Annotated in this window: 792 protein-coding genes, 1 tRNA gene, 7 pseudogenes, 1 riboswitch and 2 other annotated features (2 of these 803 only partly in view); of the genes and pseudogenes, 368 read left to right on the forward strand and 432 right to left on the reverse strand. The window is 34.4% G+C overall.

From position 1 onward, the window contains the following. Positions 1-1,371, reverse strand: the 5' portion of a protein-coding gene (locus CPHY_RS09390) for a sodium-translocating pyrophosphatase (protein ID WP_012199835.1). Its footprint begins 714 nt before the window's first position; the window shows 1,371 of its 2,085 coding nt (coding positions 1-1,371); the start codon lies at positions 1,369-1,371; its stop codon lies beyond the left edge, outside the window. A gap of 337 nt (positions 1,372-1,708) precedes the next feature. Here CPHY_RS09390 and CPHY_RS09395 point away from each other — a divergent pair, with 337 nt between their 5' ends. The 21 genes from CPHY_RS09395 (at position 1,709) to CPHY_RS09495 (ending at position 28,222) form a co-directional block, all read left to right on the forward strand. After that, complete coding sequence (locus CPHY_RS09395; RefSeq protein WP_012199836.1) at positions 1,709-2,050, forward strand: hypothetical protein; 342 nt, start codon at positions 1,709-1,711, stop codon at positions 2,048-2,050. Positions 2,051-2,586: 536 nt separating this feature from the next. Further along, positions 2,587-3,363 (forward strand): class I SAM-dependent methyltransferase, encoded by a 777-nt coding sequence (locus tag CPHY_RS09400; protein ID WP_157668692.1) that lies wholly within the window; start codon positions 2,587-2,589, stop codon positions 3,361-3,363. A 537-nt stretch (positions 3,364-3,900) separates the two neighbouring features. Beyond that, complete coding sequence (locus CPHY_RS09405) at positions 3,901-6,219, forward strand: leucine-rich repeat domain-containing protein (RefSeq protein ID WP_012199838.1); 2,319 nt, start codon at positions 3,901-3,903, stop codon at positions 6,217-6,219. Between the two features lie 673 nt (positions 6,220-6,892). Beyond that, positions 6,893-8,248: a C4-dicarboxylate transporter DcuC gene (gene dcuC / locus CPHY_RS09410; protein ID WP_012199839.1), complete on the forward strand. Its 1,356-nt coding sequence runs from the start codon at positions 6,893-6,895 to the stop codon at positions 8,246-8,248. 95 nt (positions 8,249-8,343) lie between these two features. Then, on the forward strand, positions 8,344-8,760 hold the full coding sequence (locus CPHY_RS09415; protein ID WP_012199840.1) for a GNAT family N-acetyltransferase: 417 nt from the start codon (positions 8,344-8,346) through the stop codon (positions 8,758-8,760). 197 nt (positions 8,761-8,957) lie between these two features. Next, entirely contained in the window at positions 8,958-9,884 is a 927-nt protein-coding gene (locus tag CPHY_RS09420) for a ribokinase (RefSeq protein ID WP_012199841.1), read from the forward strand. Continuing rightward, the gene (gene rihC / locus CPHY_RS09425) at positions 9,877-10,797 is read left to right on the forward strand and encodes a ribonucleoside hydrolase RihC (protein ID WP_012199842.1); all 921 of its coding nucleotides are present in this window, start codon (positions 9,877-9,879) and stop codon (positions 10,795-10,797) included. The genes CPHY_RS09420 and rihC overlap by 8 nt, the downstream gene beginning before the upstream one ends. A 136-nt stretch (positions 10,798-10,933) precedes the next feature. After that, on the forward strand, positions 10,934-12,349 hold the full coding sequence (dcuC, locus tag CPHY_RS09430) for a C4-dicarboxylate transporter DcuC (protein ID WP_012199843.1): 1,416 nt from the start codon (positions 10,934-10,936) through the stop codon (positions 12,347-12,349). Between the two features lie 67 nt (positions 12,350-12,416). Next, positions 12,417-13,433, forward strand: a complete 1,017-nt coding sequence (locus CPHY_RS09435) for a LacI family DNA-binding transcriptional regulator (RefSeq protein ID WP_012199844.1) — start codon at positions 12,417-12,419, stop codon at positions 13,431-13,433. Positions 13,434-13,878: 445 nt separating this feature from the next. Continuing rightward, entirely contained in the window at positions 13,879-14,322 is a 444-nt protein-coding gene (locus CPHY_RS09440) for a GNAT family N-acetyltransferase (protein ID WP_012199845.1), read from the forward strand. A gap of 305 nt (positions 14,323-14,627) precedes the next feature. Continuing rightward, entirely contained in the window at positions 14,628-17,285 is a 2,658-nt protein-coding gene (locus CPHY_RS09445; protein ID WP_012199846.1) for a translation factor GTPase family protein, read from the forward strand. A gap of 152 nt (positions 17,286-17,437) precedes the next feature. Further along, a complete protein-coding gene (locus CPHY_RS09450) occupies positions 17,438-17,869 on the forward strand; it encodes an RrF2 family transcriptional regulator (protein ID WP_012199847.1) in 432 nt (143 codons plus the stop codon). Between the two features lie 236 nt (positions 17,870-18,105). Then, entirely contained in the window at positions 18,106-18,969 is an 864-nt protein-coding gene (locus CPHY_RS09455) for a 4Fe-4S binding protein (RefSeq protein WP_012199848.1), read from the forward strand. A 133-nt stretch (positions 18,970-19,102) separates the two neighbouring features. Further along, a complete protein-coding gene (locus tag CPHY_RS09460; protein ID WP_012199849.1) occupies positions 19,103-20,125 on the forward strand; it encodes a sulfate ABC transporter substrate-binding protein in 1,023 nt (340 codons plus the stop codon). An 18-nt stretch (positions 20,126-20,143) separates the two neighbouring features. Continuing rightward, a complete protein-coding gene (gene cysT, locus CPHY_RS09465) occupies positions 20,144-20,986 on the forward strand; it encodes a sulfate ABC transporter permease subunit CysT (RefSeq protein ID WP_012199850.1) in 843 nt (280 codons plus the stop codon). A gap of 190 nt (positions 20,987-21,176) precedes the next feature. Continuing rightward, positions 21,177-22,001 carry a sulfate ABC transporter permease gene (locus CPHY_RS09470; protein ID WP_157668796.1) on the forward strand — a complete coding sequence of 275 codons (825 nt, stop codon included), beginning with the start codon at positions 21,177-21,179 and terminating at the stop codon, positions 21,999-22,001. 198 nt (positions 22,002-22,199) lie between these two features. Then, positions 22,200-23,264 carry a sulfate/molybdate ABC transporter ATP-binding protein gene (locus tag CPHY_RS09475; protein WP_012199852.1) on the forward strand — a complete coding sequence of 355 codons (1,065 nt, stop codon included), beginning with the start codon at positions 22,200-22,202 and terminating at the stop codon, positions 23,262-23,264. A 164-nt stretch (positions 23,265-23,428) separates the two neighbouring features. Then, positions 23,429-25,117 (forward strand): adenylyl-sulfate reductase subunit alpha, encoded by a 1,689-nt coding sequence (locus CPHY_RS09480; protein WP_041703439.1) that lies wholly within the window; start codon positions 23,429-23,431, stop codon positions 25,115-25,117. Next, a complete protein-coding gene (locus tag CPHY_RS09485) occupies positions 25,101-25,412 on the forward strand; it encodes an indolepyruvate ferredoxin oxidoreductase subunit alpha (protein WP_012199854.1) in 312 nt (103 codons plus the stop codon). The genes CPHY_RS09480 and CPHY_RS09485 overlap by 17 nt, the downstream gene beginning before the upstream one ends. A 216-nt stretch (positions 25,413-25,628) precedes the next feature. Beyond that, complete coding sequence (gene cysD / locus CPHY_RS09490; protein ID WP_012199855.1) at positions 25,629-26,531, forward strand: sulfate adenylyltransferase subunit CysD; 903 nt, start codon at positions 25,629-25,631, stop codon at positions 26,529-26,531. After that, the gene (locus CPHY_RS09495; protein WP_012199856.1) at positions 26,531-28,222 is read left to right on the forward strand and encodes a sulfate adenylyltransferase subunit 1; all 1,692 of its coding nucleotides are present in this window, start codon (positions 26,531-26,533) and stop codon (positions 28,220-28,222) included. The genes cysD and CPHY_RS09495 overlap by 1 nt, the downstream gene beginning before the upstream one ends. A 298-nt stretch (positions 28,223-28,520) precedes the next feature. On the opposite strand, the gene CPHY_RS09500 is transcribed toward CPHY_RS09495, so the two are convergent. The 4 genes from CPHY_RS09500 to CPHY_RS09515 all read right to left on the reverse strand — a co-directional run bounded on the left by CPHY_RS09500 (position 28,521) and on the right by CPHY_RS09515 (position 32,654). Next, a complete protein-coding gene (locus CPHY_RS09500) occupies positions 28,521-29,186 on the reverse strand; it encodes a hypothetical protein (RefSeq protein WP_012199857.1) in 666 nt (221 codons plus the stop codon). 230 nt (positions 29,187-29,416) lie between these two features. Continuing rightward, positions 29,417-30,784 (reverse strand): ABC transporter permease, encoded by a 1,368-nt coding sequence (locus CPHY_RS09505; protein ID WP_157668693.1) that lies wholly within the window; start codon positions 30,782-30,784, stop codon positions 29,417-29,419. A gap of 239 nt (positions 30,785-31,023) precedes the next feature. Then, the gene (locus CPHY_RS09510; RefSeq protein ID WP_012199859.1) at positions 31,024-31,920 is read right to left on the reverse strand and encodes an ABC transporter ATP-binding protein; all 897 of its coding nucleotides are present in this window, start codon (positions 31,918-31,920) and stop codon (positions 31,024-31,026) included. A 125-nt stretch (positions 31,921-32,045) separates the two neighbouring features. Beyond that, positions 32,046-32,654, reverse strand: coding sequence for a TetR/AcrR family transcriptional regulator (locus CPHY_RS09515; RefSeq protein ID WP_012199860.1), 609 nt, complete (start codon positions 32,652-32,654; stop codon positions 32,046-32,048). 533 nt (positions 32,655-33,187) lie between these two features. Between CPHY_RS09515 and CPHY_RS09520 the strand changes: the two genes are divergently transcribed. The 8 genes from CPHY_RS09520 to CPHY_RS09555 all read left to right on the forward strand — a co-directional run bounded on the left by CPHY_RS09520 (position 33,188) and on the right by CPHY_RS09555 (position 38,313). Beyond that, the gene (locus CPHY_RS09520) at positions 33,188-33,775 is read left to right on the forward strand and encodes a TetR/AcrR family transcriptional regulator (protein WP_012199861.1); all 588 of its coding nucleotides are present in this window, start codon (positions 33,188-33,190) and stop codon (positions 33,773-33,775) included. Then, the gene (locus CPHY_RS09525; RefSeq protein ID WP_012199862.1) at positions 33,768-34,184 is read left to right on the forward strand and encodes a flavodoxin domain-containing protein; all 417 of its coding nucleotides are present in this window, start codon (positions 33,768-33,770) and stop codon (positions 34,182-34,184) included. Before CPHY_RS09520 ends, CPHY_RS09525 begins: the two co-directional genes overlap by 8 nt. Before the next feature lie 21 nt (positions 34,185-34,205). Further along, positions 34,206-34,745, forward strand: coding sequence for a flavodoxin family protein (locus CPHY_RS20780; RefSeq protein WP_012199863.1), 540 nt, complete (start codon positions 34,206-34,208; stop codon positions 34,743-34,745). Next, complete coding sequence (locus CPHY_RS09535) at positions 34,742-35,398, forward strand: NADPH-dependent FMN reductase family protein (RefSeq protein ID WP_012199864.1); 657 nt, start codon at positions 34,742-34,744, stop codon at positions 35,396-35,398. Before CPHY_RS20780 ends, CPHY_RS09535 begins: the two co-directional genes overlap by 4 nt. Before the next feature lie 300 nt (positions 35,399-35,698). Beyond that, complete coding sequence (locus tag CPHY_RS09540; protein WP_012199865.1) at positions 35,699-36,286, forward strand: GNAT family N-acetyltransferase; 588 nt, start codon at positions 35,699-35,701, stop codon at positions 36,284-36,286. Between the two features lie 28 nt (positions 36,287-36,314). Then, positions 36,315-36,842, forward strand: coding sequence for a DUF402 domain-containing protein (locus tag CPHY_RS09545; RefSeq protein WP_012199866.1), 528 nt, complete (start codon positions 36,315-36,317; stop codon positions 36,840-36,842). 145 nt (positions 36,843-36,987) lie between these two features. Further along, positions 36,988-37,413: a MarR family winged helix-turn-helix transcriptional regulator gene (locus CPHY_RS09550; protein WP_012199867.1), complete on the forward strand. Its 426-nt coding sequence runs from the start codon at positions 36,988-36,990 to the stop codon at positions 37,411-37,413. Positions 37,414-37,608: 195 nt separating this feature from the next. Further along, complete coding sequence (locus CPHY_RS09555; protein ID WP_012199868.1) at positions 37,609-38,313, forward strand: pirin family protein; 705 nt, start codon at positions 37,609-37,611, stop codon at positions 38,311-38,313. A gap of 315 nt (positions 38,314-38,628) precedes the next feature. Here CPHY_RS09555 and CPHY_RS09560 read toward each other — a convergent pair whose 3' ends face one another. Beyond that, positions 38,629-39,162 carry a hypothetical protein gene (locus CPHY_RS09560; RefSeq protein WP_157668695.1) on the reverse strand — a complete coding sequence of 178 codons (534 nt, stop codon included), beginning with the start codon at positions 39,160-39,162 and terminating at the stop codon, positions 38,629-38,631. Between the two features lie 159 nt (positions 39,163-39,321). Here CPHY_RS09560 and CPHY_RS09565 point away from each other — a divergent pair, with 159 nt between their 5' ends. The 6 genes and pseudogenes from CPHY_RS09565 to CPHY_RS09590 all read left to right on the forward strand — a co-directional run bounded on the left by CPHY_RS09565 (position 39,322) and on the right by CPHY_RS09590 (position 43,802). Next, the gene (locus CPHY_RS09565; protein ID WP_012199870.1) at positions 39,322-40,182 is read left to right on the forward strand and encodes a polysaccharide deacetylase family protein; all 861 of its coding nucleotides are present in this window, start codon (positions 39,322-39,324) and stop codon (positions 40,180-40,182) included. Positions 40,183-40,448: 266 nt separating this feature from the next. Further along, positions 40,449-40,649: pseudogene (locus tag CPHY_RS22550) on the forward strand (GyrI-like domain-containing protein); the annotation flags it as partial. A 165-nt stretch (positions 40,650-40,814) separates the two neighbouring features. Beyond that, entirely contained in the window at positions 40,815-41,123 is a 309-nt protein-coding gene (locus CPHY_RS09575) for a hypothetical protein (protein WP_012199872.1), read from the forward strand. Between the two features lie 67 nt (positions 41,124-41,190). Continuing rightward, a complete protein-coding gene (locus CPHY_RS09580; protein ID WP_012199873.1) occupies positions 41,191-41,535 on the forward strand; it encodes a winged helix-turn-helix transcriptional regulator in 345 nt (114 codons plus the stop codon). Positions 41,536-41,792: 257 nt separating this feature from the next. Continuing rightward, positions 41,793-43,022, forward strand: coding sequence for a cytochrome c biogenesis protein/redoxin (locus tag CPHY_RS09585; protein WP_012199874.1), 1,230 nt, complete (start codon positions 41,793-41,795; stop codon positions 43,020-43,022). A 399-nt stretch (positions 43,023-43,421) separates the two neighbouring features. Next, positions 43,422-43,802 (forward strand): VOC family protein, encoded by a 381-nt coding sequence (locus tag CPHY_RS09590; RefSeq protein WP_012199875.1) that lies wholly within the window; start codon positions 43,422-43,424, stop codon positions 43,800-43,802. Between the two features lie 193 nt (positions 43,803-43,995). Here the strand turns inward: CPHY_RS09590 and CPHY_RS09595 are convergent, their stop codons facing one another. The 5 genes from CPHY_RS09595 to CPHY_RS09615 form a co-directional block, all read right to left on the reverse strand. Beyond that, a complete protein-coding gene (locus tag CPHY_RS09595) occupies positions 43,996-44,418 on the reverse strand; it encodes a DUF2871 domain-containing protein (protein WP_012199876.1) in 423 nt (140 codons plus the stop codon). Next, the gene (locus tag CPHY_RS09600; protein ID WP_012199877.1) at positions 44,415-45,095 is read right to left on the reverse strand and encodes a hypothetical protein; all 681 of its coding nucleotides are present in this window, start codon (positions 45,093-45,095) and stop codon (positions 44,415-44,417) included. The genes CPHY_RS09595 and CPHY_RS09600 overlap by 4 nt, the downstream gene beginning before the upstream one ends. 23 nt (positions 45,096-45,118) lie before the next feature. Then, positions 45,119-45,544, reverse strand: a complete 426-nt coding sequence (locus CPHY_RS09605) for a hypothetical protein (RefSeq protein ID WP_041703445.1) — start codon at positions 45,542-45,544, stop codon at positions 45,119-45,121. 64 nt (positions 45,545-45,608) lie between these two features. Then, positions 45,609-46,166: a TetR/AcrR family transcriptional regulator gene (locus tag CPHY_RS09610; protein WP_012199879.1), complete on the reverse strand. Its 558-nt coding sequence runs from the start codon at positions 46,164-46,166 to the stop codon at positions 45,609-45,611. Between the two features lie 416 nt (positions 46,167-46,582). Then, a complete protein-coding gene (locus CPHY_RS09615) occupies positions 46,583-49,240 on the reverse strand; it encodes an ABC transporter ATP-binding protein/permease (RefSeq protein WP_012199880.1) in 2,658 nt (885 codons plus the stop codon). Between the two features lie 506 nt (positions 49,241-49,746). Here CPHY_RS09615 and CPHY_RS09620 point away from each other — a divergent pair. The 11 genes from CPHY_RS09620 (at position 49,747) to CPHY_RS09665 (ending at position 59,541) form a co-directional block, all read left to right on the forward strand. Beyond that, positions 49,747-50,715, forward strand: coding sequence for a hypothetical protein (locus CPHY_RS09620; RefSeq protein WP_012199881.1), 969 nt, complete (start codon positions 49,747-49,749; stop codon positions 50,713-50,715). A 14-nt stretch (positions 50,716-50,729) separates the two neighbouring features. Beyond that, positions 50,730-50,957, forward strand: coding sequence for a helix-turn-helix domain-containing protein (locus tag CPHY_RS09625; RefSeq protein ID WP_012199882.1), 228 nt, complete (start codon positions 50,730-50,732; stop codon positions 50,955-50,957). Further along, a complete protein-coding gene (locus CPHY_RS09630; RefSeq protein ID WP_012199883.1) occupies positions 50,947-51,942 on the forward strand; it encodes a hypothetical protein in 996 nt (331 codons plus the stop codon). The genes CPHY_RS09625 and CPHY_RS09630 overlap by 11 nt, the downstream gene beginning before the upstream one ends. Positions 51,943-52,326: 384 nt before the next feature. After that, the gene (locus CPHY_RS09635) at positions 52,327-53,004 is read left to right on the forward strand and encodes a response regulator transcription factor (RefSeq protein ID WP_012199884.1); all 678 of its coding nucleotides are present in this window, start codon (positions 52,327-52,329) and stop codon (positions 53,002-53,004) included. Beyond that, positions 52,997-54,046, forward strand: coding sequence for a HAMP domain-containing sensor histidine kinase (locus CPHY_RS09640; protein WP_012199885.1), 1,050 nt, complete (start codon positions 52,997-52,999; stop codon positions 54,044-54,046). Before CPHY_RS09635 ends, CPHY_RS09640 begins: the two co-directional genes overlap by 8 nt. Positions 54,047-54,169: 123 nt before the next feature. Beyond that, complete coding sequence (locus CPHY_RS09645) at positions 54,170-54,715, forward strand: CDP-alcohol phosphatidyltransferase family protein (RefSeq protein ID WP_041703451.1); 546 nt, start codon at positions 54,170-54,172, stop codon at positions 54,713-54,715. A 384-nt stretch (positions 54,716-55,099) separates the two neighbouring features. After that, positions 55,100-55,276: a hypothetical protein gene (locus tag CPHY_RS21680; protein WP_157668696.1), complete on the forward strand. Its 177-nt coding sequence runs from the start codon at positions 55,100-55,102 to the stop codon at positions 55,274-55,276. Then, a complete protein-coding gene (locus CPHY_RS09650) occupies positions 55,258-55,872 on the forward strand; it encodes a TetR/AcrR family transcriptional regulator (protein WP_012199887.1) in 615 nt (204 codons plus the stop codon). The genes CPHY_RS21680 and CPHY_RS09650 overlap by 19 nt, the downstream gene beginning before the upstream one ends. A gap of 3 nt (positions 55,873-55,875) precedes the next feature. After that, positions 55,876-56,550, forward strand: a complete 675-nt coding sequence (locus tag CPHY_RS09655) for an NAD(P)H-dependent oxidoreductase (RefSeq protein WP_012199888.1) — start codon at positions 55,876-55,878, stop codon at positions 56,548-56,550. 189 nt (positions 56,551-56,739) lie between these two features. Then, the gene (locus CPHY_RS09660) at positions 56,740-57,939 is read left to right on the forward strand and encodes a DNA glycosylase AlkZ-like family protein (RefSeq protein ID WP_012199889.1); all 1,200 of its coding nucleotides are present in this window, start codon (positions 56,740-56,742) and stop codon (positions 57,937-57,939) included. A gap of 162 nt (positions 57,940-58,101) precedes the next feature. After that, entirely contained in the window at positions 58,102-59,541 is a 1,440-nt protein-coding gene (locus tag CPHY_RS09665) for a hypothetical protein (protein ID WP_012199890.1), read from the forward strand. A gap of 210 nt (positions 59,542-59,751) precedes the next feature. Here the strand turns inward: CPHY_RS09665 and CPHY_RS09670 are convergent, their stop codons facing one another. Both CPHY_RS09670 and CPHY_RS09675 read right to left on the reverse strand, forming a co-directional pair. Then, positions 59,752-61,398, reverse strand: a complete 1,647-nt coding sequence (locus CPHY_RS09670) for an FAD-dependent oxidoreductase (protein WP_012199891.1) — start codon at positions 61,396-61,398, stop codon at positions 59,752-59,754. Positions 61,399-61,420: 22 nt separating this feature from the next. Next, complete coding sequence (locus tag CPHY_RS09675; protein WP_012199892.1) at positions 61,421-61,774, reverse strand: rhodanese-like domain-containing protein; 354 nt, start codon at positions 61,772-61,774, stop codon at positions 61,421-61,423. Positions 61,775-62,217: 443 nt separating this feature from the next. On the opposite strand from CPHY_RS09675, the gene CPHY_RS09680 reads away from it, so the two are divergent. From CPHY_RS09680 to CPHY_RS09770, 19 genes are all read left to right on the forward strand, one after another. Beyond that, positions 62,218-62,688: a hypothetical protein gene (locus tag CPHY_RS09680; RefSeq protein WP_012199893.1), complete on the forward strand. Its 471-nt coding sequence runs from the start codon at positions 62,218-62,220 to the stop codon at positions 62,686-62,688. Between the two features lie 124 nt (positions 62,689-62,812). Further along, on the forward strand, positions 62,813-63,373 hold the full coding sequence (locus CPHY_RS20785) for a metallophosphoesterase family protein (protein ID WP_012199894.1): 561 nt from the start codon (positions 62,813-62,815) through the stop codon (positions 63,371-63,373). Positions 63,374-63,531: 158 nt separating this feature from the next. Further along, positions 63,532-64,491, forward strand: coding sequence for a phosphotransferase enzyme family protein (locus CPHY_RS09690; protein WP_012199895.1), 960 nt, complete (start codon positions 63,532-63,534; stop codon positions 64,489-64,491). 223 nt (positions 64,492-64,714) lie between these two features. After that, entirely contained in the window at positions 64,715-67,990 is a 3,276-nt protein-coding gene (locus CPHY_RS20790) for a CARDB domain-containing protein (RefSeq protein WP_012199896.1), read from the forward strand. Positions 67,991-68,085: 95 nt separating this feature from the next. Then, positions 68,086-70,359, forward strand: coding sequence for a glycosyl hydrolase family 65 protein (locus tag CPHY_RS09700; protein WP_242657981.1), 2,274 nt, complete (start codon positions 68,086-68,088; stop codon positions 70,357-70,359). A gap of 105 nt (positions 70,360-70,464) precedes the next feature. Continuing rightward, positions 70,465-71,112: a beta-phosphoglucomutase gene (gene pgmB / locus CPHY_RS09705; protein WP_012199898.1), complete on the forward strand. Its 648-nt coding sequence runs from the start codon at positions 70,465-70,467 to the stop codon at positions 71,110-71,112. A 336-nt stretch (positions 71,113-71,448) separates the two neighbouring features. Beyond that, entirely contained in the window at positions 71,449-72,486 is a 1,038-nt protein-coding gene (locus tag CPHY_RS09710; RefSeq protein WP_012199899.1) for a LacI family DNA-binding transcriptional regulator, read from the forward strand. Positions 72,487-72,539: 53 nt separating this feature from the next. Continuing rightward, positions 72,540-74,933, forward strand: a complete 2,394-nt coding sequence (locus CPHY_RS09715; protein ID WP_012199900.1) for a glycoside hydrolase family 31 protein — start codon at positions 72,540-72,542, stop codon at positions 74,931-74,933. Positions 74,934-74,994: 61 nt separating this feature from the next. Next, positions 74,995-77,148: a methyl-accepting chemotaxis protein gene (locus tag CPHY_RS09720; RefSeq protein WP_012199901.1), complete on the forward strand. Its 2,154-nt coding sequence runs from the start codon at positions 74,995-74,997 to the stop codon at positions 77,146-77,148. A gap of 280 nt (positions 77,149-77,428) precedes the next feature. Then, a complete protein-coding gene (locus CPHY_RS09725) occupies positions 77,429-78,742 on the forward strand; it encodes an extracellular solute-binding protein (RefSeq protein WP_012199902.1) in 1,314 nt (437 codons plus the stop codon). A gap of 327 nt (positions 78,743-79,069) precedes the next feature. Next, a complete protein-coding gene (locus tag CPHY_RS09730) occupies positions 79,070-80,458 on the forward strand; it encodes a carbohydrate ABC transporter permease (protein WP_012199903.1) in 1,389 nt (462 codons plus the stop codon). A 431-nt stretch (positions 80,459-80,889) separates the two neighbouring features. Continuing rightward, complete coding sequence (locus CPHY_RS22445) at positions 80,890-81,738, forward strand: sugar ABC transporter permease (protein WP_334290443.1); 849 nt, start codon at positions 80,890-80,892, stop codon at positions 81,736-81,738. A gap of 95 nt (positions 81,739-81,833) precedes the next feature. Continuing rightward, the gene (locus CPHY_RS20795; protein ID WP_012199905.1) at positions 81,834-86,066 is read left to right on the forward strand and encodes a right-handed parallel beta-helix repeat-containing protein; all 4,233 of its coding nucleotides are present in this window, start codon (positions 81,834-81,836) and stop codon (positions 86,064-86,066) included. Positions 86,067-86,329: 263 nt separating this feature from the next. Further along, positions 86,330-87,385: a LacI family DNA-binding transcriptional regulator gene (locus CPHY_RS09745; protein WP_012199906.1), complete on the forward strand. Its 1,056-nt coding sequence runs from the start codon at positions 86,330-86,332 to the stop codon at positions 87,383-87,385. Positions 87,386-87,502: 117 nt separating this feature from the next. Then, complete coding sequence (locus CPHY_RS09750) at positions 87,503-88,459, forward strand: tRNA dihydrouridine synthase (protein ID WP_012199907.1); 957 nt, start codon at positions 87,503-87,505, stop codon at positions 88,457-88,459. A 112-nt stretch (positions 88,460-88,571) separates the two neighbouring features. Continuing rightward, positions 88,572-89,180, forward strand: coding sequence for a hypothetical protein (locus CPHY_RS09755; RefSeq protein WP_049762343.1), 609 nt, complete (start codon positions 88,572-88,574; stop codon positions 89,178-89,180). Between the two features lie 642 nt (positions 89,181-89,822). Next, positions 89,823-91,730 carry a peptidoglycan-binding protein gene (locus CPHY_RS09760; protein WP_012199909.1) on the forward strand — a complete coding sequence of 636 codons (1,908 nt, stop codon included), beginning with the start codon at positions 89,823-89,825 and terminating at the stop codon, positions 91,728-91,730. Between the two features lie 221 nt (positions 91,731-91,951). Then, the gene (locus tag CPHY_RS09765) at positions 91,952-94,564 is read left to right on the forward strand and encodes a restriction endonuclease subunit S domain-containing protein (protein WP_012199910.1); all 2,613 of its coding nucleotides are present in this window, start codon (positions 91,952-91,954) and stop codon (positions 94,562-94,564) included. Positions 94,565-95,127: 563 nt separating this feature from the next. Then, positions 95,128-96,978, forward strand: a complete 1,851-nt coding sequence (locus CPHY_RS09770; protein WP_012199911.1) for a right-handed parallel beta-helix repeat-containing protein — start codon at positions 95,128-95,130, stop codon at positions 96,976-96,978. A 522-nt stretch (positions 96,979-97,500) separates the two neighbouring features. Here the strand turns inward: CPHY_RS09770 and CPHY_RS09775 are convergent. Beyond that, positions 97,501-98,496 carry an Ig-like domain-containing protein gene (locus CPHY_RS09775; RefSeq protein ID WP_012199912.1) on the reverse strand — a complete coding sequence of 332 codons (996 nt, stop codon included), beginning with the start codon at positions 98,494-98,496 and terminating at the stop codon, positions 97,501-97,503. 403 nt (positions 98,497-98,899) lie between these two features. Here CPHY_RS09775 and CPHY_RS09780 point away from each other — a divergent pair, with 403 nt between their 5' ends. The 6 genes from CPHY_RS09780 to CPHY_RS09805 all read left to right on the forward strand — a co-directional run bounded on the left by CPHY_RS09780 (position 98,900) and on the right by CPHY_RS09805 (position 103,652). Further along, positions 98,900-99,418 carry a hypothetical protein gene (locus CPHY_RS09780; RefSeq protein ID WP_041703453.1) on the forward strand — a complete coding sequence of 173 codons (519 nt, stop codon included), beginning with the start codon at positions 98,900-98,902 and terminating at the stop codon, positions 99,416-99,418. Positions 99,419-99,422: 4 nt separating this feature from the next. After that, positions 99,423-100,415, forward strand: a complete 993-nt coding sequence (locus CPHY_RS22320) for a PT domain-containing protein (protein WP_012199914.1) — start codon at positions 99,423-99,425, stop codon at positions 100,413-100,415. Between the two features lie 240 nt (positions 100,416-100,655). Further along, positions 100,656-101,831, forward strand: a complete 1,176-nt coding sequence (locus tag CPHY_RS09790; RefSeq protein WP_012199915.1) for an MGDG synthase family glycosyltransferase — start codon at positions 100,656-100,658, stop codon at positions 101,829-101,831. After that, positions 101,812-102,456, forward strand: a complete 645-nt coding sequence (locus CPHY_RS09795) for a glycerol-3-phosphate acyltransferase (RefSeq protein ID WP_012199916.1) — start codon at positions 101,812-101,814, stop codon at positions 102,454-102,456. The genes CPHY_RS09790 and CPHY_RS09795 overlap by 20 nt, the downstream gene beginning before the upstream one ends. 218 nt (positions 102,457-102,674) lie before the next feature. After that, positions 102,675-103,247 carry a cyclase family protein gene (locus CPHY_RS09800; RefSeq protein ID WP_012199917.1) on the forward strand — a complete coding sequence of 191 codons (573 nt, stop codon included), beginning with the start codon at positions 102,675-102,677 and terminating at the stop codon, positions 103,245-103,247. Between the two features lie 15 nt (positions 103,248-103,262). Beyond that, on the forward strand, positions 103,263-103,652 hold the full coding sequence (locus CPHY_RS09805; RefSeq protein WP_012199918.1) for a bacteriohemerythrin: 390 nt from the start codon (positions 103,263-103,265) through the stop codon (positions 103,650-103,652). Positions 103,653-103,931: 279 nt separating this feature from the next. Here the strand turns inward: CPHY_RS09805 and CPHY_RS21690 are convergent, their stop codons facing one another. Beyond that, positions 103,932-104,087, reverse strand: coding sequence for a hypothetical protein (locus CPHY_RS21690; protein WP_157668697.1), 156 nt, complete (start codon positions 104,085-104,087; stop codon positions 103,932-103,934). A gap of 388 nt (positions 104,088-104,475) precedes the next feature. Between CPHY_RS21690 and CPHY_RS09810 the strand changes: the two genes are divergently transcribed. The 4 genes and pseudogenes from CPHY_RS09810 to CPHY_RS09820 all read left to right on the forward strand — a co-directional run bounded on the left by CPHY_RS09810 (position 104,476) and on the right by CPHY_RS09820 (position 106,197). Further along, positions 104,476-104,697, forward strand: coding sequence for an FAD-dependent oxidoreductase (locus CPHY_RS09810; RefSeq protein WP_012199919.1), 222 nt, complete (start codon positions 104,476-104,478; stop codon positions 104,695-104,697). A gap of 24 nt (positions 104,698-104,721) precedes the next feature. Beyond that, positions 104,722-105,129 (forward strand): annotated as a pseudogene (locus CPHY_RS09815) (FAD-dependent oxidoreductase); the annotation flags it as partial. Positions 105,130-105,194: 65 nt separating this feature from the next. Continuing rightward, on the forward strand, positions 105,195-105,374 hold the full coding sequence (locus CPHY_RS21695) for a hypothetical protein (RefSeq protein WP_157668698.1): 180 nt from the start codon (positions 105,195-105,197) through the stop codon (positions 105,372-105,374). A gap of 58 nt (positions 105,375-105,432) precedes the next feature. Next, positions 105,433-106,197 (forward strand): EFR1 family ferrodoxin, encoded by a 765-nt coding sequence (locus tag CPHY_RS09820; RefSeq protein WP_012199922.1) that lies wholly within the window; start codon positions 105,433-105,435, stop codon positions 106,195-106,197. Between the two features lie 91 nt (positions 106,198-106,288). Here CPHY_RS09820 and CPHY_RS09825 read toward each other — a convergent pair whose 3' ends face one another. Next, entirely contained in the window at positions 106,289-106,855 is a 567-nt protein-coding gene (locus CPHY_RS09825) for a histidine phosphatase family protein (RefSeq protein ID WP_012199923.1), read from the reverse strand. Between the two features lie 506 nt (positions 106,856-107,361). Here CPHY_RS09825 and CPHY_RS09830 point away from each other — a divergent pair. Continuing rightward, the gene (locus CPHY_RS09830) at positions 107,362-107,874 is read left to right on the forward strand and encodes a GNAT family N-acetyltransferase (RefSeq protein ID WP_012199924.1); all 513 of its coding nucleotides are present in this window, start codon (positions 107,362-107,364) and stop codon (positions 107,872-107,874) included. Positions 107,875-107,913: 39 nt separating this feature from the next. After that, positions 107,914-108,792 carry a LysR family transcriptional regulator gene (locus CPHY_RS09835; protein ID WP_012199925.1) on the forward strand — a complete coding sequence of 293 codons (879 nt, stop codon included), beginning with the start codon at positions 107,914-107,916 and terminating at the stop codon, positions 108,790-108,792. Here CPHY_RS09835 and CPHY_RS09840 read toward each other — a convergent pair. Next, a complete protein-coding gene (locus CPHY_RS09840; protein WP_012199926.1) occupies positions 108,789-109,349 on the reverse strand; it encodes a chromate transporter in 561 nt (186 codons plus the stop codon). The genes CPHY_RS09835 and CPHY_RS09840 overlap by 4 nt on opposite strands. Then, positions 109,346-109,957, reverse strand: coding sequence for a chromate transporter (locus tag CPHY_RS09845; protein ID WP_012199927.1), 612 nt, complete (start codon positions 109,955-109,957; stop codon positions 109,346-109,348). The genes CPHY_RS09840 and CPHY_RS09845 overlap by 4 nt, the downstream gene beginning before the upstream one ends. 250 nt (positions 109,958-110,207) lie before the next feature. Here CPHY_RS09845 and CPHY_RS09850 point away from each other — a divergent pair, with 250 nt between their 5' ends. The 3 genes from CPHY_RS09850 to CPHY_RS09860 all read left to right on the forward strand — a co-directional run bounded on the left by CPHY_RS09850 (position 110,208) and on the right by CPHY_RS09860 (position 113,610). Then, entirely contained in the window at positions 110,208-110,849 is a 642-nt protein-coding gene (locus CPHY_RS09850) for a lactate utilization protein (RefSeq protein WP_012199928.1), read from the forward strand. A gap of 191 nt (positions 110,850-111,040) precedes the next feature. Continuing rightward, on the forward strand, positions 111,041-111,961 hold the full coding sequence (locus CPHY_RS09855) for a DUF1848 domain-containing protein (RefSeq protein WP_012199929.1): 921 nt from the start codon (positions 111,041-111,043) through the stop codon (positions 111,959-111,961). A 239-nt stretch (positions 111,962-112,200) separates the two neighbouring features. After that, positions 112,201-113,610, forward strand: a complete 1,410-nt coding sequence (locus CPHY_RS09860) for an MFS transporter (RefSeq protein ID WP_012199930.1) — start codon at positions 112,201-112,203, stop codon at positions 113,608-113,610. A gap of 375 nt (positions 113,611-113,985) precedes the next feature. Here the strand turns inward: CPHY_RS09860 and CPHY_RS09865 are convergent, their stop codons facing one another. Together CPHY_RS09865 and CPHY_RS09870 are read right to left on the reverse strand one after the other, a co-directional pair. After that, positions 113,986-115,914 (reverse strand): YhgE/Pip domain-containing protein, encoded by a 1,929-nt coding sequence (locus CPHY_RS09865; protein WP_012199931.1) that lies wholly within the window; start codon positions 115,912-115,914, stop codon positions 113,986-113,988. Positions 115,915-115,927: 13 nt separating this feature from the next. Further along, positions 115,928-118,006: an efflux RND transporter permease subunit gene (locus CPHY_RS09870; RefSeq protein WP_012199932.1), complete on the reverse strand. Its 2,079-nt coding sequence runs from the start codon at positions 118,004-118,006 to the stop codon at positions 115,928-115,930. A gap of 224 nt (positions 118,007-118,230) precedes the next feature. On the opposite strand from CPHY_RS09870, the gene CPHY_RS09875 reads away from it, so the two are divergent. The 16 genes from CPHY_RS09875 to CPHY_RS09945 all read left to right on the forward strand — a co-directional run bounded on the left by CPHY_RS09875 (position 118,231) and on the right by CPHY_RS09945 (position 138,997). Continuing rightward, the gene (locus tag CPHY_RS09875; protein ID WP_012199933.1) at positions 118,231-118,854 is read left to right on the forward strand and encodes a TetR/AcrR family transcriptional regulator; all 624 of its coding nucleotides are present in this window, start codon (positions 118,231-118,233) and stop codon (positions 118,852-118,854) included. 290 nt (positions 118,855-119,144) lie between these two features. Next, a complete protein-coding gene (locus CPHY_RS09880) occupies positions 119,145-121,001 on the forward strand; it encodes a hypothetical protein (protein ID WP_012199934.1) in 1,857 nt (618 codons plus the stop codon). A gap of 178 nt (positions 121,002-121,179) precedes the next feature. Continuing rightward, positions 121,180-122,793, forward strand: coding sequence for an apolipoprotein N-acyltransferase (gene lnt, locus CPHY_RS09885; protein ID WP_012199935.1), 1,614 nt, complete (start codon positions 121,180-121,182; stop codon positions 122,791-122,793). 246 nt (positions 122,794-123,039) lie between these two features. Further along, the gene (locus tag CPHY_RS09890; RefSeq protein ID WP_012199936.1) at positions 123,040-123,324 is read left to right on the forward strand and encodes a hypothetical protein; all 285 of its coding nucleotides are present in this window, start codon (positions 123,040-123,042) and stop codon (positions 123,322-123,324) included. After that, complete coding sequence (locus CPHY_RS09895) at positions 123,317-124,213, forward strand: hypothetical protein (RefSeq protein WP_012199937.1); 897 nt, start codon at positions 123,317-123,319, stop codon at positions 124,211-124,213. Before CPHY_RS09890 ends, CPHY_RS09895 begins: the two co-directional genes overlap by 8 nt. 140 nt (positions 124,214-124,353) lie before the next feature. Beyond that, positions 124,354-126,681, forward strand: a complete 2,328-nt coding sequence (locus tag CPHY_RS09900; protein ID WP_012199938.1) for an AraC family transcriptional regulator — start codon at positions 124,354-124,356, stop codon at positions 126,679-126,681. Between the two features lie 312 nt (positions 126,682-126,993). Next, positions 126,994-127,965: an ABC transporter permease gene (locus CPHY_RS09905; protein ID WP_041703460.1), complete on the forward strand. Its 972-nt coding sequence runs from the start codon at positions 126,994-126,996 to the stop codon at positions 127,963-127,965. 12 nt (positions 127,966-127,977) lie between these two features. Further along, entirely contained in the window at positions 127,978-128,895 is a 918-nt protein-coding gene (locus CPHY_RS09910; RefSeq protein WP_012199940.1) for a carbohydrate ABC transporter permease, read from the forward strand. A gap of 57 nt (positions 128,896-128,952) precedes the next feature. Then, positions 128,953-130,626 carry a type 2 periplasmic-binding domain-containing protein gene (locus tag CPHY_RS09915; RefSeq protein WP_012199941.1) on the forward strand — a complete coding sequence of 558 codons (1,674 nt, stop codon included), beginning with the start codon at positions 128,953-128,955 and terminating at the stop codon, positions 130,624-130,626. Between the two features lie 637 nt (positions 130,627-131,263). After that, positions 131,264-132,301 carry a glycoside hydrolase family 88/105 protein gene (locus CPHY_RS09920; protein ID WP_012199942.1) on the forward strand — a complete coding sequence of 346 codons (1,038 nt, stop codon included), beginning with the start codon at positions 131,264-131,266 and terminating at the stop codon, positions 132,299-132,301. Between the two features lie 115 nt (positions 132,302-132,416). Next, the gene (gnpA, locus tag CPHY_RS09925; RefSeq protein ID WP_012199943.1) at positions 132,417-134,585 is read left to right on the forward strand and encodes a 1,3-beta-galactosyl-N-acetylhexosamine phosphorylase; all 2,169 of its coding nucleotides are present in this window, start codon (positions 132,417-132,419) and stop codon (positions 134,583-134,585) included. Between the two features lie 100 nt (positions 134,586-134,685). Next, positions 134,686-134,931, forward strand: a complete 246-nt coding sequence (locus CPHY_RS09930; protein WP_012199944.1) for a hypothetical protein — start codon at positions 134,686-134,688, stop codon at positions 134,929-134,931. 381 nt (positions 134,932-135,312) lie between these two features. Next, positions 135,313-136,875, forward strand: coding sequence for an ABC-F family ATP-binding cassette domain-containing protein (locus CPHY_RS09935; RefSeq protein ID WP_012199945.1), 1,563 nt, complete (start codon positions 135,313-135,315; stop codon positions 136,873-136,875). Between the two features lie 365 nt (positions 136,876-137,240). Continuing rightward, positions 137,241-137,372: a hypothetical protein gene (locus CPHY_RS22325; RefSeq protein WP_278183989.1), complete on the forward strand. Its 132-nt coding sequence runs from the start codon at positions 137,241-137,243 to the stop codon at positions 137,370-137,372. A gap of 183 nt (positions 137,373-137,555) precedes the next feature. After that, complete coding sequence (locus CPHY_RS09940; protein ID WP_012199946.1) at positions 137,556-138,596, forward strand: 2-hydroxyacid dehydrogenase; 1,041 nt, start codon at positions 137,556-137,558, stop codon at positions 138,594-138,596. A gap of 14 nt (positions 138,597-138,610) precedes the next feature. Further along, positions 138,611-138,997, forward strand: coding sequence for a desulfoferrodoxin family protein (locus CPHY_RS09945; protein WP_012199947.1), 387 nt, complete (start codon positions 138,611-138,613; stop codon positions 138,995-138,997). 244 nt (positions 138,998-139,241) lie between these two features. Here the strand turns inward: CPHY_RS09945 and CPHY_RS21700 are convergent, their stop codons facing one another. Then, on the reverse strand, positions 139,242-139,379 hold the full coding sequence (locus tag CPHY_RS21700; protein ID WP_157668700.1) for a hypothetical protein: 138 nt from the start codon (positions 139,377-139,379) through the stop codon (positions 139,242-139,244). Positions 139,380-139,409: 30 nt separating this feature from the next. Next, complete coding sequence (locus CPHY_RS09950; RefSeq protein WP_012199948.1) at positions 139,410-140,552, reverse strand: sodium ion-translocating decarboxylase subunit beta; 1,143 nt, start codon at positions 140,550-140,552, stop codon at positions 139,410-139,412. Positions 140,553-141,081: 529 nt separating this feature from the next. On the opposite strand from CPHY_RS09950, the gene CPHY_RS22450 reads away from it, so the two are divergent. The 5 genes and pseudogenes from CPHY_RS22450 (at position 141,082) to CPHY_RS09965 (ending at position 143,790) form a co-directional block, all read left to right on the forward strand. After that, the gene (locus CPHY_RS22450) at positions 141,082-141,285 is read left to right on the forward strand and encodes a hypothetical protein (RefSeq protein WP_041703463.1); all 204 of its coding nucleotides are present in this window, start codon (positions 141,082-141,084) and stop codon (positions 141,283-141,285) included. Positions 141,286-141,287: 2 nt separating this feature from the next. After that, on the forward strand, positions 141,288-141,464 hold the full coding sequence (locus tag CPHY_RS22455) for a hypothetical protein (RefSeq protein ID WP_157668701.1): 177 nt from the start codon (positions 141,288-141,290) through the stop codon (positions 141,462-141,464). 59 nt (positions 141,465-141,523) lie between these two features. Further along, positions 141,524-141,871: pseudogene (locus tag CPHY_RS22650) on the forward strand (DUF47 domain-containing protein); the annotation flags it as partial. Then, entirely contained in the window at positions 141,756-143,042 is a 1,287-nt protein-coding gene (locus CPHY_RS09960) for a TrkH family potassium uptake protein (protein WP_242658002.1), read from the forward strand. The pseudogene CPHY_RS22650 and the gene CPHY_RS09960, both read left to right, overlap by 116 nt. A 76-nt stretch (positions 143,043-143,118) precedes the next feature. Continuing rightward, positions 143,119-143,790 (forward strand): potassium channel family protein, encoded by a 672-nt coding sequence (locus tag CPHY_RS09965; protein WP_012199950.1) that lies wholly within the window; start codon positions 143,119-143,121, stop codon positions 143,788-143,790. Positions 143,791-143,972: 182 nt separating this feature from the next. Here the strand turns inward: CPHY_RS09965 and CPHY_RS09970 are convergent, their stop codons facing one another. From CPHY_RS09970 to CPHY_RS09975, 3 genes are all read right to left on the reverse strand, one after another. Continuing rightward, positions 143,973-144,161, reverse strand: a complete 189-nt coding sequence (locus CPHY_RS09970) for a hypothetical protein (RefSeq protein ID WP_041703466.1) — start codon at positions 144,159-144,161, stop codon at positions 143,973-143,975. Between the two features lie 62 nt (positions 144,162-144,223). Beyond that, positions 144,224-144,379 carry a hypothetical protein gene (locus CPHY_RS21715; protein WP_157668702.1) on the reverse strand — a complete coding sequence of 52 codons (156 nt, stop codon included), beginning with the start codon at positions 144,377-144,379 and terminating at the stop codon, positions 144,224-144,226. A gap of 132 nt (positions 144,380-144,511) precedes the next feature. Continuing rightward, positions 144,512-146,905 carry a GH36-type glycosyl hydrolase domain-containing protein gene (locus CPHY_RS09975; protein WP_012199951.1) on the reverse strand — a complete coding sequence of 798 codons (2,394 nt, stop codon included), beginning with the start codon at positions 146,903-146,905 and terminating at the stop codon, positions 144,512-144,514. A 313-nt stretch (positions 146,906-147,218) separates the two neighbouring features. On the opposite strand from CPHY_RS09975, the gene CPHY_RS22555 reads away from it, so the two are divergent. After that, positions 147,219-147,971, forward strand: coding sequence for a phage holin family protein (locus tag CPHY_RS22555; protein ID WP_012199952.1), 753 nt, complete (start codon positions 147,219-147,221; stop codon positions 147,969-147,971). 103 nt (positions 147,972-148,074) lie between these two features. Here the strand turns inward: CPHY_RS22555 and CPHY_RS09985 are convergent, their stop codons facing one another. After that, positions 148,075-149,298 (reverse strand): argininosuccinate synthase, encoded by a 1,224-nt coding sequence (locus tag CPHY_RS09985; protein ID WP_012199953.1) that lies wholly within the window; start codon positions 149,296-149,298, stop codon positions 148,075-148,077. Between the two features lie 260 nt (positions 149,299-149,558). Between CPHY_RS09985 and CPHY_RS09990 the strand changes: the two genes are divergently transcribed. Beyond that, the gene (locus CPHY_RS09990; protein ID WP_012199954.1) at positions 149,559-150,227 is read left to right on the forward strand and encodes a phosphatase PAP2 family protein; all 669 of its coding nucleotides are present in this window, start codon (positions 149,559-149,561) and stop codon (positions 150,225-150,227) included. 115 nt (positions 150,228-150,342) lie between these two features. Continuing rightward, positions 150,343-150,936: a Maf family protein gene (locus tag CPHY_RS09995; RefSeq protein WP_012199955.1), complete on the forward strand. Its 594-nt coding sequence runs from the start codon at positions 150,343-150,345 to the stop codon at positions 150,934-150,936. Positions 150,937-151,043: 107 nt separating this feature from the next. On the opposite strand, the gene CPHY_RS10000 is transcribed toward CPHY_RS09995, so the two are convergent. From CPHY_RS10000 to CPHY_RS10020, 5 genes are all read right to left on the reverse strand, one after another. Beyond that, positions 151,044-152,975: an alpha-glucosidase gene (locus CPHY_RS10000; RefSeq protein WP_012199956.1), complete on the reverse strand. Its 1,932-nt coding sequence runs from the start codon at positions 152,973-152,975 to the stop codon at positions 151,044-151,046. Positions 152,976-153,056: 81 nt separating this feature from the next. Further along, entirely contained in the window at positions 153,057-154,442 is a 1,386-nt protein-coding gene (locus tag CPHY_RS10005) for a glycoside-pentoside-hexuronide (GPH):cation symporter (RefSeq protein WP_012199957.1), read from the reverse strand. Then, positions 154,442-156,898 carry an alpha-galactosidase gene (locus CPHY_RS10010; protein ID WP_012199958.1) on the reverse strand — a complete coding sequence of 819 codons (2,457 nt, stop codon included), beginning with the start codon at positions 156,896-156,898 and terminating at the stop codon, positions 154,442-154,444. Before CPHY_RS10010 ends, CPHY_RS10005 begins: the two co-directional genes overlap by 1 nt. Further along, positions 156,895-158,178, reverse strand: a complete 1,284-nt coding sequence (locus CPHY_RS10015; protein ID WP_012199959.1) for a glycoside hydrolase family 1 protein — start codon at positions 158,176-158,178, stop codon at positions 156,895-156,897. The genes CPHY_RS10010 and CPHY_RS10015 overlap by 4 nt, the downstream gene beginning before the upstream one ends. 281 nt (positions 158,179-158,459) lie before the next feature. Next, positions 158,460-158,660 (reverse strand): cold-shock protein, encoded by a 201-nt coding sequence (locus CPHY_RS10020; RefSeq protein ID WP_012199960.1) that lies wholly within the window; start codon positions 158,658-158,660, stop codon positions 158,460-158,462. 354 nt (positions 158,661-159,014) lie between these two features. Between CPHY_RS10020 and CPHY_RS10025 the strand changes: the two genes are divergently transcribed. The 5 genes from CPHY_RS10025 (at position 159,015) to CPHY_RS10045 (ending at position 162,153) form a co-directional block, all read left to right on the forward strand. Next, positions 159,015-159,239, forward strand: a complete 225-nt coding sequence (locus tag CPHY_RS10025; RefSeq protein ID WP_041703472.1) for a hypothetical protein — start codon at positions 159,015-159,017, stop codon at positions 159,237-159,239. After that, on the forward strand, positions 159,236-159,493 hold the full coding sequence (locus CPHY_RS10030; RefSeq protein ID WP_041703476.1) for a GNAT family N-acetyltransferase: 258 nt from the start codon (positions 159,236-159,238) through the stop codon (positions 159,491-159,493). Before CPHY_RS10025 ends, CPHY_RS10030 begins: the two co-directional genes overlap by 4 nt. 407 nt (positions 159,494-159,900) lie before the next feature. Next, a complete protein-coding gene (locus CPHY_RS10035; RefSeq protein ID WP_012199962.1) occupies positions 159,901-160,629 on the forward strand; it encodes a CAP domain-containing protein in 729 nt (242 codons plus the stop codon). Between the two features lie 303 nt (positions 160,630-160,932). Beyond that, positions 160,933-161,640 carry a lysophospholipid acyltransferase family protein gene (locus CPHY_RS10040; protein WP_012199963.1) on the forward strand — a complete coding sequence of 236 codons (708 nt, stop codon included), beginning with the start codon at positions 160,933-160,935 and terminating at the stop codon, positions 161,638-161,640. A 114-nt stretch (positions 161,641-161,754) separates the two neighbouring features. Continuing rightward, complete coding sequence (locus CPHY_RS10045; protein WP_012199964.1) at positions 161,755-162,153, forward strand: hypothetical protein; 399 nt, start codon at positions 161,755-161,757, stop codon at positions 162,151-162,153. Positions 162,154-162,194: 41 nt separating this feature from the next. Here CPHY_RS10045 and CPHY_RS10050 read toward each other — a convergent pair whose 3' ends face one another. Next, the gene (locus CPHY_RS10050) at positions 162,195-163,589 is read right to left on the reverse strand and encodes a chitinase (protein WP_012199965.1); all 1,395 of its coding nucleotides are present in this window, start codon (positions 163,587-163,589) and stop codon (positions 162,195-162,197) included. Positions 163,590-164,097: 508 nt separating this feature from the next. Here CPHY_RS10050 and CPHY_RS21720 point away from each other — a divergent pair. After that, complete coding sequence (locus CPHY_RS21720; RefSeq protein WP_157668703.1) at positions 164,098-164,259, forward strand: hypothetical protein; 162 nt, start codon at positions 164,098-164,100, stop codon at positions 164,257-164,259. A gap of 73 nt (positions 164,260-164,332) precedes the next feature. On the opposite strand, the gene CPHY_RS10055 is transcribed toward CPHY_RS21720, so the two are convergent. Beyond that, on the reverse strand, positions 164,333-164,902 hold the full coding sequence (locus CPHY_RS10055; RefSeq protein WP_012199966.1) for a hypothetical protein: 570 nt from the start codon (positions 164,900-164,902) through the stop codon (positions 164,333-164,335). Positions 164,903-165,032: 130 nt separating this feature from the next. Here CPHY_RS10055 and CPHY_RS10060 point away from each other — a divergent pair, with 130 nt between their 5' ends. The 11 genes from CPHY_RS10060 to CPHY_RS10115 all read left to right on the forward strand — a co-directional run bounded on the left by CPHY_RS10060 (position 165,033) and on the right by CPHY_RS10115 (position 176,453). Next, on the forward strand, positions 165,033-165,344 hold the full coding sequence (locus tag CPHY_RS10060) for a hypothetical protein (protein WP_012199967.1): 312 nt from the start codon (positions 165,033-165,035) through the stop codon (positions 165,342-165,344). 152 nt (positions 165,345-165,496) lie between these two features. Next, positions 165,497-165,850 (forward strand): hypothetical protein, encoded by a 354-nt coding sequence (locus CPHY_RS10065; RefSeq protein ID WP_012199968.1) that lies wholly within the window; start codon positions 165,497-165,499, stop codon positions 165,848-165,850. Between the two features lie 1,148 nt (positions 165,851-166,998). Continuing rightward, positions 166,999-168,039 (forward strand): N-acetyl-gamma-glutamyl-phosphate reductase, encoded by a 1,041-nt coding sequence (argC, locus tag CPHY_RS10075; protein ID WP_012199970.1) that lies wholly within the window; start codon positions 166,999-167,001, stop codon positions 168,037-168,039. Between the two features lie 147 nt (positions 168,040-168,186). Then, entirely contained in the window at positions 168,187-169,407 is a 1,221-nt protein-coding gene (gene argJ / locus CPHY_RS10080; protein WP_012199971.1) for a bifunctional glutamate N-acetyltransferase/amino-acid acetyltransferase ArgJ, read from the forward strand. A 99-nt stretch (positions 169,408-169,506) separates the two neighbouring features. Then, positions 169,507-170,409 carry an acetylglutamate kinase gene (argB, locus tag CPHY_RS10085; RefSeq protein ID WP_012199972.1) on the forward strand — a complete coding sequence of 301 codons (903 nt, stop codon included), beginning with the start codon at positions 169,507-169,509 and terminating at the stop codon, positions 170,407-170,409. A gap of 2 nt (positions 170,410-170,411) precedes the next feature. Then, on the forward strand, positions 170,412-171,608 hold the full coding sequence (locus CPHY_RS10090) for an aspartate aminotransferase family protein (RefSeq protein ID WP_012199973.1): 1,197 nt from the start codon (positions 170,412-170,414) through the stop codon (positions 171,606-171,608). A 359-nt stretch (positions 171,609-171,967) separates the two neighbouring features. After that, positions 171,968-172,405, forward strand: a complete 438-nt coding sequence (locus CPHY_RS10095) for a DMT family transporter (protein ID WP_012199974.1) — start codon at positions 171,968-171,970, stop codon at positions 172,403-172,405. A gap of 163 nt (positions 172,406-172,568) precedes the next feature. Further along, positions 172,569-173,285: a helix-hairpin-helix domain-containing protein gene (locus tag CPHY_RS20800; protein WP_012199975.1), complete on the forward strand. Its 717-nt coding sequence runs from the start codon at positions 172,569-172,571 to the stop codon at positions 173,283-173,285. A gap of 86 nt (positions 173,286-173,371) precedes the next feature. Then, on the forward strand, positions 173,372-174,061 hold the full coding sequence (locus CPHY_RS10105) for a response regulator transcription factor (RefSeq protein ID WP_012199976.1): 690 nt from the start codon (positions 173,372-173,374) through the stop codon (positions 174,059-174,061). Beyond that, positions 174,018-175,472, forward strand: a complete 1,455-nt coding sequence (locus CPHY_RS10110; RefSeq protein WP_012199977.1) for a HAMP domain-containing sensor histidine kinase — start codon at positions 174,018-174,020, stop codon at positions 175,470-175,472. The genes CPHY_RS10105 and CPHY_RS10110 overlap by 44 nt, the downstream gene beginning before the upstream one ends. Positions 175,473-175,523: 51 nt before the next feature. Beyond that, positions 175,524-176,453, forward strand: coding sequence for a GerMN domain-containing protein (locus CPHY_RS10115; RefSeq protein WP_012199978.1), 930 nt, complete (start codon positions 175,524-175,526; stop codon positions 176,451-176,453). Between the two features lie 337 nt (positions 176,454-176,790). Here the strand turns inward: CPHY_RS10115 and CPHY_RS22655 are convergent, their stop codons facing one another. Then, positions 176,791-176,940 (reverse strand): PF20097 family protein, encoded by a 150-nt coding sequence (locus tag CPHY_RS22655; RefSeq protein ID WP_408611164.1) that lies wholly within the window; start codon positions 176,938-176,940, stop codon positions 176,791-176,793. Positions 176,941-177,071: 131 nt separating this feature from the next. Between CPHY_RS22655 and CPHY_RS10125 the strand changes: the two genes are divergently transcribed. From CPHY_RS10125 to CPHY_RS10165, 9 genes are all read left to right on the forward strand, one after another. Continuing rightward, entirely contained in the window at positions 177,072-179,762 is a 2,691-nt protein-coding gene (locus CPHY_RS10125; protein ID WP_012199979.1) for a ComEC/Rec2 family competence protein, read from the forward strand. Between the two features lie 503 nt (positions 179,763-180,265). Continuing rightward, entirely contained in the window at positions 180,266-181,198 is a 933-nt protein-coding gene (locus CPHY_RS10130; protein WP_012199980.1) for a magnesium transporter CorA family protein, read from the forward strand. Positions 181,199-181,352: 154 nt separating this feature from the next. Continuing rightward, positions 181,353-182,417: a lysylphosphatidylglycerol synthase transmembrane domain-containing protein gene (locus tag CPHY_RS10135; protein WP_012199981.1), complete on the forward strand. Its 1,065-nt coding sequence runs from the start codon at positions 181,353-181,355 to the stop codon at positions 182,415-182,417. Continuing rightward, positions 182,401-183,024: a CDP-alcohol phosphatidyltransferase family protein gene (locus tag CPHY_RS10140; RefSeq protein ID WP_012199982.1), complete on the forward strand. Its 624-nt coding sequence runs from the start codon at positions 182,401-182,403 to the stop codon at positions 183,022-183,024. Before CPHY_RS10135 ends, CPHY_RS10140 begins: the two co-directional genes overlap by 17 nt. 164 nt (positions 183,025-183,188) lie before the next feature. Next, entirely contained in the window at positions 183,189-184,055 is an 867-nt protein-coding gene (locus CPHY_RS10145) for a phosphatidylserine decarboxylase (protein ID WP_012199983.1), read from the forward strand. A gap of 44 nt (positions 184,056-184,099) precedes the next feature. Next, positions 184,100-185,077: a DNA polymerase III subunit delta gene (gene holA, locus CPHY_RS10150; RefSeq protein WP_012199984.1), complete on the forward strand. Its 978-nt coding sequence runs from the start codon at positions 184,100-184,102 to the stop codon at positions 185,075-185,077. Between the two features lie 393 nt (positions 185,078-185,470). Further along, positions 185,471-185,782, forward strand: coding sequence for a PadR family transcriptional regulator (locus CPHY_RS10155; protein WP_012199985.1), 312 nt, complete (start codon positions 185,471-185,473; stop codon positions 185,780-185,782). Between the two features lie 79 nt (positions 185,783-185,861). Next, positions 185,862-186,830 (forward strand): hypothetical protein, encoded by a 969-nt coding sequence (locus CPHY_RS10160; protein ID WP_012199986.1) that lies wholly within the window; start codon positions 185,862-185,864, stop codon positions 186,828-186,830. 112 nt (positions 186,831-186,942) lie between these two features. Continuing rightward, positions 186,943-188,313, forward strand: a complete 1,371-nt coding sequence (locus tag CPHY_RS10165) for a DUF4097 family beta strand repeat-containing protein (RefSeq protein WP_012199987.1) — start codon at positions 186,943-186,945, stop codon at positions 188,311-188,313. 160 nt (positions 188,314-188,473) lie between these two features. On the opposite strand, the gene CPHY_RS10170 is transcribed toward CPHY_RS10165, so the two are convergent. Further along, the gene (locus CPHY_RS10170) at positions 188,474-188,677 is read right to left on the reverse strand and encodes a hypothetical protein (protein WP_041703487.1); all 204 of its coding nucleotides are present in this window, start codon (positions 188,675-188,677) and stop codon (positions 188,474-188,476) included. A 126-nt stretch (positions 188,678-188,803) separates the two neighbouring features. Then, positions 188,804-189,451, reverse strand: a complete 648-nt coding sequence (locus CPHY_RS10175; protein ID WP_012199988.1) for a class I SAM-dependent methyltransferase — start codon at positions 189,449-189,451, stop codon at positions 188,804-188,806. Between the two features lie 259 nt (positions 189,452-189,710). Between CPHY_RS10175 and CPHY_RS10180 the strand changes: the two genes are divergently transcribed. From CPHY_RS10180 to CPHY_RS10205, 6 genes are all read left to right on the forward strand, one after another. Next, positions 189,711-189,796, forward strand: a tRNA-Ser gene (locus tag CPHY_RS10180). Positions 189,797-189,999: 203 nt separating this feature from the next. Continuing rightward, positions 190,000-190,806, forward strand: a complete 807-nt coding sequence (locus CPHY_RS20805) for a helix-turn-helix domain-containing protein (RefSeq protein WP_012199989.1) — start codon at positions 190,000-190,002, stop codon at positions 190,804-190,806. A gap of 386 nt (positions 190,807-191,192) precedes the next feature. Further along, the gene (locus tag CPHY_RS10190; protein WP_242657938.1) at positions 191,193-192,743 is read left to right on the forward strand and encodes a substrate-binding domain-containing protein; all 1,551 of its coding nucleotides are present in this window, start codon (positions 191,193-191,195) and stop codon (positions 192,741-192,743) included. A 12-nt stretch (positions 192,744-192,755) separates the two neighbouring features. Next, positions 192,756-193,406 (forward strand): 5-bromo-4-chloroindolyl phosphate hydrolysis family protein, encoded by a 651-nt coding sequence (locus CPHY_RS10195; RefSeq protein WP_012199991.1) that lies wholly within the window; start codon positions 192,756-192,758, stop codon positions 193,404-193,406. After that, positions 193,403-194,503 (forward strand): hypothetical protein, encoded by a 1,101-nt coding sequence (locus CPHY_RS10200; protein WP_012199992.1) that lies wholly within the window; start codon positions 193,403-193,405, stop codon positions 194,501-194,503. Before CPHY_RS10195 ends, CPHY_RS10200 begins: the two co-directional genes overlap by 4 nt. Before the next feature lie 171 nt (positions 194,504-194,674). Beyond that, positions 194,675-195,781 carry a toxic anion resistance protein gene (locus CPHY_RS10205; protein WP_012199993.1) on the forward strand — a complete coding sequence of 369 codons (1,107 nt, stop codon included), beginning with the start codon at positions 194,675-194,677 and terminating at the stop codon, positions 195,779-195,781. Between the two features lie 143 nt (positions 195,782-195,924). Here the strand turns inward: CPHY_RS10205 and CPHY_RS10210 are convergent, their stop codons facing one another. Next, complete coding sequence (locus CPHY_RS10210; protein WP_012199994.1) at positions 195,925-196,851, reverse strand: DUF362 domain-containing protein; 927 nt, start codon at positions 196,849-196,851, stop codon at positions 195,925-195,927. Positions 196,852-197,040: 189 nt separating this feature from the next. Here CPHY_RS10210 and CPHY_RS10215 point away from each other — a divergent pair, with 189 nt between their 5' ends. The 3 genes from CPHY_RS10215 to CPHY_RS10225 all read left to right on the forward strand — a co-directional run bounded on the left by CPHY_RS10215 (position 197,041) and on the right by CPHY_RS10225 (position 200,838). Continuing rightward, positions 197,041-197,610, forward strand: coding sequence for a DJ-1/PfpI family protein (locus CPHY_RS10215; RefSeq protein ID WP_012199995.1), 570 nt, complete (start codon positions 197,041-197,043; stop codon positions 197,608-197,610). A gap of 20 nt (positions 197,611-197,630) precedes the next feature. Next, positions 197,631-198,182: a nitroreductase family protein gene (locus CPHY_RS10220; RefSeq protein ID WP_012199996.1), complete on the forward strand. Its 552-nt coding sequence runs from the start codon at positions 197,631-197,633 to the stop codon at positions 198,180-198,182. 463 nt (positions 198,183-198,645) lie between these two features. After that, positions 198,646-200,838, forward strand: a complete 2,193-nt coding sequence (locus tag CPHY_RS10225; protein WP_012199997.1) for a leucine-rich repeat protein — start codon at positions 198,646-198,648, stop codon at positions 200,836-200,838. A 197-nt stretch (positions 200,839-201,035) separates the two neighbouring features. Here CPHY_RS10225 and CPHY_RS10230 read toward each other — a convergent pair whose 3' ends face one another. The 5 genes from CPHY_RS10230 to CPHY_RS10250 all read right to left on the reverse strand — a co-directional run bounded on the left by CPHY_RS10230 (position 201,036) and on the right by CPHY_RS10250 (position 208,609). Further along, a complete protein-coding gene (locus tag CPHY_RS10230; RefSeq protein ID WP_012199998.1) occupies positions 201,036-202,772 on the reverse strand; it encodes a methyl-accepting chemotaxis protein in 1,737 nt (578 codons plus the stop codon). A 566-nt stretch (positions 202,773-203,338) separates the two neighbouring features. After that, complete coding sequence (locus CPHY_RS10235; RefSeq protein ID WP_012199999.1) at positions 203,339-204,004, reverse strand: ABC transporter ATP-binding protein; 666 nt, start codon at positions 204,002-204,004, stop codon at positions 203,339-203,341. 4 nt (positions 204,005-204,008) lie between these two features. Next, positions 204,009-205,364, reverse strand: a complete 1,356-nt coding sequence (locus tag CPHY_RS10240; RefSeq protein WP_012200000.1) for an ABC transporter permease — start codon at positions 205,362-205,364, stop codon at positions 204,009-204,011. 550 nt (positions 205,365-205,914) lie between these two features. Continuing rightward, a complete protein-coding gene (locus tag CPHY_RS10245) occupies positions 205,915-206,337 on the reverse strand; it encodes a MarR family winged helix-turn-helix transcriptional regulator (RefSeq protein WP_012200001.1) in 423 nt (140 codons plus the stop codon). Positions 206,338-206,347: 10 nt separating this feature from the next. Further along, positions 206,348-208,609: an ATP-binding cassette domain-containing protein gene (locus CPHY_RS10250; RefSeq protein ID WP_012200002.1), complete on the reverse strand. Its 2,262-nt coding sequence runs from the start codon at positions 208,607-208,609 to the stop codon at positions 206,348-206,350. A gap of 626 nt (positions 208,610-209,235) precedes the next feature. Between CPHY_RS10250 and CPHY_RS10255 the strand changes: the two genes are divergently transcribed. The 22 genes from CPHY_RS10255 (at position 209,236) to CPHY_RS10365 (ending at position 233,833) form a co-directional block, all read left to right on the forward strand. After that, the gene (locus CPHY_RS10255) at positions 209,236-210,132 is read left to right on the forward strand and encodes a 5'-nucleotidase (protein ID WP_012200003.1); all 897 of its coding nucleotides are present in this window, start codon (positions 209,236-209,238) and stop codon (positions 210,130-210,132) included. 387 nt (positions 210,133-210,519) lie between these two features. Then, positions 210,520-211,311: a TraX family protein gene (locus tag CPHY_RS10260; protein ID WP_012200004.1), complete on the forward strand. Its 792-nt coding sequence runs from the start codon at positions 210,520-210,522 to the stop codon at positions 211,309-211,311. Between the two features lie 217 nt (positions 211,312-211,528). Continuing rightward, positions 211,529-212,524 (forward strand): membrane protein, encoded by a 996-nt coding sequence (locus CPHY_RS10265; protein WP_041703493.1) that lies wholly within the window; start codon positions 211,529-211,531, stop codon positions 212,522-212,524. Positions 212,525-212,597: 73 nt separating this feature from the next. After that, positions 212,598-213,485, forward strand: a complete 888-nt coding sequence (locus tag CPHY_RS10270) for an ABC transporter ATP-binding protein (protein ID WP_012200006.1) — start codon at positions 212,598-212,600, stop codon at positions 213,483-213,485. A gap of 2 nt (positions 213,486-213,487) precedes the next feature. Further along, a complete protein-coding gene (locus CPHY_RS10275) occupies positions 213,488-214,252 on the forward strand; it encodes an ABC transporter permease (protein WP_012200007.1) in 765 nt (254 codons plus the stop codon). 387 nt (positions 214,253-214,639) lie between these two features. Further along, on the forward strand, positions 214,640-215,362 hold the full coding sequence (locus CPHY_RS10285) for a response regulator transcription factor (protein ID WP_012200008.1): 723 nt from the start codon (positions 214,640-214,642) through the stop codon (positions 215,360-215,362). Next, positions 215,359-216,765 (forward strand): sensor histidine kinase, encoded by a 1,407-nt coding sequence (locus CPHY_RS10290; protein WP_012200009.1) that lies wholly within the window; start codon positions 215,359-215,361, stop codon positions 216,763-216,765. The genes CPHY_RS10285 and CPHY_RS10290 overlap by 4 nt, the downstream gene beginning before the upstream one ends. Positions 216,766-217,273: 508 nt before the next feature. After that, the gene (locus CPHY_RS10295) at positions 217,274-218,338 is read left to right on the forward strand and encodes an alpha/beta hydrolase (protein ID WP_012200010.1); all 1,065 of its coding nucleotides are present in this window, start codon (positions 217,274-217,276) and stop codon (positions 218,336-218,338) included. 49 nt (positions 218,339-218,387) lie between these two features. After that, positions 218,388-218,690 (forward strand): hypothetical protein, encoded by a 303-nt coding sequence (locus tag CPHY_RS10300; RefSeq protein ID WP_012200011.1) that lies wholly within the window; start codon positions 218,388-218,390, stop codon positions 218,688-218,690. Between the two features lie 153 nt (positions 218,691-218,843). Continuing rightward, positions 218,844-219,875 (forward strand): hypothetical protein, encoded by a 1,032-nt coding sequence (locus CPHY_RS10305; RefSeq protein ID WP_012200012.1) that lies wholly within the window; start codon positions 218,844-218,846, stop codon positions 219,873-219,875. Positions 219,876-220,017: 142 nt separating this feature from the next. Next, entirely contained in the window at positions 220,018-220,815 is a 798-nt protein-coding gene (locus tag CPHY_RS10310; RefSeq protein WP_012200013.1) for a hypothetical protein, read from the forward strand. 285 nt (positions 220,816-221,100) lie between these two features. Then, positions 221,101-221,331 (forward strand): hypothetical protein, encoded by a 231-nt coding sequence (locus CPHY_RS10315; protein ID WP_012200014.1) that lies wholly within the window; start codon positions 221,101-221,103, stop codon positions 221,329-221,331. Between the two features lie 18 nt (positions 221,332-221,349). Beyond that, the gene (locus CPHY_RS10320) at positions 221,350-221,529 is read left to right on the forward strand and encodes a hypothetical protein (protein ID WP_012200015.1); all 180 of its coding nucleotides are present in this window, start codon (positions 221,350-221,352) and stop codon (positions 221,527-221,529) included. A gap of 270 nt (positions 221,530-221,799) precedes the next feature. After that, entirely contained in the window at positions 221,800-223,188 is a 1,389-nt protein-coding gene (locus CPHY_RS10325) for a B12-binding domain-containing radical SAM protein (RefSeq protein ID WP_012200016.1), read from the forward strand. After that, complete coding sequence (locus CPHY_RS20810; RefSeq protein WP_012200017.1) at positions 223,166-225,241, forward strand: leucine-rich repeat domain-containing protein; 2,076 nt, start codon at positions 223,166-223,168, stop codon at positions 225,239-225,241. Before CPHY_RS10325 ends, CPHY_RS20810 begins: the two co-directional genes overlap by 23 nt. Positions 225,242-225,451: 210 nt before the next feature. Next, positions 225,452-226,369 carry an ABC transporter permease gene (locus CPHY_RS10335; RefSeq protein WP_012200018.1) on the forward strand — a complete coding sequence of 306 codons (918 nt, stop codon included), beginning with the start codon at positions 225,452-225,454 and terminating at the stop codon, positions 226,367-226,369. 15 nt (positions 226,370-226,384) lie between these two features. Next, complete coding sequence (locus tag CPHY_RS10340; RefSeq protein WP_012200019.1) at positions 226,385-227,431, forward strand: ABC transporter permease; 1,047 nt, start codon at positions 226,385-226,387, stop codon at positions 227,429-227,431. Between the two features lie 16 nt (positions 227,432-227,447). Beyond that, the gene (locus CPHY_RS10345) at positions 227,448-228,449 is read left to right on the forward strand and encodes an ABC transporter ATP-binding protein (protein WP_012200020.1); all 1,002 of its coding nucleotides are present in this window, start codon (positions 227,448-227,450) and stop codon (positions 228,447-228,449) included. Further along, a complete protein-coding gene (locus CPHY_RS10350; RefSeq protein ID WP_012200021.1) occupies positions 228,442-229,431 on the forward strand; it encodes an ABC transporter ATP-binding protein in 990 nt (329 codons plus the stop codon). The genes CPHY_RS10345 and CPHY_RS10350 overlap by 8 nt, the downstream gene beginning before the upstream one ends. Before the next feature lie 271 nt (positions 229,432-229,702). Then, the gene (locus CPHY_RS10355) at positions 229,703-231,355 is read left to right on the forward strand and encodes a peptide ABC transporter substrate-binding protein (protein ID WP_012200022.1); all 1,653 of its coding nucleotides are present in this window, start codon (positions 229,703-229,705) and stop codon (positions 231,353-231,355) included. A gap of 491 nt (positions 231,356-231,846) precedes the next feature. Continuing rightward, entirely contained in the window at positions 231,847-233,391 is a 1,545-nt protein-coding gene (locus tag CPHY_RS10360; RefSeq protein WP_012200023.1) for a DEAD/DEAH box helicase, read from the forward strand. A 145-nt stretch (positions 233,392-233,536) separates the two neighbouring features. Beyond that, positions 233,537-233,833 (forward strand): YciI family protein, encoded by a 297-nt coding sequence (locus tag CPHY_RS10365; protein ID WP_012200024.1) that lies wholly within the window; start codon positions 233,537-233,539, stop codon positions 233,831-233,833. Between the two features lie 83 nt (positions 233,834-233,916). Here the strand turns inward: CPHY_RS10365 and CPHY_RS10370 are convergent, their stop codons facing one another. Continuing rightward, complete coding sequence (locus CPHY_RS10370; RefSeq protein WP_012200025.1) at positions 233,917-234,891, reverse strand: C40 family peptidase; 975 nt, start codon at positions 234,889-234,891, stop codon at positions 233,917-233,919. Positions 234,892-235,291: 400 nt separating this feature from the next. Between CPHY_RS10370 and CPHY_RS10375 the strand changes: the two genes are divergently transcribed. Beyond that, entirely contained in the window at positions 235,292-236,629 is a 1,338-nt protein-coding gene (locus CPHY_RS10375) for a hypothetical protein (RefSeq protein ID WP_012200026.1), read from the forward strand. A gap of 401 nt (positions 236,630-237,030) precedes the next feature. Here the strand turns inward: CPHY_RS10375 and mscL are convergent, their stop codons facing one another. Continuing rightward, positions 237,031-237,474 carry a large conductance mechanosensitive channel protein MscL gene (mscL, locus tag CPHY_RS10380; RefSeq protein ID WP_012200027.1) on the reverse strand — a complete coding sequence of 148 codons (444 nt, stop codon included), beginning with the start codon at positions 237,472-237,474 and terminating at the stop codon, positions 237,031-237,033. 210 nt (positions 237,475-237,684) lie between these two features. Between mscL and CPHY_RS10385 the strand changes: the two genes are divergently transcribed. The 18 genes from CPHY_RS10385 to CPHY_RS10465 all read left to right on the forward strand — a co-directional run bounded on the left by CPHY_RS10385 (position 237,685) and on the right by CPHY_RS10465 (position 259,354). Continuing rightward, positions 237,685-239,136, forward strand: a complete 1,452-nt coding sequence (locus tag CPHY_RS10385) for a DEAD/DEAH box helicase (protein ID WP_012200028.1) — start codon at positions 237,685-237,687, stop codon at positions 239,134-239,136. Between the two features lie 484 nt (positions 239,137-239,620). Further along, the gene (locus CPHY_RS10390; RefSeq protein ID WP_012200029.1) at positions 239,621-241,210 is read left to right on the forward strand and encodes a response regulator transcription factor; all 1,590 of its coding nucleotides are present in this window, start codon (positions 239,621-239,623) and stop codon (positions 241,208-241,210) included. 10 nt (positions 241,211-241,220) lie between these two features. Further along, the gene (locus CPHY_RS10395) at positions 241,221-242,978 is read left to right on the forward strand and encodes a sensor histidine kinase (RefSeq protein ID WP_012200030.1); all 1,758 of its coding nucleotides are present in this window, start codon (positions 241,221-241,223) and stop codon (positions 242,976-242,978) included. Positions 242,979-243,005: 27 nt separating this feature from the next. Beyond that, entirely contained in the window at positions 243,006-243,983 is a 978-nt protein-coding gene (locus tag CPHY_RS10400; protein WP_012200031.1) for a substrate-binding domain-containing protein, read from the forward strand. Between the two features lie 168 nt (positions 243,984-244,151). Then, positions 244,152-245,624: a sugar ABC transporter ATP-binding protein gene (locus CPHY_RS10405; protein ID WP_041704278.1), complete on the forward strand. Its 1,473-nt coding sequence runs from the start codon at positions 244,152-244,154 to the stop codon at positions 245,622-245,624. 14 nt (positions 245,625-245,638) lie between these two features. After that, complete coding sequence (locus CPHY_RS10410) at positions 245,639-246,625, forward strand: ABC transporter permease (protein WP_012200033.1); 987 nt, start codon at positions 245,639-245,641, stop codon at positions 246,623-246,625. Between the two features lie 147 nt (positions 246,626-246,772). Continuing rightward, on the forward strand, positions 246,773-247,843 hold the full coding sequence (locus tag CPHY_RS10415) for an ABC transporter substrate-binding protein (RefSeq protein WP_012200034.1): 1,071 nt from the start codon (positions 246,773-246,775) through the stop codon (positions 247,841-247,843). Between the two features lie 668 nt (positions 247,844-248,511). Then, complete coding sequence (locus CPHY_RS10420; RefSeq protein WP_012200035.1) at positions 248,512-249,774, forward strand: serpin family protein; 1,263 nt, start codon at positions 248,512-248,514, stop codon at positions 249,772-249,774. Between the two features lie 55 nt (positions 249,775-249,829). After that, positions 249,830-251,092, forward strand: coding sequence for a serpin family protein (locus CPHY_RS10425; protein WP_012200036.1), 1,263 nt, complete (start codon positions 249,830-249,832; stop codon positions 251,090-251,092). 160 nt (positions 251,093-251,252) lie between these two features. Then, complete coding sequence (locus CPHY_RS21950; protein WP_198301318.1) at positions 251,253-251,399, forward strand: hypothetical protein; 147 nt, start codon at positions 251,253-251,255, stop codon at positions 251,397-251,399. A 430-nt stretch (positions 251,400-251,829) separates the two neighbouring features. Next, the gene (locus tag CPHY_RS20815) at positions 251,830-252,891 is read left to right on the forward strand and encodes a hypothetical protein (protein WP_012200037.1); all 1,062 of its coding nucleotides are present in this window, start codon (positions 251,830-251,832) and stop codon (positions 252,889-252,891) included. Between the two features lie 26 nt (positions 252,892-252,917). Continuing rightward, on the forward strand, positions 252,918-253,166 hold the full coding sequence (locus CPHY_RS10435; RefSeq protein ID WP_012200038.1) for a hypothetical protein: 249 nt from the start codon (positions 252,918-252,920) through the stop codon (positions 253,164-253,166). Between the two features lie 10 nt (positions 253,167-253,176). Further along, the gene (locus tag CPHY_RS10440) at positions 253,177-253,440 is read left to right on the forward strand and encodes a DUF4176 domain-containing protein (RefSeq protein ID WP_278183997.1); all 264 of its coding nucleotides are present in this window, start codon (positions 253,177-253,179) and stop codon (positions 253,438-253,440) included. Between the two features lie 526 nt (positions 253,441-253,966). Beyond that, the gene (locus CPHY_RS10445) at positions 253,967-254,302 is read left to right on the forward strand and encodes a PadR family transcriptional regulator (RefSeq protein WP_012200040.1); all 336 of its coding nucleotides are present in this window, start codon (positions 253,967-253,969) and stop codon (positions 254,300-254,302) included. A 126-nt stretch (positions 254,303-254,428) separates the two neighbouring features. Continuing rightward, the gene (locus CPHY_RS10450; RefSeq protein WP_012200041.1) at positions 254,429-254,944 is read left to right on the forward strand and encodes a GAF domain-containing protein; all 516 of its coding nucleotides are present in this window, start codon (positions 254,429-254,431) and stop codon (positions 254,942-254,944) included. 1,061 nt (positions 254,945-256,005) lie between these two features. Continuing rightward, positions 256,006-257,574, forward strand: coding sequence for a ribosomal protection-like ABC-F family protein (gene abc-f / locus CPHY_RS10455; protein ID WP_012200042.1), 1,569 nt, complete (start codon positions 256,006-256,008; stop codon positions 257,572-257,574). 327 nt (positions 257,575-257,901) lie between these two features. Further along, on the forward strand, positions 257,902-258,444 hold the full coding sequence (locus CPHY_RS10460) for a hypothetical protein (RefSeq protein ID WP_012200043.1): 543 nt from the start codon (positions 257,902-257,904) through the stop codon (positions 258,442-258,444). Positions 258,445-258,535: 91 nt separating this feature from the next. Next, complete coding sequence (locus tag CPHY_RS10465; protein ID WP_012200044.1) at positions 258,536-259,354, forward strand: DNA-3-methyladenine glycosylase family protein; 819 nt, start codon at positions 258,536-258,538, stop codon at positions 259,352-259,354. 100 nt (positions 259,355-259,454) lie between these two features. Here the strand turns inward: CPHY_RS10465 and CPHY_RS10470 are convergent, their stop codons facing one another. Continuing rightward, positions 259,455-261,431, reverse strand: a complete 1,977-nt coding sequence (locus CPHY_RS10470) for an SPFH domain-containing protein (RefSeq protein WP_012200045.1) — start codon at positions 261,429-261,431, stop codon at positions 259,455-259,457. 504 nt (positions 261,432-261,935) lie between these two features. Between CPHY_RS10470 and CPHY_RS10475 the strand changes: the two genes are divergently transcribed. The 15 genes from CPHY_RS10475 (at position 261,936) to CPHY_RS10545 (ending at position 282,046) form a co-directional block, all read left to right on the forward strand. Then, entirely contained in the window at positions 261,936-262,337 is a 402-nt protein-coding gene (locus CPHY_RS10475) for a hypothetical protein (RefSeq protein ID WP_012200046.1), read from the forward strand. A 264-nt stretch (positions 262,338-262,601) separates the two neighbouring features. Further along, complete coding sequence (locus CPHY_RS10480) at positions 262,602-264,524, forward strand: glycoside hydrolase family 2 TIM barrel-domain containing protein (RefSeq protein ID WP_012200047.1); 1,923 nt, start codon at positions 262,602-262,604, stop codon at positions 264,522-264,524. Continuing rightward, a complete protein-coding gene (locus CPHY_RS10485) occupies positions 264,505-265,485 on the forward strand; it encodes a beta-galactosidase small subunit (protein ID WP_012200048.1) in 981 nt (326 codons plus the stop codon). The genes CPHY_RS10480 and CPHY_RS10485 overlap by 20 nt, the downstream gene beginning before the upstream one ends. A 257-nt stretch (positions 265,486-265,742) precedes the next feature. Continuing rightward, positions 265,743-266,756: an aldo/keto reductase gene (locus tag CPHY_RS10490; protein WP_012200049.1), complete on the forward strand. Its 1,014-nt coding sequence runs from the start codon at positions 265,743-265,745 to the stop codon at positions 266,754-266,756. 198 nt (positions 266,757-266,954) lie between these two features. After that, on the forward strand, positions 266,955-268,451 hold the full coding sequence (locus tag CPHY_RS10495) for a glycoside hydrolase family 43 protein (RefSeq protein WP_012200050.1): 1,497 nt from the start codon (positions 266,955-266,957) through the stop codon (positions 268,449-268,451). Between the two features lie 309 nt (positions 268,452-268,760). Continuing rightward, entirely contained in the window at positions 268,761-270,932 is a 2,172-nt protein-coding gene (locus CPHY_RS10500; RefSeq protein ID WP_012200051.1) for a hypothetical protein, read from the forward strand. Between the two features lie 474 nt (positions 270,933-271,406). Then, a complete protein-coding gene (locus tag CPHY_RS10505; RefSeq protein ID WP_012200052.1) occupies positions 271,407-272,183 on the forward strand; it encodes a DeoR/GlpR family DNA-binding transcription regulator in 777 nt (258 codons plus the stop codon). Between the two features lie 118 nt (positions 272,184-272,301). After that, positions 272,302-272,913 (forward strand): class II aldolase/adducin family protein, encoded by a 612-nt coding sequence (locus CPHY_RS10510; protein WP_041704283.1) that lies wholly within the window; start codon positions 272,302-272,304, stop codon positions 272,911-272,913. Positions 272,914-273,047: 134 nt separating this feature from the next. Further along, a complete protein-coding gene (locus tag CPHY_RS10515) occupies positions 273,048-273,893 on the forward strand; it encodes a purine-nucleoside phosphorylase (protein WP_041704284.1) in 846 nt (281 codons plus the stop codon). 166 nt (positions 273,894-274,059) lie between these two features. Then, positions 274,060-275,124, forward strand: a complete 1,065-nt coding sequence (gene mtnA, locus CPHY_RS10520; protein ID WP_012200055.1) for an S-methyl-5-thioribose-1-phosphate isomerase — start codon at positions 274,060-274,062, stop codon at positions 275,122-275,124. Between the two features lie 325 nt (positions 275,125-275,449). After that, a complete protein-coding gene (locus tag CPHY_RS10525) occupies positions 275,450-276,661 on the forward strand; it encodes a BMP family lipoprotein (RefSeq protein WP_012200056.1) in 1,212 nt (403 codons plus the stop codon). Positions 276,662-276,913: 252 nt separating this feature from the next. Beyond that, on the forward strand, positions 276,914-278,458 hold the full coding sequence (locus CPHY_RS10530; protein ID WP_012200057.1) for an ABC transporter ATP-binding protein: 1,545 nt from the start codon (positions 276,914-276,916) through the stop codon (positions 278,456-278,458). Beyond that, positions 278,448-279,659 (forward strand): ABC transporter permease, encoded by a 1,212-nt coding sequence (locus CPHY_RS10535; protein WP_012200058.1) that lies wholly within the window; start codon positions 278,448-278,450, stop codon positions 279,657-279,659. The genes CPHY_RS10530 and CPHY_RS10535 overlap by 11 nt, the downstream gene beginning before the upstream one ends. Continuing rightward, positions 279,650-280,609 (forward strand): ABC transporter permease, encoded by a 960-nt coding sequence (locus CPHY_RS10540; protein ID WP_012200059.1) that lies wholly within the window; start codon positions 279,650-279,652, stop codon positions 280,607-280,609. Before CPHY_RS10535 ends, CPHY_RS10540 begins: the two co-directional genes overlap by 10 nt. 168 nt (positions 280,610-280,777) lie before the next feature. Continuing rightward, positions 280,778-282,046, forward strand: a complete 1,269-nt coding sequence (locus tag CPHY_RS10545) for an amidohydrolase (protein ID WP_012200060.1) — start codon at positions 280,778-280,780, stop codon at positions 282,044-282,046. 188 nt (positions 282,047-282,234) lie between these two features. Here the strand turns inward: CPHY_RS10545 and CPHY_RS10550 are convergent, their stop codons facing one another. Together CPHY_RS10550 and CPHY_RS10555 are read right to left on the reverse strand one after the other, a co-directional pair. Continuing rightward, a complete protein-coding gene (locus CPHY_RS10550; RefSeq protein WP_012200061.1) occupies positions 282,235-283,155 on the reverse strand; it encodes a MerR family transcriptional regulator in 921 nt (306 codons plus the stop codon). A gap of 98 nt (positions 283,156-283,253) precedes the next feature. Beyond that, positions 283,254-283,454, reverse strand: coding sequence for a DUF6440 family protein (locus CPHY_RS10555; protein ID WP_012200062.1), 201 nt, complete (start codon positions 283,452-283,454; stop codon positions 283,254-283,256). A 252-nt stretch (positions 283,455-283,706) separates the two neighbouring features. Here CPHY_RS10555 and CPHY_RS10560 point away from each other — a divergent pair, with 252 nt between their 5' ends. The 11 genes and pseudogenes from CPHY_RS10560 (at position 283,707) to CPHY_RS10610 (ending at position 295,000) form a co-directional block, all read left to right on the forward strand. Next, positions 283,707-284,231, forward strand: a complete 525-nt coding sequence (locus CPHY_RS10560) for a GNAT family N-acetyltransferase (RefSeq protein WP_012200063.1) — start codon at positions 283,707-283,709, stop codon at positions 284,229-284,231. Between the two features lie 20 nt (positions 284,232-284,251). Then, the gene (locus tag CPHY_RS10565; RefSeq protein WP_012200064.1) at positions 284,252-285,175 is read left to right on the forward strand and encodes a helix-turn-helix transcriptional regulator; all 924 of its coding nucleotides are present in this window, start codon (positions 284,252-284,254) and stop codon (positions 285,173-285,175) included. A gap of 150 nt (positions 285,176-285,325) precedes the next feature. Beyond that, positions 285,326-285,691 carry a RidA family protein gene (locus CPHY_RS10570; protein WP_012200065.1) on the forward strand — a complete coding sequence of 122 codons (366 nt, stop codon included), beginning with the start codon at positions 285,326-285,328 and terminating at the stop codon, positions 285,689-285,691. 230 nt (positions 285,692-285,921) lie between these two features. Beyond that, positions 285,922-286,914, forward strand: coding sequence for a tRNA epoxyqueuosine(34) reductase QueG (gene queG, locus CPHY_RS10575; protein WP_012200066.1), 993 nt, complete (start codon positions 285,922-285,924; stop codon positions 286,912-286,914). A gap of 368 nt (positions 286,915-287,282) precedes the next feature. Then, the gene (locus CPHY_RS10580) at positions 287,283-287,903 is read left to right on the forward strand and encodes a hypothetical protein (RefSeq protein WP_012200067.1); all 621 of its coding nucleotides are present in this window, start codon (positions 287,283-287,285) and stop codon (positions 287,901-287,903) included. A 302-nt stretch (positions 287,904-288,205) separates the two neighbouring features. Then, on the forward strand, positions 288,206-289,537 hold the full coding sequence (locus CPHY_RS10585; RefSeq protein WP_012200068.1) for an FAD-dependent oxidoreductase: 1,332 nt from the start codon (positions 288,206-288,208) through the stop codon (positions 289,535-289,537). A gap of 114 nt (positions 289,538-289,651) precedes the next feature. Further along, positions 289,652-290,020, forward strand: a pseudogene (locus CPHY_RS10590) (aminoglycoside phosphotransferase family protein); the annotation flags it as partial. A gap of 182 nt (positions 290,021-290,202) precedes the next feature. Then, on the forward strand, positions 290,203-290,916 hold the full coding sequence (locus tag CPHY_RS10595) for a DUF434 domain-containing protein (RefSeq protein WP_012200070.1): 714 nt from the start codon (positions 290,203-290,205) through the stop codon (positions 290,914-290,916). A gap of 544 nt (positions 290,917-291,460) precedes the next feature. Beyond that, positions 291,461-293,194 carry an ATP-dependent metallopeptidase FtsH/Yme1/Tma family protein gene (locus tag CPHY_RS10600; protein WP_012200071.1) on the forward strand — a complete coding sequence of 578 codons (1,734 nt, stop codon included), beginning with the start codon at positions 291,461-291,463 and terminating at the stop codon, positions 293,192-293,194. A 411-nt stretch (positions 293,195-293,605) separates the two neighbouring features. Then, entirely contained in the window at positions 293,606-294,202 is a 597-nt protein-coding gene (locus CPHY_RS10605) for a hypothetical protein (RefSeq protein ID WP_012200072.1), read from the forward strand. Between the two features lie 234 nt (positions 294,203-294,436). Further along, on the forward strand, positions 294,437-295,000 hold the full coding sequence (locus CPHY_RS10610; RefSeq protein ID WP_012200073.1) for a hypothetical protein: 564 nt from the start codon (positions 294,437-294,439) through the stop codon (positions 294,998-295,000). Positions 295,001-295,108: 108 nt separating this feature from the next. Here the strand turns inward: CPHY_RS10610 and CPHY_RS10615 are convergent, their stop codons facing one another. The 4 genes from CPHY_RS10615 to CPHY_RS10630 form a co-directional block, all read right to left on the reverse strand. Then, positions 295,109-296,578 carry an ABC transporter permease gene (locus CPHY_RS10615; protein WP_012200074.1) on the reverse strand — a complete coding sequence of 490 codons (1,470 nt, stop codon included), beginning with the start codon at positions 296,576-296,578 and terminating at the stop codon, positions 295,109-295,111. After that, positions 296,568-297,671: an ABC transporter permease subunit gene (locus CPHY_RS10620; protein ID WP_012200075.1), complete on the reverse strand. Its 1,104-nt coding sequence runs from the start codon at positions 297,669-297,671 to the stop codon at positions 296,568-296,570. Before CPHY_RS10620 ends, CPHY_RS10615 begins: the two co-directional genes overlap by 11 nt. Next, positions 297,664-299,265: a sugar ABC transporter ATP-binding protein gene (locus tag CPHY_RS10625; RefSeq protein ID WP_012200076.1), complete on the reverse strand. Its 1,602-nt coding sequence runs from the start codon at positions 299,263-299,265 to the stop codon at positions 297,664-297,666. The genes CPHY_RS10620 and CPHY_RS10625 overlap by 8 nt, the downstream gene beginning before the upstream one ends. A 152-nt stretch (positions 299,266-299,417) precedes the next feature. After that, positions 299,418-300,554, reverse strand: coding sequence for a DUF3798 domain-containing protein (locus CPHY_RS10630; RefSeq protein ID WP_012200077.1), 1,137 nt, complete (start codon positions 300,552-300,554; stop codon positions 299,418-299,420). Positions 300,555-300,927: 373 nt separating this feature from the next. On the opposite strand from CPHY_RS10630, the gene CPHY_RS10635 reads away from it, so the two are divergent. The 6 genes from CPHY_RS10635 (at position 300,928) to CPHY_RS10655 (ending at position 308,532) form a co-directional block, all read left to right on the forward strand. Beyond that, positions 300,928-302,862: a [FeFe] hydrogenase, group A gene (locus tag CPHY_RS10635; RefSeq protein ID WP_012200078.1), complete on the forward strand. Its 1,935-nt coding sequence runs from the start codon at positions 300,928-300,930 to the stop codon at positions 302,860-302,862. A gap of 376 nt (positions 302,863-303,238) precedes the next feature. Next, the gene (gene pcp, locus CPHY_RS10640; protein ID WP_041704289.1) at positions 303,239-303,880 is read left to right on the forward strand and encodes a pyroglutamyl-peptidase I; all 642 of its coding nucleotides are present in this window, start codon (positions 303,239-303,241) and stop codon (positions 303,878-303,880) included. Positions 303,881-304,201: 321 nt separating this feature from the next. Further along, positions 304,202-305,596, forward strand: coding sequence for a glycoside hydrolase family 5 protein (locus CPHY_RS10645; protein WP_157668704.1), 1,395 nt, complete (start codon positions 304,202-304,204; stop codon positions 305,594-305,596). 145 nt (positions 305,597-305,741) lie between these two features. Further along, positions 305,742-305,909 (forward strand): hypothetical protein, encoded by a 168-nt coding sequence (locus CPHY_RS21725; protein ID WP_157668705.1) that lies wholly within the window; start codon positions 305,742-305,744, stop codon positions 305,907-305,909. A 70-nt stretch (positions 305,910-305,979) separates the two neighbouring features. After that, positions 305,980-306,744, forward strand: coding sequence for an RNA polymerase sigma factor RpoD (locus CPHY_RS10650; protein ID WP_012200081.1), 765 nt, complete (start codon positions 305,980-305,982; stop codon positions 306,742-306,744). A 417-nt stretch (positions 306,745-307,161) separates the two neighbouring features. Beyond that, a complete protein-coding gene (locus tag CPHY_RS10655) occupies positions 307,162-308,532 on the forward strand; it encodes an MATE family efflux transporter (RefSeq protein ID WP_012200082.1) in 1,371 nt (456 codons plus the stop codon). Positions 308,533-308,690: 158 nt separating this feature from the next. Here CPHY_RS10655 and CPHY_RS10660 read toward each other — a convergent pair whose 3' ends face one another. Then, on the reverse strand, positions 308,691-308,930 hold the full coding sequence (locus tag CPHY_RS10660) for a hypothetical protein (protein WP_012200083.1): 240 nt from the start codon (positions 308,928-308,930) through the stop codon (positions 308,691-308,693). 222 nt (positions 308,931-309,152) lie between these two features. On the opposite strand from CPHY_RS10660, the gene CPHY_RS10665 reads away from it, so the two are divergent. From CPHY_RS10665 to CPHY_RS10690, 5 genes and pseudogenes are all read left to right on the forward strand, one after another. Beyond that, on the forward strand, positions 309,153-309,905 hold the full coding sequence (locus tag CPHY_RS10665) for an ABC transporter ATP-binding protein (RefSeq protein WP_012200084.1): 753 nt from the start codon (positions 309,153-309,155) through the stop codon (positions 309,903-309,905). Between the two features lie 232 nt (positions 309,906-310,137). Next, positions 310,138-311,004 carry an ABC transporter permease gene (locus CPHY_RS10670; RefSeq protein WP_012200085.1) on the forward strand — a complete coding sequence of 289 codons (867 nt, stop codon included), beginning with the start codon at positions 310,138-310,140 and terminating at the stop codon, positions 311,002-311,004. A 554-nt stretch (positions 311,005-311,558) separates the two neighbouring features. After that, a pseudogene (locus CPHY_RS22660) lies at positions 311,559-312,953 on the forward strand (MutS-related protein). Between the two features lie 48 nt (positions 312,954-313,001). Next, positions 313,002-313,427: a PH domain-containing protein gene (locus CPHY_RS10685; RefSeq protein ID WP_012200088.1), complete on the forward strand. Its 426-nt coding sequence runs from the start codon at positions 313,002-313,004 to the stop codon at positions 313,425-313,427. A gap of 170 nt (positions 313,428-313,597) precedes the next feature. Then, positions 313,598-313,882 (forward strand) — a binding site (T-box leader). Positions 313,883-313,992: 110 nt separating this feature from the next. After that, entirely contained in the window at positions 313,993-315,363 is a 1,371-nt protein-coding gene (locus CPHY_RS10690) for a glycine--tRNA ligase (protein ID WP_012200089.1), read from the forward strand. 166 nt (positions 315,364-315,529) lie between these two features. On the opposite strand, the gene CPHY_RS10695 is transcribed toward CPHY_RS10690, so the two are convergent. From CPHY_RS10695 to CPHY_RS10705, 3 genes are all read right to left on the reverse strand, one after another. Further along, complete coding sequence (locus CPHY_RS10695) at positions 315,530-317,428, reverse strand: M56 family metallopeptidase (RefSeq protein ID WP_012200090.1); 1,899 nt, start codon at positions 317,426-317,428, stop codon at positions 315,530-315,532. Between the two features lie 3 nt (positions 317,429-317,431). Continuing rightward, the gene (locus CPHY_RS10700) at positions 317,432-317,818 is read right to left on the reverse strand and encodes a BlaI/MecI/CopY family transcriptional regulator (protein WP_012200091.1); all 387 of its coding nucleotides are present in this window, start codon (positions 317,816-317,818) and stop codon (positions 317,432-317,434) included. A 107-nt stretch (positions 317,819-317,925) separates the two neighbouring features. Next, entirely contained in the window at positions 317,926-318,714 is a 789-nt protein-coding gene (locus tag CPHY_RS10705; protein ID WP_012200092.1) for a P-loop NTPase family protein, read from the reverse strand. Positions 318,715-318,904: 190 nt separating this feature from the next. Here CPHY_RS10705 and CPHY_RS10710 point away from each other — a divergent pair, with 190 nt between their 5' ends. From CPHY_RS10710 to CPHY_RS10755, 10 genes are all read left to right on the forward strand, one after another. After that, a complete protein-coding gene (locus CPHY_RS10710) occupies positions 318,905-319,243 on the forward strand; it encodes a PadR family transcriptional regulator (protein ID WP_012200093.1) in 339 nt (112 codons plus the stop codon). Further along, entirely contained in the window at positions 319,233-319,808 is a 576-nt protein-coding gene (locus CPHY_RS10715; protein WP_012200094.1) for a phosphatase PAP2 family protein, read from the forward strand. Before CPHY_RS10710 ends, CPHY_RS10715 begins: the two co-directional genes overlap by 11 nt. Before the next feature lie 387 nt (positions 319,809-320,195). Next, positions 320,196-320,702 carry a flavin reductase gene (locus CPHY_RS10720; RefSeq protein WP_012200095.1) on the forward strand — a complete coding sequence of 169 codons (507 nt, stop codon included), beginning with the start codon at positions 320,196-320,198 and terminating at the stop codon, positions 320,700-320,702. 64 nt (positions 320,703-320,766) lie between these two features. Further along, a complete protein-coding gene (locus CPHY_RS10725; protein ID WP_012200096.1) occupies positions 320,767-321,474 on the forward strand; it encodes an HAD family hydrolase in 708 nt (235 codons plus the stop codon). 79 nt (positions 321,475-321,553) lie between these two features. After that, positions 321,554-322,723 carry an amidohydrolase gene (locus CPHY_RS10730; RefSeq protein ID WP_012200097.1) on the forward strand — a complete coding sequence of 390 codons (1,170 nt, stop codon included), beginning with the start codon at positions 321,554-321,556 and terminating at the stop codon, positions 322,721-322,723. A 271-nt stretch (positions 322,724-322,994) separates the two neighbouring features. Further along, on the forward strand, positions 322,995-323,666 hold the full coding sequence (locus CPHY_RS10735) for a response regulator transcription factor (RefSeq protein ID WP_012200098.1): 672 nt from the start codon (positions 322,995-322,997) through the stop codon (positions 323,664-323,666). Continuing rightward, positions 323,666-324,673 carry a sensor histidine kinase gene (locus CPHY_RS10740; protein ID WP_012200099.1) on the forward strand — a complete coding sequence of 336 codons (1,008 nt, stop codon included), beginning with the start codon at positions 323,666-323,668 and terminating at the stop codon, positions 324,671-324,673. Before CPHY_RS10735 ends, CPHY_RS10740 begins: the two co-directional genes overlap by 1 nt. A 242-nt stretch (positions 324,674-324,915) precedes the next feature. Continuing rightward, on the forward strand, positions 324,916-325,599 hold the full coding sequence (locus CPHY_RS10745; RefSeq protein ID WP_012200100.1) for an ABC transporter ATP-binding protein: 684 nt from the start codon (positions 324,916-324,918) through the stop codon (positions 325,597-325,599). After that, positions 325,596-328,286 carry an ABC transporter permease gene (locus CPHY_RS10750; protein ID WP_012200101.1) on the forward strand — a complete coding sequence of 897 codons (2,691 nt, stop codon included), beginning with the start codon at positions 325,596-325,598 and terminating at the stop codon, positions 328,284-328,286. The genes CPHY_RS10745 and CPHY_RS10750 overlap by 4 nt, the downstream gene beginning before the upstream one ends. A gap of 163 nt (positions 328,287-328,449) precedes the next feature. Next, positions 328,450-329,274 carry an N-acetylmuramoyl-L-alanine amidase family protein gene (locus tag CPHY_RS10755; protein WP_012200102.1) on the forward strand — a complete coding sequence of 275 codons (825 nt, stop codon included), beginning with the start codon at positions 328,450-328,452 and terminating at the stop codon, positions 329,272-329,274. Between the two features lie 308 nt (positions 329,275-329,582). Here the strand turns inward: CPHY_RS10755 and hydF are convergent, their stop codons facing one another. The 3 genes from hydF to hydE form a co-directional block, all read right to left on the reverse strand. Then, positions 329,583-330,833: a [FeFe] hydrogenase H-cluster maturation GTPase HydF gene (gene hydF, locus CPHY_RS10760; protein WP_012200103.1), complete on the reverse strand. Its 1,251-nt coding sequence runs from the start codon at positions 330,831-330,833 to the stop codon at positions 329,583-329,585. 125 nt (positions 330,834-330,958) lie between these two features. Further along, positions 330,959-332,377 (reverse strand): [FeFe] hydrogenase H-cluster radical SAM maturase HydG, encoded by a 1,419-nt coding sequence (hydG, locus tag CPHY_RS10765; RefSeq protein WP_012200104.1) that lies wholly within the window; start codon positions 332,375-332,377, stop codon positions 330,959-330,961. After that, a complete protein-coding gene (gene hydE, locus CPHY_RS10770; RefSeq protein ID WP_012200105.1) occupies positions 332,370-333,488 on the reverse strand; it encodes a [FeFe] hydrogenase H-cluster radical SAM maturase HydE in 1,119 nt (372 codons plus the stop codon). Before hydE ends, hydG begins: the two co-directional genes overlap by 8 nt. A gap of 576 nt (positions 333,489-334,064) precedes the next feature. Here hydE and CPHY_RS10775 point away from each other — a divergent pair. From CPHY_RS10775 to CPHY_RS22135, 5 genes are all read left to right on the forward strand, one after another. Then, positions 334,065-335,858, forward strand: coding sequence for a heme NO-binding domain-containing protein (locus tag CPHY_RS10775; RefSeq protein WP_012200106.1), 1,794 nt, complete (start codon positions 334,065-334,067; stop codon positions 335,856-335,858). An 880-nt stretch (positions 335,859-336,738) separates the two neighbouring features. Continuing rightward, positions 336,739-338,334: an outer membrane protein assembly factor BamB family protein gene (locus tag CPHY_RS10780; RefSeq protein WP_242657941.1), complete on the forward strand. Its 1,596-nt coding sequence runs from the start codon at positions 336,739-336,741 to the stop codon at positions 338,332-338,334. A 561-nt stretch (positions 338,335-338,895) separates the two neighbouring features. After that, positions 338,896-340,602: an outer membrane protein assembly factor BamB family protein gene (locus tag CPHY_RS10785; protein WP_012200108.1), complete on the forward strand. Its 1,707-nt coding sequence runs from the start codon at positions 338,896-338,898 to the stop codon at positions 340,600-340,602. A gap of 39 nt (positions 340,603-340,641) precedes the next feature. Next, on the forward strand, positions 340,642-341,481 hold the full coding sequence (locus tag CPHY_RS10790) for a metallophosphoesterase (protein ID WP_012200109.1): 840 nt from the start codon (positions 340,642-340,644) through the stop codon (positions 341,479-341,481). A gap of 352 nt (positions 341,482-341,833) precedes the next feature. Beyond that, on the forward strand, positions 341,834-342,055 hold the full coding sequence (locus CPHY_RS22135; protein WP_012200110.1) for a hypothetical protein: 222 nt from the start codon (positions 341,834-341,836) through the stop codon (positions 342,053-342,055). A 242-nt stretch (positions 342,056-342,297) separates the two neighbouring features. On the opposite strand, the gene CPHY_RS10800 is transcribed toward CPHY_RS22135, so the two are convergent. After that, complete coding sequence (locus CPHY_RS10800) at positions 342,298-343,362, reverse strand: Gfo/Idh/MocA family protein (protein WP_012200111.1); 1,065 nt, start codon at positions 343,360-343,362, stop codon at positions 342,298-342,300. 658 nt (positions 343,363-344,020) lie between these two features. On the opposite strand from CPHY_RS10800, the gene CPHY_RS10805 reads away from it, so the two are divergent. The 5 genes from CPHY_RS10805 (at position 344,021) to CPHY_RS22145 (ending at position 351,388) form a co-directional block, all read left to right on the forward strand. Next, positions 344,021-345,772 carry a hypothetical protein gene (locus CPHY_RS10805; protein ID WP_012200112.1) on the forward strand — a complete coding sequence of 584 codons (1,752 nt, stop codon included), beginning with the start codon at positions 344,021-344,023 and terminating at the stop codon, positions 345,770-345,772. A gap of 153 nt (positions 345,773-345,925) precedes the next feature. Then, entirely contained in the window at positions 345,926-347,596 is a 1,671-nt protein-coding gene (locus CPHY_RS10810) for a hypothetical protein (protein ID WP_012200113.1), read from the forward strand. 158 nt (positions 347,597-347,754) lie between these two features. Beyond that, positions 347,755-349,404 (forward strand): hypothetical protein, encoded by a 1,650-nt coding sequence (locus tag CPHY_RS10815; protein WP_012200114.1) that lies wholly within the window; start codon positions 347,755-347,757, stop codon positions 349,402-349,404. Positions 349,405-349,735: 331 nt separating this feature from the next. Then, a complete protein-coding gene (locus CPHY_RS22140; protein WP_041703516.1) occupies positions 349,736-350,737 on the forward strand; it encodes a hypothetical protein in 1,002 nt (333 codons plus the stop codon). A gap of 198 nt (positions 350,738-350,935) precedes the next feature. After that, a complete protein-coding gene (locus CPHY_RS22145) occupies positions 350,936-351,388 on the forward strand; it encodes a hypothetical protein (RefSeq protein ID WP_242657942.1) in 453 nt (150 codons plus the stop codon). A 488-nt stretch (positions 351,389-351,876) separates the two neighbouring features. Here the strand turns inward: CPHY_RS22145 and CPHY_RS10830 are convergent, their stop codons facing one another. The 4 genes and pseudogenes from CPHY_RS10830 to CPHY_RS10845 all read right to left on the reverse strand — a co-directional run bounded on the left by CPHY_RS10830 (position 351,877) and on the right by CPHY_RS10845 (position 354,949). Beyond that, on the reverse strand, positions 351,877-352,668 hold the full coding sequence (locus CPHY_RS10830; RefSeq protein ID WP_012200115.1) for a PHP domain-containing protein: 792 nt from the start codon (positions 352,666-352,668) through the stop codon (positions 351,877-351,879). Positions 352,669-352,924: 256 nt separating this feature from the next. After that, positions 352,925-354,148: pseudogene (locus CPHY_RS22560) on the reverse strand (transposase); the annotation flags it as partial. A 336-nt stretch (positions 354,149-354,484) separates the two neighbouring features. Further along, complete coding sequence (locus CPHY_RS10840) at positions 354,485-354,754, reverse strand: spore coat protein (RefSeq protein WP_012200116.1); 270 nt, start codon at positions 354,752-354,754, stop codon at positions 354,485-354,487. A 12-nt stretch (positions 354,755-354,766) separates the two neighbouring features. Continuing rightward, a complete protein-coding gene (locus CPHY_RS10845) occupies positions 354,767-354,949 on the reverse strand; it encodes a hypothetical protein (RefSeq protein WP_012200117.1) in 183 nt (60 codons plus the stop codon). Positions 354,950-355,609: 660 nt separating this feature from the next. Here CPHY_RS10845 and CPHY_RS10850 point away from each other — a divergent pair. From CPHY_RS10850 to CPHY_RS22330, 6 genes are all read left to right on the forward strand, one after another. Then, complete coding sequence (locus CPHY_RS10850; RefSeq protein WP_157668706.1) at positions 355,610-356,554, forward strand: carbon-nitrogen hydrolase family protein; 945 nt, start codon at positions 355,610-355,612, stop codon at positions 356,552-356,554. A gap of 82 nt (positions 356,555-356,636) precedes the next feature. Then, positions 356,637-356,966: a hypothetical protein gene (locus CPHY_RS10855; RefSeq protein ID WP_012200119.1), complete on the forward strand. Its 330-nt coding sequence runs from the start codon at positions 356,637-356,639 to the stop codon at positions 356,964-356,966. 383 nt (positions 356,967-357,349) lie between these two features. Continuing rightward, on the forward strand, positions 357,350-357,910 hold the full coding sequence (locus tag CPHY_RS10860; RefSeq protein ID WP_012200120.1) for a GNAT family N-acetyltransferase: 561 nt from the start codon (positions 357,350-357,352) through the stop codon (positions 357,908-357,910). A 717-nt stretch (positions 357,911-358,627) separates the two neighbouring features. Then, positions 358,628-359,263 (forward strand): hypothetical protein, encoded by a 636-nt coding sequence (locus CPHY_RS20820; protein ID WP_012200121.1) that lies wholly within the window; start codon positions 358,628-358,630, stop codon positions 359,261-359,263. A gap of 659 nt (positions 359,264-359,922) precedes the next feature. After that, a complete protein-coding gene (locus tag CPHY_RS10870) occupies positions 359,923-360,504 on the forward strand; it encodes a tyrosine-type recombinase/integrase (protein WP_012200122.1) in 582 nt (193 codons plus the stop codon). Positions 360,505-360,654: 150 nt separating this feature from the next. Then, positions 360,655-360,777, forward strand: coding sequence for a hypothetical protein (locus tag CPHY_RS22330; protein ID WP_278183978.1), 123 nt, complete (start codon positions 360,655-360,657; stop codon positions 360,775-360,777). 77 nt (positions 360,778-360,854) lie between these two features. Here CPHY_RS22330 and CPHY_RS10875 read toward each other — a convergent pair whose 3' ends face one another. Next, entirely contained in the window at positions 360,855-362,087 is a 1,233-nt protein-coding gene (locus CPHY_RS10875) for a glycerate kinase type-2 family protein (protein ID WP_012200123.1), read from the reverse strand. An 80-nt stretch (positions 362,088-362,167) separates the two neighbouring features. Next, positions 362,168-363,535 carry a GntP family permease gene (locus CPHY_RS10880; protein WP_012200124.1) on the reverse strand — a complete coding sequence of 456 codons (1,368 nt, stop codon included), beginning with the start codon at positions 363,533-363,535 and terminating at the stop codon, positions 362,168-362,170. Between the two features lie 766 nt (positions 363,536-364,301). On the opposite strand from CPHY_RS10880, the gene CPHY_RS10885 reads away from it, so the two are divergent. Next, positions 364,302-364,940 (forward strand): glycoside hydrolase family 11 protein, encoded by a 639-nt coding sequence (locus CPHY_RS10885; RefSeq protein ID WP_012200125.1) that lies wholly within the window; start codon positions 364,302-364,304, stop codon positions 364,938-364,940. A gap of 270 nt (positions 364,941-365,210) precedes the next feature. Beyond that, entirely contained in the window at positions 365,211-366,041 is an 831-nt protein-coding gene (locus CPHY_RS10890; RefSeq protein WP_012200126.1) for a formylglycine-generating enzyme family protein, read from the forward strand. Positions 366,042-366,279: 238 nt separating this feature from the next. Here the strand turns inward: CPHY_RS10890 and CPHY_RS21730 are convergent, their stop codons facing one another. Next, complete coding sequence (locus CPHY_RS21730; protein ID WP_157668707.1) at positions 366,280-366,429, reverse strand: hypothetical protein; 150 nt, start codon at positions 366,427-366,429, stop codon at positions 366,280-366,282. A gap of 96 nt (positions 366,430-366,525) precedes the next feature. Then, on the reverse strand, positions 366,526-367,467 hold the full coding sequence (locus CPHY_RS10895) for an AraC family transcriptional regulator (RefSeq protein ID WP_012200127.1): 942 nt from the start codon (positions 367,465-367,467) through the stop codon (positions 366,526-366,528). A 212-nt stretch (positions 367,468-367,679) separates the two neighbouring features. Here CPHY_RS10895 and CPHY_RS10900 point away from each other — a divergent pair, with 212 nt between their 5' ends. Together CPHY_RS10900 and CPHY_RS21255 are read left to right on the forward strand one after the other, a co-directional pair. Then, positions 367,680-370,100, forward strand: coding sequence for an endo-1,4-beta-xylanase (locus CPHY_RS10900; protein ID WP_012200128.1), 2,421 nt, complete (start codon positions 367,680-367,682; stop codon positions 370,098-370,100). Between the two features lie 575 nt (positions 370,101-370,675). Further along, complete coding sequence (locus CPHY_RS21255; RefSeq protein WP_081428620.1) at positions 370,676-371,536, forward strand: phosphotransferase; 861 nt, start codon at positions 370,676-370,678, stop codon at positions 371,534-371,536. 80 nt (positions 371,537-371,616) lie between these two features. Here the strand turns inward: CPHY_RS21255 and CPHY_RS10910 are convergent, their stop codons facing one another. Then, positions 371,617-372,777 (reverse strand): CdaR family transcriptional regulator, encoded by a 1,161-nt coding sequence (locus CPHY_RS10910; protein ID WP_012200130.1) that lies wholly within the window; start codon positions 372,775-372,777, stop codon positions 371,617-371,619. 375 nt (positions 372,778-373,152) lie between these two features. On the opposite strand from CPHY_RS10910, the gene CPHY_RS10915 reads away from it, so the two are divergent. The 18 genes from CPHY_RS10915 (at position 373,153) to CPHY_RS10995 (ending at position 393,852) form a co-directional block, all read left to right on the forward strand. Continuing rightward, positions 373,153-374,295: a helix-turn-helix domain-containing protein gene (locus CPHY_RS10915; protein ID WP_012200131.1), complete on the forward strand. Its 1,143-nt coding sequence runs from the start codon at positions 373,153-373,155 to the stop codon at positions 374,293-374,295. Positions 374,296-374,338: 43 nt separating this feature from the next. Continuing rightward, positions 374,339-374,536 carry a PLDc N-terminal domain-containing protein gene (locus tag CPHY_RS10920; RefSeq protein WP_012200132.1) on the forward strand — a complete coding sequence of 66 codons (198 nt, stop codon included), beginning with the start codon at positions 374,339-374,341 and terminating at the stop codon, positions 374,534-374,536. A gap of 1 nt (position 374,537) precedes the next feature. Further along, entirely contained in the window at positions 374,538-375,440 is a 903-nt protein-coding gene (locus CPHY_RS10925) for an ABC transporter ATP-binding protein (protein ID WP_041703522.1), read from the forward strand. Further along, positions 375,437-376,207, forward strand: coding sequence for an ABC transporter permease (locus CPHY_RS10930; RefSeq protein WP_012200134.1), 771 nt, complete (start codon positions 375,437-375,439; stop codon positions 376,205-376,207). The genes CPHY_RS10925 and CPHY_RS10930 overlap by 4 nt, the downstream gene beginning before the upstream one ends. A gap of 482 nt (positions 376,208-376,689) precedes the next feature. Further along, on the forward strand, positions 376,690-377,850 hold the full coding sequence (locus CPHY_RS10935) for an MFS transporter (protein ID WP_012200135.1): 1,161 nt from the start codon (positions 376,690-376,692) through the stop codon (positions 377,848-377,850). 203 nt (positions 377,851-378,053) lie between these two features. Continuing rightward, a complete protein-coding gene (locus tag CPHY_RS10940) occupies positions 378,054-378,416 on the forward strand; it encodes a VOC family protein (protein ID WP_012200136.1) in 363 nt (120 codons plus the stop codon). Positions 378,417-378,978: 562 nt separating this feature from the next. Continuing rightward, positions 378,979-379,314 carry a rubredoxin-like domain-containing protein gene (locus CPHY_RS10945; protein WP_012200137.1) on the forward strand — a complete coding sequence of 112 codons (336 nt, stop codon included), beginning with the start codon at positions 378,979-378,981 and terminating at the stop codon, positions 379,312-379,314. A gap of 284 nt (positions 379,315-379,598) precedes the next feature. Next, positions 379,599-380,753 carry a hypothetical protein gene (locus CPHY_RS10950; RefSeq protein WP_012200138.1) on the forward strand — a complete coding sequence of 385 codons (1,155 nt, stop codon included), beginning with the start codon at positions 379,599-379,601 and terminating at the stop codon, positions 380,751-380,753. 579 nt (positions 380,754-381,332) lie between these two features. Beyond that, entirely contained in the window at positions 381,333-381,482 is a 150-nt protein-coding gene (locus tag CPHY_RS21735; protein WP_157668709.1) for a hypothetical protein, read from the forward strand. Between the two features lie 85 nt (positions 381,483-381,567). Further along, complete coding sequence (locus CPHY_RS10955; RefSeq protein WP_012200139.1) at positions 381,568-383,433, forward strand: urease accessory protein UreH domain-containing protein; 1,866 nt, start codon at positions 381,568-381,570, stop codon at positions 383,431-383,433. 157 nt (positions 383,434-383,590) lie between these two features. Further along, a complete protein-coding gene (locus CPHY_RS10960) occupies positions 383,591-384,139 on the forward strand; it encodes a DUF2318 domain-containing protein (RefSeq protein ID WP_242657943.1) in 549 nt (182 codons plus the stop codon). A gap of 209 nt (positions 384,140-384,348) precedes the next feature. Then, positions 384,349-385,044, forward strand: coding sequence for a response regulator transcription factor (locus CPHY_RS10965; RefSeq protein WP_012200141.1), 696 nt, complete (start codon positions 384,349-384,351; stop codon positions 385,042-385,044). 1 nt (position 385,045) lies between these two features. Next, positions 385,046-386,440 (forward strand): sensor histidine kinase, encoded by a 1,395-nt coding sequence (locus CPHY_RS10970; protein WP_012200142.1) that lies wholly within the window; start codon positions 385,046-385,048, stop codon positions 386,438-386,440. A 275-nt stretch (positions 386,441-386,715) separates the two neighbouring features. Continuing rightward, a complete protein-coding gene (locus tag CPHY_RS10975; protein WP_012200143.1) occupies positions 386,716-389,037 on the forward strand; it encodes a transglutaminase domain-containing protein in 2,322 nt (773 codons plus the stop codon). 328 nt (positions 389,038-389,365) lie between these two features. Further along, positions 389,366-390,151 carry an aspartate dehydrogenase domain-containing protein gene (locus tag CPHY_RS10980; protein WP_012200144.1) on the forward strand — a complete coding sequence of 262 codons (786 nt, stop codon included), beginning with the start codon at positions 389,366-389,368 and terminating at the stop codon, positions 390,149-390,151. 13 nt (positions 390,152-390,164) lie between these two features. Continuing rightward, positions 390,165-391,070, forward strand: a complete 906-nt coding sequence (locus tag CPHY_RS10985; RefSeq protein ID WP_012200145.1) for a D-isomer specific 2-hydroxyacid dehydrogenase family protein — start codon at positions 390,165-390,167, stop codon at positions 391,068-391,070. A 69-nt stretch (positions 391,071-391,139) separates the two neighbouring features. Further along, positions 391,140-391,742 (forward strand): pentapeptide repeat-containing protein, encoded by a 603-nt coding sequence (locus CPHY_RS10990; RefSeq protein WP_012200146.1) that lies wholly within the window; start codon positions 391,140-391,142, stop codon positions 391,740-391,742. A 151-nt stretch (positions 391,743-391,893) separates the two neighbouring features. Further along, entirely contained in the window at positions 391,894-393,852 is a 1,959-nt protein-coding gene (locus tag CPHY_RS10995; protein ID WP_012200147.1) for a beta-propeller domain-containing protein, read from the forward strand. A 348-nt stretch (positions 393,853-394,200) separates the two neighbouring features. Here CPHY_RS10995 and CPHY_RS11000 read toward each other — a convergent pair whose 3' ends face one another. Further along, the gene (locus CPHY_RS11000; protein WP_012200148.1) at positions 394,201-396,774 is read right to left on the reverse strand and encodes a X2-like carbohydrate binding domain-containing protein; all 2,574 of its coding nucleotides are present in this window, start codon (positions 396,772-396,774) and stop codon (positions 394,201-394,203) included. Positions 396,775-397,105: 331 nt separating this feature from the next. On the opposite strand from CPHY_RS11000, the gene CPHY_RS11005 reads away from it, so the two are divergent. The 3 genes from CPHY_RS11005 to CPHY_RS11015 all read left to right on the forward strand — a co-directional run bounded on the left by CPHY_RS11005 (position 397,106) and on the right by CPHY_RS11015 (position 398,948). After that, the gene (locus CPHY_RS11005) at positions 397,106-397,471 is read left to right on the forward strand and encodes an ArsR/SmtB family transcription factor (protein ID WP_012200149.1); all 366 of its coding nucleotides are present in this window, start codon (positions 397,106-397,108) and stop codon (positions 397,469-397,471) included. Between the two features lie 112 nt (positions 397,472-397,583). Next, positions 397,584-398,135: a DUF3877 family protein gene (locus CPHY_RS11010; protein ID WP_012200150.1), complete on the forward strand. Its 552-nt coding sequence runs from the start codon at positions 397,584-397,586 to the stop codon at positions 398,133-398,135. A gap of 234 nt (positions 398,136-398,369) precedes the next feature. Beyond that, complete coding sequence (locus CPHY_RS11015) at positions 398,370-398,948, forward strand: GNAT family N-acetyltransferase (RefSeq protein ID WP_012200151.1); 579 nt, start codon at positions 398,370-398,372, stop codon at positions 398,946-398,948. 319 nt (positions 398,949-399,267) lie between these two features. On the opposite strand, the gene CPHY_RS11020 is transcribed toward CPHY_RS11015, so the two are convergent. Beyond that, the gene (locus tag CPHY_RS11020) at positions 399,268-401,787 is read right to left on the reverse strand and encodes a cation-translocating P-type ATPase (protein ID WP_012200152.1); all 2,520 of its coding nucleotides are present in this window, start codon (positions 401,785-401,787) and stop codon (positions 399,268-399,270) included. Positions 401,788-401,901: 114 nt separating this feature from the next. After that, positions 401,902-402,007, reverse strand: a riboswitch (NiCo riboswitch). Positions 402,008-402,254: 247 nt separating this feature from the next. Between CPHY_RS11020 and CPHY_RS11025 the strand changes: the two genes are divergently transcribed. Both CPHY_RS11025 and CPHY_RS11030 read left to right on the forward strand, forming a co-directional pair. Then, positions 402,255-402,548: a metal-sensing transcriptional repressor gene (locus CPHY_RS11025; protein ID WP_049762367.1), complete on the forward strand. Its 294-nt coding sequence runs from the start codon at positions 402,255-402,257 to the stop codon at positions 402,546-402,548. A 207-nt stretch (positions 402,549-402,755) separates the two neighbouring features. After that, entirely contained in the window at positions 402,756-404,219 is a 1,464-nt protein-coding gene (locus tag CPHY_RS11030) for a hypothetical protein (RefSeq protein ID WP_012200154.1), read from the forward strand. A gap of 389 nt (positions 404,220-404,608) precedes the next feature. On the opposite strand, the gene CPHY_RS11035 is transcribed toward CPHY_RS11030, so the two are convergent. From CPHY_RS11035 to CPHY_RS11045, 4 genes are read right to left on the reverse strand one after another with little or no spacing between them, the layout of a single operon-like run. Further along, positions 404,609-406,360, reverse strand: a complete 1,752-nt coding sequence (locus CPHY_RS11035; RefSeq protein ID WP_012200155.1) for an ABC transporter ATP-binding protein — start codon at positions 406,358-406,360, stop codon at positions 404,609-404,611. Further along, positions 406,350-407,351: an ATP-binding cassette domain-containing protein gene (locus tag CPHY_RS22155; protein ID WP_012200156.1), complete on the reverse strand. Its 1,002-nt coding sequence runs from the start codon at positions 407,349-407,351 to the stop codon at positions 406,350-406,352. The genes CPHY_RS11035 and CPHY_RS22155 overlap by 11 nt, the downstream gene beginning before the upstream one ends. A 9-nt stretch (positions 407,352-407,360) precedes the next feature. Next, entirely contained in the window at positions 407,361-408,113 is a 753-nt protein-coding gene (locus CPHY_RS22160; protein WP_012200157.1) for an ABC transporter transmembrane domain-containing protein, read from the reverse strand. Further along, complete coding sequence (locus CPHY_RS11045) at positions 408,110-408,511, reverse strand: MarR family winged helix-turn-helix transcriptional regulator (protein WP_334290444.1); 402 nt, start codon at positions 408,509-408,511, stop codon at positions 408,110-408,112. Before CPHY_RS11045 ends, CPHY_RS22160 begins: the two co-directional genes overlap by 4 nt. Positions 408,512-409,039: 528 nt before the next feature. Between CPHY_RS11045 and CPHY_RS11050 the strand changes: the two genes are divergently transcribed. The 7 genes from CPHY_RS11050 (at position 409,040) to CPHY_RS11080 (ending at position 418,975) form a co-directional block, all read left to right on the forward strand. Next, entirely contained in the window at positions 409,040-410,083 is a 1,044-nt protein-coding gene (locus CPHY_RS11050; RefSeq protein WP_012200159.1) for an extracellular solute-binding protein, read from the forward strand. Positions 410,084-410,143: 60 nt separating this feature from the next. Continuing rightward, positions 410,144-411,838: a sensor histidine kinase gene (locus tag CPHY_RS11055; protein WP_012200160.1), complete on the forward strand. Its 1,695-nt coding sequence runs from the start codon at positions 410,144-410,146 to the stop codon at positions 411,836-411,838. A gap of 36 nt (positions 411,839-411,874) precedes the next feature. After that, entirely contained in the window at positions 411,875-412,657 is a 783-nt protein-coding gene (locus tag CPHY_RS11060) for a response regulator transcription factor (RefSeq protein WP_012200161.1), read from the forward strand. Between the two features lie 361 nt (positions 412,658-413,018). After that, positions 413,019-414,356: a hypothetical protein gene (locus CPHY_RS11065; RefSeq protein ID WP_012200162.1), complete on the forward strand. Its 1,338-nt coding sequence runs from the start codon at positions 413,019-413,021 to the stop codon at positions 414,354-414,356. 68 nt (positions 414,357-414,424) lie between these two features. After that, positions 414,425-416,251 carry an ABC transporter permease gene (locus CPHY_RS11070; RefSeq protein WP_012200163.1) on the forward strand — a complete coding sequence of 609 codons (1,827 nt, stop codon included), beginning with the start codon at positions 414,425-414,427 and terminating at the stop codon, positions 416,249-416,251. A 1-nt stretch (position 416,252) separates the two neighbouring features. Beyond that, positions 416,253-417,899: an ABC transporter ATP-binding protein gene (locus CPHY_RS11075; RefSeq protein ID WP_012200164.1), complete on the forward strand. Its 1,647-nt coding sequence runs from the start codon at positions 416,253-416,255 to the stop codon at positions 417,897-417,899. Positions 417,900-418,630: 731 nt separating this feature from the next. Continuing rightward, entirely contained in the window at positions 418,631-418,975 is a 345-nt protein-coding gene (locus CPHY_RS11080; protein WP_408611173.1) for a GyrI-like domain-containing protein, read from the forward strand. A 96-nt stretch (positions 418,976-419,071) separates the two neighbouring features. Here the strand turns inward: CPHY_RS11080 and CPHY_RS11085 are convergent, their stop codons facing one another. Next, complete coding sequence (locus CPHY_RS11085; RefSeq protein ID WP_012200166.1) at positions 419,072-419,437, reverse strand: DUF3888 domain-containing protein; 366 nt, start codon at positions 419,435-419,437, stop codon at positions 419,072-419,074. A gap of 46 nt (positions 419,438-419,483) precedes the next feature. Between CPHY_RS11085 and CPHY_RS11090 the strand changes: the two genes are divergently transcribed. The 9 genes from CPHY_RS11090 to CPHY_RS11130 all read left to right on the forward strand — a co-directional run bounded on the left by CPHY_RS11090 (position 419,484) and on the right by CPHY_RS11130 (position 427,685). Beyond that, the gene (locus CPHY_RS11090) at positions 419,484-419,981 is read left to right on the forward strand and encodes a hypothetical protein (RefSeq protein WP_157668710.1); all 498 of its coding nucleotides are present in this window, start codon (positions 419,484-419,486) and stop codon (positions 419,979-419,981) included. A 93-nt stretch (positions 419,982-420,074) separates the two neighbouring features. Further along, positions 420,075-421,598: a Y-family DNA polymerase gene (locus CPHY_RS11095; protein ID WP_012200168.1), complete on the forward strand. Its 1,524-nt coding sequence runs from the start codon at positions 420,075-420,077 to the stop codon at positions 421,596-421,598. Further along, the gene (locus CPHY_RS11100) at positions 421,595-422,023 is read left to right on the forward strand and encodes a hypothetical protein (RefSeq protein WP_012200169.1); all 429 of its coding nucleotides are present in this window, start codon (positions 421,595-421,597) and stop codon (positions 422,021-422,023) included. The genes CPHY_RS11095 and CPHY_RS11100 overlap by 4 nt, the downstream gene beginning before the upstream one ends. 459 nt (positions 422,024-422,482) lie before the next feature. Continuing rightward, positions 422,483-423,112 carry a metallophosphoesterase family protein gene (locus CPHY_RS11105; RefSeq protein ID WP_278183998.1) on the forward strand — a complete coding sequence of 210 codons (630 nt, stop codon included), beginning with the start codon at positions 422,483-422,485 and terminating at the stop codon, positions 423,110-423,112. A 470-nt stretch (positions 423,113-423,582) separates the two neighbouring features. Then, a complete protein-coding gene (locus CPHY_RS11110; RefSeq protein WP_012200171.1) occupies positions 423,583-423,912 on the forward strand; it encodes an ArsR/SmtB family transcription factor in 330 nt (109 codons plus the stop codon). 66 nt (positions 423,913-423,978) lie between these two features. After that, complete coding sequence (arsA, locus tag CPHY_RS11115; RefSeq protein WP_012200172.1) at positions 423,979-425,727, forward strand: arsenical pump-driving ATPase; 1,749 nt, start codon at positions 423,979-423,981, stop codon at positions 425,725-425,727. Between the two features lie 58 nt (positions 425,728-425,785). Further along, positions 425,786-426,835, forward strand: a complete 1,050-nt coding sequence (arsB, locus tag CPHY_RS11120) for an ACR3 family arsenite efflux transporter (protein WP_012200173.1) — start codon at positions 425,786-425,788, stop codon at positions 426,833-426,835. A gap of 17 nt (positions 426,836-426,852) precedes the next feature. Next, positions 426,853-427,236, forward strand: coding sequence for an arsenite efflux transporter metallochaperone ArsD (gene arsD, locus CPHY_RS11125; RefSeq protein ID WP_012200174.1), 384 nt, complete (start codon positions 426,853-426,855; stop codon positions 427,234-427,236). 38 nt (positions 427,237-427,274) lie between these two features. Next, on the forward strand, positions 427,275-427,685 hold the full coding sequence (locus tag CPHY_RS11130) for an arsenate reductase ArsC (RefSeq protein WP_012200175.1): 411 nt from the start codon (positions 427,275-427,277) through the stop codon (positions 427,683-427,685). Positions 427,686-427,845: 160 nt separating this feature from the next. Here CPHY_RS11130 and CPHY_RS11135 read toward each other — a convergent pair whose 3' ends face one another. Continuing rightward, entirely contained in the window at positions 427,846-428,748 is a 903-nt protein-coding gene (locus tag CPHY_RS11135; protein ID WP_012200176.1) for a LysR family transcriptional regulator, read from the reverse strand. A gap of 145 nt (positions 428,749-428,893) precedes the next feature. On the opposite strand from CPHY_RS11135, the gene CPHY_RS11140 reads away from it, so the two are divergent. From CPHY_RS11140 to CPHY_RS22165, 17 genes and pseudogenes are all read left to right on the forward strand, one after another. Continuing rightward, a complete protein-coding gene (locus CPHY_RS11140; RefSeq protein WP_012200177.1) occupies positions 428,894-430,333 on the forward strand; it encodes a pyridoxal phosphate-dependent decarboxylase family protein in 1,440 nt (479 codons plus the stop codon). Positions 430,334-430,660: 327 nt separating this feature from the next. After that, complete coding sequence (locus tag CPHY_RS11145) at positions 430,661-430,945, forward strand: DUF3795 domain-containing protein (RefSeq protein WP_012200178.1); 285 nt, start codon at positions 430,661-430,663, stop codon at positions 430,943-430,945. Positions 430,946-430,969: 24 nt separating this feature from the next. Next, positions 430,970-431,911: a hypothetical protein gene (locus CPHY_RS11150; RefSeq protein ID WP_012200179.1), complete on the forward strand. Its 942-nt coding sequence runs from the start codon at positions 430,970-430,972 to the stop codon at positions 431,909-431,911. 72 nt (positions 431,912-431,983) lie between these two features. Then, complete coding sequence (locus CPHY_RS11155; RefSeq protein ID WP_012200180.1) at positions 431,984-432,772, forward strand: hypothetical protein; 789 nt, start codon at positions 431,984-431,986, stop codon at positions 432,770-432,772. 19 nt (positions 432,773-432,791) lie between these two features. Further along, positions 432,792-433,250 carry a cupin domain-containing protein gene (locus CPHY_RS11160; RefSeq protein ID WP_012200181.1) on the forward strand — a complete coding sequence of 153 codons (459 nt, stop codon included), beginning with the start codon at positions 432,792-432,794 and terminating at the stop codon, positions 433,248-433,250. Positions 433,251-433,428: 178 nt separating this feature from the next. Further along, positions 433,429-434,073 carry a GNAT family N-acetyltransferase gene (locus CPHY_RS11165; protein ID WP_012200182.1) on the forward strand — a complete coding sequence of 215 codons (645 nt, stop codon included), beginning with the start codon at positions 433,429-433,431 and terminating at the stop codon, positions 434,071-434,073. A 108-nt stretch (positions 434,074-434,181) separates the two neighbouring features. Continuing rightward, positions 434,182-434,481: a hypothetical protein gene (locus tag CPHY_RS11170; RefSeq protein ID WP_012200183.1), complete on the forward strand. Its 300-nt coding sequence runs from the start codon at positions 434,182-434,184 to the stop codon at positions 434,479-434,481. A 124-nt stretch (positions 434,482-434,605) separates the two neighbouring features. Beyond that, a complete protein-coding gene (locus CPHY_RS11175; protein WP_012200184.1) occupies positions 434,606-435,223 on the forward strand; it encodes a DUF6273 domain-containing protein in 618 nt (205 codons plus the stop codon). Between the two features lie 71 nt (positions 435,224-435,294). Continuing rightward, positions 435,295-435,771: a pyridoxamine 5'-phosphate oxidase family protein gene (locus tag CPHY_RS11180; RefSeq protein ID WP_012200185.1), complete on the forward strand. Its 477-nt coding sequence runs from the start codon at positions 435,295-435,297 to the stop codon at positions 435,769-435,771. 487 nt (positions 435,772-436,258) lie between these two features. Further along, positions 436,259-436,786: a nitroreductase family protein gene (locus tag CPHY_RS11185; protein ID WP_041703527.1), complete on the forward strand. Its 528-nt coding sequence runs from the start codon at positions 436,259-436,261 to the stop codon at positions 436,784-436,786. A gap of 157 nt (positions 436,787-436,943) precedes the next feature. After that, entirely contained in the window at positions 436,944-437,102 is a 159-nt protein-coding gene (locus CPHY_RS21750; RefSeq protein ID WP_157668711.1) for a hypothetical protein, read from the forward strand. A gap of 443 nt (positions 437,103-437,545) precedes the next feature. Continuing rightward, positions 437,546-438,031: a GyrI-like domain-containing protein gene (locus tag CPHY_RS11195; RefSeq protein ID WP_012200188.1), complete on the forward strand. Its 486-nt coding sequence runs from the start codon at positions 437,546-437,548 to the stop codon at positions 438,029-438,031. A gap of 383 nt (positions 438,032-438,414) precedes the next feature. Then, positions 438,415-438,597, forward strand: a complete 183-nt coding sequence (locus CPHY_RS21755) for a hypothetical protein (protein ID WP_157668712.1) — start codon at positions 438,415-438,417, stop codon at positions 438,595-438,597. 1,311 nt (positions 438,598-439,908) lie between these two features. Then, positions 439,909-440,730 (forward strand): DUF6615 family protein, encoded by an 822-nt coding sequence (locus CPHY_RS11205; RefSeq protein ID WP_012200189.1) that lies wholly within the window; start codon positions 439,909-439,911, stop codon positions 440,728-440,730. Positions 440,731-441,167: 437 nt separating this feature from the next. Then, entirely contained in the window at positions 441,168-442,127 is a 960-nt protein-coding gene (locus CPHY_RS11210; protein ID WP_012200190.1) for a DUF4037 domain-containing protein, read from the forward strand. 9 nt (positions 442,128-442,136) lie between these two features. Further along, positions 442,137-442,631, forward strand: a complete 495-nt coding sequence (locus CPHY_RS11215) for a J domain-containing protein (RefSeq protein WP_012200191.1) — start codon at positions 442,137-442,139, stop codon at positions 442,629-442,631. A 907-nt stretch (positions 442,632-443,538) separates the two neighbouring features. Then, positions 443,539-443,804 (forward strand): annotated as a pseudogene (locus tag CPHY_RS22165) (IS110 family transposase); the annotation flags it as partial. 563 nt (positions 443,805-444,367) lie between these two features. Here CPHY_RS22165 and CPHY_RS11220 read toward each other — a convergent pair. The 4 genes from CPHY_RS11220 to CPHY_RS11235 all read right to left on the reverse strand — a co-directional run bounded on the left by CPHY_RS11220 (position 444,368) and on the right by CPHY_RS11235 (position 447,356). Beyond that, the gene (locus CPHY_RS11220; protein ID WP_041703533.1) at positions 444,368-445,333 is read right to left on the reverse strand and encodes an IS3 family transposase; all 966 of its coding nucleotides are present in this window, start codon (positions 445,331-445,333) and stop codon (positions 444,368-444,370) included. Between the two features lie 11 nt (positions 445,334-445,344). After that, the gene (locus tag CPHY_RS11225; RefSeq protein WP_012200193.1) at positions 445,345-446,031 is read right to left on the reverse strand and encodes a helix-turn-helix domain-containing protein; all 687 of its coding nucleotides are present in this window, start codon (positions 446,029-446,031) and stop codon (positions 445,345-445,347) included. 129 nt (positions 446,032-446,160) lie between these two features. Beyond that, positions 446,161-446,457, reverse strand: a complete 297-nt coding sequence (locus CPHY_RS11230) for a hypothetical protein (RefSeq protein WP_157668713.1) — start codon at positions 446,455-446,457, stop codon at positions 446,161-446,163. A 95-nt stretch (positions 446,458-446,552) separates the two neighbouring features. Next, on the reverse strand, positions 446,553-447,356 hold the full coding sequence (locus CPHY_RS11235) for a DUF6973 domain-containing protein (protein ID WP_012200195.1): 804 nt from the start codon (positions 447,354-447,356) through the stop codon (positions 446,553-446,555). Positions 447,357-448,565: 1,209 nt separating this feature from the next. On the opposite strand from CPHY_RS11235, the gene CPHY_RS11245 reads away from it, so the two are divergent. Beyond that, positions 448,566-449,141: a hypothetical protein gene (locus CPHY_RS11245; protein WP_012200196.1), complete on the forward strand. Its 576-nt coding sequence runs from the start codon at positions 448,566-448,568 to the stop codon at positions 449,139-449,141. Positions 449,142-449,156: 15 nt separating this feature from the next. Next, entirely contained in the window at positions 449,157-450,536 is a 1,380-nt protein-coding gene (locus CPHY_RS11250; RefSeq protein ID WP_012200197.1) for a hypothetical protein, read from the forward strand. 982 nt (positions 450,537-451,518) lie between these two features. Here the strand turns inward: CPHY_RS11250 and CPHY_RS11255 are convergent. Both CPHY_RS11255 and CPHY_RS11260 read right to left on the reverse strand, forming a co-directional pair. After that, the gene (locus CPHY_RS11255; RefSeq protein WP_012200198.1) at positions 451,519-451,851 is read right to left on the reverse strand and encodes a CGGC domain-containing protein; all 333 of its coding nucleotides are present in this window, start codon (positions 451,849-451,851) and stop codon (positions 451,519-451,521) included. Positions 451,852-451,958: 107 nt separating this feature from the next. Further along, positions 451,959-453,080, reverse strand: a complete 1,122-nt coding sequence (locus CPHY_RS11260; protein WP_012200199.1) for a cysteine desulfurase family protein — start codon at positions 453,078-453,080, stop codon at positions 451,959-451,961. A 108-nt stretch (positions 453,081-453,188) separates the two neighbouring features. Here CPHY_RS11260 and CPHY_RS11265 point away from each other — a divergent pair, with 108 nt between their 5' ends. Next, entirely contained in the window at positions 453,189-453,845 is a 657-nt protein-coding gene (locus tag CPHY_RS11265; protein WP_012200200.1) for an ArsR/SmtB family transcription factor, read from the forward strand. Positions 453,846-454,079: 234 nt separating this feature from the next. Here CPHY_RS11265 and CPHY_RS11270 read toward each other — a convergent pair whose 3' ends face one another. From CPHY_RS11270 to CPHY_RS11300, 7 genes are all read right to left on the reverse strand, one after another. Further along, positions 454,080-455,120, reverse strand: coding sequence for a threonine aldolase family protein (locus CPHY_RS11270; RefSeq protein WP_012200201.1), 1,041 nt, complete (start codon positions 455,118-455,120; stop codon positions 454,080-454,082). 246 nt (positions 455,121-455,366) lie between these two features. Beyond that, positions 455,367-456,248 carry a patatin-like phospholipase family protein gene (locus CPHY_RS11275; protein WP_012200202.1) on the reverse strand — a complete coding sequence of 294 codons (882 nt, stop codon included), beginning with the start codon at positions 456,246-456,248 and terminating at the stop codon, positions 455,367-455,369. Positions 456,249-456,427: 179 nt separating this feature from the next. After that, positions 456,428-457,174, reverse strand: a complete 747-nt coding sequence (locus tag CPHY_RS11280; RefSeq protein WP_012200203.1) for a copper homeostasis protein CutC — start codon at positions 457,172-457,174, stop codon at positions 456,428-456,430. 180 nt (positions 457,175-457,354) lie between these two features. After that, the gene (locus CPHY_RS11285) at positions 457,355-458,779 is read right to left on the reverse strand and encodes a leucyl aminopeptidase family protein (protein WP_012200204.1); all 1,425 of its coding nucleotides are present in this window, start codon (positions 458,777-458,779) and stop codon (positions 457,355-457,357) included. 32 nt (positions 458,780-458,811) lie between these two features. Continuing rightward, positions 458,812-459,672 carry a YitT family protein gene (locus CPHY_RS11290; RefSeq protein WP_012200205.1) on the reverse strand — a complete coding sequence of 287 codons (861 nt, stop codon included), beginning with the start codon at positions 459,670-459,672 and terminating at the stop codon, positions 458,812-458,814. Between the two features lie 52 nt (positions 459,673-459,724). Continuing rightward, positions 459,725-462,460 (reverse strand): transglutaminase-like domain-containing protein, encoded by a 2,736-nt coding sequence (locus tag CPHY_RS11295; RefSeq protein ID WP_012200206.1) that lies wholly within the window; start codon positions 462,458-462,460, stop codon positions 459,725-459,727. Positions 462,461-462,590: 130 nt separating this feature from the next. Continuing rightward, positions 462,591-464,849, reverse strand: coding sequence for an AraC family transcriptional regulator (locus tag CPHY_RS11300; RefSeq protein WP_012200207.1), 2,259 nt, complete (start codon positions 464,847-464,849; stop codon positions 462,591-462,593). 120 nt (positions 464,850-464,969) lie between these two features. Here CPHY_RS11300 and CPHY_RS11305 point away from each other — a divergent pair, with 120 nt between their 5' ends. Beyond that, the gene (locus tag CPHY_RS11305) at positions 464,970-465,290 is read left to right on the forward strand and encodes a hypothetical protein (RefSeq protein WP_012200208.1); all 321 of its coding nucleotides are present in this window, start codon (positions 464,970-464,972) and stop codon (positions 465,288-465,290) included. Positions 465,291-465,328: 38 nt separating this feature from the next. Here the strand turns inward: CPHY_RS11305 and CPHY_RS11310 are convergent, their stop codons facing one another. The 6 genes from CPHY_RS11310 to CPHY_RS11335 all read right to left on the reverse strand — a co-directional run bounded on the left by CPHY_RS11310 (position 465,329) and on the right by CPHY_RS11335 (position 472,715). After that, the gene (locus CPHY_RS11310; RefSeq protein ID WP_012200209.1) at positions 465,329-466,861 is read right to left on the reverse strand and encodes a thioredoxin domain-containing protein; all 1,533 of its coding nucleotides are present in this window, start codon (positions 466,859-466,861) and stop codon (positions 465,329-465,331) included. Between the two features lie 87 nt (positions 466,862-466,948). Further along, positions 466,949-468,286, reverse strand: coding sequence for an alpha-L-fucosidase (locus tag CPHY_RS11315; protein ID WP_278183999.1), 1,338 nt, complete (start codon positions 468,284-468,286; stop codon positions 466,949-466,951). A 110-nt stretch (positions 468,287-468,396) separates the two neighbouring features. Beyond that, positions 468,397-469,302 (reverse strand): carbohydrate ABC transporter permease, encoded by a 906-nt coding sequence (locus tag CPHY_RS11320; protein ID WP_012200211.1) that lies wholly within the window; start codon positions 469,300-469,302, stop codon positions 468,397-468,399. Positions 469,303-469,314: 12 nt separating this feature from the next. Further along, positions 469,315-470,238, reverse strand: a complete 924-nt coding sequence (locus CPHY_RS11325; RefSeq protein WP_012200212.1) for an ABC transporter permease — start codon at positions 470,236-470,238, stop codon at positions 469,315-469,317. Between the two features lie 75 nt (positions 470,239-470,313). Further along, the gene (locus CPHY_RS11330) at positions 470,314-471,987 is read right to left on the reverse strand and encodes an ABC transporter substrate-binding protein (protein ID WP_012200213.1); all 1,674 of its coding nucleotides are present in this window, start codon (positions 471,985-471,987) and stop codon (positions 470,314-470,316) included. A 341-nt stretch (positions 471,988-472,328) separates the two neighbouring features. Beyond that, positions 472,329-472,715, reverse strand: coding sequence for a DUF2500 domain-containing protein (locus tag CPHY_RS11335; RefSeq protein WP_012200214.1), 387 nt, complete (start codon positions 472,713-472,715; stop codon positions 472,329-472,331). A 361-nt stretch (positions 472,716-473,076) separates the two neighbouring features. On the opposite strand from CPHY_RS11335, the gene CPHY_RS11340 reads away from it, so the two are divergent. Then, entirely contained in the window at positions 473,077-474,129 is a 1,053-nt protein-coding gene (locus CPHY_RS11340) for a tyrosine-type recombinase/integrase (protein WP_012200215.1), read from the forward strand. A 158-nt stretch (positions 474,130-474,287) separates the two neighbouring features. Here CPHY_RS11340 and CPHY_RS11345 read toward each other — a convergent pair whose 3' ends face one another. The 9 genes from CPHY_RS11345 to CPHY_RS11390 all read right to left on the reverse strand — a co-directional run bounded on the left by CPHY_RS11345 (position 474,288) and on the right by CPHY_RS11390 (position 480,799). Further along, on the reverse strand, positions 474,288-474,659 hold the full coding sequence (locus tag CPHY_RS11345) for a zinc-ribbon domain-containing protein (protein WP_049762372.1): 372 nt from the start codon (positions 474,657-474,659) through the stop codon (positions 474,288-474,290). Then, positions 474,637-474,990 (reverse strand): hypothetical protein, encoded by a 354-nt coding sequence (locus CPHY_RS11350; protein WP_041703544.1) that lies wholly within the window; start codon positions 474,988-474,990, stop codon positions 474,637-474,639. The genes CPHY_RS11345 and CPHY_RS11350 overlap by 23 nt, the downstream gene beginning before the upstream one ends. Then, the gene (locus CPHY_RS11355) at positions 474,968-475,282 is read right to left on the reverse strand and encodes a hypothetical protein (protein ID WP_012200218.1); all 315 of its coding nucleotides are present in this window, start codon (positions 475,280-475,282) and stop codon (positions 474,968-474,970) included. The genes CPHY_RS11350 and CPHY_RS11355 overlap by 23 nt, the downstream gene beginning before the upstream one ends. Beyond that, positions 475,282-475,695 carry a hypothetical protein gene (locus CPHY_RS11360; protein ID WP_157668715.1) on the reverse strand — a complete coding sequence of 138 codons (414 nt, stop codon included), beginning with the start codon at positions 475,693-475,695 and terminating at the stop codon, positions 475,282-475,284. Before CPHY_RS11360 ends, CPHY_RS11355 begins: the two co-directional genes overlap by 1 nt. 481 nt (positions 475,696-476,176) lie before the next feature. Continuing rightward, positions 476,177-476,374 carry a hypothetical protein gene (locus tag CPHY_RS11370; protein ID WP_041703550.1) on the reverse strand — a complete coding sequence of 66 codons (198 nt, stop codon included), beginning with the start codon at positions 476,372-476,374 and terminating at the stop codon, positions 476,177-476,179. Between the two features lie 74 nt (positions 476,375-476,448). Beyond that, a complete protein-coding gene (locus tag CPHY_RS11375) occupies positions 476,449-478,329 on the reverse strand; it encodes an ABC transporter ATP-binding protein (RefSeq protein WP_012200220.1) in 1,881 nt (626 codons plus the stop codon). Then, entirely contained in the window at positions 478,316-480,172 is a 1,857-nt protein-coding gene (locus CPHY_RS11380; RefSeq protein ID WP_012200221.1) for an ABC transporter ATP-binding protein, read from the reverse strand. The genes CPHY_RS11375 and CPHY_RS11380 overlap by 14 nt, the downstream gene beginning before the upstream one ends. 44 nt (positions 480,173-480,216) lie before the next feature. Continuing rightward, positions 480,217-480,540 (reverse strand): phosphopantetheine-binding protein, encoded by a 324-nt coding sequence (locus CPHY_RS11385; RefSeq protein WP_012200222.1) that lies wholly within the window; start codon positions 480,538-480,540, stop codon positions 480,217-480,219. Positions 480,541-480,544: 4 nt separating this feature from the next. Continuing rightward, positions 480,545-480,799, reverse strand: a complete 255-nt coding sequence (locus CPHY_RS11390; protein WP_012200223.1) for a transposase — start codon at positions 480,797-480,799, stop codon at positions 480,545-480,547. A 593-nt stretch (positions 480,800-481,392) separates the two neighbouring features. Between CPHY_RS11390 and CPHY_RS11395 the strand changes: the two genes are divergently transcribed. Then, positions 481,393-481,851, forward strand: a complete 459-nt coding sequence (locus CPHY_RS11395; protein WP_012200224.1) for a hypothetical protein — start codon at positions 481,393-481,395, stop codon at positions 481,849-481,851. A gap of 459 nt (positions 481,852-482,310) precedes the next feature. Here CPHY_RS11395 and CPHY_RS22565 read toward each other — a convergent pair whose 3' ends face one another. From CPHY_RS22565 to CPHY_RS11470, 17 genes are all read right to left on the reverse strand, one after another. Continuing rightward, positions 482,311-482,661, reverse strand: coding sequence for an ATP-binding protein (locus CPHY_RS22565; RefSeq protein WP_081428531.1), 351 nt, complete (start codon positions 482,659-482,661; stop codon positions 482,311-482,313). A 553-nt stretch (positions 482,662-483,214) separates the two neighbouring features. Beyond that, positions 483,215-483,517, reverse strand: a complete 303-nt coding sequence (locus CPHY_RS11400; protein ID WP_041703556.1) for a hypothetical protein — start codon at positions 483,515-483,517, stop codon at positions 483,215-483,217. Between the two features lie 40 nt (positions 483,518-483,557). Further along, positions 483,558-484,595: a trigger factor gene (locus CPHY_RS11405; protein WP_012200227.1), complete on the reverse strand. Its 1,038-nt coding sequence runs from the start codon at positions 484,593-484,595 to the stop codon at positions 483,558-483,560. Between the two features lie 16 nt (positions 484,596-484,611). After that, positions 484,612-485,904 (reverse strand): chymotrypsin family serine protease, encoded by a 1,293-nt coding sequence (locus CPHY_RS11410; RefSeq protein WP_012200228.1) that lies wholly within the window; start codon positions 485,902-485,904, stop codon positions 484,612-484,614. Between the two features lie 686 nt (positions 485,905-486,590). After that, a complete protein-coding gene (locus CPHY_RS11415; protein WP_012200229.1) occupies positions 486,591-487,535 on the reverse strand; it encodes a hypothetical protein in 945 nt (314 codons plus the stop codon). Between the two features lie 157 nt (positions 487,536-487,692). Continuing rightward, positions 487,693-488,766 carry a glycosyl hydrolase family 18 protein gene (locus tag CPHY_RS11420; protein ID WP_012200230.1) on the reverse strand — a complete coding sequence of 358 codons (1,074 nt, stop codon included), beginning with the start codon at positions 488,764-488,766 and terminating at the stop codon, positions 487,693-487,695. A gap of 30 nt (positions 488,767-488,796) precedes the next feature. Further along, a complete protein-coding gene (locus CPHY_RS11425) occupies positions 488,797-490,635 on the reverse strand; it encodes a glycoside hydrolase (RefSeq protein WP_012200231.1) in 1,839 nt (612 codons plus the stop codon). Next, complete coding sequence (locus CPHY_RS11430; protein ID WP_242657945.1) at positions 490,613-492,541, reverse strand: glycosyltransferase family 2 protein; 1,929 nt, start codon at positions 492,539-492,541, stop codon at positions 490,613-490,615. The genes CPHY_RS11425 and CPHY_RS11430 overlap by 23 nt, the downstream gene beginning before the upstream one ends. Positions 492,542-492,661: 120 nt before the next feature. Beyond that, positions 492,662-496,042, reverse strand: coding sequence for a polysaccharide deacetylase family protein (locus CPHY_RS11435; RefSeq protein ID WP_012200233.1), 3,381 nt, complete (start codon positions 496,040-496,042; stop codon positions 492,662-492,664). A 67-nt stretch (positions 496,043-496,109) separates the two neighbouring features. Next, complete coding sequence (locus CPHY_RS11440; protein WP_012200234.1) at positions 496,110-497,429, reverse strand: nucleotide sugar dehydrogenase; 1,320 nt, start codon at positions 497,427-497,429, stop codon at positions 496,110-496,112. 978 nt (positions 497,430-498,407) lie between these two features. After that, a complete protein-coding gene (locus tag CPHY_RS11445; protein ID WP_012200235.1) occupies positions 498,408-498,938 on the reverse strand; it encodes a chloramphenicol phosphotransferase CPT family protein in 531 nt (176 codons plus the stop codon). Between the two features lie 40 nt (positions 498,939-498,978). Then, positions 498,979-499,830 (reverse strand): P-loop NTPase family protein, encoded by an 852-nt coding sequence (locus CPHY_RS11450; RefSeq protein ID WP_012200236.1) that lies wholly within the window; start codon positions 499,828-499,830, stop codon positions 498,979-498,981. 308 nt (positions 499,831-500,138) lie between these two features. Continuing rightward, entirely contained in the window at positions 500,139-500,537 is a 399-nt protein-coding gene (locus CPHY_RS11455) for a hypothetical protein (protein WP_012200237.1), read from the reverse strand. 140 nt (positions 500,538-500,677) lie between these two features. Next, entirely contained in the window at positions 500,678-500,800 is a 123-nt protein-coding gene (locus CPHY_RS22335; protein ID WP_278183979.1) for an N-acetyltransferase, read from the reverse strand. Next, positions 500,791-501,042: a hypothetical protein gene (locus CPHY_RS11460; protein ID WP_012200238.1), complete on the reverse strand. Its 252-nt coding sequence runs from the start codon at positions 501,040-501,042 to the stop codon at positions 500,791-500,793. Before CPHY_RS11460 ends, CPHY_RS22335 begins: the two co-directional genes overlap by 10 nt. 87 nt (positions 501,043-501,129) lie before the next feature. Next, positions 501,130-501,321 (reverse strand): hypothetical protein, encoded by a 192-nt coding sequence (locus tag CPHY_RS11465; protein WP_041703561.1) that lies wholly within the window; start codon positions 501,319-501,321, stop codon positions 501,130-501,132. Positions 501,322-501,526: 205 nt separating this feature from the next. Further along, positions 501,527-501,985, reverse strand: a complete 459-nt coding sequence (locus CPHY_RS11470; RefSeq protein ID WP_012200239.1) for a hypothetical protein — start codon at positions 501,983-501,985, stop codon at positions 501,527-501,529. 961 nt (positions 501,986-502,946) lie between these two features. On the opposite strand from CPHY_RS11470, the gene CPHY_RS11480 reads away from it, so the two are divergent. Both CPHY_RS11480 and CPHY_RS11485 read left to right on the forward strand, forming a co-directional pair. Continuing rightward, positions 502,947-504,425, forward strand: a complete 1,479-nt coding sequence (locus tag CPHY_RS11480) for an Lsa family ABC-F type ribosomal protection protein (protein WP_012200240.1) — start codon at positions 502,947-502,949, stop codon at positions 504,423-504,425. Between the two features lie 169 nt (positions 504,426-504,594). Continuing rightward, positions 504,595-505,629 carry a Cfr family 23S rRNA (adenine(2503)-C(8))-methyltransferase gene (locus CPHY_RS11485; RefSeq protein WP_012200241.1) on the forward strand — a complete coding sequence of 345 codons (1,035 nt, stop codon included), beginning with the start codon at positions 504,595-504,597 and terminating at the stop codon, positions 505,627-505,629. A 285-nt stretch (positions 505,630-505,914) separates the two neighbouring features. On the opposite strand, the gene CPHY_RS11490 is transcribed toward CPHY_RS11485, so the two are convergent. The 5 genes from CPHY_RS11490 to CPHY_RS11515 form a co-directional block, all read right to left on the reverse strand. Further along, positions 505,915-506,391, reverse strand: a complete 477-nt coding sequence (locus CPHY_RS11490) for a hypothetical protein (RefSeq protein ID WP_012200242.1) — start codon at positions 506,389-506,391, stop codon at positions 505,915-505,917. 26 nt (positions 506,392-506,417) lie between these two features. Beyond that, entirely contained in the window at positions 506,418-507,599 is a 1,182-nt protein-coding gene (locus CPHY_RS22170; RefSeq protein ID WP_242657946.1) for a GNAT family N-acetyltransferase, read from the reverse strand. Between the two features lie 372 nt (positions 507,600-507,971). Continuing rightward, on the reverse strand, positions 507,972-508,664 hold the full coding sequence (locus tag CPHY_RS11505) for an alpha/beta hydrolase (RefSeq protein ID WP_012200244.1): 693 nt from the start codon (positions 508,662-508,664) through the stop codon (positions 507,972-507,974). 83 nt (positions 508,665-508,747) lie between these two features. Continuing rightward, positions 508,748-509,074: a thioredoxin family protein gene (locus CPHY_RS11510; RefSeq protein WP_012200245.1), complete on the reverse strand. Its 327-nt coding sequence runs from the start codon at positions 509,072-509,074 to the stop codon at positions 508,748-508,750. A 398-nt stretch (positions 509,075-509,472) separates the two neighbouring features. Further along, positions 509,473-510,390: a DMT family transporter gene (locus tag CPHY_RS11515; protein ID WP_012200246.1), complete on the reverse strand. Its 918-nt coding sequence runs from the start codon at positions 510,388-510,390 to the stop codon at positions 509,473-509,475. Between the two features lie 150 nt (positions 510,391-510,540). On the opposite strand from CPHY_RS11515, the gene CPHY_RS11520 reads away from it, so the two are divergent. Beyond that, positions 510,541-511,863: an aminotransferase-like domain-containing protein gene (locus CPHY_RS11520; RefSeq protein ID WP_012200247.1), complete on the forward strand. Its 1,323-nt coding sequence runs from the start codon at positions 510,541-510,543 to the stop codon at positions 511,861-511,863. A 366-nt stretch (positions 511,864-512,229) separates the two neighbouring features. On the opposite strand, the gene gap is transcribed toward CPHY_RS11520, so the two are convergent. Next, entirely contained in the window at positions 512,230-513,231 is a 1,002-nt protein-coding gene (gene gap / locus CPHY_RS11525) for a type I glyceraldehyde-3-phosphate dehydrogenase (protein WP_012200248.1), read from the reverse strand. A gap of 123 nt (positions 513,232-513,354) precedes the next feature. Here gap and CPHY_RS11530 point away from each other — a divergent pair, with 123 nt between their 5' ends. Beyond that, positions 513,355-514,206, forward strand: coding sequence for a helix-turn-helix domain-containing protein (locus CPHY_RS11530; protein WP_012200249.1), 852 nt, complete (start codon positions 513,355-513,357; stop codon positions 514,204-514,206). 184 nt (positions 514,207-514,390) lie between these two features. Here CPHY_RS11530 and CPHY_RS11535 read toward each other — a convergent pair whose 3' ends face one another. Further along, entirely contained in the window at positions 514,391-514,612 is a 222-nt protein-coding gene (locus CPHY_RS11535; RefSeq protein WP_012200250.1) for a hypothetical protein, read from the reverse strand. A 214-nt stretch (positions 514,613-514,826) separates the two neighbouring features. Here CPHY_RS11535 and CPHY_RS11540 point away from each other — a divergent pair, with 214 nt between their 5' ends. Beyond that, complete coding sequence (locus CPHY_RS11540; RefSeq protein ID WP_330370915.1) at positions 514,827-515,798, forward strand: serine hydrolase domain-containing protein; 972 nt, start codon at positions 514,827-514,829, stop codon at positions 515,796-515,798. Positions 515,799-516,005: 207 nt separating this feature from the next. Here the strand turns inward: CPHY_RS11540 and CPHY_RS11545 are convergent, their stop codons facing one another. The 5 genes from CPHY_RS11545 to CPHY_RS11565 all read right to left on the reverse strand — a co-directional run bounded on the left by CPHY_RS11545 (position 516,006) and on the right by CPHY_RS11565 (position 520,206). Next, positions 516,006-516,656 (reverse strand): hypothetical protein, encoded by a 651-nt coding sequence (locus CPHY_RS11545; protein WP_012200252.1) that lies wholly within the window; start codon positions 516,654-516,656, stop codon positions 516,006-516,008. Continuing rightward, complete coding sequence (locus CPHY_RS11550; RefSeq protein WP_012200253.1) at positions 516,649-517,344, reverse strand: ATP-binding cassette domain-containing protein; 696 nt, start codon at positions 517,342-517,344, stop codon at positions 516,649-516,651. Before CPHY_RS11550 ends, CPHY_RS11545 begins: the two co-directional genes overlap by 8 nt. Further along, complete coding sequence (locus tag CPHY_RS11555; RefSeq protein ID WP_012200254.1) at positions 517,337-517,690, reverse strand: GntR family transcriptional regulator; 354 nt, start codon at positions 517,688-517,690, stop codon at positions 517,337-517,339. Before CPHY_RS11555 ends, CPHY_RS11550 begins: the two co-directional genes overlap by 8 nt. 392 nt (positions 517,691-518,082) lie before the next feature. Beyond that, on the reverse strand, positions 518,083-518,886 hold the full coding sequence (locus CPHY_RS11560) for a CPBP family intramembrane glutamic endopeptidase (protein WP_012200255.1): 804 nt from the start codon (positions 518,884-518,886) through the stop codon (positions 518,083-518,085). A gap of 72 nt (positions 518,887-518,958) precedes the next feature. Further along, on the reverse strand, positions 518,959-520,206 hold the full coding sequence (locus tag CPHY_RS11565) for a galactokinase (RefSeq protein WP_012200256.1): 1,248 nt from the start codon (positions 520,204-520,206) through the stop codon (positions 518,959-518,961). A gap of 601 nt (positions 520,207-520,807) precedes the next feature. Between CPHY_RS11565 and CPHY_RS11575 the strand changes: the two genes are divergently transcribed. Next, a complete protein-coding gene (locus CPHY_RS11575; protein ID WP_012200258.1) occupies positions 520,808-521,695 on the forward strand; it encodes an AraC family transcriptional regulator in 888 nt (295 codons plus the stop codon). Positions 521,696-521,740: 45 nt separating this feature from the next. Here CPHY_RS11575 and CPHY_RS11580 read toward each other — a convergent pair whose 3' ends face one another. The 4 genes from CPHY_RS11580 to CPHY_RS11595 form a co-directional block, all read right to left on the reverse strand. After that, positions 521,741-522,406: an InlB B-repeat-containing protein gene (locus CPHY_RS11580; RefSeq protein ID WP_012200259.1), complete on the reverse strand. Its 666-nt coding sequence runs from the start codon at positions 522,404-522,406 to the stop codon at positions 521,741-521,743. 299 nt (positions 522,407-522,705) lie between these two features. Continuing rightward, entirely contained in the window at positions 522,706-523,788 is a 1,083-nt protein-coding gene (locus CPHY_RS11585) for a galactose/methyl galactoside ABC transporter permease MglC (RefSeq protein WP_012200260.1), read from the reverse strand. Positions 523,789-523,803: 15 nt separating this feature from the next. Beyond that, on the reverse strand, positions 523,804-525,303 hold the full coding sequence (locus CPHY_RS11590; protein WP_012200261.1) for a sugar ABC transporter ATP-binding protein: 1,500 nt from the start codon (positions 525,301-525,303) through the stop codon (positions 523,804-523,806). Positions 525,304-525,375: 72 nt separating this feature from the next. Then, a complete protein-coding gene (locus CPHY_RS11595; RefSeq protein ID WP_012200262.1) occupies positions 525,376-526,479 on the reverse strand; it encodes a galactose ABC transporter substrate-binding protein in 1,104 nt (367 codons plus the stop codon). 459 nt (positions 526,480-526,938) lie between these two features. Between CPHY_RS11595 and CPHY_RS22665 the strand changes: the two genes are divergently transcribed. Continuing rightward, positions 526,939-527,046 (forward strand): putative holin-like toxin, encoded by a 108-nt coding sequence (locus CPHY_RS22665; RefSeq protein ID WP_081428537.1) that lies wholly within the window; start codon positions 526,939-526,941, stop codon positions 527,044-527,046. A gap of 341 nt (positions 527,047-527,387) precedes the next feature. Here CPHY_RS22665 and CPHY_RS11600 read toward each other — a convergent pair whose 3' ends face one another. Next, complete coding sequence (locus CPHY_RS11600; RefSeq protein ID WP_041703573.1) at positions 527,388-527,774, reverse strand: hypothetical protein; 387 nt, start codon at positions 527,772-527,774, stop codon at positions 527,388-527,390. Then, positions 527,722-528,312: an RNA-splicing ligase RtcB gene (locus CPHY_RS11605; RefSeq protein ID WP_049762375.1), complete on the reverse strand. Its 591-nt coding sequence runs from the start codon at positions 528,310-528,312 to the stop codon at positions 527,722-527,724. The genes CPHY_RS11600 and CPHY_RS11605 overlap by 53 nt, the downstream gene beginning before the upstream one ends. Before the next feature lie 14 nt (positions 528,313-528,326). Here CPHY_RS11605 and CPHY_RS11610 point away from each other — a divergent pair, with 14 nt between their 5' ends. From CPHY_RS11610 to CPHY_RS11620, 4 genes are read left to right on the forward strand one after another with little or no spacing between them, the layout of a single operon-like run. Then, positions 528,327-529,190, forward strand: coding sequence for a hypothetical protein (locus tag CPHY_RS11610; protein WP_012200263.1), 864 nt, complete (start codon positions 528,327-528,329; stop codon positions 529,188-529,190). Positions 529,191-529,234: 44 nt separating this feature from the next. After that, entirely contained in the window at positions 529,235-529,531 is a 297-nt protein-coding gene (locus tag CPHY_RS20825) for a hypothetical protein (RefSeq protein WP_012200264.1), read from the forward strand. 4 nt (positions 529,532-529,535) lie between these two features. Next, the gene (locus CPHY_RS20830) at positions 529,536-529,781 is read left to right on the forward strand and encodes a hypothetical protein (protein WP_049762377.1); all 246 of its coding nucleotides are present in this window, start codon (positions 529,536-529,538) and stop codon (positions 529,779-529,781) included. 1 nt (position 529,782) lies between these two features. Further along, positions 529,783-530,091 (forward strand): hypothetical protein, encoded by a 309-nt coding sequence (locus tag CPHY_RS11620; protein ID WP_012200265.1) that lies wholly within the window; start codon positions 529,783-529,785, stop codon positions 530,089-530,091. Positions 530,092-530,768: 677 nt separating this feature from the next. On the opposite strand, the gene CPHY_RS11630 is transcribed toward CPHY_RS11620, so the two are convergent. The 10 genes from CPHY_RS11630 to CPHY_RS11675 form a co-directional block, all read right to left on the reverse strand. Then, on the reverse strand, positions 530,769-532,181 hold the full coding sequence (locus tag CPHY_RS11630; protein ID WP_012200266.1) for a hypothetical protein: 1,413 nt from the start codon (positions 532,179-532,181) through the stop codon (positions 530,769-530,771). 1,682 nt (positions 532,182-533,863) lie between these two features. Then, a complete protein-coding gene (locus CPHY_RS11640) occupies positions 533,864-534,826 on the reverse strand; it encodes a substrate-binding domain-containing protein (protein ID WP_012200268.1) in 963 nt (320 codons plus the stop codon). Next, positions 534,813-536,522: a cache domain-containing sensor histidine kinase gene (locus tag CPHY_RS11645; RefSeq protein ID WP_012200269.1), complete on the reverse strand. Its 1,710-nt coding sequence runs from the start codon at positions 536,520-536,522 to the stop codon at positions 534,813-534,815. The genes CPHY_RS11640 and CPHY_RS11645 overlap by 14 nt, the downstream gene beginning before the upstream one ends. Positions 536,523-536,538: 16 nt before the next feature. After that, positions 536,539-538,137, reverse strand: a complete 1,599-nt coding sequence (locus tag CPHY_RS11650; RefSeq protein ID WP_012200270.1) for a response regulator — start codon at positions 538,135-538,137, stop codon at positions 536,539-536,541. A gap of 633 nt (positions 538,138-538,770) precedes the next feature. Then, positions 538,771-539,271: a GNAT family N-acetyltransferase gene (locus CPHY_RS11655; RefSeq protein ID WP_012200271.1), complete on the reverse strand. Its 501-nt coding sequence runs from the start codon at positions 539,269-539,271 to the stop codon at positions 538,771-538,773. A gap of 295 nt (positions 539,272-539,566) precedes the next feature. Beyond that, positions 539,567-540,586, reverse strand: coding sequence for an alpha-hydroxy-acid oxidizing protein (locus tag CPHY_RS11660; protein ID WP_041704341.1), 1,020 nt, complete (start codon positions 540,584-540,586; stop codon positions 539,567-539,569). A gap of 108 nt (positions 540,587-540,694) precedes the next feature. Then, positions 540,695-540,859 (reverse strand): lysoplasmalogenase family protein, encoded by a 165-nt coding sequence (locus CPHY_RS22670; RefSeq protein WP_081428538.1) that lies wholly within the window; start codon positions 540,857-540,859, stop codon positions 540,695-540,697. A 160-nt stretch (positions 540,860-541,019) separates the two neighbouring features. Next, complete coding sequence (locus CPHY_RS11665) at positions 541,020-541,481, reverse strand: metallophosphoesterase family protein (RefSeq protein WP_012200273.1); 462 nt, start codon at positions 541,479-541,481, stop codon at positions 541,020-541,022. 328 nt (positions 541,482-541,809) lie between these two features. Further along, the gene (locus CPHY_RS11670) at positions 541,810-543,282 is read right to left on the reverse strand and encodes a glycoside hydrolase family 10 protein (protein ID WP_012200274.1); all 1,473 of its coding nucleotides are present in this window, start codon (positions 543,280-543,282) and stop codon (positions 541,810-541,812) included. A 104-nt stretch (positions 543,283-543,386) separates the two neighbouring features. After that, positions 543,387-546,017 (reverse strand): N-acetylmuramoyl-L-alanine amidase, encoded by a 2,631-nt coding sequence (locus CPHY_RS11675; RefSeq protein WP_012200275.1) that lies wholly within the window; start codon positions 546,015-546,017, stop codon positions 543,387-543,389. A 231-nt stretch (positions 546,018-546,248) separates the two neighbouring features. Between CPHY_RS11675 and CPHY_RS11680 the strand changes: the two genes are divergently transcribed. Further along, complete coding sequence (locus tag CPHY_RS11680; protein ID WP_012200276.1) at positions 546,249-546,977, forward strand: tRNA 2-thiocytidine biosynthesis TtcA family protein; 729 nt, start codon at positions 546,249-546,251, stop codon at positions 546,975-546,977. A 127-nt stretch (positions 546,978-547,104) separates the two neighbouring features. On the opposite strand, the gene CPHY_RS11685 is transcribed toward CPHY_RS11680, so the two are convergent. From CPHY_RS11685 to CPHY_RS11765, 17 genes are all read right to left on the reverse strand, one after another. Next, the gene (locus CPHY_RS11685) at positions 547,105-547,866 is read right to left on the reverse strand and encodes a hypothetical protein (RefSeq protein ID WP_012200277.1); all 762 of its coding nucleotides are present in this window, start codon (positions 547,864-547,866) and stop codon (positions 547,105-547,107) included. 121 nt (positions 547,867-547,987) lie between these two features. Then, complete coding sequence (locus CPHY_RS11690) at positions 547,988-549,709, reverse strand: phospho-sugar mutase (protein WP_012200278.1); 1,722 nt, start codon at positions 549,707-549,709, stop codon at positions 547,988-547,990. 530 nt (positions 549,710-550,239) lie between these two features. Beyond that, complete coding sequence (locus CPHY_RS11695; protein WP_012200279.1) at positions 550,240-551,421, reverse strand: AGE family epimerase/isomerase; 1,182 nt, start codon at positions 551,419-551,421, stop codon at positions 550,240-550,242. A 256-nt stretch (positions 551,422-551,677) separates the two neighbouring features. Further along, positions 551,678-552,793, reverse strand: a complete 1,116-nt coding sequence (locus tag CPHY_RS11700) for an SGNH/GDSL hydrolase family protein (RefSeq protein WP_012200280.1) — start codon at positions 552,791-552,793, stop codon at positions 551,678-551,680. Positions 552,794-552,801: 8 nt separating this feature from the next. Continuing rightward, on the reverse strand, positions 552,802-553,824 hold the full coding sequence (locus CPHY_RS11705) for a glycoside hydrolase family 130 protein (protein WP_012200281.1): 1,023 nt from the start codon (positions 553,822-553,824) through the stop codon (positions 552,802-552,804). A gap of 101 nt (positions 553,825-553,925) precedes the next feature. Then, on the reverse strand, positions 553,926-555,374 hold the full coding sequence (locus tag CPHY_RS11710; protein ID WP_012200282.1) for an ABC transporter substrate-binding protein: 1,449 nt from the start codon (positions 555,372-555,374) through the stop codon (positions 553,926-553,928). A gap of 46 nt (positions 555,375-555,420) precedes the next feature. Beyond that, complete coding sequence (locus CPHY_RS11715; protein ID WP_012200283.1) at positions 555,421-557,319, reverse strand: hypothetical protein; 1,899 nt, start codon at positions 557,317-557,319, stop codon at positions 555,421-555,423. A 137-nt stretch (positions 557,320-557,456) separates the two neighbouring features. Then, complete coding sequence (locus tag CPHY_RS11720) at positions 557,457-558,449, reverse strand: carbohydrate ABC transporter permease (RefSeq protein WP_012200284.1); 993 nt, start codon at positions 558,447-558,449, stop codon at positions 557,457-557,459. Between the two features lie 13 nt (positions 558,450-558,462). Continuing rightward, complete coding sequence (locus CPHY_RS11725; RefSeq protein ID WP_012200285.1) at positions 558,463-559,380, reverse strand: carbohydrate ABC transporter permease; 918 nt, start codon at positions 559,378-559,380, stop codon at positions 558,463-558,465. After that, positions 559,346-561,955 carry a DUF5696 domain-containing protein gene (locus tag CPHY_RS11730; RefSeq protein ID WP_012200286.1) on the reverse strand — a complete coding sequence of 870 codons (2,610 nt, stop codon included), beginning with the start codon at positions 561,953-561,955 and terminating at the stop codon, positions 559,346-559,348. The genes CPHY_RS11725 and CPHY_RS11730 overlap by 35 nt, the downstream gene beginning before the upstream one ends. Positions 561,956-561,968: 13 nt before the next feature. Beyond that, positions 561,969-562,601: a Yip1 family protein gene (locus CPHY_RS11735; protein ID WP_041703584.1), complete on the reverse strand. Its 633-nt coding sequence runs from the start codon at positions 562,599-562,601 to the stop codon at positions 561,969-561,971. Then, positions 562,598-564,088 carry an NHL repeat-containing protein gene (locus CPHY_RS11740; RefSeq protein WP_041703587.1) on the reverse strand — a complete coding sequence of 497 codons (1,491 nt, stop codon included), beginning with the start codon at positions 564,086-564,088 and terminating at the stop codon, positions 562,598-562,600. Before CPHY_RS11740 ends, CPHY_RS11735 begins: the two co-directional genes overlap by 4 nt. Positions 564,089-564,099: 11 nt before the next feature. Then, positions 564,100-564,972 (reverse strand): carbohydrate ABC transporter permease, encoded by an 873-nt coding sequence (locus CPHY_RS11745; protein WP_012200287.1) that lies wholly within the window; start codon positions 564,970-564,972, stop codon positions 564,100-564,102. Between the two features lie 16 nt (positions 564,973-564,988). Beyond that, positions 564,989-565,924, reverse strand: coding sequence for a carbohydrate ABC transporter permease (locus CPHY_RS11750; protein ID WP_012200288.1), 936 nt, complete (start codon positions 565,922-565,924; stop codon positions 564,989-564,991). An 18-nt stretch (positions 565,925-565,942) separates the two neighbouring features. Continuing rightward, positions 565,943-568,981 (reverse strand): extracellular solute-binding protein, encoded by a 3,039-nt coding sequence (locus tag CPHY_RS11755; protein ID WP_012200289.1) that lies wholly within the window; start codon positions 568,979-568,981, stop codon positions 565,943-565,945. After that, positions 568,974-569,612 carry a YesL family protein gene (locus CPHY_RS11760; RefSeq protein ID WP_012200290.1) on the reverse strand — a complete coding sequence of 213 codons (639 nt, stop codon included), beginning with the start codon at positions 569,610-569,612 and terminating at the stop codon, positions 568,974-568,976. Before CPHY_RS11760 ends, CPHY_RS11755 begins: the two co-directional genes overlap by 8 nt. Before the next feature lie 56 nt (positions 569,613-569,668). Beyond that, positions 569,669-571,267, reverse strand: a complete 1,599-nt coding sequence (locus CPHY_RS11765; RefSeq protein ID WP_012200291.1) for a glycosyl hydrolase — start codon at positions 571,265-571,267, stop codon at positions 569,669-569,671. 577 nt (positions 571,268-571,844) lie between these two features. Between CPHY_RS11765 and CPHY_RS11770 the strand changes: the two genes are divergently transcribed. Further along, the gene (locus CPHY_RS11770) at positions 571,845-572,186 is read left to right on the forward strand and encodes a hypothetical protein (RefSeq protein WP_012200292.1); all 342 of its coding nucleotides are present in this window, start codon (positions 571,845-571,847) and stop codon (positions 572,184-572,186) included. 435 nt (positions 572,187-572,621) lie between these two features. Here the strand turns inward: CPHY_RS11770 and CPHY_RS11775 are convergent, their stop codons facing one another. Further along, the gene (locus tag CPHY_RS11775) at positions 572,622-573,668 is read right to left on the reverse strand and encodes a LacI family DNA-binding transcriptional regulator (protein ID WP_012200293.1); all 1,047 of its coding nucleotides are present in this window, start codon (positions 573,666-573,668) and stop codon (positions 572,622-572,624) included. A 464-nt stretch (positions 573,669-574,132) separates the two neighbouring features. Between CPHY_RS11775 and CPHY_RS11780 the strand changes: the two genes are divergently transcribed. After that, complete coding sequence (locus CPHY_RS11780; RefSeq protein ID WP_012200294.1) at positions 574,133-574,708, forward strand: hypothetical protein; 576 nt, start codon at positions 574,133-574,135, stop codon at positions 574,706-574,708. Positions 574,709-574,956: 248 nt separating this feature from the next. Here CPHY_RS11780 and queA read toward each other — a convergent pair whose 3' ends face one another. Both queA and CPHY_RS11790 read right to left on the reverse strand, forming a co-directional pair. Next, positions 574,957-576,051 carry a tRNA preQ1(34) S-adenosylmethionine ribosyltransferase-isomerase QueA gene (queA, locus tag CPHY_RS11785; protein WP_012200295.1) on the reverse strand — a complete coding sequence of 365 codons (1,095 nt, stop codon included), beginning with the start codon at positions 576,049-576,051 and terminating at the stop codon, positions 574,957-574,959. Positions 576,052-576,321: 270 nt separating this feature from the next. Continuing rightward, on the reverse strand, positions 576,322-578,013 hold the full coding sequence (locus CPHY_RS11790) for a SpoIID/LytB domain-containing protein (protein ID WP_012200296.1): 1,692 nt from the start codon (positions 578,011-578,013) through the stop codon (positions 576,322-576,324). Positions 578,014-578,206: 193 nt separating this feature from the next. Between CPHY_RS11790 and CPHY_RS20835 the strand changes: the two genes are divergently transcribed. Further along, positions 578,207-578,734: a hypothetical protein gene (locus tag CPHY_RS20835; protein ID WP_012200297.1), complete on the forward strand. Its 528-nt coding sequence runs from the start codon at positions 578,207-578,209 to the stop codon at positions 578,732-578,734. Positions 578,735-579,126: 392 nt separating this feature from the next. Here the strand turns inward: CPHY_RS20835 and CPHY_RS11800 are convergent, their stop codons facing one another. From CPHY_RS11800 to CPHY_RS11835, 8 genes are all read right to left on the reverse strand, one after another. Continuing rightward, positions 579,127-579,972, reverse strand: coding sequence for an aminoglycoside 6-adenylyltransferase (locus CPHY_RS11800; protein ID WP_012200298.1), 846 nt, complete (start codon positions 579,970-579,972; stop codon positions 579,127-579,129). Positions 579,973-579,990: 18 nt separating this feature from the next. Next, complete coding sequence (lepB, locus tag CPHY_RS11805; RefSeq protein ID WP_012200299.1) at positions 579,991-580,569, reverse strand: signal peptidase I; 579 nt, start codon at positions 580,567-580,569, stop codon at positions 579,991-579,993. Between the two features lie 159 nt (positions 580,570-580,728). Next, the gene (locus CPHY_RS21965) at positions 580,729-580,878 is read right to left on the reverse strand and encodes a hypothetical protein (RefSeq protein WP_041703592.1); all 150 of its coding nucleotides are present in this window, start codon (positions 580,876-580,878) and stop codon (positions 580,729-580,731) included. Positions 580,879-580,918: 40 nt separating this feature from the next. Next, positions 580,919-581,596, reverse strand: coding sequence for an orotate phosphoribosyltransferase (gene pyrE / locus CPHY_RS11815; RefSeq protein WP_012200300.1), 678 nt, complete (start codon positions 581,594-581,596; stop codon positions 580,919-580,921). Between the two features lie 59 nt (positions 581,597-581,655). Beyond that, complete coding sequence (locus tag CPHY_RS11820) at positions 581,656-582,558, reverse strand: dihydroorotate dehydrogenase (RefSeq protein WP_012200301.1); 903 nt, start codon at positions 582,556-582,558, stop codon at positions 581,656-581,658. A gap of 118 nt (positions 582,559-582,676) precedes the next feature. Next, positions 582,677-583,447: a dihydroorotate dehydrogenase electron transfer subunit gene (locus CPHY_RS11825; protein WP_012200302.1), complete on the reverse strand. Its 771-nt coding sequence runs from the start codon at positions 583,445-583,447 to the stop codon at positions 582,677-582,679. A 53-nt stretch (positions 583,448-583,500) separates the two neighbouring features. After that, positions 583,501-584,094 carry a DUF3793 family protein gene (locus CPHY_RS20840; RefSeq protein WP_012200303.1) on the reverse strand — a complete coding sequence of 198 codons (594 nt, stop codon included), beginning with the start codon at positions 584,092-584,094 and terminating at the stop codon, positions 583,501-583,503. Positions 584,095-584,170: 76 nt separating this feature from the next. Then, positions 584,171-585,544, reverse strand: a complete 1,374-nt coding sequence (locus CPHY_RS11835) for a M23 family metallopeptidase (protein ID WP_012200304.1) — start codon at positions 585,542-585,544, stop codon at positions 584,171-584,173. 166 nt (positions 585,545-585,710) lie between these two features. Here CPHY_RS11835 and sigK point away from each other — a divergent pair, with 166 nt between their 5' ends. Next, positions 585,711-586,334, forward strand: coding sequence for an RNA polymerase sporulation sigma factor SigK (gene sigK / locus CPHY_RS11840; protein WP_012200305.1), 624 nt, complete (start codon positions 585,711-585,713; stop codon positions 586,332-586,334). A 210-nt stretch (positions 586,335-586,544) separates the two neighbouring features. Here the strand turns inward: sigK and CPHY_RS11845 are convergent, their stop codons facing one another. From CPHY_RS11845 to mtaB, 9 genes are all read right to left on the reverse strand, one after another. Then, entirely contained in the window at positions 586,545-587,825 is a 1,281-nt protein-coding gene (locus CPHY_RS11845; RefSeq protein WP_012200306.1) for a peptidase U32 family protein, read from the reverse strand. A 139-nt stretch (positions 587,826-587,964) separates the two neighbouring features. Further along, positions 587,965-588,684 (reverse strand): O-methyltransferase, encoded by a 720-nt coding sequence (locus CPHY_RS11850; protein WP_012200307.1) that lies wholly within the window; start codon positions 588,682-588,684, stop codon positions 587,965-587,967. A 213-nt stretch (positions 588,685-588,897) separates the two neighbouring features. Next, a complete protein-coding gene (locus tag CPHY_RS11855) occupies positions 588,898-589,353 on the reverse strand; it encodes an endolytic transglycosylase MltG (RefSeq protein WP_012200308.1) in 456 nt (151 codons plus the stop codon). Positions 589,354-589,378: 25 nt separating this feature from the next. Next, a complete protein-coding gene (locus CPHY_RS11860) occupies positions 589,379-591,235 on the reverse strand; it encodes a ribonuclease J (RefSeq protein ID WP_012200309.1) in 1,857 nt (618 codons plus the stop codon). A gap of 59 nt (positions 591,236-591,294) precedes the next feature. Then, entirely contained in the window at positions 591,295-591,774 is a 480-nt protein-coding gene (locus CPHY_RS11865) for a Fur family transcriptional regulator (RefSeq protein ID WP_012200310.1), read from the reverse strand. Between the two features lie 472 nt (positions 591,775-592,246). Further along, complete coding sequence (locus CPHY_RS11870; RefSeq protein ID WP_012200311.1) at positions 592,247-592,519, reverse strand: DUF1292 domain-containing protein; 273 nt, start codon at positions 592,517-592,519, stop codon at positions 592,247-592,249. Positions 592,520-592,616: 97 nt separating this feature from the next. Next, complete coding sequence (ruvX, locus tag CPHY_RS11875; RefSeq protein ID WP_012200312.1) at positions 592,617-593,069, reverse strand: Holliday junction resolvase RuvX; 453 nt, start codon at positions 593,067-593,069, stop codon at positions 592,617-592,619. A 115-nt stretch (positions 593,070-593,184) separates the two neighbouring features. Further along, positions 593,185-593,451 carry an IreB family regulatory phosphoprotein gene (locus tag CPHY_RS11880; protein WP_012200313.1) on the reverse strand — a complete coding sequence of 89 codons (267 nt, stop codon included), beginning with the start codon at positions 593,449-593,451 and terminating at the stop codon, positions 593,185-593,187. A 127-nt stretch (positions 593,452-593,578) separates the two neighbouring features. Further along, positions 593,579-594,979 carry a tRNA (N(6)-L-threonylcarbamoyladenosine(37)-C(2))-methylthiotransferase MtaB gene (gene mtaB / locus CPHY_RS11885; RefSeq protein ID WP_012200314.1) on the reverse strand — a complete coding sequence of 467 codons (1,401 nt, stop codon included), beginning with the start codon at positions 594,977-594,979 and terminating at the stop codon, positions 593,579-593,581. Between the two features lie 258 nt (positions 594,980-595,237). Here mtaB and CPHY_RS11890 point away from each other — a divergent pair, with 258 nt between their 5' ends. Beyond that, positions 595,238-595,471, forward strand: a complete 234-nt coding sequence (locus CPHY_RS11890; protein ID WP_012200315.1) for an HPr family phosphocarrier protein — start codon at positions 595,238-595,240, stop codon at positions 595,469-595,471. 48 nt (positions 595,472-595,519) lie between these two features. Here the strand turns inward: CPHY_RS11890 and thiI are convergent, their stop codons facing one another. The 18 genes from thiI to gpr all read right to left on the reverse strand — a co-directional run bounded on the left by thiI (position 595,520) and on the right by gpr (position 620,347). Further along, the gene (gene thiI, locus CPHY_RS11895) at positions 595,520-596,695 is read right to left on the reverse strand and encodes a tRNA uracil 4-sulfurtransferase ThiI (protein ID WP_012200316.1); all 1,176 of its coding nucleotides are present in this window, start codon (positions 596,693-596,695) and stop codon (positions 595,520-595,522) included. Positions 596,696-596,927: 232 nt separating this feature from the next. Further along, positions 596,928-598,115: a cysteine desulfurase family protein gene (locus CPHY_RS11900; protein WP_012200317.1), complete on the reverse strand. Its 1,188-nt coding sequence runs from the start codon at positions 598,113-598,115 to the stop codon at positions 596,928-596,930. 70 nt (positions 598,116-598,185) lie between these two features. Continuing rightward, complete coding sequence (locus CPHY_RS11905; protein ID WP_012200318.1) at positions 598,186-598,926, reverse strand: 16S rRNA (uracil(1498)-N(3))-methyltransferase; 741 nt, start codon at positions 598,924-598,926, stop codon at positions 598,186-598,188. Between the two features lie 253 nt (positions 598,927-599,179). Further along, complete coding sequence (pulA, locus tag CPHY_RS11910) at positions 599,180-602,311, reverse strand: type I pullulanase (protein ID WP_012200319.1); 3,132 nt, start codon at positions 602,309-602,311, stop codon at positions 599,180-599,182. After that, positions 602,296-603,102 (reverse strand): hypothetical protein, encoded by an 807-nt coding sequence (locus tag CPHY_RS11915; RefSeq protein WP_041703598.1) that lies wholly within the window; start codon positions 603,100-603,102, stop codon positions 602,296-602,298. The genes pulA (CPHY_RS11910) and CPHY_RS11915 overlap by 16 nt, the downstream gene beginning before the upstream one ends. Before the next feature lie 31 nt (positions 603,103-603,133). Beyond that, positions 603,134-603,976, reverse strand: a complete 843-nt coding sequence (locus CPHY_RS11920) for a sugar ABC transporter permease (RefSeq protein ID WP_012200321.1) — start codon at positions 603,974-603,976, stop codon at positions 603,134-603,136. 10 nt (positions 603,977-603,986) lie between these two features. Then, positions 603,987-605,315 carry a carbohydrate ABC transporter permease gene (locus CPHY_RS11925; protein ID WP_012200322.1) on the reverse strand — a complete coding sequence of 443 codons (1,329 nt, stop codon included), beginning with the start codon at positions 605,313-605,315 and terminating at the stop codon, positions 603,987-603,989. A 168-nt stretch (positions 605,316-605,483) separates the two neighbouring features. After that, positions 605,484-606,806 carry a sugar ABC transporter substrate-binding protein gene (locus CPHY_RS11930; protein WP_012200323.1) on the reverse strand — a complete coding sequence of 441 codons (1,323 nt, stop codon included), beginning with the start codon at positions 606,804-606,806 and terminating at the stop codon, positions 605,484-605,486. A gap of 128 nt (positions 606,807-606,934) precedes the next feature. Further along, entirely contained in the window at positions 606,935-607,051 is a 117-nt protein-coding gene (locus CPHY_RS21280; protein ID WP_081428540.1) for a LacI family DNA-binding transcriptional regulator, read from the reverse strand. 408 nt (positions 607,052-607,459) lie between these two features. Next, positions 607,460-608,461 carry a 50S ribosomal protein L11 methyltransferase gene (prmA, locus tag CPHY_RS11935; RefSeq protein ID WP_012200324.1) on the reverse strand — a complete coding sequence of 334 codons (1,002 nt, stop codon included), beginning with the start codon at positions 608,459-608,461 and terminating at the stop codon, positions 607,460-607,462. 96 nt (positions 608,462-608,557) lie between these two features. Further along, on the reverse strand, positions 608,558-609,703 hold the full coding sequence (gene dnaJ / locus CPHY_RS11940) for a molecular chaperone DnaJ (RefSeq protein ID WP_012200325.1): 1,146 nt from the start codon (positions 609,701-609,703) through the stop codon (positions 608,558-608,560). A gap of 346 nt (positions 609,704-610,049) precedes the next feature. Continuing rightward, positions 610,050-611,912 (reverse strand): molecular chaperone DnaK, encoded by a 1,863-nt coding sequence (gene dnaK, locus CPHY_RS11945; RefSeq protein WP_012200326.1) that lies wholly within the window; start codon positions 611,910-611,912, stop codon positions 610,050-610,052. 220 nt (positions 611,913-612,132) lie between these two features. Further along, the gene (gene grpE / locus CPHY_RS11950; protein ID WP_242657947.1) at positions 612,133-612,795 is read right to left on the reverse strand and encodes a nucleotide exchange factor GrpE; all 663 of its coding nucleotides are present in this window, start codon (positions 612,793-612,795) and stop codon (positions 612,133-612,135) included. A gap of 33 nt (positions 612,796-612,828) precedes the next feature. Then, positions 612,829-613,866, reverse strand: a complete 1,038-nt coding sequence (hrcA, locus tag CPHY_RS11955; protein WP_012200328.1) for a heat-inducible transcriptional repressor HrcA — start codon at positions 613,864-613,866, stop codon at positions 612,829-612,831. 281 nt (positions 613,867-614,147) lie between these two features. Further along, on the reverse strand, positions 614,148-615,323 hold the full coding sequence (gene hemW / locus CPHY_RS11960; protein ID WP_242657948.1) for a radical SAM family heme chaperone HemW: 1,176 nt from the start codon (positions 615,321-615,323) through the stop codon (positions 614,148-614,150). 73 nt (positions 615,324-615,396) lie between these two features. Then, positions 615,397-617,211 carry a translation elongation factor 4 gene (lepA, locus tag CPHY_RS11965; RefSeq protein ID WP_012200330.1) on the reverse strand — a complete coding sequence of 605 codons (1,815 nt, stop codon included), beginning with the start codon at positions 617,209-617,211 and terminating at the stop codon, positions 615,397-615,399. A gap of 754 nt (positions 617,212-617,965) precedes the next feature. After that, the gene (locus tag CPHY_RS20845; RefSeq protein ID WP_012200331.1) at positions 617,966-619,417 is read right to left on the reverse strand and encodes a stage II sporulation protein P; all 1,452 of its coding nucleotides are present in this window, start codon (positions 619,415-619,417) and stop codon (positions 617,966-617,968) included. 6 nt (positions 619,418-619,423) lie between these two features. Further along, entirely contained in the window at positions 619,424-620,347 is a 924-nt protein-coding gene (gene gpr / locus CPHY_RS11975) for a GPR endopeptidase (protein ID WP_012200332.1), read from the reverse strand. A 233-nt stretch (positions 620,348-620,580) separates the two neighbouring features. Between gpr and rpsT the strand changes: the two genes are divergently transcribed. The 4 genes from rpsT (at position 620,581) to CPHY_RS11995 (ending at position 624,755) form a co-directional block, all read left to right on the forward strand. Further along, positions 620,581-620,844 (forward strand): 30S ribosomal protein S20, encoded by a 264-nt coding sequence (gene rpsT, locus CPHY_RS11980; RefSeq protein WP_012200333.1) that lies wholly within the window; start codon positions 620,581-620,583, stop codon positions 620,842-620,844. Between the two features lie 603 nt (positions 620,845-621,447). Next, a complete protein-coding gene (locus tag CPHY_RS11985) occupies positions 621,448-621,810 on the forward strand; it encodes a GntR family transcriptional regulator (protein ID WP_012200334.1) in 363 nt (120 codons plus the stop codon). Further along, positions 621,797-622,696 (forward strand): ABC transporter ATP-binding protein, encoded by a 900-nt coding sequence (locus tag CPHY_RS11990; protein ID WP_012200335.1) that lies wholly within the window; start codon positions 621,797-621,799, stop codon positions 622,694-622,696. The genes CPHY_RS11985 and CPHY_RS11990 overlap by 14 nt, the downstream gene beginning before the upstream one ends. After that, positions 622,671-624,755: a hypothetical protein gene (locus tag CPHY_RS11995; RefSeq protein ID WP_012200336.1), complete on the forward strand. Its 2,085-nt coding sequence runs from the start codon at positions 622,671-622,673 to the stop codon at positions 624,753-624,755. The genes CPHY_RS11990 and CPHY_RS11995 overlap by 26 nt, the downstream gene beginning before the upstream one ends. A gap of 216 nt (positions 624,756-624,971) precedes the next feature. Here CPHY_RS11995 and CPHY_RS12000 read toward each other — a convergent pair whose 3' ends face one another. The 6 genes from CPHY_RS12000 to CPHY_RS12025 form a co-directional block, all read right to left on the reverse strand. After that, positions 624,972-625,934, reverse strand: a complete 963-nt coding sequence (locus tag CPHY_RS12000) for a Gfo/Idh/MocA family protein (RefSeq protein WP_012200337.1) — start codon at positions 625,932-625,934, stop codon at positions 624,972-624,974. Between the two features lie 284 nt (positions 625,935-626,218). After that, a complete protein-coding gene (locus CPHY_RS12005; RefSeq protein WP_041703602.1) occupies positions 626,219-626,422 on the reverse strand; it encodes a hypothetical protein in 204 nt (67 codons plus the stop codon). Positions 626,423-626,449: 27 nt separating this feature from the next. Then, entirely contained in the window at positions 626,450-626,668 is a 219-nt protein-coding gene (locus CPHY_RS22675; RefSeq protein WP_012200338.1) for a M56 family metallopeptidase, read from the reverse strand. Between the two features lie 6 nt (positions 626,669-626,674). Beyond that, positions 626,675-627,034: a BlaI/MecI/CopY family transcriptional regulator gene (locus CPHY_RS12015; RefSeq protein ID WP_012200339.1), complete on the reverse strand. Its 360-nt coding sequence runs from the start codon at positions 627,032-627,034 to the stop codon at positions 626,675-626,677. A gap of 137 nt (positions 627,035-627,171) precedes the next feature. Further along, positions 627,172-628,431, reverse strand: coding sequence for an HD-GYP domain-containing protein (locus CPHY_RS12020; protein ID WP_012200340.1), 1,260 nt, complete (start codon positions 628,429-628,431; stop codon positions 627,172-627,174). A gap of 385 nt (positions 628,432-628,816) precedes the next feature. Then, positions 628,817-629,167 (reverse strand): DUF1801 domain-containing protein, encoded by a 351-nt coding sequence (locus tag CPHY_RS12025; RefSeq protein WP_041703607.1) that lies wholly within the window; start codon positions 629,165-629,167, stop codon positions 628,817-628,819. Positions 629,168-629,282: 115 nt separating this feature from the next. On the opposite strand from CPHY_RS12025, the gene CPHY_RS12030 reads away from it, so the two are divergent. Next, positions 629,283-629,765 (forward strand): acyl-CoA thioesterase, encoded by a 483-nt coding sequence (locus tag CPHY_RS12030; protein WP_041703610.1) that lies wholly within the window; start codon positions 629,283-629,285, stop codon positions 629,763-629,765. Between the two features lie 244 nt (positions 629,766-630,009). Here CPHY_RS12030 and CPHY_RS12035 read toward each other — a convergent pair whose 3' ends face one another. The 6 genes from CPHY_RS12035 to CPHY_RS12060 form a co-directional block, all read right to left on the reverse strand. After that, a complete protein-coding gene (locus CPHY_RS12035) occupies positions 630,010-631,185 on the reverse strand; it encodes an ISL3 family transposase (RefSeq protein WP_012200343.1) in 1,176 nt (391 codons plus the stop codon). Between the two features lie 331 nt (positions 631,186-631,516). Continuing rightward, positions 631,517-632,179, reverse strand: coding sequence for a deoxynucleoside kinase (locus CPHY_RS12040; RefSeq protein ID WP_012200344.1), 663 nt, complete (start codon positions 632,177-632,179; stop codon positions 631,517-631,519). A 297-nt stretch (positions 632,180-632,476) separates the two neighbouring features. After that, complete coding sequence (locus CPHY_RS12045; protein ID WP_012200345.1) at positions 632,477-633,925, reverse strand: glycoside hydrolase family 26 protein; 1,449 nt, start codon at positions 633,923-633,925, stop codon at positions 632,477-632,479. Positions 633,926-634,217: 292 nt separating this feature from the next. Then, entirely contained in the window at positions 634,218-636,161 is a 1,944-nt protein-coding gene (pulA, locus tag CPHY_RS12050; RefSeq protein WP_012200346.1) for a type I pullulanase, read from the reverse strand. Positions 636,162-636,616: 455 nt separating this feature from the next. Then, positions 636,617-637,846, reverse strand: coding sequence for a glycoside hydrolase family 3 protein (locus tag CPHY_RS12055; protein WP_012200347.1), 1,230 nt, complete (start codon positions 637,844-637,846; stop codon positions 636,617-636,619). Between the two features lie 291 nt (positions 637,847-638,137). Continuing rightward, positions 638,138-638,575: a GatB/YqeY domain-containing protein gene (locus tag CPHY_RS12060; RefSeq protein WP_012200348.1), complete on the reverse strand. Its 438-nt coding sequence runs from the start codon at positions 638,573-638,575 to the stop codon at positions 638,138-638,140. Between the two features lie 217 nt (positions 638,576-638,792). Here CPHY_RS12060 and folE point away from each other — a divergent pair, with 217 nt between their 5' ends. Together folE and CPHY_RS12070 are read left to right on the forward strand one after the other, a co-directional pair. Beyond that, positions 638,793-639,377: a GTP cyclohydrolase I gene (folE, locus tag CPHY_RS12065; RefSeq protein ID WP_012200349.1), complete on the forward strand. Its 585-nt coding sequence runs from the start codon at positions 638,793-638,795 to the stop codon at positions 639,375-639,377. Then, a complete protein-coding gene (locus CPHY_RS12070) occupies positions 639,374-640,150 on the forward strand; it encodes a nucleotidyltransferase family protein (RefSeq protein ID WP_012200350.1) in 777 nt (258 codons plus the stop codon). Before folE ends, CPHY_RS12070 begins: the two co-directional genes overlap by 4 nt. Before the next feature lie 278 nt (positions 640,151-640,428). Here the strand turns inward: CPHY_RS12070 and CPHY_RS12075 are convergent, their stop codons facing one another. Together CPHY_RS12075 and dapF are read right to left on the reverse strand one after the other, a co-directional pair. Further along, positions 640,429-642,849, reverse strand: coding sequence for a glycosyltransferase (locus tag CPHY_RS12075; protein WP_012200351.1), 2,421 nt, complete (start codon positions 642,847-642,849; stop codon positions 640,429-640,431). Between the two features lie 560 nt (positions 642,850-643,409). Then, a complete protein-coding gene (gene dapF, locus CPHY_RS12080) occupies positions 643,410-644,258 on the reverse strand; it encodes a diaminopimelate epimerase (RefSeq protein WP_012200352.1) in 849 nt (282 codons plus the stop codon). Positions 644,259-644,765: 507 nt separating this feature from the next. On the opposite strand from dapF, the gene CPHY_RS12085 reads away from it, so the two are divergent. After that, complete coding sequence (locus CPHY_RS12085) at positions 644,766-645,650, forward strand: AraC family transcriptional regulator (protein ID WP_012200353.1); 885 nt, start codon at positions 644,766-644,768, stop codon at positions 645,648-645,650. A gap of 84 nt (positions 645,651-645,734) precedes the next feature. On the opposite strand, the gene CPHY_RS12090 is transcribed toward CPHY_RS12085, so the two are convergent. From CPHY_RS12090 to CPHY_RS12155, 14 genes are all read right to left on the reverse strand, one after another. Further along, positions 645,735-646,538 carry an ABC transporter permease gene (locus CPHY_RS12090; RefSeq protein ID WP_012200354.1) on the reverse strand — a complete coding sequence of 268 codons (804 nt, stop codon included), beginning with the start codon at positions 646,536-646,538 and terminating at the stop codon, positions 645,735-645,737. An 83-nt stretch (positions 646,539-646,621) separates the two neighbouring features. Next, on the reverse strand, positions 646,622-647,431 hold the full coding sequence (locus CPHY_RS12095) for an FtsX-like permease family protein (RefSeq protein ID WP_012200355.1): 810 nt from the start codon (positions 647,429-647,431) through the stop codon (positions 646,622-646,624). A 301-nt stretch (positions 647,432-647,732) separates the two neighbouring features. Beyond that, the gene (locus CPHY_RS12100; RefSeq protein WP_012200356.1) at positions 647,733-649,397 is read right to left on the reverse strand and encodes a glycoside hydrolase family 13 protein; all 1,665 of its coding nucleotides are present in this window, start codon (positions 649,395-649,397) and stop codon (positions 647,733-647,735) included. Between the two features lie 165 nt (positions 649,398-649,562). Further along, positions 649,563-651,179, reverse strand: a complete 1,617-nt coding sequence (locus tag CPHY_RS12105; RefSeq protein WP_012200357.1) for a glycoside hydrolase family 13 protein — start codon at positions 651,177-651,179, stop codon at positions 649,563-649,565. A 303-nt stretch (positions 651,180-651,482) separates the two neighbouring features. Beyond that, on the reverse strand, positions 651,483-653,438 hold the full coding sequence (locus CPHY_RS12110; protein WP_012200358.1) for an amylo-alpha-1,6-glucosidase: 1,956 nt from the start codon (positions 653,436-653,438) through the stop codon (positions 651,483-651,485). Between the two features lie 289 nt (positions 653,439-653,727). Further along, positions 653,728-655,455, reverse strand: coding sequence for an alpha-amylase family glycosyl hydrolase (locus tag CPHY_RS12115; RefSeq protein WP_012200359.1), 1,728 nt, complete (start codon positions 655,453-655,455; stop codon positions 653,728-653,730). Between the two features lie 393 nt (positions 655,456-655,848). After that, positions 655,849-656,715: a sugar ABC transporter permease gene (locus CPHY_RS12120; RefSeq protein ID WP_012200360.1), complete on the reverse strand. Its 867-nt coding sequence runs from the start codon at positions 656,713-656,715 to the stop codon at positions 655,849-655,851. Beyond that, entirely contained in the window at positions 656,715-658,109 is a 1,395-nt protein-coding gene (locus CPHY_RS12125) for a carbohydrate ABC transporter permease (protein WP_012200361.1), read from the reverse strand. Before CPHY_RS12125 ends, CPHY_RS12120 begins: the two co-directional genes overlap by 1 nt. A gap of 135 nt (positions 658,110-658,244) precedes the next feature. Further along, positions 658,245-659,540 (reverse strand): extracellular solute-binding protein, encoded by a 1,296-nt coding sequence (locus tag CPHY_RS12130; RefSeq protein WP_012200362.1) that lies wholly within the window; start codon positions 659,538-659,540, stop codon positions 658,245-658,247. A gap of 182 nt (positions 659,541-659,722) precedes the next feature. Continuing rightward, positions 659,723-661,972, reverse strand: a complete 2,250-nt coding sequence (locus CPHY_RS12135) for a glycogen/starch/alpha-glucan phosphorylase (RefSeq protein ID WP_012200363.1) — start codon at positions 661,970-661,972, stop codon at positions 659,723-659,725. A 24-nt stretch (positions 661,973-661,996) separates the two neighbouring features. Next, positions 661,997-663,448 (reverse strand): 4-alpha-glucanotransferase, encoded by a 1,452-nt coding sequence (gene malQ / locus CPHY_RS12140; protein ID WP_012200364.1) that lies wholly within the window; start codon positions 663,446-663,448, stop codon positions 661,997-661,999. A gap of 56 nt (positions 663,449-663,504) precedes the next feature. After that, positions 663,505-665,256 (reverse strand): glycoside hydrolase family 13 protein, encoded by a 1,752-nt coding sequence (locus tag CPHY_RS12145; protein WP_012200365.1) that lies wholly within the window; start codon positions 665,254-665,256, stop codon positions 663,505-663,507. A gap of 146 nt (positions 665,257-665,402) precedes the next feature. Beyond that, positions 665,403-666,398 carry a LacI family DNA-binding transcriptional regulator gene (locus tag CPHY_RS12150; protein ID WP_012200366.1) on the reverse strand — a complete coding sequence of 332 codons (996 nt, stop codon included), beginning with the start codon at positions 666,396-666,398 and terminating at the stop codon, positions 665,403-665,405. A 263-nt stretch (positions 666,399-666,661) separates the two neighbouring features. Beyond that, positions 666,662-667,981, reverse strand: a complete 1,320-nt coding sequence (locus CPHY_RS12155; protein ID WP_041703618.1) for an aspartate kinase — start codon at positions 667,979-667,981, stop codon at positions 666,662-666,664. 388 nt (positions 667,982-668,369) lie between these two features. Between CPHY_RS12155 and CPHY_RS12160 the strand changes: the two genes are divergently transcribed. Then, positions 668,370-669,362 (forward strand): LacI family DNA-binding transcriptional regulator, encoded by a 993-nt coding sequence (locus CPHY_RS12160; protein ID WP_012200368.1) that lies wholly within the window; start codon positions 668,370-668,372, stop codon positions 669,360-669,362. A gap of 324 nt (positions 669,363-669,686) precedes the next feature. Here CPHY_RS12160 and CPHY_RS12165 read toward each other — a convergent pair whose 3' ends face one another. The 10 genes from CPHY_RS12165 to CPHY_RS12210 all read right to left on the reverse strand — a co-directional run bounded on the left by CPHY_RS12165 (position 669,687) and on the right by CPHY_RS12210 (position 679,081). After that, entirely contained in the window at positions 669,687-670,055 is a 369-nt protein-coding gene (locus tag CPHY_RS12165; protein WP_041703624.1) for a BlaI/MecI/CopY family transcriptional regulator, read from the reverse strand. A 142-nt stretch (positions 670,056-670,197) separates the two neighbouring features. After that, positions 670,198-671,493, reverse strand: a complete 1,296-nt coding sequence (locus CPHY_RS12170; protein WP_012200370.1) for an ATP-binding protein — start codon at positions 671,491-671,493, stop codon at positions 670,198-670,200. Next, on the reverse strand, positions 671,494-672,435 hold the full coding sequence (locus CPHY_RS12175) for an RluA family pseudouridine synthase (protein ID WP_012200371.1): 942 nt from the start codon (positions 672,433-672,435) through the stop codon (positions 671,494-671,496). A gap of 111 nt (positions 672,436-672,546) precedes the next feature. Then, positions 672,547-673,071 carry a signal peptidase II gene (lspA, locus tag CPHY_RS12180; RefSeq protein WP_012200372.1) on the reverse strand — a complete coding sequence of 175 codons (525 nt, stop codon included), beginning with the start codon at positions 673,069-673,071 and terminating at the stop codon, positions 672,547-672,549. Positions 673,072-673,077: 6 nt separating this feature from the next. Further along, complete coding sequence (gene aroB / locus CPHY_RS12185) at positions 673,078-674,181, reverse strand: 3-dehydroquinate synthase (protein WP_012200373.1); 1,104 nt, start codon at positions 674,179-674,181, stop codon at positions 673,078-673,080. 14 nt (positions 674,182-674,195) lie between these two features. Further along, on the reverse strand, positions 674,196-675,134 hold the full coding sequence (locus CPHY_RS20850) for a DivIVA domain-containing protein (RefSeq protein ID WP_012200374.1): 939 nt from the start codon (positions 675,132-675,134) through the stop codon (positions 674,196-674,198). Between the two features lie 12 nt (positions 675,135-675,146). Further along, a complete protein-coding gene (locus CPHY_RS12195) occupies positions 675,147-675,938 on the reverse strand; it encodes a YlmH family RNA-binding protein (RefSeq protein ID WP_012200375.1) in 792 nt (263 codons plus the stop codon). A gap of 278 nt (positions 675,939-676,216) precedes the next feature. Continuing rightward, entirely contained in the window at positions 676,217-676,837 is a 621-nt protein-coding gene (locus CPHY_RS20855; RefSeq protein ID WP_012200376.1) for a cell division protein SepF, read from the reverse strand. 21 nt (positions 676,838-676,858) lie between these two features. After that, positions 676,859-677,620, reverse strand: coding sequence for a YggS family pyridoxal phosphate-dependent enzyme (locus CPHY_RS12205; RefSeq protein WP_012200377.1), 762 nt, complete (start codon positions 677,618-677,620; stop codon positions 676,859-676,861). A 72-nt stretch (positions 677,621-677,692) separates the two neighbouring features. Beyond that, positions 677,693-679,081, reverse strand: a complete 1,389-nt coding sequence (locus CPHY_RS12210) for an HlyD family efflux transporter periplasmic adaptor subunit (protein WP_012200378.1) — start codon at positions 679,079-679,081, stop codon at positions 677,693-677,695. 103 nt (positions 679,082-679,184) lie between these two features. On the opposite strand from CPHY_RS12210, the gene CPHY_RS12215 reads away from it, so the two are divergent. Beyond that, entirely contained in the window at positions 679,185-679,388 is a 204-nt protein-coding gene (locus CPHY_RS12215) for a DUF378 domain-containing protein (RefSeq protein WP_012200379.1), read from the forward strand. Between the two features lie 255 nt (positions 679,389-679,643). Here the strand turns inward: CPHY_RS12215 and CPHY_RS12220 are convergent, their stop codons facing one another. The 27 genes from CPHY_RS12220 to CPHY_RS12350 form a co-directional block, all read right to left on the reverse strand. Next, positions 679,644-680,063: a hypothetical protein gene (locus CPHY_RS12220; protein WP_041703627.1), complete on the reverse strand. Its 420-nt coding sequence runs from the start codon at positions 680,061-680,063 to the stop codon at positions 679,644-679,646. Positions 680,064-680,213: 150 nt separating this feature from the next. Then, on the reverse strand, positions 680,214-681,176 hold the full coding sequence (locus tag CPHY_RS12225; protein ID WP_041704382.1) for a D-alanyl-D-alanine carboxypeptidase family protein: 963 nt from the start codon (positions 681,174-681,176) through the stop codon (positions 680,214-680,216). 43 nt (positions 681,177-681,219) lie between these two features. Further along, positions 681,220-681,621 carry a methylglyoxal synthase gene (gene mgsA, locus CPHY_RS12230; RefSeq protein WP_012200382.1) on the reverse strand — a complete coding sequence of 134 codons (402 nt, stop codon included), beginning with the start codon at positions 681,619-681,621 and terminating at the stop codon, positions 681,220-681,222. 21 nt (positions 681,622-681,642) lie between these two features. Then, positions 681,643-682,812, reverse strand: a complete 1,170-nt coding sequence (locus tag CPHY_RS12235) for an FtsW/RodA/SpoVE family cell cycle protein (RefSeq protein ID WP_012200383.1) — start codon at positions 682,810-682,812, stop codon at positions 681,643-681,645. A 12-nt stretch (positions 682,813-682,824) separates the two neighbouring features. Continuing rightward, positions 682,825-683,097 (reverse strand): cell division topological specificity factor MinE, encoded by a 273-nt coding sequence (gene minE, locus CPHY_RS12240; RefSeq protein WP_012200384.1) that lies wholly within the window; start codon positions 683,095-683,097, stop codon positions 682,825-682,827. A gap of 13 nt (positions 683,098-683,110) precedes the next feature. Then, on the reverse strand, positions 683,111-683,893 hold the full coding sequence (gene minD, locus CPHY_RS12245; RefSeq protein WP_012200385.1) for a septum site-determining protein MinD: 783 nt from the start codon (positions 683,891-683,893) through the stop codon (positions 683,111-683,113). A gap of 75 nt (positions 683,894-683,968) precedes the next feature. Beyond that, on the reverse strand, positions 683,969-684,634 hold the full coding sequence (gene minC / locus CPHY_RS12250; protein WP_012200386.1) for a septum site-determining protein MinC: 666 nt from the start codon (positions 684,632-684,634) through the stop codon (positions 683,969-683,971). 79 nt (positions 684,635-684,713) lie between these two features. Further along, positions 684,714-687,563, reverse strand: a complete 2,850-nt coding sequence (locus CPHY_RS12255; protein ID WP_012200387.1) for a penicillin-binding transpeptidase domain-containing protein — start codon at positions 687,561-687,563, stop codon at positions 684,714-684,716. Then, positions 687,563-688,072 (reverse strand): rod shape-determining protein MreD, encoded by a 510-nt coding sequence (gene mreD, locus CPHY_RS12260; protein WP_012200388.1) that lies wholly within the window; start codon positions 688,070-688,072, stop codon positions 687,563-687,565. The genes CPHY_RS12255 and mreD overlap by 1 nt, the downstream gene beginning before the upstream one ends. Before the next feature lie 29 nt (positions 688,073-688,101). Next, positions 688,102-688,962, reverse strand: a complete 861-nt coding sequence (gene mreC / locus CPHY_RS12265; RefSeq protein WP_012200389.1) for a rod shape-determining protein MreC — start codon at positions 688,960-688,962, stop codon at positions 688,102-688,104. A 244-nt stretch (positions 688,963-689,206) separates the two neighbouring features. After that, on the reverse strand, positions 689,207-690,232 hold the full coding sequence (locus CPHY_RS12270; protein WP_012200390.1) for a rod shape-determining protein: 1,026 nt from the start codon (positions 690,230-690,232) through the stop codon (positions 689,207-689,209). A 58-nt stretch (positions 690,233-690,290) separates the two neighbouring features. Then, positions 690,291-690,989 (reverse strand): RadC family protein, encoded by a 699-nt coding sequence (gene radC / locus CPHY_RS12275; RefSeq protein WP_012200391.1) that lies wholly within the window; start codon positions 690,987-690,989, stop codon positions 690,291-690,293. Positions 690,990-691,024: 35 nt separating this feature from the next. After that, a complete protein-coding gene (locus tag CPHY_RS12280) occupies positions 691,025-691,300 on the reverse strand; it encodes a DUF4321 domain-containing protein (protein ID WP_012200392.1) in 276 nt (91 codons plus the stop codon). 180 nt (positions 691,301-691,480) lie between these two features. Next, positions 691,481-692,785 carry a methionine gamma-lyase family protein gene (locus tag CPHY_RS12285; RefSeq protein ID WP_012200393.1) on the reverse strand — a complete coding sequence of 435 codons (1,305 nt, stop codon included), beginning with the start codon at positions 692,783-692,785 and terminating at the stop codon, positions 691,481-691,483. A gap of 43 nt (positions 692,786-692,828) precedes the next feature. Continuing rightward, a complete protein-coding gene (gene miaA, locus CPHY_RS12290; RefSeq protein WP_012200394.1) occupies positions 692,829-693,770 on the reverse strand; it encodes a tRNA (adenosine(37)-N6)-dimethylallyltransferase MiaA in 942 nt (313 codons plus the stop codon). 62 nt (positions 693,771-693,832) lie between these two features. Further along, positions 693,833-695,920 carry a DNA mismatch repair endonuclease MutL gene (mutL, locus tag CPHY_RS12295; protein WP_012200395.1) on the reverse strand — a complete coding sequence of 696 codons (2,088 nt, stop codon included), beginning with the start codon at positions 695,918-695,920 and terminating at the stop codon, positions 693,833-693,835. Between the two features lie 32 nt (positions 695,921-695,952). Then, positions 695,953-698,751 carry a DNA mismatch repair protein MutS gene (mutS, locus tag CPHY_RS12300; protein WP_012200396.1) on the reverse strand — a complete coding sequence of 933 codons (2,799 nt, stop codon included), beginning with the start codon at positions 698,749-698,751 and terminating at the stop codon, positions 695,953-695,955. Between the two features lie 78 nt (positions 698,752-698,829). Beyond that, positions 698,830-699,306: a ribonuclease HI gene (gene rnhA, locus CPHY_RS12305; protein WP_012200397.1), complete on the reverse strand. Its 477-nt coding sequence runs from the start codon at positions 699,304-699,306 to the stop codon at positions 698,830-698,832. Positions 699,307-699,333: 27 nt separating this feature from the next. After that, positions 699,334-701,010 carry a MutS-related protein gene (locus CPHY_RS12310; RefSeq protein WP_012200398.1) on the reverse strand — a complete coding sequence of 559 codons (1,677 nt, stop codon included), beginning with the start codon at positions 701,008-701,010 and terminating at the stop codon, positions 699,334-699,336. 428 nt (positions 701,011-701,438) lie between these two features. After that, positions 701,439-702,533, reverse strand: coding sequence for a C40 family peptidase (locus CPHY_RS12315; protein WP_012200399.1), 1,095 nt, complete (start codon positions 702,531-702,533; stop codon positions 701,439-701,441). A gap of 470 nt (positions 702,534-703,003) precedes the next feature. Then, positions 703,004-704,479 (reverse strand): stage IV sporulation protein A, encoded by a 1,476-nt coding sequence (spoIVA, locus tag CPHY_RS12320; RefSeq protein WP_012200400.1) that lies wholly within the window; start codon positions 704,477-704,479, stop codon positions 703,004-703,006. 64 nt (positions 704,480-704,543) lie between these two features. After that, positions 704,544-705,173, reverse strand: coding sequence for a uridine kinase (udk, locus tag CPHY_RS12325; RefSeq protein WP_012200401.1), 630 nt, complete (start codon positions 705,171-705,173; stop codon positions 704,544-704,546). A gap of 35 nt (positions 705,174-705,208) precedes the next feature. Then, positions 705,209-705,850: an RpiB/LacA/LacB family sugar-phosphate isomerase gene (locus CPHY_RS12330; RefSeq protein ID WP_012200402.1), complete on the reverse strand. Its 642-nt coding sequence runs from the start codon at positions 705,848-705,850 to the stop codon at positions 705,209-705,211. A 16-nt stretch (positions 705,851-705,866) separates the two neighbouring features. Then, positions 705,867-706,871, reverse strand: coding sequence for an NAD(P)H-dependent glycerol-3-phosphate dehydrogenase (locus tag CPHY_RS12335; RefSeq protein WP_012200403.1), 1,005 nt, complete (start codon positions 706,869-706,871; stop codon positions 705,867-705,869). A 54-nt stretch (positions 706,872-706,925) separates the two neighbouring features. Then, positions 706,926-707,555 (reverse strand): glycerol-3-phosphate 1-O-acyltransferase PlsY, encoded by a 630-nt coding sequence (plsY, locus tag CPHY_RS12340; protein WP_012200404.1) that lies wholly within the window; start codon positions 707,553-707,555, stop codon positions 706,926-706,928. Positions 707,556-707,576: 21 nt separating this feature from the next. Then, positions 707,577-708,902: a ribosome biogenesis GTPase Der gene (der, locus tag CPHY_RS12345; protein WP_012200405.1), complete on the reverse strand. Its 1,326-nt coding sequence runs from the start codon at positions 708,900-708,902 to the stop codon at positions 707,577-707,579. A gap of 148 nt (positions 708,903-709,050) precedes the next feature. Then, entirely contained in the window at positions 709,051-710,403 is a 1,353-nt protein-coding gene (locus CPHY_RS12350) for a DUF512 domain-containing protein (protein ID WP_012200406.1), read from the reverse strand. 398 nt (positions 710,404-710,801) lie between these two features. Here CPHY_RS12350 and CPHY_RS12355 point away from each other — a divergent pair, with 398 nt between their 5' ends. From CPHY_RS12355 to ytaF, 5 genes are all read left to right on the forward strand, one after another. After that, positions 710,802-711,974, forward strand: a complete 1,173-nt coding sequence (locus CPHY_RS12355; RefSeq protein WP_012200407.1) for an ABC transporter substrate-binding protein — start codon at positions 710,802-710,804, stop codon at positions 711,972-711,974. Beyond that, positions 711,971-713,044: a FecCD family ABC transporter permease gene (locus tag CPHY_RS12360; RefSeq protein WP_012200408.1), complete on the forward strand. Its 1,074-nt coding sequence runs from the start codon at positions 711,971-711,973 to the stop codon at positions 713,042-713,044. The genes CPHY_RS12355 and CPHY_RS12360 overlap by 4 nt, the downstream gene beginning before the upstream one ends. Then, on the forward strand, positions 713,037-713,795 hold the full coding sequence (locus CPHY_RS12365; RefSeq protein WP_012200409.1) for an ABC transporter ATP-binding protein: 759 nt from the start codon (positions 713,037-713,039) through the stop codon (positions 713,793-713,795). The genes CPHY_RS12360 and CPHY_RS12365 overlap by 8 nt, the downstream gene beginning before the upstream one ends. 64 nt (positions 713,796-713,859) lie before the next feature. Then, positions 713,860-715,035 (forward strand): ribose-phosphate pyrophosphokinase, encoded by a 1,176-nt coding sequence (locus CPHY_RS12370; RefSeq protein ID WP_041703632.1) that lies wholly within the window; start codon positions 713,860-713,862, stop codon positions 715,033-715,035. 141 nt (positions 715,036-715,176) lie between these two features. Continuing rightward, positions 715,177-715,818 carry a sporulation membrane protein YtaF gene (gene ytaF, locus CPHY_RS12375; RefSeq protein WP_012200411.1) on the forward strand — a complete coding sequence of 214 codons (642 nt, stop codon included), beginning with the start codon at positions 715,177-715,179 and terminating at the stop codon, positions 715,816-715,818. 333 nt (positions 715,819-716,151) lie between these two features. On the opposite strand, the gene pgeF is transcribed toward ytaF, so the two are convergent. From pgeF to CPHY_RS12465, 18 genes are all read right to left on the reverse strand, one after another. Next, positions 716,152-717,033, reverse strand: coding sequence for a peptidoglycan editing factor PgeF (gene pgeF / locus CPHY_RS12380; RefSeq protein ID WP_012200412.1), 882 nt, complete (start codon positions 717,031-717,033; stop codon positions 716,152-716,154). A 119-nt stretch (positions 717,034-717,152) separates the two neighbouring features. Beyond that, positions 717,153-717,509: a YraN family protein gene (locus tag CPHY_RS12385; RefSeq protein ID WP_012200413.1), complete on the reverse strand. Its 357-nt coding sequence runs from the start codon at positions 717,507-717,509 to the stop codon at positions 717,153-717,155. Next, positions 717,502-717,792 (reverse strand): EscU/YscU/HrcU family type III secretion system export apparatus switch protein, encoded by a 291-nt coding sequence (locus CPHY_RS12390; protein WP_041703636.1) that lies wholly within the window; start codon positions 717,790-717,792, stop codon positions 717,502-717,504. Before CPHY_RS12390 ends, CPHY_RS12385 begins: the two co-directional genes overlap by 8 nt. A gap of 241 nt (positions 717,793-718,033) precedes the next feature. Then, positions 718,034-718,798, reverse strand: a complete 765-nt coding sequence (locus CPHY_RS12395) for a ribonuclease HII (RefSeq protein WP_012200415.1) — start codon at positions 718,796-718,798, stop codon at positions 718,034-718,036. A 4-nt stretch (positions 718,799-718,802) separates the two neighbouring features. Continuing rightward, entirely contained in the window at positions 718,803-719,681 is an 879-nt protein-coding gene (gene ylqF / locus CPHY_RS12400) for a ribosome biogenesis GTPase YlqF (RefSeq protein ID WP_012200416.1), read from the reverse strand. Between the two features lie 75 nt (positions 719,682-719,756). Next, positions 719,757-720,389, reverse strand: a complete 633-nt coding sequence (gene lepB, locus CPHY_RS12405; RefSeq protein ID WP_242657949.1) for a signal peptidase I — start codon at positions 720,387-720,389, stop codon at positions 719,757-719,759. A 385-nt stretch (positions 720,390-720,774) separates the two neighbouring features. After that, positions 720,775-721,122 carry a 50S ribosomal protein L19 gene (gene rplS / locus CPHY_RS12410; RefSeq protein ID WP_012200418.1) on the reverse strand — a complete coding sequence of 116 codons (348 nt, stop codon included), beginning with the start codon at positions 721,120-721,122 and terminating at the stop codon, positions 720,775-720,777. A 320-nt stretch (positions 721,123-721,442) separates the two neighbouring features. Further along, on the reverse strand, positions 721,443-722,765 hold the full coding sequence (locus tag CPHY_RS12415; protein ID WP_012200419.1) for an MATE family efflux transporter: 1,323 nt from the start codon (positions 722,763-722,765) through the stop codon (positions 721,443-721,445). 248 nt (positions 722,766-723,013) lie between these two features. Next, a complete protein-coding gene (trmD, locus tag CPHY_RS12420; RefSeq protein WP_012200420.1) occupies positions 723,014-723,841 on the reverse strand; it encodes a tRNA (guanosine(37)-N1)-methyltransferase TrmD in 828 nt (275 codons plus the stop codon). Between the two features lie 137 nt (positions 723,842-723,978). Continuing rightward, entirely contained in the window at positions 723,979-724,488 is a 510-nt protein-coding gene (gene rimM / locus CPHY_RS12425) for a ribosome maturation factor RimM (protein WP_012200421.1), read from the reverse strand. A gap of 240 nt (positions 724,489-724,728) precedes the next feature. Beyond that, the gene (locus CPHY_RS12430) at positions 724,729-724,959 is read right to left on the reverse strand and encodes a KH domain-containing protein (protein WP_012200422.1); all 231 of its coding nucleotides are present in this window, start codon (positions 724,957-724,959) and stop codon (positions 724,729-724,731) included. Positions 724,960-724,975: 16 nt separating this feature from the next. Further along, on the reverse strand, positions 724,976-725,221 hold the full coding sequence (rpsP, locus tag CPHY_RS12435; protein ID WP_012200423.1) for a 30S ribosomal protein S16: 246 nt from the start codon (positions 725,219-725,221) through the stop codon (positions 724,976-724,978). A 190-nt stretch (positions 725,222-725,411) separates the two neighbouring features. Beyond that, positions 725,412-726,776 (reverse strand): signal recognition particle protein, encoded by a 1,365-nt coding sequence (gene ffh / locus CPHY_RS12440; protein WP_012200424.1) that lies wholly within the window; start codon positions 726,774-726,776, stop codon positions 725,412-725,414. Positions 726,777-726,875: 99 nt separating this feature from the next. After that, positions 726,876-727,256, reverse strand: a complete 381-nt coding sequence (gene ylxM / locus CPHY_RS12445; RefSeq protein ID WP_012200425.1) for a YlxM family DNA-binding protein — start codon at positions 727,254-727,256, stop codon at positions 726,876-726,878. Positions 727,257-727,508: 252 nt separating this feature from the next. Then, positions 727,509-727,868, reverse strand: coding sequence for a VOC family protein (locus CPHY_RS12450; RefSeq protein ID WP_012200426.1), 360 nt, complete (start codon positions 727,866-727,868; stop codon positions 727,509-727,511). 144 nt (positions 727,869-728,012) lie between these two features. Next, positions 728,013-728,816 (reverse strand): hypothetical protein, encoded by an 804-nt coding sequence (locus CPHY_RS12455; protein ID WP_012200427.1) that lies wholly within the window; start codon positions 728,814-728,816, stop codon positions 728,013-728,015. Between the two features lie 66 nt (positions 728,817-728,882). Continuing rightward, positions 728,883-729,230: a hypothetical protein gene (locus tag CPHY_RS12460; protein ID WP_041703638.1), complete on the reverse strand. Its 348-nt coding sequence runs from the start codon at positions 729,228-729,230 to the stop codon at positions 728,883-728,885. Beyond that, positions 729,220-730,302 (reverse strand): MFS transporter, encoded by a 1,083-nt coding sequence (locus CPHY_RS12465; protein WP_012200429.1) that lies wholly within the window; start codon positions 730,300-730,302, stop codon positions 729,220-729,222. Before CPHY_RS12465 ends, CPHY_RS12460 begins: the two co-directional genes overlap by 11 nt. A gap of 227 nt (positions 730,303-730,529) precedes the next feature. On the opposite strand from CPHY_RS12465, the gene CPHY_RS20860 reads away from it, so the two are divergent. Then, positions 730,530-731,429 (forward strand): acyltransferase domain-containing protein, encoded by a 900-nt coding sequence (locus CPHY_RS20860; protein ID WP_012200430.1) that lies wholly within the window; start codon positions 730,530-730,532, stop codon positions 731,427-731,429. An 86-nt stretch (positions 731,430-731,515) separates the two neighbouring features. Here the strand turns inward: CPHY_RS20860 and CPHY_RS12475 are convergent, their stop codons facing one another. The 3 genes from CPHY_RS12475 to CPHY_RS12485 all read right to left on the reverse strand — a co-directional run bounded on the left by CPHY_RS12475 (position 731,516) and on the right by CPHY_RS12485 (position 734,891). Beyond that, positions 731,516-732,277, reverse strand: a complete 762-nt coding sequence (locus CPHY_RS12475) for a DODA-type extradiol aromatic ring-opening family dioxygenase (RefSeq protein ID WP_012200431.1) — start codon at positions 732,275-732,277, stop codon at positions 731,516-731,518. Positions 732,278-732,485: 208 nt separating this feature from the next. After that, positions 732,486-733,334 (reverse strand): GNAT family N-acetyltransferase, encoded by an 849-nt coding sequence (locus CPHY_RS12480; protein ID WP_012200432.1) that lies wholly within the window; start codon positions 733,332-733,334, stop codon positions 732,486-732,488. 156 nt (positions 733,335-733,490) lie between these two features. Continuing rightward, on the reverse strand, positions 733,491-734,891 hold the full coding sequence (locus tag CPHY_RS12485; RefSeq protein WP_012200433.1) for an NADP-dependent glyceraldehyde-3-phosphate dehydrogenase: 1,401 nt from the start codon (positions 734,889-734,891) through the stop codon (positions 733,491-733,493). 594 nt (positions 734,892-735,485) lie between these two features. Here CPHY_RS12485 and CPHY_RS12490 point away from each other — a divergent pair. Genes CPHY_RS12490 through CPHY_RS12505 form a run of 4 tightly spaced genes read left to right on the forward strand, consistent with a single transcriptional unit; the run spans position 735,486 to position 737,012 of the window. Then, a complete protein-coding gene (locus CPHY_RS12490; RefSeq protein ID WP_012200434.1) occupies positions 735,486-735,875 on the forward strand; it encodes a DUF2089 domain-containing protein in 390 nt (129 codons plus the stop codon). A 19-nt stretch (positions 735,876-735,894) separates the two neighbouring features. Continuing rightward, complete coding sequence (locus CPHY_RS12495; protein WP_012200435.1) at positions 735,895-736,338, forward strand: SHOCT-like domain-containing protein; 444 nt, start codon at positions 735,895-735,897, stop codon at positions 736,336-736,338. After that, entirely contained in the window at positions 736,328-736,642 is a 315-nt protein-coding gene (locus CPHY_RS12500) for a hypothetical protein (protein ID WP_041703641.1), read from the forward strand. The genes CPHY_RS12495 and CPHY_RS12500 overlap by 11 nt, the downstream gene beginning before the upstream one ends. Positions 736,643-736,664: 22 nt before the next feature. After that, the gene (locus CPHY_RS12505; protein ID WP_041703643.1) at positions 736,665-737,012 is read left to right on the forward strand and encodes a phage holin family protein; all 348 of its coding nucleotides are present in this window, start codon (positions 736,665-736,667) and stop codon (positions 737,010-737,012) included. A 156-nt stretch (positions 737,013-737,168) separates the two neighbouring features. Here the strand turns inward: CPHY_RS12505 and CPHY_RS12510 are convergent, their stop codons facing one another. Together CPHY_RS12510 and CPHY_RS12515 are read right to left on the reverse strand one after the other, a co-directional pair. Continuing rightward, on the reverse strand, positions 737,169-737,885 hold the full coding sequence (locus CPHY_RS12510; protein ID WP_012200437.1) for a TrmH family RNA methyltransferase: 717 nt from the start codon (positions 737,883-737,885) through the stop codon (positions 737,169-737,171). An 83-nt stretch (positions 737,886-737,968) separates the two neighbouring features. After that, positions 737,969-738,859 (reverse strand): metallophosphoesterase, encoded by an 891-nt coding sequence (locus tag CPHY_RS12515; RefSeq protein WP_012200438.1) that lies wholly within the window; start codon positions 738,857-738,859, stop codon positions 737,969-737,971. A gap of 143 nt (positions 738,860-739,002) precedes the next feature. Here CPHY_RS12515 and CPHY_RS12520 point away from each other — a divergent pair, with 143 nt between their 5' ends. Then, the gene (locus CPHY_RS12520; RefSeq protein WP_012200439.1) at positions 739,003-739,203 is read left to right on the forward strand and encodes a helix-turn-helix transcriptional regulator; all 201 of its coding nucleotides are present in this window, start codon (positions 739,003-739,005) and stop codon (positions 739,201-739,203) included. A 44-nt stretch (positions 739,204-739,247) separates the two neighbouring features. Further along, entirely contained in the window at positions 739,248-739,685 is a 438-nt protein-coding gene (locus tag CPHY_RS12525; protein ID WP_012200440.1) for a hypothetical protein, read from the forward strand. A gap of 133 nt (positions 739,686-739,818) precedes the next feature. On the opposite strand, the gene CPHY_RS12530 is transcribed toward CPHY_RS12525, so the two are convergent. The 5 genes from CPHY_RS12530 to CPHY_RS12550 all read right to left on the reverse strand — a co-directional run bounded on the left by CPHY_RS12530 (position 739,819) and on the right by CPHY_RS12550 (position 746,023). Next, positions 739,819-740,073, reverse strand: coding sequence for a hypothetical protein (locus CPHY_RS12530; protein WP_012200441.1), 255 nt, complete (start codon positions 740,071-740,073; stop codon positions 739,819-739,821). Then, the gene (locus CPHY_RS12535; RefSeq protein ID WP_012200442.1) at positions 740,037-740,405 is read right to left on the reverse strand and encodes a hypothetical protein; all 369 of its coding nucleotides are present in this window, start codon (positions 740,403-740,405) and stop codon (positions 740,037-740,039) included. Before CPHY_RS12535 ends, CPHY_RS12530 begins: the two co-directional genes overlap by 37 nt. A gap of 44 nt (positions 740,406-740,449) precedes the next feature. Then, a complete protein-coding gene (locus tag CPHY_RS12540; RefSeq protein ID WP_012200443.1) occupies positions 740,450-741,850 on the reverse strand; it encodes an Ig-like domain-containing protein in 1,401 nt (466 codons plus the stop codon). A gap of 589 nt (positions 741,851-742,439) precedes the next feature. Further along, positions 742,440-744,227 (reverse strand): ABC transporter ATP-binding protein, encoded by a 1,788-nt coding sequence (locus CPHY_RS12545; protein WP_408611174.1) that lies wholly within the window; start codon positions 744,225-744,227, stop codon positions 742,440-742,442. 68 nt (positions 744,228-744,295) lie between these two features. Beyond that, positions 744,296-746,023, reverse strand: a complete 1,728-nt coding sequence (locus CPHY_RS12550; protein WP_012200445.1) for an ABC transporter ATP-binding protein — start codon at positions 746,021-746,023, stop codon at positions 744,296-744,298. 366 nt (positions 746,024-746,389) lie between these two features. On the opposite strand from CPHY_RS12550, the gene CPHY_RS12555 reads away from it, so the two are divergent. Then, positions 746,390-747,289, forward strand: a complete 900-nt coding sequence (locus tag CPHY_RS12555; RefSeq protein WP_012200446.1) for a LysR family transcriptional regulator — start codon at positions 746,390-746,392, stop codon at positions 747,287-747,289. Between the two features lie 200 nt (positions 747,290-747,489). On the opposite strand, the gene CPHY_RS12560 is transcribed toward CPHY_RS12555, so the two are convergent. From CPHY_RS12560 to recA, 8 genes are all read right to left on the reverse strand, one after another. Next, positions 747,490-748,770 (reverse strand): DUF2817 domain-containing protein, encoded by a 1,281-nt coding sequence (locus tag CPHY_RS12560; RefSeq protein ID WP_012200447.1) that lies wholly within the window; start codon positions 748,768-748,770, stop codon positions 747,490-747,492. 576 nt (positions 748,771-749,346) lie between these two features. Beyond that, positions 749,347-750,759 (reverse strand): oxaloacetate decarboxylase subunit alpha, encoded by a 1,413-nt coding sequence (locus CPHY_RS12565; protein ID WP_012200448.1) that lies wholly within the window; start codon positions 750,757-750,759, stop codon positions 749,347-749,349. A 126-nt stretch (positions 750,760-750,885) separates the two neighbouring features. Then, positions 750,886-752,046 carry a sodium ion-translocating decarboxylase subunit beta gene (locus CPHY_RS12570; protein ID WP_041703649.1) on the reverse strand — a complete coding sequence of 387 codons (1,161 nt, stop codon included), beginning with the start codon at positions 752,044-752,046 and terminating at the stop codon, positions 750,886-750,888. 23 nt (positions 752,047-752,069) lie between these two features. Continuing rightward, on the reverse strand, positions 752,070-752,474 hold the full coding sequence (locus CPHY_RS12575; protein WP_012200450.1) for a biotin/lipoyl-containing protein: 405 nt from the start codon (positions 752,472-752,474) through the stop codon (positions 752,070-752,072). Positions 752,475-752,493: 19 nt separating this feature from the next. Further along, entirely contained in the window at positions 752,494-752,829 is a 336-nt protein-coding gene (locus CPHY_RS12580) for an OadG family protein (RefSeq protein ID WP_012200451.1), read from the reverse strand. 16 nt (positions 752,830-752,845) lie between these two features. Further along, the gene (locus tag CPHY_RS12585; protein ID WP_012200452.1) at positions 752,846-754,279 is read right to left on the reverse strand and encodes an acyl-CoA carboxylase subunit beta; all 1,434 of its coding nucleotides are present in this window, start codon (positions 754,277-754,279) and stop codon (positions 752,846-752,848) included. A 364-nt stretch (positions 754,280-754,643) separates the two neighbouring features. Then, on the reverse strand, positions 754,644-755,285 hold the full coding sequence (locus CPHY_RS12590; protein ID WP_012200453.1) for a regulatory protein RecX: 642 nt from the start codon (positions 755,283-755,285) through the stop codon (positions 754,644-754,646). Between the two features lie 3 nt (positions 755,286-755,288). Beyond that, the gene (gene recA / locus CPHY_RS12595) at positions 755,289-756,332 is read right to left on the reverse strand and encodes a recombinase RecA (RefSeq protein ID WP_012200454.1); all 1,044 of its coding nucleotides are present in this window, start codon (positions 756,330-756,332) and stop codon (positions 755,289-755,291) included. A 592-nt stretch (positions 756,333-756,924) separates the two neighbouring features. On the opposite strand from recA, the gene CPHY_RS12600 reads away from it, so the two are divergent. Continuing rightward, complete coding sequence (locus CPHY_RS12600; RefSeq protein WP_012200455.1) at positions 756,925-757,101, forward strand: (2Fe-2S)-binding protein; 177 nt, start codon at positions 756,925-756,927, stop codon at positions 757,099-757,101. 96 nt (positions 757,102-757,197) lie between these two features. On the opposite strand, the gene ilvA is transcribed toward CPHY_RS12600, so the two are convergent. From ilvA to rnc, 4 genes are all read right to left on the reverse strand, one after another. Beyond that, positions 757,198-758,418, reverse strand: coding sequence for a threonine ammonia-lyase (gene ilvA, locus CPHY_RS12605; RefSeq protein ID WP_012200456.1), 1,221 nt, complete (start codon positions 758,416-758,418; stop codon positions 757,198-757,200). A gap of 178 nt (positions 758,419-758,596) precedes the next feature. Beyond that, on the reverse strand, positions 758,597-759,529 hold the full coding sequence (gene ftsY, locus CPHY_RS12610) for a signal recognition particle-docking protein FtsY (RefSeq protein WP_012200457.1): 933 nt from the start codon (positions 759,527-759,529) through the stop codon (positions 758,597-758,599). A gap of 116 nt (positions 759,530-759,645) precedes the next feature. Next, positions 759,646-763,203 carry a chromosome segregation protein SMC gene (gene smc / locus CPHY_RS12615; protein ID WP_012200458.1) on the reverse strand — a complete coding sequence of 1,186 codons (3,558 nt, stop codon included), beginning with the start codon at positions 763,201-763,203 and terminating at the stop codon, positions 759,646-759,648. 97 nt (positions 763,204-763,300) lie between these two features. Next, positions 763,301-764,008: a ribonuclease III gene (gene rnc / locus CPHY_RS12620; RefSeq protein WP_012200459.1), complete on the reverse strand. Its 708-nt coding sequence runs from the start codon at positions 764,006-764,008 to the stop codon at positions 763,301-763,303. A 228-nt stretch (positions 764,009-764,236) separates the two neighbouring features. On the opposite strand from rnc, the gene CPHY_RS12625 reads away from it, so the two are divergent. Beyond that, positions 764,237-765,412, forward strand: a complete 1,176-nt coding sequence (locus CPHY_RS12625; protein WP_012198596.1) for an ISL3 family transposase — start codon at positions 764,237-764,239, stop codon at positions 765,410-765,412. A 188-nt stretch (positions 765,413-765,600) separates the two neighbouring features. Here the strand turns inward: CPHY_RS12625 and acpP are convergent, their stop codons facing one another. The 15 genes from acpP to CPHY_RS12700 form a co-directional block, all read right to left on the reverse strand. Continuing rightward, on the reverse strand, positions 765,601-765,831 hold the full coding sequence (gene acpP / locus CPHY_RS12630; RefSeq protein WP_012200460.1) for an acyl carrier protein: 231 nt from the start codon (positions 765,829-765,831) through the stop codon (positions 765,601-765,603). A 27-nt stretch (positions 765,832-765,858) separates the two neighbouring features. Then, positions 765,859-766,869 carry a phosphate acyltransferase PlsX gene (plsX, locus tag CPHY_RS12635; RefSeq protein WP_041703654.1) on the reverse strand — a complete coding sequence of 337 codons (1,011 nt, stop codon included), beginning with the start codon at positions 766,867-766,869 and terminating at the stop codon, positions 765,859-765,861. 317 nt (positions 766,870-767,186) lie between these two features. Beyond that, positions 767,187-767,963, reverse strand: a complete 777-nt coding sequence (locus CPHY_RS12640) for a CheR family methyltransferase (RefSeq protein ID WP_012200462.1) — start codon at positions 767,961-767,963, stop codon at positions 767,187-767,189. A 128-nt stretch (positions 767,964-768,091) separates the two neighbouring features. Beyond that, the gene (locus CPHY_RS12645) at positions 768,092-770,023 is read right to left on the reverse strand and encodes a bifunctional 4-hydroxy-3-methylbut-2-enyl diphosphate reductase/30S ribosomal protein S1 (RefSeq protein WP_012200463.1); all 1,932 of its coding nucleotides are present in this window, start codon (positions 770,021-770,023) and stop codon (positions 768,092-768,094) included. A 141-nt stretch (positions 770,024-770,164) separates the two neighbouring features. Continuing rightward, positions 770,165-770,848 carry a (d)CMP kinase gene (gene cmk / locus CPHY_RS12650; RefSeq protein ID WP_012200464.1) on the reverse strand — a complete coding sequence of 228 codons (684 nt, stop codon included), beginning with the start codon at positions 770,846-770,848 and terminating at the stop codon, positions 770,165-770,167. Positions 770,849-770,860: 12 nt separating this feature from the next. Beyond that, positions 770,861-772,201 carry a BaiN/RdsA family NAD(P)/FAD-dependent oxidoreductase gene (locus tag CPHY_RS12655; RefSeq protein WP_012200465.1) on the reverse strand — a complete coding sequence of 447 codons (1,341 nt, stop codon included), beginning with the start codon at positions 772,199-772,201 and terminating at the stop codon, positions 770,861-770,863. A 222-nt stretch (positions 772,202-772,423) separates the two neighbouring features. Then, positions 772,424-772,978 (reverse strand): hypothetical protein, encoded by a 555-nt coding sequence (locus tag CPHY_RS12660; protein WP_012200466.1) that lies wholly within the window; start codon positions 772,976-772,978, stop codon positions 772,424-772,426. A 182-nt stretch (positions 772,979-773,160) separates the two neighbouring features. Further along, positions 773,161-774,327, reverse strand: coding sequence for a CinA family protein (locus CPHY_RS21290; RefSeq protein ID WP_012200467.1), 1,167 nt, complete (start codon positions 774,325-774,327; stop codon positions 773,161-773,163). A gap of 263 nt (positions 774,328-774,590) precedes the next feature. After that, positions 774,591-775,133, reverse strand: a complete 543-nt coding sequence (gene pgsA, locus CPHY_RS12670) for a CDP-diacylglycerol--glycerol-3-phosphate 3-phosphatidyltransferase (RefSeq protein WP_012200468.1) — start codon at positions 775,131-775,133, stop codon at positions 774,591-774,593. A gap of 16 nt (positions 775,134-775,149) precedes the next feature. Continuing rightward, the gene (gene rimO, locus CPHY_RS12675) at positions 775,150-776,472 is read right to left on the reverse strand and encodes a 30S ribosomal protein S12 methylthiotransferase RimO (protein ID WP_012200469.1); all 1,323 of its coding nucleotides are present in this window, start codon (positions 776,470-776,472) and stop codon (positions 775,150-775,152) included. Positions 776,473-776,826: 354 nt separating this feature from the next. Continuing rightward, on the reverse strand, positions 776,827-777,675 hold the full coding sequence (gene folD / locus CPHY_RS12680) for a bifunctional methylenetetrahydrofolate dehydrogenase/methenyltetrahydrofolate cyclohydrolase FolD (protein WP_012200470.1): 849 nt from the start codon (positions 777,673-777,675) through the stop codon (positions 776,827-776,829). Positions 777,676-777,780: 105 nt separating this feature from the next. After that, on the reverse strand, positions 777,781-779,334 hold the full coding sequence (cls, locus tag CPHY_RS12685; RefSeq protein ID WP_012200471.1) for a cardiolipin synthase: 1,554 nt from the start codon (positions 779,332-779,334) through the stop codon (positions 777,781-777,783). A 288-nt stretch (positions 779,335-779,622) separates the two neighbouring features. Beyond that, positions 779,623-781,914, reverse strand: a complete 2,292-nt coding sequence (locus tag CPHY_RS12690) for a hydratase (protein ID WP_012200472.1) — start codon at positions 781,912-781,914, stop codon at positions 779,623-779,625. 124 nt (positions 781,915-782,038) lie between these two features. Next, positions 782,039-782,569, reverse strand: coding sequence for a hypothetical protein (locus CPHY_RS12695; protein WP_157668721.1), 531 nt, complete (start codon positions 782,567-782,569; stop codon positions 782,039-782,041). A gap of 125 nt (positions 782,570-782,694) precedes the next feature. Further along, entirely contained in the window at positions 782,695-784,152 is a 1,458-nt protein-coding gene (locus CPHY_RS12700) for an MATE family efflux transporter (RefSeq protein WP_012200474.1), read from the reverse strand. A 349-nt stretch (positions 784,153-784,501) separates the two neighbouring features. On the opposite strand from CPHY_RS12700, the gene CPHY_RS12705 reads away from it, so the two are divergent. Continuing rightward, entirely contained in the window at positions 784,502-785,335 is an 834-nt protein-coding gene (locus CPHY_RS12705; RefSeq protein WP_012200475.1) for a helix-turn-helix transcriptional regulator, read from the forward strand. 150 nt (positions 785,336-785,485) lie between these two features. Here CPHY_RS12705 and CPHY_RS12710 read toward each other — a convergent pair whose 3' ends face one another. The 39 genes from CPHY_RS12710 to CPHY_RS20865 form a co-directional block, all read right to left on the reverse strand. Then, positions 785,486-785,833 carry a DUF1622 domain-containing protein gene (locus tag CPHY_RS12710; RefSeq protein ID WP_012200476.1) on the reverse strand — a complete coding sequence of 116 codons (348 nt, stop codon included), beginning with the start codon at positions 785,831-785,833 and terminating at the stop codon, positions 785,486-785,488. A gap of 154 nt (positions 785,834-785,987) precedes the next feature. Continuing rightward, complete coding sequence (locus CPHY_RS12715; protein WP_041704411.1) at positions 785,988-787,148, reverse strand: iron-containing alcohol dehydrogenase; 1,161 nt, start codon at positions 787,146-787,148, stop codon at positions 785,988-785,990. A gap of 270 nt (positions 787,149-787,418) precedes the next feature. After that, positions 787,419-788,306: a carbohydrate ABC transporter permease gene (locus CPHY_RS12720; protein WP_012200478.1), complete on the reverse strand. Its 888-nt coding sequence runs from the start codon at positions 788,304-788,306 to the stop codon at positions 787,419-787,421. A gap of 4 nt (positions 788,307-788,310) precedes the next feature. After that, positions 788,311-789,285, reverse strand: coding sequence for a carbohydrate ABC transporter permease (locus CPHY_RS12725; protein WP_012200479.1), 975 nt, complete (start codon positions 789,283-789,285; stop codon positions 788,311-788,313). A gap of 233 nt (positions 789,286-789,518) precedes the next feature. Continuing rightward, positions 789,519-790,940 carry an ABC transporter substrate-binding protein gene (locus CPHY_RS12730; protein ID WP_012200480.1) on the reverse strand — a complete coding sequence of 474 codons (1,422 nt, stop codon included), beginning with the start codon at positions 790,938-790,940 and terminating at the stop codon, positions 789,519-789,521. A gap of 70 nt (positions 790,941-791,010) precedes the next feature. Continuing rightward, positions 791,011-792,066, reverse strand: coding sequence for a LacI family DNA-binding transcriptional regulator (locus CPHY_RS12735; protein ID WP_012200481.1), 1,056 nt, complete (start codon positions 792,064-792,066; stop codon positions 791,011-791,013). A gap of 658 nt (positions 792,067-792,724) precedes the next feature. Next, a complete protein-coding gene (sigG, locus tag CPHY_RS12740; RefSeq protein WP_012200482.1) occupies positions 792,725-793,507 on the reverse strand; it encodes an RNA polymerase sporulation sigma factor SigG in 783 nt (260 codons plus the stop codon). 112 nt (positions 793,508-793,619) lie between these two features. Next, the gene (gene sigE / locus CPHY_RS12745; RefSeq protein ID WP_012200483.1) at positions 793,620-794,360 is read right to left on the reverse strand and encodes an RNA polymerase sporulation sigma factor SigE; all 741 of its coding nucleotides are present in this window, start codon (positions 794,358-794,360) and stop codon (positions 793,620-793,622) included. A gap of 17 nt (positions 794,361-794,377) precedes the next feature. Continuing rightward, the gene (locus tag CPHY_RS12750; RefSeq protein WP_012200484.1) at positions 794,378-795,259 is read right to left on the reverse strand and encodes a sigma-E processing peptidase SpoIIGA; all 882 of its coding nucleotides are present in this window, start codon (positions 795,257-795,259) and stop codon (positions 794,378-794,380) included. A gap of 241 nt (positions 795,260-795,500) precedes the next feature. Beyond that, the gene (ftsZ, locus tag CPHY_RS12755) at positions 795,501-796,733 is read right to left on the reverse strand and encodes a cell division protein FtsZ (protein WP_012200485.1); all 1,233 of its coding nucleotides are present in this window, start codon (positions 796,731-796,733) and stop codon (positions 795,501-795,503) included. Positions 796,734-797,034: 301 nt separating this feature from the next. After that, a complete protein-coding gene (locus tag CPHY_RS12760; RefSeq protein WP_012200486.1) occupies positions 797,035-797,784 on the reverse strand; it encodes a cell division protein FtsQ/DivIB in 750 nt (249 codons plus the stop codon). Positions 797,785-798,016: 232 nt separating this feature from the next. Further along, positions 798,017-799,273 carry a UDP-N-acetylglucosamine 1-carboxyvinyltransferase gene (murA, locus tag CPHY_RS12765; RefSeq protein ID WP_012200487.1) on the reverse strand — a complete coding sequence of 419 codons (1,257 nt, stop codon included), beginning with the start codon at positions 799,271-799,273 and terminating at the stop codon, positions 798,017-798,019. Positions 799,274-799,364: 91 nt separating this feature from the next. Beyond that, positions 799,365-800,495 carry an FtsW/RodA/SpoVE family cell cycle protein gene (locus CPHY_RS12770; RefSeq protein ID WP_012200488.1) on the reverse strand — a complete coding sequence of 377 codons (1,131 nt, stop codon included), beginning with the start codon at positions 800,493-800,495 and terminating at the stop codon, positions 799,365-799,367. Positions 800,496-800,529: 34 nt separating this feature from the next. Beyond that, positions 800,530-801,894 (reverse strand): UDP-N-acetylmuramoyl-L-alanine--D-glutamate ligase, encoded by a 1,365-nt coding sequence (gene murD, locus CPHY_RS12775; protein WP_012200489.1) that lies wholly within the window; start codon positions 801,892-801,894, stop codon positions 800,530-800,532. A 161-nt stretch (positions 801,895-802,055) separates the two neighbouring features. Further along, positions 802,056-804,005: a penicillin-binding transpeptidase domain-containing protein gene (locus CPHY_RS12780; RefSeq protein ID WP_012200490.1), complete on the reverse strand. Its 1,950-nt coding sequence runs from the start codon at positions 804,003-804,005 to the stop codon at positions 802,056-802,058. Positions 804,006-804,108: 103 nt separating this feature from the next. Next, positions 804,109-806,064, reverse strand: coding sequence for a peptidoglycan D,D-transpeptidase FtsI family protein (locus CPHY_RS12785; RefSeq protein WP_012200491.1), 1,956 nt, complete (start codon positions 806,062-806,064; stop codon positions 804,109-804,111). 310 nt (positions 806,065-806,374) lie between these two features. Further along, positions 806,375-806,923 carry a septum formation initiator family protein gene (locus CPHY_RS12790; protein WP_012200492.1) on the reverse strand — a complete coding sequence of 183 codons (549 nt, stop codon included), beginning with the start codon at positions 806,921-806,923 and terminating at the stop codon, positions 806,375-806,377. A 116-nt stretch (positions 806,924-807,039) separates the two neighbouring features. Further along, on the reverse strand, positions 807,040-807,993 hold the full coding sequence (rsmH, locus tag CPHY_RS12795; RefSeq protein WP_012200493.1) for a 16S rRNA (cytosine(1402)-N(4))-methyltransferase RsmH: 954 nt from the start codon (positions 807,991-807,993) through the stop codon (positions 807,040-807,042). Between the two features lie 50 nt (positions 807,994-808,043). After that, positions 808,044-808,469, reverse strand: coding sequence for a division/cell wall cluster transcriptional repressor MraZ (mraZ, locus tag CPHY_RS12800; RefSeq protein WP_012200494.1), 426 nt, complete (start codon positions 808,467-808,469; stop codon positions 808,044-808,046). A gap of 344 nt (positions 808,470-808,813) precedes the next feature. After that, a complete protein-coding gene (gene lgt, locus CPHY_RS12805) occupies positions 808,814-809,731 on the reverse strand; it encodes a prolipoprotein diacylglyceryl transferase (RefSeq protein ID WP_012200495.1) in 918 nt (305 codons plus the stop codon). A gap of 18 nt (positions 809,732-809,749) precedes the next feature. Further along, positions 809,750-810,847: a redox-regulated ATPase YchF gene (gene ychF / locus CPHY_RS12810; protein ID WP_012200496.1), complete on the reverse strand. Its 1,098-nt coding sequence runs from the start codon at positions 810,845-810,847 to the stop codon at positions 809,750-809,752. A gap of 108 nt (positions 810,848-810,955) precedes the next feature. Beyond that, on the reverse strand, positions 810,956-811,606 hold the full coding sequence (locus tag CPHY_RS12815; protein ID WP_012200497.1) for a thiamine diphosphokinase: 651 nt from the start codon (positions 811,604-811,606) through the stop codon (positions 810,956-810,958). 177 nt (positions 811,607-811,783) lie between these two features. After that, the gene (rpe, locus tag CPHY_RS12820; protein WP_012200498.1) at positions 811,784-812,446 is read right to left on the reverse strand and encodes a ribulose-phosphate 3-epimerase; all 663 of its coding nucleotides are present in this window, start codon (positions 812,444-812,446) and stop codon (positions 811,784-811,786) included. A 317-nt stretch (positions 812,447-812,763) separates the two neighbouring features. Next, positions 812,764-813,639 (reverse strand): ribosome small subunit-dependent GTPase A, encoded by an 876-nt coding sequence (gene rsgA / locus CPHY_RS12825; RefSeq protein WP_012200499.1) that lies wholly within the window; start codon positions 813,637-813,639, stop codon positions 812,764-812,766. A 92-nt stretch (positions 813,640-813,731) separates the two neighbouring features. Further along, positions 813,732-815,879, reverse strand: a complete 2,148-nt coding sequence (pknB, locus tag CPHY_RS12830) for a Stk1 family PASTA domain-containing Ser/Thr kinase (protein WP_012200500.1) — start codon at positions 815,877-815,879, stop codon at positions 813,732-813,734. A 119-nt stretch (positions 815,880-815,998) separates the two neighbouring features. Then, positions 815,999-816,724, reverse strand: a complete 726-nt coding sequence (locus CPHY_RS12835) for a Stp1/IreP family PP2C-type Ser/Thr phosphatase (RefSeq protein ID WP_012200501.1) — start codon at positions 816,722-816,724, stop codon at positions 815,999-816,001. A 1-nt stretch (position 816,725) separates the two neighbouring features. Continuing rightward, a complete protein-coding gene (rlmN, locus tag CPHY_RS12840) occupies positions 816,726-817,796 on the reverse strand; it encodes a 23S rRNA (adenine(2503)-C(2))-methyltransferase RlmN (RefSeq protein ID WP_012200502.1) in 1,071 nt (356 codons plus the stop codon). 129 nt (positions 817,797-817,925) lie between these two features. Beyond that, complete coding sequence (gene rsmB, locus CPHY_RS12845; protein ID WP_012200503.1) at positions 817,926-819,287, reverse strand: 16S rRNA (cytosine(967)-C(5))-methyltransferase RsmB; 1,362 nt, start codon at positions 819,285-819,287, stop codon at positions 817,926-817,928. 21 nt (positions 819,288-819,308) lie between these two features. Beyond that, a complete protein-coding gene (locus CPHY_RS12850) occupies positions 819,309-820,034 on the reverse strand; it encodes a zinc metallopeptidase (RefSeq protein WP_012200504.1) in 726 nt (241 codons plus the stop codon). A 340-nt stretch (positions 820,035-820,374) separates the two neighbouring features. Next, the gene (gene fmt / locus CPHY_RS12855; protein WP_012200505.1) at positions 820,375-821,334 is read right to left on the reverse strand and encodes a methionyl-tRNA formyltransferase; all 960 of its coding nucleotides are present in this window, start codon (positions 821,332-821,334) and stop codon (positions 820,375-820,377) included. An 11-nt stretch (positions 821,335-821,345) separates the two neighbouring features. Then, the gene (gene def, locus CPHY_RS12860; protein WP_012200506.1) at positions 821,346-821,837 is read right to left on the reverse strand and encodes a peptide deformylase; all 492 of its coding nucleotides are present in this window, start codon (positions 821,835-821,837) and stop codon (positions 821,346-821,348) included. A 16-nt stretch (positions 821,838-821,853) separates the two neighbouring features. Then, positions 821,854-824,232 carry a replication restart helicase PriA gene (gene priA, locus CPHY_RS12865; protein ID WP_012200507.1) on the reverse strand — a complete coding sequence of 793 codons (2,379 nt, stop codon included), beginning with the start codon at positions 824,230-824,232 and terminating at the stop codon, positions 821,854-821,856. Positions 824,233-824,263: 31 nt separating this feature from the next. Next, the gene (locus tag CPHY_RS12870; RefSeq protein WP_012200508.1) at positions 824,264-825,787 is read right to left on the reverse strand and encodes a UDP-N-acetylmuramoyl-tripeptide--D-alanyl-D-alanine ligase; all 1,524 of its coding nucleotides are present in this window, start codon (positions 825,785-825,787) and stop codon (positions 824,264-824,266) included. Positions 825,788-825,822: 35 nt separating this feature from the next. After that, positions 825,823-827,304: a UDP-N-acetylmuramoyl-L-alanyl-D-glutamate--2,6-diaminopimelate ligase gene (locus CPHY_RS12875; protein WP_012200509.1), complete on the reverse strand. Its 1,482-nt coding sequence runs from the start codon at positions 827,302-827,304 to the stop codon at positions 825,823-825,825. Positions 827,305-827,673: 369 nt separating this feature from the next. Further along, the gene (gene glgA, locus CPHY_RS12880; RefSeq protein ID WP_012200510.1) at positions 827,674-829,110 is read right to left on the reverse strand and encodes a glycogen synthase GlgA; all 1,437 of its coding nucleotides are present in this window, start codon (positions 829,108-829,110) and stop codon (positions 827,674-827,676) included. A gap of 118 nt (positions 829,111-829,228) precedes the next feature. Continuing rightward, positions 829,229-830,029, reverse strand: a complete 801-nt coding sequence (gene spo0A / locus CPHY_RS12885) for a sporulation transcription factor Spo0A (protein WP_012200511.1) — start codon at positions 830,027-830,029, stop codon at positions 829,229-829,231. A gap of 557 nt (positions 830,030-830,586) precedes the next feature. After that, on the reverse strand, positions 830,587-831,924 hold the full coding sequence (gene spoIVB, locus CPHY_RS12890) for a SpoIVB peptidase (RefSeq protein ID WP_012200512.1): 1,338 nt from the start codon (positions 831,922-831,924) through the stop codon (positions 830,587-830,589). Between the two features lie 235 nt (positions 831,925-832,159). Beyond that, positions 832,160-833,845 carry a DNA repair protein RecN gene (gene recN, locus CPHY_RS12895; RefSeq protein ID WP_012200513.1) on the reverse strand — a complete coding sequence of 562 codons (1,686 nt, stop codon included), beginning with the start codon at positions 833,843-833,845 and terminating at the stop codon, positions 832,160-832,162. A 288-nt stretch (positions 833,846-834,133) separates the two neighbouring features. Beyond that, positions 834,134-838,036, reverse strand: coding sequence for an Ig-like domain-containing protein (locus CPHY_RS20865; RefSeq protein WP_012200514.1), 3,903 nt, complete (start codon positions 838,034-838,036; stop codon positions 834,134-834,136). 525 nt (positions 838,037-838,561) lie between these two features. Between CPHY_RS20865 and CPHY_RS12910 the strand changes: the two genes are divergently transcribed. Then, positions 838,562-839,032 carry a hypothetical protein gene (locus CPHY_RS12910; protein WP_012200515.1) on the forward strand — a complete coding sequence of 157 codons (471 nt, stop codon included), beginning with the start codon at positions 838,562-838,564 and terminating at the stop codon, positions 839,030-839,032. Positions 839,033-839,575: 543 nt separating this feature from the next. Further along, entirely contained in the window at positions 839,576-840,154 is a 579-nt protein-coding gene (locus tag CPHY_RS12920) for a chloramphenicol phosphotransferase CPT family protein (RefSeq protein WP_012200517.1), read from the forward strand. A gap of 138 nt (positions 840,155-840,292) precedes the next feature. Here the strand turns inward: CPHY_RS12920 and CPHY_RS12925 are convergent, their stop codons facing one another. The 20 genes from CPHY_RS12925 to spoIIIAA all read right to left on the reverse strand — a co-directional run bounded on the left by CPHY_RS12925 (position 840,293) and on the right by spoIIIAA (position 857,461). Further along, positions 840,293-840,859, reverse strand: a complete 567-nt coding sequence (locus CPHY_RS12925; protein WP_012200518.1) for an outer membrane protein assembly factor BamD — start codon at positions 840,857-840,859, stop codon at positions 840,293-840,295. 798 nt (positions 840,860-841,657) lie between these two features. After that, on the reverse strand, positions 841,658-842,407 hold the full coding sequence (locus tag CPHY_RS12935; RefSeq protein WP_012200520.1) for a zinc-ribbon domain-containing protein: 750 nt from the start codon (positions 842,405-842,407) through the stop codon (positions 841,658-841,660). Positions 842,408-842,895: 488 nt separating this feature from the next. After that, complete coding sequence (locus CPHY_RS12940; RefSeq protein WP_012200521.1) at positions 842,896-843,624, reverse strand: YebC/PmpR family DNA-binding transcriptional regulator; 729 nt, start codon at positions 843,622-843,624, stop codon at positions 842,896-842,898. Between the two features lie 183 nt (positions 843,625-843,807). Next, positions 843,808-844,266: an arginine repressor gene (gene argR / locus CPHY_RS12945; RefSeq protein ID WP_012200522.1), complete on the reverse strand. Its 459-nt coding sequence runs from the start codon at positions 844,264-844,266 to the stop codon at positions 843,808-843,810. 21 nt (positions 844,267-844,287) lie between these two features. Continuing rightward, positions 844,288-845,145, reverse strand: coding sequence for an NAD(+)/NADH kinase (locus tag CPHY_RS12950; protein ID WP_012200523.1), 858 nt, complete (start codon positions 845,143-845,145; stop codon positions 844,288-844,290). 126 nt (positions 845,146-845,271) lie between these two features. Beyond that, complete coding sequence (locus CPHY_RS12955; RefSeq protein WP_012200524.1) at positions 845,272-846,072, reverse strand: TlyA family RNA methyltransferase; 801 nt, start codon at positions 846,070-846,072, stop codon at positions 845,272-845,274. A 105-nt stretch (positions 846,073-846,177) separates the two neighbouring features. Next, positions 846,178-848,055, reverse strand: coding sequence for a 1-deoxy-D-xylulose-5-phosphate synthase (gene dxs, locus CPHY_RS12960; protein WP_012200525.1), 1,878 nt, complete (start codon positions 848,053-848,055; stop codon positions 846,178-846,180). Between the two features lie 19 nt (positions 848,056-848,074). After that, the gene (locus CPHY_RS12965) at positions 848,075-849,082 is read right to left on the reverse strand and encodes a polyprenyl synthetase family protein (protein ID WP_012200526.1); all 1,008 of its coding nucleotides are present in this window, start codon (positions 849,080-849,082) and stop codon (positions 848,075-848,077) included. A gap of 24 nt (positions 849,083-849,106) precedes the next feature. Beyond that, entirely contained in the window at positions 849,107-849,304 is a 198-nt protein-coding gene (gene xseB / locus CPHY_RS12970) for an exodeoxyribonuclease VII small subunit (RefSeq protein ID WP_041703663.1), read from the reverse strand. A 32-nt stretch (positions 849,305-849,336) separates the two neighbouring features. Next, positions 849,337-850,542 carry an exodeoxyribonuclease VII large subunit gene (xseA, locus tag CPHY_RS12975; protein ID WP_012200528.1) on the reverse strand — a complete coding sequence of 402 codons (1,206 nt, stop codon included), beginning with the start codon at positions 850,540-850,542 and terminating at the stop codon, positions 849,337-849,339. Between the two features lie 67 nt (positions 850,543-850,609). Beyond that, positions 850,610-851,008 carry a transcription antitermination factor NusB gene (nusB, locus tag CPHY_RS12980; RefSeq protein WP_012200529.1) on the reverse strand — a complete coding sequence of 133 codons (399 nt, stop codon included), beginning with the start codon at positions 851,006-851,008 and terminating at the stop codon, positions 850,610-850,612. Between the two features lie 151 nt (positions 851,009-851,159). Further along, on the reverse strand, positions 851,160-851,552 hold the full coding sequence (locus CPHY_RS12985) for an Asp23/Gls24 family envelope stress response protein (RefSeq protein WP_012200530.1): 393 nt from the start codon (positions 851,550-851,552) through the stop codon (positions 851,160-851,162). A 292-nt stretch (positions 851,553-851,844) separates the two neighbouring features. Then, complete coding sequence (locus CPHY_RS12990; protein ID WP_012200531.1) at positions 851,845-852,606, reverse strand: SpoIIIAH-like family protein; 762 nt, start codon at positions 852,604-852,606, stop codon at positions 851,845-851,847. A gap of 63 nt (positions 852,607-852,669) precedes the next feature. Further along, positions 852,670-853,389 (reverse strand): hypothetical protein, encoded by a 720-nt coding sequence (locus CPHY_RS12995; protein WP_012200532.1) that lies wholly within the window; start codon positions 853,387-853,389, stop codon positions 852,670-852,672. Beyond that, positions 853,373-854,044, reverse strand: a complete 672-nt coding sequence (locus tag CPHY_RS13000) for a stage III sporulation protein AF (protein WP_012200533.1) — start codon at positions 854,042-854,044, stop codon at positions 853,373-853,375. Before CPHY_RS13000 ends, CPHY_RS12995 begins: the two co-directional genes overlap by 17 nt. A 20-nt stretch (positions 854,045-854,064) precedes the next feature. Beyond that, the gene (locus tag CPHY_RS13005; RefSeq protein ID WP_012200534.1) at positions 854,065-855,207 is read right to left on the reverse strand and encodes a stage III sporulation protein AE; all 1,143 of its coding nucleotides are present in this window, start codon (positions 855,205-855,207) and stop codon (positions 854,065-854,067) included. Between the two features lie 18 nt (positions 855,208-855,225). Then, positions 855,226-855,609, reverse strand: a complete 384-nt coding sequence (gene spoIIIAD / locus CPHY_RS13010; protein WP_041704434.1) for a stage III sporulation protein AD — start codon at positions 855,607-855,609, stop codon at positions 855,226-855,228. Between the two features lie 124 nt (positions 855,610-855,733). After that, complete coding sequence (spoIIIAC, locus tag CPHY_RS13015; protein WP_041703667.1) at positions 855,734-855,928, reverse strand: stage III sporulation protein AC; 195 nt, start codon at positions 855,926-855,928, stop codon at positions 855,734-855,736. Positions 855,929-855,941: 13 nt separating this feature from the next. Beyond that, entirely contained in the window at positions 855,942-856,472 is a 531-nt protein-coding gene (locus CPHY_RS13020) for a stage III sporulation protein AB (RefSeq protein ID WP_012200537.1), read from the reverse strand. 20 nt (positions 856,473-856,492) lie between these two features. Continuing rightward, positions 856,493-857,461 (reverse strand): stage III sporulation protein AA, encoded by a 969-nt coding sequence (gene spoIIIAA / locus CPHY_RS13025; RefSeq protein WP_012200538.1) that lies wholly within the window; start codon positions 857,459-857,461, stop codon positions 856,493-856,495. Positions 857,462-857,779: 318 nt separating this feature from the next. Here spoIIIAA and CPHY_RS13030 point away from each other — a divergent pair, with 318 nt between their 5' ends. The 4 genes from CPHY_RS13030 (at position 857,780) to CPHY_RS13045 (ending at position 860,277) form a co-directional block, all read left to right on the forward strand. After that, complete coding sequence (locus tag CPHY_RS13030) at positions 857,780-858,550, forward strand: shikimate dehydrogenase family protein (RefSeq protein WP_012200539.1); 771 nt, start codon at positions 857,780-857,782, stop codon at positions 858,548-858,550. A 370-nt stretch (positions 858,551-858,920) separates the two neighbouring features. After that, the gene (locus tag CPHY_RS13035; protein ID WP_012200540.1) at positions 858,921-859,472 is read left to right on the forward strand and encodes a PadR family transcriptional regulator; all 552 of its coding nucleotides are present in this window, start codon (positions 858,921-858,923) and stop codon (positions 859,470-859,472) included. Continuing rightward, positions 859,469-859,861 (forward strand): hypothetical protein, encoded by a 393-nt coding sequence (locus tag CPHY_RS13040; RefSeq protein WP_012200541.1) that lies wholly within the window; start codon positions 859,469-859,471, stop codon positions 859,859-859,861. Before CPHY_RS13035 ends, CPHY_RS13040 begins: the two co-directional genes overlap by 4 nt. Further along, a complete protein-coding gene (locus tag CPHY_RS13045) occupies positions 859,849-860,277 on the forward strand; it encodes a cytochrome P450 (RefSeq protein WP_242657950.1) in 429 nt (142 codons plus the stop codon). Before CPHY_RS13040 ends, CPHY_RS13045 begins: the two co-directional genes overlap by 13 nt. 58 nt (positions 860,278-860,335) lie before the next feature. On the opposite strand, the gene efp is transcribed toward CPHY_RS13045, so the two are convergent. The 5 genes from efp to CPHY_RS13070 all read right to left on the reverse strand — a co-directional run bounded on the left by efp (position 860,336) and on the right by CPHY_RS13070 (position 863,843). Next, positions 860,336-860,893 carry an elongation factor P gene (efp, locus tag CPHY_RS13050; RefSeq protein ID WP_012200543.1) on the reverse strand — a complete coding sequence of 186 codons (558 nt, stop codon included), beginning with the start codon at positions 860,891-860,893 and terminating at the stop codon, positions 860,336-860,338. Positions 860,894-861,116: 223 nt separating this feature from the next. Then, complete coding sequence (locus CPHY_RS13055; RefSeq protein WP_012200544.1) at positions 861,117-862,178, reverse strand: M24 family metallopeptidase; 1,062 nt, start codon at positions 862,176-862,178, stop codon at positions 861,117-861,119. A gap of 156 nt (positions 862,179-862,334) precedes the next feature. After that, entirely contained in the window at positions 862,335-862,772 is a 438-nt protein-coding gene (gene aroQ, locus CPHY_RS13060; RefSeq protein WP_012200545.1) for a type II 3-dehydroquinate dehydratase, read from the reverse strand. Between the two features lie 23 nt (positions 862,773-862,795). Then, positions 862,796-863,317, reverse strand: coding sequence for a shikimate kinase (locus CPHY_RS13065; protein ID WP_012200546.1), 522 nt, complete (start codon positions 863,315-863,317; stop codon positions 862,796-862,798). 10 nt (positions 863,318-863,327) lie between these two features. Further along, a complete protein-coding gene (locus CPHY_RS13070) occupies positions 863,328-863,843 on the reverse strand; it encodes a YqeG family HAD IIIA-type phosphatase (protein WP_012200547.1) in 516 nt (171 codons plus the stop codon). Positions 863,844-864,583: 740 nt separating this feature from the next. On the opposite strand from CPHY_RS13070, the gene CPHY_RS13075 reads away from it, so the two are divergent. Then, on the forward strand, positions 864,584-865,372 hold the full coding sequence (locus CPHY_RS13075; protein ID WP_012200548.1) for a gluconate 5-dehydrogenase: 789 nt from the start codon (positions 864,584-864,586) through the stop codon (positions 865,370-865,372). A 168-nt stretch (positions 865,373-865,540) separates the two neighbouring features. Here CPHY_RS13075 and CPHY_RS13080 read toward each other — a convergent pair whose 3' ends face one another. The 3 genes from CPHY_RS13080 to CPHY_RS13090 all read right to left on the reverse strand — a co-directional run bounded on the left by CPHY_RS13080 (position 865,541) and on the right by CPHY_RS13090 (position 869,695). Continuing rightward, complete coding sequence (locus tag CPHY_RS13080) at positions 865,541-866,455, reverse strand: aldose 1-epimerase family protein (RefSeq protein WP_012200549.1); 915 nt, start codon at positions 866,453-866,455, stop codon at positions 865,541-865,543. A gap of 19 nt (positions 866,456-866,474) precedes the next feature. Further along, the gene (locus CPHY_RS13085; RefSeq protein ID WP_012200550.1) at positions 866,475-867,188 is read right to left on the reverse strand and encodes a gamma-glutamyl-gamma-aminobutyrate hydrolase family protein; all 714 of its coding nucleotides are present in this window, start codon (positions 867,186-867,188) and stop codon (positions 866,475-866,477) included. A gap of 413 nt (positions 867,189-867,601) precedes the next feature. After that, a complete protein-coding gene (locus tag CPHY_RS13090; RefSeq protein ID WP_012200551.1) occupies positions 867,602-869,695 on the reverse strand; it encodes an elongation factor G in 2,094 nt (697 codons plus the stop codon). Positions 869,696-870,130: 435 nt separating this feature from the next. Between CPHY_RS13090 and aroF the strand changes: the two genes are divergently transcribed. The 3 genes from aroF (at position 870,131) to aroA (ending at position 873,842) form a co-directional block, all read left to right on the forward strand. Beyond that, the gene (gene aroF / locus CPHY_RS13095; RefSeq protein WP_012200552.1) at positions 870,131-871,144 is read left to right on the forward strand and encodes a 3-deoxy-7-phosphoheptulonate synthase; all 1,014 of its coding nucleotides are present in this window, start codon (positions 870,131-870,133) and stop codon (positions 871,142-871,144) included. A gap of 16 nt (positions 871,145-871,160) precedes the next feature. After that, positions 871,161-872,270 (forward strand): prephenate dehydrogenase, encoded by a 1,110-nt coding sequence (locus tag CPHY_RS13100; protein ID WP_012200553.1) that lies wholly within the window; start codon positions 871,161-871,163, stop codon positions 872,268-872,270. Positions 872,271-872,531: 261 nt separating this feature from the next. Continuing rightward, entirely contained in the window at positions 872,532-873,842 is a 1,311-nt protein-coding gene (aroA, locus tag CPHY_RS13105) for a 3-phosphoshikimate 1-carboxyvinyltransferase (protein WP_012200554.1), read from the forward strand. Between the two features lie 212 nt (positions 873,843-874,054). On the opposite strand, the gene CPHY_RS13110 is transcribed toward aroA, so the two are convergent. After that, the gene (locus CPHY_RS13110; protein WP_012200555.1) at positions 874,055-874,543 is read right to left on the reverse strand and encodes a hypothetical protein; all 489 of its coding nucleotides are present in this window, start codon (positions 874,541-874,543) and stop codon (positions 874,055-874,057) included. A gap of 296 nt (positions 874,544-874,839) precedes the next feature. Continuing rightward, positions 874,840-875,190: a cell division suppressor protein YneA gene (gene yneA, locus CPHY_RS13115; RefSeq protein ID WP_012200556.1), complete on the reverse strand. Its 351-nt coding sequence runs from the start codon at positions 875,188-875,190 to the stop codon at positions 874,840-874,842. Positions 875,191-875,591: 401 nt separating this feature from the next. Here yneA and lexA point away from each other — a divergent pair, with 401 nt between their 5' ends. Beyond that, entirely contained in the window at positions 875,592-876,206 is a 615-nt protein-coding gene (gene lexA, locus CPHY_RS13120) for a transcriptional repressor LexA (RefSeq protein WP_012200557.1), read from the forward strand. 234 nt (positions 876,207-876,440) lie between these two features. Here lexA and rsfS read toward each other — a convergent pair whose 3' ends face one another. The 8 genes from rsfS to rplU all read right to left on the reverse strand — a co-directional run bounded on the left by rsfS (position 876,441) and on the right by rplU (position 881,107). Continuing rightward, positions 876,441-876,803 carry a ribosome silencing factor gene (gene rsfS / locus CPHY_RS13125; RefSeq protein ID WP_012200558.1) on the reverse strand — a complete coding sequence of 121 codons (363 nt, stop codon included), beginning with the start codon at positions 876,801-876,803 and terminating at the stop codon, positions 876,441-876,443. Between the two features lie 70 nt (positions 876,804-876,873). After that, positions 876,874-877,464 (reverse strand): bis(5'-nucleosyl)-tetraphosphatase (symmetrical) YqeK, encoded by a 591-nt coding sequence (yqeK, locus tag CPHY_RS13130; protein WP_012200559.1) that lies wholly within the window; start codon positions 877,462-877,464, stop codon positions 876,874-876,876. A gap of 25 nt (positions 877,465-877,489) precedes the next feature. Beyond that, positions 877,490-878,092 carry a nicotinate-nucleotide adenylyltransferase gene (gene nadD / locus CPHY_RS13135; protein WP_012200560.1) on the reverse strand — a complete coding sequence of 201 codons (603 nt, stop codon included), beginning with the start codon at positions 878,090-878,092 and terminating at the stop codon, positions 877,490-877,492. A gap of 16 nt (positions 878,093-878,108) precedes the next feature. Further along, positions 878,109-878,399, reverse strand: a complete 291-nt coding sequence (gene yhbY / locus CPHY_RS13140) for a ribosome assembly RNA-binding protein YhbY (protein ID WP_012200561.1) — start codon at positions 878,397-878,399, stop codon at positions 878,109-878,111. A 44-nt stretch (positions 878,400-878,443) separates the two neighbouring features. Next, complete coding sequence (obgE, locus tag CPHY_RS13145; RefSeq protein WP_012200562.1) at positions 878,444-879,733, reverse strand: GTPase ObgE; 1,290 nt, start codon at positions 879,731-879,733, stop codon at positions 878,444-878,446. A 383-nt stretch (positions 879,734-880,116) separates the two neighbouring features. Next, on the reverse strand, positions 880,117-880,404 hold the full coding sequence (gene rpmA / locus CPHY_RS13150; RefSeq protein ID WP_012200563.1) for a 50S ribosomal protein L27: 288 nt from the start codon (positions 880,402-880,404) through the stop codon (positions 880,117-880,119). A 45-nt stretch (positions 880,405-880,449) separates the two neighbouring features. After that, positions 880,450-880,779: a ribosomal-processing cysteine protease Prp gene (locus tag CPHY_RS13155; protein ID WP_012200564.1), complete on the reverse strand. Its 330-nt coding sequence runs from the start codon at positions 880,777-880,779 to the stop codon at positions 880,450-880,452. 19 nt (positions 880,780-880,798) lie between these two features. After that, complete coding sequence (gene rplU / locus CPHY_RS13160; RefSeq protein ID WP_012200565.1) at positions 880,799-881,107, reverse strand: 50S ribosomal protein L21; 309 nt, start codon at positions 881,105-881,107, stop codon at positions 880,799-880,801. Between the two features lie 459 nt (positions 881,108-881,566). On the opposite strand from rplU, the gene CPHY_RS13165 reads away from it, so the two are divergent. After that, positions 881,567-882,220: a M48 family metallopeptidase gene (locus CPHY_RS13165; protein ID WP_012200566.1), complete on the forward strand. Its 654-nt coding sequence runs from the start codon at positions 881,567-881,569 to the stop codon at positions 882,218-882,220. A gap of 34 nt (positions 882,221-882,254) precedes the next feature. On the opposite strand, the gene CPHY_RS13170 is transcribed toward CPHY_RS13165, so the two are convergent. From CPHY_RS13170 to CPHY_RS13180, 3 genes are all read right to left on the reverse strand, one after another. Beyond that, complete coding sequence (locus CPHY_RS13170) at positions 882,255-883,226, reverse strand: phosphotransferase enzyme family protein (protein WP_012200567.1); 972 nt, start codon at positions 883,224-883,226, stop codon at positions 882,255-882,257. A 766-nt stretch (positions 883,227-883,992) separates the two neighbouring features. Beyond that, positions 883,993-884,832 (reverse strand): DegV family protein, encoded by an 840-nt coding sequence (locus CPHY_RS13175; RefSeq protein ID WP_012200568.1) that lies wholly within the window; start codon positions 884,830-884,832, stop codon positions 883,993-883,995. A 214-nt stretch (positions 884,833-885,046) separates the two neighbouring features. Beyond that, positions 885,047-885,496 (reverse strand): MarR family winged helix-turn-helix transcriptional regulator, encoded by a 450-nt coding sequence (locus CPHY_RS13180; RefSeq protein WP_012200569.1) that lies wholly within the window; start codon positions 885,494-885,496, stop codon positions 885,047-885,049. Positions 885,497-885,866: 370 nt separating this feature from the next. Here CPHY_RS13180 and CPHY_RS13185 point away from each other — a divergent pair, with 370 nt between their 5' ends. Continuing rightward, positions 885,867-886,739: an AraC family transcriptional regulator gene (locus CPHY_RS13185; RefSeq protein WP_012200570.1), complete on the forward strand. Its 873-nt coding sequence runs from the start codon at positions 885,867-885,869 to the stop codon at positions 886,737-886,739. 125 nt (positions 886,740-886,864) lie between these two features. Here CPHY_RS13185 and CPHY_RS20870 read toward each other — a convergent pair whose 3' ends face one another. The 15 genes from CPHY_RS20870 to CPHY_RS13260 all read right to left on the reverse strand — a co-directional run bounded on the left by CPHY_RS20870 (position 886,865) and on the right by CPHY_RS13260 (position 901,857). After that, the gene (locus tag CPHY_RS20870) at positions 886,865-887,656 is read right to left on the reverse strand and encodes an LCP family protein (protein ID WP_012200571.1); all 792 of its coding nucleotides are present in this window, start codon (positions 887,654-887,656) and stop codon (positions 886,865-886,867) included. Positions 887,657-887,683: 27 nt separating this feature from the next. After that, entirely contained in the window at positions 887,684-888,094 is a 411-nt protein-coding gene (locus CPHY_RS13195; RefSeq protein WP_012200572.1) for a hypothetical protein, read from the reverse strand. A gap of 275 nt (positions 888,095-888,369) precedes the next feature. Then, a complete protein-coding gene (locus CPHY_RS13200; RefSeq protein ID WP_012200573.1) occupies positions 888,370-888,921 on the reverse strand; it encodes a flavin reductase family protein in 552 nt (183 codons plus the stop codon). Continuing rightward, entirely contained in the window at positions 888,914-889,348 is a 435-nt protein-coding gene (locus CPHY_RS13205; RefSeq protein ID WP_012200574.1) for a pyridoxamine 5'-phosphate oxidase family protein, read from the reverse strand. The genes CPHY_RS13200 and CPHY_RS13205 overlap by 8 nt, the downstream gene beginning before the upstream one ends. Further along, positions 889,345-889,797, reverse strand: coding sequence for a MarR family transcriptional regulator (locus CPHY_RS13210; RefSeq protein ID WP_012200575.1), 453 nt, complete (start codon positions 889,795-889,797; stop codon positions 889,345-889,347). Before CPHY_RS13210 ends, CPHY_RS13205 begins: the two co-directional genes overlap by 4 nt. A 471-nt stretch (positions 889,798-890,268) precedes the next feature. Continuing rightward, positions 890,269-890,742 carry a Cys-tRNA(Pro) deacylase gene (gene ybaK / locus CPHY_RS13215; RefSeq protein WP_012200576.1) on the reverse strand — a complete coding sequence of 158 codons (474 nt, stop codon included), beginning with the start codon at positions 890,740-890,742 and terminating at the stop codon, positions 890,269-890,271. A 77-nt stretch (positions 890,743-890,819) separates the two neighbouring features. Next, entirely contained in the window at positions 890,820-892,034 is a 1,215-nt protein-coding gene (locus CPHY_RS13220; RefSeq protein ID WP_012200577.1) for a ribonuclease E/G, read from the reverse strand. Between the two features lie 84 nt (positions 892,035-892,118). Continuing rightward, positions 892,119-892,991, reverse strand: a complete 873-nt coding sequence (locus CPHY_RS13225) for a TIGR03936 family radical SAM-associated protein (protein ID WP_012200578.1) — start codon at positions 892,989-892,991, stop codon at positions 892,119-892,121. A 116-nt stretch (positions 892,992-893,107) separates the two neighbouring features. Beyond that, positions 893,108-894,994 (reverse strand): TIGR03960 family B12-binding radical SAM protein, encoded by a 1,887-nt coding sequence (locus CPHY_RS13230; protein WP_012200579.1) that lies wholly within the window; start codon positions 894,992-894,994, stop codon positions 893,108-893,110. A 215-nt stretch (positions 894,995-895,209) separates the two neighbouring features. Then, positions 895,210-895,617, reverse strand: a complete 408-nt coding sequence (locus CPHY_RS13235) for a hypothetical protein (protein ID WP_012200580.1) — start codon at positions 895,615-895,617, stop codon at positions 895,210-895,212. 149 nt (positions 895,618-895,766) lie between these two features. Beyond that, on the reverse strand, positions 895,767-897,191 hold the full coding sequence (locus CPHY_RS13240) for a glycoside hydrolase family 28 protein (protein ID WP_012200581.1): 1,425 nt from the start codon (positions 897,189-897,191) through the stop codon (positions 895,767-895,769). 303 nt (positions 897,192-897,494) lie between these two features. Further along, the gene (locus CPHY_RS13245; protein WP_012200582.1) at positions 897,495-898,157 is read right to left on the reverse strand and encodes an epoxyqueuosine reductase; all 663 of its coding nucleotides are present in this window, start codon (positions 898,155-898,157) and stop codon (positions 897,495-897,497) included. Between the two features lie 159 nt (positions 898,158-898,316). Then, positions 898,317-899,888, reverse strand: coding sequence for an ABC transporter substrate-binding protein (locus CPHY_RS13250; protein WP_012200583.1), 1,572 nt, complete (start codon positions 899,886-899,888; stop codon positions 898,317-898,319). Between the two features lie 54 nt (positions 899,889-899,942). Continuing rightward, entirely contained in the window at positions 899,943-900,878 is a 936-nt protein-coding gene (locus tag CPHY_RS13255) for a carbohydrate ABC transporter permease (RefSeq protein WP_012200584.1), read from the reverse strand. A gap of 13 nt (positions 900,879-900,891) precedes the next feature. Beyond that, entirely contained in the window at positions 900,892-901,857 is a 966-nt protein-coding gene (locus tag CPHY_RS13260) for an ABC transporter permease (RefSeq protein WP_012200585.1), read from the reverse strand. 476 nt (positions 901,858-902,333) lie between these two features. On the opposite strand from CPHY_RS13260, the gene CPHY_RS13265 reads away from it, so the two are divergent. After that, positions 902,334-903,401 (forward strand): glycoside hydrolase family 18 protein, encoded by a 1,068-nt coding sequence (locus tag CPHY_RS13265; RefSeq protein ID WP_012200586.1) that lies wholly within the window; start codon positions 902,334-902,336, stop codon positions 903,399-903,401. A gap of 209 nt (positions 903,402-903,610) precedes the next feature. On the opposite strand, the gene CPHY_RS20875 is transcribed toward CPHY_RS13265, so the two are convergent. From CPHY_RS20875 to CPHY_RS13295, 5 genes are all read right to left on the reverse strand, one after another. Next, positions 903,611-904,279 (reverse strand): hypothetical protein, encoded by a 669-nt coding sequence (locus CPHY_RS20875; protein ID WP_012200587.1) that lies wholly within the window; start codon positions 904,277-904,279, stop codon positions 903,611-903,613. Between the two features lie 356 nt (positions 904,280-904,635). Next, the gene (lysS, locus tag CPHY_RS13275; RefSeq protein WP_012200588.1) at positions 904,636-906,105 is read right to left on the reverse strand and encodes a lysine--tRNA ligase; all 1,470 of its coding nucleotides are present in this window, start codon (positions 906,103-906,105) and stop codon (positions 904,636-904,638) included. A gap of 260 nt (positions 906,106-906,365) precedes the next feature. Then, positions 906,366-906,621, reverse strand: a binding site (T-box leader). 177 nt (positions 906,622-906,798) lie between these two features. Next, positions 906,799-907,329, reverse strand: coding sequence for a GNAT family N-acetyltransferase (locus tag CPHY_RS13285; protein ID WP_012200589.1), 531 nt, complete (start codon positions 907,327-907,329; stop codon positions 906,799-906,801). Positions 907,330-907,580: 251 nt separating this feature from the next. Then, complete coding sequence (locus tag CPHY_RS13290) at positions 907,581-908,087, reverse strand: GNAT family N-acetyltransferase (protein ID WP_012200590.1); 507 nt, start codon at positions 908,085-908,087, stop codon at positions 907,581-907,583. 172 nt (positions 908,088-908,259) lie between these two features. After that, a complete protein-coding gene (locus CPHY_RS13295; RefSeq protein WP_012200591.1) occupies positions 908,260-908,661 on the reverse strand; it encodes a hypothetical protein in 402 nt (133 codons plus the stop codon). Positions 908,662-909,126: 465 nt separating this feature from the next. Between CPHY_RS13295 and tyrS the strand changes: the two genes are divergently transcribed. Together tyrS and CPHY_RS13305 are read left to right on the forward strand one after the other, a co-directional pair. Continuing rightward, on the forward strand, positions 909,127-910,359 hold the full coding sequence (gene tyrS, locus CPHY_RS13300; RefSeq protein WP_012200592.1) for a tyrosine--tRNA ligase: 1,233 nt from the start codon (positions 909,127-909,129) through the stop codon (positions 910,357-910,359). 24 nt (positions 910,360-910,383) lie between these two features. Then, a complete protein-coding gene (locus CPHY_RS13305) occupies positions 910,384-911,334 on the forward strand; it encodes a hypothetical protein (RefSeq protein ID WP_012200593.1) in 951 nt (316 codons plus the stop codon). Positions 911,335-911,426: 92 nt separating this feature from the next. On the opposite strand, the gene CPHY_RS13310 is transcribed toward CPHY_RS13305, so the two are convergent. From CPHY_RS13310 to CPHY_RS13345, 8 genes are all read right to left on the reverse strand, one after another. Further along, a complete protein-coding gene (locus CPHY_RS13310; RefSeq protein WP_012200594.1) occupies positions 911,427-914,636 on the reverse strand; it encodes a DEAD/DEAH box helicase in 3,210 nt (1,069 codons plus the stop codon). Positions 914,637-914,828: 192 nt separating this feature from the next. Beyond that, a complete protein-coding gene (locus CPHY_RS13315) occupies positions 914,829-916,520 on the reverse strand; it encodes a SulP family inorganic anion transporter (protein WP_012200595.1) in 1,692 nt (563 codons plus the stop codon). Positions 916,521-916,778: 258 nt separating this feature from the next. After that, positions 916,779-917,966, reverse strand: coding sequence for a D-alanyl-D-alanine carboxypeptidase family protein (locus tag CPHY_RS13320; RefSeq protein WP_198301320.1), 1,188 nt, complete (start codon positions 917,964-917,966; stop codon positions 916,779-916,781). A gap of 347 nt (positions 917,967-918,313) precedes the next feature. Further along, entirely contained in the window at positions 918,314-918,883 is a 570-nt protein-coding gene (gene scpB, locus CPHY_RS13325) for an SMC-Scp complex subunit ScpB (RefSeq protein ID WP_012200597.1), read from the reverse strand. A 19-nt stretch (positions 918,884-918,902) separates the two neighbouring features. Further along, on the reverse strand, positions 918,903-919,682 hold the full coding sequence (locus tag CPHY_RS13330; protein WP_012200598.1) for a segregation and condensation protein A: 780 nt from the start codon (positions 919,680-919,682) through the stop codon (positions 918,903-918,905). Positions 919,683-919,686: 4 nt separating this feature from the next. Further along, a complete protein-coding gene (locus CPHY_RS13335; protein WP_041703678.1) occupies positions 919,687-920,304 on the reverse strand; it encodes a zinc metalloprotease in 618 nt (205 codons plus the stop codon). Then, positions 920,298-921,164 carry a metallophosphoesterase gene (locus tag CPHY_RS13340; RefSeq protein ID WP_012200600.1) on the reverse strand — a complete coding sequence of 289 codons (867 nt, stop codon included), beginning with the start codon at positions 921,162-921,164 and terminating at the stop codon, positions 920,298-920,300. Before CPHY_RS13340 ends, CPHY_RS13335 begins: the two co-directional genes overlap by 7 nt. Positions 921,165-921,408: 244 nt before the next feature. Next, a protein-coding gene (locus tag CPHY_RS13345; protein ID WP_012200601.1) for a D-alanyl-D-alanine carboxypeptidase family protein crosses the window boundary here: on the reverse strand, positions 921,409-922,746 show its 3' portion. It continues 15 nt past the right edge of the window; only the last 1,338 of its 1,353 coding nucleotides appear in the window; the start codon falls outside the window, past its right edge — the gene reads right to left on this strand; the stop codon is at positions 921,409-921,411.

Below are 922,746 nucleotides of genomic sequence, written 5' to 3' on the forward strand. Positions count from 1 at the left end.
TTCTCTTACAGAAGCATCCATATGTGTCATCTCTGCAATTCCACCAGCATTATCAGCAATTGGACCATATGCATCTGTAGCTAGTGTAATACCTAAAGTGGATAGCATTCCTACTGCAGATAAACCTATACCGTAAAGTCCGATATTAAAATCATTTACACCTCCGGTAGCGTAGTAGCTAACAAGAACTGAAATACCTACGATTACTACAGGGACTACAGTAGATAGCATACCAAGAGATAATCCGCTGATTATGACAGTAGCAGGTCCTGTTTCACTAGAATCAGCAAGTTTCTTTGTTGGTTTATAAGAATCAGATGTAAAATATTCTGTTATAGCGCCAATTAAAACTCCGGCTATCAATCCTGAAAGAATCGCGACATAAAGACCCATATGATCCGGAAGTAATATCTTAATTACAAAATAAGATGCAACAACGATGATACCAGCACTGATATATGTACCTGTCCTTAGTGCCCTTAGAAGATTCTTTTGTGAAGCACCTTCTTTGGTTTTAACAAAAAATGTTCCAATAATCGAAGCTACTACACCAATTGCTGCTAGTAACATTGGTACAGAAACACCACTTATTCCATATCCGGCGGCAACAGCTAGAGCTGCTGTAGATACAATTGAACCAACATAAGATTCATAAAGGTCAGCTCCCATTCCTGCTACATCACCAACATTGTCACCAACATTATCAGCAATAACTGCTGGATTACGAGCGTCGTCTTCTGGTATACCTGCCTCTATCTTACCAACAAGATCAGCTCCAACATCAGCGGCTTTCGTAAAAATACCTCCACCTACTCTGGCAAAGAGAGCCATACTAGACGCACCCATACCGAAAGTTAGCATATTCGATGTGATTTCTGCAATCTTTTCGCTTGCCGGAAGGTTATGGAATACTGCATTTAAAATTAAATACCATATAGAAAGATCTAGAAGACCAAGACCAACTACTGTAAATCCCATAACTGAACCAGCAGAAAATGCTACTCTGAGTCCTTTGTTTAGGCTCTTTGATGCTCCCTCAGCAGTTCTATTGTTAGCCATAGTAGCAGTATGCATTCCAATAAAACCAGAGAGTCCTGAAAAAAATCCACCTGTTAGAAAAGCAAAAGGAGTGAAAAAGCTTAAATAACCAGTAAAGGCCATAATGATTAATATACAAAAGACTACACCGAAAAATAAAGCCACTCCTGTATATTGCCGTTTCAAGTAAGCATTTGCACCTTTTCTGACAGCTGTTGAGATTTTTATCATTTCAGCTGTGCCTTCCGGTTGCTTTTTAACACGTAGGAACATGCATAAGGCGAAAATAAGGCCTAACAATGATCCTGCTGCAACAAAATAAATAGCATTCATAAAATTTACCTCCTAAATTCATATTACTAGTCTATATATATGATTAATAAAATAGGAAATACCAATACTTTGTACCATTTTTTTCTAAGGTTAATAATTTTCTATTCAATTGATGAAATTATTAGAAGAATGGTTGTAAATGGTCGGAGAACATGGATAAAGAAAGATAAATGGACTTTGACAATTAATATTGATAGATGATAGAATATGTAATAATCTGTTAATTGATCTTTCAATCAGTGAGGAGAAGATATACCATTTTAACCTACAACAATGTTCTAGACGAAGAAACAATATCGTTTTTTTGCATAAGATAACAATAAAAGGATTAATTTCGATGTATAGTACAGAAAAGTATGAAATATCGTTTGCTGGTGTAAGGGATAATAGATTTAATTTAAATGCTGTTACTAGCATCTGGAGATTAGCTGCGAATACTGCAGAAGGAGAAACAGGGCTTTATATTAATGCGCAGATCGAGGAGAGAAATCTTGTATGCCATAATTGCTGCGTTTCTGAGATAGCTATTGTAGCGACTGTTGTCAGAAATCCGATAAGTGAACCAAATGATAATTTTTTCTATGAGGTATTACAGCATGTGGTTGATCTAATTAGGGAAACTGTAGGTAATGTGTCAACAACTATAATCAAGGCGTTAGTTGAGGTGGCGATAAGATAATATTTTAGCTTTAACATAATGAATGTTGAAATATTGACTAATTTTTTTCATCCGAAGCAATTTAGTAATATAAACTTTTATCAACTACCCTGTTAATTGGGGTAGTTGAATAACCCTATTAATTTTGAAGACAAGCCATAAGAATCTAAATAAGAATATAGCTAAACTTCTGATACAGTTGCAACTATTCTCTATTTGGTCAAAGAAATTATAACAACCCACTAATAATATTTAGTAGGTTGTGTTTTTTTACATAAATATAATATACGAAGTTTTAAGTATAAAAATAATATAAATAAAACTAACATTTTAATTACCGTAAGAGAGATTCTAGGTTACGGGATTATTAGAAGGTAAAGTTGATAAGTGGTATAATATGTATTATACTTGTCTGTATAAGTTCGGTTATGCCGCTTATGCGTTACTAAAAAAATTAGAAGGGGTGATTTCATATGAAAAATACAATATTAGAAAGTTTGAAATATATGAGGAGGGCGACTATATTTTAACCCTCCTATCAAATGGAGGATAATAAATTGTATAAAGAAGAAGCAATTATTTCAAAGTGGATAGCTGATATGTATGAAAAAGATGAAACAGATACTAATGATGTAGAATTTTTACTATCAGTTATAGGTTCAAAACCAAAACATATTTTAGAGATTGCTTGTGGGAGTGGTCGAATTCTTGTTCCTTTAGCAAAAGCAGGTCATATTGTTACAGGATTAGATTTTGATCCATTTATGCTAAGTAAAATAGAATCGAAATCTGAGGGGCTAAGCAATATTTTTTGGCGTAAGGCTGATGTTATTGATGATGAATGGGATAACGATTATGATATTGTAGTAATTGCAGGAAATTTTTTGTTCAATATCATTTCTGGCACGGACTATGAAAAGGCACAGAAGTTACTTATTGAAAAATCAGCGAAATCACTGGTTTCTGGCGGAAGTATCTATATTGATTATGGATATACTTTACATCCCGAATCTTGGTATGATGATCCGGGTGAACGCGTGATTTGGCAAGGAATAGATAGTGATGGAAACACTGGTAAAATGATGCTGTTTGGTAGTACATTTGATAAAGAAACTAGAATTGTTAATTCTACTCGCAGATTTGAAATTCAATGTGTAAGTGGAGAAATAATCAAACAAGATATCAATACAGTAAAACATTTTGCTACGCTTGAGCAAATATATTCTTGGTTAGCTTCTGCAGGATTTGTTATAGAAGAAGAATACGGGGACTACAATAGTAATCCTATTAGCGAAACTACAAGCAGAGCTATTATTTCGGCAAAAAAAATTTAGAATTTTACTCAATATTGTGAGCGTACCCTAAACAAAATAAGGCGAATACATATATCAAAACAATTAACCATTAAATGGGGCAGTACGGTATGGCACAGGATATTTCGGTATTCTGTGCCTTTTCCGTTGTCACGCAACCAATTGAAGTAATTCATTAGTTGATACAGCGAGTACTTCGTAAAAGCATAAGCTTTAATCAACTTACCCAGGAAGGAATCAAATGAATGTTGAGACAATGCAAAAAAAGCTGAAGACAGAACGTAAATAAAAATTTACATTGTTAGTTGATAAATTATGTAGTATTGTTTTAGTGTAGATTGTTATATAACAGGATAGAAAGCATAATCTATGACATGAAAAATTTCGCGAGGCGTGATTTTCCTTGTTTAGATAAATGTAGAGTTAATCATATCGACGTAATTATAAACGTAAATGAAAATTAAAATTCAAATTTCTATCTAATTAAAATCAAGGCTGACTATGTATTTGTATATACATTAATAAATTCTAAGGATCAATAATTAAGGAGGGGATTTCATGGAGAAAAATAATCTCAATTATACTAAACATTGTAATATAAACGATAAAAATAAGCTTTTAAAAAGATTAATCAAATCATATTTATGCTTCTTAATAATAACGATATACCTCATTCAGTCATTACCTGTTAAGGCAGCAGATAGTACTTCAGATACCAGCGCTTCTGATAATAATAGTGTTAAAACAGGAAAGCAAAAGAGCGGAGAACTTCATGCATTTTATCCTTCGAACGCAGTATTTTCAGAGCAGATGAAACAGTACATAGATGACTTAGAGTCCATAAGTTTTGCTTGGAGTAGAATAGATGCAGAAGATTCTGGTTGTTTAAACTCTGTTAAAGGTCAGAACGGTAATTATGGATTCTATTATCCGAATGACTATCTTCAACCGTTAGAATATGCAAAGAGTCAGGGAAAATCAATCCAGTTAAATATATATATGGATGGTCCCGATGGTACAAAATTGTTACCATATGCAGACGAGCGAGCGGCCATGGTGTCCGCTATAGTAAATACTGTACAGAGCGATCTTTCGCTGGGAGAAGATATTTACTATGATGGTGTGGTAATTGACTTTGAAGGGCTACGCAATACAGATGGAAATGGTAATTCTATTCTTTATAATGGAAAGCCAATCAGTACTTATTATACACAATTTTTGACGGAGCTTAGGGAACAATTTGACAGCATCGGAAAAAATCTGTATGTAGCAGTAAACCCAGCATTATATTTCGATGGTTATGATTATTCCAAGATTCTTAATGTGGCTGACCGAGTAATTGTCATGGCACATGACTATGAACCTGTACAAAAAGTACTAAAGAATCAGATAGAGCAGTACACAGGCTATAATGCTTTGGACCCTACCCATAGCCTTGCACCGATACAGATGGTTAGAATGGCATTAAACGATATAAGAAATGCTGCTTCTAATACTTCAGAGCTTTCAAAGGTTTGGTTACAGATTGCATTTGACACTGCTCAGTGGCAGTTTGATGTAAAGAGTGCGAAGGAGTGGACTGAATTACCTACCACAACCTTAAGTAGGGGAGGAAGGCTTACCCCGTTATATAAATCAATAAAGGCACGTATCGATAATACGGATGGTTATGGGCAGAATTTAAGTTATGGATATAACAATGAATTACAAAGTCCATACATTCAGTACTTTAATACCTCTGACAAGTCTTGGAATGTCATTATCTATGAAGATAGTTCTAGTATTAGTGCTAAGATAGAATTAGCTAAGTCCTATAATCTTGGTGGTATTTCTCTTTGGAGTCTTGCCAATATACCAGATTATAATGATACGAATGGGAAGAAGTATCATCTAAATGCTTGGAATACAATAATAGCAGAAATGAAAACTTATGATACATTACCGGCAGAAAGTAGTAAATATGTTAGTTTTACAGATGCTTTCGTAGAAAAGGCAGTTAGAGAAAAACTTGGAAAAGTATCAGGAAAGATATCGGTGGAAGAGCTACATGGTATTTATCGTTTGAAGCTACCAAAAGGAGTAAAAAGTTTAAAGGATTTGAATAAGCTAGCAAATCTTGAGTATCTAGATGCCGGACAGTTAGGTATAAAGGATATAACAGCCATAGGTAATCTGAAAAATATACGTGTGCTTTACCTTCAGCGTAACTTGGTATCTGATATTAGTGCTCTTAAAAAATTAACTAAGCTAGAGGTTCTATCCTTAAATGGTAATCAGATTGAATCCATCAGTGCTTTGTCAACCTTAACAAATTTGCGAGAGCTATATATACGTGAGAATAAGATAAAAAATATATCATCACTAAATAAGCTGACAAAACTGATACTATTAGAGGGTGGGAAAAATAATTTACAGAATATTGACAGCCTTAAAAATTTGAAAAACATCAAGTCTTTAACATTGGACAATAATATTATTAAAGATATTACAGGGTTAAAGGTATTGACTAATTTAAAGTATTTGGATTTATCAAATAATAAGATTACTTCGATTAATGCGTTAAAAAATCTGAGTGGATTGGAGACTTTATACCTTCAAAGAAACTCCATCACTGATATTAGTGCAATTTCTACTTTGAAAAAGCTAAAGCTATTATCCATGAATGGAAATAAAATTTCTGATGTAAAGCCTCTAACAAAGCTTGCTAATTTAGAAAAGCTTTATTTAAAGGATAATAAGATAAAAAGTATTGCTTCTTTAAAAGGACTTGTTAATCTAAATGAACTTTATTTAATGGGAAATAGTGTTTCTAATTATAGTCCTGTTAAAACGATGTATGCTAAAAAGGGTTTTGTCTGTGATTTTAAAATTAACTAAGAAAAACAAGCGAAAGCGGTTTACTGCTTTCGCTTGTTTCATTATGAGATCATTTTCTATACTGTTACTTCTTGAATGTAACTATCAATTAATGTATAAATCCACATATTTAGAGGTGAGAAATGAAAGCCTAAAGCACTAGCCTTGTCCGTATTGATGCTGTATTCATTCTCACTGTTATAGGGTGTTTTTTCTCCATCCTCTGCCAATATGGCCTTTTTCCCTGTAAAATTTCTAATGGGTACCCATTTGCATAACTTATTTAGTTTTTCTTAGATCGCAAACATTATTACGACCTTTCATTGTACAAACATTATTTCAACACTTCAATGGATACCTTTTTAAACACTCCATTTTCGTATTTTTAAAGACATTTCTTGATGAACAACTAACACAGTATACTAAAACATAACCTATTATTTTACGTATACAATAGTGCAGTATTGAAACAATATAATACATATGTAATTTATATTTTCCAATAAAAGTTAAAAAATTTATGAAAATAGCACAAAAATTTAGTTATAAAAATGTTAAATTAAACAAAGTGGTTAAACGTTTTAACATTTTAATTGACAAGTTTAATAAAAAATGATATTTTAAAATTACAAAGTGATAAAACGTTTTAACAAAATTACTAAATTGTTTACTTTAGAGAGAGAAGGAGAAAATTATGGTCGAAATTATTATTTCAATCGCAGCAATCATATTGCTTACAGTGCTTATTGTAAAAAAATACAATACAACAATTGCACTACTGTTTTGCGGTATTATTCTTTTAGCTGCAGCAGTAATACTAGGACATCCAGTATTAGATACTGAAACTTCGACAGGATTTGTATTACTTGATATTTTCAAAAATATTGAGACGGCTTTCTTAAGCCAATTAGGAAACATTGGTTTAACACTTATGACTCTGATGGGATATTCCACCTATATGACCTACATAGGTGCAAACGATAAAACCGTTCAGATTATGTTAAAACCGTTAGGAAAGATTAAATCAAAGTATATTTTAGTACCAATCATCTTTTTATTAGGTAATTTATTATCCTTAGTAGTTCCAAGTGCATCAAGCTTAGGCGTATTATTAATGGCTACTTTATTCCCAATTCTAACAAGAGTAGGAATGAGCCCATTAACAGCAGCAGGTATTATTGCAACTACTGCTACCATTATGCCAACACCCCTTGGAGCTGATAACGTTATAGCTGCTGAAACATTTGGAATGACGATACTTGATTATGTTGGAAAGCATGCGGCGATTTCCATTCCTTCCATTCTTCTTATGGCAATTGCTCATTATTTATGGCAAAAATATTGTGATAAGAAAGATGAAGCAAAAGGAACAGCATTTAAAACAGAATTAAAAGGTTTACGTGAAGACTTACCTCCAATCGTATATGCTTTATTACCAGTTTTGCCTTTAATTTTAGTAATTGTTATAAATCTAGGATTTCCTTCTCTAAAGGTTGGATTAGTTACTATAACTTTTATCAGTTTAATTGTTTCAATTATCTGTGAAGCTTTTAGAAGAAAAGATATTGCTAAAGTTACGCAAGATGTTCAGGAATTCTTTAAAGGTATGGGCACAGGTTTAGCATCTGTAGTATCCATTATGGTTGCAGCAACAGTTTTCGTAAATGGCTTAAAAGCATTAGGTATTGTTGACATGTTAATGGATTCTGCAAATGGTCTTAAGGGAGCAGGAATCATCATGATGTTAGCATTCAGTGGAATTACCTTTATTATAGGTTTAATAAGTGGTAATGGTTTATCGGTATTCTATGCTACGGTAGGATTAATTCCAAGTGTAGCAGCAGCTGCTTCGGTATCACCAGCGATGATTGCGTTACCAATGCAGATGATTGCTAACTTAGTACGTTCGATTTCTCCAGTTGCCGCTGTTATTGTAATAGTAGCTTCGTCAACAGGAGCTACACCAGTTCAGTTAGTAAAGAGAACAAGTGTACCAATTATAGTCGGGACGATTAGCTGTTTAGTGTTATCTTTTGTCTTATTATTTTAAGCATAAAATGAGCGCTTATCAGCGCTCATTTTTATCATAAAGATCGTGTATCATGATAATCTGACAACTCAAAATGCAAAACAAGGGGTGATAGAATGAATATAGAGATTGTTGATAATGCATTAACTCCTGAAATATATATTGATGTCAGAAAGCAAGTAAATTTCAAATATTATGAATATGACGATGTAAAAATTGCTCTTAAAAATTCACTTTATTCTGTAGTAATATTTGATGATGGAAAACCGATTGGGATTTCAAGAGTTGTCGGAGATGGAAGAATTGTTTTTTTTATCAAAGATGTTGTGGTTGTTCCGGAGTACCAAAAACTAAAGGTTGGTTCCATGTTAATGAATAGGATAGAGCAGTACCTTTCCAATGCAGCATGCGATGGTGCTTATATTGGTCTAATGTCAACACCAGGACAAACTGAATTTTATAAAAAGTTTGGTTTTATTGAAAGACCTACAGATGAATTTGGACCAGGTATGGTAAAATATCATAGTAAATGATTGATAATTAATGGTAAAATATCATAATATAAGAGATATAATAGATGGTAAGATATCATAATAAAAGAGATAATAAAAAAATGATAATAAGATAATATTATCAGGAATAAAAACATTTGCTTGACTGGCAGTATTGATTACTTGATATATACGACTGCGAAGTAAGCAGTTTTTAATAGTAAAGAGGTGACCAAATTATGAAAAAACTAATTGTATTAGGAAGTCTAAACATGGACCTTTCAATTCAAAGTGATTATATGCCAAGAAGCGGTGAAACTATTAATGGATATGGTTTCCTAATGAACTCTGGTGGTAAGGGCGGCAACCAAGCCGTTTCAGCAGCGAAACTTGGTGTGGATGTGAAGATGATTGCGAATGTTGGAAATGATATTTTTGGTAAGCAATTATTAGATGACTTAAATTCTTATGGAGTGGATGTCTCTAGTGTTGAGGTATCAAACAATGTATCTTCTGGCGTTGCTATGATAACAAGATGTAACAATGATAATCGAATTATCTTAAGCAACGGTGCAAATCATACTCTAGATTTTGAAACTGTGAAAGAGAAGTTAATAAAGATTGCGAACCCGGGAGACATTTTCTTAACCCAATTAGAGAATGATTTCGAAGTTGTTAAAAAATCAATTAAGTTTGCAAAAGAGCTTGGACTTTATACCATTTTAAATCCAGCACCTGCAAAAGTTATTGAAGATGATTTATATAAGCATTTAGATTTAGTAATTGTAAATCAAAGTGAATGTGAGCTGTTAACTGGGATTTATCCAGAGGATGAAAAATCTTATCATATTGCGCTGGAGGTATTTCGTGATAAAGGAGTAAATGCAATTATTACGCTTGGTACAGACGGTAGTATTACGAATTATACTGGTGATTATGAGTATATTGCATCAAGAAAAGTAAAAACAGTAGATACAACTGCAGCAGGAGATTCTTATATAGGAGCTCTATGTCGTTTCTTAATCTTTGAGAAAGATTTTATAGAAGGCTTAACGTTTGCTTCTGATGTGGCAGCTTTGACCGTAACCAAAAAAGGTGCTCAAATCTCAATACCTAATTTTAATGAAGTGAAAGAATATTTTAAGGAGGATCGAAATTATGAATAAAAGACCAATTATTATTGATACAGATCCAGGCATCGATGATGCCTTAGCAATTGCAATAGCACTATATGCGGGTGAATTAGATGTGAAATTAATAACTACGGTTGCTGGTAATGTAGGAGTTGATAAAACAACTTACAATGCGTTACGCTTATTAAAGTTTTTTGAAAAAGAAAGTATTCCTGTTGCAGTAGGCGCAGACAAGCCACTCATTAGACCATATGAAGATGCTAGTTATATTCATGGAAAGAGTGGTATGGAAGGTTATGATTTTGAAGATCCAACGTGTACGCCTATTACTGAGAATGCTGTGAATGCTATGAGAAGAATTATCACGGAGAGTAAAGAACCAATCACAATTGTTGCAATAGGTCCATTAACTAATGTTGCACTTTTATTGAAAGTTTATCCTGAAGTGAAAGAGAACATAAAAGAAGTTGTTATGATGGGTGGAAGTTTAAGCCGTGGTAATATGGGCGTTATGTCAGAATTTAACGTAGGCGTTGATCCAGAAGCTGCATATATCCTTTTTCACAGTGGAGTAGATATCGCGATGGTTGGACTTGATATCGGTTTAAAAGCATTAGTATTACCAGAAGATAGTGAAGAAATAAAAACAATGAATAAAACTGGCGAAATGGCGTATTGCTTATTTAAAAAATATCGTGGTGGAAGCTTTAACACAGGTTTAAAAATGTATGATAGTACTGCAATTGCATATCTACTTGCCCCTGAAATCTATGAAGTTGTAGATACCTACGTAGATGTTGAGCTTGCTGGCTCAATGACTGCTGGATGTACGGTAGTTGATTTAAAAGGTTATTTAAAACAATCGAATAATGCTAAAGTCTGTATTGATGTTGATGCAGATAAATTCCGTAAGTGGTTCAAAGAATCGATTCGTAAATGTAATTAGTAAGAATTAGAATTTGTAATGCTGCCAAACTTGATAAAATACAACTGGAAGAAAGCTATTTGGTTAGAAAAACACTTTCGCATCCTTTTATTCATAACAAGGAATAGTTTGCGAAGCAGATAGGAGCTCATGTTATATGAATAACGTTATCATGTATAGTATTGCATTAATGTCAGTTATTGTTGTGATTGTTATGCTTATTAAAAAGATGGATATCAAGATAACCATGTTTGCGATGGGTGTAGTTTTAATGTATATTGCAACATTTATGGGAAATACAATTGGTGGTGAAGGCTTTAAATCATCAGGATTGACTATCTTAGATCCATTACTGGTCATTATCAATGAATTTAAATCTTCACTTAATTCCGCTGGGTTTATCATAATGATTTTAGGCGGTTATACCTCATATATGTCAGCAATTGGAGCAAACGATGTAACTGTTCATACTTTAACTAAACCAATCAAAAAAATTAAGTCTGTATACATTTTAGTTCCGGTTGTTTTCCTTATTGGAAATTTACTTTCCTTGGTGATACCAAGTGCATCTAATTTAGCAATTATACTGCTTGCTACGTTATATCCAGTACTTCGCGAGGCAGGAATGACACCCCTTACTACAGCAGCAGTACTCGCGACAACTGCAACTGTTATGCCGACTCCATTAGGTGGAGATAACGTGGCGATTGCTACAGAACTTGCAAAATATCCTGAATTTGCTGGACTAACTGTATCAAATTATGTTTTAAAATATCATGCACTAGTATCGATTCCAACCTTAGCATTTATGGCAGCAGTACATTTCTTTTGGCAAAAGTATTTGGATAAAAGAAACGCAAACCAAATGGAAAATAAGGTAGAAATAGAGGCTGTGAAAGATATTAAAGGTGGCATGCTATTTCGTACTGTATATACCATTTTACCAGTATTCCCAATATTATTGTTAATCGCGATTTATTTGTTCGATACTTTCACTGGGGTTACAGTAAATGTTAGCGTCGAGCTAGCAGCAGTAGTTTCCTTTATAATTGCTATCTTTTGCGAGGCTATACGTAGGAAAAGTACAGCAGAAGCTCTGAATAAAACGGAATCTTTCTTTAAAGGAATGGGTAGTTCCCTGCCAATCGTCGCTTTATTAGTGGCAGCAACCGTGTATGTGTCAGGTCTTAAATCAATTGGTCTGATATCATCACTACAATCCACAATGCTTGAAATTCAAGGTTCAGGCTTAGGATTTATCTTACCATTAATTCTTGTTGGATTAACCATATTAATTGTTTTATTAAGTGGAAGCGGTACCGCATTATTTTATGCGTTAGTACCTCTAATGATGCCTTTGGCTACAGCGGCTGGTATTAATGCACTTGCTGTGACGATACCGATGGCGTTAGCAGGAAATATCATAAGAGCAGTTTCTCCTGTAGCAGCAGTAGTTATGATTGTCGCAGGTACCGTTAAGATTAGCCCATTAGATCTTGTGAAGCGAACTTCGTTACCAATGATTTCTGGAGTTATCTTCATGTTTATCTTATCTATGATTTTATTCTTATAGAATAGATTTTTCTCTGCACGTGTGTTACTATATATTGTAAAGGATTTTTTGTCTGGAGGTTGCAGAAATGAAAGTTACAATTAAAGATATAGCACGAGAAGCAGGAGTTAGTGTCGCAGCAGTTTCTTTAGTGTTAAATCATAAAGATTGCAGAATTGCTGAAGATACAAAAAAAAGAATAATAGAAGTTGCACAAAGATATAATTATACAGTCAATCAACAGGCAAGAAGTTTGGTTACGAAGAAATCCAATGTAATCGGTTTAATCATACCTGATATTGAAAATATTTTCTTTTCATCCTTATCAAAGAAAATTGAAGAATACTGCCGTAAAAAGGGATACGCAATTATGATTGTTAATACAGATGAAAATCCAGCGACAGATATCGAGCTGTTACATCTGTTAGTTTCCAGAGGTGTAGATGGTATTCTTTATACTCCAAGTATTGGAACGGAGGAAGACTATCAAAAGATTAAACCCTATTTAGAAACAATATCAGTTCCTTATGTAATGGTTGACCGTTATCTGGATGACATTGAATGCAACAAAGTATATATTGACAATATTAATGGATCTATGCAAGCTATTTCCATGTTAGTGAAAAGTGGTCATACTAAGATTGGTTGTATTGGATATGCAGTATCGAAATCTACTACAAACTCTCGTGTTACTGGTTATATTGAGGCTATGAAACAATTTGATTTGCCAGTAGATGAGAAGTATATTTATGATGGCCAATACAAGGTTATTGGTGGTTATAATGCTGGAAAAGAAATTGTGAAGACTGATTTAACAGCAGTATATAGCTGTAACGATATGATGACACTTGGATTTCTTAGATACTTAAATGAATGTGGCAAAAAAGTACCAGAGGATTACTCGATTATTAGTTATGATAATACACTACATAATTTTGTAGTAAAGCCAAAGATTACAACAATCGATCAGGATTTAGGTAAGCTTGCAAGAAACTCTTGTAGATTATTATTTAAAAATATAAATGATGAAAAAAGTGAGCCAGAAGTTATTTGTTTATATCCTCAATTGCTTATTAAGGAGAGTGTTAAAAAGTTAAATAATTGATGCTACTATTATAGGAAAGTTTCAACTTGCTATAAGAATTTCATGGTTTTGCTATAATGTTGACGTTGATTATCTATAATATATTTTTTAGTGATAATTCTTTGGGAAAATGTTTGAATAAATTAGATATAACAAGGTATTCATACAAAGATAGCAGAATATAAATTCAGAAGTTGTAGTTTTTTTTGTTCAGCGATTATTCTGAATTGTTTTATAATCTTTTAATCTTTTTAATATGTGAATTAAGGAAACTTGTAACGAGTCGCCTTAATTCACTTATTTTATATTCTTAAAGGTTTTTCTAAATTATGACCTTAATCATTGCTATTTATTTGTAATTTGTCAATGATATGTTATATAATAAATGGATGAAACAATTTATCTAAATTGATATTAAGAAAACTAAAACTATTAAAAATAAGTACATATACGGAGAGTAAAAATAATGAAAAATTTAGTTATGTTAGAAATGAAAGAGCACATGATTGATACCTGTGTTGATTTATTTATTGATACATTCACGAAAAAGCCCTGGTATGATGTTTATGAATCAAGAGAACAAGTAGAAAACTTATTCCATAATCATCATAACAATAATTACTTTATTGGTTATGTCGCAGTGTTAGACGATAAAGTTGTGGCCTTAAGCCTTGGGATGAAAAAACCGTGGATTAAAGGAATGGAATACTATATTGACCAGTTTTGCGTTAGTTACGAAATGCAGGGAAGAGGTATTGGAAGCTGGTTTATAAAAGAAATAGAAGAAGATATTAAAAAGCAAGGAATGAATGGAATCATGTTAAATACAGAGCAAGGATATCCATCCCAGAAATTTTATGAGAAAAACGGATTTGAAATAATTAAGGATGTAATAGTTTTTGGTAAATAGTAAAATCTAAAATAGAATATGCAAAAGGATTAAGGCTCGTCTGGAGTAGTACCATAATCCTTATATGGCTCTGCGCAAGTGTTTGGGCGAGGTTCCATTGGAACTTGTCTAGAAACTAGATGTGGAGCTTTCTTCATTAGTGACAAAAATTCTACGGGTACTCAATCCTGTTTTTATGAAAAATAAAACATGGAAATTGCTAAATTGCAAACTTACTGGTATCATATAAATAGAATAATCGACAGACAATCTAAGTTAGGTTGTAGTTTTTAAAGAATAGATAAAAACGAAGGATTTAAATAGATATGAACAAATTAATTATTGGAATATTAGCGCACGTGGATGCGGGTAAGACGACGTTATCAGAAAGTATACTTTATACGAGTGGTAAAATTGGAAAATTAGGTAGGGTCGATAACAAAGATGCTTACTTAGACACGAACGAGTTAGAAAGAGCAAGAGGAATTACAATATTCTCAAAACAAGCCATAGTTGAGTTAGGTGAGACGCAAATAACGTTACTCGATACACCAGGACATGTGGATTTTTCTGCTGAAATGGAGAGAACACTTCAGGTGCTAGACTATGCTATCTTAGTTATTAGTGGGGCAGATGGAGTGCAGGGACATACTAAGACATTATGGCGATTGCTTGCTATGTATCAGATACCTATATTTTTATTTATTAATAAAATGGATCAACCAGGGACAGAGAAAGATAAGATATTAAGTGATTTAAAAAATCAGTTAGAAGATGGATGCATTGATTTTGGACAAGTTATGTCAGATGAATTTTATGATCAATTAGCGATGTGCGATGAGCTCATGATGGAATCCTATCTGGAAACGGGGCTTGTGGAAACAAATCAGATAAAGCAGGCTATCAAAGAACGCAAAGTATTTCCTTGTTTTTTCGGATCAGCGTTAAGATTAGATGGTATTGAGGAATTTTTGAAGGGAATTAACACTTATACGATGCTACCTAGTTATCCTGATGAATTCGGTGCAAAAGTATTTAAAATAACAAGAGATGATCAAGGAAACCGACTAACACACATGAAGCTTAATGGTGGAAGACTTAAGGTAAAGGACGCCTTAACCAATAGAGTCTGGGAAGAGAAAGTGAATCAAATCAGAATTTACTCTGGACAAAAATACGAATCAGTAAATGAGGTAGAGGCTGGAAGTGTATTTGCAGTAATGGGACTTACTCAAACAAAGCCAGGAGAAGGACTTGGAATAGAGGAGGTTTCTGATACACCTGTATTAGAGCCAGTCTTATCCTATCAGATTATACTCCCGGAAGGCATCGACCCAAGAATGATGCTTCCAAAGCTTCGCCAAATTGAAGAGGAAGAACCAGAACTTCATATTGTATGGGAGGAACAGTTGCAAGAAATCCAAGCACAGATTATGGGCGAAGTGCAGATAGAAATTCTTCAGAGTATGATTAAAACCCGTTTTGGCGTGGAGGTGTCATTTGATGCAGGAAGAATCGTATATAAAGAAACAATTGGAAATGTAGTTGAAGGGGTAGGACATTTTGAGCCATTGAGACATTATGCTGAGGTTCATCTACTATTAGAGCCAGGGGAACCGGGAAGCGGTTTAGAATTTGGGATAGATTGCAGTGAGGACCTATTGGGGAAAAGCTGGCAAAGACTCATATTAACTCATCTGGAAGAAAAAACTCACAAGGGAGTACTAACAGGTTCTGCAACAACGGATATGAAAATCACGTTGGTAGCAGGACGGGCACACAATAAACATACAGAAGGTGGAGATTTCAGAGAAGCTACTTACCGTGCGGTACGCCAAGGCTTGAAAGAGGCAAACTCAATATTATTGGAACCTTATTATTCTTTTCAGTTGGAGCTACCTGAGAAAATGGTAGGAAGAGCAATGACGGACATTGAGAAAATGTATGGTACATGTGAAATATCACGGACAGATGGTGAGATGTCAGTTTTAGTGGGGAGCGCCCCTGTTATCACCATGAGAAATTATCAGAAAGAAGTAACTTCTTATACCAAAGGTCTTGGTAAGCTTTTTTGTAGCTTAAAAGGATATTTACCGTGCCATAATACTTTAGAGGTCATGGAAAGTATAGGATATGACTCAGAACGAGATCTTGGAAATCCAACAGGTTCTGTTTTTTGCGCACACGGTGCAGGATTTTTAGTGGATTGGAATGAAGTTAAGGACTATATGCATGTGGAAAGCTATTTAAAGGGAAAAAAAGAAGTTTCAGAGAAAATAGCAGACTACCAATTTAGAGAGAGAGAAGAGAGACTAATTAGTTTAGATGAGATTGATAAAATAATTAATAGTACCTTCTATTCAAACCAAGGGAAGAAATCCACCTGGAAAAGAAGTAAAAGTGCACGTGAAAGTTACTACGAACCTACAACCTATGTCAATCGTCAGAAGGAGAATAAAGAAGAGTATCTTCTTGTAGATGGATATAATATTATTCACGCATGGCCCGAATTAAATGAACATGTTGATGAGAATATGCACGGTGCAAGGATGAAATTACTTGATATTCTTTGTAACTATCAGGGGATACGAAAGTGTCAAATAATCGTTGTATTTGACGCTTATCGCTTACTTGGTCATCCTGAGGAAGTAATCGATTATCACAATATTCATGTAGTATATACAAAAGAGGCACAAACAGCAGATCAATATATTGAAAAATTTGCGCATGACAATCAGAAAAAATATGATATCACAGTTGCAACCTCAGACGGTTTACAGCAGATTATTATTAGAGGAGCAGGATGTTCCTTATTATCTGCGAGAGATTTAAAAGAAGAGATTGACAGAGTAAATGATAAATTAAAGAACGAATTCATAGAAACCCAAGCGAAAAATCGTAATTATCTTTTGGATACCTTATCACAGAAAGATAAGTTGAAGATGGAAGAACTAATGAATGAGGATAATACGATAGAGGAATAATTAATTTGCACTAGAATTTATAATGCAAAAAGGGTGTTTTGTAATCGATAAGGAATATTTATTTATTTTACAATATAAGTAAAATACCTTTTCGATTACACTTGAAAAACATACTTAGCTTATGGTAAATTAGGCTTATGGAGGTTAGTGCTATGAAGATATCAACAAAAGGGCGATATGCTATTCGAGTTTTGATAGATCTAGCAGAACATAATAATGGAGAATTTATTACATTAATGGATATTGCCGGGCGGCAGGAAATATCCGAGAAGTACTTAGAAGCCATCGTTTCCATATTAAGCAAGAATGATTTACTTATTTCTTTGAGAGGAAAAGGTGGTGGTTATAAACTGGCAAAAGCACCAGAACAGTATACAGTCGGCAGTATCTTAAGATTGACAGAAGGTTCTCTTGCACCTGTATCCTGTCTTGAAAAGACACCAAATAATTGTACAAGGGCTACTGAGTGCCGGACTTTACATATGTGGGAAGAATTTTATAAATTAACCAATGATTATTTTGATGGAATTACAATAGCAGATTTAGTTAAGAAAAATGATAGTGCTGATTATTATATGATATAAGATTAAAAAAGATATCTTTACCTGGGGCGGGTAACCATATCTTTTTTTTGTGTACGATAAAAATATTATCTAGGTAAAGCGTTAAAGCATAAAATTCTATAAACATATAGGCATTATATGTTTATAGGGGTAATATACTACTAAAAAAGTTAATATGTAAAACAATTCAATCTGTCAACAGAATTATGATTGGATGTAAAACAGATTATTAGAAAGATATAAGGGGAGGAAGATGAATGGAGAAAGTGGATTATGAGACTCTTAAAAGAGGCGGATTTATGCGACAGAAACAGAAAGATAATTTTTCCTTAAGGTTACAGGTGGTTGGGGGGATGCTAACTGTCAAAAATCTAAAAAAGATTGCAGAAGTTGCGGAAAAATATGGTGAGGGGTATGTTCATCTAACTTCAAGGCAAGGTGTTGAGATACCTTTTATCAAACTTCCTGATATCGAGGAAGTAAAGGAAGAACTATTGCTTGGTGAGTGTAACCCTGGAGTCAGTGGTCCGAGAGTGAGAACTGTTACCGCATGTCAGGGAAATGTCATTTGTCCTAGCGGGAATATCGATTCTTATGATATCGCGAAAAAATTAAATGATCGGTACTTTGGCAGAGAGCTACCACATAAATTCAAGTTTGGCGTTACAGGATGTCAGAATAATTGTCTGAAGGCAGAAGAAAATGATGTTGGCATAAAAGGAGCTTTAGAGGTCAAGTGGCTGGAGGAGAAATGTATTCTCTGCGGTGCATGCGAAAAGGTATGTCGCAGCCATGCGATTACCATAAAAGATGGTAAAGTCAATGTGGATTATAATAAATGTAATTATTGCGGACGATGTGCAAAGTCGTGTCCGACAGACGCTTGGGATACTGAGTCTGCTTATATTATTTCCTTTGGGGGAACATTTGGTAATAGCATAAGCAAAGGTTTCTCTCCACTACCATTAATTACATCAGAAGAGCAACTTTTTCGGGTTACAGATGCTGCAATACAGTTTTTTGATGATTACGCAAAGAAAAGTGAACGGTTTAAATTTACAATCGACAGGGTAGGACAGGAGGAATTTATCAAAAAAATGGAGGAGGCGTATTATAGCTGATGTTTAGTTAAATAGCTAATCTTTATTGAACGAAAAAATAGGAATAGGCTAATTTTTAAATAATTCAAACATTTGTTGGTTAAACAACAGGGAAGAAATATCAGATAACATATAACAAGTGGAGGTTAAATTTATGAAGGGAAGATATCAAAAAAGAATTATTGTGTTATTTTTAGTGTTTGGGATGGTATCTGTGTTTGCAGCTTGCAGTAAGAAATCAGAAGGCGGTAAAGTGACGATTACGAATGTATCCTATGATCCTACCAGAGAACTGTATATCGCGTACAATAAGCTGTTTGAACAGTATTACAAAGAAACCTATGGTACCGATGTAGAAGTTATACAGTCTCATGGTGGATCAGGAAGCCAGGCAAGGTCAGTCATTGAAGGTGCAGCAGCAGATGTCGTAACGCTCGCTTTAGCACATGATATTACATTGATTGAAGAAGCGGGCTTAATTGATTCCGGATGGCTGGAAGAGTTTAAAGGAAATTCTTCTCCTTACACTTCAACTATCGTTTTCTTAGTAAGAAAAGGGAATGATAAAAATATTAAAGATTGGGATGATTTAATTAAGGACGGAGTAGGGGTTATTACTCCGGATCCAAAAAGTAGCGGCGGAGCTTGCTGGAATTTCCTCGCTGCATGGCATTATACAAGTGTTACATATGAGGGGGATGACAATAAAACAAAAGACTTTGTAAAGAAACTCTATGACAATGTTACCGTGATGGATTCCGGTGCCAGAGGGGCAACAACAACATTTGTTGAAAATGGTCAGGGTGATGTATTACTGGCTTGGGAGAATGAAGCTATCCTAGCACTTAAGGAATATCCGGATCAATACGAAATCATAACTCCGAGTATCAGTATTTTAGCACAACCAAGTGTTGCCATCGTAGATGAAAATGCGAAGAAAAATAAAACAGAGGAAATTGCGAAAGCTTATTTGGAGTATCTATATTCGGAAGAAGCACAGAAAATCATAGGAAACTTTGGGTTCAGACCATCGAATCAAGAAATCTTGGAGGAATTTTCTGATAAGTTTGATCTTAATATAAATTTATGTACGATTGGTGATTTTGGCGGCTGGAATGAAGCCTATCAAACATTCTTTGCAGATGGCGGCATCTTTGATGAGATTTATGAGAAATAAGAATCCGATGGAGGGGTTATGGTGAAACGAAAAGTGAAAAATAATTCGGTAATACCGGGTTTTAGTTTAACCATGGGGATTACACTGCTTATGTTTTCCTTAATTATCTTCATTCCGCTGGCCTCTGTTTTAGTATATTCTTTTCAGTTATCGCCAAGTGAATTCATTCAACTAATTGCAAAGAAAAATGTAATAAATGCATTCAAAACAAGTTTGCTTTGTTCTTTTGTAGCAGCTATTATAAATTGTTTCTTTGGCTTAATTCTTGCATGGGTTTTAGTGAGGTATGAATTTATCGGAAAACGCCTGCTCGATGGCTTGATTGAATTACCATTTGCATTGCCAACAGCAGTTGCAGGTATTACTTTGTCTAAGATGTATTCTGATACAGGTATCCTTGGGAGAAAATTTGCAACGCTTAGAATTAAAGTATCCTATACCAAGCTTGGAGTTACAATAGCACTAGTTTTTATTGGAATTCCTTTTGTTGTGAGAGCAATTCAGCCAGTCTTAGAGAAATTGGATGCGCAGTATGAAGAGGCAGCTTATATCTTGGGGGCAAATAGGGTCACAACATTTTATAAAGTTATTTTTCCTGAATTAAAACCTGCCCTACTAACTGGCTTTGGTTTAGCTCTTGCAAGAGGAATCGGAGAATATGGAAGTGTAATTTATATTTCCGGAAACAGTGCAAAGGATCAAACTCAGGTTGTGTCATATGTAATCATGCAAAAACTAAATTATGTAGATTATGCAGGTGCTACAGCAATTGCTTTGGTTATGTTGATTATATCCTTTACGGTATTGTTGTTTTTAAATATCATTCAGGTACGTCAGACTAAGCGTACAAATAATGTTTAGGAGGTACGTTATGCAGAATGAATATGTTACGGATAGAGATGATAAGACATCAAATAGTAAGGATAAAACTGCAAATAGTAAGGATAAAACTGCAAACAGTAAAGATAAAACTGCAAACAGTAAAGATAAAACTACAGATAATAAACTACGTAAATCGGCAAAAAGTATAGTATTAGATAAAAATAGCAAAATGACGAAAGCAATATTAATCACAATTAGTGTCCTTTTTATTTTCTTCATGCTGGTATTACCACTGATTTCTGTTATCACCAATTCATTAAGTGAAGGTTTTACTTTTTACCGTAAGGCTTTACAGACAGAGTATGTAACAACAGCCCTCAAGGTAACTTTATTTGCTACGGTGATAGCTGTGACGGTCAATTCGTTTTTTGGAATCATTGCAGCATGGCTGATAACGAAGTTTTCCTTCCGCGGAAAACATGTGCTGGCAACAATCATTGATATTCCGTTTTCCATCTCACCGGTTATTGCTGGCTTGGCATTTCTAATGACCTTCGGGAGACTGGGATGGGCGAGTGGATATATTGATAGAATCAATAGGTTCCTTGGGACTGATATTAAAATAGTTTTTGCTCTTCCCGGCGTTGCATTGGCAACAATTTTCGTTACCTTTCCTTTTATCTCAAGAGAAATCATACCAGTTTTAAATGCCCAGGGAAGAGAGGAAGAGGAAGCGGCTGCACTGATGGGTGCGAATGGATTTACCATATTCAGAAAAATTACGTTTCCACATATTAAGTGGGCTTTATTATATGGAATCATATTGTGTACGGCGAGAGCATTGGGTGAGTTTGGGGCAGTGAATGCTTTATCTAAAACAAGAGGAGAGACATTTACCCTACCTTTAGAAATTGATGCACTTTATTTGTCTGGATCCGCTGACTCAATTACAGCGGCATTTGCGGTATCCTCTATCCTTGTGATTATTGCAATTGTTGTATTGGTGCTAAGAAACATAGTGGAATATAAAGCAAAGAGAAAAAAGGAAGTATGAAAGAAAACGTGAAAGGAAGTTGAAAAGTAAGTATAAAAAGAAAGTGTGAAACGGAAGTATAAAAAGAAAACATGAAGAGGAAGTATAAAAAGAAAGTGTGAAGAAGTTGAAAAGGAATTATAAACAGTAAGTATGAAAAGAAAGTATAAAAAGGAAATATAAAGAAGAAGTATAAAAGATGTTAAAGGGGAGAAGGGTATGTATGTAGAACTTAAAAATATAGATAAAACCTATGGAGATTTTAAAGCCTCGGAACAGGTGAACTTTGGAATCGAAAAAGGGAAACTGGTAGCTTTGCTTGGACCCAGTGGGAGTGGAAAAACTACGATATTAAGAATGATAGCAGGGCTAGAGACACCAAATACCGGGGACATTATGATTGATGGAAATCGGGTAAATGATATTCCAGCATCGGAAAGAGGAATTGGATTTGTATTTCAGAATTATGCCCTATTTCGTTATATGACCGTGTATCAGAATATAGCCTTTGGATTAGAAATAAAGAAAGTTCCAAAGAAGCAAGTAAAGGAAAGAGTAGGGCAACTTATTGAATTAACTGGTTTAATGGGAATGGAAAAGAGATACCCAAATCAATTATCAGGCGGACAAAGACAGCGGGTTGCATTTGCAAGAGCACTTGCACCGAATCCAAGCCTTCTTTTACTGGATGAACCTTTTGCAGCAATTGATGCGAAAGTACGACTCGAGTTAAGAAGCTGGCTTAGAGAAATGATACATAAAGTTGGGATTACCAGTATATTTGTGACGCATGATCAGGATGAAGCAGTGGAAGTAGCAGATGAAATTATCGTTACAAATAACGGAAGAGTCGAGCAGATTGGGCCTCCGCTTGAGATTTATAAAAAACCAAACACACCGTTTGTAGCAGAATTTATCGGGCAATCAGAGAGAGAGCCAGAGTATTATAAACTCCGAGGTTTTCAAAAAGGCAATTATATAGGTGCTATTATTAGACCGGAATTTGTGGAAGCTTTTAAAAGTGACAATCTAAAGTTTAAAGACATTATAGAATATTCGGATGAAGGTATCATTGAAGATATTTCTTTCCGAGGAAATTGTCTTCTAGTTACACTTAACGTAAGGGGGATTATTCTAACAACACAACGTTCACTGGAAAGAAGACCTATTAAGGTAGGCGAAAAAATGTGTGTCATCGTATATCGGGTATATGCTTATGATGAGGAAAAGACTTATCTTCTGGAAAACTCAGAATTGAAGGGAAAGCAGATTATAACTTTATAAGATCAATCCATCCCAAATAGATCCATTCAAAATAGATAAGGGGAAAACTTTTATTTAATATAGTGATAGATATTCTCTGGAAATTAGTATTTACGTTGCAGCGATGAACTAGAAATGTGTAAAGAGCAGTAAAATTATGAAAACTTGAAAGAATGGTAATTAATATGGGAATAAAGTTAAGACATGAGATTATCTCAACAGACGTACTCATCATTGGTGGTGGAACAGCCGGATGTTATGCCGCTTTAACACTTTGTAAAAATTCTAAGCTAAAGGTAGTAATTGCTGAAAAAGCAAATATCAAAAGAAGTGGTTGTTTAGCAGCTGGTGTAAACGCTATTAATGCTTATATCGTAGAAGGAAGAACACCAGAAGATTATGTTGATTATGCAATTAAAGATGCAAATGGAATCGTGAGGAAAGATTTGCTCTTATCCGTAGCAAAACGATTTAATGAAGTTACTGCACAGATGGAGAAGCTTGGTTTAGTCATATTAAAAGATACGGATGGAAACTATGTAACGAGAGGAAATCGCAATATAAAAATAAATGGAGAAAATTTTAAGCCTATTTTAGCCAAAGCTGTAAGGAAGGGAAAAAACATTGAGGTATTTAACAATGTCAATATCACAGATTTTATGGTAAACGATAATACAATCTATGGGGCTATTGGGTTTAGTATAAGGGAAGAAATTGCGTATGAATTTAGGGCGAAGGCTGTCATAGTATCAACAGGAGGTGCTGCAGGTTTATATAAACCCAATAATCCGGGGACTTCCCGCCATAAAATGTGGTACCCTCCTTTTAATACCGGTGCGGGATATGCAATGGGAATTAAGGCAGGAGCAGAGATGACCTCATTTGAAATGAGATTCATAGCCCTTCGGTGTAAAGATACCATAGCACCGACCGGTACCATAGCACAGGGGGTTCAGGCGAAGCAGATTAATTCCCTTGGTGAGGTATATGAGAACAACTATGGTATTACAACAAGTGAGCGAGTATATGGAACAGTGAAGGAAAATCAATTAGGGAAAGGGCCTTGCTATCTGCAAACAAGTGCTATGGATAAAGTGAAGGAGAAAGATCTATTAAAAGCTTATCTTAACATGGCGCCGAGTCAAACTTTAAAGTGGATAGAAAGTGGTAAGCTACCAAGTGAGCAGGATGTTGAAATTACAGGTACAGAACCGTATATTGTTGGAGGTCATACTGCGAGCGGATACTGGGTTAATACCAATAGAGAAACAACAATCCATGGGTTATATGCAGGAGGTGATGTTACGGGAGGCTGTCCGCAAAAATATGTGAGTGGTGCGCTGGCAGAAGGAGAGATTGCAGCACTTGATATCATAAGTAAAATAAGTGAATTTGCTGAAATAAAAGAAAATGTGGCAAAGGAAAGTAGAAAAATTGTAAAAGAGTATGAAGACATTTTGAAATCTGCGAATGCACTGTTTACCGCCGAAGAACTAGAAGAAGCGATGCAGAAAGTGATGGATGAATATGCAGGAGGGATATCAACGAATTATCAGTTTAATGAAAAACAGTTAATGCTAGCAGAGGAAAAGATTGATAACCTGATTCAACTTTCCAAAAATCTTAGTGCATCGGATATGCATGAACTAATGTTTGTCTATGAGCTGAGAGAAAGACTTTTAGTATGTAAATCAGTAATAGCGCATTTATATCATAGAAAAGAAACTAGATGGCATTCCTTTAATGAAAATTTAGATTATCCGCAACAAAGAGATGAGTATTTTTGCTATGTAAATTCTAAATTTGAAAATGATAAATTAAAGATAATCTATAGGGATATTGTTAAGGAGGCAGTGTATGAGCATAAAAATTAATCAAGAAAAATGCGTGGGCTGTCTTTCCTGTATTCTCGTTTGTCCCGGCAGCCTTATTAAAGAGAAGGATGGAAAAGCTTACATCAAATATCCCAAGGATTGCTGGGGTTGTGCTTCCTGTGTGAAAGAGTGTAAGGTATGCGCAATCGATTACTATTTAGGTGCCGATATCGGTGGAAATGGAAGTAAATTAAATGTTTCTTATGAAGGAGATATTTTACACTGGAACATTACCAAAGGTGATGGTAGTGTCCTCGTAATAGATGTAAACAGTAAAGATTCAAATCAATATTAAATGTGTGAAAGTAGTATGAATAAAAAATTTAATTTTCTTTCATAAGAAGTTTATGTTTGCGTAATCTCGGCACAAACTTCCAGCTTACTACTAAGCAAGCATGTTTTTACGTGTGAAGAAGATAACTTCTAATAGAATGAATCGCATTTCAATTCTCTGTACAAATAATGTGCCTGCGGCCTAAAGTTTGCAGGTTAGAAAGGTTGGGTTATAAGTATGAGCGAATTATCACATCTAGATGAACTGGAAGCAGAAGCTATTTATATTATAAGGGAGGTAGCAGTGCAGTGCGAAAAACCAGTTATGCTTTATTCGATCGGGAAAGACAGCTCCGTTATGCTGCACCTTGCATGGAAGGCATTTTATCCGGAAAAACCACCGTTTCCTTTTTTGCATGTCAACACTACCTGGAAATTTAGAGAGATGATTGAATTTCGTGACAAAACAGCAAAAGAACTTGAAATTGATATGATTGAGTATATTAATGAGGATGGCGTAGCACGAGGAATCAATCCGTTTGATCACGGTTCTGCTTATACAGATATTATGAAGACACAAGCGTTAAAACAGGCACTCAACCAATATGGATTTACCGCAGCATTTGGCGGGGGAAGACGTGACGAAGAAAAAAGCCGTGCAAAAGAAAGAATTTTTTCCTTTCGAAATGCTTCTCATGCGTGGGATCCTAAAAATCAAAGGCCTGAGATGTGGAAGTTATATAATACGGAGATCAATAAGGGGGAAAGTATTAGAGTATTTCCAATTTCGAACTGGACGGAAAAAGATATTTGGCAGTACATAAAACAAGAGAATATACCAATTGTTCCTTTATATTTAGCAAAGGAACGGCCGGTTGTATATCGTGATGGTAATATCATCATGGTAGACGATGATCGTATTCCTCTAAATCCCGGTGAAGTACCAGAATTAAAAAAAGTACGTTTCCGAACACTTGGTTGTTATCCGCTTTCCGGAGGTGTTTTATCAGAAGCAGCTACTTTGGAGGAAATTATTGAAGAAACGTTAAGTTCTGTGGAATCGGAAAGAACCAGCCGTGTAATAGATAAGGATGGTGGTACCGCAAGTATGGAAAAGAGAAAGAGGGAAGGGTATTTTTAATGAATGGATTGCTTAAATTTATAACGTGTGGAAGTGTTGATGATGGGAAATCAACATTGATTGGACATATTTTATATGATTCCAAACTTTTATATACAGATCAGGAAAATGCTCTTATGCTTGATAGCAAAGTCGGTTCTCGCGGAGGAGAAATCGATTATTCTCTTTTACTGGATGGGTTAGAAGCAGAAAGAGAACAGGGGATAACAATTGATGTTGCATATCGTTATTTTACAACAAAAAATCGAAGTTTTATTGTAGCAGATACACCTGGTCATGAAGAATATACAAGAAATATGGCTGTAGGTGCATCATTTGCGCAATTAACAATTATTCTTATTGATGCAAAACAAGGAGTACTGCTTCAGACGAAACGCCACTCAAGAATCTGTTCATTCATGGGAATTCATCATTTTGTATTCGCTGTCAATAAGATGGATTTGGTGGATTATAGTGAGGAAAGATTTCTAGAAATAAAAAGGAATATTCTTGAATTAGCGAAGGATTTATCACTTCATAATGTAAAAATAATACCGGTTAGTGCTACGTTAGGAGATAATGTGACAAAAAAATCGGATCATATGAATTGGTATGAGGAAGAATCATTACTTGAATATTTGGAACTGGTTGATGTAACCGAAACAAGGGATGATACCTGTTTTTATCTACCAATCCAACGTGTGTGCCGTCCAAATCATGAATTCAGAGGTTTTCAGGGGCAGATAGAGTCTGGTAGTGTAAGAGTGGGCCAGAAAATTATCACTTTTCCAAGTAATGAAGGAGCCACAGTTAAAAGTATACTAATTGGTAATAAAAATGCAGAAGAAGCGTATACAGGTCAGGGAGTTACAATCCAGCTTGATAAAGAGGTTGATGTAAGCCGAGGCTGTGTACTATCGGATAATGAAAAACTACCAATCAGTAAACATGTAAAAGCAACAATTCTTTGGATGGATGACGAACCTCTAAAGGTCACAAAAGATTACCTAGTAAAACTAGGAACTAAAATGATTCCAGCTATTATTAAAAATGTAGAGTATAAGATTGATGTGAATACAGGAAAACATAAGGAGGTTAATTTAGTCACAAAAAATGAAATCATATATTGTGATCTTGAGTTTACGGTAAAAATAGTAGTGGACGAATTTAAGAAAAATAAAACGCTTGGCGAACTTATTTTGATTGACCGAGTTAGTCATATGACATCCGCATGCGGTGTAGTAGAGTATGTTGAAATAGGGGAAGAAATACCTCATTTTGAGCACGGAGATATTAAAGCAGGTGGTTATATCTTTGAAGAATTTTATTTTAATCGTGAAAATGCCTTTCTTTTAAGACAAAAAGCATTGAATACTACCTATCATGTAGGTGACGTTGTACCGATTGAGGGAGACAGTTTTTGGTATCCGGAGTTTTTTGATATTGTATCGATTGAAGATTCTGTTGCTATATTGATACGCAATAAAAAAATAAAAGATATTATTCCAATAATAGAGTACCAGTATGAGGGATTACCAATCATCGATGAAAGAGGTTTTGAATTAAAAATACGTTCCATGGCGGACTTTAATGATTACTTCCTTGAGTTTCATAGTATAAAGCAAGAGAATAAAGTAGCTTTTCATAATAAATGGTCAAAGTTTGAAACCTATCGCAGAATTGTTTTCAGTGATAATTTCTGGATGATTTAAGTTATGTAAGAAGAAGTTCATCGTTCAAAGTGCTGTAGCAGTTGCTAAGGTTTTACAAAAGCATGTAAAAACAAAAAGCATGTAAAGACAAAAAGCATGTAAAGACAAGAGTCTATAAATACAACAGCTTGTATATACAACAGCTTGTATATACAACAGCTTGTATATACAACAGAAGCTGAGCTATTGGCTTCACTTTTCTGCTTTTACAGGATTTTGTGTATAGAATGATTAAGATTACGAATCTTAAGGAGCATAAAATTTTATCGAAACATCTTTAGGGGCAAGGTAATCTTTATTACATATCAAATAGATATTTTATGAATTCAATGGACTTTTCAAGCCGATTTTCCTTATCTGAGCCAGTTGTCAGATTCGGTATAAAAACGACTGCTTTTTGATATTTCTCGGAATAACCTTTGAATACTTTGGTATCAGAAATATCGAAGCCGTATATTTTACCATCAGATTCTTCTTCACCTTTAAAAGATGCATATATGTAATATGGTTTCAGTTGCTCTAACAAATCATTTGGAAGGATTTCATCCAAAGGATAGATATAGTTTTCATACACCGCCCAGAGCATTGTGTTGTAATCTGCAATTGCAGCATCCGCTTGATCTTCCTTCAATGCAAATAACTTTACTATTGCGCTCTCTTCAGGCCAATTGATACCATACTCCTCTAAATAATTAAAAGTATACCCGTTGTCCACGTTAATCCGAAGCTCACGATTTCCTTGATAATCTGGGTAACCTTTTTTGATTCGTTCTACTAATTTATCATTGTTCGAATCATTTAAGATCAAGCAATAAGTATCGTAATTCACTTTATTTGCTGAAATCGTCTTGATTATGGAAGTAGCAACTAAAATCACAACGATAAAAATTATTGTAGAGGTTCGATAGTAATCCCAAAAATATTGTATCTTTTTCTTTAAAGTTAAATCTTTCAATTTACTCATGCAAATGGACACCTCTCAATGAAATTTTTTTCTATATTTATAATTATAAGATAATTTTAAATAACTTAGTAATAAATGTCAATTTAAATACCCCCACGACTCATAATTTAGAGGTGGGGGTACTGAGAATTGAGTAGCTATTTTATTCGTTAACAAACAAAAATTTGAAAAGATATTTTTCTACTACAAGGAAAAGCTGTAAAACGTTCTTTTCTTTGTATTGGAATCATTTACGCCATCATGTCTCTCTTCCTATAAAAGATAAATCCGACAGCAGTCAAGATGGCAGCTATCACTGTTAATATGACTAACGTCACAAAATTTATCGTATCAGTAGGGAGCTGTGGGATATAGCCAAAAGGGTTAAGTTTATTGAGCCATTCTGGAAGTCCGGCAGCCATCCCAATGAAGGCAGCAAAGAAAGTAAAACCAAAATATCCCCAAATAGCTACAGTCGCTTTTGGCAATAAGCCAATCAGTAAAATTGCTCCACCGATCATTACCCATAACGCAGGAAGATATACTAAATTCGCTTGTAACAAGTAACCAAGCGAAAGTTCACTAGGGTTTGGCATAACCGAGACAGCAGCTGTATAAATACCCAAAGCGATGGCACATTGGAAGAGTACGCTTGATAAAAATGACAGCACCACATAGCATGCTAAATACTTCGTACGCGAAACGGCACGAGATAGAACATGCTCCATGCGTCCGTCTTTTTCTTCACTTCGTAGCTTTAAGGCAGCAATTATTACCGGAATAGTTCCTATCAGTGATAGTATAGAAGTCACCATTGTAATAAACATTTTTGCTATAGAAAATTCGTCGTTAATCTTGATGATCTTCTGGTAAAAATCACTTTGTCCAACGAATCTATCAATATCACCTAGTATTGAACCATAGGCTGCACCAAGTGAGAACATAACAATAAACCATGCGATTAGTGAGTTTCGTAACAGGCGAAGAGAAAGTCCAAACGGAGAGCGTAGAAATACCGAAGCTTCTTTACGACCAGGTTTTGCAGGTATAAAACCTTGTTCCATGTCTCGGATGCTGTTAAGCGCGTAAGCGATGGCTGTGACACCTACTGTTTCAAGTAATAATATAGGGACCGGCCACCAGTGGTTTTCAACATAAATCTGCGTACGTTGTATAAGTCCTAATGGGCATATAAGAGACAACGTCTCACTATTGATATCACCAATAGCTCGTATAAAATATAAAATACCAAATGCAACAAAAGAATACGCTATCGCACCACGCGAAGTTACGGAAAGCTGTGCAAACACCGCAGCGACTGCTGCGAAAAACAATCCTGCAGCCCCTATCGCTACACCAAAGAGCATAGAACCTGCAAGATCCATACTTTCTACTCTCATCGCAGCGAGGCCTAGCCCAGTCACTAAAGCAAGGGCAACATTTACAACAACCGCTGTAATCATTGTGGCATTTAAGTTGGCAAGCCTACCTGTTGGTAAGGAACGTAAAACTTCTGAGCGTCCTTTTTCTTCATCACCACGTGTGTGACGGACCACAAGAAAAACGTTCATTACTACGACAGCCATAATGACCCAAAGAAACATTGTGTTTGAGTACATCGCACCGACCGTGTAGTTATCCACGCCATAGATAGGACCCATCAAAGCAATCATGCCTGGGTTTTTTAATGTCTCGACAAACGCTTGTCTGGACGTGGCATCGAAATTGTTACCTAATGTTGGCGCAATAACAATCGAAAACAGTGCCAAAATTACAATCCAAAGAGAGGACACAATACGCTCACGTCTCAGTATGAACCGGACAAGCCTGCCGGAATAATCAAAATTTCCGCGCATAATTATTTACCTCCATTCGCATTGTAATGGCGCATAAACAAATCTTCCAAAGTAGGTGGTGTACTTTCAAGCTTTTTAACTCCGAATTTTGAGATATGAGAAATAACATTACCAATTTCTGCGGAATCAACTTGAAAGGATAAGCCTCCTTGTTGTTTGCTGATTCCATAAATGCCTTTCATGCTTTCAAGACTATCAATCGGATTTGCTGTTTCCACATTCATGGATACTCGAGTAAGATGACGGAGTTCACTTAATGTTCCTGTTTCAACCAGTTTGCCTTCCCTAATAATACCTACTCTATCGCAAAGCCGTTCCACCTCGGATAAAATATGGCTGGATAGAAAGATACCTTTTCCTTTATTTTTTTGCTCCAGCACGCACTCCTGGAATACTTGCTCCATGAGTGGGTCAAGTCCACTTGTCGGTTCATCAAGAATATAAAAATCAGCGTCGGACGCGAAAGCGGATACAAGAGCAACTTTTTGTCTATTTCCCTTTGAATATGTTCGGCATTTTTTTGACGGATCAAGGTCAAACATTTTAAGTAATTTTTCACGACGTTCTTTATCTTGTTTCCCGCGCAGGCTGACAAATAAGTCAATTACCTCACCACCTGTGAGATTTGGCCATAAATTTACATCACCTGGCACATAGGCTATTCTTTTGTGAATTTCAACAGCGTCTTTCCAGGCATCTAATCCAAATACTTTTGCGCTGCCCTCTGTCGCTTGAAGTATACCCAATAACACGCGAATGGTAGTTGTCTTTCCCGCTCCATTTGGGCCAATATAGCCAAACACCTCACCTTCATTTACTTTGAGGTTGATACCGTCAAGCGCGGTGAATTTGCCGAATTTTTTCGACAAATTAGTGGTTTCTAAACTAAGCATTGCCATTGAAATGCCTCCTTAATTATTTTGGAATCTATGCTAAAGGGCAGGGAAACAGATACCGCCTTCCCCAACCTATAAGCCAGAACTTAACGTAGCTTATACTGCTAACTGATATTACCTTTTACATATTACCTTTTATAGAAATATTTTTTCATAAAATCAAGGCACTCATAAAAATCCTTAATAAATACATCAACCTTATCCATATTATCATTCAAATGTAAATCGTTCGTTAATCCTTCTCCTGCCCACAGAATAAATTTGTTCAGTAATTTCGGATCAACATCATCTTTGAATTTTGAAACGTCGGTTCCGTCGAATACTTTCTCTGCGCGGACCTTTATACCGTCAGATATAAATGCTTTTATATCGTCCCTCACTTCCTCGTCGGTTTCAAAGAACATGCTTGATAAAAATGAAATGATTGCAGGATGTTTTTTCATCATGGCTATCTTTATATCTGAAACCATCTTTATTTTATCAAAAAAATCCGTGACGCTTTGATCCATCCCTCTTTCGATTTCTTCGATTAATAGTTTACCGCTAAGATTTACTAAGTACAGATATAAGTTTTTTTTACTACCGAAATAATACATGACCATTCCTTTTGCAATACCTGCTTCTTTAGCGATATCAGCAATAGAAGCTTTCTTATATCCATTTCGACCAAATGCGTTAAGTGCAGCGTTTATGATATGCTCTTGTTTTTCGGCGCGAAGGTTAAAAAAACTATCCAATTCTTCACCTCCCTATACATTAGTTAAATATGTTTGACCTATTCGTATAGAACGAATCGTTCTATATTGAGAATAGCAGTATTCTATGAATCTGTCAATATGCAAAGTGGTATATAATGGGATGACCTTCTTATGAATAATTCCGATGTTTAACTTCAATTCGAAATGTATATCTTGACGAAGGAATGTAGAAACCGCGCAGTTCTAAAAAACTTAATTGGAATACTTATACGATAGAAGAGTTGCTATCTAGTAACATCCTTGTTTACTTTATCCTCCAATACTTATAAGTTACAAGGATACAAGGAAAAGTAAAAGAAGACTGGAGACATAATATATAAAATTTATATCTTTGATTACATTTGTTAATATCATTGGCTTGTAGATATCATTGGTTTGTAGATATCATTGGTTTGTAGATATTGTTGGATACATATGTAAATACTTCTTGACATTTCTATCCCTCTTATTTATTATAAACATAACAGTGTTATGTATAAAAACGGTGATATGTTTATATGGAGGGATACCAAATGGCTAGAGAAGAGCAAAAGATACGTAGTGAGTTGATTCGGCAAAAGATTCTCGATACTGCGCTAGAGATGGGAATAGAAGAGGGATTTGAGGCAGTATCAATTAGAAAGATTATACAAAAGATGAAATATTCTACTGGTGTTGTCTATCATCACTTCAAAGATAAACAAGAGATTTTAGATGCCATCGAAGTAGCCGAGACAGGATGGTTACGGTCTCAAATTTTAGAATTATTAGATGATGAAAAAGATGTTATTACCAATATGAAGACAGTATTTCATCGGATACTTCTTTTGGCATTTGAGGAGCCTGAGAAATACAATCTAATTGTACTTCATAAATACAGTAGACGAAAATCTGATAAGCCAGAATGGATATCCAATATCAGTAGAAATTTAAAAGAAGGTATGGACGCAGGATTAATTAAGAAAATGGATTCTGATAAAGCTGCATTTTCCATCTGGAGCTCATTTCTTGGATTTAACCTTATGATATCGAGAGATACAGATTTAACCTTAGAACAAGCTCAAGCTTTATTTAATATTCAATTTGATATTATATTAGGAGGGATTCTTAATCATGAATAACGTAAAAATTGTATATGCAACGAAAACCAAACATTCAAAAAAGATTGCTATGGCCTTAGCGCAGGCGTTGAATGTTCAAGCAGCGGATATAGCAAGTAAACCAAACATTGGAACTGCTGACTTACTTTTTATTGCTAGTGGAATTTATGGAGGAACTAGTCTTCCAAGTTTATTAGAATTTGCAGAGAGTTTGGATAGAGAGAATATACAAAAGGTAGTATTCTTAACTTCCAGTGTTAAGAAAACACAAGGGCAGGATGCTGTCAGAAAAATCTTAGAGGAGAAAGGTATTCCGGTTGTGGATGAGATACATTGCCAAGGAAGCTTTTTATTTATGAAATTCGGGCATCCAAACAAAAGTGATATAGCGGAAGCTATTGAATCATCCCTGAAGATAATAAATAGGTGAATTAATGAGAAAGGCGGGTATATGGTTACTATAATTGCAGACGAAGGAAAAAATCAAATTGGAGCGGACCTTTATCAAGGCTTTATAAGCAAAGGGGTTCAAGCAGAATATATATCACTGGAGCATGTTGAGGTAAAGCCTTGTGTGAGCTGTGGTGGATGTACCTATAAGACATATGGTAAGTGTACTGTTCGCGATGATGGAGATTTTATTTATCCTAAAGTTATTCGCTCTGATGTAATAATATTTGTATCACCAATTACATTTGGGAGCTATTCTTTTAAGTTAAAGCGAGTATTTGATAAATTTGCTTTGATTATGGATCGTCATTATTTTGTGGAAAAGAAAGAATTAGTGAAAGGAGGTAAACTTGGCAGTAAGTTTAAGTTTTTTGCTATTGGAGACAAAGAAAATTGTATAGAAGAAGAAATAACAGCGTTTCAAAATCTCTTTCATGAGAATCTTGTTATTACCAAGGGAATCGGAAATTCCTATATTACAGAGAAATCACTTAGTGAAGGAATGAGAAATCAAATTATCGAGGAGGTTAGAAGTGCATGAAAAATATACTTTTTCTTAATGTCAGCCCCCGTCAGAAGGGAACTAGTTTTGTATTACTTCAAATGTGTATGGAATCTCTCTCTAAAAAAGGCCACAAGTGTAATTTAATGCATCTGTATCCTCATTTGAATGATCTAAGAAGTTTAAGAGAAGCTGTAGGATGTGCAGATACTTTAGTAATAAGTGGACCCTGTTATATTAATACTTATCCTGCCGATACAATAGCGCTATTAGAGGATTTAGCAGGGCATAGGGAAGTTCTGCGTGGACAGAACATGTACGGAATTATTCAAGGTGGAATGCCATACCCACATACGCATGAAAATGGATTATCCATGTTAGAGATATTTTGTAAGAAATGCGGTTTAACCTATAAAGGAGGATTTGTAATGGGATTAGGAGCAATACTTAATGGTCAGCCTATAACAAATTTACCGAATTCAAAAAAGATAATCAAGCAACTTCAAATTTTCTTTGAGCACATTGATAAAGATGAAGAGTCACCAATTCAGGTTTATCAGGAAGCGAGGTTTAAAGTACCATCTCTTGTCTATCGTGTTATGGCAGGTACGATGAACCGCAAAATTGATAAGGATTTAAAAAATCATGGAATTGATATAAAACGGAAGAGCCCATATCTCATATCAGAATAAATCCATAAAATCGACCCATTTGAATATTTTGTAAATGGACTTTGAACAGCAATCTCTTTAAATGGATATGAATACATGAAAAATATATTTGTTATTATTGTATTTTTAATGTTTTCACTACTGTTCACCACTAAAATTTTAGATACAGTGACGTGAAATAATCATGCTTAAAATCTGGAAATGTGGATTAGAGTGAGAAGTAATATAAACCGTTTATCTAATAGTTTAAATACTTAGCTGACACACATTGTCATATTTAATCGAGTATAATCTGATTAACAACTCATGAAGGAGAAAATTATGAAGTCCCAAGTAAACTTTAGTATTAAACCGACTTTAGAAGGGAAAAAAGTTCTATTAAGACCATTCGAAACGGGTGATTGGAAAATAATGATTGAGATATTAGAAGATTTAGAAGTAAAGAAACTAACAGGATCTGTAACAAGTGATGAGGAAGCAAATGAATTATTGGACGCTAGCAATAAAGAAAAGATAAAAGATTGGTATCAAAGCAGAAATCAACAAACAGATCGATTAGACCTTGCAATAGTTGATATAGAAACTGGTGACTTAGTGGGAGAAGTTGTATATAACGATTTTAATGAGGATACCTACAATGTAAATATAAGAATTTTAATTGGTCCATCAGGACGTAATCGAGGTCTTGGCACAGAGGCGATTTCTTTATTTATAGAGTATGGATTTCAGGTTCTTAATCTTCACAAAATTGAGTTAGAAGTATATAGTTTTAATCCTAGGGCAGAGAAATCATATAACAAAAATGGTTTTATTTTGGAAGGGATACGTAGAGAAAATTTTTGTTATAACGGTGAGTATATTGATACTAAATTATATGGAATATTAAAAAGTGATTTTAAAAATCGATAATTTCATGATATAAATTAGGAGAGCTAACGTGAAAACGAGAAAACTTACCTTTGATGAATGGACTTGTATCGCAGAGAAGAGAGTGATGCAAAAGAGGATGAATGAAACTTATTTTACAGGCATTGTAGGACTTATTTGTATTGATGAAGTAACAATACCACAACGATGGAATTTCCTTAATAAAGATGTTCTTGTTTGTGACAATGGGATGAAATGGTTATCGATGATACCTGAAAATGAATTCTACGTAATAACTGCAATGTTGGATTCGAAGGCCAATATAGTATTGTGGTATATTGATATGATTGCTGATTCTGGTATTGATGAAGATGGTGTCGCTTATTATCATGATTTATATTTGGATTTGGTTGTTTATCCTGACGGAAGCATATTTGAAGATGATATGGATGAACTTGAAGAAGCATTTTCTGCAAAAGAGATATCGAGAGAATTATTTGATCTAGCTATTAAAACGAATATAAAATTAAGAAATTCGTTGCTCTTAGATTGCAAAAAATTACGCGAAATATCATTTAAATGCCTAAATCATTTTTAATAGGATAAATTTTATCTTTTTAAATAAGAATAAATTTTATCATTTTAAAATATCTTGACATCAAGATATATTCGTGTTATAATTATCTTGAAATCAAGATAATTCGATTTAAGAATATTAATTAATCGATAGAAGAGGTGATGAAGTGACCGATCTTAATTTGAAATTAGTAATTGCAACAGCAAGATGTTATAATACCGTTTTTTCTAGAATTGAAAAAAATGTTCAAGAATATGGCCTTAACATTAGTGAGTTTGGAGTATTGGAGATGTTACTTCATAAAGGGGAACAACCAGTTCAGAAGATTGCTGAGAAGATTTTAGTCACGAGTGGAACCATTACTTATGTTCTAGATAAGTTGCAAAAAAAAGATCTTATTTATAGAAAGAAATGTGACAAAGATAAAAGAATTTTCTATATAAGCTTAACCCCAAAAGGTGAAGAGTTGATCTCTGATGCATTTACGAAGCATAAGAAATTTTTAGATGAATTATTTCAAGGACTTGATGATAATATTAAAAATGATATCGTTAATAATATGTTTACGCTAGTTGATACAGTTGGTAATTAAATCTCGTGGAAACATTTTATTAAGGGCAATAAGAATCATTGAAATTTAAAAGATATGATAATATTCGAGCATGAAAACAAAATAAGAAGTAATAAACCTAAAAATAATAAAACAATCAATAAATCAATAAATCAATAATTCAATAAATCAATATGGTAAACACTAATATAAATTAGTGAGGAAAGGAGATTTCTTATGATAAGAAAAATAGATAGTAAAACAATGGGTAAAAGTAATCTTGGATGGCTTAACAGCACTTTTCACTTTTCTTTTGCAGAATATTTTAATCCAACAAACATCAATTTTGGTGTGTTGAGAGTAATTAATGATGATTTGATTATACCTCATGAAGGGTTTGACACTCATCCACATCAAGATATGGAAATTGTATCGTATGTGATTGCTGGAGAATTAACACATGCCGATAGCATGGGAAATAAACGTACCTTAAAACGTGGTCAGGTTCAATATATGAGTGCTGGTACTGGGGTATTTCATAGTGAGCATAATTTAAGTGATGAAACTCTTAGATTACTTCAAATATGGATTTTCCCAGATAAAAAGGGGTATCAACCGAATTACGGAGATTATTTGTTTGACTGGGATCTAAGAAAAAATAATTGGTTGAATATAGTTTCAGGTAAGAATGGAGATGCACCAATTAAAATCAACCAGGATGTTAATATCTATGTCTTAGAGCTTGAAAAGGACATGGAGGAGAAGTTTGAGGTTGAGAAGGGAAGGCAGGCTTATTTAGTGCAGATAGAAGGTGAAGCAAATATTAATGAGGAGCACCTTAATGCAAGAGACGCAATGGAAATTAAAGAAGAAACAATTTCTATAAAAGCTATCGAGACTTCTCACTATCTAGTCATTGAAATGAGGAAAGATGGTATCTGATTATAATATTTTAAATTTTTAAATTATTGGAAATACTTATGTTAACACTATTGGATAACAATGTCTTTCCAAAATAAAAAAGTCGTGGGATTCCACGACTTTTTAGGTGAACTAAATGGATCGTAGAAAGAAAATAAAACAGTAATTGAGTATACTTAACAAGCCTGATGATACAGACTTTGTTCTTGTTTGCTTCCCTTTTCTATGCATAGATAAAATTACCTTCATGCAATTCTGATGTTAGTTTCAATCAAAATTGCATGAAGGTAATTTTAATGTTTGTTTCAATCAAAAGAAAAATTACTATGTCAATTATTAATTTTTTAATATCAATATCCTTTTGATGACTAATGGTATAGTAAGGGCAAAAATTTCAGCAATGATAAGTTGCATTATATAGCCTGCGACATCAAACATTTTATTGATTGTACCAATGCCATAAACAAATCCAATAAAAAAGTTAGTTATCATGAGAAGAATAAGAATAGAGGTTGCATTACTCCATAAAAAGCCTTCTCGTTTTTTAAGTATAAGAAAATATAGTAAGAAAAATAATATGATAATACATGTAGCGATAATTGAAAGAACTGCATAAATATCAAATTTTTTGATAGCCCAAGTCAAAAATTCGGGGTCAAATTCTCTGAAATTAGTATTTTTATCGATTCTGGCAAGGAAAACCGGACGTATTAAAATCATACCGGCGATACCTAAAATCGAAAGAACTGAGGATAGAAAGATATAACACAGATTCATCCATTTACTTTTTCCAAAACTTATAACACAATTAAAGATTACAACAAGGATAATGAAAATTGCAATTGGTGGTATCGATAATTTTAATCCCATAAGCACCTCACATAATGTATTGTAATATTCTAATTATTTAAAATATTGTAATATTATACCATATCAAATCGAGTATATTCAATCAAATTATGAGATTTGGAATGTTTACAAAGTTAATTAATATAATTAAATGAAACATACTTAAAAGGTATAGGTGGCATGAAGTTTCGGTTTGAAGATTTAAGAAAGGTTGATTACAAAGGATATATTAAAAGTAATTACAAAAAAATAATTGCGTGGGCAGTATTTTTTGCTTTTTGTTATGGATTAGGTAATGTGACAGCACGTGGTGTAGCTCATTACCAAGAAACATTTGCTGTGAATGAAAAGGTAGATAATTGGGGTCTAGGTTTCGGACAAGAAGGAACTCAACCAAAAGGTACTGTATCTGTGGAACAATTAAAGGAATATGATGCTTACTACATCGGTGCGAATACTGACAAAGTAATATATTTAACTTTTGATTGCGGCTATGAAAATGGTAACACAGCTAAAATATTAGATGCCTTAAAAAAACACAATGTTTCGGCTACTTTCTTTGTAGTTGGGCATTTTCTTGAAACTAGCCCTGACCTTGTAAAACGAATGGTAGCGGAAGGGCATGCAGTTGGGAATCATACCTACCATCACTACGATATGTCTAAAATCTCTAGCTTGGATAGTTTTCAAAAAGAAGTAGATGATGTGGCAAAACTATTTGAACAAATTACAGGACAAAAGTTGATGAAGTATTATCGTCCACCACAAGGTAAATACAGTACAGAAAATCTAAAATTGGCGAAAGAGCTAGGATATAAGACATTCTTTTGGAGTCTCGCTTATGTTGATTGGGATCAAAACAAACAGCCAACCAAAGATCAGGCATATAGTAAGTTATTAAAGAGAATACATAATGGGGCAGTAGTTCTACTTCATAATACTTCTACTACAAATGGAGAGATTTTAGATGAATTACTGACAAAATGGGAAGAGATGGGCTATGTTTTTAAACCATTATCAGAACTTGCTGATGTTCAGTGAATTAAACAAACATATGTAAGTAAGATATAGGCTTATTGATATATGAAAATATAATCATGGGCACAAAGCTGGTGGTTATTGTAGCTAATACAGGAATAATAAAAGTCAGACTTAGCGGTCTGACTTTTATTATTAGGAAAGATATAATGGATATAGTATTAGCATAGGTGTTATGCGTTTATATCACATTGCGTTGATATCATTTGACATTTTCTTTAGTGAACATTTTCTACAATCGCTCAAATACAATTGGGCGTTCTATTTTTCCGATTCAAATGGCATCTGCAATCTATAAAGGTAGTTACGAGAAAATAAATGAAGTAAATGAAGCAGTAGCGAATTGGGTGAGAGATAACGGTTACAAATTTAATGGATTATCTTTTTGCATCTATCATGTAAGTCCTTACGAAACAAAGAATCCCGAGGAATTAGTTACTGAAGTTTGCTATCCTGTAATAAAGAAATAGAAAATTTTCTTGTAAAGCAATAGGCCACTAAAGATATTTGATGGTTGCTATAAAAAGATAGAGCTGGGTAAGAGTTTTATTCTCTGAACCAGCTTTATTTAGGGAATTAAGGACGATGCAACACTATTCGCAGATACTGCAAAGAAAACAGCAATCAATTTTCAGATGTGGGAATGTACCTCTTATATCGCAGAGTTTCAACTGTCTGTTGGAAATAAAGATGCTGAAAAATGCTTAGAGTTACTAAATTTAATGCTTTCCTCCATGAAGAAAAAATGGAAGATTAACTCTTCAGCATTTTACCGCCATATGATAGAAAAAACGGATAATGATAACATAGGAGAGCAGATGTTACCGGGGATAATTCATGATCTTGAAAATGACGAGAAACTTAACTTTTTAAGAAGTAAATCCAAGGTTTCAAGAAATAATAAATCATTGGAAAGAAAGTTGATATTAACTCTGACGATATGATATAAATAGATAGCAAGTATTTATTTTTGCACTGTAAAGGATTTAAAGTCGAAGGAGTAAGTAAACAATGATTCATATCGAACAAGAAACATATGATTGTCCAGTCGAGGCACTTGCTAATTTACTAGGGAAAAAGTGGATAGCAACGATTATATGTACTATTAAGAATGAGAAGAAGAGATTTGGTGAATTAGAAAAAGAGTTAGATGGTTGTACAAGAAAAATGCTTACTCAACAACTTGACTTACTTATGAAGCAGGAAATTGTACTTAATCAAAAAGAAGTTAATGGAAACAGTATCGAATCACATTATTATCTAAGTGAAAAGGGACTAACCTTACTGCCTTTAGTGGAAGAGATGATTGCATGGGGGAGTAATAATCTAAAGTGCGATAAATCGGGACGTTACTAAAAAGTGCCCTATTGTTTGAACATCTAGGGTTTGATAAGATATAACTATACATTTTCGAATGAGAGATGCTAATAGTAGTCAATGTGAAATATTTTCGCAATGTAAATTAAGAAATATTTTCACAAATGTAAATTTCGAAATAATTTCACAATGTAAATTTCAGAATAATTTCTAATGTAAATTTCGAGAAATTCACTTTGCAAATATTATGCCTGAAGTCAAAAGATTGCAGGCTATGGAAAGGTATAGTTATTAATATGGAACATATCAATTTTATTATTGTATTTTTAGAGGGGGTATTGTCCTTCTTATCGCCTTGTGTCATTCCTATTTTACCAATATATTTGGCCATATTGTCAAATAGCCGGAATGATAGAAACAGAAATCGAGATATGAAAAGTGTTACTATAAATAATGAGAATCATACTGTTAAGCAAGATAGTCGTGCTAATAAAAGAGTGCTATTAACCAATACCCTCTTGTTTGTATTTGGAATTTCTACTACCTTCTTTCTTTTAGGAACAGGAATAGGGATATTTAGAACCTTTCTAACTGAATATAAACGGTATTTCCTAATAGTTGGTGGTGGCTTTATCTTTCTTATGGGGCTATTTTATGTGGGCGATATTAAGATACCTTTTTTACAAAAAGAGAAGAGGATACAACTAAAAACTAATCAGATGAACCCAATCATAGCATATTTATTAGGTTTCACCTTTAGTTTTGGATGGACTCCGTGCATCGGACCGATGCTTGCTTCTGTGCTTGTGCTAGCGTCAACAAAACAAGATATTTGGACTGGAAACCTTCTTATTGGAATTTATACGTTAGGTTTTATTATTCCATTCCTTATCGTAGCCGCATTCTCGGATAAGATGCTTAAATTATTGGAAAAGGTCAAATTAAAGTCGGATAAGCTGAAAACTTTTGGTGGTTACGTCATACTATTAATGGGATTTCTTGTTCTATTGAATGGAATAACAACACCTAAGTTTATTAGACCTACTTACGTCCAAGGAGAAAATTCGAATGGGGAATCTAAGAGCATATTGGCTCCAGATTTTACTTTAATTGATCAATATGGGGATACTCATACATTAAGCGATTATAAAGGAAAAACTGTATTTCTTAATTTCTGGGCAACATGGTGTCCACCTTGCAAACGAGAGATGCCTCATATTGAAGAAATCTATAAGGAATACGGTAGCAACAAAGAGGATGTAATTATTCTAGGTGTTGCTTTTCCAAATGATGGTGGAGAGAAGTCAAAACGAGGAATCATGTCATTTTTAGAAGAGAAAAATTATACGTTCCCAGTAGTATTTGATGAAACCTCAAATTTATCTTACTACTATAATATTTCTGTATTTCCTACAACTTTTATTATAAATCCAGAGGGAAGTATCGAAGGATATTTTCAAGGAGGTATGAGAAAAGACGATATGAGAAATATAATAGATCGCGTCAAGAATAATAGTGTAAAATAAATTTTACTTGATATGTTTGTTGATGTGATGTATCTTAAGTTAGGATGTAATAGCTGTTTTAAATTCTTAGTGTATTCAAAAATAGCTTATTGTCTTATGGCATGCAAAATAAGCTTAGATTTTTAGGACGTGCATAGCAGTTAAGAAATTATTATGTATTCAAAAATAGCTGAAAATCTTAGAATATATAAAAGCAGTTAAGACATCTTAGGAACAGCTTAGAATGAAGTAGAATAATTCATAAAAAAGCGAATTTTGAGCAAGTTAATGGATATAAAAAAATTATTATAGTGCTGCAAATAAAGTTACTTAACAGATTAGCATTGAAGTTAAGATTCTTTTCATTGTTCAAGTTAAGTTTTAAAGTTTGTGTACTAATAATTATTTGGAGGTTAATAAATGATACAGAATATTGGTAAAGTTACGCTATATGTTAACAATCAAGAGGAAGCAAAAAAGTTCTGGACAGAGAAGATGAATTTTGTAGTTCGTTTCGAACAGCCAATGGGCCCAAATATGAAGTGGATGGAAGTTGGACCAGAGAATGATTCATTTACAACATTCGTATTATATGAGAAAAATTTGATGATGAGCCAAAATCCAGATGCAAATGTTGAACATCCTTCCGTCATATTAAGCACGAATGACATACAGAAGACTTATCAGGAATTGGTAGATAAAGAAGTTAAGGTTGGCGAAATGCTTAATATGCCATATGGTAGTATGTTCAATTTTTATGACATGGATGATAATGCGTTTTTAATTAGAGAGGATAAATAATTCAGGCTAATGAATTCTACTAAAGGTGCTTGAAGTGCAGTCAATCCAAGCAGAGGTACCAGGTAAGAAGGATAATACAAAAGTCAGACTTTAAGGTCTGACTTTTTGTATTATTGATATTAAATTGTAAACCATGCTATAACCATAGCAAATTTTTATAACGGAAAGCGTAGAGGATAAAATCTTAACAAAACTAATTTTCCCATTTGGTGATTATGCTTTTTAGCGCTAAGAACAATATTACCAATGCGACTGTTATTATAATGTGTGCAATACCTGCAATGCCAGAAATTGCTGCATTAGCGCCTTTACTAAGTTGAAATTCTAATACTTGTATCACACCACGAACGAATAGCATAATTACCATAAGTGGCAGTCCAATATTGTATAGTACTAAAAATAATTTAAATTTACGATTGTTTTGTAAGTCTGTATTTCTACAAAATAGTATGAAAATCATAAATAATAGTGTGCCTAAAACTAGTAAATGAACATGGACTAATGATAAAGTTGTTCTTCCGGTGAAACCCATATATTTTGTAAATTCACGATAAAAAACTCCACCTATCATAGCGAATATAAAGTAGATCAATGAAAGATTTAATAATTTTTTCATTTGGTATTACCACCTTTCAATTCTGAGCGCATATCACGAAATCCAATTACAACCGTCCAAACATAAGCACAAGTCTTTGGAATCATTAATATTCCAACAAGCGGAAATACATCTGAAAATAATACCACTGGGATATAAAATGCGAAGCTTAATACAATCGTCAACCACATATAACGAAAGGAAATATCATTATGTTCTTTAGCCATTTTGAAAAACAGAATAATAATGATTAAACCTAATAAGGCAAACGGAATATTGCGATAAATTGCCCAATCTAAAGGAGAGTTAGAACTAATCCATGCATTTTGTGAAAATAAGCACAACACTATACGTACAATAGCTAGTATAAATACTGAAATAGTCAATCCAAGTTTCCCTTTGATTTGGTAACGTAAACGCCAAACATAATAAAGTAATATATAGAAAATAGTCATAGTAATTGACGTAATAAATTTTCCAATTCCCAAGGCGGTAGTGTAATTTTCTAATCCTGTCGTACATAATGCGACTGCGCGGGGTACTAAATGAAAAGAATCGCCAACACCCAAGGTTACTGCCATAATACCGAATAAGAGGTATTGTTTTCTTCCTTGGTTTTTTTGAATCATGATGATTCCTAAAGTTATTACTGTAATAAGATATATAACATCAAAAGATGTTTCCATAATTGCTTGCATAATTTTTCACCTCATTTATAAAATTATTTTTCAGTAGTCTGTGTAAAAAAGTTGTATCCAAATAAAAGTCCTGCTAAAAATAAAGCTGCTCCTAACCCTGAATAAAAAACAGCGATATATAAATCAGGGAAAATATTAGAAATTCGTATCCCTATACCAAAAGAAATCATAAAGGCCATGATAAAAAAAGATTTTATATCAAAAAACTTCAAAAATAATTGTTTTTCTTCTTTATAGTTTATTATTCTGTAAGTGTGCTTCCGAACAAGTTTACCAAATACCATAAACCAAAAAAGAATAAAGATTACAATAGAAATAAAGAGGTTTATGATTGTAAGATTATCTTTGTAAGTAATAATTCCTATGCGTAAAATATTAAATCCTGCTAATAACCAAACAACGCTTGCTAATAGAAGTAAATTTCTCTTCTTAATTTTCGTATAAAACATCTCCTTCAAATTGAACTATGTTCAGTATTGATCGAAATTTTTCCTACTTTATAAAAGTAGGAATTTAATATATACAGCGTGATACCATTTCAAGTAAAGTTTTACAATGATCTTGTTTCTGAAGTAACATTGATGTAAATGTTGTAAAGATTAAATTAACAAATTCATCCGCTGTTAAAATATCATTAAATGCGTCTGAACGAACATTTGTATCATGCTCTAAAACATTTAACAGACTTTGCTTAATATGTCCAAAGTAATGTTCCATCATTTGTCGTCCCTTTACTTTATCCTCGGATGCGAAAATCATAGAATGCAATGTGAAAAAACCTGGATATTTTTTGCATCCTTTTTTGATACTTTCAAAAAGCCATAGAAGACAATCTGTAAAATTGAGAAATTCAAAAGAATCACCTGACATATGAAATATATCTTTCCAAACATCCTCTACGGTTGCGCTAATTAGTTCTGTTTTAGATGGAAAATAGTTATAGATAGAACCGACAGCCACCACGCAAGCATTTGCTACTGTACGCATATTAATCGCAGAGATACCTTTTTCCATTACAATCTTGCGACTTTCACATAGAATCATTTCCTTTGAAGTAACGATATTATTCAATATATATCACCTCCACAATATGAACACTGTTCATTTTAATGCTATTAGTTTTTTTTGTCAACTAAAAAACATCTGATTTTGTGATGTAAATATTAGTATTCTTAGATATATTTTCTTACCACATTTAAGTTTAATTATTCTACCCTCGTAGTATTTATTAAATCCACAGGTTTATCTTATTACTATAATTTTTTCTGTATACCCTACAACTTTAAGTTAAATCAGAAGGGGAGCATCTATCATAATAAGTATTAATGACGTACAGAAGATTATCAGGAATCGGTGGATAAAGAGGTTAAACATTGCATAGTAGTGGTAAACAAAAAACTCCGTCGGATAATGAAACTAACCGACGGAGTTTTTTGTTATACTTTTATGATTAATATAAAGTTTTTAATATCATCTTAACTATAGTATTACTCTGATCTAAGTGCTGTTACAGGATCTTTCTTAGCTGCTTTCTTAGAAGGAATCAAACCTGCAATTAATGTTAATATCATACTAATAACCACAAGTACGATTGCATAGCCCCATGGTAATATTGCAATTTTAGAAATACCGGATAAGGAAGCAATAATAGCATTAATCGGTATTAATAGTAAGAGCGAAATAACGATACCAAGCATACCTGAAGTAAATCCAATAATTAATGTTTCAGCGTTAAAGATACTGGAAATATTACGTTTTGAAGCTCCAATACTTCGTAAGATACCAATCTCTTTTGTTCTCTCCAAAACAGATATATAGGTGATAATTCCAATCATGATGGAGGAAACGACAAGTGAAATTGCTACAAAGCCAATTAAAACATAACTAATCATATCGATGATGGTTGTGATAGAAGACATCATTAAACCAACGAGATCGGTATAGCTAATGGTCATATCTTCATGGCCAGCGTCTTTTTGGATTGTATTATAATCTTCAACAATTTTTGCTATAGCATCTTTTGCTTCAAAGTTAATAGGGTAGAGGTTGATTGTAGAAGGCTGGTCAAGATTTACAATTCCTAACTGTGCTATGTTATCTTCATAGGTAGTTTCCTTACCGGCTGCAGAACGAATTTGTTCTCCAAAGGTAGCAATTATTTGATCTTCTGTCATTGTAGAGCTAAGCACTTTAAACTGCTGTTGTTCTTCCTCAGACAATGTTTTTACGAAATCATTGATTTCTGCCATTGTTATGTTTTCCATATATCCATTCATATCAAAAGGCATATTCGTAAAGACATTTGTTTCCTTATCTGCAAGTTGAGCTTTTGTAATGTCACTGTTATTGATTTTATTAATGATATATTCGGTTAAAGCGGAGGTATATCCAACTGCACCATTAATGGAGGATGCACTTGCTTCTGGATTTGGCTTTAGGATACCAACAATTTTTAATTCCAATGAGTCATCCACCAATTTGGTCATAAATGATTTATCTTCGCGCATATCCTTCCAAACACCAGTTTCCTTGTTATATACATAGTAATCTGTATTAAGGACAAATTTAAAAGTCTTATTCAACGCTTCATCGTAAGTAAACGACGCCTGGTCAGGTTCTTTGACATCTTCACCTTTGGCTAATGATTTTTGAATATTTTTAAAGTCTTCCTGATTCATAAAATCCATGGTGTAAAGAGCGAAGTCACTGATTTCATTATTTTTATCAACTACAAGCACAACTTCGTTATAAGCACCTTCATCTGGGAAACGTCCTGCAAGAACATCATATTGAGATTCTAATAGTTCTTTATTTCCTAACATCTCTGAAAATACATTGGAAGACATCATACCCATGCTTTGAGCACTCATTCCGCCCATTCCACTCATTCCACTCATTCCACTCATTCCAGATCTGTTAAACAATTTGCTTGGATTTAATTGTGTTACACCGTTAGTTGTATCTGAACTATAGATTTGTAAATCCAAATCATAACCGTATTGAATGGTAGATACATAATCGTTTATCTTCGAATCTTCACGTTCGATATATTCTTTAAATGCACCTAAATCATTCGCTTTCTTTTCTTCACTTAAGGTAGAAAACATACCGGTAACAATATTATTCGAATAAATTTTATCCAGATCATGTGTGATACCATTTGAGCGATTATGCTCCATCATCGTAGACATCATCGATGTCATATCGATACTTTCTCTCTCAATACTGATTGGATAAGTGGATAGGGTATCTTTTTGTACATTTTCAATATAATTATTAATACCACTCGAAAGAGCTAGTATAAGAGCAATACCAATAATACCAATACTTCCAGCAAATGCAGTAAGAATTGTTCTTGCCTTTTTGGTTTTTAGGTTATTTAAGCTAAGAGATAGTGCGGTAAGGAATGACATTGAAGTTTTTCCCATTGATTTATGTTCTGGCTTTGTTACATCCTGTTGATTCTCTTGATATGGATCGGAATCATCGATTATCTTACCATCACGAAGTTTTACTGTTCTTGTAGCATAATGTTCTGCAAGTTCAGGATTATGGGTAACCATAATAACCAATCGATCTTTCGCAATTTCTTTTAATAAATCCATAACAAGAATACTTGTTTCTGTATCCAGTGCTCCTGTTGGTTCGTCTGCTAAAAGGATATCAGGATTATTGACAAGTGCTCTAGCAATCGCTACACGCTGCATCTGTCCACCGGAGAGTTGATTTGGTTTCTTATGAATCTGATTTCCAAGGCCTACTTTTTCTAAAGCTTCCGTTGATAATCTTTTTCTTTCCTTTTTAGAGATACCCGAAATAGTGAGGGCTAATTCTACATTGGATAAGATGGATTGATGAGGGATTAAGTTATAACTTTGAAAAACAAAACCAATGGTATGATTTCTATAGGAATCCCAATCACGGTCCTTATATTTTTTCGTTGAGATACCATTAATGATTAAATCACCGCTATCATAACGGTCTAAACCACCAATGATATTTAATAATGTTGTTTTACCAGAACCACTTGGTCCAAGGATTGCAACAAATTCATTGTCACGAAGTGTTAAGCTGACGTCATCAAGCGCAGACTGAACCAGATACTTCGTAGCGTATTTTTTTGATATGTTTTTAATTTGTAGCATATTGTATTATCTACCTTTCTGTTTATTATGGAGAGCCATTAATGACGTATTATATATTGGAATGAGAAACTGAAAATAAACTATACCATGATAATTTGATTATTTTAGGTTTATATTCCATGATATAATATAACTTATATAGAATTTTTATTCAACTTTTCAAATAAGGTGTTCTTTTGTATACCCAAAATTCGTATTGAAACATATTCTTAAATCACCTCTTAAAGTCAGGTAAATCCAGATTTATTGGAAACATTCACAGCAAAACCTATAACTAAAATAGCTAAAACCTAAAAGTACAGCCCTGAACACCGTATAAAGTATAAATTAACGAATGGTGAAAATAGGACGGTAGAAGTAAAACATTCGAATAAAATAGTAGAAGTAAAACATTATTTAAGCCAATCAATTAAGATACCAAATAATGTTAAAATTATTGACAAACGATAATCTTAGGTCTACAATTAAAGTAAAATTATCGTTTATCAATAATTTAGGAGGGAAAAATGAAGCGTAAAACATTTTGCATATTCCTTGTGTGTGAAGCAGTATTCTGTTTGTTTCTCTATCTTACCCGCGTATCTCTGCCTGAAACTTTTACTGTCTTATTAGCATTTCCGTTTGAGCAGATTGGGATTGTGTTACGGAAGCTATCGTTATCGGGTGGAATTGGTAATGCACTGTCTATCATTATGTACGTTGCTATTTCATTTGTGCCGTTGTTTGTGCTATTTATTTTCAAAAAAAGAAGGAGGTTGTATCTTGAGGATTCACTACTTGTTGTATTGAGTGCTGTATTATTTCCGGTTATCTACCTCATGATCAATCCCGGTATGCTTGGTACCAATCTGTTTGGCGTTAATGAACAGATTGTTAGTAAGGCATTACTTGGAGGGGTGGCGTATTCTGTCCTACTGGGATACATTATTTTACGTATTTTACGAATCTTTTTTTCGGCTGATACAAACAGTTTACAAAAATATATTGCAGCGTTACTCTGTGTTTTGAATGTCCTTTTTGTATATCTTGCTTTTGGAGCCTATTTCGGTAGTCTTTTAGATTCCTTTGAAGCTCTTCGTGTCGGGAATACTGGGAGTGAGCATTCCTTAGGAATGAGTTATGTATTTCTAGTAATACAATACATCGTGAATGCACTCCCTAATGTGTTGAATGTTCTGGTGGTCTTTGCAGTATTAAAACTTTTGAATGAGTTTGCTTCCGACCGCTATTCTGAGGCAACTGTCGTTGCTGCGAACATATTATCGCGTTTGTGCGGACTCGCTTTGACAATTACTGTGATTTTGGGTATCGGTTTTAACTTGTTGCAACTTGTATTTCTTAAAGGACTTAGGGTAGTGAATGGCACTGTCCAAATACCTCTGTTATCCATTGCCTTTGTGCTGGCTGCTCTTTTGTTGGCGCAGTTTATTCGAGAAAACAAGCAGCTAAAGGATGACAATGATCTGTTCATTTAGGGAGGATTTAGGATATGGCTATTAATGTTCATTTGGAGGGTGTCCTCAAAGATCGTGGCATGACTTCTAAAGAGCTATGTGCGCTTGTCGGAATAACTGAGGCAAACCTATCAATCCTTAGAAGTGGTAAAGCTAAGGGTATCCGCTTTAGTACAGTGAATAGGATTTGTTATTATCTTGGCTGTGATGTAGGTGATATTTTGAAATTCGATGGAGATCTGGAGGATAGCGATGAAGACTAAAAGAATACTTTCAATGTGTCTAGCTGTTTGTATATTGTTTACATTAACAGGATGTCAACTCGCAAAAGAAGATGCGGGAGAAACTAATAATGGAGATAGACTGATCGGCGTTTTCGTAACGAAGAAATATCTTGACTTATTTGATATGGAAGGGTATCTTAACGACAACATAAGCAAATTGTCTGGTGGCGGTGAGATTATCCTTGACGGTAACGATAGCAAGTATCAAGGTCGATTGTATGCAACGCTTAAAACACGTACATTAACAGAAGAAAAAACAGGAGAAATAATGAATACCAAAGAGTTCATCTTTGATAATGTTGATGGAAGCTCCTATTTTGCTGCAAAAATACCTGCTACAGAGGATGAGGATAGCTATATTACTTCAGGTTCAGGTGAAGGTATAAGCGATAGACACTCAGCATACAACTACGGTGATGAAGAAAACAGTACCACTCTTGAAGGGACAATTTACTTATCGCCAAGCTATGCTGGTAACACCTGCTATATTAATCCTGTTTTCCAGAGTGTTGATGGTAGTGTTTATGCAACTGCGGAACATGGTGGTTTCATGGTAGATGGTATGATAGGTGAAGGTGCTGTCTACACAACAACTCTTAACGAAACTAAAACAATCACCGAAAATGGAAAAAGCAAGGTTGCGAGTTTCTCAATAAAAATATCGCTTGTTGTGATGCTTGCCCCAGAAAAAATAGCAATCATGCAAATGAATCATGATAGTGTCATCGTTTCACGGAACGAGTACTCCCCTGGCGAATTACCGGATACACTTAACATGGAGATGGCGACTGCATATCTCATTGTCGAGACCTATAAACATGACCTTGGAGGCAATTTAGTGGTTACACGTTCCACTTATGATAGAAACAATGAATCCATAGATACCTTTTATTGCCGTGACGACGGTATCTGTGTAAAGAAGTGGACGCAGTTGAATTGGAGCAAGAGTAATTTCATTCATTAATTAATAGCTCAATATGGCATTTCGGTTTCATTGAGGTAGTTTATAAAAGCTCCAGTGGAATGTGAAATTCCACCAAGAGCAGTTGATGCTAATTCGGCTGCTCTATTTTGTTTATTTTAGGTTTATCTTCTATGATATAATATATTGAAAATAAGTAATAATTTACTACTGATAAATGATGTTTTATATATACCGCTTATTTGATAATTGGGGGAATTCTAATAGTTCCGATTATAAAACATATTAAATTTATACTTTTAGGATAAATATTGAACTTTATACAAAGTAAATAAGATTATCGCGACACATTCTTAGTTTCGATAAAATAAGATTTTTTATTAAACAATAGATGTTATTATATTTTGCTTAAGGAGGAATGATTCTATGTTTCAGATATTGGTCGTAGAAGACGATAAAAATACGGCTAGGTTAATGAAAGCAGTTCTAATGCATGCAGGATATGAGGTTTTTTGTGCAGACAATGGGGTTAGCGCGTTAGAATTGATGGATAAACAACATATTGACTTAATTGTTCTTGATGTTATGATGCCAGAGATGGATGGATATGAATTTACGAAGCAATTACGCGGTAGTAATGACAATACACCAATTCTCATGGTAACAGCGAAACAATTGCCGGAAGATAAATGCAAAGGCTTTCTTGCGGGTACAGATGATTATATGGTGAAGCCTGTTAATGAAGATGAAATGTTGCTTCGTATCAAAGCTTTACTTCGTCGTGCTAAGATTGTAAATGAGCACAAGCTACACATTGGCAAAGTAACCTTAGATTATGATGCTTTGACCGTTTCAAAAGATGGGGAGAGTCAAACCCTACCACAAAAAGAATTTTATTTGCTGTATAAGCTATTGTCCTATCCTGATAGAATATTTACTCGAATACAATTGATGGACGAGATATGGGGGATGGAGTCTGAGACAGTCGATACTACGGTAAATGTGCATATTAACCGATTGAGAAAACGTTTTGAAGGTTATTCTGAATTTGATATTATAGCAATCCGAGGGATTGGATATAAGGCGGTGAAGAATTGTGAATAAAATTAGCAAGAAGTGTGGAGGTTTTAAATTAGCATTATTCTTTGCTTTTATCATATTTGTTATCATGTTAGTAACGGTGACTTTATTATTTGGGATATTTATTGTATTAAGCCATTATGAGATGTTTTCCTCAATTTCAAAAGGAAAGCCCTTGACCCCGATTTTTTTATTTGCGGTAGTAAGCGTACTAATTGGAACGATAATATCGATGATATTTAGCAGAATACCTCTTTCTCCGATACGAGAAATCGTGTCTGCGGCGGATCGCTTAGCGGAAGGTGATTTTAGTGTTAGAGTAAAGTTAAGAGGACCAAAGGAATTTCAAAAGTTAAATCGAAGCTTTAATCATATGGCGGAGGAACTTGGTAGTATAGAAATACTTCGATCGGATTTTATTAATAATTTTTCCCATGAGTTTAAAACCCCTATTGTATCGATGAGGGGATTTGCCAAGATGCTTAAGTACAATGATTTAACCAAGGAGGAAAAAGACGAATATCTAGATATTATTATTAATGAATCAGATCGTCTAAGTGAACTAGCAACGAATGTACTGAATTTATCTAAGATAGAGAATCAAACAATAGTTACAGACAAGACTCGATTTAATGTTAGTGAACAAATTAGAAGAGTGGTTGTATTACTAGAAAAAAGGTGGATAGAAAAGAACATTGAGATAGCGTTTGATTGTGATGAAATATTTCTTTATGGTAATGAAGAATTACTAAAACAAGTATGGATTAATTTATTGGATAATGCGATTAAATTCTCCGTGCCGGATTCCATCATAGATATTCAAGTAGTTCAAGAGCTACAAAATCTAAAGATTTCGATAACGGATCAAGGTAGTGGGATGACTGATGACACGAGGAATCGCATCTTTGATAAATTTTATCAAGGGGATACTTCCCACGCCACCAAAGGGAATGGGCTTGGGTTAACGATAGCCAAAAAGATTGTACAACTTCACGATGGAAAGATAAAGATAACAAAATCCGATAAAAGCGGTACTACCTTTGAGGTAATTTTACGTACAGAATAAATGCCATATTTTAAATCACAGTGCGTTGATTACTATGAATCTAATGTATTATTATAAAGAGTATCATACTATGAATTAATGTCAAAGAGATTGATAAAAATTACAGAAGTGGAAGTGATTTGTATGAAAAATCTGGCAAACCTAATAACAATTAGTAGAATAGTAGGCTCGTTCATATTACTTTTCTTAAAGCCATTATCATCAATATTCCTAGCTGTTTATCTCTATTGCGGTTTCAGTGATATGATAGATGGCTATGTTGCGAGACTCACAGAAAGCAGTAGTAAATTTGGCGCATTATTGGATAGTATATCGGATTTTATCTTTATTACAGTCATGGTTCCGATTTGCATTACTGCGTTTTCATGGAGGTGGTGGATGATTGGTTGGGTTTGTATCATTGCTATAATCCGTTTTCTATCCTTAGGATTAGGATTGATGAAGTATCATTCGCTTGCATTTCTTCACACCCACCTAAATAAGGCAACAGGCTTTTTGATGTTTTGTTTCCCTTTTTATTATGATTTATTAGGTTTCACTGTAACAGCCGTGATATTATGTTGTATCGGAAGCATATCGAGTATAGAAGAATTGATGATTACAATAAAATCAAAAGAGCTTTACCGGGATATACGTGGATACTTTTCACTAAAGAGTAAATCTTTCTAAGAAAGTGTCTCTGGCAAAAACATAAGAGGAAGCAATAGATATTGTGAGGAGAATTGCTTTATAGAAGTTCATAATATAAATATATGTAATATAATAAGAAATCGAGTAGCAAGTAGTGGATTATTTCTCTACTTTCTACTCGATTTTTTTTATATCAAAACTGTATGTCCTTATTATTGAAGATACTATTTGCTGACTATAGGACTATATTTAAAAAGCTGTAAATAGGAGAAAAAGAAATGCTATTTGGATAATAGCAGATTAAATAAGGAACCTAACGAAGATAAAGAATAATTCTACTAACAATAACAAAGAAATAATTTTATTGACAAACTAACGCTTGTTAGCTAAAATACTAACAAGTGTTAGTTAAGGAGGGGTACTATGATTACTTTATATTTTAGTAATATTCCAACCATAATTTCAACTGCTCTAGTAATTGGCATATGGACTTACATCATTCGAACGATGCGAATGAGATTGAATAGTCAGCAAATCGATAATATGAGGAATAGGTGCGAAGCACCAGAAGAGAGGGTAATATGTCTACAAAGGAATTAATTTTAAATAAATCGTTACAGCTTTTTTCAGAAAGAGGTTATGAAGGAGTTTCTATGCGTGATATTGCAGCAGAAGTTGGTATTAAAGCAGCATCCATTTATAATCATTTTTCAAGCAAAGAAGAGATATTCAATCATTTGTTAGAGGAAATGGATTTACGCTATAATCAAGCAGTCAGTGCAATCGGTGTACCAGAAGGGAGTGCGAAAGAGGCAGCAAATAGTTACGTTGGTATATCAGAAGAGCACTTACATGAAATTGCAAAAGGCTTATTCTTGTATTTCTTGAAAGATGAATTTGCCGCACCATTTCGACGAATGGTTACTGCAGAGCAATACCGTCATTCTATCGCTGGTGATACCTTTCAAAAGATGTATGTTAGTAGTGCATTGGAGTTTCAATCTTCCTTATTTGAAACTCTGATTACACAGGGAGTTTTTACAGATAGTAATCCGCAAACGGTAGCCCTACATTTTTATGCACCGATCTTCTTATTATTATCAAAATATGATAAAAAGCCAGAAAGTGAATCGGAAGCATTAAATGAACTGAAAAATCATGTAAGTCAATTTTCTAGATTATATTCTCGGAGGTAGCTAATGAAAATAGTTCTTTTGCACGGACAAAAGCATCATGGCAGTACATGGAACACTTCGCAATTATTATTAAAAGAACTTATAACCAACCAAGACACGTTTCGTGAATTTTACGTGAATGATATTCCGTACTGTGTTGGATGTTTTACTTGCATCTTAAAGGACGAAGAAAATTGCCCACATCGTGAGTTAATAAAAGAAATTATTTACTCAATAGAACAAGCGGATGTAATCATAATTGATTCTCCAAATTATTGTATGGGGATGACAGGACAATTAAAAACTTTCTTTGACCATATGGCATATCGTTGGTTTAGTCATCGACCACTAGGTAACATGCAGAATAAAATAGGAGTTACTATATCAACGACAGCTGGAATGGGTGCAGGTAGTGTTACAAAACAGATGGAAAAACAATTATTTTGGTGGGGATTGCCAAGGATATACCGTTTAAGTGCAGCTGTTGCAGCAGCAAATTGGAATGATGTAAAACCAGAAACGAAGCAGAAAATAGCGAAAAAATCAAAAAGTATTGCTAATAAAATTAAAAGAAAGCATGGCCATGTGAAACGAGGATTTCGGCAAAGAGTTATATTTAAATTAATGGGGAATATGCAGAAAGCTGGTTTAGGTACACCGAAGGATTTAGCGTATTGGAAAGAACAAGGATGGATATGAAACTTAAAGATGGATTAACACATTAGAAGTAAACAAATATATGACATATAGGTGTCATATATTATTTGCGATAATATGATTGACTGGGTAAAAAGATAAGAAATATAATAATTAAAACAATAAATAGTTCCAGTGAAAAGAAGATACCTATAAAATGAAACGGTGAAAAACGCCAGAATTGAGGTCAGAATGTGTCGTAGAGTTATATCGAAAGAGGAAGCAAGGAAATTTCTTATTCAATATCATAATTTGGATGATTCCCAAAAATTCGAAGGTATTGATGGTGTACTTGATTATTTTAATAGGGTAGGGAGTATACAGTATGATCCTTTAAATGTGGTTGGAAGAAATGCTGATTTAGTGTTACAAGCTAAAGTTAAAGGTTATCAATCAAATCATTTAGAAACACTATTATACAAAGATTATAAGCTAGTGGATGGGTTTGATAAAGAAATGTGCATTTATCAAATAGAAGATTATAACAACTTTCAAAGAGTAAGAGAAGCGACAGCAAGAGCAACGAAATGTGTGTTATCTAATCGAAATCAATTGGAAGCTTTTGAATATTTAGAGGTTGTAAAAGAACATATTAATACACACGGGATTACCAGTACTAAGGATATTTCTATTGGAGAGAGTAGTACGAGTCGATGGGGACATAAGAAATTATCAAGTGCTACACTGGATTACTTATATAGCAGCGGAGAATTGTTCGTTGTTAATAAAAAAGGAGTACAAAAGTATTTTGATTTAACGGAAAATGTTCTATCAAAAGAATTCTTGAATAAAGACAAAATGAAAAGTGATGAAGAATTTCTCAAATGGTATATAAAAAGAAGAATACGTAGTGTAGGGTTTTTATGGGATAAACGAGGTGGAGCATGGCAAGGGCACTATATAAGTGATCGTAAAACTAGAACAGAAGTATTATCTAATCTGGTTTCAGAAGGTGAATTGATTGCTTTTCATATCGAAGGAATCGATGAGACCTTTTATATGGTAGCAGAGGATGAAAGATTCTTTAATCAGCCTCCAGCAAAGAAACAGGTAAAGTTCCTAGCTCCGCTTGACAATATGCTTTGGGATAGAGATTTAGTGTCTACACTTTTTGATTTTGATTATCGATGGGAGGTTTATACTCCTGTAATCAAAAGAAAGTATGGATATTACGTGCTTCCTGTGTTGTATGGAGATAAACTTGTGGCAAGATTTGAACCGGAAAGAGTTAGTTATTCCGAGGTTTTCACAATAAAAAACTGGTGGTGGGAAGACACGATTACGATAACAGAGGAATTGATTGAAGAGGTTCATAGTGCAATTCAAAGGTTTGCGAACTATTTAGATATTCCTTGTAAGGATAGCTACACTGAAATTTTATTGAAACGATAGTGTGAATCTAAAAACTAAGCAGCTTTATCAAACATAATGCTTGTTCTTTAATATAACGAAAAACGTAATGAAAAAAACACATAATGAAACATATTCTTTTTGGAAATATTATGTTATACTGTAAAAACTAAGGAATAACTATAAAAGAATGGAGAATATAGGATGAAAAGAACTATCATGCAAAAATGTGTTACAGTATTAATGCTAGTTGTAATGGTAATAGCGGGTTTTCAGCCGGCAACAGCATATGCAGCGTCAACCTCTGAGAAAAAAGCAACCGTTTCCTTTACTGAGACAAAGGCAATTGGCTTTAAGGAGATTAATTTCATAAGTGGGAATAATGATTATCTGTTTGCTTTAGGGAAAAAGGCGAAGGGTAATGTTTTTTCCTATAGCAAAGATGGTGTGAATTTTAAGGATGTCTTGTTAGATACCGAAATCACTAAAAAATTTCCGAAAATCACTTTTCAATCAATGGAGATATCCACCTCTTGGACCTATACTGACAAAGGTGAGATGTGGTTGATTGGAACTGGAAAAGTAAAAGAGGGTACGAAGTATCCTTTCCTTATCAGTATCTCCAAGGATATGAAGACAGTAAAGGTAACACCGTTTCAAGATTTAATAAAGAAACTGGATGCAAAAGCAACCAATATCGAAATAGATGATTATTTTATTACGCATTGGGAAAAGAGTATTCTAATCCTTAGCGGAAGCTATAGCAATGGAAGCGAAGAAAGAATTCCGTACTATCTGCTCTCCACTAAAGGTGCGGATTTCAAGGCATATTCTTACCCAGACAATAGATATGATCAAATGGATTTTGCAGGGGATTATCTGATTTGCTCTAAATGGATTGTGCCAGAAGCTGCACCTGGGCAGGGCCAATTCTATTATTCGACTGATTATATCAAGTGGACCAAGGCAGTTACACCGGAAAATACGGATGGTACTGAATGGCATAGAAGTTATTTAGACTTTAAATGCTTTTCAGCAACTCTAGGGGAAGATTATTTTAACCCAAATAAAACTTATACGGTTTATTATACCACAGATATGAAGAAATATAAGACAATAAGTAAGGATTATGTAATCGAAGGACCATCCCGTTTTATGTATATCTATAATGACGATAACAGATATATTGCAGAAGAGGAAAGCTTCGGAGAGACAGGAAGAATTGTGATTTCACAGAGAGCCATCGCTGATAATAGTGAGTGGAAGACACTTTTAGACTATACAGCGAAAAGCAGTGACTTTAGCTTCTATGATTATATAAGAGGAGATGGATATGTTCTAGTGAAAGACGGCAAGACAAGAAAGATATTTAATCTAAAGACAGGAAAAAATTATGAGACTACAATTGATCACGATAAGCTAGGTGCTACAAGATTTGACGAAACCTATTTTTATGCACTATATGACAAAACTACTCTATTAGGAACGAAAAACGGATTTGTTACGAATTATATGTTTACCACACCGGAAGCAATGAAGGGAATGACAACATGGAAAGCTGGAAAGACAAATAGGTATTATTTCTATTCTAATACAAAGATTTATTATATAGATAAGACTTCCCTAGATAGTAAGTTAAAGTAGGGCGTAATAGATTCCTTCCTAAAGGGGAAATAATACAATTATAAATAGAACAGCTCTGACTGCGGATGCCAGGGCTGTTCTATTTATACTAAGATAAGGAAAAGTTCCCAAAGTTACCTTTTCTTGTTTTTTTAAAAATTTAGGTCCAATGAATGGAAGAAATTTTACTTTTGTTTTCCTTTCATTGGACAGAATTCATATTATTTTCTATTAAGGTACTAATAACCCAAGAGCAGAAATTGTTTTATAACCACCTATGATATTTTTACATTGAAATCCATGTTGCTTTAGAATACGCTCTGCTACATATGCCCTTACTCCGACAGCACAGTAAATCCAATATTCTTTCTCTTTGTCTAGTTCATCTAAATGATCTCTTAAATCATTCACATTGATGTGTATCGAGCCATCTACTTTTCCAAAGTTTCTTTCCCCTAATGTACGGACATCAAGAACAACAATATTTGGATTATCTTTGATATTTTCTAATTCTCTTGGATGAACTAGATCAGTTTTTTTCGTAAGAACATTTTCAGCAACATAGCCAGCAAAATTGACTGGATCCTTAGCAGAACCATAAGGCGGAGCATAGCAAAGTTCTAATTCTGTTAAATCATAGATAGTACCGCCCATCCTTAATAGGGTAGCGATAACATCAATTCTTTTTACCACTCCAGCTATTCCAATTGCCTGAGCACCAAGTATTGCACCGCTTGAATTAAATATTAGTTTCAAAGTAATTTGCTCAGCGCCCGGATAATAAACCGCATGATGATTCGGATGAATAATTATAGTTTGATGTTCTATGCCTTGTAATGATAATTGACGCTCGGTGTTCCCTGTTGCTGCTAAGGTTAAGTCGAATACCTTAATTACTGTTGACCCTTGGGTATCTTTATATTTTGAAGGTATGCCACAAATGTTATCTGCAATTATTCTACCATGCTTATTAGCTGGACCAGCAAGAGGTACCGCGGTTACTTGCTTAGTAACAAAATCAGTAACGGTCACAGCATCACCGCCAGCATAGATATTAGGGATATTGGTTTGCATCTGTTCATTCGTTAAGATATGACCTCGCTTACCAAGACTTACACCTGAATCTTTTAAGAAATCTGTATCAGGAACGACTCCAATTGCGGAAATTAGAATATTTCCTTCTACTACATTTCCGCTTTCAAGCTCTAAGGAAACACCAACCTCTGTCTCATGTAAAGCAACTGCCATTTCTGATAATAGTAAGTTAATACCTTTTTTTCGCATCTCATTTTCTGCAAGAATAACCATATCATCATCAAATGGTGCTAAGATATGAGGGAGAGCTTGTACTAAAGTAACTTCAATATTTTTCTCAACCAAATTTTCAGCCATCTCAACTCCAATATATCCACCACCGATGATAATAGCCTTTTGGACTCCGTCAAGAGCTGTTTTAATACGATCTGTATCGTTCATATTTCTAAGAGTAAAGACTTTATCAGAACTTACTTCTTCAAAATTAAAATCTATCGGTTTTGCTCCAGGTGCTAAGACGAGATAATCATAGGTTTCTTCATAAGTTCCTCTATCTGCGGATTGTATTGTAACACTATTTTTAAATGGATTTATCTTCGTTACTTCGCTATGAATACGTGTATCGATATGAAATCGATCCTTCATAAGTTTTGGTGTAGCAATTAATAATTCATCTCTATCGGTTATCACATCACCTAAATAATAGGGTAAACCACAGTTTGCGAATGAAATATATTCACCTCGTTCAATCATTACAATTTCGATTGTTTCATCTAATCTTCGAAGTCTTGCTGCGGTAGAAGCACCGGTTGCAACTCCTCCTATAATAACTACCTTTTTCACGTGTATTCCTCCTATCGAATCACTATCGTACTATTCCGTATGGCCATCCCATAATACCGCCTAGGTTATAAACATTAGTATAACCTTTTGTAGATAATACTTGACATGCTCTGGCACTTCTTGCACCACTTTGACAATAAACATAAAGCGTAGAATTTTTATCTTTTGCTATTGTCTCAATCGTTTTATCTACAACAGACAAAGGTATATTTTTGGCGCCTTTGATATGACCGGATTGAAATTCATATTTTTCTCTAACATCTATCAAGATAATATTTTTATCTTTATTTAAATTATTTGCTGCATCTTCATATTTTAATTTTTTAATAGAGGAATTTCCTCCAAATGAATTTAAAAGATTATCTAAGAACCCCATGATCTGTCCTCCCTTATATATTAATATTGATTTTCTTAATATTCCCCATATGCCTTGGCACTAGGAAGTATCTTATAAATTGTCGATTTATGTGTTTATTATAATTCGTTTAAATTAATTCTACAGTGACTAGATTACATAAGGATAACCATGTAAATGTATTCGAATACATAATTCCTATAAATACAAAATTGATACAAATTCATAGGAAAATATATGAAACTTGGAGAACGAAAGAATACCTTGAAACCAGTTGCACTATCGATTTTTTTTTAGTATAGTTAACTAATAATGTGTTAAAAAATGGTGATATCTTAAGCAACGAAAGCTTAGTGTAGCATCAGGAATACTCCTTCCGAATTGGAAGAGTAATTTGTGTATGGCATACCGCATCGGTAGCAGAGGTGGAATACAATGAATGATAGAATGAAAGGAGAAGATCTATGGGACATTTCGGTTTTTCCTATGTTGGCTTGATTTATTTACTTATGCTAATGATTCCAAATTTGATTTGGACTAAAAAACAGCCAATAGGATATGATTCTTCAAATGAAAACAAGATACTACGAATGATGGAACGAGTAGGGCAGGTTCTGGTAACCTGTACTGTATTGATATTTTCTGATTTTAATATAAAACCTTGGTCAACTTGGTCAATCTGGTTACTGATTTCTTTCTTATTAATGGTGTTGTATGAACTATGGTGGATTCGTTATTTTCGTAGTGACAGAACCTTAAAAGACTTTTATAGTAGTTTTGCTGGGGTTCCTTTCGCAGGTGCAACACTACCTGTACTGGCTTTTTTCTTGCTTGGTGTGTATGGGAGGGTGATATGGTTAATGGTCTCCGTTCTTATTCTAGGTGTAGGTCACGTTGGGATACATGCAGAGCATAGAAAGGAACTGATTACATAAATAAAAGAACTAATTACATAAATAAAAGAACTGATTACATAAGTAAAAGAACTGATTTAGATAAGCAAAATAAATGCTTCTTTCTAATATTAGTCAGTATCCTTAAGTTATGGGGGAGCATACAATGACTTATTTTACAGCTGATCTACATCTTGGGTATAAGAAAATACTAAAATTTAGAAAACATTTTAATGATGTGCAAAGTATGGATTCTTCTATCATTTCCTTGTGGAATGAAAAGGTGAGAGATAAGGATGAAGTATATATTCTAGGAGATTTAACACATCAATCAATTGATGTTAATACAACGATAAACTACATAGAAAAACTAAACGGAAAAAAGCATCTTATCATTGGAAATCATGATGCACATCTTATAACAAATCCTAAATTTAGACATTATTTTAAATCCATTGACTGGATGGAGATGCTAAAATTTAATAACAATATGCTGACACTATGTCATTTCCCTTTAGTAGAATGGACGGATTCTCATCGTAATGTTGGAGAAGGAAAGAGCCTTCATTTATATGGACACACACATGATTCTAAGACGGAGGGGGTCTATGAGTTTTTGAAGGAAAACTACCCGTATGCTCTCAATGTTGGGGTAGATATTAATCACTTCGAACCGGTAACATTAGAAGAGTGTAAGAGAAACAATGCTACTTTTTTCAAAATTTAGTCACATAAATTAGGAAGAAAACCACGATGTAAATCATTTGTGTATATTAGTTATTGGGAACTTGAGAATAAGTGAGAAGTTTGTTTATAGGCAATTAAATTTAACTTAAATTGGATCCCTATATAAAGTTATCAGAACATGATAGAAATGAGGTTTATATGATAAAAATAACAGACAATGCAAGAAAAGAACTCTGCGAGAAGTTATCGATAGATGATGCAACATTAACATTTCTAGGTGGTGGTAGAGAAGATTCCGACGGTACAGTATTTACATACAATGAGGACTCAAAGAAAAAGGTTCTTAAGATATTAGCATTTTCCGAAGATGAAAAAGATAAGTTACAGAACCTTATCCTTCGGATAAAGTACGCAAATTTTCTTGGAGAGAATGGAATTCAGATTGCGTATCCGCTTTGTAATTCTAACGGAAATTTATTTGAAACGAGCCACGATCAAAATCACTATTACGCAGCATACCTTATGGACTATTGTGATGGTAAGAATCCAGAGAGCAGTGAGCTTACAGATGAGCTAGTCTATGAATGGGGTAAACTTACTGGAAAATCTCACTCAATAACTAAATCTTTTCAAGAAAAGATAGAGGAATCTAAGCTTGGATATGAGGAGGAACTTAACTTTTTTACTAACTGGTGTAAGGATACAGAGATAAAAACTGCGTGGAACCAAATGCATGCGGTAATAAAAAGTTTTCCTCGTAGTAAGGATGACTATGGCTTTATTCATAATGATAACCATCAAAGAAACATATTAGTATCGGGTCATGATATTACTCTGATTGATTTTGATTGTTCCTGTAGACAATTTTTTGTTCAAGATATTATTACTCCAGCACAAGGAATTATGTTTGACATCACAGGAGGAATGTTATCACCATTCAAAGAGGAAGAACGTTTAAAGAGATTCTTTGATAGTTTTATCAATGGGTATGAAACGAAGAATCATTTATCGGATTTTTGGTATCAGCAGATTCCGTTATTCTTAAATTATAGAAGAATGTTATTGTTCACCTGCATGCAAGATTGGATAAATACAGAACCAGAATTAAAGAAAAACTTTAAGGAGAATATCTTAAATCCACCTAAATTTCAATTATAGGATACGTATATTCATAAATAAAAAGAGCTAATGTATATATCTTAAGAGATTAGTCCAGAGTGATAGATTCTTTTAGGTTAGACATTAGCTTTTTTCATAATCTTCTTTTCTAACCTCATTTCATAACCTCTTTTCTAACCTCATTTAATTCTTGACATCCAATTAGTGTAATGTTATATTGAAGTTAACCGGTTAAATTAAAGAAGAGAAAGGTATTGATGTTATGAATCGTAGAATAAAAAAAGTTATATCATATGTGCTATTTTTTGCTTTGTTGATTCAATTGTCATCATTTAAGGTGGTTTATGCTTCCACGAATCAATATGAAGCAGAAAATGCATTACTTTCAGGGGGCGCAGTTTACGCAAATGATCATTCAGGGTATACAGGAACTGGGTTTGTTGGTGGGTTTACAGATAGCAATAAGGGAAATGCTAAAGTAGAATTTCAAATTCCTGCAAGTAAATCTTCTCAGTTTAAGTTAAGTTTACGATACGCCAATGGAACTGGTAGTGAAAAAACGTTATCTTTATGGGTAGATGGTAATTTTTATAAACAGCTTTATTTTCCAGCTACAGCAAACTGGGATTCTTGGAATTCCATAATAGAGACAATTTATTTAAGCCAAGGAATGCATTCGATTACTTATTTTTTTGGGAATTCGGATAGTGGCAATGTCAATATTGATAATCTTCATGTGGAGTCACTGGAACCAACAGTAATCCCTGGTAAAGTGGAAGCTGAAAATTACATAAGAATGAATGGTATTGCAACAGAAGATTGTGCAGAAGGTACTCAAAATGTTGGTTGGATACATAATGGAGATTGGTTAGAATATTCGGTAAATGTTAGTGAATCCGCTAAATATCGCGTTGATTATCGAATTGCTGGGGTGAATAATTCAACTCAAATATTAGTTCAGGTAGGTAATAATACTCTAGCTACAACAAATATTGTTAACACTGGTGGTTGGCAAGTTTATCAAACAGTTTCTTCAAAAACTTTTCAATTAAATGCTGGAATTCAAACAATAAGGATTTATTTCACTGGTGAAGGTGTTAACTTTAACTATTTCAATATAGTAAAAGATAACCAAACACCTCCAGTAGAAGGTGGAAAACCTGATCTTATTGTAACTGATATTTCATGGATTCCAAATAATCCAGTGAATGGTGAAGAAGTAACATTTAAAGCGGTCATAAAAAATCAGGGTGATGGAGCAAGTCCACAAGGAGTTATACACGGAGTAGCATTTTTAGTTAATGGAACGACGGTAAGTTGGAGTGATAATGTTACTACTTCAATTCCAGCAGGTTCTTCTATTACGGTAACTGCAAATGGTGGACCATATAACAAGGGTTCATGGACGGCAGCGACGGGTAATTATACAATACGAGCAATAGTAGATGATATTAATCGTATTGATGAATCAAATGAAAATAATAATACTTATGATAAAACGATGGTAGTTGATGTACCTAAAAAACCGGATTTAACTGTTACCGATATAACATGGCAACCTAGTGCGCCTGTTGCAGGGAATTTAGTAACATTTTCAGCTGTAGTTGAGAATAAAGGTACAGTAGCAACCTTAAGTGGAATACCATGTAATCTCTCTTTTTATGTTAATGGTATAAAAGTGAGCTGGGTGTCGAATTATACTTCATCGATTCCAGCAGGGGGGAAAGTAACACTTACTCAGACAGGAGGGAACTTTATCGCAACCAATGGTATTCATAATGTGAGAGCTGTTGTCGATGAGGAAAATCTAATAGATGAAATCGACGAAACCAATAATTCTTTTGGGAAAAGTCTTTCTATAGGTGTTGTAGAAAACTATGGTGCAACAGTTCCTTATGATACTTATGAAGCAGAGGCACAGAACTTAATGGGAGCTTCTCTTATAAGTTACGATACGACTTGGTGTAGCGTAGCTTCCGAAGCCTCTGGAAGAAGAGCAGTTAGATTAGAAAAGGGACAGTCTATTGAATTTACAATAAAAAATAAAGCACAAGGTATTGTTGTTAGATATTCTATGCCAGACAGTGCTACTGGGGCTGATATATATCAAAATCTTAGTGTTTATGTTAATGGTGTTCACACAACTGATATGACGTTTACTAATCGATACGCACACCAATATGGGCAATATGGCTCAGATGGGGGTGAGATGCAATGGTCTAATACCCCTGGAATAAACCATCATCGTTATTTTGACGAAAGCAGAATACTACTTGAAAAAGAGTATGCTTCTAGGAGTTCATTTAAACTTCAATGGGATGCAAATGATTATAATCCGAATGGTTCTTCCTATATTATTATTGATTTCATTGAGACGGAAGCAGTGCCGCAAGCATTAACAAAACCATCGAATTATGTCTCCATAACAGATTTTGGAGCTATTCCTAATGATGGGTTAGATGATACCGCTGCTATGAATGCTGCAATCAAAGCAGTGAATGGAACAACCATAAAAGGTATTTGGATTCCAGAAGGTACCTTTCATTTTAATACAGGAACGAGGGGACAAACGAAGATAAAATTACCGAAAGGTGTTTCAGTACAAGGAGCAGGCATGTGGCGTTCGACTCTCACTGGAGCTTTTGCAGGATTCTATCTTCAAGAAGGCAATGTAACATTAGCAGACTTCACGATAAAAGCAGAAGAAACTTATCGTTCTAATGCTTCTGGAATTGCAGGTTTAGAGGGAAATGCACAAAACTCTACCATAATAAATCTATGGATTCAGCATACGAAAGTCGGATTATGGTTAAATGAAGGAACTGTAAATGCTCTGGTTTCAAAATGCCGAGTTAGAGATACTTGGGCGGATGGTATAAATCTAAATGGTGGAACAAAGGATACGATAGTGGAGCATTGTAATTTTCGAAATACAGGTGATGACGGAATGGCTATGTGGTCAAAATCCTTAAATGGGGGGAGTGGTACTGTAGAAAACTGTACCTTCCGAAATAATACAGTCCAAATACCTAATCTAGCCAATGGAATCGGTATTTATGGTGGTAAAAACAATACGGTTAGTAATAATCTTATCCTTGATGTGGTAGATAATGGTTCGGGTATCCAATTTGGAACCAATCATGGTCCATCTGCATTTACAGGAACTTTAACGATAAGTAATAATAAACTTGTACGTGCTGGGTCTTGGCATCATGATTATGGATATCAAATAGGAGCAATCTGGGGTTATTGGATTAATAACAATGGTTTAGCACAAAATTTAACCGTTTCAGTAAGTAATAATCTCATCGACAGTAGTATCTATTCTGGAATCTTCACAGAGGAATCGAATGTAGGTACAACTGTGAAATTTACAGATAACAGGATAAATAATTCTGGGACTTATGGTGTTCATATCAGAGATTCAGCTAGAGGCTCAGCGGTATTTCAAAATAATACGGCAAATGGTAGTGGATTAGTAAACTTTAAGAATGATTCACCTAACTTTACAGTAAGTGGAACCGGAAACAGCTGGTAGTACGATAGTGATGATTAGGAAAATGGGGTCGTACAGACCTCATTTTTCTTTGAAAGTTAGGTACCAGCCCTAGAGTTTGCAGGCTATGGAAAGGTATGGTTATTAATATGAATTGGACATTAACAAATTCAAGTCTTGATAAGGATAGTATCACATCAAATGGTAACAGATTTTTAATTGGAAATGGTTATCTGGGAATCCGAGGAACCCTAGAAGAATATAGAAAAGAATATTTTCCAGCTATTAATTTAGCGGGAATTTATGATCAGGTTGGTGAGGGGTGGAGAGAACCTCTAAATGCACCCAATGCATTATATACGAGGATTGAAGTTGACGAGGTAGAATATCAATTACCGAAAATAGAACCAAGGTATCATGAATTATCACTTGATTATCGTCATGGGATTTTAGATAGACAAACAGTTTGGGCTTCTAATAAAGGGACAATAATTGTAAAATCAAGCCGCTTTGCAAGTATGAAAGAGAAACATTTGGTTGTCTTAAATTATAGTATAACAGCAGATTATGATTGTGAAATTATAGTTTATACAGGGATTGATGGAAGTGTCTGGGATATTCATGGGCCACATTACGATAAAGTTGAGTTTCAAAAACAGCTGTTAAGGCATAATGAAACTGAGATTTTAAATGAGAAGTATTTATTAGAATCTGAATCTAAATGGAATGGACATCGTCTATCAATAGCAGCACAAACTCATGAAAATAAAGATATTGTCTATGTCACAGAGGATATCATATGTAACAAAGAGGCTAAGATAGAACTTATAGAAAGTGATAAAGAGTGTCTTAGAAAGCTTACTTTTCATGGAAAAGCAAAGGAGGAAATAAACTTTACAAAGTATATCACGGTCTTTACAAGTAAAGACTGTGTTGATTATAAGGAACAGTCAATAAAAATTGTAAATCATGCGAAAGACACAGGTTATGAACGTTTACAAGAAGAGCATAAAAATGTATGGGAGCAATTATGGAATATCTCGGAGGTTACAATTGAGGGAGACGATGAGGCTAATGATGCTCTCAATTACTCCCTATATCATCTTCATTGTATTGCACCAAGGCATAGTAAAAGCTTATCAATAGCTGCAAGAGGGTTATCTGGGCAGACATATAAAGGTGCTGTTTTTTGGGATACTGAAATGTTTATGTTGGACTTTTTTCTGTATACGCAACCAGAAGTGGCAAAGACCTTATTACGCTACCGGATTGATACGTTAGAGGGGGCTAAGAAAAAGGCAAAGCTTTATGGGTATGAAGGAGCTTTTTATGCATGGGAAAGCCAGGAAGGTGGCTATGATGCTTGTTCCGATTATAATGTTACCGATGTGTTTACCAAACGACCAATGAGAACGTACTTTAAAGATAAACAAGTACATATATCTTCCGCTATTGTATATGGCATTCGTTCCTACTTAAATTACACGAATGATTTTTCCATTCTCGCTGAAGGTGGAGCAGAGACAATCCTAGAATGCGCGAAGTTTTATTATAGTTTATTGGAAAAAAAGATTGGGAAGGAATACTACGAAATTCATGATGTGATTGGACCAGATGAATATCATGAGAGGGTAAACAATAATGCATATACAAACCGAATGGCGAAGTTAACCTTCGAGACTGCTATTGACATATTAGATCATGAAAAAAATAAAGATGAAGAATTTTATATTAAATTATTAAAACAGTACGAGATTAAGGATCTGTTAGATAAATTAAAAGATGCATGCAATAAGTTATATATACCGAAACCAAAAGATAACTCTGATCTGATAGAACAATTTGATGGCTTCTTCGAATTAGAGGATGTTTCATTAGAAGAGGTTCGTTCCAGGTTATTGCATGAGAAGGAATACTGGGGAGGTGCCTATGGTGTAGCCTCTCATACTCAGGTAATCAAACAAGCAGATGTAGTTACTATGTTAGTTCTATTTAAAGAAGAATATCAAAGGGAGGTATTACAGCAGAATTTAAATTATTATGAACCAAGAACTGAGCATGGCTCCTCCTTAAGTGCTTGCATGTATTCCTTATTGTATTGCATGTGTGATCAACCTCAATACGCATACCCATTCTTTATGAAATCAGCGCTGGCTGATTGGAATGGAAAAGGAAAAGAGTGGGCCGGACTAGTCTATATTGGAGGAACTCACCCAGCAGCAGCTGGAGGTGCATACATGACAGCAATCAAAGGCTTTGGTGGCTTTCAGATAGAAAACGGTGTTATAAAAGCTACCCCTAGGTTACCAAAACATTGGGTTAGACTTAAGTATAGAGTATTGTATCAAGGAGCTATCTATGAGATTGATGCATCTAAAGAACAGGTATCTATTAGTAAAATTGAAATGTAATGGTATTAAGAACTGAATTTACTGATAAATTGGTATGAAACATGGTTTGAAAATTAGATGACAATACAAAAGTTATGCGCAGCATGCGCAGAAAAGAGGTCTAAGATGATTAAAGGTGTTATTTTTGATTTAGATGGTGTTTTAGTATCAACCGATGAACTTCATTATGCAGCATGGTCGCAGCTAGCTAAGATGATTGGAATCACAGAATTTAATCGTGAGGACAATCAAAGACAAAAAGGTGTAAGCCGCATGGAATCTTTAGAAATTGTCCTAGAAAAAGGGGAGAAGTGCTATTCTGATGCGGAAAAGGTTTTGTTAGCAAATATGAAAAATGATATTTATGTTAACTTGTTAACTGATTTAGATCAGGAAGCAGTTCTTCCTGGGGCAGTAGAAATATTAATGAGATTAAAGAAGCTTGAGATTAAAATAGGGATTGGCTCAGTAAGTAAGAATACACCGATTATATTAGAAAAGACAGGATTGATTACTTACATAGATGAAGTTAGTTGCGGATTAGATATAACGAATTCTAAACCGGACCCTGAAGTTTTTTTGGTAGCAGCGAATAAACTTGGTTTACAACCGAAGGAATGTCTTGTGATAGAGGATTCTAAGGCTGGAATTATAGCTGCAAGAGCGGCAGAAATGAGAAGTTTAGCAGTAGGACCAGAACATAAAAAATTAGACGCTGATTATTGTTCAGAGTCTTTATCAAACGAGTTAGATTGGAATCTGTTATTAGGATAATAGAAAAAATTATTAAGTATTATTTTAACCTCATCAGGGAAGAGACTTGCCTGTTTTAAAAAGCCACGTAGTGGCAATGAGGTTATGAGTAAGTAGCGTTAGCGGATTGCGAATATCCGCTTTGACTTAATATGGAACAAATCATAAGTTTGAAATTAATTGAAAAAGAAAAAAAGTGTTCATAAAGAAATTAAATTTATTTTAGGTTAACCGGTTGACAAAAGGATTCAATTATGAGTATAATGAATTAAAGTTAACCGGTTAACTCCATATAGAAAAAAATTTATATAGTTAAATACAGGATTGGTTAAGTCAGGGGAATCCGGGAGGTTATTAATGGATAGAAAAATTACAATTCGCGATGTAGCCAAACATGCGGGGGTATCTGCTGCATCGGTTTCTTATGTTTTAAACGGTATAGATAAGATTACCCCTGAGACTAAACAACGTATCCTAGCGTCTATAGATGAGCTAGGTTATCAGCCAAGTTTAACAGCGAGGTGTTTATCAAGTGGCAATTCAAAATTAATCGGTATCAGCTTACCGATTACAGAGAAAGGTGATATTCCTGGAGTATTACTAGAAAACAATCCATTCTTTGGTGAATTTATTAGTGGAATAGAAAATGTTACAAGAGAAAAAGGATACGACATTTTAATAAGTGGTGTTAGCACAAACGAACAGTATAAAGATTGGATTCAAAGAAGAAAATTAGATGGAATTATTATGCTTGGAGTGTACCCAAAAAGTATTTTTGAAGAAATTCAAAATATGAATATTCCAATTGTATTAACGGATGCTTATGAAGAATATGCAAAGCAATTTCACCGGGTTATGGTAGAGGATGAATTAGGAGGCTACTTAGCAACCAAACACTTAATTGATTTAGGACATAGAAAGATTGCATTGGCAGTTGGTAGTGTAATAAAAAGTCATGTTAATTATAAGCGTTACCAAGGATATAAAAGAGCTTTGGAGGAAGCAAATATTGAGATAGAACCTTCTCTACTTTTTGAGGATCATGTCACGTTTCATGGTGGATACCGTATCGGCCAAAAAATGTTAGAAGATAGTTGTAAGGCAACCGCAGTTTTTGCTATTGCAGATATTATGGCAATCGGAATTATGAAGGCTTTTACAGAACATGGGAAAAAGCTACCACATGATTTATCAATTGTAGGTTTTGATAATATAAAATTTGGAAATTATACAATGCCAGGGCTTACGACTATGAGCCAGGACATTATTCTAAAGGGTAAAGTTTCTGCAAAGATGATCTTGGATGATTTAGAAGGTGGAAAGAGAACAAATACTTCAATTACATTAAAACCAGTGTTACTGGAACGTGATTCGACAATGAATAGGTTGGATTAGAAAAGGTAAGAAGAGAAAAATTCTAATAATAATATGAAACGGTGGAAATTAAGATGAATCAAAATACATACGATTTTAAGACAAGTCCAGTTGCTAATCAAAAAGCTGTTATACAAGGAGATTGTTATCGTTTTACAGTACTGACATCTAGATTAATTCGATTAGAATATAATGAGGATGGTTATTTCGAAGATTTAGCAACTCAAGTGGTAATAAACCGTGAGTTTCCAGTACCAGAATACCGTGTAAAAGAAGGGGAAGATAGCTTAGAAGTAATAACTGAGCACTTACATCTTACCTACAATAAAAAGCTGTTTAGTAAAAATGGTTTATGTATTCAAGTAAAAGGAAATTTAAGTGCTTATCGAAGTATATGGCATTTTGGTGAGACAGGAGAGAACTTAAAAGGAACAGCAAGGACGTTGGATGAGACGGATGGTGAAATAGCGTTAGAAGATGGTTTACTTTCACGAAATGGGTTTGCAATCATTGATGATAGTCGTTCCATTTTATTAAATAAAGATGGATGGGTAAAACCTAGAGAACAAAAAGGAATTGACTTATACTTTTTTGGATACGGAAGAGAGTACCTGAAATGTCTCAACGATTATTATGTACTATGTGGTAAGACCCCCATGTTACCTCGTTATACTCTTGGTAATTGGTGGAGCCGCTTCTACCCATATTCAGAAGATGAATATAAACAGTTAGTTCGTAAATTTGAAACAGAGAATGTACCATTTTCCATGGCAGTTATTGATATGGATTGGCATCTGACTAAACTTGATCCGAAATACGGAAGTGGGTGGACAGGATATACATGGAATAGAGAGTACTTTAAAGAGCCAAAAGAATTTCTAGACTGGTTGCATGACCATGGAATGCATGTAACGTTAAATGTACATCCAGCGGATGGTGTTCATGGGCACGAAGAGATGTATCTACCGATGGCAAAAGAACTAGGTGTGGACTATACCAAGGAAGACAAAATTCAATTTGACATTTCTGATCGTAAATTTTTAGAGGCGTATTTTAAGTATTTACATCATCCTCACGAAGAAATTGGAGTAGATTTTTGGTGGGTAGATTGGCAACAGGGAGGAAGCAGCAAAATAGAAGGTTTAGATCCTCTATGGATGCTAAATCACTTTCATTTCCTGGATAGCGGAAGAGATGGAAAAAGACCACTTACATTTTCTCGTTATGCAGGGCTAGGCAGTCACCGTTATCCTCTTGGCTTTTCAGGTGATACATTTGCTACTTGGGATACCTTAGATTTTCAGCCATATTTTACAGCAACTGCAAGCAATGCTGGCTTTGGTTGGTGGAGCCATGACATTGGAGGACATATGCATGGTGTTAAGAGCGATGAGATGTTGGTTCGATGGATTCAATTTGGAGTGTTTTCTCCTATTATGCGTATTCATAGTTCGGACAATCCGTTTTTTGTAAAAGAACCATGGAAATATAATTCCTATATTGGTGGGATTTTAACTGGGTTTTTACAACTACGCCATCAATTAATACCGTATTTATACACAATGAATTATTTATTCCATAGTGAGAATAAACCACTGATCCAACCAATGTATTATCAAAACCCGGAGAACGAGGAAGCATACCATGTTCCGAATCAATATTACTTTGGCTCAGAGTTAATCGCATGTCCGATAACAAAACCTTTAAACCTTGAACTCAATATGGGTGGATTTGATGGATGGCTCCCGGAAGGAATATATTTTGATTTCTTTACCGGAAGAGTGTATCGTGGGGGACGCCGAATACGATTCTATCGTGAACTTTCAACGATACCGGTCTTTGCACGTGCCGGAGCTATTATTCCGATGGTGGTAAAGGATGCCGTATCCAACAGTGCCGAGAATCCATCGGATCTTTTAATCAAGGTCTTTGCTGGTGCGGACGGAAGATTTGACTTGTATGAAGATAACTCTCTTACTTCAGTGCAAAGTGAAGTTAGGGAAGTAATTACTTCGATGCAATTTACCTGGAATAAAGACTCCGAATTTAAAATTCAATGTAGAAGTAAAAATAATGGTATCATTCCAGAAGAAAGAAACTATCAGATTGACATCGTTGGCTGCAAAGATAGTGATTTAGTTAGTGTATTTCTTGAGGGAAAAGAAATATCCTTTACGAAACGATATGATGCGGAAAGAAATATTATGCATATTCAGGTATTCTCAATTACTGTGAATAAGGCTCTTGTTATTAAGCTGCCTGAATGCGATCAAATTATAGAAAATGATATAATTGTACAAGTTTTTAATTTACTAGATAAGACACAGATTGACTTTGATTGTAAGAGTTTAATTTATCGAATTATTAAAAAACATCGTAGCAGAGAGCTTGCTATGGCAGAGATTCAGGCTTTACATTTACCAGATGAATTACTTGGTGCTTTATACGAAGTTATAATGGCTTATTAGTTTGGCAATTTTTATAGGTTGTTTTGTTCTTATGTTAGAATAGAAAGGGGGGATTTCTTTCATGGAAAAGCAAAAACTAATCAGTAGGACAGAAGAAATAAAACAACTAGAAAAGAATATAGAAGTAAAGGATGTATATGAAGAGAAAAAGGTACTAGAAGAGAATGTGAAACTGCCATTTCTAAAAAGGATACAAACTAAATTAGTTCTAGGATATCTACTTCCTGTTGGCTGTATTATATTGTTAGGTGCCATTTCCTACCAAAAAGCATCCAACTCTATTATTAGCAATTATGAGAACTCAATTAGTCAGACCCTTGATATGACCGGACAGTATTATACCTATTTATTATCTGCGGTACAGTCGCAAACTAATGAGTATTATACTGACTTTGATATTAAAGACTATTTTGCTGGGCTGTATAAGATTTCTTCCACAAAAGAAATACAATTTCGTAACGCTACAATGGAAAGCATCAAAAAGAAAACTTGGTCGAATGATTACATTAAAAATGTTTTTCTATTATCCGGTGACAATGAGTCGTTGATAACGACAAAAGCAAAGGATGACGGTCTTTACGGAAAATACCTAGAAACAGAACAAGGAAAGAAAATAAAAGAAAATCCAGATCGATATTTTATTTTTGGTTCAAATAACGAAATGGATGAATACCTGTTAACGAAAAGCAAGGAAAGTGCTCTAAGAATTGCGAGACAGTTCAAAACTGGAAACGGCTGTATTATTGTAGATATCAGCGATACTGCAGTACGTCTGACCTTAAACCGTCTTGATATGGGTGAGGGCAGTTTGTTAGGATTAATTACTGAAGATGGTGTAGAATTGCTATCGGATTCCAATCAAACAGATGCTTCCAGGCAGGAAGAACCACTGTTTTATCAGAAGGGATTTTATGAGTCTGCAAGAAATGGTGAAAATAGTAGTGGTTTTGAGTACATAGAAAATAAAAAGGAAGATTACATGTTTGTCTACTCTAAAGTAGGTGACACTGGTGTTATGATCTGTGCTTTGGTACCAAAAGCAAATATCATGGGACAGGCATCTGATATTAAGAATATCACAATAATCCTTGTTGTATTTGCAAGTATTCTTGCTTTAATAACCGGAAGCACGATTGCTAGTGGTATCGGGAAGGTTATTAAGAAAATGACGTATACCTTAAGAAGGGCCGCAAATGGTGATTTAACGGTGTCCTTAAATGTGAAAAGAAAAGATGAATTTGGATTGTTAGCAAAGGATATTTCAGATATGCTCTCACAGGTGAAGAGTTTAATTTATGAAGTGAAGTCTGTTGGTAGCGCTCTATATCTGGAAGCAAATCAAGTCACTCAATCATCAAAAGAATTTACCAAGAGCACCGAGCTTATCAAGGCTTCTATTGCAGATATAGAGAGTGGAATAGTTCAGCTTGATGAAAATTCGGGTGATTGTATTGGGCAGATGGACCAACTATCCGGAGAAATAACACTGGTGACTGAGAACACATCGAGGATTAGTAACATTACCTCTAATACAGCAGACTCTATTGGACATGGTATTCATACGATGGATCAATTAAGTCATAAGACTGAATCAAGTAATGACATAATGAGAGAAGTCATTGCAACGATTGAATTACTGGAGGAGAAGTCGAAAAACATAGGACAAATCGTCGATGTGATGAATGGGATTTCAGAACAGACAAATTTGCTTTCCTTAAATGCATCGATTGAATCGGCACGGGCAGGAGTTTATGGACGCGGCTTTTCGGTTGTTGCAGAAGAGATCAGAAAACTAGCAGATCAATCTTTAGAATCTGCGACTAAAATTCGTACTATTATTGATGAGATTATCTATCATACAAAAGGTGCAGTAAACATTGCTAAGAAAGCGGATATTATAGTTGCAGAACAGGGATTTGTTGTAAGAGACACAACGGAGTCATTCCATGTTATGAGTGAACAGATTCGTGTATTGATGGAGGAACTTAACTTTATACGAGATAATGTTGAAAATATGGAACAAGCCAGATTAAAGACTTCAGAAGCAATTATGAGTATTTCTGCAGTTTCTGAAGAAACGACTGCCTGCTCCGATATGGTAATTCATACGGCAATGCAACAAGTAAAGTCAGCAAATCAGTTAGATCAAGCATCAATGGAGTTACTAAATCGAGCGAGGCAATTAGAGTTTGCAATTAATCAATTTACCATATAAAAAAGTGAAAACATACGATATTTTTAGTGAAAATGTATTGACAAAATTGGTAAGCGGTAGTAAACTTAACGTAGTTAACCGGTTAAATTAATACATAACCGGATTGTTTTTATCAATGTGGTTAACCGATTAACAATGTATGATTATTGAAAAGAGTACATTGCTAATCATTTCATTAAGGAATCTAAATTGATTTAACAATCACTAGAGAAGAAAATTGGTTAACAAAAAGTTTTTATAATTAAATATTATGTTATAATTATTATGAGGAGGTAGTTTTATGAAGAATTACAAAAAGGTATTATCCGTAATCATGACGTTAGCATTGACTGTTTCAATGGCTACTGGCTGTGGTAAGAAAGATAATACGACCGATGCTGGGGTTACACAAACTCCAAAAAGTGCAACAGAAAACGGCAGCAAAGATAAGGCTTCGGACAAAGTTGAAGTACAGGATATTACACTCAAAGTTTGGGCACCAGAAGAAGAGCAAGAAGTAACCACAGACATGTGTAATTTGTTTGCAGAAAATCATCCAGAGTACAAAATTACATTCGACATCGGTATTATGAGTGTAGCGGACTCTATTGATGCAATTAAGAAAGATGCTGATGTTGCAGCGGATGTATTTGCTTATCCATCCGGTGGTGTTCCAGAGTTAGTGGAAGCGGGCCTTATTCTACCTATCACTGTAGATGCTGATACTATCAAAAATATTCACGGTGAAGCATCGATTAAGAGCTGTACTTTAAATGGATTATTATATGGTATTCCAGAATCTCCAAATTCATGGTTTATGTACTATGATAAGAGCAAGTATACAGAAGATGATGTAACTTCTCTTGAAAAGATGATGGCAAAGGATTTAGGAGACGGCGTAAAGAATTTTTCCTGTGATATCGACAATAGTTGGTATATGTCAGCTTTCTTCTATGCAAATGGTGGTACCTTATATGGAGAAAATGGAGATGACCCAACTCAGTGTTCTTGGAATGATGAGAAAGGTGTTAAAGTTGGAACATATTTAATTAATCTAGTAAATAATCCAAAATACATAGATGATCAAGATGGACTTGCTGGTTCTTTAATGAAAGAAGGCAAATTGGGTGCTCTTTGTTCTGGAACATGGGCAGCAGCAGATCTACAGGCTGGTTTAGGAGATAATTATGCAGCTTGCAAACTTCCTACCATTAATATTGATGGAACTGATTATCAATTAAGTAACTTTGCCGATTTTAGAGCATTAGGTGTAAATGCTGTTACGAAAGCTCCTAAAGCAGCACAACAATTAGCAGCTTGGTTAGGTGGAGAAGAGTGTCAATTAATGCGTTTTGAAAGAGTAAATTCAACTGCACCTACTGTAAAATCTTTAGTAGAAAATGAAACAGTAGCAGCAAATGTTGCAGTAGCAGCATTATCTAATCAAACAAATTATTCCACACCAAACCCATCAACTTCTAAGTTAAATGATTACTGGACTCCAGCAGCAGCGTTTGGTGCAGGAATTGTAAATGGTGATATCAAAGAAGCTAATTTACAACAGAGCTTAGATTCAATGGTGGAAGGTTTTATTGCAACCTTGGTTAAACAGTAATTCTTTGACTAGAAAAAGTACACTTTGCAAACTTATCCTTGCTAAGAGTAAAAAGTTTTTTGCCTATCTAATCGGAACACAAAACTTTAGCTATACATAAGACTTACTTTTGGTAAGGAAAAAATAATTGAACTTAGAGGGCTGTTGCAAGACATGATAGATCGTCTAGTCTTTTCTTAAAATTGTCTCGTTTCTTATGAGAATGAGTACAATAAGAGGAAAATAGATTTGCAACAGCCCTACATACGTAAAAGCATAATAAAGATGTTACATTTAAGAATGTTTGATTAAAATTGGGATTACAGAAAGCTGGTAGGAGGGATGGTAATGAAGAATAAAAAAGGAAATCCGATTCTTCGGTTACTTCATAAATTCAAGTGGATAGGCAGGGCGTTTCGTCAGGGTGATGCATTAACTAGACTTTCTTATGTAATAATGGGCCTTTCTAACATTGGAAGAGGACAGATAGTAAAAGGACTCCTATATATGCTCCTGGAAATTAGTTTTATCTTCTACATGTTAGTATTTGGTATACATAATTTTATAGGATTAGGTACATTAGGAACAAAAAAACAAGAAATGGTCTATAACGAGGCGGAAGGAATCTTTCAAACCATACGTGGAGATAACTCAATGTTAATGTTATTGGCTGGAGTTACAACCTTATTTGTTATTTTGTTTTTCATAATTGTTTGGGTGACAAACGTAAGATCAGCTATTAAGGTACAACAGTTAAAAGAAAATAGAAAGAAAATACCAAGCTTTTTTAGTGATGTAAAGTCATTATTTGATTCCAACATTCACAAGTTATTATTAGCAATACCGATCTTTGGTTTAGTGTTATTTACTGTGGTTCCTCTTGTTTATATGATTTTAATGGCATTTACGAATTATGACATCAACCATCAACCACCGGGAAATTTATTTACTTGGATAGGATTAGAGAATTTTAGATTGATGCTGTTGTCAAAAGATACGATTGCTAAAACATTTTGGCCAGTATTGGGATGGACCATGATTTGGGCATTTTTTGCTACATTTTCCTGTTATTTTGGAGGTTTATTGTTAGCAATATTAATTAACTCAAAAGGTATTCGTGGTAAAGGCTTTTGGAGAACAATATTTGTAGTCACTATAGCAGTCCCTTCCTTTGTATCTCTTTTGATTATCCGTGTTATGCTTGCACCGCATGGCGCTTTAAATATATTACTTGAAGAACTAGGTTTCATTACAGCAAAGTTACCTTTCTTTACGAATGCGGCCTGGGCAAGGGTTACGGTTATCATAGTTAACCTATGGGTAGGTATACCTCATACGATGTTAATTACAACAGGAATTCTTACCAATATTCCTGCTGATTTATATGAAAGTGCAAAGATAGATGGTGCCGGTCCTGTAAAGACATTTGTAAAAATAACAATGCCCTACATGTTATTTATTACAACACCTTATCTGATAACTAATTTTATCGCTAACATCAATAACTTTAATGCTATTTATTTCTTAACAGAAGGTGGACCTGCGACCCTTGATTACTTTAAAGGTGCTGGAAAAACAGATTTACTTGTAACGTGGCTGTTTAAGTTAACGGTCGATAGTAAGGATTATTGTTATGCTGCAACGATAGGTATTATGATCTTTATAATATCTGCAACGCTATCCTTAATTGTTTACAGAAGAACAGGTGCCTATAAGAATGAGGAGGGATTCCAATAATGAGTAAAAATTTAGTTGGTCTTAATGTAAAATCATTAAAGAAGATACCGGTAGTTGGCTTATTATTAATGATCTCTATCTTACTTCCTTTTATTGAAATACCAAGCGAGGGAATCAAGGTATCCGGAATTAAAATATTATTGGAAGCAATTAATCGATTTGACCATGGTAATTCCTTTGTTATATTATGTACTTTATTACTGATTGGTGTTTCCTATCTATGTATGTTAATAACAAGTGTCTTATTATCGCTGAAACCATCTAAAACAAGTGTTAAATTTTCAATATTTACATATATCTATAGTTTTACAAGTTCTGTTATCTTATTGTTTACTGTAACAAAAGTTATAAATTCATCTGGTATTTTATCTGTTAAGTTCTTAGTTAAGTACTTAAGTTTTGGTTATTGGATTCTGTTTTTAGGAAGTTTAATTGGATTGGCACTATCCTTACGTGCAGCAAAGATAAATCCAGGATATATTGTTTTGATTATCTTATCAATTGTATGGTTATTCCCAATCGTTTGGATTGTTATGACTTCTTTTCGTGGTGAGTCTGGGTCCTATACTTCTTACTTCCTGCCAAAGGAACTTACATTTAAGAACTATATTGTCTTGCTAACAGATAGCAGTAAATTCCCATATCTAAGATGGTTTGGTAATACCTTATTGGTTTCTGTATGCTCCTGTGTGTTAACTACATTTATTGTACTATCTACAGCGTTTACCTTATCTAGAATCAGATTCTCTGGACGTAAGTTATTCATGAATGTTGTATTGATACTTGGTATGTTTCCGGGATTTATGTCAATGATTGCCGTTTATTATATCTTAAAAGGTATGCAACTAACACAGTCATTAATTGCGTTGATCTTAGTATATTCAGGTGGTGCAGCTATGACCTACTATATAGCGAAGGGATTCTTTGATACGATTCCCAAAGCACTAGATGAAGCAGCTTGTATTGATGGAGCTACGAAGTGGCAGGTATTTACGAAGATTACAATTCCAATATCAAAACCAATTATTATTTACACAGTGCTGATTTCTTTTATTTCACCATGGACTGACTATATCTTTGCTAAAGTAATCATGGGTGATGATTATAAGAATTATACAGTTGCTCTTGGGCTATTTACAATGTTATCAAGAGAGAATATTGATAAGTGGTATACAAGGTTTGCAGCAGGTGCTGTATTGATTTCAATTCCAATTGCATTATTATTTATTTTATTACAGAAGTACTATGTGGAAGGACTCTCTGGATCAGTAAAAGGATAAGAATTTAGATACAATTGAAGAGCTTTCCAAGATGCCTAGCATTTTTGGGTAAGCTCTTTTTCAATTTATTAAGGAAGACAAGAACGGGAGGAACTATGAGAAGCAAGAAAAGGTCATGGATAGCGATATTACTGATTTGCTGTTTGATATGTGGCATGATACCAAAAGTTGTCTTTGCGGAAAATAATATTTTTTACATAAAAAACAATTATACTGATGGTGCTTATCTCTATGAAGTAGAAGGAATTCTTTGTTATGGGATACCTATGGAGGGCGATCAAAGTTTTCAATGGGAGATTGTAAAAAAAGAAGGATTTACCTTAATTCAAAATGTGAAAACTGGAAACTGTGTCACCTTGCAGGGACATCGCACAAAAGAGGTAGAAGGGTACTGGAGTGACCCTGTGTTCTGCCAAAAATTTGAAGAGGGTAACGATACTTTTTACTGGGATATTTTAGAGGGAGAAGGACAAAATATTGTTTCTGACAGTAAAATCTATCAAAGTTATGGTCTTCATTTGGAAGGTGTAACAGATGGTAAGGTTAGAAGTCAGTTTATTGATGCTGATCAACTTACCTGGGGAAATATGAAGTGGGATATCATACCTATGAACAGGGTTTCCTTTCAATTTGCTACAAATGCAGGGGTTTGTATTCAAAATACTAGTAATGAAAAATATCTTACAGTGAAAGAAGGAGTTATGACCTACGATATTCCAACAGGAGCGGATGATTCCTATATATGGATTCTAGAGCAAAAGGGTGAGAATATCAGAATCAAGAATAAGCTAACAGGGGATTATATTAAAATAGAGAGTGGATTATCAAATCACAAAGAAGATAAAACAATCACATGTAATAAATTAGTACAAGAGGATCGTAGCTTTGAGTGGCAGATTAAGCTTGCAAGTTCAGTTAAAATTTGGCCCGCAATGGAAGAATATAAGGGATATGTGCTTACTGTCGGTGAAGAAGATAATGGAATGTTATTATGTAAGAATAGGAAATCAAGCGTAGATGAGAATGCTTCTTTGACCGAATGGAATGTAGTTGCAGCTTCTGAGGTTGGTGATGTGGCTGGAGCATTCCGCTTACCAGAAGGCGTCTATAACCTAAAGAATAGTTATTACTCCCTTTATATGATGGAGGAGGATGGAAAAGCTGTTTACGGGAATGTGGATATTACAGATAAAAGGGCGCAGTGGAGAATCCTTTATCAACCAGCGGAAAATAAGACAGCACTTAGGAATGAGGCAACTGGTCATTATTTCTATGTAGTGGAAGAATCAGGAGAGTTAAAAGCGACAGAGAAAGAAGTTTATGCATGGAATCTGTTAAGGAATAAGAATTCTTTATATCCTGACGCTGTTATTCTTGGGGATTCGAATCATCAGGACCGTTATCTTCACATGGAGAGTCTTAGTGGGTTTATTGAGAATAGCAATCGTGTACAGCCTTCCTGGGGAACCCCTCACTGGATACCAATACTGGTAGATTCTAAGGTGACGACTAAGGAGATAGAGGAATTTACTGCACCGGATAATTTTATTAGAATACAAAGCGTAGAATTAAAAAATAACTATTTATATGAAAATAATGCTGGTGCTTTTCTATATGGTGAGTATAAAAAAGAAGATGGTAGAAGCCATTGGCAATTGATTAAGGATGAAAAAAGCGGTGCATATCTCATACAAAATCGTGAAACTGAGCATATCCTAATGAATAAGGGAAATGGAATTCTTCGAGTTGTAGAAAAAGAAGAAAATCTACCGGAAGGAGCATTATGGGATATCGTAGAAAAGGAAGATAGTATCTTAATACATAATACCTTCTCTGATAGAGCGGAGTATCAACAACCATATCTTAATCTGAAAAAACAAAATGGCAGCGTTCAATCAAGTCTTGTTTCTAACGAAGATAAATCGTGTTGGTTTTTGATTGAAATAGCGCCGGAAAAAGGGGAGCAGGTAATGAGCGAGGAAGAACTTTCGGTTTCCCTGGAATCTTATCTCGATACGAATCTATACCAATTAGAAGCTGAGGATAATGGGATAACTTTAGACGGAGTATTTCAAAAAGAATGTTATAAGGATAGCAACTTCTTTATTAAGGTAGATACAAAAGAATATCTATACTATAAAGATGGATGGAAGTTAGAAACAATCATAGATAAGGACAAAAATCTTTACCAATGGACGGAACTAACTGCTCAGGGGGAAACAATGTTTGAAAATGAAAAGCAAAAAGTAAAAGTTATGAAAATCACATCAGATGCTAAGTATGAGCAAGAGAGTATCTACTTATCAGAAGTAGGACAAAGTTTTACTGTATATGCAAAGGAACAAGGAACCTATCAATGCAAATTAGGAAATACGAAGAATAATGATAATGTAGAGGTCTTAGTAAATGGTATTAAAGCTATTGAAATAAAATTATTAAAAGGGAAAGCATTTGAGCTAAAACTTAACAAAGGAATTAATACAATAACATTTCCTTCTGTGTCGGATATTGATTCATTAACGATAAGGGACAGTATAAATAAAGAAGTAAGAGGAGCAACCGCCACATATCGAACTATTGAGGCAGAAGATTGTATTACTACTGGAACTGTACTTGAGAAAGATAGAACCTATCATGAGATACAGAGTGAAGCTTCAGGCCGAAGTGCTGTAATCCTTGATGGAACTGGACAATACCTAAAAGTGGAGCTAAAAGTTCCGGCAAATTCTATTGTTCTTCGCTATTGTATTCCAGATAGTACAGATGGAAAAGGTCTTAAGGCTCCATTAAATCTATATATTGATGGTGAAAAAAATCGCTCTATTGAACTAACCTCAAAGTATAGTTGGTCTTACGGTACTTACCCATGGACGAATGTGCCAGCAGATGGTGCACCACATCATTTCTTTGATGAAGTTAGAGTAATGCTTGATAAAACCTATCCAGCAGGAACGGTACTAAAGTTCCAAAAAGATGCAGCTTGTCAGGCAGCGTATTATATCATTGATTTTGTTGAATTAGAAGAAGTAGCATCACCGCATGAGCAACCTGAGAATTCGCTATCAATCACTGATTTTGGAGCAATACCGAATGATGGTGTTGATGATACGATTGCATTCTTAGATTGTCTAAAAGAAGCAATCAAACAAAAGAAGGAAGTGTGGATACCTGCTGGAGAATTTATTCTTAATTCACCTTCAAAGGATTTTGACGCTGGAGATCAGGCAGAGAAGAACCGAGGCATCGTTCTCACAGAAGACAATGTTGTTATACGTGGTGCTGGTATGTGGCATTCGGTACTTCGTGGTGAATATGCAGCATTTTTTATCAAAGCAAATAACATCAGTTTCTATGATTTTTCCATGATTGGAAATGCGACTGCTAGAAGAGATGCAATCGATCCTTCCGGTATTGAGACAGATTATAATACGAAAAATATGAAAAATCTAACAATACAGAATGTATGGATTGAACATTATAAAACTGGGATATGGACACATAATCTAAGTGATTTGCATGTGGTTGGATGCCGTATCCGAAATACTTATGCGGATGGAATGAACTTAAGAAGAGGAACCTCAAATTCTATTATCGAGCAATGTGATGTTCGTTATACTGGTGATGATGCGATAGCGCAGTGGTCATCTGATTATAGTGACACGAATAACAAGATTAGATATAATACAGTTTCCTTACCATGGTTAGCGAATAACATTGCATTATATGGTGGAACTGACATCGAGATAACGAATAATCTATTAAAAGATACAGTAACAAATGGCGCAGGAATTAATATTAGTACGAATTTTAATCCAGTACCTTTTGCTGGTTCAATAAAAATAGCGAATAATACTCTGCTTCGTTGTGGAAGTGAAGATCATAATACGAAACAGGCAAATGGTGCTATTTGGTTTAATACCGTAAATGGTAATGATAATAATGCTATTGTGATTCTCAGTGGTAATAAGATTATGAATAGCACTTGCCAGGCAGTTAACTTTTACAATAACGGAACCGTTTCTAATGTAACAATGGAGAACAATTATATCGATGGCTGTGAATACTCTGGAATTGAAATTGGAAATGTGGCTAAAGGTAATCTAACCTTAAAGAATAACGTTATAAAGAATATGATGCTTGATCGTATAGTAAATAGTTCAAAAGGTAAATTTACCATTATAGAAGATAATACAAAGCCTGTAGAGTCTTTAAAATCGGTGAAGGAATCTCATTTACTACAATGGGCTCTCTTAGGTATTATAGTTGGTTTTATTGGAATTCTAGGAATTACTAAGAGTAAAAGAAAAATAAGTAAGGATAAATTATAATTTAGTTCATTACATCAGCTATAACTTATATCTTAATTAGATAATTGCATAACCAATAAGTAACATAACCAATAAGTAACATAATCAATAAGTGGATCAGAGAAGCAAGAAAAATACGATACCCCAAGTGGGAAAATTCCAATCTCACTTGGGAGCGTAATTCTTGCTTTTTTCTTTATCAAACTACACTTGACGGAATAGTTGTAATTATTTACAATAACAGGGAAAGAAATGTTTTATTATATATGTAGAGGAAGATGGAGATGGAGAAAAAGATAACGATACGTGATGTCGCAAAGTATGCAGGAGTTTCTGTTGCATCTGTTTCATATGCATTAAATGGTATCGATAAAATAACACCTGAAACTAAGAAGAAAATAATGGATGCAATTGAGAAATTGGAATACCGCCCAAGCTTAACAGCACGTTGTTTATCAAATGGAGACTCAAAATTAATTGGTGTTACGTTGCCAATTACAGAGGAGGGAGATATTCCTGGCGTTTTATTAAACAATCCATTCTTCGGCGAGTTCATCAGTGGTGTTGAATATGTTATACGTAAGGAAGGATATGATATCTTATTTTCTGGTGTAGAAACCAATCAACAGTACAAAGATTGGATACAGCGTAGGAGATTAGATGCTATCATTATGCTAGGTGTATATCCACATAGTCTTTTTAATGAAATAAAGCAACTAGGTATACCAATCGCGCTGACAGATGCCTATGAAGATTATGCAAAAGAATTCCATAGAGTTATGTTAGAAGACAAAAAAGGTGGCTACTTAGCAACGAAACATTTGCTAGAGATGGGGCATAGAAAAATTGCTTTTGTCACTGGTAGTATCGAACGAAGCCCTTTAAATAAGGAGAGATATGAGGGATATTTAGAAGCATTAAGAGAATATGGAATAGATGCTAAGAAGGAATATTATATCGAAGAACATGTTGACTTTGAAGGTGGTTATAGAGCAGGAAATGAGTTAGTAAACAGAAATATTGATGTTACTGCTATTTTTGCGGTAGCAGATATTATGGCAATTGGCATGATGAAAGCATTTCGTGAACATAAAAAAGAGATTCCAGAGGATTATTCAATCATAGGTTTCGATGATATTAAGTTTGGCAGTTATGTGTCTCCGGCATTATCAACGATAAAACAGGATATTGTGAAAAAAGGAATGCTTTCTGCTAAAATGGTATTAGATGCACTAGAAAATAAGTCAAAACATTATGAGACAATTGTACTTAAACCTGAATTAGTAGTTAGAGACTCAGTTAAAAAGATAAACGTTAATATAGATGAAATAATAAGATAAAATATAATGAGCCAATATTTAAAGATTAGTTTTTTGTGTCTAAATTACAAGAAAAGATCAAAAAGAAAAGTAACAACCAAAAAAGCAACATATTCATATAGATAAGGAGTTTTACAGATGAAGTTTTATTTTGCACCAATGGAGGGAGTGACCGGTTATATTTATCGTAACATCCATCACTCATATTTTCCTAATGTGGATAAGTATTTTACTCCATTTATTGTAGCTAATCAAAGTAATAGTTTTAAGACAAGAGAATTACAGGATATTAAACCAGAACATAATCAAGGAATGTATGTAGTTCCGCAAATATTGACAAATAATGCTCAAGATTTTATTCAGACTTCAAGGAAGATAGCAGAGTTTGGATATGACGAGATTAATTTAAATCTTGGTTGTCCATCTGGAACAGTAGTCGCAAAAGGAAAAGGTTCCGGATTTTTAGTGATGAAAGATGAGTTGAATCGTTTTCTAGAAGAAGTATTTCAGGCTAGTGTAACTAAAATCTCGATTAAGACTAGAATTGGACGTGATAATCCAGAAGAGTTCCATGATTTGATGTCAATCTTTAACCAATATCCACTGGAGGAGTTAATCATACATCCAAGAATTCAAAAAGACATGTATAAGAATACTCCGAATCTACCAGTGTTTGCGGAAGGATTACTTCTAAGCAAACATGAGGTTTGTTATAACGGGGACATTTTTACTGTGGATGATTATAAAAATTTTATCGCTAATTTTCCACAAGTGAAGGCAGTCATGCTTGGAAGAGGAATTATTGCAAACCCAGCTATCATTCAAGAAATAACTTTAGGAAAAGGTTTGGATAAGAGTATTTTAAAAGAGTTTCATAGTCGACTCGTAATAGATTACCAGCGGATTTTATCAGGAGACCGTGATGTGTTGTTTAAGATGAAAGAAGTATGGCATTACTGGTCTTTTATATTTACAAATTCTGAGAAGTATATAAAGAAGATTAGAAAAGCACAACGAATATCAGATTATGTACTAGCGGTTGAAAACTTATTCTACGAACAAGAGATTAAAAAAGATGCGGGTTACAATTCTTAATTCTACGTTTCAAATCTTTATATAAAAGGTTGTTGCTAAGATTTATTCTAAAAGAAACAATTATTTTATATAGCATATGCTAAATAGAAGGAATAAATAAAGGAAAATTATGATGGATTTCTCGGAAGACTTTTGTTATCGTGAAAAAGACCTTTACAATACAAAAGAATTTAAAGAATGTGATTATTCGAAACCAAGGGAACAACAAATGACTGGAGAAGGAAGTAAAGAAGCTGGATTAGAGGCGATTTACGGTACGATAACCAGTGTTGATACTATTTACTCTCGGACAAAAAAAGAATGTATTGAATATTATGATATTGAAGTGAATGCTAAATTTAATGGTATAGTTCATTTTATTCTTAGTGCAAATACTTTTTTTGTAGACTGCTTTTATGGTGTTAAAGGTGTAAAGGTAGTTGGTTTTTTCGATCCTTCGTTACCGATTCCTCTGATTTATCCTCCCCGCTATCAAATTAGAGTAATTGCACTAGACTTACCTAGTCGTTTTGTGAAAGCTGATTTTTTTGATTGCTTATTAGTTAGTCAAGACAATCAATTAGAACTTGAGATAACAAATAATGCGTATATTATAAATGAAGATAAAGGAACACCATATTGCGGAAATATTTCAAATAAATATATGGTCGCTTTATATAGTAGCTCGACAAAAAGCATTCCCGCAAAAACGCAGCCTAATGTCATTATTGTTCTTCGTTAATTCATGATTGAGTGTAATTTAAATTAAGTTGACGGACAACAGGAGTGAATTATATCTATTCTTATTGTGGATATACTGGTGGTTTGGTTGTTCTTTAAGATAGCGAAGGAAAACAGGTACTAACTCCTATCGCTCATAGTAATTAAATGAAATATTTATAACAAGGGAAAGTTTGCGAAGATACTTTTTCTTGTTTTTATAAGAGATAATAAGATTTATAAAAATATGATGACTCATATTATTAAATCTATGTTATCTCTTTTATTATATCAATAGTTTACAGAAACATTACAAAAAAGAGAGTGTTATTCCTAAGTACACAAAAAGTAATTATTTGTAACAATTTGTTTTCTGTTTTTTCATCTTTGTAACTATCGTATTAAATAAATTTAACAAATCTATTAAAAGAACTTTTCATGTTGGAATAAATATGGTATAATAGTATTGTCAAACTACAATTTTTATTGTATAATAAAAAAATCAAAAGAAAAGTTAACAATTTCGTCATAATTAATACATAATTTTGTAGTATAATTGAAACAGTATAGAAACAAAAATACAGAATTTAATATTTTCGAAATTTTAATAAAAAAAATACAAGTTAGGATAAGGCTTTATAAAGTCGGGAAAGGAACTGAACTCATGCTACCATTAATGAGAAAAAACAAGTTACGAATTGCTATCGTGGGCGCAGTAGTTGGTTTAGGAGCGGCAGTAGCTATTCCAAATAGTGTAGCGAAAGATTATGCGCAGGAAGTAAATGCAAGAGCGATGGTTGCTCAGCAACTTAGTTACGATGATATTTCACCTGGTTTAATAAATGTAAGTCCAGTAAATCTTGAAAATAATAAGGTTACATTTTCGTTAAATAACTCAGGAGAAAAAGATACTTCTTCTTCAAAGTTAGAGGATAATAAAAAGCCTCAAAATCAAGAGAATCAAAAGAAAGACGTTAATTCATCAAACGTGGTTAACCCAGAAGATAATAGTGATAAAGTAGACCCATCTAAAGTAGTTTCTAATGATGCAGATGATCAAACCGAAGAGTTATCTGGTGATAAATGTGTAGATGACTATACAACTGTAATGTCTGTAGATGATTCATTAGACACTCCAGAGAAGGAAGAAGTACCTGTAGTTGATGAAGAACCAGCTCCTAAATTTTATGATATTGGTGTAAGACATAGCACTGTAATGGAAATTCAACAAAGATTAATGGATCTTGGCTTTATGGAAGATGCAGAACCAACTGACTATTATGGTTCAATCACTGCGGAAGCAGTAAAAATGTTTCAGAGACAATCCGATTTAAAACAAGATGGAATCTTAGGGCCAGATACTTTTGAGATGTTATTATCTGACAATGCGAAGCATTATGCTGCTAAGTTAGGTATGGATGGTGCAGATATTAAGCGTATCCAACAGCGTCTCTATGAAATGGGCTATCTAGCTACTGCTGATATGGTAACAGGACATTTTGGTGATGTAACTGAAAGTGCTGTAAAGAAAATGCAGGAAAATAATGGACTAGGTGTAGATGGTAAAGTTGGTAAAATGACTGTGGACTTGCTCTATAGTGAAGAAGCTAAACCTAATCTTATAGCATATGGAGAACAATCAGATATCGTATTAGCTGCGCAGAAGAGATTAAAAGAACTTGGTTATTTAACCACTACTCCAGATGGTAAGTATGGTAATGATACATCAGTTGCAGTAAAGCAGTTCCAATCTAGAAATGACCTTGTAGTGGATGGTTTCTTAGGACCTTCAACAAGAGAGGTATTAAAGAGCTCTAGTGCAGTTCCAAACGGAGTAATGTTAGGTGATAGTGGTGATGCCGTTAAGCGTATTCAAGAGTTATTAAATAAATACGGATATCTTTCTTCTGCTAATATGACTGGATATTTTGGTGAAGTTACAGAAGATGCAGTAAAGAGTTTCCAAAAGAACAATGGTTTATCTGCAGACGGTAATGTTGGTGTTATGACCATGACAAAGTTAACAAGTTCTGATGTTGTGAAAGCGAGTTCTACATCTGGTGGAAGTAGTAATTCTGGAAGTTCCAATAGCAACAGCGGTTCTTCTAACTCTAGTAACTCGGGTAACTCAAGTAACTCAAGTAACTCAAGTAATACTTCTTCAAACAATAGCTCCTCTAACAATAACTCTAATAGTGGAGCAGTTAGTGGAAGCGTAAGTGAATTAATCCGTGTCGCTAAATCTAAAGTTGGTACTCCTTATATTTTAGGTGCAAAAGGGCCGAATGCATTTGATTGCTCTGGTTTTATTTATTGGTGCTTAAATCAAGTTGGAGTTAAACAGAGTTATTTAACATCAAGTGGTTGGAGAAGTGTTGGTAAATATAAGATGATAACAAGTTTATCTAATGTACAAGCCGGTGATATCATCGTTGTAAGAGGACATGTTGGTATTGCAGCTGGTAATGGTACAGTTATAGATGCTTCTTCTTCCAGTGGTAGAATTGTTTATCGTGATTTAAATTCTTGGTGGAGTAGTCGTTTTATTGTAGCATGGCGTATTTTTGATTAATTAGAATAAAAATGATAAGCAGCAAAGAGAGAAATCTATCAAATTTCTAACTTTGCTGTTTTTTATTGTATCTAAAAATATTTCATAATCTATCCTGATACCCATATATTATAAATAGCTAGTACGTAAGTAGTTGGGTTATCGTACACAGTGAATTGTTTTACAATTGACTGTGTACGATATATTGTAACTGCGGCCCAAAGTTTGCAGGCTGGAAAGGCATGGTTATTGGTATGAATTTAGAAAAGCAAGTATTAGAATTTTTAAATAATAGCCTTAATTGGTACCTTTCCACTACGCCATGTCTTTTCCAAAATGATATTGATAGAATAAATATTAATGAATTAGCAATATTCGAAGTAGAAAGTATATTAGAAGTTACGGATGCTGAGAGAATGAGATCCATTGAAAATATATTGAATTCTTTACCAACGAATGAAACGAATTTTTTTTATATAATTCATGGTTCAAAAGGAATAATCAAATTCTATTATGGAATAGCTCCTAATTTCGAATGTCGATTGGATGAGGAGTGTATAAGAAGAAATATAGACTTCAGCGCTGAAGTATTGTTTACTTCATTAACTGGAAATTTAGAAGACAGTACAATAATTCCAATTAATCAGGAAGGAATTACAAACTTAATAGAGGAAATTGATTGTTTTAGATATAATGCTATGGTCGAGGGAACACCTGGAGTTTTAGATGCCACTAACTTGAATTTAGGTATTGATCGAATCGAGACCATAATGAATGATGATGATTTTGTTTATCTAGTAATAGCACATCGTTTCACATTACAAGAGATTGCATGTATTATTCAACAAATTGAGGAAATCGATAATCTATTATCAATAATAACAGATGAAATTATTACGAGAGAGTGTGTTGATAGTAATTCTGCCACCTCTTCCAATAATTTAACAAACCTTGCTTCGAATACAGATACCTACACAAGGACAGATCAAATACAATCTGGTATACCCGTGATTGGTGAAAATACAGGGGGTGAAATTACTGGAGGTGAAGAAATCATTGAAGAGAACAATGAGGTAGAAGAAGTGGTTGATACAAAGAATGAGGTAGGAGAAGTGTCTGCTACAGATACGATAAAGCTTGAAAGTAACGCGAAGGCAAAAGCATTGCAGGGTGCAATTAGTAATTCATTAACTAATACAAGTACTAAGACTAAAGCTGAAACAATAACCATAAGAGATGTCTTTGGTAATATGAGTGCTAGAGAGTGGAGACTATATATACAAGATGTATTATTTCCAAGACTTAATTTTGCATTAGGAAGCTCATTATATCGTTACAGTTCCGTTTTAAAAACAAATAATAAAGCAGTTTTGAAAAAGTTAGAATCGATAATTCAATCAATTTATTCTGGAAGTTCTGGTAACAATGTTCCTATTAAGTTTACGAATATCGATCAAAATGAATGTGCATTGGATGCATTTCAAAACTTTCAGTTTTTAACTTACTTTAAGTATCAAAACTGTAAATGCAGAAAATTTTCTTGTGAAGAGATAAAAGCACGAAGTGTATTTTCTCAAGTTTTAAACTGTGATTTAGCGTTCGGTGGAAATATAGTTTCAAGCGGAGAATTAGGGATAATGGTATCTCTACCAAATGATCTGGCAAAGATAGATCCTTCTTGTGAGTATCGATTGACCGATTGTTATGAGGATGGTTATTTAGATGCTCATAATGTTCTTTTAGGCCATTATGTAAAGAGCGGGCAGATTATGATGATGCAAAAAATCATATTAACTAAGAAGTTATTAACTCATAACATATATCTAACCGGTTCTTATCAAGATATCAATGATAGGTTATTATACCGTATCCTGGAAGAGAGTAGTTATTCCTATCTAATAGTGAACACATGGAGAAACTATCAACAAAAGAGAGTATATGAAAGTATTCCTATTTATGATGGATTGGGTAATGAAACAGGAATATTCCCTATTAACTTGTTTCAATTTTACGAAGGCAATCAGATACAGACACAGATAGATTTTTTAAAACTTTGTTTTCAATCGGTAATACCATTATCAGATATTCTATTGAGCATCGTTGAAAAAGGATGCTATGAATGCTATGCAGATTACGGTTGGGATATTGACACCAGTACCAACTCATGGTTTTGTGAGGAATCTTTCTTAGATACAGTACATGCTTTTCCTATATTAAGTGATTTAATTGAGAAGGTAAAAGTTCTGATTCGCAATGAAATCACAGATTCTAGTATCAGAGACGAATGTAATATGGAACTTAGAACAAAGCTTGAGGTGTTATTATTAGGAAAAAAGTCAAGTATCTTTAACGTTCATCAAAGTGCTAATTTTATGACTATATTAGAGCAAAAATCATATCTCAGTCTTACATCATTATACAATTCTTTAGAGAAAGAATATTACCTTGTCTTACTAATGCAAAAGTTATATCAGGTCTCAAAGAAATTGAAAGAAAGAGAAGAAGAATTTCATTTTCTTACCGCTTGGAATAGTCTGCATGAATTATTTCCTAATCAAAATATCTTATCCAATAAACGTGTGGAATTTTTTGAACATTATATAGAACAAGCATCTGATGTTGGACTTAGTTATTACTTATATGATTCTACTCCTAGCAAATTATCTAAAGATATTCTTAAACAAATTCCTACGATAATAAGTGGACGCCTAACTAAAATAGATGACTTAGACAGTATAGACAGTCGTATAAAATTAAATAAGGATCAGAAGAAAAAAATAATAGAATTAGATCCAACGCGCGTATTGTTTTCTTTTAATGATGATTCTATGGTTTATGAATGTGAGAGTTTTTGACTATTTTTCTATTTATTGAGAAAAGTTCGCAAAGCTTGCTTTTCTTGTATTATGTATTTTATTATAAAGATAAAATTATCTAAACCTCAATATTTAAAGCAATATAAATATTTCAAGCAATGTAAATATTTAAAACTTTTCCTATTTTAATGTTTCAAATCTATATTAAACTGTCATTATAGTTTGATTTATTGCTACATCTAGAAGGATTGCTAGTTCAAAATATAAGTTCAAAATATATATTCTGGATTTTATAAAATACATGAAAACATTGTAAATAATATACATATTATCGTATGTTTTTTCGTCATGTTTAATATTGTAAATACTTACATTTGCACTTATGATATAAGTACTAATATTTTGTACGTAAGTTTCACCATCGAAGGAATTAAAGTGATAGCATAGGAGGGAGCATATGTAATCACTTACATTCTTCTATTTCTTATGCGAGAAAGGAGGTTAATGATTTATTCATAGTTGGGCATTTGTATTATGTGTTCATACATGTTTTAACTTTTTTCTAATTATGGGATGGCGCGAAGCGCAAAATGGAGGTAAATATGAAAATAGGGAAGTTTAGCAAACGGGTAGCACATGTTGTTACTCTAGCGATGATGTTCGGATTATTTTTACCTATGATGAAACCAGTAGGGACTTTAGCAGCAACGACGACAACACATGAATTAAATGTATCAAATTCAATGACAGTAGGACAATACTCATCAGATTTTACTTTAAATGGATTTACATTTATTACAGGAGGATCTATATGGGAAGTAGATAGCTCTAGCCGGTCTTACGGTGGTGTAAACTTTACGCAGAGAGTTAAATCGGGCGGAAAGGGTACCATTAGTAAAAGAGCAATCTCATTTACAGCTTCTGGAGCAGGTCAATTAACAGTTTATGCAATGAGTTCTGGAAGTACTTCAAGAAATGTAACGCTTTATGGGAACGGTAAGGATCTAGAAAGCTTTACTGCAGTGCAAGATGTCATTACTGCTATGAATTTTACGATTCCAAATTCCGGTACTTATGTTATTTATCCACCAGACGATGGTATTAGCTACTACTATTTAAAGGTAGTTAAAACCGACTCAACACCTACACCAACTCCAACAGTAAAACCGACCCAAACACCTACACCAACTCCAACTACATCAAATGAAGTTTACGTCTCAAACAATGGTTCTGCAAGTGCAAGTGGTACATATTCCAATCCAAAATCCTTAGAGGGAGCGATTAGTTCGGCGAAAGCTGGACAAACCATTTTTATGTTACCAGGTACTTATTCTTATAGTACACAAATAACAATTCCAGCAGGAACCAATGGTACATCCAGTGCACGAATTAAATTAATGCCATACAATAATGGTAGTGTAACTCTTAATTTCTCATCTCAGCCATACGGTAATCCTGATACTAATTTACGAGGTATTCAACTGGATGCAAATTATTGGCATATCTATGGAATCCGTGTGTATGGAGCTGCTGACAATGGTATCTATTTAAGCGGTAATAATAACATTATAGAAATGTGTGTATTAGAAGCCAACCGCGATACGGGATTGCAGCTGAGCAGAAGAAATTCTAGTTTAACAACTATATCAGGTTGGCCTTCCAATAACCTCATTAAAAACTGTACCTCCTTTAACAATTACGATCCAGCTACTGGTGAGAATGCAGATGGATTTGCTGCAAAATTAACTTGTGGAGAGGGAAATGTGTTTGATGGATGTATGGCATACAATAACGTAGATGATGGTTGGGATTTATATACGAAAACAGATACCGGAGCGATTGGTAGTATAACTTTGAGAAACTGTGTTTCATTCCGTAACGGTGCAACAAGTACAGGTGTTTTCACTGCAAATAGTGACGGTAATGGATTTAAGCTCGGTGGCTCAAGTATCGCAGTAGCTCACACCGTAGAAAATTGTATCGCATTTGAAAATAAAAACCATGGCTTTACCGATAATTCTAATCCAGGTCCTATTACACTAAAAAATTGTACTTCTTTTAATAATAGTTTAGCGGATGGAAATAAGTCTAATTTTGATTTTGCAAGAGCGGATACATCCAACAATTATTTTACCAATATTATTACATTCAGTACAAAGCCTGTTTCAAGTGACAAATATAAGGGAACAGCTACGAACTGTAGTTTTTATAATAGTTCTAAGTATTATCTTATAACAACGGCTACAAGTGTAAATACAAGAGGTGGAATTTATGGAACATTAAATTCAACAGGTGTTAAGACCTCAGACTTTGTGTCCTTATCAGCTCCAGCTAGTAGTTCAAACTTACATCAAACATTAAGAAATTCCGACGGTTCTATTAACTTAGGTAATTTCTTAAAGTTAAGTAGTTCTTCTGCATACAAGACAATGGGAGCTAATCTAGGAAATTAAGAGTTGATTTTTACATAGGATAATAAGAGTTAGTTATACAGACGGTAAGAGTTAGCTATAGCAAAGGATGATAAAAATTAGTTATTACAGAGGACGATAAGAATTAGCTATTACTAAAGACGAAGTAAAGATACAAAATATTAGGAAAACGTAACAGTTTGTATCCTGTGAATATACTTGGAGGGGAGCTTATATACTTTAAATTCTATATTTAATAATTTAGAAAAATAAGAAGAAGAAACTGATATTCCTTAAGATGCAAATTAGCATATTAAATAGGATACAGTTTCTTCTTTTTATTAGAGGTAGTAACTTGGTATTTTCACGGAATATCGTCAAGAATATTATTTTAGGGATTAGGTTTGCTGCATTATTCTCCAAAGATAATAATTATTCATGATAAGGAAAAGATTTTGAAACGTGATCTTACTTGTTCATGTCAATAAAAGTTTGTAAAGAGTGCTTTATCTTCTTCATTTCAATGTAATTTTTGAAGCGCGCTCATGCAAAAATTAGTAGATGTTACTCAGATACTATAACTTTACACTTTACTTTAACGCCATCCTCTTGACAATACACATAGGCAGTACCTTTTTTAATGGCAGATATCTTTCCTGATTTATCTACTGTAATTACATTGGAATTACTCGTAGTAAAGACAGGAGTATTTCCTGAGGATACTGTAGCATAAAGAGTTTTACGTTCCCCCTTTTTCATATGTATCTCATATTGATTCAATGAGATTTCTGGTTGCTTTACCGTGACAATGCAAGTAGTAGAAACACCGTCTACTGTAGCAGTGATGGTAGCATCTCCATGTTTCATCGCGGTGATTGTGCCATTAGAATCAACAATCGCAACGGACTTTTTATTTGACTTGTAAGTAGGGGGAATGCGTGAGGAAACAGATGCTGTTAGAGTATAGCTTTGCCCACGAAAAACTTTAATACTAGCACGGTCTAATTTGATCGTTGGCTTTTTTACTGTTATATTGCAAAGTGATTTGGTGCCATTTGCACTTACTGTTATTGTTGTAGTTCCTGGTTTCATGGCAGTTATTAAACCAGTGTCATCAACGATTGCTACTGATTTTTTACTACTTTTATAAGTGACAAAAGATCCGTCTGAGGTTGTTGCACTTAAACGAAAAGTCTCTCCGTTTTCAAGGGAGACTTTTTGAGAGTTTAGAGCTATTTTTGTCTCTTTCACAGTAATTTGACAGGTTGCATTTTCTTTACCTACGGTTACTGTGATTTTGGCGGTACCAGGTTTTTTCGCTACAACTTTTCCAAGAGCGCTGACTGTAGCAACCTTTGTGTTACTGCTTTTAAATTGTGGAATGTTAATTGTGCTCGCGAGCGGAATTAGCTGATAATCCTCACCAATATTTAAAGAGACGTCTTGCCTAAGCATTATGATAAAAGATGAGGCAGATGCCTGATTGGGAAGGATTGGAGTTGTACAGGTGAAAATTAAGATAAGAGATAAGAAAAATACTTTAAATTTTTTTGCTGTCATAAATATCCTCCATAAGAAATGGAGAATAATGCAATTTAAGAAATGCAAACCTAAAAATAATGTAGCATAAAGCGAGCTATATGTCAAATTATGTATTTAAATACTATAATATTTAACATAATGAATAGAAGTTGGTAGTAAAAAAGTTGGTAGTAAAAAAGATGGTAGTAAAAAGAAGATAGTAAAAAGAAGGTAGTAAAAAGAAGGTAGTAAAAATATGGTAGCAATAAGAAGATAGTAAAAAGAAGATAGTAAAAGTAGATAGAAAAAGAAGGTAGACAAAGAAGAATAGGTTGGCAGAATTAGATAGGAAGAATAGGTATCATATTCATAAAATGATTCGCATAAAATATAAAATAGTGAAGTATGGGATGGGATGTAGATGCCGGAGGTCCGTAGGAGTATGTATGAATGGGAAGAACAACGTAAGGTGTATAATCCACAGGATGCTTCAAACGACAAGAAGCCAATAAATCAGTATTTCCTCGCATCTACGGATTATTTAAATTTTGCTAAGGATGGATTAGGAGAAGTAAGAATCTATAATCCAAGCCATTCCAATAAAGACATTATATTGGATAAGCTTAGTTATATAAATTATAGTAATGCAATCGTCGGAATGGACGCTTTTATCTTTGCAAAACTAGAGGGGGAGCTATTAACCCATGAAATTCAAATCAATAGTCCCTTATCTTATCAAAAGCAAGTTAGTTTATGTGAAATTACCTTTGGTAGGAATCTAGCTTTGACGGATGGTTTACTTTTATATCAGCATATTATACCAAAGTATCAAACAATTAATGATGAATTGGAGAATCCATTCGTATTAGTTCCAGGTACTGAATGGGTGTTTCAATTTCGAATACTTTATCTTGGAACAGATGCCTGCGTTCGAATGGGCTTTCGCTGGTGGGAAAGGTGAGAATATGGATTATAATATAAATGGTAGCGAAGTGAATTTAAGTGAAATTGAAGATGATAAGAATAAATGGGAAGATCAGATAAGGAAAAGAGAAGATCAGATAGGTAATAGAGAAGATCAGATAAGTAAATGGGATGATCATATAAATAAAAGGGATGATCAGATAAGTAAAAGGGATGATCATATAAATAAAAGGGATGAACATACCAATAAAAGGGAAGATCAGATAAGTAAATGGGATGAACATATAAATAAAAGGGAAGATCATACAGATAAAAGGGAACATCAGATAAGCAAAAGTGAAGATCATTTAAATAAATGGGAAGATTATATAAATAATATGAATAAAACGTATGAAGAAAATAAAGAAGGCTTAAAGATGCAGTGGATGGAGGGATTTAATACAAAGGAAATGGAGGCAAAGAATTCATGGAATGAACCAGTAAATCAACCAATAAATCAACCAAAAAAGCAACCAATAAATCAACCAATGAATCAGCCAATAAATCAACCAATGAACCAACCAATAAAGCAACCAGTTAATCAATATGATTACATAGCAACTTCGAACATGATTTCATTTATGCGAGAAGGGGCAGGAGCTGTGATTTTATCTAATCCAGAGAATTCTAATACGAAAATCTTTATTGAAAAAACAATCTATCATAATTTTTCAGATGCCATTCTTAGTCTTGAGGTATTTCATAATGTAGAAACACCAGAGGACGCAATGTCAAGTGATCATTATGCACCAAAAGATTTAAGTAATTATCCTCAAGAACCATTTGGCAAAGTGCTTTCGCATGAAAACTTAGCTTATCATAAAGATTATTGCTTTTTGTCCTCAACGATTAATCCCTATCAGTCAGTGGATGAGTCAATGCTAAAAGGTATGGTATTAACACCTGGGACGAATCTGGCATATGTTTTTCATATAGTGAATCAACAACCACAAACAGTTATCTCTGTTACTTTTCATTGGACTGAGATAACATAATCGAATTCGAGTATTATTAAATTAAAAGTTATGAGCATTGTCGCTTGCTATTTTAGAGGTATAAGCATACCATTACATAATGTTGAAATGCGATTATCATATCCATATGAGAAAGTTCCAAATAATGTGAATAAAGAAAGAGCGTTTACTTTACAAGTAAGCGCTTTTTGTGTAAACTTAATTCAAAAGAAAACAAAAGATAAGGTGCGAGGAATACTCTGCGAAGTCATGGAGGTTGGTATGAACGTATTGATTCTTTCTTGTAATACAGGAGAGGGACATAATGCAGCGGGGCGTGCTTTAGAAGAATATCTTAAGTATTCTGGTGAAGAAGTTGAAATGATAGACTTTATGAAGCTAGCCAGTGAAAGAACTTCTCGTATTGTTGGAGGAGCTTATGTCTCTATTGCAAAATTGACACCACATTTTTTTGGACTTATCTATCAGTTAGGAATGAAAGTAAGTAATAAACGCCATAAATCTCCCGTATATTATGCAAATGCATTGATGGCAAAATACTTAAGCGAATATTTAAAGAAACATTCCGTGGATATTTTAGTAACACCACATTTATATCCTGCGGAAACTATTACATATATGAAAAAGAAGAGTTTGCTCCGTTGCAAAACCTTAGCTATCGCAACCGATTATACTTGTATCCCATTCTGGGAGGAGACTAACTGTGATGCTTATATTATACCGCATGAAGATTTAATACAAGAGTTTTCTTCGCGGGGGATAAGCAGAGAAAAGCTTTATCCTTTGGGAATTCCAGTGAAAAAAGCTTTTTGTAATAATCAAGAACTAAAAATATGTAGTTTTGATGAGCAAAATATGGAGTATAAAAGTGTAAAAGAACGTTTAAAACTCCCAAACAATCGATCTTTATTTTTGGTAATGAGTGGTAGCATGGGATTTGGAAAGATACAGCTGTTTACGTTTGAGCTAAATAGAAAGTGCAAGAAAGGAGAACAAATTGTAGTCATCTGCGGTAATAACCATAAATTATTTCGAATGATGAAGCAACGGTTTCGATATCATACGAATGTACATATTATTGGTTATACGAATAATGTGTCATTGTACATGGAAGCAGCAGATGTAGTTTATACAAAACCAGGGGGCTTAACCTCAACTGAGGTTATTGTAAAGAATAAACCACTAGTACATACAGCTCCAATCCCAGGATGTGAAACGAGCAATATGGAGTTTTTTGCTGTAAAGGGGATGGCATTATCCTCACATTCCTTAAAGAATCAGATACAACAGGGTATGAAATTAATGAATTGTGAACAGATGAGAATGGGAATGCTTAATTCACAGGTTAAACATTCTAAACCAAATGCATGTAGGGATATCTATCATTTAATGAAAAAAATGTGTGGAGAGGATGCAGATGAAATATCTCATATTTAGTTTGTTTGGCTACCTTAGTGGTAGTATCTTATTTGCTTATTGGATTCCAAAGAAAATCAAATACATCGATGTTCGGGAATTAAGTGATGATGGGAATCCTGGTACTGCCAATGCTTTTTTGTATGGCGGTGCTTTTTGTGGCGTTTTAGTTCTACTTTGTGAACTATTAAAGGGAATACTGCCTATTTTTATCAGTACAAAAGTGCTTGATATAACAAACAATGGATTTTCCTTTGTAATGGCAGCGCCAGTACTTGGACATGCATATTCAATGTTTCATAAGGGAAAGGGAGGAAAGGCAATTGCTGTTTCTTTTGGTGTACTTCTTGGGCTTATACCTGAAGTAAGACCAGTGTTATTATTGATTTTCTTTTACCTTTTATTCTCTCTATTTTTTATAATTCGTCCTCATTTGCATCGCTCAATCTTTACCTTTTTATGTTTTTCCTTGTGTTGTTATCATTTATTAAAGATTCAATCACTAACAATCGGATGTATTTTCATAGCTTTGATCGTCATCTTAAAGCACCTTCATGCATTCCATGGTGAAGCACTGGAGGTATTTTTACTTCATAGGAAAATCTATGGGAAAATGCAGAAGGATGAGGCTTCAAATCATTTATAATGGCAAATCAAATGTTTTGGTAACTATATTTAATGATTTAAGTTCTTAAATGTTAGTATGGAAAAAAAATCATGTTATGATATAATGATGAGGGACAAGAAAAAAATATTATCCAGAAGTAACATTCTTTATTTGTTCCTTTTTCTAATGCAACTCAGACGATAATTTACTTTAAAGAAAAAAACATAGTCAGATTGGTTAAAAGGGAGGAAAAATCTATGGAAATCTATGATATCACTCAGGAACTGTTCTCTGGCCGCATATTTCCGGGAGATATGGCCCCTAGATATGAAAGGGTTAAGGAAACTACAAAAGGGGATGTCTGTAATTTAACCGTTTTACATATGTGTGCGCATAATGGAACACATATAGATGCTCCTTTTCATTTTATTGATGGTGGAAAAACCGTCGATCAAATTGACTTAAGGCGAGTGATTGGGGAGTGTACTGTAGTGGAACATGAGGGTGTACTTACCAGTGAGGATGTTCAGCGAATCATGCTAAAAGGGAAAGAAAGAATACTATTAAAAGGGAAAACGGTAGTATCTTTTGAAGCAGCACAGGAATTCAATCATTTTGGGGTATTGTTGGTTGGAAATGAATCACAGACAGTAGGTCCGGAAGATTCAGCAATGCAGGTTCATCTAGAACTTTTATCGAATGAGGTAGTATTACTAGAAGGAATTAATTTATCGAATGTTCCGGAAGGAGATTATTTTCTATTTGCTGCTCCATTAAATCTTGGTGGAGCGGATGGTGCACCATGCCGTGCAGTTTTAACACGTTCGTAGAAAGGACTAAAAAATATGTTTGAGATGAAGCCAGAGTATATGACAGGGATTACAATGATTGATGAAGAACATCAAAAACTTTTTGAATTGGCAGATCAACTATATGATTTATTAAATAATGATTTTATTCATGATAAGTTTGATTATATAGTGGAAGTAATTAATGGTTTAAAAGAATATGCAAAGAAACATTTTAAAGATGAAGAAGAGTATATGATGAGCATTAATTATAAGCGTTTGTTCTCTCATAAAATTGAACATCAGGCATTTTTAGAGAAAATGGAGGGACTTGATTTAGAGTCCATTGATGAAGATCAAAAGCAAACATGCTTAGAATTACTTGGCTTTGTAAGTGATTGGTTGGTAAATCATATCCTTGGTAATGATATCTTAATTGGAAAGTAGGGATTTATACAAAACCAATACGAGAGTAAGCAACAACAGTAGTGAACCACCGTTTGTGATACCGTATGTGATTATTCTTAAAGTGTATTAAATGCTTATATCCAAACGAGAACTAAAAAGGTTAATTAACTAAATTAAAAGCGATGAAGCAAAATTATATTGTTTCATCGCTTTGTACTTGAATCTTTAATCGATTAACTCAAATACCGAAAATAAAGTGTTAAATTAAAAGACAAAGATCTGATGAGTCTAGAGAGTCGAAGCCTCTATGTTTCTTAACTAGAATTCTCTATTTTTCATAGCAGATTTATTTTTCGTAGCATTCGAAGTAGATCTAGTCTGTGCATCTTTTTCAATTTTCTCAGTTACCACGCCTTTACTTGGGCTATGTGGTAGTTCTTCTTTTTGAAAACTATGATTTGGATTTTTTGTCATAGCAACTCCTTTCCTATCTATAGAAAACAGTTTAAATTAATATTATGGGTATGATAATAAGTATTTTCAAAATATATTATCCTATACCATTTACTTTTTAAATTATAATAAAACTATATTTTTAAGGCTTTAATAACGTGGTCTGTTATGCACATTTTCATCGAGGTCACTATCATTAATTGTGCTTGATAAACGTAACTACTAATGATATATTGATTGTAAATTCAACGAAAGTGCGTTCAATATAGGTAAAGAAATAATCCTATGGCTTTTAAGTGCGTTTTGTGTTTCTAGAGAATCACTGAAGAAATCGCGTTGATGTAGGGGATTTTACCTTATTAAACGACTGGGTAGTAGATACCGATATCTTAAGAAGGAGAGTGAGTATATGAAAAAAGTTGTAGTAGTCGGCGCAGGTATTGCAGGATTATCGGCAGCGATTTACGCACAGAGGAGCGGTTTTGAGGTGACGCTCTGCGGACAGCACAGCATAGTAGGCGGGATGTGTACCAGTTGGAGGCGTAAGGGCTATTTGTTTGAGGGTACGATAAATTGGCTGACTGGTTCTAATCCGAAAACCGAAGTATTTCAAATGTGGAACCACGCTTAGCGCAGGCGATGGTGTTATCCTGAGGGTGGCTCTTTAGCAATGGTGGACAGGATGGCGGAAACCTTCAAAAACTTAGGTGGAAAGCTCCTGCTTAAAACGAAAGTAAAAAGTGTCGTTATTGAAAGTGGGGCAGTGACCGGCGTTATGTTAGATAATGACATATTACCCGCCGATGCTGTAATCGTTACGCAAGAAACAATTGCAGCGCTTGATCAATTATTTGACATACCTCTGCAAGACGCATGGCTGAAAGAACTTCGTGAAACTACCAAACCGTCTGTTTGTACTTTCATAAGCGTTGGTATTCGGACGAAGCTCCCCGATATCTTACCGGTCTGGAGGCTCGAGGAACCAATCAATCATGCAGGAAAGACGGTTACAGAAATAGCAATGCTATTAGTCAAAAATATCCTCAGACAAAGGGGAATATAGAGGTTATAGACATCGCTACTCCTTTGACGTATGAGCGCTATACCAACGCCTATCGTGGATCTTGGATGAGTGTGATGAGCCCTGGAGATAAAATGAAAACCTACTCTGGATTTCTAGAAAGTGTTAGTGGATTATACTTCGCGGGTCATCGGATTATGCCACCAGGTGGCTTGCCTACTGCACTTGTTACAGGGCGCAAGGCGGCTCAGATGGTCTGTCATCAGTTTGATGTGATGTTTAGATGAGATGGGATGTCCTTTAAAATAAGTATGACTAATCTTAGAATTGGAAGGGGAAAATCAAATGATACTGTATTTCACAGGAACGGGTAACAGTGCCTATGTTGCGCACGCTATCGCTAAGGAAACAGGTGATAAAGTTCTTTCTTTAAATGAGATGATGAAGAAAGGATCAAAGGAAAAAATTATATCCGAACTTCCTCTTGTAGTTGTAGTTCCTACATACGCATGGCGTGTACCTAGGGTTGTGAGTGATTTAATCAGACAGATACATTTTAACGGGAATCCAAAAGTATATTTTGTGTTGACCTGTGGCGATAGTATCGGCGCAGCAGAAAAATACGTTAAAAAACTATGCGCTGAAAAGGAACTTCAATTCATGGGGTGCGCAGAAGTTGTAATGCCAGAAAACTACATTGCTGTGTTTGCTGCACCTGAAAAAGATGAGGCATACGAAATTATTAGAAAATCAGAATCTGTAATTTCTGATATTTCTAAAAAAATTAAAGAAGAAGTGTCTTTTACTAGCCCTAGAATCAAGTTTCGTAGTAAAATTTCCAGTGGAATCGTAAATAACTTATTTTATAGGTTTATTGTAAAAGCAAAAGGTTTTTATGTAACCGATTCTTGTAATAGCTGTGGTTATTGTGTTCGAAGCTGCCCACTTAATAATATTCAATTAGAGGATAAAAAGCCAGTATGGGGAAAAGATTGCACCCATTGTATGGCATGCATCTGTGGTTGTCCGATAAAGGCAATTGAATACGGAAAAAACAGTAAGAGTAAAGTACGATATCAGTGCCCGAATTATCCTATGAAAGAAAATTAATAGTGCAAAAATGGCTGATTACTGGAATACAAAGCGCGGATACGATATCCTTGAAGTGCTAGAGTATTCTTAATAATCAGCCATTTAAGTTCTATCTAAAATGAGCGGCATCCATGATCGTAATAGAAGTATTTCCTGTTTGAAATTGCTTCATCTGATCAAATGGTACCTTGTTAATATAGCATAGTAAACATTTAATAACAGCACCATGACTTACGATTGCAATATCCTGAGATTCATTTTTTAGGATAGATTGTATAGCCGCTATAGAGCGGGAGAGAACCTCCTCGTAAGATTCTCCATCGGGAGTTTCTTTTGTATTTCGATTTGCATGCCATATATTAAAGGTTTCACTGTCAGTTTCTTTTACTTCTTTCCAAGTAAACCCTTCCCAACGACCAAGATTCATCTCTTCAAGTCCAGCTTTAACTATATGATCTACCTGCAAGGCTTCGCTTAATATTTTAGCAGTTTTGCGTGCCCTTTTTTGTGGACTTGAATATACCTTGTGAATAGGCAATCCTTGTGTTTTTACTTTCTCTCCAAGAGCTAATGCTTGATTGATTCCATTTTCATTTAAATCTATATCATTACTACCCTGTATTTTATTTTCAACATTCCAATCGGTTTCACCATGTCGTATAAAATAAATATTCATAGGCGTCTCCTTTTTTCTACATTATCTGACTTCATATTAAGTGTATCATAATAGAGTTATGCTTTCATTAGCACTTCTTACGAAAAAATACACTTTCCTCAGGTATTTCTTATCGCAATCAGATAAGTTATATGATACAATGTATCAAAATCACACCATCCATATCGTGTTTAAGTAATTGACAGCGTCGCTCTGGTTAAGCATTTCATTACGCTTGGTGTAAAAAATAAAACATATAATTATCAAAAATGATATAACTATTAAGAAAATATTGCTATCTAGAAATATTGCTATCTAGAAATATTGCTATCTAGAAATATTACAATCTAGAAATATTGTTATCTAGAAATATTGTTATCTAGGCATATTGTTATCTAGGAATATTGTTATCTAGGAATATTGTTATCTAGAAATATTGTTATCTAGATATATTGTTATCTAGGAATATCTTTATCTAGAAATATAGTTTCCTAGAAATATAGTTAATAGGATAGAAAGGGATTTCTATGAACGTTAGAAAAGCGATTATAAAAGATATTGATGGAATTATGAAGATAATCGAGGAGGCGAAAGCTTTTTTAAAAGAACAAGGAATTGACCAGTGGCAGAATGGTTCTCCGAATAATGAAATTATTTTAAATGATATTAAGAAAGAACAAGGTTATGTATTCGAAGAAAATCAGGAAATAATAGCTTATATGGCGCTTTGTTATGGAGAAGATGAAAGTTATCATAAAGTCTATGATGGAGAATGGCAATGTCCTAATTCCATCTATGGAACGATACACCGTACAGCAATTTCATCTAGTTACCGAGGAAAAGGAATTGCTAGAAGATTATTTCAAGCAGCAGAAGATCTGTGTGTGAATCAAAGAATGGAAAGTATAAGGATTGACACTCATCCAAATAATGAATTAATGAAACATTTAATAATAAGAGAAGGTTATCAACCTTGTGGTTATATTTTGCTACAACAGGATGGTACAAAGCGTCTGGTATATGAAAAAAAATTAATATAAATAAAATAGGATCTCAAAATGTCGAAGGAGCTTAATTAAATGACAATCAGACATTTCAAAATCTTCATTGCTGTGGTTGAGTGTGGAAAGATGAGAAGAGCAGCTGAAAGGCTATATATATCACAACCTGCAATAAGTCAAGCAATACAAGAGTTAGAAGAACATTATCAAGTCAAGTTATTTGAACGACTTTCTCAGAAACTTTCAATTACTGAGATGGGAGAACTTTTATTGCCTTATGCAAGACAAGCAGTTGAATTATTCGAAAATACAGAACAGGCGATGAAGAATGCAGGTGAAGTTTCAAGAATACGACTGGGAACGAGTATTTCTGTTGGAACCACTATTTTAAATGACTTATTAGACAGATATGAAGAGATTTACGGTAATTTGGATACGAGCGTCATTATTCATAATACTCAAACAATAGAAACTTTAATTCACAGTTGTAAACTTGATCTAGGTATTGTGGAAGGATTTGTAATTGATAAGGGTATGAAACAAATTCCGATCTGTGAGGATGAATTAGTATTAGTCGTAGGTAAATCGCATCCATTATATCAGAAAGAAATAATAACATTTGAGGAATTGCAAAATGAAATATTAATCTCACGAGAAGAAGGTAGTGTAAACCGAAATCAGTTTGAACAGCTTCTACTCGAGAGAGATATTACAATGCAAAAAAAATGGACTTGTACAAACAGTGAGGCAATCAAAATTGCAGTAGAGCATGGCCGCGGTCTCGCTATCTTATCACAGATGATTATAAGAAAAGAAGTCGAGGAAGGAACTCTTAAGATCCTGCAATTAGAAGATATTCATGTTCATAGAAAAATACATCTTATATATCATAAAGATAAGTTTCTATCAAAACCACTGAAACAATTTATTGAATTATGTCTAAGTAAAGCTCATTAAAAAATAGCGTATAAGATTGTACCAATAACACCACTACCAAAGATAATTGCGATAGCATTTACCTTGTATTTTCTTAGAAGGAATAAACCACCTATGAATAAAAGAGCTTCGATTACTCGAATATCAGAGAAAGCAAAGTTATTGTGATCGGTACCAAATAGGCCTAACATTAAGATGGAAATACCTGCTGACGCGATCAAAGCGACTACAGCTGGGCGAAGGGCGGACAATATGGTCTGAACACCGGAAAAGTTTCTATATTTATAATAAAAATAAGCAAGCGCTAAACAGATACAAAATGAAGGCAAGATGACACCTAATGTACAGACAATGGAGCCAAATACTCCTGCTAGGCGTGTACCAACAAAGGTTGCTGAATTAATGGAAATAGGTCCTGGAGTCATCTCAGCTATAGTAATTAAGTCTGTAAATTCTGCCATAGTCATTAACTTGTGAACCTCTACAATCTGCTGTTGAATTAATGGAATTGCAGCATATCCGCCACCAACACTAAACAATCCTACTTGGATAAAACTTAAAAACAATTTAAAAATCATACGGTCTCTCCTTTTTTCTTTAAGTGAACTATTAGATCGATTATACCAATTGCCACACAAGATAGTATGATTAACATGGCGCTAACTTTAAAGAAACAAGTTAATACAAAGGCAATTATCATCAATCCAATATAGATATAACGTTTGGTTTTGCAGACGTTTTTTGCAAGATTAAGGACAACATCGAAAATAACTGCTGCAACACCGGCTCTCATAACTTGTAATGCCGTTGCAATCACAGCATTTTCTCTGAACTGCTGGTAGAAAACCGAGATTACAGAGATGATTACCATAGGTGGTAACGAAGTACCAAGAACTGCAATAAGGGAACCAAGAAGCCCCTTCATACGATAACCAAGAATAACAGAAGCATTTATTGGAATTGGTCCTGGAGAGGATTGGGCGATTGCTGTGATATCTAACATTTCATCTTCGGTCAGCCAACCAAGCTCCTCGACAAATTTCTTTTTCATTAATGATACAATAACAAATCCACCCCCAAATGTGAATGCACTAAGGAAAAAAGTTGCTTTAAATAATTGCCAGAGCACATGTTTGTGTTGCGGATCCGATGGATGCATCGATTGCTTTGTTACATTTTGTTCCATGAATATTACCTCTCTTATAAATTATTGTTCATAGTCATGATACAACGAAAGTAATGAAAAAAATTATTGTATCAAATCGACTTTATTCGACATGTATTTATCATAGCGGATAAATGTAATTTTGTAAAATATGTATTTTTTATCAAACTGATAATGATATTATTATCATGTATAATACAAATTAGTTATGTAAATTTATTACATGCTAATCTAGAATTAAGTATAGTAAATGGAAAGTAGGTTTTTAACAATGGATGAAAAAGTTTTATGGTATATAGAAAAGCAAGTGGAGAGGACCATTAAAAATCTAAATAGACGTAATATGGCTGGTTTTTATGTAAAAGATGAGGTTGAATTACATAAACTGCTGAAAAGCCTTCTGGAAGATAATTCTATAGTTGGTGTTGGGGACTCAATGACACTATTTGAAACTGGAGCGATTGATTTTTTACGACGTGGGAATTATTTATTTCTGGATAAATACAAAGAAGGTATTACGAAAGAAGAAAAACAGCAAATTTATTTGAATAACTTTACAGCGGACACATTTTTATGTAGCACAAATGCATTAACAGAAGAGGGTGAACTTTATAACATTGATGGGAATGGTAGTAGAGTAGCCCCTATGATATATGGTCCCAAACAGGTTATATTAGTTACAGGAATCAATAAAATTGTAAAAAATATAGAAGAGGCTGAAAAAAGAGTTAGAAATTATGCGGCACCGATTGATGCGAAAAGACTTGGGAAAGAAACACCATGTACTACGCTAGGTTATTGTGTGGATTGTAAAAGTCCAAATAGAATTTGCAATGATTTTACGATTATTCGCGGGCAGTTTATTAAGGATAGAATAAAAGTTATTATCGTAGGGAAGCAATTAGGATATTAATTGTATACAAATAGCGATTTATGAGTTTATTGATATTTCTTATACTAAAAAAAATTCCTATACTTTATAATTTTCAGTACTTTAAAATTTTTAATACTAAAAATTTTCTATACTTTAAAAATTCCTATACTTTAAAATTTTCAATACTTAAAATCTCCTATGTGTGATTATCATAAGAAAGGAGGCTAGTGATGATTCTTAGTGTTAGCAGAAGAACGGATATTCCAAATTATTATATGGAATGGTTTCTTGAACGTTTAAAAGAAGAGGTGGTTTGTATTAGAAATCCATACAACCCTCATCAAGTTAGTAGAATTCCATTAAGAAAAGAAGATATTGATTGTATTGTATTTTGGACGAAACACCCAAGTGGTTTAATTGAACAATTAAATGAATTAAATGATTATATGTACTATATCCAATTTACATTAACAGGTTATGGGAAGGATATTGAACCTTCCCTACCTGATAAACGTACAGTTCTTATTCCTCAATTTCTTTCCTTGGCAGAAAAACTTGGGAATGAACGAATAGTATGGCGTTATGATCCAATCATGATAAATGGGCGGTATACAGTAGAATATCATATAAAAGCATTTGAACAAATAGCGACTGCACTGGATGGAGCAACCGATCATGTGGTCATCAGTTTTCTAGATTTATACCGTAAGATGAAGAGTCGTGAGAATAAAAATGATCCTTTTCGTGAGGTTACGAAAGAAGAAATATATGAACTTTCTGCTGAATTCGTAAATATTGCAAAGCAACATCGTATGACTGTAATGACATGTTCTGAAGAAATATCATTAGACCATCTTGGAATTGAGCATGGTTGCTGTATTGATAAATCAAAGATTGAAGAACTTTTAGGTTATAAGTTAAAGGCAAAGAAAGATAACAATCAAAGAGCAACTTGTGGTTGCATGCAAAGCATTGATATTGGAAGTTATGATACATGTCCAAGTGGTTGTGTCTACTGTTATGCAACAGAGACAAAAGATCATGTTGAATTCAATCGTAAGCGTTATGATATTCATTCGAAATTACTTTGTGATTCTATTTCAACTACGGATAAAATTACATTACGAAAGGTTGCTTCTTTAAAGATGTAAAAATACCCATTGTTTAATTATATCGATATAACAGATAATCAATTTTTTAATATTGTTTTTAAACAGATCCATAAGAGAATATATAGTTAAAATTAATAGAAGAAAATGTTTAACTTTGTTACTATTTTGATTGTTATTCTAAATAATTCATGGTATTCTATGCTTAGAACATCATATTCACAAAAACAGAATATTTTTTATCATTTGCTTGAATCGATATAGTGTGTATGGGGGTAGCAATGAATAACTTGATGGTAATGTCAAAATTCCTGCTTGGTAAATTACGAAGGATTTATTTTATGGCTTTGCCAGAAAATAAGCAGGACTTAAAGAGGAGCAGAAGGTGGTATACGGTAGGAGATTCTGCAAATCAAACGATTGCACAGCTTGCTGGTGGTACATTTATTGTAACGTTGATGTCGTATGTTGGAATTTCCGACGCTAATATAGGTATTCTAACATCACTTGCCAGCTTAGCAGCAGTGTTTCAGCTGATGACGATGCGATTTGTTAATAAGCTACCAAAATATAAGTTTTATGTTTGCTTTACAGTACTTCAAAAATTAGTTTTTTCACTTATTTACTTTATTCCTCTTTTTACGTTAAGCAATCGGGCAAAGATGATTTGGGTTGTATTAGGATATTTCTATGCGCAGATTTGTACCCAGATAGGAACACCAGCGAGTCAAGATTGGATAGCAAGTCTTGTACCAAGTCGATTACGAGGACGGTATTTTGCAATAAAAGATTCGGTTGCTGTGTTTATAGTAGCATCAGTTATGTTAATTGCAGGAATTATTCTTGATTATTTTAAAAATGGTCATTTAACCACTGGATTTGTATTGATTGGAATTATGATAGCAATATTAGTTATCATAAACCTTGTAGCATTTAGCTTTATGAAAGAGCCAAGGCTATCTCTAACGAATGAAGATGGGTACGAGATGCATGGTACTTTAGCAAAGCGGGCAAAAACATTACATAAAAATGATTTTAATGATAGTATGATGTCGGAATTAAAATTTGCGTTTGGAAATCGTTACTTTCGCAAAGCATTAGGTTTAAATTGTTTATGGATGACTTCTTTTTACATAGCTGCACCGTTTAACTCCAGTTACCAGATTAAAGAATTAACACTACCATATACTTTCATTATGATAATAGGATTTTGTTCGAATCTATTTCGAATCTATATTTCACCAAAAGTTGGACGCCTTGCAGATCGATTTGGTATGGCAAAAGTATTTAAATATTCCCTGCTTGGTTTATTGTTAAATTACTTTTTGACAGCTTGTTCGCTTCCTAACAATGCCTATATTATGATACCGATAGCTGCATTTTTCTCTGCTTGTGGGTGGTCCTTTATTGGTATTGGATTATTTGGAATCCAACTTGAATTCTTGGATGAAAAGAAACGAATGATTCAGCTAAGTCTGATATCCTCGATTTCTGGAGTTTATGGTTTTCTCATATCTTACCTAGGTGGAAGATTATTAGATTATTTACAGAGGAATCCTCTTATCATATTCCAGAGGGAGTTATATGCACAACAAATTTTAAATTCAATTGGTGTTGTATTATTACTTGTTACCTTTAGTTATACAAAGCTTTTGATACAAGGGAAATCACCGAAAAAACAGGGACGGTAATAAATCTCTTTATTGGTGATAGTAAAGTAATATAAATTACTAATAACTAACAAAGATGCATGGGTAGAGTATTGTTTTTCCAACATTAATAATAAAACCCAAAAAGGTATGAAACCAACTTTATCTTAAAGTGGTTTCATACCTTTTTTAGTTCGGTGTGTCAAGCGTTACTTGACCAGATTATAAGTTGTTATAAATTATAATATCACTATTAAAACTTACATTACTTTCATACAATCTAGCTAGCTCTTAAACCTATTTTACTTTCATACAATCTAGCTAGCTCTTAGACCTATTTTACTTTCATACAATCTAGCTAGCCCTTAAACCTATTTTACTTTGATACAATCTACTAACCCTTATTTATTAACTAAATTATTGAATTTCTACTATAAACTTTACGTTACCATCCATATTATCTGTTAGGTTAGTAAAGGATTTATAGTTCTCACCTTGTTCGATTAAAGTATCTAATTTTCCCTGTAATACAGATACCGTATCATTATATTTATTATAAATTTCTTTTATTCCTTCTTCATAGAACTTGTTCATTCCATCGGATATTTTCTTTCCACCAATAGTAAGCTCACCAACTGCATTTGTCATTAATGATGTGGAATCCTTTAATTTTGCAGAACCATTTGTTAAGGAAGATGTTGCACTTTCTAGCTGTGTTACTCCTGTATACAATTGGTCAATTCCTGTTTTTAATGCTTTGGAACCACTATTTAAAGAGGTTAGACCAGCTTCTAATGCTTTGCTACCTGCTGTAAGTTTTGATAGTCCAGTTTTCAATTGTTCCTGTGCATTGTCTGTGGAAGTACAACCCTGATATAAAGTTTCTGCACCCTGAGAAATTTGAGTGACAGCACCGTTTAATTTATCAAGATAAGCACTTAATGTTTTGCCACTTGTTATTAAGCCCTCTGCAATTTGACGTTGTGCTGCTGTATTTTTTTCTAAAGCTGCGATAATATTAGCATCAGCATTTGCTGCTTTTAAGGTTGCAAGAATCTTTTCATTATTTTCGACAGTTTGTAGTAACTGTGAAAATACTTCGTTTTCTTTTGCTTTCCCATCCGCAATACCGGAGACTAATTGCTGTAAGGAAGCAAGATTTTCTTTTAAGGATTTACTACCCGCAACTAAATTTTTAAACTGTTTGTTTAAGGTGGTTATCCCAGTGTTTGCTTGATTTATCCCTGCATCTAAGGAGTTAGAACCTTCTAATAAGGCACTAATACCTTCTATAAGAGTGTTAGATTTGGAATGTAGTTCTTTCACACCACTGATAACTTTTGCTACGCCATCGGTATATTCCTTTGTTCCATTAAGTAAAGTTGTTACCCCAGAGAAGTACTCCTCTGACTTTCCTTGAAATTCGGATAGAGAACTTGAAAGAGTTGCTGATCCATCTCTTAATTCCTCACAAGACTGATATAGGGTATCCATAGAGTCGGATAGTTTCTTTAAATCAAGGTCATTATCTAATTTGATATCAGATAATAATCCGGTAGTTACTACATTAAGAAACATAATTGGATCATAATCTATAACATCGCAGTTAATTTCGATTTCTTCTGGAATTTCAATGCTTTCTAAATTGAGAGTCTCTTGTACACCACTCATTGCTACACCAACAATGATATATTTATCGCCATCAGATATTACTTTAGCATTCTTTGCAGTCACGTTTTTAAACAAATCAGTGCTTGCAGTTGTTACAGAAAGAATAGAAAATGGCACTTGTTCCTTGCTCTTAAACTGAAGTTTTATAGTTAATGCACCGGATTTTCCCACAATGTCATTCGCGTTAACTTCTTCTCCATCAAGAAGATAAGTTAGTTTTACATCGAAAGGCAATTCCTTTGTTGTGGTTCCTTGGTAATATATATCATTACCGTTTGCTTCCCAAGATATCGTTCCATCTGCATTGGTTACAAATGGTTCATCACCTTTGATATTTGTAATATTCTCAAGATCAGATTGATCTAGTATTGTGGAATCGGTATTAAAATTTTTTAACCAATCACTTACAATTACTTGTGATACCTCAGCGCTTGAATTCATTTTAACATATACGACTTCTTCTTTTTCTGCTTTCTTATTTTCTTTCTTATCATTTAAGTTAGTAGTAAATGTAGAATTGTCTAGTTTACCTAATGTATTAACATTTAGATGTGTCTGTGTAGCAGCATAAGCGGTTCCCTCATTTTTAGAAAAAGTAGTACCTACATAGCAGATACCTCCAACCATGGCAGTACAGAGTACACAAACAGTTGCTTTATTTAAAAAACGTTTCATAGTTATTCCTCCTTTAATTTGCTTCTTTTTTTGATAAAAAACCAATACTTGTTTTGCAGATGATTCGGTCAAAGAGCATAAACATGGATGGAAGTATAAAGATAACTACAACCATACTAATTAAGGCTCCACGTGACATTAAACTACAAAGTGAACTAATCATATCAATATTCGAATACAATCCAACACCGAAGGTGGCAGCAAAAAAGCTTAGCGCACTAACAAAGACTGATTTGATGGAAGTTTCATGTGCAATTGTAACGGATTCCACTTTATTTTTTCCATTGTTACGTTCTTTACGATATCTTGTAGTCATTAAAATAGCGTAATCGACTGTTGCACCAAGTTGGATGGTACCAATAACAATGGAAGCAACGAATGGAAGTTGTGTTCCTGTATAATATGGAATACCCATATTAATAAAGATTGCTAACTGTATAACGCTAACAAGTATAACTGGTAGAGAGATTGATTTAAATAACACTAAAATGATAAGGAATATAATAACAATGGAAACGATACTAACAGTCTTAAAGTCTGTATCCGCAATCGTAATTAAGTCTTTGGTTAAAGGAGCTTCTCCTACGACTAAGGAATCCTTACTATATTTTTTTACGATTTGATTAATTTGATCAATTTGGTTATTAACTTCATCTGTTGCTACCTTATAACTAGAGGTTACGATCTCAACCTGATAGTCATTATTTCGAACGGAGGAAATAAGACGATCCGGTATCATAGAGATTGGTAATGCTGGCCCAATAAGCTTATCAATACCGAGTGTCCATTCAATACCATCGATCGCTTGAATTTCTGACATTAGTTGATCTACATTTTTTTGTGATAAGTCGCTCTTTAAAAGAAGCATAATTGTGGTATCCATATTGTAATCTTCTTTTAATTTGTCATTTGCGATTACACTCTTTAGATCTTTTGGTAACGATTCATCGAGGTTATAATACACATCTGTATGGTTATTTCCATAGATAGCTGGAATCAATAACACAACAAAAGCTACGACAAAGATAAGATAGTGTTTTGTAACGAAAGTTGATAAACCTTTTAAATCTGGTAAGAAGTTTCTATGTTTTGTTTTTTCAATCCACTTATCACAAAGAAGGATCATGGAAGGAAGTACAGTTACGCAGGCAAGAACTCCAAAAACTACACCTTTTGCCATAACTAAACCGATGTCTTTTCCAAGTGTGAAACTCATAAAGCAAAGAGCAATGAAACCTGCGACTGTTGTAATGGAACTACCTACAACAGAGGAGAAAGTATTTGATATTGCATGAGACATAGCTCTGTCTTTATCATCAGGGTAACGTAATTTGTTTTCTTCATAACTATGAAGTAGGAATATGGAATAATCCATTGTTACACCAAGTTGTAGTACAGCGCTTAGCGCTTTTGTTATATAAGAAATTTCTCCAAAGATAATGTTACTTCCTAGATTATATACAATTGCCATTCCTATACTGATAAGGAACAAAAATGGAACTAAGAAGTACTCCATGCTAATACATAATACAAGTAATGATAACGCTACAGCAATCAATACATAGATTGGTGTTTCTTGATTGGAGAGGTCTCTTGTATCGGTGACAAGAGCTGACATGCCGCTAACAAAAACCTGTTCTCCAGTAACTTTTCTGATTTGACCGATGGCATTCATTGTACTATCCGCAGAAGTTGTTCCATCATAAAGAACTACCATCATGGTTGAATTCTCTGAATTAAAGGCATCCTTTATCTTATCTGGAAGCATCGAGATTGGAACATCGATCGAGAACGCATCATCATACCATAATATATCTTTTACATGATCGATCTCCTTAATTTTTTCTTTGAGCTTTACTACATCCTTGTCGGGCATGTTTTCTACGATTACCATAGAGAAAGCTCCGATGCCAAAGTCGTTTACTAAGATATCTTGACCTATCATCGTCTCTGTGTCCTTTGGTAGGTATGTAAGTACATCGTAGTTAATTCTAGTACAAATCATACCGATAAAGGACGGAATTAGTAGTAGTATACCAAGCACCAAAATTAATTTTTTGTGTTTGGTAACGAACTTACCAAATCTTATCATATTTTCATCCTCCATTTCTTTTAAAATGACTAGTGGTCATTTATCATTGATAAGTTATAACACAAAAATGACCAATGGTCAATAATGAATTTTAATTTTAATGAAAACTTAATGAAAGCCTAGCTATTGATGTTTCAAATGTTCTGTGCTAGTATAAAGATAATTAATCGGTAGACAATGAGAAGATACAAATTCCCCATGGATAAGAAAGGGGCTGAGTGCTGATGGGAAGAGTAACGGAAAATAAACAAGCAAAACGAAATTCAATCTTTCATTCTTCGTTTGATTTGTTTCGGACCAAAGGTTTTTTTCAGACATCGATCTCGGATATCGTGACAAAGGCTGGAGTTGCCAAAGGTACCTTTTATCTATATTTTAAGGACAAGTATGATTTACGAGACAAGCTTATTGCATTTAAAGCAGGAACTTTGTTTCATGCAGCTGAACTTAACTTAAGTGAAACAAATATTAAGGATTTTCCGGAACGACTGATATTTATTGCAGATCAGATTATTGATCGGTTGGCTATGGAACCTGATTTTCTAAAATTTATATCAAAAAATTTAAGCTGGGGCGTATTTAAGACTGCATTGTTAAAGGGACATGAAACCGGAGAAACAGATTTTTATAATGCGTATTTGCATATGGTAGAGGAAAGTCCTTATGAATTTAAGAATCCCGAAATTATGTTATTTATGATTGTTGAATTAGTAGGTTCAAGCTGTTATAGTTGTATTCTTGATGATGAACCATTAACGATGGAAGACTATAAGCCATATCTTTACGAGGTAATTCGAGGAATCATTCAGATGCAGATAGTTAAAAAAAAATCTAGCAATGAGGTTTAAATTATAGAATCTAAAAATGTGAAAGGCTTTGTAGATAGTTCGAATAGAATCATTCGGATTATCTATAAAGCCTTTTTGTTATATAGGGAAGAATATATAAGTGCTGATAATTATGAAATTACATTTCTTAACTAAAAATATTAAGTAAAGAATAGATAAGAAAATTTATGTTTCTAACAGAATTTGTTCATAGTATTTTGGACCAAAATTTGTTATGATATCCAATGTTGGGTTAATTTTGATATTAACTTACTAAAGTAATAGGAAAATAGAAATACTGGGGAAACCAAATGACAAACGAGATCAAGTTACCAAATTACAATATTACAGAACAAGATGCACATTTTTATAATGATGTAAAATACGTTACAGTAAGTCTAGGACGAGAACGTAATCAAGTATTAACAAAGTTTCAGTCAGATATATTATCACTTGATGTGGTAAATATACGTTATCGTTTTCAAAAGGAATATCAAGAAATATTATATTCTATAAAAAATGAGCTACATAATCAGATGTCGTCGACTAATGTAAACGATTTATTACAATTAGTTAAGCAAATATATTCTGAGATAGAGGATGGATATCAACAGTTAGTTAAGCTAGATAACATATCTCATCATATGAAAGAACACTATCATCTGACTTTTTATACAATAGGAAATCTAATAAAATTTATAAACCTATCCATGCAAATAGATATCAATTCAAAACCGACCGCAGCTTGGTTTGTAGAAGCAAATTACGATGCTATCATTGAAATGATTGATTTAGCACAAACAAAAGTTGAGGACTATATTAAATCTAAGAAACGGCTCGGAAAGGTCTGGAAGGAAGAAATATTTATTAAAGAAAATTTATCTTTGATAGAACGCTTTCAAACTGTGAAGATGGGAGGATTTCGTTTTCTTCATAGTTTTTATTGGAAGCAAAAGAAGCAATTCCGCTCTTTATTTATAGAAGATATAGAACTTTTAAATGAACAGGAATACGAAGTTCTATACAATAATCTTCTTATCTATCATGAGTGTAAAGAATGGTTAGAGAATGAAAATAGTAAAGTTCAGAGTTTATTAGGTGAAAATTATATAAAAGAAGATACCTCGTTTCCGAGTTTAAGAAGAGAATACGATTCAATTTATCGTTTTATCCAAATGTTTTCAATAGAGCTTCCGATGAGTTTTATTAAGGAACTTTTGCATGATAATGGCGTTAGAAAATTTTATGACTTAATTAGGAGTCTCATAAAACAAGAGAATATAAAAAGCCTAAATAAATTAGAAAATATTCCATTCCCAAAATCTTATCAGTTGATGGAGCTTTCTGCTACAGAAGCCTTCGAATTATTTACGAAATTAAAAGATAATTATCAGTTACTAATTAATGATTTAGAATTCATACTATCCTTAGTCTATAAAAAAGTAGACGGATTAACAATGGATGAACTTAGAAAGTATTTTCAACAAATTGAGCGAATTAAGCAAAAAGAAGAATGGCTTTTAACGAATCAAGAAAAGATTGAAGATACATTTGGCGGACATTATCGTAAGAATTTAACAGACTGGGAAGAAGTAAGACAATATCTAGCTTCCGTAAAGGAAACAAAAGGTTATGGATTTTCACTTTACTATGAGGCAGTAAAACCTCAAGTAGAAAAAGGGCATGAACTTACCAATGAGCATATATGGGAGGTTTGTGAAACAATTCTTTTAGCAGAACACCCAATCAAAGAGGAGATTTTTCAAAAAAGAGTTGTAAAGCTTTTAGATCAAAAAAGAATTACCCCAAAATTAAAGGAGAGTATTAACTCTTATCTAGAAAACTATTTAAAGGATGGTTTTGTTTTAAAAGATGGGGTATTACAAAAAGAGGATATTACAGAATATAATCTCCGTATTTATTTACCTGAGGATGGTAAGAGAGAGATAGAGAGTATTCCAGAGTGTGAGCTATGTGCGGGAGTTTTATCTATTATCCGTGTTAAACGTGAAATTACTTTAGATTCGATTAGTAAAATAATGGCGGAGCAATTAGGATACCCAAGACGTACGAAAATGTTCAACAGTGCTGTGGGGGAAATTGTTAAAAAGCTAAAGCAAGAGAGTAAGATTGTTCGTCATAGTGGTGGGTGGCGTTTATGTAAATAATTCATTTCGTTCTATAGTGTTTGTGCCTATTACAGTTCACATAATTTTGGTAAGAATGGGAGAAATTATTATTGTAATAGGCACGAATTTCTGAAATAGGAACCAGAGGACATTGAACCCGGCTTGTCTTATGGGGAAAGTAAATTCGTAAGACCAATAAAAGCGAGGTTGTTTTTACATGAATGGATTGAAATACTCACCTAAAATGCAGACTTTTCTCTTTAGCATGTTTTCGGGAATATTGACTGCATATGCATTTTTAGAAAGAAGAGCATGGTTTTTATGCTTTTTTTCTTTGATACCGCTATTTCTTGTATTCTTGCAAAATAACAATACGGAATTAAAAAAGCTACAACCGATCGCCATTTTTTCCTATTCTATATTTTATTATGGGCCAGTGTTATATTGGCTTTATAATTTATCTTCAGTTATGCCATTTGATGGGATTATGCCAACTTTTATACTTAGTTTAGGTATTCTTATCATTGTGATACAAAATGGGCTTGGGTTATATATTTCTTTACTTTCATTTCGACATTTACGTACAGGTACTGCTTGGGATATCGTAATACTTGCTTGTCTTTATGTACTTGCGGAATGGTTGCAAGAATTTCTTGGATTCGTAGCATTTCCATGGGCAAGATTATCCTTATCAGTAACACCTTGGCCGTTATTTATCCAATCCGCCTCCGTATTTGGTGGGTTATTTATTTCTATTTTATTGTTATTGATCAATGGCGTATTTGCTTTCGGGATTGTGAAAGCGAATAGTTATTTTGGGATTTTACCTTTGGCAACGGAGAGATTAAGTTGGAAAAAAGAATTCATGAATCTAACCGCATACATTTTTATTGGTGTATTTCTGGTTGGAAATATTTTATTTGGAGCTATAAGAGGGAGCAAATCCTTTGATGATGAAAACTCTGAAGCGATTGAAGTGTTATTAGTACAGGGAAATCATCCTGGAATTAATAAATGGCAGACATCAACGATTCAGATACTTGCGGATTACATGGATTTGACGGAAGATAATGTCACAGAGAATACAAAACTTGTATTTTGGCCAGAAACCGCTGTTCCTATTTATATTGAAGAAGCTTTTGATGAGCAAAAACAGTTAATGGACTTATGTGAGAAACATAATATTAGTATTGTACTTGGTTCTTTTAGTCATAAAGAAGTGAAGGGTGAAGACACCAGCTATAATGCAATGTATGTAGTAACAAAGGATGGTATATCAAAAAATCCATATTATAAGCAAAAGTTAGTACCTTTCGGTGAATATCTACCATTTTCTAAAATCTTTAGAAAAATCTCTCCTGGGTTTACGTCCATGTTAATGGAACAGTTAACGGAAACTCCAGGAACAGAAACTTTCCCAGTGGAAACGGAATATGGAGATGTTGGTGGAATCATATGTTATGAATCAATATTTCCGAAAATATCCAGAGAAAGTGTTAAGAATGGAGCACAGTTGCTTTCGGTACTTAGCAATGATTCTTGGTTTGGAGATTCCGCTGCACTTTATCAACATCATTCACAGTCTATCCTTCGAGCAGTAGAAAATGGAAGGTATGTCGTACGTGCGAGCAATACTGGTCTAACTTCCATTATTAATGAAAAAGGGGAAGTTATAAAAAAAGTAGATGCATTGATTGGTACAACTCTACGTAGTGAAATCAAATTTTATAATCATAAAACTTTATATACTAGAATCGGTGATGTTATTGTTATACCTGGTATATGTCTGATTTTTGCTGCTATAATTAAGCGGATATTTTATCGTATATAACTCGTCACTGCTATAAAAAAATCCCCCCCTTATGGTAGAACATTTATATAACCTCTACCATAAGGGGGATGTTTCTATAGCAAGCCACTATCTAAAGTCTTTCACTTCAGATGGTTGGTATTCATTATTTTAAAGAGTTAATTTTTTGTACAAAATTTAGAGAGTTAAAAATTGTATTAATTGACATAAAATCCTAAATTTCATATAATAAAGTTACGAATTCATTCGTTTGGAGGAGGTAGTATTATGTGGATGTATTATGCGGGTGCTGGTATTATAGCTAGTTTAATAATATTGTGTGTGATTTTGATTTTTATCAGTAAATCAAAGAAAAAGGCACTGAATATGGTGAATCTAAAACTTCCAATGAATCAAGGAGAAGTACGAGCCTTTGGAGTACGTGAGGAGTATCTTATTACAGTTTTGGACCATTATCAGTACCTTGTTCGTGATGGTGAGATTGTTGCAGTAAAAGATTTAACCAAACCAGATTCTTATAAAGAATATTTGGGAGGGCAATATCATGCTTAATGTCGATAGTATAATAAAGAATGATTCCGTATTTGAACTCTCGAGTACGATAGATTCAATTTACCGAACTTATCAAAGTGAGAAAGAGCAACTTTTGGCCGATTATGAAGTGAAAAAGAAAGAATGCCAACAGTTATTAATAGCGATTGATAATATTAGAACTGCTTATTTAACCCCTTACATAAATCAGCTATATCAGGAATTAGAAGAGTTTGGAAGTCCTAGTAAAAAGCCCAATTATACTGTACTTTTAACAGATCAATCATTAACCAAGGACTGGAAAGATAGTGATATTAGACGCACCTATCTGATAGCTAAAAAGCGTTTATCAAAATACAAAAATGATTCAAAAGATATAGTTACAAAATTTCTTTATGATTGGACAAGCAATAAGAAAAAGTTAGAGGTAGGAAATCAAGATCTAAAGAAATTACGAGAATTGGTGGCATTACAAAAACAAGAATACTTAGAAGAAATAGGAAAAGTATCGGAGATAATACCAAAGCTCAAGCTTTATCTTGATGTATTAATCGATTTGAAAATTAATATAAAAGAGATTATTTTACCAGAAACAGAAGGGATTCATGCATTTTTGGTAGCAAAACACATAACAGAACAGATTACGATTAGGCAATACCCAGGGACCGTTAACTTAGATTCTATTTTAAAGCTAGCAAATACATCATATGAAAAACATTATTTGTTTATAAAACAAGTATTTCGTTTTTATTCTAATTTGGTGGAACTGTTGGAACACTCAATCAGTATTGACTTTTGTACAAAGAATAGCATCACACCGAAGGAGTTTTCTTGGATACTACAAAAGAAAGAAATCATGGAAGATTCTGTCAATGAAATGAAAAGGAATTTATTTTATATACAAAATTAGTTTTAGGAGAAAATAACCAAATAATTTTGCTTGCATTCTGAACTGAAATTAGATACACTATGCATAATCTACAAATATATGCGTATGTAAGATGTCATATTAGTTAATATACATAGGAAAATAAAATTTCGGAGGATGCAATGAAACGAATTCCGATTGTAATTCAATTAATTTTTATCCTGTTATTATTGTTCCTGATACCAACAGTAATTACCGGATATTACAGCAATGTACAAATGATGAAGTATTCTGAAGAAGAAATTGCATATTCTGCTATGGCTCAAATTGATACGAGCAGTTCTTATAGCGAAGCTATTTTAATGAATATAGTTAAGAACATATTACAAATGGTTGGAACCAACGAATTTAATGGATTGAAAAACATTACTACATATAAAGCGTTAAACTCAGAATACAGTAAAATAAAAGTTGCCACCGGTATCTATGATCAGATGAAAGAGATTCAAAATAACAATAAAATTGTTAGTTCTATCTATTTTTGTCTCGATGATGCTGACTATGTTATCTCAACGAACCGAGGAGTTGTTAAAAAACAAGCCTATGAAGATATTTCATGGATTAATGAAATGGATTTAAAAGCACTGGGTTCTGCTGGTTTATGGTACCCAAGAACTTATAACACTGCAACCGTTTCTGAACTTACAAATAGTAAGTCAACTGGAGAAGTGAGAAATGTCATTTCCTATATTTATCGCTTAAATAAACTAACGACATCAACCAAAGGTACCATTGTTGTTAATGTTGATGCACAACGATTGAATGAAATATTACTTTCGAGTGTTAATTCAGATGATGCACAGGGGATTATAGTAATGCCAGATGGCACGATTATATCGCATAAAGAGAAGTCTAAATTTCTTAAAAAGTTTGAAGACATGGAATTTGTAAAAGATTCTTTAGCGAGCGGTATAACAACAGGCTATCAATATCAAAAGGATGGAGATCGTGCTATCTTATTAACTTTTCAAAAATCATCACAATTCCAGTGGATTTATGTCAACACTTATAATATGGATACGCTGATGAGTAAATCAGATAGTGTGCGTAATGGGTATACCATATTTATCTCAATTATAATAGCTCTTGGGACTATTGTAGTAATTGTATTATCTAGAGAGTTTTCTAAACCAATGAGAAAGTTAGTTCAAAATGTGAAACAGCTCAATGGTATGGAGCAACTTGGGGTGAAAAATGAACTTTCTTTTTTAAGTGGTGCAATTGAAAAAATACAGGAGCAAGAGAGTGAATTGCATCACCTTTTAAAGGAAAAGGAAGAGGAAGCTAGAAACTTACTTCTTCATAATTTACTAACTGGCGAAGTTACGAATCAAAAAGAAATCGAAAATGTTGAAAAAATATTTCCATACAATCATTATATGGTAGCGATACTATCGATTGACAATACGAAGCGTTATTTAGAGACGACAGGAAAAGACAAGCGTAGTATTCAACGTTTTGCACTGCAAGAAAAGATAAAAAGAGTATTTTCTGAAGGGTATCATGTAGAATCCATGCGAGATGGTGCAGGTATGATGGCTATCATTATAAACATGAAATCTTATGATTATGTAAAAGTATCTAGAGAGTTATTTAATATATTAACTGGTATACGTCAAGAAGCACAGCGTGTCTTTGAATATACCGTAACGGTTGGAGTTTCTACTGTGCATAATGGATATGAGCTGATTAATGAATGTCATGTGGAAGCACTAGAAGCTATTAAGCGACGTATTATTGTGGGTAGAAATCAAATTATCTTCTGGAATCCGCAAAAAAAAGAGAATAACAAGTATTCCTATTCTTATAATAGTGAAAAAAAGATACTAAACTTTCTTTCATCCGGTGATGCGGATAGTGCGAGAGTAGAGCTTATCAATCTATTTGATGATATTAAGCAAAAAGAAGATATATCCTATGAAAATTTGTTACTGATTTTAAATCAGCTAGCAGGTGCTACCGTAAAATTCATGATGGAACACAATATTAATTCTAGTAAAGTTTTTGGTAATAACACAAATTTATATCAAATGATAGGTGGAATGGATACATTAGAGGATATAGAAGCCTATTTAGGAAAGGTTTTTGTATCCATTACAGATTATTTAAAGAGTTTTCATGAAGATACATCAGAGAAAAGTTCAGAACTAATCATTAAGTATATAAGAAAACACTACAAAGAGGAAATCGTATTTGAAGATCTTGCAAATCAGATTGGAATTAGTTATTCGTATATGAGAAAAGTGATACGAGAGGACACCGGGAACAGTTTGATGGACAATGTAAATCTTTTACGTATTGATGAGGCAAAACGTTTATTACTACACGCGGATTTGAGCCTTACTCAGATAGCAACAGAAGTTGGATATCATAATGTACAGAGCTTGAATCGTTTCTTTAAAAAGTATGAAGGAGTATCTCCGAGTGACTTTAAGAATAATGTAAAATAATTCAATATTTTTATTTGTGCAAAATATTCATAAATCCAAGTTGTTAAATTGGTTTTATGGATATTTTTTTTGATTTCAGCTATCACATTTGATACTTAAAAGTCATGATTTGGTAATTCGGACATGTCTATTTATAGATAAGAAATTGTATCATTTTCTTATTGATGCATTGAAACACTATTAAAATAAGGGTTTTTTATATAATCAAAAACGATACGTGGTATCAAAAGTGATTATTTACAAAGTACTTGAACCAGTTTATAGTGTGAGTATGCTAAATGAAAAAACGCACAAAACAACAAACAGAAGGAGATGATATTTGTGAAATTTGCCAAGGCAAATAAGATAAGCAACAGTGTAGTTCCTTTACAAATGAAGAAGAGGGGCATTTTTCATTACATAAAGAAAGATTGGCAATTGTATGTATTGCTATTAGTACCATTAGCATTTGCTTTAGTCTTTAAATATGGTTCTTATTTTGGACTAACCATAGCATTTAAAGATTATAAGATATTAAAAGGCTTCAATGGTAGTAAATGGGTTGGATTTGATATCTTCCGTAAAGTATTTACCATGAGAAATTTTGGTTCTGCTGTTCGAAATACTTTGTTACTTAATGTATTAACCTTAGTATTTGGATTTCCAATGCCAATTATATTAGCTCTTTTATTAAATGAAGTCAAGAATAAATACTTTAAGAAAGTAACACAAACCTTAATTTATTTACCTCATTTCCTATCCTTCATTATTATTGGTGCGATGGCTTACCAGATTTTTGGTCAGGAAAACGGTGTAATTAATAACATTATTGTATCACTAGGTGGTTCCAGAATACCATTTTTACAAGAGGATACTCATTGGTTAATTTCTTACGTTGTTATTAACGTATGGCAAACAATGGGATGGGGAACGATTATTTACCTAGCAGCGATTACAAGTGTAAATCCAGAATTATATGAGGCTGCTACTGTTGATGGAGCAGGTCGTTGGGGAAAAATTAAGAATGTTACACTTCCATGTATTAGAAGTACCATTGTAACTCTTCTTATTATGAACTTAGGTAAGATTATGGCAGGTTCTTTTGAAAATGTATATGCACTTATGAATGTAGCTACTCCAAAATATACAACAACTATTCCTATCCTTGTTTACCGCTTGGGCTTATCAAATGGTAAGTACAGTGAGGCAACAGCAATCGGTTTATTCCAGTCTGTGATTGGACTTGCACTTGTTCTTATTTCTGATCGAATTGCGAAGAAACTTGGCGAAGATGGATTGTTATAAGGAGGAGAGCAGATGGAAGCAAAATTACAAACAAGAAGTTTAAATAAAAAAGTAGAAAAACATAAAATAACTGACAAAATAGCATCATTTTTAATCCACCTTTTTTTAGTATTAGTTGCACTTACTTGTGTATTACCATTTCTACATGTTTTTGCAAAATCCGTAAGTAATGAAGCTTATGTTATTGCTAATAAGGTATTATTACTCCCGAAAGAATTTACGATAACAGCGTACAAGAAGGTATTTGCAGATTCTAGTATACTAAGATCCTTCTATGTATCCGTAGTAGTAACCATACTATTTACGATGCTTGGTATTTTAATAACCTTATGCGCTGCATATCCATTATCAAGAAAAGGCTTAAAGGGTCGTTCCTTCTTTACTTTCGTTTTTTTGTTTACGATGTATTTTTCCGCAGGTATTATTCCTGAGTATTTATTGATCAATAACTTAGGACTTTTAGATACTTGGGCGGTGTTAATTTTACCATTAGCATTCAGTCCATATAACTTTCTAATTATGAAGACATCCTTACAAAGTACGATACCGGATAGCTTAATTGAATCAGCTCATTTGGATGGAGCAACACAATTTCAGATTCTTGGAAAGATTGTTGTGCCTTTATCCAAACCGATTCTTGCAACTTTATCTTTATTCTACGCAGTAGGTCGTTGGAATGCATATCAAGATGCATTGTTCTATGTAAAACAGAATGTATCCTTAAGACCTCTACAATTAAAAATGTATTACTTAGTAGTTTCAGCCACGGAGTCTTTACAGGCAGCATCAGAAGGCGGGGCTCAGATAACAAATCCAGAAGTTTTAAAAGCAGCATGTATTATGTTTGCAACGATACCAATCATCTGTATTTATCCTTTCGTACAGAAGTTCTTTGTTCAAGGAACTATGATTGGTTCAGTAAAAGGTTGATAGTTTTCCGGTGTTCCGGATGCTATATAAATGTATTTTAAAAAGGGAGGTACAATTATGAGAAAGTCAATTAAAAAAGCAGCAGCACTCGCTTTAACACTTGCTATGTCTACAGCAGTGTTAGCAGGTTGCGGCAGCAAAGACAAATCAACTGGAACCAAGAATGACCCTACTACAGCGCCTACAAAGGCAGCTGATAATAATCAGGGGTCTACAGATCCAACTAAAGCTCCAGAAAGCGCTTTTAAGGATTACTCTAACGGATTCGAAAAAAATGTAACCATTCAAATTCCTGTTTATGACAGAGCATTTGAAGGTTGGAATCCAACAAACAACTACTATACTCAGTGGGTACAAAAAGAATTTGGTGAGAAGTATAATGTCACAGTTGAATTTGTAGCTATTGGTAGATCAACAGAGGTAACTGACTATACACAAATGTTAGCTGCTGGTACAGCACCTGATATCATTTTCCATTATGATATGCCACAGGCAATTGCATACTACGATGAAGGTGCTATGCAAGAATTAAACTACGATGAAATTGCTAACTATGCTCCTACATACTATAAGAACCTTGGTGCTACTATTGATTCTTATGGTACGATTAACGGTGAGAAGGTATTCTTCTTTGCTAACAGACCAACTGCTTATAACTGGGTTACTTTAGTAAGACAAGACTGGATCGACAAAGTTGGTAAGACTATGCCTACTAACTTAACTGAATTAAATGAATTATATGCTGCTTGGAGAGATGCAGGTCTTGGAAATGGTGGTGGTACTTTACTTCAGAATAACTTCATTTATGATTATTTCTTCCGTTCCTGGCCAATCGATGCAGACGAGAGAGCATTATATTCCGATCTTTCTGTTGCTGCATTACCATGGGAACCGACACATAAGTTTTTAAAGAACTTAAACTATCAGTATAACAACAACTTAATTGATAAAGAGTTCTACTTAAATACAGATGATGCTGCTACAAAGGCAGACTTCGTATCTGGTAACAGCGGTGTATATAGTTTCTATATCTCAAGCTCTACTGATGTTTTAACTTCACTTTTAGCAAACAATCCAGATGCTAAGGTTTCCTTACTTCCAATTGCTGCTAACGTTTCAGAGGGTGGCGTTCCACAGCAACGTGGTTACTGGCCATTTGGTATGATTATGGGTATCAATTCTACTACTACAGCTGAAGAAAGAATTGCTATATGGATGTATCTTGAGTGGTTAAGCCAGCCAGATAACTTATTCTTCTTCCAAAATGGTGTAGAAGGTCAAAACTATACTTTCAATGAAGAAGGTTTAGCAGTTAAGACTCCAGACTTTGCAGGAGAATCTAAACTTTCTAATAACAACAACAAAGACTACTGGTGTTTAGTAGTAGAGAGTGCTCAATACTCAAATCAAGATTTAAACTACAAGGCTAATATCGCAAACTGGGCTCCAGCTGGATATGAGTATATTATTGAAGATGCATATAAGGATTATATTGCTAATTTAGAGTATATGACTCCAGATGCAATTTTCTTAGATACCATTCAGTCTGTTGCAGAGTTTAAGTCTGATCTAAATGATCTTTTTAAAGAGCTTTATGTAAAGTGTACTATGGCTCCAGAAGCTGATTTTGAAAATGTTTATAAGAAAGCTTGTGAAGATTACTTAGCAGCTGGATATCAGACAATTCTTGATGAGAAACAAGCAGCTATCACAAGTGGTGGATACAACTAGGTTTTAATTTAGAAATTCTCCAAAAAAAATATACTAGATACAAATTTACTAAAGTTAAAATGCTATTTATAAAATACTGACGAAGAAGATATTTATATACTTTATGAGAAAAACGATTTATATAAAAAATACTTATGAAGAAGTTATGATATCTACGATTAGGTACGAATAAATAAAAACAAAAGAGATTGTATCTGGTAACAAATGAGAAGTAAAGATTATAATGTACACACGATAAGAGAAAAAGTAATAATGTACACCAGTTAAATGTAAAGGTAATAATACATTAGATAAGTGTAAAAGTAATAATGTACACTAGATAAGTGTAAAGGTAATAATACACCAGATAAAAGTAATGTTATAATATACACGTGATAAAAGAAAAGGTATTAATGTACAAAAGATGAAAGAAAAAGAATACTGACAAGGATAAAAGTGAGTATCCAAAAACTAATTAGCTAGAAAAGTTACTTATGGAGAGAACAAAGGAAAAAAGTAATAAGATTATAATACCATGTAACCCTCCTGTTTTTTCAGGGGGGTTATGTGGTATCACAAAATAAATACGAAAGTAATGCACACAGCAAATTTGTGCTGACGCTCAAAAACGCAAGGCGATGGCAGAATGGAGATTAATATGTTAAAAATTGAGTATGACAGAGAAAATATATTAGAAGTAATTGACCGTGTTGTGAAAAAAACGATGACAATGGATATGACATGGGATTGGCCTTGTGGAGTTGCTTATTATGGAATAAGTGAGGCTTATCGCGTTACAAAAAATGAAGAATATATCAATCTATTAAAACAATGGACAGATGAATACATTGCACTTGGTTTACCTAATTGGACAGTAAATACCTGTGCAATGGGACACTGTATGATTACATTATATGAAGCAACTAATGATGAAAAATATTGGGATATTGTCATGAGCAAAATTGATTATATTCGTAATAAAGCGTTACGTTTTGGCGATAATGTACTTCAACATACCGTATCCGTTAATAATGATTTTCCAGAACAAGCATGGGCAGATACTTTATTTATGGCAGCATTTTTCTTGTTGCGTGTAGGCGTGAAATTAAAGGATCCTGATATGATCGATGATGCACTTAATCAGTATTATTGGCATATTCAATATTTACAAGAGCCAAGAACAAGTCTTTGGTATCATGGTTATAACAATATCAATAAAGATCATATGTCAGGATTTTATTGGGGACGTGCCAATGCTTGGGCAGCTTATACAATGTCACAGGTTAGTAAAAGACTTCCTGAACCATATTTATATCCAAACTATATGGAAATTGACTGCGCACTACGTGACCAACTAGCAGCTCTTAAACTCTTACAGACAAAAGATGGCTTATGGAGAACAATTCTTGATGATGAAGAGTCCTACGAAGAAGTATCTGCAAGCTGTGGAATCGCAGCAGCAATGGTAACAAACCAAAATCCACTTCACACCAAATATATTCAAAAAGCACTTGATGGTATTCTTAAAAACATATCAGAAGATGGTAGAGTACTTAATGTTTCTGGCGGAACAGCAGTAATGAAAGACAGAGAAGGTTACCGTAATGTACCTAAGACCTGGATGCAGGGATGGGGTCAAGGTTTAGCACTTTCGTTCTTATCCGCACTTGTGGACGATAGCCAGAAATTATTTTAGTGAACTAGGGCTATCGCATGATTTATGACAAGGAAAAGTTTACGCGATGCGCACTTTTTCTTGTGTATTCTGATCATTGCGATAGTCCTATCATGCATAGATAAGGAGAAATAACGTGGAACAACAAAAGGAGATTACCAAAGGTGGATTCACGCTTCCTGGCGAAGCCGGGTTTGAGAAGTTAACATTAGAACTTGCAAATAGATGGGGAGCTGATGTTATTCGTGATAGTGATGGAACTGAGTTATCAGATGATATTTTAAATGCTGGATACGGAATCTATTCCACCATCTGTTTGATAAGAGATCATAACGCTTGGGCGAAAGCTAATATAGACAAATTACAGCAGACTTTTCTGGTTACAAGTCCTGTAGTAGCTAATTCGGAAACTTTAACAATAGATTTGATGGAAGGCTTTTTTAAAGAGCAGTTTTTAGTAAATGATAGTGAGGAAGCCCTAGAGTACTGGCAGGTTTATGATAGAACGACAGAAACCCTTCTTCAGAAAGAGAGCTGGAGCTATCATCCACAGAATCAAACCGTAGTTTTAACAGGCATCTGCCCATGGCATAAATATACGGTTAGTTTTATGGCTTACCGTATCTGGGAAGAAATCTCAATGTATAACCATACTACAAACAATTGGAATAAAGAACATTTGATGCAAATAGATCCGATACATAAAGAAACTCAAGAGTATTTACTTACTTGGATGGATGACTGGTGTAAAAAACATGAACAGACGACAGTTGTTCGATTTACTTCTATGTTTTATAACTTCGTTTGGATGTGGGGAAGCAATGAGAAAAATCGATATCTATTCTCTGATTGGGCATCCTACGATTTTACAGTAAGCCCACATGCACTAAAGTTGTTTGAAGAAGAGTATGGGTATGTACTTACTGCAGAAGATTTTATTCATCAAGGTAAGTTCCATGTTACTCATATGCCGGCAGATAAACATAAGCTTGATTGGATGGAATTTATTAATAATTTCGTAGTAGACTTTGGCAAGAAATTAATTGACATTGTACATAACTATGGAAAATTAGCTTATGTATTTTATGATGATAGTTGGGTAGGTGTTGAGCCTTATCATAAAAACTTTGAAAAATTCGGTTTTGATGGTTTAATTAAATGTGTATTTTCAGGTTTTGAAGTAAGACTATGTGCTGGAGTTAAGGTTAATACCCATGAATTAAGACTTCATCCATATTTATTCCCAGTTGGCCTTGGTGGAGCTCCTACCTTTATGGAAGGTGGTAATCCAACACTAGATGCAAAGAACTACTGGATTAGTGTTCGAAGAGCCTTATTAAGGGAGCCAATTGATAGAATTGGTTTGGGAGGCTATCTTCACTTAGTGGAGGACTTCCCAGATTTTACTGACTATATAGAAAAAATAGCAAATGAGTTCCGCCGAATCAAAGAACTTCATAATGCGGGAAAACCAATGGCTCTAAAACCACGTATTGCGGTGCTTCATAGCTGGGGCTCACTACGTTCGTGGACATTATCTGGACATTTTCATGAGACCTATATGCATGATTTAATTCATATCAATGAAAGCTTATCTGGACTTCCATTCGATGTTAAGTTTATTAATTTTGAGGATATTAATCAAGGCGCTCTTGAGGAAGTTGACGTTGTAATTAATGCAGGAATTATGGGTTCTGCATGGACTGGGGGCCAAGCTTGGGAGGATCAGGAGATCATAGAACGCTTAACAAGATTTGTTTATGAAGGAAAAGCATTTATCGGGGTTAACGAACCAAGTGCTCTTACTGGTTATGATACACTATATCGTATGGCACACGTACTCGGCGTTGACATGGATCTAGGTGACCGCGTTTCTCATGGACGTTATAGTTTTACAGAAGAACCAGTAGAAGAATTAGAATTTGCGGAATGCGGACCAAAGGCAAAGAGAAACATTTATCTCACAGATGGTTTAGCAAAGGTTTTAAAAGAAGAGAATGGAATACCAGTTATGACTTCTTATGAATTTGGAAGAGGACGTGGTATCTATCTTGCTTCTTATGAACATTCTATTAAGAATGCTAGAACGCTTCTAAATATTATATTATATGCAGCAGGGGAATCCTTCCATCAAGAAGGAATTACAAACAATGTATATACAGAATGTGCTTATTACGAGAAAGATAAAATTCTTGTCATGATTAATAATAGCAATACCTTACAAGAATCATCTGTAACAATTAAAGGAAGAACATATACAAAGGATATTCCAGCATTCGATACCGTAATTCTTCCATTAGAATAGACATAATTTTAGAATAGTCATTGATACCAATATTCCTTGCGATGTCCTGAAAGAAATAACAGATTATGCCCATGTTGTAATTATGTTGTCCCCTCAGTCAATGTCTGTAGAGAAGTTTTTTGATAGAGGGGATGAAGAAAAGCAGTTTCTGTTATCAGAAATTGCAAAGTGTCCTAATCCTGAAAAAACACTTCAAAATTTCAAAGACTGCATAGCAAGAATTAATAGTCAAAAGCATTATGATCTATTTGCAAACAGTGGATTTTTTACCGTTGTGAGAAGCAATACTGAAACTGATACTCGAACAGAAACGTTTGAAATAATTGCAAAGCATTTCGGTTTGTAACTACTTGACTTAAAAAGAAATATCACTTATGATAGCAATATATGGAATATTAAATCAACACCATATACAGACGTGTATTATTGACTTAGCTTTTATTGTGAGACTTAATTATGATTACTTCTATTTTGAAAGGGATATTTTGAAATGAATCGAATTCTTAAATGGATAAAATTAGAATCTATTATGATAGCATTATTTTTCGTTAAGGGGATAAGTGCGTCCAAATTTAATAGATTTAGGAGAGTCCACATAGGAATTTTGGAATATTCATAATAAAAATGATATAAAATCATTGATATAGAATGATGTAGAATCATTATAATATATGAAAAAACCCAAGGCTTATTGGCTTTGGGTTTTTTGCGTCTATAGGAGGTTAGCATGATAGAATTAGGAATTAACAATGTATCAAAATATTACGGTGCAACAAAAATATTCGAGAACATTACATTTGACATAAAAACCGGGGAAAGAATTGGTTTAATCGGTCATAATGGATGTGGGAAAACAACCATATTAAAAATCATGATGGACTTAGAAGATTATAAAGAAGGTGACATTCATCTTCGCAAGGGAGCAAAGATAGGATATTTGAATCAAATTCCTGTATATGATGAGAAAATAAAAACCATAGAAGTTATTCGCGCGGCTTTTGAGCAAATATCCATCATTAAGAATCAAATGAATCAATTAGAAATACAGTTTGAAAAATTAAAAGGAACTGAATTAGAGAAAGCAATCCACCAATATGGGAATTTATCTGAACAATATGAGCTAGATGGTGGTTATGATTTAGAAACCAGAATCAATAAGATAACAGAAGGATTACAAATTACTGATAATCTAAAAGAGATGGCCTTTAACAATTTAAGCGGAGGAGAGAAGACCAGAGTTGTCTTAGCTAAAATACTCTTAGAGGAACCAGATATATTACTGCTTGATGAACCTACCAATCATCTGGATCTAGAAACAATTGGCTGGCTGGAAGGGTTTTTAAAAGAGTATAAAGGTTCCGTGTTAATCATATCTCATGACAGATACTTTTTGGATAGTGTTGTGAATAAAGTAGTTGAATTGGAATATAGCAGAGCTAATATTTATAACGGTAATTATAGCTACTTTGTGGTCGAAAAAGAAAGAAGATTTCTTATCGATTATAAGAATTATCAAAACCAGCAAAAGAAAATAGAGCAAATGGAAAATCAAATCAAACGATACCGAATTTGGGGTGAAATGCGAGATAGTGATAAGATGTTTAAACGAGCGAAGGAGCTTGAAAAAAGACTAGAAAAGATGGAAGTTCTGGGACGCCCTGTTCTTGATTCAAAGAAAGTCCGCTTTAATCAGGATATCGTGAATAGAACCGGGAAATTTGTTCTTGAGGTAGAGGATATCAGCAAATCTTTTGAAGAGAAAACATTACTTAAGAATATTAATCTAAATATTTTCTATCAGGACAGTGCCTGTATTATTGGAAAAAACGGCAGTGGAACTTTAGCAGAATATGAGGGAACTTTGCTTTTTGTTTCCCATGATAGGTATTTTATCAATAAGGTGGCAGATAAAATTATGGAGATTGAAGATTACGAGATCAACACCTATGATGGTGATTATAACTATTATCTGGAAGAGATTAAAAAGAAAAAAGATAACAGCATAAGCGGTATAAATAGTCTCATATTTAAATCAAATAAAGTGGTACAAATTAAAAAGTCAGATGATTCGATTCGTTCCAAGAATGCAGATGCGCTGAGAATCAAACGTTTAGCCCTGATTGAAGAAAACATAGAAAAGATGGAGATAAAACAAAAAGAACTAGAGAACGAAATGAACATGCATAACTCAGATATAAAATATCTGGAAGATATTTTCTTGGAAAAGCAAACTATTGAAAAAGAATTAGAAGCTATTTATGAAGAATGGGAAGAACTCATTTACTTTTGACAAAAGCATAAAGCCTACTATAAACAAAAGCATAAAATCTACTATAAACAAAAGCATAAAAGGCTACGATAAAGTTATACTAGAGAATAAACGTGATTATAGTACTATCGATTTTAATATGTAGAATGTTGTCATTTATACAGTGGGACAAGCAAAAAAGTACTACTAATATGCGTTGACAAAAACTGGCATCTATAATATAACAATTATAAATACTTTAGATAATTTATTATGGTTGCTTACATATGAAATTCCATTATGATATAGGAAATTCCTATAAATATAGGAAATTCCTATAAATATAGGAAATTCCTATAAATATAGGAATGATAAAGGTTATACCAATATGTATCTGGAGGTGAGTTATGGGTAAGGATAGTGGAAAAGCTATGGGTCCAGTAGGAAAGGTAGTTGCAGGAAAGAACGAAAAGAATAAGGCAGGTGCTAGCACCAGCAAAACTACTTCAAAGGCTACAAATAAATCGGGGAAAAAATAAATCAGGAAATACTACAAATGAACCAATAAACTGATCTATGACAGATGGAGATTACTATCTGTCATAGATAGAGTTTTAACATAAAGAGAAAAGCTATAGATTTGTAGCAAAATATTATTACATATTAAACAAGAAAAAGTACTCTTTTCGAACTTTTCCTTGTAATGTATAAAGGAGGAACATATGATAAAAGTAGCATGTTTTGACACCAAATCCTATGATAAGGAATGGTTTGATCGTAAAAATAACGGTGAATTTCAAATTAAATATTATGAAAATAAATTAAATGCAGATACTGCAAAGTTAGCTCATGGTTGTCAAGCTGTGATAGCATTTGTGAATGATTCGATAGATAAAGAAACGATTGAAGAATTGTATCAGTTAGGAATTAAAGTAATTGCAATGCGTTGTGCTGGTTATAACAATATTGACTTTAAAGAAGCTTACCAAAAAATAGCAGTAGTACGTGTACCGGGATATTCTCCACATGCTGTCGCAGAGCATGCAATGGCTTTGTTGTTATGTCTAAACCGTAAAATACATCGTGCTTATATTAGAACAAGAGATTATAACTTTAGTTTAAAAGGATTAATTGGATTTGACCTTTATAAAAAAACAATAGGAGTTGTTGGCACAGGTAAGATAGGTCAAGTATTTATTGATATATGTAAAGGTTTTGGTATGCGTGTACTGGCATATGATTTATATCCAGATCATAGCAAAGATATAGAGTATGTTAGTCTTGAGACGCTCTTTTCTGAAAGTGATGTAATATCGTTACATTGTCCATTGACAGAAGAATCAAAACACATGATTAATGCCGAAACCTTAAAATTAATGAAGCAGGATGCTGTCATTATAAATACATCAAGAGGTGCATTGATTGATAGTGAAGCCTTATTAGTAGCTCTGAAAGAAGAGAGGATTGCTGGTGCTGGACTTGATGTATACGAAGAAGAATCCGATTTATTTTTCGAGGATAATTCGGGTACTATACCAAAGGATGATGTGCTATCTTTATTAGTAGGTCTGCCAAATGTTATTATAACATCTCATCAAGGTTTCTTAACCAATGAAGCGTTAAGTAATATTGCTGAGACTACGATTGAGAATCTTAGAGCTTATTTTCATGATGAGTCTTTGATAAATGAAATATGTTACTTTTGCTTACCAGGCGGAACGAATCCGAACTGTAGAAAGCAAAAAGAAGGACGTTGTTTTTAGAGAGGAGAATACGTATGACTAAAGAGCAAAAATTTTTTATTTGTGAGACATGTGGAAACATTATCGGGATGATTGAAGATAAGGGTGTTCCAGTGGTATGTTGTGGTAAAAAGATGACTGAGTTAGTTGCTAATACTTCGGATGGAGCACAGGAAAAACATGTTCCGGTAGTGGAAGTAAAGGATAATTTAGTTTATGTAAGCGTTGGTACTGTTGTTCATCCTATGCTTGAGGAGCATTCTATCCAGTGGGTATATTTAAGGACGAATCAAGGCGGTCATAGAAAGAGCTTAGCACCAGGCAGTGAACCAAAGGTTGTTTTTGCATTAACTGAAGGTGAAGAAGCAATCGAAGTATTTGAGTACTGTAACTTACATGGTTTATGGAAAACTGTTCTTTAATTTCTGTTAGGAAAAAGCTTTCTTAGTACCTTTTCCTAGTTCGTGATAACGAAAAGTTCGCGAAGTGTACTTTTATTGTATTTGGTAAAGTAAGTTCACGTATGCATTACCTTGTATAGAAGATATTAATATCTCAAAAGTTACGCTAAGTACAAGGAAGAGAATTAATAATTAAAATTAAAAAAAGGGTGATGTATCATGTAATAAAAATACTAAGATGCATCACCCTTTTTGAATCAATGGACTACTTATTTTTCTCTTTTTTATCCGGAATTTTCTGAAGAATAACAACGATACCAGCAATTAGTAGCATTCCTAGTAATATACTTAACATGCCTCTCCACATAAATTCTAAGGTTATAAATATATTTTCTAAGTTCATGTACAAGCTCCTTTCAAAGAACTTTATGTTTTAATGTAAGAAAAATTCTAAGATAATACCTCCGGCTAGAACGGAGCCAATCTGACCTGCAACATTTGCTCCAACTGCATGCATTAATAAGTGGTTGGATGGATCTTCTTTGAGACCCATCTTTTGTATTACTCGTGCAGACATTGGGAAAGCTGAGATTCCGGCACCACCTACCATTGGATTAATTTTATTCTTTAAAAATAGGTTTAGGAATTTCGCAAATAACACACCACCAATGGTATCAAATACGAAAGCAAATAAGCCAAGTCCCATGATGATAGCAGTTTGAGCATTTACAAATGCGTCCGCTTTCATACTAAATGAAATAGTGATACCAAGTAATAGTGTTATTAAGTTTGCAAGAACGTTCTGAGCGGTATCGGATAAAGAGTTTAATACGCCACACTCTCTTAAAAGGTTACCAAACATTAAGAAACCTACGAGAGAAACAGACATTGGAGCAATAAAACCTGCAATTACGGTTACGATAATAGGAAAGAGAATTCGTGTACGTTTCGATATAGTAGCCGGATTGTAGGGCATACGAATCATACGTTCTTTCTTTGTTGTAACAAGTTTAATTGCGAATGGTTGAACGATTGGAACTAAAGCCATGTAGGAATAGGCGGCTACTGCTATAGCTCCTATGTACTGAGATTTTAATACTTGGGACACTAAAATAGAAGTAGGTCCATCCGCTGCACCAATAATACCAATGGATGCACAATCGTTAAGATTGAATCCGAATACAGGTGCTAATATAGCTGCTAAAGTCATTGTTAAGAAGATACCGAATTGTGCGGCACCACCAAAAAGAAACATTTTCGGATTTGATAAAAGAGGACCAAAATCAATCATTGCACCAATACCAATAAAGAGTAAAATTGGTAGTACTTCGGAGGTTTCTATTCCTACATGAAACATCCATTCAATGATACCATTTACATTCCCGATTCCTTCATAGGTTTGGTTGATAACACCGGATAAGGGTAGATTAATTAGGATTGCGCCAAATCCCATTGGTAATAAGAGCGCTGGTTCATAGTCTTTACAAATTGCTAGATAAATTAGAATACCACCAATGAGATACATTATTACTGGGCCCCAACCTAGGGTGGTTATTCTGAATAGTAAAGATTCCATAACATCCTCCACATTCTTCTTATTTTAGTATTGTAGAAACTCTAATTTAGCGGTGCTATATATCACCATAATTATATAATTCATAGGATATATAAGCAAGAAAAATATGTTAAAATAGCATTTAGAATCGAAATTATGTTTATAGAAATTGAACGACAGATAATAAATTCGAAAACTGAAACGAAATTAAATAATAGAAAAAGAAATTCAAAAACAGTAAAAAATAAATTACAGAATAAGAATTTGGATAATAGAAAAAGAAATGCAAAACAAAAAAGAAATAAAATATTTAAAATTTGAAATACAGGATACAATTAGGGATAGATACCAGGATTAGTTACAAGATAACATAAAGTATATAAATAGGAAGAAATACTTATTTATTAAGCAATTTTTACTATTTATTAACAAAAACAGACTAGTTATGAAAAAAAGTTGTAAAGAATTTGTTAAAAATCATTATACTGTATTGTTGTTATGTTTAACGAATGGTAATATGTGATTGAATTTAGACAAAGGGGGAAAGTTCATGAGCGTTTCGTTATCTGATTTTTTAATACAGATTACGAGTAACCCAGCGCTATTTATAACAGTATTATTAAAATTAGTGGTATTATTAATAAATGGTTGGACAGATGCCCCAAATGTAATTGCTTCTTGTGTATCAACAAGATTGCTATCACCCAAAAAAGCGATCTTGATGGCAGCAGTTATTAATTTCTGGGTGTGTTAGTAATGACTATGGTAAATAAAGCCGTAGCAGAAACTATTTATAATATGGTAGATTTAAGGGGGGATTCTTCGGATGCCCTGATTATCCTATGTGCAGCGTTATTTGCCGTAATTATTTGGGTAACAGTAGCATCATACTTTGGTATTAAGCCTTGGTTATTTAACAACAAAATTAATTGAACTCCTCTGTAGAAGAGCAAATCGTACATTAGTACAATTTCAAAAAGTCCACCAAGCTACATGATGCAATTGTAGAGTTAAACCGCTTAGAGGAAGAAGGAGATGCTTTATATGCACAACTCGTTAGAGATTTGCATATGAATTGTAAAGATCCAATCGAGTTATTTTCATGGACTCGTATATTAGATCTTTTTGAGATTTGCTGTGATGCCTGTGAAGACATTGCAGATGACATTGAAAGTATAGTATTAAAAATTCATAATTGTTTACATCAAGGGGTAGAAAATGAAACTGCTAAAAAGGGTAAGCCCTGGAAGATTAATATCATTAGGGTTTGCAAGTGTTATTTTGATTGGAGCAATAATTTTATGGCTCCCAATATCTGCAAACGATGGAGTAAATGTTAGATTTATAGATGCTTTGTTTACTTCAACAAGCGCGGTTTGTGTAACCGGATTAATTGCTGTCGATACAGCAGACACCTTTAATATATTTGGTCGTACCGTAGTAGGATTTCTAATTCAGATTGGAGGATTAGGGGTTACTAGTATCGGTGTCGCAATCTTGTTATTTGCAGGGAAGAAGGTTGGTATTAAGGGTAGAGTACTCATGAGAGATTCGATGAATTTAAACTCTCTGAAGGGTATTATGCAACTTGTTAAGGCAGTATTATTTACTACCTTATGCTTTGAAGTGGTAGGAACAATTTTAAGCTTCATCGTCTTTGTAAAAGACTATTCACCAGTTAAAGCATTGGGAATAAGTTTATTCCATTCGGTGGCAAGTTTTAATAACTCTGGTTTTGACGTTCTAGGACACTTTCAAAACCTCTTAAATTATAAAGATAATGTATTACTCAACTTAACTACAGCTGGTTTAATTATCTTTGGTGGTATGGGTTTTATTGTTACAAAAGAGCTTGTAGAGAAAAGATCCCTTCGTAAATTAAGTCTTCATACTAAGGTTGTACTTATGATGACTGGTATTTTGTTAACAGTAGGAACCGTACTTTTATATTTAACAGAAGATATTACTTGGCTTGGTGCCTTTTTTATGAGCACATCAGCTAGAACTGCTGGATTTAGTACTTATAATTCAGGCAATTTTACAAATGCTGGTTTATTTGTCTTAATTATTTTAATGTTTATTGGAGCCTCTCCTGGTTCCACTGGTGGTGGTATCAAGACAACTACCTTTTTTACATTAATAAAAAGCCTATATAGTACAGCCAAAAACAAACACTGTACAGCGTTCAAACGTAGGGTTCCAAATGATGTTATTTCAAGATCATTTGTAATATTTTTATTAGCAATGGGTTTGGTATGTTTAAATACGTTACTAATGTGTTTTATCGAACCTGATAACAGCTTTATACAAAATTTATATGAAATTACAAGTGCGTTTGGTACGGTAGGTTTATCTACAGGTATTACACCATATTTAAAAGATTTATCAAAATTAATATTAATTTTAACAATGTTTGTCGGAAGGCTTGGACCTATGACGATAGCTACCCTTTGGTCACATAAAGATAAGCCTAGTGTAAGCTATTCTGAGGAAAGTTTAATTATAGGATAAAAAAATGTGATAAGGATAAGGATATAGGAACATGAAAATGACAGATATAACAGACAAGTTTCTGTTAGGGAGGAATATGAAAAGTAATCGTTCATCAATTGAGTTTGGTATTATTGGATTGGGTAGATTTGGATATGCTTTAGCTGAGACTTTAGCAAGTGCTGGTAAAGAGGTAATGGTAATTGACAATAATGAAGATACCATTAAACAAATACGTGGAATAGTTCAAGAAGCTTTTGTTGCTGGAGCTTTAACACAAGAAGTACTAGAAGAGACAGGAATTCAAAATTGTGAGACTGTTGTTGTCTGTATTGGTGAAAAAGTTGATACCAGTATATTAACCACACTTCATGTAATTAACATGGGTGTACCACGTGTAATAGCAAAGGCATTTAGTTCAGATCAAGGTAAAGTATTAGAAAAGTTAGGTGCAGAGGTTATCTATCCAGAGAGGGATATGGCAATTCGTCTTGCAAATCGTTTGGTATATTCCAAAGCACTAGATTTTATTGAATTGAATGGTGACATCACAGTATCAGAGATACAAGTTACTGAGAAACTTATTGGAAAAACAATCACCGATATCGATGTTCGTAAAAACTTTAATCTTAACATTATCGCATTAGAGCATGGTAATATCACTACGATAGAGGTGTCTCCAGATACTGATTTAAAAGAAGGAGATGCTATTGTAGTTATCGGAAGAAAAGATCAAATAGCTAAATTTGAAGCGCATATTGCTTATTAATAGAATTAGTGAGTTCTATTAATCCTATTGCTTTTGATATTGACTTATATATACGAGGTATATTGTTATAAAAAAAGACAATCAGTTTTTGACTGATTGTCTTTTTTTTGATTGCGCCCAGCATGGGCGCAATCTCATCTTAGGTAAGAAGGGGTCGCAAAGGAAATAAAGAAAGGTTAAGTCTAATAATAATCTTCGGAGTCATAAACTTCGTCGATTTCCTCTTTGTCATCATCATCATAATAGTCATCACGCATTGACTTACTTTTATAAACTTGTTTGGCATTGGTTCTGGTAAAACCTACGTTGTTAGAACTGTTGGAAGCTGTTCTTTTGGTTGGGGTTGCTTTACTATTTTTAGAACTTTCCATGAGAAAAATCTCCTTTCCTTTTTGTCCGTAGTATGTACATTTTTATAAAAACTATGTGAAAATTAAGAAAGGGGAGTATGTAGGATATAAATAGTATTGAGAGTTCGAGACTCGTCTACTTCAAAGCCATCAATATGGCCATTGTTAATAATAGCTGTACATTGGTTAAATTCAAATTGTTCTTCACATTCTTCTAATGTGATAATATCCATATTCATAAGATTACCCCTATCTTTACTTTTCACTGCATTATATTCATTACAGAGAAAAGATAGAATAGGGGTAAAATAACAATTCGATATATTTATTACTTCTGCAAATAAAGTAGGATTATGGTAATAGCCAAATAGCTACATTACTAATAATACTTCATTTTCTACAGATAGTGATTCCGCAGGAATGTAATTTGAAGAAAGTATTGTTCCATTTAAGTAACATTCGCGGTAACCACCTTCTGCACCATCAAAGTTTTGTATCGTAATATTTAACTTCTTATTGCGGAACATCTTAGTAATTTTAACTTCTTTCCAATTGGATGGTATGGAAGGGGAGAGTAATAGACCATCGAAGTTAGGACGTATACCTAAGATACCTTCGACGCAGCCAACCATCACAGTTGATGCAGTTCCTGTCAACCAGTGTACATGGGATCGGCCTTCAAATGGGCTATCAACCGATTCTGTAAATTGCCCATGAACATATGGTTCAAGAACACGGACATCTGCATTATCATTCTGAGAAGATGGAGAGCTCTCCTTAAAATACTGATAGGCGCAATCACCATGACCCATTAAGGATTCTGCAAGGATGATCCAACCTTGTGGCTGCGAGAAGATACCACCATTCTCTTTGGTTGATTTATTAAATAAGATAGCAAGAGCACCGTCAAATGCATGGTCAACGTAGGATGGAGCCATTAAGCGGCATCCATACGCTGTATTTAATTCGCGATGAACACTCTCTAATGCTTTTTCAGCTTGGTCCTTAGTAGCAAGACCACTAATCACTGACCATGACTGTGGATTTAGCCACATATTTGCTTCTGGATCTTTCTTAGAACCGATTACTTGACCATCTTCTTTAAAGCCACGGATAAAACGATCTTCTTCCCAACAATATTTCTGGATGGTTTCACCAAGTTCTGTTTGTACTTTATCTAAATAGGCAAGATAAACGTCATCATCTTTTTCCTTTGCAAACGCACGAATTACGGTCATAGCATAATATAACTGTAGTGCTACGAAGGAAGATTCTCCTTTTTTACCAAGTCGCAAACAATCGTTCCAATCAGCATGAAGTCCAGCAGGCATATTATGTGCCCCTAGGCGCTCCATAGAGAAATTTATAGCTCTCTTTAAGTGATCATAAACGGTTCCTTCGTCTTTATTAGCATATGGAATAACTTCATCAATAAATGTTTTATTTCCTGTTTCAGAAATGTACTTTAATACCGTAGGGAATAACCAGAGAGCGTCATCTGCACGGTAAGCTGGATGTCCAGTTGCTTGTGCATAAGAAGCATCGTCAGGAGTATCTTCATGACCAGCGTTATGATTGAACTTTACTAATGGTAAACCGCCACCATTATCTACCTGCGCTGATAGCATGAAGCGAATCTTTTCACCCGCCAATTCTGGATCAAGATGAATGATACCTTGTATGTCTTGTACGGTATCTCGATAACCGTAACCGTTTCTTAATCCTGCATACATGAAAGAAGCGGCTCTTGACCAGATAAATGTGATAAAGCATTGGTAAGCATTCCACGTATTAACCATATGATTAAAGTTATCATCTGGGGTTTGAACCTGGAATTGCTCTAATTTTCCATGCCAATATGTTTTTAACTCTACTAACTCATTCTCGATGATAGAAAAATCCTCATAACCTTTTAAAATTTCTGCAGAGTCTTTATCATTTTTCTTACCTAATATGTATACTAATTCCTTTGTTTCACCAGGTGCAAGAGTTAATATGGAGTGAAGGGCACCGCATGCGTTAGAATTATAATTTAAAGTATTATCGCAGCATCCATTGATAACGGCAACTGGATTTCCATAACTATGATAACGCCCAATAAAGGATGCCTTGTCACCATTATAGGAAACAATAGGTTGACCTACACTACCAAAGAAACGTTCACGGTAATTCGTACCTTCTGCATTCTTGCCAGTATTTTCGTTAATTGTTTGTAGGATCTTATTCTCTTTAAAATAAGTTTTGGTAATAAAGAGTGTATACTGGAGATTAACTTGATCATTTTCATAATAGTCCTCATTCGTAAATTCAATGAAGCCGAAGGTGGAAATTTTTCGTTCTTTATTGTCGGTATTGGTTACAGACAACTTCCAAACTTCATGTGTCTTGTTTAAAGGAACATAATATAAAGCTTCGGAATGAATATTAGAATAATCAGCACTAATTTTGGTATAAGCGGTACCATGACGGCATTCATTTTGATAAACCGATAAATCTTTACCAACTGGCTGCCATGATGCTGACCAATAATCCCCTGATACATCATCACGTAAATAAATATATCTTCCTGGTTTGTCTTCCTGATTGAATATATATCTTGATATTCTACCATTTGCACCACTCTTCACAAAGCTATAGCCACCTGCGTTATTCGATATAATAGCACCATACTCGGGGGAACCCAAATAATTTGCCCATGGAGCTGGGGTATTCGGTTTTGTAATTACATATTCTCTGTTTGCTTCGTCGAAGTAACCGTAATTCATAACAATCTCCTTTACTTTATTCATATTTGCAAGACATAAATTCTTCTAAACGTTTGGGATATTATAGCATAATTAAAGATTTCGAAACAATGTTTAATCATATCCTTATCAAAGGGCTTAGATAAGATACGACATGAGAGACTGTTTGGTTATGACTATTTAATAACAAACGATAAGAAACTTCGTCAAAAGGGTCTACTTGGAGTGATCAAAATTAAATGTGTACTTCAGTTTATTAAGAATTGTCGAATTAAGGCACATTCATTGGAGAGGAGCATATTCTAATAGTAAATACGGTACAAGGAGGGGGAATATGAAAGATATCGTAACATCAATTCAGATATTAATATCTAGTCTTGGTGGTTTCTTAGGATGGTTTTTAGGTGGGACTGATGGTTTTATGTATGCATTGTTATTGTTTATCGTTATTGACTATCTTACAGGTGTTATGGTTGCTATCTTGCAGCATAAGGTATCAAGTGAGGTTGGGTTTCGGGGCATTTTTAAAAAGGTAGTTATCTTATGTCTTGTTGGAATAGGCCACATTATTGATACGAATGTTGTTCGTAGTGGTAATGTAATGCGAACTGCAATTATTTTTTTCTATTTATCAAATGAGGGAATCAGCATTTTAGAGAATGTTGCAACGATTGGACTGCCTATACCAAAAAAATTATTGGATGTCCTTGTAGCGTTAAAATCAGAAAATAGTAATGGAAGCTTGGATATAAAAAAATTAGAGGAAACATTAGAAAGTGGTAATAGTGAAGAATGTAAGGAAAGTAAAAAAGAAAATATAGGGGAGAGTAAAGAAGATAGATTAGAAGAGAGTAAAGAAGATAAATTAGAGGAGGATAAAGAAGATAAATTAGACGAGAGTAAAGACGATAAATTAGAGGAGAGCCAAAAAGATACCTTAGAGAAAAGTAGAGATACTAACTTAGAGGAAGATAAAAATGATGATTCTGTGGAAAGTAAAGAGGATAGCACGTATAAAAATAAAAAGGATAACATGGAGGAAAGCCAAAAAAAGAACAGTGTAGTAATCCAAAAAAGAAAAATGTGAAGAAGACGAAAAAGATTACATTGAGTAAAAATAAATAGAAACGTTAACAAGGGAGCCCAGAAGATTTAGAATTTAAATCTATCTGGGCTATTTGATTATATAGTTATTTATTTTTTTCTACTTCAGCCATCTTCATAGCACGAACCTTTAAAGAAAGTCCAAAAAGATTGATAAATCCTTCTGCATCATGATGATTATATAGTTCCCCTGTTGTGAAAGATGCAATGCTTTCATTATATAGAGAATATGGGGAGGTTGTTCCTTGTTTAATAATATTACCTTTGTAAAGCTTTAATTTAACTTCACCTGTTACATATTCTTGAGTTACTTCAACAAAAGCTTGGAGAGCTTCACGAAGAGGAGTAAACCATTTACCTTCATAGACAACATCAGCGAATTTATTTCCGATCTCTTTTTTGCAAGAAAGTGTAGCTCGATCTAAGATTAATTCTTCGAGCTGAGTATGAGCTTCCATTAAAATTGTTCCACCAGGAGTTTCATACACACCACGAGACTTCATACCAACAACTCGGTTTTCTACGATATCAATAATACCGATACCATACTTGCCACCAAGTACGTTTAATTCTTCGATGATCTCAGAAGCTTTCATTGCCTTACCATTAAGAGCAACAGGAATACCTTTTTCAAATGTTAAACTTAAGCTTTCCGCTTCATTTGGAGCTTTTTCGGGAGATACACCAAGTACAAGTAAATGATCATAGTTTGGAGCATTTGCAGGATCTTCTAACTCTAGACCCTCATGGCTAATATGCCATAAGTTACGGTCACGACTATAGCTATGGCTTGCATCAAATGGCAAATCGATTCCGTGTGCTTTACAATATTCGATTTCATCTTCTCTAGACTGCATCTTCCAGGTATTGTTACATCTCCATGGAGCTATGATCTTTAAGTCTGGAGCAAGTGCCTTAATGCCTAATTCAAAACGAACTTGGTCATTTCCTTTTCCAGTTGCACCATGGCATATTGCAACAGCATTTTCTTTTATTGCAACTTCTACTAATTTTTTTGCTATTACTGGTCTGGCCATAGAAGTACCAAGAAGGTATTTATTTTCATAAACAGCGCCAGCTTTTACACATGGCATTACGTATTCATCTACGAATTCATCGGTTACATGCTCGATGTATAATTTCGTAGCACCGGATAACTTTGCTCTTTCTTCTAATCCATCTAATTCATTTCCCTGTCCGACATCGATACAGCAGCAAACCACATCATAATCATAATTCTCCTTTAACCATGGAATGATAGCTGTAGTATCAAGACCGCCGGAATATGCTAAAATAACTTTTTCTTTCATAATAATATCCTCCTTAACAAGTTGTTATGCACTTTAAAACAAATACAGATGCATAAATAGTATTTTATATTTATAAATATACATCATAATAAAAAAATATGCAATCCATAAATTAAGAAAAATTTAATTTATTCTTAGGGTATGTTTAAGACTTATTTAGTTGTTTCGTTTGTTAGACTGTGATAGAATAATTACTTAGAGGTTGCAAAATATTAGAAAAAAATGGCGAATTATTTGTGACCTAGAAAGGGACATTGATAATGAAACAAATTTTAAAGAAGTATAATCATGCCTGGGTATTGCTTTATTTCATAATTTATTTAGTATGGTTTTTCTATTTAAATCAAGCAAGTGTTGATTCTTTTCATTTAGTTAAATCTAGTCTAGATGACAAGATACCGTTTATTGAGTGGTTCATCATTCCTTATTACATATGGTTTCCTTATGTACCGGTTGTCATTGCTTATTTTTTCTTTACTTCCAAAGAAGATTTTTATCGTTGCACTGGATTTTTATTTATTGGAATGACAATCTGTCTGATTGCATACTCCATTTATCCTACAGGAATAAATTTCCAACATGATTTAGATTCTCTAGGAAGAAATAATTTTATGATTGAGATGACTCGTTTTATTTATAGTGTCGATCCCGGAACGAATGTTTGTCCGAGTATTCATTGTTTCAATTCCATAGGATTAACAACAGTAATAATAAAAAGCAAACGACTTGGGAAGTCTAAACTTATTGTTACTGGGTCCATAATATTAAGCACATTAATCTGTATGTCAACAGTTTTTGTTAAGCAACATTCCATTATTGATGTATTTTTTGCGATTGGACTTGCAATTATCATGTATTTTATAATCTATGTTCCAAATTATGAGCGCTTATTTAAAAAAAGTAGGTTAGAGGTTTTAGAGGGGAAATAATTTATAGTGTATTAAAATGAACTATTATACAGTGGAGTAACGTATCAGAATGACACCTTGCGAATATTTTGTTTTTGCTCAAATTTGCAGGATTGCGACAGAATGGAGAGGTTTTATGTATCAGATAGTTTTAGCTTCAGGTTCTCCAAGGAGAAAGGAAATCTTATCACAGGTAGGTATCAATTTCACGGTTTGTGTCAGTAATATGGAAGAAATAACATCAGAAACTTTACCTGAAAACATTGTGATGGAACTTTCAAAGATGAAAGCCCATGATATCGCTAAACAATATGAAACAAATACAATTATCATAGGTTCAGATACAATCGTAGCATACAAAAACCAAATTCTTGGAAAACCCAAGAATGAGGATCATGCGAAGGAAATGTTACAATTGTTGTCTGGGGTAACACACGAAGTATATACTGGTGTAACAGTGATTATAAAAAATGATTCAGGAGAAGTAGAAGAGCGCACGTTTTTCGAAATATCCAAGGTTACAGTTTCAGACCTTACCGAGGAAGAAATTATGGATTATATCAAGTCCAAGGAACCTATGGATAAGGCTGGAGCTTATGCTGTTCAAGGAAGATTTGCAGCGCATGTTACAAGAATTGAGGGGGATTATTATACTATTGTAGGACTCCCGATTGCTAGACTTTATCAAGAGGTTAAGAAGTTTGGGATTGATCTTGTAAAGCAGATGTAACCCTCCGCCTAAGAACTAGGATGATGATGTATAAAAAGGCAGTCTATACCGTATGAAGTAGGTATAGACTGCCTTTTTAATTCGCTAATGTTTTTCGTTGTATATCACTAAATACGATAAACCCTACCCTCATAAGCACGAAGAGATTTCATGACTTTCGCTGGATAATTGCAGAGTACTAAGCCCTTTCTTTCGTCGGCAGAAGCAGATAAACTTTCCAAACCTTCTAAACTTTCCGAAACAGGTACATTTCCCGGAAGTTTCTGCTCATCATTACTCAAATTACAGATAATCAGGTAAGTTTCACCCTCTAGGTAACGAGTATAGATCAAAATATCCTTCCGCTTCTTATGCGTGAATTCAATATCTCCATAAATCAATGCTGGTGTTTTTCTCCTGAGTGCAATCAAATCCCGATAAAAAGATAAAACAGACTCTGAATCCTGCATCTGAATCTCAGCATTACACACTAATTCATCGCCGTCACTGTCAATCCAAGGTACTGCATTTGAGAAACCACACCCAGGTTTCGCTGACCACTGCATAGGTGTACGGGCATGGTCACGACTTCCTGCAAGGATTTGAAGAAAAGCTTCTTCTTTTGGCATTTTTTCACAGAGTTCCTTATATTTATTAATACTTTCTACATCTCGAAAATTGCTAATCTCGTGGAAATCTTTATTAATCATTCCAAGTTCTTGCCCCTGATACAAAAAAGGAGTACCTTTTAACGTCATCTGAATCATGGCTAACATCTTTGCAAGCTCCTGGCGATGTGTATGGGTATGGTCAACTTTAGAAAGCATTCGAGGGTTGTCATGGTTATCATAAAAAAGCGACATCCATGAGGTATCCGCGAAATTTTCCATCCAGTCCATAATATAAGATTTATAATAATTTAAATCATACTCATATTGATCAAATCGAGCATGTCCGCTGGTTTCTAGATGATCAAAGGAAAACATCATATTAAGCTCACCACGGCTATCGTCTGTAAGAAGTTTTCCCATCTTCATTCCGATACCAGGAGTTTCTCCCACAGAAAAAGCCTGATAAGGTGTGAAAGCCTCTTTCTGTATTTCCTGCAAATGGTTATGAAGCTTTGGTCCATAAAAATAATGTTCAATTCCTGTAAATCCCATCAGATTTCCGATGAAGGAATCACCATCCGGTAGTCCAGTCTCCTTAGAAATATAGTTGATTACATCCAGGCGAAAGCCATCTACCCCTTTTTCTAACCACCAACGAATCATTTGATAGATATCTTGTCTAAGCTTTGGATTCTCCCAATTTAGATCCATTTGCTTTTTGGAAAATAGATGTAGTCCCCAGAGATCTTCCTCAGGATAGTGGTTCCAAGCACTACCGCTAAAAAAAGAAGTCCAGTTGTTCGGTTCTTTTCTTAGAAAATAATAATCTCGGTAAGTAGATTCTGAAGATTTCAACGCTTCTTTAAACCAGTGATGTTCATCGGAAGTATGATTTACCACCAAATCCATGACTAAACGCATATTGCGTGCATGAAGTTCCGTAAGCAGGAGATCAAAATCTTCCATGGTACCGAATTGTGAATCAATCTTTTGGTAATCTCTAATATCATATCCATTGTCATCTCCTGGAGAATCATAGATAGGAGAGAGCCAGAGGGCATCCACGCCAAGCTCCTTTAAGTAATCTAATTTCGAAATAATACCGGGAAGATCTCCGACACCATCACCATTTCCATCCATGAAACTGCGAGGATAAATCTGATAAAACACAGCTTCCTTCCACCAAGTAGGAGTAATTTTCTTATCCTTAGATGAGTATGGATCAAGCCTGTCGTTGGATTGATTTAACAGGGCAAGTAATGCATCAAAGAAGCCATTTCCTAGTTTTTTTCCTGCAATACGATTGAGGAAGGAAAGAGGTAAAGCACCGATGACAGGATTTTCAATCAACCCTTTGGAAAGACCTGCCTGCAATAAAATTTTATTGATGACATCATACCCCACAGGATGGCGGTATAAGTCACGTAATTTACTTTTAAGTGTATACATTTTAGGCTCCCAACTGCGCTCAAAGGCACGCGTTTCAATCATGTATGCGCAAAGGCACGCATTTCAATCAAACTTATCTCATTAATCTGATTCTACTGTATTCAATTCACCACGCTCGGCAAGATCTTGTAAGATTTGATTATGTAGTTTACGGTCAATCTTGTATTTACTACGGTAAAGAATATAACTACATAGTATGCATAGAAGCGGGAACAAAAGCATGGCTATTTTCATCATCAATAGCCCACCAGAAGTAACATCTTTAGCAGAAGATGCATTCTTAATTCCGGAAACAATAACAATCACAGTTACGATACCATTTGCAACAGCTCCTCCAATTTTATTAATAAAAGGCTGCAAAGAAAAGGATATCGAATCATTACGTTTTCCAAGCTTCCAATGGCCATAATCCACTGAATCAGCTAGAAACATTAACATCATAATCTGAACAAAAGCTTGCCCTACAAATATCAAGACACCGGAAATACCAATCAAAATCATATTGTGATTTGAAGAGAAGAAAAACAAAAGATAACCAATTAACACAAGTATGATAGAAAAGGTATACAAGGTTTTGCGCTCATAGCGTTTCCCAAGCATCGGAAAGATAGATAGTGCAGCAATCTGGGACACACCTAGGATTAGGGCAAAGATCGCGTACATATCTTCATTGCCATATGCATATTTGAAAAAATAAATTCCGAAACTGGTGGTTGTGACATAACCAATCATAAATAAAGCCATAGCAACAGCGGTAATAGTAAGTTGGTCATTTTTTATAATTACAAAAAGTAATTCTTTTAGGGAGGTATGCTGCTTTTGTTCTTTAATTTGATGGGACTCCCGGACTCCGAATAGTGTAATCATCTGGCCTGCCAACATAATTGCTACCACTAGTAAAGAGAAGTAAAAATATGCCTTTGGCAAACTGTCGAGGGAAGTACCCCATGCTTTAGTAATAGGTACAATGCCTGCAACCACAAAGAACAGACCGATATTTGCGCAAATACGTGCGATTGAGCCAATTTTCTCCCGCTCACTCTGTAACAGACTTAAGGATGGTAGCATCGACCAGTAAGAAATATCGTTAATGGTAAAGCTAATTCCCCAAGATAGATAGAGTATAGTATAAAGTATTACAAATGCTGATCCTTTTGTATGGAAATCCGTAAAAAGAAGGACAGTAAAAATACTAGACAATACTGCACCTAACGCAATCCAAGGCTTGAATTTACCAAATCTAGAATGGGTATTGTCCACAATAAGTCCCATAATAGGATCATTAAAAGCGTCAAAAACACGGCAAAGTAAAGTAATACCGGTAATCCACCAAAGGACTTTGGTAGAAACTTCGATGACATCAGTAAGATAAAACGTTAAATACATGCTGATCAGCGAATAGACCATATCTCTACCGATGGTTCCAATTCCAAAGGTAAAACGGTTGGATTTATGTAATTGATTCATTAGGAAACCTCACTTTCCATTTGTTTAATTAGGTAGAGATTAGAGCCGAAATCTCCCAGTAACCTAGTTTCAAAATTATAATAACTTCCCATAAACTGGTTGTTTAAAAGAATCCCACTTCCAAGCAGGCGGCCATCTCCAATATATTCTTCTGTACAGTCGAGGAGAGCATAGAAACGGTTGACCAGTCTTAATAAAAAACCGTCCGGATTTAGTGATACAGGAAGAACGTGTTTAATCAGTCCTCCAAATCGTTTGATAAACAGACGCTGACGTTTCGTAGTAACCTGATAGTTATATTTTTCATTTAAATCTGACACGATAAGAATATCATGTTCTGGATTGGCATTTGCCAAGGTTTGAAAATACCCTGCGATTGCTTTACTTTCATCCTTTTCGGTACATTGCCATTGGATGATGTTTGATTTTATAGGCTCTAAGCGGCGGAATTTCCCAAACTGTAGGGTAGGGCGGTGCAATTTATAAAATGCTATTTGCTCCCGAATTTCTGAACGCTCTATTTTTGAAAGGTATTTTAACTCAAGCTCATAGCCCAAGCATCCAAAGCAGGCGGTATGAAAGCGGGTAGCAAGGGGCGTCTGCCGCAAGGTCTGCTGGTGTGGTGCTTCGGACACGTGAGCGCCAAAAGTAGAGGGAGGGTAGAGAAAAGATAATCCGCCTTGAATGGAAAGCCTTTCTACTGGATCAGTACAGTCGGAAACCCAGATTTGCGGACCAAAGCAAAGCATCCCAAGGTCAAAACGGTTGCCACCGCTGGAGCAGGTTTCCAACAAGATGTGGGGGCGCGGGGCAAAGATTCGTTTCAGTATCTCATATAATCCTAAGATGTATCGGTGAAAGAATTCCCCCTGTTCTGAAAGCAACCTAGAATAAGCGTCGCTGATGTGTCGGTTCATATCCCATTTAACATAAGATACTTCCGCATCATCTAATACCGTCCCCACGGATTCTACGATATAATCCCTAACTTTCGGATTGCACAAATCAAGAACCAACTGATTCCTGCCATAGGTAGGATTCCTACGTGGCGTATGTACCGCCCAATCCGGATGTTTTCGGTATAGGTCTGAGTCCTCATTTACCATCTCTGGCTCAAACCATAAGCCAAATTCCATACCCATTTTACGGATTTTACGGGAAAATGCGGATATTCCATGAGGGAATTTCTTTTTATTTACTTCATAATCACCAAGTCCAGCATTGTCATTGTTACGCTTGCCAAACCAGCCGTCATCCAATACAAAAAGCTCCATGCCAAGAGAACGGGCGTGCTTTGCGGTATGTAATAGTTTTCGTTGGTTAAATTTAAAAAAATAAGCTTCCCAACTGTTGTAGAGAATCGGGCGCTCTCTGTTTTGCCAATATTCTGGTACGATATGCTGGTTAATAAAATCATGAAAATGTCGACTCATACCATGGAATCCCTGATCAGAGAAAGTCATCACTGCTTGAGGGGTAGAAAAAGATTCTCCAGGATTTAATACCCATTCAAAACAGTGGGGGTTAATACCAAGTGTAACACGTACCAAACCATGGGGAGATAGTTCCGCACCTCCAAAATGATTACCGCTGTAAATCAGATTAAAACCATAAACATTACCATGAGTTTCATCGGCACGTTCATTGGCGAGGAGAAATCCTGGGTTATGACGATTGGAGCTTGTTCCGGTAACAGAACCATTTACATACATTCCTGGCATTAACAGACGATCATGCCGATGTGCCTCTTTAATCCAATCTCCGTCAAAGGTAATTAGTTGATAGCTTTGATTTGGGAGGTCTACCATCATACTCATAAGACGGCGGATAACGATGGGACTTTCTTTATGTTGCTCATTTTCACAGGAATTCTTTACTTCCAAGTGGCTTTGAGAATCTTGGAGTGTCGATATTTGCTCATCGTTTTGCTGTAAGGAATGAGATTTATTTTGAAAATTCGGTCCCTGATTTCTTAAGGTACAACGGCGTGTAATTACATCGGTCTGTGAAAATACAGTGTAATAAAGACTTAAAGTTGCATGTCCAACGTTATCTACCAGAACAATTTCAAGTGTCTGCGCATCTTCAGATTTTGCAAAAGGTAATTCTTCCATCGGAGTGCAGCCATCCATGATACGATAAGAATCGTAAATAAAATCATTGGTAAAACTCCCGTCTGGCATTTTGATTTCAGCTGGGCTGAAACGGTAGTCGCCCCGCCCGATACCGGACCATTCTAAGCTAAGATGGTCAAGACAATACAGCGGATCGTTTGGCTCATATAGTACGGATGAACCGATAGTAGCTGTTCGTTTCAGTGCAAGAGCATCCACCGGCTGATGTGCCAGTTTACGTCCATAATAAATATGTTCAGGGTGTCCATATGGAGTAATACGAAACACATAAGAGGTAGTATCCGTATCTAGCCAAAAGACATCATTTTCAAAGGAAATCATGAATGGTATTCCTCCTCATGGACGTATTTTTCATAGAGTTGTTCCGTTACGCCTCCCTGTTCTATGATTTCATTGTAAAAGCGACCGCTCTGCTTTATGGTTCGTTTCTGTGTTTCGTAATCAATATGTACAATTCCAAAGCGTGCACTTTCCCCCTCTAGCCATTCAAAATTGTCACAGAAGCACCAATGATAGTAGCGAGTTATAGGAAGATTACTTGCACACAAGGCTTTCAAATGCTCATAAATATAGCGGGAACGAAAGGTATCCTGATTGTCACAGGTACCATTTTCGGTAATATAGATTGGGCGTTTCAGAATAGAATACAATTCTTGTGCACAAGAAACGATTCCATGAGGATATATTTCCCATCCAAGATCATTCTTCGGACCATCATTTGCTACTCCGTCACCCAGCTTACTGATCGTGGAACGGGTGTAGTAATTTAACCCAAGAAAATCAGCATATTGTCCGCGAGGGACATGATTAATATTTCTTAGTGGAGGTAAAAATTGTCCGGTCAAACAAGCCTTTGCAAGGGCACCCTGAAACATCCATTTGGAAAGTACTGTATAGGAGATGTGAAGAGGATTCCTTGGATTTTCTGGTGCAAATACGCGTGCATGGTGGGCAAACGAAACCTTAGTGTCGGTATATCCCATCTTACTGCGGATTCTATGAATCATACGGTAGGATTTGATATGGCAGGTTGCCATGACGGACATTACCTTAGAAGTCAATTGGACGGAATTATCTCCCGGAGGAAATCCTCCGCCGTAATACCCCAAAGTTGCATAGACATTTGGTTCGTTGATGGTAATATATTCTGAAACCAAATCACCAAACGAATGGACAGCATAGGAGACATAGCGTAGAAAAGCAGGAATGTTTTGTTCTTTCGTAAATCCTTCCTTTTTTTCAAACCACATTGGATTTGTAAAATGGTGCAGGGTTAACAACGGCTCAATTCCTTGGCTTTTCATAAAGGTCAGCAACTTACGATAATGCTTTATCACTTCTTTATTCCAATTGCCCTCGCTAGGTTCTATTCGGGCCCATTCGATGCCGAGGCGATATCTCTTGACTCCCATGCTATGCATTAATTCAATGTCTTCCTGCCAGTGTTCCCAGTGCTGATTCGCCCGCTGTGGACTTGAAGCATCCTTAATATGCCCAAGGTGGTACCAATTGTTCCAGTTATGATTAACATCTCCGCCTTCAATCTGGGCAGGTGCACTAGCTACTCCAAGCTGCATATTAGGTAATAATTGAAATGCCATAACGAATTCCTCCTTGTAAAAGTTATGAGATAATTATACCATAAACTGGGTAGAAGGTCTGCTATTATTTGACTTGAGAATGTGAATTTTTAACATTTGTATTAGGGGAGTAATACGTTATTTTGATTGTCTTACGATGTGATGTTTGTGTTAAATCGAGATTTACAGAAGTAAGAAGGAGGATTCATTATGTACTGTGAGCTAAGATATAAAGAAAAAAGAAATGGCGGATAGGGAATAAAAAAAAGACCACTATAAAGTGATCTTTTCATTGATGCTATTTAAGCAGGTAATACATTAACAGCTTGTAAGCCACGTTGACCGGTAGTAACTTCAAATGTTACTGACTGGCCATCTTCCAATGTCTTAAAACCATCCATAGCAAGACCTGAATAGTGAACAAATACATCATTACCTTGTTCGTCAGAAATAAAACCAAATCCTTTTTGTGAGTTAAACCATTTTACTGTACCTTTTTTCATGAAAGATACCTCCTAATTTTTACTATATTTTTAATAAAATAAAAAATCACATACTTTTGTAAATCATCAATGCAATAATGACTTACGAAAATATGTGAAATCAAAACTTTATTAAAAATACTTTCTTTACTATAGCATAGTATTAATCGATAGTCAAGCAAATTATTAAAATAAAGATTTAAGTTAATTATTAAAATAAAGATTTAAGTTAAAATATTAAAATAAAGATTTAAGTTAATTATTTTAAAGAAGTAAGAGTACATTGAAAACAGATTATTGATAGTTGGTGAGATGAGTGCTATTATATTTTTGGAATTATTTAAAGCAATTAGAGATTAGAATTTATAGGAGTGATTGGTCATAGTAGAATTAGAATTTTTGAATAAGAACAATAAAAAATATTTGTTGCAAATTTCAAGGGATGATATTTCAAAAGAGTTTGTTGAAGATATAGCCGACACAATAGCTATGTCAGAATATGGTACCGAAAATGAACTGAAAGGACATTGCTTTGCAATCAAGCACAATAATAACTATGTTGGAGTAGTTTTAATCGGTGAAATGATCCAATCGAATTGAGAGGAAAGGCATACTTTCGAATATTGGGGTTCGTCATTGATAATCGATATCGGAATAAAGGGATTGGTTCGGAAGCATTAAAAATGGCAATCCAATATATTTATCACAAATATGGTAAAGTTGCTTTTCTATTGGAATGTCATAAGGAAAATTTAACCGCATTAAGATTTTATGAGAAGTTAGGTTTTAAGAATACATATATTATCAACAAACAAGGCAAGGATTATTTTATGATGAAAGATGTAGAAGCATAACTTCAAATTTATCAATTTAGATTAATTACACAATATAAATTAAAATAATTGAATATATATCCACAAACCAAGATTTGCCTTACAAACCTCAAACTCTTTGGAGAGTTTTATCCACAAAACTCATGATGAAATCATTTATGGAAATAATGATGCAGAACTATTGAATACATGTTCCTTGGCTACCAACTATTTAGTTGGTATTTTTTTTATGCAGAAAAATAGAACGGAGGTAGGCGTATTACAGAGGAAGAAGTACTACAAAAGCTAAAAGCTATTCCATTGTAAAATGCCACACTTTACCTGTTTTATTTCTTTCACTAGTGTGCTACTATCTACATGTAACATATTTGTAACATATTTGTAACAATATATTTGTAATATTCGACCTAACCGGAAGGAGGTTTCTGATGAAATTAACACGATTTGTAGTAGCATCAATGGCAACAATAGCAACGGTCACAACCTTAAGTACACCAACGGCAGTAAAGGCTGCATCATTTAATGATTTATGTACACAATTAAACGGTAATGTGATAACGGTGAGCGGCAGTAATCAGGATGAGATAATGAGTAAGTTGAAGGATTATGGAATTAATCTTAATAATCTTAATTTAGAAAATTGCCCTGGTTCCTCAAATATTGTAGTTCCAGAAACAGAAGTGAAAAAACCAGAGACAGAAGTACCTAAGGTGGAAGTACCTAAGGTGGAAGCACCTGGTCAATCAGGAAAAAATGACGGTGGTTCTGAATCAAAAACAGATTTATCTTATGCAGAACAAGTTGTGAAATTAGTAAATGAAGAAAGAGCCAAAAATGGTCTTTCACCACTTACAATTGATAAGTCTGTGGAATCAGCAGCTCTAGTGAGATCAAAGGAAATTGAGAAATCATTTTCCCACACCAGACCAAACGGAAGTACTTTTAGTACTGCATTAAAAGAGCAGGGTGTAAACTATATGGCAGCAGGTGAAAATATTGCATGGGGCCAGAAATCACCTGAAGAAGTTATGCAGGCATGGATGAACAGTGAAGGCCACAGAGCAAATATTTTAAATGCAAAATTCACAAAAATCGGTGTTGGATATTATCAAAATTCCAATGGAACAAAATATTGGACACAGTTATTTACTAATTAAGATAAAATATAAAATAAAATATAATATAAAATAAATTTGACTATAAACTTGAAAAACAGCAGAAAATCCATAATCGGATTTCTGCTGTTTTTTCAGATTATAGCTCATTGACAACCACATATCGATTAGTAGATAATGAACTCATAAGGAGGGTGTATATAGGTAATATGATTATTTATGAAAGCAATCACATAAAATACTTAATATTGAAAGTTAGAAGATAATACTGTATTCTGTAAATAGGTAAAGCGGAATTTTAAGTAAAATTTTGAAGCACAATTTTATGAAGGGGTTAGTATATAAATGAATAAATTATTATTGAGATTTGTGAAACTATTACCTGAGCATTTAATAACTAAATTTGTTAAGTTTTATGTTAATTCGCAGATGAAAAAGCATGTAAGTTTAGATGTAAAAGGTCTTGAAAACTTAGATAGTGATTTAAAAAGACCTTATTTGTTTGTGTGCAATCATTTAAGCAATTCAGATGGTTTAGTATTGAACAAAGTACTAGAAAAAGAGAATATTATTTTTGTCGCTGGAAAAAAATTAGAATCTAATTCTCTAACCGCTTTAGGATTTAAAATCGTTAGATCAATATCAATATTGCCAAATTCACCTGATAAAGATGCGATTAAAAAGGTCATTAGCGCAGTAAAAGAAGGTAACAGCATTTTAATATTTCCCGAAGGTACTCGGAGCAGAACAGCAAAGATGATTGAAGGGAAAAAAGGAATTTTGCTCTTTGCAAAGCTCACCAATGCTCCTATAGTACCAATAGGTATTTGGGGTACGGAAAAATTTATGCCTATAGAGGAAGATATGGGTAAAGAGGCATTTAATGATGCTAATATAAATATTAACATAGGTGAAGTTTTCAATCTGCCTAAAAAAAGTGAGGATGAAACCAAAGGAAACTGGGAAGCAAATTGTTTAAATCATATTATGGTGAGTATTTCTGAACTTTTACCAAGAGAATATAGAGGATTTTATGCTGACAAAAACAAATAGTAATGGATTTTATCTTATAATGTAAATAGTATAAGCACAGATTATCTGAATAATAAATGGTAAAGTATGTTGTATTATTTGATAACGATAATAAAATAGGAGGATCTAATAATAATGAAATCAAAAATGCATTTAAGTAAAAAAATCATTTTTTGTGCATTTATTTGTATTGCTGTTTTGCTTGGCATATTTCTCGCTATGAATTTGTACATATTACTGAGCACTCCTAAACAATATATGATAACATCAGAGAATTTTATTGATTATCAGCCACATTATGAATGTTCAGGCTATTCCTCTGCTTATGTATTAAGAAGTCTTGGCGAAAATGCCAATGGCTTAGAATTGTATAATAATATTTCTAATAAGAATAATGATGGAACGGTTTCATCGGAGGCTTTAGTTGAATTTCTTAAAGAAAAGGGATACTCCGTAAAACTTTGTAGCGGTACGTTGATGCAGTTAAAACACGAAATTAGCAAAGGTACCCCTGTTACTTTTAATAAGTTCTAAAACTTACGAAAAGTAACACCCAAAAAGATATAGAATAAAAGTTATTGTACAAAGGTTGTCATGCCAACCGTATCACATTGCTCTCCTTGAATATTAGCATTCATCTTCTGAGTAAAAATTCTATAATATCTTGCTCGGCGAGCAACTGCTCCAGTTCCGTTTTCTGACTGTCCTGACTCATTGTTGATTATAACAATGGTTAATCCAAAATTACCGTTATATTGAGCATTTGGACTACCTGGTTTCGGTTGCCAGATTCCACTGATTACTTCGTGGCAAGAAGGTTTTGGAGGTTGTGGTGTCATCCAGAACCATATACCGGTCATAAAGCCCATTACACCATTACTTGTAAGTAACTCAGGGTTTTTTAGAAGTATTGAGCTATCTCCTAAAATAACATCAGAGCAAAGACCATAGTTATAATTATAAGATAATTGAATTGGTCCTCTGCCATGATAACTCTTTCCGGCTACTGGGAGGTAATTAGTTCCGGTGCTTTGCACATAACCGATAGCAGTTGAACCAATAAAACCTACCTCTTCATTAAAGTAGAGTCCGGTCAAAGAATCATTTGACACTTCACCACCGATCGTACCGCCACCGGTTTCATGAGAGATATTCGCTAAAAATCCTGCCAACTCTCTTTTTTGAGTATTGTTATTACCTACAGCCAGAAAGGAGCCATAGTCACATATTTTAGTTTGAAGAGGCTTTGATTGAAGCCATTCAGCATCAAAATTAGGATCGGAATAAGTAAGCTTTTGTTCTTTTGTAGTCTTATCCAAACGAATAATACGGTAACACCATTCGGATCCTTCATACCATTGAACCTTAACAATGGTATTTGCCAAAGTTTTTAAGGCTTCCTTTAGATTATTGTAAGAATAATAATCTGGAATATTAGAGGTGTTAGGATAGTACTGTGCAGTTGCAGAACAAGTTTTCCATAATGGAGAGCCGAAGCGGTATGGGAAAAGCTCATTATAAGCTGTCTCTTGTATAAGTTGGTTTAGTCTGTTAAGTGCCTTTTCAGGTGAATACTCTGGGTTGATACCCCCATATAAGGAAAGAATTTCAGAATCCGTCAATATTTTGTTTATTGAAACTGAACTTTCTTGTTTTTGATAATTCTTTTCGTCCTCAGGAACGGTCCATTCTGCATCACCTACTAAAGCCCAAGGGTCACCGGCATTTGGCTTTTGTCCAGCATTAGCATACCATTTATTTTGATAAATTTTACCTATGTAATATACTTTTGTACCACTTTGTGAATAATTCATGTAATCTTTCCAAAAAGGATATGGCGGCTCAGTTTTTTCACTGAGTGCTATAGAATTATACAAAGGTGTTTTATCTGCCGCATAAATAGAGATTGAAGGAAAAATGATAAACAGTAACAGAGAAAAACAAAGAATTCGTTGCAATTTTAATTTCATAAAATCCTCCTATACGTTAGAATAAAGTTAATAGTTACAATATCTATATATACCTACATATATCAAAAATATATTAACATAAATGTTTGGGACTAACAATATAAAAATGTAAATAATGCCCATTAAAATTAAAAGTACACTATTCATGATTAATTTTGCTAAATAATGTACAAAAGAGATTAAATATTGATATTTTGTAAAATATGAAATGTTCTTTTGGCTAAGTTAATGAAGTAAGAGGTATCAATGAAAAACAAAAAAATATTGTTAATATTTTAAATAGGGATCAAAAATCTGAATTCAAGGGGGTGAAATAAATATGAAAAAATATGAATACAAATGTGTTTTTATAGCGGGGTTAGGAGAACGAACAAAAAGAAGGATGGGAATTGGTGGAAATATACTGGTGCTGGCATTATTTTAAGAGAGAATTAATAACATAATAACTTACATATTTTTAAATTGAAAAACTTTATATTACTAATACAAATAAATGAGGTAAAATAAGATGAAAAAAATTGAAAATATGCTTTTGGGTATTGGAGTTCTTTTAGTAACAATTATCATGCATCTAAGTGTTGAAGCATTATTATTGACAGATTTCCTAGGAATAATTGGTGTTATTATTTTAATAGCTAGTTATAATTCAAAAGATAATGATAAAAACTAGTAGATTATTTAAGCTCCAAAATCAAACGACTTATCCTCATAAAAGATAAGTCGTTTGATTTTAGTTATAACCATTAGTTACTTCTCATATTAACTTTACATGGAATTTCAGTTAGTGTACGAAATACTAAAGAATCAGAAATAATTATTCTTAGTATTGGATGTATTTTTGAATCCATGTCTTTTTCTGATGCATAAACAATGAGTGGAGAATGTTCCTCACCTGTTATTAGCAGACCTTTGTTTTCTATGGATCCTTGTAACCATGATTTCACCATTGATGTTACATCAATTTCTGAATAGCCAAGATTTATGTTGTCTTCAAAGTCTTCTTTATAAGTACAATCAAATCTTAGTGGTGAAAAGCAACCAACAAATGGGCTGTAAAAATCGATGAGTGGATATACGCTATATTGATTGCTTAATGTTTTTTGATTCTTACAACACATTGGTAGTTTATAAAGAATAAGCTTAGAACTTTGCACTAGATTCATGTTTAAAAATAATGGAAGATCAAAGTAGAGATATATGGATTCTTTACAGCAATCATTTTGACCTAATAATAATCGTTCTTCGTTATCGTTTTTACAACAATTTATTGAAAAATTATCTGATTCTCTGCATCTTAAATCTATTACATGCATAGTTATCCCTCCTCCTATAATATACGCAATCTTGCGAATAAAGTCACATGCACAAAATAAAATATTTTAAATATAATAAAATAGGGTTTTAAATAGAATTTGAAATAATTTTGAGAAAGGGTGAGTTTTTATGGCTATTAATGTAAGTGTAACTAATGCAGAACCGTTTGACAAAAGTGTGAATGACGCGTTTTATGACATTACTTTTAAAAATACGAATTCATTTGATTATGCAGGAAGCTCAAATATTTATTATGTTGCTTTGCTTACCGACTCCACACCTGGAACAGCTTTGACTCAAGAAGTAACATTTTTAATTTTTGAGGCTACACAAGGAACTATAGCAGCTGACACAGAACAGAATTTTACATTTGAAAACACTGAAAAGCTAATTGCACCAGTGACTGCAAGTAATGGTAGAATCTTGTACGTCGCTCAATAATTTATAATAAAAGATACAGCCAGTTAAATCTGGCTGTATCTTTTATTAAATTGCAAACATTTCACTGAGATATGCGAATTGTGAGTATACTTTGATCAAAAAGGTAACATTGATATTTTAAATTCATATGATAAAGAAAAAGGTTTTTTTCTATGGAATTAACGGAGAGATATGAAATTGTAATTTCATATGTAGGGAGAATAAGACCAGGTGTAGAATTAATAGAAGATGTTTGGAGTACAGCGATATTAGAGGAGTATAAGAAATCTGCTATATATGTGAATGCAATAATTGATGAAAGGTCATTGGTATGTGTAGATTGTTCCAAAAGAGAAAAGGTTTTTGTAGTTAATGCAATAAGGAACCCAATACAAACACCAGATAAAGATGCATATTATAAAGCTTTAGGAAATATCGTATTCCAAGTAAGGAGAGATTTGAATGCTCCATATACCCTTATCTCAATTGGGGCAGTTCAAGTCTCATATTTTCCTTATAACCCGTAAAACAGGTAGGTCTATGACCTAAGAATAATTAGGACAAGAGTTAAGTAATTCGATTCTAAATTAATATTTATTAGAATTCATTTAAAAACAATTCACTTCTTTATTTTCAGCTATATTATCTACAAATTGTTTAAAATCAAAAAGGTAGACTAGTAACTTATCTTCATCGATTAGAGAAAAAATCTTAAAAACATAAAAAGGGACTGACCTGATTAGAATAAAAAAACAGACTACTTGTCTGTTTTTTATTCTGACTTTATTTATATTTATCATATATAGATTGTAGTAATGATGTTGGAATATAATTAGTAATAAATTATGTAAGGATTCATACTTTATCTTTTTAATATTTCCATATATTATAATGCTTTTTATATTATCATTATATTTTATCCGAAGAATCCAACTCACTCCTGCTGATTTCATTATATAATCACTAGTTTCACGTGTGTATTTCCCGGAGAGATACTCTAATAACTTTTCTTTCATATCATTGTCCTTAATCTCTACTTCCTTTCCATCATGCCATAAATATAGTTCATAAGGCTTGTCATTAGAAATACCAATAAGTCTCCACAAATCTGTTCTTAAAGGATATTTTATCAAATTGTAAGTTAATAAAATAGTAATGATACAAAGTATTATAATAGCAAACTATTTCTTTTTCATAAAACCACCTTTGATTAAAAATTAAGATCTTCCATGGTTATATAAACATTGATAAAATATTAATACGTAATATTTCTTAAAATATTTTTTTAAAATATAACAGATTTTATCAGATATAAATATTTTATATTACATTAATAGTAAATGTCAATATATAACAGTTTGTATTAAAAGCGAATTAATAATTTTCTTACTAAGCATTGGTTTGTTTTTCTTTAATAACAGTAGATTTATTAAAGGTAATGTAAATTAATACATAATATCTAAGCCGACAATTTAACATAAGTAAATATAAATTCAATAAAAATATAAGCAAAAAACGAAAATACCCTATATAGTACGGGTGTTTTCGTTTTTGGTTATGGGTGCTATAATAAATAATTATAAATGAACATATAAATTAAGCTTGCATAATATACAATACAGATGTATAATTATGAACACTTTAGAATATTTTACCTTATGAGAATGGAGGCTATATGATTAAGGTTGGCATTATTGGATCTACAGGGTACGCAGGGCAAGAGTTGGTACGGATTTTATTACAGCACAAAGAGGTTTCAATTGTGTGGTATGGGTCAAAAAGTTACATAGATAAAAAATACTCGGAAGTATTTCAAAATATGTTTCAAATAGTGGAGGAAAGTTGTTTTGATGATAATATGGAAGAACTAGCTAGACACGTGGATGTCATCTTTACAGCAACACCGCAAGGGTTCTGTGCCTCAGTAATGACAGAGGATATCTTATCCAAAGTAAAAGTAATTGATTTAAGTGCAGACTACCGGATAAAAGATGTAAAGACTTATGAGGAATGGTATGGAATAAAGCATAACAGTCCGGATTTTCTAAAAGAAGCGGTATATGGATTATGTGAGTTTAACAGAGAGGATATAAAAAAAGCACGTTTAATTGCTAATCCTGGATGTTATCCTACTTGTTCTATCTTATCGATATATCCACTGATAAAAGAAGGAATAATTGAAACTGATAGTATTATCATAGATGCAAAGTCAGGTGTTTCAGGAGCTGGTAGAGGTGCAAAGGTTGATAATCTTTACTGTGAGGTAAATGAAAATATGAAAGCTTATGGTGTAAGTACACACCGCCATACCCCTGAGATTGAAGAACAATTCTCCTTGATAACGTTGGAGAACGTAACGATTAATTTTACTCCACATTTAGTTCCAATGAACCGTGGGATATTAATAACTGCTTACGGAAAATTAAAGAAGCGAGTCAGCTATGAGGAAGTTAAGGAAATTTATGATAGATATTATGAGAAGGAATATTTTGTACGTGTTTTAGAAAAAGGGATGCCCCCTGAAACTCGCTGGGTAGAAGGAAGTAATTTTGTAGATGTAAATTTTGTTATAGATAATCGAACAAACCGAATTATTATGATGGGAGCTATGGATAATTTGGTAAAAGGTGCGGCAGGGCAGGCAGTTCAAAATATGAACCTAATGTTTGGGTTACCAGAACAAGAAGGACTTAAATTAGTACCAATGTTTCCTTAATTTATGGAGTATAAACGGGAGAAAGTACCTACACTCACTTTTACTTGTAACGAATAAGAAAACATGGATTAATATCTAACTTTAGATGCGGATAAAACAACGGAGAGAAAGGAGAGTATAAGGGGAGTTCCTTATACAAAAACATTTATGAAGATAATCAAAGGTGGAGTAACAGCAGCGAAAGGTTTTAAGGCTTCAGGCATCTATGCAGGAATAAAGAAAAAAAGAAAAGATATGGCGTTGGTTTATAGTATAGTTCCTGCAGTGGGCGCGGGTGTATTTACAACAAATATAGTAAAAGCTGCACCAGTAAAATGGGATATGAACTTATTAAAGCAAAATAAGGCTATTCAGGCAGTTGTTTTAAATAGTGGAGTTGCGAACGCATGCACTGGCGAACTTGGTGATATAAACAATGAGAAGATGGCAAAAGCCGTTGCGCATGTACTTTCCATACCTGTTAGTTCTGTTTTAACAGCATCTACTGGAGTTATCGGAAAACAATTACCTATAGAGGTAATTGAAGCGGGTTCTAAGAAATTGGTGAATGAATTATCAGACACGAAGGAATCCGGATTATTAGCCGCTGAGGCAATTATGACAACGGACACGATATCTAAAGAATGTGCGGTAACTTTCTTTCTAGGTGAAAAAAAAGTTACAGTAGGTGGTATGAGTAAGGGTTCTGGTATGATTCATCCGAATATGGCAACGATGCTTGGCGTTGTGACAACCGATGTCTCGATTAGTAAAGAAATGTTACAGGCAGTTGTAAGTTCCGGTGTAATTGATACCTTTAATATGATTTCAGTGGATCGAGATACCTCAACAAATGATTCACTCATGGTAATGGCAAATGGTCTTGCTGAAAATGAAATAATTACGGAGAAAAATGAGGCATATTATCTGTTTTATGCAGCATTTCATTATGTAACAGAAACCTTGGCGAAAATGATGGCAGGGGATGGGGAAGGTGCAACGAAATTATTAGAGGTTTCTGTACTTAATGCAGCGACAAAGGAACAAGCTATTACACTTAGTAAATCAATCATAACCTCCAATCTTGTCAAAACAGCTGTATTCGGAAATGACGCAAATTGGGGTAGAATTTTATGTGCTATGGGATACGCTGGAGTTGAATTTGATCCAGATAAGGTGGATTTATTTATAGAAAGTAGTTTGGGAAAATTGCAATTAGTTGAAAACGGTATGGCGACTGATTACTCCGAAGAGTTGGCAACTAAGATACTGTCTCATAAGGAAGTAACTGCTATTGCTGATATGAAACTTGGTACGGCTTTTGCAAAGGCATGGGGATGCGACTTGACTTACGACTATGTTAAAATCAATGCGGATTATCGTTCCTAAGAAAATAAGATCAATTAAGCCAAAACAATAAAATCAATTAAGGCAGTAAAAATAAAAGATTAATTATGACGGTAAAATTATAACATAAGGGGACTTCATATGGATCAAATATTAGTAAAAGCACAAACATTAATAGAGGCGTTACCATATATTCAAAAATTTAATAATAAGAAGGTTGTAGTAAAGTACGGGGGAAGTGCTATGCTTGACCCGGAACTTGAGCTTAATGTAATTAAGGATGTAGTTTTATTAAAATTAGTTGGTATGCAGCCAATCATTGTACATGGTGGCGGTAAGGAGATTAGTAAATGGGTTTCCTTACTAGGTCATGAGTCAAAGTTTGTCGATGGACTTCGGGTAACGGATGAAGTGACAATGGAAGTCGCTGAAATGGTACTTGGTAAAGTTAATAAGCACTTGGTGCAGATGGTACAACAACTTGGAGTAAAAGCAGTTGGTATTAGCGGTAAGGATGGTGCGACACTTTGTTGTGAAAAGAAGTTAGTAAATGGAGAAGATATCGGTTTTGTTGGTAATATTTCAGAAGTTAATACCGATTTAATCGATACTTTAATTAAAAATGATTTTATTCCAATTATTGCACCAATTGGACTTGATAAGAATTATATGGCTTATAACATTAATGCGGACGATGCTGCTTGTGCGGTGTCCACTGCTATAGGTGCTGAAAAATTGGCATTTTTAACAGATATCGAAGGTGTCTATCAAAATCCTGAAGATAAGTCAACGCTGATTTCCGTTTTAACTTTAGAAAAAGCGGATGAGTTAATCCAAGAAGGATTTATTGGCGGTGGTATGTTACCAAAACTAAAAAATTGTATTGATGCAGTTAGAAGCGGGGTATCAAGGGTTCATATTTTAGATGGAAGAAGAGAACATTGTTTGTTACTTGAATTTTTTACGAATAAAGGGATTGGAACAGCAATAATAAATGATGATTCAATCTTATTTGAACATGAAAGTGGGATGAAGGAGGGGTGAGGATGGAGAACATAATAAACCAACAAGAACAGGTACTGATGCATACGTATAATCGTTATCCCGTTGTATTAGATCATGGGGAAGGTGTTTATCTCTATGATATTAATGGCAAAAAATATCTCGATTTTGTATCAGGTATTGCGGTATTTGCTCTTGGTTATGCGAATGGTGAGTATAATAATGTACTGAAAGAACAATTAGATAAACTTATCCATACGTCAAATTATTTTTATAGTGAACCAGCACTCGCTGCAGCAAAGAAATTAGTTAAGGCAACTGGAATGGACCGTGTTTTCTTTACCAATAGCGGAACAGAAGCAATCGAAGGTGCAATAAAGTTAGCAAGAAAGTATTATTATAAGAAATACGGGAAAGCAGATAGTGAAATAATTGCTATGGAACATTCTTTTCACGGAAGAAGTATGGGAGCTTTATCCGTAACTGGTACAAAAAAATACAGAGATGCCTTTGAACCACTGATTGGTGGTGCTGTTTTTGTTCCTTATAATAATATAAATGAGTTAAAGGGTAGAATTTCTGATAAAACCTGCGCTATATTAATAGAAACGGTACAAGGAGAGGGTGGTATTTATCCAGCGGACCCTGAGTATTTAAAAGAAGTGCGCCAGATTTGTGATGATAAAGATATTGTACTTATCCTAGATGAAATACAATGCGGGATGGGACGTTGTGGAACTATGTTTGCTTACGAACAATATGGAATAACCCCTGATATTGTTACTACTGCCAAAGCGTTAGGGTGCGGGGTACCTGTTGGTGCATTTGCAGCGAAAGAATCCGTAGCTAATGCTCTAGAACCTGGGGATCATGGAACTACTTATGGTGGGAACCCTTTGGCTACAGCAGCTGTTTCTAAAGTTTTTGATTTATTTGAACAGGAACAGATTTTATCAAATGTAAAGGTTGTAGGGGAGTATTTACAGGGAAAATTACTAGAGCTTAAAAAAGACAATAACTCAATTGTTACCATAAGAGGCAAGGGGATGATGCTTGGCTTAGAATTTAATATTCCAGTGAAAGATATCATTGCTCGTGCGCTAGAAAAGAACCTTATTTTAATATCAGCCGGAACTAAGGTAATACGTTTCTTACCACCGTTAATTATAGAGAAGAAGCATGTAGATGAAATGATTTCTATTTTTAAAGAATGCATAGGAATGAACGGAACAAATAAATAGAAGTTGAACCAATAGTTCTATCATTTTGAGATAAGGTACGATTTTATAGCTACTCCTTAATTTTTAGAGTCAGCAGGCTGTAAGAGTGGAAGAAATTAAATATACCACTCTTACAGCCTGTTGTCATGATAGCGCCTTTATCCTTTCAAAGGTTCTTATCGTCAAGAGCTCATCTTTATTCGTCCCAAAAGTCCACAATCTCTTTAAGAATTTCATCTTTTGTTGTCAGTGTCGCTTCATTAATTGTCGTACCTGTTTCTTTTCTATTTTCGCATAGTAATTAGCAAAATAGGGAAAACTACAGACGTTAAAGAGAACTTTGCGCGAGAAAGTATAAGGATAATTAGGAGGTTTTAAAAATGATTGGTTGGATCGTAGCATTAATTTCGGGTGCGTTAATGAGTATACAGGGAGTCTTTAATACAGGTGTTACAAAGCAGACAAGTGTGTGGGTAGCATCTTCCTTTGTTCAATTTTCAGCTTTAATCGTATGTTTAGCAGCCTATTTTATTACGGGTAGGGAAGGTAACTTTGGACAACTGATACGGATACAAGACAAGTACATGTTACTCGGTGGAGCAATTGGAGCATTCATAACATTTACTGTGATTCAAAGCATCGGTTCTCTTGGTCCAGCGAAGGCTACCATACTTATTGTAACTGCACAATTAGTAGCTTCTTATGTTATTGAGCTTTTCGGAATCTTTGGAACGGAAAAAGTTCCTTTTGAATGGAGAAAGTTAATTGGACTTGCACTCATGATTGGCGGTATCATAACCTTTAAATGGGAAAAATAGTACAATACGAGAAAAGTACGCTTCGCGAACTTTTTCTAGTCATAAATAATCAAAAAATATTTGCTTTTTTCCACTTGTATTCACCTATCTAATTAGGTACAATGGTATTGTGTAGTGTATTGAGACTATTGCTCCTAAAGGTTATCAATGAAAGGATAATCCTATGGAGAAAAAACGTAAAATTGCAGGTTTTTGTTTGATATTAGCTCTTATAATCGCCGGGGGTATTTATTCAAGTACTGTCTTTGGTGGGAAAGCAGATCCCGAGGTAGTGTTGTTAAATGGTGATGGTAAGAAATTGGAGGATCCGAAGTATCCAAAGGATACTTCGGGAGAATTATCTGAAATTACTTTAAGAAATGATAAGGAAGTAAGCAAAGAAAATATCTCAGAACAAGACCTGCTATTAGAGGCTGTAATTCATGTCTGCGGAGAAGTAAATAATCCTGGTGTGTATACTCTTTCAGAAAAAGCAAGAGTTGTAGATGCTATTGAGGCTGCAGGAGGATTTACGAAGGAAGCAGCGGAAGATGCTTTTAATCAAGCCGCTTTGATTACAGATGGACAAAGGATTTATGTTCCAAACAAAAAGGAAGTGGAAACGCTATCCGATGTAGAAATTGCAGAAGTCGTATTTTCTAACCCGACTGGGAAAGAAAAGAACGATGAAAGTTCTAATAAAACAAAAGTCAATATAAATAAGGCAACGAAAGAAGAACTTATGACTATTCCCGGGATTGGAGAAGCAAAAGCGTTAAGTATTATCTCTTATCGAACAGAGCATGGTTTGTTTTCAACCATTGAAGAACTTCAAAATATTTCCGGAATTAAATCAGCAGTTTTTAATCGAATGAAAGACTTCATTACAGTAGGAAAATAAACAAGTTTGCACTAGCAAGAACAAAATTTTTCCTTGTAAAAGTGGTACGGAAAAGAACAGATACAGAGATGAAAGAGGTGGATTCGTTGAGTAAAAAGGTGCTTGTAGTAGATGATGAAAAATTAATTGTTAAGGGAATTCGCTTTTCCCTCGAACAAGATGGCATGGAAGTTGATTGTGCTTATGATGGTGAGGAAGCACTCGTTTTTGCGAAACAAAAAGAATATGATGTTATTCTTCTTGATGTTATGCTTCCAAGAATGAATGGGTTTGAAGTATGCCAGCAGATACGTGAATTTTCTAATATGCCAGTCATCATGTTAACGGCTAAAGGTGATGATATGGATAAGATTCTAGGACTAGAATATGGTGCAGATGATTATATTACTAAGCCATTTAATATTTTAGAAGTAAAAGCTAGAATCAAAGCAATTATGAGAAGAAATACAAGAAAGGCTTCAGAAGCAGAAGCATCTAAGACGATTGTCTTTGGTGATCTAAAGATTGATAGTGAGAGTCGCCGTGTATTTATTTCAGAAAAAGAAATTAATCTTACTGCGAAAGAATTTGATGTACTAGAATTACTAGTTCTTAATCCGAATAAAGTATACAGCAGAGAAAATTTATTAAACATCGTATGGGGTTATGACTATCCAGGCGATGTCAGAACAGTGGATGTGCATATCCGCCGCTTAAGAGAGAAGATTGAAGAAAATCCTAGCGAGCCTAAGTATGTACATACTAAATGGGGTGTTGGTTATTATTTCAAAAATTAAACGTAAATTTAAAAGTATGCGTCTGCATATGCTGATTGCACTGATGGTAGTCGGATTAGTTCCGGCTGCCATTTTAACGGCTGCCTTGAGTCGCTCTTATAAGGATCAAAGTATTAACGAAAAGCTAAATGATGTTCAAATACATGGATTAGATATTGCAAACAAAATATTATTTAGCGGATTCTTAACGAACGCAACGTCGAATGAAATCACAACGCAATTGTCCTTATTAGCAGACCAATATGATGGAAGAGTTCTTGTTGTAGATAATACTTTAAAAGTAATTTCAGATACTTTCGGAAAAGAAGCTACAGGGAAGGTGTTGTTATCCTCTGATGTTATTAAATGCCTAAGGGGGGCAACTAGTACAAAAAAAAGTTCAGGCACAAAAAGAGCTGAGGTTATGATTCCAATTATATCATCAGATAAGCCATTACCACTAGGCGTAATTATTATGAATGTTTCTTTGGAAAGAGAATATGCAATATTAAGTAATATGGGCCAAGAGGCTATGATTTATTGTTGGATTATTTTAATCGTGTTATTTATAGCAGCTTTTCTCTATTCTAAACATATGGTAAAGCCATTAAAAGCTATAATAGCCTCCATCCAACATGTTTCAGACGGTTATATGGATGATGAAGTTAATATACTTGGGTTTACGGAAATTGAAAAGATTTCCGATTCCTTCAACGAAATGTTAGGAAGAATGAAAACATTAGAAGAATCCAGGCAGGAATTTGTGAGTAACGTATCACATGAGTTAAAAACACCGATTACTTCCATTAAAGTCCTTGCGGAGTCTTTGTTAACTCAACCAGATGCACCGGTTGAACTATATCGTGAATTTATGACAGACATTAATGAGGAAATCGAGCGTGAGAATAATATCATCACTGACTTACTATCCTTAGTTAAGCTTGATAAAAAAACAGGCGAAATGCATATTGCAACGGTTAGCGTTAATGAGCTACTTGAAATTATATTAAAGCGATTAAAACCGATTGCTATGAAGCGAAACATTGAGCTAGTATATGAAAGTTTTCGAAATGTATTAGCAGAAGTGGATGAAGTTAAGCTATCGCTTGCAATATCGAATTTAATTGAAAATGCAATCAAATACAATGTTGATGACGGATGGGTCCGCGTTTCCTTAAATGCAGACCATAAATATTTCTATATCAAAGTAGCAGATTCCGGGATTGGAATTCCAGAAAGTGCACAAGGCAATATCTTTGATCGATTCTACCGAGTTGATAAAGCGAGAGCAAGGCAGACTGGTGGAACAGGTCTTGGTCTTTCTATTACAAAGAATGTTGTATTAATGCACAATGGTGCTATAAAAGTTTATAGTCAGGAAAATGAAGGGTCTACCTTTACCTTACGAATTCCGCTCAATTATATTCCATAAGAAGAATAATGCTATGTATATGCTAGATTATTGCATTAGGAAGGAAAGTATATGAAAAAATATTGCTTTTGGTTTGTCCTTTGCCTATCCTTACTCCTTATTGGATGTCATAAGAAAGTGAATGAACCAGTTGCTGGAACAAAATTATATTATATAAATAAGGATGAAACAGCAATTGTGTCAGAATCTTATGATTTGAAAAGTACAGATAGAAAGGGGCAGATTGAGGAGTTTTTAAAAGCGTTAAGTATTGAACCCCAAAATTCGGATTATAAACTTGCAAAACCAAAAGATATTACATTACTTGGTTATAACTTTGGTGGAGCAGGGCAGTTACAATTAGGGTTTGATATTAATTATAAAAATGTTACTGGTATTTCTGAAGTATTGATGAGGGCAGCAATCGTAAAGACATTTACTCAAATTGAAGGGATTACTTATGTCGAATTCTTAGTGAATGGACTTCCTTTGGTGTTAGATGATGGAAGCTGGGTTGATATGATGAGTGCAGACCATTTCATTGATAATGTAGGAGATTTTACCTCATATTCACAAGTAGATCAAGTATCTCTCTTTTATGCAAATGAAACAGGGGATGGATTATTAGAATCGGTTCGTAGAATTGAATATGACGGAAGCATACCAATCGAGCAGATTATCGTAGAACAATTGATTGCAGGTCCGATTGATGTCGAACTTCAAGCAGGAATGCAGGCAACAATTCCACAAAATACTGTGCTTAATAAAATAAGCAAGAAAGATGGAATATGTACTGTAGATTTAAGTTCTGAATTTTTGAATAAACTGCCAAAAGTCACAGAAGCTACTACGATTTACTCTATAGTTAATACACTTATTAGTGAAGAAAATATAGATAGGGTACAATTTCTGATTAACGGTGAAGTAACCAATCTATATCGAAAGATTGCGATTGATCAACCACTAGAACGTAATCTTGATATTATTAAGAGTGAGAAATAAGAAATTAGATGCATAGAAAATAATGAGTTTTAAAAAAATAATGAGCCATAAAAAATAATGAGTCCTAAAAAATAATGATTCCTAAAAATAATGAGTCATAAAAATAATGGTCATAAAAATAATCGGTCATAAAAAAATAATGATTCATAGAAAACGATTATACAAAGGAAGAATGGAGTGGTATAAGCTCTATTCTTCCTTTTATGCTTTTTACAGCTATTATTACATTAAAATGCCATCTATAAAATCTGTGATTCATATCACAATTACCATCTTTAAAATCTATAATCATCTTTTCACAATTCCTGCAACAATAAGCGATAGCAGCGGAACCTTTTTAGAATGATAATTCGGACAAAATAATAGAACCTTTATGAAATTCAGCGCTGCCGATTATGTGTTTCTTTTTCATCCAGGAAATCTCATGTGGACTCTGTATAACACCTTGTTCCATCTTATCATCACAGTATGGACATTTCACATGCATTACCAGCTTTCTAATTTAAATTATACATATTTATTTTTTTACTACAGGATATACAATCTTATATACAGTTTCATCGTATTTTTTTAGTTTATCATTAGCTATAATTGATTTTAATTGGAGGAACAGATCTTATGATAAAACGTCCATTGGTTTGGATTCTATTAGGGTTTATCTTCGGAAATTTACTATATCGCTATACACAAGACACCTATCAGCAGATTGGCGTTATGTCTATGTTAATAACGATTTTAATTCTATTGTTTTTATATGTTAAGAATAATAATGATAAGAAACAAAATTCGATAGTAATCTACAAATGTAGAATAATTAATTATTACATAGGATTCTTTCTTATTTTATTACTTTCTACTTTACTTGGTTTTCATATCATGAAGAGTGAATTAAGAAAGGAAGTTATAGAACAGGAGTTAACAGAATCTACGGAAGTAATGGTACAAGGAAAGATATACGACATAAGTAGAACCAACAAAGGAATGGCATTTACCATTGGAGAAGGGGTGGTTTCTACTAAGGACGATAAGAATTCTAAAAAGTATTACATGAAGGAAAAGATTCAGGTATATATCACTGTAGAAAAAAATCCCGACATAATAAATGGAGTCACCACCTATAAAATAGGTAATTCTATATTACTTAACGGAACATTAAGTCCATTATCACACGCAAGGAATCCGGGGCAATTTGATGAATATTCTTATTATAAGACAAAGAATATTAGTTTTAAACTATATACAAAGGATGTTATCTTGAAATCTGATAAAATTTTTCCTCTTTCCCACATTTTCTACAAGTGTAGACAATGGCTTACAGATCAAATGACAACTATTTTACCAGAAAAAGAAGCGGGTGTATTGAGCGCGATTTTATTTGGTGATAAATCGATGCTTCCAGAGGATGTTTCAGATTTATATCAACAAGGTGGAATTGCCCATATGATGTCAGTAAGTGGGCTGCATGTTTCTTTATTAGGATATGCTATCTATAAACTTCTATCTAAATGTCGACTTTCTATTCAAGTTTCCATCTTTTTATCTGTTGTATTTTTACTTTTCTATGGTGCATTAACTGGATATTCTGTCTCTACTAAAAGAGCAGTTATCATGTTTACCTTATCACTAGGAGCTATCATATTTGGAAAAACTTATGATATATTATCATCATTGTCTCTTAGTGCACTTATTATCCTAATACAACAACCTAGAGAATTAGTATCCGCAGGCTTTTTACTTTCCTATGGTGCGGTACTTGGGATTGTTCTAATATACCCTAAACTGTGTAACTTTAGTGACTCCATTTCTAATAAGATAATGAAAAAGATCATAGAAGCATCTTTCTTAAGTATATCAACGCAAATTATGACATTACCACTTCTAGCATACTTCTTTTATGAAATCCCTCTTTATTCTGTTCTAGTAAATCTGTTATTGGTTCCTTTTTCATCTTTTCTTCTTGTATCATCAAGTATTGCATGTATTCTTTCTTTTCTCTCTATTAAAATTGCAAGGTGGATTATTGGTGCATCTTATTATATTTTAAATGGTTATGAGTATATCTGTGGAATTAATCTAAAACTTCCTTATCATTATATTTTGGTAGGAAAAATTCCTATCTACCAGATACTATTTTATTATGCCGTTGTGTTTGCTGTTTTTGCCAGTATACCTATCATAAAAGATAGAAAAAACGAGGTAAACAATGTAAGTGCTTATAAAGAGCAAGAAGTAATGAATCAATATGGGAAAGTAGATATGAGGGAAAAAAGAGAGTTCAAAAATAGAGAACTAAAAAGTATAGTTTTTAAAAGTAAGAAAACTAGAAGGGAAGAGTATAAAAGGAGTGAGTGTAGTAATCAGAAAAGTAAGAAAAACAAAATAATTTACCCGCAATTTTTTCTTCTCATACTTCTAATACCCTTACTAATGCTTTGGAAAGGTAAGGAACTTAAGGTCACATGTCTTGATGTGTCGCAAGGAGATGGTATCGTGATAGAAAGGAATGGAATAACTTGCTTGATTGACTGTGGTAGTAGTGATATTAAGGAGGTCGGTAAGTATAGATTAATACCATTCCTTAAGAGTAAGGCGATAGGAGCAATCGATTATGCCTTTATATCTCATTCAGACTATGATCATATTAGTGGAATCTATGAGATTTTAGATTCCATGCCAAAATTAAAAGAAGGGAACTTTCAACGTAATTATACGGGAAAGATTGTAATAAGAAACCTTATCCTACCTAAACTACCTATTTATGATGAAAGTTATCAAAATCTAATTTCACTTGCTAATGAGAAAGGAGTGAAAATTCATTTATTTTCTACCGGTGATGAACTAATATGGAATGGAGTAACTTTACGTTGTCTTCACCCTAGTAACAAATATATTGCAACTTCTAACAATGCTCATTCCTTAGTACTATGCCTAATCTATGGAGATTTTCAAGGAATATTTACAGGTGATGTGTATCAAGACGGAGAAAACGCAGCACTTTCAGAAATTAAGAAAATGAGAGAATTAGGGTTAATAAAACCTGAAGAACGAATCGAATTCCTAAAGGTAGCCCACCATGGCTCGAATACTTCTAGTGCAGAAGGATTTCTTGATGGTATTAATCCAATTTATTCTGTTATCAGTGCAGGAAAAAACAATCGTTATCATCATCCGCATCCTTTGGTTTGTACTCGCTTTCAGGAGAGGAATCTCCCCTATGATTTGACTATGAATGTGGGTGCGATTGAAATTATTACGGATGGTTTCCTTATGAAGAAAAGTAGCTTTATAAAAGAAAAGTACGATGATTGAAAGAGGTAGTTTTTTAATCAAATATTTTGTTGATTTAAATAGTTATAGGATTGTTCTTTGACATAAAATGTATTATGATATGTAATATTATAATAATTACGACGAAGCAAAGGAATTTTGGAAAGATAATGATAAAGTTATGTTCCTAGTTCTAGTCTCGATAAAAGATCATGAGAATGAGTTAATGATCCTTTGTGAAAATAATGATAGGGTCGACAATACTAAATAAAACTAACAAATAATAACAATCAAAAAGCAACAATTAATGATATAGTAATGATAGCACTGAACTACATATCGTCAAAATTGATTGTAAAATATTATGAATATAACCGCTCATTTTTTGAAACAAAGGAGAGTGAGGGGAAGGTGCCTCTGGTTACACAATACCATTAGAATACCAGTTGAAAATTCCAACTAAAGGTGTATACTACAGTGTAGATTTGGAAATGGTTAAACTAATGAGTATATCACACCATGTGCCTTACGAAAGGAGAGAGGATATGTTTTATGAAATATCCAATACCGTTAAACCAGTAGACTATAGGGAAATTAATAGCGAATCAATCTATGTTGGTATCATTACGTTAAAAGAATTAGATGAGATATATGAGTTTTTTGACTTTTCAGAATCTACATTAACTACATGTCGTAGTGAGAATAAAAACATACAAAATACAATTGCAGTATATGATGATTACAGCTTTGGTATCATTAATGTCATAGACAGTAAAGATATACACAAAAGCCCAGATAAAGTAGCTTTCTATATTATGAGTAATCTGTTTTTGATAGTTGATATATTTGACGAAGACAAAAGTACGATATCAGCACTTGATATGGTGTTAGCAAGGACAAAACAAAATAAAGCTACGTTGGAAAAGATAATCTATAACTTTTTGTCTCGTCTTATCTTTGAAGAGAATATAGAAATAGAGAATCTGGAATTAAAGATTAGTAAACTGGAAAAACGAGTATTTTCCAATGAAATAAAAAACTTTAATGATGAGTTGCTACTAATACAAAAAAAGCTATCAACCATGAGAAATTATTATGAACAACTTGCTAATATAGGTGAAGACCTAATGGAGAATGAGAATGATATCTTTCAGGATGAGAATTTGAGATATTTTAAAATGTTTACTAACCGAGTTGATAGATTATCGAACAATATTCAAATGCTTAGAGAGTATGTATCACAGGTTCGAGAAGCATATCAAGCTCAGATGGATTATAATATTAACAATATTATGAAGGTCTTTACGGTAGTAACGACTATTTTCTTACCACTTACATTAATTGTTGGATGGTATGGAATGAATTTTAAATTTATGCCTGAAGTCACTTGGAGATATGGATATTTGGGAGTTGTTTTCTTAAGTATAGCCGTTGTTATCTTTTGTATTATATGGTTTAAAAAGAAAAAGTTAATGTAGAAATATCTGGAATAGTTTGGGGCTTTGGATGCTTTTCATTGACAATCATCGCTAGAAATAGTATACTTTAAATAATGGAATAATATCTGAAAGTGTGTCTTTTTATCACATTTTGTAAGAGTGTTAGTTCCACTTGTGTATGGGGGTTGTATCATTGCCAAAAAAATATGTAAAATATCTTTTGAACACTGGATTTTTATTCGCTGTTTTTCTTTTGACTTATTATCTAGTATTCAAAGATCATGAACTAAACGCTGTATTAGATTCCATCCATCGGGCTAAGAATGGATATATAGTATTGGGAATGATCTTAAGCTTATTGTTTGTAAGTTCAGAATCCGTTATTATTCAATACCTGATGCATACGGTAAAAGAAAAGGTATCGTTTTTACACTGTTTAAAGTACTCTTTTGTAGGATTCTTTTTTAGTGCCATTACACCTTCCGCTTCTGGCGGGCAGCCGATGCAAGTAATTTCCATGAGCCGTGATGGTATTAATATGGCAGTATCTACTGTAGTGCTTATGATTGTGACTGCTGCATATAAAACAGTATTAATTATTTTATGTCTGATTGCAGCAATTTTTGAATGGAGTTTTATTTCGATTCATGCTTCGAATATTTGGTTTTTAATATTGTTTGGGATTATTGCAAATGTAGGTTTTGTCTTGTTCTTAGTAATTGCAATATTCAAACAATCTTTTGTAACTAAAATAGTAGGTAGAACCATTTTATGGCTTGGGAACCATAAACTTATTAAAAATAAAGAGAAATGGTTAAGAAAAGCATTAAAAACGTTGAAAAAGTACGATAAGAGTGCAGATTATATTAAAGGAAACAAAAAGGTTTTGTTTCATGTTTTTATTATTACAATATTACAAAGAATTTGTCTTTTTTCGGTTACTTATATAATTTATTTAGCATTTGGTCTTCGCGGTGCGAGTGCATTTCAGATTATTGCATTACAGACTATAATAGCTCTTGCGGTTGATTCATTACCACTTCCTGGTGGGATGGGAGCTAGTGAGAGTAGCTTTTTAGTAATATTTTTGACTATCTTCGGAGAAGAATTCGTTTTGCCTGGAATGTTATTAAGCCGAGGTATTACTTACTACGCTTTACTTATAATTAGCGCAGTTGTTACTGCATTTGGTTCCATAAAGCAAAAACGGAAGAAAAATTTAGAGAATGGTGGACAGCTATATGATAGGATTTTATAATTATTCGGTAATACTAACTTACCTGGGATTAGCATCAGCGATATTTGGTATGTCTCAGGCGATTACTGGAAATATTAATGTGGCTTTACTTTGCCTAATAATATCTGGTACCTGTGATATGTTTGATGGTAAAGTTGCAAGAGCGATGAAAAATCGTACAGAAGATGAAAAAGTATTTGGTATTCAAATTGATTCGCTTTGCGATTTAGTATGTTTTGGTGTATTACCAGGTATTATCGCCTATATGACCTGTCCATATAATGCTCTTGGCGTAGTTAGTGCTACCTTATTTGTTCTCGGTGCTGTTATTCGCTTAGGATATTTTAATGTTATGGAACAAGCGAGACAGAAAGAAACCACAGAATGTCGTAAGTATTATCAGGGGCTACCAGTTACAACGATATCAATGATATTACCTAGTGTATACATAATACGCCATTTCATCGGAATAGATATAGTTCCAAGTACGGTATATTCTATTGTATTGTTAATTGTAGCATTTTTATTTGTATATGATTTTAAAGTGAAAAAGCCTGGTAATATTGGCTGTTTGGTAATGACCGTTTATGGAATTTTTATCTTAGCCGGTGTTATCTTATTAAAATAGGTTACATGAATCAATGATTGAGAGATATCTTGATAATATAACAACAATCAAAAACATGCTTCGCGAAATTTTAATTGTTATGAATAATTTAAAGAAAAATCCTTCGTCTAAAGTATAGTTAGTCGAAGGATTTTACTATAATTGCTAAGGTATGGAGGGAAAAGATGAACTATCGTGACCGACAAGGTAACTCTTTTGAGAATACCACAAACCAAGATAAAACATTAGAAATGATGTATTCCAAAGCACCATTTCGATTTGCTCTTAAAGCGTTATCCGCGCCAACAGTGTCAAAAGTAGCAGGGAGATTTATGGATTCTTTTTGGTCAACATTTTTAATTGATTCTTTTGTGAAGAAGAATCATATCAAAATGAGTGATTATGAAATGAGAAAATATCATTCCTATAACGAATTTTTCACTAGAAAAATTAAATCGAAGAGCCGCCCAATTAATATGGAACCATCTTCGCTGATCGCACCTTGCGACGGTAAAGTTAGTGCTTATCCGATTACATTGGACGCAAAGTTTAAGATAAAAAATAGTTTGTATACTGTAGAATCTATATTAAAGAATAAAAAGTTAGCGAAGGAATATGTCGGTGGTACATGCGTAATACTACGTTTAACCGTTGATAATTACCATCGTTATTGTTATGTAGATGATGCAGCTAAGGAGAGAAATCATTTCATCCCAGGTAAATTGAATACAGTTAACCCAATAATATTAGATCATGTAAATATCTATAAAGAGAATAGTAGAGCATATTGTGTTTTAAATACCAGAAACTTTGGAGAAGTAGTCCAAATGGAAGTGGGCGCTCTGATGGTTGGTAAGATACATAATTACCACTCTGTTGCAATGGTTAAACGTGGGCAGGAAAAAGGAAAATTTGAATTTGGCGGTTCTACAGTTGTATTATTGCTGAAACGTGATGCTGTTAGTATAGATGAGGATATCTTGAGAAACACAGTAGACGGATATGAAACGATTGTAAAGATGGGCGAGAAGATTGGTAGTTCGATATTCTAGAATATAAACTTGAGATTAAATGTAAGTGTAGGCATGGTGAAGAGATGAATACTTTAAAACAACATATTAAAACGAAATCCTATGAGCATTTCTACTTACTATATGGAAATGAAGCTTATTTAAAACGTTTCTATAAAAATAAGCTAAAAGCAGGAATCCTTGGTGATAGTGATGAAATGAATTTTACGTATGTCGAAGGAAAAGATATTAATTGCAATGAGATGATTCATATTGCACAAACTATGCCATTTTTTAGTGATAGAAGGTTATTACTGATTGAGAATAGCGGATGGTTTAAAAATCAATCAGAATTTGCTGACTATATAAGAGATATGCCTGAAACAACATATGTCGTTTTTGTGGAAAATGAAGTAGATAAACGAAATCGACTTTATAAGGCAGTAAAGGATTTAGGTTATATCAGTGAACTTAATGGATTGGATGAAAAAAGTTTAAAAATGTGGGTAGTATCTTTATTACAACGAGAAAATAAAAAGATCACTGATGCTACTTTAACTTATTTTTTAAACAAGGTTGGTACAAATCTTGATAACATTCAAAGTGAGATTGATAAACTTGTTTCTTACTGCTATGAAAGAGAAGTTATCACGGAAGAAGATATCAAAGCAGTTTGTTCGGAGCAAATTACAGGTAAGATGTTTCAGATGTTAGATGCCATTGCATCAAAGAATCAAAAACTAGCGTTAGAGATGTATTATGATTTACTCACCCTTCGTGAAAAACCAATGACGATTTTGTATCTATTAAATCGTCATATTAATCTTATTATGCAGTGCAAAGCTTTACTTTCGAAACGTACCAGTAATGCTGAGATTGCATCAAAGATAGGAGTACCACCATTTGCGGTTGCAAAATATGCTGCTCAAGCAAGAAATTTTACAGAAGAAAATCTAAAGAAGTCATTGATTTTGGGAACAGAAATAGAAGAGCAAGTAAAGACGGGACGTTTAATTGATCAGATTGGTGTTGAGTTGTTAATTATTAAGACGATAATAAGCTAATATTAATGACACTATGTCAAAAGTCTTGGAGATGAATGTTTTCGATCATGCTTTATTACTGAATGTAGAGCTATAATATAAAAGTTCATTAAGTACCTCGAGCAAAAGAGTCTTTTGTTTCGGGGTATTTTTGTTACATATGAAGTCTCAAATAAAAACTCTAATAAATTTTTAATATATTTTTTAACTTACTATATTGCAATACAGAATAGTAAGTGGTAATATATAGAACATAAAGAAAGATAGTGAATATTAAATTAAAGTTTTCTCTATGTTATACGATTACTTTGTTCATAATGAGTAAATCAATTTAGAAATCATAGACTCATATTGGTGCGTAATAATGTTAGAATATTTACGATAAATTTCAAGGGAAGGAGTGAAGATTATATTATGAATACACAATTAAAAAAAGGAGCCTTAGAACTGTGTGTCTTAGCTCAATTGATTATCAAGGATCAATATGGATATGAACTGACAGAAGCCATTTCTACAAAAATGTCGATCGCATCCGGAACCTTGTATTTAATATTAAAACGATTAAAAGATGAAGATTATGTTGAAACTTATTTAGTTGAATCAGCAGAAGGACCAGCAAGAAAATACTATCACATTACAGAAAAGGGAATGGAATATTATCATAAACTAAAGTCAGAATGGGATGAATTTGTAATTGCAGTTAGTGAATTAATGAATGAATTTTAAGTTGCACCTTATACTAATTGGTTAAATAAAAGAAGGATTATTTCTTCAATTATAATATAGAAAATTCTGGAGGAAGTTAATGGAGTATAAAAAACAGTATTTTAAATCTTTATTGATTCAAGGAAAATTAAGAGAAGCAGTAAAATACTTATTAAGTTTTGAAGAAAATAAAGCCTTAGTAGAAAGATATTATGAAACGTTTGATCAAAAGAAGGATCTTACCCGATCTGATAACCAAGTGATTCAAAAAATAGATGCTATTTACCAAGAATACTATCGGATTGTATTTTGGGAAGAGAAATCTGAGGAGCTTGCACTACGTTATTTATGTGAAAATTTTTCTGTTTTGCTTGGTGAATCTGTACCATCTTTTAAAACAAGAGATGATATGATACAAACGCTTGATCAAATTGAGTGTAAACTTAAAAAACTGGTAGAAAGAGAAGGCTTTCAATATTTAGGTGATACAACCGCTGCTTGGTATGGCCCTTATATATGGAAAGAAACGGTTCCTACAAAGTACTCGATAGAACTACCAGATCAGACTTATGATTTGGTTGTGAACATGATGGAAGGTTTTATCTCAAGAAGTTGGCTTGATTACTTATCCTTCGGTGACGTTGGTACAGGTGGTTGGGCAAAAGAAGAAGGACAGTTATTTTGTGTGAAACAATGTTATATGAATAAGATAGATACACCTTCCTTTCAGATTTCTTATCTAAAACATGAAGCACAGCATGCTGTTGATAAGATGAACTACGATTCATTAGATTCCGTCGTATTGGAGTATAGAGCAAAATTAGTGGAGCTTATCTATTACCCAAATATCAGTAAGTTTCATGAATTTTTGCTAGAGGCAGATAAATCAAATACTAAGAACTCGCATAGTTACGCTTCTTTCCTTATCATTAGTAAGCTTTCAAAAAGAATTCTACATAAGGAATTTGTAGAATCTGAGGCAGCGTGGCTTCCATATGAAAATGAAATACGTAAGGTGGCACGAGATTTATATAAGGAACACCCGGATAAGGCGTATGAGCTGGAATAAACTGATTAATCGCCAGTTAGTAATAAGTGCTGGTGCGATAAGTATAATTCGATTTAAGATTTTATTGGAGATTGATATATTTTTAAACAAAATTAGAAAAGGAGATTGTAGTATGACAAAGAACGAATATATGGAAAAATTGAAAGAAACCTTAGTTGGGTTTGAAGCAGATATTACAAAAGAAATCTTAGAAGATTATGAAGAACATTTTGAAATGGGGCTTAAGAAAGGAAAATCAGCAGAACAAATCTGCGAGGAACTTGGTGATATTAATGAAATAGCGAAGGAATTGAAAGGTCTTGAGAAAGAACACACTTCTTCTAAGAACAATAAGGAAGAAAATACAACAACTAATTCGGAATGGAAACAAGAGAAGACAGAAGAAGTGAATCTAAAAGATATCATAGTAGATGCATTATTTGCTGATGTAATCGTGATCCCCTCAGGAAGCAATCAAATCACCTTAAATTATGTTAATTATGGGGATCAAAATCAACAGATGATGTATGAATTTAGGTCTTGGCAAGAGGGAGATAAGATTTTTGCTAAGGTTATTAAAAAAGAAACGAACTTTGGTTTCTTTAATTACATCAAAACACCTCGTATGAAAATAGAAATCAAGGTGCCTGATTATTTTCCTAATATACACTTAAACTCTACTAGTGGTGACATGAAGCTGACTGGTTCAAAGAGCAATGAGGTAGTAGTAAGTACAATAAGTGGTGATATAGAATTACAGAACTATCATGCTAAGACTATGCAATTAAAATCATTAAGCGGAGATGTAAAACTAGTAAATAGTAATGGTGAAATGCTTCGCTGCAATAGTACGAGTGGGGATTTAAGATTAGAGAGAGTTAATTATAAGGATTATATTTTGGATACCAGTAGTGGGGAGATTGAGCTAATTAGAGCTGAAGGGATTTCTGTTAACAGTAAAAATAAATCAGGAGACATTTCACTTAGAGATTGTAGAATCAATAAAGTAGATTCTAAGACATTAAGTGGTGATGTTACAATTGAAAATATAATGGCAGATTCTTTTCATATGCAAAGTACGAGTGGAGATGTTAGAGCAGAAGATTCAAAGATATCACAATTTTCTCTCCGAAGTACAAGCGGGGATGTTCGAGCATCAAGAATTAAAAGCAGTATCATAAATGCCACTAGTAAAAGTGGGGATGTTAGCGCTACAGCAGAGTCAAAGGAATGGAGAGCCTCCACGATTAGCGGTGAAGTATCCATAACATCAGAATGTGATGCAATGATAAAAGTGAGCACTATTAGTGGTGATGTTCGTTTGCAGTTACAAAATCATGGCAATGGGTATGAAGCAAATATTCGAACCGTGAGCGGTACGCGTAGCCTTACTTTTGAAGGAAGTAATAGTAATCTATATCGAAATGGAAGTTATGTTTTTGGAAATGGTGGATGTAAGGTCGAGGCAAATACAACTTCTGGTGATATTAAGATTCGAGGATAAGGAGTAATTATATTACGAGGATTACAAATAATATTTGTGACATGAAAAGATACCTTGAAATGGACTTTACAGACCAAATCAAGGTACCTTTTTTGTGCTGTATTAGTGAGCTATGTTGCTATAACCCTTCATTATAATGCTAAATGCTTTCACCAAATTTCTATTTAAAATCATATGGATTTTTATGTTTACCAAAGCAATATCCGCTATATGTAATACCAATTAGCATCAGAATAACTGATACTAAAAAAGTTGGAATAGAAATACTATCAGGTAACTCAATGATAAATCTATTTGTTATGGTATAAATGAGATAGATTAACAACCCCAAAGGATTAGCTAGCGCCAATAATTTTTTCTTCATATACAACCCTCCTCTTAAATAAGTTTCTTATAGTTGCAATTGCTATAATTGTCTATTTCTTTTAAAAAATTTTCAATATCCTTCCAACTCTATTTCTTTTAAATACTTTAAATATCCTTCCATGATCTATTTCTTACATAGACAGTGTAGAATAACACCATCCTCAGGTTTGTAGATTTCACCACGCCCAGACAAAAGGATTGTAAAATTATTCTGCTTTGCATAAGAGGAAAGTTCATCTGGAAGAAACGTTTCCCAATATATTTCTTTACTACTGTATGGATAAAACTTTCGACCTTCTAAGCATAGTTCGTGTGTATCTGATATATATTCATAGTCATGACCAGAAAAACTTAAAATTCCGTCTTTTCTCAATAATCGATTACATTCTGAAAAAAAACTTTGCTTATAATCAGCTCCGTATAGTAACCCAAAGGTCTGTGCCCAGAGTATAATCACATCAAAGGTATTGTCATCGAATGGAATATGACGTCCATCGTAAGGATAGAAGGGGATAGAATAACCTGTTGATTCTGCTAAAGCCGTAACCTCTGTAATGATAGAATGTGAAATATCTATTCCAACCACGGAAAAGCCCAAGTCACTTAATGCAAATGCTTCCCTTCCCAAACCGCATCCAATATTTAAAATCGATGCGTTTTTCGGAAAGTGACTTATAACCTCCTTTTCCCATATCTTCAAGCCTTTCCAAGACTTCATTTCATTAACATTATCTTTGGTTTCATACCATTGATTAACTGAATTTTGAGACATAGGTAGAACCTCCTTATGAGTTCGCATATAATTCATTATTTGGAAAAAAATGATAGCAAAGTGAGATTTGATATCTCCTAAGTATATTATAGATATTTATTTGTTAAATTCAAGTGCGATCATAAAGGTTCATAGAAAGCATACAGAGATGATATTATTCATATAAAGTGCATTCCTATTTTGTAGAAATAGAGGATTGCCAAATTTCAATTTATCATGTATAATAAATACTCGTGTGGTAGCAATATCATGAATATTAGGAGATGTATCGAAGAGGCCATAACGAGCCTGACTCGAAATCAGGTTGCCTGCAAGGGCACGTGGGTTCGAATCCCACCGTCTCCGTTCATAATGATTAGTCCTAATCCTTCGGGGTTGGGATTTTTTTGTTATTAACAACATAGATAAACCAAATCAATACACTCATTTATTTTCACGCAAATGGACAAAAAACCCCACTGCAACTGAGAGTTGCTAATATTTCAAGCTTACTTGGTCGACATCTCTTCCAGTATTTGCTATACTACAAGCAGTAAAGGAGGTATATTATGAAATTGGGAGAAAAAATTGTAATGTTTCGTACAGAGCATCACTTATCTCAAGGCGATCTTGCAGAGAAGTTAGGTGTTTCTCGACAGTCTATTTCAAAATGGGAAACTGGTGGTAGCGTTCCTGATTTAGATAAACTTATCGCTTTAAGCGAGTTGTTTGATGTTTCTCTTGATAATCTCGTTAAGGATCAAGAGCCAAAGATAAATACAGAGTCTAAATCGTCAGAATCCTCAGAATCCTCGGAATCAGTATCGAAGTATCCGACACGAAAAGTTGTTGGATGGATTTTACTGGGTGTAGGTTTACAATGCATGGTTTTGGGGCTTTTCCTAAATATTTTGTTGGCAGTTTTGGGAGGTTACCTGATATTGTGTGGTATTATCTGCCAGGCTATTCAAAAGCATCCAGGACTTGTGATTGGTTGGGGAACCTTTTTGCCTTGTGCGTACTTTCTTCCAAGGATAACCAGTGCAAATATGATAATGATCTTTCTGTCCTATGCCTATCGAGGCGGATGGACGATACAACTGATTATTTCCTATGCCTTTTGGACTATGCTATTCCTGCTGATTTTTACAACAGTTAGAAAAACGAGAATGAAAAACTACCCATTCCTGTTCTGTGGCTGGGCAATCTTTTTTCAAGTATATGGTTTCATACCTATCGCGTTTCGCTATACAGGGAAAATTGAGAAATTTTACATTGCATTTTCTTGGTGCGTGATTTTATTTCTTATTGTACTTCTATTTTTCACAGGAAAATGCATTTACAGTTATTCTAGAATAGCCAAGGAAAGAAATTGAGTAAAGGGTTGACATGCACGATTTTATATTGAATGTCAACTCTTTTATTTTGTTGTTATAATCCAAGCATAGTCAAAGTATCATTGTGTAAGGGTGGTGAACGGATTTTTTTTCATAATACCATTGCTGTTGTATCAGTGATATCGGCTTTGAAAGGTAATTATTTTTCGCTCTAATTTATTCAATTAAATCGGGCTTATCAGTTATTACTGTGATAAACTATGGCACTTATATTTGTAGGTGCTTTTTGTTTGCACTCAGGCATTATCCGACCGGAAACTGATGTCAGCGTTGAAGCAGGTAGAAACGATTTAATGGTAAAATTAAGTATAAATTCCAAATAATATATGTTATAATTGCATTTATATAATGTGAAAAGGTGAGGAGTGATAATTTTGTACAAAAAAATAGCTGTTGTCCTTTTGCTGGCAGCTTTATTATTTTCTCTAAGCTCATGTTCTTTTGAGAATAAGAGAGAAGGAGACAATTCATTCACTGTTTTGTCAAGCAGCGAAAATAAGGATTTAGAGCAAATGCTCATGGAATTTGCAGAAAAAAATAAAATTAATTTAAAGTTTGAGTACACAGGGTCTTTAAATATTCCTTCTATGATAAAATCATCGCAAAAGGATTATGATGCCGTATGGTCCTCAAACAGCATATGGAATGCTTCTATCTCAAGTTCTGTTTTAAAAAATTCTAAGTCCATATCTGTTAATCCCGTAATATTTGCAGTGAAAGAAAGTAGATATAAAAACTTGGGATTTAGTAAAGACACGGTTGTAAACGATCTGGTGCAGGCCGTTGAAAAAGGAAATCTAAAGTTTCTAATGCCTTCGGTTACTCAAACAAACAGCGGAGCATCAGCTTACATAGGATTTTTAAACTGTCTGGCAGGTAATCCTCCAGTTTTAACAGAGGAAGACTTGAATTCAGAGGCTCTACAAGAAAGCTTAAAGACCTTGTTTAAAGGAGTGGTCAGAAACTCCGGTAGTGATGAATACTTAATAGACATCTTCAATGAAGGTGGCTACGATGCACTTGTAAACTATGAATCTTCGCTAATAGAACTGAACAATCAGTTAATAAAAAGTAATAAAGAACCTTTAAGATTCATTTATCCTTCCGACGGAGTTTCCGTTTCGGACAGCCCCTTTGCGTACATAGACAACAATAATGAGAAAAAACTGGAAATATTTAACAAGCTACAAAGCTTCTTATTGTCTTCGGATACCCAGCAAAAGCTTGAAAGCATGGGTAGAAGAACCACTTATGGTGGTCTGGTATCAAATGATGAGGTTTTTAAGGAATCTTATGGAATTGATAAGAATGCTTATTTGTCTCCTATTAAATACCCAGCAAGCTCTGTAATTAAAAATGCACTGAATCTTTACCAGGATTTGTTCAGAAAACCCTCAGTGGTTGTTTTTTGCCTTGATTATTCAGGCAGCATGTTTGGGGAAGGAAATGAACAGCTTGTTGCGGCAATGGAAAAGATATTGGATCATAAACTGGCATCGGAGGATATGATACAGTTTTCGAAAATGGATAAAATATTTGTTATTCCGTTTTCAAGTGAACTCAAATGGGTGGATTCAGCTATATCCGGAATAGATACAGCTAACCTAATTTCCAGGATAAAGGATACGGAGGCACATGGAAAAACGAATATATACGCGCCTGTTGAGCATGCCATTGAAATATTAAAGGATTTTGATGCTGATGTATATACAAAATCCATTGTTTTAATGACAGACGGTGAATCAGCCGGTAATTTCCGTAAAGGTACATCCTACGATATACCTGTGTTTTCAATTATGTTCGGAGAAGCAAATCCGAAGCAACTGGATGAAATTAGCCGACTTACAAAAGGCAAGACCTTTGACGGCAGAATAGGCCTTATTAATGCTTTTAAGGAAATAAGAGGATATAATTAGAGGAGATTCAATATGAAAGAAATATTTCTTGGTGTTGTTTCGGCAGCAGTATTCCTTGCAGTTTGGCTTATAGGCGGCAACATTGTAATATCCATCTTAAGCAGTGCAGGTTGCCTAATTATAGCCGTATTTACGATAAGGACTTTAGAAAATGAAAAGAAAATAAAGATAGACTTAAAGGGTGATGAAAATGCATACGATAAGGTCTATAAATCAATTATCGATTACATTTCTTCCATTTCAAGGTATAGGGATAAATTTAGAAGCCTGAATGTGGAGAGTGATATTATATCCCCGGACGTTATAACTATGATGGATTCAATCCATAAAACATGCTTGAAAATATCGGATGCCCTTAAGGAAGACAATTCTCTTTACACGAAGTTGAATGATTTTTCCTCATATTATTTGCCTGGGCTGATAAATATTTTAGATACCTATGCGAATTTGGCTGAAGGCTCATTTAAAGCAGATGAATCACAAAAATTCGCCTTGCAGTTTTACCAATTTCTTACTCAGATAACAGATGCCTTCGATAAAAAATATTACAGCCTTTTCTCAAATGATGTTCTGGACAGTAAGGCTGAAATGGTTGCTATGACGGCCTTATTCAAATCAGAAGGACTTGTGGATAATAAAGATTTTATGGGAGGAACAAGATGAAAAATATAGTAAAAGGAGTAATTGCTTTTGTAGCAGTTATTGTAATAGGTATAGCAGTATCAATTATAATAAAGCCAAAGGATAAGGCGGTTACTGTGATGGGAGCAGTAGGGGGAGGTAAGGAAAATTTTCTTGCAGACCCGGATATTTTGGCAATTTTACATGATAAATATAATATAAACTTGAAGGTTGATAACTGGAGCAATAACAAGCTTATTAAGGACCCTATAGAAACAAAGGAAAAAGAGGGCTATGACTTTGTTTTTTTCAGCGACGAAAGATTCTATGAATATTATAAAAGACCTGCAGTAGCCGACGAGGCTCCAAGATTAAAAACGCTAAAATCCAATATTGTTTTATCAACTCCAATAGTGGTTTACAGCTGGGACAGCATATGCGATTCTCTTATATCTAATGGTGTAGTGGAAAAAATTCAGGATACTTACTACATTGTTGATATGCCGGCTGTTTTGTCATACATTGAAAATAATACAAAATGGTCGGATATAGGCATAAAGGACATATACGGCAAAATTAATATTGCCAGCACAGATCCAGTAACATCCTCACCTGGTACAACATACTACGGATTACTGGCATCAATTATGAATGAGGGATATGTGGATGAAAGTAATATTAACAATGTTCTTCCAAAACTCAAGGATTTTTACAAGTTATCAGGCTTTATGAACAATACTCCCGCCGATTTATTTGATCTGTATCTTAGAATGGGAAAGGGTGCTTATCCCATGATAGTTGATTATGAAAAATCCATTATTGACTTTGCCAATAACAATCCTGATGGCTTTAACAAGGTCAAGGACAAGGTAAGAATACTGTATCCGAATCCAACCACATGGAATTCCCATTGTATAATGAGTTTTACAGAGAATGGTACATCCTATGTGGATGCTTTGGCTGATCCGGAAATTCAAAAAATAGCATGGGAAAAATACGGCTTTAGAACCGGTGTGGTAGGTGGAGATTACGATGTTAATTCGGTGCCAATAAAGGGAATCCCGCAGGAAATAACCTCGGCAACAAAGGGGCTTCAGAAAGAAATTTATGATAAAATAATTGAAGCACTTAAAAATTAATTCTTGTTACCTAATCATTCCACGGTAAGCGGATTGATCCATGGGAAAACAGACAGATGCTGAGTTTTCTTTAACAGCTGGCTGATTTTCTATGGATGAGAGCGGCCTGAACAGTTAATCCGCACAATTACAATAAGTATTTAATTATTAATATATTAAAGGAGACTGAAAATGGAAGAAATTAAATTAGATTTCGGGAATGAAGCACAAACATTACCAGAAAAAAATCAAACAGAAGAAGCTGGTATGAAATTATCAGCTTTAACTCCACAAGAACAGAAGCAGGTTTTGGAGTTTGTAGAAAAAATTGATGTTACAGACAGTAACGCTATTGTTACATATGGTTCTGGTGCGCAAACTAAGCTTGCAAAATTTGCAGACGATACACTGAAGAATGTTAAGACAAAGGACTCCGGAGAGGCGGGCAAGTTGCTTTCTGACCTGGTTGTCACCATAAAAAACTTTGATTACGTAGGCGAAAACAAGGGCTTTTTAGGTAATCTATTCGGAAAGGCAAAAAATGAAATTGATAAGATGATTGCTCGCTACAGCGATGTTGAAGTAAATATCGACAAAATAACCAATATGCTACAGTCTCACCGTCACACCATGCTTAAGGACATCGCCATGTATGATGAAATGTATAAAACTAATTTGGATTACTTCAAAGAGCTTACCATGTACATTGTAGCAGGCAAGGAAAAAATTAAGGAAGTGAACGAAAAAGTAATTCCAGAGCTAAGAGAACAAGCTACCAGGTCAGGAGACGAAGCAGAGGCTCAAAAGCTGAATGATTTCGTTAATGCGGTAAATCGTTTTGAAAAGAAGGTTTATGACCTACAGCTCAGCCGTCAGATATCACTTCAGATGGGACCTCAGATACGCTTAATTCAAAATAATGACGCCCAGCTGGCCGACAAAATACAATCTTCAATTGTAAATTCCATACCTTTATGGAAAAACCAGATGGTTATATCCCTTGGTCTTGAAAATGCAAAGGCTGCTCTTGCTGCTCAGACAAAAGTTACAGACATGACAAACGAGCTTTTAAAGAAAAATTCCGAAATGCTTAAAGCAGGTACTCTGGATGTGGCCAAAGAAAGTGAGAGGGGAATTGTCTCCATAGAAACAATTAAAAAGGTAAATCAGGATTTAATAGACACAATTAACCAAGTACTTGAAATACAAAGGAAGGGTAAGGAAGAAAGGATAGCCGCCGAGTCAGAGTTAGTTACAATAGAATCAGAGCTTAAGCAAACTCTAGTAGCCATAAGATAATGCACACAAAAAAAGAAGATATATCATAATAGTGGTATATCTTCTTTTTTAAAAGTATATGATTATGCTAATATGATAGAAAAACTATCTATTTAGCAACTCTTTTTTAATGCCAAGCTTTTAAGTAAGCACAAGAGCAGTACTTAGGAATCCTCTCGATCAGAGTCCACCGCAAACTGCTTTTTATAGGCTGCATGGCTAAACTCTTCCTCTGCCTTTTCAATTGAAATTCCAGGAAAATGGACTCCTTTTTTTGTTTTCACATCAAAAGTACTTCGTCCAAGACCCTTCTTAATTATTTTATGAAGATAATGAATTGCTTGTGGTTTAAAGCCAAGTAATCTTGCACCAACGACATCGGTGCTTACAGGATCTGTACCACATAAAACCATTCCAGTATGAATGGCAGTTCCTTTATGTGGACCAGTACCAATCATAGCAGGGCTTGCACTGACGATGGAAACGTCAATTGTGAATTTCTCAAACATAGCAGCGATAAAATCATGCAAATCATTATGAATACCAAGATCTTTTTTTGGATAACCTTGTTCATCCCCAGCAGGCCAACCCATAGTAATATTCTTAATCGCAGCAGAAATGGTAGCTTCTTCATGAATTTTAAGCTGTGTAAATGAAATGAGGAAGGTCATTTCATTAAATAGCTGATTTAGGCATAGTCTGGAAGGACAAGGATGATTGATATCAATACTAATAAATGGACCTTGGTTAAGATTTATGAATTCTACTTTTTCTTCTTTAATAATACTTGCAAATCCTACTTGTTCCATCAAACTAATAACGTCCTCATCACCAGGACCAGTTGCAACGACAATTCTTTTAGGTTTGCAACTCTTTACTAGTCTTATAATGGTTCGTAAACTTTCAGGTCCTACAACTCTGCCGCTGCAAGGGCTTGCTGGAGAGACCCAGTTAGGTGTTATAACGACCACATCTTCAGGTGAAATCATGTTAGAAAACTGAATAAGCTTAAGTCCTTCTTCAATAGCAAGCGATTCATTTTCATTTTTTGTTATTGCGACTATTGGTTTTATTGTTCTGCGAACACGCATATAGAAAGCTCCTTTCATTAGATGACTGAATTATATAAAGTATTAGCAAATTAATGAGGAGACATTCGATGGATAGAATATTTTACGGTATAGGAATGATGACTATGGTATAATGATGAGGCAATCACAATGCATATGCAGAAGACAATGTTTCAGATCATGAAAGAATGAATTTAATGGAGGATTTAAATGCGAAAAGTATTATGTTATATTTATGATGGAATGGCAGACTTTGAAATAAGCTTATTACTTCACCGATTAAAAAATACTGGTAAGAAAGAGATTATATCAATTTCAGAAAATGTTGAAGCAATTGTGGCTCAATCGGGACTTAGATATATTCCAGATATGAAAATTGATGATATTAGATGTATAGAAGATGTTGAAGCCTTAATAATTCCGGGAGGCCCAATTGATAATAATCAAAATTGCATCTGTAAACTTGCTAATGATATTATAAATAGTGGTAAACTGTTAGCAGCAATTTGTTTTGGTCCACAATTTTTTGGACGTGCTGGAATACTTGATAATTATATATACACAACTTCATGTTCAGTAGAAAAAATCAAACAACTGGAATGTGAAGATCCATTCAATCGTGAAAAATATGTACATAAGAGAACAGTTGTAGATCGAAATCTTATAACTGCACAGGGATATGCGTTTGTGGATTTTGCTATGGAGGTATGTAAATATATGAAAATATTTGAGAGTGAACAAGAAGCATATGAACAAATAGGACGAGTAAAAGAAGAATAAAAAATTAAGGTGGTATAATTATGGAATTTGAAGATGTAGTTCAAAAAAGAAGAAGTATACGAAAATTTTCTCCCCATTGTGTTGAGAAAGAAAAAATAGAAAAATTACTGGAATGTGCAAGACTCTGTCAGTCAGCAAAAAACAGACAGCCGTGGAAATTCATGATTTTAGAGAATCATGACAAAAATCAGATTGCAGATATCATGCTCGCATTATTTCAACAAAATAATGTTGAACTTCCTGGATATATGAATAGCTCGAAATCTTCGGCTAACATCATTAAAAATGCCCCGCTATTGATATTGGTATTTAAGGACAAGGACGATGATTGGCAAACTGGTGATCTACTTTCAATAGGAGCTGCTATCGAACACATATGTCTTGAAGCTGTGAATTTATGGCTTGGTGCGTTGTGGATTAGAGATACTTCATATACTGAAAATGAGATATGCAAGTCGGTTGGGTACAATGACCTTCAACTAGTTTCTGCTATTGCTATTGGTTATCCTGCTGAATCTCCATCTCAAAGACCGAGAAAAGCAATGGAGGATATAATAATACCTCTTCGCTAAATTTCTAATTTGCAGGTGAGATTGTGATCATAATCTCCAATCTATTTTGACTTAAAGACATTAAAAAGATTATCTTGTAATGTAGAAACATTATGAGGTAGTCTTTTTTAAATTTTATAAGAGATTGTCCCCGTTGATAAAAAGTTTCTTATGATGTGCAACATTCTGAAGTAGTCATTTTTGATATAGAAAAAACCTTGTTTTGAAGATGATAGTACGCAACAATAATAGCAACACCTAATACCAAATCTTTAGGATAGAATCATGATTTATTGGTAAGTTGATCAAATAAAATTCAGTTGAATAATGGCATTATATGGTATATTATAAAGGAAGATTTAATTGATTCGAAATAATACATAACTAATACATATTAGTGAAGTGAGAAATTAAAATACTGAAACTGAAAGGATGAGAAGCATTGAAATCAAAGGAATTACAAAGTTATAAGAGGAGGAAGCAAATGAGAAAGAAATGGTTTGTAAGCAATTTTAAGAAGAGAGTGATCTTGATAGCTGCTTCATTATGCTTGTTGGTTAATAGTCCAATTGCATACGCAGCAAGTGGTGAATCAGAATACGATGAAAAATATGATGAAGTTTTAGAAGTCAGTAGTCTTGATGAAGATAATGTAAATACAGATATTAATGACTTTTTTTATGGTGGTATGGAAAAGCTATCAGATGATCCATATCACTTTGATTATTCGAACATGCCAAGAGGACATCAATACCGTGTTGGCGATTTTCTATGTAATGGAACGAGTCTAATAGCTTATCTTGGTAATGAGAAAAATGTAATCATTCCAGAAGGAATTACATGTATTGGTCGTGAAGATGTACTATTAAGCAGTGCTTTTGGTGGTAAACCTGTTGTTTCTGTTACATTTCCAAGTACACTAAAGGTTGTGGGGCAGTATACTTTTTATGAATGCATGGATTTAAAGACTGTGACCATGAATTCAGGGTTAGAAAAGATAGGTTCCTACTGCTTTTATAGTACTGCACTAGAGACGATTACAATTCCGGAATCTGTGAAATTGGTAGGGGCCAGTGCATTTAGCGAGGCAAAGAAATTAAAGAAGGTGAACATAAAGGGGAAAGATATTCGATTCGATCAGAGGGTTTTTGAGGAAACTCCCTTCCTAAAATCTTTGTATAATAAAGATAAAGTTGCGACTATAGATAACTATCTTTTGGATGCAACAGGATATACAAAAGCAAAGTTTGTGGTTCCAAGCGCAGTAACGAGTATCGCGGGTTCAGCTTTCTTTTTGAACTGCGACGTGAAAGAAATAGTGATGCATGATAATGTAACAACGCTAGGTAGCGAAGTATTTCGCAACTGTGAAAATCTAAAGAAGATAACAATGTCTAAAAAACTCACAACGATTCCTTCTTGGGCATTTGTCAGATGTGATAGTTTGGAGGAAATTACAATACCTGAATCTGTAACGGAAGTGGAAAGTATGGCATTTTCGGGCCTGAATTGGCTTGAAAAAATAAACTTTTTATCAAAAACCACCAATTTAGAAAGTGGTGTATTTGAAGGTACACCTTGGATGGCTGCACAACAAGCAATATCCCCATTTGTTATCATTAATGGAGTTCTAATAGATGCAACGAAGGCCTCTGGTAAAGTGGTAGTACCGAATACAGTTAAAATCATCAACGATGAAGCATTCGCAGGAAATGAAGAGGTAACAGAAATCATACTCCCTGATACTGTAGTTAGAATTGATGAATATGCATTTTGGTCATGTCCAAATTTGAAGAGTATTGATTTGGGTAACTCTGTAAAGAAAATAGGAGAAAGTGCATTTAAACTTTGTCCATCACTAACTGCTGTTGTTTTTCCTGATTCAGTAGAGGAACTTGGGAGTTATATGTTTAAAGATTGCAATGCAGTGGAATATGTTCGCTTGCCTGCCAATCTAAAGCGATTAGATGATTATGTATTATCAGATACGTCAATTACCTCACTCGTGATTCCTAGCAGTGTAACATTCATTGATAGGTATGCTTTGTCTTATTGCGACAAGCTTGAAAAACTCTATTTATCTTATGAGTTAGACGAAAACAGCTATATTTTAGGTGGAGCAGGTTCAGAAAATTTTGTTGTATATTATCCACAGGAGGAGAAATTTGACTGGTTAAACAAATATATCGGTGAGATAGGAAGTAGAATTGCTCAATCTAATTACTCACTAAGCTATAGTACGTTGACACTTTATACATCCTGGTATGGTAAACAATTGCAACTGGAAGATGAATTTCAACGCTTTGTTGCAAATTCAAAGCTCATATGGAAATCTGATAATACCAAGGTCGCAACTGTAACGAATGGTAAGGTGACTCCCGTTAGTACAGGTACTACAACAATCTCAGCAACTTATGATAATAAGACTTATACTTGCACGGTAACTGTGAAAGATCCTTCCTTAAATAAGTCAAAGGTCACTTTAACAAAATGGGATAGCACCTTCCTTTTTCTTTTGAATGCAAAGACATCCGATGTGAAATGGACAACTACTGATAAATCTGTTGTAACTGTATTACAATCAGGGATGATCCAAGCAAAAAAGAAAGGGACAGCTACAATCACAGCGACAGTGAGTGGTAAGAAATATTCATGCAAGGTTACTGTGAAGAATTAGAAATGAAGGTTACTGTGAAAAATTAGAAATACAGTAAAATAGTTGAAGAAGAGTAAAAGTCTCAGATTCTTAAAAATAAAGAGTTCTGAGACTTTTATGTTGAAAAAACTATCTTACAATGCTCAATGTAGTTAAAGCAAGGCGTGCTCTTTATTCCTTTGTTGAGACAAACAGTTGCTTTAATGATAATATTTAAATTATAGCTTGAAAACAGAAAGTTGATTGTCTAAATCACGTGCAATGTCTTTAAGTGATTGAGAGGAATTTGCCAAGTTATTTACCGTAATGTCTAGTTCCTGTGCCGAACTTGAGGTTTGCTCAGTTACAGCTGCATTTTCGTGTGATATCGAGGCAAGTAAACGAATAACATTGGCAATCGTATTCTTTGAATCATTTAAATCGTCGACTTTTGTACGAATATTCTCTACATTATCTGAGGAAATATTGATACCTTCAGTAATCGATGCAAAGTTTTGTTCTGTCTGATGAAGATAGGCTTGTTGGGTATCGATACTGGACTTTACTTCTTTCATAACTTCAACTGTTGTATTGGATTCATGAAGAAGCTTCTTAATAATTAATTCAATCTCGCTAGCGGAAGCTCTGGATTGGTCTGCTAGTTTTCTGATTTCTTCAGCAACCACAGTAAATCCACGACCGGAGGCACCGGCTCTAGCAGCTTCTATGCTTGCATTTAAGGATAACAAATCAGTTTCTTCTGCAATGGCTTGAATAAGACCGACTGCTTTTTGAATCTCTTGAGCAGCTTGATTCGTAGTATCAGTTTGCTTTGCTATCTTGTCAACTGAGTTCATCGTCTGATCATTGGATTCGCTCAATTGATGAAGAATTTGAGTAGATTGTTTTTCTGCTTTTGACATTGTTTGTGCTGTCTTAGTAAGAGCATCAACTGCTTCCGTAATAGAAATCATCTGTGTATCTATCATCGAAATATTTTCTGAAGCAGTTTGTGTTTGCTTCGCCTGAGTCATTGCCTGTTTCGCTATTTCATCCATTGCATTAGATACTTCATTTACCGTTGTATCCGTGGAGGCGGAGGCAGCGGATAGAGTGTCTGAGGAGATTACTAATTCTGCTGTGGATGCTTTTATCTTACTTACGATATGTAGTAATTGCTGCTGTAAGGAAGCAGAGTTTTGCAAGATATGACCGATTTCATCTCGCCGATGTAAATATTTTCTTGGCAAGGAAGTAGCTAAGTTGCCTTCGGAGACTTTGGATAAAAAGTTGTTTGCTTCTGTCATGGCTTTGCTGAGTCTACGAGAAATAAGAATCGTAAGAATGGCGGAAAGCGCAATAAATATAATCGAAATAATTAAAATACGTAGAATCTGCGAGTCAATCGATGTTTGAACGGAACTATATTCCTTTCCAGCGAAAACCATACCCACGATTTTACCATCAGGATCACGAAGAGGTTGATAATATGCGTAATAGCGTTGTCCTTCAATGACGAGGGAATCACTATAATAGGTATTTCCCTCCATTTCGACATCCTGCCTTACCTTTGAGTCTGGAGAGGAGGCAACGGCACGTGCACCATCTTGTTCCCGTTTAATGGTTGTAATAATTCTCATACCATTAAAATATAAGGTACAATCAAAACCAGAACTTGCTTTGATAGAATCTACGAGTCGATGGTCACCTGAGATATGTTGCTTTCCTTTATTAATGCCACCAGAGACATTTGTAGTATAATCACCTGGATACAGATTAGTATAGGTCTCAACTAAGGAAGCAGATACATACTTTAGTGAATTCTCAATCTCACTCTTTATACTTTCTTTTAGTATTTTAGTACTGCTTACAGTTAGAACAATATCCAAGACTAATAAAGGAAGTAGACCTAAGGCAAGTAATTTCATAATAATACTAGTATTCTTTTTCTTACTAAACTTTTTACTATTTTTCATAAATCAACCTTTCTGCCATGGATGTTTCGTATAAAAAACATGACGTAAATTGATATTAAATACAACATTATTATACTATATATGTCTATAAAAGGAAAGATATGTTAGTAGAATTGTTGAATATACACGAAAATATAATACATATTTGGTGAAAAGCACGAAAGACTAAGACTGTTTTAAAATAGGAGTTAGGAAAACGTTATAGTTTCGACGTTAACTTAACTTTTCGTTTGAAATACAATGTAAATTGCTAGCTTCTCAGATGGACCTTGAGGTTTTAAGTTATTACGATAAATACATCACATATACTCTGACGATCCCTGATAATACAACTTATTTAATGAGTGATTATATTGGAGAAGTGGAAGGATTTAACTGAAGTGAACCCCTTTTGTTAGACAAAAGATATTGTCTAATGAAAGGGGTTATTTTTATGTCATGTGTGAGTTGCTATTGCAGATTCACTATGCAACAGCCCTTCTTTACAGAACATTATATTTGTAACATGGCTTTTATAGAAATTTTTCCATTAAGATTGATAAATAGTATTCTAAATCATTTTAATGCTACTTATCATTTACTAAATTCCCATGTGATAGACCCAAAACTTCATCTGCGTAGGTCGCAACATTTTTGGAATGAGTTACAACAATAACGCATTTATTTTGGTTATGGGCAAGATCTTTTAAAATCTCCATAATGCTTTCTTCGGTATCTGTGTCCAAATTTCCGGTTGGTTCATCAGCAATAATAATATCTGGATCGTGTGACAAAGCTCTTGCAATACCTACACGTTGTTGTTCACCACCACTAAGCTTTAAAGTTTTACGGTTTGCTTTTTCTTCATCTATAGAAACTCTGGATAGAATATCAAGTGCAAATTGCTTTTTATTTTTTTCTTTACTTTCGCTAATGTTCATGGAAAGTATGATGTTTTCAAGTACAGTTGCATTTGTTAAAAGGTTATAACCTTGAAAAATAACCCCTATTCCTTTTGCTCTATAGTCATCACGATTGATTTCTTTTAAACTTTTTCCATTCCATAAAACCTCACCGCTTGTGGCTAAATCTAATCCTGAAATTATGGATAGTAGAGTGGTCTTTCCAGAACCCGATTTTCCCATAATTGCATATAGATTTCCTTGTTCAAAGCTGAGATTGATATTTGATAAAACATTTTTACTTGTTCCCTCATATTTGTAGCAAACATTTTTAAGCTCTAAAATACTCATATTTCTAATTCCTTTCCGATAAAATCTTCATTGGTTCATATCTCAAAATAAACAGTACGCCTACACTGCTTGAAATAACAGCAATCAATAGAGCGATAGCAGATACATTAAGTACAGCTTTTGGAGTTAATACCACCTCTATTTCTTCCTGCTCTACCTTAGCACCACCCCAATTATTATTTTGACCCCTTTCAACTTGTGATTCTGAAATCATATCCGAAACAGGCTGTGCAGCAGCAGCACCGATTGAAAGTCCGATTACAAGACAAATTGCGATTGTAATAAGTGATTCATAAAGAATACCACGTACTACTTTTCCTTTTTTCATACCCATAGCACGGAGTACTCCAATTTCGTATTTACGTTCTCTGATTGAAAGAACAGATAGTAAAATTAGAATAACAGAGCCAATAATTAAAACAGCAACAAGGAAAATACTTGAAACATTTGCAAGACTTTCAGCAGGTTTTACTATTTTGTTGTAGCTAAGCTCGTCTGTAGACATTAAATAATTCTTGTGAAGTCCTTTTTCGTGAGCTTCCTTATTAAAAGCATCTAGCATATCAGGATTTTTCAAATAGTAGGTAGCCTCAACAGTATAAAGCTTTGTTTTGGCAATATTATCTTGATAATTTTTCATTGTTTCATAAGTGGTTAGAATATCGTTGCGTGGATTTGTATACGCAGAATCAAATCCGTATTTGTTCTCGGTTGAATCAAAATATATTCCTGTTATTGTTAATTTAAGAGGTGAAAATGTTGCATCCTTTGATAAATCATTTATATCAATGGTATCCCCAACCTCTAGATTGTTCAGTTTGGAAAAATCTTCGCTAATTACGCATTCGTTGTTCTGTTCAAACATTTTTCCACTTGTAATTTTTCGTTTTCCCTCTTTGAAATCCTTCATCAATTCTGGTGTGTTATATCCGTATACTGACAGATTTGCTTCATGATAAAGACCAGATGTGGTAGCACCGCCTTGAATGTTACTGTTATCTTCACTTTTCTCTTGGCCAAGTCCTTTTAGAGCTTTACCGTAAGCTGGATAGAATACCTTTATCATTGTTTCCTTTAAATATTCTGATTCGGATAGTGCTATCTTAATATCATCTGAAATTTCAGGGATATCAACCCATTGCCCATTTTTTTGTTCTTCTTCAATTTTTTCATTGTCATATTGAAGATAAATCTCCGAACCGAACTGTTCCTTATAATTTTTGATTACATTATCTGTGGCTGAATTGATAATCATTGAAATAGCAGTAAAAGTTAGCATTGCTAAAATTATAATAGTAACAATTATGTTTCGTCCTTTGTTACGAAACAGATTTTTAATTGAATTTTTTAAAATGTACATTTATGTTCCTCCTAAATTTGATGTTATGATTGTATAACAAGCGATGTAAAATCTCTGTTAAGCAATTTTAATTTGTGCATTTTAAAAATATAACAAAGATTTAACACTTAACAAAGAGTTAGGACATGTCTGGATATAATATATCTTGAGGTGATGCATACAGGAGAATTTTAATAGATGAGGATCAATTTGACTTACAAGAAGCTATTTCAGATACAAATATCTATATAGAAGATAGTAAGAATAAAATAGGTTTTATCAGCTTTGAAAAGTAAATTTTATTCGCACTAAATGTCGCATAGGGTGACATCTAAGTGCATTTCATAATAAAATTAAGAAAAAAGTTTTTCGCAAGATTTTACCATGAAGAGAAAAGAATTGAGATTACTAAGAAAGGCCGAGAAAGAGCCTGTAAAAGAAGCCAAAGAGTAGCTTTGATGTTTCTTCAATACCGCCGTTTGGCTTCTATCTGCAATAAAGCAATCATCTACCAACTCTACGTTTTTTATTTACTGTGAGGTAGGTGATTTTTCATTTCATTTAAATATGATCATTGTTTTTCAGCATATAGATCAGTAATTTTTTTACACATCATAGAAAAAGCTTTTATTTCTTCCACTGTCAATGCAGTTTCTATTAAATTCATTATTTCATTCCCTAAATTGTCAACACGATTAAGAAAGGATTTTCCCTCTTTGGTAAGTATAATGTTATAAGACCGGCGGTCATCTGTTTGCCTTTCTTGAATAATATACTTTTTATCCAGTAAGCGTTTCGTTAATTTAGAAATGCCTGACTGCGAAATCCCTTTCATTTCAGCAAGTTCCTTAGTCGTCTTAGGGCCTTGCTTGCTCAATGTATCCAATATATAATATTGCGCTGTTGAAACGCCCTCTACGTTAAAGCGATTTGTATCCGAAACAATCATGCATTGAAAGGGAATATAACTTTCTTCTAATTCTCTTGAATTCATAGATAACCTCCTAAATGTTCATTATATATTTTCTTAGATGATGTCCTGTAAGTGAATCTTCGAAATTCATTAAATCTTTCGGTAACCCTGTAAACATAATGTTTCCGCCATTTTGTCCGGCATATGGGCCTAAGTCAATAATCCAGTCCGCCTGACAGATAATATCTAAATTATGTTCGATTACAATAAGGGTTGAGTTTTGTTCTACAAGACGATTCATAACACCAATCAACTGTTTTATATCAGCCATATGCAAGCCTGTAGAGGGTTCGTCCAAAACATAAATTTGACCGTTATTTTCAAGCTCAGTAGCAAGTTTTATTCGCTGTAATTCACCCCCCGAAAGAGTGTTCAAGGGTTGCCCCAAAGAAATATAGGTAATTCCAACATCTGAAAGCCTTTGGAGTACTTTTATAATTTCTCTTTCCTGAAAAAATTCCAAGGCATCTGAAACGGTCATTTTAAGGATATCACTAATATTTTTATCTCTTAGCTTATACGCGAGAACTTCATCGGTGTAACGGTTACCGTGACATTCTTCGCATACTGTAACAATTGTATCCATAAACGCCAAATCTGTATAGGTAACACCTAATCCTTTACAAACAGGACAAGCGCCTTGTGAATTGAAACTGAACAGGGACGCACTGACACCGTTGCTTTTGGCAAATAGTTTTCTAATAATATCAAAGATATTTGTAAATGTTGCTAGGTTGGAACGCTTAGATGCTTGTATTCCTTTCTGGTCAATAAAAACAGTTTCAGGATAAAAATGTGGTAACACTTGATTGATTAGAGTACTTTTCCCGGAACCGGCAACGCCAGTTACAACGGTCATCACCCCTTTGGGTAGCTCAACTGAAAGATTCTTTAAGTTGTGTAGTGTTGCATTGTGAATGGAAAGCCAGCCTTTTGGACTGCGAGGATCAATTTTTAGTTTAGGTCGATATGAAAGATAATTTCCTGTCAGTGTATCCGATGTTTTCAATCCCTGCAAATTTCCTTGATATATAATTTCGCCTCCACGAGTTCCTGCACCTGGTCCCATATCAATAACATGGTCTGCAATTTTTATCATATCGGGATCATGCTCTACGATAAGTACGGTATTTCCTTTGTCGCGCAGAAGTTTCATAAGGTCATTGATTTTACTTATATCGTGCGGGTGAAGTCCAATACTTGGTTCATCAAAAATATAAGTAAGGTCTGTTAAGCTACTACCCAGTTGACAAACCATTTTGATTCTTTGAGATTCCCCACCAGAGAGAGTAGAAGTTTCTCTGCTCAAACTTAAATAGTCTAATCCAATGGACACTATGTGTTGTAGCCGATTCAAAAGCTCAGAAACGATTGTAACCGCTATAGGATCCTTGATTGATTGGATAAACTTTAATAGTTCATTTATTTGTATATCAGCACATTCCGCAATATTTTTACCATTCACTTTGCAGGACAATACTTTATCACTAAGGCGTGTTCCGTGGCAGTGGGGGCAATCTTGTTTTATAATAAAACGCTCTATTTCTTTACTGTATCTAACTTTTTCGCCATCTTCTTTTTTAAGAAAACTCCGCTCAATACGTGGAATCAGTCCCTCATACAATGAGGTTTTATGCCATTCAGGAGCAGGATTTTTTACTTTAATACCATCAGCATAAAGCAGTAGTTCTAGTTCTTCAGTAGAATAATCCTGAATTATTTTATTGTTATCAAAGAATCCTGAATGAATATAACGGGTCAATCGCCAACCACCGGGTTCAAAAGTAGGAAAATAGATAGCTCCATCGTTTAAGGATTTATTTTTATCTAGTAGTCGTTCAATGTCGACTGTTTCAATCTTTCCTAACCCCTGGCAGTAGCTGCACATTCCAGCGGGATTATTAAATGAGAATACTTCGGTGTAACCTACAAAGGGTTCTCCAATTCGTGAAAACAATAAACGCAATAATGAATAAATATCCGTAATAGTCACCACCGTTGAGCGAGCATTACCACCTATCCGTTTTTGATTGATAATAAAAGCTACCGATAAATTCTCAATTGTATCCACATCAGATTTCCCATAATGCGGCATACGATGACGGATAAAACTAGTATATGTTTGATTTAACTGTCTTTGGGATTCTGCAGCTATTGTATCAAATACCAAAGACGATTTACCTGAACCTGATACACCCGTAAAAACAGTGATTTCTTTTTTGGGTATTTCAACATCTATATTTTTTAGATTTCTTTCTCTTGCTCCAAATACCCTAATATAATCATTAGACATGGTTTTACCTTTCTATAATATATGATATGGTTAATATATGAGTGACACATCTATAATTTAGCACTATCTAGTTTATATTGCAATGATTAATATAAGTTCTGATTAAAGATCCTATGTTCAGGAACTAAACTTTACGGTATATAATTTAGCACATCCTTTAAATTGCACCCCATTACAGACTAATGATAATAGGCCTTGGACTACTTGATAGAGTGATAATAAGAAAATAACTAAAATGTAAATTTAAATAATTGTATTATTATGTAAAATACAATATAATAAAATAGACAGAGTATCAAATGTATGGACGCTAGCGACAATATCGTCAAACATTGTGGTGAATAATAATATAAAAAATGGTTATTAACCTAATAGGTTAATAGAATGATTTACTTCAATAGGAGTGAGAGTATTAAGAAGTATGCTCTATTCAATGAAAGAAGAGTACTTCCGAACTTTTGCTTTATCATGATTAGAGAAGATAAAGATTCTCCATTCTATGACAAAGGGTTCTAAGGTTCGATTAGTAAAATATGGATTATCAGGAAAGATCCGGAACATATTATAGTTATAATAGAAAGTTGTATTAATTATATATAGAATCTAATATTTGGAGTGAGGAAATTATGCCTTTAAAACTTGAAGATAAACTCGTTGTCGGTATTTCATCCCGTGCATTATTTGATTTAGAAGAAGAAAATACAATCTTTGAGCGTGATGGTCTAAGAGCTTATTCGGATTATCAAATTTTACATGAAAATGATATTCTGAAACCAGGTACAGCATTCCCTCTTGTTAAAGCGCTACAAAATTTAAATACAGATGAAAGACATTTGACAGAAATTATTATAATGTCTAAAAATAGTGCTGATACAAGTTTACGAATATTTAATTCAATTGAACATTATGGACTAAAAATAAGCAGAGCAGCTTTAGTGGGTGGAGTGAAAATTTCTCCATATCTTAATGCCTTTAGAACCGATCTATTTTTATCAGCAAATGAAGATGACGTTCAGGAAGCAATTAATGCGAATATAGCAGCAGGTATTATTTGTTCTCACGGGGAATTACCAATAGAACCAAATCAAGAGATTGATCAGATAAGAATAGCTTTCGACGGTGATGCAGTAATTTTTTCTGATGAATCGGAGCAGTTATTTCAATCAAAAGGGTTAAAAGCATTCGCTGAGCATGAGCATATCAATGCACAGGAACCATTACCAGAGGGACCTTTTGCAAAACTCTTAAAAACACTTTCATTTGTACAACAGCAATTCCCTAAAGAAACCGTTCCTATCCGAACCGCATTAGTTACTGCACGAAATGCGCCTGCGCATGAAAGAGTAATCCGTACATTAAGGGCTTGGAATGTAAGAATAGATGAAGCGTTTTTTCTTGGTGGTATTGAAAAAAGTGAAGTACTTAAGGCCTTTGGTGCAAACATTTTCTTTGATGATCAAACAGTACATACTGACCCTGCTTCGAAACTAGTACCTGCAGCAAGAGTTCCTTATAAACAATAATTATTAGGAGATAATGGTAATACCTTAATTTACTAAGAGAGTTCTTTTTTCGTTATTTTATTTCTAAACGGTAGTTTTAATCAAAGCTACCGCTTTTTAGTATGTTTTGATTCTTCAATATTAGTAAAGCATAGGTAGCTTCAGGAGGTAGCACTATGACTTTACAAAAAAATGAATTAATAATTATAAACAAAATATGTATACACACTTTTATCAAGGGATTTAAGTGTGTATTTTTTTATCATTTTATTCATTTATCGGAGATTCCACCCTTTTCACGAAATTAATGTTTTTTATTAAAATTAAGGTTTATTTAATGTTGGGGTTAACATCATTTAAGGTTGTCTCTTTATAATAAAGAAAAAAATAATTAAAAGGAGGCAACAAATGAAAGAAAAAGGACTTACAGGATTTCAATTAAAAATAATTGGACTAATATTTATGGTATTTGACCACATTCATGAATTTTTTGGTTTTACTGGAGTTATTCCTGTGGCTTTTAACAGGGTAGGAAGAATCGTAGCACCTATCTTCATATTTATGACAGTAGAAGGATATACACACACACGAAATAAGAAAAAGTATATGCTTAGATTGTATATAGGGTCACTTCTAATGAACATAGGGAATTACTTCATTCCCAATTATTTTCAGAGAACAGATTCTTTCGCAATAATGAATAATATATTTGTTACTTTATTTATGATTACGGTCTATCTATGTATTATTGATTTTATAAAAAAGGGAATTAAAGAAAAAAGAATAATGAAGATATTCGTAGGCGGGGTTTTATTTCTAATACCTATAACCTTATCAATATTATTTATGGTAAACATGGAAAATTTATTCTATTTGATATTTATTATCCCTACACCTCTTTTTGTGGAAGGGGGCCCGATTTTCATAGGAATTGGAATAATTATGTACTTATTAAGAGGAAATAAGAAAAAGTTATTAATAGCATATATAGCAATATGCGTCGCTATTATTTTTACAGGAGATCTTAGTATTCATGGTCTGTTCTTTAATAATTACCAGTGGATGATGGTTTTTGCAGCACCACTATTGTATTTATATAATGGAAAAAAGGGAAAGGGAATGAAGTATTTATTTTATGTATTCTACCCGGCCCATATCTATGTTTTTTATATTCTATCGTGCTATTTAATGAGGAAGTAGTGATAGCAGATAAACTTGCCTGTAGGCAAGTGAGAATATCCGCTTTGACTGAAATGTTACAAAACAGTAGTAAGATATTAGTGTAAGCTTTTAATAAGATTAGGTAACAAGGCTTGCTATATGTAGGCCTTATCTCGGCTCGCAAGTCATGTTATCTAAGTGTTCTTCTTAGGAGTTTTAAATATTTTCTACTAAGAAAATATAGGAGGAAGAAATAATGGTTCAATGGGAAATAAAGAAAATGTTTAAATCTAAAAATGGATTATTCACTCTAATATTATTCTTTATACTTTCCATATCTATGGTATTTATAAAACCGCAATTAGAAGGAGTAAATGATTCTAAAGAAAATAGTGAAGGTTTTATATCAGTTGAAGAGCAATTTAACAAGAATCTTGAACTTTTGAAAGAGGTTAGTGAAAGTGATGGGAAAGTCGATTTCTCTAATGATCTTAAAGAAATATCCAATAAAAAATTATCAGCAATAAAGTTCAATGAATATAAGGATATAAGGTTTTGGAAAGTGTTTCATCATAGAGCATTTCATCCATTTATGACTTTTATCATGCTTGTCATCACAGTGATTATTTTTTCAAATATTTATACAGACGAGATTATATCAACGGTTGATAATTTAATTTTGACATCAAGAAATAAATATAAAGTTTTACATTCAAAACTAGCCTTGAGTATAGTGGTACCAGCTATTTTATATACGGGATATTTAATCATTCAGTTTATAATCACATATTTACAATATGGAAAACCAATCAATGGAGATTTGCAGGCCCTTAGGATATTAGATAATCCATTATTAATGAAAGAGGCCTACACAATATACGAATTTATATTTCTTAAAATAGGTATTATGCTTTTAATTCTTACAACATTAGGAATATTCGGGGTTTTTTTTTCATTCCTTACCACAAATTCAATTCAATCAACAAGTGGATTTTTCATTTTTATATTTTTAGGTAAGGTAATGACATTAATAAAATGGTTACCAAGCGAAGTATTGATGATATTTTCAAAAGTTAATTATATTGATTTAATATTTAATTTCAATGAATTTGCTGGAATGTATTCTGGAAGATTTAGAATATTTAATCTAAGCTTAGACATTACAAATGTGTGTCTGAGTTTTATGATAGTTATTTTCGTTATAGGGCTATTCTCATGTAGAAGTATCTTTAGAAAATACTTAACAAGATAAACAGGAGATTAAGTAAAAAAAACATTTCTACACTTTAAGTATTCGCCAAATTGCTTGGCTTGGAGGGAAAATTATGAACAAACTTGAAATAAAAAAATTGACAAAAAGTTATGGTAAGAAAAACGCAAATAGCAACATAACACTTACCTTGGAAAATGGTGTATATGGGCTTTTAGGCCCGAATGGAGCTGGTAAGACTACACTCATGAAACAAATAGCAACATTGATTAAGCCTACATCTGGAGAGATCATCTACAATGATAACAACATTTATAGTATGGAAGACAACTATAGAGGGGTTATAGGTTATTTACCACAAGAGTTTGGTGCTTATAAAAACTTTTCAGCGAAGAAATTTTTACAATATGTAGCAGCATTAAAAGGTGTAGATAAAAGGGAAGCGAATAACAAAATAGAAGAATTATTAAAGTTAGTTGGACTCTATGACGTAAGAAATAAAGCGGTTGGAAAATTTTCAGGAGGAATGAAGAGAAGAGTAGGAATTGCTCAAGTTTTATTAAATGATCCTAAGATTATTATATTAGATGAACCAACAGCAGGATTAGATCCACAAGAGCGAACTAGATTTCGAAATCTATTATCGGAGATATCCAAAGATAAGATAATAATACTTTCAACTCACATTATTTCTGACATAGAATCCATAGCAAAAGAAACTATTATGATAAAAGAGGGTGAAATCATAATGAAGGGAAGTCATAGGGAAATTCTATCTGATATGAACGAAAAAGTATATAGAATAAGAACAAATGATGAAAATGAATTGGCAGAAATACAACAGAAATACAAGGTAGTGAATCTACAGAGAGGAATTGATTCTACGGAACTTAGAATTGTAAGCGATAAAGCCATTTCCTATGAAAATGTAGAGGTTATAGAACCTAAATTTGAGGATGTTTATATGTTCTATTTCGATTTAGAAAACACAAAGGAGGTATAATAATGGGTACTCTTATAAAATTAGAATTAAGAAAAATATTATTTAAAAAAAGTATTTTAATAACCTGGGCAGCATCCTTGTTATTAGGAATGGTATTAATTCATAATGGCTCTGTAAGTGATGTTTATGCGGATGTTTTTTTCAAGAGTTACGGATATACCCCTATAATGGGACTTGTTATGTTTATGATTTTATCTGGTGCTTATACTTTAGAATATAATTCTAATATGAATGAACTAATAAACACAACTAAAAATGGTAAGAAAAAATTAGTGATAGCAAAAGGAATTGGGGCTGGTTTAGCAACGTCTATAGTAAATTCATCTATGGTAATGGCAATATACCTAGATGGTCTTAGAAAAGTAAGATTTGAAGGATTGGACATGCCGTTAAAAGATCTCTGGTATTTTAAAGGAATAAATTCAAATTTAAATGTACTTCAAATGATGATAATCTTGATGATTAGTGTGATCTTAGCTTCTTTTTTCTTCTCTCAATTAGGTTTATATTTATCATCCATAAGTAAATCTGCTTCTATACCGTTTCTTGTTGGCGGATTGATAATGGGAATTCCATATATATTAGAACCTTTTATACCAAGTAAATTTATTGCTATTACTCCATTATGGGGAATGATGTCTTCGCAGTTAGTCAAGTATGAAGTAAGCACAGGGATAATGATAATTCAATTAGTAATATTTATAGTAGGATGTTTCATATTTCCTAAACTCACATATGCTGCATTTACGAAAGAAAATAAAAGATAAACAGAAATCAGATGGGATAATATTAAATAAATAACATTGAATTGGGAGAAATTATGACAAATAGTTTATTTTTACTTAGCGTAATTATATTATTTATTGGGTTTCTTTTTATGGGAATGAGCGGAGCCTCCTTTCGATGGAGGGCTTTTAGAAATAAACCTGCATGGAATGGTAATACTTTAGTTTTTCTAGCCATAGGACTTATATTTCTAATAATTGGATTAATATTGGTATATATATTTTATCCCTATTAAATAGTAAAGATATTTTATTAATTATTTAAATTTTTATTAGGTATAAAAGAGAACCAAATTTTATTAGTTTTGGTTCTTTTTATATAATCCATATTAGGATATAATGAATAAAAATCTAATGGGAGTGTTTCATATGGATACATCGTTAAGCAATAAAAAAATATTAATAATAGATGATGAAGAAGATATATTGAAGCTATTATCAATGGTACTAAAAAAAGAAGGCTTTGAAAACATATATACAGCTGAGGATGGAGAAGGTGGATTTACATTATTTAAAAGAATTAGTCCAGATATAATTCTTTTGGATATTATGCTACCTGATGAAGAAGGGTATGAGGTCTGTAAAAAAATTAGAAAAAGCTCCAATGTTCCTATTTTATTTATATCAGCTAAAACAGAAGAAATTGATAGAGTACTGGGGTTTGCATTAGGAGGAGATGACTATATAACAAAACCATTTAGCCCGAAAGAAGTAGCCTATAGAATAAAAGCAATTTTAAGAAGAAGTAGTTATCATGATGAAGAGGAAAATAAGAGTACTATATTAAATCTTGGGCCTTTTCAGATAGATGAGGAAAAAATTGAAGTCAGGAAAAATGGAGAACTAATAGAGTTAAAACCGAAAGAATATAAAATGTTTCTATATCTGGCAAAACATCCCAACCAAATTATGAGTAAGGAAAAATTGTGTAGCGAAGTATGGGGAGAAGATTATATTGGTTTTGATAACACTATAATGGTGCATATCAGAAAACTTAGAGAGAAAATTGAAAAAGATCCATCGAATCCGAAGCATATTCTTAATATAAAAGGCTTAGGTTACAAATTTGTTATAAAGGATGAATCAGTATGAATTGGAAGATTACAGGTAGATTCATTGTAACTATTGTTTCAGTTGCTATTATTGTAATAGTTATTAATATTTTTGGAGTCGGCATTCTTATATTGAGTGGTGGTAGAAATAATCTTACAAATGGTATCACTTATTCTTCACCAGAGGATTTTACAAGAGAATTTGAAAGATATTTAGTGGAAGATAAAGATAAAATTTATATTCATAGTGATGGTGAAAAGATTTTGATAGAAAAAGAAGCTTGGATACAAGTTTTAGATGAGGAAGGAAATGAAGCTTATAACTTCCAAAAACCTGTGAAAGTGAAAAATCATTATACACCGGTAGAACTAATTCATGCTTATAAATATATTACAAATGAAACTATGTCCACAATATTTGTATCTGAAAAAAATCTTGGTAATAGAAATTATAGTTATATTATAGGATTTCCATCTGACAAGGTTAAGAGAAATGTTTTCTCTTATGATGTTTATAATTTAGTTCATAGCTTAAAAATTGGCATTTATATAATATTATTTCTGGATGCCCTTATTGCTTTATTGTTTGGGTATTTATTTAGTAGAAGGCTTACAAAACCATTAGTTAATATTATAAAGGACGTTAAAAGCCTATCAGAGGGAGAGTATCATTTAAATAGAGAAGAAGAAGGAATTTATAAAGAAATATATCATAACATAAACAATTTATCTTCAAAACTCGGAAATAATGAAACAGAAAGAAAAAAGTTAGATAAAATGAGGGAAGAATGGATATCAAATATTTCCCATGATATAAAAACTCCACTTGTTTCAGTAAAAGGATATGCTGAGATATTATCTAGCGGGGAATACGATTGTACGAAAGAAGAAGTGAGAGAATATAGTAAAATTATAGAAGATAAATCAGATTATATAAAAGAGCTTATCGATGATTTAAATCTAAGTACCAGATTAAAGAATAAAGTTCTCATTCTGAATAAGAAGAACATCAATATTGTAAGTCTAGTTCGGGGAGTTGCAATCGATATTTTAAATAATCCTCAAACTAGCAATGTGAATATTGATTTTTCTGCAACAAGGGAAGTTATTGAGTTAGATATCGATGAAATATTAATTAAAAGAGTAATCACTAATATTCTATATAATGCTATCGTTCATAATGATGAAAATGTAGTAATTGAAATTAAAGTAGAGAAGAAAGACAGAGTGAATATCTTTATAATAGATAATGGAAAAGGCATTCAGGAAGAAGAGTTAAAGCATATTTTTGAAAGATATTATCGAGGAACAAATACAGGAAAAAGGCATAAAGGCTCTGGACTTGGCATGGCCATAGCGAAGGATATTGTAGAAGCACATAGTGGAGTAATTAATTTAGAGAGTGAACATTTGGTAGGAACTAAAGTTGAAATAATTTTATAAGATATTAGCGATTTTTGATGTTATACTTAGTTTCGTAAGCGCTCTACAATAGAGTGGCTTGTATATTAGTAGCTGCTCATGATAAAATCTCTATAACACACTTTTTACACTTTTCATAATAAAGTGTAAAAAGTGTGTTATAGAGAGTGGAATCAGTTCGCCAAGAATCTTTATAGTGGAGAAATTAGTTGGCATTGGTGTCATAGTGAAAAGCTTTAGATTGGGATAGGAGGAAGTGTAGACGATAAGGAATAATTGGTGACAATATGATGAACATCTGATAGACACGTGTGCGACTATAGAAGATATGTAGAATTTACTAATTAATTGTAAATAATTACTATAGATGATACAATTGGTGTACTAAGAAATATTTGGGGTATATACAAATATTCTAAGCGTTCTAATTTTCTTTAATTTTATACATTGTTACATTAGTGCTACTATTTTTGGATAAAGAAACATACAAAATGATTTAAAGAGAAAATTTATTTTATGGGGTATTTAAATGATTAATAAAAAGAAGAAAAGAAAAATTATTATAGCAATATCTATTACTTTGATTGTATTGTTAGTAATAGTACCCTTGGGAATTTCAACTTATATCTATCAGTCTAACTTTGGTGGTAGATTCGAAACAATCTCTTGGATGGCACGCAATCTTGATGAATTTGATGGTTTAGAATCAAAAAAGTATACTTTTGAATCAAATAATGGTCAACATCTGGTAGGCTATAAATATTATAAGAAGATTGATCATGTAAAAGGAATAGTAGTTATTTCACATGGACTTGGCGGTGGCGGACACAACTCATATATGGATGTTGCGGATTACCTCGCAACTAATGGATATATTATTTTTGCGTATGATGCTACTGGTAATGATGAGAGTGAGGGTGATGCTGTAGAAGGTATCCCTCAAGGTTTGATAGATCTCGATTATGCTATCCGTTTTATAAAAGATAATGATGAATTTAACAGCTTGCCAATTATGTTATTGGGACACAGCTGGGGCGCTTATTCTGTTGGGAGTGTTTTAAATATTCATCCTGATGTAAAAGCAGTTGTTATGATTTCAGGTTTTAATAAGTCAACTGATATCATCGCGGAAGAAGGTAAACGGATCATGGGCATTGGTATAAATCTATTAATGCCATATGTCTCCATGATTGAACATGTTAAGTTCGGAACATATTCTTCATACAATTGTATAGATGGTTTTGAGACCTCAGACGCTGGTGTAATGATAGTTCACAGCTACGATGATGAAATGGTTTCCTATGAAAAACAGTACAAAAGATTTTGGAATACATATCAAAACAATCCACGTTTTACGTTTGTTCCATATGAAAATCGAGGACATAATTATATATATTATTCAGATATTTCAAAAGATTATAGAAATAAATTAAATAATCAATTTTCTGAATTTGTTAGTTCTCTGGATACGGAACTGACCGCAGAGATTAAAACAAAATATATGAATGAGAATCTCAATAAAACCATTTTGTTTGATTTGGACAAAGATCTGATGAACAGAATAGTAGCATTTTATGATAACTATACAAAATGAACATAATACAAAGGAATCATTCTATGCAGAATGAAAATATAAAAAGGATGTGATTAATTGCTATTCAAAAAAAACAAAGGTGGAAGATGTTACTAACAAGAATATTTTAAACTTAGAAGAGATGGATCGAGTAAGACTAGGGATAGCGTCTGGAGAAATTAAAGACTATCACGAGGTTACGGAACAGTATGGGCCAATTTCTATGTATGATTCAGGTATAGAGCATGGACATTATAGGATTACTATTGAACATTATGATTCCAATACAGACTACGGAGATTTATCCACATTTCAGTTTTTTGTTATAGTGACTTATGAAAATGGAGAAAGAAAAATGATTTTTCAGTGTTAACGAAAATTATCTCTATTATTAGGTATATAAAGCAAAGGAACGTTAAAGCAAATTTTAATAAGATAAATTTTATTTAATATATAGTCTTAATCCAAATAAGAATATAAAAGATGATCGCAGTATAGTTATTATAATATAAAGGAGCTGCAAGTGATGGATTTAATGAAAATGTATGAACAGGTACAACAACGAGTTAATCAAATTAATTTTCAGTATTTGTGGCGAGGCTTTAGAGAATACGAATTCGCATTATATGATGATACTATAGTGATTCTAAATGGAGTATCCATTCCAAAGACAGACGAATTTCTTGCAAATACCTCTATTTTCTATCAAGGAAGGTATATAGCAATTTGGTACATAACCGTGGACATCGATGTTGATATCTTAACAAGTAAAATCATTCACGAAATGTTTCATGCTTATCAAAATCAAATGCAAGACTGTCGTTTTGTTAATGAATTTGAGGCACTTTGTAATTATCAATATTCGCCACTTTACTTACAACTTAAGCATAATGAGAACTTACTTTTAGCAGATATGGTTTCTGATTTTAGTATAGAAAAGTTAAACAATTTCTTGACTTATAGAAAGATAAGACAAATAGAATTTTCATATCAATACAACTATGAAAATTCTATCGAAGCTATCGAAGGCTCCGCTCAGTATGTGGAAATGCAAGTTTTAAAAACTTTAAGCGCAAGAAAATATCTGGAGTTTTTGAAAGGAATAATTGATAGAGTTTGTAGCATAAATAACTTGATACCAGTCAGGATTATTAGTTATGATATTGGCGCATTATTCTTAAGCGTTTGTTTTCAAAATAACCTCCCCCTTGCTTTAGAAATAGGTAATACATCAGAAATATTCTATTCCAAACTAATTACGCAGGCGCATTATAAAAAGTTAGATATCGCGATTGAACCTGAAATAATTAACTTTTACAATGGCTACACTAAAATGCTAAGAGGAAAAATAGATAATATTATTACCAATAGTAGTGAAGTCATAAAGGGGAATTTTGAATTGCTAGGATTTAATGTTTATTCAGCTAGATTCATAGATGGATACGCTTACTCAGAATATTTTCTTATGTACAAAGATAATCAACCAATAACGTTGTACGGAAACTATTTGTTTAAGCTTGAAAATGACAGAGTAACTGAAATTTATAAAGAGCTTTGATTTATTTACAAGGTAGATAGAGCATAGCCTACGACTAAGCAGACATATTTTTCAAGGGTGTAAGGTAATTCTTTATTCGGTATATTTGTGTATGCACTTCGCACACAGGCTTGGGATGCGCAACGTAGAAATGGGAGAAATAATGGGAGAAAAAATAGGGAAAATAAGTATTTTTACCAAACGTCATCTTAGTTATATTTGTTCTGTATTATCGTGGGGATTAATGTTACTGACGTTCTGGTATTTTGAGTATAGGGTTTATGGTGGTAATTTGGAAATAGGTTCTTGTTTTACTTATGCATTAATATGTCCCCCTATCTATGCTTTCTCTTATTTTTTAAATAGAGAAGAGAGAAAAGAAGAATTAGTACAGAAATCCGTATTAAAATCAAAGATAAGTAATATAATTTCTGATATTATTTTGATAGGCTTGGGGTTATTTTTTCTGTGGGTAATAGTATTCAAAAATCATTATCTGATAAACATATATCTTTGTTTATCAATTATATTATTTTATATAATTATAAAATATATTTTACCACAAAAAGAATGTGAGGAAAAAAACAAAATAAAAATGTCTGGATGGTTAGTTTCTATTTTATTTAGTATTCTAATTGTAGACGTATTGATTTTCTGCATAATTGCAAATCCAGTCACAGTGAAGGGGGGGCGGCAGCTTGTAGCAGAAGACGGTTATGAGAATGTTCAGTATATTGATAATATAAAGGATCCTATAATCCTTGAGTCTATATTTGTAGATTGTGATTTATCACTTTTAAAACATGAAGAAGCTTTAAATTTTTATCTTTACCGAGGATTTAAGAATGGCGAAAGCTATGGTATTGCTGTGAGCCTTGTCGGCCGTCGTATTGTTGCTGAAACAAAGGATGAGAATAACAAAACTTTATTGTATTTTTATAGAATTCATAGTAATGATTAAATTTATTTATCATTCAAGAGATGTAAGTTTTCATAATGTTATTTTGGAAATGATAGGGGAAGAAGAATAACAAGTGTTACAAGAGTGATTGGAGGGGACTTAATGATAGCAATATGTTCGAATTGCGGTAATTATGAATGGGACAAAGAAGTCAATCCTCAAGACAAAACCTCAGTGAAATGTCCAAAGTGTGGTTATGTCTGGAAATAAAAAGCATTACCTTTATTTATCTTAACAGGATGCAGCGGAGTAGGAAAGACAACAACAGCGCTAAGGTTACAGCAAATGGAAACCGATTATGTAGTCTTGGATGCAGACTTTTTTACGATTATGCCTAGTAAAACGAATGAAGAATGGGCAGCACATGTTGAACAGATGCAAAATATATCCGCGGATATTATGCAGTGCGGATTACCTGTTATGTGGTCAATGGCTGGAAATCTAGATCGGCTAAAAAGTACATACAATGAGCGTTTCTTCCGTGAAATTTACTGCCTTGCTTTAGTTTGTGAGTAAAATGAACTTCGAAGACGTATGAAGAATGGTCGTCATATCACAGATGAAAACTGGATTGAAAGTTCTGTCGAGTATAATCAATACTTCATGGAACATGATCACATTGGAGATACAGCATATGATCGATTTGATATTACTGGAAAAACTGCAAATGAAGTTGCAGAATATGTAATTGAATGGACGAGGAAATATATCTGATAAATTTGTATAGATTTTAAAGGTGCAATCGTCATCTTACATGGTAATGCGTAACAATAAACGATAGGTCAACAATCTTTGGTTTTGTACCACGGTAAAGGTACTGACTCCGTATCTATTTGTCTTATTTGGGAAAAGTGTAAGTGAATAGAAAGATAGCAGGTTAATAAAACACTATTAGGTAACATATTATAGATAATAAGAAGAGATTATGCGACGATCTAATATAAAATTTATTTCTCGATATCACACCTCAACAGGAGTAATAAAATGTATGTTAAATTAATCCAACCTAAAATGGAAAAAAGGCCAATGGATACAGAAATAAAAATCCATATGGCGCCTCCTCTTGGACTACTAACAATAGCAAACTTACTTCGTGAAACTCATAAGATATCAATAGAAAATGAAAATATACAAGCTATTTTATTTGATGACGACCCAGATATTGTTGGTATAACAGTGACGGTAGATGTTCTTCCACGTGCGATTGAGATTGCAAGTGAGTTCCGAAAAAGAGGGATACCGGTTGTTGCAGGCGGTATACATATCACGACAGCAGCAAGCACAATCCCTGATGGGAGTTTCGATGTTCTTTGCATTGGTATGGCAGAAGGTACATGGCCATATATCATGCAGGATTTAGCGGAGGGCTGTCTAAAAGATAACTACATATGTTCTGGTAATCTTACAGGACAAGATATTATTTCACCTGCTTATGATTTGATTGACTCTGACAAATACTTGTATTGTAACGTGGTTCATACTAGTCGTGGATGCCCGTATCGATGTGATTTTTGCTATAACAGCAGCGCGTCACGTCAATATATAAATCGTCCTGTACAAGATGTTATAAAAGACATACGTGCATTGAATTCGCATCATATTATGTTTATTGATGATAATTTTATCGGAAATCCATCATGGACTCATAGTCTTTTAAAGGAATTGAAGCCAATGCATCTAAAATGGAACGCCGCTGTTTCTGCAAACATTCTTGAGATGTTAGATTTGCTAGATGAAATGAAAGAGAGTGGCTGCCAAAGTTTGTTCATTGGATTTGAAAGTATTAATCCAAATTCATTACGGGATGTACATAAAAAACAAAATGCTGTCAATAAGTACGATAATCTCGTAGATGCAATTCACAGTCGAGGAATCATGATTAATGCAAGCTTTGTATTTGGACTTGACAGTGATACTTCTGAAATATTTCAATCTACGCTTGACTGGATAGTATCTCATAAAATAGAAACGGTAACATCTCATATTCTTACCCCATACCCTGGGACAGCATTATATGAGAGGATGAAATCAAAAGGAAGGATTTTGACATCAGATCTTTCACTTTATAACACAGCACATGTAGTTTTTACCCCAGCTAATATGACGGAAGAAGAACTATATCAAGGATATCTATGGATTTACCGGAAAATATACAGTTTTAGAAACATCCTTAGGCGTATGCCAAAATCCAAAAATCAAATTTTACCGTATCTAGCCTTTAATTTGTTTTACCGAAAATTTGGAATGTTTACAGATATTTTTTGTAAATGGATATCATATAAACGCATTGGTCATTGGGGGCAGATAGTATCAAAATATAATAGAAACCAAGTAATGGTAAGGAGGAAAAATGAAAATAAAAACGTATCATAAACTAATCGCATGTTTTATGCTGTTTTTAATTTACATATTTATGTATCCTTTGAAAGTCGAAGCAGCTGATTCTACATCAAAAAAGGATGAAGTATTTTACTTAAAATCAACACAAGATATCAGAGGATGTATAATCGATTGGTCTAGTCTAAATAGCCCTACAGTAAGAAAAGTTGTAATCCCTAAGGAAGTAGAATATGTTTTACCCGATTCATGTTATGAGATTGATTACAGTTTTGTTCAAGGCTTTCAACCAATAACACCTAATTATCCTAATCTGGTAGAGGTTGAAGTAGATCCCGAAAATCCGTATCTTACTACTGTTGATGGAATTTTATATAGTAAAGACTTAAAAGTATTATATTATTGTCCACCAGGGAAGGTAGGAGCAGTTGTTCTGCCCGATGAAGTAGAAAAGATAGATTTAATGGCATTTCAAGGATGTACTGAAATAACTTCTATTACTTTTCCATCTTCATTAAAGCAAATTTATGTTGGGGCATTTGGAAATAATTCAAAACTAAACAAGCTTATCGTGTCTTCGGATAATACAAATTTCATGATAAAGTCAAATGTATTATTTAGTAAAGACGGCGAGATTTTATACTTATATCCTCAAGGAGTGAAGGACACTTATTATTATGTACCATACGGTGTTAGAAGAATACATCCAGGTGCATTTATGGGAAATCAGACCCTCAATTCTGTCTATATTCCAGAAACTGTTGATACCATCGGAATAGAAGCATTTAAAGGTTGTAGTAATTTGATCAAGGTAAAATTATGCGAAGGATTACAAACGATTGAAGCAGGTGCATTTTTAAATTGTTCTAAGTTAAAAGAACTTACTTTTCCAAAAGGATTGCTTTATGTTTACCAAGACGCTATCAAAGGATGTAATAACTTATTATCAATAGTACTTCCAGAAAGTATACAACAAGTACCAGAAAATTTAAATGAAGTAAAAAACCGTGTAATATATTGTTATAGCTTGTATAATTTAAGCTGGTCTGATAGCGAGATAAATGCAAAAAACAATACCTTTGTATATCTGTATCAAGAAGCAACTAGATTAGTTAATTATTTGAAGAAACAAGGTGTTACTGTTAAATACTTAGTACCAAGTACGACTACTATATCCCCTACAAATAAAGCACCATCAAAAGCAATTAAAGGAACTGGGAAACCAGATACCTCTTGGTATAATGAAAACAAGACTACATTTACAATAAATAATCCAGATCAACTTGCTGGACTAGAAAAATTAGTACTTCAAGGGAAAAGTATGTTAAACAAGACAATTATACTAGGAAATGATTTAGATTTATCTTGTTATCCAAATTGGGAACCTATAGGAGTATTTTCATCGAACAAGTATCGTATCTTTCGAGGAACCTTTGATGGGAAAAATCATACAATTTATAACTTACGAATCAATCGAATTTATTCCAATGGATTAGGGTTATTTGGAGCAGCTAGTGGAGAAATTAAAAATTTGATAATAAAAGATGCTGATATCATTGGAGACGCTAGTGTCGGAATCTTATGCGGAAATACGATGAATAAAAGTAAGATATCAAATTGTTTTACTAGTGGGAAAGTTCGGGGCAATGAAAATGTTGGTGGACTAATTGGGAGAAATAATGGGAATGTAGTACAGTGCAGTACCGATACAGAGGTAAAAGGAATTATAAATGCTGGTGGAATTGCAGGGTACAATTATTCCACCATATCAAATTGTATTAGTACAGGTGAAATCTTCTCCTATAATGCAACTGGAGGAATCAGTGGCAATAACAGGGGTGAAATTGTGGAATGTACAAATAAAGCCATGGTTGATGGATATGGTATGGTTGGGGGTATTGTTGGAACAATGCCATATGAAGGAACTATAAAGGCTAGTATCCATAAAGGTTTTGTGAAAGGTAACCATGATTTTGATGGAATCATTGGTTATTATTCTGAATACTTTGGAAAAATAGAAGATTGTGAAACTTATGGAGAAGTGGTTGGCAGATATTCTGAAATAAAAGATTCGAATATCATCAAGTAATTTTACTAATTTAATAATGCTGACTCTGCAACGTCTAAATAGAAATTAGTAACAAATAAAAAAAGTTAATGTTGACAAATTATGACCATTATGATATATGTGAATACAAAGCAAAGGTGTGATACTTCAAGTAAACTTTTGCTTTCTATATTACCAAAAAACTTTAATGATTTAAAGCGGCAATTTAAAAAAGAGAAAAGGAGTATTCTAATGTTAAAGTATATACTGAAGCGTGTTATTTTGGCAGTAGTGACGATATGGGGTGTAGCAACTATCACCTTTTTCTTAATGAATATGGTTCCAGGTGGCCCGTTTGTGGCTGAAAAGTCCATCAGTGTTCAGGCACAAAATGCATTGAATGAAAAGTATGGACTCGATAAGCCACTGTTCGAACAATACATAACATACCTTAAAGATGCATCGCATTTTGACTTTGGGGGTAGTTTAAAGCAAAGAGGACGAACTGTTACTTCTATTATTGTATCGAAGTTTCCAGTTTCAGCAAAAGTGGGGGGATTATCCATACTTGTTTCATTATTAATAGGAATTCCGTTAGGATGTATTGCTGCTGTGCGAAGAGGCAAGTTTTTGGATCATTTTATTAGTATTTTTGCAACTTGTGGAATAGCGGTACCGAGCTTTGTAATCTGTACTGTTCTTATGTATTTGTTAGGGTCAAAGCTGGAATTATTACCGACTTTTGGTTTGACTTCATGGAAACATTATTTTATGCCAGTAATTTCTTTGTCTTTCTATCCGACTGCTTATATTATGCGTCTTATGCGTTCCTCGATGCTTGATGTTCTTGGTCAAGACTATATTAGGACTGCAAGAGCGAAGGGATTACCAGTGTACGTCTGTTTGTTTAAGCATGCACTTCGAAATGCAGTATTGTCCGTTATTACATATCTAGGTCCCATGATGGCATTTACAATGACAGGAAGTTTTATTGTAGAAAAGATTTTTACACTACCGGGACTTGGAGGAGCATTTGTTAGTTCTATTCTAAACCGTGATTACACACTCATCATGGGAACAACGATATTTCTTGCTTCTTTTTTGGTAATCATGAACATGCTAGTGGACATCATCTATCAATTTGTTGATCCGCGTATCAAATTAAGCTAAGGAAGGTGCAAGAGGATGAAAGAGAATCGATTGAGTCTTCAATTAAAAATAGATCAGGATGCTTTTGAACCAGCTACTAAGGAAGAAAAACAAAGTCTTGTGATTATGAGGGAAAGCGTTGGGTTCTGGAGAGATGGTTTTCGGCGATTAGCTAAGAATAAAGTAGCTATGGCCAGCATTATTGTAATCGTGATTATAATGATTTTTTCTTTTATTGTACCAATGTTTTATCCATATACTTATGATGTTCAGATCAAAGGAGCTAACAATTTGTCACCGATGCAGTATTCCAGGGAAGAGTTGCTAGCCATTGATAAAGGAGAATCGGTATTTCCACATATTTTTGGTACTGATAAATTGGGAAGAGATTATGCTATTCGTGTCATGATGGGAAGTAGGATATCTCTATTAGTTGGTCTTATTGCCACCGGAATTATTTTGATTATTGGTTCGATTTATGGCGCCATTTCTGCATATTTTGGTGGGTGGGTAGATTTGGTCATGATGCGGGTTGTAGATGTTATTTATACAATACCCGATATACTTCTCATTGTTCTGCTATCATTTGCGCTAAAGTCTCCTTTAGAAAATTTAGCGACGGTTCCAGGATTTCAATGGATTCGCACGCTGGGGATTAACTTTATTAGTATTTTCATCGTATTTGCGTTACTTTACTGGGTCGGAATGGCACGTATGGTAAGAAGCCAAATCTTAACCTTAAAGGAAAGCGAATATGTATTGGCTGCAAAAGCATTGGGTGCTAAGAGTGGTAGGATTATCCGAAAACATTTATTAACTAATTGTCTTGGTACTATCATAGTAACAACTACACTACAAATACCATCTTCAATCTTTACTGAAAGTTTTCTAAGTTTTTTAGGACTAGGGGTTGCGGTTCCACTTCCTTCCCTTGGAAGTTTGGCAAGTTCAGCAATCAACGGGATGAATACATACCCATATCTATTGTTTATCCCGGCAGTATTGATCAGTGTTATTATCCTTAGTTTTAACTTACTAGGGGATGGACTTCGTGATGCTTTCGATCCAAGATTAAAAAATTAAGAGAGGAAATTAAGTGATGTCAGAATATCTAGTAGAGATAAAGAATGAACAACTTTCCTTTTTTACTCAAGCGGGTGAGGTTAAAGCATTAAATGATGTATCATTTCATTTAAAAAAGGGAGAAGTTCTAGGAATTGTAGGAGAAAGTGGTTCGGGTAAATCAGTAACAGCATATAGTCTAATGGGCTTAACTGCATATCCAGGTAAACTGATTGGCGGAACAATAGAATTTAATGGGCATGAAATACATAATATATCAGAAAAAGAAATGCAAAAGATTCGTGGAAATGAAATTTCCATTATATTTCAAGATCCAATGACAAGCTTGAATCCGGTTTATACAATTGGAAATCAAATCATTGAGGTTATTCGCAGGCATACGAATAAGAAAAAACAAGAAGCAAGAGAGTATGCCAAGGAATTATTGAATCTAGTTGGAATCAATGAACCTGAGAAAAGACTAAAACAATATCCACATGAGCTCTCTGGAGGAATGAGACAAAGAGTGATGATTGCCATCGCGCTTGCCTGTGAACCAAAGTTATTAATTGCGGATGAGCCAACTACAGCTTTGGATGTTACAATTCAGGCACAGATTTTAGATCTGATGATGGAGTTAAAAGAAAAACTTGGTATGGCAATTATATTAATCACTCATGATCTCGGTATTGTTGCTAGTATGTGTGAGAAGATTGCTGTTATGTATGCAGGGAAAATTGTTGAATATGGTACGGTAGAAGATATCTTTTATAATACAAAACATGAATATACAAAAGGATTATTAAGAAGTCTTCCTCGTATTGATATGAGTGAACATGCAAAATTAATTCCAATCGATGGAACTCCGATTGATTTATTGAATCTTCCTAATGGTTGTTCTTTTGCTTCACGTTGCGGGAATTGCATGAAAATCTGTTTACAGCAAGTACCACCAGTAACGACGGTAAGTGAAACACATTTTGCTACCTGCTTTATGAACCAAAAGAAAGAGATGGAAGGAGGCAGCAAGGATGAATGAAAATCTTGTTGAGGTTGAAAATCTGAAACAATATTTCTATGCCGGAGGGATTGGAAAGAAAGCGAAATATGTGAAAGCCGTGGATGATGTTAGTTTTTATATCAGAAAGGGAGAAACCTTAGGACTAGTTGGTGAATCTGGTTGTGGGAAAACGACCACAGGACGAAGTCTTTTACGGTTATACGAACCAACTGCCGGTCGTATTATCTATAATAATACGGTCATTTTCGATAAAGAGAAAAAGATAGCACTCGATATGATGCCATACCGAAAGAAAATGCAAGTTGTTTTTCAAGATCCATATGCAAGTCTTAATCCGAGAATGACGGTCGGAGAGATTATAGGAGAGCCAATTGGAATTCATCACTTAATTCAGAATAAGAAAGACCGTCAAGATAGAATTATAGAATTGTTAAATTATGTTGGACTTAATACTGAGCATGCCAATCGTTATCCTCATGAGTTCTCGGGTGGGCAGCGTCAAAGGATTGGTATTGCAAGAGCTTTGGCAGTCAATCCGGAATTCATCGTCTGTGATGAACCGGTTTCTGCATTGGATGTTTCGATTCAAGCGCAGACTATTAATATGTTTGAGGATTTGCAGAATAAATTAGATCTTACTTATCTATTTATTGCTCATGACTTAGCGGTTGTTAATCATATATCCAATCGGATTGGTGTTATGTATCTAGGCAACTTAATTGAGCTGGGGGAGAGTAATGAAGTAATTAAACATAGTTTGCATCCTTATACTAAGAGCTTAATCTCAGCCATACCAATTGCAGATCCTATCAAAGCGAAAGCAAGTCAACGAATCATCCTAAAGGGAGATGTTCCAAGTCCACTAAACCCACCATCTGGATGCCGTTTTTGTACCAGATGTCCCTATGCAACAGAAATCTGTACAGAGCAGAGACCGAAGATGGAGGAAGTAGAAAGTGAGCATTTTGTTGCATGTCACAATATTTCAGCATGTAATTAAAGAAAGGAAAATAGAAATCATTTCTACACGAAGATTAGTAATAAAAAAGTTTGAATACGAGGAATGCTCGTCAGAGAGAAGAGCTAACATAAAAATTCATCTCCAATCAAGAACAACGGATTAATAAGTGCGCGAAAGTCCATACGTTTCGATATCTTCGTCAAGTGTTTATTGATAAAAAGATGGGGGGTAATAAAAAAGGAATTCCAAAGCTAAATAATACAAAAGTTTAGAGATTCCAAGAGATTATAAAATATTAAGGAGGATGTTTATGAAAAAAAGACTAATATTATCAATGTGTCTTGTAATCGCACTTACAGTATCAGCCTGTGGGTCAAAAGATGTCGGTAATAACAATGAGCAGACGAAAGCACCGGTAAAAACCGAAACGTCTGGAAAAGATTTAAAGGTTCAATTAGGACCAAACCCAGAAACCCTAGATCCAGCATTAAACAGTGCAGTTGATGGTGGAAATATGCTACTTCATGCTTTTGAATGTCTTCTTGTCGTAGATGAGGATGGAAAACTTGCGCCTGGTCAAGCAGAGGATTGGGATATATCAGAGGATGGTTTGACATGGACATTCCAGTTGAGAGATGGATTAAAATGGTCAAATGGGGAAGTACTTACTGCAAATGATTTTGTATACAGTTGGAAACGTGTATGTGATCCAGAAATTGCTGCACCATATGCAGAAACTGTACTAGGTATGGTAAAAGGTTATGAGGAAGCTATCGGAGGCAATATTGATGCATTAGCAGTTTCAGCTCCAGATGATAAGACATTTGTTGTAGAATTAAATAGTAATTGCTCCTTCTTTGGCAGTCTCGCAGCATTTGCAACTTTGAGTCCTGTAAATGAAGCAACTGTTACTGCAAATAAAGATGCTTGGGCAGTAAATGCTAGCACCTATATATCCAATGGACCATTTTATATGAAGGAATGGGTTCCAGGTTCCCATATAATATTTGCAAAAAATCCAAATTTCTGGAATGCGAGTGCAGTTAAGCTTGATACCTTAACATTCCTTCTAATGGAGGACTCCAATGCTTCTTACAATGCTTATAATACGGGAGAAGCGTTATTTATTAAGGATGTTCCAACCGAAGAAATACCAAGTTTAGGAGGAAATCAAGAATTTCATGTAGAACCAATTATCGGAACCTACTATCTCTCCTTAAACAATAATTTGAATGCATTCAAAGATGCAAAAGTCCGTAAAGCATTAAGTCTCGCAATTGACCGTAACTATGTAGCAAATACTTTGATGCAGGGTACTTATACTGCAGCATCGAACTTTATGGGTCCTGGCTGGAGCGATACAGATGGTTCTTCCTTTATTACAAATGCTAATGGCGGGGCACCTTACATTGATACGGCAAACGTTGATGCAAATTTAGTTGAAGCTAAGAAATTATTAGAAGATGCAGGATATAAAGATGGAATTGGATTCCCAGTTATCACTTATTCAACGAATGATTCTGGTTACCATAAAGTAGTAGCAGAATATTTACAACAGGCATGGGCAGAACTTGGTATCACTCTGGAAGTAAACATTATGGAATGGGCAAGCTTCACCCCAGCAAGGCGCGCCGGTGAGTATGATGTTGCACGTAATGGCTGGGTTGGAGATTATAGTGATCCATCCAATATGCTTGATCTATTATATTCCAGCAACGGAAATAACGATGGTAAGTTCAATAATGCAGAGTATGATGCTGCTATGAATATCTCAAGAACTACATTGGACTTAACAGAGCGTTCTCAGGCATTGCATAAAGCAGAGGACATCCTGATGTCAGAAGCAGCTTGTATTCCACTTGCATATTACAATGACTTTTGGCTACAAAGCAGTAAAATTACTGGGTCTTGGCATTCACCTTATGGATATTGGTTCTTTATGTATGCAGATGTAACAGAATAGAATCTTTGATTTATATACAAAAAATAGGGACTGACACAAAATGAGGTTAGACTACGTTATATTATAGTTATATTATGATATAAAAAATATGACAATATAACGTAGTAGTTACCCTCATTTTGAATCAGTCCCTATTATTTATGTGTTTAGATAGAATAGACAATGCTAAAAAGAATATGGATTAGATATGGTTGTAGTATTTTTAAAATAATCACTAGGTACTGATTGATTGTGAGATACGAGATATTGACTTTGGTGGGAGTATGTCTATTGGGGACAGATAGTATCAAAATATAATAGAAACCATGTAATGCTAAGGGAAAAATGAAAATAAAAACTTTTCATTAATTAGTTGTTATTACTATTTAAAATAAATTAGTAAATCATAGAACTATGTGTTATACTAGATGCTGACTAAAAAAAGAAAATATAATAAAAATAAATCTGCCTGCAGATGAAAAAATAATGTTATATTTAGAAGTGGAAGTAGAATGAATTTTAATGAAATGAATTTAATAAAACCGTTGTTGCAAGCCATCAAGGAAGAAGGATTTATAGAGCCATCACCGATTCAAAAAAAGACGATTCCCCTAGTACTTGAAGGTAGAGATATCCTAGGATGTGCCCAGACGGGAACTGGTAAGACAGCAGCATTTGCATTACCTATTTTACAGAGTTTATCGAAAGGTGAGGGCAGTGGAGTCCGTGCCCTTATTATTACACCAACGAGGGAATTGGCGATTCAGATATATGAAAGTTTTGAGTGTTTTGGTAAGTATACGTCGCTTAAGCAAAGTGTTATTTACGGTGGAGTAGGACAAAGTTTACAAGTTAATTCTTTAAAAGCGGGAATAGATATTCTAATAGCAACGCCTGGTCGACTTAATGATTTGATTGGACAAGGTTATATTACGTTAGATGCAATCGAGATGTTTGTACTAGATGAAGCAGATCAAATGCTTGATATGGGTTTTTTAAATGATATAAAAAAGGTGATAAAATTATTACCGAAGACACGACAGACATTACTGTTTAGTGCGACGATGCCAAAGGAAATTGAATCACTAGCAACTAATTTACTAAACAATCCTGAAATAATTAAAATTAGTCCGGTAACAAGTACGGTCGATTCCATCGAACAAAGTGTTTATTTTGTTGATCGTTTAAATAAAATCTCATTATTAACATCATTGATCAAAGAGCATAAGATGTCAAGGGTTCTTGTATTTACTAAAACAAAACATGGTGCTGATCGTGTGGCAGATAAGTTAAACAAGGCAAAAGTTAAGACACAAGCAATTCATGGTGGTAAAGGTCAGAATGCAAGGCAGACTGCACTTAGTGATTTTAAAGAGGGAAAAATCAAAGTATTGGTTGCAACTGACATCGCTGCAAGAGGTATTGATATTTCAGAGTTATCCTATGTGGTAAATTACGATATCCCAAATCAAGCAGAAATTTACATTCATCGTATCGGAAGAACAGGACGCGCCGGATTAGGTGGAAATGCAATCAATTTATGTAATATTGACGATATGGATTATTTAAGAGAAATTGAAAAACATATTGGTATGGTTATTCCAGAGGTTCCCTCCAAGTGGCCGATGTTAATACTTGAGAAGACGGAAAAGCCAGTCAGAGGTCAAAGGCCAGAAAATACTACAAAGAATGTAGGCAAGGAATCTGTTAAGACGGAAGAAAAGATTTTGCTAAACGAAGGAGCAAAGAAAACGAAAGCTCACAAGAAGCCTGTATATAAAACGGGAGAGGAAAGTAAAAAAATGTCCTCTACTAAGAAGAAAGGGTCTGCAATAGGTAATAAGAATACAGTTGCAGGTAAGAAGCAGCAATTACAAGAAAAGAATAGCACTGTAATAGAAAAGAAAAAAACTGTTATCGATAAAAAGAAAACTGTTATTGATAAAAAGAAAACTGTCATTGATAAAAGGAAAACTGTTATTGATAAGAAGAACGCTGTTATTGACAATAAGAAATCTGTTATTGGAAAGAAAAAACACAAGTCTATCTCAATGTAATTTAATCTAGCTTTCTATCTTTCATCCTATGATTTTTATTTGTTTTAACATTTTCATATGATATAATAATAAAGAGAATACTAAAAATAAGATTTAATCTATGATAAATGAAACAATAGATTTACTCGTAGTGAAAGGAGAAAAAATGAAATATTTTATAATTGAAGGAAATATAACAAATCCAGAATTAATGAATGATGATATTATGAAAGAACATATGGCTTATACACAAAAAGCTATGGATAAAGGCTTAGTATTAATGTCTGGTCTTAAAGAAGATATGAGTGGTGGATTAACTATAATGAAAAGTGAATCTTTGAATGAAGTAGAGGAATATTTATCGAATGAACCTCTAAAAATGAATGGGATACAAGATTATAAAGTGCTTGAATTTTCTGCTCATTACTTTAATCCTTCAGCTAGTGAATGGTTTCAATCATAGTTTCATTAAAAAATAGTGCAAAAACTGCGTCATGTATTGACTTTAAAAGCCATTACAAGACGCAGTTTTCTTTATTTCCATTATTATAGTCCTGGAATACGACCGTATATTTTTTCTCTTGAATCATAATCAACGGATTGAATCTTTACCATTGCATTCTTTTTCTTTGCGGTTTCTATTGAATTTACGCTAGAATCTCCACCATTAGCACCTATGATTTGTCCATCTCCAATATAGATTGCAACATGTACTACATTACCACTGGATTTGGATTTAAAAAATACTAAATCTCCTGGTTTTAATTCACTTCGTGTAATTTTCTTTACATAATTAGCTTGGTCAGCAGAAACCATATAGGAATTCATTAAACCAAACTTCTTAAATACTTGATAAGTATAATGAGAACAGTCTAAACCGTAACTACTTCCTTGCGGATAATTTCCTCCCCATTGATAGTATATACCTAGAAATGTTTTTGCATATTCTACAATCTCATTTCTGGTAGGGGATGTTGAAGAAGAGTTACTTGTTTCTGAATTTTCTGAAGAAGTACCAGATTTAAAATAGGTGCTACTTACATATCCAACCGATTTACCCCATACAACCTTGTACCATCCATCCTCTGCACTGATAATTGGTAAAACAGTTTGGCTTGGGATATTACCGAGTATCTGAGAAGAAGTGGAAGCGGATGAACGTAAGTTTAAGGTTCCTCCATTGGTAACAACAGTTCCATATTTGGTGGATGATATGTTGATATATGATTTGTGTGCATAGCCAACATTTCCACTGGTACTATAGATTACTTTATAGAAGTCACCAGAACTTCCGATTACTTGAATTGGAGTATTGGGATTTAAGGAAGAAACATTTGCAGAGGAAGTACTGGCAGATGCACGGATATTCAGTGGTGTCTCTTTTGTGGTACTTACTCCAACGTTTGGTTCTGAATTACTTGCTGCCCAAGTTACTATTTTAGGACTAAGACAAACAAGTGAAAATATAAGACCAAACATTACGATCAAACGTTTTAACAGTAGTTGCTTTGTTTTTAACATAAATACCTCTTTTCATTATAGCTGTCTTGGTGTTACAAAACAGGATATAGTTACTCCTGTAGGTATAGAAGGAAGGCTAGCAGGGGGACCTACTAATCATCTCGTAACAATATTGTAATAAATAGTTAACATAATAGCAACAGTAAATATATGGTGGAGATTATTGTTTAATAAACTTAATTGTGAGATACTATACTTTATAGTAATCAATTTTTATAGTGAATCAAAAATATATTATAGCGATGTGTGTATAACTAAGTGACGTAACATATTAAAATTGACCAACCATAACTAATCAGGGAGTTTCCTTTATGTAAAGTGATATAATTACGATTTTACCAATATGGTAGGAATTTAGAGCTTATTAATTATAGATAAATAAATATTAGTGGAGGAGAAAATGAAAAATTATAAGAAATACATATATTTGCCTATCATAGTTACTATCATGCTACTTAATGGTTGTCATAAAAACAATAGTGAATCAGTACAAAACTTAAATGAGGATAAGTCACAAATAACAATAACGCAAGGAGTACTAGATAGTAGTGAAACTCCATTAATAGAAGAAAATGTGGATTGGTCGATAATACAGAAGGAGAAAATATTAGAAGAAAATCCGAAATATAAAGCCTATACTGATTATTCATTTTCTCTTCACGATGCATACATAACACTTTTTATAACTCCTGACTCTAAGAATGAATTTTTAAATTTTCATGGAGATATTTGGGCATATGGTAAAGACTGGATTACTCAAGTGGAAGAAGACACCTACATTTCACTGAATACATATGGGATTAATACATTGAGTGATATAGAATACTTTCGATATGATAGAAGCTATCCAACAGATAGTTTTACGGTTCTTTTTATGCTTGATGAGAAAAAACAACTGCGTCAGATTTCCTTGTCAGGCGCGCTTAATGAGGTTAAAGGAAATGAGTTAACAGTTTTTGAGTCTTCCTATGATTTGGTATATTTAAAGTCAGAAAATTATAGCTGCGGCCATACATGGAAACCTTATTTCTATTATTTAGATGATTATGATATCAAAGAGTATGAAGCTCATAAAATTGAAAAAGAAGATTTTCTAAAATATGATGGGTCTCAGGAAATTGTAGATCAAATTACTTCAAAATATGAGAATGCAGATAAGCAGATAACATTGAAATTTTTAGAAAGAGATAACGGTTTGATTCATATCAACATTATGTTTGAGTCGTCGCAAGATATTTCTTATTATTATGAAACATATCAAATAGTGAAGCAGAAGCTTATAAGAGTTAATAATGGAGAGGGTAATTATCGTGGATCCTCATTAACAATAAGTGAGATAGAAGAAGCATTACATACTACGCACGGCGAAATGGATGAAGTGAAATTGGTTTATCTCTTAGATTATTCAGAAGAAGATAATACGATTACGATACAGAACATTGAGTGGCTTACACCATGGGCAGAAGAAGATAAAGCTAGGATTAGAGAGCTTATAGATGCGGATAAAATTCCATATGGAGAAGATGTCTGGGGATGTGAATATTATATTTATACGACTCCAGATGATATAGAGACTTATAAGCTATCAAATGATGTAAAAATCATTCTCAGAACTATGAGACAGAATTGGGATGAATTTGACATTACAAAATTAAAGGAAGTAGAGGATAGATTTATATTAAGCATTTCTATTAAGGATAATTTGGTATACTTAGTCTATGAAATTTATGTTCCGTAAATATAAATTCATAAATTAATTTTCCTTTAATTAATATTGCTTAGATTAAAATTGCTTAAAATGATATCCCCTAAATTAATATTGCATAATATGAAATTCCTTATGGTAGCATTCCTTATAGTAGCATTCCTCATAATAGCGTGCTTTACGGAATGAGTCTAACAAAATTAATTATTCAGTTTTAACATAGAGCAAGAAAAGGCCTGCCGTAGAGTAACCCACTAAAAATAGTTATAAAAAGGTACCTCGATTTGGTTTGTAAAAAAAGCCATTTCAAGGTACCATTATAATTCAGAAGTACTATTTTAATTCAGAAGTACTATTTTATTTCGTAATTACTATTTTATTTCGTAAGTACTATTTTATTTCACTAATACTATTCTAAAACTACTTATGATAAATTATCTTGCAATATCCTCTTCATTTATAGCAATTGTTTCAAGCTGTGATGTACAGTGAGGGCAGCGAGAAGCATTAATATTTATCTTTGTCATGCAATATGGGCAATCCTTCTCTGTAGGTTTTACTTCAACCTTTTTTCTCTTATCATCAAAGGATAGTATTCTGTTCATCCCTTTTACTAAAAGGAAGACTACAAAAGCCATGATGACAAAGTTAATTAATGCAGTTATAAAGGCACCGTATCTTAGTGTTATCCCAAAGATATTAAGCTGTAATGAGTCGAAGTTTTGGCGAGTAAATAAACCAATGATTGGTGAAAGTATGTTATCAGTTAAAGACGTTACGATTCCTTGAAACGCACTACCGATAATAACACCGACTGCTAGGTTCATAACATTACCTTTTAAAGCGAATTCTCTGAACTCTTTTAAAAATTTTTTCATTCTTTTCTCCTTTTGTTTTTAAATCATATTATTATTTTAGTACGATTGGACAAGAAAGTAAATAATAAGACAAAAGATATTATTTACAGAATAAATGCTTTTTTGATTTAAAAATCTAAAATAATATATAGTTATAGCAAATATTTCATTGCATTCATTGTATGTATGGGTATAATAGAAACAGATCATACGTAGGAAAGGAACTACTACATGTTAGATAATAAATTTACACAATACAAACTTTGTGAGGAGATTATTCAAGCATTATCTATGCTTCATTATATAGAACCAACTCCAATTCAAGAAAAAGTTATACCGCTCGCTTTAGAAGGAAAAGACATTATAGCAAAATCAAAAACAGGAAGTGGTAAGACAGCAGCTTTTGCCATACCAATCTGTGAATCAATCGTCTGGGAGGAGAATTTACCTCAAGCTCTTGTCTTGGAGCCAACTAGAGAATTAGCCTACCAGGTTAAGGATGAAATCTTTAACGTTGGACGCATGAAAAGAGTCAAGGTTCCAGTAGTATTTGGAGGATTTCCATTTGACAAGCAAGCACTTACCCTAAAGCAAAAATCTCACATTGTTGTAGGAACACCGGGAAGAGTGTTGGATCATTGTGAGACTGGAACGTTAAAATGCAGCAATGTGAAATATGTTATCATCGATGAAGCTGACCTTATGCTTGATATGGGATTCCTAGATGATGTTAAGCGAATACTTTCCTATTTACCAGAAAATATAACGATAATGCTATTTTCTGCAACCATGGGGGAAGCTTTATATGCATTGACTGATGAGTTTATGAATTCTCCGGTGGAAGTGAAGTTAGAAGATGGTACAGAGACCGTGGATAGTATTGAACAGTTAGGCTGTTTTGTAACAGAAGAGGATAAGTATGAATTATTCCTTCGTATGCTATATAAAAATAACCCAACGAACGCGATGATCTTTTGTGGTACCAGGGAAATGGTAGAGGTTTTATATTATAAACTTAAGAAAGAAAAAGTTTGGTGTGGTATGCTGCATGGGCTTATTGATCAAAAACAACGAATTCATACGATTGATGATTTCCGAACAGGTGGATTTCGTTATCTGATTGCTACGGATGTGGCAGCTAGGGGTGTTGATTTCGATGATATAACACACGTCATTAATTATGACTTACCTATGTCAAAAGAAACCTATGTTCATAGAATTGGACGAACTGGACGAAATGGAAAGAGTGGTAAGGCAATTAGTTTCATTCGTGAGGAAGAGAAGAAGATGCTTTCGTTAATTGAAAAGTTTACTGGAACTCCAATCGAAATCGTTACGCCTCCGTCAGAGGAAGAAGTTAGAGAGTTTTTATATAAAGAAAAATTTAACGAAGCTCAGCAAAAGAAACAAGAACGAAAAAAGAAAAAAGGTGATGTCTTTCAAAAAGATATCATGAAACTGACAATCAGCGGTGGTAGAAAATCAAAGCTTAGGACATGCGAGGTTGTCGGTACTATCAGTGGTATTGAAGGTGTGAATGGAAAAGAAGATATTGGTGTGATTGATATACGAGATAGTATTACCTATGTAGAAATTCTAAATGGGAAAGGGAATTTAGTCCTAAATGAACTTCCAAAGCGTACGATGAAGGGAAAATGTCGAAAAGTTAGTATAAGCAACTAAGATACGATAAATAACACGCTTCGAGAACTTTTCTTTGTTTAGAATAAGCGTCTGTGTAATGTTTTAACCTTTGTTTCATACAAAGAAAATAATCTATAAAAAATATCAACTTTATGTTATCCTATAAGTGCAGCTCCTTTCTGAGGTATGGTTATTGTGTTTTTAACTCAATTTTACTACAAATCAGTTAGGAGTTTTCTTTTTTCGTACGATATAATTAAAGGTTCAAAGGGGAATCAGAAGAAGAAATTAATAAGAGAGAAGTAGATACTTTTATAAGCAAATGGGATTAGTGAAACAAAATCGTGATACTTACTTTAAGCAGTAGCTATTAACAATGAAACAAAAATGATTGCAATGAAACAGAGGGGATAAACAAAGAAAAAAAATTTTTATACTTTCAAAGAGGCAGAGGGGACAAATAATGAATTCAAGGGGTTACTTACCAATTAACACGGAGTAGGATTTTTGAAAGGAGAAGAAGATGTATCGGGTTTTACTTGTGGATGATGAAGATTTAGCAAGAGAGTCAATTAGCCGTTGCATCAAGTGGTCTGATTTAGGACTATCATTGGTTGGAACATGTAAAAACGGTAAGGAAGCCATTCTGTTTGTCACGGAACATGAAGTGGATATTGTTCTGACTGATATCTGTATGCCATATGTAGATGGGATGGAATTAAGCAAATTCTTGTATGAGAATCACAAAGACATAAAGATTGTAATATTTAGTGGTTATCATGAATTTGATTATGCAAAACAAGCAATGAAGTATAAAGTAATCGAGTATTTATTAAAGCCCGTTACAGCGCAGGAGCTAAGTGATGTTTTGATAAATCTTACCAATGAATTAAATAAGAATCAGAAAGAACAACAAGAAATAACAATAATGAAACAAGAATACAATAAAAGTTTAACTTTGGTGAAAGGACAAGTATTATCCGATTTGATGCTTGAAGGAAACCCTAACGAACAGTTAAAAAATGATTTACAACGATTACAAATACATATCGAAGACTCTAATTTACGTGTCGCATCTTTTATGGTGACATCATTTGATAGTGATGAACCAAAACAAAGTGCTTTAATATTAATTACCATAGTAAAAATAATTGAAACAACGATTAAAGATTACGAAGACTGTATCGTTTTTCAAGGAATGGATAATGGTATATACCTAATCTTTCACACGTCACAAAAAAGAAATCTTGAGGATAAAATTCACTTAATTCTAAATGATATCAAAAAAAATATTGAAGCAGCTATGTCTTTTCATATTCAGGTTGGAATGGGTAGATGGGTGCATGGTATTCAAAACCTCTCAATCTCATTTGAAGAAGCAAAACGAGCTCTTTCCTATCGCTATTTAGATCACAATACTTATCTTTGGGATATAGATATGATTAAAATGGTGGATAAGGTAGGCATTTATGATCATCTTGAAGCTTTTCAGACTGCGATAAGAGGTAACGATAAAGAAGAAATCAAAAAATTACTGGGGCAATTGCAAAAAGAATTTTACATAGGTTATCTTGATAAAAACAGAATTTTGCTTTATTTACAAAGGATTATCTTGTTAACACGTAAGTTATTAGAAGAAGCAGATATGGAGAATAATAGTCAGATACCAAAGGAGCACGACATATTAGAGCAAATAAGTAAAGCACCTTACTTAGAGCAGGCAATGAAACTGTTACAAAACTATTTGAATGAAATAGCGTGCCAGCTAAGTATAGGGAAGGAAAGTAACAGCGAAAAATTAGTTGCACAAGCGAAGGCTTATTTGAACAAAAATTTTAACAACCCTGATTTAAGTTTATCTATTCTTTGTCAAGAACTATTAATCAGCCCATCGTATTTCAGCTCGATTTATAAAGCATCAACCGGAGAGACTTTTTTAGAGACCTTAAATCAAATACGCTTAGAGCAGGCAAAGCTATTGTTACGAAATACAAACCTTAGGAATTATGAAGTTGCGTTAAAGGTAGGATTTAGTGATCCTCATTACTTTAACATCGCTTTTAAAAAAGCAACGAAAATGACTCCAAAAGAGTTTGTTAAGAGAAATGATTGAGGGTTAAACGATGAATTTTTCATTTAAAACTATACGTTCAAAGATTTTAGTCTCATTTCTTATATTGATCATTCCAATGATTATGATAGCGGCTAGGATATCAATGACTTATACAGAAAACTCCGTTGTTACGAATTCAATGGAATATACATCAGAACTCATTAATCAAATGAACTCGGATGTTGATTCTTATATAGGTTACATGGAAAATATCTCTCAATTGGCATTGCTGGATTCCGATGTACATACTTTTTTAAATAGTGATTACGAGGAACTAGATAGTAGGCAGTTTGCAAAAGAGCGTGTAATGAATCAATTTGGAACAATTCTAGATTTAAGAAGTGATATAACAAATCTCGCAATTATTGGGACCAATGGCAGGTACATATTAAATCGAGGGGAGGATGAGATTAATCCCTACCTAGATGTAAAACAAAAAGAATGGTATAAAAAAGCAATCGCAGGTAATGGAAAGATTTATATATCCTCCTCTCATGTACAAAATATTGTCAATGGAAAATACCAATGGGTTGTTAGTTTAAGTAGAGCAATCAAAGACAAAGAAAGTGATGAAATGATCGGAGCTCTATTGGTTGATTTAAATTACAATGTTATTAATAATCTTTGCAAAAAAATTAATCTAGGTTATAAAGGTTATATCTTTTTGCTTGATGAAGAGGGTAATATTATTTATCATCCGAAACAACAACTAATCTATAATGGACTGATCAATGAAAAAACTTTAGAAGTAAAGGAATGTAAGGAAAGCTATTTCTTAACGGAGGGAACAGATAGAAAACTTTATGTGATTTCTAGGTCAGAGAAAACTGGATGGACAGCGGTTGGAGTTGCCAATGTATCAGAATTATTTTTGCAAAGAGAACAGACCCAGAGACTTTATCTCATCAGTACGGTGGCTATCCTTCTTATCGCTATGTTACTGTCTATATTGATTTCAAGAGCGATAACCAAACCAATAAAGAAATTAAGAGATTCGATGAAGGAAGTGGAAAAGGGAAATTTCCATGAGAAGGTAGAAACCTCTGGTAGTGATGAAATCGCAAACTTAGGTAAGTCGTATAACATTATGATTCAGACCGTTGATGAATTGATGGAAGCGAGGGTAAAAGATCAAGAGCAGAAAAGAAAAAGCGAACTTCGTGCTTTGCAGGCTCAGATAAATCCGCATTTCTTATATAATACCTTGGACTCCATTGTTTGGATGGCGGAAGAAGGCAAGAATCAAGAAGTGGTAACGATGACAGCTTCTTTAGCAAAACTATTTCGTCAAAGTATCAGTAATGAAGCAGAAGAATTTACACTTAGGCAAGAAGTTGACTATGTAAGGAATTATCTTGTCATTCAAAAAATGCGTTATAAAGAACAACTAAATTATGACATTCAAGTTCCGGAATCTATTCTAAACTATTATGTGATTAAATTAATTCTACAACCTTTAGTAGAAAACGCTTTATATCATGGTGTGAAGTATAAGGATGGGGTAGGAACAATCTTTGTTGATGGATATGAAACGGAAAGTACGGTGGTTCTTCAGGTTATCGACGATGGAATTGGGATGGATGAAGAGGAATTATCACATCTATTTGAAAAAAGAAAGTCTACACATAAAACTAGTCGCGTTGCGATACGGAATATCCATAATCGGATCCAGCTTCATTATGGTAAAGAGTTTGGTCTTAGTTTTGAGAGTAAAAAAGGCTACGGAACAAAAGTAATGATTACCCTTCCAAAAAAAATGGGTCTATAAAAGAAAAGCTCAGGATTGGAGGTTAAAGTGAAACATAAGAAGATATTTTTAATCAGTGCTAGTATGTTATTAACGTTAAGTCTTGCGTTCTTTATATACATAAGGACTTTAGAAAAGCCGAAACAATACTATATGATTTGCATTCCTAAAGTTTTAGATGATTCCAGTGATTTCTGGAGTGTCTTAGTGGAAGGCGCACAGATGGCAGCGAAAGAATATGAGATAAAATTAGAGTTTATGGCCCCTGAAAAAGAGGAAGACTATCTGGTACAGAATGAACTTATTGAAGAGGCGATTAAGAGAAAACCTGATGTAATATTATTGGCAGCAGCAGATTACGAAAAAACTTACGATGCTGCAAAAGAAATAAAGGATGCAGGGATTAAGCTTATTGTAATAGATTCTGGTATGAAACAAGATATTGCAGATATTACTGTCGCCACAGATAATATACAAGCAGGAATAAGAATAGGTGCAGTTACTAAAAATTTGGTTCGAAAGAGTGGTAAAATAGGAGTCATTAGCTTTGTGAAAAATTCGAAGACAGCAATGGATCGTGAAGAAGGACTTAAAATCGGACTGAGTGATGATAGCAATAAAATAGAAGCTATTTACTATTGTGATTCTAATTATGACAAAGCGTATGATGGTACCGTAGAACTGCTAACTAAGTATCCAGACATTAGCGTTATGGTTGGACTTAATCAATATTCAGCGACAGGAGCAGCAAGAGCAATAAAAGATATGTCATTGGAAGCAAAAGTTAAGTTAGTGTGTATTGATAGTTCAATGGAACAAATTCAATATTTAGAAGAAGGTATCTTTGAAGCAATGGTAGTACAGAAGCCATTTAATATTGGATATCTAGGTGTTGAAAAAGCGCTAAAGCTTCTAAAAAAAGAATATGTTCCAAAGCAATTAGATTCTGGCTGTGCTCTAATTACGAAAGATAATATGTTTATTGGAATGAATCAAAAGTTAATATTTCCATTTAAAGAAGAATAATTGAATCCTATAGAAAAGGTTAAAAGGCTACTTCAAAAGTAGTTTTTTAACCTTTTTTCATAGATTTATCTATTAAAATATACAAATAAATACACTATACTATAGAAAAGTTAGTAAATATTAACAACACAGGAAAGGGTGAAGACTTTGGATAACGTTATTATTACCATGAAGGGTATTAATAAAGCCTTTTCAGGAGTACCAGCTTTAAAAGATGCAAGATTAGAAGTCTGTACCGGAGAAGTACATGCACTTATGGGTGAAAACGGTGCTGGAAAATCGACATTGATGAAGATTCTAACTGGAATTTATAGCAAAGACTCAGGGGCGATAATCTATGAAGGGAAAGAAATAGAATTTAAAAATCCACGAGAAGCAAAAGATGCAGGTATTACAATTGTTCACCAAGAATTGAACATGATGAATCATTTGACCGTTGCTCAAAACCTATTCATTGGCAGAGAGGATATGAAAGGTTCTTTTATCAACGACAATAAAATGAATGAGAAAGCACTTGCATTGTTTGATAAATTAAATATTTCGATTAATCCCAAAGAAATTATGGGTAACCTAACGGTTGGAAAACAGCAGATGGTTGAAATTGCAAAAGCAATATCAACAGACGCTAAAGTCATTGTTTTTGATGAACCAACCGCTGCTTTAACGGAAGTAGAAATCAATGAATTATTTAAAGTGATTAGAGACTTAAAGAAAAAAGGAATTGCGATCATCTACATATCTCATCGTATGGATGAAATTAAAGAAATCACAGACCGCGTGACAATTATGCGTGATGGAGAATATGTTGGAACCTTAATTTCTAATGAATGTTGTAAATCAGACATAATTAATATGATGGTTGGACGTGTTATTTATGAAGATCCAAAACAGTTTAGTAATGTAGAAGAGAATGCCGAGGTTATTCTATCTGTGAAGCATTTGAATGCAGGTAAAATGGTGAAAGACGTTAGTTTTGATTTAAGAAAAGGAGAGATTCTTGGTATCTCAGGACTTATGGGTGCTGGAAGAACAGAGCTTGCAAGAGCAATCTTTGGAGCAGATAAGATTGATAGCGGTGAAATCTTTATCAGAGGTGAAAAAGTTACGATAAAGTCTCCTATGGATGCCGTAAAATATGGGATTGGTTACCTTTCTGAAGATAGAAAACGATACGGAATTATCGTGGAAAAGTCAGTTGCGGATAATACTGTGTTGGCTACCTTAGAGCATTATACAAAAGGAATTTTCTTAAAGAATAGGAAAATCCGAGAAGACTCTGAAAAATATATTAAACTACTAAATACAAAAGCTCCATCGGTGGAAGCCTATGTTAAGAATCTTTCTGGAGGAAATCAACAAAAGGTTGTTATTGCAAAATGGCTGATTAGAAACAGCGATATCATTATCTTTGATGAACCAACAAGAGGAATTGATGTTGGTGCGAAAAGTGAGATTTACTCCTTGATGAATGAGTTGATTAAAGAAGGAAAATCGATAATTATGATATCTTCAGAGCTTACTGAAATTCTTCGTATGAGTGATCGTATTGTTGTGATGTGTGAAGGTAATAAAACAGGTGAGCTATCCATTGAAGAAGCAAGTCAGGAAAATATCATGCAATATGCAACGCTTAGGGATTAATTGGAGGGAAAGAAATGAATAAATTAGTTAACAAAATAAAGTCAATCGGAACACAGAAGGTTGCAGCGCTACTAGCATTAATCGTAATTTATCTATTTTTCTTTCTGATGAGTCCGGCATTTCGTTCCATGAGTACATTAGTCAGCATCTTTGACTCCTCTTATTATATAGGATTTATGGCAATTGGTGTGACTTTTGTTATTGTAACTGGTGGAATTGATTTGTCTATAGGTACAGTATTAATATGTTCTGCACTTACTGGAGGGGTACTTTATGAAAAAGGAGTTCCTTTATGGCTGTGTCTCATCATTATCGTTTTATGCGGTACATTCTTTGGATTATGTAATGGAATTATGGTTGCCATTATGAAACTTCCTGCATTTATAGCAACACTTGGAACCATGATGGTGACAAGAGGGTTAGGTTCTATTATAACAAAGACTAAGAGTATAACATTCCCACTTAGAACCTCTAACGATGGTTGGTATAAATCAATTTTTCGTACCGGATCCACAGAGCATTTTCCTTCTGGATTTCCAACAGGTATAATCTTATTACTGTTATTCATGATCGCAATGACTATTATCTTAACAAAAACAAAGCCAGGAAGATACATATTATCATTAGGAAGTAACAAGGAAGCAACAAGACTATCTGGTGTTAACATCGTGAAATGGGAGATTTTAGCTTACGTCATAAGTGGTACCTTTGCTGGAATTGCAGGAATTGCATATGCAGCAATCAACTCTACCTTAATGCCTGGAACAGGTAATGGTTTTGAGCTTGAAGCAATTGCAGGTGTTGTAATTGGTGGTACTTCTTTGGCAGGTGGAGTTGGTACTGTAATTGGTACAATCATCGGTGTATTCATTATGTGCGTATTGAAAACAGGACTTCCATTCATCGATTTACAACCACATTATCAATTATTGATAACCGGTATTGTATTAATTATTGCTGTTTACTTAGATGTTAGAAATCGTAAAAGAAAATCTAGTTAAAGAATGAACGGAACACCGTAAAGAAAATTTGTTAAAGAATGAAAAGAAAACCGTAAAAATAAATCACATTAACTTATTATAGCATTTAACACTTAATTTCGTACGCTTTTAGTTTACATAAAAGCTATTAAAAAGGAGGATTTGTTTATGAGAGCAAAAAAAGTTATCGCGATTTCCTTGACGGCAGTTATGATGTTAGGTCTACTGTCTGGGTGTAAGAAGGAGGATTCTAATGACAAAGCTACAAGCGGTTCCGGTAAAGAAATGACGGTTGAAATTGTAGCAAAAGGTTTCCAACATGACTTTTGGCAAGCAGTATTAGCAGGAAGTAAGAAAGCAGAAAAAGAATTCAATGTTAAAACAAATTTCGTGGGTCCAGAGGGTGAAGGTGCAATTGCAACGCAAGTAGAACAGATTAACAATGCAATTAATAAAAAACCTTCTGCAATATGTCTTGCAGCTCTTGATACAAATGCAGCTTTAGATGCACTTAGTCAAGCTAAGTCACAAGGTATTCCAATCATTGGTTTTGACTCTGGTGTACCAGGTGCACCAGAAGGTTCTGTAAAGGCAAATGCAGCAACAGATAATTATGCAGCTGGTGAATTAGCAGCTACAAAAATGTACGAAGCAATTAAAGATAAGGTAACTAATCCATCCAATGTTGTTCGTATTGGTGTAGTGTCCCAAGAAGCTAACTCTGATTCCATCATCAAACGTACATCAGGTTTTGTTGACAAGATGAGTTCTTTAATTGGTGAAAATAACTCCTGCGTAGAAGGTCATGATAAGTATAATCGTAAATCAGATGGTGCGAAAGTTATCATTGAAGTGCGTATTCCAGCAGAAGTTACTGATAACGCAGGTAAGACAGAAGCATTAACATTATTAAACAAAGAAGACTTAGTTGCTATTTATGGATCTAATGAATTTGCAGCAAAATGTATTATTAACGCAAATGAAGGTTTAAATAAGCTTGGTGAAGGTAAAGTTATCGCAGTTGGTTTTGACTCTGGTGCACTTCAGATTGATGCTATTAAGAATAAGGTATTCTATGGTTCTGTTACACAAGATCCAGTTTCCATTGGATATAATGCAGTACGTTTAGCTGTTGCAGCAGCAAAGGGTCAGAAAGTAGAAGATGTGGATACTGGTTGTCAGTGGTATAATTCAGAAAATTATAATTCAGCCGATATTGCACCTTGTTTATATCAGTAATACCCTCTTTTAGAATAGAATTAATACAAAAGGGAAGGTTCTTTAAAAGGAACCTTTCCTTTTGTATGTTGCAGATGCTTCGCTAAGTTTCTGACTATTTAAGTTGGGTTCTTTTTTAGGTGATGAGGTACGAAGTACATTGCAGCACCACCAACAAAGAAGCGCTCCTCGAATGCTTGAAAAAAAGGTTAGATAAAAAAATAGCAAATATTTAGAGAAAATTACTTCTAAAAATCCTGCTATCAAAGTGATTCTTGGTGACATTCTTTACATTTATTAAATCAATGTTTTCTAGACAATATGAAGAAAAAAAACTGATGAAAGCGTGTCTTTTTCTATTGAAGAAGGTGAGTTTGTGGGGCTATCGGACCAAATGGAGCAGGGAAAACAACAATAAAGATGCTATATCGATAATAATTCGGTAAGTATCATTGAAAAGATACGGCTCTGCAAGGTATAATTAAAATGAAAAGAGCTCTATAAATTGCCAATATAGGAACTAACAGTAATAACAATCGTCTAATCTATTATAATGTATTCCTATATTAAAGAAAACTAATCGAAAGCAATCTTGCAAGACAGATTATATCTTACGAAATAATATAATTTTAACAAAACAAAATATATTAAAAGTAAATCTTACGAAACAAAATGAAGGAGGGGGTTGTGTGTTCCAAATAAACAAATGTTGTTTATATACAATAGTAAGCATCTTAGTATTAATTGCTCTTTTATCTTCTATAACTGGATGTGCTAAGAGAATGAAAAGTGCAAACTTGATGAATGATATAAGAACAGAAACAGTAAATAAAAAAACTGTGGATGAAAAATTTATAACTCAAACTGCGAATTTTTCAGTGGATCTATTTAAAAAGGCTGTAAAAGATAATGAAAACTCTTTGATATCGCCACTATCTGTATTATTAGCACTTGCGATGACTGCAAATGGTGCAGATTCCACTACAAAAGAAGAAATGGAATTGTTATTGACAGGTGGGGGTTCTATCGAGGAATTAAATGAATATTTATATTCCTACGTCAATCAACTTCCTTCAGAGAAAGATAGCAAATTAAACATCGCAAACTCTATCTGGTTTCGTGACGATGAAGACAGATTCACTGTGAGACAGGATTTTCTTCAAAAGAACGCTGATTTTTATGGGGCCGATGCCTATAAGGCACCGTTCAATGCTACAACGATTAAAGACATCAATCTCTGGGCTCAAAATAATACAGATGGGATGATTGATAAGATTATCGAGAAAATTAATCAAAATGCTATAATGTATCTGATCAATGCTATAGTATTTGATGCAAGATGGAAGAATGTCTACACGAAAAATAATATCTTTACCGGAGAATTTACTGCATGGAATGGTACTAAAAGTAATGTTGAAATGATGAATTCTAATGAAAGTTTATATATCAAAGATGAAAATGCAACTGGCTTTATCAAAAACTATCAAAATGATCATTATAGTTTTGTTACGCTATTACCAAACAGTGGAGTGTCAATTGAGGACTACATTTCTTCTCTTACAGGAGAACATTTGTTATCCATCCTAGAGAATACTGAAACAGCCAATGTGTTAGCTCAACTTCCAAAATTTAAGTTCGACTATACCATTGAAATGAAAGATGCTCTGATTGATCTTGGTTTAAAAACTTCATTTGATTCAAAAAGCGCTGATTTTTCGAATTTAGGTAACTCCTCTGTTGGTAACATCTTCATAGGAGAGGTCCTTCATAAGTCATATATTAGTGTGGATGAGTTAGGGACAAAAGCAGGAGCAGTTACAATAGTAGACATGAATTGTGGTTCTGCTATGATGGGATATACGGTTAGGTTAGATCGTCCTTTTATATTTGCAATCGTTGATAATAAAACAAAATTACCAATATTTTTAGGTACTGTGATGGACATTGATTAACATTTGTTTCTTAAAATAAATAAATCTTACGAAATAAAATAAAGGAGAGGATTATATGTTTCATATGAATAAGTGCTATTTTCATAGGATAGTATCTATTTTGGTATTATTTGTTCTCGTATTTTCTATAACTGGATGTGCAATGAAGGTGCAAAGTGCTAACTTGATGGATGGTTTAAAAGCAGAAACAGTCAGTAAAAAAACTATGGATAAAAAATTTATTACTCAAACTGCGAATTTTTCAGTAGATCTATTTAAAAAGAGTATGAAAGAAAATGAAAACTCTTTGATCTCGCCATTATCTGTATTATTAGCACTTGCGATGACTGCAAATGGTGCAGATTCCATTACAAAAGAAGAAATGGAATTGTTATTAGCAGGAGGGAGTTCTATCGATGAATTAAACGAGTATTTATATTCCTATGTTAACCAACTCCCATCAGAGAAAAATAGCAAATTAAACATTGCGAACTCTATTTGGTTTCGTGACGATGAAAATAACTTCACTGTAAAACAAGATTTTCTACAAAAGAATGCTAATTTTTATGATGCAGCAGCTTATAAATCTCCATTTGATAATACAACAATAAAAGATATTAATTTATGGGTAAAAAATAATACAGATGGAATGATTAAAGAGATTATCGATAAAATTGATAAAGACACTATAATGTATCTGATCAATGCTGTAGTATTTGATGCAAGATGGGAGAATGTTTACGTGAAAAATGATATCTCCTCCGAAGAATTTACTGCATGGAATGGTACTAAACGTAAGGTTAAAATGATGAAATCTAATGAAAGACTATATATTGATGATGGAAATGCGACCGGATTTATCAAAAAATATCAAAATGATCAGTATAGTTTTGTTGCGCTATTACCAAACATTGAGGTGTCTATTGAGGACTACATTTCTTCTCTTACAGGAGAGCATTTCGTATCCATTATAAAAAATGCTCAAATGACCGGTGTTACAGCTCAACTTCCTAAATTTAAATTTGACTACTCTATTGAAATGAATGATGCATTGAAAGACCTTGGTTTATTGACTTCCTTTGATATAAAAAGAGCAAATTTTTCTAATCTAGGTAGTTCACCTGATGGTAACATCTACATTGCAGAGGTGCTTCATAAAGCATATATTGATGTGGATGAATTAGGGACAAAAGCAGGTGCAGTGTCAAAAGTAGGAATGAAGACTAAATCTGCTCCGTTTGAATTCACAGTAAAATTGGACCGACCTTTCCTATTTGCTATTGTTGATAATAAAACGAATTTACCAATCTTTATAGGCACTGTGATGAATATTGAATAAGGGCTTTTAAAGCCCTTATAAAATCCAATGCATTATAGCTGTCATGTTCACATTTTATTTCCTAAAGTAATCTTATAAAGTATAGGAAAATATAGGTGGTATCATTATTTTTAACCTTTATGTTATACTAATAGGGCAATATATAAGAAGAGGACTTGTCATGAAAAAGAAAGAATGTATCTGTAAAAGGACAAAATGTGAAAGACATGGAAAGTGCGAGGAATGTATTAAGCACCATAATGAAAATAAAAAGAACGGATTGCCTTATTGTCAACGGAAAACTACAAAGGATAATACAAATGATTAAGTAAAGGAAATAAAAAAGGAAAATTTACAATATATTTTATAATATTAGAATCAGTAATCTCATTCAAAATCTCTATAAGCGTTTAAAGGTTTAAGCCCTATGGCTTTAACCTTTTTTTATTCATGATATGTAAGATAGATTGTTGTAGACTCTATATTCTGGTTTATATTAATAAAGATTAAGTTATATCGTAGGTAAAAGATAAATAAATCTTTATTGAAACTATAATTGAAAGTATTTCTACATTTCACAGTGTAAATATTGATAAAATATGGTAAATATGATATCGTTTCTTTATGACCAATTTATTACTATAATTGTGTAAATCAAGATAATAATCGAATGATAAAATTAACCGATTTTACCTCAAATTCTTTAGTAATCACTTTTTAGCAGAATTCACTAAAAATATATAGAAAGGATTTTGATTATGTCAAACAATCATTTTGTAACAATTAATACTTCCACCTGGAATAACAGTCCCTATGTTCCAAAAAGTAATGGGAGAATTATAACAGAACAATGTTCAGATGACTTAACATCGGAGTATTGGTATGTCGATAGTCGAGGTGGAAAATGGTCAACCCTATTTTATAGTGGTGAAACTATCCATATTGGAGAGACAATACAGTTCGCATTTTGGGTACATATTAAGAAGAATTTTGGTACAACCTTTAGGGCTCAGTTATTTCAAAGTGACTGGGATAAGGCGACAACATTTGAACTTTCTAATAACTGCCCTTATTTGGTTGAAAACATAGGAAATTACTATTTATTCTCCATACCTTACATAGCAAGTGAAGATCATATCGTTAACTATACCTTATCCATGAATGATTTTGAAGTTACTATTTTTTCTGCTGTAGAAAATGATATCACTGAAGTAGAGTTAATACCTACCGAAAAAGGGAAGATATCATTAGACAATATCAGTGAAATTACTAAGGAAGAAAATGATATATGGGATTGTTCTCCTTATCAAATTATCAAATGTTATAAGCAGGGTTTTCCTAAGACCAGATTTATCGGAATAAAATACAGTGATGAAGATAGGGTCAATGGTATGTATGGTTGGCATTGGGGGCAATGGTTTGAAACAGGTAAATTTGATATAATTGAAAAACTGCTTACGAAAGAGTTTCAGAAGATATATCCTGATGCGGAGGCATACATAGGCCTTGAACGTTATAAGGAGGGAGAACCTTATGAGTATTGGATTGGGATGTTTCTTCCGGAAAACAGTGTTGTACCGGATGGTTATGCTTCTGTTGACTTCGACTTTAACAGTGTGGGAATCTGTTGGATAAAAGGACATGAAGAAAATGTTTTTGGTCATGAGGGAGACTGCTATGAGGAACTAATTGAGAAAGGTATGCAAGTTCTTGAAAGCAATGGTGCTTGCTGGTTTTTCGAAAGATATGTTTGCCCTAGATATACCAATCCAGATAAAGACGGTAAAGTAATTTTAGATATTGGATATTTTGTAAAATAAGAATTTATTATCATTGAGGGGGAGACATGATATTAAAGATAGTATTATTATTAGTAACAGTATTTAGTTGGCTTTTGTTTATTAAAATAATAGTTGATAAAGGCAAAAGAAAAGAGAATGGTATCGAAGAAAATACAATTGCAATTAGTGTAAAACTTTTAACTGGGATAATTGCAGTTTGTTTATTAATGATAACAGGAGTTTTATTCCTTAATGAATCATTAATTCTTAAAGATCAAGCGACAACGACTCAGGTAGATACGAAAGGGGGATAAGCTTCTTCCGATAGGCTCAGTAATTCTGTTAGAGGATAGTACGAAAAAAGTAATGATTATTGGATATTGTCAATACGAGTTAGATTCCAGTGAATTATGGGATTACGCTGGTTGTCTCTATCCAGAAGGGTATTTAGGAAGTGACAAGACCTTTTTGTTTAATTCGAATCAAATAAAAGAGATAAGTTTTCTTGGTATGGAAACGGAAGAGCAACAAGAATTTGCAGACTATGCGAATAAAATATTAAAGGACGAGAGAGATAAGATAAAGTAAATTTATTGTATAAAATAATTAGGTGGAGTACGAATAGAAATATTGAAGCATTATTTTTTAATAAAATTTAATAAGCTATAATTTAATTTGTTAAGAAAGCTCTTTGAAGTAATATTTAAATATTTCTCAGAGCTTTCTTTTTACTCATAGATTTCAGTTTTATGGATAAATTCCACAGAGTCATATCTGTTCTTCTTACGTTTCTCTTGCCTATCTGCGCGAACTCCTAGGCTGCCATCTCTTTGATAATCTGGTCTGATTTCATGATCATAGAAGTCTTATTGAACATTAAGAACAAGCCTTATTATACATTAAGAAAGAAGTTTTATTGGTGTTTGTATATAACTGTGAGAACGAAAAGTACATAAAGAAGAAGTTTTATTGTTCACATAAAGACAATGTTTTATTAAGAATATATCATTAATTATTGAAATCAAAAAGGATATATTAGTAAAATATACCTTGACATATATAGATTATCGATATATCATAACATATATCGATAATCTATATATGGAGGGTTGTTATGATTGAGAAAAGCTTATTATCGGGTAGTACAACAATGTTATTGCTTCGATTACTTGAAGAGAAAGATATGTATGGGTATGAAATGATAGATACCTTACGAAAGCAATCCAATAACGTTTTTGAATTAAAGGCAGGTACTTTATATCCTTTACTGCATTCCTTGGAAGAAAAGAACTTATTATTCTCATATGAAGAAGAGATTAATGGAAAAGTCCGCAAGTACTATAAGTTATCCAAAGAAGGTAAAAAGTATCTAAAACAAAAGAAAGAAGAATGGCAGGAATATTCTAAAGCGGTGAGTAATGTATTGGGAGGAAACTTTGGAATCATGTGATTAGTTTCCTATTAGCAGGATGTTATTCTAAGTTATAAAGCTTTTTATACTAAGTTTGTGAGCAAAGGAAATTACATTATACGTATTTAATAGCAATAAAATCATAATATAAGTGAGGTAGAAAAAATGGATCAAATCGATAGTATGTATCCCGAAAATAAAGTAGAGATGTACGAGCTATTATTGGTACAATTAAAAGCAATGTTAGAAGGAGAGCAGGATGTCATTGCAAATTTAAGTAATGTTTCTGCTCTACTAAATCAGGCATTGAAGGATATTAACTGGGTAGGATTTTATCTAATGAAAAAAGGTAGCTTAATTCTTGGACCATTCCAAGGCAAAGTAGCTTGTATTCACATACCAGTCGGACGAGGGGTATGTGGAACTGCAGTGAACGAAGGTAAGACTCAAATTGTGAAGGATGTTCATGAATTTCCAGGACATATCGCATGCGACAGTGCTTCTAATTCCGAAATAGTGATACCAATGAAGAAGAACGGAACAATACTTGGTGTATTAGATATTGATAGTCCAAAATTTCATCGATTCGATGAAGTAGATGCTGAATATTTGGAACAAATCATAACCTTATTAGTGGAGTGTTGTGACTGGCCAAGTAGTATCCAATATGATTTTTGTTAGGACTCCAGCAAGGATTGGGCTAGAATTAGAAACTTAGAGTACTTGGAATTAAACGTTCTACGTGAAAACGAAGCAGCGATAAAGCTTTATGAACACGAGAAGTTTCAAGAAGATATAAAGACGATGAGATGTGATTTATAAACAGATTCTACTTCATAGCAATTCTTTCCGTAAAACAGATTCACTTCGCAGTAATTCTTTCTGAAAAGATATATATAATAGTATAAATACGCTAAAGGAATCTTTATGAAAGAAAAGGTAATTTTCATTACAGGGGTTTTGTTTACCGCTATGGGATTTATAAATGTTTTGATAAAATCAGATTTCATCACTATCTTTTTATACTTTTTAGCAGGTCTTTTATTCTTCAAATTGTTTTATTATTGTAAGAAATAACGCAATAGACGAAAGTATTAATTAGAACATATAAAAAAACAATGGAGTTAGGATTATAAGCTAAAAGTAGCAGTAAAGGCTACTCAATAAAGCAATCAATATGAGGTTTATAATTAACCTAGAAATTTATTTTTAATTAAATAATCAGTAGAACATTTTAAGTATTTCAAGAACATTTTAAGCATGTTAAGAATATTCTATATAATGCTTGATACCTAACAAATTCCAGTATATAATAAACAAGAAATATAAATTTAACAATATAAGAGGTTGAAAAACACAATGAGAATTCGTAAATAACAATGTATGTAAGAATGATAAGAAGAGGAAGCTTGGTGAATATTCTATTTTATTTAATTTTAAATCAGAACATTCACGTAGCTTAATAGTTATGAAAATAGGAGTTAATGTACTACTATTGTACATAATATACTGGCTAATTTTAGTTCCTCTATTGAGATTATCATTTAACATACAGTATTTTTACGTCCGGAGTGTTTTTTCAGGCTCTTTTTTTGTTGTAAAAATTTAGAAAGGTGGTGTAAGCATGTTGTTTTCAAAATTACGTCTTAAAGAAAGAGTAGAAACAGAGAAATTAATCAGATAACCTGGCATGGAATACGACAAACTTCGTCGTAGATGCCAGTTAGAAAGGTAGGCAAACTATGTCGAAAATAATAATTCAAAATATGTATTTTCACTATGCAGAATATTTTCAGACTGTATTTGAAGATGTAAATTTAACGCTCGATACCGATTGGAGGCTAGGCCTCATAGGGAGAAATGGGAGAGGAAAATCAACCTTTTTAAAACTTTTGCATGGAAGTTTAATTCCTGATAAGGGAAATGTGGTGAAACAGGTTAATACGGAGTTTTTTCCTTATGAAATAAATACGAATTATAGAGTAACTCTTGATGTGTTAAAGGAGTGCATTGGAAATTTAAAGACGATGGAAGATACCATGGAGGAAATCATCGTTTCTGAGGATAAAAACAGGTATCAGGAATATCAAGAGATACTTGAACAGTATCTTGAATTTGATGGATTTCAAATGGAAAGTCGAATTTTAAGGGAAATAGCTCTCATGAATTTACCAGAAGAGATACTAACTCGTAATTATGAAGTTTTATCAGGAGGAGAAAAAACAAGACTTCAAATCATAGCAATGTTTTTACGGAATAACGCTTATGTACTGCTAGATGAGCCAACGAATCATCTGGATTTGGAGGGTAAAAGATTATTAGCAGATTATCTAAAGCAGAAAAAAGGATTTTTGGTAGTATCTCATGATCGAAGCTTCTTAGATGAAGTGATAGACCATGTTTTATCTTTTAATAAATCGGACATTGAGATTGAAAAAGGAACCTTTACTTCTTGGAAGGAGAATAAGGATAAAAAAGAAAGTTATGAATCCCGTACGGAAGCAAAGTTAGTAAGAGAAATCAAAGCATTGCATAATCAGTCAGTTTTGAAACGAGATTGGGCTAGTAGTGCTGAGAAGACTAAGAATAATCACGGAAAGTTTGAACGTTCCAGCGGATCACGAGCAGCACAGTTTATGATGCATGCAAAAAGAGCAGAAGATAGAGTTAAGAAAAACTTAGAGGATAAAAATAAGCTGCTACAAAACTTTGAAGTAGCAAAAGAACTAGAAATTAAACAGAAGTCTTTAGAGGGTTATACCATATTAAGAGTAAAAGATCTTTCCTTTGGATATGATGGCGGTATCTTATTTTCAAATCTGAACTTTAAAGTGGCGGTTGGTGACCGGATATGGGTTCGTGGGAAAAACGGTTCTGGTAAAAGCACATTATTAAAGTTGATTGCAAAACATTTAGAGTCCGATTGTATCAATTACTTTGATGAAATACAGATTACAGAATCTTTTCAAGAACCATTATGGAATTCTGGATATGTAACAGATTATATTATTGAGGATAGTAAGCGACATCAAATTTACGAATTATGTGGTCTTTTTGATATTCCTACTGAAACTTTACTTCGACCGATTGAAACTCTTAGTGGGGGTGAAAAGAAAAAACTAGACATTGCAAGAGCTTTAGTTTGTGAAAATCAATTAATTCTTCTGGATGAGCCACTTAACTTTATGGATATTTACTTTCGTGAACAGTTAGAAAAAGCGATACTACAATACCAACCGACTATTATATTTATAGAACATGATGAATGGTTTGGTAATAGGGTGGCAACAAAGATAATAACTTTGGATTAAAGATAAAGAATTGAGTTTGACGTAACTGTTTTTTTCATCTATTATTATAATAAGCTTATTCATGATAGGGAAAAGTTCTTAAGGTCTACTTTTTCTTGATTAGGGTACAGAACAAGATTTTTTAGTTACTTCTCTACAAATTAGTTTCTTAAATCTTACATGTTAATACCAATTTTCATAATACACCAGGAGTAACAAGAGTTACGAAAGAGCACTGCAACATCGTATTTACCGTGTGTAATCTATTAAAAGATGCTAACTTATCTGGTAACAATGTTTTGTCCCATCTGAATAGAATGGAACAATGATTATGAATGGGGGTAGAAAGTGAAAAATATATTTATTGGATTAGTATTTATTCTTCTTAACTTTAATTTAAATCTAGGTGGTATGCAGATAGATTTGCTGCCTAATTTTGTAGGTTATTTGCTTATGATGAAAGGAATTGACGAACTAATCAAAGAAAGTGAATTTTTTGATAAGGTGAGACCATGGGCAGTTTTTATGGCTTGCTATTCAGGTGTCATTTTCATTCTTGATTTACTTGGTATCTCAAGTCAATTACAAGGTTTTTCAATTATTTTAGGTATTATTAATATAAGTATTACGCTCTATATATTATACCAAATTGTAAGTGGCGTCATGGATATAGAGAAGAAGTATGGAATTTTTTTAGATGGAGATAAGTTAAAAGATCTATGGAAGTTTATGTCGATATTTAATGTGATAATTTACTTTTTAATGTTTTTTACCACATTAGCAGTTGTTCTAATGATTATTACAATAATCACATATATCATATTCCTTATAACATTTAATAATTCTAAGAATTTATATTATAATGAACGGGATAAGTTTTTTCATAGTTAAGATTCGTGGAAATGTTATAGATTAAACAGTTATTCATGACAAGGAAATGTTCGCGGATCGCACTTTTTCTTGTTTAGAAATGAGGATTAGTATGTACCAAATTACAGTAGAAAATTTTGATATACGCAAGATTTGTTATTCTGGGCAATGTTTCCGTATGAAGGAAATTAGTGAAACTTCATATGAAGTTGTAGCATATGGGCATTACTTAAGAATCAGCCAGCAAGACAATGAATTGACATTTTCTTGTACGGAAGGAGAGTTTCATTCAATTTGGAATGAATATTTGGGATTGAATGTTGATTATGATACCATAACCGGACTTGTAAATGAAGATGATCGATATATGAAGTCAGCGATGTCTTTTGGTTGGGGAATTCGTATACTGAAACAAGAGCTATGGGAAACAATTGTTTCTTTCTTAATTTCACAGCAAAACAACATTCCAAGGATAAAGAAAAGTATTCAAATGCTCTGTGAACGTTATGGTGATGAGAAATTAAATGAGAATGGCGATGTATATTACACATTTCCAAAACCTGAAGCATTCTTAAATTTAAAAGATAGTGAACTAAAAGAATGTAATTTGGGTTATCGTACGAAATATATTCTCAGAACTGCAAAAGCAGTTGTAGATGGTAGTTTTGATTTAGAAGGTTTACCAAATCTAAGTTATGAAGATGCGAAAAAAGAACTGATGAAATTATATGGTGTTGGTATCAAGGTTTCAGAATGTATCTGTTTATATGCTCTACATCACTTTGATGCTTTTCCAATTGATACACATATTCAAAAGGTATTGGAATTAAATTATCCTGGTGGATTCCCTTTTGATAAGTATCGAGGGTATTCGGGAGCATTGCAACAATATGCATTTTATTATGATTTGAATGAGGCGAAGATAGGGTAAACAAGATAAAAATCTATGTCTTTAGAAGAGCACTCCTTTTTTCAGGTGTGCTCTTCTAAAATACTGCGTATTTATTTAATAGGCCTGATTACTTTTTGCTTTAATCTTTTATAGTTACTTGTTCCTTTTCGCTCTCAGATATCTTTGGTAATGAAATCCCTAATTTATCGATAGTAATAAGCTTAAGAAGTGCATCTAAAATAGTGGAACTAGAGGAAGCACCATCTTCGCCTGAATTTCCCATCGTAACGATTGTTTTTGGAACAATGTCTACTTGGGTATTCTTAATAGCATCGGCTAATTTATCTGTTATCTCTTGGATAATTCTATATTCGGATCCACCATATGCTTTTACTTGAGCATCGATTGCTTGTGCTTTTGCTAATCCGATATTACTTTCTTTTGATGCGTCTGCTTCACCTTCTAAACGAACTTTAGAAGCATTTGCTTTCGCAAGAGCAATGATTTGATTTGCTTCTTGTTCTGCCTTACTTGCAAGAGCAGCACCGTTATTTCCTTCTATTTCAATTTGAATCTTAGATTTTGTTAGATAACTTTGTTGTTCTGCAATTGCCTGCGCTTCACGAAGTGATTTTTCACTCTCCGCAGCGGACTGTTGCTTTTGATATGTAATTTTCTTTTCTTCTGCAATTTGTCTTTCTCGAAGCTGTGTTAGGATATTTTCAATTTGTATATCGTCTTTTGATGATTTTGGAGTACCAATCAAAACCTCTTCCAATTGAAGATTGTATTTCTCAAATTTTTCTTTCATTTCTACAACAGCTCGTTCTCTAATGGCACTACGTTCTTGAATCAGCTCTATTAATGTTTTCGTTTGCGCAACGTCTTTAAAATATGCACTAACTAGTGGATCAAGCGATTGGTTAACAAGCATGCTAATATCACCAAACCGTTGTATTACCCACGGTGCTTGTTTGTAATCAATATGCATTACCACAGAAAGTGGGAGAGATGGCTCGAAAGCATCCTTTGTGATAATATCAACTTCCGATAAATTTTGATCATATTTGTGTTCTCCGACTTCACCACGGTTCCATTTTAATATGATATTCGTTGTAGGTACTAAAACCACTTTCCCTGCATCGGTATTAAACGCATATTTTCCTGGCATTAATGGTTTTTGTAAAACACCTTTACAACCGGTTTCAACAAGCTCACCATGTCTATAGTCTGCACCCGTTGTATCGACTCCTTGTTTCCCAAAGAAACTTACGACTACTCCGACATAACCAATTGGTACCACAGTCTTTGGACGATATTCTACGGTTGCAAATAAACGGTTGATATAGTAGGTTCCATCGGTTAAGACTTCGATTTGCTTTCCTCTACGTCCGCCAAGCTCAATGAATTTTTCTGGATCTTGATAACTTGAGTGACCTTCTCCAACGTATGGGGCAATGATTTCTCCTTGTTGTAACGGAAGACTATCATGAATAGTAACGATACCCATTAAATCGCTGGTTTCATTTCCTTTTCCCATAATGACAACTGGAACAAAAGCATTTCGTTGAATTAATGTTTGTTGCATACTCTCAAGATCTAATCGTTCTTTTTTAGTACCACTCAAAATAGCTTTAATTTCATTCAGAGTAATAACTACAAACTGAGCTAGATTAATCGCATAAGTACCTTCTCTTAGTATCCCACGCTGCGGACCTTTTTGCCCACCATTTTTTAAAAAGCCCCTAACATCTTGAAAATTAATTGCTTCTGGTATCACTTTACCCAAAGACTGTGTTGGTGAGAGTGGAATACCATCTTTTGCGAAGATGTAGGCAATTTGCCCTTGAGGTATTGTGATTAATGGATACTTATGAATACGATACATAAGTGTTGAACGAAAGTGAATACCACCCCGAAGTAAATCAGGAGAATAACCTGCTTCGCCATTTAGAGCTATGATTGAATTTCTTAATGAACCATGAATACTCCACCATTTTTCTACGACAGCAACTTCATTTGACCGAATCATTCGAAGCCCAAGGATCTGGAAAATTAGTACATATACAGCTACAAGAATACCTCCAATTATTATGGCTATGACATATGGATTCATAAAAACTCCCCCTTCCTGTGAAATTTTTTTGCTTAATTTATAGAGTACTAGTCTTAAAACTAATTCATTATATTCTAATAATATTGTGTTTAGAATTCGTATCTTCACGTTTTCTGTCGATTGGAAATACTAGAAAGGTACATAAATATATTTAAATTTTAATGTATTACATCATGGTTCCAAGGAATTAATTAAGGAATGATAGATTTGTGATTGATATGTGAAAGAATTATATTATTTAAAGATCTATATTATTGATAGAACTGTATTATTTGATAGACTTGTAGTATCGATAGATTAGTAGTATTAATTTATTTGTAGCATAGTTTTGTATTGATAGGATTATATGTATAAATAAAGGTATATGTACTGATATTATTGGATTTATATGGTTATAAGAACTTGTGAATCTTTTATAAATATTATATACTGTAAGTATATGTCAATTGAAAACTGTAGGGTAATTCAATTCGTAAAACATGAAGTGAATGAGGGAGAGAGTAAATGAGAAGGTGCGAAAAGTGCGGAGAATTAATCGGTGATTCAGTAACAAAATGTTTTAATTGTGGTGAGATAACAAATTTTGCAAATAAAGAACGTACATACCGATGTAGGGACTGTGGAGAGCCACTATTGAGGGCATCGGATAAATGTATAAAGTGTGGAGGTGACGCAGAATCCATAAGACTTTGGTCAGAGGAAACACCTATGCAGTATGAATCTGATTCTATTGGCTGCCTCGGTTATTTTGTAGCAATATTATTTACGCCATTATCTTGTATAATAGCTATCCTATGTTATTTTAGTAATGGAAGTGAGAAAGCGAAAAAAATTTCTATTGTTTCTGCAATTACATTTTTAATTCTTGCAGGGCTTAGAATTCTTCTTTCTATTATTTTAATATAAGTAAGACGCAGTTTTTCATATTATATTTATGAAATTAGACTACCACAATTATGGGACTTTAGGCTTTGATTAAGGTCGTAAAAAGTAGATTGTTGTGCTATACTATCCTTAAAGGAAAGAGTTAAGACAGACAGTATAAAAACAACATTTAGTTCATTTCCTACCTAAAAAAGTTATTTTGATTTAAATCTTCATTTGCATATAACTAGCTGCAGTTCCAGATGAATCAGGAAAGAATAAAACTACATAGAAAAGAGAGAGAATATGAAGGCAGATTTAACATGGTTGGATAACCCAGAAGTGTTTCGTGTCAATCAGTTAGCAGCTCACAGTGATCACCCTTTTTACAAGAGTAAGGAGGAGATGGAACTAAGTACTTCCGAGGTTCCCTTTAGTCAGAATTTTACCGAGAAAAACTCCTTACTACAATCGTTAAATGGTACGTGGCAGTTTCGATATTCTGTGAGTGCAAAAGAAAGACCAGAGTATTTTTATCAAGAAGATTTTATCGGAAGCGACTTCGATGAAATTGCGGTTCCATGTCATATTGAGTTAGCAGGTTATGATAAAATACATTATATTAATACGATGTATCCATGGGAAGGCCATTACTATCGAAGACCGGCGTATTGTTTAGGAAATGATAGTTTGAGAGGAACCTTTAGTGAGGCTTCTTATAATCCGGTTGGATCTTATCGGAAACGCTTTGATATAGAGAAAGGCTTACTTGGAAAAAGAGTGTGCATAAGTTTTGAAGGCGTAGAACAAGCAATGTATATCTGGTTAAATGGGCAATTTATTGGTTATGCAGAAGATAGTTTTACCCCTTCCGAATTTGATTTAACACCTTACATAAAGGAAAAAGATAATATTTTAGCGGTAGAAGTTCATAAAAGAAGTACGGCCGCTTTTCTTGAAGATCAGGATTTCTTCCGATTCTTTGGTATCTTTCGAAATGTTACCTTGTATGCAAAACCTGAGATACATATTGAAGATATGTGGGTTAAACCACAATTAAATGAAGATAACTCTTCAGGAAAACTTGGACTTGAGTTAAAGATATCGAATCGGATTGAATTAGGGACGATAACACTTAAGGTTCAAGATGATAATCATAAAATTATACTTGAAAAAAGCATAGAAGCGAAAGAAAAAGTTAGTTATGAATCAAATGTAATAGAGAATATTATTCCTTGGTCATATAAAAATCCATATTTATATACGGTAAATCTTGAAGTATATGATAACAGTGGATGCTTAGTTGAAATTGTACCATATAGAATAGGATTTCGAAGGATTGAAATCAAGGATAAACTTATACTTCTCAATGGAAAACGACTAATAATTAATGGTGTGAACCGCCATGAGTGGAGTCAGACCAGTGGAAGATGTATTAATTTATCTGATATGCAGACAGATATGAAACTGATTCTTCAAAATAATATTAATGCTGTTCGTACCAGCCATTATCCAAATCAGATACCTTGGTATTATCTTTGTGATGTTAGTGGCATCTATGTCATGTCTGAGACGAACTTAGAATCTCATGGCTCATGGCAAAAGTTGGGAGCTATAGAACCTTCTTGGAATATGCCGGGTAGTATTCTACAGTGGAAAGAAGCCGTAGTTGACCGTGCGAGAACTAATTTTGAAACCTTTAAGAATCATACCTCAATACTATTTTGGTCCCTAGGGAATGAATCCTATGCAGGAGATAATATCGAGAGTATGAATCAATTCTTTAAAGAAAATGATGCTAGTAGACTTGTACATTATGAAGGAGTAGTGAATAACAGAGCTTATGAATCTACTATATCCGATGTAGAGAGCCGTATGTATGCGTCTTCTAAACAAATAGAAGAATATTTGGAATCAGATCCAGCAAAACCTTTTATTTTATGCGAATATATGCATGATATGGGAAATTCTTTGGGTGGGCTGAAATCATATATTGACTTGATACCTCGTTATGAGATGTATCAAGGTGGATTTATTTGGGATTTTATCGATCAAGCATTATTAGTAAAGGATGAGATATCAGGTGAGATGGTACTTCGATACGGAGGAGACTTCGATGACAGACCTTCTGACTATGAATTCTCAGGAGATGGAATCGTATTTGCAGATAGAACAGAAAAACCATCAGTACAGGAGGTGAAATATTACTATGGATTGTATCAATCATAAGGATTCAGATAAATTACAGATTGTCTATGGAGACGTAGTCTTAGGAGTCCATGGCAATGGCTTTCATTACCTCTTTTCTTATCAGGTGGGTGGTTTGGAATCCTTAGTAATCGACGGAAAAGAGTGGTTATATCGTAGTCCAAAACCTACTTTTTGGAGAGCAACTACATGCAATGACAGAGGAAATGGATTTCCATTACGTTCTGGAATGTGGCTAAGTGCTGATTGCTTTATCAGATGCAGTGAGATTACATTAAAAATTGATGGTGAAGAGAAAAAGCCTCAAATTGCTCCTGATAATAATCAGTATTCATCAGAGGAATTTACCTCCAACGTCTCAATCACTTTCACTTATGAGACAATAACTGTTCCTTCTACAACTGTAGACGTAGAATATGAGGTGCTTCCATCAGGTATCATCAATGTAAATGTTCATTATCACGGCAACGCTACATTACCTGAACTACCGGTTTTTGGTATGCGATTTATTATGCCAACCAAAGCAACCTCATATCGTTATGAAGGTCTATCAGGTGAAACCTACCCAGATAGAATGGCTGGTGGACTAGAAGGAATTTATGAAATTGAAGGACTTCCAGTTACGAAATATTTGGTACCTCAAGATTGTAATGTACACATGAAGACAAAATGGGTAGAGGTGTACCGTAATACTACGAAAAATAATTCCGATCATGATAACCAGAAATTTGGACTGAAAATTTCCAGTATCAATAAAGAATTTGCATTTTCATGTATTCCTTATACTGCTCTGGAACTGGAGAATGCGACTCATCAGGAAGAACTTCCTTTTCCAAGACGTACTGTTTTGTCCATCCTTGGAGCTGTCAGAGGTGTTGGAGGAATTAATAGTTGGGGTGCAGATGTTGAACCAGAATATCATATCAATGCAGGTGAGGATATATGTTATTCGTTTCAGATTTCAAAAGCGAAGTCCATGTAAGAATTAGATACCAGGCGGCAATCCATGAAAAATTAAAATGCAAAAAGGATTAAATCTCTTTTGCCTTTTCCAACTTACTGAAATAAGTTTTAGCAATCATTAATTTCAAGTATTGTTAATATTCTGACCCAGAAATTCCGTTAGGTGCAGATAAAGTTGATATCTCATTAATATATAACTATATAGATACTAGTAGTTCAACACTTGAGGCGGCTATAATTAGAGAAGACTAGTACTAATAGGAAAGGAAGGATAGAATGAAGCAGGTTGTAATACCAAATACAGATTTGAAAGTATCTAATATATGCCTAGGTGCAGGTAACTTTGGTGATAAGCTAAACGAAGAGGAAGTATATCAGGTCCTAGATGCCTTTGTTTCAGCGGGTGGTAACTTTATTGATACAGCGAAAGTATATTGCAGTTGGGCTACAGGCGATAACAGCAGTGAGCAATACCTAGGAAGATGGCTTAAATTACGAAACGCTTATCAAAATGTCATGATAGCGACAAAAGGTGGTCATTTTTACATTGGAGATAAAGAAAAGAAATCTCGTGTAAGTAGACAAGAAATAGCAACTGACCTAGAGGAGAGCTTACAAACTTTGGGACTTGACTGCATTGGAATGTATTATCTACATCGCGATGATAAACTATTACCAGTAGAAGAAATCGTAGATTTCTGCGAGGATTTTGTAAAAGAAGGAAAAATACGCTACTATGCCTTTTCTAACTGGGATATAGACAGAGCAGAGAGTGCTTTAGATTATGCCAAAACTACAGGGAAAAAAGGCTTTGTAGCATTGTCAAATCAGTACAGCCTAGCTTATGTAGAGAAAAAAAATAACATGAATCCGGATAAGACACTTATATTGACTGATATGGATTACCTAGCATGGCATAAGAAGACGGGTATCCCTTTGATCCCTTATACCTCTGTTGCAAATGGATTTTTTGAGAAATTACGAAACAGTGGTGCATATCATAATGGCACTACACAACCGGAACTTCTAAAAAATACAATGTCTGAAAGGATGATAAGAGCTTTTATCAATCCTTGTAATTTAAAGAGATATGAAATTTTAGATGAACTGCAAAAAGAACTTGGATATTCCATGATTGAATTATCGCTTGCTTATTTAACCAATCACAGTGCACCGATTATTCCAGTGGTATCTGTTCGTAATACTATGCAATTAGAACCTGTCGTACGTGCAAGTGAAATTGTATTACCAAAAGACGTAATAGCTAAGCTTGATGAATGTGCGAAATAATATAACGTTTTCATTTAAAATAATATTACGTTTTCATTTACAATATTGATTGTTGGCTTTATAGCTAAATATTGAGTGTTGACTTAATAACAAACTTTTGAGAGTTAGTATAAGAACCATCATAAAAAGTTAAGGATCCTTATTGATGAAGGAGTAATATGCTATGCCAAATTCCGTATGTGCACAAAGGAGGTCTCTATGAATTATCAAAATCCTATTATTAGGGGATTTTATCCGGATCCAAGTGTATGCTTTGCAAATGGTAAATATTATTTAGTCTGCAGTTCCATGCAGTATTTTCCTGGTGTACCCTTATTTGAAAGCGAGGACTTGGTAAATTGGACTCAGATTGGCCACTGTCTAACAAGACCTGATCAGATTGCATTACAAGGGGTCAGCAGTTCAGGCGGGGTTTTTGCTCCTTCCATACGATATTTTGAAGGTCGATTCTACATGACCACCACGAACTCTACCACTCAGCAGAATTTTTTTGTTTGGACGGATGATATCTATGGTGAATGGTCCGACCATATTTTCATTGATCAGGACGGAATCGATCCATCCCTATTTTTCGAAAACGGAAAAAGTTATTTTATGAGCAACGGATCTGATGCAGAGGGAATATCAGGTATCGTGCAATGTGAAATCGCTATCGACACAGGTAAAAAGCTTTCCCCAAGTAAAACTATCTGGCAGGGTTCAGGTGGTCGTTATTTAGAAGGACCCCATTTATATAAAATCAAAGATTATTATTATCTGGTAGCTGCAGAGGGAGGTACTGAATATGGTCATATGGTCACCTATGCCAGAAGTACTTCTCCTTACGGTCCCTTTGAAGCCTACCCTAGCAATCCGGTCCTTACTAACAGAAACCTAGGTGGTTTTCAAATTCAAGGTGTCGGGCATGGTGATTTGATTGAAGCTCCTGACGGAAGTTTTTGGATGCTTCACCTGGGTTTTCGTCAGACAGGTAGGTGGACTACCTTCCATCATTTAGGAAGGGAAGTATTCCTGTCACCGGTGAGTTTCCATGATGATGGATGGTTTACTGTTGGAACAGACGGAACTACTTCAGAATATGTTGAGGTACCTTTTACATATAAAGTGCAGGAGTTCAAAACCGAATATACTTTTTGTAATACAGACTTTGAGAAGGACTGGTGCTACCAAAGGCATCCTTCTAGGGAAAACTATTCATTATCCCAAAGTCAAATTATATTAAATGGAAACAGTATCTCACTTGATGATGTTGATTCTCCGACTTTTATCGGATTAAGGCAGAAAGAATTCTGCTGTCGCATAAATTGTGATATTGAAATTGACCGTGGTGAAGCAGGCATAACTTTTTACATGGACGAAAACCACCATTATGATCTTGCAATATCGAAATATCCAGAAGGCTTCCGAGTAATCGTAAGGTTATGTATTGGTAATATAAAATCCATTGAAGCTGAATATTCTTTAGGTGATAGCAATCGTGCTTCCTTCATAATTGATTCTAACAGTCAACAGTACAGTTTTTATGTCAAATCAGAAAATGAAATCATCCATCTTGGTACCGGGTTGACCCGTTATCTTTCCTCCGAAGTTGCTGGTGGATTTACCGGAGTTATCATTGGTTTATATGCTCTTGATCATAACTCCATAAATACTGCTAAATTCAAGGATTTTAAATGTGAATACTTGCATGAATGATTATTTTTTATCAAAAAAGATATTAACAGTAGGATACTAGAACCCCTTGTGGATTATGGGTTTTCTATTGCGACTTTTAGTCCGGATTCTAGGTGGAATGGAGTCAAAGGTGGATGTTCTTTGTCCGTTTATCTTGACCTTTGACGGAGAGGGAGCCGATACGCTGATGCCATAGTGAAGGGCTTGTCCATTTCTTCGTTAGATTTATTTCATTTCTCTTAAAAAGAAAATATTTACATATATTTGACAATATATGTTAGTAGCCTTGAATAAAGAGTTTAAATATAAAGATTAGAAGGAGAGATTAACATGAAGCTAGATAAGATTAGAATAATTCGAACTATGCTATTCATAGTTGTCATATGCTTTTTATCATCGTCTAAGTTTGTTTTTGCAGCCCAGACGAAATCGTATGATATTAGTAAAGGAAACATTACAATAAATAAATCTGGTGATTATACAATCACAGGTAAGACGGATAAATACACAATAACAATTAAAAAAGGTGTATCAACCAACATAACCTTACATGATGTTGAGTTATCAGCAAAAGGATATCAAAATATACCTATTTTGATTGAAAGCGGTGGAACTGCGAACTTTATCTTAAAAGGAGAAAACAAGTTAACAAGTGATGCCGATGGTATTCATGTGAAATCTGGAGGAAAGTTTATTATATCATCTTCTAGTACTGGTTCTCTAGAAGCAGTTGGAGGACTTGATAACTCTGGAATTGGTGGAAGTGGTACAATCATAATAAAAGGTGGTACGGTAAAAGCAATCGGAGGTAAATATGGCTATGGAATCGGAAGTGGCGATGCCTTTAAATTTCTCTATGACAAAGTTGAGGAGGCAGGAACTATAACAATTAGTGGTGGTAATGTAACCGCTATTGGTGGAGAGTCTGCTTCTGGTGGTATCGGTTATTCTAGTGAAAAATCAATCGGTAACATCGAAATTACCGGAGGAACCGTTTATTCGACTTCTGGAGGTTCTGGAATCGGGGATCATTCTAATGCTACTAAGGGTAATAAGATTACAATCAGCGGTGGTAATATTACAGCAATAGGTGGTGCTTATGGTGCTGGTATTGGCGGTAATTTAATTCCAAACGAAACATCAGTGACAATCACAGGAGGGACAGTGAGGGCAAATGGTGGTACGAGTACATCCATGTATGATTCTTGGTCCTATTCGAATTGTAATCTTAAAGGGAAAAAACAAGAGAACGACATAGCTGCAAAGAGTATTACTATTACAGGTGGACAAATATTTGCTGAGACTTGCTCCGTTCAACCAAAAAATTCCCAAGGACAAAAAGTATATCTTATGTTAATACCAAGTGAAACAGGTAAGGTAAACAAAATTACAGCCTACCAGAAAAGCTATGGTTGTAAGGATATTAACTCGAAGGGAATATTAAGCTTATGGCTGCCATACTTAAATAGTGAAGATGGTAAGCTTGCTTTAGATGTAACATTTGCGTCAGGAAAACATACAAAGATGGACTATTTAAGTTCCTATCGTATATTGCAGGGTTATAGTAATTCAAAATATATGGTATTTAATTTATCTGTCAGTAACTTAGAAGTGTATGCGGATGGTCTTATTTACAAAAATACATTTTATGAAAGAAACAACGAAAATGAAGTGATTAAAGTAACCGGTTCCACTTCAAAAAATCAAATTATAGTACATGGCGGGAGACACAGGTTTGAATTTGAGAATGTGACTGTAGATTATACAAAACAAACTGATAAAATGTTCTTTATTGTGAGTGGCGAATCTGATATTATTATCAATAGCAAGAAACAAAATTCAATAAAAACCGGTGGTAGTAGCGTAGGCTTTTATGTAGGTACGAATGCTAAGCTATCCTTTGTAGGAAGTTCTAATGAGGATAAATTAACGATAGAAACTTTTGATGATTCCTATGGAATTGCAACACCAAGCGGTTCCATCCAACAATTTGGAGGAACTATCTCCATCACAGCAAAACAAAATAGCATTGGAGTATATCTTGGAAATGCAGGAGCTTTCTCCTTATATAATGGTATAATTAATGGTATTAGTAGTACACAAAATGCGATTTATGGGTTAAATTACATGAAAGTTAATGTGTATGGTGGTATAATGAATATGGATAACATTGGGTATCGTGATGAAGGCAATGAGGAAGTAACGGATAAAAGTTGCTTTACTATTTCAAATGGAGAGATAAATGTTAGTAATCGTATGATATTTAATACGTTTGAAATAACTGGTGGACATATTAATGCTCATTTACTAGGTTCAGGAAGCGGTTCTAGAATTTTTATGTATCAAGGTAAGATTGTTATGGGTAAATTTATCACTTCCTCGGATGGTGGTGAATCACAAGAATCCGTACTTGATACGTCTACTATTTATGGTGGAGAAATTGAAGAGACTAATAATGTTACAACAGAAGAATTAAATAAGATACCATTTGGAAAATGCTAGATAATAGATAATAGGTGCCAAAGTTTTAGTTATTACAATTTCCATTTCATAAAAATATTTCATAATCTGGTTGGAGAAAATACTATAAATTAAATATTTATAGTTGATATTTCCAGCCAGATTTTTGTTTTCTATAAGTAATTTATCTACCTATTTACCAAAATTAAATCTATTTCATTCTCAAATAAATTTCTGACTAATCAATCCTTTTATAGCAAATCTTTAGTAGTTAACTTTTTTTCAAAGCCTTATTTATCAAGGTTAGCTTCAATATATAAGCGCAACTTATGAATAACATTAGAAATAAACACAGATATTCAAAGATAAACACAGAATAATGAATTGACCATTTCTTTTTTTTACAGTATATTTAACTCGTAAGCAAAATTCACAGAATTTCAAACATTTGAAGATCAAAAGGGAAGAACATAATAAAATTTTCAAAAACATTAAAATACAGTGGGGTGAGGGGATATGTTAGCAATCGAAAGAATGCAGTTTATTATAAAAACACTTCAAGATAATAAAGTTGCTACCGTAAGTGAACTTAGTAAGGTAATTCAGGTAACAGAAGAAACTATTCGTCGTGACCTAGAAAAATTAGAAAAACAGGGAGTAATTTCAAGAGTCCATGGAGGTGCATATCTTAGGGAAGGATATGGGAATGAGACACCGACTGAGGTTAGGGGTAAAATCTATCAAAAGGAAAAAGAGCAGATTGCGAAAGCGAGCCTAACTTTTATAAAAGATTACGATTCTGTTCTACTTGATTGTAGTACAACAGCAAGTTATATTGCAAAGGAAATTAAAGCTTCTGAGAAAAAAATCTCCGTTGTAACGAACTCCTTACTTGTTGCGAAAGAACTTGAAGATGCAGAACATGTTCGTTTGATCTTACTTGGAGGGGAATATAAGGATAGTACGAAGTCATTCTGTGGTGCAGCAACTGTAGAAGCACTAAATCACTATTATGTAGATAAAGTGTTTATAAGCAGTGCTGGGATAAGTGTAGAAGCCGGAATGATAGACTATACTTTAGAGGAAGCGACAATACGTAGCAAGATGATAAAACAAGCTCAAACTTGTTTTTACGTTGCGGATATTACAAAGATCGGTCGTAATGCGATTTATCGAATTGGTGATTTGGATGATGTAGATTATCTGATTGTAAATGAAGATATCGATAAAAAATCATTAGAACTAAAAGAAGCTCTTTTGAATCGTAAAAAAGAGATTGTGATAGCAAGATAAATCGTGATTAGGAAAAAGTTAGCGAAGTGTACTTTTTCTAGTTTCATATCGTTATCATTATAAAAAGGTATTAAATCGCTAGAATTGATATTGGATGAAAGAAAGAATGGATGAAAGAATGAAAAACAAGAAAGAAGAATTAAAAAGAGAAGTAGTTTTAACCGCAAAAAGAGCATTGAAAGAAGGCATGGTTGCAGGTACTAGTGGTAATATAAGCGTATTTCTAGAAGATTTAAATGCAATGGCTATTACACCAAGTGGATATGACTATACTATCATGGAGGAAAATGATGTTGTTGTCATTTCTTTGGATGGTACGGTATTAGAAGGTCATCTAAAGCCTTCTTCTGAATGGAAACTTCATGCAGAAATTTATAAAAACCTTCCGCATGTGAAGTCAGTAGTGCATACGCATTCCCCTTATGCTACCAGCTTTGCGGTACTTCATAAAGAAATTCCAGTTATACTCATTGAGATGGTACCATTCTTAAAAGGAAGTATCGAAGTGAGTCCTTATGCAAAACAGGGAAGTAGTGATGTTGGCTCAAATGCAGTACCTATCTTGGGTAGAAAAAATGCATGTTTAATGGCTAATCACGGTGTGGTTGCAGTCGGAGATACATTAGGACAAGCATACATCAACAGTATCTATGTAGAAGATGCCGCTAAAATTTATCATATGGCGTTAACTGTGGGAACTCCGGTAGTATTAACGGAAGATCTATGGTAAAAAAATATTTTATTATAACAGAAAATTTATAGTAAAAAAATCATTTTAGTATAACGAAAGGATAATGCAACTGTTTAAAAACAGGCCACAAAATACTGTGGTAAGCATGGGTAATTATTATGAATGAAAATAATATGAACTTTTCTGCCTATGAACGATTATTGAAATGCTATGAGAGTTTTCAGAGGAAAATTAATTTCAAACCGTTCGTTGCACTTGTCTTGGGATCTGGACTAGGTGATTATGCAGATCAGATCAAGGTGGAGGCAACCCTTGATTATAATGAAATTGAAGGATTTCCTGTATCTACGGTAGCTGGACATAAAGGGCGTTTTGTATTTGGTTATGTGGAAGAAGTGCCAGTTGTTATTATGCAGGGAAGAGTACATTACTATGAAGGGTATGAGATGGAAGATGTCGTACTACCAACCAGACTTATGAAGATGATGGGAGCTAAGGTCTTATTCCTTACCAATGCTGCAGGAGGAGTAAACTTTAATTTCAAAGCTGGTGACTTTATGTTAATAACTGATCAAATCAGTAATTTTGTACCTTCTCCGCTTATAGGACCAAACATAGAAGAACTTGGGCTACGTTTCTGTGATATGAGTGAAGTATATGACAAAGATTTACGTGAAGTCATTCGTAATAGTGCGAAAGATATTGGTATGGAGTTACAAGAAGGTGTTTATATACAGCTAAGTGGCCCTAACTTTGAATCACCTGCTGAAGTTAAGATGTGTAGACTTCTTGGTGCAGATGCAGTCGGTATGAGTACAGCATGTGAAGCAATTACAGCAAACCATATGGGAATGAAGATTTGTGGCATTTCTTGCATATCAAATCTTGGCTGTGGAATGACAGAGGAACCATTAAGCCATATAGAAGTTCAAGAAACAGCAGACCGCGTAGCTCCGTTATTTAAGCAATTAATTACAACATCAATTCGAAACATTGCGGATGTAGTGAATTCCAAATAAGTTAAGCTGTTACTAGTTAGATAAATAGATTCTAAGACAACTAACTTATTAAGACTAATATAGTAACTATAAATTACAAGTAAATCAACACAAAATGAAGATAGATTAGAACTAAATTTCAATCAATCATGATAAAATGGCGTAAATCGCTGGAATGGAGGCTAAAATGGAAAATGTAACATTAAGTCCAGATGGTAAGTCCGTCGTAATTATTGATCAGACAAAACTTCCGAATGCAATTGAATATCTTACCTTATCTACATCTCGTCAGATGTATGATGCAATCTTTGCATTAAAGGTAAGAGGGGCTCCTGCCATTGGAATCTGTGCGGGATTCTCTATTTACTGTCTTGCTCAAACTATAGAAGAGACAGAATATGATGCATTCCTATTAAAGTTTCGTGAATATAAAGATTATCTTGATTCCTCAAGACCAACAGCAGTAAACCTTAGTTGGGCATTAAAACGAATGGGAAAGGTCGTACTTGATGCGAAAGATAAGAGTATTGATGAAATACTTTCATTATTAAAAGCAGAATGTATAGCAATCAAAGAAGAAGATATAAAAATCTGCAAAGCGATTTCTGAATACGGATTAGAGTTTCTTAAAGATGGTGATGGAATTCTAACTCATTGTAATGCTGGACCACTTGCTACAAGCCAGTACGGTACCGCTCTTGGACCATTAATTCTTGGAAAAGAGCGTGGAATGAACTTTAAAGTATTTGCAGATGAAACAAGACCATTATTACAGGGTGCAAGATTGACCGCTTTTGAACTTCACGAAGCAGGAATTGATGTGACTTTAATCTGTGACAATATGGCTAGTATTGTGATGAAAAATGGTTTCATCAACGCATGTTTCGTTGGATGTGACCGTGTAGCAGAGAATGGTGATACAGCAAATAAAATTGGTACCAGTGGTGTCGCAATCTTAGCGAAACATTATGGAATACCATTTTACGTAATGTGTCCTACCTCTACCATCGATTTAAATTGCAAAACTGGTGATGATATTGAAATAGAGCTTCGTTCCGAGGATGAGATCAAATCTAAGTGGTATGAAAAACCAATGGCTCCAAGCGATGTGAAATGCTATAATCCAGCTTTTGATGTAACTGATCATAATTTAATCACAGCAATTATTACAGAGCATGGCGTATGTAAAGCACCTTTTGAAGTAAGTCTAAGAGAAGCGGTTAAAAAGGCAGAGGACATAATTAATAAATAGTCCGTAATGGTAATTTTATAAATGATGTATTACATCATCATCAAAAATGATAAGAATGATTTTAAAAGAAGATATCAAATAAACTATCGATTTTTTAAGATAAATATTGTAAAGAAGACATCGATTTAAAATAAATCGATTTTAAAAAGATTCAATTCTTAAAGAATTGATATCAATTTTTAAAGAAGATAATTTTTCAAATCGATTCTTTATCAAATTGAATGTGTCTAGGAAAACATGTACAAACTTTAACTAGGTAAAATTACCAAATCATTTTATTGGTAATTTTACTCGAAAAGAACAGCGAAAGAATGGAGAAAATAACATGAGAAAATTAGCAGCAGTGATTTTAGGTGTTACAATGCTTGCAACTGTATTTACAGGATGCGGGAAAAAAGCCAATGAAAATAATAATAATAATTATAATCCAAGTGGTGCGACTGTAACAGAAGGTGCCTCTTCAGACGAAGCAAACAAAGGTAACAATGAAGGTAAAAAAGAAGCGCTTAAGATTGCAATCGTTAGTAGCCCATCTGGTGTAGATGATGGTAACTTTAATCAGGATAATTATACTGGTATCTTAGATTTCATTAAAAAACATCCAGATGCAACAGTAACTCCTGTAAAAGAACCAACAGGTGATACAACAGCTGCAATTCAGGCAGTTGCTGATATCGTAGCAGATTATAATGTTATTGTATGTTGTGGTTTCCAATTTGCAGGTATCGGTACTCTTGCACAAGATAACCCAAATGTTGATTTTATCTTAGTGGATGCATATCCAACTGATGCAGAAGGTAATGAAATAACAGCTAAGAACATCTATGCAATGCAGTTTGCTGAGCAGGAAAGCGGATTTTTCGCTGGTATGGCAGCTGCATTAGAATCAAAAACAAAAAAAGTAGCTTTAGTTAGTGGTATCGCATATCCATCCAACGTAAATTATCAGTTTGGATTTGAAAGTGGTGTTAATTACGCTAACAAGAAATATGATGCAGGTGTTAAATTAATTCAACTACCTTCTTACGCAGGAACCGATGTAACTGGTGCTAATGTTGGTGGTAACTATGTTGGTAGCTTCTCTGATGAAGCAACTGGTAAGGTTGTAGCAAATGCCTTAATTAAAGAAGGTGTTGACGTAATCTTCGTATCCGCTGGTGGTTCTGGAAATGGTGTATTTACGGCAGTTAAGGAAGCTACTAATGTTAAAGCAATCGGTTGTGACGTTGACCAGTACGATGATGGTGTTAATGGAAGTACTAATATTATCTTAACCTCTGTTTTAAAGGTAATGTCTAAGAATGTTGAGAAGCAGTTGAATGCAGTTGTTGATGGAACATTTACTGGACAGAATGCATTATTAAAAGCTGATACAGATTCTACCGGTTTTGTGGCAACCCAAGGAAGACAGCAAATGAGTGCTGAAACAGTCGAAAAAATAGAAGCTGCATATGAATTAGTAAAGAATGGTACCATTGTTCCAGCAGCAAATTTTAACGGAATTAAGTCTGATAGTTTTCCAGGTTTAGATAAATAGAAAAACGTGTAACTTACGAGGCTGACGCAAAGCTTTTTCAATAATTGACTAAGGTAGAAATACTCTTTTGAAAAGAACAATATTTAAAAGAGTATTCACTAGCTTTTCTTAATGGAATAGATGAAATTTGCAGCAGCCTCTGTATTTGTTATTAGATAAGTGGGAATATGTAATATTTCATACTGCAGGTGTTTAAGACGCTGCAACCACAAACTTGAAATCGCAAAATGTTACGTAGAAATGAGGATAAGGATGCCAGATTATATAGTTGAGATGAAGCATATTACTAAAAGGTTTCCTGGTATTGTAGCTAATGATGATGTGACTCTTCAGATAAAAAAGGGCGAAATATTCGCTATCTTAGGAGAAAACGGTGCCGGAAAGTCAACAATCATGAGTATGCTTTTTGGAATGTACGAACCAGATGAGGGTGAGATATGGGTACGAGGGAAAAAAGAAGTAATATCCTCCCCAAGTTATGCAACAAAACTTAATATTGGAATGGTACATCAGCACTTTAAGTTAGTACAAAATTATACGATTACAGAAAATATTGTGCTTGGTTTGGAGAAGACAAAAAGATTGTTTGGTATCTTACCTTACGTTGATATGAAAAAAGCCAATCAGGCAATCAAGGATTTATCAGAAAAATATGAATTAGAAGTAAACCCGCTAAAAAAAATTGAGGAAGTTCCAGTTTCGATTCAACAGCGAGTTGAAATATTAAAAATGCTTTACAGAGAAGCAGAAATCTTAATCTTTGATGAACCAACCGCTGTTCTAACCCCACAAGAGATTGACTCCCTTCTAAAAATAATTGAAGGACTTAGAGATGCAGGAAAAACAATTATATTAATAACACATAAATTAGATGAGATTAAACGAGTAGCAGATCGCTGCGCCATTTTAAATAAAGGTAAGTTGATCGAAGTTCTTGATGTAGCTACAACATCCACAAAGGAAATGGCAAATCTTATGGTAGGTCGTGAAGTAACCTTCCGCCTTGAAAAAATTGAACCGAAGTTTAAAGAAGCGGTTCTCGAAGTAAAAAATATAACTGTTAAAAATGAAGATAACTTTGAAGTGGTGAAAGATGTTTCATTTACCATCCATGGAGGAGAAGTGTTTGCAATAGCTGGTGTTGCAGGGAATGGTCAAGTTGAAATTGCAGATTCAATTGCTGGCTTAATGAAAACTACTTCTGGTTCTATCTGGTTAAATGAAAAAGATATCACAAAAGCTAGCATAAGAAGACGTACGGAAGAAGGAATTTCCTATATTCCTGAAGACCGACAAAGCTATGGTGTAGTGATGAATTTTACTCTTCAAGATAATATAGCACTAAAAAAATATTATAAAGAGCCCTTTTGCCATAAAGGCATTCTAAAAGAAGCGACATTTTCAAATTATTCCTCCAGTTTAATTGAGAAGTATGACATAAGAAGCGGTCAAGGAAATGAAACAATCGTTCGTTCTATGAGTGGTGGTAATCAGCAAAAGGCAATTATCGCTCGTGAAATAGAGATGGAATCTCCACTTCTTATATTTGTTCAACCAACAAGAGGTCTGGACATAGGTGCAATTGAGAATATTCATAAACAAATTATTTCAGAACGAGATAAAGGAAAAGCAATCTTACTAATCTCTTTAGAACTAGATGAAATTATGAATTGCGCAGACACCATTGGAGTAATTTATAATGGTAGTTTACAAAAAATTGCACCAGCAGATACACTTACGACTAAAGAAGTTGGAGAATTTATGATGGGAGTGAAGGGGCATAACAATGAGAAATAAATTAAAAAACAGTAAAGTTCAAGCCATTATGGTTCCTATCATTGCGATTATTGTTAGCTTACTAGTAGGAGCAGTTGTATTACTTGGCCTAGGTAAGAATCCTATCAGTGTTTATTATAATATTTTACAAGGTGCCGGTATACTTCCAAAGCCTTCTTATGCAGGGTATAAAGGATTGATTACGGATTTCTTTAGCTTACTTAACATGTGGACACCTATGCTATTTGCTTCCCTTGCGGTTGCAGTGGCGTTAAAGGCAGGGTTATTTAATATAGGTGTTGCGGGTCAGATGTTAACTGCTGGTTTTGTTAGTACCATAGTGGTTGGGTATAGCTCACTTAATGATTTTCTTGCAAAACCTCTCGTTATTTTAATTAGTATTCTTACGGGAGCATTGGTTGGCGGATTGATTGGATGGTTGAAACACCGTTATAATATCAATGAGGTTGTATCCTCCATTATGATTAACTATATCGCCCAATATGTGATTAGTTTCTTTATTACTATGTACTATATTAATCCTGTATCCAGACAATCAAATCCAGTAAGTAAAGCAGCAAGATTAACCTTAGTGGATATGAAAATAGGAAATTATAAGATGGATATTCCGCTTTCTATAATCCTAGCGATTATACTAGTTTTCGTTGTTAGGTTTTTACTGAATCGTACCAAAGTTGGTTTTGAGCTAAAAGCAATTGGCGAAAGTAAAAATACTGCAAAATACGCTGGTATGAATGTGGGTAAAAATATGGTATTAGCTATGGCAATCTCAGGTGCATTAGCCGGACTAGCTGGTGTTACTTACTATCTAGGATACTTTGGATCGATTCAACCGAAGGTGTTACCTAGTATAGGATTTGATTCTATTGCAGTAGCACTACTTGGTAATTCGAATCCTGTTGGTATCTTATTCTCTTCCTTATTAATTTCTATTATTAATAAAGGTAGCACATATATGAGTTCCGCTGCCGGTGTAGAAGCTGAAATTGCTTCTGTTATTACTGGAATTATACTTCTATTTTCAGCTTGCAGTTTTTATATTAGACATAAGATTGATAGAATAAGTTCAAAATCAGAAGAGAAGAAGAGCGAAACTCTTACAGAATTGCAAGATATAAGATCTAGTTTTCATAAAGAGGGAAAACAAGAAGAGAAAAAAATAGAATCAACCGAAGTAAAGGAGGATAACAAATGGAATTAATAATTATAGACGGGTTATCCTTTGCATTACCATTATTTATTATGGCAATTGGCGGAATCTATTGTGAAAAGAGTGGAATAACAAATCTTGCATTAGAAGGTCTACAAGGATTTGGTGCATTTTGTGGAGCATTTGCAGCTGTTCTAGCAATGCGAGCCCTTGGAACAGATTCCTCTGTACCATTCTATCTTGCATTATTTATAGCCATGCTTGGTGGTATGGTATTTTCCTTAATCCATGCACTTTTATGTATTCGTTTTAAAGCAAATCAAGTAATTAGTGGTGTTGTAATTAATATTTTAGCATTATCCTTAACTACCTTTTTAACAAAACAGATTAATCGTGGATTATTTAATGCACCTTCGGATAAGTTCGTATTAGGTGTTTCTAATAAACTTACGATACCTGTTTTATCAGAGATACCTGTAATCGGGGCAATATTTAAAAACATATACCCTTTTCAAATTGTTATCATTGTAATTGCATTTATAGCTTGGTATATTCTATATAAAACAAGATTTGGATTGCATGTAAGAGCGTGTGGGGAAAATCCTCATGCTGTCGATGCAGCAGGAATCTCGGTAGCAAAGACTCGTCTAGTTGCAGTTATCGTATCTGGTGCATTGTCTGGATTAGCTGGTATTAGTTTTGCATATTCTATCTCTGCAAACTTTTCTGGTAGTATTTACACTGGATATGGTTACCTTGCTATCGCGGGATTAATCTTTGGAAACTGGTCAATCCTTCCGACATTAGGAGCTTGTCTGTTATTTGGTTTTGCAAGATCTGGTGGGTATCAGCTTGTCCAGATATTAGAATTACCAAGTGCCTACTCAGACCTAGTTATGATTTTACCTTATGCATTAACAATGCTTTTACTTGTATTTTTCTCTAAGCATAATCGTGCACCATCTGCACTTGGTGAAATTTACGATAAAGGAAAACGTTAGAATAAAAGATACCTATACCAAAGAGAGTTTTTAATTTATAAGCAATTGCAGTATAAATTCCTATAAAATTAATTAGGAGTGAGGGTTGAATTTCACTAAACAAATTTGTATCTGCGCTGAGCTACAAACTTGTTATGAGAAAAAAGCAGCGCAGAAATGAGGTAAACTATGAATATTAGATTCTATCATGCTCGCATCGCTACTATGCAAAACGATTGTGGTATCATAGAAGGAGAGCTTTGGGTTACAAATAATCGAATCTCTTATGTAGGTACCGAAAGAGAAAGCCAGATTTCATGGGATAGAGAAATTGATTGTAAAGGGAATCTATTAATGCCAGGATTTAAGAATACTCATACGCATTCTGCTATGACATTTCTTAGATCCTACGCTGATGATTTACCATTGCATGATTGGTTAAATAAACAGGTATTTCCGATGGAAGCGAAATTATCACCAGATGATATCTATCACTTATCAAAACTAGCCATCTTAGAGTACCTAACTAGTGGTATGACAGCAAACTTTGATATGTATATTACACCAGATACGATAGTCCAGGCTTCGATAGATACTGGATTTCGAACCGTTCTTTGTGGTGGAGTAAGTAACTTTTTGCATTCTGTAACACAGGTTGAGGATTGGTACAAAAAATACAATAATTATCATGAGCTAGTTTCATTTCAACTCGGTTTTCATGCGGAATATACAATAGATAGAGCGACACTTATGGATTTAGCTTCGTTAGCAAAACAGCTAAAAGCTCCAGTTTATACCCATAACTCAGAGACAAAAGCAGAAGTTGATGCATGTATATCAAGAAATCAAATGACTCCAACTGCATATCTTGATTCCTTAGGTATCTATGATTTTGGTGGTGGCGGATATCATTGTGTTCATATGACCGATGAAGACCTTTACATCGTAAAGAGAAGAGGAGTTTCAGTTGTTACAAATCCTGGTTCTAACACGAAATTAGCAAGTGGAATTGCACGTATTGAAGATATGTTATCACTTGGAATTAATATAGCAATCGGAACAGATGGCCCTGCAAGCAATAATTGTCTTGACATGTTTCGTGAGATGTTCTTAGTTACAGGACTTTCTAAATTAAAGAATGAAGATGCGTCCTCAGTAGATGCAAATGAAGTTCTTAGGATGGCAACTGTAAATGGTGCAAAAGCGATGTGTCTTACAGACTGTGATTGTCTCGCTGAAGGAAAATTAGCAGATTTAATCATGATTAATTTACATCAGCCAAATATGCAGCCAATGAATAACATTACTAAAAACATTGTCTATAGCGGAAGTAAAACCAATGTTAAATTAACAATGGTCAATGGCAAGATACTCTATGAAAATGGTGAATTTTTCGTAGGAGAAGATCCAGAGGCTATTTATGCGAAGGCGAATGAAATAATAAATCGTATGAGATAATTTAATTACCGAGAGATATGATACAGTAGTTTTTTAAGATTATGAAGCTATCGAGAGATATTCCATTCATTAACCGTTTTCATTCCATACTTTTTACGTTTTAGGCATAAATTTGAATAATAAGATTAGTATTTTACTTATATTGAAGGCAGTGACATTATAAAGAGTCACTGCCTTCAATATTGATATTACTTTTTAATTTTCACTGGTTCCAGTAGATTTAGAAAATACTCATTTTTACTTCCATCGGGGCTATCATTACGAATATGTTCTTCAAAACATAGTTTCGAGTGATCAGATTCATATTTATCATTTATTGATAGTAGTTCCATTAAGGTTTTCCATGAGCCCCCGATATCATCACTGCTTTCAAGCATTGCATATAACCCGCCAGGTAATCTCATTTCCTTAAGATTATCCGGAACAGCTATTTCATCAGGAATAGAAGCGCACATGCCATATCCATAAGGCTTACCTTCTCCGCTTGGCATTGGATTCATGTTTCCACCAAACAAACGTGCTGTTCCTGCTAGATTTGCTGATTTTAACCAGTCTATAACGGGTATCATTGCCTCCTCTTCGGGCGAAACGCTCACTGCAATGTTGTATGCGACCCTCATTGGGGGTAGTGTGATAAATCTTAGATTTTTACTATTTTCTTGCTGATTTAACATGATTAACTCCTCCATTTCGTATTGTAACTCATTAGTCAGTTTTATGTTTGCCAGCAGTTTCGATATATTTGCATCCGTTATCAATTGATCACTTTGTTCCTGTAAAAATGACAAGAACAGAACCAACTGATTTTCTTTATTAGAAATTTCAACCCTTTGAGCTTTTAAAGCAGAAAGTCTGTTAACAATAACTTCTTGTAATTTATTAAACGTTTTGTTATCCATAACAGTCTTTATTTCACATATCGGAACATCAAATTTTCTTAGTAATGCTGTGATATGAATACATAGAACTGCATTGTCATCATAAACTCTCCATCCAGAATCATTATCCCTTTTACTGCAAAAAAGTTCTTCCGATTCCCAATGACGCAAAGTACGGCTCGTCAGCCCTAGCTGCGCAGAGAGTTTATGGATTGCGATTAGATTATTCACTTCTTTTACTCCTTTCAGAGATATCTCTAAAATTATTTTAACACTTGACGTTGCGACAATTGCAAGAGCTTTTTTTCTTAGAAATCACATCCGCTAGCTTACTTTTTGAGTTTATATAATACTTCTTTTAAGTCCTTAATTACAATCGGTTTTCCCTCTTTATCAAGAAGCGGTGTCATCGTATAGAAAAATAAAACACCATTGCATAAGTAATGAACACCTGTTTCACGGTCAACTATAATTTCAATTACTCTCAACACACCTTGTGAATAGACAGTTGTAAATCGTTTATTTTTCATGTCACAATACTCCTTTATTTTACTTTATTACCATACATGATATCATACTGTCTTTTATGCAAGCAAGTGTGCTTCTATTTAGCTAGCTTAAAAATAATTCTAAAAAAACTTGCAACGAACAAAGTGATGCACAAAATCCACTAGTATGATAGACTAAAATATAATGTAGCTACTGGTTTTTATATCAACATGTACCTTTCTACAAATAGATATCATCCTCAATCATATAACGAAAATTTAGGAGGGAACAAGATGTATCAATATAAAAATTTATCAGTTCAAGATGTACATAAAATCGAGGAAATCGATGCGGAATGGTTTATACATAAAGCTTGGAGACAAAAAGATGGTGAACTAACCTTAGTTGAAATCAATTGGTTAGAAAAGGAATTGCCAAATGGTTTACCATGGCACAAAGAACACTTTGTTAATTCTCTAGATGGAGGAGGCAAAGCGATAGGTTGTTTTAATCACGGTACTATGGTTGGATATGCTACATTAAATGCAGATTTATTTGGTGAGAAGAAAGATTATCTGCTTCTTGATCAGATATTTATATCTAAAAATGATAGAAATCATGGGATTGGAAAAGAGCTATTTCATAGATTGGGTGAATGTGCTCTTAAGTTAGGCGCTAAAAAGTTATACATTTGCTCAGCTTCTGCAGAAGAAACGGTTGCATTTTATAGAAACCTTGGATGTATAGATGCAACTGAAATAAATGAAGAACTTTATGCAATAGACCCAAAAGATATACAACTAGAGTATATCTTATAGGTTTTTAGGGGTGATATCATATGAAAATTGACCGACTTTTAGCAATAACCATTTACCTACTCAACCATAAACGTACGTCTGCTGGGGATTTAGCAAATCGCTTCGAAGTTTCCACTAGGACAATTATGAGAGATATCGATTCTTTATGTCTTGCAGGTATTCCTGTCATATCGACCTTCGGCGTGGATGGGGGTTATGAGATTATGAAAACATTTCAAATGGAGAAACAAGTGGCAGGTGAGATCGATTATTCCTTTATCCTCGCAGCTTTAAAAGGTTTATCAACGGCATATCCAGACAGAGAACTTGAGAATACGATCGAGAAGTTACAGAGTTTAGGTGAGAATTCCACTCAGAGTATCGTAATTGATCTAGGTGTTGCAAATGAGCACAAGGGAATCAACTCTTTACTTTCCATGTTAAGTCATGCGATAAAAATAGAGCACATAGTAGAGTTTACCTATACAAATACAGATAATATAACAAAATCCGCTGTTGTAGAACCAGTATCTATCATTTACAAATGGTATCATTGGTATTTACTAGCTTATCAACCAAGCCATGAAACTTATTGTTTGTATAAGTTAATTCGAATGGAGCACTTAACCATACACGATCAGGAAAATACGATGCTGCATATTCCAAAGGATGCTATGCATATCTGGGAAAGCAGAAATGAAACCCGTACCATGACAACGATAAAGCTAAGGTGTTCCTCTAGTATACGATCCAGATGCTTAGAATATCTAAATGGTACTATTATTGAAGAATATTCGGATGGTGATTTTCTATATGAGATTATGGTACCGGAAAATGAACAATTTTGGTTTGGAACAGTACTATCTTTTGGAGATAAGGTAAAAATTATAGAACCGCCTGAAATTATAGAGAGGGTAGTTGCTACATGCAGTGAAGTTATAAACCAATATAAAAATATTGAATGAAAAGAATAATTTTGAATAATGACGTACTGTTGTCATAGTTCATTTGATACATTTCTTAGGAAGGGATATTCCCTATACTAGGAAAGGAGCAAGTAGTAGATGATATACTTTCATTAAGTAAGTTTGTATTTTCTATTACTAAGGTTTATAATGAGTAATATTAAGAGATATCAGGTTAATGAGGATAACGCATGGTCTGAGATGGTAGAGGCAGGAGATTTTGTATTTTTAAATTTCTGTGTTGGTAACGTGGGGCAATCAGTAGAAGCACAAGTTCACGGAGCGATTAATTGTATGGAGTATAACTTAAAGAAACTAGGATTAACTCTTGAGCATGTAGTTAAAGTTACCGTCTTACTGAGAGATGCATGGAATATCCCGATTATGGAAACGGTGTTTAAAGAGAGATTTGCTGGGAATTATCCAGCGAGAATAACAATACAAACAGAATTTGCTCATTGTGGAGGAGCAGATGGATTACATGCTCAAATTGATGCAATCGCTTATCGGAAGTAATAGATAGATAATATCAATATGAATTCCATAAAAGAATTAGCTAAAAATGTTTAAAAATTAATCACCTAAAGAAGAATTTATTTTAAGTTATTTAATAACCAAAATTTTATATGGTAAGAAAAAGAATGATTTAAACGATAAGAAAAAGAAGTTTTTGAATATTAAAAAAAATTTTGAACTAAGTAAGGGAAAGAATAGTTTTTTATTAGTAAGGATAAGAGTGATTTAAGATGTGGAAACAACAGATAGAAGATTATTGTAAGTCATTAGGCCTTGATACAATCGGTTTTATACGCAGTAGAAGATTCGTTGAATTAATTGATTTCTATGAGCAAAGAAAAGAGAAGAACTTACAAAATGAATTTGAAGAGAAGGACATTGAAAAGAGAATCGATCCGAGCCTTACAATGGAGAGCGGGAAAACAATTATATCCATTGCATTTCCTTATTACCATGATGAGGAGTATAAAGAAAATGGATTTTCTATTTATACGAAACGTAACGATTATCACAAAGTATTGAAATCCTATCTCAACAAAGTGTGTGAATACATTGAAAGCCTTGGAGGAAAAGCGGAGTGTTTTGTAGACAGTAATGCTCTTCCTGAGCGTTACATCGCTTATTTAGCAGGTGTTGGCTTTATTGGTAAGAATAATATGTTAATTACTAAGAAATATGGTTCGTATGTTTTTCTAGGAGAAGTTATAACAGACTTAGAGATGGATTTGGAGGATGTTAGAACTTATCATGAAATTCCGAAGTATATAGAATGTGGTGATTGCAAACTCTGTTATCATGAATGTCCAACAAAATCAATCAATCAAACCAAAATTAATCCAAATATCTGTTTATCCTACCTCACTCAAAAGAAAGACCTATCCGATCAGGAGATTAGTCTCTTAAAAGGTAATGTTTTTGGATGTGATTATTGTCAACTAAAATGCCCTTATAATGAAGAAGTTGAAACTAATGTTTTAGATGACTTTAAAACCTTAAGTTATATGAATGAGGATATGGAAATCTTTGCTTCCATGGATAATAAATTCTTCAAAGATAAGATAAGCAATACTTCTTGCGAGTGGAGAGGAAAGAACGTGATTAAAAGAAATGCAATTCTCCGTATGCATAGAGAAAATCAAGATATCACTAAGTTACGAGGGGATTCCCCATATATCAATGATTATATTGAACGATTGCTGAAGAAACGTGATGTGAAAGAATAGTTATATTATGAAAATATCTTATGTGAAGTCTATAATTTATGTTTTATGTAAAGCCTTATATAAGGAGTCTTTATTATTGAGTTTTATACTATTATGATTTAGATGTACTCTATACAAATGTAAAATACGTACCAAATACAGATCTGATTTTTAGTAGACACTTGTAATGTAGGATGGTAAAATATGTATATGAGCGTCGTTTATAATAAGGAAAGTACGCGAAGCGTGCTTTTTTTGTTTTTGTAAGGTATTTTGCAAAAGAAGGTATATTATCGAATGTAGAAATAGTTAATGAATCTATTCAACCAGATTTAAAGAGAGAAATGTAGAAGATATAGCTGCGTACATACGCACAGAAAGGACGAATCATGTTTGAGTGTATCATAACATTCTTAAGCTTCATTGTAGCAGTTATTTTTCTTCGGCTGATATTTCAAAGAAGAATCAGTCAACGTTTCCAATTTGCTTTATGTGAAATTTTCTTTGTTACGGTACTTCTCGTTGGATGTGCATCTACCAGCAGTGTAAAAGACGGAGATTTAACAGAAAATAAAGAAATAGAAGAGACCTTAGATGAAAATGATAAGATAAATAATCAGAACACTCTAGATCCTACCAGTTCTGAGGCAGAGAAAGATTCCGTTGTAAAGTTTACTTACGAATTAATACATCTAGAAAACGGTACGATAGATGGAAATGTTGAAGTCCTATCTGAGAATGAGATAACCGTTGTTAATAATGCAATCTCTGATTTTATGATAAAATCATCAGCGTGGCCGGGTGTTGATATTGATAAATTAAGCGATTGTTATCAGATAAATTGGATTTTTGAGGATGGCTCGATATTAGAATATTATACTTTTATAACTGGTGATAAGACAGTAATGCAATTTGGTAAAGATGGTCAGTATAGTATTATCGACAATAAATCATATGAAAACATTGTAAATTTGTTTTATAAAATCTTAGAAGAAGATGAAGATATTTAAGTTATAATAAGGATACTAAAAACTTTGCTACATTTTATTTAGAACAATATTAATAGCTTAACAATAGAGAGTCTTACTCATATCAGTAAGCTCTCTTTTTTCTTAACGGAAAGAGAGCCATCGATTCCTTGTATTATTAATAATTTCTCTAATTCGACACACTAATTTTAAAATCACATAAAGTATTATTAAAATATAATTGTAATTTAATAGTATAGGTGGTATAATAGAGTTTGTTAAAAATATATCATAATCATTACTATTATTGTTTATAAAGAAAGTTATGGGAAGGGGTAATCACGATGAAAGTAGTAGTTGTAGGATGTACTCATGCTGGCACAGCAACAGTTGTTAATTTAAAGGAACTTCATCCAGATAGTGAAATCACAATTTATGAGAAGAATGATAACATATCTTTTTTATCATGCGGTATCGCATTGAATGTAGGAAAGGTAATTAAGGATACTAATAGTTTGTTTTATAATTCACCAGAAAATCTTAACAAATCAGGTGTCATTACTAAAATGAAGCATGAAGTATTGGATATAGATTTTGAAAATAAAGTCCTAAAAGTAAAAAATTTAGTAACAGGAGAGACTTTTGAGGATAGCTATGACAAGCTAGTTTTAACACTCGGATCTTGGCCAATCGTACCAAAGTTTGAGGGAGGAGAACTAGAGAATATCGAGTTATGCAAAAATCATGACCATGCTTTAAGAATCATTGAAAAATCTCAAAATGCATCCAATGTTGTTATCATCGGTGCAGGATATATTGGCGTTGAATTAGTAGAAGCATTTGAGGTACTAGGTAAAAAAGTAACTCTTATCGATGCAGAGCAAAGAATCCTTCCAAAATACTTAGATAAGGATTTTACCGATATTGCAGAAAATGAATTTACATCTCGTGGCGTTCAATTAGTATTAGGTGAAAAAGTGAATAAATTCCTTGGTGAGGATGGAAAAGTTAATCAGGTAGTTACAGAGAATGGTACTTATGATGCTGATTTAGTAATTCTATGCATAGGATTTGCTCCTAGTACAAAATTAGTACAAGGAAAACTTGATACCTTACCAAATGGTGCGATTATTATTGATGAATATATGAGAACAAGCCAGGAAGATGTATTTGCAGCTGGCGACTGCTGTGTTGTTAAATTCAATCCTTCTGGAGATTATCGTTATATTCCTCTAGCTACCAATGCAGTTAGAATGGGTACATTAGTTGCAAGAAATATAAATAAACCTACGATTAAGTATATGGGGACTCAGGGAACTTCGGGTATTAAAATTTATGATTATAACATCGCTTCTACAGGATTAACAGTGGAAGTAGCAAGAACGACAACCACAATGAATGTCGCTAGTGTATCCGTAACAGATAATTATAGACCAGAATTTATGCCGACCTTTGAACCTGCAACAATAAATCTTGTCTATGATACAGATACTAGAAGAATTCTAGGTGGACAGATTATTTCGAAGATTGACTTAACTCAATATATGAATACACTTTCTGTTGTAATTCAAAACAATATGACAGTGGAAGAACTTGCAATGACAGATTTCTTTTTCCAACCACATTTTAATAAGCCATGGAGTTTATTAAATACGGTTGCATTAAAAGCATTGTAAAAGCATAATAAATAATTCGATGCTCTAAGACATTGTAATAGCGCAAGAAATATTCCTTAATGAAAATAACACTTTTTTACTCTTACCTATAGGGACTAACAATCCTTTCAACATGGTGACTACCACATCGGAAATATGATGATAGAAAATGGTAAACTTGTTATCATTGATTTTGACCGTTATGATTTTGGCGACCCATGGGAAGAATTTAATCGTATTGTATGGTGTGCACAGTCAAGTCCGCATTTTGCTACAGGACAACTAAATGGCTACTTCGGTGGAGAACCACCAATGGAGTTTTTTAAACTACTTGCTTTATACATTGCAAGTAATACATTATCGTCAATTTACTGGGCTATTCCTCTTGGACAAAATGATATTGATATCATGATGAAACAATCGCAAGATGTTCTTATGTGGTATAACGATATGCAAAACCCAGTACCAACATGGTATCAGGCTTGCAAAAAAATGTTGAAGTAAGAAATAAAAACTATAATATTATGGCAAAATAGGATATATGTGATTTTCTATATGACAAGGGATAAGAAAAAGGTTACTTTGTTAACTTTTCCTTACTATGAATTAGGTTTAAAAATCGATATATCGAAGAAAAGTAGATGAATATGAGAATAATACAATAATAGATTAAGGAATGTGTGCTCATGAGTAAAAGTACCCGAAGAGGTTATGCAGAAAAGGATGAGATTGAATTTGGATGTGATTGGATTCAAAAATTAAGCATTGCTTCACAAGAATTAAACTATCTATTAGATCGAGGGTATCCTACAAAAGGTGCAGCTACCTTTATCGGAAACCATTACATGCTATCAGAACGACAACGTCTTGCAATAATGAGAGCAGTATCATCACCGAATGATATACTATTAAGAAAAAGTAAGCACATTCCCTTAGAAGAACTCTCCAATACTGAGGTTCATATCGATGCATTTAATACAATAATAACGTTAGAAGTGGCACTTTCGAACTCCTTGTTACTTGAGTGTATGGATTCTACGATAAGGGATTTAGCAGGTCTTCGTGGAACTTATCATGTAATTGATAAAACAGAACAAGCGATTCATTTATTGTTTCGTCAGCTTTGGAACAGTAAGGTTGGGAAAGTAATCTTTTATATTGATTCGCCAGTTTCTAATTCAGGCAGATTAAAAAGTCTTATTATGGAGATATCTGCTGATTATGCCATATTAACAGAAGCAATCGTATTACATGATGTAGATAAAACACTAGAGACAAAACCTTATGTAATCACAAGTGATGCAATTATTCTTAATAAGTGTCTTAGCTGGGTTAATTTAAATAGAGTAATTATTAATGAGCATATACCAAATGCATGGTATGTTAAGTTCCCCTTTTGAAAATGTTCTCTTGCAAGAGATGTGAGAAGACGATGGTTGGTCGTTATGTTGGATAAATCATAGTCAATATGTAGTTTTGCTTATACTAATGTAATTAATTAAACTTCTTTATTTTAATTCAATAGATGAAAAATTGGCGGGGAAGATAGAATCTACCGCCTATTTTTGGTATAAATTTTCTATACTGTTTCGTGTTAGAAATCTACTATTTTTGTTCATTCTATAATCTAAACCAAATCTTCCGGTTAACTAGTCGTTTTATTATTTCTCAGTAATCCATTTATTGATAGGGGTATATGCATCCAGGATGGGCGCAATCTAAAATGTGAAAATCTTGAATTCTGTAAACTGTCATCCGCTTACCATAGGACTATGAAGTTACTTATATCTAGTATTAAAAAACACATCATAGGAATACGAAGTTACTTGCATCTGGCATTAAAAAACATATTATCCAAATATAATTTGTAGATATTTGTAAATATATATCTTATAATAACGGAAGAAGCTTTTTGGTATCCGTGAAACCATAGGAGGTTACGATATGAAGAAACTATATTGGATTATCCTGATAGCAGTTGTTCTTGCATGTTCAGGTATTTTGATGTCCCTCCATCTGTCTGTAACGAAAGAGGAGATGACCTACCCCTCTTTTTTAGATGCTGTAAACCAAAATCAGGTAGCATCCGTTCAATTTAAAGAAAATGACAGTACTTTAAAGGTAATTTTAAATTCAGATAAGGATACAACTTATATTGTTCCGAACCCAAAGACAGAGAATTTTACAGAATTCTTATTACTTAGGAATATTAAAGTCGACAACAGTGACTCTTATTCCGCAACTAAGGTAATTCAGATCATACTAATAATTACTGTCGGAACAGGTGTGTTTTTATTCATTAGAACAAGCGGTGGTAAAGATAAACCTTTAATGAAAGATGCAGCAAAAAATAAAAAAGCTGAAAATAGAGTGAAGCTTGGTGATGTCGCTGGTAATGCTGAAGCAAAATCCATGGTGGGTGATATCATTGATTTTATTAAAGAACCTGAAAAGTATAGTGCACTTGGAGCCAGAATGCCAAAAGGGGTAATGCTCTATGGCCCTCCTGGAACTGGAAAGACATTAATTGCAAAAGCCATTGCAACAGAAGCTGGTGTACCTTTTTATGCTATGAGCGGTTCCGATTTCGTACAGATGTATGTGGGTGTCGGGGCAAGTCGTATCCGTACATTATTTAATAAAGCAAAAAAAAGTGAAAAAGCTGTTATCTTCATAGATGAAATTGATGCAATAGGTAAGAAGAGAGCCAGAAGTACCTCAGCTAGTAATGATGAACGCGACCAAACCTTAAATGCCTTGTTAACCGAAATGTCTGGTTTCCATGAAAATAAAGGTATCGTCGTTATTGGTGCAACAAACCGTTTGGATACATTAGACGAAGCCTTATTACGTCCAGGCCGATTTGACAGACAAATTGAAGTTGGTTTGCCAGATATACTTGCAAGAAAAAAGATACTTAAGCTATATGGTGATAAGAAACCACTTGGTGATGATGTTGATTTAGAGGTACTTGCAAAAAATACGGTGTCCTTTAGTGGTGCTATGCTTGAAAATCTTTTAAATGAGGCAGCCATTCAAGCTGCGAATGAAAAATCATCCTATATTCAGTCATCACATGTGGATAAAGCTTTCTATACTGTAATAGCAGGTAGCCCTTTACAAGATCGAAGTTTTATTTCAGAAAAAGATAAGAGTATTACTGCCTACCATGAAGCAGGACATGCTCTAGCAACGAAATTATTACAACCAGAACAATATATTTCAAAGGTTACCATTATACCAAGCGTAAAAGGTGCGGGAGGGTTTAATCTCTCAATTCCAAAGGATTCTTTATATCAGTCCAAGCGGCAGATACTATGTAGTATCCAAATATTATTGGCTGGAAGGGTAGCAGAGGAACTTATTTTTGGTGAAGAAGAAATTACTACTGGTGCAAGCAATGATATCCAAAAAGCATCTGCCATGCTAGTTGATTACCTAAATAAATACGGTATGGATGATGAAATGGGTCTCTTTAGTACTGTAGTATTAGAAGATCAGTATGATACAGACTTTTTAAATAAATGCCGTAATCAGATGCATGCGTTATATGACACTACAAAAAAACTTATGACTGAAAACAAAAAACTTCTTATAGAAATTACAAATGAACTTCTAGAAAAGGAATCTTTGAAAGGTGAAGATATCGATAGAATTTGTTTAAAAGAAGCAGTATAGTAAAGAAGCTTTATAATAAAGATGCTGTATAATAAAGATGCGTATGATAAAAAAGCATAACTAAAGATTCTGTATGATAAAAAAGCATGAATAAAATTGATTTATAATTAAGCACTCTATATAGTAAAAATCCGAGACTTTTGCTCTCGGATTTTTTTTGCTTACTCCTTTTTAATTTTAAGATATTCGAATGTGGTAATGCCTTTCTTCCTCATTTAGTTAATCTTAAAATAAATAGTTGCATTCTCTATAATTCTGTTTATTTTTTAATCTATTGACATTTCAAACGTTTTACAATACCATATATTTACATGTGATAAAAATTTGGTAATATGAATGTTATATCAGATAATATTAGATGTTTTGGCTTGGTAGTTCTTTTTAAGCCGCCGTACACGGAAAGGGAGAATAATGAGAAATAATCGTTTTACCTCCAATAAGAAACTAATGTTGGGTCTATCTGTAGTTATGGCTGCCTGTATGCTAATCGCTTGCACGCCTAACTCAAACCCTGTAGAGACAGTTCAGCCTTTTGAAATATCGGTAACTGAGGTAAAAGTAATCAGCAACCAGCAACAGATGATTCAAGATAATAATCTAACCCAGAGCGATCAAATTAAAAACCGGCTAGTTGTCTCTGTGTCAATCAATAATGTTACAGATATGGAGTTTAAAAAAGTATGGTATGAACTTCAACTCAATTCTGAGGTCAAACCATACATTGCTAGCCAAATAATAGAATTTACGAGTGATAAGATGAATATTACTACGCACGAAAAGTCATTGGCATCTAGCTTAAATGACAAAACTGCAGTTTGGGGATTTTCTCACGACTGGAATATGTCACTGACTTCTGAAGATGATTTGAATTCTTACCATGGTCTTTCGCCCGAGGAACTCGCAGAAGAGCTCAAAAGCATTACTGTGCAAGTCAATTGGAGTGGCGGAAAACAAACAGAAACAATTCCGCTCGAACTCAGCGAAAATGATGTGAATCTGCTGAAGTAATGTTATTAGAAAACAAGTTTAAAAGAACATAAGAGGGACTATAGCAAAAAAAGAAATTTTGCAATAGTCCTATTTTTTAGTCCACGAAATCAGTAAATTGCGTTACGGGAAATGGAAAAAGATCTTTTTTATCATGAAAGTAGGAGTAGATAAATAGACTGTAGTAAACTTTAAGAATAACAGAAAATCACATTTTAATCTTACAATTAAACCAAATCATTAAAAGGAGGAGTTATGCTATATCATGTATCCAATATATCAGGTCTAAAAAGTATTGAGCCTAGATCTTCAACCCACGGGAAACCATATGTTTATGCTGCAGATAATTTTGTTATAAGTTTACTTTTTGGTGTACGTCAAGATGATTTTGATTTTATTATAGATTTAAATAATGACGGAGTACCTGAAATATATGAGTGTTATGAAGATGCTTTGGTTTTGCACTATAAAGAGAAGCAATGCTCTGTTTATCGACTGAAAGATAGCGGTTTTTTAAAGGGGCAGACTTCTTGGGATGCTGAATTAGTTAGTGAACATACAACCTATGTTGAAAGTGAAACTGTAATTAAGGATTTATACCCAAGGTTAATGGAAGAAGAAGCAGACGATAATTTAATTATACACCGATATGAGAATACTATAGAATATAAACATTTAGTTTCGATGCATATCGTGGACAGATTAATCCGATTTAATGCTATGAAGTATATTGAATTTGATGAAAGATTTCAAAAGTACTATAGTAAATTAATTCAGGGATTAAATGATTTGATGTCTGGACATTATCTCAATGGCTAAACTACATACGAATCTTAAACTAAGTATAATATCTAGGAATCTAAAAACAGCAGACACAATTTAGTATCTGCTGTTTTTTTGCCCAACTAGAAGCTTCTGCATATACAGTTACTTTAATTCTTTCTGCTTCGCAGGTTTCTTTATAGTTTTCCAAGCATGCAATGCAAGAGAAAGAGCAATAACTCCATAGCATATAAATACACGGAAATACTCACCAATCAAAGAACTACCTAATAAATTACTTGCTGAAAGTGGTGCAACAACAAATAGGGTATGAAATAGGATAACACCAAGGATTGCTTGTTTATTGTTCGCCATTTGAACACCTGCTCCGCCTACAAGTAATGCAGCTATAGCATATAGACCAACCATAGAATGAGCTCCATAGGTGGAAAAGGTTCCAAGATTTTGAAGGTAAATTAATTGTCCCCAGCTAGCTAAAACAGTAGAAATGCACATCGCAATAATACGTGTTTTATTTACATTAATTCCTGCCGAGTTAGCAACAGTTCTGCTCTGACCGACAGTACGCATATTCTGGCCAAGCTTTGTACTTAAAAGCCAGCGATTGAAACCACAAATCAAAATAATTGCCGCATAAGTACATACTGGTAGAGAAATACTCATTGTAATATCAAAAACTACAGGAATATAGGTTAGTGCATATACAATGATAGCTATAATTATCATTGCTAGGTATTTGTTTACTTCAAGTTCTTTATGTTTTTGAATTAACTTAATCGAACAAATCTTTGTAATAACATAAAGGATAGCTAACACACAGCCAATGGTAATCGCATTTAATAACAACAGACGGTCAGTTCCTAGAAAATCACGGATAGCTGGTATCAATGTTAAAAGGAGTAGAAGAATCGTGACACTTATTTTAATGATAGATAATTTATAGCCTGATTTACCCTCCTTCTTTTTTCGTAGGATTACATTAGCAGCACTAAAAACAAAATACAGGACTAGAAGAATCCGAAGTAAAAGTAACATGCTAACGGTATCTAAGGCATACTTTAGATTTCCCGTTAAATCTATGGTATTTTTAACACCAATTCCACCTGCAATCATTAATGTAGTATCCTTGATTGGAATAATACCTCCAAGAATGAAAAGGAAAAATAGTTGATATAACCCATCCGCAAAGTAGGCGAGTACCATACCGGAAATCATTTCAGCACCTTTTGTTTTATTGTAGAGCCATCCAACAAGGAATCCAAATAAAATGGCGATTGGTGTACTTAATAAGACACATAGAATCAATCCGGTAATTCCAGTGAAACCCCAATATACGACAAAGAAAATAGAAATCTGAGCAGCCATGGCACCAACTACGATACCAAAGTTTAACCCTAACCCAGCTAGTACTGGGATGATTAGTGCTATAACTAAAAAGGTATTTCTTCCGAATCTCGTAAATACCTCCGAAACCGTAAAAATTAATGGTTTTCCAGTCGTTGCTATACCGAATATACAAAGTATAAGAAACATAAGAACAACCTTATTAGAATAGATATTTTTTAATCCATTACCAAGTTGCTTTTTGGAATAGGAAAGAAAATTATTCTTCATTCGAAGCACCTCCTTTGGCCTTAGTAAGAGCATAAAGGATAATTCCATTGGAAATAATCATACGCAAAATATCGGAAAGATCAGTTCCAGTAAGAGCTTTATTTGCCACCGGAAGAGCAATAACTAGAATTCCTTGGAATAAAAAGGTACCAATAATAACATGAACGATTTTCGCTCTCGTGGTACTGGCACCGCCTATTAATATAGCAGCAACACAGGTAAATCCCATCATTAATGGGGCATTATACATCTGTAAGAAGCCAAATGCTTGAGCATAGGTGATAATACCAATGGCTCCAAGAGAAGTAGATAGGGCAGTACCAATAATTCTTGTTCTATTTACATTGATACCACTTGCCTTTGCAAAATTAGGATTTGCACCAGCTGCACTCATTGCAATTCCTGTTTTACTTTTCATAAAGAGATAAACTAAAAAGCATAAGAAAAAGAAAAATAACAATAAACCTGTAGGAACAAATAATCCTGTTTCAGGTTTGCCGATGGTAATTGCGCCAGCTTTATTCATAATTTCACTAAAGCTACTTTCTAAACTTATGGTATTTCTTGCACCTTCTCCACCAATTGGCCACTTAATATCTCCGTTTTTAAATGGTAAAGTTACCCATAGAATGTTCATAAATGCAATGATTGAGAATCCAACATAGGTGGATACTGTCATTTCAGAACCCTTTACACGATTTAGTAAGATTCCGTAACCAATACCTACAATCCAAGCAATAACAGAAGATAAAATGATTGCAAATAGGATAGTAGCCCAAGCGCCAAGCATTTTATTTCCATCAAATATGGAAAGGTTCGCAATATTAAGTTCGATTGCTACAAGGGAGCCAAACAGTCCACAAACGATACCAAGACTTACTCCAAAATTTGGACCGATTCCACATTGAATGGCAGGTACCATGGCAAGTACAAGAATACCATACATTCCCCAACGTCTTAGCACATTACTTAATAATGCTACAGTGTCCATCTTGTAGAAACCAGCTGCAAATAATACGAGAATGAAAAAGGTAAAAATAATTAACCTTGGAAGCCCTATCGCATGATAAAGGTTTTGTATTTTTTTATTCATCCTTATCCACCTCCTCTATAACGCCAGACATTGCAAGACCGAAATCTGTATCAGAATCATCTGCCTTTAATACTCTTGCAACTTTTCCTTCAGAGACAATTGCAATTCTATCACAAATACTTCGAAGCTCATTTAATTCTGAACTTACCATAAGTATCGTTAACCCTTGTTCACGGTTTAACTTTGCCAATAATTCAATCACCAATTTTTTAGCTCCGATATCAATTCCTCTCGTCGGTTCTGATACAATTAATAGCTTTGGTGCTAAAGTTAGTGCACTTGCGATACACACTTTTTGTTGATTTCCCCCCGATAATCTACCTACCGCTTGTTCAGGACCAGTACACCTTATATCTAATGTCTTTATCATTTGTTTTACATGATGACTTGCAGCTTTTTTATGATATAATTTAGCGATTCCTAGATTATATAAAAATTTGTTCTGAACTTGCATCGCAGTAAAAATGATGTTTTGTTCAATTGAATCATTTAATAATAACCCTACACCACGTCGGTCTTCGGATACAAAGGCAATTCCTTTCTTTAAAGCATCGCCAAGCACTTTAGGCTCTATTTCTTCTCCATCAAAATGGATGGTTCCTTCTGATTCATATAATCCCATAATACCATTTGGGATTCCTAATTTTCCTTGCCCTGCAAGTCCTCCAATTCCAAGTATTTCGCCGCGTCGAATAGACAGATTCAATTGATTTACTTTTTCACCAGGCATATTTACGGAGAAATTACTAAGTTTCAGTATGATATCGTCCTTATTTAAAGTTCTAGTATCTTCGGATTCATCCAGAAGCTTTTCAACCTCACGACCAATCATCATTTCAGCAATTTTTGCAGCACTCGTTTCTTTCGTAAGTACGCGGTTAACCAGTGATCCATCTCTTAGGATCGTCATGCTGTTGGTTACTTGCATAACTTCGTCAATACGATGCGTTATAAAGACGATAGCAATTCCTTTCGATGAGAGTAGTCGCATAGTATCAAGCAGTCGTTCTGCTTCACTTTCTGTAAGCACAGCAGTAGGTTCATCAAAGATTAGAAGTTTAATTCCTTGTTTATCAATCTCTCTGGCAATTTCAATAAATTGCATATAACCAACCGGAAGTCCCTTTACCTTAGCGTATTCTTCAATATTAAGACCGATGGTATCCAGTGCTTTTCTTGCATCTTTTGCCATCGCTTTTTGATCTAGTTTTTCAAGGGATTTACTAAAGATCCTACTTAAGAAAGTAGGTGTTGTTATCTCACGGCCAATCTTAATATTTTCTGTAATGTTAAACCCAGGAAGAAGCATAAATTCCTGATGAACCATTCCAATTCCTAACTCCATCGCTTTTTGAGGACTATCAATGGTAACTGGTACACCGTCTATTTCGATGGAACCATCAAAACCACCTGTGTTATGCACAACAGGCATTCCAAATAAAATATTCATTAGCGTTGATTTACCTGCACCATTTTCCCCCATAAGTGCATGGATTTCGCCGGGAGCTATCTGTATATTAATATTCTTTAATACTTGATTCCCGAAGTAATCCTTCGAAATATTATTCATTTTAAGAACATATTTCGTATCCATACAATTCCTCCTTTTTTGTAAAAAACAAAGGTTCCCAGCTGTTTTGTTTGGAAACGAGGGAACCAATTTTCTTACATTTCAATTAAATTTATAGCTTATAAGAAATTTTGAATTAATCTGAGAATCAGAACAAGGATCTGATTCCGATAACATTAAAAATCATGGTATGGACAAAGTAGAAGATAGAAGTTATCTAAAGTTCCTTTGGTTTCATCCACATAATTTGACACTTTTACGTCCTGTCCACCAGCCACATCATTAAATATTTTAAAGAGTACCTCTTCGTCAACAGTACCTTTTGTGCGACCTTCGCAATATTCAATTGCATATTTTACACCAGACTTAACCATTAACATGTTTACTGGCACATTCCATGTGGACATTCTACCTGTATTACCATAATCAGCAACTTTTGAAGTGATGGAATCTAACATATAGTCAACATCACCTTCATGACCAGTTACATCAATTCCCATAGCAGCTGGATATCCATGGTAAGGAGATGGACAGCATTGTTGAGGAAAAATTGCATTTTGTTCTGCAATGGTACGGATTAGTGGTTCTTGCATTGCGCAGTTAGTACTAAAGAAAGCAGTATCTTTGCCATATTGCTTTACATATTCAGGGATATTTTCAATAATCCATTGTTGTGCACCAGAAACGCCAGCATCTCCTGTTGGGTCTGGAGCAGTTGCTTCTACATACTCGATTCCTAGTTTCTCACAATTCTTAACAAATAGTTCACGTCGAGCAGCAATGGTAGCATAGGAGAGATGACGAGCAAAAGATATATGTACAAATGTTTTTGCTCCTTGTTTTACTGCCTGTTCGATTACCGACGTACCCATAGATATTTCATCAACTAAAAGACAAATATCTGCTTTACTAGCTACGGTTGCAGGATCTTCTGCTACAACACCACAGATAAATAACATATCCGGTCTTGTTTCGCGTACTTTGTCAATTGCAGCAGCTGTACCTGGTACTGCCTGTACGAATACAATAGCTTTGACATCTTTATCACTTGCAAGGCCAACGACCTGCGCTATGGTTGCTTCGGTTTCCGTTGAAAAGTTATCAGGATATGTTGCTGTAACGATTTTATCTGATCCATACTCAGAAAGTATCTGTTTTGCAGCTTGATATTCTTCTTCTCCTTGGGATACCGTACCTGTGACGATTCCTATCTTATAATTGGAACTATCACCAGATGTTGCAATATTGCCTCTACATCCAGTAGTCATTAAGACCATAGAGATGATAAGCAATAAACTAAAAATTCTTTTCATAGCGTATACTCCTTTTTTATTTTTGGTTCAGGTGATAACAATTATAACTTTTTATTATACAACTGATCAGCTCTATTTTACTAAGTAAAGCGTTAAATTACAAGAGTAAATTTTATCTAATTAAAGCGTTACGTGGTAAAGCGTTGCGGGTTAACGTGTAATCACGGTAAAGTTGTGACTTGCTAGCATGTCAAATTATATAATTATCATCTATTTTCTATGAAAAATAGTGTTTAATCAGCTCTGCTGAAGTATTTTAAATAAATTAGCAATTGAGAACAAATTCCCAATATTCTCACATAATTCTTTGTCAATTGTCCAAAATAGTTCTAAGAGCCCACAAAACAAAGATTGTCTAGAAATGAGGCGAACTATGAATAACAACAAAACTTTTATGTTAAATTCTCCTTTAGGATCTATCTTTCCAGGAAATCAAGAAGAAGGTCTAAAAGAAATATCCAAAAATGATAAAAACCTAGTTGCAGTATCCGGTAAGATAAAGAAACCCGGTATTGTTACTTTAACAAGTAATACGACTCTACGTGATATCATTGAACTTTCTGGTGGTATGTTAAATGATAAACCTTTAAAAGCTGCACAGCTTGGTCTACCTTTTGGAGGTTTTTATACGAAGAAAGATATTGATCGTCAAATAACTCCAGACTCCTTTGAGGAAGGAATAAGTCATTCAATTATTATTCTATCGGAAGAGGATTGTATCATACAGTATGCAAAGTTTTATATTGACTTTTTGTTAGGTAAAATCAATGGAGGCTATATCGATCATTATATTCCCGCACTGCCAGAGATACTTCAGATGGTTAAAGTTTTAAATCGTATTAGCAAGGGAAGATCTAATATGAGAGATATTTTTCTATTAAGGGAACTCTCACAAACAGTAAAAGAAAAGGTACATCAAAAATATAATCTCATCGAAGAAGTGATAATCTACTTCTATGATGAGATTAAGGACCATGTGGAAGATAACCGATGCTACACCCTACAGTGTAATAATCTAACGAAATTAACGATTATGGACAACTGTATCGGATGTGATAAATGTACAAAAGTATGTCCGGTGGACTGTATTGTTGGAGACTTTAAAGAACAGCATTATATTGATTACACAAGGTGTACCCATTGTGGTGCTTGTCTTAGCACCTGTCCTGTAAATGCTATAACGTCAGGAAATAATTCTATCTTATTTTTAAGAGATTTAGCAACACCAAATAAAATTGTAATTACACAAATGGCTCCTTCCGTTCGTGTTGCAATCGGTGAGGCATTTGGATTTGAAACCGGTGCTAATGTAGAAAAAAAGATTGCAGCAGGGCTTCGAAAACTAGGTGTTGATTATGTATTCGATACCACCTGGGCAGCCGACTTAACGATTATGGAAGAAGCGAATGAACTTGCAGAAAGGGTGAAGAGATATCTAGAAGGCGATAAGGAAGTAAAACTCCCAATCCTTACATCCTGTTGCCCAGCTTGGGTAAAATTCATTGAACAGAACTACGGAGATATGTTAGATGTGCCCTCCACTTCAAAATCACCGATGCAAATGTTTGCTGCAGTTGCAAAAGACCTATGGGGTAAGGAGAAAGGACTTAGCAGAGAACAGATTACTTCCGTCGCTATTATGCCATGCATCGCGAAAAAATATGAAGCTTCAAGGCCTGAGTTTTCCAGGGGGCTTAATTATGATGTGGATTACGTTATTACAACTACAGAGCTCATAGACATCTTTAAGAAATCTAATATTGACTTAAGTCAGTTAGAAGATGAAGAAATCGATCAGGTGATGGGAGAATATACCGGAGCAGGTATTATTTTCGGCCGAACCGGCGGTGTAATTGAAGCTGCTACTAGAACTGCGGTTGAATTAATCACAGGGCAGCGTGTTGATAACATTGAATTTACCAGTCTACGTGGCTTTGATGGATTTCGAAGCTGTGAATTAACGGTAGGAGACTTAACATTACGAATTGGTGTAACCTATGGACTTAAGGAAGCCAGAAAGATGTTAGATAAGATTCGCTCAGGAGAGGAATTTTACCATGCAATAGAAATTATGGCATGTACCGGTGGCTGTATCGGAGGCGGCGGACAACCTAGGGCTAAAAAAAGAGAGGAAACAATTAAAAGTAGGATGGAGGGTCTGAATGAAATTGATCGTTCCTTACCACTTCGCAGATCCAATGATAACCCAGCGGTACTCGCAATTTATGAAAAATTCTTAGATTATCCGCTTAGTAATAAGGCTCAGGAATTACTTCATACCAGATATTTTGTTAAGAGGAAAAAATAAATATATATTACTTTCACTTGTACCGGTACTTTTACTTGTAAACTTATACTTTTCTAGTAATTTAACTTTAACTTGTAAACTTATACTTTTCTAGTAATTTAACTTTAACTTGTAATCTTATACTTTAACTTTAGATTTTACTTTTACTTGTAATTTAACTTTAACTTGTAATTTTTCTTTCACATGTAGATTAAATTCACTTGTTACCTTTTTTAAGGAATGTTATGATAAATGGGAATGTAAGCTTATTGATAGGTTGGAAAGATAAACATTTTTACAATTGTTATTTCTGACGTTATCACATAGGAAAGCAGTTGTGATATACAATGAGTATAATTCTGATTTAAAAAGACTAATCAAAAAGGATGGTAAGAAAGTGAAAATTTTATTAACTGCATTCGACCCTTTCGGTGGAGATACTATAAATCCAGCTATTGAAGCTCTAAACCTAATTAATTTAGAACTTGAGAACTTAGAGATTATAAAATTAATTGTTCCTACTGTTTTTTATAAATCAATTGATACTGTGACAGAGGTAATTGAAAAAGAACAACCAGATGTCGTTTTATGCATTGGTCAAGCAGGCGGTAGAAAAGAAATTACACCGGAGCGAGTTGCAATCAATTTGGATGATGCAAGAATTTGTGATAACGAAGGAAATCAGCCAATTGACACTAAAATCTATGAAGATGGTGAATCTGCTTATTTTGCAACAATACCAATCAAGGCAATCGTTCAGAAAATAGCGGAAGCTAATCTACCTTCAACTGTATCAAATAGTGCTGGAACATTTGTATGTAATCACTTAATGTATGGAGTGTTATACTATATTTCGAAACATCACTATAATATGAAGGCAGGTTTTCTTCATATCCCATATATGATTGAACAAGTAAAGCACATGCAAGATAAGCCGGCTCTACCTTTAGATCAAATCGTTCAAGGAATCGAATTAGCGATTGAAGCAATCGCGTGTAACAAAGTAGATCTTAGAATGACTGGTGGAACTGAATGTTAGGTAAGAATATTAGGAACAAAAAAATAATATATAAGAATTAAATCCTAAATTTACTATGAAACTCGTTGGATCGTTTTTATATCACAACGAGTTTTTTTATATCTATTTTTATTTCCAGTTCTTAAAATAGAAAGATACTTTTTCAGTTTTCTTATTGCATAATCCCATAACTAAATGTAAAATTATACCATAGTTACGAGCAAGTAGCGTTTTGTTAGTGTAGCTGAAATGCAAATAACGAGTGTTGACTAACTAGAGAGTTATAAATGGTTTAGTTATGTAGAAATTACTATATCTTTTGAAGGGATGTGTGTTGAATTGATGAGAAAGTTTCCAATTATAGTATCAGGTATTTTAGTATGTGCAACATTATTAAGTGGCTGTAGCCAAAATATGTCAAATGTTGATAAATCCACAGTGAATTTGAATTCGCAGAATACAGACAATCAAAATCAAGATGCAAATAATAAAGACTCGGATAATCAAGGCGCAAATAATCAAGAGTCAAATAATCAAGAATCACAAAACCCTGAATTAAAAAATACACCAACACCTCAAATCATAGTACTACCAGGTGACAGCACAATTGAAGCAAACGAAATTGTAGCCCCAACCATCACATTTGAACAAAAAGAAATACCATCGAATCCAGCAATAACTTTTGTACATAATATGAAAATAGGATGGAACCTTGGAAATACATTTGACGCAGTGAGTGATTCCAATCTAATGGATGAACTTAATTATGAAAGCTCATGGTGTGGTGTAAAAACAACAGAAGAGATGATGAAAGCAATTAAAGATGCTGGGTTTCAGTCGATTAGAATACCAGTATCGTGGCACAATCATGTTTCTGGTGATGATTTTATTATAAGCGAAGTATGGCTTAACCGAGTACAAGAAGTGGTCGATTATGCTATCAATAATGATATGTATGTGATATTAAATACTCACCATGATGTAAGTAAAAATTTTTATTATCCAAGTAATGAAAATTTAGAATCTTCTAAAAAATATATCAACGCAGTATGGACACAAGTAAGTGAACGATTTTCTTCCTATGGAGAAAAGTTATTATTTGAAGGGATGAACGAACCAAGGCTTGCAGGTTCTAATTACGAATGGTGGTTAGATTTATCAAAGCCTGAGTGTAAAGAAGCAATCGAATGTATTAATCAATTAAATCAGGAATTTGTTGATACCGTTCGCAAATCGGGAGGAGAGAATACTTCTAGGTATCTTCTGATACCAGGGTATGATGCATCGTCTCAATATGCACTTATTAATGATTATAAGTTACCAAAAGATAATATAAATGATCGTTTAATTGTATCAGTACATGCATATCTACCATATGACTTTGCCCTAAAAAGTCCAAAGGAAAGTGGCAGTATATCAGAATGGAATTCAAAAATAGCTGGATGTACTAAGGAGATAGATTCTTTTTTAAATAGTTTATATATGAAGTTTATAAAAAATGGAGTTCCCGTAATTATCGGTGAATTTGGTGCCAGAGATAAAGAAAATAATTTAGAATCTCGGGTAGAGTATGCTACTTATTATATAGGTGCTGCAAAAGCGAATGGAATCACATGCTTCTGGTGGGATAATCATGCATTTAAAGGGGACGGGGAAAACTTCGGTCTTTTTGATAGAAAGAGTTGTACTATAAAATATCCTGAGATATTGCAAGGTTTAATGAAATACGCAGAATAATAGATTTATTATAGTAGTAGCATTTCTTACTTAAATCTTTCATGGCTCTTTTTGTAGAGACGTTAGACAAATGATATATTTTCATGTATAATAGCCATGTTGCCGTAGAGAATAACGGATGAGATAATAGGGAAAGGTATCGTTTATGAAGTGCTTAATAATTGGGAATAATGATATATCAGAGGAAGAATGTAAGTGTATTACAGAAGAATCCTATAAAGATAAGAACAAAAAAGAATTGCCCAAAAAGGTGAAACGTATCATTGGTTGGAAAGGGATTTGCAAGTCTTGTCAAAATCATAAAAGGCCATGATTAAAAATACAAGAAATAGTACGCTATGATTACTTTTCCTTGTCCTGAATAAAGTATATTGGAGGAACTTATGATAGATAAGATTCAATTTTTAGAAACACTCCGTTCGTTAACGGAGATAGCAAAGGTATCGGAAAATCCACTTTCTAAAGAAGAAATATTATCCCATTTTGATGGAATGACCCTTACGAAGGAACAACAGGAAATGGTCTATCAATACCTGTTAACTCCAGTCGAAGAACGTGAAAAAGAAGACATGAGCGAAGAGGATTCTACACCTGTAGAAGATGAATTATCCAAGGAAAACAAAGAAAAGAACTCAGTGTTTTTAGAAATGTACTTAGAAGACATCAAGCATTTACCAAGGTTGACCGCAGAGTTAGAAGAAAGAGCATATATTCGTTTAATAAATGGAGATAACTCTGTAAGCCAAAGTATATCTGATCATTGGTTGTCGACAGTTGTAGAATTAGCAAAAAAATACGAGACCTATGATGTAAATATGGAAGATTTAATTCAAGAAGGAAACATTGGTCTACTGGGTGGATTAAAACAATTACTTGGTAGCAATCAAAAGATCGAAGCAAAAGAATACTTAATGGAGTCTGTATTGAAAGCATTCGAAAATTACATTGATGAAGTGATAGATGAGGATGATATGGAAAATTCTATTTTATCTAAAATCACTTTAATTAATGAAGCGATAACAGCCTTTGCAGAGGATAATGGAGTTACACCAACCGTTATGGAAATCGCTGATTATACTAAGATATCAGAGGATGAGATAGCAAGCATCTTAAGACTTTCTCTGGATACAGTGAAAGAAAAAGAGTAATTTAAATAAATAAAGTGAAATGTAATTCTACTCTTGTAGTATTAGATAAGATAGAATAAGACAGAATGTTTTTATTGCATCATTACTTATGATATGTTATACTTTCACAGGTTATTGTTGTATTTTAATCACTAATATGAAAAATAATAATTTTCAAGATAGGCTCTTGCAAGCAGTCTACCTTGCTTTAAATCATACGAGATAAGCTAATAATCAGACTTATAAGTTCATTTACAAACTGATAAGTCAATACGCTTTTCTTTCATACCTTTAGCATGAAAAGCAACTTTTGCTTTTTCCTGTTAAAAAATTCTTGCACAGATTGTTGCAAGAATTTTTTTGTGTAAAGGAGATTATCAAATTAGTGATTTAGTATTACTATAAATTTAAGATCTATAGAGAACAAAGGAGGTAAAAATGGAAAACGAGACAACTATGGAACAAAACAAGATGGGGGTAATGAAAGAGAATAAATTACTTATTACTATGTCCTTACCTATTATGGTCTCTATGTTAGTACAAGCAATGTATAACGTTGTAGATAGTTTGTTTGTTGCTAGATTGAATGAAGATGCATTAACAGCTGTTTCGCTAGCCTTTCCAATACAAAATTTAATCATAGCAATAGGTGTTGGTACCGCAGTCGGTATTAACTCTTTATTATCCCGTTATCTCGGGGAAAGAAATCAGGAAAAAGTGAATAAAGTAGCAAATAATGGTGTGTTTATCACTGCAGTTAGCTATATATTCTTTCTTATCTTTGGTCTCTTTTTTACAAGAATATTTTTTACTACTCAGACAGATAATCAACAGATTATTGAATACGGAGTTTCCTATTTATCTATTTGTACCATCTTTTCTTTTGGAGTGTTAGGACAGATAACATTTGAACGATTATTACAATCAACTGGTAGGACTGTGTATTCGATGTATTCTCAGGCTGCAGGAGCAATAATCAACATCATTCTCGACCCAATCCTCATTTTTGGTCTATTGGGAGCTCCAAAGCTAGGAGTTGCCGGAGCGGCGATTGCAACTGTTATTGGTCAGATTTGTGGCTTTAGTATAGGAGTTTATTTAAATCATAAATTTAATCACGATATTCATTTGAATATAAAGAAGTTTAAACCAGACGGTCATATTATTAGACAAATATATCAAGTAGGTTTTCCTGCTATTATCATGCAATCCATAGTTTCTGTTATGATATTTGTTTTAAATAAAATTTTAATATCATTTTCTTCAACATCAGCAGCTGTTTTAGGTATTTATTCTAAACTACAGAGTTTCGTATTTATGCCTGTATTTGGATTAAATAATGGTATGATTCCAATTATCGCTTACAATTACGGTGCAAAAATGCCAAAGCGTATTGTTAAGATTATTAAATTAAGTTTTGTTTATGCGATAGGAATTATGTTAGTTGGATTTGTGCTTATGGAAATAGCACCACGTGAATTTCTCTCATTCTTTCAGGCGTCGGAAGATATGATGGGAATAGGGGTAGTAGCACTTCGTGTTATCAGTATAAGTTTCTTATTTGCCGGATTTAACATTGTATCAAGTTCTGTGTATCAAGCTCTTGGTAATGGAGTACTGAGTTTAGTTATCTCTATAATTCGTCAATTGGTTGTTCTTCTACCAGTTGCCTACATCTTATCAAAACAAGGAATCCATGCAATATGGTGGGCTTTCCCGATTGCAGAACTAGTAGCAGTAGTTTTAAATTTAATTTTCTTAAAGTATGTGTACAAAAAGGAGATTAAGCCTTTACAGTTTGTAAAATAAGAAATATGTGATGATAACTATGAAACGAAAATAATCTAGACGATTATTATTACAAGTAAATAGTTAATATGGAGTTATTTATTACGATAGGGGTATTGGAACCGAGAGTTCCAATACCCCTATTATTCTTGACAAGTAAAACGTTTGAATCATGTTAACTAGTTTTGAAATGTATCTTTCATATCTTTAATAAGTTCAATATCAGAATCTGTTAATTTTAAATTCGATGAATACGTTTTTCCATTTACATCTGTTACGTTGATTTCAATTACAGTACCAGATTGTAACGCATTGTTCGAAACCGCGCTTAAAAACAACGGAAATTTTGGATGGTTCGCTTTAAATGCTTCAATTGCAGTTTTTATTTTAAACAATTTCATTGGATTCATTGGATTCATATCTTGTTTCCTCCCTATACAATACTTATATAGTATCTTAATACAGATTAAACAAAAAAGCAAATGTTTGGAAGTATGTATTGTACTTAACATAGTACATAATAGATCAGTGAATTACATAAAATCACATAAAGTTTAACTGATTCACATATACACTAATCCTTAGTTCTGCCAAATATACCTTAAGAATAGATTACAATGAATATACAATTGAGGTTTTTTATGGACAATTGTATCGCTGTACAAGATCTGATAAAGCAGTTTCATAAGAATACTGTAGTAGATTCTATTAACTTTACAGTAGGAAAAGGTCAAATCTGCGCATTTTTAGGGCCAAACGGTGCCGGAAAAAGTACAACAATGAAGATGCTAGCCACCTTATTAAATAAAACCAATGGAAAGATTATGATTGAAGGTCTTGACATGGACATCCAATCGGGAGAAATTAAACGAAAACTCGGTGTTGTTTTCCAAGAAGATGTTCTAGATGGAAGCTTAACAGTAGAAGAGAATCTTTATTATCGTGGCGGGCTTTATATCAAGTCTAATAAAGAGTTATATCATAAAATAGATCAAGTAGTAACTCTTCTTGAACTACAAAAGCTACGTAATAAAAAGTATGAGACATGTTCTGGAGGTCAGAAGCGAATTGTTCAAATTGGTAGGGCCTTGCTTACAAATCCGAAACTATTATTATTAGATGAGCCAACTATTGGGCTTGATCCTTTAGCAAGGACATTAGTTTGGAAGGTATTAAGAAAATTAAATAGGGAGCAACAAATTACAATCTTTTTCACAACGCACTATATGGAAGAAACGGACTATGCAAATCACATCTGTATTATTCATGAAGGAAAGATTTTATTATGCCAAAATCGTGATCGATTACTACGTAATCCTTGGAGAGATAACAAGCGTTTTACTATACATGAAATTTATCTAGATTTATTAGCACGCATAGAAGAATATGATTAATACTAAGTAATGAATTTTCGTGTATAAAGTTGCATGAATTTTCGTATAAGTTACTTAAATTATCGTGTATGAAGTTAGATAAATGACATGTATGAAGTTACATAATTACATGTTATCGAAACGTGATAATAAGTTCCCTATAGTAAAAAAGCTGTGTTCTGGCTTTTATACCGAAAAAAACACATATACAAACAAGGAGGAGATATCAAAGGATTTTATAAGGAGGTAAGAAATGAGGGAATTAGAAATTCTTATAGATAGAAATATTACCTTGTTTCGATCAAATAAAAGAAATGTTATGCTTAGTTTTGCATCGATATTCATTGTTATGGGGTTGTATGTAATATTCCTTAGGGATTTTATACTAAACTCTGTTGTTGCGTATGGCTTATCAAGAATATTAGCAGAAGAGTTTACCGATCGCATGATGGTTGGTGGTTTGATGATTGTACTGAATACGACAACTTGTTTTGGTATTATGCAATTATGTGTGGAAGACGCTTCTACTGGAATACGTAAAGATTTTCTTATTGCTCCTATTACAGAATTTAAAATTATATTAGGTTACTTATTATCAAGTGTGTTGGTTTCTGGTTTTTTTACATTATTTACGGTGATATGTGCAGAATGTTACTTTTATATTCGCTATGATAATCCAATGGATTATATCGCACTCGCTCAAGTAGTTATCCTTGTTATTACTACCTCCATAATAAACTCCCAACTATTATTATGTTTTATGAAGTTAGTAAAAGATAGTACTACATTTTCGACTTTCGGAAATCTATATGGAATGATCTCAGGTTTCTTAGCAGGAGCGTATTTGCCCTATCATATGTACCCAGGGTTCTTAAAGAAGGTATTAATATTTTATCCGCAGACACACCTTACTAGTATGATGAGGCAAATGTATCTTAAAGATTTCTCCAAAAGCTTGGAAGGCTCTCAAATGAATAGTTTGTGTAAGAAACTGTTTGACGTCTTTGGTGTAAATATTAAGTGGAATAACGCAGTGTTCGTTGGAAAAGAGCAGTTTTGCATTATAATATTGTTTTTCTGCATGTTTCTTATCATACTAAAATTATCTTATCGAAGATAATTAATAATAATTGAGACTAACTAGCGAAATGTAAGAATTAAATAAATTTGTCACCACGCCCCATAATATGGTAAAATAAAATTATATTAAATATAGGATGAAGACATATCTGTAGATACAATCTGCATTTTATGGTGGCATATATTGGGTCACTTTATCTTTCTATAGATCTGTTCAATGCTGATTCCTATGCCTTATCGGATATAATCTTATTACTTGTCATATGACTTATCATAATGGCTTGTCATATAACAAGTCATTATGATGAAGTAGTAATAAAGGGGGAGTGACACGTGACTATACTTATTATATTAGCTATTACTATCTTAGTTTTATGGAGCATACATAAGCGAAAGAGGAAGAGAAATTTAATATTAATACACATACAAGAAGCTTGGGAAAATATCTCTCCAAAAGATAACAGCAGTACAGATTTGGAAATACTTCGAGAAGAGTATAAGACTTATATTGCAAATAAAAACAGTATCGATGAACTTACCTGGTGTGATCTTGAAATGGATAAAGTCTTTCTTAAGATGAATTTTACTTCATCCATGGCAGGCGAAAGTTATTTATATGAGCTACTGCACAAGCCACTTTTTGAAGAGGATGAATTAACCGAGCGAAACCGCGTCATCGAGATTTTAACTAATTCAAGTTATTTAAGAACAAAACTTCAGTATAGCCTTTCCGTTATTGGTAAAAGTTGTAGTAGGTCTTTATATGATTATTTGCTAAACTGCGAAGAGTTAAAGACACCGAATAAATGGCCTCATATAATTAGTGCAATATTTCTTTTTATCTCAGTCGCGTTAATTTTCTATAACAGGACTATAGGTATACTTCTGTGCTTGATCGCTATTATTTTAAGTTTAGTAACATATTTTAAAGATAGAGCAGCAATGGAAAGCGACTTACCACTCGTTCGAATCGTTGGTAATATGCTAATGGCTGCTAAAGAACTTAGTCAAATGACTGATACAAATTTATCCTGTTATTTTAATAAGATAAAAGTTAGTCAAAAGCTATGCAAGCAATTTAAGATTACGATTAGAGCCATTAGCTCTGGCGTAACATCTTTTGCCTCAGATATGGATATAGTTTCTGACTACTTAAGAATATTAACTCATATTGATATTTTTCTTTATAACAGCTACATAAAAAAGTTAAAAGCCTCTTACAAAGAATTAATTCTTATCTATCAAATCGTAGGTTTTTTAGATAGTATGGTAGCAATAGCAAAATATCGAAAAAATCAGTTGTATTTTTGTACCCCTAATTTTACTGATACCTTAAGTATTGTTACTACGGATATTTATCATCCTCTGATTAATACTGCTGTAGCTAATGATTTTACAGGAACAAGAAGCACTTTGTTCACAGGTACAAATGCTTCTGGAAAGTCAACATTTTTACGTACTTTAGGAATTAATGCTTTGTTAGCCCAGACGATTTATACGGTACACGCAACGCGTTTCGAAACTAATTTTTATCATATACATACATCGATTTCATTAAAAGATGATTTAGAACAACATGAGAGCTATTATATGGCAGAAATCAAAGCTTTGAAATGAATTTTTGATAGAGCTAAGGAAGGGAATAGAGTACTCTGTTTTATTGATGAAGTTTTAAAAGGAACGAATACATTAGAACGTATCGCAGCCTCAACCGAAGTTTTAAAAGAACTTTTACAGTATCATGTATTGTGTTTCGCTGCAACACATGACACTGAACTCACCAAATTATTAGGTGACTCCTATCAAAACATGCATTTTAAAGAGACAATTACAGATAATGAGCTCCATTTTGATTATAAAATCAAAGCTGGTGTATGTACCTCTGGAAATGCTATTAAGTTATTAGAAATCATGGGATTTTCAAAAGAACTAATTCAAAATTCAGTAGATAGAATACAGCTCTATAAAGGGACCGGCGGTTGGTATTAGAAGCAATATGTTATTATCATGAATCTTAAATAATATGGAGAATGAAATATGAATAAAAATAAAATTGGGTTAATTCGAGTAATAATTGCTATTGTTATCCTTGCTTTTGTACTCATTGCCTTCGTTATAATAGGGAAAAAGGGAATTAAGGCAGAACTATTAGAGGATAGTATTGTAGTAACCGCGTTTTTGTTTGATGAAAAAGTAAGTTATGATAATGTTGAAAGTGTTGAGCTCTGTGACAATATTGATTATGGACGTAGATCATTTGGTGTTGGAACGTTTCAAATTAAAAGTGGCAATTTCCATAATGATAGATTCGGTGATTATAAATTAGCCATAACTGAGGCATCCACTAACTGTATTGTTATTAAGATACTGGGTGGATCATACTTGGTATTTAACCAAAAAAGTAATCAAGATACCAATGATTTTTATACAAAGCTTATTCAAAAAGTTCCTGTGATAAAATAGGAAATTTACTCTGAAATATCATAGAAAAGAGTTATAATGAAAAAGCAGTCAAAAAGTAATAATAAAATATTAGTGTCTAAAAGTTATAGTAAAAATTAGTCTAAAAGTTATAGTAAAAATTAGTTGACAGCTATCAAAGTTAGTGCTAAACTTTCAGATAATTTCAAATCAAAACAGCGTTGATAAGGAATATTATATATTCACTTGATTTCAGAGAGAGAATGGTTGGTGCGAATTCTTAAGATGGTGATATAAAAGGCGCCTTTGAGCTATGGATTGAACAGGAAATTCCTTAGTAGATACCATCGGAATCCCACCGTTATCTTCGGGAACAGCATAAAGATGATACACTTTCTCGTGCTGATAAAGTGCAGATTAAGCAAGATAAACCAGTAACTGATTTACTTGTAAATATCTGAATTTAGGTGGTACCGCGGATTATATTCGCCCTAAGCTATGATAGCTTAGGGCTTTTTTTATTTCCTAAAAATTCGCTCGCGTTAACTAATTAAATATCTTCTAAGGCTATCTACATCACAAAATTTTATTTAAAAGGAGGTTTATTATGAGTAAGTTTTCAATGGAACAAATGGTTGCATACTGTAATCAGTACGGATTTATCTTTCAAGGTAGTGAGATTTACGGAGGTTTAGCAAATACTTGGGATTATGGTCCTTTAGGTACCAGACTTAAGAATAACATTAAAGACGCTTGGCGATATTACTTTATTCAGAATAGGGATAATAGCTATGAACTAGATTCTGATATTCTTATGAATCCTAGAGTTTGGGAAGCTAGTGGACATTTATCTAGTTTTACTGATCCTTTGCTTGATTGTAAACATTGCAAAACAAGACATCGAGCTGATAGTTTGATTCAAAACTATAAGAAAGACTTAAATGTTGATACTATGACACAATTAGAAATGTCAAACTATATTCAAGAGCAAAAAATTCCTTGCCCTGTCTGTGGGGCTAGTAACTATACTGATATCCGTCAGTTCAATCTGATGTTTGCAACCAAACGAGGTGTTACAGAAGATAGTTCCAGTACTATATATTTACGTCCAGAAAATGCACAGGGTGAATACGTTAACTATCTGAATGTAATGCGTAGTATGAGAGCAAAGCTTCCATTCAGCATAGGTCAGATTGGTAAAGCGTTTCGTAATGAGATTACACCGGGAAGCTTTACCTTTCGAACAATAGAATTTGAACAAATGGAATATCAGACTTTTTGTAAAAAAGGCTCCGATGATGAGCTTTATCAATATTTTAAAGATTACGGAATATCCTTCTTTGAATACTTAGGTATAGACAATAACCACCTTAGATTCCGTGACCATGAAAAGTTGGCCCATTACGCAAAAGCAGCGTGTGACATCGAATATTTATTCCCTTTTGGCTGGGGTGAAATCAATGGAACTCACAACCGCACGGATTTTGATTTAAAAAGACATCAAGAGTTTTCTAAAGTAAACTTAGAATATTTTGATGAAAACAGTAAGGAGAAAATTATACCCTATATCATTGAATCCACCTATGGACTCGATAGAATCATACTTGCGATTTTATTCGAATCCTTAGTAGAAGAGAAGATTAACGAGAATGACAGCAGATTAGTACTTAAGATTTCAAAAATTCTTTCACCAGTCAAAGTAAATGTGCTACCACTGATCAAGAATCGTCACGGTGAGAAAGCAACGGAGGTTTATCAGTTACTACGTAAACACATGATGGCTAGTTATGACGAATCAGGAACCATTGGAAAACGCTATCGTAGAGGTGATGCCATCGGAACACCATATGCAGTTACAATAGACGATGAGACATTAGAGAAGGGGCTTATCACTATTAGGGATAGAGATACCATGGAGCAAAAGGTTGTTGCTTTAGAAAATGTTCTTGAGGAATTAAGAGTGATGTTAGAAATATAGGTATAATGGGCAGGGGTTATACAGAAGCATGAAAAAAGCGGATGTTGTCAGTGTAAATTATCTTATATAATCAGGATTACTAATAGTTATAATTACTGGATTACAATGAAAAGGTATATGCTTGGATAAAACTTTTCCTTACATATACCTTTTATTAGTCTATAAATTATTGTTCAGCACCAAGCCAATCGACCAACCATTCACCATTCACTTTTTTTAATTCCATAGATACATACTTATTTACGTCCTTTCCAACTGGTGTAAATAAGTAGGAAGTTACTATTTTATCATCTGACTTTATAGCATCCAAAATAAATTGGCACTCAAATCTAATTAAATCTACTTGATAATCAGAAAAGCTATTTACTAACTTTATTGCATCACTCGGGTTAATCAAATATTTTTTTAGTTCATTTGCATCTCCAGTTAATACTCCCCTTGCTGCCCCAAATGCGGTTACTCTAAACTGTACGCCATCTGGACTGCTCAAAAACTCAGCTTCTGATTGATAACCTGCATTTGGTGAAGATGGACGGGGATTTAGCTCTTTAACACTTGATTTAATCGTATCAATTTGGGAAAACATTGATTTATAAGAAGATACCATCTCACTATCATTCTCGTTATATTGCGAATCTATTGGTGTGCGAAGCATATAGGTATATTTTTTCGTTTGCAAGACTATACTACTTTGACCATCTTGCAGAGGAGGAGCAGTTTCTGTCCATGTTCCAAGCCACCGATCAATATAGAACAAAGTACCTTGATCAGGGGAAGCTTCTCTTATTGCTTTGTGATAAACTTCGATTCTGGCACCGCCATCCGGACAAGTCTCCACATAATTCACATTTATTCCTATTTTGTCATTCCATTCTGCAGGAAGTTCAATTGAAAAACCAAGTACATCATATTCATATAGAACGTTGCGTACGGTGTTCTCTTTTACAAGTTCATCTTCTTGTTGAGGATTCTCAATTGCTGTATTATTAACTGGCTGATTATTACTTATATTCTTTTCAGGTTCTTTTTCATTCGTGTTAGTTTGTGTACAGGCAATAAGTAATCCACTGATCATAATGCATAAAGTAATGAAACACAGTGAAATTTTACCTTTTCGTTTTTTAGTAGTGTTCAATATGTTAGAAAATCTTTGTTTCATCATTTTCTTCCCCCCTTTAAATTGCGTGGATAGAACTACATCTTTATTTAGATCTTCTTTTAATGAGTTTAAAATAGCTTGACTATAGAGTTTTTTGTATGCCATATCAAAATTTTTAATAACTTCATCATCACAAGAAAACTCTATATCTTTATGAGCAGACTTAACCATAAGATATACAAATGGATTGAACCAATGAATTGCATTTGCAAGAGTGAGTAGGAGTTTAAACAAAAGATCATGCCTTTTATAATGAATAAGTTCATGTCTTAAAATCACTTCTAAATCATATTTTGTAATATTTTTATCAGATAAGAATAAAGTAGGCCTTATGAAACCATACATCATAGGGCTACATAGATTGTTAGTTAGGCGAATTCTAGGTTTTTTTATATTTAACTCAACACATAGTTGGTTAAATATTAGTAAGATATTATCATTTGTGACAATATCACTGTTTCTTACCATTTTTTTATGAAAAATGCTATATATAATAATTATTCGAAAAATAAATAATACTGCTCCTATCAGCCATATAGAAGAGAGGATTTTTGTTAATGAGTAACTATGAATTCTTTCTGATGTCTTTTGTATACGGGTTTCTTCAGCCAAATCTGTTAGTGATATGATATTTTGATTATTTATTGGCTGATTAGTTGAGAGTGTATTAGAGGGGAGTGTATTAGAGGGGAGTGTATTAGAGGGGATAACCAGTTTGACAGGCGTATTCGGAAGAGTAAAGTTAAATGGAATTATAAGACGTATTGTGAGAATTAGCCATAGTATATATCTCCATTTCGCTACATACCTCTTTTTAATAAAGGGTGTAATAAGTAATAAGGTGAGGATAATGATGGAAGAGGATAAAGAAATCTCAATTATGGAACTAAAAAGATTCTCACACATAGTTTATATCCCCCTAGATTTTTCTTCTATAAATAAGGCTAATTCTTCTAAGTCTTTATTCGTAATTGCATTGCTTTCATATAGGCTGGTTACAAATCTTGTGATTGAATTTCCATTTAACTTTTCCAAAAAGTATCCATTTTCCCTTGCTATATAATCTTGTTTCTCAATTAAAACTTCATAATATCGATGTTTTGCTTGTTTATAGCTTTTTAGGAATCCTCTATTGATTAATCTATTAAGTAACGTTTGTAAGGCGCTCACATTCCATGGCCTTTTTTCATCTAAATATTTTTTCAATTGTGCTGTTGATATAGGTGTTTCATTATTCCAAATTACTTTCATTATTTCTAATTCTGTATCAGGTAATTTGTCAATTTTTTTAACCATAGTATCATCTCCTACAAATGTATTATACCAATATATTACATTTGTAGGAGATGATTGTCAATACTCAAATTGATATTTTAAATGAAAAACCAAATAGATCCTACATTTTAGCAATACGTATTTGTAACTTGCGAAGCTATGTATGAAATTGCAGAATCCCAATCTTCATTCGTAATATCAATAATTTGGGATTGAACCGATAATTGTGAGAGCACAGACAAATCTATCTGTTTACGTTTCTCCCAAAACTCAATTCGCCCGTTATCAGGAGGCGTTTGTTTACGGCTGTCACGCGCTTTTATTAAACGTTCACAAACATTATCAGAGGACAGATAAAAAATAATTGGGTTCATAGAACGAATAATATGAAGCAATGTTTCTATGTGCTCCACTAATTCAGCTTCCGATGCGTTGTAATTACGAATTAGATCGTTTGTTATATGTCCGACAAGTGAAGCGTCAAAGATGACATAATCGTTCTCACTAACACCATTATAAGCGAACTCTTTCCAAAGATTCGTAAACACTTCGGTGAATTTAGATAATGGTACTGTATTTACAGGATTGTAACAAAATTCATGTTTATGTAATTTAGCATGAAGTTCTGAAGAATATAGCGGTGTACACTCCACTTGATACCGAAGCAGAATATAATCATCTCTATATATGATGTTTTTAGATAGTTCCTCAGCAAATGTCGGATATACAATCAAAAGGTTTTCATATTCGGGTATTGTGAAGTAAGCCGCCCAACACAAATCAAGGGGGCTGGTTGGATCTCCCTCAACATGACTTTTTACTGAATAGCCAAGACTGCGTAATTTATCACTCAGTTTATGTACAGTAGTCGATTTACCGACCCCAGATACTCCTTCAATAAAAATAATGTTTTTCATTTTTTCTCCTTTGGATAAATGCGGTTAACTGGCATCCTCCGTGCCGTTTAACATTTCAATGATTATAGCATAAGCAGGGTTACTCATTCAACGAAAATACTTTCATTACCCCTATTGACAAAACCGCTACTCAGTAATATTATGTAGTGGTACTTAGTGTTGTTTAGTACTATAATTACGAGGTGATGAGATGGAAAATTTGAGCGAGATGCTCAAAGGGGTATTAGAGGGAATTGTACTTGAGATCATCAATCGTGGTGAAATCTATGGGTATGAGATTGTAAAACAACTCAGTAGTCTTGGTTTCGAGGGGATTGCAGAAGGAACAGTCTACGCCTTACTTGTTCGTCTTGAAAAAAATCGGTGGGTTCATATTGAGAAAAAGCCATCGGAACTCGGACCACCACGAAAGTTTTACACCCTGAATCAGCGAGGACAGAACGAACTCTTATCCTTTTGGGCTAGATGGAACTTTTTAAACGAGCGCATGGATATTTTAAAAAATGGAGGGGAAAATCATGAGTTTTAGCCATGAAACACAGCAAAAAATCAATCAGTTTGCGAAAGAGCAGTCGCAGATTTATCTTGAAGAAGCCGAGATGACCTACTTGGAGAAACTACGTAGAAAGACTACTAAAACCAAACATAAAATCGGAGCGAAACTGGCTCGTTTCAAGGGAAGCTCTTCCCAGGCAATTGACGCGCAAAACGACATGATCCTTTACATGAGTGATTACATGAACGACTTAATGTCAAAAGGCCTGACCGAGCAAGAAGCCTATGAAAAGGCAAAAGTGGAATTAGCAGCTTCCGGTGTATCCGACATTCATACCGACTTACACGAACGATATCGTCAGTATTATGAAAATCGTGACCCGCGTGATTATGAAGTGATTGGCCTATTACATGGTGGATTTACAATCATTGGCCTTGCAATAGGAGCTATTGTTGGCTATTCGGTAAGTGGCGGTTGGCATACATTTTTAGACGGTGGATGGATTGACACCGTAATCGGTTGCGTTGCTGGTGTGGTGATTGGTGAAGGAATAGCATTAATTTGTAACGCCATTATTGAAGCATTTAAAAGAAGATAGAGGAAAGCTTCTACATTATCTTTACCAGACAAAATGTTTACTGTTGCAGCATTTAATATCTTCGACGATTTATTGAAATCCCTGAATAAATGAAATGTGCCGTGCCTTAAATTTAATGACATGGCACTAATTATACATACAAGGAAAAGTCCGCAAAGCGTGCTTTTTCATGTTTATGAAAAGGATTTTATTGATATTGTTAAACGATCCATTCCTTAAAATTATCATAAAAAGGATTGCCTCATGGTAAAATGTAGGGTATCATAGTTTTTATATAATAAAATTTTGGAGATAAATGTGAAAAAATTTGTTTGCCACATGACAACAAAAACACAAATTTGTTTTCTAAGTGATATGGCGCTTAAGCGTTAGAATGGAGGTTATAGTATGAGTTTTCAAGAAATTGATCTACTAAAAGAAGATATGAATCCGTTTCAAAAGATAGGAGAAGAGTGGTTCTTAATAACTGCTGGTGATGAAGACGGATATAACATGATGACAGCATCCTGGGGCTTTTTAGGGGTTATCTGGGGCAAAAATACTGCAATCTCTGTAGTTCGTCCACAAAGATATACGAAACAGTTCGTTGATAAGGAAGAATACTTTACTATGAGCTTCTTTGGAACTGAGCGAAGAGATGCATTAGCTTTTTGCGGAAGTAAAAGTGGTAGAGATTATGACAAAGCAAAGGAAACAGGCCTTACCCCCATGTTTCTTGATGAGACAGTATCATTTGAAGAGGCAGAACTTGTCCTTGTTTGTAAAAAAGTTTATGTAGATGAGATTAAGAAACAAAATTTCCTTGATATGATGATTCCAGATACAAGTTACCCGAATCAGGATTACCATACGGTTTATGTGGGAGAAATTGTGAAAGCTTACCGTAAAGGTTAATATAGATCACTTTGACAATGATAGATACATTAGCATAACTTGCATAAGAAGGAGAGTATAAGGAATGACAGAGAAAATTACCACAGTATTATTTGATTTGGATGGGACGTTGTTACCATTTGATCAAGAGGAATTCATCCACAGTTATTTTAAACGCCTCGCTATCAAACTAATTCCTATGGGATTTGAAAAAGACGCATTAATAAAAGCAATCTGGACTGGTATGGAAGCAATGATTCATAATGATGGAACGAAAACGAATGAGGTCGCTTTCTGGGAAGTATTTGAAGGCTTGCTTCAAACGAAACGCGAGTTATTAGAAGAGGTGTTTTTAGATTTTTATCAGAATGAATTTGATGCTGTTAAAGAAGTTGTAACAGGCGTTATTAACCACAGAGCACTTATTGATAGGCTTAAGTCCAAAGGTTATCAGTTGGTATTGGCAACAAATCCTGTATTTCCTAGAGAAGCGGTGGCCACTAGATTATCTTGGGTACAGTTATCTCTTGATGATTTTTATTACGTTACAACATTTGAAAATAGTAGCTATTGTAAACCAAGTCTAGGATATTATCTGGATATCTTAAAAGCTATTGATAAGTTGCCAGAAGAATGTGTCATGATTGGAAATAACACCTTAGAAGATATGGTGTCAGGAAAATTAGGCATTACTACGGGTCTCGTTACTACTAATCTTGAGAATCAGAATAATTATGATGTGAATGAATTCACTCATGGAACTTTAGAAGAAGTAGTAGATAAACTTTTATAAATCTATACAGATAGTTCGGTTATTATCTACCTTTCTGTTATGAACGAAAGGCTTTTTTACCGAAGAAATGGAGTGAAAGATGAGTCAATTACTAATTAAAAATGGAACCATTTACAATAGTACTGAAATTATGCCTTTTCAGGCTGATATCCTAGTCGAGAATGGTAAGATATTAAAAATAGAAGAGCAGATTACTGAAACGAAGGAAATGAAAGTCATTGATGCATTAGGTCTTTTTGTGTACCCGGGTTTAGTTGAAGCACATTCCCACATCGGTCTTGATGGTTATGGTATAGGATTTGAAGGCCAAGATTACAACGAGATGAATGACATTTTAACTCCGCATTTAAATGCGATCGATGGTATTAATCCTATGGATGTTACTCTTAAGAAAGCAGCCCTTGGTGGAGTGACCTGTGCTGCAACGGGACCAGGAAGTTCTAATGTACTTGGTGGAACATTTACTGCGATTAAGATGACTGGCAATCGTGTAGATCGCATGGTAGTAAAAGAAAAGGTTGCTATGAAGTGTGCTTTTGGAGAAAATCCAAAGAGAGTCTATAAAGATAAGAACAACTATTCTAGAATGTCCACAGCCTCTAAACTTAGAGAAATGCTAAATAAAGCGAAGGAATATCAAGCAAAGCTAGTTGCAGCTGGAGAAGATATCTTTAAAAAGCCTAGCTATGATGCGAAACTAGAAGCTCTTTTACCAGTTTTAAATCGTGACATCCCTTTAAAAGCACATGCTCATCGTTCTGACGACATCTTTACAGCAATCCGAATTGCAAAAGAGTTCGATTTAAGATTGACAATCGAACATTGTACAGAAGGCCATCTTATATCAGAAGAATTACAAAAAGATGGTTATCCAGTAGCAGTTGGACCTTCCTTTGGTCATGCAACCAAATATGAGCTCCGCAATAAGACATTCGAAACTCCTGGTATCTTAGCGAAGGCTGGTTTGCAGGTATCCATTATTACAGATAGTCCTGTTATTCCTCAACATTACTTGTCGTTATGTGCTGGTTTAGCTGTAAAATCAGGAATGGAGCCATTTGCAGCACTACAAGCAATAACCATTAATCCTGCAAAACATATCGGTATTGAAGACCGTGTCGGCTCTCTTGAAGTAGGTAAGGATGCTGATATTGTCATCACAGATGGTGATATCATGGATTCCATGACTTCAGTTCTATACACATTTATCGATGGTAATGAGATTGATAGAACAGAGAATTACTTATAATGATTGAAAGTTATTTAATTCATACTCAAATTCTAGTTAACCAATAGCATATAAAATGAATGTAGAAATAACAAAAATCCACTTTACTACTAAAATTAGTAGAGTGGATTTTTCGTAGTTTATAACAAAGAAACGTTTACATAACGTTCTATTTCTTTTTTCGTAGAATTTTACATCAGATGAATTAGTAAAGTTAGGAAAAAATAGACAAGCTTATCTAGATATTGTACTATATGTGTAAAGAATAAGAATTTATTAGGGAGTGATAAAGATGAATCGAATACTATTAGTCGAAGATGACCCTTTTATAGTCAATAATCTAACAGAATTTTTACAATCGGAAGGATATATAGTTTCAGCTGTAAATGGCCAGAAGGATGCACTAATGCTTTTAAAACAGGAAGTATATGATATCATATTACTTGATATCTCGCTAAAAGATGGTAATGGATTTGCCGTCTGCAAAGCGATAAAGAGCATGGGGGATACTCCCGTCATCTTTGTTACAGCGTCAGGAGATGAATTTAGTGTCGTAGCAGGACTTGATATGGGTGCTGACGATTATATTAGTAAACCATTTCGTCCAAGGGAATTGCTTTCAAGAATAAAGAGTGTGTTACGACGTTGCGGGAAGGTACAATCTGTCATTGAGATAGAAGGTATTCAAGTAGACACGGAAAAAGGTCTCGTATTAAAGCAAGGGAATGAAATCTTTTTATCGGCACTTGAATATCGCCTACTGTTAGTTTTTTTATCAAATCGTGGTACAGTAATTTCAAGAAACAAATTATTAGAAGAAATCTGGGATATTGCGGGTGACTTTGTAAATGATAACACACTTACGGTTTATGTGAAGCGTTTACGGGAGAAAATTGAGGATAACCCTCAGGAGCCAACGATTATAAAAACCGTTCGAGGACTCGGATATAAGGTAGGTAATTAATGATGTTAACAAGAAATCGTGAAGTAAAAGAAGCAATTCTTCAATACCTTATTGTCATAGTAATAGCAATAGCTTTGACATGGATTATAACACCAGTAGCAGTTCTTCCTGTTATTATCATAAGTCTAATCTTTCTCCTTCTCTTTCTTTATATTACGAAGAAGCGTTACCTTAAATTGAAAGAACTAAGCATGATGATTGATGAAGTACTTCATGGAAATGATAAAGTAGATTTTAACGATTTTAACGAAGGAGAACTATCTATCTTACAAAATGAAATAAAGAAAATGACAATTCGCCTCAGAGAACAAAACGAAGCACTAATATCAGAAAAAATTCAACTTTCCGATTCTATTGCTGATATTTCTCATCAGCTAAGAACACCATTAACCTCTATCAATTTAATCAGTTCATTTTTAAATGAACCGGAACTCTCAGAAGATAGAAGACTCCAGTTAAGCAGGGAGTTAAATCGTCTGACTTCTCGTATCGATTGGTTGGTAAATTCTTTATTAAAGCTCTCAAAGTTAGATGCTGGAACGGCAATTTTTTCAAAGGATGAAATACTCGTTAAAAGCGTTGTACAGAAAGCTTATAATTTAATTGCAATTCCAATGGAATTAAAGGGTCAAGAGTTTTGCTATCAAGAAGAAGGGGCTGTACGTTATGTTGGAGATATCTCTTGGTCAATGGAGGCAATCTCTAATATACTAAAAAACTGCATGGAACATACCGAAGTTGGCGGAAAGTTGATGGTAACAGCAAAAGAAACAGGAATTTATACAGAAATCATAATAGAAGATAACGGACCAGGAATTGAGTTAGAGGATATACCACATTTATTTGAACGTTTTTATAAAGGGAAAAATTCTAGTTCTGATAGCATTGGAATTGGTTTATCTTTAGCTCGAAAAATCATTCAAGAACAAAATGGTACTGTAAAAGTGGAGAATGGAATCGATTGCGGTGCTAAATTTACCATTCGTTTTTATAAAGGAGTACTCTAAGTGACAGAACTGTCACTTCGCAGTCATCGTACTGTCATTCTATCCTGTTATAGTAATCTAAGTGAGCTGCTTATGTGAAGTTAAGTGTACTGATTATAGTGAAACTTAGTGAGTTGCTTTTTATGAGACTTAGTGAGTTGCTAATTTGAAGTTAAGTATGCTACCTATATGAAACTAAGTGAGGCTCACAAAATATCAAAGTTGTAAATGCTAAAAACAGGAAAGTTGAGGGATTGGTATAAGTGGAAATATTACGTGTTGATAATCTAACAAAAACATATGGAGAAGGAAATAATAAAGTGAATGCCTTAGACGGCGTTTCCTTTCGAGTAAACCAAGGTGAGTTTGTTGCTATTATAGGGCCTTCCGGTTCTGGTAAATCAACGTTGCTGCATATGATTGGTGGTGTAGACCAACCATCGCAGGGAAAAGTGTTTGTAAATGGAAAGGATGTTTACAATCAAACGGAAGAGCAGTTGGCAATCTTTCGTAGGAGAGAAGTCGGGTTAATCTATCAATTCTATAACTTGATACCAGTAATGAATGTGGTTGAAAATATAACACTTCCGGTGCTTATGGATGGCAGAAAAGTAAACGAAGACAGATTATCAGAGCTTCTTACCGTTCTAAATTTAAACGGCAGGGAAGGTCATTTGCCAAATCAGTTATCTGGAGGTCAGCAACAAAGAGTGTCGATTGGAAGAGCATTAATGAATGCACCTTCTATCGTATTAGCAGATGAACCAACTGGTAATTTAGATTCAAAAAACAGTCAAGAAATCATCGAATTGCTAAAGTTATCAAATAAAAAGTACAATCAGACCTTGTTAGTCATCACTCATGATGAGAATATAGCACTTCAAGCAGATCGAATCATCGCAATCGGAGACGGAAAAATCACGAGAGACGAGGTGATTCGTCGATGAATATCTTTCAGAAATATACGATTAAAACTCTGATTAAAAACAAAACACGAACGATTGTAACAATCATCGGAATTATACTATCTGCAGCCATGATTACTGCGGTAGCTTCCTTAATTACAAGCGTACAGACCTACCTAGTTCAGACTGTGGTTGAGAACAATGGAAATTGGCATGGTGCGGTCTACAGTGTTTCGAAAGAACAAATAGATAATATAAAACAATCTTCAGAAATAGATCGTATCAGCATTACAGAGGAAATTGGATATTCCCCTCTTGAAACAGTAAGAAATGATACAAAACCTTACTTATATGTTCAAGGTATCGATGATAATTTCCTTTCTATGTTGCCTGTTAATGTAAAAAAAGGGCATCTTCCAAAGAATAATACAGAAATTATTCTTCCCTTTCATCTTATAAGAATAGGTGGAATAGAATATGAGCTTGGGGATACTGTTACACTGCAACTTGGAACAAGATATCAAGATGGAAAAATTCTAAATCAAAGGGATTCATTTGTATTAGAAGGAGATGGAGGGGAAGAATTAAAGATTACAACGGAGAAGACCTATACGGTGGTAGGTTTTTATGAAAATCCTTCTTTTGAATCATATTCGGCTCCCGGTTATACTGCACTTACAGTTTTAGATAACGTAACAGATTATTCTACAATTTATCTTAGAATGAATAAAGCGGAACACATATATGATTTTACGTCTGCAAATTTTCCAGATAATAAGACAAGTTTTAATTATGACCTATTAAGACTTACAGGATCATCAAATGAAAATAAATATAATGTTGTTTTGTATAGTTTAGGAACAATCCTTATTATCATTATCATGCTTGCTTCAATTGCACTAATTTATAATGCCTTTTCTATCTCAATTAGTGAACGAACAAAACAGTTTGGATTAATGAAGTCGATTGGAGCGACCAAACGTCAGCTTAAGAAAAGCGTATTGTTTGAAGCTTTCGCACTAAGCCTAATCGGAGTACCACTTGGTATTGCATGTGGATTACTTGGAATTGATATCACATTAAAATTAACAAAAAATATAATGACGGCTTCTTTAAACTCTCTATTGAATGAAAGTAGCATACCTTTAACCTTATCTTTTTCGCCAATCACTATTTTGATTGCTTTAGTTGTAGGAGTTGTGACTGTCTTAATATCCGCTTACATTCCTGTAAAAAGAGCTATGAGGGTATCTGCGATAGAAAGCATTCGACAAACCACTGATATTAAAGTAAGGGCTAATAAAGTAAAAACTTCAAAATTAACTTACCGTCTCTTTGGTTTGGAAGGAATGATCGCTAATAAGTACTTTAAACGAAATAAGAAAAGATATCGTGCAACCATCATATCCTTATTTCTAAGTATTGTTATCTTTGTTTCAGCTAGTAGTTTTTGCAGTTATCTTCAAAAGAGTGTCGGTGACGTTTACTTTAACGTAAATTATGATATACGATACTATAATGTCGGTGAAATTACTGAAAAATCTAAGAACGATATTTTTAATGCATTATCAAGTATTCCTGAAGTGATTGATTCAAGCTTTCATATTGCAAGATATTACATTAGTGAAATTTCTGCGGACAATTTAAATAAAAAATATTATGACTATAAGATCAATAACGATGAAGTTAAGGCTAATCCAGATAGAAAGAGCTTTGAAGAAAGAACTGATATTGTTTTTCTAACAGATGAAGAATATAAAGACTTTTTAACAGACAATCAACTTGATGTAAAGCGATATATGGATATAAATAATCCATTAGCAATAGCAATTGATTATAAACGAACCTATAATGAGACAGATCAAAAGTTCTATACCTTCGATATGTTAAAAGAAGGAGAAATCCAAGTTGAATTAAAAGATTTGAAATCGATAAATGGATATGATCTTTCTTATACTGAATACAACGAGGAAGGGGAGCGTTACTTTATCTACGAGCCATTGGAAGATACATCCTTGGAAGTATTGAGGTTGTCAGAGGAAGAAGCGTATCAATATAGAACGTTATTTATTGGTGATCGAACGAATAAAACTCCCCTTGGAATCACATCAGGAGAGAACATTGTTTTACTATATCCAGAAAGTGCTTATGAAAGCGTACTTGGAGAGAAACTTAATGATAACTATGGTGACTTCTACTTTAAAACTACAGATCATAAGAAAGCATTTGATTCCATGCAAAAAACTCTAGATGAATTAGGTTATAGTAGTGATTATCTTGATGATACTGCTGCAAATATAGAAAATAAACGTTCCGTAGTTTCAATGATTCAGGTTTTCTCTTATGGTTTCATTGCATTAATCTCATTTATCTCAGTAGCGAATGTATTTAATACAATATCAACGAATATTAACTTAAGAAGAAGAGAATTTGCTATGTTAAAATCTGTAGGTATGTCAAAAAGAGGTTTTTATAAGATGATGAACTATGAATGTCTCATGTATGGATTAAAAGCAATTTTCTTTGGGATACCTGTTGCCATCTTAGTTACGTACTTTATCTATCGTAGTATTAATAATGGATTAAATGTTGCTTTTTATCTTCCGATATCCAGTATTGTAATATCTATTTTATGTGTATTTTTGGTAGTTTTTCTAACGATGTTCTATGCAATGCAAAAGTTAAGAAAAGAGAATATTATTGATGCTCTCAAGAATGAAAATCTTTAAGAAATATTAAGATATAATTTAATAGTTCTTTCTTGCGAGTGTAAGTAAAATATGATATTCTAAGTAGCGTTATGGAATGAAATATTAAGAATCAAAAGAGTAGCCCAAACGGTTATTTATATAGAAGGCGCTGCCAGTCTTTTGATAGAGTTGGAGGGAAAGCATGAAAAAAATACTAAAGATGTTGGCAGTGTGCATGGTATTTGTTATGCTAGTAGGCTGTTCAAAGTCTTCAGGGGAACCGGAGAAAGTAAATCCAAATGACCAAAATCAAAGTAACGGAAATGGAACTGAAGATGGCAATAACCAAAAAGGTGAGGAAGGAACTAACCCAGGAAACTTACCAGAAGGCGACTTAGCAGAAGATGTTATTTTAGTATTAGATCCAGGACATGGTGGTGTTTTTGGAGGCGCATCTTATGATGGAAGAAACGAGAAGGATTTAACACTAAAAGTTGCAAACTATGTGAAGGAATACTTAGAAGAAAATTATGACGGTGTTCAAATTGTGCTCACCCGTACTGAGGATGTTACTTTGTCCAATGATGTAAAGGAAGATTTAGAGCTAAGAGCACAGATAGCAAAAGATGCGAATGCAGATGCCCTTGTAAGTTTACACTTTAATGCTTCTGATGCGCACAATCAAAATGGCTCTATGGTATTTATATCACATCGTGATAATGTAACTAATGTATCTAAATTGCTTGCTGAATCTATCCTTACTGAATTAGAAGGACTTGGATTAAAAAATCATGGTACAGTAACAAGAAACAGTAATGATACGTTTGATGAGAAAGGAAAACCTCTCGATTACTATGCAATTAACAGACATTGTGCCAATCGAGACATTCCAGGAATCATTGTAGAGCACTGTTTTATGGATCATAGTAACGATAAGAGTTATATTGATAGCGATGATGCTTTAAAAGCACTTGCGAAAGCGGATGCAGAAGGTATTGCAAAATTTTATGGATTGATTAAGAAATAATTTGTAAAGAAAAAATTTTAGCAATTTATAAGTAATAATATTAAAAATAATAGATAGAATCTGTTGCAAAATGAGATTGAATATACATTTTGCAACAGATTTTTTTATTACTGTAGAGATATTCACATATTTATAATCTCTATAAGGAATAGAACGTATGAATTTAATTTATTGGTATTATTTGGGTTTTCTTACTTGGACTGTAGGGGTTATATAGGTGAGTAAATAGCTTTATCGTATTACATTTTGAAAGAGGGGATATTAATGGAATGTAACAACCTTTACTTATTTATATTCTACAATATAATCTATCTAATATTATTATCTTCTAACAACTGATGAATCTTTGGAAATGGCTCTAAGCTTCGTTTCAAAATTCCATGAATATAAGCAATTAGGATTCCATAATTCGTGATTGGAACCATTTTATCAGTAGAATAGGACAGGCGGTATTTCATTTCTCGTTCATTTAACATACAGCCGCCACAATGTACAATAAGCTGATACGTTGAAAGGTCAGTAGGAAACTCAGAACCACTAGTAAATTCAAAGTCTATATTTTTACCAGTATAATTGTGGATCCAATTAGGAAGTTTCACTGAACCTATATCATTACACTGACGATGATGAGTACATCCCTCCGATATTAATACTTTGTCTCCATCTTTTAGAGAATCTAATGTTTTCACGCCTGCAACTAAAGTATCTAAGTCTCCTTTATATCTGGCAAATAAGATAGAAAAGGAGGTCAGTAAGATATCCTTTGGAGTATCTTCATCAACTTGCTTAAATACCTGGCTATCTGTGATCACTAGTTTTGGTTTTTTACCAAGCTGTAATAAAGTTTCTTTTAATTCATGCTCTTTTACAACAATAGCAGTAGCATTAGCATCTAATATATCTCTAATAGTTTGTTGCTGCGGAAGAATTAAGCGCCCTTTAGGAGCCGCTTTATCAATCGGTACCACCAGAACAACAAAATCAGAAGGAGAGATAAGGTCAGCAACAATAGGAATCTGCTTTTCTTCGACAGATAAAGCTTCTATCATTTTCGTTTTTAAAAGATCAATATTATCCTTAGTTTTAGCACTTAAATAAATTTCATTGGTGTTATCATTTTCAGAGGAATCATTTAAGTCAGATTTAGCTTTTTCTGTTGATTCTGCTAAGTCTTTCTTATTATATACAATTAGGTAAGGTAACTTTTTACCCCTTAAGATGGATATAAACTCTATATCCTCTGATGTTTTTCCTTTTAATGTATCGATTATAACTAATACTAAATTAGTTTTACGAAGCATCTGAAAGCTCTTTTCCACACGATCTTTCCCAAGAAGACTATCATCATCAAAACCTGGGGTATCGATAAATACAACAGGACCAAGAGGAAGTAGTTCCATCGTTTTTAAAACTGGGTCAGTAGTAGTACCAAGGACATCAGATACTATTGCAATATTTTGCCCGGTTAAGGCATTGAGTAGACTTGATTTGCCTGCGTTTCGTTTCCCAAAGATTCCAATATGGATACGCTCCGCTAGTGGGGTTTCATTTAAACTCATGATGTTCTCCATTCTGCGCATATCATTGTGCATTATATTAGTGACAAGGAAAAGATCATATAATATAAGATCATAGCAAAAAGTATACTTCGCAAACTTCTCCTTGTCATGAATCATAGGTTCTCTTAGAAACGAAAATCTCTTGAACCAAGAGTGATTGACATTAAATTATCCTTAGCAATTTGTTTTACTTTTTCATTTGGAATCTTTGCTAATTCTGTCTCAATGAGTTGATTACCTACTTCTCTAGTTTCCTCATCTGCATAATCCATTAAGAATTCCTTTAACGTCATTAGTGCATTTGGAAGGCAGCAGTTAGCGATTTGTCCACTCTTACAAAGACTCATAAAACGATCTCCGGTACGACCTTCTCTGTAACATGCAGTACAAAAACTTGGGATAAATCCAAGTTCCATTAACCATTTTACGACTTGCCCTAATGGACGCTGGTCGATAACATCAAACTGTTCAGATTTATCATCCTCTTCTTCTGAATGAACATAACCTCCAACACTTGTTTTGGAACCTCCGCTAATCTGAGATACTCCAAGTTGTAACACACGTTCACGAGTTTTTTTACTTTCTCTGGTAGATACAATCATGCCGGTATAAGGAACCGAGATACGAATACAAGCAACAATTTTAGCAAATACATCATCATTGATGCCATTGGAAAAGCTATTTGGATCGATATCATCAGCTGGACGGATTCGTGGAACACTTATAGTATGAGGTCCCACACCGTATACTTCTTCAAGATGTTCTGCATGCATTAAAAGACCAGCAAACTCATAGCGATAGCGCTCTAAGCCGAATAAAACACCAAGGCCTACATCATCAATACCACCTTGCATCGCACGATCCATTGCCTCTGTATGATAAGCATAATCATGCTTAGGACCAGTTGGGTGAAGGGCTTCATAACTTTCTTTGTGATAGGTCTCTTGAAACAAGATATAAGTACCAATGCCAGCATCATGAAGCTTTTTATAGTTTTCTACAGTAGTAGCAGCAATATTTACATTAACTCGTCTAATTGCTCCATTCTTATGTTTGATAGAGTAAATGGTGTTTATACTCTCTAAGATATATTCAATAGGGTTATTGATTGGATCTTCCCCAGTTTCTAAGGCTAATCTTTTATGACCCATATCTTGAAGTGCAATAACTTCTTCTCGGATTTCCTCTTGTGTTAATTTCTTTCTAGCTATGTGTTTATTTTTTAAATGATATGGACAGTATACACATCCGTTGATACAATAGTTTGAAAGATATAATGGAGCAAACATAACAATACGATTACCATAAAAATCTTCCTTAAGTTGTTTCGCTAAAGCATAGATTTCTTCATTTTTCTCTGGAATATCACAGTCTAAAAGAACAGCTGCTTCGCGGTGGGATAATCCTTTTTTTAGTCTTGCTTTATTTAATATCTCATCGATTAATTCTTCATTATGTTTATTCTTTTCTGCATATTCTAATGTTTCTAAGATTTCCTCATTAGAAATAAATTCTTCTGCCTTTTTTGATTGTTTATTATACATAGCATTTTCCTCCCTTATAATCACCTCGGTCTACTGCAATCTCATAACCGATTTTATTCATACGACGTTCCATACAGAAACGACATTCTGCGGCCTCATCACCAGTACAGATTTTATTATCATAGAGCATATATTTGCTTCTAACTTCCCTTGGTGAGAGATTAGGCATAACTACATTGGCTCCTGCAAGGATTCCTTTTTCACGGCCTAAAGGATGAATCGTTCCAAGCGCTGTTGTTGATGGAAGCAGAGCATTAGGAAACATTAATCGTAGGATTCCTATTAAGTATAAGGTGAGTTCTAAAGTTCCAGCAGATTCACTTGCAAAAGGAGTGTCTTTATGTGGAATAAATGGGCCAATACCAACCATGTGTGGTTGTAACTCATGTAAAAATAGTAGATCTTCTATCAGGTTTTCCGGTTTTTGATACGGGGAACCTACCATAAAACCACTGCCTACTTGATAACCAATGGACTTTAAATCCCAGAGACAGCGCTTTCGATTCGAAAGAGTAAGATTGCTTGGATGTAGTTTTTGATAGTGCTCCTCACTAGCAGTTTCGTGTCGCAGAAGATAACGATCTGCACCAGCTTGGTAATACGATAAGTAACTATCATAGCTTCGTTCTCCAATCGAGAGAGTAATGGCACAGTCGGAATAATCACGTTTTATCCTAGAAATTAAATTGCAGATAAAGTCATCCTTATAGTAGCCATCCTCACCACCTTGTAAGACATAGGTACGAAATCCAAGCTCATAGCCTATTTCACATGCACTTAGAATTTCGTCTTCCAATAACCGATAACGTTCTGCATTAGCGTTACTTTTTCTAATACCACAGTAAAAGCAATCATTTTTACAAAAGTTAGTAAATTCAATTAATCCTCGAATATAGACACTATTTCCGTATATTTTTTGGCGCACTTCACGCGCTAAAGAGAATAAATACTCACTGATTTCTTCTGAGGATTGCTTTAGTAAGGTAAGAAATTCTTCCTTGCTTAATAGATTGTCTTGTTTCAGCTTATTAACTAGTAATTTTTGTTCTTCAAAAAGAGTGGTGCTAGGAGATTTAATCAATGAATCAATCCCTTCCTTTCTCGCACTCATCCTTAGGAAAGAAGAGGAAGCTAACACGATGAGACAGTAGCTTCCAATTGTTATAAAAATAACAATTGCATATAATGTGCATCCTACATAGATTAGTTAAACTAGAAGTCAACGCAGATATTCCCACTTGTCTACAAGCAAGTTATCCGCTTACGCTACCAGCTCTACCTCATCGCCACTACGTGGCATTTTAAAACAGGGAAGTCCCTTCCCTGATGAGGTTAAATTAAAAAAGGCGCCTTTTGGTAAAAGGCGCACGAAAAAAACGTAGTATGTACGATTTGTCAGCCTTTCCCCGCAGAATTCATTAAGATATGAGATTCTTAGGATGTTAGTGCATATCATTTAATTAGGTTGTTTTCCTGGCAGAACGGATCTTAACAGGTCAACAGACAACATGAGGTTATATACGTTTTTCATTATAAAATAATTGATTCATCTTTACAATAGTAATATTGATACTAATAGTAAAATTGCTTATTACTTAGTTACCACAGATTTCTTCGATTGTCAAAACTTCTATAATGTGATAAAATATGATAATATTATTCAAAATGTTACAAAGGAGCTGTAAATATGAAAGGAACTGTTGTTTCATCATGGATAGAATCATGTCGAAAGTTGTTTGGAAGTGAAGTTGTCGATTCCGCACTTAAGGCATATGCTATTCCTACTAATTATATCTTTTCACCTTTGGAAGATGTAGAAGATAAAACCGCAATGGGAGTTGTGGAGCATATCGGTAACTCTGTCGGTAAAGATAAAGATGAGATTTGGGTTATTATGGGCGAAGAGAATATAAAAACCTTTAGTACTCTTTATCCTGGATTCTTTCGTCACGAATCTGCATATCAATTTTTAAAGTCGATGAATGATGTTCATATCATCGTTATGAAAAGATTTAAAGGAGCTACGCCTCCGACTCTGGATGTTACACCGATATCATCTCATGAGATTTATTTTACATACCGCTCTAAAAGAGGGATGGGAAGTTACTTAAAAGGATTAATACACGGTGTTGCCAATTATTTTAATGAAAAGATCGAAGTGGAAGAGGTAACGAGATCACAGGATGAAATTAAATTGAAATTAACTTTTGAAGCAGAAATTCAATATATTAAGAAATTTCATTTTAATAGAGTCTTTTCCTTTGGTGTTTTAAAATCTGTAACTTTAAAAGTAACCATTTTAAATACGATTTTAGTTACTCTTGCCAGTGTATTTCTTCTTGATGATGTTGCGAAAGCCTTAATCCTAGGTGGCGTTACTTTAATCTCGACGTTACTTACCTCTGCAGTATTTAATCGACCTAGAAAGTTTATCTTGAAAGAATTAGAGAAACTTGGTCAAAGAAATATGATTGAGACAACTGTGATTAAGTCCAAAGACGAATATGAATCTTATATGCGCGAAATTAATAAGATTAAACAAAATATTCAAAAAGACTTTATTGGCTTTCATTCCATCGTGGATGAGATGTTTACCTTTAATCAGTCTGTATCAGAGATTTCTAAAACAATGCAATCTACCTCAAATGATATTACACATGTCTTAGATGAAGTAGCTAATGCAGCTATCACCCAAGCAAGTGATACAGAAAGAGCTGTTAATGTACTTGATGATAGTATCAGAAGTATATCAAAAGTATCTGATAAGAGTCAGGAAAACAAAGGACAAATCGAACTTGCAGTTACTGATATTGAAGGAAGTTTTACTAATGTAGAGCGCACTGCAGCTGAAATTAATAACGTACTTAATAAATTTAATGGTATCAAAAACAGCGGTTATGATTTACAAGAAAATGCGAAGGATATTACCAATATCGTGTCGATTGTATCAAGTATCGCAAATCAAACAAATTTATTAGCGTTAAATGCATCCATTGAAGCTGCAAGAGCAGGAGATGCTGGAAAAGGTTTTGCAGTAGTTGCGGAAGAGGTTCGAAAACTTTCAGAAGAAACCAATTCAGCAGTACGAAAAATTAATGAGAGTTTAACAGGGTTCTTAGAAAGCATCGATGAAATCGTTCAAAATATTGATGTTCAGTATGGAGTTCTTGAAGGTGAAAACACAAAATTGTCTGTAGCAGTAGATACTTCCAGTCAATCAAATCAGCATCTCAAGAATGTATCGGATGAGATGGTTCAGAATTCTGTACAATTAAAGAGTGAAGTACAAAATATATCTTCCTTGTTTGAGAATATAGAAAACTTAGCAGCTATCGCTGAAGAAAATTCTGCCTCCACTCAAGAAGCAAACAGCAATGTCACTATTTATGTTGACCAAATTAAGGACCTTACTCATTTAATTAAAGTATTTGACAATATGATTGTTAACTTTAAGGAAGACTTGGATAAATATCTGCTATAATTTTTAAAAGTAGATAAATAAAGAAAAGTACACTTCGCTAACTTTTCATTGTTATGAATAACCAATATAAAATTTAAGAGCTTTCTCTTATAGTATCATAAACTATGAGTGAAAGCTTTTTTTATTGAAATTTTATTTTAAATAGAATAAGCAACTCTGCTAGCTTTTCCTTGTCATGGATTAGAGCAGCTACTAATAGAGCTCTTTGTCAAGTATTATAGATCCAACTAATGACATGTCCCCACCTTAAAAGATGGGCGTATTCTTGTAAGTATACAGATAATACTGTATACTTTGGATTGATATGGAAATAATCTACCAAGCATATAAAATAATACGAATCCGCTAGAAAAAAATTACTAATATAAGATGATTCCATAGAAAAATACTCAGAAAGAAAAATGCAAACAACTTAATCTATGTCTGTTCACCATCATTGACCCAGACGGTCATTTTATAGGTACAGAAAGAGTCTAGTTAAAAAACATATAAAGGTTTAATAATGGTAATGTAATATTTGTAAAACAATCTTAAATATTGTGACATATCATTATCATGATTCTTGATTACTTTTAGACTTGTTATAATAAGGAATACTGTGGGATTAGCCAACCTATTAATAACAGTTGTTCCAGTTTACATTACGTTACATCTTTTTTAGATATAAAAGCATAAAGAAATAGAAATGTACAGTTTTCACTATGTAGCACCTGTTTATTATTGAACAGTTTGTGCTATACATAAAACCGCACAGAAAAGAGGAAAAATGAGAGTGCTGAATAAAAAAATTTTATCAATATGTAGAAGAGGACTAACTATTGTTAAGTCAGTTTTCAGATCCAAGGGAAAATTAAAGAATCTCACTTATGGAGAGAAATCTATGGTTGAGGTATTTAATATTCCAAACTATACCTTAGAACAAAAGTTATTAGAATCTGGAAAACCAATGACTAGTGATACAACAAGGCAAGAGCTATTTGGTTTTCAGAGTGATTTAATGGTGGATGATCAGATTATTTCGGATTATATGCGAGATGAAGTAATAGATTTTAGTGGTGGAAATTATACTGCTATGGAAGGCATTATTACTTTCCGTGGAAATAATTACCGTAATAGTGCAGTATTTGGTACTGCTCATATTGTTGATAAAAAATTTGATCGTTCCAAGACATGGAATATTGACACAGGTAAGTTAAAGAAAACAGTATCCAGCAAAGGTTATTGGCTAGGAAGCTGTTGGACTGGACAACCTCTGATTGTTCGCTGGAAAGATGAGACACGCAAAGAGATGAACATGTATGAGGATAAAAAGAACAAAGAAGGACTTGTCGAAGTTATCTATTCCACAGCGGATGGTTACATTTACTTTTTAGATTTAGATGATGGTAAGCCAACGAGAGATAAGATATATCTTGGATTTCCAATCAAAGGAACCGGAAGTATATATCCGTCTGAAGTTCCTCTTTATTTTGCAGGAGCTGGTGACTCTATGGGAGAAGACTGTGCAAGAACCTTTATCGTAGACTTAATTCAGGGCAAAGTAATCTATGAATATGGTTATGACGATGAATTTTCTTTAAGAACTGACAACAATAAATTTCATGGTTACGATTCTTCTCCGCTTATCGATGTTGCAACTGATACAGTAATACAGCCAGGTGAGAATGGAATTATATATACTATGAAGCTCAATACACAGTATGATGGTAAGAGTGTTTCCATTAACCCAGAGAAACCAGTGAAATGGCGTTACACTACAGATAGAAGTAGAGATGACCACTATTGGCTTGGTATGGAGTCTTCTGCGTCAATTTGGAAAGGATTCTTATACATTACAGATAATTGTGGTGACATGTTTTGTATTGATTTAAATACAATGGAAGTCGTCTGGGTACAAGATACACTAGATGATACTAACGCATCTCCAGTATTAGAAGAAAGTATGGAAGATGGAACAGCATATCTATATATATCAACCTCTCTTCATTTTACAGCAAATGAAAAGCAAGAAGGTGATATTCCTCTTTTAAAAGTGAACGCTGCTACCGGAGAAATTGTTTGGAAACGTAGTTATCCATGTAAAACAGTTGCTGGTGTATCTGGTGGTGTACAAGCAACAGCTTTATTAGGAGATAAAAAGTTATCTGGCCTTGTTTATTTTGTAGTCGCTAGAACCGGTGGAAAAGATTCTGGAAAATTAGTTGCACTTAATAAATATACGGGTGAAACCGTATGGAGTGTTGATATGACAAATTACGGTTGGTCTAGCCCAATTGCACTATATGATAAAGATGAGAATGGATATGTAATCCTTTGTGATTCTACAGGAAATATGTATATGGTGGATGGCTTATCAGGAAAATTATATGATACGATTAATTTAGGTAAAATTATTGAGGCTTCACCTGCTGCCTTTGATAATACAATCGTTGTTGGTACCAAAGGACAAAAAATATATGGTATTACTGTAAAATAAATATCGCGTAGAAGGTAAAAGGGTTATAATGGTAATGTAATATTTGTAAGACAATCTTAAATTTTGTGACATATCATTACCTTGAATTTTGATTATTCTTAAAACTTATAAGTAAATATTAAGACTTATAAGTAAATGTTAAACGGTTGTACTTTTTCTTATCCCTTGTTATAATAAGGAATACTGTAAAAGTAGGAATCACCTAACCTATTAATAACAGTTGTTCATTATGGAAACTTAGTATTATGGGAGGTACACAAAATGTAAATTAATTAATGCTCTTTTACCAATCTACACAAAAGATATAATTCTAGAAATATGTATGGATATAAAGGACTATAGGAACCATTCAGTTTTGTCGCCGGAGGCGGAGGTCAGGGACTTTTCCGATTTGATTGGGGTGCAGCAGATAGCTTTTCATCTGTTGTTTACGATACATTACATCAATTTCAGATATAGAAGCAAGAAAGAAATAAAAATGTACAGTTTTCACTGTGTAGCGCTTATTTTGCTATAACAAACAGTTGTATTATAAAAAAACTGCACAGAAAAGAGGAAGAAATGAGAAATAAAAAATTAGTTGCGATATGTTGTGTAGGCTTACTTGCTATAAGTTTGTCAGCTTGCGGTTCGAAAGGGAAATTAAAGAATCTCACCTTGGGAGAGGAATCTGCGGTTGAGGTATTTAATCCTCCTAACTATACATTAGATCAAAAGTTATTAGTATCAGGAAGACCAACTACAAGTGCTACAACAAGACAGGAATTATTCGGTTTTCAGTCTGATTTAATGGTAGATGATCAGATCGTTTCAAATTATAATAGGGATGAAGTAATTGATTTTAGTGGAAATTATACTGATATGGAAGGAATTATTACGTTCCGTGGTAATAATTTCCGTAGTAGTGCAACATTTGGTACTGCTAATATCGTAGATAAAAAATTCGATCGTTCCAAGACATGGAGTATTGATACAGGCAAATTAAAGAAAACTGTAGCAAAAGGTTATTGGCTTGGAAGCTGTTGGACTGGACAACCTCTGATTGTTCGTTGGAAAGATGAGACACGTAAAGCAATGAACCTTTATGAGGATAAAAAGAACAAAGAAGGACTTGTGGAAGTTATCTATTCCACAGCCGATGGTAACATATACTTTATGGATTTAGATGATGGTAAACCAACAAGAGATAAGATATCTCTTGGATTCCCAATCAAAGGAACTGGAAGTTTATATCCATCTGAAGTTCCTCTTTATTTTGCAGGTGCCGGCGACTCTATGGGCGAAGACTGTGCAAGAACCTTTATCGTTGACTTAATCCAGGGCAAAGTAATTTATGAATATGGTTATGACGATGAATTTTCTTTAAGAACTGACAATGATAAATTCCATGCATACGATTCTTCACCACTAATTGATGTTGCAACAGATACAGTAATTCAACCAGGTGAAAATGGAATTCTTTATACAATGAAACTTAATACTAAGTATGACGGTAAAAGCGTTTCCATTAACCCAGATAAGCCCGTAAAGTGGCGTTATACTACAGATCGTAGTAGAGAAGAAGAAAACCGTTATTGGCTTGGAATGGAATCTTCTGCAGCAATTTGGAAGGGATTTTTGTATATCACAGATAATTGTGGTGACATGTTCTGTATCGATTTAAATACAATGGAAGTTGTTTGGGTACAGGATACTCTAGATGATACAAACGCATCTCCAGTATTAGAAGAAAGTGTTGAAGATGGAACTGCATATATTTATATATCAACTTCTCTTCATTGGACAGCAAACGAAAAACATGAGGGAGATATCCCACTTATGAAAGTGAACGCTGCAACAGGAGAAATTGTTTGGAAGCGTAGTTATCCATGTACAACAGTTGCAAATGTCTCTGGTGGTGTACAAGCGACCGCTTTATTAGGAGATAAAAAGTTGTCCGACCTTGTTTACTTTGTAATTGCTAGAACTGGTGGAAAAGACTCAGGAAAATTAGTTGCACTTAATAAGTACACTGGTGAAACCGTATGGAGTGTTGATATGACAAATTACGGTTGGTCTAGCCCAATTGCACTGTATGATAAAGATGATAACGGATATGTGATCCTTTGTGATTCTACAGGAAATATGTATATGGTAGATGGATTATCAGGAGAATTGTACGATACAATTAATTTAGGTAAAATAATTGAGGCTTCTCCTGCTGCCTTTGATAATACAATCGTTGTTGGTACCAAGGGACAAAAAATATACGGTATTACTGTAAAATAAATATCACATAAAAGGTAAAAAGGGTAAGAGGTAGTAATATTGCGATTTATAAAAAGACTTATTATTGGTTTCGTAATGGTTATCATATTAGGGATTTGTCTCTATTGTTACGCGAGACTGATTGAACCCAATATGCTACTAAAAAAGAGTTATTCAGTAACAGTACCGAAAGATGTTAAGGAATTAAAAATTGTATTTTTTACAGATACCCATTTTGGTAAGTATTATCCTCAGGAAAAGATAACAAGACTAGTAGATTTTATAAACGAACAAAAACCAGATGTAGTTATCTTTGGCGGAGACTTAATCGATAGTTACAATAGAGACCAAGAGTTAGTAAATATTGAGGAATTAAGTAAAAGCTTAAAGAAAATAAAGGCATCCTATGGAAAAATCGCAGTCTATGGCAATCATGATTATGGCGGGGGAGCAGAACCAATTTATGAGAAAGTTATGACAGATGGTGGATTTAAGATATTAAGAGATAGTGAATTAACTTTATCCGATTTAAATTTATCCATTATAGGTTATGATGATTACTTGTTAGGTAGTGTGGATCCTAATCGCTATCAGTTACCAGATGCACCATTTCGTATTGTTGTCACACATGAACCGGATGTAATAGATAATATTAAAGCAAATGGATCCTTACTTGTACTTGCAGGTCACTCTCATGGTGGACAGGTGACTATACCATTCATGAAAGGGGTATTACGTCCAGGCGCAGAAAAATACATTAAGGGACAATATGACTTAAAGGAAACAATTACTGGATGCGATGCTACTATGATTGTTAGTGAAGGTATCGGTATGACATTAAAACCGTTTCGTTTTTTAAATCCTCCTAACATTGTTGTAGTCTCTTTAAAACACAAATGATAAATAGGCAGTCTCAAGAAGTTTCACTTTTTGAGGCTGTTTTTATAACAAGAAAAGAACACTTTTCGAGCTTTTCCTTTATGATTATGTTTCCCTAGCTTTATAATTGGGTGCAGCAAAAAGCTTTTCACCTATTGTTTACGATACATTCACCGATATTAGAACTAGAACGAATTAAAAGTGTACAGTTTTATTGTGTATCATTTCTGGCGGTGTTCAAGCAACCGCTTTACTTGGTGATCAAAAGTTAGAAGCACTTGTTTACTTTGTAATTGCTAGAACCGGTGGAAAAGATTCTTGAAAATTAGTTGCACTTAATAAGTACACTGGTGAAACCGTATGGAGTGTTGATGTGGCAAATTACGGTTGGTCTAGCCCGATTGCTCTATATGATAAAGACGGGAATGGATATGTAATTCTTTGTGATTCCACAGGAAATATGTATATGGTAGATGGAGTGTCGGGAGAATTATACGATACGATTAATTTAGGTAAAATGAGGCTTCCCCAGCAGCCTTTAATAATTCAATCGTGGTTGGAACAAAGGGACAAAAAATATATGGTATTACCGTAAAATAGATACCTATTTGGAAAGTATTATCCGCAGAAAAAGGTAGATTAATGATGTCCGTTCAAGTTGAACTTTTACATAAATAAGATGTTCAGCTACCACAGCTATTTAGAGATAATGTAGTGTTTTAAGGAGCAGTCCAAAAGGGATTATTACCTTTTAGACTGCTCCTTTAATGTGGTTTGATTGCAGAGAATAAATTTAATTGAATTCAATTAGCCTATTCCGATATACAGGTAAGAGATTTAATTCCATGGTTGTACTTTAGTCTGAATTGGAATATTAGGTTGCTTTAGGGCTTCTTGCATAAGGATAAAGAAATAAGTATCTTGGCATCCTTCTGCAAAAGAATAAAAGTCTTTTCCAGTTATTATATATTCATGCATACCTAATAAACAATTTACCATGGCAATTTCATCATCTGTGAATCTAGCATGGTATAAAGGATTGGTGTACAGGCATTCATTACCTAAGTTTATAGAATAAGTTGACAAAGTATTAATATCCTCTGTAATTTCAAAAGTCTGTACTAATGGATGGTTGTCACTAGTCAGTGAACGAACCGTGAGGTCATCTATTTCACCTCTAACCCCTTGAATATTTAAATGGCGAGTACGAATTTTAGAGCGGTATTGTACGTCCGAAGTAAAATCATAGTATGCTATCTTACCACTTTCAAATTCAAAAGTGTAACGTGCACGATTAACTGAAATAATGTCACCATCTGTTCGTATTCCGTATCTAGAATCCGTTACTGTTACAGGAAATTTATAGTTTTTTCCATAAATTTGTGCTGTTTCAAAGCCTACATTTAATAATTTACGCATTAGACTTACACCATGATAATCATGAGCCCAGGATATATTTAGATTACTTACTTCACCTAAAATATTCTTCTCAAGCACTTTTAACTTAGCTTGATACATTGGATGAAGAAAATATTGTTCGGCTATTTGAATTTTAGTATTATTAGCTTTAACATTATCCCACAATCTTATAAGAACATCATATTCTACAGCCGGAGGGGTTTCCACTAGCATAGGAATGTCATAGGGAATGAGTTTTGTTATCATGTCAGCATTTGCGTCCCTACCAATAGCAATTACTACGAAATCAGGCTTTGTTGATAAACAATCTTTAATCGTTAAAGAAGTAGGTATATTATAAATCTTGGAAAATTCCGATGCTTTTTCAGGGTTACGAAATAGAACAGATGTAATTTCGAATTGGTCAGGCAAAGCTAGACCAACCCTTAAAAATGCCATGGCACGGTATCCGTTACCAATAATTGCGTATTTAATTTTACTCATTTTAACCTCCACATTTGAATTCCTTTGAATGTCTTATGTTTATATTCTATAGTCGCCTCTATACTAACACAATATTTGTGAAAAATAAATACACTATTCTGTTATGTATAGAATGAAAATCTATTCGCGCTGAGCAATGGTAGGAAAAATCAACTTATGAAAGTACCACATAATAACAGACTTCTCTATCAAGATGTAACAAATAAGTATCAATATTATATGCTAAAGAATGGAAAAGGATCTAAATTAAATTTTACGTCAAATAATGAGAACTAAATTTTGGATAGAAGAGGAAATAATGAATTTTTGAATTCTTTCATTTTGGTATTAAAAAACTTAGCTTGTATTGTACTATGTCATGAATTAATTTACCAAAGCATAGTCCTATGGTATAATATGACTATCATGTAAATTTATAGTATATTGTGGATTTGATTAAACAAATTCAAAATTTATATATAAAATTGATGATAGCAATGCTTCGCTTGAAAAAGACTTTCATAAAATAAATCATCAAGCCTAGATAAAATCAATAAAAAATGATAAAGCGCTCTTCGCCAACCTTTCTTTGTCATGAATTAGCTTTCCTAGAAAGTTTTGGAACGCCGTAACTACAAATTTAGGATGCACATTAGGCGGCGCAGAAATGAGGTAACAGATGGAAAAGCCTTACTGTGATGAACCAGAGAATCCTATAAAAATTGAAATACCGGAGTTAGTTGTTGAATGGCAGGAGAGTGAGATTACATACGAATCTAATACCTTAGATTTGTATGTCGATCCTGAACAGATTCCTAATAATTTCATTCCCTTGGTAAAGTTTTATAAATGGAAAAAAGATGGTGTACATATAACGATTATAGGAATAATCCTAAGTATTTTCTTAATGTTAGGATTTCTTTGGTATGATATTTATGAGCCATTGAAATCAAAATCCGTTTTGAATTCTTTGGAAAATATATATTCGTACAGAATCAAAAAAGATAATAATTCAGTTTGCATTATCTTAGATGAAGATGCTAACGTATTATATGAAAAAATAGCAAATGAGAACTCTACCTATCAAGATGATATTCTTAGTCAAAAAATCTATTGGTATTTAACAGAAAATAATAAATTATTTTATCTAACCAGCAAAGGCAGCCAAATGGTTACTGATAACGTAATTGAGTTCCTTCCCTCTAGCGATGGTTTAAAAGTATATTATATTGTTAATCAAGATGACAGTTCTTCTCTGTATGAATATAAACTTGAAAGCGGTACTTCCATACTAATTGACAATAATGTTGTAGAAAGAGATTTTTGTATATCACCTGATAGTAAAGTGTTAGCATATCAGAGGAAAACGACAGAGGATAATGTTACAGAAACTTATTTTTATAGCCAAGGTAAGAAACAGCTAAAAGCAACTAATGTGATTCCTGTTGCCTTATCCAACGAGGGGGCACTATTCTATTATGTACAGAATGAAAATCTTTTCGTGCAGAGCGATGGAGTTGAAAATCAGCTTATAAAAGTACCAAATAATGATTTGTCTAATTTAGAACTTTTTTTTAATCAGAACCATACAGAGTTACAATATACAGAATATCAATATCCGAATAATATATATCCTAATTATATATATCCGAATTATAAATATCTCATAAATAAATTTTTAGCAGCACAATCTCCACTCAATCGAGATTGGTATATATCAACGAATGGAAAAACCGGAGTAAAACTTAAAGAATACGAAATATTTGATATTTCATTGTATCTAAAGTATGGAGGATATATTAATCACTGGTATAATCATACTTACACATCTAATATCACTCATTTGACTGAAATACTAACATTTACGAAAAGTTTAAAATGTCGTGAATTGCTTGATACTACGCTATACTACAGCTATGGATTAATTTCGGATAACAAATTATTTTGTCTGGCTGATGGCTCTGTATATTTTATGGAATATCAAGCAGATAACCCCGACAAAATTATAAAAATTAGTGAAGACCTATGCGTTAAACAATTAGTAACTTCGGTAGACAATAGCTTTTGTTATATGCTTACTGTAGAAGGTAATTTATATCAATATGATCTAAACGGTAACCTCAAATGGCGTTTGGATCATGTAGCTGAAATAATTCAAATCTATTTGCGAGGTAAAGAAGAGTTTTGCTTCGCTAGAATAAATCCTCAGGGTCCTGATCTAAGCTCAGTATCAATTTACCAGTTATGTTACCGAAAAGATGACAATACTATCGTTAATGTAGAGGGAGCAGGCTATATAAAAATTGAAAATTCGCAAGGTCGACTTCAAGACAGACTTCTCTATCGCGATGCAATGGATGATAATCAATATTATATGCTAAAGAATGGGAAGGGTATCAAAGTAAATTTTCCGTTAAGTAGCGAGAACTAATTTTAAAAATAGAAGAAGCAATTATGGAACTTATCAAAAAGCACACTACACTTTCTCTTCCTTGTCATAAATTAAGTTTTCCTGACAAGTTTGAGACATCGCTGCAGCCACAACTTAAGGTACACAAAGTGCTGCGCAGAAATGAGGTAATGGATGGAAAAACCTAACTGTAATGATTCTGAGATTCCAATAAAAATCGAAATACCGGAGTTAGTTGTTGAATGGCAGGAGAGTGATATTACCGAGAATTCCGAATCTAACCCCTCTGATTTTTTTATTGATCCTGAACAGATACCTAATAATTTTATCGCTTTGATAAAGTTTCAGATATGGAAAAGATATAATATACATATAACCATCGCAGGGATATTCATAAGTATATTCATAATGATAGGACTTCTTTGGTATGATATTTATGGACCTTTGAAATCGAGGTCAGTTTTTGATACGAATACTTGGGAAAATATTTATCCATACTGGATTCAAAAAGATAATAAATTTGTTTACCTTATCTTAGATGAAGATGCTAATGTAATATATGAAATAGATGCACATGAGAAACTTCCTTATCAAGAACCTTTACTAAATCAAAAAATCTTTTGGTATTTAACAGAAGATAACAAATTATTCTATCTGACCAGCAAAGGCAGCCAAATGGTTGCTGATAATGTTATTGAGTTCCTTCCCTCTAAAGATGGTTTAAAAGTATATTACATTGTTAAACAAAATGACAATTCATCTCTGTATGAATACAAGCTTGAGGGAGATTCTTCCGCAATAATTGACTATAATGTTGTGGAAAGAGATTTTTGTATTTCCCCAGATAGTAACATGGTAGCATATCAAAAGCTAAGAACCGATGATAATGTTACAGAAACTTATTTTTACACTGAAGGTAAGAAACAGCTTAAAGCAACTAATGTAATACCGGTCTCCTTATCCAATGAGGGGACACTATTTTATTATGTACAGGATGAAAATCTATTCGTGCAGAGCAATGGTAGAAAAAATCAGCTTATAAAAGTGCCAAATAATAATTTATCAAATTTAGTACTTTTTTTTAATCAAAACCATACAGAATTGCAATATTCAGCAATACCAAATTCAATTGATACTAATTGGTATCAAACAAGCAATGGTAATTCTGGAGTAAAGCTTAAAGCGTACGAAATATTTAGATATTTATTATATCAAAAATTCGGAATTTATTGTAATAATTGGAATGTCATGCTTACATTTAACATCCCTCATTTGTCTGAAATAAAAACATTTACGAAAGACTTTACATATCGTGCTTGGCTTGATAATACGAAAAACTACACCTATGGATTAATTTCGAATAACAAATTATTTTGCTTGGCTGATAGGGATGTATATTTTATGGAATATCATCCAGATAGATCCGGCAATATTATTAAAATTAGTGAAGACCTATCCGTTAAACAATTAGTATCTTCAGTCGATAATAGCTTTTGTTATTTACTTACAGAAGAAGGAGATTTATATCAATATGTAAACGGTAATCTCAAATGGTGTTTAGATCATGTAGCTCAAATAATTCAAATCTATTGGGATGGTGAAGAAGAGTTTTGCTTCGCTAGAATAAATCCTCAGGGTCCTGATTTAAGCTCAGAATTGATTTACCAGTTATGTTACCGAAAAAAAGACAATACTATCATAAATGTTGAGGGAGCAGACTATGCGAAAGTTGTAAGTTCTTCATACAGACTTCTATATCGAGATGTAATGGATAATAATCAGTATTATCTGCTTAAGAATGGGAAGGGTATCAAAGTAAATTTTCCGTCAAATAGCGAGAATTAAATTATTATTATAGATTATTAAACCTAAATACAAAATGATTAAAAACAGCACGCTACACGTACTTCTCCTTATCATGAATTAAGTTTACCTGACAAGTTTGAGGCTATACTGTAACACAAACTTAAGGTACGAAAATGGCGACGCAGAAATGAGGACAGATGAAAAAAACTTACAATGATGAACTAGATAATTCTATAAAAATTGAAATACCAGAGCTAGAGGTTGAATGGCCAGAGATTGACATTACCAACGAATCTAATAATTCCGATTTGGCAATTGATCCTGAAAAGAATCCTAATGATTTCATTCCTATGGCAAAGTATCATAAATGGAAAAAATATAGATTACATATAACAATAGCAGGGATAATCCTAGGTATGTTCTTAATGACAGGATTTATTTGGTATAATATTTATGGACCATTCAAATCAAAATTAGTTTTTGACTTGAACGCTTTGGATAATATTTATTCATACTTGATTAATAAAGATAATCAAAATGTTTACCTTATCTTAGATGAAAGTGCCGATGTATTGTATGAAGAAAATACCAGCGATAATTCACCATATCAATATTCTGTATTAAATCAAAAAGTACATTGGTATTTAAAAGAAAATAAATTATTCTATCTAACCAGCAAAGGCAGTCAAATGGTTACTGATAATGTAATTGAGTTCCTTCCTTCTAGAGATGGATTAAAAGTATTTTATATTGTTAATCAAGAAGACAATTCATCTCTGTATGAATATAAACTTGAGAGTGATTCCTCTGTACTAATAGATAATAATGTAGTAGATAGAGATTTTTGTATATCACCTGATAGTAACATAGTAGCATATCAGAAGCTAACAACCGAAAATAATGTTACAGAAACTTATTTTTATACTCAAGGTAATAAACTATTAAAAGGAACTAACATGATTCCAATCGCCATATCCAATAATGGAACACAATTTTATTATGTACAGAATGGAAATCTAATTGTGCAGAGCGATGGTTTTAGAAATCAGCTTATGAAAGTACCTAATAATGATTTGACTAATTTACTACTTTTTAATCAAGACCACACAGAATTAGAATATATAAACGATAATAATTGGTATCTCTCAATGAATGGAAAAGCCGGAGTAAAACTTAAATATTATGAAATACTTAATGTTTCATGGTATTTAAAATTTGGAGTATATCTTAATTACTGGAATACCATTTTTACATTTAATATCCCTCATTTGTCTGAAATACAAACATTTACGAAAAGTTTAACATATCAAGATTGGCTTGATAATACGAAAAAAAGCTATGGAATAATTTCAAATAACAAACTATTTTATTTGTCTGATGGAGCTGTATATTTTATGGAATCTCAACCAGATAAACCTGATAAAATCACAAAAATTAGTGGAGATTTATACATTAAACAGTTAGTTCCTTCAGAAGACAATAGCTTTTGTTATGTTCTTACTGTAGTAGGCGATCTATATCAAATTGATATGAACGGAAATCAAAAATTATGTTTAAATCGAGTTACTGAAATATTTCAAAACTATTGGCAAGGTGAAGAAGAGTTTTACTTCGGTAGAAAAAGTTCTCGTACTATCGTATCTAGTTCAGGATCCTTGTACCAGTTATTTTACCGAAAAGAAGACAATACAATCACTGAAGTAGAGGGAGCAGACTGTGTAACTATTATTAGTGATCAATATAGAGTTATCTATCAAGATGTTGCGTATCAATCAGATTATTATTACTATATGCTAAAGAATGGGAAGGGTATCAAAGTAAATTTTCCATTAAATAGCGACAATTAAATTTTAATGATAGAAGTAGTAATTATGGAGTTCATAAATAAATACTATTTGGGAAATAAAAAATAAAAAATTATTGAATTGTTAAGAATAGTTCTGTAGAAAACATATTATTATATGTAAACTATTTTTTAACTCATCCTTAATTCAGATATAAAATATACGCTAAATCAAAGGATTTTATAATATAAAAAATCAAATCCAGATAAAAACTATAAAATAAAAAAAATGCACGCTTCGTGTTCATAAATTTGTACTAGATTAAGTTTTCCTTACAATTTAAGAGACTAAACTGCAACATAAAACGCAAATAGCGGAGCAGAAATGAGGACAGATGAAAAAAACTTACTGTGATGAACTGAAAAATTCTATAAAAATTGAAATACCTGAGCTAGAAGTTGAATGGTCGGAGATTGACAATACCAAAGAATATAACAAATCCGATTTGAATTTTAATCCTGAACAGGGTCCTAATAATTTTATGAAAAATCATAAATGGAAAAAATATAAATTACATATAACAATCGCGGGGGTACTCCTTAGTATTATCTTAATACTAGGATTTCTTTGTTATGAAAATTACGGTACACCGAAATCAAACTCGGTTTTTGATTTAAATACTTTGGATAATCTTAATTCTTACTGGATCAAAAATGATAATAGAAAATATAGTTACCTTATCTTAGATGATGATGCTAATGTATTATATGAAAAAAGTGCATTTGAGAAATTGCCTTATCAATATCCAATTTTTAATGAAAAAATCCATTGGTATCTAACAGAAGAAAATAAATTATTCTATTTAACCAGCAAAGGCACTCAACTGGTTGCTGAGAATGTAATTGAATTCATACCCTCTAGAGATTGTTTAAAAATATTCTATATTGTTAGTCAAGACAATAATTCATTTCTATATGAATATAAACTTGAGGACGGTTCGTCCGTACTAATTGATAACAATGTTGTAGAAGAGGACTTTTGTATTTCACCTGATAGTAACATAATAGTTTATCAGAAGAATACAGCTGAGAATAAAGCTACAGAAACTTATTTTTATGTACAAGGAAAGAACCAATTAAAAGGTACTAATATGATTCCTATCGCTTTAACAAATGAGGCGACATTATTCTATTATGTTCAAAATGAAAATCTATTTGTGCAAAGCAATAGCAGTAAAACTCAACTTATGAAAGTACCAAAAAATGATTTGTCTAATATACGACTTTTATTTAATCAATTTAACTCAGAATTACAATATTATTTCGATAATACATGGTATCTATCAACGAATGGAAATACCGGAGAAAAACTTAGCGAATATGAAATATCTAGTTAAATATGGAATCTAACATTTGGTGTATATTATAATAACTGGAATCCTATTTATACATATAATATACCTCATTTGCTCGAAATACAAACATTTACCAGGAGCTTGCCGTATTGTGATTGGTTTACGGATATTGAAAACTACGCCTATGGAATAGTTTCGAATAACAAATTATTTTGTTTGGCTAATGGTTCAGTATACTTTATGCAATCTCAACCAGATAAACCCGGTAAAATTGAAAAAATTAGTGGAGACCTATCTATTAAAGAGTTAGTATCTTCTGTAGACAATAGTTTTTGTTATGTGATTACTGAAGAAGGTGATTTATATCAAATTGATATAAATGGAAATCAAAAATGGTGTTTAGATCAAGTTATTGAAATATTTCAGAACTATTGTCAAGGTGAAGAAGAGTTTTACTTCGGCAGAAAAAGTCCTCATACTATCGTTTCTGGAGCTGGAACGATACTCCATCTATTTTATCGAAAAGATGATAATACAATTGTTGAAGTAGAGGGGGCAGACTGTGTGACTGTTTTAAGTAGGCCATTTAGGGTTTTCTATCAAGATGCTACGTATAAATCAGATCATTTCTTCTATATGCTAAAGAATGGGAAGGGTATCAAAGTAAATTTCCCGTCAAATAGCAAGAATTAAATTTTAAAGATTGTAGAAGTAATTATGGGCCTATATATTTTATTTTGTAAATTAGATAATTTAGCTTATATTGTTATAGATCATGAATTAATTTTCTAGAGTATTGTTTGTTGAATACATATTAATATTATGTAAACTATGTCTAGAATTTAGTAGATTAAAATCTTTGATATAAGTTCATGTTAACAATACTTCGATAAATTAGAAGACTTCATACTGTAAAGTATTATTCTTTAATTAAAAACATTTAATAGCTTTGATAAAAGAAAAAGAACGATACAGAATTTTCGCTCGTATTCTCTGTCAACATCATAAAATTTTGGAAGCCAAATGCCAATTTCCATTGTCAGGTTAATTCCCTTCGGCGGGTAATAGGACTCACTTATAGCTTCTGCAAAAGCTTTTCGATCATAATAAATAATCTGTAGTTCGCCTTGATAAACGAAGTCGAACCAACCTAACTTCAGATAATGCTTATTATGTGTAAACTAATCTTTGAGCATATTTTCAAGTTCAAGGATATTTACACCGACATCGCTTTGTTTATGCGCATCAGAAGCTGTAGCAATTTTTACATTATTTTTTTGAAAAACAGATAGCAATTTTGTATTCAAACCTAATTCCAAATCCGAGCAATAATTTAGCCGTAGACCACCACTATTTTCAGCATACATACCATGTTTACATAAAAGAATAGATAATTCATTATAATAATCTGTCAAGTCAATATCAGGTGTGTAACCAAAGCATTTGATTGAATCAGGATGCGAAAGACCAGTGAAAAGACCACTTTCGCATAATTGGAACATTATGCTATAATACCTTTTATAAACCTCGTTTACGTTCATACTTTTCCAAAGGTCTTTCTGTCCTGAATGGTCAAATCCCCAACCATCAATCCAATGTACAGAGCCTGTAAGAAAATCAAACTCATATTCGTCAAGAATGCTTGCAAGTACGTCAGCAGTTTCAGGAATATAACAAACTTCAAGACCAAATTTAACTTTTACAGGGTATTGAGTATCCTTTACCGTTTCTATAAAATTAATATACTCTTTTATCGAACTATTCATTTTTTTACATATCCAGTTACGCTGATAATCGTTGTATTTCTTTATTGGTTCGTATACTTTCTCAAACTCAATGAATTGGTGGGTATGTTCAAGCAAGTATATTTCATCAAGCCCTGTATTTTGAGCGGTTTTGATAAAACCCTCAAAAAAATCAATATTATAACCTCCACCATTTCCATGTAAAAAATGCACATGGACATCTCGCATTATCCTACACCCCCCCATTATATAAATCTTCAATTCGTAGTTGCTAACTATAACGAATTTGTTTGTATGGTAATATTATACATTTACTTTTACTTTATATCAATTACTTTGTCAAACAAAGCCATTCATTAAAATATCAACACTAAGTTGTGACAGAGCCAAAAATAAAAAGCACATTCATTTTCGATACATTTAGAAATAATGGATGTGCTTTTTTATTAGATTCTATTAAGAATTCACTTCGTTGGCAGTCTGTAGAATGTTCTTCCAAAGGTGTTTTGCAATTATTTCCCTTTATACAATCATTTTTGTAGGAACATCCTTTTCTTTGTCATAATCCATGTTTTCTATTCTTCCGATATCTTGCTGGTACTTGCGAGTTTTGGATATTTCATAATTAGCAGGTTTAATAAAAGAAGTTTGTCCATTACTTTCGAGAAATAAGTAGTTTTCTTCGCTTTCATATCCAGCATCTGCGGTTATCTTTTTATATTTAAATATCAGGTATTCCTCAGCCTCTTTTAAAAAGGGAATAAGAGTTGTTGTATCAGTTGGCTGTGGTCCAATCATAAGCCAGGTAATATATTCAGAATCAACACCATGCTGTAGATTGAACGCAGGTTTTAACTGTCCATTCCCCATTGCATCTTCTTTCATTCTTATAAATGTAGCATCATGGTCCGTCTTTGAATAACTATTTCTTTCGCCACAAATATGTATCTTTTGATTGTATTCTTTTAACTTTGAGAGATATTCCTCTAGTGTTTCAATGCTCTTTTGAAGTGGGGACTTTCTCTTGCCGATTCCATGAACAAAGACAAGGTTCTCACTTTCTTTTAATGCATAAAGCTTCTTCCTCAGTTTTTTTACATGCTTCATTTTTACAGTATTTCCATAGACTATTTTTATATCATACAGTTGCTCACATTCAGCCATTAAATCTGCCAGTTTTAGAAGTAGCTTTGCTTGATTCTTTGAAACAGCTTTTTTCCCATACAAATGTATATTTATTGGCACATGCCTCTATTTTTGTACCATCAATAAAGATGGTCTCACCAGATATTTCACCTAGATCATAAAGGTGGTTAGACATTTCAGCTAGGATACGCTTTGAACAAGGTGCAAAATGAATGCTTCGAAATCTTGCAAAGGTTGCATGGTCGGGAGCATTGGCACCTTCTAAAAGAAACATGAAATTAATATCCCTTTTGCATTTAAGCTCCATGGAGCGTGAAGAATAATCACCATTCATGTATGAGTAAAGTACAATCTTTAGAAGTGTTCTTGGCGATACAGAATTTTCTCTTACTCTTTCGTAAGTAGAATATAGGTCAGTTAAATTCATATCCTCCACAAACTGACTTAGTAATCGAACTGAATCATCTTCTGAGATTATACATTCAAGATTTAGCGGAAGTTTTAATTGATATCCACTCTGAAATGAAGTATAATTTTTAGGTAAATTATTTTGTAATCGCATACTAATAGTTTACCATAAATCCCTTACTTTTCGAAGTTTGGGATTTATTTTTTTGCATTGAAAAGGAGCTGCGCACTAATACTTAGTGCGACAGCCCCTTTTTAGTGGTTTGATTATATAATTTTTACCTTATATAACATAACGGTCTCTTTGATCTATAGAAAGACAAGCAGCAGTAAGAAAGTAATTGAGTGGAATATAGGGTGGAGTAATTAGGGTTTTAAATTAGATATATTTAATTAGGGGTTGTAAATGCTTTCTTGTGTGAGTAATTAGGGGTTGTAAAGTTAATAATACTTGTTATATGAGTTATTAGGGGTTTAATGTTAAATAAAGTTATTTTGTTGTTGCCTGTGCAGCAAATTTCTGTTTTGCTTCGTCGATTTTTTGCTGTTCTGCAGCTGGTGTTGGATAATATCCTTTTTCATGCATTACATTAAATACATCTACTTGGATTTTATGCTCTTGATCTAGACATTGTAAAATTGTACTTCTTAATCCATCATGAAGACATTCATTTGCAAATGTGTTGTAATGATCTGTTGCAGCCTTTTCAGTACATAATGCATCAGTTAAAATTTCTTTTTCTTTAAAATTTCCTACCATTGAGTAACCTCCTTACTGTAGATGAGAATATATTGCATTATAGTGACCCTGATGTTTTGCAGATATATCTAACATTTGTTGCTTTATCTGTGGGTCTTCGCTATGCTCAGCTAGCATTTGAAACTTTTTAATTAATAATTCTTCTTCTGATAAGATGTCTTGAACACATGAGAGTTCTTTCGCTGTTAAATTCATAATTGCCTCCTTTATAATGTTTAGTCACAAAGTTAGTATCTCTCTTTCTCAAATAGTAATACAACGTAAATTCTTATAAATAGACCTTTTCTTGTTAATTCAGACAAAGAAAACCTTATATAAATAACCATTTATTACAATCAAATGATAGAAAATATAAGCTAGATTCAAGCTTTTAAATTTTGGGGCTTTTATAATCATGTAATTAACTTGGTTAATTTTAGTTTTATTTCCTAATTTTAAATATGATTTATTCTAAAATATTTTTTTTGGATCCTAATTTTCAAAAGATTCTAAAATAACAAACTAGTTTATTCAAAATTTTAAAATTACCAAAATAATTCATATTTACTTTGTACCTATTAAGACATATTTATTTTGTTTCTATTAATCTTTTATTTTGTTTCTATTAATCATTTATTCTGTTTCTATTAATCATATTTATTCTGTTTCTATTAATCATAATTATTTGGGACTATATTATTTTCTATTATATCTATCTCTTGTACAGTATTTCAAAATTTTTCATAGATTCTAATAGCATTCATATTGTATAATATTAGTATAGAAATTTTATCAGCAGAAGTTAAGAAATCATGCGGTTCCAAAAAATTGTTTTTAAAATAAAAGGCGTTAGAGCGCGCCGGAATGGAAGTTCATATGGAAAATCAATTTAGAGTTGCTGTTATACAAGCAAACTATCCAAGTAGTAAATGCGAGATTAATACAAAGGTAGGTTTACAATATATAAAAAATGCGAAAAAAATGGGTGCTGATTTAGTTCTATTTCCAGAGTGTTGGTTACATGGATATCAATTTCCAATCATAAAAGATTGTCTTAGTATATCTGATATGTATGAAATGGATCAATGCGATGAAACCATGGAGTGTATCAAACAGAAAAAAAGCTATCAAGAATGGGTAAATCAAGCAGTCGATGAAGAAAGTGACTATGTAAAGCAATTTTGTTCGGTAGCAAAGGAATTGCATATCGGAATCGTATTAACTGCTTATACCAAAGGCATCCAAAAGCCAAGAAATAGTGCAATGGTAATTGATAAGAATGGAAACATTATAATGACTTATAGCAAAGTACATACTTGTGATTTTTCTTTAGAGTCATTGGTGGAGAGCGGAGAGGAATTTAAAGTTTGTGATTTTCATGGTATTAAGTTAGGAGTTATGATATGCTATGATAGAGAGTATCCCGAAAGTGCTAGAATGCTTATGTTAAAAGGTGCTGAAATAATCGTAGTCCCAAATTCTTGTGGTGGAATGAAACCTAGAGTACAAGCACTTTCAACGAGAGCATATGAGAATATGACAGGCGTAGTGATGGCAAACACAGCCTTTGAGAATGGTGGAAATTCTTGTGCATTCCAGCCAATCGCATGGGACAAAGATGGAAAAGAACAGGAGATGGCGCTGTTTGTTGCAGATGCTACAAGTGAGAAGATCTATATGGCCGAATTTGACATGGATGCCATAAAAGATTATCGAAGCAGCGAAATGATGGGGAATACATTTCGAAAAGTAAAGGCTTACGCTGGATTTTTAGATAATGTTGTGGAACCACCATTTGTAAGAAATCGCTGGGTAGAGTAATAATACAGCTATATTAAAAATAAAGGATATATATTTCTAGTTTAGTTAATGGAATTATATATCATAAAACAGGAGTGAAAACATGCAGATAACATTAATGCAATATGAAGATGAAAATAAAGAATCAAAAATAACCGCAATTTTAGAATATGGTAAATTATCAGTCTGTGGCTATGATGTATATAAGCCATCCTCAAGACTTCCAGAAGGTAGTGAATATGAGTATGAAACTTCTTTAGATTCTTTTAGTACGAAGCAATTACTTGATTTAATTGCATCTGGAAAAAATGAGGAAGAAGCTCTTGAAATTTTAAAAACAATGTTTCAAGGCAAGGGGGCTGATATTAAGTTCCAGGCATATTGTCTAGAACATGAAATTGAAACTATTTGTTATTCACATTTTGATGACTAATACATTAAGATGTTATAGGTAGGAATGAAATTAAAAGAAATTATATGTTATTGTAAACCTTTCAGTAAGTGGCTAAAAAATAAATCATTTTGTTGTATATTATGAAAATATAGAACCATTGCTATTAGCTGAAATGCTAGATAATTATTCTCTTCCAGAAAGTCGTGAAAAACATAGTTATGGGACTGGAACGGCTGATAGTTTAAAGATGTACAAAGGATTGATATATAGAGATGCTTGCATGTTATTTATACCATATTTAGTCGACGAATATCAATTTCCAGATGTTCCAGATTTAGAACTATATATTAATAATATAAAATAAAAATGATGCTATTTTTATCGTATATTACTTTAAAAAGCTAATTGCATATGGAGGGTAAATGAAGAATTTAGGTACAGTTACGATTGAAACGAAACGATTATTATTAAGGCCATTTCGAATAGAAGATGCAAATGCAATGTATACAAATTGGGCTAGTGATGATGACGTAACAAAATACTTAATGTGGCCGTCACATAAAAGTGAAGAAGTTTCTAAAGAATACATAGAATACTTAATCAAGAATTATGAGAATGAAGAAGTATATTGCTGGGGTATCGAGCTAAAAGAACTTCATCAATTGATTGGTTCTATCAGTGTAGTACAGCAAAATCCTGAAATCGAAAGTGCACAGATTGGGTATTGTATCGGTAAACCTTGGTGGAAGCTTGGTATAACAACGGAAGCATTTCGTGCTATAATACAATTTTTAATGGATGAGGTTGGTATAAATCGAATAGAAGCAAGGCATGATATAAAAAACATATCCTCAGGTAAAGTTATGGAGCATTGCGGATTGAAGTTGGAAGGTATACATCGGCAATCAGATAAGAATAATCAAGGCATCTGTGATGCCGCTTGGTATGCGCTTTTAAGGGAAGATTATAAGAGAATGATATAATAGAAGAAAAATACATTCATATAAAAAATGAGAGTAGTATAAAAAAGTTTAAGAAATTGATATTAGAAAATAGTATTAGAAGTAGCACAAGAAAGTAGCATAGTAAATCATAATAAGAAGTGGTATAGAAAATAAGTATTAGAAAATAGTCGATGTGAATTAAAAGAACTAAAGAGAAAGCAATAATAAATGAAAAACATAATCGAAAGGGGCTCTTTATGATTGATATAATAATAGGTTTTGTATTTTTATTGCTAGGCTTTAATTGTTACTTTTCCGAAAAAAATAATCCTTTGGCTTATAAATCACTTCAGCTAAATTCTCATCCATCTATTTGGAAATGGACCAATCGATTTTTTGGAAGATGTTTGATAGGCGGTTCTTTATTGTGTTTTATATCGTTTTTTTTTACTTCGAATGAATAAAATTGATGAACGTAAATTACTTTCTTTCATTGAATTATATTATATTGTATTATCATTCATAGCTACTGAAATTTACGCATTTGTTAAGAAAAATTCATTAAAGCAAAAATAATAAGTATTCTACGCGAACTTTTACTTATCATAGATAATGGTTGAAAAACGAGAAAATTTCCAATTTGATGATAGTTGAATTTGTAGTAAATAAAGAAAGAACAAGAGAATGTTAGACGTATACTTGAACCTTTTAATATTAACTAGCATATGATTTAGTAAAATCATAAGTAGGTATCATATGGATAATGATATAATATCATTCCAACTGCAACAACCGTTCAGGCAAGAAGAGGCAATTCGTGTTTCTGATGCTAGAATTGAGCATATCACAAGAAGTTCTAGCCGAAATGGCATAGTCACAATATCTTATGATGATAGAGTAAATAGAAGATTCAATGAGCTGGTCGCACTGATTGTTTCCCCATCAACAGCAATACAGAGTATTTCTGGTCGACGAGTAGATCTAAATGATCTACGCGTTGGTATGAGAGTAAATGCTATCTTTTCCTCTAGAATGACACGAAGCATCCCGCCTCAAGCAGCAGCATTTTTAATTGTCGTTAATGATAGAAGAGAGCGTAATGAAGTTACAGAAGGAAGCATAATAGATGTCAATTTACGTAATAGAACTCTTGATATTAGAGAAACGAGACCTGGTAGAGTTGAATTTGTAGATGAAAGATTTTCTGGAGGTCCAGGCAGAAACCGCACCACGTTTCAAATAACAAATTCAACTAGGATCGAAGATCGTAGAGGCAGAAGAATTAATCTTAGTAATATAAGGAGAAATGATAGAGTACGAGTTGAATTTAGAGTTGTGAGAGAACCACGTAGGCCTGACCGTAATGTTGCTCTTTTCATTCAAGTACTGTAAATTCATAAAACTCAATTAATAATCATTTTTAATTAGATTATTGAAATAAAAAATTTCGCATTGCACATTTTCATAAATTAACAAAGAATGTATTAGTTTATGAACACCTTTTTTAATATTTCATTTTGTAATAGTTTTAAAAGTTTTTATAAAAGTATGAAGTATAAAAGACTGGATTTTTTAGTTCCAGTCTTTTTTATATGCCTACTCAGTTAAAATTTTACTTTTATTCAAAATCTCATCCTATAGCTTTATATTCTTCATTTACGCACTTTGCTGTTCTTGTCATACGAAATTACCTAATTTCTATTTAACCATGCTTAAAATCGATTTTAGAGCGTGGTTAATTTTTACATATCTTAAAAATGACAGATTTTTTTTTCTTTATATTAAAATGTTATTAATACGTAGTCTAACGTAATCCAAGTAAGGTATCTAAGATGAATCATAAGATATCTAAAATAAATTCTAAACATCTAAAATTAATACTAAGATAGTATTTCTGTATCCATCAATAAAGTTCGTATAATCATCATTATACGAACATGTCTGATTTTAAGCCTGTTTCAGAGATGGCATTTATATTATACGAACTTTAGTATTGTTATTTAACGAACTTACATTTATAATAGAAGATAGTAAAGAAAGGATATGTAAAAATGGCAAACAAAAAAACTTTAGCATTAACAAGAGAGCAATACATATTAATTATTCAAACAATCAAAGAGGGATTTATAAGAGAAGATGGTAGTGTATTTAAACCAAACGAGAGATTAGCTACCATATTAACATTAGAAGCTAATTTAGGAATTCGAATTTCCGATATACTTCAACTAAAATTAACTAGTATCGTAAAAGACGGTGATCGATACCGTTTGGATATCATAGAACAAAAAACCGGGAAAAAAAGAGAATTCACTGTAATGTTAGAAATCTATACTTTTATCCAGGAGTATGCATTGAATTTTGGAATTAGTCCTAGAGCAAAGTTATTTGATATTTCCGAACGTGCGGTTCAAAAACAATTAAAGATTGCTGCAGATCATTTAGGTTTACAAGGTATATCCACTCACTCGTTTCGTAAATTCTTTGCTACTGAAATTTACTTAAATAATAATGCAAACATAGAGTTAGTACGAATTCTATTACAACAATCCTCAAGTACAACAACCCAGCGTTACATTGGTATTCAACGACAAGATATAGAACAAGCATTAGCAAATCATATATGTTTAGTTTAATTAACATGTTTAGTTTAATTAACGTTCATAGTATACATTCCATTCTAAAAGTGTATGCTGTCAAATTCAAATTTAAATTGATGATTTTCGAACAATTGTTCTTCCGTGTAAAAAAGTACACATTACTTTATAAATAATCAGGAGATATCAATGGAAGAGTGTAGACTTACAATGAAAAGCTGCTGCCAAGAACGTTTTTCACCAGTTATAGCAGAGATTAATAGAATATTAATTTCAAAACAAGCCACAATCCTAGTCGCTATTGATGGATAATAGATCACAAAAATAGGTTGAAAAAATAAAGTTTTTTCAACCTATTTTTAGAAAATCGTGATATTGTAGTTATTCACTTATCTTTTTATCAGCAGCACAGATAAATCATTCACATTCGTACCCGTAGGACCCGTCATAATTAATCCATCGCATGCTTGTAATGCATAATAAGCATTATTCTGTTCTAGGGTATCAAATATTGATATCCCTCTTTCTTCAAGTGCTCTCTGTGTATTAGTATCAACATAACCCCCTGCAGCATCCGTAGGTCCATCGGTACCATCAGAACCTATGGAAAATATCGCAACATCCTGCAAACCAGCAATTCCCACTGCAGATGCTAATACTAATTCTTGATTTCTACCACCTAATCCATTGCCTTTTAGATGAACAACTGTTTCACCGCCGGCAATAAAGGCGAGAGATTTTTCTGTATTATTATAATGCTGTGCGATAGAAGCGAGAAAACTACCGGCCTCCCTAGCCTCACAGCTAAGACTGCTAGTTAATACAATTGGTTCATAACCTAATTCCTCACATTTTCTTTTTGCAGCTTCACAAAGTTGTGATACACTTCCTGTAATTTCTGTTGTAACATTATTTAATTCATGAATAGGTTCTATACTTAATAATTCATTGATTTCCTTTGAAACCGTTAATCCATATCTTTTTAAAATCTCTCTTGCTTGTTCAGAAGTGGAATTATCCGGATAAGCTGGTCCTGATGCAATCATATCTAGTGGGTCCCCAATAATATCCGATAATACAACGGAAAACACCTTAGCTGGCTCACATAACTTTGCGAATTTACCACCTTTAACAGCAGATAAACGTTTCCGTATGGTATTCATTTCGACAATATTAGCACCACTGGCAAGTAATTCTTTTGTTAAGTTCTCAAGCATTTCATTAGGAATCAAAGGCTTTTCAAATAGTGCCGAACCACCGCCAGAGATGAGAAATAGCACTGTATCCTCAGATGTTAGTCCTTGTACTAGCTTGATTGCTTCTTCAGTAGCTTTGAATGAATTTGCATCTGGAACCGGATGCCCTGCTTCATAGATACGGACATGAGGCAAATTTCCTTTCGCGTGGTCATACTTTGTAATAACTACGCCATCGTCAATTCGGTCACTAAGTATTTCACAAGCGGTCTTTGCCATAGACCAAGCAGCTTTGCCAATTGCTATAAGCAGTAGCTTGCCGTCTGAAAATCCATGTCCCTCTAAAGCTTTTTTTACTGCATTGTCTGGAAGTGCTGCTTTAATCGCTGCATCAATTATAAGCTGTGCATCATTTCTAATATTCAAGAAAACGGCTCCTCTCAAATTAATTTTTTTAGAAAGAACGCCAAAGCGTATGCTCTGGCGCGCTTAAAGTATATGTATATTTAACGAATGAATAGATAAACAATATAAACGTTGATGATTGCGGCAATACCCATGATAAGAGTTCCCAATGTCTGAGTCTTATATCCATCTTCAACTTTCATCTCACCAAAGTTAGTAACTACCCAGAAATAACTATCATTTGCATGTGAAACTGTCATCGCACCTGCGCCAATTGCTATTACTGTTAAAGCTGCAAGTGGAGAAGTAGCAAGGCCAATTGTTGATAACATTGGTGCAATAATACCTGCTGTAGTTGTTAAAGCAACTGTAGATGAGCCTTGAGCTGTTTTTAATATTGCAGCTAATAAGAATGGGAACAATAATCCCAAAGTAGCTAACGCATTCGAATTTGATTTAATAAAATCTACCATTGAAGTAGAAGCGATTACATTACCTAAAACACCACCAGCTGCAGTAATGAATAAAATTGGTCCAGTTACTTTTAAAGTATCATTAGTGATTTCATTAAATTCTTTTGATTTCTTCTGACTAACCAGGAGGATTAAGCCAAATATAACACCTACTGCGATAGCAATAATAGGAGTACCAAGGAAAGTGATAACTGCTACAGATTTTCCAGCCATTGCAAGAGCAGAGGAGAGGCCCATAAGTACAATAGGAAGAATAATTGGAGCAAAAGATAAGAATCCGCTCGGTAGTTTTCCATAGCTAGCTACTAATTCTTCATATGTTTGAACGATTTCACCGCCATCATTATCTGCTTCATCCATCGCTTTTACTTTCTTTCCAATATACTTTGCAAAGAAGTAACTTACAATTAAAGGTAAGATAGAACAAATAGCACCAAAAAACATTACTAATAATAGATTTGTATCTTGTCCAAGGCCTTCATAAAGTGTATTTGCAGCAGCAATAGGACCTGGTGTAGGTGGAATAAAGCAATGTGAAATATAAAGTCCCATGGAAAGAGCTACTGTACAAGCAACAGAAGACTTCATTGTACGTTTTACAAGTGCCTTGCGAATAGGATTTAAAATTACAAAACCACTATCGCAGAAAACCGGAATTGAAACAATCCATCCCATAATAAGCATTGCCAATTCAGGATTTTTCTTACCAACTAGACGAACAACGCAGTCAGCCATCTTAAGTGCTGCACCTGTCTTTTCAAGCAATGTACCAATTAATGCACCTAAAATGATTACGATACCAATACTCTTGAAAGTATTGCTAAATCCCGTACCAATGACACCCGGAATGTCGGTAAGCGGAATTCCTGCAACAATTCCAAACAATAGAGATATGGTCATAATCGAGATAAATGGGTGAATCTTTAGCTTCGAGATTGCAACAATCATAATAATAATTGCAATGACAAAAGCAATAATTAATGGTATACCTGACATAACAAAATCCTCCTTCAATATGTTTGGATAATCCAACGTAAACCACCAAGAATTATCTTATTCATATCTTACATGAGAAAGGAAATATTCACAATGTCGTAGGTACCAAATATTATTGTTAATCATTGTTACAGAGAACATATTTAGAAGCATATTCTCTGTTTTCGTGTACATTGAAGAATTCTAGGCCACAAGATGTAAAAAAAATAAGTATCAGATGTCACCCATATAATTATAAAATTATTTTAATGAACATAACTATGAATTTAGAATATATATGGTCTCCATCGAGTATTCATAATATTATTATGTAAACTATCTGGTACTAGCTTAAGAATATTATCAGTAAGCAAAGCAGAATAGTATTGATGATTTCATTCAGCTTTTTTCCATATATGATTATGAACACTTAAGAAATATGTCTTTATGATATTTCAGTTTTAATAATACTTAAAATTATTTTTTGATATTTTAGTATCAACAAATACTTAAAGAAAATATCAAGTTCCCAGTTTAATCCAAATACCGCAATGATTGACATATAGTCAGCAATGAATGAAAAGCACATATTTACTGATTATGGTAACATGGAAATAACAAAAGCTGATCGGACACATCATTTAACAATTCATTATAGCAAACATATTTATAAAAGTGAAATAAGAAGTTATTAATTTCGTTAAAAAAAGGAGGGGTTTACAAAGATAATATGCAAATAGTGTGTAGGTAAGCGGTAGCAAAACTAATTAATTAGGAGGGGAATATAATGTTTAAATTAAATAAGAAAGTTTTTGCATTAGTTTCTGTAATTGCATTAGGTTTTTCTAGCTTATTTACATCAACTGCTCATGCAGCAACTGATTACTGGCAGAATTGGACTGATGGTGGTGGAACAGTGAACGCTACCAATGGTTCTGGTGGTAACTACAGTGTTAACTGGACGAATTGTGGTAATTTTGTTGTAGGTAAAGGTTGGGGTACTGGAAATGCATCAAGAGTTGTAAATTACAATGCTGGTGTATTTTCACCATCTGGTAATGGTTATTTAACTTTCTATGGTTGGACGAGAAATTCACTCATTGAATATTATGTTGTTGATAGTTGGGGTACTTATAGACCAACTGGAACTTTAAAGGGTACAGTTTCTAGCGATGGTGGAACATATGATATTTATACAAGTACGAGAACTAATGCACCTTCCATCGATGGTACTCAGACTTTCCAACAATACTGGAGTGTTAGACAGTCTAAGAGAGCTACCGGAAGTAACGTAGCAATTACTTTTAGTAACCATGTTAATGCTTGGAAGAGTAAAGGAATGAACTTAGGAAGCAGCTGGGCTTATCAAGCATTATGCGTAGAAGGATATCAAAGCAGTGGTAGTGCTAATGTAACGGTTTGGTAACAAATCTGTTCCTAGTAGCAAACACCATTTGATCATTAACAATTATAAATAGTTAAATTTTGATTAGCTGTCTTCTATATTTAGAAGACACCTAGATATCATAAGCTTACCTACATACTACTTGCATATTATCATTTAATATCGAAGTATGGGTACAAGAGAGTCCTTTAATAATTAATTTATTTTATTAGTAAAATACAAACTCATCTTTTGGAACTTAAATAGTGTTCCTAAATTCGATAAATCGAATTATTAAAAGGAGATATTTTAATGAGAAAACTATCTTATATACTTTTTATCTTCCTAATAACACTTCTAAGTGCTTGCTCGAAAAACTCTTCTGATGGATTGATACTAATTAAAGGCGGTACATTTGAAAATACTAACTCAAATCACTATGATAAACAAGAAACAATACCGGACTTTTATATTGGTAAATACGAAATAACTCAAAAAGAATGGACAGAGGTTATGGGTAGTAACCCCTCAAATTTTAAAGGTGATAATTTACCTGTCGAAACAGTAAGTTGGTATGACTGTATCGAATATTGTAACAAGAGGAGTCTAAAGGAAGGCTTAGAACCGTACTACAATATAGATAAGAACACGATAGACCCTAATAATATGAGCGAATACGATAGTGTCAAATGGATTGTAACCATCAATGATGGAGCCAATGGATACCGATTGCCAACCGAAGCAGAATGGGAATATGCTGCGAGTGGTGGTAGTAAAAGTAAAAATTATAAATACAGCGGAAATAACGAAGTAGATAAAGTAGGTTGGTTCTGGAGAAATGCAGGAAATACATATTTAACAGGCGACTGGACTTGGGCTATTGTAGAATATAACAAAAATTCTACGAAAACAATTGGAGAGAAGAACGCCAATGAGTTAGGATTATATGATATGTCAGGCAATGTAAGAGAATGGTGCTTTGATTGGTACGAAGACGCGGAACAAAGCAGTGGCTTTTACCGTGTTTGGAAAGGTGGCGGCTGGATGGGAGATTCCAAGTGTTGTGAGATCTCTTATCGAGGCAAGTTTGAAGCCAATGGCTTTGGAGCTGATCATGGATTTAGAGTGTGTAGAAATAAGTAATTCCTATAACCAAAGCGGATGTTAGAAAGAATATCATTACTATTGCCGTTTAGGTAGTCGTAGAGCATAAAACAGATACCCGGTTCATCACAGAGGTATCTGTTTTTGCTTATAAATTTAATTGTAACAAAGTACGCTATCGAATTCTTCACGTTGAGAGTTCTCATTATGTACGTTTCTAAATTCACAATATGGATTTAGGAAAGTAATTTCCATTTTTCACTTCACCAATAACTATTTAATATCTTTTGTTTTGTTCCAACCAAATATTCAGTGCTTTATTTAATTTGATTAAAACAATGATGAATAGAACAAAGCTAAATATTCCCATCAAATATAATAATAGACCTATAAAAGAAAACGCCGAAAAAATAGCCGTGCCAGCCATGCCTTTCCTACCTCCTTACATATATTGTAATAATTATAGCATGATAGGACGGTAAATACTACGATAGTTTTAGAGATCATAATCGATCTCCCATTTTTATAAATTCAGGTCATACATAGGCTTCTTGATAATAGGTACCCAGATCTCTACAACAAATTTATCATTCTTATTATGGAATATCTCAAATTCTGGTCCTCCCGCATGTTTATAAACGGAGGTTGGGAACCATTCCATAAAAATTCGCTTGCGCATATTGCGAATTATATCCGTAGTTTCTTTGGATGTATGCTCAGGTGTAGAAAATACTGCCCATGTGAACGAAGGAACCGAAAGCACGGAATATTCGCCATGGACGCGACTGGAAGGCATCTCATAGCAGATCATATAGGAAAAGGTGTTTTTATTGTAATTAAACAGCGCCGCATTGAGGCAGATATTATACTCCAGTCCGATGTCACGGTGAAACTGACCAATAACACCATTTCCGATATTTTCTTCCCAAAACTGAGTAATTACAGTGTTGGTTTTCTCGTTAAGGATGGGAACGTCTATGGTAATTCCGCATACCTCATAGGAATTTTTTTGTGCAATACGATAGTCGATTTCACCATCACCACTGAGTGACAGGTGAAAAGTTATTTTAGGGTATGCCTTAAGTGGAGCATCCGTATTCCTGGCAGCTATTGGAGTTATGCCGTGTAGTCCCTTAAAAGCCCGTGCGAATGCTTCCGGTGAACTATAACCATATTTGGAGGCTACATCTACAACCTTTACACCATCGAATAAATCAAAGGCAGCCAGTGTAAGCTTCCTGCGCCGGATATATTCAGAAAGGGGAATCCCAGCGAGAAAAGAAAATGTACGCAAAAAATGATACTCAGAGCAACAGGCTTTACGCGCCGCCAGATTTAAGTCGATATCATCCGTTATATTAGCTTCGATAAAGTCGATAGCATTATTCACCTTGTCCATATAATCCATAATTCTGCCCTCACTATTTGTGAAATTATACGAAATATCTTTCTTTAAATTTATCATTCTGACACCTCATTGTCAATATGAAGGCAGGAATATACTTCCATGATTCCTCGATATCAAAGTGATATACTACTGACTAAGAACAGTACATGATTTATTCCGTGCAAGCAATGCTAGGGTTATCATCGAATTTTGTGTTAATATAAATTTATACGAAATCCGTCAGTACGGGTTTATGTAAGAAGCTTAATATTATTATAGGAGGTAATATTATGGGTAAAAAAGTAATAGCTTTATTAACATGTGTTATGCTTTCGCTTACGCTGATTCCGGGTATCGGCATAAAGAGCACTGCACAAGCCGCTGAAACCAACATCTATAAAGTAGATTGGAGCAAATTTAATGAGGGTGACAAAATCAGCGGTCCCATGGAGGGTTTAGGTAGATCAGGCGGAGCAGATATCACGGTTACGGGCTCCTCTACCAAATCATTTTACATATCTAATCGTAAAGATAACTGGGATGCACTTGATATTCAGAACGATCTTTTGAAGTTAGATCGAGATGCAACCTATGAAATCACAGTTACCGGTCATGTTGACAGCAATGTAGATACTAAGAATGCTAGTGTCAAGCTTGGCGGTGTAACAAGGAAAACGGGCGAGGATGATGGATACCCAGAGTTCAAAAAAGAGAAACTACAATCGGGCAAGAGTTTTGTACTAACCTATGAACTTAAACTTTCTGATCAAATTCCGGACGCTTCAAGAAATCTGTGGGTGCTCCGTGTTCAGACCGACGAACCAAGCGGAAGTAGGGCCGGAGATCTTGTACCGTTCTATGTGGATGATATCGTGATTATTCAAACAAAGGCATCCACTGCTCCTGTAGCTGTGACTGGTGACCTTATGTCACTTTACGAACTTAATGCGGACAAAACTCTCAAGGTTGGAGAATCATTATCAAGTCCAGCTCTGAAAGTTTCTGGTAATGCTAAGATAGTTGTTGTAGAAGGCACCGATGGTACCGTGTCATTACAACTGAAAGACCGTGTTAATAATTATGACGGTGTAGACATCCTTCGTGATGCACTGAAAATAAACGATAAATTTATGTCTGGTACATACACGATTGAGGTAAAAGGCCATGTAGAGGATGGTTCTGATTTAAGTAAATCCCAGTTTGTTATGGGTATGACCGAATCTCCATGGGGCGAACTCACTTCAAGAGTGACGCCAAGTAGTGACGGTAGCTTTGTAATAACTTATACCAAAGCATACACCGGAAGTGAATTGACAGGCCTAGGTTATAGCTACCGAGTTCAGACACCTCCAAGCGTTCTCACATCGTTTTATATCGATAACATTACCGTTACGGTTCAGGGAGCTGAAGAAGAAGATGAGTCAACTGTGGTTATACCTGAATGGGATTTAACCCTTGATTCCATTAAAGATGCATACGCTGATTACTTCATGATAGGTAATATTATGGAACCAGGTCAGATACAGGATACAGAAACCACCGAAATGTTTAAGCATCATTATAATGTTGTTACCGCAGAAAATGCCATGAAACCAGGGAATATTTCCAAGGTAAAAGGCGAATACAATTTTGACAATGCTGATAAGCTTGTTACGTGGGCTAAAGAAAATGGTTTAAAAGTCCACGGTCATACTTTAGTTTGGCACTCTCAGTCAGCTCCATGGTTGACTACAAATGCGGATGGAACACCTCTAACACGTGCAGAAGCAAGAGCTAATATGGAAGATTATATTAAGAACGTTGCAGGACATTACGCAGGGAAGGTGATTTCATGGGATGTATTAAATGAAGCATTTTTGCCAGGTGTATCCGAAATCCCTGCTGGCTGGAGGGATGTATTACGCAAATTTGAAGATAACGGAAATGGTTCTCCTTGGTATCAAGCCTATGAAAACGGTGCTGATAAGAGCAAGGGCGAGGATGGCTCTGATTATATCTATGACGCTTTCGTGTTTACACGTCTTGCCGCTCCTGATGCAGTGCTGTATTATAACGACTTCAATGAGACAGAGGCAGGTAAGTGTGAAGCGATCGCCTTGATGGTGGAAGAATTAAACACAAAGTGGAAGACCGATAAACGGAACACTGAGCCTGACAGATTGCTCATCGAAGGAATCGGAATGCAGGCACATTATTGGACCGGAGATTTAAAGGTTTCCACTGTAGAAGCTAGCATCAAGCGTTTCATAAAAACAGGTGCTAAGATCAGTGTATCTGAGCTGGATGTTCCTCATGGCGATTACATGACCTACAAGCAACGTACTGACTCTCCTACAAAGGAAGAAGAGAAACTTCAGGCGGATTTATACAAGCAGTTGTTTGAAGTATACAAAAAATATGCGGACAACATCGAACGTGTCACCTTCTGGGGTAAAACAGATCCTCAAAGCTGGCGTTTCCAAGGTTATCCATTACTGTTTGATAAAAATTTTGCTCCAAAGGACGCATTCTTTGCTGTAATTGATGTAGCAAAGGAAAAGGTAGCAGAGGAAAAGGCTGTTGAAACCATACCTGGTAAAGATATCCCGAAAACAGGGGAAGACAGCAGTAAGCAAATGATTTTGACTGCAGTAGCTATTCTGATTATATTGGTATTCGTACCAGTTACGATCTTAACAAAACGAAGAGAGAAGAATATAAAGAATATATAATAAAGTAATTTTGTTCATATTCGAATCAGTAATTATATTCCTCGCTTTTTTATCAGAGGGATTTACGATCAAGTTATCACTATATTAATTCAGATATCTTAATCTTAGATGTATGAAATAGAGGGCGTGTTGCAAAACTAACATTTTTAGTTGGGATGCGACACGTCCTTTTTATGATCCTTTGATAATACTTTTTATAATCTTTTTATAATCCTTTTGATAATCCTTTTGATAATCTTTTTATAATCCTTTTGATAATCCTTTTGATAATCCTTTTGATGATCCTTTAATAATCCTTTTAGAGATCCTTTTAATCTCCTGTACATTTCCTACAAAGCTCAAAATATATACTAGGAGGAATGAACCAATCCACAGTATCTTAAAACAGTATAGCCTAGCCTATAGAAAAGGTAAAGAATTGGCTATGACTATAAAACTAAGAGGTTGTTATTAATAAGTGTATATAGTAAAATAATGTCATATAATTCTCTTATCTTTAGCACGGAGGTAACATGATGGAAGATAAAAAAATGCTTCATATTCTTAATAACTTATATAATATCAATTTCAAAACAATGGAATTTCTACGTGAAGGAGGTTGTATTTCTTATCGTCTAAGTAGCGAAAATTCGAGTTATTTCATGAAGATTATTTCTTCCGCATTTATGGATACAGCCAAGCAATCTCTTAGTATTATATCTTACCTCACGCAAAAAGGATTTCCTTCGCCTCGTATTATTCACACAAAGGAAGGTCTCCCATATGTAGAGATTGAAGAATTAAATAAGAAAACGCTTATTGTATTATTTGAATTTATCGAAGGTAGCGAACCTAATGAAGGTGAAGATATTGAAACAATAGGAAAGCTTGTTGGTCAATTACATAACATTTTGAAGGGATATAAGGAACCTTTACCTGTACACGGTAAAGAATTTTTTATTGACCGCTACATTAAGATTTTAGAACAAAAAAATTACGATCAAAATAAAATAGATACATTTCGCGAATATGGAGATGTTCTTTGGGAGAATGTAAAGAACCTTCCACATGGTTTTTGTCACGGAGATTTACACCGGGGAAATTTATTAAAGACAACTACTAAGAAATACTATTTATTAGATTTTGATACTTCATCTTATGCATTTCCTATGTATGACATAATGGTCATGTGTAACTCAACAGATTATTTTAATTTCAATGAAATAGGATATCAAAAATCAAAAAATACATATGAAACATTTCTAAAAGGTTATACGAAATATCGCTCGCTTAGTAAGGACGAACTTAATTCTTTTTATGATTTCATAGCAATATATCATTATCAGCTTCAAGCGACTATCATTGAAATATATGGACTCAACTGTGTTGATATAGAATTCCTTGATAATCAACTTAATTGGTTAATGAAATGGCGCGAACAATGTAAAGCTAGATAAGACTTCGTTGTTTCAGTGGGATTACAAGCTCCCACTGAAATAGTAACGAAGTTCCTAATGGTTAATGCGATTTTAAATCCTTATATATCTTGCATACTATTATAGATATCCCTATAAAAATAAATCGCTATGTAAAAAAGAGAAGAGTGACGAATCGACCTTGGATCATATCCTGTTCGTTCTGCAATTCGTTTCAATTTATTTTGTAAAGTATTTTTATGAATAAATAAATGTTCCGATACCTTTTGAATGGAACCTTCCATATCATAAAACGTCTCTAGCAATACCATAGAATTACGAATTTCTTCATTGTTAAATCCTTTAAAGATACGATGCACAAATTCTTGTTTCGATAACTCGCTTATTTCGTCTGTAAAAACCTCCATATTTAAATCATCATAAAGCTGAATATCCCGCTTTTGAGTTCGCATACATGCCTTATTTGCTTTTTGAGCACGAATTAGTGCGGTCTGAGCAAAAGCAAAATTCTCAACACTACTATCAATACCTATTACTAACCTTACTGAAAATTTTTCTTCCACCTGTTTTTTTAATTCATTCGCTAAGGATACAACGCTCATATCAGTAGTAGAAGTTACCGCACAAACAAGTGTAGAACCCGCCTTATAATATAGATTTAATGAATCTTTGCTTGCTACTCGTTTCTTTAAATATTTTTCTGCTTCTTCAATCACTTGCATGGACTGTAAATTTTCTCCTTGATTAGAATGATAGAAGCTGCACACTAAGATACGACGTGGTATTGTAATATCAAATCCAAGAACTTTACCACGTCTTACAAAGTCGGTAGTTATATTTTTCGCTTCACCATTTAACCACTCTGAAAGATAACGAGTATAGACATTTTCCTTTAGTTGCCTTTGTTCTACGGAATAGGTATTCTCCAGCAAAAGTTCAGTCATACGTTTTATGATTAATGCACTACTTGCAATTTCTTCGTATTTTCCAGTTATCCCAAGAACCCCTATAATATATCCTTGTAATTTGAGCGGATAATTAATGCCTTGAAGAGCACCATTAAACTCTCCATCATAATGTACCGTGACTTCATCGACTTGATTTTCAATGATATGCATAGCGCCCTCATGAAAACGGCCAATTCGCGGCTGATCTGAACTTGCGATGATAATACCTTTTTCATTCATAATATTAATCTTTAATGGAATGACGGAATTAACTTCCCTAACAATGTTCGAGGCAATTTGAACGGATAGAATCATGGGAAACCCTCCTTTGTTTTTAGAAATGAATTTTCTTCATTGCGTATTATTAATAAATCAACGTATCTAAGTAAATGGGTTTGTAATCTCATTCGTTATGCTTAATTAAATTATATAACCTTATCTAAAAACATGCAATGCTATACAAAACTGAAGACGAAAGAAGATGAAACCATAGATTTAAGTTTCCTATTGGTTGACTTTGTTTCTTAAAATCAACTATAATTCTATTTAAAAATATTTATTAATGAGTATAATAAGTTTTAGAGATAAGGTAACAAGTGTCGATTATTGATTCTTCTTCATTCAACAAATTTGTGACTAAGATAAAATCATGAACTTTATGAAAAAGACTGTACAGAAAAGAGGGATATCATGTATCTAAAACTATCTGAGAATATCATTACATTTAGACGAAAGAAAGGAATAACCCAAGATGAACTAGCGACATTTTTAGGAGTAACGAAAGCTTCGGTTTCTAAGTGGGAAACGAAGCAAAGTTATCCGGATATCCTGTTATTACCACAGATTGCTTCTTATTTTAATGTTAGTATTGATGAACTGCTTGGATATGAACCACAACTGAGTGAAGAACAGATAAAGAAATGCTATCAAGATTTAGCCACAGATTTTGCAAAGTTACCATTTGATGAGGTGATTGCACACAGTAGAGAATTAATCAAGAAGTACTATTCCTGCTACCCACTATTAATTCAAATAGTTGTATTGTGGGTCAATCATTATATGCTAACAAATGATAAGGAGAAGCAAATTACCTTATTAAATGATGCGATTAAACTTTGTAATCATATTCTTGAAGGAAGCAGTGATATGAAGTTGTGCAGTGAAGCATCTATAATGAAATCTATGGTGAATCTCACTTTAGGAAATGCAAAGGAAGTTATCGAAGAGTTGCAGCCATTGATCGAACTAAAACACTCTATCAATCAGTCCGATATTTTACTAATTCAAGCATACCAAATGATAGGAGATGTTGCAAAATCGGATTTACACAGTCAAATTACCGTTTACACACACTTATTAAGTCTGGTTGAAGATAGTATTGGAATGCTTTATTTCCGAGTTCAAGATTATGATTTCTGTACTACAACAATTCAAAGGATTGAGCAGATTATCCATACTTATGAATTAGAAAATTTACATCCAAACACTACGCTTAAGTTTCATTATCAAGTTGCAGTCTTTTATTGTGCGAATAACAAGATAGAAAAAGCGCTTCAAGAACTTTCCTTGTTTGTTCAAGGAACTTTAAAATTCATTGATCATGGTCTAAAGCTCCATGGAGATCATTATTTTACACGAATTGAGGAATGGTTTGAAGAATTTTTTCTGAAAAAAGATGCTCCAAGGAATGATTTGGTGGTCTTAGAAAGTATAATTCCTGCCTTAGAACATACTGCACTATCTGTATTATTTGATACCGAGGAATATCAAAGTCTGAAAAAGAAAGTAGAAAGAAAAATTATAGAACGAAAAGGGAATGGAAGGGAGGCTTAAACAAGGTAAAGCACGTTTCGTATGCTTTCCCTTGTTATGAATTATGTTAAAAGATATTTTACCATTTTTAATACCATTAATTATTGCAGAACTAATTTTATTATTTATCAGTATTCGACACATTCTAACACACGACAATTATAAGAGGGGAAATCGTATCTTATGGATCATTATTGTCGTAGTAGGAATGGAATTTATCGGTCCAATTCTTTATTTCTTATTAGGAAAAGAGGATGCATAAGATGGATATATTAACATTGTCACATGTAACTAAACGTTTTGGCTCTCATAAAGTAATTGATGACCTGTCATTTTCGGTACCAGAGAATACAATCTATGGCTTTATTGGAGAAAATGGTGCTGGAAAAACTACCACAATGAAGATGATTCTTGGTCTATACCAGGTAGAGGATGGTGTCATACAGGTAAATGGAGAGAAGGTTACTTACGGTCAAACAAATACCAACCGTTTCATTGGATATCTTCCAGATGTTCCAGAATTCTACGGGTATATGACTCCTACTGAATATCTTAGGCTATGTGGGGAGATTACTGGTATCCCAGAGAAGCAACTAAAGAGTAGAACGAATGAATTACTTGAACTTGTCGGACTTGAAAAAGCAAATAAGAGAATACAAGGTTTTTCAAGAGGAATGAAACAACGTCTTGGAATTGCACAGGCACTCTTAAATAAGCCAAAACTCTTGATTTGTGATGAGCCTACCTCCGCACTAGATCCGATTGGTAGAAAAGAAATTATTGATATCCTGCAGTCAGTAAAAAATCAGACTACAGTTGTCTTCTCCACACATATTTTATCTGATGTAGAAAGAATTTGTGATGAAATAGGTTTACTTCATAATGGTAAACTTGCATTACATGGAAATATGAATGATATCCGTAAATTACGAAGAAGAGACGGATATGAAATAGAATTCTATAGAGAGGAAGATGCTAGAAATTTCTCCGAACTCTATGATGGCGGGATACTAATTAGTAAAATGCAACTTTTATATAAAGAAAGAAACGAAGAGGATATGTTAAAAGCAATGAAGGTTCTTTATGAGAATAACATCCATCCACAAAAAATTGAGATGCGGGAAGCGACCTTGGAATCTCTATTTATGGAGGTGGTTAAAAAATGAAGCAAATAATTGCATTTACTAAGAAAGAATTTATTGAGCTAATCCGCACTGGAAAATTATATATTCTACTCATTATTTTTGTTATCTTTGGTATTATGAATCCTGCAATTGCTAAACTTACTCCATGGATGTTTGAAATGCTTGCAGATACCATGAAAGAGCAGGGTATTATTTTGAATGACATCACTGTAACAGTGATGACCTCATGGGAACAATATTATAAAAATATGTCGATGGAATTTATTGTTCTTGTCGTTATGTTTTGTGGCATTTTAACATCAGAATATCAAAAAGGAACACTCATTAATATGCTGACCAAAGGGCTTCCTAGATGGAAAGTTATTTTATCAAAAAGCTTTGCTCTATTTACAAGCTGGAGTCTTTGCTATTGGTTAAGCTTTGGAATCACCTATACTTATAATGCATATTTCTGGGATAATAGCATTGCAAAACACTTAATATTTTCTGCAATGTGTTCTTACTTATTTGGTATATGGTTGTTATCATTAATCATGTTATGCTCTGCATTTTTAAATTCAGGTTCAGCAGTTTTGCTTACTACAGGTGTAGTCTATGTAATAACGTATCTAATAAGTTTGGTTCCAAAACTTGGTGATGTTTTACCACTAAAATTAACCTCAGGCATGAATATACTTACCGGGAATTCCTCTATAAAGGATTACAATTTTGCATTTGCATTGACGATTATTTTGATTCTTATTGGAGGTATTGTAACAATCTTCGGATTCAATCGTAAGAGGATTTAACAAATATGATTTAAATAAGAGGATTTAAATAAGAAGGATACGGTGTTTAGGCGGCACTGTAATCTTCTTATTTTTTGTATCTAGGTACATAAAGCTACTGTTATGCCAGTGTATCTCCAATTAACTTTAATTACGAGTATAAAGCCTCCTATGTTATTAAATTTTGAGATTAGCCAAACTCAAATCAAAAAGGAGGTATCTAAAATGAATATGAAAGTTTACCAAATCAAAGTAGGAATGTAAGTATTATTTAAGTCTTTATCCAAAAGTAAGGCTCAATTTCTTTATGTTAGTTACGCGATAGAGTAAAATGCAAATTTCATACGTGACATTTCTAATATTACATTGTATCATTAGAATGTTATCGAAACACAGTACTTGTTTCGATTTCGTTCATGGTGCAAAATACGCACCTTTCAAGAGAATATATATATTTCTCATGAGTTCTTTATAATATTATATTTATACTAAGGAGATAGTTTATGATTTCAATTTTATTAGTTGTCATTTACGTTGCCTTTATTAGTTTGGGATTGCCAGATTCTATCTTAGGTTCAGCATGGCCATCGATGTATCAAGATTTACATGTATCATTTTCTAGTGCAGGTATGATTAGTATGATCATAGCGGGTGGAACTATTGTATCAAGCCTAGTTAGTGATAGGATGTTACGGAAATTTAGTACTGGTATTATAACAACAGTAAGCGTAGCAATAACAGCAGTAGCATTACTTGGTTTTTCCTTCTCCAATTCGTTCTGGCAATTATGCTTATGGAGTATCCCTTATGGCCTTGGTGCTGGTAGTGTTGATGCAGCTCTCAATAATTTTGTTGCGCTTCATTATAAATCACGCCATATGAGCTGGCTTCATTGTTTTTGGGGAGTGGGAGCAACTTTAGGCCCTTACATAATGGGACTTTGTTTGACCAATGGGCTAAAATGGAATTCCGGATACCAAACCATTGGTGTAATTCAAATAATCCTTGTTATCTTTCTTTTTATTTCCCTTCCTTTATGGAAAGTGAAGCACATTGATAAGGAAAATGAAGTAGTCGAAGCAAAAGGTCTCAATTTTAGAGAAACGGTAAAACTTCCAGGTGCCAAGCCTATTTTAATCGCATTTTTCTCTTATTCAGCATTAGAAGCTACAGCAGGGCTTTGGGCAAGCAGTTTTATGGTTCTCTATAAAGGAATCGATGCAGTAACCGCTGCAAAATGGGCAGCACTATTTTACCTAGGAATCACAGTAGGTAGGTTTCTAGCTGGTTTTGTAACTGGAAAGTTAGGGAATAAAAAGATGATACGTCTTGGACAAGCCATTGCATTTCTCGGAACAATCATGATGTTACTGCCACTTGGAAACCTAGGTGCTTTGTTTGGACTAATCTTAATCGGACTTGGTTGTGCACCTATTTACCCAAGCCTACTTCACGAAACACCAGATAATTTTGGAGCTGACAAATCCCAATCGATCATGGGAATGCAAATGGCATGTGCTTATATTGGTACCACAATTATGGCACCCTTATTTGGTGTTATAGCAGAAAAAATCAGTATAAGTGTCTACCCATTTTATTTAATGATATTTACTGTGTTAATGTTTGTAATGGTAGAACGTGTGAATAAGCTTCACGGGAGATAACAAATATAGGAATATAGAATTATTAACTACCGTATATACTTAATCTTGAAATGTAGTTAATTTAGAGAAAGTATTGCGCGATAAGATTCAAAAAAGATTTACAAAAAGATATACAAAAGATTTACAAAAGCTGTATTTAAAATACTTATTAGAACTAAATAGTAAAAACACTATTAAAAACATTATCACAAGGAGGTTAAACAATGGAATTTTGCTGGATTACAATTAATGTTAGAAACATGGAAGAGTCGCTTCATTTTTATCATGAGATTATTGGCCTTAAAATAGCAGAGCGGTTTAAGATAGGAGACGAAACAGAAATAGCAATGCTAGGAGAAGTCGGAGGTACTAAAGTTGAATTAATCTGCAATAAAGATCATATCGTACAGAGTACCGGCCTATCTATAGGGTTTGAAGTTGATTCACTAGAGAAAGCGATGGAACTAATGCGCGAAAATAATATATCAATTCAAAGAGGACCAATTTCACCGAATCCATCGGTTAGCTTTTTCTTTATCAATGATCCAAATGGTCTCGAAGTACAGATTGTTCAACATAGCCATTAATAAGAAAAGAAAGAAATAAATCATCTTATTAAATAATGTATCATTCGTAGATTTTGTTATTAATAAGCATGGGCTCGATTACTTTATGAGCCTTCATGATTATTATGAAGATGAATTAAATATTAAAAACAACAAGAACATATTAATCTTATGAAATCTGAGTGGGTTAATTTTCTTAATACTTATCAATATCAAATGACTTACGAAGAACTCGATTCCCTTATTCAAAAGAACTAGTAGTTAACATTTAATATTGTGAAGGTTATCATATAGATTTACTTTATTTAATTTATGAATTATCTGTTAACATTTTGTTAAAATTGTCAGTATAATTTGATTTTTTATTTCTATTGAATTATAATATGTTTATACAAGTTGAAAAAATGTAAATACACTTGTCATAAAAGATTGTTCAGGTATATATTTCTACCAGAAATAATATACTTATCAAGTATATATTTTCTTAATTCATTACAAGTAAAAGAATGTGAAGCATACTTTTTCTTGTTAATAGATACTAAGATATATATAGAACAAATAAAATAAACAGGAGGATTAAAATATGAATAAATTATTTAAATGTACCGTTTGCGGTTATATCTATGAAGGAGAGAATGCTCCAGATGTATGTCCAAAATGTCTTCAGGGAGCTGACAAATTTGTTGAATTAAACGAAGAAGATGCTAACAAAGTGTATCGTTCAGATAAGTCAAACTCAATCCATATGCAGATTATTCGTTTAGCTGAGAAAATTGCAAAATTAAGTCAAGCTGGAATCGAAGATAATCTTGATCCAATGTGCGTAGCTGCTTTTACAAAGGCTAAGGACGAAGCTTGGACAATTAAACAAAGATCTAAAGCTGAGCTAGCTGGACATATGAGCAAGGGTAAATGGTAAAATAATTATAAACTTTAATATATCTTAAAAAAAGAAAGGGCATAAATAACTCGATTTATGCCGTTTCTTTTTCTATATCCAATTTCTTGTAAAATCAGGGTTGGTACTACACAAATTATTTTCAATTGCCTTATCTAAAATCCTTTTAACCAATTGGTAATAAAATACCAGATGTATTGAATTATTTCAATTTATATTATATCCTATAGTTAATATGTTAATCATTTCCTTTAGCTTACAATAGAGGGAGAAGTACCAATACTAATTAAATGGGGGAGACATATATGGAGTGGAGCTATAAGAATATATGCAGTTTATGGGAGTTCAGAAGAGAAGATATGAAAGAACGTAAGAAAAAAGGTAGAATGTTACATGTATTATCAATTGTCGCAGGTGGAATCCTCGCTATAATATGGCCATATAACAAAAATAGCTCTTTTTTATCTTTTTTTTTAATAATATGTGTCACTGTTATCATCTGTAATTTAATACATGCTATAGTTCATGAGACTGGTCACCTAATAGGCGGCTTAATTAGTGGATACCGTTTAATCTCCTTCCGAATTTTTTTATTAACTTTCGTGAAAATAGATAATCATTTTAAAATTAAGTTACAAAAGTTAAAAGGGACAGGTGGCCAGTGCCTTATGCTTCCTCCAAAAGGAATTGAATTCGCACACTGCCCATATTATCTGTACATTATGGGCGGTATCTTTTTTGATATGTTCATAACTATACTTGTATTTTTCAGTGCAGTTTGGTTGTGTAAAAGCCCTCTAATGAAATATTTATTACTAACTTATGTTGTATTTGGAATTCTCTTAGCAATTATCAACTATATTCCTTTACCAAATGTAACAACTGATGGTACCAATCTGCGAGCGATTCGACGAAATAAATTATTACTACAATCCTTTTTGCAACAGCTTGTTATTTATCAAACCTTGTGTGCTGGTAAAGATTTTCATGAATTTACGGAAGAAGAGATTGAGATTCCTAAAGATGCAGATATAACAGAGCCAATTAATAGTTTATTATTAAATATTCAGTACATGAAATGTCTAAAAATCAAAGATTTTAAAATGGCAGAGGACATGCTTTCTAAGATGGAAAGCGAATATGAAAGTATGACAAGACGTATGCAATTTACTATAGATGTGGAACGATTATATCTTTTATTGATTCAAGATGTTGATATCCGAGGCATAAAAACCCATTACAAAAATATAAAAAAAGATATGAAGAAAAATAAAAATATACCATCTGTCTTACGTACCTTATACGCTTACGAGAGAATAATTCATAAGGAAAAGAATAAAGTTATTCCGTTCATAAAAAGAATTAACGTAATGTTACATACTACTCCGATCAAACAGGAAATTCAACTAAATATTGAACTTATGGAATGGGTAGAAAAACAAATTATTGCCGCGGCATAATCTGAAATCCAATGGGGTATCAATTAATAATCAATCGTATAATATCATTTTCCACCCTATGTCTTGTAAAAAACCAAGGATATTCCAGAACTACTTATCCAAAGAAAGAACCTTGAGTTACATTTAATGAAATGTAGAAAGCTATGTGTATTTTAAACGCATAGCTTTCTTATTATTTATCTTTCTTCTTGTTTTCGTTTTTATTATTGTCTTTTTAATCATTGTCTTTTTATTATTGCCTTTTTATTATTGTCTTTTCTATCATTGTCATTTTATCATTGTTTTTTATCATTGTCTTTTCTATCATTGTATTTTTATCATTGTTTTTTATCATTGTCTTATCTACCATTGTCTTTTTATCATTGTCTTTTTTATGGTAAACTTTTGATGATTAGATATTTATGAAACGTCTTGTCATTCTCTATTTTTTCAATCTCCATAATTTCTACAAATCTATTCGATATTATAAAAGCATTCACAATTATCCTGATTAAACAAGGAGGTAGAATATAAGTTTAAGTAATTCAATCTTCATGTTGGAATCAGACTAACAAATTGATAAATAAGAGATTGTAAAGAATGAAAACAAAGATGAATAAAGAAATTAAAACTAAGATGAGTAAAAAAACTAAAACAATGATGAGTAAAGAAACTAAAACAAAGGTGAGTAAAGAAATTAAAACAAAGGTGAGTAAAGAAATTAAAACAAAGGTAAGTAAAGAATTCTAGCAAACAAATGCTCCATGTCATTAAACAGCGAGATATAGGAACAAATCCATCATTTTTGGAAAATGACGATAAGGGAGGAAATCAATTGGAACCAAGTATTAAGGAAAAAGAGTTTAAGATAGGGGGGATGACCTGCGTAAGTTGTGAGAATAGAATCGAGAGTCAGTTAAACCAAAACTTAGGAATAAAAAAAGCAGAAGTCAGTTACAGCAATGGAACAGCGCAGATATCCTATGACAGCGATATTATTACAATCAAAGAGATTATACAAATTATAGAAGATTCGGGTTATGAGGTAATAGAAGATTCCAGCACTCAAAAAAACAGTACCAATAATACTAATAAATTATTAGGTGCAGCAGTCATTATACTAGCTCTTTATACCATTAATAAGAGATTTGGGTTATTTGAGCTTTTTAACTTCTTTCCACAAGCAGAGGAAGGTATGGGCTATGGAATGTTATTTATCATTGGGCTGTTAACCTCTGTACACTGCGTTGCAATGTGTGGTGGAATAAATCTCTCACAATGTATCCCACAAGCTACAAAACAAAGAGGACAAGATGGAAAGCTAACATCACTTAGACCAAGCTTACTGTATAATTTGGGAAGAGTAATCTCTTATACTGTAATCGGCGGTATTGTAGGAGCGCTTGGCTCCGTAATTAGTTTTTCCGGAAGTTTTAAAGGTATTGTTCAAATAGTGGCAGGGGTTTTTATGGTGATCATGGGATTAAATATGTTAAATATCTTTCCATGGCTTAGAAAATTAAACCCACGAATGCCAAAAATATTTGCTAGGAAAATAAAGACAGAAAAAAACAGTAATAGTCCATTCTATGTCGGCTTACTGAATGGTCTTATGCCATGCGGACCATTGCAGGCGATGCAGCTTTATGCTTTATCTACAGGTAATCCATTAAAAGGTGCTCTTTCCATGCTTTTATTCAGTTTGGGAACCGTCCCATTAATGTTTGGGTTAGGCGTATTGAGTTCTGTACTTAGCCAAAAATTTACGAAGAAAGTTATGACAGCTGGTGCAGTTTTGGTTGTTGTTCTCGGAGCCTCCATGTTTCATAGCGGACTTAGTTTATCAGGCTTTGCTGCATCACCATTTGGTCAGTCTGCTAATAGTAACGTAGCGAAAATTCAAGATGGTGTCCAGATAGTAAATACCACTCTAAATCCAGGTCGATACGAACCAATAACCGTTCAAGCTGGAATACCTGTGAAATGGATAATTACAGCTGAAAATGGAAGTATAAATGGATGTAACAATCGAATTTATATTCGAGAGTACGGTATTGAAAAGAAATTTGAAATTGGAGAAAATGTAATTGAGTTTACACCTGAGAAAGCAGGAACATATCGTTACAGCTGTTGGATGGGTATGATTCGAAGTACAATCACTGTACTAGAAGAAGGCGAAACAGCTCCGCCTTCTGGAGAAGAAGTACAGGAGGATTACAATGATTCTTATTATGATTCTAATCTTTTTGATGATACCGTTCAAGAAAAGGAACCAGCAGGATATCAGATTCCTGTAGACAATGTTGTAATTGCAGAGAAAAATGGTGATAAACAGACAGTAGAAATAAATGTAACGGAATCAGGATTCAGCCCAGCTTTAATCATTATGGAGTCTGCCGTTGAAACTGAATGGAATATCCATGCAGAATCTTTAAATGAAGGAAATAAAACACTGTTATTTCCGTTTTATGAAACAATCATACCTCTGGATGAGGGAGATAACCGCTTGTATGTCTTACCAATTACAGATTTTGATTTCTCCACTATAGATTATAATTTCTTTGGGTTTGTTAAAGTAGTGGATGATATCGATGATATCGATCTAGATGCCATAAAAGAACAAGTGCGAGGCTATGAAACTTACAAATGGAATTATAATGAGATAGGATATGGTGGAGGTGGGGGTGCTAGCTGCCATTAGATAATCAACTGGCATTAATACAATTACTTATAGTCGACGAAATTAATTATTTCGTATTAATTACGTCGTATTAAATATATCGTTATATTGTTTCAATATCAATTATATCGTATCAATTATGTCGAATACCATTAACATAAAAAGGGAGAGCATGACTATGTCAAAATTAAAAAAAGATAACAAAAAAAGTAAAAAAATCAATTCCACAACAATCATTTTAACATTGGCTTTATTGCTATTGGTAGGATTTACAGTAGTAAATAAATTAAATAACTCAAACGATAAGGAGAAAACTTCCTCAAGTAATAAACAGGGGAAAACTGTACTTAATGATAATGGGGATCTTGTTATTACGAAAAGTGATATTTCATCAAAAGCAACTTTTTATCCAGTAGAGGTTGATGGAACAAAATTAGAAGTGATTGCTGTAGAAGCTCCTGACGGTACAATCCGAACAGCTTTTAACACATGTCAGGTTTGTTTTAGCTCCGGAAGGGGATATTATGTTCAACAAAATGATTTATTAATATGCCAAAATTGTGGTAATCGTTTTAAAACCAGTGATGTAGAAGTTTCTAGAGGTGGCTGTAATCCAGTGCCTATTTTCGATGAAGAAAAAACTGTAAATGACGATACGATAGTTATCTCTAATGATTATCTAAAAGAAGCGAAACAAATCTTTGCAAACTGGAAAAAAGGATTTTAGTACGTATTGAAAAGATATAGACAACAGTAGTAAGTAATTTTGATTTAACAGCAGTAGTAAGAAATATTGACATAACAAGGAAAAGTCACTTCGTGGGCTTTTCCTTATTATGAATAAGAGAGAAGATTGAAGTTCAAGGATACAACGTGGTATAATTTTTTAAAAGCAAATTAAGGTTATAAAATTATTTAAGTAGTTGGAGGTCTAACATGAAACAAAAGAATATTCTAGTTGTTGATGATGAGCCAAAGATTTTGGAGGTAGTTGCTTCTTTTTTGGAAAGTCAAGACTATCAGGTATTCCAGGCAGAAAACGGAGCAAAAGCATTTGAAATCTTCGAAAAAGAGAATATATCATTGATTATACTAGACCTAATGCTACCAGATATCACTGGAGAGGAGATATGTAAAAAAATCCGCAAAACATCCAGGGTCCCAATTATCATGCTTACCGCAAAAGTAGAAGAAAATAATCTCCTAGAAGGACTGGAAATTGGTGCAGATGATTATATAACAAAACCATTTCGTTTAAAAGAGCTATTAGCACGAGTGAAAGCTGTTCTTAGAAGAACGAGTGAAGAACTTGTTCCTCTCTTTAACAAAATTTCTTTTGATAACGATAATCTTATCATTGATTTTGGAAAGGATCTGGTTTTGAAAAATCAGAGTCCTGTGAATCTTACACCAACCGAATTTAATATTTTATCAGCCTTAATAAAATATCCTGGAAAAGTTTTTACCAGAGAAGAACTGATTGAATTTGCTCTAGGAAGTGAGTTTGAAGGGTTTGACCGGGCGGTGGACAGTCATATTAAGAATTTAAGACAAAAAATCGAAGATAATCCCCGTACCCCTAAATATGTATTAACCATTCATGGTAAAGGGTATAAATTTGGAGGTGAATAGAGTGAAAAAAAAGAGTCTAAAGACGCAACTTTCACTGGCCATTGCTTTAGTTGTTTTAATAACAGTAGCTCTAATAAGCGTATTATCCAATATATTTATAAATAAAAAATTTAAAGACTATATAGCACAGCAGCAAAAACAGCAAACAGAAGATCTAGTATCAAGTCTTAGTCAACAATACAATAAGTGGACTAGGACTTGGAATACAGACTTTATTCATACGATAGGAATGTATGCCTTATACGATGGTTTTATCATCAAGGTTTATGAAAACGATGGTGCTTCTGTATGGGATGCTGAACTGCACGATATGTCCTTGTGTACACAGGTTATGGCAGATATATCAAAACGAATGCAAAAAAAATATCCAAGAATGAATGGCGAATTTACTACAAAAGAATATAAGTTAAAGCAGGGAAAGGATGAGGTCGGAATGGTATCTATCAGTTACTATGGACCTTATTTTCTTAGTGAAAATGACTTCAAGTTTTTAAGCGCTTTAAATACTATTCTTGTAAGCATTGGTTCAGTTTCTTTATTATTTGCTGTTTACATTGGATGGATGTTGGCAAGAAAAATTAGTGGGCCTATTACCAAAACGGTGAAAATGACTACAGAAATTGCTGAAGGTAATTATGAGATACGTTTTTCAGAACATACAGGCACAAAAGAGCTGGATGCATTAGTTTCCTCAATCAATAATTTAGCCAGTTCCTTAGAAAAACAAGAAGGTATAAGAAAACAGTTAACTTCTGATGTTTCTCATGAACTTCGTACACCATTGACTACAATTGGAACACATATAGAGGCCATGATAGAAGGTGTATGGGAACCAACAACGGAGCGATTAAAAAGTTGCTATGAAGAAATCAATCGTATAACAAATCTGGTGAAAGATTTGGAGCAACTTGCAAAAGTAGAAAATGATAATTTGAAGCTAAACATTACTTCCGTTAATATATTAGAGGTTATTGATACAATAAAAGATAACTTTGAAACAGAGATCTATAATAAGAGTTTGGATGTGTCAGTAATCGGGACTGCTAGTACTATACTAGTAGATAAAGAACGAATAAGTCAGGTAATTATAAATCTGTTATCAAATGCTATTAAATATACTCCGGACTTTGGTAAAATAGTAATCTCTTTAGAAGACTATGAAACAAATCTCGTTATCCAGATGAAGGATAATGGAATTGGAATACCAGAAGAAGAGTTACCATTTATTTTTGAACGTTTTTATAGAGCAGATAAATCAAGAAATAGAAGAACCGGGGGAGCAGGAATAGGTTTAGCCATAGTAAAATCTGTTGTTCACTCTCATGGTGGAAAGGTAGAAGTATCAAGTAAGTTAGAGACAGGAACTGTTTTCCGAGTTATATTGCCAAGAAAGTAGATGTATATAATTTGATGTCATTAATTTGATATAACCAAAAAGATAAGAAAAGATAAGAGATTGCTTACTTTAGCTATATATTAAAAGTCATGCGTTAAAAGTTACGCATGACTTTTAATATTTCTTTTGCCATTTTAAGACAAAATATGTATACGCATTATCTATAGTTTGTTATAATAATGGCACTAGTATTTTTGTACTATTTCTATAAAGAAGGGTCTTAACAGAGAAAACTATATGTTATTTACCTTACTAATATGAAAGAGGAGACATTTATGAAGAAAAAAATAGCCCTATTGCTTTGTTTTGTTTTCATAATACAACTGCAATTTGTAGGTTGTAAAAAAGCACCTGACGCAGATGTAAGTCAATTAAAAGATAATGAAATCACAAATGGATTAGTTGAAAACTTAGATCCAGGTAAGAAAGAAGACGAGAAAAAAGAAGAAAGTACTATCCTCACTGTAAATGATTTAAAGAATAATTATACTACCTCCGAGACCTATGAAGAGCCGATGTATGGACTGAAAAAAGAAGAAGTTATCTCTTGCCCTGTTCAATTTACTCCGCCAGAAGGTGCCGAACTTACGGAATATGCCAATGTATATTTAGATTCTAATTTAACGATCCCAGCCGGAACGGAAGTCTCCTATGATAGTAACACACAAAAAATAAATTTAACACCTCCTAGAAAACCTGTTTATCAGCCTGTAACTAAGATGTTTTCTATCGTTAAAAATGAAGGTTGGGGCTATGCCAATACATATTATCTAGCTTATTTCTATGATTTAAAAACAGGAGAAAAACTAGAAAAACCGCAAATCACTATTTTCACCATAGAAAGAGAATTAAAGTCACCATTTCTTAAATATGAGATAAAAGATGGAAACATTCGATATTACTGGGATGAGATTCCAGGAGCAGTTGAATATGTTCTTAGCTTTGTTAAGAAAGAGGAAACCCAGTTTGATTTTCTTTCCTTTAAAAAAGTAGCAGATTTAGAATATATCGATAAAGATATTTTGGAAATGGGAGTCCATAAATTAATTAACTTCAAATATAGATTAAATGACGACAATGATCTTAACCTCTACTATGTAACGGTTATGGCAATTGATAAAGATGGTAACGCCTCCAATGCGAGCAATATGATTTCCATTGATTCCTTTCGCAATCAGCTACCGTTTCGAGCACTTAGCCTAACAGAAGAAGGGGTTAGCTCTATAGCGGATCAAATTAATTTACTAGGAAACAGACGTCTTGTAGAAATGTGCGACGGCAGCACGGTCCTTTATACCGTTACTTATGATATTGAGCACGCAAGAATTACACAATTGTCTGATATTGTGTTTAACCTAGAAGGGGAAGACAGAACATTATTAGCACTGGACTCTTATATCGATGGAACGGATTTAAAATTAATTTCCTTAGTTAAGAATTTTGATGAAGCTACAATGGAATCTGAATTGAAGTTACTCTATGAGCAAACACAAGCCTCAAAAGGTAATGCCGGTGTCATGAATACACCAGAGTTTACTTTAATAGAAGAAGACGACACTAAGGAATCTTCAGTAGTTTCCCCAACCGAAGACGAAATTATAGTGAAAAATGATAACTTTCCTGTATTTGCTTCTAGTGCCTTAACAGAATACCTTGCTAGACACATGCTATTAAATGAAGAAATAATCAGCTTAAAAGACTTCAAAGAAGCATCGGATATTGATTTATTATGGGATTCTTTGTACGAAGCAATCTATCAAAATCCTTTGATCCTAGGTGTAAGCAGTTTTCAATATAATCGTTTCAGTAAAACATTGATGATTGAATATGAACAAGACAGGGCAGAACAGGAAAAGAAGCAAGAAGAGATTAAAAAGGAAGTAATCAGAGTTGTTAATGAGATTATTACCCCACAGATGACAGATATTGAGAAAGAATTCGCGATCAATCAATATTTATGTGATATTGCAGAATACGATACTGCGGCTTTAGATAATGCGATGGAAAATAACTTTATACCGGATTCTTCTTTCCGTGATTCCTTTACACCGTACGGAGTACTGATTAATAAAAGAGGCGTTTGCGCAAGTTATGCTGCTGCATTTAAGTTATTAGCAGAACAAGCGGGACTTAATTGTCTTGTTATAACAGGCAATTTAAATGGTAATCTACCGCATGCCTGGAATCGAGTATTAGTAGATAACGAGTGGAAAACTGTGGATTCCACAAATAATGATAATGAAGAATTATTTAACGCTTTATTAAATCTACCGGATTCGGTTGCAGCAAAGGTGTTAGTCGAGGATGATCGCTACATCTCAAATCAAAAATATGGAGATTTCACCTCCGTGAAGGAAGATGCAGAATACTATAGGGTAAGTAACCAATATTTTAGTAAAAGTACGATTGCAGACAGCCTTGCAAAAGAACTATTAGCAACTGGTACTGTAACCCTTCGAACAGATTATGATTTATCCGACGAGGAATTTAATGATATTGTTCTTTCAGTGATTGAGACCGCAAAATTAGAAAACAAACTAGATAAATTATATGGTGGTTACTGGCTTGGTGTTATCTATTTGTCTATTAATAACTAAAGTAGAATGCCGCATATGGGGAACCTAGTAAAATATACGAACTTTCCACATACACGATGTACGTTTACGAATTCGGTATTAACAGGAGTGTTACACTATATATTGGTACAGCGAGTGGCATTGTTGACAGTTTTGAGGTTAGAAATCTACTTGTGAAATAGTAATCCTATTTTAAGCAAAGAATAAGAGTATGTAAGCAAAGAAAAGCCTATTGTAAAATGGGCTTTTCTCTTTGGATAACGAAACATATATCATATTGGATGGACCAAAGGGGATTTCTATGATAGAATAGCGTTTAATGATTATTTTACTAGAAGGAGAGTACACAATGGAAAAAATAAAATTAGCACTACTCGGCTGTGGCTATCTGAATGAAATCGTTGCCAATGCTTTAAAGGATGGCTATCTGCCAGAATATGAACTTGTCGCTGTATTTGGAAGAACTTACGCTCGCACCAAAGCCTTTGCTGATCATTTTGGATGCAAAGCATGTACTGATATAAATGAACTAATGGAGATGAAACCAGATTTTATTGCAGAAGCAGCATCTGTTAAGGCTGTCAGAGATTATAGTGAAACCATACTAGAAGGTGGTTCCAATCTTGTTGTACTGTCAATTGGAGCTTTTGCAGACGGGGAATTCTATGAACGTGTTAAGGCTACAGCAGCACGTAATAAGCGCCGTGTATATATTGCTAGTGGTGCGGTAGGAGGCTTTGATGTTTTACGTACGGCAGCTCTCATGAGCCCGATTACGGCCTCTTTCACTTCCCAAAAAGCGCCGGGTTCACTTTATTATACTCCACTTTACAAAGATGGATTGCTTGATATTAAAGAACGAGAGCAAGTATTTCATGGTACCACGAAGGAAGCCATTGCTATCCTTCCAACCCATGTGAACGTAGCAGTAGCAACTGCCCTTGCCAGTGCAGGCCCTGAAAACACCATTATTAATATCGATGCAGTCCCTGGTTTTAGAGGAGATGAGTATAAAATTGAAATACAAGGCGACGAGGTAAGAACAGAACTTAACATCTATTCACGAACCAGTAAAATTGCAGCCTGGAGCGTAGTAGCCGTTCTGCAAAATGCCGTAGCACCAATTGTATTTTAGGAGGTAGGAGAGTATGTTTAATAAATTAGTTGCAATCGAACCAGTTAGCTTAATTCCATCTGCGGAACAAAAACTTTATGATTATGCGAAAGAAGTAATCTTATTTGATGATATCCCAAAGGATAATAATGAAATCATTCACCGAATCGGTGATGCCGATGCTGTTTTACTTAGCTATACCAGCAGTATTGATAAAGAAGTTCTAAATGCCTGCCCAAATATCCGATATATCGGTATGTGCTGTAGCTTATATTCACCGGAAAGCGCGAATGTAGACATTCTTACCGCCAATTCTAAAAATATCACTGTCTATGGAATACGTGATTATGGCGACCAGGGAGTTGTGGAATATGTAATCAGCGAACTTGTTCGGTACTTACATGGGTTCGGTGAGAAACAATGGAAGGAACTTCCGATAGAGATTACAGATTTAAAAGTAGGAATCGTAGGCCTTGGTACTTCCGGGCAAATGATAGCCGTAGCACTTCAGGCTCTTGGCGCAGATTTATATTATTATAGCCGCACCCGTAAACCGGAAGAGGAGGCAAGAGATATAAAATATCTACCATTGAATGAATTACTTCAGACCGTAGATGTAGTTTGCACCTGTCTGAATAAAAATGTAATCTTATTCCATGAAGAACAATTTGAATGTCTTGGTAATCATAAGATCATGTTTAATACTTCAATAGGTCCATCCCATGACATTCCTGCACTTACCAAATGGCTTTCCCATGGTGATAATGAATTTTTCTGTGATACCGCTGGCGCATTAGGAGATACTACTGGTGAGCTATTATCACATCCTCATGTAAATTGTATGAAAGTATCTACCGGAAGGACAAAGCAAGCCTTTGATCGTCTGAGTGAAAAGGTGTTGAATAATATTGAGACATTCTTAAAAGAAAATAATATGTAACTGATTTGAAGAAGCCCGCTACCACGGGCTTCTGTGGTTTAAATATAAAATATAACCGGAGGGCAACCGATGTTAGAGCATGATATCTATAAAGCAATTGCTGGTGAAGAAACAATTGCAGGGCTTGCATACACAAACGAAGAAATTGTTGATACTAAAATAAATCGGATAGAATTTGATGGGATTGTCTTCTCAAAATGCCGATTTGTTAACTGCGATTTTAGTGGTAGTTCGTTTTTGAATGTAGCATTTTTAAATTGTGATTTGTCGAATTGCAGATTTCAGAATTGCTATTTTAGGGACACCAAATTAAATGAGTGTAAAGGAGATGGGAGTAATTTCAGCCAAAGTTCATTACACAGGGTTATATTTGAAAGTGGTTCGTTTCATTATTCAAATTTTACCAATATTCTAAGTGATAATTGCTGTATGTCTAATGTGGATTTTTGTGATTCAGCATTCCAAGAAATGAAGATTAAAAAAATACTTTTCCACACAGTGAATTTATCAAGATGTGATTTCTTCAGAACAAAATTAAAAGGTATTGATTTGTCTACCTGTAATTTAGAGGGGATAACAGTATCCGATACTTTTAAAGAATTACAAGGAGCCAAAATCAGTGCTATACAAGCTATGGATATTGTGCAGTTACTTGGTATTAAAATTGTGTAAAATCTATAAAAATCAAAGACTACAAATAGAGTTAAGAACACCCATAATGTAACATAATATGGAACTTTTGTACCATATGTATCGTCTAAACTATGAAAAATATAAACAAGAATAAAGAGTATAAAGCATAGGATGGGAGATGTATTCTTATATGACTAAATTAAAACGTAATAGAAAAACCAAAATAATATCCATATGTTTAATTTTTATCATTGCATTGATAGCAGCAAAATGTGGTGTTTACGGATATCTAGCCAATTCCTTTCAGAAAGTTAAAGTATATAGTAGGGATGAACTTATAGCAAAAATCGCATATAAGGATGTAATGGAAACAAGCGCAAAAACGAATGAAAAAATTGCGCAAGTCGGTACATATAAGGAGCTTCTTTCCATTCTTTATTCCATGAATATGTTATCGTTAAATAATAATTCATGGGGAATTTTTAAAGGAGCAAAAATTTTGACAGAAAGTAGCGTCAGCGACATACCTGTTAATAATACTGGATATTCCCAAACAAATATTCAAGTATCCGGTGTTGATGAATCTGATATTATAAAAAATGATGGACATTACATCTATTACCTAAACGAAGGTGTACTTAGTATATTTGATACATCCAAAGAATTACCTGATTTAATAAGTAAAACAAAGATCGACGATAATACCAAGACATTATATGATATGTATATTTCAGGTGATATTCTAGTTCTCTGCGGAGGGAAATATGAAGTTTTTAATAATAGATCGGATTCTTCTAATTCCTATGCGGATTATAATGAAATGACAGAAGCAAATACTTCACAATCCTATGATATATTCACAGTGTTTGCGGTGTATGATATAAGTGATAGAAAATTTCCTTCCTTAAAACGTACCATAGAAATCGATGGAAATGACGTTTCGACGAGACTGATTGGGAATAATCTGTATTTTGTGACCAATAAGAACTTATCTTATATTAGAGGTAATAAAGTAAATGATTATGAAATACTTCCAATGTACAGAGATACTGCCGATTCAACGGAATTAAAAGTAATTCAACCTGCTGATATTTCCTATTTTCCTGATAGTAAAGTGGCACAATATTTGTTAGTCGGAACATTCGATATCACAAAAGATGATGCTGTTGTTCCACAAGCATATCTTGGTTCAGGTAAAGAAGTGTATATGAATACAAATTCCATATATATCAGCAGGGAAATAGATAGGCCCCGTGTATATGAAGAATCTTTATCCACTGAGGCTATCGCCTTTTCTTTAACCACTGAGATTTACAGGTTCGCGATTAGTGGTATGGATATTAAATTTATTGCTAGTACTGAAATATCCGGAAAACTGATAAATCAATATTCGATGGATGAATACAATGGGATCTTAAGGGTCGCATTCGACAGGTATATGGACGGAAACGGAAATGGTATCACTATGATAGATATCAATACTATGAAGCCGATTGCTTCCATAACAGGACTTGCCATTAATGATAGGATTACTTCGGTCCGCTTTATGAAGGATGTAGCATATATGGTAACATCCCGTAATGAGAATCCACTTTTTGTATTTAACCTTTCAAATCCTATAAAACCATTAAAGACAGGAGAATTAAATGTACCGGGATTCAGTCAATATTTACACCCTGTTGGGGATCAGTATTTACTAGGATTTGGCAGAAACATGGAAGAAAAGTTTTATTTAGATGAGAAGAAAAAAAAAGTCTATACCGGGGAAATGTTGGATGTAGGGTTTCAATTGAGTTTGTTTGATGTGCGTGATTTATTTAACCCGCAGGAATTGTCTGCAATAGCTTACAATGAAACTTCCAACAGTCCAGCTAGTTATAACCCGCATTGCATTATGGCTGATGCAGAAAATAATATTATTGCATTTCCAATATTTTTTAGAGACAGATGGCTTGGAGAATTAGGTACCGTTGTAAAGATAGATCCTTCTTCTGGGCTAACAACAGTTGCAGAAATTGAAATGCTTACAGATAATATACATGACACTCGTTTTTGCTATACGAACGATAAATTATATTTATTAACAGAGAGTAATATATCAGTATATAGCTATCCTGAGTGTGAATTTATTAATCAAGTTTTCTATTAATGATGGCATCAATTTCTTTTATGCGTCACAGGATTCATGATGAATTTTAGTCATGGAAAAGATCATAATTGTTGTTATGAAAAATGGATGAGAATAGTACCTGTTGTTATAAAACAATCGATGTTAAAAAATATAAGTGACACAAATACCTAATAATTTAAAATGAAAAGCATACATACGGCTTGATAGAAGGGCATACATACAACTTAATAGAAAAGCATTTATATGACTTAATAAAAGAGCATACATACGACTTAATAGAAAAGCAACAGAGTGCAGTTCAAATGAACTGCACTCTGTTTTACATAGCAAGGAAAAGTTCTCTAAACTTATTTTTCTTGTAATTCTTTATGGCTCGATTCCCCATACAAGCTTATTGCTTAAATATCCCGTAACTTTGTCAGAATTAACGTATTGGCTACTGGATGCATTAAATGAGTAATCATCTGCTTGGTTGTAATTTGACCAATTCGACTTAGCAAATCTTGCTTGAATTTCTGCATTTTGCCCAGCTTTTAACGTTCCAGCAGAAGCAGTAAAGGAAATCTCCAAGTAATAATCAGCTCCGCTAACTGGTTTAGCAAGCTTAACAAATTCACCTTTTACGTTTTCACTACCAACACTTGCCCAATCACACCAGAAGTTCTGTGATATTTCTCCATCAATCGTATAGTAATAACGAAGTTTTATATCACTTAGATTGATATCTGTGTTTCCAGTGTTAATCAGCTTAAATTTAGGTGATATTCCATTGGTGGATGCGCTCGTATTTCCGTTAAAGGCTTGAATTACTAAATTTCCTGTAATTACGGGAGCAGTGGTATCTATGACATTCAATGTTAATACAGGGTTGTTTCCAGCACTAAATTGGAATGTTAATTTGCTTTCCCCAAGTGATAGTGTAGATAGATAGGATTTTTGTAAAACAATTGTATTGCCCGATACCGTATAATCTTTATTTAGTAAAAGTTTATTACTATTATTTAGAACACTTACAAGCGAAAGCCCATTTAAGTTGACCGTTACGTTGATATTTTGCTGCTTATCAACTGCTTTATCAAAGGTTGCATTAACCGGAGTAATTGTAGCACTTGGCGTTGAATCTACGACATTAACTTTTAAAACAGGATCTTTCCCTTTGTCAAAGTCAAAGACGATAGAACTTTCACCCGTTGGTAATTGTGAGAGGAAAGTTTTCTTTAATATAAGATTATTTCCGCTTAATGTGTAATCAACATTTATTTTTAATGTGGTGGTACCTAGTTTAAGTGAATTTAAAGTATTTCCATTAAACACAATCGAAATTGTTTTATCGCTTTGATTTGGTGTATATTTATCAAATGTTATAGAAGTCGGCGTGATTGTCGAGCTTGGTGTTTGATCATCAACTTTTAGGTTAGGTAACTCATCCAACGTAATAACATAATTGCTTTGATAAAGCTCTTTTAATGTTTTTGTATAATTATTTGCAGAACTCATGAGATACTCACCATACCATGGGCAGAAATATAACCAACCCGATTTTTCCTCGGTTAGATTTTGAAGACTTGGTACTGTGTCATTTTCTGTCATGGCAACCATCTTCTTTCCATTGGTTAAATCAACGAGTTGATAGAAGATAGTCGTAATAGCATCTTCGTTCGGAACACCGGATAATCCGTCATAGCGGTTATAGACTGTATTGTACTTATCATACCCGACGATATCTACCAAATTATCACCAGGATACCAAGCAGGAGAGGTACTGTAAACATAGCTGTTATACGTCCAAATTATATTATGTAATCCATATGTTTGTGTCAGCCTAGTATATAACATTTCCCATAATTGTTTATAAACTTTTGCACCTGCGGAAGCCCACCAGAACCACGCACCTTCACCATTTGCTCCGCCATTACCTTCTGCCTCGTGATATGGGCGTAAAATGATAGGTACGTTGTTTTGCTGTAATATCAGTAGCTGTTTTGCTAAATCATCAATTGTCAGCATTACATATTGGTATTCTTTTGTCCCAGGAATAACAGCATTTGCAGTTTTAAAATTTGTTTCCGTTGGCTTATAGGTTGTCTTTTGCCAATCCACAAAATCACCAAGCTTATAGGAATTAAAATCTTTTGGAACAGTAATATGCCAGCATCCCGTTGCAATACCATTTTTATTATTAACCCAATCTATAATACGATTTGTTGTACCATCTTCCCAACCGTATAATGGATTATAGTTCATAAAATCAAACCCTCTAATCGCTGGATACTTACCTGTTAAATTGTGAATCCAATCAAACTCTAATTCTGAATTACCGTTATTTCCACCACCATAGATCTCTTGTTGGCCAGAGATGATATGTTTACCGTAAACCTCCGTTAAGTATTTCATTAGAAGTTTTGTTTCTGATGTTGCCTGGCTATCGGTAAGGGTTGGCGCTACATTTAAACTATCTAGTTTAGCATAATCCACGGTGAATGTATCAAAATAAGCGAATCCCCAACCAGCCTTAATTTGTATCGTGTTGCTACCTTTGGTCAATTTATAAATACCAAAATTAAAATCTGACCACACTGTAGTATATGGCAACATAAAGGAACCTTTATTGATACCATTTACGCTTAAGTATTGGAGTCTGCCATCCGTACTTAACTCTTGCATATAACGAGTAGATATCGTATACATACCTGTCTCTGGAACAGTGACATCGAAAGTTAATGTACCTGAGTTCTGCATCCAAACAAATCCTGCTCCCGAGTATCCAGGCTTTGGTTGTCCATATATTGCCGTCACAACTTGTAACTCAGATGATAGTCGCGTATTTTCGCTTTCGATAACGAACAACGCAGTGCCTGCACTGACCGGTACTGTAATAAAACTAAACAGTAGTGATAGTGCGATGATAAACGTACTTACTTTTTTAACTAGACCTTTCATTTTTATACTCCTTCCTTGTATTAACTTTGATGTATTCAAAGTTAATGAATAAAATAAATTGTTATATAACACCCTACAAAGTAAAAATAGCACAATTCCCATTATTTGTAAATATTCATGGTACATATCGAATAAAAAATATCTACTTGACTGTAAAGCAGTGCTTCAACTATAATATTGTCATACAGTTGAGTCATTATTCAACTATAACGATAGAGTAAAATGTGAAATAACAGAGTTCATCCACTTAGTGAATAGCTTTGTAATTCGATATGCAGATATTGTACATGCGGCTCTATGTTTCAAGCTATGGAAAGGCAGGGTTAGGAATATGAGAGAATCAGATATTAACTGTGATTGTGATGTTATCCATGCTAATATTGTTGAAAAAGTCAGACAATCTATGCCAGATGAAGACGAGCTATATGATTTATCAGATTTTTTTAAAGTATTAGGGGATAGCACACGTGCGAGAATTATTAGTGCATTAGATATTAATGAGATGTGTGTATGCGATTTGGCAGTATTATTAAATATGACGAAATCAGCGATATCACATCAATTAAGATCATTAAAAGAAGCGAATTTAGTTAAATTCCGAAAAGAAGGAAAAGTTGTTTTTTATTCCTTAACTGACGATCATGTCAAAGATATCTTCGAAAAAGGATTAGAGCATATTAGAGAAAAGTTATATTAGATATTGGTCTGAATATTCCGTACTGATATTATATAAACTGCTGAGTGTTCTTGACTCTAACACATGCTTAGTAGGTACAGATATCATAATTATCAAGACGAGGGAGAGGAATATGGAAACACAAAATATACTAAACTTTGAATCATTAGAAAATAATATCATAGATGTAATAAAAGAAGAACAAATTAAATTAGGCTACAGAGAAGAAACCTTACGATTATATTATCCTATGGAATCCATAAATAATTTATTAGGTGCAGTTCTAACAATAGACAAGCTTTCAGAGGTTTTATATGAGTTTTGCATCTATTTAAAAGACCGTTTCGGCGACGTAGAGTATTACCGCAATAATACACGTTACTGTTTTGTTATTCCACCAAAAGGTGTTACTTTTGTCCATGAAGAAGTAAAAGACCCGATTTTTTTACAAGAATTTATAGAGACAATAAGCACGCATGATTGCAGCTTAGATGATATTTTATCGGTATTTCATCGTTATTCTGACAATGTCATATGCGATAAAGTAGACAATGGAGAATTTGATTATTTGATATGCTTTGAAAATGAGGTACCAGATGCATATCGTTATTGCATAAAATTTGAAGATTGCCATGCGATCTATCATAGGTATACTTATACTGATTATGTTAATTTTGGGTTCTAATTATTTGATTGTGATTATTATTTATAGCAAATTCTTGATTATTTCCTAATTGAAAAGCTTATACCGAATAACAGTTCATAATTATTTCTAAATATGTTTGAGGTTGCATTGTTATTAAATGAATGCTATTATTCATGACAAATGAATTGGACTGCCAATTCCTCTTGTTTATTTCCATTATAAAATATCTAGTGGAGAATATAAGGTTTTTGGTAGAGGGGGGAGGTTTTATTTATGAAATTCAAGCGTGATTACTACAAACCAGAAAATGAAAGAGCATTATGTGACTTTTTCGAACAAATGAATAATGATTCTAATTGTAATACATCAAGGATAGTTTGGGAATTGCTCCGCAATGCGCCTTATTTTGAAATGTTTCAATTGGATAAGATAGGACTGTGGTATGAGGATAACAATTTAGTTGCTTCCTTACAGCTACTAAGCCCCTGGCCAGGTTCTGTTATAGTTGATAATAGAAGTGATATAGAGAATTTACTGCTAGATATCATTCATTATGCAGAAGAAACATTTTGTGGTTTGAAAGAGAACAAAAAACATTTAGTTTTCTATGTCGATGAGAAAGAGGATAACCTACGTACCCAGACAGGGCTGTTAGAACCAATGGTAACTGCAAAGGAATATCGTAAATCAGGTTTAGGAAAAGCTTGTGTATATAATTCAATAAAAATATTGCAATCGTATGGTTGCAAGAAGGTGTTTGTAGACCCTGATGAAGAGCCATACAATTATTATTGTAAGATAGGGTTTGAAGGGATGGACTACACACAATGTTATGAGAAAGTATTTGAATAGTAAGTATTTTTTAAGCAAGTGGGTTTTTGATTTAAAAAACCATGTCTTCCATTTTTGAAATATCTATTTGAAATAAAGTAGAAGAGAAGCGGTCAGGATTGATATGTTCCTCCTTGTAATAAACAGTTTTTATTATTTAACTGTCTACCACAAGGTGGCATATCATATCCTGACCGCTTTTATAAATTTCATTTGCTATCTTTAGAACAAAAATTTCTAAAATACATATTAATCAAATACATTCTTGAATTCAATTATGAGTAATAATGATTCTACAATTTCTTAGCAAACCGTATTCCGATGCTAAAAATAGTATGATTTACTTATTCTTAAGATTCTTAAATACCTTTACTAATTCATACCAAAAAACAGATATGACAGCTATTCCAAATGCCCTGATGAATTGACTGGCTGATAAGGACGCAAGCTTTAAAAATCCAGTCAGTGGAGTATAAAGTATAGCTAGTAGTCCTAAAACAGTAACTACAGCCACTATCCACATTACCTTGTCTTTTGCAAGCCGAATAAATGACTTTACCGCAAAATCATGGTCTGAGCTATTCACTATTACTAGAAACAAATTGGATAATATAATGATTGTAAGTCCCATTGCACGAGCCAAAGATGCATTGTCTTGATTTCCTGCTAGAACCGTAAAATAAGTTGCAAAAGAAGTTGCAAAAATCACAACACCCTGAAGAACACTCTTAAGCAGCATTTTAGAGTTTATTAGCTTTTCTTTTGGATTGCGTGGTTTACGTTCCATAATATCGTACTCAGCAGGTTGTCGCTCTAAAACAATAGAACAAGTTGGATCAATAACCAATTCAAGTAAGACTACATGAAGAGGTAATAAAAATAATGCAGCTGGTGATATACCAAGCATAGGGGCTAAAAGTGAAGCAAATGCAATTGGGATATGAATAGTGAAGATATATCCAACTGCCTTACGGATATTGTCGTAAATTCTTCGACCATCCTTAACCGTTTCAACGATTGTGGTAAAGTTATCGTCCATTAAGATAAGATCTGCTGCTTCACGAGAAACCTCACTGCCACGTTTACCCATAGCAATTCCGATATCCGCATATTTTAAAGCAGGTGCATCATTTACACCATCGCCTGTCATAGCAACTATTTCTCCATTATCCTTAAATGCCTTTACAATTCGCATCTTATGCTCTGGTAAAACACGAGAGAATATACTAACATCCTTTACCTTCTCTCGAAGTTCTTCATCAGTCATGTTACTTAGTTCATCACCTGTAATAATTTTATCACTGTTTGGCATACCAATTTTTTTAGCGATAGAGGAAGCAGTAATTCCGTTATCACCTGTTATCATAACAACACGAATACCAGCTTTATTACAGACAGCAATATCCGCTTTTATACTTTCTCTTGGTGGGTCTGCAAGACCGATAAGTCCTTGGAAGGAGAGAGAGCAATCGGTTATTGTATTTGGGATATCCTCCTCCGTTTGTGGCAACATTTTTGCAACTGCTATGACACGAAGACCCTCTTTTGACATTTCAGAGACTTTTTTCTCACAGATTTCTCGTTCCTTGTCTGTTAATTTGCATATGGTTAAAATACGCTCTGGAGATCCTTTTGCAGCTATGACAATCTCACCATTTCTTCTCCAAACATGACCCATCATCTTTAGTTCATTCGTAAAAGCATATTCGGTGATTAGTTCACCGCTAAATAAATTCTTTTTTGTTATACCAAGGCTATCACAGTGAGAGAGCATTGCTTTTTCCATTGGGTCATAAACATCGGTTTCGCAACCAAGCCCCATTGTTTCACATAAAGAGTGATTATCACCGTCCATGGCCCAAGTTCCTTGTACTTTCATTTGGTTCATTGTGATTGTACCAGTTTTATCAACACATAGAACGGAAACAGCCCCAAGCGTCTCAACGGATGGGAGTTTACGTACCAAGGATTGTTTTTTTGCTAAACGCCAAGCACCCATAGAAAGAAAAACTGTTAGGATAACAGGAAATTCCTCAGGTATCATTGCCATTGCTAAGGTAATTCCTGAAAGTATACTTTCAATAATTCTATCACCGATTTCATGATCAGGAATATTAAAATAAGTGAATATACCAACGAGAGTTAGAAGAACAGCTGCAATTCCTGCACAAAGTTTAACAAGACTTTTCGTCTGTTTTTGGAGTGGAGTATCTTCATCGGGTGCTAATGCAATATTTGCTCCGATTTTTCCGTATTCGGTTGTAGTACCTATTTTATCAACCAAGACAGTAGCAGTTCCCTGTGTAACAAGGGTACCAGCATAGCAATAATCTTTTCGCCAATAGTCAGATGTAGTTTCAGCATTTTCGGTGTTCACCTTCCAAACGCCTTCTGCCTCTCCAGTCAAAGAGGATTCATCCACACAAAGGTCATTGCATTTAACGATAATACCGTCTGCTGGGATTTTAACACCTTCATGAATCATCATTAGGTCACCTGGTACGAGGTCTGCACTTGCAATGGTGGTTTCCTTACCATTACGAATAACTGTAACGTGGGGAGCAGTTAAGTCTTTCAGTGCATTTAATGTTTTGTCTGTTTTCCATTCTTGAATGACATCAATGCTTATTATACCAATAACGAAAATTAGCATTATAGCCCCATCACGAGGTTCTCCAAGAATAAAATAAATAATTGCAGCAACGATTAGCAGTAAAAACATTGGCTCACACATAATATGAAGAACCTTTTTTATAAAGCTTTCCTTCTTTTGTGGTGTGAGTTCGTTTTTACCGTATTGTTCCTGCAATTTTTTTGCTTCGGCAGAAGATAGTCCTGCCATGTTACCTTTGTTTGTCATAAAAGTTACCTCCGTTTTTAGCCTTCTGGCATTCGTTTGATAGCTCCATGGCACTTCGTTCCTCAGTTATGTGTTCTATAAAAGGGTAAAAAAAATCACACCTATGGAACACATTACTGTCCCACAGATGTGAATTGAAATTCAATCTGTTGCCGCATCTTGCGGCCCGGCCCCATGACTTTATAGAAATAAAGTTCATCGCCTGCTCAGTTTGTACTGTTGATCGCACACTAATTAAATGTAATGCAGTGCAAAGAGTTCATTTGGAATTATATCATACACAATATTCTATGTCAATGAAAGACAAGTTATGCCCATTATTTGTAAATAATTACTTATTGCTTTCAATGCTGATTTATGATATAAATTTCGCATCCCCCTATAGGGGTTAACTTGAATTAACGGAGATAGTAATTTTTAAGAGGCAAATGGCAAAAAATCATGATATAATAAATATCATAAAATAGATGTTGGAGGAAGGTATGAGCAAACATAAACATTCCGATGAAAGTAAAAAGGCAGTAATTAATCGCCTTTCTAGAGCGATAGGCCATTTAGAGTCGGTTAAAAAAATGGTGGAAAATGATGCAGACTGTAGTGAAGTATTAATTCAATTATCAGCGGTAAGATCAGCAATTAATAATACAGGAAAAGTAATTTTAAAAGAACATATTTCCCATTGTATCGTTCATGCTATTGAAGATGGGGACGAAGAGGTTATTCAAGAATTAGATAATGCAATAGATAAATTTATAAAATAATAATTGTTAAGCTATGCTTTACTAGGAATTTAGAAGAAACTACATAATAGGTAATCTATAATGATAATTTACTAAAATAATAGGTATGGTTACTAGGAAGTAAAGCTGCCTATTATTTTTTATAATAAATATGATAGACAAAATTATAGTTATATAGGATAAGCTTATTTGATATATTTTTTGTAAGATCAAAGTGGATGGTAACGTATGTCATTTCGTACTCATATAACAATTCTTTTTTCATTATTAATTGTCCTTTGTTTCGTTTACATTTGTTATAAAAGTATCGACAATAAAAAAAGTACCACGATAAAAGAGGCATATAATATCGCCTATAAAGAGGTTTATAAAAAAAATTCGCAAGCTTTATTAGTCTCAATTGGGAGTACCGATTCCATACTAAGTAAAGAAGATAATAACGCTGGTAAAAATGGCGAAAGAAATTCATGGAATTTATTCTTTTCAGTACCTAATTCTTCTGAGTTGTGGCTAGTTACAATTAGAGACCATAAAATAAAGGATTTTAAAAAAACTATAGGTCCTTCTTATGATAGGAAAGATTTAATAGATAAAAAAGAATTTACACTCGATTCTAAAGAGGCTTTAAAAATTGCAAAAAAAGAATTTGAATTAAAGCCCGGTGAAGTATGGGCTATAGGTTATCATTTTCTAATAAGTAAAGAAAATGGGGATGTTTTGCTACAAGTTGTATGCAGAGATGATAAGGATAATTTCACAAAAATATTTATTAATGCTGAAACAAAGAAAATTACAGATGCTTTTCACAAAATTCCAATAGGTGGTGGTATCTATAGTGGAAATACTGATAATGTTTTAGTTGATAAATATAATATAGTTGGTATTGCAAATATTAAAAAAAGTAACACTTTATATGCTTGGGGATGGAAAATGATAAACATCATTCAATATAAGTCGATTTTATTAAATAAAAGTAATAATGATACTGTATGGAACGAATTATCAATTCAAGAAGATATAAAAAATATTCTTCCTATTGAAGATGATGATATATTAATTGTTTGCGAACAAAAGATTTATAAATATAATTCAATAGAGCTTTCAAGTATATTAGAATCAAAAAATCGAATACTTAATTCATTTTTTTATAATGATAAATTATATTTTCTAACAAATTCCGAATTGAATATTTCATCTGATAAAGGTGAATCATGGAAAACAATATTACTTCCAGAGGTGAAAGATGTAATTAATATACCTTTTGATATGAATGATGATGATAATTCTTTATATGTTAGTATCGACAATAAAATTTATTGCTATAACAACGTAAATTGGGTTGAAGTAATTAAGACTGATAATATGATAAATGATTTCAAGTATATTAAACATTCTATAATTTATACCACTAATAAATCTGTAAATCTTTATGACCTAGAAACCAAAGAAAATAGGGAAATTAGTAAAAACGTAATAGTAAATAAATTAATTAGGCACGATCAAGACATTTATGCAATTAGTTATGAAGGAAATTTATTCGAAATAAAAAAGACAAGTGATAATAATAATTGGGAAATTTCATCCCTTGAAACCAATAAAAACGGGTTAATCACTGATATGCTACATATTGATCAAGATACATGGTATTACAGTACTGTTTCAAAATATGAATGGTTAAAATTAGTAAGATAAAACTGATTCTATAAAAACTGGTTTATGGTGACGATTGTTGCTGCTATATTCATATATTTCACATAAAGGAGAGAATTTTTTTATGAAAAATATCGTCTCCTCGTGTGAGAGGGGGCGAGGCAATGAATAACATTACATATGCTGAACTATTTTAGTTTGTTATTATGTTATGTACTGTCATAGCTCTCGTCAGAAATAATAGTAGATTAAAAAAATAACCGTCCCTCGTAAGACCGGTTATTTTTTTAATCAACCATTTTGCGAGGGGTATTACCTAGTACCACCTCTTTAAAAAAGCATATTCTCCATGAACAGTCTGTTCTTGTTGTTTGTTATATTCATGTAATCTAAAAAACATACATTCGAGATTAGAATATTGATCTTTATAATCATATTCCTCTAGAAGGGTTAACAATTTGTATCGTTCGCTGGTTCTGGGTATGTTCATGAAAGCGGTGGGAAATAGAGAGTACAGTTCTTCCTTGTGTGGCGCGGTCTAGTGCATCTAGAATTCGACGCTCAGTATCGCTATCAAGATTTGCAGTGATCTCATCTAATAACAGAATTTTAGGAGCTGCGACTACAGCTCGTGCAATAGAGAGTAGCTGAAGTTGCCCCTGTGAAAATGATATCTTTTCCGCAGGTGTGTCATATCCGTCTGTTAGCTCCATGATACTCTCATGTAATCCAACAAGCCTTGCAGCAGCTTCCACCTGATTTCTACCAATAGAAGGATCAAACAATGAAATTTGCTCTGCCACTGTACCTGACACCATATGAAAGGACTGCTCTACATAGCCAAATAGCTTTCGTTTTTGGTCATCGGGGATTTTGGCGGCATCTATACCATTCACAAGTATTCGCCCTTCATTGGGGCAATATAGTCCCATTAGCAAACGAAAGATTGTGCTTTTTCCTGCTCCCGTTCTACCCACGAGAGTTACTGATTCACCGCTTTCTACCGTAAAACGCAGGTCACTTAATACGATGTTATCGTTGTCATAGCTAAAGCCTACATGGTCAAAGCAAATGCAAGAGTTTGACTCTGTGTTTATTGTGAATTTTTTAATATCTTTAGCAATAGAGCTATCTGTTTCTTCCCGTTCTGGCTCCTGCAAAAATTCATTGATTCTCTTTACCCCTGCTACAGCAGATTGAATGTTTTGAATTTCCATACCGATGCTCTCAAGCGGTTCAAAAACTTTACTTACATAAGCGATAATGGCCACTGCAGTACCAACGGTGATGCCGAAGAATTGCTGTATTTCTCCACCCATTGCAGCACATATCATCATTACTGCAATGACACAAGAGCTAATAAAGATGACAATAGGAGAATAGATAGAATCGTAAAGGTTTGATTTATCCATAGCCTGGTAGCTTTCTTCAATATAATCATCGTATTTTTGCTCCATGTATTTTTGACGGAACAGAGTGCGAATCATACGAATATTACGAATGGTCTCAGGTACATGGTTGTTAACTTTACCAACAGCAACACGATTGACAAGCTGTGCCTTAAGCGTCCGCTTTTGGAACAGACGTGTCATTGCAAACAGCAATGGTGTAATAAGAATAATTATTATACCGAGTCCCGTACTTTTATAAAAAATGACCACTAAAATACTGATTACTTTACAAGCATCGGCAAACATACTAATAATTCCATTCGTAAACAGTGAATCTACCACATCGACATCATTTACAAACCGTGACGTAATAATGCCGGGTTCATTCTGGGAAAAATAAGCTGAAGGCAGACGTTTTAGTTTTGCACACATTTCACTTCGCAGGCTGTGAGTAACCCTTTGCCCAAATTTGGTAATCATTACATTCTGTCCAGATTCCAGTAATCCTGAAATAGCAAGCAACCCTAAGTAGGTCAACGCAAGATAGAGCGGAATTTGCTGCTGTGCAGTTAAGCTATTAACAATGCGTTCTAAAACTAAGGGCGGGAAAAGAGCTGTAGCGATTGTACCTGTTATAATGAGTACGGTTAAAAATATCATCCATTTGGAAGCTGACATGATTTTATATAACACAGAACCAAGACTGTTCTTATTCTTCCTGATGTTCTTATTCTTCATGATGTTCTCATTCGCCATAACGTTCTCATTCTCCATTGTGTTCTTATCCTTCATAATGCTCACCTCCTGCCATCTGTGCTTGATACAGTTCTGCATAGTTCTCATTTTCTTGCATTAATTCAGCATGAGTGGAATAGGCTCCTTTTCCGTCATACAAAAATAGCACTTTATCAAATTTAGGAAACAAATACAACCGATGAGAAAAGAGAATTACAACCTTATCCGCTGCAAGTTTACGTAGGTTTTCAAATATTTCTTGTTCCGTACCACGGTCAACTGCGGAAAAAGGATCGTCTAAAATCAAAATATGCTGTGCGTTATAAAGTGTACGGGCAAGTGCAGTTCGTGCTTGCTGACCGCCTGAAAGCCTCATTCCGTTGTTACCCACCAAAGTATCAGCTCCTTCTGGCATTTGAGCAACCTCTTTCGCAAAGCTTACCGCTTGAAGATATAGTAGTACATCTTTCTGTTCTCCAAGCCGGATATTCTCTTTAATGCTGTCGCTAATAAGCTCCGGCTGATGTCCCATGTAAGAAATTAGCCTACTGCGTTCATAGTCGCTTAGAGAGGCCAGTTCTTGTTCACCCACACGGAAACTACCCTCATAGGGGATTTCACCAATAAATGTCTTGCTGAGCATAGATTTACCGCAAGCAACTGGACCTGTTACGCCAATGATCTGACCAGGAGTAGCAGAAAATGATATGTTTTTAAGTATTTGCGCACCGCCTGGTATGTGTAGAGACAGGTTAGACACCGTGAGTCCCATGGCCTTAGAAAAATCAATGGTGGAATCCGTATCTTGCTCCACATATTCTTTCATAAGTGGCTTAATTCTTGCCCAAGATACTTGTGCCTTTTGCACGGAGTTAAACAGCTTTGCTGCTTTGGAGGATTTGAGCGCCATTTTAGTAAAGCAAGATAGGACGGTAGTGAATGCTGCTATGTTCCAACTAACCCATCCAGTACCAAGAACATTTTTAGCACCAAGATAAATTATTACAACTGCACCACACATGGAGATTATATTATAAATTGGCTGCATAGCGCTTTCTCAGAGGTTGGCTGAAACAGCACGCTTTTCATAATCCATCAGATAGGATTCATAAGAATTGTCACGGTTTTCCTCACAACCATAAACACGATAAGTAATAGCGTTAGAGACCCTGTCCATGGTGGTATTGTTTAGTCTACCCGCGCTTTTTTTATATTCTGCATTATACCGTGTAATACGGCTTTTCAACCGACCTGCAATAAAATAAGCAATCGGTGTGAAGATACTAGATAGCATTGCTAACCGCCAGTCATAAAGAAAAAGTAGGGCGAGATAAGATATTAGTACCACACCAGTATCAAACACCTCTGTGGTAAATTTCCGCATTCCTTCTACGCAGGCGTCCACATCGGCCACAGCCTTTGTCATAACAGTTCCAAGGCTTTCACTCTCTAAGTCATCCTTGTTCATGTTAACCAGACTGTTATACAGCATATGTCGCATATTGCAGCTAGTTTCGTTAGCAAAGCGTCGCACATAAAACCGCTTAATACAACGCAATAATTGTACGAAGAAGATCACGACAAGGTAAGTGATTGCCAACGACACTATAGCAGAAAATGCCTTATAACCTTTCATTATATCGAATAAGCACTGTGCCAACTGTCCTTCAAAATATGGTCCAGCAATCATACCAATGTTATATAAAACGCCTGATATTGTGACCAAGGTTAACGGCCAAACCTCTAATTTGAAATAGGATAGGATTCTATCAGGTTTTACAACCTTTTTTGCTTGTCTGCTTTGGCTCATTTTTGACAACCTCCATCCAAAAAGAGCCTAGTAAGGTTTGGAAATCCTGCCTTACTCTCAGATTTAGAGCGTGTGTAGAGGATATTGAGAATACGGCAAAACTCCTCATTATCCTGCGGTGTGAGTGCTTCTTCCAGCCATTCATAATATAGTGCTTCCACAGATGCTTTCGAGTTTTTTAGCAGTTCAGCTTTTTCAGTAGAAAAGAGTAACTGACTACGTCCATCGGTAGGATTTGGTTTTCTAACTAGATAACCTTTTGCTTCCAAACTTGCTGCACAGCGGGCAGCAGCTCCCTTATCAAGGCTGAGAACCTCACGAATTGCCGCCTGCGTGATACCTGGATTTTTTCGAACTACGTGAATGAAGTCGTACTCTGCAGTTCCCACACCCTCCATTTTCAACATACGCGCTGTGAATTTATTCACCTCTCGTGCAATTTTTGTGATTTGGCGTTTTGTACTATCCATTTTTTAGTTCCTTTCGAAGATAGAATTTTTATAATATATAAAAAAGATGTAGTATCAACTAAATATATATGATACTACATCCTTTTTCAGTTATCAATATAGGGCTATTTAAATACTAAATTATAATTTGCGTCTTTTATAAAGAATCCACATAACAAATTATAGAAAATATCAATATGGAAGACTATATCAAAATTATTTAGTGTGTAGGAAAGATGCGGAAAAAGAGAACCTAATTTACTTCCTAATTTTTTTCGAATAGTATTAAATACCACTAATTTATACTTACCTTTTAGGCATTATTATGGTAAAATAAACATAGAAAAAGCTTATATTATGTAAATTATACAAATAAAGCATAAAAACAAGCATAAAAAGTACCAAGAAAAATTTCAATTGTATCTATAAAGCTTATCTATATTTCGCAAACGACAGTAAAATAATTGGGGGATCGCTATGAAATATAAAATAATAATAACGGTTGTGCTGTCACTCTTTGTCATATTTTTAGTTGGATATACCACATCAATAAAAAATCACAATTTAAAAACTAGTGAAGAAGAGCAGGAAGAGTTAGTAATTTATAGTTCACATCCATTGGATTTTCTAAAACCTTTAATCGAAGAATTCGAGTCAAGAACAGGGATTTTTGTAACAGTTGTCAGTGGCGGTACCGGACAATTGATTGACAGAATTGAAGAGGAACAAGATAACCCGAATGCGGATATATTATGGGGCGGAACTGCGTCTATATTAAAACCTCAGATGTATCTGTTTGAAGAGTACTCTTGTGCCAATGAAGATGTAATTCAAAAAGAATTTAAGAATAAAGAAGGAGCGTTTACTAAGTTTTCTGATGTACCCAGTGTCTTAATGGTTAATACAGATTTGATTGGAAATATAAAAATTGATGGATACAAAGATTTACTAAATCCGGAGCTAAAAGGTAAGATAGCTTATTGTAGTCCTAATGTATCATCATCTGCCTTCGAGCATCTTATTAACATGTTATATGCTATGGGAGACGGGAATCCTGAGGATGGTTGGAATTATGTAAAACTCTTTTGTAATAATTTAGACGGGAATCTATTATACAGTTCTACAGATGTTTACCGTGGAGTTGCAAATGGTGAATTTGTTGTAGGGCTTATATTTGAAGAAGCTGCTGCCGCATTGGTGGCGAATGGAGAACATATTAAAATTACATACATGGAAGAAGGAGTTTTATCTACACCTGATTGCGTTACCATTGTTAAAAATTCGCCTCATCTTAAAAATGCCAGGGCTTTCATTGATTTTGCTACCGGATATGAAGTACAGACGATGATAACAATGGAGCTTAATAGACGATCGGTTCGTGACGATGTAAAAACTCCAACGTACCTTAAAGCAAAGGATGAGATTGCAATTATTCATGCAGATAATGAACTAATTTATGAAATGAAAAAAGAATGGATACGAAAATTTGAAGAAATATTTCTAGATATCAAAGAAGAATAGGAAATAAGAAAATGTATCTATAAGTATCACAAATAACCTGCGATGTATAATGGAGTCAATATGAAAAGAAAAAGGATAAGATTCTTTAGTGATAATATAAGGCATACATTTATCTTATATGCAATTATACCAACCTTCCTAATTGCCTGTTTATGTTTGGGGCTAATCCTTGGAATATGGCAATACAATGTTTATGCCACAAATCGTGCCACCAACGCTAAGGTTAGTAATGTACTGCAAAAAGTAGTAGATATCTATGTAAATGAAGCATTAAACTTATCAAAGGATGTAACGTTAATTACGGAGCCTATTAATACGGATAAGCTGGTTGATATACGAAGATCCATGTATAAACTTTATGCAGAAGCTGAGTACTATGCTAAACTATATATTTTAGATGAGGAGCTTAATTCCGTTCTATCTGATAATATTCGTATGCCAAGTTTTTTAATCGATAATTCTTGTTACGACTGGGGAATCATTCGTGAAATTCGTGAAAACCCACAGGGTATATCCATAACACTTGCAACAGAAGATGGAAGGATTCTATGTATTGGTACAGGAATACAAAATAGGGATGAGCTGATTGGGTATATTATAGTAACGATTCCAGCTGATGAATTTCGCTTACTGTTGACACAGGTATCACAACAAACCGTAATTACTGACGAGAATGGGTGGATCTATCTTTCCAATAATTTTGTTTTCCAAGATGCATTGGGGCGTTTTGTAAGAGATCAGAAATATTCCGAAGGATTTATAAAATATCAGGAGAAAGGATATTATCTATCCAAAAGTAAAATTTGCAATAATAAGTTGCAAGTGTACACAGTTACAAGCCATGATATGGAATCCAAAATATTTTATACTATGTGCTTATTTATTCTATCTATATTTGCTGCAATTATTATAATTACCTATTTTACTAGCAGAAAAGTAGCAAAAAAGAGTACAAGGGATATTTATAAAATTGCGGACGCATTTGAACAGGTTAAAAAAGGCGATTTGGAACGTTATCTGGATATCAATAGTAGTATCGAGTTTAAGGAAATCGGTGAAGCATATAACTTAATGCTCGACGGCTTAAAAAATAATATAAAAGAAAACAAAGAACTGACCAGACATGTAGCATTTGCACAGGTGAAGCAACTGGAAGCACAATTTAATCCTCATTTTCTTTTTAATACTCTAGATAACATTCGCTTTATGAGTAAGATTGATCCGGAAGCTTCGGATAAAATGATTGTTGCGTTATCAGCACTGCTTCGATACAGTATCAGTAATGCGGAAGAAGAAATTCAGGTGGAGGAAGATATACGATATACGGAAAGTTATCTCACTATTTTAAAAATAAGATTTAACCGAAGATTTACCTATGAAATAGATATAGAAGATAAGGTAAAGAAATATATAATTCCAAAATTAATGATACAATCAATTATTGAAAATGCCGTCAAATATGGTTTTGCTGAAGAAGATACACTTCATGTTACCATTAGAGGATTTGAAAAAGACGGTAATTTAATCTTTATTTGCAAAGATAACGGTGGTGGAATGAAAGAAGATTTGTTAAAGGAAATCAGGGAAAACCTTCTACAGCCGGTAAATAGAACAAATCATCATGGAATTTATAATATACATCGAAGAATTCAATTAATGTATCACGGGGATTACGGAGTTACTTTAGAAAGTAAATTGGGAGAGGGAACGGTTGTAACCTTAACGTTACCTATTCACATGCATTCAGAAATTTAACAGTATTGTTAATATGAAGAAAGAAGGGATAAGGTTATGCTTAAGGTGCTAATAGCAGAAGATGAGGATATTATTAGAAAAGGGTTAGCTTATACCATTGACTGGTTAAGCATAGGATATGTTTTGGTGGGGGAGGCTGCAAACGGTGAAGAAGGACTTGAAAAGATCAGAGAATTAAAACCGGATGTGGTGATCACAGACATTATGATGCCAAAATTAAATGGCCTTGAATTAATACGTCAGGCAAGTAAGGAGGTTCGATTTAAAAGTGTAATTCTTACAAGCTATGCGGAATTTGATTATGCAAAAGAGGCGATTGAGTTAAAAGCATATGATTATCTTATGAAACCGGTTGATGTAGATAAACTAAAAGAGGTTATGCGTAAGCTACAAGATGATATTAAACTTGAAAATGAAAAGGAACTATTATTCCAGCAAAAAAGTCAAGGAATGGATATTAAGCTTCTTTCTTCCAGTGACTCTTATAAGAATCCCTATGTTAAGAAAGCTATAGATATTATGAAAGAGCGTTATATAGAAAAGCTAAGTATAGAAAGTATTTCAGAGGAATTAAAGGTTAGCTCCAGTTATCTTAGTAGAAAGTTTAAAGAAGATACGGGACATACCTATCTGGATTTTTTAAATATGTACCGTGTACAGCAAGCCATAAGACTTCTTGATGAAGGTGTTTATCGTGTTTATCAGGTGTCAGATATGACGGGATTTACGGACTATAAGCATTTTTGCGCGGTGTTTAAGCGTTATACTAAAACCTCACCTACAGAATTTATAAAAAATAAGGGATATACCGGCCAATAGTTTATTTTTCATGATAAAGTTCATTATTACAGAGCTGCCTTAAAAATGATTCTACATTAGCAATTTACACAATATAATAGTATCTATGACATAACAAAAGGTACCTTGAAGTGGCATATAAGCCAAAATCAAGGTACCTTTTTTGTGTAATATTTTATTATTATGCCTATTTTATGGCAATCTCTTCTGTATTAATGTTCATTTTTTAGGATAAAGTTCATTTTTAATGATAATTATGCACAAATAAGGGTATTATTTCGACCACAAATTTTCTATTATGTATATATGAAGAGAATACAATTTAAGGGGGAAACACATTGTATGACTTCAAATATTAGATAGTTTGTGGAGGATGGAAAAAATGAAAAAAAAGCTAGTATCACTTCTTTTAGTTCTTACCATGAGCAGCGCATTACTGGTTGGTTGTGGAACATCAAAAACAAGTAAAAGTGAAGAAAAAAGCGAAGCAGAGAAAGTTATTGAACAAGCGGAAAAAATGACACTTACGGAACTTTATCAAAAAGCAATTGAAGAATCCAATGGTAAAACCATGTATGGTATCGGTAACTCAAGTCGTGGAGCTACAGCTGCAACCGGTTTTATTGAAGAACTGAAGAAAATTAATTCTTCCTATAATGGAACAATCGAATGGTCACAACCAAAAAATAATTCAATTTTTACTTTATTAAATGCAGATATCACAAGCTCTAGCCATACCTATTCTATGACATTAATTCAGGATGGAAACCAGATTCAGAGCAAGATGTTAGATACTAAGAATGTTCTCAATTTCATTCCTAAGGGATGGAAAGAAGCCACCGGTGTTAACGAAGAGGAAAACGGGCATCCATTAACATTACAAACATTAAATAAAGTATTTATGTTTAATCATCTTGGTGATAAAACCTACACAAACTGCTGGGATTTTGTTTATGAAGGTTCAAGCCCACTATTTATGGGAGTTGATTCCGAACCTGTCGGAAAGAATTTCTTATACATGTTAACCAATGATAAATATGCAACCTCTCTAAAGAAAGCATTTGATGCTTTAGACAGCACAAAGCAGGCTTATTTCCAAACAACTATTGATAAAGTGGCTAAAGATGGAGAAAGCCTTGGATTAACTGGAGAGAACACAAAATATGCTTTAGCATGGATTAAGCTTTGGTGCGAAAAATACAACGAACAAACAGATGATGGTCCTATTTGTAACAGCCTTGTTACAAACTCAGCTGCTGGTGAAAGTGGTCTTCTCGTTTATTCAAAACTTCGTTCCGTTGAGGAATCTGAATCTGTTTCTGTAAATAATGTAACAATTGCTGCATATCAAGATAATTATGTAGGAATTGGCGGATATGCTTATAAACATTATCTTCAGCTTGTAAAGACAGCTCCACTTCCATGGACAGCTTGTGCTTTCATTGCATATATGGTAACTACAGAAGATGGTTTTTATGCTTGGGGCAAAGACATGGGCGGTTATAGTGCTAATCCTAACATCAATCAGGATCATTCAAAGGATGGTTTTGTAGACGGTGTTGATACGTTCCCTGCTAAAAATGACAGAGGATATGAATGGTGGGTTAGCGAAGATGGAGCACTTGTAGTAGAAGATCCTAAGTACTGTTCAGAAGTATCTTTCAATTTGAGTGACTGGATTGACGTTATTTTAGGAAATAAAGCTAGCGCAGCACAATAATTTATATTTATTAACAGAATTAGGGGCGTTTATGATACGCCCCTTAATTAATAAAGGAAGAGGTAAACATGGAACAGCAAATTTTACAAAGACCGGGGAAACCGAGAATTTTTATGAATAAAGTTAAGACGTTCCTAAGCAAACCCCATAACGTGGTTTTGTTGGTTCTCGGTATTATTCTTTCTGTGACAACGATAGCACCGATTGTTTCTATTTTTGCCGATACATTTTCCATACATGTGGGATCGATAGATGCACATTTAACCGGAAAGACCTCCGGCTATACTTTAGTTAATTGGATTGATCTTTTTACTGGGAACCTTAGCAGACAAAATGTTTGGATACCTCTTGGCAATACCTTGCTATTGGCTGTCTTTACTTGTCTGGGTGCAATTGTCTTTGGTGGTGTTTTTGCCTATCTTGTTACAAGAACGAATTTAAAATTTAAAAAATATTTAAGTGCGATATTTATTTTCCCATATATCATGCCACAGTGGACATTGGCTGTAGTATGGCAGAATTTATTTAATAGTAATGCAGTAACTGGTGGTTCTAATGGTATTCTTGCCTCCCTGTTTGGGATTACTATGCCTGGCTGGTGGTGTAAAGGTCTTTTCCCTAGTGCAGTAGTATTAGCTCTTCATTATGCGCCTTTTGCATATATCATGATTGGCGGAATATTCCGTAATATGGATGCAAATCTCGAAGAAGCTGCAGTGATTTTGAACACACCAAAGTGGAGAATCTTTAGTAGGGTAACTCTTCCTATGATCAAACCAGCTATTCTTTCAACTATCCTGTTGGTCTTCGGAAGTGCCATGGGTAGTTATCCAGTACCTCATTATATGAATTTAAAGACTCTAGCAACGAAGTACGTAAGTATGAATGTTAACAGAGCCGGCCAAGCAAGTGTTCTTGCTATTATTATGATGGTTTTCGGTGTGATTATTCTTATGATGAATCAGGTAACTACAAGTAGCCGAAAAAGTTATACAACAATCACAGGTAAATCAGGACAGATTAGTAAGGTGAATCTTGGTAGAGTAGGTAAATATGCAATTGCTATTGTATTTATCATTTTTACGACATTTACAAGTATTTATCCTATCATTTCCTTTGCAATGGAAACTTTCCTACCAAACCCAGGTGATTATAGTTTTCTTACCACAGGAAATCTAAACAATTTAACTTTAAAATGGTGGATTACTTCAGAGAACTTAACAGAAAACGGAATGTACGGACAATTAGGTATTCTATTTAATTCTACCATATGGAATGCATTTAAAGGTACGTTAATCGTGTCATTATGCTGTGCTCTACTTTCCGGTACCATTGGTACATTGGTGGGATACAGTGTAAGTAAACACAGAAGAAGCAAAGCAGCTGGCTATGTAAATGCTATAGCATTCCTGCCTTATCTGATTCCTTCCTTAGCAGTAGGTGTTTCCTTCTTTATCTTCGGATCAGCACTTGGAATTTATAACACATACCTTCTGATCATTCTTGCAGGTACTGTAAAGTATATACCATTTGCAAGTAGGAGTTCATTAAATTCTATGTTACAGCTAAGCGGTGAGATTGAAGAAGCTGCCATTATCCAAGACATTCCATGGTTCAAACGAATGTTTAAGATTATTATCCCTATTCAAAAGTCATCCATTATAAGTGGTTATCTATTACCGTTTATGACATGCCTTAGAGAATTAACTTTATTCATGTTGCTATGCTCTCAGAATAAGATTGTTACAACCTTACTTGATTATTTTGATGAAATGGGTCTTTATGCATTCTCAAGCGGTATTAATCTTATTTTAATTGTGTTTATTATTATCTGCAACGCGCTGATTAATAAGGTGACGGGTGCAAGCCTTGATAAAGGAATTGGAGGAAATTAATATGCCAAAAATAGTACTAGAAAATGTTACGAAAAGATGGGGAAAGTTTTATGCAGTAGATAATCTTAGCCTAACAATAGAAGATAATGCATTTGTTACATTACTTGGTCCTTCTGGATGCGGAAAAACAACAACACTCCGTATGATTGCGGGTCTTGATACCCCTACAAGCGGTAAAATAACTATTGGTGGAGTTACTGTATTTGATAGTGAAATGGGAATTAATATTCCTGCGAATAAAAGACATGTAGGCTTTCTCTTCCAGAACTATGCTTTATGGCCGAACATGACCGTATATGAGAATATATGCTTTGGTCTAAAAAACATTAAAGAAGAGATGGCAACAGTAAATTATGATGTTAAGAATGCAGATAAACTTATTAAAATACTAAGTAAGCCAAAGGAAGTTATTCAAGCTATTAACGAATGTAAGGATAAGTCCGGAGCTCTTGATACGAATAGAGCATTAATCAAATTAATTGATTTATATGAACTATCTAGTTACACTGCAAAAGAACTATTAAACTACAAGTTACAGGAAATTTCTAATGTAGAAGAAAAAGTAAAACAAATCTGCGATAAATTAAGAACTGATATCGAAAGTGCAATTAAAAAATATAAAGATTCTAGCTGTCAACTAAATGAGAACTATGAAGTTGTAAAGATTGGTAAGGTAGTTAAGACAGTTAGAAAAATGACAAAAGAAGAGATTGATTTAGCAGTACGAAGAGTATCAAGAATCGTAAAGATCGGTATGTTTATGGATCGATATCCTAGTGAACTTTCCGGAGGTCAGCAGCAGCGTGTTGCTATTGCACGTACCTTAGCTCCAGAACCTTCCGTACTATTTATGGATGAGCCATTGTCAAACTTAGATGCAAAATTAAGACTTGAGATGAGATCTGAGTTACAAAGACTTCATATTGATACAGGAAGTACATTTGTCTATGTTACCCATGACCAGATGGAAGCCATGACCCTAGCAACTAAAATATGTCTGATTGAAAACGGTGTATTAAATCAATATGATAAACCTCTTGACGTCTATAATAAACCAAATAATTTATTTGTTGCAGACTTTGTAGGCAATCCAGTTATAAATTTCATGGAAGCCAAAGGAGTGCAGTTTGATGACGGAAGCATTGCTCTAGAAATCCTTAAAGATGTGAAAGCTACATTTACCCCTAGAGAAAAAATGGATATGGGAAGTTGGATTAAGCAGCAGGAAAAAGAAGAGGATAATAAGCTCCAATCCGAACTTGCAAAGCAAAAAGATAAGAAGAATGTTGAAAAGGGAAATAAAGATTCCCATTTCCGATATCACATCGCGAAAGTAGATGATAGTGAAATAGTCGAAGAAGAAAAGATTATCTCATACCTTGATTTTGTCATCGGTGTCCGACCGGAATTCGTAAAAATCGGTGAACACGGTTCTTTAACCGGCGAAGTCTACAGCGCAATGCCTACTGGTATGGAGACTACTGTTAAAATACGAATTGGTAATTTCTTATTTACAGGTGTTGTATTCGGTGGAGTACTGTATGAAATTGGACAGACGGTAAAACTAGACTTTGACGGAAAAGGTATTATGCTGTTTAGTCGTAAGAATGGAAAATTGATTTCACAGGGATCATTAGATGTGGAGTAGGGATACAAAGGATTTTAGCTCTTTTGTTATAAATCAATATAGATCTTAAAAATTAGTTAATATGCGATAAGAACGTTTGGTCCATTAAGGTTCAGCAGTATGACACTTTCTAGTGCTATACCGCTGAACCTTTTTTATTGTGATTTTTGTATTTTGATTTTTGAATGGCTTCACAAAAAGTGTTTTCAAGATAGCCTAGAGGACTTTTTTTGAATCAATAGATTGCTAAGCATTCTTTCGCAAAAATGTGCAGCCATGGGCAGAATGATAAAACAGTTTTGGTAAAATATATAACCAACACCTATTGAAAATACAAAAGAAGCTAAGATTTCTAAGATTGCATTTTTCTCTAAGCGCTCTTTTGAAATTATGTATTGAATCAATATACTAATGCACCATACAGATGGATATACTCATTCTGCAAGATGAATTATTTTATTCCCTTAATTTACATCATAATTATTGAGAAAAAATACAACATCAGATAGATAGCTTTTTGTATGTATGTTCGGTAGTAGTGATTATTTATTTATAATACAAAAAAGAAATAAAACTTTCAAGTTCGAAGTGGTTTTATCAATAAATTGTAATAAACATTTATTGATGAAATAATTGTTAAAGGCAAACCATATATGATTATTTATGGTTTGCCTTTATTGCTTCTTGGTACAAAATAACCGGCTAAGTGGTTATGAATGATATAGAGGAGTATACCTGTATTATACATAATTATAGGAGCTACCCCGAATCGTGCGGACAAAGAGACTGAATATACAATTTGTCTGAATAAAGTGCCTGACTATATAGTTGGTGTTGAAATAACTGAAATCCAAGAGGAAGAGGCAGGATTCAAGAGTTTTACAATTCCAGCGGGAAAGTATGTCAAGGTAGAATTTAATGGAGAAAATCATCAGAATCTAGTGGATGCTAAGTTAATGACAAGACAAAAAAAAGCTAAGAAATGGGCAAAGAATGAAAAGATTAAGCTAAGTAATGAATTTACAGTGGAAGCTTTTCCAAAGCAAACGGTAGAACTGGAGCACCCTGAGATGTATTGCTTGTTTCCAATTCTATAGATGGAATAATATATGTGGCAGATGTACGAATAAAAATTTAAAAGAAATTGCAGATTATTATAGTCAATTCGCTATAAACAAGCTTTCTGCAGATATTCAATGTAAATACAGATCTTTATAACGCTCTGGCAGCGGATAGTCTTTTATATGTTTAAATTTTAGTAACTTTGGACTTTCAGGGTATGTAAGCTCTATAGAAATTCTGTCTTTACCCACCGTTATGTGTGGTCCAATAAAAGGTTTAACTTCTATATCGATGATAAAATGCGAAGTACGATTTCCATTCGGACGTTCAATTTTCAAAATTTTTATTGATGTACTATCATAAAATGGTGTCTCACTCAAAATATTTTTATAATAGTCGGCAACTGCTGTATCAATTGTAGGAGCAAGAGCAGTAATGATAACATCCTGATACAATATATCTTGAGATTCTTCTTCATCAATGAAATCGTCACGCATTGTACCTAAGGGATTTATAAGAATTATGAAAGGTTGTGATTATGTTATGAAAACAAAAAAGCAACAAGAACTAGTCGATTCATTTTTGGATGCGCTTGATAATGAACTCGGTTCGCTGTATCGAGAAATCGTAATGTGTTTATCTGGGCTTGGCTATTATCCGCGAAAGCAACGCTCCTATATTGTGTTTAAGCATGATTTGCACAATAGAGAGATGGCGAAAATGGGTATGACCTGTACAAAGGACGCTTCCCCATATTTCGAATTGCGGTTTTCGGCTTGCAAAGGATATTCAGAAAGATTCGCGGATGTTGTCAGAGCTTATATCAACAAGAATCCGAATAGATTATTCCCGCACTGCGAGAACGGCAAATGCATTTTTCGTGCCGATGGAGAAAGGGCTCCATATTATGAAGTTGCGTTTCTTGATGGAGAAACAAAATCCTGCTGCGGTTCAAAAGCACTTGTGATACCAAATAATTTGAAATATCATCTATCTAGTGGTATATTTAAGCTACATATATTAGCAAAAATGAGAAGTTAAGCATTACAAAATCACTGTAAGTTTTTTTGATTCTGAGATTATAGAAGAATTTTTGAACAGATAGTTTCTGAAGGAGGCAACCGGAGAATAAACATGAAGAACAGAACCTATATTTCAATCGACTTAAAATCTTTCTACGCTTCGGTCGAGTGTATAGAACGAGGGCTGGATCCACTAACCACTAACCTAGTTGTCGCTGACGCAAGCCGCACCGAAAAAACCATTTGTCTCGCCGTCTCTCCCTCTCTCAAAGCATACGGAATTTCCGGCAGGGCGAGGTTGTTTGAAGTCGTACAGAAGGTCGAGGAAGTAAATGCGGTACGGCTACACAAAGCTCCAGGACGAGCCTTTTCTGGCGATTCCTTCATAGATACTGATTTGAAATCCTCGCCAAGTATCTCACTGAACTATATTGTTGCTCCACCAAGAATGGCATATTATATAGAGTACAGCACGCGGATTTACAATATATACTTGAAGTACATTGCGTCCGAAGATATCCATGTCTATTCTATCGATGAAGTATTCATTGATGCCACCGATTATCTAAACACCTACAATCTTTCAGCCCGTGAGCTTGCCACGAAAATGATTCTGGATGTACTCAAAACAACCGGTATTACAGCAACTGCGGGAATTGGCACAAACCTATACCTTAGCAAGATTGCAATGGATATTCAGGCAAAGCACATTCCTGATGATAATAATGGTATGCGGATAGCCGAGCTAGACGAAATGAGCTACCGTCGCGCCCTGTGGTCACATCAGCCTTTAACAGACTTTTGGCGCGTTGGAAAAGGATATACCAAGAAACTGGAGGAACAAGGCCTCTTTACGATGGGAGATATTGCAAGATGCTCTCTTGGTAAACCTACCGATTACTACAACGAGGATTTATTATATAAGCTGTTCGGCATCAACGCTGAACTGCTGATTGACCATGCATGGGGGTGGGAGCCATGCACAATTGCCGATATTAAAGCGTATAAGCCGAGCACAAACAGTATAGGATCTGGGCAGGTGCTGCAATGCGCCTATACTTTTGACAAAACGAAGCTGATCGTGAGGGAAATGACCGATTTACTGGTACTTGATTTGGTTGATAAAAGGCTTGTGACCGACCAGCTTGTTTTGACGGTCGGATACGATATTGAAAATATGACAAACCTGAAGATAAAGAAATCATATCACGGAGCGATTACCACTGACCACTACGGACGTACCGTTCCGAAATCTGCGCATGGTTCGGCAAACCTTGGCAGGCAAACCTCCTCTACGAAGCTAATTCTGGATGCCGTTACAGAGCTGTTTGAACGCATCGTAGACAAAAATCTACTGGTCAGAAGAGTCAACATTACAGCGAATCATGTTATTGATGAGACAACCGTTCAAAAGACGGACAGCTTTGAGCAGCTTAATCTTTTTACAGATTACGTGACTGAAAATGTGAAAAAAGAGGATGAAGAAGCCGAGCTTGTACGAGAAAAAAGAGTGCAGAAAGCTATGTTGGATATAAAAAAGAAATACGGCAAGAACGCCATTCTAAAGGGTATGAATCTGGAGGAAGGCGCTACCACAGTTGACCGAAATAAGCAGATTGGAGGGCACAAGGCATGACGAGTGCATATGACGACATTATCAATTTACCGAACCATGTCTCTGCGACACGTCCACATATGACAGCTATAGACCGCGCAGCTCAGTTTTCCCCCTTCGCCGCACTTACCGGCTATGGCGCCGCCATCAAAGAAACCGCAAGACTGACTGACGAGAGAGTAGAAATAGACGAATATATAAAGGACGCTTTGAGCGATAGGCTACAAATCATAGCCGATCGGATTAAAGAAAATCCTGAAATTGTAATTACCTACTTTCAGCCGGATGTGAAGAAGAATGGCGGTGCCTATGTTACTACTATCAGTACGGCTAAAAAGATAGACGAATATGAACGGGTTGTAGTTATGAGTGATGGCAAAACAATCCCCATTGATGAAATTATTAGCATAGAAGGGCAGATATTCGAAACTATGTATGAAGGATGAATTACGATAAATTTGAATTTAATATAAGTAACAAAACTTTAATCTTTATTAACCCTTTAAACTTAAATGTTTGAGGGGTTTTGTCTTTATTATTATAAAATTTATATTTGCTGCCCAAACGACAATTTAAAATATCAATGAATGTCGGTTAATTTATTTCAAGACGTTTATAAAACTGTAATTAGTTTTGTCTTCTATATCAATTAGGCATGTACTAAAAGATATTATCTTAGTATATAATTTGAAGTGAGAACAGAGCTTCCTATAATATTGAACAAATCACAGAATCAATCATCGGATGCTAAATGATAAGTATAGAGCGAAAAGGAAATTTTTAAAAAAATAGAAAACCAGATATTTATTTACATTATATTACATATATAGTAGAATTATAATGGTGGGAACGGTTAGGTGCCCCTCGAGTGAGAGGGGGTGAGGCGATGAATAACATTACATACCCTGAATTATGAATGTAAAGTTTCGCAAATATTAAATATGGGGGATTTTATTCAAATAGGACCAAATCCAACAGAAGTTTACGATATTGTTATGAATGACAGCAGATTTGTAAATATCATGGGCAATGGAGAGTATATGTTTTTTGATAAGGAAATTAAGAAACGTTACGAAATGGAATCTGAGCATCAAGATTGGGTAATTAACCAATTAGGAACAGAGAGAATGGAAAAATTAAAACAAGTCCCGCTTCAAAGAATTGTTGAAATAGAAGATAAAAAATTTCTTCTGGTACATGCAAGAATGAATAGTGTAATAGACTCTCCTCTTTTGTATGAGAAGAAAACTCTAGAGGAATTTATTGCAGATTATGATGTAGATGTAAACTATGTTTTGATTGGACATACACATCTTCCTTTATATGCTGTTCATTGGAATTGTAAGCCCATACTAAATCCAGGTTCTATTGGCTGTGGTAAAGATGGTATAGCTAGATTTGCTATTATAGAATTAGATGACGGACTTGTTAATGTTACATATAATCAACTAAAATATGATAAAGAAAAAGTAATTCGTGATTACAGGAAGAATTCTGTGCCATATGGCGAAAAATTTATCACCATGTTTTATTAGGTATTATTTTACTCAAATTCCAATTTGTCTAACCCTCATAAATTCCGATTGTTTTTGAATTGAGACATAATTAGGTTTCTTTAAATAATAGAGAATATGGGAGTGTTGCAAAATGACTAAATTTTAGTTATGGAGCAACGCTCCTTTTTTTGCATAGGGTTTTATCTGCTTTTTTTAATAGTACTAAGGAGTGCAACAGTGGACCTATAACACTAGCGAAAAAATATTAAAATTAATAATGCATTGATATGTATCTATGTTGAGTACTTATAGACATTAGACTTTATGGTTTTAATGTCTATTTTTATTTATTCTTTAATATATAAAGTGCATTAAATACTACATTATAGCATAGATATAATTATATATATAATTTAAATTATCTTTGATTAAACTTGATTATATATTGACTTTATAGATACTCGTCTATATACTATATATAGAACACCATCTATATAGGAGGTAACACTATGAATAATTACGAAGAAAACAGTAAGTTAATGAAGGCAATTGCAGACCCAAACCGTTTGAAAATACTTGATATCTTATCTTGCGGTGAATTATGCGCTTGTGATATTCAAAAGTACTTTGATTTTTCACAACCTACATTATCACACCATATGAAATCCTTAATGGATTGTGGATTAGTAGTAGGTCGTAAAGAAGGTACTTGGATGAGGTACAAAATTGATTTACAAAGAGCGAATGAGATGATGTACTTTTTAATGGGCATTATTACTCCAAAAAAAGGGTGTATCTGCGAGAAGTGCGGTCATGAATCTTGTGAATGTAACAACTAATCAAAGATGTTAAGGTGAAACTCATAAATCAACCGCTATAAATAAAAGAGAAAAGAGGTATTTGAAATGAGAGAAGTTTTTAACCCAAATAGTATCCATTTGACAAAATACTTATTTTATACAGGAAAAGGAGGCGTTGGTAAGACTTCTACAGCTTGTTCTACAGCGGTGTCCCTAGCAGATCAAGGGAAAAAGGTGCTATTAATCAGTACTGATCCAGCATCTAATTTACAGGATGTCTTCGAGACTCAACTAAACTCAAAAGGTATTGCAATCCCAACTGTTCCGGGATTAGTAGTGGCTAATCTAGACCCTTTAAAGGCTGCTGCTGAATATCGTGAAAGTGTAGTTGCTCCATATCGTGACTTATTGCCAGAGGAAGTAATTACTAATATGGAAGAACAACTATCAGGTTCTTGTACCGTAGAAATTGCAGCATTCAATGAGTTCTCCAATTTTATTACCGATAAAGAAGCACAGAAGGAATACGATCACATCATATTTGATACCGCACCAACTGGTCATACCTTAAGAATGTTACAGTTACCTTCCGCATGGAGTGGCTTTATCAGTGAGAATACCCATGGAGCTTCTTGCCTTGGTCAATTATCAGGTCTTGAAGAAAGAAAAGATGTCTATAAATTAGCAGTATCTACTTTAAGTAACTCTGAATTAACTACATTAATTTTAGTGACTAGACCTGAGGAATCACCACTAAAGGAAGCTACAAGAGCTTCGGAAGAATTAAAGGAGTTAGGTATCAGAAATCAAATCCTAGTTGTAAATGGTGTATTAGAAACTGTTGATGATAGTGTTTCCAGGAGCTTATATAATAAACAAAAGAATGCTCTCGAAAATATGCCAGAAGAATTGAAAGATATTAAAACTTACATGATACCATTAAGAGCTTATAACGTAATGGGAATCGATAATATACGTTCCTTCTTGAGTAAAGATTCGTATACAATGAATTCAACGAAAATAGTATCTAATGAGTTGTCCAAATTACAAGATGTAGTTGATGATTTGTATTTGTCGGGTAAGAAGGTAATCTTTACGATGGGAAAGGGTGGTGTTGGAAAAACTACGGTTGCTGCAGCAATAGCATTAGGATTGGCTGAAAAGGGCTGTAAAGTACACTTATCTACCACAGATCCAGCAGCTCATTTAAAATATGTTATCCACGAGCAAGAAAATATCTCTATGAGCCACATTGATGAGCATGCTGTACTAAAAAAATATCAAGAAACAGTTTTAAGCAAAGCAAGAGCAAATAACTTATCTGAAGATGATATTGCTTATATTGAAGAAGACTTACGTTCACCATGTACACAAGAAATTGCGGTGTTTAGAGAATTTGCTAGTATTGTGGAGCGTGCAGATAACGAAATTGTTGTCATAGATACAGCTCCAACGGGTCATACACTACTGTTATTAGATTCCACACAAAGTTATCATAAGGAAGTACAAAGGACGTTAGGAGATACCCCTGAGTCTGTTAAAAAACTACTACCACGTCTTCGAAATGAAAAAGAGACCGCTGTTATGATTGTTACACTAGCAGAAACTACTCCAGTTTTTGAAGCATTGAGGTTAGAAGAAGATTTAAAACGAGCAGGCATACAAAGTAAATGGTGGATAATAAACTCCTCCTTATATGCTACTCAGACAACGAATCCAGTATTAAGAGCAAAAGCAAGTAACGAAATAGAATGGATAAATAAGGTTTACGAACATGCTACTGGAAAAGTTGGTGTTATCTCTTGGAGTCCTGAAGAAATAAAAGGAGATAAATTAAAAGATATTATAAAATAAATGAATCTCAGGTGGTTAGCTATTGGAACTACCTGGGTTACCGGGTGGAGGAATTTAGATGAGTGAAAAAAAAGAAGGAATTGGTTTTTTTGAAAAGTATTTAACCTTATGGGTTATCGTATGTATGGTAATCGGTGTACTTGTAGGTAAATTTCTGCCTGTATTACCTAAATTCTTAGGTAAATTCGAATATGCCAATGTGTCTATACCAATTGCTGTTCTTATTTGGCTTATGATTTATCCTATGATGATGAAGGTTGATTTTAAAAGTGTAAAAAATGTTGGTAAAAATCCGAAAGGGCTCTATGTTACTTGGGTTACAAATTGGGTTATTAAACCGTTTACTATGTTCGGAATCGCATATTTTTTCTTCTATGTAGTATTTCGTGGTTTGATATCACCAGAATTGGCTAAGGATTACCTTGCAGGTGCTGTTTTATTAGGAGCTGCACCATGTACAGCAATGGTTTTTGTTTGGAGTCACTTGACAAAAGGAAATCCATCCTATACGGTAGTACAGGTTGCAACTAACGACCTGATTATATTAATAGCATTTATACCAATCGTGAAATTCCTTCTTGGCGTTTCTAATGTATCTGTCCCATGGGATACCTTAATATTGTCAGTCGTACTTTTTGTAGTAATCCCATTAGTAGGAGGAATTTTAACCAGAACGTTCGTAGTAAGGAAGAAGGGTGAAGAGTATTTTAAAAATAGTTTTATACCTAAATTTAATAATACTACTATTGTAGGACTTTTACTTACATTAATCATCATTTTCTCTTTTCAAGGAGATGTAATTGTAAATAATCCATTACACATTGTACTAATTGCAGTTCCATTGATTATACAAACGTTTTTAATCTTCTTCATTGCATATATGACTTCGAAAGTATTAAAACTTTCACATGATATTGCTGCTCCAGCTGGAATGATAGGAGCATCTAATTTCTTTGAACTTTCCGTTGCCGTAGCAATTGCTTTATTTGGAGCGACTTCACCGGTTGCTTTAGCAACTATAGTCGGCGTACTAGTAGAAGTACCTGTTATGCTAATACTAGTTAAGATAGCTAATAATACAAAAAAATGGTTTAAAACAAATAATTAAGATAGGAGATAAGGAAAATGAAAAAAATGTTTATTTATGAACCAGCTATGTGCTGTGAAACAGGACTTTGTGGAGTAGGCGTTGACCCAGAATTATTAAGAGTTTCTACCGTAATAAACAATTTAAAAAAACTTGGATACGAAGTAAATCGATACAACTTAACAAGCGCACCTATGGAATTTGTAAAAAATAAATATGTGAATGATTCTATGAAAACTGGTGGAGCTAAAGTACTTCCGATAACAATTGTTGAGGATACTGTTGTAAAGTCTGGAAAATATCCGACAAATGATGAATTTTTTGAATGGTTAGAAGTATATAAACAACCATATGAAGAAGATTTAAATGATAATAATGATGATTGCTGTGGTGGCGGTTGCTGTGGTGGTAGTTGCTGCTAAATCATTCTATTAATTACACACAAAGGAGATAATTATTTATGAAAAAATTAAAAGTCGCATTTGTATGTGTTCATAATTCTTGTAGATCTCAAATGGCTGAAGCATTAGGAAAACTCCTCGCTTCAGACGTATTCGAAAGTTATTCTGCAGGTACAGAGCTAAGACCTCAAATTAATCAAGATGCGGTACGTATTATAAAAGATTTACATGGCATTGATATGAATGAGACTCAAAAGAGTAAATTATTAAATGACATTCCAGAAGTAGATATTGTGGTTACGATGGGTTGTAATGTAAATTGTCCTTACTTACCTTGTAGCCATAGAGAAGACTGGGGCCTTGATGATCCATCTGGTAAATCTGATGATGAATTTATTAAAACAGCAAAGATAATAGAAGCGAAGGTTATTGATCTTAAAAATAGGATACTAAATGGTGAACTAGTATAAGAAACATGTAATTCATTAGTCTGGTACTTAAATAATTATTGAATTAGTCTGACGCTTTTTGACGATTCAAGGCTCTCCATCTTGCTTCATTGGATTACCAAACTTATAATAGTAATGGCCGATGCCCACGTTCCTTGTGAATGAGAGCATCGGCCATTTTTCACGGCATCTTATAATCTGTTTTAAAAAATTCCTGGGCAATCGTAATAAAAGTATTCATCTGTGAAGTAATCCACTTATTTTTGTGGTATAGCAGTTGACTGTACATATGTACGGCAGGAAAGTCTGCTTGAATTTGAGTTAATATACCTCTTTCAATTGATTTACTCACAGAAAACATAGGTAGAAAAGAAACACCCATACCATGCTCTAACAGATGAATAATGGTCTCTGTATTTCCAATCTCAAGCACAGGCTTGATTACTATTTCTTTTTCAGATAGTATCCTTTCTAGCTCATAACGATAACTTACCCCTTTTTCAGTCAAGAGGAATGGTTCATTCTGAAGGGTCTCAATGTTAATTTTTTCTTTCCCTGAAAATGAATGCTTGCTCGAGGTAACAAAAATGATATCTTCCTCTTGCTGTACAGCTCGAACCCATTCAGAACCATAAATTTTTTGATCTAAAGTAAGAAATAAATCAATCTCATTATTTCTTACCATATTAATTAGACCATCTGACATGTCCGTTTTTATTATTGTTTCCACCTTTGGGCATGCATTATGAAATCGTAACAAAAGTTCTGGGAGTATAGCAGTCGCAAGCGATTCCACACTCCCGATACGAAGCGTACCTTCTGGAGTACTCGTTTCTCTGGCAAATACTGCAGCTTCATTGGTTACCCTCATAATTTCATTTGCATGATTAAGAAAAACTTCCCCTTGTTCCGTTAGTGATACCTGTTTTCCAATTCTCTCAAAAAGTTGTGTTCCTAATTCCTTTTCCAATTGCTGTATCTGAATAGTAATTGTGGATTGAGAATAACCCAGTTGTTCTGCTGCCTTTGAAAAATTCTGAGTTGCCGCTACCTTAATAAACGTCTTGATATTTCTAATCTCCATATTTGCACCTATTATTATTTTTAATATATATTATTGAATCTATGAATTTCACAAATACATAGCAGTATGGTACTATATAAAATTAGAAAAATCAAGTTGTATTAAGGTACTTCTTGATACAATGATACAAAAGGGTGGAAATATAATGGAAATGCATGAAATAGTACTTAATACGCAATCTGAGCGTGTAGCAGTTGAATTTATCAAAAAGTTTTGTTCAGAGAAACAGGAATTATATGATCAAAAAATACTTAATGATGCCGATAAAAATCAAATTGCTAAATTAAAACATATGAATATCCCAGAAGAAGGACGTTCCATAGATACCGTTGTTAATGAAATGATGGAGGATATCTACCAATACGGATGCCATACAAATCACACTAGATTTTTAGGCTTTATTCCTGGACCAGCTTCCGAAGTTTCTTGGTTAGGTGATATTATGACTTCTGCCTATAATCTGCATGCTGGAAGCTTTATGAACTGTCCTGCTGCAAGTTGCATTGAACAGGAGTTAATTCAGTGGCTTTGCGAGCAAGCTGGTTATACTAACGAAGCTGGTGGCTTATTTGTGTCCGGTGGTTCAATGGCTAATATGACTGCATTATGTGCTGCTCGAGACAAAATGTTAACAGAGGAGCGTCAGCATCTAGGCGTTGCCTATGTTTCTGATCAAACCCATAGTTCTGTAGCAAAAGGTCTTCGTATCATCGGTATTCCTAACACAAGACTTAGAAAAATACCAACAGATATGAATTTCCGAATGGATATGAAGCAACTAGAGTGCGCTATTCAAGCAGATATTGCTGCAGGCTTGGTTCCTTTTACTGTGATTGCAAGCGTTGGATCTACCAATACTGGAAGCATTGATCCACTGGAGGAAATTGCGCTTTTGTGTAATCAATACAATCTATGGATGCACGTAGATGGAGCATTTGGAGCTTCCGTCTTATTAACAAAGAAATATAAACACCTTCTAAAAGGAATAGAGCTATCCGACAGTATCAGTTGGGATGCTCATAAATGGTTATTTCAAACTTATGGGTGCGGAATGGTATTGGTAAAAGACAAGGCTAATCTTGTGAATAGTTATCACACAAATCCTGAATACCTAAAGGACCTTGAGACAGATGGCGACTGCATTAATCCCTATGATATAGGTATGGAATTGACAAGACCAGCTCGCGGATTAAAGTTATGGCTTACCTTGCAGGTACTTGGAAGTGATAGGATGGGGGCTGCTATTGAGCATGGATTCCAACTCGTAGAGTGGGCAGAAGATGAATTAAAGAAAAATAGTGAAATAGAGATTATATCACCTGCACAACTTGCTATTATAAACTTCCGATATGCCCCTCAGACATTTACAGAAGATCAAAAAGACGAACTGAATTTAAAGATATCAAAGAAGATGATTGACGATGGTTATGCTGGTGTCTTCACCACAGTATTAAACGGTAAAAAAGTTTTACGTATTTGCGCGATTCATCCAGAAGCAACGGAATACGACATGCGTAGCACTGTACAACGCTTGAATCAATATTTTAATGAAATTTATCCAGTAATGAAAGCAGAATTAGTATAGTAAATTTAAATATTTTCATGTGTGAATTCCCTTTTTTATTAGATTTGGTTAGCCGTTAGCCTATTTTCAAGTAAATGATAGGCATTCAGTCATTCCTTACATCGCATATAGATATATGGGATGGTATTACTTATACATGAGTTAAGGTAATTCATTTCTTTAAATTTAATATCAAATATTTAAACAATTATTTTTTTTGTCTATCTAAATAAGTCTACTATCTATTATTTGAACATTTGTAAAAATGTGGTATAATCTTTTTATATATACCACATTTTTACAAATGTTTTTTATTAAATAGATGGAATAGGCGGTGGAAAATAAAATATGAAGTTTGGATTATGCGGAATTGACTGCACACAATGTGACTCATTACAAGCGAAAGAATGTATGGGCTGTAACGCAATGCAAGGATTTTCATTTTATGGAAAATGTCAATGGTATCATTGTTGCAAAGATAAAGGTATAGAACATTGTGGAAAATGTGAATATTTCCCTTGTAGCGATTTGAAGGATGCTCTTGCAGAGGTGGGAGGTTTGCCTGCAATTGATAATCTGAACAGTCTTTTGAATAAAATCCGATTATGTAGGCTAGAAAATCATATATACTAATACAAAATCAAGGGAGCCTTGAAGATGAAAAATTTATCTGAGTCACAATATAATAAAGCTAGAGAATATCTAAAAACTCATGCAAATGACATTGACCGTGCTATGTTTGAATACTATTTTGAAAGCAAACCATTAGAAGAAGTTGTGAAAATTCTGGAGTCCTATCAAAATGAGGACGGTGGATTTGGGATGCTTGATTATGATATCGAATATCCAGGTTCATGCCTTAAAAGCACCGAGAGTGCTTGTAGATACATATATCAATTGGGTGAAATTCCAGCAAACCACCCAATGATTCAAAAACTGATACATTATTTGGTTGTTAACTATAATCTAGGAACTGGTGGTTGGAATAACCTTCTTGTACCGGAAATAAATCATTATCCGCGTGCACCGTGGTGGAACTATGAAGAAGCAAAATTTGTGGCACCAGTGAACAGTGAGGATGTTATACGAAATTATAAACCTAATACGAATGCAGCCTTAGCTGGAATCATTTTAATATATAAGGAACTGGTATCAGAAGAACTTATAAACGAATTAAAGAGTATTGTGATTGAAAAAATAATGACGACTCAGGATTACGGACAATATGAGATGATGTCGTATCATTATTTTGTCAAAGGTCTGGAAGAAGATGAACGGAAACCATTACTAGACGAGCTTATGGGAAATGGCAAACTTATTTCGATTTTAGATGATTATGGTGGCACTGAGAGTGCATACAAACTAACGAATTGGATAGACACCCCTCAACACCCTTATTATCCGATGTATAAGAAGGATGTCTTGGCATGCCTTGAAAATCTGATAAATTCACAAAAAGAAGACGGAAGCTGGGCACCTAACTGGTCTTGGGGCGATGTCGAAGGATGGAAACGTGCCAATAAACGTTTGAAGGGAGTTTTAACAGTTCAATTTTTGAAAATAATTTATAGATTTTCTAATGAGCTGGAAAGATCGTAATAATGATCATTAAATATTTATATTAGCTGGTTACAGTAACTTGCAAAGATATCTTTATTTTGGAGAATTATAATGGAATATAAGTATACAAAAAATGATAATTATGAAGATTTCGCCAGTGGAAGGGTTTTATATCATGTAGGTGGTGAACCTACATTTCCGGTAAGGCTAGCTCTAGAAATATATGAACGATGTTTACAATATTCCATTAAAAAGGCAGAGATTTCCCTTTACGATTGTTGCTGTGGTGGGGCCTATATGCTTTCAATATTAGGATTATTGAAAAGTAATACCATAGCAAATCTTTATGGTAGTGATATAAATTCAGAAAGTATACAATTGGCGAATGATAATCTTGGCCTTTTAACGAAGTCCGGAATCAATAAGCGAAGAGATGAATTAAAAGCTCTTTACCAAACATATAAGAAAGCTTCCCACATAGATGCATTACATAGCATTGACAGGATAGAAGAATTATTGACCAGAGAAATAAAAACTTATTTATTCAAAGGAAATGTTCTTGAGGTTTGTGACTTGCCATTCACCCCTGATATAATTATTACCGATGTTCCTTATGGTAATATGGTTGAATGGGAAGAGGGTAGTGGAGGTATCAATCAAATGATGAATGCCTTATCAGCAGTGTGTGGGAGTGACACAATCATTTGCGTCTGTATGGACAAAAAACAGAAGATACACAACGATATTTTTCAAAGACTTGAAAGGCAACTGGTTGGTAAGAGGAAATTTGAGATATATAAGAAAAAGGCATCTGAGATTGCATGGGTAGCTCTATATAAACTATTTGTATTGATATACAAACATATGTTTGGTATAATAATTGAAAAAGAATGTTTATAGAAGGAGGAGCTTTTAAAGTATGGTTAATATATTTAACATGGATAATATTCCTAATGAATACACCATGGATTTTTTAGGAAAAGCTAATACATCTTATTTAGGTAAATTAGCGGGAAGCGATAAACTTTATGTCAATATAGATAGAATATCACCAGGGGCTAAGAGTGCTAAATATCACAGTCATACAAAGCAAGAAGAATTTTTCATAATTCTTAGCGGGTATGGGACTTTAAGAATAGATGGAAAAGAATATTTAGTAAAGAAAGGGGATTTTGTTTCTAAGCCAGCCGGGAAAGGAATAGCGCACCAATTTATCAATACTGGAGAGGAAGTCCTAGAGATACTTGATGTCGGTACCAAAGAGGAGGGCGACATAGCGTATTATCCTGATGAAGAGATATATTATTTTAGTGATGAAAACCTTGTTTTTAATGTGAATAGTAAATTAAGTACATGGGATTCTGAACCAAATAAATGAATTGAAAAGTATACAGTATGTGCCCTGCTGCTATACTGGGTCAGCGTATTGCACCAGGTTTTGAAATCAACAAATCTGGATTTTAATGACATACAAAAGAAAGAAATAGACAATTTTGAATTTATCGAGCTGTTTATAATCAAAGATTATTTACATAACTGTGTTTAGGAGGTTTAAGATGAATCATAAAGATGGTGAATTAGTCCAAAAAATTATTAAACTTCAAAATAATGAGACTATTGAGATACGCAAGTTGACACCAAGTCTTGCAGAAGATTACGTACATTTTTTTGATACTACACCACACGATGACAATGTGGATGAACATAAATGCTATTGTGTATGTTGGTGTAACGATGATTATGAGGGCAAAGATTTTTCAACAGTAGAGAAAAGAAGAAGAAGTGCCCTACAATATGTTAAAAGCAATAATATTCAAGGTTATCTTGCTTATAGTGGCGATGTGGTCGTTGGATGGTGTAACGCCAATACGAAATCAGATTGTTTGAAATGTGCTAGTTGGCGAAGATTTATGGATTATGTTCCTTTAGAGGCATCTACCTCAGGTATAAAGGTGAAATCCATATTCTGTTTCGTGATTGCACCGGAGATGAAAAGAAAAGGCATTGCCACGCTACTATTGGAGCGTGTGTGTAAGGATGCGGTCCAAGATGGATTTGACTTTGTGGAGGTATACCCTTACAAAGAATCTAGTTATCAATCATCAGATTTTGGCGGTCATTTTGAGATGTATAATAAAAATGGGTTTCATGTGTCTTTAGAGACTGAACAAGGGCTTGTCATGAGGAAGCAGTTAAAGTAGTCTGTTCAAAATAGGCATTATATGAAGCTGACAACTTCCAATTTAAGTTGATTAATATAAATAGGAAGTTGAAAATGAGGATTACTTATATTTGATGAGGTGAACAAAATGAAGTCTATAACAATTTGTGGTAGTATGAAATTTGCAGAGAAAATGAAACAGATTGCTTGGAGACTGGAGGTTGAAAAAGGGTTTAATGTACTTCAATGCATCTATAATGAGCAGAATGAGCCTATAACTGACGAGGCACAAAAGCGTCTTGTTGCAGCACATTATAGGAAAATAGATATTTGCGATGCCATTTATATTGTTGATATTGATGGTTATATTGGCACATCGGTTACTGATGAAATTTTATATGCAAAGGAGAACGGAAAAGAGCTTATTTTTCACAGCAGACAGTCTTAAATAACTTCGTGCAATGAGCATAACACTAAGCTGACAATTTACAATTTGTCAGTCAACTTTCCTCTTATTAAGCCAACATCAAGTGGAAAGAAGTTATCCTCTATTAAGGAGAAGGAGAAGGTGAATGGAAGAATTTAATATCGGCGGGGTAATACCATTCAGTGGTTATAACTGGCGCATTCTTGACATAAAAAACAATGCGGCTTTGATTATAACCGAGTATATTATAGAACAGCGTGCTTACCATGACGCTTATAAAGATATAACATGGGCTGACTGCTCGTTAAGAAAATATCTGAACGGTGAATTTTATGACAAATTCAACGCAACTGATAAATCAAGAATAATTCCGGTAATAAATAAAAATTTTGACAATCAGTGGTATGGTTCAAAAGGCGGAGCAGATACAAATGACAGTATATTTTTATTAAGCATTGAGGAAGTGTGTAAATATTTCGGTGATAGCAGTTCAAAACTGCAAAACCGAGGAAAAAATCAAAGATATTGGTTTGAAAGAAAAGATGAAAACAACAGTAAGCGAATAGCAAGACTTCAGGGTAAAGAATGGGGTTGGTGGTGGTGGCTTCGGTCACCCGGCCGCGTTAATGTAAAAGCCGTGTACATCTTCGGGACTGACGGTAATATAGGTATCCAAGGTAACAATATATTGAAAGGCAACATCAGCGATGGAAAATGTACAGGCGGTGTCCGTCCCGCTTTGTGGCTAAAGCTGGAATTGTAATTTTTAGCTACGTTTCAAGTGGTTTGACTAAGTTACAACATTAATTAAATATATTTTAAAGGAGAATTAATATGAGTAAATACGAAAACGCGATGAAACTTATGGAGGAACGTTGCGGAAATGGTAAAGAAGAAGTTATTGCCCTTGCAACAATATCACTATCCCCGAACGCTGCCGGTAATCCTCGCCCTGCTGTCCGTATGGTTTGCGCTTATTATGAAGACGGCGTATTTTATGTTTCAACGGATGCAAAGAAAAATAAAATGCTGCAAATTGAGAAAAACAACGAGGTTTCCGTCGGTGGGTTAGATTGGTACGCTTTCCAGGGCACGGCTGAAAATCTCGGTTGGGTTAAGGACGAGAAGAATGTGGAAATCAGAGCGAAATTTAAAAAAATCTTCGACTGGTTCGATGAAGTTGGCGACGAAGACAATCCGAACTCAATCGTTCTGCGTATCACCCTTACAGAGGGTACTATTACTGACAACGAAAGAAAATACGGTGAATGGCAGTATGATATTGATTTTATCAATAAAACAGCGATGTAACAAGCATTTATTCCCAAATAAGTCATTGCACGGATACATATTCAACTATACTTTTATTAGTGGAGGAGTTATTATGCAAGAAGTTTTTCCAACAAATCAAGAACTTAACAACAACATATCATGACGGAAAATGGATGTCTTTTGAACCGGTCAATTCACTACTTGAAGATATTCAGAAGATATTACGTATTAAAAGAAAACCAAATAAAAAGTAGATAATAAGAATAATTTACTGTAAACTTCTTACACAATATTATGCGAATGCAATTACAAATGATTCGTTACGAACCGTTATTTCATTAAGAGCATCAACTTCAACAATGATTTTTGCAGAAAAGTTATACATATATCGACAGCAAAAATTTACTGAAGAGGGATATTAAAAACTATATCCTTTTGGAAAAGAATTTCATAATGTTCTAATATTAGCAATAGTGGATGATGATAATCTATAAAAATAATAGTTTAGCTGAATGGAGTGATGATGATGGATTTTTTAGAATTAGCAAAAGAGAGATTTTCTGTCCGTAAATTTAAAGAGGTGTCTATTTCCCTAGAATATATTGATAAAATATTAGAAGCAGGCTCTATTGCACCAACAGCTTGCAATAGACAACCGCAAAAAATTCTTGTAATTAACACGAAAGAAGGAATTGAAAACTTCAAAAAGTGTACAGAATGTCATTTTAATGCTCCATTAGCATTTGTAATTAGCTATGATAGAGAACAATGTTGGAAAAGGTCTTATGATGGAAAAACAAGCGGTGAAATAGACGCAAGTATAGTCGCTACTCATATGATGTTAGAAGCAACAGAATTAGGTATTGGCTCAACATGGGTGATGTATTTTATACCTGAGGCTATTAAAGTAGAATTTGAATTTCCTGATAATTTAGAACCAGTAGCTGTATTAGTTATGGGATACCCATTAGAGGGAACAAGTCCTGCTGCTGAACATTTTAAAACAAAGAAAATGATTGAGATGATAACGTATAATAGCTATAAGAAAAGATAATATAGTTTTTCAATTTACGTAGTATTTGAGCGTACAACGAAGAAACCAAATATCCCTTACTGAAACTACACTCCGCTTTATCGGATTAAATGGCCTTTAGATGGTAAGTTGAACTAGAAAATATACAATACATATTAACTAGAGGAGATAAGAAAATTTGAAAATTATGGACTTCTTGAAAAATCATACAAAGGAATTATATTTTGTTGCAGCAATTCTAATGTTTATTGTTGGAATTATTGAAAATAGTACAGTATGGACTATTTTAGGCTGTGCCAATGTTGTTTTGGGTATTAATTATAGAAAAGAAAAATAACAATTGTATATTGGTGCAACTATGAGCATGCTACAAAGAAGCTAAACAAGTACAAATCATGTTTATTAGTTGTTTTTGGGCTAATCCTTTATTAATTTGATAATATTTGGCAGAAATAATTATAAATGGTTGCAAAATATGCATTATAATCAAATTATATTTCGGACATTACATAATGAATGTTTGATTATGGAGGAGTGAGATAATTGTGGATGGATTAAGCGGATGGAAATGATTCTTGACTATATTGAGGAGCATTTGATTGAAACAATTTATTTTGATGAAATAGCAAAGATTGGATGTTGCTCGAACTACAATTTTCTAAGAGTTTTTTCGTTCTATATGGAAATTTCACTAACCGGGTATAATAAAAACATAAGAATGAGTGTGGCAGCTGATGAACTTCGAGAATATATCATGTTATTTAGAAGGGGGATTTGTAAATGTATAATGAAAAGTGTAATATCGAGGTTATAACAGTTGGGGGAGATATTATAGTGTACGGGTTGAATTTACAGAGTTCTGGATTGCCGATTAATTTTGATAGTCTTGGAATGATGTGGGACAAGTACACGGAGGATATGAAGAATAATACCCCTAATCGTGCGGACAAAGAGACTGAATATGCAGTTTGTCTGAATAAAGTGCCTGACTATATAGTTGGCGTTGAAGTAACTGAAATCCAAGAGGCGGAGGCTGGATTCAAGAGTTTTAAAATTCCAGCGGGAAAGTATGTCAAGGTAGAGTTTAATGGAGAAAATCATGAGGATCTAGTGGATGCTAAGTTAATGACAAGACAAAAAGAAGCTAAGAAATGGGCAAAGAATGAAAAGATTAAGCTAAGTAATGAATTTACGGTGGAAGCTTATCCAAAGCAAACGGTAGAACTGGAGCATCCTGAGATGTATTGCTTGTTTCCAATTCTATAGATGGAAACAAGTGGTACTTGATGGGCTGATGATAGGACAAAAAAGGCAAGAATATGTGTAAAAAAGGTATGGTTTGAGGATGGTACAACTTGGTCTAATCTGTTAATAATACCTGGTTAAAAACATATCAGAATAAAAATTATTAATATATGAATTAATAAAAAGGGGGCGTTGCAATAAGTGAGCAATCACTTATGGAGCAACAACAGCAGATGCTTATATTCCACAATAAATTTTAATTTAAATGGAGACTGATATTATGAAAACCAAAATTTATATTGCCTTCATGCTTGGACTCATCGGCATGTGTACTTTATACGGTTGTGGATCTTCTTCACATGAGAAATCTACCATCGGAACAGAATCCACATATGAAGAGTTAGATGTTGACTACACAACTAACGACGACGGGACATATACGTATAAAGAACATCTACAAGTTTAAAATTGAAGTTTCTGGTATCGAAGGAGAATCACATGTTACATTTATTATCTTAACAAATGATGAAGAAACTAGTTTTGAAGATGTCTCTTACAGTTTGAAAAAAGCAGAGTGTTGTAGATAATATAAGTTGTAGATAATATGATAAGTAGCATGAAATCTGGATTGTTGTCCAGTGAAGTAAAAGTTAGTAAATAAATGGATACCCTAAAAGTCTCGGAAATCTTGATTTTACAAGCTTTCTTTATTTTTGTTCTATTTTATTTACTAAGATTTGCTTCATTTTTTGCGAAGAAAATCTTAGTAAATGTCGTTTATTGAACAAAATCTTAGTAAATGTCGTAGGTTTTGAAGAAAAAGTTAGTAAATGTAGAATGTATTATAGTTAGCTATATTTGTTTTGGACAACCGAGGAATAAAACTCGTTAAACTAGTAATCTAGTAGTGGTAGTGGTTTAGTTTCGGATTGTTGAATTATAGAATTAAGTGGTGTAAAATGGTAATGAGTGTCATATTGTACGTAGATATAAAACTCATCATAACTATAATGAGAACCAAATGATGACTTAGCATTAATACTGTAAGGAGGATAATAGTTGCGATCAATATCAAAAACCAGTATGATTTGTATGTGTTTTTTACAAGAAGCAATCTAGCAGAATTTTTTAATGAAGAAATTGAATGGTAAATGAATGAATCAAAAAATCTATGGGGTGTCATTTGTCTTGACAGGCAAGATAAAAATTATACAGTAATCTTTTCTGCTCGGGATGAAAATAGACAAATTCATTGTATTGATTTAAAAATTGATATAGAGAATATAGATAAGGCAAGAAATAATTAAGAAATTTCCATATATACATATTGTATTGCCTGAAGAAGAGGAGTTCTTTTAAAAGGACATAGAAAACCAAAAGCCATTTAATGAGTTGTTTGATGTGACCGATTCGCATATAAACGCTGAGATGACTCTTGAAAATATTTCGATTTTTTTAAATGGAAGTATGAAAGGATAGTCCCTAAAAACAATAATCTACTAAAACAACGAAATAAAATATATGCACATAATGATGAAAAATCACTTTACAATAATGAAGGAATTATTTCGAACTTTCCGCTTAATAGAAGTGACATGGAAACATTAATATCTTTTGCTTTAGAATTCTACCAATATATTGTTACTCTTTAACAGGAGTTAAAAAAGCCAACAATCCTGTAAATATTAACGATTGGAAAGGAACTTTAGATCTTGTGAGATTAGGCTATAAATATAAGGATGTTTAGCTTTAACAAGATGTCAATGAATTTATATAAAATCATTATTCGGAAACGGAATGATTACTTTGATTGTGGTAATAATGGGAAGTTCGGTAATCGTAAATTATTACGATGATGTACTAATGTAAATAAGAAATAATTTATAGGAGAATTTATCATGGGGACACTTTATGAAGCAAGTCAAGAAATAAAATCGTGGATTACGGATCAGCCTGTACAAGAAGAATCTTTAACAGATTGGATGCTTCGGTATATCTCAAAATATAAAAAAAACTTTCACTATTATTTATTTAATAAAACACAAGAAGCCTGTAATGGTGCCGATTGGCTATGGTGTATTAAAACTAATCCTTACATATATTTGTTTTTAGTTCAAGCGAAAAAAACTAAAAAAACACCTTCTGAAAATTATAGTGGATTAAATCAACATAATGGTGATCAAATAGTTAATTTGTTGAATGAAGCAAAAACCAAAAATCTTTATCCAATTTATACTTTTTATACAAATGAAAACTACCAGACAAAATGTGGTGCTCCAAAGATTGATGAAGGTGCTTTTCTTGCAAGTGCATATGATATAAAGAAATTATTTGATGCCTATGGATCGAAAATTAAAATAAATTCGAGATTAGTTAATGCTACACATACAGAATCACTTCTTAACAATTGTATTGGTTTATCATGCTTAGAAGATTGCCCATTATGCAATAGTGAAGACTCACATGATTTTGAAAATTTTCTTACTAACTACTTAGTAAATAAAATCGAAGATTTTAATACGAAATTAATAGACGAAAATTCCATTTACCGCTATAAGCAAGACGAGGTACCAAGCTATATTAGCGCATTGCCACCTATGAAACCTAATGGACAAGGAGTATCATTGCCTGATTGGTATCAAAAAGAATTCAGCAGTCAAATACAAAACCTTAATGGTATTGTTGTATTTGATTTTACAAAAAAAACATTTGACTATTAATGTAATTAATTACCACATCCATTAAATTACAAAGAAAATAATTATACCACATAATTTAATAGGTGTCCTTTTTCTATTTTCGATATTGATAATTATGTTAATTCTAAAGGCGTTACAGACAAATACATACCCTTTTTCATATTTAAACATTTATTCAAGAAATTGTATAACTATATTTTTACTATATTGAAGGGTGATGTAGAATTATCGTTTGATTATAGTAAAATTACATTGTATAGTGTACCAGACTATGTTATTTCACTAAGTGATAATTATTATAACATATATGAAGTAGACTATTAAATTGAACCCTCTACATTTTGAGCTTTATGCTGTATTTATTTTATATAGATTTATGGATATATATGGTATATAATTAGATAATCATAAGTGTAATTTTTTACAAGCTTTATAAGGTATATGAGGGGAGAGTAAGAATGTCAAAAAATGCAATCAATTATTTTGAAAAAATAATCATACCACTAATTCAAACAAATTATCCGAATATTATGTCAGATCTGGATATAATGATATTAGGCTCCGTTGGATTAGGAATTGATGATGAGATTTCTGATATTGAAGCATCTATATATTTAGATGATTTAATATGGAAAAACCAAGGGAAGCAATTACAATTGTTATTAAATGATTGTCTAGCTAAAACGAATAAGTGGAAGAGAGAAGGCTCGATTATTTGTGTCCATCCGGTTTCTTGGCTATTAGACGGTAATGCTAAGAAATTCCTATCTAATAATGATAATTTACCTTGGGAAAATGTATCTTTTGAAACTTTATTTACAATGCAAAAAAATACTATAATTTTAAATTCCAAAGGAACATTAAAACATTTACGGGAAAAAACTGAGGTAACAAAATATCCAGAGCAGCTTTGGAAAAAATTATTAATAACCAATTTAAAAGAGCTGTCCATTGAAGAATTTTTTGAATTAAATAAGAATGTTCAGCGAAATCAAATACCGGAAGCTTATATATTGTTTGGCATAATGATAGAGAGAATTTACCACATTGCTTTTTTGGTTTCACATGAATATTATCCATGGCGTACACACCTAGATTGGGCATTTAGAAATTTATCCATTTCTAGAACAGAACTTAGTACCAAAATAGATAAGTTATTATCTACAAGTAGTTGGAATGAAAGAGTTGAAATAATAAAATCTATTATTGATTTTTATAGAAACTATATAAAAAATAATAATCTTATTCCTGAAATCGATGTATATAGCGATGACCTTGAGAAGGAACTGATTTGGGCGGAGCGGCTTTCTGCTTGGAATACACCTGACTGGCGGAATTTCATTACAGAAAAGGAAAAGAATGCTGTAGATAGTGGTTATTCGCCAGAGCAATTTTGGGTTTGGAGTCTGTGGGGGTAAACTCTCTAAATGAGAGGTGGTGGAAAAGTGCCCCAAGATAATAGTAAATATGATGAAATTAAGCGAAAGTTAAGAGAGCTTAAAAAACTTGAGATGAAAATACGCTCCATAAACTTTGATTTACAGAAAAACAGTAAAAAATCTTTAAGAGAATTTGAAAATGCAGAACTTGTATGGAATAAATTCTTTGACTTAAAAAGTGGAACTTCAAAAGATTTGAAATATTCCATCATGGAGCTATCGGAAATGACGAAAGATGAATTTAAGGATGTCATTTCCGAGTATTTTTATTATGTATATTATTTCTACAAAGAAAGTGAATTATCAGATTATTCAAAAATTGATATTGAACTCCTTACGCAATTGGGACTTTCGATATATGCAGATAATGCTGAAATAAAAAGGAAGTTTCGAGAGCTTGCTAAAACATTTCATCCCGATAATGGCGGAGATAGTGCTAAGTTCATAGAAATAATGGAGAAATATAAGAATTTTAAAAATTGAGAAATATATTATTGAAGCAATTCGGCTACATATAACCACTTTTGTGTCCGTGTTACGACTATTTACCACTTTTATGTCCGTTAATAATATGAATACAGCAACTGAAAATATATTATTTACTCAGCATGTATATATAATTACAACTTGTAACCACTTTTGTGTCACTTTTTTATTTGGATACTGAACCATAAATAGCGGTGATATATCATTTTACCGGTTTTGTGTCCTTGATGTTACCAAATTTGTGTCCCTCGACATCTATGTCCAGTGAAATAAATGTTAGGGAATAACCATACTAAACTATCTCCTGAAAGCCTTGATTTTGAAGGCTTTCTTTTTATGCGCATTTTTAGTCCCCAACTTATCCTACAATTATATTTGAAGGATAAGTTGGGGAATCCTGTTTTTTGAAGTAAATATTAGGTAATATGTGTTTAAATGAAGTAAATGTTAGGGAATATAGTTTATCTATATATTTTCATTTCATCTGCTTATCATGGTTAATATGATATAATATAGATATATATAGCAATATGGTGCTAATATAAAAAATGAGAAGTTCGAAGGGATATTTCAATTTTTATTATTTGTATAAGGAGGATCTCAATGTTATTGTTTTATGGAATAATATGGTGTATTCTGTAATGAGTTGGAGAGTGAATATATGTCCAAATTACAATATAGCTCAACAAGGCAACTTGTTAAATCTTTTATAGAGCAAGGAAAAGAGGGTAATGCTGGGATTTTAAACAAGAATGGCATGATGAAATGCCAACATTAATAAAAGATATGCTCTAAATTTGTAGCTGTTAACGTTCCACGTAAACTTGTAATAAGACTTGTATACACATATATTCAATCCAACATTGATTGGATTATCAAAGAATCAGAAAAACTAAAATTATTCAGCCATGGAGGACGCAAACGGCTAAGATATTGGTTATTCCAGGGAGCCAAGTCGGCAGTGGTACATTCAGAGGAGTTTAAAGAACTTCATGTCTACTACACGACGAGACCAGACAATCCACTAAAAAAGATGCAGTCATTGATTGTTATTACATGCAAACTGCTCCGAGTCATTTATACCATCTTGACCAAGGGGCAGCATATGATTCGAAAAAAATGCTAATAGACATAAAGCACCCAATGAAAAAGGAAGCACAGGCAGCTTAGTAATACAAGATAAGACAGCATAATGAATCCAGACCCTTGCTGGGTTCCAGAGCAATCTGAAATCTACCAGGGTTCTGGAAAGAAACCCGATAACGATGGAGTATTAAAAGTACTACATTACCAACAAGACTAACAGAGAGATACACGGTAAAGCGTCCACTGAATATCAGTACTTGTGGATCAAGTAGGTCAGTAAAATCAAATACAAACAAGAGCTGTAGATGGCGGTAGTTCTCTCCGTAGGGCATGACCCTGTTAGAAAGCTTTACTAGCACTCAGTGTATGAACAGGTGGGACGAAGGAAGTTGGGACACGATCCCTTTAGACACGGAAGGTTCACCATCATAGATAAACAGAGAATTTATAGCCTTTATATAGCAAACAAAGAGGATGCTTTTAAAGTTATACCTATTTTTAGATATTCAGTACAGGATAATTAATCGCTTACCTTCTAAGAAAATAAAAGTAAAGGAAGATGCAGTATGAACTGACCCCTGTCAAGTAGACAAGTAAAATAATTAAAAATGTATTAGATAATGCGATCACATTTGTGGTCGCATTTCTTATGCGATTCGTTCCTTTTTCTTTGCTTCTAATTCTGCTTTATAAGCAAGAATTCTTTTGTTTTCTGGTATTGGATATTTAACTGGAAACTCTGAGTTGATAGCCGCCTTCCGAACTTCCATTGGTGCTAAGTTACTAAAGCGTTCCTGATATCGTCCATTGTTATAGTATTCTATATATTCAGCGATTGCCTGACAAAGTTCGTTTTCATCAGCGAAATCTGATATATAATACATTTCAGATTTGATAATTCCCCAAAGACCTTCTGTTGGACCATTATCAATACAGCAACTAACACGAGACATAGATTGAGTCATTCCTTGATTCAAAAGTTTCTTCTGAAAAACTTTGTTTGTATATTGAAATCCTCTATCACTATGAAAGAGGGGTGTGACATCTGGATTAGATTTAAGTGCTAAGTCATATGTATCAAAAACAAGCTTGTTATCATTGTGGTTGCTTAGTACATATGACACTACTGACTTATCATAAAAATCTAGAATGGCACTTAAATATACTTTCCTATTACTCATAGGCACTTTGAATTCTGTAACATCTGTTCCCCATTTCTCATTAGGTTTTGAAGCCTCAAATTCCCTATGTAAAATATTTTCAGCAGTTGTTTCTGGTGTTGAATAACGATACGGTTTTCGCTGCTTTCTAATTACAGATTTGATGCCATATACACGCATAATACGTTGTATTCTACCTTTACTATAATGCTTGTTTTTATCTCGGTTAATGTAATTACGCATTCTACGATAGCCTAAAGTATGTTTGAACTTTTCATCGTATTCCCTGATCCATAGAGCTATCTTTTCGTTTTCAATCTCTTCTTTTGGCTGTTCACGATTCAACCACTTATAGTATCCTGTACGTGAAACATTTAATTGCTGACACATCCAGCTTATATCCCAATCTTTTTCTGTTTTGAAAAACTGAATAGTAAGATATTTAGGCTCCATTTTTCCCTTGGCTAGAATCGCCTCCTTTCGAATTCCTTCACTTTTTTTAACAGTTCTACAATCATATCTCTTTCTTCAAGCTGGCGTTTCAGACGTTTGTTTTCCCTCCGAAGTTTCTCTAGCTCATCAACTTCTTCATCAGATTTGTGATGACCACGTTTATCTGCCAAGCCCTCTTCACCACTAGCATTGTATTTGCGAACCCAGCTATAGACTTGACTATAAGAAACATCATATTGTTCAGCAGTATTCTTATAATCACATCCATGTTCGATACAGTATGCAACGATTTCCTTACGTTCTTCAATTGTTACTTTTCTTCTTGCTTCAGCCATATAGACCTCCTGTTTCGGATTATAATCCTTTAGTTCCATATCGCTATTATACACTGAAATCCATCTTGCTAAAGAAGAAACCGCACAAATATTATATTTAGCCATGAGTTCTGGGAGCGAGCCATTTCCAGCAATATATTCCTCGACAACCATGGTTTTAAATTCTTTTGTATAACTTTTATTCCCGCTAGTTGAAATAAACGCTTCTGCTCCTTGATTTTGAAATAATAGAACCCATTTACGTACAGTTTCTTTACTAGCAATTTTCAGTTCTGTACATATCTCTTGTAGGTTCTTTGATCCAGTTAAATAATCTTCAACAGCCTTTAATTTTTGAGCTGGTGAAGAAGGTGATTTAGACATAATAAAATCCCTCCAAAGTAGTTTTGGTTATTTACCATGTCTACTTTAGAGGGATCATATCAGTAGCAGTAGCATCTTCCTTTGTTTCTTTATAAAAATGATATTTTAAAGTATATGCTACATAATACTTTATTTTTGTATGATACTCTTAATGTACTCTTTTGTTTCACTATTTTCACCTATATAGTAAATTATGTACTGTTCTTTTAGATAACAGTGTTCAAGAAAAGGACTTTTTGTAAGATTATAAGCTTTTTCTGCTTCTCTAGAACTAGAGTAAATGAATACAAACCATTCTTCTTCATTTACAATGAGAATATTCGGAGTTTCTTTATAAGGCAAGTCTTCACTTCTAGATTTTTGATAATCCATTAAATCTACATTATAACCATCATTTTTAATTTCCTGACACAACGATAATATCATTGTCTTTTTCTGATGATTATTCGAATTAAATTTGTATACAAAAATACATATTAAAAGTACAATAAGTGGTATCAGAACAAGCAAACATTTTTTCCTCATTTGACAAGAATCATCATTTCATTATTATTAATTTTAGCCATGATACGATCATGAACCGTGGAATTAGATATGAATGGATCAAGTTCATACCACTCAATACAGTCGCGACCTTGTTCGTTATTATGATAATCCATATCTCTATGCTGATAGGCTGTAAAACCATTCCATGACTTTCCATCTAATTCACTGTCAGGCCAAGCTTCGTGTGCATCCGCCCATATTTTTGCATTTGCTCCGCTATTGAAGACGAGTTTCATGCGTGCATTCCAGAATGCATGACGATAAGCATTTCCTTTATCCCCATCTTTCCACCCTCTAAAATATTTATTCGTCCATGTATCTGTTTCTTCTGCACAGGATTTCACTATTAATGCTTCCTTTGGATATAAAACAACTAGTGTTTTCTCTGTTGGAGTTAAGTTATTAAATTCGTCAACAAGAGAACCTGAGGAAAAACCATATATTTTCGGTTGAGTGCGTGCGAAGTTGTCCCAATCAATTAAATTAACAATTTCGTCAACAGATTTATCTTTATTCTTTTCTTTTATTGTTTCAACATCCTGAATAAATTTAACCTCAGCAATACTAAGATTACTAAGTATCATATCTGTAGTTTTTTGATCGAGGTCTTCTCTTAAAAACGCTTCAGCAGAAGCCATGTCCATTGATGTGTATTCCTCATAAGTAGTGTTACTTGGTGCTGAAGAAGCCATAGCATTATTTGGTTCAATACACGCTAGATTCATAGCACACAACAAACCTAAAACGACTCCTTTTGTTAATAGTTTTCTTTTTGACATAATTAATTATACCTCCTCATTTTAATATAATATGTAATTAATTCAACATATTATATGTATATTACCAGTTTTTCCTAAATTGTCAAATTGTTGTGGTCATGCTTTTTTGTAACACTAGGAGGTGCAGACATTTTCTTGCACTAAATTAACATTAAGTTCACGTCGATACTCAATTTGGCTCATACTTTGTATTTACTGGCTTTCTTTTTTTATGCACATTTTGCCACCTAACTTTTACTTCAATTATTGCAAAAAAGTATAACTGTAGGACATTCATCGTTCTGAAAAATGCGAAATGTAAAGAAGATGAATGCGTGGAAGATATAAATGGTATCAAAGCGTTTCGAGTAACGAAAGAACGATACCAAAAATACTAAATAATTCAGCCGGTATAGCGTTTAACTATTTGGAAGTATATGACGGTAGAGCATTTCAAATCACTCTTGCAGGACCACTAGAGACAAACAAATACCTATTGTTAATTGGAACTGTTTTTACGGTTGTTATTCTGTTTGTTTTATGGATAATAAAAGACATATTTACAGTACCATTTTCTATATGTCTGAAATTTATAATAGTGATATATGTGGGCAACATTGGCGTTTTTCAAAAGGTTCCCTCGATGTATTGAATGATACAGTCACAAAAGTAATTACACAGTCTTTAGTAAACATATCAGATGTAACTAAAGTTGTTCTGCCAGGAGTAAAAGACGGAACAAAACTGGTATATCGAAAACATATGCAGAAATTATGGAGAAAGTACTATTACATAAGGAATTGTTTTACACTTATGATGATATACTTGGCTGGTTTAGTAATATGTAAAGAAAATTAGTCCAGAAATTATAGCCGATCCACTATGTAATTCTATGAGTATATATATAGTAAATATAATTAGCTACCAGATAAGGTTCCCTTGCCTTTTATGAATAAACTTTATGACACCCATACCATAATTGATATTACTTCTATTTAGTGAGACCCATTCAACAATTCGCATTCCCGTATCTTTTATTAACTGTATGATTGCATTACTTCTAAGAGAATACCTTTTGTTTTCTATAATTCGTTTAGTTTAGCTTCGCTAATACTTTAATTACTTATTCTACATTCCTGGAAGCTGAATTATTAGAAATCTAGCCGGCCTGCTTCAGATTTAAAGACTAATTTAGTTAATCATTTGATATCTGAGGGAAAGTTAAGTTCTATGGAGCAAATAATATTATTTATTGACGAAGCTAATTTTATGGGTATGAATGATTATAACTACTTAATTGATATCTATAACAGGTTAGATCGAGCTCAAGTACGTATGACAGTTCTTTTAGTTGGAACAAAGGAACTAGTTAGCGTAAAGACAATGCTTATGCAAATGAATAAGCAACAGATTGTTGAAAGATTCATGGTAAGAGAATACCAATTTAGAGGTATAAAATCATTGAAAGATCTTCAAATATGTATGGCTAGTTATGACTTTTCAGAGTATCCTGAAAACACAGGTTGGAGCTTTACTCAATATTTCTTTCCAGAAGCCTTTAATGAAGGACATAAATTATATTCATTAGCTGAGGATTTATTATCCTATTTTGGTGAGGCATTAGGTTCTAATACACTTGAAATACCTATGCAGTATATAACAAGCACAATAGAGAATTGCTTTAGAAGATTTGGTTGTGATGGGAAAGGTGTATATTTCCCAACAAAGAATGAATGGATGCAGGCTATTAAAGATTCTGGCTATGTTATGGCGGAAAATCTATTTGAAAGCTGTAAAGCTATATAAGGAGTGAAACAAGTGATGTATACGTGGAACACTAATTGGGTAAATCCTTATGAAAGTCCATGGAGTATTATCAATAAATTCATGTTCGCTAATCAAATACATGGTTTAGATGCAGCGAGAGAGCTAACCACTACACAACTAAGAAAAATAGATAATTATAGGGCTAAGTATATTCACACAGGAATTGTTTCGAATTATCAATTTAAAGATAATTCTTGGTGTATTGGAGATAAATCAATTGTAGATTATGGCATGGAAAATATTAAAAACCTCCTAAAACCACTGTTATCATTTCAAAATAGGTTTATCCGCTCAAATAATATTTGTAGTACAGTAATTAAGAAAACACTAAATCATTGTCCTGAATGTATGAAATATGGATACCATTATATATTTCACCAATTTACGTTTCTTGATAGATGTTTGGTTCATAATAAAAAACTCATTAGTACTTGTCCAAAATGTAATGAGGAGATTCCATATGCAATTGAATTCCAGTATAATATTCACGCATATCAATGTAAATACTGTAAAAGCTATTTACTAAGTAATGATAATTTTGAAATTTTATTAAATGAATGGAATAGAGTAGTAGCATATACTAATAGAAGAATACCGTTTAATAACTCTAGTATATTTCCATTTATAATAACAAATAACTTTCAACAGTGCATAAAAGATAACGATATAAATAATGTTTTGAAATCATTATTTTTTAATAAGTCGATTAAAGTTCCGTCAAAGTATACGATAAAAAAATGTATTCATTGGAATGAAATCAATTTTGGTAATGTAATTACACCTAATTTAACCCCCAAAAAAGATATTATAGAATACGCATATGTATATGCATTTCAAAAATTATACCGTCATTTATCTAAATCTCAAAGATTAAAATCAAAACTTAAAAAAGCTGAAAATTATATACTTGTATGTGCATCTAAACCATTAATTAAACCAGAAATTATTGAAAAAGAAATTATATGCTTTGATTTCAATGCAGTTACTTTTTATCTTTGGAAACGAGATATGGAATATGGTCATTACTTAAAAAATGGATACCGAATTAATAGAAGTACCGCATATTCTTACAAATTTAATGCTAATGATGAAATTATAAGTTATCTAGATAAAATTAGAATGTTCTTACCAGAGTTCATAGATGAAGATTGCAAATTTAGTATATTAGTTCATATAGCATTTATTTTATTAAAAAATAAATATTTTGAATGGCAAATCCTAATGAAATACTTAGTAGAAAATTATAATAAATATGAATTAATGGATAAACTAAAAAATATAACATTAAGGAATTTTTCAAATGATTATAACAAGGAATTCTTATTAGTTATAGATACAGCAAAAACTGAATATAAATTATTTTTTGATAATTAGGTTAATATATAAGCCACAGTATGAATTTATACTGTGGCTTATATATTATTATTAGTTTTATTTATCAGCATTCCCTAGATTTTATTTCAAATCTAGAGGAGATATGTTATGATGAATTATGAGTAAAATTAATGAATAATAAGAGTCCCTAATATTTACTTCACAAAGTCCCTAACATTTATTTCAATGGACATCGACATCTATCATATTAGTGATTAAGAAAACTCAAATAGTAGCATCTCCATTATTGCGCTAAATCCAGGTTTAACGTAATAATAGGGGTGTTTTAAATGAGATACCTACTTTTAACCCTTTTTTTGGTTATTCCAAGCATTCTATTAATTCATCCTTTTTTTTGTACTTCTATTGTTTCTTTATCTGTTTTTAATACTTGTTTTGTTTCACCTCATTATATAACTCTGTAACAATTATATTTTTATTTCTATAAAACGTTTATAACTTTAATATTTTTATTCATGTAGTTAACCTTTATTTTTAACTTCATAACTTATGTACCTTAATAAAATTGCCTTATCAGTTATTCCTTTAAACCTCTTAACATATGGTACTTAAATCCTAATTATCTAGCGTTTCGTTCATTCCCTAATTTCATTAATTTATCACAACTTTTTTGATCATTTACTTAATTCATCAACTTATCATTTTATCTATTCCTCAAAGGTTCATCAACCCATCTATCTACACATATTGTACTTTCATTTATTTATTAATGCTTATTTATGTTACTTTATCGTTTACCATATTATTCTTCATATGCTTATTAAAATATACTAAATCTAGTTACTATACTTTAACCAAAGATTTAACGCAATAATTGTTAAATTATTGTCAATCAATTTAAAGTTAGAAAATACCATATTATGCTCGTTTTGATACTAATTGTATTATATTATGAATAATCAAAAAAAAGAAAAGAAATTACTTATCATTAGTAATCCCTTTTCTTATTCTTCCAAATCGATTAGTGGGTATAATCAATAATTTGAATACTATCACCAAGTTTTTTACTTATGGCATCCTTCATTGCTTGCGCATTCGGACATGGGAATCCTATTGGAGTACCTTTAAAGATGCATGATGCAAATACTATGGTATCTGCCCCCCTTTTTACCATATCTGCAGCACGTGTTACTGATTTTTTCCCTGGGCAGCCTCCACATGTATTAACTCCAACAACTTCAATATCTTCTGAAATATCATTAAAAGCTGCTTTCTTTTCCTTTATTACCTTGAAACAGGTAGTTCCAGGGCACATATCTTCTGTCTGCATACATCGGATCAATCCTACTTTCATCTTTATCCTCCAATTACTTTTTCGACAAAACATTCCAAAATGATATTAAGGTAGGTCAATAAATATCTGCCCCAATCTCCCACTCCTACTAAGGGTTGGTCATGTAACTAATACTTATTATTCATTTTCCTAAATCTCTCAAGTACTGTATCGATATCCTCTTTTGTAGTAAATCTACCTAGACTGAATCTGACAGCTCCACGAGCAGTATCTATAGGAACATTCATTTCCTTTAAAACTGGTGATATTGAAATTAACCCTGAATGACAAGCTGAACCAGTTGATGCAGCAATGTCATCACCTAATAGCTCTAATATCTCATTACCGTTATAACCTAAGAAGCTAATGTTTAATGTATTAGGTAATCTATTATCTAAATCACCATTAAGATGAATCTTATCTCCGTATATTTCTTTCAAATTGGAGTAAAAATAATTAGTCATTTCCTTAAGGTGATCGTTTTGTAGCGCTTTTTGTGCCAATTGACATGCTTTCCCCAAAGCTACGTCAAAAATAACATTTTCTGTACCGGCACGTCTTCCTAGCTCATGTCCTGCACCATGAATCAAAGGCTCAATCGATAATTTTTTGTTAACATAGAGTGCACCAATACCCTTCGGAGCGTACAACTTGTGTCCTGCTATTGTTAGAAAATCAATATCTAAATCATAAACATCAATTGGTACTTTACCAACTGACTGTGATGCATCGGTATGAAATAATACATTATGCTCATGACATATCTGAGCAATTTCTTTGATAGGCTGAATTGTTCCGGTTTCATTATTAGAGTGCATAATGGTGACTAATATTGTTCTATCTGTAATCATTTGTTCTAAAGCCGATACATCAACCATCCCATTTTCCTTGACCGGTAGATAAGAAATCTTATAACCAATCCTTTCTAAATAATCACATGGATTTAATATAGCGGGATGTTCAATTTTTGATGTGATTATATGATCGCCTTTATGACGATAGGTATATGCGACACCTTTGATTACTGTATTATTCGCTTCACTACCACCGCTGGTAAAGATAATTTCGTTTTTTAAACAATGTAAAAGATCCGCAACTTCTGTTCTTGCCTGCTCTACAGCTTGTTTCGCTATCTTTCCATACTCATGACTACTTGATGGATTACCAAAATTATCATACATATAAGGAAGCATTGCATCTGCTACTTCTTTATCGATTGGTGTCGTTGCGTTATAGTCCAAATAAATCATTTTATCTTTCCTTCCCTTGAATTTATTTTTATTATTTACTTCACAGTATAACATTCGTGTGTTATACTAGTCAATAGATTAATTGAATAGTTGAATGGAGGAATCTAAATGGATCAAGAATCTCGTCAGTTTAAAGATAATACTTATACTCAACTTGCTAAAATAGGAAAAGCCATAGCAAGCCCGAAAAGATTAGAAATACTAGACATCCTAGCTCAAGGTTCTAAGACAGTAGATTCTATAGCACGGGAAACCGAAATGAGTGTTGCTAATACTTCTCAGCATCTACAGGTATTGTTAGAAGCAAGGCTTGTTGATTACCAAAAGCAAGGGCTGTATTCTTATTACAAATTAGCTGATAAAACGGTTGTTAATTTTATCTTATCTTTGCAAATGCTAGCTGAGAAACGTATCGCAGAGATTACTAGACTTAGAGAAGAAATTTATTCAAATAAAGATAATATGGAACAGATAAAAATGCCAGATCTTCTAGAAAAAATGAAAAATGGTAATGTAACCTTAATCGATGTAAGACCGAAAGATGAATATGAAATAATGCATATTCCTGGTGCCAATTCAATTCCTATAGAAGATCTAGAAAAGCATATATCTAATCTCCCAAGCGATCAAGAAATTGTTGCATACTGCAGAGGGAGATACTGTTTATTATCAGTAGAAGCTGTTGAACTTCTAAGATCGTATGGTTATAAAGCGGTACGACTTGAAGAAAGTGTGCAGGAATGGTATTCCTATAATAATGATTAATTATTTGATAAATTTCTAGCTTTACAATTTTGACAAACATTTATAGGCAAAAATACCAATAGCCAAGAGATTGATATGATCACTCTCCTGGCTATTAATCTTCTATCACATTATGACCTTATTTAAGATCATCTTACTATATCACATTTTTCAATTTTATATCTAACTGTAGTATTGAACAAGACTACCTACATATTGTTTTTTAAAACCTACTTGTAGACTATTTAAAACTTACTATTTATGAAACTCCTCAATATCTGCAAGTAAAGCATCTACATTTTCCTCTTTCGTCGCCCAGCTAGTGCAGAAACGTACTGCATTATGAGTGTCATCAACTTTTGTCCAGAAACTATAGGAATACTTCTCTCCTAAGAAGTCTAATAAACTAACTGGTAAAATCGGAAATTGCTGATTCGTTCTTGAATCATAAAGGAACTGGTATCCTTTCTTAGCAAATGCATCTCTAATTCTCATCGCTTGTGTCACAGCGTGTTCTGAGATTTCTTGATACAAATTGTCTGTAAATAATGTTTCAAACTGTAAGCCTAATAGACGTCCCTTTGCCAACATACCGCCACGAAGTTTGATATTGTATCTAAAATCTTTTTTAATAGATTCATTTGATATTACAATAGCCTCTCCAAATAAAGCACCTACTTTGGTTCCACCAATGTAAAATACATCACTATTTGCGGCGATATCCTCAAGACTTAAATCATTGCCTTCAGATGCTAATGCATATCCTAATCTAGCACCGTCGATAAATAGCGGTAACTCTAACTCTTTACAAGTGTTATAAAGTTCAACTAATTCTTCTTTTTGATACGTAGTTCCATTTTCTGTTGGATGTGAAATGTACACCATACCAGGCTGTACAACATGCTCATGGCTGGAGTCTGACCAGTGTTCATCGTAATAATCTCTTACTTGCTGTGCTGTGATTTTTCCATCTTCACTAGCAAGGGGTAATACCTTATGTCCTGTTGCCTCAATTGCTCCGGTTTCGTGGCAATTAATATGTCCGGTTACAGCAGAAAGTACACCTTGATATGGTCTTAGAACTGCGCTAATAACGGTGGTATTTGTTTGCGTTCCTCCAACTAAGAAATGTACTGCTAACTCATTATTACCACATGCTTCTTTAATTAACTCACGCGCATGCTCGCAATATGGATCTTCCCCATACCCTATTGTTTGCTCCATATTTGTTGAAACAAGTTTAGTTAATATTTGAGGATGTGCTCCTTCAGTGTAATCCGATTCAAAACGTATCATGTTAACCTCGATTCTTGCCTATTCGCAATATATATTATTTTTCATCAATTATTTACTCTTCCACCTATTTAAGGCTAATTCTCGTATATTATAGCAAATTTCATAAGAAGGAACAATTAAAAGTTTATGATTATCTTGTTAGAATAGTCTCAGTCATTTTATTTGGTCCCGCTAAATAAATATTGTGTAAGTTCTCTAGGTTTTTAGCTAAATAAAGTTTTCCACTTATTGCAGCAAAGTATATTTTCAATTATACTTCTTCCAATATGCCAAAATCTTAGGTGCTATCGCAACCATAGAATCCCGATATCCAAGTTCCACATTTTCCTCTAATCTCTTTTGTTCAAGAAGAATAGTTCCGGTGCCACCAATCCGTTCTAACGGTTTTGATGGATAGATATGAATCATTTTCACCTGTTTAAGTTTTTCGAATTCCACTCCCTCTTCCTTCTTCTTATCCGATAAATGGACAACGAAAGCAAAATCCAATTGATAATCCTGAAGTGGATGAATCGGTACATTATCAATATTATTATTTGGGTACTCTATAGCATGAATCCCTCCATCTGCATAACGACATCCCCTGATATTTCTTGGTGGAAATAAATATGGGATCGCACAGGAAGCTAATACTACATCAATCAGTTCTTCTTCCTTTAGTTCATTCAAAAGAAAATACTCTGGCTTTCCTTTATCAATGTTATAAGCACATGCAAAGAGATCCCTTTTGGACCTTTTAATTATCTCCACATCCACGTACTCTTTGAGAAAGTCTTCCACACCTTTTTGTGAAATCAATCCAATGTCTCTGGTGTCCAGGTCATGAACGATTGGATTCTCTTCATAACCGTGCCTTGCACGCTTGATTAATATAGGCACATATTCCTTTCGAAACTTTTCTTCATTTAATAAAAAACGGGAATAGGACAAATTACTCCAACTATTCTTAACTACTTTAAAATCATTCATGGCAAAAAGGAGTGCATTGACTGAGCCAATACTGGTACCGGAGATTACCTTAATATTATCTATAAGGTTAAGTTCCCATAAAGTTTTAAATACTCCAGCCTCATATGCGCCCTTAGCACCTCCTCCTGCAAGTACTAATCCAATTCTAGGTTCTTTCATCCAATCAACCACCCATCACGTACAATTTTTTAAATCATAATAAAGAATATTACATTCATCCCTAAGATTGAAAAAAATGGCACCATCCCTTCAGTTGATGCCATTCTACACTCTATATTGAAATGTTGCAACTAGATCACCTAGAAAATTTTCGCTAAAGATGAATCATCCTAGCTTTTCTATAACTCCTTTAGTAAAGTTACTGCCCTTTCAATCTCTGTTTTTTCTGTTCGCCAGATGCTATATTCATCAAAACCATCTAAGCCCATGAAGACATTCTCTTTACGATAAACCATAGCGCTATCAATGATTTTCTTTCCTGACATATGATATGAGGTTGCGCCAGTATGCTGATATAGCTCTTTGATTGCACCAGCATTTACTCCGCTGCCTACCAGAATATCAATTCTTTGATTACTTAGTTGGTATAATTCCTTTAAACAGTCTTTACCAGTTACACAATCATTTGCTTGACCTGAGGTTAGTATAGAATCAATCCCAAGCTCTATTGCCTGTTCTAATGTCTTTTTGGGATCTTTACACATATCGAATGCACGATGTAAGGTAACTGACATATCCCCTGCTTCTTTCATTAAATCCGCCATCTGCTGCATATTTAGTTCACCCTCAGGTGTTAATATTCCAATCACAACACCATCCGCACCAAATTTGTTATATTGTCTTACCTCTTCTTTTATTATCTCAAACTCATCTTCTGTGTAACAAAAGTCACCAAATCTTGGACGTAATAATACATGAATTTTATTATTACAACGCTTTCGGATTTGTTGAAACATGGCTAGAGTAGGGGTAGTCCCACCGATGATCAGATTCGAACAAAGCTCGAGGCGGTTTGCACCTGCATTCGTTGCTATCACCGCAGACTCCACACTATCAACACATGCTTCCAAAATAAATTTATCCATAATGATCTCCATTCTGCTGCAATACTGCACATTTATGCGGTAAAACACTTTTTGCAGTGTGAAAAATTTTCACACTTAAAAACATTTCACCAAAGGCAGCTCACACAATGATTGAGTCCAGAGTGAAGTTTTAGAATTTCTTAGCCAGACCTTTTGATGTCTTAAAAATTCTCTTCACACTTACTTTTCATTTGCAGCTTGTTTTAGCATATAATAAATTGCTGTCACTCCTGCTCCCGTTGCACCTTTGTCATCAAATGCATATTGTGGTGTATCACTCCATGCAGTGCCAGCAATATCTAAATGAATCCAAGGTAGGTCTTCACAAAATTCTTTGATAAATAATCCTGCTGTAATCGCTCCACAACAATCTGCACCAATATTTTTAATATCTGCAACATTACTTTTGATCATCTTTTCATGTTCCTTATGGTATGGAAAACGCAGATAAGTTTCCTGTGCTAAAGATAGACCTTCTTCAAACATTTGATAGTAGGAATCATCATTGGACATTGCACCTGCAATAGTGAAGCCTAACGCAGACCACACTGCACCAGTTAAAGTTGCGATATCAAGAACCTTTGTAATACCTTCATTACGGATTCCATAACTCATTGCATCTGCTAAGATAAGTCTTCCTTCAGCATCTGTATTTAAGATTTCAATTGTTTTACCCTGATAAGATTTGATTACATCCCCAGGCAAATGAGAGGATTGTGAAATACGATTCTCACATAATGGCAGACAGGCAACCACATTGATTGGAAGTTCTTGCTTTGCAATGGCATGTATTGCACCAACTACAGCTGCAGCTCCCGCCATATCTCCTTTGATACCAGCCATACTTTTTGCACTCTTTAGACAATAGCCACCAGTATCACAAGTCACACCCTTACCAATCAGTCCATAAACCTCTGGGTCCTTTGGATTCCCCTGATAGCGTAAAATCATAAGGCAAGGAGGATATTCACTGCTTCCTCCTATTCCATATAACCCTTCCATTCCCATAGCCTTTAATTGACCATAAACAAGGGTTTCTACCTCCACAGGAATATCCTGAACATATTCTTTAATTGCTCTATTAAAATCCATTGGTCGCAAATGGTTGCCAGGAGTATTCACCATATCTCTTGCAAACTCTATACTTTTTGCTAAATCCAAAGCTTCTCTAATATATTCCTGCGCACAATTGACACTTGATAATCCACCAAATTCATATTTGCATTCATATGAATCTTCTTTCTTTGATACACGATAAGAGTAATTACCAAGGGATAAGCCTAACACAGCCTGAATGATAGCCTTCTCTCCAAATTTCTCTAGAAAATAAGTAAAATCAATACCACAAGTTGGAATTTGATATTCTTTACACTGTTTGGCAATTTGGGCAAAGATTTCTTTTATTCCTAGTAAAGTAAGCTCTTTTTCTTTCCCGCAGCCAATGTATAATACTGTACTGTTTTCTTGTGGTAGATAAAAACTTTCCAGATATGTCCCCTTAAAAAAGCACTTTAGAGAAATCGGATGTTGCTTTGCTTGTATCTGACCCTCCAAAATAAACTCCACTGTATTTGTTTTATTTACAATATCTTTTATCACTATCATAGTTAAAACATGCCTTCCTTCGTTGTAATTTTCTATATCATTTGACCAAAACGTTTTCCTGTAACGTTACTTGCTTCAGAAACAATAATAAGCGCTTTAGGATCTTCTTGCTGAATCCTTCTTTGAATTCTCGCACAATCTGCTTTATCAGCGGCTCCCATAATGACACGTTGTGTTTCACTAGTATAGCCACCTTCTCCTTTTAAGATTGTAATCCCTTCCTTTTCTTCTAAGAAGATACATCGGATACGATCGGTACACTCACTCATTACGATGATTAACCCTTTGGCATTTGCACTATTAATTAACTTGTTCATAAATAGCCCGGCAACATAAACGGTAACAATTGCATAAAGAATGCTCTCAATATTACGATAGACAATACCAGATGCTAACACAATTATGCAGTTAATAGCTGAGGATACTGTCCCAACATGTAACTGAGGGAACTTTTTTTGCAAAATTAACCCGATTAGTGTTATCCCCCCTGTGTCTGACGTTCCCAAATAGACCATTCCTTGTCCAACTCCTAAAAATGCTCCTGCAAATAGAGCCGCTAATAAAGGATTCCCCTGATAATGAGGTAAAATTGGCTCTAACAAATCAGTCATGAGGGAAAGTAATAAGATACTACATACCGCTTTCCCTACAAATACAGGTTTGAATATCTTCTTTTTCCAAACAATTGCTAATAGTGGTAGGCTAAATAATGTACAAAATACACCTATTGGAAAGCCTGTTACATAGTTTACCAAGATAGCAATACCGCTAGCACCTCCTGGTGCAATTTTCGCCGGTGCAGCAAATGACCTCATTCCCACCGTATATAAAAAAATTCCAACTACATTGAGCAGTATTACCATGCCTGCTTTTTGTTCTTTCATTAAAACCATACCTTTCTACCCTTGGTAAACTTTTAGTACAGGCAAGTATCTAAAAATTCAATTACTTATTTATCTTATCTAATATCTTTAGTATCAGAGCTACACTGCCCACATTATATCCGGCACAACTATATACTCCGGTACACCCTTGATTTAGCGCAACTAATAATGGTAATTTTTCAGGGTCTACATACATTCTTCTTGCAACTGGTTCAGCATGTTCTAACTCAGGGTCAAAATAAACCTGAATATTCGGTATTTTTTCTAATACCTTTTTCATAGTTTCATTCGTTATAGCCTCCTGATCCTTTACTATAAATAAAATGTTCCCATGAAACTTCTGAAGTTCTGTTTCTTTTTCTAACATTTCATTTAGTACATGCTCCGTTGGCTCTTTTCCTTCATCAAGAAAAGCTAAAATACCGTTCTGTTCCTTCATAAGCCCAGACAACCAATATTCCATTTGACCGTCTGAAATCTCAAAGTCCGCAATTTCATTGTCTACGAGTAGATCTTCTAATTGATTCTCTCTTAGAATCATCTGAATTCTTTTTTCTTCCTCTGATTGAATCTCAAATATCCGAACAGACATATGCTGATTTCCATTCGGCATTCGAGTCGTCACTATTAACCTATAAATTCCCGCTTCCAAAAGAAGTGACAACTCCTTATCTGGGAATTTTAATCCCTCATAATCCAGAGTAAGGTACTGTCCTTCCTGTAACTTCCCAAGGGTAAAGTTTTGTCCATAAGTCCACTTCTCTTTATTCTCCACAAGAAGAATCAGATTTCCTCTTTCAGGTTCATGTAGAGACAAATCATGAGGCATCTTATCATACCCATTTGACTTTATGGATTTATCTTTATCTTGATCTAGCGACAAGCAATCTCTATTTTGATTTACCAGTATACAAAAATCCTTCCCATCAAAAAATTCAGGTTCCATAGTAACCTTATTCAAACGAGCTGGAATCCCAAGTGTTCTACAAATTGCAACAAATAATATTTTTTGACTTAAAGTATTCCCTTGTTGTAATTTTAAACAGCCAATTGGTGTTGCAGTAATCGTTTGATAATCAAACTCTTTCTGAAACTTAATGATTTCTTTGATATAGTCCCAGATACTGTTTGGATTACTAATGAATTTCTGCTTTGTATCTTCATCAAAATAAGAATTGATATAGCTACGGTAAGCAGTCAATTCTTCAAGATAGATTCTCGGGCAAACGATGTATTCCATAGCAAAACTGTATTCATATGCAATGCTATCATTATAAACACAGCTATCATTAAATTCAATGCTTTCTTTATATACAATGCTGTCTTCATGTGCAATGTTATCTTTATATACAGGTCGGTACTTATAACTACTTTCCCTTACTTTTAGATGGTCTTCTAACACACTGGCAGTGACATCTTTATAATCTTTTACCTTTAACGTTTTTAACAAAGCTAATCGGTCTTGATTACTATCTACGTTATTACCATCTACGGTTAAGAACCTATAAATCTCCATAAAATTTCCCTTTGCAAGATGAAGAATCTCTTTTGCATCTGGTACATTTTCAGCCAAAGCTTCGTCATAATAACTCTCAATTCGATTTTCACGAAGTAACTTAGCTTCTCTTAGCTTACTTCGATTGGTAGCTTGCTGCTCCCTAGTCAAGTTAAACTGGTACTTAACACTATCTTTTGGAGCTTCCACTTCGCACATCTCCCAAGAATCTGTCACCCAGTCTTTACTTAAAAGATTGTCATTTAAGATAAGGGTTATCTCTTCTTGTGTCCTAACATGCCCCATAGCTTCAGCAAAGAAACCATCCTTAACCGCTCTGATATGAATATCTCCTAATCCGATGGTAATACTTACGCAGCCTTTTTCATCTGTATAAAGTTCCGTCACCGACGCAAACTCTGCATAATTTAGTATCTCAAGAGATACCTTAGCACCACATACCGGTTCCAGATTCTTATCTTTTACGAATATCTTAAAGCAACGTGTCTTAGCATAAGTAGATGTACTATTATAGTAAGATAATAAATCCTCTTTACCGATATGTTCTTCCGTTGATTCACTGCGATAATCAGAAAAGGTACGGCTATGCACTAATAATGCTCTGCTGGAAGCATTTAAAAACCAGCCTTTATTCAAAACTTCTTCTGGCTCACAGGCTCCAAGAAAGCACCACGTACCATCAACAAATATCTCAACCCATGCATGATTATCATCACAGTGTGCCCATCTAGGCGTATAGACCTGTCTTGCAGCAATACCTACACTACGAAATGCTGTTACTGCAAAGGTTGATTCTTCTCCACATCTGCCTTTTCCAGAATTATATACCGTCATTGGAGAAATCGTTCTGCTATCCGATGCTTCGTAAGTTGCATTTTCCGCACACCAGTAATTGATTTCTAATACTGCCTCTGTCATGTTTTTATCTTTGATTCTATCTTTTAAGTGGTCATAGAAAAACTGTCTGCATTCTGTAATATCTTCTGAATTCACCCTAGGATAGAATACATAATGGATAAAATAATCCTCTGGCAGTTGCCTTGTCCATTCCATATGTTCTCGCAACCAATTTGCATGGGTAACATAACTTAGAAAGACCTTGAATTCGTATTCTCCTGCATCTCTAACCGGCATGGTGCCATAGAGAAATTCTAGTAAAATTCTTTCCTCCCTCCCACACTGATTAAACTGTTCTACCAGTTCTGGAAGTATTGGCTCATACACCGCTTTTCTTTCTTCAAATTTTTTATTTGCATACTTTTCTAATTGTACTGAAAACATGGTGTCTCCTTTACTGTACTGAAAACATAGTGTCTTATTTAATTATATCGAAAACTTGATGTTTCTTTAATTCTATTGAAAACTTCATTTCTCTTTTAATTCTATTGAAAACTTGATTTCTCTATTAATTCTATTGTTCCGACAAACCATCTGCATAATAGCTAGGTGGCAGTCCCATCACCCTTTTGAAGGCTCTTCGGAAGGAAAAATCACTACTGTATCCTACCATCTCAGCTACATCTTTAATCGCTATATTTTGTCGTAACAATTCACAAGCCTTTTTGATTCTTTCATTTTCTAAATATTCGCTGAAACTAACCCCGAACAAACTTTTAAACTCTTTATATAATTTATTTTCTGCCATACCATAACTTTCAGCAACTAACGCAAGATTTAAGTCTGCATTGGTATACATTTCTTCCACCAATGCCTTTATCTTTTCCTTCTTTTCTTCTGCTTCCTTCGTCTCATTTTGCTTTTGTCTGTCCTTAATACAAGGAAGCACTTCTATTAGAACTTGATAAAGCTCCTCTAAATGATTTGCTTCTGTGATACCATCGATTACCTTCTGGTAGTCACATTCCTCTTCACGAAGCGCTCGAATTACCGTACCTCTTACTAATTCCATTAAGTAATTTATCATAATAAGAGATAAATTACGATAGGTAAAATTCTCATACTGAATCATTTGAAATAGATCTGTTAATTCTTCCTGATTTCCTTGCTTAATGGTCTTAACCAAGTGTAATTCAGTTTCTACTGGGAAGAAGAAAGTCTCTGTATTTTTCGGCATTTCTTCTTTACTAAGAGGCATACGGATATCATGGAATCTAAGATACTCACAAACTTCCATTGCATCTTCAAAGGACTTTGCAATCTCTAAAGTAGTGCTTACTTCCTTACCAATACCAATATAAGTTTCCAAATGCATCTCATTCGATAGGTTAATTTCTACTTCTGCTAAAACATCACGAATCACTGGTAGCATATTGTCGCCTTCGATTGGAAAGATGATAGCAAACGTATAATAATCGATATTACAGAAATGATTTGGAATTGAAATCTGATTTCTAACATAATTAATCGTAGATAAACTAATTTCGTTCCAGTTACCATACTCCATATTCATCGCACTATGGTTTAACATAATAACTGCGGCATAATAACATTTGCCAGATAAGAAGATATCTGCAGATTTCATATCCTGACGTATCTCCTCCTCTGTGAGATATCCACCAAGGATGATTTTACGAATCACCGCTGTTTTCATAAAATTTCGCTGCAGAAGTATTGTTGTTTGGAGATTAGCTGCGCTTTCAAGAATAAACGGTATCCCTTCCCAGAAGCTCATTCCAGTTTTACCATCCCCTGCTGCCTTTCCAAATTTACCTTGATATTCGCCAAATGCTACAACAACACTTCGTCGTTTTCTCCATAGAGCAATACAGGTAAGAAAACCGGTAAAGATAGAAATCACACAAAGTGCGATGATTAAGTATTTCATAAAGCCAATTTGTCTTAATACGATGCTCTTCGGTATTAAAACAGCATAGGTAAAGATAGACTCATCCACCTTTGAAAGTATGTATTTTTCACCTTTAATCTTGATAATACCATCCTCTTTAGCCAGTAACTTAGAAAGCGGAATGTTTTCAATGTCTAATCTAGTGTTCGAACCGGACATCGCTTTACGTACTAAGCCGTCACGATTCATGACTAAGGCAATCCCTTCCTCCTGAATAAAATTGGTTTTTAACTTCTCGTAAATGAGTTCTTCATTGATTGCTATTACAATCGTTCCTTCTACTTCTCCAAAACTATCGAATGGGAATGACTGCGCAACTACCATTTGATTATTATATTTTCCTTCATCATATTCTAAATAAGTCTTATTATAAAAGGTGTCACTAAATTGAACTGCTAACTCTTCATAAGTAATCTCGTTAAAACTTCCTAAGGATTCATATGCCCGATTATCCGCTGGGACAACGGATTTATTCTTCATGATCCATTTACCATCTTTAAAAAAGATATAAACATCCCCTATGACTGCATTAATCGCTGAATAATCAGGTAGCGCTGTACTAAACATATACATGTCATAATACTGCGCTTCTTTATTTTTTACTTTCGTACTTAGAGTTTTAAGTTCTTTCATATTACTTATGTAAGTTGCTAAGTTTCCTGCTTCTATGTATCCACGCGTAATTTCAAGCGCTGTCGTATTTAATGTCGTATTCATCTTTTCCTTCTGCACTGTTAACAACAAATCTGTAGATGCAAAATAAATCAAGATGATTGCAAAAAATGGAGCTATTAAAATAGATAAATATGATACTAATAAATTCATCGATAACTGATTCACTTTTCCTGCTATATATTTTCTCATAAGTTTTTTCTCTCATTCTTAGTTGCCTTTTATTATTTAACATATTATACTATAAAAAAGCCTATAATTCTAGCAAACTCCCAATTAAACAAGAAAAAATACGCGAGAAAAAGGAGCGATATGAAGAAAAAATCAACCAAAAACATTAAATTTATTAAAATAGTTACAGAAAAAGAAGCCTTATATGATGGTTCCTTTTTGGAATTACCCATCCCAGATCAAGTCATCATCGATAAAAGTATCTTATTTTACAATGACCCGACTCCTTGCTTTATCCATCGAAGTGCAGTCCGTAATCGTTTACTATCAGAGATGGAACATGAGCTGTTAAGTTGTGAAGATGTTAATTCAAACTGTACATTTTACAGTGAACAATTGCCACTCTTCCTTCGCTATACTTCCTTTCCTCCTGCTGCTACCATCGAAATAAGATTTACATAACACGTTATACCAATAAACATGTTATACCAATAAACACGTTATATTAATAAAAAGACGACTGCAAAGATTAAAAAGAGAATGCCGTTGATTAGTTTAATATAAGGCATATTAGTAAGTACTTTATCGGAAGCAGTAATTACACTTTTCCCTTTTGCTATCATCATTAGAAGAAGTAGGGATGGAATACATAATGCAATTGCATAACTAAATATCTCAAATCGAATCCACACTCTTTCACTACTAGACTTTAAAAGTGATAATAAAGTAGCCGCATAAATTTGGCCAGTGCAGAAAAATTCACCTAAGGAAATAAGAAATCCTAATAGAAGGATGACAACCCCAATCTTTTGATACGAATGGTGATTGATACTTGTAATCTTTGACTGATTCCATTGACGAAGGGCTTTAGGTAGTTGTAGACGTATCTTTCCATACTCCCCCCTTATCGTATGGTATAAGTCAAGAAAATTAAGTAATGAAAGTAGCACTGCAAAGATACATAGTATCCACTTCATGATTCCAAACAGGTTATAAAAAGTCCCCTGTGCAATTTCAAATATTGAAAATAATCCAATTCCCATTACAAAATAAGCAATTACTTTCCCTGTTAAATATAAGAGCCCATTCTTAAGGATCCCTAGATTCATCCCAAGGAGAATAGACAGCAGCAGGAAAAACATAGAGATCGCACATGGATTTAATCCATTAATCACGCCAGTTCCTATCACCCTACCTAATTCTAACCAAGGATTTCCCTTTCTGTCCTGTTCAACGTTTGCTTTGTTTTCCTTCCCTTCTGAGGAAATAACTATTTTTCCACTTTTTGAAAGTTCCCACCATTGTTCTTTATCAAACAGATCGATTATGTCAGCTGCCCCGGATGCATAGGCTCCATTGTAAAATAAAATTGGTACTTGTTGTTCTTCACTTGGTACTTGATATAATCTAAAATACTCAAGCAGGATATCCGCATTTCCTTCGTCAAGGATATTTACTTCTTGAATGTTGACAGGAAACTCATTTTTCTTTATTTCTTTTTTTACCTTCTCACACTGCGGACAGGAAAAAGTAGTGAAAAGTATGTAAGAATCCTCATTCAATAGCTTTTCTTCTAAAGAGTTTTCCCCATTAAAAGTACTGTTGTTGTTGTTATTGTTACTATGGCTATTGCCATCGTTTTTATCAAAACTATTACTGTCATTGTAGCTATTACCATCGGTTTCATCAAAGCTATTACTACCACTGTAATTATGATTGTCACCTAACACTGCTTCCAATGACAAATACTTATCTTTCACAATATCAAAAATTTCTGCTTCTATCTCCTCATAACCTGAAACCAACCGATCTCCTATAATCATCACTGGGCAGGAAACTTTAGTTTTATCTAAGGAAAGCTCTTGTAGCATTGAGAGGTATTTTTCTCTTCCTTGTGTCTGCATCGTACTATTAACCTGAAACTCATAGGGATACTCCTCCTTATGAGGAAGTAATTGCCGTTTCACGATATCAATAAAATACTCTTCTTCATGGCATGATTCACAAGGGTTGTCATGAAAAAAATATATCATGACAACCTCTTTCGCTTCCGCCCTCCTTGGAATCATACATACGATTAGCAAACAAAAGAATAAGAAAGATTTTAATCTCATAGGCATCTAGTCATCCATTTCTACTTCTAAAACATAATCGATATTGTCTGGTAAAACAGGATTTGGTCCCAAATTGGCAAATACGATGTCTGGATAATCACTATGTACCCAGCTAGTAGAGATCGGAATCTCATATCCTGTAGCTAATGCTCTGATTTTTTTCACTTTATTTTTCTCTAATCCTAACAAAGGTACCGGTCCAATAGTATTCTCAAACATATGAAAATAATATTTGTTTCCCTTTCTCGTAACACGTCCATAGTCTGGTTTTGGTACATTTGCAATACCACATCCGTAGATACTATCATGGTTACGTTTCATCCATTTCCCAATCTGAGATAGGATCTCTACGGATTCTTCTGGGATATTACCATAGGCATCAGGCCCAACATTAAGTAGCATGTTGCCACCCTTTGATACACACTCTACAAGCTTCTTAATCAACATAGGTGCTGGTTTAAAGAACTTATCTGTTCCGTGGTATCCCCAGTTGTTGTTCATGGTAATACATGCTTCCCATACCAGTGGATCACCGTTCACATCTTTTACTCCTTCTGGCGGAATGATTTGCTCTGGACTTACAAAGTCACCGTGATATGGGGTTGGGTTACCTTCCGCTAAGGAACCTTTACCTTCCCCACTTGCTTCAAGTCGATTATCAATAATTACTTGTGGCTGAAGAGTTCTAACCATATTCATGAGCTTTGTAGCACCCCATTTTTCTCCTCGCATATCATCATAGGAAAAATCAAACCACAAGACATCCAATTGTCCATAATTCGTGCAAATCTCTTCTACTTGTTTATGAAAATACTCAACGTAACGGCTAAAATCACGATTCTCATTTCCACAATTCTTATTATTTCTCATTGGATGAATTCGATCGCCGTAATGCGGATAGTCTTCATGGTACCAATCAAGTAAAGTAAAATAGAGCCCCACCTTTAAACCTTCTGCACGCACCGCATCCACATATTCCTTAACAAGATCTCTTCCTGCTTTTGTATTTGTTGCTTTATATTCTGTATATTTGCTGTCAAACAAACAAAATCCATCATGATGTTTTGCCGTAAGAACAACATATTTCATTCCTGCTTCTTTCGCGAGCTTTGCCCATTTTTTAGGATCATAATCTCTAGCATCAAATTCATCAAAATACTTCTGATAATCCTCAATTGACATCTCTTCCGTACTTCGAAGCCACTCTCCACGGGCTGGAATTGAATATAAGCCCCAATGAATAAACATTCCAAATCTAGCGTCCTGGTACCATTCCATTCTCTTGTTATAATCATCTCTATTAAACTGATACATGTTTTCCCTCTTTTCTGTACACGCATGAATGCGGGTGCTTTTTTTTGCCCAAACCAGTTTGTGGTTGCAACGCAGACACAAACTTGCTGAGTAAAAGATTTATCCTTTACTCTATATCCAATTCTTTTTGTCTTTTGAAATCATCCTTTCACAGCTCCAATCATAACCCCTTTTACAAAATGCTTTTGCACAAATGGGTAAATACATAACACTGGAACTGAAGCAACTACAATTGTAGAATACTTTAATAAATCTGTCAGACCACGCTGGGCAGCTAAAGCTGAAGCGTCGCTAATCATCGTATAATCAATCTTGTTCAATATTAAGATGTCACGTAAAACAACCTGTAAAGGAACCAAAGTCTGATCCTTTAAATAAATCATAGCATCAAAGTAAGAATTCCATTTACCTACGCCATAATACAGAGTTAATACCGCAATGATTGGTTTTGATAAAGGAATCACGATACGCAATAAGTATTTAAAAGGGGTACACCCATCGATTTGTCCTGCCTCATAAAGCTCATCTGGAATAGAGTTAATAAAATACGTTCTACAGATAATCATGAAATAAGTTGACATCGCCGATGGTATGATAAGTGCCCATCTTGTATTCACGAGTCCTAATTTATTTACTAGCATATAAGACGGAACTAAACCACCACTGAAATACATAGTAAATATAAATATCATAGCAACTTTATTCCTAGCAGTAAACTCTTTCCTAGACAACGGAAACGCACAAAGGATTGTCATCAGAATATTGACAGCAGTTCCCACAATCATGTAAAAGAAAGAATTCGAGAATCCCGTTAGGATGTTTTTATTCTTAAATACAGCTTCATAACCACGTAACGTCGGCCTTACTGGCAATAACCATACCTCATTTGCAATAACTGCCTGTGAGTCTGAAAATGATGCACTAACAATATAGATTAATGGTAATAAGACAATTAACATGGCTAGGGTTAATAATACATAGATAAATATAATAAATACCTTATCTCCGATTGGAGCCTTAGAAAATTTCTTCTTTTCTGTTTTCATATGCTCTCCCCCTTACCACAAACTAGTTTCTGTAATTACTTTAGAAAGCTTATTCACAGCAATTAACATGAGAAAGCTGACTAAGGACTGAAATAGTCCTGCTGCCGTGGAGAAACCGTAATCAGCATTGACTAGACCAACCTTATAAACAAACGTTGCAATAACCTCTGATCTCGCTAAGTTCATACTGTTTTGCATAAGGTAAACTTTATCAAATCCAATATTAATCATATTACCGCAAGCAAATATTAGCATCGTTACTATTGTCGGACGGATTGCTGGCAAGTCTACATGCCATATTCTCTTCATTCTGCTCGCTCCATCCACGATTGCGGCTTCTTTTAATTCTGGACTAACTCCGGCAAGCGCTGCTATGTAGATAATGGCAGAATATCCGGTAACCTGCCAGACACCACTCCAAACATATAAACCTCTAAAAATATTAGCATTTCCAAAAAAGTTGATTGGACCTACACCAAATAAGCCTATCAGCTTATTGATAATACCAATACGCAAATCTGTCATTTGCATTAACATACCAACCATAACAACAGTCGATATGAAATAAGGTGCATAAGTAACCATCTGAACCGTCTTTTTAAATTTTACTGCTTTGATTTCATTTAGTCCCACCGCCAATAAAATCGGGATTGGAAAACTAGCTATTAAACTGTAAATACCAAGCACTAAAGTATTCCAAATTACTTTAGAACTAGATGGGGAAAGCAAAAACTGCTTAAAATACCGTAAGCCTACCCAATCACTTCCCAAAATACCTTTTTTGATACTATAATCCTTAAATGCCAGTATAACTCCTCCCATTGGAATATAAGCGAATACAATTGCATATATCAAAGGAATTGCTATAATCACCCAAAATTGCCAGTTTGAGTTTTTTATCTTATGCTTTTTTTCTCTACTCATCGTCGCTCTCAAAAGACAACCTCCCTTAGAAATGAGGGGGCTGATAAACCATTATGTAGCAGCCCCCTTGATTCTTATATCATTCTTTTACTTACCCATCTGTCTATCAAAAGCTGTTTGATATACTTCTAGCAAAGTAGGTAAACCGATATTATCAAATCCTTTCACATAGGAATCCCAATCTTTATCTAAAGATTTACTACCAGTAATGAAAGCAACTTTATTCTCTTCAATATAGTTCTGAACTTCCACACCGATTGTCTGAATCTTCGTGGATTCTTCATCCGTTAATTTTAACGTTGGTAAGATATCCAAGTCACCATTTTGTGCAAATGGCTCCATCTTTTCCTTGCTTGCATCAAATAAAAGTTTCTCAAGTCCTTCTGCTGTTCCAACATCTACATTCGCATCTGTAGCCTGACCTAAACGGAAGTCTGCTGGACGGTATGCAATATTAACATCCTGCCAGTCGTGATTTTGGGTTTCTGCTGAATAAGCATTTAATATTTCATAAAGCGCTGGTTCACCATTTAGACCAACCTTACCGTCCGGATTCATCACCCAGTCTTTCCCTTCATCAGCACCAAACTGTGCAGATAAAGAACCTTGATAGGTAAAGAAGAAATCAGCCCATCTTAAGGCAGCTTCTGGATATTTACATTTATCTGTAATCATAAATGAACCTTCTTCTACACCTGAATATTTCATGTATGTTGCATTTCTAGTACCATCTGGACCTGCAAGTGGAGACATTGCTTGATAGTGTCTATAGGTTTCGTTATTTCCTGTTGCATCAAACATATCAGATATAGTTCCAGTTGGGATAAAGAGGATTGGCTCCCCTTCCTGATTTGCTAATGTTCTTAACTGCTCTCCATTCTGTGTAAAGTTACCGTCATAGATTGCACCTAATTCATATAGGCTGTTCATATATTCTAATGCTTTTTTATATCCGTCCGTATTTGCGATCGTAATGACCTTTCCGTCTTTCGTTACGGCAGTCTCATCACGGTAGGATTGTGTTTTACCAGGTTCAAAGGTAAAGGAGTTTACTAAAAACTCTTCAAAGCGTACATGCCATCCGCTGTTCGCTCCACCAATCGCAATACCATTTGGGTTAATTTCTAGGAATTTCTTACATACATCATAAAATTCATCTGTAGTTGTTGGTACATCAACACCCATCTTTTCTAACCAGTAAGTATTTACCCACATCTTCTTCGCATACTGGCAGTGATAACATTCATTCAAGCCAGCAAGAGAATAAAAATGTCCATCAGTTTCTCTTGTAGCACCGAGATACTGCCCCATTGCAGCTAAATAATTTGGCGTATTTTTCTCATTAATATAGTCATCCAGCTGAATCAAAATGCCTTCTTTTACCCCATATTTTGCTCTATTGGCATTCACATACATGATGATATCTGGATAATCGTTCGTGCTTAACGAAAGATTTAACTTTGTTTCCCAATCATCTCTTGAACCAGTTTCGAATTTCATCTTAATGCCAGTCTTCTCTTCCATGAATTTTGTAAAATCATTGGATACAAAATTCTCAACGTTAGGCATAGATAAACAAAAGATTGTCATTTCGATTGGTTCCTTCACAATCGGATATGTACCTGGTTCTGTCAAAATACTTGTAGAGTCTTTGACCTTTCCCGAGTCAGCACTTTCTGACTTACTACATCCCGTAACACCCATAATCATCACGGTAGTAAGTAATAAAGCAACTGCTCTTTTCAATTTCATTTTCTTCATAAAAAACCCTCCTCCTATACTTTTCATTAATTTGTTATATTTTTCTCTTTTGTATGGTTCAATCTTATGAAAAATAGCTAAACATTTCTACAGACATTTTTGATTTGAGGCATACATTTTTGTATAAAACATATATATACATGGGTTTTTTCATTAGATTCTGTACTAATTAGTATAAAAAAACCCAGTAGTGGTTGCTACTGGATTTTAATGGTATTTATTTATTTTTTAATATTAAAAAGGTATGGTGAATTTGTTTGGCTTAAAAATTAAATAACATTGCTTCTATTCAATAGAAGGTTCAATTTACTTTTCTGCTATTTAGATTTCTAATATCGCTATCATCGAAAACGTTCAAAAGAAATATATCTGGTACCTTGAAAAGTTAATTTACCTACATCCCCTTCTACCAACATACCAAATTCTTCGCCACTTACTCCTAGCTCCATACGATCCCCACTTTCAAATTGAAAAGTAGCATAATAATAATTGGAATAACTAGAACTGACAGTATTATTTGCATTATGATGGTTATGGTGTGATGTGCTCATTCGTTTTGTAACCACACTTGCTTCTACAGTCAATCTTGGTGAATTATTGTTTTTATGCCAATTTTTGATATTATAAATAATTGCGAAAATAATGAGACCTAGAATTAGGAAAAATATAATATTAAATATCGAAAAAAATCCTATCGTTCCAGGAAAACCAAATGGATCGTTAAACATAAAAGCCCCTCACTTTATATATCTTATTTTTGTTGATACATCATAATTTATCTTAATGTCATTTTATGACAAAATTGTGTTATATGTTTCTGATTAATCTTAATACTTAAACCCATTAATTTGAATCGAAACATTAAATGTGATATAGTTATGTTAGTACTAATATACACTCTTGTCAATTGAACTGCGATATTTGTTTAATAATGTGGAAAAAATATGATATTAAAAATCTTAATCCTAATGCAGGTTGTTACACTTGAGTTAGTATATACCTTTGGACGCAAAAAGTTTAACATTGATAATAATTTATATGAATAGGTTTGGCTAATTTAAACGAAATCATAGAATTGAGGGATACATAATGGAAAATGAAACTTATCATCAGAAGAAAGCGAAAGAAAACATCCTTAAATTAAGAGAACTCTTAACTCAGCTACCTCCTTGGTTAAAAGATTTTTTTCGTGGAATAGAGCAATCTACAGAACCACGGACCAGAATCGCCTATGCCATTGATTTACAAACATTTTTAGAATTCTTACAATCACAAAATCCTTCCTTTGAAGGTAAACCTATTAAAGAAATTCCACGAGATGTTTTAACTTCATTAAAATCTACGGATATCGAAGAATACTTAGAACATCTAAAATATTATAAAAACGCAGAAGGAAAAGAATTTATCAACAATGATCGTGCCATGAAACGCAAACTCTCTACCCTGCGTACTATGTACAGTTATTATCATAAAAATAAAATCATAGATGAGAATCCGGTACTTCAAGTTGATATGCCAAAAATTCATGAAAAAGCTATCGTTCGTCTTGAAATCAATGAAGTAGCTGAATTATTAGATGTTGTTGAAACAGGAAGTAAACTAACTGATACTCAAAAAGTATTTCATGAAAAGAATAAAGTCCGTGACCTAGCCTTAATGACCTTACTATTAGGAACTGGTATCCGAGTATCTGAGTGTGTTGGCCTTGATTTAACAGACGTTGATTTTGATAATGACCGCATCAAAGTAGTTAGAAAAGGTGGTTATGAATCCTATGTTTACTTTGGAGAAGAAGTTCGAGATGCACTACTCTCTTACATGGACGAACGAGACCAGATTATTGCTGTAGATGGTCATGAAAATGCACTCTTTCTTTCTTCAAGAAGAAGCCGCATCAGCGTTCGTAATGTCGAAGTTCTAGTAAAGAAATATGCACAAACAGTAACAACCCTTAAGAAAATCACACCACATAAGCTAAGAAGTACTTATGGTACTTCTCTATATCAAGAAACAGGAGATATTTATCTAGTAGCTGACGTTTTAGGGCATCGCGATGTTAATACTACGAAGAAGCACTATGCTGCTATTGAGGATGAGAGAAGAAGAAGTGCTAGGGATAAGGTGAAGTTGAGGGAAAAATAACTAAGATAGTAACTCCCGCCCGCCACGCACCAAAAAATAACTGATTTTGGACGAAACCTCCATTAACACTTTCAAATAACAATTATGATTTTAGTTAAAATTATGGACGAAACTATCCTTAACACACACGTTAATTAGTTTCGTCCATTTGAACGTAATTAGAAGAAATATTTTACTTTTCTTCTTAAACCTTTGCACTTAGGACAGGTAATTTTATGCCTCATTTCATAAACGCTTCGATTCTTTGGCGACATCTGATAGTCATAGCCACATTTGCCACACTTCCACCATACATCCTCTGCATATGAAGACATTATTTCATCAGGATCACAAGTTAAATAATTGTTCTGATAGGACCATTCTTTCATCCATTCAGGCGTTAACATCTTTAATGTATTAAATCCTGGTAGAAACCTACGATTGTTGCAATATGGGCAGTTAGATATTTGGTTGTAATAATTGAATAAATGTTCATTTAGAGGTTCATGATATAATCCACCGCAGGTACTATTCGTTCTTTTCCTTTTCATTCAGACTCTCAGATGATTTATATAATTCCATAAGTCTGTTATACTCGCTTACCATAAGAAACATAGTGGATTTTGTACTAATCTCATAATCACAGATCATGCAATTATGGTTCACATCATACGGACACACCTTATCAAATGCGGTATACAAACATTCGCATTCATCCTGCTTTGATACAGCTTCTCCATTACCGATGCGATGAAGAGCTTTGATAATGCTGCTTCTGTCAGATGAAGAATACAGCTTGCTGACTAATTCAGATGTTTTCTTAAATGAGGCAGTAGCCTTACTGACTATATTTTCTATTTCAGCAGGTGTCAAACTGGTCATAAAAGGTAATCAGTTTATTGGATGTGTCACTCATTGATGCAATAAGCTTTTCCTTTAGGATCTCATATTTCTCGTGGATATCCATATTGCTGTTAGCAAAGTATTCTTTTATAAGAGGCAAATATTCCTGAAAATCAGAAGGTTCTATATACATAGTACTGTCTTTCCATACAGGCTTAATTCCGAACCACTTATTGTCTACAAGAAATGATGATAGATCTTTGAGAAAGGTATCTGATGTAATGCCATAAACTTTTTTTATGTTAAGGAAAAATTCCTTAAATTCTATCACTAATCATCACCGCCTTTATCTTCAAAATATTTCTCCGCCTGCCATAAACGATAGTCAAATATCTCTTTGTTAATCTTGCGGTATTTCTTTTCAAGTTCACTCTTATTCTGAAGATAAGCTAGAGCAGACTCTGGGGATTTATCACCTCTCCAGCACATAAGCCCTGCAACATCTTCCCCAAAAAGCGTCAGCTTCACGGAAAACCAGTGTCTTAAAGCATGAGGGGCAAGTCCTTTCTCCTGAAGGAGCATTCCATAGGTAGCGACCTCTGAATCATTATTTGCTAGAAGAACAGGAATAATGTCATCTACAACTTTTTTGAATTTATCGTAATAAGACTTATAGGTTATAGCCATTTCTCGTGCGTTTACAGTAAGAGGACCATAATCAGCTTCATATTTTCTACCATCCATATACTCCATATAAGACTGATAGAACTTATAGAAAAGATTTCTGAATGCGGGGTAGATATCCTGCATTCGTTCTTTTTTTATGCCTCCAACCTTTCACTGGCAAACAGGTAGAATGGCTTTTGGAAGGATTAGAAATCGAACAGAAAAAAGCACATCATGAAGTGAAAATAAAGGCTGAAAACGTATGCTTTTAACTAGCTAAAATGTGCCGAAAAAGCACCTTGGAACCATTGAAAATTCGGCATTTTGCAGGCGTCTCACCTCTGAGGCACTCCTCCATTATTAATCTAATACTCCATGTTTCTACTGTGGAGTTTATCTGTCTGTTCATCTCATTCCCTATAACTACATTTATATGATGTTTTTCCGAAATTACTCTGTCGCATGTACGCAAATTGGTAACAAACACCTTGCAACCAAGAAGAAAAAGAGAATAGAGAACAACCATTGATTCTATCTTTTTATCTAAAACTATAAGCACCTATGAATCTCTATTTATTCCCTTCTTTGCTAATCCATATGCTACCTTACAGATAAAATCAAACAATTCACCCCAAGAATATTCTTTCTCCTCACTCTGAAAGGCAAGGTGATTCCTATATTTGGCATTATGTTGCAACAACGAATAAACGGACAACTTGAATCCATCAGATTTTTCAGTTCCATTCAAAACAGTCATAATATCTCTCTAATCTCCTTTTTTTGCTCAAGTAATAATATCCTCAACCCTAGGTTAATCTTTTCTAGCGGTGATTAATTCTCTGTCTCATAGTATTGCGCCTGGGCGCTCCACAACTTGTAATACATTCCTGATTTATCATTCACTAGCACATCATGGCTACCAAGTTGAACCAAACTACCCTCGTGAAACACTGCAATATCATTACAAAAACGACAGGAAGATAATCGATGTGAAATGAATACGGTGGACTTCTCCCCTATGATTTTATTCATTTCACTATATACCTCAAATTCTGCAATAGGGTCAAGCGCTGCCGTTGGTTCGTCAAGTATAATGAATGGAGCATCTTTATATAGAGCTCTTGCCAACGCAATTTTCTGTGCCTCTCCACCGGAGATGTTAACACCCTGTTCATCAAAATCTTTATATAATTTTGTTGAGAGACCATGGGGCAACTTGTCTTGACGTACTCCAAAGCCTGCATCACGAAGACAGCAAGACACTTTGTCACTGTCATAGTCCATGCTACCGGCAATATTCTGACCAAGTTCAAAGGAAAGCAGCTTGAAATCCTGAAACACAACAGAAAATAATCGCAAATACTCGGCATAATCATATTCTCGTATATCAATTCCATTCAGTAGTATCTCGCCCTCAGTTGGATCATACAAACGGCACAAGAGTTTAATAAATGTTGTCTTTCCACTTCCATTCATGCCCACTACAGCTAGCCTTTGTCCCTCATTGAATGTTAGCGATACATTGCGCAGTGCATACTTATCCTGTCCAGGATATCGAAATGAAACATTACGAAATTCAATTTTCTGTTTTTCACTACTGTTTTGACTGACAGTCATATCACTATGACTCATTTTATTAGGTACGTCTAATAATTCAAATACAGTACGTAAAAATGAAGTATTATTTCTTAAATCACCGGTTGTCTCAATTAACTTCGATAGACCGCCGGATAATGCAGTAATTGCGCTCACATATTGCACAATGGAACCAACACCAAAAGCTCCTCCCAAAGCTTTCAAGCACACAAAAATATACGCAACTCCAACAAATATCTGTGACACGGCTCCGGACATTGCATGGTATACCCCCATACCTCCCCTTGATGCTTTCGCAAGCTTTGATGAAGGAATAAAAGGGTTATACTTTGCCAAATTACTCTTGCTCAAAATATCCTGACGATAAATACGCACATCTAGCGCCTTCGAACGGTCATTTCCCAGTGAACCAAGCCAAAATCCGAAAAGCCGATTTCCCAATTGATTTTCATCCGCACATTTTACCCAATAGGAACCTGCCTTAACAGAATACCAAGGTGCGGCAAATATGACACCTAACATGACCACGACAATAAGAAGAATAAAAATCGGATGATTGAGTATCGTCAATTTTCCGCTTTCCGGTTTGACCGGCAAAAGGAACAAAGATGCTGTCAGCATAATGGCCCCGATAATGGAAATAACCGATTTAATGATTGCCTCAAAACTATATACAAGTTTATATAGTCCCCAGCCCCCTGAGTCCGTATTTTGCCAGATTTGAGAGCGAAGTTCCTGTACGCGACCGTCATCCACGTCTACAAAATCCATTGATAAAAGTTTTTCCATAAACACTTTATTTTGAGTATGCCACAGGCTGTCTAACTGAACATTCTTCCACCTGGTCAATCCAGCACCAAACATTGATAGTACAGCAGTTGTAATCATCAACGCCAACGCATATGCCATAAGGGTCTGTGAATTGCGTCCTCCGGCAATCTCATCAATCAGACGGGCTAACAACCAAATACCCACATATGGTGTCAGGGCATCAACAACACCGCATATCAGTATGGATAACAGTAACCTGGGATTTTCTTTCCACCAAACTTTAAATCCACGTAAAGTTAACCGTACCGTTTCCCGAAAAGAAACAGAGGTCTTACTCTTTTTCATCGTCCACCCCTCCTTCTCGATAGTACCTGCTTTGAATCTCAAATAGATCCGCATAATGTCCATTCCGAGTAATTAACTCATCATGTGTCCCCTCCTCATCGATGCACCCTTCTGCAATTAGTATAATGCGGTCGCAAAATCTAGTAGAAGCAAGACGATGGGAAATATAAACAGCCATACGACCATCTATAAGTTCATTATATTTATTATAGATATCACTCTCAGCTATTGGATCAAGTGCAGAAGTAGGTTCATCCAGAATCAAAATCGGAGCATTCTTATACAGAGCACGAGCCAACATCAACCGTTGCAATTCTCCTCCTGATAAATTGATACCATCAGTAAACACCCTGCCTATATGAGTCTCCACCCCATTCGGCAATCCGGCAATTTTCTCTGTGAGTCCTGCCTGATTTATGCATCGTTCCATCAATTCTGTATCGATATTTTCATCCGTTTGCGCAATATTCTCAGCAATCGTCACGTCAAGGACCGAAAAATCCTGAAATACAGCAGAAAATAATTTATAATAATCCCTGCGATTATATGTCCTGATGTCTACATTATTTAACAACACTTTTCCTTCTGTAGGGTCCAAAAATCCGCACATCAGTTTAATAAGCGTGGTCTTTCCAGCACCATTCAAACCGACAATTGCCAACTTTTCTCCTGGTCTGATAGTCAAATTAATGTGAGAGAGTGTATTTTTTTCGGACTTTGGGTAGCAAAAAGAGACATCTCTCAACTCAATCTGATAAGGAATCTTCAAGTCAGGTGTGATAGGTGTACCTTCCTCCATTTTAAAGGATTCGGGATAATCCAAAAATTCCCTAACCGCAGAGATGTCAAGACTTTGTTTCCGAAGAGTTGCAAAATCACTCATAATACTGCCGATACCACTTGTAAAAACATTCACAGTATTAAAATATAGCACAAACTGCGCGGCAGACATCTTCCCCCCAAGCACGGCTCCAATCAGGAAAAGATAAACAATACCATTCCTCATAAATGTAAGTACGATATCTACGATATTTCCCCATATATAGACTCGTTCTCCACGAGCAATAAAACTTCGATACAAACGAAGTATGCTATTATATACCTCTTCTATCCAGTCCACCATTCCAAAAATGCGAACATCTTTTGCCAATGTGTAATCTCTTGATTTTTCACTTAGATAATTCATACGGCGAGAATATTCAGATTCTTCATCCCTGTGTCGATATCCCCAACCATTAAGATAATTACTCACTAAAAAACTGACAATGGTGGTAACTACAACCGCAATAATCATAAACGGATCCAGAGTAGCAAGCAATGAAAGATAAATAATGAACTCAGCCACATTCTTTAATAAATTCGTCAAAGTTGTCCAGATTGCCTCAGTAGCAGCTGTATTGCTGGTAACAAGCATAGAAGCTTTATCCATTTTCTTCCGCACATCCTGATCCTCAATATCGGGATATGACATTGTCAGTGACTTGTTTTGAATCATAGCTCCAATCATGAGACGTACTTCTATACGCCCAAACTGTGAACAAGATGTGAGATAGGCTTTAGCAGCACCCAGTATCATCAATGCTGCTGTAAACATGAATATGATTACCGTCAGTTCTGCAACAGAAACTTTCGCTTCAACTGCACTGAGAATAGAAGGCACAATAAAAAGTTGTGTAAGGCTGAACAGAATTACAGCCACAGTCATTGTAAGACCAAGCAATATTACGCTTCGACGCCTTCTCCAGGCAAGCGATATCATATATGCGGTATTCTGTCCTAATCTATAAGTCGGTCTTTGCAGCTTACGTTTTGCAGCGCCCGACACCTTTAATGAAACAGACATTACGATTCCTCCGTTTTTCGTTTATATGTTTTAAAATAAGATGGTCATTGTAAATGATTATATCTCTCTATAATCTCCTCCAAACTTTGTTTCCCATCTTTCAAGTCGGTAACTAAATTATGCAATTCATCTGACAGCTTGTTGGTTTTATTTATTTTCTCGTTATTGTTATCATCTAAAAACTTAGCTAGCTGAAATATGGTAGAATAAGTAAATAAATCAACAATCGTAATTTTTCCAGGAAGCAGTTTTTCTATGTGGAAATATACACTTCTTATTTTTAACGAATCGCCTCCCATATCAAAAAAACTGTCATGAATACTAAATGTATCATAGCCCAATACTTCCTTCCATATGGTAGCAACCAACTTTTCATAATATGTATATCCTTTTATCTTTTAATTCCCTACGCAATCTTGCGTTTTCCTTTGCTTCATCACTTTCATAATTGCCTGATCCTCTTGTAGGTACTTCTCCATTGTTTTCTTTTGCATCTTTTGTCCAGTTACCCAGAGCAGTTCTACTCACTCCTAATTTTTCTGCACATCCTTTAAGACCGAGGTCCTTGTGTTCAAAGTAATACTTAGCTGCATTCTCTTTAAAATTCTTATCAAACTGTTTACTCATGAAATTCCTCCATCACTTATTGATTTTATTATATCTTATATTTTGGAATTTTCCACTTTCAACTTGTACCATTAATATTCTACCACCAGATACTGTTTTACTTGCACCAGTCATTCACTTTCAGACCACTGAGTTTTCTGCTTTGAATTCTGCTTCTCCATAAAGTGATGGAATCTGTTTTACTCATAAACATTGTCCTCCCTGTTGTATTATAGGGAAGAATATCATTTTTTGTTAGGCTATGGAATAACGCCTTCTTTTGAAGCACTTACAGAAGTTTTAATGCCTCGGAGTAATTCATTAAAAAACAATGTTCTAGTTTAAAAGATACCAAAAAAGAGACACCTAAAAATCGAGAGACATCTCTTTTTGACCAAAATATGCTCTCGATTTAGTGACGCTTAAATTCTGACGGTGTATTATTCATTGCTTACTATGTACCAGTCACACCACTGCTTGATATGCTCTTATTCATGGAGTATATATAAAACAAGAGCTAATTTCGTAGCTGTCCAGCACCATACTTATCTTAGCTGTTCTATATTTACAGATTTTTCTTCACTTACTCATTAAATTAGCGATGCACTAATAAATTGTTTAAAAATCGAATAGAAAGCATCCCAACACTCATTAAATTCAATTGTGTCAGCAAAGATAGGAATATTAGCCAAATAACAAACAAGCATTCCCCGTCTTTCAATAATACTTTTTTTTGCATTCAGACAGATTTCTGTAACGTTGCCAGTGGTAATGAAAAAGGTCTCGTTGAAAACCTTGTAGGCTATGCACGTCGTAACTTTATCTTCTATGATGGTGAGTTAGTAACAACTTATGACCGATTCTACGGTACTGGTAAGACAGAATACCGCTTGGAACATTATATCGATCTATTAGAGAGAAAGCCACGTGCTGTATTTCAGGCGAAGCCAGTTCGGTACAATGTCACAAAGGAACTACTTGATTGGGGAAAACTTCTTCCCGGCGGTAATAAGGAAATGGTTAAACTCCTGCGCCTTTGCGTAGACTATGGAGAGGAAAAAATCTCGAAATAATATCTCAATGTATACTCTAAACAGAAAAGCTCCTTAAGTACATCAACCCTATTATCAATCAGCCTTCTACCTATTCAATTTTTGTACACACTCCCAAAACACCGTTTATGGAAACATTTCTGCCCCACATTTCAGTTTGTTGTGCTTCTCATTATTGCTATTACATGTACATGTCTTTTTAATTCAAGACAGAATTATGTTAACTTACTGATAGTTCCATTTTATATTACAAACAGAGTATTATCAACAAATTTGTCTAAAATATTCCAATAAGACTATTTCACAACAAGGAGCAATCAATCCGAGAACATTATTTTTAAATGAACTTTTGAATGGAAATTATTGATTATTATACTATCACAACTAATGAACTTTATTATTTATTTTTATTTTGTTCAAGCAAAAATAAAGTCCATTCCTATAATAATGGACTTTATCTAAAAATGCTTTAATTTATAACTATCTACATGGATATATATTAAGTTCAAAATTTTCTAGTTTTGATGTTTTTTCATATAATGAACTTTCGCCAATCATGACCTCGTATGAATTATGTATAATACTGTCAATGAACGCTTCGCTTACGGTGGTATCACTTTCATTACCGATACGTGTATACCACCCGCTTGGTTCAAACTGAGTGCAAAAAAAAACGGAACCATTTACACTACGAAATTCTATAATCTCCAAGAGTTCTATTGCCTGGCTACTGGCAAGTGGTGTAAGCAGAAATTCGTCAATAATCAGAAGATTAATCTTTTGATATGCCTTAATAGCTTTTTCGAAAGTTCCTTCACCCTCATAAATTATGAACTTTTTAAATTCAACTTAATTAACTACTATATACATAAATTATGAACTTTATTTTTGCCTATTTCAAAAGTACAGACAAGTATAAAGTTCAAATAATTTATAATGAACGAAATCCCTCTATCCCTATAACCATAAGGATTTAAGGCATATTAAGAGTTTCGTCCATCATTCGTAAGGTTTATTACAAAACCCCTCAGTAACTGAAAAACCCCCGCCCCTGGGCTTGAAAAATGTACATAAAAATGTACATAATTAATAGAAAACCATTGTAATGCAAATTTTAAATTACTTAATAAATGTACAAAATGACAGCAAAAGTGGTGTCTCTATAAAGTCTTATATTTGAGTTAGAGCTACCACTTTTTGCTTATATTTTAAATAACAATTTAGAATTTAATATTTAGGTACATTGTAATATTCCATTGTATTTTTTTCTTTGTCTAATTCGCTACGCCTACAAACTGTGATGTTATTAAACAAAATTGTTCTTTCATCCATTGGAGTTACATTTTTTTCGGCTGTAATACCCTTTCCTAAGAACTTTGAGCGTTCAATGACGTTTTTTCATGTATATTGCTTCGATTCTTGGGGGATAACTTTCCTCAACAAACATCATGCTCAAAACGGTCACTTCATCTCCCACTGTGAACTTGTCTGCCTTGTCATAAAGAACTACGATTTTGTCCGCATTCGTTGGAATAAAGGAATCCGATGATTCCACATTAATCGTTATCTCTCGCCCATTAATACTTTCTATTACTCCACTAACCGTATATTGGTTGAGTACTACAATGGCTATTATCACGGCACAAAAAATAACAACCACTATTATGATGTTTCTCTTTTTTTTCATAAATAACATCTCCTAGTCTGTTATAGAGTTTCTGGACAGTTTACTCGACACATTTTGCTTTATCAAAAAGTATTTGCTTAATTTTGTCTTCTTCGATTTGAAAAATAGCCAACATTTTACTATCCTGATTATCATTTTTATCGATTTCTTCCTCTACTTCTTTATCACTGATTAGGATTCTTTCTTTATTTGCGATACCAACACAAGCAAGATACTTTTTAATCTGCATTTCGCTCTCATTATAGCAACGTTCATAGAACTCATCCTTTGTAATTTTCATTATAGATTCAATATACTCCTCTAAAGTGAGATTGTAAATATACGCCATGTTTTGATATGTTTTTACAATGCCTACAGCATTTTTTAGGATAGACTTTTCATCAATTCTGAATTTGCTACGACTAATTACCGTATCTAGTAATTGATCCTTGGTATCGTTAATATCCTTTTTTTCCCTATTTGAACGAAGTAATTCACTCACATAAGCGGTATATTCTTCTATGCTTTCATGTCCTAATTTGTTTTTAACAAGCTCATCTGTAAAATCAACAACACTAAAGCCCATAATATTTGTCACAGTTGCGTGTACCGTGACATTTTTTCCAGCTAATGCATCCTCAGATTCCAAAGGGACGGTCATATCAAAGATAATTTCTTGATTGGTAGGCTGATTAATCAGATGTTCTTCAAATTCTTTATCTACCTCATAATTTCCAATCATAAACTGCTTCCCTAACTGACTATAGGTTTGCTTATTATTATAGTATATGTCATAATTTAGCCTAATAGTATCGTGATATTGTATGATTGCTCTATCCTTAATCTCATGGATTTCTTCATATGAATTCAAAATATTGCTTATGTATTCATTGATTTCCTCATTGGTTACATTCACAGGATTCAACCTATATTCAAGATCATCGTAGTCACCAAGCTTTATTAATGCATCCACTTTTACATTGACAGCTTCTAACATATAGTTCGATCCATAGCCATATATTATCTTATTTTTATTGCACCCCGCTAAACATACCAAAAGGAACAAAATAATAGAAATACAGAAAATGTTTTTTTTCATTCATTACTCCTGGTTATTAGTAGAGCATAACGCTCATACCTGAAATGATATTTGTTGCTTTAACAGAATAACTACTATGCCATATCAAGAAGCTTGAAGAACCTTTATGGATTGCTGCAAGCTCGTACATATTGTTAAAGTATGTATAAACAACACCTCCACTGTCTCCACCGTCAGAATTATAATCACATTTTAAAAGATCCGTAAAGGTAGTTCCATTAATCGTCCATGAATCACTACTCGATTTTACCGTCCCACTCGTCAAATATGTCGTACGACCACATTTATATACCGTACTCCCTGTTGCTAAAGATGTAATGTAGTATGAACCGGTGATTGTATTCGCCCCAGATGTCGTACCGGAACTGTCACTATATTTTATTGTATTACTTACACTATAGTCCTTCGTTATTTTAATAAAGGAGGCATCAATGGATCCAGAATACTGACGTGACTCAACATAACCTATTAAGTTACTACTAGTATCATATACATTATCTGAAACTGCATTACCATGTCCAGCTGTAACGAATCCATAAATCGTTCCTGAACTGGTTGATTTCCAAGCTCTGAAACCAATACTATAAAGATAGTACGTACCACCATTATTAATCTGTATCTCTTGACCAGTGTATAGAGTCGTCGCTTCTTCCCTTAATTCACCTGACTCTTCAAAAATAATTGCAGCATTATTAATGATACTGGTTTTAAATGCTTTCATTTTTTCTTCAGATAAATTCATCATGCAAACAACAACTGCATTCCTCACTTCGTCAATATAAATTTCGCGCATGGATGTAAGCATTTCATTTAAAGGTGTTTTCGTATTCGCTTTAGCTACATCAACATATTGCTTTTTGTATTGTGATTCAATAGCCTCTTTTAGATCTACTAGGTTATTGTAAGAATATGTAGCTTTACAAACCAAAACATCATTATCCCCTTCTAAATTCAAGCTTTTAACGAAATCTTTCCCCGATTCTGTGACCAAAACCACTAATTCTCCGTTTTCATTTATGTAGGCTCCTCCGTAAGATGAATCATAAGTCTTACTCGTTTTTTTCAGCCCTTTATCAAAAACTTTATCAACAATCTGTTTATACACCTTATTCGATTTAGATTCTTTTTCAATCTTATTTTTATCTGCTACAGCCATTGGTTCATTATTTGTTTGAATAAGCGACTCTAACTTTTCACCATTAGTCATGGCTCTATCCATCGCGTATAAATGGGCTGGTTGCCCAACGAGCATCATAAATACGCAGACAAGGACTAATGATACGCCTCTAAAACATGATACTTTTTTCATTTCATTTCCTCCTCCAAATTATTTGATTAACATTTTCTGTATTTCTCTAATATTATTAATATGATAACGTATTCAATTATTTAGGTCAAGCATATTTGTTATATTTTTCCATATATTCAAGTTATGTAAACTATGTCAAACATATTTATCACCAGAAATGGGTTTTCGGCATTTTGGCTACTGGTGATTATAGGTAATTGTTAAATTACTCCCGTCTTTAGAAGTTAGAACCATAAACAATTAGCTTTCCTTGATAAGTTGAACGATGGAGTTAAATATACAGCTGAAAAATATAAAAGTTCAGAACCCGATTTAGATGAAGAAGATATTCGGGAGATGTTCCTTTGACTAAGACAATTATTATAAAACTAATGTTCCGCTTTATGTACAAAATAGAATTTAAAATAACCTATTCTTCCATGCTTTTTATGTACGAAATATGTACTTAATAATAATATACATAAAATGATAATGTACATCCACAAAGGTTTTACACCTGGTACTCGAAAAAACTTGCCTTTATATCGAAAGCGGTCTTTTTTATTCACTTTACCATAATTAAGTGCAAAGTTCTTATTAGCATCAAGAACTTTGCACTTTTATTATTAAATATATCTCCTGTACTTCATTGTATGCTCATATCAGGAACTCATTTTATGTAGCTAGATAAATAACACTTTTCCAAATCAATATTCAATCCTGTTAAAATTCCTTAAGAGCTTAAGTTTTCTTATAGCAACATCTGCCTTCCACCAGTTTTCGGATATCGCAATCTCTTTCAAATATTTTTCATTATTTTCAAACCAACTCCATGTAATTCCCCAAACGCCACTTGAAGGTCTTTTTTCAATAATATAATCTAGTTCTTTTTGCATAATCTCCTCATTATCCTTGTAAAAAACGCTATCCGGTGAGGATATAAAGCTAGACGGTGTTTTTCCGTAGTAAATCCATTTGGATATATCACGTTCTATGGAATCGTAAACTAGCCTTTTAACCGTACTCGAAATAAAATCCATATCAAAGCGATCCGATAAACCGAGTTGTGGTATTGTTTCCATTAGTTCGCAATATCCGCCCACTCCCATTTCACCGTATTTACCAGACATGCTCAACTTGGTAATTAATTTTTCAACGATTGAAAAAGTCCGTTTGTATAATGGTGAGTCCTTATCGGCAAATTTCAAAACAAAGCAGGCAATCCCTGCCGACAAGCCTATACTCTCATACTCGTTGGCTTCACTGTCGTATGTCCACCATGGTGCATGGGGATAATCATTGTTAGATGGAATACTGAAAAACCAACCGTTTTCGCTACTATGTATACCGCTTTCAAGAAATTTGAATATACCTTGTAATATAGGGTGGTTTATATCGCAAAAATCTATTTCAATTAGTTTGCTTATTGCATTTAGTGTTGTATAAGGCGATGAATTCGGATTCCAAGAGTCTGCCTCAAGAGCGTTGCCGAAACCTCCGTCTTCATTTTGATAAAAAGACAAAGCAGAAAGAACTACTTCCTTGCTACCATTTTCAAATTCATATTGCCATATGGCTAATTCAATTGGTCTAGCATTCCGATAAATCCATAAACGTATTTCATCAAATGATTGTTTACTTAGTTTTTTCATTACCTAACCTCCTAAATGTAATATAACTATATAATAATCTACATTTTAAATTCGTCATTGTAAAAAATGGACATATTCTGTATATACTCTAAAGGAGACATACCACAAATCGATTTAAAGTCATTTTCATGATGTGCCCCTTTTGACTTAATTTCATTCAATTATTTATTTCTATTCCACCTAATCTCCACAAAGATAAACCATAATCTCCGGCATTCTTAATAATATCAAACCAATATTGAATGGTGGAATTATCAGCATACCAAACTTCATGAGAAACTTTTTCCTTATCGATATAGGTAAATACCAGACATTGACTTTCTTCATCTCTGTATGTTGAAGCATTATAATCCTGTTTTATCTGTTCAGCTTTTGTTTCTGTAACTTGACCTACTGATCCATTTTCTGCAAAGTCAAATCCGCCGGCAGCGACTGCAAAATTCACTTTTCCAGGCAGTTTCGTCATCTTTTCCACCATTTCTAAAAGAAACTCCCGATTTGCTTTCGGCCCCGGTTTCGTACCATACCCATACAAATTGTAACACATCACAACGTATTCCGGTCCTTCTGGCAGAGTTAGCTTATCGATCGGTGTCCCTGGTTCCAGTACAATTCTTAGTGGAATATCTTTTTCTAAGGTTTTTTCATATAATTTATCAATAAATTGATTATATAATTTCCATAACTTTATATCTTTTTTGATAGCCTCATAATCAATCTCGATTCCATCATAACCTGCACGCTCCGCCAAGGAAATTATTTCATCTATATGGTTCTCTCTTGCCTCTTCTGTTGAAAATAAAGTATATAAAATTTTTGTATCCTTTAAAGAGGAAGTACCATCCGCTTTCATTACATCGTTAACAAAGGTTAAATAACTACCAAATGTATTTTCTTCATAAGCTTTCGTTATATGATTATAAGTTTCATTGGTGTTTTGAGGAATGAAAGGCTTTTTATCTTTATCAAAGTAGGCAGCAAAATAAGATATGTTCTCGATATTATCTTTCATATATTCTACTTCAGCGTAAATGGTATCGATGTCCCAATATGTGGTCCAAACAGAGAATTTTCTGTTATTGACACTCTGAATGTCATTACTCAAAGGATGATTGTCGTCTTCGACCTTATCATCCTTTGGTAAATCTACACCTTCATTATCTTTATGACTACAGCTTGTGAATAATACACCTAGTAGAATTATACACCAAAGTATCGCTCTTCTTCTCAACTGCATCCCCCTTTTTACGAAAATGTATTATTATAAGGTCTTAATAAACCAATTGATTATCTTATTCCATGATGTTTCAACCTTATCCTTAATCTGAGCCCATCCCTGAAGTTGATTATCATATAATATATTACCCTTGGCATCGGTAATCAATAAGTCTTGAAACACACCATCATATACATCATCCGCTATATTTCTTTGACTATAACCATATTCACTCCAAGCTGATTCCAAATAGATATATCCGGAAGTAGTGCCTGATAATGATAAGTTCTGGGTCACCTTCTTTTGATCAACAAATACGGATAACTGATTGTCTTGTATTTTTATCGTCAACTGTCTATTACCAGGCTCATTAATCTGGATGGAAGGGATATATTTATCTGCACCTTCCTCCACTGTTTTTACCTCTTCTTTGACAGGTTCTATCTGTTTCTCCATATTGGTGGTATAACCCAAGAGCTTCTTCGTGCTCTGTGAATAAGTTTCATATTCGGCACGATGTGCTTCCCGTTCATTTTCTTCCACGGATTGATATTTGATACCATCAAGCTCATTCAGATCAAGTTCAAATAACTGCACACCATTTTCATTGATATATATGTTATTATTCTGGATCTTAACAGAAACATATTGGTTTAACTCTTCATCTGCTCTCAAATAAATCGTCTGGGTACCTAATTTATTGCCAGTGAGATTGACGGATAAATTAACATCTTGATACGCTTTACTATCTTTCAGCCGGATTAAACCATTGCTTTTAGATTCAGAGGTTAATGCAATGACCGAATTACGAAACTCAGGTGCACCAGCAAGAATCTCCCAATCTTTCTTTCTCTCCGGATCCCCTTCTTCAAAGGTTACATCTGCTAATGTATCATTAGCTATTCTCATCAATAAATGGTTTGGATACCAATACGGCTGTGGCTGCATACGAGTTAGATCATAGATATGATTGTCTTGATTATTCAAAGAGAAGCCTTCTCTATTAAAATTCATAACAAATAATTTCTTCATCCATTCTTCATTGATCGCACTTACCTTTTCATTGTTCGCAAAATTTCCCGTATTGGAATGCATGAGTACATAAACGTCAGGTACTTTTCCAAACTCTTTCGTATATATTTCATCCATCAGTTTATAATCTTTACTGATACGTTCCTTCATCTCGTCATAGGTTTCTTTTGGTATCTTATTCTCATCCCTGATAAAATCCATCAGATATTGATTATAATTTCGATCTAAATATTTGCGTAAGGACGAATATTCCAGTGAGTTTAGCTCTCCTATATAATGTCCGTATCTGTCGTACGCATTGATATAGGATAGGCGATATCCATTAGTACCAAGTTCCCAAAATGTATTGCTCTTTAAATTGCTTAGATCTTTTGGTGACAGGAATTTTGAATCTTTCGCACCAAATTTATCTGCATAGCTTAATATAGTAGCAATATAATTGTATTCTTCTAGAATTTTTCCTGAAAATATAGCCGTATCTCTTCGTCCATCTTCAAACATTAAGAAAAGTGATTTTTTAGGAAGAGGGGTACCATTCTTATAATAATTCTCGATATCCTTCTGAGTAATCGTAACATACCCATTTTTATATAGTGCATTCAGGTGTTCCCTAAGCCGATCTGTACTGATCATAGTGGCAGAACCATCCCTATCAACCGCAAAATAGGATAAAGAAATAAAACCATTATCTACATCAGCCATTACGGATGTATCCATACTATCATAGGGTTTATATTTATTGAAAACAAATAATACACGTACCATAACAATTACTACAGCCAATAGGATAATTGCTTGTATGATACTTCTTATGAGTTTTTTCTTATCTTTATTCGTTGATAGTAATTTCATGGGAACCCTCCCTTAGTTCTGATTCTTGGGATTGATTTAAATCATCCTCTTGTATTGATACTTTTTTTAAATATTTCGTTAATTTATCTTCTTTTTTTAATTGTGCCTCTATATCACTTGGAGTCATTCTTGTCCCCCAAGTTGATTTCCAAAATGTAACCCAGGCAATCGGCATCTGCCATAATAACACAGCTTCGTAATAAAAACAGAATAGCATTCCAAAAAGCCATGTCGAACTCTTTCGAAATAGTAACTGAGCCACACTCATCAACAATGACATTAATAGAATACCTACCAAAAAGGCTGTCGGAAATACTCTATGCTGTAGAGGTACATAAATCAAGTTATAGATAACTACAATGGGAGCAGCAATCGGAACAATCAATCCCATATAAAAGGTAATTGCAGCAAATGGCTCCTTCTTCCACATAAATTTACCTGCGATTAACGATTCTCTCAGCCACGAACGTTTCCAACGCATCTGCTGTTTTAAAAAGACACGATACTGATTCGGAACGATTGTAGAACAAATCGCTGAGTCTTGATATGCTGTTCTGTGTTTTTTTAATACAAAATTAGTCATAGCCCTGTCATCACCAAATGTTGCTCTTTGTCCTAAAAAGCTTTGGTTTAGCCATGCTTCGCGATTCTCAAGAATGATCTCTTTTTTATAACAAGCCAATGGCCCGGATAAACATGTGACCGCATCAAAATAACTCTCCGCTGCCTTCATAATACGAAAAGCAATATAATAACGAACGGACTGCATTTTCGTCAAAGTATTGGTAAAGGTATTTGCAACATCAGTTCTTCCCGAAACACCACCCATTTTAGGATCTTTAAATGGCTGAACCAGATTTCTAATGGCAAAGGGATCTAAGAAGCTATCCGAATCTACAAATACGACAAGTTCATGCTTTGCTTCCAATGCACCTAATGCAAGGGCTTCTCTTTTTCCTGCATTCTCTTTCTGAACAATATATTTCAAGCGATTCTTTATATCAAATTGATCTGCTTCTTGATATAACTTATTGATAATCTCTTCAATTTTTTCTACTGATTTGTCATGCGAACAATCATCAATGACAATAACCTCAAGCTTGTCCACAGGATAATCCTGATTAATGCAGCTCAGTATTGTTCTTTGTATCCATTCTTCCTCATTAAAACACGGAATTAATATAGATACTCCCGGTGTAAAATTAATATCAATCGGCACTTTTCGATACATAAATCCAAATAAATATCTACTGAGCAGAAAACAAGCTGCAATAATACTGTACAAATACAGCCATTTATTAAACTTAAAATAAATCACACTCTCTGCTCTCATCAATATGATAAATGCTGTAATAAAAAAGAGTAACAAGCTGGAAATCATCAATAAATATCTGTCCTTTTTATGGGAAGCATAAACAGACAGTTCCTGTTTAAAAGACATTCCACATAAGAGGTTTCCATCCGATAGCTGCTGCGTTCTAGAAATAACAGCCAGAGTATTTACCTTCATCTCTAAGCCTTCCGGCATTGTCCCCGGTAATATTTCAAATTTTAAACGGATACTATCTGCTTCGTTGATAACCTCAATATATTCCTTCTGTTCTATTTGCAATAAAATTCCTGTCATTGATATATCTATTCCAGTGCATGAAAACTTTGTTTTTACTCCTTTATTACTGCATATTACTTTCACATCATAATGTACTTTATAGCGGATTCCCGCCTGCTTATTCGCAATAAAATCATTGATATTGCCAATACTATCTTCTATCTTTTGATTGCCACGTCGGTCAGTATTGTTACGCATTTTAGTCTTATCCGGAACATTGGACAGTATCCGCCGGTCACTTTTCCTTTGTAAAAGAACATCCTGATAATCCTTACCTTTTCTTATTCTTTTAGGCAATTTTACATGTTTCCTCAAAATCTTATACCCCACATATCTGATAAATTGTTACTATTGGGCCTATTAGCTTCACAGCATCATAGGCCAAATAGTAACGATAATTTCACCTTTAGGTCTTTCTCAATTTCCTTGTTGTGCTAGCCAATCGATATAACTTTGGCTTAAGTTATAAACTTCTCCTCTGCTATCCGTCAGATAGTCACTAAGCTTTGCAAATTGATAACCCTCAGCGATTAACTTTGGAATAACAATATCTAAAGCTTCTGCTGTCACATTCTGCGCTTTTGGCATAAGATCATTATCTGACATATGCATTACAAGTACACTGCCTTTATGCAAAGTTCTCCGTTCTCCGTCGTCTAACTTAATTCCGTTCATTATTGTATTTGCAAGTGCTTTTGGATCAACCTCCTCATAATCATGGGTACTGAAGTCACCGCTTACAATATACTTAAATCCCATATCAAGAATCGCTTCCATACCACTACTGCTCATTGCTAAGGTTGGAGGTCTTAGGATTTTTGTTAATGACGGTATTCCATTAAAACGAACATCTCCAATAATGGATAGCAGCTTCTGATAAGAGATAAGCAAATCCTCTTTTCTTTCTTTTATCTCATCATCGGTTAGTGAATAATAAATTGCTCTATTGTCATTTTCATCCTGTATAATATCCGTGGTTGCAAACGGGTTGTGCATATCAGTATGGCTACCAACATCATGTCCGGCCTCAGCAATGGCACGTAAAAGATTTGGATTACTCTCTACATAATTCGTTCTGACAAAGAACGATGCTTTAATATTATATTTATTTAATACATATAACAGCTGGTTAACCGCCTTATCAGAACCCCAGTCATCAAAAGTTAAGAATAATACTTTATCATCCGTAAATGCCCCTGTCTTATCAAGCTCATCAAGCTCTTCGTCTGAAAATCCCGGTAATGTGGAACTGGAATTAATACTTGGTGTTCCGATATATCGACCCTGAACAAATTGAAACTTTAATGCATCCGTGAGTCCGTCAAAATGTCCGGGATAGATTGCGTTCTTAAGGGATGGCAGTACTTTCTTATCCGAAACAGGATAGGAATAAACCATATCACTGCTAAGTAGAGCTCCTAAAGTCTTAATTGAATACGTGGAGCCATTGTCAGCAATACCATCCTTGTAGGCAATCGTGTCAATACGCTCTTTTGCAATATTCAGCATAAGCTTTCCAATCAAAGTAGGATTGGAATAATAGTCCATCCGATAATAGATGATATACCCTCGACGAGCTGTGATATTTCCCTCATTAAATGCGTTTTTAATTACATCTTCTAAAGTGGCATCTATTCCTAGTTTTGAGCTAGCCAAAGACAGATCCTGCCAGATTACCCTACACCTTGCACTGGATACTGCTTCAAGCATTTCATCTGACATTTCCACTTCATATGCATATCTTACTAAGGTTGGTTTTTGACCGCATAAGGCTTCTACTTCCTTCTGTATTGTCAAAATGCTACTAAGCATGGAGTAGAAATCCGTACCGGTCGAAGTCATCAGGCATATCCCTATTTCATGCCCTTCCTTTGCAATTTGCTTAATTGCATCAGCACTGTTTATGATATCTTTTTCAGTAACAAAGAACGTTCCTTTTGCATTCAGAAGCTTCAAGCTATGCAAGACATCTTTTAATATATCATTATGATTTATTCCATAGAAGGTATAGCTCAATGCTTGTTCTGTTGTATATACGGTATGTTGCTCTTTCGCTTTTACTCCTTTATTCTTCCTGCGCAAGGAATCTAAATATTGAACCGTATAAGCTTCCTTTTTAGTGTTCGTATCTGAACCACCGGAATTCTGATTGTTCGCCGTATTACCATTTGGTTTGTTAGTATTCTTGCTATCTGTTTGCGTACCTTTCGTACTGTTACCGTTATTTGATACCATTTCCGTTTCATTTGATTCGTGTACCAGCAAAGTAGGTATATCACAGATTGCGTAAGTTCCTTCTGCGATCATTTCATAGGTTTGTTTCACAATATTTAGCAAATCCTTATGATATCCAATTCTAAAATAGATGATATCTCCGTCTTTAAAACCATTTTTATAATATCCCATAATGTCATCTATGGATTTTGCATCATCCGTGATTGGATTCTTACTATATGTGACAACATCATAATGGAATATGGAGGCAGCCTCTTGAATTAACTCATTCGATTTGCCATACACAGGCATAAATATATTGGTATGAACACCATAGATTTCCTTTAAAAGTTTATCACACTTATATATTTCTAAACAAATCTCTTGAAAACTCATTGTGGTAAGGTCTTTTCCTGATAGTCCTCCGTTGGCGATATTTTGCTTCTTTTCTAAAATCTTATCAATTCTTTCAGGGTAATTTACAATATCATTTACTGTGACAAAGAAAGTTGCAAGTAAATGATTTTCTTCCAAGAAATTCAGTATTTCGGTCAACTGCTCCTCATCTTCTATTCCTCGAAAGGCAAACGACATCATATGCTGCGTCGTATTAATATTTGTATAAACCTTTGACAATTTTCCGGCATTTTGATCTCTCAAGTTACTAAAATTCATATTGAAATCAGCATCATCATAGGCAGACAGATCTTCAGCAAATACCGTCTTATATTCTGTTTCTTTCAATGCCTGTAAAATCCATTCCATCATCTTTAACAGTCTTTCTTCTTTCGTTAAAGAATCTAATGACATATCCTCTGAATTAATGCTTGGTGCCTTATCAATTGCAGGTTTATCTGGTTTTACCGGAGCTTCATATTCTTCTTCATCCAGAGTACCATCCATTTTAATTGTTAGGATTGCACCTTTCTCTAAACCTTTGATATAGCCAAGCACTTGATTATAATTCTTGAAACTTTGATAACTTAGATAATGTGTACTCTTAACTACCTTATCATTTCCGCATGCATGCGCAGCTTGTAATAATTCGGGTGTGTGTGTTGTTGAATTACACAATAAAGTATTAGGTGCTTTACCGATTATAGTTTGAATGATATTATTGGTTCTGCTAAAATCCTTAACCAAATCCTCTTTTGTATACTCTTCCATATGCTTCGTTTCCGACAAGGTGTTGTTCCCTATCCTATGCCCTTCGGAATTCATAGCAATGATTGTATTAGAATCCTCGGCTGCCAGAATACCAGGAACAAAAAATGTTCCTTTTCTTTCATACTCTGCCATCAGGTCAAGTATCTTTCGATTCGTTTCCGCATCAGACAATCCTTGAAAGGTTAATGCAATTAATTTATCCGTTGTCTGAATATTGGAAACAACTTCTGCCGAACCGCCTTCTTTTAATTTTCTCATAGCGACTTCAATGATATCATTCGCATCATACTTGTTACCACTAACCGTTTGGATTTCATCCTTACCTCGTAACATCCAAGATATTCCGATAATCATTACTATGGCACTTACTATAATAATAATGACAATGATTAATTTCTTATTTACTTTACTTGTCATGATAAACTCCCTTACTAACATCTCTAATAATAACTAAAACCCATTCCTACTTGCACGATCGATCTATTTATAGGCTCCAATAGGAATATCCCATTGCCTCCATTTCACTCTTAGGAAAAATACTTTTTATGTCAATCACAACCTTTTCTTCGGCTGGTAATGCACGAAACATTTGATCCAGGTCATCTTTTGATAATTTCCTAAATTCATTATGTGCAACCGCTATTATAATACAATCTGCTTCTTTCACCTCAGAAAGCTTCACCATATTTATATCATAAAATGATTTTACTTCCTTCTCATCAGCAACTGGATCCACAACATTAACAGTCACGTCATATTCTTTCAGTCTGTTAATAATGTCAATTACTTTAGAATTTCTAATATCGGGGCAGTTTTCTTTAAAGGTGATACCAAGAATATATATTTTTGCTTGATTCACTAATTTGTTTGTCTTTATCAGCTTCTTAATTACAATATCACCGATAAAAGAACCCATACCATCGTTAATCTTTCTGCCTGATAAAATAATCTGAGAATGATACCCTAATTTTTCTGCCTGATAAATAAAATAATATGGATCTACACCGATGCAGTGGCCGCCTACTAAACCGGGTGTAAAACCGAGAGCATTCCACTTCGTGTTCATTGCCTCAACGACCTCTTGCGTGTTAATGTCCATTTTCTCAAATACCATAGCTAGTTCATTCATAAATGCAATGTTAATATCTCTCTGCGCATTCTCTACAAGCTTCGCAGCTTCCGCTGTCTTTATGTTCGTTACAAGGTGCACGCCTGCATCAATGATTAATTCGTAAACCTTAGCAATGATTTCTCTTGCTTCCGTATCAATTCCGGATACAATTTTTATGATATTATTTAATTTATGATGCTTGTCCCCCGGATTGATACGTTCCGGTGAATAGCCTATTTTAAAATCTGTTCCACAGCTGAGGCCTGAGATATTCTCCAGAATTGGAATACATACCTCCTCAGTCACCCCTGGGTAAACGGTAGATTCAAATACAACAATTGCATCCTTTGTAAGATTGCGTCCGACTATTTCACACGCGCCTGTTACAGGCGATAGATCCGGTGTTTTATCTGTATGGATTGGAGTTGGTACTGCTACGATGATAAATTTAGATTCCCTTAGTTTTTCCTCGCTACAAGTGAATTCCAGAGTGGTTTTTCTGATTACTTCTGTTCCAACCTCCTGTGTAGGATCTTTCCCATTTAAATACTCGCTAATCTTTTGTTGGTTAATATCAAATCCAATTGTCTTAATTTTCTTAGCGAAAGCTACTGCTATCGGTAATCCAACATATCCTAGCCCTACCACAGCTAATTTCTCATCCCCGCTAATCAATCTCTCATATAAATCCATGATCTCTACCGTCCTCTAACAAATTTATAAATATTAAGGCTTTTCACCTAATACCTTTCTAGAAATATTTTTACTATCTTTGCATCAAACTGGGTATACTAATTCGTTTTTAATTCCTGTATCGCTTGTGTCAATGCCATGAAGCCATGTTCTTAATTCAGATATAATTAACATCATAATATAATAACATAAAATTATCAATTTGTTTTTTAACATTTATCCCCATTTTTTATTGTGTGAGAGATTGGTGACCTGTCGAATTAATAAATATGTATAGCAAATTTTGCTCACTTTGGAAGAAACAAGGGTATCCCCAATATTTTCATTCCATATAATACCATTATAGACCAAAAGTCCTAGAAGTCAAATAAACGATATCTGATATTTCTTTTTATCACTAATATAAGCCCACCCTATGATAATTTTATATAAAACCTACGTTTCAGACTCAGTAAGTATTTTTTACCACAAACAAGATATAAATATAAAAAAGAAGTATGTTTATTGCTTTGCAAAAAATTTATTACTTTTTACTACAAGTAGTAATTAGTAACGTTTTTTTACAAAATCAATAAATATACTTCCTAAGATTTTTGACACCATTATTAGATATTATCTTAAAATAATATTATTTATGTGTAAGTCACTTCGTAAATCAATTTAGTATCAGTACTCATTATATACTAACTTCTTTCTATGAGTTTTTGCTTCTGTTATCTCATTTCTTAAATTTTCCATGTTAACCACCTTGCTTAATATAAAATATTAACACTTCATAATATCCAACAAATATTAATATTTTTTGTTCTAATATTCTCTCAAAGAGATGTCAATGTCACGTTTATGAAAATAATATGTTTTTGATATTGCTTGATTTTGCAGTCTATAAATCTTGTTCTATTAACGATTATATTTTTACTTTCACAGTTTCCTTATCAGCTTAAAATTCTGAAGCCATTTGAACCAATGAAATTATCTTTATTTTATTGTTTTACATATGTTTTCGGCACATTCTTGCAACGACATTTCATTTGTATCAACTACAACATCATAGCCATCAAGAGGATACAATCCTTGCTTGACTTGCCATTCAGCATTTCCAATATCTCTGTCCCCTCTGTTGACTTCTCGTCTCTTTAGCTCTTCCAATGAGCATATCACTTTCACAGAAGTGATAGGATAATTTTTCAATGTATCTCTACAAGAATTAAACAGGTTTTGCTCTTTCCCATCGTCTTGATTTAAAACAACATGGTCAACGATAACATTTAACCCCATATCTGAGTATGCCTTTATTGTATGATACATTGCATCGACAGCCATATACCATAAAGAATCACCGTCAATTCCGTTAAAATATCCACTTACACAGGGTGCTATAATATCTGTAAAAGTATCTTGTCCAATACAAAAATAAGGAACTGGAAGTATCTTTTGCAATTCTTGCGTCAATGATGACTTACCAGCACTTGATACCCCATTAAGCCATATAATATGCCCTTTTTTCATTTTCTTCATACCTCATGCCCATTTATTAATACAAAACACGTTAAACGTCTTGTGTATTCCCTGTTATATCATAACAAAGTTTTTGGATAAATTCATTTGTGATGTCTGGCTGATGTTCTACCAGTATAGGGATTGTATACTTTATCACTGGAAGCTTCTCTAAGATTTTTCTCTCCAACTGTTTTCTCTCTCTATAATATCGGTACATCCCCTCAACGCCTTTTAATCCATTTTTCTTACCATAGAGAGAATTTTCGACATATTCAGCAACACGATTTTCCCAAACTCGATTTCCATCGCCATCTACACGTTCCCTAACTGCTCTTTCAATTGCTGTATTTACATCCACATCAAGATACAGAATGACAGGATTGAGATTTTTGACAGTTTCTATGAGCTTAATAATGTAATTTGTTATGGTTTCTTCCTCTGCTCCCCGAAATAGTAATAACTCATTGACAGCATTTTGCAACAAGGCACACTCAAAAATTTGAATACCAGTTGCCTCTTTACCGAATTTTTCCCAACGGCTCTGATGGATTCCACAGAAGAGTTCCATATTCACGCGACCATCATAAAGTTCCTTCGATTCAAAATAAGAAAACAGTTCTTCGCTTATACTTGGTACCTTTATATAAGCTAATATGACATAGTCTTTCCATTTCGTTATATTTCTCTCAAAATCTTCCCTGTGTTCTGGGTATTGGTTGCATACAGTATCATATTCTTCCTGTGTCAAACAAGCACACCAAGCCATATCAGCAGGGTGTAAATCCCCTTCCACATACAGATGAACCTCGTGATTCAGCTCTGTTAATTTATCTCCCAACATTCTTGCAAATGTTGTTTTTCCCGAACCTGGTATTCCTTCAATTATAAATAGTTTATTCATAAAAACCTCTCGCACGTTAGTTATTAATTTTTCACTTTTCCATGTTCTACATTACAATTCAATCTTCTACTTTATTTCACTCTCTTTGTCATCCTTCATACATAAACCAGCTAGAGTTACAATTACTCCCACAAAAAAGCCATAGTATCCTATTCCAGCAATCATAGTTCCTCTAGCATTCACTGATAATATCAAGCAGAAGATACTTATTAAGTAGATTAGTAGTCCTAAGACCATTACTTTTATAGACTTCTTCGCTCATTTCCCCTATTAATTTTTTAGCTATACTCGATTGGTGCTTCATGTTTTCAACCCTCTATATATTTATAATAAGGCATATACTGATCATTTATCAATACTAATAAAATGTCTGTTCTATCTTTGACAGTATATATTGTGGTTCCTTCCATTAATTTGGTAGCATCAAAATCCTGATAGTTTTTTTTAATATTCGTTCTTTGAATGGCTCCTAATTGTTTCTCAGGGATTAGCTTTAATTCTTGAATCCAATCGATAGTGAAGGCATTTACATATGCCGTGTTCTGATATACGAGAAAGTCGATAGCTTTATCGTTTTTATATAGCACCTCAGGGCTAGCATTGTTTTTCGTTGATATGACATTTGTTTTTATTAATAATGCGATTATTACTAAGAACACTGATATAAGAAGGAAAGCAACTTTTATACTATTATTTTTTCTTTTCATTATCTCCTCCGACTTATTTCCACTCCAATTCATGAAATCTAAAAATCTAAAGTTGATTCAATTCTATCGATTCAAGACAATCATTATGTACCCATGCTACATTAAAACAGATATACTCTTTTAATGTCTAGTCACTTGTCTTAAATATTTAAATCTAACTTCATTACAATTTCACCATCTTCAATTTCTCCAGTTTCTATGAACCCCATGCTTTCGTATAAATGTTTTCCTACGACATTACCAGGAACATAATCTAGAAACACATAGTCAAACTCATAAATCGCCATATACCACATTCACGTTCTTTTTCATCCCAATCTAGCATCATAAACCCTATTACTTCTTCATCGTTATATATAGCATATGGTTTTGCTTCCTCATGATAAAGCCATGCTTGTGCTAAAGAATAAACATTTGAGGCTACGTATTTACTTTGTTCCTCATTTAACTTCATCCCTATGATTGTTCTAAAATTTTTTTCGTTTACTTCTTTTAATGATACCATGTTAGATTCCTTTCTGCTGATAGTATTGTTTATAATAATAGGAATTCCAAATTTCTTCTTTGATATTTTGACAACAATTAATAGTGATTAACAAACATCATTGGAAATAACTCTATCCTTCAAATTGGATTGCATAATAATGACAATGATGTAACACTCCATGATAGCTAATGTCATCTTCTTAATTACTTTATTGGTTAACAGCTCAATCATCACTTTTTGATCAGTATCTTGATATGGCTTGATTTCTAATCGGTCGGTCTTAATTATTTTATCCATTTGATTACTCCTCTTTTATGTTGTGAAGATCATAATCTTTACCACAAATTCAAATTTTGTTGGATTCGTATTCTGCCTGCAAGCCGATTATGTCGAATTCCTGTTTATTGATTGCTTCCATCCAATTTCACAACATAGTAAATCTCTATCAATTGGAATTTTCACTATATATTCAAACGAGTCCTATCATTAAGAATTTGACGAATTATTCACTTCGTTTCTCAACAAGTGATAGAAACTGCATAGCCCAGAACGTCAAGTCACATTCCAGCGCATATTTGCGCTTATAATCTAGCTCGAGCTTGACGTCAACATATGCTGTCGGATACTCAATGTTGTTGGATAAATAGCGTCTGTACTTCGGTAACTCAAAATACGTCCGCAATACACCGTCTGCATCAAGAGCATCTTCAATGTTCGCAACAGATTCTTTTATTATGTTAACGTTTTGGCCGACACCAAGCATCGCTAGTGTGTAGGAATCCGGATAATACTCGTCAGATTCGATATACGGGTAGTTATATTTCTTTTTTGAGTTATCATTGTATTTTGTTATTTCATTGAGCGAAGATATTTCAAGTATACGTTCAAATCCTTTGAGAGATGTTTCTTGAAAGCTACGAACCTCGTCCGTGTCGTCGCCGTATCCTAGCATTGCCTGCATTGTGTAGAAAAGCGCCAGCTGTTGCCACTGTTAAGACCAACGAAGCGGTTTTCAAAACGAGGTATTTCTGGAGGTATATACGAAAACTCAGCACGTAAAACGTTCTCATTACGTATTGCCACAATGAAGTTTTTGATAATAGGGTGATTGTTCGGTATGGCATAATATGAAAGCAGACGCGCAGCGGCCTCTCCGTCCTCAAGGGGTGTATGGTGAAGTATTATGCCATTCCAGTTTGACCAGCTAAGACACCCACTTCCGATATAACCATTTGGCTTGACGTAGCTCTGTACGAGCTTAAAAATTGCTTTATTTAAGACACGTTTTATATTTTTATTGCGAGCATACAAAAAACTATTTTCATCTTTATAATTCAACAGCTTCTTCTAATAATTTATTCAACTCAATACCTCCATATTTTTAAGATACATCTAACAGTTCTATGCAATAACTTAATAATAGCAACGTTTGCCATTAATTATACTCCAAAAATCTCCAAGTTTCTATAATACTTTAAACAAATTACCTTAAAATAAATTTGAGAAGCTAAAAGAACCCCGAATATAGCAATATCTCTTAAGCCAATGATTTTGTTATACTTAGTTCATGAAAATTAAGTGATACTTAATCCGAGAAATCATACATAGTTATTCTTAATCTGAGAAAATATATTGACTATTCTTAAAAACTGAGCTATATTATATTAGAATAACAAAAATTTTGATGATTTGAGGTGGAGAAGTGATTAAATTTTCTTGCTAATATTATTATGCATAACAAAGAGTTCATGTGCAGGATGTCTGCACTGCTGTTTTTGTTGTGCGATTGCAAGAAAGTTTGATACCTATTCACTCATATAAGTTTGCCTTACCATATCTGGTTTGGTTTAACTTTGATATATTTATGAGATGCAAGAAGTAACTTTCTTGCATCTCATTTTTTTATACGGAGGTATTGATAAATGTCTTTAATTAATGTAGCAAATCTAACTTTTGCTTATGAAGGAAGTTACAATAATATTTTTGAAGGTGTCAGCTTTCAAATCGACACAAATTGGCGACTAGGCTTTACTGGACGTAATGGCAGAGGAAAAACCACTTTCCTTAAGCTGCTGCTGGGAAAATATGATTACAGCGGAACAATTTCGAGTAGCGTCGTATTTGAGTATTTTCCCTATGAAGTATCTGATACAGAATCTTTTACAATTGATGTAATACGTGAGATTAGTCCGAATGCGCTAGACTGGGAGATCATGCGTGAGTTGTCCTTACTTGATGTGACAGATGATGTTCTATATCGGCAGTTTTTCACACTTTCAAAGGGAGAGCAAACAAAAGCACTACTAGCTGCTTTGTTCCTAAAAGAAAATAGTTTCCTACTGATTGATGAGCCGACCAACCACCTTGATGCTATGGCACGAATGATATTGAGTAATTATCTAAAAAGCAAGAATGGATATATTTTAGTTTCTCATGACCGTGCTTTTTTAGATAACTGTGTTGATCATATTCTCGCTATCAATAAGACTAATATTGAGATACAGAAAGGTAACTTTTCCTCATGGTGGAATAACAAAGAACTGCAGGATAACTTTGAATTGGCCGAAAATGAAAAACGGAAAAAGGATATCAACCGTTTAACGGCTGCCGCACAAAGAACATCCGACTGGTCTGATAGCGTGGAAAAAAGCAAGCATGGAACAACCAATTCAGGCAGTAAGCTTGATAAAGGATTTGTTGGACATAAAGCGGCCAAGATGATGAAGCGTTCAAAAAGTATTGAGGGCCGCCAACAAGCCCTAATCGATGAGAAATCGAAATTGCTTAAAAATATCGAGAGCAGCGAAACTTTAAAAATTGCTCCCCTGCGATATCATACAAATCGTCTGGTGGAGCTCTCTGACATTTCTATTTCTTATGGAGAAAGAGTCGTTTGCTCAGATGTAAGTTTTACGATAGACCAAGGTGATCGAATAGCCTTGCAAGGGAAAAATGGATGTGGTAAATCCAGTATTCTGAAACTGATTTGTGGAGAAGAAATTGCCCACACTGGAATATTGAGAAAGAACGGAAGTCTAAAGATCTCCTATGTTTCACAAGATACAAAAAACTTAAGTGGAACTCTGACTGATTATGCACAGTTCAATTGCCTTGATGAAAGTCTCTTTAAGGCGATCCTGCGTAAACTTGATTTTTCAAGAGAGCAATTTGAAAGAAGTCTTGAAGATTTTAGTGAAGGTCAAAAGAAAAAGGTGCTAATCGCAAAAAGCCTTTGTGAACAAGCGCATCTGTATATCTGGGATGAGCCATTAAACTATATCGATGTCCTGTCACGAATGCAGATAGAAACGTTGTTACTTGAATATCAACCAACAATTTTGTTTGTTGAGCACGATAGTGCTTTTTGCAGCAATATTGCTAATAAAATTGTACAATTATAAATACGGAAAAAGGTGAAACTATGATTACCAATAAAATTGCCATTTCTCATGACAAACTCCATGCAAAGCCAGATGTTGCTGGCGGTCTTTGCATGGAGTAATAAGAAATAACCGCCACTCATGCTGGCTTTGCTTCTTGATAATTTCAATTTTCAGGAGGAAAGCCTACATGAACTATTCAAAATATGAAACAATGAAACAACTTATAGCGGACATGAAGTTACCGGATTATCGCTATGAGCAAATTATAAAAGCAATCTTTTCACAACACACTTCAACTTTTGAAAAGATGAGCACACTACCTTTAGAATTAAAGAAATCTTTGATAAATACCTTCGGGCCATCTGTCTGCTGCACTGTACCAGTTGCGTGTCAGACCTCAGGACAAGCGGATAAAATATTATTTTCACTACCGGATGGCAACCGCGTGGAAACAGTAAACCTGCATTACAAAAAGGGGTGGGAATCTTTTTGCATCTCGTCTCAATGCGGCTGTGGTTTCGGCTGCCAATTTTGTGCGACTGGAACTCTTGGCCACAAACGTAATATGACTGCGGATGAAATTACAGATCAACTCCTGTATTTTCATCTAAATGGACATAAGCTTAACAGTATTTCCTTTATGGGAATGGGTGAACCATTAGCCAATCCAAATCTGTTTGACGCCTTGAATATTTTAAACGATTCGTCTCTGTTTGGTTTAAGCCAAAGGCGTATCACCATATCAACGATTGGGATTATACCAGGTATCAAACGGTTAACACATGAGTTTCCTCAAATCAATTTGGCCTATTCGCTGCACTCCCCTTTTGAAAACCAACGGAGCGAATTGATGCCTGTGAATCGTTCATTTCCACTCCATGAGGTAATGAACGCGCTAGACAATCACATTCGACATACCGGGCGACGATTGTTCCTTGCTTATATCATGCTTAATGGAGTAAACGATTCGGTGGATCATGCAAAAGCTTTAGTAGAACTGTTGCAGGACCGTGGACCCTGGGCACATTTATATCATGTTGATCTAATTCCATATAACGCAACAGATAAAACTCCACGAAAATTTGCCTCATCTGACAAAATTACTATGAAAAGATTCCGCGATATTTTGCATGCGAATGGTATTAGTGTAGCTACAAGAACACAATTTGGTTCAGACATCAGTGCTGCATGTGGACAGCTCTTGGGTGAGAAAGATGTATAGCAACTACTAAATCATTTCATAAGAAAAATGAGGTATCATTGTAAACGGATTATATATGAGTAACCACTGCTCTTACAAATTAAAATAGAGAGTGGTTGCTCTTTATATTCATTACCTTAGGAATTAAAGCTTATACTTTTTGTTCCTTTAGGATAATAAAAATCTATCCATACAAAAGGTAAGCCACCTGAAAAGGTATTGAAATATTGCTTATTTCTGCTCTTCTATTTAACTTGTTCCGTTATTATGGATTTCACTTCAACTAAAATAGCGTTTCCACATACATCATTCTGTAACGTTCAAATAGTAAAATACCTTATCATTATTTTTTCGCTGACTGTTCCATCCATATTCAATAGCATCTTTAACATTTTTAGCATCCTGAAAGGAACTTCCTCTTTTTTTACAATGCTCGGCAAGCAACCCATCGCTTATATCTAGATATACTATCACTTCACAGTCCAAAAGTATTAATGAAAATATTGGTTGCCCTGCCTTAACTGACACTCTTTCTTTTACAAGTTTACTTGTAAAACTCCCAATTTCTCTTGTCCACGGTTTCTTACAGATATATGCTTCCTCGTCCTTAGTCAATTGCGGCCACAGTGCCTCATCCATATCAACCGTTCCTGGTATTTGTTTCTGCAATGTTGATTTTCCACAACAGGTGGTTCCCAGTACACAAACTCTATCATTTTTATGCTTCTCAAATATAGCATTTAATGCATTTATCGTTTCCTGAACCGATGTTATTACTGCCATTTTCGCCTAATCCTCTCTTTTTAGAATTAATCCCATTGTCCTGGAAATCTTAATTTCTGTAGTTGTGGAAAGTTTTTATTATATTCTTCTACTTCTTCCCTTGGAAGATTTTCAAAGACATTCGATTCGTAAAATTTTCCTTTTATGTTTTTCATACCATCCTTTACTAATTCAATTCCCATAAATGCATCAAAGTTTTTACCATCAGCCGTTTTAATATGAAAGTTGTCACATGTTTTAAATCCTATTCTAGGATAATAATCAGGTTCACCAAAAATTACAATGCCTTTATACCCTTTATTGGCAGCTAAGTTCATTGTTTCTCTTAATAACAGCTCACCTACTCCAGATCCTTGCCATTTAGGCTCTACACACAGAGGTCCAAAGGTTATAATTTCATGTGTATCTGCACCATCAACAACGAGCGCTTTTGAATACATTATACATCCTATTACAACTCCATCCTTTACTGCTATTCTGCTTAGTTCTGGAAGATAGTCTTTATCTTGTCGTAATTTATGTACAAGGTAATGTTCGTCACATCCAAGATGATGTTTATTCCAAAATGCATGTTGCGTCATTAACTCTACATTGTACCAATCATCCTTTGTTTCCATTCTAATTTCAATTTCTTCAAGATTTAATCTTTTCTTTTCTACTGGAAACCATCCAAATTCTAACCTTACTTCTTTTCTTTGCAAATCATTATTCTTGTAGCAACAAGTATCCATACCAATTAAGCTAAAACCTTCATGCTGATAAAAATCTACTGCATTAACATTACAAGATTGTGTTTCCAGTATAATAGCTCGACGGCGCTCTCTCCTTGCTTGTTCTTTTGCAATTTCAATTAACGCATGACCTATTCCTTGCTTCTGATAGTTTTCTTCTACCCATAGTTCTGTAATTCTTAGACGATTAGACCATAATTCTTGGTCAGTCTCCATTGCAGCGACTAATTCATTATTAACTAATACTCCCCAAGCATACGCATTCTCCCAATGATCTTCATATAACTTATCTGGAAAATTATTTTCTTCCGGTGTATGAGTCACTGGCTCTGTAAATTCTTTCTTTTCTATCTCAATGGTAAATCCTTTCTCTGTTTTATTTACTATAACATCATAATATTTATCTGTTTTATACTTTATTGGAATTATAGTTCCCTTCCATTTCTCTTTTGGTAAATGTACAATTTCATATACCATAATCTTTATCCTCTCTTTTTATATAAATTTTACTTCTGCTCACTTTACGGTTGTCATAATTCCTTAAACAAAATCCTGTTAGACTTCATCTTTAATAAATAATTTGTTTTTCGCATTGTCTTGATAATGTTAGCTTAGCATTTCTAAAACCAACTTTTTTACACGGTAATATATTCCATATTACACTGTTTCATGCCATTATTCAATCATATTTACTCTTACAATACATAGCATAACGCTCTTTAATTTCATCTCGTTGTTCCGAGTTCTTCTTGGAGAAACCATTCCAGTTGACGGACAATTTTTTTTCGGAAACACATATAAAAACGCCGATTCCAAATTTCTTGTGGAATCGACGTTTTTATATGATTTCTATATGCTGTTATTCATCCATGTTGCAATGATAATTCCGTCGTTTTCATCCATAAATGCATGCTCACTGTTTTCAGAAACAGTGAGATTACAGTTGAATTTACTGGAAAAATCATTTATGACTTTATAACTTTGAAGATTGTCTTTTGCGCCATATAAAATGTGTGTTGGAGCATTCCATTTGTCAATCAGATGTTCTTTTACATACATATAATACAGCCAAGACATTGTATCAATAGGAGTCGGAATTTCTCCTTGTTCTTTAAGTTGTTCCTCAGATATATTGAACCATATAAACATCTGCTGAATAAGATATTCCATATTAACAATAGGTGATTGAAAAAGACAGTTCTCAAAATTCTTATCACGATAAGCATGGAGGCTGAAAAAGGCGCCTAAACTGCACCCGAATAATGAAACTTTATCCCATTTTCTAAAAACATAATCACCGATTAGAGTTAAGTCTGTAATTCCATTCATAATGTTGCATTTATACTCTTGATCAGACCTCTCTCCATGCTCAGGAAGATCAAAACTGATTGTTTGATAACCCTTGCTTGCGACAATCTCAGCAAAAACTTCTGCACTCTCTTTATTTGACATCTTGCCATGGACAAAAATATATGCTTTGCTTGATTTTTCTCCCCATACAATAGCGGGGATGTTCTCAATATAGATTTTCTCTTTAATCATTTCTCCTCCAAATCTTGGGATAAACAATGGAAGCACCGTTTTTCTATCACGTAAATACAGTGCTTCCTTTAGTCCTATTTGTTTTATTCATTTAATAAATTATAATACCTTTCGATCTTATCACTTAAATCCCGCACGCTAATATATCTAGCCTCTCTAATTGTCACTTTCCCCTCAACAAATACAAGAATGGCAGGTATGGTAAAAAAGTTATAGGACACTGCAATATTATGTGATTTTTCTACATCTACATAAATACTTTTAATCTTTGGATACTCCTCTAGTATTTTTTCTACTTTCGGTTTCAAATCAGTACATACTCCGCAGGTTTTATTTCCAAAATAAATCAAAACCATATTATTACTATCTAATGATTGTTTTATTAATTCTAATGAATCATAATTCTCCAATTAAGATCAACTCCTTTATTAATTAATTTTAATATAGTTCTTTCTAAAAGTATATATTATAGTGATCTTCTTTTCTAAAATATAGTTCTTTGAAGATTAAAGAATGTAGAAATAGAGTTTATCTTTATCTTCCATTACAAGACCGAATAAAAGTATACTTCGCTAACTATTCCTTACCATAAAAAATCCGTCTACTTGTGTAGACGGATTTTAGGCATTACTAATTGTAAACATTACCATATTTTTATTACAAGTATATTATTTTTTTGCTATCTGATATATTTAAAGTACATCGATGAAAATTCTCTTGAATTTTTTGAAATTTTGGAGTTGCATTAATTTTTTAATATACTTGGCCGATAGTGTGCAGAAATCCTCACAATTCTTACTAAATCAGTTCATTTGTTAATATCCTTTTGTGGTGATTTTAATAAGTTGAATCCGATTGTCCCAACTAAAATCGCAATAATTCCTATATAATGATAATAGTTTAATTGCTCGTGTAAAAACACAATTCCAACCAGAATGCTAACAACCGTCGCTACATTATTAAACAGACTTACCGTCGTTGCTTCTAATTTTCCCAACGCATACGTTGAAAGAATGCTAGAGATGAAAGAAGCAATAACACCCAGATATAAGATTGACAAAACAAAAGACAGATTTGTAAATGGTTTAAAATATGCTCCGAGGTTGCCCACCACCAAATGTTGAATGACTGAAACTAAATTGAAAATAACACAGCCACAAATACTTACAACATATACTATCGTCATAGCAGAATAGCCTTTGGATAGCTTTTTAATAAATACATTGTAAATCGAAAATGACGCAACAGACATTAAAATAAATAGGAATCCAAGATAACTGTAATTTCCTATGTTAAATCCCTTCATTGTGTTGATAAAAATAACACCTAACACAGATAAAATCATGAAAACAGTTTGTGGCCTATTGGCACGTTCTTTCAACACAATTCTTGCGACAATGAATGTCAAAATAGGAGAAATTGCATATACAATCCCTGCTTCCGAAGAGGTTATAATTGTCAGACCAAGAGTTTGGAACAGAAAGAAAACAACGGGATAAGCAAGTCCAAAGGGAGCTACTTTCTTCCAATCTGATAAACTAACACTTATGCTGTTTGGTTTAAAAAACTTATATAACAAAACGGAAATAGCAGTCACTGTAAATCTATGTGCCAATAATCCTATGGTATCTGTACTGTTCAAAGCAACCTTAACGACAGAAAACGAAAAACCTATAATTAGTGATTGAAGTGTAATAGCTAAATAGGCTTTTGTAGAATTTCTCATAATAATCATCCTTTTTTTTGAAATTGCAGCCAGTATCAATCTTGCTATCAAACTGCATCCTATCCTGAACTGCTGATTACATTGTACTATGGAAAAATATCTGATACAATAGGCATAAGTTCAATCTGTACCGGTACAGGAGTGTAAAAAATGGAAAAGTATATTTTAATATCGAATGAATTGGAAGAACTTATAAATTCATCTGTTTTAAACGAGGGCGATAAATTGCAATCTGTTCGAGCATTATCGCAAGATTATAAATGCAGCAAGAGTACTATTATAAAAGCCCTTGAAGACTTAACAAAGAAGCATCTAATCTATTCCGTTCCTAAAAGCGGGTATTATGTTGTGAAAAAGACATTCGGTGAGGTTCAAGGCAGTAAATTGCTTGATTTCACTAACACCGCTCCAAACTGGAGTCACTTTCCGTATTCCGATTTTCAGCACTGTCTTAATAAGGCCTTTGACACTTATCAACAAGACTTGTTTCAATACGGCACCCTCCGTGGCCTCCCATCGTTAATTGATGAAGCAAAGCGGCTTCTTGAATCCTATAAAGTTTTTTGCAATAGTGAAAACATTGTTATTTGCTCAGGTGTGCAACAAGCATTAAATATTTTGTGTCAAATACCATTTCCAAACAATAAAAGGAATATTTTAATCGAAGAACCGGGTTATCATTTGTTCATACAAACATTAAAAATTTTGAATATACCTGTTTCCACAATAAAAAGAGAACCTCATGGGATTGATATTAATAAACTAGAAGAAATTTTCCGTACCGGAGATATAAAGTTTTTCTACCTTATGCCTCGCATTCATAATCCTTTAGGAGTGTCTTACACCAAAGAACAAAAAAATCGGATTATCTTTCTAGCAAACAAATATGATGTTTATTTGGTTGAAGATGACTATTTAGCCGACTTTGAAACGGATTTAAAAGCCGAACCATTATACTTTTATGATATAAATCAGAGAGTTATTTATCTGAAAAGTTTTTCAAAAATAATGTTTCCGGGTTTACGAGTTGGCTTTGCGGTACTCCCGGAAGCTATTTGTGAACTATTTGCAGAATACAAACGCTTGATAGATATTGATAGCTCCATGTTTTCACAGGGAGCATTAGACATTTATATCAAAAGCGGTATGTTCAGCAGACATATTCATCAAGTCAGAAAAGTTTATGATGAAAAAACAAAAAAGCTAGTAGCTTCATTTAAACTCCATAAAATTGATTGGTTGCTACCCCAAACGAAGATTAAAGGAGCAAAGACATTTTTGGAATTACCCACCTCTATGAATAAATCTATTTTAATAAATTCTCTGCGCAAGCAAGGTATAATCATTGAGGGTCTGGAAAAGCACTACTACACAAATAATCAAAATGATAAAAGATTAAAACTTGATATTGCTAATATAGATATTGAAAAAATTGAGGGTGCTGTTGAGATTATCAGTAATGAAGTTATGTAGCAGATAAAATAGGCAGAAAGCACTATACTCGCTAAATAGCAGGCAGGGCTTCCGTCTGTTCGCTGTCTATCTCGCTGTTTGGGGTTTCGGTAATTGCATCCATATGCACGAGATTATGAAATTGAAGCTTGCCTGCTATATTAGGCCATCACAGTAAGGTGGCAGCCTCTCCCTCAGCAAATATAATACTTTTTTGCACACAAAAGGCCCTCCAATCTCTCGACTGCCATTGAAAGGCCCTTAAAGCGCGCATATAATTACCTACCAATACTAATGTTATTGGTAATAGATCACAATAAAAGTATTGGCCGATAACAATATAAACAGGAGTAAACTAAGCTGACTATAAACTTTAGAGACGATAAATTATAATTCTGCAAGGTATTTTACAGTACGAATCATTTGGCTAGTAAAAGAGTTTTCGTTATCATACCATGCGGCTATTTTCACCAGCGTATCTGCTCCTAATTCTGCTACTTTTGTTTGTGTTGCATCAAACAATCCACCATAGTTCATGCCAATTATATCCGACGATACAATCTGTTCCTCTGTATATCCGTATTGCTCTGATTGGGATTGCTTCATCTTCTGATTCACCTGTTCCACTGTAACGGAGCCTTCCACTACCGCAGACAATTCTGTGAGTGAGCCTGCCATAATCGGCACCCTTTGAGATGTTCCATCCAATTTTCCGTTTAAGGCTGGAATCACCTGTCCAATAGCCTTAGCCGCTCCGGTAGTCGTAGGAATGATGTTTCCAGCTGCAGAGCGTGCTCTACGCAAGTCACCTTTGGCATGGGGGCCATCAAGGGTATTCTGGTCATTTGTATAGGCGTGAATTGTAGTCATGAAGCCTTTCTTGATAGGTGCTAGCTCGTTCAAGAAATATGCCATTGGAGCAAGACAATTCGTGGTGCAAGATGCTGCTGAAACAATGGTATCTTCTTTTGTCAAGGTGTGTTCATTGATACCGTAAACAATAGTGGGAACATCTTTTCCCGCAGCGGTGGATATCAATACTTTTCTTGCGCCCGCATTAATATGTGCGGCGGCCGCACTTTTTGATGCAAAAAATCCCGTACACTCCAGAACCACATCGATTTGTAATTTTTCCCACGGTAGTTCGCTGGGGTCTTTTTGGGCATAGATTGGAATAGTCACACCGTCCACAATCAAGCTGTTCTCATTGTAGCTAATTGCTTTGTTGTATTGTCCCTGTGTGGTATCATATTTTAGCAAATGTGCAAGCATTTGGGGGCTTGTAAGGTCATTGATGGCAGCAATCCTATATCCTTCCTCATTAAAAAGTTGCCGGAACGCAAGCCTTCCAATTCGGCCGAAGCCATTTATTGCAATGTTAATATCCATAATAGACACCTTCCTTTCTTAATAAAACCTCGTGTTCAACGCATTTTTATTATATCACTTGACTTTTTGTGCTACAATGTTATAAACGAAGTATCTAACTATACTATCTGTTAGGAGAGTGCTATGCCACAATATGACCAATATAAAAATAGAAGCGTAGATATTGAATTTGCAGCAGTCGAAGATTTTGAAAATCTTCCTTATCCAGAACGGTTTACTCTGATATTTATTACAAATGGGATTATAAAGGCGCAGTTGAATGAACGACCAATAGAAATTTCTGCCCCTGGCGTTCTATGCTTGTCTATGGATGATAAACTGCAAGTTATCAACAAGGATAATATCTCCGCACAATCCTTTAGTTTTCATCCCGATTTTTTCAAAACATCCCGAATTTTTGAAACACAAACATACAAGCCAAGCAACTTAAAGATACAAGTCGGTCTTTCACTTTTTCAAAGGGACAATTCCCAAACTGGTATACTTCATATAACTAGCAAAGCATTTCCTCAACTGTTTGAATGGTTTTTTATACTGGGAACAGAAGTGTATGCACATAGTAATGCACTTTGGGTATGCAGAATTAAAAAATATCTTATACAGATTTTAAGGCTACTTGAGGACTTAAACCATCAAATCGAGCAATCTCCTATTGATTTGGCTTTAGATTATATACACACAAACTATCCGGGCAAAGTCACATTGGAAGATTTAACGAATTGTGCACATTTGAATCGTATATCGCTCAATGAAATGTTCCAAAAAAGATGTGGGTGTACCGCTATGGGATATCTACTATCATATCGGTTAAAGGTTGCAGGGGATCTTCTCGTTCATACAGATATGACCTTAGATGAAATTGCCCGTTCCATCGGATTTCAGTATGATACTTACTTTATAAAACAATTTACAGCCAAAAGAGAAATGTCACCCACAGCATTTCGGAACACTCATCGAAATCTTCAGCATTATTAAACAGATTTCCTCGAATTATATCCCTCAAACACAGGACGGGTTTTGGCATAATCCACAAAGCCGCCTTACTCTAATAAACAAAAAACAACAGCTTCCTCCTAACACTAGCTGTTGTTTTTTTATAAGCTCACTTTATTAAAGAATTTCGTCTATATATCTTGCTGGGTAATGCTTTCACAAAAACTTATTTCTTTCGATACGCTTCCCACCCACAAATGCCTAGTCCAATTACCATTATAAATAGCGATGCACCAAAAGGTTCTAAAAGGTCTGCCCCTAGTAAGTCTCCTTTTAGTCCTCCAATGCCATTGTATATACATGGATTCATCACTGCATAAGTAAAACAAAAGAAGGCACTTATAAATCCTATAATACAAATCATACATCCAAGTATAAATTTTTTCATACCGTACCTCCTGACTAATAGCATAATATCTTATAAATGCATGCTGCGCGAACTTTCACTTGATATAAAAACTACACGCTTTACTATTGCTTCCATGACAAAGCAATTTACAGCATTTGCAATTATGATTCTCTATGACAGAAAGATAATAGATATTAATAAATCAGCAAACAGCTAACTTCCTGAAGATTTACAGATACCAAATGAAATACCAATACATCATTTAATATCCCATACTTCAGGTCTACACAATAATTATTCTTTTGACGATGATCTGTTTATTGGTGATGATAGAAAAGTTTACTCACAGATAGAATTTTTTCATAAATATATACTTCGGCAACCAGTAGAGACGCCAGGATCACGATTTAATTATAATAATTCTAACTATAATTTACTCGCATGGATTATAGAAAATGTGACTGGTATGAGTTATGAAGAATTCCTCAAAGAAAACATATTCAAACCGTTATCAATGAACAATACGGAAGTAGACGATGGCATACGAGTTCTGGTTAATAAGGCAGATAACTATTCCCGTGATTATGATAAGTGGGTAAAAGCCCCTTATTATAACGAAAAATTTAGTATTGGCGCAGGAGCCATTATATCTACATGTGAAGATCTTTATAAATGGTTTTGTTGTTTACGCGATAAAAAGCTAATATCTGAAAAAAAATATGATTGGTACTTTCAGGAGAACTTAAATACTTATTGTTATGGATTACAGCATAGTACTGTGTACGGGACCGATAAATATTGGCATGGCGGTGATCATATGGGAATCCAGACTTATATACAGAATTTTTTCGATGAGAACTTATGTATAATTATTTTATCTAACAACGAATCTTTAAATCAATATAAGTTTGGTGATTCAATTTCAGATATGCTTCATAATATTGATAAAAAAATTCCTGAAAAGCTGGTAGAAATTCCAATAAGTGCTGAGGATAAGATAAAGTATTGTGGTACGTATTTAGAAGGAAAGATAAAAGTTGAAGAAATCAATGGTAAACTATATTTCACAAGATTTAAAGGAAATTTGTATATTGAAATATATCATGTTGGGAATGGTAGATTTGCACGAAGATATCAAGAACAAATAAATCCTTACGTTTTGGCAGAAGGTGATGATGGTATACCACAATTCTTTGGATATAGGAAAGTGTCAAGCCAGGAATAATCCTATAAACTTATTATAATTACTAGTATGTGTAAATAGGAAGTTGCCAACTTTAATTTGACAGCTTCCTTTTCAGATACACTTACTCAAATAATTTTGATAATCATTTTTCATCTAAAATGAATTTTTCTCGAAGCAAAGTTTCAAACTTTCTCATATATAAAAGTCAACTTTGTATCACTGAACATAACTCTTCATTCCTTTTATTTATTCCGCCAAAAGATAATACTTAAATTTATAGTGATATAAAAAGCACACTAAGAGAGATATTGCAGTACAAATAACATAGACCAGGTCACTAAAAGGATTTGCTTTACTCATCTTAGCATTTACAATAAACCCTCCAATTAAAAGTACTGCTAATACATACGTTTCGAATTCTTTAAAATACGGTATTGATATTAAAAGGAGAAAAAGTGCATACAAAACAATTGGATAAACTAAAATAAATAATACACCAAATTTAAAAGTGCTCATTGAAAGTTTAATCGATAAATAAGACATATTTCTCGTATTAAATTTTATCTCTAGTTCCTGCGTAATCCACATAATTGTAAATGATGTAAATAACCAGAATGTATTACTAATAACTTTACCGAGAAATATTTCTAAAAAGGTAACATTTCTGATTAATGTCAGCCTTTTCAATGGCGATAAATCATCAATAACAAAATTAAAAACGCAACTTACTGCAACAAATATAAACTGAAATAAAATAATTATAGAAAAAAAAGGTACTAAATTACGTGCCGAGCGAGGTAAGATAACTAATACTATATCAGCTATAATACTTAAACATAAAAATAGACGAATATGATACCACCTTTTTATTGAATCCCATTTCAATACCTTAAACATGAGTTATCACCTCCAAATAGTATTCTTCTATTGATTTTTTGTGGATACTACGAATTTCATCACAGTTACGGAGAATGGCTTTATCTTTCATTAAAATGATGATTTCATCAAATAGGAATTCTAATTCTTTCAATAAATGCGTTGCAATAATGATTGTTGCATCCTCTGGTTTGTTTTCTAGTATTATTTTCTTTAAATCATATTTTATTTGAGGATCAATCCCAGCAAAAGGTTCATCCATTAGATACAATTTTCCCTTTCTTGATAGTGTTAATAATAAACATAATCGCTCTTGGTTTCCTTTTGATAATTTTTGTATCTTTTGTTTTTGATCAAGCTTTAGTTGCTCACATAATCTCAAGGCACATTTACGATCAAAGTCATCGAAAAAATCAGTGAAGTAGTCTATTGCCATCGAGACAGTAAAGAATGGAAATAATTGTTTTGGGTCAACTAAAGCGATACTCTCTTTTTCTTTTTTATTTGTCTCTCTCCCATTATAAAAAACTCTCCCACGACTTTGTTTTCGATAACCACCTATAATGTCAAGTAAAGTTGTTTTTCCTAATCCATTATTTCCAATTAAACCAATGATACGACCAGGTTCAATCGTAAAGCTAATATCCTTAAATACTACATTCCTACCATATTTTTTCATCAAATTATCGACTCGGATTACATCATTCATTCTTAATCACCCCTTTTATTAATTCAAATATATCATTATCTCTCAGCCCTAAATTCTTCATATTGTTTACGTATTCTTTCGTCTTTTCTATCACCATTTGTTGTTCCAGGTGCAAATGGCATCCTGGTTTTACAAAACTACCTACCCCTTTTTTTGAATATATTACACCCTCTAATTCTAATTGCGCTAATGCTCTCTGAATTGTTAACGCCGTTACTTCATAAATTACCGATAACTCCCGAACTGAAGGTAATTTATCATCATTGTTATATTCACCATTTAGAATTTTCTCCTTTAATTGCATACTTATCTGTAGATAAATCGGCATATCTGAACGAAAACCCATTCCTAATCTCCTCATCTTCCAAAGTTTAATTTCCAATAAATACGTTACTCTATGACTTGTTCTCTTATTCCTCCTCCATATTTTCTCCCCGTATCACTGTGTTACTTATGTATATATGTATGCGGCTATTATTTTTTCTATGACATAAAAAGTAAATGAACTTTCTTTGTCAGCAATATAAAAGAATACTTCGTGAGCTTTCCTTTCTATTAACAAAAAACAACAGCTTCCTCTTAAGTCCACCGTATCATAGGGACGATTTAGTGTAAGCAAAATGGATACGAAAAAGGGTGTTACAGAACTAACATAGGTTAGTTCCGTAACACCCCTTTTCTTCGTTATAATTGAGATTAGCTTTTGCTGACTAAAACCACTATATAACAAACAAATTCTTATGCTATTCGCCTCTTCTTTCTGTCGTATATTACAACGGTCACAATTGAAACAAGAACAATCACAGTATTTGCGGCAATGGTTCCCGCCCAAGTCATAGGCAGGATGCCAAAGACAGGGGATGCCGCATTGAAAATGGTGTGGAATAATACGCACATAAACACACGACCTTTTCCTGATATTTTGTAAATTGCCCCGTTGAAAAACCGAAACGCAATGAGTTGAACTGCAAACATCCAAAAGCTAATGTATCCATCGTAGTGCCCCGTCCCCGGAATGAAGAAGAGAGGGAGATGCCATAAAAGCCAAATTACTCCGACAGAAACAGAAGATAAAACAAAGCCATATTTTTTGTCTAGCTCAGGCTGTAAAATGTACATCCAGCCAGCTTCCTCCAAGCCGCCGATAATAAGATTACCAGGCAGGGAAAGGAAAAACATATAAAATGGAAGCACCATTTCCGTGCGGCCTGAAACTGCAAGATGTATCAAAAAATACAGTGCAAGCCCTGCAACAACGAACAAATAAAGAGATATGTTATTTTTGACGTAGAAAACTGTTTTCAGCCATTCCTTAAAATCTGCTATTTTGTTATTTTTCTTCAGAACGATATATGAAGCAATAGCGGGTGACAAAATATAGATTGCAAAAGGAATATTCATCCCTAAGTTCTGTAATGATTCTTGAACCGTAGAGTTAACCGAAAATCCGAATTGCCCTAGAGCTATCAAAGAACCTGACGCAAGATAGGCTATGCAAAATGTCAGCATCGTAAAGTGTACTATGATTTTTTTGTCTGTCACGATTTCTTCACCTCACTTTTGAAGTATACATTAAATATTAATAAATGGACGCTTTGACTTTCATCGAATAAATTAAAGTTTATCCAAATGAATTGCTCCATATTCCCTGATATTCATAGGATATATATTTTTCTGATCAATGAACTTAGACATATAATCTATATAATTAGCAGTTTCTACTTTTGGAATAATGCTCATAATAACACCTGAAAATCCTCCACCATGAATACGGCAACTGCCATCTCCTATTTTCTTTATGAAAATTTCTGTTAAAGCAAGTGCTAAATTAATCTTTTGGTCTTTATTATCTGTTGCAACATAGCAGTTTTGCAGCCACTTCCAGGAAGAGTTTCCGGATTCTTCAATAATCTTTAGGAGGTGCTTCTCATTATGATCTGCTACTGCTTGTATCGCTTCCTCTACTCTTCGATTCTCTTCATAAAAATGCATAGAACGAAGTAATGCTCTGTCATTTTCAAGACTTTCTTCCAGCTCTTTAAAATGCTCCAAAAAGGTAGGTAAGTTACTATCACAAAGCAAGGTCCCACCTAGCTTGTTAGCGACTGCTTTCATTTCCATAGGAATATCAGAATATTCCTGACTTAAATCTGCATGACCTTTACCTGTATTTACAATGATTAAGTCATATCCAATCTTTGAAAATGAAAAGTCCACTTTTTCATACTTCACATCATTCGAAAAATCTAAGGAAATCGTTCCGCCAACCGCACATGCCATCTGATCCATTAATCCAGATGCTTTGCTCCAATACTTATTTTCTGCATATTGACCAATCTTTGCGTAATCAATATAGCTCATTTTGCTGTCATTAAAAAAGTAGTTAATAATAGAACAAATCAACATCTCAAAAGAAGCAGATGAACTTACTCCAGCGGCACTAATTACACTGGTTGATATGTATGCGTTAAAACCAGCAGCCTTAAAACCTGAATTTGTTGTAGCTTTCATCATACCTGCAATCAAGGAAAGTGAACCTTGATTGATAGGAACTTCATCTATCTTTGATAAATCCAATCGAATCTCATTCTCATAACCTTCACTGAAAATTGAGATGATATTTGAATTATTCGGATACGCGGCACCAATAGTATCCAATGTAATACTTGCAGCTAAAATTTTCCCACCATTATGATCTGTATGATTACCAACGATTTCTGTTCTTCCTGGTGCAGAGAAAAATTCCATCTGCTCGGAATTAAAATGTTCCATAAACTGTTGTGATAAAGCTTCGTAACGCTTTATGCTAGTCTCACATTCTCCATAGACTTTATTCAGTATTTCTATACTAGGATGTATCATATTCAAAATCTCCTTTACTTTACTTTTTATCTTTTTTAATTTTATAACGGATAAATAGAAATACAATCAATTCAATAAGTATAATCGAACCTGCTATTACTGAATTAATAATAATTTGAGTGTACCATGGTGTTGAATATAAAGCATATAGCTCTTGATTATTTCGGTAATCTATCCATATCCAAATAATTTTTCCTAGATATACGCCAATACACGAACATATTGTTATTTCCATAAATCTTTTTAATTTGAGTAACACACGCATCGCCACCTTTCAAGTTTAAATTGTCGCTCATACTGATTTTATAAAATTAACGTCGTAGTAATTTAATTTTATCTTACCTTATTTTGCGCCAATATGCTACTTTATTTCAAGGTCTGCGTACAGATAACCATTTGCAAAAATAGAGTATGTAATACAGATTCTCTGTTATCAAGTTTCTTATGATTACCCTGAATTCATTATAATAATTTTTAATAAAAAATCCTTAAAGAAAATACGATAAAAGAGTAATATATTGAGATTCATCTAGGAATATGCTATTATATTTTGCGTAATCAGTAATATATTGATTGTTAGAAATGACAAAGGAGGTTACTTATGCAGATTATTACGAATAAATTTCACAAAGAAATGAAAGAACATGGTAATGATCAGTTTCCTTTTCTGATTAGTTATGAACGATTATCAAAGTATGAATCAGGTTCCTTTTTGTGGCATTGGCATCCTGAAATCGAGCTCACATTAATTGTAAAAGGTGATATGATTTATACAGTGAATGATCATCCTCTTCATCTTCATGAGGGTGAAGCTTTGTTTGGTAATGTGAGTTCCTTTCACACAGGTACGAAATTTGAGAATAAAGATTGCGAGTATATCTCCATCACGTTTGATCCAAAACTAATCTATGGATATGAAAACAGCATTACTTATCGTAAGTACGTGGAACCTATCACTCAGAACTTCTCTTTATCAGCAATTCAGTTAGATTATTCAGAAGAATGGCATAACAATATTATTGAGATTATAAAGGAAATTATTGCAATTGGGCAGAACAAAGAAGCCTCTTATGAATTAGATATCCTAATGAGACTTCAGCAACTTTGGAAAATTTTATATTTACATAACAACTCAGCTCCTGCAATGACACCTTATGATAAGCGGAATTATGACAGAATTCGCAGTATATTATCTTATGTAGATAATAATTATGCTATGAAATTAACTCTGGAAGAAATTGCGGAACATATTCATCTATGTAAAAGTGAGTGTTGTAGACTTTTTAAACGTTACATGAAAGTTTCTCTATTTGAATTTATCTTACAATACAGGATTGAGAAAAGCTTAAATTATCTAGCTGATTCTCAGTATTCTATTATAGAGATAGCGAACTTTGTTGGATTTAATGATTCTAACTATTACTCTAAAGTATTTACTAAGATAAAAGGCTGCTCTCCAACGAAATATAGAAAGAAGAATTTATCTTAAGTAATCATTTCAGTAGAAGTGTGAAATGCTTTTATTTCACACTTCTTATTCATTCCATACCGCCTTCAAAACATGCTCTCCTGTCATCCAGACAGTAGAATCCGATGTTATTATAGCTCCACTATATTCCCAACCTGTAAAGGTTGAGGCTTTTTTGACTGGCGTCGGTAATTCACCATATGTTTCATTAAACACTACTTCCTTTGGTTCCAGTACCTCACTACCTTCTGTAGTTGTACCGCCATTCAAATCAAACTTTACTAGGATCTTTGCGGGTACCCAATGTGCATAAAGAATTAAGTCGCCACCAACCTTATTCACAGAAAAATTCCATATAAGATTGGGTTCTTCCTCTTGATACCAGTACTCAAATTTATAACCTGGTTTGATTGGAATCTCAGGCTCTGCTACCAATTCACCATAACGAAGTTTCTGTGACGCTACTTCACTTCCACCAAATGTATGAAATCTAACCCTATATCCACCATTCATAGCAAAGTAAATAACCATAACAACAATTGCTATGATAAATGTTGCGATCAGACCATCTAATAGACGGATTGGTACATCCTTACTACCATAGATTCCTCTTCCAAACCATTTTTTACGTTCCTCTTCTAGCATAACTGCCTCTGAAATTTTATTTTCCTCATAATGATTTTCCACATGATGATTGTCTTCCTGATGATTGTCTTCCTGATGTTTATCCATGTTCTGATTTTCTCCCTTTTAAAATGGCGCAACAGGATGCTCATCTAAGATAAGTATCCTGTTGCAAGGTGAAAGAGGTTGTTACCAGTATCTTGATAATATCGTAGTTTCATAAAATCTTTCTATAGTAGAATGATTTTATTGATTTTATAACTATATCAATTTTAGTGCTATATTATTTTATGATATTATCATATTTATCGTTTTAATTACTTTTTCATTTTTATCATCTGCTACCTAACTATATCTAATATATTACTTCTACTACCAAGAAATCTATCAACCATTCCTTTTCTAACTTACTTACGTACCAAATACTTTCTCATATCAATCGCACATGCCACTAAGATGATTAAACCTTTAATGACATATTGCATGTTCATATTAATCGATAAGAAGTTTAATGCCACAAAGATAATTCTTAATAAGAATACACCCATGACAACTCCACTTATTTTACCGGTACCACCAACGAAGGATACACCACCGATAACACAAGCTGCAATCGCATCACTCTCATAATTCAAACCAGTATTCGCGGTATTGGAACCGATACGTGCTGCTTCAATAAATCCAGTAACACCATACATAACACCTGCTAATGTATGTACTAGAATCGTAGTCTTCATAACATTAACGCCAGATACATTTGCAGCTTCTGGATTCGAACCTACTGCAAACATATTCTTACCAAATGTGGTCTTATTCCATATAAACCACATAACGATAACTACAACACAAGCATACCATACATAATTTGGTATCGCAACGCCTCCTACCGATATCACACTTCCTTTAACAAACTTCGTAAATCTTTCATCTAAACCAGATAATGACTGGCCATTGTTACCATTAATCATCATGTACATTAATAAGAAACCATATATGATTAACTGTGTTGCCAAAGTTACGATAAATGGATGAAGCTTAAACTTAGCAACAAAAAATCCGTTAACCCAACCGACAATTCCACCAACAAGTATAACAATTATTATAACTACAGGTATAGGAAGTACTGGAAGGTTAGGAAACATTTTTGTCGCATAAGTTACCGCTTGTAATAGGGAAGCGGAAATACATGCGGTAAGACCAACTACACGACCTGCGGAAAGGTCCGTTCCTGTCAGTACAATACAACCAGCGATACCACAAGCAATTGGTAAGTTTGCAGCGGAAAGACTGATGATATTTACAATGGATGGTGCAGAAAGGAAGTTACTATTCTTAAAGGAAGTATAAATAATTGCAATAATCAATAATATGTATAATGCATTATTTAATAGTGATTCCTTCCAAAAAGTTATTTTACCTTTACTTTCTAAGCTTTTATAATCTGAATAATTTTGTTTGATATTTCCGATGGAACGTTGTATAGGATTCATAAGCTAGAACCTCCTCTAAACATATTTTGCAGCGAGCGCCATGATTTCTTCTTGTGTTGTATTTTTAGCATCTACTTCTCCAGCTAACTGACCTCCACTCATAACGAGTATCCTGTCACAAACCCCAAGTAACTCTGGCATCTCAGAGGATACCATCAGAACTACTTTCCCTTTGTTCGCCAGATCAATGATTAACTGATAAATCTCATATTTTGCGCCAACATCTATACCTCTCGTCGGTTCGTCCAGCATGAGTACTTCTGGTTCTGTTAAAAGCCATCTGCCTAAGATAACCTTCTGTTGATTACCACCAGATAAGGAACGAATCTTCGTAAGTTGAGAAGGTGTTTTAATTCTCATGGAATCTACAGACCATTTCGTATCCTTTTCCATCGAATTATTACTTAAATAAAACCTTACTTTTCTATGCTTCTTAAGACTTGAGATAACCGTATTTTCACGAATATTTAATATTCCAAAGATACCAGTAGCTCTTCTTTCTTCCGTTAATAAAGCAAACCCATTTTTAATAGATTCTCTTGCATTTTTATTACTAACTTCTCTTCCCTCTATTTTAATTACGCCGCTTTTTCTTGTAGCGATACCAAATATATTCTCTAACGTTTCCGTTCTTCCACTTCCATCTAATCCAGCTAACCCTACAATTTCACCTTTTCTAACCTGAAATGATACATCATTTAACAAAGAATATCTCGCTGTGAGATTTTCAACTTCCAGGGCTACTTTGCCTGGAGTATTCGTCTTTGGTGGAAACTGATTTTTAAGTTCACGACCTACCATAAGTTTAATAATGCTCTCTGTTGTCATAGTAATTGCTGGTTCTGTAGCAACCCAAGTACCATCTCTCATAACAGTTACTTCATCCGCAATCCTTAGAATTTCTGCCATCTTATGAGAGATATAGATGATGCCACAACCTCTGTTCCGTAGCATATTGATAATCTCAAATAAATGTTCTACCTCCTGCTCCGTTAACGATGATGTTGGTTCATCAAATACAATAATCTTACTCTTGTAAGAAACTGCTTTTGCGATTTCTACCATCTGTCTTTGAGAAACCGGCATTGTACTCATGATTTTCTTAGGATTTACATCGATTCCAAGCTCTTTAAATATTTCATTGGTCTCCCTTAGCATCTTCTCTTCATTTACTATAAGTCCGGCAGTTTTTGGATATCTGCCAAGCCAAAGATTATCCATAACGCTACGCTTAAGGGCTTGATTTAATTCCTGATGCACCATCGCTACACCATGTTCCAATGCTTCCTTTGAACTCTTAAAATTTACTTCTTTTCCATTCAATTTAATGGAACCAGAATCTTTATTGTACATTCCAAATAAGCATTTCATCAGAGTAGATTTACCAGCACCGTTTTCCCCCATGAGTGCGTGTACGGTTCCACTTTTAACGGTGAGAGATACTTGGTCCAGTGCCTTTACGCCAGGAAATTCTTTGCATATATCTGTCATCTGTAATAGCACATTATGTTCCATCGGCATCCTCCTTACTTACTCTGCAAAAAGCAGCTGCCGCCTAAGCAGCAGCTACTTCTCACGTAGATTTTATTATTCACCGATATAAGCAGCATATGGGATGTAAATCTTGTTGCTTACTTTAGGAGAAATGTTAAAGTTACTTGTATCAGCCATTAAATCTTTACCATTCTGAATATTCTTAGCAAGATAAGCGATTCCATCTGCCATACCTACAGCATCCTGTTTAATCGTACCAGTCATCTTACCATCTGCGATTAACTGTTTTGCTGCATCTGTTGCATCTACACCGAATACTGGAATAGTCTTACAATCAGCAGTTCCTAAGTTATATCCTTTGTCATTGAGTGCGGAGATAACGCCTTCTGCCATACCATCGTTATTACAGATAATTAACTCAATCATATTATTTGTAGCTTCACTGTACTGAGCAAGGTTTGTTGTCATATAGTCATTTGCTGCTGATGCAGACCAAGTACCATCTTTGTCAACCTGATATTTATCAGAGTTTGATGAATCAAAGTATTGTAATGCAGGCTTTCCAGCTGCTGTGATTACTTTATCCGCATCTTCTACACCAAACTGAGTACGATAGATAGCTTCTACGTTACCTAACTGACCCATGAACATTGCATAACTGATTTTGCCATCACCGTTTAAGTCAATAGCATCAAAGTTCTTTACTACATAATCGCCTACCATTTGCCCTTGCATATGTCCAGCTTCCGGTGCATCTGTTCCAACGAATGCGCATTTATCATAGCTTCCTAACACTTTGCCTTCATCTTCATCAGATTCTACTGCACGGTTAAAGAAAATTACTGGAATTTTAGCAGCCTTTGCTTTCTCTACGATTGAATTAGATGCATCCATAGAACCAGATGTTACAATATTTACAATCAATAAATTTGTTCCCTGACTAATTGCGGTATCAATCTGCTCATTCTGAGTAGTCTGATTGCTATTTCCATCATAATTCTGATATTTGATACCTGCATCTGTTAGTGATTTATCAAGTGCAGTACGAACACTTGAAATATAGGTATCACTATATGTATAGTAAAATACACCTACATTTAAAGAAGATCCTTTACCTGATGTGCCTTTGCTTCCTCCACAAGCCGAAAGGCTAAACACCATAACTGCTACTAGCATGAGTGCCCAAAACTTTTTCATAAAAATACCTCCCAATCATAATTGTTGTACAAAACTGTTTAGTTTCGCTTAGTTACAAGAATTATTATATGGAAGGTAGGTTAAAAAATATATACAATATCTTACACAAAGGGTATAATATTTTACTATATTGCACAATTAAATATTGTTTAGTTACTGTATTTTGTGCATATTAACAGGTGTATTTTATTTTATTAATTCCAGTAGGCACAGTTATGTTGTTTCTATAAAATCTATTTTATCAATAATTAAATAAGTTTTTACTAGAAAGACTCTCCTTAAAATATTTGCTTCTATAAGCGATCATATGTTCGTTTTTTCTCGACTTATTCCATATTTTATGCTATACTATCCTCAAGGTAACAGGAACGTAGGATAATCTCGAGTCTTGCCCTTCTATACTTTCATAGGAGGAGGTGAACTTCTTTCACTATATTACATAGAAAGGAAGTGAGCCTTATGATAACTATTTCGGATGCCTTATCTTTAATGATAAGTTTCGGTATGCTCATCATAGCGTTACTCACATTTATTGTTGTATTAATAAAAATGCACAATAAAAAATGATTATCCCGCAACCTCCAAAGTAACGGATAATCATTTTTTATCACATTTTGGGCAAGCATAAGTTTTTAACTTATGTTTCCTGTTACCTATATTATAGCTGTTTTTAAAGGAAAAGTAAAGACTTCCTATAAGAAAATAAACTGAACCAAAGCAAGAGGAACTCATTATTCTTTTCAAGCCACACTTATCGTCTCCGGTTCTTATAACTCATGCTTCTAATTACATTATACTCCCCTTTTTAACAGTGAGTTGTTTAACCTGCCACATAGTGTGGCAGGTCTTTCATTCTACTGTATATATGTCACCTAGGCTCTTAGAATATCATACTACTATTGCTTTAACTAAGCCGTAATTTTCTGATATCGTTCACTGTCAATTATCTCAAGCATTAGCTTCATTGGGTCCAGCTCGCTTGATTTTACCATATCAAATATTTTAGGTGATGAACTAGGAAGCCATTTTGCTATAAAGGAAATATTATTTTGTCCTTCCTGCATCGCCTTGATATCATCCGATATCTGTTTGGATATTAAGTCCATTACTGAACTCTCGCAGGAGGTTCCAAAAAGTGAGAGTAAATCATCGTACCTACCATATTCAGATACATAATCCATATTCTTTAATACTGTTTTCGGATAGTTTAAGGAAAGCCAATTCATACAGATTCGGAAGATTTTACGCTCCCCAAGGCCACCTCTGATATCTCTTGCAAAGAAAAGTATTTTCATCGACTAATCCTTCTTCATCCTGTTGTAATTCTATAAAATGATTACCACCATCGAGAGTCCCTACTTGATAATATCCCTCATCAATCTGCATCAATAATTCGCTGTCCATTGAATATTTCTCAATTTCATTCTTAGCAAAATCTAGGACATCACTTTCCTGCGGCTGCTTATGACGATTAAAGCCCGTTGGTATGTTTCGAAGAATATCGCTAATGATTGCCTGTAACAACGTACCGCTACCCGTCATTGTATCCCTAAGCAGATTTACCGGAATATTGGTTTGTATAAAGCCCATTCCACATCCAATATCTACACCAACCGCATTAGGAATTACTACTCCTTCCGTTGCTATTACACCTCCGATTGGCATTCCTTTTCCTGTATGTGTATCTGGCATTAAGCAAACCCATTTATGTATAAATGGCAGTCTTGCAAGGTTCATTGCCTGTTCTTTACAAGATTCTTCTATATCGTCAACATTATCCAGCCAAATTTTTATTGGGCGTAACGTATTTCCTTTTTCATAATATACGAACATAATGCATCGCTCCTTTGTTGTTACTTCGTACCTATGATAACGAAAAACGCCGTATCGAGAGTTGGCTAGGTGATCTGGTTACGTTTGGTACATCAAAAAAGGGAAAACAGATAACTATATCATTAGATAGTGGACAGCTTCCTGCAAATCCACTCTATAAAGCTTATAAATCAAAAAGCTTTACAGATAATGATATTTGCCTACATTTTTTTATACTTGATATTTTAAAGGAGCAACCGGGGCTTTCAGTTGAAGAAATTACTGACGGAATATGTCACCGCTATGGTAAAATTTTTGATACCCAAACAGTTCGCCTGAAACTTAGGGAATATGTTTCGGAAGGCATTCTTCTACAGACAAAGCACGGTAAAATGCTACGATACAGCCTGACTGAAGATTATCCTGATACTTTTTGCTCTGATATGAAAGAACTAATAGATGCGATTACCTTTTTCTCAGAGGCTGCTCCTTTCGGTGTGGTAGGAAGTTATTTGTTGGATCATATGAATATCAAAAATGATATCTTTCTATACAAGCATCATTTTATTGTACATACACTTGAAGATAATATTCTATTGGCTCTCTTAGATGCAATTGATGGTAGATGCCTTATAGAGCTGCTTAATTTCGGAAAAAGCAAGCAAGAAACTATCATTCAGGGCATTCCAATGAAAGTATATATATCAACACAGACCGGTCGAAGATACATCTTAATGTATCTTCCTAATATGAAGCGCTTTCAAGCCTTTCGCCTTGATAACATCAAATCAGTCAAATCACTCTCTATATATGAAGAATATGATTATTACAAAGAGAAATTTGATAAAAATAGTCCATTTTTGTTGGGGTGTGTCTTTTGGATCTACAGATCGAACTAAACAATATGAAGAATTTAAGATGACTATAGAGATTAATGAACAACATGAGCAATATATCGGAACGTATAAAACGAGAGGGCAGAAACGGTACAATAACTCGCATCTGCGATAATACCTACTCCTATTCAGTTCAGGTTTTTGATACAAACGAGATGATGAATTGGGTAAAGACCTATATTGGACGGATTATCTCGATTGAAGGATCAAACAAACAGGTAATTAAAAAGTTTTATCGTGATATATATCGCATGAAAAGATTATATAGTAAGGATACAAAGGAGGTAAATCCTCCTACTAAGACAAAGGAGGAAAATCCTCCTTACAAGGCAAAGGAGGATTGAAATCATGGAGCTTTTCTCAGAAATATACAGCTGCTATTATTCTGTTACCTCAAAAATATTACAAAACTCACCGCAATTTATTACCGGTGACTATCTTCCTTATCGCTTGGAGTACTCACAGAAGAATGATAGATTCCGTATTTATGTAACAAAAATGAATGGTACAAAACCATTATCTCTTGGTACAATCAATTTATCTCGAATATATCATATTTATATGACAGATAAATGTTTACCCGGATCCTGTTAACATGGCTCGCATTTTTAAATGGAAGCGCTGTATCGAGCCTGTTACAATTGAAATTACTGGCGAACGAAATGGGATAGAGCGCTTTATGATGGAATTCGCAAGTTATAAAAAACAGACTATAATAGACGATGAAAGCGGCAAGTGTTCGGCCACGTTATGGTATGATCTGCAGGATGAAACAGAACTCTTAATAAAACTCCTAAGCTTCGGTCCGATTCTGAAAGTAACTGGACCGGATCAGATGCTTAAGCAGATAGAGGAACGAATTAACAAACAGTATCAACTCTTATATCCTTATAGTGTAAAATAATTGAAAACACTAAGCTATATGAAAATACTATAAGTTATACCTTATCGTTGATATCTATAGTCAAATTTATTGCTTTAGGAAGATGAAATAAGTAAAAAGTTAATATTCTGATTTAATGAAAGTAATATTTTGCCTTTTTATTCGAAAGGTTTACAATAAGTTTTTTTAAATATATATCCTACCTATCTATAAAAAATAAATTACTCTTTTAGTTAAAATTTTACTCAATATAACAGCTAACCCCTTTAAAAGCATCTGACCAATGCTCAAAGGGGTTAGCTGCAAGAAGCCATTAATCGATTCTGATAACAGAACTTCATAAATCTTATATGATAATAATGTTACTTCTGTTTTTTTTCAATATCTCTTAAGCGTTCGGTCAAAGCAGAATCCTTGGAAATTAGTATCCTAATAATCTTTTTCAATACAACAGTAAGACTAATAAAGACAATTGGTACAGAAAAAATTAGGTAACTGCATATTAAAATGAATGGCTTAAAATCTGTTTGTAAAAGAATTCTATTATCATAGAGTAAAATAAGGGCTATTACAGAACATATTCCGCTTATCGTTGAAATCACTATGAATACATTTAATAATTTTTTTAATTCAGAGAACAATGCAATCACCTCCTCACAGTGAGCAAAAAATTCTTATTGATTCTTTTTAATATTATATTATGGCTGCGATGAATAGTCCAACTGGAAGTTCTTTGATATTGGCGTAGATGAGTAATCGCCTGTATAGAATTTATCAAATTCAACTGCCAGAGCCCCAACAGTATTGGTGTTACCAGATGCTGCTTCATATTGTAAAACACCCTGATATGTAAAATAGTGCCCGATGTTAATTTTCCCATCATAATCAGTGCATTCTTCAAATGAATATTTAGTAAGTTTTTCGCCAACAGCGGTTGTTTTACGGTTGGTCAGACTAACACCCGTACTACCTAGTGTAACTTTGCCATTTGCTGAACTTATTGTATTTATATATCCGAGAACTGTTTGGAATGTTGAACCGTATGGTAAAGCACTTACAGCTTTATTTAATAAGCTTACAGCTATACTTTCCCCAACTCCCTTAACTGCAGGAAAAATTGCCGTATAGTCATAAACCCTGCCCTCTTGAAATGATCGAATGAAAGTGGATTTATCGCCACAAGCAAAAGCCATCTTTACATTCCTATATTCAAAAACATTAGTACCATGATATATATTACCAGCAATATTCGCATGTTCCGCTACTTTAAAAGCTGCAGCCCAAGTAGAATCCTGAGAGCGAACATTTACATGTCTATATTCAACATACGGCACTGAATAGCATTGAACTAAATCTGACCCTATATAAAATGAATCATAATAAGAAGTGGGATTTACCCATGTAGTCCAAGTATTAAGTCCTCTAGTTTTTACACCGAGGCCAAGTTCCTCAAGGATTGTACTATCTGTCGGCAGCTCCAATGTTTCGTGTTTTACTAAGCTACTTGCCCATAATGCATCTCTAAATTTGTTTGCTTTTTGGTAATTACTTGCATCAAGCATGGAAAATGCAGAAGGCATTGCAGTTTCAAAAAGATAAAGGGTATCATCTTTATCCTGCAAATATATTTTTAAATGAGGACTAGTCGAAAGTTCTTTCTTCTCGTTCTGAGTACTAACCAATAGATTGTCTTCCTTAGTATCATTATAGATTTCAAAAAGCAAGAACTTATATCCTTCAATAGAATCAGGTATATCAATAATTGTACTATTGATGCCATGCTGTGCTTTATAACTTGATGATAGCCTTCCTTTTACAGGGAGATTAATTGTTTTATTATTAATCGATAAAACTGCTATAAAGTTGACATCTTCACCGCTTATAACTATATTGCTTATTGAAATATTAGTATCGGAGATAGATTTTGCAAATGTAGCTGGCATTCTGCTTGCCGGATCGCCAGAAAACATGTTTCTGAACTCAGAAGCAGACATTAATATACCACCGGTTTGAATCTCAGTTTTCAAGGTGCTTGTAGTTTCAGCTGAAACCGTGTTACTCATAGTGAACATAAGACTTAAAACTATTAGAATACTCAATAAACGTTTCATATAAATAAATTACTATATGTAACATCATTCATTGGCATCACCTCCCTTTCGAGAGGCTAACACACCCTGTCTCGATTGCTCCCAATTCAATATTACCATATTTTACCTATTATTACAACTGTCTAACGACAATAACTTCTGTATTTATCCTCCAGTATAAAAAACATCAATCTATACGCAACCTCAATACCACAAGATGGTACAATATGAATTTGAAATTCCCATATACGTCATTTTTGAACATCATATAAAGCAGGATGAATCCCTATTAATCATCAAATGCTTAACTTTCCCTTAATAATGAAAATCCAGATCAAAGACGGCAGGGTTTTCATTTTCCTATGAGCTGGTACATCCTATTTAAGGCTTTCATAAATTTGAACATAAGTATTTTTATAAAAATGACAAAAATTTTGGCTATATTAAGCTTTTTATAATACATCGTGATATATAGCTAATATCCTTAGAACCCGAGTAACTGTCCGTTAATCTTACTTTTAATTCTGATACGTCGTCAAAATCATCACCAATTACTTTAATTTCTATATCAATATCCCTTTCATATATACCTAAATCAATTAGTGCTTTTTTATTTTTCAAATTAGTAAGTACAAATATTCTATTGCGTCTAGTACTTTGATTATCTAATACATCCATATATTGTTTTATCAATAGTTAAAAAATATAGGTGTTTTATCATATGATATTAATTACAGCATTGGAGAGAGGTATTTATTACATAATGAGCAAATACCTGTATCGATTATCAAGAAAATATTGGAACAAAATTGCGTTTCCAAACAATAATGGATTTGTATTATAGATATATAGATAAAAGAGAAGTGCTAACAAATAAACTAGTCGAAATGTCTCATAATGAACAATTAAGAAGATATTATTTATAAGCATTCTATACACTATTTGTGAAGGTAAAAATGATAAGCTAATCATCCTACTATCAATGCTTTCTTAAATAAACGACACCCTCGGATTAAAAAAGTTGTCGATGATATATAAGCCAACTATAAAATCATCGATATTAATACAATCATCATCAAGACATAAATTTGAACAGTAGCTATATAGAATATCAATTTTTCAACAAAGTAAATATTATTAATACACAACATTCTATTGAATGTATCACTATTACATAATTGTCTAGCCGTATTATTCTTGTTTAAGCTAATGCCCAATACATCTAAAAAATCTTTAGCTCTTGTTGAATATCTATATCCTCACTATCATCTGTAATCTAAAACCGTATACTCCGAACACCATCAACCATATCAAAGTCAGGATCCATTGATACATTGTATATAATAAGCATTTCCGATTAAATGTTCATTTACTCTTCCAGTTCTACCAACAAGATTATAAAAGTCAAAGGCAAAAAAGTGCTCACCAACAGAAACTTTTTTTCTAGCAGGTTTTGTTATTATTATATTTTGCGCTATAGTATTACCCCCTTCTAATATTGTTGCGATGAAATATCAAATGCATAGCCTCCCCTTTTTAGCAACAACCCACTACAAATGGTGCAGTGGGTTGTTTGCTTATGCACAATTCAGGGAAAGTAATGGGATACTCTCCCCTAATATTTTCATTGCCTCCTTCTCCATATGGAATACCATATAACATTCATATAGCCAGAATAATATCTTATTTACTTAACTACTCTCTTAATGAAATGAAAATAAAATCTTCTGGTATTCTGCATCATACATATTATCCCTAGTAATTAAAGTCGTAGAAGTATCAATTGTACCTTTTTCAATACTTTGCCCACGAATTAATTCAGCCACTTTCTCAACTCCTAGGTATCCCATGGCATAAGGATTTTGTACAATCAAAGCATCTACTTCTCCAGTTTCCAACATCCCCACGGATACCACATTAGAATCAAATGCTACTACTGTTGTTTCATCCGCAAGATTTAAGTCTCGAATCGCCCAACCAACACCCAAACTGGTCCATTCATTAAAGGTAGCTATCACATTAATTTCTGGATGTTCTTCTAAGAGCTGTTTCGTCCCTTTTCTAGCATCTTCCGTGGTAGATACTACGTTAATCGTAACAATATCTATCACTCTGCTATCCTTGCTTACAATTTCTCGAAAGCCATCTTCTCTTTGCTGACCATTGGCAGAATTAATATCATAGTTAACAATTCCGATATGGATTTTCTCTTCACTACTTGCAAGGGCAGCCTCACCTGCCATACAACCAGCTGCGTAATTATCGGTTCCAATCCGGCAGGTTACTTGATTACTGTTAACATCGCTATCAATGATAATTACCTTCAAACCTTTTTTAGCAGCATCTTCTATCGCTTTGGCATTTGCGTTATAATCCACTGCTGAGAATATAACGGCTTCTGCCCCATCCTCAATCGCTTGATAGATTAAATCATTCTGATATTCATAATCTTCTTCTAATTCGGGACCAGCATAGCTAATGGATAGATTATATTCCGTAGCTGCAGCACTCGCACCCGCAAATACAGACTGCCAAAAAGCGCTTTTTGTAGATTTCGTAATCATCGCTACGTAATGCTTCTTATTATCTTTATTACTACAGCTTACAAGGGTAATTAACATGACGCCCAAAAGAATCCATACAACTATTTTTTTAAATGTATTCATAATTTTCCCTCTCTATCTTAGGCATACGTATTTTGACACAAGTTCCTTCATCTAATTCGCTTTCTATCAAAATTCCATACTTTTCTCCAAAATAGATTTTAATTCTATCATTTACATTCTTAATACCTATTCCTGTTTTATCCCCAGGCTCTTTATACAAAATGCTATGGATTTGTTCAGGCGTCATTCCAACTCCATTATCTATTACTTCCATGACGATATCTTCTTCCTCAGCATAGATATGTATACCGATATGACCATCATCCACCATTCTATTAAGCCCATGATAAATTGCATTCTCTATAATAGGCTGAAGGGTAATTTTATTACAATAATACGGGAGACATTCCTCCTCTACAATAAATTCATAAACAAATTGATTTTTGTAGCGGAAGTTTTCAATCTTTAGATAACTCTTAGCATGTTCAACTTCTTTTTCTATGGTGATTAACTCATGCCCTTTACTGATACTAATACGAAACAGCTTAGCGAGTGCATTGACCATTTCCACAGCATCTTGGCTTCGTTCTTCTTCACATAACCAGCCAATGGCATCTAATGTATTATAAAGAAAATGTGGGTTAATTTGTGCCTGTAATGCCTTTAACTCTGTTTTTCTAAGCGTTATTTCTTCCTTACGTACCTTCGTCATTAATTCTTGAATCTGCACAACCATATGGTCAAATGATTGAGATAGCGCCTGAATTTCTGTTGTACCTCCCACCGATTGAAAGGAATACCCAGCTGCATCTTGCTCAAAATCTTCCATAGCTTTCATCAATTTTTGAATCGGTTTTGATATCACTTTTGACATCACATAACTGCTAATCATAGCTACAATCATAATTAAAAGTAACATAATAATCAGGGTCTTAACTACACTGATTACTTCACTGGCAATCAATTCATTGATATAGCTTACACCAACAATTCGCCAATCACTATTATTTAGTGACTTAATGGTATAGATCACATTAGAATCCTGATAAGAGCCATCCAAATGATCAGCAATACCCTCTGTATTCTCTTCCTTTAACCCAGAGAAGATAAGTTGTTGCTGCGGATGGTATATTATTTCACCCTTAGTACCTATAATAAAGCAATAACCATGTTGTCCAATCCCGACATCATCCACATAATTTGCGATCTTTGAGAAACTAATGTCAAATACTACTCTGCTCTTACTACCGTCTTCATTTTCAATTTCCTCTAAAATAGTTACCACCCAAGGGTAATAATTTTCCAAAAGACTTTCCACGTGTGGTTCAGATATGTAAATCTCCCCAGTCTCATAATTTTCCCTCTTAACATAGGATAGATTTTTTAAGTATTCTTTTTTTAATTGATACTCACCGGTATAGCTGCTTACCATGTTTTGATTTTCATCATATATATAGACTGCAACCAAGTCAGTACGCACTTTCATTAAAGTGTTAAGTGTATCTTCCCGCTCATCCTCACTTTGATCAAAACCATCTTTAATGATATCCATAATACCCTTCATATCATCCGCATAATTACCTACGGTATTGGATACTTGTACAACCGCTTGCTCACTACTGGTAATTGCATTTTGTTCCATACTGGATAGATAAATTTTAAAGAATAAAAGGAGTGCGCAAATTAATATGAAAGCAACAAAACTTACTACTAAACTAACGATAATAGCGGATAACGATATTTTCTTTTTTCTCACGTATCTCCCCCCAAAGCTAAACTATTTCCCCAGCCACTGCGTTTTGTTGACGAAGTACATTGGGTGATAAACCATAGAATTTTTTAAAACAATAACTAAAATAATGCTGGTCATTGTAACCACACTTTTCCGTTATCTCTCGAATTTTCATTGGGGTATATAATAGTAGCTCTTTCGCAGTTTCTATCCTCTTCTTGGTAAGTAAATCTACAAAACTTTGTCCGGTCTGCTTTTTCATTAACGCACTCAAATAATTTGGACTCACATTGATTTGATTGCTGACACTTACCAAGGACATCTCAGGATTCGCATATTCTTTTTCAATAATATATAAAACCTGGTCACATAAAATTTCACTGCTCTTTTTTCTTCCCGTACTTACCAGTTCACTTGCCTTTTGGCATAAGTCTATAAATCTCTCCTTTGTTTCCTGAAAGGTACCTTCAAAGAAATTCATCTGGTCCACTATCGTATCATCCCAAGCTTCTTTTCTATCATCACTATCCGTAACAGCGTATACGGTTTTACAGACTGCCGCAAATACCTGAATTAAAACTATCTTCATCTTAATCTGATAGTTTTTTGTGTTAAGGAAACTATAAAACATACGGTCTAAATAACTCGCTAACTCCCTCTTGCTTCCACCACGAAGCAAATTTTCGATTTCCAATATAATATCCGGAACCTTCGACAAATCAAAATCAGCACGTTCCTCATCCGAAATGTAATGAACGTTGCTTCTACCAGATAAACTGTAACTTAAAGCATTCATAGCCTCTCGATATGCCTCATGGCAGTATCCTAGCTTATCGACCAATCGACTAATTCCGATATCACAATACATACCAAGGATTCTCTCTATACTTTGCATAATTTCGCCTACAATAATATGGAGATATTTATCGAAAGTTGGTTTCGTACCGATTAACAAGCTAATTACCCTTCCCTCGGTATAAAAGCTATAATGTTTTATGTATTTTTTTAAAATGATATCAATGGAATGAACCAATTCCATATCGGTCCTATTCTCACCTTGGTGATCTCGTAATCTCACTGCCATCACAGTATAATTATATGATGTTGAACTATTTTGTATCAGTCCACATGCGACTGCCTGCTCCAATAACAATTCTTCTCTAGCCAAATTATCACGTTCCCCACACTCGTCGAGAAGTAACGGAACAACAAAACTCTGACTGTCATTTAGCACTTTACTAAGAATATGAAATTCCTCAAATAGATGATCCAGCTTATCCTTTATTTCTAATAATTTTTGTGTTAAATCCGTCATACTAATTGGTTTTAACAGATAGCTGATTACATTGTATTGTATCGCTTGTTGTGCGTATGAAAAATCATCATAACCACTTAAAAAAGCAATCTGTGTCGTAGGCCTTATTTCTCTTACTTGTCTTGCTAGTTCTATTCCTGATAAAAACGGCATACGAATATCCGTTAATAACAAATCAGGCTCTTCCTTTTCCACCATCTCTAAGGCTTCTATTCCATTACTCGCCTCACCTACTACCTGAAACCCGATGCTATTCCAGTCCATTTTACGAATGATAGCACTGCGTAATTCCTCTTCATCATCAGCTACTACTATAGTATACATAATATCCTCCTTAGTTATCGGTTAGTCTTAAAGTACTAAGTTAAGATTTATCTTGAAAGTAAGTATTTTGATTCTATTTCATGGTATTTCTTTCTATGTATCTGTCTGGTTCTTTATATATTAATCTGTATTCTCTAATATCGAAAGAGGTAGATTCTTTTTCTTATTCCCATACCTGTAATGATTTCAATCATACTTTTGTAATAATTTCGTGGTCGATTCACTCCTTGGCTTTCTATAAACGTCTCTGTTTAATCATATACTTTCCTACCACTTATGTCAACTTGCATTATTTTCTATGTATTTTTGATGCTTTGATTGTGCAATATTACATGTTTAAGGTTTAAGCTTATAACTATAAAAATAGCAGTAGTAGAATGATAATGATTAACTAATTTTCTTAAAATGAAATGCAGATTTTAAAGATGCTTTCTTACAATAAAAAATATGCTTAAAAAATTTTCCTTATTATCTTTAAAAAACGACAACCAGTATTCTGATTGTCGTTTATGAAAAGCAAATATAATTTTTTAGTCAAACTTCTTATTTAATCCATATATCATCTAGTTATACTTCTTATTTAATCCATACATCATCTAGTTATACTTCTTATTTAATCCATAAATCATTTAGCTATATTTCTTTTTTACACCATACCTCTTTCGTAATCTCTAAGTAAGTATCATATGGCTCTAAAAAATCTGGCCTTGGTTTACGAATAAAGCCTAACTTATCATACAGCTTCCAAGCTTTTTTATTCTCTGGATTTGGGTCAACATATGCTCTCTTAGCTAAATTTTGTTCAAAAACTTGAGTTATCGCAAACGATAGCGCATAACTTGCGATGCCTTTTCCCTGTGCTTTGGGAAATAATTTTATATCCAGAGTTGCAAGATCATGTACCGTATCAATATCATAAAAGGTTTCACCACAATATCCTAACTCCTCCGTATAGATACTATAGTGCTTACGGAGCTCATGTTGGTTTACTCTACTAAGCCAGCGTTCTAATTCCTCTAGCTTAATACCTAATCCATTAGGAAAACCGACATAATGCATTACTTCTCCGTTATTCCACAACTCCATAATATTTGATAAATCTTCTTTTTTTGTTTCTCTAATAATAATATCCAAAATAAATTCCTCCTAAATAATCAGGGAGGGCTATAGTATAGTAATCCCTCCTGTAGTTTTCTTTGTGATTACTATTGTTCTCATCATCTATATCACCCTTTCCTATTTATTTGGTAAGGAATTTAATTCCGAAACCTTACTATAATTTACCATAAAGCAAACATTATATCAAGAAATCCAGCTTAAAAAACGGAAAATGGAAAATATAATTAATCCATATCCGATTCAAGTATAGGGTATCATGCCTTCTTAGGCAAAATTTTATTGTTTGTACTATGGTATATAGAACCTAGCTTTATTTTTTCCAAATACATTCTGATGTTATCTCATCTAAAGAAGAAACACCACACATCTCCATGACATCAATCAATTCAGCCCCGATTTTTTGAATATAGGATCTTACACCTTCATAACCACCACCAAATACAGCAGTAACAAATGGTCTTGCAATAATAGCTGCATCTGCACCAAGAGCCAAAGACTTGAATAGATCAGCTCCGGAACGGATACCGCCATCAACGAATATCGTCATCTTTCCTTTAAACTCTTTTGCTATTTCTTCAAGCACCTCAGCAGTAGATGGACACTGGTCAAGTACTCGGCCACCGTGATTTGACACAAGAATGCCTGAAGCTCCAGCCTCGAACGCTTTTTCAGCACCTTTTACAGTCATAACACCTTTTACAATAAATGGACGGTTTATCTGTTGTATTATCTCTCGCAGCTCTTCAACTGATTTTCTACCCGCTGGAGGTTGCATATTTTTTAAGAATGGTAAACCGGCTGCATCCACATCCATGGCAACCGCGAATGCATTACAATCCTTAATTAGTTGAGATTTTTCCTTTATGGTATTCAAATTCCATGGCTTAACGGTAGGAACACCAACACCATCTACTAATTTGATACAATCTGTAGCAGCCTTCATAACCTCAGGATTAACACCATCCCCTGTAAATGCTGCAATTCCAGCATCTGCACAAGCTTTCACTAATACTTCATTATAAGTAAGATCATTGTAGGAATCCCCATAATGGAGGCTAATAGCACCTACAGGGCCCGCAAAGAATGGATAAGCAAATTCTTTTCCATAAATAGTTCTTTTCGTATCGATGTTGGATGCTGCTACGAGCGTATCCATGTTCAAACGAATTTCTTTCCATTTATCATAGTTTCTTATGGCTGTATCACCAATACCTTTTGCGCCTGGTCCAGGTATTTGGTTTCTGCATGCTCTTCCATTACATTCAGGACAAGCTTTACAATATGGGCCTATGTTCTTCTTTGCATTTTCTATGATTTCTGTGTATGACATTGTAGTATTCAACTCTTTACTCTCCTTTGTACGTAAATTAAGTAATAAATCTTATTTATATTTTATCACACATGGAATCAAAATGTAAGATTGATGCTTATGAGTTTATTAATACAACAAACTAAGTGCTATAAAAAACATTCCATAATAGTATGTAGCAAGATTAATGATGTGAACAACCTCATACTTCTTATTATAAAAATAAAGAAATAAAATATATGCGTCCGAAATAAGGAATAAAGTTGCCCCTATACTGTCAGCTACGCTGATCAAACGCTACTTACTCGTAGCTCATTAGCAACTACGTTGCTATTTTAGCAGGTGCTTGTACTTTCACTGAAACAAGGAAGTCCCCCGCTACTGCTTCTAAGCGAGGGACTTCCTTGATGGGTTAAATCTCGATTCTTAACATTGTGTACATATTACTTTTATGTTAACTATACGCCGTATTAAAATTTATCTTATAAATTCTATATCTGTCATCTTCCACCGTAAGAATTGCCATCGTGACATCATGATGAAATCTCTTACGGCCACAGCTGCCTGGATTTAGCCATAGAACTTCGTCTTTCCTCTCTAAGGAGTATTTGTGGGAATGACCGTAAACAACAATATTAGATTCTATTGGTAGTTGTTTTATATCTCTTTTGTTATGAATCAGATAAAAGGTAATGTTGTCTACTGCAATTGTTAAAGAAGATGGTAAAAATTCAGCCCACTCCTTATCATTATTACCTCGCACTACAAATAACGGTGCATAGTTTAATAACTGTTCATAAATTTCTTTCGTATGAATATCACCAGCATGAAGTATATAATCTACCTGTTTTAAATGTTCACATACTTCTGGACGTAATAATCCATGAGTATCTGATATAATAGCTATTGTCGTCATAATACCTCCATGCTGCTAAATTTGTTCTTTACTGTCTTCTTTTGTTGGTTCTAACATATAATCATAAAACAATTTTGTTCTTCTTTCATAATCTCTCAATTACAGCTAATATCTCAGTCATAAATAACAAGTAAAAATGCATCCAATAGATAGATTCAAGAAATCTTATAACCCTTCTATTGTTTGCATATTCATAAATACTATTCGAAATATGAAACACTCGGCTAAGAGCAAAAAAAAGGTTCTATATAAATTATTTGGAGGATATAGAACTCAAAAAAAGTAGTAGCCAATAGTTAGCTACTACTTTTTGAAAAGAACGAAGCAATTATTCGTTAAGAACATTCAATAAATTTTTTACTGCTTTTTTTGCTGTATTACTATAGAAATTGTCATATCGGAAGAACATATATCCATCTACTAATTTGGAGTTACGGCAAGTTATAATCATATCTGCTAATATGTTTGCGTTTTTCTTAAAATCTGGTTCATCATTGGAAGCTGATTTGTAAACAGGTATACCAACATAAACATTTACATCTGTATTTTTACGAAGTTCTAACCAACGATTTAGAATTCCGTCGAATGGATATTGGCTATGTTCAAAACTCCAATACAGCTGAGGGCAGATATAATCTACATAACCTGGTTTAGATAACCAAGTGTCAACGTCAACATAATAACGATCTTTCATACGTAAGGTATCAAGAAATCCTCCTGGGCTGATTCCAAATACAACATCCGATTTTTCTAACTTAATTGCGGAGTAAATACCTTTTATTAGCGTGTTAACATTCTGTCTTCTCCATTCATCAATTGGAAGAATATAATTGTCTAAACCTTGCTTTTTATAATTGTCAACATAACTTTTATATTCTGTTGCATCAAATACCTTTTCATAATTAGAACCTAAAGTTGGATAGAAATAATCATCAAAATGAATTCCATCTACATCATAATTTCTTACAATTTCAAGTACTCCGTTACGAATTAGTGTACGAACCTCAGGTACTGCTGGATTGTAGTACAGATTTCCATCAAAAGACAATACATTACGATCATTTGATGTCTTCTTATCAGTTAACCACTTTCTTGCTGGATTATTTGTTGCTAAAGTTTTTACATCTGTATTTTTTGACGTAATACGGTATGGATTTAACCATGCATGAAATTGAAGTCCTCTGTCATGGGCAGCTTCTACCATATACTCTAATGGGTCAAAACCAGGGTCTTTTCCTTGCGTACCACTAATGTATTTTGACCAAGGAAAATAATCAGAATCATACATGGCGTCTCCGAATGGACGAACATGTACAATAACAGCATTCATCCCCATATCTACAACATTATCAAACATTTCATCAATTTGAGCTTCAAATTCATCTTTGGTATATCCTGTACTTTTAAACTCAAGATAGGAAATCCAAACTGCCTTAAATTCCAAATCAACATAAATGTATTCCACAGTTACACCCCCATTAACATCCTCTGCACGGAAAGTATAAAAACCGGATTTTTTAACTTCAAATGTTCCGCTTTCCGATATTTTTTTCCCAGATTCTGTCCATCGAATACTATTTTCTAAAGTAACAAGGTTTGGTAAGTAAAGAATGGATTTTAATTTTGCTTTACTACTGACTTCATAAGATACTGTTGCTTTTTGATTCAGTACACGATAAGTTGCTTTAATCGAAGGTCCAGTATCTTCCTTAGTTGCTGCCATAGCTGGAAAAGCTTGGTTTATGGCAAACACAAACAATAACATCCAAGCTAAGATAAACTTCCATTTTCTCTTAAACATTGTATTCAACCTTTCTTTATTCTAGCATATAGCTAGTTTAATTTATGACAAGAAAAAGTTCGTAAAGCTTCTTTTTCTTGTCTTATTTTTCAGATATGCGATTATCATCTATTCGTAGGATAAGCTTCAAATAAGCTTGCTACAGTATCATAAATAGTTTTCGCTGCTTTCTTTTGAGAGGTAGAACTCGTTAATAATGCTAAGTCATCTGGATTCGTTAAAAATGCTAACTCAATTAGAACAGCAGGTACTGAGTTATCTCGAACAACAACAAAGCCTTTATCAATAATACCAAGATTCTTAGTACCTAATGCTTTGGATAGATTGTTAACTAAGGTATTCGCTAAGATCGTATTTGTTAATCCGCTTGATGTCTTCGATTTATTTACACTGCTATAATACACACTGGTACCACGAGCAGCGGAGGTAGTAGCTGAGTTACAGTGTAAACTGATAAAGAAATCTGCGTCCACCTGTTTTGCAAATGCAGCTCGGTCATCAAGTGCAATTAAGGTATCATCAACTCTTGTGTAATAAACCTTAATACCTGAGTTTGTAAAATATTCTTTTGCATACTCATTTAATATCTTATAGTTAATTACTTTTTCTTGTGTCGTACCTTTGAGTGCTCCTGGATCTTTGCCGCCATGCCCTGCATCAAGAATGATAATTTTATCATAGATTGCGCTTGGTCGATCAATCGTAACTTGTAGCTTTCCATCTACTATAGTATATTTAAAGCCTTGTATCACTTTTGTAGTAATAAGTAATTCAGTACCTTTACTGGATGAATAAGAAACTTTTATGTTTGAAACATTGTCATACGTATTTACAATAGGGTTTTGCTCAAAGAAAGTACGATGATCCCCTTTTATAAATATAGAAATTTGCTTTTTATTATAGTTATCCTCAGAAGAAATATCCGATAAGCGAATACCGCTTGGTAATGCAATCTTAAGAGATGAATTATCGATTACTGGGATTTCCTCTTCTTTCTCAAAGGTTAAAGTATAAGTAGAACCATCTTGATTGAGTTCGTAAGTTACATCTGGTGATGGTTTTTGTATAATCAGAAACGAGTTGTTTGCTGACATTGAATTTAACGATACAAATAACATAGATGAATTTTCTTCTTTATTAGAGAAATTATTATCACCTAATGTATTTATCGTATTCGGTATGGATACATAGATACTATCTTCATCTTGTGTAACGATTGGTTTGATATCTTTAAGTCCGGTGATTGATAAATACTCAGAACCGCTATCATCCCTACCTGCACTTATTTGTGTTAGATAATTTGAATAGAGGGATAAGGATAAGCCCTTACCATCATTTTCTGATGTCAAAGTATAACTTATCGAAGCATCCGATAATGTGAAGATAACATCTGTTTGGTTTTTCACTGCATCATAGATTACTCTTGCTTCCTTCGCTAATTCATTCCCGAAGGTAGATAAACTGTCTGTAGCAACCATATTTTTAAAAGATAAAATTAATTCTTCCTTATCTTTTATAGCAGTCACACTTGAAAATGTCTCATTAAAACTAAACTGGTAATTTTCTTTATTCTTTGCTAATTGGTCCGTATCAAGTTTTAAAAATTGAGAAATAGTTACACTACCTGTATCAATAGAGTTCTTAGAATTCATCGCATTTTTTGCTTCTTCTAATACATCTTTGTAACTATCTTTTGCAGTCCAATTAAAATATTCCGACTCGCTATAGTTACCATCCCCTGGAGTACTTGGTGAAACTGGAGGTATCGTTATGTTTGGCTCTTTACCAACCTTTTTCGTCGTTGTGATTTCAGATGTTTTTGTAGCGGAATTCCAGTTATAATCGTAACCTAGAGCTTTTGATACAAACTGTGCTGGTACTAATACTGCTACTTCGCCATTATCTTCATTAAATACAAGTTTTGGTGCTACACCACAATCAACTACTTCGTCGTTTAAGTAAGCGATCTTACTACCTAATTCCATTAATAAATTAATATTACCTTTTGTAAAGGAAATAGTTCCTTTGCTTTCGGAATACTTGTAAGTTACCCCCATACCCTTTGCAAAGACTTTATATGCTTGAGCCATAGCGGTGTTTGCAATTAAGATGCTAGGAAGATTGGAAACATTTACGTTTTTACCATCAAATTTCACAGATCCTTGAATCCCAGTATAGCTAACTAACTGATTGTCATAGGTCAAGTTTAGAGGCTTTGTAATTGTAACCGTAGAACTTGTACTATTCCAGTCATAAGAATAACCAAAGGTTTCCGCAACAAATCTTGTTGGAACTAATATGGCTGTTTCATTTGCCTTGGAATACTTAATGGAGATTGGTGCTGCATTCATAGTTACAGATTTTCCATTCACTTGTGCAGTTTTACTACCTAAAGTTAATACAAGAGTAGTCTTGTCATCTCTAAGAGTAACTGTTTTTTTCTCCTTATTATAAAGAGTCTTAATCCCTAGAGCATCACGGAAGATCTTTACATATGGCCCTAAGGCAACTCCATTGCTTGATAGGATTCCAGGGTTATTCCCTAGTGGAATTGATTTCTCGTTATATACGTAAGAGATAGTCTCGTCAGTTACTGTCATAGAGGAGTTTGTTGTGTAATTGTAGATTTTAAGCCCGCTTGCTGCTTGTGCCTGATCCACAGGGGCAGAACTTATTAATAAGCTCACAATTAACAATACGCACATTTTCTTATAGTTTTTGATTTTTTTTCTCATAATTCACCTACTGTATTTCATTTTCGAGCCAAAATACTTTCTTCTTTGGTCTACAATAATAGAATACATAGTAAATTTGTTATAATTGTGTCATAATTTTTCAAAACTTTTGTCATATCATAAGGATTTTAGTTCTCTGTGCCTATATTTAAGAAAAAATCTACCATCCAAATTTCGTTTGTGATATAATAGAACGCATGATTATTTTGATATAGAAGGGACGGAAATAAGTTGAAACTACAGCAACTATATAGTTATACAAGAAAAGCGATTGATGATTATCAGATGATTGAGGATGGGGATAAAATTGCAATTGGTATCTCTGGAGGAAAAGACAGTCTTACCTTATTATACGCACTTGCTGGCCTTAGAAGATTTTACCCAAAGAAATTTACCTTAGAAGCAATTACAGTAAGCTTAGGTTTTGATAATTTTGATACGAGTAAAATAGCAGCTTTATGTAAAGAACTAGATGTGAATTATACCGTTGTAAATACTGATATTGCTCCAATTATCTTTGAAACAAGAAAAGAGTCCAATCCATGTTCTCTTTGTGCAAAGATGAGAAAAGGTGCTTTTAATGATAAGGCAAAGGAACTTGGTTGTAATAAATCCGCTTATGCTCATCACAAGGATGACGTAATTGAAACAACGTTAATGTCACTATTATTTGAAGGACGTTATTATACATTCTCACCTATTACTTATCTTGATCGAATGGATATTACTTTAATTCGACCACTAATTTATGTGGATGAAGTAGATGTGATTGGATTTAAAAATGCTTATAATCTCTCAGTCTTAAAGAATCCTTGTCCAATTGATGGCTATACAAAGAGGGAATATGCTAAAAATCTTGTAAAGCAGTTAAATCAAGAACACCCAGGTGCTAGGGTAAGATTATTTCATGCTGTAACGGATGGTTTGTTATCGGATTGGAAGAAAGAAACTGAACAATAAAGAGGACTTTCCCAAAAACAGGGGTAATTGATAACTTATAGTCTTTACAGATCTATAAGTACCAATTACCCCTGCTTATTTTCTCGTTCTGTGTTACAAGATTTTTCGTAATGAGTTACGAGATTTACTAGCAAACCATATCAAACCAGTTTCCAAGATCACCTGACTTATTAATAATTCCACCTTTGTTGTAAGTTTTAAGAGAATTTACAGCATTCATAGCAGATTTACTAATGTCAAAAGCTTTTCCTTGAATACGGCCTGCGAAGGAGCTGCTACCAGTAAAATAAGACTTTAAGCTGCTTATGTCAGCTGCCTTTAACTTACTTTCATCTACTGTTAGTTTATTATCGGCTCCTATCGTAATACCCATTTTACCTAATGCCACTTTGTTTGACTTAGTAATACCAGTCATATAAGCAGTCGTCTTAAGTACAGAAAGGTCGTTTTGTTTGCTAGCAGAGTCCAAAACAGAATTATAGGACGAAGCAAAATCATTTATTGCTTTTACAATACGATCGTAATCGTATTCCTTTACCTTAACCATTTCCCCTGTTTTCTCGTCCTTAACTTCTTTTTCAACCTGCTCCCAAATAGAGTTTTTACCGGTGGCAAGAAGTTTATCCGCAGATTCTTTTAAGGTATCTGCATCCTTTTTTGCAGCTAGTATCTTGGATTTATCAGAAGTTGCTCCTGCAGAACTGGAAGATCCAGACTCTTCAGCGTCCATCTTTTTATAGTACGCGGTAAGTAACTTCTTATAACTTCCATTCTTGATACTCATATACTGACCAAGTATATTGTTGCTTCCATCCGAAGAACCTGAACCTTGTGAAGTCGAAGAAAACAAAGATGATGAATAGTTATAATAATTTGTGGAAATCGTCATATACATTCCCTCCTTTCTTATGAGTTATATCGGATAGTTTTAATGAAATATTAGTTTTTGCCCTGTAGTCAAACTGAAACAATAACGTAATATACAGAAAGCCTTTATATTATTGCATAACTTATGCTAACTTCATCAATGCATCCGTTAAGGATTTCAATTGTTCGTTTGCATCCTCATTACTGGTACCCTTTACGCCAATATAGAATTTGATTTTTGGTTCTGTACCAGAAGGACGTACACAAACCCATGCATCATTATCTAATTCGAAATATAATACATTTGACTTAGGTAAACCAGTCTTTGAAACTTCATTAGTTTCAAGGTTGATCACTTTATCCATTTCATAATCGCGGAAGGAAACTACTTTGTAATCTCCAAGTTGTTTAGGTGGATTTTGACGGAAGCTTTCCATCATTTCCTTAATCTTTTCTGCACCTTCCACGCCTTTTAAGGTCATTGTCTCGAGACCTTCACGGAAATAGCCATATTTCTCATAGATATTAAGCATCTGATCCCAAAGAGTAAGCCCCTTTGTACTATAATAAGCTGCTGCTTCACAAAGTGCCATAACAGCAACAATTGCATCCTTGTCTCTTGCATGAGTTCCGATGAGACAGCCATAGCTTTCTTCAAATCCAAACTCATAAGTTCCTTTTCCGGTTTCTTCAAACAATTTAATCTGCTCTCCGATATACTTAAATCCGGTAAGTACTTCGATTAACTGAATATTGTACTCCTGTGCTATTTTATCAGCCATATTGGTGGAAACAATAGTTTTTATAAGAGCACCGTCTTTCGCTATTGTGCCATTTTCTTTTCTTTGACTTAATAAATACTCACAGATTAACATTCCAGACATATTACCAGTAAAGGAAATATAATCTCCTGTTTTGGAATCCTTTGCGTAAACACCAAGACGATCCGCATCTGGATCCGTTGCTAATACTAAATCCGCATCCACTTTTTTCGCTAAATCTAGAGCAAGTCTAAATGCCTTAGGGTCTTCTGGATTCGGATATCCAACGGTACTGAAGTTACCGTCTGGAAGTTCTTGTTCTGGTACAACATAAACATTCTCAAATCCTAGTTCACTAAGAACACGGCGTGCTGGTATATTTCCGGTACCATGAAGTGGAGTGTAGACAATTTTTATGTCCCCTCCGACTTTCTTAATTACATCAGGATGAATTACCTGTTTCTTTAATTCTGTAATATATAAATCATCGATTTCTTTTCCAATTGTGTGATAAAGACCTGCTGCAATCGCATCCTCTTTATTCATTGTTTTTACTGTATTAAAATCTGTTACATTATTTACTTCATTGATGATTTGCTCATCTTTTGGATAAGTAATCTGAGCGCCATCTTCCCAGTAAACCTTGTAACCATTGTATTCTGGCGGATTATGACTTGCTGTAATAACAATACCAGAGATACAGTTTAGCGTACGAAGCGCAAAGGATAGCTCAGGTGTCGGACGTAGGGATTCAAAACGATATGCTTTGATTCCATTCGCACATAAGCAAAGTGCAACTTCTTCACTAAATTCTATGGACATATTTCTGGAATCGTATGCAATTGCTACACCACGATCTTCTCCATGCTCTTTCTTAATAAAATTAGCAAGTCCCTGTGTTGCTTTACGAACAGTATATAAATTCATACGATTTGTACCGGCTCCAATAATACCACGTAAGCCTCCGGTACCAAATTCTAAGCTCTTATAGAAACGATCTTTAATTTCAATATCGTTACCCTCTAAACTCTTTAATTCAGTTTTTGTTTTCTCATCAAAGTACGCATCTTCACACCAAAAACGGTAGGTATCCAAATAATTCATAGTTAGCCTCCATGCTGCGACTATCTTTTAGGAGCAGCTAATGGCTCAAGTTTGGCGCAGCGCAAACTTGTCGAGTGAAAGATTGAAAATCTATCACTCTCCCTCCATACCTGCGCATGTTTTTTGCGCATAGCAAGTTTGTGGCGCAGACACAAACCTGCTGGTTAAATGCATTGCATTCAACCTGCAAAGTGTGAAATGGATTTTTTCACACTTGAAATCATGCCTTCTCAGTAGGCTGTATGAAGCTTTAGATTTTCTTAGGTAGCGTCTTTTGACGCCATAGAAATTTTCTTCACACTTCTAACTTACGAAGCAGGTGCGTAATGAAAGCATAAGATTTCTTGTGCTTTAAGAGACTAATCTTTCGCATTACCTATAGCACCTTTTTTACCATACTATACTAACACAGATTACTTCCTCAATTCAAGGTTGTTCTTAATTAAATTACAACGTTTTTCCACATACTTCAGCACAAAGCCACGTCTACTGTTCCTGCACATGTAATTAGCGCATATGAAAATAAAATCTTAAATTTCTCTTCTTAAGATTTCAAAGCACATTCTACCATTGTGGTAAGGACACTTCCATGGTTCCACGATTGGCTTTTTATTAAATGGCTTACCCTCTTTATCCACTTCCCAAAACCACTCAGAACCTGTTCTTTTGTCATGGACGTTCTCTAAGATAAACTGGAAGATATCCGTCGCTGCCTCATAATATCTAGTTTCGTTTCGATCATTCTCATAACCATTTAAAAATCCAACCACTGCTTCTGCTTGTACCCACCATATTCTTGATGTATTTACCTTACCTTTTTCGCTTTCATTTAATAAGGAATGATCTTGATAAGCTGTCTGATAGATCTGATTCGTTAAGTCCTTCGTAATTGGTTTTAATAAATAATCATATTTCGGTTCCTTTAAGACATCAAGACCACGATCGATAAGCCATGCAGCTTCAATGTCATGTCCATACGAATGTAAATCGAGTATACTGTTCATATACACATCAAAAAATACTTCCTGTCGGTGCAAGTTGGGATTATAAACTTTAATTTGGATGATATCTAGCATCCTCATTAATCGTTCTTTGATTTCCATATCCCCAGTAACACGATAATATTCGGTATAAGCTTCGAAAACATGCAGTAATGTATTCATTGTTTTATGAGCAATCACACCATTTTCAGAAAGCAACTCATTGTCAATTGGTAAAAAGTCTCGATCAAAGGCTTCTAAATATCCAAACGAATCCGTACATTTCTTTTCCATTATTCCTATAATTGATTTAGCCAGATTGATTGCTTCCTCATCCTTGGTTGCAAAATAGTAAGAAGATAGCGCATAGACTGCAAAGGCTTGGTTATAGGTATGTTTCGTTGTATCATAGGTACTTCCATCATAGTTTAAGGACCAATAGATACCACCATAAGTTTGATCGTAGCAATGATTCTTTAAAAACTCATAAGCATGCTTTGCGTAGGATAATAAACCCTCTTCTCCAAGCGTAAGATAAGCATTCGAATAAAACCACAAAATTCGACTATTTAAGATACATCCTTTTACTGCTTTTTTATCTAATTGTAAGTCGTAATCGAGATACCCGTAAAATCCACCATTCTCTTCGTCTTTTAATTTATTCCAAAAAGGAATAACTACTTCTGACAGATGAGCTTTCGCAAGCTCTTTCATTTGTTTGTAATTACCCATGTATTCCACCTCGAAAAATTATTTCTTATGATAAAAGCATAATAACATTATTTATAGACAGCTCTTGTCATTACACTAAATATCCAATGATAGAAAAATTATGCGATAACATATAAAGTGATAAATTATTATTAGGCGAAAATATACCATCTTTTAATCGTAACATTAGGGATGCAAAAATAGCTTGCACCCCTAATTATGGCTGGAAAGTCTTATTAATATAGACTTTCCATGAAAGACTCCCCCTAGCGCCTTTCTAAGAAGTTATCACAGAAGCTAGGTAAAATTCACTTTTCTGTCTCTTATCAGTTTCTATGATGGTAATTATTAAGGTATGTTTCTTTTTCTCATTTGAAACTAGTATATTTTGTAAATATATACAATCTCCCCAATTTTCTTTAAAGTTTGCATCTAATAGGATTGCATTTTCATCCTGCCCATCTAAAACAGCTTTCGCAATCGGAGTAGGTTTATGAATCGTTTTTCGGTATTGAACCGCTAAAGTCTTACATTCAAACTCTAATTCAATGGAGTCTCCTAACTTTGTGGCAATGTATCCACCTTTAAAGATATCTGTAATCCCATCTTGTTCTTCTCCATCTTTAAGAAAACCCTTTAATAATGGTGTTAACTCTGAATTCTTATAACGAACAACCCCCTCAAAGCGGTTTGGCGTAATTGGATCTGGTAAATTTGTCTCTATGATCCTATCCTTACTAGTATTAGTATGATCAATCGTTTCAAGGGCTTTTGTAATAACATAGGCAACTAGTTCATGACCAGAATCGTTTGGATGCAAGTTATCCGGAGTAATCTCTTCTATAACTAGTGTTCCTCTTTGTAGCTCTTCAAAGATACTATCCTTCATACATACCATTGGAACCTGATAATGATATCCGACTTTACTATGTACCCGTTCCGCATTATTCCCTGTATCGTATTGAACGTTATGAACCAAGAAAAGTGCAGGTGAGTTTTTCGCAGATAGAATAGTCCGTATTAAACCCTCATAAGTTTCCATGAACAAATCGTTATCCTCATCATTCACGCTAAATTCTACAAATATTACGTCTGGAGCTTTTGATAATAAATCGGACTTTACTCTTGCTACTCCAAACTGAGAAGTCGTAGCACCAATTCCCGCATTTACGTAGATTAGATTCTCATTTTGAAAATAAGTTTTCCACCAATCAAAAACTCGGTAAGCATAACATGTAAAAGGAGCACTGGATAGGGAACCTTGTGTAATTGACCCACCAATAAAACCAATTGTTAGTGGTTCCTTTTTTCTTGCTCTTTCCATAACATTATGAAATCTGTCTAGATTTCCTAACGATATAACTCCCCGTTTCGCCATACTTATTTTATCCATAGATGCCCTCATAGAATACCGATAGTATTGTCATCACCATTTGCAACATGGTTTTCTATAATATATGTAACGATTTCATCAACTGTAGTAAAAGCTAATCCTACATAACTGTCTGCTGCTCCATAGTAGATTGCAATCTTGCCACTGGCAGCATCCGTTAATGCTGCACATGGGAAGACTACATTAGCAACAAATCCTTTTTCTTCATAATCCATCTCTGGCGTTAAAATAAAGTTGCCGGAACGGTATTTTACGATGGATGGGTTATCAATATCTAAGATTGCAGCGCCCATGCTATATACATAGCCATTGCAAGTACCGATAACGCCATGATAGAACAACAACCATCCTTCACTAGTTTCAATTGGAGCAGCTCCTCCACCTATCTTTAAGGATTGCCACCATTGATTGTAACCTCTAGTCATAACATGTCTGTGCTTACCCCAATATACTAAATCAGGACTTTCACTTACAAAGACATCACCGAATGGCGTATGTCCGCTATCGCTAGGTCTTGATAACAATACAAAGTTGCCATTAATCTTTCTAGGGAACATGACTCCATTTCTGTTAAATGGTATAAATGGATTCTCTAATCGAATAAATGTTTTAAAGTCATTTGTTTTTGCTAAGCCTAATGCCGCACCATAAAAATCGGTACACCAAATAATGTAATAAGTATCTTCTACTTTAATCAATCTTGGATCATAAGCATAACGAGGCATATAAGATTCGCCTTTTTCATTAACAAAAGCAATCTTTTCTTTTTCGTAGGTCCAATGAATCGCATCTTTACTGTATCCTAAATAAAGTTGCGGAACTCCATTGATTTGTTCACCACGGAATACACCAATAAATTCACCCTGGTAAGGAATCACTGCACTGTTAAAAATACGCGCTACTCCAGGAAGTGGATTCCTTCGGATGATTGGATTTTCAGAATATCTCCAAACAGGGCCTGGACAATCGGTAGGCTTCTCCTGCCAAGGGATATTTGGAAGATTCTCGGTATACATTGTAACTTGACTCATAGTATCATTCTCCTTTGGTCGTATCTTGCTATTTTAAAATGAGCTGTCACAAAACTTAGTTAAAACACATTTCGCAACAGCTCATTATTTACTATTGCAGTTTATTTAAAATATTGATCCAGTGCTTCTTGCACTATGTTCTTTGTCTCTTCTGCATATTGAGCAGCCGTCTTCTCTCCATTCATAATCGGTACCATGGAGAAGTTATCGCCAAGACCTAGATTGCCCCACATATCAAATTGCTCTCTCTTACCCATCATCTCTAAGTAATTATAGTTTCTTTCTGTCATCATCATGTTCTGGAACCATTCTACATCGTCACGAAGTTCTGTATCACCCTGATACCAGTTGGTCCAATCATAAAATACATTGTAAACTAACTCAGGATCTTCAACACCATTTGGTATAAAGTAGTAGTTACCAGCAGTCTTCATCATCTTATTGTCTTCATAGCTTCCACTAGGACCAGTTGGCCATGGAACACACGCGATTTCAAAACCAACATCAGGTGAGATACCAAACTCTTTGAAAATCCAAGCTGCACCGGTGAAGAAACAACTCTTTTGCTGTGCATAAAGTTGGTTATTGACATTCCAATCATCTTGATTCCAAGGTGCTGCGGTATGATCTTCATTGTACATCTTATAGATAAAATCCATTGCTTCAATAGTTGCTGGGGAACTTAATGTTTCTTTAGCACCACTTGCAATTGATGTACCATTTGACATACATAAGTTCTCTAAAAGGACAGTCCACCATCCAGAATAACCGTAAATGTCGGTAGAACCATCGCCATTTGTATCCTTTGTTGTAGCAATTAAGTACTCTCTAAATTTGTCCCAAGTCCACTCTCCTCTGTCATAAAGATCCTGTGGATTCACTAGACCAGCCTGTTTAATCATATCGAGGTTAAAGGACAATGGATTACCACCAAGCTGACTTGTCTTGGCAACAGGTCTAAATAAGTAATTATTATCAATTCCTTTAAAAGAAAGATAACTCATAACAGTTTGATCCTTGAAGACATCACTATCTGACGCTGCAAACTTAGAAATATCCATAGCATATCCGCTTAACGCTGCTGGTGCACCAAACTGAAGATCTGTTTCGTAAATATCTACGTCTGGTTTACCGGACATAATAGAAGTATTAATACTTTCGATAATACCATTCCAAGTAAGGTTAACAAAACGGAACTCTACGTTGTATTTTTTTTCGATGGCTCTCATGTTATCTAATTGCATCTGAGCTAATTCAACATCTGTAACTTCCGGGTTATCTTCAATTGTATTATGATCCGATGTATAGTAATGTTCATACCAAGTTCCTACTTTTATAATTCTCTTCCCATCAGCGGTATATTCCGCACGGCCTGATCCAGATGGTTTCACAGTTGGTGTATTATCTGGAAGCTTAGTTGCTTCAGCTGTAGGTGTTGAAGTCTTATCGGAATCACTTGGTTTATCTGTATTTTTATTGCATCCAGCAATAGAGAACATCATGGCAACGGTTAAGCCAAGAGCTAAGATTTTATTCATTCTTTTCTTCATATTGAACCCTCCATCAATGTTTATATGGTTTTCGGTAGATAACTACTTATTCCACAGGATAACCAATGGTTACACCGTAAACTTCCCAAGCCTGTTCTCCTTCTGCTTGTAATTCTGCGAGGGAACCAGCAAAATCTTCTGTTCCAAGTGCTGTTACAATCTGATCATAAGTAATCTGGCACTTATTTCCTTCAGGATTCTTGGCAGCAGCACCTTGTGCGATTCTAGTCCAACCATAGGAAGCTCCATTACCAGGATTTGCTATTAGCCAAACATTGCCCGCGGATTTGTAACTAATTGTTACGATGCAACCTGGTTTTAACAGAGAAGCATCAAAGGTTCCTCCGTTAGTGGTTGTAGTAACACCAGCTTGCGACCATCCATCCGCTTTTACTGCAAAACCATCAATTGCAACTTCATCTTTAACCTTTACCATAGTATGAGCGAATTCACCAATCGTTACACTATATACTTCCCATGCTTGATCCCCTTCACATTGAAGTTTACCTAAAGTACTAGCAAAATCTTCGGTTCCTAGCGCTTCTACAATCTGTTCGTAAGTAATTTGGCATTTATTATTCTCATCATTTTTTGCTGCTGCTCCTTGTGCGATTCTGGTCCAGGCATAAGGTGCACCAGTACCTGGTACTGCTACTAACCAAACATCACCATCGGATTTATAATTAATAGTAACAACAGAACCTGGCTTTAATAAAGAAGCATCAAAATTTCCTCCATCTAAAGTTGTAATAACACCATCCTGAGACCATCCATCCGCTTTTACTGCAAAGCCTTCAATCGAGGCATCATTCATCGTTGCAGGAAGTTGTTTTGCTTCATAACCAATCGTAACTGATTTAATTGACCATGCAGCATCTCCTTCACCCTGTAATACTGCAAGAGTACTTGCAAAATCTTCGGTTCCTAGGGCTTCCACGATTTGATCATATGTAATCTGACATGTTGAATTACTATCATTCTTAACTGCTGTCTGCTGCTGAATTCTAGTCCAACCATAAGGTGCACCTTCTCCCGGAACTGCTACTAACCAAACGCTACCTTCCGAGGTATAGTTAATGGTAAGAATACAACCTGGCTTAATTAAGGATGCATCAAAAGTTCCTTTATTTGATGTAGTATTAACACCGTTTTGATTCCAAGCATCACCACTTACATTAAAACCTTCAATTTCAACAGTATCTTTTACTTTTGTTAAGTTCGACCAATCTGACTCACCGAATCCGTCTGGCTTATCAAAGGAAACTGTAGTATCTACTGCCATTGCATTACCACTAGCATCACGGATTACGATATTATCTATATATAGATCTGCAGCACCAAAGCCCTGATCTTTTCCATTATCGGTTTCTTTTGTAAGGATGAAGAAGTTTTTAGCACCAGCTACAAAATACTGTGCCTCATTATCTAAAGTGCCAACTGCCTTATTTGGATTCTTTGTCTCAAGATAAACGGACCAAGGATCTTTGGATTCTTTTCTATCTGTTCCGCTATATGCATAGATAAACCCTGATACAGCACGGAATTTTCCATCCTTATAAGCAACGGTTACATCCATTTCTATCGAACGTACGTCTGCTACTCTACTCCTAAGTAAACTTGAAGTATCAATTGCTATGTAAGGAACTTTATCCTCTTGTATCTCCACCTTAAGTTGTTTGGAACCATTGAAATCGACAACGGATAATATCGACTTATCTGCATTACCAGGAGATGTATTTAATTCAATAAATCCATAATTCCCATCTTCAAAATCAATACCCACAAAAGATTCTTTCACTGGTGCAGTAGTTGGTGCTACTGTAGCAGTAGGTGCTACGGTTACTTGATCACCATCTGTAGACTTATCTCCTTTTTTGCAAGCAGAGATGGAGAAAATCATAACGAATACCAGAAAAATAGCTAAAAATCTTTTCTTCTTAAACATACTACTCCTCCTTATACTATAGATCATTTTCTCACGGTAAATCTTGTTACTGTAAGAATCCATAAACTGATATAAGCCATCCCTCTGCGGATTATACCAAAACACAATCAACCCCTCTCTTCTTTTTATACAAACGGTTAACCAACAATACCGCTTCGTTCCACGCCTTCAATAAATCGCTTTTGTAACAATACATAAACGATAACAACCGGTAAGATAACTAATACAATTCCTGCATATAGATATAGCCTTGCTATCGCTGGTGTCATTATTCTATCTACATTCGCTATGGTTTGCTGCAATGTTGTTATTTTTCTACTAATCACTATGTTAGGACTAATGTTAAATAAGTTACCAAAAAAAGTGTCATTATACTGCCATACCAAAGAAAATATAGCTACCGTTAATACGGATGGGATTGCATTCACTAGCATTATGCGAAAATAGGTATACCACATACCCGCTCCATCCACAAAAGCTGCTTCTTCAATTTCCTTCGGCAATCCTCGGAAAAATTGATTAAAAATATAAATGTATAACCCAGATCTTAAACCACATCCAAATAACGTCATAATAAACATTGGCTTCACGGTTCCCAGGTAATTTGGTACCTTCCCTGTTAACATAGAAAACAAGCCAAGTGGATTAAATTTCTGAAAGGTTACATAAATCGGTAAGATAACCGTATGTGTCGGTATGACTATCATTACGATAACCAACCCGAATAATAACTTTTTGAAAGGAAAATTAAATCTTGCAAAACCATATCCAACCATAGAGCATATCACTACTTGAATTACCATAAGACTAAGCACATAAGCTAAAGAATTTCCTAGGGTCTTTAGATAATCTAGTCGTAACCATGCGAGGCGATAACGTTCCATTGTTGGATTTTGAGGTATGATATAGACTAATTTATTTGCAAAGTCTGAGTCCGAAAAAAACGAACTACTCACGATACCTATGAGTGGACCTAAGATGACATAGCAAATGCCTATCAAAATAATCAGTCGGAATAACCAGAAAAGAGCTTCTTTGGACTTCGTTATGTATTTTTTTCTATTATTCGCAAACTGTTTATCGTTTTTCAATTTTTCAATTTCTATCTTACAATTTTGTATGAGATCCATTGTGCCCTCCTCTCTAGTTATAATAAAAAGTCTTCTTTGATATAGTTCCACAAACAATAATAAGGAATAAACAAACAACAATCATACTAATTAAACTCATTAAAGATCCTAGCCCATAATTTTTGGTCATAAAGATTGTATTATAGGATAGTTGCACTACATCACTGTTTGCAAAGTTATCAACTACCGTATAAACAATATTCGTTAGTATCAAAGGCATTATCATCGGTAAGGTTACCTTCCAAAATGTTTCATAACCAGTGGCACCCTCTATCTTAGCTACTTCATACAAGGAACTTGGAACCGCTTGCAATGCTGCAATAAAGATAATAATTTGAACTCCGGAGGCGGTGATAATACTACTAAGTCGGGATACTGCTCCAATAATATATAAAAAAACAGCATCGGGTATTGCTATATCACTAAAGAGACGTAGATAGTATTCGATATTTACTCCGGTTGAGGTAGCGCTTACGATTTCGTCCGGTGCAGAAGCTATTCCACCACCCATTAATTGCGTCGATAACGCAATGGCTTGTTGAATCGCTTCTGAATTTAGAATAACTGGTAGAAAAAATACTGCTCTGACAAACGTTCTTCCCTTGAACTTTTTATTTAGTAATAGTGCAACAAAAATACTAAAAAAGATAATTAACGGTATATCCACGACCATATCAAGCATGGAAGAAGTAAGTACTTGTTTAAAGGTTGGATGTGAAGTAAATAATTCTTTGAAATTAGCTAATCCAGTGTAGGTTAAGGTATATCCAACACCACCATCTTCAATGGTAGCAACCGACATGCCAAAACGTATGGTCATAATCAAACTTCTTAAGTAAAAAAGGATAAATCCAATTAACCATGGAGAGATGAAGAGTAAGCCAACAATAGCTCTTTTACGGCTGAGTGTTAATTTCTTTTTTTTCTTCATTCGTTCCTCCCTCCATTTCATAACCCTTTGCAGGGATTATTATGCCATCCGTCTTATATGCGAAATTCGTTGTATTTACATAGATGATAATACCGTTGTTGTATGTTATTTTTCTTACACCAGTATCTAAAATCTCATGTTTTTTTATGGTTGCACCAGTTACATTCTTTAGGACACTGTTAACTTCAGAATATAAAGAGATGGCATCCTGCTTCCAGTTTTCAAAAGTCGTGCTATATTTACTATTCAGACCGGTATATTTTAGTTCTGAAGAGCTTTGATAGGTAAATGTAAAATGAGGTGCTGCTCCATATTCAATTAATTTTAAAATTACATCACTCTTATCACTGGTATCCATCAGATTGATTGCACTGCCACAGTAATCGATACAACCATGGAAAATCATCTGGTATAGTGGTATTTCTTCATCCATGAGAAAGAAATCATTATGCACAAGCGGCGCATTTAAAATATTCGATGCATAAGGAAGGGAATAAGAATTTCCTCCGCTAACCATCATCTGTTTTCCTGTCCTCTTTAATGTTTCAAACTGCGCTTCCACAACTTGTTTCGCTTCCTCACGATTGATAAAATTCGTTCTTTTCTTATCCGAAGTAAGAACGTCTCCTAAATCACGTAATGAGATTCCAGTAATATCAATGTCTTTGATTCCTTTTGAAAAACCAGTTACATAGCGAGGTAAAAACTTTGGTGAAACTAGGTTGTAGATAGTCTCTGGATATCCAAGAGAGGATAACTGAATCAGCGTAGTTGGGTTTACCTGGCCGAAGATTCCTTCCATAGCACTACCGAAATAGAACACATTTTCAACTTTATGTTTATAACGCTTACTGATCCAAGTAACCTTTTGAAAAGCGACATCTGCATAGAGTTTTCCGCCATTTTCCTCTAAAGCTTTAGATAAATTTTCTAATTCTTTTTCGCTACCTAGTTTTTTTATTAATTTAAATTTATCTGTAACATCATGGAAGTAACCTCCATTAAATGTCCCTTGATAATTCATGATTATTTTGTTGACACCGTTCTGATTTAAGTCTTTTACTATGGTATTTGCATCTTCATACGTTGTCGCCTTATAAATCTCCCGGTACTGAGTACCTAAAAAGAAATTAGTACGCTTAACTCCGCCAATTACATCCATATAGAAATTAAGTTCCGTATTTTCCGCGTGTTTGGTTAGTTTTCCTTCTGATATCAAGCGCTCTCTGTAATAGTTTGCCATACCAGAATATCCATCGTACTCTTTCGTTAACATCGAATAGCGAACGGTGAAGTCTTGCTTCATCATCTTAGGTTCAATAATGGTCATCATCGTATCGTTTCCCGTATTTCCACCGATAGCAACTAATTCAAATCCTCTAACCGGGAAGGATACAAAAGCATTATTATACGAGTTTCGTACTCCTGAAATGCTTGCTGAAATATTAGCAAGGGAATCTCCTGATTCAATCGTAGCTAATACCCCATAATTCTCTTTTTGAATACCAAATAACGGTAATCTAGCAGGTTCTGTGTTTTCTACCACGGCGATATCAGCAACCAATGGATCAATTCCGTAAACAAATTGTGAGTATTCGGCTGCATTTACCTTCCCGTTATTAAAATAAACTAAGGAGCCAGAACCATTTGGTAGAACAAGATAGCCGGATTCCTCCATACCCCCAGCCGCAAAATAGCGTAATAATTGGATGCGATATAATTTTCCTCCGCCATATTCTTCAATTTGCGAGGTGTTAACCGTTGCTTTGATCCCATCTCCCACTAAACGGTATTCTAATGGTATTGTAAAAGAGATAGGAAGTTCAACATCCCCTTCTGCAACCGACATATCATTCCTATAGTCTTCTTCTGAATAGCCAGCTAAAATTAGGTATGATTCGATTTTATTTAAGGTAGCCATTGCAGCATTGATATCAAAAGCTAATTCTAAATATCCGCTGTAATCTTTTGATTCCTTATAACGTTTTCTAACATACTTTGCATCTTTTTCATCCAAATTTGCTAGGAAGGATTCTAAACGCTCGCTTTTTATGTACATTGGTACAATTCCAGTTTTACTTTTCGCATCACCAATTTTATAAATAAAGCGAAAACCATCCTTAATTGCTTCAATCGTAATCTGGTTTAACAATGTGGAATGCTCATAGGAGTTAAAGTTACTAAGTGCTTGATTGTTATTAAAATATTCTACAATCAATTGCGATTTCAGTAAGTTCTTATTTACTTCATTTGCTAAGGTATCTGCATCTGCATGTTGTGGATTACTATAAGCAATTTCTCCATTTCTCTTATCATAAATTGCGATTTCCCCAGTATGTTGATTTACATATAATTTTAAATTTGCATTCTCTACTCCAAGAACCATTCCTTCTACCGATGGACTATTGTCTGTGAGCGGTATGAATTTTTTTCCCTCTTCATAAGAATACTCTAATAAATAGTCCTTATAGTCATCGTAGAACACATAATGAATCAAATAATAAACGCCATAGCTGATTACTCCAACCAGGAGTACCGCTAAGCACGAAAGAAGTATTTTCTTTAACAACTTCATGTCTTATGTCCTCCTAGCCTCGATTTTGTAATTCAATATAAACATTCCGAAAGAAACCATATACTTGAGATAATAAATCAAAAAGCATCATTGTTATAAAGATAATAATTAACATAGAAAAAAAGGTTAATATTAAAGTTACTAAAGTTTTGGCTAGGGAATAATTGTGAATAATCATAATACCCATAAGAATTAAAATTGCTGTCCATGCAACCCCAAATACAAGGATAAGGTAATAAAATGCTTCTTCGTCTGCTGCAACAAACCCCGATATTATCGTTGCAGGGATTAAAGTTAATACGAGTGGTAACAAAGCATATCCTACCGACGTTACGATATCCTTAAATCGCCCTTCTCCTCCCATTAAACAGGTAACAGACCAATTACCAATACAAAAAAGGAGAAATAAAAGCATTACCCCACCTAATTCGTTCATAGAATCCACACTTCTTGGATCTACGTCATTTACAATAAAACTTGCATGGATACGGTTCATACTAAAGCAAAAACTAAATAATGCTGTTATGATTATGGCTACTGGAACACTTCCTCGCTCTCTGTGTCTTAATTCATAATACCCGTCTGCAGGGTGAGTCAGAATATAAAACGGATACCGCAATTTTCCCTTCGAAAACCAACGTTTCATTCTAATCCACCCCCATCCGTATTATCTACTATATTCTTTCGTTTTCTTATGATTGATTTCGTGATCATAGTTCCTGCTAAAATAACAACAATTCCTGTTAGTAGAAAACTTAGATTTTGCTTTAATATTTCATTACGATAGCGCTTGTAGGCTATGGAATAATACTCACGGCTCATACCAAGTTTTAAATATTTCATTGCCAACTTATTATCTCCTTTGGATAAATAAGCTTTTCCGATGCCCACATTTGCAATTTCAAAATTTTCGTCAAGCTTTAAAACCTGCTCCCATTTTTCAACCGCTAAGGATTCATCCCCATCAAAGCGAAGCGCTACTGCATCGTTAATTAACGTTCCATATTCGGTTGCTTGAAACACTAAAATTTCAGCTCTTGTTGAATCTAATACTAAAATCATATTATTTGATGATTCAATTGCCACTGGAGCAACAAAGGTACCCGCCTGCGAACCAAGCCCTCCGAAGATATAAAGGAGATTTCCTTCATAATCGTAGGTGAAGATTCTTCCTCTTCTGGAGTCTAAGATGGAGTAAATTCCATTATTTCGATATACCACATCAACGATTTTACTTGGCCCTGCGTAGCTGTTCATTCCACCGGTCCTTAAATCCCCGCCTACATTCTTCTTTACTCCTTTTTTTATTACGTCTTCACCGCTAGGATTTAATCTACGTACCGCCTGTTCTCCAGCATTATCAATATTTGATGCGAAGATAAAACCTTTTTCATCGATATCGATTCCTGTAAATTCGGTTGGGATAAATAGTGACTGTCTGCTCCGTTCTTTTTTTGTTGATAATCTCCGCCAAAACTTCTCCCATAGTGTAATCTCAACCTTAATGGTTCCAAAGAAACTAGTAAATTGACCATCCGAATCAAAAACCATAATTCCTTCCGTCATACCTTTCGCGATACAAAAGATACGGTCTGCATAATCTACAGTAACTTTAAGAGGTGTAAAAACATAACCTGCTTCTAAAACATCGCTTTGCGGATTATCTACAATCTTTATTAATTGGTCTTCCGAATTAAGTACCACGATTCGTTTGTTCTCAGAATCTGCGATGTAAAGTTCATTTTTCTTCGATATTGCTATACCGTAAGGTCGGTTAAAATGATCAGTGGTACCGTTATTGTTAAACTCTGTAATGACCCGAACTAATTTTGTCATGGTGTCATTTAGCACCACAATCTTGTTATTGTTAGTATCTGCGATGTATACAAGCCCATCCGGTGCAATACATAAATCCTGTGGATTATTAAATGCTTTCATTCCAAAGGATACACCTGAAATACTATGATCTGGTACATATGCTGCCGGTGTGTGTACGATATAATCACGATAATCGTAATTATAAGTATCATACGGAACATGATCATTTGCTAACGCTGTCACATTACCAAACATCATACAAAAGATTAGGGTAGTGATTATTACAGCGATTCGCGTTTGCTTCTTTAATTTCATTCACTATCCTCCTATTCTTTCATACCTGATGTTGTCATCGTTTCAAGAATATTACTTTGACAGATTAAAAAGAAGGTAATCGGGATTGCTGCCAGTATAAAACTAACTGCTGCGGAAGCACCCGCTCTTTTAGCACCGCCTGCGGTAATCTGCTGTAAGGCAAATTGTAAAGGTTTTAATTCTTCACTTCGTAAGAAGGTGCTTCCAGTATTCCCCCACATCTGCTGAAATTGAAAGATTGCGAGCGTTAACCATGCCGGTTTTACGTTAGGCATAATAATGGTCCAGTAGGTCTTCCATTCACTTGCACCATCTAGTCTGGAAGATTCAACTAGCGTGGTTGGTATCTGCTCCATAAACTGTTTCATTAGATAAAGTCCCATACCAAACTGCCAAGCTGGAAGTATTAATGCTAAGTACGTATTGTTAATATGTAAGAATGAAATTATCATATAATTTGGAATCTGTGTTACTGTCCAAGAAAACATCATGGATAATACAATCATATGGAAGATAATTTTCTTTCCAGGAAAGTCATGTTTTGCTAATGGATAGGCTGCTAGTGAAGCGACCAGTACATGACCAACCGTTCCAAATCCTGTGATAATAAAAGTATTAAAGATGTATCTTGAGAATGGTACCCAAGTATCATTCATCAATACAAACAGGTCCGTAAAGTTTTCTAAGGTCGGATTCTTTACGAAGATTGCCGGAGGATATTTAAAAATTTCATCCAATGGCTTTAGTGCATTATTCGCAATCATAACGAGCGGAAGCGCCATAAAGATACCGCAAAAAAACATCAAGGTGAATAATAGCCCATTCCCGGCAGCGGAACGGTTTAGCTGCTTTTGCCTACGAAATAATCGCCTTTTAGGCTTCATGTAATCTCTAGCCACCTTATTCCCCTACCCTTCTTAGTAATCTTTGAACAAGTTTATTCGTTCCTACCATCAGTAAGAATAACACGCTAGCAATGGCGGAAGCATAACCCATCTCAAAACGATAAGTACCATAGTCAAGTAAATGCGTTACTATCGTAGTACCAGCATAATTCACACTCGGGTTACCAGCTAATTGTATGGATACATCAGCGATTGCAAAGGATTGCGTGATTTGCATAACCGCACCAAACATTAATTGAGGCTTCATGGCTGGTAATGTCACATGCCATAGTTCTTGCCATCTGTTCTTAACTCCATCAACTGCTGCCGCCTCGTATAACGTACGATCAACCGTTTGTAATCCTGCGATAAATGCTAAGAATCCAGTACCAAGACTTAACCATAATTGGACCACAATAAGGAACGGTAAGATGTATTTCGCATCCTTCATCCAAATCTTCGCTTCATTTATAACACCCCAGTTCATTAAGAAGCCATTCAAGATGCCGTAACGATCTCCGGTAAAGATTAGATTCCAGATTAAATATGCCTGCCCGCAGATGGAAGGTGCATAGAAAACTAAGGTTAGGAAAGCTCTTAACTTTCCATGAAACTCATTGATAATCCATGCAAATAACAGGCAAAGTAAATAGCTGGCTGGTCCCGTAATTATTGCAAAGAGTAACGTATTTTTTAAAGCAATGAGGAATATATTATCCTCTAAAAAAAGTTTCGTGTAGTTTGCCCATCCAATAAATGTTGGAGCTTCTAACATATTAAAATAAGTAAAACTTAAGATAATGGATACCAAAATTGGTAACACAGTAAAGAAAAAGAATAGTATTAGGTACGGTGCCATCATAAGGTAGGAAGTTTTACTTTTGACGATTCGCTTTCTTAATGACGATTTCCTTCTTACTTCAATTAATATATCTTGCTGATTTTTAGCCAAAATTTCCCCTCCTAATCCTTAGTCATTCGACAATGGCATATGAAATTCTTTTCTCTTGTAATTAATTTCATCATTAATATAGATGATATTATCCATGAGGCACTCTCTTGCAGATGCAGAATCCGTATTCGTGGTTACTTTATAGAATGCATTGTCGATGTTTCTCCAAGTAAAGTATCCACCTGGTACCTGTCTTGTACCAACAACACTTTGAAACTGTTTCTTTAAAGCATTGTAATCTGCAGATGGCCATGGAAGGCTTTCAAATGCTTCTTTATTCGCAGTTGCTACACGCGCAGAAGCTCCCATTAAACTTTCCATCTCTTTTCCATAAAGTGTTTGTATCTCTGCGCTAGTCCACCACTTTAAAAATTCCCAGGAGTCTTCTTTATATTTTGACGACTCCATAATAACGCAGGCTGAACCAACACTAGCTACATTTCGATTTATTGTCCCGTCTTCTTTCCTCATACCAGGGACCGGTGCAAATCCCCACAGCCCTTTGATGTCGGGAGCAGAAACTTGAAAATTATTATAAACAGAATAATCCGCAATAATGATTGGACATTCCCCAGTACGAAATCGGTCCTCAACACTGGTAACTTTATCGAGTTTATATTCGGTATAGAGACTACAATACTCCTTAAATGCGTTAATTCCTTCATCACTATCTAGTGCAGATTTTGTTGCATCTTCGTTATAATACTGGCCACCGTACTGATTTAGTAGCATTAAGAAATTTAACTCATTTGGTAACATACCAAATTCCATCTGATTTTTAGCAAGTACTGACATGATTACTTTCACATCATCCCAAGTTTGTGGTAAGGTAAGTCCCAACTCTTTTAAGATATCTTTTCGATAAAACATCATCGGGAATGTTTGTGTCTCTGGGAGAGCGAAGGTATGATTGTCATAGGTGAACGGAACCAGTGCGCTATCAAAAAAGCGCTCCCTAACTTCCTTTAAGTCACTAAACTGACTTAAGTCAGCAACCGCATTACGAAGTCCATAATTCATAGGCATATCATTCGAGCTTTGGATTGCGCTATTATAAGTTGGATTTGATATATTAAGCTGAATCGCGACATCGGGTCCTTGGCCAGCAAGCGTTGCTTGTAGTAAAGTTCCCATATCAACGAGCATTACATTTACATTAATTCCTGTTCTCTTTGTAAAGGTCTCATCAATCAAGGATTTGATTACATTTGCCTGGTCACGTCCAGTACCAACCCATAACGTAATGGTATGGCTTTCTTTCCCTCTTTCTGAAACATTACCAATCTGGTTGTAATCGATAACAAAGGAATAAAAAAGTCTACAAATCTCGTACCATAATTTCGACCAGAAAGAACTTCTCGATATATTCGCATCCACATCTGGCGAATAGATGTAAATGGCATCTAACTGTAAAGGTTGCGAAACTGCCCCTGATAACCAAGTTCCTACCGCACGAACGTTAATCTTATAAGAAGTCACAATCTTTTTAAAATATTCCTGATCTTTTATTAAGTCCTCTAACTGATCACGCATCGTTACTAAAACAGCTTCCTTATCACTACTTCCTCCTGCTACCTCACGTAAATGTTTGATTGCGAAATCGAGTTGATTATGTACATCGATTAGCTCAGCTTCTAGCTCTGGTAATTTTGCTTCAATCTGATAATCACTATAAATATCCGGTTTCACACCCGTAATACGGATGATCTTTCGATAGATAGAGTTTAGTTTTGATAAGGATTCTTGAACCTCTCCGATGATACTAGAGAATTCGCCTAATACGTTTTGCATACGAAGGGTATGATTTCCTGCTTCTAAATAAATCTTATAGGCATCATTATTTTCATCCATTAAGGTATCAAATCTCCAATTGGATTGATATTGGAAGCCATAATCGCTTAGTTCATTGAACAAAACATTACCGTCAATTGTAATTTTTCGCGAAACATAGATACCTCTTACGAAATTTTGTTTCGCATAGAACCCAATTTTGTAATAACCGCTCTCTGGTACCTCAAAATCCCATTCCATCCACTGGCCTACCAAACGCCAGGAATTGCCTCCAATCGTGTTGTTTAGCAGTTCTTTGGTACTTGAAGGATAAACCGCAGGGGAGGATTGGTCTTGTTTTGGATACAACATTTGCGAAGACGTTTTCGTAACAGATTCTGCTTCGACCCTTACAAGAATGCCTGACGTATCCTTTGCATTCATCCCATCCCATTCTGCTTTTTTAGTTTTATAGTCTACTACTTCCGTTGTATTATTTAAGGTAATCCTACGAAGTAACATCGGTTCTCTTAAAGAAAGCATAGAAATTTTATGTACTCCTTCAGTAAAATACACCGAAAGCTGATTTATAACAAAGCCATTACTGTCATATAAATAACTCGTAATCCATTCTGGTGTTTCATAAAGCGTCGGCTTTAAGTCATTTCCTTGATTATCTTTTTCCCATTTCTTTGTCGGTATTCCATCCTCATTGAGGTAGGTTTCTGTAATGTTGTTTGACCATACTCTGGAGAATTCAATAAGTGCCAGTTCATCGTAGGGAAGTTCTCCATCAATAAAGAAACTCCTTTGAATTTCAGAATTCTTTCCCTCAATTGGATAATAAGTTAAGGCAATATCATAAAAACCTGCATTTTTTATATCTACTTCATATTCAATAAATCCCGTTTCTGAAATAATAACCGAGGTTCCATCCATGCCTTCATAATCGTTCAATTCTTCTGGTATTGCGGCTATTTCTTTCTTGTTTGAATCAAGTTCGCCCTCTGTATAATAAACATAATCATTTGCTTCAATCGTGTACTCATCCGGAGGTTTCACATTGTTAAAGCCTTCCTTATAAATCGTATATCGCGGAATGGATTTGTCAACGGAATAGGAACCAACAATTTCTTCGTAATCAGCCAATGTTTTATTTTCGGCAGCAATTATAGTCTTTCCACTTTGAATTGGTGTAAATAGCATGGTCGCAGCCAGAAGGAATGATAGAGTTCTTCTAAACCTCATTCTTCTTCCCATTTTCTTCTTCTCCTTTTTGTTATTCATAATACCAAGCATCCTCCCCTTCCTGTGGCTTAGGCGTATAAACCTTTAAGATACGCTCTAGTAGAAACGTGGATAAATAGCACCATCCTCCAGGGAGTATAAGCCAAAATGGTAATGGTAGCACCCATAGTAGAAAGCCACAAAATATCGTTCCTGTAATCAAAAGAATGGTATATGGTAAATGTCTAAATTCCATCAATAAGGTCATCTTAAATATTCCACTTAATTTCAATTGAAACCTAGACAGGACCGGGAAGACGTAGGTTAAAAATCCTAACAACAAGAGAATGAATGCATCATAAATAATGATGATCGTAAGGGAACTTGTATTCTCCCCTTTTGCAACAAACTCTCTATTCATATAAAATAAAGCTCCAATCATAATTGCGATGATTGTTATGAAACCACCTGGTAATAATGTTCTTTTAAAGGACCTAAAGAACTCTTTCGCTGGATAACTTCTTTCTTTTCGAACAGATTTCACCATCGCATAATAGAATGATGTAATAGAGCTACCGATTGTTATAATGGGAAGGCAGCATAAAATAAACAATACATTCAACATAACGATATGTCCAATCTTCGTCATCGTTGTAATAATTTTTCCATCAGAACTTAACCATTCTGTCATAGCTAAATCACCTCCCTCATAGTAATTTCCCACACATTACATGATAAATATTCTATCTATTCATAAATTGGGTAATTCTTTAAGTCTGGTAGTTTATCTAGTGTTATAACACTATCATGGGCATAGACCTTCTTAACCATATACTCCTCTGTATACTGTTCTGATAGCCAGTTAATCAAAGCGGATTTTGTAACAAATTCGCCACCCCATGTTGCAAAAAATCCCCACATTGCACCATCACGAATTGCTAAATCCGGGTCAAACAGACAACCATTTTCAGATAATACGACCATCTTTTTTGCTTGTGTATAATTCATGGCCTTTAAATATTTATTAATCTGAGAGGTATAAACTTTTTCACCAGGATAAATATCCTCACCGATAATATCAACATATTCATCTCCCGGATACCATTCCTTATCCTGCCCATTCCATAGCCAGATTAAGTTATTTAGCCCGTATTCGTTTGTTAGTTTTTCATATAATAATATGTACAATTTCTTATAGGCTTCTGCACCTTTGGCTCCCCACCAAAACCACCCACCGCTTGCTTCATGTAACGGTCTCCATAAAATAGGCACATCTGCTTCTTTTAGTTTAAGTAGTTCTTTTGCAATGGCATCAATATCATTCATCAACAATTGATATCCTTCATCATCCTGACCGTTCATAATCTTAACCAAATCTATGTTTGTTTCTTCCGTATAAAAACCACGATACCATGTTCCAGTTAGATATTTCGTTGGTGCATTCCAGTGCCAGCAGAATGTAACAATACCGCCTTTTTCATCAAATTCCATGGCATATTGGATAGCTTTCGAACTGCTACCTTTTTCTACTCTTGATGAAGTATAATCTATAAGATCAAGACCTAGAACTGCTGGAAATTTCCCTTCTGTTGTTTTCCATATTGCAGAAATTTCTGTTCCATACATTCCTTTCTCACAATATTGACCAGATAAAAACTTTTTACCGTAGATATCGGTTAAATAACTCATCAATCTCTTTGTACGATCACTAGCGTTTTGATTTACTAATGTTGCAGGAACTTCATAGATACTCGTATCTAGTTCTATGGAGGATGTTACTATTAATTTATCCACGACAACCCACCCCCAGAATTTTGATAGCTTAATGTTATGAGTTCCATTTGTAAGAAATATTCTTTCTAATTTCGAATCTGAGAATTTGCTTTGATCGGTTACTGCTACACCAACATTTTCATCATCTACTAAAACATAATTTTCTTTGTATCCACCAAGCGCTGCACTAATGAAGTTTAGATCATAAAAACCATCTTCCTCTATCGTAAGCTTAAATTCACAATAATCACTGTCATCTTCGAATCCGCTAATGTATCCTGTTCCTGAAAATCCACTTTTGCTACTTTCTATCTTTACATTTCCACTAAGTACAGCATCTTCCGCTTCAAGTTCAATCGGTATCATAGTAGGTGATAGTGTAGTAAAGGGTAAAACTGTACTTGGGGTATCTGTGCATGCAGCATCTGTATTTACTGTTTCTGTATTTACGACTTCTGTGTCTACAACAACATCTTTTGGATTACTACTCTCTCCTGATGTTCCAGGTGATGTACATCCGTTTACAGATAAACCAAGCAGCAAACACATTAGATAGAAGCCTTGCTTTCTCATACTAAAATCATCCCTTCGGTTATGTATCGTTAGACTTTGGTTATTTAAGCAGGAATAAGGAACATTGTTTTTCTTACAGTTATGCATTTCTATTGTGTCTAATGGTGCATTTAATAGTGCGTTTGTTTACCCTTAATATTACATTATTTTCCTCTTGTATATGCATTATAACATATGAATTTTTAAGACACAAGCATATATTGTAATATATGTACAATAGTTTTATTAATAAAACATCTTTTTAATCTATTTTTACAATTTATAATTTTTAATAAATATTGCATTTTTTCATTCAATAATATATTCTAGCACATAAATGCTCTATATTTGCGCACCATTCGACCAATTCTCAATATAATAGAGTTTTTAAGCTAACATCCTATCTAAAAAATTGTTCTAAGATTTGTCTTTGTTCTTTTAATTGATTGTTATTTCCTTTCATCTTGAAAAAAAGCATGCTTTGACATGGGATAATATATATTTTCGATTAAGCAGAAAGGAATGACGAGATGATATGACAATGTTATAATATTAATATATCAAAAGATAGAAAAATATTTTTAAAGGAGAACATTAAATGGATAAGGCAAATCAATATAAAATTTCGACCGAAACGAAATATATAAAAGATTATCAAAGTGAGCATTATCGGGCTATTATTGCAGATGATAAAAACCGTAATATTAGAACTGGGACAGAGTGGTTTTTCTCAGAAGAACAAGCATTGGCAGATGGAGAACGCATGTTAGCAGATTCGGAGGCTGGTGCTAAATTAATTTTAAAAGGAGAACATGGTAGACAAGTAAGACAAGCGCTTTTAAACCGAGATTCCTATTTACATACAGTACTCAACACAAATAATTGTTGGAAAACATTAGAAGTTTTGAAGATAACACATAAAAAGGGTGTTATAAAATAAAATGTGTAGTTGAGAAAGGAAAAAGTCAAAAAGTATGCAATAAAACATTATATATTAGAAAAGGATATAATGATTTTGAACAATTAATAAGTTGTTTTGAGTATCTTTTAGACTGCTCTACAACAATAAATTCTAACTTGTAATGTTTTTACTTTTGCCTGTTACCGTCGAAGTGGTGCCGGATAGATCCCCATGATTTTCCGAGCATTCCAGCTTGCAGAAATGCGAAGTCAGGCGAGTATCAAAGATATTTCACAGCCACAATTAAGTAAGTATCAACCGATAGCAAAAGTGCTGGAAATGCCGATAAATAATCGATATTTTCACTTTTGAAAACTTATGAAAGATAATCAGAAAGTTGATTCTATTTTAAGACAAAAAACTAACCAGAAACAGTCTTATGACATAATGTTTCTGATTAGTTGTAAACAATTATCATTTATTTTCAAGATTGCGCATTGAAGACATTCTTATGATTGGTTGTGTCTCTATACTTATTATTTCACGAGGAAAATCAGGATTTTCCATTCTCCATAATAGTTGCTGAACTAATCTTTTTCCTACCTTTTGGTTTCTAACCGCAACGGTAGTTAAGATTGATTCCACCTGGGTAAGACCTTCAATATTATCAAATCCAGTAACAGCCACGTCCTCAGGTACACGATATCCACGCTTCCTTAAACAACGAATGACGTATAAGGCAATATCATCATTCGCGCAAACAATCGCTTCCGGAATGTATGGAAAGGCACTTATTGCATCTTCCACTTCTTCTATTTTATAGTAACGTTCTGCTTTATGAGAAACCGCAACAATATCTCGATCGATGGAAAGATTTGCCAAACGCATTCCATCCAGAAAACCTTCATAACGTTGTTTTATTGATTCGCAATATGTTACATCACCAATAAATCCAATCTTTTTCATACCCTGTGATATTAGATGTTCTATTATCATTCGAATACTATTTTTACCCTCACATATAATAACATCGTTATAACCAAAGCTGCCAAGTCCATTTACCGGCTGATCTAAGAATACAGTTGGCAACTTCATCTTAAGAATCATATCCGTATATTTGCCAGTGAATACACCGATAAATAAAATTGCATCTACATTCTCTGTAAAGTCTAATGGTAAGGTAAGATTCACTTCATCCTCATCACTTATAAAATTCAGCCTAAGCTTACAGCCATTTTTATTTACTTCATCAGAAATCCCCATAATAATACTATTCCAAAATGCACATAATTCTCGTCTGGCAAGAACAACTATAGTCTTGTAGTCATTCATACTCGTTTTCAACTTAAATTCATTCAATACAGCAGGAGCTAATTTAAGATAACCAAGTTCACACGCTTTCTTAATAACAAGATAACGGGTTTCATATGCTACGGTTTCAGAATTATTCAAAGCTCTTGCAACTGTATTTCTAGATAAATTTAATTCTTTTGCAACATCCTGAATTGTTACCTTTTTCATACTAATCCTATCCCCTATGATACGTTCTATGGTTAGGGTTCCCCTATGTAATCTAGTACCCGGAATACTACATACTAACCACGCTTATATTAGTTGAGTTATATTATTTTACACATATATGCAAATTTGTGCATGTAATATTTAGCTCATTTATGATACTGGTTTCTATAACAAATCTTACCATATATTTTGTAACTATTCAAGTTTGTCTAGCATAAAATTGTTTCTTTATTTATATATTGCACCATCTCGTGAACTTTTTTTGTAAAATATTTGCATCATCATAGGAATCCCAGTTTTTGAAGAATAAAAAAAATATTACTTCAAGACATCGAAAGAAAAATAGCATATCAAGACATCGAAAGAAAAATAGCATTGACATATCGTAAAGTTTACTGTAACATCATTTAATATACAGCTGTCTTGTCAGCTGTATATTAAAAAACATAATGAGGTATTTCGAAATGAAAAATAGTAAAACTCAAACTCAAACACTTACCATTTCAGCTCTTTTGTGTGCAATTGGGATTGCTATACCATTATTTGCGCCAAAGATAGTTCTAGAACCAGCTTCCTTCACATTAGCAAGCCATGTTCCAATTTTCATCGCAATGTTCATATCACCAATTGTCGCAATCTCCGTAGCACTCATAACCAGTATGGGATTTCTCTTTGCTGGCTTTCCACTCATTGTTGTACTTAGAGCATTAACTCACTTAGTTTTTGCAACCATAGGTGCTATCATACTTAAGAATAATAGTAATATATTGCATAAGAAATCAAGTACTACCTTGTTTGCTTTTCTTATCTCTGTTGTCCACGCGGTATGTGAAGTTATTGTAGTAACCTTCTTTTACTGGGGTGCTAGTGTATCTGATTTATATTATGAAAAAGGATACCTTCTGTCCGTTATAGGACTTATCGGATTGGGAACTATTATTCATAGCATGATTGATTTTAGTATTTCAGTACTTGTTTGGAAACCGATTAAGAAAATTATTTCAATCCCGGCAAGCGCTGGCGTCAAAGTAAACTCATAATCTATGAAAAGAGGTCTTTTTAGACTGTAATATACAATTCTACAGCGGTAGACCCATAATTCTACAATTGTAGACTTTCTTCCCTATTTTTTATTTCCCCTATCATTTGCTTAAAAAAATAATTTTAGACGAAAAATAACGTGACTTACATCCTCAAACAAGAAAAAATACACTTTGCGGATTTTTCTTGTCATGAATGATAGAAGTCACGCTTTTTGTTAATAACCTATTCCAAAAACACTTGATTATCAGAACGTGTCTTTCGTTTCGATAATATTATCCGTTATAAACATAGCATCACCAAAAGAGAAGAATCGATATCTCTCTTTCACTGCTTCCTCATAGGCTGCAATGATATGTTCTCTACTTGCAAGAGCAGATACTAGCATCAATAAAGTAGACTCTGGAAGGTGAAAATTCGTAATAAGGCAATTTAAAACTTTAAACTTGTATCCAGGATAGATAAAAATCTCTGTTGCACCACTTTTTGCTTGTACAAATCCATCCTCATTCGCAGCAGATTCAATAGTTCTGCAACTAGTTGTACCAACACAAATGATTCTTCCACCTGCTCGTTTCGCATCATTTATTTTTTTTGCTTCACTCTCTTCTACTTGGTAAACTTCGGAATGCATATGATGATCTAAGATATCATCTTCTTTTACAGGACGAAATGTACCTAGTCCTACATGAAGAGTAACATTTGCAATAACAACGCCCATATCCTCAATTTGCTTTAAAAGTTCGTTCGTAAAGTGAAGTCCCGCGGTAGGTGCAGCTGCAGACCCCTCATGTTTTGCATATACTGTTTGATATCTATTTTTATCAGCTAACTCATGAGTGATATATGGAGGAAGAGGCATCTGACCAAGTTCATCTAATATTTCCTCAAAAATACCTTGGTAAGTAAACTTAACAAGACGATTTCCTTCTTCAACTACATCAATAATTTCACCGATTAACTTACCATCTCCAAAACTTATCTTTGTACCTACCTTCGCCTTTTTTCCTGGACGAACTAGGGTTTCCCAAACATCATCTGGCTTTCTTTTTAACAGTAATAGTTCTATTGGTGTTCCTTCTTTTCCATAACTATGACCTGGAGCTAGTGGGGTCTTTTCTATGATTCTCTCTCCCATTAATCTAGCTGGAATAACTTTTGTATTATTAAGGACAAGGCAATCACCCTTCTTTAGATATTTTACAATCTCCTTAAAAATATGATGTGTAACTTTACCGGTGTTTTTATCTAAAACCAAGAGCCTCGAGCCAGAACGATCCTCTAAAGGGTCTTGTGCAATTAATTCTTCTGGTAAATCAAAATAAAAGTCCTGTTTCTTCATGATGTTCTCCATTCTTGCGTATCTTACACGCATCTCTATACAAACTATTACGTTTTTTATATATTTATTTTTTTGCATACTTATGTTTATTACATATTTATCTTTTTATATTTTTATATTTTATATATTTATGTTTTATATATTTATGTTTTATATATTTATGTTTTATATCTTGATGTTCTATATCTTGATGTTTCATATCATGATTTTTTATATCTTGATGTTCTATATATTGATGTTTGAAATTATGTTTTCAACCTCATTATATATTTAATATTGCCCTACCACACATCCATTATAATAAAAAGCAATGATTTCTGTATATCGAAAACCTTCTGACGCCATTCCCCTTGCACCAGACTGACTCATTCCAACTCCATGACCAAAGCCCATACCAGCGAAGTAATAAGTGTTCGAATTATTAGGAGCGTTCTTTAAGAAATTCGTTAAGTTATCCGCGCTTTTTACGATATACTGTTCTTTTACATTATTTAATGAGCTAACTTGACTATTAGCACTGATTACATAGCTGTTTTTTAATGATATTGTTTTACTGCTTTGGCTTCCTTTAACCGTAACAACGTCAGGTTGATCCTGATAATTAATAATTTTAAACTTGGTGCTTGGGAGCGAAAACATACTACGAAGACTATTGGTGCTAATCAAAGTACTACCTTGTGTACCAGTAACTTTTAAGGAATATACCCGACTAGAAGCTGTTAAAATACTCGGCGATACTTTTTTTATATTCCCTACACTCTTATCATTTCTCTCAAGAATAGTTTGAATATCCGACTTTGTAAATTCTTTAATCCAAGGGCCTTTTTCTGGAATTTTTTCATACGTATCTACAACGCTTCGTAGATAAGGTAGCTTACTACCCCACACATCTTCAGAGGCTTCAGTTCTTCCCCCACTTGTGGAGGAGTAATAGGAAGTTATCATTTTTCCTTGGTATTTTACTACTTCTCCTTGGGTTGCTGCAACTGCTGCCGTAGCCTGTTTTGTCTCATATCCATATCCCCTGTAAACCTGGTTAGTCTGCGTATCTTCTATAGAATAGGCCTTTTTCGCATTAGAATCAGCTGTATAATCCGTTTTTGTTAAAGCATAACTTCTTGCGCAAACAGCTTGGGTCTTTAAACTTTCTATTGGCCAGCTACTAACCATCTCACAGGGTACAACACCAAGAAGATAAGATTCAATATTAATTATGTTAACTGCGGTTAATGAAGTCTTTCCATAACAGCCAATCTCTAATCTCCCTCGATACGAGCGTTCACCCAAATCTATCAAAGAAACATTTTTACTGTTTTTAGAAATTGCTTTTATCTGAGGATAGGCATTTTCAATTCCTCCATCAATTAGGAGTTGTACACCATCTCCAGACATCAGTACTCGATGTTTATTATTTTTTACTGGACCTAAGTAAGTATACCCAAGCTTCCCTTTTATTTTCTGATACATTTCAGAAAAACTCGAACTGCTCATATCACCACCAACATAGACACGGTAATGGTTCCGATAAATTGCTGTTGGCACGGTCGGCACCCCTAGCATTGCAATCTTGTCTGCAACTTGTTTTGCTTCCTCATAAGTAGAAAAGGATTTAGATAAAACGTAATAGTTTCCTTTCGCAGGTTGAAAAATAAAACCATTTCTTGATTGAAAGCTAACTTCTGAAAGATATTTATCTTTAATACAATATCCAAGTGCTATCTCCGTAGTTTGAATCTTTATTGAAGAATTACCCTCATACTTTTCATGAAGTCCAACTCGAATATCTGTCATATCTTTTTTATTTGTTACAAGCGGTACCGTTGAAAGAACTTGATTATTCAATAAATTTTGTGCAGATACTTGTCCACTTGGAAGGATTGAAATAAATATGATTAAGAAAAAGCCAATATATGATAATTTAATATGCAAAAGGCTTCGTCTTCTGTATTTTTCAATTGTCATTCTTCTACTCCTAACTTTACATATGTTATGTATTATAATAGTTTTTTTGTAAAAAATCTACCTTAGCTGTTGTATAATTTACTTTTTTCATTATAATAGTATTTATGTGTAGAATTTCAACCACATTTCGTGTCTGTATATTCCAAGGCACAAATCTATTATGTAAAAAACACGCATTGAAATGGAGTTCTGAATGAAAAAATATGTAAAACTTTATGATGTTACTGCCCTTTATCCAATCTGGTTTTTATTATTAATGCCAAATACTTGGATATTTTTAATTGCAACACAGTTTATCTTAGCAAGCTTTGTTCTTCTTGGTGGATTAAAATATATGGAATATGATGATATATCCTCTGTATGGAAGAAAACTATTATTTGGAATACGCTATATGGCTTTATTGGTTATCCTATCACATGCGGCATCTTGTTTTCTACTCAGTTTATCTCGGAAACAATGCCGAAAGGGGAATGGCTATTAGAAAACCTTACAACTCCAATAGCGACGAATCCATTTTCCCATCTAACCTCTGCTATCTTTATTATCGTTGTGGTTGCTTTTTCAGCTTTCATTGCTTATATCATGAATAGATTTTTCTCATTTAAAAAAACAAATCTAAGCAAAGCTCAAGTAAATCGATTATCTATTTACTTAGCAATTATTACAGCACCTTATATAGCAATGATACCAAGTATTACTCTTTATAACTCGATGTTTTAAATTGTCTCTACGTTTTAAAGTTAACTCTATTTTTTAAATCATCTCTACGTTATAAAGTTGGCTCTATGTTTTTAAGTAGATTTTGTTTTACTTCTTGTAAAGGGAACATAAAAAACAATATAAAAAAACTGCTTCATATCCAAAAAGAATGAAGCAGTTTTTTTATATTGTTTTTTATGTCGTTTTTTCATATTGCTTTTATGTTGTTTCGCTGTTGTATATTTTGTCTTTTCTTTTTGGTATGCTGTTTTTAAGCTACATTATAAACTATAAAGTTTCTATATAAGTCGCTTTATAAATTATTATTAATTTATAGCTGTTCATAAGCTAAAATCATATTTAGATTTTTAACAGTTAATTTTATAAGCTGTTATCTTAGTGTCTTTAGACTTTTATTCAGATAATGCTTTTATAACCCAATCACTTGCATATTCATCAGCCTTAATTGAATATTCATAACTCAACTTATTTGCAATTTCTACGGCAATTAATCGAAACAAATCCATAGTCGATAACAGAGCATTTTTAATATCATTTCTTTCATAATGGGCATAGCAACTCGAAAGCCTTTGAATAATCCATTCCTCTGCCCACTCTTCTAGAAAACGCCCGCTATGCCAAGTATCATAGTCCAATCCATTTAATACGTGCGCATGACACTCAATGAGAGTTAAAAGCATCCACTTCATATAATTGTCAACACATGATTTTGCTGTCCATAATTCGCCACGGATTAACTTCTTCACCGTCCAAATTGTATGATACCAAAAGTCGTTTGTTATGTTGTTAAATTCGCATTCCGACAATAAAATGTAAGAAGTTCTTTCAGTAGCGGTTAGAGGTAAAATATGTTCCATACCGATTTTATCAATTAAGATACGATAACCACGCTTCAATATATCAATCTCATTATTCCTAATAGCGTTTTCTAAACTATTTCGAGAAAGAATAACAAAATCAACATCAAGTGCATTATCAAAAAGTATTCTTCTTTCTTTCTCTCCGCCAATTGTGTCTTCAATAAAAGAAATATGAAAATTTCCAATTTGTTCAAGCCAATGATCGGATTGCAGAAAAAAGTTAGGGTCATCAACAACCATTATAATATCTAGATCAGAAAAATCATCCGCAGGATGGTTGTTTCTAGCCTGAGAGCCAATCATTAAAGCCGCATGTACTTTATCAGTTCTATTTCCCCATTTCATAAAGTTGTTGATGATCAATTCAAATCGGTTCATATTTATCTCCAGCAAACACTATTTTACGAATCCCAAAGTTGGTGAATAACGGAATAAAGGTTTTCCTATGATATCTTTAAGAGGAACATATTTTGATATCCAGTATCTCGCATCTTCCGATACATTTCGGTTGTCCCCTAGAAAGAAATAACAGCCTTCTGGAACTTGAAATTCCATATCTGCTTCTGGTTTCATAGGCTCTTTTAAATACGGCTCGTCTAGTGGAGTTTCCGAATGGTTTATGTAAACCTTACCATCTTTGATTGTTACAGTTTCATTCGGTAAACCAATAACACGCTTGATATAATTTTCAGATCGATCATCAGGGTATATAAATATTGCGATATCACCACGCTTTGGTTTTGAAAATGCATAAGATAATCGATTACCAATCAGGCGGTCTTTTGTCATAATCGTGTTTTCCATAGAACTAGATGGTATCTCAACTTTTATAATAACATAAGTATTTACTAGTAACGCCATAATAAAACCCGCTGCTATTATTAAAATCCAGCTTATAATCTCATTACGAACCTTTTTCTGTTTCTCTTCCGCTGTCAATTCTTTCTTTTCTGATTCCTGTAGGTCTTTTGCCATAATAACACCTCATTTCTAATGAAATTTATTCATGACAAGAAAAAGTTAGCGTAGCTTACTTTTCTTGATTATATTCCATTCTTCTTTTAATGCAAACGCTACAGATACTCATTCATTTTTTTATGGGGTGCCGCAAAAATTGTGACAACCCCATATATGTTAGAATAAAATATCTTTCTTTCTGTTAAGTAAACGTGCTCCGGTCGTTATCATTAATGCTCCAGTTACGCAACCAATTAGTGTTACACTAATTCCAACTACAAGACTTATGATACCAGATGAATTCATTGTTTTATATACTTTCTCCATGCTAACCTCGTTTCTGGCTACAAATACCTTTTATTAACGCTTATGCTTCTACTCCGTACTGCTCATAATAAGCATCTATTGCCTGTTTTAATTGATCATCAATCACTACTTTTCCATTATAAGGCTTTCCATATAAATGTTCAACTACTTCTTTCATTGTTACGATTGCTGTAGTTTCGATACCGTAGTTTTCTTCTATTTCTTTTAAAGCACTCTTTTTACCTTGTCCTCGCTCCATACGGTCAACAGAAACTACTAATCCTACCACATCAACATTTCCCTGTGCAGAAAGAATTGGCATTGTCTCACCAATAGAGGTTCCAGCAGTCGTAACATCTTCAATAATAACAACTTTGTCACCATCACTGATTGGACTTCCAAGAAGGATCCCAGTATCACCATGATCCTTAACTTCTTTACGATTAGAACAGTATTTTATATCCTTATCAAAATGCTCACTAATGGACATTGCAGTTGCAACACTAAGAGGAATTCCTTTATAAGCTGGTCCAAAAAGTACATCAAAATCAAGTCCATATGCATCATGAATCGCTTTTGCATAGTACTCACCAAGTTTTCTCAGTTGAGCTCCTGTTCTGTAAAAACCAGTGTTAACAAAGAAAGGTGTCTTTCTACCGCTTTTCGTTGTAAAATCACCAAATTTAAGTACTCCGCAATCAACCATAAATTCAATAAACTCTTTCTTGTACTGTTCCATAAGTATTCTCCTTTATATTTTCCTTGTATTTATATAATTACAACTTGTGCTAATAAAACCTATTTTACACACCCAATCAAATCGTTAATATCACTTATTTGATTCTTTCTCATGAACTCTTCGATACCCTCAATAACTTCTACCGTAGCATATGGATTTATAAAATTAGCAGTACCAACTGCTACAACCGTTGCTCCTGCCATAATAAATTCTAGTGCATCCTCCGCATTTTGAATACCGCCCATACCAATGATAGGAAGCTTAACTGCATTCGCAACTTGATATACCATACGAACTGCAATTGGTTTTACTGCAGGCCCTGACATCCCGCCAGTCTTATTCGCAATTGCAAATGCTCTGTGGTTAATATCAATTTTCATACCAGTTAAGGTATTGATTAGTGAAAGTGCATCGGCACCACCAGCTTCTGCTGCCTTCGCCATTTCTGTAATGTCAGTAACGTTTGGACTTAGCTTTACAATGACTGGTTGCTTCGCATGTCGTTTAATCTCGTCCATAATCATAGCAATCATCTTAGGATCTTGTCCAAAAGCGATACAGCCTTCTTTTACATTCGGGCAGGAAATATTAAGTTCCAATAAATCAACTGCCTCCTCAGATAAGCGCTCTACCACTTCAACATATTCCTTAACGGATTTTCCACAGACATTCACAATGACCTTAGTATCAAACTGCTTTAAAAATGCTAAGTCTCTTTCCACAAACATGTCAACACCAGGATTTTGTAACCCGATTGCATTTAACATACCACCATAGGTTTCTGCAATTCTAGGTACTGGATTCCCTGGCCAAGGAACACTAGAAACTCCTTTTGTTGTTATCGCTCCAAGACGATTTAAATCAACAAATTCACTATATTCCATACCTGATCCAAAAGTTCCGGACGCTGTTGTAACCGGGTTTTTAAACGTAACTCCTGCAATTGTAACGTTCGTATTCATACTTTACCTCGTTTCTTCACATTCTTAAGTTTGTTTGTGGATCAGCACAGACACAAAACTTATTTTCTCACTCCTGCGCATGTATGCGTGTGCTTATCTACGTACAGCACATTCAATTTTATAATTCAATTTCATCTGCATAGAAAACAGGTCCATCCTTACAGACTCTTTTATTATTGACATTACTATGGTGATCCTTATCCTTGGATTTGCACACACAAGCAAGACAAGCACCAATTCCACATGCCATTCGCTCTTCCATGGATAATTGAGCTACTAAATTATGTTCACTTGCAAAACTCTTAACTCCACGAAGCATCGGAGTTGGACCACATGCAAAAATCATGCCATCCGTAATACCATGCTCACGCATTGCATCGATGACATTTCCTTTTGTACCAATACTACCATCTTCGGTAGCAATGATTACTTCACCATATAACTTAAATTCGTCCACTAAAAATGTTTCTGAACGATATCCAAGTACTATTTGTTTTTTACCTGGGAGATTTTTTGCGAGTTCTAACATTGGAGGAATTCCAATGCCACCACCAATTAGGATGGAATTAGATGTGTTTTCAAGGAAAAAGCCATTGCCTAGCGGCCCCATAATTTCAATTTCGTCCATTTTTTTTGCTTCTGCTATTTCATTCGTACCTGCACCAGCAACACGAAAAACGATTCTTAACATTGTTTTCTCATCATCGATTTCACAGATACTAATTGGACGTGGAAGTAAACGACTTCCCTCCTTACAGTAAATAGAAAGAAATTGTCCAGGTTTTGCAACTTTTGCAATGGACTCTTCCTTTAACCATATGCTGTAGATACCATCACAGAGTAATTCATTCTCCATAATGACAGCTTTTGTTTTTTTAATTTCCGCCATGTACCACACCAAGCCTTTCCAAATGATATCCATAACATTGTATACGATTACTTTTAAAAACGCAACCGTTGATTTTTGAGATACCACTGATAAATTTCTTCCTTTGCAAGATCAAAACTAGAAAATATTTTAATTGCATTCTGGGCGTTGTAGTAAACCTTCCAATATCCAGTAATTAAAGAATTTTTCCCATCTTCTTTGATAAACTCTAATATATCTTCTATTGGATATCCAAGAAATACTCCAATCTCGTGTGGAAATGGTTCTTCTTCAAAAAAATACTCTTCTAACCTTATAGATAATCTAGAAACAATATTTGAAAGACTTCCATGAGGATAATTAAACTTATCTAACAAAAGTCTAGCCCTTGCGTCATTTACTTTTTCTAAAAGCATGTCCTCTCGATAAATAAGATAGACAGTAAAGTCCTCTGTTAAGACGACTGGCTGAATTAGTAACTGATTACATAATATTAGATGAAGGAAACATCCAAATACTTCTATTTGCTCTTGTGTTTTATGCATTACAGATAAACTACAGGCTGCCCTGCAGTGCATAATGACCGGTGCACATGGCAATAGCAGCCCAAGAAACATTTGATTTAATTTTTTAAGTTTACTAGACCCGTATCTTGCTAATACTTTCATCTTAGTACATCCTCTCTTTTTAATAAAGTAACCAAATTCATTAATCTACAGTAACATTATAGTAAAAACTTTGATATTAATCGTACTCCTTAATAACCCCATTGTTTGGTATCTCTTTGTCTTTTGGCATATCTTTCTCTTCTGAATTTTCATACGGATCACTTTCTTTTATATCATTCTTATTTAAAGAATTTTGATATTGTTCGACAGAAGGATCTTTCATAGAAAAAATTCTGTGATATTCTTTTGTTTCTAGATCCTTGTAAGTCTCCGAACGATTACGATATAAAAATTTGGTTAATGCATACGTATCAACCCAGATTTCATTGTTACCTTCTTTTTGTGATTCATCAAAAATCAACTGCAATCCGAAATGAAGATGTGAGGTAGTAATATTATTTGTATTTTCTGTCGTACTATAACCTGTTCTTCCAAGATAACCTATTACATCACCGGCTGATACAATACTGCCTACTTTTAACTCTTTATTATAAGGAAAATTCTTACGCATATGTGCGTAATAATAATAGCGTTTTCCATCAAAACTACGTATTCCAATCCTCCATCCACCGTATTGATTCCAACCTAACGCTTCTATGTAACCAGATTCTACTGCAATGATTGGCGAACCCACTTGCCCCATCATATCATGCCCTAAATGAACTCGTTTGTATCCATAGCTTCTGGAAGCTCCAAAATCATCGTAGTCATAATAGTAAAAGTTTTTCGCTATTGGAGAAAATCCTTTTAAACCATAACGTTTTTCCCATACCTTTGATGGTGTTACAGTAGGAGGCGGTGTCTCCATTGGCGTACTTGATGGAGTCCCTGTTGGGGTGCTAGTTTGTGAACCTTTTGGTGTACTTGTTGGTGACCCTGTTGGGGTACATGCTGGTGATCCTGATGGAGAATCTTTTGATAATGACGTCTGATTATTTTGCTTGCTAGGATCATATACTTCTATTTCATATTCGCCGATGAGACCTCCAAGAATCGCAGCATAAGCCTCATAATAATAAGAATAATACTTCATATCTTTTGTAAGGCTCTCCATTGTATCCTTTCCTGATAATAACTTATCAGCAAGCTGTTCCATATCTTTTGCTTTAAACTTTTTAAAGTCACCACCATACTTTGCTCCTAAATAAGATAATAGTTCTACAAAATGAAGCTCGACATCTTTATTATGAGTATCGATATCATAATGATATGCTTTATCTAGAGCATCATAAGTAACATTAAATTCCACCCACTTAATATATTTTTTATCAGTCGAAGGATTCACTGCTACTTCAATCGATTGATTATCTGATTTTTTATTCCATAGAAAAGTAATGCAAAGGATAAGTATGGTTAATATTTCTAAACAAATAATTATATTCCCTTTTTTTCTTAACCATTGGAATCGGATGGGTCTTCTAAATTTTATATTTCGAAAAAAAGCCTTCATGTCTGTCTTACTTCTCCTATCGTATTGATAATATCTTATGTGATAGTGCTTGTCTTTATTCGATGAGAAAAACTTTTTACTTTTCAATAAATTTTAGAGGTGGAAAGGCACGCAAACTGTCCACGAGACATAAAGTAGTAATAAACAAAAGCGTTGAGGTGCCCGCTTGAAGTCGTTTCCGAAACCGCTAAGCGCAAAGGAAGAAAACGAGATGTTACTTCAATGTAAAGCAGGAAATAAGGTTGCGAGAGATACTTTAATTGAACGTAACCTTCGTTTAGTTGCGCACATTGTTAAGAAGTATAACACGCCGGATCGAGAAACCGACGACTTAATTTCCATAGGCACGATTGGGCTAATTAAGTCCATCGATACCTTTGATTCCACGAAAGGTATTCGACTTGCCACCTATGCCTCTCGTTGTATAGACAACGAACTATTAATGATGCTTCGTAGTGGTAAAAAACAGGCACGGGAAGTATATCTTTATGAACCTATCGGCTCTGACAAAGAGGGAAATGAAATAAATCTTTTAGATGTCATTGAAAGCACAGATGAAGATATTGTTGATATCTTTGAAATTCAAGAAAATATCAAACGACTCTATACGTTTCTAAACACTGCCTTAAACGAAAGAGAACAAGAAATCATTATTATGAGATATGGGCTAAGTGGAGAGAAAGAAATCACGCAAAGAGAAATTGCAGATAAATTGGGAATCAGTCGCAGTTATGTGAGTCGTATTGAAAAGAAGGCACTAAAAAAATTAAAGGACTTATTTGAAAGTTAACAAGCATACTAGTAAAGAATTAACATACCCCCTTTTCAAAAAACGAGGTAAGAAAGACCTCAAAGTAATGCAATACGCCATGAATGGCGCACTAAAAAAGAGAAAATGAAAATTAATGATTTCACTTTCTCTTTTTTAAGTTAGCACAATCATACCCAAAGACTTGATATAGTGCCTTCTATATGAAAAATTCACGATGCGTACTTTTTCTTATTCACCGCAAGAAGTACATCCACAATCCTTTTTAGAATTATCGGATTTCTCTTGAACACGTATGATATCATATTGAGAGGTCTCTTTATCAAAGGTAACAAAAATCTTTCGTTGTGGATGAGGGCAGCTCTCCATCTCATTTCCTTCCTCATCTGTGATTCTTAAAACCTTGGTAGGAATATTCTCACCATTTGGCTTCATAATTTCAACCATATCGCCTACAGTAAACTTATTTCTCTGCTCCATCTCACTAGCACCTTCTGCATTACGAGAAGAAACGATTCCTAAATAAGTATACTCTTTTACATAAACATTGTTATCGTAAATTTGTGTATTGGAATCTGGCTTTTGGAAGAAGAAACCTGTAGTAAACTGGCGGTACGTACACTTTCCGATTTCTGCTTTATAATACTCCATGTTCTCACGATATTTATCAACAGACTCATAGAAATCATCGATAGCTTTACGGTATGTTCTTGCTACTGTAGCAACATAAAGAGCGGTCTTCATACGGCCTTCAATCTTTAAGCTATCAATTCCTGCTGCAACAAGTTCAGGAATATACTCAATCATGCAAAGGTCTTTGGAATTAAAGATATAAGTTCCGCGATCATTTTCAAATACAGGCATGTATTCCCCTGGTCTTGTCTCTTCAACAACGTGATATTTCCATCTACAAGGATGTGTGCAGGCTCCAAGATTTGCATCTCTTCCAGTAAAGTAATTACTTAAGAGACAACGTCCAGAATAGGAGATACACATCGCGCCATGAACAAAGGTTTCAATCTCAAGTTCATCTGGGATATTCGTGCGTAACTGAGAAAGTTCTTCTAAAGATAATTCACGTGCAGAAACAACACGTGCTGCACCTTGCTTATGCCAGAACTGGTAAGTACGATAATTTGTACTGTTTGCTTGTGTACTTATATGAAGCTCAATCTCAGGTACAATCTCTTTTGCAATATCAAATACACCTGGATCAGAGATAATTAACGCATCTGGTTTAACTTCTTTTAATTCACGGAAATACTCTTCTACACCTTTTAAATCACGGTTATGAGCTGTTATATTGGCTGTAACATAAACTTTTTTACCATACTGATGCGCAAATTCAATTCCTTTTTTCATATCATCTAAAGAAAAGTTCTTCGCTTTTGCACGTAAACCGTACATCTCACCGCCAATATAAACAGCGTCTGCACCATATATGATTGCTGTTTTTAACACTTCTAAGTTACTTGCTGGAATTAACAATTCCGGTTTTTCTCTACGAAACATAGTTTCCTCCTATTTCTTCTTACCTCTATTAACACTACTGTATATTCATATCTGTCTACAAATTCTATCGGAAACAGATCACTATCTGAAACAAATTTCATTTGATCGCAGATTAAATACAGCTTAAATAGAAAGCATTCTATCGTATCTTTGTACTAACTGCCATTCCATCCCCAACTGGCAGAATCATCGTTGTTAAATCATCCCTATGAGTTAATTCATATAAGTACTCCCGCATTCTTGTATGAATCGTTCGATCTCTTCTCGTGATGCTATACTTTGATTTTGCAATACTACCTTCCTGTAGAACATTATCCGTTATAAATAATCCGTTCACCGGAAGTAATTTCATGATCTCAGGAAGAAAATTCATGTATTGTCCTTTTGCAGCATCCATAAAGATAAAATCGTAACAGTCTGTAAGCTCACTTAACGTTTGCATATTTCCAGAAGGGCTAAAAAGTGATACATCATCTGAAGTACCTGTTCTATTTAAAACTTTCAGTGCATCGATTGCATCCCCCATAACAAGAGAAATATCCGAAGCTCTTCTTGCTTTCGCTAAATTTTTCTTCGCTTCCACAATTCTCATCGGTACCTTTTCTATGGTAGTAATATGACAATCCTCAGGCATATATTCACTTAGTAAAGAACAAGAGAATCCAACCGCCGTACCTACTTCAAGGATTTGTTTTGGTTGCTTCATATCTAGAAAAAATTTTAGTACCGCTTGCGCTTCTTTTCGAATGATAGGTACTGCATTTTCTAATGCTTCTTTTTCTAATATTCTTAGATACTGTGGCAATTCTAATTCCAAAGAATTAATGTACGCGGTAATATGTTCGTCCACGATTTTCATGACTTTCCTCCATCCATGTAACGATACAATGCATTATTAATGATTTGCATTGTTAATTCTATGCATTGTTTATGCTATGAAATATCTATCAATAAGAAAGGACTACCCGTAGCCGCTGGAAAGTGGAAACATTTCAACAACGGCCACGGTAGCCCTAATATTCAAGAAGATAGATATTTCATTCAATATTCTTCTATCTTGTTTCGATACTAATTACGGTATTACGTTGCTATTTGGAGAAGTTTTTGTATCCTGTTTTTTCCCTTCATCCTCTTCTTTAACTATCGAATTGTTATAATCTGTAATAACATCTAATATTTCATCATAATCCATAGATGTATTTAAAATAAATGTTCCAGGATAGATGTTATAATCTTTAAATTTTGTCTTTAAGTAGAAAGAATACTTATTGACAATGAGATTACCAGCTTCTAGTTTTCTAGCGACATCCATAGTAGACTCACCTTTTGCAATCTGAAATTCTATATCGATCCCTGGCTCTGCCTCAACGGATACAGAACCGAATAGCTGATAAGAAAAATTATATGTGATTTTTACAGCCTGAATTAAGACTAATATAATCGCAATATAAAATAAGATATTTAAGAATACTCGAAGTACTGCACTTGTGATTTTTAATGCAACTTTGGTACTATCGGATTTCGCCATCTTATGCCTCCAAGCCTCTCTCTAACTATACCTCCATGATGATTGGAAGAATCATCGGATTCCTCTTCATCTTCTTCCACAAGTAGTCGCTAAGAGAATCTTTTATTTCGTTTTTAATCTTGCCCCAGTCTGTCATATTTTTATTCAGACATTTATCAAGAGCATCGTTTACTACAGTTCTCGCCTCTTCCATCAGATTCTCAGACTCTCTGACGTATACAAAACCTCTCGAGACGATATCTGGTCCGGATAACACTTGATTACTGAATTTTTCAAGAGTTACAACAACAATAATAAGACCATTTTCTGATAAATGTTGTCTATCACGAAGAACAATATTACCTACATCGCCTACACCAAGTCCATCCACTAAGATGCCTTGTGCTGGGATATGATCTACAATCTTCGCTCTATCTTCAGATAAAGATAATACATCACCAGATGTTAAAAGAACTACATTATCTTTCTTTACGCCCATATCTTGAGCCAATTCCGCATGACATTTTAAATGACGGAATTCACCGTGAACTGGAATCGCAAACTTCGGTTTTGTTAAAGCATAAATAAGTTTAATCTCTTCCTGACAAGCATGACCTGATACGTGAGTATCCTGGAAGATTACCTTTGCACCCTTCATGGAAAGCTCATTGATAATCTTGGAAACATTTTTCTCATTACCCGGAATTGGAGTTGAACTAAAAATAACGGTATCTCCAGGGGTAATCGATACCTTACGATGAATGGAAGCTGCCATACGAGATAACGCTGCCATTGATTCACCCTGACTACCAGTAGTAATTAATACTAACTGTTCATCAGTGTAGTTCTTCATCTGTTCAATGTCAATCAAAACATTGTCTGGAACTGTAATATATCCAAGTTCTGAGGCAGTCGTCATGATATTCACCATACTTCTACCTTCAATTACAACCTTACGGTTATATTTCACTGCAGAGTTAATAATCTGTTGAACACGGTCTACATTGGAAGCAAATGTTGCAACTATAATACGGTGTTTTGAATTCTCTGCAAATATATTATCAAAGGTTTTTCCAACGGTACGTTCTGACATGGTATATCCAGGACGCATTACATTGGTACTATCGCACATAAGTGCAAGTACACCTTTTTTACCAAGCTCGCCAAATTTCTGTAAATCTATGGTCTCTCCAAAAACCGGAGTATAATCCACTTTAAAGTCACCGGTATGAACTATGATACCTGCTGGTGAATAGATTGCTAATGCAGCAGCATCTGCAATACTATGATTGGTTCGAATAAATTCGATACGGAAACATCCTAAGTTTATGGATTGTCCGTACTTGATTACTTTACGTTTTGTAGATTTTAATAAGTTATGTTCTTTTAACTTATTCTCAATGATTCCCAAAGTAAGTTTTGTTCCATAAATTGGTACATTAATGTCTTTAATTACATAAGGTAGAGAACCGATATGATCCTCATGACCATGAGTGATAACAAATCCTTTTACCTTTTGAATATTATCCTTTAGATAAGTAATATCAGGAATTACTAGGTCAATTCCAAGCATCTCATCTTCTGGGAACGCTAATCCACAGTCAACAACTATGATACTATCCTGATACTCAAATGCAGTAATATTCATTCCAATCTGACCTAAACCACCAAGTGGTATAATCTTTACCGCTGGTTTCGCATCTGGTTCTGGTGTTTCAACAACCGGAACGGTTAGTTCAACCTTATTGTTATTCGCAGCGCGCTCTACCTTAAAAGGTCTTGGCTTTCTCCTCATACGATTGTTTCGATCCGAGTTTCCGTTTCTGCGATTAACTCCTCCTGGTTCCATCTGGCTATTTTTGTTTTCTTGATTGTTTTCTTTACTATTTTCTTTTCCTTTCAAATTGCACCTCCAAAATTTTATATGTAATTTCGTCGGGCAAACGTTTGGAAGTGGACGTTTTATTCTTCTTGATTTTTTGCATCATTCTCTGCAAAACCTTTGCATGCACTGCAAATACCAAATAACTTTACTTCATGATTTAGCACTTGAAAATCCATGGTAGCCTCTATTTTATGCTCCAAATTCTCTAATAAATCATCTTGAAATGTAAATACTTGCCCACAATTCACACAAATTAGATGGTGATGGTGGTGTACGGAAGTCTCTTTACTGCATTTACCGATTTCATACCTCACATATCCATCATTCAAATTTAGTTTATCAATTAACTTTAACTCTGATAATACCTGTATGGTACGATAAACTGTGGCTAACCCAATATCAGGATACATGCTTCTTACACAATCATAGATATCCTCAGCTGTTAGGTGTTCATCCGGCCGATTACTTAACACCTCTAGGATCGCGATACGTTGTGTTGTTACCTTTAACCCATTTTGTTTGAGTAAGGTTTTAAAGTTTTCCTGCATATCTGTCAATTCCATCACCTACTTCTCTTGCTCATTCCATGTTACGTTTGCTTACGTGAATTTCATACTATTTGTGACGATTTCATATATATTAAAGTTTTACTTTCCGCTATTCTATATGTTTTCTATCTTATATTATCGTATTTTATCGATTGTATACGTCTTCCAAAATTGTCCAAACACCTGTATACTTATAAAACACGATTTTATAATATTTGTCAATTAGTTTATATCGTTAAAAATATCATTATAATGACATTATATTCTAGTTTGTAATAAATTCTATGATGATACTATTTACTTTTATTAATTCAACCATCCAACTTGTTATTGGAGATCATAATAAGTATTTCGAGATTTTAAGAGTCTATTTTCAATTTATAAAAAATTACTCTGAAACTACTAATAAGATAAAAGCATAACAAACAAAGGTAGCTGCTACCTGATTTTAAACTGTATCATTTTATATAAATAGTTTAATCTATTCTGTAATAATATCCGTATCCTCTAATAATTCTTCAAATACAGCTGCGATTGCTTCTAATTCGTTATCGTCTTCCACCATATCATAAATCGCATCGGAACTTTCTTCTGGTGATACATCTTTAAGAATGTATGCATCTGCTTCGTCTGCGTCCATATCCTCTGTTACTAATAAGTACTCTGTACCATTTAGTTTTGTTTGTTCAAGTACATAAAAGATTACTTCCTCATCATCTTCAGTAAAGAAGCTTACTTTTCTATTTTCTTCCATTATAAATTCCTCTCATACAATATATTCACTAGAAAAATTACCTTGCTTACAATCCAAGAAAATCTTCTTTTATAATGATTTATAAGCTAACGAAATTTTATAGTGAATCTGTTAAATTTAATTTCTTTTTATTTGATAAGTAGTCTAAATAACCTTGTAATATAAATACTGCTGCAAGTTTATCTACTACCTCCATCTTCTTTTTAAGACTGACTTCACCAGCATTTAGCACCTGATGAGCTGCAACAGTCGTTAAACGCTCGTCCCATAATACTACAGGAAGTCCTGTCCTACGTCGAAGATGTTCTGCAAATTCCTCTGATTTTTCAGCACGTTCACCTATGGTATTGTTCATATTTTTCGGATATCCAAGTACAATTTCTTCTACTTCATATTCTTTTATCAATTCTTCAATACGTGCTAGAGTCTGACGAAGCTTAGTCTCTGACTTTCTTCGTATCACTTCAATACCCTGCGCTGTAAGTTTTAAACTATCACTGATAGCCACGCCTACCGTCACAGAGCCATAATCCAAACCCATTATTCTCATTAGCTTTTAACCTCTGAAATCTTACATTAATAGAAAAGCAGCGTGGTTGCCACTTTCCTATTAATTATAACAAGTGAGACCATTTATAGACTCATCTTGCATTAATTCCAATTCCTTATCTTCTTTTTAAATGATTATCAATGTAATAATGCATTAATTCCTCTAAAATTTCATCACGTTCGACTTTCATAATCAAACTTCTGGCATTTCTGTGGTTTGTAATATAGGTCGGATCTCCGGACATGATATATCCAACAATCTGATTTACCGGATTGTATCCCTTCTCAGTTAAAGCGAGATACACGATGTCAATAACATCCTTCACCACGATTTCCGGTTGTTTCTGAACTCTAAAATATTGTGTATTGTTTATCTCCTGCATCTCATCACGCCCTTCCTAGTCAACGGTAATCATTTAACAAACCTCGATATCCGAATAATACAATTCCATATTGGACCGTTCCTCTTTTTGCAACTTACTAATATCATAATACAAATGTTCGGAAATTTCAATCTATTATTTCTGAAAGCATGACATCTTCATTCAAATATCCCGTAATACGTACGTTTACTAACTCATTACTTTTTAAGTTTGATACAGGAATAGCAACTTTTACATAACGAGTAGTATGACCAATCATATACAAAGTATCCTCTATCATTGTCTCTTCTTCAGTCAAGACAATTTCATTGATTCCGATAAAAGAATCCAAATACTTTGCTCTCATCTTTTTCTCTGAATCAAATAAATTTTCACTACGCTTTGATTTTATTTGTTCTGGCACTTGATTTGGCATTGCTTCTGCCTTGGTTCCTTTTCTCTTTGAATACTTAAAAATATGCATTTGAGAAAATTGAACTTTTTCAAGGAACGCCTTGGTATCTTCAAACTCTTCCTCTGTTTCCCCAGGGAATCCAACGATTACATCCGTAGTAATTGCAGGATTTTCATAATATGTTCGAATAATCTCACATCGCTTATAATAATCATCCGGAGTATACTTACGATTCATTCTAACTAGTGTTTCTTTACAACCACTTTGAAGGGATAAATGAAAGTGAGGGCATAATTTTGATCTAGCTAGAGTTTTAACAAATTCTTCAGTGATTATTCTTGGTTCTAAAGAACTTAAACGAATTCTATTAAGACCTTCTATTTCACTTAAACTTAAAATAAGTGTCATTAAAGGTGAAATACCATTCTCAGGAAGTAAAGCTGCTTGCTCTTTTACTGATAGGGTCTCAAGACCATAAGAAGATAAATGGATTCCAGTTAAGACTATTTCTTGATATCCATTTTCTACAAGTCGCATCACTTCTTTTTTGATTTCCTCTTCACTTCTACTTCTAATTCTGCCACGAGCATAAGGAATAATACAGTAACTGCAGAACTGATTACAACCATCTTGAATTTTAATATATGCTCTTGTTTTTTCTGTTACGGCCGCTATTGCTAATTCCTCGTATTCAAAATCATTATCAATATCTATAACAGCATAGTTGCTTTGGTTATCATAATATTCATCAACCAAGGAAACAATTTCGTTCTTTTTATTATTTCCAATCACTAAGTCAACGGTATCATCCTCAAGTAAAGCTTCTTTTGCTGCCTGAACATAACAACCAACCGCGATTACTACGGAATTTGGATTATTCTTTTTTGCTTTATGAAGCATTTGACGAGATTTTCGATCCGCAATATTGGTAACTGTACAGGTATTTACAACATAAATATCAGATAGTTCTTCAAAATCCACAATCGTAGCACCAGCATCTAAAAAAAGTTGCTGCATAGCTTCTGTTTCATAGGAATTCACCTTACAACCAAGCGTTAAAAAAGCTACCTTTTTACCTGTTACATTATTAATAGAAGTTTTGTTGGTATTACTCGTTTGATTAATTTCTTGCATTTGTAGCTACAATCCTTTCTATTTTCAGGCTTATCAAAAAATAAACCGGTAATTATCATAAAATATATCATCTTTTTTTCTACACTTTGTATATTGACATTTAATAGGGTTAAATGTACTATATTAGTGAGAATAGGTTTCCTGTGTATTCCAGTTATTTTGGAAATAAGGTACCAAAAATTCAAAGTATCCTGCGGGGTTTACAGTTTCCGCTAAGGACTTGAATAATACATCAACATCATTAAGGAGGAATTTCTCATGAAAACAGTAAAGATTTCATTAAATTCAATTGATAAGGTTAAGTCCTTTGTAAACGATGTTACTAAATTCGATTCCGATTTTGATTTAGTATCAGGAAGATATGTTATCGATGCAAAATCTATAATGGGTATCTTCAGTTTAGATTTATCTAAGCCAATCGAACTTAATATCCATGGCGATGGTAATATGGATGAAATTTTAGCAATTTTAGAGCAATACATCGTTGAGTAATTAAACATAATCAAACAGTTGTTATCTATGATAACAACTGTTTTTTTATTACTTAACTGTAATAACTTCTCTTGTCTCAAGCGCTGTCTTAACCAATTCATCAATTTTTTCTGATAGATTAAGCTCATTCTTTTCTATTACAGATAGGATTGGTCTTGTTACCGGATGTTTTGCTACGAAAATTGTACAGCAATCTTCAAAAGGCAATACTGATGTTTCAAAAGTCCCAATTCGCTCGGAGATATCGATAATCTCTTGCTTATCCATACCGATTAGCGGACGATATACTGGCATTGTACAAACAGCGTTTGTTGCAGCTAAGGATTGCATGGTCTGACTTGCTACCTGACCAATACTCTCACCTGTAATTAAACCAAGACACTTACTGCGATTTGCAATTGACTCTGCAATTTTCATCATATAACGGCGCATAATGATTGTTAATTCTTCATGAGGACACTTCTCATAAATATATAACTGAATATCGGTAAAATTCACGACATGGAGCTTAATAGGTCCTGTGTAAGCAGATATTATCTTAGCTAAATCAACTACTTTTTGCTTCGCTCGCTCACTGGTATAAGGAGGCGCATGAAAATAAGTTGCTTCTATTGTTACACCACGTTTTGAAATCATATATCCAGCTACCGGGCTATCAATACCACCAGATAGTAATAACATCGCTTTTCCACCTGTACCAACCGGCATACCGCCTGGTCCTTTTAAGGTGTTAGAATATACATAAGCTTTGTTACGAACTTCCACGGTAATATATTCCTGTGGTGTGTGAACATCTACTGATAGTTCTGGAAAACGGTCTAATAAATAAGCTCCCATCTTGGAACAAATCTCTGGAGATTGAATTGGATACTGCTTGTTACCACGTTTCGCTTCTACTTTAAACGTAAATGGTTTACGTCCATAAAATTTCTCTACATAATCACCAACTTCTTGTTTAATATCTTCCCAATCGGTTGAATTAATTACTATAACTGGGCTTATTCCTGTAATACCAAATACTCTTTGTAATGCTGCAACAGTTTCATCGTAATCGAAATCATCTGGACACTCTACAAAAACACGTCCTTGTTCTCTAGAGACTTCAAAGTTTCCTAGTTTATTTAGGTTAAAACGAATCTGATCTTTTAAAGCGTTCTCAAATATGTGACGATTTTTACCTTTTAGACCTATTTCTGCGTATTTTATTAAAAATGCTTTATACATAAATTCTCCATTCTTCCACCATCCCATTAATTTAGGTGGTAGCGCAATATTTGTATTGTGAATGAAACTATTCTATAATTTGAAGATTAGTTTTACTTTCACTGTATGAAAATTGTATTTTTTTCTCTGTAAACAACGGTTTTTTCACTCTTAAAAACATGCCTTCACAGAAATCTGTAAGTTTGTTTCAAGGATTACACAGTTATAAACTTCAATGTACACTGTTGTCCTATTATTTTCTTGTATAACGTCGTAACATAGGTACTATTTCATTTAGTACCTCCAAGGTATAATCAATTTCTTCCATCTTAGTATTGACAGAAAAGCTAAATCTGAGTGTAGAGTCTAGTAAGCCCTTTTCAACACCAATTGCCATCAAAGAACCAGATAAACTTGGATGATTCGAAGCACATGCAGAACCAGAAGAAACATAGATTTCTCTATCCTCAAGTGCATGCAATAATACTTCACTTCGGATGCCTTGAAAACTTGCACTCACTAAATGCGGAGCAGTAAAACGTACTCGTTCTGATAAGGATAAGTCTTCTCGTTCTTTAAATACCGCGTTAACAACGACTTCCGGTATCTGTTGCAATCCTTCAATCATATGAGTTTTTAAGTCATAAAGATGATTGATTTTATCTTCATGATTCTCATAGATTTCACTGATCGCTTGATAAAGACCGGCAATTGCAGGAACATTTTCAGTACCAGAACGATAACCTTTTTGCTGTCCACCACCATGAATGATTGGTTTTACCTTAACTTTATCTTTGATATATAAAAATCCAGCACCTTTTGGTCCGTGGAATTTATGTCCGCTTACAGACATTAAATCAATGCCTTCTTTCTTTGGAAATATCTTAAATTTACCAAAGCTTTGAATTGCATCGGTATGAAATAAAACATCCGGCTTTTTCTCTTTCACAAGTTTTGATAATTTTGCAATGTCCTGAATGGCACCGACTTCGTTATTAACATACATAATAGACACTAAAATTGTATCATCACAGATCTCATTTAATAACGCTTCCTCAATTACCTTACCGTTTTGATCCACCGGTACGAAGCTCACACGAAATCCAAAGTCTTCAAGTGCTATTAAAGGATTGTGCACGGATGGATGTTCAAATTGTGTTGTAATAATATGTTTACCGGAACGTTGATACGCAAGTGCTGTACCGATTAAAGCCATATTATTGGATTCCGTACCTCCAGAAGTAAATACAATCTCCTTTGGTTCTGCCTTAAGAAGCTTTGCAATTGACTCCTTTGCATCTTTGATATATCGCTCCGCTTCCATACCCTTCCGATGCATTGAGGAAGGATTACCAAAGTTAACGTAAAGTGCATCCACCATGATATCACGCACTGATTCCGATACTTTAGTTGTAGCGGCATTATCTAAATAAGCTATCATATTACCTCCATATTGGCGTTTTAAGCTTTAAACTAATATATTTCTTCTATATCTTTTAAACTATTAAAAATTATTCTTCCAGTGTTAGCATGAGATAAGAAAGTATTGTTAGACCAGCTGTTTCTGTACGTAGTATTCGCTTTCCAAGTGTGACTGGAATAATTCCATGTTCCTTAGCTAAATCTACTTCATCTTCCGCAAAACCGCCTTCTGGTCCTATCATAATACCAATCGAGTCTTTCCCTTTGGATTGATTAATTAACGCTCTTGTCTCGTTGATACCGCTAGCACACTCATAAGGTAAAATTGACAAATCGCATTCGGAAGCCATCTTGATTGCTTCTTGATACGAAACTATCTCATGAACCCTAGGAATAAATCCTCTACCAGATTGCTTTGCAGCCCCTTCTGCTATTGCCTGCCAACGCTCAAGCTTTTTCTGTTCCTTTTTCTTGTCTTCTAATTTTACGATCGTTCGTTTCATCATGACTGGAACAATTTCATAAGCACCAAGTTCTACCGCTTTTTGAACAATCAATTCCATTTTATCTTTTTTCGGTAATCCCTGAAACAAGATTAATTTCGCTGGTAACTCAGTGTCTGTTTTTTTACGCTCAGATATAGATAATATAATATTATCTTTTTCAAACTCTGCTATTATACAACAATAATCGATGCCTTGTCCATCACAAGCGATTAATTTTTCTCCTATTTTCATACGGAGAACATTTTTTATATGATTTACATCCGCACCCTCGATGCGGATTGTTGTATCCGAAATGTTGGTTGATTCAATATAAAATCGTTGCATTTACTCTCCCATCTGCAAAATCACATGCAAGAACCAATTTCAATTATAATAGGTCTTTTTTCATAAAACATTATAACACGTAACAAGAAAAATGCCACACATAAAATCTTCTGATTAAATAGTATTTTTCATAAAAACAGTAAATTTTATAAAAATAGAATCTCAAAGCCCAATTCTACAAGGCTTTGAGATTCCAAGAAGTTACTATTAACAAAGGGTATTTTTATGGTTACTATTAGTAGCCTATAGTAGCCTAGCGTTTTCTTTTTAAAATCCAGAATAGGACTCCTCCTGCAAGAACACAGACTGTAGCTATGCCGACCCATAACCATGCATTCCCGCTCTCTTTTTCTGCTACTTCCTGCATATTCGTAGGTAGCTCTTGGATTTCGTCTCCCTTTACTGCATCTTTATCGCCTTTTATTACTGCATCTTTATTCTCTAGAAGAACTAGTGTAGATTTTGCGGGCACTTTAATTGTTCCACCTGTTATGGTTTCTATGACATCGGTTCCAGCAGTATCTTGGTTTACTAATACATCCCATGCATTTGCAGAAAGTACTACTTCCTTTTCTTCTAATGTTCCATTGAATATTAATGCGATTTCTCTACCATCTTTTACCGCATCATGAATTCGGTAAGCAATCACGGAAGAGTCAGAATCGACAAATTCTAACTTTTGTTGTATTTCTTCTGCTGTCTGCATACGGAATGCATCGTAAGTTTTTCTAAGAGCGATTAATCCTTTGTAATATTCAAATAAATCCTTGTATTCTGTCTTATTGTCCCAATTCAACATATTAATGCTGTCTGGCGACTGATAGGAATTATCATTTCCCTTCTTTGTCCTAGCCATTTCTTCCCCTGCTTGGAAAAACGGAATTCCTTGGGAAGTTAGTACAATTGCCGCAGACAATTTGTTCATCTGTACCAACTCTTCTTTAGACGCCATTTTATTCGTTTCTAACAGCTTATCCCATAAAGTCAGGTTGTCATGTGCAGATGCATAATTAATGGTCTGTGACGGCTCATTTGCCCAAAAACGGCTGGAATATGGCACACCGCTTAAATTCACTTGTGGATGAGAAACAGATGCTACGATACCGAATTTTATGGATTCATCCCTATTGGAGACATTGCGTTTTCCACTGTTAATAAATCCTGTATCAGAAGCATCAAATACACTACCCTTTATGGCGTCTCGTATATCATCGCTAAAGCATGCAATTCTTTCATTGAGTTCTACTGCATTATTCTTAATTGCCTGCTTTGAATCTGGTAGAGGAGTAGACCCTCCTGTCCATCCTTCCCCGTACAGAAGAATAGATGGATCTATTTTATCTAAAGCTTCTCTTACCATGTTCATTGTTTCTATGTCATGTAACCCCATTAAGTCAAACCGGAAGCCATCTACTTTATACTCTGTCGCCCAATAAACTACGCTATCAACAATAAATTTTCTTACCATGGCACGTTCTGAAGCTGTCTCATTACCACAACCAGAGCCATTAGTGAAATTTCCGTTTATGTCAGTTCTGTAATAATATCCTGGCACTAAGGATGTAAAGTTGGAATCTCCTGCCGTATAAGTATGATTATAAACCACGTCCATAACTACATGTAGGCCATTTTCATGCAGAGCCTGAACCATCTCCTTATATTCCCTGACACGTACTTCCCCTTGATAAGGATCCGTAGTATAAGAACCCTCCGGAAGATTATAGTTCTGTGGGTCATATCCCCAGTTAAACTTATTTTCACCCAGTTTCGACTCATCAATGGTTTTATAATCAAAGCTTGGAAGAAGGTGGACATGGGTGACACCAAGTTCCTTCATATGGTCAAGACCAGTAGAAAGACCAGCACTATTCGTTGTCCCTGTTTCTGTAAATCCAAGAAACTTCCCCTTATTTTCAATTCCAGAGTTTTCATTCATGGAAAGGTCTCTAACGTGAATTTCATATATCACCGCATCCACCGGATTTTTAAATTCTGGTGAACTATGTTCTCTAAAGCCATCTGGGTCCGTTTCAGATAAATCAATTACCATACCTCGCTCACCGTTTACACCTGCCGCTTTTGCATAGGGATCAACTACAAGCTTTGTTTTTCCATCTACTGTAACTTGGTATACATAATATTTATTTTTTAAATCTCCTTCTATTTCTGCCTGCCAAACACCAGCGCCAGTTTGCTTCATAGGGTAAGTTATCTCCGGTTTCTCCCCGTCTTTGGCTTCTCCATGCGGATAAAAAAGTACAGAAATACTTTCCGCAGAAGGTGACCATACCTTAAATACAGTCTTTTCCTTGCTATACGTTGCACCTAAATCATTACCCTCATAAGTATAGGCGGCTTCAAATTCTTCTGAGGTATAGAGCCCTGAATCAAGGGTTAAATTCCGGCTTCCATAGTCTGTTTTTGATAATGCATATTTCTTTGACATATCCAAAGGTTCCTCCATCGTGATAATAAAAGTATCTGCATATCCTTCCTTGATTGTTTTGTATTCACTGTCCCTTGTACTTGTCGCTTCCACCTTGGAAACAGCTAATTTCGGCGAAAGTTTAAATCCATCCTGCTTGATATCATCTACTCTGCAAGGAACGGAAAGCTTGACTGTTATTTCCTTCATGGAAGTAATCAATGCCGATTCAATTTCCTTACTTCTCTTGATAAAGTCAGCCTTCGGTGAAATAGTTCCTGTTCCCTGCATCCAATACATCTCTAGCTTACTTTCCTCATCAATTTTGGCCGTAGAAAAAGAAACACCTTGATAATCCTCTTCTAACCCATTTTTTAATACATCAAGTGTTATCTTTTTACCATATTTGACTTCTTTTTCTGCTTTTAATATACCATTTTCAATACGCATATGCTCTTTAGTAAGAAAATCTGTCGTCCCATCCTCAAAGGTTAATCGAAATGAAATATCCGTATACTCTTCATCATACCTTAAGTAATTAAGCTTAAGCTGGAAAGATTCTATTGATACCTCTTTTTCATACCCTTCTGGTGCTTCATAAGAAAATGTGCTCTCTCCACTGGATATCCAGATTTCATCCCCAAGTGATGTATCAATAAACCGGTCCTCCGAAACATCTTTTTCCCAAGAATCCGTACGGACAATAAACCCTATCCTGTCTGCACTCTTATCCAGAGAAACCGAAACATACGGCCCAAATGCATCTTCTCCATCAAAATAATATGCCGCGCCATCTTTTCCTTCTGCCCATAACCACAGATTCCATTTTTCATAATCGCCATCATCCCTATGATAATGAATCGTAATGGTATCTGTAGCTCCTTTTGCATTCTTTGTCTGAACACCTATCATCGAAAGCAAAAGGGCAACAACTAGCATTCCAACTATAATTCTTCGCATAAAAACAGCTCCTTTTCTTTTTTATCATATTTTGTAGAAATAAAAACACATAACAATATTGACAACAATTCAAAAATAATAATATGTAGAGCTGGTACAGCAAATCCGATCAGCATGCTAAGAAGCGCTGGCGAGGCTGACGCCATAAGTAATATCCGAAACCTAAGCCAGAACGACATAGGCGAAGACGTCATCCTATAAGCTTTTAAAAGAACCGTCAGTACCAAGTAAAAAAACATCTGTAGGATAACCAGCGTGACGAAAAGCAGCGCCAATATAGGAAAAAGCAGGGAAGTATAATACCCATTATTCACAGAAACATCATTAAACACCGTACCAAACCCCATATTTGAAGCTCTTTCTCTGGAATACCCTTCCATAAACACTACCAACTGGCTGCTCCCAGCATGAATCAAAACATAGTCATTTGAAAAACAAAACCATGTCTCTTTCTTACTTAAACTATTAAGTTCTGAATTCTCAAAAGATTTCTTAATCCACACCCCTGGCATATCTTCCTTTGGTGCAATCACGATCTCATCGTCTAAACTTTCTAAAGAGATTCCTAAATCCTTTAATGAAATATCTGTCTGAAAAGAGATGCTATACAGCCTGGAATACAATTCGTATGGCTCTGCGATAATAATAGAATAAAACAGCGGAAGATATAAGATCAATGTAATCAAAAGAAACTGTAGTACAAGAAACTGTCTTTTTAGCCTTCCTGCTGTCTTAACAAATTTAAAAAAATCTCCAAATCCCAATGTACAGGCAAAGATAAATTCACGCAAGCCATCACCCCTCCCTTCAAAGCCTGATTTCCTATTCTCCTTTGTTAGCACCCGCCGTCAACCCGTTCACGATATACTTCTGGAAGAACATATAAAGAATCGTAATCGGAATAGCGACAATAACGCTTCCGGCACAAAATGCTGTAAAATCTGCATTATTGCTTGTAATCATATCGTACAAGCCGATAGCCATCGTTCTTACTTCATTTTTATTAATTAAGTAACGTGGTAGCATATAGTCCATCCATGGGCACATAAAAGAAGTAATCGCTATAAATGTAATAATAGGAGCCGAAAGCGGCAGTATTATCCTTATAAATACCTGCATTTTTGATGCTCCATCAATGTAAGCCGCTTCATCAAGTGATTTCGGTATATTTAGCATATACCCCCGTACTAGCCAGATACTACCGGGGATGCTGGTGGAGGAATAAACAATCACAAGCATATTCAAGTTATTTAGCATATTAAAATTCAGTGCAACCATATATAGTGCAGTCAATCCCAAAAAACTTGGAAAAGTCTGAAGAATCATAATCACCAATAATCCTATCTTACGACCCTTAAATGGAAATCTGGCAAAAACAAACGCAGTCAAGGTGTGCACCAATACCGAAACTATCATTGTCATTACCGCTACATATAGAGTATTCTTAAACCAAATAGGGTATTTTGTTTCAGTAAACAGTCTAATATAATTATTAAATGTTGCATTTTCAGGAATCATACTTCCTCGACTGATTCCGCCTTTGACTGGACTAAATGACGTGCCAACTACCCAAATCAGTGGGTACAACACAATCACAGCCACAATCAGCAATTCAAGGTGAATCAAGGTGCTCTTAATCAGTTTTTTTACTTTTTGTCCATTCATGCTTCCCCTCCTAATCTTCTTTAAATGCACGTGTTCTAAGCAAATTAAAGCCTGAAACGGATGCCACTACGATAAAGATAAAAATACTCATTGCTGCTGCATAGTTATACATTCTCTGATTCAATGTCAGCTTAAATATCCATGATATCAATATATCGGTAGAACCTGCCATCTGATAGGTTGGATTTGCAGGTTCACCTCCTGTTAGAAAGTAAATCAATCCAAAATTATTGAAATTATGGGTTACACTCATTACAATCTGAGGTGCAGTAGCGGAAATAATATAAGGAAAAGAAATCTTCCGAAACAACTGGAAGCCATTAGCTCCGTCCATCTGAGCCGCTTCATATAATTCCTCAGGAATGGTAGTAAGAACACCTGATATCAACATCATAAAGTATGGAAATCCAAGCCATAAGTTTACCATAATAAGACAAAACCTTGCCCAGTTTGTATTACTTAAAAATGGTATTTTTTCACTGATCAAGCCTAAATCCAATAGTATTGCATTTACTGCACCATTATGATTTAACATGGCACGAAAAATAAGCATGGACACTAAACCCGGAACCGCCCAAGGCAGAATAAAAATTCCTCTCCATATCTTCTTAAATTTAGTAGATTTACTATTCACCAGCACTGCCTGTAGCAGTCCGAATGTATAAGAACTGAACGTTGCCAGGAATGCCCAGACTATAGTCCAGATAAGTATCTTGATAAAAGTTGTTCCCCATATTTTAATCGTTACAATATCGCGAAATGTTTGAAATCCAGTCCATTCTATGATTTTTTTCGGTGGTATAAAATTTGCATTATAATTTGTAAATACAACTAATAATGAAAAAAGAATCGGTATGACTACAATGAATGCCACCATAAGTAAGCCTGGAGCAATTACGATGTATTCAAAAGAGTTGTTCCATAATTTTTTGAAATATCCGATGCTGGAATCAACTTCGTCTGATTCCATTTTTTTTCTTGTACTATATGCATCTTTTATATTCCATATGTACACAAATAAAAACACCAGCAAAATTGTTGCTGCTATAATTCCGCTAATGAGTAGCATAATAGAATGATCGTATACTATAACGTTTGAATTCTCCCTTGGAATTTCTCCTAGGGTTATCAACCCCCATATACCTTTAATAAAAAAGCCGCAGTTACGGAATGTGGCTTCTGTCCTTCCTGTAATCACGGCAAATGTACCAGTGAACATCTCAACCCACACTAAGATTGCCTGAACAATGAAAAACATCAATCCTTTTAATCTCTGCTTATTGATAACCTGCCCGCTTCCCCATACCACTGCAGAGCATGCCGCTGTTAAAAACTTCATGTTAAGCTCCTATCTGTGCTCTTCCTGCACGCTAAATCATGATGGTAAAAATTGTTTTGCCCTTAACTCCTTATCTTCTACTGTCCATGTGACAGGTAAACTATATAACAACATATAGTTTATCTGTCACCGGGTGCCGCTTATGCTGCACCCGGATTGAATTACAGATTAGTCAAGAGTCTTTCCAGCTGCTTGTAATGCTGTCTTATATGTATCCATTGCTTTATCCTGTGCTTCTTTAGAAGTAAGCGTATTATCCCAGGTGAATGTAAACAGGTTTTTGATTGCATCCCAAGCCTGTGACATTTCTGGTATAATCGGCATAGGATCAGCATATGGGGATTGCTCTTGAATTCCCTTTAAATATACGTCTTCTTTTAAGCCTGCAATATTGGAGATGTCTTTCAGTGCTGTCATCTTGCCTGTTACCTTATACATAATTGTTGCACCCTCTTCGCCTGCAAGAAAATCAACGAATGCATATGCTGCTTCTTTATTTTTCGCATAACTAGATACAGAAGCAATAATATTTCCTGAAAAACATCTAGGTTGTACGCCCTTGATCGTTGGAAGTTTTGTTACGCCGAAATTCACTCCATTTGTCAAAGCATCTGAAATTGCCCAAGGTCCTGAAATAGTAAGAGGCACTTCACCTCTCTGGAATGCTGCTACTGTTGCGTCCCAACTTGCATCTACAACGTTTACATCAAAAAGTTGTTTACGAAGGCTACGGTAAAAATCAATTGCCTCTGTAACCTGTGGTGTATCCCAGCCTGGCGTTTTATAGTCCCTCATATCTGGTCCAAATAATTGCATACCAAATGCTGTTAAGAATAAATAGTTATGATAAGCATCATCTACTTGCCATGCCATAGTATATTTTCCTGCGGCAAAATCATTATATCCTTTTGCAAATTCAATGATTTCTTCAAAAGATGATGGAGGGTTTTCTCCGTATAAATCCTTATTATAGAATAAAGCGATGTTCTCAGTTGAAATCGGCACTCCGTATACCTTTCCATCCGCCGTACAAGTTTCTAATGCCGCATCCAAAATGTTATTTTCATATTTTTTTTGAAGCTCATCTGTCATAGGCTCACACAAACCATCTTCAATGGCAATTCCCATATGATCATGAGGCATCAAGAAAACATCCGGGCCAATGCCTGCAGGACCGTCTAAGGAAACTTTACCCCTTGTATCAACATTGCCTACGTTCTGGTATTCAATAGTTACATCCGGATACTTTGCATTAAATGCTTCGATAACAGCATCTGCCCAGTCATCGTTATCCAACCATACAAGAAGGTCACCAGATATCTTTTTTTCTTCTCCACCTTGGTTGCTATTGCTCTCTGCTTGTTTCTTTTCACTTTGTGGCGTCGGTGATGGTGTTGTTGAATTACTAACATCTTTTCCCTTGCTACCACAGCCCACCATTGAAAACACCATTGTTGTTGTAATCAATAATGCCAAAACTTTTTTCTTCATAACTCATCCTCCTTATTATATTTTAATTCTATGATCAACCCTTTCCGGGAAGTCAACTATTTGGTACAATAATAAACTTAAGTTATGCCAATTTTCTTTTCGTTCCGAAGCTTTTATCTCTAAGATTCTCATTGACTTTTTTCTTTGTTTTTATGTACATAAGGATGGTCATTAATTACCTTAGATACAGTACTGACACTTACATCTGCAAGCTGAGCAACATCTTTGAACGTTAAGTTCTGCATCTAAGCCTTCTTTTAGTATGTTATTACCTATTGCTATTGTTGATATCTTATATAGAAAACGTTCCCGGAATCGTTACCATTTATTGCTTTTATCGTAGCATATTATTTTTCTATTGTCAATATAGTATAGTTTTATTTCATATTAAACTATTTAATTAGTTATATTTCACAGCAATAATGGTAATTCAATCCTTATCTGGTAATTCATAACGATAAATATCATATTAGTAGAGGCTCTGCCATCGTCTTAAAATTGCAATACGAAGTGGGAGACGCAATTTTCTATAAATAAAAAAAGGTTCTATAATAAAGGTTGGGGTGTGTATCATTTAACACATTCCCAACCTTCTTTTTATGTATTAAAAAAATGTGAGTATGAAAACGAAATTCGTTTCTACCCACATTTTTTTATTTATTTGGTTTTTTCGCCACAATAGAAGTCCAATCTCCCATGGTAGTAATTTCTTCTATGATAAATCCATTTCTTAAAATGGCTTCTTTAACTTCTTCTGCTTTCATATCAATGATTCCAGAACTGATAAAATAAGCTCCAGGTTTCATAAATTCGCCTACTACAGCTGACAAAGGTATGATAATATCTGCTAAAATGTTTGCAACCACAAAATCATAGCTATTAAGCCCAATGCGCTCACGTAGGCCTCTATCCTCGATAACATTACCATCGAATAGTTCTATTCTACCTTCTGTTCTCGTTGAGGAATCAGAAGATTGACATAGCACAGCTTCTAATTGATTTACGTCACAATTTTCTTTGGATGCACTTACTGCGTTTTCATCGATGTCAATTGCAACCGCTGTTTTTGCTCCCAACTTTCTACCTATTATGGTAAGGATACCGCTACCACATCCAACATCTAATAAAGTAGCTCCAGGCTGCATGTATTTCTTTATATTAAGAATACATAACTTAGTTGTTTCATGAGCTCCTGTTCCAAAAGCGGTTCCAGGATCAATTTCAATAACTAAGTCCGTTTCCTTGCGCTCCTCTAGCTTCTCCCAAGTTGGTTTGATTACAATGGTATCATCCACACGAAATGGTTTAAAAAATTCTTTCCAATTGTTTATCCAATCCTTATCTTCTGTTTCTGATAAAGAGAGCTTTCCACTACCAACCTCAACAAAGTCACGTAGTTCGTCTAACCCTTCTTGAATTGAAACTTTTAGAGACGGTAAATCTTCCTCATTCTCCAAGTAAAAATTAATAGTAGCAATGCCGTCATCTTCACCCAATTCAGGAAGAATATCGATAAACATACGTTTCTTCTCTTCTTCGGTAATCGGTACCTTATCTACCACTTCAATTCCCTCAATTCCAAGAGAAAGAAGCATATCGCAGACTAAATCTACCGCTTCCGTCGTTGTTTCCAACGATAATTTTTTCCACTTCATGTATATCCTCCTGGTTGCATACCTTCCCTAAGGTACAAAACACACTGTCTCATACCCTAATTTCAATGATGGAAGGTGTCGTTCTATTTTTGTTTCTTATTTCCCGAAAAATTTCTTTTTCTTTTCTTTTGTATCCTCAGTAGTAGTATCCTCTGATTTTTTGCCAGATACGGATTCTTCAAACTTCTTTAATAAATCTTTTTGCTCATTATTTAATTTTGTTGGTACTTGTACAACTAAAGTTACATAATGATCACCGCGCACATCTTTGTTACGTAAGGTTGGAACACCTTTTCCACGAAGACGTACTTTTGTATCTGTTTGAGTTCCTGGTTTTACTTCATATAAGACATCGCCATCTACGGTACTAATTCTTACATCTCCACCAAGTGCAGCCTGTGTAAATGTCATTGGTGCTGTTGAATAGATATCGTAATCCTGTCTCTGGAAGATTGGGTGTCTACTAACATTTACTTCAACTAATAAGTCACCACGTTCGCCACCGTTAGTACCAGGTTCTCCTTTACCACGGATACGAATGCTTTGGCCATTATCAATACCAGCAGGAACAGAAACTTGAATTTTCTTCTTACGGCTGATATAACCACTACCATAGCAATCAGGACACTTTTCTTTGATAATCTTACCAGTACCACGACAATCCGGACAGGTTTGAACGTTACGAACCATACCAAATAAGGACTGCTGAGTAAAGGTTACCTGTCCTTTACCATTACACTTATGACATGTTTCCGCTGAGCTACCAGGCTTTGCACCAGAACCATGACAAGTTTCACATTCATCTTTTAATGATAGCTCGAGTTCCTTCTCACAGCCAAATACTGCTTCTTCAAAGGTGATACGAATGGCTGTACGTAGGTTTGCTCCATTCATTGGACCATTGCTGGCACGAGATCTTCTTCCCCCACCAAAGATGTCTCCGAAGATATCACCAAAGATATCTCCCATATCACCCATATTAAAATCAAAACCGCCAGCTCCACCGCCACCCTGTTCAAAAGCAGCATGACCAAACTGATCAAATTGTCTCTTTTTCTCCGGGTCACTTAAGACAGCATATGCCTCGGAAGCCTCCTTAAACTTTGCTTCCGCAGTCTGATCCCCTGGATTTGCATCCGGATGATACTGCTTTGCTAGTTTACGATAGGCTTTTTTGATTTCATCGTCCGATGCACTTTTTGAAATCCCAAGCACCTCGTAATAATCTCTCTTATCTGCCATAACTATCCTCCAACATTCACATTATCCAAACTAATTTTGATAAGTGACCTCCCGTCACAATTATACATGTATTCGCAAATAGCTGTCCTACGATTACCGCCAGTAACCATAAGACAGCTTAGCATACTTTCATAAGGACTCTTAGCACAATCCTATCCTGAATAAAATATTATAACGAAATTATAGAAAAGAAGCAAGCACTTTTTACTCCCAACCTCAGTAGGAAAAATTCTAACTTAGAGGTCACGAAAATCGCTACACGAGCACTTTTTGCTCCCAATTGCTGTAGGAAAAATCCTCACTTAGGGGTTGCGAAAAGCGCTACATGAGCGCTTTTTGCTCCAAATTAAACTTCTCTATAATCTCCATCAACTACATCATCGCCTGCATAAGTGTCACCCTGTGGGCCAGCACCAGACATATCAGGGCCTGCACCTGCTGCACCTTGTGCACTTTCATAAAGTTTTGCAAATAATGCCTGAGCACTATTCATTAACTTCTCTTTTGCAGCCTTCATATCTTCAACTTCGCCTTCAGACATAACTTCTGGATTTGCTTTTGCAACTAAATCCTTTAAGTGATTTAAGTCAGCTTCAACAGCAGTCTTTTCGTCAGCACTTACTTTATCGCCAACTTCACTTAATGCTTTTTCTGTCTGGAATACGATAGAATCTGCATCATTTCTAGTGTCAACTGCATCTTTACGCTTCTTATCTTGAGCTTCGTACTCAGCAGCTTCTCTTACTGCCTTATCGATATCGCTATCAGACATGTTAGAACCAGCAGTAATTGTGATGTGCTGTTCTTTTCCAGTTCCAAGATCCTTTGCTGATACATTTACGATACCATTTGCATCGATATCAAATGTAACTTCGATCTGTGGAATACCTCTTCTTGCTGGTGGAATTCCATCAAGACGGAATTGTCCAAGACTCTTGTTGTCTTTCGCAAATTGTCTTTCACCTTGTACTACGTTGATATCTACAGCTGTCTGATTATCTGCAGCTGTTGAGAAGATTTGGCTCTTCTTTGAAGGGATTGTTGTATTTCTTTCAATTAATCTTGTTGCAATACCACCCATTGTCTCGATAGAAAGTGAAAGTGGAGTTACGTCAAGAAGTAAGATATCACCTGCACCAGTATCACCAGCTAATTTACCACCCTGAACACTTGCACCGATAGCAACACATTCATCTGGGTTTAAGCTCTTACTTGGCTCGTGTCCTGTTAATTGTTTTACCTTATCCTGAACAGCAGGAATACGTGTAGAACCACCTACTAATAATACCTTGCCAAGTTCAGATGGAGCTAATCCAGCATCTCTTAATGCATTCTGAACTGGAATTGCTGTTCTTTCTACTAAATCATGAGTTAACTCATCAAATTTAGCACGAGTTAAGTTAAGGTCAAAATGCTTTGGTCCTTCACTTGTTGCTGTGATGAAAGGAAGGTTGATGTTTGTTGTAGTAGCTGAAGATAACTCTTTCTTAGCTTTCTCTGCAGCTTCTCTTAATCTTTGAAGTGCCATCTTATCAGTAGATAAGTCAACACCTTCTGCCTTCTTAAATTCATCAATAAAGTAACGTGTTACTCTTTCGTCAAAGTCATCACCACCGAGTCTGTTATCACCGGAAGTTGCAAGAACTTCGATAACGCCATCACCAATTTCAATGATAGAAACGTCAAAAGTACCACCACCTAAGTCGTATACCATGATTTTCTGCTCATGCTCGTTATCAAGACCGTAAGCAAGTGCTGCTGCTGTTGGCTCGTTAATAATTCTCTTAACATCAAGGCCAGCAATCTTACCAGCATCTTTTGTAGCCTGTCTTTGAGCATCGTTAAAGTAAGCAGGTACTGTAATAACAGCTTCTGATATTTTTTCACCAAGATAACCTTCTGCATCTGCTTTTAATTTCTGAAGAACCATTGCAGAAATTTCTTGTGGAGTGAATTTCTTGTCATCAATAGATACTCTGAAATCAGTACCCATATGTCTCTTAATAGAAGAGATAGTCTTATCAGCATTGGTAACCGCTTGACGTTTTGCAGGCTCACCAACAATTCTTTCTCCAGTTTTTGTAAAAGCTACTACGGATGGAGTAGTTCTAGAACCTTCTGTGTTAGCAATAACAACTGGCTTTCCGCCTTCCATTACGGCAACACATGAGTTCGTTGTTCCTAAATCAATACCAATGATTTTACCCATAATATATTCCTCCTAATTTTTTATAGAAATCTATTTTTTGAGAACAAGGAATGCAATAACATTCTCCTGTTCTATAAAATAACCAATTTTATTAATCATCTTTCATCAAGTGTTAATTGATTCAATGTTATATAATTCAACGCTATTTAATCCAACGTTTATTTGTTTGTATATTAAAGTAAGATAAGTAAGTTACTTACTCATAAACAACTGGACTATCTTAGTTTACTACTTTCACCATGCTGTGTCTAACCACAGTTTCACGGTACATATATCCCTTTTGGAATTCTTCTGCTACGATGTTTTCACCGTATTCCTCATCTTCTGCATGCATTACTGCATTATGGAAATCAGGATCAAATTCCTTCCCTGCTGCTTCAATTTGCTTTACACCAGCAGCTTCTAATGTAGTAACAAGTTGTTTGTAGATTTTTTCGATACCTTGAACAAAAGCGCTATCTTTTTCTTCTACTGATACAGCAGCTAATCCACGTTCAAAATTATCAATCACCGGAAGGATACGTTCAATAATATCTTTCGCACCAACTTCGAACATCTGAGTTTTTTCTTTTTCTGTACGTTTTCTGAAATTCTCAAACTCTGCCATATTGCGCATTAAGCGATCGGTTAATTCATCAATCTTTTCATCCTTTTTGTCTTTCTTTTCTTTTTTCTTAAAAAAGGACTTTTTCTCCTTTGAACCATCCTCAGATGCAGTATCTTCCTCATAAACTTCTTCACTTGCATCTTCGTTTTCTGTGGTATCATCTACAACTTCTGATTGATTCTCCTGGTCGATGTCTTCTGAAGCTTGGTTTACTCTCGCAATATCCTTTTCTATTATATCTTCCGCTTCGTCTGCCATCAGATCTTTAAAATCCATGTTATCCGCCACGTTTATGTCACCCTTCTTTCTTTATCTATCATTGTCTTTCTTAAATATATCATCCAACTGACACATAAGGTTTTGCAGTGTACTTACAACCTTTTCATAATCCATTCTCTTTGGGCCAATGATACCAATTTTACCATAGACACCTTCTTCAATTTGATAGGTCGCGGTAACTACTGCACAATCCTTCATTGAGTCTACCGGAGTTTCATTCCCGATGTAAACTTGTATTCCACGGTTCTCACCACTGGAAACCTCATTGTTCATAAGATTTGTCAGTTGCTTTTTTTCCTCTAAAGTGTAGAGTAATTCGCTGGCTTTCTCCATGTCATTCAGTTCAGGATATTTAAGAATATTCGTTGCTCCACTTGTAAAAATCTGAATATCATCTTCTTCACTAATGGCTTGTGCAACCGCATCTAAAATATCGCTAACCACGGAGCTATGTTCTGCCGCTTGTTCCTTCATTTGACGGATTAATGCGAGATTAATTTCACTTAAATCCAAACCTTGTAGGAACGTATTTAATACAATGTTTAATTTTAGAAGTGTTTCCTTATCTAATGGTTCCGCAATTGCAATTATCTTATTCTTTACGATATTGCCTTCTAGTACAATTATTGTTAGAATTTGCGTCGTATCAACTTCTGAAACTTGTAGGAATTTAACCTTTCTAGAACGATATTGCGGTGATGTCACCATCGTTGCATAATTCGTATTTACGGCAAGAAGTCTTGCAACTTGCTGTAATAAGGTTTCCATCTTGTCAGCCTTTTCAAGCAACATATCTCGCATGTTTTCGACCTCAGTTACCTTATCCTCCATCATGGTATCCACATAAAGTCGATACCCCTTATCTGATGGGATTCGTCCAGCAGAGGTATGCGGCTGAATGATGTAGCCTAATTCTTCTAAGTCAGACATTTCATTTCGAATGGTTGCAGAGCTTAAATTTAAATCCGTATATTTCGAAATTGTTCTAGAACCGACAGGTTCACCAGTTTCTAAATAATTTCGAATTATAGCTTGTAAAATTTTCAGCTTTCTGTCATCTAACTGCATATCCCCTCCTTCTCAAACCAAGATCGTTTGTATTTTCTTGCAAGTGGTTATTGCATTGAGGAAACGGATTATAATTCGCGACTTTCGAACCTTCCGTTTTTGTTGTTAGCACTCATTGAGGTGGAGTGCTAACATCTTTATACATAAATTATCACTATTAAAATCGTTTGTCAACTCCTATTTTGAGAAAATTCATTAAAATTTCATGAGGAACTTTCATTTCTACCGAAAAAAGACATCCTCTGTTTGTTTTTTCTATTATCGATTTTACAGTAATAATTTTAGATAACCGTATCATCCAGTAAAAATTCAACTAATACCTGATTGCTTACATCAATACCTCTATCTGTCAGAGAAACATAAACCTCATCAATCATCAATAGACCATTCTTTTGTAGCTCCATCAGTTTCGTACCATAGATTTCATCCATAGAAACTAGAAATTGTTGTTCAAATTCCTTTTTACTAACACCTTTACTAAGACGTAGTCCTAGAAACATAAACTCTTCCATTTCAGCATTCTTACTAAGCATCTCTTCTACTTGTCTAACTTTTAAAGAGGATTTTAATGCTTTTTCATATTCGTTCATCGTATCAAGATTACGATATCTAACATGATCTAATAAAGAGGAAGAACCAAGTCCTAATCCTAGATAATCAATCCTTCTCCAATACCCGATATTATGAAGGCATTCTCTCCCAGGTTTTGCATAATTTGAAATTTCATATCGATTGTAACCATGAGAAAGTAGTATCTCCTTTGTGTGTTCATACATTAACCTATCGAGTATCACATCTGGAATGGCATCCTTTTCATCCCCATGTTCTGAGAATCTTTCATAAAAGGATGTTCCTTCTTCTAAGATAAGACTATACGCAGATATATGCTCTGGCTTTAACTTAAGCACCTTCTCTAAAGTAGTTTCATAAGATTCTAAGTTCTGATAAGGTAGAGCGGACATTAAATCAATATTAATATTTTGAAAACCGACTTCTCTGGCATGTTCATAATTTTCCACAAATTCCTCAAAAGTATGAATTCTTCCTAATAATCTTAATTCCTCATTATTTGCACTTTGTAATCCAAAACTCAATCGGTTAATCTCAAGATTATAATAACCGAAAAGCTTATCTTTCGTGACTGTACCTGGATTACATTCTATCGTAATCTCACAAGTAGGTACTATTTCAAAACATTCCTTTATCTTATCAAAAATACGTCCAATCTGTTCTAGAGGTAAAAGAGAAGGAGTCCCTCCTCCAAAGAATATCGAGACAACTCGGTATTCTAAAGGAAGTGACCCCTGATTTTTAATCTCTTTACACAAGAAATCGGTATACTTTAACATCTCATCCTGACTCGCTTGTCCAGATAAGAAATCGCAGTAGTTACATTTTCTTGCACAGAATGGAATGTGAATATATAGTTCTAAATCTTTTTTCATTCTAATAATCATGCCTTTCATAGCCTGCAAACTCTGGGCTGCAGACACAATATTAATACACATTCATTCCAGCGCTTATGCGCTCCTAGTCCTCATCTAACTTTAATACACTCATGAAGGCCTTTTGTGGAATCTCTACGTTACCAATCTGGCGCATACGTTTCTTTCCTTCCTTCTGCTTTTCAAGAAGTTTTCTCTTACGAGAGATATCACCACCATAACATTTTGCAAGTACGTCTTTTCGCATTGCCTTCACCGTTTCACGAGCTATAACTTTACTTCCAACAGCTGCTTGAATCGGAATTTCAAATAAATGTCTAGGAATTTCATCTTTTAACTTTTCACACATTCTTCTGCCACGTTCATAAGCAGATTCTCCGTGTACAATAAAGGATAGAGCATCGACCTCTTCTTTATTAATAAGAATGTCTAGTTTCACTAATTCACTTGGAACATATCCCTTCATCTCGTAATCAAAGGATGCATAACCTCTGGATCTTGATTTTAAAGCATCAAAGAAATCATAAATAATTTCATTTAACGGTAATTCATAACGAAGTAATGCTCTTGTAGATTCCATATACTCCATACCAAGATAAATACCACGACGTTCCTGACAAAGAGTCATTATCGCTCCAACAAATTCTGTGGTAACCATAATCTCTGCCTTTACCATAGGCTCTTCCATATGCTCAATCTCAGATGGATCTGGTAAATTAGATGGGTTTGTTATCTCTAACATCTCACCGTTGGTTTTATATACTTTATAAATAACGCTTGGTGCAGTAGTTACAAGGTCTAAGTTATATTCTCTCTCCAAACGCTCCTGAATAATTTCAAGATGTAATAAACCAAGGAATCCACAACGGAAACCAAATCCAAGTGCTATGGAGGTCTCTGGTTCAAATTGAAGAGAAGCATCGTTTAACTGTAATTTTTCTAATGCATCACGAAGGTCTGGATACTTCGCACCATCCGCTGGATACATACCGCAGTACACCATTGGATTTACTTTCTTATATCCAGGAAGAGGAGTCTTACAAGGATTCTCTGCATCGGTTACAGTATCACCAACACGAGTGTCCTTAACATTTTTTAAACTTGCTGTAATATAGCCTACCATACCTGCGGATAACTCTTCTGCTGGGATAAACTGTCCAGGTCCAAAAATACCAAGCTCAACTACATCTGCAGTTGCACCAGTAGCCATCATCTTGAGTGTTGTTCCCTTCTTAACAGTACCCTCCATAACCCTACAAAATATAATAACACCTTTATAGGAATCGTAAATGGAGTCAAAAATAAGAGCCTGTAGCGGTGCATTCTTATCACCTTTTGGTGCTGGTATTTTGGAAACAATCTGCTCTAGTACTTCTTCAATATTAATACCATTCTTGGCTGATATTAAAGGAGCATCCTGCGCTTCTATCCCGATAACGTCCTCGATTTCCGCGATAACACGTTGTGGATCAGCACTTGGCAAGTCAATTTTATTAATAACTGGGAAAACATCAAGATTATGATCGAGCGCTAAATAAACATTCGCTAACGTCTGTGCTTCGATTCCTTGCGCTGCATCTACGACTAAGATTGCACCTTCACACGCAGCAAGGCTTCGTGAAACTTCATAATTAAAGTCAACGTGTCCAGGTGTATCAATTAAATTAAAGATATACTCTTCCCCGTCCTTTGCCTTATATACAGTACGTACAGTCTGTGCCTTAATTGTTATTCCACGTTCCCTCTCTAGGTCCATATTATCTAATACCTGAGATGACATTTCTCTGCTCGTAAGTAAACCAGTTTTTTCGATAATACGATCTGCGAGCGTAGATTTACCATGATCTATATGAGCAATAATACAAAAATTTCTGATTCTCTTCTGGTCAATACCTGACATGTTTTTCCTCCTGGGATTTATCACTTACATAACTTATATGATTTTCATTACCTTTTAGGGTCAAGGCATATATGCCTCGCATATTTGCTATGCACAGTAAGTATGCTTTCTAAACATACATAAAAAACCTCCATGCTAATTATCTATCCATAGCGACATATACCTGCACGGGGATTTCCTTCTTGATTTTCACATCTTTTCTGTAAGCAAATTTCTACATAATGATTTATTATACCATATTCGTGGTTACATATGGAATGCGGCACTTTGTATCGTTAATGTGCACTCATTTCGTTCGCGCTTTATTCGCAAGCTCATATGGAATACGGTACTTTATTCCGCTTATGTGCACTCACAACGTCTGGCACCGGTATAATATCTGTCGACATTATACCATACCAAAACTTTGCTGACAAGGAGATACTATTCGCATCCTATGATATACTATTCGCATCCTATGATATACTATTCGCATCCTATGATATACTATTCGCATCCTATGATAACACTATATGAATGTGCATCAACACTTAAAGAGCTTATAATTCATAGGTAGTTGCAGAACAATATATGAATTATAAAATGTTTGGAAAGCCACAAATCAATATGACTTTCCAAACATAATTTTGAATCTCTTCCTATATTATATTGTTCTATACTTTTTACTTCTATACTTATGATTTATGATGTTGAATATAATATTTCAACATTCTCGCTAATTTAATATTATTAATACACGCATTTCTCTTGCTTTTTACGGATTTGATAATAGCTGATTTAATATCACAGATAATGGTTCCATTGCATTATAAGCTTCTTGTACGTTATTATTTTCTGTACCACATTCAATTAATAAGTAACGTTTTGCAAGATGTTGATTATAACGCCAGTTCTTCAAATAATTTCTATGAACAAACCCTGGATAGAGATTTCGACCAACTAATGCTGCCTGCAAACTAAAAGCAAGATTATCCTTAAGATTAGGATTATCAAGACGATCTATTGGTCCCTTACTATCTCGACATAGACCATTAAAGAACATGATTTGACAAGCATCTTTTCCATTCACAGTTGCAAGCCGTTTCGGTCCGCTATCTCTATGTAAATCAATTACAACTTCAATACTAGGATTATCTGTTAGAATTTTTTCAATATTTGGTCTTGCAGTACTATATGCAAAATTTCGATTATCTTCTCCATTCGCTTTTTTATCATAAGCGGTCTTATCGTGGTAAACTACATATCCCATTTTCTCTAACAATTCTGTTAAATAGTTACCTGCTCCAACAACAGTATCCGCCTGCACACCTGCTTTACTATCAAGATAGGTTTCTGATGCATGAGTATGATAAATTAATATTTGAGGGGCATCCGTTCTTTTCTTGATCGCCATATTCTTCTTTAATAACTCATTTACATTAAATAAAGATTTTGTCACAGTTGTTGAGGAGTCAACAATGTAAAAACTATCGATTAAATAATTTATATCACTTAGTTTCTCAAGAGAGTAATTACTTTGTATTAAATTACTAACTGAGATTGCAGGTTCGTTAAATACCGATGAAGTTTGATTGCTAATTTGACTTGAATTATAATCCGGTAATCTAGCCACATCCCCCTTTTTGTATTCTATGATTAATTTTTGGTCAGTAGTTTCATCTTCCTTGTCAAAGATATCGCTACTCATTGAACTATCACTATTGTTATAATTCTTATTTTCCTCTTCAGCCAGTTGTTCAATACTACTATTCTCACTGTCTGATACATTTTTCGACCACGCTAGTTGTTCCTCTTTCGTTGTATCTCTATAGTTCTCGTCCATATTCTCATTGTAATCTGCTAGATTTACGTAATCAAGCGTGTCTTCGTAGTTGATATCCTCTTCTTCATTTTGTTCATGAAACACTTGTTTTCCTTGATGAGAGGCATAATAATTAATCGAAAAGTCTTCAGCGACCGTATGTAACAAGGTAGAATCTGATGCTTCATCTCGTTTCACATAACGAAATAATTCATTACATGAAGAAGTGGCGTTCAAATAGAGTGATTCAATAAAGCTGACACCTGCCTTCTTTGCTACACTAGTCATCTGTTCCGAGGCAAATACGACGATGCCTCGGAATATAATAAAACTTGCAATAATAATACAGCACGTTAGTATGATGCGATAAATGATGAGTTCATATCTCCTAAAACGATGCCTCATGCTTACTTAGCTCCTTCCGCAAAAACACGAATTGATTGCCTCAGATAACGTAAAGCTGATGCATTTCATAGATTCGTCAATATTTTTTGGTGTTACAAACATATTATGAAAAGATTCCTGATTAGTTACTTCAGAAAAGAAACTTTGAACTTCATTTTGGCTAAACCCTTGGCTATTTAACATATTTTCCATGGAATCTCGAATTATCGTCATAGCATCTACCACCGTAGGCACCCCTAGCGCAACAACTTTTACGCCAAGACTATCCTCATTTAGCGCCATTCGATTATTCCCTATTCCTGCTCCCGGACTTATCCCAGTATCACTAATTTGAATCGTTGTATTTACTCGATGAACACTACGGGAAGCCAACGCATCGATTGCTAAGACAACAGAAGGCTTGGTCTCTTTCATAATGCCACGAATGATTTCCACTGCCTCCATCCCCGTTTGGGCCATTACCCCTGGAGCCAATGCACTGACACAAGTTAATTTATTTCTCTTTTGAAAATCTTCGCCATATTCTTTTATCAAATGTCTGGTAATAAATAAATTATCTACAACCAAAGGACCTAGAGCATCTGGAGTAACCTCTCGATTGCCTAATCCCACTACCATTACACCTTTTTCTCTATCTTCACCAATCAGTTTTTTAATGTACTTACCGATTTCTTCACTTATAGAACTGTGATATTCATCATCTTTTTCTGATAGTTTTTGCGCTTCTATAGTTATATAGGTTCCTATCGGCTTTCTCATAGCCTTGGCACCTTGTTCGTCTTTGATGATAACCGTAGTTATTTTCAAATCTTTTTCTTTTAGATAATCTTCTTCTAAAACGACGCCCTTAATTTCTACATCATCGTCTTCAAAACTTTCCCTAACCTCTAACGCTAAGTCTGTCCGAATATCTTCATAGCCTTTCTTCATTCATTCTCTCCTTCTAACCTATGCAGATTCTTAATATTTCATGACCGTATTTTTGCATAGTTTACGGGTCATCTTGTTTTATTCTTTTACAATTTAGGATAAAATATGTATTGACATATGAAATGTTTTATACTATGATATAACGGTATGTTCACTACAGAGCGTCCGTGTCCGGATCTTTAGCGAACTTTCATGCGCATATTATAAAAGAACGTTATATGGAGGTGTACAGATTGGCTAACATTAAATCTGCTAAGAAAAGAATTAAAGTTATTGAGACAAAGACATTAAGAAATAAGGTAATTAAGTCTAAAGTTAAGACTTTAGTAAAGAAGGTTGAAGTTGCTGTGGCTGCCAGCGATAAAGATCTTGCTACTAAGAGCTTAAAAGATGCTGTAGTTGCTATCGACAAAGCTGCTTCTAAGGGTGTTTACCACAAGAAGAATGCTGCTAGAAAAGTTGGTAGATTAGCAAAGGCTGTTAATTCTATTGCTTAATTTTTATAGTATATAATATGGGAGTGTGATGAAATGAACTCAAATTCTTGTTTTCATTTCATAGCACTCTCATTTTTTTACTATTAATATTTCTTCTTTATTTTCTATTCAATAAGTACTTCTTTGTTTTTCGTTTTAATAATTTAATTAGTTCTTCTCTAATTTATTAATTTATATTAGTAACTCTCTTATTCTCTATTCCTATATCATTACTCTTAATTTTCTTTTTCTATAATCTTTTTTCTAATCTTTCATTAACTCTTATAATCTATACCACTACCCCTCTTGACATATCTACCACTAATAAGTCCTTAAAAGATAATTGAAAATTATATCATAATGATTTTATCTATTTTCAAAAGATTGTAAATACTTTAATTGTTACCATTGTTTTAAATATTATTAATTTTCAACTGTACTACTTGTATTAATACAGTTAATATGCTATAGTCGTTATAGTCGTTTCGATCTTGCTATACATAGGTTGTCAAGAATAAATACGAAGTACTTTTCCTAACAATTTACTATCGGAAAGACACACAAGAGAGAGTACGCTTCGCGAACTTTTCCTTGTCAAGAATAAAAACGGAAAGGAGATCAAGTATGTTTCAAGTAAATCTTACCTCTAAAGTCCCAATTTATGAACAACTTTCAGGAAAAATTATGGAACTTATGATGAAAAACGTTTTACATGAAAATGACCAATTGCCAAGCGTAAGAGCCTTAGCAAAAGAACTTGGTATTAATCCAAATACAGTGCAAAAAGCTTATCAAGAACTAGAACATAATGGTGTCATCTATTCTGTTGTTGGACGTGGCAGTTTTATTGCACCATTAAAAGATACGTCTTTGAAAGATAAGGCAATGAAGAGCTTTGACGAAGCTGTGCTTGATGCACTCTCCAAAGGCCTCTTAAAAGAAGATTTAATAAATAGAATTGAGGTGATCGAAAATGATCGAATTTAAAAATGTTTCAAAGCGCTTTGGCAGCGATTTATCACTCGATCAGATTAGCTTAACAATTGAGGATGGTACTGCATTTGGATTATTAGGATCGAATGGTGCTGGTAAGTCCACACTCTTGCGCTTGCTTAGTGGTATCTATAAAGCAGACGAAGGAGAAGTCCTTATCGACGAAGCTTCTGTTTATGATAATATACAAGTAAAGTCAGATATGTTCTTTATAAATGATGAAACTGTGCAATACCAAAACATGACTATAGTTGAATTAAAAAATCACTACAAGATATATTATAGAAATTTTAATGAGGAAGTATTTAAACGTTTAATAGACGTAACAAAATTACCAACAGATAAAAAAATGTCGACATTTTCAAAGGGTATGAAAAGACAGGCAGTTTTTATTATTGGACTTTCTTCCGGTACGAAATATCTATTAATGGATGAAGCGTTTGATGGATTAGATCCTGCAATGAGAATTATTGTGAAGCGTATCTTAGTAGATGAAATGCTCGATCGTAAACTCACATTAATACTCTCCTCCCATAACTTGAAGGAGGTAAATGATATTTGTGATCATGTAGCGCTACTTCATGAAGGCAAGCTTCTCTTTAGCAAAGATTTGGAAAGTGTATATGAAAGATTTCATAAAATTCAGGTGGCATTTTCAAGGGATTACTCTGTGGAAGATTTTGAAGGATTGTCTATCGTTCAAAGTGAAAAGATTGGAAGTGTGTTAACCATGGGGGTACGTGGTGATATCGAAGAAATTAAGACATATTTATCTCACTTTCGTCCGATCCTACTAGAGGAAATTCCACTAACACTAGAAGAAATATTTATCTATGAAATGGAGGCAAACGGATATGACGCAAACGGCATCGATCACTAGCTTTTTTGGCATTAGTTTAAAAGAAAAGTTAAAAAACAAACGATTTTGGACCATTCTAATTATTACTAACCTCCTATCTGGACCATTGTTTGTTTTAAATTCTTATTATATTGAATCCCGTAGTTCCTTATGGATTAGCATCTTAGCATCAATAGTCGTAGGTGCCTTAGCTTTCGTAATACCTCTTAATTTTTTTGATTATCTCTATCAAAAGACAAAAATTGATGATGTTTTAAAATTACCACTTACCAGAAGAGAATTATTCTTTAGTGATTACCTAAGCGGCCTAATCCTATATTTCATACCTATGCTTGGACAGTTTATAATTAGTGTGATATTACTTCTTTTGCGTACAACAAAATTTGTAAATCACTTTATGAGACATAGCGTTACAATAGATGGCATCCATAGTGTGTTGCGTTTAGTCTTCTTTACTTACCTGTTTATTATTATAGGACTAATATTCCTATATACTCTAACTGTGCTTGTATTAAGTTGTGTTGGGAATACTTTCGAAGCTATAACCGCTAGTTTATATGTAAATCTATTAATACCTGGGGTTATCTATTCTGTAGGTTATCTCTTATTGAATCATTCGTTTGGAATTAGTTTCCATACCATATTCGAAAAGTTGATTAATTTTACAAGTCCAGGAGGTTTACTCATATATCTAGCTAATCACCAAAATAGCTCACTTTATAGTGCAACTGGATTATGGACACTATTCCTAACATTTTTGATGTCTCTAGGTATACTTTGGTTATCCTATCGTAACTTTATACGAAGAAAAGCTGAAAGCGTAGGCACTGGATTTGTTAACCGTATCTTCTATTACTTCATTATGACATCACTAACATTTTTATTAGCCGCATTCTTCTATCATCTGAATATTAACTTTATAACAAGCCTTTCCTTATTGGCATTTATTTTCTTAACGTTTGAAGTAATCACCAATCGAGGATTCCAGAAATTCTATCGTTCCATCGTTAGATTTACAATAATTTCTGCAATAGCTGGCTGTAGTATTTTAGTTATTAATAAAACGGAAGTATTCGGTATTGTTTTTCGAACTACTGACATCGCAAATATGAAATCTATTACGATACGATATCATGGGGTTCTCGATACTTATACTAATGATTATTCTGTTACGCTGAAAGATCCGGAGAATATTAAAACAGTACTTGCATTTCATCAAAGAGTATTAGACGATTATAAAGAAAGCAAAAAAACGAAGGTAGATACAAATATGCTCATGGTCCCGGTTCCAACAACTCTAGAAAGTAAAAATTCAGAACTCCCAACCACTGAAACCACAGAGGCGCTACCGAATGAGTATTACAATATTTATCTTCCAACCTATAATATCGAAATAACTTTTCATGTTAAAAACGGTTTTGATTACACAAGAACTTATGATGTAAATTTTAATCAGAAGATGTTCCTGGCGTCTATCGATTTAAGTGATGAATATATCGACCAATTAATAGAACAACAATATTCTTATAAAAATACAGTAACCATTACGGATGTATTTGATTTCACCATTAGACACTACCCTATGAGAGAAGAAAAAATTAAGGAATTATATCAATGTCTTGCAAAAGATATGAAGAATTTAACTTTAGAGGATTATTTAACTCCATCCATACCTACCAGATTTAAAATTGGTGAGATTCCTGTTCTTGAAAGTTACACAGAAACACTAGCTTTCTTCGCTAATAATTATGTGAATATGAATACTTTCAATTCAGAAACCATTTACAATCGTATCTTGATAGAAAGTAGCTTTGGAATCATCGCACCTATCAAAACGGCCAATAATAATCAATTATATTCTTACGGATATCCTTCTTATTTCTATTCGGAATCACCAAGATATGCTAATTCAGAGCAAATTGAACGATTTAAAGAGGATATCATTAACTTACTAGAACATGCACAATATCAATATATCACAACTACACCATGTTATCGTATAATCATTGGAAAATGGACATATGTGATTCCACCAGAATACTCTGATAAAGTGGCAGAATTATATAATAAATTGTGGTAGATAAATATGATAATTAGTATTTTTGCAACATTTAATTAATACTAATATCACAAAAAAGATGTTATTATTATTCTTTTGAACCATCTGAAATTTTATTGTTATAAATAGAGCATTGTTACTACTATTCATTTCTGAGTAGTAAACAATGCTCTTATTTCTAGCTTGATTTAGTTGTCTTTTCTTTAGCTTTCCATTAGATTAAAAACTGCTACCAATCTACCTAGTTTCACTATGATAAATAATATCCGTAATTTTTAAGGTTCTTAACGCGTTATCTATATTTCCATGAAACTCACCAATTCCGTTTAATTCATTGACAATCGCCTGCTCCATTGCTAACCCAACATGAATTGAGTCATCCAAAAGTATTTCTTCCCTACCCTCTTTTGTTTCAAGAAGAATTGGAGTGTCATTATGAAAGAAGTCAAAAGAAACAATTCCCTTCTCACCAATAATTTCAACAACATCACGGGTAACCTCAGCATTATAAAGCCAATTACCAGTACCTCTTATGTTGTTTTCATATTGAAAATTAACAACTAAACTATCGAAATCATTGCCATTTAAACTATTTTTCATGAATTGGAAATATTTAACCTCACCAAATAATTCATCCATATAATCAAGAATATGGATGTCGGTTTCTGTAAAAACATTTCCCCCAGAAATCTCAGGCTTTGCTCTCCATGCACCAAAGTCTGTAAGTGGGTTCACATAACGGTGTATGTGAAATTGTGACACCTTCCCAATTTTCCCGCTTTTCACTATTTCATTTATCTTAATAAAACGATTTAAATTTCTACGATAAAATGCTACATAAGCCTTTTTACCAGCTTCTCTAAATGCTTCTCTAATTGCTACTCCTTCATCATATGCCAGAGCTAATGGCTTTTCAATCAAACAATGCTTTCCAGCTTTCGCACACTGAATCGCATATTCCAAATGCTTATCTGGAGTAACAGCAATATATACAATATCGATTTCCTCATCTTTTAGCATTTCTTCAACGGACTCATAAACGATACCTTGTTGATGCCTATTAACCCAATCTACGGCCTTTGATTTTGTTCGATTCGTTATCCCTTTTAGTTTTGAATTTTCTGCTAAATAAAGGCCAGGTCCATTCTTTACCTCCGTAACGTCCCCGCAGCCTATCATTCCCCAGGTTATTGTTTTCATATCAGTACTTTCCTTCCTCTATAGTTATTGATTCTAATTTACCATATTTTTTTACATTTTCCTATCCCTTTTATGCTTTATGAAGTTCTTCGAGCTATCAGTGTTTATAGAATACCGTAGGAAATGCAAATGGCTGGTATGTTTATGACTAGCTTATGACACTTCTTTAAATGAGACACAAAATACATATACACCATCCCTATACCCAACAAAATAAATAACCTTATCCTTAAGTGAATGCCCCTTTGGTAATGGCAAGATAAAATAGTTGTCAGAATTTCTTTTTATGCTATACCACTCTTTCTCAATAATACTATGTTTGTAATAATAGTGGCGATACCCGCAAGCCAGATAAACGTACCATTCGCAAATGGTGTTTCTAAAAAATCGGCGACTAATTGCTCCTTATCCTGCGACGGATTGTTATTCATGTTATCGCTAACATTTGGTACGGACAAGTCTACCGCAGGTACTTCCGCGTGATCCACGTCTGACGGGATATATTTAATGCTTCCTTATGTTGTGGCAGGCGCATGGATTACATTAAACAAAGAAAAGGACGTGGAAATTGAGACCGGACAGATAAGCCGAAACAAAACCACTATCCATAAGAAATATGAAAACTTCTTTGGAGCTTTTTTCAACAACAGCCTAGCTAGTAAAACAAAAACTATTACTACACTGGCTGTAAGGCTCATGTCTACTATTTTAGGAAATAATGTATAACCCCACATACAGCACTACCTCCTGTTCTCATCGATAAGTTTTTGCAGTTCGTTTATTTCCTTATCTGATAACTTTTTTCGCATAGTAAATGCGGTCAAAAACTTAGGTAGTGACCCATCAAAAGTTTCTTCTACAAATTTCTCACTTTGAAGGGCAGTAAATTCCTGTTTTGATATAATAGAAGTAACAATACCGTCCCTGTTTTGAAAAAAACCTCGATCACAAAGCCTTCGCAGGATTGTATAAGTCGTTGATTTCTTCCAATTTAGCTCTATTTCACTAAGCTTCACCAAGTCACCGGAAGTTAATGGCTCGTTGCTCCAAATCAGATCTGCAAATCTAGTCTCCATTACTCCTAACTTGCAATCATCCATTAGTATCCTCCTCCCTTAAATGGTCTACATTTAGTAAACTTTACAATTAGTCTACCACGAGTAAACCATCATGTCAATAATGTTCAGACACGAAAAAAGACGGAAGAGCCCATATGAGCTTTGCCGCCTTTCATAAATTATTCTAAATACGTAGTAAACCTTTGAGCAATAACTTCATACTGCTCCTTAATGTCTAGATACACTCCAATCGTTTGCTGCTTTTCTGTTTCAAACTTAAATATAATGCTATCATAATTTCTTAAGAGACATTCTACTACTGGTTTACTTATCTTATTATTTTCAGCATCTTGCCAAAGAATTTCTTTTATCTTATTACTCTCAAAAGCATCCTTGTAACTACGCTTGCCATATAGAGCGCTTAATATATCCGCTACTGCTACGATTTGCTGCGGTAATGTCAAGTCCTTCTGTGTAAGCCCCTTATGATAGCCCGAGCCATCTAATTTTTCATGATGCCGTACTGCTATCTCTAAAACATCTTGGTCAACCACACCTTCTAGTATCATCTCCGTTATACGGACATGAGCCTTCATGATTTTCATCTCTTCTTTGGATAAACGTCCTGGTGATTCTAAAATTTCTAACGGTATCGCTAATTTCCCTAAATCGTGAAGCAGTGATCCGTAGTATAAGTCATGAAGCTCTACACCACTTAACCGCATAAGTCTTCCAAGTTGCTTTGCAAAATTAACAGTCGCCATGGTATGAATTACGGTATGCTCGCTTCGGAAATCAATGGTATAAACAAGCATTTCTAAAAAGCCTTTTTTATATTTTTCAGAGAAAACTTTTTTAGATAGAAACTCAGATAATTCTTTCTTATAGGTACCCTTTACAAGCTTATCAGTTATTTTAAATTTTGCCTCTGCTCGGAAAAATAAATCAAGTGCTTTTCCAGAGAATTTTATGTCTCTGTACTTTACAAAGTAGTCCTTCTCCATATTATCCTGACCTAGATGCATAAAGGTATCCATATGATCCGCTAGATTTAAACACTCAATAATATGTAAGTATTTACTTGAAATCAAATGATATCGATTATAGTCAATATGATGGTATAAAACTATTTCTGCTTTATCTTTCATCGGTGTAAAGAATTTTAAAAATAAAAAACCATAGATAGAATGTGACCATACATCTTTTGTATCCAAATCCACTAAATTCTGAACATTTGGCTCCTTATATAAACCAATGTCATGTAGGATACTTAACATGGTATAGTCAACTAAATCATGATCTGAATATAAGTGTTCACATTCCAACATTTTATATAAGATATACCCCGTAATCTCACCATGTTTAATAATTTTAGGATTGATTATACTTAATGTTCTGCTAATAATTTCATTTACATTTTCACTACTTATTGCTTTCATCATACTCTCCAGAAAAATAATCTGTGATTCTTTTTTCAAATCCTAGTAATTGAAAACACACAATCTGTCAACAAGAACAAGCACACTTCGGGAATTTTTCCTTGTCATGAATACACACTGCAAGAAACTCTATTAGAACAAAGGATTCACCACTCTAAAAAATACAATTACGTTATTAGAAAAATATCACTTAATGACTTATTATAACACATTTTGTAAATAATGAAAGTAGAGAAAATTACATTCATCTTTTTTTATCAATTTTTATATATTATATACCTCTCATTGTTCACAATTTTTTAAGTACTACCCTTGTAAATACTCATCCTCTCCTTTTTAACAATAACCTACTGCAATGGCGTAGTAGATAATACTTCATGAAATCTCAAATGCAAAGCCTACACATTTTATTAACAAGGTACTCTATCATATTGTAAATCACATAAGACTCAGACTTGTCATTGTATTTTATCTTAGCAGAACGCTTTCCAAAGGATGCGTTATGAAGAGATTTTTTTAATATTTCCATACATTCTTCGTCATTTGTATGAAAAGTAAAATGATTTTTGGTCACCGAAAAGGCGAAAAACAACGTACCGACACGATACGTAGGCATCCGAAACCATAGAACCGGCTTAATATCTGGATGGTTCGTCTTCATGTATTCTGTAAATTCGTAAATCCATTCTCTCTTTATTCCTTCAAATTGATTTACATAGATAAGGATTAAATCCAAAATATGTTCCTCCCCACTAGACAAAAAAATATGGTTCGTGATAAGATTACAATACTATTATACCCAAACCTTAGTTGAGTATTTGTTCGGTTTTGGGTCAAGAATGGAGAAATTTATGAATCAAGAAGAGATACAAAAAAGAGTTTCTGAATCTTTAACAGAAAAAACATATATTGTTATGCAGGCTCACATAAATGGTTCTGGGCGTTTGTTTGGTGGTCAACTTCTCGCTTGGATAGATGAATTAGCAGGTATTGTTGGAATGCGTCATTCCGGTGGAAATGTGATTACTGCTTCCATAGACAATCTACAATTTAAACATGGAGCACATTTAAATGATATCGTTGTATTGGTTGGTCGTGTAACTTATGTTGGTAATTCCTCTATGGAAGTACGTATTGATACTTATGTAGAGAACAAAAAAGGTACTCGTCATCCAATAAACCGAGCCTATTTCGTTATGGTCGCTCTAGATGAAAATGAACAGCCAAAAAAGGTTCCTCGTTTAAAAATAGAGACTGTGGAACAACAAGCAGAATGGGATGCTGCAATCAAGCGCCATACTCTTAGAAAGCAAAGAAAAGCAGAAGGTTACTAAGAATTAAATATACACATGTCTTGTCTAACTGCATAAGCTGGCTATAACAATAGTTACAAAACATTTTTGTTTACTGACTTAGAAAGAAGCAGAAACCCAAGTTTTTAAGGCTCTATGTCAAGTCTTGGGGTATAATTGTTATCAATCATGCTCCATTACTGGATGTAGAGCTATTTTTATATTTGGGGCCTATAACATATATTTTTGGGCATACGAAATAAACCTCGTGCCAGTCTATTGTTATTTAGTTACAAGAGTGTAAAATACGAGTACGGAAACGTTCAAAGTTTCGAATACCATAGGAAATACGTTTAAGAACTTTTATCTTATTATTAAAACCTTCTGTTGGTCCGTTTGTAATTCCATATTTAAAAGAATTTAATATTTCTTTTCCCCAGTGACGGTATGTGGCAGCACATTTTTCAAACTCTGCTATACCAGAACTTTCTGCATTGCGAATCCATTCGTAAAACTGTGTTCTCTGAAAGGAGAACTTAGTACTTTGACAAATATTATAAAACCATTCTTTCAACATATGCGCTTTTCGTAAGTCATCATTGTAATAAAGCATCAAGTCACATGCTTTTTTGTATTCGTCTTCTAGTTTATGATAGCGTGTTAAAATCAGTTTATGGCTTCGTTTATAGTATTTTCTTAAAGAAGTAGGCATTGTTTTTTGAAGTCGCTTTCTTACATTTTCAATTGCCCAGGTGACTTGACGAATAAAATGATATTTATCAATAATTACTTGTGCATTGGGGAAATAGCTATGGGCTAAATCCACATATGGCTGCCACATATCACACACAAAATATTTTACACGATATCGCTCGCTACGGTTTATATTCCGAAAATAGGCAGATAAGTGAGGTTGTGTGCGGTCAGGAAGGATATCCATAATGGAGCGCTGCTTTGGATTAACGATGATACATTGATACTTTCCAGTCTCAGCATTGCCTTTATATTCATCAATGGATATCGCGTCTTTTAAAGAAGGGCAAGTATAATGGATTGTGTCTAGAATCCTTACAATAGTAGCGGATGAAACATTGGCTTTATTAGCAACAGATTTTAGTGAAGTAGTATCTCTTAATTCATTTACTATGTATTGAGTTAAGCGAGTAGATCTTTGCTGATAACGAGCAAGGAAAGAATACTTTTCACTAAATCTTTTTCCACAAGAACATCGATAACGTCGCTTTTTTAAAACTAGGTAACAATGCTTTAGTTGAAAGGGCAAGTCCTTGATGGATTGCCAACGGTAATCATGAATTTGCTTGGTATGGCGACCACAGCAAGGACAAGTTTGTACGCTAGCCTTTGTTTCAATAAAGATTTTTACATAGGAATCCCCATGAATTATATTTTTTACTTTTACCTCTTTTAAATTTAGTAGTTTATTGATACAATAATTATGCATTTATGCAACCTCCTGGTGATTTGTTTCGAGACTGGCACTGGGAGGTTTTTTATTATTATAAAATAAAAAACGTTGGAGTAGCGAATTAATTTCACATACCCCAACATTTATTATAGAGCCTTTTTTAATAACTAGGGCTCTGCTTCTTTTATTCATGACAAGAAAAAGTTAGCGAAGCATTTTTTTGCTTGTTAATCACTTTTCTTTTTTCTATGGTTCTTTTGCTAATGAAATTTCATTTAACAAAGAATCTTTTTCTAAGCTTTTCATTTATCTATGAATCTTTTTCTTATACTTTTCGTTTATCTATGAATCTTTTAATAATTCTTGTTTATTTATTACTGTTAGATCTTTGTCGCTTTAGCTTCTCTTCAACCTCCCGAATCACTCGAAGGCGATCTTCTTCCTTATTCACAATGTCCGTATGATCAGTATCAATGATTAGAATATCACTTGCATTATAGTAGTTTTGAACCCAATCATCATAACCTTCCCAGAGAAAACGATAATAGTCCATCAAACTGTTATCAATCTCAAATTCTCTACCACGAAGTTGTATTCGCTTTATTACCGTTTCAAAACTCCCCTTCAAATAAATCATAAGATCAGGAGATTTTTTTGGTAATCCCTTTAATTCCTCCATCATGTTATGAAGTAGCTTTTCATAAATCTCCATCTCTAAATCTGAGATTCGACCAAGTTCCATATTTTTCTTTGCGAAATACCAATCTTCATAAATGCTTCGATCAAGTATATTGTTTTGATTTGTAAACGCTTGCTTAATTGAGCGAAACCTCGTATCCAAAAACCACAACTGGAGTAAAAAAGGATACCGCTTTTTTTGTATCTCTTCTTCGCTTGATGTATAAAATAATGGTAATATTTTATTACCTTCCACGCTCTCATAAAAAACTTCTGTTTGAAAATGCTCTCCTAACATTGTTGCATAACTTGTCTTCCCTAAACCAATCATTCCGCCAACTACAATCACCACTGTTCTTCCTTTCTGTTACTACTAATTATTTCTCTTCTTATATTACCATACCCAAAATCAAACCACAACATTTAGTTGTTTATATGTATTTAGGTACATGATATGGTACTTCATTGTCTACATATAAAACATAACTTATGAATTATACCATAAATGATTCTAAAAATTTGATTATCTTAGATTTTTCAAGAGAAATATTTACCAACTATACTTATAACAGAGGTCGAAATACTAATTATCAATAACTATAAGAATTCCCTCTTGTGAAGTTGTTATGCGAAATTTTATATCATAAGGCTAGCATTCTTCCGTTGGTTCATAACGAACACGAATCTTCGGTAATTTTGGTAATATGGTGTAAGAATTTATCATCCAATCAACAGCGCCGGTATTCTTATTTTCACCATCGGAAGGAGGTGCGAAAAGTGTTAGTGACACCTCTTTTTCTACTGATAAAGGATTTTTCCAAAAGGTTGGCATAATATCAATGCAGGTTACACCAGGTGCTTTATAAAACCAAACATTCTCAATGCACATCATGAGATTCAGTTCTTTTAGCTCCTCTTCAAAATAAACTTCAAAGAAAACAGGATTCTTCTCTAAATGAATTGGCATAGTAATACCATCGGCGTCTTCACTACCTCCCCAGCGTAGTGTTACAGGAAGTGTTATCTCCTCCTTCATTGTCATTACCGGCTGAAAGAAGTCATCATGGATTATCTCTTTGTATTCCTGTAATAATGGTTGTTCGATTCCAACGTCTTTGTTATTCGGATCTGTCATCTCAAGACCTAATCTTCCATCATCACGGAATTGATACATTGTAAAGCCACTTAACCATTGTTCCTTATCTTCTTTAATAAAATCGCAGAATTCTTTCATTATGCTCGCTTGTTTTATTTGCCCGGTTACATCTCCATCCACATTGAGCTCTGACATAACCATAAGCTTTCTTTCGCCACCATTTAAATAGCGGAAGCGATCATAACTTAATTTTGCTAGACGATACGTCTCCTCTGCTGTTTTACAGTAGTGAGATTTTCCCCCTCTTTCTGCAATATCATATGGCCAACCATAATGAAGTGTTATGTACTTATCAACAGACCAGATATCAGTTACAATCACTGCTTCTGCAAATTCCTTTTCTTTTAGCATCTCTGTAGCTTTCTCATCCTCAATACCTCCGATACAGAGAATTGTTTGCACATTTGGTGCATATTCCTTTACAATCCTATGAAAACGAACATAAAAATCAGCAACTTCTTGATAAGTACACCGTTTATTAAAGGAAAACCACGAGCCGGTAGCCTCATGATTGATTCGAAGCTGTACTCTACCAAAAGTAGTCAGATCCTTTGCTATCGCGATTAAATGTTCATCTGATACATGAGGGTCAATGGTAAGTGTAAGAAGTACGTCTTGACCGTGCTTTCTCACATCTCTCATATAAGTAAAGGGTTCGTCTGATAAATTACCATCTAAGCCGCCTTTATAAGTAAAATAATCATCGTAAGGATAATCCCAAGCAAATGAAACAGAATCACTGGCATGGGCTACACTGGCACGCTCTGGCCAGCCTTTATCCAGTGGATAATAACAATACATCAAACTAATTGCACGATGCGGACGACCCAGTTTTTGTAAGACATAATCCTGATTAACGTAACCGCCTCTCTCACTACCATCTCCTAAATCAACTGCACATTTTGCAGGTCCCATATGAATTACATATGCCTTTTGATCCATCAATAGCTCCTCCTTTATCTGCTCTCCTTTATACTTCTTTATGCTACTTTTTATGCTTCTCCTTAAAATATAGCTTATTATCAACACGCAGAAAATGGTTTATGTTCTCCTATCAGTTAGAACTATCATGGATTATATTCTACTCTTATACATTATGTTACAGCAGACTATTTATTTGATATACACTACTTAAGTTAGTTTAAAAATTCTTTCCTTCATTATGCATCTTGAAATCTATCTAGACTCATAACAAAGGAAAGGATCTGTTGATTTAAAATAATAATTCTTTAAATTAATCTTTCACAAGAACCATGCAAGAGATTGGTTCAACTTCTACCGTTGTTCCTTTTACTTCATAGAGAGGCTCCACACCCGAATTATTTCCATCAATATAGACGGTCCAATCACTCTCAGGAAGTCTTATCGTTACTTTTTCCTCAGAAGAATTATAAATAACACATAGCGTCTTATCTACTAAATCACCTTGAATAAGATAGGATATGACGTCCTCTCTTTCCTCTGGTAAGAAAGTTAACCGCTTTGATATCTCTTTTGCAGATTGCATGCGTAGTGCTTTATGCTCTTTACGAAACCTTATAAGACCTTCATAGTAAGATACGACATCGATTACATTCGCTTTATTAGACCACTTAATACAATTGACACTATCGGAAGAATTGTAGCTATTTTCAACAAACTCTCCTGCTATCTCGCTAGATGGTTTGTTTCGTAACATCTCCTCTCCAGCTTGTAAAAATGGTATTCCTTGTGAAGTAAACACAATAGCTGCACATAATTTATTCTTTTTCACTCTAATTTCATAAGTATCTTCCTTACAAGAGCAAGCTATTTTATCCCATAACGTGTAGTTATCATGAGCGGATACATAATTAATGCACTGTGCTGGTTCCAAAGCCCAAGGAGAATCACTATAATTCACCTTTTTATAGTCTATCTGCGGATGCAAGGTTGAAGCAACTACACCAAACTTTACACTTTCTTTTTTATCGCTATCACCAGTTGCAAATCCTTTCTCCTCTGCTAGAAAGACACTTCCCTTTAGACCATCTCTAAAATCATCACTGAATGCCGCAATTCCAGGTAACATACTCATATTGGCTTTCATTGCTCGTTGTCCCGCTGGAAGAGGGCTATCTCCACCTACCCAACCTTCCCCATATAAAATAATGCTTGGGTCTATTTGATCTAATACTTTCCTAACTTCATTCATTGTTTCTATATCATGAATTCCCATTAAGTCAAAGCGAAAACCATCGATATGATATTCTTTTGCCCAATAGATAATAGAATCTACAATAAACTTTCGGACCATCAAACGCTCGGAAGCTGTTTCATTCCCGCAAGCAGAAGCATCTGAAAATTTATCTCCAACTTTACGATAATAGTAATCTGGAACAATTTTATTGAAATTGGATTCTTCTGTTTTCATTGTATGGTTATAGACAACATCCATAATGACACGAAGTCCATTCTCATGAAGCGATTGGACTAATGTCTTAAATTCTTTCACTCTTACAGCTCCATCATAAGGATTTGTTGAATAAGAACCTTCTACAACGTTATAATTTTCTGGATCATATCCCCAATTAAAAATAGAGCTGTTTTCTTCATCTACAGATGCATAATCAAAGCATGGCAGTAGGTGAATATGTGTTACTCCAAGGTCTAGAATATGGGATAATCCTGTTGTTAGACCATCGGAATTTCTAGTATTAAGCTCTGTAAGTCCAAGAAGTTTCCCTTTTTCCTTGATACCAGAGTCAGATTCCATGGATAAATCGCGGATATGCAATTCATAAATAACAGCATCCAGAAAGGAATCAAACTTTGGTTTTGTATCTTCAAGAAATCCAGTTGGATTGGTTTTCTCTAAATCTAAAATCATCGCTCTTTTTCCATTTAAACCAGTCGTCCTTGCATATGGGTCTACTGCTTCTTTCGTTTGACCATCTACTGTAACAAGATAAGTATAATATACTCCTTCCAAATCACCTAAAAGACAAACGGACCAGATACCACTTTCCTCTTTTTTCATTATTTCTGTGATATAAGGTTTTCCAGCATTTCCATTTTGATAAAGATTCACAACAACCATCGAAGCTGTTGGCGCCCAAACCTTTAATTTCGTACTACGGTTAGTGTAAGTGCATCCCAAATCATTACCATCATAATAATATTGTTTTTCACCATCTATTGAATTCCAAAATTCATCCATTCTAGAACCACCCTTCTCATTTTGTATTCTAACTTAGTTATATCATAATACTGTATTAATTACTATAGTTTTCGAATACTATTTCATTGTTTTCGAAAACTATTTCTCGCATATAGAAAGTACTTTAAGTAATATAGAATTTAATTTAAAGGAGCTTATAAGGATTTTTGATATAAAGCCTGTCTCTATGGATACATATAAGGATACTAATATAAAGTTTGTTTTTAAGAATACATAAGGAGCTCTAATATTAAGTCTGCTTCTAAAAATACATAAGGAGCTCTAATATTAAGTCTGTCTCTAAAAATACATAAGGAGCTCTAATATTAAGTCTGCCTCTAAAAATACATAAGGAGCTCTAATATTAAGTCTGTCTCTAAGATTCTGAGGATATCCACAAAAAAATGGCCGTTACAGTTATTGAATTCAAGAAATAACGTAACAGCCATAAAGATTTATTTAATAATTCCCATATCATATTTTGTTTGTAGTATACGAAGCACCGATTCCTCAATCCGCTCTTCAGTAATTTTACCGCTTTTTACTGCACTAACTACAGCAGCCATCTGTTCCTTATAATTGGTACAACATAGCATATCATTACCTGCTTCTACTGCTAATACTGCAGCTACTTCATCGCCTGTGTAAGTCGTAATAGCATCCATTGATAAATCATCAGTAATAATAAGGCTATTAAATCCTATTTGATTTCTTAATATACGATGAACATCCCCTGATAGAGATGCTGGTAACTTATTATCCATACATTCTACTATGTTATGTGACACTAAGACAAATGGTGCACCAGCATCAATTCCTGCTTTAAACGGTAGAAAATCATTGTTCTGGAATGTCTCATAATCTCTTTTATCTATGGCAATACCAGTATGAGTATCTACATTATTTCCGTATCCAGGAAAATGCTTTAATACTGATCCAATCCCCATCTCCTTCATAGTTTCTACTACTAAGGTTACATACTCAGAAGTCTTTTCTACCTCTGTTCCAAATGCTCTAGCATAAATAAAATCTTTACTTGAACTAGCTACATCGCAAACTGGAGCAAAATTAAGATTGATACCAAGGGATAATAATAACTCGGTTTTCTCCTTTGTATCCTTACGAATTTCATTAAATCCGCCCTTTTTATAGAGATTACTTGACGATTCAAATGGCTTAGCACGAAAAGCAGTATATTTGCTGATACGGTTTACCGTACCACCCTCTTCATCTACACCGATAAATGTAGGTATCTTTGCAACCTCCTGATACTTCGTTATCTTCTTGGTTACACTCTCTTTCGTTTCTCCTTCAAAGTCTCTTGCAAATAATAAATATCCGCCAAATTGGTATTCTTTCATTATGTCTTCCGCCTGTTCCTCTGGACAACGTACAAAGAACATCTGTGCAACCTTTTCTTCTAGCGTCATCGTTTGCATCAAATTCTTTGCTACACGCATACTTTCCGATTCTTCCTCTGGAAGTTTTGTAGGTATCGCAGTTGGCACAATCGTTATATCTATTGGTGTCACCGTCGGTCCCGCAGAAGGTTCTTCTATGATTGGTGTTATTGATATGTCATTCTGATTTTCATTCCCACTGCTTTTTGAATTCTTACTACATCCACTGAATAATAAAATTAATATCATAACTAAAATACAATAGATTGATTCTGTTTTTCTCATTCTTACCTCCATCACCTCATCTCTTTTATAGTATCTAATCTCTTTTCTATTATCTCATCTCTTTTCTATTATCTCATCTCTTTTCTATTATCTCATATAAATTTATATTAATTCTTATGATTACATGAGTCTTAATTTTAAATCTTCATAGTAATAGCTAACCATAATTTAATTTATCTTAAGTTTCTATATTCAAGGCAAAGACACTTTCACTTACAAACGATAGGATGAGTCCAAATAAATTGAAGAAAGAGTACTCCAAAAGCACATAGCTTTTGGAGTACTCTTTCGTTATTCGCAAAAATTTGCAACAACCTGATTAATTACTTTACCGTCTGCTTTGCCTTTTAGTTCCTTCATGACTACTTTCATGATTTCCCCTTTATTTTTTGTAGCAACAGCCTCAGCAAAATTAGTTTGAATAAACACTTTAACTTCATCTTCACTCATTAGCTTTGGAGCATATTCCTGAATTACATCATAACGAGCTTGATACTCTGCTTTTAAATCTACTCTATCATCAGGGCAAGTATCTAATTGCTCTTTTACTGTCTTTAACTCTTTTAAAATGACACGGTCAATAAGTTCCTCAGTGATATTGTCACGCTGACCTTCATCAATCGCTACCTTTTTAATTGCAGAAATTAGAGAAGAGATACTATCTTTTCTACTCTTATTTCTCTCTTTCATTGCAGTTACCATGTCTTTTTGTAATGTTTCAAATTGCATTGTTATTCCTCCTTTACAGCTTAACCTCATTGCTACATAGTGGCAATGAGAATATCCGCTTTGACTTTTATTTTACTTCCATCCTAAGGAAGCTGTCAACGGTCAATTCTAAAACTCGTCTTGTTTCATTATGTCGTTTATTCATCATTTTTGTCGAAACGAATATATTATCTTAGAGAGTATTATGCTCTAGTCTTGCAAAAAGGATGTGAAAGAGATGAGTATTGACAAAAATTTGATTCAAGAGAGCGTGTCTAATATTTTAATTGCTCTTGGAGAAGACCCCTTAAGAGAAGGTTTAATCGATACGCCGAAACGAGTCGCAAATATGTATGAGGAAGTTTTTTTAGGAATTCAATATACAAACGATGATATTGTTACCATGTTTAATAAATGCTTTGAAGAAGATCAAAATACATTTCTCGCAAATGGTATTGTATGGATTAAGGATATCGAATGCTTTAGCTTTTGTGAACACCACATGACTTTAATATACGATATGCATATCACCATTGGATATAAACCACTTCATAAAGTAATTGGGATAAGTAAAATAGCACGTATTGCAGATATGGTATGTAAGAGGCTGCAAATTCAAGAGAGGATCGCCTCTGATATCTTAGAAATTCTTACTAAAATTACGGGAAGTGATGATATCTTTATTAAGATTGAGGGGAAACACGGATGCATGACCTCTCGTGGAATCCAAAAGCCACATGCTACGACATGTACAATCTTAACAAGTGGAATCTTTCAACATAATCCTATGTCGTTCATCACAAAGGAGAGTGGTCATGTATGATAGAATTCGAAGTAAACAACCGTCATTTTAAACTTACACCATATCCCTATCATATAGAAGCTTTTGCGCTCTTTGGTTCGTATATTAATGAAGAATTTGATGAATTAAGTGATATTGATATGTTAATTATTATCGAAGATTGCTCCAAGCAAAGAGTATTATCTATAAAACAGAGTCTTGCGAAAGCTCTTCATGTTCCAAAGACTTGGATATCTATTTATACTAAGAGAAATTTTGCTAATTTATGTGCTAATGGTGATTATTGGTGCTGGTATCTTAAACTATATGCAAAGATTTGTTATTCCAAAACAGACTTCATTCGGCGTGCTTTTAATTCGCTACCTCCTAATATTAATGTACTAAGCCATATCTATGATAACATTGAAACTATCGAAGAAGAATATCAATATTTCATTAATCATAGAGCTTCAGCTGAAGAGTTAATGAACTTAATTGCACATTTTACTAGAAATGCATGTATCCTTCTATGTTATCTTCATCAAGTTGTTGACTTTAAGAAGTATTCACCAGCAAAGCAATGCTGCTCATTTCCAGACATAACAATGCCATTTACCTTTGAGGATTATGAAAAACTATACCGACTAAAACGAGCCTTTAAGCACAATTATAAGAACTTCCGGCTTAGAAATGAATACCATTATGTTATTTCGTGGTATGAAAAGTATCAAGAACTAACGCATATCGTTATAGCGAAAGCCAAAGAATTATTACGAACCAATTTTGTTAGTCCATTAATATCCTTTTTGGAATGAAATAACTATAAGAAAAATCTTGATTTGTAAATTCTCTCTTGTCATAAATGGATAAAGGATACGCCAACAGATATTAAATCTGATCACATAAGATAGACAAATTTTATATTAGGCAATTACAGAGGATTGAATCCTGTATTATACAGGATTCAGTCCTTTCCGTTTGATCTTGATTCGTTTCGTATCTCCGTCATTTACAACTCACATGTCCATACCAAACTTTCATACAATTTTATAGCAAGCTAGCTGCATTCCATCAATATAAAATTGTATGAACTCTATTTTGCATAATTAACTCCAATTAAATCTTCAAATCGTTTTACTATAGATTGATTATATTTCGTAAAAGAAATGTTAAGTGGTTTTACTTTACCTTCTAAAAAATCTTCCATACCTTTTCTTAGTCCCTTTTCACTGTTCTCAACCAGATAACCATGATGCTCTCTGATAAAATCACCAGAACCTGGAATATCCGTTGCGACAATTGGAACTCCTAGCGTATCTGCTTCCAGTAATACTAACCCTAATGGTTCACGGTCTGATGGTAATAAGAATAAGTCGCATTGTTTTAGTATGGTAAATGGATTTGAAGTTGATTTTACGATATATATATCTTTCGCACTTTCTAATTTCCTCGAAAAATCCACCGTATCGTTAAATAAGGTTCCATAGCCACCGATGACGATAAGCTTCGTGTTTGGATGATCCTTATGAAACTCATTAAATGCTGACATCAATTTCATATGTCCTTTTTCTGGCGAGAATCGTCCAATCGTTATAAATTTCGTGGAATCACCTTCTAGCATCTTAGTAAATTCTTCATAAGGAACAGAAAGCTCTGTCTCCTCTTCCATAACAAATGGAAGTTTTGCTTTTACTAAGATATCCTCCACATTATGAGCATTATTTAATACTTCTACCTTGTCCATAAAATCACCGATTTTTTTAATGGAGTTTTTTGTTTCATCACTAACTGCAATAATTTTATCATAGCTTTCAAATGCATGTTTAAGAATATTGAAGTGGAAATTCTTCTTTTCTTTATATTCTTCAAACATATTATTATGGATAAAGATAACCTTCCTAGCCTCTGCTTGCTGTAAGTACAAGGTGATATCTGGAGTATAACCACTAAAATGTACAATTTTATCGATTCGAACATTCTGAAAGCGCTTATCAAATTCTCTTTGATAGAGGCGATTCATGCGCTTTTGCAAAAATTTCGAGTCCATATTAAATCGAAAATATAACTTATGGTAAACTGCTTCCATCCATTTCCATTCTATGGTGCTTCCGCAAAGTGGCATTAATCCCATATTTGGTGGTAGAACCGATAATCGCATAGGAGTCTTTATAAATTGATTCTGCCTAAAGAATAAATAATAATTTGCTTTCTCTTTATCTATTAGACTCATAAGATTTAATAAAGAGGTAGTGATACCGTTCATTACTAAGTTCGAACAATAAACAAGAATATTTGGCTTTCCATTCCCTTTTGCTTTTTCTTCTTTGCATACTTTTTGTCCAAGAAAAACATGCCTCGCTATCTTATTCACTGCATCGATATTATCATAGGTACAGAAGTTCTCTAAAAAATCTTTGTCGTCATATGTTTTTGGTGTATTAATTTCTTCATATAATTTAGTTACATTCTCGACTTGCGGAAACGGAAGTGAATCGAGTGGAATATAGATACCTCTCTCATCCAGATAATCATTCCTATCATACGTAAATAAAACAATTTTCTTTCTTGTATTTGCAAAATCAAAAAATACACTAGAATAATCGGTTACCAAAATATCTGCGGAATTTAAGAAGTCATAGGTTTCATAACCTTCTGGAAACGGTTTGATGTGCTTATACTTACTAAAATCAAAGCAACCTTGTAAAAATACATGGAATTTCACAAAGAACACCTGATTATCATTTAAGAGTTTATCAAGTAATGCAAAGTTGCATGAACAGGCTTCTGCTTGCTCAGTATTTTTGATCTCTGTTAAAGTACCACGCCAAGTTGGCATATAGACAATCACTTGTTTATCTGCTAACTCTAACTCTTTACGAATTATTTCTGCACGCTCTTTCTGATAAAAGATTGCATTTCTAGGGTATCCTTCGCAGAGAATCTTACCCTGGTACGTATTTTCTAGATAATACGCATGAATCATCTTTTCTTTCATGTAGTCGTTTGGATATAGTAAATAATCTGCAATCTGAAAATTCTTTTGGATATTCCCAATTGCAAATGCACGATTTACATCTTCATACCCCATATGTTTCAGAGGTGTTCCATGCCAAGTGTTTAAATAAACCTGTTCCGGTCTTTTATAAAACCAAGTTGGAAAACTAGTATCATTCACTATATACTTTGCAGTAGCTAACATCTCTACATATTTTCTTGAATTCATATCAAGAAGTATGACATTATTCACCTGATATTTCCAAAGCAACTTTTGAATTCTATCTTTACTTGATAAGTTAACAGTAAGGTAGCATAGAAACTTGGAATATTCTTTCTTAGTTAGTTCCTTCAATAAGTAAAAAATATTACCTGCTAAATCAGTTCCTTTCTTCGATTCAAACAAAATAGCAGTTTCCTTTATTGTTTTCTTCCGTTTGTTCAAATAATGCGAATTACGATTGCAAACTTTTCCAATCGATTTTATTTTGGAAATTTTACCTTCAATGTTAAAATTCATCGATTTAATCCCCGCTATACTTTAGTTACTTAGTTTTTTTCTCACTCATTATATAACAAATTACTACTTAATACAATTTAATTATTGTTAAGAAACGACAGTGCCCTACAATTGTAGTAATATTGGATTATGCCAAATCACATGAATTTATGTATTTTCTATAATGAATTGATTTTATATATTGATTTTTTAATTGTATAACAAATCATATGATTTCATTGTATTGCAAACTACCTGATTCCATTGTATAGCAAACTGCATTATTTCATCGTACTGCAAACTACATGATTTCATCGTACTGCAAACTACATGATTTCATTGTACTGTAAGCACTAAATTAATTGTATTATAAACAGAGATTGTACTCCATAAACATGACAATTTTTGTGTATAAAATAAAGAAACCTTATTTGTAACATTATCGTACTCAATAATCATACAAATTAGGTTTCCCTCTCTTTTATTCATAACAAAGAAATGTTCGCTAGGTGCACATTTTTAATCATATTACAAGGAAAAGTACGACCATCAGGAACTTTTCCTTGTAATATACATGCCTATTATAATTCTTCTATAAAAACATCTGCGGTAATAATCTTTCCGATACGTTTTACATGACTAGTCATAAAAGTCATACCATCTTCCTCGATTTCGACCTCTACAGTTCCACCAGGCATATGAACTTTCACTTTACGGTCTGTTAACCCTAATTTATAGGCAACATTAGCTGCGGCACAACTGCTACTACCAGAAGATAAAGTATATCCGGCTCCACGCTCATAGATTTCAATCACGATTTCTTCCCGATTTAAAACTTGCATAAACTGCACATTGATTTTATTAGGGAAGTGTTCATCAGATTCAATAATTTTGCCTAAGCTCTTAACTTCTTTCTTAACTAATTCGTCTCTTATAATTACACAATGTGGATTTCCAATGGTTAAACAGGTAGTGATTACCTTCTGTCCTTGAAATTCCATTGCTTCTTCAATCACTTCTCTAGATTCACCTGTTACAGGAATTTCATCACTCATATAAGAAACTTTACCCATCGCAACATTTAAGGTACCATTTTTATCATTGATGTAATGAATTTCGATTGGCCCTCCTAAGGTATTGATCGTAATTACATCCTCTGTTACATACTTATGGTCTTTTAAGAACTGTGCAAATATACTGATTCCATTTCCACTCTTCTCTGCTTCACTACCATCTGGATTAAAGATACGTACATAAATACCATCTTCCTTTTCATAAGGCCCCATTAAAATACCGTCAGAACCTACCCCAAAGTGACGATCACATATTTCACGAATTTGTGAACCTTGCAGCTCATACTCAAATTTTTTGGTATCAAATACTAAATAATCGTTTCCATTTCCGTGATATTTCTCAAAGACAAATTCCATAGTTTAACCCCTTTCAGTTATGTAACATTCAAAAATACATTATTTTTACATTTTCTATCATTCTATTGAATAGTTTAACTTAACTTCTAATTCACTTTTTTATCATTGTATCTTTCTATACTAAGCATTATTACAAGTTTTTCTTCCTACTTATTATTGCAAACTTTACTATAATTTCTTTTCTGCTAAGTATGCAAGAATTGCTCATATGTTTCTCTTAATACCCACTATTGCAGGTCTTACAATATTTTTTTCTTTCAACTTAGTATAACAAGCATTGCAATAAGATTTCTTTCTACGTAGCATTGTGACATTACAATAATTCTTTCTACTTTGCTATGAAAGCATTATCCTACTACTAATATGATACACAACATATTTTAACTATAACATATCTATTTCTGCTCGACATATTGCATTTTCTGCTCTGTTGTATTATCATAAGATTAGTTTTTTACATCGTAGCTTTATATCGTAATCTATTAGAAAGGAATGACAAGGAGTAATATGGATCATAACAACAAACGTGGTTACCTTAATGACCAATTTCGATTTTTTCACCTAAAAGATTCCCATACAGCACCGATTGAATATCATTATCATGACTTTCAAAAAATTGTCATCTTTTTCTCTGGTAATGTGACCTATATGATTGAGGGTAAGGTTTATCAGTTAATGCCTTGGGATATCCTGCTCATTAATCATCATGAGATGCATAAGCCAATCATTCAAACAGGAGTTCCATATGATCGTATTATTTTATGGTTGAATCGAGAATCTTTATTGCAGGATTCCTTAAAACAATATCGACTTGATGATTGCTTTCAGGAAACGGTAGCGAAAAAAAGTAATCTTTTACGAGCTGAAGCGAAATACAGAATGAAATTCTCACATCTCTTGCAGGAACTTGAAGATTCCTTTCATTCCAAAGAATATGCAAGTGAGTTGTATACCAATACACTTTTTATACAACTCATGATATTAATGAATCGAATGTTAGATTCTGCTCCTCTCATAGAAACACAAACGAGTATTCAATCAAATAAACATGTAGATTCTCTTATTTCTTATATTTCGGAGAATTTATCCGGTGATTTAAGCATCGAAGCATTATCCAAAGCTCTATACTTAAGTTCCTCCTATCTTATGCATAAATTCAAAGAAGTGACCGGAACATCACTTCACAATTATATAACAAAAAAAAGGCTAACAAATGCCTTAGAATTAATGCGAGAAGGTACTCCAATTACAACAGCAAGTTTGCAAAGTGGCTATAGCGATTATTCCACCTTTTTACGTACATTTCGTAAAGTTTATCATTGTACACCGACTGAGTACGTAACCGGCAAACTACAAAACTCTCCATTTCAAGGTCAGGAATATAGAGAGTGATCTGTTAAAAAAAGACCTCCTAGTTCACCCGGAGGTCTTTTTAAATCTCTTACAATTACTTTTACAGTTATCACTCAAAATGCTTTATTCCATAATTATTTTTTTCATTGTTGGAATTGTACCTAACATAAATAAAAGTAAAACACTAACTAAAATCAGTACTTCCTTAAGCGATAATTGTATCCGAAAACTTCTTAGATCAGAAAAATTCATCGTTGATATCACAAAGGATCCAAAAACCACGCCTAGAATAATACCAATGCAACAAAAAGTAAGTATCTGTATTATCATAATTTTAACGATATTCCCTCTTCTAACTCCTAATTGCCTTAGTACTCGGTATTCCTTCCTTCTACTAAGTAAGATATTATTTAAGGTATTTAACATGCCAAAACAAATAAATATAAAAAGAGTATTGATACATATAGAGAGTAATTGCGTTTCTTCTTTTAATATCTTTTCGTCTCTTTTTAGCACCTCTTGATAAGAAGACCATGTTATGCCATACTGGTAACTTAGCTCTGTTAAAGTTAGATATAACTCATCCTTATCAAGAGGACCATCCTCTGCTAGGTAGATACGGTTAAAGAATTTCTCCTCTACTTGATCTATGACTTCCGATTGATTGTCTATTAAAATGTTTTTTGCCGCATTATCCGTTATTTCCGCTACTGTAAATTGACTGATAAGTCTTTCATTATAATTATTTATCTTTATATTTCCCTTAATGTCTATTGTAAGATTTTTATGACTTATTAGACCTATGGTATCACCAATCTTAATATCATACCTCTTAGCAAAAGCAGAGCTTATAATAGCCTCTTCTTTACTTATCTCCTTTTTAATTAACTTATCCTCTAAAAGCTTAACAAAGGAAGTACCTTCCACATTAGCTGAAGAAACATTTCCCTTAGAGTAAAAAAATAAATCAGGATAATCATAAAACGATAAAGGTTTGATATTTTTAACTTCTAAAATGTTACCTCTTGCTCAATCCATTCTCCTTTCTTACCAAACCATTCTATGAAAGTTTTATTACATACAAAAGCCAATAGAAATCCTAGGATACAACCAATAGAATTCATCAAAATTGATTGGTAAAACATAATTTCGTATATATTAGAAGAATTTGCTCCTATCATACGAAGAGTATCAATATTTTTATGACTTTTCTTTAAATAGCGATAGTAGATGCTTGAAATCAATAGGATACTAATAATGATAATCAAACCACTTAAAAACAATAGATAATTTGAAATAACCATTTCTATCGATCTCATTTCACTTACTTCATATGTTGAGGTTATTTGAAGAGAAGGATATTCTTCCCTTAACTGCTTCGTCATAACATCTAGCCAAGCCATATCCTTAAGTTTTATGGCTAAAAAATCAACACCTTGTTCTCGATCAACTAGGGTACGAAACGTAGATAATGGAACGATTGCTATCGGCATCTTCTCCTCAGTAAACTTATGTAATTCAATAATTTCATCTATTTGAAACGCTACTTCTTTAAGTATAATTTTATCTCCAAGTTCAACATGAAGCAATTTGGCAGCTATATCATTTATGATGATGGAACCCTCTTCTAGTTTATGGGTAAATCCATATCTCGTCCTTGTGATTTTATTATCTTGTAATCCAAAGCCATAAACTTGTTCCCCATTTATAGTTATAAATTGCGATAGTCCACCGGTATAGGATTTGACCAAGTTATCCTTTGTAATATTTTTAATCGTGTTTTCATCCTCTAAATCACCTGTGATACTTGAAATAATCAAGGTCTATGCTTTTATCATCAAAAAGCTGTTCTGTTTCAAGATAATAATTACATGCTAATTTCAATGACATGATACGTTTAACCTCCCGTAAATATAAATTAACTGCGTTGCTTTATAACTCAAAAAGAATAATCTTGCATATCAGTATACCATATTTAACCATAATTCAATACAAATAAAACACGCTAAAACGAAAATATGTTTATCCCTCCGCTCCAGTATGTTGTCAAAACTTATATTTATAAAAAAACAGACTTAAATCTGCCATAGACTAAGTCTGCTTAATAATACGATTATTTATTTAAAGACTGTATAACCTACATTCATAAGGTTTTAATAACATTTCTTTACTGTTTCTATCTTCATAATTACTTATGAGTATTTCACCTTTCGTAATATCTAAATCGATTTGTAATTCACTTAGTTCTTCTGATAGGTTACAAACAACCAGATAGTTTTTTTCCTCATACTCTCTAGTGTAAGCATAGATGCTTTCACTTTCTTCCATTAATAACTTATAATCACCATAAATGAGGCCTGTGGTCTCTTTTTTAATTTTTATTAACTTTTTGTAGAAATTTAATATAGAATCCTCATCTTCTTTTTGCACTTCTGCATTTAGCCAATGATAATTCTGATTCACTTTCATCCATGGAGTACCAGTAGTAAACCCTGCATGAGGGGAAGCATCCCACTGCATTGGAGTACGAGAATTATCTCTGCTGCTCTTTTTTAGCACCTGTAAGGATTCTGCTGGTGACATACCATTATTAATACGGTCCTGATAAGCAAATAAAGTAGGGTCATCGCGAAAATCTAAGTGGGACTCGTAATCAGCATTTAGCATTCCTATTTCCTGTCCTTGGTAAATAAAAGGAACTCCTTTTTGCATATAATACATTAAAGCAAGGCATTTTGCACTTTCTTTCCAGTATTTATCTTCGGAACCAAAACGGCTTATACTTCTAACTAAATCATGATTTTCCATTACCAAAGCCACATTTCCATCCATGGGTGCAGCCTTTTGCCATTTGGTCAGGGCATTTTTTAACTTCTTTATGGATATTTTTCCTTCTTCTGATCCTACATTCCATAAATTCAAATGATCGAATTGAAATAAAGAATTAAATATTCCCTTCTCTGATGATACCCACTCCTCTATTTCTTCAATACGTACTCCATTGGCTTCCGCTACGGTAAAAATATCATACTTTGAAAAGGCATTCTCTTTTAGTTCATTTAGTAAATCCAATATACCGGATTGATTCATATGCTTATCAAAAGAAGAAACATAACGTTCGTTCTTAGGATTTGGCATATCGTTAAAATCCGGTTTCTTAATATGACTGATGGCATCCACCCGAAATCCATCAATTCCTTTATCAAGCCACCAGCAAATCATATCAAATATTGCTTTTTTTACTTGGGTATTTTCCCAATTGATATCCGGCATGGTTTTACCAAAAACGTGTAAAAAGTATTGTCCACTTTTTTCGTCATATTCCCAGGTAGAACCTCCGAAAATACTTTCCCAGTTGTTTGGTTCTACATTGTCTTTCCCATCTTTCCATATATACCAATCCCTCTTTGGATTATCTTTAGAACTTCTAGACTCAATAAACCAAGGATGACTAGACGATGTATGATTTACTACCAAATCCATTATAACGCGAATACCACGTTCATGAGCTTTATGGAGTAATTCTTCAAAATCTTCCATGGTACCATATTCCTTCTGGATATTTTGATAATCACTAATATCATAACCGTTATCATCGTTAGGAGACGGATAGATTGGACATATCCATATTAAATCAAAACCCAGTTCAGATAAGTATGGCAGTCTGCTAATGATACCTTGTAAATCTCCTACGCCATCACCATTGCTATCCATAAAACTTCTTGGATATATTTGATATGCTGCTGCACTTTCCCACCAAGGGTGTAGTGTATTTGTGTTTTTCATACTAATCCTCCACGCTTCCGATACTTGCGAATTTAGCCGGAAGCACAAACTTACAGTGTGCCTTGGAAATTCTCTTCACACTTTAAACGTGCCAACTCAGTAGTTTGTGTGAGATTTAGAAGTTCTTCGGCACCGTATTGAGGTGCCTTAGAACTTCTTCTCACACTATACCCTATACATAATCGCTTCAAAAGGTCTTAATCTGCCCGTTAAACTTAAACCATAATTAGAAATAAGAACTTCTTTCTTTTCTTCGTATTCCTTTGGTATGTTATATTCCACTTCATTTTCATAGAAGTTGCATACTACTACTATTTTGGAATCTTTTAAGGTTCTAACATATGCAAATATATTTTTGTCTTCCGGAAGTAACATTTCAAAATCACCATATACAATTACTTCATTGTTCTTTCTTATCTCTATCAATTTTTTATAATAATTATAAATGGAGTTTGGATTACTTACCTGTTCTTTTGCATTTATCTCTGTAAAGTTTGGATTTACCTCGATCCAAGGTGTACCGGTTGTAAATCCGCCATCTATCTCATCACTCCACTGCATAGGGGTTCTGGCATTATCTCTGCCCTTAGCATATATGGATTCCATAATATCTTCGTGCTTATAACCTTTATTTAAGCGGTCTTTATACATATTAAGAGTTTCTATATCTTTATATTGATTGATATCTTTAAACTTAATATTGGCCATTCCTAATTCCTCACCCTGATATATATAAGGGGTACCCTTAAGCCCATGCAGAAGTGTTGCTAACATCTTAGCACTTTCAATCTTGTATACCTTATCATTTCCCCATCTGGATACAATTCTTGGTGTGTCATGGTTATTCCAGAACAAACTATTCCATCCATCGTCATGAAAACAGGTTTGCCATTTATGAAATACATTCTTAAGGTCAATTAAGTTCAGAGGTTGTAAATCCCATTTATCTTTTCCCGGTATCTGATCCAGCCCAATATGCTCAAACTGAAATACCATACTTAATTCACTACCGTCAGGATTAGAATACATTTTAGCTATTTCAGGAGTTGCACCCCAGCATTCACCTACCGTTAATAAATCCTTATCCCCAAAGCTATTCCTGTTCATCTCTCGAATATATTCATGGAGCATAGGTCCGTTACTAATAATTTTTTCATCTGGAATCTTACCAAGAAGCTCAATAACATCCATTCTAAAACCACCGATACCCTTATCAATCCAAAAATTCATAGACTTCCAGACTTCTTCTCTGACGATAGGATTTTCCCAGTTCAAATCTGGCTGCTTCTTGCTAAATAAATGCAAATAATATTGCCCTGTCGCTTCATCCCATTCCCAAGCACTTCCGGAGAAAGTAGAACCTAAATCATTCGGTTCATGACCATCTACTGGATCTCTCCATATATAATAGTCCCTATAAGCATTATCTTTTGATTTCCTAGACTCAATAAACCATTTATGCTCATCAGAAGTATGGTTGGCAACTAAGTCCATAAGAATTTTAATACCTCTATTGTTCGCTTCCTTTAAAAGAAGTTCCATATCTTCCAAAGTACCAAATTCGTCCATAATATCTTCATAATCGCTGATATCATAGCCGTTATCATCATTTGGTGACTTAAAAACAGGACTTAACCAAATTACATCAATCCCCAAATTTTTAAGATAATCTAATTTTTCAATAATACCTTTTAGATCACCTATTCCATCTCCATTGCTGTCATTAAAACTTCTTGGATATATCTGATACACAACTGAACTGTGCCACCATTTTTTTACCACGTTATACACCTCTAGTCTTTCTTTTTCTGCTTTTTAATCATGCAAATATATACTGTATCTTTATCATATAAATACGAATTGATTTTTTTGTCATATTAATGCGAACTATTGTTTTTGTCATATAAATACGAACTATGTTTTGCCATATAAGTACGAATTGTGTTTTTGTCATACAAATACGAACTGTGCTTTGTCATTCATCTTATACTAACCATTTTTTATCATCCTATGAGACACTCTCTACATAGCTTTATCGGAAGTTTGTGGCGATGAAGACACAAACACAACTTTTTATAAAAGAATTTAAAGATTTTTTTCAACTTTCTCAATTTTAGCAAAAACTCTTAATAACTCACTGACACTCCAGGCTTGCGCAAAGCAACCTTGGGAGATCGTAGGATTTTCTCCGTCATATATTTCTGCAATTTGTCCAATACAGCCTTCTCTCATACATGCTTCTAAAGCTTCCAGCTGTTCTTTTACTCTTTTTGCAGCTTCTAAACTTTCATCATTTACTTTAAGATAAGCCAAATAATAAGCACCTAAAGGAAATGCCCATACAGTTCCTTGATGATAAGCCATATCACGGTTAAAGTGTGAGCCCCCGTAAATAGCTTTAAAAGCTTTGTCATTCTTACTTAAACTTCGAAGTCCATATGGAGTATATAAGGTTTCATATACTTTACTCACAACCATCTTCTCCTTATCCTTATCCAACAAGGAAAAAGGCTGGGATACTGCCCATATTTGGTTACAACGAATCTGATTGTCCGCTTCTTCACCCGATACTAAATCCTTTAGACAATTCTCTGATTCATTCCAGAACTTTTCAGAAAAGCTGACACTTACTAAGTCAGCAAGCTCTTCATATTGATTGTCTTCTCTGCCTAACAATCTGGCAAACAGACCCATGATTTTTAAGTCATTGTACCAATAGGCATTGATTTCAACTGGCTTTCCATGTCGTGGGGTTGGTAAAATATCTTCAAACCGTACATCCATCCAGGTTACCTGTTCCAATCCGCTACCAGCCATAATTAAACCGTCTGTATCCATTTTAATATGATAATCCGTGCCTTGTTTGTACCATTTTATAATATCTTCCATAATGGCATATGCCTCCTCTACAAAGGCAATGTCATTACTTTCTAAATAGTACTCATATACAGCACCGATAAAAAGGAGGGAGGCATCTACGGTGTTATATAAAGGATCGTTGCCTCCTTCTGGAAACATATTTGGCATTAAGCCTTTCTTACAATACTGCATAAAGGTACGGAATATACTTTTCGCTTCTTCATACCGCTTTGTAGAAATGCAGCAGCCTACCATAGATATCATAGTATCTCTTCCCCAATCAGCAAAGAATGGGTATCCTGCCATGAGGGTTTTTCCTTTGGTGGAATCTCTGTCAACCAAAAATTGGTCCGCACTTTTAACTAATTGCTTTCCTACTTCATTTTTAATTCCAGACTGAGTTACAAGACCTTCCAGTCTCTTCGTTTCATTTTCTATTATACTATCTATGGCAGTAACGATAGGATCTGTGCTATATATTACATCGAATACCAATTCATCATAAGCAGCTACTGTTACGGAAATATTATGATTAGATGCTGTCACACCTATTGCTTCTCGTCCATCTCTTGCATCGTAACCATAATATAAATCTTTTGTATATTCTGTAGGGTAGCTGGCAATTGTTCCATTGGTCGTATAATTTAACCTGATTCCATTACTACTTATCACATTATCATTAATTTCAAATATTTGATTCGGATTTAAGGTATCACCTTTAGGAATAAATTGAAGCTGAGGAGTGATAGTTAATTTAACTTCTTTGTCCATGTTATTATGAATCACATAACGTATCCCAATTGTATTCTCCCCATAAGACATTAAGACAGTTTTCTTAATCTCAATTCCCTCTACCTGATACACCCAAACAGGATAATATTCAAATGTAAATTGATTTAAATATTGAAATCCTAATTGGTTTTTCGCATGATTTACATATTCTTGACTAGATAAACTAAACTTCTCTTTATCCAGTTCAACAACTTCATCCATTCGTGTAATTAAATGATATCTATGATTAGGCGCTATAGTACAAGCCATCAGCAGAGCATGGTCGTTACGGCTGTTAGAACCAATTGTGGTAAGGGAAGAATAACCACCTAATCCATTCGTTATCAGATAACAGTTTTCCTGTCCCCTATCTAATGTCTTCCAATCATTTTTTCCATATATAAATTTCATGTTAATCTCCATTCTATTGCTATTATGCGAATTTAGGTGCAGCACAAATTCGCGTGTGAAAAAACTTGACTTTTTCATACTAACCTTATTCCTACGAATTTTTTTATCATCTTTTTTTACATTACGGATCTTATTACGCATCGTTTTGTACATCTGAAGTTTGTGCTTAAGGATAACGCAGGCACTACTGCCCTGAAAGGATTTAACTTTCACCCAGAAAACATGTCTATTCAATAGGTCGGAAGATTGTGCCTAGGATACGAAGGCACAATCTTCACCCGTTTATCATTTATTTTAATATAACTATCGAATACTTAGGCATTGAAACAACACCATCTGACATGGTAACTGCATTTCCATCCACTGATAAGTATCCTCTGATATTTAACTCCGTAAGACCTGCATCTTTTAACAATATGTTGGCTGATTCTGTATTAATATTATAAAGAATCACAATTTCACTGCCTTGGTATACCTTTTTAATTGCACTGATGTCCTTTGTGCATAATTCTTCAATTACACTCATATCTCCTCTTGCAATCTCTGGGTTCTCATTACGGATTCTAACTGCTCTCTTATAGTAGTTATAAAGGGATAGAGGATCTTTCATTTGCTCATCGACAGGAGGGAACTTCTGCTCTACAGAATCTGCATTAGCTGGTGGTGTAGTAATTCCCGTAGTATCTGTAGCTGACCACTGCATAGGCAATCTTTTATTCTCATCCTTGGTTCCCTTACTATTCATACCAATCTCTTCTCCATAATAGACATATGGGCTGCCATTCATGGTCAATAACATACCTGCTGACATTTTCATTTGATCTTCATCATTGACACATTGGGCAGATATTCTTGTGGTATCATGATTACTAATAAACGGAGCATCTATATATTTAGGATTACCCTCCTTATACTTCTCATCTAAACGAAGTAAAGTTTTAGCAAAGTTTTTACCAGAAGAAGTACCCAATTTTCTGGCTGTGTTTGTAATTAATCCATTGTGTTGGGAAAGTGGGAAGTTAAATAAACTTGGAATTCCGCTTTCATAATAAGCTGCTATAGTACCCTCTTCATCCCATACTTCCGCAACAATGTCGGCATCCTCTTTCACACTTTTTACATAATCCGAAAACCACTTAAGAACTTCAATATTTCTTTCTTTTTCACCGGAAAAATACTCTTTCGCTGCATCCAAGCGGAATCCGTCTACACCAAGGTCAAGCCAATATTTAGCTATATCCTCAATTTCTTTTCTGACATTTTCATTTTCCAGAGCTAAATCCGGCATCTGATCCCAGAAGACACCTTCGTAATACCAATTTGAAGTTCCTGCCTTATAGTAAGTTTTACTACCGTTATAATCTTTCGTAAAATGATAGTATCCTACATATGGACATTTTTCTAAATCAGGCTCTTCTCCCTCCTTCAAGCTTTCCAGATAGGAAACCGCTTCTAAAAACCAAGGATGTTTTGCCGAGGTGTGATTGAATACAAAGTCGATAATTAAATGAATTCCACGTTTATGACATTCAGAAACCAGATTTTTAAAATCCTCTAATGTCCCGTACTGTGGATCAATATTGTAATAGTCCGTTACGTCATATTTGTGATATGTGGTTGATGGCATGATAGGCATTAGCCAAATCCCGTTAAAGCCTAGATCTGAATCGGTCGCATCATTGCCATCATTAATATAGTCTAATTTTGATATAACACCATTAATATCTCCAATGCCGTCACCGTTGCTGTCATAAAAAGAGTAAACGAATATTTCATAAAAATTACGGTAGTTATCATCAATTATATTTAAATTCTGTACATAGTCATAAGGAATAACTGCCTTAGTTTCATCCTGAGACACTTCCGGTGTGCCTTCATCATCGTTTTCTTCCTTTTCCTTTTGACTTTCATCCTGATTTAATTCAGACGGATTCTGATTTACATCAGCCTTTTTACATGCGCTTGCCGCTAACAGGACAATAATAAGACAGCTTAACAATAAAATTTTCTTCCTCATCGCCAATCCTCCTCCATGATACCAATGCAAAGTGAATAATTTGAAATTCACTTTGTGAAAATTAAATTTTAACACTTAAAACATGCTTTCTCAGTAGGCTGTGTGAAATTTAGAAATTCTTAGTCAATTTCTTTTCATACTTGAAATCATGCCCTCTCATTAGGCTGAAGTTTGTACCGAGGACGACGCAGGCACAAACTTCTGTGTGAAACTTAGAAATTCTTAGTCAGCGTATTTTGCTGACATAGAATTTCTTTTCACACTTCACACCTTCCATTATATAAAAAGAAGTACTGAAACGAAATCTTACAGTACTTCTTTTTACTATTTAAAGCGGATACTCAGATTCCGAATGTTATAGCATAATTATATTTTTTTGTTATCCAATCAGTTTTAACCTTTTACAGCACCTGAGACACCTTCTACATAGAATCTTTGTATAATTAAGAAAAGAATTGCAATTGGAATTGATATTAATACACAGCCTGCAAAGAACTGGGTATAATAATATTCAACAAACTCTTTCTCTAACATGGTCCATAAGCCAATGGCAATGGTATAGTATTTTCTATCCTGACCAAGGATAACTTTTGCAAAAATGTAATCTACCCAAGGTGCCATAAAGGCATTCAAAATAGTTATAACAATAATCGGCTTTGATAAAGGTATCGTAATTTTACGGAATACATCCCATTTCGTTGCTCCATCAATAAATGCAGCCTCATCAATGGTTTTTGGTATGGTATCAAAGAAACCTTTTGCAACTAGGAATCCTAACCCTGCACCACCCGAATATACCATGACCAGTGCTACTAATTTTAGTGGTCCTGCTTCCAGCATACCAAATCCCTTTAATATAAAGTAAATCGCATACATGGACATGAAACCAGGGAACATTCCTAAAATCATGGCAATATTTAAAAATTTCTTACGCATTTTAAACCTTAATCTTGACATTACATAAGATACACATAATACAAAGAATGCAGAAAAAATACAGGTAAAGATAGCTACAATTAGAGTATTGATAAACCATCTACCAAATGTTAAACTGCTTGCTTGATCAAAAAGTTTTTTGTAATTATCCAGTGTATAAGCTCTCGGGAAAATATAGCTTTTATATTGTCCTGCTTCTTTACGAAGTGAAGTTAATATTACAAAGAAGATAGGTAATACCCATATAAATCCAAGAACGGCTAAAAACACATGGACAATAATATTCGTTATTAACTGTCTCATTTTCATAGTAGTTTTTTTCATTATTGGAATGCCTCCTCATCTTTATAAGAACCTGTACGACGATAGGTTAATAATGTTAATGTTGCCATTATAATAAATACCAAAATACTAATAACGGCACCAAGGTTGTAATCTTTATTTGTAATTGTCAGTTTATATAACCAGGTAACTAACAAATCTGTTTTTCCAGCATAATAATAATCAAGGGTTTCAGGACCGCCGCCTGATAATAAGAATATAACGTTAAAGTTATTAATATTACCAGCAAAAGCAGTAATTAAAGTTGGTGTAGTAACAAATAACATATAAGGTAAAGTAATCTTAAAAAATGTAACAAAAGCGTTGGCACCATCTACTTTTGCCGCTTCATACAACTCTTTTGGTATGTTTTGTAAAATACCTGTGGTTGTTAACATAGTAAAAGGAACGCCAATCCAAATATTAATACAAATAATGGTTATTTTAGCCAGTAAAGGATCTGTAAAAAATGGTATGGAATCTCTGATACCGATTACTCCAATCTGTCGAAGCATAACATTAACAGGTCCATTGGCATTAAAAATTGTTCTCATTGTAAGTAAGGATACAAATTGAGGCACTGCAATGGATAATACAAAGATAAATCTCCAGAACCCTTTAAATCTTGTACCTTCACGATTGATCAGCATAGCTAATAGCATCCCTAAAATATAACAGGTAAATGTAGCAAAAATTGCCCAAGTAAATGTCCAGCCAAGAACCGGCCAAAATGTATGGGATAATTTACTGCCTTTTGAAAACAAGGCTATAAAATTATCAAATCCTACCCAGCTAAATAAATTTCCTGGTGTCTGATGATTTCTATCATAACTTGTAAATGCGATTAAAGCCATAAAAAACAGAGGAATAATAGTAAAGCATAATACTCCTATCATTGGTGTAAATAATAAAGTCTTATGAAGATTTTGTTCCAGTAAGGAACTTAAATCATCTTTAAATGTTGGAACAGGTTTTCCCAGTTCAATTTTTTTCTGAGTACCATATGCACTCTTTACAGAAGTTATTAAAAACAAAATAAATCCAAGAGTTAGAACTATGGTGATAACACCATATAGCAGGCATAACATGGAATTATCCCCTGTTACATACTCATAAATCTGCTTTGCTTCATTAAAAACCTCTTCCTGTACTTTGGTTCCTAATGTAATGAAGTTTTTAATTGAATTTAAACCAAAACTTATCATGTAATAAATATAAGCAATTTCTAATGACAGCATAATTAAGCCACGGATAATCTGCTTATGAAGAAGATTGCCTAAACCAAATATTACCGCAGACAGTTTAGTAATTCCATTTCCTTTAATAAAAGCAGTTCTAAAGCCTACATCACGTATAGAAGTATTCATACTAGAACTCTTTTTCTTTTTGCCAGCCATAATCCAACTCCTTTTCTTAAGATAGAAGGGGGAGCTGCAAGTTATTCGCAGCCTCCCCATTTACAATATATTTATCTAAAACATTCATATTATCGTAAATTTTATTCTAATCTTTATAATCGTATCACACTGTTTTTATTCTACTTTTAATGAGGAAACAAAAGTATCTAATTTTTGTTGTACATTATCTTTATTTAACGCACCGCTTCTGATTTCAGTAGCAATACCACCTGCATTTGCCCAGTATCTTGAACTGAATTCTGAGGATGTAGGCTGCATTATAGATGCAACATTAGCTTCTTCAACGATAACTTTAGCTACTTCGTCTGCCTGAACAGCTGCTGATTCACCAGCTTTAAGGTTTGTAGGAACTTGACCAGTTTCTTCAAAACGTTGTACTTGCATTTCTTCACTTCCAAGGTATGCAGCAAACGCTACTGCTACAGCAGGATTAGCTGCATGAGAGTTAACACCGATTGCTTTTGAACCGTAGAAGCCTTTTAACTGATAATCATTGCCATCTGGATTAAATGTAGGAATTACTGCTAAACCTAAGTCATCGCCTAAAGCATCTTTATATAATTTATAGTTCCAAGAACCGTCAAACCAAGCACCGATTCTATGATCTCCTGCTAATTCGGATAAGGAAATTTCACCATCAAAAGCTGCTTTAGGATTCTTAATTAAGTCAATTAAGTAATTTGTTACAGCAACGCCTGTTTCATTGTTCCAATTTGCTCCTGCAGCAAAATCAGTCTGGTTTTCTCCATAGATTGTTAAACCTGCACCATAGTACCAAGCACCTAATTTCCAGCCACCTGCTGATTCAAAATAGAAATTGTATACATTAGAAGGAGTTTCTTTTGCCATAATGCCTTCAATGGATTTAATATCATTTTCGTTTAAAAGTGACTTATCATAGTACATAAAGAATGTATTATGTGTAAAAGGAATTGCATAAATAGCATCATTTACTTTTACTGTATTAACAACTGATTCTGCCATAGTTGTCTTAACCATTTCTTCTGTAGATCCGCCAAGCTTTGCAATTGCACCTGCATTTACAAGCTCATTTAATTGATCGTTAGCAAAGAAGAATACGTCACCTGCAGCTCCAACATCTTTTAAGATTTCATCTTTTGCTGTATCTTCACCCTGTGTTTCAATAGTAAATTTAATGTTCCATTCTGGGTGTAATTCCTGGAAGGATTTTGTCATAGAATCCATTGTTCCATCTTTAATCTGATTTTCAGGTGCCCAAACTTTTAAAGTAACATCCTCTGCTTTTGCAGGTGCTTCCGTTGCACCAGGAGTCTGTGTTGCTTCTGTTTTTCCGTTATCAGTTGATGGATTTTCTGCTTTCTTACCACAACCAACTAAGGAAACTACTAATGTGGTTGCCATAAATAATCCAAAAAGTTTCTTTCTCATAATTTTGCCTCTCCTTTAAATTTTGATTAGTTTAAGATGACTTTCGTCACTAAAGCTTATATCATAAAATGTTCGAAACAAATATGTTTCTTACAAAACATGTTTTAAATATAGTAATTTTTGTTAAACACGTTTTTTAAACATAACATGTTTTCACATTTTACTTCGTTAATTAAGAATACTTATACATTCCATATATCCTGATTGTACTCTAAAATAGTTCTGTCAGAAGAGAAGAAGCCGGCTTTACTGATGTTTTCTAACATCATTTTTGACCATTTTTCTCTATCTTCGTAATCTGCGATTATTTCTTCTTTTTTCTGAATGTATTCTTTAATATCTAACAGAGTCATAAACCAGTCTTTATTGATTAGTTCATTGAACAGACGTTCTAAATTCTCTTTTTTACCGATGTTCATTAAGGTATCGCTTACAATAAAGTCAACCATCTGACGAATTTCTTCATCTTTATTGTAATAATCTTTAGAAACATAATCTCTGTTTTCATAATGTGAAATTACTTCTTCGCTAGACTCACCAAAGATGTAAATGTTGTCTTTACCAACCAATTCTGCAATCTCTACGTTTGCTCCATCCATAGTTCCCAATGTAATAGCACCGTTAAGCATAAATTTCATATTGCCGGTACCACTAGCTTCCTTCGATGCTAAAGAAATTTGTTCTGATATATCACATGCAGGAATTAACTTTTCAGCTAATGTTACGTTATAATTTTCTACCATAACCACCTTGAGATAAGGATTTACCTCTTTATCACTATTTATTAATTCCTGAAGACATAAAATCAAATGGATAATGTCTTTTGCAATAATATAAGCAGGGGCTGCTTTGGCTCCGAAAATTAAAGTAATTGGAGTTGCAGGTTTTTTGCCATTCTTAATTTCAAGATATTTATGAATGATGTATAAAGCATTCATCTGCTGTCTCTTATATTCATGCAAACGTTTAATCTGAATATCAAAGATAGAATTTTCATCAATTTCAATACCCTGAGTCTTAAACAAATACTCTTTTAGAGCTTTTTTGTTATCGTACTTAATATCAAGTAAGGTATTTAAAACATTGGTGTCTTCTTTATAATCTAAAAGTTTTTCTAATTGGTTAGCATCCTTTTTAAATCCATCACCAATTAAATCTGTTAAATATGCAGTCAAAGGATAATTGCAATGCATTAACCAACGGCGGAATGTAATTCCATTGGTTTTATTATTGAATTTTTCAGGATAAATCTTATAAAAATTGTTCAACTCATTTTGCTTTAAGATTTCTGTATGAAGTGCTGCAACACCATTTACACTAAATCCATAGTGGATATCAATATGTGCCATATGCACTCTTTCCTGTTCATCAATGATTGTTACCGTAGGATCCTCAAATTTTTCTCTTACTTTTTTATCTAACACTTCGATAATAGGAAGTAAGTGTGGCACTACTTTATTTAGATACTTAATAGGCCATTTTTCTAATGCTTCTGATAAAATAGTATGGTTCGTATAAGCACAGGTCTTAGAAACAATATCAATTGCCTCATCCATTTCAATGCCTCGCTCCATAAGTAGGCGGATTAATTCCGGTATTACCATAGTCGGATGGGTGTCATTAATTTGAATTACCGCAAATTCATATAAATCATGAAGATTACTTCCCTTCAGGATGCATTCTTCTAAAATCATCTGGGCAGCGTTGCTTACCATAAAGTACTGCTGATAAATTCTTAAAAGTTCACCTTTTTCATCACTGTCATCAGGATATAAGAATAAAGTAAGGTTTTTTTCAATATCAGCTTTTTCAAAGGAAATTCCTTCTTTTACAATAGATTCATCCACAGTTTCTATATCAAATAAATGCAGCCAATTTGTACGGTTATCATAACCAGTCACTGCGATATCATAAAGCTTTGATTTTACTGTAAAATCCTTAAAATTTACGGTATATGACTTATCTCTCTTTATGAGCCAGCTCTCATCTGTTATCCAAGGATTAATGGTTTCCTTTTGGAGACAATCTTTAAATACCTGTCGGAATAATCCAAAATGATAGTTTAATCCAATACCATCTCCATTAAGTCCAAGTGATGCAATAGAATCTAGGAAACATGCTGCTAATCTTCCAAGACCGCCATTTCCAAGGGATGGTTCCAGTTCAATGTTCTCAACTTCTGCAATGGATTTTCCGTTTTGTTCTAATTCTTCTTTGATTTCATCATAAATCCCTAAATTTATTAGATTATTGGATAACAACTTACCGATTAAAAATTCTGCTGAAATATAATAAATCTTTTTCTTAGTATCTTTCTTATATTTCTTTTCAGCCATATCTTTTGTCATATCCAATAAGCCAAAATATATTTCTTCGTTACTGCATTCCTTAAGAGTTTTATTATACTTTTTTTGTAATATCTCTACTAACATTCCTGCTCCTTCCTTGTGTCACAATTACCGTCTGCTAGCAATAATGCATTCCTTTAAATTACCGATTTCTTCTTTAAATTCATTAAAGCTATCTAATTTCCATTCCCAATTAGGTGAGCCAAGTGTACCAGGAGTATTAATTCTAGCTTCATCACCTAAATTAATTAAATCCTGTAACGGTAGGATTGCCATCTCTGCAATACTATCTAAAGTAAGTCTTACAAATCGTTTGGAAATAATCGTATCGTCATAGCCTGACTTCATTAGAGATTTCCTAATCTCATTCTGTGTCTTTTCATCCTGAGATAAATACCAGCCACTTATTGTTTGATTGTCATGACTTCCCGTATAAATAACCATATTTTCAATATCTTCAAAATTATTGTTATTTTCATTTGGATCAAATGTAAATTGAACGATTTTCATTCCCTTTAATCCATAATGGTTTTTAAGTACATGAACTTCTTCCCTTAAATCCCCTAAGTCTTCAGCAACAATTTCAACTTCTGGATACTTCTTAACAATTAAGTCAAACACATCATAGCCAGGCGCTTCTAGCCATTCACCCTCCACTGCAGTTTCGCAGGTGGCAGGTATTTTCCAATAAGTATCAAAAGCACGGAAATGATCAATACGGATAATATCAAACAGTTTACTGCTATAAGCAATTCGGTCTAACCAAAACTGATAATTTTGCTTTTTTAAATAATCCCAGTCATAGATTGGATTTCCCCATCTTTGACCAGTAACACTAAAGTAATCTGGAGGCACTCCTGCAACAAATGTCGGTTTTCCATCTGCCCCAAGTAAAAAGCACTCTTGGTTTGCCCAGACATCTAAAGAGTCTATTCCCACATAAAATGGTATATCGCCCATGATACGAATGCCGTTTTGATTCGCATAAGTCCTTATCTTCATCCATTGTTTGTAGAAGATATACTGAACAAACATTTCATACCGTATCTCTTCTTCATATAAAGATACATCAAACTCTCTTGACTTTATCCATTCCTTCTGTTCTTTATCCCATTCATTCCAACACCTTAACTCATTTTTCTTTTTTAGTGTAAGAAATACGGCATAAAGGTATACCCATTCCTGTTTTATAAACTCCTTATAATCAGTATCCTCTGTAAACTTAAGAAAAGCTTCTTTTAAATAAATTTCTTTAAATTTTCTTACATTTTCATAATCAACAGATTTACTATATTTTTGAAACTCTGGCGGTTTATTTGTGAATAAACCATCCTTATATAATTCATCAAGACTTATATAAATCTCATCACCTGCAAATGAGGAGTATGGCTGGTAAGGTGAATTTCCATATCCTAAAGGATTAATGGGCAATATCTGCCATATGCGAAAACCACCTGCTTTTAATAAATCAATCAATTCAAAACTATATGACCCCATATCACCAATTCCATGATTTGACGGTAAGGATGATAAAGGTAATAGTATTCCTGCTTCTCTCATAAATCTTTTTCTCCTTCAATAGCTAGCTAAGAGTGTAACTTAAAATGAATCTTTCTTTATATCTGCTGAATAAAAACACCTTTTGGTTTTAGAATAGTATCTTCATTTAATAGGCTAAATAATTCATTACCTTTCCTTTGAACTACGATACTATCCTTAGAGCAATTTAAAATAACTTCAACCTGTTTATGATCTTCGTCTGTTTTTATATAGTGAATTACTCTGTTATTATTCTTATCCTCAATAAAATGATAATGTCTGCTTTTGAAAGCATTGTTTGTTTTTCTTAAATGAATCAGTGCTTTTATGATTTCAATTCTATCTTTAAACAAACCTGCATCGATGTCTTCCCAAGGCATACATCTACGACAGTCCGGATCATAGCTTCCTTCCATTGCTATTTCAGTTCCATAATAAATACATGGACTACCCGGCATGGTAAATAGAACTGCTAACTGCTGGTAAAAAATATCAATATCTTTTACTTTATCTATCAATCTATTGGTATCATGGGAATCCAATAAATTGAATAAGACATCGTTTGTCTGCTGCATATACATGGTAAAGTTATGATTAATGGCACATTCAAAGTCATAGTTAGTTTTCTCCGGATAAACCCAATAATCTGCTAAAGAAGTGGCTAATGGGTAATTCATAACTCCATCAAATTCATCTCCATGTAACCAAGTAATAGCATCATGCCATAACTCACCTAATATATAAAAATCGGGTTTTAACTCTTTGGTCAACTTTCTTAAATCCTTACAGAATCTGTGAGATATTTCATTCGCTACGTCAAGCCTAATACCATCGATATCAAAGTTTTTCACCCAGTATTCTACAACATCAAGCAAATACTTAATAACCTCAGGGTTATTGGTATTTAACTTCGGCATTCTGGAAGTAAAAGCAAAGGAATAAAATGACCCATCATTTGTATTATGATCTTCTTTGTTAAAAGGCCATTTGTTAATCATAAACCAGTTAAAATACTTTGAGTCAGGTCCATTCTTCAAAACATCTAGCCATGGAGCAAACTGATTACCGCAATGATTAAATACACCATCAAGCATAATACGAATGCCCTTTTCATGAGCTGTATCAACTAAGTTTTTAAATACTTTCTCATCACCAAAATGTGGATCAATCTTCATATAGTCTTTGGTATCGTATTTATGACTGGTATTTGCTTCAAAGATAGGTGTCAGATATATTCCGCTTATGCCTATATCCGCCAAATAATCCAATCGATTTATAATACCCTGTAAATCTCCGCCATAAAACTCATCATTGCTCACTGTATGAAATCCCCAAGCTTTTACATTCTTCGGGTCATTTTCTTTATCTCCGTTATTAAAACGTTCCGGAAAAATCTGATACCATACGGTATCATTTACCCAGTCAGGAGTTTTGTTAATATCAATACTATTCATCCATGGGAATGTGAAATATACTAAATTTTTGTCTTGATGATTCATTTCTGCTTCTGTATAGAATCCATCTTCAAAATAATAGTAAGAAGTATCATTAGCAACTAATTTAAAATAATATTTACACCTTTTAAACTTTGGCTTTACTGTTGTTGTCCACCAAATATGATGTGTTAGGTTCTTTTTATAAATCAACTCTTCTTCCACACCATTCCAAGTCCAATTACCGCCTAAAATTCCACCTTCGAAAGGATCCCCATAATAGATAAAAACCCTCTCTATATCGTGGCCCGTTTTGATATTGATAATAAGATCCTCTTCATTTAACGGATAACAATAATTATCAGAGGTTCTGTGGTAAATAGCTTCAAATTTCATAAGTTCCTCCAATCTTGATGTATAAAAAATAGTTAAAAATAAGTTATTTTTATTATGTTGTTCTTACAAAACTTTATGATAGAAAATCATGGTTACGGAAAACGGTTTCCCTAAACTGTAAAAAAAATTGATATCGACATTACCCGTTATTTTTGAATAACATCCATATAATCGATTTTACATACCTCATAAGGTATCTCCGTATGCTGTCCCTTTTCTCCGTCAAGTAACTTCTTTAATTCATCAAATGCCTGTTTGGATTTTAGGTTAAAGTTCTGTTTTACTGTGTTCATGGCTATCTTGGTATAACCCATTAAACGAATTCCATCAAATCCGCAAACCGGTCTGTAAATATCCATTTCTATCAGAGCAAATACAGCTCCAATTGCCATTAAATCCGATGCACAAACAATTGCATTTGACTTTTCGCCATTTTTAAAAGTAATTTCCCTAGCTTTATATTCGTTAAAATCACCATATTCTACAATAAGTTCAAAATCCAGCTCTTCCTGTAGCTTTCTCATGGCATCCAGACGTCTATTGGTAATATATCCACCTGCTCCGCCTGCTATATACAATACCCTATCAATGTAGATATTCTCCTCTAAGGTTTTTTTAGCAACTTCGTATTGGGCAGAAAAATGATCAAGGGATACTGAGGAAGTCCTATCATTTGTAATAGGAGAATCAACTAAGACACAGTTAAATTCCTGTTTCTCAATTATTTTATATAAATTCTTATTCTCTATGGACAAGTTGTATATAATTAAACAATTAATCCTCTGAGATTTTAGATACGCTGTTACTTGTTTGTAATTCATCTCATCAAACTGGGAACTGAAGAAAGTTACCACTTCAATTTGATATTCTTTTGCTTTTTCAAAGGCACCTGTCAAGTACTGCATGCTGATTTCATCAACAAATTGACTATTATGGCGGATATCAACAATTAAGCCTACTCTATTAAATACTTTCTTAGAGAGCGATACAGCTACTGAATTTGGTACATATCCCAATTCCTCCACTGCCTTTTCAACTTTTAATCTGGTCTCTTCGCTAACTAAAGAATAGTTGTTCAAAACCTTCGATACTGTTGATTTTGCTACTCCTGCTTTTTTCGCTACATCATTTATCGATACCATCAAATTGCCTCCTACGGAAAACGGTTTCCTTGCATATTACTATACAACCCTTCGCCATGTTTGTCAACACGATTCTATAAAGTTTATAATTTAACAATAATATTTCTAATTTTTTTGGTGATTTTCTATAACAGTTAATATAAAAGAATATTCCTTATAGGAACGAGGTAAATTGATTCCTACTATTTAATATGTAAAAAGGAGCTCTTGCTCGATAGCTGATTTACATCAGCTACTTTGCAAAAGCCCCATTCAAACAAAAATTATAATTTTGAGATTACAAAAATATCATAAATTGCCTTAATAGCAGCATCAAAATCTTCATTTCTAACACCAATAATGATGTTAAGTTCACTAGAACCTTGATCAATCATCTTAATATTGATATCTGAATGCGCTAATGCAGCAAAAATTCTTGCAGCTGTTCCACGCGTTGCCTTCATCCCACGTCCTACTACTGCAATAAGTGCAAGATCGCCCTCCATGTCAATAGAATCTGGTTCGACAAGCTTATGAATTCCTGCTAATACTTTTTGTTCTTTTTCTTCAAATTCGGACTGATGAACAAATACAGTAAAGGTATCAATACCGGATGGTACATGCTCAAAGGAGATATTATTCTTTTCAAATACTTCAAGTACCTTACGTCCAAATCCAACCTCGGTATTCATCATAGCTTTCTCAATGTTAATGGAACAAAATCCTTTCTTACCGGCAATACCGGTGATTGTATACTTAGGCTTATGGCAAGTAGATTCAACAATCCAAGTACCATTATCCTCTGGAGCATTCGTATTACGAATGTTGATAGGAATACCCGCCTTACGAACTGGGAAGATGGCTTCTTCATGAAGTACTGTCGCACCCATATAGGATAACTCACGAAGTTCTTTGTAAGTAATAGTCTCAATACCTGCTGGATTTTCAATGATTCTTGGATCCGCAACTAAAAATCCAGAAACATCCGTCCAGTTTTCATAAACGTCTGCCTTTACTGCTCTCGACACGATAGAACCAGTAATATCAGAACCACCACGGGAAAAAGTTTTAACTGTACCATCTGGTAGCGCTCCATAAAATCCGGGTATGACTGCACGTTCAATTTTAGCAAGTCGTTTTGATAAGAGCTTATCTGTCTTAACTGGATCAAAAGAACCATCTTTTTCAAAACAAATGACATCAGCTGGATCAACAAACTCATAGCCAAGATAATTCGCCATGATAATACCATTTAAGTACTCTCCACGGCTTGCAGCATAATTATCTCCTGCTTTCTTTTCGAAGTTTTTATGTATAAGTTCAAACTCCTCATCAAGCGTAAGATTTATTTGTAATCCATCAATTATTTCTTGGTAACGTTCTTTTATTTTATTTAAAGAATCATGAAAATCTTTACCTTCTTCCGCTAAGGCATAACAAGAGTAAAGCATATCCGTAACTTTGGTATCCTTTGAATCTCTCTTACCTGGAGCAGATGGTATAACAAATTTTCTATCCTCATCTGAACGAATGATATTACCTACTTTTTCAAACTGATGTGCGTCCGCTAAGGAGCTACCACCAAACTTCACAACTTTTTTCATTTTCAATCTCCTCATAAACCTAGATTCCCGCTTTTGATAAACCTTTAATCATTTTTATGACATAATAACTCATTCCTGAAAAAATTTCAATAATAATTTACTTTTCTACGTTAAAATATTAAATTATAAAAATTGGCTTCTCTTCAACAAAATTCCATACTTTATAATATAACTAACCTTAAATAAATGATTCGATGAGAATAGGCCCTATAATAAATGTTGGAGTATGTGAAGAAAAATCAATTCACAACCTTAGCATTTTATTTTATAATCCGTACTCGTATGTTTTCATACAATCAGTTTTCGTATGTTTTCGAAACTTTACAATCGAATATTAATAAGATATAATAGACAGCAGTATATGGAAACTGAGCTAATGGAGGTCATTATGGTAAAAATTAAAGATATAGCAGCAAAGCTAGGTGTATCAATAAGCACCGTATCAAAAGGCCTGCATGGGGCAAGTGATATCAGCGAGGAAATGCGTCAACAGGTACTAGATACCGCCGTAATGTTAGGATATGTTGTGAAAGAAAAAAAATCCCAAGACTACCATAAAGTTTGCATTATGGTTGAGAACATGGATTATGAAAATATCAACCAATTCGGCTATGAATTAATTACAGGATTTAAATTAATGGCACAAGAGCAACAGTATCAGGTTGATGTAATCCCTATGGATGTTTACACGCAGATGCAGCAATCCTATGATACTTATATGAAACAACAATCATACAGCGGCGCATTCTTTCTTGGTTTTGAGATGTCCGATGCTTATATGCAGCAATTAAAGCATACTACTATCCCTACTGTCCTATTTGATAATTACATATCAAATAAACATGTTGCTTATATTGGAACTGACAACCATATCGGCACAAAATCCTTAGTAAACTATCTCCAAGAAAATGGCCATAAAAAAATCGCATTATTAAATGGTTCCAAAAACAGCTATGTATCTAACTTACGTTATGAAGGCTTCCTAGCTGCTATGAAAGATGTCGGTTTGGAAATCGATGAAAATTTGATTGGTTATGGTATCGGCTTCTTACCAGAGACCGCAAGTTCCTATATTCCACAGTTTATAGAAAATGGAGCTACTGCTATTGTATGTGCCAGCGATCTTATCGCCGCAGGTGCCATTAATGAAATTCATAAGCTCGATTTAAGAGTACCAGAAGATATCAGTATCACTGGATTTGATGATCTTCCAATTGCTAAGTATTTAGCGCCACCACTAACTACCATCCGTCAAGAGCGTTTTACACTTGGAAAAACTGCATTTACTCTACTTTCTCAACTTATATCTGCAGTACCAGTTAGTACGATGCTCTTCCACTCAGAGTTAGTAATAAGAGAATCCGTATCTAAGGTAAAGTAAATATACTATATAAATAGCTCTGTGTACAAAGAATCTAGTCAAGTTCCATGAACTCACCCAAGATTTTGTATGCAGAGCTATAATAATTACAATTAGATAATCAATTATTACGAAGACGTTTAGATAATCAATTATCACCCTAGAAGTTCGATAAAGACGTTCAGATATCTAATAGCTATGTAACCTACTATCTAATAGCTATGTAACTACGTTTAAGCGAAGTAATACCCCCCATGCACAATCAAAACATACTATTGCTTGGGGGGTCATGTTTTTCATTATAAGAAAAAAGTTCGCAAATCACGCTTTTTCTATTTATAACATCTACACTGTTTTATAATTACTAAGTATTCTTTCTAATTCCATTATCTCGGTTTTCTTCAAACTTTGATTATTTAAGTATTCCACTAAAAATGTATTTAAAGATCCATTAAATAGTTTATCTAATAACACCTTTGTTTCCGTACGTTGTACGGTTCGTTTGGAGATAGCTGCCTTACATTGGAAGCCAGGCTCTTCCCGGATAACTGCTCCTTTCTCAATCAAACGTTTTATTACGGTATAGGTAGTATTCTTTTCCCAACCAACATATTCTTTGATTATTTTTGCAATATCCTTCGCTGCCAGTACTTTGTTAGACCACAAGAGTTCCATAATATTAAGTTCACCTTCATGTAATCTTATTTCTCCCATATTTTGCTTCTCCTCACAAGCATCTTTTGTATTTTTGATGCTTATTTTCTACAACTTATAGTTCTCATAAGCTTATTCTACTATAGTAGATGGTAACAACTACCATTATTCTATCGAATTAGAATTAATTTGTCAATCTCTCTTATAAGCAAAACATCGCATAATATGGCAAATGTTTCACTTGATTTGAGTATTCATAATTTCGATTCGAAATCTTAACAGAATAAGGAATATCATGTGCAGAACGAAAGATACTTACACTCTTTGATCTTGTATTTTCATTTGTCTTTATCTCAAGCGGTATCACACCATCGGAGTTTTGAATCAAGAAATCTATCTTTGCTTGACTATTAGACTCCCAAAAATTCGGAAGATATCCTCTTGCTATAAGACTTTGCATAATGTAGTTATCTAAAACTGTTTTTTCTATCATTTCATTTTGAGTATCTAAATAAAGAGAATTCTTTCGAATTAGAGTGTTCAGTATTCCAACATCCGCAACGTAAAGCTTAAATTGTAACGCTTCTGGACTTATGGTAATACCTTCTGTTTTGTCGTATGTACCTTTTGAACATTTGTACACTATAGAATTAGCCACAAGATATTGAATCACATCTTTATAGTGGGCATAGGTTGCACCCTTTCGTATCAAGCGATATTGAAATTTTTTGTTCTCCTTTAATAATTGTTCGACCATAACAGAACAGACTTGGCTAAGCTTAAGTGCATCACTTTCTGAATGTTTCTCTTTTGCAGAAGCAAGCATGGATAGATAAATACGTTGATGAATTTCAGCAACATTGCTCGTATTTTCCATAATAATATAATCGTTGACAGCTGCTGGCATCCCACCAACAATGAGATAATCTTCAAAAATTGTAAGAAGTTCCTTATGCACAATTTCCGGAATCTTACGGTTGGTCTGATAATGCCCTTTGATTACTTCAGCATACCATTCATTCCCTCCGGCTACTAAAAATTCATCAAATTCCATTGGATAAAGAGTAAAGCTGTCGTAATACTCCTCGTTCATCTCCATTAATTCACTTGATAATACTAATATTGGAACAGCATTTTCAGAAACAATAGTTTCATTCATTAAATAATGATTAAGAGCTTCCATTGCTTCTTTACAAAAGGAAATTTCATCAAGTATCACTAATAGATTTCCTGATAATTCTAAAGGAATTTCATAGTACTGAAATAATAATTCAATAAAATTTAAATCATTTTCAATAGAATAAGCAGCTTTTTCAAATAGATTACAAACAGCTGCATTGGTTTCAAAGTTAACATAGAGATTGCCTTCGTAAAAGGACTTTGCAAAGTCAAGTGCTAAGAAGGTCTTACCGACACCTTTGATGCCGGTAATCCACATTGGTTTTCTTAAGTTTTGCTCTTTCCATGTTATTAATTTCTTAATCGCATTGCGTTTCACTTAGTTACACCTCAATTTTTCAATCAATTGCTGAAAGTATTCGGGCAATGGAGCCTCAAATTCCATATATTCCTGCGTAGTTGGATGAAGGAATCCTAAAACTCTGGCATGTAAAGCCTGCCCTTCAAGATGAAATTTATCTTTCTCCGGTCCATACACATCATCACCTAATAGAGGGTGATGTAAACTAGCCATATGAACGCGGATTTGGTGAGTACGTCCTGTTTTTAATGTACATTCAATATGAGCATAACCTTGGTTGTGTACATATCCAAGGTTAAAATTCTCCAATACACGATAGTTCGTGACTGCATTCTTCCCATTCTTATGGTTGATTGCCATCTTCTTACGATCTACTGGATGTCTTCCAATAGGCGCATCTACTGTTCCTTCCGTTTGTTTAAAGGAATTATAGACAAGCGCTTCATATTTTCTTGTAATGGAATGTACCTTTAATTGTTCTGCTATCGATTGGTGAGATTTATCATTTTTACAAACAACCAATACTCCAGTCGTATTCATATCAATACGATGAACGATTCCTGGCCTCATCACTCCATTTATTCCGGATAGTCTATCCTTACAATGATATAATAGTGCATTTACTAAGGTACCAGAATAGTGACCTGCCGCCGGATGAACAACTAATCCTTTTGGTTTATTGATTACGATAATATCCTCATCTTCATATAAAATATCAAGGGGAATATTCTCTGCTGCTATCTCTAATGATACGGGTTGAGGAACTTCATAAGTTAGTATATCCCCTTCTTTTAAACGGTAATTTGCCTTAATCACATTACCATTGATCTTCACAAGGGAATCTTTTATTAACTTCTGAATATAGGAACGAGAAATACCTTCCTCAAATTCTGCAAGAAAACTATCAATGCGTTCATCCTCATACTCACTGTCTATACAGCATGTTTTTATGTTTTCCATTTTATATCCTCTTAACTTAACTTCTTTTAACATCTATTCTTTTACTTAATTTCATTTAACATCAATTCTTTTGCGTAACTTAACTAATTTTCTACCATTACTCTAATTCCGCTAATCCTTCTTTTTCTTACTAATGAACGAAAAATCATCGTCTTTATAATAAAATAAAAGCAATATTGCAAACAAGATTGTAGAACATGTGATATAGATGTCTGCAACATTAAATACTGGAAAATCGATTAACTCAAAATAGATAAAATCAATGACATGACCATATAAAATTCGATCAATTAAATTATTACCAGCAGCACCGGCAGCAATAAATACTAAGATATAACGTATTGCATTATATTTTTTAGTTCTTGGTAATTTAAAAAATAAAAATGCCATAACGATGACAGCTACTACAGTAATAAAAGTTAAAAGGTAGGCTCTGCCACTAAAGATCCCCCAAGCTGCTCCATCATTCTCGTGATAGATTAACCTAAGGGTTTTTGGTATTATAACAAGCGAATCTCCATCCGCAAATTGTGACTTTGCAAAATATTTTGTTATCTGATCAAGGATAAGCAGTATCACAAACAAAATACCGTACTTAATGTAAGACTTTTTCGATAATAAATTCTCCTGTTCCATCCTAAGTTACCTTTCTTCCATAATGAACTCAATTGCCCTAATAAGCTCTTTCTTCGTTATTGTTGTATCAATGAATGCCTCTCCAATGCTACGTAATAGTATAAATTTTATTTGACCTGCATCCATTTTTTTATCACGGCTTAATGCTTCTAAAATATTTGCTATCTCTAATTTTTGCACTCTGATTGGTAGTTTGAATGCCTCTATAGTGGATAAGATATCCTCATGTTCTTCTTTCGTTAAGTATCCTCTTTCATAGGAAAGAAAGATTGCTGCAGACATACCAATTGCCACACATTCTCCATGTAATAAGGTAAATTCCATCCATTTTTCAACTGCATGTCCAATGGTGTGTCCAAAGTTAAGCCATGCTCTTTCGTTATGTTCATGAGGATCAATTTCTACCACTGCACGTTTTATCTCGCAGCTTCGACCAACCATTTTTCGTAGTACCGCGATGTCTTTTGCTACAATTGCATCCTTATTATCTTTTAGCCATTCATAGTAAGCCTTATCCTGAATTAATCCATGCTTTATTATCTCTCCCATACCTGAAAGAAAAATTCGCTCCTCTAATGTTTTAAGGCATTCTAAATTCATATAAACACAGGAAGGCATATGAAATGCTCCTACCATATTCTTATAGGCTTTAAAATCAACTCCAGTTTTTCCTCCAATACTGGAATCAACCATTGCCAAAAGAGAAGTAGGTACCTGTAAGAACCTTATTCCTCTTAGATAAGTTGCTGCAGTATAACCAGTCAAATCTCCTACTACACCACCGCCAAGTGCTAATAAAACATCATTGCGGTCAAAACTCTCTCTGATTAAATACTCATATAAATTCTGTACAGTCTCAAGATTCTTATTGTCCTCACCTGCTGGGAAAACAAAGGATACCACCTTACCAGGAACCCCAAGTAAAAGCTCCTCTAATTGTTTAAGATAATAAAGACCGACATTACTGTCTGTAACGATACATATTTTTCTATTTTTTAACTCAAAAGCATTGATTTCTTCTATTAAGTCCTGAAAAGACTCTTTTAGAACAATATCATAGCAAGGTTTCTCATCATACTTTACTTCCAATCGATCGTACAAATCAAGCATGGCAAATTTCCTCCTTAATCTTCGTCATCCTCTAGATTAATAAAGGAAAACTCATCCTGTTGCTCCGCCACTGGTTCTGTATTAGAGAATGTACTTTTCATTAATTCATTATATTCTTCTAATGTGATTTCTTCACTTGCCGCACTGACCTGCTCTAAAGCATCCATATATTCTTTCTCTGTAACCTGATATTGCTTCTTTTCATGTTTATTATTATTAAAATTGTGATTTTTATTATTCATGACAGACGAATTAGCTTGCCAATTCGTCTTGTTTTGATTCTTATTATTGGAATGATGATTCTTATTATTTATATGTTGATTTTTATTTCCAACTCTTTCATCATATTTATTATTCTTATTTCCGACTGGAGGCATTTGATTCTTGCCCACATTATTTTCTGTAAGTGCTGTTCTTCCTGCCTCATTAAAATTATCATTCTCAGCCTTTGTAACATTCTCATCCTTTTCATTTAGAGTTACAAAGGTTTCAATTTTAGCAATACTGATATCAAAACAATTGCTTTGTAATAATTCTATTTGAGCTGCTGCTAAATTTTTAAATTGCAATTTATATTTTTCATACTGTTGCAATAGCCCAATTGTTTGAGCATGTAAGTGTTCCAATTCATTCTTAGCGTCAGCAACAATAATCTGTGCTCTCGTCATAGCCTCATTTTCAATATTTTTTGCAGTAACAAGTGCCTGCGCTTTTGTATCTTCTGCTGTTTTTTCTGCTAAAACTAAAGCTTTTTGTAATGTTTTTTCTATTGTTTTGTAGTATTGAATTCCTTCTGTTAAGACTGAAATCTTATCTTTCATCTCCATATTTTCACGGTATATCTGCTCATAACTTAACAATACCTCGCGTAAGAAGGAATCCACATCCTTCTTATCATACCCAAGTCCACCGGATTTGAAAGTTTTACTTTGTATTTCTATTGGTGTAATCATATCCTATTCCTCCTATTGGTATATAGATAATGTTGCGTATATCCTGCCCTTTTTAGAGATACCACCCTGTTCCTTAAACTTAAATTTACCATATCCTCGTACAGAAACAATATCATCAGGTTTTAACATATAACTATTGGAAGTGACTAATCTTGCATTGACAAATACCTTTTCACCAGCAATTAAACCAGTAATGCTGCTTCTTGAAGTGTGAAAAGCAAGTGCAATAAGGGAATCCAAACGAAAAGAAGCAACACTACCGGTTACTTCTCTAAAGGATATTGTAGCTTGCACTTCATCTGGTTTTATCATTTCAACACGAACGACATTGTGTCTTACTTTGCTAAGGCTAGTAGTAATAAAATCACTTAGCAGAGAATCACAATAACAATAAGCCTCTTTTCCCCTCACTAAGATGTCACCAAGTTTCGAACGTTCAATACCTACGTTAAGAATAGCCCCCAAATAATCTCTGTGATCGAGCTCTCCTGCAAATTTTTCACTTGCTGGATAGATTCTAAGGCATTGAATTGGATAGTCGTTTTTATCCTCTGTTTGCAACATGATATTTCCATGTTCTTTTACCATATCTCCATGAAAACAAATACGAACCCTTTCTGCACCCTCATATCCACCATACATCGAGTAAGCTAGCAAAGGTAATTCTTTCTCCATACTATGAAATATACTGATTTCATTTATATTTAAGAAATCAGTATATACACATATCTCCTTATGATAAGCACTTTTCGCTGATTCTAATATAATCTTACGAAAAAGAAACTCTTCTTTCTCTAAATTCATGTAAATCTCCATTCCATTATGCACTGATTAACTGTTGTAAATACGACAATATAAGAAAAGCTATAATCGGCGATAAATCTGAAATAGCAGTAAAAAAACTGGAATGACTTAATAGAATTTTTACCGGATTTAAGATTGGGTCTAATACAAATTTCAGCGGTTTCTTTATAAATGAAATTAAGAACATATCAACGAAAATCTGTATCAATAAAAAGACCTGTAGAATACTAAAAAATATTGAAAAGGACTTCGTCAATAATAAATATATAGGCATCATTCTAAAAATCCTTATTAAGTGTCGGAACTTCGAAACCATTTTGACGAATCAAATCTAGATAATCGCCTGAAATATCTACAGAATCCGGTGATATAATAAAAATATAACTTGAAATCTGATGTAATTTTCCATTTAAAGAATAAACTGCTCCTGAAATAAAATCCATCACACGCTGAGCAAGATCCACATCAAATCCTTCTAAGTTGATAACCGCTGCACGTCCCGATAATAACATATCACAGATATCCTGCGAATCTTCAAAACTAGTAGGTTTCATTATACACACTTCTAAGCCCTTTTGAGGATTTCTGATAGGAACCACCTTACTAACATTGGTCTTTTCCATCCGCTGAGAACGTTCTTTTCTTAAATCTGCAAAGTCTGATGATCCGGAAGCTGCGGAAAGTTTTGATGAACTACTTGTTGGTGCTTCTTCAGAGAATGCAGGTCTTTGTGACGGAAATGTTCTTTTTTCCTGCTTTACAGCTTGTCTCTGCTCTTGCCTTTCTGTCTTCCTGCGTTCTTTTTCCTCTAGTTCACTTACGTAATCATCATAATCATCTAAATCTTCATCATCTGTCAACTTTAAGGAATCCAGAATATTTTTAAATAAATTTGCCATAGCACAATCTCCTAATCTTATTTATTCGCTATAATTGCGCTCCCCAAAGATACCGGTTCCCACGCGAACCATAGTAGAGCCTTCTTCTATTGCTACCTCATAGTCGCCGGTCATTCCCATCGAAAGTATTTTCATAGATACATTATCAATGTTTTTTTCATTGATGTCAACATATAATTGGTGCATTTTATTAAAATAGGTTCTATTTTCCTCGGCATTTTCTGTAAAAGGCGCCACTGTCATTAAGCCTTTGACACAAATCGAGGACAAGCTTGCAATCTCACGAATTAGTGTCTCTACCGCGCTTGGTTTGACACCAAATTTCGATTCTTCGTCAGCAATATTAATCTCAACCAATATATCGACCAGGACCCCTTTTTTCTTAGCCTCAATATCAATCTGCTCTGCTAAGCGAAAGGAATCCACAGAATGAATTAGCTTCACTTTATCTACAATATATTTCACTTTATTTCTCTGTAAATGACCTATCATATGCCAATTTATCTCAGGAGACAAATTAGAATCATAAGAAGAATTGTCTAACTGCGTTATGGATATTGGTGCCGAGGACGACTCAGGTACAAATTTTTCACACTTATCACATAACTCCTGGACTTTATTTTCTCCAAATTCTCTTAATCCAGCATGATAAGCTTCCATTAACATCTCAAATGGTTTTGTCTTACTAACTGCAATTAATGTAACTTCCTCTTTTGATCGATTACTCCGCTTACATGCCGCTTCGATCTTTTGTAATACATTTGTTATATTGTCTTGTATCATAGAAGCCTCCATTCTATCTTACTTTTTATCTTGCATCATAGAAGCCTCTAACCATCGAAAAATCCGCAAGCTTTAATAAATTACAGCAGATTCTATTACCTTAGTTGCATCTAGTGCGATATGGTCATATACAGACAGTCCTCGCTTCGTACCTTTTTTAACAATTACGTACTCGTCGTTTTCAGACAATCGTTCAATACGTCTAAAAACAGCATACCCCTTGTTGACGTTATAAACACCTTCCAGTTTCCCTCTAAGACTGATTCGGAATCTATCTGTAGTTTTGTCCGATAGAATAAAATCGTTTTCTCCAAAGGTTTCTTTATCAACATAACCATAAGTTTCATCTTCATAGTATATTTCGCAAGCTGTAAACCTTGGTTCTAATGCTTTTGTTGTTTCATTATATACTTCACGAACTAAGCCAAGCTCTCCAGAGTCACCACCATTGGTAAAATACTCAATTGGTATCATATAAAATTCCTTCTCTGTAATCGCTGATTTTGGTATTTTTAATCCTGACTCTTTTTTTAACTGTATCTCTATCTCTAGAAATCTTTCCCTTAAATATCTTGTAACATACTTATCTAACGCAATATTTAGAAACCATGATTCCCCTTTTTTTTCAACTGTAAATGGTGCTCTCACTTGAAATTGATCTAGAGTTATCGTAAAAGTAATCATTGTTCTATCTTGTAATTGATTTGCTAATTCTGCAGAAATAGGTGCAACGATGTTCCAATGATCCTCATTCAGCAGTTTATATACATTTTGGCTATTTTCAATGATTTCTCCAGTACGCAAATTCTTTCTTTCATATTGTTCCATGTTAAATGTTGCTTCTGCTACATTGTCTGGCAATAACCCATCAAGAGTATCAGAATAATAAGAAATAATTCCAGCTTCCCCGGCTTTCACAACACCAAAGTTTGAACTTAAACCAGTACTGTTAATAATCTCCTGCATATTAGAAAGTAAATTAACATCCAAAATATTACGAATACTAGCTGATATCTCATCTCTGAAATTATAAACATCCGAGTAATTGCTATCTTGATACGTATATTGGAATTTTGCTATATCTTTACGTATACTGGCTGCGTCCATCTTGGAAAATTTTATTCCGCCTGTTGTATCCGTTAGTTTTTCGTAAATCTTCTTACTTTCATCTATAGAATAGATCGTAGAATCCTTCGCAACCCTTGCACCTTCACGAAAGTAGTAATTCACATAACCAGATCGATCTGTTGTAATCATTTTCTCTTCTCTAGTTATCACACCTTGTACAATATTCTCCTGAGAAAGTGGTTGTTCTGAAACTTCAAAAATCGAAATCTGAGGTTTCGATAAATATAAATACACATTTAACCCTGTATAAATTAAGATTATTATGAAAATGATAACACCTATATTAATCGATCTTCTTTTTTTAAATTTGACTACCTTTGAATTCTCCTGCATAATAACCTCTTTTATTTTTCTATTTGTTTCCACTGGTTATTTGCATAAAAAACCATGGATTGTTTACACTACCATTAACTAGAACACATAGGAGGTGTAAAATATGAAAGTTATTGATTATATTGCTCTAGTTCTTGTTATTATCGGTGCAATCAACTGGGGATTAATTGGATTTTTCCAGTTTGATTTAGTACGATTCATATTTGGTAATATGACCATTTTAGCTCGCACCATATATGCATTAGTTGGTATATCCGGCTTATATGCTTTAAGCTATTTTGGTAGATTAAAAAATGACGATATGTAATCATGTTACAAAGTGAGGAGCTTAACTCCTCATACATTACGAATAAGTGCTTTCGTAATATGTTGCACTAATTAACAAAACAGTCATAATGACTGGACAGTTTAACGACTGGACAGTCATTATACTGGCTAGTAAAAAGAATATTTCATAAAGGAAGCGGTTTTACACTAATCTACGGAGTATTGATTCCGTAATTGAAGTGCAAAACCGCTTTCTTGGAAACTAAAATGGCGAAGCCGCTTTAGTTTTATTATCTTAAAGAGCTACAATCACGTTCTGTTTCTTAGTATCAGGCAAATCGTTTTCATTAATGGAGATACTGATGATAAAGTCAACTTGGAATTTTGTTGATATCATCTCTATCTTATCAAGTACATCGCTTATATCTTCTTGGCATGTACATGCAATTTTCATAAAACTGTCAAGATAAATTTTTTGCAGGTCATGATTAGCTGCTATCAGTCCACACACAAATCCTATAAATTCTTTCGGAGTTTCAATACAATAATCTTTTACGTTAATCAAACGTATTTTATTATTGAGTTCATACATAATCTTATTGCTCTTATCAAGATAAAAAACATTCCCTTTCACGGCCCCAATTTCTGAGTTTGCCTTATCAATTAGAATTTTTGTCTTACCTTTACCTTTTGCACCTACAATAATCTGTATCATCGCAATCTCCTCCTTTACATTATAAACGATTTCTTGCTTACTCATATTATAGTATAACCGAATTGAAAAAACAATCCTATTTTGCTTAAGAATTCCATTTTTTCATTTTTAATTATCAGACAACTAATGTCGAACAAAGGAGGAAATAACTTATTCCATCTCTAAAAGGTGAGCATGTTGATTATATAAACTCGTTTTCCCAGCAGCTTTAAAAACTGCACTAATATACGCTTTTCCATCCGCTGAGTTACTGTAAAGAATCAAACAATCTCCCGCATCACCGGTACTTCCAGTCTTTCCACCAAACACTGTAACTCCTTCCGGAGTCTCTTTCGTACCAAGTAAAAACATATTTGTTGTTTCATAAGATTTTCTTCGAAGCTTTCCGTCCTTATCTGTAATGGAAGCCTCATAGTTTATCTGCTTTATAATCGGAACAAATTTCTCATATTTTAAACATTCTTTAAAGATTAAGTACATATCATATGCTGTTGTATAATGATTCGGGTCATGTAGCCCATGAGGATTTGTAAAATGCGTATTGGTTGCTCCAATATTAGCAGCTTCCTCATTCATCTTTTTTACAAACTCCTCTACAGAACCATACATATGCTCTGCAATAGCGACTGCTGCATCATTTCCAGAGTAGACTAATAAACAATTCAGAAGAGTTTCCATTGAAACTACGTCACCAGCTTTAAAATTACATAGTTTGGCGCCATAAGTAGTAACCCCTGCATTGTCCTTTTCTATCGTAACACTATCCTTTAGATCACCATACTTAAGTACAATGAGTGCTGTCAATAATTTCGTTGTACTTGCTGGATAGATTCTATCATATACATTTTTCGCAAACAATACTTGATGATCTGTGTCATCAATCATAAATGCTGCTATTGCTGGAATCGCCGGATCTTCCATGTGGTTTTGACTTTCATCCACAACACTGTAATCTTTTGTTAGAAAATCTCCAGCTACAGCATCTACATAAGTTCCGATACTTTCAATCATTTTACCATCGGTACCGGAATATAGCATTAATACATCTGATTGTTTCGAACAGCCCGTAAGTAGCAAACTGATACTTAAAACTAACACAACTACTTTCTTCAATTTGAACTCCAATCTGCCAATTCTATACGTTGTATTTTGACTATCATTTTCCCTTGAATAAATCACGCCAATCCAAATCCCCACGATCCAAAGCTTTAATCAAAAGTTCTGCTGTAGCTAGGTTGGTCGCAAGTGGAATATTATGTGTGTCACAAAGATGGACAACTGTCATAATATCTGGTTCGTGTGATTTTGGAGTTAAAGGATCACGTAAAAAGATAACCATATCGATTTCATTATGCTCTATTTGAGCACCCATCTGCTGTTCGCCACCTAGATGACCTGCTAAATATTTATGAACATTTAAATTTGTTACCTCTTCAATTAATCTACCTGTGGTTCCCGTCGCATATAACTGATGCTTTGACAAAATACCACGGTACGCAATACAGAAGTTCTGCATCAATTTCTTTTTCGCATCATGTGCTATCATTCCAATATTCACGTTCCTACCTCCTCTTTTATGCTATAGTGATAATGTCTCCTTTTGTGGTAACATCCTTTTATTTTGAAGACTTACATTCAATAATACGCCTAACATCAACATATTTCCCAATAAAGCACTTAAACCCGAACTGACAAATGGTAACGGAATACCAGTATTCGGTAATAATGAAGTTACAACTCCAATATTAACAAAAAGCTGAAACATCGTCAATGATGCTATACCAGAAGCAATTAACATTCCCATAAAATCTTTCGCCATTCGAGCAATTTTCAATGCTTTATAGATGAAAATCATTAGCAATACTATGACTATCATGCTTCCAACAAAACCAAATGCTTCTGCAATCGCAGTGAAAATAAAGTCACTCTCAATAACTGGAACTTTACTAGCTTTAAGCGTAACCTCTGCATCAGTTAACCATTTACCCGAAATACCGCCTGCACGAATGCACTTAGCAGCATTTACCTGCTGATAAGCCAGCTGTGGAAATCGCTCTGGATGTAGCATAGCTAAGATTCGATCTCTTTGATAATCGTTTAGAATTACTTGGTACTCTTGCTGTACGTACCAAAAGAACGCGATAAAACTTGGTATACCAATTGCTAGAGTTGGCAAAATTATCTTGTAGCTAAGCCCTGCCATATAAAACATACATAAAAATGTTGCAAACAATACAATACTTACTGATAAATCCGGCTGGATAAAAATTAAGCTAATCGGTATTACCATTAGAATTAATGCCAGAAAAATGATCGATGCTTTATTAATTTGCCGCCTAACGATGTCAAAAAACTTTGCTAAGAATATGATCATTATAATTCTGGTTAGCTCAGAAGGCTGTACTTCAGTGGAGCCAATTAAAATCCATCTTTGCGCCAAATAATGTGATTTACCAAGTGGAGTAAATTTTGTGATTACAAGTAAAGCTATATTAATAAAATAAAGCGGAATAAAAAACTTGGCAACAAAGTGGTAGTCTATAAGTGAGACAACCACCGCAACAATTAAACCAACTGCGTAGCCAATGATTTGCTTTTCAAACTGTCTTTCATTCGCATCTTGTAAACGTCTGATCAACACCATACCAATAACACCAAGTATCGATATGATAGCTAGCATTGATACCTGATAATGCTTTAGATCATATTCCTCAAAATTAAAAATAGATTTGAACAAAGTTTTAAACATGAATTAATTTCCTTACTTACTGTGCTTTAGGTCTTTGATCGGAATATTGGCAAATAACGCTGGTACATTTCCGTTATTGCCTTCTGATTCCGTCTGAGTTATTTTGATATCTAGACCTTCTTGGTCTATTACTATATATTTTGATATCACAGCGATAATATCGTTTTTAATCTGTTCCATGATTTCAGGAGAACAACCAGCGCGATCCGACACTAAGACAAGTTTTAACCTGTCCTTCGCGACACTTCCCGATGCTTTCTTTTTAAAAAAATCCATTAAAGCCATTAGACTATCCTCCTTAGTTTTTCTTAAACAGTTTACTAAAGAACCCCTGCTTGGAATTTAAGTCAAGATATGGTACCTCTTCTCCTGTAATACGGCGGCAAATATTCATATATGCCTTACCTGCCATAGAATCGGAACCAACCAAAGGCTCTCCCTGATTTGTTGAAATGACAATATTTTCATCATCTGGGACAACACCAATCAAATTGATAGCTAAAATCTCCACAACATCTTCACTTGACATCATGTCTCCTCGTTTTACCATATCCATACGAAGACGGTTTACGATGAGCTCTGTTTTCTTCATCTCATTTGCTTCCAACAACCCAATGATTCTGTCTGCATCACGTACAGCAGAAACCTCTGGAGTTGTGACTACTAATGCTCTGTCAGCGCCAGCGATGGCATTTTGAAATCCTTGCTCAATACCAGCAGGACAGTCCATTAATATGTAATCAAATTCTCCACGTAATTCATCGGATAGCTTTCTCATCTGTTCCGGTGTTACTGAGGATTTATCTCTTGTTTGTGCAGATGGTAATAAATAAAGATTAGGGTAACGCTTGTCCTTAATTAATGCTTGCTTTATACGACAATTGCCTTCTATTACATCGACTAAGTTATAAACAATACGATTCTCAAGTCCTAAAACTACATCTAAATTTCTTAACCCGATATCGGTGTCGATTAATACAACTTTTTTGTCAAGCTTTGCAAGTCCTGTTCCCACATTTGCTGTAGTTGTTGTTTTACCAACTCCACCCTTTCCGGATGTTACAACGATTACTTCTCCCATTTAAGATTCCTCCAGATATATGATTTAAAATTACATGCAACATAAGTTACATGTAGTAAGTAAAAACAAATTCCCCTATAAACGAATATCATTAAGGACTTTCTTATTCAAAGGTTCAATATAAATATTTCCTTCTTCTAAAAATGCAATCTTAGTTTCCTTCGCTTCCTCCTTCGATGGATGATCCGGTGCTCTCGCAATGATATCTGCAATTCTAATCTGTCCTGGATTCATATCTAAAGATAATACAAAAGCGTTTTCATTTCCTGTAGCACCAGCAAAAGCTGTCCCCTTTAAGGAACCTAGTACAATAATATTTCCTTTACTTACCACGCTGGCTCCAGGATTTACATCCCCGATAATAATAACACTTGTTTCAGTCTCTAACACTTGTCCTGATCTTAAGTTTCCCTTATAGAATTGCCCTGTGGCATTGGAAAGCTCTAAGAGCTTATCCTCCAATGCCTTGGCAAATACTTTATCTCTTTCCTCATCATTGTCTATTACACAAATTACGTGAAGATCTGAACTTATTGCAATTGCATCTAAGATTTCCCGTTCCTCAGTATCCGTTAACTTACGTCCTTCGAAACTAATGGCCATCTTCGCATTTCCTAAAAATTTTCTTGAGTCTTCAAATTTAACTTTGATATCCTCTAACAACTTAGAAAACTCTAATTCTTTATCGAGTACAACTACAATACCATGTTTATTTCCTTTAATAATGACTGAATTATTCATACAATCACCAATTATACTAAGCATAAACATTAACACTTTGCATATGCATTTATGCTTTGCATATCCTTTCTGGTCTATCCTAGTCAGACACCTTAATGTTAGTTGCGGAGCCTGCAGTAATATCTCCATTTAAGAGAGCTTCTTTATTCTCACCATTAAAATAATATCCCAGTACTTCGCGCGCCATCTTTGCAGCATTCGCAGAAGCATAACCATTCGGAATAATACAGGTAATACTGATTTCTGGATTCTCATATGGTGCATATCCTATAAATAGAGCATGGTTAGGTTTTGTTTTACTAACCTGCGCTGTGCCAGTTTTACCTGCCACAGTTACTCCTAGGTTCCCATAGAGACGGTCTAAGGAGTTAGCGGAGGAGTTAACTACAAGATACATACCTCTTTGTACCATATTCCATTGTTCATCTGTGAATTCAGTAATCTTATTGTAAACACTTGCCTGATTTTCATAAATCATCTTATGATCCTTTGTTTCAACCCTATCTAATAAAGTAAGGTTAAAGCAAGTACCACGATTTGCAAGGGTCGTTACATAACGAGAAATCTGTGTCGGAGTAAAATTATGATAATATCCAATCGCTGTTCGAATCGCATCGGTATTCGATATCTCAGGTTTTGATTCTTCCACTTCTACCCCAGATACATCACCGAATCCAAACATCTGCGCATATTTTTGAATCTTTTCAAGTCCAATCGCATCCTTATAAATACCACTGTCATTTTTTGATAAACGATTTGCAGTCTCATAGAAAAAGTAGTTACAGGAATGTTGAATTGCTTGAGCTGCATCGAGTGTACCATGCGAGCTTGGGTATTTCCAACATTTTGGTGAAGGAACGATTTCTTCAAAAATACCTCTGTCAGTGATTCTAGTAGATGTATTAATAACTTTCTCACCAAATCCTGCAAAAGTCATCAATGGTTTAAAAGTAGAACCAGTCGTTGTTTTCTGCATCGTAGGACGGTTAATTAATGGAGTTGCCTTATCCTCCAATAACTTACTGTAATAATTCCAGTCAATTTTATTGGCTAGATAGTTATTATCATAGGAAGGATAGGTAACCATTGCTAGGACATCACCGGATTTTGAATCGGTAATTACAATAGAACCACTGCAAGGTTCAAGAGCCAACTGTCCCGGCGTAATTTCGAGATTTCTGATCTTTGTAGTAATAAAATCATAAGCAGAAAGACTTCCACTATTTAATCTCGCATAGTCATTCTCATTATATTCTAACACATCTTGGTCAAATAATAAAAGACAAATTTCTCTTCCTGTTAATTTTTTTGAAAAGACTAGGGTTCGGTAAATCTTCTTCTCAAACTCCTTGTCATCTACTAATAAATTCATAGCATAATCTTTAAGTTTTTCATATAGTTCATCTGTTCTATAGTATTCTGTACCTACACCAAGTTTAGATAAATCAACCCAGTTTTGAGTAATCGCATACTGTAAAAACTTACTAAGGCTAAGTTTATTATCCTTGTAATTTAGATACTGTGGATCTTCTTTGTTAATCTTAGAAGATAAGACTATACCGACTTGGCTAGAAGAAAGTTTCGAGTATACATATTGTAGATACTCTTCCATCTCTGTTCCTGCAGCACTATTCGTAACCGTACTATCAACCTTTAATAAATTATTTAAGCTATCAAAAATTCCAACACGTTTATCTAAAAACTTTTGGTATACATTTTTCTCTAAGTCTGTCGCATCATCCTCTTTAAAATGAGCTATATTAACAACATTATTATTTAATAATGCATTGTAAACTTCATAGATTGGTACTTTTATCTTCGCAGCATTTACTCCTTTTCCGCCGTAATCCATATCTGGAGTAATAACGGATAGTAAAATTTCTGCAATGTTCTTCTCTAAGATATGATAACTTGCAACTTGAAGGTCACGATCTATTGTAAGATAAACATCATTACCAGTAACAGGTTCTTTTGTAACTTTTACATCAAGTTCCTTACCGCTATCATTTAGAGTTAAGGTTGATTCCCCTTTTGTACCAACCAGATAGCTTTCCATTTCCTTTTCTATACCTGTTTTACCAACAACATCTGTTTCTCCATAAATTATTTCGGCTTCATTTAATTTTTCCAATTCTGTAGAATTGATGAGACCGGTGTACCCTAAGATATGCGCAAAATAAATGCTGTCGTTATATACCCTAGATGTATCTAACTTTACTTCGACCCCTGGCATATCTGCCAAGTTTTCCTTCACTGCCGCTACAGTTTTTTTATCTACGTTTGAAGCTATCGTAATCTGGTTATAACTTGGTACATTAATCAACAATTGGTAACGAACCGTCATAATTTTTAGGGCATCTTCTAAAGAATATTCATCAGAGATTCGAAACATCGGCGACCCGCTAACACCATACTTTAGAAAATCAAATACCTCTTGAGCAGTTGCATTTCTCTGGCCCTCTTCCAGCTTACTAATATGCGTTTTACAGTATGCATTCTTCTTAAAACGTAATAATTGATCACCAGAAATATCAAACGCTAATTCACCGTTATTATCGATAATAATATTAAAGTTTAACTCAATATCATATCCATATTTCTCAAGTAACTTAATTAACTTATGAATCATCGCATTTTTATCTGCGTTTGTTTTTAAAAGCCCACTGTCACTAATAACAATAGAATAACTAGATTCATTAGTCGCTAGTAATTTTCCATTTCTATCATAAATGTTTCCACGAGTAGCTTTTATTTCTCTTGGTTCGCTATTTAAATATTCCTCACTTACGGTGTTAGCTGTACCCTCTACAATCTGCATTACAAACACTTGATAGATTAAAACAGCAAACATTCCCATAAAAATCAAGTTAATAGGAATCATACGCGATGAAAACAATTTCTTTAGTTTATCAAGTAAAACATCAAGCACTACGATCCCTCCTTATTGCTTAACTTGGTTAAACCCAAATGTATCATATGAAAAAGCTTATAAAATACAATACCAACAAGTACAGTATAAATTACTCTTGGTAACATAATTCGATAAGCATAAAATCCTAAATTTAGTCTACCACGTAATAAAAATTCCGCTACATAGTAGAAGAAACAATATACAAATTCACTTGCAGTAATTAAAAGCACAGGAATTGTGTAATCCTCTTTGTCATAAATCTTGTTTGCATAGCCATTAAAATAACCAAGGAACATATAAAGGATTCCATAGATACCAATCACATCACCGATGGAGCAGTCTAATAAAAGTCCGCAGACCAAACCAGTAAACATACCAGAAAAGATACCTCTGGTATATGCTACGGTTACTACTAGAACCAACAATAAATCCGGAACGACACCCGCGAGTTTAAAGGTCGGAAACACTGCGCTCTGAAGTAAAAAGCATATTAAGATTTGTATTAAGGTTACCAAAACTCGTATCACGTCTTACCCCTATCTTAATTAAAAAAGGATTACTCTCCCTTTTCTAATTTTTCCTTTAATGTTGTTATAATTAACACTTCCTCCAGATGCTCAAAATCAACTGCTGGACGAAGATATCCTGATTTCACCATATTACTGGAATCCACTTTAATATCATAAGCATAACCAATCAAGATTCCCTGTAGATATTTATTACTAATATGGGAAGTAACTACTTCATAGCCATCCTTGATATCTGCATTCATACTGATTGCCTCTACCCGAATTACTCCATCATCTAATAACTGAAGATCACCTTTTACATCGCAGGTGTCTGAAGTCTTTAAAAACATACCACTGACATAGCTAGCATCGTCGATAATTGAACGTACTTTGGCATAATTTACACCAACCTCTGTTACGATTCCAACCAAACCATTTCCAGCAAGCACATTCATATCTACCTTAATTCCATCTTTTGATCCCTTATCAATTGTAAATACGTTATAAAAGCTATTGGAGTCTCTAGAGATAACTCTTGCAGCAACTTTTGGATAATCTGCATATTTCTGGTCTACCTCGAAGAGTCTTCGAAGTCCATCAAGCTCATATCGATCCTGAATCAAAATACTATTCTCTACTTTTAGAGCTTCATTTTGACTTTTTAACTTCTCGTTCTCATCCATCAAGTCTCTCATATTTGCTAATGTATCTAATTTATCAGATAAGAAACTCCCAAACGTATTAATCCCCTTCTGCATCGGAGTAACAACACCCCCAACCGCAGTTTTTACTGGGCTTAATAAGGTTTCATATCGAAATGATAAGAAAATCAAAATCAGACATATCACTGTGCAAAAAGTCAGCACATGCTTTGGCTGAATTGAAATCTTAGGCGTTTTTCTTCTCATGATTTACCATTAACCCCTTTTCTTGCGCATGATTTGCGCTTAATAAGCTTTTCTGTGATCTCACTATAGGGAGAATAACACCAATTGCATATCACATCTGCGCGCAGATGTGATACTGTTTTAAATAATAAGTAGGAAAATTGAATTCTACTTTCACACTTGAAAACATGCCTGCAGTAGGCTGGATATTTGTGCCAAGGATAATGTAGGCACGAATATCCATGTGAAAGAAAATTCTTTCACACTATGCTCCATAATAGGTTTGCTTTATAGTGAGTGCCAAAGAACTTAGCTTAGGATCTTCGATAATTTTACCAAGTCCATTCACTACTGTATTGGCAGGATCATTACAAATATTAATTTTAAGGTCGGTGTCATGTGACATCAACTGATCGAGATATTTGATATTGGCAGAACCGCCGGTAATATAGATACCAAGGTCAATTATATCAGAAGAAATCTCTGGTGGAGTTCTCTCTAAGATAATACGCATGGAATCTATGATAGACAATAGATGTTCTGATATCGTCTCATAGACAAAGGAGGAGGTGATCTCCTTCTCCATAGGAAGGCCCGTAACCACATCTCTACCATATACCTTTATTGTTTTTTCTTCACCTTTCAAAGCACAAGCCAACTCTTTTTTAATCGTTTCAGCTGTCTTATGACCGATGTATAGATTATATTGCTTCTTTACATTAAGAATAATAGATTCATCGAATTTATTACCACCAACTGGTACCAATTTGCTTAATACAATACCACCTAAAGACATGATTGAGACTTCCGTCGTATCTGCACCAATATTTACAACCATTACACCTCGTGCTTTCGTCACATTAAGACCAGCACCCAAAGCGTCTGCAATTGGTTTTTCTACAATACGAATTTTTCTACTTTTTGCGTTTGAATTTGCTACTAAGTCAAAAAAAGCTCTTTTCTCTACTTCTGTGATATCCGTTGGTGTGGCAACTAAAAATTCAGCGCCCGTAAACTTACCATGCTTCTTTCCTAGCTGGTCAAAGGCATGATTTAAAAGAGTTAACATATTCTCAATATTTGCAATAACGCCATTTCTAACAGGATAATCTACTTCGATATTGCTTGGCGCTTTCCCATACATCTCAAAGGCTTCGTCACCAATTGCGATGACACGTTTTTTATCTGCTATCGCAATGATATTCTTTGCATCAAAGATAACGCCTTCGTTTTTCTTATATATCTTAATGGTGCTTGTCCCAAAATCAATCCCATACAATTTTGCGGCCATAGTAAGTCTCCCTTCCAAATTACTAAATTACATTACTTACTTACTTACTTGGGAAGTTTTAATATATTATTCCCTGTTCCTTTAAACTTATATATCTATTGTCGCCAATAATAATATGATCCATAAGTGTTACTCCAAGTAATTCTCCTGCTTCTTTCATTCTTTTGGTAACCGCAATATCCTCTTTACTAGGGGTAGGGTCACCACTAGGGTGATTATGGAGCAATATGATATAGACAGCTTCATACTTCACTGCCAATAAAAATACTTCTCTTGGCGACATGATAGATGCATTTACTGTACCTATCGATATAATCTCCTCACGAAGCAACTTACTTTTCGTATCAAACATCAGCAACCGTGATTGTTCGGTTTTTAAGCTTCTCATATCCTGCATATAATATTCAGCTACAGAACTTGGATCAGTATAACGTATCCCATCAGCAAAAGTTGCTTTCGCCATACGAATCGACAATTCTGTTAAACAAAGAAGCTGAATTGCTTTCACTCTACCGATTCCATGAATACTCATAAAATCTTTTTGCGTCATACGTGAAATTCCCCGAAGTCCGGGATAAGTGTTCGAATAACTTAATATCTTCGCAGCAAGTTCTGTAGAACGTGTTTCTTTAGAACCAGTTCGAAGGATTACCGCAATCAATTCGGCATCAGATAGAGCTGCCGCTCCATCTCGTTCACATTTTTCATAAGGACGTTCCGAAGCCGGAAGATCCTTCATGGAAAAAAACTGTTTCATTATAGCTCCATTCTACTCTCTCCAAGTAGTTAAGCTTACAGTTTACGGTATATCACTATGGAAATGATCATACCCAAAATACTTGCAATGGTAATCTTAATGCGCAAACCAAAAGATAAGATTATAACGCCAAGATTAAGACTTGTTATACCGGTACCATCCGGTGAACCAAGACCAAATTCTTGTCCAAAATTTAGCCATGAAAGCCAAGAGACATCCTTTGCTAAATAACCTAAAAATCCACCAAGTACAACACCTGATAATAAAAAGATTAGTAAAGTCCATCCGTTCTTTCCTGCTAGTCTTGCCATGTTTTTCTCCATTCTTTTGCAACATTTTCATAACTAAATACAATTCTGAAGATTTCACAGTGATACTGATTTTTATTCTATTTGCTACCTACTAAATCAACTTTTATAATACCATATCCCTCTATATTTGTACACCATAAATTGTGGAATTGGGTGTTTTATATCACAAAATAACACTATTTAAGATAACTCAACAAGTCCCGCTTCTACTAATTTTTGTAAAGACATCATAATACCAAATTTGGCATGATACCAGGTTAATCCACCTTGAAAATACACTGCATACGGTGGTTCAATTGGAGCATCCGCAGATAACTCAATCGATGAACCTTGAACAAACGCACCTGCTGCCATAATAACCTCAGAGTGATAACCAGGCATTTCCCATGGTTCCGGAGTTACGTAAGAATCTACTGGAGCAGCTGCCTGTATCCCCTTACAAAATTCAATAATGGCTTCTGGTGTTTTAAGAGTAACCGCCTGAATGATGTCATAACGCTCCTCCGTACCGTTTGGTATAACATGAAATCCTAATTTTTCATAGATATTTGCAGCAAAGATAGCACCCTTTAGAGCACCAGCTACTACGGTAGGAGCTAAGAAGAAGCCTTGATATAACGTTTGGTTAATCCCCAAAGTCGCACCCACCTCTTTCCCAAGTCCTGGTGCTGTCAATCGAAATGCAGCATTGTCAACGTATTCTTCTTTCCCTACAATGTAACCTCCCGTTGGTGCTAAACCACCACCAGGATTCTTTATTAAAGAACCAACACAAAGATCTGCACCAACATCAGTTGGTTCAATTGTTTCCACAAATTCACCATAGCAATTATCAACCATGCATATTGCATCTGGTTTGATACTTTTCACAAAAGTAATTAACTCACCGATTTGTTCTACGGATAAGGTTGGTCTAGTTTGATAACCTTTGGAACGTTGTATTGTTACTAATTTGGTTCGTTCATTGATACTCTTTCTGATATTATCATAATCAAATCCACCATTTGGTAGTAAGTCAACTTGGGCATATGTTATCCCATATTCCTTTAACGATCCCCTAGATTCGGTAATACCAATTACGCCTTCTAACGTATCATAAGGTTTTCCTACCGGTGATAAAATCTCATCACCAGGACGTAAGTTACCAGATAAAGCAATTGTTAAAGCATGGGTACCACTCACTAGCTGTGGTCTTACCAAAGCTGATTCTGCATGAAAAACTGCTGCGTATACATCCTCTAATGTATCTCTACCTAAGTCATTGTAACCGTATCCTGTGGTGGCCGCAAAATGAGTATCCGATACTCGATTATCTTGCATTGCTTTTAAAACTTTTAACTGATTATACTCGGCCACTTCATCGATTCTATCAAAACGCTCTTCTAAGCTACGAACAGTCTCCTCACAAAATTCTTGTACTTCCTTGTTTATCTTTAAATCTTGATACATCGCCATGATTTTTTTCTTGTTTGATTCGTTATTCATCTTTCCTCTTTCTGCGCTGCTCTTTAGTGAGAGAAGTTCCTCGCTACTTTATGATTTCTTTTTCTGTTAATATCTTTACCATCTCGGTAAGGATGCTGGCATCACTGTTATAATCTTTTTTCGATAACCAGATTACATCCTGCTCTCGTTTAAACCAAGTAAGCTGTCTCTTAGCAAAATGTCTGGTGTCTCTTTTTAATAAATAAACTGTCTCCTCAAGAGAACATTCCCCCTCCAGATAGGCATAGATTTCCTTATAACCTAATCCTTGCATACTAACAAGAGAGCGATCATATCCCTGTTCTTTTAACCAAAGGACTTCCTTTACCAAACCTGCATCAAGCATCTTATCCACTCGAAGATCGATGTTTTCATACAGAATTTCACGGTCATTATTTAAAACAAAATAGGCATATTGGTAAGGTGATTCATTCCCTCTTTGCTCCTCATTATGTTTTGATATTGGTTCCCCTGTTAATTTAAAATACTCTATTGCCCTTATCGTACGTTTTATATTATTAGGATGAATAGCTTCGGCTGCTACTGGATCACATTGCTTTAATATATCGTGTAATTTTATCGCACCCTCTGTTTGAGCAAGCTCCTCAAGTTCTTTCCGATACGGTGTATCCGAATCATTTTCTGTAAAATCTATGTCCTTTAGGACTGCTTGTATATAAAAACCAGTTCCCCCTACGATAATCGGGACCTTTCCTTTTGAATAGATCTCTCTAATTGCTTCCTTTGCACAGTCCTTAAACTTAACCACGTTAAATTCTTCGTCTGGCTCAAATTCATCCACAAGATAATGTGTCACACCTTCCATCTCTTCTGGTGTGATTTTTGCTGTTCCGATGTCCATATGGCGATACACCTGCATGGAATCAGCAGATATGATTTCTCCATTGATACTTTTTGCTAAATCAATCGATAATTTTGTTTTTCCAACTGCCGTCGGTCCTGTTAGAATGACCAATGGTTGCAACTAATTCACCTCAATTTCTTATAGCAATACTATAGCACTCGCTTTTTATTGCTATAGTATTGCTATAGCACTCTCTTAAATTTTTTCTCCAATTCATACTTCGTCATCGAAATGATAATTGGTCGTCCATGTGGACAATGAAAAGGATTTTCTAAGGTTAATAATTGTTTCAATAACTCGTTTGCTTCTTCCACGCTTAAATTATAATTTCCTTTTACTGCTGCTTTACAGGATAACGATGCAATCTTTTCTAAAATCACATCAGGAGTACCTCTTGAAATCTCTTCTACTAAATCATCAATGAACTCGATTAATAAACGCTCCCCAGCAAGTCCAAACATATCGGCTGGAACAGCACTGACTGCATACTCTTTCCCACCAAATGGTTCAATTTCAAAACCAAGCATGCTTAAAAATTCCCTATGTGTTTTAATTGCTTCTTCCTCCCTAAGATTTAAGGTTAGAATGACTGGTGGACAGAGTTGCTGAGACATCGTCTCCTTCTCTTTTAATCGTTTCATCGTAGATTCATACAATACTTTTTCATGAGCAGCATGTTGATCTATGATATATAATTGATTTTCAAGTTCTATAAACCAATAAGTTTTAAATGCTTGACCAATAATACGAGCTTGTCTTATACCTTCTTCTGATAAAAGCGAAAGCTCCTTTGGTAAATTCTCTTTCTCAATTATTTCCTCTTTTTGAGGAAATAACGAAATCTGACTGATTTCTTCTGCTATATTACTTGTAACTGTTTCTTTTTCTATATCATAGGATATTGAAGGCGTGTTCATTGTTTCATTCTGAGCATAAGTACTTTCCATATAGGAAGCATGTTCAGCTGCTGTCCTATAAGAGGAATCACCTTCGCTTAACTTCTGTTCTTCTATATTTTTTAAATTTCCTTGGAGAGTAACCTCTCTTAAACGGCCAATCTCTGTTTCCTTAATAGCAGGGTCTATTTCTTTCTTGGGATCTATCTGTGTTAGGTTACATGATACATTTCTTCCCTTTGACACTTGATAATCCGTCGTATGGCTACGCTCGCGTGTTTCCTTCTCAAGCTTTCTTCGATTTTCCTCAAAAGGCTCCGGAGCACTCACTGCCTCTTTTTTTATAGATTCTTTTTCCTCTGATAGGCTAACCTTTGGAATCATATTCGTACTGTTAAGCGCATCCCTTATGGTATTCAAGGTTAACTGATAGAGTTCTTCAAAGTTATGGAAGCGAACCTCCATCTTCGTTGGATGAACATTAACATCAATAAATTCTGGATTTATACTAAAATGTATCGCAGTAAATGGATATTTATGTTGCATAGAATATGGACGATATGCCTCTTCTATCGCTTTATTAATAATATTGCTTTTTATATATCTACCATTAATAAAATAGTTTTCATAATTACGATTTCCTCTGGAGATGATTGGTTTTCCAATATAACCACTGATACTGATATGTTCATTTCCATTCTCAACCGTAACAACTTCCGCTGCTATAGTTCTGCCGTAAACATGGTATATGATATCTTTTAATTGACTGTTTCCAAATGTATGAAGAACCGTCTTGTTATTATTAATGAACTTAAAGGATATATCCGGATGCGAAACAGCAAGGCGTTCCATCAAGTCACTGATATAGGACGCTTCCGTCATCGCAGATTTCAAAAATTTTCTTCTTGCAGGAGTGTTAAAAAACAAATTTCGAACAATAAACGTAGTTCCGTCAGGGCAACCAATCTCTGTCATGCTCTGTTCTTCTCCACCTTCAATTAGATATCGTATCCCTGTGAAAGCAGTTCTTGTTTTCGTAACAAGCTCCACCTGAGCTACGGACGCGATACTGGATAATGCTTCTCCACGAAACCCAAGGCTCCCAATCGTTAATAAATCTTCGATGCTCTGAATTTTACTCGTGGAATGCCTTAGAAAGGCCGTTGGAATATCGTCTTTTTCTATTCCTGCTCCATTGTCAGTGATTCGAATAAAACTTATCCCGCCATCCTTAATCTCAGCGGTAACTGCGGTTGCACCAGCATCAATGGCATTCTCAATTAATTCTTTTACCACGGAAGCGGGGCGTTCCACAACTTCACCTGCTGCAATTTGATTTATCGTACTTTGATCTAATAATGCTATCTTTGCCATAGTATCCTCCTTTCCATCAAATTTCTCATTATTTAAGTGTGAGAACGTATTTTTTTCTGTAATTTATCCAATTTTAACAATGCTTCCACCGGAGTCATATTGGCAAGGTCAAACTGATTTATTTCCTGCACTAACTTTTCAGAAAATTCTGAGGACGCTTTTTTCTGTTTTGTATCTTCTGTTATGAAAAATGACATCTGGCCAAAGTTTCTTGGCTGTTCTACAGACTCCTGATTACTTACCATTTCAGTGGTATTCATTTTAGCTGTATTCACTTCAGTTGTAATCACTTCAGTTGCATTCACTTTAGTGGTATACATTTTATTGGTATTCACTTCGCCTTCGGTTTCTGGTGTAAGATTGGAAATTTCCGCAGCAGACACAATATGTCTTGCTTTTTCTGCAATGTCATTCTCACTTAGCTGATCCACAATTTCTCTTGCTCTTACTAATACCGAGTTTGGAACACCGGCAAGTTTTGCAACTTGAATGCCATAACTCTTATCCGCTCCGCCTCCTATAATCTTTCGAAGAAAGACAATATCTTCTCCTTGTTCTTTCACCGCAATGCAGTAATTATTAACACCGGATATCTTGCCTTCTAATTCTGTTAACTCATGGTAATGCGTCGCAAATAATGTCTTTGCACCAAGCATTGATGTATTACTGATATGTTCAATAACTGCCCATGCAATACTTAGTCCGTCAAACGTACTCGTACCACGGCCAATTTCATCTAAGATTAATAAACTGTTTTTCGTAGCATTTCGAAGGATATTCGCCACCTCCGTCATCTCCACCATAAAGGTACTCTGACCGCTTGCTAAATCATCAGACGCACCTACCCTGGTAAAAATACGATCAACAATACCAATGTTTGCATAAGATGCAGGAACAAAGCTTCCTACTTGAGCCATTAATACAATTAACGCTGTTTGTCTCATATAGGTAGATTTACCAGCCATGTTAGGACCTGTGATAATGGAGATTCTTTTCTCAGCATTATCAAGATACGTATCATTTGACACAAACATATCGTTTGGTATCATTTGTTCTACAACTGGATGTCTTCCCTCTTTTATGTCAATCGTTCCGTTGGTATTTAACTCAGGACGGATAAATTGATTTCTTTCTGCAACATAGGCAAGTGAAGCAAACGCATCAATGTTCGCTACCGCTTTTGCAGTTTTTTGAATTCGTTTTACTTCTTCAGCGATTTGATCTCTAATTTCGGCAAATAAATCATACTCAAGAGAGAATAAACGATCCTCTGCATTTAATATCTTATCTTCTAATTCCTTAAGTTCTGGTGTTGTATAACGTTCGGCATTTGATAACGTTTGCTTTCTTATCCAGTTTTCCGGTACCAGATTTGCATAAGAATTCGTCACTTCTAGGTAATATCCAAAGACACGATTGTATTTTACCTTTAGATTCTTAATTCCTGTCTGCTCTTTTTCTTTCGCTTCCAGTTCTGCAAGCCATACTTTCCCTTCTGTTTTCGCTTTTCGAAGGGTATCAACTTCTGTATGGAAACCTTCTTTTATGATGCCACCCTCTTTGATTCCAATCGGTGGTTCTTCTGCTATAGAGCGATCAATTAAGTTTTGTAAGTCATCAAGAGCATCCATCTCCTCATGAATTTGTTTTAACAATGCGGATTCGCAGGTTGATAACAAGTATTTGATATGTGGAAGCATAGATAGTGAAGAAGCAAAGGCAATTAAATCTCTTGGATTTGCACTCTTATAGCTGATTTTTCCCATCAAGCGTTCCAAATCATAAATGTAATTTAAGTATTCTCGTATTTCTTCCCGCGTTATCACATTGTCGTTCAGTTCTGAAATCGCATCATAACGAGCTGAAATCTCATCCATTGTGATCAGTGGCTGTTCTACAAAACTACGGAGCATTCTAGCTCCCATGGCTGTTTTTGTTTTATCTAATACCCAAAGAAGAGACCCTCGTTTTTGCTTTTCACGAAGTGTCTCCGTCAATTCTAGATTTCTTCTACTGGAACTGTCTATCACCATATAGCGACTTGTAACGTATGGCGTTATATGTGTCAAATGACTAAGTGAATTCTTCTGAGTGTTATAAAGGTACTTTAAGATAGCACCAGCTGCATTCACCCCGACAGAATAATCTTTTAATCCTAGACCGTCTAAAGAGCCTACTTTAAAATGTTCCTTTAATGTCTTAACACTTTGTTCGCTGTCATAATACCAGTCCTCAAAGGTGGATACTGCTATCTGATATCTATTTTTTAAATCTTCAACATCTAGCCCACAGTGAAAAAATTCTGGATTACAAACAATTTCCGAAGGTGTATATTTATATATTTCATCTAAAATCTTACGGTTGTTCTCGACCTCAGTTACGTAGTAATCACCTGTTGTAATATCAACCGTTGATATACCGCAATGTTCGTCGGTAAAGATAATTCCCATAAGATAATTATTTCTCGTTTCATCTAATGTCTGGGTATTTAGATTCGTTCCAGGCGTAACGATACGGATAACCTCTCGTTTTACAATTCCTTTCGCTAACTTAGGATCTTCTACTTGTTCACAGATCGCAACTTTATATCCCTTCCCAATTAGCTTAGAAATATACCCTTCTGCGGCATGGTAAGGTATCCCACACATAGGAGCTCTTTCCTCTTGCCCGCAATTCTTCCCGGTTAAGGTTATCTCTAATTCCTTAGAGGCTACTAAGGCATCTTCAAAGAACATTTCATAGAAGTCACCCAAACGATAAAAAAGAATACAATCCTTATATTGTTCTTTTGTCTCCACATATTGCTGCATCATTGGAGTTAGTTGTGCCATCTTACGTTCTTCCTTTCTTAACAGTTTCGTGACAGAGAGTCACATTGTATCTAACGAATTGATGTAGCCAAATTGACTTTATTCGACTACGTTATCATCTGCCAAATTTCCACCATCTGCTGCTGTTGTCGCAAGTACATCGCAGCGTTCATTTTGCGGATGTCCGTCGTGTCCTTTCACCCAGCAAAAGGTAACATCGTGTTGATTTTTAGCAGCAAGTAAGCGCTTCCATAAATCAACGTTTTTTACAGGCTCATTCTTGCCACGTTTCCAACCCTTTTTTATCCAGCCATCAAGCCAGTGTTCATTAAATGCTTTCACTACATATTGTGAATCCGAATAAAGCGTCACCACACAAGGCTTCGTTAAAGCCTCAAGACCGACAATGGCTGCCATGAGCTCCATTCGGTTATTTGTTGTTTTTTTATAACCACCCGAGTATTCCCTAATATGTTCTACACCAGTAGAATCTATATAAGATAAGATGGTTCCGTATCCACCGGGACCATCTGGGTTTCCTCTGGCGGCACCATCTGTATAAATGGTAACCTTCATAAAATCCTCCATTAAGAAGGAGGTTATCTATTCGATAACCTTCCATTCCCCATTCTCTAAAAATTCATTTGCAGAATCTGTAGCAGCATCAATAATATCGTCGGTATAACCAATGATACTAAGAAGTTTAATCGCATTTTTAGAAACTGCTCTGCCTTCATATAAAACATAATCGAATAATATATTATTATCCACAACCTGTTCCCTAAAGTGATAATTGGAATAGTACTTCTCAAGGATATGCGTTAACTCGATATCATGAGTCGCTGCAAAACACATTGCATTTCCTTTTGCTAAACTTAATAAAATACGGGAAGACGCTGCAATACGCTCTAAAGTATTTGTACCACGAAGCACCTCATCGACGAAGCATAAAGTTGGAACTTCATCCTCTAGCATATCAAGAATTCTCTTTAAGGATTTGATTTCAACAATATAGTAACTTTCATTGCCATAAAGGTTATCCTGTAACGCCATGGAAGATGCAACCTTGAAAAAGCTTGCATGGTATTCGTCACTCATAACCGTATAAATTGTCTGTGCTAAAATTGCGTTGATTGCAAGTGTCTTTATGAAAGTAGATTTACCAGATGCATTCGAACCTGTAATTAATACACTACTGTGTTCTTTGATGCTATTTTTAACCGGTCCATTTAACATCGGATGATAGATATTTTCTGCTTCAAGAAACGGTTTCGTACTCTTTGTAAGCTTAGGAAGACAATATACCTCCATTAATTCACGAAAAGATGCAACTGCTATCATACTATCAATCATACCTAAAATTTCATAGACACTGTTTAATTCTCCTTGTTTATCATCAAAGGTATTCATCATCGAATTAAATTTGATTAAATCGATATGAAAAATCATACGAATATAATCTAAAAACATATCTGCAAGACTTCCATTCGGATTTTTTGAAGCAACCACTCCTGCCCCTTTACGAAATCCTGCATAGCTTTTGGAAATCTTACTAAGCTTGTCCTTATATTTGCTAATTTCTTCAACATCAACTTCACTTAACTTCTTAGCACTATCTAATAATCTGATAATATAAGTCACAACTTGAAAATACTTTTCAATCTCAGCCTTACGCTTATAGTAACGAACAATATTATTAATTACTGTACCTGCAGTTAATAAAAATCCAATCATAGGATCTACAAAGATATAGCCTACTGCAATTGCTACAGAAAGTACTAAAAAGAAATGAGTAGCATTGTTTTCTCTTGGAAGGTTATTGAGGCGATTCATATATTCATATACGCTAATGTTTCGCATCTTACCCATACCAGATAGAATTGTCTGTACTTCCAAACGTTTTTCTTTGTTTGTACGGAAAAACTCAATCAATCGGTTACGTTCCAATAATTTTTCTTCCGAGAATTCCGGTTGATGAAGTAAAGCAAATAAATATTCTTCACCAGCAGCACTACAGGTGCTGTTTACCGTCATAAAAATCTGGTCCATATCAAGGTCATTCCACGTAATAGCATCAATATCTCCAGATTCCCTTTGAATTGCTTTATAGTAAGTAGCGATTGAATTTAATTTTTCTTGACTAAATTCTTCTTTTGGTACATCACCCCATTGGCGGTTTAATTTCACGATTAATTTCTTTTTACTGTTTGTCTTATCGTATTCTATTTTTATTACAATACCAACAACACAAGCAATAATTATCAACATTACAGGCAGCATGTAGGATTCCCTTTCTTCTGTTTAAGTCTTTTTGTCTAGCTGTATGAAATGTTATTTATTTCATACTTAATCCATTGCATAACAAATCTACTTGCAGATTTGTTATTCCTTAATAAAAAGTATGAAATGTTTTTTTCATACTAAACTCGTTGCATATCAAATCAGCTTGCAGATTTGATACTACTTTAATTAAAAGAATGAAATGATTTTATTTCACACTTGAAAACATGCCACCAAAGGCGGCACAAACATGCATTAAACCCATAGTAATATAAATCTACTTTCAGATTCTCTATATCATGAGTAATAAAATGTGTTTGTTGTATATTACTGTTTATTATTATAGGAATATCAACTATTAATGTCAATGGTATTATAAAGGGCGTCGAAACAGAAATTAATATATCTGAATTCGACACCCTATTATTCTACTGTAAATAACTTCTCATTGTAACTACTTTACGATAATACATATTAGAAATCTTACAGCCTGTTTGTCTTCCACTCTCATGAATTACTTGATTGTTTCCAATATACATCGCTACATGATTTACACGTCCGCTACTGTCACCATAGAAAACTAAATCTCCTGGTTTAATTGTTGCACTGGTAACTTTGGTCCCTCCACTAGCCATTTCAGAAGAGGTTCTTGGAAGTCCAATACTTGATGCATTCAATCCGCACTTTTTATAGACAGCCCATACAAATCCGGAGCAATCTGCACCTGTGGTTAAACTAGTACCACCCCAAACATAACGTAATCCTATGTATTTTTTCGATTCATTCACTAAGTTATATCGTAACGGTGAAGAGTTCGCAACTTCAATATCTACTTTAGAAGCAGATTTCCATTTGAATCCTACATCGACATAATCCTTTGCTACATATCCAATGACTTCTTCTCCTTCAGAATCATCCAATGCAACCTTTACCCAGAGAACAGCACCTGGGTCATTTTTCGTAACTACCTCTGCACTTAATACTGCGAGGTCTTCTCCTTTTACTACTTCCTCGATTATATTATCTCTTGTGAGGGTAGATGGTTCTTTTCTTACATTAACAGAGTTTGCTGTAACAGTTGCTAATAGACTAGCTAACTCTTTTGCCTTTGCTACACCTTCCGTTCCCATATAGAGATAATCCGTTGAAACGTATCCTGTTACAGAGCCAGATTGTATCTTTGCCCATCCATCTGTAACTTCTAAAACAATACCGTATGAATCTTTTGTTAAGATACCGACGATATTATAGGAGGTGCCTGCTTTTTCTCTTATATTAACATAATCATTGCATTTCGCAATTGCTATATTCTCGGGAATAGAAATCTGAGTGGATAATAAAGTTGTATAATCTGATTTTTTTGAGATACCTTCGTTGTTATAGTCATCTAAAACTTTAGATAATCCACCTAAGGATTTTTCCTCTTTTATTTCTTCTGCCTTCGTAGTGATAGCTTGCGAAGAACAAACTAAAACCGCTGCTATAGTCATGACTGTCGTTACTTTCTTTATAGCCTGCTTCATGACGTACCTCCTAGATTTTGATTTACTTCTTTCTTACTTTTAAAAAATCTTTCTAATCACAGCTTATAAAGAGATGCTGCTAATAATAAAATCTTGTAAAAGTAAGAGTAGCATTCTATCTATTATTAATATATTACGTAACTATTACAAATATTACGTAAATATTGTACCAATATCTAGCAGTGTTGTCAATAACTAGATCAAAAATCTTTCATCTCTTGTGCAGAATAACTACAAAGCGGTCTCACTACTTTATGCTCACTAGATTTCAAGCACGGGAAGCAAGGCCACTTTGTCTAGGCGAACACACTTCACTTTGCTGAACCCGAAGGTTGAATACGCTTCCCTCGAAGAGTTTTATATTTATAAGAAGTTGCAGAACAATTTTCTATAAAATAAAAAAGTGCTGTCTCACTAGCTACACACTAATGAGGCAACACCTTTCCCGCAAAAATCCTTAGTCAAAGCGGTTAAATGATAATACAAATCAATCCACCATTGCTTTCATTGATAATTCTTTGCATGGTTTCTTGAAGTTTCATTTGACTGTCATCATTCATTTTATTAATCTTGGAAGCAATTCCTTCATCCACTAACTGTTTCATCGTTTTACCAAAGATATTCGTCTCCCAGATACCTTCTGGAGAAGTCTGTGCTTGTTCCTTCATATACGCGATTAAGTCAAGTGCTTGCTCTTCGGTTCCAACGATAGGAGCAATTTCTGTTTCAATATTGGCCTGAATCATATGCACAGAAGGAGCGTTAGCTTTAATCTTAACACCATATTTATTACCATGGCGAATTACTTGCGGTTCTTCAATAACAATTTCATTTTGGGAAGGAGATACCACTCCATAACCTTTATGCTTTACTTGTTCGCAAGCACTACTAACTTTCTCGTATTCTTGTTTTCTTGCTGCAAGCTCTTTAATCATCTTCATGAATTCGTATTCACCGCTTACAGGGATCCCTGTCATTTCGCTAATAATGTCGTAATAGAAGCGATTATCAATGTCAACGATCATCCTGACACTCCCATCTTCCATTACCATCTTATCTACTTTAAACTCATTAATATATGGATTGTCTACCTTACAGTTTTCATCATTAACATCTTTCATTAGACGAAGCTTTCGAAGCATCTCTTTCGCTGTTTCAATAATTGATTTTTTAATGTAATGATCTCTAGGAAACATCTCAATCCATTTTGGAAGATAAAAGCTGATTTCTGTAATTGGGAATACGGATAAAACATTGCTAAGAATCTTGTTGATATCTTCTTTCTTTAATTGTTCGCAATTGATTGGCATTACCATAACATCATATTTTTCACTTAACTTTTCAGATAACAGTTTGGTATCCTCTGACAAAGGATGATTGGAATTTAATAAAACTACAAATGGTTTTCCAATCCTTTTTAGCTCTTCAATCGTTCTCTCTTCTGGCACTACGTAGTTATCTCTTGGAATTTCACCAAAGCTTCCATCACAAGTTACGACAATTCCAATGGTAGAGTGATCATTAATAACCTTCTTCGTCCCAAGTTCTGCTGCTTGAGTAAACGGAATCTCATAATCAAACCAAGGAGTCTTTACCAAACGTTCCTGTTCATTCTCCGTATGACCAAGAGCACCTTCCACCATGTAACCAACACAATCAATCATACGAACGGATAAATCAACATCACCAAGAACTTGAATGTCAACTGCTTCCTTCGGTATGAACTTTGGTTCTGTTGTCATTACTGTTTTCCCTTGAGCACTCTGTGGCAATTCATCAATGGCACGCTCTCTACTATGTACATCCTCTATATTCGGTATTACTATCAAATCCATAAATCTCTTGATGAAAGTGGATTTTCCCGTTCGAACCGGGCCAACAACACCGATATATATTTCTCCATTGGTTCGGGCTTTGATGTCTTTGTATACATTAAAATTATCCATAACAATACCCCTTCCATATAATTACAAGCTAGTAATATATATGAAAGGGGCAAGCAAAATATTCTTAGTTCTTTGTCTCTTCTTCTACAATTGCTTTAATTCGGTTCATTACCATTTGAAGTGCCACTTGATTTTCACCACCACGGGGAATGATGATATCTGCATGCTTTTTCGTTGGCTCAACAAATTGCTCATGCATTGGCTTTACTGTTTTAATATATTGCGTAATAACAGACTCTAAACTACGACCTCGTTCTTTTACATCTCGTAAAATACGGCGTACTAAACGCTCGTCTGCATCCGTATCCACAAATATTTTAATATCCATCAGATCGCGGAGTTCTTTGTTTTCAAAGATTAAGAAGCCTTCTATAATAATAACCTTCGTTGCTCTTATATGGACTGTTTCCTTGGTACGATTGTGTTCCGAATAAGAATATACCGGACAATCAATCGCTATTCCTTGCTTTAAACTACGGATATCTTTTAACATACGCTCCGTATCAAACGCATTCGGATGGTCATAATTAATTTTTACACGTTCATCAAAAGGCATATCATCATGTGCTAAATAATAACTGTCATGACAAATCAATTCGACATTATCATTATATTCCTCTTTTAAACGTGCTGCGACCGTTGTTTTTCCAGAAGCAGATCCACCTGCTACTCCGATTACTATTACCTCTTTCATCTATGCCTCCAAAACTTATTTAACATTTGTTTTTCTTATTCCCCTACGATTTCAGCTACTGCAGCTCTAATCTTGTCACACTGACAGTTTGCATAGAAGTATTCTTTAAACTTCGCACCACTTAAAGCACCCTTTACTAACTCTTGGTCTAAGTTCTTTAAGATTGTAACTAAATCAACATGAGTAACTTTCTTTACTTCATTTAATATCTTTCTATTTTTCTCCATTGGGATAGCTCTTTCCTTTGGATAACCTTGTCCACTTTCTCCATCAAATAACTTTTCAAAAATATATTGAAGATTTAATTCAGCTCCCCAGCCAAATCCCTTTGCAAATGGAAGAGCAATTGCATTTCCATCGTTAATCTGTGAAAACATGAAAGCGTCGGATGGATCCACTACATGACCACATACTACGTTAGGGAAGGAATTACATGCAAGCATAGCACCTTCACCAGTACCGCAGCCTGTAATAACATAATCTGCTGCCTTAGAGTTTAATAATACTGCTGCTAAGATACCATTCTGTACATAAGTTAAGGAATTTGGATCTTCAGCACCGAACATACCGTAATTGTATACTTCATGTCCCATTGGCTCTACAACCTTTGTTAAACTTTCATAAATTATTGAGTTTTTAGCCGCTTGGCTGTTTTCATTAATTAATGCGATTTTCATTTGTTTATCTCCTTTTTTACCATTCTAATGAATTGTTTTCTTGTGTCTTATCGCGAAGTAGCAAATCACTTACTGCTGCCTTCGCAGATTTATTTTCAAACAATACTAAGTTAATCTGCTCTACAATAGGCATCTCAACCTCATATTGTTTTGCAAGCTTTAATGCAGCTTTTGCAGAGTAAACTCCTTCTACAACCTGTTTCACTTCATCCATTGCTTCTTTCATCGTATAACCTTGTCCAATTAGATATCCAGCATTACGATTACGGCTATGAATGCTTGTACAGGTTACAAATAAATCACCAACACCGGATAATCCAGAAAAAGTCTCAAGCTTACCACCCATCCTCATACCCAGACGGCTAATTTCAGCAATTCCCCTAGTCATTAAGGCTGCCTTCGTATTATCACCAAAACCAAGACCATCGGCAATACCAGCAGCAAGTGCAATTACATTCTTTAACGAACCGCCTAACTCGATACCAATAATATCAGGGCTTGTATAAACTCGGAAACAATCATTCATAAATGCATCTTGGATTAAAGATGCTGTTTTTTTCGATTTTGCACCAACTACACAAGTAGTTGGAATTCCGCGGCTAACCTCTTCTGCATGGCTTGGGCCAGACATAACAGCCACGTCTGCATTCGGAATTTCTTCCTCTATAATATCAGTTAAGGTATCAAGTGTAGTCTCTTCAATCCCTTTACCAACATTTACAATAATCATATGATCCTTTACATAGGACGAAACCCTCTTTGCGGTTGCTCTAACATAAGGTGAAGCAACTGCAAATACAACAAATTCTGGAGCACTAAAAGCATCGTTAAGAGAATTGGTCACTACTACTGAATCCGGCAACACTGCTTCAGGAAGATTTGGAATACTTCTCCTATCAGTGTTTAATGCTACCACTTCTTTTTCTAACGCAGACCATAGTGTCACTTCATGCCCATTATTACTAAGTAATATTGTAAGTGCTGTTCCCCAGGTCCCCGCACCAAGAACGCTAATTTTCATTCTATCCTCGATTCTGACGCATCGCGCCTTTTATAATAATAGCAACTTTGTGTCCTAGCTGTTTTTCTCTATTTTTACCTTCTGACCAATTTTATTTTCGGTACCATTTAGCAAACGCTTAATATTAGCACGGTGCATGAATATCGCAGACGCTACATATAAAAGCCCTAAAATAAACATATGTAGCTCTCCAGGATAACAAATTAAAATCCAAACAGGAAGCAGAATGGATATTAACATAGAACCAACAGATACATATTTCGTAAGGATAACAACTGCTACAAAAATAACGATAAAAAATGGTATCAATAATGGATCAAATGCTGCCATAACACCAGCGGTTACTGCTATCCCTTTTCCACCTTTGAACCCTAACCAAAATGGATAGCAGTGACCAAGTACAATCCCAAGGCCCATATATAATGCAAGGAGTTGATTATACTCAACATCTTTAAAAATAATATTGCGAAATACAATGATTGGAATAACTGCTTTTAAGAAGTCACCTAAAAAGGTGATAGCTCCCGCCTTCCAACCAAGCGTTCTTAAAGCATTTGTTGTGCCAGCGTTTCCACTTCCGTATTTACGGATGTCCACATGATTGATTTTTCCTACAACATAAGCAGTAGAGATGCAACCAAAGGCGTACCCAGACAACAGACATATTATTATTCTCCAAACCATGACAATATCCCCCCGAATTTACTAGTCATTTTCCTTACGTTCGCGAATAAAGAATTTTAATGATGTTCCTGAAAAGCCAAACGCTTCTCTGATTTTATTCTCAATGTATCTGGTATATGAGTAGTGCATTAATTCCTTATCATTTACAAAGATAACAAAGGTTGGCGGCTTTACAGCAACTTGAGTAATGTAGTACAAACGAAGTCTCTTACCTTTATCGGATGGTGGCTGCTGAAGTGCTGTAGCTTCCATCATAATTTCATTGAGTACACCGGTTGAAATACGAAGATTTCTATTTTGAATAACAACTTCGATGGAATCAAATAATTTTGTTACACGCTGACCTGTCTTCGCAGAAAGAAACATAATTTCTGCATAAGGTAAGAAGGATAAGATTTCACGGATACGGTTTGTATACTTATAAATTGTCTTATCATCTTTTTCTATAGCATCCCATTTATTAACTGCAATAATAATACCTTTTCCACGTTCGTGTGCAATTCCTGCAATCTTTGCGTCCTGCTCGGTAACACCTTCATTGGCATCGATTACCACAACTACAACATCTGCACGCTCTACAGCACTTACCGTACGAATAATACTAAAACGCTCAAGTTCTTCTTTTATCTTACTCTTACGACGAAGCCCAGCGGTATCAATAAATACATAATCCTTCTTATTCCAAGTTACTGCGGTATCAATAGCATCTCTTGTTGTTCCTGCAACATCAGAAACAATTACACGATTCTCTCCAAGTAACTTATTGATAATCGAAGATTTTCCAACATTTGGCTTACCAACGATCGCAATTCGAGGGCGTTCATCTTCTTCCTCTTCCAAAGCTTCTGGTGGAAAATGTCCAACCACAAGATCAAGCAAATCACCAAACCCTAACATCGAGGCTGCGGATACTGGTACTGGATCACCAATACCTAAATTATAAAATTCATAAACATCTGGCATAAACTTATCAAAATTATCAACTTTATTTACAACCAATATGACAGGTTTACCAGATCTACGAAGCATATCCGCAACTTTATTATCTGCATCTAAAAGACCCTGGCGAACATCTACTACAAACATAATTACATCTGCAGTTGCAATGGCAATTTCTGCCTGTTCACGCATATAAGTAAGCATCATATCCTTACTTTCCGGCTCAATACCACCAGTATCAACAAGTGTAAACTGCTTATCAAGCCATGTAATATCAGCATAGATACGGTCTCTTGTAACACCAGGAGTGTCCTTAACTATCGAAATACGATCACCTGCTAAAGCATTAAATAAGGTGGATTTTCCAACGTTTGGTCTACCCACTACTGCAACTATCGATTTACTCATTTAAACCTCTATTCTGGCGCTTTTGCGCCCTTTATTAACGAATCATACCAAATCTACTTATAAATATGGTACTGCTACATACAATGAAAAGTACGCTTCACGAATTTTTCATTATCATAACAAGAAAAAGTACGCTTTACGAACTTTACTAACTATCACTTTTCTCTATCATTGCATTTACCAAAGACATTCCATCTGATTTTACAATACGAATAGTTGTTTGTAAAGCCTTTTCAATATCTTTCACTGACATGTCATCTAGAAGTATCTCTTCTCCAGATCGTAACATCACATCAGGTATTAGCAACGCTTCCCCAAGTGGTTTCTCTTTTAATTGTTCTATGATATCTTGCCCAGTCAGTAGTCCTGTTACTGTAATGTCTTCTCCAAAGAAATGATTTACAATAGGATAAACATAGACGGTAAGGTTTTTAAATTTATCCATTGCTTGATTTGCTAACTGAGTCATAATATTCGAAGCTAGCATACCAGTTACCATAGACACTTCAACTCTCTCGTTAGTCGTTTCAATTTTAGATAGATAGTCTGTAACTTCATCCACTAAAGAACGTACCATACCGACACCATTTTCTATCTGAGGATATCCTTCATAAACTTCTTCTTTTGGGACCTCAAGACCTGCATTAATATACCATTCATCACTAGCAAATACAAAGCGAGTGCCTCTTTCTTTTTTAATCTTCTTTTGCCAGCCTTCAATCTGTTCTACTACTTTTAACGACTCAACTTTTGTAAACTTACGAAGTTTTGTTAAGTTATCGCGGTATTTACTTAATCCTACCGGAACTACAGATAAAGATTTCATAAATGGTAAGTACTTTGTTAAATCTTCTATCGTTTTATCAAGTTCTGCACCATCGTTATATTCTGGACATAATACGATCTGCCCATTCATCTCCAAACCTGCTTCATAAAATTGATCCAGATAAGCTAAGGTATCCTCTGCAAAACGATTGTTTAACATCTTCTTTCGAAGTTCACCATTCGTCGTGTGTACAGAAATATTTATCGGAGAAAGTTTATAAAAACAAATACGGTCTACTTCCTCCTTACTCATATTGGTTAATGTTATATAATTACCCTGAAGGAAGGATAATCTTGCATCGTCATCTTTAAAATAAATGGTATCCCTCATCCCCTTTGGGTTTTGATCTATAAAGCAAAAAATACATTTATTACGACAAGATTGATAGCAATCCATTAACCCTTCTTCAAACTCTATCCCAAGATCCTGTTCATAATCCTTTTCAATCTCTAATTCCCATTCCTCACCATTTGGCTTTCGAACCAATAAAGTTAGAAATTCATCATTAACCAAATAATGATAATCTAGTACATCTTTAATTTTTTTTCCATTTATACGAAGAAGCTCATCACCGTAGGATAACTCTAGCTCCTCAGCAATACTTCCCTTCTGAACATCTTTTATATAATGTCTGCTCGATTGATTGTGTTCCATATAATATTCATGCCTTTCCATAACCTGCAGACTATGTGCCACAGGTTCAATATTTGAAACGTGAATTGAAATTCACTTTGTGAAATACTCTGTTTTTTCAAACTAATATCTAACAGTTTGGTACTAATTAAGGTATATAAAAAGACAAATTCACTTATTATTCCCTTAATAACACCATGATACATACCCTATAGTTTACCATCCAAAGGACCGTAACGCAATATACATTCGCTATTTTCCTCTTTATATTGTCTTGCAAATGCTTCCATAAAATACTCCAATCTTTGATTAACTTCGCGCTTTTTTATCGAACAAGGTCGATGTAAAAAACCAACTCTTCCTTTATATGTTGTTTAAAATTCTTCAAATCGAACCAAAATATACATAAACAATTCCAATAGAGAAGGTGATTTCAAGATATGACAAAAAAAATTTACTTTGCTTTTTTATTGCTATTCGTTATAACATTTTGCGGTTGCAGCAACGGGAGTAAAAAAGAATCGCATACCCTAATTTATGACTCCAACTCCCCCTATCACTTATATGGAAGTATTTCCTTAAATCAGCAAATAAAAACAAGCGATGCAACTGGTCTTTATAAACTGCAAAAGCTTCCTTTAGCTGGTATATTTCCTGTAAGAAACTATCTTGCAAAACAGGTGGAATCTTCCTATGTACCAGCACCTACAAAGGAACCAGGATCCGTTCAAACAAATGCAAAACCAAACAATAACAACTCTCATGTCATTATAGATGCAAGCGGTTTTTTTACGTCATTTACAACACCACCTAAAAAAGTTGCTGTATTATTTTCTTCTTATGCACAAGTTTGGCAAGATGGCGGAGGTGTTGTATCGATTACAGTTCCAGATAGCATCAACCGAGGCTTAGTAAAAAAAGATGCTGTGACTGTGATAGGGAATGGGGATGGTCGAAGTATTAATGTGGAACGATTACTTAAATTAAAACCTGATCTTGTAATACTTACAAACGATTTTCCAGAACATGTTGAACTCGCAGAAATTTTAAGAGACAACGAAATCAAAACTTTGTTATTTCAAGTAGATAGTTTTCTAGATTATCTTACTATGTTAAAATCCTGTACGACAATCTTAAATACACAGGATAGATATCATACCTATGGCACTGAGGTTTTAGATACGGTTGAGCATATTGTAGAAGATACTAGTAATGTAAAAAATCCTCCTAAGGTACTATTTTTACTCGCAAGTCTTCAAGGAATTAAAGTTAAGGGAACCAATCATTTTGTCGGCGATATGCTAAACGAAATGAAAGCAATTAATATCGCATCTGAGTCTTCCATCCTATCAGATAAGCTAAACCCTGAGATTTTTTCAACTTCAAACGTAGATCAAATTTATATTTCTATCATGGAGGATAACATAGAAGAAACAAAAAAACTCGTCGATCAAGAGTTTATTAAGAATCCAGCATATCAAAACTTGAAGGCCATCAAAGAGAATAAGATTTATTATCTTCCAAAAGATCTATTCTCTTATAAACCAAATAAAAACTGGGGTAAAGCTTATGAATATCTGGCTAATTTATTATATCCAAAGGAGTCGCCATGAAGGTATACAAAGAAAACCTGTCCATTCAAATCAAATCTAATGGAGTTCTAAACCACTCCTTTTTTCTTTCTGTTCCTACCGTATTTAAGTTTGTATTCCTAGGTTTTCTTTTACTCTTTAGCTGTATTTCTGCCATTTGTCTTGGTAACATCGATATCTCAATACAAGATGTTATCGCTGCTATTTTTCCATTTGCAAAGCCTTCCGATAGCGTACATGAAATTATTTTATCACAAGTCCGGTTTCCAAGAGTATTATCCGCTATTTTTGCTGGAACCGGCTTGTCTGTTGCAGGATTAGTTTTACAGACTTTGTTAAACAATACACTTGCAGCTCCAGAAATCATTGGAATTAACTCCGGTGCAGGTCTTGGCGTAGTACTCTTATTTAGCTTATTGCCAGGGCAATTTTTGCTTGCACCATTCGCAACCTTTTTAGGCGCATTCGTTGCCTGCTTGCTCATTGCCATTCTCTCTTATCATGCTTATGTATCGAAAACCACGATTCTTTTCGCTGGCATCGCTATCTCAAGCATCTTAAATTCTTTTAGTAATCTTCTCCTGTTACTAAATCCTAACATAGCAGTTGATTCACAATCATTTATGCTTGGTTCCTTATCTGGTATTCGTATGAATCATAGGCTATATCTTCCTCTGCTGCTTATTCTGATTTCGCTTATTGTGATCATACTGTTTTGTCGATACTTGAATGCATTATCCTTAGGCGACACAATCGCTTCGTCACTTGGTATTCGAGTTCCGCTCGTACGAATATGTTTCTTAATCCTATGCGCAAGTTTAGCAGGTAGTGTTGTAAGTTTTGCAGGCTTACTGGGCTTTGTCGGTCTTATCGTTCCTCATATTGCACGCCGTTTTGTTGGAGATAATATAAAACTATTAATTCCTTACACTGCCATGCTAGGTTCTTTCTTCGTGGTCTCCTCTGATTTAATTGGCAGGCTACTTTTTAGTCCTTATGAAGTTCCTGTGGGAATTATTATGTCTTTCCTAGGCTGTCCATACTTTATCTATCTACTAATCCGACAGAAAGGAGCTGGGCTGTATGCTTAAATACGAGAATGTTTCTGCAGGTTTTGAAAAAACACCAGTAATCAATGATATCAGCGTGTCCTTTCCATATGGTACAATTACAGCAATATTAGGTCCTAATGGTTGTGGTAAATCAACTTTGGTTCAATGTCTCGCGAATAAAAAATTGTTATTAGAAGGCTCCATTACTTTAGATGATGTACCTCTTTATTCCCTTACACCAGCAAAAAGGGCAAAACGTATCGCATTTTTGCCGCAAATACGTGAGCTCCCTTCCATGAATGCGGAAACCTTAGTAGAACAAGGACGTTTTCCCTACTCTACTATAATGAAAAAAAGGACCGATCAAGATGACCGAATCATAAGAAGAGTAATGGAGCTAACCAATACTCTCGATTTTGTTGGAAAGAATGTAAAGACATTATCCGGTGGAGAATGTCAAAGAGTATATCTCGCTATGGTTCTTGCACAAAACAGCGATTATCTTATTTTAGATGAACCTACTACCTCTCTTGATATCAAACATCGTTTGGAATTTTTAGAGCTATTAAAGTCTCTGCGAAATCTTGGGAAGACAATTCTAGTAATTTTACACGATATCAGTGAAGCAATCCAAATTGCAGATATTCTGATTCTTATGAAAGAAGGTAAGATTATTAATGTTTCTAATAAGCAGGAATTCTCTAGCAATGCGCAAATTGAGGAAGTATTCCAGATTCAATTTAAAATGAAAGAAGAAGATAATATACAATACACTTCTTTTACCTTATAATGCGCTTGACGTACTAATTGTTAGGGGCTACAATAAGGAAGTTGATTTAAAAGAAGGGAGAACCATCATGAGTAACAGAAAAATAACGGAAACAATCCCTGTGGCTCCGCTCAAAATTATTGCAATGAAGAATTGTACATCACTCGGTACAAAAATAGACCAATGTATCGTAGAGGCTAGACGTGCGATGTTAGAAAATAATGAGGCATTACCAGCTTTTCTTGGATATGATAATAGCACTTATCTTGTTTCCTATGAAGTACCTCGTTTTGGTACTGGTGAAGCGAAGGCTGTCATTAATGAAACCATACGTGGTTGTGACCTTTTCTTAATTGCAGATGTCACGAACTATACCAATCACTATATGATGTTTGGTGAAGATTCTATGAAGTCACCGGATGATCATTTTCAAGACTTAAAGCGTGTCATAGCCGCTGCAAAAATCAGTAAAGTGAAACGTGTTAATGTCATTCTTCCATTTTTATATGAAGGAAGACAGCATCACCGAGATAAATTAGAATCACTCGATTGTGCTAATGCATTACAAGAATTATCTGAGATGGGTGTTGAAAATATTATTACATTTGACGCACATGATCCACGTATTCAAAATGCGATCCCAATTCGTGGTTTTGATAATTTCTATACAAGCCTTCAATTCATTCGTGAATTATTGTTTATAGAAAAGGATCTTGTCATTGACAAAGACCATCTTATGGTGATTAGCCCTGATGAAGGTGGTATGACTCGTGCTGTTTATTATGCCAATGTTCTTGGTGTGGAGATGGGTATGTTTTATAAGAGAAGAGATTATTCCACTATTATAGACGGAAGAAATCCGATCGTTGCTCATGAATTTCTTGGCTCCTCTTTAGAAGGTAAAGATGTTTTTATTGTTGATGATATCATTTCTTCTGGTGACAGTATTATAGATGTTGCGAAAGAGTTAAAGAGAAGAAAAGCTGGTCGTGTCTTTATTGCAGCTACCTTTGGACTATTCTGTAACGGTCTAGAAAGAGTCGATGAATACTATGAAGCTGGCTATATCGATAGAATTTACACAACTAATCTAGTTTATAATAATGAAGAGTTATTAAAACGTCCATACTATCGCAACGTAGATTTAAGTAGATATATCTCACTAATTGTTGATACTTTAAATCATGATACTTCTGTCAATGATATTATTAATCCAGCTGCTTTAATTCAGGAATTATTAAAGTCTTATCGAATGAAATAAGAATCTACTACCTCTGCCAAGGTATTCTAATACCTTAGTAGAGGTAGTCTTTTTTTCTCCACAAGGAACCGACAAGAGCTTAACAGCATATAGTACTATGAAGTCATTTATGAGCATATAATATTGCTCCTGGTGAAGCTTATGGCATTTTCTCCTAATGAAATACTCGAAGCCTTCCTGCTTGTAGTGGCACTTTCCGCAGACACCTTTGCAGCAAGCTTCGCATACGGTACCAACAAGATTAAAATCGTAATGTCTTCCACACTAATAATTAACGGGATTTGTACCTTGGCTCTAACGCTCTCCTTAGTACTCGGAAATCTGCTTCGTCCCATTCTATCTAACGATATCACTCGCGCCGTTAGTTTTACTGTTTTATTTATCCTTGGAATGTCGAAGCTATTCGATAGTACAATTAAGGCTTACATCCGAAAACATAACAAATTTGAGCACGAGTTACACTTTTCCTTTTTATATCTTCGTTTCATTTTAAATGTGTATGCAGATCCGAAGATTGCCGATGTAAACGAATCAAATTCTCTCTCTCCAATGGAAGCTTTATCCCTTGCTATTGCTTTATCATTTGATGGATTTGCAGTTGGTCTAGGTGCAGCACTGATAGATATAAATGTATGGTATATTATTATTCTGTCGTTCATTATTGGAATCCTTGCTATTATTTTAGGAAGCTTCTTTGGTAATCTGATTAGTAAAAAGATATCCATGAACATTTCTTGGGTAAGCGGTATTCTACTTTTAATCATTGCTTTTTCAAAAATTTGATTCGTTTCAATGTAAATTAATACGCAAAGCACTTAAATAATAATTACAAAGAATTTAATTAATTACAAAGCATTTAATTACTAAACAAAAGAATAAGTACGCTCCACAGTCTTATTTGTGCTGAAGCAAAAAAGGACAGAAATCAATTCTGTCCTTTTCTATCGCTTACATTTTATAACTATCTTAAAAACCAATTCATTGCTTCTTATATGATAGATAATGAGTTTTTATAATCAATATAATTACTTTTTCTCATTTTTACAACGAATTGATTACTTTTTCTCATTTTTACAACGAATTGATTTACTCTTTTTCGTTCTTAAAACGAATTGATTATTCTTTGTCCTCGAGAGCGTCCGGTAGGGATAATGACATAAATCCTGCTAAGCTACCTCTTTGTCCTTTACTTCCACGATGTGAGAAAAATAGATCTTGTCGGCACATGGTACATAATCCCGACTTTATAATATGTTCGGATGTCACACCAGCGTCACGTAATAACTGATAATTCGCTTCCCATAAATCGAGTTGATATTTCTGACCTTCCTTCGATTTCTTAGCATGTGGAAATAAAAAGTTTTCCCATTGTTCCTTTGTAAAATGAGCCATAAATTCTTCTGCTACATCTTCACTTACTTCATAGCAGTCTTTACAGATACATGGCCCAATGACAACAAGAATATCTTCTGGCTTGCTTCCATATTCTTTATTCATCTGCTCTACAGTAACTTTTCCAATCTTACTTACGGTACCTCTCCATCCGGAATGGGTTAAACCGATTGCCTTGTTCACTGGGTCTAAGAAATATAAAGGTACACAATCTGCGCTAAATGTCAATAAGGAAACATCCGATTCGTTTGTAATGTGGCCATCTATTTCCTTGTAATTACGTTTTTTCTTAATTCCCTTACCTCGATCTGATGCTTTAGCTACCCTAACATTTGCCTTATGCACTTGATCTGAAAATACTAAGTTATCAACCTCTATCCCGATACTATGGCATATACGCTCATAGTTTTCCATGACAAGATCTTCATAGTCTCCTCTTCGAAAGCCAAGGTTCATAGATTCAAAAATCCCACTACTAACTCCACCAAGCCTTGTAGAAAAACCATGTCTTACATATGGGAACTGCTCTAATATAGGAAAGGAAACGTAAGGAACGTTTCCTATGTTTTTCAGCACTGCATGTTCTGTTAATTTTATTTCACTCATTGGAACCCCCATTCTAGCCAAAACTTTTGTGCATAAAAACTTATTGGAGTTAAGAACAAAAAAAGCATAGTTATCGAGCTTTTCCTTGTTATGAATAGGGTATAAAACGATAGATACCCTTAAGATCCATATGCATCAAAAGCATTTTTTATTAATCGTATCTCTTCCTTTAACATCACAACAACATCAAACCGACACGGCGTACTTTCTGGTAACCGATTTACCAGAAGATAATACTTCGCTGTATTCGTTATTCGCCTCTGCTTTTGAATCGTAATCGCTTCTTCTGGAAACCCCTTTTCCACATTCGTTCGATACTTCACTTCAACAAATACCAAATACCCATTTTCCCTAGCAACAATATCAATTTCTCCAAGACGGCAACGATAATTTCTTGCAAGAATTTGATATCCCTGTTCTGATAGATAATTTGCCGCTTCAGTTTCTTTCGTAAGCCCCTCAACCTTTTTATTCACCAGGTATTTCCCCCATTACCCTTCCTTTAATTAAATCCATTCGGTCAACAAATAATAGTACTTGAGAAACAATTCCGTAGAGTTCTGGAGGAATACAATCTCCTAACTCTAATTTCGATAAAGTATTTGCAAGTGGCACATCCTTATGAATCGGGATATCTTCCTCAAGAGCTTTTTCTATAATTTTATCTGCTAAGATATTCTTTCCCGATGCAATAATCCTTGGTGCAGGATCCTTAGGATCATAAGAAATTGCAACTGCTGTTTTCTTATCCTTCTCCATCGTAACCTCTTTTCCGCATATAATATACGCGCGTAATTTTACGCTATGTATATATTTCGCTTCGTGTAATTTACACATCGTATATTTTACGCTGCGTAAATCTTACGATACTATACAATAAAAATGATGCTACTCAAACTTTTCCTCGTCATGAAGACAAATCGGATATTCTCACTTGCCTACAGGCAAGTTTTTCCGCTTACACTACTTGCTCATAACCTCATAGCCACTACGTGGCATTTCAGCAGGAGGTTAAATTTTTGATAAATGACGCTCTATGAATCGGTGATGGTCCTAGTTCTTTTAGTGCTTTAATATGATCCGCAGAACCGTATCCCTTATTTGAAGCAAATCCATATCCCGGAAATACCGTATCATATTCCACCATCAGACGATCCCTTGTGACCTTTGCAACAATACTTGCCGCAGCGATGGATATACTTTTTGCATCCCCTTTGATAATTGGGACTTGTGGAATTACAACCTTTGGAATCGTCACTGCATCATTTAACAATAACTCTGGGACTACTCCTAACTTATTAATAGCTCCTCGCATTGCTTCATAAGTGGCTTGTAATATGTTTATTTCTTCAATACGAGCATGAGATGCACTTCCAATACCAACGGAAATGGCCTTCTCCATAATTTCATCATAGAGTGCCTCTCGCTTCTTTTCACTTAATTGTTTCGAATCATTGATATATAAGATTTCGCAATCTTTTGGTAAAATAACGGCGCAAGCAATCACAGGTCCTGCAAGAGGTCCCCTTCCAACTTCATCAATTCCACAAATATAACGATAATCTGGATAGCTGAGTTCATATTCTTGAAGGAACCTAACTCTTGCTCGTTCTGCATTTAACTTCTCATAACGATTTTCATACTTAAATAGAAGTTTTTTTACACCCTCCCGCTCATCGGTACCATATTTATCTTTCACTCCGAAAAATCCACCCTCACCAACAAGCTCGAGTTCTTTTGTAATTTCTGAAATTTTGATATTCATAACATCAATCCTTCTTTTCTTCTTCGTTAACTTCCATACGTTCACTTGGATGTTCCAGCGTTATACGGGCAATACGTCCATTTCTAAAATCATCTAATACAAAATTAGCAGCCTTTACTAAGTCAAGCTCTCCACCCTTTAATAAACAGGCGCGTTTCTTGGCAATTAGATCGAGATTCTCTATGTTACTATCCACCTCTTCCATGCCATATTTCTCACCTAAGACACCTGGGTATACACGATGAAGGTATTCGATAAGCTCGTAACATAAATCTCTTGGATTTAGGATATCATCATTGATGGAACCGATAAAGGCTATTCTCATACCAACTACTTGATCTTCAAACTTCGGCCAGAGAATACCTGGAGTATCTAATAGTTCAACATTTTTGTTTAATTTAATCCATTGCTTTCCTTTTGTAACACCTGGTTTATTCCCTGTTTTTGTACAGGCTTTTCCAGCAAAACTATTAATAAAAGTTGACTTACCTACATTCGGTATTCCTACAATCATCGCACGAATTGGACGATTTAAGATTCCACGCTTACGGTCTCGTTCTATTTTCTCCTGGCAAGCCTGCTTAATCACCTCATGTACATTCTTAACACCGCTACCGTTTCTGGAATTAACAAGAGCAACAAACCAACCTTTTTTCTCATAATATGATTTCCAAGCATCGGTCATTTTCTGATCTGCTAAATCATATTTATTTAACAAGATAATTCTTGATTTATTTTTTGCTAAATCATCAATATCTGGATTTTTACTGCTATATGGGATTCTGGCATCCACCAGTTCTATTACAACATCTATTAATTTTATATCTTCTTGCATCTGACGTTTTGCTTTCGTCATATGTCCTGGGTACCACTGAAAATGCATTTGTGTGCCTCACTTTCTTTCTTTGATCTTACATTAAAAAATTATCTTAATCTACATTCTATTTTTATCTTGATTCTACTCCCCTGAAGTTTTGCCTTCTCCCTCAACATTCTCCTCAACAGATTTTGAGTACATATTTATCTTATTAACAATGCCGAATGGATTTAACCGAATCCATGCCTTACCAATAATATCATCTTTTACTACATTACCGATATTCGCGAAACGGCTGTCTTCACTATTATTTCGATTATCACCAAGTACAAAAAATTCATCCTCATCTAAGGTAAACTCTTCGTCTGCAAGGCCTGGTATTCTTATAGGATCAACTACCATCGGTTCCTCTAAAGCTTCACCATTCACATAAACTACGCCATCTAAAATCTTTACTCGCTCTCCTGGCAAACCAATCACACGTTTTATATTATAGTAACTATGCTCATTGCCACTTTGCTTAAATACAATAATATCGTATCTCTTTGGATCACGAAACTTATATGCTAATTTATTTATAACAATCTTATCCTCATCCTGCAAGGTAATTTCCATTGATTCCCCAAGCATCGTTGTCTTCTCAAGTGCAACATTAATGATTGCATATGCAAGAGCAATCACTGCTACTATCTCAACCATCCAAATTATGATTCTTATATATAATTTTTTACGCTTTTTGCGTTTGATATCCCTATCAAAATCATATTTCATCATACTAATAACCATGCCTTTCCATAGGCTGCAAACTTTTGGGCCACAGGCACAATGATTTGCATTGCGAAAAAACTTTGAATTTTCACATTCCGTCCTAATTTAATTCATCAGGAGTATTGTCCCCTGTATTTCTATTATAACTAACTTATGATAACATTGAAACCAAAAAATATAAATTACAAGGTAAAATTTATATTTCAGAACCAGCTAGCCTTTATACGTAAAGAATAGATGATTCCAATTTCAAAAAAAGAGGGAGCTCAAAGTGCAGATTCCCTGACGCTTTGTGGCACCCTCTCTTATGCTTACTTTAAAAGTAATCTTTTACTAATCAAAAAGTAACAATCTTACTAATTTGAAGAGTTATCTTGCTAATTTAGAAGAATTATCTTACTAATTCTTTTACTTTAGCCTTCTTACCAACTCTATCACGTAAGTATGTTAACTTAGCTCTTCTAACTTTACCAAGTCTTACAACTTCTACTTTCTCTACAATTGGAGAATGTACTGGCCAAGTCTTTTCAACACCAACACCGTTAGACTGCTTTCTAACTGTGAAAGTCTCTCTTGCTCCACCGTTTTGTCTCTTTAATACAACGCCTTCAAATACCTGAGTTCTCTCACGATTACCCTCTTTTACCTTAGCGTATACCTTTACAGTATCTCCTACGTGGAACTTAGAAACTTCTGACTTTAACTGTGCATCTTCGATGCTCTTAATAATTTTATTCATGTTGTGACCTCCTTCAAATTTAGATGTTCTTACTACGTTCATTCGCTTCCTCACTTAGATTTCTAAGTTTACTAAGACTTAACCTAATGTTTGCGGTTAAGGATTCCAGTACAGAGGAACATCTCGTCTCACAATTTGCTATTATAACATAACTTAGATTAAAATGCAAGAGGTATTCCATATTGCATTTCTCTTTTATATCTCTTTTATATCACTTTTATAACTCTTTTATATCACTTTAATATCACTTTTTACGTTACATATTGCTTTTAATATTACTTTTTATAATTACTTTTTATATTGCTTTTTCATCTTATAATTTATATTACTTTTTTCATTTTATAATTTAAAGCCAAAGCAACTGCAAATGAAATTGTTTCTACAATAGGCATCGAAATCCAGATACCATTTGCTCCTATAAACAATGGCAAGATTAATACAAATGCACTGCCTAATATTAAACCTCGTAAAAGATTGACCCCCATTGCGTATTGTGGCTTCATTACTGCTTGGAAATAACCGCTTATAAAAATATTCAGGTTCATAAATAAGAATGCTAAAATATACATTCTAATGGCAGGAATTGCTAATGACAATATTTCATCTGTTGCATGTACAAACAATCCTGTAATAACTCCTGGGAATAAGGCACCTAGCGCAACGATAATTGATCCAATTATTGTAGTTGTAATAAACCCTAAGTGCTTAACTTCATCTACACGCTTTCTTTCCCCTGCTCCAAAGTTAATTGCAAGTATAGGCTGTGATGCCTGCGCAACACCATTTGCTAAGGACATCACAATAAAAGAACTGTTTGCAATAATACTATAAACAGTGATACCGATGTCTCCAATGTATTTTACAAGTTGAATATTAAAGAGGAATGTAACAATACCATTCGAGATTTCAATTAAAAAGCTGGCTAGTCCACTGGTTACTACTTTAGAAAATCGTTTCATCGAAAATCCATTCTTTACTAGCTTTAACTGATTTGTTTTCTTAAAAAAATGAACTATCAAGATCAAGCAAGTAATCGAACTTCCGATTACTGTAGCGATTGCTCCGCCGAACATTCCCCAGTGAAATATATAGATAAAGATATAGTCTAAGATGATATTAGTAACACCACCTGTAATTACACCAATCATCGATAAATTAGGGTCTTTATCATTTCGTATAAAAGCTTGAAGCAAAGCAGAAAACATAAAAACAGGAGCACCCGCCACTAATGTTCTTCCATACTCACTAGCGAGTGTAAATGTTACATCGGTAGCTCCTAAGAAATATAAGATCGGTTTAAACCCAAGTTGCATGATAATCAATAGAAATATGGATATAAAAGTTACCGATAATACCGAGGTCGTAAAATACTGCTTTCCAAGTAACGAATCGTTACTTCCATTTGCAATTGACATTAAAACCGAACCGCCAACTCCAAATAATAAACCGGTACCAAAAAATAGCGTAAAAAGTGGTAACACGATATTTAGAGCAGCGATTCCTTCTGGACCTACTCCTTTACCTATCATAATAGAATCAGCGAGAATATAAATTGAAGTAACTAATGTCGCACTTATTGATGGTAATAAATAGCGGAAAAATAACTTTCTCGTTGAATCCTTCTTTAAATCTAATTGTTTCATTTCTATCTCCTTCATTTGTTACATTCTGTAGAACGATTTTTTCTTTCTACCAAACCAAGTCCGCTCTAACAAAATAATCCTCCTATCACAACAAAAAACTGGATAATCCAGTTGAAAGTCTCCAACTATCTTATCCAGAATATAAAATCTATATACCCATCGACGAATAAGCGCAATCATAGTACATCGTTACATCGCTGTCAGTTACCTAAAAGCGGAGTTTAGACATACAAGTTATATTTAATCTCTTACACATTCTTTGAATCTTCTCCCAATCGTAATTGTTCCAAAAACTGCTTTTCTTTTTTGCTTAAAACAGCTTCTTCTAACAATTCTGGGCGATTCTTTAACGTTCTGATAATCGATTGTTCTCTACGCCATTTCTCGATATTTGCATGATGACCAGACAACAAGACATCAGGCACTTTTTGTTCCATAAATACTTCCGGCCTGGTATACTGAGGATATTCCAGTAAATTGTCCTGTAACGATTCAAATTCAGCAGAGGCATTGTTATTTAATACCCCAGGTATTAATCTTGAAATCGCATCCATCATTACCATAACAGGAAGTTCTCCACCGGTAAGAATGTAATCTCCTATGGAAACATAATCAGTTACAATCTGATCTAACACCCGTTCATCAATACCTTCGTAATGCCCACATAGAAATACTAAATCATCTTCTTTCGCAAATTCCTCTGCCATTTTCTGATGAAATACTTTTCCTTGTGGTGTTAAATAGATGACACGAGGACGTCTGGTTTCATTTTTCCTCTCAGAAACCGATTCCTCCGGTATTTTCATAGTTTTATCCTGAGCTAACATCTCTTTGTTATGGTCAATCATCTTCATTACATGTTCATAGGTTCGATAAACAGGCCCTGGTGCCATAACCATACCAGCGCCACCACCATAAGGATAATCATCTACTCTGCGATGCTTGTCCTCAGAAAACTCTCTGATGTCGATTGCATTAATTGTAAGTAGCCCCTTTTCCATTGCACGACCAATAATACTAGTGTTCATCGCCTGATGAATCATGTCAGGGAAAAGTGTCATTACATGATAATTCATATGGTATCCTCCAAGGTAGAAGTGTAAAAGAAAATAAAAATTTTCTTTTACACAGAAGTTTGTGCCTGCGTCGTCCTCGGCACAAACTTCCAGCCTACTGACGGGCATGATTTCAAGTATGAAAGAAAATCGTATGATTATTCCACAAGTCCTGGAATTAAATGTACCACTAATTTTTTCTCATTGAGATCTATTTTTTTCACACAGTCATCGATATAAGGGATGAGTATTTCTTTACCTTGCTTCGTTTTTATTACAAACACATCATTTGCACCTGTTTGTAATACTTCGGTTAATTCACCTAGAGAATTTCCATCTTCCTCTTCTGCCTGTAATCCAATCAAATCGAAGATAAAGAATTCTCCTTCTGCTAGATCTACTGCATTTTCTCTTGAGATAAGTAAATCCTTACCTTTGTATTTTTCTATATCATTTATATTATCAATGCCTTTGAATTTCAGAATGACAAATTGCTTAAAAAATTTAACATTCTCAATCTCTAGCTCTTTTTGTTCTTTTCCAGTATCAAGAGTAACCATTTTTAATTTTTTAAAACGGTTCATATCGTCTGTTGTTGGAAATACCTTAACTTCTCCTTTAATACCATGAGTAGAAGAGATTACTCCAACTCGTAATAAATCTTCCATTTCTACCTCCATTCCAATACAGTCACACTGCCGATAATCGTTGTGCCTATAGGTTTTCATGGCACCAAACGTTACCGTCTATCAATCTTTTTATTCTTCTAAGAATAGCTTATACAAAAAGATGAAAAAAAACACAGCAAACCAATCAATTAGAGTAGCTCTAACTAAATTAGCCTGCTGCGCACATTCTAAAGCTGTTACAACGTCCTTCCATCCGGTAAGGTGAAAGAATTCCGCTGATTACTGCAGTATCTCTACCACGACTTTTTTGTCATCCTTTGTTGCGGCAGCTTTTACTACGGTACGTATAGACTTGGCAATACGGCCTTGCTTGCCGATTACTTTCCCCATATCCTCCGGTGCAACCTTAAGTTCAACAATGATTGACTTGTCTGTTTCAGTTTCTGTGACAACAACTTCTTCCGGATGATCAACGAGTGACATAGCAATTACCTGAACTAATTCCTTCATTACTCTTCACCTCCGCTTATTTCACGATACCGGCTTTCTTGAAAAGTCTGTTGATAGTCTCAGTTGGTTGAGCACCATCCGCTAACCACTTCTTAGCTGCTTCCTCATCTACATTAAAAGCGCTAGGCTCCTGTGTAGGATCGTAAGTTCCGATTTCTGCGATGAACTTACCATCTCTTGGAGATCTGGAATCAGCAACGATTACTCTATAGAAAGGAGCCTTTTTCTGACCCATTCTCTTTAATCTGATCTTTACTGCCATGTTACAATTCACCTCCTTAAAAATTCATATAGATATGAGAAATTTGATACGAATCTCAAATTCGTATTATTCTCTATCATTTATAATTGAATTGTAAAATCTACGATACATCATAAATCATACAAGTCAAAACTTCATTAAGCTACCGTGAGATATCCCACGAATGGTATGCTACTATAGTAGCACGCTCTTACAGTCCAAATGGCATGCGGAATTTCTTCTTGTTCTTTCCTCCAAGCATACCAGAAAACTGTTTCATCATCTTACGAGTTTCACCGAATTGTTTCACTACACGGTTTACCTCACTAATATCAACGCCAGCTCCATCAGCAATACGTTTCTTACGGGATGGATTAAGAAGGTCTGGATTACGACGTTCTTCCTTTGTCATGGAGTAAATGATGGCTTCGATGCCCTTTAGAGCATTTTCTCCTTCATCCCAGTCAATGTCTTTCATATTGGCTTTGCTTCCCATGCCACCCATACCGCCTGGTAACATCTCAACCAATTTCTGAATTCCACCCATCTTCTTCATCTGTTGCATCTGGTCTAGATAATCGTTGAAATCAAATTCTGCTTTTTTGATTTTTCGTTCCAGCTCTTTTGCCTTGTCTTCATCAATTTCTGCTTGAACTTTATCAATCAGGGTAAGCACATCACCCATACCAAGGATTCTGCTCGCCATACGATCTGGATAAAACTGTTCCAAATCAGAGAGCTTCTCTCCCATACCAATGTATAGAATAGGTTTTCCGGTTACTGCACGAATGGATAAAGCAGCACCACCACGGGTGTCACCATCGAGCTTTGTAAGAATTACTCCGGTTATACCAATTTTCTCATTAAAAGTTTCCGCTACATTTACAGCATCCTGACCTGTCATTGCGTCAACTGTGAGGATTACGTGATCGATATGAATATTTTCTTTTATCTCAATCAACTCGTCCATCATATCTTCATCAATGTGAAGACGACCGGCAGTATCGATAATTACGATATTATTGCCATTCTTTGCCGCATGCTCCATTGCCGCTTTTGCAATGTTCACAGGTTTATGATTCGTTCCCATAGCGAATACAGGAACACCTTGTTTTTCACCGTTAATCTGTAACTGATCTACCGCAGCAGGACGATAAATATCACATGCTACTAATAATGGTTTCTTGCCTTTTGCTTTAAATTTACCGGCAAGTTTTGCAATCGTCGTCGTTTTACCAGCACCCTGAAGACCACACATCATAATAACTGTGATTTCGCTACCAGGTTTTAAGGTAAGTTCGGTGGTCTCATCTCCCATGAGTTTGACCATCTCTTCATTTACGATTTTTACAACCATCTGGCCAGGAGTTAAACTAGTCATAACTTCTTGACCAATCGCTCTTTCCTGTACTGAATTTACAAAGTTTTTAACAACCTTAAAGTTAACATCCGCTTCTAAAAGTGCCATCTTAACTTCCCGTAATGCTAGCTTAACGTCCGCCTCAGAAAGCTTTCCTTTGCCACGGAGGTTTTTAAACACATTTTGCAATTTTTCTGATAAGCTTTCAAATGCCATAATAACCTCAATTCCGGCGACTTGGCGCCTACTGCGTCTTTTTGCAAATATTAATTCCAATCATAAAAAGGTTTTATGGAGAATTAGTATTAGATTCATTTATAAATCATTGAGAATATCATCAGACAGCTGTTCTACTATGTTAATCTTACTTAAATCTTTTGTCTGCTTTATCTCTTCTGAAATTCGTTTTATTTGGTTTACTTTCTGCTTCGTAGAATTGAATTTTTCTACTAGCCTCAGCTTTTCTTCATATTCTTTTAATTTTCTCGTACATCGCTTGATGATATCGTGTACACCTTGTCTGCTAAGTCCGGTATCATCTGCTATTTCACTTAACGAATAATCGTTTAGTATATAATCTGAAAAAACCTGTTTCTTATGATCCCCGAGTAGTTCACCGTAGAAGTCAAATAACATGGACAAGGTGACAACTTCTTGTAAACGGTCATCTTCCCTCTTGGAGTTTTCCAAAACCATTTGTTTCTTGCCCTCCTCCTAAAGTTACTTACCCGATATCCAATTCTTTTCTAAAAGACACAGAAATGATTGAACTATCACTTGACTCATCGAATCACCATCTGTAAAGTAATTTTCTTTACAGTTAGTTATTATAAAATATTTAAAATCGTTTGTCAAGTAATTTTCTTTACACTTAAAATTTTTTTCTTTACATATAAAAACTCTATTTAATAAGGTTAAATTAATTCCAGTTAATATCCGTAGGAGAACCTAATTTGTATGAATCTTTAAATACTCTCGTAAATAAACAACATTTCCATCTGGATCATAGAAACTCATATTACGAGTCCCCCAAGGCCTTATGGTAGGTTCTTCTTTGATTTTTGCTCCTAGCTTTTTTACCTTTTCATATTCCTTTTCTATATCTTCTACTGTAAAAGCAATACAGATGTTTTGATTATTGTTATTTTTCGCACTTCCATCATCATAGATTGTTAACACCGTTTCCTCTCCGAGGATTGTCTGATGTACAGCATCGTCACTATTATTCTCAACCTCGAGTAATGCTTTGTAAAACTCCGACATACGAACCACATGATTCGTTAATAGTGAAACTTCTCCAAGTCTCATATAATTTCCGTCCCTCCTTTTCGAATAGTCGTAAAACGAAATGCGTCCCCATAAGTTCCATCCCCATATTCTGCTTCAGAACATTTTACAAATGATCGGTTATCAAACGTTTCCCTTGGATTATTGCTTGTTACTAATCATTTGTTATTTTCGTTTATAAAATCTCCGAATTAGTAAGATAGTTCCTGCAGCCACTGCTACAACTAAAACTGCTGCTGATAGAAACGGTAGATTCTTCCCATCCTTAAGTCCCCACTCTGGTTCAACCGGCGGGATAAGGTCTCCCTTCACAATTTTTCGTACTGGAAGATCCTCATTTTCTGGATCACTTATGCAAACCCAGGCATTTACTTGCCCTAAATGATATTGGATATATCCCCAAGTCTGACCTTGTTCGTCAGTATAAACAGAAGTAATACGACTTGGATCAAACTCCTTAAATCTCTTTGCAATCTCTCCTGACCCAGGATATGACCATACAAATATTTCTTTCTTTATCTGATACTGCTCAAACTCACCTTGGTATTCTTTTAGCTCACTGATATGGTCATCACAAAACGCTATCCCATCATATTTTAAGAGGCAATCTTTTTCTGGAATCCATCCTTTTTTGTAAGAAACAGAACCATCTTCTGCATAGATAGGTACTAGACAATAAACCCATGCAGAATTTTGCTTATCATAGGAAAAGCTAACGTAAAATTCCGTCCCATTTGTCACCTTATCAACGATTAATTTTGATTCGGGGTTTACATAGATGCTACTATAACCTTCCTCCCCATTTGCGATAAATGACCTACTTACATAAGTACAAGAACTTCTATGGCTTCTGTAAAATGCATCATCAGGTTCTATAATAAGATCTGCTTTCGCTGTTTTACTTGCTAAAAAGAATATAAATAGGAATAACATAAACCAGGTCATCCATCTCGTTGATTTTCTTAACATATAAAACCTCCATTCATCACCTACTATTTTGGGCGGTAGCACTATTACACACCCTATCTTTCCCTATTAAAGAAACCAGTTGATAAACCATCCTATGAGAAAAGAGCAAGCATTTACCATAAAACTAAATAATACTGGATTTTGAATCTGCTTTGCATATTTCTTGTAAAAAAACGCCTCAATTCCAATCACAAGTAATTCCAAAGGAAGCTTAACAAGAAGTCCATGAAAGGAAACTGAAACAAGCAACCAGGTATGTATTAGAACTACAGGAGGATTCGTAAGTACATTAACTAGGAAAATCAATATATAATCTTTCTTATATCGTACTCCGTAGCAAAATGCAAAAACAACTTCAATTAGAATCGTAAGTACCAAGGATAATAACAAGATGCGTATGATTTCAAGATACATTCTTTTCCCCTTTACAATAACAGAGCAATATCAACAAAGATACTACCGTAATGATGCTAGCAATCCCCACATGTGTGATTGGTATCTTATTAAGATAGTATGGTAAATATCCTAAGAAAAGTGCAAATGTAAGTATTCCAAATGCAAATCCCTTCGCATTTGGAAGGATTTGCGATATGATATGTAATGTTATTGGCATTGTCATGTTAAATAAAAATATAGCCATTACGCCAAATAACGGATGTTGCGCCATTGAAAAAAATATAGCAGCAAATAAAAGTGAAATAGTGATCGTGTTTTTTCTACCAAAGGTATCGCTAAATATCCCTCCAAAGGCTTTTCCAAAAACTACACCACAAATATATAGTATGCCAAAAGCATAGGTAGATTTCCACGGAAAGGTTAAGGCAATACCCATATAAGAACGTAATCCAACTACAATCATAAGTCCGACTATCATAAGCAACCCTTTATAAAACTCATTATGATTATCACCTTCTTCCCCCCTATTGTTTGGTAATACAAAGTCAAAATCAACAGGAGGATTTTCAGTAACGAAGGTATTTCGTTTTATCGCATTATGTAACAGAATGATAAAAGATAAAATGATTAGGACACCTAACACCCAATAAATAGGTATACTTTTTTCTCTGCCAAGCATTCCGCCGAAATAAATTCCAAAAGCACCTGGTGACACAAAGATACCAAGAGTTGAAGCCCTTCCTTTACTTGCATTCATTACTTCTATACCACCACCGATATGAAACAGTGCATTCCCTGTTCCCGCCAATATCGCTAGAAGTAAAAATGGAATAAATGGAAGATACGAGGCGATAACAAAAGCAAATCCTAGTAAAACAACTGTCACATTTCGATTTAGCTTATCTGCTAGCAAACCAATCGGCATCTGAAGAGCAAACGCACAGAAGTTATAAACCAAGATTGACAGCCACCACATTCGATCAAGGCTTAAGGTGTGAAAAACGATGTAGGCACATGCAAAGTCGATAACAAAATGTGCAAATGAAAAGATATGTACTGACCTGATGAGCTTATACAAAACTTTTTTCATATCAATTTCCTCTTTTCTTTTTCTACAATCAGAGATTACGTTTAACGATTGACTTAATTATAGCAAATATGCCCAATTATTCCAACTTACATTTTCCTTACGCTCATACCTGCTCGATATCCGCGTGAAAAATCTTGATTTTTCACACTAATAAAGATTGATAGCTTAAGAGGTTCGAGATATAATGTATCATGAAATGCTAATTCATAGCTAAGAAAGGAAAGATTATGATTGACTATTTTATAGATTTTTTTGAAAAGTATGATTATCCGAAACAAGCCATCAAAGATTTGCTCTCCTCCTATCAAACTTTACTCTCCAATCAAGATGCTTATTCCATATTTGAGGCCATAGTTAAGCAATATGAGTTGGATGATAGATTTATAATTAAAAATTGTTATCCACAATTAGAGGAGGTTGCTAGTAAAACAAATCTCAGTCCTTATACCATTTATCTCCTCTTCTTTCTTTCTCTATCTAAAATAACGAAAGAAAAATACATAGCAAAAAATTATTCCATTGAAATATTTTATGAATCCATGGCCGATTTAAAATATAAGATGTTAGAGTGTTATAAAATAAATAATATTTACGGAAATCGCGTTCCATGGTGGGAAGATGGATTTTTTGATTTAACCCGTGTAGCTCTTGGACGTCTGCAATATGAAATTGTTGAACAGGATACCACTCTTGTTATTGGCGGTCATTTGATTTCTAAAGGAGATTCTGTAATCAACATGCACATCCCGTCAAGTGGTCCATTGACCGTACAAGATTGCATGGACTCCTTTTGTAAAGCTGCGGAGTTTTATAAAGAATATTTTAAAGAGCGCCCTACTGTGTTTGTATGTCACTCTTGGTTGCTATTTCCACATCACTTAGAGTTTCTTCCAAAGGATTCAAACATTCTTAACTTTATGAAATTATTTACCATATATAATACAGAATTTGATGAAAAGAAATCTGATTTATGGAGAATTTTTTATAATGAAGAAAATAAACCTATTTCAGAATTACCTAGAACTACATCATTGCAGCGTGCTTACGCAGACTGGTTACTAAACAGCAAACCAGTAGGCTGCGGTAAAGGTATTTTCTTGTTTCAGGATGGCAAGATAATTTCATAGATAATGATTTGAAAAGCTGATTTTCCTAAAGTATAATTACTTAGCCAGGAAAATCAGCTTTTCTTATATTCTTAATATATAGGATTTTAGAACTCAAAAGCCAGATACGTAAGTGTTCCAAAGTTATAACTACGATGAAGTAATTTCGGTTCCTTTTTCTGCCCGCTTCCAAGAGCAATGAATAACGGAACAATATGTTCTTCTCTGGGAACAGCTAATTTCGCATGAGGGGCTAAGTTCTGATAAGAAAATAACTCCTCAAGGTTCTTGTTTTCTATCTTTTCAACTAACCAATCATCAAATTCCACTGCCCAGCGAATTGGCTCCTTTACATCAGCTAGAGTACTCAGATTATGAACGGTTGAGCCGCTGCCAATAATGAGGATGTCCTCTTTCGCAAGGGGCTTTAATGCTTCTCCTATTTTGTATTGCTCCTCCATAGGCATAAATGGATTCACAGAAATTTGTATCACAGGTATCTCTGCTTCCGGATACATGAGATACAAGATATCCCATGTTCCATGATCAAGTCCTCTCTTTTCATCAAGACAACTCTCAATGCCCTTATTTTCAAGCAGACTTTTTACTTTTAGAGCTATTTCCGGAGATCCTTTTGCTAAATATTTAAGAGCATATAGTTCTTTGGGAAAACCATAAAAATCATAAATCATGTCATAAACGCCATTAATCGAAGAAATTGTGGTAATTTCATTTTCCCAGTGTGCTGTAAAAACAACAATCGCTTTTGGTTTAATTTTAGAACTATATTCTTTTAAAAATGCGGTATATTCGTTCTTCTCAAATACGATGGATGGACCACCATGACATATAAATAAAGATGGTAACATGTCTATATTCCTCCTTTCTGATTTGTTTTATTTTTTATATTTCATATTATATATGCAATCTGTTATTTCTAGATTAACCAGTTCTATTTACTAATTCTCTTTTCTAACTCTTTTTATTAACTCTATTTATTAACTCTATTTGTTAACTCTATTTGCTAATTCTCTTTGCTAACTCTATTTTATTACACTATTTTATTACTCTATTTAACTATTCCACTTTTAATAGCATTTCATACTGTCCTACATATGAGGTAAAACCCACTTTAAACAAAAAGTCCTCCACTGACTTTAACGGTGTTTCAATATTAAGTATACTTAGTTTTAAGGCTTCTGTATTCTTAGCTAGCTCTGTAACAATATTGCTTGCAATCCCTTTCCCTCGATGTTCTTTATGGACAGCAATTTGAGGTATGTCACCAGTCCTTTTATCGATGATTCCATAGCCAATGATTATGTTATCATTTCTTACTATAGCATAATGAAAGTCTTCCGGTACCGCTTTTACGGATTCAATGGAATTCTGCCAAGATGGTCTAAAATCCCAGAATTCCTTTAACATTTCTAAATCGATACTTTCCACACTTTCTACGCTATATGCAGTTTTTTGAGACAAATTGTTCTTATCTAAATGGTAACAAGAAAATGTTCTTTGAATTTCAAATCCCTGCTTCTGATATAATAATACAGCGGATTGATTGTTCTGCAATACTTCCAGCAGATACTGATCAATGCCTCTTTCTCTCATTCTTTCTTTGACTTGTTGTAGCATTTCACTTGTAACACCACGTCTTCTATAGTCTGCTATCACGCCTGTCCCAAGGTCATATACAGTTTTCTTCCCATTCCAATCACGAAAACCATTTAAAACAAATGCAATTAATCTCTCGTCCTCAAATGCTCCTATCGAGAGTGTAGGATCAAATCCCCTCCGTTTTAGCATCTGTTGAAACTTCCAAAAAGGTAAATCAATTTTAACTTGATAATCAGAAAATGCTTCTACAAAGGCAATATGTATTGTTTCTAATTTTACATTCTCTAACATTCTATAGCAAATCATTTTTTCCCTCCGTTACTATAATTTAGTGTACTTTGTGACGATTAGATTCAAGCTCAATATCTTAACGCCTTTTATAATAATACTACCTACGAATAAATAAGAAAAGAGATATAAGAATTAATTATCCTATAATAATTCTTATATCTCTATATCCTATTAATGTAAATTAATAACTGTTGCTTTAGGACGTGTCATAGTTTCAATGGAATAACGGATTCCTTGCGTACCGAGACCTGAGGATTTTACCCCCAAGAATGGGAAGTGATCTGGTCCACGTTCTGTTTTATTATTAATTTGTACAGTACCAACTTCTAATTTATCTGCAACTGAGAAAGCATCATTAATATTTTGAGTAAATACAGCACTTTGTAATCCATAATCCGATTCGTTAGCAATTTTAATTGCTTCCTCAACGGTTTTAACTCTCATAACAGGTAATACAGGACCAAATGGTTCTTCCCAGGCAATTCTCATATCAGTTGTAACATTATCAAATAGTGTTGGAGTTATTAAGTTTCCACTTCTCTTTCCACCAGTAATTAAAGTTGCCCCTTTATTAAGAGCATCCTCAATCAAGCCACAAACAAAATCAGCCGCTTTTTCGCTGATGAGTGGTACAATCGTAACATCCTTTTCAGAAGGATTTCCTGTCTTTAATTGTTCAACCAGTACTTTCATCTTTTCAATCAAAGAATCTGCTATAGTTTCATCTGCTAAAATTCGTTTCACGGCTGTACATCTTTGCCCGGAATAAGAATAACCTCCAGCAACAATATTTTTTGCTGCAAGATCTAAGTCAGCATCTTTTAAAACAATGGCAGCATCTTTTCCACCAAGCTCCATCATAACTGGAACCATCGATGTGATTTCAGAAATATGTTTACCAACTTCCGTACTTCCAGTAAAGTTAATAAAATCAACGCCTTTATGCGTTACTACATAGTCACCTATTTCGGAACCTTTTCCGGTGATTACTGATAAAACACCTTCTGGAATACCAGCCTTATAAAACAAATTCGCTAGATAAACACCACTTAAGGAACCTTGTGTTGCAGGCTTAAAGACAACCGTATTGCCACCAACTAATGCAGGCGCTATTTTGGAAGCTGCTAGATTCACTGGGTAATTAAATGGAGAAATTGCTAGTACTACACCCAAAGGAACTCTGGTAACCATGGATATTTTATCTTGACTAAATCCCGGAAAACGGTCACTTTGAATAGTTTCTCCTTGCATACTTTTCGCTATATCTGTAGTAAATCGTATAAAATCTGCTGTTCTTGAAACTTCGGAACGCGCTGACTTTTCATCCTTTGCTATTTCTTTCATAAGTAATGCAGAGAGTTCATCGATATGTTCCATTAACAAGTCTGCAACTTTATTAATTCTATCTGCCTTTTCAAAAAGAGGTATCTCCTTCCATTCCTTAAATGCTTTTCTGGCTTCTTCTAACTTTTCGTCCACCTGTTGTTTAGTCATTGCAGGAACTGTTCCCAATAATTCATTATCGATGGGTGATCTAATCTCTATTTGATGATCTGTATAATTTTCCTTCATTGTATCACTCCTTTCAAAAGTGTCATATATCATTCTTACGCTTTTTTTTGATTTTAATTCATGACTATTGTTATTGTATATGTTTATAGTAAGAAATCATGACCATTCTTAAGAAAAATTTTTTATTAAATACAAGATAAATTAGATTCATTACTATTTTTATAAAATAAATCTAACAATTGCTGTGTACTAATATCAATATACTTCCATAAGAAGCATATGTCAATTCAATTTCTTCTTTCTACTTTTCTTTCTGCCAAACACTTAAAGAGTAGATTTTCCTTATCTTTTATAGGCTTTAATTAAAATTCCTGTATGTAACTACCTATTTTTATCTTAAATAATAGATCTATAGGTAGTATAGACTTGAATATTAATATTAATTTCTATTACTATTATCCTTGTAAAATATCAAATTATGTAAATTCATTTGTTATCTCTTAAGAATTAATATTATCAAGAAATAAGTTTAATATATTTAATTTTAAAATTAATTATTTTAATATAGTGATTAATATTTTTAATTATGTTATTGACATATTTAATTCTGAGTTGTATATTGTAATTAAATAATACTACAGGATGGTGAAAACAATGAAATACAAAGCTCCAGGTAAATGCCCCGTATGTGGTGAAAAACTTTCCATTACAAAACTCGGTTGTCCCAAGTGCTCCACATCCATCGAAGGAGATTTCCAACCTTGTGAATTCTGCCGTCTTCCAGAAGAAGAACTCGAGTTTGTCAAAGTATTCATAAAATGCCGCGGCAATATTAAGGATGTAGAGAAAGAACTTGGTATCTCTTATCCTACGGTTCGTGGCAAACTAGATTCTGTCATAAGAGGTCTTGGATATGAAGTATCCTCAAAAGAATTGATTAAGGAAAACGAAGATAAAACAGTCGCTAAGAATGAAATACTTGACCTGTTATCAAAGGGTGAAATCTCCCCGAAAGAAGCGACGGAACGAATTAAGAATCTATAATTATTAGGAGGTCCAATCTATGAGTGAACAACAAAAAATATTAGAACTGATTGAAAAAGGACAGATTACTGCTGCCGAAGGTATGGAGCTTTTAGAAGCTCTGAATGTGACAAAGGAATCAGAAACAATTCACAAGGTTGAATCCGTAACAACCACAAAGCGCAACTATAGATTCCTTAAGGTTAAGGTCACCTCGGATAATAATTCCGTTAATGTTAACGTAAATGTTCCGCTACGTCTGCTGACCACAATTGGTGAAATTGCTGACAAGATGACTAATGTGGTTCCTGCAGATGCCAGAAGGGAGATGGAATCGAAAGGAATTGACATTTCCAGCATCGATTTTGCAAAAATAATCGAGGAGATTATAAACGGTACCTTAGATGATCCGAATATCGTTGATGTGGAGGCCTGGGATGAAAGTCATAAGGCAATGGTAAAGGTGAGAGTATATGTCGATTAAGGGCTTTCGTCTATTGTGGATTAAGCTACAGATTAAAAACACAAGGTTATTTCGTATTCCCTTTCCAATCCCCTTGTTTATCTTTCAAGAATTATTGGACTGTTTTCTGGATTTACTGACCGTTGCATGTTTTTTTGTACCGAAAGTACCTGATTCGAATTCATCCTCCCGAATCACCATCTATTCCGTAAAAACACTTGTTATTATGGTAATGAAACTGCTGACTTCTTTAACAGAGGGTGAACCCTATGATCTCGTCGATGTTACAACTGACAAAGTAAAGGTTTTAATTAAGATCAGGTAAAACATGTCCATAGGAGGTAAAAATGACGAAACTGTTCATGAAATATATATCTATCATACTAACGATATATCTACTGTCATTTGCATTGCATACAATTCAAATCGGCAGTATCCCGTCACTTCTAATCATGGGGTTGGTGCTGTTAGTGGTGAATCTTGTATTAAAGCCAATTCTACTGTTGATTACACTACCATTCAGCCTGCTGACCTTAGGATTTTTCAGCTTAATTGTAAACGCTTGGACAATTATGATTGCAGATTATTTCGTAACAAACATAAGCATGGGTGGCTTTCTTAATTCACTGCTTGCTGCCTTTTTCATCGTTATCTTTAATCATTTACTCAAGGATATGAATAAGGTATCAAATTAATTAGTTACAAATATTAAATGTGCCTGTAATATCATACTATTCTATCAAATTCCTATATTGTGGCTCCTAACATACAACAAACCCACTGCAATGACGTAGTGGGTTGTTTGCTTGCCTGAAAGAGGCTTATGATATTACTTCAGTTATGGACCGAAGTTAATTATTCTGTGTAAATAAATATGTTCCAATTCCTACCGCTATCGTAAGATTTAGAGAATCCACTTCTTCTGATTGCGGTATGATGATGCTGGTTCCTACCGACAGATAAGAATCATCTAGCCCCGTAGCTTCATTTCCAAATACTAAAGAAAAAAGCTTTGGTTTGGGGCAATCATTAATCGTTAGAGGTTTTTTCCCATTCAACATAAACGTAAAAATTTCGTGATTTGGATTTTGTTTCTGATACTCTGAAAAACTTTCAAAATACTGATGTCGTAATCGAAATAATGCCCCCATAGAGGAACGTACAACCTTAGGATTAAAAACATCTGCCCCAGGTTCGATAAACGATACATCATGGATTCCAAAGCCAACAGCTGTTCTTAGTATCGTTCCTAAGTTCCCCATATTACTTGGATTTACTAATACAATTTGAGATTTTGTAGCATCTACTGTACAGGAATACTTTTCAAATACCCCCACTACGAAAACATTCTCTTTATCACTAACCTTTGCTATTGTTTTATCCCCTTGAAGTACTGGAATATGGTTTTCTTTGCATATCGCTTCCAAATGTTCTCTATCTGTAAACGTGCTATGAATATATACTCCCTTAACAATATCAGGTCTACTCTTAATCATTTCTATGGTTGGAAAAGCTCCTAATGTATAGGAATACTCAAAGCTTTTCTTATATGGTTTAATTGGTTCCATCTTTTTCCCTTTCTGCTTGTCCTATCCTCTTCTTATTATAACTAAGAATTTATAACTTGTACACTCTTTCTCTTAAGTTTAGTTTAATGACGGAAATCACTAATTGGTTTTGGTCCACGAATAACACGCCGAACGGAGCGATAAATTCCTTCTTCGTCTGCTTCCATTCTCCACTGTACTACCATAATCTCATTATTCACAATCTCAATTCCATTAATCCCTTTTGTATGAATGCAACATCCGCTATTAAAATACGAAACTTCTCCTGGTTTCGGGAATTTTAGACGATGTGTATGACCACATACTAAAATCACCTTGTGCTTTCGGATCCAATCGTTATAGTTTTTTTCAACTTTATGTCTTTTATAGATGTTTTTCGCAGGACTAGATGGATTTTTAAAACCGACAAGATGCATAAATCTCCAAAAATAGCGCAAGAAAAACATATTGATATACCAAAGTTGATCATTCATTAAATCACCTTGGTGACCATGAACAATCAATATCTTTTGCTTCGAATGTTTTTCTCGCAATAGAAGTGATTCGATAGGTTTTAAGTTTGGAAATAACTTCTGTCTATTCCCTAGGTATTCATCATAAAAGTAATAATAACTCTTCGCAACATAGAACGGATTTCTTAAAAAGATGTTATGATTTCCATATAACATAATCATTCTATTATTATTATAAAATTTCTTCAACTCGGTAAACACATCCGTATGAGCTGCCCGTATGGTTTGAAACTTTGGATGCTCCCATAATTCATCACCATCTCCTGCCTCAATGTACGTATAGCCTTCTTTATAATAATGCTTTAATGCCGATACCATTATACTTTGATTTCTTGCAAATTCATCAGAGATAGAATCATCTCCACGATGGATATCACTAAAAATAATAATCTTTGAATTTTTATCAAAACTCATTACATTGGCATGTTGATATGCTTTCGTTAGTCTCTTATTCGTTTGCATTTTCTCACTCCTTTAACTTTTGAATACTAGTATTCCCAAAATGGAAAATAAAAAACAAATGGAAAGTATACTTGACATTTCATAATCAATATGATATTTTTAAAATGTAAAGTATACTTTCCATAAGCAGAAAGGAGTAGGTTTTGAAAAATCGTTTGGAAGAAATCAGAAAACTACACGGAATAAAACAAGAAGAGTTAGCAAATATTCTTGAAGTTTCAAGACAAACCATTGGCTCCTTAGAGAATGGCCGCTACAATCCTTCCATATTATTAGCATTTAAAATAGCTCGTTATTTTAATATGAGGATTGAAGATATTTTTATTTATGAGGATGAAGTGTGAACGAAATTTAATTGCGCAAATGAAGTTCAGAAATGGAGGCAAAAATGAAATCAAGAAGTATCGCAAAAAATGGGATTTTTATTGCATTCAGTATCATGTTGTTAATCGCAAGCGTATTTTTACTAATAAAATATCCCGATGCAAAGGGTATGCTACAAACCTTACCATTTATCTTAATTGGCATCGGCAGCGGAATCCTAGGTACTAATATTGGTATTGTGGTTCAACAACATATTTTTAAGAAAAATCCAAACGCTCATAAAAAGTTCAAAATTGAAGAAAATGATGAGCGTAATATCCAATTAAATCAATATTCAAAAGCAAAAGCTTACGATGCTACTATTTATCTATATAGTGCTCTCATGCTTTACTTTGCATTAATTGGGGCAAAACTTATCTTATTACTACCTCTTGTTGGATGTTATCTTATTAGTATCGTGATCCGTATGTACCATCTTTATCAATGTCAGAAGAAGATGTAACAACAATGAACACGTTTATTAACTTTTATTAACAAGAGCAAAAAAGAGTGGAGAAAAAACATTCAAAGTCACTTTTGAATATTTCTTCTCCACCCTACCTCTTCTTCACTCTGCCTTTTCTTCACTCTACCACTTATCCACACTTTTCGATTAACTCTAAATGATGCTCTTTAATAAATTCATGAGCTTCTTCTAAAAAATGCTCTATGCTTACCTTATGCTTATAAAGTTCTTTTATATGAGTCATTACTGGGATTCCCTCTATTTTTTGAACATAGAATTGTTCATAAGCCTTCTGAGGAATCGGTACTATCTCTTGAAGCATTGGCTCATTTAAAGTCTGATCTACAATCAATTCTTCCAAAAACCATAAAGTTTCCGGATGCATCGGCTCAACACCTTCTGGGAATCCATGCATCTGCTTCCATTTTTCATAAAATACGAAATGGTTGATCTCATGAATCGCTGATTCAGTTCTTCATGACGTAAGCTTAATTCTCTTAACACGATTGGTTCCACAATATTATATATCTCATTTCTTGTCATCGTATCCTCTATCTTACCACGCAAAGTGGGGAATAGTTCATAGACACCTTCCGAAAAAGGTCGGCTCTTATTTTTCGCCAAAAACTCCGGATCTAGAAATCTCGCTATAAAACTAACATTCAACAAAGGATCAATCATTTTAACCGTAATATGTGGTACCATTTTATTTCCCATGTTCTTACCCCTTCCCGAAATTATTACATTGTTCATGAAAGTAGCTAATCTAAGAAACTAATTCTCATATTAAGAATATAATAATCACCTACCTCGCGCAAAGCATGGTATTCATAATTAAATGTTCCGTAATAACCAAGCAATTTTGCTACTCCACGAGCAATCTCTGATACCGAACCAGCATCTTTTTGTGGGTACATAAGACTAATCCATTCTTCTCCCTGTTGATAACGCTTTACATATTCTTTGCTATAATCCTTCCAAGTTTTTAGAAGATTTCCGTTTTTTTGGTATTCCTTGATTAGTTTTTCATCTTCTAAATCTTTTACCTCTTGTGTATAAAGATCCTTCATCGTTAAGAACTTTGTAGCATTACAGCTTGGATAGTCTTTCTCATTCCACTTATGTCGTAAAGACTTCATTTGCTTATCATCTAATAGAAAATAAGTATAAAGTACCCTACCTTCCTTGTCTGGGACAGGATCATCCCAAGTACTGTCTACATGATACCAGCCATCCTCTAGCTTTACCATATTCCATGCATGAGAGACGCCGCCACCTGTTCCTACAACAAAACGGTTTTCAATGGATAAGTAATTCATGAATAGCTCAAATGTTTCTGCATATCCTTGACATACCGCCTTACCATCAAACAAAACTCCTTCTGGATGATATGATCTGTTAGAATACTCAAAATATTCTGTATGTAAAACCAAATAGTCATGTACAAAACGAATCTTTTCTACCACAGTCATATGGCTTGTAATATTCTCTGCTAAGATTAGCTGAATTTTATTTATGACCTCTTTTTCCATTTTAGTTAGCTTACGATAATCGCTTGAAGTATAAATTGTGCAGTAAGAATAATATGACTGATTACCTACCGTAGCGGTGATTACAACATTTCCCTTTGCTAGAAACTTCACTTTACCATTCTTCGTAACAGTCGCAACCTTTTCATTAGAGGATGTCCAAGCTACTTTCTTTGTCGTTCCAGAAACTGTTAATGTTGTTTCATTATTAATCACGCCAAGATAACTATTACAGCTTAATACTGGTCGCTCCACTGTTACTTTACAGGTATATGTCTTTCCTAAAACTTTAGCACTAACTGTTGTTGTTCCCTTTTTTACTCCTTTAACATAACCACTGGAGCTCACTGTTGCAATCTTTTTATCTTTAACGCTCCATGTCACCTTTTCCTTTGTCCCATTTATCGTTAGTTTTGTTTTATCTCCCACTATCACATTTATGGAGTTCTTCGATAGTTTAATCTCTTCCGTGGTTTTTGCAAACACATATTCTGATTCAAAACACCGAAATGGAAGGTTCGAAGCAATGATACAAGATAGGATTAGAAACAAAGGGAATATCAATAATTTTTTTCTGTTTTTGCATAGACTACTTTGAAAGATTCTATGCCATTTCTTAATAGTACTTTCCATTACAATCCCACCTTTCTGTAAATATTTATCGTAAGTATTATTAGATTCTGTAATGATTTAAATAATGTATTACGAACTTTCTGTAATCATCTATCGTAATGTATTACTAGCTTTATTTTATCCTAAGTATAACTTTATGTCTATCTTAATCGACTCTGTGTCGTTTAGATGCAAGAATATATGCCTATCATTCATAGTATAACTCACCTCTCAGTACAAGTACATCGCGTCTCCCAGTACAAGTATAATGCATCCCTCATTACAAGTATAACGCACCTCTTATTTCAAGGACAACGAATCTCTTATCCAAACACTTTATATTACTATTCATTTTAAGTACGATATAATTATGTACCTATGTTGAAAGAGACAGAAGTGATAACAAAAAAACTTTTATGTTTTATTTGTTATCACTTCTGTCTCTTATAATAGTTAGTAAATCATAGAAAAGAATCTTCTTTATATTTCATTATCATTGCTTCACTTATTATAAATGTATCTATGTCTATTTACTATAAATACCTACCTATGATCAAGCAAGTATGGTTTGTAAACTCTCTTATTTCTAATCATTATTTCTTTTCCCTCACTAAGAAGCAGCAAACTGGCTCTCATATAACTCTTTATAAAAGCCCTTCTTTGCTAAAAGTTCCTCATGACTACCTTGTTCTATAATATTTCCATTTTTCATTACAAGAATAACATCTGCATTTTGTATTGTTGATAATCGATGAGCAACGATAAAAGTTGTTCTTCCCTGCATCAGTTTCTGGAAAGCACTTTGTATCTTAACCTCTGTTCTCGTATCAATTGAGGACGTAGCTTCATCAAGGATTAGGATAGGTGGCACACTAAGCATTACTCTAGAAATACAAAGAAGCTGTTTTTGCCCCTGAGATAGCATACCGCCGTCTTCTCCTATGACAGTATCGTAACCCTTTGGCAACCTTTTAATAAAGGAATGCGCATGAGCCTCCTTCGCGGCACTGATTACTTCTTCCCTGGTTGCATCTTCTTTTCCCATCTTTATATTTTCGAGAATTGTTCCAGCCTTTAACCAAGTATCCTGTAAAACCATACCATAGCTTTCGCGAAGACTGTTCCTCGTTATATTCCTAATTTCCTCACCCTCAACCAAGATAGCTCCATGATCTACTTCATAAAAACGCATTAATAAATTTATGATTGTTGTCTTTCCACACCCCGTTGGTCCAACAATAGCTATCTTTTGCCCCGGATGAATTTTTAGGTTTAGGTTTTCAATCAACTTTTTCGATTTATCGTAAGAGAAATTGACCTCATTGCATACCACGTTGCCTTTTACATCTGTTAATATCACCGCATTTTTACTATCTGGGATTTCAACGGGTTCTTCTAATAATTCAAAGATACGTGCGGCACAAGCGATTGCATTCTGCAGTTCCGTAATAACTCCTGAGATTTCATTAAATGGTTTCGTATATTGATTGGAGTAACTTAAGAAGCTGGATAATGCACCTACCGTCATAGTTCCTCTGATTACCGCAAACGCTCCCGTTAGTCCTACCCCTGCATAAACCACTGCATTTATAAATCTTGTAGCTGGATTTGTTATCGAGGAATAAAAGATTGCACGCAAAGAGTACTTCTCTAACCGTTCATTTACTTCATCAAATCGCTTAATGACCTCTTCTTCTTGATTATATGCCTTTACTACTTTCTCATTACCTAACATCTCATCAATCAGGGTAGTTTGCTCTCCTCGTGTCCTTGATTGTGCCTGAAACATAGCGTAGGTTCTCTTTGCTATAAAATTTGCCACAAAGAGTGAGATTGGAGTTAGTAAGACAACAAATAGCGTAATACCAATATTTAAACGAAGCATAAAGAATAATGTTCCGATGATTGTCATAATTCCTGTAAAAACTTGAGTAAACCCCATAAGAAGTCCATCTGCAAATTGTTCGACATCCGCAATCATTCGGCTGACAATCTCACCGGATGGATGAGAATCTAAATATTTTAGCGGTAAGACTTCAATTTTCTCAAAAGCTTCCTCACGAATATCTCTAACAACCTCATATGTCACCTTATTATTTAAAATACTCATGAACCACTGGGCAACAGCGGTGACTCCAACAATAATTGCAACTCGTAACAAAATATCACGTATTACAGGAAAATTCACACTGCCATAAACAATTTCATCAATTGCTTTTCCTATTTCAATCGGTACATAAAGTGTTAAAGCAACTGTGATAAGCGCCAGTATTAATGAAATAAGAAGAAAAATCCAATAGCGCTTTACATATCTTAAAACCTTTCTAATCGCTTGTTTTTGTGTAGTTTTCTTCTTTTCCATGGGATCGGTAGCTTTTCTGGTTTTATTCGTTTCCATCAAATCTGAAGTTTTTCTGGTTCTCTTCTTTTCCATAGAATCAGTAGCCTTTCTGTTTTTCTTCACATTCATAAAGCCTTCACCTCCTTCGGAAATTGAGAATAATAGATTTCTTGATAAACTTCACAGTTATCTATTAGTTCGCTATGCGTTCCCTTCCCTACAAGCCTTCCGTCTTCAAGTACTAATATAAGGTCTGCATACAAGATAGATGACGCACGTTGAGAAACAATAAAGACAGTAGGTTGATAAGAAAGGCTCTTAATTGCGGAACGTAATCTAGCATCCGTTGCATAATCGAGTGCTGATGCACTATCATCAAGGATAAGAATTTCAGGTTTTTTCACCAACGCTCTCGCAATGGATAAACGTTGCTTCTGACCACCGGATAAATTCCTACCGCCTTGCTCTATGGATGCTTCAAGACCGCCCTTTGCGTTTACGACATCCGTAGCCTGGGCGATTTCTATTGCTTCCTCCATCTCCTCGATACCAGCTTCATTTTTCCCAAAATATAAGTTTGACTCAATTGTTCCTTGAAACATGACTGCTTTTTGCATTACGATTCCAATGTTGTCTCGAAGTTCTTTTATCGGATAATCTTTAATATTCTTACCACCAAGAAGTACTTCTCCCTTTGTCACATCATAAAATCTTGGAAGCAGGTTCACCAGCGAAGATTTTCCGGATCCAGTGCCTCCAATTATTCCAATGGTCTGCCCTTTTTTCACTGTAAAATCGATATCCGATAAAGACTCTTCTCCTGCTCCCTGATATTCTAAGCTGACGTTTCGAAACTCAATGCTGCCCTCTTTCTCTAGATTCAAAATTCCGTTATTCACATTTTCCATGCTATTTGTTATGTCAAACACATCCGCAACACGATTAGCACAAGCTACTGATTTATTGACTGTAATTATCAAATTCGCTAATTTTATCAGTTCAATTAGAATCTGAGACATATAACTGTATAGCGCAATCACCTGCCCCCTTGTCAATGCACCATAATCTACTTGTACTGCCCCTACCCAAATCAAGTACGCTGTCGCAATATTAATGATTACATAGGTTACAGGATTCATTAGTGCAGAGAGAAAACCTGCCCGCTTTTGCTTTCTTGTCAGTTCGCCATTTCTTTGATAAAATTCCCTGCGTTCCTTCTCTTCTCTTCGAAAGGCACGAATTACTCTAGTGCCTAAAAGATTTTCCCTTGTAATCTGTAATACAGAATCCAAGTTTTTTTGAACCCTCTTCAACATCGGGATGCTGATAGCCATGATACCAAAAACTACGATGGACAATAAGATAATCGCAATTAAAAATATCCAGGCCGATTTTGTATCTATCGTAAATGCCATGATCATTGCACCAAATACAACAAACGGAGAACGCAAAAAGAGTCGCAGCACCATATTTACCCCGGTCTGTGTCTGATTCACATCACTTGTCATTCTGGTTATCATGGTCGAGGTACCAAGAGTATCTATTTCATTAAAAGACAAATTCATCAAATGTGCAAACAAAGCATGTCGTAACTTTGTAGCAAATCCGACTGCTGCCTTTGCCGAATAAAACTGTGCAATTACAGAACATACAAGTCCAATGATACCCAATCCAACAAGAATAAGACACATATTGACTATGTATGATTTGTCTCCATGTTCAATTCCCGTATCAATAATTGCTGCCATCACCAATGGCACGATTAACTCAAAAGAAGCTTCCAGCATCTTAAAAAGAGGTGCTAAAACGCATTCTTTTTTGTAATCCCTTAAGTAAATGTACAATCGCTTCACGATTTTCCTCCCTTAAAAAAAGCTTGTAAAATATCTTGTAATATCTTACCATAGATAAAGATATTCGTATAATATTTATATCCTATAGTTTATATATGTTTTTTGTATAGTTGATTTACAACCTCTAAATTAACCCATATAATAAGCTTTGTGTCATACCTAGCTTTTAACTTATGTATTCATCACAGATTGTATTATAGACTTTCAGCTTATGTATTCTTCAAAGATTATATATTACTATGTTCTCTAGCATAAGCATTCTTCAAAGATTTTTAAGCTAATATATATCGCATTTTTTAAACTAATATATTTTCACAGAATATAATTACCAATATATTATACAAAATAAGTAGAAAGGAGACTCTTATGGATTTAAAGCAACTTCAATACTTTGTAACCGTTGTTGAAGAAGGAAATATCTCAAAAGCTGCAGCAAAATTACATCTCACTCAACCACCGTTAAGCACTCAACTGAAATGCCTGGAAAATGAATTATCCGTTACCTTATTTGAAAGGGGTTCCAGAAAGATTGAACTTACTCAGGAAGGTAAAATTCTTTATGCAAGAGCTCAATCTATATTAGAATTAACGGAATTATCAAAAAAAGAGCTACTCGACTATTCATGTGGTTCTCTCGGAACACTTCATATTGGCATAGTTTCCTCTGTCGTTGATAGCTTTTTATACAATCTCATGCCAGATTTTCATAAGCAATATAAAGAGATTCGTTACGATCTCTTTGAGGGAAATACTTATGAGCAGATTCAAAAATTACGCAATAATCTAATTGAACTTGCAATCGTTAGAACACCTTATCAAGCAGAAGACCTTTCTACTCTTGTACTTAAAAAAGAGTCCATGATGGCTTTTGGTCATAAACGCTACTTTCAACAAATGGACATAAAATCTCTTTTACAACAACCTCTAATTTTATATCGCCGCTGGGAGAAAATTATTTACGACTTATGCCATTCCTATAGTATAACACCAAATATCTTTTGTATGAATGACGATGCGAGAACAACGGTAAGTCTTGCAAATGAAGGTTATGGAATCGGTATTATTCCGGAATCAGCCGGACTGATTATTGCCCGTAGTATGACAAAGGAAGAACAATTATCAAAAGAAAAGTTATTAACTTGTTTAGAATTAAAAGAAGCTCGTTTAGATTCTGATATCTGCTTATTGTATAAGCCCAATGGTTATATTTCAAAAGCTGGGAATTTATTCATCCAATATTTGAAAGAGAAATCGTCCACCCTATAGGTGAAATATTCCCAACTTTCATAAAGAATAATAAAAATACATCTCATTGTGTAATGATACCTTATCAGTCTTTGCTATTTTTCTGATAACGGATTATTTTAGAGCAGACTGAACTTCGTTATCGCTCTAAAATAGTTACACATCCTTTGAGATGTATTTTTTATATTGTTTATTATTAATAAGCTTTTTAAACTTTTTTGTTACTGATTCAATTGGTAACCTAACTTATTTTCTAGTACTCCATCCATCGCACGGGTAAAGTCACTCACTGCCTTTTCTCTCCATTTTGTTTCGGTTGGGTAAAACATCTCGAGATAACGTTCCTTCATAATGTCATTCATTACGGAATTCGTAGATGGATACCAATGATTTCGATTTTCATCCACTGTATATTTTAAAGATTTTACGGTATCTAAAAAACCATCTCCTAAGGTTCCAAACTCAAAACAGGTCGAAAATAAATTTTTCGTAGAGCCCATATGTTCTGCCAATCGGTAATAATAATCTGTTGTATCACCTGTTGTAGGATAAAAAGACTTAGAATCAGATGCGATTATTGTATCGTATTGGAATGCTTCTTTTGTCTCTGCTTCTGTCATTTTTTCATACATTGAATTAAATATTACCATATTATATCTTGGACCATATCCAGTATGAAGATCTATATGCACGATATTTTCATATTCTCCAGTTAGAGTGTATTGAAAAACCGATTTTAAAAATGCTGTGGATACTTCATCTCCATCACCACCGTAATAAACCCCTTGTGGGTACTCATATTGACCTCCAAGTAAAGCATTAGAAATGGTATCAGCACCGTTTGCTACGATTTGTTTTAACATGCCTCCAAGAAAACCACCTTCATGTAAAAAGGCATTCCCAAGTTTCTTTTTCGGTTCTAAGAAATTTTTAACTAACGGATAATCTTTATTCACACTTTTATCAAAGTCATCCCAAGAATAGATAAAGTTTCGGTTTAAGTCTACATTATTTTCGTTGTAACGGCGTTTATATTTCATACCGTATGGGTTTACATTAGCAACGACTAAAACTCCGGTATTCGTCAAATTTAAATTAGGATAAATCTCATCAAAAAATACATCAAGCATTGTTGCTCCTACATATCCTTCAATTCCATGTACTCCAGTTGTTAGAACAATAAGATTCTTTTTTTCTTCCTTGCTGTCACAAAGGATGGTATCGATATAAAGTCCATCCTCCTCATCAATCGGATAATTATATGCTTCTGATAAATACCCTGCAGCTGCTAATTCCTCAGCTTTTTTCGCGATGTTTTCACGTACCTCACTATACTCATTGAGAAAGGAATCACGATAAGCATAGTCCTTCCCAGGTTCCTCCTGGCGTATAAAATGTAACATAACATAAGGTGCAATAAAGTACAACATTAGCATTACACCCGCTGCTATGCCTAAGATATAGACTATTTTTTTCTTTTTTGCTTTTCCTTCTTTTTTCATATGAACTCCAATCTGCGTGTTTTCACAACGTACTAATTGTCTTTTAACCAATCGCACCTATATTTTTCGTTGTAAAATTACAAGCTTTTATTTGGTATAAATTTTCTTCTTAGTACCTTGTTTTTTATTTTCCCTTACATATGATAGAAAGTTATCCATAATAAGTCAATAGTATTTATAGATAATCTATAACAATACTAGAATAATTTAATTAATATACATGCACGAAAAAATTAATTTACAAGCATACAAGAATAATCTAACTTACAAAGCATACTAAATAATTTAGCTTACAAGCATTCTAGAATAATTCAGCTCACAAGCATACTAGAATAATTTAACTTACAAGCATACTAGAATAATTTAACTTACAAGCATACTAGAATAATTTAGCATTCACAATGCATACAAAGGATAAGTACATTACGCATACTTTTTCTTTCGTAAATTAAATGCTATGCTCCCCTTGATAAATCTCATGAAGAGCATAGCAAAAATATCAATACTATTTATAACCGCTATTATTTTGGGTCTAATATTTTTTCTAACTTTACTTATAACTAACTAACCCATTATCTATACTGGATAAGCCTTATTCTCCGTATCTGCTACAGTAACATCTACCTTTGTCTGCTGAGTTTGACGATACTTAAAGAATTCCGTAGCCACCTGTGGGAACAATGCATAGGATAAAACATCCTCATCCTGCTGCTTCCACTCAATCATTTCCTGCTCGATTTTATCTAATTCCGGCTCAAGTAGGTCTGCAGGACGGCAGGTAATTGGTTTCTTATCCCCAATCGCTTTTTTCTGAACCTCAGGATCAAATGGTTTTACCGTCTGGCCATACTCACCGCTTAAAATGGCCTTACTTTCTTTTGTAATCATCTTATATCTCTCACCGGCAAGTACATTAAGAACTGCCTGAGTACCAACAATCTGAGAACTAGGAGTTACTAGAGGTGGTTCACCAAAATCTCTACGAACGCGTGGAATTTCTTGTAACACATCATAATACTTATCCTCTGCATTTTGTTCTTTTAATTGAGATACTAAATTACTAAGCATACCACCTGGTACCTGATATAATAATGTCTTAATATCAACACCCATAACCTTAGGATTTAATAAACCACTCTTTAACGCTTCCTCCTGCATTGGGCGGAAGTAATCTGCAATTTCAGCTAATAAATCTTGATCAAATCCTGTATCATATGGAGTTCCCTTAAAGGTCTCTACCATTACCTCCGTTGCTGGCTGACTCGTACCCATAGCAAATGGAGACATTGCAGTATCAATAATATCACAACCTGCCTCTACTGCCTTTAAATAGGTCATTCCAGCAACACCGGAAGTATAGTGAGTATGTAAATCGATTGGAATCTTGACTTCTCCCTTAATTGCAGTAACAAGATTGGTAGCTTCATATGGTACTAGAAGTCCTGCCATATCTTTAATACAGATAGAATCTGCACCCATTTCCTCTATTTGTTTTGCCATATTTACATAGTATTCTGTAGTATAGGCATCACCAAGGGTATAGGAAATTGCAATTTGAGCATGACACTTTTCTTTATTTGCAGCATTTACAGCACATTGTAGATTTCTAAGGTCATTTAACGCATCAAAAATACGAATGATATCAATACCGTTTGCAACGGACTTTTGTACAAAATACTCTACAACATCATCCGCATAATGGCGATATCCAAGAATGTTCTGGCCACGAAATAGCATCTGTAACTTTGTATTCTTAAAACCCGCTCTTAACTTTCTAAGTCTTTCCCAAGGGTCTTCTTTTAAGAAACGTAAAGATGCATCAAATGTAGCTCCACCCCAGCACTCCACTGCATGATACCCTACTTTGTCCATCAATTCTAATATAGGGAGCATCTGCTCGGTTGTCATTCTGGTCGCGATTAATGACTGATGTGCATCACGTAATATCGTTTCGGTAATCTTTACCGGTTTTTTTACTTGCTCTGTCATTACTCTACCTCCAATTATTTAATATCACATATATTAACTCATTTAAGCACTGAATTTCTCTCTGCCTGTATTACAGTGCTAAAAGTATGTAATAAGAACCTTGAAACAATTTATGAATCCTACATCCTAAACGCGAAAGATAGCCATAAAGATACCTGCTGCTACTGCAGTACCGATTACACCGGCTACATTTGGTCCCATCGCATGCATCAATAAGAAATTCGTTGGGTCCGTCTCTGAACCAACCTTTTGTGAAACACGCGCTGCCATAGGTACCGCGGATACACCGGCGGAACCAATTAATGGATTTACTTTTCCATGAGTAAGCTTACACATTAGCTTACCTAAGAGTACTCCTCCTGCTGTGCCCAATGCAAATGCTACTAAGCCAAGTGCTACGATTTTTAAGGTATCTACCTGTAAGAACGCCTCAGCACTTGTGGTAGCACCTACAGAGATTCCAAGTAAAATTACAACAATATACATTAAAGCATTCGCCGCAGTTTCTTGTAATTGTTTAACAACACCACATTCTCTAAATAAGTTACCTAGCATTAACATACCAACAAGCGGTGCTACATCAGGAAGTAATAATGATACAACAATAGTAATAGCAATTGGGAATAAAATTTTCTCAAGCTTTGAAACTGGTCGTAATTGCTCCATCTTAATCGAACGTTCTTTTTCCGTTGTTAATAATCTCATAATCGGTGGTTGAATGATTGGTACCAAAGACATATAAGAATATGCCGCAACTGCTATGGCTCCCATATACTTTGTTTGCCCAAGTTTACCTGCAAGAAAGATTGAGGTAGGTCCATCGGCACCGCCAATAATTGAAATCGCTGCGGCTGCCTTATCAACAAATCCCATAGCGATTGCTAAGATATATGCACCAAAGATACCTAACTGTGCTGCCGCTCCAAGTAAAAAGCTCTGTGGATAAGCAATCAGCGGCCCAAAGTCTGTCATTGCACCAACTCCAAGAAAAATGAGTGAAGGAAATATACTCCATTTGTCTAATAAAAAGAAATAGTATAATAAACCACCTGCCGATTCAATTCCAGTGACGGGATCCGTAGATGGCTCCGCCATGATACCTGGAAACATATTTACTAATAACATGCCAAATGCAATCGGTATTAACAAAAGTGGCTCGTATCCTTTTTTTATTGCTAAATATAGAAATAAGCAGGCAACCAGAATCATTAAATAATTTCCCAATTCAAGATTCCTAAAAGCGGTTTGATTTGCTAGATTCCGAAGCGTGTCCAATACGTAATCCATTCCGTTATCCTCCTGTTTTTAAACTAATTTAAGGTTGCTAGAACATCTCCAACTTCCACATTAGCTCCCACAGAAGTATCTATACTAACAATCGTTCCATCATTTGGAGCAACGATTTCATTTTCCATCTTCATCGCTTCCAGAATTAAGATTACCTGACCTCTCTTTACTACATCACCAACATTTGCTTTTACATCTAAAATCTTACCTGGCATAGGAGCATTTACTCTAATACCACCAGAAGTCCCAGAAGGTTTGGAAGGTATCGCAGGCTTAGGTGCGACTACTGGTACTGGTGTAACTGCTGGAGCAGCGACTACTGGTGCAACTTGAGTTGATCCTGCCTGGGCAGCCACTACACCGGCAGTATTCTCTTCTACACTTACTTCATAAACGTTTCCATTTACAGTGATTGTATAGTTCTTCATTATGTAATCCTCCTTAACGTTAGGCATTTTGCCATCTTGATTTATTCAATTTTCTTATCGACCTTACATAGAGTCCATTTTCAGGAACCGGATTTCCATTAGATGCTTCATAAGCATGAATAGCAGCAGTAATAACTGCAACTAAATCAAGGTCTTCGGCAACATCAATTTCTTCTACATCTACAGGCTGACTTGATACAGTCTCGCTCTTTATTTCAATAGATTTCTTTTTTTGTTTAAGATATATTTCTAGCTTGTTGATGTACTTAAATAACCCAATAATACCACTGATTAACCAAAGTACAAGGAATACAATAGACATACCCATTACCGTATTTAATAAAGCTGTTTCCATAGTTAGTCACCTCACCCTAAACCGTTCCATGCTTTTTGCTTGGTCGGCTCTCTCTCTTTGTGAATAACATTTCAAATGCATAGATTACATGTTGTCTTACACTCTCTGGTGATATAATAGCATCCACATAACCACGTTTTGCCGCTGACTCTGCACTTTGCTGTAATACTTTATACTCTGTAGCCTTTAACGCTTGTTCTTCTTTGTTATCAGCATACATAATCTGCGCTGCAAGTTCAGCATCCATAGTACCAATCATGGAACCATCCAAAGCGAATACCATATCAGCACCAATATGTTTCGAATTCATTGTTATGTATGCACTACCGTATGCCTTTTCTAAAATGACATTTACTTTTGGCACTGTTGCATTCGCGAAGGCATAGGTTAATTTCGCTGTCGCTATAGCAATGGATCCTGCATCCTTCATTGTTGCACTGTATCCAGCAACATTCGTTAGAGTAAGTACCGGAATTTGAAAAGCATTGCAGAACTTTACAAACTTCTCTGCTTTATAACAACCTGCTGTAGATAAAGAATCATCATATTTTTCGATTACTTTACCATCTTCATCGAGTAACGCAGTACGATTTGCTACAGCACCAACAGTTAAACCATTTAATTTGATAAAACCTGTCACCATGTCCTTTGCATATGCCTTCTTCAATTCGATGAAAATACCATGGTCAGATAAATCTTTAAGTGCAAGAGTTGTATCACTAAGTTCAGAGGTAAAGGAGGATAAAGCACGATTTAAGTCATCGGTGCATTCCTCATAAGAAGCATCGTCTTCATTGTTTGCAGGTAACATTGCAACTAAGTTACGAATGCTGTTTAGTACAGATTCTTCATCTGCTTCGACAAAATCAACAACACCTGCTTCAGCCATAAAAGAAGCTGTTGCGGTATCACATTTAGTAGAATTGTTTCCTAGAATTGCATTTGGAGCATTTACGAATAATTTTGCGTTCTTCTCTTCCATGAAGACAAAGTCGCATAGAGATGCGGATATGGCACTGCCTCCTCCGCAATTACCAAAAATTGCTGTGATCTGTGGGATTACCCCGGATGCTAAGGATTGTTTTAGATAAAGATCTCCAAATCCAGCTAATGCGTCCGTTGCTTCCTGTAATCTCAAGCCGGCACAATCAATCAAACCGATAACAGGTGCACCAACCTTCATTGCAAGATCATATAAATTTGATATTTTCTTTGCGTGCATTTCACCTATGGAACCATTCATTACAGCTACATCCTGGCTATAAACATAGACAGGATTACCGTCAATAATTCCATAACCTGTGATAACACCATCAGAAGGTACTTCTTTTTGTTGCAGGTTGAAATCAGTACTTCTTCTAGTAACCAAAGCACCAACCTCAACAAAACTGTTCTCGTCAAGCAAAGTGACAATCCTGTCCCTTGCTGACAGTTGTGATGTACTAGTCATATTCAGGCCTCCATTTATTTAATAGTTAAACCAATATTTTTCCAATTACTATTATAGTCCTAACTTGTCAAACTTTCAACCTATATTCACTTTTTTTGGTTATTGTGTCGATACATTGTACATTATATAAGTATATCTTTTTATTTTTTTGTTATATTTACCCTGTATTCGTCGATAGTTTTTAAATTAGTTATTTTCCCATAGTCAATATCACTAACAAAAGAAACAATAAAAAACAGAGATAGTTAGGAGTCTATATTAATAATACTCCTAACTATCTCTGTACTTATCGTCAGTCTATAATCATCTTTCTATATCGATTATTCCTGTAATCACTTTCCTAAACACACACAAGCAAATCACATTAGAAATCCTCTTCTGTTCGTAACACTTTCTGTATGGTATGGTTATGAAATCCTTTCCGATAAAGAGAAGCAACCAGCTTTTGCTTTTCTTCTTTCGTAAACTCATCCATTGGTTTTCCTTTTCTTCGAACTATCCTTAGAATAGCCTCTTCTTCTAAGTCTTTATCCTCCGTTGATTCAGAAAAAGACCCCATGATTTCCTCATACGCTCTGTCAATATCAGATTGGTTAATTCCTTTTTGATATAGGGCATAGCTAAGCTGCCGCTTACTTTTGGTTTGATATCTTCCTCTAATATAATTTAAAGTGTAACGATAGTCATCAAGGTAATGAAAGTTCTTTACATAGGTGATTGCTTGGGTTACCACATGCTCCGGAAATTCTTTATCTCGAAGCTTTGTGACTAATTCAAGCTCAGTTCGATCCATTCTTTCTAGTAAAGTTAACGCTTGCTTTTTGGCATATCGTAAAACTAGTTCGGACTCTATCTTCAGTAGTAAGGTATCCGGTATTTTTAAACCAACTTCCAAAGGAAGTTCTTTGTAATCCTTACGATAAAGCCAAAATGCAGCCTCATCATTAAGAAAGATTCGTACTCTTACCTTATCTATTGGCTTAATCTCGGTCACTATGAATTCCATCGATTACTCTTCTACCTTTTTCTTTATATCATCTACCTTTTTCTTTATATCGTTAGGAAGATTATGACGCTCTCTCACTTGTACTTCTACTTCTTCAAGGATATTTGGATTCTCTTTTAAGAATACTTTTGCATTCTCACGACCTTGGCCAATCTTTGACTCATTATAAGCATACCAAGCTCCACTTTTTACAATGATACCTTCATTTGCTGCTAAATCTAGGATATCTCCTTCTCTTGAGATTCCCTGGCCAAACATAATATCGAACTCTGCTTCCTTAAATGGTGGTGCAATCTTATTCTTCACAACCTTAATTCTAGTTCTGTTACCAACAATATCTCCGCCAAGTTTTAAAGCCTCAATTCTTCGAACATCCAAACGTATGGAAGAATAGAATTTTAAAGCACGACCACCAGTTGTTGTCTCGGGATTACCAAACATAACACCAACCTTTTCACGAAGCTGGTTAATAAAAATTACAATACAGTTTGACTTGCTAATTACTGCTGTCAACTTACGAAGTGCTTGTGACATTAATCTAGCTTGAAGACCAACATGAGAATCTCCCATATCACCATCAATCTCTGCCTTCGGAACTAATGCAGCAACAGAGTCAACGATAACGATATCAACTGCACCAGAACGAACCATGGTCTCTGTAATCTCAAGAGCTTGCTCTCCGTTGTCTGGCTGTGAAATATATAGGTTATCAATATCTACTCCAATATTCTTTGCATAGACAGGATCGAGCGCATGCTCTGCATCAATAAAGCCTGCGATACCGCCTCTTTTTTGAACTTCAGCAACCATATGTAGTGCTACCGTTGTCTTACCACTACTTTCCGGTCCATATACTTCTACAACTCTACCCTTTGGAATACCGCCAAGACCTAATGCAATATCAAGGCTAATAGACCCTGTAGGCACCGTCTCTACGTTCATACGAGTCCCGGTTTCCCCTAGTTTCATTACGGAGCCCTTACCATATTGCTTTTCTATCTGCGCAAGAGCAGATTCTAATGCTTTTATCTTATCCTCATTCGCCATTTTACTTCTCCTTTTTCCTATACCAAACATGTGTTCTTATTCTGTAATCATCTTATCTTATTCTAAGTTTTTTGTCAATACCTTATCCCAAACAAATCTCCCAGTAATAACAATTCAGCTGAAGTGTTACGAAACCGTATCATAAATACCTTACTCCTATTCTAATATTTACGAATCTAGCCACTGGTTCTATCAATAGTATACGAAAGCTTGGCAGACTTGTAAATAAGAGAATGAGAAACAAGAGTGAGAAAAAACTTAAGATTTCGCATACAATTGCACAATAACGAACTTCACAATGGGGAAACATATCTATCCTATCGTTTCAATGATTTCTATCAATCAATTTAATTTTAAACAAGAATAGAGGCTTCGTGTACTTTTCCTTGTCATAAATCAATAAAAAATCATACGTTCCATACTTTTCCTTGTCTTGAATAAACGATCTATGTTATACTTTTTTCAAGATAACATCATGAATGAAACAATTGCTTTTTGTATATAATAGCAACGTAGTCTAGTCTATTGGATAAGTATTATAATAACCATGATGTTTTCTAGCTATTAAAAAGAAAGAAATTGAGGTAAGATTATGAACGATGACGATATTATCTGCACATGTTATGAAGTGTCTGTAAAAGACATCAAAGATGCTTATGCAAATGGAGCAAAAACAGTAGAAGCAATCGGAGAAGCTACTCAAGCTGGTACACTTTGTGGTGCTTGCATTGGTGAAATTGAAAGTCTTCTTGAATCTTTAAACAAATAGCTCTGCACATAGGAAACTCTTGACGCAAAGCCACGGGGCTTTTCATAGAAGTGATTGAGTAATCTCTCTTTCTCTTCCATGAAAAGCCCCTTATTATTACATATAGGTACCTTTTGGTTGTATTAGTTTTGGATTATATCCTTTTTTCTCTAGAGCTTTAACAATAGCTTTCTTATGTTCATGTCCAAACGCTTCTAAAGTAATCACTAGTTCCACAGCCGTATTACGATTAATGCTTACAAACTGGTTATGCTCTAATCGAACTACATTTCCCTGTTCCTTCGCGATCACTGAAGCAATATTTACTAATTCGCCAGGTTTATCCGGTAATAGTACCGATACGGTAAATATTCTTCCTCGTTCAATTAATCCATGCTGTACGATGGAGGACATAGTAATCACATCCATATTCCCACCACTAAGGATAGAAACTACCTTCTTCCCTGTTACATCTAATTTCTTTAAAGCAGCTACGGTTAGTAAACCAGAATTTTCAACAATCATCTTATGATTCTCAACCATATCAAGAAAACTTACAATTAGCTCCTTATCTTCAACTGTAATAATGTCATCCACATTACTTTGTATGTATGGAAAGATTACATCACCAGGCGTTTTTACAGCTGTACCATCAGCAATTGTATCCACTACAGGCAAGGTTACAACATGAGAAGCCTTTAAAGATTCCTGCATACAATTTGCACCACTTGGTTCTACACCTATTACTTTAATATTTGGATTTAATAGTTTTACTAGAGTAGATACCCCAGCAAGCAAGCCACCACCGCCTACTGGACACAAGATAATATCAACGGTTGGGAGCTCTTTGATAATTTCCATTGCGATACTCCCTTGTCCGGTTGCAACTACTTCATCATTGAATGGATGAATAAATGTATATCCATGTTCCTTAGCCAAATCAAGTGCATACTGACACGCTTCATCATATACATTGCCATATAGAATCACTTCTGCACCGTAACTTTTGGTACGATTCACTTTGATTAATGGAGTCGTAGTCGGCATTACAATGACTGCTTTGGCACCATAGATTTTTGCTGCATAAGCAACACCTTGCGCATGATTTCCAGCGGATGCAGTAATTAAACCTTTTTTTCTTTCCTCATCGGATAATGTACTAATCTTGTAATATGCACCTCTTACCTTATAAGCACCGGTATTTTGCATGTTTTCAGGCTTTAAATACACCTTGTTCCCTGTCATTTCTGAAAAATAATCACTGTACACAAGTTTTGTACGGTTGGTTACTTTCATGACCGCTTCACTGGCTTCTTCGAATTTATCCAATGTCATCATCGTTATGTCCTCCTTCTCGGTTAAAAATAACCTATTCTATTGGCTTTGTTTTGGTACAAGCGCCGCCAAGCGCATGATGAAACGGCAACCTGTTACCAAGTTGTCAAAACGACAACCCTTTCGGATTTGTCAAAACGACAACCCTTTCGGGTTGTCGTTTACTTCTATACTCTTAAAATTATTTAGTATCTACAGCAAATAATGCTTTTACGAAGTCATCTGGGTCAAACTTCTGTAAATCATCTATCTGCTCACCAACACCGATATATTTTACCGGTATCTTTAATTCAGATTGAATTGCAATTGCAATACCACCTTTTGCAGTACCATCTAACTTGGTAAGAACGATACCAGTAATGTCAGCAACTTCATTGAATTGCTTCGCCTGAGCCAATGCATTCTGACCTGTTGTTCCATCTAAAACGACAAGAGTCTCACGATATGCACCCGGATATTCTCGCTCAATGACACGATCAATCTTACGAAGTTCTTCCATTAAGTTCTTCTTATTGTGTAAACGTCCTGCTGTATCACAAATTAATATATCTACATTACGAGACTTTGCAGCTGTTACAGCATCATAGATTACTGCAGCTGGGTCGGAACCTTCTTTTTGCGCTATGATATCAACATGAGCCCTGTTCGCCCATTCGGTTAATTGCTCTATTGCTGCTGCACGGAATGTATCTGCTGCTGCAACCATAACCTTTTTCCCGGAATCTTTTAATTGGCCTGCTAACTTTCCTACACTGGTTGTTTTACCAACACCATTGACACCAATTAGCAGAACAACAGATTTATGATTTTCAAATTCGTAAGCATTCTCTTGTAAGCTCATCTGTTCTCTCATACTTGCCATTAAGAGATCACGACATTCGCTCGGTTCTTTTATTTTATTTTCTTTTACCTTATTTTTAAGATTTTCAATAATAGCAGTTGTCGCATTTATCCCTAGATCAGCCATAATTAATGTTTCTTCCAGCTCTTCATAGAAGTCATCATCAATATTTGATGAACCAGTAAAAATTGATTCAATACTAGAAATCACATTATCTCTGGTCTTCGCCAAACCAGAAGCCAAACGGCTGAAAAAACCTTTCTTTTCTCCCAAAGCATTCACCTCTAATCAACATTTCTTGCTGTAAATTTATCTACATTAAAGTATTAAACAACAATTACGTTTATGATATTTCTTTTTTATTATTCTGTCAACAACAAAGTGTCATACTAACTATCTAAATTATCTTCAATAAGACTCACACTTACTAATGTCGAAACACCTTTTTCCTGCATGGTGATACCATATAATACATCAGCTGCTGCCATGGTTCCTCTACGGTGTGTAATAATGATAAACTGCGTATCTTTCGTAAGTTTATGAAGATAGTTCGCATATCGTTTTACATTAGAATCATCAAGTGCTGCCTCAATCTCATCGAGTAGACAAAATGGGGATGGTTTTAGGTTTTGAATTGCAAATAAAAGAGAGATCGCGGTAAGTGCCTTTTCTCCACCAGATAGCTGCATCATATTCTGTAACTTCTTTCCTGGAGGTTGCGCGATGATTCGGATTCCAGCTTCTAAGATATCCTCATCCTCCGTAAGCTCCAGTGTACCTTTACCACCACCGAAAAGTTCCCTAAATACAATATCGAATTGTTCTTTAATATCGGCAAACTTTTCTTCAAACTGCCTTCTCATTTCTTCATCAAGCTCATTGATAATTCCCATAAGAGTTTCTTCTGCAGATATTAAATCAGCTTTTTGAGTCGTTAAAAATTCATAACGCTCGGAAAGATTCTTATAATCTTCAATAGCATTGACGTTAACATCACCTAAGGTCTTAATACTATTTTTAAGCTCTGTAATTCCTTTTTTATTGGTAACAGGATTGCTTAATTCTTCTTCCTGATACTCTGTGGCTGTGCTAACTGTCAATTCATATTCTTCCCACATATAGCTTATTTGTGCATCCAAAATCTCGGTTAATTTTTCCTTTTGATTTTGAAGTCGAAATGTTTCTTTATCAAGAAGCGAGATACGGTTCTGAAGTTCTTCTCTGATCTTTACAAATTGTTTATGATTTTGGCTCATGATATCCTTTTGTTCACTTGCCTTTGTAATCTTTTCTTCCAGTATATGAAGTCGTTCCAAATCCTCTTGTTTTTTATTTAAACTAATCGTAATTTGTTCTTCACGCTGATTTTTTTGTTCCGTAGAGCTTTCTGCTTCTCTTCGTAACTCTTGTTCCTCTAATTCAAGTGTCTCTATATCACGACGTACACGGCGCATATTTTCCAACACATATTGTATGCTTTGTTCAAGATTTGAGGATTCAACTAAAATAGAAGAAGCTTCATCCATGGAGCCTTGCTTTGTCGCTCTCTCTTTCGCAAGGTTTTGATTGCACTCTTCGATTCGTTGCTCTTTTTCCTTGCTAATTCTTTCGTTATCAATCAAGGAATTCTTAAGGTTTTCCATGTTAACTTTAAGTTCTTGATTTTGCTCTTCCATTAATTTTAATTCGTTCATAAACTCCAGGTAAGTATGGCGCATACCATCCATCTTTTCCTGTTCTTGTCTAGAATTCATTTTCGCTGTGTTTGCTTCCACTGACAATTCAGATAACCTCTTTTGGTTAGCCTCCACTGTCTCTCTCATAGAAAAACGTTGCTCTTTGTAGGAAATAATATCTTCATTCAATTTCGCAACTTCATTTTTAAGAGTAAGTACATTTTCCTCTAACTCCTCTATTTCCCTTCGTCGGGATAATAAATTACTGGAGTTTTTATATGCACCACCGGAGAGTGATCCACCTGGATTTAATTGCTCTCCTTCAAGCGTTACAATTCGTAAACTATACTTATACTTTTTTGATAACGCTATCGCATGGTCTATGTGGTCAACGACATAAGTTCGTCCAAGCAAATACTTTAATAAATCATCAAATCTACTCTCTGCATGAACCAGCGTATTTGCAAGACCAATTACTCCCTGTTCTCTTAACACTTGTTCATTCGCTGAAATATTTCCTTGAATACTGGTTAATGGTAAAAAGGTAGCTCGTCCATGCTTTCCCTGTTTTAAGTAATCAATCAGTCTCTTTGCCGTATTCTCATTATCTGTTACAATATTTTGGATATTACCGCCAAGTGCAGTCTCAATTGCAGTTTCGTAATTCTTGTCCACTTTAATAATATCAGCAACGACACCAACGATACCAGGTTCTTGATCCTTTTGTTCCATAATACGACGAATACTATTACCATAACCATCATATCGTTCTGTTAAATTTTTAAGGGAATCCAGTTTCGCGTTCATGGATAAATACGATTGATTCTTCTGATTCGATACCGCAACTCCTTGGTCGATTTTCTTTTGAAGTTCTTCGATTTGCTTAACTAGATTTTGGTTCTCCGCAGTAACAGTGTCTATCTGTTCCATAATATGAGCTGCATTTGATTTTAATTCCTCTAATCGGATGCTTAGAGACGACTCTTCACTTTTTATCTTTAGGATCTTTTGATTAATCTCTGCTTTTTTAATCGAGTTTTGCTCATTTATAGTTTCATATCGTTGAAGGTTTGTCTTTATGTTCGAATTTTCATTTAAGATTCGGAAAATCTCATTGTTACAAGATTCAATTTCTCTCGTAAACTCTTGTATACGTGCTTCAATCTGCAATATAGCTTCACTACTACGCGATTTCTTTTCCGCTAATCCACGTAATTTTTCATCGATATCCTGTTTTTCTTTACGATAACCTTCTAATTCATTCAGCTTATTCTCTGAATTTGCTCGTAAAGAATCAATTCGAGATTGAAATGAGTTTTCATTCTGTGTTATGGAAGCAACCTGTTCTCTTAAAACCTTAATCTCTCCGTCGGTCTTTTCAATGCTAAGTTGTAACTCACTTTTACATGATTTCGCTAGCTCCAGTTCTTCCCCTAACTGTTCCAAATCTTCTTCGAGCTTTTCATACTCTATCTTGATATTATCAAACTTCGTCTGGGTTTGGTTAAAATCCTCTGTTACAATTTGTGATTTATTATCAACCTCAATCTTTAACTGGTTGTTTTTCTCATATTCGATTAAAAACTGATTTACTTCTAATGTTTTTAGTTGTTCCTTTAGGCGTAGATATTCTTTTGCGACTTCCGATTGTTTTGCAAGTGGTCCAATCTGTCTTTCTATTTCAGAAATAATATCGGAAACACGAGATAGATTTAATCGTTCTGCTTCAAGATCCCGTTCTGCTAACGCCTTTCTTTTTTTAAACTTCACTATACCGGCAGCTTCATCAAAGAGCTCTCTTCTCTCTTCTGGCTTACCACTTAAAATCTTATCAATTTGTCCCTGACCAATGATAGAATACCCTTCTTTACCAATACCAGTATCCATAAATAGTTCTTGTACATCGCGTAATCTACAGTTTGTACCATTAATCATGTACTCACTTTCTCCAGAACGATAGACACGTCTTGATACAGTTACCTCTTCGTATTCAATTGGCAGTTTATGATCGGAATTATCCAAAGTAATCGCTACATAGGCGAAACCTAGTGACTTTCTCATCTGAGTTCCTGAAAAAATAACATCCTGCATATTGGCACCACGGAGCGATTTTGCACTTTGTTCACCCAAAACCCAACGAACCGCATCTGCAACATTACTTTTACCACTGCCATTTGGTCCAACAATACCAGTAATCCCATTTTTAAATTGAAATGTTATTTTATTTGCAAACGATTTAAATCCATGAACCTCAATACTTTTTAAATACATTCTTTCCCTCATTTCCATGCATCTTTTTGCGTATCCGAAGATTGTGCTGAGGATTATGCAGGCACAAACTCCCTAAGTGAAAGATTTATCTTTCACTTTATTTTAGTAATTTTCGCAATTGTAGAATAGAGCGATATGCTGCTTCTTGTTCTGCGGCTTTTTTTGTACGTCCGGTTCCGATTTCTAAACTTTCTTCATCCATCTTGGCCACGACCGTAAATTTCTTATTGTGATCCGGTCCGGTCTCCTGAAGTAACTCATAACTTAGATGTTTCTTATATTCACTTTGAACAATTTCTTGTAAGATAGTCTTGCTATCATAAAAGAGTTTCTTATGTTCGATATCAGATAATATATAATTACTAATAAACTCTTTTGCATTAGCAAAACCACCATCCAAATAGATAGCACCAATAATTGACTCTAAGGCATCAGAAAGAATAGAATCCCTGTCTCTACCTCCTGTGGTGTCTTCTCCTTTTCCAAGAAATACATAATTCCCAAGATGAAGTTCTCTTGCACATAAAGCAAGTGTTTGTTCACATACCATGCTCGCGCGTAATTTCGTGAGATCTCCTTCTGGCATCTTAGGGTGTTTTTCAAATAACCATTCACTTGTTGTTAATTCTAACACAGCATCCCCTAAAAACTCTAGACGTTCGTTATTCGCTAACTTACTGAGTCTCTTCTCATTTGCAAATGAACTATGTGTTAACGCTTGTCTTAATAGACCTGGTTCTGTGAACGCATAATCAATCTTTTGCTCAAATTCAGCTAACAACTTCTTTGTTGATAATTCAGCCATATTTCACCTACCTCATTCTAGTGTATCATACAAAACTTCATTTTGTACTTTAGTTTACACCATAACATACTTTTTTAGTAGAAAAGTTTCCCTAATTTTTAGATTAAAGGCTCTATAATAAATGTTGGGGTATGTGAAATTAATTCGCTACTCCAACGTTTTTTATTTTATAATAATAAAAAACCTCCCAGTGCCAGTCTCGAAACAAATCACCAGGAGGTTGCATAAATGCATAATTATTGTATCAATAAACTACTAAATTTAAAAGAGGTAAAAGTAAAAAATATAATTCATGGGGATTCCTATGTAAAAATCTTTATTGAAACAAAGGCTAGCGTACAAACTTGTCCTTGCTGTGGTCGCCATACCAAGCAAATTCATGATTACCGTTGGCAATCCATCAAGGACTTGCCCTTTCAACTAAAGCATTGTTACCTAGTTTTAAAAAAGCGACGTTATCGATGTTCTTGTGGAAAAAGATTTAGTGAAAAGTATTCTTTCCTTGCTCGTTATCAGCAAAGATCTACTCGCTTAACTCAATACATAGTAAATGAATTAAGAGATACTACTTCACTAAAATCTGTTGCTAATAAAGCCAATGTTTCATCCGCTACTATTGTAAGGATTCTAGACACAATCCATTATACTTGCCCTTCTTTAAAAGACGCGATATCCATTGATGAATATAAAGGCAATGCTGAGACTGGAAAGTATCAATGTATCATCGTTAATCCAAAGCAGCGCTCCATTATGGATATCCTTCCTGACCGCACACAACCTCACTTATCTGCCTATTTTCGGAATATAAACCGTAGCGAGCGATATCGTGTAAAATATTTTGTGTGTGATATGTGGCAGCCATATGTGGATTTAGCCCATAGCTATTTCCCCAATGCACAAGTAATTATTGATAAATATCATTTTATTCGTCAAGTCACCTGGGCAATTGAAAATGTAAGAAAGCGACTTCAAAAAACAATGCCTACTTCTTTAAGAAAATACTATAAACGAAGCCATAAACTGATTTTAACACGCTATCATAAACTAGAAGACGAATACAAAAAAGCATGTGACTTGATGCTTTATTACAATGATGACTTACGAAAAGCGCATATGTTGAAAGAATGGTTTTATGATATTTGTCAAAGTACTAAGTACTCCTTTCAGAGAACACAGTTTTACGAATGGATTCGCAATGCAGAAAGTTCTGGTATAGCAGAGTTTGAAAAATGTGCTGCCACATACCGTCACTGGGGAAAAGAAATATTAAATTCTTTTAAATATGGAATTACAAACGGACCAACAGAAGGTTTTAATAATAAGATAAAAGTTCTTAAACGTATTTCCTATGGTATTCGAAACTTTGAACGTTTCCGTACTCGTATTTTACACTCTTGTAACTAAATAACAATAGACTGGCACGAGGTTTATTTCGTATGCCCAAAAATATATGTTATAGGCCCCAAATATAAAAATAGCTCTACATCCAGTAATGGAGCATGATTGATAACAATTATACCCCAAGACTTGACATAGAGCCAGATTAAAAAAGGGTGTTGCCATTTGCACCGCTAAGGCAACACCCGATCATATTATTCCAATGCATTCTTGATTTGTTCAACTGCATCCGCAACCGTTACAATATTCTCTGCCTCTTCGTTTGGAATCTCGATATCGAACTCTTCTTCGATTCCCATAATAATCTGGTAGATATCCAAAGAATCTGCTCCTAAGTCATCAATGAATGTTGTCTCCATTGTGATTTCCTCTGTTTCAATGTTTAATACTTCACCGATAATTTTCTGTAACTTTTCAAATTCCATAACGTTCACCTTTCTTACTCGTGATTTCTAATCTTCTTTTTGAATATACTCTTTAATTTTACTATTGATATCATTCTTTTTAAATGATATACACTGAATGATAGAATTTTTGATTTCTAATGCATTCGAACTACCGTGGCTCTTCACCACAAGACCATTGAGACCAAGCATCGGTGCTCCACCGTAACTTGACATGTCAAAATCCTTTAAGGTTCTTTTTAGTGCTGGTTTTACTAACGCAGCACCGATTGTGCTAATCGTTGTGCTTGTAAGTCCGGCTTTGATTTTTTTCATCAACGCACTCGCCAAGCCTTCGTAAAGTTTTAATATAACATTACCTACAAAAGCTTCACACACGATAACATCTGCAGCACCATTTGGAATATCTCTCGCTTCAATACTTCCGATAAAATTAATTTCATCGCAGTTCTTTAAAAGCGGGAAGGTTTCTTTTACTAAAAGATTACCCTTTTCTTCCTCTGCGCCGATATTAACGATTGCAACCCTTGGATTCTTAATTCCTACCACGTGTTCCATATAGATGGAACCCATCTTAGCAAATTGAACCAAATGAGATGCTCTAGCATCTACATTAGCGCCACAATCCACTAATAGGGAAACCCCATTCATGGTTGGAAGTAAAGGAGCCAATGGAGGGCGTTCAACACCCTTAATCCTTCCGGCAATCAACTGCGCACCTACAAGCACCGCTCCTGTACTTCCAGCGGAAACAAACGCATCTGCTTCCCCATTCTTTACAAGATTAAGTGCGACAACAATCGAAGAATCTTTTTTTCTACGGATAGCATTTACCGGTGCTTCTTCATTGGTAATCACCTCACTGGCTGCCACTACCTTAATACGATTCTGATCGTACGTATACTTCTTTAGTTCTTCTTGTACGGCGGTCAATTGACCCACTAAGTGTACTGTGATTTCAGGACATTCATTGACAGCTTCTACGGCGCCTTTGACAATCTCGGATGGAGCATTGTCACCGCCCATTGCATCTACCGCAACTCTAACTGTACTTTGCATTTCTTCCTTTCCTTTCCTCATCATTACCTATGTACCAATATAACCGATTGCATATAAAAAATCAACCACTATTTTTTATACAAAATATAGATAAACAAAGTGACTTCGCTACCCCGAAAATCCTTATTTCTTGCATTAAATCGAAGCAATTTGTCTAGACGAATACACTTCGCCTTGCAGAATCCCCTTGGGTGAGTGCACATCCCTCAGAGAGTATAAAAGCTGTTATTCCGTAATGAATTACCGAATAACAGCTGATGACTTTTTATTTTATTTTTAACACGTTTTCAAGCTTGCATTCAAAGAGCTAATCTAGCTTAGTTTTTCGAATAGAAAAAGGACTTTAGAGTGCTATACCCCAAGTTCTGTGGCTGAATGATTTGCTCTGTACTTCCAACAAATAATATCCCATTTGGTTTTAATGCTTCATTGAATTTTTGATAAATCACATCTTTTGCTTCTTCTGTAAAGTAGATTAAAACATTTCTACAAACGATTAAATCCATTCCACTTGGATACGGATCCTTAAGCAGATTGTGTTGGCGAAACTCAACGCACGCTTTTACACTATCAGCAATCTGATATGTACTGGCATTCACAGCAGTAAAATACTTTGATACAAACTCCTGTGGTAACCCTTTTAGACTTTTAATGTTGTACAGGCCCATTCTTGCCTTATCTAGTACCTGCTTATCAATGTCAGTCGCTATTATCTTAATTTTTGATAATGGCATAAACTTTGATAATAACATAACTAGGGAATACGGTTCATCACCGGTGGAACATGCTGCACTCCATATTTTTATATTCGGAGACTTTTGCAATAGAGAAGGAAGAATTTCCTTCTCCAGCAATTGCCACTGTTCCGGATTACGGTAGAATTCCGAGACATTTATGGTAAGGTACGTGACAAATTCATCAAACATTACCTTGTTTTGCTTTAGCACACTGACATACTCTGCATAAGTGGTATACTTATGTTTTGTTATTAAAGAGTCAATCCGTCTCTTCATCTGACGCTCTTTGTATGAATTCAAATCAATCTTTGTCAATTCAAAAATATTTTTTTTAAAGACTTCATAACTATCCGTCATTTTTCCTCTCATTCTGTCACGTTTTGTGACTTATATAGGAGGAATTTTGCACGCCAGCACAAATTCCGGAATAAAACAAATTTCTTTAGAAATTAGATTCTAAAGAAATTTATTTAATCCATATCCTATTACTCTTCTGTAGTTGCTTCTTCAGCAGCTGGAGCTTCTAATGCCTTGATGCTTAAGCTGATTTTCTTTTCATCATTATTAAAATCTACAACCTTAGCTGTAACTTCCTGACCAATCTTTAAAGCATCTGCTGGTTTTTCAATGTGTTCTTTGCTAATCTGAGATACATGAAGTAATGCATCTACGCCTGGCTCTAATTCAACAAATGCACCAAACTCTGTCATACGAGCAACTCTACCAGTTACTACGTTACCAACAGCGTATTTCTCGCTTGCATTTGCCCATGGATTCTGCTCTGGGAACTTAAGGCTTAGGGCAATTTTTTCACCCTGGATATCTTTGATGAATGCCTTTACAGTATCGCCAACCTTAAATACCTTCTTAGGACTTTCAATACGTCCCCAAGACATCTCGGAGATGTGAAGTAAACCGTCAGCGCCGCCTAAATCGATGAATGCACCGAAATCTGTTACGTTCTTTACTGTACCTTCTACTACATCGCCTACTTTAATCTTTGCAAATAAAGCTTTGGATAATTCCTGCTTCTTAGCAACTAATAATTGCTTACGATCACCAATGATTCTTCTTCTCTTAGGATTGAACTCACTGATTACGAATTCAATTTCCTGATCCTTGAATTTATCAAGATTCTTCTCATAAGTGTCACTTGCTAAAGATGCTGGGATGAATATTCTTGCTTCATCTACGATTACACTTAAGCCACCATCTAATACAGCAGCTACTTTTGCTTTTAATACTTCTTTGTTGTTGAATGCCTCTTCTAATCTCTTGCTACCTTTTTCTGCTGCAAGTCTCTTGTAAGTAAGAAGAACCTGACCTTCACCATCATTTACTTTTAATACTTTAACGGTCATTGTGTCGCCTTCATTTGCAACGGTTCTTAGGTCAACGTTTGGCTGATTGGTATACTCATTTCTTGTAAGAATACCATCTGCTTTGTATCCTATATTTAAGACAATCTCGTCTTCTTTTACACGAATAACTGTACCATCGACTACCTCTCCGTTGTGTATTGTTACTAATGACTCCTCCAATAATTGTTCAAAACTCATTTCTGCCATTCTAGTATGAACCTCCTTGATAATATTATTTGGGGTGGAAGCCCCTGCAGTAATACCTACGCTACGAAAAGATTTAAGTTGATTTAAATCCAGGTCAATAAGTTTCTGTATATAGTAAGTATTTGCACATTCCTTTTTAGAAATTTCATAAAGCTTTCTCGTATTCGAACTATGCTTTCCTCCGATTACAATCATCGCTTCAGAAGTCTTTGATAGCATCGCTGCTTCTGTCTGACGTTCTTCAGTCGCGTTGCATATCGTATTTAAAACAAGTATATCATAACCCTTTTTTGAAATAATTTCAACTAATTCTTGAAAATTCTTGTAATTAAATGTCGTTTGGGCTACAATACATACCTTTTGTTCAGAAGATAACTGAATTTTTTCGGCTTCTTCGGCATTCCCAACTACAATAACGGGATTTTTACACCAACCAATAATTCCGGAAACTTCCGGATGTTCTTTATCTCCTATCACAATCAACTGACGTCCGAGTTCGCTTTGTTCTTTCACAATTCGATGAATCTTCAGTACATAAGGGCAAGTTGCATCTACTAAATCAAAATTTTTCCCTTCTGTTTCCTCTATTTCCTTGATTTGATCTAGTACACTCTTCGGTACACCATGAGATCTTATCACTATTGTTCCCCTGTCAAGTTTTTTCAATTCATCCAAGGAATGAATGACTTTAACTCCTTTATCTTCTAAATCCTTAACAACCTCATCATTATGAATAATTGGTCCATAAGTATAGACTTCTTTCCCATTTGATATCTCTTCGTATACCTTATCTACTGCTCTTTTTACACCAAAGCAAAAGCCTGCTGTTTTTGCAAGTGTTATCTTCAAAACTTCTACCTTAGTCTGTTTCTATCTTAAAAACCTACTCAGTATGCTGTGTATTTCACACTTAAAACATGCACTCAGTAGGCTGGAAGTTTGTGCCGAGGATTACGCATGCACAACTTCTGTGTGAAAGAACTTGTTCTTTCACGCTATTATCTGAGAAAATAGAAAAAGGATGTGATCAGCCACCTCTGTAATTGTCATAGCAGAACTATCCACTAAAACTGCATCCTTTGCTTGACTAAGTGGTGAGATGTCTCGATGCATATCTTGATAATCACGATCCATGATACTCTTTTCAATTTCTTCTAATGAAACAGACTCGCCCTTTCTAATTAATTCCTCATATCTACGTTTTGCACGTACTTCAGTACTTGCGGTCAAATAAACTTTTAAATCCGCATTCGGTAACACATGAGTTCCTATATCTCTACCATCCATAACTACATTTTCTTTAGCAGCAAGTCTCTGCTGTAATTCAACTAATTTCTCACGAACCTGCTTTTTTACAGAGCAAGCGGATGCCATAGTTCCTGCTTCTACGGATCGAATCAATCCATTTACATTTTCTCCGTTTAATAAAACCTGCTGTTCTCCTTGCTCAAATATAATAGAAATATCGACTTGTTCACATGCTTTGATTACAGCATCTTCCTCTTCTAAAGAAATATTTTCACGAACGAAATATAGCCCCATAGCACGATACATCGCGCCTGTATCAATATAAATGTACCCTAGCTTCTTTGCAATTTGCCTAGCTATTGTGCTTTTCCCAGCGCCAGCAGGTCCATCGATAGCAATGCTTAAGTATTTTTTACTTATTTCCAACTAACCTTCCTCCTAATTTTCTGCAACTGCTCTTCCGGCCGCTACGCCAGTAGACCATGCAATCTGTAAATTATAGCCGCCAGTTAACGCATCCAAATCTAGGACCTCGCCAACAAAATAAACACCATTGATTCGCTTGGATTCCATTGTGGTAGGATCGATTTCTTTCACTTTAATTCCGCCTTTTGTAACAACGGCTTCATTATATCCACCAAAGCGAGCAATATGAAAGGTCATATTCTTTAAACAGTCAACTAGCCTAGCACGCTCTTCCTTGGTAATGGCATTCACCTGTTTGTCCGGTGCTATTTCACTAAGTGTTATTATAATGCCTATTAATTTTTGTGGCAATAGATGTTCTAAGGAATTTTTAAATTGTTTATTTTTATATTCCTCAAAATCCCTGAGAATTCTTGCATCTAATTGTTCATAAGACAGCGCAGGTTTTAAATCTAGATGAAAAATCAATTCACATTCATTTAGATAGGGAAGTAAAATGCTTGTACCACTTAAAATTACGGGACCGCTGACACCAAAATGGGTAAATAACATCTCACCAAATGCGCGATAAAGTTCTTTTCCTTCTGGAATCTTCTTTTTCTTCTTTCCTTTTTTCTCCTGTTCTTGTTCTGAAGTTTCTGGAACAGAAACTTTTGTCTCAGAAACTTTTGCTTCCCCAGCAGTCACGGTTACTTCAATATTCTTAAGTGATAACCCCTGCAACTCTTTTGCATACTCTTCTTGCAAATGTATAGAAACAAGAGATGGATATCTTGGGGTAATTTCATGCCCAAATTCCTTCGCAAAGCGATATCCGTCTCCTGTAGAACCAGTCGATGGATAGGATAACCCCCCAGTAGCAACAATGACAGCACTGCCCTCTACAAAACTTCCATTTGCTAAGGCAATACCAGTTACTCTACCTGCATTCTCATGCAAGCAAGTAACCTCAGTATTGAGGTGAATTTTAACTCCTAGATTTCTCATCTCCCTCTCAAGAGTTGAAATAACGTCAGAGGAATGATCCGAAACAGGAAATACTCTATTCCCACGTTCCACCTTCGTTTTTAATCCCAGCTCTTCAAAGAACTTTATCGTATCCTCGTTCGTAAAGGAATATAACGAACTATACATGAATTTTGAGTTCGTAACAATATTTGCAAATATATTCTCTAAGTCAGAAGCATTGGTTATATTACATCTTCCTTTGCCAGTAATATAAATCTTTTTCCCTAACTTTTCATTCTTCTCATATAACTCAACTTTTTTCTTTTTTCTTGCAGCCATGATAGCAGCTATCATACCAGCAGCACCACCGCCAACAACTAGGATTCTATCTTCCACATTAACCAAGCCTTTCCATGACCTGCAAACTTTGAGTCGCAGGTACAATATTTACATGTAAATTACAAAGCAATTTACTGTAAAAAACTTTATTTTTTCAATCTAATGGTTACTTTATTGTAATCTATCTTTTCCTTTGTAATCTTTTAAGTATTTTCTTACGAAAAAGAGACTCAACAAAACAACCGAAATCGTACGATACTCGTTATGTCTTGCTTAGTCTCCTCTTCCTTACTGCTTTGTTTCCATATATACTTGATTGATATCAAATTCAAAATGTCCAGACGCATACGGACCATCCATCACACGAAATATCACCTTATGATAGGTGTCTGATAAATTATCCAATAAACTTTGTGCAATCGCATCTAAGATTTCAGCCTCAATAGAACTACCTACATTCTTTACTGGTGGCTGATCTCCTGTAAAACTTACAATGACCATATCATCCTTCGTAGTAACCGAATCGATTCCTATTGTGAATGATTCATCTTCCATTGACTCAACTACCTTGTCTACGATTAGTTCCGGTGTTATCTCCGTATCCGGTGGTACCATTGCTATTACGGATATTTTCTCAGCGGTTTCTGCACTGATAGAATATATAGAAAGTTCTTTTTCGTTAATCTGTATCTCTGGCGTATTTGTTATCTGGGTAATAGTTGGAACCGTGGTATGTATAGGTTCCTGATCTTGCTTCACATTCTTAGGTGCACTGCAACCCCAAACGAAAACCATGCAAAGAAATACAACTGAGACTAATCCAACCAATTTCTTGTTTTTCATATCACACGTCTCCTTATTCACAGCAGGGAATTACTTTTCTAACTTTATAGAATCCGGTAATTATACTTATCTTCCCTTACAGAATAACGGCTAACTATGTCATTTCTATGGTAAAATCACAAAAAGAAAAGAAAAGCACATTTATTTTTGTATTTATTTCATCTTTCCTGTGTTTTTGATAACTAAAATTCGTCTTCTAATAAAATTTTAAGTAGTAATATCTTAGCCATCTGCACTGTTTGACTCCTTATTTCATCCCTAGACCCAATTCCTGATAATAATATAATGTGAGTCTTCTCTTTATAATAACAGGAAAGATATACTGTGCCAACTGGTTTCTTAGGTGTTCCTCCCAGTGGTCCTGCAATTCCTGTGATTGCGACAGCAACGGAAGCATCTGCGGCTTTAGCAGCACCTCTTGCCATTTCTCCTGCTGTTTCCATACTTACAGCACCATTTGCCACAAGAGTATCATGAGAAACACAAAGGCACTGTTCCTTCGCTTCATTTGCATAAGTTACAAAACTCCGGTCAATAACGCTCGATGCACCTGAAACATTAATCATATTAGCAATAAATAGCCCACCTGTGCATGACTCTGCTGCTGTTAAGGTTAACCCCTTTTTGCTCATCTTCTTGATTAATAGACTTTCAAGTGATTCTTGCGTGGAAAATGAGTAGATGCTAGTTCCAAAACACGTTATTAACTCCTTCTGTAAGGAGTCTTTCCACAGCTCACTTTCTTTCTCAGCGTTAAAATTTTTATGAAAATAAAGCGTGGCATCTAACACTTCCCCAAACTGTTCTTCCCTTAACGTACCCTCGCATACTTTTGGTACTTCTTTGATTTCCAAGCAGTCTGTTGCAATTATAAGAGATGGATCCTTGTGTTTAAGTTTCTCTAACTCAATCGTTAAATTAGACTTCCTGATACCACATAGTTTAACCACTAGAGAAGAAAGAATACCGTAAGAAGGATTTAAGTTAATATTTTCCATATCTTGAGGTAGCTCTAAAGTAGCGCTATCTATATTAGATATTAAGTAATAAATGTTACCGAATACTTCTATCTTTTCTCCAAATGTTTTCTGCTCTAATCTAGCGTCAGAACGACCATTCTTAAGAAAACTCTCAAGTTTACTTATTTCCTCTTCTTTGAATCCACTGAATATAACAAAAGGATAGGATTTATTTAATTTTTCTTCACATTCCTCTGCATCAAAAACAGTATCATATTCAGAAAGAATGAAACCTTGTATCTGCAGTTGTCTTATCAATTGAATTAATTTTTTCGAAATTGATAAATCATAAAACGTTGAACTTACTTTATGAATGATGTGATACTCCATCGAAACCTCCTTGAATAATAGACTTTTTTTATTCTAATTATATTACCTTAAAAACACATTTTATATAAAAAGATGGCCTGACTTCTTAATTTATAAGTCGGCCATACTTTTTTATTATAAAAATTAGTTATTAAATGAATTGCAGATTAAACATTAAATAATTGTAGATTAATCATTGAATTAATGTCATATTGATCATCAAATTAATATTAGTTTAATCCTTAAATGTATAACAGATTAACCATCGAATTAATCAAATTAACTTATTTTGTTCCATCTAATAAAATGTAGCGATTCTTGTAGAGGTAATCTAATAGGGATATTACAGTTAAGCCAAATGCTAACCATAAGAATATCTGCTCTAATATATTAAACAGCGGTAAATTCGAATCTAAGATAAACAAGATACACATAATCATCTGTGCAGCTGTTTTAAATTTACCCCAATAACTTGCCGCAATAACCAGCCCATTATCGGAAGCTACCAAACGAAAACCACTGATAATAAACTCTCTCGCAATAATAACGATAACTACCCAAGCAGGTACTGTCTGGAATTGCACAAAACAAATTAATGCGGAGGAGACTAAGAGTTTATCCGCCAAAGGATCCATAAATTTACCAAAGTTTGTTACAAGATTATATTTTCTAGCCAGATAACCATCTATAAAATCAGTGGTACATGCAATTATAAATACGGCTAAGGCAAAATATTTACCATATGGTATTCCTGGGCTTAACATCAGTATTAAAAATACTGGTATCATAATGACCCTAAATATTGTAATCTTATTTGGCAGATTCATAATTTCCTCCTTAAGCCTACTCGGCTGTTCCTATTAAATCATATTCTTTTGCTTCAGTTACCGTAACCTCCACAAACTCACCGGACATAAGTTCATCCTTGGTGTGTACAAATATATATCCATCAATATTCGGAGCGTCCATATAGGTTCTTCCAATGAAAATTCCATCTTCTACAAGTTTTCCTTCGATCATAACCTTTAATTTACGTCCAACCATTGATTCCGCTCTTTCAAAAGCAATCCCTTGTTGAATTTCCATCAGTTCTTTTTGACGTGCTACTTTTACTTTTTTCGTAATCTGATCTTTCATCTTCGCTGCTGGTGTATCCTCTTCTTTTGAATAAGTAAATACTCCTAAACGTTCAAATCTCATCTTGCGAACAAATTCTTTTAATATCTCATGGTCTTCCTCCGTTTCTCCAGGGAAACCTGTGATCAAAGAAGTTCTAAGTGCGATATCTGGTATTTCTTTACGAAGTTTCGTAATCAGTGTTACTAATTCCTCATTATTTGTTCTACGTCCCATGCGTTTTAGTATATCATCGGAAGCATGTTGAATTGGGATATCAAGATAGTGACAGATTTTCGTTTCTGACTTGAGTACATCAATCAACTCGTCATTAATCTCTTCTGGGTAACAATATTGAATTCTTATCCATTCAATACCATCAATTGCACAAAGCTTACGTAATAGTTCAGGGAGCATTTTCTTTCCATATAAATCTACACCATATACGGTAGTTTCTTGCGCAATTAGGATTAATTCCTTTACTCCACCTTCCGAAAGAAACTTCGCTTCTTCAACCAAACGTTCCATTGGAACACTACGATAATCTCCACGAATTTTAGGAATGATACAGTACGTACAGTGCTTATCGCACCCTTCTGCAATTTTTAAGAAAGAATAATACCCACCGGTTGTATTAACGCGGTTTGTCTTAACCTCCGATAAGTAATCGACATCTTTGAAAGACTCTGTTCTTTCTCCTCCTAATACCTTATCAATCACCTCAGTAATAGCATCATAGCTGGTAGTTCCAAGCAATGCGTCAACCTCAGGAATTTCTGCTAAAATATCCTCTTTATAACGCTGAGCAAGACAGCCAGTGACAATAAGTCCTTTTAAGCTGCCACTTTTCTTATATTCTGCCATTTCAAGAATGGTGTTAATACTTTCTTCTTTCGCATCATGGATAAAGCAGCATGTATTTACTACAATAATATCTGCTTCGCTTTCATCGTTCGTTAGTTCAAAGCCACGGTCTCTAATTAATCCTAGCATTACCTCGCTGTCAACTAAATTCTTGTCACAACCAAGTGAGATAAAAAATATTTTCATTATATAAAACCTTTCTAGTCTATTCGGATATTAGAATCGTTACCATATTTTTCTACCATTATGCATAACGTTTCCTTGCATACAAAATTTAGGTAATCTTGGTGTGTCTTCCCTTTCGATTCCTAACAATAAGTAATCTCAGGGAATCTTTCCATTTGATTCCTAAAATATTGGTAATCTCAGTGTATCTTTTCTTTTGATTCCTAAAATATAGGTTATCTTAGAATTTCTCCATTTCAATTCCCCAATTATTAATTTTCATATACATATGTTTTCTCCATTACAAATTATTGTAACAGTTTTTAATGGAAATTCAAATAGTAAATGAAATATTTTTGTATTTTTATAGTTTCTTTAGATTTGGAACTTTTTCGCTCCATAAACACAGTTGTTCATAAGCATAGCAATTGTCATTGGGCCAACCCCTCCTGGAACTGGCGTAATTGCACTTACTTTATCAACAACATCGTCGTAGTCTACATCTCCACATAACTTATTGTTTTCATCGCGATGCATTCCTACATCAATCACCACTGCCCCATCTTTTACATATTCTTTTGTAAGAAATCTAGGTTTTCCAATTGCAACCACTAAGATATCTGCTCTTTTGGTAATCTCGGATAGATTCTTAGTTTTAGAGTGGCAAATTGTTACAGTCCCATTTTCACGAAGTAAAAGAAGTGCCATCGGCTTACCAACAATATTACTTCTTCCAAGAACAACGCACTCTTTCCCTTCAATTTCGATTCCAGAGCGTTTTAATAACTGTACGATTCCAGCAGGAGTACAGGATAGATACCCCGCCTGCCCAATACTTAGCGCTCCGACGCTTTCTGGATGAAAACCATCGACATCCTTCTTTGGGTCAATCGTTTTAATAACCTTATTTTCCTCAATATGGTCTGGTAATGGTAATTGAACTAAGATACCTGTAACATCATCTCTATCGTTAAGTTCATTTATTAAGTTTAATAGTTCTTCCTCTGTAGTCTCTAAAGGAAGCTCATAAGCCAAGGAACGAATACCACAATATTCACAAGCTTTCTTTTTATTACCGACATATACCGTAGATGCTGGATCTGTTCCAACTTGAATCACTGCCAAAGTAACTTCTTTTCCTTGACTTTTTAGTTCAGAAACTTCAGCTTTTAATTCATCTTTGATTTCTCCAGAAATTCTTTTTCCATCAATAATCATTGCCATACTGCTATCTCCTATCATAAATAAATCTATTTTGTTATTTTTCATTGAAGCTTTCTTTTACTTAAAGCCTTTAAAGCATCATAAATATAACATCCGCCACAAAAATTACATCATAGGGGCAAGTAACCTTAGAATAGATTGAAATAACCTCATTGGGAGCTTTCTTTTGATCTTATCCTCTGTCATCTGTATACTTTGATTCATTGTTTTAATAAAGTCTTCTTTAATATCGCAAATCGTATTGTTACGATACATATAAACTCCACATTCAAAATGAAGATACAAGCTACGATAATCCATATTAATTGTTCCTACTGTAGCAATTTCGTCGTCACAAACAAAACTTTTCGCATGTAAAAAGCCAGGTTCGAATTGATACACTTTAATTCCTGCTTTTACAAGTTGTACGTAATAGGACTGTGTAACAGCAAAAACCATTTTTTTATCCGGAATATTTGGTGTGATGATACGAACATCGACTCCTCGTTTACTTGCTAAACATAGAGCAGTCATCATTTCATTATCAATAATTAGATATGGTGTACAGATATAAACATAATTCTCCGCCATATTAATGATGTTTAAGTACACATTCTCTCCAACGCTTTCTTCGTCTAAAGGAGAGTCCGCATAAGGCTGTACAAACCCTAGGGAATCGTTTTGTTTTTCTTTATCTAACATTTCTTGATAAAGTGATAATTCCGGAGCAAAGTTTCCTAAGGTATCATTTGTGGAATAAAATGCATTCCAAGTAGTGAGAAACATTGCCGTTAGCCCATATACCGCATCGCCTATTAAACGTACTCCTGTATCTTTCCAATACCCGAAACGATCTTTTTCATTGATATACTCATCTGCTAAATTAAGCCCACCAGTAAATCCAATATTACCGTCAATCACCATAATCTTACGATGATCTCGGTGATTCATTACCGCCGAAATGATAGGTTTCACAGGATTAAATACAACGCATTTTATATTGTATTTAGCTAATTCTTCTCCGTACTTATATGGAAGTAAAGTTAAGCAGCCAAAGTCATCATAGATCAAACGAACATCGACCCCAGACATTGCTTTTCCCTTTAATATCTCAAGGATTTCATTCCACATTCGGCCTTCCCCAATGATAAAGTACTCTACAAAAATAAACTTCTTGGCACTTCGTAAAGCTTCTAACATATCAGGGAAATTTTCTTCCCCACTTTCGTAGTATTTTACATTCGTATTTTTATAAACTGGATAGCCAGAATTATTTACTATATATCCTACCTGTCCTCGTACTTTCTTGTCAAGACCTTCAATAGTATTTAAAACCTCTTCATCCTGTTTTATTTCTTGTGAAAATCTATTCCATGAAGTATCAATCTGTGTTCGCATACGTCTTGCAGGTTTTTTCCCTCCAAGCATTCCATACAATAATCCTCCGAAAATCGGGAATAAAAGAATTGGTATACTCCATGCAAGCTTATATGCAGGATTATCATTCCGATTAATTACTAAGAATAAAGCAATAAAACTCATCACTTGAAGAACAATTTGTATCCACCAAGATTCACTTGTCAAATTAAGCATAAAAGTAATGAACCATATCGACTGTATTAATATCAATACACTAACAATAAAGATTCTGCTTAATAATATTTTCTTAATTTTGTTCAATCAATCGCCTCCTTCGTATCCCCTATTAAGCATTCCCCACTTCGAAACATTATAGAGCATTCCATAGAAACATTCAATCAAATTTACAAAGTGTAACTGATACAAAGATATCTGGACACAGAAAACATCAATTATTTAGAAACAGCATTTTTTACACTTTGAGTCAAAGAATACTCGTAATTTGTGGACAAAAAATCAGAGTATACTCTTGATTTGTCCCCAAATACATAGAACTATACTCTGATTTATATTATTTGATTTTTATTATTTGATTTTTATTATATAATTTTAGTTTCTATAATAATTTATTAAGCAACCCTTTAAGATAATATCTCGTTCATCATCCGTTAATTCTCCAAGGGTAAGAGTAAACTCCTTCATGCCCTCATTTACTACATACGCTTTAATCTCGTTTTCTCTATTTTCGATTGCTTTTTTAATATCCTTAACAAATAAGTAATCACCATTCTGAAATGGGATTTCTTCTTTCCACAAGAATGGTAGCATACCCCAATTAATTAAATTACTACGATATCTCTTTGTAGCATATTCTTTTGCAATATTAGCAAGACCTCCGAGTACTTTTTGGCAGCTTGCTGCTTGTTCTCTTGCGGATCCATCTCCTGGTTTAACTGCATAAATCACACTACCAATTTCCGTCTTCTTAGGATCTACCTCAAATTTCTGATTGATCTTAGTAAATACTTCTTTTATCTCATAATTTGCATTGTAGATATCCTCGGTAGAATCAGCAGTCTGTCTAGCAATCTCTGCAAGTTGAATTTCTTTTGCACGACCTACATAAGCTGGATCTTTTCTTGATAATGTAAATTCTGCTAATCCTAAAGGATTGGAACGGTAAGAGGAAGTTTCACCAGATGGAATTAATTCATCGGTTGTAGTTACAGGATCATGTATCACGGAAACCACCTTTAAAACTAAATCATCGGTAAGACTTTCCATAGCAGGCCAATCTACAATTCCAGGTCCAAACTTAATCTCTGCTGTCTCATCCGGCTTACCAACACCATCGTATACACGGTTTTCATAAATCTTGCTATCAAAGAAATAGCGAGGTTTTGAAAAGTTCACATCGATATCTTCCGCTGAGGTCAGATATCCTTGATTTGCAGCCGTTGCTGCAATGGAACGTGCATCCATAAGTGCTACCGATGCTACTTGACCATTGGTAATCTTAGAACCTTCACGATTTGGGAAGTTTCTAGTAGAATGACGAATACTGAAGCCATTGTTAGCAGGAACATCTCCAGCTCCAAAACATGGTCCGCAAAATGCAGTACGAATCGTTGCACCAGTTTGCATTAACGTTGCTACAGAACCATTTTTCACAAGTTCCATATAAATTGGCTGGCTGGCTGGATAAACACTCAAGGAAAATTCATCCGCACCAATATATTTTCCGTTTAAGATATCCGCTGCATCGCAGATATTTTCAAAACCACCACCTGCACAACCAGCAATAACACCTTGGTCAACATATAATCTTCCATTACGGACTTTATCTCTTAAGGTATATTTCACCTTATTATTATCAAGACTGATGAGTGCCTTCTTCTCAACCTCTGTAAGAATATCATCTAGATTTGCGTTTAATTCGTCAATGGTATAGACATTACTTGGATGGAATGGCATTGCAATCATTGGTTTGATTTCTGATAGATCAACGTAAATCAATCCATCGTAGTATGCGATATCCTTAGGTGCAAGTTCTTTGTATTCCTCTGCACGATTATGAATTTCATAAAATTCTTTCACCTTATCATCCGTTACCCAGATAGAAGAAAGACAGGTGGTTTCTGTCGTCATAACATCAATACCGATACGATAGTCCACACTTAAATTTTTGATTCCATCACCGATGAATTCCATTACTTTATTATTAACATAACCATTTGCAAAAACTGCACCGATGATAGCTAAAGCGATGTCCTGAGGCCCTACGCCCTTTCTTGGAGCTCCGGTTAGATATACACCAACAACCTTAGGCATGTTAATATCATAAGTTTTGTTTAATAACTGTTTTACGATTTCAGGCCCACCTTCACCCATTGCCATCGTACCTAGAGCTCCGTGACGGGTATGGCTATCTGAACCAAGAGCCATCTTACCGCCACCAGCTAACATTTCACGGGCAAATTGATGGATGACTGCCTGATGTGGTGGAACATACATTCCGCCATATTTTTTTGCACAGGAAAGTCCAAACATATGATCATCTTCATTAATTGTGCCTCCGACTGCACATAAACTGTTATGACAGTTAGTCAATACATAAGGTACCGGAAACTGTGTCAGCCCGCTTGCTCGTGCAGTCTGAATGATTCCTACGAAAGTTATATCATGTGAAGTAAGTTTATCAAACTTAATTTTTAGCTTTTCCATATTATCGGAAGTATTATGTGCAGCCAATATATCATAAGCAATCGTATTTTTTGCTGCCTCTTGCTTGGTTACATCTTTACCAGTCTTCATTTTAAGAATTTCGTATGCTTCATGATTCTCTTCAATCACAGTCTGACCATTGATTACATATGCACCTTGATCTAATAATTTAATCATCCTATCTGCCCTCTTTTCTACGCTGCTCTTTGTCTACACTTTTATTACTCTTTATCGTTTCACCGTAATACAGCATAAATATTTAGATAAGAGGAATCAAAAATGATTCCTCCATTTAATGCCATTACTTTTGTGCAAATTCCATTACTTGTTCTTCATCACAAAATGTGCTTAAGCTTCCTTTACCTTCTTTAGCTTTTATAGACATTGTGATAACACCAGCTTCATCTTCTGTGAATTCAATTGTAATCTTACCACTAAAGTTGGTATAGAATACACCGTTATCATTGAGAACACCTTCTTCTCCCTCAAAAAACGTCTTGGAAATTAATCCGGAGTTTGTACCCATAAGTGGAAATTTCGGAAATTCTGTATTAATTTCTTCCCCTGCACCAATTGCAGAATTGAAGAACACATCAGATGAGTAGTTAGTCTCATCACTACTAAATAATAATTGAAGCTGTGTAATGTTTTTACTTGTATTATTTACTATGTGCAATTTGTATTTCTGAGATGCTTCAACTACCATGAAAACAAAGGAAAGAACAAGAACAGCTGCTACTATCCCACAAAAGATCATTAAATTCTTCTTTTTTTCCTTCAAGGTCTCTTGATTTATTTCCCTAGTTGCTTTTGTTACTTTGATTTTTTTCATCGTTGTATCCATTCCTTCCATTTTAAAACCTTACCGCATATAATAACGGCTCTTTTTATATTAATATGAAGCGTTAAAATAATCAAGTAGTTTCACAAAATATACTTATAAAAAACACTACTTTTTTACTCCTCACAGGAGGAAATTGGCGATAACTCTTCCCCTTGTGTCTGCTCCTCTTTTGCCCAGAACTTTATGTTATGTTCTTTGCATATCCGCACTATAACAAAGAAAGCTATGATGGAGGATAATACGGTAACCGAAATATTACTGATACACATAACCACTCCACAGCTTTTTGCTCCCATATTCGTGAATTTCTGTAAAGCATAAAGTACCGGGATACGAAACGCAAATACTCGACAGAAATTTATTAATAACGTGTATTTTGTATATCCGAATCCTAATAATAGCGAAATAACCGCAGCATTGATACCTAGAGGTATACAACTTCCAATACACTCAAATTTATACATTTCTATAATCATGTTTTGAAATTCAGTATCAAAACCACTCGATGAACTTGCAAAGATAAAACTGAATGGCTTTAAGAATACTAACGTTGTAACCAATCCCAATACACCAATCATCAGATTAATCGCCAAAACTCGTTTAAATGTGTCTAATGCACGTTTTACTTGATTCGCTCCAAGATTTTGGCTGATAATTGCAGCTCCACTTTCCTGAAATCCATTCTGTGGTCCAGTCGTAACCGCACCGATATTATTCGATATGCCAAGTGCTCCAACCGCCAGCGGACCATATTGACCACTCATCGAATTCACAATAACTTTTCCAAAGGAAAAGGCGGCCTTTTCCACCATTACAGGTCCTGATAACGTAAGCATCGGGCCAATTACTGGTTTTTTAAAACTGATACTCTTTAGTGAGAAGCCAAAAGCATTTCCCTTTTTATTTAGATTTACAATAGCAGCAACCAACATAACAGACTGAGCAGCAACATCTGCAATTGCTATCATCTGAATGTCACCATGCAAAACATATATAAATAATGCTGTCAAAGAAAGTTTAACAACAATAATCATCATATTTAAATTCAAGATACGCTTGGTATTACCCCTTGCACGTTCAACAGCGATATAAACGTTATTAATATAGGTAATTACCATTGCGACGAGTTCAATCGAAAAATATCTGCTACCAATCCCAATCAATTCTTTCGGTGTATTCGCGAACCGTAAAATCGTCCCTGAAAATGGTACCATCGTTAGAACTACAAGCCCAAGCATTCCGCATAGACCTAAGAGACTGTTTACCCTTTTTTTCACCATCTCAAAGTCACCAGCGCCATACGCCTTACTAATTTCAAGACTGCCACCAATGGCAAGTCCTCCACCCACTGCAGACAATAAATTGTTAATCTGAGACAGATATGCTACTGCTGAAACAGACTCTGCGCTAATATGAGAGGCCATCATCGTATCTAGTAAACGAAATACCAAGCTTAACGTTTGATATAACGCTAGCGGAAATCCTACCGAAAATACTACTTTCCATAGACTCCCATGCAATGCGAACTCACGAAATCGTTCGTCCTTTTTTGACAACCCCGCCTTTGACATTTTATAACTCCTTTCACACCCATCGTGTTCTCTCCTGATGCCACTTCTCCTAGGATAGTACAATTTGTCTAAGGATACCTTGATTTTCTTTTTATTATTTATTAAATTACAGTTATATTGCCATAACCGTAATATTCTAGTATAATGGAAACAAAAGATTAGATATGAATTTAGACTTTCTAATATAAATTCCTACCGTTATCATTTTTAACACTTAGAATGTTTATGCAACTTTACGATACAAGTAAAGCACGCTTATCATACTTTCCTTATATGATTTAAGACTGCTTAGGTTAACTAGAAAAATTAACATTTACATATTAAATTGATATAGAAAGGACGTATTAAAATGGACCCTAATCAAGACTTAAAGATTACAAGAATAAAACGTGATCCGTATTTTAGCATGAAAGATGCTCATCTACATAACTTTTATGAAATGTACTATCTTTTATCAGGTACAAGACGTTTTTTTGTGAATGATACTTTATACAATGTCTCTAAGGGAGAACTTATATTGATTGAAGAAGGGGCTCTGCACCGGACTACCTACATCTCGGGTGGTTCCCATGAACGAATTTGTATTACCTTTTCCAAATCCTTTTTACAACCTTTGTTTCAAGAATTCGGTGAGGAAGCTGTATTAAAGTGTTTTTCGCAACCATATGTACGAATACCTCAGAGCAGACGCGAGTATTTTGAAGACTTAATCTCAAAGGCACATCGTGAAATGATGTACCAGGATACCTATTCCCTCTATCTCGCAAGTAGTCATGTGTACGAACTCATTTTATTTATCTTACGGTTAAATTCTATCTCAAAGCAAGATGACATTACTCCGTATGACGCTTCCCCAGATGATCAAATCATGGAAAAAGCGGCAAAATATATATGCAGTAATTATCAATCCCCTGTTACTTTAGAAGAGACTGCAGCTTACTGTAATATGAGTACTACTTATTTTTCCAAAAAATTCAAGGCCGTGACTGGGTTTGGTTTTAAAGAATATTTGATTAGTATCAGAATAAGAGAAGCATCGAGACTTTTACTTCATACGAAGTTACCTATCACAGAAATCGCATTATTAAGCGGTTTTAATGATAGTAATTACTTTGGCGATGTCTTCAAGCGTATGAAAGGGATTTCTCCATGCAAATATCGTAAAAATAAAGAGATAGTGTAGATAATACAAAAGTCTATCTTAGTTATTCTATCATAAGATAGAGAAAAACTAAGATAGACTTTTTATATAAGCAATAATTTTCACAAACAATATTTTTTAAAAGAGGTTAATAAATTGTTACAATAAAAACAGAAATCTTATTTGATTATTTCAATTTTTCTCGTGTCCTTCAATTTTTTCAACCGCATTTATTTCTTCATTTTTTATTTCCCAATGGATTAAAAATGTTAAAGCAGCTCTTAATAATATAATGCTACCCACAGTAAGAATTTCCTGAAAATCTCTTACAATAACAGTACGCAATATCTCGCTTCCAAGCTTAAACTCTAACCCCATTGCCATACCTTTGGCAAGATTTAGTCTTGTTAATTCATTCCTCCGAAAATATTGAAATACTCCACGTATTCCCGATAATATTAAAATTAATACACCTACGTATTCAAACAAAAGAATTGCTATATCAACGATAACCCTTAGCGTTTCATGTAAAAACTCCATTGTTCTCCCTTTCTGATGTACCCCATATTTTTCTTATGATATTATTTTTAGTTTTAGTTTTCTGCTGTTTGAAGTGTAAAAACGCTTGTGGATATGGTATTTTTACCCCTGAAACAGTACAGAAAGCTTAATTCAACTTAGCTTGCTTTCCTTCTTATAAGCAATCTTTTAAGATATTAACAACATCCTCTTTTGTTAAAGAAACGAAAGCGTCCCCTAAACCACCGAATCTTACCGCTTTTTCTGCCATAATATCTAACTTAGAATCATCAATTCCAACTTCTTTTAACGTCATTGGAATACCGATTTCTTTAAAGAACTCTTCTGTTTTGTCAATTGCCTTATGAGCTACCTCAAACTTATCCTCTTCCATCGGTAAATCCCATACATTATGACCGTAAGTTGCAAATTGTTCTACCGTATCATCATTTAATATATATCTCATCCAACGAGGTGTTACAATTGCAAGGCCTACACCATGAGTAATATCATAAAATGCACTTAATTCATGTTCAATCGGATGACAGGTCCAAGCATGAGACTTTCCACTACCGGTTAATCCGTTTAGCGCCATACTACTTGCCCACATTAAGTTTGCACGTGCTTCATAATTTTCAGGCTCTTTTAGTGCAATCTTACAGTATTTAATACAAGCTTTTAAAATTCCTTCAGAAAAACTATCTTGAATATAAGCATCCTTTACTTTACCAAAATAAGCTTCAAAAATATGTGACATAATATCTGCGGTTCCTGCTGCTGTCTGAATTGCAGGTAATGTAAATAGGTAAGTCGGATCTAATATGGACGCCTGTGGAATCACTAATTTTGAAGCAGTTCCAAACTTCTCATTTGTCTCTAAATTAGAAATAACTGCATTCTTATTCATCTCAGAACCAGTTGCAGCCAAGGTTAAAATTGTTACGAGTGGCAGTGCTTTCGTAATAAGACTTCCATCTAATACAAGATCCCATGGATCATTATCATAATAATGTCCTGCTGCAATCACCTTACTACAGTCAAGAGTACTACCTCCACCAACTGCTAGAATAACATCAACGTTATTTTCTTTACACAGTCTTACACCTTCACGTACTGTTGTGATTCTCGGATTTGGCTCTACTCCACTAAGTTCAATAATATTCCAACCTTTTAATAATGTATAAACCTTATCGTATATTCCATTTTTCTTTATACTTCCGCCACCATAAACTAAAAGTACTGTTTTTCCATAGTCATTCATTACCTCAGGTAGCTGATCGATCTGATTTTTACCAAATAACATTTTGGTATATGCGTGAAATACATAATTCTCCATATTTTTCTTCATCCTTTCCTGATTTCGTAGCGACTACCATTAAAATGGATCGCAAATGTGCATCCATAGCCTAGTGCTTTTAATTCAATTACAAGAAAAAGCACACTTCATGAACTTTTCTTTGCCATGAATAAGGGTATCTGTACTTTAATACAGATACCCTTATTCTAATTGATATATTTAATTAATGCAAGTGTCATCCTTACACTCTTCATAATGTTCAACCTTACACTCTTCCTTATGTATCAACCTTTCATTCTTCCTAATATATTAACCTTTCACACTTCCTAATGTAACACCTGCAATGATATACCTTGATAAGATAAAATACATGATTATCAGAGGTATGATTGCCATACATATTGCCACATACTGCTGGGCTAAAGAGAAATTCTGATAACTTGCAGAACGTAGTCCTGCCATCAGAATTGGTACTGTCTTTTTATTCTGCGAAGATATAACAAGTGCAGGAATAAAGTAATTGTTCCAACTACCTACGAATGAGAAGATTGCTTGTACTGAAATCGCAGGTTTCATAATAGGCAAAATAATTGTATTGAATGTTCTAAACTCTGATGATCCATCCGCTCTTGCAGCTTCAACGATTTCTGTAGGTAATACACTCTCCATGTACTGTTTCATAAAGAAGAATGTAACCGGAGAAGCGATTGCCGGTAAAAACAGAGGATACAGGGTATTTCTCATTCCAATCTTATCAATTAAATCAAGAAAACCTAACGCAGATACCTGAGCTGGTACCATCATGACAAACATGATAAATGTAAAAGCGTATTTTTTCAGTTTAAAATCATACATATGAATTGCATATGCAGTCAACGTAGAAAAATATGTTGTTAATACTGCGCTTAACGTAGCAATTAACAAACTGTTACGCATACCACTGCCAATCGTGAATGTCGAGTTTTTAAGAACATCTTTTATATTCTGGAATAGATTTTTACCTGGGATTAGTGAGAAACCAGCGGTAATTTGAACATGGCTTCTCGAGGCGTTTACAATTAATATGTAAAATGGAAACAAGCAAATAATGGTGAGAAATATCAATAGGATATATGACAGAATTCTGCTTGTCACAACACCGCCAACTCCACGTTTGCTTTTATTCGGTTTTGTGTTTGCTTTTCTATTATCCATCATTCCGTTACTTCCTTCTTTGCTCTTCTCTTATTTTTTTCTTAACTTCATCATTACCTGTCTTATTCATCATCGAACGATATACAACAACACTACAAAGAGCTGTCAACATGAATAAGATTACTGAAATCGCACCGCCATCACCATAATTTAAGCTTGGTGATAACTTACTATTTAATAACATTACAACCGTTTTACTAGTATTATTCGGACTTCCAGATCCACTGGTTAAAATCTGTGGGACATCAAACATCTGAATACCACCGATTAAAGAAGTAATCATTACATAACTTAGGATTGGCATTAATAAAGGTAATGTAATCCTTTTAAATACTTGGATTGGTTTTGCACCATCAACATAGGCTGCCTCAAACAACCCCTGATCAATTCCCATAATACCTGCCATCAGCATGATTGTTGTATTACCAAACCACATGAGAAAATTCATGAGTGCGATTATACCACGTGTTCCAGTTATTCTGGAAAAAAATCGTATTGGGTCTCCTGCATTCACAAAGCCAAACTGGATTAACAACTGATTGACTGGTCCATCTGGTGAGAATAAAGTAAAGAATAACATAGCGAATGCTGATGCCATAATCAAATTTGGCATATAGATAACTGATTTAAAAAATCCTTGCCTCTTTAGTCTCAAACGATTACTTGTAAATAGTGCTGCTAATAGGAGAGAAATTAAAATCTGAGGTATGAACCCAATGATCCAAAGTATCATTGTATTACCGAAATATTTTAAAAACTCGGACTCAGTAAAGAGTTTAAAAAAATTCTTTAGCCCAACAAAATTCGGGCCTACCTTTGACAATCCCCCATTCGCCCAATATAACTCAAAGAAGCTGTAGTAAAACGTTGAAAGTAATGGTATCAGTGAAAAGATCGTATAGGTTACAAAGAATGGTATTAGGAAAATATATCCCCATTTTGAATAATTGACAAATTTTTTCGATTTCTTTGGATTCTGCATAGGATACCTCACAAATTGCGCTTTATTATGAGTTGCACCAGCAGAACTGTGCGCGCTTTCAATCCTGCTATTGTAAAAGGAGAGATGCCTTTTTCATCAGCATACTATCCATATTAGTACAGCAAGGCGATTCAAACCACCTTGCTGTACCGAAATAAATGTTTTTAAGTTCTTTGGTTATTACAAAAACTATATCTTATCCGTTACACTATGAGCGATTTCGAACTCTTCTCTTATTTACTAAGTTCTGGATGCTTTCCTAAAACTTCTGTATAGAAGTTATCCCAAGCCTGCTGTTCTGTTACAACTCCTTCAAAGTAGTCTTTCATTGCTAATTGAAGTTTTTCAGTCATAGTCTGATCAAAAGGTGATGCTGCAGAAATATGAATATCTTGTGCAGATTCAAGTAATACTTTGATATGATTCTGACCTCCTAAGAAAGGATATCCAAAATCACTGTTAGCTAGTTCTGTCATAGCTGCTACATTGTTAGTAAAATCACCAAATTTGTTAGTAATCTTAACAAGTGTATCTTTATTGCATGTCATAGTTAACATAATATCTTTTACGATATCGATATTATCTGTTCCTGCTGCACCACAAATCCATGTACCACCCCAGTAAGATCCCTGAGGCCCTTTACACATAGCCCAGTCACCGTAACCACCGTTACCAATTTCTTTTGGCTGATTTGGATCATCAAGTGTGTAATCCATGAAGCAGAAATCCATAAACCAAGCCGGTCCAAAGTAGCCAAATACCTTACCGTCTTTTGCCATCTGAGCAGTTGACTCTGCTGACCATAAGCTAGCTTTGTTATTGTAACCTTTATCTGTATATGTCTTAGTCTGCGATACCCATTGTTTGATCTCATCATCAACTACGATCTTATTGTTATCATCAATCCAAGGCAATTTCTTGTTGTTAGCAAATACACGATAATCATCATCATAGCCAGATAGCATGAAGTTACCTGCATCTTTCATCTTCGCAGCTACAGCATCAAATTTTGTCCAGTCTGAAATCATCTCTTGAACCTGATCAGGATCGTCTGTTCCTAACACTGCTTTAGCCATGGATCTTCTATAAAGAAAGCCCATTGGACAAGACTGCCATGAAACACCTTTAAGAGAGCCATCAACCGTAACAACATCCTTTGTGTATTGATATTGTTGAGAAAGATCGTCTTCTGTTAGGCCAATATCCTTCACAACATCCAAAGTATAGTCAGTACCAACATACTTTAATGCATAGTCAGCTTCTATCAGGAATAAGTCAATTCTATCTTCCGGTGAAGCAGAGGCCTGTTTTTGTAATGCTTCATCGAGCTTTGTCTGGTATACATTGTCTTCATTAGGATTGATAACCCAATCGACCGTTACGCCAGATGGAATTTTACTAGCATAATACTCGTTGAATCTATCCTGGAACTCAGTATTCCAACAATATATTCTTAATGTCTTACCGCCAGTAGACCCAGCTGTTGTCTTCTCTTTGTTGTCACCACTCTTACCATCAGTTGAATTATCTTTTGTATTCTCTTTGTTTGTTTGGTCCTTGTTTGCTTTTTGGTCGTTCTTACCGCATGCTGCAAACATAGCACAAACCATGGTCAAAACCATGAGCATAGCTAATGCTTTTTTCATCTTTTTCATATCAATACCCTCCTTTAATTTTGCATTCTATTAATAAATAATACAAATGCCTATGTTACCTTGATTGTCTTTAATCGACAATCGATTGCCTTGATGGGCGATTCAATTCGGTGCTAGTTACATAGCCAACTGAACTTCCCTTCATCAATGAGACCTTTAGGTAAACATTTGAAATAGAGGTTACCATAGGTCTCTCAATCAAATTAATTAACTGCTTTGCTGCTTCTGTTCCAATTCTGTCAGTATCCTGTCTTATCGTAGTAAGCTTCGGTTCTAATGCCTGTGCCACTGAAATGCCATCGTACCCTGCAACAGAGATATCTTCTGGTATCCTTAAACCGCTTCTTCTGATTGTATTCATAACTCCAAGCGCTGAATAATCATCTGGAGCAATGATACAGGTAGGTGGGACTTGTAAATCCAGTAATCTCTGTGTCAATAAGCCTGACGTATCAGAATCACGATAAATTCCTTCTACCACATATTCGTTCGGTATAGTTAAACCATTTTCTCGTAAAACCTGGTAAAAGCTTACCAATCGATTATGCGTAACCGATGAATTCGTGCCATGAATGTATGCTATTCTTTTGTGACCCTGATCAATTATGTACTGTGTTAACTGCCTCATTCCTTCCATATTATCAGAAAGAATCGATATTGCCTCATTATAGATATGATCAATGACTACTACAGGAATCTTTGAATTCACAACCTGTTGTATCTCATTGTCAAAGAAATCTGCACAGCAGGCAATACAAACACCATCGAAATTCCGATAACTGCAATGTTCCAGAAAAGTCATCTTCCTGTCACCAACATTATGCTCAATAAAGTTAATGTCGTATCCCTTGCCCGTAGCATATTCGTTGAAGGAAGCTAAAATATGAGCGAAGTATTCATTCCTGAGTCCATGATTGAACATCGTGGAAAATAATACTCCGATATTATAAGTTTTCTTCGTCTTCAATGCCCTTGCATTCGAATCTGGAAAATAACCAATCTCATTGGCTGCTTTCAGGATATTTCGCTTCGTTTCCTCTCCAATATCCTTATAGCCATTCAATGCTTTGCTGACAGTGGAAACGGAAACACCACATTTTAATGATAAGTCTTTAATCGTCGCCATTTTTACCACCGCTTCTTAGCTATATCGTTTTCGTAATTTTATTATATAGCAGTTTATACAAAATATCAAGTATTAATTTTATTTATATATTGATTATTACTTCTTTATTCCATATATAGGAATTTTATTGCATTCTTTTTGACATGATACATACAAAAACAAATCATTCTACTATAGTTTTCGTTAATAAAGCGAAATAAATATGGCTATTTTCTTAATTCCGTTTATCTGAAAATTGTAAATTATACCTAAATTCATTATATTTGACGATTTATTTGAATTAAACACAACTATTTACACATTATTTAATCATAAAACCGAATCAGAGACGTGACGAAACGTTTCGCTATGTCTCTTTAAAATTTGATGCCATATTTGTTTTTTCTTCCATTTTCGAAAATTTTCATAACAAAGAAATTTTTAGTTTAAGTATTTGCTTGTTACCCTGGATTCATCAGTAAACAGTGTATATGTTCCCTGTCAGATATAGAGTGAACATGCTTATTCTTGCCTCAATTCTGTCTATTTCCCGGATTTCTTATGTATTTAGACTTCTGCAGAGCCCGCACTTTGACATCAAATTTCACATCAGTTCGTATGATATAAATCTGGCGGGTAGAATACTACCCGCCAGTCTGTTAATTCCTATCTTACATGCTTATTTATCCATAAGATAGTTTCTCATATTTTTTAATGCATTTTTTTCAAGTCTACTAACTTGTGCTTGTGAAATTTGAATTTCTTCAGCTACTTCCATCTGAGTCTTTCCTTGAAAGAAACGAAGATTAATAATATTATTTTCTCTTGGAGATAATCTCGCCATCGCTTCCTTTAATGAGATTTCTTCCACCCAGTTTTCTTCTTTATTCTTTTTGTCACTTACCTGGTCCATAATATATAAAGTGTCTCCACCCTCTGAATAGACAGGCTCATACAAAGATACTGGGCTCTGGATTGCATCAAGTGCTGCCACAATATCTTCCTGACTAATTCCAACTTCATTTGCAATCTCACAAACCGTTGGTTCTTTATCATTTTTCTTAAGAAGCATTTCTTTCGCATAAATTGCTTTATAAGCAGTATCCCTTAAAGAACGGGATACACGGATCGCATTATTATCTCTTAAATAACGACGTATCTCACCAATTATCATTGGTACTGCATAGGTTGAAAACTTTACACCTTGCGTGATGTCAAAATTATCGATTGCTTTCATTAAACCAATACAACCAATTTGAAACAAATCGTCAACATTTTCATTACTATTTGAAAATCGTTGTATGATGCTTAGCACCAATCGTAGGTTTCCTTTGATATACAGCTCTCTAGCTTCCTTATCACCTTGCTTGATTCTTTCAAATAAAGCATCCTTTTCTTCACCCTTTAACAACGGCAATTTCGATGTATTTACTCCACAAATTTCTACCTTATAAAGAGCCATAATGAAACCTCCCAGATTAACCATTTTATTCTGAAGTCATAATAAAATGATTTACCGGAAGGTCTCTTTTTATACGATATTTCTAATGTTATTTTTTGTTAATTTTATCCTTTTATTCACATCGTAGCATTTCCTTTTTTAAACGCTTAATTATCTTCTTCTCCAAACGAGAAATATAAGACTGCGAAATCCCTAGCATATCTGCCACTTCTTTTTGTGTACGTTCGTTACCATCTGCAGTGTTTAAACCAAATCGTAACGAAACTATAATTTTTTCACGGTCATTTAATTTAGAAAGTGCTCTACCAAGGAGTTTCTTATCGACTTCGTCTTCTATGTTTTTGTATATTACATCTTCCTCCGTACCAAGGATATCAGACAATAACAATTCATTACCGTCCCAATCTACATTAAGCGGCTCATCAATAGATACCTCAAGCTTTGTTTTACTATTTCTACGTAAATACATCAGGATTTCATTTTCGATGCAACGAGAGGCATAAGTAGCCAATTTAATATTTTTATCCGGATTAAACGTGTTTATCGCCTTAATTAGCCCAATCGTCCCTATTGAGATTAAATCCTCTACCCCTACGCCTGTATTATCAAATTTTTTTGCTATGTAAACTACCAGCCTTAAGTTATGTTCTACTAGTAATGATTTCGCCTCCACATCATCCGGTGTACCAAGTTTCATAATTGCATCTGCTTCTCTCTTGGCATCCAAAGGAGCCGGCAAAACTTCAGCACCCCCAATATAGTGAATTTCCCCTTTTTTCTTCAAGAATAACTCACGAAAACTTGGTATCATACGGAACTGAAATTTATTTTGGATTGTGATTTTTAATAGCATCTTGGCAAGCTCCCTTCTCATTTTCCCATTTGACTTTCCTGTCCACCTATAATCCCCAAAAGATCTGTATGTAACAATACCTGATAGGCCTCCCGATTTGCAAATCCTTGATTTGACAAAGCAGCGACAACTTCATGATTACAGATACAGTCATTTGAATTACTTATAATAATCTTCTTCAATCGGATTCCAAATAAAAGACCGTTATGTTTACCAACAGAACTATACGGAATAACGCGAATACGATTTGGATGTAATTCCTTTAATTGATTCATTTCTTTCTCTAATAGTTTTTCATCCACGACTATTACTGGTTTTCCGGAAACCGGATCTCTTAACGAGTTCCCTGTATCCATTAATCCCTTGCACAAAATAGGCTCATCCTCTATGTAGAGCTCTACTGAGTACAACTCTTCTTCCTTCTTTCTATTTTGCCTCCATATTATACAGACGAAGCTAAAAAGCAACAAAGTAATGATAGTGATGATGACAATCGTAGCAGTCCTCTTCTCTCCTTGTAATAACTCTTGATACATGAGATTTAAGTAATATCTTGTTTGGGTATTTAGATAAAGTGAATTCACCATTCCTCCAAGAACAAAGGTGGTTATTAGTAATACAAGATAATTACTTATAAATGCACGCTTATTTTGGACTCCAAAAGTAATCATAGTCATAAGAAAGCCAGTCAATCCATAACCTATGAGCAGATATAAAAAAATATCTGACATAAAATATATATTGACCAAACACGATAATGCGGCACCAGCAATAGAACCAAGAACTAATCGATATAGTTTTCCTTCCTGGCGGCGCAATCTTTTCACAATGATTAATAAAACTAGATCCATAACAAAGTTAACAATAAAGAGTACATCGATATATACTTCGAGTTGCAATGTTCACCCCGCCTCCATTTACTGGTTTTATTATACCGAATATGCTTGGAATATTTTGTTGTAATGTGGTATTTATCACAAAGAATTCATTTCCCATATTTTTTAACTTTCGATATTATTCGGCTTAAATAACCAGAAAAAATAAAAAACGGAATTAAAGCGCAAAAAAGCCTTTCAAGCGAACCTGGTATTTTGTCGCTTAAAAGGCATTTTTTTAAATGTATGACATGCACAATGCAAATTATTTATTTCTATTTTTTTGTAAAAACTCAGGTATCTTAATTCCACCTGACTCAGAAGGCGCATTACTAACTTGTCCAAAACTCTGATTAGTATAATTGTTTGGTTGTGGTTGTCTCACATAACTATTAGTATTAGTATTTGTATTTGTATTTGTATTTATCTGTGGATTAGTCACTGGCTTATTATATGTAGGCAGTGTTCCTGATGCAATACCTACTTTATTTGTAGTTGGTGCATCATTTCTCATAAAGCTTGGAGTCTTTACTTGATTCTTACTCCCCTTTTCCTCAAGACCTGTTGCGATAACAGTAATGACAGCCTGATCTGGGACTGATTCATCATACATCGCACCAAAGATAATATTTGCTGAATCTCCGGCCAGTTCCTGAACAAATGTTGCAGCTTCATTCGCTTCGATAAGACTAAGGTCACCAGAAATATTGATAATTACATGACTAGCGCCTTCAATGGTAGTTTCTAGTAACGGACTTGTGATAGCCTGTTTTACAGCTTCTGTACACTTATCATCACCGGTAGCTATACCGATTCCAATGTGTGCGATGCCCTTATCTTTCATAACTGTCTGAACGTCAGCAAAGTCAAGATTAATAAGTCCTGGTACATTAATAAGGTCTGTAATACCCTGCACACCCTGTTGCAATACCTCATCTGCTTTTCTTAAAGCATCTGGCATTGTAGTACGTCTGTCAACTATTTCTAATAATTTATCATTCGGAATGACGATTAAAGTATCAACACTTTCTTTTAACTTCTCAATGCCATTCACCGCATTATTCATACGTTGTTTTGCTTCAAACTTAAATGGCTTAGTCACAATACCTACTGTAAGAATTCCCATGCTTTTTGCAATAGAAGCAACAACTGGTGCAGCACCTGTTCCAGTACCACCACCCATTCCGCAGGTTACGAACACCATATCAGAACCTTTGATAATTTCGGTTAATTCTTCCCTACTTTCCTCTGCTGCCTTTTCACCAACCTCAGGCTGTGCTCCAGCTCCAAGTCCTTTGGTAAGTTTCTCACCAATTTGTACACATTGAGGAGCCTTACAATTTTTTAAGTGCTGCTTGTCCGTATTTACACAAACAAATTCAACACCCAATATATTTTCTTCAATCATACGGTTTACCGCATTATTACCTGCTCCACCAACTCCAATTACAAGTATCTTTGCAGCAGAATCCGATTCATTCATTCTTATCTCAAGCAAGGTAGTTCCTCCTTTTTCATCATCCTTCTATTTTCATCATAGTGACTCCTAGTCACGTACTGCAGATTGATGTTTTTCCTGCTGAATTTTGCAAGTACAACATATTGTGTCATACCGCTTCCAATATAATTATTCTATACTATATAATATCTATAAATTAAGAAAATATCAAGTAGTATTTACAATTTTTATACAAAAATGTATTTAATTTAATGGTTTTGAAATTATATTTTTAACTTAATTGAAAATTCAAAATCCACCCTATACCCTGACCACTGGAATTTAGTCTACAAGGTGGTATTTACTCTTTCTTTTCACCAATTATATTCTTATTATTCTTGCTATAGTTTTTCATATCAATACTTTTTAGTTTTTTATCTCCAGCAGCTTCCAGTATATTTTTAAGAGCTGCTAGTTGCTCATCATAAAATTCTTTTCGTCCTAATGAGACTTCAATACCATCTGAGGTTAAGGTTAATTCATACTCAGAATTGAATCTCATCGCATCAATTGGTAATTCATTCTTCTTAATCAGTTTCGTAACATTTAAGATAGTCTCAAATAAACCTTCTTTTTGAACCTCAAGCTTTTCATGTAATACTAATTTATTAAATTTTAGCCCTGTAACTTGCGGAATATCTTCTAATTTATCTTTTGTGCTTTCCACAACAATACCATCCATATCAAAATACAGGTAGCTACCCATCATTTCAACACAGCCTACTACCATCTTTTCATATACAGTGACATGAATCGTATTGCGATTCTCCATAGAAACCACTACTTTTTGCACAAAAGGTATAGAAACAGGTTCACTAAAACGCTGTCTAAGATAATAAAATAAGGTAATTTGATCCGTCTTTTTCGTTATCAATCGGTTTTTTATTTCCTCTTCTGTATATCTTGTAGAACCTTCTACGATAACATTTTCTAAACGAAAATTCATAAATAGGACAATTACCGCAATCAATATAATAAGAAGTATCGCTAGTTTTATAATTAATGCTGGACTTCGCTTCCTTCTTACCTTCCTTTGTAGTTGCCTTACCATAGAAAGTAACCTCCAACTTATTTATTTACACTAATCCCATGTTTGCTAAGTAGGCATTGTGAAGTTTAGAATTTCTCAGGCGGCATCTTTCGTCGCCCTAGAAATTCTCTTCACACTTAAAACCATGCCCACTTAGTAGGCCGGAAGTCTGTGCCAAGGATTACGCAGACACAAACTGCTGTGAAACTTAGAAATTCTTAGTCAGCGTATTTTGCTGGCTTAGAATTACTTTTTACACTTGTAACATTCGAATATTTGCATTTAAGTTTCGCAAGTCCTTACAGATATCAACATACCCTCGTTCTACGTACTCTGTATTACGAATCACAGTAATTCCTTCTGCTGTTAATCCTGCAATGATTAATGCTGCACCGCCACGCAAATCTTTAGCAACAACTTCCGTACCCTTTAATTTTCTTAATCCCTGAACAATTGCTCTTTTTTCTTCTATATTAATGAGGGATCCCATGCGATTTAATTCCTCAACAACATTGAAACGAGCTTCAAATATACGCTCCTCGATTACACTCTCACCGTAGGATACTGACATTAGACTTAAAAACTGTGATTGCATATCGGTTGGGAATCCTGGAAATGGCTCTGTAATGATAATGCCTGGTGATTGTAAAACGCCACTCCTTTTAATAAATGCTTTATTTTCCCGAAGATCAATCACACATCCCATCTTTCGAAGCACATAGATAACTTCTGCCAAATCTCGTTCAATTACGCCATGAATCACGGCATACCCTGACGCTGCAGCTACTGCAGTCAAATATGTTCCTGCAACAATGCGATCTGGTGGAACTTGATAGCTTGTATCATGTAACTCATCTACCCCTTCGATACGTAAACAAGACGTACCTAATCCAGAAATTTTGGCACCAGACTGAATTAGAAACTCACATAATGCAGTAATTTCTGGCTCTCTTGCTGCATTCACTATTTCCGTAATTCCCTCAGCTAAAACAGCTGCCAGTAAAACATTTTCAGTAGCCCCAACACTTGGTGATGGAAACTCTATTCTTGTACCCCGTAGTCTTAAGACACTACAAGTGAGGACATTATCTTCATCCTCTAAAACTACGCCCATCTTCTCGAGTGAATTTATATGGATATCAATCGGTCTTTTACCAATGGTACATCCTCCCGGATACGAGATTACTGCTTGTTTGTTTCTGCTAAGTAGCGCACCTAAAAATAGAATGGACGCGCGAGTTTTCTTGGCAGTTTCCCCTGTGACCGGAATCGGATTCGCATTCGTAGCATCTATGATTAAAGTGCTGTTGTCCCATTTCACTTGACATCCCATATCCTCCATAACAAGGAGCATGTCACAAACATCAGAGATACATGGACAATCCTTTAATACAGTAACACCTGCATGCAAAAGAGAGGCTGCTAGGATTGGTAAAACGGCATTTTTAGAACCCTGTATAGAAACTTCTCCATAGAGAGAAGACAAACCTGAAACTACAACGGAAGACATAGTCATACCTCGAAATAGAAATACACTACTATCATATGCGATATCTTCCGATCGGTTACAGCATTAATAAGCCCTCCGTTGTCTAGAAGAATCAACGTTCATGTTCAATTTTATTTGAAACGCTAAGTACAAGCCCCATCTCAACCAATAAGACTACCAGAGAACTACCACCATAACTGATAAATGGTAATGGGATACCAGTCGCCGGAATACTATTTGTAACAACCGCCACATTGATTAATACTTGGACTGCAATATGTGTAAGTACACCGGTTGCTATTAAGCCACCGTAGAGATCAGGTGCATTAATTGCAATCGTAAACAATCTCCATATCAACAGTAAAAATAGCATAATAACTGCAATTGCTCCAAACATACCAAGTTCTTCACAGATTACGGAAAATATCATATCATTGTGCGCCTCTGGTATGAAGCCTAACTTTTGCATACTATTTCCTAATCCTTTTCCAAATAAACCGCCAGATGCTATCGCATATAAACCTTGTAAAATCTGATATCCTTTTGGATGAGTTTCTACATTACGCCATACTTCAACACGTTCTCCTCGGTAAGAAACACCGAAGACCAAAAACGAACCAGCGACAATAAATAAGATACCAGCTATAACAAAGTAACCTTTCTTTCTACTGGCTACAAAACAGATTGAAACCATGATAGCAGCAATAATTAATGCTGTACTAAAGTTTTCTACTACTACAAGTGCAAGCAGTGGACCTACAAAGGCTACCACTCGAACGAAACCGAAGAAGTTGTCAAGCCGCCTCGGCGCTAACTGAACTATGTATGCAGTAAATAATACTACACATATCTTTGTTAACTCGGAGGGTTGGAATTTTCCAAGACCTCCGAGAGAAATCCATCTTTGAGAACCACCTGTTGCTTCTCCGAAGATTAATACTACAGTTTGCAACAAAATACAGAGGAAAAACAGCAACGTTATCGGTCGTATTTTTATGATTGGTAGTCTCTTAATATAAATACGGTAATCTATCTTTGATACGATAATCATTATAGGAATACCAGCTATTGCAAAAAGCATTTGCCTACGTAAAAATTTCGTGGAATCATCATAATACTTCGCTGCATTGTACGAACTGGTACTATAAATCATCACTAAGCCGAAGCATACTAAGAATATAATCAGAAACAGTAGACTATAGTCATAGTAATTTTTCGTCCTTCTCCTCTTGCCCTGTTCCATCTCTTCCCTGGTCAAATGCTTCACCTCACACTACTTATTCATCTTTTAACGCATGAACATATTCCTTGAATAACATACCGCGTTCTTCATAATCTTTAAACATTCCCCAGCTTGCACAACATGGAGATAATAATACAGTTTCCCCTACACCTGCGTGTTCCGCGCAAAAATCAACTGCCTCACTTAGACTGTCAACCAAGACTATATTCTTAACACCTAGTCTTTTTGCTGCATTTGCTATCTTCTCTCTTGTTTGACCAAGTAATACAAGATAGGTCACCTTATCATCAAATGCCTTAATCCAATCATCGTAGTCAGAATCCTTATCGTAACCGCCACCAATTAAAAGAGTTTTGGTCTGCATTGCTTTGATTGCTTGAATGGATGCATCTGGGTTTGTTCCTTTCGAATCATTGTAGTATTTCACTCCTCGTTTCGTAGTTACATACTCGATACGATGCTCCACTCCCCTAAATTTTGTAACTGCTTCGCGAATAAAATCCATTGGAACTTTTAAGGCAATTGCAATTCCCACGGCTGCCATGACATTTTCATAATTATGCTTGCCAATGATCTGTAATTCATTCACATCGCACACAACGCATTCTTTCTCATCATCTCGGTAAATAATATGATTCTCTCGAAGAAACAATCCTCTCTCAAGTTCTCTTACACTTGAAAACCATAGAATCGTAGCAGGAATTCTCCCACTTACAGTTCGAAGATAGGAATCCTCATAATTCAAAATACAGGTATCTTCTTTTGTTTGGTTCTTTGTTATATTTACCTTGGCTTCAATATATGCTTCCATCGTATGATGGCGATTTAAGTGGTCTGGCGTGATATTTAAAATAGCAGAAACGTCTGGTCTAAAAGTTTCAATAGTTTCTAATTGAAAACTACTCATTTCTGCAACTGTAACAGAATCGTTTTCTGTATTTTTAACCATCTGAGTATATGGAACCCCGATATTTCCAACGACGAAAACACTTTTATAATAGGTTTTCATAATCTCACCTACTAAAGTTGTCGTCGATGTCTTACCGTTCGTTCCTGTAATGGCAGCTATCTTACCCTTCGAAAAGTTATAAGCGAGTTCAACTTCACCAATGATTGGTATCTCCGCACTCTTAAGTTCTTTCACATAATCTAAATCTGTTGGAACCCCGGGACTTAATACAACCACATCAAGTTCGGATTTTAGTTCAGATGATAATCCTCCGAGTATGATGTCCCCTTTATAATCTATAGGTAGTTTCTTGCTAATTTCTTCTTTGTTTATTTCTTCGTTTGCGTCATAAAGAATGGTTTGTGCCCCCTCCTGTGATAGTAATTCTATCGCAGAGATACCACTTTTTCCGGCACCAACAACCAATACTTTTTTACCAAGGAAATTCATATTTATCTCCATTCTGCAGCCATCTGCAAATTTGTGTGACAGCTATGTGCCAGGCGCACAAATATTTGCAAATTGAATTGTTTACAATTCTATATGTGAAAGATTCATTCTTTCACATTAATGCCTCTTTTTTACATAAAATCAATCTTCCTAATTATAGGCTATTCCAAATATAAAATCAAGTCGCTGTTCATCTTGATCATATCCCCCTCTAGTGGGAATTGCTCTTTCACAATTTCACCTTCCCCAAGGTAAGTAACCTCATCAAAGGAATAATCTTTCAATTTTTTTGCCACTTCTGCTTTTGTTAGACCTACAAAATTCGGTACTTCAAATTTACCGATATTATATTCTTCCAACTCTTTTTCACTATAAGCAGGTTCTATACCTAAATACGGTAGAATATTATCAAAAACTTCTGCAACAACTGGTGCTGCGATGGTACCGCCATAGTAGATTCCTTCCGGTTCGTCAATCAAAACAATTGCCATTACCTGTGGATTATTAGCAGGAGCAAATCCAATAAATGAGGAAATATACTTTCCAGATCTTCTTGGAAGTTTTTCAGACGTTGCTGTTTTACCTCCAATACGAAAGCCTGGAATATATGCTCTTTTCCCTGTTCCATCTGCAACAACAGCTTCCAGTAACATCTTCATAGTTTCTGATGTTTCTTTTGATATCACATTCTCCGTTGTTTTGAACGTAAGTTCTTTGATAACAGTGCCTTCTGCATTCTGTATATTAACTCCAAAGTGAGGTGTTATTAAAGTTCCACCATTTACAATTGCACTTGCTGCGGTAAGTAGCTGTAGTGGTGTAATTTGAAAAGACTGACCAAATGACATGGTTGCTAATTCTACCGCACCTACATTATCAAGCTTATGTTTAATTGAGTTTGCTTCTCCTGGTAAGTCAACACCAGTTTTATTTGATAGCCCGAGGCGATCAAAATATTCATAAAACTTCGTCGCACCAACTCTTGCACCGATTTCCATAAATACTGGGTTACAGGAATTCTTAATACCCTGTACGAAATCCTCACTTCCGTGTCCGCCTGCCTTATGGCAGCGAATCCTTCTGTCCTCTACAATCTTAAAACCCGGGCAATAGAAGCGGTCTGTTAATCTTACAACCTTTTCTTCCAGCGCTGCCGTTGCTGTAACTATTTTAAAGGTGGAACCTGGCTCATACGTATCACTGATACATGGATTTCTCCACATATTATTGAGTATATTCGTTTTTTCTGTACTACTTAGCGTCACTCCCTCGTACTTTTGTTTTAATTCTTCATTCAAACTATATGGATTATTTAAATCAAACTCTGGCGTATTTGCCATTGCATAGATTTCACCAGTTTGCGGATTTAATACAATTAAGCTAACATTATTAGCGCCTTTTGCTTCCATTACTTTTGTAGCAGCTTGTTCCGCATATTTTTGTATATTTACATCTAAACTTAAATGAATACTATTTCCCGGAATCGGTTCGATGCGGTTTTCAGCAGCACCGTCAATTTCAATTCCATGTGCTGTAGTTAGGGTGAGAATCGTTCCATTAACTCCTTGAAGGTATGAATCATACTCTACCTCAAGGCCGATAATGCCCTGATTATCACTTCCAGTAAACCCGATAACCTTAGAAGCTAACGAGCCATATGGATAAAAACGTTTGTAATCTTCATCCACCATAACACCATCAAGGGATAGATTACGTATGTAGTCGGCTGTTTCTTTGTCAACGTTCGACTTGATTCGTTCTATCGAGGAATACTTCTCAACCCTCTTTCGAACAGTTTCCTCTGAAAGGTTCAAGGCATCGGATAAGGCTTTTATTACACCCTCCGGATCTTTAATCTGATTATGAATAACGGAAATGGTACTTACTGGCTTATTCGCAGCAATGATCGTACCATTTCTATCATATATTGTTCCTCTCTCAGCTTTAATGCTTCGTTCTCTTTCATGTAACTGCCTAGCCTTGATGGCATAATTTTCTGAAGCTGCTACCATGAGATAAAATAATCTTCCGCAAAGATAGCAAGCGATAAAAAACACAGCGATAACAATAATTGTTATATTTTTTCGGTTAAATGATTTATACCGTTGCATACGACTCCAAAATGATTTTAATTCATTTCTATTTTATTATTGTATGCTCGTTGTTATGATTGTTTTCCTTTATTCTTAATATTTTCCAACCTGTTTCTTGATACTAATTTGCTATATCATCTGGAATAGCATCTGCCTCAGACTCATCAAAACCAACATAATCATTTTCACCATTTTTTCCTTGATTTCCTTGCTCTCCTTGCTGGCCTTCTCCTGGTTGTCCCTCTTCCCCATCCTTAATTACAGGAAGGTCCACTTTGTAATCGATTTCACCTTCTGGATATACTTCAAGAAACGGCAAGATATCCTTAAGGATTTGACTTGTTAGTGTTGTTGCAACCGTACTGCTTGCCTTCTTTGCTTCATCGTGAACTTCATCAATTACCACATATATTACTACTTGTGGATCATCAGTGGGTACACATCCAATAAAGGAAACGACATATTTTTTCGAAGTACGAGGAAGTTTTTGTGCAGTTCCTGTTTTTCCGCCAACCAGATATCCTTCCACCTGTGCCGGCTTCGCAGTTCCGTCGTGTACTGTTAAATACATAGCTTCACGAATGAATTCCGAAGTTTCAGCTGAAACTGTCTCATTGATAGGATATTGTTCTTTCTCATCAACCGTTGTCCCTTGGTCAGTAACGATTTCTTTCACAACATGAGGTTGATAGTAATGTCCTCCATTTACTAAGGAAGCGAATCCTGCCACCATCTGAATCATAGTAACATTAAAACCTTGACCAAAACTATTGGTAGCTAGCTCGGTAACATGTAACTTATCCTCAGAAATTAAGATACCCGCTGACTCACCCGGAAGATCTATCCCTGTTTTCTTGCCAAAAAAGAAATGATCTTGGTAAGTACTAAATAAAGACGCTCCCTCTTTCTCACCAATCGCCATCATGGATGGGTTACAAGACTTCATTAAAGACTGTGCAAGTGTTACCGTTCCATGCCTTGCATTACACCTGATGTTATAACCCCCTACTCGTAATACACCATTACACTGAAACGTTGTTTCTGGTGTAACCAAATGTTCTTCTAGAGCAGATGCTACGGTAAAAGGTTTAAAAGTGGACCCTGGCTCAAAAGTATCACTGATACTAAAATTACGCCACATCGTATTTAATGCCTTTTCTTTATCTTCCTCACTCATTGAGGCAACCTCAACCTCATCATAATACGCAGATAAATCGTAAGGATTATTTAAATCAAATCCAAAGTTAGTAGCCATAGCATAGATTTCCCCATTGTTTGGGTTAGAAACCATAACGCTTACATTATTTGCTCCGATTTCTTCTTGAAATTTTTTAATATGCTCCTCAACGATACGCTGTATATTAGTATCTATTGTTGATACAATAGTATAACCATTGATAGCTTCTTTTCTTGTTCTTGTAAGATTTAATTCAGAGTCATAAAATCCATATATTCTACCATTGGTTCCATTTAAACTACTGTTATAATATTCCTCAATCCCCCAAGTACCAACATCTCCTGCACTGGTATAACCGATGACTTGGGATGCGAGACTTCCATATGGATAGATTCTTTTATATTCTTCTTCAAACCATACACCTTTAATTTTCTTATTATCTTTTTGTAAATTCTCAAATTGGTCCACCACATCAATTGATACTTGCTTTAGCAATCTTTGATAAGAACTTGTTGATTTTTCATGGATTAACGATGTGACTTCTGCTGTATCTACTCCAAATACACTGCTTAGCGCCTCAACTGTTGGGTTTAAATATTCCTCATCAGTTAAGATTACCTTTGGCTCAATGATAACGTTATATACTTTATCACTAGAAGCTAAAACAACACCATTGCGGTCTAGAATACTCCCTCTTTGATAAGGAATTGTAGAACTTAAGAAGGTTTGTTGAGAAAGTACCCTTTTTTCATATCGCTCTTGATCCCTATTGTTAAGAAATACTAGGCGTGCGATAATAGCAATCATCGCACAAAGGATCATAAAAAACACAAACAACAATTTTGATTGCATATAGCCTTTGAATTTCTTTACCTTTGCTTTTTCTCTCTGCCTTGCCATTTTAACCTCAATTCTTTTGCATTTTTTCAAGTGTTGGAATACAACGTGCTATCTTCTTTGTATCTCACATCGTATCGGCACAATTTTATTTGAAAACATGACTATCATGATATTAGTACGAACTTCCTATCTAGTCAACAAGACATATGGACTAGATGGAGATTCCAAAACTCTAATCAAAGCGGATATTCGCGATCTGCTTATGCTACTTGCCCATAACCTGAAAAATTAAAAAGCAAGCAGTACGCCACCCGCTTTGATAATTTAGTCAAATGCGCATTGTCGTTTCCCACTTGCTCGCTTTCTATCTTTAAGGCAAGATACGGTCTAATAATGATCCCGTCTCTGCATCCGGTATATCCTTATGTTGTCTTACGTATCCCGTCTCACTATCTTTATACGGAATGATTTCATTATGATTTGGATGAACCATACCAAGCTCAGAAACAGCAATACGATAAACTTCGTTTAAGTCTACCTCTGGTCTTATACTTGCTTCTACTGCATCATTCTTATCCTTAAGTTTTGTTAATTGATTGGTTAACGAAACTACCTGCTTATCCAATTGCACGCTCTTTGATTGTGCTTCTAAATAGCTAAAGCAAGAATAAAGTGTAGCTACAATTGCTAAGGTCAAAAAGGTCATGGATATAAAGTCAATCCCACGAGTAACTCTAGGTTTTCTACTTGGCCTACTCTTCGGTTGATTATTTGGTGTTCTCTGCGGTACCCTAGGCTCTCTTCTTAGTGGTTCTTCATAACGATTATAATCTCGTTCCGGTGCTACCGATAATTTGCGTGCAGTACTTCCTGATACATAGGAGGTTTGATTATAATATTGTCTTTTTTTCGCGTCCATGCTGACTCCTCACTTTCATCATTTTTCCTCCATGATTGCGCATGCTATGCGCATATTCGAAGAGAAAGATATCTTTTTTAAAATTTCTTTCCTCTTTCTTTGGCAACTTATCGGTTCTATTCATGTTTTTCAAATACCCTAAGCTTAGCACTCTTAGATCTTTTGTTATATTCCAATTCCTGTTCACTTGGTAGGATTGGTTTCTTCGTAATATGAATTCCTTTTGGCTTTCTATTACATACACAAACTGGAAAGTTTGGAGGGCACACACAAGGATTTTCATTCTTACGAAATGCTGCTTTCACAATTCTATCTTCTAAGGAATGAAAGGTGATAATGCTCAATCTACCGTCCTCTTTCAGTAAATCAATCATATCTTCTAAGGTATTGGTTAATACCTCAAGTTCATGATTAAGCTCGATTCGAATCGCCTGAAAGGTTTTTTTGGCTGGATGTCCGGTATTCATCCGAATCTTCATCGGAATTGCCGCTTTTATAGCTTCCGTCAATTCATCCGTAGTTTCAAGTGGCTTCTCACTTCTCATTCGTACTATATGCTTTGCAATGTTTTTTGCAAACTTATCTTCACCATAATCCCTAATGATGCGATAGATTTCTTGCTCACTGTATTCATTCACAATATCTCTTGCAGTTAGCGAATTACGGTTATCCATTCTCATATCAAGAGGCGCATTCTCTCTATAAGAAAATCCACGCTCCGGAGTATCAAGTTGATAAGAAGAAACTCCAAGGTCAAGTAATATACCATCCACCTTATCGATTCCTAAATCTTTCAGCACCTGCTTCATATTGCAGTAGTTACTTCTAACAATTGTAACTTGATCAGAGAATTCCGAAAGTCTCTTCCCTGCTGCTGCAATAGCATCTTCATCTTGATCAATCCCAATATATCTTCCTTTCGGAGAAAGACGCTTTAATACTTCATAAGCATGTCCACCACCGCCTAATGTACCATCCACATAAATACCATCTGGCTTTATGTTCAAGCTATCTATGGTTTCCTGTAATAAAACAGAAATATGCTTAAATTCTTTTTCTTCTAAACTCATGTTTTACTCCCATCTTCTTTAGAGGTTGTCCTTTTTTAAAGGTTTACCTACTAAAAGCTTAAGCCAAACTCGGACATATGATCTGCAATCTCATCCATATTGTCGTAGCTATTGCTTTCCCAACGTTCTTTACTCCAGATTTCGATTTTGCTTAAAACACCTACAAACACGATATCTTTATCGAGTCCGGCATGCTGCCTTAAGTTACCTGGTATTAGTATTCTACCCTGTTTGTCCACTTCGCAATCAGCTGCACCTGCCATAAAGTAACGTTGTAACTGTCTGGCTTCCTTATTTCCTGGAAGATTTTTCAGTTGTTCTACAAAATGTTGCCATTCTTCGTTTGGATACACAAATAAACAACCATCCAAACCTACGGTTACAACAAAGTGTTCTCCGAGAGAATCCCTAAATTTGGAAGGTACGATGATTCTGCCCTTGGCATCAATTATATGATTATATTCCCCCATGAACATGCTCATCACCTACCATTTTTTCTCCACTTCGTACCACTTTAAACTACTTTTCACCACTTTGTACCACTTATGAATACATTCTACCCCACTTTTTTGAAAAAATCAAGCCTTAATTCAAAAAATAAAGTGGCGGAAACACCTTATTTTCCAGTGTTTCCGCCACTTTTTGACCTATACTATATGTTGATAGAATCCTAACGTTTCTATCATTTTTTAACTATATCTAGCCTAAAGAATCGAACATAAGCTTACGCTTTTCTTAAGAACCTTTAAATTCTTTCAATTTTCTTTAAAAAATCGCTTTCTTCAACCATGAGCATAATTGTAATTTGCTCTATTTTTATCTATGATTTTTTTAGACGCACTCTTTTTATCAAAAGGAACAAACCCGCTATTACTACTAGTGCACCAGAAAGAAGCTGTGAAACCGCAAGTGGGGAACCCCATAAGAATAGTTGATCGGTACGTAACCCTTCAATCCAAAAACGACCAAGTCCATATCCTAACAAATATATTGTTACAAGTTCTCCATCAAACTTCTTATGTTTTGAGTAGAAAATAAGAAAAATTAATAAACACAGGTTCCATACAGATTCATATAAAAATGTTGGATGAACTGAAATATATTCAGTACCACCAATCCACTTGGTATTATCTCTAATTTCCAGGATGCGTTTTAATGCCTCAGGTTTACCTGCATATTGGGTGGTTAAACTTTGTAGTGACCTTGTATAATCTCCACCAACATGTTTTAAGTTTATTTGCATTGATAACAATCCATCATAATACATACCAAACGCTTCGCGATTAAAGAAATTTCCCCATCGTCCTATAATTTGTCCTATTAATAAACCAAAGATACTAGTATCTGCTAATAATCCAAAGTGTATCTTTTTTGCCTTACAATATATGATTCCAGTTAGTGCACCAGCAATGACTCCGCCATAAATCGCTAAACCACCACTGCGGATATCAAAAACACTTAAAAGATTATCTTTATAATCAGACCAGCTGAAAATTACATAATAAAGCCTTGCTCCAATGACAGATATGATAATTGCATAGAGAGCAAAATCAAGGTAAGTTTCGGGATTTTGTCCAGTCCTCTTTGCTTGCCATTGTGCAAGCAAAACGCCGAGCACCATACCAAGCGCAATTACCATCCCATAAAAAGCAATATCAATACCAAATATTTTAATTCCTGTTCCTAGATTATGAAATCCTATACCCAATTTTTGAAACAGTATGTCTGATTTTTGCAACGATCGTCACCACTTTCCTTATACATTGAAACGGAATAATACTACATCTCCATCCTGAACTACATACTCCTTGCCTTCAGAACGAACTAATCCCTTCTCCTTAGCTGAATTAAAACTGCCGCATCCCACTAAGTTATCATAGCTTACAATCTCTGCACGAATAAATCCACGTTCAAAATCGGTATGAATTTTTCCAGCTGCCTGTGGCGCCTTCATTCCCTTCGTAATAGTCCATGCTCTTGTTTCCTTTGGACCTGCGGTTAGATAACTAATCAATCCTAAGATATGATAACTTGCACGAATTAGTTTCTCCAAACCTGACTCAGTTAATCCAAGTTCTTCTAAGAACATTTTCTTTTCATCATCATCAAGCTCTGCGATTTCTTGTTCAATCTGAGCACAAATAACAAAAACTTCTGAGTTTTCATTTTTTGCGAACTCACGTACCTGTCCAACAAATTGATTATCCTTTGCATCATCTGCAAGTTCATCGTCTTTTACATTCGCAGCATAAATTACCGGTTTATAGGTTAATAAATTATAAGAAGATAACATCTCTAATTCTTCTTCATCCTCTGTTACAAAACCTTTTGCTAGTTTTCCGTCCTCAAGATGTGCTTTCAATCTTGTTAACAATTCAGCTTCTTTTGCTAACAACTTATCATTTTTAGCACCTTTTACTACCTTACTATTTCTTCTCTCTAAAATTTCAAGATCAGAGAAAATTAATTCTAAATTAATAGTCTCGATATCACGTAAAGGATCAACAGATCCATCCACATGAATAATGTTACCATCTTCAAAACAACGAACAACATGTACAATAGCATCTACTTCACGAATATTCGATAAGAACTGATTACCAAGTCCCTCTCCTTTTGATGCACCTTTTACTAATCCTGCAATATCTACAAACTCAATTGCAGCTGGTAAAATCTTTTCAGAATTATATAAATCAGATAAAACTTTAAGACGCACATCTGGAACCGGAACGATACCTATATTGGGGTCAATCGTACAGAACGGATAGTTTGCAGATTCCGCTCCTGCCTTTGTTAAAGAATTAAATAATGTACTTTTCCCTACGTTTGGTAAACCAACAATACCAAGTTTCATTTTATTACCTATACCTTTCATTTGTTTTTCTAGTGAAATTTATTCAAGAAAATAAAATCCATCGCGAACTTTTTCTTATAATGAATAAATATATTTTGCATTTCTTTCTTAAGTATCCTTCGACTCAACTACGATAAGAACTCCCTTATCAAATAAAATCTGTGCTTTTGCTTCTATGATTTCATTACTGACACCGATACTGGTCCCTTGCGTTAAGTGATAGTTCGTAAGTGGGTACTTAAACCCGAGAAGTGTTACTTCTGTGACTTCTTCCGTAAAAGGAAGTAAGGAAACATAAGTTGATTTCACCTCATTAGCAAGAAGCGTAATGCTTTCCTTTATCAGGTATATTTTATTATTTTTATCTATTAGATAAGCTTGTATCCCCTGACATAATAATTTATATAGCATATGAAGATTCGCAAGGGTATGGTCAAAACGACCTCCTGTTGCTCCAAGAATGAAAATACTCTTACATCCTTCTTCTACAGCTAAATCTACCGCAACCTCTGTATCAGTTGCATCTTTTTCAGGACATAAAGTTACTATCTTTACTTTAGATTCCTCTTGATACTCTTTTAGCAACTCCTGGGAGACTGTATCAAAATCACCTACGATATGAGTCGGAGTTATCTTAAGATTATGAAGATAAGATAACCCGTTATCAATTGCTATTATTCGGTCAAAAGAACCTTCTTCTAAAGTTTTCATCGCAACTTCTGGTGAAAATTCTCCACCCGCAATGATGAGAGCTTTCATATTAACGAACCTCCATGTTGATGCTTTCACCTCTATTTTGATGAAAACTAAAACTTTTATTACTCATAGGATTGCATAAAATAAAATGTATTTATCCAATTTTTATTTACACATTACTCATTTATATACTACCTATTTAACTATTATCCATTTAAATATTGCCTATTTAACTATTACCTATTTCTGATTAGTTTGAAATATATTAAGAAATCCTTCTACGTTCTTTTCTATATCACCACGGAAAACAGAAGTTCCGGCAACTAATACATTAGCACCAGCTTCCATGATTTCCGATACATTTTCTAAGGTTACTCCACCGTCTACCTCAATGTCAATCGTAACGTTTAAATCATTCGCCATCTTCTTTAGGTCTCTTAATTTTTGAAGTGTTGAGGGGATAAATTTCTGACCTCCAAAGCCTGGATTAACTGACATGATTAACACCATATCAAGTTCTGGTAAGATATAATCAAGGACGGATAATGGTGTACTTGGGTTTAATGCAACACCAACCTTTTTTCCAAGCTCCTTCACTGCAGTCACTGTGCGATGAAGATGTTTACAACTCTCTGCATGTACCGTAATAATATCAGCACCTGCTTTTGCAAAATCCTCGATATAACGAATGGGCTCTTCGATCATTAAGTGCACATCAAATACCATGGAAGATTTATCACGTAGAGAAGTTATTACCGGCATACCAAATGAAATGCTAGGGACAAAATTCCCATCCATAACATCCAAATGCAGATAAGTTGCTCCTGCTTCCTCCGCCTTTCTAATATTCTCGCCTAAAGCACTAAAATCTGCTGCTAGGATTGAGGGTGATAAATGATACATATTTTTTCCTCTTTTCTGTCACGCATTTATGCGTGTGTTATTCTGTGTATCTAATAAAACCAGAAAGAATGAAAATGAAATTCCGATGGATTTCATTTTTATTCATCTGTGTGAAGTTTTAGAATTTATTAGGCGGCGTCTTTTGGCGCCTTAGAAATTCTCTTCACACTGTGCCTATTTAGTAGTAGGCCGGAAGAATAAAAATGAAATTCCAATGGATTTCATTTTTATTCTTCCAGTGTGAAGTTTTAGAATTTCTTAGGCGGCGTCTTTTGGCGCCTTAGAAATTCTCTTCACACTTCACACTTCACACTATATTAATATTTTTTCTGATTCTTTAATTCTTCGAATAATAACTTATAGTTTTCATATCTGCTTTCGCTTATCTTGCCTTCACTAAGTGCTTCTTTTACCGCACAGTCCGGCTCATTGATATGCGCACAGCCATTAAAACGACATTGTCCTAAATAATGATCAAACTCTGGAAAAAAGGTTTGTAACACTTCTTTCTCAATGTCTTTTAAATAAAGTGAGCTAAATCCTGGAGTATCTAATAAATACGTGTGTTCCTCCATATAAATTAACTCAGAGTGTCTTGTGGTATGCTTACCACGCTTTATTTTTTCTGATATCTGTCCAGTCTGCATGGATACTTTTGACTGAAGTCGATTCGTGAGAGATGACTTTCCAACACCGGAAGGACCAGCAAGTGCTGTTGATTTACCTCTAAGAACAGCCTTAACTTCTTCAATATCCCCTGCTAATGCATTTGTGAAAAGGATTTGATATCCTGTGTTTCGATAAACTTCCTCTACTTTTTTTCTTTCTTCTTCCTCTGCCTTGTCCATTTTGTTAAAGCAAATAATCGTTTGAATCCCTTGTTGCTCCATCATGACCAAAAAACGGTCAAGCAAGTTATAATTTGGTGCCGGATCTGATACTGCAAATATAATCATTGCTTGATCAATATTTGCAACTGCCGGACGTATTAACTCACTTTTCCGTTCTAAGATATCAACAATATTTCCTGTTTTTGAATCTTTATCAAGAATCTCAACCTCGACATCGTCACCGACGAGAGGTTTTATTTTCCGGTTTCGGAAAATACCTTTTGCTTTACATTCGTATTCTCCGAAACCTTCAATATAAACATAGTAAAAACCTGCAATACCTCTGATTATTTTACCAATCATTAATTTTTCCTCATTCCACCGCATACTTTCTGCGTATCTTATGTTTATGACGAGAGTAACGCAGGTACTTATCTTTTTTTAGAAACATAGTTTTACTTTTTCTTCTCTGCGCTTAGGAATACGCTCCAAGAACTGCCGTACGGTACATCGTCAATATACATTCTTACGATACCATCACCTTCTCGTATACCTTCCACTTTAATATTTTTTAACGCTTTTGGAAAATCATCATACGACAAATATTTTTGCATAATCAGCATTGATTCTCCATCTTGCTCAAGCTCAAGATAAACATCACCTGATTCGCCTTCTTCAAACGGATTTTCTGTAATTGTAACTTTTCCAAAATAGCCATATTCATCAGGAAGTGAAACGTCAGGAGTTGGTGTACTTTCAACACCAGTACTAATAGAGATATCAATTTTAGTATCTGCTGTTACTAATTCTCCAGCTGTTGTATTCTGATAGCATACAGCTCCCTTTGCATATTCAGAACTTGGAATATTGGAAGTTACTCCTTTTTGAAGACCTGCTTCTAATAATGCTTGTTTTGCCTGTTCTTCCGTCTTACCAAGTAGATTTGGTACTTTTTTTAACGCACTTACATCCGGTCCTGTACTTACTACTAAAGTTACCGTGGAACCTTTCTTTAACATGACTGGATTCTTAGGATCTGTCGCTCTTTCTGGAGTTGTCCGGATAACGAATTCAGCACCTATATCACTATTTGCCTCATCTTTACGTTCCACCTTAAAACCTAAGTCTTCTAATTGTTTCCTTGCTTGTTCGTAACTTCGATTATAAACATCGATTAATTCAACAGGTTGAGCACCAGCACTAATGGTTAAGATAATTGTTGAATTCGATGGAATCTCAGTACCAGCAGGATAATTTTGATTCATAACTAAGCCTTCTTCATACTCATCTGAGTATTCTTTTTCATCCGCCAACGTGACATTAAATAAACGTGATGCAAGCGTAAGACTACTAATTGCTGTGTCTCTATCAAGGCCTCTTACCTCTGGAACTTTTACAAGATCAGCTACTGGCTCTTCTGTTGGTTCTGGTGAAACAGTTACAGTAATGGATGGTACTGGAGTAATATCTGTATCCTTATTGCCCTTGCCCCAATCAAATATATTAAAGAAACGCGCTACAATAAATAATACCGTACAGCCTACCAAAACAGCTGCCGCTATCATGGAGATAATGAGTACTTTCTCCATTTTTGAGTCTACGGAATCAAGTTCCTCTTCTTCCTCTTTGGAAACTTTTTTTGTTCCCTTATCCTTTGCATTGTTATCAATAAATGTTACTGGTGTTTTAGCGGCACTTTTAATATGATTCATCTCATCATCTGATAAAGTGATGGTTGGAGAATCACTAACTACACCATTATTAATAACTACATAATCTCCATCTTTATTTATGATAGAGCGTTTTAAGTCACTGATTAATTCAGAAGCAGATATATATCTTCTCTCTGGCTTCTTCTGCATACATTTTTGTACAATTCTCTCAAGACTTACCGGTACATCTGGATTTAATTCACGAAGAGGGGTAGCCTCTCCTTGAATATGAAGAAGTGCAACGGATACCGTATTGTCTCCTGCAAATGGTACTTCACCACTTAACATTTCATACATTGTTACACCAAGAGAATAGATATCACTTCTCTCATCGCTGTATCCGCCTCTTGCCTGTTCTGGTGATAAATAATGAACAGAACCAATCGCATTCTGAGTAACAGTATTCGTAGATGCAGCCTTAGCTATACCAAAGTCTGTTACTTTTACTTTACCATCTCTGGATATAATGATATTCTGTGGTTTAATATCCCTATGAATAATGTGATTGTCATGAGCAGCCTCCATACCTTGCGCTATCTGAATCGCAATTCCAACTGCCTCTTTTACTTCTAACTTTCCTTTACGTTCAATAAATTTCTTTAACGTAATTCCTTCCACAAGCTCCATAACGATATAATATAATCCATCGTCATCACCTACATCATAGACATTTACTATGTTCGGATGAGATAAGCCCGCTACAGATTGAGCTTCTCCACGGAATTTCGTTACAAAATTCTTATCACTTGAATATTCCGGTTTCAATATTTTAATTGCTACATATCGATTTAACCGATGACATTTTGCTTTGTAAACATCCGCCATTCCTCCAGAACCAACTCTGTCTACAATTTCATATCTGTCACTGATAAACATTCCAGGTTTAATCATTTTATATACCTTTTACCTTTCCGGCTACACAAAAATGTCTGCTGAAACAAACAAGCTTATGTAAAAATGCCTCTCTTCTCTCCTTTTAATTACATCCCTCAATGCATCTTCCTATGTGCTTAATCAAGACGGATCAAAATGACAGCAATATTATCTTTACCACCATTTTCATTCGCTCTCTTCACTAACTCTTTCCCAGATGCCTCTAGATCGTCTTCATTACTTCTAATAATTGCAAGGATTTCTTCATCCTCGAGCATGTTCGACAATCCATCAGAACATAATAGAATGATATCTCGAGATTTTACACTAACTTCAAAAAAATCAGGTACGACAGTAAGGCTTGCTCCCACCGCTCTTGTTATAACATTTTTCTTTGGATGGAATCTAGCTTCACTTCGTTTTATCTCGCCTGTCTTTACCATTTCCTCAACTAAGGAATGGTCTTCTGTAATCTGCTTTATTGTATCATTTATTAAGTATAACCTGCTGTCTCCAATGTTGGCTACGTACATTAATTGATCCATGATTGTTGCTATAACTAACGTAGTTCCCATTCCTTCTAAACCAGTTTGCTCTCTAGCTTGCTTTAATAGTAACTCATTGGTTTTTGCAACAGCAGTATCCAACATACCAATTACAGTCTTCTCTTCACTTTCCCCAATGAGTTTTACCATTTCTTCCACACAATAACGAGAAGCAAAATCACCGGCGTTATGTCCACCCATACCATCAGCTACGATAAACAGGTTTGGAAGTGCTCCAACCGAACACTCATTACAATAGACATAATCTTGGTTGCTCTCCCTCTTTAGACCGATGTCAGTTATAGAATATGTGTTCATCCTATAGATTCACCTCCTGTACCATTGTCTTATCTGTATAGCTCTTTCTCAATTGTCCACAAGCTGCATTAATATCTGAGCCCATTTCTCTTCTAATAGTAACATTAATTCTATTTTTTTCAAGTATATTTTTGAAATTTTGTATGTTATTCCCCGTGGAACGCTTGTAATCTCTCTCTTTTATAGGGTTCACCGGTATTAGATTTACGTGACAATTTTTACCTTTTAAGAGTCTAGAAAGCTCTTTGGCACAAGCTGCGGTATCATTTACACCATCTACGAGGCTGTATTCATAACTGACTCTTCGCCCTGTCTTTTCGTAATAATAGTCACACGCATTTAATACATCTTGTAACTGATAACTATTTGCAACCGGCATTATCTTTGCTCTCTCTTCATCATTCGGAGCATGTAACGACAATGCCAATGTGATGGCAAAACCCTCTTCTGCTAAAGCCCTCATCTTAGGAACGATACCACAAGTAGAAACCGTTATATTTCTTTGTGAAATATTCAAACCATCCGAAGAAGAAATCATACGGATAAACTTAACGAAATTATCGTAATTATCCATAGGTTCTCCGGTTCCCATAATTACGATATTGCTCACTCTCTCTCCAGAAAGTCTTTGTATCTGGTAAACTTCATCTAACATTTCCGATGTTTTTAAGTTTCTTGTAAGACCGCCAAGAGTAGATGCACAGAAACGGCACCCCATACGGCATCCTACCTGAGATGAGATACAAACCGAGTTTCCATGATGATATTTCATAAGTACGCATTCAACTACATTTCCATCTGATAAGCGAAATAAATATTTTACAGTTCCATCCATCTTTGATTCATAGCGTTCTAAATCATTGACACAGATTAACTCATACTCTGAAGCAAGTTTCGCTCGAAGTTCTTTCGATAAATTCGTCATCTCTTCGAAGTCTCTTACTAACTTTACATGGAGCCACTCATAAATCTGTTTTGCCCTGAATTCCTTTTCTCCAATGATTTTTAAACTAGCTTTTAATTCTTCTAATGTAAGTGCTTTGATGTCTATTTTTTCAGTAATACTTTGCATTTTTACCCCATTCCCACGCATATTCTTTGCGCATCGTTTAAAAGAAAACCATGCCCGCTTAGCAGTAGGTGTGAAGTTTTAGAAATTCTTAGGCGGCGTCTTTTGGCGCCTTAGAAATTCTCTTCACACTTAAACCTTTCTAAATCTTGAGATAAAGAAACCATCTACACCGGATTTGTTAGGTAATAATTGTAGATAGCCTTGTTTTGATGTTTCGCACTGTAAATTCTCTGGTAGATAAGTATCAATGGATTCTGGTTGTAATTTTAATGTCTCCGTAATAAATCGTATATTGTCCTCATTTTCTTCTGGATTTATTGTACAAGTACTAAATATTAAGACTCCTCCAGGCTTTAAATAGGAAACGACAACAGTAAGGATGTTTCTCTGCAATTTTGCCAGTTCCGACATCATTTCTTTCGTCATATTGTATTTAATATCTGGTTTCTTTCCAATGACACCAAGGCCTGAGCAAGGGAGATCCGCTAAAATTATATCCGCTTTTTCTTTGACTGAATCATCGGGTACCAAAGCATCGAAAACTTTCACAGACACATTTTGATATCCTATACGTTCTAAGTTCTGTTCAATTAAAGCAACCTTTCTATCGGTCTTATCTCTAGCATCCACATGACCAGGATTTTTTTCTCCACCCGCCACAAGAAGAAGATCGGCCGCATGTAAGGTTTTACCGCCTGGTGCAGCACATACATCAATGATATAGTCTCCAGCCTTAATTCCAGCAATTAACCCAACCATCATAGAACTTTCATCTTGAACTTGAAAATATCCTTTTTGAAAACTATCAAGCACTGGCAATGAATTATAGGAAGTAATTCTTTTGGCATTCGTTAGATACGCACCGTCACGAACCTCTACTCCATCTTTTACCAAATTATCTACTAGTTCATCGATAGTAATTTTACTTTCATTGATACGTATTGATGTATCCTTTGGCTCTAAGAAAGCTTGTAACATTTCTTCAACCTGTTCTCTACGAAAGCTTTTTAGCCAAAATTCCACTAACTCTTTGGGCATTGAGTATTGATAGGAAAGCCTTTCTATTTCATTTAATTTACTAATATCGAATCCATTTGCTTTTTGAAATTCTCTGCTAAGATTTCTTAATATCCCATTTACGAAGCCAGACAATCCACCTAATCCTCGTTTTTTTACAAGCTTAACCGCTTCATCGCAGGCTGCACTATCTGGAATTTGTTCCATAAATTCAATTTGGTACGCTGCAATTCTTAATACATTTCGAATTACAGGCTTCATCTTTTTCACCTTAATCTTTGAAAACCGTTCCAAATCATAATCAAGTCTTAGTTTTTGTTCTAAAACCCCAAGGCAGAGCCTTGATATAAAGGCTCTGTCTTGCTTACTCAAGTCTTTGTAATTTTTTAAAGTTTCATTGATTACAACGTGACTTGGAAGCTTATCCTCATTAATTTTAAGGCACATCGTAAGTACAATTTCTCTAGCGTTCATAGTTCTCCGTTCTTATTTATACTAATCTCTACTTCTATTCCCAAATAGCAGAATCAAACGCAACAATTGTAAGATAGAAGCAGCGGCACTTGCAACATAAGTAAGTGCTGCGGCACCTAGTACTCTCTTCGTATCTCTGATTTCATCTCCATATAAAATTCCTGTATCCGATAATACAGCAACTGCTCTACTTGATGCATTAAACTCAACTGGTAAGGTAACTAATTGGAATATAACAGCTAAAGAAAACGCCAAAATACCAACGGTAATTAAAGTCTGTGATCCACCAATTATAATACCAGCAAAAATCAATGGCCAAGATAACGTGGCGCCCAAGTTTGCTACTGGTACAATAGCAGATTTAAGCTTAAGTGGAACATAACCTTTTTGATCTTGAATAGCATGGCCACATTCATGTGCTGCAACACCAATCGCTGCGACGGAAGAACTATCATATACTGAATCTGATAAACGAAGAACCTTACTTCTTGAATCATAATGATCTGTTAAACTTCCACTCACTCTTTGTATCTGTACATCATAAATACCTGCAGAATGCAAAATTCGTTCTGCCGCTGTTGCTCCAGTCATTCCTGACATACTTCGAACCTTACTGTATTTTGAAAATGTAGACTTCACTTTCATGGATGCTGCAATACTTAGGATGGCTCCTACAATAATCATCCAGTAATAAGGGTCAAAATAAAATCCGTAAAACGGTGATGCATAATATAAAAAATTTAACATCGTAACCTCATTTCTGCGCTGCTCTTAGTATTTTTTTAGGACAATGCATATCAAGTTTGTGTTGCAACGCAGACACAAACAATACATGAACCAATGTGAAGTTTTAAAATCTCTTAGGCGACGTCTTTTGGCGCCTTAGATATTCTCTTCGTACTCCCCAAATCATACCATGGATTCGTGTCTAAACTTTTAAAACTTCATTAATTTTTCATTAAAGATTATATTATACTATAATCTCTTTGATCGATATAGTGAGGAATCTTGGCAAACTAATAATTTTACATCGAAATGAAATAATTCACATCATGTTTTTTTATGGTGCTACTTTTAGTTTTAGTTTCTAATTTTCGTTTATTCCAAGGATATCGCCAGCATTTATTTGATAACCACGTAAAAATTCGCCAGCTAACATTTTCTTCTTTCCTTCTAACTGAAGCTCGTTAATTTTTAATAGCTTATCCCCAGTTTTCACAAAGATTGCTTCTTTTGTAACTCTTACTATACTACCAAATTCTGCTTCTTCAGCGTCTTTTATGATATCAGGGTCATGTGATACCTCTGCACTCCATAACTTTAAGGTCTTTCCCTTATAATAAGTATAAGCGCTTGGCCAAGGATTTAGTCCACGAATCATTCTCTCTATCGAATCGGCATCTTTCGAAAAATCAATTTTACCCATTTCTTTGGATAGCATTTTAATGTAAGTAGAATTGGAATCATCCTGCTTGGTATATGTGGCTGTTCCATTTTTTATTAATTCAATCCCTTCCAACAAAGCATCCCCGCCGATTACCGCTAATTTATCATGTAAACTGCCACCCGTTTCTTCCTTTGTGATATCAATTTCTTTTTTTAAAATCATATCACCGGTATCACAACCAACATCCATCTTCATAATAGTAACACCTGTTTTTTCTTCTCCATTTAAGATAACCCATTGAATCGGTGCACTACCGCGATATTTTGGTAATAAGGACGCATGAACATTAATACAACCGAAAGGCGGAAGTTCTAAGATATCCTTAGATAAAATCTGTCCAAAAGCTGCAACTAAGATAATATCTGGAGCCAAGGCTTTTAGTTGTTCCACAAACTCAGGTTCTTTCACACGTCTTGGCTGGTAAACAGGAATTTGATGCTTTAAGGCAACTTCCTTAACTGGAGGAAATGCCATCTCTTTTCCTCTACCCTTTGGCTTGTCAGGTTGTGTTACTACTCCTATTATTTCGATATCAGAAGAAAGCAGTGTTTCTAGAATCGTTGCTGCTATCTCTGGTGTCCCCATATAGACCGCTTTCATTCTCATCCCTCCTATTCTTCCTCTTCCTCATCATAACTAGTTACTTCATGTACTTCACCATTAACTTTTTCAACATATAAAATACCATCTAAATGATCGATTTCGTGACAGAACGCTCTAGCTAATAAGCCTTCACCTTCTACTTCAAAAGGTTTCATATGACGATCATAAGCTTTTACTTTAACATAATTTGGGCGTGTCACGATACCTGCTTTCCCAGGTAAACTAAGGCAGCCTTCATCTCCAGTTTGCTCACCATCGGTAGATATAATCTCTGGATTAATTAATATTATTGGTTCATTTCCTTCTAGTGATACATCAATCACAACCAAACGTTTTAACACACCAACCTGAGGAGCAGCTAATCCAACGCCCCCCGCATCATACATTGTATCTAACATATCATCGATTAACGTATCAATTTTTGGTGTTACTTCCTCGATTACCTTTGAGGTCTTGTTTAAAATACTGTCACCCATTATTCTAATATTTCTTTTCGCCATGTCATTCTTCCTTTCGTTAATAACTGTTCATTGGATCAAAATCAAATTGTACATTACACTTTTTAAAATACTCTGAAACTGTAATGTACTGTTCTAAAAAGTCCTTTACTTCAACAAGATACTCATATTGTTCTTCTTTTAGATATAAAACTCTTCGATAAATATCATTCATTTTTGCAATTCCAGCAGGCGCAGGCCCGATAATACTAATATTAGGCTTATTATCATCTTGCTCATTGTTTTCCAAATAATTTTCAATTTTTCCTTGTTCCTTGAACTTATCTTGTTCCTTGAACTCAAACTTTCCTTGTTCAATAAACTTATTTTGTTCATCAGGTTTATCTTGGTTAATTAATTCTACCTTCGCCTTTAACCATTCTTTCACTGCCCCAGCCAAAAGATCCGCTGCAAGGATAACAACTTCCTCCTCTTTTGACTGAATCAAAATAGCCATAATGTGCGCAGCAGGAGGATACTTCATAAGACGCCTGTAATTCATCTCCTGCTCATAAAAAGCAACATAATCTTCTGTCGCCGCAGTGGTTACTGCATAATGCTCTGGTTGATAGGTTTGTATCACAACCTCTCCGATCAGTTCACCACGTCCTGCACGACCTGCTGCTTGTGCTAACAACTGAAATGTTCGCTCTGCTGCCCGATAATCATTTGCATAAAGTGATAAATCCGCAGCTAAAATACCCACTAGAGTTACTCCGGCAAAATCATGCCCCTTTACAATCATCTGAGTTCCAATCAGGATATCTGCTTCACCATTTGCAAATGAACTTAAAATTTCTTCATAACTTAGTTTGTTCTTCGTAGTATCCGCATCCATACGTAGAACTCTAGCCGTCGGAAATTCCTTTAATACCATCGCCTCAACTTTCTGCGTTCCTGTTCCAAAAGCAGCAATATACTTAGAACCACAGACCGGACAAATGTTTGGGGTCGGAATTTCATATCCGCAATAATGACATTTTAACACACCAGTACTATGTGCCGTCAAGGAAATATCGCAATGAGGACATTTCATTGCAGTACCACAACTTCGACATGACACAAAACCTGCGTATCCTCTTCGGTTTAAAAATAACATAATCTGTTCTTTTTTTCTTAAACGATCTTCAATTAAGCTTCGTAACAGATCACTAAAGATGGATTTGTTTTTCTTCTTTAATTCTTCTTTTAAATCAACAATGGAAACCATCGGAACTTTTGCTTCTTTTGCTCTTTTCGTTAAATGAAATAGCTCAAATTCTCCGTCCATTGCTTTTTTATATGCTTCCAGAGATGGGGTTGCAGAACCAAGGATGATGGAAGCATTGCTTAGTTCGCCTCTCTTAATCGCCACTTCTCTTGCATGATATTTCGGAGGCATCTCACTTTTATAACTTGTTTCATGCTCTTCATCTATAATAATCAAACCTAGGTCTTTAAACGGCGTAAATAAAGCAGACCTAGGACCAATCATGATATCGATATCGCCATTTTTTGCTCGTTCAATTTGATCGTATCGTTCTCCAGCAGACATCTTAGAGTTTAGAATAGAGATACGATTACCAAATCTTTTGTAAAAACGTACTACAGTCTGATACGTAAGCGCAATTTCAGGAATTAACATAATAACCTGTCTACCAGATTGTATTACTTGGTCGATAATTCCCATATATACTTCTGTTTTACCGCTGCCTGTAATACCGTGGATTAAATAAGTTTTTCGTATCCCTTCTTCATAATCCTTTAAAACCTTAGACACTATTTCTTGCTGTTCATAATTTAAAGAGATACTGTAACTATCCGTCGTCTTTGAAGCAATTGGATTACGATACTTTGTCTCTGATTCAATTTGAATGATTCCACTTTCCTTTAAGGAATTAATGGTTGTTCTTGAGATATTTAATTTATTGACAATATCCTCAAACTCAATTTCTTCGCTATTCATAAGAGCCAATAATAGTCTTGCTTTCGCTTTATGCTTTTTCTTTTCCGCTTCAATATATGCGTCCTGTAACTTTTCTTTTGACACAGCTGACGATACGATTCGTTTTTCAATCTGCTTCACACTTTTTTTCACTGGAATTACTGTCTTTAAGGCATCATTCATCGTACCGCCATATTGCTCTTTCACAAATGCAGCAAGGGCTATCATCTGTCCTTCGATTGGTAGCCCTTTATCTTTAATTCCAAGTATGGATTTTATTCTCTCTGGAGCAATCTTGGGTACATCAGATAGTCCAACAATAAACCCACTGATGCTACGATTCCCATTGCCAAATGGTATAGTTACTGGCACGCCAATAACAGCATCCGCACAAAGAGCAGGCGGTATGCTGTATTGGTAGGTTTTATCCAGATTTTCTACTGATATGTCCACTATAATATCTGCATATTGCATTCCTATCGAATTTCATCCTTTCACATGTACATTAACACTTAACTAACTCTTCCTTTAATCTCTCAACGATTAAATCAAGCTTCATACCTCGGGAACCTTTTAAAAGTATAACGTCCCTTTTTGTCAAATTAGTTTTAATATATTTAAAAGCTTCCTCTCGCTCCATAAAACTCTTTGTGTTTATGTCTTCCCCGTTTTCCCTTACTCCATCGAGGATATACTTTGCTTCCTCACCAATCGTTATTACTTCATCGATAAATGTTGATTCTTTCCCACAAGCTTTTTCTATCTTACATTGCTTTGCTAAATATTCTCCCACCTCATAATGACATTTTTTAGAGATGTCTCCAAGTTCTAAAATATCCGCAAATACTATGAACTTCTTATGTTCTTTTGGCATATCCATTATAACATGAATTGCTCCCTTCATGGAGTCAGGACTAGCATTGTAAGTATCGTCAATTATTGTGATTCCATTGACTTTTTCTATCTCTCCACGCATTGCGATTGGTTTATACTCTTTTAATCCTTCTTTTGCAGCCAAAGGATCTATTCCTAATTGAATTGCAAAGAAAATAGCAGCAAGAGCGTTTAATATATTATGCTTACCAAGAACTGATAAAGTGATGTCATCTACAAGTTCTTCTTTCGTACCATTTTTGTAATGAAAAGTAAATGTTGTTGACTCACCATCTGTTTTTATGTTGTCAGCATAAATGGTACAATCAGGGTTTGTTCCAAAGGTATAAACAGATGCCTTATTTAAGCTTCTTCGTGTCATTTCTGATAAATCAACACTACCATTATTTTGTGTTTTTTCTTTGACAGAGCTATTATCTTTTCTATATTCATCGTAGATTTCCAATAATAGCTGATCATCACCATTTAATAGAAGAATGGAATCCTCGGTAAAGTAATTCACAATGTTTAATTTTTCTTTCCGAATATTTTCCTGTGTCTTTAACTGTCCGATATGCGAAACACCGATGTTTGTAACAACTGCCATTTTAGGCTTTGCTACTTTAGCGATACGCTCCATTTCACCAAATTCACTCATACCCATCTCAATAATACCAACTTCATGAGTATCTTCAAGCATCAGCATCATTTGTGGCAAACCAACTTGACTATTCATATTCCCAATCGTTTTTAAAACATTACTTCTGGTACTAAACGCTGCTGCTATCATTTCCTTTGTCGTAGTTTTTCCAACACTTCCGGTTATCCCAATGATTGGAACATTACTATGGTCACGATGATATTCTCCTAGACGTTGTAATGCTTCTACTGTATGATTTACTTTAATATAAACCATATCTTCGGTACCTTCTGCTATTTCATCTTTGCTTGTTAGCGTTACTCTGATACCTTGCCTATAAGCATCTGCAATGAAATCATGTGCATCTACTCTTTCACCAACAATGGGTACAAAGAGTGTATCACTATCTCCTACTTTTGAGTTAGTGCTTATTTTAAAAATTGTTCTATCATTATTTCCCTTTATTATAGTGCCACCAGTAATTGTAGCAATTTCGTTTACATGAAACGTTGCCATAAGAAACCTCTATTCTGTCGCTTGCGCGTATTTTTTTAAAGAGCATTTCGCTGCTCTAATGTCATCTCTGCAACGATCTCTTGTATCAATTCTCGATCATCCATATGATGCTTCACACCACGAATTTCTTGATAATTTTCATGGCCTTTCCCAGCAATCAGAATGATGTCTCCTTCTTTCGCAGTTAAGATACTGTGACGGATTGCTTCCTTACGATCAAGGATCGCTATATAGTCTCCTTTACCACGCTTTACTCCAACAACAATATCATTTAAGATATCCTGTGGTTCCTCAAACCTAGGATTATCTGAAGTAACAATCGTATAATCTGCTAAATTCGATGATATCTCACCCATCTCAAAACGACGGTCTTTTGAACGATTCCCTCCACAGCCAAATAAGCATACTAAACGCTTTGGCTCATATTCTCTTAGGGTAGATAATACACTTTGAAGACTCATTGCGTTATGAGCATAGTCGATCATCATCGTGAATTTTTTTGAAACTTCTACTGGCTCTACTCTGCCTTTTACCTTAACCTTAGTTAACACTTCCTTGATACGTTCTGTACTGATATTAAAATGTCTACAGATTGCAATTGCTGTTAGCGAATTATAAACAGTAAATTTTCCTGGTATATTAACTTGAACTGGGAAGTCACATAATCCCTTTACCTTATATAATACCATTAAGTTACCAAGTTTGGAATGTAAATCGATATCAACTGCTCTTAAATCTGCTTTTTCACTAAGTCCATAAGTCTCTAGTGTACAAGTATGGCCACTTAGCACCTGTTCCATATGTTTGTCATCAACATTAGCGATACCCACCTTACATTGCTTGAAAAGAAGTCCCTTACAAGCCATATACTCTTCAAAACTTCCATGTTCTCCTGGCCCAATGTGGTCTGGCTCCATGTTGGTAAATACGCCAATATCAAAGGTAAATCCACTCACACGATGAAGCATTAAGCCTTGGGAAGATACCTCCATTACAACACATGTACAACCATCCTCTACCATCTTGGCAAAATATTGTTGTACCAGATAGGATTCTGGCGTCGTATTATTCGCTGGTATAACAGTATCCCCTATCATCGTCTCAATCGTACCAATTAGACCAGTTTTTATTCCTGCCTCAGAAAGAATGGAATGAACCATGTAAGTTGTCGTTGTTTTACCCTTCGTACCAGTGATTCCAATTGTTTTTAATTTTTCTGCTGGATAATCAAAATACGCTGCGGATAAATAAGCAAGTGCTTCTCTAGTATTTGATACTAATAATAAGGTAACACCATCTGGTACAGATACTTCCTTCTCAGCAACAATTACAGTGGAACCTTTTGCGATAACCTCATTAACAAAAGAATGACCGTCGCTTACTACACCTGTAATGCATACGAAGATAGAATCCTTTTCTACTTTTCTTGAATCATAGCATAACGTACTAATTTCTCTATCAACAGTTCCTTCTTTACATTGGTAAGTTAGACGCTCTAATAACTTGGTTAACTTCATTGTATTATCCTCATTTCTTCGTTTCATTTCTTCGTTTCATTTCTTCGTTTCATTTCTTCGTTTCATATATTACTTCATTTCTACATGCTGTATCAACAGCTTGAACAAGCAACGCAGGCACGAACTTGATGGGTGAAAGGTTAAAATCTTTCACTGTCTTTTTATTAATCTATTCCTATCTTATCTATAATTATCATAAATTCCTATGGTAATTTCTGCATGATTTCATTCAATTACTGCTATTATTAAATATTCATTCCCGTTTTTGTTATTGCTTCTTTGTGTTTCGATACTGTTTGTCTATAATAGTATAATATTTTTTACACGAGAAATTCCCACGGTCTATACAAACCGTGGGAAAAATATTACTTATAAAGATTCATATAACTCTTCATATTTTCTCGCAGAAGTTTTCCACGAAAAATCTTTTGCCATTCCTCTATCAATAATCTTATTCCATTCTCGCTTTTTATCTTGATATATTTCTTTTGCAAATCGGATGGTGTATAGCATCTCATGAGCATTATAATTTTTAAAAGTAAATCCTGTTCCTGTACTTTCGTGTTGGTTATATGGCTCAACGGTATCTACAAGACCACCGGTTTCTCTCACTATGGGAACTGTACCATACCTTAAACTCATTAACTGGCTTAAGCCGCAAGGTTCAAACAGTGAGGGCATTAAAAACGCATCACATGCGGCATAAATTTTATGGGATTGTTCATTAGAATAAAAAATATTTGCAGATACACGACTACTATATTTCCTTGCATAATGGCGAAATAAATTTTCATATCTATCTTTACCAGTACCAAGGATAATCAGTTGCGTATCCTCTGCGCATATATCTTCCATCACGCAATCAATCAAATCCAATCCGTTTTGATCTATTAAGCGTGAAACTATTCCAATCATAAAAGCTTTATCATCCTTCGCTAGACCTAATTCCTGTTGAAGTGCACGCTTATTTTTTATCTTTTCTTTTCTAAAGTTCTTTGCATTATATGGTTTGTTTATGAAAGGATCGAATTCTGGATTGTATTCCTCATAATCAATTCCATTTACAATTCCACATAGACAATCGGAACGAGCGCGCATTAACCCATCCAATCCTTCTCCGTAGAAAGGCATAGTGATATCGTGCGCATAGGTATCGCTAACCGTTGTTATATAATCAGAGAATACGATACCTCCTTTTAGATAATTCGCATCACCGTATGTTTCCAGTTTGTCAGGAGAAAAGTAGTACTCAGATAGCGCTGTTATATCCTGTACCGTCTTTTTATCCCAAACTCCTTGAAACTTTAGATTATGTATTGTCATTATAGTTTTTATACCATGATAAAATTCATTTTTTTGAAAGCTATCATGTAAAAATACTGGAACTAACCCTGTCTGCCAATCATGACAGTGTATAATATCTGGTCGGAAGTCAAGTACCGGTAGACAGGTTAAAACTGCTTTGCTTAAAAAAGCGAATTTTTCAATGTCTTCGTATATATTTCCATATGGTTTATTTCCTGCAAAATAAAATTCATTATCAATAAAATAATACCATATTCCTTCATATTGATATTCTAATACACCAACATATTGTGTTCTCCAATTTAAATTCATGTAAAAATGCGTCCGATACAGCATTTTCTCCTTCCACTGCCTCGGAATCGACATATAATTAGGGAGAATAACACGAATATCAAAATTATTCTTATTTATGTATTTCGGTAAAGAACCTACAACATCAGCCAGACCATCTGTCTTAATAAATGGAACGCTTTCTGATGCAACGAATAAAATCTTTTTCATACGTTACGCCTCCAGTTTTATTATTGCAATTCCCTACAGAAGTCCGTTCCATTACTATGTATGCAATACTAAAAATAATTATACAATACATTACAATAATAGAAAAGAGGCAAATTCATCACATTCTAAGCTTATACTCTAAACGGATTTTATCTGCTATTAAAGCTACAAACTCTGAATTCGTTGGCTTACCTTTTCCATTACTAACGGTATAACCAAATAAATCATCTATTGTGTCCATCTTGCCTCTACTCCAAGCTACTTCAATTGCATGACGTATCGCTCTTTCTACTCTGCTTGGTGTAGTTTTATGACGCTTTGCAATCGATGGATATAATTGTTTTGTAATGGAGTTTAACATTTCAGTATCATCAACAGACATCATAATTGCATCTCTAAGATACTGATATCCTTTAATATGTGCAGGTACACCGATTTCATGAATGATATTGGTAACATCTGACTCCAAATTTTTTTCTTTATAAGCTGCAGGATTATCAAATGTATTTAGTTTATGATTATCCACTAATTTGATATGATAATCTGCTTTTAATTGCTTGATTCTACTTAATACAGTATTATTATCGAATGGTTTAAGAATATAGTAACTAGCGCCTAATTCAAATGCATTCTCAGTTACGCGCTCTTGACCGATCGCCGTAATGACAATAAAAGATGGTGCCTTTTTAAATTCAGAACTCTTTTTGATCTTCTCCATAACTCCTAGTCCATCTAATTTTGGCATAATTAAATCCAATAAAACAACATCAGGATTTTTATCCTTAATTACTTCTAATGCTTCAAGACCATTTTCAGCTCTACCAATTACTTCGACATCATTATCATTCTTTAGTACTTCTTCTAATAGATTTAACATTCTGATGTTGTCGTCAACGATTACCACACTTATTTTCCCCATTACGAAACCTCCTAATATTCTTTTCCTTCCGATATCATACGAGAAGTGTTATAATGAAAGGGGCCCAATTCCTTTCATATTTTTCTTACCTTTTATGACACTATCTACCTTACATAATATGCGCGCTATATCAGTAAAGCTGTTTCGTATGATTTTTTATACTAACTCCGATTGTAAAACCTCTAAAAAATCGATTAAAAAACTTAAGTCTATAGTTTTTTGTTAAGATTTTTTAGTAAAGTTTTAAAGAGAAATTAGTATTGCTGTCACTATTAACACGAAAAAACAATTTGTTTACAATAAACTTCGGCAAGAGGTCTAACATGCCAAACATAATTTCTAATTCTAGAATAGAAGAATGCAAATTGTAATATTTTGCTAACAGTCACAGGAAAATTATACCCATAATTTCCCAAATTTTCAATTCTATTTTAACGCATTATTCGACAGAAAGTCAATCTTAAATTTAATATTTTTTTATTATTTTTTAATTTTCTTCTTAATAAGGTTGTATTTTGAAGCAATCGACTTTCTGTAAAATAGGCGTAGAAACAGCTTTACTGTTGGATTATCTCGAGCATATTTTCTATGAAAGTGCCATATCCCATCGAAGCATCACGAATAAAGACATGGGTTACAGCTCCTACTAATTTCCCATTTTGGATAATTGGACTACCACTCATTCCTTGCACAATTCCTCCAGTCAATTCTTTTAGACGTTCATCCGTAATTTTTATTACTAACCCTTTACTATGGGTCTTATTTCCAAAGTCTATATTTTCAATGGATATCTTATATTCTTTAATTTGACCTTCCACATTACATAGAATTGTAGCATCCCCTGTTTTTATCTCTTGTTTTAACGCAATTGGTATCGGACTATTATATATATTATTTGAAACACGTTTGTAAATATCAGAAGTATTTACAATTTGTCCAAATATCCCTTGTGGGGTATTCTTAGTTATCGAACCTATCTTACTAAGAGAATTTTCATGAATAACTCCACTTAACTCACCAGGTTGTCCTGCCTTACCTTTGATGATATTTACAACTTCAGCATCATATACTCCGCCAGTCTTTACAGACATTAAAAGTCCAGTATCAACATCTGTAATTCCATGACCTAACGCACCATAATCACCTGTAGTTGTAACAAAGGTTAATGTTCCAATACCTTGTGTATCATCTCGTATCCAAGTACCAATTTTATATTCACCGGTTGCGGTAGCAACTGGTTGCACTTTGAGGGTAACATACTCAGAATCTCTTTTCACTTTTAAAGAAACCGGCTGACCATCACATGATTGAATAATTTGTATCAGTTCTTCTTTGCTAGATAAACTTTGATTATTTGCTTCCATAATATAATCGCCTGTTTTTAATATATTAAGAGCAGGTTCATAATTCATACCATCTTTGGACATTACCTCCGCTGTACCAAGCACTAGAATACCATCTGTTTCTAAAGTGATACCGATAGTTCCCCCGCAGGGAATAACCTCTATCGTGTCGATTACATCAAGGGAGATATTTTTAATTGATAACCATCCAAATAATTTTAAATTTACTTTATACGAACCAGTTTTATTTGCTTGTAATTGAAACGGTTTATTAAGGTCAATGTGCATCTGTCCGGCAGGTACATTAGATTTTGCTATCTGTGATACAGTTACATCATCGCTTTCAATTTCCGCTTGTATTGGAATTTTAAGATTAAAATTCTGCGATTTATCAACTAAAATTCTAATTTTATCAGGTATTGCTTTGTTCAATATATAATAGGAAAATAAGAAGATACCTATGACATCAAGTATTAAAAATAACACTAAAAATCTTCGGTATCTCCTTTTTCTCGGATCGGCATTAATTTCCCCTGTGAGTGATTTATGCATACTAATCTCCTGCCTTTCTCATAACATAACTTTATGCTATAACTAATGAATTTTATTGTTATATCATAAGAACCTCATGTTACTAACTTTCGTCAGAATACAAAAGGATATACCGTATTAGTATATCCTTAATTCTTAATTTCTTTCTGAGTTTAGTATGTGTAAATCAATTTTTTTCAAACTAGGAGTTTCAGTCTTTGTTACCAATCCTCTTTTTGTTATTCATGGCAGCAATTTAGCGATATTTTTTCGTATGATTCGCTAGTTCTTTCATCTCTAAAGCATTCGTTAGAACATTGTCTGTAATTTTAGCACCACCAAGAATTCTTGCTAATTCTTGAACAACCTCTGTTTCGTCTAATTGACGTATATTTGTATTTGTTGAAATGCCATCGGTATTTTTTTCAATAATAAAATGTGTATCAGCCATTGCTGCAATCTGTGGTAAATGTGTAATACATAAAATTTGATGTTCACCAGCTAATAAACCTAATTTTTCTGATACTTTTTGAGCAGTTCTTCCACTGATACCAACATCTATTTCATCAAAAATTAATGTCTGAATATCATCTTTTTTAGCCATAACCGACTTGATGGCCAACATGATTCTTGACAATTCACCACCAGATGCAATTTTTGCAAGTGGTCTAATTGGTTCTCCTGGGTTAGTAGAAATCATAAATTCGGCTTCATCTAAACCATTAACCGTATAATTGTTAAGTTGTTTAATCTCTATCTCAAAATTCACATCCAAGAAATTTAAATCAATTAAAGCTGCTTTCATCTTTTCCGCTAATTGAGATGATGTTTTTCTACGAATAGAAGATAATATCTCACATTCTTTTCTTAACTTTTGTTCTGTTACATCTATTTTTTGTCTTAGATCCTGCAAATATTCATCATAAGCTTCGTATTTTTTCTTTTTTGAATCCAAATTTTTATAATAATTAAAAATCTCACCAATGCTATTTCCATACTTTGATTTTAAGTGATTTATCAGATTTAAACGATTTTCAACCTCTATAAAGCCTTCTAAACCATCACCAGAATCACTAAGATACTCTGAAACATCACGATTGAAGTCATTGAGTAACCCCTCAATATCAATTAATTGAGTTAAAAATCCATTTAACTGCAAATCATACTCAGATATCTTACTTAAAAATTTTACAGCTCGACTAACTAAATCAGCTGCACTATCTGAACTGTCTGATGTTTGCTTGTAAGCTCCTGATAAATTTTCATTAATTAAATTTGCATTGGATAATTTTTTATATTCTGCTTGTAAACTGATATCTTCATCCATCACAAGCTTCGCTTCTTCTATTTCATTCATCTCATATTCTAAGAAAGAAAGTTCTCTTAAACGTTTATCCTCATCAATCTCAGCATTATCATATTCTTCTTTTAATTTTTGATAAGAATGATATAATTCTTGGACTTTTTCTTTATGTACCGCTGCTTCTTCTTTTGCAAAACGGTCAATCATCTCTAAATGCTTATGTTTATATAATAAGGACTGATGTTCATGCTGTCCGTGGATATCAAGAAGCAAGGTAGCAATATCTTTTAACAATTGGGCGGTTACATTCTCCCCATTTAATTTGCAGATGCTCCTACCATTTGTCATAATCTTTCTAGAAATTAATATCTGACCATCTTCTGTTGGTAAATCGTTCTCCTCAAGAAGCTTTAATACTTCAGGACGATTCGTTACAAACACTAATTCTACCAATGCATATTCACAATTTTTTCGAATAATGTCTTTGGTTACTTTGCCGCCAAGTGCAACATTAATGGAATCAATTAAGATAGACTTACCAGCACCGGTTTCACCTGTTAATATATTCAAATGATCTTTAAAATAAACTTCGACCTCATCAATAATGGCAAAGTTCTTAACATGCAGACTTAGCAGCATAGTTCCCTCCTATAATTTTCAATCAAACATATGTTCGTTTTTTTCTTATTTTAGCACAACTTATCTACAAGTTCAATCCCTGATTTTTTAAAAATTAATATTCTCATATCAATAACATAAATCACTAATGCAGATACTAAAAAAGCTCTGCACCCAGTCATATGTTAATTCAATCATATGTACAGGAGGCGCAGAGCCAATATTATTTACTCATGATAAGGAAAAGTTTGTGTATCGTGCTTTTTCTTGTTCAGAATAAAATTATGAAATAAATATAGTATTACTTTTTTACTTTTGTCCAGTGTTTCCAATCTTCACGACATTGACCTTACATGCAATTCTTCTACCGTTTATTGTTGCGTAAACAGTGGTTGTTCCGATCTTTCTTCCTGTTACCAAACCGCTGCTATCAACAGTAGCAACATTTTGGTTATCGACATCCCAACGTACTTTCAGATTACTTTTGGAATCAATATCAATTCGAAGTCTTTCTGAACTATAGGTTTCTAGTTCAAGATTTGTCTTACTAAGACCAACGACATAAACTGTAATCGTTGCTTTTCGTCCTGATTCCGTCATTACTGTTATATTAGCTGTACCAACTTCCTTTGCAAGTATTCTACCTGTAGATTCATTTACACTTGCAACCACTGGGTTATCAGAACTCCAAGTATACGAATCCGTTGAGTTGTTAGGTACCATGGAGATACGGACTGTCTTTGTCTCACCTGGAGACATGATAACTTCCGATTCCTGAACTGTAATTCCTGTACTTGGCACTGGTGCTATAACTCGTACATAACAAATTGCTGATATACCACTACTATCGTCTGCTTTCGCAGTTACAATACAATTTCCTGGTTCTAATCCCGTAATAACACCATTTTTATTTACAATTGCTATTGCTTTATCACTAGAACTATAGAGTGGAGTTTTAAAGGTTGCATTACTTGGTTTTACAGTAGCTTTTAAATTATATGACTTACCTTGTACTAAAGTAATGTAGTTAGTATCAAGATCAATACTTGTTACCAAACGACTTACTCTGACAGTACAGGAAGCTTCTGCCCCAGAGCCATCTGTTGCATGAGCAGTAATCGTTGCTGTTCCAAGTTTCAATCCCTTTATCTTACCATTTTTATCAACCGTTACAATTGACTTATTACTAGTTGTCCAGCGAATTTCCTTGTTTGTTGCTCTTTCCCCTTCAATTGTCGCTACCAATTGAAATGTTTTTCCAAGTCCAAGTCTATAAGATGTCTTATTTAACTTAATTTGCGTAACGTATTCTTCTACCGTAACTGTACAATACTCCCTAAAGCCTCCGTCTACACTCTGCACCATAATGAGAGCTAAACCACCAGCTACACCAGTTACTTTACCCTTCTTATCTACTTTAGCAACTGAAGTATCTGAACTTGACCATATAACATCTTGGCTTACTTTACCTTCTGGCAATACCGTTGCTTCTAGTTCTAGTACACCACGTACACGTATTGTTTCTTTTTTACTACTTATCTTTATACCAGTTGTTGGTTGTACGACTGTTACAGCACAATAACCAGTAGAACCACTTTTGGTTTTTACCATGATGATACATTGTCCAGCACCTTTTGCTACAATCTTACCAGTATTGGAGACTGTTGCAATACTCTTATCACTAGATTCCCAAGTTAAATTCTTTTCTGTAGTATCTGCAGGAGTAAGAGTTGTCTGGAAATAATAATAATCACCAACATTTAAGACTAGCTTCGTAACATCTAATTTTACAGCAGTAGCGGTTCTACTAACGTTAATGATACAAGTAGCTAAATATCCTCCGTCCACTGTCTTAAGGATAATAGTTGTACTACCTACTGCTCTTGCTGTTACTAGACCTGTACCATCAACTGTCGCTACTGATGTATTAGTTGATATCCAAGTAACAGCTGCATTATAAGAATCTGCTGGTTTTACAGTATAAGTTAGTCGGAACGTTTCTCCAACAAACATGTCTTTTGTTTTATAATCAATAGAAACACCAGTAACTGCTTTCGTAACTGTTACATTACAGGTTGCTTGTACATTCGCATTGTTTGCAGATGTAACAATAATTGCAGCATTTCCGGTTTTCTTTAAGGTTACTTTACCATTTTGATCTACTGTAAGTACACTTTCATCAGAAGAACGCCAAACAATAGGCTCATCTTTTGCGGCTACTGGCTCAATTGTTGCAAATAATTTGAAACTTCCATTGGATAATGGTACTTTAACAGAAGTATCAGAGAGAATAATTTTTTCGATTGGTTGATATACTCGTACCAAACAAGAGCCTACTACAATATTATCTTTATTGATGGCACTTAGCACTGCCACTCCACCACCAACACCTTGAATGGTTGCAGATATATTTCCTGGATCAACGATTTTAAATACTTTCTCATCCGAACTTACCCAATGTAATTTTACATCATTAAGCTTTGGATCAACCGTCGCATTAACGGTAAGGTAATCGCCAATTCCAATCTTTGCTGTACTTGGATTTAGAGTAATTTTATTTACAGTTTGTATAACTTTAATTTTACATTGCAACTTCTTAGTAATACCATTAATAACTTGAGTTACAGTGATAACAGTATCACCTGCAGTTAGACCTTTTACCAAACCATCCTGATCTACGGAAGCAACTGCTGGATTACTGGATACCCATTTCGAAGGTTCTTTACTTGAAGAAGTTAGTGCAAGCTGAAGTGTGGAACCAGTATAGATAGTTGCTGATGTATAATTTAATCCAAGACCATCAAGTACCTTAACTTTTAACACTCTTGTTTGATAGTTAGGATCATCTTTAAATGGATTATCTGGTCTAGCAGTCATTGTAATTAAAACATCACCAGCATTCTTAGCTGTAACTACACCTTTCGCATCAACCGTTGCAATATTGTCGTCACTTGAGCTATAACCGTACCAATTTGATGCCTGCATATTAGAGTTACCATAAATATCATAAGTATCTCCAACATTCATAGTGATTTCATCATGGTTAAAGAACAAAGGAACCTTCAAAGTAAACTCCATTCTTTGAATTGTACCGTTTGTCTCTAAGTAGATGTCTGTTGGTCTTGCTGTGATAAAATAGGTACCAGCTTTTACATTCTTAAAAGAAACCGTGTTTCCAATCTCACTGATACTAACTTCCATCAAATCAGTTTTTCCAATTTGAAACTTTTCTCCAGTTATCGAATCTCCTTTATGAAATTCCCAAACTAAATTACTAGCTTTTACTGCATTGGTTTCTAACATAAAGTTTGGACTGGTTGCATTATACGTAAATGCACCACTCATTGCATCCGTAGTACCAGAAATCTTACCAGTCGGTGCTACAACAACCGGTAATTTAATAACATCGGTTACATTATTGTATTTTGTCATGGTCTCAATGGTAATCATAGAATAACCGGCACCAATTGCGGTAACGACACCATTTTGATCGACTGTTACAACATTGACATTACTGCTTTCAAAACGTAGTGACGGTGGTATTGAGGTTGTGACAGAACCACCTTCTGGAACATTAACATCAAAGTTATTTGCATAATTAGGATCATAACTAGTATATTTTACCTTTAATAAATACTTATTATAAGTCTTGTTAGTATTATCATATTTTAACTGTAGGCCATATTCACTACTAGTATTTAAAAATGTTGTTAAAAGACCAAACATACCGTCTTTTGATTGACCATCCGCCAACTTAAGCGGTACATGTACTGTACAGTCTATTCTATAAGTATAACCATCATATTTAACAATCGCACCAAGTTGAGAGTATCCAGGTCCTATTGCGACAATATCTGCATTATCTTTAGAACCATCAACACCAACCTTAGGTCTTACGTCGATAACAGTGCTATCGAATGATTTTAAATCCCAAGTTATTTCCGCAGCTGTCGGTAAAGATGATGAAGAGTGTCCAATCGTTAAATTCAGTGTCCCACTCTTTACCTCAATTAAAGCATTGTTGGTATAATTTTGTTGACCATCTTTAAAATATAGTATGCCGGTTGGCATAGTAACATCTGCTGCTTTCGCACTTTCCACCATTGGTGTAATAATAACTTCCCCTTCGGTATCTGTAATTGGAAATAAATTAAATACCATTACCATGCATAATAAAAAACAGGCAATTTTCCTTCTGCTTTTGAATCTCATTCTTCCATCCCTCCATTATATTTTCCACGCCAAGAGGTAACTTATCTAATGTACTACATCGCCACCTGTCTTGCTGTTTCCTAACTATGCTTCTTTTAGTACAATTTACCAGTCCTTTTTGACATTTGTGTGTCAATAACCGTGAAAAAGGTCTATTTTATATCATTTTTCTACAATAGAAACAAAATCTGTATATTATTACAGATATCTATTATAAAAGATAATATATCATCTAACCTTTTTCCTTTAAATTATATCGACATCTTTCGCTATTTACTTAGTTTATACATGAATTAATTTCAGGAAATGTTTAGTAATTTCGGATTAGAAAGATAAGGTATTTAGAAACGTTAAGGGGCATATCCTATCCATTATAAGAGTGACCGTTATGCTGTATTTTTAAATAGGCAATATTAAATCAGCATTAATATGTAAAGATTAAATTATGTAAATAAATGTATTTACTATCTTTAGTATTTACGTTATTATTTTATTAAGTTATTAGATATGAAAGGAGGTCTTCCTATGAGGTATAGGATCGTATATTTAATCTTGAGTATTATGTTTTTAATTACAACTATCAGCCTTGTAATAACTTATAGAAAATCATTATTTAGTGATGTAAATATAAATGGGGCAACAATTATTGATTTCAGAGTTACTAATGAGGTAAACACAGATAATTTAAAGGACATTATTCAAAAAATCACTAATATTAATAATGAAAATATTAAAATCAATCAAAAAGGTGAAATACTAACAATCACTTTTAGATATGTTGAAAATGAAACAGAAGAAATAATAGATACGTTTCATAAAGAATTCGGTAATTATCTAGCGTTCAAAGGGTATTCGAGTATCGAGAATTTAACTACATATTACGTTATGTATATCATTTACATTGCAATATCGTTATTTGTCTTACTTAATACTGGACTCATAATAAAAAATAGTATATCAATTTATAAAAACAGCAAGATTACTGTAATTAGCTAAAATCGATTTATTGAATATTAGGTTAAATCGATTTATTGAATATTAGATCAAAAATATTACGTTTAAGAAAGAGGTATATAATGATAACACTCTTTAATCGAAAGGAATTAATCATAACTTTTTCTATGCAAAAACAATCTGAACTAAGGCAAATATTAAATGATAATAACATTGATTACAGACTAAAGACTATAAATAGAAATAGCCCATCTGCACTTAATGATAGTAGGGCACGTACAGGTACATTAGGACAAGACTTAAATATAGCATATGAATACATCTTTTACGTTCACAAAAGAGATTATGATTTGGCCAAAACACTGTTATAAATGAATGCGCTTATGTTTGGCACACCAGAAACAGAATGTCAAGATTATATTACTACTATGTTAACTTTGATAAAAAGATTGAATGTTCATTTATCTTATAAATGTGTGGTATAATGCTATTAGTTTGTATACTTCTGTTGGATTCATGGAAACAGGGCATATAAAAGACGGCGAAATGGTTGCAAGATTTGAATTATAGAAGGAGGATTTCTAGATGAAGAAAGGAAAAATTATTTACCTAAATGGTGTATCCAGTGCAGGAAAAACAACTTTATCAAAAACCTTGCAAGAACGCTTAACAGAACCCTATTACTGGATGTCTATGGATACTTTTATGTACATGACACCTAAAAAATTCATCAACAACGATAGTGATGAAAATGAAGGAATTTGGCTACAATCCATCATTAATATGTATTACACCATCAAAATGTACTCTGACATGGGCTATAATACGATTGTTGATGATGTTTTTGTTGACGATTATTTGCCATCAAAAATGCTGGAAATACTTCATGATTATCCAGCTCTTTTTGTTCAAGTGACATGTCCACTAGAAGAACTACAGCGACGAGAAAAAGAACGTGGCGACCGTGATATTGGACTAGCAGAAAGTCAACTACCCGATTTATACCCTATAGACAAGACGTATGATATTACTGTTGATACTCACGCGAATACTACCGAAGAATGCGCAGAAAAAATTATCGCTCTACTAGATAATCCAGATAATTTCCAAGCGTTCAAAAAACTTAGGAAACAAAGTATAGCTCGCACTCTTATAAACTTTTAGTGTTAGAATAGCGCCCTGAAGTTTTTCTAACATTTCTTTCGCATACCGTAATTGTGTTTCCCCGTAAAAATCAATATCATGCGCTAAAAAGGATTACGGCATTTTACCACAATCCATAATAAGATAGTCATTTTAATATTATCTTTTAGTGTAAGTATTCTGTTTATTATTATCGCCTGAAAATAATTCTGTCAGTATACTTCCATCTACAGTCCATTTTGCGCTATTCAAGTTTGGAACAGTTGCCAAACTTGAAGAAGGAATACCTATTGTTCCAGTTATGTTGCTACTCCCAGTTGATGTTTTCCCTGCTTCACTTTTCATATCTCTTTCAAAATACAGTTGCATTTCACCATGGCGATAAATAGGATATATCGTCAATGTTATATCCATATCATTACAAGAATTGGCTCTGCTACAATGCCATGTACCAATAAACGTACTACTAATATCTTTACCAAATAATTCTATCAATTCCTCGCTATCTTCATATGGTTCAACAAATTCGTTTAGTTTACTTACAGCACTCGCAAAATTACCATCATAAGCATAATCAAGTGCTTCTTCATATATTATTTGATCTTTATCTTTCTTTGGCGTTGCAAAATCTGTAGATTCTTCTACTTGATTAGTAGATTGCTTTGAACAACTACATAAAACAATTATCATACAAATCCCCAACAACATTACATATATTTTTTTCATGCATTCTCCCTTAAAACAGTTATTTATTAATTACAATGCCACTGGTATTTCCTTTTCTATTATCTCAATAGGTATATTTTACCTCCTGATGTATAAGAAGTAAACCCGAATTTTTACTGTTGGTAAAAATATTGACTGGCACATTTACAAAAAGGAGTAAAAATTATACATAATAATTGTTTCTGCATTATTTCCTTATTATATATATCTGTTGATATAAGGTTGTTTTCTGTTAAGAATTGAATATATTCCGCTTGAGTTAGGTATTCTTTGTTGGATAATTCTAGCGATAATCTTTCTATTACTGTCATTGAGTGACCCCATGTTTACAATTTCTACAAACTCTATCTACTTTATTTGTCATAAATCCAGTAAGCATACTCCAATTACGCATAACCATGTCAAAATTAGACGAACCACATTTTGGACATTTAATTTCAAAATTTTTCATTTTCTCTGCTGACATACGAGGTAGACCTTCAACAATTTTTTTGAATCTGCAAGTCCTGCTCCTGTCAACTCTCTAAATAGAGTTATTGCTTTTACTAGTTGTCCTTGGCTATAAAGATATCGTATTTGCGATACATCATATTCTTGTCCATTATAAATATAGGTATCAAAAAAGTATGTTACTCTATTAATAAAATGAAATTGCTCCGTATGTCATAGCTGGCAACAATAAGTACACTAAAAAACCCTGTAAGTATTAATTTCATTAGATTTTTAATGATTTAATTACTCTTCCTAGTTATTATAAAACTTCTGCACATCATCCTCATCAAGAAGCTCTAAGGTACATTAATCTGGTAATAGAAGTTGAATTTTATTATATATCGATAAAAAAAGCTCTTTTTTATCACTTATATCAGAAGTAAACGATGTTAAGTTTCCGCTAGGGTTTTGAGCTTGTTCACTCAATCCTTGATAGGCGCTATACAGTAATAAGACTTCATTGTATAATTCTTTGAATTTTTCTGGTGGATTTTGCAAAGCTTTAATTTGATTATGTATAATGCTATCATTTTCAGCAACACTAGATACCAATTCTCTAAATTCTTCAATATCACTAATTGTCAATCCAAATCTTTTTAAATCATAACCATAACCATATATCATCACCCCATGTACATAGCGGTTCCAATCATCTTTATAGTCATCACCACTGTAAAGATAAGAAATATTTGTATTGAAATCATTTCTGGTATTGCTATTTTTAATGTTTTCATTCCAAACATTATAGACAACTCCTGTTATTTTTTCACACTTAGCAGCATACAAAAGTAAGGAATCATAGGCTGTTTTATAGTCTGTAAGATAACTCTCTTCTATTTTACGTTGTTCTTCTTTAAGCTTGTCATTTCTAATTTTAATTCCTATTAAAAATGAAATAGCCAATATAAGTATAAAGCCTAAAATAAAGTAAATTTGTTTACTTTTTACTACTTCAACTTTTTGAATGCTTTCATCCATTGGGAAACCACAATGTGGACACGCTTTAACTTTATCTGATATTTCCTTATTACACTCTGGACAATTTATTAATGCCATTTTTTTCTCCTTGTTCATATGTATTCTATTGCTTAATTATTATATTAGCCTTTTCCAATATATTCAAGTTTTAAATGTACTTTTATGGACACTCATTAAGCGAATTTTAACTTATAAAAAATATGACATAGACACTTATATTTCTGTATACACTAATATTTCTGTATGCTCTTATAACTTATATCCTCTATATCTTACATATTAAATTTTCTCTTTAAATAGTCAAACATCAATGCATTATTGTTTGTATACGCTTTAATTTTCCTCCTAGTTTTCTATTTTTTACAATTAAATATAAATTCTTTTAAACAATCCTCTAATAGCATAAAAATAACATACTCCTTTCTTGTTTCAGTTATGATATACAAGTATAAAAGTATGTTATTATTTTAATAAAATGAAATTGTTCCGTATGTCAAAACTGGATAAAAATAAGTAAATTTAAAATTTCTGAAATACTTGATTTTACTGGATTATCATCTTATTAATTACTCATCCCAGTTATGATAAACCTGCTGTACATCATCATCCTCATCTAGAAGATCCAAGGTACGATTTATGTTCTTTAAGTCCGTTTCATCAGAAAGTTCTACCCAAGTTTGAGGAATCATAGTTACTTCTGCTTGCATCATTGGTACTCCGGCTTTTTCTAACGTTTCACGTACTACGCTGAAATCATCTGGCTCAGTTAATACTTCAAAGCTATCATCTTCTTCATTAAAATCTGATGCTCCAGCATCAAGTGCAAGCATCATAAGATCATCGGATGCCATATCGCATTCTTCTTTATCGATGATAATCTGGCCTTTTTGATCAAACATATAAGAAACGCAACCTTGTGTTCCTACGCTACCATTACCTTTTGTAAATGCATTACGTACATTTGCTGCAGTACGATTCTTATTATCAGTTAACGCTTCTACAATAATTGCGGTACCACTTGGACCATAACCTTCATAAGTTACAAATTCATAGTTAACGGCATTACCTTCTCCAGCAGCCTTTTTAATGCTACGGTCGATGGTGTCATTTGGCATATTGTTTGCTTTCGCTTTTGCAACAATATCCTTTAACTTATTATTATTATTAGGGTCTGGACCACCTTCCTTAACGGCAACTGCAATCTCACGGCCAAGTCTTGTGAAGATTTTTCCTTTCGTAGCATCATTTTTCTCTTTTTTGTGCTTAATGTTTGCGAATTTTGAATGTCCTGACATGATTATACTCCTTTTATTTCTTTCTCGTATGTAGTTGGGAAACACCACAACTACAGCTGTCAAAGACAGCTTCTTTATAGCAATAGATTGCATTAATCTATTGGAATATCTTAATTACTGTAAATGAAATTACGCTAAGCGTATTCATGAAAAAAAGTTCGCTAAGCGCAATTTACGTATTTCTTATTTGTTACCGTTAATTAATTTTGACAACTTTTCCATTACAGAGATGGTATCTGGAACTGTACGAATTGCACACATAATTGTATCATCTCCTGCGATACAACCGACGATACCTTCAATATGAAGTGCATCTAGTGCTGCTGCTACCGCCATCGCCATACCAGAAACCGTCTTTACTATGATAATATTTTGTGCCATATCCATAGACACAAATCCATCTCTTAGAATTCGAATATATTTCTCTGACATACCAGATTCCTGGTTTGTAAGAACAATGTACTTCTGCTTGCCGTTATCAGTTGCTACCTTAGTAAGCTTTAATTCCCTGATATCTCTAGATATCGTTGCCTGGGTTACACGATAGCCGGCTTTTACAAGCAGATCTGCAAGCTCTTCTTGAGTTTCAATATTATGTTTGCTTATTAACTCAACAATTTTACTCTGTCTTCCTATCTTCAATCTTGTACCTCCCCAAAGTTTCTACTTATCTCCAAATTTTGTACGTAGTAAATGAAAGAAGCTATGGCCTTCCAAACGAACTAACTTCACTCTTTCCTTCGCTTTTTTAATAAGAATACGATCATTCGCCTGTAGTTCCATCGAAAAGCTTCCATCTACCGTGACAATCGCTTCCTCTTCCTGTGTTTTTTTACTCTCTCTTATCTGAATCTCTACTGTATCATCACTTGTTACAATAATACTTCTTGCATTTAGAGAATGTGGACAAATTGGAGTTATCATAATCATCTCTGCTTTCGGTGTTACAATCGGACCACCAGCAGATAAATTATATCCAGTGGAGCCAGTCGGCGTTGAGATAATTACCCCATCTCCTCGGTAATTCTGAACAACCTCACCATTAATAAAAATAGAAACACCAATAATTCTTGAGAAGCCACTCCTTGTAATCACAACATCATTGATTGCACTCACCTTATGACTACTTAAGCTCTGCCCCTCTTTAAAAACGGTAGCATCTATCATCATACGGCTTTCTATATTATATTGATTTAGAAACAGTTTTGAAAATGCCTGCTTCATTGTAAGAGTCTCAATCTCTGCTAAAAATCCTAATGTGCCTAGGTTTACCCCTAAAATTGGGATATCTAATTGTAACAAATCATGAGCTGCCTGTAGAATCGTTCCATCGCCGCCTAAGACGATAGCACACTCTACATCTTTGGGAATTCCGGAAACATCCGTATAGCTTCCTTCTAAGCAAGACTCTTCCGTCACATAAACAGTTTTTCCATTGGCTTCTAAAAACTCTAACATCGTTTGAGTAATCGTTAAATTTTCATCTTTATCTCTATTTGCAATAATGCAAAACTTTTTCATTTAACCACCATTCCTGCGCACACTAATAACGCATTTAGTTGAAAGAAATGCAATTTTCGCTGATTTTCGCACAAATTAAGTAAATGCTAGTTTCAATATAACATACCGTTATCACCTTGACAAGTGTTATAATGACTGATGAGCTCTTGATACAATCTCAGGAACACTTTGTAAGAGTGTGCTAATATCCTCTGACTGCGACTTTCTCATATGAAGTAAATATTCGATATTTCCTTCTGGACCACGAATAGGGGAATAGTCTAGGTGTATCAATACAAATCCTAGGGTATTCGCATAATTCATGACCATCTCAATAACTTCTTCATGAACCTTTGGCTCACGAACAACTCCCTTTTTCCCAACCTTTTCTCTTCCAGCCTCAAACTGTGGCTTAATTAAACAAACAATTTCTGCCCCATCTTTCATTAGCGCATGAACAGGTTCTAATACTTTCGTTAAGGAGATAAAGGCAACATCAATGGAGACAAAATCCACTTGTTCCTTGATGTCTTCCGGTGTTACGTGGCGGATGTTGGTTTTCTCCATGGAAATCACTCGCTCATCCTGCCTTAATTTCCAGGCAAGTTGATTGGTTCCAACATCTACGGCAAATACCTTTGTAGCACCGTTTTGTAGCATACAGTCCGTAAACCCACCAGTAGAAGAACCTACATCCATACATACCTTTCCCTCTAAGGAAAGTTGATGTTCTTCTATTGCTTTTTCTAATTTATAACCACCGCGACTTACATACTTCATCGCAGTACCTTTCACTTCAATCGAAACTTCTGGTTTAAACATGCTCCCAGCTTTATCTTCCTTTTGACCGTCAACATAAACATTCCCAGACATTATGATTGCTTTCGCTTTTTCTCTTGATTCTGCCAGATTTCTAGCTACCAGCAGAACATCCAGACGTTCTTTCATCTATAGCCTCCATGCTGCGACTATCTTTTAGGATCGGCTAATGGCTCAAGTTTGGCGCAGCACAAACTTGTTGAGTGAAAGATTAAAAATCTTTCACTCTTTACCTCATTTCTGCATCCCTCTTTGTCTACAAATTTTATCTACAATGGATTCTGCATCAAGCCCTAATTTTTCTTTTAAAAGCGTACGATCTCCATGCTCTACAAACATATTCGGTATGGAAATATTAAGGTGCTTTATTCCTTGATAATCATGCTCACATAAGAACACCGATACTTCTTCTCCAAATCCGCCGCGCTTAACATTCTCCTCCATCGTCACAAATAAAGTATGCGATTTCGTTAGTTGATGAAGCATCTCTTCATCCAATGGAGAGATAAATCTTGCATTAACTAAAGTTGCCTTAAGCCCAAGTTTATGCAAATGCTCCCTTACTAAAACAGCGGTTTCCACCATACTACCAATGGCAATAAGAGCGATTTCTTCTTCGGAAGCGATTAACTCACCCTTTCCATAGATTATTTCTTTTTTATGATCTTCTAACCCTAGATACGCTGTATTTTTTGGATATCTGATTGCAATCGGACCATCAAAATCAATACAATATTCTAACATCCGTTCAAATTCCCATGAATTCTTAGGTGCAATTACCGTAAGCCCTGGCATATGGGATAGATACGATAAATCAAACATACCTTGGTGAGTTTCTCCATCATTTCCTACAATTCCTGCGCGATCTAGTGCAAAAACAACTGGTAACTTACCAACGCATACATCATGAAGTATCTGATCATAAGCTCGCTGTAAAAATGTAGAGTATACAGCAACTACTGGTTTAAACCCTGCTGCTGCTAATCCTGCCGCAAAAGTTACGGCATGTTCTTCTGCAATTCCAACATCAAAAAATCGATTTGGGAATACATCTCCAAATGCGGTTAAACCAGTACCGTCTGGCATCGCAGCTGTTATTGCTACCACATCATTACGGACTTTAGCAAGCTCTATTAACTTCTTACCAAAGACTTCAGTATAAGAAACTTCGGAATTTATTTTAAGTTTTTTCCCTGTTTTAATATCAAATGGTTCTACACCATGATATTTGCTTGGCTCTTTTTCCGCAGGTTCGTATCCCTTTCCTTTTTTTGTTACCGTATGGATTAATACAGCACCATTCACTCTGGATGCAGACTTCAGTGCTGTTAACATTTGATTGATATTATGACCATCAATTGGCCCAATGTACGTCATTCCCATATCTTCAAATAACATTCCTGGAATAAACAGATGCTTTAGGGAATCTTTCGATTGTTTTAATGTTGTAACAATTGCATCGCCAACCTTCGGAATTTTCTTTAAGGCTGTCTCTAAGCCACCTTTAAAATCCATGTATCGGTAATTTGTCCTCGCCTTACCTAAATAGTTTGACATCCCACCAACATTTTCTGATATGGACATATTATTATCATTTAATACGATAATCATGTTTTCTTTTAATCGGCCAGCATTATTCAGTGCCTCAAATGCCATACCACCAGAAAGGGCCCCATCACCAATTACAGCAACCACTTTGCGCTGTTCCTCAGAAAGCTCCCTTGCCTTAACTAAACCTACTGCAACAGAAAGAGACGTAGAGCTATGTCCAGTGTCAAATGCATCACAATCGCTCTCCTTACGTTTTGGAAATCCACTCATTCCTTCATATTGACGTAATGTCTTAAAGTCATTCTTTCTTCCTGTTAATAATTTATGAACATATGCTTGATGGCCAACATCCCATACAAGCTTATCCTCTGGAAAATCCAAAAACAAGTGAAGCGCCATTGTAAGTTCAACAACACCTAAATTTGATGCAAGATGTCCTCCCGTTTTACTCACATTTGCGATTAAAAACCTTCTGATTTCTGCTGCCAGCTGGGTATACTTTTTTGCACTTATTTTTTTAATGTCATTTGGTTGATTTATTTCATCCAGTATCTTTGGCACTACTTCACCTTCTTTTCCTCTATTTTTCTCGATTCACTAGATAAGAAACTAATTCTGTTAAAAAACTATTTTCAAGCTTTAAGGCTTTCAATTCCTCCATAGCTTCTTTTGATAAACGCTCTACTTCTTTTTTACTATCTTCTATACCATAAAGGGTAACATACGTTGTTTTTTGATTTTTCTCATCACTATTGATTGGCTTCCCTAATACTTCCATCGTACTAGTTACATCTAAGATATCATCTTGAATCTGAAATGCTAAACCAACTTTTTTCGCAATCTTTGTAAAGCGAATAAGCTCCTCTTGATTCGCTCCCGAAAGTATTGCACCAATTAGAAAAGAAGCCTCTAAAAGGGCACCTGTCTTTAACTCATATATAAAAAGTAATTCTTCTTTCGAAAGGACGGAACCTGTGCGCTCCACATCAACGACTTGTCCACCAATCATACCATACATTCCAGATCTACTTGATAACATCTGATACGCTCGTGAAACTCGATCATAAAGGGTGATTGCATCTGTGCTATTCTCAATATCCTTTATGTTAGCAAATGCTTCTGCTACTAATTCAAATGCTCCATTTAATAAAGCATCTCCAGCTAATATCCCCATGTCCTCACCATATTTTGCATGGGTAGTAAGCTTACCACGGCGATACTCATCATTATCCATAGCAGGTAAATCATCATGTACAAGAGAATACGTATGAATCATTTCTAAAGCTACGGAAAACTTAGTAACAATGTCATCTAAGGTTTTAAACCAAGAAAAATCCGCATTCTCATTTATAATATCCAGTTGGGAAGCGCGCAAAGCTCCCCCTTTCTCTTGTTCTTTCAATGCTTGATAAGTTTCTAATAGAATAATTGGTCTTATTCTTTTTCCACCTGCTAACAAACTGTAGGAGAGCGCATCAAATATTGTTTTTTGCTGTCCTTGTTCCTTTGGAAGATATGCTGTCATCATCTGGGCAAACGTTTCCGCTTTTTGATGAAGCTTTTCTTCTATGTTAGTGTCCGCAATCATATATCTATCTCCCTACGAATATTTTTATTCGCCATCTTCTTCTAATATCATCAGCTGCTTCTCCACCTTATCGATGGATTCATTGCATTGTTTTAAAAGTTTCATTCCTTCTTGATATAAAACGAAGGACTCCTCTAAACTGATATCCTCTTTTTCTAAATTAGACAGGATATCATTCAATTGTTCTAATGATTTTTCTAAACCTTTTGATTTCCCCGCCATTTTAACCTCCAATAGCATGTTATGAAGTCATGCTACCTTTCTATCGATTCTACCCCTATTGTCTTTGCTTTAATCATTCCATCTGTTACAGCGATTGTTAGCTCGTCACCAGGCTTTGTTTTCGTAATACTATTTACCACCTTGCCAGAGCTATCTGATACATAGGAAAACCCGCTTTTTAACTTATCAAGCGGTGAGGCTGCTTTTAATCGTTCTATTTGAATATCCAGCAAATGTCGTTTATATCTTATTAATTCATTCATTCGCTGTCTTAACTTATTTTCTAAATCAATTGTATATTGTCGTTTTTGCCGCAGTGCATATACAGGGCTTAGATGCGTTAATTGTAACTGCTTTTTCTCAAGCTCTGATCTAGCCATCGTAATCTTTCTCATTACACACTGCACAAGGGAATAATGATAATCTACTAAATTCGATAATAAACTTTCAATCTCAGGTACTGCAAGCTCCGCTGCTGCAGACGGAGTTGGTGCTCTTAAATCGGACACAAAATCTGAAATTGTAATATCTGTTTCATGTCCTACAGCAGAGATAATTGGTATACTGCAATCAAAAATAGCGCGAGCAACCATTTCTTCATTAAAAGCCCACAAATCTTCAATAGAGCCACCGCCACGCCCAACAATAATGGTATCCACACCTTTGGCCTCAAGTGCCTTAATTCCGGCTACAATCGTTTTGGCAGCTCCCTCACCTTGTACTTTAGCAGGATATAATACTAATTGTACATAAGGGTTCCTTCTCTTACTTATGTTAATAATATCTTGAATTGCTGCACCAGTACTTGCTGTTACAATTCCTACTGTCCTTGGATATGGTACGAGTGTCTTCTTATGACTTGGATCAAATAGACCTTCCTCGTTAAGCTTACGTTTTAATAGTTCAAAGCGCTCGTATAAAAGCCCTAGACCATCCAGTTTAATTTCTTTTGCGTACAACTGGTATTTTCCATCGCGCTCATAAACACTGATGCTACCAAGGACGATAACACTTTGCCCTTCTTCCAAGCGAAAAGGAAGACCAGTTCGATAGCCCGCAAACAATACACACGCCATCTGACCCGTCTCATCCTTTAACGTAAAATAGATATGTCCAGACGTATGATACTTACAGTTCGATACTTCTCCCTTCATATAGATACGATTCAGGACATAGTCTTTTACAAACATATTTTTGATATAGTTATTTACTTGAGTTACGGAATATACCTGTTCCATATTAACACCATCCTACCGTAGGCAAAGTGAATCGCTTCTCAATTCACTATAAAGAAATTGATTTTTATTAATCAATTACCTTAGCCAAAATACCATTTACAAAACTTGCTGAGGAGTCTCCACCGTATTTTTTTGCAAGCTCAATGGCTTCGTTAATTGCAACTTTTACCGGCACCTCATCATCAAATCGTATCTCAAAGGTAGCAAGACGCATAATATTTAGGTCAACCTTACCCATACGATTTAATTTCCAACCACTGGAGGCGTTAGCAAGAATTGTATCAATTTCACCTAGTTTTTCATTGATTTTATCAAATCTCACATTCAAATATTCCTGCTGCTCCGGTGTAATACTCTCTAAGGAGTCAAAGTAAAATAAAACCTGTTCCTCAAGCTCTGTAGGCTCATGAAACTCCTTACGAAACAACATACGAAATAAATGTTCTCTAATCTCTCTTCTTGTCATCCTAACCTCCAACTTTTAAATACAATTTTAATTCTTAATCCTAAGACAAACGTTGAGGCTGCCACTTACACATAAGGTTATGTATTCATGACACCCTCACCGGTAAAATTCTTCCTTCATTATGAGTCAGTAAGCTGTCTTGCCTCAAATGTTATTGCTTATCATGCTCGATTTCTACACCAACTATGCGGATGTTAACATCGGAAACTGATAATCCAGTCATACTTTCAATCGCTGCTTTTACTTTATCTTGTACGGCAGCTGAAGTTTTAGGGATGCTATATCCGTATTTCATTGTTATCGATAATTCCACTGATACGGACTTCTCCATTAACTCTATCTTTACGCCCTTAGAAAGATTTTTCATTCCAAGCTTTCCAACAATTTCGTTGGTAAGATTACCGGTAAGTGTAGCAACACCTTCTACTTCGGTAGCTGCCAATCCTGCGATTGTTGCTACAACATCATCTGCAATCTTAACCTCGCCAATCTTACTTGACGACTCCATGTGATATGCATTGTTCTTTTGGAGTTCTTTATTCATTTTAATACCTCCTATATCTCATGCGTTTAACGCGTTCTTTTTTTACTTTCTGTTTCTATTATAGCAAACGAACTTAAATTTGCAAAGTGTTTTCTAACTATCTACATTATTTACGTAACTAGTTTGCTTATACAAAATGTGTGATATTCTATAAGTATCTCTAGGGGTGTTTTTTTATTTTATAGGTAATTACAATGCAATTTCAAAATTTTAAAAAGGCCTATTACCTTATCCATAACACGATAAGATAACAGGCTTAGTTAAAACCTATTAATTTCTAGCTTCTATCATTCTAGTCAACAACAACTGCTCCTACAACACTAATTTTATCAAGTGTGACACCTGTCTTTGTCATAACTACATCTTCAATAATAGCCATATCCTGTTCCGTTAAGTTTGGAGCATTTACTACAACATCAACATGACCGTCATTAATAGTTACAACGGAATCGCTAAATCCTTTTGCTTCAAGCTGTATTTCAGTTGCATTTTCTTTTTCTGAGATTGCTGTTAACTCAAGAACTCTATCTGTTGCGTCTTTCTTTTGATCAGCAGCGATATTCGGATTATCAATGAGTTTATATAGATCCTCTTTATTTCTAGCTCTACCCTGTTCTCTCTTTAACTTAGCATTTGCAAAAAAGCTCTTATCGATTACATTACTATTTGCTAATACAGCTTCCCCTGGATTTGTGCTTTGGTCGTCTTTTGCTGTACCATTTTCATTGGAAGCCTGTGCACTATTCTTATCGTTTTCTGCAAGTTCATCAGTAGCATCTTTATTAGCATCAGAAGCTGTCTTATTTTCATCCAAAATTAGATTTCCTTTGTCATCTACCGCAATCTTATCCATTTGATCATCAGCGATATCAGCATATTCATCTCCATTGCTATCTGCAAAGATATCATATCCAAGTGCATCGTTAGCCGAAGCTGCTACATCCTTAGCTGGATCTTTGGTACTGTCCTTGGCGAAGTTTAAGTATCCTGCCACTGCAATCATAATTGCAAGTGCAGTGATAATAATTTGATTTTTCTTAAAAATATTTTTCATGTATGTAACCTCCATTTCGCAATATTCTATGGAATTCCTTCACATTTACTTTCAATGTGCTAATCAATCACTCATCTGCAGTACCTTAATCTTATGTGCAGGGACATTAAATAACACCTCAATTGCATTTACAATATCTGTTGCTATCCTTCCGTCACCACCACCCTGTGCAAGTACTACAACGCCTTCAATCTGAGCCTCTATTTCCTTTGTAACGTACGGAGTACTCTCTCCTGATTGATTGGTTACAAGTACCGTTTCCTCCTGACTTTGTGTACTATTGTTGTCTCGGGTTCCGCCCTCTTTATCCGTCTCCTTCAGAATCTCCTGATTGTACGGTGTGTCTTTTAAAACTATACGTTCCTTTGAGGCTTTTAGCGTAATCATAACTTTTACTTTCCCGATTCCTTCCACCTTTTCAAGCAGTTTCTCTACTTTATTCTCGTAATACTCTGTGTAAGTCTCTGCTTCTGACACTTCGGTAGTTTTCTTTGTTTCACTAATGATAGGCGAAACTGTTTCGGTGATTGCTTTCTGTTCGGTCTCCTTTTCCTTTGAAAAAATATCGGGGAACGATGTGATTGCTAATATCAATCCTGCCAGGAAGATCAGAATAAGCTGACTCTTTTTTATCTCACCGAGATGAAACTTTTTCACTGAGTTTTTCTTAGTGGTCTGCTCCTTCTTTTTAGTGTCTTTGTTCTTATCAACACCTTGCTCCTCCCAAGCATCTGTTTCCATCTCCATACAGGGTTTATCTGTATTTTTAATGTTTCTCTCCATCGTGGTCCTCCTGTATACTAATATTTATATTAGATGAATCAACATTATAGAAGTCCGCCAGCATATTTTTTATATTAATTTCCATAGGAGACAGGCTTATTTGCTGGTTTTCATGACTTTCCTTCTCTTTCGAATCTACTTTAATTTGTCCAATTGTTATTGGTTCTACCTGCTCTATTCCAGACACGCCTCCCTCTTTTGTTTCTTCGCTTGTCCTAAGGTAGGAAGCTTTAATATCCATTCCCAATATCTTACCAAAATTTATACTATCCTTGTCTTTATTGATCTCTATCTTCATACTTCTAAGTATCAATCCCTTTTCTGACAGAAGCTTAACCGTTTGTCCACGTAGTACTTCTATATATTCGCTAAACATAGAATCATCACTGAGCTTTTCCATTCGAAATAAATCTTTACTGATATCCTCTGCTTGTACTAAGGTTCCATGAGAGTTAAGAGAAAAATTAAGAATATCTTCTTTCCCAAACAAATTAATTACAGGAGTAACCACAAGCAATACTAAAATTAACCCCGTAACTAATCCAACATATTTTTTATAGTTGCTCTTCCCTAATAAATTAAATATGACGGTTACCAGGATAAGAAAGATAATAATGTTTTTCATCCAGGAATATAAAGAATTTATAATCCCCAACGTATCCCTCCTTCCTAAATTTATGTCACTCGCATTGTCGATACTGCAACTATGGTAATAACAATCTCAAAAAGTATTGCAGCAACAAATACTGTTTGAAGTAACAAAGAAGACGCCTCTGCAGAAGCACTAACACAATTCACAATACGCTTATCAGAAATTGGTTGTATTGCTGCTGCAACTAATTTATAAATTAATACATAAATAATTAATTTTACGATTGGTATAGCACAAATTACAATAATAGCGACTAAGCCCGCAACTCCAATACAATTTTTTAAAAGTGATCCAGCCCCGAGTACTGTTTCTGCCACACCGCTAAATAACCCACCAATCCCAGGAATCATTTGTGTCGCTTTTATAATCGAGGAACGTTTTACCTGATCAACAGCTGGAGTTATAAGGCTTTGTATTGTACCAATACCAATAACCACCGCAAGTAAAGTCTTTAGCATCCAACGAATTAATGTAGCCAATAATTCCGATAGTTTACTAAGCATGTCCTCTTGAGACAAATTATTAGCAAGTACCGCCATCATATAGATACTGGTTAATGGAAATACTATTTTTAATAATAAGTAATCAACAACAGTGACTAAGATTAGAATACCTTGATAATATGCTGCTGAAGTCGTTGCCCCAGTGCAAAAAGCGACTGACATGCAATAGGTGGGGACTAGTGCTTTCATAAAATTTAATACATTATGTAACGTATCCGTAGCCAATTTTGTGGCTCCAATAAAGGTGGAAGCCAAGATAACAAACATGAGAAGATAGGTAACATAAAATCCAGTTTCGGCAATCTGGCTATTTTGAAAGGTATGTGAAAAATTCGTAAATACTGCTGATATCACCGCTATCGTTAATAATTTCATTAAACTGCTTAAGTTACTCTTAAATTCTAATCCAATAGTTTGAAGCATTTTCTGAAATACACCCTTAAAAGAAAAACTCTCTTTTCCACTTAATAAATTCTTTACATACTCCCCAAAATTCATATTATCTTCTTTTCCTAAGGCGCTATTTAAAGATTTCTGTATCTGAGTATAATCATACTCCTCCTCTTGCGTACTCATGGCATACGAGGCACTTGGCTTTCCAATGAGGACTAAGAGGATGCTTATGAAGATTAGCCTTAAAATCCATGTTCGTTTTCGTATCATCTTGTCCAATTCCTTTCGTTACGCAGTTAAAAAACGGTCAATAGTATCAAGAAGTGCTAATAGCACTGGCATACTGATTGCCATAATACATAGTTTTCCAGCTAATTCAATTTGATTACCTATCGCAGAATATCCAGCATCTTTACATAGGTTTGATGCAAATTCTGAAATATAGGTAATACCTATAATTTTTAATAAAATTGCAATGTACTCTGAATTGATGGATAGATACCCTTTGATTCTCTCTATTGCTTTAAATATCGTAGATAGCTTTCCTATCCCAAAATAAAAGATTAAGATACAACCAGTTAAACTAATAAAAAATGCGTATTCTGTCTTACCATTTTTAAATAGGTTCGCAGCCACAACTGCTATAATGCCAATGAGTGCGATTTTTTCCATTGATCCCGCCTTTCTACTTACAAGAAACTTGTACAAATGTATACCTGCATAATGTTAATCTCTGCTATAGGCATCTTTGGTTTATACCTATTTAACGTTAACTTCTGCTAAAGGCATCTTGGGCTTACATTTGAAATAATTTCTGTAAGTAATTAAATAAATCCGCAATATAAGGAATTACCCAATAAAGTACAATCAAAAGACCGGCGAGACTAGTTATAATCGTATAATCATTTTTATCCGATTGTTTCAGAATTTGGTTTATTACCGAAACCAATATGCCAACGGCAGCAATTTTGAAGATTATATATACCGACATATGTTCCTCCCGATTATAGTACTAAGATTGTAACGAAGATTCCTAATAATACCCCCAGACTACGATAGAGACGAATCTTCTCTTTTGCATCTAAATTTATCTCCTGCATGTCCTCTTCCACTTGTGTAATATACCAGTCGATATGGTTCATCTGCATGTCCTTATCAAGATAGCCAAGCTGCTTCCCAAATTCCAAAAAACATGTCCTATCTTTTTTGGTGAGTGAAGTGTTCAATAACTCTTCTTTCATTGCACTTTCCCAAATTTCTGCAAGACTTACCCCAGAATACTGTGATAGCTCTTTCGATACTTTCTTAAAAAATGGAGTTAATCGTCCATCATGCCGCTTCGTGATATTCTCTAGCGCCTCTGGCAATGCAGTCTGCGCATACCTTATATCACCTCGCAAAAGAATAGCGATTGTCTTAGCTGCTCTTAAATCTTCCATTCTCTTTTTTATTTCATTACCGAATAGAAATCCCATACCGGTACTAGCGCCTATGATTAAGGCGCATCCTGTCATTCTTAAAAATAATATAAACATTGATTCACCCCTCCTTTGGCTTACGCATAATACAATTTAGAGCCTCTCTCATCGTAGATTTCAGTCACCTTACCGATGGAATCTCGGTTATTAAGAATAATGTACCGTTCGAAAACATGCTTTTTTATTAATTCTCCTAACAATGGCTTGTCTCTCACTTCGTCAATTGTCCCTCCATGTACCGTTGCAATCATCTTAATCCCACATCCCATTGCATAATGGATGGCTTCTATGTCCTCTCCAAGACCGATTTCATCCACAGCAAGAACAGAAGGTGACATTGACCTTATTAGTAGCATCATTCCTTTCGCTTTTGGACAACAATCTAGGACATCTGTTCGTATCCCAAGATCATTTTGTGGAGTCCCCATATAGCAGGCAGCTATTTCCGACCTCTCATCCACCACACCAACCGGTATACCCTCTCTATAAGATCCGCCTTTCGTATCCTGTTCGCCATCCGATAATTGTCTGATTACATCACGTAGCAGTGTAGTTTTACCACATCCTGGCGGTGAGATTATTAACGTATGATAGATACTATTGTCTCGTAGAATATATGGCATTACCAAGTTTGCACATCCCTTCACCTGATGAGAAAGACGAATATTAATGAAGGAGATGTACTTCATACTTTTAATCTTTCCTTCCTCAAGGATTACTTTCCCAGCTATCCCTATTCGATGACCACCTGCTATGGTTATAAATCCTTGCTTTAATTCTTCTTCAAAAGCATAAAGCGAATAATTACTTATGTACTCCATGGTTTCTTTCACTTCTGCTTTCGTAATCATAAATGCATCTTCCAGTGATTTCGTAAGACTTGCATTATTATCGATCATGTACTCCTTATTGTTATATCGAACTAGCAAAGGGCTGTCCACTCTTAACCGAATCTCTTGTAATCGATTAAAATCTAACACTGTTTTTGACAACAGAGTACGTAGTTTCACTGAGAAAATTTTGAGTAAATCATCTTTCCTATTCACACGAATCACCACTGCCTTTCTTCACTAGGTGTTGTCCTGTTTTTACAGTATATGAACACATGAATAGATTATGAATAAAAAAAGTCGGGAGAATGGAATGATTTTTTTCATTAAAAGAATTGCTTTCCTTCTCAAGATAGAATATGATTAAGGGCAAAAGATTTTTCGACTTTGAATTTGACTTTAGCAAAGTTACACGGACTACTAAGCAGGTATGTTTTCAAGTGTGGATTAAATATCTTTCACACAACAAGTTGTGTCTGCTGCTGCAACCACAAACTTTAAGGTACAAGAAGATGCGCAGAAATGAGGTTAAACATGGACTACGGACTAATTGGAGAAAAACTGGGACATAGCTATTCTAAAATAATTCATGAACAGATAACAGATTATCAATATGAGATACACCCTTTAAGTAAGGAAGAGTTTCCTCTCTTTATGAAAGAAAAGAATTTTAAGGCAATCAATGTCACAATTCCGTATAAACGAGATGTGATTCCTTATCTTAATGAAATTGATGAAAAAGCAAAAAAAATCGGTGCAGTTAACACCATTGTCAATGACAACGGGAAACTCACCGGATATAATACAGACTACGATGGTTTTTACTATACTCTAGTGGAAAACCAGATTGAAGTAAAAGGAAAAAAGGTCTTGGTTTTAGGAAATGGCGGTGCTGCTCTCGCAGTACTTGCTGTATTAAAAGCCTTAGAGGTAGGACAAATTCTAATTGTGAAATATAAAGAAGAAGATGGCTGTATTACTTATGAGGAAGCAAAAGAAAAGCATTTTGATGCATCAATTATAATCAATACTACTCCTGTTGGAATGTATCCGAATTGTAATGATAGCCCGATTGATCTAACACCATATCAAAGTTTAGAAGCGGTTGTAGATGTAATTTATAATCCACTTACAACCAAACTACTTGCTCAAGCGATGGAACGACAGATAAAAGCTGTCAACGGTCTTGCAATGCTTGTTGCTCAGGCAAAATATGCTGTAGAACATTTTAAGAATTGTAAACTCAGTGATGAATTGATTGGTCCGATTTATTCTAAGGTGGAAGCTTTGTTAAAAAATAAGTGATTTGATAGAAATGCAATGATTTGTTAGAAAAGCAGTGATTTATTAAAAATATACAATCTTTAAAAAGTAAGGTGTTGATTGGTGATGTATAGAAAACTTGATCAATCAACACCTTACTTTTCTAACTCTTGACAAGGAAAAGTTCACTAATCATATTTTTTCTTGTTCATTTATCTATAAACCAGATATTCATCTGAATATATCAATCTTCTATTTTACTTTCTAACTCCCCAATACTACTATCGTATTAATTTAAAAATAAAGATAAATAAAGATAACTAAAAAATATTGTAAAGTAAATTGCAATTCTTTACATTTCCATTATATGGTATTATAATATATCTAATCGATATATTGAAGGAGGTGCAACATGCTTGAGTCAATTATTTTGGGTATGGTATTGGAAGAAGATTTAACAGGATATGATATAAAAAAGCGCATCGAAACTGGTATCGGAGTTTTTTATAAAGCAAGCTTTGGTAGTTTATATCCTGCGCTTAAAAAGATGACGGGAAAAGGATGCTTAATAGCTTATGATAAATCACAAGGTGGCAGACAAAAGATTTTTTATCAAATAACAGAAGCGGGTAAAAAAAGCTTTTATGACTGGCTTTCCTCCCCTATGAATATCTTTGATGGAACAAACACCCATTTGGCTAAAGTCTATTTTTTTGATCGCTTATCTCCAGAGCTTCGAGAACATCAATTACTTCAACATGAAATAAACAATGTTAATTATCTACACAAACTTGAGGCACTAGAAAAAGAATTTGACAAATTGGAACATAAGGAATGCTTTTATTATAAGCTATCCACACTTTATTATGGTATATGCATAACGCGAGAAGCAATACGATGGTGCCAATCTGTTAGAAAACAGCAACCATTGTCCGAACTAATGAGGAAAGGGGCTGATTTATGAAAGTTCTGGAATCAAGAATGCCAATTCTTATTTTATCTTATCAAAACTGTGAACTCTATTGTTGTCATTTAGATGGATATAAAGCAAATACAGTGGCATTATATGAGCGTTTGAAGGAGATTGAATCCATACTTACATCAAAACCTTTCCATTCTAAATTTAGAATATGGTTTAACTTAGACGATAACATACTGACAAAATCAACAATGAAGGCAATTGCTGAGAGTATACGCCTTTTTGATAAACACATTTATAAAATTGTTTTTATAGGATTGAGAGGAATAGCCAGATGGAAATTTGACCATATCTTAAAACAGACTTTTGGGAATAAAACAATTACAAAAGCATATTTTTCTGATGCAGAATTAGCGAAAGGATGGCTTTTATAAAAGCTGTAGGTGATATTATGCTAGCAAAATCTCCAAGTGGAGCTTTAAGTCCATATTACTATAAAGGTGGTTACTTTCACGGGATACATTATGGTAGTTATTTTGATGATATGGATGCCTTGTTTACTATGATGGAAAAAGAAGAGCATTTCATCTTAAATTCACCCCAGATGAGAAGAATTTTAATCGATTTATATGAAACGAACTTATCCAAACCAGCATTAGAAAAGATGATCCATCATATCGAACAGATAAGTCCTAGGATTATAAAACTTGCAATTACAAGCGATAAAAAGAGTTTAAATAGTATTCGTAAAGCAATAAAAAAAGCCAGTATATTAGGATCTGGTCAACTTTACTTATGTACAGATATGGAAGAAGGTAAAACATGGTTGGTCAGTGATGGTATTCTATAGCCTAAAAAATAGCACAGGATCATATCCTGTGCTAAAATAAAATTCTAACTATATCTAATTATACACGCTTCATGTAGTCGCCAGTTCTTGTATCGATAGAAATCTTATCTCCCTGGTTAACGAATAATGGAACGTAAACAGTTGCACCTGTCTCAACTTTAGCAGGCTTTGTAGCACCCTGAGCTGTATCACCTTTAAAGCCTGGTTCTGTATCAACGATTACAAGCTCAACAAATAGTGGAGGCTCGATAGCGAATACGTTGCCTTGATGAGAAAGCATCTTAACCATATCGTTTTCCTTAACAAATTTTAAGGAATCACCGACTGCTTCATCATTTAAAGCGATCTGATCAAATGTTTCAACATTCATAAAGTTATATAACTCACCGTCAGAATATAAATACTGCATATCACTTCTTTCAATATGAGCTTGTGGATATTTTTCTTGTGGACGGAATGTTCTTTCAGTTAAACCACCGTTTTTAATATCTCTTAATTTGGTTCTAACAAACGCTGCACCCTTTCCTGGTTTTACGTGCTGGAACTCAATAACCTGATAAACTGCATTATCAATCTCTAATGTTAGGCCATTTCTAAAATCGCCTGCTGATATCATAAAAAAATCCTCCTTAAAATCAACTATACTATAGTCTATATTACTTGTCCGTTTTTTTCAACTATTTTTTTCAAAATCCTATATTTAATTGAAAAAATAGATACAATTTGTCACATGTTATTTACTGAGAAATAATAAAAAGAAGTTTTATATACCCTATTGGTGAACTCTCATACCAATTATCTAAATAGTATTGTAATCGCATATTACAATAAGATACTTCTTATAGCTCAATAAGTTCCTTTGGTGAATTAGTGAAATTAATACAACCATCCTTTGTTAATACGATCATGTCTTCGATACGCACACCGCCAAAATCCTTCACATAAATACCAGGTTCTACAGTTAATGTCATATTTTCTAGTACAATGTCTTCAGACTTAAGACTTGCTCGTGGTGATTCATGAATAAATAATCCAACACTATGACCTAGTCCGTGCCCAAAACAACCTTCATATCCTGCTTTATATATGATATCTCTTGCTATTTTATCGATATCACGACCTACCATTCCTGCTTTCACTTGGTTTAATACTGCCATCTGTGCTTCTAGTACAGTTTGATAGATCTCTTTTTGTTTCTCACTTGCTTTTCCAACAACAATCGTTCTTGTCATATCAGAACAATAACCATTGTATTTACATCCAAAATCAAGAGTTAATAAATCACCCTTTTCGATTTTCTTTCTAGAAGGTACTGCATGAGGCATAGAAGAATTGAGGCCAGAAGCTACAATTGGATCAAAGGATATCCCTTCTGCACCATTTGTTTTCATAATATACTCTAATTTCGCTGCTATCTCAATCTCCGTTACACCAGGCTTAATCTCATCAAGAATTTTAGAAAAGGTGATATCACCAATATGTTCTGCTTCTTTTAAGAAAGATAATTCTTCCGAAGTTTTAACCATACGTAAGCTTGCAAGTTCTCCATGATAAGGAATTAGTGTAACATCCTCTAACTCTTTCTTCAGCTTTGAATACTCAGCAAAAGAAACTTCCTCTTCTTCAAAACCTAGAGATTTATTATTTTCTTCCACTACTACCTTTGCGATAGTTTTCGCATATCCATCATTTGCAATATCAATAACTTCATATCCCACAGCCTCTGCCTGAGCTTGATAAATATAACGAAAATCAGTGAATATTATTTTTCTATTCTGTGATATATACGCATATCCAGTATCGCCTCGGTACCCTGTAATATAACGTACGCTATGGCGATTGGAAATTAAAATGGCATCACATTGTAGCCCTTTTATAATATCTAAAACTTTTTGTATCATGTTATTATCCTCCTATTACGTTCCATTTATTCTTCATTTCTTCGCTGCTCTTTGTCTTGATAATGCACATTATCAACTTTGAGGATGCAGCGTATATATAACTTTTGATAAGTGAAAGATCTACAATTTTTACTCTTTATTCCCAAGGTTATTTTATTAACCGATGTTCATGGAAATTATGGCATCTATGGCTAATAAGTACCCTTGCAAACCTAGTCCAACAATCTGACCAGTACACACAGGAGCTGTTACGGATACATGGCGAAACTCTTCTCGTTTATGTACATTGGAGATATGTACTTCTATTTTGGGTATTTCAATAGAGGCTAGAGCGTCACGAATTGCATAACTATAATGGGTATATGCACCTGGATTTATTATAATCGCATCCGTTTGATCCGAATATGCTTCCTGAATTCGGTCTATGATTTCACCTTCCCCATTACTTTGGAAAGTTACAATCTCAATTCCTTCTTTTTTCGCCTTTCCCTCAAGTAAAGAAAGCAAATAAGGATAATCCTCTTTCCCATAGATGGCTTTTTCTCTTATTCCTAAGAAATTAATGTTCGGACCGTTGATTACTAAAATCTTCATCTTTCCCCTCTATTCCTGCGCACTTACGCAAAGTTCTGCCTGATTGATATAATTTCTTGCACTATCCTATCGATTGATCTATCTTTAGTTTCCAGAACCATATCAGCACAAGCCTCATAGATTGGAACCCGTATCTTTAGCATCTGTTCGATTGCACCAAGTGGATCTTCACACTGAAGCAAAGGTCTTGTCGTATCATTTTTAAGTCTCTGATACGTCACCTCCTTCGAAGTTTTTAAAAATATAACAAATCCTATTTCACGAAGTAAACTTACGTTCTCTGCGCGTAGTGGCATGCCCCCACCAGTTGATAAAACAGTTTGATTCAGAGTTTCTTGATACTCTCTAAGTAAATTCGTTTCCATCAAACGAAAGACTTCTTCACCCTTGCTTTTAAACATTTCGGAAATCGTCATCTGACTGCGTTTTTCAATTTCATTATCAGTATCCATAAACTTCATAGATAAGGTATTCGCTAAGCAAGTACCAACACTGCTTTTTCCAGTTCCCATAAAACCAATTAGTATGATATTATTCTTTTTCATAGCACTCCCATCATGAACGTTTTTTTTGCTTTGCTTGCTTTCTACGATAAAAGCTTAAAACAATACGTTCTAATAGACGTTTTATAACTATTTGTATTTCTTCCTTTTTTCCAATTGGCTTTACAAGATAACTCGTTATACCCGCGCGGTTTGCGCCATAAACATCTGTAAATATCTGATCACCAACAAAAATCGTATTTGATTTGTTAGTATTCATATATTCCATTGCTTTCAAATAGTTTTTTATCGAAGGTTTGTGAGCATTAAAAATATACTTTATCTTAATATCTTGATTGAACCGTTTTACACGATCTTCTTTATTATTAGAAATCAAGCATACTTCAAACCCTATCTTTTTTAATCTCTTAATTAACGCTACTGCACGTTCACTAGCATCAGCACCATGCTCCACTAGAGTGTTATCGATATCAAAGATAATTCCCCGATAACCATTCTTATATAATTTTTCATAATCGATTTCATAGGATGACTCTACGTATTCGGTTGGATAAAATTTTTGAAACATAGTAACCTCTTTCTATTTTTTGCTTAACGGATTAGTCAAATTCATAGACCTAACGTCAGACCATATCTTAGGTTTGACGTTACAAAAATTTCTATTCATGAAATCACTCTCCTAGTTGATAATTATAACGAAATTCTTATCGATATTCAACCTCATTTCTTCTTTGTTTTTAAATACTTAATCTTATTTGCCTCACTAACGAATTATTTCCGTTAAAAATTTATCTTACACTCTAAGCCTTGCGAAAGATAAATAGAAAGGATATAATACATAACATATCCTAAACAAGAAAAAGCACACTTGCGAACTTTACCTTGTCATGAATAATTGTTTAAATAAATTTCTACAATATAAATGTATGATTTGTACATTTAGGTGATAAAAAGGCTTGAAATTGTAAGCTCTTACACATACTAGAAAAGAATTATTCAAGTAAATGCTATTGATTTTTCTACATTGGTGATATATAATTGACTTACAATTCAATAATATCACATAGAATAATTGTAAGCGCTTATATTTACTTTGAATAAAAGCAAAACACAGTTATCAAAACAAGAAAAAGCGCGCTTCGCAAACTTTTCCTTGTCATGAATAATAGAAAGAAACTTTAGGAACCTTCTATTATTATATAAGTGAAGCAAAAATCTGCCTAACTTAAAAGGAATAAATATAAGCGAAGGATTTTTTACATACCTTTGCTTGTATAATTTATTAAATATTATATGGAGGTCGTAAAAATGGATTTTTCAAAGAAATTTTCCCTTGAAGGTAAAATCGCTTTAGTAACCGGTGCTTCTTATGGTATCGGATTTGCTATTGCTAGCGCATATGCAGAAGCTGGCGCTACTATAGTTTTCAACGATATCAAGCAGGAATTAGTAGACAACGGAATCGCTGCTTACAAAGAAGCTGGTATCACTGCTCACGGCTATGTTTGTGACGTAACAAACGAAGATCAAGTAAATGCAATGGTCGCTCAGATCGAGAAGGAAGTTGGCGTTATCGACATCTTAGTTAACAATGCAGGTATTATCAAGCGTATCCCTATGATTGAAATGACAGCTGCTGAATTCAGACAAGTTATCGATGTAGATTTAAATGCTCCTTTCATCATGGCTAAAGCTGTTATTCCTAGCATGATTAAGAAGGGTCATGGAAAGATTATCAACATCTGTTCTATGATGAGTGAATTAGGTCGTGAGACTGTATCCGCTTATGCTGCAGCAAAGGGTGGTCTTAAGATGTTAACTAAGAACATTGCATCTGAATATGGTGAATTCAACATTCAGTGTAATGGTATTGGACCTGGATACATCGCTACTCCTCAGACAGCTCCTCTTCGTGAAGATGGTCATCCATTCAACAACTTTATTATCTCAAAGACTCCAGCTGCTCGTTGGGGTGAGCCAGAAGATTTAGCTGGTCCATCTGTATTCTTAGCTTCTGATGCATCTGACTTCGTAAATGGTCACATCCTTTACGTAGACGGTGGTATCTTAGCATACATCGGAAAACAGCCTAAGTAAGAGATATACAATAGAAACTTTATAAGTTTCTTAAAAAATTAAAGGAACGTCGCAATAGCTATGAATTAGATATTACGACGTTCCCTTTTTTATCATTCCTGACAAGGTAAAATTCACAAAGCGTGCTTTTTCTTGCTAGAATGATTATATCTCATATTTTAAACTCTACTAGGCAAGAAATTGCATAGAGTAACGGCACTCAAATTGCTCACCTTGATCAAGTTCATTTATATACTCTTTCTCACTTAAATCACCATCAAACTCTTCTGCATCACATCTACCGTACCATGGTTCTATACATACAAATGGTGCATTTTTCCCTGCTGGTGACCATAATCCAAACAAAGGAGCATCAAACTTCATAACAACGTATGGCTGATCATCTGGTTTACAAATCGCAACTTCCTTAATTCCACTCTCTTCTATGATTAAAGCATCACGATCAAACAATCCTTTTTCATATTTAAGAAACCCAAATTCTCCCTTTTTAACTAAAGGAATTTGATAAGGAATATCCCGTTTCAAACCAGTATCAAAATTAACAATAGTGTAAGTAATCGTATTGGTATTTGGAAAACGGAAAGAATAATCTTCCTGTGATGTCCCTTCTATTAATGGGCAGAAAAATCCAGGATGCGCTCCGATTGCAAAATACATCTTCTCGTCCATAAGATTATCAACACGATAGAAAGTCTTAATCGTATCATCTTCTAACTCATAACCTATCCATAAAGTATACTCAAAAGGATAACACTTTATCGATTCTTCATTGGAGGATAGTTTGAACAATATTTTATTGTCTTCTTGTTCCTGTATTATAAATTCTTGGTCCCTTGCAAATCCATGCTGTTGCATCGGATAAGTAACTCCCTTATACTGATACTGCTTCCCTTTTTGTGTTCCCACAAATGGAAATAATATCGGCGCATGTCTATCCCAATACTTCGGATCTGCAGACCATAGATATTCTTGTTCCTCTACTTTTCCTAATACCGTATTCTTTCTTTTAACAGAAATTAATTCAGCTCCTTTCGTGTCAAAGGTTGCTATCAACTGTGCATTCTCAAGATAAATTTTTGCCATTTCTTATCCCTTTCTTAATCTATTTTTGACATGCCTGGATAAAAGCCCGAAAAATAAACTGTGATGTCTCGTCTCCCTCGTATAATTCTTCTGGATGCCATTGAACCCCTAGAAAAAAAGGATAATCTCTCATCGTCACTGCTTCGGTGTATCCGTCATTCGAATAACCAGCAATTTCTAAGCCCTTCGCAACTGTACGTATTACTTGATGATGATAACTGTTAACCATAATTTTCTCTGACTTAACTATATTATGTAATAGTGTATCTTTACATACGTTTACATAATGCGTTGGAACATCACCACGAGATTTTTGATAATGCCCTACATTCATAGTATCAGATTTCCGGTGTTCTATGTCTTGATAGATATCTCCACCTAAAGCAATGTTAATTACTTGAAGCCCACGGCAAATTCCTAATATCGGTTTTTTTAAAGCGAGTACATAAGGAAGTAACTTTATCTCTAGTTGATCCCTTGCTGGTTGTATGACTCTGCATTCCCAGGCAGAATCCTCACCCCAATAAAAAGGACTCACATCTGGTCCTCCCGGGTACAATACCCCATTTATCTCTGATAAGAGATAGACGATATCACTAATCTCTTGATACAAAGGGAGAAGGATTGGAATACCACCCTCTTTTTGAATCGCTTTAACATAGAACTCCTCTATCTTTATCCTTTTTGTTTCTACTTCATACTGTGGTAAGATACCAATAACGGGTTTTTTCACTTTTTATCCTGCCAATAATCAAACTTATTATATCATACGAGGGGTTTGTGTAAAGATGAATATATTCTTACATATGTTTTAAATCATATATAGTCGTAATTCTCAGATACTCTTCAAGATATAAAAGAATTTCAAAAAAATTTACAAAAAGAATACAATACCCCATAAAGTCAAACAAGAAAAAAGCACGCTTCACGAATTTTTCCTTGCCATAAATACGAAAAGAAGAAAACATACCTAGGAGAAGCAACAACAATTGCTACGCTTCTACTTCGGTATGTTTCCTTTGTTACGTTTTAAAATCTTTAAATTCTTTCAGTCAAAACTTGTTATAGCGAACTTCAACGATATCTTCATATCTTATTACTTTATCCATAAGAATTAAGATAATCTTCTTTCTTTCACTAAAAACATTAACCAACTTCTTCTGAATTTGCATATTTTTCAGATTCCTCAATAACTTTCTGTTGAACATCGCTAGGAGCTTGTTCGTATCTTGCAAATTCATAAGAGTATTCGCCAATACCACCAGTCATGGAACGTAAATCCGTAGCATAACCAAAGGTCTCAGAAAGTGGTATATCTGCTACGATTTCCTGTTTTCCATTATGAAGAGGATTCATACCTAATACTCTGCCTCGTCTCCGGTTTAAGTCGCCCATAATATCACCTGTAAATTTATCTGGTACTAATACCTTTAAGGTAACAATTGGCTCGAGTAAGATTGGTGTAGCCTCCATAATTCCTTGCTTAAAAGCCTGAATCGTTGCCATCTTAAATGCCATTTCTGAAGAATCTACAGGATGATAGGAACCATCTACTAAAGTAGCCTTTAAACCAACAACTGGATATCCTGCCAGAGGCCCCTTTAATACACTTTCCGCAATACCTTTTTCTACCGCTGGGAAGAAGTTTTTAGGAACAACCCCACCAAATACATTTTCTTCAAACACATAAGGAAGGTCCATATCACCAGATGGTTCGAATTCAATATGAACATCACCATATTGACCATGACCACCGGATTGTTTCTTATATTTTCCCTGTACTCGTACTTTTTTACGAATCGTCTCACGATAAGGAACTCTTGGCTTCATAATCTCTATATCTACTTTGTAGCGTTGTAACATTTTACTTACTACTACATCTAATTGCTGTTCTCCAATACCATATAATAGAGTCTGACGATTTTCTTTATCATTTACAACACGTAAGGTCAAATCTTCTTCCATTAACTTTTGCAGCGCTTGGGAAACCTTATCGTCATCTCCTTTGTTCTTAGTTCTGAATCTTTGATAAGCATATGGTACTGATAATTTCGGACGTGCATAAACGATCGGAGTAGCTTTCGTTGAGAGAGTATCACCGGTTACTGTATTGGATAACTTACCGATGGCACCAATATCTCCTGCATACAACTCCTTAACTTCAATTTGTTCTTTTCCACGCAATACATAAAGTCTTGACAATTTTTCTTCGGTATCTTTATCAGCGTTATAGATTACTGAGTCTGACTTTAGTACTCCCGAACATATTTTAATTAATGAGAATTTACCGATAAATGGGTCTGCAATGGTTTTAAAAACATAGGCAGTCATTGGTTTATTTGCATCATAATCCGCTGCAAAGTTTTCATCTGTTTTCGTATTTACACCAGTAAGCACTCCCTTATTTGGCGAAGGAAAATACTTTTCAATTGCTTCTAGTATCATTCTAGTACCTTGAGCATATAAACCAGAACCCATAAGTACCGGTACAATACTACAGTCAATCACGCTACTGCGAAGAGCTGTAGATATTTCTTGAGGTGTGAATTCTTCTCCTTCAAAATACTTTTCCATTAACTCTTCACTGGATTCTGCCACCGCGTCTAACAATGATTCACGGTATTTATTTACATATTCCATAGAGTATTCTGGAATTTCGCAATCTACATAATCACTTAACTTTGTAAATCTACGACCTGCCATCTTTACAACATTAACAAAACCAACAAATTTTTCATTCTCACGTATTGGTGAGTGGAATGGTGCTATTTTCTTTCCATACAGTTCATCTAATCGTTCTACTACTGCTCTAAAACTTGCGTTATCATCATCCATATCTGTTACAAAGAACATTCTTGGAAGTTTATATTTTTCACAATAATCCCAAGCTTTCATTGTACCGATTTCAACGCCTGACTTTGCTGAAACAACAATTATTGCCGCATCGCATGCTAGTAATGCTTCTTCCACTTCACCTACAAAATCAAAATAACCTGGCGTGTCTAGTAAATTAATCTTTGTGTCTTCCCAGATTATCGGTACAACTGTAGTACTAATGGAAAAAAGTCGTTTATTTTCTTCCTTGTCATAGTCACTGATTGTATTACCTTCTTCGACCTTGCCTTGTCGGTTCGTAATTCCTGTTGTATAAGCGATAGCTTCCACTAAGGTTGTTTTACCACTACCACCGTGTCCTAACAATACAACATTACGAATCTTCTCATACTTGTAAGTCTCCATGTCTGTTGTCCTCCATTACTTTATAGTCAAACTGCCTTCCAATATAAGAGTTTATTTATATCGGATCACATTTGCTGTATGGGATATTACCAATTCCCTCCTATATATTTTACCTAATTTTCAATAAACTTACAATAGTTTTATGCATTTATCACAAATCTATTTTTTAAGTTTCATTATATCTAAACAATATACATAAATCTATCAAATGTGACACTATAAAATTATTAATTCACAAGTGTGAGACATAATTGATTTCCTTCTCTTTCTCCCATATTCTGGATTTTTATTATAAAAAATGTAGTCTTTACCATCTTATTCCTCGCTTTAAAGCGTTACGCTTTAAAGCATCATAGTATTGACATTAAAAATAAAATAAGGTACAATACAATTCAGATTTTGGTAAATACTATACGTATGTTAGGAGATAAAGTTATGATAATCGTTATGAAGCCAAATGCAAAAAAGGAGTCAATTGACAATATATTGAGACTGATTAAAGAAAAAGGACTTGATGTGCATATCTCGGCTGGGAAAGAAGTCACCATTATTGGTGTCATTGGAGATAAAAGTAAATTATCTTGCTGTAATCTTGAGATTGCAGAAGATGTTGATCATATTTTACCTGTGACCGAGTCCTATAAGTTAGCAAATAAAAAATTTCATCCGGAACCAACTATTGTTAAAGTTGGTAATACAACCATTGGTGGCGATGAACTTTGTGTTATGTCTGGTCCATGTGCAGTGGAAAGTGCACATCAGGTTCTCGAAACAGCTATTGCAATTAAAAAGTCAGGTGCAACTATCTTAAGAGGTGGTGCATACAAACCAAGAACTTCCCCTTACTCATTCCAAGGTCTTGAGGAGGAAGGCCTAAAGTATATGAAGGAAGCAAGAGAAGCTACAGGTCTAGCAGTAGTTTGTGAGGTTACTAGTCTTGCAGCGATTGAAGCCGCAGTAAAATATGTTGATATGTTACAAATTGGAGCAAGAAATATGCAAAACTTTTATTTACTAAAAGAAGCTGGTAAAACTGGTTTACCTGTTCTTTTAAAACGTGGTCTTGCTGCAACAATTGAAGATTGGTTAAACGCTTCTGAGTACATTATATCGGAAGGTAATCCAAATGTAGTCTTATGTGAGCGAGGTATACGTACCTTTGAAACCGCAACAAGAAATACTTTAGATATTAGTGCGGTTCCTGTTATTAAGCACAAGAGTCACCTGCCAATCATTGTGGATCCAAGTCATGCAACCGGAGTTAGACGTTATATCGCTCCTCTTGCAAAATGTGCGATTGCTGCAGGTGCTGATGGATTAATGATTGAAACACATCCAGATCCAGCTACTGCACTTTCTGATGGGCCACAGTCATTAACCTTTGATCAATTCGATGAACTTTGCAATGAATTACGTCCATACGCTAAGTTGGCAGGAAAACGCTTCTAGGAAGGATTGAACGCATATGAAACATTTATGCATAGGATTTATAGGTCTTGGTTTGATTGGTGGATCCATCGCTAAGGCCTTACGGGCTAATCATTACCCTTGTACCATCGTTGCATATGAAAAAGAAGATAGTGTATCTTCTGAAAACTTACGAATTGCTTTATCCGATGGAACAATTAATAACATAGGCCATGACTTAAGCGTGGATTTTTCTAATTGTGATATCATTTTTTTATGTGCACCAATTAGGGTAAATCTATCCTACCTGCCACAATTAAAGGCATGTATCAAAGATACTTGTGTCCTAACTGATGTGGGAAGTGTGAAATCAATCATGCATACTGCTATCGCAAGTTTTGGATTAGATAAGCAGTTTATTGGTGGACATCCAATGACTGGCTCTGAAAAAAGTGGTTACCTAAATTCTAGTGAGTTACTGTTAGAAAATGCTTACTATATTCTCACTCCATCAGATAAAGTAGAAAAAAAACAGGTAACAATGTTTACCAATATCGTAAAACGAATCAATGCGATACCGATCGTACTAGATCCTAAAGATCATGATAACATTACTGCGGATATTAGTCATGTTCCGCACATTATTGCTGCGGAACTTGTTAATCTTGTAAAAGAGTCGGATGATCCAAGTGAAAAACGTAAATTACTAGCTGCCGGCGGTTTTAAGGATATCACTAGAATTGCCTCTTCCTCCCCAATCATGTGGCAAAATATTTGCCTTACGAATAAAGACAGTATAATACATAGTCTAAAGAAGTTTCAGAGTAATTTAGATCAAGTAATCACTGCTTTAGAAGAACAGGATTCTGAATATCTCTATCAGATTTTTGAGTCTGCTGGCATCTATCGTAATCAAATTCCAAACTCCAAAGGTATCATTCATCGTATTTACGAATTGTATATTGATATTACTGACGAACCAGGAGCGATTGCCATCATTGCTACCCTGCTTGGAAGCAATGGCGTCAGCATAAAAAATATTGGTATTATACACAACCGCGAATTTGAACAAGGAGTTCTACGTATTGAACTCTATTCAGAGGAAGCCTTATTGAAAGCAAAGAAATCCTTACAATCTCATAATTATGTGTTATATGAACGCACTTAGGATCTATATCAGAGATAATATATAAAGTTGAACTAAGTTTTCTATACTGTTCTAGGTGTAAAATTACCATTACGCAAGTATTTTTACACCTGAAACAGTAGAAATCTAAAGTTCAACTTATATAAGTAAGAAAAGTACGTTATGCGAACTTTTCCTTACGATGAAGAAATATTACACTAAACTGTATTTCGAAATCCAGTTAACAGGTTGATAAATTAGATATCTTTACCAACTTATGTGTAAAATCAGAAAGGAATTGGTATGAAATTTCATAAAGTGAAACAGATAAATGGTACCCTCACCGTACCAGGTGATAAGTCCATCTCACACCGTGCAGTTATGTTTGGAGCTATAGCAGAAGGAACTACAGAAGTTTATAATTTCTTAAAAGGTGCTGACTGTCTCTCAACCATACAGTGTTTTAGACAGCTGGGAATCAATATAGAAGAAGATACTAAACAGCAAGTGATTCGAATTCACGGAAAAGGACTTCATGGATTAACTCCACCTTCTACTATTCTTGATGTAGGTAATAGTGGAACGACGCTCCGTCTTATTTCTGGAATATTAAGTGGTCAACCATTTGAAAGTAACATTACCGGTGATAGTTCTATACAAAAACGGCCAATGAATAGAGTTATTACACCTCTAAGCCTAATGAATGCTGATATTAAAAGTGTTCTAGGAAACGGTTGTGCACCACTCTGCATTAATGGATCCTATCAAAACGGCGCAAAGTCTGCCTTAAAGAGTATTCATTATAATTCTCCTATTGCCTCTGCACAAGTTAAATCTTCTATTCTTTTAGCAGGTCTATATGCAGAAGGTGAAACTTCAGTAACTGAGCCATACGTTTCGAGGAATCATACCGAACTTATGTTACAAAAATTCGGTGCAAATCTTAGCGTAAACGACAAAACAGTAACTATTCAACCTGAACCAAGGTTAATGGCACAAAAAGTTCATGTACCAGGAGACATCTCTTCTGCCGCTTATTTCCTTGCTGCTGCTTGTATACTCCCTAATTCTGAACTTGTTATAAATAATGTAGGTGTAAATCCTACACGTGATGGAATCATCGATGTCTTGCTTGCGATGGGTGCTGACATTACGAAAGAAGATTTAAAGAATCAAGAAGGTGAAGCAGTATGCAATCTAAGGGTTAGAAGCAGTAAACTTCATGGCACTGTGATTGAAGGAAGTATCATCCCTCGTCTTATTGATGAGATACCTGTTATCGCTGTTGTTGCATGTTTTGCAGAAGGCGATACAATCATCAAAGATGCAGCCGAATTAAAGGTGAAAGAGTCCAATCGTATTGATGTAATGGTACAACAACTGAAACATATGGGCGCTAATCTTACTGCAACCGAAGATGGTATGATTATTCACGGAGGCCAAAAGCTATCTGGTACTGTCATCGAAAGTAAAGAAGATCATCGTATTGCAATGTCTTTCGCTATTGCAAGCCTAATGGCCGAAGGCGAAACGACTATTCAAGGTGCAGAATGTGTTAACATCTCCTATCCAGAATTTTATCAAGATTTGTATAGACTAACCTGCGATAATTAGAGAAATATATCACGTAAACTCTTCTTGAATAGTAGGTGATTTCATGATCGCATAAACTCATTTCTCTACCGTAAAACCTCACCTTAAACTTAGATGGCTAAGTCCAACAAGAAAAAGCATGCATTAACTACTTTTCTTTGATTGAATAATAAAAAAATCTTATTTCTTCTTACGTAAGATAGAAATAAGATTTTTTTATTTATTCGGTCACACTAGGCTCCCTGAGTTGGCTGTTGTGTTTGTTGCTTGTTGTAGTCATCTTCCATTAATAGCAATACTGAACGGAAGTAACCTTTATTCGACTCTTCGCTAAAGATGTCTCTCAAAAAATTCGTAGGGATCACTGACTTAACATCTTCTAAAATAGTCTGATCATCTACATATTCAGTATTAATACGATCTATGAGAGCTGTTAACTTAGTATCCCACAATTCCTTATCCACATAGTCAAATATACTAGTTTTAGTCGTAGGATAATCGTCACGTAATAATTCTATTTCATAATCCCAAAATTCAGTATATGGATTAAGTCCTTTACTTGCAGCATCTGAATTGGCTACCGCTGCTCTAAGACTTTCTAAAGTTCTACCACGATCGTTCGTATCTAAATTACTGTCGATATTTTTGTTCACGTAAATTGTTACTTCTGTTGCAATTAATAACAAAACAACAAGCACTATCAACCTGCCATACTTTTTCATATTACCTTGTCTCCTTATTTATATAGCCTATCTTTTCTCACGCTGTATTCAAAAATATTGTCATATTTGTAAACGCTTTCCACAAAATGAGAATACCTTTTTCAACATTCCTCTTATTATCTATGTTTGTATCAGTACTATACTTTTACACCTGTTACAAAAATCTCATAAGAAGTTTCTCTATATATTATACAATAAGACGACAAAATTTCCTATTAATATTTTATAAAATTATGAAAACACTTACATCGCATTAGATGTACATAATACCATTTCTAAATCATTAGAACATATTCTTAGTTCTGATAGTACGGAATAATCAAATAACATCCACTATGTATGGTATCACTTTTTAAAGAATTACTTTCTTTTATTACTTCAATATAATTTTGTATACTTTTATATTCTTCTGTATAATACTTCGTAGCAATAGACCAAAGAGTATCCCCTGCCTTGATTTCCACACTTTGAAAAGTTTTATAACTTACGGTATTCTGATCAGCATAAGCTATCTTCGTAGGAATAATAGATACTAGATAAAATAATATAATGACAACAAATAAAAAACCTATTGCCTTATGATTAAAGTGATATTTCATAAAACTTATAATTTCTTCTGAATAATTTCTAACACTTCTCTCTCTCATAGCATCCTCCAATATAAACTAAATATGTAAATGAGTTCGTTCTTTGAACAGAACAAATGTTTTCGAACGTATGTTTTCTTAATTATATCGAACGTACATTCGGATGTCAATAGTTTCTGCAAAAAACATTTGATAAAAGTATTAAAAATCGAACATAGGTTTTGCATTCTCTTTTTTATTATGGTATAATGATGTTAGTTGAGTTATTATATACCATATTTAGATTTCCTAGCTGATACTAACATTAGGAAAAAATATAAGTTTATTTATATTAAGAGATCAATATATTGTAAGTAATACAGACAATCATAATCAATAAAATTATCAATTACACTATAAGTTTCGCAGAAGTACATAACCATGGCTTTCTGATATAAGGGATAAAGAATGGAGGTATCCAAATGGGATATGGGAAAATAAGTTCAAAGCAACAGGAAATACTTGACTATTTAAAGGCACAAATAATTAGCAGAGGTTATCCACCTGCAGTTCGGGAGATTTGCGAAGCCGTTAATTTAAAGTCTACCTCTTCTGTTCATTCCCATCTTGAGACATTAGAAAAGAACGGCTACATAAGAAGAGATCCTTCCAAACCGAGAGCAATAGAAATCGTCGACGGTGAATTTAATCTAACAAGAAGAGAACTAGTAAATGTACCTATCGTTGGTACGGTTACTGCTGGTCAGCCTATCTTAGCGGTGGAAAATATTGATGGATATTTTCCAATACCAACAGAATATATGCCAAATGAGCAATCCTTTATGTTAAAAGTAAAGGGCGACAGTATGATTAATGCTGGTATTTTTAATGGTGATCAGATCCTTGTGAAAAAGCAGACAACTGCAGAAAATGGGGATTTTGTCGTTGCGTTAATTGATGATTCTGTTACAGTAAAGACTTTCTATAAAGAAAAAGGTTATTACCGTTTACAGCCAGAGAATGATTTTATGGAACCTATTATTGTTGAAGATGTGCAAATTCTTGGTATCGTAATCGGATTATTCCGTTTATTTTAAATCGTAGCAATAAAAAGTGATCGCTTTTAACATAACTTTATAATACGACATTCTATTACAGATTATAGTTATTAATATAAGCGCAAGCGATCTATTAATAAAAAATATCTACCTATAAACAAAACAACTCGAGTTAATGATATGAAGCAAAAATTTGCCTTCCCCATCATTACTCGAGTTTTATTTTTCATTCCAATAAAAAGTTCGCAAAGCGTGTTTTTATGGATTACTATATTAAGCTTCTTTTGATATATCAAGAGATACATCTTTACCATCTCTCCAAATACGTTCCAAATCATAGAATAAACGATCTTCTTTTGAAAAGACATGAACGACAACATCGCCGAAATCCATCAATACCCAGCCTGAAGATTTAACGCCTTCAATTCTCTTAGCTTGATAACCGTTCTTTGCTAATTCTTCATCTACAGCTCCTACCATAGCTTCTACCTGAGAAGGATTGTTACCATTCGCTATGACAAAATAATCTGCAATGACAGAGATGTTTCCGATTTCAATTACTTTAATATCTTCCGCCTTTTTATCCTCTAATGCTTTAAATGCAAGACGTACCATTTCCTTCGAAATATTTTCCATTCGTTATTCTCCTTATACCGATTTCTAAAACTCTTTCTATTGCTATAAACCACTCTAAACTTATAACAATTTATTTTCCTTTGTTGACTTTTACTTTATAATATTCCAGTGCATCAAAAGACATACTGTCAATTATGCGATTATTAAACTTTAAGAATTGTAATGTATTATCTAGTGCATAATAAACCGATAAGTCAAGGTCCCTAAACGCTGTTGTTCGGATCACATCAAGTGTAGGCTTTGTATTCTGCGTTCTATGAACCTCAATATAATCAGACAGAAATATATTTTTCTCCAAAAATGTCATCGCTGGCTTTCCTGTCGTATGATAAGTAATCGAAGATAAAATTTCTTCATCTTGAATACCATATTTGGTTTTCGCATAATAAGCACCTAATTTCCCGTGCAATAACATCGGACTATTTCGCTCACATTCTGAAACCTGAATCCCAGCCTTTTTACATTCTTCGAATGCTATCTCAAAAGGTATATATTTCGCGTTATCATGAAGTAAACCTGCAATCATAGATTTCTCAACATTTTCCCCATAACACATCGCAAGGGATGCAGCCATATAGGCAACCCCTACCGTATGTGTATAACGCTTGGCTGGCAGTAACTGTTTCATCTGCTCTTCAATCTGCTCTACGATTTGATTCATCGCTTCCTTATCAATCGCTCCAACTTTAGAGATAGAACCCGTGTTTTATAATATAACTTCTCACGGCTTCTGGTAAAAAATATCGGATTGACTGCCCTTCCTTTACTCGTTCTCTCAGCATTCGTGATGATACTTCCATCATTGGCACTCGTAATAGTTCAATCTTTGCCTTATATTTCTCATTCAGCTCCATTATCTTTTGTAACATTTGGTCATCGTCTTTATCATCCCGCCCAGCAGCAACGATATGCGCTTTTTCCATTACGATTTCTGGTCTTGACCATTTCTCAAGTTCAAACAAAGAATCCCCACCAATAATAAAATAAAACTCTGTATCAGGAAACTTCTTCGTTAACTCAAGTAACGTATCTGCGGTATACGTATTTCCTTCTCTATGGAACTCCATATCAGACACAGAAAAATGTGGATTGTCACTGATCGCTAATTCAATCATATGAAATCGATGTTCTTCTTCAATTAACTCCGATAATGGTTTATACGCTGGTCGCTTGGAAGGAAGAAATATTATTTCCTCCAAATGATACTGCTCATAAGCAGCTTCCGCAAGCAATAAATGAACAAAGTGGATAGGATTAAATGTACCACCCATAATACCAACTTTTCTCATAACCGATTCACTCCCATTACTTTGGCAATTCGATCTTCTTCTTTTCCTTTGACTCACGATATAATACTATTTTCTTTCCGATGACCTGAACAACTTCTGAATGAGTACGTTCTGATAATACAGAAGCGATCTCTCTTGGATCATCTAAACAGTTTTTTAACACTGATATCTTTATTAATTCCCTTTTCTCTAATGCCTCAGAGATACCAGTTGTTAGTTCAGGTGATATGCTCGCCTTACCAACTTGAAAAATTGGATCTATGTTCATTGCAAGACCCTTTAAATATGCTCTTTGTTTACTTGTCATACTTGCTCCATTCCATCTTTTTTCAGCTATTTTTTCCTATAGTGTTATTTGTAGTAGTCGAACTCAAGACCATACATACGTACTGTATCGCCTTCCCCAATTCCTAACTCCTCTAACTGATCTAAGATACCATTTTCTTTTAAGAACTTCTGGAAGAACTCAAATCCTTTTTCTGTATCTATGTTAGTATATCCAAGCATTCTTTCAATACGAGGACCTTCTACTACATACACTTCTTCCGTTTCATTATACTCAACTGTATAAGGCTCACTCATCACTAAATTCTCTTCTGGGAAGTATTCCTTTTCAAATACAATTGGTGTAGCATCAACAGTTTTTAATAAATCACTTACATAATAAAGTAATTCCTTAACTCCTTGTCCGCTAACTGCAGAGATTGGAAATACCTTAATTCCCTTTGATTCGAAAGCTTCTTTGATTTTATTTATTGCTTCCTCTTCCTCTTCGCCATATAAAACATCAGTCTTATTTGCTGCTATTACCTGTGGTTTTAATAATAATCCTTCATTATAGGAGGATAATTCATGATTGATTTTCTCAATGTCTTCCACTGGATCTCTACCCTCGGTTGATGCAGCATCTACAAGATGTATAATTACCCTTGTTCGCTCAATGTGTTTTAAGAACTCATGTCCTAAACCAATTCCCTCGGAAGCACCCTCAATTAATCCTGGAATATCAGCAATAACAAAACCATCCGCACCATCTAAATCTACAACACCAAGATTGGGATTTAGTGTAGTGAAATGATAGTTTGCAATCTTAGGTTTTGCGTTGGTAACTCGTGATAATAATGTAGATTTTCCTACGTTCGGGAATCCTACTAAGCCAACGTCTGCGATTACCTTAAGCTCTAACGTAACATTTAGTTCCATCGCCTTTTGTCCTGGCTGAGCATATTTTGGTACCTGCATTGTTGGAGTTGCATAATGTTGATTTCCCTTACCACCACGACCACCGCGAAGTATTACTTCCCTACGATTTTCATGTGACATATCGGTGATAACTTTACCCGTTTCTGTTTCCTTAATAATGGTACCTTCTGGAACTTTAATGATTAAATCTTCACCATCTTTACCAGAGCAACGTTTCTTTTGACCGTTTTCACCATCACCGGCAGAATACTTTCTCTTTAAACGGAAGTCTCCAAGAGTATTTAAACCTTCATCAACTTCAAATATAACATTTCCACCCTTACCACCGTCTCCTCCATCAGGACCGCCGGCAGGGACAAAGATTTCACGACGGAAAGAAACATGTCCATCGCCACCTTTTCCGGAGCGTATAAAAATTTTTGCACTATCTGCGAACATTATAACCTCAATTCTGGCGCTTTAGCGCCCATCTATACCATAACAACCTGAAAGAGAGCCTGTGCCCTTTATCAAAACACAAACCTCAAAATCTAATCTATATGAAACTAAATATAATAACTTTAGTATTTCACTCTTGTCATTTTTCATTAATGGAAAATCTTCTCTATCTAGTATGGAAGAAAAGGGCTGTTTCAAAATGAAACCTCTTGCAAACATCAGACGACCTTGCGTACGATGTTTGTCATAATAGAAAGAAATTCTTATGTAACTTTCTACTATGAAGGAAAAGACTCATTTTGAAACAGCCCTCTAGTGTATCGTTGTACTAAATTATAACGATGAATACAAGATGAAGCGGTAAGCCGTTTCTCTTGTTCAAATTATTTAGCTTCTACTGGGTAAACACTAGCTTGTTTCTTGTCTCTACCCTTTCTTTCAAACTTAAGAACACCGTCTACTAAAGCAAATAACGTATCATCTCCACCGCGTCCTACGTTAACGCCTGGATGAATCTTAGTACCACGCTGTCTGTAAAGAATGTTTCCAGCTAATACGAACTGACCGTCAGCTCTCTTAGCACCAAGTCTCTTGGACTCAGAATCTCTACCGTTCTTAGTAGAACCAACACCCTTTTTATGAGCGAAAAATTGAAGGTTCATCTTTAACATGACCTACACCTCCTTATATGATAGGTTAGGATACCATCACACCTGCTACTGTATCCGTTTATCGATTTTAATATAATCACGTCCCAATCCTTCTTCGATACCATGAAGTCCTAATAGTAAAGAGGATAATAATACCTCCGTACGATCAGATAGATCTGAGACTACCTTAAATTCAATTAAACCGCTTTTTTCATCCTCTTTATACTCAAAAGTATCCGAAGTAAACTGTTCAATGGAATTAATGGTATTTATCACAAGTATCGAAACCGCAGAACAAACAATATCCTGACCAGACTCTGCATAACCTGCATGCCCTTTGCATCGAAACCCATTGATCTTACCATCTTTATTCTGATGAATTGATACTTTAATCATATCAACCTCTCATCGATGATTAAGCGTTGATCTTGTCAATCTTAACCTTAGTATAAGACTGTCTGTGACCATTCTTCTTGTGGTATCCGGACTTTCTCTTATATCTGTAAACGATGACTTTCTTATTCTTGCCTTCTTCTACAACTGTTGCAGAAACACTAGCACCAGCTACAGTAGGATTTCCTACTACAACCTGACCGTTGTTTAAAACAAGAACTTGGTCAAAAGATACAGTTGCACCAGCTTCTACACCAAGCTTTTCTACTTTAATGATATCGCCTTCGGCTACTTTGTACTGTTTACCACCTGTTGCTATAATTGCGTACATATGGCACCTCCCATTATCATTACTCGCCAACTATGGTGTCCACCTAAAAATAAGCAGAACTTGAACCTCGTTGTGCGGCACACTAAAGAAGTTTAGCATAACTAACAGAGATTGTCAATAAGAAAATACTCATTTCTACAAGAAAAGCCACTTATATCTAATCACTGGAATTCAACTAATCCTTTTCTTACAATTGCCAATTTTATTAAGTTTATACACTACAGCAGTTTGCAACAACTTTTCTTAAATTCGTGGACAAAAGAAACGGTATCACTTACAATACTTATCAGATGTTAGCGCTAAATAATTGAATATAAGTACGAAGTGAATGAAATATAAGCGCTAAGTAAATAAAATATAAGTGCTAAAAATATAAAAATGTTGTTTGCTAACTTCATTTACAAATAATATATAATACTCATTTACAAATAATATATATTACTATAGAAAGGTTGCCATATGGAAATTATACTGAATGATAAGTCTATCAGTTTTCAAATACAATATACAAAGGCTAGTAAATTTAACCTCGATTTTTCACCAGAAGGTCTAATCACTTTAAAAGCTCCAAAAAAATCAACTATGGAAGAAATCAATGCCTTTATGAAATCAAACTCAAAGGTCTTATTAAAATTTGAAGAAAGAATGAGTAATCGTACTTATCTTTCTAGTGTTAAAACGTATGAAAGTGACGAAAACTTTTTATTCCTTGGTAAAGTTCACAAACTCTCCGATCTTTTATCTGAAATTCCTGAGACAGAGGATGGAGTACAAGAAGCTCTAAAAAAGTTTTACACAGCAAAAACCAAGGAGATTATCACGGAACGACTGGCTATCTACGAACCTATCATTGAGGTAAAAGCGAAAGGATTCAAAATTGTAGACTCTCCAGCCACCTGGGGGACCTGTAATTCAAATAAACAGCTAACCTTTAACTACAAGTTATCCATGGCCAGATTGAGTGCAGTCGATTATGTTGTAATTCACGAACTTTGTCATATCATGCACTTAAATCATGATCGGTCTTTTTGGAGAAAAGTTGGTATGTATGATAAAGACTATAAAACACATCAGGAATACTTAGCACGTTTTGGAGCATTCATGACAATTTAACCCATTAGTAACTACGTTGCAAATGGGTTACGAGTTACCAAGTTTCTTCTATTGATTTTAGCATATTCGTTAATTTCACACGAAGTTCTGTCATCCATTCCTTTTCACTGGTAAAAGAATCACTTAGACAATGATGAATTCTCACATAGGAATACAAATTAATGAAGCGTCTCATCAATGGTATACTATTTTTTGTTTCCTCAACGATTGGATATTCGGATTGATATCCTTCGAAAAATGCTATTTTTACTTGCTCAGCCTCAAGTTCACCCTTTTCTTCAGAGACAGAATCCAAAAACTGTTCTATATCTGTAGAATACCAATGATACATTCCATCATCAAAATCAATAACAGAGCAGGTATTTGTTTTTTCATCATAGAATACATTATCTAGTTCAAAATCATAATGAATGAGACCGTAAGATAAATGATTTTTTGGTAGCTTTGCAAGCTCAACTCTCAGATTTTCTAACTCTATCTTTGCTTTATTAGAGCAATGGTAGAGGGTTAACATAGTTTCTATTTCATTTAGAACATCCTCATGAGTCCATTTTTTTATGATAGGTTTAAATCCGGATGAAAGTCGGTGCATCCGTCCCATTGTTTTTCCATATTCATGATACATTTTCTCTGAGTATTCGCAAGCTTCCACTGGTTTACCTGCTACCTTCTCAAAAACAGTAGCATAATACTCCCCCCACTTTGTATTTACGATTCTAATAAATTCCCCATTCTTTGAAGGAACCGGGCATAGGGCTTTAAAGTCATGTTCTCTTAAATACTGTATGAATTCAATTTCTCCATAAATATTCTCTTTCCGTTTTTCATCGGTTGGAGCAATTCTTAAAAAACAAATCTTCTTCTTATAAAAAAACGGATAAATGGCATTAGAAGAAATACGAAAATAAGATAACATCTCATCCAAATTCTCCTCATCATACTCCCAGTTTTTTAATAAGTCTTTTGCTAACTCATAATTACTAATCAAATTTCTCATTTTTAACATTGATAATCCTAACCTTTCTTTCCTTAATATAGACTAAGTTAATTGCAATAACTGTAGGAGATAATTTAAATGCTCAATCAGTAACTGATTTATCTTTTTAGGTAAAAAAGGGTACAAAAAAAACACCCCCATTCGAGTGCTCTGCAAATTCTAATAGGTAATTGCCTACTATATTCAGAATAACGAAAGGTTACATATGCAAATAAATTATTCTACGAATCACCATACTGTTCAATTTATTAACACCCCTTTCGTTTTTAAGATGATATCATTATATAGCATATGGTATATTATGTCAATCCAATTAAAGTATTCTCGCTATCTAACAAAAATGTAAGGTTTGATAGTTTCTTTGTAAGCCATATCGATGGTTTGAATAAAAATTATACTTTATACTTAATTATAGGTCGCATAAGGAATAAATCAAAGAGGAGTGAGTTTATGAAGAACAAAAAGCGAAAACTATTTGTAACTATTGTTATTGTTTTAGTCGGATTCGTTGTATACGAGAATATGTTATTCAAAAAGGGATTTAAAAGAAAATAAGTTCTGATGAGCAGATATTCATAGAGTAGTATATTAAAAATGTAAATAAGAAAAATGTAAATATAGAAAATGAATAAAGAATATAAATAAGAAAAGTACGCAAAGCGTACTTTTCTTATTTATAGGTTCATCTGTGGCCAAATTTAAGATAGTTTAATATTCATCTAAGTGTAATAAATAGATCAAAAGTATTTTCATGTAACTAAAATTTACTCTTACATTAGTTACTAAAGAATCCAATTCCGCACGCACCAGGCCCTACATGAACTCCAATCGTACTACCAATGGCAACCTTAGTAATATCTTGTTTTTTTAGATACTCTTTAGAATGTACATCAAAGTTCTGTGTTAGATTAATATCGCCAGTATATCCGATGCAATATGGAAACTCCATATCGATACCATTCGCTTCTTCCACCAACTCCATCACTTTCTTATATGCACCTTGTATACCTCTCGACTTAGCAGCAACCTCAACAACACCATCCTTAACTTCTATAATAGGTTTGATATTAAGTAATGTTCCTGCAAGTGCCGCAGATGCCGATAAGCGTCCACCCTTTTTTAAGTATTTTAACGTATCCACTAGGGCAAATACTCTGACTTTTTGTTTCTTATCTTCTAACTCTTCAGCGATTTGTTTCGCAGATAATCCTCTCTCTCTTAGTATCTTAGCATACTGAACAAGACTGTTTAAACCTAGCGTTGCAGTAAAGCTGTCAACAAGATAGATTTCATCATATTCACACATATCTTTTGCTATGCAAGCACTTTGAAAGGTTCCACTTAATCTACTAGAGATTGTAATAACAACTGCGCTACTTCCCTCTTCCTTACAACGATTAAAATGAGTTAAGAATTCCTCTGGAGAAGGTTGACTTGAAGTTGGTAAATCTTCCGCGGTTGCAAGTCTTTGGTAGAACTCCTCAGTTGAAATTGTAACACCGTCAAGGTATTCCTCTACACCAAATAAATTATGTAGAGGTACTACAATCAAGTCTTCTCTTGCTGCTTGAACTTGTGTTATATCGGATGTTGAATCAGTTATAATGTGTAACATAGGGAATTCCTCCTGTTTTGGTCGTTTTAAATAAGATTACATTCTATTATTTTTAGTACTCTATAATGTGATACAAGTGATTGTGGTAATCTTGTGCACTTTATGCACTCATGAAGTAAACATATTTTTTTATACTAAAACCTTTTACATACCACATCTTCTCGCAGCTATAATACTGCCATGAATAGCGAATAATATTTTAATTTTCGCTTTACTACTTAAGTTTTTTAAAGAAACGATGTAATGTTCCTAATGCCAGCGTAAGTGCAGCGATCTCTGCTTCATTTAACTGTTCTGAAACGTTTGCTATCAATTTCTCGTGAAATGCTCGATGTTCTTGGTAAGCTTCTTTCGCTATTTCTGTAGTGCATACATATACCTTTCGCTTATCACTTTGTGCTCGATTTCTTATGAGATATCCTTTTTGCTCCAATGTTTTTACAGCTATTGTTAAACTACTTGCTGTTATCATTAGTCTTTCTGATAACTCCTTCATCGTATTTTTTTCGTCATTCTCGCTGTTATATACAGCCTCTATAACATGCATTTCATTTACAGACAATACTTTATGTTTTCCTTTTGCTAAGGAACCTTCTTCTAGTCTTAAGATGTCATTAAATATCGTGACAAAAAAATCATTTAACTGCGCCTCGTAGACATTCAACTTGGTTACCTCCATTTACTTTGAACTTCAAACTATTTCGAATTATAACAGCAGTTTTAACATTCGTCAATATATTTTGAAGTTCAAAGTAATTTCTTTTGAAGTTCAAAGTAATTTTTTTAAGATCAAGTAATTTCTATTTTGAATCGCAAAGTATTTTCAAAAATGAAATAGTTCGTATTGTACAACTATGACGGTCCTTAAGCAAATATTGAAGTGAAGTAGAAAATGGTTAGGAAATATGGTAAAATGAGATCAAAAAAAACAATGAGAATTATAGATGATCTTTTAATCTGATTTTTATATGCAATTATTGCAAGGAAATTGATATTCACCTATGTTATCATTTTTACAGAGAGGAGGGATGCGTATGAAGTGGCTTGAAGACATGAATCGAGCTATGGACTATATTGAAAACAGTTTGCAAGGAAAAACGGATTATGAAAAAATCGCACAAGTTGCTTGTTGCTCTGTATATCACTTTCAAAGGATGTTCACGTTTATGACCGATATTACTTTGTCTGAATATATCCGTCGAAGAAAAATGACGATGGCAGCTTTTGATTTACAAAATAGTGATATGAAAATTATTGACTTAGCTTTAAATTATGGTTATGAATCACCCGAAGCATTTACCAGAGCGTTTCAAACATTACATGGCGTTACTCCCACAGCAGCGCGCAGCATGGGAGCAAATATAAAAGCATTTCCGCGCATATCCTTTCAAATTTCTGTAAAAGGAGTAAGTGAAATGAATTACAAAATTGTTGAAAAAGAAGCATTTCAAGTTTATGGAATTGAGGGTATTTTTGATACCAAAGATGGTGAAAATCTGATTGAAATTCCCCAGTTTTGGGGTAAGAACCTGAAGAATGGTGCGTATGATAATCTTATAAAATCCGCAGGATATCCAAGTATAATAAATGCAGTGTGCACGTATCGAAATACGGGAGGAACTACTTTTCCGTATATGTTATGTGTTATGAAAACACCTTTGAGCAACACGACAGATTATACGGTAGTTGATATACCAAAAGCTACCTGGGCGATATTTGTGAATGAACCTCATGATATTGAGGAGACTTCAAATGCAGTTCAAAGTTTGATCTCTCGTGTTTACACTGATTGGTTGCCAACCGCAAAATATGAGATTGTTGGGGGCTATGATTTTGAAATGTACTATACCAACAGTAATGGAAAGTTCTATGAAGAAACATGGGTAAGAGTTGTTCCTAAGAAATAAACCATTCACAGTTTATAAGTAGGTAACAAGGCTTGTTATAATTAGGGTGCGTCAGTGAGTAAAATGACATAAGCAATTAAGAGGGTGAAAGTTAATCGTACTTTCACCCTCTCTCTATTATGGAATTATTGCTTATCATCGCTTGTTTTTGGATTTAGAAAAGAATATATAATTTCTTTTGTTTCTTCTAAATCTTTAATTCCTAAAACAGCTTTATACTTTTTACCACTTGGTATTTTTAAATCTATATATTTTCCATCTAAAGGCACTCTTAGGGTTTCTATATTATCAAGGGCTAAGTCCATTCCGATGGTTAAATACTCTTTAAAATCACTTTTTGTTATGTCTGTTGTTATATGTACTGCCGATAAAATTTCATCCATCTTTAAGGCTAAGCTTATCATATTTTTTGACTTTAATTTATTAATTATGCTTTGTAATACTTTTCGCTGTCTTTGAGTTCTGCCAAAATCATTACTTTCGGTTCCAGTGGAAACTTTTCTAGTTCTACAGTAACCTAAGACTTGATTACCATTCATTAACTGTTCCCCTTCTACAACATTTCTATAAACTGGATTCGATATATAATTATGTACATTCAAATACTCTGCTTCGTTTTTCGTAAGAGTTACATTGACTCCCCCTAGTAAGTCAACAATTTGCTCAAAAGCTTCAAAGTTCACAAGCAGATATCCATCTAATGATACCCCAAAATTAGTATAAATCGTATCATATAATAATGGTATTCCGCCTCTAGCATATACGGAATTTAACCTATCTTTGTCATACCCCTTTATATCGATATATAAATCCCTCATGAGAGAAAGGAGCTTTAAAGTATTATCCTTAGTATTTATAGAGGCTACTATCATGGAATCTGTATTCTTAGCGTTATCAAATTCTTCAAGGCCAATCAACAGTATGTTTATGATATCCTTGTCCTTTTACCTAACATCTGGCAGTTGGTTTAATACTTCTTTCTCTCCCCCACCTTGATAGTTTCCTAAATTATTTTCAGAGCCATCATAGGATAGTTTTCCATATAGATATTCTCCAACGATATTACTAAGAATTGTTTTACCAAGTGGTGTGAATACTAAGACAGCTACTAGCAAACTTAGAATAGCACAGGCAATGCCTAATCTTTGCTTTAATTTCTTCTTTCTTTTTTGCTTCGCCGTTTCATTGACAATATCTTCATCCATTGATTGTAATTGCTTTGCTAGAGATTCATTAATATCTTCCAGCGATTCATCGTAAGTATCAAGACTATTCGTGATGTTTAATGAACATTGATTCCAATCATCCTCTTCTAATACTTTATCTATGAGATCATTGCTATTATCGTCCTGCATCAATAATTATCCTTTCTGCTTATGAAATATTGAAATAAGATATAAGGTTGCTTAATTTTTTTGATAAAATTTATATACATATAGTTATTATATTATATCATTCTGTTAAATATTTACAACCTTTTCATACCTTTCTATTTCTCTATTTCTCATCTGTTTCTCATCTGTTTCTCATTAAGCTTATAAAGATTATTTAATAGGGAAATTGCATTAGTTTCCATCATTAAAAAACTGTAGACAAATTGTCTACAGTTTTTTATAGTCTCATTCTGTTATTAGCTTTTAGAAAAGTCACCTATTTTGCCAAGATGTTCCCCAATCGTAAAATAATTATTTGGTGAATAAACAACAGGATTAATTTTTCGTAGATCAAAAATTTCCATGTTCCTAATATCGTCCGACATATTAATATTGGCAATTTCACCGAAATAAGTCATTGTTTCGCCAACCTCTGTTGTAGTTAAGACCTTACACTCAAAGCTATATTTAGCATCTAAAAGTAACGGTACATCAAGTGCCACTCCACGCTGTGTGCTGTATTGTATGTTTTCAAATAAATCTTTTTTATATGTACCACGATTAAACTGTTCGGCAAGTGGCAATAGGTCAGGCGTTAATACGGTTGCGGAAAATAAGCCAGTCCTTGCGATGTTATCTTTTGTTTTTTTCACACCCCAAATACTTACCACCAAGCAAGGTGGTGGTCCCCATGTATAACTTACCCATGAAATCGGACAAAAACGCTCCTTACCATCCGGATCATAAGTTCCTATAAGCATAACTTGCTGTGTGAAAAATCCAGGATCTTGATTCTCATATTTAGGCATTTTCAAAGTCCTCCATGATAAAATCTTGATTAGCAAGACCATGATAATAGTTCGCTTTGTGTGCAGTGAATTTGTAAACGCAATAATCTTGCGTGTCTATGCCTTCTGGATAATAAACCTCAAAGCCCTCTCGCCACAGCATAGCTTTATGTTCACGGTCTGTCATTACCTGCGTATCCCCTACTAACATCAGACCCTTGAATTGATTTTCGTTACAAAAATACACGCTTGCCTTAGAGTTATGCAAAAACTGTTGTGTTCGGTGCGAGGATACATTGGTGGAGAAGTAATGTGTAAACAAATCATCGTGTTGTAAAGAAAGCATTGCTTTTATACAGGGATAACCATTCCCATCTACGGATGAAACATATGCAACTTTTGCATTTTCAACTAATTCATTAATTTCGTTTTTAATTTGTTTCGTCATATTGTTCGCTCCTTCTCATTTAGATTATCGAGCACTCTTAACAGAGTTTTTTCAAAGGCTATGATTTCCTCGTCTGTAAAACCAGCATAATAAATTCCGTTCATCTTCATCGATACCTTTTCGTACTCATCACTTAATGCCCGAGCATTTTCGGTTAGCGTAATGCGTATCTGTCGACGGTCAGATTTATCAAATACACGTGTAACAAGTCCGGCATTTTCCATACGGTCAAGCATGCTTGTAAGTGTTGTCTTCGCAAGCCCAGTTTTTCGTGCAAGTTCTACAATTGGAATATTTTCTGTCTGCCACAACACGTAGAGAATTCTCCCCTGCGCTCCGTTAAAAGCATCAACATTAGCATCTGCCAGTAGCTTTTCAAAGATTCTGCTGCCAACTTGCTTAATTTGCGATATCAAAAAACCGCCATCAGTCTTTCTAATTGCTCTCACCTCCGTTCTATATAATATAGTACTATATAGTATTATTAAAGTCAATAATAAAGAATTTATACTCTTAAATTTTTAAGACCTAATAAAATACTAAATCAGATCCTACTTTTAATATTTGCTCTATAGCTATTTTTCAAGTAAAACATTATAATTATCATTAGCGTAAGAACTTATATTGGAAGAGCCCATTTTTATAATACGAAAATCACAAGTTGCTTTTAAATATTAAAAATAGCTCTTTTGTCAGTGTGTTGGTACGTGGTCCCTTGAAACCCGAACCCAACACATTTAACAAAGAGAGCCATATTAAAACAAGATGAATTAGCAAGTAATTCACTTTTCATAAATAACAGAACTTTTGCTTCATAGCTTGAATACTTATCTATTTTGTAAAAGAACCCTTTTTATTAATTTCTTCTAGCATCAGATCATGCTCATATAAAATCTCAAAAAACAACCCAATCAAACAATCTATTCAACCGTTAAATCACAAAGGGTTGCTTGTAGAAACTCTATAAGTTCCTCTCTCGGTATTAATAATTGACAACCACGTACCCCGGCACTTACGGTAATTTCATCAAAAAGAATTGCGGTTTCATCTACATAGGTTGGGAACTTCTTTCTCATGCCAATTGGAGAGCAACCACCACGAATATATCCAGTAAGACCAAGAAGATCTTTTACCGGAGCAAGCTCGATCTTCTTATCTCCAATTATGTTTGCGACCTTTTTTAGGTCAAGTTCTTCTGCCACCGGAATACAAAAGACGAGATATCCCTTTTTCTCTCCATGTGCCACTAGAGTTTTAAATACCTGTTCTACAGGCATTCCTATCTGCTTCGCAACATGGACTCCGGCGAGATGGTCTTCCTCTACTTCATATTCCATTGCTTTGTATTCAATTCCAGCTTGAGTTAGCATACGCATAGCATTTGTAATCTTCATTTATTTCACCATTCCTGTATAAGATTCATACAAGGAAAAGTACGCAAAGCGTACTTTTCCTTATTGAAAACTTAGGTTTATTCTTCTTCACATACCATAAGTTCTGTATGCTTCATTTGTTCATGAAGAGGCTTTCTTACCTTCTTTCTTGTAATCTCTACAAGGTTTAGGGCAGTCATATCCACTAAGGTTGTTTTTATCGGATCTTTTCTTAGGTATTCATCAAATACTCTTAGTAATTGTGTCTTTGCATCCTCTGATATCATATCAATAAAGTCAACGATAATAATTCCCGAGAGATTACGCAGACAAATCTGAGCAGCTATTTCCTCTGCTGCCTCTAAGTTCACCTTCAAAAAAGTCTCCTGAACGTTCTTTTTCTTTGATACTGCTTTGCCAGTATTCACATCGATTACCGTTAAAGCTTCCGTTGGCTGAATTACTAAGGAACCACCGCATGGAAGCCAAACCTTTTCTCGTAGTGCACGGGATAATTTTGTTTCAATACTATAAAGTTTTGAAAGTGCTAATAGTTTATCCTGATAGAATGTAAGTTTTCCAATATCTTCCCGCTGATGTTCTGTCAGATATTCTTTGATTTCATCATATAAAGATAAATCATCTGTAATGATAGCTTCTAAGTCCTTTGCAAAACCATCTCGAATCGCACATAAAAATGGTTGTAAGGTCTTATAAAGAAGTGAAAAACGATTTCGATAGATTCCATAGGTTAAGATGCGGTCGTATTGCTTCTTTAATTGCTCTATTTCCTCAACAATTAAATTATCCTCTGCTTCCACCGCATTTGTTCTTAACACAAAACCATATTGTTCTCCAAGGAAAGGTGAGACTAAACTTCTTAAACGCTTTCTTTTCTGTTCCGAACCAATCTTTGAAGAGATTCCAATCGTTTTTGTTCCATGCATCAGTACTACATATTTTCCAGTGAAAGCAATACTTGTAGTTACAACTGGTGCCTTGGTTTTAATATCTTCTTTAATTACTTGTACCACTAATTCATCCCCAATGTTTACCTTATCACTGGACTTCGCATGCGTAAAGATGGGGTTCACAACATCGGCTAGAGGTAGATAACACATCTTCCTATCTGATATTTCTACAAATGCAGCATTGATATTTTTTACAATATTTTTTACCTTACCAATATAAATATTGCCAAGAGATGATACCTCTTCCTCACGGTCGACATTTACCTGAATCATCTGATTGCCTTCATATAATGCAGTCACAATATTATCATCCATTTTCGTAACAATCAGTTTACCACTCATTATAAGCCTTCCTTTACTTCCATAGTCACATCTGTTGCAACTAGTGGATAGTTTTAATATATCCTTGAATATTTTTTAATTATCCTACATTATTCCCACTTTACCTAATGGATCAAGCTTTAATGCATAACTTTCTTTTTGTTCCACAGCTAGAATCATTTCTTCAATTGTTTTTCCGTGGTCAGCAACATTTGCGTAAGTCTCCATACGGTGATATTGAAATGCAAATGTTTCAAATTTGATACCATACTTTTCACAAAATGCTTCCATAACAAGCTCAGGCTTAATGTTAATAACACTACCTGTCGCTAAGCATAAAAACACACGTATACCAGTTTCATAAGTATCTGCATGTTCTATTCCATTCACAGTATTCGTAACCTTAAGTTCTTTGCCTGTGGAAAGAAATTCTTCATCCGTGATTCCATAATGGAAAATATAAGGACGGATGTCCATTTCCTTTTCACTTTTTTTCGTCTTTTTGTTGATTACGATCTGATTCTGATGATAAAACTCAGAAAATAATTTATGAAACTCATCTTTATCTAGTATTTGCCCATTTTCCTTCTTTAACTCATAACCATCTTTTAAGGAAACTAAATAATCTGCTGCTGCCACAAGTGACATCGCTGTCTCTCTCTTTTGATTTGGTAAAGGTTCTTTTAAAATCTTAGCTTCTGTTATCGCAAAACCTTCATTCATAACAGCATTTAAACTGTTGATAATAGCTTCCTCAGACTCTACTACATTAAAATCAACGTCTACATACTCTCCATCACTAGTTAACCCAACACCAAGTGGTGCTGCAAAAGACATGATCTGATGTGGATTAAATCCCTGGCTGTAAGCCACATCGATTCCCGCTCGTCTATTAGCCTTTTGAAAATAGCGCATTACATCTAAGTGGCCGATGAATTTTACCACACCATATTTAGAAAATTTTATTCTTACTTTCATTTGATTAATCCCTTCCTATCAATAAACTATATAAATTGAACTTTAGTTTTCTGTTGTTTCAGATGTGAAAATGCTTGTGTATATGGCATTTTTACACTTGAAACAGTGTAGAAATCCTAGCAATTTATATTGCCGTTATCTGTATGCGCCTCAAAGCATATTCCACCTTGAAAAGCCGCAGCACCACAGCCAGAACAAGACATCTTACAGTTTGGAGTTACCGTTTCTTCTATTGCATGTTCATATTCCTTACGAAGGAATTTCTTCGTAACACCAATATCAATGAAGTCCCAAGGGAAAATTTCATCTTCACTTCGTTCTCTACTTGTATAGAAGGCGATATCTACGCCATTTTCTTCAAACACTTCCATCCAAGTTTTATAGTTAAAATACTCTGACCAAGCATCGTAAATACAACCCTTTTGATATGCATCATAGATGGATTTCGCAATTTTACGATCACCTCGTGCGAAAATACCTTCAAGAATCGTAACTTCTGCATCATGCCAATTGTAACGAATACTCTTATAGTTTAATTGTTCCTTCATCTTACCATTTAAGAATCGTTGCTTTTCCCCGAATTCTTCTCTGGTCACCATTCTTGACCACTGGAATGGGGTAAATGGTTTTGGAACAAAGAAGGAGGTACTTGCAGTAATCTGCGCCTTACCATTTCTCTCTTCTTTTGGAATAGTATAATACTCTCTTGCTATCTTATCAGAAATCGTAGCAATTCCTTCAATATCTTCCATTGTTTCTGTTGGAAGACCTAACATGAAATAAAGTTTCACCTTATTCCATCCTGCAAGGAACGCATCCATCGCACCTTTTAAAATCACTTCTTCGGAAAGTCCTTTATTAATTACATCACGAAGACGCTGGGAACCTGCCTCTGGTGCAAAGGTAAGACTACTCTTTTTGATATCCTGCACCTTACTCATAACATCAAGTGCGAACGCATCAATACGAAGAGATGGTAGAGAGATATTCACACCATTCTTCTTGAACTCATCGATTAAGTAATAAACGAGTTCTTGAAGTTTATCATAATCACTGGAGCTTAGAGAACTAAGAGATATCTCTTCATGTCCGGTAGATTCAATCATATCTTTTGCTAAGTCTTTTAGATAATCAACATCTCTTTGTCTTGTTGGTCGGTATAACATACCAGCCTGACAGAAACGACATCCACGAATACATCCACGTTGAATTTCAAGTACCACACGATCCTGAATTGACTTAATATAAGGTACTAACGGTTTTCTAGGATAATACGTATCACTAACGTTCATCACTATCTGTTTCTTTACCTTATCTTTTGCAAACTCATTATTTGGAGTCATAGAAGCAATGGTTCCATCCTCCTTATATGTTACATCATAAAAAGCTGGAACATAGATGCCCTCAATCTGTGCAACGCGCTTTAAGTAATCTGCTCTGCTACCTCCTGCTGCCTTGTTCTCCTTATATGCATCAAGTACCTGATCGTATACTGTTTCACCTTCCCCGATGTAAAACATATCAAAGAAATCTGCGATAGGTTCTGGGTTATAAGAACATGGTCCACCACCAATAATGATAGGATCCTCATCTGTTCTATCTTTTGCATAGATTGGAATTCCTGATAAATCTAAGATTTGCAGAATGTTGGTATAACACATCTCATATTGTAATGTAATTCCTAGAAAGTCAAAATCCTTTATCGGATCCTGAGACTCAAGAGCAAACAATGGTATGTTCTTCTCTCTCATAATCTTGTCCAAATCCGTCCATGGAGAGTATACACGTTCGCAATAAGTATCTTCTCTTTGATTAAACATATCATAAAGAATCTGAATACCAAGGTGTGACATACCAACTTCGTATACGTCAGGAAAACACATACAAAAACGGATATCTACCTTTTCCTTATCTTTAACCACCATATTTACTTCGTTACCGATATAACGAGCTGGCTTATCTATCGTTAATAGTATTTCATCGGATAATGCTAGCTTTTTCATTAAAATCCTCCTTTTAACCAACATGACTGCTTATAGAAATTACTGCCACCGTTTGAATTTTGGTGTCAGCACAATATTCTCTTTGTAAAAATAGCAATATTTTATGTTATTTTTTCCTCTAACAAATCATCTGCCAAAGCCTGTCCTAATTTTTAGTCCATTATTCATTATAACAAAAAAGAGTGGAGATATCCACCCTTTCATTGAAACGTATTTTACTTTTCTATTTGCGAATCATTTTTATCAGATTGGAATAAATCTGTTAGCTTCTGTTCTAAAGATTCTACATACTTATTATATCTAACTTCTTTTATAACACTATCTGTGCTTTGGCCAAACACATTAACAGAAAACATCCGTCCCAGAAATAATAATAGAAACAGAAAGCATGCCATAATGATTCTTCCAAATAAACCTTTAAAGTAACGAGTACTCTTAGACTTACTATCAGAAGTTTGATGAAGTGTCCTCGATTCCCCGAATCTAGGTAATATTCCCGCCTTTTCGCCAAGTCCACTGCTATTATCCTCTAAGTCATTCTTACTCTGATCTTGTCGTTTTTCTGGCTGTTTTTCTCGTTGTTTTTCCCGTAGTACTTCACTTATTTCTTCAACTTGCTCCATAACCAAACCTCATTTCTGCGCATACTTCCGTGAAAAGGTTCAACCTTGGATTTGTTATCACACAATCTCTTATTTGAAAAATATCATTCTTTTCACACTATTCCTAACAGCATGCTCGTACAACACTTTGGTTAATTCTATGCAAAGGACTAGAAATTATGACTACAGTCAGATAAAACATCCTCTTTAAATACAAAAGATTGATCTAAATTGTCCTGATTAGTTACCGAAACATTCTTAAAGAAAATCTGATTTGCATTCTTAATCTCGATTGCTTTCTTCGCTTGAATCATAACATTTTCTAATATGATATCATGGATTGGCATCTGCTCTAGCCCATCAATTTTAATTGCTTGTCCTGCTCGAAGACAGTTTACATCACGGATGGTTATATTCTTAAACTCTGGTATATCCTCTTTCGAAATCGTATCTGGTTCATCAGACGCTTGATGGTCTAAACGGAATAAGGTATAACCCATGGTAAATATAATTGCGTCTTCTTCAATATCCGTCATCTGAATGTTACGAATTGTAATATCCTCCACAACTCCACCGCGTCCAATCGCACTCTTAAAACGTATTCCTGTATCGGTACCTAAAAATAAGCAATTTTCTATTACAACATCTCGTACGCCACGGGACATCTCACTACCAATTACAAATCCACCATGTCCATGATATACGACACAATCTCTAATGCGAACGTGTTCTGTTGGCACGGTAATTTTTCTTCCAATCGCATTTTTACCGGATTTTATGCAAATAGCATCATCACCAACATCAAATTTCACTCCGTAGATGTCAACGAAACGACAAGACTCTAAGTCAAGTCCATCACCATTTTGAGCAAAATTAGCATTACGAATAAACGCATTTCGAAGGGTTAGATTCGTACAAAGTAATGGGTGAAGGTTCCAAGCGGGTGAATTTTGAAGTGTAACTCCTTCTATTAATATCTTATTACAGCGAACTAAGTTCGTCATAACTGGACGGTAGAGATCATAGTTTGGAGCTGCCTTCTTAAGTGCATCTGGATCTTCAACACTTACTTCTCCTTCTAAACAACCTTCATAAGAAGTTTTACTAGGATACCAGATACCGCCTTCTTTCGTATCAATTACATAAGGACTCTTCTTTAAACGTGCTTGCCACTGTTTCTTCGTTACCTTAAACTCTTTTAATGGACGCCATTCGTGACCATTACCATCAATAACACCTTCACCAGTAATTGCAATATTCTCTTCATCAAATGCATGGATTGGAGAAACCGCACGAAGTCTTGGTTGTCCCTCATAATTAGTAAGAATAATTGGGTATTCTTCTGGATTCTTATCGAAGGTAATTAATGCACCCTTTTCTAGATGAAGGTTAATATTTGACTTTAAAGTAATAGGACCTGTAAGCCAGATGCCTTCTGGAACGTTAACCGTACCACCACCGAGCTTTGATAACTCCGTAATTGCTTGATTGATTGCAGCTGTATTCGATTCAATACCCCCAGACACTGCCTTATAATCTGTAATACTCACCTGTCTATCTGGAAAAACCGGTAATTCAACAGTAAATGTTTGCATTCATACTCTCCTTTTTTAATCTCACACACTATCGTAATAAATAATTTTCAAACCTTTCTCCTAGAATACTATGTACTAAATGATTTGAAAACTGGAATAGTAGTATTATACATTGATTTTCTCTATGATTCTACAAAGTTTCTATAGAATATCATGTTAAATTACTGATTTTTTATCTTTAGAATTTCCAATATTTTCTGATTGCTGGATTTTGTATCTTCTTTCAGGTTATTTATGAATTAGCTCAATAATAACACAAGAGCTTTCAGGCAAACATCTTATGGAAAAATCAATATTTTGTATCTATGCCTCTTCTAAACCATATGGACAAACAACCATACACAAACCACACGCGTTCTTTCTACCAAGTTTCTCTAATGATAGGCTTCTCTTTTGATTGCATAAAGAATAATCTATTATCTCACATCGCTTTCTATCAATTTCCCAATCCACACCTTTCAGCGCCTTATATGGGCATATGCCAACACAGAGATTACAATCATGTGGGCAATGGCTTTTTGTTATTGCCTCCCCATATTCAAATACATTATCAATTAATACAGCAGATAGTCTAACCCTAGGACCATATTGTTTTGTTATTAGTACATCATTTTTTCCAATCCAACCAAGTCCAGCTTGTATTGCAGCATATTTAAAAGAAAAAGGTGCAATTAAATCAGTTTCATTCTTCTGTGCTACTGGAGGTATGAAGTACTTAGATTGATTTTTATATAAAACTTTTTCTAGTTCCTGTAATAATGTATTTAATTTCTGTCTAGCAGTTTGTATTTCCTGCTCTAACCTCTTTTCAGAATACATTTCAAGTGTTAATTTACTTTCATAAGGCATTGCTAATACTAAAGCTGATTTAAATTCACGTGAGTATTCACTATAAGAGATATCTGTAAATCCATATAGTAAACCATCTTGTTTCTTTAACAAGTCTGCCATATCGTTTATGAGCACAGTAATACCTCCTAAATTTTTTCTTTCCTATAGGTCTGGTAGTCTTAATCCGTCTCTATATTTTAATATTTTAACATAAAATTTAAAATTTTTAATTAAAAAAACTACGATAGCATCTTTCTTCTTCCATGCTACCGTAGCTTTTTATATCAATGATTATTATTTATTTTTTTCTTTAAGGAAGTTTTCTAATTGAGTATTTGCCTCAGCTACTACTTGATCAATACCATTGTCTTTTAGTTTCTGTATAAATTCCGGTAATTTTGTTGCTGGATCAATAGAACCGGTATTAAGTGCAAGATCAAATTCTTGAGCAACATTTGCTAATGCAGCCAATTGATTCTCAACGCTCGTTGCATTAAAACAATATCCAAGGATTGGAACTTCACTACATCCTCCATAATAAGCCTTAAAATTATCCCAGAAATCAAGCCCCTGACCTTCCAGTGGAGGAAGAAGGGTAATATTACCCATACCATTAGTCCAAGGAGAATAAGAGGTACGAGCATCTTTATTAAGTCGAGCTTCGCCACCATTCACTATGTCATAATGAACACCTTCAATACCATAGTCTAATAAAGTCATAAGATATGGATCGGTATTTAACAGATTAAGGAACATGAGTGCTCTTTCCGGATTCTTGCAACCCGCAGATATAGCCATCATAGCACCTTGAGAAACTGCGGTATCAAGATAAGCAGGTGTGACAGGAACCATTTGTACATCTATTCCACGTCGTGCACTTGCCTCAGCTTCATATCCAAGAGAATAGCTTTGTGTACCTATGAGATATTTTCCTGTATCCTGAGCTGCAACACGAGCATCATTTGCCTGGTTGCGAATAGCCATCTTAGGATCAATATATCCAGCTGAATAATATTCACGAGTCTTTTCAACAAATTTCTTATATTCAGGTGTCTCAAATTTACTAAGTATCTTATTACCATAGATACCTTCTTTAGCAGTATCTGTAGGATTCATATAGTATGAAAGCATATTACTGATTCCGGAGTCACCGGCAACGATAATCGAATTATTTACCATTCTTTCCAGAACCATACCCTCAACATTAAGCGGATAGAAGTCATTACCTTCTCCTTCTTTTACAGTCTTAAGAATCTTGTCAAAGCCATAATAATCTGTATTCTTAATATCATCAATCGTATAGCCGTATTTCTCTAACAACGTTACATTCACGTCCCAACAGTTCTGAGTAGCGCTATCCTTATAGCCTGGAATAGCATATACACCTAAACCATCATTTCCTTGAACGGTAGCGCCTGTTTTTAAAACGTCAGGAAGCAATTTCCATATGTCTTTAGCATATTTTTCAATGAAGTTATTCCCCTCTTTATCAAGGCGAAGCCAAGCACCATTTCTTGCATATGCATTGTATTCATCCTGAGTCCAGGAGCAAGTGAAATAAATATCCACGTCATCGCCGCCACTAATGGAGAGAACTACGTTATCATTGAAGTCACCCCATGTACCCCAGATTGGCTTCAAGGTTACATTTAATTTATCCTTTAGGTATGCGTTAGCTTTTTCCAATACAGCCTTATCATCGGTAACAGTACTTCCATGGAGATACCAGGTTAATGTAACTGGCTTTGATATATCAACCCCATTTACGTTTTTACTTGAAGCTCCTTTGTCATTAGTTTTGCCACAACCAGAAAGTAGTGCAGTCAGCATCACGATTGTCAGGACAATTGATAGTACTTTTTTCATTGTATAGCCCTCCCTAGATTTTTTTATGTAAGCGACTTCTTAAAACAGCCGTTCTTACCCTTTTACTGATCCTATTGTAAGACCCGATATGATAAACCGCTGGAAGAATGGATAGGCAAAGGCAATCGGTACTACAATAAGTACAGCAAGCGCCATTCTTAAATTTTGCTGCGGTAAATCATGTACAAGCTTTGAAATCTCCGAACCCAGCATGGCGGCATTCCTGGTTAAAAAGTCAATCTGATTCTGCGTTCTCATCAGCAAATACTGCAGTGGATAAAGACTTTCAGTTCGGATATACAGCATTGCTAGATACCATTCATTCCAGTATGCCAGTGCATTCAGTAATGCAATGGTAGCAATTCCGGGCTTTGCAATCGGAACGATTATTTTGAACAAGGTGTTATATTCTCCGCTGCCATCAATTGCTGCAGCTTCAATGATATCCGTCGGCACCGAACTTTGAAAGAAAGTACGCATAACAATAATATTAAACGGATTAAATAACGCCGGTACAATTAACGCCGCATAATTATCGCTTAAGCCCAAGATATTCTTACTAACATAATAGGTTGGTACTAAGCCTCCCCCAAACAACATAGTAAAGAAACAGAAGAAGGTAAAGAATTTTCGATACTTAAAATCCTTTCGGAATAATGGATAAGAATATAGTACACAAATCAAAACACTTAATATCGTACCCAGAATAGTAATAAAAAAGCTGTTAAAGTAGGCACGCCAAATTGCTTTGCTGGAATTGAATGCGAATTTATATGCTTCCAGTGACCATTTGGTCGGGGTAAAGGAGTATCCAATCTCTCGTATACTCTCTTCTGAAGTAAAAGAAATAATGACAACAAATATAAACGGAACAACGCAAATCAAACAAAAGAGACCAAGTATAATATTAATGCCAATCTCAGTAGGCAGGTTGATTGAATTAATTCTAGACTTACGCTTTGAAACAATTTTTACCGTATCAGATTTCATGATTCTCCTCCTTCTAGAACAAACTGCTTTCTTCATCTATTCTGCGTACGATTGAGTTAGCAGTTATGACACAGAAGAAACCAACTACATTCTGCAACAGACTGGCTGCCGTACTCATACCAGGATTATTAGTAGCCATAAATGCACGATATACGTATGTATCCAAAACCTGTGTGGCAGGGAACAGAGGTCCATTGTTTTGAGGTACCTGATAAAACAACCCGAAATCAGAATTAACAATACGTCCTACACTCATGATAAACAGGATGATAATCATGGTTTTTAAATGAGGAATTGTTATATATCGGATCTGCTGCTTTTTATTCGCTCCATCAATACTTGCTGCTTCATATTGCGAGGTGTCTATACCCGTAATTGCTGCCAAATACAGAACTGTGGAATAGCCGATATTCTTCCAAAGGTAAGCAACCGTCAGAAGGATGGGCCATGGCTTGCTAACAAAATACCATTGGGTTGCCTCTATTCCCCACTGCTTCTGAAGGTGATTGATAAGACCGTATGTCGGGTCCAAAAAAGCCATTAAGAAATAACTTGCAACAACCCAGCTTAGAAAGTAAGGAAAGAACATCAAGGTCTGATAGGCTTTTGCTACGAACTTTTTGGTTAGCAAGCTTAACATAATCGCGAAAGATACTGCGATGACAGTTCCAAGCACAATCCATAAAGCATTATAGCCAACTGTGTTCCTAATCATTTTCCAGGAGTCCGAGGTTGTAAACAAAAACCCGAAGTTTTTAAAACCTACCCAATCGCTATGTATAATATTGTTAAGTAGAGTTGGATTTTTCGTGTAAATGGTAAATTTCTGAAACGCAATTACGATACCGAACATCGGTAGATATCGCAACAGGATAAGCCAAATCGCTCCTGGAGCAAGCATACTTAGTAAAATAATATTTTTTTTCTTTTTCGCAAAACCCTTTGAAGGCGGCTTTCTAGGCACCATCGAATCAGACATTTTATTACTCCTCCCTTAAAAAGCTCTTCACTAATATATGCAAATCGCCCAATTAAACTTTATTTTTCACTAGTTTTTTGTTGTATTTCTATATACATATTACCATATTTTAGTAATATGTCATGAAAAGAACTTGTTCTTTTTTGCTTAGTATTGTTATCTTGCATAACCTGGTTTAGATAATTTCATTTATTGACATTATTATTAAAGATATTTTCATTATAAATGAATATAAAAATGAGTCTGAGTCCTACATATAGAAATTACGAAATTTTATATAATTAAGTATATTTTTGAATTTTTGAATTTTATAAATTAGGTATATTTGACATTTCCATTTTTTTATGTATAATCTTCTTCATAATTTATAAATATGTTATACATAAGGGTTAATTTATATGGAGAAATTACAAAGAAAATCGAAACTGCAGTAAATGAAAAAAAGAATATTTGATTTAAGAAGTGGGGGATGAATCATGTTTAGAGAAAATGCAAAAATTGTAAAAGTCGCTTATTTGCCTATTTTTAAAATCTGGCATGCGGGAGATGTGCCCGGAGACTTATTAACAGACGTAAATCTTGCTTTTGGTGAAATAGCACCCGATTCGACCATTCAAGTAAATCCAATCAAAGAATTAGACCTTCCAAAAGAATTAGAAATATTGAAACAAAATTATCCTAATCTTAGGATTAATCTAGCTATCGGAGGTTGGGGTGCAGATGGTTTTTCTGATATGGCTTTTACTAAGGAAACCCGTTCTGTTTTTATTAACAGCATTGTTTCCTATCTGGAAGCTTATGACCTGGACGGTGTCGATATTGACTGGGAATATCCTACAAGAGATCATTCAGGACTAATTAAGGCACGTCCTGAAGATACTGAAAATTTTATACTTTTGATGAAAGAAATACGCTCTAAATTCAATGAGCTTTCTAAAACAAGCGATAAAAAGTACACCTTATCATTTGCAGCACCTGCGGGTGATTGGGCTGTGGAGACTTTTGGAATAAAAGAAGTAAGTAATACTGTAGATTATATTAATCTTATGGCATATGATTATGTAGGTCCATGGTCCAGGGTAACCGGACATCATAGTAATTTAATGGAATGCAAAGAAGCACCTAATCATATAAGTACATATCAGGTAATACAAAATTATCTTAAAGTTTGTAATCCTGAAAAATTAGTCTTGGGTATTCCTGCTTATGGATATGGATGGAGAGGTGTTGCATCTGAGAATCATGGACTATTCCAAGCTGCAGAAGCCGCGATTTCACATGAAGAATCGGATTTTACCTATAACAATTTAAAGGAAAATTATATTTCTAAAAATGGTTATACCAGATACTGGGATGATATCTCAAAAGCCGCCTGTCTGCATAATGGTGATATTTTAATTACTTATGAAGATTTAGAAGCAATTCGATACAAGGTTGATACTGTGAAGAAACTGCGATTAGGCGGTATGATGTATTGGGAGCAGACTCAAGATCTTACAGGTGATATTATTAAAACGATTTCAGAAGGATTAGAGAATCAGTAAATTTTTGTTGTACCGTCCTTAATGTAACAGTAATCTGTTTTCTGTATTGTGATTCATATGATAAATACCATGAATTCAAGATTCTGATTATCATGATGCTGTAGAAACGGCAGCCCACATTTTAGTAGAGTGGTGTCTGCCGTTTTCTAATGCAGGTTATCCTCAATTAGAAGATGAACCGCCCGTCCAGTTGAGAGAAAAAGGGGATATTAATTCAGTAACTCGTCATTTTCCCCCATAGCAATCAATGTCTCAATAAAGGTAAAATGCTGGTCATTTTCCCATAAGATAAAATGAGCACCTGGATCAACCCGGAGCCAATCCTCAATCGCTTTTGAAGGTTTTGATGCATCTCTTTTTATATTAATCTCCGTTTTTGGCTCTTCAAAATATGAAAATAAGATATTCTCATGTAATCCAATGGATTGATACTTATCTCCAACAAGAAGCCCCTCGTCTGTGATAGCAACATGGTGATATACGTACTCAAACATGGTATCCGATTTTAGATATGCAATCCTACCTCTTCTTAACTCCGGTCTTGTAGCTCTTTTCCAATCCTCTACTCCTTCAGGAATGCAGTGCCAATAAATATGATGCATTCTTACCCAGTCTCGTGGAGCATCTTCCCCAGGCCATTTTGCTAGGCAGCTATGTAAATTTCCAAAGACTTCTTCTGGTGATAGTTTATCTCCAATCGCTTCATAATAAGCAAATAGCATATTTTCATGGCGATAGAGACAGGCGGTCATCACTTTATGTTCCAATATTAGTTTCCTAATGTGTACTTTTGTTTCCGCTAATTTTTCCTCTAAATTAAAATCTCCATCATAGGAAATATGTCCACGGTAATGGTATCGAAAAATCATATCTTTCATAAACTTTCATCTTCGATGTGAAGAAACTCTTCCTTCACATTTTCCCTTTCTGTATAATCGGTAATAATATTATTAAATAATTCATCAAAAGACTATTTTACCTTTTTTATCCTACTCACTCATAATTAGATTCTGTTCACAAACGAACCCGAGCATAACTCTGTCATGACATGAAACTTCCATTATCCCCAAAGTGATCTCTGTATATTTTAATATTATTACTACCTCATTATATCGTTTACTTTAATGAAATGGAAGTTTCTTTTTATCAAGGAAAAGTACACTATACAAACTTTGTTTACTATCATCTTTCTAATACTACAAACTATTTTTCTATTATACCTCTAATTTATCTATTAGTTATTTAATGGCCTCATAATCGGAAATAATACTGTATCTCGTAGATTCTCCTGCCCAGTAATTACTTGCAGAAAACGGTCTACCCCCATACCCCAACCAGAGATTGGTGGCATACCATACTCCATTGCGGTGATGTAATCATAATCCATTGTCATTGCTTCCTCATCACCATTTGCCTTAGCCAGCGCTTGTTCCATAAGACGCTTCTTTTGTTCTACTGGGTCGACAAGCTCTGAATACGCGTTAATAACCTCTGCCCCATTGATTATCAATTGAAAACGATCCACTATTTCTTTATTGTCGTCATTTGCACGAGCTAAAGGAGACAGTGATGTTGGATGCTCCGTTAAAAAGGTTGGGGAGATAATCTTCGGACGGCTAACTTTTTTGTATAGTAAATCAATGAGATTTCCCTTGCTTAGCTGCTCTATTGGGGTTTCAGAATGCAGTTCGATTCCTTCTTCCTTTATCTTATCTAATAAACTTTCTGTGTTGGAATATGCATTGATATCAATACCACAGTCTTTTATCAATAATTCACGAAATGTAACAACCCTCCATTCCCCTGAAAAATCGATACTTTGACTACCTACCTTAATCAGAGAACTTCCAAATACCTTCTTTATCACAGTAGCAAGCATAGTCTGCAAGAATTTCATGTTATCAGTATAATTATAATATGCACAATAACCCTCTAACATTGTGAAATCTTGCAAATGAGTTGCATCCATGCCCTCATTACGAAAGCACCTAGCAAATTCAAATACCTTAGGAATACCACCTACAATACATCGTTTTAGATAGGTTTCTGGTGCAATTCTTAAGTTTACTTCCATATCGAGTGCATTGTGATGAGAAATAAATGGACGTGCAGTTGCTCCTGACGGTTTATCATTTAATACTGGTGTCTCTACTTCAAGATATCCAGAATCTTCTAAGTATCTTCTTATTTCCTTTATCATTTGAAATTTTAATAAAAATCGGTTTCTAGTATCCTCATTCATAATTAAGTCAAGATATCTCTGACGATAGCAACTATCTTTATCAGTGATCCCATGGAATTTCTCTGGGAGTGGTTTGAAAGCCTTACCAAGAAACGTAAGTTTCTGTGCTCGTATCGTCTTTTCTCCTGTTTGCGTAGTGAATATTTCTCCAGATACACCAAGAAAATCACCAATATCAAAACCCTGTCGAAAAAACTCATACGCTTCTTCTCCTACATCATCCCTTCGTATGGCAACTTGTAATTTACCATAAATATCACCAATGTTAACAAAGCAAAGCTTTCCCATCCTTCGGATGGATAATATCCTTCCTGCAACTGATATATCCTTCGTTCCATCCAAAAGTTTAATTGCATCTTTTAATTCATGAGTTACTTGATATCTCTCTGGATAAGGATTTTGATGTTCCTTCACAAGCTCTAACTTTTGTCTTCTGTTTTCTTCCAATTCTTGAATACCCATATAAATCCTCCATTCTTCCGCCACCTAATAATTTGGGTGACTGTACAAATTTGCTGTGTGAAATAACTTTATACAAAGGTTATCCATTGGAGATGCAGGAGTTTTAGAAATTTACAAATACATTATCATTTCCAAATACAATTAGAAGGCGAAGAAACTTCGACTTACGAAACATAATAAGGAATGCCACCTTAGCGGTACATCTTTTATTTACCGGGAAATCAAAAATTTTCCCAATAAATAAAAAAATCCCGTCCTCACAAAAGGACGAGATTAATATCACGTGTTACCACCTTAATTCACTTATTCTTTATAAAATAAGCCTTTACAAGTACGGATTTCCATCGATACTCTGGTGCTATAATGGGCACTCCCATCGTAGTCTCAGCATATTATTTATGCAGTCGGTACGCAGTTCCAAGTCTTTTTTCATTATTGTAGCTGTATCTCATTCCACCAAACTGAGACTCTCTGAAACAGTCAAACAATACTTACTCCTCTTTTCATAACCTTTGTCTATTTAAATTTTTTCCATCTTATCAAATAAAAATTCTATTGTCAATATTTTCTTTTTAAACTACAAACTTATATTCTCTATAAACTTATTTTCTTTTTTATCCATAAAATTATATTTTCTTTTTAAATTCATATTTCTTTTTAATCCATAAGCTTATATTTTCATATTTAATGTTATTAGCTTAATACAAACTCTAATTGACAATCACAAGGTTCTTTCTCTACATGCTCTTTATTGTATTCTATTGCTTCTCTACATCCCATCGCTTTATAAAACGCTTGTGATTCTACAGCTGAATGAGCTGATATATAGAGTTTTTTTGCACCATGCTCTCTTGCCCAATCTGCACAGAGGCGGAATAATAGTTTTCCCACTCCGCTGCCTCTTTGATCAAAAGATACATGAATGCTTGATAAATCCAAATATTCTTTATCTCTACCAAAGATACCACCTTCTACAGATGCAAATCCCTTTAGACAACCATCCGTAAATGTGCCAAATACAACTCCACCCGTTAATACTGTGTTCTTTAGGCAAGACACAAGTATTTTATAGTCCTCTTCTCCCCATTGTTCTAAAAAAGCGATATCTTTGATAACCCATTCACCTTCTATTTTTCTCCAGCACTTTGTAACATTTTGATAACGCTCAAAATGATCGAATAATGATACCTCTATTTCTTCTTCTTTTAGTTTTTTCCACTCCATTTGTTAACCTCCGAGCTTATGTATATTTTTAACTAATATTTTATTTTAGGTACTTAAATGTTAATTAAGACTTCAATAAGTACGTCCATTAAGACTCTTTTCATTAATATGATACAAGCTTTTAGTGCAATGATCTTTTTCTTTAAATTTTTTATTGTCATCAGATATCTCATATTACTAATTTTTTTTAGAAAAAGTACGCTACACAATTTATTTCTTGCCATGATTAATACTCATAGTCAGAAATTACATCAGCACTCAAAAAAGAAAACATCCGCCAATGTTCCATCATCATACTCTGTTCGTGGATATGCTTCAACAAGCTCATATTGCCCGTTAGTATACTCATGAATTACATTGTTCCAAAAATGCACCGATGCCAAATTCGCCGGATGTCGTTTTAGTTGCCATCTTCCTTTATGATTATCCAGTACTTTAAAAAAGGCTTCTTTTCCAACTCCCGAACGGCGGTATTTATACATAACAAAAAACTCAGCCATTTGAAAATCGGTTGGTCGATCATCTACTTCAGGAAGATTAATAACCATTGCAAATCCTGCTAATTTCTCATCAACTAAGATGAAATAAGCCCAACGCTTATCTTCTGTCCAATAATAATCAAGATATTCATAACCATAAAGTCCTAATTTATTTACATCACGTTGATCCCATTGAGAAAATTCATAGTCATATTTCTCTAATAAGTTTTTAAGTATCTCTTTTTCATCTGCGGTAACTTGTTTTAGTTCTACTTTCATTCAGTAACTCCTTAAAAATATAAATAGTCGTAGTTCTCCTTATACGCTTAATGCGAATAACATATAACGTTTACTTAATTCTAATATTTCAATATCTCCATGTTAAATAAAGAAACATGTCGTTAAACCAGTTCCATGAACACATTGGTTGGGTACCACATACTAATATTATTTATTTTTGATATCGATAATATTTACCTTCTATTAAGACAGCTATAGAATCGTCTGTATTTAAAATCCGATATAAGTTTGTACCTTTCTCTAAAAAGGTAGCATCAAGATTTCTTAATTTATAGTTTGGGTTATGTACATTTTTAGAAACAGTAAATTTCACCTTACCAATCTCATCACCGATTTCTGTTAAAGCAACCTCTTCTCTTGGAAACAAGTTATTATAATACGTTATATCATTCACCTTAACGCAGTCAACCCAATCAATTGCATTGGGAAACAAATAATAACGATCGAGTCTTAATGGTTTCCAAAAGATTACTAGAAATAAACCCACGATTAAAACTACAATGACAATAATTTCACTCCATTTTAAAGAGCCTTTCCTTAATCTCTTCCCCATACGAAACCTCCAATTCTAAAAACTCTTCCCTATACCTTCAATTCTACAAACTTACTCTAAGAAACCTCTAATTTAGGAATATATACGCTATGTCTTTACCTAAATTCCAAAATCTTCTATCCCTAAATACATTTTACATTACTTTTTATAGTATAGCATAAGTATAGAGGAATACAAAGAAATATAGACCATCTTCCCATTAAGTAGTGGAATAGTTTCATTACATCAGCTGTTTACTCAAGGAAACATTACTCCTCTCTTAAATTTCATTGAAAAATAGATATAAATCATTTATAATGTTAGGTAGTTTGTGGCAGAATGTCACTAGATTGCACAAAAAGTTTAGGAGTAACAATCCTAATTTTATTCATGGCAAGGGAAAGTTCGTAAAGCGTTGCTTTTTCTTGTATATAAACTTTTGATCGTGTGAATCAATGCAAATCACAGAAATAGGAGGAAAAGATTATGTCAGAGAATATTTATGACGTACTCTTAGAGCGCGGGTTTATTGAACAAGCGACTCATGAAGCAGAAACTAAAGAGTTACTTGGAAAGGAAAAAGTAACTTTTTATATTGGTTTTGACGCAACTGCAGATAGTTTAACTGCAGGACATTTTTTAACTGTTATGGCAATGATGCATATGCAGCGTGCAGGGCATAGACCGATTGCATTACTTGGTGGCGGTACTACCATGATTGGAGATCCAACTGGAAAATCAGATATGCGTTCCATGATGACAAGAGAAACCATCGACCATAACGCTCAATGTTTTCAAGAACAGTTATCAAAATTTATTGATTTTAGTGATGATAAGGCGATTATTGCAAATAACGCTGATTGGTTATTAAATCTAAACTATGTAGAATTCTTACGTGAAATAGGTGTTCATTTCTCTGTAAACAAGATGCTTACTGCGGAATGTTACAAACAGAGAATGGAAAAGGGCTTAACTTTCTTCGAATTCAACTATATGTTAATGCAGTCTTACGACTTTTGGGTACTTTATAAAAAATACGGCTGCAAGTTACAATTAGGTGGTAATGATCAATGGTCTAATATTCTTGGTGGCGTAGACTTAATCCGTCGTAAAGAACAAGCACCTGCTTTTGGTTTAACCTTTAAGCTCTTAACAACAAGTGAGGGACTTAAAATGGGTAAAACAATGAAGGGTGCGGTATGGCTAAATCCTGAAAAGACTTCACCATATGAGTTCTATCAATACTGGAGAAACATTGAAGACGTGAAAGTTGAAGAATGTCTTGGTTTACTTACCTTCTTACCTATGGATGAGGTTCGTCGTTTAGGAGCATTAGAAGGTGCAGAAATCAATCATGCCAAAGAAGTTCTTGCTTACGAAATCACTAAAATTGTACATGGAGAAGAAGAAGCTAAGAAAGCACAGGAAGCTGCTAAGAGTCTGTTCGCAGGCGGTGTTACTAGTGAGCATATGCCAACTACTACTTACTCATCTGCTGCGTTTGAAGAAGGTATTGACTTAATTACTATGATGATAGATGCGAAACTTGCGACCTCCCGTTCCGATGCCAGAAGAAATATTGAACAAGGCGGAGTTTCTGTAAATGATGTTAAAGTAACTGATTTTGCACGTAAGTTCAAATCAAATGATTTTAATGACGATGGAGCATTACTTGTAAAGAAGGGTAAAAAAGCTTATCACTTATTCCGAGCAGAATAAAATCTAATTTAGGAGGGGTCTAAAATGCCTTGGTGTCCAAGTTGTAAAACAGAGTACCGGAAAGGAATTACCATGTGTAACGATTGTGGTAAAGAACTTGTTGAAAACTTAGAAGAAGTGTCCGATTACGTAGTTCTTTGTTCTATCGAGAAGGAAGAGGTCGCTAAAAAACTAGTAAAATATTTATCTTACTCTAACTTTGAAAGCTATTACGAATATTCCAACGAGGAGGATTGCTATCCCATTTATGTTCATGAACCTGAGCAAAAGAAGGCAAAGAAGGCTTTTGATGCATTCTATACAGTCGAATTAGAATCAATGGATAAGGATGCAGACAATAAAGATTTGGACACTGAAACACCACTTGAGAGTCTTTCTGAGGAAGATAATTTAGAAGATAATCTAGATGATCCTTTAGAATCAATGGATGAGGATTCTAATAAGTCTCTCCAATTAAAAAAGAAACGCGAGCAAGAAGAAAAGGATCAGATAGTCTCCATGATGTATGATGGTGGCGCTTATGAAAAAAAGGCAGATAAAAGTAAAGAACTACGCTCAACTGCGTTAACCTTCTTTATATTTGGTATTGGTGGTATCGCATTTGTTATATTAAATATCATGGGCGTTATAAACTTTATCAATGGGCCTCTCTCTTATACCGTTATGACTGGACTTTTTATAGCTTTTCTTGCAATTGGTGTGAATTCGGTAACCAGAGCAAAGAAAACTGCAAAAGAAGCTATTCTCGAAGATGAGATGACCACAAAGATCAATCACTTCTTAGAAGAAACTGTGACGGCACAAGTCATCGAATCAATGAAAGATGGAAATGCCAGTGAGGAAGCGAACTTTATCAAAGTAATGGAAAGAATTAAAGAATTAGTGATTAAAGAATTTGGCTCACTTGACAATGCCTTTTTAGATTATATTGTGGAAGAATTCTATAACAATCACTTTGATTCCTTTGATGAATAGGTAAACTTATTTCAAACATTAAAAAGAGGGAAGTAAAACTTTAGATAAGATATATCTATAGGTTTTACTTCCCTCTTTTTATGTCTTAAGAATTAAGAAAAAATCTCTTCCAACTCTTCTTTTGATAAAGTATTAATAAACACTTCCTTCGATTGAATGATGGAATCAGAAAGCTCTTTTTTCTTCTTTTGAAGTTTAAAGATTTTTTCCTCAATCGTATTTTTTGTTAATAGTTTAATGACATGGACATTATTCTTCTGGCCAATACGGTAAACTCGATCGGTCGCTTGCTCTTCTACCGCTGGATTCCACCATGGATCATAATGAATTACCGTATCTGCGCCAACTAAATTAAGTCCAGTTCCACCAGCTTTTAATGAAATTAAAAAGATAGAACCTTCTCCAGCATTAAATCGCTTTACAAAATCATTTCGTTCGGTTATTGGAGTGCTGCCTTCCAGATAAAAATATGACACAGAAAGCTTCTTTAGTTCCGCCTCCATAATCTTTAACATCGATGTAAACTGGGAAAAGATTAGTATTCGATGATCATTTGCCAACGCTTCTTCTATTAATTCTAACAACAAATCAAGTTTTCCGCTACCACCATCATATTCATCCAAAAAGGTTGAGGGATGACAACAGATTTGGCGTAGTCTAGTAAGCGCAGCTAAGATCTTCATCTGACTTTTTTCAATGCCCTTCGTAGCAATTTCACTATAAATATCATTGCGAACTTCAGCAAGATAAGAGACATATACCTTTTTCTGCTCTTCTGTCATCTCTGTCACGATTTTCTCTTCTAATTTATCTGGCAAATCATTTAACACATCCTTTTTCATACGTCGTAAAACAAATGGATGTATTCTACGATTTAAATTCTCTAATGCTTCTGTATCTTCTTTTAAAATTTGTTTTTCGAATTTATTTACAAACTTCGAGTGTGTCAAGAGATATCCAGGCATGATAAAATCGAAAATAGACCATAACTCGGATAAGCTATTCTCAATCGGTGTACCAGTCAATGCGAATCGATGAGTTGAATCCAATAATTTAACGGATTGCGCATTAATAGATGCAGCGTTTTTTATAAATTGCGCCTCGTCAATAAATACAGTATGAAATGTAATTGCCTGATAATGTTTGATATCTCTTCGGATCAGCGGATAGGAGGTAACTAATACATCAAAATCTTTAATTTGCTCGATTCTCTCCTGTCTCTCTGTAGGGGTTCCAGATACAACCCCTGCTCTTAAGTGTGGTGCAAAAGATTCAAACTCATCTAACCAGTTGTAAACCAATGAGGTTGGACAAACGATAAGAAATTTTTTATTCTTCTTTTTATCTTCATCTACAATAGAGGAAATATAAACAATAGATTGTAATGTCTTACCAAGACCCATATCATCTGCTAAAATGCCACCCAGATTATTGTCTGCCAACGAACGTAACCAGCGATACCCCACATTCTGATAAGGTCTTAGTGTAGCATCTATATTTTCAGGAGTGATGTACTCACGATTATCCGGATGTAAAATGTTTTCAATAAGCTTCGAAAAATCCTCATTTTTTTCTACATATAAATTACTACCATTAAGGGCATCTTCCAAATAAAACGCTTTATTTTTAGATAACTTAATAGACTCATTGGAAAGAGACTTCACGGAAACATTTAAATCATCTAAGATATTTGACATCTTAGCAATATGCTCATCCTCTAAGTTAATAAAACTGCCATCTTTTAAACGGTAGTATTTCTTCTTTAGTTGGAAGGAACGAAATAGAGCTTTCAATTCTTCCTGCGGAATATCTTCCGATTCTAAATCCATCTCAAGTAAATCAATATCGTTACTAATACGCAGACCAACCTTAAAGTTACTACTATTTTTTATTCCTAATTTCTTAAAGGTATCCGAATAATAAAGCTGAGCTACAGCTTGTAAATCATGGATACGACCTGTTAGGAACTCATAGATGCTATTATCATTCTTTAGATGATAAAATGTACTATGCGGTTCGAAATCAAGTTGTTCTAAGAGTCGCATTACCTCATATTCTTCTTCCTTACTTCGAACTACGATAAATTCATCACTTCTTGGGCTTTCAAAGCAGTTAAATTCATAATCACCATATCGAAACTTAAGTTCTGCCTTAATTCCACCATGATAGCGGTCAAGATAGACACACGCCTGCATCGGTAATGCTAGATACCTGCTCTTTAAGCTTTCTGGTATCTCAATCTCCATAGTCTCGTGTAACTTCGGCAGTACTTCTTCTAAAAAGCGTTGTCTATTATCTCCTCGAAAAACCAATGGCTTCTTTTCTCGACCCAAGGTATTATAAAAAGGTACATAATTTTTTATAAAGTGTTTATTCGGAGTAAAGATAAAGCCATTATAAAAGATTAATTCTCCACCCTCGGACAATGGAATCACAGGTTCTTTTTCTTTATAATCTAGTAAAATACTATCATCATAAACATCTAAATCGTATGCAATATTGGGATTTCCATTGATATATTTAACATCTTCATAGATTTTTTGATTTAGTTCCAAGCGAAAAGAGCTTGTTCCCAACAAAGAAAGTAATTTTAACAACATACTTTTTGATAACATCATTTGATGTTTTGCAAATAGCTTGGCATAGGAGGTTTTATCAATTAACTCTTGTATTTCTAAGATTCCTACTAAATACTCCATCAATTTTTTTGATGATCTATCAAATTCACTTTCTCCAGCAATAAATTTAAAATCTTTGCCAAGAATAATATTTTGATTAGTATTATAATCCGTCAAAAATTTCTTTATAGATTGAACCTTATACATATGATTGTTTCCAGCATGTAGCATAAGAAGTGCATTTGAATCTGGACGTAACATGGTTGGTAAAGATATCGTTGGAACTATTTTAAAGATTTCACCCTCAGCATGAGTGTCATCTTGATTCGCAAAATAATCAAGTACTTGAAAAGCCCGTTTCTCTTCCGGTGTTCTTGGTTCTTCCATCGTTGACTTTTCTTGGTACTTTAATAAAAACAACAGTCCTGCTACCACATGCTTGCAGGCTCCTTTTTCTTTCAAATGAGATGGACAATTGCAAGTATAATCAAATGCCCCATCTTCTTTCTCTGTAATACTAACTTGATATGTGAAACTTCCTTTTACAAGGAATTTATATTGGTTTGTGGATTTTGAGAAAGTCGCATTTGTCACTCGGTTGCTTTTATAATACTGCAGGCCACGGGAATAAACGAGGTCACTCGTTGCTAGGTTACGTATCCCAGTTCTAGATAATCGCAGCATATTTTCCTTCCTCCTAAGCAATTTAGTATCTTACTATTATACCACGTTTTTAAGAGAATTGTACCTCTTTTTGTGAAATAATGATGAAAATAATGTGTATTTTTTTCTTTTATGATGTTTTTTACATAATTCCTAAAAAACTCCAAAGAAATATTCTCTACTTAAAGAAATGAAATAACTAGATACCCATCTTTAAGCACACAGTTTTTCTGCTCTATCTAATGCAGCATCTAAGCTCTCACAGATATTTTCATCCCCTATAGCATCAACAAAGCCAGCCTTGCGCATTGCTTTCAATGGTTGTTCTAAAACATGGGAAAATACCATAGTTACATCATTCTTAGCTAAATGTTGATGCACCTTTTTTAAAGAATTCATTGCTGTAATATCGATTGCAGGAACACTGCGCATTCGTACAACAACCACTTTGATATCCTCCGTCACCTGACTTGTTAGTTGGATTAATTTATCTGCTGCTCCAAAAAACATTGGTCCGGAAACTTCAAATACCAGCGTATGTTTAGGAACTTCCTTTAAATTCAGTGCGTCCGGATCATTATTATCCCCTAAGTCATCTAAGTCTCTGAGGTAAGTCCACCCCTTTATTTCTGTAACATCAGCCATTCGTTTCATAAACAGGACACAAGTCATAACCATTCCTACTTCAATCGCTAATACCAAACCAAAAGCAAACGTTAGTACACAGGAGGCAATCAAAACTGCTATGTCACTTCTTGGTGCTTTGCGATAACCTAGGAACGCCTTCACATTAAACATATTGTAGGATACTACGATTAAGATAGCAGCTAAAACACAAAGTGGTACATATTTTATGAGTGGCATACAAACCACAAGGAAGAAAAATAATGTTAATCCATGAAAAATTGCTGCTATCGGTGTTCTTCCGCCGTTTTTCGCATTCGCAATGGAACGAGCTACTCCACCTGTTGCAGGTATGCATCCAAGCAATCCTAAGATAGTATTAGAAACCCCTTCCGCTACTAACTCCATATTTGCTCGATGTTTACTGTGAATGATACCATCGGTAACAACTCCAGATAGCAATGCCTGCATGGCTACTAAAATAGCAATGGTAAATGCGGGAGAAACTAATTCAAATAATTCATCCAAAGACAATCTTGATAAACTCGGTACAGTTAATGTTCTTGGAATCATTCCAAGTGTTTTCACATCCAACTTAGCCACATGAGCAATTGTTGTACCAACAATTAACGCAATTAAAGAATTTGGAATCATTTTATTAATTTTTGGCCATACAACTAAGATAACGATGCATATTAGCCCTAAGAAAACAGCACTAAGATTAATGGAAGAAATGTGTTTTATATAAGTACCCCACTTAGTAAAAAAGTTGATTGGCATCTTATCCACTGTAATTCCAAGAAAGTCTTTGATTTCCAAAGTAAATATGGTGATCGCAATTCCTCCGGTAAATCCTATGGTAATTGGAGTCGGTATAAAACGGATCAGTCTACCAAGTTTAAATATCCCCATAAGAATCAACATAATACCAGCCATTATAGTTGCGATCATTAACCCATTCATACCATATCCAGTTATAATGCTTTGGGTTATTATAATAAATGCACCAGTTGGACCTGTTATTTGTACCCTACTTCCACCAAGAAGGGCTACTACAATACTGGAGATAATCGCTGAATAAATTCCTTTCTCTGCAGAAACACCACTGCCAATTGCGAATGCAATGGAGAGCGGTAATGCTATAATTGCAACAATAATCCCAGCACTCATGTCCTTAATAAATTGCTGTTTCGAATAGTTCTTCATAACTGAAAACATCTTTGGTATCATTTTTTCCATGAAATCATTACATCCTTCTCTTTCTTTTGTATTTGCTTTCACGCTAATTACATCCTTTACTAAGTAAAAGATTATTACATCAACCTGATAAGTGTAGACCTATTACGCCAAGATTTCAAGTGAAAATTAGAATAATATACATAGAAACACCATTTAAAAAAACCAGCTATTCTAAAAGCGATTGCTTTAAAATAGCTGGTTTCTTATATATTCATAAGCTGTGAAGCAGATTCTGTAAAAAGGTACGCTTTTTGCACCGTCAAACTGATTATCGTATGATGCGAGGTAGACTTTTATCTTTTACCAGAATTTTAAAATTTCTCGTATCATATAAGGTAAATCGATTTTCTCCGTTGCTTCTGCTGTTGTAATCGGTACTTTTCGGAATAAATTTTGATTAATATAGTAGCAAATATCTCCGACTTTTACACCTGCCTTTGTTGGTGCAGTGATATGATCTAGTAGATTGATTTTAATCGATACTTCTTCCCCTTCTCGAAGCAATAGTTTCTCTGATAAAAGTTCATCCGTTGATATGAGCTTTACAGAATTTATTTTACCATTATGTACTGAAATCACTTCTGGCACTTTAACACACTCAGAACCTGGTGTTAATTTTTCATAGAGCGAGTAAACATTAAAGTTATTTAACCCATATTCCATTAATTTCGTGGTGTCAGCCCATTTATATGTCTTATGAGGTGGCCAACCAGAACCCAGTACGGTACTAACTAATGTCTTACCATCAATATTCACAGCACCTACAAAACAATACCCTGCTTTCCCTGTAAAACCTGTTTTTATCCCGATTGCTCCCTTCATCATGTATAAAAATCGATCACGATTGTTCACATTGAATGAGCGTTTATGATTCACTTCATTAAACTGGTAGGTTGCAGTACCTACAATTTTACAAAATTCAGGATTCTTAATTGCATAACTTGCTATAAGAGATAAGTCTCTTGCTGTCGTATAATGGCCGTCAGCATCTAATCCATTCGGTGTTTTAAATGAAGTATGATTGGCCCCTAACTCCTTTGCCTTCTCGGTCATCATATTACAAAACCCTTCTACACTTCCCCCCACATGTTCTGCGATTGCTACCGCTGTATCATTATGGCTTTCTAACATTAAGGAATACAAAAGGTCACGAAGGATATATTGCTCTCCTGTTTGAATATTCAGTTGTACATCTGGTTGTTTTGCTGCATTACTAGTTACCGTGACAACATCATCCAAATTCGCTTTCTCAAGCACAACAAGTAAGGTCATAATCTTTGTAGTACTTGCCATAGGCATCTCTTTGTAAGCGTCCTTCCCATACAAAACACGCCCGTTCGAAGCATCCATGAGACATGCAGAAAGGGCGTTTAGTTGTAAGTTAGTGCTATTATCAACTACTGGCGGAATATCCTCTGCCTCTGGTAACTTAAGCTCCTCCTCAGAAGCACTCTTCTGGCACCATGACAAATCCTTAGATTCTATCATTTTCTCCTTTATCAAATTAAAACTACTAAACACTAAGGCAGTACAGATTAGAAAGATATGAACTGATTTATTCTTTTTTAATTTCTCGAAGTAGCTATTCATATTCAACCCTTATGCACACTCTTACTTTAAGTTTATTTTCGAACAAGAAGAATATGCATAAAAAAAGATGTCTATGAAACCTACTATGATTTCATAAACATCCTAACAAGTCAACCCCTCGCTTATGCTTCAGAACGAAGCCCCGCATAAGTTTCGAATGAAGCCTCACTTAGGCTTCGAACAAAGCCCCCAAGGCTTCGCTTGAGAAGTACGCTTTGTTTCGAAGCGGTGACTTACTTGATGGGTTAAATATCTAATTGTAATTGAACTTCTTCTTCCGCTTCCATTTTAAAATCAGCAACCTTTTCCGGCGCTACCACTGGCAAATCTTCTAAAGAAGCAATACCAAAGTTTCTTAAAAAGTCTTCCGTAGTGCCAAACAAAATCGGTCTTCCCGGAGCGTCCATTCTTCCAACTTCACACACTAAATTGTATTCCACTAACTTATTCACCGCATGATCACTCTTAACTCCACGAATACTTTCAATCTGTTGTTTTGTGATTGGCTGCTTGTATGCGATTATGGATAGAGATTCAAGCAGTACATCGGTAAGAATGTGTTTCTTTGGGACATGTGCTATCTTTACGATTGCTTCATACATCTGAGCTTTGGTGCACATCTGAAAGGAATTATCTAATTCAATAATTTTAATACCTCTCTCATCCCCCTCATATCGATCCATCATATTATGAATGATTTTACGTATCGTATCTACATCATGATCCAGAGCACTTGCAATTCGTTCTACCTCGACTGCTTCGCCCATTGTAAATAAAATTGCCTCTATCATGGCTTCCAATTTCTTGATTTCCATATGTATCCGGCCTTTCTGTTTATTCTATTGAAAAGTCATCTACTGGCGCAATATCGTTAGCCAGATAATGAATCATAATATCTTCAAATAAGTCATTTTGACATATCTCTATGCGCTGCATCTTCATTAATTCTAAAATTCCAAGGAAGGTTACGATAACATCCATCTTTCCTGTCTGACGTTCCAAAAGTCTTCTAAAACTAAAGGTTCTATGCTCTAAACCGTATTGTTGTATCTCTAGAATCTTTTGGGAAAGGTTAATTTCTTCCTTTTCTATCTTACCGAATTTACTACGAATTGGATCGACTTTATCAACTTGCCGTTTCATAACGGATTGAAAAATTGTATGTAGCTTCGCTAAGGTAAGATCTGATAATAATTCTGAAATATCAATCTCTTCTTTATAATCAGATATCTCAAGCGGTATTGTGCTTGGCTTAAACATTAAAAGCTGTGCATCCATCTGCTTGTCCTTTAATTCATATGAAACATACTTATACATCTTATATTCTAATAATCGTTCCACAAGTTCTTGTCTCGGATCGACTACTTCTTCCTCTTCTTTTACTTCCACTGGAAGAAGCATCTGAGATTTGATTCTTAGTAAAGTTGCAGCCATTACGAGAAACTCACTCATAATTTCTAAGTTTTTTTCTTCCATAGCCTTGATATATTCCATATACTGTTCTGTAATTGTGACAATTGGTATATCATAGATATTTACTTTGTTTTTATCGATTAAATGTAAAAGAAGATCCAAGGGACCTTCAAATGCTTCCAGCTTTACCGGAATACTCATAAACTCACCTCATAAAAATCTCGAATACTGCATTGCACATCGATGTCATGATACCAATCAGTAACAAAAACATCCAAACCATCTTAATCATGTAATCACTACGAAGCAGAGTTACAAACTTAACTGGCTGATTTGCAGCAACTAATAACGACATGTCCGAAGAAATCAAAGGAAATAAATTCGTTATTAGCATTCCAATACTTATTATAGCATAGCTTGAAAGGAAGTACATTAAAAATTCATAGGAGATACCAAAATTCCCATTTAGACTAAGACTTGAATTCATATGAAATCCAAATTTTAATATCACAACTGCTATGAAAAATTGTAGAAGTAACGATAATAAACCAGTAATTCCAAGCCATTGGTTCCATTTCTTTTCTTTCATCCGATAATAGTAAGGCTTAGAAAAACCTATTCCATAAATAACACAAAAAATCAAACCAATCGGATCCACAAAATGAACCGGATTGATTCGATTCTCAAATTTTTTATCTTCTTCCTTTCCATAACGATGTTTTAATCGTCGGTATAAGATTGCCTTGGGTAATTCATGCATTATCATAACAAGAATACCCGAACATAATGAGGCAACAAGTAACATTAACTTTTCCTTTAGCATTTTCTAATTTCAACACAGATAAGTTCTGGACGATTGAACACTCGAACTGGTATCGTGTGTGTTCCAAGACCTCTGGATAAAAACATAACTGTGCGTCCTTTCTTAAAGATTCCTGAATCGTATTTTGGAAATAGTTCATAACTAGGAGAAATCACACCACCGAAAATTGGAAGTTTCATAATGCCACCATGTACGTGCCCAGATAAAATAAAATCAGCTCCATATTCAGCATACGCTTCAAAATAGTCTGGTATATGCGCAAGTAAAATTTCATAGGCATCCCCTTGTATTTTTCCTGTCAATGACTCTATATCTTTTACATTGATTTCAACTTTTCGTTTTCCTTTTGCAAAAAATCTTCGTGGCAAGGATAGTCCTCGTATGATTAAGGTATCCGAACCTTTTTTTAATGTTATAGATTCATTATTTAAATAACATACACCCATTTTTTTTAAGTTTTCTAAAAATGTTTGATAAAACTCTTTGCTACATCCAATCCCTTGCTCCCATTTCAGTTCATGATTTCCTGGGGCATAATAAACAGGGTATCTCTTAGTAAGCTCACTTAAAAATTGGTACGCAACATCTACTTTTTTGGGTTTTGCAGTCACTACTAAATCGCCTGCGATTAAAATCGCATCCGGTTTACAATCATTGATAGCCTTTAATAGTCTAGCATTACCTTTCCCATACTGATTGTAATGTAAATCTGTAATACAAACAAATCGCATATCATGAAAATTACTTGGTACTTTCTTCTGTTCTAATAGATAATTGGTAACTACCATATTTTTATTTTCTATCCATAAGTATACTACCAAAAGAGCAGCTATGACAACAACTGCATAAATATATTGCATAAATTAACTCCTTTTCTAACTTTTGCACCTTAAAAGATATGCAAAATAGTTTGCCTTAATTCCTTGGCAAAACTATTTTGCATAATTCCTAATTATATTATACCATATTTGCAAGCTCTTATAGCATGAGGCACTTTGTAACAACTATGTTCCTTCGCTACACTAGGTTTATAGGTAAGCTTATATGATATAATGTCTAACGACATTATACCATGAACTTAGGTTATCGCCTAGGGCAATCCGTCTAAAAATATTTCTTTACTAATCTCTTAAAATAATCTCCATAACCAGCCTTTCCTACCGGAGTTGCTGCTGTTATAGACAATTTTCCAATTTCTTTTCCTTCGTAATAATATGTAATTTCACCAATCACATCGGTAATACTAACCGGTGCTTCTAGAGATTCTGACATCTTAATCTCTTTCGTTATATTAGCTGGATTTGATCCTTTCATGCATAGATAAGAGAACTTATTATCAAGCTTACCCCCAACGGTTTCTTGGATTCCCTTCTTAACTGCTACTTCTGGTATTTCAAGCCCTTCTCCGTTATCGGTATAGATACTACAATTTGCAAAACCATAATTTAATAATTTAGCTGCCTCAGCAAAACGGGTTTTGGTATCCGGAGCTGCCATAACAACCGCAATTAAATCCATCCCGTCTCTTCTTGCTGTTGCTGAGAGACAATACTTAGCTAATCCAGTAGAACCTGTTTTTAATCCTGTAATTCCCTGATAGGATTTTATTAGTTTGTTGGTATTATTTAAACCAAATTCAGTCTGCCCACGCTTCGTCGTATGAACAAACTTATCCATCCATACGGTAGAATAATTGCTTATTTCCGGATGTTTCATGATAAGTTCTCTGCTCATTAAGGCAACATCAAGTGCGCAGGTATAATGGTTATCGGTGTCAAGGCCATAACAATTTACAAAGTTCGTATGATCCATACCAAGTTCTTTAGCTTTTTGATTCATTTTCGAAACAAAGGCTTCCTCTGAACCTGCAATAAATTCAGCCATTGCGACAGAGGCATCATTTGCACTTGCGATTGAAATACATTTTAACATTGTATCAACATCTTGAGTTTCAAATGGTTCAAGAAATACTTGAGATCCTCCCATAGAGGCAGCATGCTCGCTAACAGAAACTTGATCTGTCATCTTAATCTGTCCGCTATCAAGTGCATCAAAAATTAATAATAACGTCATTATCTTGGTGATACTTGCTGGACGTAATTCCTTTATTTCATTTTTGGAGTAGATAATATGCCCAGTGGAACCCTCCATTAAAACAACAGCTTCACTCGTCAAACTAAGATCTCCTGCTATCTCTGCAGCCTTATCCAAATCAGTCCTAATTTGTTCCGCTAATGGTCCAGTAAACTCGACGGTCTCTGTAACAACATTAGCATCGTTTACAGTGTCCTTAACCTTCCCATCTTCCGTATCGTTTGGCTTTTCCTTATTCGCAGTCACTGAATTCCCATTGTCTGTATCAGATGCATATGCACCCATACCACTTTGAAAGAAGAACGTAAGAACAATAAGAAGTGCAACTGCTTTCTTATACCAATGATA

Source organism: Lachnoclostridium phytofermentans ISDg, from assembly GCF_000018685.1.
In the GTDB taxonomy this organism is placed as follows: Bacteria; Bacillota; Clostridia; order Lachnospirales; family Lachnospiraceae; genus Lachnoclostridium; species Lachnoclostridium phytofermentans.

Coding starts and splice junctions, on each gene's coding strand:
- ylqF (WP_012200416.1), bottom strand. CDS start 719,681: ATGCATTTTCAGTGGTACCCAGGACATATGACGAAAGCAAAACGTCAG.
- minC (WP_012200386.1), bottom strand. CDS start 684,634: ATGAATAATTCAGTCATTATTAAAGGAAATAAACATGGTATTGTAGTT.
- CPHY_RS20860 (WP_012200430.1), top strand. CDS start 730,530: ATGATTGACTATTTTATAGATTTTTTTGAAAAGTATGATTATCCGAAA.
- CPHY_RS09520 (WP_012199861.1), top strand. CDS start 33,188: ATGGCTAGAGAAGAGCAAAAGATACGTAGTGAGTTGATTCGGCAAAAG.
- CPHY_RS11300 (WP_012200207.1), bottom strand. CDS start 464,849: ATGAGAAAATATATAGCAGGAAAAGTGAATCAGTTATCGATGAATTTA.
- recA (WP_012200454.1), bottom strand. CDS start 756,332: ATGGCGAATGAGGATAAGATAAAAGCATTAGAATCTGCTCTTGCGCAG.
- CPHY_RS12165 (WP_041703624.1), bottom strand. CDS start 670,055: ATGGGAGAAATAAGATTACATGAAGGTGAACTTAATATTATGGAACTC.
- CPHY_RS12055 (WP_012200347.1), bottom strand. CDS start 637,846: ATGAGAAAAACAGAATCAATCTATTGTATTTTAGTTATGATATTAATT.
- CPHY_RS12360 (WP_012200408.1), top strand. CDS start 711,971: ATGAAGGTATACAAAGAAAACCTGTCCATTCAAATCAAATCTAATGGA.
- CPHY_RS10445 (WP_012200040.1), top strand. CDS start 253,967: ATGATTGAGAAAAGCTTATTATCGGGTAGTACAACAATGTTATTGCTT.
- CPHY_RS10505 (WP_012200052.1), top strand. CDS start 271,407: ATGTTAGCAATCGAAAGAATGCAGTTTATTATAAAAACACTTCAAGAT.
- CPHY_RS22320 (WP_012199914.1), top strand. CDS start 99,423: ATGGATTATAATATAAATGGTAGCGAAGTGAATTTAAGTGAAATTGAA.
- CPHY_RS10220 (WP_012199996.1), top strand. CDS start 197,631: ATGGAATTTGAAGATGTAGTTCAAAAAAGAAGAAGTATACGAAAATTT.
- CPHY_RS22675 (WP_012200338.1), bottom strand. CDS start 626,668: ATGTGGGGTTATACATTATTTCCTAAAATAGTAGACATGAGCCTTACA.
- CPHY_RS09970 (WP_041703466.1), bottom strand. CDS start 144,161: ATGGAAAGTTCTAAAAATAGTAAAGCAACCCCAACCAAAAGAACAGCT.
- CPHY_RS12545 (WP_408611174.1), bottom strand. CDS start 744,227: ATGGAAACGAATAAAACCAGAAAAGCTACCGATCCCATGGAAAAGAAG.
- glgA (WP_012200510.1), bottom strand. CDS start 829,110: ATGAAAAAGATTTTATTCGTTGCATCAGAAAGCGTTCCATTTATTAAG.
- CPHY_RS22655 (WP_408611164.1), bottom strand. CDS start 176,940: ATGCATGTGAAATGTCCATACTGTGATGATAAGATGGAACAAGGTGTT.
- CPHY_RS13155 (WP_012200564.1), bottom strand. CDS start 880,779: ATGATTAAAGTATCAATTCATCAGAATAAAGATGGTAAGATCAATGGG.
- CPHY_RS11390 (WP_012200223.1), bottom strand. CDS start 480,799: ATGAGTAAACAGTTTGATAAGAATTTTAAAGAGAATGCAGCTAAGTAT.
- CPHY_RS10285 (WP_012200008.1), top strand. CDS start 214,640: ATGGATACATCGTTAAGCAATAAAAAAATATTAATAATAGATGATGAA.
- CPHY_RS10515 (WP_041704284.1), top strand. CDS start 273,048: ATGAACTTTTCTGCCTATGAACGATTATTGAAATGCTATGAGAGTTTT.
- CPHY_RS20795 (WP_012199905.1), top strand. CDS start 81,834: ATGAGAAGCAAGAAAAGGTCATGGATAGCGATATTACTGATTTGCTGT.
- CPHY_RS09755 (WP_049762343.1), top strand. CDS start 88,572: ATGGATTTCTCGGAAGACTTTTGTTATCGTGAAAAAGACCTTTACAAT.
- CPHY_RS12120 (WP_012200360.1), bottom strand. CDS start 656,715: ATGAAAAAAACTACTATGAAAATGAGACAGTTAATAACGAATATTATT.
- CPHY_RS12950 (WP_012200523.1), bottom strand. CDS start 845,145: ATGAAAAAGTTTTGCATTATTGCAAATAGAGATAAAGATGAAAATTTA.
- CPHY_RS11250 (WP_012200197.1), top strand. CDS start 449,157: ATGTATACGTGGAACACTAATTGGGTAAATCCTTATGAAAGTCCATGG.
- pgsA (WP_012200468.1), bottom strand. CDS start 775,133: ATGAATCTGCCAAATAAGATTACAATATTTAGGGTCATTATGATACCA.
- CPHY_RS21690 (WP_157668697.1), bottom strand. CDS start 104,087: ATGACAAAAAATCCAAATCATAGTTTTCAAAAAGAAGAACTACCACAT.
- CPHY_RS11010 (WP_012200150.1), top strand. CDS start 397,584: ATGGAAACACAAAATATACTAAACTTTGAATCATTAGAAAATAATATC.
- CPHY_RS09940 (WP_012199946.1), top strand. CDS start 137,556: ATGATAAAAGTAGCATGTTTTGACACCAAATCCTATGATAAGGAATGG.
- CPHY_RS10095 (WP_012199974.1), top strand. CDS start 171,968: ATGATTGGTTGGATCGTAGCATTAATTTCGGGTGCGTTAATGAGTATA.
- yneA (WP_012200556.1), bottom strand. CDS start 875,190: ATGAGAGAGAGAAGTGTTAGAAATTATTCAGAAGAAATTATAAGTTTT.
- CPHY_RS10535 (WP_012200058.1), top strand. CDS start 278,448: ATGAGAAATAAATTAAAAAACAGTAAAGTTCAAGCCATTATGGTTCCT.
- CPHY_RS10815 (WP_012200114.1), top strand. CDS start 347,755: ATGAAAAAAACTTACAATGATGAACTAGATAATTCTATAAAAATTGAA.
- CPHY_RS09835 (WP_012199925.1), top strand. CDS start 107,914: ATGACAATCAGACATTTCAAAATCTTCATTGCTGTGGTTGAGTGTGGA.
- CPHY_RS11700 (WP_012200280.1), bottom strand. CDS start 552,793: ATGGATAAAATAAGTATGGCGAAACGGGGAGTTATATCGTTAGGAAAT.
- queA (WP_012200295.1), bottom strand. CDS start 576,051: ATGAAGAAACAGGACTTTTATTTTGATTTACCAGAAGAATTAATTGCA.
- CPHY_RS09730 (WP_012199903.1), top strand. CDS start 79,070: ATGAAGAATAAAAAAGGAAATCCGATTCTTCGGTTACTTCATAAATTC.
- CPHY_RS10645 (WP_157668704.1), top strand. CDS start 304,202: ATGAGAAAGTTTCCAATTATAGTATCAGGTATTTTAGTATGTGCAACA.
- CPHY_RS11800 (WP_012200298.1), bottom strand. CDS start 579,972: ATGAACCGATTTGAATTGATCATCAACAACTTTATGAAATGGGGAAAT.
- CPHY_RS10995 (WP_012200147.1), top strand. CDS start 391,894: ATGACTAAATTAAAACGTAATAGAAAAACCAAAATAATATCCATATGT.
- CPHY_RS11695 (WP_012200279.1), bottom strand. CDS start 551,421: ATGGGTAATTACAAACAAATGAAAGAGCTTGCGAAAGCTCATCTGTCA.
- CPHY_RS10750 (WP_012200101.1), top strand. CDS start 325,596: ATGAATATCTTTCAGAAATATACGATTAAAACTCTGATTAAAAACAAA.
- CPHY_RS11520 (WP_012200247.1), top strand. CDS start 510,541: ATGGAAAAGTATATTTTAATATCGAATGAATTGGAAGAACTTATAAAT.
- CPHY_RS20780 (WP_012199863.1), top strand. CDS start 34,206: ATGGTTACTATAATTGCAGACGAAGGAAAAAATCAAATTGGAGCGGAC.
- CPHY_RS11310 (WP_012200209.1), bottom strand. CDS start 466,861: ATGATATATTTTTTTCATGACAACCCTTGTGAATCATGCCATGAAGAA.
- CPHY_RS13310 (WP_012200594.1), bottom strand. CDS start 914,636: ATGCTGCGATTATCTAGAACTGGGATACGTAACCTAGCAACGAGTGAC.
- CPHY_RS11450 (WP_012200236.1), bottom strand. CDS start 499,830: ATGAATAAACTATTTATAATTGAAGGAATACCAGGTTCGGGAAAAACA.
- CPHY_RS12430 (WP_012200422.1), bottom strand. CDS start 724,959: ATGAAGGAATTAGTTCAGGTAATTGCTATGTCACTCGTTGATCATCCG.
- CPHY_RS11780 (WP_012200294.1), top strand. CDS start 574,133: ATGAAAAATAGTAAAACTCAAACTCAAACACTTACCATTTCAGCTCTT.
- CPHY_RS10930 (WP_012200134.1), top strand. CDS start 375,437: ATGAAGCAAATAATTGCATTTACTAAGAAAGAATTTATTGAGCTAATC.
- CPHY_RS09660 (WP_012199889.1), top strand. CDS start 56,740: ATGTGTCGTAGAGTTATATCGAAAGAGGAAGCAAGGAAATTTCTTATT.
- CPHY_RS10775 (WP_012200106.1), top strand. CDS start 334,065: ATGAAAGGAACTGTTGTTTCATCATGGATAGAATCATGTCGAAAGTTG.
- CPHY_RS10965 (WP_012200141.1), top strand. CDS start 384,349: ATGAAACAAAAGAATATTCTAGTTGTTGATGATGAGCCAAAGATTTTG.
- CPHY_RS11100 (WP_012200169.1), top strand. CDS start 421,595: ATGACGAGTGCATATGACGACATTATCAATTTACCGAACCATGTCTCT.
- CPHY_RS12715 (WP_041704411.1), bottom strand. CDS start 787,148: ATGGAGAATTATGTATTTCACGCATATACCAAAATGTTATTTGGTAAA.
- CPHY_RS12415 (WP_012200419.1), bottom strand. CDS start 722,765: ATGAAACAATTAGATTTAAAGAAGGATTCAACGAGAAAGTTATTTTTC.
- pknB (WP_012200500.1), bottom strand. CDS start 815,879: ATGATTAAACCTGGAATGTTTATCAGTGACAGATATGAAATTGTAGAC.
- CPHY_RS11280 (WP_012200203.1), bottom strand. CDS start 457,174: ATGGATAAATTTATTTTGGAAGCATGTGTTGATAGTGTGGAGTCTGCG.
- ruvX (WP_012200312.1), bottom strand. CDS start 593,069: ATGAGAATAATGGGTTTGGATTATGGCTCTGTGACGGTAGGCGTGGCT.
- CPHY_RS13205 (WP_012200574.1), bottom strand. CDS start 889,348: ATGACGAAACAAATTAAAAACGAAATTAATGAATTAGTTGAAAATGCA.
- CPHY_RS21725 (WP_157668705.1), top strand. CDS start 305,742: ATGAAGTGCTTAATAATTGGGAATAATGATATATCAGAGGAAGAATGT.
- CPHY_RS21715 (WP_157668702.1), bottom strand. CDS start 144,379: ATGAATATGGATATTATCACATTAGAAGAATGTGAAGAACAATTTGAA.
- CPHY_RS10800 (WP_012200111.1), bottom strand. CDS start 343,362: ATGAGTAAAATTAAATACGCAATTATTGGTAACGGATACCGTGCCATG.
- CPHY_RS13185 (WP_012200570.1), top strand. CDS start 885,867: ATGAAGTGGCTTGAAGACATGAATCGAGCTATGGACTATATTGAAAAC.
- CPHY_RS10540 (WP_012200059.1), top strand. CDS start 279,650: ATGGAATTAATAATTATAGACGGGTTATCCTTTGCATTACCATTATTT.
- CPHY_RS10690 (WP_012200089.1), top strand. CDS start 313,993: ATGAGTAAGTTTTCAATGGAACAAATGGTTGCATACTGTAATCAGTAC.
- smc (WP_012200458.1), bottom strand. CDS start 763,203: ATGTATTTAAAAAGTATTGAGGTTCATGGATTTAAATCGTTTGCAAAT.
- argJ (WP_012199971.1), top strand. CDS start 168,187: ATGAAGATAATCAAAGGTGGAGTAACAGCAGCGAAAGGTTTTAAGGCT.
- CPHY_RS12395 (WP_012200415.1), bottom strand. CDS start 718,798: ATGAATATCAAAATTTCAGAAATTACAAAAGAACTCGAGCTTGTTGGT.
- CPHY_RS12115 (WP_012200359.1), bottom strand. CDS start 655,455: ATGAGGAAGAAAATTTTATTGTTAAGCTGTCTTATTATTGTCCTGTTA.
- CPHY_RS10425 (WP_012200036.1), top strand. CDS start 249,830: ATGTTTCATATGAATAAGTGCTATTTTCATAGGATAGTATCTATTTTG.
- CPHY_RS20785 (WP_012199894.1), top strand. CDS start 62,813: ATGACTTATTTTACAGCTGATCTACATCTTGGGTATAAGAAAATACTA.
- CPHY_RS11075 (WP_012200164.1), top strand. CDS start 416,253: ATGCCAAAAATAGTACTAGAAAATGTTACGAAAAGATGGGGAAAGTTT.
- lepB (WP_012200299.1), bottom strand. CDS start 580,569: ATGGCAAAAGACCTACAGGAATCAGAAAAGAAAGAATTGACAGCGGAA.
- CPHY_RS09830 (WP_012199924.1), top strand. CDS start 107,362: ATGAACGTTAGAAAAGCGATTATAAAAGATATTGATGGAATTATGAAG.
- CPHY_RS12155 (WP_041703618.1), bottom strand. CDS start 667,981: ATGAAAAAAGTTGTGAAGTTTGGTGGTAGCTCCTTAGCGGACGCACAT.
- CPHY_RS11455 (WP_012200237.1), bottom strand. CDS start 500,537: ATGAAAAGAAAAAATAATAGTATAAAAGTTGCTTTCCTTCTTATATCA.
- CPHY_RS10295 (WP_012200010.1), top strand. CDS start 217,274: ATGATTAATAAAAAGAAGAAAAGAAAAATTATTATAGCAATATCTATT.
- CPHY_RS13295 (WP_012200591.1), bottom strand. CDS start 908,661: ATGGGGAAGAGATTAAGGAAAGGCTCTTTAAAATGGAGTGAAATTATT.
- CPHY_RS09420 (WP_012199841.1), top strand. CDS start 8,958: ATGAAAAAACTAATTGTATTAGGAAGTCTAAACATGGACCTTTCAATT.
- CPHY_RS09905 (WP_041703460.1), top strand. CDS start 126,994: ATGATATTTGTGAAATTTGCCAAGGCAAATAAGATAAGCAACAGTGTA.
- recN (WP_012200513.1), bottom strand. CDS start 833,845: ATGCTGCTAAGTCTGCATGTTAAGAACTTTGCCATTATTGATGAGGTC.
- CPHY_RS10035 (WP_012199962.1), top strand. CDS start 159,901: ATGAAATTAACACGATTTGTAGTAGCATCAATGGCAACAATAGCAACG.
- plsX (WP_041703654.1), bottom strand. CDS start 766,869: ATGCAAAGTACAGTTAGAGTTGCGGTAGATGCAATGGGCGGTGACAAT.
- CPHY_RS12495 (WP_012200435.1), top strand. CDS start 735,895: ATGAGTGAACAACAAAAAATATTAGAACTGATTGAAAAAGGACAGATT.
- CPHY_RS11130 (WP_012200175.1), top strand. CDS start 427,275: ATGAAAAAATTAAAAGTCGCATTTGTATGTGTTCATAATTCTTGTAGA.
- CPHY_RS11090 (WP_157668710.1), top strand. CDS start 419,484: ATGAAAACAAAAAAGCAACAAGAACTAGTCGATTCATTTTTGGATGCG.
- CPHY_RS12535 (WP_012200442.1), bottom strand. CDS start 740,405: ATGGGAAATAAAATGGTACCACATATTACGGTTAAAATGATTGATCCT.
- CPHY_RS11260 (WP_012200199.1), bottom strand. CDS start 453,080: ATGATTTATTTGGACTATAACGCAACGACACCAATCGATAAAGAAGTA.
- CPHY_RS10350 (WP_012200021.1), top strand. CDS start 228,442: ATGAATGAAAATCTTGTTGAGGTTGAAAATCTGAAACAATATTTCTAT.
- CPHY_RS11580 (WP_012200259.1), bottom strand. CDS start 522,406: ATGGATAAACATCAGGAAGACAATCATCAGGAAGACAATCATCATGTG.
- CPHY_RS10415 (WP_012200034.1), top strand. CDS start 246,773: ATGAGAGCAAAAAAAGTTATCGCGATTTCCTTGACGGCAGTTATGATG.
- CPHY_RS10155 (WP_012199985.1), top strand. CDS start 185,471: ATGAATACACAATTAAAAAAAGGAGCCTTAGAACTGTGTGTCTTAGCT.
- CPHY_RS10630 (WP_012200077.1), bottom strand. CDS start 300,554: ATGAAAAGAATTTTTAGTTTATTGCTTATCATCTCTATGGTCTTAATG.
- CPHY_RS09965 (WP_012199950.1), top strand. CDS start 143,119: ATGAAAAGTAATCGTTCATCAATTGAGTTTGGTATTATTGGATTGGGT.
- CPHY_RS11765 (WP_012200291.1), bottom strand. CDS start 571,267: ATGAGAAAGCAAGGCTTCTATCTAATGTGTTTGCTGCTTGGTTTATCT.
- CPHY_RS12030 (WP_041703610.1), top strand. CDS start 629,283: ATGAATCAAGAAGAGATACAAAAAAGAGTTTCTGAATCTTTAACAGAA.
- CPHY_RS10960 (WP_242657943.1), top strand. CDS start 383,591: ATGTCAAAATTAAAAAAAGATAACAAAAAAAGTAAAAAAATCAATTCC.
- CPHY_RS13255 (WP_012200584.1), bottom strand. CDS start 900,878: ATGAAATCTGATACGGTAAAAATTGTTTCAAAGCGTAAGTCTAGAATT.
- xseB (WP_041703663.1), bottom strand. CDS start 849,304: ATGGCGGGGAAATCAAAAGGTTTAGAAAAATCATTAGAACAATTGAAT.
- def (WP_012200506.1), bottom strand. CDS start 821,837: ATGGCGAAAAGAAATATTAGAATAATGGGTGACAGTATTTTAAACAAG.
- CPHY_RS13045 (WP_242657950.1), top strand. CDS start 859,849: ATGGCTTTTATAAAAGCTGTAGGTGATATTATGCTAGCAAAATCTCCA.
- CPHY_RS11760 (WP_012200290.1), bottom strand. CDS start 569,612: ATGACAGAATGGTTAAGTTCTGATGGAAAAATTATTACAACGATGACG.
- ybaK (WP_012200576.1), bottom strand. CDS start 890,742: ATGAAGATTACAAATGCTATGCGTATGCTAACTCAAGCTGGAATTGAA.
- CPHY_RS12315 (WP_012200399.1), bottom strand. CDS start 702,533: ATGAAGCAGGCTATAAAGAAAGTAACGACAGTCATGACTATAGCAGCG.
- CPHY_RS10345 (WP_012200020.1), top strand. CDS start 227,448: ATGTCAGAATATCTAGTAGAGATAAAGAATGAACAACTTTCCTTTTTT.
- CPHY_RS11020 (WP_012200152.1), bottom strand. CDS start 401,787: ATGACAAACAAAGGTAACATGGCAGGACTATCTTCTGCCGAAGCAAAA.
- CPHY_RS09495 (WP_012199856.1), top strand. CDS start 26,531: ATGAATGGATTGCTTAAATTTATAACGTGTGGAAGTGTTGATGATGGG.
- ilvA (WP_012200456.1), bottom strand. CDS start 758,418: ATGATGACATTGGATAAATTCGAAGAAGCCAGTGAAGCGGTCATGAAA.
- CPHY_RS10060 (WP_012199967.1), top strand. CDS start 165,033: ATGGCTATTAATGTAAGTGTAACTAATGCAGAACCGTTTGACAAAAGT.
- CPHY_RS11195 (WP_012200188.1), top strand. CDS start 437,546: ATGTATAATGAAAAGTGTAATATCGAGGTTATAACAGTTGGGGGAGAT.
- CPHY_RS12735 (WP_012200481.1), bottom strand. CDS start 792,066: ATGGCGACGATTAAAGACTTATCATTAAAATGTGGTGTTTCCGTTTCC.
- CPHY_RS09870 (WP_012199932.1), bottom strand. CDS start 118,006: ATGATAAGATTTGGTAAGTTCGTTACCAAACACAAAAAATTAATTTTG.
- spoIIIAC (WP_041703667.1), bottom strand. CDS start 855,928: ATGTCGGTATATATAATCTTCAAAATTGCTGCCGTTGGCATATTGGTT.
- CPHY_RS09910 (WP_012199940.1), top strand. CDS start 127,978: ATGGAAGCAAAATTACAAACAAGAAGTTTAAATAAAAAAGTAGAAAAA.
- CPHY_RS10360 (WP_012200023.1), top strand. CDS start 231,847: ATGAATTTTAATGAAATGAATTTAATAAAACCGTTGTTGCAAGCCATC.
- CPHY_RS12570 (WP_041703649.1), bottom strand. CDS start 752,046: ATGGATTACGTATTGGACACGCTTCGGAATCTAGCAAATCAAACCGCT.
- CPHY_RS09470 (WP_157668796.1), top strand. CDS start 21,177: ATGACGAAAGCAATATTAATCACAATTAGTGTCCTTTTTATTTTCTTC.
- CPHY_RS10290 (WP_012200009.1), top strand. CDS start 215,359: ATGAATTGGAAGATTACAGGTAGATTCATTGTAACTATTGTTTCAGTT.
- CPHY_RS11370 (WP_041703550.1), bottom strand. CDS start 476,374: ATGACTGTTTTGAATGGAACTGAAAAATCTGATGGATTCAAGTTGTCC.
- CPHY_RS11340 (WP_012200215.1), top strand. CDS start 473,077: ATGGAAAATGAAACTTATCATCAGAAGAAAGCGAAAGAAAACATCCTT.
- CPHY_RS11295 (WP_012200206.1), bottom strand. CDS start 462,460: ATGTTTTCAGTACAATTAGAAAAGTATGCAAATAAAAAATTTGAAGAA.
- CPHY_RS22455 (WP_157668701.1), top strand. CDS start 141,288: ATGACTATGGTAAATAAAGCCGTAGCAGAAACTATTTATAATATGGTA.
- CPHY_RS12725 (WP_012200479.1), bottom strand. CDS start 789,285: ATGCAGAATCCAAAGAAATCGAAAAAATTTGTCAATTATTCAAAATGG.
- CPHY_RS10685 (WP_012200088.1), top strand. CDS start 313,002: ATGAATAAAAATAAAATTGGGTTAATTCGAGTAATAATTGCTATTGTT.
- yhbY (WP_012200561.1), bottom strand. CDS start 878,399: ATGACAAGTAAACAAAGAGCATATTTAAAGGGTCTTGCAATGAACATA.
- CPHY_RS11705 (WP_012200281.1), bottom strand. CDS start 553,824: ATGAGTCAAGTTACAATGTATACCGAGAATCTTCCAAATATCCCTTGG.
- CPHY_RS11270 (WP_012200201.1), bottom strand. CDS start 455,120: ATGATACGTTTTGAATCGGATTACACTGAAGGAGCACATCCTCAAATA.
- rihC (WP_012199842.1), top strand. CDS start 9,877: ATGAATAAAAGACCAATTATTATTGATACAGATCCAGGCATCGATGAT.
- CPHY_RS10065 (WP_012199968.1), top strand. CDS start 165,497: ATGGAATTAACGGAGAGATATGAAATTGTAATTTCATATGTAGGGAGA.
- CPHY_RS10115 (WP_012199978.1), top strand. CDS start 175,524: ATGAAAAAATATTGCTTTTGGTTTGTCCTTTGCCTATCCTTACTCCTT.
- CPHY_RS12205 (WP_012200377.1), bottom strand. CDS start 677,620: ATGATACAAGACAATATAACAAATGTATTACAAAAGATCGAAGCGGCA.
- CPHY_RS09620 (WP_012199881.1), top strand. CDS start 49,747: ATGAAGCGTAAAACATTTTGCATATTCCTTGTGTGTGAAGCAGTATTC.
- dapF (WP_012200352.1), bottom strand. CDS start 644,258: ATGGAATTTGTCTTTGAGAAATATCACGGAAATGGAAACGATTATTTA.
- CPHY_RS12075 (WP_012200351.1), bottom strand. CDS start 642,849: ATGAATTTTAACATTGAAGGTAAAATTTCCAAAATAAAATCGATTGGA.
- rimM (WP_012200421.1), bottom strand. CDS start 724,488: ATGGAAGATTTATTACGAGTTGGAGTAATCTCTTCTACTCATGGTATT.
- spoIIIAD (WP_041704434.1), bottom strand. CDS start 855,609: ATGGAAAAAATCGCACTCATTGGCATTATAGCAGTTGTGGCTGCGAAC.
- CPHY_RS09860 (WP_012199930.1), top strand. CDS start 112,201: ATGAATAACTTGATGGTAATGTCAAAATTCCTGCTTGGTAAATTACGA.
- queG (WP_012200066.1), top strand. CDS start 285,922: ATGTGGAAACAACAGATAGAAGATTATTGTAAGTCATTAGGCCTTGAT.
- CPHY_RS11440 (WP_012200234.1), bottom strand. CDS start 497,429: ATGGATTTATATGAGAGATTGATTAGCGGGGATGAGAAATTAGCTGTG.
- CPHY_RS11735 (WP_041703584.1), bottom strand. CDS start 562,601: ATGAAACGTTGGTTTTCGAAGGGAAAATTGCGGTATCCGTTTTATATT.
- CPHY_RS10635 (WP_012200078.1), top strand. CDS start 300,928: ATGAATAACAACAAAACTTTTATGTTAAATTCTCCTTTAGGATCTATC.
- CPHY_RS10195 (WP_012199991.1), top strand. CDS start 192,756: ATGAAAGAAATATTTCTTGGTGTTGTTTCGGCAGCAGTATTCCTTGCA.
- CPHY_RS10740 (WP_012200099.1), top strand. CDS start 323,666: ATGATGTTAACAAGAAATCGTGAAGTAAAAGAAGCAATTCTTCAATAC.
- CPHY_RS12070 (WP_012200350.1), top strand. CDS start 639,374: ATGATAGAATTCGAAGTAAACAACCGTCATTTTAAACTTACACCATAT.
- CPHY_RS10810 (WP_012200113.1), top strand. CDS start 345,926: ATGGAAAAACCTAACTGTAATGATTCTGAGATTCCAATAAAAATCGAA.
- CPHY_RS12555 (WP_012200446.1), top strand. CDS start 746,390: ATGGATTTAAAGCAACTTCAATACTTTGTAACCGTTGTTGAAGAAGGA.
- CPHY_RS10305 (WP_012200012.1), top strand. CDS start 218,844: ATGGATTTAATGAAAATGTATGAACAGGTACAACAACGAGTTAATCAA.
- CPHY_RS11230 (WP_157668713.1), bottom strand. CDS start 446,457: ATGATATTATCGTTGTGTCAGGAAATTAAAAATGATGGTTATAATGTA.
- mscL (WP_012200027.1), bottom strand. CDS start 237,474: ATGAAAAAATTTTTAAAAGAGTTCAGAGAATTCGCTTTAAAAGGTAAT.
- CPHY_RS10755 (WP_012200102.1), top strand. CDS start 328,450: ATGAAAAAAATACTAAAGATGTTGGCAGTGTGCATGGTATTTGTTATG.
- CPHY_RS11060 (WP_012200161.1), top strand. CDS start 411,875: ATGCTTAAGGTGCTAATAGCAGAAGATGAGGATATTATTAGAAAAGGG.
- CPHY_RS09645 (WP_041703451.1), top strand. CDS start 54,170: ATGAAAAATCTGGCAAACCTAATAACAATTAGTAGAATAGTAGGCTCG.
- CPHY_RS10840 (WP_012200116.1), bottom strand. CDS start 354,754: ATGGTAGGAAATTTTAAAGAAAAAGAAATTTTAACTGATGCATTATGT.
- CPHY_RS11135 (WP_012200176.1), bottom strand. CDS start 428,748: ATGGAGATTAGAAATATCAAGACGTTTATTAAGGTAGCGGCAACTCAG.
- CPHY_RS10650 (WP_012200081.1), top strand. CDS start 305,980: ATGATAGATAAGATTCAATTTTTAGAAACACTCCGTTCGTTAACGGAG.
- CPHY_RS12530 (WP_012200441.1), bottom strand. CDS start 740,073: ATGCATCCGGAAACTTTATGGTTTTTGGAAGAATTGATTGTAGATCAG.
- CPHY_RS11350 (WP_041703544.1), bottom strand. CDS start 474,990: ATGACCAGTTTGACACCTGCTGAAATAGAAAATATAGTCAGTAAGGCT.
- CPHY_RS11725 (WP_012200285.1), bottom strand. CDS start 559,380: ATGAAGAAAAAAAAGAAATTAACACTCAGCCGTAAAAGAGCTATTGTT.
- CPHY_RS11870 (WP_012200311.1), bottom strand. CDS start 592,519: ATGGAAGAAAATAGAAAAGTAAGCTTCTTTACTGAAGATGATGAGGAA.
- CPHY_RS12785 (WP_012200491.1), bottom strand. CDS start 806,064: ATGGCAAGGCAGAGAGAAAAAGCAAAGGTAAAGAAATTCAAAGGCTAT.
- CPHY_RS12465 (WP_012200429.1), bottom strand. CDS start 730,302: ATGAAAAAAGTTTTGTATAAGCTCATCAGGTCAGTACATATCTTTTCA.
- gap (WP_012200248.1), bottom strand. CDS start 513,231: ATGGATATTAACATTGCAATAAATGGCTTCGGCCGAATTGGAAGGCTT.
- rplU (WP_012200565.1), bottom strand. CDS start 881,107: ATGTACGCAATTATAGCAACAGGTGGTAAACAGTACAAAGTAGCCGAA.
- CPHY_RS12350 (WP_012200406.1), bottom strand. CDS start 710,403: ATGGAAAGGCATGAATATTATATGGAACACAATCAATCGAGCAGACAT.
- CPHY_RS10580 (WP_012200067.1), top strand. CDS start 287,283: ATGTTTGAGTGTATCATAACATTCTTAAGCTTCATTGTAGCAGTTATT.
- cysT (WP_012199850.1), top strand. CDS start 20,144: ATGGTGAAACGAAAAGTGAAAAATAATTCGGTAATACCGGGTTTTAGT.
- CPHY_RS11995 (WP_012200336.1), top strand. CDS start 622,671: ATGACGCAAACGGCATCGATCACTAGCTTTTTTGGCATTAGTTTAAAA.
- CPHY_RS10565 (WP_012200064.1), top strand. CDS start 284,252: ATGAAAATTGACCGACTTTTAGCAATAACCATTTACCTACTCAACCAT.
- cysD (WP_012199855.1), top strand. CDS start 25,629: ATGAGCGAATTATCACATCTAGATGAACTGGAAGCAGAAGCTATTTAT.
- CPHY_RS12505 (WP_041703643.1), top strand. CDS start 736,665: ATGACGAAACTGTTCATGAAATATATATCTATCATACTAACGATATAT.
- CPHY_RS12700 (WP_012200474.1), bottom strand. CDS start 784,152: ATGTCAAAGGCGGGGTTGTCAAAAAAGGACGAACGATTTCGTGAGTTC.
- CPHY_RS22160 (WP_012200157.1), bottom strand. CDS start 408,113: ATGAGCCAAAGCAGACAAGCAAAAAAGGTTGTAAAACCTGATAGAATC.
- CPHY_RS10270 (WP_012200006.1), top strand. CDS start 212,598: ATGAACAAACTTGAAATAAAAAAATTGACAAAAAGTTATGGTAAGAAA.
- CPHY_RS09770 (WP_012199911.1), top strand. CDS start 95,128: ATGAAAATAGGGAAGTTTAGCAAACGGGTAGCACATGTTGTTACTCTA.
- CPHY_RS12935 (WP_012200520.1), bottom strand. CDS start 842,407: ATGGCATTAATAAATTGTCCAGAGTGTAATAAGGAAATATCAGATAAA.
- priA (WP_012200507.1), bottom strand. CDS start 824,232: ATGCAATATGCAGATATTATAGTGGACATATCAGTAGAAAATCTGGAT.
- CPHY_RS09440 (WP_012199845.1), top strand. CDS start 13,879: ATGAAAAATTTAGTTATGTTAGAAATGAAAGAGCACATGATTGATACC.
- CPHY_RS10130 (WP_012199980.1), top strand. CDS start 180,266: ATGTTTTATGAAATATCCAATACCGTTAAACCAGTAGACTATAGGGAA.
- CPHY_RS09850 (WP_012199928.1), top strand. CDS start 110,208: ATGGATGAAAAAGTTTTATGGTATATAGAAAAGCAAGTGGAGAGGACC.
- CPHY_RS20810 (WP_012200017.1), top strand. CDS start 223,166: ATGAAAATAAAAACGTATCATAAACTAATCGCATGTTTTATGCTGTTT.
- CPHY_RS10010 (WP_012199958.1), bottom strand. CDS start 156,898: ATGATTTCCTTTGAAAATGATGTCTTTTGGCTAGATACGGATACTACC.
- CPHY_RS09915 (WP_012199941.1), top strand. CDS start 128,953: ATGAGAAAGTCAATTAAAAAAGCAGCAGCACTCGCTTTAACACTTGCT.
- CPHY_RS13195 (WP_012200572.1), bottom strand. CDS start 888,094: ATGCAGGACGATAATAGCAATGATCTCATAGATAAAGTATTAGAAGAG.
- CPHY_RS09935 (WP_012199945.1), top strand. CDS start 135,313: ATGATAGAATTAGGAATTAACAATGTATCAAAATATTACGGTGCAACA.
- CPHY_RS09780 (WP_041703453.1), top strand. CDS start 98,900: ATGTATGAATGGGAAGAACAACGTAAGGTGTATAATCCACAGGATGCT.
- CPHY_RS09455 (WP_012199848.1), top strand. CDS start 18,106: ATGGAGAAAGTGGATTATGAGACTCTTAAAAGAGGCGGATTTATGCGA.
- CPHY_RS11535 (WP_012200250.1), bottom strand. CDS start 514,612: ATGAAAAAATTTATACTTGGATGTATGATTTGTATTATAGGATTTATA.
- CPHY_RS10475 (WP_012200046.1), top strand. CDS start 261,936: ATGAGAAGGTGCGAAAAGTGCGGAGAATTAATCGGTGATTCAGTAACA.
- hydE (WP_012200105.1), bottom strand. CDS start 333,488: ATGAGTGCGAGAAAGGAAGGGATTGATTCATTGATTAAATCTCCTAGC.
- CPHY_RS12590 (WP_012200453.1), bottom strand. CDS start 755,285: ATGGAATTCATAGTGACCGAGATTAAGCCAATAGATAAGGTAAGAGTA.
- CPHY_RS13175 (WP_012200568.1), bottom strand. CDS start 884,832: ATGTTACACATTATAACTGATTCAACATCCGATATAACACAAGTTCAA.
- CPHY_RS10570 (WP_012200065.1), top strand. CDS start 285,326: ATGAGTAATATTAAGAGATATCAGGTTAATGAGGATAACGCATGGTCT.
- malQ (WP_012200364.1), bottom strand. CDS start 663,448: ATGAGAGAAGCAGGAATACTATTACCTTTATCATCCTTACCGTCAAAT.
- CPHY_RS10200 (WP_012199992.1), top strand. CDS start 193,403: ATGAAAAATATAGTAAAAGGAGTAATTGCTTTTGTAGCAGTTATTGTA.
- CPHY_RS12480 (WP_012200432.1), bottom strand. CDS start 733,334: ATGATTTGCTATAGAATGTTAGAGAATGTAAAATTAGAAACAATACAT.
- CPHY_RS11050 (WP_012200159.1), top strand. CDS start 409,040: ATGAAATATAAAATAATAATAACGGTTGTGCTGTCACTCTTTGTCATA.
- CPHY_RS12690 (WP_012200472.1), bottom strand. CDS start 781,914: ATGATTAAATTATTAGATCAAGGTGCATATGTAATCAATGGTCAGACT.
- CPHY_RS10920 (WP_012200132.1), top strand. CDS start 374,339: ATGTTAAAAGATATTTTACCATTTTTAATACCATTAATTATTGCAGAA.
- CPHY_RS10560 (WP_012200063.1), top strand. CDS start 283,707: ATGTATCAATATAAAAATTTATCAGTTCAAGATGTACATAAAATCGAG.
- CPHY_RS10210 (WP_012199994.1), bottom strand. CDS start 196,851: ATGCGTGTTCGCAGAACAATAAAACCAATAGTCGCAATAACAAAAAAT.
- CPHY_RS11715 (WP_012200283.1), bottom strand. CDS start 557,319: ATGTTTAAGAAGAAAAGATTTTTAGCTATTTTTCTGGTATTCGTTATG.
- mutL (WP_012200395.1), bottom strand. CDS start 695,920: ATGGCAAAGATAGCATTATTAGATCAAAGTACGATAAATCAAATTGCA.
- CPHY_RS12450 (WP_012200426.1), bottom strand. CDS start 727,868: ATGAGACTTGGAGAAGTTTCACTATTAACGAATCATGTGGTTCGTATG.
- CPHY_RS13090 (WP_012200551.1), bottom strand. CDS start 869,695: ATGGAGACTTACAAGTATGAGAAGATTCGTAATGTTGTATTGTTAGGA.
- CPHY_RS10495 (WP_012200050.1), top strand. CDS start 266,955: ATGAATTATCAAAATCCTATTATTAGGGGATTTTATCCGGATCCAAGT.
- CPHY_RS12640 (WP_012200462.1), bottom strand. CDS start 767,963: ATGACGGATAGTTATGAAGTCTTTAAAAAAAATATTTTTGAATTGACA.
- CPHY_RS11685 (WP_012200277.1), bottom strand. CDS start 547,866: ATGACGATTTCCACAAATTATTATAACTATTCATCATCTTTGTTTTCT.
- CPHY_RS12955 (WP_012200524.1), bottom strand. CDS start 846,072: ATGAAAGAACGTCTGGATGTTCTGCTGGTAGCTAGAAATCTGGCAGAA.
- CPHY_RS10830 (WP_012200115.1), bottom strand. CDS start 352,668: ATGCGAGATGTCCATGTGCATTTTTTACATGGAAATGGTGGAGGTTAT.
- CPHY_RS22325 (WP_278183989.1), top strand. CDS start 137,241: ATGGGTAAGGATAGTGGAAAAGCTATGGGTCCAGTAGGAAAGGTAGTT.
- CPHY_RS11755 (WP_012200289.1), bottom strand. CDS start 568,981: ATGAATAACAAAAAGGAGAAGAAGAAAATGGGAAGAAGAATGAGGTTT.
- CPHY_RS09405 (WP_012199838.1), top strand. CDS start 3,901: ATGGAGAAAAATAATCTCAATTATACTAAACATTGTAATATAAACGAT.
- CPHY_RS11595 (WP_012200262.1), bottom strand. CDS start 526,479: ATGAAAAAGTTTTGGGCACTCATGCTAGTAGCAGTTATGGTGTTTAGC.
- rnhA (WP_012200397.1), bottom strand. CDS start 699,306: ATGAAGGTTACCATTTATACAGATGGTGCCGCCAGAGGAAACCCAGAT.
- spoIVA (WP_012200400.1), bottom strand. CDS start 704,479: ATGGATAATTTTAATGTATACAAAGACATCAAAGCCCGAACCAATGGA.
- lnt (WP_012199935.1), top strand. CDS start 121,180: ATGAATGGATTGAAATACTCACCTAAAATGCAGACTTTTCTCTTTAGC.
- lepA (WP_012200330.1), bottom strand. CDS start 617,211: ATGTCAGGTATTGACCAGAAGAGAATCAGAAATTTTTGTATTATTGCT.
- CPHY_RS11660 (WP_041704341.1), bottom strand. CDS start 540,586: ATGTCATACACAGAAATCATAGAAAATGCAAAGAAGAACATAGGCCCA.
- scpB (WP_012200597.1), bottom strand. CDS start 918,883: ATGGAAATCAAGAAATTGGAAGCCATGATAGAGGCAATTTTATTTACA.
- CPHY_RS12235 (WP_012200383.1), bottom strand. CDS start 682,812: ATGTTTAAAACTTTGTTCAAATCTATTTTTAATTTTGAGGAATATGAT.
- CPHY_RS22155 (WP_012200156.1), bottom strand. CDS start 407,351: ATGCAGCCAATTTATAATATAATCTCCATGTGTGGTGCAGTTGTAATA.
- CPHY_RS12125 (WP_012200361.1), bottom strand. CDS start 658,109: ATGGCTGGCAAAAAGAAAAAGAGTTCTAGTATGAATACTTCTATACGT.
- CPHY_RS11175 (WP_012200184.1), top strand. CDS start 434,606: ATGGAAGAATTTAATATCGGCGGGGTAATACCATTCAGTGGTTATAAC.
- CPHY_RS11880 (WP_012200313.1), bottom strand. CDS start 593,451: ATGCAGGAGATAAACAATACACAATATTTTAGAGTTCAGAAACAACCG.
- CPHY_RS11740 (WP_041703587.1), bottom strand. CDS start 564,088: ATGAAATTAAAGAAGCAAACGCGAATCGCTGTAATAATCACTACCCTA.
- CPHY_RS11110 (WP_012200171.1), top strand. CDS start 423,583: ATGAATAATTACGAAGAAAACAGTAAGTTAATGAAGGCAATTGCAGAC.
- CPHY_RS09435 (WP_012199844.1), top strand. CDS start 12,417: ATGAAAGTTACAATTAAAGATATAGCACGAGAAGCAGGAGTTAGTGTC.
- CPHY_RS20805 (WP_012199989.1), top strand. CDS start 190,000: ATGAAATTGGGAGAAAAAATTGTAATGTTTCGTACAGAGCATCACTTA.
- lexA (WP_012200557.1), top strand. CDS start 875,592: ATGGGATATGGGAAAATAAGTTCAAAGCAACAGGAAATACTTGACTAT.
- CPHY_RS10040 (WP_012199963.1), top strand. CDS start 160,933: ATGAATAAATTATTATTGAGATTTGTGAAACTATTACCTGAGCATTTA.
- CPHY_RS13035 (WP_012200540.1), top strand. CDS start 858,921: ATGCTTGAGTCAATTATTTTGGGTATGGTATTGGAAGAAGATTTAACA.
- CPHY_RS20800 (WP_012199975.1), top strand. CDS start 172,569: ATGGAGAAAAAACGTAAAATTGCAGGTTTTTGTTTGATATTAGCTCTT.
- aroA (WP_012200554.1), top strand. CDS start 872,532: ATGAAATTTCATAAAGTGAAACAGATAAATGGTACCCTCACCGTACCA.
- CPHY_RS11590 (WP_012200261.1), bottom strand. CDS start 525,303: ATGGAACATAATGTGCTATTACAGATGACAGATATATGCAAAGAATTT.
- CPHY_RS21290 (WP_012200467.1), bottom strand. CDS start 774,327: ATGGAGTATCACATCATTCATAAAGTAAGTTCAACGTTTTATGATTTA.
- CPHY_RS11920 (WP_012200321.1), bottom strand. CDS start 603,976: ATGAATGGACAAAAAGTAAAAAAACTGATTAAGAGCACCTTGATTCAC.
- CPHY_RS12335 (WP_012200403.1), bottom strand. CDS start 706,871: ATGAAAATTAGCGTTCTTGGTGCGGGGACCTGGGGAACAGCACTTACA.
- CPHY_RS09655 (WP_012199888.1), top strand. CDS start 55,876: ATGAAAATAGTTCTTTTGCACGGACAAAAGCATCATGGCAGTACATGG.
- arsA (WP_012200172.1), top strand. CDS start 423,979: ATGAGAGAAGTTTTTAACCCAAATAGTATCCATTTGACAAAATACTTA.
- CPHY_RS11600 (WP_041703573.1), bottom strand. CDS start 527,774: ATGAAAATACTTTTCTTTGCAAGAGATATCAGAGGTGGCCTTGGGGAG.
- CPHY_RS12145 (WP_012200365.1), bottom strand. CDS start 665,256: ATGAAATTTGAAGCTATTTACCACAGAACCTCTGATAATTATTGTTAT.
- CPHY_RS11845 (WP_012200306.1), bottom strand. CDS start 587,825: ATGTTTCGTAGAGAAAAACCGGAATTGTTAATTCCAGCAAGTAACTTA.
- CPHY_RS10710 (WP_012200093.1), top strand. CDS start 318,905: ATGGAAAATTTGAGCGAGATGCTCAAAGGGGTATTAGAGGGAATTGTA.
- CPHY_RS10340 (WP_012200019.1), top strand. CDS start 226,385: ATGAAAGAGAATCGATTGAGTCTTCAATTAAAAATAGATCAGGATGCT.
- CPHY_RS11550 (WP_012200253.1), bottom strand. CDS start 517,344: ATGAATGATGTAATCCGAGTCGATAATTTGATGAAAAAATATGGTAGG.
- CPHY_RS13335 (WP_041703678.1), bottom strand. CDS start 920,304: ATGCTAAAGGAAAAGTTAATGTTACTTGTTGCCTCATTATGTTCGGGT.
- arsD (WP_012200174.1), top strand. CDS start 426,853: ATGAAAAAAATGTTTATTTATGAACCAGCTATGTGCTGTGAAACAGGA.
- CPHY_RS10600 (WP_012200071.1), top strand. CDS start 291,461: ATGAAGAAACTATATTGGATTATCCTGATAGCAGTTGTTCTTGCATGT.
- CPHY_RS20845 (WP_012200331.1), bottom strand. CDS start 619,417: ATGAGGCATCGTTTTAGGAGATATGAACTCATCATTTATCGCATCATA.
- efp (WP_012200543.1), bottom strand. CDS start 860,893: ATGATATCAGCAGGCGATTTTAGAAATGGCCTAACATTAGAGATTGAT.
- plsY (WP_012200404.1), bottom strand. CDS start 707,555: ATGGTTTGGAGAATAATAATATGTCTGTTGTCTGGGTACGCCTTTGGT.
- CPHY_RS12175 (WP_012200371.1), bottom strand. CDS start 672,435: ATGGAAAACATAAAAACATGCTGTATAGACAGTGAGTATGAGGATGAA.
- CPHY_RS09720 (WP_012199901.1), top strand. CDS start 74,995: ATGGAAAAGCAAAAACTAATCAGTAGGACAGAAGAAATAAAACAACTA.
- CPHY_RS12110 (WP_012200358.1), bottom strand. CDS start 653,438: ATGAAATTTATATATGGAAAAAATGATTGGAAGACATTAGATAGGGGA.
- CPHY_RS10500 (WP_012200051.1), top strand. CDS start 268,761: ATGAAGCTAGATAAGATTAGAATAATTCGAACTATGCTATTCATAGTT.
- CPHY_RS21280 (WP_081428540.1), bottom strand. CDS start 607,051: ATGCAGAACTTAACGTTCAAAGATGTTGCTCAGCTTGCAGATGTAAGT.
- CPHY_RS10315 (WP_012200014.1), top strand. CDS start 221,101: ATGGAAACCGATTATGTAGTCTTGGATGCAGACTTTTTTACGATTATG.
- CPHY_RS13070 (WP_012200547.1), bottom strand. CDS start 863,843: ATGTTTCAAAAATTTTATCCAACCGAATACGTAGAGTCATCCTATGAA.
- CPHY_RS09635 (WP_012199884.1), top strand. CDS start 52,327: ATGTTTCAGATATTGGTCGTAGAAGACGATAAAAATACGGCTAGGTTA.
- CPHY_RS21735 (WP_157668709.1), top strand. CDS start 381,333: ATGAAAACAAAGATGAATAAAGAAATTAAAACTAAGATGAGTAAAAAA.
- ffh (WP_012200424.1), bottom strand. CDS start 726,776: ATGGCATTTGAAAGCTTATCAGAAAAATTGCAAAATGTGTTTAAAAAC.
- CPHY_RS11140 (WP_012200177.1), top strand. CDS start 428,894: ATGGAAATGCATGAAATAGTACTTAATACGCAATCTGAGCGTGTAGCA.
- CPHY_RS11405 (WP_012200227.1), bottom strand. CDS start 484,595: ATGAAAAAAAACATTTTCTGTATTTCTATTATTTTGTTCCTTTTGGTA.
- CPHY_RS10620 (WP_012200075.1), bottom strand. CDS start 297,671: ATGAATAAAAAAATACAAAACCTTTATCATGCGATAGGGCTTCCAAGG.
- CPHY_RS10395 (WP_012200030.1), top strand. CDS start 241,221: ATGAATTTTTCATTTAAAACTATACGTTCAAAGATTTTAGTCTCATTT.
- dnaK (WP_012200326.1), bottom strand. CDS start 611,912: ATGGGTAAAATCATTGGTATTGATTTAGGAACAACGAACTCATGTGTT.
- CPHY_RS09820 (WP_012199922.1), top strand. CDS start 105,433: ATGATACTGTATTTCACAGGAACGGGTAACAGTGCCTATGTTGCGCAC.
- CPHY_RS09710 (WP_012199899.1), top strand. CDS start 71,449: ATGGATAGAAAAATTACAATTCGCGATGTAGCCAAACATGCGGGGGTA.
- CPHY_RS11630 (WP_012200266.1), bottom strand. CDS start 532,181: ATGAAACGTTTATTGAGTATTCTAATAGTTTTAAGTCTTATGTTCACT.
- minE (WP_012200384.1), bottom strand. CDS start 683,097: ATGGCTTTAATGGATTTTTTTAAAAAGAAAGCATCGGGAAGTGTCGCG.
- CPHY_RS12625 (WP_012198596.1), top strand. CDS start 764,237: ATGCATAATTATTGTATCAATAAACTACTAAATTTAAAAGAGGTAAAA.
- CPHY_RS09600 (WP_012199877.1), bottom strand. CDS start 45,095: ATGCAAGCAATTATGGAAACATCTTTTGATGTTATATATCTTATTACA.
- CPHY_RS10385 (WP_012200028.1), top strand. CDS start 237,685: ATGTTAGATAATAAATTTACACAATACAAACTTTGTGAGGAGATTATT.
- aroF (WP_012200552.1), top strand. CDS start 870,131: ATGATAATCGTTATGAAGCCAAATGCAAAAAAGGAGTCAATTGACAAT.
- CPHY_RS13040 (WP_012200541.1), top strand. CDS start 859,469: ATGAAAGTTCTGGAATCAAGAATGCCAATTCTTATTTTATCTTATCAA.
- CPHY_RS10390 (WP_012200029.1), top strand. CDS start 239,621: ATGTATCGGGTTTTACTTGTGGATGATGAAGATTTAGCAAGAGAGTCA.
- hydF (WP_012200103.1), bottom strand. CDS start 330,833: ATGAGTTTAAATGAAACCCCACTAGCGGAGCGTATCCATATTGGAATC.
- CPHY_RS11905 (WP_012200318.1), bottom strand. CDS start 598,926: ATGCAACGATTTTATATTGAATCAACCAACATTTCGGATACAACAATC.
- trmD (WP_012200420.1), bottom strand. CDS start 723,841: ATGAATTATCATGTAATGACACTTTTCCCTGACATGATTCATCAGGCG.
- CPHY_RS10435 (WP_012200038.1), top strand. CDS start 252,918: ATGATATTAAAGATAGTATTATTATTAGTAACAGTATTTAGTTGGCTT.
- rnc (WP_012200459.1), bottom strand. CDS start 764,008: ATGGCTGAATTATCAACAAAGAAGTTGTTAGCTGAATTTGAGCAAAAG.
- CPHY_RS12220 (WP_041703627.1), bottom strand. CDS start 680,063: ATGATACAGATTATTGTAGGTGCAAAAGGTAAAGGTAAGACAAAAATT.
- CPHY_RS12210 (WP_012200378.1), bottom strand. CDS start 679,081: ATGCAGGAGAATTCAAAGGTAGTCAAATTTAAAAAAAGAAGATCGATT.
- CPHY_RS10335 (WP_012200018.1), top strand. CDS start 225,452: ATGTTAAAGTATATACTGAAGCGTGTTATTTTGGCAGTAGTGACGATA.
- CPHY_RS12910 (WP_012200515.1), top strand. CDS start 838,562: ATGAGGTATAGGATCGTATATTTAATCTTGAGTATTATGTTTTTAATT.
- CPHY_RS09920 (WP_012199942.1), top strand. CDS start 131,264: ATGTTAAAAATTGAGTATGACAGAGAAAATATATTAGAAGTAATTGAC.
- CPHY_RS13005 (WP_012200534.1), bottom strand. CDS start 855,207: ATGATACGAAAACGAACATGGATTTTAAGGCTAATCTTCATAAGCATC.
- CPHY_RS20820 (WP_012200121.1), top strand. CDS start 358,628: ATGGATAATGATATAATATCATTCCAACTGCAACAACCGTTCAGGCAA.
- CPHY_RS13235 (WP_012200580.1), bottom strand. CDS start 895,617: ATGGAGCAAGTTGAAGAAATAAGTGAAGTACTACGGGAAAAACAACGA.
- CPHY_RS09855 (WP_012199929.1), top strand. CDS start 111,041: ATGATTCTTAGTGTTAGCAGAAGAACGGATATTCCAAATTATTATATG.
- CPHY_RS11375 (WP_012200220.1), bottom strand. CDS start 478,329: ATGAAAAAGAGTAAGACCTCTGTTTCTTTTCGGGAAACGGTACGGTTA.
- CPHY_RS10545 (WP_012200060.1), top strand. CDS start 280,778: ATGAATATTAGATTCTATCATGCTCGCATCGCTACTATGCAAAACGAT.
- CPHY_RS12835 (WP_012200501.1), bottom strand. CDS start 816,724: ATGAACACATATTCTATAACTGACATCGGTCTAAAGAGGGAGAGCAAC.
- yqeK (WP_012200559.1), bottom strand. CDS start 877,464: ATGAATCAAATCGTAGAGCAGATTGAAGAGCAGATGAAACAGTTACTG.
- CPHY_RS11275 (WP_012200202.1), bottom strand. CDS start 456,248: ATGAAAGAACCTAGAATTGGATTAGTACTTGCAGGAGGAGGTGCTAAG.
- CPHY_RS11790 (WP_012200296.1), bottom strand. CDS start 578,013: ATGACAATTGAAAAATACAGAAGACGAAGCCTTTTGCATATTAAATTA.
- CPHY_RS11670 (WP_012200274.1), bottom strand. CDS start 543,282: ATGTTTAAGAGAAAATGGAAGTTTATCTTAGCTTGGATGTTATTGTTT.
- CPHY_RS11985 (WP_012200334.1), top strand. CDS start 621,448: ATGTTTCAAGTAAATCTTACCTCTAAAGTCCCAATTTATGAACAACTT.
- CPHY_RS11095 (WP_012200168.1), top strand. CDS start 420,075: ATGAAGAACAGAACCTATATTTCAATCGACTTAAAATCTTTCTACGCT.
- CPHY_RS10110 (WP_012199977.1), top strand. CDS start 174,018: ATGTACATACTAAATGGGGTGTTGGTTATTATTTCAAAAATTAAACGT.
- CPHY_RS12490 (WP_012200434.1), top strand. CDS start 735,486: ATGAAATACAAAGCTCCAGGTAAATGCCCCGTATGTGGTGAAAAACTT.
- CPHY_RS10245 (WP_012200001.1), bottom strand. CDS start 206,337: ATGAATTCAAGAGAATTAGAAGAAAGTTATATTCCCTTTCAATGCATG.
- CPHY_RS13065 (WP_012200546.1), bottom strand. CDS start 863,317: ATGAAAAAGAATAATATCATACTAATTGGTTTTATGGGAACTGGAAAA.
- CPHY_RS12015 (WP_012200339.1), bottom strand. CDS start 627,034: ATGGATGATTGCAAGTTAGGAGTAATGGAGACTAGATTTGCAGATCTG.
- CPHY_RS11575 (WP_012200258.1), top strand. CDS start 520,808: ATGCAGATTATTACGAATAAATTTCACAAAGAAATGAAAGAACATGGT.
- CPHY_RS10485 (WP_012200048.1), top strand. CDS start 264,505: ATGGATTGTATCAATCATAAGGATTCAGATAAATTACAGATTGTCTAT.
- CPHY_RS12500 (WP_041703641.1), top strand. CDS start 736,328: ATGTCGATTAAGGGCTTTCGTCTATTGTGGATTAAGCTACAGATTAAA.
- CPHY_RS10870 (WP_012200122.1), top strand. CDS start 359,923: ATGGCAAACAAAAAAACTTTAGCATTAACAAGAGAGCAATACATATTA.
- CPHY_RS11605 (WP_049762375.1), bottom strand. CDS start 528,312: ATGTTCGTATATTATGAAAAAGGAAATACGTTACGCCCAATAAAAATT.
- CPHY_RS13220 (WP_012200577.1), bottom strand. CDS start 892,034: ATGAGTGGTAAACTGATTGTTACGAAAATGGATGATAATATTGTGACT.
- CPHY_RS10880 (WP_012200124.1), bottom strand. CDS start 363,535: ATGTCAGGTATACCATTAATTATTGCTTTTGTCATTGCAATTATTATT.
- CPHY_RS10660 (WP_012200083.1), bottom strand. CDS start 308,930: ATGAATCCAATGAATCCAATGAAATTGTTTAAAATAAAAACTGCAATT.
- arsB (WP_012200173.1), top strand. CDS start 425,786: ATGAGTGAAAAAAAAGAAGGAATTGGTTTTTTTGAAAAGTATTTAACC.
- CPHY_RS10205 (WP_012199993.1), top strand. CDS start 194,675: ATGGAAGAAATTAAATTAGATTTCGGGAATGAAGCACAAACATTACCA.
- CPHY_RS13100 (WP_012200553.1), top strand. CDS start 871,161: ATGAAACATTTATGCATAGGATTTATAGGTCTTGGTTTGATTGGTGGA.
- CPHY_RS12135 (WP_012200363.1), bottom strand. CDS start 661,972: ATGTTAGTAGAGATATTACAAAAAAAGTATAATAAAACTCTTAAGGAA.
- grpE (WP_242657947.1), bottom strand. CDS start 612,795: ATGGATTTTAAAGATCTGATGGCAGACGAAGCGGAAGATATAATAGAA.
- CPHY_RS11235 (WP_012200195.1), bottom strand. CDS start 447,356: ATGTCAAAAAGAAAACTATTAACAAAAGGAGTCGTTTTAGGTTTGTTG.
- CPHY_RS10855 (WP_012200119.1), top strand. CDS start 356,637: ATGCAGATAACATTAATGCAATATGAAGATGAAAATAAAGAATCAAAA.
- CPHY_RS11045 (WP_334290444.1), bottom strand. CDS start 408,511: ATGGAGGGTGTGGGAACTGCAGAGTACGACTTCATTCACGTAGTTCGA.
- mreC (WP_012200389.1), bottom strand. CDS start 688,962: ATGAGAAGAAAAACGCCTAAGATTTCAATTCAGCCAAAGCATGTGCTG.
- CPHY_RS10235 (WP_012199999.1), bottom strand. CDS start 204,004: ATGAGTATTTTAGAGCTTAAAAATGTTTGCTACAAATATGAGGGAACA.
- CPHY_RS11835 (WP_012200304.1), bottom strand. CDS start 585,544: ATGAAGGCTTTTTTTCGAAATATAAAATTTAGAAGACCCATCCGATTC.
- thiI (WP_012200316.1), bottom strand. CDS start 596,695: ATGTATAAAGCATTTTTAATAAAATACGCAGAAATAGGTCTAAAAGGT.
- CPHY_RS12780 (WP_012200490.1), bottom strand. CDS start 804,005: ATGCAACGGTATAAATCATTTAACCGAAAAAATATAACAATTATTGTT.
- CPHY_RS09605 (WP_041703445.1), bottom strand. CDS start 45,544: ATGTTTTATACGAAAATTAAGAAGAGAAATTTACTTCTATTAGCAAGC.
- CPHY_RS11220 (WP_041703533.1), bottom strand. CDS start 445,333: ATGGAGCCTAAATATCTTACTATTCAGTTTTTCAAAACAGAAAAAGAT.
- CPHY_RS13240 (WP_012200581.1), bottom strand. CDS start 897,191: ATGCAAACATTTACTGTTGAATTACCGGTTTTTCCAGATAGACAGGTG.
- CPHY_RS10715 (WP_012200094.1), top strand. CDS start 319,233: ATGAGTTTTAGCCATGAAACACAGCAAAAAATCAATCAGTTTGCGAAA.
- CPHY_RS13020 (WP_012200537.1), bottom strand. CDS start 856,472: ATGTTTATATTATTTTTAAGAATGACAGGATGCGCCTTAATCATAGGC.
- CPHY_RS22665 (WP_081428537.1), top strand. CDS start 526,939: ATGATAACTATTTCGGATGCCTTATCTTTAATGATAAGTTTCGGTATG.
- CPHY_RS12660 (WP_012200466.1), bottom strand. CDS start 772,978: ATGAAAAACAAGAAATTGGTTGGATTAGTCTCAGTTGTATTTCTTTGC.
- CPHY_RS11065 (WP_012200162.1), top strand. CDS start 413,019: ATGAAAAAAAAGCTAGTATCACTTCTTTTAGTTCTTACCATGAGCAGC.
- pulA (WP_012200319.1), bottom strand. CDS start 602,311: ATGCGAAGAATTATAGTTGGAATGCTAGTTGTTGCCCTTTTGCTTTCG.
- CPHY_RS12130 (WP_012200362.1), bottom strand. CDS start 659,540: ATGAGAAAGAAACTTTTTGGATTATTTATGGCAACCACATTAGTAGTT.
- CPHY_RS12850 (WP_012200504.1), bottom strand. CDS start 820,034: ATGTTAAATTTTTTATATTATGCATCACCGTTTTACGGATTTTATTTT.
- CPHY_RS12390 (WP_041703636.1), bottom strand. CDS start 717,792: ATGGAGAAGGATAAGAAAACAGCAGTTGCAATTTCTTATGATCCTAAG.
- folD (WP_012200470.1), bottom strand. CDS start 777,675: ATGGCAATGATTATTGATGGAAAAAGAATTTCTGGAGAAATCAAAGAT.
- CPHY_RS10695 (WP_012200090.1), bottom strand. CDS start 317,428: ATGTGTGAGAATCTTTTTAGTTCCATAATTGAGATTTCTTTATCCTCT.
- CPHY_RS11640 (WP_012200268.1), bottom strand. CDS start 534,826: ATGAATACATTTAAAAAAATAGTTGTATGGATTCTTTTGGGCGTCATG.
- CPHY_RS12515 (WP_012200438.1), bottom strand. CDS start 738,859: ATGCAAACGAATAAGAGACTAACGAAAGCATATCAACATGCCAATGTA.
- udk (WP_012200401.1), bottom strand. CDS start 705,173: ATGAAAGAGGTAATAGTAATCGGAGTAGCAGGTGGATCTGCTTCTGGA.
- CPHY_RS11255 (WP_012200198.1), bottom strand. CDS start 451,851: ATGAAAGTAGGATTGATCCGATGTATGCAGACAGAAGATATGTGCCCT.
- dcuC (WP_012199839.1), top strand. CDS start 6,893: ATGGTCGAAATTATTATTTCAATCGCAGCAATCATATTGCTTACAGTG.
- ychF (WP_012200496.1), bottom strand. CDS start 810,847: ATGAAACTTGGTATTGTTGGTTTACCAAACGTAGGGAAAAGTACATTA.
- rplS (WP_012200418.1), bottom strand. CDS start 721,122: ATGAATAAAATTATTAAGAGCATCGAAGATGCACAGTTAAAGTCAGAA.
- CPHY_RS13225 (WP_012200578.1), bottom strand. CDS start 892,991: ATGAAAGTAAGAATAAAATTTTCTAAATATGGTGTGGTAAAATTCATC.
- CPHY_RS11320 (WP_012200211.1), bottom strand. CDS start 469,302: ATGAAAACAGAAAAGAAGAAATTTTCTAAGGCTCCAATCGGAGATAAG.
- CPHY_RS13250 (WP_012200583.1), bottom strand. CDS start 899,888: ATGAAAAAAGTACTATCAATTGTCCTGACAATCGTGATGCTGACTGCA.
- CPHY_RS22450 (WP_041703463.1), top strand. CDS start 141,082: ATGAGCGTTTCGTTATCTGATTTTTTAATACAGATTACGAGTAACCCA.
- CPHY_RS11650 (WP_012200270.1), bottom strand. CDS start 538,137: ATGTATACTATAGTAGTAGCTGATGATGAAGAGGAATTACGCAGTGCT.
- CPHY_RS13305 (WP_012200593.1), top strand. CDS start 910,384: ATGCCTTGGTGTCCAAGTTGTAAAACAGAGTACCGGAAAGGAATTACC.
- CPHY_RS10250 (WP_012200002.1), bottom strand. CDS start 208,609: ATGTCTAATGATTATATTAGGGTATTTGGAGCAAGAGAAAGAAATCTA.
- CPHY_RS10655 (WP_012200082.1), top strand. CDS start 307,162: ATGGAAAACGAGACAACTATGGAACAAAACAAGATGGGGGTAATGAAA.
- CPHY_RS21255 (WP_081428620.1), top strand. CDS start 370,676: ATGGAATTTCTACGTGAAGGAGGTTGTATTTCTTATCGTCTAAGTAGC.
- CPHY_RS11245 (WP_012200196.1), top strand. CDS start 448,566: ATGGAGCAAATAATATTATTTATTGACGAAGCTAATTTTATGGGTATG.
- CPHY_RS09805 (WP_012199918.1), top strand. CDS start 103,263: ATGTTTGAGATGAAGCCAGAGTATATGACAGGGATTACAATGATTGAT.
- acpP (WP_012200460.1), bottom strand. CDS start 765,831: ATGGAATTTGAAAAGTTACAGAAAATTATCGGTGAAGTATTAAACATT.
- CPHY_RS13055 (WP_012200544.1), bottom strand. CDS start 862,178: ATGATACAAAAAGTTTTAGATATTATAAAAGGGCTACAATGTGATGCC.
- xseA (WP_012200528.1), bottom strand. CDS start 850,542: ATGGAACAGGTATATTCCGTAACTCAAGTAAATAACTATATCAAAAAT.
- CPHY_RS21730 (WP_157668707.1), bottom strand. CDS start 366,429: ATGGCTGGCACGGCTATTTTTTCGGCGTTTTCTTTTATAGGTCTATTA.
- CPHY_RS11265 (WP_012200200.1), top strand. CDS start 453,189: ATGGATCAAGAATCTCGTCAGTTTAAAGATAATACTTATACTCAACTT.
- rsgA (WP_012200499.1), bottom strand. CDS start 813,639: ATGATTGGTAAAATAATCAGAGGTATTGCAGGTTTTTACTATGTTTAT.
- hemW (WP_242657948.1), bottom strand. CDS start 615,323: ATGATTATTAGAATGAAAAAAGATTTAGAACTATATATTCACATTCCA.
- CPHY_RS11770 (WP_012200292.1), top strand. CDS start 571,845: ATGGATAAGGCAAATCAATATAAAATTTCGACCGAAACGAAATATATA.
- CPHY_RS12460 (WP_041703638.1), bottom strand. CDS start 729,230: ATGTATCTTGAAATCATACGCATCTTGTTATTATCCTTGGTACTTACG.
- CPHY_RS10910 (WP_012200130.1), bottom strand. CDS start 372,777: ATGATTCTATCCGTTCAAATTGCCTCGAACATTGTTAGGGAAGTTAAT.
- CPHY_RS11185 (WP_041703527.1), top strand. CDS start 436,259: ATGGATTTTTTAGAATTAGCAAAAGAGAGATTTTCTGTCCGTAAATTT.
- CPHY_RS09845 (WP_012199927.1), bottom strand. CDS start 109,957: ATGGAACAAAATGTAACAAAGCAATCGATGCATCCATCGGATCCGCAA.
- CPHY_RS21700 (WP_157668700.1), bottom strand. CDS start 139,379: ATGAACTTAGAAAATATATTTATAACCTTAGAATTTATGTGGAGAGGC.
- pgmB (WP_012199898.1), top strand. CDS start 70,465: ATGATTAAAGGTGTTATTTTTGATTTAGATGGTGTTTTAGTATCAACC.
- CPHY_RS09450 (WP_012199847.1), top strand. CDS start 17,438: ATGAAGATATCAACAAAAGGGCGATATGCTATTCGAGTTTTGATAGAT.
- CPHY_RS09790 (WP_012199915.1), top strand. CDS start 100,656: ATGAACGTATTGATTCTTTCTTGTAATACAGGAGAGGGACATAATGCA.
- folE (WP_012200349.1), top strand. CDS start 638,793: ATGAGTATTGACAAAAATTTGATTCAAGAGAGCGTGTCTAATATTTTA.
- CPHY_RS10480 (WP_012200047.1), top strand. CDS start 262,602: ATGAAGGCAGATTTAACATGGTTGGATAACCCAGAAGTGTTTCGTGTC.
- rpe (WP_012200498.1), bottom strand. CDS start 812,446: ATGTATCATTTATCACCCTCAATCCTAGCAGCAGATTTTAGTGCTTTA.
- aroQ (WP_012200545.1), bottom strand. CDS start 862,772: ATGAAGATTTTAGTAATCAACGGTCCGAACATTAATTTCTTAGGAATA.
- CPHY_RS09395 (WP_012199836.1), top strand. CDS start 1,709: ATGTATAGTACAGAAAAGTATGAAATATCGTTTGCTGGTGTAAGGGAT.
- CPHY_RS09700 (WP_242657981.1), top strand. CDS start 68,086: ATGGTTATTAATATGAATTGGACATTAACAAATTCAAGTCTTGATAAG.
- tyrS (WP_012200592.1), top strand. CDS start 909,127: ATGTCAGAGAATATTTATGACGTACTCTTAGAGCGCGGGTTTATTGAA.
- CPHY_RS11720 (WP_012200284.1), bottom strand. CDS start 558,449: ATGGATCTCATACAAAATTGTAAGATAGAAATTGAAAAATTGAAAAAC.
- CPHY_RS12695 (WP_157668721.1), bottom strand. CDS start 782,569: ATGAAAAAAATCAAAGTAACAAAAGCAACTAGGGAAATAAATCAAGAG.
- CPHY_RS09690 (WP_012199895.1), top strand. CDS start 63,532: ATGATAAAAATAACAGACAATGCAAGAAAAGAACTCTGCGAGAAGTTA.
- CPHY_RS10850 (WP_157668706.1), top strand. CDS start 355,610: ATGGAAAATCAATTTAGAGTTGCTGTTATACAAGCAAACTATCCAAGT.
- CPHY_RS11555 (WP_012200254.1), bottom strand. CDS start 517,690: ATGGGTTTTCGTTCAGATATGCCGATTTATCTACAGATAAGTATGCAA.
- CPHY_RS11165 (WP_012200182.1), top strand. CDS start 433,429: ATGAATCATAAAGATGGTGAATTAGTCCAAAAAATTATTAAACTTCAA.
- rsmB (WP_012200503.1), bottom strand. CDS start 819,287: ATGAACGCTAGAGAAATTGTACTTACGATGTGCCTTAAAATTAATGAG.
- CPHY_RS09485 (WP_012199854.1), top strand. CDS start 25,101: ATGAGCATAAAAATTAATCAAGAAAAATGCGTGGGCTGTCTTTCCTGT.
- CPHY_RS12705 (WP_012200475.1), top strand. CDS start 784,502: ATGGACCCTAATCAAGACTTAAAGATTACAAGAATAAAACGTGATCCG.
- CPHY_RS12990 (WP_012200531.1), bottom strand. CDS start 852,606: ATGAAAAATATTTTTAAGAAAAATCAAATTATTATCACTGCACTTGCA.
- CPHY_RS09500 (WP_012199857.1), bottom strand. CDS start 29,186: ATGAGTAAATTGAAAGATTTAACTTTAAAGAAAAAGATACAATATTTT.
- CPHY_RS22330 (WP_278183978.1), top strand. CDS start 360,655: ATGGAAGAGTGTAGACTTACAATGAAAAGCTGCTGCCAAGAACGTTTT.
- CPHY_RS10900 (WP_012200128.1), top strand. CDS start 367,680: ATGGGTAAAAAAGTAATAGCTTTATTAACATGTGTTATGCTTTCGCTT.
- CPHY_RS22140 (WP_041703516.1), top strand. CDS start 349,736: ATGAAAAAAACTTACTGTGATGAACTGAAAAATTCTATAAAAATTGAA.
- nadD (WP_012200560.1), bottom strand. CDS start 878,092: ATGAGAAAAGTTGGTATTATGGGTGGTACATTTAATCCTATCCACTTT.
- CPHY_RS11530 (WP_012200249.1), top strand. CDS start 513,355: ATGCCACAATATGACCAATATAAAAATAGAAGCGTAGATATTGAATTT.
- nusB (WP_012200529.1), bottom strand. CDS start 851,008: ATGACAAGAAGAGAGATTAGAGAACATTTATTTCGTATGTTGTTTCGT.
- CPHY_RS12150 (WP_012200366.1), bottom strand. CDS start 666,398: ATGGTATCGATAAATGATGTAGCGAAAAAAGCAGGAGTAGCAAAATCA.
- CPHY_RS10555 (WP_012200062.1), bottom strand. CDS start 283,454: ATGAAAAATAAACGATTTACAACTGTCTATTCACAAGGTGTGTTGAGA.
- CPHY_RS11410 (WP_012200228.1), bottom strand. CDS start 485,904: ATGAAAAAAGTATCATGTTTTAGAGGCGTATCATTAGTCCTTGTCTGC.
- CPHY_RS10985 (WP_012200145.1), top strand. CDS start 390,165: ATGTTTAATAAATTAGTTGCAATCGAACCAGTTAGCTTAATTCCATCT.
- CPHY_RS09675 (WP_012199892.1), bottom strand. CDS start 61,774: ATGGGGTTCTTAGATAATCTTTTAAATTCATTTGGAGGAAATTCCTCT.
- CPHY_RS20865 (WP_012200514.1), bottom strand. CDS start 838,036: ATGAGATTCAAAAGCAGAAGGAAAATTGCCTGTTTTTTATTATGCATG.
- fmt (WP_012200505.1), bottom strand. CDS start 821,334: ATGAAAGCGGTCTATATGGGGACACCAGAGATAGCAGCAACGATTCTA.
- CPHY_RS20855 (WP_012200376.1), bottom strand. CDS start 676,837: ATGGCAAATTTATTTAAAAATATTCTGGATTCCTTAAAGTTGACAGAT.
- CPHY_RS10020 (WP_012199960.1), bottom strand. CDS start 158,660: ATGAAAAAAGGTACAGTAAAATGGTTTAACTCACAAAAAGGATTTGGT.
- dnaJ (WP_012200325.1), bottom strand. CDS start 609,703: ATGGCAGATAAGAGAGATTATTACGAGGTGCTTGGGATTTCAAAAAGT.
- CPHY_RS13320 (WP_198301320.1), bottom strand. CDS start 917,966: ATGATAGAATCTAAGGATTTGTCATGGTGCCAGAAGAGTGCTTCTGAG.
- CPHY_RS11585 (WP_012200260.1), bottom strand. CDS start 523,788: ATGAATCCTATACAACGTTCCATCGGAAATATCAAACAAAATTATTCA.
- CPHY_RS10470 (WP_012200045.1), bottom strand. CDS start 261,431: ATGAATCCATATGTCATAGCCATAATAATTGGAGGTATTCTTGTAGCT.
- CPHY_RS12365 (WP_012200409.1), top strand. CDS start 713,037: ATGCTTAAATACGAGAATGTTTCTGCAGGTTTTGAAAAAACACCAGTA.
- CPHY_RS09715 (WP_012199900.1), top strand. CDS start 72,540: ATGAATCAAAATACATACGATTTTAAGACAAGTCCAGTTGCTAATCAA.
- CPHY_RS12560 (WP_012200447.1), bottom strand. CDS start 748,770: ATGAAAAAAGAAGGAAAAGCAAAAAAGAAAAAAATAGTCTATATCTTA.
- CPHY_RS09560 (WP_157668695.1), bottom strand. CDS start 39,162: ATGGGATTAAAATTATCGATACCACCAATTGCAATTTTCATTATCCTT.
- CPHY_RS10885 (WP_012200125.1), top strand. CDS start 364,302: ATGTTTAAATTAAATAAGAAAGTTTTTGCATTAGTTTCTGTAATTGCA.
- CPHY_RS09800 (WP_012199917.1), top strand. CDS start 102,675: ATGGAAATCTATGATATCACTCAGGAACTGTTCTCTGGCCGCATATTT.
- CPHY_RS12760 (WP_012200486.1), bottom strand. CDS start 797,784: ATGGTAAGGCAACTACAAAGGAAGGTAAGAAGGAAGCGAAGTCCAGCA.
- CPHY_RS11730 (WP_012200286.1), bottom strand. CDS start 561,955: ATGAAGTTGTTAAAGAAAATACTTCTTTCGTGCTTAGCGGTACTCCTG.
- CPHY_RS11030 (WP_012200154.1), top strand. CDS start 402,756: ATGTCATTTCGTACTCATATAACAATTCTTTTTTCATTATTAATTGTC.
- CPHY_RS12455 (WP_012200427.1), bottom strand. CDS start 728,816: ATGTTAAGAAAATCAACGAGATGGATGACCTGGTTTATGTTATTCCTA.
- CPHY_RS11620 (WP_012200265.1), top strand. CDS start 529,783: ATGGCTCGCATTTTTAAATGGAAGCGCTGTATCGAGCCTGTTACAATT.
- CPHY_RS10225 (WP_012199997.1), top strand. CDS start 198,646: ATGAGAAAGAAATGGTTTGTAAGCAATTTTAAGAAGAGAGTGATCTTG.
- CPHY_RS11380 (WP_012200221.1), bottom strand. CDS start 480,172: ATGTCTGTTTCATTAAAGGTGTCGGGCGCTGCAAAACGTAAGCTGCAA.
- CPHY_RS10895 (WP_012200127.1), bottom strand. CDS start 367,467: ATGATAAATTTAAAGAAAGATATTTCGTATAATTTCACAAATAGTGAG.
- CPHY_RS12160 (WP_012200368.1), top strand. CDS start 668,370: ATGGTAAAAATTAAAGATATAGCAGCAAAGCTAGGTGTATCAATAAGC.
- gpr (WP_012200332.1), bottom strand. CDS start 620,347: ATGAAGAAAGGCTATGAAGATATTCGGACAGACTTAGCGTTAGAGGTT.
- CPHY_RS12940 (WP_012200521.1), bottom strand. CDS start 843,624: ATGTCAGGACATTCAAAATTCGCAAACATTAAGCACAAAAAAGAGAAA.
- CPHY_RS12020 (WP_012200340.1), bottom strand. CDS start 628,431: ATGAAAGCAATAAGTAGTGAAAATGTAAATGAAATTATTAGCAGAACA.
- CPHY_RS11490 (WP_012200242.1), bottom strand. CDS start 506,391: ATGGCAGTAATAACATCGGTTCAGGAAACGATAAATGCATTAAATGCT.
- CPHY_RS11285 (WP_012200204.1), bottom strand. CDS start 458,779: ATGATAGTGATAAAAGATATTGTAAATAAAACAAATACAGTGGAGTTT.
- CPHY_RS11505 (WP_012200244.1), bottom strand. CDS start 508,664: ATGATTAAAGAGAAAATCTATATTGAGAACATCCCCGCTATTGTATGG.
- CPHY_RS11335 (WP_012200214.1), bottom strand. CDS start 472,715: ATGTTTAACGATCCATTTGGTTTTCCTGGAACGATAGGATTTTTTTCG.
- CPHY_RS22555 (WP_012199952.1), top strand. CDS start 147,219: ATGAAAGATATCGTAACATCAATTCAGATATTAATATCTAGTCTTGGT.
- CPHY_RS10705 (WP_012200092.1), bottom strand. CDS start 318,714: ATGAAAAACATTATTTTTATTGAAGGAGTATCTGGGGTCGGTAAATCG.
- CPHY_RS11005 (WP_012200149.1), top strand. CDS start 397,106: ATGAGAGAATCAGATATTAACTGTGATTGTGATGTTATCCATGCTAAT.
- CPHY_RS09580 (WP_012199873.1), top strand. CDS start 41,191: ATGATTCATATCGAACAAGAAACATATGATTGTCCAGTCGAGGCACTT.
- mtaB (WP_012200314.1), bottom strand. CDS start 594,979: ATGCAAGAAATTAATCAAACGAGTAATACCAACAAAACTTCTATTAAT.
- CPHY_RS10450 (WP_012200041.1), top strand. CDS start 254,429: ATGGATCAAATCGATAGTATGTATCCCGAAAATAAAGTAGAGATGTAC.
- CPHY_RS12330 (WP_012200402.1), bottom strand. CDS start 705,850: ATGAAAATCGCATTAATTAATGAAAACAGCCAAGCGGCTAAAAACTCA.
- CPHY_RS11690 (WP_012200278.1), bottom strand. CDS start 549,709: ATGAATTATTTGGATACCTACCGTTTTTGGTGTGAAGATGCGTACTTT.
- CPHY_RS10915 (WP_012200131.1), top strand. CDS start 373,153: ATGTATCTAAAACTATCTGAGAATATCATTACATTTAGACGAAAGAAA.
- CPHY_RS11745 (WP_012200287.1), bottom strand. CDS start 564,972: ATGAAGCCTAAAAGGCGATTATTTCGTAGGCAAAAGCAGCTAAACCGT.
- CPHY_RS10045 (WP_012199964.1), top strand. CDS start 161,755: ATGAAATCAAAAATGCATTTAAGTAAAAAAATCATTTTTTGTGCATTT.
- CPHY_RS10490 (WP_012200049.1), top strand. CDS start 265,743: ATGAAGCAGGTTGTAATACCAAATACAGATTTGAAAGTATCTAATATA.
- CPHY_RS11360 (WP_157668715.1), bottom strand. CDS start 475,695: ATGGATGGTAGAAAATATGAAGCTGATTATGGTCCTCTTACTGTAAAC.
- CPHY_RS09595 (WP_012199876.1), bottom strand. CDS start 44,418: ATGAAAAAATTATTAAATCTTTCATTGATCTACTTTATATTCGCTATG.
- CPHY_RS11000 (WP_012200148.1), bottom strand. CDS start 396,774: ATGAAAGGTCTAGTTAAAAAAGTAAGTACGTTTATCATCGCACTATCA.
- CPHY_RS10940 (WP_012200136.1), top strand. CDS start 378,054: ATGGAATTTTGCTGGATTACAATTAATGTTAGAAACATGGAAGAGTCG.
- CPHY_RS12770 (WP_012200488.1), bottom strand. CDS start 800,495: ATGGAACAGGGCAAGAGGAGAAGGACGAAAAATTACTATGACTATAGT.
- CPHY_RS12965 (WP_012200526.1), bottom strand. CDS start 849,082: ATGATTGCGGACACTAACATAGAAGAAAAGCTTCATCAAAAAGCGGAA.
- CPHY_RS12510 (WP_012200437.1), bottom strand. CDS start 737,885: ATGGAACCAATTAAACCATATAAGAAAAGCTTTGAGTATTCCTATACA.
- CPHY_RS11545 (WP_012200252.1), bottom strand. CDS start 516,656: ATGTTTAAGGTATTGAAATGGGATTCAATAAAAAGGTGGTATCATATT.
- CPHY_RS11145 (WP_012200178.1), top strand. CDS start 430,661: ATGAAGTTTGGATTATGCGGAATTGACTGCACACAATGTGACTCATTA.
- CPHY_RS11160 (WP_012200181.1), top strand. CDS start 432,792: ATGGTTAATATATTTAACATGGATAATATTCCTAATGAATACACCATG.
- CPHY_RS12585 (WP_012200452.1), bottom strand. CDS start 754,279: ATGACTAGTACATCACAACTGTCAGCAAGGGACAGGATTGTCACTTTG.
- sigE (WP_012200483.1), bottom strand. CDS start 794,360: ATGCTATTAAAAATCACAATCCAAAATAAATTTCAGTTCCGTATGATA.
- CPHY_RS09990 (WP_012199954.1), top strand. CDS start 149,559: ATGAAACAAATTTTAAAGAAGTATAATCATGCCTGGGTATTGCTTTAT.
- CPHY_RS12815 (WP_012200497.1), bottom strand. CDS start 811,606: ATGAAAGCTCTCATCATTGCGGGTGGAGAATTTTCACCAGAAGTTGCG.
- CPHY_RS11170 (WP_012200183.1), top strand. CDS start 434,182: ATGAAGTCTATAACAATTTGTGGTAGTATGAAATTTGCAGAGAAAATG.
- CPHY_RS10890 (WP_012200126.1), top strand. CDS start 365,211: ATGAGAAAACTATCTTATATACTTTTTATCTTCCTAATAACACTTCTA.
- CPHY_RS10050 (WP_012199965.1), bottom strand. CDS start 163,589: ATGAAATTAAAATTGCAACGAATTCTTTGTTTTTCTCTGTTACTGTTT.
- CPHY_RS11565 (WP_012200256.1), bottom strand. CDS start 520,206: ATGATACATCCTAGTATAGAAATACTGAATAAAGTCTATGGAGAATGT.
- lspA (WP_012200372.1), bottom strand. CDS start 673,071: ATGGAACAGGAGAATTTATTATCGAAAAAGTCTTACATTAAGTACGGT.
- CPHY_RS09665 (WP_012199890.1), top strand. CDS start 58,102: ATGAAAAGAACTATCATGCAAAAATGTGTTACAGTATTAATGCTAGTT.
- rsfS (WP_012200558.1), bottom strand. CDS start 876,803: ATGGAAAATATTTCGAAGGAAATGGTACGTCTTGCATTTAAAGCATTA.
- pyrE (WP_012200300.1), bottom strand. CDS start 581,596: ATGGAACAGTACAAGAAAGAGTTTATTGAATTTATGGTTGATTGCGGA.
- rsmH (WP_012200493.1), bottom strand. CDS start 807,993: ATGAGTTTAGAAGAAAAAGAATTTAAGCATATTTCTGTTTTATTACAG.
- CPHY_RS10000 (WP_012199956.1), bottom strand. CDS start 152,975: ATGTATACACTTAAAAGTAAATTACGTGACTTATACCGCCATCCTGTG.
- CPHY_RS10170 (WP_041703487.1), bottom strand. CDS start 188,677: ATGAAGAAAAAATTATTGGCGCTAGCTAATCCTTTGGGGTTGTTAATC.
- CPHY_RS09630 (WP_012199883.1), top strand. CDS start 50,947: ATGAAGACTAAAAGAATACTTTCAATGTGTCTAGCTGTTTGTATATTG.
- CPHY_RS09555 (WP_012199868.1), top strand. CDS start 37,609: ATGATAAGAAAAATAGATAGTAAAACAATGGGTAAAAGTAATCTTGGA.
- CPHY_RS21680 (WP_157668696.1), top strand. CDS start 55,100: ATGATTACTTTATATTTTAGTAATATTCCAACCATAATTTCAACTGCT.
- CPHY_RS20835 (WP_012200297.1), top strand. CDS start 578,207: ATGAAAAAATATGTAAAACTTTATGATGTTACTGCCCTTTATCCAATC.
- CPHY_RS10980 (WP_012200144.1), top strand. CDS start 389,366: ATGGAAAAAATAAAATTAGCACTACTCGGCTGTGGCTATCTGAATGAA.
- CPHY_RS10525 (WP_012200056.1), top strand. CDS start 275,450: ATGAGAAAATTAGCAGCAGTGATTTTAGGTGTTACAATGCTTGCAACT.
- CPHY_RS11855 (WP_012200308.1), bottom strand. CDS start 589,353: ATGGCGAAATCCGATAGTACCAAAGTTGCATTAAAAATCACAAGTGCA.
- CPHY_RS13285 (WP_012200589.1), bottom strand. CDS start 907,329: ATGGAGTGGAAAAAACTAAAAGAAGAAGAAATAGAGGTATCATTATTC.
- CPHY_RS11070 (WP_012200163.1), top strand. CDS start 414,425: ATGGAACAGCAAATTTTACAAAGACCGGGGAAACCGAGAATTTTTATG.
- CPHY_RS12310 (WP_012200398.1), bottom strand. CDS start 701,010: ATGCTGCCTGTAATGTTGATAATTATTGCTTGTGTTGTTGGTATTGTA.
- CPHY_RS10465 (WP_012200044.1), top strand. CDS start 258,536: ATGTACCAAATTACAGTAGAAAATTTTGATATACGCAAGATTTGTTAT.
- CPHY_RS11025 (WP_049762367.1), top strand. CDS start 402,255: ATGTTGGAGGAAGGTATGAGCAAACATAAACATTCCGATGAAAGTAAA.
- minD (WP_012200385.1), bottom strand. CDS start 683,893: ATGGGAGAAGTAATCGTTGTAACATCCGGAAAGGGTGGAGTTGGTAAA.
- CPHY_RS10990 (WP_012200146.1), top strand. CDS start 391,140: ATGTTAGAGCATGATATCTATAAAGCAATTGCTGGTGAAGAAACAATT.
- CPHY_RS12925 (WP_012200518.1), bottom strand. CDS start 840,859: ATGAAAAAAATATATGTAATGTTGTTGGGGATTTGTATGATAATTGTT.
- CPHY_RS09725 (WP_012199902.1), top strand. CDS start 77,429: ATGAAGAATTACAAAAAGGTATTATCCGTAATCATGACGTTAGCATTG.
- CPHY_RS10365 (WP_012200024.1), top strand. CDS start 233,537: ATGAAATATTTTATAATTGAAGGAAATATAACAAATCCAGAATTAATG.
- CPHY_RS09415 (WP_012199840.1), top strand. CDS start 8,344: ATGAATATAGAGATTGTTGATAATGCATTAACTCCTGAAATATATATT.
- CPHY_RS12280 (WP_012200392.1), bottom strand. CDS start 691,300: ATGGCAAGACTAGCAGGAAAGAACGGATGGACTTTACTAATCTTTTTA.
- CPHY_RS09765 (WP_012199910.1), top strand. CDS start 91,952: ATGGTTATTGGTATGAATTTAGAAAAGCAAGTATTAGAATTTTTAAAT.
- der (WP_012200405.1), bottom strand. CDS start 708,902: ATGAGTAAATCGATAGTTGCAGTAGTGGGTAGACCAAACGTTGGAAAA.
- CPHY_RS13165 (WP_012200566.1), top strand. CDS start 881,567: ATGGAAATTATACTGAATGATAAGTCTATCAGTTTTCAAATACAATAT.
- CPHY_RS09535 (WP_012199864.1), top strand. CDS start 34,742: ATGAAAAATATACTTTTTCTTAATGTCAGCCCCCGTCAGAAGGGAACT.
- CPHY_RS12720 (WP_012200478.1), bottom strand. CDS start 788,306: ATGATGGATAATAGAAAAGCAAACACAAAACCGAATAAAAGCAAACGT.
- CPHY_RS12580 (WP_012200451.1), bottom strand. CDS start 752,829: ATGGAAACAGCTTTATTAAATACGGTAATGGGTATGTCTATTGTATTC.
- CPHY_RS13110 (WP_012200555.1), bottom strand. CDS start 874,543: ATGAAAAAGTATGGCAGGTTGATAGTGCTTGTTGTTTTGTTATTAATT.
- CPHY_RS10730 (WP_012200097.1), top strand. CDS start 321,554: ATGAGTCAATTACTAATTAAAAATGGAACCATTTACAATAGTACTGAA.
- CPHY_RS21720 (WP_157668703.1), top strand. CDS start 164,098: ATGAAAAAAATTGAAAATATGCTTTTGGGTATTGGAGTTCTTTTAGTA.
- CPHY_RS11215 (WP_012200191.1), top strand. CDS start 442,137: ATGAGAGGTGGTGGAAAAGTGCCCCAAGATAATAGTAAATATGATGAA.
- CPHY_RS10140 (WP_012199982.1), top strand. CDS start 182,401: ATGATAGGATTTTATAATTATTCGGTAATACTAACTTACCTGGGATTA.
- CPHY_RS13080 (WP_012200549.1), bottom strand. CDS start 866,455: ATGGCAAAAATTTATCTTGAGAATGCACAGTTGATAGCAACCTTTGAC.
- CPHY_RS11460 (WP_012200238.1), bottom strand. CDS start 501,042: ATGGTATCATTAAAAGAAGTAAACGAAAAAAATTTTAGAACAATCATA.
- CPHY_RS13265 (WP_012200586.1), top strand. CDS start 902,334: ATGTTTAGAGAAAATGCAAAAATTGTAAAAGTCGCTTATTTGCCTATT.
- CPHY_RS10925 (WP_041703522.1), top strand. CDS start 374,538: ATGGATATATTAACATTGTCACATGTAACTAAACGTTTTGGCTCTCAT.
- CPHY_RS09505 (WP_157668693.1), bottom strand. CDS start 30,784: ATGTACTCAAACACAATGTTTCTTTGGGTCATTATGGCTGTCGTAGTA.
- CPHY_RS09510 (WP_012199859.1), bottom strand. CDS start 31,920: ATGGCAATGCTTAGTTTAGAAACCACTAATTTGTCGAAAAAATTCGGC.
- CPHY_RS10935 (WP_012200135.1), top strand. CDS start 376,690: ATGATTTCAATTTTATTAGTTGTCATTTACGTTGCCTTTATTAGTTTG.
- CPHY_RS12355 (WP_012200407.1), top strand. CDS start 710,802: ATGACAAAAAAAATTTACTTTGCTTTTTTATTGCTATTCGTTATAACA.
- CPHY_RS09650 (WP_012199887.1), top strand. CDS start 55,258: ATGTCTACAAAGGAATTAATTTTAAATAAATCGTTACAGCTTTTTTCA.
- CPHY_RS10275 (WP_012200007.1), top strand. CDS start 213,488: ATGGGTACTCTTATAAAATTAGAATTAAGAAAAATATTATTTAAAAAA.
- CPHY_RS10720 (WP_012200095.1), top strand. CDS start 320,196: ATGAGTTTTCAAGAAATTGATCTACTAAAAGAAGATATGAATCCGTTT.
- CPHY_RS10585 (WP_012200068.1), top strand. CDS start 288,206: ATGAAAGTAGTAGTTGTAGGATGTACTCATGCTGGCACAGCAACAGTT.
- CPHY_RS20840 (WP_012200303.1), bottom strand. CDS start 584,094: ATGAAAGTATTAGCAAGATACGGGTCTAGTAAACTTAAAAAATTAAAT.
- CPHY_RS11515 (WP_012200246.1), bottom strand. CDS start 510,390: ATGAGAAATTCTACAAAAGCCTATTTAGCTATTACACTTCAATCACTA.
- CPHY_RS12045 (WP_012200345.1), bottom strand. CDS start 633,925: ATGGATCAAAAGGCATATGTAATTCATATGGGACCTGCAAAATGTGCA.
- CPHY_RS10975 (WP_012200143.1), top strand. CDS start 386,716: ATGAAGAAAAAAATAGCCCTATTGCTTTGTTTTGTTTTCATAATACAA.
- CPHY_RS21950 (WP_198301318.1), top strand. CDS start 251,253: ATGAAAAAGAAAGAATGTATCTGTAAAAGGACAAAATGTGAAAGACAT.
- CPHY_RS10145 (WP_012199983.1), top strand. CDS start 183,189: ATGAACTATCGTGACCGACAAGGTAACTCTTTTGAGAATACCACAAAC.
- CPHY_RS11085 (WP_012200166.1), bottom strand. CDS start 419,437: ATGCGTGACGATTTCATTGATGAAGAAGAATCTCAAGATATATTGTAT.
- holA (WP_012199984.1), top strand. CDS start 184,100: ATGAATACTTTAAAACAACATATTAAAACGAAATCCTATGAGCATTTC.
- CPHY_RS11210 (WP_012200190.1), top strand. CDS start 441,168: ATGTCAAAAAATGCAATCAATTATTTTGAAAAAATAATCATACCACTA.
- CPHY_RS20830 (WP_049762377.1), top strand. CDS start 529,536: ATGGAGCTTTTCTCAGAAATATACAGCTGCTATTATTCTGTTACCTCA.
- CPHY_RS10670 (WP_012200085.1), top strand. CDS start 310,138: ATGAGGGAATTAGAAATTCTTATAGATAGAAATATTACCTTGTTTCGA.
- CPHY_RS10510 (WP_041704283.1), top strand. CDS start 272,302: ATGAAAAACAAGAAAGAAGAATTAAAAAGAGAAGTAGTTTTAACCGCA.
- CPHY_RS12100 (WP_012200356.1), bottom strand. CDS start 649,397: ATGAAAAACACAAATACACTACACCCTTGGTGGGAAAGTGCAGCAGCA.
- CPHY_RS09945 (WP_012199947.1), top strand. CDS start 138,611: ATGACTAAAGAGCAAAAATTTTTTATTTGTGAGACATGTGGAAACATT.
- CPHY_RS10665 (WP_012200084.1), top strand. CDS start 309,153: ATGGACAATTGTATCGCTGTACAAGATCTGATAAAGCAGTTTCATAAG.
- CPHY_RS10375 (WP_012200026.1), top strand. CDS start 235,292: ATGAAAAATTATAAGAAATACATATATTTGCCTATCATAGTTACTATC.
- CPHY_RS12540 (WP_012200443.1), bottom strand. CDS start 741,850: ATGGAAAGTACTATTAAGAAATGGCATAGAATCTTTCAAAGTAGTCTA.
- CPHY_RS11900 (WP_012200317.1), bottom strand. CDS start 598,115: ATGATAGCTTATTTAGATAATGCCGCTACAACTAAAGTATCGGAATCA.
- CPHY_RS10165 (WP_012199987.1), top strand. CDS start 186,943: ATGACAAAGAACGAATATATGGAAAAATTGAAAGAAACCTTAGTTGGG.
- CPHY_RS09825 (WP_012199923.1), bottom strand. CDS start 106,855: ATGAATATTTATTTTATACGACATGGTGAAACCGATTGGAATGTTGAA.
- CPHY_RS11990 (WP_012200335.1), top strand. CDS start 621,797: ATGATCGAATTTAAAAATGTTTCAAAGCGCTTTGGCAGCGATTTATCA.
- CPHY_RS11850 (WP_012200307.1), bottom strand. CDS start 588,684: ATGAAAATCGTGGACGAACATATTACCGCGTACATTAATTCTTTGGAA.
- CPHY_RS12710 (WP_012200476.1), bottom strand. CDS start 785,833: ATGGAGTTTTTACATGAAACGCTAAGGGTTATCGTTGATATAGCAATT.
- CPHY_RS09975 (WP_012199951.1), bottom strand. CDS start 146,905: ATGAATTACGGTTACTTCGACGAAGCAAACAGAGAATATGTAATTACA.
- murD (WP_012200489.1), bottom strand. CDS start 801,894: ATGAATTTCCTTGGTAAAAAAGTATTGGTTGTTGGTGCCGGAAAAAGT.
- CPHY_RS10725 (WP_012200096.1), top strand. CDS start 320,767: ATGACAGAGAAAATTACCACAGTATTATTTGATTTGGATGGGACGTTG.
- CPHY_RS11775 (WP_012200293.1), bottom strand. CDS start 573,668: ATGAAAAAGGTAACAATTCAGGATGTTGCAAAAGAATTAAATTTATCT.
- CPHY_RS09445 (WP_012199846.1), top strand. CDS start 14,628: ATGAACAAATTAATTATTGGAATATTAGCGCACGTGGATGCGGGTAAG.
- CPHY_RS13330 (WP_012200598.1), bottom strand. CDS start 919,682: ATGAGTATTCCGGTAAAGCTGGAAGCATTTGAAGGTCCCTTGGATCTT.
- CPHY_RS12270 (WP_012200390.1), bottom strand. CDS start 690,232: ATGGCCGCAAAATTGTATGGGATTGATTTTGGGACAAGCACCATTAAG.
- CPHY_RS11930 (WP_012200323.1), bottom strand. CDS start 606,806: ATGAAGAAAAAAGTTTTGGCATTATTGATTACAACAACAATGGTGTTT.
- CPHY_RS10015 (WP_012199959.1), bottom strand. CDS start 158,178: ATGGCATTTCAATTATTACCTAATATGCAGCTTGGAGTAGCTAGTGCA.
- CPHY_RS09760 (WP_012199909.1), top strand. CDS start 89,823: ATGCTACCATTAATGAGAAAAAACAAGTTACGAATTGCTATCGTGGGC.
- argC (WP_012199970.1), top strand. CDS start 166,999: ATGATTAAGGTTGGCATTATTGGATCTACAGGGTACGCAGGGCAAGAG.
- CPHY_RS10410 (WP_012200033.1), top strand. CDS start 245,639: ATGAATAAATTAGTTAACAAAATAAAGTCAATCGGAACACAGAAGGTT.
- CPHY_RS10325 (WP_012200016.1), top strand. CDS start 221,800: ATGTATGTTAAATTAATCCAACCTAAAATGGAAAAAAGGCCAATGGAT.
- CPHY_RS09575 (WP_012199872.1), top strand. CDS start 40,815: ATGTGGGAATGTACCTCTTATATCGCAGAGTTTCAACTGTCTGTTGGA.
- CPHY_RS13340 (WP_012200600.1), bottom strand. CDS start 921,164: ATGCAATATATTTATGCAGTTGTTGTCATAGCTGCTCTTTTGGTAGTA.
- CPHY_RS10090 (WP_012199973.1), top strand. CDS start 170,412: ATGGAGAACATAATAAACCAACAAGAACAGGTACTGATGCATACGTAT.
- obgE (WP_012200562.1), bottom strand. CDS start 879,733: ATGTTCGCAGATAGTGCAAAAATTTTTATACGCTCCGGAAAAGGTGGC.
- CPHY_RS11415 (WP_012200229.1), bottom strand. CDS start 487,535: ATGAAAAAACTAAGTAAACAATCATTTGATGAAATACGTTTATGGATT.
- CPHY_RS11665 (WP_012200273.1), bottom strand. CDS start 541,481: ATGACGACAATAGCTATTATATCAGATACTCATGGATTATTACGTCCA.
- CPHY_RS10625 (WP_012200076.1), bottom strand. CDS start 299,265: ATGGATACGAAATATGTTCTTAAAATGAATAATATTTCGAAGGATTAC.
- CPHY_RS10405 (WP_041704278.1), top strand. CDS start 244,152: ATGAAGGGTATTAATAAAGCCTTTTCAGGAGTACCAGCTTTAAAAGAT.
- murA (WP_012200487.1), bottom strand. CDS start 799,273: ATGTCTTCCGTTGTAGTTTCAGGTTTGTCTTCTCTCTATGGAGAAGTT.
- hrcA (WP_012200328.1), bottom strand. CDS start 613,866: ATGCAGTTAGATGACAGAAAGCTGAAAATTTTACAAGCTATAATTCGA.
- CPHY_RS13230 (WP_012200579.1), bottom strand. CDS start 894,994: ATGAAAAAGCTAGCATTATCCGATGAAATACTATTAACGATAGATAAG.
- CPHY_RS12525 (WP_012200440.1), top strand. CDS start 739,248: ATGAAATCAAGAAGTATCGCAAAAAATGGGATTTTTATTGCATTCAGT.
- CPHY_RS11305 (WP_012200208.1), top strand. CDS start 464,970: ATGAAGAAAAAATCAACCAAAAACATTAAATTTATTAAAATAGTTACA.
- CPHY_RS12790 (WP_012200492.1), bottom strand. CDS start 806,923: ATGGACGCGAAAAAAAGACAATATTATAATCAAACCTCCTATGTATCA.
- CPHY_RS09585 (WP_012199874.1), top strand. CDS start 41,793: ATGGAACATATCAATTTTATTATTGTATTTTTAGAGGGGGTATTGTCC.
- CPHY_RS11155 (WP_012200180.1), top strand. CDS start 431,984: ATGGAATATAAGTATACAAAAAATGATAATTATGAAGATTTCGCCAGT.
- CPHY_RS11825 (WP_012200302.1), bottom strand. CDS start 583,447: ATGGCGGAAATTAAAAAAACAAAAGCTGTCATTATGGAGAATGAATTA.
- CPHY_RS09865 (WP_012199931.1), bottom strand. CDS start 115,914: ATGAAACGTTTTTTAAATAAAGCAACTGTTTGTGTACTCTGTACTGCC.
- CPHY_RS09625 (WP_012199882.1), top strand. CDS start 50,730: ATGGCTATTAATGTTCATTTGGAGGGTGTCCTCAAAGATCGTGGCATG.
- CPHY_RS13290 (WP_012200590.1), bottom strand. CDS start 908,087: ATGAAAGTAGAACTAAAACAAGTTACCGCAGATGAAAAAGAGATACTT.
- CPHY_RS09460 (WP_012199849.1), top strand. CDS start 19,103: ATGAAGGGAAGATATCAAAAAAGAATTATTGTGTTATTTTTAGTGTTT.
- CPHY_RS10860 (WP_012200120.1), top strand. CDS start 357,350: ATGAAGAATTTAGGTACAGTTACGATTGAAACGAAACGATTATTATTA.
- CPHY_RS12485 (WP_012200433.1), bottom strand. CDS start 734,891: ATGAAGGAAAATTATACAGATCATCAAATAGAGATTAGATCACCCATC.
- CPHY_RS10945 (WP_012200137.1), top strand. CDS start 378,979: ATGAATAAATTATTTAAATGTACCGTTTGCGGTTATATCTATGAAGGA.
- CPHY_RS10950 (WP_012200138.1), top strand. CDS start 379,599: ATGGAGTGGAGCTATAAGAATATATGCAGTTTATGGGAGTTCAGAAGA.
- pgeF (WP_012200412.1), bottom strand. CDS start 717,033: ATGAGTGAAATAAAATTAACAGAACATGCAGTGCTGAAAAACATAGGA.
- CPHY_RS09565 (WP_012199870.1), top strand. CDS start 39,322: ATGAAGTTTCGGTTTGAAGATTTAAGAAAGGTTGATTACAAAGGATAT.
- CPHY_RS11675 (WP_012200275.1), bottom strand. CDS start 546,017: ATGAGAAAAAAAATCAAAAACTATAAGAAAATGTGCGTATTGTTAATT.
- CPHY_RS10785 (WP_012200108.1), top strand. CDS start 338,896: ATGAGAAATAAAAAATTAGTTGCGATATGTTGTGTAGGCTTACTTGCT.
- CPHY_RS20875 (WP_012200587.1), bottom strand. CDS start 904,279: ATGAAAGATATGATTTTTCGATACCATTACCGTGGACATATTTCCTAT.
- CPHY_RS10005 (WP_012199957.1), bottom strand. CDS start 154,442: ATGAATCAATTACATAAATCCAACCGTTTTACCTTTGGAATTGGAACC.
- CPHY_RS12875 (WP_012200509.1), bottom strand. CDS start 827,304: ATGAAGTTAACCAAGTTATTAGAGCGTCTAACTTACCAATGTAAAGAA.
- CPHY_RS13030 (WP_012200539.1), top strand. CDS start 857,780: ATGGACTACGGACTAATTGGAGAAAAACTGGGACATAGCTATTCTAAA.
- argB (WP_012199972.1), top strand. CDS start 169,507: ATGGATCAAATATTAGTAAAAGCACAAACATTAATAGAGGCGTTACCA.
- CPHY_RS10240 (WP_012200000.1), bottom strand. CDS start 205,364: ATGTACATTTTAAAAAATTCAATTAAAAATCTGTTTCGTAACAAAGGA.
- CPHY_RS10615 (WP_012200074.1), bottom strand. CDS start 296,578: ATGAAGAATAATTTTCTTTCCTATTCCAAAAAGCAACTTGGTAATGGA.
- CPHY_RS21755 (WP_157668712.1), top strand. CDS start 438,415: ATGTTGACTACACAACTAACGACGACGGGACATATACGTATAAAGAAC.
- CPHY_RS13260 (WP_012200585.1), bottom strand. CDS start 901,857: ATGTCTGATTCGATGGTGCCTAGAAAGCCGCCTTCAAAGGGTTTTGCG.
- CPHY_RS11345 (WP_049762372.1), bottom strand. CDS start 474,659: ATGAAAAGGAAAAGAACGAATAGTACCTGCGGTGGATTATATCATGAA.
- rlmN (WP_012200502.1), bottom strand. CDS start 817,796: ATGCAAAGTATTACTGAAAAAATAGACATCAAAGCACTTACATTAGAA.
- prmA (WP_012200324.1), bottom strand. CDS start 608,461: ATGAAGTGGAAAAAATTATCGTTGGAAACAACGACGGAAGCGGTAGAT.
- CPHY_RS13200 (WP_012200573.1), bottom strand. CDS start 888,921: ATGCCTAAATATGAGAATCAAGATCCTGGATTTTTCACACAGCAAGTT.
- CPHY_RS11485 (WP_012200241.1), top strand. CDS start 504,595: ATGAACTATTCAAAATATGAAACAATGAAACAACTTATAGCGGACATG.
- CPHY_RS11820 (WP_012200301.1), bottom strand. CDS start 582,558: ATGAATACGAACGTTACAATTGCAGGAGTTACGTTTAAAAACCCGGTT.
- sigG (WP_012200482.1), bottom strand. CDS start 793,507: ATGGCTCTTTATAAGGTAGAAATTTGTGGAGTAAATACATCGAAATTG.
- CPHY_RS10255 (WP_012200003.1), top strand. CDS start 209,236: ATGCCTTTAAAACTTGAAGATAAACTCGTTGTCGGTATTTCATCCCGT.
- CPHY_RS09950 (WP_012199948.1), bottom strand. CDS start 140,552: ATGGAATCTTTACTATTCAGAATAACCACCCTAGGTTGGGGCCCAGTA.
- ytaF (WP_012200411.1), top strand. CDS start 715,177: ATGGCATTTTCTCCTAATGAAATACTCGAAGCCTTCCTGCTTGTAGTG.
- CPHY_RS10260 (WP_012200004.1), top strand. CDS start 210,520: ATGAAAGAAAAAGGACTTACAGGATTTCAATTAAAAATAATTGGACTA.
- abc-f (WP_012200042.1), top strand. CDS start 256,006: ATGTCGAAAATAATAATTCAAAATATGTATTTTCACTATGCAGAATAT.
- CPHY_RS10845 (WP_012200117.1), bottom strand. CDS start 354,949: ATGAATTTAACAGCGAAAGAACTCTCATGTGTTCAAGACATCTTATCA.
- CPHY_RS11710 (WP_012200282.1), bottom strand. CDS start 555,374: ATGAAGAAAAGAATGAATAAAATCTTAGCTCTTGGCTTAACCGTTGCC.
- CPHY_RS20825 (WP_012200264.1), top strand. CDS start 529,235: ATGAGCAATATATCGGAACGTATAAAACGAGAGGGCAGAAACGGTACA.
- lysS (WP_012200588.1), bottom strand. CDS start 906,105: ATGGGTATTCAAGAATTGGAAGAAAACAGAAGACAAAAGTTAGAGCTT.
- mtnA (WP_012200055.1), top strand. CDS start 274,060: ATGGAAAATGTAACATTAAGTCCAGATGGTAAGTCCGTCGTAATTATT.
- CPHY_RS10780 (WP_242657941.1), top strand. CDS start 336,739: ATGGTTGAGGTATTTAATATTCCAAACTATACCTTAGAACAAAAGTTA.
- CPHY_RS10215 (WP_012199995.1), top strand. CDS start 197,041: ATGCGAAAAGTATTATGTTATATTTATGATGGAATGGCAGACTTTGAA.
- CPHY_RS12085 (WP_012200353.1), top strand. CDS start 644,766: ATGGATCATAACAACAAACGTGGTTACCTTAATGACCAATTTCGATTT.
- spoIVB (WP_012200512.1), bottom strand. CDS start 831,924: ATGCATAAATCACTCACAGGGGAAATTAATGCCGATCCGAGAAAAAGG.
- rpmA (WP_012200563.1), bottom strand. CDS start 880,404: ATGTTAAAGATGAACCTTCAATTTTTCGCTCATAAAAAGGGTGTTGGT.
- CPHY_RS09895 (WP_012199937.1), top strand. CDS start 123,317: ATGCTTAATGTCGATAGTATAATAAAGAATGATTCCGTATTTGAACTC.
- CPHY_RS12060 (WP_012200348.1), bottom strand. CDS start 638,575: ATGCAATTTGAAACATTACAAAAAGACATGGTAACTGCAATGAAAGAG.
- CPHY_RS09810 (WP_012199919.1), top strand. CDS start 104,476: ATGAAAAAAGTTGTAGTAGTCGGCGCAGGTATTGCAGGATTATCGGCA.
- CPHY_RS10125 (WP_012199979.1), top strand. CDS start 177,072: ATGATAAAACGTCCATTGGTTTGGATTCTATTAGGGTTTATCTTCGGA.
- CPHY_RS13170 (WP_012200567.1), bottom strand. CDS start 883,226: ATGTTAAAAATGAGAAATTTGATTAGTAATTATGAGTTAGCAAAAGAC.
- CPHY_RS21965 (WP_041703592.1), bottom strand. CDS start 580,878: ATGGAGAAAGTATATAAAACAATGAATTCATCTGGTATCATAAGTCTT.
- CPHY_RS12920 (WP_012200517.1), top strand. CDS start 839,576: ATGAAGAAAGGAAAAATTATTTACCTAAATGGTGTATCCAGTGCAGGA.
- CPHY_RS09995 (WP_012199955.1), top strand. CDS start 150,343: ATGTATCAGATAGTTTTAGCTTCAGGTTCTCCAAGGAGAAAGGAAATC.
- CPHY_RS10230 (WP_012199998.1), bottom strand. CDS start 202,772: ATGAAAAATAGTAAAAAGTTTAGTAAGAAAAAGAATACTAGTATTATT.
- hydG (WP_012200104.1), bottom strand. CDS start 332,377: ATGTATAATAAACAATCAAAAAAGGCAGAAGAATTTATTTCTAATGAG.
- CPHY_RS12285 (WP_012200393.1), bottom strand. CDS start 692,785: ATGAATAACGAATCAAACAAGAAAAAAATCATGGCGATGTATCAAGAT.
- CPHY_RS11180 (WP_012200185.1), top strand. CDS start 435,295: ATGAGTAAATACGAAAACGCGATGAAACTTATGGAGGAACGTTGCGGA.
- rpsP (WP_012200423.1), bottom strand. CDS start 725,221: ATGGCAGTAAAGATCAGATTAAAGAGAATGGGTCAGAAAAAGGCTCCT.
- CPHY_RS12000 (WP_012200337.1), bottom strand. CDS start 625,934: ATGAAAACAATAACCTGGGGAATGATAGGCTGCGGGGACGTTACGGAG.
- CPHY_RS11150 (WP_012200179.1), top strand. CDS start 430,970: ATGAAAAATTTATCTGAGTCACAATATAATAAAGCTAGAGAATATCTA.
- CPHY_RS11015 (WP_012200151.1), top strand. CDS start 398,370: ATGAAATTCAAGCGTGATTACTACAAACCAGAAAATGAAAGAGCATTA.
- CPHY_RS10265 (WP_041703493.1), top strand. CDS start 211,529: ATGGTTCAATGGGAAATAAAGAAAATGTTTAAATCTAAAAATGGATTA.
- CPHY_RS10805 (WP_012200112.1), top strand. CDS start 344,021: ATGGAAAAGCCTTACTGTGATGAACCAGAGAATCCTATAAAAATTGAA.
- CPHY_RS10310 (WP_012200013.1), top strand. CDS start 220,018: ATGGGAGAAAAAATAGGGAAAATAAGTATTTTTACCAAACGTCATCTT.
- mraZ (WP_012200494.1), bottom strand. CDS start 808,469: ATGTTCATGGGGGAATATAATCATATAATTGATGCCAAGGGCAGAATC.
- CPHY_RS12035 (WP_012200343.1), bottom strand. CDS start 631,185: ATGCATAATTATTGTATCAATAAACTACTAAATTTAAAAGAGGTAAAA.
- CPHY_RS11445 (WP_012200235.1), bottom strand. CDS start 498,938: ATGAAAAAAGGGCATATTATATGGCTTAATGGGGTATCAAGTGCTGGT.
- CPHY_RS10320 (WP_012200015.1), top strand. CDS start 221,350: ATGAAGAATGGTCGTCATATCACAGATGAAAACTGGATTGAAAGTTCT.
- pulA (WP_012200346.1), bottom strand. CDS start 636,161: ATGGATGAATTTTGGAATTCAATAGATGGTGAAAAACAATATTATTAT.
- CPHY_RS10595 (WP_012200070.1), top strand. CDS start 290,203: ATGAGTAAAAGTACCCGAAGAGGTTATGCAGAAAAGGATGAGATTGAA.
- CPHY_RS10355 (WP_012200022.1), top strand. CDS start 229,703: ATGAAAAAAAGACTAATATTATCAATGTGTCTTGTAATCGCACTTACA.
- CPHY_RS09480 (WP_041703439.1), top strand. CDS start 23,429: ATGGGAATAAAGTTAAGACATGAGATTATCTCAACAGACGTACTCATC.
- CPHY_RS21695 (WP_157668698.1), top strand. CDS start 105,195: ATGAGTGTGATGAGCCCTGGAGATAAAATGAAAACCTACTCTGGATTT.
- CPHY_RS12995 (WP_012200532.1), bottom strand. CDS start 853,389: ATGGAGAGAAACATTAAAAATACAGATAAACCCTGTATGGAGATGGAA.
- CPHY_RS10530 (WP_012200057.1), top strand. CDS start 276,914: ATGCCAGATTATATAGTTGAGATGAAGCATATTACTAAAAGGTTTCCT.
- CPHY_RS09890 (WP_012199936.1), top strand. CDS start 123,040: ATGTGGATGTATTATGCGGGTGCTGGTATTATAGCTAGTTTAATAATA.
- CPHY_RS09795 (WP_012199916.1), top strand. CDS start 101,812: ATGAAATATCTCATATTTAGTTTGTTTGGCTACCTTAGTGGTAGTATC.
- CPHY_RS09900 (WP_012199938.1), top strand. CDS start 124,354: ATGAAACGAATTCCGATTGTAATTCAATTAATTTTTATCCTGTTATTA.
- CPHY_RS10605 (WP_012200072.1), top strand. CDS start 293,606: ATGAGAAATAATCGTTTTACCTCCAATAAGAAACTAATGTTGGGTCTA.
- CPHY_RS22145 (WP_242657942.1), top strand. CDS start 350,936: ATGCAATCTCAACCAGATAAACCCGGTAAAATTGAAAAAATTAGTGGA.
- CPHY_RS11330 (WP_012200213.1), bottom strand. CDS start 471,987: ATGAAGAAAATGAAATTGAAAAGAGCAGTTGCTTTATTACTTACTACC.
- CPHY_RS20815 (WP_012200037.1), top strand. CDS start 251,830: ATGTCAAACAATCATTTTGTAACAATTAATACTTCCACCTGGAATAAC.
- CPHY_RS09840 (WP_012199926.1), bottom strand. CDS start 109,349: ATGATTTTTAAATTGTTTTTAAGTTTTATCCAAGTAGGATTGTTTAGT.
- CPHY_RS09930 (WP_012199944.1), top strand. CDS start 134,686: ATGTCTGTAGAGAAGTTTTTTGATAGAGGGGATGAAGAAAAGCAGTTT.
- CPHY_RS12600 (WP_012200455.1), top strand. CDS start 756,925: ATGAACGATGACGATATTATCTGCACATGTTATGAAGTGTCTGTAAAA.
- CPHY_RS10160 (WP_012199986.1), top strand. CDS start 185,862: ATGGAGTATAAAAAACAGTATTTTAAATCTTTATTGATTCAAGGAAAA.
- CPHY_RS09745 (WP_012199906.1), top strand. CDS start 86,330: ATGGAGAAAAAGATAACGATACGTGATGTCGCAAAGTATGCAGGAGTT.
- lepB (WP_242657949.1), bottom strand. CDS start 720,389: ATGATGAAATATGATTTTGATAGGGATATCAAACGCAAAAAGCGTAAA.
- CPHY_RS10370 (WP_012200025.1), bottom strand. CDS start 234,891: ATGTTAAAAACAAAGCAACTACTGTTAAAACGTTTGATCGTAATGTTT.
- aroB (WP_012200373.1), bottom strand. CDS start 674,181: ATGCTTGATTTGTACGATCGATTGGAAGTAAAGTATGATGAGAAACCT.
- CPHY_RS09880 (WP_012199934.1), top strand. CDS start 119,145: ATGACAAACGAGATCAAGTTACCAAATTACAATATTACAGAACAAGAT.
- CPHY_RS10175 (WP_012199988.1), bottom strand. CDS start 189,451: ATGTCTCAAAATTCAGTTAATCAATGGTATGAAACCAAAGATAATGTT.
- CPHY_RS11035 (WP_012200155.1), bottom strand. CDS start 406,360: ATGAAGGATAAGAACACAATGGAGAATGAGAACGTTATGGCGAATGAG.
- CPHY_RS09475 (WP_012199852.1), top strand. CDS start 22,200: ATGTATGTAGAACTTAAAAATATAGATAAAACCTATGGAGATTTTAAA.
- CPHY_RS11225 (WP_012200193.1), bottom strand. CDS start 446,031: ATGTCTAAATCACCTTCTTCACCAGCTCAAAAATTAAAGGCTGTTGAA.
- CPHY_RS12215 (WP_012200379.1), top strand. CDS start 679,185: ATGAAAGTTATTGATTATATTGCTCTAGTTCTTGTTATTATCGGTGCA.
- CPHY_RS11435 (WP_012200233.1), bottom strand. CDS start 496,042: ATGACAAGTAAAGTAAATAAGAAATTAATCATTGTCATTATTATTATA.
- CPHY_RS11925 (WP_012200322.1), bottom strand. CDS start 605,315: ATGAAGTTTTTAACAGCGGCATGCTCTGCAGTGGTATGGGGAAGCGGG.
- CPHY_RS12475 (WP_012200431.1), bottom strand. CDS start 732,277: ATGTTACCATCTTTATTTATATGTCATGGTGGTCCATCCATCGTATTT.
- CPHY_RS11480 (WP_012200240.1), top strand. CDS start 502,947: ATGTCTTTAATTAATGTAGCAAATCTAACTTTTGCTTATGAAGGAAGT.
- ylxM (WP_012200425.1), bottom strand. CDS start 727,256: ATGGTTTTGGAAAACTCCAAGAGGGAAGATGACCGTTTACAAGAAGTT.
- CPHY_RS12730 (WP_012200480.1), bottom strand. CDS start 790,940: ATGAAAAAGATGAAAAAAGCATTAGCTATGCTCATGGTTTTGACCATG.
- CPHY_RS11465 (WP_041703561.1), bottom strand. CDS start 501,321: ATGGATAAAATAATTAAGACCGACCGATTAGAAATCAAGCCATATCAA.
- CPHY_RS10055 (WP_012199966.1), bottom strand. CDS start 164,902: ATGCATGTAATAGATTTAAGATGCAGAGAATCAGATAATTTTTCAATA.
- CPHY_RS11055 (WP_012200160.1), top strand. CDS start 410,144: ATGAAAAGAAAAAGGATAAGATTCTTTAGTGATAATATAAGGCATACA.
- CPHY_RS09590 (WP_012199875.1), top strand. CDS start 43,422: ATGATACAGAATATTGGTAAAGTTACGCTATATGTTAACAATCAAGAG.
- CPHY_RS11400 (WP_041703556.1), bottom strand. CDS start 483,517: ATGAAAAAAAAGAGAAACATCATAATAGTGGTTGTTATTTTTTGTGCC.
- spo0A (WP_012200511.1), bottom strand. CDS start 830,029: ATGGGGAAAATAAGTGTGGTAATCGTTGACGACAACATCAGAATGTTA.
- CPHY_RS12985 (WP_012200530.1), bottom strand. CDS start 851,552: ATGAATAAAGAACTCCAAAAGAACAATGCATATCACATGGAGTCGTCA.
- CPHY_RS11205 (WP_012200189.1), top strand. CDS start 439,909: ATGGGGACACTTTATGAAGCAAGTCAAGAAATAAAATCGTGGATTACG.
- CPHY_RS11290 (WP_012200205.1), bottom strand. CDS start 459,672: ATGGTTTTAATGAAAGAACAAAAAGCAGGCATGGTAATACTGCTCAAT.
- CPHY_RS09680 (WP_012199893.1), top strand. CDS start 62,218: ATGGGACATTTCGGTTTTTCCTATGTTGGCTTGATTTATTTACTTATG.
- CPHY_RS09540 (WP_012199865.1), top strand. CDS start 35,699: ATGAAGTCCCAAGTAAACTTTAGTATTAAACCGACTTTAGAAGGGAAA.
- CPHY_RS20790 (WP_012199896.1), top strand. CDS start 64,715: ATGAATCGTAGAATAAAAAAAGTTATATCATATGTGCTATTTTTTGCT.
- CPHY_RS13075 (WP_012200548.1), top strand. CDS start 864,584: ATGGATTTTTCAAAGAAATTTTCCCTTGAAGGTAAAATCGCTTTAGTA.
- CPHY_RS09985 (WP_012199953.1), bottom strand. CDS start 149,298: ATGAAAGAAAAAGTTATTTTAGCATATTCCGGCGGTCTTGATACTACA.
- CPHY_RS09615 (WP_012199880.1), bottom strand. CDS start 49,240: ATGCTACAAATTAAAAACATATCAAAAAAATACGCTACGAAGTATCTG.
- CPHY_RS11425 (WP_012200231.1), bottom strand. CDS start 490,635: ATGAAATTACTATCAACGAATAAAGATAAGAAAAAACTCATAAGAAGT.
- CPHY_RS12195 (WP_012200375.1), bottom strand. CDS start 675,938: ATGAATTTAGAGAAAGAAGAGTTTCTTTTTCGTAAGATTATATTAGAA.
- CPHY_RS10700 (WP_012200091.1), bottom strand. CDS start 317,818: ATGGTTAAAAAAATTGACAAATTACCTGATACAGAATTAGAAATAATG.
- CPHY_RS20850 (WP_012200374.1), bottom strand. CDS start 675,134: ATGATTACACCAATAGAAATACAAAGTAAAACTTTCAAATCCGGTGGA.
- CPHY_RS11470 (WP_012200239.1), bottom strand. CDS start 501,985: ATGCAGGCAATGCTAGGATACGGCGACGACACGGACGAGGTTCGTAGC.
- CPHY_RS12870 (WP_012200508.1), bottom strand. CDS start 825,787: ATGGCAACGTTTCATGTAAACGAAATTGCTACAATTACTGGTGGCACT.
- rimO (WP_012200469.1), bottom strand. CDS start 776,472: ATGAAAATATTTTTTATCTCACTTGGTTGTGACAAGAATTTAGTTGAC.
- CPHY_RS12565 (WP_012200448.1), bottom strand. CDS start 750,759: ATGACAGAGCAAGTAAAAAAACCGGTAAAGATTACCGAAACGATATTA.
- dcuC (WP_012199843.1), top strand. CDS start 10,934: ATGAATAACGTTATCATGTATAGTATTGCATTAATGTCAGTTATTGTT.
- CPHY_RS12575 (WP_012200450.1), bottom strand. CDS start 752,474: ATGAAGAACTATACAATCACTGTAAATGGAAACGTTTATGAAGTAAGT.
- CPHY_RS09750 (WP_012199907.1), top strand. CDS start 87,503: ATGAAGTTTTATTTTGCACCAATGGAGGGAGTGACCGGTTATATTTAT.
- CPHY_RS09775 (WP_012199912.1), bottom strand. CDS start 98,496: ATGACAGCAAAAAAATTTAAAGTATTTTTCTTATCTCTTATCTTAATT.
- CPHY_RS09525 (WP_012199862.1), top strand. CDS start 33,768: ATGAATAACGTAAAAATTGTATATGCAACGAAAACCAAACATTCAAAA.
- CPHY_RS22170 (WP_242657946.1), bottom strand. CDS start 507,599: ATGGTATATGAAATTGTACATTTACCAAAAGAGAAATGGAAGGGAACT.
- CPHY_RS10610 (WP_012200073.1), top strand. CDS start 294,437: ATGCTATATCATGTATCCAATATATCAGGTCTAAAAAGTATTGAGCCT.
- CPHY_RS10735 (WP_012200098.1), top strand. CDS start 322,995: ATGAATCGAATACTATTAGTCGAAGATGACCCTTTTATAGTCAATAAT.
- CPHY_RS11890 (WP_012200315.1), top strand. CDS start 595,238: ATGAAAACAGTAAAGATTTCATTAAATTCAATTGATAAGGTTAAGTCC.
- radC (WP_012200391.1), bottom strand. CDS start 690,989: ATGAAACAGTTTTTTTCCATGAAGGATCTTCCGGCTTCGGAACGTCCT.
- CPHY_RS09875 (WP_012199933.1), top strand. CDS start 118,231: ATGGGAAGAGTAACGGAAAATAAACAAGCAAAACGAAATTCAATCTTT.
- mutS (WP_012200396.1), bottom strand. CDS start 698,751: ATGGCACAACTAACTCCAATGATGCAGCAATATGTGGAGACAAAAGAA.